General features: G+C 68.2%; 850 protein-coding genes, 5 tRNA genes, 3 rRNA genes, 5 pseudogenes and 1 riboswitch (2 of these 864 running past the window's edge). Of the genes and pseudogenes, 479 read left to right on the plus strand and 384 right to left on the minus strand.

Annotated features, from left to right (window positions below; genetic code table 11):
• The 7 genes from ACQ4LY_RS03805 to ACQ4LY_RS03835 form a co-directional block, all read right to left on the minus strand.
• On the minus strand, window positions 1-588 hold the 5' portion of the coding sequence (locus ACQ4LY_RS03805; RefSeq protein ID WP_431074649.1) for an ABC transporter substrate-binding protein. 720 nt of this gene lie to the left of the window's left edge; only the first 588 of its 1,308 coding nucleotides appear in the window; the start codon lies at window positions 586-588; the stop codon falls past the left edge of the window.
• 123 nt (window positions 589-711) lie between these two features.
• The gene (locus ACQ4LY_RS03810) at window positions 712-1,029 is read right to left on the minus strand and encodes an ArsR/SmtB family transcription factor (RefSeq protein WP_431074650.1); all 318 of its coding nucleotides are present in this window, start codon (window positions 1,027-1,029) and stop codon (window positions 712-714) included.
• Window positions 1,026-1,505 carry an SRPBCC domain-containing protein gene (locus ACQ4LY_RS03815; protein ID WP_431074651.1) on the minus strand — a complete coding sequence of 160 codons (480 nt, stop codon included), beginning with the start codon at window positions 1,503-1,505 and terminating at the stop codon, window positions 1,026-1,028. Before ACQ4LY_RS03815 ends, ACQ4LY_RS03810 begins: the two co-directional genes overlap by 4 nt.
• Before the next feature lie 119 nt (window positions 1,506-1,624).
• Complete coding sequence (locus ACQ4LY_RS03820; protein WP_431074652.1) at window positions 1,625-2,848, minus strand: MFS transporter; 1,224 nt, start codon at window positions 2,846-2,848, stop codon at window positions 1,625-1,627.
• Between the two features lie 96 nt (window positions 2,849-2,944).
• The gene (locus ACQ4LY_RS03825) at window positions 2,945-3,235 is read right to left on the minus strand and encodes a hypothetical protein (protein ID WP_431074653.1); all 291 of its coding nucleotides are present in this window, start codon (window positions 3,233-3,235) and stop codon (window positions 2,945-2,947) included.
• Between the two features lie 3 nt (window positions 3,236-3,238).
• Window positions 3,239-3,568 (minus strand): hypothetical protein, encoded by a 330-nt coding sequence (locus tag ACQ4LY_RS03830; RefSeq protein ID WP_431074654.1) that lies wholly within the window; start codon window positions 3,566-3,568, stop codon window positions 3,239-3,241.
• 70 nt (window positions 3,569-3,638) lie between these two features.
• The gene (locus tag ACQ4LY_RS03835) at window positions 3,639-4,088 is read right to left on the minus strand and encodes a MarR family winged helix-turn-helix transcriptional regulator (protein WP_431074655.1); all 450 of its coding nucleotides are present in this window, start codon (window positions 4,086-4,088) and stop codon (window positions 3,639-3,641) included.
• Window positions 4,089-4,209: 121 nt separating this feature from the next.
• On the opposite strand from ACQ4LY_RS03835, the gene ACQ4LY_RS03840 reads away from it, so the two are divergent.
• A complete protein-coding gene (locus ACQ4LY_RS03840; protein ID WP_056310443.1) occupies window positions 4,210-4,467 on the plus strand; it encodes a hypothetical protein in 258 nt (85 codons plus the stop codon).
• Window positions 4,467-5,024 carry a MarR family winged helix-turn-helix transcriptional regulator gene (locus ACQ4LY_RS03845; RefSeq protein ID WP_056310445.1) on the plus strand — a complete coding sequence of 186 codons (558 nt, stop codon included), beginning with the start codon at window positions 4,467-4,469 and terminating at the stop codon, window positions 5,022-5,024. Before ACQ4LY_RS03840 ends, ACQ4LY_RS03845 begins: the two co-directional genes overlap by 1 nt.
• Window positions 5,025-5,069: 45 nt before the next feature.
• Here the strand turns inward: ACQ4LY_RS03845 and ACQ4LY_RS03850 are convergent, their stop codons facing one another.
• The 3 genes from ACQ4LY_RS03850 to ACQ4LY_RS03860 all read right to left on the minus strand — a co-directional run bounded on the left by ACQ4LY_RS03850 (window position 5,070) and on the right by ACQ4LY_RS03860 (window position 7,275).
• Window positions 5,070-6,686 carry an MFS transporter gene (locus ACQ4LY_RS03850; RefSeq protein WP_431074656.1) on the minus strand — a complete coding sequence of 539 codons (1,617 nt, stop codon included), beginning with the start codon at window positions 6,684-6,686 and terminating at the stop codon, window positions 5,070-5,072.
• A gap of 100 nt (window positions 6,687-6,786) precedes the next feature.
• Entirely contained in the window at window positions 6,787-6,960 is a 174-nt protein-coding gene (locus ACQ4LY_RS03855) for a CsbD family protein (protein WP_431074657.1), read from the minus strand.
• Window positions 6,961-7,020: 60 nt separating this feature from the next.
• Window positions 7,021-7,275 carry a hypothetical protein gene (locus ACQ4LY_RS03860; protein ID WP_431074658.1) on the minus strand — a complete coding sequence of 85 codons (255 nt, stop codon included), beginning with the start codon at window positions 7,273-7,275 and terminating at the stop codon, window positions 7,021-7,023.
• A 93-nt stretch (window positions 7,276-7,368) separates the two neighbouring features.
• Here ACQ4LY_RS03860 and ACQ4LY_RS03865 point away from each other — a divergent pair, with 93 nt between their 5' ends.
• Window positions 7,369-9,045 carry an SDR family oxidoreductase gene (locus tag ACQ4LY_RS03865; RefSeq protein WP_431074659.1) on the plus strand — a complete coding sequence of 559 codons (1,677 nt, stop codon included), beginning with the start codon at window positions 7,369-7,371 and terminating at the stop codon, window positions 9,043-9,045.
• Between the two features lie 607 nt (window positions 9,046-9,652).
• Here ACQ4LY_RS03865 and ACQ4LY_RS03870 read toward each other — a convergent pair.
• From ACQ4LY_RS03870 to ACQ4LY_RS03880, 3 genes are all read right to left on the minus strand, one after another.
• A complete protein-coding gene (locus ACQ4LY_RS03870) occupies window positions 9,653-11,656 on the minus strand; it encodes a BCCT family transporter (RefSeq protein ID WP_431074660.1) in 2,004 nt (667 codons plus the stop codon).
• A gap of 149 nt (window positions 11,657-11,805) precedes the next feature.
• On the minus strand, window positions 11,806-13,494 hold the full coding sequence (locus ACQ4LY_RS03875) for an ABC1 kinase family protein (protein ID WP_431074661.1): 1,689 nt from the start codon (window positions 13,492-13,494) through the stop codon (window positions 11,806-11,808).
• Between the two features lie 24 nt (window positions 13,495-13,518).
• Window positions 13,519-14,106 (minus strand): PadR family transcriptional regulator, encoded by a 588-nt coding sequence (locus tag ACQ4LY_RS03880; protein ID WP_431074662.1) that lies wholly within the window; start codon window positions 14,104-14,106, stop codon window positions 13,519-13,521.
• A gap of 229 nt (window positions 14,107-14,335) precedes the next feature.
• Between ACQ4LY_RS03880 and ACQ4LY_RS03885 the strand changes: the two genes are divergently transcribed.
• From ACQ4LY_RS03885 to ACQ4LY_RS03895, 3 genes are all read left to right on the plus strand, one after another.
• Entirely contained in the window at window positions 14,336-14,713 is a 378-nt protein-coding gene (locus ACQ4LY_RS03885; RefSeq protein ID WP_431074664.1) for a YciI family protein, read from the plus strand.
• On the plus strand, window positions 14,710-15,897 hold the full coding sequence (locus ACQ4LY_RS03890) for an RNA polymerase sigma factor (RefSeq protein WP_431074665.1): 1,188 nt from the start codon (window positions 14,710-14,712) through the stop codon (window positions 15,895-15,897). Before ACQ4LY_RS03885 ends, ACQ4LY_RS03890 begins: the two co-directional genes overlap by 4 nt.
• 72 nt (window positions 15,898-15,969) lie before the next feature.
• Window positions 15,970-17,556, plus strand: coding sequence for a glycosyltransferase family 2 protein (locus ACQ4LY_RS03895; protein ID WP_431074666.1), 1,587 nt, complete (start codon window positions 15,970-15,972; stop codon window positions 17,554-17,556).
• 42 nt (window positions 17,557-17,598) lie between these two features.
• On the opposite strand, the gene map is transcribed toward ACQ4LY_RS03895, so the two are convergent.
• Window positions 17,599-18,369 carry a type I methionyl aminopeptidase gene (map, locus tag ACQ4LY_RS03900; protein ID WP_431074667.1) on the minus strand — a complete coding sequence of 257 codons (771 nt, stop codon included), beginning with the start codon at window positions 18,367-18,369 and terminating at the stop codon, window positions 17,599-17,601.
• A 78-nt stretch (window positions 18,370-18,447) separates the two neighbouring features.
• On the opposite strand from map, the gene ACQ4LY_RS03905 reads away from it, so the two are divergent.
• Both ACQ4LY_RS03905 and ACQ4LY_RS03910 read left to right on the plus strand, forming a co-directional pair.
• On the plus strand, window positions 18,448-18,726 hold the full coding sequence (locus tag ACQ4LY_RS03905) for a helix-turn-helix domain-containing protein (protein WP_431075745.1): 279 nt from the start codon (window positions 18,448-18,450) through the stop codon (window positions 18,724-18,726).
• Between the two features lies 1 nt (window position 18,727).
• Window positions 18,728-19,486, plus strand: coding sequence for an SDR family NAD(P)-dependent oxidoreductase (locus tag ACQ4LY_RS03910; protein WP_431074668.1), 759 nt, complete (start codon window positions 18,728-18,730; stop codon window positions 19,484-19,486).
• Between the two features lie 141 nt (window positions 19,487-19,627).
• On the opposite strand, the gene ACQ4LY_RS03915 is transcribed toward ACQ4LY_RS03910, so the two are convergent.
• Window positions 19,628-19,933, minus strand: a complete 306-nt coding sequence (locus ACQ4LY_RS03915) for an ArsR/SmtB family transcription factor (RefSeq protein WP_431074669.1) — start codon at window positions 19,931-19,933, stop codon at window positions 19,628-19,630.
• A gap of 117 nt (window positions 19,934-20,050) precedes the next feature.
• Here ACQ4LY_RS03915 and ACQ4LY_RS03920 point away from each other — a divergent pair, with 117 nt between their 5' ends.
• Entirely contained in the window at window positions 20,051-21,268 is a 1,218-nt protein-coding gene (locus ACQ4LY_RS03920) for an MFS transporter (protein ID WP_431074670.1), read from the plus strand.
• 147 nt (window positions 21,269-21,415) lie between these two features.
• Here ACQ4LY_RS03920 and ACQ4LY_RS03925 read toward each other — a convergent pair.
• The 6 genes and pseudogenes from ACQ4LY_RS03925 to ACQ4LY_RS03950 all read right to left on the minus strand — a co-directional run.
• A pseudogene (locus tag ACQ4LY_RS03925) lies at window positions 21,416-21,520 on the minus strand (helix-turn-helix transcriptional regulator); the annotation flags it as partial.
• A 63-nt stretch (window positions 21,521-21,583) separates the two neighbouring features.
• On the minus strand, window positions 21,584-22,453 hold the full coding sequence (panB, locus tag ACQ4LY_RS03930) for a 3-methyl-2-oxobutanoate hydroxymethyltransferase (protein WP_431074671.1): 870 nt from the start codon (window positions 22,451-22,453) through the stop codon (window positions 21,584-21,586).
• Window positions 22,450-22,836, minus strand: coding sequence for an aspartate 1-decarboxylase (panD, locus tag ACQ4LY_RS03935; protein WP_431074672.1), 387 nt, complete (start codon window positions 22,834-22,836; stop codon window positions 22,450-22,452). Before panD ends, panB begins: the two co-directional genes overlap by 4 nt.
• Window positions 22,836-23,726, minus strand: a complete 891-nt coding sequence (panC, locus tag ACQ4LY_RS03940) for a pantoate--beta-alanine ligase (RefSeq protein WP_431074673.1) — start codon at window positions 23,724-23,726, stop codon at window positions 22,836-22,838. The genes panD and panC overlap by 1 nt, the downstream gene beginning before the upstream one ends.
• Entirely contained in the window at window positions 23,723-24,490 is a 768-nt protein-coding gene (locus ACQ4LY_RS03945; protein ID WP_431074674.1) for a Rossmann-like and DUF2520 domain-containing protein, read from the minus strand. Before ACQ4LY_RS03945 ends, panC begins: the two co-directional genes overlap by 4 nt.
• 135 nt (window positions 24,491-24,625) lie before the next feature.
• Complete coding sequence (locus tag ACQ4LY_RS03950; protein ID WP_431074675.1) at window positions 24,626-25,903, minus strand: hypothetical protein; 1,278 nt, start codon at window positions 25,901-25,903, stop codon at window positions 24,626-24,628.
• 178 nt (window positions 25,904-26,081) lie between these two features.
• Here ACQ4LY_RS03950 and ACQ4LY_RS03955 point away from each other — a divergent pair, with 178 nt between their 5' ends.
• The 4 genes from ACQ4LY_RS03955 to ACQ4LY_RS03970 all read left to right on the plus strand — a co-directional run bounded on the left by ACQ4LY_RS03955 (window position 26,082) and on the right by ACQ4LY_RS03970 (window position 30,571).
• On the plus strand, window positions 26,082-26,387 hold the full coding sequence (locus ACQ4LY_RS03955) for a hypothetical protein (RefSeq protein WP_431074676.1): 306 nt from the start codon (window positions 26,082-26,084) through the stop codon (window positions 26,385-26,387).
• A 155-nt stretch (window positions 26,388-26,542) separates the two neighbouring features.
• Window positions 26,543-28,045, plus strand: a complete 1,503-nt coding sequence (locus ACQ4LY_RS03960; RefSeq protein ID WP_431074677.1) for a SulP family inorganic anion transporter — start codon at window positions 26,543-26,545, stop codon at window positions 28,043-28,045.
• A 123-nt stretch (window positions 28,046-28,168) separates the two neighbouring features.
• The gene (locus ACQ4LY_RS03965; RefSeq protein ID WP_431074678.1) at window positions 28,169-29,533 is read left to right on the plus strand and encodes a hypothetical protein; all 1,365 of its coding nucleotides are present in this window, start codon (window positions 28,169-28,171) and stop codon (window positions 29,531-29,533) included.
• 99 nt (window positions 29,534-29,632) lie between these two features.
• Complete coding sequence (locus tag ACQ4LY_RS03970; protein WP_431074679.1) at window positions 29,633-30,571, plus strand: ADP-ribosylglycohydrolase family protein; 939 nt, start codon at window positions 29,633-29,635, stop codon at window positions 30,569-30,571.
• A 69-nt stretch (window positions 30,572-30,640) separates the two neighbouring features.
• On the opposite strand, the gene ACQ4LY_RS03975 is transcribed toward ACQ4LY_RS03970, so the two are convergent.
• From ACQ4LY_RS03975 to ACQ4LY_RS03990, 4 genes are all read right to left on the minus strand, one after another.
• Complete coding sequence (locus ACQ4LY_RS03975; protein WP_431074680.1) at window positions 30,641-31,159, minus strand: hypothetical protein; 519 nt, start codon at window positions 31,157-31,159, stop codon at window positions 30,641-30,643.
• Window positions 31,160-31,264: 105 nt separating this feature from the next.
• A complete protein-coding gene (locus ACQ4LY_RS03980) occupies window positions 31,265-31,588 on the minus strand; it encodes a hypothetical protein (protein WP_431074681.1) in 324 nt (107 codons plus the stop codon).
• Between the two features lie 74 nt (window positions 31,589-31,662).
• Complete coding sequence (locus ACQ4LY_RS03985) at window positions 31,663-32,280, minus strand: hypothetical protein (RefSeq protein ID WP_431074682.1); 618 nt, start codon at window positions 32,278-32,280, stop codon at window positions 31,663-31,665.
• The gene (locus ACQ4LY_RS03990; protein ID WP_431074683.1) at window positions 32,277-33,479 is read right to left on the minus strand and encodes a hypothetical protein; all 1,203 of its coding nucleotides are present in this window, start codon (window positions 33,477-33,479) and stop codon (window positions 32,277-32,279) included. The genes ACQ4LY_RS03985 and ACQ4LY_RS03990 overlap by 4 nt, the downstream gene beginning before the upstream one ends.
• A gap of 279 nt (window positions 33,480-33,758) precedes the next feature.
• Here ACQ4LY_RS03990 and ACQ4LY_RS03995 point away from each other — a divergent pair, with 279 nt between their 5' ends.
• Window positions 33,759-35,594, plus strand: coding sequence for a GmrSD restriction endonuclease domain-containing protein (locus ACQ4LY_RS03995; RefSeq protein WP_431074684.1), 1,836 nt, complete (start codon window positions 33,759-33,761; stop codon window positions 35,592-35,594).
• A gap of 90 nt (window positions 35,595-35,684) precedes the next feature.
• Here the strand turns inward: ACQ4LY_RS03995 and ACQ4LY_RS04000 are convergent, their stop codons facing one another.
• A complete protein-coding gene (locus tag ACQ4LY_RS04000) occupies window positions 35,685-36,614 on the minus strand; it encodes an NADP-dependent oxidoreductase (protein WP_431074685.1) in 930 nt (309 codons plus the stop codon).
• A 90-nt stretch (window positions 36,615-36,704) separates the two neighbouring features.
• Here ACQ4LY_RS04000 and ACQ4LY_RS04005 point away from each other — a divergent pair, with 90 nt between their 5' ends.
• A complete protein-coding gene (locus ACQ4LY_RS04005) occupies window positions 36,705-37,211 on the plus strand; it encodes a MarR family winged helix-turn-helix transcriptional regulator (RefSeq protein WP_431074686.1) in 507 nt (168 codons plus the stop codon).
• On the opposite strand, the gene ACQ4LY_RS04010 is transcribed toward ACQ4LY_RS04005, so the two are convergent.
• Together ACQ4LY_RS04010 and ACQ4LY_RS04015 are read right to left on the minus strand one after the other, a co-directional pair.
• On the minus strand, window positions 37,195-38,112 hold the full coding sequence (locus ACQ4LY_RS04010; RefSeq protein ID WP_431074688.1) for a hypothetical protein: 918 nt from the start codon (window positions 38,110-38,112) through the stop codon (window positions 37,195-37,197). The genes ACQ4LY_RS04005 and ACQ4LY_RS04010 overlap by 17 nt on opposite strands.
• A 316-nt stretch (window positions 38,113-38,428) precedes the next feature.
• Window positions 38,429-38,686: a hypothetical protein gene (locus tag ACQ4LY_RS04015; protein ID WP_431074689.1), complete on the minus strand. Its 258-nt coding sequence runs from the start codon at window positions 38,684-38,686 to the stop codon at window positions 38,429-38,431.
• Window positions 38,687-38,803: 117 nt separating this feature from the next.
• Between ACQ4LY_RS04015 and ACQ4LY_RS04020 the strand changes: the two genes are divergently transcribed.
• The 6 genes from ACQ4LY_RS04020 (at window position 38,804) to drmB (ending at window position 49,517) form a co-directional block, all read left to right on the plus strand.
• Window positions 38,804-39,844: a DNA cytosine methyltransferase gene (locus tag ACQ4LY_RS04020; protein WP_431074691.1), complete on the plus strand. Its 1,041-nt coding sequence runs from the start codon at window positions 38,804-38,806 to the stop codon at window positions 39,842-39,844.
• Window positions 39,845-39,918: 74 nt separating this feature from the next.
• Window positions 39,919-40,872, plus strand: a complete 954-nt coding sequence (locus ACQ4LY_RS04025; RefSeq protein WP_431074692.1) for a hypothetical protein — start codon at window positions 39,919-39,921, stop codon at window positions 40,870-40,872.
• Window positions 40,869-42,401: a hypothetical protein gene (locus ACQ4LY_RS04030; protein WP_431074694.1), complete on the plus strand. Its 1,533-nt coding sequence runs from the start codon at window positions 40,869-40,871 to the stop codon at window positions 42,399-42,401. Before ACQ4LY_RS04025 ends, ACQ4LY_RS04030 begins: the two co-directional genes overlap by 4 nt.
• On the plus strand, window positions 42,389-44,098 hold the full coding sequence (locus tag ACQ4LY_RS04035; RefSeq protein WP_431074697.1) for an NERD domain-containing protein: 1,710 nt from the start codon (window positions 42,389-42,391) through the stop codon (window positions 44,096-44,098). The genes ACQ4LY_RS04030 and ACQ4LY_RS04035 overlap by 13 nt, the downstream gene beginning before the upstream one ends.
• Window positions 44,095-47,595 (plus strand): helicase-related protein, encoded by a 3,501-nt coding sequence (locus tag ACQ4LY_RS04040; protein WP_431074699.1) that lies wholly within the window; start codon window positions 44,095-44,097, stop codon window positions 47,593-47,595. Before ACQ4LY_RS04035 ends, ACQ4LY_RS04040 begins: the two co-directional genes overlap by 4 nt.
• Window positions 47,592-49,517 carry a DrmB family protein gene (gene drmB / locus ACQ4LY_RS04045; RefSeq protein ID WP_431074700.1) on the plus strand — a complete coding sequence of 642 codons (1,926 nt, stop codon included), beginning with the start codon at window positions 47,592-47,594 and terminating at the stop codon, window positions 49,515-49,517. The genes ACQ4LY_RS04040 and drmB overlap by 4 nt, the downstream gene beginning before the upstream one ends.
• A 105-nt stretch (window positions 49,518-49,622) precedes the next feature.
• On the opposite strand, the gene ACQ4LY_RS04050 is transcribed toward drmB, so the two are convergent.
• The 4 genes from ACQ4LY_RS04050 to ACQ4LY_RS04065 are packed head-to-tail and all read right to left on the minus strand — an operon-like array spanning window position 49,623 to window position 56,606.
• Window positions 49,623-50,510, minus strand: coding sequence for a restriction endonuclease (locus ACQ4LY_RS04050; RefSeq protein WP_431074702.1), 888 nt, complete (start codon window positions 50,508-50,510; stop codon window positions 49,623-49,625).
• 40 nt (window positions 50,511-50,550) lie between these two features.
• Window positions 50,551-53,910: a DEAD/DEAH box helicase family protein gene (locus ACQ4LY_RS04055; RefSeq protein ID WP_431074704.1), complete on the minus strand. Its 3,360-nt coding sequence runs from the start codon at window positions 53,908-53,910 to the stop codon at window positions 50,551-50,553.
• 51 nt (window positions 53,911-53,961) lie between these two features.
• Window positions 53,962-55,101, minus strand: coding sequence for a restriction endonuclease subunit S (locus ACQ4LY_RS04060; RefSeq protein WP_431075746.1), 1,140 nt, complete (start codon window positions 55,099-55,101; stop codon window positions 53,962-53,964).
• Between the two features lie 2 nt (window positions 55,102-55,103).
• Complete coding sequence (locus ACQ4LY_RS04065; RefSeq protein ID WP_431074707.1) at window positions 55,104-56,606, minus strand: type I restriction-modification system subunit M; 1,503 nt, start codon at window positions 56,604-56,606, stop codon at window positions 55,104-55,106.
• A 199-nt stretch (window positions 56,607-56,805) separates the two neighbouring features.
• Between ACQ4LY_RS04065 and ACQ4LY_RS04070 the strand changes: the two genes are divergently transcribed.
• The 3 genes from ACQ4LY_RS04070 to ACQ4LY_RS04080 all read left to right on the plus strand — a co-directional run bounded on the left by ACQ4LY_RS04070 (window position 56,806) and on the right by ACQ4LY_RS04080 (window position 59,933).
• Complete coding sequence (locus tag ACQ4LY_RS04070; RefSeq protein ID WP_431074708.1) at window positions 56,806-57,807, plus strand: SDR family NAD(P)-dependent oxidoreductase; 1,002 nt, start codon at window positions 56,806-56,808, stop codon at window positions 57,805-57,807.
• 153 nt (window positions 57,808-57,960) lie between these two features.
• Window positions 57,961-59,451 carry a GTP pyrophosphokinase gene (locus tag ACQ4LY_RS04075; RefSeq protein ID WP_431074709.1) on the plus strand — a complete coding sequence of 497 codons (1,491 nt, stop codon included), beginning with the start codon at window positions 57,961-57,963 and terminating at the stop codon, window positions 59,449-59,451.
• 101 nt (window positions 59,452-59,552) lie between these two features.
• Window positions 59,553-59,933: a hypothetical protein gene (locus tag ACQ4LY_RS04080; RefSeq protein ID WP_431074710.1), complete on the plus strand. Its 381-nt coding sequence runs from the start codon at window positions 59,553-59,555 to the stop codon at window positions 59,931-59,933.
• 10 nt (window positions 59,934-59,943) lie between these two features.
• Here the strand turns inward: ACQ4LY_RS04080 and ACQ4LY_RS04085 are convergent, their stop codons facing one another.
• Together ACQ4LY_RS04085 and ACQ4LY_RS04090 are read right to left on the minus strand one after the other, a co-directional pair.
• Window positions 59,944-60,354: a DUF1428 family protein gene (locus ACQ4LY_RS04085; RefSeq protein ID WP_431074712.1), complete on the minus strand. Its 411-nt coding sequence runs from the start codon at window positions 60,352-60,354 to the stop codon at window positions 59,944-59,946.
• An 80-nt stretch (window positions 60,355-60,434) separates the two neighbouring features.
• The gene (locus ACQ4LY_RS04090) at window positions 60,435-61,004 is read right to left on the minus strand and encodes a TetR/AcrR family transcriptional regulator C-terminal ligand-binding domain-containing protein (RefSeq protein ID WP_431074713.1); all 570 of its coding nucleotides are present in this window, start codon (window positions 61,002-61,004) and stop codon (window positions 60,435-60,437) included.
• A gap of 75 nt (window positions 61,005-61,079) precedes the next feature.
• On the opposite strand from ACQ4LY_RS04090, the gene ACQ4LY_RS04095 reads away from it, so the two are divergent.
• Window positions 61,080-61,568, plus strand: a complete 489-nt coding sequence (locus ACQ4LY_RS04095) for a hypothetical protein (RefSeq protein WP_431074715.1) — start codon at window positions 61,080-61,082, stop codon at window positions 61,566-61,568.
• A gap of 1 nt (window position 61,569) precedes the next feature.
• On the opposite strand, the gene ACQ4LY_RS04100 is transcribed toward ACQ4LY_RS04095, so the two are convergent.
• The 4 genes from ACQ4LY_RS04100 to ACQ4LY_RS04115 all read right to left on the minus strand — a co-directional run bounded on the left by ACQ4LY_RS04100 (window position 61,570) and on the right by ACQ4LY_RS04115 (window position 64,600).
• Window positions 61,570-62,085: an RNA polymerase sigma factor gene (locus ACQ4LY_RS04100; RefSeq protein ID WP_431074716.1), complete on the minus strand. Its 516-nt coding sequence runs from the start codon at window positions 62,083-62,085 to the stop codon at window positions 61,570-61,572.
• Window positions 62,085-62,672, minus strand: a complete 588-nt coding sequence (locus ACQ4LY_RS04105) for a hypothetical protein (protein WP_431074718.1) — start codon at window positions 62,670-62,672, stop codon at window positions 62,085-62,087. The genes ACQ4LY_RS04100 and ACQ4LY_RS04105 overlap by 1 nt, the downstream gene beginning before the upstream one ends.
• 217 nt (window positions 62,673-62,889) lie before the next feature.
• The gene (locus ACQ4LY_RS04110) at window positions 62,890-63,477 is read right to left on the minus strand and encodes a dihydrofolate reductase family protein (RefSeq protein WP_431074720.1); all 588 of its coding nucleotides are present in this window, start codon (window positions 63,475-63,477) and stop codon (window positions 62,890-62,892) included.
• Window positions 63,478-63,577: 100 nt separating this feature from the next.
• The gene (locus ACQ4LY_RS04115) at window positions 63,578-64,600 is read right to left on the minus strand and encodes a hypothetical protein (RefSeq protein WP_431074722.1); all 1,023 of its coding nucleotides are present in this window, start codon (window positions 64,598-64,600) and stop codon (window positions 63,578-63,580) included.
• A 161-nt stretch (window positions 64,601-64,761) separates the two neighbouring features.
• On the opposite strand from ACQ4LY_RS04115, the gene ACQ4LY_RS04120 reads away from it, so the two are divergent.
• Complete coding sequence (locus ACQ4LY_RS04120) at window positions 64,762-65,325, plus strand: VOC family protein (RefSeq protein WP_431074724.1); 564 nt, start codon at window positions 64,762-64,764, stop codon at window positions 65,323-65,325.
• On the plus strand, window positions 65,294-66,247 hold the full coding sequence (locus ACQ4LY_RS04125) for a G5 domain-containing protein (protein ID WP_431074726.1): 954 nt from the start codon (window positions 65,294-65,296) through the stop codon (window positions 66,245-66,247). Before ACQ4LY_RS04120 ends, ACQ4LY_RS04125 begins: the two co-directional genes overlap by 32 nt.
• 175 nt (window positions 66,248-66,422) lie before the next feature.
• Here the strand turns inward: ACQ4LY_RS04125 and gnd are convergent, their stop codons facing one another.
• Window positions 66,423-67,484, minus strand: coding sequence for a phosphogluconate dehydrogenase (NAD(+)-dependent, decarboxylating) (gene gnd / locus ACQ4LY_RS04130; protein WP_431074728.1), 1,062 nt, complete (start codon window positions 67,482-67,484; stop codon window positions 66,423-66,425).
• 274 nt (window positions 67,485-67,758) lie between these two features.
• Here gnd and ACQ4LY_RS04135 point away from each other — a divergent pair, with 274 nt between their 5' ends.
• Window positions 67,759-68,739, plus strand: coding sequence for a hypothetical protein (locus tag ACQ4LY_RS04135; protein WP_431074730.1), 981 nt, complete (start codon window positions 67,759-67,761; stop codon window positions 68,737-68,739).
• Window positions 68,740-68,920: 181 nt separating this feature from the next.
• Entirely contained in the window at window positions 68,921-70,099 is a 1,179-nt protein-coding gene (locus ACQ4LY_RS04140) for a MalY/PatB family protein (protein WP_431074732.1), read from the plus strand.
• On the opposite strand, the gene ACQ4LY_RS04145 is transcribed toward ACQ4LY_RS04140, so the two are convergent.
• Window positions 70,090-70,887, minus strand: a complete 798-nt coding sequence (locus tag ACQ4LY_RS04145) for a lipase family alpha/beta hydrolase (protein WP_431074734.1) — start codon at window positions 70,885-70,887, stop codon at window positions 70,090-70,092. The two genes, ACQ4LY_RS04140 and ACQ4LY_RS04145, sit on opposite strands and share 10 nt — an antisense overlap.
• Window positions 70,888-71,079: 192 nt before the next feature.
• Here ACQ4LY_RS04145 and ACQ4LY_RS04150 point away from each other — a divergent pair, with 192 nt between their 5' ends.
• The 4 genes from ACQ4LY_RS04150 to ACQ4LY_RS04165 all read left to right on the plus strand — a co-directional run bounded on the left by ACQ4LY_RS04150 (window position 71,080) and on the right by ACQ4LY_RS04165 (window position 75,381).
• Window positions 71,080-72,396 (plus strand): ABC transporter substrate-binding protein, encoded by a 1,317-nt coding sequence (locus ACQ4LY_RS04150; protein WP_431074736.1) that lies wholly within the window; start codon window positions 71,080-71,082, stop codon window positions 72,394-72,396.
• 116 nt (window positions 72,397-72,512) lie between these two features.
• Window positions 72,513-73,379, plus strand: a complete 867-nt coding sequence (locus tag ACQ4LY_RS04155) for a carbohydrate ABC transporter permease (RefSeq protein ID WP_431074738.1) — start codon at window positions 72,513-72,515, stop codon at window positions 73,377-73,379.
• Entirely contained in the window at window positions 73,376-74,302 is a 927-nt protein-coding gene (locus tag ACQ4LY_RS04160; RefSeq protein WP_431074740.1) for a carbohydrate ABC transporter permease, read from the plus strand. Before ACQ4LY_RS04155 ends, ACQ4LY_RS04160 begins: the two co-directional genes overlap by 4 nt.
• Window positions 74,303-74,337: 35 nt before the next feature.
• A complete protein-coding gene (locus tag ACQ4LY_RS04165; RefSeq protein WP_431074742.1) occupies window positions 74,338-75,381 on the plus strand; it encodes a LacI family DNA-binding transcriptional regulator in 1,044 nt (347 codons plus the stop codon).
• Window positions 75,382-75,575: 194 nt separating this feature from the next.
• Here the strand turns inward: ACQ4LY_RS04165 and ACQ4LY_RS04170 are convergent, their stop codons facing one another.
• The 3 genes from ACQ4LY_RS04170 to ACQ4LY_RS04180 form a co-directional block, all read right to left on the minus strand.
• Entirely contained in the window at window positions 75,576-76,760 is a 1,185-nt protein-coding gene (locus ACQ4LY_RS04170) for a MalY/PatB family protein (RefSeq protein WP_431074743.1), read from the minus strand.
• A gap of 257 nt (window positions 76,761-77,017) precedes the next feature.
• Window positions 77,018-77,764: a 3-keto-5-aminohexanoate cleavage protein gene (locus ACQ4LY_RS04175; protein WP_431074745.1), complete on the minus strand. Its 747-nt coding sequence runs from the start codon at window positions 77,762-77,764 to the stop codon at window positions 77,018-77,020.
• A gap of 8 nt (window positions 77,765-77,772) precedes the next feature.
• Window positions 77,773-78,000, minus strand: coding sequence for a DUF2188 domain-containing protein (locus ACQ4LY_RS04180; RefSeq protein ID WP_056310565.1), 228 nt, complete (start codon window positions 77,998-78,000; stop codon window positions 77,773-77,775).
• Between the two features lie 219 nt (window positions 78,001-78,219).
• On the opposite strand from ACQ4LY_RS04180, the gene ACQ4LY_RS04185 reads away from it, so the two are divergent.
• The 4 genes from ACQ4LY_RS04185 to ACQ4LY_RS04200 all read left to right on the plus strand — a co-directional run bounded on the left by ACQ4LY_RS04185 (window position 78,220) and on the right by ACQ4LY_RS04200 (window position 83,264).
• Entirely contained in the window at window positions 78,220-79,536 is a 1,317-nt protein-coding gene (locus tag ACQ4LY_RS04185) for a protein kinase domain-containing protein (RefSeq protein WP_431074747.1), read from the plus strand.
• Between the two features lie 207 nt (window positions 79,537-79,743).
• Entirely contained in the window at window positions 79,744-82,077 is a 2,334-nt protein-coding gene (purL, locus tag ACQ4LY_RS04190; RefSeq protein WP_431074748.1) for a phosphoribosylformylglycinamidine synthase subunit PurL, read from the plus strand.
• On the plus strand, window positions 82,074-82,220 hold the full coding sequence (locus ACQ4LY_RS04195; RefSeq protein ID WP_164481743.1) for a hypothetical protein: 147 nt from the start codon (window positions 82,074-82,076) through the stop codon (window positions 82,218-82,220). The genes purL and ACQ4LY_RS04195 overlap by 4 nt, the downstream gene beginning before the upstream one ends.
• 336 nt (window positions 82,221-82,556) lie before the next feature.
• Window positions 82,557-83,264, plus strand: a complete 708-nt coding sequence (locus ACQ4LY_RS04200) for a DUF2786 domain-containing protein (RefSeq protein ID WP_431074750.1) — start codon at window positions 82,557-82,559, stop codon at window positions 83,262-83,264.
• A gap of 9 nt (window positions 83,265-83,273) precedes the next feature.
• Here ACQ4LY_RS04200 and ACQ4LY_RS04205 read toward each other — a convergent pair whose 3' ends face one another.
• Complete coding sequence (locus ACQ4LY_RS04205; protein ID WP_431074752.1) at window positions 83,274-83,843, minus strand: TetR/AcrR family transcriptional regulator; 570 nt, start codon at window positions 83,841-83,843, stop codon at window positions 83,274-83,276.
• Between the two features lie 71 nt (window positions 83,844-83,914).
• On the opposite strand from ACQ4LY_RS04205, the gene ACQ4LY_RS04210 reads away from it, so the two are divergent.
• Together ACQ4LY_RS04210 and ACQ4LY_RS04215 are read left to right on the plus strand one after the other, a co-directional pair.
• Window positions 83,915-86,455: an MMPL family transporter gene (locus tag ACQ4LY_RS04210; protein WP_431074754.1), complete on the plus strand. Its 2,541-nt coding sequence runs from the start codon at window positions 83,915-83,917 to the stop codon at window positions 86,453-86,455.
• Window positions 86,456-86,692: 237 nt separating this feature from the next.
• Entirely contained in the window at window positions 86,693-87,016 is a 324-nt protein-coding gene (locus ACQ4LY_RS04215; protein WP_431074756.1) for a cupin domain-containing protein, read from the plus strand.
• Window positions 87,017-87,238: 222 nt separating this feature from the next.
• Here the strand turns inward: ACQ4LY_RS04215 and ACQ4LY_RS04220 are convergent, their stop codons facing one another.
• The 5 genes from ACQ4LY_RS04220 to phnD all read right to left on the minus strand — a co-directional run bounded on the left by ACQ4LY_RS04220 (window position 87,239) and on the right by phnD (window position 91,574).
• Window positions 87,239-87,796, minus strand: coding sequence for a TetR/AcrR family transcriptional regulator C-terminal ligand-binding domain-containing protein (locus ACQ4LY_RS04220; protein ID WP_431074758.1), 558 nt, complete (start codon window positions 87,794-87,796; stop codon window positions 87,239-87,241).
• 281 nt (window positions 87,797-88,077) lie between these two features.
• Complete coding sequence (locus tag ACQ4LY_RS04225; RefSeq protein WP_431074760.1) at window positions 88,078-88,845, minus strand: tyrosine-protein phosphatase; 768 nt, start codon at window positions 88,843-88,845, stop codon at window positions 88,078-88,080.
• Window positions 88,842-89,768 (minus strand): phosphonate ABC transporter, permease protein PhnE, encoded by a 927-nt coding sequence (gene phnE, locus ACQ4LY_RS04230; protein ID WP_431074762.1) that lies wholly within the window; start codon window positions 89,766-89,768, stop codon window positions 88,842-88,844. The genes ACQ4LY_RS04225 and phnE overlap by 4 nt, the downstream gene beginning before the upstream one ends.
• Window positions 89,752-90,675, minus strand: coding sequence for a phosphonate ABC transporter ATP-binding protein (phnC, locus tag ACQ4LY_RS04235; protein ID WP_431074764.1), 924 nt, complete (start codon window positions 90,673-90,675; stop codon window positions 89,752-89,754). Before phnC ends, phnE begins: the two co-directional genes overlap by 17 nt.
• Window positions 90,672-91,574, minus strand: a complete 903-nt coding sequence (gene phnD / locus ACQ4LY_RS04240) for a phosphate/phosphite/phosphonate ABC transporter substrate-binding protein (RefSeq protein WP_431074766.1) — start codon at window positions 91,572-91,574, stop codon at window positions 90,672-90,674. The genes phnC and phnD overlap by 4 nt, the downstream gene beginning before the upstream one ends.
• Window positions 91,575-91,740: 166 nt before the next feature.
• Between phnD and ACQ4LY_RS04245 the strand changes: the two genes are divergently transcribed.
• On the plus strand, window positions 91,741-92,091 hold the full coding sequence (locus ACQ4LY_RS04245; protein WP_431074767.1) for a TraR/DksA family transcriptional regulator: 351 nt from the start codon (window positions 91,741-91,743) through the stop codon (window positions 92,089-92,091).
• Window positions 92,092-92,133: 42 nt separating this feature from the next.
• Here the strand turns inward: ACQ4LY_RS04245 and ACQ4LY_RS04250 are convergent, their stop codons facing one another.
• The 4 genes from ACQ4LY_RS04250 to ACQ4LY_RS04265 form a co-directional block, all read right to left on the minus strand.
• Window positions 92,134-93,777, minus strand: a complete 1,644-nt coding sequence (locus ACQ4LY_RS04250; RefSeq protein ID WP_431074768.1) for a serine hydrolase domain-containing protein — start codon at window positions 93,775-93,777, stop codon at window positions 92,134-92,136.
• Window positions 93,687-94,274, minus strand: coding sequence for an ArsR/SmtB family transcription factor (locus ACQ4LY_RS04255; RefSeq protein WP_431074769.1), 588 nt, complete (start codon window positions 94,272-94,274; stop codon window positions 93,687-93,689). Before ACQ4LY_RS04255 ends, ACQ4LY_RS04250 begins: the two co-directional genes overlap by 91 nt.
• Before the next feature lie 53 nt (window positions 94,275-94,327).
• Entirely contained in the window at window positions 94,328-94,921 is a 594-nt protein-coding gene (locus ACQ4LY_RS04260; RefSeq protein WP_431074770.1) for a TetR/AcrR family transcriptional regulator, read from the minus strand.
• 92 nt (window positions 94,922-95,013) lie between these two features.
• Window positions 95,014-96,348 (minus strand): MFS transporter, encoded by a 1,335-nt coding sequence (locus ACQ4LY_RS04265; RefSeq protein ID WP_431074772.1) that lies wholly within the window; start codon window positions 96,346-96,348, stop codon window positions 95,014-95,016.
• A 232-nt stretch (window positions 96,349-96,580) separates the two neighbouring features.
• On the opposite strand from ACQ4LY_RS04265, the gene ACQ4LY_RS04270 reads away from it, so the two are divergent.
• The 5 genes from ACQ4LY_RS04270 to ACQ4LY_RS04290 all read left to right on the plus strand — a co-directional run bounded on the left by ACQ4LY_RS04270 (window position 96,581) and on the right by ACQ4LY_RS04290 (window position 103,122).
• The gene (locus tag ACQ4LY_RS04270; protein ID WP_431074774.1) at window positions 96,581-98,803 is read left to right on the plus strand and encodes a glycoside hydrolase family 3 C-terminal domain-containing protein; all 2,223 of its coding nucleotides are present in this window, start codon (window positions 96,581-96,583) and stop codon (window positions 98,801-98,803) included.
• Window positions 98,804-98,893: 90 nt separating this feature from the next.
• Window positions 98,894-99,769, plus strand: coding sequence for a hypothetical protein (locus ACQ4LY_RS04275; RefSeq protein WP_431074775.1), 876 nt, complete (start codon window positions 98,894-98,896; stop codon window positions 99,767-99,769).
• Window positions 99,766-100,515: a spermidine synthase gene (locus ACQ4LY_RS04280; protein ID WP_431074776.1), complete on the plus strand. Its 750-nt coding sequence runs from the start codon at window positions 99,766-99,768 to the stop codon at window positions 100,513-100,515. The genes ACQ4LY_RS04275 and ACQ4LY_RS04280 overlap by 4 nt, the downstream gene beginning before the upstream one ends.
• Entirely contained in the window at window positions 100,512-101,354 is an 843-nt protein-coding gene (locus tag ACQ4LY_RS04285; RefSeq protein ID WP_431074777.1) for an SDR family NAD(P)-dependent oxidoreductase, read from the plus strand. Before ACQ4LY_RS04280 ends, ACQ4LY_RS04285 begins: the two co-directional genes overlap by 4 nt.
• 766 nt (window positions 101,355-102,120) lie before the next feature.
• Window positions 102,121-103,122: a magnesium and cobalt transport protein CorA gene (locus ACQ4LY_RS04290; protein WP_431074778.1), complete on the plus strand. Its 1,002-nt coding sequence runs from the start codon at window positions 102,121-102,123 to the stop codon at window positions 103,120-103,122.
• An 11-nt stretch (window positions 103,123-103,133) separates the two neighbouring features.
• Here the strand turns inward: ACQ4LY_RS04290 and ACQ4LY_RS04295 are convergent, their stop codons facing one another.
• A complete protein-coding gene (locus tag ACQ4LY_RS04295; RefSeq protein ID WP_431074779.1) occupies window positions 103,134-103,592 on the minus strand; it encodes a cytochrome C5 in 459 nt (152 codons plus the stop codon).
• Window positions 103,593-103,633: 41 nt separating this feature from the next.
• Between ACQ4LY_RS04295 and ACQ4LY_RS04300 the strand changes: the two genes are divergently transcribed.
• The 8 genes from ACQ4LY_RS04300 (at window position 103,634) to ACQ4LY_RS04335 (ending at window position 110,858) form a co-directional block, all read left to right on the plus strand.
• Entirely contained in the window at window positions 103,634-104,371 is a 738-nt protein-coding gene (locus tag ACQ4LY_RS04300; protein ID WP_431074780.1) for an SGNH/GDSL hydrolase family protein, read from the plus strand.
• 305 nt (window positions 104,372-104,676) lie between these two features.
• Entirely contained in the window at window positions 104,677-105,417 is a 741-nt protein-coding gene (locus tag ACQ4LY_RS04305) for a Type 1 glutamine amidotransferase-like domain-containing protein (protein WP_431074782.1), read from the plus strand.
• A complete protein-coding gene (locus ACQ4LY_RS04310) occupies window positions 105,414-106,769 on the plus strand; it encodes an anaerobic C4-dicarboxylate transporter family protein (RefSeq protein WP_431074784.1) in 1,356 nt (451 codons plus the stop codon). The genes ACQ4LY_RS04305 and ACQ4LY_RS04310 overlap by 4 nt, the downstream gene beginning before the upstream one ends.
• A gap of 17 nt (window positions 106,770-106,786) precedes the next feature.
• On the plus strand, window positions 106,787-108,112 hold the full coding sequence (locus tag ACQ4LY_RS04315; protein ID WP_431074786.1) for a threonine/serine ThrE exporter family protein: 1,326 nt from the start codon (window positions 106,787-106,789) through the stop codon (window positions 108,110-108,112).
• 473 nt (window positions 108,113-108,585) lie between these two features.
• Entirely contained in the window at window positions 108,586-108,939 is a 354-nt protein-coding gene (locus tag ACQ4LY_RS04320) for a PadR family transcriptional regulator (protein WP_431074788.1), read from the plus strand.
• A 1-nt stretch (window position 108,940) separates the two neighbouring features.
• Complete coding sequence (locus ACQ4LY_RS04325) at window positions 108,941-109,312, plus strand: DUF1048 domain-containing protein (protein WP_431074790.1); 372 nt, start codon at window positions 108,941-108,943, stop codon at window positions 109,310-109,312.
• Window positions 109,309-110,094: an ABC transporter ATP-binding protein gene (locus tag ACQ4LY_RS04330; protein WP_431074792.1), complete on the plus strand. Its 786-nt coding sequence runs from the start codon at window positions 109,309-109,311 to the stop codon at window positions 110,092-110,094. The genes ACQ4LY_RS04325 and ACQ4LY_RS04330 overlap by 4 nt, the downstream gene beginning before the upstream one ends.
• A complete protein-coding gene (locus ACQ4LY_RS04335; protein ID WP_431074794.1) occupies window positions 110,091-110,858 on the plus strand; it encodes an ABC transporter permease in 768 nt (255 codons plus the stop codon). The genes ACQ4LY_RS04330 and ACQ4LY_RS04335 overlap by 4 nt, the downstream gene beginning before the upstream one ends.
• Window positions 110,859-111,079: 221 nt before the next feature.
• Here ACQ4LY_RS04335 and ACQ4LY_RS04340 read toward each other — a convergent pair whose 3' ends face one another.
• The 11 genes from ACQ4LY_RS04340 to ACQ4LY_RS04390 all read right to left on the minus strand — a co-directional run bounded on the left by ACQ4LY_RS04340 (window position 111,080) and on the right by ACQ4LY_RS04390 (window position 125,203).
• A complete protein-coding gene (locus tag ACQ4LY_RS04340; protein ID WP_431074796.1) occupies window positions 111,080-113,086 on the minus strand; it encodes a hypothetical protein in 2,007 nt (668 codons plus the stop codon).
• A 62-nt stretch (window positions 113,087-113,148) separates the two neighbouring features.
• Window positions 113,149-114,156 carry a hydroxyacid dehydrogenase gene (locus ACQ4LY_RS04345; protein ID WP_431074798.1) on the minus strand — a complete coding sequence of 336 codons (1,008 nt, stop codon included), beginning with the start codon at window positions 114,154-114,156 and terminating at the stop codon, window positions 113,149-113,151.
• Complete coding sequence (locus tag ACQ4LY_RS04350; RefSeq protein ID WP_431074800.1) at window positions 114,153-115,064, minus strand: carbohydrate ABC transporter permease; 912 nt, start codon at window positions 115,062-115,064, stop codon at window positions 114,153-114,155. Before ACQ4LY_RS04350 ends, ACQ4LY_RS04345 begins: the two co-directional genes overlap by 4 nt.
• Window positions 115,061-115,990, minus strand: coding sequence for a carbohydrate ABC transporter permease (locus ACQ4LY_RS04355; protein ID WP_259161003.1), 930 nt, complete (start codon window positions 115,988-115,990; stop codon window positions 115,061-115,063). Before ACQ4LY_RS04355 ends, ACQ4LY_RS04350 begins: the two co-directional genes overlap by 4 nt.
• A 65-nt stretch (window positions 115,991-116,055) precedes the next feature.
• A complete protein-coding gene (locus ACQ4LY_RS04360; RefSeq protein ID WP_431074802.1) occupies window positions 116,056-117,351 on the minus strand; it encodes an ABC transporter substrate-binding protein in 1,296 nt (431 codons plus the stop codon).
• 100 nt (window positions 117,352-117,451) lie between these two features.
• The gene (locus ACQ4LY_RS04365) at window positions 117,452-118,543 is read right to left on the minus strand and encodes a substrate-binding domain-containing protein (protein ID WP_431074804.1); all 1,092 of its coding nucleotides are present in this window, start codon (window positions 118,541-118,543) and stop codon (window positions 117,452-117,454) included.
• An 84-nt stretch (window positions 118,544-118,627) separates the two neighbouring features.
• Window positions 118,628-120,088, minus strand: coding sequence for a lipase maturation factor family protein (locus ACQ4LY_RS04370; RefSeq protein WP_431074805.1), 1,461 nt, complete (start codon window positions 120,086-120,088; stop codon window positions 118,628-118,630).
• Between the two features lie 162 nt (window positions 120,089-120,250).
• Window positions 120,251-121,159 (minus strand): glycine betaine ABC transporter substrate-binding protein, encoded by a 909-nt coding sequence (locus ACQ4LY_RS04375; protein WP_431074807.1) that lies wholly within the window; start codon window positions 121,157-121,159, stop codon window positions 120,251-120,253.
• 84 nt (window positions 121,160-121,243) lie between these two features.
• The gene (locus tag ACQ4LY_RS04380; RefSeq protein ID WP_431074808.1) at window positions 121,244-122,227 is read right to left on the minus strand and encodes an ABC transporter permease; all 984 of its coding nucleotides are present in this window, start codon (window positions 122,225-122,227) and stop codon (window positions 121,244-121,246) included.
• The gene (locus tag ACQ4LY_RS04385) at window positions 122,227-123,531 is read right to left on the minus strand and encodes a quaternary amine ABC transporter ATP-binding protein (protein ID WP_431074809.1); all 1,305 of its coding nucleotides are present in this window, start codon (window positions 123,529-123,531) and stop codon (window positions 122,227-122,229) included. The genes ACQ4LY_RS04380 and ACQ4LY_RS04385 overlap by 1 nt, the downstream gene beginning before the upstream one ends.
• A 469-nt stretch (window positions 123,532-124,000) precedes the next feature.
• The gene (locus ACQ4LY_RS04390) at window positions 124,001-125,203 is read right to left on the minus strand and encodes a class I SAM-dependent methyltransferase (RefSeq protein ID WP_431074810.1); all 1,203 of its coding nucleotides are present in this window, start codon (window positions 125,201-125,203) and stop codon (window positions 124,001-124,003) included.
• 61 nt (window positions 125,204-125,264) lie between these two features.
• On the opposite strand from ACQ4LY_RS04390, the gene ACQ4LY_RS04395 reads away from it, so the two are divergent.
• The 7 genes from ACQ4LY_RS04395 to ACQ4LY_RS04425 all read left to right on the plus strand — a co-directional run bounded on the left by ACQ4LY_RS04395 (window position 125,265) and on the right by ACQ4LY_RS04425 (window position 131,347).
• Window positions 125,265-125,921 (plus strand): TetR/AcrR family transcriptional regulator, encoded by a 657-nt coding sequence (locus ACQ4LY_RS04395; RefSeq protein ID WP_431074811.1) that lies wholly within the window; start codon window positions 125,265-125,267, stop codon window positions 125,919-125,921.
• Entirely contained in the window at window positions 125,918-126,973 is a 1,056-nt protein-coding gene (locus tag ACQ4LY_RS04400; protein WP_431074812.1) for an ABC transporter ATP-binding protein, read from the plus strand. Before ACQ4LY_RS04395 ends, ACQ4LY_RS04400 begins: the two co-directional genes overlap by 4 nt.
• A complete protein-coding gene (locus ACQ4LY_RS04405; protein ID WP_431074813.1) occupies window positions 126,970-127,770 on the plus strand; it encodes an ABC transporter permease subunit in 801 nt (266 codons plus the stop codon). Before ACQ4LY_RS04400 ends, ACQ4LY_RS04405 begins: the two co-directional genes overlap by 4 nt.
• Before the next feature lie 284 nt (window positions 127,771-128,054).
• Window positions 128,055-128,444 (plus strand): GntR family transcriptional regulator, encoded by a 390-nt coding sequence (locus ACQ4LY_RS04410; protein ID WP_431074814.1) that lies wholly within the window; start codon window positions 128,055-128,057, stop codon window positions 128,442-128,444.
• Complete coding sequence (locus tag ACQ4LY_RS04415) at window positions 128,441-129,358, plus strand: ABC transporter ATP-binding protein (protein WP_431074815.1); 918 nt, start codon at window positions 128,441-128,443, stop codon at window positions 129,356-129,358. The genes ACQ4LY_RS04410 and ACQ4LY_RS04415 overlap by 4 nt, the downstream gene beginning before the upstream one ends.
• Complete coding sequence (locus tag ACQ4LY_RS04420) at window positions 129,358-130,044, plus strand: hypothetical protein (RefSeq protein WP_431074816.1); 687 nt, start codon at window positions 129,358-129,360, stop codon at window positions 130,042-130,044. The genes ACQ4LY_RS04415 and ACQ4LY_RS04420 overlap by 1 nt, the downstream gene beginning before the upstream one ends.
• Before the next feature lie 163 nt (window positions 130,045-130,207).
• The gene (locus ACQ4LY_RS04425; protein ID WP_431074817.1) at window positions 130,208-131,347 is read left to right on the plus strand and encodes an FUSC family protein; all 1,140 of its coding nucleotides are present in this window, start codon (window positions 130,208-130,210) and stop codon (window positions 131,345-131,347) included.
• A gap of 4 nt (window positions 131,348-131,351) precedes the next feature.
• Here ACQ4LY_RS04425 and ACQ4LY_RS04430 read toward each other — a convergent pair whose 3' ends face one another.
• Complete coding sequence (locus ACQ4LY_RS04430; RefSeq protein ID WP_431074818.1) at window positions 131,352-131,933, minus strand: winged helix-turn-helix domain-containing protein; 582 nt, start codon at window positions 131,931-131,933, stop codon at window positions 131,352-131,354.
• Window positions 131,934-132,008: 75 nt separating this feature from the next.
• Here ACQ4LY_RS04430 and ACQ4LY_RS04435 point away from each other — a divergent pair, with 75 nt between their 5' ends.
• Window positions 132,009-133,415, plus strand: coding sequence for an MFS transporter (locus ACQ4LY_RS04435; RefSeq protein ID WP_431074819.1), 1,407 nt, complete (start codon window positions 132,009-132,011; stop codon window positions 133,413-133,415).
• Window positions 133,416-133,484: 69 nt separating this feature from the next.
• On the opposite strand, the gene ACQ4LY_RS04440 is transcribed toward ACQ4LY_RS04435, so the two are convergent.
• Window positions 133,485-134,276, minus strand: coding sequence for an SDR family NAD(P)-dependent oxidoreductase (locus ACQ4LY_RS04440; protein ID WP_431074820.1), 792 nt, complete (start codon window positions 134,274-134,276; stop codon window positions 133,485-133,487).
• A gap of 111 nt (window positions 134,277-134,387) precedes the next feature.
• Here ACQ4LY_RS04440 and ACQ4LY_RS04445 point away from each other — a divergent pair, with 111 nt between their 5' ends.
• Together ACQ4LY_RS04445 and ACQ4LY_RS04450 are read left to right on the plus strand one after the other, a co-directional pair.
• Entirely contained in the window at window positions 134,388-134,888 is a 501-nt protein-coding gene (locus tag ACQ4LY_RS04445; RefSeq protein WP_431074821.1) for a MarR family winged helix-turn-helix transcriptional regulator, read from the plus strand.
• Between the two features lie 88 nt (window positions 134,889-134,976).
• Entirely contained in the window at window positions 134,977-135,435 is a 459-nt protein-coding gene (locus ACQ4LY_RS04450; protein WP_431074822.1) for a GyrI-like domain-containing protein, read from the plus strand.
• A gap of 52 nt (window positions 135,436-135,487) precedes the next feature.
• Here the strand turns inward: ACQ4LY_RS04450 and ACQ4LY_RS04455 are convergent, their stop codons facing one another.
• The gene (locus ACQ4LY_RS04455; protein ID WP_431074823.1) at window positions 135,488-135,706 is read right to left on the minus strand and encodes an SCO4848 family membrane protein; all 219 of its coding nucleotides are present in this window, start codon (window positions 135,704-135,706) and stop codon (window positions 135,488-135,490) included.
• 165 nt (window positions 135,707-135,871) lie between these two features.
• Here ACQ4LY_RS04455 and ACQ4LY_RS04460 point away from each other — a divergent pair, with 165 nt between their 5' ends.
• The 3 genes from ACQ4LY_RS04460 (at window position 135,872) to ACQ4LY_RS04470 (ending at window position 138,672) form a co-directional block, all read left to right on the plus strand.
• Window positions 135,872-136,498 carry an RNA polymerase sigma factor gene (locus ACQ4LY_RS04460; RefSeq protein ID WP_431074824.1) on the plus strand — a complete coding sequence of 209 codons (627 nt, stop codon included), beginning with the start codon at window positions 135,872-135,874 and terminating at the stop codon, window positions 136,496-136,498.
• Complete coding sequence (locus ACQ4LY_RS04465) at window positions 136,495-136,977, plus strand: hypothetical protein (RefSeq protein WP_431074825.1); 483 nt, start codon at window positions 136,495-136,497, stop codon at window positions 136,975-136,977. The genes ACQ4LY_RS04460 and ACQ4LY_RS04465 overlap by 4 nt, the downstream gene beginning before the upstream one ends.
• 120 nt (window positions 136,978-137,097) lie before the next feature.
• Window positions 137,098-138,672: a S8 family peptidase gene (locus ACQ4LY_RS04470; RefSeq protein WP_431074826.1), complete on the plus strand. Its 1,575-nt coding sequence runs from the start codon at window positions 137,098-137,100 to the stop codon at window positions 138,670-138,672.
• 504 nt (window positions 138,673-139,176) lie between these two features.
• On the opposite strand, the gene ACQ4LY_RS04475 is transcribed toward ACQ4LY_RS04470, so the two are convergent.
• Window positions 139,177-139,566: a helix-turn-helix domain-containing protein gene (locus ACQ4LY_RS04475; RefSeq protein ID WP_431074827.1), complete on the minus strand. Its 390-nt coding sequence runs from the start codon at window positions 139,564-139,566 to the stop codon at window positions 139,177-139,179.
• 31 nt (window positions 139,567-139,597) lie between these two features.
• Between ACQ4LY_RS04475 and ACQ4LY_RS04480 the strand changes: the two genes are divergently transcribed.
• The 5 genes from ACQ4LY_RS04480 to ACQ4LY_RS04500 all read left to right on the plus strand — a co-directional run bounded on the left by ACQ4LY_RS04480 (window position 139,598) and on the right by ACQ4LY_RS04500 (window position 146,127).
• On the plus strand, window positions 139,598-140,140 hold the full coding sequence (locus tag ACQ4LY_RS04480) for a hypothetical protein (RefSeq protein ID WP_431074828.1): 543 nt from the start codon (window positions 139,598-139,600) through the stop codon (window positions 140,138-140,140).
• Window positions 140,141-140,152: 12 nt separating this feature from the next.
• Window positions 140,153-140,599, plus strand: a complete 447-nt coding sequence (locus tag ACQ4LY_RS04485) for an HTH domain-containing protein (RefSeq protein ID WP_431074829.1) — start codon at window positions 140,153-140,155, stop codon at window positions 140,597-140,599.
• A gap of 186 nt (window positions 140,600-140,785) precedes the next feature.
• On the plus strand, window positions 140,786-141,598 hold the full coding sequence (locus ACQ4LY_RS04490) for a PDDEXK nuclease domain-containing protein (protein WP_431074830.1): 813 nt from the start codon (window positions 140,786-140,788) through the stop codon (window positions 141,596-141,598).
• Window positions 141,599-143,187: 1,589 nt separating this feature from the next.
• On the plus strand, window positions 143,188-143,472 hold the full coding sequence (locus ACQ4LY_RS04495) for a hypothetical protein (RefSeq protein WP_431074831.1): 285 nt from the start codon (window positions 143,188-143,190) through the stop codon (window positions 143,470-143,472).
• 219 nt (window positions 143,473-143,691) lie between these two features.
• Window positions 143,692-146,127, plus strand: coding sequence for a CHAT domain-containing protein (locus tag ACQ4LY_RS04500; RefSeq protein WP_431074832.1), 2,436 nt, complete (start codon window positions 143,692-143,694; stop codon window positions 146,125-146,127).
• A gap of 231 nt (window positions 146,128-146,358) precedes the next feature.
• On the opposite strand, the gene ACQ4LY_RS04505 is transcribed toward ACQ4LY_RS04500, so the two are convergent.
• Genes ACQ4LY_RS04505 through ACQ4LY_RS04525 form a run of 5 tightly spaced genes read right to left on the minus strand, consistent with a single transcriptional unit; the run spans window position 146,359 to window position 150,865 of the window.
• Entirely contained in the window at window positions 146,359-147,135 is a 777-nt protein-coding gene (locus ACQ4LY_RS04505; protein ID WP_056310731.1) for a DeoR/GlpR family DNA-binding transcription regulator, read from the minus strand.
• Between the two features lie 27 nt (window positions 147,136-147,162).
• On the minus strand, window positions 147,163-148,017 hold the full coding sequence (locus ACQ4LY_RS04510) for a class II fructose-bisphosphate aldolase (RefSeq protein ID WP_431074833.1): 855 nt from the start codon (window positions 148,015-148,017) through the stop codon (window positions 147,163-147,165).
• Window positions 148,014-148,955: a 1-phosphofructokinase family hexose kinase gene (locus ACQ4LY_RS04515; protein WP_431074834.1), complete on the minus strand. Its 942-nt coding sequence runs from the start codon at window positions 148,953-148,955 to the stop codon at window positions 148,014-148,016. The genes ACQ4LY_RS04510 and ACQ4LY_RS04515 overlap by 4 nt, the downstream gene beginning before the upstream one ends.
• Window positions 148,952-149,944 carry an ROK family protein gene (locus ACQ4LY_RS04520; protein WP_431074835.1) on the minus strand — a complete coding sequence of 331 codons (993 nt, stop codon included), beginning with the start codon at window positions 149,942-149,944 and terminating at the stop codon, window positions 148,952-148,954. The genes ACQ4LY_RS04515 and ACQ4LY_RS04520 overlap by 4 nt, the downstream gene beginning before the upstream one ends.
• A gap of 24 nt (window positions 149,945-149,968) precedes the next feature.
• Window positions 149,969-150,865, minus strand: a complete 897-nt coding sequence (locus ACQ4LY_RS04525; protein ID WP_056310738.1) for an SIS domain-containing protein — start codon at window positions 150,863-150,865, stop codon at window positions 149,969-149,971.
• 290 nt (window positions 150,866-151,155) lie between these two features.
• On the opposite strand from ACQ4LY_RS04525, the gene ACQ4LY_RS04530 reads away from it, so the two are divergent.
• From ACQ4LY_RS04530 to ACQ4LY_RS04540, 3 genes are read left to right on the plus strand one after another with little or no spacing between them, the layout of a single operon-like run.
• On the plus strand, window positions 151,156-152,400 hold the full coding sequence (locus ACQ4LY_RS04530; protein WP_431074836.1) for an extracellular solute-binding protein: 1,245 nt from the start codon (window positions 151,156-151,158) through the stop codon (window positions 152,398-152,400).
• Window positions 152,401-152,449: 49 nt separating this feature from the next.
• Window positions 152,450-153,424, plus strand: coding sequence for a carbohydrate ABC transporter permease (locus ACQ4LY_RS04535; RefSeq protein WP_431074837.1), 975 nt, complete (start codon window positions 152,450-152,452; stop codon window positions 153,422-153,424).
• Window positions 153,425-153,426: 2 nt separating this feature from the next.
• Window positions 153,427-154,347, plus strand: coding sequence for a carbohydrate ABC transporter permease (locus tag ACQ4LY_RS04540; RefSeq protein ID WP_431074838.1), 921 nt, complete (start codon window positions 153,427-153,429; stop codon window positions 154,345-154,347).
• A gap of 365 nt (window positions 154,348-154,712) precedes the next feature.
• Here the strand turns inward: ACQ4LY_RS04540 and ACQ4LY_RS04545 are convergent, their stop codons facing one another.
• Both ACQ4LY_RS04545 and ACQ4LY_RS04550 read right to left on the minus strand, forming a co-directional pair.
• The gene (locus tag ACQ4LY_RS04545; RefSeq protein ID WP_431074839.1) at window positions 154,713-155,879 is read right to left on the minus strand and encodes an ROK family protein; all 1,167 of its coding nucleotides are present in this window, start codon (window positions 155,877-155,879) and stop codon (window positions 154,713-154,715) included.
• Window positions 155,880-156,017: 138 nt separating this feature from the next.
• Window positions 156,018-156,317, minus strand: a complete 300-nt coding sequence (locus ACQ4LY_RS04550) for a chorismate mutase (protein ID WP_042541193.1) — start codon at window positions 156,315-156,317, stop codon at window positions 156,018-156,020.
• Between the two features lie 95 nt (window positions 156,318-156,412).
• Here ACQ4LY_RS04550 and ACQ4LY_RS04555 point away from each other — a divergent pair, with 95 nt between their 5' ends.
• A complete protein-coding gene (locus tag ACQ4LY_RS04555) occupies window positions 156,413-157,702 on the plus strand; it encodes an AI-2E family transporter (RefSeq protein ID WP_431074841.1) in 1,290 nt (429 codons plus the stop codon).
• 92 nt (window positions 157,703-157,794) lie between these two features.
• Here ACQ4LY_RS04555 and ACQ4LY_RS04560 read toward each other — a convergent pair whose 3' ends face one another.
• The 9 genes from ACQ4LY_RS04560 to ACQ4LY_RS04600 all read right to left on the minus strand — a co-directional run bounded on the left by ACQ4LY_RS04560 (window position 157,795) and on the right by ACQ4LY_RS04600 (window position 167,159).
• Entirely contained in the window at window positions 157,795-158,715 is a 921-nt protein-coding gene (locus ACQ4LY_RS04560) for an ABC transporter substrate-binding protein (protein WP_431074842.1), read from the minus strand.
• Window positions 158,716-158,762: 47 nt separating this feature from the next.
• Entirely contained in the window at window positions 158,763-159,551 is a 789-nt protein-coding gene (locus ACQ4LY_RS04565) for an ABC transporter permease (RefSeq protein ID WP_431074843.1), read from the minus strand.
• Window positions 159,548-160,228, minus strand: coding sequence for an ABC transporter permease (locus ACQ4LY_RS04570; protein ID WP_431074844.1), 681 nt, complete (start codon window positions 160,226-160,228; stop codon window positions 159,548-159,550). Before ACQ4LY_RS04570 ends, ACQ4LY_RS04565 begins: the two co-directional genes overlap by 4 nt.
• Complete coding sequence (locus ACQ4LY_RS04575; RefSeq protein WP_431074845.1) at window positions 160,225-161,112, minus strand: ABC transporter ATP-binding protein; 888 nt, start codon at window positions 161,110-161,112, stop codon at window positions 160,225-160,227. The genes ACQ4LY_RS04570 and ACQ4LY_RS04575 overlap by 4 nt, the downstream gene beginning before the upstream one ends.
• A gap of 64 nt (window positions 161,113-161,176) precedes the next feature.
• Window positions 161,177-161,479: a DUF427 domain-containing protein gene (locus ACQ4LY_RS04580; RefSeq protein ID WP_431074846.1), complete on the minus strand. Its 303-nt coding sequence runs from the start codon at window positions 161,477-161,479 to the stop codon at window positions 161,177-161,179.
• Between the two features lie 171 nt (window positions 161,480-161,650).
• Window positions 161,651-163,084, minus strand: coding sequence for a dihydrolipoyl dehydrogenase family protein (locus tag ACQ4LY_RS04585; RefSeq protein ID WP_431074847.1), 1,434 nt, complete (start codon window positions 163,082-163,084; stop codon window positions 161,651-161,653).
• 217 nt (window positions 163,085-163,301) lie between these two features.
• Window positions 163,302-164,675 carry an MFS transporter gene (locus ACQ4LY_RS04590; RefSeq protein ID WP_431074848.1) on the minus strand — a complete coding sequence of 458 codons (1,374 nt, stop codon included), beginning with the start codon at window positions 164,673-164,675 and terminating at the stop codon, window positions 163,302-163,304.
• 80 nt (window positions 164,676-164,755) lie between these two features.
• On the minus strand, window positions 164,756-165,865 hold the full coding sequence (locus ACQ4LY_RS04595) for a lactonase family protein (protein ID WP_431074849.1): 1,110 nt from the start codon (window positions 165,863-165,865) through the stop codon (window positions 164,756-164,758).
• Between the two features lie 7 nt (window positions 165,866-165,872).
• Window positions 165,873-167,159 carry an adenylosuccinate synthase gene (locus ACQ4LY_RS04600; protein WP_431074851.1) on the minus strand — a complete coding sequence of 429 codons (1,287 nt, stop codon included), beginning with the start codon at window positions 167,157-167,159 and terminating at the stop codon, window positions 165,873-165,875.
• Between the two features lie 542 nt (window positions 167,160-167,701).
• Between ACQ4LY_RS04600 and ACQ4LY_RS04605 the strand changes: the two genes are divergently transcribed.
• Complete coding sequence (locus tag ACQ4LY_RS04605; RefSeq protein ID WP_431074852.1) at window positions 167,702-168,637, plus strand: DMT family transporter; 936 nt, start codon at window positions 167,702-167,704, stop codon at window positions 168,635-168,637.
• Between the two features lie 353 nt (window positions 168,638-168,990).
• Here the strand turns inward: ACQ4LY_RS04605 and ACQ4LY_RS04610 are convergent, their stop codons facing one another.
• Window positions 168,991-170,436: a mechanosensitive ion channel domain-containing protein gene (locus ACQ4LY_RS04610; protein WP_431074853.1), complete on the minus strand. Its 1,446-nt coding sequence runs from the start codon at window positions 170,434-170,436 to the stop codon at window positions 168,991-168,993.
• Between the two features lies 1 nt (window position 170,437).
• Window positions 170,438-172,597: an adenylate/guanylate cyclase domain-containing protein gene (locus ACQ4LY_RS04615; RefSeq protein WP_431074854.1), complete on the minus strand. Its 2,160-nt coding sequence runs from the start codon at window positions 172,595-172,597 to the stop codon at window positions 170,438-170,440.
• 111 nt (window positions 172,598-172,708) lie between these two features.
• On the opposite strand from ACQ4LY_RS04615, the gene ACQ4LY_RS04620 reads away from it, so the two are divergent.
• Window positions 172,709-173,431, plus strand: a complete 723-nt coding sequence (locus ACQ4LY_RS04620; RefSeq protein ID WP_431074856.1) for a Pr6Pr family membrane protein — start codon at window positions 172,709-172,711, stop codon at window positions 173,429-173,431.
• Here the strand turns inward: ACQ4LY_RS04620 and ACQ4LY_RS04625 are convergent.
• A complete protein-coding gene (locus tag ACQ4LY_RS04625) occupies window positions 173,406-174,269 on the minus strand; it encodes a hypothetical protein (protein WP_431074857.1) in 864 nt (287 codons plus the stop codon). The genes ACQ4LY_RS04620 and ACQ4LY_RS04625 overlap by 26 nt on opposite strands.
• A 175-nt stretch (window positions 174,270-174,444) precedes the next feature.
• Here ACQ4LY_RS04625 and ACQ4LY_RS04630 point away from each other — a divergent pair, with 175 nt between their 5' ends.
• The 10 genes from ACQ4LY_RS04630 (at window position 174,445) to ACQ4LY_RS04675 (ending at window position 182,345) form a co-directional block, all read left to right on the plus strand.
• Window positions 174,445-175,605, plus strand: a complete 1,161-nt coding sequence (locus ACQ4LY_RS04630; protein ID WP_431074858.1) for an AAA family ATPase — start codon at window positions 174,445-174,447, stop codon at window positions 175,603-175,605.
• 7 nt (window positions 175,606-175,612) lie between these two features.
• Window positions 175,613-176,500 carry a DUF58 domain-containing protein gene (locus ACQ4LY_RS04635; RefSeq protein WP_431074859.1) on the plus strand — a complete coding sequence of 296 codons (888 nt, stop codon included), beginning with the start codon at window positions 175,613-175,615 and terminating at the stop codon, window positions 176,498-176,500.
• Complete coding sequence (locus tag ACQ4LY_RS04640; protein ID WP_431074860.1) at window positions 176,487-176,978, plus strand: hypothetical protein; 492 nt, start codon at window positions 176,487-176,489, stop codon at window positions 176,976-176,978. The genes ACQ4LY_RS04635 and ACQ4LY_RS04640 overlap by 14 nt, the downstream gene beginning before the upstream one ends.
• On the plus strand, window positions 176,969-177,955 hold the full coding sequence (locus tag ACQ4LY_RS04645) for a vWA domain-containing protein (RefSeq protein ID WP_431074861.1): 987 nt from the start codon (window positions 176,969-176,971) through the stop codon (window positions 177,953-177,955). Before ACQ4LY_RS04640 ends, ACQ4LY_RS04645 begins: the two co-directional genes overlap by 10 nt.
• The gene (locus ACQ4LY_RS04650; RefSeq protein WP_431074862.1) at window positions 177,952-178,995 is read left to right on the plus strand and encodes a vWA domain-containing protein; all 1,044 of its coding nucleotides are present in this window, start codon (window positions 177,952-177,954) and stop codon (window positions 178,993-178,995) included. The genes ACQ4LY_RS04645 and ACQ4LY_RS04650 overlap by 4 nt, the downstream gene beginning before the upstream one ends.
• The gene (locus tag ACQ4LY_RS04655; RefSeq protein ID WP_431074863.1) at window positions 178,992-179,780 is read left to right on the plus strand and encodes a hypothetical protein; all 789 of its coding nucleotides are present in this window, start codon (window positions 178,992-178,994) and stop codon (window positions 179,778-179,780) included. The genes ACQ4LY_RS04650 and ACQ4LY_RS04655 overlap by 4 nt, the downstream gene beginning before the upstream one ends.
• Window positions 179,780-180,895, plus strand: a complete 1,116-nt coding sequence (locus ACQ4LY_RS04660) for a hypothetical protein (protein ID WP_431074864.1) — start codon at window positions 179,780-179,782, stop codon at window positions 180,893-180,895. The genes ACQ4LY_RS04655 and ACQ4LY_RS04660 overlap by 1 nt, the downstream gene beginning before the upstream one ends.
• 39 nt (window positions 180,896-180,934) lie before the next feature.
• Window positions 180,935-181,168, plus strand: a complete 234-nt coding sequence (locus ACQ4LY_RS04665; protein WP_431074865.1) for an AbrB/MazE/SpoVT family DNA-binding domain-containing protein — start codon at window positions 180,935-180,937, stop codon at window positions 181,166-181,168.
• The gene (locus tag ACQ4LY_RS04670; RefSeq protein ID WP_431074866.1) at window positions 181,152-181,568 is read left to right on the plus strand and encodes a PIN domain-containing protein; all 417 of its coding nucleotides are present in this window, start codon (window positions 181,152-181,154) and stop codon (window positions 181,566-181,568) included. Before ACQ4LY_RS04665 ends, ACQ4LY_RS04670 begins: the two co-directional genes overlap by 17 nt.
• A gap of 63 nt (window positions 181,569-181,631) precedes the next feature.
• Window positions 181,632-182,345, plus strand: a complete 714-nt coding sequence (locus ACQ4LY_RS04675; protein WP_431074867.1) for a hypothetical protein — start codon at window positions 181,632-181,634, stop codon at window positions 182,343-182,345.
• Between the two features lie 6 nt (window positions 182,346-182,351).
• Here ACQ4LY_RS04675 and ACQ4LY_RS04680 read toward each other — a convergent pair whose 3' ends face one another.
• The 3 genes from ACQ4LY_RS04680 to ACQ4LY_RS04690 form a co-directional block, all read right to left on the minus strand.
• Window positions 182,352-183,065, minus strand: coding sequence for a ZIP family metal transporter (locus ACQ4LY_RS04680; RefSeq protein ID WP_120494775.1), 714 nt, complete (start codon window positions 183,063-183,065; stop codon window positions 182,352-182,354).
• Between the two features lie 82 nt (window positions 183,066-183,147).
• On the minus strand, window positions 183,148-183,939 hold the full coding sequence (locus tag ACQ4LY_RS04685) for an NAD(P)H-dependent oxidoreductase (protein ID WP_431074868.1): 792 nt from the start codon (window positions 183,937-183,939) through the stop codon (window positions 183,148-183,150).
• A gap of 14 nt (window positions 183,940-183,953) precedes the next feature.
• A complete protein-coding gene (locus ACQ4LY_RS04690; RefSeq protein ID WP_431074869.1) occupies window positions 183,954-185,324 on the minus strand; it encodes an MFS transporter in 1,371 nt (456 codons plus the stop codon).
• Window positions 185,325-185,422: 98 nt separating this feature from the next.
• On the opposite strand from ACQ4LY_RS04690, the gene ACQ4LY_RS04695 reads away from it, so the two are divergent.
• From ACQ4LY_RS04695 to ACQ4LY_RS04720, 6 genes are all read left to right on the plus strand, one after another.
• On the plus strand, window positions 185,423-185,836 hold the full coding sequence (locus ACQ4LY_RS04695) for a winged helix-turn-helix transcriptional regulator (RefSeq protein WP_431074870.1): 414 nt from the start codon (window positions 185,423-185,425) through the stop codon (window positions 185,834-185,836).
• 49 nt (window positions 185,837-185,885) lie between these two features.
• On the plus strand, window positions 185,886-187,331 hold the full coding sequence (gene argG / locus ACQ4LY_RS04700; RefSeq protein WP_431074871.1) for an argininosuccinate synthase: 1,446 nt from the start codon (window positions 185,886-185,888) through the stop codon (window positions 187,329-187,331).
• 153 nt (window positions 187,332-187,484) lie between these two features.
• Window positions 187,485-188,108: a TetR/AcrR family transcriptional regulator gene (locus tag ACQ4LY_RS04705; RefSeq protein WP_431074872.1), complete on the plus strand. Its 624-nt coding sequence runs from the start codon at window positions 187,485-187,487 to the stop codon at window positions 188,106-188,108.
• On the plus strand, window positions 188,105-189,022 hold the full coding sequence (locus ACQ4LY_RS04710; protein WP_431074873.1) for a hypothetical protein: 918 nt from the start codon (window positions 188,105-188,107) through the stop codon (window positions 189,020-189,022). Before ACQ4LY_RS04705 ends, ACQ4LY_RS04710 begins: the two co-directional genes overlap by 4 nt.
• Window positions 189,019-190,854, plus strand: a complete 1,836-nt coding sequence (locus tag ACQ4LY_RS04715; protein ID WP_431074874.1) for a YhgE/Pip family protein — start codon at window positions 189,019-189,021, stop codon at window positions 190,852-190,854. The genes ACQ4LY_RS04710 and ACQ4LY_RS04715 overlap by 4 nt, the downstream gene beginning before the upstream one ends.
• A gap of 132 nt (window positions 190,855-190,986) precedes the next feature.
• Window positions 190,987-193,647 carry a penicillin acylase family protein gene (locus ACQ4LY_RS04720; protein WP_431074875.1) on the plus strand — a complete coding sequence of 887 codons (2,661 nt, stop codon included), beginning with the start codon at window positions 190,987-190,989 and terminating at the stop codon, window positions 193,645-193,647.
• Between the two features lie 22 nt (window positions 193,648-193,669).
• Here the strand turns inward: ACQ4LY_RS04720 and ACQ4LY_RS04725 are convergent, their stop codons facing one another.
• On the minus strand, window positions 193,670-195,031 hold the full coding sequence (locus ACQ4LY_RS04725; protein ID WP_431074877.1) for an MFS transporter: 1,362 nt from the start codon (window positions 195,029-195,031) through the stop codon (window positions 193,670-193,672).
• 70 nt (window positions 195,032-195,101) lie between these two features.
• Here ACQ4LY_RS04725 and ACQ4LY_RS04730 point away from each other — a divergent pair, with 70 nt between their 5' ends.
• Window positions 195,102-195,863, plus strand: a complete 762-nt coding sequence (locus tag ACQ4LY_RS04730; protein ID WP_431074878.1) for an alpha/beta fold hydrolase — start codon at window positions 195,102-195,104, stop codon at window positions 195,861-195,863.
• Window positions 195,864-195,896: 33 nt separating this feature from the next.
• Here the strand turns inward: ACQ4LY_RS04730 and ACQ4LY_RS04735 are convergent, their stop codons facing one another.
• The 7 genes from ACQ4LY_RS04735 to ACQ4LY_RS04765 are packed head-to-tail and all read right to left on the minus strand — an operon-like array spanning window position 195,897 to window position 203,119.
• A complete protein-coding gene (locus ACQ4LY_RS04735; protein WP_431074879.1) occupies window positions 195,897-196,712 on the minus strand; it encodes a DUF2510 domain-containing protein in 816 nt (271 codons plus the stop codon).
• A gap of 19 nt (window positions 196,713-196,731) precedes the next feature.
• Window positions 196,732-197,121 (minus strand): monovalent cation/H(+) antiporter subunit G, encoded by a 390-nt coding sequence (gene mnhG / locus ACQ4LY_RS04740; RefSeq protein WP_431074881.1) that lies wholly within the window; start codon window positions 197,119-197,121, stop codon window positions 196,732-196,734.
• Window positions 197,118-197,387 carry a monovalent cation/H+ antiporter complex subunit F gene (locus ACQ4LY_RS04745; protein WP_056310811.1) on the minus strand — a complete coding sequence of 90 codons (270 nt, stop codon included), beginning with the start codon at window positions 197,385-197,387 and terminating at the stop codon, window positions 197,118-197,120. Before ACQ4LY_RS04745 ends, mnhG begins: the two co-directional genes overlap by 4 nt.
• Window positions 197,384-198,013, minus strand: coding sequence for a Na+/H+ antiporter subunit E (locus ACQ4LY_RS04750; protein ID WP_431074882.1), 630 nt, complete (start codon window positions 198,011-198,013; stop codon window positions 197,384-197,386). The genes ACQ4LY_RS04745 and ACQ4LY_RS04750 overlap by 4 nt, the downstream gene beginning before the upstream one ends.
• Window positions 198,010-199,563, minus strand: a complete 1,554-nt coding sequence (locus tag ACQ4LY_RS04755) for a Na+/H+ antiporter subunit D (RefSeq protein ID WP_431074883.1) — start codon at window positions 199,561-199,563, stop codon at window positions 198,010-198,012. Before ACQ4LY_RS04755 ends, ACQ4LY_RS04750 begins: the two co-directional genes overlap by 4 nt.
• Window positions 199,560-200,177, minus strand: coding sequence for a Na(+)/H(+) antiporter subunit C (locus tag ACQ4LY_RS04760; RefSeq protein ID WP_431074884.1), 618 nt, complete (start codon window positions 200,175-200,177; stop codon window positions 199,560-199,562). The genes ACQ4LY_RS04755 and ACQ4LY_RS04760 overlap by 4 nt, the downstream gene beginning before the upstream one ends.
• Complete coding sequence (locus tag ACQ4LY_RS04765; protein ID WP_431074885.1) at window positions 200,177-203,119, minus strand: Na+/H+ antiporter subunit A; 2,943 nt, start codon at window positions 203,117-203,119, stop codon at window positions 200,177-200,179. Before ACQ4LY_RS04765 ends, ACQ4LY_RS04760 begins: the two co-directional genes overlap by 1 nt.
• A gap of 299 nt (window positions 203,120-203,418) precedes the next feature.
• On the opposite strand from ACQ4LY_RS04765, the gene ACQ4LY_RS04770 reads away from it, so the two are divergent.
• Window positions 203,419-203,748 (plus strand): L-rhamnose mutarotase, encoded by a 330-nt coding sequence (locus ACQ4LY_RS04770; protein WP_431074886.1) that lies wholly within the window; start codon window positions 203,419-203,421, stop codon window positions 203,746-203,748.
• 114 nt (window positions 203,749-203,862) lie between these two features.
• A complete protein-coding gene (locus tag ACQ4LY_RS04775) occupies window positions 203,863-205,362 on the plus strand; it encodes a hypothetical protein (RefSeq protein WP_431074887.1) in 1,500 nt (499 codons plus the stop codon).
• Between the two features lie 31 nt (window positions 205,363-205,393).
• On the opposite strand, the gene ACQ4LY_RS04780 is transcribed toward ACQ4LY_RS04775, so the two are convergent.
• A complete protein-coding gene (locus ACQ4LY_RS04780) occupies window positions 205,394-206,455 on the minus strand; it encodes a LacI family DNA-binding transcriptional regulator (protein WP_431074888.1) in 1,062 nt (353 codons plus the stop codon).
• 59 nt (window positions 206,456-206,514) lie between these two features.
• Between ACQ4LY_RS04780 and ACQ4LY_RS04785 the strand changes: the two genes are divergently transcribed.
• Window positions 206,515-207,765 carry an MFS transporter gene (locus tag ACQ4LY_RS04785; RefSeq protein WP_431074889.1) on the plus strand — a complete coding sequence of 417 codons (1,251 nt, stop codon included), beginning with the start codon at window positions 206,515-206,517 and terminating at the stop codon, window positions 207,763-207,765.
• A 1-nt stretch (window position 207,766) separates the two neighbouring features.
• Here ACQ4LY_RS04785 and ACQ4LY_RS04790 read toward each other — a convergent pair whose 3' ends face one another.
• Window positions 207,767-208,090, minus strand: coding sequence for a response regulator (locus tag ACQ4LY_RS04790; protein WP_431074890.1), 324 nt, complete (start codon window positions 208,088-208,090; stop codon window positions 207,767-207,769).
• A 146-nt stretch (window positions 208,091-208,236) separates the two neighbouring features.
• Between ACQ4LY_RS04790 and nucS the strand changes: the two genes are divergently transcribed.
• Together nucS and ACQ4LY_RS04800 are read left to right on the plus strand one after the other, a co-directional pair.
• Window positions 208,237-208,932: an endonuclease NucS gene (gene nucS / locus ACQ4LY_RS04795; protein ID WP_431074891.1), complete on the plus strand. Its 696-nt coding sequence runs from the start codon at window positions 208,237-208,239 to the stop codon at window positions 208,930-208,932.
• 63 nt (window positions 208,933-208,995) lie between these two features.
• Entirely contained in the window at window positions 208,996-209,661 is a 666-nt protein-coding gene (locus tag ACQ4LY_RS04800; protein WP_431074892.1) for an HAD hydrolase-like protein, read from the plus strand.
• 140 nt (window positions 209,662-209,801) lie between these two features.
• Here the strand turns inward: ACQ4LY_RS04800 and ACQ4LY_RS04805 are convergent, their stop codons facing one another.
• On the minus strand, window positions 209,802-210,008 hold the full coding sequence (locus ACQ4LY_RS04805) for a cold-shock protein (RefSeq protein ID WP_042540947.1): 207 nt from the start codon (window positions 210,006-210,008) through the stop codon (window positions 209,802-209,804).
• 583 nt (window positions 210,009-210,591) lie between these two features.
• Here ACQ4LY_RS04805 and ACQ4LY_RS04810 point away from each other — a divergent pair.
• A complete protein-coding gene (locus ACQ4LY_RS04810; protein ID WP_431075747.1) occupies window positions 210,592-211,389 on the plus strand; it encodes a shikimate 5-dehydrogenase in 798 nt (265 codons plus the stop codon).
• A gap of 43 nt (window positions 211,390-211,432) precedes the next feature.
• On the opposite strand, the gene ACQ4LY_RS04815 is transcribed toward ACQ4LY_RS04810, so the two are convergent.
• On the minus strand, window positions 211,433-212,218 hold the full coding sequence (locus ACQ4LY_RS04815) for an aldo/keto reductase (protein WP_431075748.1): 786 nt from the start codon (window positions 212,216-212,218) through the stop codon (window positions 211,433-211,435).
• 91 nt (window positions 212,219-212,309) lie between these two features.
• On the minus strand, window positions 212,310-213,497 hold the full coding sequence (locus ACQ4LY_RS04820) for an MFS transporter (protein WP_431074893.1): 1,188 nt from the start codon (window positions 213,495-213,497) through the stop codon (window positions 212,310-212,312).
• A 113-nt stretch (window positions 213,498-213,610) separates the two neighbouring features.
• Between ACQ4LY_RS04820 and ACQ4LY_RS04825 the strand changes: the two genes are divergently transcribed.
• Window positions 213,611-214,060, plus strand: coding sequence for a MarR family winged helix-turn-helix transcriptional regulator (locus ACQ4LY_RS04825; protein ID WP_431074895.1), 450 nt, complete (start codon window positions 213,611-213,613; stop codon window positions 214,058-214,060).
• Between the two features lie 15 nt (window positions 214,061-214,075).
• Here the strand turns inward: ACQ4LY_RS04825 and ACQ4LY_RS04830 are convergent, their stop codons facing one another.
• Both ACQ4LY_RS04830 and fdhD read right to left on the minus strand, forming a co-directional pair.
• Window positions 214,076-216,421, minus strand: a complete 2,346-nt coding sequence (locus ACQ4LY_RS04830; protein WP_431074896.1) for an FdhF/YdeP family oxidoreductase — start codon at window positions 216,419-216,421, stop codon at window positions 214,076-214,078.
• Window positions 216,411-217,301, minus strand: coding sequence for a formate dehydrogenase accessory sulfurtransferase FdhD (gene fdhD / locus ACQ4LY_RS04835; protein WP_431074897.1), 891 nt, complete (start codon window positions 217,299-217,301; stop codon window positions 216,411-216,413). Before fdhD ends, ACQ4LY_RS04830 begins: the two co-directional genes overlap by 11 nt.
• A gap of 78 nt (window positions 217,302-217,379) precedes the next feature.
• Here fdhD and ACQ4LY_RS04840 point away from each other — a divergent pair, with 78 nt between their 5' ends.
• Together ACQ4LY_RS04840 and ACQ4LY_RS04845 are read left to right on the plus strand one after the other, a co-directional pair.
• Window positions 217,380-219,209, plus strand: coding sequence for a substrate-binding and vWA domain-containing protein (locus ACQ4LY_RS04840; protein ID WP_431074898.1), 1,830 nt, complete (start codon window positions 217,380-217,382; stop codon window positions 219,207-219,209).
• An 8-nt stretch (window positions 219,210-219,217) separates the two neighbouring features.
• Window positions 219,218-220,219, plus strand: a complete 1,002-nt coding sequence (locus tag ACQ4LY_RS04845) for a hypothetical protein (RefSeq protein WP_431074899.1) — start codon at window positions 219,218-219,220, stop codon at window positions 220,217-220,219.
• Between the two features lie 7 nt (window positions 220,220-220,226).
• Here the strand turns inward: ACQ4LY_RS04845 and ACQ4LY_RS04850 are convergent, their stop codons facing one another.
• Complete coding sequence (locus ACQ4LY_RS04850) at window positions 220,227-220,922, minus strand: ABC transporter ATP-binding protein (protein ID WP_431074900.1); 696 nt, start codon at window positions 220,920-220,922, stop codon at window positions 220,227-220,229.
• Window positions 220,919-221,989 (minus strand): FtsX-like permease family protein, encoded by a 1,071-nt coding sequence (locus ACQ4LY_RS04855; RefSeq protein ID WP_431074901.1) that lies wholly within the window; start codon window positions 221,987-221,989, stop codon window positions 220,919-220,921. Before ACQ4LY_RS04855 ends, ACQ4LY_RS04850 begins: the two co-directional genes overlap by 4 nt.
• Before the next feature lie 164 nt (window positions 221,990-222,153).
• Between ACQ4LY_RS04855 and ACQ4LY_RS04860 the strand changes: the two genes are divergently transcribed.
• Together ACQ4LY_RS04860 and ACQ4LY_RS04865 are read left to right on the plus strand one after the other, a co-directional pair.
• Window positions 222,154-223,338, plus strand: a complete 1,185-nt coding sequence (locus ACQ4LY_RS04860) for a sensor histidine kinase (RefSeq protein WP_431074902.1) — start codon at window positions 222,154-222,156, stop codon at window positions 223,336-223,338.
• Window positions 223,335-223,961, plus strand: a complete 627-nt coding sequence (locus ACQ4LY_RS04865; protein WP_431074903.1) for a response regulator transcription factor — start codon at window positions 223,335-223,337, stop codon at window positions 223,959-223,961. The genes ACQ4LY_RS04860 and ACQ4LY_RS04865 overlap by 4 nt, the downstream gene beginning before the upstream one ends.
• A gap of 44 nt (window positions 223,962-224,005) precedes the next feature.
• On the opposite strand, the gene ACQ4LY_RS04870 is transcribed toward ACQ4LY_RS04865, so the two are convergent.
• Together ACQ4LY_RS04870 and ACQ4LY_RS04875 are read right to left on the minus strand one after the other, a co-directional pair.
• On the minus strand, window positions 224,006-224,704 hold the full coding sequence (locus ACQ4LY_RS04870; RefSeq protein ID WP_431074904.1) for a hypothetical protein: 699 nt from the start codon (window positions 224,702-224,704) through the stop codon (window positions 224,006-224,008).
• Window positions 224,705-224,729: 25 nt separating this feature from the next.
• Entirely contained in the window at window positions 224,730-225,005 is a 276-nt protein-coding gene (locus tag ACQ4LY_RS04875) for a type II toxin-antitoxin system prevent-host-death family antitoxin (protein WP_431074905.1), read from the minus strand.
• A gap of 212 nt (window positions 225,006-225,217) precedes the next feature.
• On the opposite strand from ACQ4LY_RS04875, the gene ACQ4LY_RS04880 reads away from it, so the two are divergent.
• Window positions 225,218-225,583, plus strand: coding sequence for a cupin domain-containing protein (locus ACQ4LY_RS04880; RefSeq protein WP_431074906.1), 366 nt, complete (start codon window positions 225,218-225,220; stop codon window positions 225,581-225,583).
• A gap of 28 nt (window positions 225,584-225,611) precedes the next feature.
• On the opposite strand, the gene ACQ4LY_RS04885 is transcribed toward ACQ4LY_RS04880, so the two are convergent.
• Complete coding sequence (locus tag ACQ4LY_RS04885) at window positions 225,612-226,574, minus strand: LacI family DNA-binding transcriptional regulator (protein ID WP_431074907.1); 963 nt, start codon at window positions 226,572-226,574, stop codon at window positions 225,612-225,614.
• A gap of 152 nt (window positions 226,575-226,726) precedes the next feature.
• On the opposite strand from ACQ4LY_RS04885, the gene ACQ4LY_RS04890 reads away from it, so the two are divergent.
• The 7 genes from ACQ4LY_RS04890 (at window position 226,727) to ACQ4LY_RS04920 (ending at window position 234,489) form a co-directional block, all read left to right on the plus strand.
• Window positions 226,727-228,259, plus strand: a complete 1,533-nt coding sequence (locus tag ACQ4LY_RS04890; protein ID WP_431074908.1) for a mannitol dehydrogenase family protein — start codon at window positions 226,727-226,729, stop codon at window positions 228,257-228,259.
• Window positions 228,256-229,260, plus strand: coding sequence for an L-idonate 5-dehydrogenase (locus tag ACQ4LY_RS04895; protein WP_431074909.1), 1,005 nt, complete (start codon window positions 228,256-228,258; stop codon window positions 229,258-229,260). The genes ACQ4LY_RS04890 and ACQ4LY_RS04895 overlap by 4 nt, the downstream gene beginning before the upstream one ends.
• A 58-nt stretch (window positions 229,261-229,318) precedes the next feature.
• Entirely contained in the window at window positions 229,319-230,710 is a 1,392-nt protein-coding gene (locus tag ACQ4LY_RS04900; RefSeq protein ID WP_431074910.1) for an MFS transporter, read from the plus strand.
• A gap of 81 nt (window positions 230,711-230,791) precedes the next feature.
• Window positions 230,792-232,018: a D-mannonate dehydratase ManD gene (gene manD, locus ACQ4LY_RS04905; RefSeq protein ID WP_431074911.1), complete on the plus strand. Its 1,227-nt coding sequence runs from the start codon at window positions 230,792-230,794 to the stop codon at window positions 232,016-232,018.
• Window positions 232,008-232,661, plus strand: a complete 654-nt coding sequence (locus tag ACQ4LY_RS04910) for a bifunctional 4-hydroxy-2-oxoglutarate aldolase/2-dehydro-3-deoxy-phosphogluconate aldolase (protein WP_431074912.1) — start codon at window positions 232,008-232,010, stop codon at window positions 232,659-232,661. Before manD ends, ACQ4LY_RS04910 begins: the two co-directional genes overlap by 11 nt.
• Window positions 232,658-233,611 (plus strand): sugar kinase, encoded by a 954-nt coding sequence (locus tag ACQ4LY_RS04915; protein WP_431074913.1) that lies wholly within the window; start codon window positions 232,658-232,660, stop codon window positions 233,609-233,611. Before ACQ4LY_RS04910 ends, ACQ4LY_RS04915 begins: the two co-directional genes overlap by 4 nt.
• A 116-nt stretch (window positions 233,612-233,727) precedes the next feature.
• Entirely contained in the window at window positions 233,728-234,489 is a 762-nt protein-coding gene (locus tag ACQ4LY_RS04920) for a Pr6Pr family membrane protein (RefSeq protein ID WP_431074914.1), read from the plus strand.
• 120 nt (window positions 234,490-234,609) lie between these two features.
• Here ACQ4LY_RS04920 and arr read toward each other — a convergent pair whose 3' ends face one another.
• The 3 genes from arr to ACQ4LY_RS04935 form a co-directional block, all read right to left on the minus strand.
• Window positions 234,610-235,020, minus strand: coding sequence for an NAD(+)--rifampin ADP-ribosyltransferase (gene arr, locus ACQ4LY_RS04925; RefSeq protein ID WP_431074915.1), 411 nt, complete (start codon window positions 235,018-235,020; stop codon window positions 234,610-234,612).
• A 170-nt stretch (window positions 235,021-235,190) separates the two neighbouring features.
• Entirely contained in the window at window positions 235,191-235,445 is a 255-nt protein-coding gene (locus tag ACQ4LY_RS04930; RefSeq protein WP_431074916.1) for a hypothetical protein, read from the minus strand.
• Entirely contained in the window at window positions 235,442-235,678 is a 237-nt protein-coding gene (locus tag ACQ4LY_RS04935) for a hypothetical protein (RefSeq protein ID WP_431074917.1), read from the minus strand. Before ACQ4LY_RS04935 ends, ACQ4LY_RS04930 begins: the two co-directional genes overlap by 4 nt.
• Before the next feature lie 290 nt (window positions 235,679-235,968).
• On the opposite strand from ACQ4LY_RS04935, the gene ACQ4LY_RS04940 reads away from it, so the two are divergent.
• Complete coding sequence (locus tag ACQ4LY_RS04940) at window positions 235,969-236,301, plus strand: hypothetical protein (RefSeq protein ID WP_431074918.1); 333 nt, start codon at window positions 235,969-235,971, stop codon at window positions 236,299-236,301.
• A 14-nt stretch (window positions 236,302-236,315) separates the two neighbouring features.
• Here the strand turns inward: ACQ4LY_RS04940 and ACQ4LY_RS04945 are convergent, their stop codons facing one another.
• On the minus strand, window positions 236,316-242,294 hold the full coding sequence (locus tag ACQ4LY_RS04945; RefSeq protein WP_431074919.1) for an LPXTG cell wall anchor domain-containing protein: 5,979 nt from the start codon (window positions 242,292-242,294) through the stop codon (window positions 236,316-236,318).
• Between the two features lie 210 nt (window positions 242,295-242,504).
• On the opposite strand from ACQ4LY_RS04945, the gene ACQ4LY_RS04950 reads away from it, so the two are divergent.
• Window positions 242,505-243,494 carry an aldo/keto reductase gene (locus ACQ4LY_RS04950; RefSeq protein ID WP_431074920.1) on the plus strand — a complete coding sequence of 330 codons (990 nt, stop codon included), beginning with the start codon at window positions 242,505-242,507 and terminating at the stop codon, window positions 243,492-243,494.
• Between the two features lie 15 nt (window positions 243,495-243,509).
• On the opposite strand, the gene ACQ4LY_RS04955 is transcribed toward ACQ4LY_RS04950, so the two are convergent.
• A complete protein-coding gene (locus tag ACQ4LY_RS04955) occupies window positions 243,510-244,307 on the minus strand; it encodes a siderophore-interacting protein (RefSeq protein WP_431074921.1) in 798 nt (265 codons plus the stop codon).
• Between the two features lie 125 nt (window positions 244,308-244,432).
• On the opposite strand from ACQ4LY_RS04955, the gene ACQ4LY_RS04960 reads away from it, so the two are divergent.
• Both ACQ4LY_RS04960 and ACQ4LY_RS04965 read left to right on the plus strand, forming a co-directional pair.
• Complete coding sequence (locus ACQ4LY_RS04960) at window positions 244,433-245,098, plus strand: Pr6Pr family membrane protein (protein ID WP_431074922.1); 666 nt, start codon at window positions 244,433-244,435, stop codon at window positions 245,096-245,098.
• On the plus strand, window positions 245,095-245,691 hold the full coding sequence (locus ACQ4LY_RS04965) for an isochorismatase family protein (RefSeq protein WP_431074923.1): 597 nt from the start codon (window positions 245,095-245,097) through the stop codon (window positions 245,689-245,691). The genes ACQ4LY_RS04960 and ACQ4LY_RS04965 overlap by 4 nt, the downstream gene beginning before the upstream one ends.
• A 79-nt stretch (window positions 245,692-245,770) precedes the next feature.
• Here ACQ4LY_RS04965 and ACQ4LY_RS04970 read toward each other — a convergent pair whose 3' ends face one another.
• The 4 genes from ACQ4LY_RS04970 to ACQ4LY_RS04985 form a co-directional block, all read right to left on the minus strand.
• Window positions 245,771-247,102 carry an LCP family protein gene (locus tag ACQ4LY_RS04970; protein WP_431074924.1) on the minus strand — a complete coding sequence of 444 codons (1,332 nt, stop codon included), beginning with the start codon at window positions 247,100-247,102 and terminating at the stop codon, window positions 245,771-245,773.
• A 177-nt stretch (window positions 247,103-247,279) separates the two neighbouring features.
• Window positions 247,280-248,266 carry a hypothetical protein gene (locus ACQ4LY_RS04975; protein WP_431074925.1) on the minus strand — a complete coding sequence of 329 codons (987 nt, stop codon included), beginning with the start codon at window positions 248,264-248,266 and terminating at the stop codon, window positions 247,280-247,282.
• Complete coding sequence (locus tag ACQ4LY_RS04980) at window positions 248,263-248,871, minus strand: RNA polymerase sigma factor (RefSeq protein ID WP_431074926.1); 609 nt, start codon at window positions 248,869-248,871, stop codon at window positions 248,263-248,265. Before ACQ4LY_RS04980 ends, ACQ4LY_RS04975 begins: the two co-directional genes overlap by 4 nt.
• Window positions 248,872-248,898: 27 nt before the next feature.
• Window positions 248,899-249,405 (minus strand): hypothetical protein, encoded by a 507-nt coding sequence (locus ACQ4LY_RS04985; RefSeq protein WP_431074927.1) that lies wholly within the window; start codon window positions 249,403-249,405, stop codon window positions 248,899-248,901.
• A gap of 221 nt (window positions 249,406-249,626) precedes the next feature.
• On the opposite strand from ACQ4LY_RS04985, the gene ACQ4LY_RS04990 reads away from it, so the two are divergent.
• Genes ACQ4LY_RS04990 through ACQ4LY_RS05000 form a run of 3 tightly spaced genes read left to right on the plus strand, consistent with a single transcriptional unit; the run spans window position 249,627 to window position 250,905 of the window.
• Window positions 249,627-250,070 (plus strand): hypothetical protein, encoded by a 444-nt coding sequence (locus tag ACQ4LY_RS04990; protein ID WP_431074928.1) that lies wholly within the window; start codon window positions 249,627-249,629, stop codon window positions 250,068-250,070.
• A complete protein-coding gene (locus ACQ4LY_RS04995; RefSeq protein ID WP_431074929.1) occupies window positions 250,067-250,375 on the plus strand; it encodes a transcriptional regulator in 309 nt (102 codons plus the stop codon). The genes ACQ4LY_RS04990 and ACQ4LY_RS04995 overlap by 4 nt, the downstream gene beginning before the upstream one ends.
• 26 nt (window positions 250,376-250,401) lie before the next feature.
• A complete protein-coding gene (locus tag ACQ4LY_RS05000; RefSeq protein WP_431074930.1) occupies window positions 250,402-250,905 on the plus strand; it encodes a hypothetical protein in 504 nt (167 codons plus the stop codon).
• Between the two features lie 116 nt (window positions 250,906-251,021).
• Here ACQ4LY_RS05000 and ACQ4LY_RS05005 read toward each other — a convergent pair.
• Window positions 251,022-251,104: transfer RNA gene (locus ACQ4LY_RS05005), tRNA-Leu, on the minus strand.
• Between the two features lie 315 nt (window positions 251,105-251,419).
• Between ACQ4LY_RS05005 and ACQ4LY_RS05010 the strand changes: the two genes are divergently transcribed.
• The 7 genes from ACQ4LY_RS05010 (at window position 251,420) to pknB (ending at window position 260,296) form a co-directional block, all read left to right on the plus strand.
• Window positions 251,420-252,148, plus strand: coding sequence for an FhaA domain-containing protein (locus tag ACQ4LY_RS05010; protein ID WP_431074931.1), 729 nt, complete (start codon window positions 251,420-251,422; stop codon window positions 252,146-252,148).
• Window positions 252,145-252,678: an FHA domain-containing protein FhaB/FipA gene (locus tag ACQ4LY_RS05015; RefSeq protein ID WP_056310914.1), complete on the plus strand. Its 534-nt coding sequence runs from the start codon at window positions 252,145-252,147 to the stop codon at window positions 252,676-252,678. The genes ACQ4LY_RS05010 and ACQ4LY_RS05015 overlap by 4 nt, the downstream gene beginning before the upstream one ends.
• A gap of 7 nt (window positions 252,679-252,685) precedes the next feature.
• Window positions 252,686-253,975 (plus strand): PP2C family protein-serine/threonine phosphatase, encoded by a 1,290-nt coding sequence (locus tag ACQ4LY_RS05020; RefSeq protein ID WP_431074932.1) that lies wholly within the window; start codon window positions 252,686-252,688, stop codon window positions 253,973-253,975.
• Window positions 253,972-255,357, plus strand: a complete 1,386-nt coding sequence (locus tag ACQ4LY_RS05025; protein WP_431074933.1) for an FtsW/RodA/SpoVE family cell cycle protein — start codon at window positions 253,972-253,974, stop codon at window positions 255,355-255,357. Before ACQ4LY_RS05020 ends, ACQ4LY_RS05025 begins: the two co-directional genes overlap by 4 nt.
• Window position 255,358: 1 nt before the next feature.
• Window positions 255,359-256,813 (plus strand): peptidoglycan D,D-transpeptidase FtsI family protein, encoded by a 1,455-nt coding sequence (locus tag ACQ4LY_RS05030; RefSeq protein ID WP_431074934.1) that lies wholly within the window; start codon window positions 255,359-255,361, stop codon window positions 256,811-256,813.
• Complete coding sequence (locus tag ACQ4LY_RS05035; protein ID WP_431074935.1) at window positions 256,810-258,543, plus strand: protein kinase domain-containing protein; 1,734 nt, start codon at window positions 256,810-256,812, stop codon at window positions 258,541-258,543. Before ACQ4LY_RS05030 ends, ACQ4LY_RS05035 begins: the two co-directional genes overlap by 4 nt.
• A gap of 124 nt (window positions 258,544-258,667) precedes the next feature.
• Window positions 258,668-260,296, plus strand: a complete 1,629-nt coding sequence (gene pknB / locus ACQ4LY_RS05040; RefSeq protein ID WP_431075749.1) for a Stk1 family PASTA domain-containing Ser/Thr kinase — start codon at window positions 258,668-258,670, stop codon at window positions 260,294-260,296.
• On the opposite strand, the gene ACQ4LY_RS05045 is transcribed toward pknB, so the two are convergent.
• Genes ACQ4LY_RS05045 through ACQ4LY_RS05055 form a run of 3 tightly spaced genes read right to left on the minus strand, consistent with a single transcriptional unit; the run spans window position 260,297 to window position 261,900 of the window.
• The gene (locus ACQ4LY_RS05045) at window positions 260,297-260,932 is read right to left on the minus strand and encodes an anthranilate synthase component II (protein WP_431074936.1); all 636 of its coding nucleotides are present in this window, start codon (window positions 260,930-260,932) and stop codon (window positions 260,297-260,299) included.
• Complete coding sequence (locus ACQ4LY_RS05050; protein ID WP_431074937.1) at window positions 260,929-261,084, minus strand: hypothetical protein; 156 nt, start codon at window positions 261,082-261,084, stop codon at window positions 260,929-260,931. Before ACQ4LY_RS05050 ends, ACQ4LY_RS05045 begins: the two co-directional genes overlap by 4 nt.
• 21 nt (window positions 261,085-261,105) lie before the next feature.
• Complete coding sequence (locus tag ACQ4LY_RS05055) at window positions 261,106-261,900, minus strand: class E sortase (RefSeq protein WP_431074939.1); 795 nt, start codon at window positions 261,898-261,900, stop codon at window positions 261,106-261,108.
• 86 nt (window positions 261,901-261,986) lie between these two features.
• Here ACQ4LY_RS05055 and ACQ4LY_RS05060 point away from each other — a divergent pair, with 86 nt between their 5' ends.
• Complete coding sequence (locus ACQ4LY_RS05060; RefSeq protein WP_056310927.1) at window positions 261,987-262,226, plus strand: cell division protein CrgA; 240 nt, start codon at window positions 261,987-261,989, stop codon at window positions 262,224-262,226.
• Window positions 262,227-262,383: 157 nt separating this feature from the next.
• On the opposite strand, the gene ACQ4LY_RS05065 is transcribed toward ACQ4LY_RS05060, so the two are convergent.
• A complete protein-coding gene (locus tag ACQ4LY_RS05065) occupies window positions 262,384-263,286 on the minus strand; it encodes a rhomboid family intramembrane serine protease (protein WP_431074940.1) in 903 nt (300 codons plus the stop codon).
• 21 nt (window positions 263,287-263,307) lie between these two features.
• A complete protein-coding gene (locus tag ACQ4LY_RS05070; RefSeq protein WP_431074941.1) occupies window positions 263,308-263,865 on the minus strand; it encodes a peptidylprolyl isomerase in 558 nt (185 codons plus the stop codon).
• A 145-nt stretch (window positions 263,866-264,010) separates the two neighbouring features.
• On the opposite strand from ACQ4LY_RS05070, the gene ACQ4LY_RS05075 reads away from it, so the two are divergent.
• Together ACQ4LY_RS05075 and ACQ4LY_RS05080 are read left to right on the plus strand one after the other, a co-directional pair.
• Entirely contained in the window at window positions 264,011-264,511 is a 501-nt protein-coding gene (locus ACQ4LY_RS05075) for a hypothetical protein (protein ID WP_056312058.1), read from the plus strand.
• Between the two features lie 50 nt (window positions 264,512-264,561).
• On the plus strand, window positions 264,562-265,023 hold the full coding sequence (locus ACQ4LY_RS05080; protein WP_431075750.1) for an aminoacyl-tRNA deacylase: 462 nt from the start codon (window positions 264,562-264,564) through the stop codon (window positions 265,021-265,023).
• 19 nt (window positions 265,024-265,042) lie between these two features.
• On the opposite strand, the gene ACQ4LY_RS05085 is transcribed toward ACQ4LY_RS05080, so the two are convergent.
• Complete coding sequence (locus ACQ4LY_RS05085; protein ID WP_431074943.1) at window positions 265,043-265,465, minus strand: NUDIX hydrolase; 423 nt, start codon at window positions 265,463-265,465, stop codon at window positions 265,043-265,045.
• A 157-nt stretch (window positions 265,466-265,622) separates the two neighbouring features.
• Between ACQ4LY_RS05085 and ACQ4LY_RS05090 the strand changes: the two genes are divergently transcribed.
• The gene (locus tag ACQ4LY_RS05090) at window positions 265,623-266,072 is read left to right on the plus strand and encodes a hypothetical protein (RefSeq protein WP_431074944.1); all 450 of its coding nucleotides are present in this window, start codon (window positions 265,623-265,625) and stop codon (window positions 266,070-266,072) included.
• 43 nt (window positions 266,073-266,115) lie between these two features.
• Window positions 266,116-267,231: a M24 family metallopeptidase gene (locus ACQ4LY_RS05095; RefSeq protein WP_431074945.1), complete on the plus strand. Its 1,116-nt coding sequence runs from the start codon at window positions 266,116-266,118 to the stop codon at window positions 267,229-267,231.
• A gap of 84 nt (window positions 267,232-267,315) precedes the next feature.
• Here ACQ4LY_RS05095 and ACQ4LY_RS05100 read toward each other — a convergent pair whose 3' ends face one another.
• A complete protein-coding gene (locus tag ACQ4LY_RS05100; protein ID WP_431074946.1) occupies window positions 267,316-273,339 on the minus strand; it encodes a GH92 family glycosyl hydrolase in 6,024 nt (2,007 codons plus the stop codon).
• Window positions 273,340-273,535: 196 nt separating this feature from the next.
• On the opposite strand from ACQ4LY_RS05100, the gene ACQ4LY_RS05105 reads away from it, so the two are divergent.
• Together ACQ4LY_RS05105 and ACQ4LY_RS05110 are read left to right on the plus strand one after the other, a co-directional pair.
• Complete coding sequence (locus ACQ4LY_RS05105) at window positions 273,536-274,552, plus strand: LacI family DNA-binding transcriptional regulator (RefSeq protein WP_431074947.1); 1,017 nt, start codon at window positions 273,536-273,538, stop codon at window positions 274,550-274,552.
• Between the two features lie 110 nt (window positions 274,553-274,662).
• Entirely contained in the window at window positions 274,663-275,178 is a 516-nt protein-coding gene (locus tag ACQ4LY_RS05110; RefSeq protein WP_431074948.1) for a DUF3253 domain-containing protein, read from the plus strand.
• Between the two features lie 35 nt (window positions 275,179-275,213).
• Here ACQ4LY_RS05110 and ACQ4LY_RS05115 read toward each other — a convergent pair whose 3' ends face one another.
• Window positions 275,214-276,005, minus strand: coding sequence for a gamma-glutamyl-gamma-aminobutyrate hydrolase family protein (locus tag ACQ4LY_RS05115; protein WP_431074949.1), 792 nt, complete (start codon window positions 276,003-276,005; stop codon window positions 275,214-275,216).
• Window positions 276,006-276,174: 169 nt separating this feature from the next.
• Between ACQ4LY_RS05115 and ACQ4LY_RS05120 the strand changes: the two genes are divergently transcribed.
• Window positions 276,175-277,095, plus strand: a complete 921-nt coding sequence (locus ACQ4LY_RS05120) for a LysR family transcriptional regulator (RefSeq protein ID WP_431074950.1) — start codon at window positions 276,175-276,177, stop codon at window positions 277,093-277,095.
• A gap of 10 nt (window positions 277,096-277,105) precedes the next feature.
• Here ACQ4LY_RS05120 and ACQ4LY_RS05125 read toward each other — a convergent pair whose 3' ends face one another.
• From ACQ4LY_RS05125 to dnaA, 15 genes and pseudogenes are all read right to left on the minus strand, one after another.
• Window positions 277,106-277,387 (minus strand): hypothetical protein, encoded by a 282-nt coding sequence (locus tag ACQ4LY_RS05125; RefSeq protein WP_431074952.1) that lies wholly within the window; start codon window positions 277,385-277,387, stop codon window positions 277,106-277,108.
• Between the two features lie 164 nt (window positions 277,388-277,551).
• Window positions 277,552-277,722 (minus strand): hypothetical protein, encoded by a 171-nt coding sequence (locus ACQ4LY_RS05130; protein ID WP_431074953.1) that lies wholly within the window; start codon window positions 277,720-277,722, stop codon window positions 277,552-277,554.
• Window positions 277,723-277,848: 126 nt separating this feature from the next.
• Window positions 277,849-278,388 carry a hypothetical protein gene (locus ACQ4LY_RS05135; RefSeq protein ID WP_431074954.1) on the minus strand — a complete coding sequence of 180 codons (540 nt, stop codon included), beginning with the start codon at window positions 278,386-278,388 and terminating at the stop codon, window positions 277,849-277,851.
• A gap of 102 nt (window positions 278,389-278,490) precedes the next feature.
• Window positions 278,491-278,563: transfer RNA gene (locus ACQ4LY_RS05140), tRNA-Ala, on the minus strand.
• A gap of 25 nt (window positions 278,564-278,588) precedes the next feature.
• Window positions 278,589-278,662: transfer RNA gene (locus ACQ4LY_RS05145), tRNA-Ile, on the minus strand.
• 85 nt (window positions 278,663-278,747) lie between these two features.
• Window positions 278,748-279,689: a DUF4097 family beta strand repeat-containing protein gene (locus ACQ4LY_RS05150; RefSeq protein WP_431074955.1), complete on the minus strand. Its 942-nt coding sequence runs from the start codon at window positions 279,687-279,689 to the stop codon at window positions 278,748-278,750.
• The gene (locus ACQ4LY_RS05155) at window positions 279,686-280,372 is read right to left on the minus strand and encodes a LuxR C-terminal-related transcriptional regulator (protein WP_431074956.1); all 687 of its coding nucleotides are present in this window, start codon (window positions 280,370-280,372) and stop codon (window positions 279,686-279,688) included. Before ACQ4LY_RS05155 ends, ACQ4LY_RS05150 begins: the two co-directional genes overlap by 4 nt.
• Complete coding sequence (locus tag ACQ4LY_RS05160) at window positions 280,360-281,628, minus strand: sensor histidine kinase (protein ID WP_431074957.1); 1,269 nt, start codon at window positions 281,626-281,628, stop codon at window positions 280,360-280,362. The genes ACQ4LY_RS05155 and ACQ4LY_RS05160 overlap by 13 nt, the downstream gene beginning before the upstream one ends.
• A gap of 137 nt (window positions 281,629-281,765) precedes the next feature.
• Entirely contained in the window at window positions 281,766-282,170 is a 405-nt protein-coding gene (locus tag ACQ4LY_RS05165; protein ID WP_056310959.1) for a DUF3566 domain-containing protein, read from the minus strand.
• The gene (gyrA, locus tag ACQ4LY_RS05170) at window positions 282,167-284,728 is read right to left on the minus strand and encodes a DNA gyrase subunit A (RefSeq protein WP_431074958.1); all 2,562 of its coding nucleotides are present in this window, start codon (window positions 284,726-284,728) and stop codon (window positions 282,167-282,169) included. Before gyrA ends, ACQ4LY_RS05165 begins: the two co-directional genes overlap by 4 nt.
• A gap of 52 nt (window positions 284,729-284,780) precedes the next feature.
• A complete protein-coding gene (gene gyrB, locus ACQ4LY_RS05175) occupies window positions 284,781-286,850 on the minus strand; it encodes a DNA topoisomerase (ATP-hydrolyzing) subunit B (RefSeq protein WP_431074959.1) in 2,070 nt (689 codons plus the stop codon).
• Between the two features lie 118 nt (window positions 286,851-286,968).
• On the minus strand, window positions 286,969-287,472 hold the full coding sequence (locus ACQ4LY_RS05180; RefSeq protein ID WP_431074960.1) for a DUF721 domain-containing protein: 504 nt from the start codon (window positions 287,470-287,472) through the stop codon (window positions 286,969-286,971).
• Window positions 287,465-288,625 (minus strand): DNA replication/repair protein RecF, encoded by a 1,161-nt coding sequence (recF, locus tag ACQ4LY_RS05185; RefSeq protein ID WP_431074961.1) that lies wholly within the window; start codon window positions 288,623-288,625, stop codon window positions 287,465-287,467. The genes ACQ4LY_RS05180 and recF overlap by 8 nt, the downstream gene beginning before the upstream one ends.
• A gap of 85 nt (window positions 288,626-288,710) precedes the next feature.
• Window positions 288,711-289,853 carry a DNA polymerase III subunit beta gene (gene dnaN / locus ACQ4LY_RS05190; protein WP_431074962.1) on the minus strand — a complete coding sequence of 381 codons (1,143 nt, stop codon included), beginning with the start codon at window positions 289,851-289,853 and terminating at the stop codon, window positions 288,711-288,713.
• 494 nt (window positions 289,854-290,347) lie between these two features.
• Window positions 290,348-291,622 (minus strand): annotated as a pseudogene (dnaA, locus tag ACQ4LY_RS05195) (chromosomal replication initiator protein DnaA); the annotation flags it as partial.
• A gap of 433 nt (window positions 291,623-292,055) precedes the next feature.
• Here dnaA and rpmH point away from each other — a divergent pair.
• From rpmH to ACQ4LY_RS05255, 12 genes are all read left to right on the plus strand, one after another.
• Window positions 292,056-292,193 (plus strand): 50S ribosomal protein L34, encoded by a 138-nt coding sequence (rpmH, locus tag ACQ4LY_RS05200; RefSeq protein ID WP_056310970.1) that lies wholly within the window; start codon window positions 292,056-292,058, stop codon window positions 292,191-292,193.
• A 27-nt stretch (window positions 292,194-292,220) separates the two neighbouring features.
• Entirely contained in the window at window positions 292,221-292,544 is a 324-nt protein-coding gene (gene rnpA, locus ACQ4LY_RS05205) for a ribonuclease P protein component (protein ID WP_431075751.1), read from the plus strand.
• The gene (gene yidD, locus ACQ4LY_RS05210) at window positions 292,541-292,891 is read left to right on the plus strand and encodes a membrane protein insertion efficiency factor YidD (protein WP_431074963.1); all 351 of its coding nucleotides are present in this window, start codon (window positions 292,541-292,543) and stop codon (window positions 292,889-292,891) included. Before rnpA ends, yidD begins: the two co-directional genes overlap by 4 nt.
• A 3-nt stretch (window positions 292,892-292,894) precedes the next feature.
• A complete protein-coding gene (yidC, locus tag ACQ4LY_RS05215) occupies window positions 292,895-293,965 on the plus strand; it encodes a membrane protein insertase YidC (RefSeq protein ID WP_120494666.1) in 1,071 nt (356 codons plus the stop codon).
• A complete protein-coding gene (locus ACQ4LY_RS05220) occupies window positions 293,962-294,453 on the plus strand; it encodes a protein jag (protein WP_431074964.1) in 492 nt (163 codons plus the stop codon). Before yidC ends, ACQ4LY_RS05220 begins: the two co-directional genes overlap by 4 nt.
• 33 nt (window positions 294,454-294,486) lie before the next feature.
• Window positions 294,487-295,110: a 16S rRNA (guanine(527)-N(7))-methyltransferase RsmG gene (gene rsmG, locus ACQ4LY_RS05225; RefSeq protein WP_431074965.1), complete on the plus strand. Its 624-nt coding sequence runs from the start codon at window positions 294,487-294,489 to the stop codon at window positions 295,108-295,110.
• A gap of 2,335 nt (window positions 295,111-297,445) precedes the next feature.
• Window positions 297,446-297,889 carry an AAA family ATPase gene (locus ACQ4LY_RS05230; RefSeq protein WP_431074966.1) on the plus strand — a complete coding sequence of 148 codons (444 nt, stop codon included), beginning with the start codon at window positions 297,446-297,448 and terminating at the stop codon, window positions 297,887-297,889.
• A 186-nt stretch (window positions 297,890-298,075) separates the two neighbouring features.
• Window positions 298,076-298,951 (plus strand): ParA family protein, encoded by an 876-nt coding sequence (locus tag ACQ4LY_RS05235; protein ID WP_431074967.1) that lies wholly within the window; start codon window positions 298,076-298,078, stop codon window positions 298,949-298,951.
• Window positions 298,951-299,916, plus strand: a complete 966-nt coding sequence (locus tag ACQ4LY_RS05240; RefSeq protein WP_431074968.1) for a ParB/RepB/Spo0J family partition protein — start codon at window positions 298,951-298,953, stop codon at window positions 299,914-299,916. The genes ACQ4LY_RS05235 and ACQ4LY_RS05240 overlap by 1 nt, the downstream gene beginning before the upstream one ends.
• 62 nt (window positions 299,917-299,978) lie before the next feature.
• Window positions 299,979-301,427, plus strand: coding sequence for a sugar porter family MFS transporter (locus tag ACQ4LY_RS05245; RefSeq protein ID WP_431074969.1), 1,449 nt, complete (start codon window positions 299,979-299,981; stop codon window positions 301,425-301,427).
• 9 nt (window positions 301,428-301,436) lie between these two features.
• Window positions 301,437-301,772 (plus strand): tryptophan synthase subunit alpha, encoded by a 336-nt coding sequence (locus tag ACQ4LY_RS05250; protein ID WP_341955899.1) that lies wholly within the window; start codon window positions 301,437-301,439, stop codon window positions 301,770-301,772.
• A gap of 13 nt (window positions 301,773-301,785) precedes the next feature.
• On the plus strand, window positions 301,786-302,313 hold the full coding sequence (locus tag ACQ4LY_RS05255) for a GrpB family protein (RefSeq protein ID WP_431074970.1): 528 nt from the start codon (window positions 301,786-301,788) through the stop codon (window positions 302,311-302,313).
• 176 nt (window positions 302,314-302,489) lie between these two features.
• On the opposite strand, the gene trxA is transcribed toward ACQ4LY_RS05255, so the two are convergent.
• From trxA to ACQ4LY_RS05275, 4 genes are all read right to left on the minus strand, one after another.
• Window positions 302,490-302,813, minus strand: coding sequence for a thioredoxin (trxA, locus tag ACQ4LY_RS05260; protein ID WP_042541543.1), 324 nt, complete (start codon window positions 302,811-302,813; stop codon window positions 302,490-302,492).
• Between the two features lie 67 nt (window positions 302,814-302,880).
• Window positions 302,881-303,855, minus strand: coding sequence for a thioredoxin-disulfide reductase (gene trxB, locus ACQ4LY_RS05265; RefSeq protein WP_431074971.1), 975 nt, complete (start codon window positions 303,853-303,855; stop codon window positions 302,881-302,883).
• 88 nt (window positions 303,856-303,943) lie between these two features.
• Window positions 303,944-305,563 (minus strand): murein biosynthesis integral membrane protein MurJ, encoded by a 1,620-nt coding sequence (gene murJ / locus ACQ4LY_RS05270; protein WP_431074972.1) that lies wholly within the window; start codon window positions 305,561-305,563, stop codon window positions 303,944-303,946.
• The gene (locus ACQ4LY_RS05275; RefSeq protein WP_431074973.1) at window positions 305,556-307,664 is read right to left on the minus strand and encodes a DUF6049 family protein; all 2,109 of its coding nucleotides are present in this window, start codon (window positions 307,662-307,664) and stop codon (window positions 305,556-305,558) included. The genes murJ and ACQ4LY_RS05275 overlap by 8 nt, the downstream gene beginning before the upstream one ends.
• A 75-nt stretch (window positions 307,665-307,739) precedes the next feature.
• Here ACQ4LY_RS05275 and ACQ4LY_RS05280 point away from each other — a divergent pair, with 75 nt between their 5' ends.
• The 4 genes from ACQ4LY_RS05280 (at window position 307,740) to ACQ4LY_RS05295 (ending at window position 312,480) form a co-directional block, all read left to right on the plus strand.
• Complete coding sequence (locus ACQ4LY_RS05280) at window positions 307,740-309,302, plus strand: class I SAM-dependent methyltransferase (protein ID WP_431074974.1); 1,563 nt, start codon at window positions 307,740-307,742, stop codon at window positions 309,300-309,302.
• 40 nt (window positions 309,303-309,342) lie between these two features.
• Window positions 309,343-310,398 (plus strand): LLM class flavin-dependent oxidoreductase, encoded by a 1,056-nt coding sequence (locus tag ACQ4LY_RS05285; RefSeq protein WP_431074975.1) that lies wholly within the window; start codon window positions 309,343-309,345, stop codon window positions 310,396-310,398.
• Between the two features lie 117 nt (window positions 310,399-310,515).
• Window positions 310,516-310,606, plus strand: a tRNA-OTHER gene (locus tag ACQ4LY_RS05290).
• Between the two features lie 62 nt (window positions 310,607-310,668).
• A complete protein-coding gene (locus tag ACQ4LY_RS05295) occupies window positions 310,669-312,480 on the plus strand; it encodes an MSCRAMM family protein (protein WP_431074976.1) in 1,812 nt (603 codons plus the stop codon).
• Between the two features lie 64 nt (window positions 312,481-312,544).
• Here ACQ4LY_RS05295 and ACQ4LY_RS05300 read toward each other — a convergent pair whose 3' ends face one another.
• On the minus strand, window positions 312,545-314,308 hold the full coding sequence (locus tag ACQ4LY_RS05300; protein ID WP_431074977.1) for an alkaline phosphatase family protein: 1,764 nt from the start codon (window positions 314,306-314,308) through the stop codon (window positions 312,545-312,547).
• Between the two features lie 134 nt (window positions 314,309-314,442).
• Complete coding sequence (locus ACQ4LY_RS05305) at window positions 314,443-316,983, minus strand: fibronectin type III domain-containing protein (RefSeq protein WP_431074978.1); 2,541 nt, start codon at window positions 316,981-316,983, stop codon at window positions 314,443-314,445.
• A gap of 124 nt (window positions 316,984-317,107) precedes the next feature.
• Between ACQ4LY_RS05305 and ACQ4LY_RS05310 the strand changes: the two genes are divergently transcribed.
• A complete protein-coding gene (locus ACQ4LY_RS05310; protein ID WP_120494654.1) occupies window positions 317,108-317,401 on the plus strand; it encodes a hypothetical protein in 294 nt (97 codons plus the stop codon).
• Window positions 317,402-317,421: 20 nt separating this feature from the next.
• Window positions 317,422-318,849, plus strand: a complete 1,428-nt coding sequence (locus ACQ4LY_RS05315; RefSeq protein WP_431074979.1) for a CCA tRNA nucleotidyltransferase — start codon at window positions 317,422-317,424, stop codon at window positions 318,847-318,849.
• Window positions 318,850-319,009: 160 nt separating this feature from the next.
• Here the strand turns inward: ACQ4LY_RS05315 and ACQ4LY_RS05320 are convergent, their stop codons facing one another.
• A complete protein-coding gene (locus ACQ4LY_RS05320; protein WP_431074980.1) occupies window positions 319,010-319,975 on the minus strand; it encodes a response regulator in 966 nt (321 codons plus the stop codon).
• Window positions 319,968-321,458, minus strand: coding sequence for a sensor histidine kinase (locus tag ACQ4LY_RS05325; RefSeq protein WP_431074981.1), 1,491 nt, complete (start codon window positions 321,456-321,458; stop codon window positions 319,968-319,970). The genes ACQ4LY_RS05320 and ACQ4LY_RS05325 overlap by 8 nt, the downstream gene beginning before the upstream one ends.
• A 258-nt stretch (window positions 321,459-321,716) precedes the next feature.
• On the opposite strand from ACQ4LY_RS05325, the gene ACQ4LY_RS05330 reads away from it, so the two are divergent.
• The 5 genes from ACQ4LY_RS05330 to ACQ4LY_RS05350 all read left to right on the plus strand — a co-directional run bounded on the left by ACQ4LY_RS05330 (window position 321,717) and on the right by ACQ4LY_RS05350 (window position 325,810).
• Window positions 321,717-323,042, plus strand: a complete 1,326-nt coding sequence (locus tag ACQ4LY_RS05330) for a GAF domain-containing protein (protein WP_431074982.1) — start codon at window positions 321,717-321,719, stop codon at window positions 323,040-323,042.
• A 108-nt stretch (window positions 323,043-323,150) separates the two neighbouring features.
• A complete protein-coding gene (gene exaC / locus ACQ4LY_RS05335; protein WP_431074983.1) occupies window positions 323,151-324,716 on the plus strand; it encodes an acetaldehyde dehydrogenase ExaC in 1,566 nt (521 codons plus the stop codon).
• 81 nt (window positions 324,717-324,797) lie between these two features.
• On the plus strand, window positions 324,798-325,199 hold the full coding sequence (locus tag ACQ4LY_RS05340; protein WP_431074984.1) for a DUF779 domain-containing protein: 402 nt from the start codon (window positions 324,798-324,800) through the stop codon (window positions 325,197-325,199).
• A gap of 60 nt (window positions 325,200-325,259) precedes the next feature.
• Window positions 325,260-325,535 carry a type II toxin-antitoxin system Phd/YefM family antitoxin gene (locus ACQ4LY_RS05345; protein WP_431074985.1) on the plus strand — a complete coding sequence of 92 codons (276 nt, stop codon included), beginning with the start codon at window positions 325,260-325,262 and terminating at the stop codon, window positions 325,533-325,535.
• A complete protein-coding gene (locus ACQ4LY_RS05350) occupies window positions 325,532-325,810 on the plus strand; it encodes a type II toxin-antitoxin system RelE family toxin (protein ID WP_431074986.1) in 279 nt (92 codons plus the stop codon). Before ACQ4LY_RS05345 ends, ACQ4LY_RS05350 begins: the two co-directional genes overlap by 4 nt.
• Before the next feature lie 24 nt (window positions 325,811-325,834).
• Here ACQ4LY_RS05350 and trpS read toward each other — a convergent pair whose 3' ends face one another.
• The 8 genes from trpS to ACQ4LY_RS05390 form a co-directional block, all read right to left on the minus strand.
• Complete coding sequence (gene trpS / locus ACQ4LY_RS05355; protein WP_431074987.1) at window positions 325,835-326,869, minus strand: tryptophan--tRNA ligase; 1,035 nt, start codon at window positions 326,867-326,869, stop codon at window positions 325,835-325,837.
• Between the two features lie 202 nt (window positions 326,870-327,071).
• Window positions 327,072-327,827 (minus strand): ABC transporter ATP-binding protein, encoded by a 756-nt coding sequence (locus tag ACQ4LY_RS05360; RefSeq protein ID WP_431074988.1) that lies wholly within the window; start codon window positions 327,825-327,827, stop codon window positions 327,072-327,074.
• Complete coding sequence (locus ACQ4LY_RS05365; RefSeq protein ID WP_431074989.1) at window positions 327,824-328,621, minus strand: ATP-binding cassette domain-containing protein; 798 nt, start codon at window positions 328,619-328,621, stop codon at window positions 327,824-327,826. The genes ACQ4LY_RS05360 and ACQ4LY_RS05365 overlap by 4 nt, the downstream gene beginning before the upstream one ends.
• Window positions 328,618-329,478: an ABC transporter permease gene (locus ACQ4LY_RS05370; RefSeq protein ID WP_431074991.1), complete on the minus strand. Its 861-nt coding sequence runs from the start codon at window positions 329,476-329,478 to the stop codon at window positions 328,618-328,620. The genes ACQ4LY_RS05365 and ACQ4LY_RS05370 overlap by 4 nt, the downstream gene beginning before the upstream one ends.
• The gene (locus tag ACQ4LY_RS05375; protein WP_431074992.1) at window positions 329,475-330,437 is read right to left on the minus strand and encodes an ABC transporter permease; all 963 of its coding nucleotides are present in this window, start codon (window positions 330,435-330,437) and stop codon (window positions 329,475-329,477) included. The genes ACQ4LY_RS05370 and ACQ4LY_RS05375 overlap by 4 nt, the downstream gene beginning before the upstream one ends.
• Window positions 330,438-330,490: 53 nt before the next feature.
• Window positions 330,491-331,984, minus strand: coding sequence for an ABC transporter substrate-binding protein (locus tag ACQ4LY_RS05380; RefSeq protein ID WP_431074993.1), 1,494 nt, complete (start codon window positions 331,982-331,984; stop codon window positions 330,491-330,493).
• A 28-nt stretch (window positions 331,985-332,012) separates the two neighbouring features.
• Complete coding sequence (locus ACQ4LY_RS05385) at window positions 332,013-332,708, minus strand: DUF1684 domain-containing protein (RefSeq protein WP_431074994.1); 696 nt, start codon at window positions 332,706-332,708, stop codon at window positions 332,013-332,015.
• A gap of 45 nt (window positions 332,709-332,753) precedes the next feature.
• Window positions 332,754-333,398 (minus strand): TetR/AcrR family transcriptional regulator, encoded by a 645-nt coding sequence (locus ACQ4LY_RS05390; protein ID WP_431074995.1) that lies wholly within the window; start codon window positions 333,396-333,398, stop codon window positions 332,754-332,756.
• A 63-nt stretch (window positions 333,399-333,461) separates the two neighbouring features.
• Here ACQ4LY_RS05390 and ACQ4LY_RS05395 point away from each other — a divergent pair, with 63 nt between their 5' ends.
• Entirely contained in the window at window positions 333,462-334,778 is a 1,317-nt protein-coding gene (locus tag ACQ4LY_RS05395) for a glycosyltransferase (protein WP_431074996.1), read from the plus strand.
• 308 nt (window positions 334,779-335,086) lie between these two features.
• On the opposite strand, the gene ACQ4LY_RS05400 is transcribed toward ACQ4LY_RS05395, so the two are convergent.
• Entirely contained in the window at window positions 335,087-336,217 is a 1,131-nt protein-coding gene (locus tag ACQ4LY_RS05400) for a hypothetical protein (RefSeq protein WP_431074997.1), read from the minus strand.
• Window positions 336,214-337,176 carry a hypothetical protein gene (locus ACQ4LY_RS05405; RefSeq protein WP_431074998.1) on the minus strand — a complete coding sequence of 321 codons (963 nt, stop codon included), beginning with the start codon at window positions 337,174-337,176 and terminating at the stop codon, window positions 336,214-336,216. Before ACQ4LY_RS05405 ends, ACQ4LY_RS05400 begins: the two co-directional genes overlap by 4 nt.
• Window positions 337,177-337,392: 216 nt before the next feature.
• On the opposite strand from ACQ4LY_RS05405, the gene ACQ4LY_RS05410 reads away from it, so the two are divergent.
• On the plus strand, window positions 337,393-337,752 hold the full coding sequence (locus tag ACQ4LY_RS05410; RefSeq protein WP_431074999.1) for a hypothetical protein: 360 nt from the start codon (window positions 337,393-337,395) through the stop codon (window positions 337,750-337,752).
• A gap of 14 nt (window positions 337,753-337,766) precedes the next feature.
• On the opposite strand, the gene ACQ4LY_RS05415 is transcribed toward ACQ4LY_RS05410, so the two are convergent.
• Window positions 337,767-338,354 carry an Lrp/AsnC family transcriptional regulator gene (locus ACQ4LY_RS05415; RefSeq protein WP_431075000.1) on the minus strand — a complete coding sequence of 196 codons (588 nt, stop codon included), beginning with the start codon at window positions 338,352-338,354 and terminating at the stop codon, window positions 337,767-337,769.
• 149 nt (window positions 338,355-338,503) lie between these two features.
• On the opposite strand from ACQ4LY_RS05415, the gene ACQ4LY_RS05420 reads away from it, so the two are divergent.
• The 6 genes from ACQ4LY_RS05420 to ACQ4LY_RS05445 all read left to right on the plus strand — a co-directional run bounded on the left by ACQ4LY_RS05420 (window position 338,504) and on the right by ACQ4LY_RS05445 (window position 344,269).
• Complete coding sequence (locus ACQ4LY_RS05420; RefSeq protein WP_431075001.1) at window positions 338,504-340,090, plus strand: ABC transporter substrate-binding protein; 1,587 nt, start codon at window positions 338,504-338,506, stop codon at window positions 340,088-340,090.
• Window positions 340,091-340,104: 14 nt separating this feature from the next.
• Window positions 340,105-341,166: an ABC transporter permease gene (locus ACQ4LY_RS05425; protein ID WP_431075002.1), complete on the plus strand. Its 1,062-nt coding sequence runs from the start codon at window positions 340,105-340,107 to the stop codon at window positions 341,164-341,166.
• Window positions 341,163-342,074, plus strand: coding sequence for an ABC transporter permease (locus tag ACQ4LY_RS05430; RefSeq protein WP_431075003.1), 912 nt, complete (start codon window positions 341,163-341,165; stop codon window positions 342,072-342,074). Before ACQ4LY_RS05425 ends, ACQ4LY_RS05430 begins: the two co-directional genes overlap by 4 nt.
• Window positions 342,071-342,961, plus strand: coding sequence for an ABC transporter ATP-binding protein (locus ACQ4LY_RS05435; protein ID WP_431075004.1), 891 nt, complete (start codon window positions 342,071-342,073; stop codon window positions 342,959-342,961). Before ACQ4LY_RS05430 ends, ACQ4LY_RS05435 begins: the two co-directional genes overlap by 4 nt.
• A complete protein-coding gene (locus tag ACQ4LY_RS05440; RefSeq protein WP_431075005.1) occupies window positions 342,954-343,793 on the plus strand; it encodes an ABC transporter ATP-binding protein in 840 nt (279 codons plus the stop codon). Before ACQ4LY_RS05435 ends, ACQ4LY_RS05440 begins: the two co-directional genes overlap by 8 nt.
• Before the next feature lie 197 nt (window positions 343,794-343,990).
• Window positions 343,991-344,269, plus strand: a complete 279-nt coding sequence (locus tag ACQ4LY_RS05445; protein WP_431075006.1) for a hypothetical protein — start codon at window positions 343,991-343,993, stop codon at window positions 344,267-344,269.
• Between the two features lie 161 nt (window positions 344,270-344,430).
• Here the strand turns inward: ACQ4LY_RS05445 and ACQ4LY_RS05450 are convergent, their stop codons facing one another.
• Window positions 344,431-345,423 (minus strand): LacI family DNA-binding transcriptional regulator, encoded by a 993-nt coding sequence (locus ACQ4LY_RS05450; RefSeq protein ID WP_431075007.1) that lies wholly within the window; start codon window positions 345,421-345,423, stop codon window positions 344,431-344,433.
• 208 nt (window positions 345,424-345,631) lie between these two features.
• On the opposite strand from ACQ4LY_RS05450, the gene ACQ4LY_RS05455 reads away from it, so the two are divergent.
• The 8 genes from ACQ4LY_RS05455 (at window position 345,632) to ACQ4LY_RS05490 (ending at window position 354,659) form a co-directional block, all read left to right on the plus strand.
• On the plus strand, window positions 345,632-347,494 hold the full coding sequence (locus ACQ4LY_RS05455; protein ID WP_431075008.1) for a glycoside hydrolase family 2 protein: 1,863 nt from the start codon (window positions 345,632-345,634) through the stop codon (window positions 347,492-347,494).
• Window positions 347,495-347,572: 78 nt separating this feature from the next.
• The gene (locus tag ACQ4LY_RS05460; RefSeq protein ID WP_431075009.1) at window positions 347,573-348,877 is read left to right on the plus strand and encodes an ABC transporter substrate-binding protein; all 1,305 of its coding nucleotides are present in this window, start codon (window positions 347,573-347,575) and stop codon (window positions 348,875-348,877) included.
• A gap of 61 nt (window positions 348,878-348,938) precedes the next feature.
• Window positions 348,939-349,892, plus strand: a complete 954-nt coding sequence (locus ACQ4LY_RS05465; protein WP_431075011.1) for a carbohydrate ABC transporter permease — start codon at window positions 348,939-348,941, stop codon at window positions 349,890-349,892.
• A 53-nt stretch (window positions 349,893-349,945) separates the two neighbouring features.
• A complete protein-coding gene (locus ACQ4LY_RS05470) occupies window positions 349,946-350,809 on the plus strand; it encodes a carbohydrate ABC transporter permease (RefSeq protein ID WP_431075752.1) in 864 nt (287 codons plus the stop codon).
• Complete coding sequence (locus ACQ4LY_RS05475; protein ID WP_431075012.1) at window positions 350,806-351,420, plus strand: hypothetical protein; 615 nt, start codon at window positions 350,806-350,808, stop codon at window positions 351,418-351,420. The genes ACQ4LY_RS05470 and ACQ4LY_RS05475 overlap by 4 nt, the downstream gene beginning before the upstream one ends.
• Window positions 351,421-351,565: 145 nt before the next feature.
• Entirely contained in the window at window positions 351,566-352,606 is a 1,041-nt protein-coding gene (locus ACQ4LY_RS05480; protein WP_431075014.1) for an iron-siderophore ABC transporter substrate-binding protein, read from the plus strand.
• The gene (locus tag ACQ4LY_RS05485) at window positions 352,603-353,634 is read left to right on the plus strand and encodes a FecCD family ABC transporter permease (protein ID WP_431075015.1); all 1,032 of its coding nucleotides are present in this window, start codon (window positions 352,603-352,605) and stop codon (window positions 353,632-353,634) included. Before ACQ4LY_RS05480 ends, ACQ4LY_RS05485 begins: the two co-directional genes overlap by 4 nt.
• Window positions 353,631-354,659 carry a FecCD family ABC transporter permease gene (locus ACQ4LY_RS05490; protein ID WP_431075016.1) on the plus strand — a complete coding sequence of 343 codons (1,029 nt, stop codon included), beginning with the start codon at window positions 353,631-353,633 and terminating at the stop codon, window positions 354,657-354,659. Before ACQ4LY_RS05485 ends, ACQ4LY_RS05490 begins: the two co-directional genes overlap by 4 nt.
• Window positions 354,660-354,896: 237 nt before the next feature.
• On the opposite strand, the gene ACQ4LY_RS05495 is transcribed toward ACQ4LY_RS05490, so the two are convergent.
• Window positions 354,897-355,595 (minus strand): hypothetical protein, encoded by a 699-nt coding sequence (locus tag ACQ4LY_RS05495; RefSeq protein ID WP_431075017.1) that lies wholly within the window; start codon window positions 355,593-355,595, stop codon window positions 354,897-354,899.
• A 224-nt stretch (window positions 355,596-355,819) separates the two neighbouring features.
• Between ACQ4LY_RS05495 and rpsF the strand changes: the two genes are divergently transcribed.
• From rpsF to rplI, 4 genes are read left to right on the plus strand one after another with little or no spacing between them, the layout of a single operon-like run.
• A complete protein-coding gene (rpsF, locus tag ACQ4LY_RS05500) occupies window positions 355,820-356,188 on the plus strand; it encodes a 30S ribosomal protein S6 (protein WP_341955863.1) in 369 nt (122 codons plus the stop codon).
• Between the two features lie 5 nt (window positions 356,189-356,193).
• The gene (locus ACQ4LY_RS05505) at window positions 356,194-356,706 is read left to right on the plus strand and encodes a single-stranded DNA-binding protein (protein ID WP_056311050.1); all 513 of its coding nucleotides are present in this window, start codon (window positions 356,194-356,196) and stop codon (window positions 356,704-356,706) included.
• Between the two features lie 50 nt (window positions 356,707-356,756).
• The gene (gene rpsR, locus ACQ4LY_RS05510; protein WP_042541518.1) at window positions 356,757-357,011 is read left to right on the plus strand and encodes a 30S ribosomal protein S18; all 255 of its coding nucleotides are present in this window, start codon (window positions 356,757-356,759) and stop codon (window positions 357,009-357,011) included.
• A gap of 11 nt (window positions 357,012-357,022) precedes the next feature.
• On the plus strand, window positions 357,023-357,475 hold the full coding sequence (gene rplI / locus ACQ4LY_RS05515) for a 50S ribosomal protein L9 (protein WP_431075018.1): 453 nt from the start codon (window positions 357,023-357,025) through the stop codon (window positions 357,473-357,475).
• A gap of 60 nt (window positions 357,476-357,535) precedes the next feature.
• Here rplI and ACQ4LY_RS05520 read toward each other — a convergent pair whose 3' ends face one another.
• The 3 genes from ACQ4LY_RS05520 to ACQ4LY_RS05530 all read right to left on the minus strand — a co-directional run bounded on the left by ACQ4LY_RS05520 (window position 357,536) and on the right by ACQ4LY_RS05530 (window position 361,326).
• Complete coding sequence (locus tag ACQ4LY_RS05520; RefSeq protein ID WP_431075019.1) at window positions 357,536-358,024, minus strand: hypothetical protein; 489 nt, start codon at window positions 358,022-358,024, stop codon at window positions 357,536-357,538.
• 325 nt (window positions 358,025-358,349) lie between these two features.
• On the minus strand, window positions 358,350-360,194 hold the full coding sequence (locus ACQ4LY_RS05525; protein WP_431075020.1) for a beta strand repeat-containing protein: 1,845 nt from the start codon (window positions 360,192-360,194) through the stop codon (window positions 358,350-358,352).
• A 109-nt stretch (window positions 360,195-360,303) separates the two neighbouring features.
• A complete protein-coding gene (locus ACQ4LY_RS05530) occupies window positions 360,304-361,326 on the minus strand; it encodes a hypothetical protein (RefSeq protein ID WP_431075021.1) in 1,023 nt (340 codons plus the stop codon).
• Between the two features lie 552 nt (window positions 361,327-361,878).
• Here ACQ4LY_RS05530 and dnaB point away from each other — a divergent pair.
• Window positions 361,879-363,252, plus strand: a complete 1,374-nt coding sequence (dnaB, locus tag ACQ4LY_RS05535) for a replicative DNA helicase (RefSeq protein WP_056311057.1) — start codon at window positions 361,879-361,881, stop codon at window positions 363,250-363,252.
• A gap of 235 nt (window positions 363,253-363,487) precedes the next feature.
• Entirely contained in the window at window positions 363,488-363,865 is a 378-nt protein-coding gene (locus ACQ4LY_RS05540; RefSeq protein ID WP_431075022.1) for a hypothetical protein, read from the plus strand.
• An 884-nt stretch (window positions 363,866-364,749) separates the two neighbouring features.
• On the opposite strand, the gene ACQ4LY_RS05545 is transcribed toward ACQ4LY_RS05540, so the two are convergent.
• Window positions 364,750-365,505 (minus strand): SDR family oxidoreductase, encoded by a 756-nt coding sequence (locus ACQ4LY_RS05545; protein ID WP_431075024.1) that lies wholly within the window; start codon window positions 365,503-365,505, stop codon window positions 364,750-364,752.
• A gap of 85 nt (window positions 365,506-365,590) precedes the next feature.
• The gene (locus ACQ4LY_RS05550; RefSeq protein WP_431075026.1) at window positions 365,591-366,352 is read right to left on the minus strand and encodes an SDR family oxidoreductase; all 762 of its coding nucleotides are present in this window, start codon (window positions 366,350-366,352) and stop codon (window positions 365,591-365,593) included.
• A 207-nt stretch (window positions 366,353-366,559) separates the two neighbouring features.
• Between ACQ4LY_RS05550 and ACQ4LY_RS05555 the strand changes: the two genes are divergently transcribed.
• Window positions 366,560-367,456, plus strand: coding sequence for an RNA polymerase sigma-70 factor (locus ACQ4LY_RS05555; RefSeq protein WP_431075753.1), 897 nt, complete (start codon window positions 366,560-366,562; stop codon window positions 367,454-367,456).
• Window positions 367,453-367,863 carry a hypothetical protein gene (locus ACQ4LY_RS05560; protein ID WP_431075027.1) on the plus strand — a complete coding sequence of 137 codons (411 nt, stop codon included), beginning with the start codon at window positions 367,453-367,455 and terminating at the stop codon, window positions 367,861-367,863. The genes ACQ4LY_RS05555 and ACQ4LY_RS05560 overlap by 4 nt, the downstream gene beginning before the upstream one ends.
• On the opposite strand, the gene ACQ4LY_RS05565 is transcribed toward ACQ4LY_RS05560, so the two are convergent.
• Both ACQ4LY_RS05565 and ACQ4LY_RS05570 read right to left on the minus strand, forming a co-directional pair.
• Window positions 367,860-368,645 carry a DNA/RNA non-specific endonuclease gene (locus ACQ4LY_RS05565; RefSeq protein WP_431075028.1) on the minus strand — a complete coding sequence of 262 codons (786 nt, stop codon included), beginning with the start codon at window positions 368,643-368,645 and terminating at the stop codon, window positions 367,860-367,862. The genes ACQ4LY_RS05560 and ACQ4LY_RS05565 overlap by 4 nt on opposite strands.
• A gap of 155 nt (window positions 368,646-368,800) precedes the next feature.
• A complete protein-coding gene (locus ACQ4LY_RS05570) occupies window positions 368,801-369,697 on the minus strand; it encodes an SDR family oxidoreductase (RefSeq protein WP_431075029.1) in 897 nt (298 codons plus the stop codon).
• A gap of 265 nt (window positions 369,698-369,962) precedes the next feature.
• Here ACQ4LY_RS05570 and ACQ4LY_RS05575 point away from each other — a divergent pair, with 265 nt between their 5' ends.
• Complete coding sequence (locus tag ACQ4LY_RS05575; protein ID WP_431075030.1) at window positions 369,963-370,523, plus strand: dihydrofolate reductase family protein; 561 nt, start codon at window positions 369,963-369,965, stop codon at window positions 370,521-370,523.
• A 13-nt stretch (window positions 370,524-370,536) separates the two neighbouring features.
• Here the strand turns inward: ACQ4LY_RS05575 and ACQ4LY_RS05580 are convergent, their stop codons facing one another.
• The 8 genes from ACQ4LY_RS05580 to ACQ4LY_RS05615 form a co-directional block, all read right to left on the minus strand.
• Window positions 370,537-370,764, minus strand: a complete 228-nt coding sequence (locus ACQ4LY_RS05580) for an RNA-binding S4 domain-containing protein (RefSeq protein WP_431075031.1) — start codon at window positions 370,762-370,764, stop codon at window positions 370,537-370,539.
• Window positions 370,765-370,841: 77 nt separating this feature from the next.
• Window positions 370,842-371,702 carry a hypothetical protein gene (locus tag ACQ4LY_RS05585; protein ID WP_431075032.1) on the minus strand — a complete coding sequence of 287 codons (861 nt, stop codon included), beginning with the start codon at window positions 371,700-371,702 and terminating at the stop codon, window positions 370,842-370,844.
• A 68-nt stretch (window positions 371,703-371,770) separates the two neighbouring features.
• Window positions 371,771-373,063, minus strand: coding sequence for a glutaminase (locus ACQ4LY_RS05590; protein ID WP_431075033.1), 1,293 nt, complete (start codon window positions 373,061-373,063; stop codon window positions 371,771-371,773).
• Between the two features lie 43 nt (window positions 373,064-373,106).
• On the minus strand, window positions 373,107-374,438 hold the full coding sequence (locus ACQ4LY_RS05595) for a sensor histidine kinase (RefSeq protein ID WP_431075034.1): 1,332 nt from the start codon (window positions 374,436-374,438) through the stop codon (window positions 373,107-373,109).
• Complete coding sequence (locus tag ACQ4LY_RS05600; protein ID WP_431075035.1) at window positions 374,431-375,108, minus strand: response regulator transcription factor; 678 nt, start codon at window positions 375,106-375,108, stop codon at window positions 374,431-374,433. Before ACQ4LY_RS05600 ends, ACQ4LY_RS05595 begins: the two co-directional genes overlap by 8 nt.
• Before the next feature lie 182 nt (window positions 375,109-375,290).
• Entirely contained in the window at window positions 375,291-375,497 is a 207-nt protein-coding gene (locus tag ACQ4LY_RS05605) for a CDGSH iron-sulfur domain-containing protein (protein ID WP_056311097.1), read from the minus strand.
• The gene (locus ACQ4LY_RS05610) at window positions 375,494-376,534 is read right to left on the minus strand and encodes an iron-containing redox enzyme family protein (RefSeq protein WP_431075036.1); all 1,041 of its coding nucleotides are present in this window, start codon (window positions 376,532-376,534) and stop codon (window positions 375,494-375,496) included. Before ACQ4LY_RS05610 ends, ACQ4LY_RS05605 begins: the two co-directional genes overlap by 4 nt.
• 118 nt (window positions 376,535-376,652) lie before the next feature.
• Window positions 376,653-377,102: a carboxymuconolactone decarboxylase family protein gene (locus ACQ4LY_RS05615; RefSeq protein ID WP_431075037.1), complete on the minus strand. Its 450-nt coding sequence runs from the start codon at window positions 377,100-377,102 to the stop codon at window positions 376,653-376,655.
• Window positions 377,103-377,203: 101 nt separating this feature from the next.
• Between ACQ4LY_RS05615 and ACQ4LY_RS05620 the strand changes: the two genes are divergently transcribed.
• The gene (locus ACQ4LY_RS05620; protein ID WP_431075038.1) at window positions 377,204-377,383 is read left to right on the plus strand and encodes a hypothetical protein; all 180 of its coding nucleotides are present in this window, start codon (window positions 377,204-377,206) and stop codon (window positions 377,381-377,383) included.
• A gap of 19 nt (window positions 377,384-377,402) precedes the next feature.
• Here the strand turns inward: ACQ4LY_RS05620 and ACQ4LY_RS05625 are convergent, their stop codons facing one another.
• The 3 genes from ACQ4LY_RS05625 to ACQ4LY_RS05635 form a co-directional block, all read right to left on the minus strand.
• Entirely contained in the window at window positions 377,403-378,788 is a 1,386-nt protein-coding gene (locus ACQ4LY_RS05625) for an LLM class flavin-dependent oxidoreductase (protein ID WP_431075039.1), read from the minus strand.
• Window positions 378,789-378,932: 144 nt separating this feature from the next.
• Window positions 378,933-379,664 carry a nicotinamide riboside transporter PnuC gene (gene pnuC, locus ACQ4LY_RS05630; protein WP_431075040.1) on the minus strand — a complete coding sequence of 244 codons (732 nt, stop codon included), beginning with the start codon at window positions 379,662-379,664 and terminating at the stop codon, window positions 378,933-378,935.
• Entirely contained in the window at window positions 379,661-380,188 is a 528-nt protein-coding gene (locus tag ACQ4LY_RS05635) for a GNAT family N-acetyltransferase (RefSeq protein WP_431075041.1), read from the minus strand. Before ACQ4LY_RS05635 ends, pnuC begins: the two co-directional genes overlap by 4 nt.
• An 82-nt stretch (window positions 380,189-380,270) precedes the next feature.
• Between ACQ4LY_RS05635 and ACQ4LY_RS05640 the strand changes: the two genes are divergently transcribed.
• Complete coding sequence (locus tag ACQ4LY_RS05640; RefSeq protein WP_431075042.1) at window positions 380,271-381,176, plus strand: serine hydrolase domain-containing protein; 906 nt, start codon at window positions 380,271-380,273, stop codon at window positions 381,174-381,176.
• A gap of 17 nt (window positions 381,177-381,193) precedes the next feature.
• Here ACQ4LY_RS05640 and sigJ read toward each other — a convergent pair whose 3' ends face one another.
• A complete protein-coding gene (gene sigJ, locus ACQ4LY_RS05645) occupies window positions 381,194-382,111 on the minus strand; it encodes an RNA polymerase sigma factor SigJ (protein WP_431075043.1) in 918 nt (305 codons plus the stop codon).
• Between the two features lie 223 nt (window positions 382,112-382,334).
• On the opposite strand from sigJ, the gene ACQ4LY_RS05650 reads away from it, so the two are divergent.
• A complete protein-coding gene (locus tag ACQ4LY_RS05650) occupies window positions 382,335-383,090 on the plus strand; it encodes an SDR family oxidoreductase (RefSeq protein WP_431075044.1) in 756 nt (251 codons plus the stop codon).
• Window positions 383,091-383,136: 46 nt separating this feature from the next.
• On the opposite strand, the gene ACQ4LY_RS05655 is transcribed toward ACQ4LY_RS05650, so the two are convergent.
• On the minus strand, window positions 383,137-384,054 hold the full coding sequence (locus tag ACQ4LY_RS05655; RefSeq protein ID WP_431075045.1) for a DUF808 domain-containing protein: 918 nt from the start codon (window positions 384,052-384,054) through the stop codon (window positions 383,137-383,139).
• A gap of 151 nt (window positions 384,055-384,205) precedes the next feature.
• On the opposite strand from ACQ4LY_RS05655, the gene msrB reads away from it, so the two are divergent.
• Window positions 384,206-384,673 (plus strand): peptide-methionine (R)-S-oxide reductase MsrB, encoded by a 468-nt coding sequence (msrB, locus tag ACQ4LY_RS05660; RefSeq protein WP_431075046.1) that lies wholly within the window; start codon window positions 384,206-384,208, stop codon window positions 384,671-384,673.
• On the plus strand, window positions 384,670-385,215 hold the full coding sequence (msrA, locus tag ACQ4LY_RS05665) for a peptide-methionine (S)-S-oxide reductase MsrA (RefSeq protein WP_431075047.1): 546 nt from the start codon (window positions 384,670-384,672) through the stop codon (window positions 385,213-385,215). Before msrB ends, msrA begins: the two co-directional genes overlap by 4 nt.
• Before the next feature lie 38 nt (window positions 385,216-385,253).
• Here the strand turns inward: msrA and ACQ4LY_RS05670 are convergent, their stop codons facing one another.
• Together ACQ4LY_RS05670 and ACQ4LY_RS05675 are read right to left on the minus strand one after the other, a co-directional pair.
• Window positions 385,254-386,063: an alpha/beta fold hydrolase gene (locus tag ACQ4LY_RS05670; protein WP_431075048.1), complete on the minus strand. Its 810-nt coding sequence runs from the start codon at window positions 386,061-386,063 to the stop codon at window positions 385,254-385,256.
• An 81-nt stretch (window positions 386,064-386,144) separates the two neighbouring features.
• The gene (locus tag ACQ4LY_RS05675; RefSeq protein WP_120494614.1) at window positions 386,145-387,608 is read right to left on the minus strand and encodes a catalase; all 1,464 of its coding nucleotides are present in this window, start codon (window positions 387,606-387,608) and stop codon (window positions 386,145-386,147) included.
• Between the two features lie 61 nt (window positions 387,609-387,669).
• On the opposite strand from ACQ4LY_RS05675, the pseudogene gvpH reads away from it, so the two are divergent.
• Window positions 387,670-387,882 (plus strand): annotated as a pseudogene (gvpH, locus tag ACQ4LY_RS05680) (gas vesicle protein GvpH); the annotation flags it as partial.
• Here gvpH and ACQ4LY_RS05685 read toward each other — a convergent pair.
• Window positions 387,850-388,095, minus strand: a pseudogene (locus ACQ4LY_RS05685) (Fur family transcriptional regulator); the annotation flags it as partial. The pseudogenes gvpH and ACQ4LY_RS05685 sit on opposite strands and share 33 nt — an antisense overlap.
• A gap of 93 nt (window positions 388,096-388,188) precedes the next feature.
• Here ACQ4LY_RS05685 and ACQ4LY_RS05690 point away from each other — a divergent pair.
• Window positions 388,189-388,716, plus strand: coding sequence for a hypothetical protein (locus tag ACQ4LY_RS05690; protein ID WP_431075049.1), 528 nt, complete (start codon window positions 388,189-388,191; stop codon window positions 388,714-388,716).
• A 7-nt stretch (window positions 388,717-388,723) separates the two neighbouring features.
• Here ACQ4LY_RS05690 and ACQ4LY_RS05695 read toward each other — a convergent pair whose 3' ends face one another.
• The 13 genes from ACQ4LY_RS05695 to cycA form a co-directional block, all read right to left on the minus strand.
• Entirely contained in the window at window positions 388,724-389,215 is a 492-nt protein-coding gene (locus ACQ4LY_RS05695; RefSeq protein ID WP_431075050.1) for an RNA polymerase sigma factor, read from the minus strand.
• Between the two features lie 11 nt (window positions 389,216-389,226).
• Window positions 389,227-389,877, minus strand: coding sequence for a hypothetical protein (locus tag ACQ4LY_RS05700; protein ID WP_431075051.1), 651 nt, complete (start codon window positions 389,875-389,877; stop codon window positions 389,227-389,229).
• A gap of 136 nt (window positions 389,878-390,013) precedes the next feature.
• Window positions 390,014-390,670, minus strand: a complete 657-nt coding sequence (locus tag ACQ4LY_RS05705) for a histidine phosphatase family protein (protein WP_431075754.1) — start codon at window positions 390,668-390,670, stop codon at window positions 390,014-390,016.
• A 102-nt stretch (window positions 390,671-390,772) separates the two neighbouring features.
• A complete protein-coding gene (locus ACQ4LY_RS05710) occupies window positions 390,773-392,818 on the minus strand; it encodes a hypothetical protein (RefSeq protein ID WP_431075052.1) in 2,046 nt (681 codons plus the stop codon).
• Window positions 392,819-392,822: 4 nt separating this feature from the next.
• Window positions 392,823-393,821: a glycoside hydrolase family 130 protein gene (locus ACQ4LY_RS05715; protein ID WP_431075053.1), complete on the minus strand. Its 999-nt coding sequence runs from the start codon at window positions 393,819-393,821 to the stop codon at window positions 392,823-392,825.
• Between the two features lie 14 nt (window positions 393,822-393,835).
• On the minus strand, window positions 393,836-394,675 hold the full coding sequence (locus ACQ4LY_RS05720) for a carbohydrate ABC transporter permease (RefSeq protein WP_056311128.1): 840 nt from the start codon (window positions 394,673-394,675) through the stop codon (window positions 393,836-393,838).
• Window positions 394,676-394,677: 2 nt separating this feature from the next.
• On the minus strand, window positions 394,678-395,643 hold the full coding sequence (locus ACQ4LY_RS05725) for a carbohydrate ABC transporter permease (protein WP_431075054.1): 966 nt from the start codon (window positions 395,641-395,643) through the stop codon (window positions 394,678-394,680).
• A 10-nt stretch (window positions 395,644-395,653) separates the two neighbouring features.
• Window positions 395,654-396,922 (minus strand): extracellular solute-binding protein, encoded by a 1,269-nt coding sequence (locus ACQ4LY_RS05730; protein ID WP_431075055.1) that lies wholly within the window; start codon window positions 396,920-396,922, stop codon window positions 395,654-395,656.
• 35 nt (window positions 396,923-396,957) lie between these two features.
• Entirely contained in the window at window positions 396,958-397,950 is a 993-nt protein-coding gene (locus tag ACQ4LY_RS05735) for a LacI family DNA-binding transcriptional regulator (RefSeq protein WP_431075056.1), read from the minus strand.
• A 156-nt stretch (window positions 397,951-398,106) separates the two neighbouring features.
• On the minus strand, window positions 398,107-399,036 hold the full coding sequence (locus ACQ4LY_RS05740; RefSeq protein WP_431075057.1) for a DnaJ domain-containing protein: 930 nt from the start codon (window positions 399,034-399,036) through the stop codon (window positions 398,107-398,109).
• Between the two features lie 163 nt (window positions 399,037-399,199).
• Window positions 399,200-400,075, minus strand: coding sequence for a hypothetical protein (locus ACQ4LY_RS05745; protein WP_431075058.1), 876 nt, complete (start codon window positions 400,073-400,075; stop codon window positions 399,200-399,202).
• Between the two features lie 153 nt (window positions 400,076-400,228).
• Window positions 400,229-401,215 (minus strand): aldo/keto reductase, encoded by a 987-nt coding sequence (locus tag ACQ4LY_RS05750; RefSeq protein WP_431075059.1) that lies wholly within the window; start codon window positions 401,213-401,215, stop codon window positions 400,229-400,231.
• Between the two features lie 97 nt (window positions 401,216-401,312).
• A complete protein-coding gene (gene cycA, locus ACQ4LY_RS05755; RefSeq protein ID WP_431075060.1) occupies window positions 401,313-402,773 on the minus strand; it encodes a D-serine/D-alanine/glycine transporter in 1,461 nt (486 codons plus the stop codon).
• 147 nt (window positions 402,774-402,920) lie between these two features.
• Here cycA and ACQ4LY_RS05760 point away from each other — a divergent pair, with 147 nt between their 5' ends.
• Both ACQ4LY_RS05760 and ACQ4LY_RS05765 read left to right on the plus strand, forming a co-directional pair.
• Window positions 402,921-404,393, plus strand: coding sequence for an MATE family efflux transporter (locus ACQ4LY_RS05760; protein WP_431075061.1), 1,473 nt, complete (start codon window positions 402,921-402,923; stop codon window positions 404,391-404,393).
• Window positions 404,394-404,513: 120 nt separating this feature from the next.
• On the plus strand, window positions 404,514-404,906 hold the full coding sequence (locus ACQ4LY_RS05765) for a hypothetical protein (protein WP_431075063.1): 393 nt from the start codon (window positions 404,514-404,516) through the stop codon (window positions 404,904-404,906).
• A gap of 57 nt (window positions 404,907-404,963) precedes the next feature.
• Here the strand turns inward: ACQ4LY_RS05765 and ACQ4LY_RS05770 are convergent, their stop codons facing one another.
• Complete coding sequence (locus ACQ4LY_RS05770) at window positions 404,964-406,628, minus strand: AMP-binding protein (protein ID WP_431075064.1); 1,665 nt, start codon at window positions 406,626-406,628, stop codon at window positions 404,964-404,966.
• Between the two features lie 63 nt (window positions 406,629-406,691).
• Window positions 406,692-407,159: an acyl-CoA thioesterase gene (locus tag ACQ4LY_RS05775; protein WP_431075065.1), complete on the minus strand. Its 468-nt coding sequence runs from the start codon at window positions 407,157-407,159 to the stop codon at window positions 406,692-406,694.
• Window positions 407,160-407,398: 239 nt separating this feature from the next.
• Between ACQ4LY_RS05775 and ACQ4LY_RS05780 the strand changes: the two genes are divergently transcribed.
• The 3 genes from ACQ4LY_RS05780 to ACQ4LY_RS05790 all read left to right on the plus strand — a co-directional run bounded on the left by ACQ4LY_RS05780 (window position 407,399) and on the right by ACQ4LY_RS05790 (window position 409,703).
• Entirely contained in the window at window positions 407,399-408,379 is a 981-nt protein-coding gene (locus ACQ4LY_RS05780; protein ID WP_431075066.1) for an Abi family protein, read from the plus strand.
• 119 nt (window positions 408,380-408,498) lie between these two features.
• Window positions 408,499-409,113 (plus strand): ClpP family protease, encoded by a 615-nt coding sequence (locus tag ACQ4LY_RS05785; protein ID WP_431075067.1) that lies wholly within the window; start codon window positions 408,499-408,501, stop codon window positions 409,111-409,113.
• The gene (locus tag ACQ4LY_RS05790) at window positions 409,110-409,703 is read left to right on the plus strand and encodes a ClpP family protease (RefSeq protein ID WP_431075068.1); all 594 of its coding nucleotides are present in this window, start codon (window positions 409,110-409,112) and stop codon (window positions 409,701-409,703) included. Before ACQ4LY_RS05785 ends, ACQ4LY_RS05790 begins: the two co-directional genes overlap by 4 nt.
• A 115-nt stretch (window positions 409,704-409,818) precedes the next feature.
• Here the strand turns inward: ACQ4LY_RS05790 and ACQ4LY_RS05795 are convergent, their stop codons facing one another.
• Both ACQ4LY_RS05795 and ACQ4LY_RS05800 read right to left on the minus strand, forming a co-directional pair.
• On the minus strand, window positions 409,819-410,190 hold the full coding sequence (locus ACQ4LY_RS05795) for a helix-turn-helix domain-containing protein (protein ID WP_431075069.1): 372 nt from the start codon (window positions 410,188-410,190) through the stop codon (window positions 409,819-409,821).
• Between the two features lie 111 nt (window positions 410,191-410,301).
• Window positions 410,302-410,757, minus strand: a complete 456-nt coding sequence (locus ACQ4LY_RS05800; RefSeq protein ID WP_056311153.1) for an Lrp/AsnC family transcriptional regulator — start codon at window positions 410,755-410,757, stop codon at window positions 410,302-410,304.
• A gap of 112 nt (window positions 410,758-410,869) precedes the next feature.
• Between ACQ4LY_RS05800 and ACQ4LY_RS05805 the strand changes: the two genes are divergently transcribed.
• On the plus strand, window positions 410,870-411,484 hold the full coding sequence (locus tag ACQ4LY_RS05805; protein WP_431075070.1) for a LysE family translocator: 615 nt from the start codon (window positions 410,870-410,872) through the stop codon (window positions 411,482-411,484).
• Between the two features lie 20 nt (window positions 411,485-411,504).
• Window positions 411,505-412,290: a thioesterase family protein gene (locus ACQ4LY_RS05810; RefSeq protein ID WP_431075071.1), complete on the plus strand. Its 786-nt coding sequence runs from the start codon at window positions 411,505-411,507 to the stop codon at window positions 412,288-412,290.
• Window positions 412,291-412,299: 9 nt separating this feature from the next.
• On the opposite strand, the gene ACQ4LY_RS05815 is transcribed toward ACQ4LY_RS05810, so the two are convergent.
• Window positions 412,300-413,199: a helix-turn-helix transcriptional regulator gene (locus ACQ4LY_RS05815; protein WP_431075072.1), complete on the minus strand. Its 900-nt coding sequence runs from the start codon at window positions 413,197-413,199 to the stop codon at window positions 412,300-412,302.
• Between the two features lie 86 nt (window positions 413,200-413,285).
• On the opposite strand from ACQ4LY_RS05815, the gene ACQ4LY_RS05820 reads away from it, so the two are divergent.
• The gene (locus tag ACQ4LY_RS05820) at window positions 413,286-414,164 is read left to right on the plus strand and encodes an aldo/keto reductase (RefSeq protein ID WP_056312095.1); all 879 of its coding nucleotides are present in this window, start codon (window positions 413,286-413,288) and stop codon (window positions 414,162-414,164) included.
• Window positions 414,165-414,169: 5 nt separating this feature from the next.
• Here ACQ4LY_RS05820 and ACQ4LY_RS05825 read toward each other — a convergent pair whose 3' ends face one another.
• On the minus strand, window positions 414,170-414,628 hold the full coding sequence (locus ACQ4LY_RS05825; RefSeq protein WP_431075073.1) for a MarR family winged helix-turn-helix transcriptional regulator: 459 nt from the start codon (window positions 414,626-414,628) through the stop codon (window positions 414,170-414,172).
• Between the two features lie 14 nt (window positions 414,629-414,642).
• Window positions 414,643-415,302, minus strand: a complete 660-nt coding sequence (locus tag ACQ4LY_RS05830; protein WP_056311161.1) for a GTP cyclohydrolase II — start codon at window positions 415,300-415,302, stop codon at window positions 414,643-414,645.
• Window positions 415,303-415,418: 116 nt separating this feature from the next.
• Between ACQ4LY_RS05830 and ACQ4LY_RS05835 the strand changes: the two genes are divergently transcribed.
• Window positions 415,419-416,438: a zinc-dependent alcohol dehydrogenase family protein gene (locus tag ACQ4LY_RS05835; RefSeq protein ID WP_431075074.1), complete on the plus strand. Its 1,020-nt coding sequence runs from the start codon at window positions 415,419-415,421 to the stop codon at window positions 416,436-416,438.
• Between the two features lie 41 nt (window positions 416,439-416,479).
• The gene (locus tag ACQ4LY_RS05840; RefSeq protein ID WP_431075075.1) at window positions 416,480-416,881 is read left to right on the plus strand and encodes a (R)-mandelonitrile lyase; all 402 of its coding nucleotides are present in this window, start codon (window positions 416,480-416,482) and stop codon (window positions 416,879-416,881) included.
• Between the two features lie 4 nt (window positions 416,882-416,885).
• Here ACQ4LY_RS05840 and ACQ4LY_RS05845 read toward each other — a convergent pair whose 3' ends face one another.
• On the minus strand, window positions 416,886-417,809 hold the full coding sequence (locus tag ACQ4LY_RS05845) for a DMT family transporter (RefSeq protein ID WP_431075076.1): 924 nt from the start codon (window positions 417,807-417,809) through the stop codon (window positions 416,886-416,888).
• 132 nt (window positions 417,810-417,941) lie between these two features.
• On the opposite strand from ACQ4LY_RS05845, the gene ACQ4LY_RS05850 reads away from it, so the two are divergent.
• On the plus strand, window positions 417,942-418,778 hold the full coding sequence (locus tag ACQ4LY_RS05850) for a sulfurtransferase (RefSeq protein ID WP_431075077.1): 837 nt from the start codon (window positions 417,942-417,944) through the stop codon (window positions 418,776-418,778).
• Between the two features lie 34 nt (window positions 418,779-418,812).
• On the opposite strand, the gene ACQ4LY_RS05855 is transcribed toward ACQ4LY_RS05850, so the two are convergent.
• Window positions 418,813-419,721 carry a hypothetical protein gene (locus ACQ4LY_RS05855; protein ID WP_431075078.1) on the minus strand — a complete coding sequence of 303 codons (909 nt, stop codon included), beginning with the start codon at window positions 419,719-419,721 and terminating at the stop codon, window positions 418,813-418,815.
• Window positions 419,722-420,030: 309 nt separating this feature from the next.
• Between ACQ4LY_RS05855 and ACQ4LY_RS05860 the strand changes: the two genes are divergently transcribed.
• The 3 genes from ACQ4LY_RS05860 to ACQ4LY_RS05870 all read left to right on the plus strand — a co-directional run bounded on the left by ACQ4LY_RS05860 (window position 420,031) and on the right by ACQ4LY_RS05870 (window position 422,572).
• On the plus strand, window positions 420,031-420,681 hold the full coding sequence (locus ACQ4LY_RS05860) for an acyl-CoA synthetase (RefSeq protein ID WP_431075079.1): 651 nt from the start codon (window positions 420,031-420,033) through the stop codon (window positions 420,679-420,681).
• Window positions 420,678-421,031 (plus strand): hypothetical protein, encoded by a 354-nt coding sequence (locus tag ACQ4LY_RS05865; protein WP_431075080.1) that lies wholly within the window; start codon window positions 420,678-420,680, stop codon window positions 421,029-421,031. Before ACQ4LY_RS05860 ends, ACQ4LY_RS05865 begins: the two co-directional genes overlap by 4 nt.
• A gap of 107 nt (window positions 421,032-421,138) precedes the next feature.
• On the plus strand, window positions 421,139-422,572 hold the full coding sequence (locus tag ACQ4LY_RS05870; RefSeq protein ID WP_431075755.1) for an MFS transporter: 1,434 nt from the start codon (window positions 421,139-421,141) through the stop codon (window positions 422,570-422,572).
• A 458-nt stretch (window positions 422,573-423,030) separates the two neighbouring features.
• Here ACQ4LY_RS05870 and purB read toward each other — a convergent pair whose 3' ends face one another.
• Window positions 423,031-424,413 (minus strand): adenylosuccinate lyase, encoded by a 1,383-nt coding sequence (gene purB / locus ACQ4LY_RS05875; protein ID WP_431075756.1) that lies wholly within the window; start codon window positions 424,411-424,413, stop codon window positions 423,031-423,033.
• On the minus strand, window positions 424,410-424,886 hold the full coding sequence (locus ACQ4LY_RS05880) for a low molecular weight protein-tyrosine-phosphatase (RefSeq protein WP_431075757.1): 477 nt from the start codon (window positions 424,884-424,886) through the stop codon (window positions 424,410-424,412). Before ACQ4LY_RS05880 ends, purB begins: the two co-directional genes overlap by 4 nt.
• A gap of 231 nt (window positions 424,887-425,117) precedes the next feature.
• On the opposite strand from ACQ4LY_RS05880, the gene ACQ4LY_RS05885 reads away from it, so the two are divergent.
• Window positions 425,118-425,381, plus strand: a complete 264-nt coding sequence (locus ACQ4LY_RS05885; RefSeq protein ID WP_431075081.1) for a hypothetical protein — start codon at window positions 425,118-425,120, stop codon at window positions 425,379-425,381.
• Complete coding sequence (locus tag ACQ4LY_RS05890) at window positions 425,378-426,655, plus strand: hypothetical protein (RefSeq protein WP_431075083.1); 1,278 nt, start codon at window positions 425,378-425,380, stop codon at window positions 426,653-426,655. The genes ACQ4LY_RS05885 and ACQ4LY_RS05890 overlap by 4 nt, the downstream gene beginning before the upstream one ends.
• 57 nt (window positions 426,656-426,712) lie before the next feature.
• Here the strand turns inward: ACQ4LY_RS05890 and ACQ4LY_RS05895 are convergent, their stop codons facing one another.
• Both ACQ4LY_RS05895 and ACQ4LY_RS05900 read right to left on the minus strand, forming a co-directional pair.
• The gene (locus ACQ4LY_RS05895) at window positions 426,713-427,117 is read right to left on the minus strand and encodes a phage holin family protein (protein ID WP_056311187.1); all 405 of its coding nucleotides are present in this window, start codon (window positions 427,115-427,117) and stop codon (window positions 426,713-426,715) included.
• Between the two features lie 56 nt (window positions 427,118-427,173).
• Window positions 427,174-427,536 carry a type II toxin-antitoxin system death-on-curing family toxin gene (locus ACQ4LY_RS05900; RefSeq protein ID WP_431075084.1) on the minus strand — a complete coding sequence of 121 codons (363 nt, stop codon included), beginning with the start codon at window positions 427,534-427,536 and terminating at the stop codon, window positions 427,174-427,176.
• Between the two features lie 184 nt (window positions 427,537-427,720).
• Between ACQ4LY_RS05900 and ACQ4LY_RS05905 the strand changes: the two genes are divergently transcribed.
• The 4 genes from ACQ4LY_RS05905 (at window position 427,721) to ACQ4LY_RS05920 (ending at window position 432,514) form a co-directional block, all read left to right on the plus strand.
• On the plus strand, window positions 427,721-428,788 hold the full coding sequence (locus tag ACQ4LY_RS05905; protein WP_431075085.1) for a histidinol-phosphate transaminase: 1,068 nt from the start codon (window positions 427,721-427,723) through the stop codon (window positions 428,786-428,788).
• A gap of 95 nt (window positions 428,789-428,883) precedes the next feature.
• Window positions 428,884-430,011: a pyruvate dehydrogenase (acetyl-transferring) E1 component subunit alpha gene (gene pdhA / locus ACQ4LY_RS05910; protein WP_431075086.1), complete on the plus strand. Its 1,128-nt coding sequence runs from the start codon at window positions 428,884-428,886 to the stop codon at window positions 430,009-430,011.
• Window positions 430,012-430,126: 115 nt separating this feature from the next.
• Window positions 430,127-431,107 (plus strand): alpha-ketoacid dehydrogenase subunit beta, encoded by a 981-nt coding sequence (locus tag ACQ4LY_RS05915; protein ID WP_431075087.1) that lies wholly within the window; start codon window positions 430,127-430,129, stop codon window positions 431,105-431,107.
• A gap of 51 nt (window positions 431,108-431,158) precedes the next feature.
• Window positions 431,159-432,514 (plus strand): dihydrolipoamide acetyltransferase family protein, encoded by a 1,356-nt coding sequence (locus ACQ4LY_RS05920; RefSeq protein WP_431075089.1) that lies wholly within the window; start codon window positions 431,159-431,161, stop codon window positions 432,512-432,514.
• 187 nt (window positions 432,515-432,701) lie between these two features.
• On the opposite strand, the gene ACQ4LY_RS05925 is transcribed toward ACQ4LY_RS05920, so the two are convergent.
• From ACQ4LY_RS05925 to ACQ4LY_RS05935, 3 genes are all read right to left on the minus strand, one after another.
• On the minus strand, window positions 432,702-432,947 hold the full coding sequence (locus ACQ4LY_RS05925) for a hypothetical protein (RefSeq protein ID WP_431075090.1): 246 nt from the start codon (window positions 432,945-432,947) through the stop codon (window positions 432,702-432,704).
• Between the two features lie 15 nt (window positions 432,948-432,962).
• Window positions 432,963-433,637: a hypothetical protein gene (locus tag ACQ4LY_RS05930; protein ID WP_431075091.1), complete on the minus strand. Its 675-nt coding sequence runs from the start codon at window positions 433,635-433,637 to the stop codon at window positions 432,963-432,965.
• Between the two features lie 115 nt (window positions 433,638-433,752).
• Window positions 433,753-434,736 (minus strand): DMT family transporter, encoded by a 984-nt coding sequence (locus ACQ4LY_RS05935; protein ID WP_431075092.1) that lies wholly within the window; start codon window positions 434,734-434,736, stop codon window positions 433,753-433,755.
• Between the two features lie 71 nt (window positions 434,737-434,807).
• Here ACQ4LY_RS05935 and ACQ4LY_RS05940 point away from each other — a divergent pair, with 71 nt between their 5' ends.
• Window positions 434,808-435,728, plus strand: a complete 921-nt coding sequence (locus ACQ4LY_RS05940; RefSeq protein ID WP_431075094.1) for a LysR family transcriptional regulator — start codon at window positions 434,808-434,810, stop codon at window positions 435,726-435,728.
• On the opposite strand, the gene ACQ4LY_RS05945 is transcribed toward ACQ4LY_RS05940, so the two are convergent.
• Window positions 435,712-436,932, minus strand: a complete 1,221-nt coding sequence (locus ACQ4LY_RS05945) for an ROK family protein (RefSeq protein WP_431075096.1) — start codon at window positions 436,930-436,932, stop codon at window positions 435,712-435,714. The genes ACQ4LY_RS05940 and ACQ4LY_RS05945 overlap by 17 nt on opposite strands.
• A 101-nt stretch (window positions 436,933-437,033) precedes the next feature.
• Between ACQ4LY_RS05945 and ACQ4LY_RS05950 the strand changes: the two genes are divergently transcribed.
• The 12 genes from ACQ4LY_RS05950 to ACQ4LY_RS06005 all read left to right on the plus strand — a co-directional run bounded on the left by ACQ4LY_RS05950 (window position 437,034) and on the right by ACQ4LY_RS06005 (window position 449,783).
• The gene (locus ACQ4LY_RS05950; protein ID WP_431075097.1) at window positions 437,034-438,359 is read left to right on the plus strand and encodes an ABC transporter substrate-binding protein; all 1,326 of its coding nucleotides are present in this window, start codon (window positions 437,034-437,036) and stop codon (window positions 438,357-438,359) included.
• Window positions 438,360-438,418: 59 nt separating this feature from the next.
• Entirely contained in the window at window positions 438,419-439,312 is an 894-nt protein-coding gene (locus ACQ4LY_RS05955) for a carbohydrate ABC transporter permease (protein ID WP_431075758.1), read from the plus strand.
• Window positions 439,312-440,190 carry a carbohydrate ABC transporter permease gene (locus ACQ4LY_RS05960; RefSeq protein WP_431075098.1) on the plus strand — a complete coding sequence of 293 codons (879 nt, stop codon included), beginning with the start codon at window positions 439,312-439,314 and terminating at the stop codon, window positions 440,188-440,190. Before ACQ4LY_RS05955 ends, ACQ4LY_RS05960 begins: the two co-directional genes overlap by 1 nt.
• A gap of 45 nt (window positions 440,191-440,235) precedes the next feature.
• A complete protein-coding gene (locus ACQ4LY_RS05965; RefSeq protein WP_431075099.1) occupies window positions 440,236-441,915 on the plus strand; it encodes a glycoside hydrolase family 13 protein in 1,680 nt (559 codons plus the stop codon).
• A 168-nt stretch (window positions 441,916-442,083) separates the two neighbouring features.
• Window positions 442,084-443,079 carry a metal ABC transporter solute-binding protein, Zn/Mn family gene (locus tag ACQ4LY_RS05970; protein WP_431075101.1) on the plus strand — a complete coding sequence of 332 codons (996 nt, stop codon included), beginning with the start codon at window positions 442,084-442,086 and terminating at the stop codon, window positions 443,077-443,079.
• Entirely contained in the window at window positions 443,076-443,930 is an 855-nt protein-coding gene (locus tag ACQ4LY_RS05975; protein ID WP_431075102.1) for a metal ABC transporter ATP-binding protein, read from the plus strand. Before ACQ4LY_RS05970 ends, ACQ4LY_RS05975 begins: the two co-directional genes overlap by 4 nt.
• A gap of 5 nt (window positions 443,931-443,935) precedes the next feature.
• Window positions 443,936-444,805 (plus strand): metal ABC transporter permease, encoded by an 870-nt coding sequence (locus tag ACQ4LY_RS05980; RefSeq protein ID WP_431075759.1) that lies wholly within the window; start codon window positions 443,936-443,938, stop codon window positions 444,803-444,805.
• Between the two features lie 121 nt (window positions 444,806-444,926).
• On the plus strand, window positions 444,927-445,343 hold the full coding sequence (locus ACQ4LY_RS05985; RefSeq protein ID WP_042540517.1) for a Fur family transcriptional regulator: 417 nt from the start codon (window positions 444,927-444,929) through the stop codon (window positions 445,341-445,343).
• 20 nt (window positions 445,344-445,363) lie between these two features.
• Window positions 445,364-446,374 carry a permease gene (locus ACQ4LY_RS05990; RefSeq protein ID WP_431075760.1) on the plus strand — a complete coding sequence of 337 codons (1,011 nt, stop codon included), beginning with the start codon at window positions 445,364-445,366 and terminating at the stop codon, window positions 446,372-446,374.
• A complete protein-coding gene (locus ACQ4LY_RS05995; protein ID WP_431075103.1) occupies window positions 446,367-447,182 on the plus strand; it encodes a TIGR03943 family putative permease subunit in 816 nt (271 codons plus the stop codon). Before ACQ4LY_RS05990 ends, ACQ4LY_RS05995 begins: the two co-directional genes overlap by 8 nt.
• Window positions 447,172-449,034 (plus strand): hypothetical protein, encoded by a 1,863-nt coding sequence (locus tag ACQ4LY_RS06000; RefSeq protein ID WP_431075104.1) that lies wholly within the window; start codon window positions 447,172-447,174, stop codon window positions 449,032-449,034. The genes ACQ4LY_RS05995 and ACQ4LY_RS06000 overlap by 11 nt, the downstream gene beginning before the upstream one ends.
• Window positions 449,035-449,039: 5 nt before the next feature.
• On the plus strand, window positions 449,040-449,783 hold the full coding sequence (locus tag ACQ4LY_RS06005) for a DNA-3-methyladenine glycosylase (protein WP_431075105.1): 744 nt from the start codon (window positions 449,040-449,042) through the stop codon (window positions 449,781-449,783).
• Here the strand turns inward: ACQ4LY_RS06005 and ACQ4LY_RS06010 are convergent.
• Window positions 449,723-450,733, minus strand: a complete 1,011-nt coding sequence (locus ACQ4LY_RS06010; protein WP_431075106.1) for a LacI family DNA-binding transcriptional regulator — start codon at window positions 450,731-450,733, stop codon at window positions 449,723-449,725. The two genes, ACQ4LY_RS06005 and ACQ4LY_RS06010, sit on opposite strands and share 61 nt — an antisense overlap.
• 139 nt (window positions 450,734-450,872) lie before the next feature.
• On the opposite strand from ACQ4LY_RS06010, the gene ACQ4LY_RS06015 reads away from it, so the two are divergent.
• From ACQ4LY_RS06015 to ACQ4LY_RS06060, 10 genes are all read left to right on the plus strand, one after another.
• A complete protein-coding gene (locus ACQ4LY_RS06015) occupies window positions 450,873-452,882 on the plus strand; it encodes a beta-galactosidase (protein ID WP_431075108.1) in 2,010 nt (669 codons plus the stop codon).
• A complete protein-coding gene (locus ACQ4LY_RS06020; RefSeq protein ID WP_431075109.1) occupies window positions 452,879-453,808 on the plus strand; it encodes a carbohydrate ABC transporter permease in 930 nt (309 codons plus the stop codon). The genes ACQ4LY_RS06015 and ACQ4LY_RS06020 overlap by 4 nt, the downstream gene beginning before the upstream one ends.
• The gene (locus tag ACQ4LY_RS06025; protein WP_431075111.1) at window positions 453,805-454,707 is read left to right on the plus strand and encodes a carbohydrate ABC transporter permease; all 903 of its coding nucleotides are present in this window, start codon (window positions 453,805-453,807) and stop codon (window positions 454,705-454,707) included. The genes ACQ4LY_RS06020 and ACQ4LY_RS06025 overlap by 4 nt, the downstream gene beginning before the upstream one ends.
• A gap of 98 nt (window positions 454,708-454,805) precedes the next feature.
• Window positions 454,806-456,137, plus strand: coding sequence for an ABC transporter substrate-binding protein (locus ACQ4LY_RS06030; protein WP_431075113.1), 1,332 nt, complete (start codon window positions 454,806-454,808; stop codon window positions 456,135-456,137).
• Between the two features lie 62 nt (window positions 456,138-456,199).
• Window positions 456,200-458,320, plus strand: a complete 2,121-nt coding sequence (locus tag ACQ4LY_RS06035; RefSeq protein WP_431075114.1) for an alpha-galactosidase — start codon at window positions 456,200-456,202, stop codon at window positions 458,318-458,320.
• 178 nt (window positions 458,321-458,498) lie between these two features.
• Window positions 458,499-458,735 carry a 50S ribosomal protein L28 gene (gene rpmB, locus ACQ4LY_RS06040; protein ID WP_042540533.1) on the plus strand — a complete coding sequence of 79 codons (237 nt, stop codon included), beginning with the start codon at window positions 458,499-458,501 and terminating at the stop codon, window positions 458,733-458,735.
• Window positions 458,735-458,905 carry a 50S ribosomal protein L33 gene (gene rpmG / locus ACQ4LY_RS06045; protein ID WP_017203558.1) on the plus strand — a complete coding sequence of 57 codons (171 nt, stop codon included), beginning with the start codon at window positions 458,735-458,737 and terminating at the stop codon, window positions 458,903-458,905. Before rpmB ends, rpmG begins: the two co-directional genes overlap by 1 nt.
• A gap of 3 nt (window positions 458,906-458,908) precedes the next feature.
• Complete coding sequence (gene rpsN, locus ACQ4LY_RS06050; RefSeq protein ID WP_017829734.1) at window positions 458,909-459,214, plus strand: 30S ribosomal protein S14; 306 nt, start codon at window positions 458,909-458,911, stop codon at window positions 459,212-459,214.
• A gap of 249 nt (window positions 459,215-459,463) precedes the next feature.
• Window positions 459,464-461,089, plus strand: a complete 1,626-nt coding sequence (locus ACQ4LY_RS06055) for an Ig-like domain-containing protein (RefSeq protein WP_431075116.1) — start codon at window positions 459,464-459,466, stop codon at window positions 461,087-461,089.
• 441 nt (window positions 461,090-461,530) lie between these two features.
• Window positions 461,531-462,355 (plus strand): DUF559 domain-containing protein, encoded by an 825-nt coding sequence (locus tag ACQ4LY_RS06060; protein ID WP_431075117.1) that lies wholly within the window; start codon window positions 461,531-461,533, stop codon window positions 462,353-462,355.
• A gap of 124 nt (window positions 462,356-462,479) precedes the next feature.
• Here the strand turns inward: ACQ4LY_RS06060 and ACQ4LY_RS06065 are convergent, their stop codons facing one another.
• On the minus strand, window positions 462,480-463,304 hold the full coding sequence (locus ACQ4LY_RS06065; protein ID WP_431075118.1) for an alpha/beta hydrolase: 825 nt from the start codon (window positions 463,302-463,304) through the stop codon (window positions 462,480-462,482).
• Between the two features lie 146 nt (window positions 463,305-463,450).
• Here ACQ4LY_RS06065 and ACQ4LY_RS06070 point away from each other — a divergent pair, with 146 nt between their 5' ends.
• The 4 genes from ACQ4LY_RS06070 to ACQ4LY_RS06085 all read left to right on the plus strand — a co-directional run bounded on the left by ACQ4LY_RS06070 (window position 463,451) and on the right by ACQ4LY_RS06085 (window position 467,399).
• Window positions 463,451-464,071 carry a TetR/AcrR family transcriptional regulator gene (locus tag ACQ4LY_RS06070; RefSeq protein ID WP_431075119.1) on the plus strand — a complete coding sequence of 207 codons (621 nt, stop codon included), beginning with the start codon at window positions 463,451-463,453 and terminating at the stop codon, window positions 464,069-464,071.
• Between the two features lie 146 nt (window positions 464,072-464,217).
• Entirely contained in the window at window positions 464,218-464,769 is a 552-nt protein-coding gene (locus tag ACQ4LY_RS06075) for a helix-turn-helix domain-containing protein (RefSeq protein ID WP_431075120.1), read from the plus strand.
• Between the two features lie 247 nt (window positions 464,770-465,016).
• The gene (locus ACQ4LY_RS06080) at window positions 465,017-465,304 is read left to right on the plus strand and encodes an HU family DNA-binding protein (RefSeq protein ID WP_042541574.1); all 288 of its coding nucleotides are present in this window, start codon (window positions 465,017-465,019) and stop codon (window positions 465,302-465,304) included.
• Window positions 465,305-465,389: 85 nt separating this feature from the next.
• Entirely contained in the window at window positions 465,390-467,399 is a 2,010-nt protein-coding gene (locus ACQ4LY_RS06085; RefSeq protein WP_431075121.1) for a cytochrome c oxidase assembly protein, read from the plus strand.
• A 41-nt stretch (window positions 467,400-467,440) separates the two neighbouring features.
• On the opposite strand, the gene ACQ4LY_RS06090 is transcribed toward ACQ4LY_RS06085, so the two are convergent.
• Window positions 467,441-468,511, minus strand: coding sequence for a hypothetical protein (locus ACQ4LY_RS06090; RefSeq protein WP_431075122.1), 1,071 nt, complete (start codon window positions 468,509-468,511; stop codon window positions 467,441-467,443).
• Between the two features lie 163 nt (window positions 468,512-468,674).
• Between ACQ4LY_RS06090 and ACQ4LY_RS06095 the strand changes: the two genes are divergently transcribed.
• A complete protein-coding gene (locus tag ACQ4LY_RS06095) occupies window positions 468,675-470,069 on the plus strand; it encodes an ATP-dependent DNA helicase (RefSeq protein WP_431075123.1) in 1,395 nt (464 codons plus the stop codon).
• 13 nt (window positions 470,070-470,082) lie between these two features.
• Here the strand turns inward: ACQ4LY_RS06095 and ACQ4LY_RS06100 are convergent, their stop codons facing one another.
• Together ACQ4LY_RS06100 and ACQ4LY_RS06105 are read right to left on the minus strand one after the other, a co-directional pair.
• Window positions 470,083-470,730, minus strand: a complete 648-nt coding sequence (locus tag ACQ4LY_RS06100) for a heme oxygenase (biliverdin-producing) (RefSeq protein WP_431075124.1) — start codon at window positions 470,728-470,730, stop codon at window positions 470,083-470,085.
• A gap of 54 nt (window positions 470,731-470,784) precedes the next feature.
• On the minus strand, window positions 470,785-471,099 hold the full coding sequence (locus tag ACQ4LY_RS06105) for a DUF2470 domain-containing protein (protein ID WP_431075125.1): 315 nt from the start codon (window positions 471,097-471,099) through the stop codon (window positions 470,785-470,787).
• A gap of 89 nt (window positions 471,100-471,188) precedes the next feature.
• Here ACQ4LY_RS06105 and ACQ4LY_RS06110 point away from each other — a divergent pair, with 89 nt between their 5' ends.
• From ACQ4LY_RS06110 to ACQ4LY_RS06160, 11 genes are all read left to right on the plus strand, one after another.
• Window positions 471,189-472,466: a serine hydrolase domain-containing protein gene (locus ACQ4LY_RS06110; protein ID WP_431075126.1), complete on the plus strand. Its 1,278-nt coding sequence runs from the start codon at window positions 471,189-471,191 to the stop codon at window positions 472,464-472,466.
• A gap of 49 nt (window positions 472,467-472,515) precedes the next feature.
• Window positions 472,516-473,532: a magnesium/cobalt transporter CorA gene (gene corA, locus ACQ4LY_RS06115; RefSeq protein ID WP_431075127.1), complete on the plus strand. Its 1,017-nt coding sequence runs from the start codon at window positions 472,516-472,518 to the stop codon at window positions 473,530-473,532.
• Window positions 473,533-473,688: 156 nt separating this feature from the next.
• Window positions 473,689-475,035, plus strand: coding sequence for an ABC transporter substrate-binding protein (locus ACQ4LY_RS06120; protein WP_431075128.1), 1,347 nt, complete (start codon window positions 473,689-473,691; stop codon window positions 475,033-475,035).
• Between the two features lie 70 nt (window positions 475,036-475,105).
• Window positions 475,106-476,017, plus strand: coding sequence for a carbohydrate ABC transporter permease (locus tag ACQ4LY_RS06125; protein WP_431075129.1), 912 nt, complete (start codon window positions 475,106-475,108; stop codon window positions 476,015-476,017).
• Complete coding sequence (locus tag ACQ4LY_RS06130; RefSeq protein ID WP_431075130.1) at window positions 476,014-476,940, plus strand: carbohydrate ABC transporter permease; 927 nt, start codon at window positions 476,014-476,016, stop codon at window positions 476,938-476,940. The genes ACQ4LY_RS06125 and ACQ4LY_RS06130 overlap by 4 nt, the downstream gene beginning before the upstream one ends.
• Window positions 476,941-476,945: 5 nt before the next feature.
• The gene (locus tag ACQ4LY_RS06135; RefSeq protein WP_431075131.1) at window positions 476,946-477,632 is read left to right on the plus strand and encodes a hypothetical protein; all 687 of its coding nucleotides are present in this window, start codon (window positions 476,946-476,948) and stop codon (window positions 477,630-477,632) included.
• Window positions 477,629-479,671 carry an alpha-galactosidase gene (locus tag ACQ4LY_RS06140; RefSeq protein WP_431075132.1) on the plus strand — a complete coding sequence of 681 codons (2,043 nt, stop codon included), beginning with the start codon at window positions 477,629-477,631 and terminating at the stop codon, window positions 479,669-479,671. The genes ACQ4LY_RS06135 and ACQ4LY_RS06140 overlap by 4 nt, the downstream gene beginning before the upstream one ends.
• Complete coding sequence (locus tag ACQ4LY_RS06145) at window positions 479,668-480,561, plus strand: family 43 glycosylhydrolase (RefSeq protein ID WP_431075133.1); 894 nt, start codon at window positions 479,668-479,670, stop codon at window positions 480,559-480,561. The genes ACQ4LY_RS06140 and ACQ4LY_RS06145 overlap by 4 nt, the downstream gene beginning before the upstream one ends.
• Window positions 480,558-481,559 (plus strand): hydroxyacid dehydrogenase, encoded by a 1,002-nt coding sequence (locus tag ACQ4LY_RS06150; protein WP_431075134.1) that lies wholly within the window; start codon window positions 480,558-480,560, stop codon window positions 481,557-481,559. Before ACQ4LY_RS06145 ends, ACQ4LY_RS06150 begins: the two co-directional genes overlap by 4 nt.
• Complete coding sequence (locus ACQ4LY_RS06155; RefSeq protein ID WP_431075135.1) at window positions 481,559-483,163, plus strand: glycoside hydrolase family 43 protein; 1,605 nt, start codon at window positions 481,559-481,561, stop codon at window positions 483,161-483,163. The genes ACQ4LY_RS06150 and ACQ4LY_RS06155 overlap by 1 nt, the downstream gene beginning before the upstream one ends.
• 94 nt (window positions 483,164-483,257) lie before the next feature.
• Complete coding sequence (locus tag ACQ4LY_RS06160; protein ID WP_431075136.1) at window positions 483,258-487,103, plus strand: carbohydrate-binding protein; 3,846 nt, start codon at window positions 483,258-483,260, stop codon at window positions 487,101-487,103.
• Window positions 487,104-487,190: 87 nt separating this feature from the next.
• On the opposite strand, the gene ACQ4LY_RS06165 is transcribed toward ACQ4LY_RS06160, so the two are convergent.
• The 3 genes from ACQ4LY_RS06165 to ACQ4LY_RS06175 form a co-directional block, all read right to left on the minus strand.
• A complete protein-coding gene (locus ACQ4LY_RS06165) occupies window positions 487,191-488,279 on the minus strand; it encodes a LacI family DNA-binding transcriptional regulator (RefSeq protein ID WP_431075137.1) in 1,089 nt (362 codons plus the stop codon).
• A gap of 77 nt (window positions 488,280-488,356) precedes the next feature.
• Entirely contained in the window at window positions 488,357-488,587 is a 231-nt protein-coding gene (locus ACQ4LY_RS06170) for a multidrug transporter (RefSeq protein ID WP_431075138.1), read from the minus strand.
• Window positions 488,574-489,962 (minus strand): APC family permease, encoded by a 1,389-nt coding sequence (locus ACQ4LY_RS06175; protein WP_431075139.1) that lies wholly within the window; start codon window positions 489,960-489,962, stop codon window positions 488,574-488,576. The genes ACQ4LY_RS06170 and ACQ4LY_RS06175 overlap by 14 nt, the downstream gene beginning before the upstream one ends.
• A gap of 213 nt (window positions 489,963-490,175) precedes the next feature.
• Between ACQ4LY_RS06175 and ACQ4LY_RS06180 the strand changes: the two genes are divergently transcribed.
• Both ACQ4LY_RS06180 and ACQ4LY_RS06185 read left to right on the plus strand, forming a co-directional pair.
• Window positions 490,176-490,820, plus strand: a complete 645-nt coding sequence (locus tag ACQ4LY_RS06180; protein ID WP_431075140.1) for an MIP/aquaporin family protein — start codon at window positions 490,176-490,178, stop codon at window positions 490,818-490,820.
• Window positions 490,821-491,044: 224 nt separating this feature from the next.
• A complete protein-coding gene (locus ACQ4LY_RS06185; protein WP_431075141.1) occupies window positions 491,045-491,716 on the plus strand; it encodes a GOLPH3/VPS74 family protein in 672 nt (223 codons plus the stop codon).
• 6 nt (window positions 491,717-491,722) lie between these two features.
• Here the strand turns inward: ACQ4LY_RS06185 and ACQ4LY_RS06190 are convergent, their stop codons facing one another.
• Window positions 491,723-492,472 carry a DeoR/GlpR family DNA-binding transcription regulator gene (locus ACQ4LY_RS06190; protein ID WP_431075142.1) on the minus strand — a complete coding sequence of 250 codons (750 nt, stop codon included), beginning with the start codon at window positions 492,470-492,472 and terminating at the stop codon, window positions 491,723-491,725.
• A gap of 70 nt (window positions 492,473-492,542) precedes the next feature.
• Here ACQ4LY_RS06190 and ACQ4LY_RS06195 point away from each other — a divergent pair, with 70 nt between their 5' ends.
• Together ACQ4LY_RS06195 and ACQ4LY_RS06200 are read left to right on the plus strand one after the other, a co-directional pair.
• Complete coding sequence (locus tag ACQ4LY_RS06195; RefSeq protein ID WP_431075143.1) at window positions 492,543-492,914, plus strand: DUF4406 domain-containing protein; 372 nt, start codon at window positions 492,543-492,545, stop codon at window positions 492,912-492,914.
• Between the two features lie 140 nt (window positions 492,915-493,054).
• Window positions 493,055-494,815, plus strand: coding sequence for an acyltransferase (locus ACQ4LY_RS06200; RefSeq protein WP_431075144.1), 1,761 nt, complete (start codon window positions 493,055-493,057; stop codon window positions 494,813-494,815).
• An 18-nt stretch (window positions 494,816-494,833) separates the two neighbouring features.
• Here the strand turns inward: ACQ4LY_RS06200 and ACQ4LY_RS06205 are convergent, their stop codons facing one another.
• Window positions 494,834-495,739, minus strand: coding sequence for a helix-turn-helix domain-containing protein (locus ACQ4LY_RS06205; RefSeq protein WP_431075145.1), 906 nt, complete (start codon window positions 495,737-495,739; stop codon window positions 494,834-494,836).
• Window positions 495,740-495,909: 170 nt separating this feature from the next.
• On the opposite strand from ACQ4LY_RS06205, the gene ACQ4LY_RS06210 reads away from it, so the two are divergent.
• From ACQ4LY_RS06210 to ACQ4LY_RS06220, 3 genes are all read left to right on the plus strand, one after another.
• Complete coding sequence (locus ACQ4LY_RS06210; RefSeq protein WP_431075146.1) at window positions 495,910-498,183, plus strand: beta-galactosidase; 2,274 nt, start codon at window positions 495,910-495,912, stop codon at window positions 498,181-498,183.
• 15 nt (window positions 498,184-498,198) lie between these two features.
• Window positions 498,199-501,138: a DUF5107 domain-containing protein gene (locus ACQ4LY_RS06215; protein ID WP_431075147.1), complete on the plus strand. Its 2,940-nt coding sequence runs from the start codon at window positions 498,199-498,201 to the stop codon at window positions 501,136-501,138.
• An 85-nt stretch (window positions 501,139-501,223) separates the two neighbouring features.
• Window positions 501,224-502,039: a 3-octaprenyl-4-hydroxybenzoate carboxy-lyase gene (locus ACQ4LY_RS06220; RefSeq protein ID WP_431075148.1), complete on the plus strand. Its 816-nt coding sequence runs from the start codon at window positions 501,224-501,226 to the stop codon at window positions 502,037-502,039.
• Between the two features lie 21 nt (window positions 502,040-502,060).
• Here the strand turns inward: ACQ4LY_RS06220 and ACQ4LY_RS06225 are convergent, their stop codons facing one another.
• Window positions 502,061-502,966, minus strand: a complete 906-nt coding sequence (locus tag ACQ4LY_RS06225; RefSeq protein ID WP_431075149.1) for an SDR family NAD(P)-dependent oxidoreductase — start codon at window positions 502,964-502,966, stop codon at window positions 502,061-502,063.
• A gap of 128 nt (window positions 502,967-503,094) precedes the next feature.
• On the opposite strand from ACQ4LY_RS06225, the gene ACQ4LY_RS06230 reads away from it, so the two are divergent.
• Window positions 503,095-503,478: a hypothetical protein gene (locus ACQ4LY_RS06230; protein WP_431075150.1), complete on the plus strand. Its 384-nt coding sequence runs from the start codon at window positions 503,095-503,097 to the stop codon at window positions 503,476-503,478.
• A 51-nt stretch (window positions 503,479-503,529) separates the two neighbouring features.
• Here the strand turns inward: ACQ4LY_RS06230 and ACQ4LY_RS06235 are convergent, their stop codons facing one another.
• The 6 genes from ACQ4LY_RS06235 to ACQ4LY_RS06260 form a co-directional block, all read right to left on the minus strand.
• Complete coding sequence (locus ACQ4LY_RS06235; RefSeq protein WP_431075151.1) at window positions 503,530-504,423, minus strand: hypothetical protein; 894 nt, start codon at window positions 504,421-504,423, stop codon at window positions 503,530-503,532.
• A 72-nt stretch (window positions 504,424-504,495) separates the two neighbouring features.
• Complete coding sequence (locus ACQ4LY_RS06240; protein WP_431075152.1) at window positions 504,496-504,780, minus strand: WXG100 family type VII secretion target; 285 nt, start codon at window positions 504,778-504,780, stop codon at window positions 504,496-504,498.
• Complete coding sequence (locus ACQ4LY_RS06245; RefSeq protein ID WP_431075153.1) at window positions 504,780-505,280, minus strand: hypothetical protein; 501 nt, start codon at window positions 505,278-505,280, stop codon at window positions 504,780-504,782. The genes ACQ4LY_RS06240 and ACQ4LY_RS06245 overlap by 1 nt, the downstream gene beginning before the upstream one ends.
• Entirely contained in the window at window positions 505,277-506,575 is a 1,299-nt protein-coding gene (locus tag ACQ4LY_RS06250) for a putative T7SS-secreted protein (protein ID WP_431075154.1), read from the minus strand. Before ACQ4LY_RS06250 ends, ACQ4LY_RS06245 begins: the two co-directional genes overlap by 4 nt.
• A gap of 14 nt (window positions 506,576-506,589) precedes the next feature.
• The gene (locus ACQ4LY_RS06255) at window positions 506,590-506,880 is read right to left on the minus strand and encodes a type VII secretion target (RefSeq protein WP_431075155.1); all 291 of its coding nucleotides are present in this window, start codon (window positions 506,878-506,880) and stop codon (window positions 506,590-506,592) included.
• A gap of 181 nt (window positions 506,881-507,061) precedes the next feature.
• Window positions 507,062-507,556 carry a hypothetical protein gene (locus ACQ4LY_RS06260; RefSeq protein WP_431075156.1) on the minus strand — a complete coding sequence of 165 codons (495 nt, stop codon included), beginning with the start codon at window positions 507,554-507,556 and terminating at the stop codon, window positions 507,062-507,064.
• A gap of 372 nt (window positions 507,557-507,928) precedes the next feature.
• On the opposite strand from ACQ4LY_RS06260, the gene ACQ4LY_RS06265 reads away from it, so the two are divergent.
• The 8 genes from ACQ4LY_RS06265 (at window position 507,929) to ACQ4LY_RS06300 (ending at window position 511,679) form a co-directional block, all read left to right on the plus strand.
• On the plus strand, window positions 507,929-508,453 hold the full coding sequence (locus ACQ4LY_RS06265) for an Asp23/Gls24 family envelope stress response protein (RefSeq protein ID WP_431075157.1): 525 nt from the start codon (window positions 507,929-507,931) through the stop codon (window positions 508,451-508,453).
• Window positions 508,450-508,638 (plus strand): DUF2273 domain-containing protein, encoded by a 189-nt coding sequence (locus ACQ4LY_RS06270; protein WP_056512003.1) that lies wholly within the window; start codon window positions 508,450-508,452, stop codon window positions 508,636-508,638. Before ACQ4LY_RS06265 ends, ACQ4LY_RS06270 begins: the two co-directional genes overlap by 4 nt.
• Window positions 508,638-509,030, plus strand: coding sequence for a hypothetical protein (locus tag ACQ4LY_RS06275; protein WP_431075158.1), 393 nt, complete (start codon window positions 508,638-508,640; stop codon window positions 509,028-509,030). Before ACQ4LY_RS06270 ends, ACQ4LY_RS06275 begins: the two co-directional genes overlap by 1 nt.
• Entirely contained in the window at window positions 509,027-509,611 is a 585-nt protein-coding gene (locus ACQ4LY_RS06280; RefSeq protein ID WP_431075160.1) for a DUF6286 domain-containing protein, read from the plus strand. Before ACQ4LY_RS06275 ends, ACQ4LY_RS06280 begins: the two co-directional genes overlap by 4 nt.
• The gene (locus ACQ4LY_RS06285) at window positions 509,608-510,222 is read left to right on the plus strand and encodes a hypothetical protein (protein ID WP_431075161.1); all 615 of its coding nucleotides are present in this window, start codon (window positions 509,608-509,610) and stop codon (window positions 510,220-510,222) included. Before ACQ4LY_RS06280 ends, ACQ4LY_RS06285 begins: the two co-directional genes overlap by 4 nt.
• Window positions 510,223-510,266: 44 nt before the next feature.
• Complete coding sequence (locus ACQ4LY_RS06290; RefSeq protein ID WP_431075162.1) at window positions 510,267-510,479, plus strand: hypothetical protein; 213 nt, start codon at window positions 510,267-510,269, stop codon at window positions 510,477-510,479.
• 99 nt (window positions 510,480-510,578) lie between these two features.
• Window positions 510,579-510,752, plus strand: coding sequence for a CsbD family protein (locus ACQ4LY_RS06295; protein ID WP_053098095.1), 174 nt, complete (start codon window positions 510,579-510,581; stop codon window positions 510,750-510,752).
• Window positions 510,753-510,839: 87 nt separating this feature from the next.
• A complete protein-coding gene (locus ACQ4LY_RS06300; RefSeq protein ID WP_431075163.1) occupies window positions 510,840-511,679 on the plus strand; it encodes a hypothetical protein in 840 nt (279 codons plus the stop codon).
• A 43-nt stretch (window positions 511,680-511,722) separates the two neighbouring features.
• Here the strand turns inward: ACQ4LY_RS06300 and ACQ4LY_RS06305 are convergent, their stop codons facing one another.
• From ACQ4LY_RS06305 to otnK, 3 genes are read right to left on the minus strand one after another with little or no spacing between them, the layout of a single operon-like run.
• Complete coding sequence (locus tag ACQ4LY_RS06305) at window positions 511,723-512,532, minus strand: DeoR/GlpR family DNA-binding transcription regulator (RefSeq protein ID WP_431075164.1); 810 nt, start codon at window positions 512,530-512,532, stop codon at window positions 511,723-511,725.
• Between the two features lie 12 nt (window positions 512,533-512,544).
• Window positions 512,545-513,201 (minus strand): class II aldolase/adducin family protein, encoded by a 657-nt coding sequence (locus ACQ4LY_RS06310; RefSeq protein WP_431075165.1) that lies wholly within the window; start codon window positions 513,199-513,201, stop codon window positions 512,545-512,547.
• Complete coding sequence (gene otnK, locus ACQ4LY_RS06315) at window positions 513,185-514,432, minus strand: 3-oxo-tetronate kinase (RefSeq protein WP_431075167.1); 1,248 nt, start codon at window positions 514,430-514,432, stop codon at window positions 513,185-513,187. The genes ACQ4LY_RS06310 and otnK overlap by 17 nt, the downstream gene beginning before the upstream one ends.
• A 163-nt stretch (window positions 514,433-514,595) precedes the next feature.
• Here otnK and ACQ4LY_RS06320 point away from each other — a divergent pair, with 163 nt between their 5' ends.
• From ACQ4LY_RS06320 to ACQ4LY_RS06375, 12 genes are all read left to right on the plus strand, one after another.
• Window positions 514,596-515,894, plus strand: a complete 1,299-nt coding sequence (locus ACQ4LY_RS06320) for a homoserine dehydrogenase (RefSeq protein ID WP_431075168.1) — start codon at window positions 514,596-514,598, stop codon at window positions 515,892-515,894.
• Window positions 515,891-516,889 carry an amidohydrolase family protein gene (locus tag ACQ4LY_RS06325; RefSeq protein WP_431075169.1) on the plus strand — a complete coding sequence of 333 codons (999 nt, stop codon included), beginning with the start codon at window positions 515,891-515,893 and terminating at the stop codon, window positions 516,887-516,889. Before ACQ4LY_RS06320 ends, ACQ4LY_RS06325 begins: the two co-directional genes overlap by 4 nt.
• Window positions 516,889-518,184 (plus strand): MFS transporter, encoded by a 1,296-nt coding sequence (locus ACQ4LY_RS06330; RefSeq protein WP_431075170.1) that lies wholly within the window; start codon window positions 516,889-516,891, stop codon window positions 518,182-518,184. Before ACQ4LY_RS06325 ends, ACQ4LY_RS06330 begins: the two co-directional genes overlap by 1 nt.
• A complete protein-coding gene (locus ACQ4LY_RS06335; RefSeq protein ID WP_431075171.1) occupies window positions 518,177-519,109 on the plus strand; it encodes an amidohydrolase family protein in 933 nt (310 codons plus the stop codon). Before ACQ4LY_RS06330 ends, ACQ4LY_RS06335 begins: the two co-directional genes overlap by 8 nt.
• Before the next feature lie 37 nt (window positions 519,110-519,146).
• Entirely contained in the window at window positions 519,147-520,454 is a 1,308-nt protein-coding gene (locus ACQ4LY_RS06340) for an MFS transporter (protein WP_431075172.1), read from the plus strand.
• 254 nt (window positions 520,455-520,708) lie between these two features.
• Window positions 520,709-521,836 carry an N-methyl-L-tryptophan oxidase gene (gene solA / locus ACQ4LY_RS06345; protein WP_431075173.1) on the plus strand — a complete coding sequence of 376 codons (1,128 nt, stop codon included), beginning with the start codon at window positions 520,709-520,711 and terminating at the stop codon, window positions 521,834-521,836.
• Between the two features lie 14 nt (window positions 521,837-521,850).
• Window positions 521,851-522,801, plus strand: a complete 951-nt coding sequence (locus ACQ4LY_RS06350; protein ID WP_431075174.1) for an ABC transporter permease — start codon at window positions 521,851-521,853, stop codon at window positions 522,799-522,801.
• Window positions 522,798-523,760 carry an ABC transporter permease gene (locus ACQ4LY_RS06355; RefSeq protein WP_431075175.1) on the plus strand — a complete coding sequence of 321 codons (963 nt, stop codon included), beginning with the start codon at window positions 522,798-522,800 and terminating at the stop codon, window positions 523,758-523,760. The genes ACQ4LY_RS06350 and ACQ4LY_RS06355 overlap by 4 nt, the downstream gene beginning before the upstream one ends.
• On the plus strand, window positions 523,757-525,331 hold the full coding sequence (locus tag ACQ4LY_RS06360; RefSeq protein ID WP_431075176.1) for an ABC transporter substrate-binding protein: 1,575 nt from the start codon (window positions 523,757-523,759) through the stop codon (window positions 525,329-525,331). The genes ACQ4LY_RS06355 and ACQ4LY_RS06360 overlap by 4 nt, the downstream gene beginning before the upstream one ends.
• A 103-nt stretch (window positions 525,332-525,434) precedes the next feature.
• Window positions 525,435-526,304, plus strand: a complete 870-nt coding sequence (locus ACQ4LY_RS06365) for an ABC transporter ATP-binding protein (RefSeq protein ID WP_431075177.1) — start codon at window positions 525,435-525,437, stop codon at window positions 526,302-526,304.
• Window positions 526,301-527,074, plus strand: a complete 774-nt coding sequence (locus tag ACQ4LY_RS06370) for an ATP-binding cassette domain-containing protein (protein WP_431075178.1) — start codon at window positions 526,301-526,303, stop codon at window positions 527,072-527,074. Before ACQ4LY_RS06365 ends, ACQ4LY_RS06370 begins: the two co-directional genes overlap by 4 nt.
• Before the next feature lie 25 nt (window positions 527,075-527,099).
• Window positions 527,100-527,525, plus strand: coding sequence for a cupin domain-containing protein (locus tag ACQ4LY_RS06375; protein ID WP_431075179.1), 426 nt, complete (start codon window positions 527,100-527,102; stop codon window positions 527,523-527,525).
• A gap of 17 nt (window positions 527,526-527,542) precedes the next feature.
• On the opposite strand, the gene ACQ4LY_RS06380 is transcribed toward ACQ4LY_RS06375, so the two are convergent.
• The 4 genes from ACQ4LY_RS06380 to ACQ4LY_RS06395 all read right to left on the minus strand — a co-directional run bounded on the left by ACQ4LY_RS06380 (window position 527,543) and on the right by ACQ4LY_RS06395 (window position 532,399).
• The gene (locus ACQ4LY_RS06380; protein WP_431075180.1) at window positions 527,543-528,445 is read right to left on the minus strand and encodes a hypothetical protein; all 903 of its coding nucleotides are present in this window, start codon (window positions 528,443-528,445) and stop codon (window positions 527,543-527,545) included.
• The gene (locus tag ACQ4LY_RS06385; RefSeq protein WP_431075181.1) at window positions 528,432-529,460 is read right to left on the minus strand and encodes a hypothetical protein; all 1,029 of its coding nucleotides are present in this window, start codon (window positions 529,458-529,460) and stop codon (window positions 528,432-528,434) included. Before ACQ4LY_RS06385 ends, ACQ4LY_RS06380 begins: the two co-directional genes overlap by 14 nt.
• An 82-nt stretch (window positions 529,461-529,542) precedes the next feature.
• The gene (locus ACQ4LY_RS06390; protein WP_431075182.1) at window positions 529,543-531,453 is read right to left on the minus strand and encodes a helix-turn-helix domain-containing protein; all 1,911 of its coding nucleotides are present in this window, start codon (window positions 531,451-531,453) and stop codon (window positions 529,543-529,545) included.
• A gap of 97 nt (window positions 531,454-531,550) precedes the next feature.
• On the minus strand, window positions 531,551-532,399 hold the full coding sequence (locus tag ACQ4LY_RS06395; RefSeq protein ID WP_431075183.1) for an alpha/beta fold hydrolase: 849 nt from the start codon (window positions 532,397-532,399) through the stop codon (window positions 531,551-531,553).
• 208 nt (window positions 532,400-532,607) lie between these two features.
• Between ACQ4LY_RS06395 and ACQ4LY_RS06400 the strand changes: the two genes are divergently transcribed.
• The 9 genes from ACQ4LY_RS06400 to ACQ4LY_RS06440 are packed head-to-tail and all read left to right on the plus strand — an operon-like array spanning window position 532,608 to window position 542,883.
• Window positions 532,608-533,888, plus strand: coding sequence for a hydroxymethylglutaryl-CoA reductase, degradative (locus ACQ4LY_RS06400; protein WP_431075184.1), 1,281 nt, complete (start codon window positions 532,608-532,610; stop codon window positions 533,886-533,888).
• Window positions 533,885-534,868 (plus strand): hydroxymethylglutaryl-CoA lyase, encoded by a 984-nt coding sequence (locus ACQ4LY_RS06405; RefSeq protein ID WP_431075185.1) that lies wholly within the window; start codon window positions 533,885-533,887, stop codon window positions 534,866-534,868. Before ACQ4LY_RS06400 ends, ACQ4LY_RS06405 begins: the two co-directional genes overlap by 4 nt.
• On the plus strand, window positions 534,865-536,094 hold the full coding sequence (locus ACQ4LY_RS06410; RefSeq protein WP_431075186.1) for a CaiB/BaiF CoA transferase family protein: 1,230 nt from the start codon (window positions 534,865-534,867) through the stop codon (window positions 536,092-536,094). Before ACQ4LY_RS06405 ends, ACQ4LY_RS06410 begins: the two co-directional genes overlap by 4 nt.
• Window positions 536,091-536,921 carry an FAS1-like dehydratase domain-containing protein gene (locus ACQ4LY_RS06415; RefSeq protein WP_431075187.1) on the plus strand — a complete coding sequence of 277 codons (831 nt, stop codon included), beginning with the start codon at window positions 536,091-536,093 and terminating at the stop codon, window positions 536,919-536,921. The genes ACQ4LY_RS06410 and ACQ4LY_RS06415 overlap by 4 nt, the downstream gene beginning before the upstream one ends.
• Before the next feature lie 39 nt (window positions 536,922-536,960).
• Window positions 536,961-537,614 (plus strand): FMN-binding negative transcriptional regulator, encoded by a 654-nt coding sequence (locus ACQ4LY_RS06420; RefSeq protein WP_431075188.1) that lies wholly within the window; start codon window positions 536,961-536,963, stop codon window positions 537,612-537,614.
• Entirely contained in the window at window positions 537,611-538,639 is a 1,029-nt protein-coding gene (locus ACQ4LY_RS06425) for an ornithine cyclodeaminase (protein ID WP_431075189.1), read from the plus strand. The genes ACQ4LY_RS06420 and ACQ4LY_RS06425 overlap by 4 nt, the downstream gene beginning before the upstream one ends.
• Window positions 538,640-538,679: 40 nt before the next feature.
• Entirely contained in the window at window positions 538,680-540,149 is a 1,470-nt protein-coding gene (locus ACQ4LY_RS06430) for an amidohydrolase (RefSeq protein ID WP_431075190.1), read from the plus strand.
• 2 nt (window positions 540,150-540,151) lie between these two features.
• Window positions 540,152-541,735, plus strand: coding sequence for an amidohydrolase (locus tag ACQ4LY_RS06435; protein ID WP_431075191.1), 1,584 nt, complete (start codon window positions 540,152-540,154; stop codon window positions 541,733-541,735).
• 11 nt (window positions 541,736-541,746) lie between these two features.
• Window positions 541,747-542,883, plus strand: coding sequence for a CaiB/BaiF CoA transferase family protein (locus tag ACQ4LY_RS06440; protein ID WP_431075192.1), 1,137 nt, complete (start codon window positions 541,747-541,749; stop codon window positions 542,881-542,883).
• Here the strand turns inward: ACQ4LY_RS06440 and ACQ4LY_RS06445 are convergent.
• Window positions 542,880-544,358, minus strand: coding sequence for a PucR family transcriptional regulator (locus ACQ4LY_RS06445; RefSeq protein ID WP_431075193.1), 1,479 nt, complete (start codon window positions 544,356-544,358; stop codon window positions 542,880-542,882). The genes ACQ4LY_RS06440 and ACQ4LY_RS06445 overlap by 4 nt on opposite strands.
• Window positions 544,359-544,432: 74 nt before the next feature.
• Here ACQ4LY_RS06445 and ACQ4LY_RS06450 point away from each other — a divergent pair, with 74 nt between their 5' ends.
• The 11 genes from ACQ4LY_RS06450 to ACQ4LY_RS06500 all read left to right on the plus strand — a co-directional run bounded on the left by ACQ4LY_RS06450 (window position 544,433) and on the right by ACQ4LY_RS06500 (window position 559,101).
• Entirely contained in the window at window positions 544,433-545,539 is a 1,107-nt protein-coding gene (locus tag ACQ4LY_RS06450) for a DUF917 domain-containing protein (RefSeq protein ID WP_431075194.1), read from the plus strand.
• Window positions 545,536-547,110 (plus strand): hydantoinase/oxoprolinase N-terminal domain-containing protein, encoded by a 1,575-nt coding sequence (locus ACQ4LY_RS06455; protein ID WP_431075195.1) that lies wholly within the window; start codon window positions 545,536-545,538, stop codon window positions 547,108-547,110. Before ACQ4LY_RS06450 ends, ACQ4LY_RS06455 begins: the two co-directional genes overlap by 4 nt.
• A gap of 46 nt (window positions 547,111-547,156) precedes the next feature.
• Window positions 547,157-548,749: an ABC transporter substrate-binding protein gene (locus ACQ4LY_RS06460; RefSeq protein WP_431075196.1), complete on the plus strand. Its 1,593-nt coding sequence runs from the start codon at window positions 547,157-547,159 to the stop codon at window positions 548,747-548,749.
• A 1-nt stretch (window position 548,750) separates the two neighbouring features.
• On the plus strand, window positions 548,751-549,794 hold the full coding sequence (locus ACQ4LY_RS06465) for an ABC transporter permease (RefSeq protein WP_431075197.1): 1,044 nt from the start codon (window positions 548,751-548,753) through the stop codon (window positions 549,792-549,794).
• A gap of 3 nt (window positions 549,795-549,797) precedes the next feature.
• Window positions 549,798-551,615, plus strand: coding sequence for a dipeptide/oligopeptide/nickel ABC transporter permease/ATP-binding protein (locus ACQ4LY_RS06470; RefSeq protein ID WP_431075198.1), 1,818 nt, complete (start codon window positions 549,798-549,800; stop codon window positions 551,613-551,615).
• Window positions 551,612-552,379, plus strand: a complete 768-nt coding sequence (locus ACQ4LY_RS06475) for an ABC transporter ATP-binding protein (RefSeq protein WP_431075199.1) — start codon at window positions 551,612-551,614, stop codon at window positions 552,377-552,379. The genes ACQ4LY_RS06470 and ACQ4LY_RS06475 overlap by 4 nt, the downstream gene beginning before the upstream one ends.
• Window positions 552,379-553,575: a M20 metallopeptidase family protein gene (locus ACQ4LY_RS06480; RefSeq protein ID WP_431075200.1), complete on the plus strand. Its 1,197-nt coding sequence runs from the start codon at window positions 552,379-552,381 to the stop codon at window positions 553,573-553,575. Before ACQ4LY_RS06475 ends, ACQ4LY_RS06480 begins: the two co-directional genes overlap by 1 nt.
• 158 nt (window positions 553,576-553,733) lie before the next feature.
• Window positions 553,734-555,080: an MFS transporter gene (locus tag ACQ4LY_RS06485; protein ID WP_431075201.1), complete on the plus strand. Its 1,347-nt coding sequence runs from the start codon at window positions 553,734-553,736 to the stop codon at window positions 555,078-555,080.
• Complete coding sequence (locus ACQ4LY_RS06490) at window positions 555,077-556,342, plus strand: CaiB/BaiF CoA transferase family protein (RefSeq protein ID WP_431075202.1); 1,266 nt, start codon at window positions 555,077-555,079, stop codon at window positions 556,340-556,342. The genes ACQ4LY_RS06485 and ACQ4LY_RS06490 overlap by 4 nt, the downstream gene beginning before the upstream one ends.
• A complete protein-coding gene (locus ACQ4LY_RS06495; RefSeq protein WP_431075203.1) occupies window positions 556,342-557,148 on the plus strand; it encodes an enoyl-CoA hydratase/isomerase family protein in 807 nt (268 codons plus the stop codon). The genes ACQ4LY_RS06490 and ACQ4LY_RS06495 overlap by 1 nt, the downstream gene beginning before the upstream one ends.
• Window positions 557,149-557,187: 39 nt before the next feature.
• Window positions 557,188-559,101 (plus strand): helix-turn-helix domain-containing protein, encoded by a 1,914-nt coding sequence (locus tag ACQ4LY_RS06500; protein WP_431075204.1) that lies wholly within the window; start codon window positions 557,188-557,190, stop codon window positions 559,099-559,101.
• Here ACQ4LY_RS06500 and ACQ4LY_RS06505 read toward each other — a convergent pair.
• Window positions 559,098-560,450, minus strand: coding sequence for an MFS transporter (locus ACQ4LY_RS06505; RefSeq protein WP_431075205.1), 1,353 nt, complete (start codon window positions 560,448-560,450; stop codon window positions 559,098-559,100). The genes ACQ4LY_RS06500 and ACQ4LY_RS06505 overlap by 4 nt on opposite strands.
• Window positions 560,451-560,592: 142 nt before the next feature.
• The gene (locus tag ACQ4LY_RS06510; protein ID WP_431075206.1) at window positions 560,593-561,525 is read right to left on the minus strand and encodes an SDR family NAD(P)-dependent oxidoreductase; all 933 of its coding nucleotides are present in this window, start codon (window positions 561,523-561,525) and stop codon (window positions 560,593-560,595) included.
• A 90-nt stretch (window positions 561,526-561,615) separates the two neighbouring features.
• On the opposite strand from ACQ4LY_RS06510, the gene ACQ4LY_RS06515 reads away from it, so the two are divergent.
• On the plus strand, window positions 561,616-562,158 hold the full coding sequence (locus tag ACQ4LY_RS06515; RefSeq protein ID WP_431075207.1) for a TetR/AcrR family transcriptional regulator: 543 nt from the start codon (window positions 561,616-561,618) through the stop codon (window positions 562,156-562,158).
• Here ACQ4LY_RS06515 and ACQ4LY_RS06520 read toward each other — a convergent pair.
• Window positions 562,155-562,856 (minus strand): winged helix-turn-helix transcriptional regulator, encoded by a 702-nt coding sequence (locus tag ACQ4LY_RS06520; protein WP_431075208.1) that lies wholly within the window; start codon window positions 562,854-562,856, stop codon window positions 562,155-562,157. The genes ACQ4LY_RS06515 and ACQ4LY_RS06520 overlap by 4 nt on opposite strands.
• A 90-nt stretch (window positions 562,857-562,946) precedes the next feature.
• Here ACQ4LY_RS06520 and ACQ4LY_RS06525 point away from each other — a divergent pair, with 90 nt between their 5' ends.
• Window positions 562,947-563,777 carry a class I SAM-dependent methyltransferase gene (locus tag ACQ4LY_RS06525; protein WP_431075209.1) on the plus strand — a complete coding sequence of 277 codons (831 nt, stop codon included), beginning with the start codon at window positions 562,947-562,949 and terminating at the stop codon, window positions 563,775-563,777.
• A 28-nt stretch (window positions 563,778-563,805) separates the two neighbouring features.
• Here the strand turns inward: ACQ4LY_RS06525 and ACQ4LY_RS06530 are convergent, their stop codons facing one another.
• Complete coding sequence (locus ACQ4LY_RS06530) at window positions 563,806-564,429, minus strand: HD domain-containing protein (RefSeq protein WP_431075210.1); 624 nt, start codon at window positions 564,427-564,429, stop codon at window positions 563,806-563,808.
• 71 nt (window positions 564,430-564,500) lie between these two features.
• On the opposite strand from ACQ4LY_RS06530, the gene ACQ4LY_RS06535 reads away from it, so the two are divergent.
• Window positions 564,501-565,232 (plus strand): alpha/beta fold hydrolase, encoded by a 732-nt coding sequence (locus tag ACQ4LY_RS06535; protein ID WP_431075211.1) that lies wholly within the window; start codon window positions 564,501-564,503, stop codon window positions 565,230-565,232.
• 81 nt (window positions 565,233-565,313) lie between these two features.
• Complete coding sequence (locus tag ACQ4LY_RS06540) at window positions 565,314-565,619, plus strand: hypothetical protein (protein WP_431075212.1); 306 nt, start codon at window positions 565,314-565,316, stop codon at window positions 565,617-565,619.
• Between the two features lie 6 nt (window positions 565,620-565,625).
• On the opposite strand, the gene ACQ4LY_RS06545 is transcribed toward ACQ4LY_RS06540, so the two are convergent.
• Window positions 565,626-566,246 (minus strand): TetR/AcrR family transcriptional regulator, encoded by a 621-nt coding sequence (locus tag ACQ4LY_RS06545; protein WP_431075214.1) that lies wholly within the window; start codon window positions 566,244-566,246, stop codon window positions 565,626-565,628.
• Window positions 566,247-566,341: 95 nt separating this feature from the next.
• Here ACQ4LY_RS06545 and ACQ4LY_RS06550 point away from each other — a divergent pair, with 95 nt between their 5' ends.
• On the plus strand, window positions 566,342-566,968 hold the full coding sequence (locus tag ACQ4LY_RS06550) for a hypothetical protein (RefSeq protein WP_431075215.1): 627 nt from the start codon (window positions 566,342-566,344) through the stop codon (window positions 566,966-566,968).
• Between the two features lie 7 nt (window positions 566,969-566,975).
• Here the strand turns inward: ACQ4LY_RS06550 and ACQ4LY_RS06555 are convergent, their stop codons facing one another.
• Window positions 566,976-567,635, minus strand: coding sequence for a hypothetical protein (locus ACQ4LY_RS06555; RefSeq protein WP_431075216.1), 660 nt, complete (start codon window positions 567,633-567,635; stop codon window positions 566,976-566,978).
• 85 nt (window positions 567,636-567,720) lie between these two features.
• On the opposite strand from ACQ4LY_RS06555, the gene ACQ4LY_RS06560 reads away from it, so the two are divergent.
• Complete coding sequence (locus ACQ4LY_RS06560; protein WP_431075217.1) at window positions 567,721-568,140, plus strand: DUF2809 domain-containing protein; 420 nt, start codon at window positions 567,721-567,723, stop codon at window positions 568,138-568,140.
• Here the strand turns inward: ACQ4LY_RS06560 and ACQ4LY_RS06565 are convergent.
• The 3 genes from ACQ4LY_RS06565 to ACQ4LY_RS06575 all read right to left on the minus strand — a co-directional run bounded on the left by ACQ4LY_RS06565 (window position 568,106) and on the right by ACQ4LY_RS06575 (window position 571,119).
• Window positions 568,106-569,029, minus strand: a complete 924-nt coding sequence (locus ACQ4LY_RS06565) for a DUF1295 domain-containing protein (RefSeq protein ID WP_431075218.1) — start codon at window positions 569,027-569,029, stop codon at window positions 568,106-568,108. The two genes, ACQ4LY_RS06560 and ACQ4LY_RS06565, sit on opposite strands and share 35 nt — an antisense overlap.
• 17 nt (window positions 569,030-569,046) lie before the next feature.
• Window positions 569,047-570,876: an AMP-dependent synthetase/ligase gene (locus tag ACQ4LY_RS06570; protein WP_431075219.1), complete on the minus strand. Its 1,830-nt coding sequence runs from the start codon at window positions 570,874-570,876 to the stop codon at window positions 569,047-569,049.
• A gap of 169 nt (window positions 570,877-571,045) precedes the next feature.
• Window positions 571,046-571,119, minus strand: a tRNA-Gly gene (locus tag ACQ4LY_RS06575).
• A 93-nt stretch (window positions 571,120-571,212) separates the two neighbouring features.
• Here ACQ4LY_RS06575 and dcd point away from each other — a divergent pair.
• Genes dcd through ACQ4LY_RS06590 form a run of 3 tightly spaced genes read left to right on the plus strand, consistent with a single transcriptional unit; the run spans window position 571,213 to window position 572,513 of the window.
• Window positions 571,213-571,818, plus strand: a complete 606-nt coding sequence (dcd, locus tag ACQ4LY_RS06580) for a dCTP deaminase (RefSeq protein ID WP_042536862.1) — start codon at window positions 571,213-571,215, stop codon at window positions 571,816-571,818.
• Between the two features lies 1 nt (window position 571,819).
• Window positions 571,820-572,293, plus strand: a complete 474-nt coding sequence (locus tag ACQ4LY_RS06585; RefSeq protein ID WP_431075220.1) for a hypothetical protein — start codon at window positions 571,820-571,822, stop codon at window positions 572,291-572,293.
• A gap of 1 nt (window position 572,294) precedes the next feature.
• Window positions 572,295-572,513 carry a DUF2283 domain-containing protein gene (locus tag ACQ4LY_RS06590; protein ID WP_056311352.1) on the plus strand — a complete coding sequence of 73 codons (219 nt, stop codon included), beginning with the start codon at window positions 572,295-572,297 and terminating at the stop codon, window positions 572,511-572,513.
• 111 nt (window positions 572,514-572,624) lie between these two features.
• On the opposite strand, the gene ACQ4LY_RS06595 is transcribed toward ACQ4LY_RS06590, so the two are convergent.
• Window positions 572,625-573,470 carry a hypothetical protein gene (locus tag ACQ4LY_RS06595; RefSeq protein ID WP_431075221.1) on the minus strand — a complete coding sequence of 282 codons (846 nt, stop codon included), beginning with the start codon at window positions 573,468-573,470 and terminating at the stop codon, window positions 572,625-572,627.
• Between the two features lie 105 nt (window positions 573,471-573,575).
• Here ACQ4LY_RS06595 and ACQ4LY_RS06600 point away from each other — a divergent pair, with 105 nt between their 5' ends.
• The 3 genes from ACQ4LY_RS06600 to ACQ4LY_RS06610 all read left to right on the plus strand — a co-directional run bounded on the left by ACQ4LY_RS06600 (window position 573,576) and on the right by ACQ4LY_RS06610 (window position 574,988).
• Entirely contained in the window at window positions 573,576-574,136 is a 561-nt protein-coding gene (locus tag ACQ4LY_RS06600) for a MarR family winged helix-turn-helix transcriptional regulator (protein ID WP_431075222.1), read from the plus strand.
• Window positions 574,137-574,285: 149 nt separating this feature from the next.
• The gene (locus ACQ4LY_RS06605; protein ID WP_431075223.1) at window positions 574,286-574,603 is read left to right on the plus strand and encodes a hypothetical protein; all 318 of its coding nucleotides are present in this window, start codon (window positions 574,286-574,288) and stop codon (window positions 574,601-574,603) included.
• Window positions 574,596-574,988 (plus strand): HNH endonuclease signature motif containing protein, encoded by a 393-nt coding sequence (locus ACQ4LY_RS06610; protein ID WP_431075761.1) that lies wholly within the window; start codon window positions 574,596-574,598, stop codon window positions 574,986-574,988. The genes ACQ4LY_RS06605 and ACQ4LY_RS06610 overlap by 8 nt, the downstream gene beginning before the upstream one ends.
• A gap of 5 nt (window positions 574,989-574,993) precedes the next feature.
• On the opposite strand, the gene ACQ4LY_RS06615 is transcribed toward ACQ4LY_RS06610, so the two are convergent.
• Window positions 574,994-575,932: a cation diffusion facilitator family transporter gene (locus ACQ4LY_RS06615; RefSeq protein WP_431075224.1), complete on the minus strand. Its 939-nt coding sequence runs from the start codon at window positions 575,930-575,932 to the stop codon at window positions 574,994-574,996.
• Window positions 575,933-575,953: 21 nt separating this feature from the next.
• Window positions 575,954-576,781, minus strand: coding sequence for a DUF1684 domain-containing protein (locus tag ACQ4LY_RS06620; RefSeq protein WP_431075225.1), 828 nt, complete (start codon window positions 576,779-576,781; stop codon window positions 575,954-575,956).
• A 192-nt stretch (window positions 576,782-576,973) separates the two neighbouring features.
• On the opposite strand from ACQ4LY_RS06620, the gene ACQ4LY_RS06625 reads away from it, so the two are divergent.
• The 7 genes from ACQ4LY_RS06625 to ACQ4LY_RS06655 all read left to right on the plus strand — a co-directional run bounded on the left by ACQ4LY_RS06625 (window position 576,974) and on the right by ACQ4LY_RS06655 (window position 585,663).
• Window positions 576,974-578,794 carry an FAD-dependent monooxygenase gene (locus tag ACQ4LY_RS06625; protein WP_431075226.1) on the plus strand — a complete coding sequence of 607 codons (1,821 nt, stop codon included), beginning with the start codon at window positions 576,974-576,976 and terminating at the stop codon, window positions 578,792-578,794.
• Window positions 578,795-578,949: 155 nt separating this feature from the next.
• The gene (locus tag ACQ4LY_RS06630; RefSeq protein WP_431075227.1) at window positions 578,950-580,482 is read left to right on the plus strand and encodes an ABC transporter substrate-binding protein; all 1,533 of its coding nucleotides are present in this window, start codon (window positions 578,950-578,952) and stop codon (window positions 580,480-580,482) included.
• Between the two features lie 89 nt (window positions 580,483-580,571).
• Window positions 580,572-581,618, plus strand: coding sequence for an ABC transporter permease (locus ACQ4LY_RS06635; protein WP_431075228.1), 1,047 nt, complete (start codon window positions 580,572-580,574; stop codon window positions 581,616-581,618).
• Between the two features lies 1 nt (window position 581,619).
• On the plus strand, window positions 581,620-582,549 hold the full coding sequence (locus ACQ4LY_RS06640; protein WP_431075230.1) for an ABC transporter permease: 930 nt from the start codon (window positions 581,620-581,622) through the stop codon (window positions 582,547-582,549).
• The gene (locus ACQ4LY_RS06645; protein ID WP_431075231.1) at window positions 582,546-583,409 is read left to right on the plus strand and encodes an ABC transporter ATP-binding protein; all 864 of its coding nucleotides are present in this window, start codon (window positions 582,546-582,548) and stop codon (window positions 583,407-583,409) included. Before ACQ4LY_RS06640 ends, ACQ4LY_RS06645 begins: the two co-directional genes overlap by 4 nt.
• Entirely contained in the window at window positions 583,402-584,259 is an 858-nt protein-coding gene (locus ACQ4LY_RS06650) for an ABC transporter ATP-binding protein (RefSeq protein ID WP_431075232.1), read from the plus strand. Before ACQ4LY_RS06645 ends, ACQ4LY_RS06650 begins: the two co-directional genes overlap by 8 nt.
• A 42-nt stretch (window positions 584,260-584,301) precedes the next feature.
• The gene (locus tag ACQ4LY_RS06655) at window positions 584,302-585,663 is read left to right on the plus strand and encodes an LLM class flavin-dependent oxidoreductase (protein ID WP_431075233.1); all 1,362 of its coding nucleotides are present in this window, start codon (window positions 584,302-584,304) and stop codon (window positions 585,661-585,663) included.
• Between the two features lie 151 nt (window positions 585,664-585,814).
• Here ACQ4LY_RS06655 and ACQ4LY_RS06660 read toward each other — a convergent pair whose 3' ends face one another.
• On the minus strand, window positions 585,815-587,227 hold the full coding sequence (locus tag ACQ4LY_RS06660; RefSeq protein WP_431075234.1) for an MFS transporter: 1,413 nt from the start codon (window positions 587,225-587,227) through the stop codon (window positions 585,815-585,817).
• A gap of 101 nt (window positions 587,228-587,328) precedes the next feature.
• Here ACQ4LY_RS06660 and ACQ4LY_RS06665 point away from each other — a divergent pair, with 101 nt between their 5' ends.
• Window positions 587,329-587,925 carry an ATP-dependent endonuclease gene (locus ACQ4LY_RS06665; RefSeq protein ID WP_431075235.1) on the plus strand — a complete coding sequence of 199 codons (597 nt, stop codon included), beginning with the start codon at window positions 587,329-587,331 and terminating at the stop codon, window positions 587,923-587,925.
• Between the two features lie 3 nt (window positions 587,926-587,928).
• Here ACQ4LY_RS06665 and ACQ4LY_RS06670 read toward each other — a convergent pair whose 3' ends face one another.
• Window positions 587,929-588,831, minus strand: a complete 903-nt coding sequence (locus ACQ4LY_RS06670; RefSeq protein ID WP_431075236.1) for a serine protein kinase RIO — start codon at window positions 588,829-588,831, stop codon at window positions 587,929-587,931.
• 35 nt (window positions 588,832-588,866) lie between these two features.
• Window positions 588,867-588,995, minus strand: a complete 129-nt coding sequence (locus ACQ4LY_RS06675; RefSeq protein ID WP_431075237.1) for a hypothetical protein — start codon at window positions 588,993-588,995, stop codon at window positions 588,867-588,869.
• A gap of 115 nt (window positions 588,996-589,110) precedes the next feature.
• On the opposite strand from ACQ4LY_RS06675, the gene ACQ4LY_RS06680 reads away from it, so the two are divergent.
• Window positions 589,111-590,316 (plus strand): MFS transporter, encoded by a 1,206-nt coding sequence (locus ACQ4LY_RS06680; RefSeq protein WP_431075239.1) that lies wholly within the window; start codon window positions 589,111-589,113, stop codon window positions 590,314-590,316.
• Between the two features lie 19 nt (window positions 590,317-590,335).
• Here ACQ4LY_RS06680 and ACQ4LY_RS06685 read toward each other — a convergent pair whose 3' ends face one another.
• The gene (locus tag ACQ4LY_RS06685) at window positions 590,336-591,253 is read right to left on the minus strand and encodes a helix-turn-helix transcriptional regulator (RefSeq protein WP_431075240.1); all 918 of its coding nucleotides are present in this window, start codon (window positions 591,251-591,253) and stop codon (window positions 590,336-590,338) included.
• 70 nt (window positions 591,254-591,323) lie between these two features.
• Between ACQ4LY_RS06685 and ACQ4LY_RS06690 the strand changes: the two genes are divergently transcribed.
• Window positions 591,324-591,785, plus strand: coding sequence for a DUF3817 domain-containing protein (locus ACQ4LY_RS06690; protein ID WP_431075241.1), 462 nt, complete (start codon window positions 591,324-591,326; stop codon window positions 591,783-591,785).
• A gap of 13 nt (window positions 591,786-591,798) precedes the next feature.
• Here ACQ4LY_RS06690 and ACQ4LY_RS06695 read toward each other — a convergent pair whose 3' ends face one another.
• From ACQ4LY_RS06695 to ACQ4LY_RS06715, 5 genes are all read right to left on the minus strand, one after another.
• Window positions 591,799-592,473: a hypothetical protein gene (locus tag ACQ4LY_RS06695; protein WP_431075242.1), complete on the minus strand. Its 675-nt coding sequence runs from the start codon at window positions 592,471-592,473 to the stop codon at window positions 591,799-591,801.
• 60 nt (window positions 592,474-592,533) lie between these two features.
• Entirely contained in the window at window positions 592,534-593,514 is a 981-nt protein-coding gene (locus ACQ4LY_RS06700; RefSeq protein WP_431075243.1) for an NAD(P)/FAD-dependent oxidoreductase, read from the minus strand.
• 49 nt (window positions 593,515-593,563) lie between these two features.
• Window positions 593,564-594,322: a uroporphyrinogen-III C-methyltransferase gene (gene cobA, locus ACQ4LY_RS06705; protein WP_431075244.1), complete on the minus strand. Its 759-nt coding sequence runs from the start codon at window positions 594,320-594,322 to the stop codon at window positions 593,564-593,566.
• Window positions 594,319-595,059, minus strand: coding sequence for a sirohydrochlorin chelatase (locus ACQ4LY_RS06710; protein WP_431075245.1), 741 nt, complete (start codon window positions 595,057-595,059; stop codon window positions 594,319-594,321). The genes cobA and ACQ4LY_RS06710 overlap by 4 nt, the downstream gene beginning before the upstream one ends.
• Window positions 595,060-595,170: 111 nt before the next feature.
• A complete protein-coding gene (locus ACQ4LY_RS06715) occupies window positions 595,171-595,887 on the minus strand; it encodes a tyrosine-protein phosphatase (RefSeq protein ID WP_431075246.1) in 717 nt (238 codons plus the stop codon).
• A gap of 179 nt (window positions 595,888-596,066) precedes the next feature.
• On the opposite strand from ACQ4LY_RS06715, the gene dnaK reads away from it, so the two are divergent.
• Genes dnaK through ACQ4LY_RS06735 form a run of 4 tightly spaced genes read left to right on the plus strand, consistent with a single transcriptional unit; the run spans window position 596,067 to window position 600,061 of the window.
• Window positions 596,067-597,929 (plus strand): molecular chaperone DnaK, encoded by a 1,863-nt coding sequence (gene dnaK, locus ACQ4LY_RS06720; protein ID WP_431075247.1) that lies wholly within the window; start codon window positions 596,067-596,069, stop codon window positions 597,927-597,929.
• 2 nt (window positions 597,930-597,931) lie between these two features.
• Window positions 597,932-598,573, plus strand: coding sequence for a nucleotide exchange factor GrpE (locus ACQ4LY_RS06725; RefSeq protein WP_056311413.1), 642 nt, complete (start codon window positions 597,932-597,934; stop codon window positions 598,571-598,573).
• A gap of 7 nt (window positions 598,574-598,580) precedes the next feature.
• Complete coding sequence (locus tag ACQ4LY_RS06730) at window positions 598,581-599,570, plus strand: DnaJ C-terminal domain-containing protein (RefSeq protein ID WP_056311415.1); 990 nt, start codon at window positions 598,581-598,583, stop codon at window positions 599,568-599,570.
• A 59-nt stretch (window positions 599,571-599,629) separates the two neighbouring features.
• On the plus strand, window positions 599,630-600,061 hold the full coding sequence (locus tag ACQ4LY_RS06735; RefSeq protein WP_056512114.1) for a heat shock protein transcriptional repressor HspR: 432 nt from the start codon (window positions 599,630-599,632) through the stop codon (window positions 600,059-600,061).
• Window positions 600,062-600,079: 18 nt separating this feature from the next.
• Here the strand turns inward: ACQ4LY_RS06735 and ACQ4LY_RS06740 are convergent, their stop codons facing one another.
• Window positions 600,080-600,502 (minus strand): hypothetical protein, encoded by a 423-nt coding sequence (locus ACQ4LY_RS06740; protein ID WP_431075248.1) that lies wholly within the window; start codon window positions 600,500-600,502, stop codon window positions 600,080-600,082.
• A gap of 174 nt (window positions 600,503-600,676) precedes the next feature.
• On the opposite strand from ACQ4LY_RS06740, the gene ACQ4LY_RS06745 reads away from it, so the two are divergent.
• The gene (locus ACQ4LY_RS06745) at window positions 600,677-602,083 is read left to right on the plus strand and encodes an FAD-dependent oxidoreductase (protein WP_431075249.1); all 1,407 of its coding nucleotides are present in this window, start codon (window positions 600,677-600,679) and stop codon (window positions 602,081-602,083) included.
• 30 nt (window positions 602,084-602,113) lie between these two features.
• Here ACQ4LY_RS06745 and ACQ4LY_RS06750 read toward each other — a convergent pair whose 3' ends face one another.
• Window positions 602,114-602,758: a Pr6Pr family membrane protein gene (locus ACQ4LY_RS06750; RefSeq protein ID WP_056311423.1), complete on the minus strand. Its 645-nt coding sequence runs from the start codon at window positions 602,756-602,758 to the stop codon at window positions 602,114-602,116.
• A gap of 206 nt (window positions 602,759-602,964) precedes the next feature.
• Between ACQ4LY_RS06750 and ACQ4LY_RS06755 the strand changes: the two genes are divergently transcribed.
• Both ACQ4LY_RS06755 and ACQ4LY_RS06760 read left to right on the plus strand, forming a co-directional pair.
• On the plus strand, window positions 602,965-603,405 hold the full coding sequence (locus ACQ4LY_RS06755; protein WP_431075250.1) for a DoxX family protein: 441 nt from the start codon (window positions 602,965-602,967) through the stop codon (window positions 603,403-603,405).
• A gap of 73 nt (window positions 603,406-603,478) precedes the next feature.
• Complete coding sequence (locus tag ACQ4LY_RS06760) at window positions 603,479-604,144, plus strand: GntR family transcriptional regulator (protein ID WP_053098059.1); 666 nt, start codon at window positions 603,479-603,481, stop codon at window positions 604,142-604,144.
• Window positions 604,145-604,195: 51 nt separating this feature from the next.
• On the opposite strand, the gene ACQ4LY_RS06765 is transcribed toward ACQ4LY_RS06760, so the two are convergent.
• Genes ACQ4LY_RS06765 through ACQ4LY_RS06780 form a run of 4 tightly spaced genes read right to left on the minus strand, consistent with a single transcriptional unit; the run spans window position 604,196 to window position 608,054 of the window.
• A complete protein-coding gene (locus ACQ4LY_RS06765; RefSeq protein WP_285363459.1) occupies window positions 604,196-604,630 on the minus strand; it encodes an ATP-binding protein in 435 nt (144 codons plus the stop codon).
• Complete coding sequence (locus tag ACQ4LY_RS06770; protein ID WP_053098057.1) at window positions 604,620-604,952, minus strand: STAS domain-containing protein; 333 nt, start codon at window positions 604,950-604,952, stop codon at window positions 604,620-604,622. The genes ACQ4LY_RS06765 and ACQ4LY_RS06770 overlap by 11 nt, the downstream gene beginning before the upstream one ends.
• On the minus strand, window positions 604,936-606,897 hold the full coding sequence (locus ACQ4LY_RS06775; RefSeq protein ID WP_431075251.1) for a glycosyltransferase family 2 protein: 1,962 nt from the start codon (window positions 606,895-606,897) through the stop codon (window positions 604,936-604,938). Before ACQ4LY_RS06775 ends, ACQ4LY_RS06770 begins: the two co-directional genes overlap by 17 nt.
• Window positions 606,894-608,054: a PP2C family protein-serine/threonine phosphatase gene (locus tag ACQ4LY_RS06780; RefSeq protein ID WP_072592050.1), complete on the minus strand. Its 1,161-nt coding sequence runs from the start codon at window positions 608,052-608,054 to the stop codon at window positions 606,894-606,896. The genes ACQ4LY_RS06775 and ACQ4LY_RS06780 overlap by 4 nt, the downstream gene beginning before the upstream one ends.
• 163 nt (window positions 608,055-608,217) lie before the next feature.
• Between ACQ4LY_RS06780 and ACQ4LY_RS06785 the strand changes: the two genes are divergently transcribed.
• The 8 genes from ACQ4LY_RS06785 (at window position 608,218) to ACQ4LY_RS06820 (ending at window position 617,966) form a co-directional block, all read left to right on the plus strand.
• Entirely contained in the window at window positions 608,218-609,186 is a 969-nt protein-coding gene (locus ACQ4LY_RS06785) for a tripartite tricarboxylate transporter substrate binding protein (protein ID WP_431075252.1), read from the plus strand.
• A gap of 80 nt (window positions 609,187-609,266) precedes the next feature.
• Window positions 609,267-609,812: a tripartite tricarboxylate transporter TctB family protein gene (locus ACQ4LY_RS06790; RefSeq protein WP_431075253.1), complete on the plus strand. Its 546-nt coding sequence runs from the start codon at window positions 609,267-609,269 to the stop codon at window positions 609,810-609,812.
• Window positions 609,809-611,464 (plus strand): tripartite tricarboxylate transporter permease, encoded by a 1,656-nt coding sequence (locus ACQ4LY_RS06795; RefSeq protein WP_431075254.1) that lies wholly within the window; start codon window positions 609,809-609,811, stop codon window positions 611,462-611,464. Before ACQ4LY_RS06790 ends, ACQ4LY_RS06795 begins: the two co-directional genes overlap by 4 nt.
• Window positions 611,461-612,330 carry a dihydrodipicolinate synthase family protein gene (locus ACQ4LY_RS06800; RefSeq protein ID WP_431075255.1) on the plus strand — a complete coding sequence of 290 codons (870 nt, stop codon included), beginning with the start codon at window positions 611,461-611,463 and terminating at the stop codon, window positions 612,328-612,330. Before ACQ4LY_RS06795 ends, ACQ4LY_RS06800 begins: the two co-directional genes overlap by 4 nt.
• 103 nt (window positions 612,331-612,433) lie before the next feature.
• Entirely contained in the window at window positions 612,434-614,131 is a 1,698-nt protein-coding gene (locus tag ACQ4LY_RS06805; protein WP_431075256.1) for a long-chain-fatty-acid--CoA ligase, read from the plus strand.
• A gap of 50 nt (window positions 614,132-614,181) precedes the next feature.
• Window positions 614,182-615,168, plus strand: coding sequence for a LacI family DNA-binding transcriptional regulator (locus ACQ4LY_RS06810; RefSeq protein WP_431075257.1), 987 nt, complete (start codon window positions 614,182-614,184; stop codon window positions 615,166-615,168).
• 96 nt (window positions 615,169-615,264) lie between these two features.
• Complete coding sequence (locus ACQ4LY_RS06815; RefSeq protein WP_431075258.1) at window positions 615,265-616,896, plus strand: fucose isomerase; 1,632 nt, start codon at window positions 615,265-615,267, stop codon at window positions 616,894-616,896.
• 47 nt (window positions 616,897-616,943) lie between these two features.
• Complete coding sequence (locus ACQ4LY_RS06820; RefSeq protein ID WP_431075259.1) at window positions 616,944-617,966, plus strand: LacI family DNA-binding transcriptional regulator; 1,023 nt, start codon at window positions 616,944-616,946, stop codon at window positions 617,964-617,966.
• Between the two features lie 11 nt (window positions 617,967-617,977).
• On the opposite strand, the gene ACQ4LY_RS06825 is transcribed toward ACQ4LY_RS06820, so the two are convergent.
• Complete coding sequence (locus ACQ4LY_RS06825; protein WP_431075260.1) at window positions 617,978-619,279, minus strand: glycoside hydrolase 5 family protein; 1,302 nt, start codon at window positions 619,277-619,279, stop codon at window positions 617,978-617,980.
• 109 nt (window positions 619,280-619,388) lie between these two features.
• On the opposite strand from ACQ4LY_RS06825, the gene ACQ4LY_RS06830 reads away from it, so the two are divergent.
• On the plus strand, window positions 619,389-622,382 hold the full coding sequence (locus tag ACQ4LY_RS06830) for an alpha-mannosidase (protein WP_431075261.1): 2,994 nt from the start codon (window positions 619,389-619,391) through the stop codon (window positions 622,380-622,382).
• A 10-nt stretch (window positions 622,383-622,392) separates the two neighbouring features.
• Here the strand turns inward: ACQ4LY_RS06830 and ACQ4LY_RS06835 are convergent, their stop codons facing one another.
• A complete protein-coding gene (locus tag ACQ4LY_RS06835; RefSeq protein WP_431075262.1) occupies window positions 622,393-623,742 on the minus strand; it encodes a DUF2252 domain-containing protein in 1,350 nt (449 codons plus the stop codon).
• A gap of 42 nt (window positions 623,743-623,784) precedes the next feature.
• Between ACQ4LY_RS06835 and ACQ4LY_RS06840 the strand changes: the two genes are divergently transcribed.
• The gene (locus ACQ4LY_RS06840) at window positions 623,785-624,195 is read left to right on the plus strand and encodes an MmcQ/YjbR family DNA-binding protein (protein WP_431075263.1); all 411 of its coding nucleotides are present in this window, start codon (window positions 623,785-623,787) and stop codon (window positions 624,193-624,195) included.
• Window positions 624,196-624,217: 22 nt separating this feature from the next.
• On the opposite strand, the gene ACQ4LY_RS06845 is transcribed toward ACQ4LY_RS06840, so the two are convergent.
• The 3 genes from ACQ4LY_RS06845 to ACQ4LY_RS06855 form a co-directional block, all read right to left on the minus strand.
• On the minus strand, window positions 624,218-624,682 hold the full coding sequence (locus tag ACQ4LY_RS06845) for a hypothetical protein (protein ID WP_431075264.1): 465 nt from the start codon (window positions 624,680-624,682) through the stop codon (window positions 624,218-624,220).
• 313 nt (window positions 624,683-624,995) lie between these two features.
• Window positions 624,996-625,649, minus strand: coding sequence for a hypothetical protein (locus ACQ4LY_RS06850; protein WP_431075265.1), 654 nt, complete (start codon window positions 625,647-625,649; stop codon window positions 624,996-624,998).
• Complete coding sequence (locus ACQ4LY_RS06855) at window positions 625,646-626,173, minus strand: MarR family winged helix-turn-helix transcriptional regulator (protein WP_431075266.1); 528 nt, start codon at window positions 626,171-626,173, stop codon at window positions 625,646-625,648. Before ACQ4LY_RS06855 ends, ACQ4LY_RS06850 begins: the two co-directional genes overlap by 4 nt.
• A gap of 165 nt (window positions 626,174-626,338) precedes the next feature.
• Between ACQ4LY_RS06855 and ACQ4LY_RS06860 the strand changes: the two genes are divergently transcribed.
• Together ACQ4LY_RS06860 and ACQ4LY_RS06865 are read left to right on the plus strand one after the other, a co-directional pair.
• Window positions 626,339-627,982: a DUF222 domain-containing protein gene (locus ACQ4LY_RS06860; protein ID WP_431075267.1), complete on the plus strand. Its 1,644-nt coding sequence runs from the start codon at window positions 626,339-626,341 to the stop codon at window positions 627,980-627,982.
• Window positions 627,983-628,014: 32 nt separating this feature from the next.
• Window positions 628,015-628,380: a VOC family protein gene (locus ACQ4LY_RS06865; protein ID WP_431075268.1), complete on the plus strand. Its 366-nt coding sequence runs from the start codon at window positions 628,015-628,017 to the stop codon at window positions 628,378-628,380.
• An 85-nt stretch (window positions 628,381-628,465) separates the two neighbouring features.
• Here ACQ4LY_RS06865 and ACQ4LY_RS06870 read toward each other — a convergent pair whose 3' ends face one another.
• Entirely contained in the window at window positions 628,466-629,056 is a 591-nt protein-coding gene (locus ACQ4LY_RS06870; RefSeq protein WP_431075269.1) for a hypothetical protein, read from the minus strand.
• A 120-nt stretch (window positions 629,057-629,176) separates the two neighbouring features.
• Between ACQ4LY_RS06870 and ACQ4LY_RS06875 the strand changes: the two genes are divergently transcribed.
• Both ACQ4LY_RS06875 and ACQ4LY_RS06880 read left to right on the plus strand, forming a co-directional pair.
• Window positions 629,177-630,403 carry a glycosyltransferase gene (locus ACQ4LY_RS06875; protein ID WP_431075270.1) on the plus strand — a complete coding sequence of 409 codons (1,227 nt, stop codon included), beginning with the start codon at window positions 629,177-629,179 and terminating at the stop codon, window positions 630,401-630,403.
• Between the two features lie 11 nt (window positions 630,404-630,414).
• Window positions 630,415-631,620, plus strand: coding sequence for a glycosyltransferase (locus tag ACQ4LY_RS06880; RefSeq protein WP_431075271.1), 1,206 nt, complete (start codon window positions 630,415-630,417; stop codon window positions 631,618-631,620).
• A gap of 57 nt (window positions 631,621-631,677) precedes the next feature.
• Here the strand turns inward: ACQ4LY_RS06880 and ACQ4LY_RS06885 are convergent, their stop codons facing one another.
• The 3 genes from ACQ4LY_RS06885 to ACQ4LY_RS06895 form a co-directional block, all read right to left on the minus strand.
• On the minus strand, window positions 631,678-632,208 hold the full coding sequence (locus ACQ4LY_RS06885) for a hypothetical protein (protein ID WP_431075272.1): 531 nt from the start codon (window positions 632,206-632,208) through the stop codon (window positions 631,678-631,680).
• Between the two features lie 16 nt (window positions 632,209-632,224).
• Complete coding sequence (locus ACQ4LY_RS06890; RefSeq protein WP_431075273.1) at window positions 632,225-632,701, minus strand: hypothetical protein; 477 nt, start codon at window positions 632,699-632,701, stop codon at window positions 632,225-632,227.
• A gap of 91 nt (window positions 632,702-632,792) precedes the next feature.
• Entirely contained in the window at window positions 632,793-632,954 is a 162-nt protein-coding gene (locus tag ACQ4LY_RS06895; protein ID WP_431075274.1) for a hypothetical protein, read from the minus strand.
• Window positions 632,955-633,047: 93 nt separating this feature from the next.
• Between ACQ4LY_RS06895 and ACQ4LY_RS06900 the strand changes: the two genes are divergently transcribed.
• Window positions 633,048-634,022: a GlxA family transcriptional regulator gene (locus ACQ4LY_RS06900; RefSeq protein WP_431075762.1), complete on the plus strand. Its 975-nt coding sequence runs from the start codon at window positions 633,048-633,050 to the stop codon at window positions 634,020-634,022.
• Window positions 634,023-634,077: 55 nt separating this feature from the next.
• Here the strand turns inward: ACQ4LY_RS06900 and ACQ4LY_RS06905 are convergent, their stop codons facing one another.
• Window positions 634,078-634,779 carry an NRDE family protein gene (locus ACQ4LY_RS06905; protein ID WP_431075275.1) on the minus strand — a complete coding sequence of 234 codons (702 nt, stop codon included), beginning with the start codon at window positions 634,777-634,779 and terminating at the stop codon, window positions 634,078-634,080.
• Window positions 634,780-634,847: 68 nt separating this feature from the next.
• Here ACQ4LY_RS06905 and coaBC point away from each other — a divergent pair, with 68 nt between their 5' ends.
• Together coaBC and ACQ4LY_RS06915 are read left to right on the plus strand one after the other, a co-directional pair.
• The gene (coaBC, locus tag ACQ4LY_RS06910; protein WP_431075276.1) at window positions 634,848-636,062 is read left to right on the plus strand and encodes a bifunctional phosphopantothenoylcysteine decarboxylase/phosphopantothenate--cysteine ligase CoaBC; all 1,215 of its coding nucleotides are present in this window, start codon (window positions 634,848-634,850) and stop codon (window positions 636,060-636,062) included.
• Between the two features lie 77 nt (window positions 636,063-636,139).
• Window positions 636,140-638,359 (plus strand): ATP-dependent Clp protease ATP-binding subunit, encoded by a 2,220-nt coding sequence (locus tag ACQ4LY_RS06915; RefSeq protein WP_431075277.1) that lies wholly within the window; start codon window positions 636,140-636,142, stop codon window positions 638,357-638,359.
• A gap of 117 nt (window positions 638,360-638,476) precedes the next feature.
• Here ACQ4LY_RS06915 and ACQ4LY_RS06920 read toward each other — a convergent pair whose 3' ends face one another.
• Entirely contained in the window at window positions 638,477-639,064 is a 588-nt protein-coding gene (locus ACQ4LY_RS06920) for a nitroreductase family protein (RefSeq protein ID WP_431075278.1), read from the minus strand.
• A gap of 132 nt (window positions 639,065-639,196) precedes the next feature.
• The gene (locus ACQ4LY_RS06925; protein ID WP_431075279.1) at window positions 639,197-640,114 is read right to left on the minus strand and encodes a LysR substrate-binding domain-containing protein; all 918 of its coding nucleotides are present in this window, start codon (window positions 640,112-640,114) and stop codon (window positions 639,197-639,199) included.
• Window positions 640,115-640,261: 147 nt separating this feature from the next.
• Between ACQ4LY_RS06925 and ACQ4LY_RS06930 the strand changes: the two genes are divergently transcribed.
• Entirely contained in the window at window positions 640,262-643,741 is a 3,480-nt protein-coding gene (locus tag ACQ4LY_RS06930) for a bifunctional proline dehydrogenase/L-glutamate gamma-semialdehyde dehydrogenase (RefSeq protein WP_431075280.1), read from the plus strand.
• A gap of 88 nt (window positions 643,742-643,829) precedes the next feature.
• Here the strand turns inward: ACQ4LY_RS06930 and ACQ4LY_RS06935 are convergent, their stop codons facing one another.
• The 6 genes from ACQ4LY_RS06935 to ACQ4LY_RS06960 all read right to left on the minus strand — a co-directional run bounded on the left by ACQ4LY_RS06935 (window position 643,830) and on the right by ACQ4LY_RS06960 (window position 650,446).
• Window positions 643,830-644,960, minus strand: a complete 1,131-nt coding sequence (locus tag ACQ4LY_RS06935) for an ABC transporter permease (RefSeq protein ID WP_431075281.1) — start codon at window positions 644,958-644,960, stop codon at window positions 643,830-643,832.
• Window positions 644,957-645,853 carry an ABC transporter ATP-binding protein gene (locus tag ACQ4LY_RS06940; RefSeq protein ID WP_431075282.1) on the minus strand — a complete coding sequence of 299 codons (897 nt, stop codon included), beginning with the start codon at window positions 645,851-645,853 and terminating at the stop codon, window positions 644,957-644,959. Before ACQ4LY_RS06940 ends, ACQ4LY_RS06935 begins: the two co-directional genes overlap by 4 nt.
• 126 nt (window positions 645,854-645,979) lie before the next feature.
• Complete coding sequence (locus ACQ4LY_RS06945; RefSeq protein ID WP_431075283.1) at window positions 645,980-647,185, minus strand: hypothetical protein; 1,206 nt, start codon at window positions 647,183-647,185, stop codon at window positions 645,980-645,982.
• A 34-nt stretch (window positions 647,186-647,219) separates the two neighbouring features.
• Window positions 647,220-648,392, minus strand: a complete 1,173-nt coding sequence (locus ACQ4LY_RS06950; RefSeq protein WP_431075284.1) for a benzoate/H(+) symporter BenE family transporter — start codon at window positions 648,390-648,392, stop codon at window positions 647,220-647,222.
• A 24-nt stretch (window positions 648,393-648,416) separates the two neighbouring features.
• Window positions 648,417-649,133, minus strand: a complete 717-nt coding sequence (locus ACQ4LY_RS06955) for a response regulator (RefSeq protein ID WP_431075285.1) — start codon at window positions 649,131-649,133, stop codon at window positions 648,417-648,419.
• On the minus strand, window positions 649,130-650,446 hold the full coding sequence (locus tag ACQ4LY_RS06960) for a sensor histidine kinase (protein ID WP_431075286.1): 1,317 nt from the start codon (window positions 650,444-650,446) through the stop codon (window positions 649,130-649,132). The genes ACQ4LY_RS06955 and ACQ4LY_RS06960 overlap by 4 nt, the downstream gene beginning before the upstream one ends.
• 98 nt (window positions 650,447-650,544) lie before the next feature.
• Between ACQ4LY_RS06960 and ACQ4LY_RS06965 the strand changes: the two genes are divergently transcribed.
• The 4 genes from ACQ4LY_RS06965 to ACQ4LY_RS06980 are packed head-to-tail and all read left to right on the plus strand — an operon-like array spanning window position 650,545 to window position 653,202.
• A complete protein-coding gene (locus ACQ4LY_RS06965) occupies window positions 650,545-651,750 on the plus strand; it encodes an MFS transporter (RefSeq protein ID WP_431075288.1) in 1,206 nt (401 codons plus the stop codon).
• A 50-nt stretch (window positions 651,751-651,800) separates the two neighbouring features.
• Complete coding sequence (locus ACQ4LY_RS06970) at window positions 651,801-652,205, plus strand: VOC family protein (RefSeq protein WP_431075289.1); 405 nt, start codon at window positions 651,801-651,803, stop codon at window positions 652,203-652,205.
• Window positions 652,202-652,519 carry a winged helix-turn-helix transcriptional regulator gene (locus ACQ4LY_RS06975; RefSeq protein ID WP_431075290.1) on the plus strand — a complete coding sequence of 106 codons (318 nt, stop codon included), beginning with the start codon at window positions 652,202-652,204 and terminating at the stop codon, window positions 652,517-652,519. Before ACQ4LY_RS06970 ends, ACQ4LY_RS06975 begins: the two co-directional genes overlap by 4 nt.
• A gap of 56 nt (window positions 652,520-652,575) precedes the next feature.
• Window positions 652,576-653,202: a dihydrofolate reductase family protein gene (locus tag ACQ4LY_RS06980; protein WP_431075291.1), complete on the plus strand. Its 627-nt coding sequence runs from the start codon at window positions 652,576-652,578 to the stop codon at window positions 653,200-653,202.
• A 13-nt stretch (window positions 653,203-653,215) separates the two neighbouring features.
• On the opposite strand, the gene ACQ4LY_RS06985 is transcribed toward ACQ4LY_RS06980, so the two are convergent.
• Together ACQ4LY_RS06985 and ACQ4LY_RS06990 are read right to left on the minus strand one after the other, a co-directional pair.
• On the minus strand, window positions 653,216-654,025 hold the full coding sequence (locus tag ACQ4LY_RS06985) for a Cof-type HAD-IIB family hydrolase (RefSeq protein ID WP_431075292.1): 810 nt from the start codon (window positions 654,023-654,025) through the stop codon (window positions 653,216-653,218).
• Between the two features lie 5 nt (window positions 654,026-654,030).
• The gene (locus ACQ4LY_RS06990) at window positions 654,031-654,876 is read right to left on the minus strand and encodes an exodeoxyribonuclease III (protein WP_431075293.1); all 846 of its coding nucleotides are present in this window, start codon (window positions 654,874-654,876) and stop codon (window positions 654,031-654,033) included.
• Between the two features lie 37 nt (window positions 654,877-654,913).
• On the opposite strand from ACQ4LY_RS06990, the gene pyrE reads away from it, so the two are divergent.
• Together pyrE and ACQ4LY_RS07000 are read left to right on the plus strand one after the other, a co-directional pair.
• Window positions 654,914-655,474, plus strand: a complete 561-nt coding sequence (pyrE, locus tag ACQ4LY_RS06995) for an orotate phosphoribosyltransferase (protein ID WP_431075294.1) — start codon at window positions 654,914-654,916, stop codon at window positions 655,472-655,474.
• Window positions 655,471-656,373 (plus strand): ROK family protein, encoded by a 903-nt coding sequence (locus tag ACQ4LY_RS07000; protein ID WP_431075295.1) that lies wholly within the window; start codon window positions 655,471-655,473, stop codon window positions 656,371-656,373. The genes pyrE and ACQ4LY_RS07000 overlap by 4 nt, the downstream gene beginning before the upstream one ends.
• A gap of 8 nt (window positions 656,374-656,381) precedes the next feature.
• On the opposite strand, the gene ACQ4LY_RS07005 is transcribed toward ACQ4LY_RS07000, so the two are convergent.
• Window positions 656,382-656,831, minus strand: coding sequence for a hypothetical protein (locus tag ACQ4LY_RS07005; protein ID WP_431075296.1), 450 nt, complete (start codon window positions 656,829-656,831; stop codon window positions 656,382-656,384).
• A gap of 202 nt (window positions 656,832-657,033) precedes the next feature.
• On the opposite strand from ACQ4LY_RS07005, the gene ACQ4LY_RS07010 reads away from it, so the two are divergent.
• The gene (locus ACQ4LY_RS07010) at window positions 657,034-658,191 is read left to right on the plus strand and encodes an anhydro-N-acetylmuramic acid kinase (RefSeq protein WP_431075297.1); all 1,158 of its coding nucleotides are present in this window, start codon (window positions 657,034-657,036) and stop codon (window positions 658,189-658,191) included.
• A gap of 42 nt (window positions 658,192-658,233) precedes the next feature.
• On the opposite strand, the gene ACQ4LY_RS07015 is transcribed toward ACQ4LY_RS07010, so the two are convergent.
• The 5 genes from ACQ4LY_RS07015 to ACQ4LY_RS07035 form a co-directional block, all read right to left on the minus strand.
• On the minus strand, window positions 658,234-658,404 hold the full coding sequence (locus ACQ4LY_RS07015; RefSeq protein ID WP_431075298.1) for a hypothetical protein: 171 nt from the start codon (window positions 658,402-658,404) through the stop codon (window positions 658,234-658,236).
• The gene (locus ACQ4LY_RS07020) at window positions 658,401-658,970 is read right to left on the minus strand and encodes a YdeI/OmpD-associated family protein (RefSeq protein ID WP_431075299.1); all 570 of its coding nucleotides are present in this window, start codon (window positions 658,968-658,970) and stop codon (window positions 658,401-658,403) included. The genes ACQ4LY_RS07015 and ACQ4LY_RS07020 overlap by 4 nt, the downstream gene beginning before the upstream one ends.
• A gap of 1 nt (window position 658,971) precedes the next feature.
• The gene (locus ACQ4LY_RS07025) at window positions 658,972-659,781 is read right to left on the minus strand and encodes an HAD-IIA family hydrolase (protein ID WP_431075300.1); all 810 of its coding nucleotides are present in this window, start codon (window positions 659,779-659,781) and stop codon (window positions 658,972-658,974) included.
• Window positions 659,782-659,836: 55 nt separating this feature from the next.
• Complete coding sequence (locus ACQ4LY_RS07030) at window positions 659,837-660,469, minus strand: iron dependent repressor, metal binding and dimerization domain protein (RefSeq protein WP_431075301.1); 633 nt, start codon at window positions 660,467-660,469, stop codon at window positions 659,837-659,839.
• A gap of 64 nt (window positions 660,470-660,533) precedes the next feature.
• Complete coding sequence (locus ACQ4LY_RS07035) at window positions 660,534-660,836, minus strand: hypothetical protein (RefSeq protein ID WP_431075302.1); 303 nt, start codon at window positions 660,834-660,836, stop codon at window positions 660,534-660,536.
• Window positions 660,837-660,982: 146 nt separating this feature from the next.
• Here ACQ4LY_RS07035 and ACQ4LY_RS07040 point away from each other — a divergent pair, with 146 nt between their 5' ends.
• Window positions 660,983-663,544, plus strand: a complete 2,562-nt coding sequence (locus tag ACQ4LY_RS07040) for a rhamnogalacturonan lyase (RefSeq protein ID WP_431075303.1) — start codon at window positions 660,983-660,985, stop codon at window positions 663,542-663,544.
• 112 nt (window positions 663,545-663,656) lie between these two features.
• Here ACQ4LY_RS07040 and ACQ4LY_RS07045 read toward each other — a convergent pair whose 3' ends face one another.
• Window positions 663,657-664,946: an Nramp family divalent metal transporter gene (locus ACQ4LY_RS07045; protein ID WP_431075304.1), complete on the minus strand. Its 1,290-nt coding sequence runs from the start codon at window positions 664,944-664,946 to the stop codon at window positions 663,657-663,659.
• 70 nt (window positions 664,947-665,016) lie between these two features.
• Between ACQ4LY_RS07045 and ACQ4LY_RS07050 the strand changes: the two genes are divergently transcribed.
• Window positions 665,017-665,676: a TrmH family RNA methyltransferase gene (locus tag ACQ4LY_RS07050; RefSeq protein ID WP_431075305.1), complete on the plus strand. Its 660-nt coding sequence runs from the start codon at window positions 665,017-665,019 to the stop codon at window positions 665,674-665,676.
• Between the two features lie 72 nt (window positions 665,677-665,748).
• Window positions 665,749-666,216: a VOC family protein gene (locus ACQ4LY_RS07055; protein ID WP_431075306.1), complete on the plus strand. Its 468-nt coding sequence runs from the start codon at window positions 665,749-665,751 to the stop codon at window positions 666,214-666,216.
• Between the two features lie 15 nt (window positions 666,217-666,231).
• Here the strand turns inward: ACQ4LY_RS07055 and ACQ4LY_RS07060 are convergent, their stop codons facing one another.
• The gene (locus tag ACQ4LY_RS07060) at window positions 666,232-667,551 is read right to left on the minus strand and encodes an MATE family efflux transporter (RefSeq protein WP_431075307.1); all 1,320 of its coding nucleotides are present in this window, start codon (window positions 667,549-667,551) and stop codon (window positions 666,232-666,234) included.
• Between the two features lie 88 nt (window positions 667,552-667,639).
• Here ACQ4LY_RS07060 and ACQ4LY_RS07065 point away from each other — a divergent pair, with 88 nt between their 5' ends.
• A complete protein-coding gene (locus tag ACQ4LY_RS07065; protein WP_431075308.1) occupies window positions 667,640-668,206 on the plus strand; it encodes a DUF1992 domain-containing protein in 567 nt (188 codons plus the stop codon).
• Between the two features lie 33 nt (window positions 668,207-668,239).
• Here ACQ4LY_RS07065 and ACQ4LY_RS07070 read toward each other — a convergent pair whose 3' ends face one another.
• Window positions 668,240-669,376, minus strand: coding sequence for a sensor histidine kinase (locus ACQ4LY_RS07070; RefSeq protein ID WP_431075309.1), 1,137 nt, complete (start codon window positions 669,374-669,376; stop codon window positions 668,240-668,242).
• Complete coding sequence (locus ACQ4LY_RS07075; RefSeq protein WP_431075310.1) at window positions 669,376-670,095, minus strand: response regulator transcription factor; 720 nt, start codon at window positions 670,093-670,095, stop codon at window positions 669,376-669,378. Before ACQ4LY_RS07075 ends, ACQ4LY_RS07070 begins: the two co-directional genes overlap by 1 nt.
• Before the next feature lie 122 nt (window positions 670,096-670,217).
• Here ACQ4LY_RS07075 and ACQ4LY_RS07080 point away from each other — a divergent pair, with 122 nt between their 5' ends.
• Genes ACQ4LY_RS07080 through ACQ4LY_RS07090 form a run of 3 tightly spaced genes read left to right on the plus strand, consistent with a single transcriptional unit; the run spans window position 670,218 to window position 672,327 of the window.
• Window positions 670,218-670,880, plus strand: coding sequence for a glycosyltransferase family 2 protein (locus ACQ4LY_RS07080; RefSeq protein WP_431075312.1), 663 nt, complete (start codon window positions 670,218-670,220; stop codon window positions 670,878-670,880).
• Window positions 670,877-671,641: a TIGR04282 family arsenosugar biosynthesis glycosyltransferase gene (locus ACQ4LY_RS07085; protein WP_431075313.1), complete on the plus strand. Its 765-nt coding sequence runs from the start codon at window positions 670,877-670,879 to the stop codon at window positions 671,639-671,641. Before ACQ4LY_RS07080 ends, ACQ4LY_RS07085 begins: the two co-directional genes overlap by 4 nt.
• The gene (locus tag ACQ4LY_RS07090; protein ID WP_431075314.1) at window positions 671,638-672,327 is read left to right on the plus strand and encodes a class I SAM-dependent methyltransferase; all 690 of its coding nucleotides are present in this window, start codon (window positions 671,638-671,640) and stop codon (window positions 672,325-672,327) included. Before ACQ4LY_RS07085 ends, ACQ4LY_RS07090 begins: the two co-directional genes overlap by 4 nt.
• Here ACQ4LY_RS07090 and ACQ4LY_RS07095 read toward each other — a convergent pair.
• The 3 genes from ACQ4LY_RS07095 to ACQ4LY_RS07105 are packed head-to-tail and all read right to left on the minus strand — an operon-like array spanning window position 672,268 to window position 673,701.
• A complete protein-coding gene (locus tag ACQ4LY_RS07095; RefSeq protein WP_431075315.1) occupies window positions 672,268-672,492 on the minus strand; it encodes a hypothetical protein in 225 nt (74 codons plus the stop codon). The genes ACQ4LY_RS07090 and ACQ4LY_RS07095 overlap by 60 nt on opposite strands.
• A complete protein-coding gene (locus ACQ4LY_RS07100) occupies window positions 672,492-673,091 on the minus strand; it encodes a molybdopterin-dependent oxidoreductase (protein WP_431075316.1) in 600 nt (199 codons plus the stop codon). The genes ACQ4LY_RS07095 and ACQ4LY_RS07100 overlap by 1 nt, the downstream gene beginning before the upstream one ends.
• On the minus strand, window positions 673,084-673,701 hold the full coding sequence (locus tag ACQ4LY_RS07105; protein WP_431075317.1) for a hypothetical protein: 618 nt from the start codon (window positions 673,699-673,701) through the stop codon (window positions 673,084-673,086). The genes ACQ4LY_RS07100 and ACQ4LY_RS07105 overlap by 8 nt, the downstream gene beginning before the upstream one ends.
• A 196-nt stretch (window positions 673,702-673,897) precedes the next feature.
• On the opposite strand from ACQ4LY_RS07105, the gene ACQ4LY_RS07110 reads away from it, so the two are divergent.
• The 6 genes from ACQ4LY_RS07110 (at window position 673,898) to ACQ4LY_RS07135 (ending at window position 680,757) form a co-directional block, all read left to right on the plus strand.
• Entirely contained in the window at window positions 673,898-674,755 is an 858-nt protein-coding gene (locus tag ACQ4LY_RS07110; RefSeq protein ID WP_431075318.1) for an MTAP family purine nucleoside phosphorylase, read from the plus strand.
• Complete coding sequence (locus ACQ4LY_RS07115) at window positions 674,752-675,816, plus strand: NAD-dependent epimerase/dehydratase family protein (RefSeq protein ID WP_431075319.1); 1,065 nt, start codon at window positions 674,752-674,754, stop codon at window positions 675,814-675,816. Before ACQ4LY_RS07110 ends, ACQ4LY_RS07115 begins: the two co-directional genes overlap by 4 nt.
• A 44-nt stretch (window positions 675,817-675,860) precedes the next feature.
• A complete protein-coding gene (locus ACQ4LY_RS07120) occupies window positions 675,861-677,189 on the plus strand; it encodes a hypothetical protein (RefSeq protein ID WP_431075320.1) in 1,329 nt (442 codons plus the stop codon).
• Between the two features lie 52 nt (window positions 677,190-677,241).
• Window positions 677,242-679,206 (plus strand): M13 family metallopeptidase, encoded by a 1,965-nt coding sequence (locus tag ACQ4LY_RS07125; RefSeq protein ID WP_431075321.1) that lies wholly within the window; start codon window positions 677,242-677,244, stop codon window positions 679,204-679,206.
• A gap of 178 nt (window positions 679,207-679,384) precedes the next feature.
• Entirely contained in the window at window positions 679,385-680,308 is a 924-nt protein-coding gene (locus tag ACQ4LY_RS07130) for a serine hydrolase (RefSeq protein WP_431075322.1), read from the plus strand.
• Between the two features lie 53 nt (window positions 680,309-680,361).
• Window positions 680,362-680,757: a hypothetical protein gene (locus tag ACQ4LY_RS07135; protein WP_431075323.1), complete on the plus strand. Its 396-nt coding sequence runs from the start codon at window positions 680,362-680,364 to the stop codon at window positions 680,755-680,757.
• A gap of 18 nt (window positions 680,758-680,775) precedes the next feature.
• Here the strand turns inward: ACQ4LY_RS07135 and ACQ4LY_RS07140 are convergent, their stop codons facing one another.
• Both ACQ4LY_RS07140 and ACQ4LY_RS07145 read right to left on the minus strand, forming a co-directional pair.
• On the minus strand, window positions 680,776-682,218 hold the full coding sequence (locus tag ACQ4LY_RS07140) for an MFS transporter (RefSeq protein WP_431075324.1): 1,443 nt from the start codon (window positions 682,216-682,218) through the stop codon (window positions 680,776-680,778).
• Between the two features lie 79 nt (window positions 682,219-682,297).
• Entirely contained in the window at window positions 682,298-683,761 is a 1,464-nt protein-coding gene (locus ACQ4LY_RS07145; RefSeq protein WP_431075325.1) for a peptide MFS transporter, read from the minus strand.
• 91 nt (window positions 683,762-683,852) lie between these two features.
• On the opposite strand from ACQ4LY_RS07145, the gene ACQ4LY_RS07150 reads away from it, so the two are divergent.
• Together ACQ4LY_RS07150 and ACQ4LY_RS07155 are read left to right on the plus strand one after the other, a co-directional pair.
• Window positions 683,853-684,542, plus strand: a complete 690-nt coding sequence (locus tag ACQ4LY_RS07150) for a GNAT family N-acetyltransferase (protein ID WP_431075326.1) — start codon at window positions 683,853-683,855, stop codon at window positions 684,540-684,542.
• Window positions 684,543-684,657: 115 nt separating this feature from the next.
• Window positions 684,658-686,043 (plus strand): glycine--tRNA ligase, encoded by a 1,386-nt coding sequence (locus tag ACQ4LY_RS07155; RefSeq protein ID WP_431075327.1) that lies wholly within the window; start codon window positions 684,658-684,660, stop codon window positions 686,041-686,043.
• 123 nt (window positions 686,044-686,166) lie between these two features.
• Here the strand turns inward: ACQ4LY_RS07155 and ACQ4LY_RS07160 are convergent, their stop codons facing one another.
• Complete coding sequence (locus ACQ4LY_RS07160) at window positions 686,167-686,592, minus strand: DUF1801 domain-containing protein (RefSeq protein ID WP_431075328.1); 426 nt, start codon at window positions 686,590-686,592, stop codon at window positions 686,167-686,169.
• Window positions 686,589-687,161 (minus strand): HhH-GPD-type base excision DNA repair protein, encoded by a 573-nt coding sequence (locus tag ACQ4LY_RS07165; RefSeq protein ID WP_431075329.1) that lies wholly within the window; start codon window positions 687,159-687,161, stop codon window positions 686,589-686,591. The genes ACQ4LY_RS07160 and ACQ4LY_RS07165 overlap by 4 nt, the downstream gene beginning before the upstream one ends.
• Window positions 687,162-687,359: 198 nt before the next feature.
• Between ACQ4LY_RS07165 and ACQ4LY_RS07170 the strand changes: the two genes are divergently transcribed.
• From ACQ4LY_RS07170 to ACQ4LY_RS07180, 3 genes are read left to right on the plus strand one after another with little or no spacing between them, the layout of a single operon-like run.
• On the plus strand, window positions 687,360-687,899 hold the full coding sequence (locus ACQ4LY_RS07170) for a DUF308 domain-containing protein (protein WP_431075330.1): 540 nt from the start codon (window positions 687,360-687,362) through the stop codon (window positions 687,897-687,899).
• A 2-nt stretch (window positions 687,900-687,901) separates the two neighbouring features.
• Window positions 687,902-688,330: a hypothetical protein gene (locus tag ACQ4LY_RS07175; protein WP_431075331.1), complete on the plus strand. Its 429-nt coding sequence runs from the start codon at window positions 687,902-687,904 to the stop codon at window positions 688,328-688,330.
• A gap of 2 nt (window positions 688,331-688,332) precedes the next feature.
• Window positions 688,333-688,635: an SHOCT domain-containing protein gene (locus ACQ4LY_RS07180; RefSeq protein WP_431075332.1), complete on the plus strand. Its 303-nt coding sequence runs from the start codon at window positions 688,333-688,335 to the stop codon at window positions 688,633-688,635.
• A 307-nt stretch (window positions 688,636-688,942) separates the two neighbouring features.
• On the opposite strand, the gene ACQ4LY_RS07185 is transcribed toward ACQ4LY_RS07180, so the two are convergent.
• From ACQ4LY_RS07185 to ACQ4LY_RS07195, 3 genes are read right to left on the minus strand one after another with little or no spacing between them, the layout of a single operon-like run.
• Window positions 688,943-689,959 (minus strand): hypothetical protein, encoded by a 1,017-nt coding sequence (locus ACQ4LY_RS07185; protein ID WP_431075333.1) that lies wholly within the window; start codon window positions 689,957-689,959, stop codon window positions 688,943-688,945.
• Window positions 689,947-691,074 carry a sensor histidine kinase gene (locus ACQ4LY_RS07190; RefSeq protein ID WP_431075334.1) on the minus strand — a complete coding sequence of 376 codons (1,128 nt, stop codon included), beginning with the start codon at window positions 691,072-691,074 and terminating at the stop codon, window positions 689,947-689,949. Before ACQ4LY_RS07190 ends, ACQ4LY_RS07185 begins: the two co-directional genes overlap by 13 nt.
• Window positions 691,075-691,710: a LuxR C-terminal-related transcriptional regulator gene (locus ACQ4LY_RS07195; protein WP_431075335.1), complete on the minus strand. Its 636-nt coding sequence runs from the start codon at window positions 691,708-691,710 to the stop codon at window positions 691,075-691,077. It abuts the gene before it with no gap.
• A 110-nt stretch (window positions 691,711-691,820) separates the two neighbouring features.
• Here ACQ4LY_RS07195 and ACQ4LY_RS07200 point away from each other — a divergent pair, with 110 nt between their 5' ends.
• A complete protein-coding gene (locus tag ACQ4LY_RS07200; RefSeq protein ID WP_431075336.1) occupies window positions 691,821-692,606 on the plus strand; it encodes a GntR family transcriptional regulator in 786 nt (261 codons plus the stop codon).
• Here the strand turns inward: ACQ4LY_RS07200 and ACQ4LY_RS07205 are convergent.
• From ACQ4LY_RS07205 to ACQ4LY_RS07215, 3 genes are all read right to left on the minus strand, one after another.
• Window positions 692,549-693,550 carry a class C sortase gene (locus tag ACQ4LY_RS07205; RefSeq protein ID WP_431075337.1) on the minus strand — a complete coding sequence of 334 codons (1,002 nt, stop codon included), beginning with the start codon at window positions 693,548-693,550 and terminating at the stop codon, window positions 692,549-692,551. The genes ACQ4LY_RS07200 and ACQ4LY_RS07205 overlap by 58 nt on opposite strands.
• A 161-nt stretch (window positions 693,551-693,711) precedes the next feature.
• Window positions 693,712-695,196 carry a SpaH/EbpB family LPXTG-anchored major pilin gene (locus ACQ4LY_RS07210; protein WP_431075338.1) on the minus strand — a complete coding sequence of 495 codons (1,485 nt, stop codon included), beginning with the start codon at window positions 695,194-695,196 and terminating at the stop codon, window positions 693,712-693,714.
• A 70-nt stretch (window positions 695,197-695,266) separates the two neighbouring features.
• Complete coding sequence (locus tag ACQ4LY_RS07215; RefSeq protein ID WP_431075339.1) at window positions 695,267-698,629, minus strand: DUF7507 domain-containing protein; 3,363 nt, start codon at window positions 698,627-698,629, stop codon at window positions 695,267-695,269.
• A 401-nt stretch (window positions 698,630-699,030) separates the two neighbouring features.
• Here ACQ4LY_RS07215 and ACQ4LY_RS07220 point away from each other — a divergent pair, with 401 nt between their 5' ends.
• From ACQ4LY_RS07220 to ACQ4LY_RS07235, 4 genes are all read left to right on the plus strand, one after another.
• Window positions 699,031-700,551: a SpaH/EbpB family LPXTG-anchored major pilin gene (locus ACQ4LY_RS07220; protein ID WP_431075340.1), complete on the plus strand. Its 1,521-nt coding sequence runs from the start codon at window positions 699,031-699,033 to the stop codon at window positions 700,549-700,551.
• A gap of 196 nt (window positions 700,552-700,747) precedes the next feature.
• Complete coding sequence (locus tag ACQ4LY_RS07225; protein ID WP_431075341.1) at window positions 700,748-703,489, plus strand: VWA domain-containing protein; 2,742 nt, start codon at window positions 700,748-700,750, stop codon at window positions 703,487-703,489.
• Window positions 703,486-704,421 carry a class C sortase gene (locus ACQ4LY_RS07230; protein ID WP_431075342.1) on the plus strand — a complete coding sequence of 312 codons (936 nt, stop codon included), beginning with the start codon at window positions 703,486-703,488 and terminating at the stop codon, window positions 704,419-704,421. Before ACQ4LY_RS07225 ends, ACQ4LY_RS07230 begins: the two co-directional genes overlap by 4 nt.
• Before the next feature lie 269 nt (window positions 704,422-704,690).
• Window positions 704,691-705,551, plus strand: a complete 861-nt coding sequence (locus ACQ4LY_RS07235) for a hypothetical protein (RefSeq protein ID WP_431075343.1) — start codon at window positions 704,691-704,693, stop codon at window positions 705,549-705,551.
• On the opposite strand, the gene ACQ4LY_RS07240 is transcribed toward ACQ4LY_RS07235, so the two are convergent.
• Window positions 705,515-706,813: a glutamyl-tRNA reductase gene (locus ACQ4LY_RS07240; protein ID WP_431075345.1), complete on the minus strand. Its 1,299-nt coding sequence runs from the start codon at window positions 706,811-706,813 to the stop codon at window positions 705,515-705,517. The genes ACQ4LY_RS07235 and ACQ4LY_RS07240 overlap by 37 nt on opposite strands.
• Window positions 706,814-706,874: 61 nt before the next feature.
• On the opposite strand from ACQ4LY_RS07240, the gene hemE reads away from it, so the two are divergent.
• The 11 genes from hemE (at window position 706,875) to hemL (ending at window position 716,223) form a co-directional block, all read left to right on the plus strand.
• Complete coding sequence (hemE, locus tag ACQ4LY_RS07245; RefSeq protein ID WP_431075346.1) at window positions 706,875-707,897, plus strand: uroporphyrinogen decarboxylase; 1,023 nt, start codon at window positions 706,875-706,877, stop codon at window positions 707,895-707,897.
• A 50-nt stretch (window positions 707,898-707,947) separates the two neighbouring features.
• The gene (locus tag ACQ4LY_RS07250) at window positions 707,948-708,286 is read left to right on the plus strand and encodes a metalloregulator ArsR/SmtB family transcription factor (RefSeq protein WP_431075347.1); all 339 of its coding nucleotides are present in this window, start codon (window positions 707,948-707,950) and stop codon (window positions 708,284-708,286) included.
• Window positions 708,287-708,368: 82 nt separating this feature from the next.
• A complete protein-coding gene (hemG, locus tag ACQ4LY_RS07255; RefSeq protein ID WP_431075348.1) occupies window positions 708,369-709,925 on the plus strand; it encodes a protoporphyrinogen oxidase in 1,557 nt (518 codons plus the stop codon).
• A gap of 196 nt (window positions 709,926-710,121) precedes the next feature.
• Window positions 710,122-710,544, plus strand: a complete 423-nt coding sequence (locus tag ACQ4LY_RS07260) for a hypothetical protein (RefSeq protein ID WP_431075349.1) — start codon at window positions 710,122-710,124, stop codon at window positions 710,542-710,544.
• Between the two features lies 1 nt (window position 710,545).
• Window positions 710,546-710,953: a phage holin family protein gene (locus tag ACQ4LY_RS07265; RefSeq protein ID WP_056313761.1), complete on the plus strand. Its 408-nt coding sequence runs from the start codon at window positions 710,546-710,548 to the stop codon at window positions 710,951-710,953.
• Window positions 710,940-711,221 carry a hypothetical protein gene (locus tag ACQ4LY_RS07270; RefSeq protein WP_082477971.1) on the plus strand — a complete coding sequence of 94 codons (282 nt, stop codon included), beginning with the start codon at window positions 710,940-710,942 and terminating at the stop codon, window positions 711,219-711,221. Before ACQ4LY_RS07265 ends, ACQ4LY_RS07270 begins: the two co-directional genes overlap by 14 nt.
• A gap of 92 nt (window positions 711,222-711,313) precedes the next feature.
• The gene (gene hemQ / locus ACQ4LY_RS07275; RefSeq protein ID WP_431075350.1) at window positions 711,314-711,991 is read left to right on the plus strand and encodes a hydrogen peroxide-dependent heme synthase; all 678 of its coding nucleotides are present in this window, start codon (window positions 711,314-711,316) and stop codon (window positions 711,989-711,991) included.
• 7 nt (window positions 711,992-711,998) lie between these two features.
• On the plus strand, window positions 711,999-713,015 hold the full coding sequence (gene hemC / locus ACQ4LY_RS07280; protein WP_431075351.1) for a hydroxymethylbilane synthase: 1,017 nt from the start codon (window positions 711,999-712,001) through the stop codon (window positions 713,013-713,015).
• Complete coding sequence (locus ACQ4LY_RS07285) at window positions 713,012-713,803, plus strand: uroporphyrinogen-III synthase (protein ID WP_259161611.1); 792 nt, start codon at window positions 713,012-713,014, stop codon at window positions 713,801-713,803. The genes hemC and ACQ4LY_RS07285 overlap by 4 nt, the downstream gene beginning before the upstream one ends.
• A complete protein-coding gene (gene hemB / locus ACQ4LY_RS07290) occupies window positions 713,800-714,777 on the plus strand; it encodes a porphobilinogen synthase (protein ID WP_431075352.1) in 978 nt (325 codons plus the stop codon). The genes ACQ4LY_RS07285 and hemB overlap by 4 nt, the downstream gene beginning before the upstream one ends.
• A 123-nt stretch (window positions 714,778-714,900) precedes the next feature.
• Window positions 714,901-716,223 carry a glutamate-1-semialdehyde 2,1-aminomutase gene (gene hemL, locus ACQ4LY_RS07295; RefSeq protein WP_431075353.1) on the plus strand — a complete coding sequence of 441 codons (1,323 nt, stop codon included), beginning with the start codon at window positions 714,901-714,903 and terminating at the stop codon, window positions 716,221-716,223.
• A 13-nt stretch (window positions 716,224-716,236) separates the two neighbouring features.
• Here the strand turns inward: hemL and ACQ4LY_RS07300 are convergent, their stop codons facing one another.
• Window positions 716,237-717,649: a DUF222 domain-containing protein gene (locus ACQ4LY_RS07300; RefSeq protein WP_431075354.1), complete on the minus strand. Its 1,413-nt coding sequence runs from the start codon at window positions 717,647-717,649 to the stop codon at window positions 716,237-716,239.
• Between the two features lie 145 nt (window positions 717,650-717,794).
• Between ACQ4LY_RS07300 and ACQ4LY_RS07305 the strand changes: the two genes are divergently transcribed.
• A complete protein-coding gene (locus ACQ4LY_RS07305; RefSeq protein ID WP_431075355.1) occupies window positions 717,795-718,244 on the plus strand; it encodes a hypothetical protein in 450 nt (149 codons plus the stop codon).
• Window positions 718,245-718,324: 80 nt separating this feature from the next.
• Here the strand turns inward: ACQ4LY_RS07305 and ACQ4LY_RS07310 are convergent, their stop codons facing one another.
• The gene (locus tag ACQ4LY_RS07310) at window positions 718,325-720,382 is read right to left on the minus strand and encodes an ATP-binding cassette domain-containing protein (protein ID WP_431075356.1); all 2,058 of its coding nucleotides are present in this window, start codon (window positions 720,380-720,382) and stop codon (window positions 718,325-718,327) included.
• A gap of 121 nt (window positions 720,383-720,503) precedes the next feature.
• On the opposite strand from ACQ4LY_RS07310, the gene ACQ4LY_RS07315 reads away from it, so the two are divergent.
• The 3 genes from ACQ4LY_RS07315 (at window position 720,504) to ACQ4LY_RS07325 (ending at window position 725,748) form a co-directional block, all read left to right on the plus strand.
• Window positions 720,504-721,565, plus strand: a complete 1,062-nt coding sequence (locus ACQ4LY_RS07315; RefSeq protein ID WP_431075357.1) for an enoyl-CoA hydratase/isomerase family protein — start codon at window positions 720,504-720,506, stop codon at window positions 721,563-721,565.
• 200 nt (window positions 721,566-721,765) lie between these two features.
• Complete coding sequence (locus ACQ4LY_RS07320) at window positions 721,766-723,493, plus strand: ABC transporter ATP-binding protein (protein WP_431075358.1); 1,728 nt, start codon at window positions 721,766-721,768, stop codon at window positions 723,491-723,493.
• Window positions 723,490-725,748 carry an ABC transporter ATP-binding protein gene (locus ACQ4LY_RS07325; RefSeq protein WP_431075359.1) on the plus strand — a complete coding sequence of 753 codons (2,259 nt, stop codon included), beginning with the start codon at window positions 723,490-723,492 and terminating at the stop codon, window positions 725,746-725,748. Before ACQ4LY_RS07320 ends, ACQ4LY_RS07325 begins: the two co-directional genes overlap by 4 nt.
• 317 nt (window positions 725,749-726,065) lie before the next feature.
• Here the strand turns inward: ACQ4LY_RS07325 and ACQ4LY_RS07330 are convergent, their stop codons facing one another.
• On the minus strand, window positions 726,066-727,613 hold the full coding sequence (locus tag ACQ4LY_RS07330) for a D-alanyl-D-alanine carboxypeptidase (protein WP_431075360.1): 1,548 nt from the start codon (window positions 727,611-727,613) through the stop codon (window positions 726,066-726,068).
• A gap of 82 nt (window positions 727,614-727,695) precedes the next feature.
• A riboswitch (TPP riboswitch) is annotated at window positions 727,696-727,805 on the plus strand.
• Between ACQ4LY_RS07330 and ACQ4LY_RS07335 the strand changes: the two genes are divergently transcribed.
• The 5 genes from ACQ4LY_RS07335 to ACQ4LY_RS07355 all read left to right on the plus strand — a co-directional run bounded on the left by ACQ4LY_RS07335 (window position 727,799) and on the right by ACQ4LY_RS07355 (window position 733,382).
• On the plus strand, window positions 727,799-728,458 hold the full coding sequence (locus ACQ4LY_RS07335) for an ECF transporter S component (RefSeq protein ID WP_431075361.1): 660 nt from the start codon (window positions 727,799-727,801) through the stop codon (window positions 728,456-728,458). It overlaps the preceding riboswitch by 7 nt.
• Window positions 728,455-729,915, plus strand: coding sequence for an ABC transporter ATP-binding protein (locus ACQ4LY_RS07340; protein ID WP_431075362.1), 1,461 nt, complete (start codon window positions 728,455-728,457; stop codon window positions 729,913-729,915). The genes ACQ4LY_RS07335 and ACQ4LY_RS07340 overlap by 4 nt, the downstream gene beginning before the upstream one ends.
• Window positions 729,912-730,709 (plus strand): energy-coupling factor transporter transmembrane component T family protein, encoded by a 798-nt coding sequence (locus ACQ4LY_RS07345; protein ID WP_431075363.1) that lies wholly within the window; start codon window positions 729,912-729,914, stop codon window positions 730,707-730,709. The genes ACQ4LY_RS07340 and ACQ4LY_RS07345 overlap by 4 nt, the downstream gene beginning before the upstream one ends.
• A 233-nt stretch (window positions 730,710-730,942) precedes the next feature.
• Window positions 730,943-731,998, plus strand: coding sequence for a TerC family protein (locus tag ACQ4LY_RS07350; RefSeq protein WP_431075364.1), 1,056 nt, complete (start codon window positions 730,943-730,945; stop codon window positions 731,996-731,998).
• 94 nt (window positions 731,999-732,092) lie between these two features.
• Entirely contained in the window at window positions 732,093-733,382 is a 1,290-nt protein-coding gene (locus ACQ4LY_RS07355; protein WP_431075365.1) for a hemolysin family protein, read from the plus strand.
• A gap of 3 nt (window positions 733,383-733,385) precedes the next feature.
• On the opposite strand, the gene ACQ4LY_RS07360 is transcribed toward ACQ4LY_RS07355, so the two are convergent.
• Window positions 733,386-734,111 carry a phosphotransferase gene (locus ACQ4LY_RS07360; RefSeq protein WP_431075366.1) on the minus strand — a complete coding sequence of 242 codons (726 nt, stop codon included), beginning with the start codon at window positions 734,109-734,111 and terminating at the stop codon, window positions 733,386-733,388.
• Between the two features lie 70 nt (window positions 734,112-734,181).
• Between ACQ4LY_RS07360 and ACQ4LY_RS07365 the strand changes: the two genes are divergently transcribed.
• The 3 genes from ACQ4LY_RS07365 to ACQ4LY_RS07375 all read left to right on the plus strand — a co-directional run bounded on the left by ACQ4LY_RS07365 (window position 734,182) and on the right by ACQ4LY_RS07375 (window position 736,751).
• Entirely contained in the window at window positions 734,182-734,904 is a 723-nt protein-coding gene (locus ACQ4LY_RS07365; RefSeq protein ID WP_431075367.1) for a hypothetical protein, read from the plus strand.
• Between the two features lie 165 nt (window positions 734,905-735,069).
• Entirely contained in the window at window positions 735,070-735,831 is a 762-nt protein-coding gene (locus tag ACQ4LY_RS07370) for an SDR family NAD(P)-dependent oxidoreductase (RefSeq protein WP_431075368.1), read from the plus strand.
• An 86-nt stretch (window positions 735,832-735,917) separates the two neighbouring features.
• Entirely contained in the window at window positions 735,918-736,751 is an 834-nt protein-coding gene (locus ACQ4LY_RS07375; protein WP_431075369.1) for an SDR family oxidoreductase, read from the plus strand.
• Between the two features lie 109 nt (window positions 736,752-736,860).
• Here the strand turns inward: ACQ4LY_RS07375 and ACQ4LY_RS07380 are convergent, their stop codons facing one another.
• The 4 genes from ACQ4LY_RS07380 to ACQ4LY_RS07395 all read right to left on the minus strand — a co-directional run bounded on the left by ACQ4LY_RS07380 (window position 736,861) and on the right by ACQ4LY_RS07395 (window position 739,597).
• Window positions 736,861-737,610 carry a sulfite exporter TauE/SafE family protein gene (locus ACQ4LY_RS07380; protein ID WP_431075370.1) on the minus strand — a complete coding sequence of 250 codons (750 nt, stop codon included), beginning with the start codon at window positions 737,608-737,610 and terminating at the stop codon, window positions 736,861-736,863.
• 4 nt (window positions 737,611-737,614) lie between these two features.
• Window positions 737,615-738,205 carry an ankyrin repeat domain-containing protein gene (locus ACQ4LY_RS07385; protein WP_431075371.1) on the minus strand — a complete coding sequence of 197 codons (591 nt, stop codon included), beginning with the start codon at window positions 738,203-738,205 and terminating at the stop codon, window positions 737,615-737,617.
• 146 nt (window positions 738,206-738,351) lie between these two features.
• A complete protein-coding gene (locus tag ACQ4LY_RS07390; protein ID WP_431075372.1) occupies window positions 738,352-738,990 on the minus strand; it encodes a bifunctional 4-hydroxy-2-oxoglutarate aldolase/2-dehydro-3-deoxy-phosphogluconate aldolase in 639 nt (212 codons plus the stop codon).
• A 52-nt stretch (window positions 738,991-739,042) separates the two neighbouring features.
• A complete protein-coding gene (locus ACQ4LY_RS07395; RefSeq protein ID WP_431075373.1) occupies window positions 739,043-739,597 on the minus strand; it encodes a ribosomal protein L7/L12 in 555 nt (184 codons plus the stop codon).
• Window positions 739,598-739,667: 70 nt separating this feature from the next.
• On the opposite strand from ACQ4LY_RS07395, the gene rlmN reads away from it, so the two are divergent.
• Window positions 739,668-740,957 (plus strand): 23S rRNA (adenine(2503)-C(2))-methyltransferase RlmN, encoded by a 1,290-nt coding sequence (gene rlmN, locus ACQ4LY_RS07400; protein WP_431075374.1) that lies wholly within the window; start codon window positions 739,668-739,670, stop codon window positions 740,955-740,957.
• Here rlmN and ACQ4LY_RS07405 read toward each other — a convergent pair.
• Window positions 740,906-741,544 (minus strand): NAD(P)H-dependent oxidoreductase, encoded by a 639-nt coding sequence (locus tag ACQ4LY_RS07405; RefSeq protein WP_431075375.1) that lies wholly within the window; start codon window positions 741,542-741,544, stop codon window positions 740,906-740,908. The genes rlmN and ACQ4LY_RS07405 overlap by 52 nt on opposite strands.
• A gap of 66 nt (window positions 741,545-741,610) precedes the next feature.
• On the opposite strand from ACQ4LY_RS07405, the gene ACQ4LY_RS07410 reads away from it, so the two are divergent.
• The 3 genes from ACQ4LY_RS07410 to ACQ4LY_RS07420 all read left to right on the plus strand — a co-directional run bounded on the left by ACQ4LY_RS07410 (window position 741,611) and on the right by ACQ4LY_RS07420 (window position 745,095).
• Window positions 741,611-742,180 carry a TetR/AcrR family transcriptional regulator gene (locus ACQ4LY_RS07410; protein WP_431075376.1) on the plus strand — a complete coding sequence of 190 codons (570 nt, stop codon included), beginning with the start codon at window positions 741,611-741,613 and terminating at the stop codon, window positions 742,178-742,180.
• Window positions 742,181-742,259: 79 nt separating this feature from the next.
• A complete protein-coding gene (locus tag ACQ4LY_RS07415; RefSeq protein WP_431075377.1) occupies window positions 742,260-743,891 on the plus strand; it encodes a DUF4407 domain-containing protein in 1,632 nt (543 codons plus the stop codon).
• 190 nt (window positions 743,892-744,081) lie between these two features.
• Window positions 744,082-745,095, plus strand: a complete 1,014-nt coding sequence (locus tag ACQ4LY_RS07420; protein ID WP_431075378.1) for an aldo/keto reductase family protein — start codon at window positions 744,082-744,084, stop codon at window positions 745,093-745,095.
• A 73-nt stretch (window positions 745,096-745,168) separates the two neighbouring features.
• Here the strand turns inward: ACQ4LY_RS07420 and ACQ4LY_RS07425 are convergent, their stop codons facing one another.
• The 4 genes from ACQ4LY_RS07425 to ACQ4LY_RS07440 all read right to left on the minus strand — a co-directional run bounded on the left by ACQ4LY_RS07425 (window position 745,169) and on the right by ACQ4LY_RS07440 (window position 749,655).
• Window positions 745,169-746,074, minus strand: a complete 906-nt coding sequence (locus ACQ4LY_RS07425; RefSeq protein WP_431075379.1) for a carbohydrate ABC transporter permease — start codon at window positions 746,072-746,074, stop codon at window positions 745,169-745,171.
• Window positions 746,071-747,021: a carbohydrate ABC transporter permease gene (locus ACQ4LY_RS07430; protein WP_056313818.1), complete on the minus strand. Its 951-nt coding sequence runs from the start codon at window positions 747,019-747,021 to the stop codon at window positions 746,071-746,073. The genes ACQ4LY_RS07425 and ACQ4LY_RS07430 overlap by 4 nt, the downstream gene beginning before the upstream one ends.
• 3 nt (window positions 747,022-747,024) lie before the next feature.
• Window positions 747,025-748,338, minus strand: a complete 1,314-nt coding sequence (locus ACQ4LY_RS07435) for an ABC transporter substrate-binding protein (RefSeq protein ID WP_120494339.1) — start codon at window positions 748,336-748,338, stop codon at window positions 747,025-747,027.
• A gap of 78 nt (window positions 748,339-748,416) precedes the next feature.
• Window positions 748,417-749,655 (minus strand): aminotransferase class V-fold PLP-dependent enzyme, encoded by a 1,239-nt coding sequence (locus ACQ4LY_RS07440; protein ID WP_431075381.1) that lies wholly within the window; start codon window positions 749,653-749,655, stop codon window positions 748,417-748,419.
• Window positions 749,656-749,821: 166 nt separating this feature from the next.
• Here ACQ4LY_RS07440 and ACQ4LY_RS07445 point away from each other — a divergent pair, with 166 nt between their 5' ends.
• Window positions 749,822-750,577: a FadR/GntR family transcriptional regulator gene (locus tag ACQ4LY_RS07445; RefSeq protein WP_431075382.1), complete on the plus strand. Its 756-nt coding sequence runs from the start codon at window positions 749,822-749,824 to the stop codon at window positions 750,575-750,577.
• Between the two features lie 306 nt (window positions 750,578-750,883).
• Here the strand turns inward: ACQ4LY_RS07445 and ACQ4LY_RS07450 are convergent, their stop codons facing one another.
• Window positions 750,884-751,327, minus strand: a complete 444-nt coding sequence (locus ACQ4LY_RS07450; protein WP_431075383.1) for a GNAT family N-acetyltransferase — start codon at window positions 751,325-751,327, stop codon at window positions 750,884-750,886.
• 5 nt (window positions 751,328-751,332) lie between these two features.
• On the minus strand, window positions 751,333-751,845 hold the full coding sequence (locus tag ACQ4LY_RS07455; protein WP_431075384.1) for a glycine cleavage system protein R: 513 nt from the start codon (window positions 751,843-751,845) through the stop codon (window positions 751,333-751,335).
• A 348-nt stretch (window positions 751,846-752,193) separates the two neighbouring features.
• Here ACQ4LY_RS07455 and ACQ4LY_RS07460 point away from each other — a divergent pair, with 348 nt between their 5' ends.
• The gene (locus ACQ4LY_RS07460) at window positions 752,194-752,430 is read left to right on the plus strand and encodes a hypothetical protein (protein WP_431075385.1); all 237 of its coding nucleotides are present in this window, start codon (window positions 752,194-752,196) and stop codon (window positions 752,428-752,430) included.
• A complete protein-coding gene (locus tag ACQ4LY_RS07465) occupies window positions 752,431-752,772 on the plus strand; it encodes a hypothetical protein (protein WP_431075387.1) in 342 nt (113 codons plus the stop codon).
• Window positions 752,773-752,811: 39 nt separating this feature from the next.
• Here ACQ4LY_RS07465 and ACQ4LY_RS07470 read toward each other — a convergent pair whose 3' ends face one another.
• From ACQ4LY_RS07470 to ACQ4LY_RS07490, 5 genes are all read right to left on the minus strand, one after another.
• Window positions 752,812-753,870, minus strand: coding sequence for a PLP-dependent cysteine synthase family protein (locus tag ACQ4LY_RS07470; protein ID WP_431075388.1), 1,059 nt, complete (start codon window positions 753,868-753,870; stop codon window positions 752,812-752,814).
• Between the two features lie 20 nt (window positions 753,871-753,890).
• The gene (locus tag ACQ4LY_RS07475; protein ID WP_431075389.1) at window positions 753,891-754,862 is read right to left on the minus strand and encodes a hypothetical protein; all 972 of its coding nucleotides are present in this window, start codon (window positions 754,860-754,862) and stop codon (window positions 753,891-753,893) included.
• Between the two features lie 89 nt (window positions 754,863-754,951).
• Window positions 754,952-755,755 carry a GntR family transcriptional regulator gene (locus ACQ4LY_RS07480; RefSeq protein WP_431075390.1) on the minus strand — a complete coding sequence of 268 codons (804 nt, stop codon included), beginning with the start codon at window positions 755,753-755,755 and terminating at the stop codon, window positions 754,952-754,954.
• A 1-nt stretch (window position 755,756) separates the two neighbouring features.
• On the minus strand, window positions 755,757-756,161 hold the full coding sequence (gene rbsD / locus ACQ4LY_RS07485; protein ID WP_056313840.1) for a D-ribose pyranase: 405 nt from the start codon (window positions 756,159-756,161) through the stop codon (window positions 755,757-755,759).
• A gap of 15 nt (window positions 756,162-756,176) precedes the next feature.
• On the minus strand, window positions 756,177-757,127 hold the full coding sequence (locus ACQ4LY_RS07490; RefSeq protein ID WP_431075391.1) for a ribokinase: 951 nt from the start codon (window positions 757,125-757,127) through the stop codon (window positions 756,177-756,179).
• A 107-nt stretch (window positions 757,128-757,234) separates the two neighbouring features.
• On the opposite strand from ACQ4LY_RS07490, the gene ACQ4LY_RS07495 reads away from it, so the two are divergent.
• The gene (locus tag ACQ4LY_RS07495; RefSeq protein WP_431075392.1) at window positions 757,235-757,897 is read left to right on the plus strand and encodes a transaldolase family protein; all 663 of its coding nucleotides are present in this window, start codon (window positions 757,235-757,237) and stop codon (window positions 757,895-757,897) included.
• A gap of 25 nt (window positions 757,898-757,922) precedes the next feature.
• Here ACQ4LY_RS07495 and ACQ4LY_RS07500 read toward each other — a convergent pair whose 3' ends face one another.
• On the minus strand, window positions 757,923-758,600 hold the full coding sequence (locus tag ACQ4LY_RS07500; RefSeq protein WP_431075394.1) for a FadR/GntR family transcriptional regulator: 678 nt from the start codon (window positions 758,598-758,600) through the stop codon (window positions 757,923-757,925).
• Window positions 758,601-758,646: 46 nt separating this feature from the next.
• Here ACQ4LY_RS07500 and ACQ4LY_RS07505 point away from each other — a divergent pair, with 46 nt between their 5' ends.
• Window positions 758,647-759,627 (plus strand): amidohydrolase family protein, encoded by a 981-nt coding sequence (locus ACQ4LY_RS07505; RefSeq protein WP_431075395.1) that lies wholly within the window; start codon window positions 758,647-758,649, stop codon window positions 759,625-759,627.
• A 174-nt stretch (window positions 759,628-759,801) separates the two neighbouring features.
• Here ACQ4LY_RS07505 and ACQ4LY_RS07510 read toward each other — a convergent pair whose 3' ends face one another.
• The 3 genes from ACQ4LY_RS07510 to ACQ4LY_RS07520 form a co-directional block, all read right to left on the minus strand.
• The gene (locus ACQ4LY_RS07510) at window positions 759,802-760,770 is read right to left on the minus strand and encodes an endonuclease domain-containing protein (protein ID WP_431075396.1); all 969 of its coding nucleotides are present in this window, start codon (window positions 760,768-760,770) and stop codon (window positions 759,802-759,804) included.
• 282 nt (window positions 760,771-761,052) lie between these two features.
• Window positions 761,053-761,823 (minus strand): SDR family NAD(P)-dependent oxidoreductase, encoded by a 771-nt coding sequence (locus ACQ4LY_RS07515; protein WP_431075397.1) that lies wholly within the window; start codon window positions 761,821-761,823, stop codon window positions 761,053-761,055.
• Complete coding sequence (locus ACQ4LY_RS07520) at window positions 761,805-762,665, minus strand: fumarylacetoacetate hydrolase family protein (RefSeq protein ID WP_431075398.1); 861 nt, start codon at window positions 762,663-762,665, stop codon at window positions 761,805-761,807. The genes ACQ4LY_RS07515 and ACQ4LY_RS07520 overlap by 19 nt, the downstream gene beginning before the upstream one ends.
• A 134-nt stretch (window positions 762,666-762,799) precedes the next feature.
• Here ACQ4LY_RS07520 and ACQ4LY_RS07525 point away from each other — a divergent pair, with 134 nt between their 5' ends.
• Together ACQ4LY_RS07525 and ACQ4LY_RS07530 are read left to right on the plus strand one after the other, a co-directional pair.
• A complete protein-coding gene (locus tag ACQ4LY_RS07525) occupies window positions 762,800-764,095 on the plus strand; it encodes an L-fuconate dehydratase (RefSeq protein WP_431075399.1) in 1,296 nt (431 codons plus the stop codon).
• Window positions 764,082-765,065, plus strand: coding sequence for an aldo/keto reductase (locus ACQ4LY_RS07530; RefSeq protein WP_431075400.1), 984 nt, complete (start codon window positions 764,082-764,084; stop codon window positions 765,063-765,065). Before ACQ4LY_RS07525 ends, ACQ4LY_RS07530 begins: the two co-directional genes overlap by 14 nt.
• An 11-nt stretch (window positions 765,066-765,076) precedes the next feature.
• Here the strand turns inward: ACQ4LY_RS07530 and ACQ4LY_RS07535 are convergent, their stop codons facing one another.
• Window positions 765,077-766,078: a LacI family DNA-binding transcriptional regulator gene (locus ACQ4LY_RS07535; RefSeq protein ID WP_431075401.1), complete on the minus strand. Its 1,002-nt coding sequence runs from the start codon at window positions 766,076-766,078 to the stop codon at window positions 765,077-765,079.
• Window positions 766,079-766,293: 215 nt separating this feature from the next.
• Here ACQ4LY_RS07535 and ACQ4LY_RS07540 point away from each other — a divergent pair, with 215 nt between their 5' ends.
• The 4 genes from ACQ4LY_RS07540 (at window position 766,294) to ACQ4LY_RS07555 (ending at window position 770,933) form a co-directional block, all read left to right on the plus strand.
• The gene (locus tag ACQ4LY_RS07540; protein WP_431075402.1) at window positions 766,294-767,163 is read left to right on the plus strand and encodes a sugar phosphate isomerase/epimerase family protein; all 870 of its coding nucleotides are present in this window, start codon (window positions 766,294-766,296) and stop codon (window positions 767,161-767,163) included.
• Window positions 767,164-767,347: 184 nt separating this feature from the next.
• Window positions 767,348-768,850: a sugar ABC transporter ATP-binding protein gene (locus ACQ4LY_RS07545; protein WP_431075403.1), complete on the plus strand. Its 1,503-nt coding sequence runs from the start codon at window positions 767,348-767,350 to the stop codon at window positions 768,848-768,850.
• Window positions 768,850-769,884: an ABC transporter permease gene (locus tag ACQ4LY_RS07550; RefSeq protein WP_431075404.1), complete on the plus strand. Its 1,035-nt coding sequence runs from the start codon at window positions 768,850-768,852 to the stop codon at window positions 769,882-769,884. The genes ACQ4LY_RS07545 and ACQ4LY_RS07550 overlap by 1 nt, the downstream gene beginning before the upstream one ends.
• A 50-nt stretch (window positions 769,885-769,934) precedes the next feature.
• The gene (locus tag ACQ4LY_RS07555) at window positions 769,935-770,933 is read left to right on the plus strand and encodes an ABC transporter substrate-binding protein (protein ID WP_431075405.1); all 999 of its coding nucleotides are present in this window, start codon (window positions 769,935-769,937) and stop codon (window positions 770,931-770,933) included.
• Between the two features lie 79 nt (window positions 770,934-771,012).
• Here the strand turns inward: ACQ4LY_RS07555 and ACQ4LY_RS07560 are convergent, their stop codons facing one another.
• The 7 genes from ACQ4LY_RS07560 to ACQ4LY_RS07590 all read right to left on the minus strand — a co-directional run bounded on the left by ACQ4LY_RS07560 (window position 771,013) and on the right by ACQ4LY_RS07590 (window position 777,622).
• A complete protein-coding gene (locus ACQ4LY_RS07560) occupies window positions 771,013-771,309 on the minus strand; it encodes a putative quinol monooxygenase (protein WP_431075406.1) in 297 nt (98 codons plus the stop codon).
• A gap of 72 nt (window positions 771,310-771,381) precedes the next feature.
• A complete protein-coding gene (locus ACQ4LY_RS07565; protein WP_431075407.1) occupies window positions 771,382-772,350 on the minus strand; it encodes a phosphotriesterase family protein in 969 nt (322 codons plus the stop codon).
• Window positions 772,350-773,303 carry a shikimate dehydrogenase family protein gene (locus ACQ4LY_RS07570; RefSeq protein WP_431075409.1) on the minus strand — a complete coding sequence of 318 codons (954 nt, stop codon included), beginning with the start codon at window positions 773,301-773,303 and terminating at the stop codon, window positions 772,350-772,352. The genes ACQ4LY_RS07565 and ACQ4LY_RS07570 overlap by 1 nt, the downstream gene beginning before the upstream one ends.
• Window positions 773,304-773,314: 11 nt before the next feature.
• Window positions 773,315-774,271: a phosphoglycerate dehydrogenase gene (locus ACQ4LY_RS07575; protein WP_431075410.1), complete on the minus strand. Its 957-nt coding sequence runs from the start codon at window positions 774,269-774,271 to the stop codon at window positions 773,315-773,317.
• Window positions 774,271-775,773 carry a xylulokinase gene (gene xylB, locus ACQ4LY_RS07580; protein ID WP_431075411.1) on the minus strand — a complete coding sequence of 501 codons (1,503 nt, stop codon included), beginning with the start codon at window positions 775,771-775,773 and terminating at the stop codon, window positions 774,271-774,273. Before xylB ends, ACQ4LY_RS07575 begins: the two co-directional genes overlap by 1 nt.
• A 9-nt stretch (window positions 775,774-775,782) precedes the next feature.
• Window positions 775,783-776,373, minus strand: coding sequence for a glucose-6-phosphate isomerase family protein (locus ACQ4LY_RS07585; protein ID WP_431075412.1), 591 nt, complete (start codon window positions 776,371-776,373; stop codon window positions 775,783-775,785).
• A gap of 268 nt (window positions 776,374-776,641) precedes the next feature.
• Complete coding sequence (locus ACQ4LY_RS07590) at window positions 776,642-777,622, minus strand: acetylxylan esterase (protein WP_431075413.1); 981 nt, start codon at window positions 777,620-777,622, stop codon at window positions 776,642-776,644.
• 107 nt (window positions 777,623-777,729) lie between these two features.
• Here ACQ4LY_RS07590 and ACQ4LY_RS07595 point away from each other — a divergent pair, with 107 nt between their 5' ends.
• Window positions 777,730-778,524 (plus strand): DeoR/GlpR family DNA-binding transcription regulator, encoded by a 795-nt coding sequence (locus ACQ4LY_RS07595; RefSeq protein WP_431075414.1) that lies wholly within the window; start codon window positions 777,730-777,732, stop codon window positions 778,522-778,524.
• A gap of 11 nt (window positions 778,525-778,535) precedes the next feature.
• On the opposite strand, the gene ACQ4LY_RS07600 is transcribed toward ACQ4LY_RS07595, so the two are convergent.
• The 6 genes from ACQ4LY_RS07600 to ACQ4LY_RS07625 all read right to left on the minus strand — a co-directional run bounded on the left by ACQ4LY_RS07600 (window position 778,536) and on the right by ACQ4LY_RS07625 (window position 785,741).
• Window positions 778,536-779,426 carry a LacI family DNA-binding transcriptional regulator gene (locus ACQ4LY_RS07600; protein WP_431075415.1) on the minus strand — a complete coding sequence of 297 codons (891 nt, stop codon included), beginning with the start codon at window positions 779,424-779,426 and terminating at the stop codon, window positions 778,536-778,538.
• A 68-nt stretch (window positions 779,427-779,494) separates the two neighbouring features.
• Window positions 779,495-781,747 (minus strand): FAD-dependent oxidoreductase, encoded by a 2,253-nt coding sequence (locus ACQ4LY_RS07605; protein WP_431075416.1) that lies wholly within the window; start codon window positions 781,745-781,747, stop codon window positions 779,495-779,497.
• A 42-nt stretch (window positions 781,748-781,789) separates the two neighbouring features.
• Window positions 781,790-783,112: an extracellular solute-binding protein gene (locus tag ACQ4LY_RS07610; protein WP_431075417.1), complete on the minus strand. Its 1,323-nt coding sequence runs from the start codon at window positions 783,110-783,112 to the stop codon at window positions 781,790-781,792.
• A 55-nt stretch (window positions 783,113-783,167) separates the two neighbouring features.
• On the minus strand, window positions 783,168-784,073 hold the full coding sequence (locus ACQ4LY_RS07615) for a carbohydrate ABC transporter permease (RefSeq protein WP_431075418.1): 906 nt from the start codon (window positions 784,071-784,073) through the stop codon (window positions 783,168-783,170).
• Window positions 784,070-784,924 (minus strand): carbohydrate ABC transporter permease, encoded by an 855-nt coding sequence (locus tag ACQ4LY_RS07620; protein ID WP_431075419.1) that lies wholly within the window; start codon window positions 784,922-784,924, stop codon window positions 784,070-784,072. Before ACQ4LY_RS07620 ends, ACQ4LY_RS07615 begins: the two co-directional genes overlap by 4 nt.
• 280 nt (window positions 784,925-785,204) lie before the next feature.
• Complete coding sequence (locus tag ACQ4LY_RS07625) at window positions 785,205-785,741, minus strand: CGNR zinc finger domain-containing protein (RefSeq protein WP_431075421.1); 537 nt, start codon at window positions 785,739-785,741, stop codon at window positions 785,205-785,207.
• A gap of 39 nt (window positions 785,742-785,780) precedes the next feature.
• On the opposite strand from ACQ4LY_RS07625, the gene ACQ4LY_RS07630 reads away from it, so the two are divergent.
• The 7 genes from ACQ4LY_RS07630 (at window position 785,781) to ACQ4LY_RS07660 (ending at window position 795,315) form a co-directional block, all read left to right on the plus strand.
• Complete coding sequence (locus ACQ4LY_RS07630; protein WP_431075422.1) at window positions 785,781-786,761, plus strand: EamA family transporter; 981 nt, start codon at window positions 785,781-785,783, stop codon at window positions 786,759-786,761.
• 73 nt (window positions 786,762-786,834) lie between these two features.
• Entirely contained in the window at window positions 786,835-787,503 is a 669-nt protein-coding gene (locus tag ACQ4LY_RS07635; RefSeq protein ID WP_431075423.1) for a GntR family transcriptional regulator, read from the plus strand.
• Window positions 787,500-789,026 (plus strand): MmgE/PrpD family protein, encoded by a 1,527-nt coding sequence (locus ACQ4LY_RS07640; protein WP_431075424.1) that lies wholly within the window; start codon window positions 787,500-787,502, stop codon window positions 789,024-789,026. Before ACQ4LY_RS07635 ends, ACQ4LY_RS07640 begins: the two co-directional genes overlap by 4 nt.
• A complete protein-coding gene (prpB, locus tag ACQ4LY_RS07645) occupies window positions 789,026-789,928 on the plus strand; it encodes a methylisocitrate lyase (RefSeq protein ID WP_431075425.1) in 903 nt (300 codons plus the stop codon). Before ACQ4LY_RS07640 ends, prpB begins: the two co-directional genes overlap by 1 nt.
• A gap of 2 nt (window positions 789,929-789,930) precedes the next feature.
• Window positions 789,931-791,064 (plus strand): bifunctional 2-methylcitrate synthase/citrate synthase, encoded by a 1,134-nt coding sequence (locus tag ACQ4LY_RS07650; RefSeq protein ID WP_431075426.1) that lies wholly within the window; start codon window positions 789,931-789,933, stop codon window positions 791,062-791,064.
• A gap of 338 nt (window positions 791,065-791,402) precedes the next feature.
• Window positions 791,403-794,117 (plus strand): alpha/beta hydrolase-fold protein, encoded by a 2,715-nt coding sequence (locus tag ACQ4LY_RS07655; RefSeq protein ID WP_431075427.1) that lies wholly within the window; start codon window positions 791,403-791,405, stop codon window positions 794,115-794,117.
• A gap of 64 nt (window positions 794,118-794,181) precedes the next feature.
• The gene (locus ACQ4LY_RS07660; RefSeq protein WP_431075428.1) at window positions 794,182-795,315 is read left to right on the plus strand and encodes a hypothetical protein; all 1,134 of its coding nucleotides are present in this window, start codon (window positions 794,182-794,184) and stop codon (window positions 795,313-795,315) included.
• On the opposite strand, the gene ACQ4LY_RS07665 is transcribed toward ACQ4LY_RS07660, so the two are convergent.
• A complete protein-coding gene (locus tag ACQ4LY_RS07665) occupies window positions 795,316-796,335 on the minus strand; it encodes a LacI family DNA-binding transcriptional regulator (RefSeq protein WP_341955563.1) in 1,020 nt (339 codons plus the stop codon).
• A gap of 134 nt (window positions 796,336-796,469) precedes the next feature.
• On the opposite strand from ACQ4LY_RS07665, the gene ACQ4LY_RS07670 reads away from it, so the two are divergent.
• The 22 genes from ACQ4LY_RS07670 (at window position 796,470) to ACQ4LY_RS07775 (ending at window position 823,026) form a co-directional block, all read left to right on the plus strand.
• Window positions 796,470-797,174: a GntR family transcriptional regulator gene (locus tag ACQ4LY_RS07670; protein WP_431075429.1), complete on the plus strand. Its 705-nt coding sequence runs from the start codon at window positions 796,470-796,472 to the stop codon at window positions 797,172-797,174.
• Between the two features lie 99 nt (window positions 797,175-797,273).
• A complete protein-coding gene (locus ACQ4LY_RS07675; RefSeq protein ID WP_431075430.1) occupies window positions 797,274-798,254 on the plus strand; it encodes a sugar phosphate isomerase/epimerase family protein in 981 nt (326 codons plus the stop codon).
• Window positions 798,251-799,990: a dihydroxyacetone kinase family protein gene (locus tag ACQ4LY_RS07680; protein ID WP_431075431.1), complete on the plus strand. Its 1,740-nt coding sequence runs from the start codon at window positions 798,251-798,253 to the stop codon at window positions 799,988-799,990. Before ACQ4LY_RS07675 ends, ACQ4LY_RS07680 begins: the two co-directional genes overlap by 4 nt.
• Complete coding sequence (locus ACQ4LY_RS07685; protein ID WP_341955559.1) at window positions 799,987-800,448, plus strand: ribose-5-phosphate isomerase; 462 nt, start codon at window positions 799,987-799,989, stop codon at window positions 800,446-800,448. The genes ACQ4LY_RS07680 and ACQ4LY_RS07685 overlap by 4 nt, the downstream gene beginning before the upstream one ends.
• Window positions 800,448-801,401 carry a 3-hydroxyacyl-CoA dehydrogenase family protein gene (locus ACQ4LY_RS07690; protein WP_431075432.1) on the plus strand — a complete coding sequence of 318 codons (954 nt, stop codon included), beginning with the start codon at window positions 800,448-800,450 and terminating at the stop codon, window positions 801,399-801,401. Before ACQ4LY_RS07685 ends, ACQ4LY_RS07690 begins: the two co-directional genes overlap by 1 nt.
• A 158-nt stretch (window positions 801,402-801,559) precedes the next feature.
• Window positions 801,560-802,915, plus strand: a complete 1,356-nt coding sequence (locus ACQ4LY_RS07695; protein WP_431075433.1) for an ABC transporter substrate-binding protein — start codon at window positions 801,560-801,562, stop codon at window positions 802,913-802,915.
• 74 nt (window positions 802,916-802,989) lie between these two features.
• Window positions 802,990-803,925: a carbohydrate ABC transporter permease gene (locus tag ACQ4LY_RS07700; RefSeq protein WP_431075434.1), complete on the plus strand. Its 936-nt coding sequence runs from the start codon at window positions 802,990-802,992 to the stop codon at window positions 803,923-803,925.
• Window positions 803,922-804,800, plus strand: a complete 879-nt coding sequence (locus tag ACQ4LY_RS07705) for a carbohydrate ABC transporter permease (RefSeq protein ID WP_341955555.1) — start codon at window positions 803,922-803,924, stop codon at window positions 804,798-804,800. The genes ACQ4LY_RS07700 and ACQ4LY_RS07705 overlap by 4 nt, the downstream gene beginning before the upstream one ends.
• A 47-nt stretch (window positions 804,801-804,847) precedes the next feature.
• Window positions 804,848-806,359 carry an alpha-N-arabinofuranosidase gene (locus ACQ4LY_RS07710; protein ID WP_341955554.1) on the plus strand — a complete coding sequence of 504 codons (1,512 nt, stop codon included), beginning with the start codon at window positions 804,848-804,850 and terminating at the stop codon, window positions 806,357-806,359.
• The gene (locus tag ACQ4LY_RS07715; protein WP_431075435.1) at window positions 806,356-807,756 is read left to right on the plus strand and encodes a glycoside hydrolase family 5 protein; all 1,401 of its coding nucleotides are present in this window, start codon (window positions 806,356-806,358) and stop codon (window positions 807,754-807,756) included. Before ACQ4LY_RS07710 ends, ACQ4LY_RS07715 begins: the two co-directional genes overlap by 4 nt.
• Window positions 807,757-807,810: 54 nt before the next feature.
• Entirely contained in the window at window positions 807,811-809,064 is a 1,254-nt protein-coding gene (locus ACQ4LY_RS07720; protein ID WP_431075436.1) for a D-arabinono-1,4-lactone oxidase, read from the plus strand.
• A 632-nt stretch (window positions 809,065-809,696) separates the two neighbouring features.
• A complete protein-coding gene (locus ACQ4LY_RS07725) occupies window positions 809,697-812,780 on the plus strand; it encodes a carbohydrate binding domain-containing protein (RefSeq protein ID WP_431075437.1) in 3,084 nt (1,027 codons plus the stop codon).
• Between the two features lie 155 nt (window positions 812,781-812,935).
• On the plus strand, window positions 812,936-813,955 hold the full coding sequence (locus ACQ4LY_RS07730; RefSeq protein ID WP_431075438.1) for a LacI family DNA-binding transcriptional regulator: 1,020 nt from the start codon (window positions 812,936-812,938) through the stop codon (window positions 813,953-813,955).
• Entirely contained in the window at window positions 813,952-815,499 is a 1,548-nt protein-coding gene (locus ACQ4LY_RS07735) for a sugar ABC transporter ATP-binding protein (RefSeq protein WP_431075439.1), read from the plus strand. The genes ACQ4LY_RS07730 and ACQ4LY_RS07735 overlap by 4 nt, the downstream gene beginning before the upstream one ends.
• Before the next feature lie 180 nt (window positions 815,500-815,679).
• Entirely contained in the window at window positions 815,680-816,678 is a 999-nt protein-coding gene (locus tag ACQ4LY_RS07740; protein WP_431075440.1) for a substrate-binding domain-containing protein, read from the plus strand.
• A 94-nt stretch (window positions 816,679-816,772) separates the two neighbouring features.
• Window positions 816,773-818,380, plus strand: a complete 1,608-nt coding sequence (locus tag ACQ4LY_RS07745; RefSeq protein WP_431075441.1) for a sugar ABC transporter ATP-binding protein — start codon at window positions 816,773-816,775, stop codon at window positions 818,378-818,380.
• Window positions 818,377-819,444 carry an ABC transporter permease gene (locus ACQ4LY_RS07750; RefSeq protein WP_431075442.1) on the plus strand — a complete coding sequence of 356 codons (1,068 nt, stop codon included), beginning with the start codon at window positions 818,377-818,379 and terminating at the stop codon, window positions 819,442-819,444. The genes ACQ4LY_RS07745 and ACQ4LY_RS07750 overlap by 4 nt, the downstream gene beginning before the upstream one ends.
• Window positions 819,441-820,478: an ABC transporter permease gene (locus tag ACQ4LY_RS07755; protein ID WP_431075443.1), complete on the plus strand. Its 1,038-nt coding sequence runs from the start codon at window positions 819,441-819,443 to the stop codon at window positions 820,476-820,478. Before ACQ4LY_RS07750 ends, ACQ4LY_RS07755 begins: the two co-directional genes overlap by 4 nt.
• A 163-nt stretch (window positions 820,479-820,641) precedes the next feature.
• Window positions 820,642-820,932 carry a type VII secretion target gene (locus tag ACQ4LY_RS07760; protein WP_431075444.1) on the plus strand — a complete coding sequence of 97 codons (291 nt, stop codon included), beginning with the start codon at window positions 820,642-820,644 and terminating at the stop codon, window positions 820,930-820,932.
• The gene (locus tag ACQ4LY_RS07765; RefSeq protein ID WP_431075445.1) at window positions 820,932-822,245 is read left to right on the plus strand and encodes a putative T7SS-secreted protein; all 1,314 of its coding nucleotides are present in this window, start codon (window positions 820,932-820,934) and stop codon (window positions 822,243-822,245) included. The genes ACQ4LY_RS07760 and ACQ4LY_RS07765 overlap by 1 nt, the downstream gene beginning before the upstream one ends.
• Entirely contained in the window at window positions 822,242-822,742 is a 501-nt protein-coding gene (locus tag ACQ4LY_RS07770; RefSeq protein WP_431075446.1) for a hypothetical protein, read from the plus strand. The genes ACQ4LY_RS07765 and ACQ4LY_RS07770 overlap by 4 nt, the downstream gene beginning before the upstream one ends.
• Entirely contained in the window at window positions 822,742-823,026 is a 285-nt protein-coding gene (locus ACQ4LY_RS07775) for a WXG100 family type VII secretion target (RefSeq protein WP_431075447.1), read from the plus strand. Before ACQ4LY_RS07770 ends, ACQ4LY_RS07775 begins: the two co-directional genes overlap by 1 nt.
• 1 nt (window position 823,027) lies before the next feature.
• Here the strand turns inward: ACQ4LY_RS07775 and ACQ4LY_RS07780 are convergent, their stop codons facing one another.
• The 4 genes from ACQ4LY_RS07780 to ACQ4LY_RS07795 all read right to left on the minus strand — a co-directional run bounded on the left by ACQ4LY_RS07780 (window position 823,028) and on the right by ACQ4LY_RS07795 (window position 828,086).
• Window positions 823,028-824,896: a glycoside hydrolase family 127 protein gene (locus ACQ4LY_RS07780; protein ID WP_431075448.1), complete on the minus strand. Its 1,869-nt coding sequence runs from the start codon at window positions 824,894-824,896 to the stop codon at window positions 823,028-823,030.
• On the minus strand, window positions 824,893-825,783 hold the full coding sequence (locus ACQ4LY_RS07785) for a carbohydrate ABC transporter permease (RefSeq protein ID WP_431075449.1): 891 nt from the start codon (window positions 825,781-825,783) through the stop codon (window positions 824,893-824,895). Before ACQ4LY_RS07785 ends, ACQ4LY_RS07780 begins: the two co-directional genes overlap by 4 nt.
• A 17-nt stretch (window positions 825,784-825,800) precedes the next feature.
• Window positions 825,801-826,706 carry a carbohydrate ABC transporter permease gene (locus tag ACQ4LY_RS07790; protein ID WP_431075450.1) on the minus strand — a complete coding sequence of 302 codons (906 nt, stop codon included), beginning with the start codon at window positions 826,704-826,706 and terminating at the stop codon, window positions 825,801-825,803.
• Between the two features lie 81 nt (window positions 826,707-826,787).
• Window positions 826,788-828,086, minus strand: coding sequence for an ABC transporter substrate-binding protein (locus tag ACQ4LY_RS07795; RefSeq protein WP_431075451.1), 1,299 nt, complete (start codon window positions 828,084-828,086; stop codon window positions 826,788-826,790).
• 188 nt (window positions 828,087-828,274) lie between these two features.
• Here ACQ4LY_RS07795 and ACQ4LY_RS07800 point away from each other — a divergent pair, with 188 nt between their 5' ends.
• Window positions 828,275-829,297 carry a LacI family DNA-binding transcriptional regulator gene (locus ACQ4LY_RS07800; protein ID WP_431075452.1) on the plus strand — a complete coding sequence of 341 codons (1,023 nt, stop codon included), beginning with the start codon at window positions 828,275-828,277 and terminating at the stop codon, window positions 829,295-829,297.
• A gap of 89 nt (window positions 829,298-829,386) precedes the next feature.
• Here ACQ4LY_RS07800 and ACQ4LY_RS07805 read toward each other — a convergent pair whose 3' ends face one another.
• Window positions 829,387-830,232, minus strand: coding sequence for an NAD-dependent epimerase/dehydratase family protein (locus ACQ4LY_RS07805; RefSeq protein ID WP_431075453.1), 846 nt, complete (start codon window positions 830,230-830,232; stop codon window positions 829,387-829,389).
• A 57-nt stretch (window positions 830,233-830,289) separates the two neighbouring features.
• On the opposite strand from ACQ4LY_RS07805, the gene ACQ4LY_RS07810 reads away from it, so the two are divergent.
• From ACQ4LY_RS07810 to ACQ4LY_RS07830, 5 genes are all read left to right on the plus strand, one after another.
• Window positions 830,290-831,303 (plus strand): LacI family DNA-binding transcriptional regulator, encoded by a 1,014-nt coding sequence (locus ACQ4LY_RS07810; RefSeq protein ID WP_431075454.1) that lies wholly within the window; start codon window positions 830,290-830,292, stop codon window positions 831,301-831,303.
• Window positions 831,304-831,598: 295 nt separating this feature from the next.
• Window positions 831,599-832,285 carry an L-ribulose-5-phosphate 4-epimerase gene (locus tag ACQ4LY_RS07815; RefSeq protein ID WP_431075653.1) on the plus strand — a complete coding sequence of 229 codons (687 nt, stop codon included), beginning with the start codon at window positions 831,599-831,601 and terminating at the stop codon, window positions 832,283-832,285.
• Window positions 832,282-833,892, plus strand: a complete 1,611-nt coding sequence (locus ACQ4LY_RS07820; RefSeq protein ID WP_431075455.1) for a xylulokinase — start codon at window positions 832,282-832,284, stop codon at window positions 833,890-833,892. Before ACQ4LY_RS07815 ends, ACQ4LY_RS07820 begins: the two co-directional genes overlap by 4 nt.
• Window positions 833,893-833,939: 47 nt before the next feature.
• Window positions 833,940-835,463 carry an L-arabinose isomerase gene (gene araA / locus ACQ4LY_RS07825; RefSeq protein WP_431075456.1) on the plus strand — a complete coding sequence of 508 codons (1,524 nt, stop codon included), beginning with the start codon at window positions 833,940-833,942 and terminating at the stop codon, window positions 835,461-835,463.
• A complete protein-coding gene (locus tag ACQ4LY_RS07830; RefSeq protein ID WP_431075457.1) occupies window positions 835,463-836,422 on the plus strand; it encodes an aldose 1-epimerase family protein in 960 nt (319 codons plus the stop codon). Before araA ends, ACQ4LY_RS07830 begins: the two co-directional genes overlap by 1 nt.
• Window positions 836,423-836,727: 305 nt before the next feature.
• Here ACQ4LY_RS07830 and ACQ4LY_RS07835 read toward each other — a convergent pair whose 3' ends face one another.
• Window positions 836,728-837,315, minus strand: coding sequence for an antibiotic biosynthesis monooxygenase (locus tag ACQ4LY_RS07835; RefSeq protein ID WP_056313942.1), 588 nt, complete (start codon window positions 837,313-837,315; stop codon window positions 836,728-836,730).
• A gap of 364 nt (window positions 837,316-837,679) precedes the next feature.
• Between ACQ4LY_RS07835 and ACQ4LY_RS07840 the strand changes: the two genes are divergently transcribed.
• Window positions 837,680-838,864, plus strand: a complete 1,185-nt coding sequence (locus ACQ4LY_RS07840) for a thiolase family protein (protein WP_431075459.1) — start codon at window positions 837,680-837,682, stop codon at window positions 838,862-838,864.
• A gap of 78 nt (window positions 838,865-838,942) precedes the next feature.
• Here ACQ4LY_RS07840 and ACQ4LY_RS07845 read toward each other — a convergent pair whose 3' ends face one another.
• The 10 genes and pseudogenes from ACQ4LY_RS07845 to ACQ4LY_RS07890 form a co-directional block, all read right to left on the minus strand.
• On the minus strand, window positions 838,943-839,923 hold the full coding sequence (locus tag ACQ4LY_RS07845) for an endonuclease domain-containing protein (RefSeq protein ID WP_431075460.1): 981 nt from the start codon (window positions 839,921-839,923) through the stop codon (window positions 838,943-838,945).
• Between the two features lie 352 nt (window positions 839,924-840,275).
• The gene (locus tag ACQ4LY_RS07850; protein ID WP_431075461.1) at window positions 840,276-841,241 is read right to left on the minus strand and encodes an aldo/keto reductase; all 966 of its coding nucleotides are present in this window, start codon (window positions 841,239-841,241) and stop codon (window positions 840,276-840,278) included.
• Window positions 841,241-843,328 carry a beta-galactosidase gene (locus ACQ4LY_RS07855; protein WP_431075462.1) on the minus strand — a complete coding sequence of 696 codons (2,088 nt, stop codon included), beginning with the start codon at window positions 843,326-843,328 and terminating at the stop codon, window positions 841,241-841,243. Before ACQ4LY_RS07855 ends, ACQ4LY_RS07850 begins: the two co-directional genes overlap by 1 nt.
• A 46-nt stretch (window positions 843,329-843,374) precedes the next feature.
• The gene (locus ACQ4LY_RS07860) at window positions 843,375-844,376 is read right to left on the minus strand and encodes a LacI family DNA-binding transcriptional regulator (RefSeq protein WP_431075463.1); all 1,002 of its coding nucleotides are present in this window, start codon (window positions 844,374-844,376) and stop codon (window positions 843,375-843,377) included.
• Window positions 844,369-845,505: a ThuA domain-containing protein gene (locus tag ACQ4LY_RS07865; protein ID WP_431075464.1), complete on the minus strand. Its 1,137-nt coding sequence runs from the start codon at window positions 845,503-845,505 to the stop codon at window positions 844,369-844,371. The genes ACQ4LY_RS07860 and ACQ4LY_RS07865 overlap by 8 nt, the downstream gene beginning before the upstream one ends.
• Window positions 845,498-846,463 carry an aldo/keto reductase gene (locus tag ACQ4LY_RS07870; RefSeq protein WP_431075465.1) on the minus strand — a complete coding sequence of 322 codons (966 nt, stop codon included), beginning with the start codon at window positions 846,461-846,463 and terminating at the stop codon, window positions 845,498-845,500. The genes ACQ4LY_RS07865 and ACQ4LY_RS07870 overlap by 8 nt, the downstream gene beginning before the upstream one ends.
• Complete coding sequence (locus ACQ4LY_RS07875) at window positions 846,460-847,461, minus strand: ABC transporter permease (RefSeq protein ID WP_431075466.1); 1,002 nt, start codon at window positions 847,459-847,461, stop codon at window positions 846,460-846,462. Before ACQ4LY_RS07875 ends, ACQ4LY_RS07870 begins: the two co-directional genes overlap by 4 nt.
• A complete protein-coding gene (locus ACQ4LY_RS07880; RefSeq protein ID WP_431075467.1) occupies window positions 847,458-848,468 on the minus strand; it encodes an ABC transporter permease in 1,011 nt (336 codons plus the stop codon). Before ACQ4LY_RS07880 ends, ACQ4LY_RS07875 begins: the two co-directional genes overlap by 4 nt.
• A 40-nt stretch (window positions 848,469-848,508) precedes the next feature.
• Window positions 848,509-849,594 (minus strand): sugar ABC transporter substrate-binding protein, encoded by a 1,086-nt coding sequence (locus ACQ4LY_RS07885; protein ID WP_431075468.1) that lies wholly within the window; start codon window positions 849,592-849,594, stop codon window positions 848,509-848,511.
• 76 nt (window positions 849,595-849,670) lie between these two features.
• Window positions 849,671-850,405, minus strand: a pseudogene (locus ACQ4LY_RS07890) (ATP-binding cassette domain-containing protein); the annotation flags it as partial.
• A gap of 341 nt (window positions 850,406-850,746) precedes the next feature.
• Here ACQ4LY_RS07890 and ACQ4LY_RS07895 point away from each other — a divergent pair.
• From ACQ4LY_RS07895 to ACQ4LY_RS07910, 4 genes are all read left to right on the plus strand, one after another.
• Window positions 850,747-852,249: a CoA-acylating methylmalonate-semialdehyde dehydrogenase gene (locus ACQ4LY_RS07895; RefSeq protein WP_431075469.1), complete on the plus strand. Its 1,503-nt coding sequence runs from the start codon at window positions 850,747-850,749 to the stop codon at window positions 852,247-852,249.
• Between the two features lie 31 nt (window positions 852,250-852,280).
• Entirely contained in the window at window positions 852,281-853,507 is a 1,227-nt protein-coding gene (locus ACQ4LY_RS07900; RefSeq protein WP_431075470.1) for an acyl-CoA dehydrogenase family protein, read from the plus strand.
• The gene (mmsB, locus tag ACQ4LY_RS07905; protein ID WP_431075471.1) at window positions 853,504-854,406 is read left to right on the plus strand and encodes a 3-hydroxyisobutyrate dehydrogenase; all 903 of its coding nucleotides are present in this window, start codon (window positions 853,504-853,506) and stop codon (window positions 854,404-854,406) included. The genes ACQ4LY_RS07900 and mmsB overlap by 4 nt, the downstream gene beginning before the upstream one ends.
• Window positions 854,407-854,503: 97 nt before the next feature.
• Complete coding sequence (locus ACQ4LY_RS07910; RefSeq protein WP_431075472.1) at window positions 854,504-855,280, plus strand: enoyl-CoA hydratase; 777 nt, start codon at window positions 854,504-854,506, stop codon at window positions 855,278-855,280.
• A gap of 118 nt (window positions 855,281-855,398) precedes the next feature.
• On the opposite strand, the gene ACQ4LY_RS07915 is transcribed toward ACQ4LY_RS07910, so the two are convergent.
• Genes ACQ4LY_RS07915 through ACQ4LY_RS07925 form a run of 3 tightly spaced genes read right to left on the minus strand, consistent with a single transcriptional unit; the run spans window position 855,399 to window position 856,847 of the window.
• Window positions 855,399-855,842, minus strand: a complete 444-nt coding sequence (locus ACQ4LY_RS07915) for a YdeI/OmpD-associated family protein (protein WP_431075473.1) — start codon at window positions 855,840-855,842, stop codon at window positions 855,399-855,401.
• Window positions 855,839-856,309, minus strand: coding sequence for an SRPBCC family protein (locus ACQ4LY_RS07920; protein WP_431075474.1), 471 nt, complete (start codon window positions 856,307-856,309; stop codon window positions 855,839-855,841). Before ACQ4LY_RS07920 ends, ACQ4LY_RS07915 begins: the two co-directional genes overlap by 4 nt.
• Window position 856,310: 1 nt before the next feature.
• The gene (locus ACQ4LY_RS07925) at window positions 856,311-856,847 is read right to left on the minus strand and encodes a MarR family winged helix-turn-helix transcriptional regulator (protein ID WP_082488483.1); all 537 of its coding nucleotides are present in this window, start codon (window positions 856,845-856,847) and stop codon (window positions 856,311-856,313) included.
• 131 nt (window positions 856,848-856,978) lie between these two features.
• Between ACQ4LY_RS07925 and ACQ4LY_RS07930 the strand changes: the two genes are divergently transcribed.
• Genes ACQ4LY_RS07930 through ACQ4LY_RS07940 form a run of 3 tightly spaced genes read left to right on the plus strand, consistent with a single transcriptional unit; the run spans window position 856,979 to window position 860,536 of the window.
• Window positions 856,979-857,755, plus strand: a complete 777-nt coding sequence (locus ACQ4LY_RS07930; RefSeq protein WP_431075475.1) for an electron transfer flavoprotein subunit beta/FixA family protein — start codon at window positions 856,979-856,981, stop codon at window positions 857,753-857,755.
• 1 nt (window position 857,756) lies between these two features.
• Complete coding sequence (locus ACQ4LY_RS07935) at window positions 857,757-858,728, plus strand: electron transfer flavoprotein subunit alpha/FixB family protein (RefSeq protein ID WP_431075476.1); 972 nt, start codon at window positions 857,757-857,759, stop codon at window positions 858,726-858,728.
• 2 nt (window positions 858,729-858,730) lie between these two features.
• A complete protein-coding gene (locus ACQ4LY_RS07940) occupies window positions 858,731-860,536 on the plus strand; it encodes a cytochrome b/b6 domain-containing protein (protein ID WP_431075477.1) in 1,806 nt (601 codons plus the stop codon).
• 113 nt (window positions 860,537-860,649) lie between these two features.
• Here the strand turns inward: ACQ4LY_RS07940 and ACQ4LY_RS07945 are convergent, their stop codons facing one another.
• Complete coding sequence (locus ACQ4LY_RS07945) at window positions 860,650-861,156, minus strand: GNAT family N-acetyltransferase (RefSeq protein ID WP_431075478.1); 507 nt, start codon at window positions 861,154-861,156, stop codon at window positions 860,650-860,652.
• Between the two features lie 130 nt (window positions 861,157-861,286).
• On the opposite strand from ACQ4LY_RS07945, the gene ACQ4LY_RS07950 reads away from it, so the two are divergent.
• The 11 genes from ACQ4LY_RS07950 (at window position 861,287) to rrf (ending at window position 876,629) form a co-directional block, all read left to right on the plus strand.
• Window positions 861,287-861,847, plus strand: coding sequence for an acyl-CoA thioesterase (locus ACQ4LY_RS07950; RefSeq protein ID WP_431075479.1), 561 nt, complete (start codon window positions 861,287-861,289; stop codon window positions 861,845-861,847).
• Between the two features lie 4 nt (window positions 861,848-861,851).
• The gene (locus ACQ4LY_RS07955) at window positions 861,852-862,676 is read left to right on the plus strand and encodes an SDR family NAD(P)-dependent oxidoreductase (protein ID WP_431075480.1); all 825 of its coding nucleotides are present in this window, start codon (window positions 861,852-861,854) and stop codon (window positions 862,674-862,676) included.
• 190 nt (window positions 862,677-862,866) lie between these two features.
• Complete coding sequence (locus ACQ4LY_RS07960) at window positions 862,867-866,562, plus strand: proline dehydrogenase family protein (protein WP_431075481.1); 3,696 nt, start codon at window positions 862,867-862,869, stop codon at window positions 866,560-866,562.
• A 238-nt stretch (window positions 866,563-866,800) separates the two neighbouring features.
• Window positions 866,801-867,247, plus strand: coding sequence for a hypothetical protein (locus ACQ4LY_RS07965; RefSeq protein ID WP_431075482.1), 447 nt, complete (start codon window positions 866,801-866,803; stop codon window positions 867,245-867,247).
• Window positions 867,247-867,477 carry a helix-turn-helix transcriptional regulator gene (locus ACQ4LY_RS07970; RefSeq protein ID WP_056313994.1) on the plus strand — a complete coding sequence of 77 codons (231 nt, stop codon included), beginning with the start codon at window positions 867,247-867,249 and terminating at the stop codon, window positions 867,475-867,477. Before ACQ4LY_RS07965 ends, ACQ4LY_RS07970 begins: the two co-directional genes overlap by 1 nt.
• Window position 867,478: 1 nt before the next feature.
• Window positions 867,479-868,507, plus strand: coding sequence for an NAD(P)-dependent alcohol dehydrogenase (locus tag ACQ4LY_RS07975; protein WP_431075483.1), 1,029 nt, complete (start codon window positions 867,479-867,481; stop codon window positions 868,505-868,507).
• Window positions 868,508-868,684: 177 nt separating this feature from the next.
• Window positions 868,685-869,572, plus strand: coding sequence for a dimethylargininase (gene ddaH / locus ACQ4LY_RS07980; RefSeq protein ID WP_431075484.1), 888 nt, complete (start codon window positions 868,685-868,687; stop codon window positions 869,570-869,572).
• The gene (rocD, locus tag ACQ4LY_RS07985) at window positions 869,569-870,774 is read left to right on the plus strand and encodes an ornithine--oxo-acid transaminase (protein ID WP_431075485.1); all 1,206 of its coding nucleotides are present in this window, start codon (window positions 869,569-869,571) and stop codon (window positions 870,772-870,774) included. The genes ddaH and rocD overlap by 4 nt, the downstream gene beginning before the upstream one ends.
• Before the next feature lie 597 nt (window positions 870,775-871,371).
• A 16S ribosomal RNA gene (locus tag ACQ4LY_RS07990) occupies window positions 871,372-872,894 on the plus strand.
• Window positions 872,895-873,303: 409 nt separating this feature from the next.
• Window positions 873,304-876,406, plus strand: a 23S ribosomal RNA gene (locus ACQ4LY_RS07995).
• A 106-nt stretch (window positions 876,407-876,512) separates the two neighbouring features.
• Window positions 876,513-876,629: ribosomal RNA gene (rrf, locus tag ACQ4LY_RS08000) — 5S ribosomal RNA — on the plus strand.
• The 16S, 23S and 5S rRNA genes sit together here, the layout of an rRNA operon.
• A 113-nt stretch (window positions 876,630-876,742) precedes the next feature.
• Here the strand turns inward: rrf and ACQ4LY_RS08005 are convergent.
• Window positions 876,743-877,519, minus strand: coding sequence for an IclR family transcriptional regulator (locus ACQ4LY_RS08005; protein WP_431075486.1), 777 nt, complete (start codon window positions 877,517-877,519; stop codon window positions 876,743-876,745).
• 52 nt (window positions 877,520-877,571) lie between these two features.
• On the opposite strand from ACQ4LY_RS08005, the gene hutH reads away from it, so the two are divergent.
• The 4 genes from hutH to ACQ4LY_RS08025 are packed head-to-tail and all read left to right on the plus strand — an operon-like array spanning window position 877,572 to window position 882,930.
• Window positions 877,572-879,113 carry a histidine ammonia-lyase gene (gene hutH, locus ACQ4LY_RS08010; protein WP_431075487.1) on the plus strand — a complete coding sequence of 514 codons (1,542 nt, stop codon included), beginning with the start codon at window positions 877,572-877,574 and terminating at the stop codon, window positions 879,111-879,113.
• The gene (hutU, locus tag ACQ4LY_RS08015) at window positions 879,106-880,803 is read left to right on the plus strand and encodes a urocanate hydratase (protein WP_431075488.1); all 1,698 of its coding nucleotides are present in this window, start codon (window positions 879,106-879,108) and stop codon (window positions 880,801-880,803) included. Before hutH ends, hutU begins: the two co-directional genes overlap by 8 nt.
• On the plus strand, window positions 880,800-882,044 hold the full coding sequence (gene hutI, locus ACQ4LY_RS08020) for an imidazolonepropionase (RefSeq protein ID WP_431075489.1): 1,245 nt from the start codon (window positions 880,800-880,802) through the stop codon (window positions 882,042-882,044). The genes hutU and hutI overlap by 4 nt, the downstream gene beginning before the upstream one ends.
• On the plus strand, window positions 882,025-882,930 hold the full coding sequence (locus ACQ4LY_RS08025) for an arginase family protein (RefSeq protein WP_431075490.1): 906 nt from the start codon (window positions 882,025-882,027) through the stop codon (window positions 882,928-882,930). Before hutI ends, ACQ4LY_RS08025 begins: the two co-directional genes overlap by 20 nt.
• Before the next feature lie 31 nt (window positions 882,931-882,961).
• On the opposite strand, the gene cls is transcribed toward ACQ4LY_RS08025, so the two are convergent.
• Together cls and ACQ4LY_RS08035 are read right to left on the minus strand one after the other, a co-directional pair.
• A complete protein-coding gene (gene cls, locus ACQ4LY_RS08030; RefSeq protein ID WP_431075491.1) occupies window positions 882,962-884,422 on the minus strand; it encodes a cardiolipin synthase in 1,461 nt (486 codons plus the stop codon).
• 134 nt (window positions 884,423-884,556) lie between these two features.
• A complete protein-coding gene (locus tag ACQ4LY_RS08035) occupies window positions 884,557-885,378 on the minus strand; it encodes an SDR family NAD(P)-dependent oxidoreductase (RefSeq protein ID WP_431075492.1) in 822 nt (273 codons plus the stop codon).
• A 58-nt stretch (window positions 885,379-885,436) separates the two neighbouring features.
• Between ACQ4LY_RS08035 and ACQ4LY_RS08040 the strand changes: the two genes are divergently transcribed.
• The gene (locus tag ACQ4LY_RS08040) at window positions 885,437-885,985 is read left to right on the plus strand and encodes a TetR/AcrR family transcriptional regulator (protein ID WP_431075493.1); all 549 of its coding nucleotides are present in this window, start codon (window positions 885,437-885,439) and stop codon (window positions 885,983-885,985) included.
• A 12-nt stretch (window positions 885,986-885,997) separates the two neighbouring features.
• On the opposite strand, the gene ACQ4LY_RS08045 is transcribed toward ACQ4LY_RS08040, so the two are convergent.
• Both ACQ4LY_RS08045 and ACQ4LY_RS08050 read right to left on the minus strand, forming a co-directional pair.
• Window positions 885,998-886,594: a hypothetical protein gene (locus ACQ4LY_RS08045; RefSeq protein WP_431075495.1), complete on the minus strand. Its 597-nt coding sequence runs from the start codon at window positions 886,592-886,594 to the stop codon at window positions 885,998-886,000.
• 65 nt (window positions 886,595-886,659) lie between these two features.
• Entirely contained in the window at window positions 886,660-887,937 is a 1,278-nt protein-coding gene (locus ACQ4LY_RS08050; RefSeq protein WP_431075497.1) for a DUF445 domain-containing protein, read from the minus strand.
• A gap of 34 nt (window positions 887,938-887,971) precedes the next feature.
• On the opposite strand from ACQ4LY_RS08050, the gene ACQ4LY_RS08055 reads away from it, so the two are divergent.
• Window positions 887,972-888,244 carry a metal-sensitive transcriptional regulator gene (locus ACQ4LY_RS08055; RefSeq protein ID WP_056517673.1) on the plus strand — a complete coding sequence of 91 codons (273 nt, stop codon included), beginning with the start codon at window positions 887,972-887,974 and terminating at the stop codon, window positions 888,242-888,244.
• A gap of 27 nt (window positions 888,245-888,271) precedes the next feature.
• On the opposite strand, the gene ACQ4LY_RS08060 is transcribed toward ACQ4LY_RS08055, so the two are convergent.
• Window positions 888,272-889,819 (minus strand): amino acid permease, encoded by a 1,548-nt coding sequence (locus ACQ4LY_RS08060; RefSeq protein ID WP_431075498.1) that lies wholly within the window; start codon window positions 889,817-889,819, stop codon window positions 888,272-888,274.
• A gap of 156 nt (window positions 889,820-889,975) precedes the next feature.
• Here ACQ4LY_RS08060 and ACQ4LY_RS08065 point away from each other — a divergent pair, with 156 nt between their 5' ends.
• Genes ACQ4LY_RS08065 through ACQ4LY_RS08085 form a run of 5 tightly spaced genes read left to right on the plus strand, consistent with a single transcriptional unit; the run spans window position 889,976 to window position 895,009 of the window.
• Complete coding sequence (locus ACQ4LY_RS08065; protein ID WP_431075499.1) at window positions 889,976-891,331, plus strand: glutamine synthetase family protein; 1,356 nt, start codon at window positions 889,976-889,978, stop codon at window positions 891,329-891,331.
• The gene (locus tag ACQ4LY_RS08070) at window positions 891,312-892,064 is read left to right on the plus strand and encodes a gamma-glutamyl-gamma-aminobutyrate hydrolase family protein (RefSeq protein WP_431075500.1); all 753 of its coding nucleotides are present in this window, start codon (window positions 891,312-891,314) and stop codon (window positions 892,062-892,064) included. The genes ACQ4LY_RS08065 and ACQ4LY_RS08070 overlap by 20 nt, the downstream gene beginning before the upstream one ends.
• Window positions 892,061-893,419, plus strand: coding sequence for an aldehyde dehydrogenase family protein (locus ACQ4LY_RS08075; protein ID WP_431075501.1), 1,359 nt, complete (start codon window positions 892,061-892,063; stop codon window positions 893,417-893,419). The genes ACQ4LY_RS08070 and ACQ4LY_RS08075 overlap by 4 nt, the downstream gene beginning before the upstream one ends.
• A gap of 47 nt (window positions 893,420-893,466) precedes the next feature.
• A complete protein-coding gene (locus ACQ4LY_RS08080; protein ID WP_056313526.1) occupies window positions 893,467-894,246 on the plus strand; it encodes a 3-oxoacyl-ACP reductase in 780 nt (259 codons plus the stop codon).
• A gap of 34 nt (window positions 894,247-894,280) precedes the next feature.
• Entirely contained in the window at window positions 894,281-895,009 is a 729-nt protein-coding gene (locus ACQ4LY_RS08085; RefSeq protein ID WP_431075502.1) for a FadR/GntR family transcriptional regulator, read from the plus strand.
• A gap of 22 nt (window positions 895,010-895,031) precedes the next feature.
• On the opposite strand, the gene ACQ4LY_RS08090 is transcribed toward ACQ4LY_RS08085, so the two are convergent.
• Entirely contained in the window at window positions 895,032-896,420 is a 1,389-nt protein-coding gene (locus ACQ4LY_RS08090) for an aspartate aminotransferase family protein (protein ID WP_431075503.1), read from the minus strand.
• Between the two features lie 23 nt (window positions 896,421-896,443).
• A complete protein-coding gene (locus tag ACQ4LY_RS08095) occupies window positions 896,444-897,928 on the minus strand; it encodes a CoA-acylating methylmalonate-semialdehyde dehydrogenase (RefSeq protein WP_431075504.1) in 1,485 nt (494 codons plus the stop codon).
• Window positions 897,929-898,027: 99 nt separating this feature from the next.
• Between ACQ4LY_RS08095 and ACQ4LY_RS08100 the strand changes: the two genes are divergently transcribed.
• Entirely contained in the window at window positions 898,028-899,566 is a 1,539-nt protein-coding gene (locus ACQ4LY_RS08100) for a PucR family transcriptional regulator ligand-binding domain-containing protein (protein WP_431075506.1), read from the plus strand.
• Between the two features lie 15 nt (window positions 899,567-899,581).
• Here ACQ4LY_RS08100 and ACQ4LY_RS08105 read toward each other — a convergent pair whose 3' ends face one another.
• From ACQ4LY_RS08105 to ACQ4LY_RS08115, 3 genes are all read right to left on the minus strand, one after another.
• A complete protein-coding gene (locus tag ACQ4LY_RS08105; RefSeq protein ID WP_431075507.1) occupies window positions 899,582-900,976 on the minus strand; it encodes an aspartate aminotransferase family protein in 1,395 nt (464 codons plus the stop codon).
• Window positions 900,973-901,440, minus strand: a complete 468-nt coding sequence (locus ACQ4LY_RS08110) for an Lrp/AsnC family transcriptional regulator (protein WP_056313516.1) — start codon at window positions 901,438-901,440, stop codon at window positions 900,973-900,975. Before ACQ4LY_RS08110 ends, ACQ4LY_RS08105 begins: the two co-directional genes overlap by 4 nt.
• Window positions 901,441-901,528: 88 nt before the next feature.
• Window positions 901,529-902,388: the 3' portion of an acyl-CoA dehydrogenase family protein gene (locus ACQ4LY_RS08115; RefSeq protein WP_431075508.1), read on the minus strand. It continues 301 nt past the right edge of the window; 860 of the gene's 1,161 nt are visible here — the last part of the coding sequence; the start codon falls outside the window, past its right edge; its stop codon occupies window positions 901,529-901,531.

Here is a 902,388-nt window from a genome sequence, read left to right on the forward strand (position 1 = left end):
CTCGTCTGCGGCGGCGATCATCTCGTCGAAGGTGGTCGGGACCTCGAGGCCGAGGTCTTCGAAGATGTCGGTGCGGTAGGCCATCACGAACATCTGCGCCTGCATCGGGATCGCGTAGATGTCGCCGTCGTAGGACATGCCCTCGACCATCGACTCGCTGATCTCGCCGAGGCCGTAGTCGTCGGCATACTTGTCCCACAGGTCGTTCAACGGGACGAGCTTCTCTTCTTCGCCGAAGCCGGGGATGACGAAGCCGTAGGTCTCGATGATGTCGTAGGTGCCGGTGTCGCCGGCGAGGGTCGCCGTGGTCTTGGTCACCTGCCCACCGAAGTCGATCGGGTCGTGCTTCAGCGTCACGTCGTCGGTCGAACAGCTCTTGACCATGGTGTCGGTGAAGGGGTCGATGGCGGAGGAGTTGTAGGCGAGGACGTTGACCGTGGTCTTGCCCTCGGGAGCGGTGTAGTCGCACGACACCGTTGTCGCGTTCTCATTGTCTGTACGGCTCCCCGCGCCGCAGCTGGAGAGAGCGATCATGCCCACGGCTGCGAGGGCGAGTACCGGCAGTGCTCGATGCTTGATGTGTCCCATGACGCTGATGGTATACGTATGCAACGGACTTAGGGAAGCCTATATTCCCGGAAACTTTCAGTATTGAATACGTATACTGCGAAAACCCGCGGAACCGATGCGCAGTCGCCCCTCCGCACCACTCTAGAGGCCTTCCGCGATCTCCCTGATCGCCGCCAGACGGCGGTCCCATCCGCGGCCGATGGCATCGAGCTTCTTCGCCGTCGCCTCGAGTTCGGCGCCGATCGCGCGGAAGCGCACTTCGCGACCGACCCGCACGGGCTCGACGAGTCCGACCTCCTGCAACACGGCGAGATGCTTGGCGATCGCCTGACGCGAGACCGGCAGGCGCCCGGCGAGGGCGGATGCCGAAGCATCCTCCTCGCCGAGCGCGGTTAGGATGCCCCACCGCGTCTCGTCGGCGAGCGCCGCGAACATGGGCAGCAGCGTCGCGGCGGTCACGCCTCGGCCTCGACCAACGCCACGAGCTTGTCGAGCTCGAGGTCCCAGCCGGTGCGGTGCTCCTCCATGTTCACCGCGGCATCGGATGTGCGGTCGAACCCGGTCTCGACGACGGTCAGCAGCGTGCCGCCATCGACGGACTCGAGCGTGAAGGTGAAGACCGTGGAGGTCCCTTCGTCGAGTTCGGCGGGACGATGACCGAGGGCGTCGTCGTTGCTCCAGCGGTACGAGATCAGCCGCGGCTCGTCGACCTGCTCGACGCGCAGGGGGATGACGTCGTCCGGCCCGAAGGTCATCGTGCCGGTCGCGCCCACCCCGGTGCCGTCGAGCTCGGTGCGGCCGAACCACCGAGACACGTGCGCAGGCTCCGCGACGGCCCGCCAGACCTTCTCCGGTGGTGCGGCGATGCGGATCGACCGTCGGACGGTGAAACCCGCCGCGTCGATGACGGATGCCTCTTCTGTCCTGCTGGCCATGATGACTCCTTCGTCTCGGTGCGCGGTGTGGATCAGTGCAACTACAGGATTGCACTTAGCCACCACTAGCGCAACCCCTGGGTTGCAGATTCCTCGAGGCCTCCCGGTTCCCCGAACGTCTAGTCCCGAACCCTGCGCTTCTCGAGCACCCCGGCGAGCAGCACTGCGACGAGAGCCGCGGCCGGCGCCACGATCAGCCCAGCTCGCAGGCTCTCGGTGTCGGCGATGAATCCGACGAACGGCGGCGAGAGCAGGAAGCCGAGACGCAGCAGCCACGACACGATCGTGAGACCCACACCCGGCTTCAGACCCGGCAGCTCGTCGGCGGCGTGCATGGCGGCGGGGATGAGTGTCGCGATGCCGAAGCCGATGGCCGCAAAGCCCGCGATCATTCCGGGAACGCTCGGGAAGATGAGCGCGAGAGTCATGCCGCCGGCGGCGATCAGCCCGCCGACCCTGGCGACCGCGCGCTGGCCGAACCGGTCGGTCATGCCGTCGCCCAGCATCCGTCCGATGAACTGCGCGCCGACCAGGGCGATGAATCCGAGGGGTGCGATCGCGGCCGCGGCGCCGAGCGACTCGCTGAGATACAGCGTGGCCCAGGAGTTTCCGGCATCCTCCGCGATCGCACCCGCCATCGCGATGAGCGTGAGGGCGATGATCATCATCACGGTGCGCGGGCTCACGCCGCGGCGCGCCGCGGTCTGCAGTTCGACGGGTTCGGCAGTGGCCTCGGCATCCGCCTCTTCGTCTCGTCCGGGCAGGCAGAACCAGAGGGCGGTGAACGCCACGGCCGCGAACACCGCGGTCGAGATGCCGAGGTGCACGCCGAGCGGCAGCTGCAGCGCGATCGCGGCAGCGGCCATTCCGCCGCCGAGCACCGCGCCGATCGACCAGATGGCGTGGAAGGAGTTGATGATCGAGCGCCCGTAGCGGCGCTGCACACGAAGGCCGTGCGCGTTCTGAGCGACGTCGGTGATGGCATCGGAGGCACCACCGAGCAACAGGGCGACGGCGAAGAGGATGCCGGAGGGCGCGACAGCAGCGGCGAGCAGACCGAGCCCGGTGGCGATCGTGCCGAACACGGCTATGCGCGCGGAGCCGAACCGACGGATCAGCACCGCGGCGAGGAGTCCGGCGGCGATCGCGCCCGCGGGGAATGCCGCGATCGCGAGGCCGTATCCGACGTTGTCGAGACCGAGGGCGGCTTTGATCTCGGGGTAGCGCGGAAGGATGTTGGCGAACAGCGCGCCATTCGTCAGGAACAGCGCCGAGACGGCGATGCGCGCACGTCGGGAGGTCCGATCCGGCGCCGGTCGTCGAATCGATTCGATCGAAGTCATAGCAACGACCGTACACGCCGATCGGCGGCGTCGGGAAATCGCGACGAGCCTCGGCACGAGAGTCTCGCCTGCGCCGAATCTCGGCTGCGTCGAGACTCAGCTCAGCTGGCGCTCCGCCTCCGGAGCGGACACCGCGCTCGACGCGGCCGCGGCAACGGCCGCCTTCGCCACGTCGAGGTCGTCGAACAGCCCGACGAAGTCCGATTGCGGGCCGAACGCGCGGAAGCCTTCGAGGGGCGTTCCGGTGATCGAGCCGAGGAACTGGCGTCGATCATTGCCGACGTGGAACCCGGGGTCGACCTCGACCCAGAGGCCTCGAGGTCGGGACGCCGCACGCGCCCGAGCCGCCGTGATGGCCTTGGCCGTATTCCTGATCCGAGCCGACATGGGTCACGCACTCATCGCGTGGAGCCTGCGGGAACCGCCGACCGACCTGGCGAACTCCTCGCGTGTGATGTCGAGACCACCGGACGAGCTCGCGGCATTCATCATGGCGACCACCAGGGCGCGATCGATCGGCGCCTCGTCCTCGATCGCGAAACGCAGCGGGATGGATGCGTGCAGCCAGAGCGTCTCGGCCACTCCGTCCCTCAGGGGGAGCGTGAGCGGGAACGACTCGTTGCGCCGGAGCTTGGTCACGACGACGAGGCGCAGGTGTGTGAGCAGCTCGTCGTCGACCTCGATAGGTGCGGCGGTGTTTCCGTACGTCAGGTAACCCATGGTCTCTCCTCAAGCCAGATTCGCTTGAGAAATAGATTACTAGGTTACCTAGCTAAATCCCAGTCGGGCCTCAGGGAAGATCGCTGATCTCTTCGGTGAGCCGCCGCAAAAAGCGCGTCACAGCCCGGGTCTGCTCCGGCGTGAACTCGCTTGCGAGGGACTCGATGCGCTGCGTGAGCTCGTCGGCGGGCGAGTGCAGATCGCGCAGCGACGGGCGGAGGACCTTTGATCGGGCATCGGCCGGATGCGGTGCGATGACGATCTGCCCACGCTCCTGCAGTCGACGCAGCAGGCTCGTGATCGCGGCCGTGCTCACGTTCAGGTGGGCGGCCAGGCCGCCCGGGGTGGCCGGTGCGTCTGAGGGAGCATCGGTGATGAACCGCATGGCTTCGCGATCGGTGTCATTCGGCGCACGCATGGCGGCCAGTCGACGCCCCAGCTGCGCCTCGGCGCGGCGAAGCTCATCGACCCGCGCGACGAGCTCGGTAGCCGTGGTCTGCAGCTCGGTTCTGGTTGCCATGTGTCACCCCCTGACCCGTCCATGATACTCGATGGAAAGGTAACCAGGTTGGCTAGCGAAATCCAATGCGACCTGGGACTCTGTCCGGATGCGAAGATGGATACCTGCGGGAAGGGAAGACATGGTCGAGCGATTCACACTCGGGGATGCGGGGTACATCATGTACTCCGACATGCTCGATCGCCTGCGGGAACGCTTCCCGTCCGTTCCCGAGTGGCGACTCGACCAGATCGTCACCGCCGAGCACGACGCCATCACCGGCGGCATCCTGCAGATCGTCCCCGCCGAGGTCGAATCGGGCGCGATCGAGATGCTCTCGCGCGAGACCGCCGAGCGCGAGCAGCACGATGTTCTGAGCGACGATGGCGAGGTGGCGTGATGGAGCGCTCTGAGGACTTCGGCCGATCCGGCTACTGGTACCCCGAATCGAGCACCGCCAGCACGGTCGACGTGCTGAACATGCTGCGCCGCTACCGTGCGGCCGAGACCGCGATGCGCGCGCGCACCCGCGCGTCGATGGGTATGAACGAGACCGATCTGGTGGCCCTGCGCTTCCTGCTGCGCGAGCAGCGGGCCGGACGCATCGTGCGCCCGATCGACATCGCCCGCATGCTCGACATCTCGACCGCATCGACGACCACTCTGATCGACCGGCTCGAGAAGGGCGGTCACGCGAAGCGCGAGCCGCACCCCACCGACCGACGTGCCGGCGTCGTCGTGCCGACCGTCAGCAGCGACGACGAGGTGCGCGAGACCCTCGGGGCGATGCACCGACGGATGCTCACGCTCGTCGACGAGATGAGCGACAAGGAGCGCGGCATCGTCACGCACTTCCTCGCCGGCATGACCTCGGCGATCGAAGAGGCCTCCGATCTCGATCAGGAGCTGCGCGATGTCATCCGCTCGCACGAGGAGTCGGAGTCCTCCGGCGAGTGACCGCCGAGGGCCGGCCATGAATCGGCCGGCCACCCGACAGGTCGATCAGGCCTTCTCGACCTGACCCTCGGTCTGCTCCTCGGCCTGCGCGTCCTGCTCAGCGAGCTCGGCCTGCGCGGCCAGCTCGGCCACGTACTCCGCGTTCTCGAGGCGCTCGGGGAAGAGCTCGTCGAGATCGAGGTCGGGGTTCTCCTCCTGCGTCTCGACCAGCTCGACAGCCTCTTCGTGGGTCTGCACGCTCGGCATGGCGCCGGGCAGTGGACGGCGCGCCGACTCCTTGAGCACGACCACGGCGATGAAGCCGGCGATCGAGGTGCCGATCACGTAGAACGCCGGTGCGAGCGACGACCCGGTCATCTGCACGAGCGCCTCCATCACAACCGGAGCCGTACCCGCGAACAGCGCGACCGCGAGGTTGTACGAGATGCCCATGCCGCCGTAGCGCGACGACGTCGGGAAGAGCGCCGGCAGCGACGACGCGAGGTTCGCGACGTAGAACGTCACCGGGAACGCGAGCAGCACGAGGCCGAGCAGAGTCGACCAGATCTCGCCGTGCATCATGAACAGGAACGACGGCACGGCCAGCACGATCGCCGAGATCGAGCCGATGAACAGCACCTTCTTACGACCGATGCGGTCGGAGAGCTTGCCGGTGAGCGGAATGCTGAGCGCCATGGCCACGAGCACGGGGAGCGTGAGCAGTGTGCCGTGCACCTCGTCGTAGCCGAGGGTTCCGGTCAGATACGTCGGCATATAGGAGGTGAGGGCGTAGCCGACCGTGTTCGCGGCGGCCACGAGAACGAAGGCCGTGAGCAGCTCGCGCCAGTACGCGCGGATCAGCGCGATGACGCCCTTCGGAGCGTCGACGGCTTCCTTCGCGTCGTCGGCGGCGCGCTGGGCAGCATCCTGCGCCTCCTGGAAGGCCGGGGTGTCTTCGATCTTGAGCCGGAAGTAGATCGCGATCAGTCCGAGCGGCAGGGCGACGAGGAACGGGATGCGCCACGCGAAGCCCTGCATGACCTCGGCCGAGAGAGTGAGTTGCAGGATCGACACGAATGCGGCGCCGATCGCGAAGCCCATGTACGAGCCGAGGTCGAGCAGCGAGGCGTAGAAACCGCGGCGCTTGTCGGGTGCGTATTCGGTGATGAACGTCGTGGCACCGGCATACTCGCCACCGGTCGAGAAGCCCTGTGCGAGCTTGAGGACGATCAGCAGGATGGGCGCCCAGATGCCGATCACCGAGAAGTCGGGCAGCACGCCGATGAGGAACGTCGCCGCGGCCATCATGATGAGCGTGAATGCCAGCACGCGCTGGCGACCCATGCGGTCGCCGAGCTGGCCGAGGACGATGCCGCCGAGCGGGCGCGCGACGAAGGTCACGGCGAAGACGCCGAGAGAGAACAGCGACTGCGCGCCGGCCGATGCGTCGGGCAGGAATGCGCGCCCGATGATCACGGCGAGGTAGCCGTAGACGCCGATGTCGTACCACTCCATGAGGTTGCCGACCACGGTGCCCGCGACGGCTCGGCGGAGCATGGGACGGTCGACCACCGTGACGTCCTCGACGGTGAGGCGCCGCAGCTCCTCTGCCTTGACCGGTCGCAGGCGACGGATCAGCCGCTGCCACAGGGTCAGATTCTCGGTCTTCAATGGATCGGACATGCAGTCATCTTCTCTCTCGTGCCGGATCAGCCTCGTAGGCCGGGCCGGACAGACGACGGGGAGGCGGCTGTCGCCGCCTCCCCGCACTGTGTGGCTGGCCTCAGTTGTTGAAAGCGTCCTTGACGTTCTCGCCGGCCTTCTTGACGTTGGCCTTCGCCTGGTCGGCGCGGCCCTCCGCCTCGAGCTTCTCGTTGTCGGTCACCTTGCCGGCGGCCTCCTTCGCCTTGCCGGCGAGGTCCTGTGCGGCGTTCTTGATCTTGTCATCGAGTCCCATGGGGGATCCTTTCTCTCATCAGCGGTGGTCTTCAGTCGGTCTACGGGTGCGGCTTCGCCCTCACAGCGGGAGCGAGAGGATCTGGGCGATCAGCGGCAGGGTGGCGGCGGCGATCACGGCGATGAGTCCGACGATCCCCGCGGCCTGCCAGAACGGAGCACGCGACGCGGGAGGGGCGACGCGCTCGATGCCCGTTCGTCTGCCGACGGCCTCGCGGGCCGACAGCGGGGCGAGGGTGACGGGCGAGGCCTCAGGGCTCAGGCTCCGGCGCGACCGGAGATCCCGACGTGTGGGGGCTTCTGCTGCTGTCGTCATGGCGTCTCACCTTCCTCCGCACAAAGATTACTAGGTGAACTAGTGAATTGCCACCCTAGCGAAATATTCAGGCATTCCGCTTACGCTCGAGGCATGACCGAGCTCACCCAGCCCACCGGGCACGAAGAGGCCCTGCGCGCCCTCCCCCGCGAGGACGGATCGGCGCCCCGCGCGCTCGTCCTCGGAGCCACCGGATACATCGGCGGCCGCCTCACCCCGCGTCTGCTGAACGCGGGATACCGGGTACGCGCCCTCGCGCGAGACGCCGCGCGCGCGGCATCCTTTCCGTGGGGCTCGGAATGCGAGATCGTCGAGGGCTCGGCCGATGATGCCGATGCCGTGGCCGAAGCCATGAATGACGTCGATGTCGTCTACTACCTGATCCACTCGATGACCGCTGGCAAGGGCTTCGAAGAGAGCGACGAGCGCGCGGCGACGACGGTGGCGGATGCCGCGGCCGCAGCCGGCGTGCGTCGCATCGTCTACCTGGGCGGACTGCATCCCGAAGACGCGAAGCTCTCCCCTCACCTGCGCTCCCGCGTGCGCGTGGGCGAGATCTTCCTCGAGTCGGGCGTGCCGTCGCTGGTGCTGCAGGCCGGTGTCGTGATCGGCTCGGGATCGGCGTCGTTCGAGATGATCCGCCACCTCACCGACGTGCTGCCGTACATGCCCGCGCCGAAGTGGGTGCGCAACCGCATCCAGCCGATCGCCGTGCGCGACGTGCTGCACTACCTTCTCGGAGCCGCACGCGTCGATGCCGATGTGAACCGCGCGGTCGACATCGGCGGCCCCGACGTGCTGCGGTACGGGCAGATGATGAACGGGTATGCGCTCGAGGCGGGTCTGCGTCAGCGGGCCATCGCGGCCCTGCCCGTGCTGACCCCCGGCCTCGCGTCACACTGGGTGAACCTCGTGACGCCGGTTCCGCGGTCGATCGCTCGTCCGCTCGTCGCCTCGCTGCAGAACGAGTGCATCGTGAAGGACCATGCGATCGACGATCTGATCCCGAAGCCCGAGGGCGGACTGACGCCCTACCGGACGGCGGTGTCGATGGCACTGGGCCGGGTCGATGCCGACACGATCGAGACGAGCTGGCAGGATGCCGAGGTCTCGGGCGCCCCGAGCGATCCGCTGCCGAGCGACCCCGACTGGGCCGGGCGCACCGTCTTCACCGACACGCGCAAACTGAAGACGGCAGCACCGGTCGACGGGCTGTGGCGCGTGATCATCGGCATCGGCGGATCGAACGGCTGGTACTCGTCGAAGTTCCTGTGGGCGGTGCGCGGGTGGATGGACCGCATCGTCGGCGGTGTGGGCCTGCGCCGCGGACGACGCAGCAAGGTCGAGGCCCGGGTCGGCGACGCGATCGACTTCTGGCGCGTCGAGGCCGTCGAAGAGCCGGGGCGGGCGACCGAATCCTCCCCCGCGAGCGGCGGACTGCTGCGTCTGCGCGCCGAGATGAAGGTGCCGGGCGAGGCGTGGCTCGAGCTGCGGGCACTGCCCGATGGCGACGGATCACGCTACGAGCAGCGCGCCGTGTTCTTCCCGCGCGGACTCGCCGGCCGCCTGTACTGGCTCGGCGTGCTGCCCTTCCACGGGTTCATCTTCGCGGGCATGGCCGCCAGGATCACCGACGCGGCTGCGGTTCCGGTCGAGACGGTCGCGCCCGGAGCCGGTGCGGATGCCGCCGTTCCGGTCGAGACGGTCGCGCCCGGCGCCGGTGCGGATGCCGGTGAGGCGGCCCCGACCGAGACGGCGCCCGTCGCCTGAGCCTCGGCGTCTCGGCATCCGGGTTCGCGTGCGGGTCCGTGTCGGCTCGATTTCGCGCCGGAACGTGCGTGCGTGGTCAGTTTCGCACCCTAAACGGGCGCCACGGATGCCTTTTTGACCACGCACCGCGCCGAAGCAGCGTGCGGGGGGTCCGGCACCCGGTGCCCCGCGGCCGGCATCGGTGCGTCGCGGCCGGCATCCGATGCGTGGTCACTTTCGCACCCGAAGTCCAGGCGTGGTCACTTTCGCACCGGAAACGGGCGATTCGGATGCGTATTGACCCCGCACGGATCGAAGCCGCATGCGGGGTCACTTACGCACTCGGCCTCAGGAAGGTCACTCGGCCGGTCAGCATCCCAGCCGGGGTCAAACCAGCATCCGGATGCGCAGGCGGGGCCGCTTTCGCACCGGAAACGGGCGATTCGGATGCTCAACTGACCCCGCACCGGGCCGAAACCTCGTCCACGCCCCAGCACAGCCGGGCCACTTTCGCACCGCAGCCTCAGCCTCAGCCGGGGCCAGTTCCGCACCCCATCCAGCCGATTCGGATGCGTTATTGACCCCGCACCGGACCGAAACCCGTGCGGGGCCACTTACGCACCCGGCGTCAGGACGGACGCTCGGCGAGTCCCGCGGGGTCGGCGCCGGGATCCGTTCCGGCACCCGCATCGGCATCCGCACCCGCACCCGCATCCGCATCCGCATCCGAGCCCTCGATCGCACCGGCGTCCGGGATGATGTCGATCGCCTCGGTCGCCGTCGCGTAGACCTCGGCGAGGCTGTCATCGACGTCGGCCTCGTCGATCCAGGCGAGGTCGTCTTCGGAGTGGTCGTACTCGACGGGCACGAGGGCGAAGTCGTCGCCGTACTCCTCGAGGCCCGCCATGACGCTGTGACGCACGGCCATGCGGGCATACCGGTCGCGCAGGATCAGCGGATCTCGTCGCAGGTCCTTCATGAAGGCGACCATCATGAACGCCATGATCACCGCGAACGGCAGCGCCGCGATGATCGTGACGTTCTGCAGTGAGCGGAGTCCACTGCCCTCCTCGCCGGTGACGAGCAGCACGGCGGCGATGACTCCGACCAGCACACCCCAGACGACCGCGACCCAGCGCGACGGCTCTGGTCGGCCCTGCTGCGACAGCGTGCCCATCACGAGCGAGGCCGAGTCGGCTCCGGTGACGAAGAAGATCGCGATCAGCAGGATCAGCACGATGCTGGTGATCAGCGGGAACGGCAGGTTCTCGAGCACGCCGAAGAGCACCTCTTCAGGCGGATCGACCGTGAGGTTCGCGCCGTCCATCTGCTGCTGGATGGCCGTGGTCCCGAAGATCGCGAACCAGATGAGCGAGATGACGGCGGGCACGACGATGACGACCGACACGAACTGGCGGAGCGTGCGGCCGCGCGAGATCTTGGCGATGAACATTCCGACGAACGGCGACCACGAGATCCACCACGCCCAGTAGAAGATCGTCCAGCTCGACAGGAACATCTGCGCCTCGTCGCCCTGCGAAGCCGAGCGGGCGACCATCTCGGGCAGGTCACCGAGGAACTGCACGGCGACCGAGGGGATGACGTTGAGGATCAGCAGCGTCGGACCGACGAAGAACACGAAGAAGGCGAGCAGCAGCGCGACGACCGCGTTGATGTTCGACAGCGCGCGGATGCCCTTCGAGACGCCGGACACGGCGGATGCGATGAAGCACGCCGTGAGCACGGCGATCGCGGCGATGAGCACGCCGTTGCCGAGTTCGCCGATGCCGCTGACGATCTCGACGCCGTGGCCGATCTGCAGGGCGCCGAGGCCGAGCGAGGCCGCCGTGCCGAAGAGCGTGACGATGATCGAGAAGATGTCGATCGTGCGACCGAGGGGCCCGGTCGTGCGGCCCTCCCCGAGCAGCGGGGCGAAGATCGACGAGATCAGCGGCGTGCGGCCGCGGCGGAAGGCACCGTAGGCGATCGCGCCACCGACGAGCGCGTAGAACGCCCACGCCTGCGGACCCCAGTGGTAGAGCACCTGCGCCTGCGCGGTGTGCATGGCCTCGAGGGTGTTGGCCTCTACCGTTCCGGGGGGCGGGTTCTCGAAGAAGGTGAGCGGCTCGGCGGCGCCCCAGAAGACGAGGCCGATGCCCATGCCGGCGGCGAACAGCATCGAGATCCACGAGAACATCGAGAATTCGGGCTCTTCGTCGTCGCGGCCGAGCGGGATGCGCCCGTAGCGGCTGAAGCCGATGAACAGCATGAAGACGAGGATGACGGTGGCGATCGTCGTGAAGAAGAAGCCGAAGTACTCCACGACCCAGGCGAGCACGGTCGAGGTCGTGCCCGAGAGGTTGTCACCCGCGAACACGCCCCACGCGATGAACGCGACGGTCAGCGCGACGGCGATGCCGAACACGAGCGGATCCGTGCGGTAGGTGCGGCCGGTCTCTTCGACCGCCACGCCGGGGACGAGCGCCGGATGCACGCCGCGCGGCGGCACGGCGGAGATGTCACGGACGATCTTCTGGGCGGTCTCGGTGGCCTTCGCGGCCTGCCGAACTGCGGCTGTGGTGGTCTTCGGAGCGTCGTTCCTCGGGGGTGTCTTATCGTCCGGAGTGTCCATGAGAACCCATTCTCCCATGCCGGCCTGCTGCGGCTCGGACGGGAAAACCCAGATCACCTCACCGATCCGCGGCGCGTCGGGGCCGGGCTCGCCGAGGGGATGCCTGATGCTCTGGGTTTTCCGGGCGCGTCAACTCGTGCCAGCGCGCGTCAGCGCTGGCGACGCCCGCCGAAGACCGCGTGCAGCAGGGGAAGGGCCGACACGCAGAGGAGGGTGATGCCGAGCGGCGCGATCGACGGGACGAGCAGCGCTCCGCCGACGAGCATCGCGGCGAACAGCACGCCGGATCCGATGCGGCGGGCGATGCCTTCGAGCCGGTCGAGGCGCCGCTCGAGGCGCGAGGTGTCGAAAGTGACGTTGCCGTCATCGACGCGGCTGATGATCGCGTCGATCCGCTTGGGCAGACGGTAGGTGACGGCAGCGGTCTCCATGGCCTGCTGGGCCATCTCCTGCATGAGGCCCGCCGACTCGTCGCGCAGCAGTCGCCCGGCGTAGGGCTCGGCGGCATCCCACACATTGAAGGTGGGGTCCAGGCTCGAGCACATGCCCGAGGTCAGCGAGACCGCGCGGATCAGCAGCAGCATGTTCTCGGGCAGCTGCAACGGCAGCGAGCGCACCATGTCGCCGAACTCATCGGCGAAGTCCGCGAACTCCCGCGGGTCGACGGTGCTGAGCTCGGCGAAGCCCATGCCACCGAACCGGGCGAAGAGCGCCCGGAGTGCCCGCTCGAGCTCGGCGGTATCGGCCGACGGCAGCAGCACGCCGATCTCCTGCGCGGCGGCCACGAGCCCCTTGCTGTCTCGGCCGGCGACCGCGATGAGCAGCGTGCGCAGACCGTCGCGGAGGCTGGCCGGCACCTCGGCCATCATGCCGAAGTCGATGAAGGTGAGTCGGAAGTTCCGGCCGGTGGTGGATGCGGGTTCCGGCGTCACGAAGATGTTGCCGGGGTGCGGGTCGGCGTGCACGAAGCTGTGCGTGAACACCTGGTCGAACATGACCTCGGCGAACACGTCGGCGACCTCCGACGGATCGATGCCCGCTGCGCGCAGAGCATCCGTGTCGTTGATCTTGATGGCTGTGACGTCCGACAGCGTGAGCACGCGGCGGGTCGAGCGCTCCCAGACGATCTCGGGGGCGTCGACGCGGGCGTCTCCCGCGAAGTTCTCGCGGAACCGCTCGGCGCTGGCCGCCTCGTGCAGGTAGTCGATCTCCTCGAGGCTCGTCTGCGCGAACTCCTCGACGAGACCGGGGGCGTCGACGCGGTCGGCGACCAGGCGCACGCGCGTCAGCCAGCGGGCCACGCGGCGGAGCGCCGCGAGGTCGACCGCGACGATCTCGTCGATGCCGGGGCGCTGCACCTTGACGACCACGTTGCCGAGTCCGGTGTCGACGGCATCCTGGGCCGAGAGCCGGGCGCGATGCGCCTGACCCAGGGATGCCGCGGCCACCGGGCTCTCGTCGAACCAGGCGTAGGCCTGCTCGAGAGGCATGCCGAGCTCGGCTTCGGCGGCCGCGCGGATGCCGGCGAACGGCACGGCAGGAACCTCGTCCTGCAGTCCCTCGAGCTCCTTGGTGATCTCGGGTGGCAGCACGTCGAGGCGCGACGACATGAACTGGCCGACCTTGATCATGAGGCCGCCGAGCTCGACCGCGAGCACGTGGAAGCGCTTCGCGAAGCGCTGCATGCGCGGCGCTCGGGTGCGCTCCGAGACGGAGCGCAGACCGAACTTCGGCAGGACGAGCTCGAACCACCAGATCTTGAGGAACTCACGCGCCGCGAACGAGAGGATGCGGCGGTACCGGGCACGATGGGCGCCCTGCGCCGCAGCATCCGTCATGTGTCGTCCCTGGGTCGTGTGCGATCAGTCCTGAGCGAGGATCGAGTACAGCCTACGGCGGGCGTCGTCGAGGATCTCGACCGCCTGCTGCACCTGCTCGGTGCTGCCGCTGCGACCGACGGCCGCGGCTGCAGCCGCGAGGTCGACGCCGGCCTTGGGCAGCGCGCTGTAGCGGGGGTTGTCGTGCGAGCCCTCGCCCTTCGGCTGCGACTCCCACGGGGCAGGGGTCTCGGTGTGCTCGGAGGCGACCGCGCGTCCGGCCTCGGTGAGCGAGTAGGTCTTGCGACCGTTCTGCTCTTCGGCCTCGATGAGTCCTTCGTCGGCGAGCAGCTGCAGGGTGGGGTAGACGGAGCCTGCGCTCGGCTTCCACGAGCCGCCGCTACGATCGGCGATCTCGTTGATGATCTGGTAGCCGTGCATCGGCTTCTCGGTGAGGAGCGAGAGCACAGCGGTGCGGACGTCGCCCTTGGCCATGCGAGAGCCGCCGCTGGGGCGCTGCTCGAAGGTCTTGCGGAGCTGGTCCATGGCATCGAAGATCGCGGATGCGGGTCCGCCGGGGCCCGAGCCGAAGCCGGATCCGCCGAACGGGTTCGAGGGGAATGCGTTGTTCATGATGACCTCCCGGAAGTGGTGAGCGATAGTCAACGATATATCGTTAAGGCTGAGTGGCGGGTGGGAGTTTTCGTTCGAATCGCTCACTTGGTGAGATATCACCGGTTTTATCGGCCAAGTGCGCGATTCGAAAACCGGGTGGGAGATTTCCTCGGCGGATGTGTCGATCGACCTGATGCTCGATCGTCATCCCTCTGTACGCTGACCGACGAACAGTGAGGAAGAGACCATGCGCTACACACTGCTGTTGCACTACGAAGAGCTCGACGCAGAGACTCTGGGCACCGAGGCGCTCGCAGAAGGACAGGCCGCATTCGCGAGCTACGCCGCCACCCTGCAGTCGGCGGGGGTGCTGATCTCCGCCGAGGTCCTGCAGCCGTCAGCCGTGAGCACCACGGTGCGGGTGCGCGAGGGAGAGCTGCAGGTGCAGGACGGCCCGTTCGCCGACACCAAGGAGCAGCTCGGCGGGACGGTCGTGATCGACGTCGCCGATCTCGACGCGGCCATCGGGTTCGCCCGACAGGCGCCTCCCGCATTCTGGGGCACGGTCGAGGTCCGGCCCGGCGCCGTCTTCACCGTCGACGGCGTCTGGATGCCGAACCGATGATCCCCGAGGACGTCCGGGCCGCCGCCGAGAGCGCGGCGCGGACCTCCTATGGCCGGCTCGTCGCGCTGCTCGCTGCCCGCTCGGGTGACCTCGCGCTCGCCGAGGACTCCCTGTCGGGCGCGTTCGAAGAGGCGCTGCGGCGCTGGCCGGATGCCGGTGTGCCCGACAACCCGGAAGGGTGGCTGTTGACCGTGGCCAGGAACAGACTGCGCGACGTGTGGAAGTCGGCTGCGGCGAGAACATCCGCTCCTCTCTACGAGGAGAGTGCCCGCGATGATCCGTTCGCCGAGCACGATCCGCTCGCCATCGGCGACAAGCGGCTCGAGCTGCTCTTCGTGTGCGCGCATCCGGCCATCGACCCCTCCGTGCGCGCCCCGCTGATGCTGCAGGCCGTGCTCGGCTTCGACTCGGCCGACATCGCCCGCGCTTTCGCCGTGCCGCCCGCCGCCATGGCGCAGCGCCTGGTGCGAGCGAAGAGGCGCATCAAAGACGCCCGCATCCCGTTCGACGTTCCCGATCGGCGAGCGATGCCCGAGCGGCTGCCCGCTGTGCTCGAAGCCGTCTACGGGTGCGCAGCGCTGGCGTGGAGAGGAGACGGCGATTCGCTCGCGGGCGAGGCGCAGTATCTCGCCGCGACGCTCGCCGGGCTGCTCGAGGACGAGCCCGAGGCGTGGGGCCTCGCGGCGCTCACGACGCTGACGCTGGCGCGGCGATCGCGGGAGTTCGTGCCGCTGGAGGAGCAAGACCCTTCGTCGTGGGATGCCGCACTGATCGCCGAGGGCGAGGCGTATCTGCGCCGAGCGCAGCCTGCGGTCGTGCCAGGCAGGTTCCAGCTGGAGGCGGCGATCCAGGCGGTGCACTGCGACCGTCGTCGCACGGGCCGCACCGACTGGGAGGCGCTGCGGATGCTGTACTCCGCGCTGCTCGCGGTCGCGCCGACTCTCGGAGCCCGGGTGGCGGCCGCCGTGGTGACGGCGCGCATCGAGGGGCCCGAGTCGGGACTCGACGCGCTTCCGCCGGATGCCGAGGGGTTCCAGCCCTACTGGGCGGCGAGAGCGGAGCTGCTTGCGGAGGCAGGGCGGGATGCGAGGGATGCGTACGCGAGGGCGATCTCGCTCGCCGACGATGACGATGTCGCGGCGTTCCTGCGTTCTCGCGCGGAGGCGCACGAACGGAGCCGCTGACTCTCCTGCATGCATTCGCGCCTGAGCGCAAGCCCCGTGCGCCGCATAGCTCTCGGTGTTTGACTGCCGTCGATGTCGAATTCGTCTGCCGTTCCGCCCGCGTCCACCTCGATCCGAGTGAGCGTGGTCGTCCCCGTGTTCAAGCCGGGCGCGGCATTCGACGAACTCATCGCCTCGTTCGACGCCCAGACGCTCGATCACTCGCGGTTCGAGGTGCTGCTGTGCGACGACGGATCGGGCAAGGAGACCGCGGCGCGACTGGTCGAGGTCGCCCGTGATCGGGACTACCTGCACGTGACGTTCCTGCCGCATTCCGGATGGCCGGGCACGCCCCGCAACCACGGCATCGACGAGGCGCGAGGGACGTACATCCAGTTCGTCGACCAGGATGACTGGCTGTACCCCGGTGCGCTCGAGGCGCTGTGCGACTATGCCGACCAGCATGCATCCGATGTCATCGTGGGCAAGGAGGTCGGGATCGGGCGCCCGCTGCCGAGCCGGATCTTCCGTCGCGATGTGCCCAGGGCGAAGCTCGGCGAGGATCCGCTGCTCGAGATGCTCACACCGCACAAGATGTTCCGCACGTCGTTCCTGCGTGAGAACCGCATCCGGTTCCCCGAGGGCAAGGTGCGTCTCGAGGATCACCTGTTCGTGATGCGCGCCTACTTCGAGGCGTCGACCATCTCGATCTTGGCGAGTCAGCCCTGCTATGCGTGGGTGAAGCACGCGGGCAGTGCGAGCTCGTCGCGGATCGACCCGGAGTCGTACTTCCCGCATCTCGAGGCCGTGCTCGACCTGGTCGAGCGGTACACGGAACCGGGGCGCCTGCGCGACCGGCTGCTGCGGCACTGGTTCCGCGGCAAGATCCTGAAGAGGCTGACGGGCAAGAAGTTCCTCGCGTACCCCGACGAGTACCGCGAGCGTCTGCTCGATGTGGTCGGCCCGCTCGCGCAGCGTCGCTTCGGACCGGGAGTCGACGGAGGCCTGTCGTTCCCGAATCGGATCAGGGCCGCGTTGCTGCGGGCCGACCGCCGTGCCGACCTCGTGACGTTCGCGCGGTTCGAGGTCGAGACGACCTGCCGTGCTGTCGTGACGTCGGCGCGGTGGTCACGAGGTGGCGGGCTGTATCTGACGGTCTCCGTGTCGATCACCCGCGATGGACAGGATGCTCTCGTCGTCGAGCCCGGCACCGGTCTGCTGACGTCGCTGCCCGTGGCGATGGACGGCCTGCCGACCGGCCTGCTCGAAGCCGGCCGCGAACTGCAGAACGACCGGGTCGAACTGGTGCTGCGCGACAAGGCCGCGGGAGTGGAGCGTCGGGTCGCCCGAGTGCGGCCTCGGGATCTCGGCGCGGTCCCTCTCGCGATCGATCCGCTGAAGGTGTTCGGTCCAGGTGACGAATCGCGCGGCGCGAGGCTGTTCGTGACTGTTCGCCGGGCCGGGTGGACGTTCGACGTTCCCCTGACGGCGGATGCGGCGACGCTCGCTGCCGCCGGACGCTCCCCGCTGCTCGCCGGTCGCACCTGCACTCCGGTCGCAGGGCGCGGCGGCGCGGTCGAGCTGCGGCGGCAGTGGCCCGGCGGGCGGTTGAAGGACCTGGCTGGGCGCGCGGTGCGTCGGGTGCGGGGTGGTTCGCGGAGCGCTTCGCGCACGAAGTGAGCCTGCGGTTCTCGGCGGACGCGGGCCTGCGCCGGCTCGTGCTCAGCGCGGGAGCGTGAGGATCTCGGCTCCGTCTTCCGTGATCGCGATCGTGTGCTCGGTGTGGGCGGTACGGCAGCCGGTCGCGCTGCGCAGAGTCCAGCCGTCGTCGTCGGTGATCAGCTCGTCGGTGTCGGCCATGACCCACGGCTCGAGGGCGAGCAGCAGGCCGGGGCGCAGCTTGTAGCCACGACCGGGGCGTCCGTCGTTCGCGACGTGCGGATCCTGGTGCATGGTCGAGCCGATGCCGTGGCCGCCGAACTCGAGGTTGATCGGGTATCCCGCGTTGCTGAGCACCGTGCCGATCGCGTGCGAGAGGTCGCCGATGCGGGCACCAGGGCGGGCGACGGCGATGGCTGCGGCGAGCGCGCGCTCGGTCACCTCGATCATCGCGAGATCCTCGGGTGCCCCAGCGGTGCCGACCACGAAGCTGATGGCGGCATCGGCCGAGATCCCGCGCAGCGTGACGGCGAGGTCGAGCGTGAGCAGGTCGCCCTCGGCGAGGGAGTAGTCGTACGGCATCCCGTGCAGCACCGCGTCGTTCACGGCGGTGCAGACGTAGTGGCCGAAGGGTCCGCGGCCGAACGACGGGGCGTAGTCGACGTAGCAGGATTCAGCGCCGGCATCCTCGATCATCTGCTTGGTCCAGCGGTCGAGGTCGAGCAGATTCACGCCGACCCTCGTGCGCTCTTTCAGCGACTGCAGGATGCTGCCGACGAGCGCCCCGGCATCCCTCGCCCTGGCCAGTTCGTCGCTGGTGAGGATCTCGATCATGGTGCTCTCCGCATCCGCTTCGCTGTCGTTCCAATAACTATCCCGGTAATACTATCCCGGTATTAGAATCGGCACATGATGGTTCGGATGCCCCTCACTCCTGCCGAGGTCGAACGCGGAGAGCGTCTCGGCGCGGTGCTGCGGCGAGCGCGTGGCGAGCGGTCGATGCTGAGCGTCGCACTCGACGCCGGAGTCTCGCCCGAGACTCTGCGCAAGATCGAGTCGGGTCGCGTCGCGACGCCCGCGTTCTCGACGATCGCGGCGATCGCGGGCGTGCTGCACCTCTCGCTCGATTCGGTGTGGGCGGAGATCGAGCCGCCGGTGCGCACGATCGGGCGAGTGCAGGTCGCGTCCTGAGATGGCGCATGCACTGATCACGGGCAGTTCGCGCGGCATCGGTCGCGCTGTCGCCCAGGCGTTCGCGCGCCGAGGCGATCGGGTCGTCGTGCACTACGGCCGGGATCGCGCTGCGGCAGAGCAGACGCTCGCCTCGCTCGAGGGCTCGGGGCATGCTCTCGTGGGCGGCGACTTGGGGGATCCCGCTGAGGCGCAGCGGGTGGTCGACGACGCCATCGCCGCCCTGGGCTCGCTCGACATCCTGGTGAACAATGCGGCTGTCGCACCGAGCGCGGCGAACGAGCATCGGGTCGATTCGACGTCGTTCGCCGAATGGCAGGCCGCGTGGTCTGCGATGGTCTCGGTGAACCTGCTCGGAGCGTCGAACGTGACGATGCTGGTGGCGCAGCACATGATCGAGCGCGGTGCGGGCGGGGCGATCGTCAACGTCGGCTCGCGCGGTGCGTTCCGCGGCGAGGCCGATCACCCCGCGTATGCCGCGACGAAGGCGGGGCTGCAGGCGTTCGGCCAGTCGATGGCCCTGGCCCTCGCCCCTCACGGCATCTCGGTCACGTCGGTCGCACCGGGAATGGTCTCGACCGAGCGCCAGTCGGCGAAGCTCGACGGCGAGCAGGGCGACGGCATCCGCGGGCAGAGTCCGTTCGGTCGCGTGGGCACGCCCGAAGAGGTGGCGGATGCCGTCGCCTACCTCACCTCGCCCACCGCCACGTGGGCGTCGGGCACGGTGCTCGACCTCAACGGGGCCTCGTACTTCCGCTGAGCTTCGGGTTCCGTCTCGTCGCGGGAATCACCCTCGGGAGGAGAACTGCGCCTGGGGAGGAGACTTTCCGCGAATCCCTCCTCCCGAGAGGCAGTTCCCCTCCCGGGTGGCGAGCTCGCTCCGGGAACCCGGGTTCGCGTCCTAGGCGCGCAGCACCGAGTCCAACAGCCCCGGGAAGAGCGCGTCCAGTTCATCGCGGCGGAGCGTCAGCATCCGCCGCCGTCCGTTGGGCTCGTTCCGGATGACGCCCGCCTCGCGCAGCACCTTCATGAAATGCGACTTGGTCGACTTGGGGAGGTTCGGGTCGGTCGCGTGACAGGCGGCCATGTCGAGCGGACCGTCGGCGAGCTGTCGAGCGATGGCCAGACGCTCGGGGTCGCTGAGCGCGAAGAGCACGTCGGTGAGCTGGATCTCGGAACGCTCCGGATGCGGAAGGTCGCCTGGCATGGTTCGAGAATAGTTGAACAATCGCAGGATGGCGAGTACGCTCCGATAGTTCGATGATTCTCGAACCCAACTCGTTCGAGACCTTTCAGTCCCGACCCCACACCTGCGGGAGCACAGATGACCACCACGTCACCGATCGCCACCACCGCGTCGACGGCGCCGCCGATCCGCCGCCCGCGCTTCGGCTTCGCGCTGGCGATCGTCACGCAGATCGCGATGATGATGGGCGCGAGCGCGCCGTCGCCGTTCTACCCGGTGCTCGCGGCCGAGATCGGGTTCGACGCGATCGTCATCAGCGCGGTCTTCGCCGTCTACGCGATCGCCCTGCTGCTCGCACTGCTCACCGCCGGGTCGCTCTCCGACCACGTCGGACGCCGTCCCGTCGCGATCGGCGGACTCCTGCTGCTCGCCGCGAGCATGCTGTTGTTCTGGCATGCCGACACCGTCGCGACGCTCATGCTCGCGCGCATCCTGCAGGGCGCCGCGAGTGGCGTGCTCATCGCCGCGCTCTCGGCCGCGGCGCTCGACCTCGCTCCGGGCGGACGCTCGAGGGTCGCCGCCCTGTGGAACGCCCTCAGCCCCGGCATCGGCCTCGCTCTCGGCGCGCTGATCTCGGGCATCGCTCTCGACCTGACCGGCCAGCCGCTGCTCGACGTGTTCGCACCGCTGACCGTCGTCTACATCGCGCTCGCCGCGCTCTTCTTCCTCGCGCCCGAGACCGCACCGCTTCGACCGGGAGCACTGGCGTCGCTGAGCTTCCGCCTGTCGGTGCCGGCCGGCATCCGCTCGGACTTCTGGCGAGGCGCGCCCGCGATCATCGCCGGATGGGCGACCGGTGGACTCTTCCTCTCTCTCGGCGCGAATATCGTGCGCACCGAGCTCGGCGGAGAGGCGCACGTCTGGCAGGGGCTCGCGGTCGCGATGCTCGCAGGAGTCGGGGCGATCACCGCCTTCGCGTTCCGAAACCGCAAGCCTCGCACGTCCGTGATCTTCGGCACCGCGGCGCTCGCGACCGGAACCGCCCTCTCGCTCTGGGCGCTCTCGGCCGGGTCGCTCCCCTTCTACCTCGCCGCGACCGCGATCACCGGCATGGGATTCGGCACCGCCTTCTCGGGGGTCGTCGCCTCGCTCGCCCCGCGCATCCCCGCGACCGATCGCGCCGACACGTTCGCCGTGATCTACCTGCTCGCCTACCTTGCGTTCGGCGTGCCGGCAGTGGTCGCCGGAACGCTGGTCGGGGTGTTCGGGCTCGGAGTCGTGTGCGTCGGATACGGGGTGGTCGTCATCGTGCTCGCGCTCGTCGCGTTGGTGCTGCGGGTGCGCCGGGCGGAGTAGGCGTCGATCGCGGGATGCCGGATGCTGTCGCGACCTACCGCTTCGCGGCTGCGTGCGCTTCCGAAGTAGATTCGCGCTTCACAAGTCCGGATTCCCTGATTCCGGACTTGTGAAGCGCACATTGACTTGGAAAGCGCACGGATTCCCGTTGATCCAGAATTGTGCGGTGATGCTGAAGTAGCGCGCCAACCGCAGCGCCGTGTCAGCTGTGATCCGGCGCTTTCCGAGGACGATCTCGTTGATCCGTCGCGGAATTGCCTGGGCTCAACGCCGGATGCCGGATGCCGGATGCCCGACCGCGGACGGCCCCGCGACCTACGGCTCCGCGAGCAGCTCCCGCAGCCGCGCGGCCTCAGCCTCGGGCATCCCATATCCGTGCTCGGGCGCGGGGTAGACACCGTCACGCACCTCGTCGGCATAGGCCTGGACTCCGGCGACCGACACTCCCCACACATCGGCATAGCGCTTGACGAACTTGGCGGCGCCGCCGGCGTAGATGCCGAGCAGGTCGTGGAAGACGAGCACCTGGCCGTCGGCATCCGCTCCGGCTCCGATGCCGATCAGCGGAATGCGCAGCAGGGGCGCGAGGGCCGCGGTGACCTCCGACGGCACGGCTTCGATGACGATCACCGAGACTCCGGCATCCTGCAGCGCGAGGGCGTCGTCGATCACGGCGAGGGCTGCGTCGGCCGTGCGTCCCTGGGCACGGTATCCGCCGAGGGAGGTCGCGGTCTGCGGGGTCAGTCCGACGTGTCCGACCACGGGGATGCCGGCATTCACCAGCGCGCGGGCACGGTCGACCGTCGTGCCGCCGCGCTCGATCTTGATGAGGTCGACGCCCGCCTCCTTGATGAAGCGCTGCGCGGTGGCGAGGGCGAGCTCGTCCGATGCCTCGTACGATCCGAAGGGCAGGTCGCCGACGAGCAGCGGCTTCTCGAGTCCGCGCCGCACAGCCTTCGTGAGCATGAGCATCTCGTCGATCGTGACGGGCACCGTGCTGTCGTAGCCGAGCACGGTCATCGCGGCCGAGTCGCCGACGAGCACCATGTCGACGCCGGCCTCCTCGACGATCTGCGCGCTCGGGAAGTCGTATGCGGTGACCATGACGATGGGTTCGCCGGCCCGCTTCTTCGCGGCCAGATCGCCCAGGTTCAGACGCTTGGTCGGGGCGGCGTGGGCGCTCATGCGGTCGCCACCAGTTCTCCGACGGCGTCGTCGACGCGGACGATAGCGTTCGACCGATCGACGTGCACCACGACGGGTTCGTAGTCGACGAGGTCTTCCGGTGAGTAGTCGGCGTAGGAGATGACGATGATCGTGTCGCCGGTGTGCACGAGGCGGGCGGCGGCACCGTTGACCTGGATGACACCGGATCCGCGTTCGCCGACCAGCGTGTACGTCTCGAAGCGGGCGCCGTTGTCGACGTCGACGACGTGCACCTGCTCGTGCGGCAGGATGTCGGCGGCCTCGAGCAGATCGGGGTCGACCGTGATCGAGCCGACGTAGTGCAGGTCGCTGCCGGTGACGGTCGCGCGGTGGATCTTCGACTTCAGCATGGTGCGTCGCATCAGGCGTCGCCCTTTCCGTCGGTGGTGGGGTGCGTCTCGGGTCTCGAGCCGGACTCGGCCCCTCTGAGCAGATGGTTGTCGATCAGTCGGGCGGCGCCCACGCGGGCGGCGATGAGCAGCAGGGCATCTCGTTCGACGACCGTCACGGGTCGCAGGGTCTCGGCATCCCGGAGTTCCAGGTACTCGACGGCGATTCCCGCTTCGGCGAGAACAGCCTCTGCTGCGGACAGGATGCTGTCCCCCGATCGGTGCGCCGCATCGGCGGCGTCGAGGGCGCGGTTGAGCGCGGTCGCCTGGGTGCGAGCATCCGCGTCGAGGTAGACGTTGCGTGAGCTCATGGCGAGTCCGTCGGGTTCGCGCACGATGGGGCAGGCCTCGATGCGCACGTCGATGTTCAGGTCGCGCACGACCCGGCGGACGACGAGCACCTGCTGTGCATCCTTCTGGCCGAAGTAGGCGACGTCGGGCTGCACGATGCCGAACAGCTTGGTGACGACGGTGGCGACGCCGTCGAAGTGGTGGGGTCCTCGGCTCGCACCATCGAGCACTTCGGTGATGCCCGCGACGTGGATGTTCGTTGCGAAGCCGTCGGGGTAGATCTCGGCAGGCTCGGGTGCGAACAGGATGTCGACGCCCGCGGATTCGGCGAGCGCAGCGTCGCGGGCCTCGTCGCGCGGGTAGGTGCTGAGGTCTTCGTTCGCGGCGAACTGGGTCGGGTTGACGAAGAGCGAGACGACGACGAGGTCGTTCTGCTCGCGTGCGGCGCGCATGAGCGAGAGATGCCCCTCATGGAAGGCACCCATGGTGGGGACGAGTCCGATGGATCGGTCCGCCGCCTTGGCGTCGCGGACCGCGGCTCGCACCTCGGCGATCGTGCGCAGGATTCTCATACCCGGGGCTCCTCGGGGGTGGCCGCGTGATCGGCGGTGGTCGCATCTGGAGCGCGCCCGGCGATAGCGCGGGTGGCGGTGGCGAGGGCGTCGAAGAGGTACTCGTACTCGGCGGATGCTGCGCGCTGCCGCGCCACGGTGGCCTCGTCGCCGCGAACGATGGGTCCGGTGAGAGCGGATGCTGCGCCGGATGCCGCCCAGTTGTCGACCGTCTGCCGCACGAGTGGTGCGAGGTGGGTGCGGTCGACGCCCGCGTCCTTCGCGAGTTCTTCGGCCGCGTCGAGCACGGTGAGCACGAAGTTCGAGGCGAACGATGCGGCGGCGTGATACTCCGCGCGGTGGGAGTCATCGACGCGGAAGGGGTTCGCGCCGAGCGCCCGCGCGAGCTGCTCGGCCACCTCGAGCAGTTCGGGTGTGCGGCCGTCGATGGCGACGCCGATTCCGCGGAAGACCTCGGACGTCTCGGTTCCCGTAAAGGTCTGCAGCGGGTGGAGGCTGAAGTCGACGTCGGCGAGAGGCGTCGCACCCGAGACGTGGGCGATGAGCCGCGCGTGCGGTCGAACGGCGAACGCCACGGCGGGGATGGCGGAATCGGGAACGCAGAGCAGTGCGATGTCGGCATCCGCGGCCCGGTCTTCGCGGCGCAGGGGCCCGATAACGACGAAGCCGGCTGCCCGCAGGGCCCGTGCGAGTACACCGCCGAGACGGCCGGCGCCGACGATGGCGATGGTCGTTTCAGGGGCGAGAGCAGGGGTGCTGTGCATGTCGATTCCCCGGCCGAGACGGTCGGCACGGATGGGATGAGTATCCGCCCGAGACGGGGTGCGCGCAAAATCTGAGAGCAGAGTGCACAGCTAAACAGGCTCGGAACCACTCTCATTGCGCAATCAGCCCCAAATCTACAGTGCATAGCGCTCTCGCGCGAATCCAGCCGAAAGCGCGCACCGGGCCACTTCTCTCATCGCAGAGGTGATCGTTCCATAGTCGTCCCTTGCCGAGAGCAGCCCCATGCGCTCGACGATCCGTCCAGCCCCGCCGTCATCTCTCGCTCCCCGCAGGCCTTCCCACAGTGCCCCTTCACGGTCGAGGTCCACGCGCACGTCCGATTCGGCGAACGCTCGGGAACCCTCGACCACGAGTCCCGGAAGGTCGTCGACGTGCACTGCCGTCCCATCCGCGATCGCCAGCAGCGCCACCGCCTCCTCGGCCCGAGATCGAGTGGACCGAAGATCGCGCCATTCGTCTTCCGTGGCCGTGATCATCGCAGCGATCGTCCCCATAGTGAGCGGAGAGGCGACAATCAACTTGCGGGCGAGAGCGGTCGCGACCACTCTCCCCTTGAATCGACGGATCAGCTTCGCGCGCCTCGCAAACGAAACCAGCGCTTCGCGTCGGGAATGCATCTCGTCGGGCGTCCCGTTCCACCCGAGCGAGCGCACGAGTCGATCACCATCAGCATCCGGCACCCAACCACTCGTCGCGTCCTGCACGATCCCGACCGTGCCGAGCAGATCGATAAATCGGGCGAGAGGTGCGAGCACCGACTCCGCATCGCCGAAGTCCGGGTCCGCCGGCCGCAGCAGGTCGGTGCCATCGATGTGCGCGAGCAGAGCCAGTCGTCGCGCGGGCGTCACCGCCGACGCGAGCGTCGCAATCGGCGAGGGGGACGGCAGACGAGGATCGTCGAACCACAGATCACTGTCATCGAAGAACGGCTGCACCACCCCGTGTCGACGCAGAAGTTCGCGATTGACATCGTCCTCACGGAACGGCGCCTGGTCGGTCAGCCATCCGGGCGACAGAGCATCGGCCGGAGTACCAGACAGCGCCGCATTGGACGAGAGGGAAGAGACCGACAGCCACGGCGTCCCCATCGGCGGAGCCTCGATGGTGCGGATGACCACCACCGGGTCGTGAGGGAGGCCAGGAATCTCGTCGGCTCTGAGCGTCGAGGGCCACGGATACGCGTAGGCCTCATCATGGTGGCAGTGGTCGCTGCCGTCGTACTCAGAACTCTCGTGAGGCTCGAGCCCGACGCTCAGCCGATATGCCTCGACGATCCAGTCCTGCGGAGATCCGGTCGGCAGGTCGATCGCCCGATCGAGCTCGGGATGCTCGTCGACCGTGAGCTCGACGCGCATGAAGGTGGGCATTCGGACAGGGATCTGAATCGTCATGTGAGCGAGGCTACGAACCCGCCCAGACACCGGAGGGCCCTCAGCGCGTGCACTGTGGAGCAGACAACATGGAAGGTCAGTGTGGAGAAGAAGTCGAGACCTCTCTTCACGCCTTCGGGTCGCTCACGACAGGTCAGCGCTTGACGATCCAGGCGCACCCCAGTGGACTAGATGGATGATGTCGACACCTGCTCCCGGCGAGGTCCCCGTAGAGCTCGTCATCATGCCGGAATGGGCGAGCTCGCAACGGGTGGTAGGCATATTCTCTCCCCGTCTGTCGAGAGACCTTCGGGCACGTATCCGCGCGTGGAACGACGAGTGGAAGTTCACGCTCAACCCACAGAAGACGATCCGCTGGCCTGACCCCGAGATAGGGCACCTCTGGATAGAGGAAGGGAACGCTCTCGTCGAGGCGATCCAGGCAGAGCTCGGGTCGAGGTTCCACGTCGTCGGCGGGTTCTCTGTGTACGCCCCGGAGCCCTGACCCCGCATCGACCGCTGGCCGGAAGGACAGAACCCGGGGCACACTCGAAAGGCTCCCCACCGCCGCTCACGAGCGACACGAACGGCAGCCCCCCGCATCCGCCGTACCCTTAACTGTTCTGCCCCATCCCCGGGCACATTCTCTGGAGCATCCCCATGTCTGCAACTGCGGTCGACGATCGTGCCCGCTATCGGGCGAATCCCACCGTCCTCCAAGCGCTGAAGAGTCCGCGGATGCTGACGCGCGAGGTGCTCGCAGGTCTGGTCGTGGGGCTCGCGCTGATTCCCGAGGCGATCGCGTTCTCGGTGATCGCGGGCGTCGACCCGAAGGTGGGGCTGTTCTCGTCGTTCATCATGGCGGTGTCGATCGCGTTCCTCGGTGGGCGTCCGGCGATGGTGACCGCGGCGACCGGAGCCGTTGCGCTCGTGATCGCACCGGTCGCGCCGACGTATGGGATGGACTACTTCATCGCGACGGTGATTCTCGCGGGTGTCTTCCAGGTGATCCTCGGGGTGCTGGGCGTCGCGAAGCTGATGCGATTCATCCCCCGCAGCGTCATGGTCGGGTTCGTGAACGCGCTGGCGATCTTCGTGTTCAGCTCGCAGTTCCCGCAGCTGATCGATAAGCCGTGGATGGTGTATCCGCTGGTCGCGCTGGGAATCGTCGTGATGATCGTGATGCCGAAGATCACCAAGGTCGTGCCGGCGCCGCTCGTGTCGGTGATCATCGTGACGGCCGTGGTGCTGACGTTCGCGATCGCCGTGCCGACCGTCGGCGATCAGGGCGAGCTGCCCAAGAGCCTGCCCGAACTGTTCATCCCGAACGTGCCGCTGACGTGGGAGACGTTCACGATCATCGCGCCGTTCGCGCTCGGAGTCGCGCTGGTCGGACTCATGGAGTCGCTGCTCACCGCGAAGCTCGTCGACGAGATCACCGACACCCACTCGAACAAGACGCGGGAGTCGTGGGCTCAGGGCGTGGCGAACATGCTCTCCGGAATCTTCGGCGGCATGGGCGGATGCGCGGTGATCGGCCAGACGATGATCGGCGTCAAGGCCTCGGGCGCCCGCACGCGCATCTCGACGTTCTGCGCCGGCATCTTCCTGTTCCTGCTGGTCGTCGTGTTCGGCGACTTCGTCAGCACGATCCCCATGGCCGCCCTCGTCGCGGTGATGATCATGGTCGCGATCGGAGCCTTCGACTGGCACAGCGTCAAGCCGTCGACCCTCAAGCGGATGCCGAAGAGCGAGACGTTCGTGATGGTTTCTACCGTCGTCTTGGTCTTGCTGACGCACAACCTCGCGATCGGCGTTGTTGGTGGGGTGCTGGTCGCGTCAGTGCTGTTCGTGCGGAGGGTCGCGCACTTCGTGTCGGTGTCTCGGACTGTTTCTGGTGCCGGGGATTCCGTCACGTATGTCGTGAACGGGGAGCTGTTCTTCGCGTCGAGCAACGACCTGACGACGCTGTTCTCGTACTCGGACGATCCGGACTCTGTCGTCGTCGATCTGACTGGATCGCACATCTGGGATGCGTCGACCGTCGCCGCACTGGACGCGATCGAGACGAAGTACACCGCACTCGGGAAGAGCGTCGAGATCATCGGGATGAACGAGAGCAGTCAGCGGATGCGGGGACGACTGACCGGCGGGTTCGAGTAGGCCCAGCGCACGTCGGCTCCATCCGACATCGATAGCCTGAACGCATGACGCCCGCTCCCACGATCTTTCGAGTCGGCGTCACCGCCGACGCGCTCGCATGCCCGATAGCCGAGGCCGCCTGAGATGGCCATGACGACGCCGACATCCGATACCTCCGCCGCATCCCGCCCCAGAAAGCTTCTCCTTCTCCTCCTTGCGATTCCGCTCGTCTTCTTGATGGCGCCGATCGCGCTCATGCTGATCGCTTCTCCAGTCGTGGCGGTGTGGGTGGGGCTGTATTCACTCTTGGGTCTCGCTCTTCCCGACGAGATCGATTCACTGATTCCCCTCGGCCCGCTCGGCGATGTCTTCGGCGGGCTCCTCGGACCTCTCCTGAACGCGCTTGTCCTCGGAGCAACTATCGTGATCGCGACGTCGCAGGGCCGACATGCCCGCGCCGAGTTGAAAGCAGCAACCGACCGGTTTCAGACGGAGCAAAAGCAGAACGCGGATGACGCGAAGTTCGGCCGCGCGAACGGTGTCGTCGCCTGGATCGCTGAGACGCAGCGCGATCGGGCTGGGAAGTCGCACCTCGGTGTGATCGTCACGAACAGCTCCGGCTCGTTGGTTCGCAATCTGGACATCGTCGTGACGCTGAAGTCACCCTCGCTGGCGAATGAACTCGAGTTGCGCAACCGCGAAACCGTCGTGCCGCCCGGCAGCTGGTTCCTGCAGCTCGATAGAGAACGGGCCGAGCGAGACGAGGCCGCCGAGAACGTCGATGGCGGATGGCCAGCGCCCGTGCCGGTCGACGCCTCCGGCCACTTCCGGGTCACGCTCCCGGCTGGAGACAACGGCGGCGGCGACGACGGGGTATACACGCTGCGCGTGCATCCGCCAGAGCAGGACGAAGACGGTTCACCGCTGCCGTACTACGAGGTTCACGAGATGCAGTTCGAGCTTGCCGGCGAGGGATGGAAGCGGGACAAGAACGGCACTCTTTCACTGAAGGAGCGGGAGGAGGAGTGGAATAGACGATTCGCTGCCTTCGCTGCGGCCCCGAAACCCCCGGTGCAAGGTCCCAAACAGGTTCATCACAAGAACCCCATCGTGCAGGAGCGTATTCGCCGCCTCGCTGCCGTGATGGCGGGGCGCCAGGCAGACGAGATGCTGCAGAACCGCCGCTACCCGCTCAGCGAGCCGTTCAAGAGGGCGGGCCTCACTGAGCTCCGCGTGACCACCGGAGGCCAAGCGATCAGCTTCTATTCCGACCCCGGCCAAGCCAACAACAAAGGCGTGATCTGGTTCGCCGGCCGTGGTGCGGACGAAGTGATCCCGACGACCTTGGTGTTCACCGGGGCGTGGGCTTCGGGGACTCCGGCCACGTCGTTGAATCCGCTTCGCAAGGAACTGCAGCCCTACAGCGAACAGCCTGAAGAGTTGGCGCGAGTACTCGTCGAGAGGATCGACGGCTATCGGAAAGTGACCGAGGCTCGGTTCACCGGTTGAGAGGCGGGGTGTGCCCGGCGACGCCACGGCCGCATCCGCGTTCGAGCATCCTCTGCGGTTACGCTCGAACGCACACCTCCGTTCCGGAAGGCCCCATCCATGCCTCTCTCACCTGAACAGCTCGACCGGGCTGTCGGCTCGGTCATCGGCTCGGCTGCGGGCGATGCGCTCGGATCTCAGTACGAGTTCGGCCCGGCACTCGACAACTCGGTGACGCCCGAGTTCGGCATCGGAGTCTTCGGCCACGGCGTCGGAGAGTGGACGGATGACACGAGCATGGCCATGCCGATCCTCGACGTGCTCGCTCGAGGCGGTCGGCTCGACGACGCCGCCGCTCGCGAGGAGGTCGTCGGCCGGTGGATCGGCTGGGCCCAGACCGCGAAGGATGTCGGGGCGCAGACCCGCTCGGTGCTCACCCGCATCCCGGCAGCCTTCAGCGAAGCCGATGCGCTGACGGCATCACGGGCTGAGCACGACCGCGCGGGGCGCAGCGGTGGCAACGGTGCGCTCATGCGCACCGGACCGATCGCGCTCGGCTATCTCGACCGTCCCGCAGCGGAACTCGCCGCAGCCGCTGAAGCGATCTCGCGACTCACTCATTGGGAGCAGGACAGTGCTTCGGCGTGCATCCTGTGGTCGTCGGCGATCCGACATGCGATCCTCACCGGTGAGCTCGACGTGCGGGGCCAGCTGTCGCTGCTGCCCACGGAGGAAGCCGCTCGATGGAGCGCTCTGATCGATGAGGCGCTCGCCCCCGGGGCGCATCCGCGGGACTTCATGGCGCAGAACGGATGGGTCGTGCGGGCGTTCCAAGGCGCTCTCGCTGCGGTTGCCGGTGCCGCATCGCTGCCGGACGCCGTCGAGCGCGCGGTGCGCGGTGGGGCCGACACCGACACTGTCGCCGCGATCGCCGGGGCTCTGGCCGGGGCGGTCTGGGGCGGGGCTGCGGTGCCCGCAGAGTGGATGCGGGTGCTGCACGGATGGCCGGGATACGACTCGACAGATCTGCGGCGAGCGGTGGAGGCGGCAGTCGGCTGACCCGCGATCTCGCCGTCGGCGTGCGCCGTCTATGCGTTCGCGTCCGAGGCTCAATTGCGGTTCGAGATCTCAGCTCGTGACTACGACCAGCATGCCGGTCTCGTCGCGCGCCCAGCTGAGGTTCGAGCTGTCGCGGAACCTCATTCCGGCGATCGTGCGCTTCTTCGACTTGGTCACGGGTCGGATCTCCTCGTCGAAAGAGCGGAGTCGCGACGCGAACTCCCAGGCGTAGGCTTCGGCGCTCTCTTCGAGGTAGTACGCGCCCGGCGGCAGGATCGTCAGCTCGATCGGGCGTCGCTCGGCCCCACTGGCACCGGTCACTCGCACCGTGACGTCGTAGATCGCCTGCTCGGACGAGTTCACGACCACGGCGCCGTACGCCTTCGCTTCATCGTCGACGATGCGCGACGCTACCCACGCGAAGACCTGACTGGCCTGACTCTGTCTCTCGCGAGCGGCGGTGCTCTCATCGCGTTTCGCTTCGACCGCGAACAACCGGCTGGCATGTTTGGCACCGAGGATCGCCGCGATGAGCGCGCCGATAGCGGTGAGGGCGGTGATGACGTCTGCGAGGGATCCGAGTTGCACGGGATGACCGTACCCAGTCGTTCGTCGGGCGTCGTCCCGGACGCGCCGCCGGGGAGGAGCAGTACACCGGCATCCATCGACGGGTGGGTCCGGCTCACGTCGCCGTCAGCCGATGGCTGCCTGGATCTGCCCTGCGAGCTTCTCGACGGCCTTCTTGTTCTTCACGCCGTCCATGAGTGCCGGCGGGCGATTGTGGTGCACATCGAGCGACAGGTGCACGTCAGAGCCGGATGCCGCGGGCGTCGTGATCGCGCGTCCGAGAAGCTCCCAGTTGAACAGCGTCTTCTTGGTCTGGAAGTCGATCGTGGTGCCGTCGGGCGCCTGGCCCAGGATCTTGGCCTTGTTGTCGGTGAGAACCCTCTGCACGGCAGCCGCCGTGGTCGTGGCGTCGGCGTTCGAGTGGAAAGTGGTGGTTGCAGCAGAAGACATAGTGATCCCCCTCAGGTCATGGTGCGTGCTTCACCCTAGCGAAGGTCTCCGGCGCACGACGCGGGGCGGAACCTTCAGTCGAGGAACTCGAACTCGAGCTCAATATCCGGATCGATGCTCGCAACAATGGCGGCGTAGAAATCCCGAGCCTGATCCTTCAGGAGCTCCTTCTCGCTCGCCAGGTATTCGTCCTGCGCGGCACTGTTGACCAGGTTGCTGACCATGTCAAGAGTGTCGATCTCTGGAGTAGTCCAGCTGAGGATTCCATTGCTCTCGACCGCGAGTTCATACGCAGGGTCTTCCAGCCCGATGAAGATGAACTTCGGAATCGTCACCAGGTAGGAGTCGTCACCAGTCCGCTCGAAAACGACATCCCCTCCCTCGATACCGAGCTTCGCGTTGAAGGAATAGCGGATGAACACGGCGCGCTCACTGCCAGGTATCCCCATTCCGAACAGCGTGCCGTTCTCCTTCTTCTCATCGATGCCCTCGATGCCGAGGCCGACAAGCACGACCTGTTCTTCGGGTGTCACCGACTTGATGACTTGCGTGCTGTGCTGCTCCGACTGAACACCGAAGATCGACGCGACAGGAATCAGATTCGTCGTTGCGGCGACGGCCACACCGATCCCGCAGACGACCAGAAGAAGGAAGGGCCAGAGCAGCACTCTCGCCTTGAAGAATCGCCTCATGAATCGGTCGTCAGCGCAGCGGTCTGAACATCTTCGCTCTCAAGGGAGCCAGCATCTTCGTCAGCCTCGTGCGCGCCGTTTTCGCTGGCCGTGACCTTTTTTCCACGCTTGAAGAGGCCCGTCACGGCACCGGCTGCAGCGCCACCGACCATTTTCGCCGCGCCACCCGCGGCCTTCGCCGCAGTCCCCGCTGCGCCACTGACGCTCTTCGCCGCCCCGCCCGACACTGCACCAACGGTCGCCGCGGCCCCCTTCACCGCAGTGAGCGCTCGCGCTTCGTCTGGGACGCCGTCTCCATCGATGTCTACGCTCCTGAACACGTCGGTCGAGTCGACGATGCGCCCCCAGACACTTTCACCGAAGTCCTTGGCGGACTCCGAGGCGGCTCGCATCGCGAGAACCGCCTTGGATGGGTCCGGGATGCCGTCACCGTCAGCATCTGTGAGTTCGAGCCACTCAGGCCAGTTCTCAGCGGGATCTGAGAATCCTGCGCGGCAGGACTTCACCACACCACTTCCGAAGTAGAAGCTGGTGGCGCCACCAGCCACAGCTCCGATAACGGGAATGGCCTTGGAACTGATCTTGACCGCGCCCATCACCGACCCCTGAGCGATCGCCTGTCGTGCGAGCACCATTGTGACCGGAACGAGCGCGGAATCCGGCAGTTGCTGCGCCAGGAGGTCTCCCCATTTTGGGGTCGCGCCCGACAGCGCACCGCCGGCAAGGGCCCGAGCGCCGGTGACTGTCGCTCCCGCGGGAAGCGCGCTGAGCACGATCTCAGACACGCGACTGCGGCGCTTCTCGCCGAGCAGCGCCCCGAGAACAATCACCTTCGCGCGCTCGGGGTCATCGATCGGGATGCCTCGAAGCTCTGCCATGCAGAGAGCGAAGAGCGCAGTGGTCTCATAGAAGAAGATGAGATCAGCGACGCCGAGACCGATCGCGATGGGAACACCCACGGCCGGGATGGTAGCGGAGGCTCCGACTGCGGCACTCGCCGCCGTTGTTGTCGCCACGTACTGAGACTCGATCGTCTTCATGACTTGTGCGGGTGTTGCGTCAGGTTTCTTCCGGCGCACTTCCTTGATGTACGCCGTCACCACAGGGCGCTGAACTGCGATCGCCTTGAACACCCTGTCTTGAAAGTCGTCTGGCAACGCCGACGAGGCAGTCGCCACCTTCGCGGCATCGGTCTTCACAATGTCACCGCTCTGCGCCATTCGCGTCCCCAGTCAGGCCAACCCATCAGTGCGGGCTAAGTGCATTCATTTGCATTCGTACTCGAATGCTAGTGGGTGCCGAGGGCGTCGTCGCGAACACGGTAACGACCGAGCACTTCGTGCGATCCACACTCGGCGAGGAGCTCTTCGGTATGCCTCCGCTCAGAGCGACGGTTCAGTAGGCCGGGCGCGAGCGCTAGCGGCATCCGTGCGCGCGACGGTCGATCGGTGACAGTTGAGCATCGATAGGCTGACCGCGTGAGCACCGGAAGCAAGGCCCTCGATCGGCCCGTCCATCAGTGGTTGTCCGATATAGCCGCCGGGAGACTGCATCTTCCAAGTTTTCAGCGCGGAGAAGCTTGGGACCGCCGTCGTATCGAATCGATGCTGCGTACGATCATCCGCGATCTTCCCCTCGGAATCACGCTCGTACTCGATGTAGGCGAGAAGGAGCAGTTCCACTCTCGGCCGCTCGTCACTGCTCCTGACACAACTACGAAAGTCACCGAGCATTTGCTCGACGGGCAGCAACGACTCACCGCACTGTGGCGCTCGTTGAAAGACAACTACGAGGACCGCAAGTTCTTCGTCCATCACCCGTTGCTCGACGAAGACCCACAGAACGACGATGACGAAGTCGACGTGTGGTCCTACACGACCTGGAAGAAGAAGTCGGGACAGCTCATGCCGCGCTGGACGGAAGATCCGGCGCAGTGCGCGCGTCGAGGGCTCGTGCCCGTGCGCCTGCTGGATCCGGCGTCCGAAGCAGACGCCTCGGAATGGGTGGAGGCCGCAACCGCTCATCTCAAGCCGACTTTGAGACCCGACTCGGACGCGCAGCAGATCTTTGCCGCGATGGAGGCTTATGAGGCGCGTCGGCGCTTCCTCAAGGAAGATGTGATCTCGCCGCTGCGTGAGACGGTCAAGCACTATCGCCTGCCCTACCTCAACCTGCCGGCGAGTACGCCGAAGTCAGTCGCCCTCGAGGTGTTCATCAACATGAACACCAACGCGAAGCCGCTTCGTCCGTTCGACATCGTCGTGGCGGAGGTGGAGAACGCTACCGACGCTCGTCTCCAAGAGATGATCGATACGTTTGTCTCGCAACATCCGCACGTCTCCGCCTTCGGCGCGGTGTCCGATCTGCTGCTGCAGACAGTGGCGCTACATCAAGACCTACCCCCGAATAAGACCGGCTACTACAGCCTGGATGCACACCGACTGGTCGCGGAGTGGGATCTCGCGCTTCAGGGCCTACTAGACGCGGTGGAGCTCCTCTCCCAGATGCGCATCTGGGATGCCGAACGGCTACCGACCGCTGTAGCCGTACCCGTCGTCGCAGCCATGCTGATCCGCGCCCCGAAGCTCGGCGATGCCCGTGGACTCGTCGAACACGTCAGTAAGAAGTATCTGTGGACCGCATTCTTCACCGGCAGGTACGACGGTGCGGCTGCTACCCGCGCCCACGCCGACGCGAAACCGCTACTCGCCTTCGCCGCGAGCCCGTCACCTGGAGCGCTGTCACGGTTGGATTCGACCGTCCCCGTACTGGACCGCGAGGTGTACCCCCTCCCTGGCGCTCGCGCATTGCAGGCAGCCGGGTGGCCGAGCGGGCGGAGCAGCCTGGCGAGGGCGATTCTCGCCACGTTCAACTACTTCGGAGCGCGCGACTTCGCCGACGACTCCATGCTCAGTGTGAAGAACGTACGCACACGCGAGTACCACCACCTTTTCCCTGCGAAGCTGCTCAACGACGCGGACATCGACCCGAACCTCGCCCTGAACTGTGCGCTCATCACCTGGCGGACCAACCGCACTATCGGTCGTCTCGATCCGATCGCCTATCTAGCCGCGCGGGCAGAAGCCGCGCCCAGCCCTGAGTCAATCGAAGTCAGGCTTCGGAGCCACGTGATCCCGGTGCCTGTACTTCGCGACGCAGGCCCGTATTCCGCTGACGCCACTGGAGCCGACCTCCAGGCCGAGGTCGGCCCGGACTTCACGGGCTTCGTCGAGCGGCGAGCGGAAGCCGTGTCCCGCGCGATGAAGCAGCTCTGCGAGGGGAAGACGCCGGAGCTGAGCGAGGTGTTGGGCTAAAGACCATCGGTGCGGGAGACGGGTATCTCGTCATGCACTGATGATCCGCGGGAACGGCCACGCTACCGCGACCGCAGTCGCTCCCGATCATCACGGGATCACGATGACCTTGCCCGCGATCGGCCCCTCCGCAGCCTCCGCGTGCAGCGCCTGAAGCTCGGTCAGCGGAATGCGACGACTGACCTCCAGGGTGAGCACTCCGCTGTCGACAAGCGACACGAGCTCGGCAAGCTTCTTGGCATCACTCCGAACGAACACGACCACAGACGTCACCCCACGGTCAGCGTCATCCGGCGCCGACATCCAGGCGGTGGTGCTCACCACGACTCCCCCGTCGCGCACGAGTCGTACTAGGGCGGTGAACTCGTCCGGCTCGATGGGAGCCAGGTTGAGCAGGAGGTCGACCTGCTCGGTGACGGCATCCAGGACTTCGGTCGCGGTGCGGTCGATAATCTCGTCGGCACCCGCCGCACGCACGGCGTCCGCACTCCGCGGGCTGGCCGTCGCGATAACGTAAGCACCCGCACGCTTCGCCAGGGCGATCGCGTACTTGCCGACGACTCCGCCGGCGCCGACGATGAGCACGCGCTGCCCTGCCTTGAGACCGCCGTCGTCGAAGAGAGCTTGATGCGCGGTCAGCGCGACCGAGGGGAACGCTGCGGCGTCTGAGAGCGGCACGCTGGTCGGTGCCGCGACGAGCGCATCCGCCGGGGCGATGACGTACTCCGCTGCTCCGCCGTCGGTCGCCATCGGCAGAAAGGCGATCACCGCGTCGCCCACCGCGAAGCCGTCGACTCCGTCACCCAGAGCGTCGACCGTGCCTGAGACGTCGTAGCCCGGGATGTGTGGAAGCACCAGCGGGATCGGCAGGAATCCCGCCCGCATGCCGTTATCGGCGGCGCTGAACGCGGATGCTGCGACGCGCAGCCGCACTTGTCCGGCACCCGGGCTGGGCCGGTCGATCTCATAGTACTGCAAAACCTCGGGGCCGCCCACTTCGTGGAACCGTACTACCTTCATGATCTTTCTTCTCGTCATGTGCTTCGAATTCGAAGCAATAATCTGAAGGTAGCACTGCTTCGAATTCGAAGCAACACGTATACTGGATCCATGAGCACACGACCCCCTCAGCTCTCCCCGACGGAGCTCGCGGCCTACTTCGCCTTCACCGAGGTGAGCAGCCTGTTGCGGCATGCGGTCGAGAAGCAGCTGCGCGACGTCGGCAAGCTCAGCTACGTGCAGTTCCAGCTGCTCGCGCGGCTCGGCGACGCCCCGGACGGTTCGCAGCGGATGACGGATCTTGCGGATGGCGTCGTGTACAGCCGGAGTGGGCTGACCTATCAGGCGCAGTCGTTGGCTGAACGCCGGCTCGTCACGCGTGGGCCATCACCCGAGGATGAGCGCAGCACCATCGTCACGATCACGGACGAAGGGCGGGATCTGCTGGCGAAGGTGTTCCCGGGGCACATCGAAGCGGTGAAGACGCAGCTGTTCGAGTCGCTCGGCGCGGAAGACGTGGATATGCTTGCTCGGGTGATGATGCAGGTCAGCGGGCATTTGCGGGCGGAACCGCCGCGGAGCGCGGCTCCGAGAAGTCGGGTCACGAAGCCCCAATAGCGTTGGCTTGAGCGCAGCCCGACGCCGACGGCCGACGACGGCGTCCGCGTCCGCGTCCGCGTCCGCGGATCGCGAGCACCTCGGCGAGCGATCGCCCGAACACGAGCTCGGCGACGCGCGCCTCAAGGTCGGACCTGACCTGGACGACGATCGCGCTCTGAGTCATCCATCGGCCACCGCTCTGCCTGAGATCCAGACCCGGGAGCACCTCCGCTTCCGGCAGCTCGGGGCGGCCGGCGGCGGCGCGAGCAGCAGCCCCGAGCATCCCGACGAGCCACGCTTCGCCGAGCACGTGTGGACGGATCGACGCGCGCGGACCACCTGGATCGACGAACACCTGCAGCATGGTGTCTTCGCGTCGCACCGTCCAGGCACCGCCGCGGTACATGAAGGTGCAGGCGATGTCGGCCTGCAGGGTGACCTCGGCACCGTAGCTCTCGATGGCCTCGATGCATTCGGCGCTCAGCAGCTTCGCCGCGACCTCCCGCTCACGGCGACGCAGCTCGGTGGTGTACTTCTCCCGCGCGATCGGCGCATACTCCGCTTCGAGTTCGTATCGATGTGCACGAGCTCCCTGCGCGAGACGGTCGAACAGCCATGCGGGATCGATCTGAACGAAGTACCGGAAGTAGATATCGACCGGCCCATGATCCAGCGCGCCGTCAGCTGTCAGCATCCGCACGCCGTGATCGACGGACCACACGGCGGCGACCTCGCCAGCGACGACGACGACGACGACCCATGACCAGCCTTCCGCCCGGATCTCGGGCGAGCTCTTCTCGAGGGCAGCGCTGAGCATCGTGCCGGACGGAACGGACAGCGTTCTCGCGGGCGAGACGGCGTCATCGCCCATGGCCACGCTGTCTCGATCGACTCGGAGTTCGATAGCGGTCGGTGGCATGGGATGAGCCTCGAGCGAGTCCGTCAGGCGCCGCTCTTCGGCCGGCACGAGGCCGAGGGCCCCGTCGCATTCCGGATACTGAGATCAGGATCGCCTGCGGATGCTCGTCGACCGCGGTCGCCACGCTGACGGCGCTGGCGTCGCCTGCGGCGGAGGCGCCGGGGGTGAGGTCGTGTGGGTCGCGGGGAACTATGAGCCGAGCGAGACGAACGCGCTCCCCTCGTTCGCTGAGCGAGCCCCGCGCACGATCGGCAGCGCGCATCCCTCGACTGACCATCGAGGGATTCGCCGACCTGCCGTTGAACAAGGCGACGACCTACCGAGCGTCCTCGACTGCATCTCTCGGGATCATAAAGACCTTGCCCGCGATCCGCCCTTCAGCCGGCTCAGCGTGCAGCGCCGTAGGCTCGGTCAGCGGTATCCGCCGCGTCACCTCGAGCGTCAGCACTCTGCTGTTGACCAGCGACACCAGCTCCCGCAGCTTCTCGGCGTTACTCACCACGAACACGACTACTGACCGCTCGCCACGATCTGCGTCGTCCGGCGCCGCCATCCGAGCGGTCGTGCTCACCACGGTGCAAGCGGAAGGAACCTCACGACACACCTGCAGCGGTCTGATCTGAGCCGGCGCTCACGGTACGCTAGGGCGGAAAGGCCCAGTCGGGTACCTGCGTAGCCGAAGGAGCGCCCGATGGTCTTGCCCCGCATCGTGAGCCTCTTCTCGGGTGCCGGAGGACTCGATCTTGGCTTTAATTTAGAGGGCTACGAAATCGCCTTTGCCGTCGACAGGATGGCGGCCGCGGTGCGCACGCATAAACGTAACTTCCCGGCGACCAGGTCAGTTGCAGCGGACATTACGATCCGGAACGAGGCGTCCGGCAGTCTCGCCGTCCTGGACGAGATTGCGAAGGCGCTGACGGACGGCGAGGCCATCGGCATCATCGGAGGGCCCCCGTGTCAGGGATTTTCACGCGCGAATTCGAACTCTCGCGCTGATGACCCTCGGAATCAGATGCCAACCTTTTACCTTGAAATCGTCGAGGCGCTGCAAGCGCGCTATGACGTGCAGTTCGTGCTCTTCGAGAACGTCATGGGTATCCGCGATGCAAAGCACTCGGCGACCTTCCGAGGCATCCTGGCTCGGTTCGAGGAATTGAAACTCGCGGCGGGTGTCGCCGATCACTCGGCTCTCGACTATGGCGTGCCCCAGACACGCAACCGCGTGATCATCTCAGGGTTCAAGAACGAGGTAGCCGCTAGAGCCTTCAAGCCGAAGACGATCTCTCGCGAGGAAGTCGACTTGACCGTTCGCGGCGCTATTGGTCATCTGCCGCAGCCAGTCTTCTTCTCACGAAGCCTCTCGGCGGACGACATCCCGACACATCCGAACCATTGGACGATGACTCCCCGGTCCAAGCGATTCAATGGCGAGACCGCTGGCCCCGCGCCCACCAGGAGCTTCCGACGTCTGTCGTGGGACAAGCCAAGTCCCACGGTGGCCTACGGACATCGCGAGATTCATGTTCATCCGGACGGAGCGCGTCGGCTCAGCATCTATGAGGCGATGCTCCTGCAGGGCTTCCCGAGGTCATTCGTCCTCGAAGGCACTCTCTCACAGCAGGTGGAGCAGGTCTCGAACGCTGTGCCGCCGCCCGTGGCTCGTTCGCTCGCGGCGGCCGCCTCGACTGCACTGACCGAGTCGGCGAGCGCTACCCAGACGGTCACAGCGTAGCCAGCTCAGCCGCTATGTACGTCCAATGTCGGCCGTCATCCCTACAGTAGAAGGGCAACGAGTGGGGGAAAGCGATGAGTAAGGCGGAGAGTCGACCCGGGCCGAACGTGCTCCTCAGCCTTGCGGAAAACCCTGAATCCACCTCGGTTTGCTCGTCATGGATTGGTCCCGTGCTCGCGTTGGGAACGCGGCTTGCGCGGAAGCTTGAAGATTTCAGCGGTCGACAGCTGATCATTGCGATCTCGGTTCCGAGTCGCGGGTATGCAGCGGCGCTCATCGGTTCCGGTTGGACTCTCGGAAGGCCGCCCGCTCAGGTGACGACTGATCCGTTGACGGTTCTGCGCGCGGCACTGCCCCAGGGCAACTATCGTGCTGTCAACGCCAACCACGTGATGTCAGGTAGGTTCCAGGGGCTGTCCGAAAAGGTCGTGCGGGACAAGCTGCGTATGGATGTCTCACTCGCAGGGCAGTGGGTCGTGGACATGCTGGAAGCAGTCGCGGCCACTGCTGAAGGTGACCCGGCCGAGCGGATGCCGCGACCGCGCATCGGGAGCATCGGTCGCATGACAGGCGTTGACCAAAACTGGGCGCGGCGTCTTGTGGCGCCTGCGGCGGACCTCGCAATCGTGGGCACGAAAGCCTGGATCAGCGACGACCTCAAGGCTATTCTTGCCCGGGGTGATGATCCCGATGGCGACTCACTGGCTACCCTGCTTCTGCCGAGGACCGAGAAATCGGCAACTTGGTTTTCGCGCATCTATTCGTCTTCGGGCTTTGCTGACCAGCTTCCGCTTCCTGATGACGTATCCCTCACGATTCTGGACGGCCAGGGCGCGATCAGATATCTCAATGACGTTCTAAGCCCGATCGTCGTGTGCGTCTTCGATCGATCCGTTGCTGACGAGAGTGCAGAGGAACAGGTCGTGCAGCTCAGAAACTCGCGCGGTGAGCCTATTGCGCTGTCGACACAGCTCGGTTGGGTTCCTCCTGCCGGTGTCGAGGCACTCGGATTCACGGTGGCACTATGACGTCGCGGATCATGGAGCTCGATCAGCGATATACGGCCTCGGCTTCGCTGGTGCGGCATGGCGTCGAAATCATTGCTGTTCGTGACGAACTCGGTGCCAGGTTCGATTCGGCCACCCGCGGCCTGTACCGACTGATCCAGCGGGATGGGCCCGGCGTCTGGGATCATCTCGCCGGTGCCGCGAAAGTACTGCGCTGGCGCCTCATCACCGACCCGATGCCGATAGAGCTCAACACTCAGCTCGCGACTGCCGTGGACGAGGTGGGTCGTCAGGCTCGGCGGCTGATCGGAGCCGTCGAGGAAGAGGCGCTCCTGCGAGAGATCGCTGACGCCGCGGCTGCGCTCTGCACCCGCGCTCCACTCGTGGGCGCCGTGCTGCTTGAGTCGCTGGCTGAGGTCGGAGTGGACTCGGCGATCGTCGTGACTGCGAGCACTTCATCGCGAGAAGCCCTGGGCGAATGGCTCGGCTCGCTTGGAGCACGAGTTCTCACGCTCGGCGATCTTGAGCGCGCCGATGTTTCCGAGGACATCGCCTACTTCGTGGGTCCACCGCGATTCTTCAAACCGACGGCGGTCACAGCACCCCGGACGCTGGAAGTGACGTTTATTCTCCCGGCCTGGTTCGGCGATCGAAACGTCCCAAGGTCAGCGATCGCACAGTACGCCGAAGGCGGTATCCGGGTCGCCGCTCGTATCGTCGAGGTCGGCGACGCACAGCCCACGTCGCCGGAGCCTGCGATGTCCGAGACCGAGCACATCCCGGAGGAGGATCTCCTTCCGCAGCCGGTATGGGGTAGCCGGATGAGTGAGGAACGTGCGCCGAACGCGGACGAGGTGGAAGGGCGCAAGATCCTTCTTTCGGGGAATCGTGCAATCTGGCTTGATGACGATGGTGAACGCATCCGCGCGCTTGATCCGACACAGCCGCCCGGCGAGCGCGTTGGCTATTCCGAGGTGTCCGCGGTCGCTCCGGGCACGTACCTGCTTCTGCGTGAAGGTGAGGCTGAGCGCGAGTCCCTCCATGCGCGAGCATTTACGCGAATCGGCCCTCGCGCGTCAGCAACCCAGGAGTCGCAGGCAAGCTGGAAATCTACGCTGATTGAGCGACTTAAGGCGAGCGGCATCCGCGACTCCGAACGCGCTCTGCGTGGACTCGGGGTTCGTGCGGCAGGCCAGGCTCGCGCCTGGACATCGCCTCACATCATCCGTCCGCAGAGTGATCGCGATTTCGAGCTGCTCCTTGGGTGGCTGGGGCTACCGCTCCAGCCGTACTTCGGGCACGCCTCATTGCTGAGACATGAGGTGCATCGAGCCACCCGGGAGCTGCGTGACCGACTGGAGGCAGCCGCAGATGCGGCGGACCTTCACGAGCTCGAGCGCGTCGGCCATATGACTCTCGACATTGCTGAGCCAGGCTTTCGCGGCATGTTCGTCACCCGCGCCCTTGCGATCGCGCCATTTACGGAGCTGATCGCCCGCCACGACGCTCGCGTACCCTTTGCTGACGAGGGTGCTCAATGGCTCGAATGATTCCGGCCTACTGCACCGAGTCCGCGCCTCCGGGCGAGAAGGCCGTCTTCGCTGCACTGCAGGATGCTGCTGGGACCGAACACTGGACTGTGCTGCACTCACTTGGGATCGCACAGCATGAGCGACAGGTCGAAGGTGAGGCGGACTTCGTCGTCGTGGTGCCCGACGCTGGTCTGCTGGTCGTCGAGGTGAAGTCGCACCTGTCGGTCGCGCGTAGCTCCGACGGCACCTGGCGCCTCGGTCAGGACCCTCCGACCGTGCGAGGACCTTTCCGGCAAGCCCAGGAGGCGATGCACAGCATCCGCGATTACCTGCTAAGCAAACGGGTCGAGCTGCGGGATGTCCCGGTCCTGCACGCGGCGTGGTTCACGGGAGTGCGTGCGCGAGCGACGCTGCCCGACTCACCTGAGTGGCACTCGTGGCAGGTGCTCGATTCGACAGACCTCCCGACCACAGCTCAAGCGCTTGAACGAGTCATGAGAGAGGGAGCGGAGCACCTCACCTCGATGATCAAGTACTTCGGGTTTGGTGGATATGGCCCGGACCGGGCCACATCTGAGCGGATCGTGGCCACGCTTCGCCCGCGGTTCGAGGTTGTGATGACTACTGGGGACCGCCGACAAGCGCGAGAGGGTCAGCTCGCTCGATTCGTCGAGGAGCAGTACCGCGCACTGGACTCAGCCGCCGACAACAGAGGCGTCTTGTTCACTGGCCCCGCCGGCACAGGCAAGACCTTCCTCGCCGCCGAGTCAGCTCAGCGGGAGGTCGCTCAGGGGCGAGTAGGTCGACTCCTGTGCTTCAACCGCCTGCTAGGGCACAGCCTCCGCGAGAAACTCTCGGATGTCGTGGGGCTCCGCGTGGGCACATTGCACCAGGAGATGCTGTGGCTCGCCGGCATGAGCGGCCCGCCGACAGACGCCGATAGCGACTTCTGGGAGCGAGCCCTGCCCGAACTGGCACTTGAGGGCCTCGCTGAGCAGAGTGCGGAGGAGGTTGGAGACTTCCTCATCATCGATGAGATTCAGGACATCGCGACCGACACATACCTCGACTTCCTCGACTTGCTCGTCAAGGGCGGGCTGCGCGACGGTCGTGTGCTCATGTTCGGTGACTTTGAACGTCAGGCGATCTATGGCAGCGAGAGCGCACGAGAAGTGCTTCGTGCCCGAGCGCCGCATCTGGCGTCTTTCCGACTGTCGGAAAACTGCCGGAACCTGCCCCGCATCGGGTATCAGGTGAATCTTTTCGGTCGGTTGACGCCGGGGTTCAGAGAGTTCCGCCGAACCGACGACGGCATCGATCCGACGATCGTCAAGTACACCCGCGGCGAGGACCAGGCCGCCATACTGCGGCAGGTCGTAGGCGATCTGCGCGACGGAGGCTTCGATCTCACAGAGATCGTCGTGCTCAGCCCACTTGGCGATAACTCTGTGGCTGCGAGCACATCCGACCCCTGGCTTCGTCAAGTGCTGAGTCCCGCAGACGGGTCGAAACCGGTTAAGGGGCGGCTCCGCTATTCCACCATTCACGCGTTCAAGGGACTGGACGCGCCGGCTGTTGTCGTCACTGACCTCGACGTCGCGGCTGAGTCGCACTTCGATGCGCTCGTCTACATCGGTTTGACACGCGCGACGGATCGCCTAACCGCCCTGGTAGAAACGAAGACGTTGCGGCGACTGGTTGGAGCTGAGGCATGAGCGGAATTGAAGCCCGTGAGACCGTCGAGGCGGCCCTACGGCGTGAGCTCTTTGGTCCCCTCGACGGTGATCCTGTGCGCGGGCAGCCGCTGACGATCAACGCTGGAGTCGTGCGTTTCGAGACGACGGAGGCATCCCGGGGCCAGTTCCACGATGCGGACAGCGGCCAGGAGATTCTCACGAGCGGCAGTCCGCTCAAGCGCTACGGCGTCGGAGTCTTGTTCGCGGGCGCTACCGTCGGCGGTTCGCCGGTGGAGAGAGCTGAAGAGAACGTTCCCGACGCCCTCGACGGAGTCACGGGTATCGCGCTCTCCGAAGACGACCAGATGGGGCCGCCTGTGGAGATTCGGGGCCATGTCCACCACGATGTCGCTGACTCGGATGACTTCGATCTCACGGATGCCAACACCTTCAAGCCTTCGGCGATGGCCGTCTCATTTGAGACTCGGCTAGCTGACTCGGGAACCCTCACTGTTGAGATAGTCGGCGCGAGATATGAGAAGCTAACTGTCCACATCCCAGGTGTCGCGAAACCAGTCGATTGGTGGGCGCGACGCCCCTTCGAGGCGGTCGGCACGATCTCGGGTCGTACGGTTCTGCGGGAGACGAATCGGCTCAAGGTTGTGGACGTCGTGCTCCTGGGCGGCGAAGGCGTTGTCCCTCTTGCGGTGCGGGTGTTCAGCCGTCCGGTCCCCGGGGCTGACGACCCGACTCTCAGGATCGTGACCCTCGCGGTCGTCAATGATGCCCCTGGTTCCGGCCCGTCTGCGGCGGTCTTTCAGGTTGGCTTCAAGGTGTCGACTGTCGGCGACGCTGAAATCGTGCCCTATCCGGAGGTTGAGCTGCCCGACCGGGATGAGGAGGAGCGATCACTTGACCTCCTGTACCGGAACCAGCGCACCTATGCGATCGGGCATGGCTGTGCAGCCGAGTGGGGTGCAGTTAACGCCGCTGGCGTTGTGCCGTTCGTGCAGGCCGCGGCTCTGCCTGCGTATGAGGTCGTCAGCCTCTCACCCAACGTGTACCTGTCTGACGACAACGGGAATCCTGTCTTCGATGCCGATGGCAAGCGGCAGCCGGTAGCTGTCAGTATGGCGGCCCTGGCGAGTGGTAGCGACGACGGCGCCGCCCAAGTGGAGCTTGTCCTCAGCCAGTATGAGAAGTGGATAGGTCGGCGGGAGGCCGAGATCCCCGAGATGCTTCCGCGCTACCAGGACGCCGCGAGAGAGCACATGCGTCGAGCACGAACGGCGCTGACGCGGATGCGAACAGGTTGGAGCCTCGTGGCAGCGAACGATCGAGCTGCGCAAGCGTTTCGCTGGGCAAACGAGGCGATGCTGCTCCAGCAGGTCCGATCAGGATTCGAGCTGCGCGAGGCCAAGCAGAGCGGCGATGGTCGGTGGAGAGTCGAGAGAGCGCACCCCGCGCTAACCGTGCGGACTGGCCGGGGAAACTGGCGTCCATTCCAAATCGCGTTCCTACTTGCAGTGCTGCCCGAACTCGTAGAGCCAGAACGCCAGACTCGCGGCGACGTCGATCTGATCTTCTTCCCCACTGGTGGTGGCAAGACAGAGGCGTATCTTGGAGCAGCCGCCGTCAGTTTGCTCTCTCGGCGGATCCGCAACCCCGAGGACGCCGGAACAGACACGCTCATGCGATACACCCTGCGTCTCCTCACGGCGCAGCAGTTCCTCCGTGCTGCATCGCTGGTCTGCGTGCTCGAAGACATTCGTGAGCAGAACTCTGACACCCTCGGTGCTGCACCGTTTGGAATCGGGATTTGGCTGGGTAGTGGCTCAACGCCGAATACCTGGAAGCAAGCACTTGACAACTTGCGGGCTCTGCGTAGAAAGCCCCACGAGCAGAATCTCTTCCTTCTGCTGAGGTGTCCCTGGTGCGGCGCACAGATGGGCCCACAGGCTAAGAAGGGCGGCGGACAGGAACCGATCGGGTACGAAGAAGCAGCGGGCAAAGTCGTGCTCCGCTGCATTGATGGGGAGTGCAAGTATTCGCGCCGTGCTGGTCTGCCGGTCCATGTTGTCGATGACGACATCTATGAAGCACGGCCTTCGATTGTCATTGGAACTGTCGACAAGTTCGCGATGTTGGCGTGGCGCCCCAGGGCGAGGAATCTCTTCGGACTTGACGCGAGTGGCGCGCGAAAGGTGTCCCCGCCCAGCTTGATCATTCAGGACGAGCTGCACTTGATCTCCGGCCCGCTCGGCTCGATGGTCGGAATCTACGAGCCCGTGATCGACGAACTGTGCACCGATCGCCGCGGCGCAAGTCCAGTGCTCCCGAAGATCATTGCCTCCACAGCGACGGTCAGGCGATACGAGGACCAGATTAAGGGGCTCTTCGGCAGGGAGACCGTCGCGCTCTTTCCGCCGCACGGCCTTGAGGAGGGGCGGTCCTTCTTCGCTGAACCCGCGACTTCGGTCGACGGAACCCCGGAACCAGGGCGGCGCTACATCGGTGTGATGAGCGCATCGCTCGGGTCGACACAGACGGTCCAGGTACGTGTCGCCGCCGCAACCCTCCAGGCTGCGATGGACATCCCGGAAGAGGACCGGGACGGCTACTGGACCAACCTCAACTTCCTCAACTCGCTCCGGGAGCTCGGGAATACCGTCTCGCTCCTCCAGGCTGACATTCCCGACTATCTCACCGGGCTCCGCCGACGGGATGGGATCGTGCCACGGTGGCCTCACCGACAGATGGAACTCACATCAAGGCGGCGGTCAGACGAGATTCCAAAGGCGATCGAACAGCTCCAGGTGAGGTACGCCCCCGGGAAGGAAAGACAAGAGGCTATCGATATCTGTCTCGCCTCGAACATTATCGAGGTAGGCGTGGACATCGAGCGGCTCGCGCTGATGACTATCGTCGGGCAACCGAAGACCACGGCGCAGTACATTCAGGTGAGCGGCCGAGTCGGCCGGAATTCGGAGGTCAGCCCCGGACTGGTTATCACCATCTACGGGGCCGCGAAGCCGCGTGACCGCAGTCACTACGAGCGTTTCCGCACTTACCATCAACAGCTTTACGCGCAGGTGGAGCCTACTTCGGTCACTCCATTTGCCATGCCGGTCCTTCGCAGAGCGCTTCACGCTGCCGCGGTCGCCTATGTTCGGCAGACCGCTCCCGAGACACTCGGCCCTGACCCGTTCCCTTCGACTGCCTACGACGAGGCCATTCGCCTGTTGCGTGAGCGAGCAGAAATCACGGAACCCGACGAGCTCCCGGTCTTCGATCGTATTGCGCGTGATCGCGCCCGTCAGTGGGGTGGCTGGGAGCGCACCGAGTGGGACGCCAACCCCCGTACTGGTGATCCGCTGCAGGGACTCATGCGGTTCGCGGGAACCCTCCCCGATCTGGATAGGCGCGCGACGATCTGGGATGTGCCGACAAGCATGCGGAACGTCGATGCCGAGTGCCGCCTGGAGATCAGTCAGGCGTACCTGTTCGAGGACACGGCCGTGGAGGAGAAGGCATGAGCACTGGAGCAATGCGCCGCGCGCAGCTAGTGACTCCATTCGGCGTGGGGGCCATGAGCGTGCTTGTGAATGGAACCTCAGTGATCACTGCTGGTCTTGATCACTGGTACGAGGCCGTCGACCAAAGCGCTCTCGCGATGGACGAGTACCAGGAACACGACTGGCGGCTTGAGTCTCGCCTCAAAGTCTCCGAGTTCCGACTGCCACCCGACTATAGGCCATCAGGCCAGGGCAGCGACTTGCGAAACGTCCGACTTACCGTGCCCGTGTTGCGCTTCCCTCGATGGTCGTTCTGCATCTATTGCAAGCGTCTGGAACTCAGCAAGCTCACGATGAAGACGCTCGTGGAGTGCCAAGACAACGAGCATGCCGACAAGAAGTACAAGCCGAAGATGTCGCAGGTTCCGTTCGTGGCAATCTGCACCCGAGGGCACCTGGATGACTTTCCCTTTGACAAGTGGGTGCATCGATCGGCCAACCCCTCGTGTACGGGCACGTTGCGCCTCGTATCACGCGGAGGCGGCGGGCTCGAAGGGCAAATCGTAACCTGCGATACCTGCAAGCAGGAGCGCTCGCTTCGAGGGGTTACCGAGGCCCGATTCGACAAGAACGGAGAAGAACACACCAATCTCAGCGATCACCTCGTCTCGCCCGAACAGCCCTATCTCTGCAGTGGGGCCCGGCCCTGGTTAGCGCAGCTCGACGGCGTCTGCGATCAGCCGATTCGAGGCGCGCTGCGTGCCGCTGGAAACGTCTACTTCCCCAAGGTGGAGTCCTCGATCTACCTCCCTCGACGTGAGGGAGCCGTCAGCGAGGAGGTTCATCAGCTGCTCCGACACCCTGCTGTCAGCACGACCTTCAACAACGTGTTTCAATTGGGTCTTGGTGAGGTGTCGGGCGGGCAGCTAAGGAAGCTGCTGGAGCGAAACGTCCCGCCCGAGCTCTTCGCTCCCATTTCGGACGACAAAATACTGGCGGCATACCAAGATAAGTTCGGCATCGGGGAGAGCAGCGGGGAGGAGCAAGCCGAGACTCCGTCCGACGCGGAGAGCCTGACGAGCGACGACATCTGGCGGCATCCGGAGTACGTGAAGATTCGCGAGACACCGAAAGATGACTTCCTCGCGGCATCCGACCCGGGCCTTCACACTGATCTAGCAAACCATCTCTCTCGCGTGAGGTCGGTCGATGTGCTTCGGGAAACGCGCGCGTTGCGGGGGTTTAGTCGGGTTCGCGACGGCGAGCTGAAGCTGACGGAGGGGAAGGCGATGCTCAGGCGTGCCAGCTTGACCCCCGCGCAGGATTGGCTGCCTGCTTATGTGGTCAAGGGTGAAGGAATCTACTTCGAGCTCGATGGGGCACGCCTTGCAGCCTGGGAAGGACGTGCGGAGGTCCAGGCGCGGGCACAGCGGATCACCGATCATTACGGATCAGTGGCAAGCCAGCGCGGGTTGCAGGGGCGGGCGATCAGCGCAAGGTTCGTGTTGCTGCACACGTTGTCGCATCTCTTGATCAACGAGTTCATCTTCGCCTGCGGCTACAGCTCGGCTTCGCTCCGGGAGCGCCTCTACGTCTCTGACTCGGCGGATCGGAACATGGCCGGCGTACTGATCTACACAGCGGCGGGCGACTCAGAAGGGACGATGGGCGGACTTGTTCGCATGGCACGCCCGGACAACCTGCGGCAAGTTCTTGCCTCTGCTCTGGCGGACGCGCAATGGTGCTCGACTGATCCGGTGTGTATGGATGCAGGCGAGAAGGGGCAGGGGCCGGACTCCTGCAACCTTGCCGCGTGTCACGCCTGTGGGCTCCTCCCCGAGACCAGCTGCGAGGAGTTCAATCGATTCCTCGATCGAGGTCTCGTGATCGGCACTCTGGATGACCCGAACTTGGGCTACTTCTCGGGCGCGTTCTCGGACTGAAGTGTTTCTGAAGGGCGGTACCTGCTGACGGCGAGGACATAGCCCGCGGGGATGGTCCTCATCGGGCGAACGATGGGGCATTGAATTCGCACGCCTACCTCCAAGTTACTCGAAGAAGTCTTCGTCGATCTCGACGATGTGCACCGTCTCTCGCGTCTGCACACCAACTCCGAAGCGGATCATCAATGAGGTGAGCCGTTGTCCGTCGATCAGAATTATCCGCGTCGGCACGACGTCTGCGTACTCACGAGCGCCTGGGCTGAAACGACCGGTAGTGATGAAGACACCGCCGTCGGCCTTTCCGCTGAGTGCGCCAACAAAGCCCTGAACATCAGGGCGGGTAACGACGTTGTCGGCCGCGTAGCGTTTGGCTTGAACGTAGACGCGATTCAGGCCGAGAGTGTCTTGGTCGATAACCCCGTCGATCCCGCCATCATTTGTCAGCGAGGTGACGTTCGCCTGCCCTTCCGCCCCGCCGTATCCCATCGCGACAAGAAGGTCGACGACCGTCTGTTCGAAAAACGCCGGCGACTTGGTCAGGATGCGGTTCAGCAGCTCGGACGCGACATCCGCGCGAATCTGCTTGATCCCTCGATCGATCAATTCGGCCGGGTCCAGTGAGTCCTCATCAGCGGAGGAGTCTTGAGGCTGCTCCGACACCGCCTTGACTCGCCGATACCCGGTGACAAGCTCGACGTCCGCGCGTGTGGCATCGGGGCGTTCAGATAGGAGTCGTCGACCGAGCTGGGAGATCACATACTTCCCGCGTTCCGGTCGTTCAAGTGCTCCTGACTTGGTCAGATGCGAGATCGCCCAACCGACCCGATTCGCATACATCGGCTGGCCGGTCGTCAAAGTGATCCCCCGCTCGTCAGCAGTCAGATTCACGTCGTCTGCGGCCTCGGCCGTGATCTGGCTACGGTCGCGGAGAGCTCCATCCGCTGCAATGCGCAGAATCGGTGCCATGAACTCATGCCATTTCGGAATCGACACGTGAGGTTCCTCCGTATAGGTCAGGCTTGCAGCGCGAGACTCACGCTGTCGCTGCTAGCGGCACGGCATGCGCGCGCACCGCGCGCAGCGTCGAAACGATCGCAACTGCTTCTTCATCCGTAAACAGACCGGTGGGCCCCGTGGGCGCCGTATCGATATACGGCGCCTGGAAGAGCCGACTCGGTTCCATGACGCCCGTCGCCGTGAGCTCGTCGATAACGAGCTCGACGAAGCGAATCTGCTGCACAGAGAATGCCGACGAGTCGAGGAACCGAGAGAATGCCTCGGTCGCGGCCGGGCGGTCGAGACCGACGAGCGAGCGAATGAACAGACCGAGCCCTCCGGCGGTCGTCGCCTCGTACTCGATCTCAACGGGCGAGGCGATCTGCGCATCAACGAGCATCCCCTGCAGCGCCGAGAGGTCACTCACGGTGAGCTGCAAGTTTCGCCGCAATCGCTGCATCGACAAGTGGTTCTCTTGCGTGCGGAGAAAGGCTCTGGCCTTGTCTCGGAAGCGGCGGATATCCGTTCCCGTCACCGAGGTACCCAAGATGACCTCGACGCCCTCGCTGAGCGTGTCTTCGAAGTCGGTGTACACAGGCGAACGTCGCACTCGATCAATGAAGCGGGCAAGCCCACGCAGTCGAAGTCGGGCGAGGTCGAGCATTTCGAGCGAGACATCCGTCCACCACTCGTCCCCGGCGACCGATTCGAGCAAGATCGAATGCTGCGCCACCATCGGGATGCTGAGTTTCCCAAGCAGCGACTCGGCGATCGCCTGCACCGTCTCGCGGACACGTTCCGCCGTCAGCGCATCGCCTTCGATCTGCGCGAGCTGCCGTTGCAGCATGATGAGGTCGAAGCGTTTCGCGAACTCGTCATTATCGCGAGTCGCCGACGGAAGCCCAGCCAGTTCGACCGCCGCGTCAAGGTCCTCGCGACTAGGCCACTCCCATGCGACGTCGTAACTGAAGTGCTCGACGAGCGCGCGATTCCGGCGCACCACGACATTGTCGAGATTCATCCCGCTGACAAAGTCATGCAGAAGTGCCGCTGTACGCGCCCGCACCTCGGGGGCATTGCTGCCGATCGCCTGAAGCAAGTGCAGGCGGCCCTCGACGAGACGCTGAGTCAATGACCTTTGCGTCGAGCCATTCGTCTCGGGAAGATCCTGGCTGAAGTATTCCAGGTTGCCGCAGAAGTCGAAGACGAGGAAGTCGGTCTTATCCATCTCCGGCCCGAACAGGTCGGGATGGAGGCGGGTGCCGCGGCCGATCATCTGCCAGAACTTCGCCTTGGAGCGCACGGGCTTGAAGAAGACGAGGTTCACCACGTCTGGCACATCGATGCCGGTGTCGAGCATGTCCACGCTGATGGCGATCTGCGGCCGCTTCTCCGGATCGGAGAAGTCATCGATGAGCTGCTGCGCGTATGCCGTGGCGTGAGTGATCACGCGGGCAAATCGTCCGGCATGCTCGGGGTAAGACGCGTCGAAGCGCTCGCGGATGAATTCAGCGTGCGCTTGGTTCTTCGCGAAGACGATCGTCTTTCCAAGCACATCGCCGCCGCCGACCTTGTAGCCCTGTTCCATGAGGGTGCGAATGACCTTGTCGACAGTGTCGGTGTTGAACAGCACCCGGTTGACCTCATCGGCGGTCACCTCGTCGGGTGTGCCGTCGTCGCCCCAGTCGAGTAAATCCCACTGGTCGCGGGCCTCGGGCGGCAGATCATCGTAGCGAATGCCCTGGCGTAGGAATTGACTCTCGACAGACACCCCTCGCGGCGGCACGAGGAACCCGTCGGCGACCGCCTCTTCCAACGTGTACGCGTCGGTGGGCACTCCGTCTTCCAGGTCGAACAGACTGTATGTATTGCGGTCGATTTCGTTCTTCGGCGTGGCTGTGAGGCCGACAACTAGTCCATCGAAGTAGTCGAAGATGGCGCCGTACTTGTCGTACACCGAGCGGTGTGCCTCGTCGATGACGATGAGGTCGAAGTAGCCAGGCGTGAATCGGCGCACGCCGTCGTCGACCTCATTGATAAGGTTCAGCATGCGCGGGTAGGTCGCGGCGAACACGCGCCCGTCGCCGGCCTGGTCTGCCGACAGGTTCACCGTCGTCGTGTCGGATAGATGGGTGGTGAAGGCGCGAGTGGCCTGCTTCACAAGCGAGGTGCGGTCGGCGAGGAACAACACCCGCTTGACCCAGTCTTGCTTGATCAGTTGGTCGACGAGGGCGATCGTCGTGCGGGTCTTACCGGAGCCCGTCGCCATGACAAGCAGGGCGGTGCGCTGGCGGCGGTCGAAGGCGTCGCCGACCGCACGGATCGCGCGCTGCTGGTATGGCCGTCCGGCGATGTCGGTGTTGATCGGCGCGGTTGAGAGCGCTCGGCGCGTGTGGCGCCGTTGCACGAGCAGATCGAGTTCGGACTTCGTGTAGAAGCCGTCGACGCGGCGAGGCGGGTAGCCGCTGGCGTCGTCCCAGATCGTGTGCTCATAGCCATTGGTGGTGAAGATCACAGGGCGGCGGCCGTAGCGCTCTTGCAGGCGGTCGGCGTAGAGCGAGGCCTGTTGCTCGCCGTACCGTGGACTCGATGTCGTGCGCTTGGCCTCAACGACTGCGAGGGGAAGCCCATCGTCGCCCCAAAGCACGTAGTCGACGTAGCCGACGCCCGAGTCGTTGGGCATGCCGGTGACACGGAACTCGCGGTCGCGTTCATCGGCGAGCGCCCATCCTACTTCGTGCAGGAGCTCGTCGATGAGGGCCGTGCGGGTGTCTGCCTCGCGGTAGTCGTGACGATCCGTCTGGCTAGCGGCCGCCTGGGCAGCCGCAATCTGCTCTTGCAAACGGACGATCTCGGCGTCACGCTCGGCAATCTGGTTATTCTTCGCCGCAACTGCCGCTGCGTAGTTGGCGTCTTGTTCGCGGAATTTGCGCGCGAGCTCTTGCACTTGACCACGAGACAGCGGTGCGACCTGCGCGGCGATGGCCGGATCGAACCGGGCATCCATCGGCACCGCATCCGGTTGCGGCGAGTGGTGAAGCCCCGCCCAGACAAGCACGTGGAAGAGCTCCGACAGCACACTGATACCCACCTGAGCTGGGATAGCGGACTGCCGGTGCACGGCGTTGTTGCCCTGGCGGCGAATCAGGTCGAGCTTCGCACGGATCGCCTGCGGCGTGTAGTGCTTGAAGATGCGATCGTTGAGCCGAGCGGAGAAGTCGTCGCGGTAAGGCGCGTCGAGCTGCCACAGCTCGTAGAGGTGCTCGACGAGGTGCTCCGAAACCCGGCGCGCGTAGATGGTCGCCGTGCGCGGGTCGTTCGTGACGTATGACTCGGCGCGCGCCGCATCATCGAACAGCTGCGGCTGCGTCTGTCTGACGAAGTCGAAGTTGCCCATCGTCCCCCCTCGTTACGTTTCTTCCTTTGTAGCGGATGAGTGGTGCGTGGGTCAGAGTTGGCCGCGGAATGCGCGAGACTGGAGAGAGGCGAAGAGGGCGTCGAGCTCAGTCGCCTCTGCCTCCATGCGCTGCACCTCTCGCTCAACTGCCACCAGGCGTTGAGCGAATACTTGTTGCTGAGCGAGCGGAGGCAAAGGAACGGGCATCGCCCGAACGATTCCCATGTTGAGGCCAGACATGATCGAGCCCTTCGTCTGCTGCCGCAGATATCGGCGGGCTTCGGGATGCCACAGGAACGTCGCTCTCAAGAACTCCGGCGTTATCAACCTCCGGTCAACTGTGATCGCACAGATGTGCTTGGTGTTGATCGCCGTCGGAATGCCGTCAGGAACCACCACGCACCGGCCAGTCGTTCCCATGATGCTGACGAGTACATCGCCGCTCTCGACCTGATACCTGCGCAGTACATCAAACTTCTCAACCGCGATGTACCGAGGTTGCGCCCACTTAAAGGTGTTGCCGACCACGTTGTCCAGGCCCAGTACCGCAATTCCTTCGTCGACGAACTCGCTGTGCAGTAGTTGGCTACCAAACGGGCCAGTGCGAGTCTTCAACGCAATGTCAAGCACCGTCGTTGTCGCGACGGTGCTCTCGAACATCTCATCGTAAATCGCGTGGCCCTGATCTTGCAGCAGGGGTATGGCCTCGCGACGCAAGTCACGCAACACAACCGACTGATCGAGGATCGCGGCGATCCGCCGCTGTTCCTCAATATCGGGAAGCGGAACCTTGAACGAGCCGAGCTTAGACGCCGTGAGGCGAGGGAGGTTTGCCCCGGTGGCAAGCGACGCTGCATTACTCACCGCCTCCGGTGAAAGCAAGAAATGACGTAGGTAGCTCGCGTCAATCTCGCCGCTCGGGCGGATACGCAGGAGATCGGTGCTGCTGACGCCGCTGTAGGGCAGGAGCACCACTTTCGCAAGGTTCGGCCGAAGCTTTCCGAAGAGGAGGTCTCCGGCCTGAAACCGTGCCTTGGGACTCGTGGGTCCCGCTTCCCCTACCGTCGGATGGGCGAGCAACCGCCCGCCCCGCTCGATGTGTTCAAGGCCGATGTATGGGGTCAAGGCATCGACAGTCGACGGATCGACCGTGGACTGAGAGAGTTCAACGACTTCCCCCAGCGGCACCATCCTCACGACAGCATCCCCTTGAGCTTCGCAAGTCCTTCCGCAATCTCGGCCTCGATGCGCTCGATGTCGGCGATGATCTCCAGCGGGTCGCGGTGCTCGACCTCGTCGTACACGATCTCCTTGTAGCGGTTGATCGAGAGGTCGTAGCCCTGGGCAACGATCTCGGACTTCGGCACCGTGAACGACTGGTCGGTGCGGGAGCGGTCGCGCTCGGCGCCGTTGCGCGCGGCCCAGCGGGCGCGCACGTCGTCGAGGTCGCTCTGAGCGATGGGGGTGCGCTTGTCGTCGAGTGAGTACCCATCGGCGGTCACGTCGTAGAACCACACGTGGTCAGTGCCGCCCACACCCGTCTTCGTGAAGAACAGGATCGCGGTCGACACCCCGGCATAGGGCTTGAACACGCCGGAGGGGAGCTTCACCACGGCATCCAGCTTGTGCTCTTCGACGAGAGCCCGCCGCAGAGTCTTGTGTGCACCGGTCGAGCCGAACAGCACACCGTCTGGAACGATCACCGCCGCTCGTCCCCCGGCTTTCAGCAGTTTAAGAAACAGCACGAGGAACAGCAACTCGGTTTTCTTGGTCTTCGCAACGGCGAGCAGCTCGTTCGAGGTCGCCTCGTAGTCGAGCGAACCTGCGAATGGCGGGTTGGCAAGGATCAGCGTGTAGCGATCCTTGTCGTCGGCCGCGCCCTCTGACAGCGAGTCGCGGTAGCTGATGTCGGGAGACTCGATGCCGTGCATCATCATGTTCATGCTGCCGACGCGCAGCATGGTCGCGTCAAAGTCATAGCCGTGGAACATGCCCTGATCGAACTGTTCGCGCAGCGACGCGTCGGTCAATACCTCAGGCGAGTGCTCGCGCACGTATTCGGCGGCGCTCACCAGGAACCCGGCCGTACCAGCCGCCGGGTCGACGATCACATCGCCGGGCTTCGGCTGCATCAGGTCGACCATGAGGTTGATGATGTGGCGCGGGGTACGGAACTGACCGTTCACACCGGCCGAGGCGATCTTCGACAGCAGGTATTCGTAGAGGTCTCCGTTGGTGTCGCGGTCTGTCATCTGGATCTCATCGATGAGGTCGACGACCTTCGACAGCAGTTGGGCGTTCGGGATCATGAAGGTGGCGTCCTTCATGCCGAAGCCGGCGCCAGACTCGCTGCGGTCAAGCGTGCGTAGGAACGGAAAGACCCGTGAGCTCATACGCTCGAACATCACGTCGCCGCCCGCATTGCGCAGACGCGACCAGCGGATCACATCTTGCTCTTCGGTATACACCGGGCGGACGCTCGACGAGCCGAGCAGGTTCGTTTCCTTTTCGTGGCGTGTCTGGATCTCATCCAGGCGTCGCAAGAACAGCAGGTAGGTGATCTGCTCGATGACCATCAGCGGATTGCTGATGCCTCCCGACCAGAAGGCTTCCCAGACGCGGTCGACCTTGCTCTTCAGTTCACCCGTAATCACGCGCTCCAGCCTACGGTTCCCGCACGTCTTGTCGATCTCCATGATCGAACCTCTTTCTACCGCCCTGCAGAAGGCAGTCGAGCAGGATCTCATCGGCCACGGACACTGGCATTTCTGTCGCGAGCTCGCGGAGTCTGTGTCGAGCTGTGCGGGGGCAATCGCTGGCCCTCAGCGGCGCGGCGAAGTACGCTTATCATAAGTAGACGCACCGTTGCGAAACCCAAGCCCAAGGAGCTCGACCATGGTCCTCACCGCACACTCCACCATCGGCGACTGGCTGAACGACCCGACCGGCGGGCCCCTCATCCGCGCACTCTTCGAGCAGACCGGCGCCGACCCGGAGCTCCTCACCCCCGTGCTCGGACTGCCGCTGCAGCAGCTCGTTGCGATGAGCCAGGGCGCACTCCCGCAGTCGGTCGTCGACGACCTCGTGCGCGCGGCCAACGACGGCGAGATCCCTGAGGCCGACGAGTCCGAGGGCTGGGCCGAGAAGCCCACCACCGGACGTTTCGCCGGCAAGACCGTGATCGTCACGGGCGCAGCATCCGGAATCGGCAAGGCCACCGCATCCCGCATCGCCCGCGAAGGCGGACGCGTCATCGCCTCTGACATCGCCGCCGACAAGCTCGACGCTCTGAAGGCCGAACTGCCGGATGCCGACATCACCACCGTGGCCGGCGACCTCACCAAGCAGGACGCGATCGACGCCGTCATCGCCGCCGCGGGCGACCGCATCGACGCCCTCGCGAACGTCGCCGGCATCAACGACGACTTCTCCCCCGCAGGCGAGACGACGGATGCCGTGTGGGACCGCGTCATCGCCATCAACCTCACCGCCCCGTTCAAGCTCATGCGCGCGGTGCTGCCGGTCATGGAGAAGGCCGGCCGCGGCTCGATCCTCAACGTCGCCAGCGAGGCGGGTCTGCGCGGCAACGCGTCGGGCAACGCCTACACAGCCAGCAAGCACGGCATCATCGGCGTCACGAAGTCCGCGGCGTTCATGTACGGGCCGAAGGGCATCCGCGTGAACTCCGTCGCTCCGGGCGGCGTCGCCACCGGCATCCCGATGCCCCCGAACATGTCGGAGTACGGCTCCGGCCGCCTGGCCCCCTTCCAGCAGTCGATCCCGACGGTTGCGACCGCCGAGCACCTCGCCGCGTCGATCACATTCCTGCTGTCGGACGACGCCGTGAACATCAACGGGGCCGTGCTGGCGTCAGATGGTGGATGGTCGGTGCAGTAAGCACCCCGATGACCACGCCCCTGCCGACCCGAACGGCAGGGGCGTTCTTCGATCTCCAGCTCAATCACGGTGTCGCAGCCGGCCTTCTTCGCTCCCGCGACCAGACGTGACCTATACTTCGGGAAATCTGGTTCCATGCGCAGGGCGGGGAAAATGAGTCAATTCGAACCGAAGTACATCGAATATAGCGAATGGCATGACGGAGCCAAGCGAAGCTTCTTGGATCCAGCAAAGGCAACGGCAGTCCGCCTGCTCGGCGAACTGCTCGACGATCGAATAGATTCGGTTGACCGGGGCCGGTTTCGCATCTCCACCAGTCGCGTAAAATCTGCCCAGCGTTCGTTCGCCAAGTTAGGGCGGGACAAGTATGCCGGCAAGATAACTTCGTACGAAGACGTGCCAGCCGTTCTCGACGACCTGGTGGGACTTCGACTGGTGTGCAACAACCTATCGGATATAAACACATTTCAGGAGCTTGTCGGCGAACTCCCGATCGACGCTCCGGATGCTGTGAGCCTCGCCGTTGAGAGTGAGTCCCACCGCGACTACTTCACGAACCCAAAGCCGTCGGGCTACCGGGCCTTTCACGTAAATTTTGTAGTGCCAGTGCCGCGAACTAATGGGACACGGCGTGTTCGAGTAGAGGTTCAAGCGAGAACACTACTTCAGGACGGTTGGGGAGAACTCACCCACGAGGACACGTATAAGCCCGGGTCCACCGTCCCCGAATGGATAGTCAGCATGTCCCTGCGGATGGCAGAGCTCCTTGCCGCCGTCGACAATATCGCTCAGGACCTGCGCACAGGACTCGACGTCGAGACCCAACGATCTGTTCTTGCAGTTGCGGGCGTAGAAGACCAGCCCGATGTCGCATATATCTCCGGCACCGCAGACTCGACCGCTCCGACTCCGCTCACGGTTTCCTCCCGACTAGAGAAGCCAAAACCTCCATCCGACTACGAGAGGACTGAACAGAAGGAGTTGGAGGCGGCCCTAATCGAGGAGACCTTGCGCATCGTCCGTGGTCTTACGAAACCCGTCGCCCTCGCCGCTTTGTCACAAGACTTGAATCAGATCTTCGGAACAGAGATCACCCGCACCTGGTCGAAGTGGGGAGGTTTCAAGAAGTTTCTCGAAGACATCGTCCCCGAGGCAGAGCTTTCAGGGCCCGCCCCGGGGTATGTTCACCCGCCGAACACTCCAGTTCCCGAGGGTTGGATCCTGGAAGACACGGGCACGGGGGCTGTGCCGTCCATTGTTAGAGAATTGCGCACCTACGACAAGGCAATCCCTCTGGTTGGCGCCGAGAGACTGGAGCAGGTCGTCATATCGGTCACCAATGTTCTTCAAAGCGCCCACGTTGAAACTCAGGGGAGCAGTGCCACAGTCTCGCAAGTCGACGCACTCGCGCGACAGGCGCGATCAGATGGTGAGTCGAGGGGAACGCTAGTCGTGCGCCCCCACGCTGCCTACGTGCTCCAAGCGGTCAACGGCAAGAACCGCATCTCGCGTGACATCACCGCAGACGAGGTCAAAGCGATCCTTTTCGATCGAATCATCTCGATGGCCGAGGTCAATGGTCTGGTAGGCGATCGTGCGGCATCCGGTCACGAGCTCTGCGATTGGCTTGGTATCGAAGTGTAGCTAGTCATTGCTGAACAAGCCGCTTGATCGAACGGCGACGTACAAGCGCACGGCGGAGGATGGCAATAGCCCTCACATCTGCGTCACCTACCCTGGCTGTCATGAAGAAGCTCCCCGCGCTCGCGACGCTCGCCGTCGGCATCCTGCTGCTGTCCGGATGCTCTCAGGCGTCGACCCTCGCGGCCTGCGGCCAGGTCGCGGCTCAGGCCGTGCAGGTGACGGGTGTGATCGAGAGCGTCAGCTCGCCGACCCCCGAGGCCGCGCAGGCGGCGCTCGATGAGGTCAAGAAGGTCGCCGAGAACATCCGCGGCATCGACGGACCCGACGAGTTCGTCACGCTCCGCGACTCGTGGACGACGAGCATCGACGCATTCGTCACCGAGGGCGAGAAGGCCATCACCGGCGACGTCACGGGCCTGGATGCAGCCTCGACCGAAATGCGTACGGCGACCGACGCGATGCTCACCTACTGCACCCCGTAACCGGCGCCCGTCACTCGTGGTCGGGAACGCTCATCGCGATCTCGAAGCTGTCGCCGATCACTCGACCACCTTCGAACACGGGCTCTTCGTCGAGCGTCTCGAGGACGCGAGCGTCCTGCGTGGCAGCAGCCGTCCCACGGTCGCGCGCCTCGCGCGACGACCACGTGATCACCGAGACCACGACGGACTCGCCTGCACTCACTCCTGCAAGGTCGGCGATGCTCGTAAGCTCGCCCGGTTCGTACGACGCCCCGTCTGCGTGAAAGTCGGCCTGGTCGGCTGAATCACTCGACTGCCAGTAGTCGACGACGCTGATCGCACCGTGGTCGCGGTACACGTCCGCCATCCGCATCGAGAAGTCCAGGTAGGCGGCTTTGCGTTCCGTCGACACCGGAACGACGGTGATGTCAGCGATGACCATGCTCGGCTCCAGTCCTCGGCTTCACGTGTTGATCGCGCGGATATCCGCCGCCGATCCCCTCCACCTTGGCCGGACGGGTCCTACCGCGCAATGCCTCGCAGCAGCCGCGTCACGGTCTCCTCGACGCGCTCTGCGCTCAAGGGCTGACCGATGAGCGCGGCGTACGACGCCATGGCGATGAGCTGGTCGGCGATGGCGTCAGCATCCACGTCTTCGCGGATCTCATCCGCAGCCTGACCGCGCGCGATCCGTTCGGCGACCCACGAGCGGATCGGCGCCGCGAGCCGCTCGTTGAGCGCGAGCCCGAGTTCGTGGTCGGTGGCCGTCACCGCGATCAGAGCCCGGGCGAGTGCGACGCCCTCGGGCCGCTCCATGCCGGCGGACATCGCGGAGAACCAGGCATGCAGGTCGGCCCGGATGTCGTCACTCATCGCGACGGTCGCATCCGCGAGGGGCACCTCTCCCTCGAGCAGCGCCTCGCCGAGGATCGCCGCCTTCGACGGCCACCAGCGGTAGATCGTCTGCTTGGAGACTGTTGCCGACTCCGCGAGTCCCTCGATCGTCACTGCCTCGTATTCACCGGCCACGACGGCGGCGCGCATCGCCTCGAGCACGGACTGGCGCGCGGCTTCACTTCGGGGACGGGGCATCAAACCAGGCTACCGAGCGGGACGGAACGTGACGAACGGCATGTTCGACCACCCGCCCGGCGATAGAGTCGCGGCATGGGGGAACATCTCGAAGAACAGCCCGGCCTCCGGCCTGCCGAACAGTCGGTGAGGATGGGCATCCTGACCCTCGCGCTCACCGTCTTCGGACTCGTGATCTTCACCGCCGTGATGACGGCAGCTCAGGCGGTCTCGGTGCTCAGCCACCTGCCAGACTCGCAAGCCTCCCTCGGGTGGACCCTGTTTCTGATGATGATTCCGACGGTCATCACGGGCATCGTCTCGGGCCTGACTGCAGCGCTCGGCGCATACATCGGCAGGCGCATGAAGCCGACCGCCACCAGCGCGCTGACCACCCGCGGACGAATGGTCGTCGGCGCGGGTCTCGGTGGAGCCATAGGCAGCGTGCCGTTCCTGCTCTATGTGACGTGGTGGTACCAGAACGGCCCCGGGCCGTGGATCCTCGCGCTGGGCTACATCGCGATCTTCGGCGCCTACGCCGGCTTCGTCGCACTCTGGGCCAGGCGCCGGCAACACACCGCGTGACTCACCTGCGCGCCGTGGAGGTCTCTTCGAGGTTCGCGCGTATCTGACGTTTCGCGCTCGACAGGCGAGATCGAGCGGTCGAGGGGTTGATCCGCAGCACGGCCGCCGCTTCATGCGAACGCAAGCCATCCCAGTAGACGAGCCGCACGAGCTCTGCGTCATCGTCGCTGAGCGCCTCGATCGCTTCCCTGACCTCAGCCGACAGGCCGTCGCCGTCTGCCACCGAGTGCGTCGACCGCGCGTCGTCGACGAACCGTTGGACGGCCGCTGAGCGCCGGGCGAGCGAGCGTCGCGAGTTCAGCAGCACGTTCCGCGCGGTGACGAACAGCCACATCCGGGCCTCGAGCTCATCGGCCGGCATCTTGCGCCTGATCTTCCATGCGGTGAGAAGCAACTCCCCATAGGCCTCAGCGGCGTCGGATGCGTTCAGGAGCCGTCGCTGAAAGTAGCGGGACAGATCCTCGCCGTTCCGACGTATGAGCGCCTCGAACCGAGCCGCTGATTCACCGCCGCCCATCAACGGCACTCCGTCGACTGCGAATAGAGACTGACCTCGTGACCGGGCGACATCTCATGCCCGCGCGCCTCGAGTTCAGCGAACAGAGTCTCGGCGACGACACGGTTGAGGGCGTCGCTCATGATTTCGGTGTCGCTGGCTTCGATCGGACTCCGCTCACCGTCTTCATCGACGGCATTCGCATAGTCGTCCCGCACGACGGCTTCCATAGCCGTGAGATCGAGCGCTTCGAGATCCATCGTGCCGACGATCATCTTCGCGTCCTGCACGATGGGATCGTCGTCGGCCACCCCTTCCCACTTGACCAGAAAGCCCTGGAAGCAGGCCGAGCCGTCGGTGCTCTCGATGTTCAAGACGTTGTCGGCGACCCATCCCCACGGCGTCTCGTTTCCGCCCCCGGCCATCGCGACCGAGCTGCCGCCGATGGCCACGATGCACGCGGCCGCACCGACCAGCCAGCGCATGCCACGCCCTCGACGCTGCCTGGCCTCTCGCAGGATTCGAGTGCTGTGAGCATCGAGGTTGGCAGGCGTCGTCACCTGCGGCGCCGCTTCTCGCAGTAGCGATCCCAGTTCGGTGTCGTTCATGTGGGCAAACCCTTCTCGCGGACGTTTTCATGCAGTACATGTCCGCAGTCCCGGTTATTGTCCGACCCGCAAGAAACTTGGCGAAGGGCACGGATCGTCACGCAGAGAGTCCCGACGGTGAGCAGCTCACGCCTCGGGACCTTGTGTGATCTGCGCTACGGCCGAGGCGAGGTGGCCCGCTTCCAGTCTGTCCGCACCATCCAGGCGATGAATTGCTTCAGCTCTCACCTCCGTCGACGTCGCGCATGGCTGCAGCCCGGTACCGCTGCGCCACCGCGCCCGACGCGAACTCCCGCCGCTCCACCAGTTCGAGCCGCACCCGCTCACTCAGCCCGTCAAGCAATCGCGGCCCGTGCCCCGCGAGCACCGGATGCACGACGAACGTGTACTCGTCGATCAGCCCCAACTCGGTCAATGCCAGCGGCAGCGTCACGCCGCCGACGGACAGCCCCTCGCCCGGCTGCGCCTTGAGCGCGCGCACCGCAGCGCCCAGGTCGCCTCGCACCAGGTCTGCGTTCCAGTCGACGGCGCCGAGCGTGCTCGACACGACATGCTTCGGTATGCGGTCGATGGCCTCGGCGAACGGGATCTCCCACTCATCCATCCAGTCGGGCCACACCCCGGACTCCGGGCGACGCCACGCGGACTGCATCATCTCGTAGGTCGTTCGGCCGTAGAGCGCGGCGTCCGCTCGCTGCATCTCAGCCGTCCAGAAGCCCATCAGTTCCTCGTCGGGAGCGACCCCCGCCTCGTGATGCACGCAGCCGTCGAGCGTGACGTTGATCGCATAGCGCAGTGGTCTCATCTCGCCGCGCCTTGCGCAGACTGTCGCGCCGAATGCATGGGATCAGGGTAGCTCCAGCACTCCACCGTTATTCTCACCTCACTCCAGCTCCGCAATCGCATCATTCAGAGGACGACAATCGGATTGGCGGGAAGTGCTGGTCAGGCGGAAGCGTCGCGTTCACAACCGATAAGAGAGCGCTCCTCGATGCGTCGATACGGTCCGCGAGAAACAACAAATACGGCCACTCGTCCGGTTGCACTGACATCCATCCATCGATGAATCTGACGACATCAGGAAACTCGCGGATCAGCAGTCGAAGATCAGCGCGAATCAGAGTGAGGCGTTTCTTCAGCACTCGGACCAGTTCACGGTCTAGCGGCTCACGGCAATAGACCACACTCTGATCTTCGATTTGGGTCCGTGTAGCAAGAGTACGCGTGCTGAGGGCGTCGTGAGCCCCGTCCAGCGCGGATGCTAAGTCGTACAATGACCCCTCTGCTCTGACTGGCAGGCGAAACGATTGACGATCGAAGACCTGGCGGAGGAAGACCGTCGGCTCAGGATCCATAACCCAGCGCACGATAGGCGGTCGGATTCCGTTGTCGGCCTGGGCGACATACTCAACCGCATCCTCGAAAGCGTCTTTCGCGGAGGCGCCCGCCTCAATGTAGGTGTAGAACATGTCGGCAAACAAGGTCCCCGGGTCGTCTCCGACGTTGCGGGTAGCCCCGACTACCCAACCGTCGTCGGGAATGAAATGGGGCGCCCAATGCGCCGTATCACACCCGTTCAAGACGACCCCGCGCAGACGCGCGGATCGTTTACGAAAAGCATGCGTGAGTTCAGCGGGAGTGATCTCACGTTCTGATCTCCCGGTATCGGAATCGTAGTCAAGCGCGATCAGGCGCCCTCGATGACCGTGGCCAATGTAGTGAAAAATATCTGGGTCGAAGCTTTGCAGTACTTCAGCCAGATCGCTCCAAGGACGGTCGGTCTCAACCGAGACCTCGAACGAGACGTTCAGCCCCAGCTTTCGCAACCGTGCCACCTCGTCCCGAGCAAGGTCGAGGTCGGGAGCACAGGCGAGCTGGGCCCAAACGAGGATGCGCGTGCTCGAAAACGCGGGACCATTCAATGACATGAGCTTGAGGGTACCGGCTGGGTGCACTTTGGCTGCGCCCCCGGTGACACGGGGGGGGACGCCATCTGGCCGGCGATCGTTCTACGCATACTCGCAACAGCAGACCAACTTGAGCAGCGCACCCCTGGCCCGGTGCTGCGCACCGCCCTAACCTGACCGGCATGTTGAAGATCGTGTCGATCGTGATCCGCGCGAATGACCTGCCGGCGCAGTCCCGGTTCTGGCAGGCGGCCCTCGACTACGTCGAGCGAGACCCGGCGGACGACGACTGGGTCGTGCTGAAACCGCGCGATGCGGACAGCCCCTGCATCGCCCTCGACGCGCATCACTCCGAGCGGGTGCTGCCGCCTCGCATCCACCTCGACATCTATGCCGAGGATCAGGCAGCCGAAGTCCGCCGCCTGGCCGAGCTCGGCGCGCGCGAGGTGCACTGGGACAACCTGCCGGACGACGCCGACTACGTGATCATGGAAGACCCCGAGGGCACCGGTTCTGTGTCGTGGATCGTCCGGACTGGGTGGGGTGGGAGGGTTCGCGGGGCGCGTGAAGTATCCCGCAGAGTGATGGCCGCACGCACGGCATCATCACGTTTCAGATTCGACAGTTGTCGGGCGCGCCGCCGTACCGATATACAGGCAGTGGCGCTCTGGGGGCGCCGGCGATTCGTCGCCTCACAGTCGAGGGGAACTCTTCATGTCTCAGCCGCCTGCCGCCTGGCATCCTGATCCTGAGAATCCGAATCAGCTGCGCTGGTGGGATGGCGTCCGGTGGACCGGCGCGACGGCTCCGTCACCGGCCGCGGCCGTGACGACACAGTTCGCACAGCCCGCAGCGCCCGAAGCATCCGCACCGGCGAAGCGTCGCACCGGATGGCGCACGGCCGGAATCATCGTCGGCGCGCTCGTCGTCGGCGGGCTGCTCGCGCGGCTGTCCCCGATCGCGAACGTTCTCGTCGCGACCGCAGTGGTCGCAGTAGGACTGATCGTCTTGCTCGCACGCCCGCTGCCCGCCCTCGGACTCCGATCGCGGCCTTCGGGTCTGGTGGCCCTCGGTCTGGCCGCGCTGCTCGTCACCGGCGGCGGCATCGCGAGCGCGAGCACGGGTGGCGTCGAGGCCCCGACCGCCTCCAACCCGCAGCCGTTCGCGAGCGTGCCGACCGCGACTCCAAAACCGAGCCCGACTCCCACGCCGACCCCGACGACCTTCGACACCGTGTCAGAAGAGGTCGTCGTCCCATTCGTGCAGACGACGGCAGACGACCCGCTGAGCCTGCAGGGCTCGAGCGCAGTGACCACGGTCGGGGTGAACGGCATCACGGTGATCACCTACCGCGTGACACTCATCGACGGCGTCGAGGTCTCTCGTGAAGTCGTCAGCGAGGTCGTCAAGACCGCCCCGGTGAACGAGGTGACCTCGATCGGCAGCAAGGTTCCGGCTCCGGTGGCGGCACCGGTTCCGCTCGTGCAGCAGGGTGGCGGCGGATGCGACCCGAACTACACCGGAGCATGCGTTCCGATCTCGAGCGACGTGGACTGCGCGGGCGGCAGTGGCAACGGGCCCGCGTATGTGCAGGGCCCGGTCACGATCGTGGGCAGCGACATCTACGACCTCGACAACGACGGAGACGGCATCGCCTGCGACAAGTGAGCGGATGCCGGTCAGCTAGCCAGCCCTCAGCGACCGGTTTAAGTAGAACGCCCGCTCGCCCGAGTTCGGGTCGGTGCCGCTGAAGCCGTGCCGCCCTCAGAAGCGCTGCGCCCCGGCCATCCGCGGTGCTCGCTCAACGAACGGGGGCTCCGCTCGCTCAACGACCGGGTCGGGGTCAGGCACTGTCGGAATCCGCCTTTCGCGAGCCGGCCTCGAGCACATCTCCGGCCGGCAGCTCCTGGTGCCCGCCGAACTGCAGACGCATCGCAGACAGCACCTGGTTCGCGAAATGGTCTTCGTCGCGCGAGGCGAAGCGCTCGAACAGGGATGCCGCGAGCACCGGCACGGGCACTCCCACGTCGACCGCGGCCTTGACCGTCCAGCGACCCTCGCCCGAGTCGGACACGCGGCCGGCGAGACCGTCGAGCTTCGGGTTCTCGGCGAGCGCCGCGGCGGTCAGATCGAGCAGCCACGACGAGATCACCGAGCCCCGACGCCACAGCTCAGCCACCTTCGAGGTGTCGATGGGGAACTGGTAGAACTCCGGCTCCTCCAGCGGGGCGATCTCGGCAGAGTGCTCGGCCTCGCGCACCCCGGCATCCGCGTTGTGCAGCAGGTTGAGCCCCTCGGCGATCGACGCCATGATGCCGTACTCGATGCCGTTGTGCACCATCTTCACGAAGTGCCCCGCACCCGTCGGACCGCAGTGCAGATACCCCTGCTCCTCGGCGGTGAGCTCGCCGGTGCGTCCGGGCGTGCGCTCGATCTCGCCGACACCCGGAGCGATCGTGCGCAGCACCGGTTCGATCCGCTGTACGGCCTCGTCCGGTCCGCCGACCATCAGGCAGTACCCGCGGTCGAGTCCGAACACGCCACCACTCGTGCCGACGTCGACGTAGTGGATGCCGCGCTCGCGGAACACCTTCGCCCGCCTGACGTCGTCGCGGTAGTTCGAGTTGCCGCCGTCGATCAGGATGTCGCCCTCATCGAGCACCTCCGCGACCTGGTCGGCCACCGCGCCCGTGAGCGATGCGGGCACCATCATCCACACGGCCCGCGGCGCCTCGAGCTTCGATGCGAGGTCGGCCATGCTGTCGGCACCGGTGGCCCCCTCGGCGACCAGCGCCTGCACGGCATCCGCATTCACGTCGTAGACCACGCACTCGTGCCCCGCCCGCATCAGGCGGCGCACGATGTTGGCACCCATCCGGCCGAGTCCGATCATCGCCAGCTGCATGAGAATCCCTTCGTCCCCGCCCCCGGTGAGCCGAGTCGGGGCAATCCTGGCACGGTCGGAGTGGGTGCTCAATGGTGTTGCGGGGGCGTGTGTTCTCGTGCGGGGTCAGTTGCGCATCCGCGAGGCCGGTCTCCGGTGCGGAAGTGGCCCCGCACGCCCGGCGGCACGACACACAAGCGCGACCCCGCGCGGGATGACGGCATCCGCTCCCTCCGGATAACCTGGGGGAGTTGATCGCGCGGGGGAGCTGCGCGACCTGACGACCGGAGATCTGATGCCTTCACCGCGCCTTCGCACCCTCGCCGCCTTCGCCGTCGCAGCGCTCAGCGCCGCAGCCCTCGCGAGCTGCGCAGCATCGGGCGACACCAGCGGTAATGGCCCGACCGAAGCCAGCGTCGCCGTGCTCGACGAATTCTTCGCGCACCTCGAGAACGGCGAGTCGGCGGAGGCCGCGGCGATGACGAGCATCGACTTTCCCGAGGAGTTCATCGACGAGGACTTCTATGCGGCATCCGCTGCCTTGCCGACCGACGCGACCGTGATCGACGTCAAGGGCAGCGACGAACACTCGGTCACGGCGACGGTCGAGTACGTGCTCGATGATCCCGAGAACCCGATGACGGCGACGTACAAGGTGAAGAACACCGACGGCGAGCGCCGGATCTCGTGGTCGAATGACTCGTTCGGCGTGATCAACGTCGGCTCGCCCGGGCGTCTCGTGCTCAACGGCGAGATGGAGTACCCGATGAGCGCTGACGCCGCCAGGGTGTCCCTACTGCCGGCGCTATACGACTTCACCTACGACGACCCGACCGGCACCACGCAGCTCGACCCCGACGGCACGAACGAATTCACCGTCGCGTGGCCCATGGATGACCAGCCGTCCGACGCCGACCTGCCCGCCCGCGTGAACGTGAGCACCGCGAACGTGTCGGTCATCGCCTATGTGGAGACCGACGTCACCGACGCCGTCGACGCGCAGATCGAGGAGCTCCAAGCCGCCTGCGTCGCCGAGGGCCTCGCAGGACCCTCGTGCCCCGCGTCGGTGGTCGAATACGACAAGCCGCTGATCGACCCGTCGAGCGTCCAATGGCTGCGCGAACCCGGATACGGAGTCAGCGGCACCGACGGTGTCGTCGAGTATTCGAAGGGGTTCACGCTCCGCGCCGACGGAGATTCGTACCCTGGTCACGCCGTGTACGAGGGCACCGTGACCCGGGATGCCGATGGAGTGGTGACCTTCACCCGCAAGTGAGGCTGGCGGTCGTTTTTGCCGGGCACACCTTCGGAGTCACGAGACGCCGCGCCGACGGATGCCGAGTCCCGACGGCGTTTCTCATCCGGCATCCGAAGCTGTGCTCGCGCATGATGCCCGGCTTGCCCCGAACCTCCCCCACACGGGCCGAGCGCACCCCTCCGGATGAAAGACTTTCCTCATGACCTCCGGCACGTTCGACCAGATCACGCAAGACGACCTCCGCGCCGCGGGCAGCATGAAATGGACGACGTTCCCCGACATGATCGGCGCTTTCGTGGCCGAGATGGACTTCGGACTCGCCCCTGCCGTCACCAGCGCGGTGAAGGATGCTCTCGACCTGGGCGTCACCGGCTACCTGCCCGAGAAGCTCGCGAAGGATCTCTCCGTGGCGACGGCGCGCTGGTACTCCGAGTCGTACGGATGGGAGATCTCCCCCGAGCGGGTGCACCACGTGCCCGATGTGATCGCCGCGTTCGAGCTGGCGATCGACAACTTCACCACCCCGGGCTCGGCCATCATCGTGCCGACGCCCGCGTACATGCCGTTCCTCCTGGTGCCCCCGATGCGCGGCCGTCGGGTCATCGAGGTGCCGAGCATCGAGGTCGACGGACGCTGGGTCATGGACCTGGATGCTGTCGCGCAGGCGTTCCGCGACGGCGGCGAGATGCTGGTGCTCTGCAACCCGCACAACCCCCTGGGTACGGTCGCGACCCGGGATGAGCTGCTCGCCATCGAGTCAGTCGTGACGGATGCGGGCGGGCGCGTGTTCGCCGACGAGATCCACGCGCCGATCATCTACGCCCCGGCCCGGCACATCCCCTACGCATCGGTGTCGGATGCCGCCGCAGCCCACACGTTCACGGCGACCTCCGCCTCGAAGGCGTGGAACCTCGCGGGCCTCAAGTGCGCGCAGGTGATCCTCTCGAACGACGCGGATGCCGAGCTCTGGGAGCGCCTCGGATTCTGGCCCGGCCACGGCACGTCGACGCTCGGCGTCATCGCGAACACCGCCGCCTACACGGCAGGCGGCGAGTGGCTGAGCGAGGTCGTCGACTACCTCGACGGCAACCGGCGGATGCTGGCGCAGCTCGTCGACGAGAAGCTCCCCGGCGTGCGGATGATCGTGCCCGAGGGCAGCTACATAGCGCTGCTCGACTTCCGCGAGACCGGGCTGACGGGGGACCTCGGCGAATGGTTCCGTGAGAACGCGGGAGTCGCGATGACGGATGGCGCCGCCTGCGGTGAGGCCGCCATCGGGTACACCCGGTTCGTGTTCGCGCTGCCGCGTCCGGTGATGGTCGAAGCGGTCGAGCGGATCGCGGCTGCGCTCGCCGCGCGGGCCTCGGGTCACCGCTGAGCTGCGGGCATCCCGAGCGAACCGGACGGCATGCCCCACCCCGCAGAGTCGCGACGATCGGCCCGCTGCGCCTCACGCCAGGCATCCAGAGTCCTGACGAACCGCCGGGGGTCTTCGAGGTGCAGGTAGTGACCATGTCCTTCCCACAGCTCTGACACCGACCCGGCGGGGGTGAAGAGCGAGGCTTCCCGCCGGACGCTGTCGGCCGTCGAGTGCAGCGACAACACCGGCTGTCGCCGCGCGTGCGCCACACGTTCCGTCGCCGGCCCGAGTCCGATCGCATCCGGATCCACGTACTCAGAACGCAGGTACGACGCGATCGTCACCGGGTCGGTCGCTCGGAGATCGGCGAGTACGCGCCCCGCATCCGTGGGTGACAACCCGACCGTGGCGGAGGCGAAGAAGTCCGCGACCCTCGGCAACCCGTCGCGCTCGATCGCTGTGGCCCAGTCGGCCATCTCCTGCCGCGAATCGGCATCCCCGGCGTACGCGGCGTCGACCACGACCTCGCTGTGCACCAGGTGCGGGACGAGGCCGTGTGCGACGAGGGTCACCTGCGCTCCCATGGAATGCCCGACGAGCACGGCCGGAGCCTGCAGGCCCTCGAGCACCGAGACCAGCTGACGTGCCGCACGGGCGACGGTGCCGGGTCCCGAGTCGCCACCGGGAGATCCGGGAAGGCGCACCGCGACCGCGTCCCACGCACGCGCGTCGAGTGCATCCCGTATCGGCTGCCAGCTCTCTGCCGACCCCGCCCAACCATGCACCAGTACGACCGGTGTGCGCATCGATGACGCCACGAGGTTCCCTTTCGCTCTGCGACCAACGGAGTCCACTTTGCCCGATCCTGCGCAAATTGCGCAAGCGCTGTCTTAGCTCAGAAAGCTGCAATCCAGACTTGACAACTCGTAATTGCGGCCATAACTTGATAGCGCTTGCTCAACTCGAGCGGAGCATCAGCTTCATCAAAGGAGAAGAAGATGACAGCGCGAAAGGCGTTGATGGCCATCGCAGCGGGTGGCATCGTCCTGAGCCTCGCCGCCTGCTCGGCAAGCACGGGCAGCACCGGGGATGCAGGCACGGCCGAGAATCCGATCGAACTCACGTTCTGGGGCAAGACGCAGGGACAGAAGGCCCAGGTCGAGCTCTGGAACGAAGAGCACCCCGAGACGCAGATCACCTACGTCGAGCAGGGTGGCGATGCCGACCTCTCACAGGCGCTGCAGAACGCGACCACGGCGGGCAATGCGCCGGATGTCTTCGAAGTCCCCCGCACCTACTCGGTGTCGTTCCTCGCCGACGGCGTCTCGCGAGACATCTCCGAGTGGTTCGACAACGACGACGGGGCGATCGCCGAGGGCGCCTTCGACTTCGTGAGCGTCGGCGACACCGTCGTCGGGGTGCCGTACGCGACGAACCCCACCTTCAACGCGATCAACACTGCGACGTTCGGGCAGTTCGGGTTCGACGCTCCGGGCGACTGGGCCGAATTCCTCGACCAGGCGAAGACGATGCAGCAGCAGAGTGACATCAAGAGCATGAACCTGCCGGGCGAGGACCCTTCGTACCTGCGCGACCTCGCGACGCAGTTCGGTGCCGAATGGTGGCAGCCCGAGGACGACGCCTGGAAGATCGGCTTCACCTCCGAGGAGTCCCTCGCCGCAGGCGAGATCATTCAGCAGGCCATCGACGCCGACATCGTCTCGAACAACACCTACATCGAGTGGGATGCTCTGATGCAGTTCTTCGCATCGGGCCTGCTGTCGCAGTTCACCACCTCGACGTGGCAGTTGCCCGTCTACGAGCAAAACTTCGCCTCGTCGGTCGGCGATTGGGAACTCGCCCCCTACCCGGCCGAGTCCGCCGACGCCGAACTCGTCTCGCCGAGCTACTACAACATCTACGGGATCTCGCCGTCGAGCGAGCACCCGGATGCAGCGGTCGAGTTCGCTCGCTGGACCGCCACCGACCCCGACGCGATCGCGCTGCTCGCCGACCCGACAGAGGGCGCGGCAGCGTTCCCGGTCGTCGCCGATCCAGAGTCGGTGATCGACCGGCTGCTCCCCGACGAACTGCTCGGCGATACCCGCGCCGATGCGCCCGCCGTGGTGCTCGACGCCGCGAACACGGCGCGTTCGATGATCGAAGGCCCCAACCAGGCGGCCGCCACCGAAGAGCTCACCGACTGGTGGGCCAAGGTGATCACCAAAGAAGCCACGATGCAGGAGCTCCTCGAGCACATGCAGCAGTGGACCATCGACGACCTGACGTCGAAGAACATCCAGGTCGCGGAGTAGCGCACAGCGTCATGACGATCTCCCCTTCCCCCACACCATCCGACACCGCGCGTCGCGCGGCGGGCACCACGCCCTCCGCGCGACGCGGCTGGAGAGCATCCCAGAACCGTGCCGGCATGACGTTCGCGGCACCGTTCTACATCGGATTCGCGTTCGTCTTCGTCCTGCCGATCCTGTACGCGATCCAGCAGAGCTTCTTCTCCGTGAAATCCAGCGGTGGGCTCGGGCTGGGTGGCACAGAGGTCGTCTTCTCCGGGATCGACAACTACGTGCGCGCGTTCTCCGACGAGGGATTCTGGGGGTCGATGGTGCGGGTGGCGATCTTCGCCGTCATCCAGATCCCGATCTCGCTCGGCCTGAGCCTGACCGCCGCGCTGCTGCTCGACAGCCTGACGTCTGAGGTCCGCGCGAGCGGCTTCCGCACCGCTCTGCTGGTGCCGTACATGGTGCCGGCGATCGTCGCCTCTCTGATCTGGGTCTACCTCTACTCGCCGCGGGTCGGCCCCTTCACGTCGATGGGCGACATCTTCGGCATCGACGTGAACCTCTTCTCGCCGTCGATGCTGTGGTTCTCGATCGGCAACCTCATCGTCTGGATGGTGCTGGGGTTCAACATGCTGATCCTCTACGGCTCGCTTCGCGGCGTCGACAGGTCGGTGCTCGAGGCGGCCCGTGTCGACGGGGCGGGGGCGATGCGAATCGCGTGGTCGATCAAGATCCCCGCCATCCGCGGAAGCCTCGTACTCACCGGCCTGCTGTCGATCATCGGCATGCTGCAGATCTTCAACGAGCCGCTGCTGTTCCGGGCGGCCTCACCCGAGACGGTGACGAAGGACTTCACGCCCATCATGTCGATCTACTTCCAGGCGTTCGCGAGCAACAACTACAACTACGCCGCGGCGCTGTCGGTCGTGCTCGCGGCAGTGCTGGGCGTGCTCTCGTTCGGCTTCTACAGGCTCACCACCCGGAAGGACGCATCGTGACCGTCGACTACCGCGAGGCGCCCGCGCGGACGGCCTCGACGCGGAAGCCGGAGCCCCTCGCCAGACGCATCCCCCGGCCTCGTCGCCGCGCGGGCTCAGAGCAGCTGGTCGCCCTGATCGGGTTGATCCTGTTCGCGTTGTACTCGGTGGCTCCGATCTGGTGGCTGATCGTCAACGCCACGAAGGACCGCCGCGACCTCTACAACTCCAACGGTCTCTGGTTCGCCGACTTCAACCTCTGGAGCAACCTCGAGTCGCTCGCCACCTACCAGGACGGAATCTTCTTCCGGTGGGTGCTCAACACCATCCTCTATGCGGGTGTCGGCGCCGCCGTCTGCACCCTCATCTCGATCGCCGTGGGCTACTCGCTCTCGAAGTTCAGCTACCGCGGACGCGGCATCGGACTCGGGATCGTCGTCGGCTCGTTCCTCATCCCGAGCACGCTGATCACGCTCCCGCTGTTCCTGCTGTTCTCGCAGCTGGGCATCGTCGACACCATGTGGGCAGTGCTGATCCCGTTCTTCGTCTCACCGTTCGGCGCCTACCTGGCGAAGGTCTACGTCGACGGTTCGATCCCCGACGAGCTTCTCGAAGCCGCCCGCATCGACGGCGCGAGCGAATGGCGGATCTTCCTGACGATCGTGCTGCCGATGATGCGCACGGGAGCGGCGACAGTCTTCATCCTGTTGTTCGTCGCCAACTGGAACAACTTCTTCCTGCCCCTCACGATGCTGCGCGGATCGGACAAATGGACGCTCGCCGTCGGTCTCTACAGCTGGTTCGTCAACCGCTCGGACTCCGTCGTCGACCTCACCGCTCTGACCATCACCGGGGCGCTCATCTCGGTGATCCCCCTGGCGATCATGATGATCTCGATGCAGCGCTACTGGAAGACGGGCGTGACGCTCGGCGCGATAAAGTGACCTATCCTCGCACCGCACGCACCCGAAGGAATCCGATGACCGAGAACGGCGCCGTCACGTTGGAAGACGTGGCCCGCGAAGCCGACGTCTCGGTATCGACCGCGTCGCGCACCCTCAACGGACGCACAGGGCGAGTCAGCGAGTCGACCCAGGCGCGGGTGCGCGCCGTAGCCACCCGCCTCGGCTACGCGACGAACCTCGCCGCGCAGGCCGTCGCGCTCGGGCGGTCACGAGCCGTCGGGCTCGTCGTCGGCGACATCCCCGACGACTATCAGAACCCCGTGATGACTGGAGTCTTCCACGCGGCATCGAAGCGCGGCATGCTCGTCACGACCGCCGTCGCCCAGACAGCGGCGATCGACGCGACCTCCAACGCGATCCGGCTGCTTCGCGGGCAGCGGCCGTCGGTGATCGTCTACGTGGGCACCGAATCCTCGACCAGCGAGGGCATGCCTGAACTCGCGGCCGAGCTCAAGCATGCGGAAGACGAAGGATGCCGGGTCGTCGTCATCGGCGTCTCCGGCACTCCCTTCGATTCGGTCGTCGTCGACGACCGCAGCGCGGCGGCAGAACTCGCGACTTCGCTCGCAGGAATCGGCTACCGCGATCCGATGATCGTCGGCGGGGTCGGCCTCGGACAGATCTCGCGCGAACGCACCGATGGGTTCATCGAGGGCTGGGCACAGAGCGGACTCACCGTGCCTCTCGACCGCGTGCTTCAGCAGGCGTCGAGCCACGACGGCGGCTATCGTGCCGCTGGCGAGATTCTTCGCCGTCGACCTCTTCCCGATGTCGTCTTCTGCGTGAACGACTCCATGGCGATCGGCCTCTCGGTACGCCTGCGCGAGCAGGGGATCGTCATCGGCCGTGATATCGCGGTGGCCGGATGCGATGACATGCCCGCACTCCGCGACATCGATCCCCCGCTCACCACCATCCACCTGCCCTGGCTCGAAGCCGCCGAAGAGGCGTTCCGCCTCGCGGAGTCGGAGGAACGGGCGTCCGGGCGTTCGGTCGTGCTCGAGGGATACCCGGTGCTCCGCACGTCGACGCCGGAGGTCACCGGCATCCCGTCCTGAATCCGTTCCCCAGCGGTCGGTGCGTGGTCACTTTCGCACGCAGCGGTCGGTGCGTGGTCACTTTCACACGCAGCGGGCGGTGCGTGGTCACTTTCGCATCGCAACGAGGCGTTTCCGGTGCGTTTTTGACCACGCATTCGCCGGGAGGTGCGTTCTTGACCACGCATCCGCCGGGAGGTGCGACGAGCGACGCGTCAGCGGTCGCGAACCGCATCCCCCATCGCCGCGAACGCCTCGCGCAGGATCGGGCGCGGGGTCGCGAACACGACCCGGACGAAGTTCTCGTACCCGCGTCCGAGCAGCGCGCCCTCGGTGAGCACGACGCCCGCATGCTCACGGAAGAACGCGGAGGGCGGGCCGTCGATCGCGAGGCCGCGAGTGTCGATCCAGCCGATGTAGGTCGCTTCCGGTGCGCGATACACCGCGCCCGGCAGATGCTCGGCGACCAGCGAGCCGAGCATCTGCCGCGAACCGTCGAGGTAGTCGATCACTCCGTCGAGCCACGGCTTGCCCTCACGGTAGGCGGCAGTCGAGGCCACCACGCCGAGCGTCGCGGCGCCGTGCTGCACCGAGAATCCGAAGCGGCGATAGAGCTCCTGATCGGCGTCGTTCGAGGTGATCAGCTGCGCGGTCTTGAGCCCGGGGATGTTCCAGGCCTTCGACGCACTCGTGCCGGTGACGGTGTGCGCGGCGGTCGCCTCAGACAGCGATGCATACGGGATGAAGGGGCGCCCGTCGAAACGCAACGGCGCGTGGATCTCATCCGCGAACACCCGCCCGCCATGCCGCTCGACGATCTCGGCGAGCGCGTCGAGCTCGGAGCGCTCGACCACCGTTCCGGTCGGGTTGTGCGGGTCGCAGAGCACGAGGGTGCGGGCACCCGCGGCGAACGCCTCGTCGATGCGCTGCAGGTCGTGGTGCCAACGGCCATCGACCTCGACCCCGGGAACCTCGATCACCGGGTGTCCGATCGCGGGCAGATATGTCAGAAACGGCATATAGGCGGGAGTCGGCACGATCACGGGCGAACCGGCGGGCGCATATTCTTCGACCGCGACGCGCAGAGCGGCCATGACATCCGACACGGGGTGCACGCGCTCGGGGTCGACGTCCCAGCCGTACTCGCCGCGCATCCAGTCGGCCGTCGCCTCGCCCAAGCGGGCTGCCAGTGGCGGCGACAGGTACCCGAGGTTCTCCTCGTCGATCGCGCGGTGCATGGCCTCGGCGATCACCGGCGCGACGCCGAAGTCCATCTCCGCGACCCAGGCACCGATGCGCCCGGGGTGCAGGCTCCACTTGCGACTCTCCGGCCGATCGAGGTCGAACCTCGTGCGGGAGTCGAACGGATGCGGATCAGTGTGCGCGCGGTCGTCAGTCATGGTGTGGCCCTCAGACGGCGATCCGACATCGAACGGCGGCTCCGACAGTCGACGTGCGGCGAGCGCGCGCGCCCGGTGACGCGAGCGCCGCCCACGGGGTGGTGGTCTGAGTCTCGGACACGGCTGCTCCTTCACGGCATCTTTCATCGCGGCGTTCACGGTGGGAGCTTCCAGCCTAAAGACGCCCACCGTGGTCTCGCGATTCGCGTTTCGGTGAGTGACGGTTGCAGCCTGATCGTGCTGCGCACCGACGCCCCTCAGTAGGCGGAAGTGAACGCGGATGCCGCGCGCACCAGCGCCGCGTTGTCGGGTGCGCTCCGCCCGTCGGGCAGCGTGAGCGTGTCTTCTAGCCCGATACGGGTGTCGAGTCCGAGCTTGGCCGCGAGAATGAGGGCCGGCCAGACCGAGCGCTCCTCGCCGTGCAGCAGGATCGGCATGCTCGGCTCGTCGAGGCGGACGTGCGCGATGAGCCCCTCGGCGTGGCGCCGCACGACTTCGGCGGCCTCGTCGGGCAGCTCGATCAGCACCCGCGTGCACTGCGCGCGTGACGGCGAGTTGCTCCACGCCTCGAGACCGGTCGGATCCCAGATACCCGCCTCGACCCCGATGCCTCGGCTCAGCAGCGACGCGGCCGTGCGATCAGCGCCTGTCTCGTGCCAGTTCACCGACGCGTAGTCGGGGAGTTCGGTCCACTCGGCGATGCACGCCAGACGCTTCTCGACGTCGGGTTCGATCCACGCTCCGGTGGTGACGCCGATCGGCACGCCGGGGCACGCGGATCGAAGCGCGCGCAACCAGTTCGCGACATCATCGGCATTCAGAGTGTCGCGGCCCTCGGCATCCTTCGGGTGCACGTGGATCTCCTGCGCACCCGCCGCCACCGCCCTTGCCGCATCCGCGGCCGCAAGCGTCGCGTCTGCACTCAAGCCGGGGTGCTCGGTCACATCGCGCGCCCCGTTGAGGCACGCCTGCACCAGCATCCGTCGTTCTGACTCTTCGGGCACCGCGCCCATCAGTTCATGAGATCGCGTGGGTGCCAGTCGTAGAGGTTGCCCCTGTCGGATGGGCCCTCTTCGGTGCGCACGGCGTGCTCGACCTGACGTGCCGCTGCTGCTCCGCGCCCGACCCGGACGGCTTCGTCTTCGGTCTCGAAGCTCGACCCCAATGTGCGGGATTCGCCCTCGATGCGGTTGAACCAGATCCCGTCGCGTTGGAACGTCTCGATGTCACCTGCGGCCATGCCTGAAGTCCTTTCGATCTTCCTCATTCATACCCCGTGGGTCATACACCGCAGGAGCCCCTTGACAGCTCTCCTGGCACTTGCGTGCCGGTCGGAGAAGCACGGAAAGCGGAGACGGCATCCACCGATCCGCGCCGGCGTCAACCCCGATGACGAGCACATTCGACCGTCGTAGGGTCGATGCATGCATTACCCGTATGCACCCGCAAGGAGCGAGCGATGACGCTGGAAGTGATGTCGCCGACGGCGGCACTGCTCGATGGACGATATGTGCTGCACGAACGCGTCGGACGCGGCGGCATGGCCACGGTCTACCGCGCGGAGGACACCCGACTCGGTCGGATCGTCGCGATCAAGATGATCCACGAGGGTGAAGGACCCGTCGCGTCGATCGAACGCGCGCACACCGAGAAGGCGCTGCTCGCGTCGCTGAGTCATCCGTCGCTCGTCACCCTGCACGATGCGCAGCTCGAGCCGAAGCGCCCGCAGTACCTCGTGATGGAGTTCGTCGACGGCCCGACCCTCGCCGCACGGATGGCCGAAGGCCCGCTGCCGCCGCACGACGTCGCCCGCATCACCCGCGACCTCGCCGAGGGGCTCACCGCTGTGCATGCCGCCGGGATCGTGCACCGCGACGTCAAGCCCTCGAACGTCCTGCTCGCGCGAGGCCGATCGGGGCGCGCCGTCGTCGCGAAGCTCGCCGACTTCGGCATCGCATGCTCGATCGAGGACACCCGGCTCACGACCCCGGGAATCGTGCTCGGCACTCTCACCTATATGGCGCCGGAGCAGCTGCGCGACGCCGACCCCGGCACACCGGTCGACGTCTTCTCTCTCGGCCTGATCGCGCTCGAGGCGCTGAGCGGCGAGCCCGGCTATCCCTCGTTGGTCTCCGGCCGCGCAGCGGCGATCGCACGACTGGCGCACCCGCCGACGATCTCTGAGACCGTGCCTCGGGAGTGGCGCGAGCTGCTCACCGCCATGACCCGCCTCGAACCCGAGGAGCGTCCGACCGCTGCCGATGTGGCGCGTACCGCTCGCGGTCTCCTGCGCGACTACGCCTCCGACACGAGCGGGACCGCCGTTGCGGCCGCGGCCGCATCGATCGTCGCGGCAGCCGGGTCAGCACCCGACTCTCCTTCGGCCCGCGAGCCGGATGCCGCGGAGGCAGCGCCGACCGGAGCCACCGCCGTCTTCCCTGCGACAGACGCTGCGGAGTCACCCCCGCGCGACCGTACGCGCACGCGCAACCGGGTGATCGCCGGCGCCGCCGGCCTGGTCGCGACCGGCGCTGTCGTCGTCGGACTCGCGGCGTTAACCGCACCTGCCTCCGACATCGGTCGTGCGGCGACGGCGACCGTCGTCCGCACGGCGTCCACGCCCGCCGAGACGGGGCCGGAAGACGCTCCCGTCGAGCCGGTCACCGACTCGGAGGCTCCCGGAAACTCGGGCAACTCCGGCAACTCCGGCAACTCCGGCAAGGGCGACAAACCCGACAAGGCGGACAAGTCGAACGGCAACTCCGGCAAGAACTGACCGGCGTCCTCACATCCGATTCCGTGCGGGGTCAGAATCGCATCCCCGCAACCCGATTCGGATGCCAATTCGACCCCGCACCGGACGGCGGATGCGCTTTCGACCCCGCACGGCCCCCGCTTCACCGCCGCATCCCGACCGGCGATCGGCCGCAGCATCCCCCGGTAGACTGGCCATGCCCCGCCGGCCCCTCATCTAGGAGTGCGCGTGACCACCGCCCCTGCACCTGCCCACAAGCACGTCCCCGACTCCGTCGAGAACGCCACCGCGACTCCGGAGAAGGAGCAGCCGTACGCAGCGCTGGGCCTCAAGGACGACGAGTACGCCCGCATCAAGGAGATCCTGGGCCGCCGCCCGACCTCCGGCGAGCTGGCCATGTACTCCGTCATGTGGTCGGAGCACTGCTCGTACAAGTCGTCGAAGAACTACCTGCGCCGCTTCGGCCAGAAGGTCTCTGACGAGATGAAGGAACGCCTGATGGTGGGCATGGGCCAGAACGCGGGCGTCATCGACGTCGGCGAGGGCTGGGCCGTCACCTTCAAGGCCGAGTCGCACAACCACCCCTCGTTCATCGAGCCCTTCCAGGGCGCGGCGACGGGCGTCGGCGGAATCGTCCGCGACATCATCTCGATGGGCGCACGACCGGTCGCGGTCATGGACGCCCTGCGCTTCGGCGCGATCGATCACCCGGACACGGCTCGCGTCGTGCACGGCGTGACCAGCGGCATCAGCTTCTACGGCAACTGCCTGGGCCTACCGAACATCGGCGGCGAGACGGTGTTCGACTCCGTCTACCAGGCCAACCCGCTCGTCAACGCGCTCGCAGTCGGCGTGCTCCGCCACGAAGACCTCAAGCTCGCCAACGCCACGGGTGTCGGCAACAAGGTCGTCCTGTTCGGTGCCCGCACGGGAGGCGATGGCATCGGCGGCGCCAGCATCTTGGCCTCCGACTCGTTCGATTCCACGGGCCCGACCAAGCGCCCCGCGGTGCAGGTGGGCGACCCGTTCGCCGAGAAGGTGCTCATCGAGTGCTGCCTCGAGCTCTACCGCGACGAGCTCGTCGAAGCCATCCAAGACCTGGGTGCAGCCGGAATCTCGTGCGCGACCAGCGAGCTCGCGGCCAACGGCAACAGCGGCATGAAGGTCTCGCTCGACAACGTCCTGCTGCGCGACCCGTCGCTCACGGCTGAGGAGATCCTCATGTCGGAGTCGCAGGAGCGCATGATGGCGATCGTCGCCCCCGAGAAGCTCGACGCGTTCCTCGCGGTCGTGAAGAAGTGGGATGTCGAGACGTCGGTGCTCGGTGAGGTCACCGGCGACGGCCGCCTCATCATCGACTGGCAGGGCGAGCGCATCGTCGACGTCGACCCCTCGACGGTCGCGGTCGACGGCCCGGTCTACGACCGCCCGGTCGCGTACCCGACGTGGATCGACGCGCTGCAGGCGGATGCCGCCGAAAAGCTGCCCCGATCGAACGACCCCGAGGTGCTGCGCGAGCAGTTCCTCAACCTGGTCGCCTCGCCGAACCTCGCCGACACCCGCTGGATCACCAACCAGTACGACTATTACGTGCTCGGCAACACGGCACTCTCGTTCCCCGACGACGCCGGCATGATCCGCGTCGACGAGGAGTCGGGACTCGGCTTCGCGATCTCGACCGACGCCAACGGCCGCTACTGCCAGCTCGACCCGTACGCGGGCGCGCAGCTGGCCCTCGCCGAGGCGTATCGCAACGTCGCCGTCACCGGTGCCACCCCGACCGCGATCACCGACTGCCTGAACTTCGGCTCTCCCGAGAACCCCGAGGTCATGTGGCAGTTCGGGCAGACGGTCGACGGCCTCGCCGACGGATGCTACGAGCTCGGCACCCCGGTCACCGGCGGCAACGTCTCGTTCTACAACCAGACCGGCGACGTGCCGATCCACCCGACCCCGCTCGTCGGCGTGCTCGGCATCATCGACGACGTCTCGCGCCGCATCCCCTCGGGGTGGCAGGACGAAGGTCAGAACATCTACCTGCTCGGCACGACCTCGACCGAGCTGTCGGGTTCGGCGTGGGCCGAGACCGTGCACCAGCACCTCGGCGGGCTGCCGCCGAAGGTCGACCTCGCGGGCGAGAAGCGCCTCGCGGGTCTGCTCGGCGCCGCCCGTGACGAGTGGCTGATCTCGTCGGCGCACGACGTGTCGGAGGGTGGCCTCGCGCAGGCTCTCGCCGAGGGCGTCTCGCGCTTCGGCATCGGCGCACGCGTCTGGCTGAACGAGATCATCGAGCGCGACGGGGTGGATGCCGCATCCGCACTGTTCTCCGAGTCGACCGGTCGCGTCATCGTGACCGTGCCTCGTGAAGACGACGTCAAGTTCCGTGGACTCTGCGAAGGCCGCGACTACCCGGTGATGCGCATCGGCGTGACCGACACCGAGGGCGACAAGCTCGAGGTGCAGGACGTCTTCACCGTTCCGATCGCCGAGATCCGCGAGCGCTCGCAGGCCACCCTGCCCGCAGCTTTCGGCCCGACGGTCTCGGAGCCGGTCAGCGCATGAGTGAGCTCAGCCGCCCGGACGACGACTACGGCGACCTCGGCGAGAAGCGCAACCGTCGCTTGCGCATCGTCGCCTGGACGGTGATCATCGCCCTGATCCTCGGCGGCGGTGGCGCGACGGTCATCACGCTGATCCTCGGCTGAGTCCTTCGGGGCTGATGTCGGTGCTGGGCCGGGGTGCCTGGGCCTGACCCTGAGGACGACTTCGGAGGGCCCTGGTCGACCGCTGGGCACAACTTCGGAGTGCCCTGGTCGACCGCCGGGCACAACTTCGGAGCGCAGGGGCGACACTCCGGTGGCCCCGGCCTCGATGACGGCGTGTCGACGGCCGGGTCCGAATATGTGCCCGGCCGGCTTCGCGGCATCCGCTTCTGCACCGGCATCCGTGATCCGGGTTTCTTCACAGACCCCGGAATTCGGCCTCGCAATGTAGGCACCCCCGCGAAGGATTCGATGCATCACAGATCCAAGGGGGATGCCATGACCGAAGCCAAACTCGACCTCATCGCGAAACTGCTCGCCAAGGCCGAGAGCACCACGCCCGAAGAGGCCGAGGCTCTCACCGAGCACGCCGAACGACTGATCGTGAAGTACGGCATCGAACAGGCGCAGATCGATGAACGACGAGGCCGACTGGGGCAGACACGCGAGCAGATCGTCACCGAGCGGATGCTGTTCCGCGGCGTGTATGCGAAGGATCTCCGCGAGATCGGCATCGGCGTGGCCATGGCGCTCGAGACCGTGCGGCCCCTCGTCGGTGAGTTCCCGTCCGTGGCCGCGCTGTATCTGGTCGGGCACGAATCCGACGTCCGCCAGGCGCAGACGCTGACTGCAAGCCTCGAGGTGCAGGCCATGGTCGCGATGCGCGACTGGTGGCTCACGCACCGAGACCTGTACGCCAGGCACCGCGAGGGCGAGAGAAGACGGGCGCGCAGTGGATTCCTCCGTGGGTTCGCCGTGGGCGTCATGAACCGCATCGCGGAGAGCCGCCGCGATCTCGTGGACGAGAGCACCGCAGGCACCGATCTCGTGCTCGTCTCTCGGCGGAGCCGGGTCGATGCTGCGGTCGACGAGATGGCGACCAAAGCCGCACGACCGAGACGAGGGGCGGATGCCGCGTCATTCGCGTACGGGCACCGATCAGGCCTCGATGCTCAGACCGGCGGCCAGACCGCGGTGGCGCGGTGAGCCCGAGGATCAGCGGGAGAAGAAGAAGCGGGTCAGCTGAACGATCGACTCGGGGTCGTGGTGCTCGCGCCCCAGCGACCCGACGATGATCGCGCCGAGGATCGCCCGCCCGAGCTGCTCGACGGGGGCGTCCTCGGCGAGCTGTCCGTCGCGGATGCCACCGCGGATGCGTTCGGTGAGGTATTTCTCCACGCCCAGGCTGTCGCCGAGGTGAGCGCCGACTCCGGCATCCTCGGTCGCAGCGGCGACGAGCGATCGCAGCAGGGCGCCGCCCTCGGGCGCCTCGAGGATCGAGAGCACACTGCGCAGCCAGGTCTCGACATCGGCGGCGAGGTCTCCGGTGTCGGGCACGACGAAGTCGACGGGGATCAGACGCCCCTCGGCGAGGCACTCGCCGATCAGCGCACCCCGTGAGGGCCACCACCGGTAGATGGTCTGCTTGCCGACGCCCGCCTCTTTCGCGATTCCCTCGATCGTGAGACGGTCGTAGCCCTGGTTGTGGAACAGCCGCGCGGTCGCGTCGAGGATCGCCTCACGGGCAGCCGTGCTGCGCACAGGCCCGCTTCGATGCTCGTTCACCACCCGTTCAGGATAACCACAGAACACTAGACGAGACGCCCCGTATGATCTATTCGTCTAAGGAGATCGTTTTGGCATCACTGCTCTACCGTCTGGGTTCTTTCGCTGCGCGCAAGGCGTGGACGGTGATCGTCTCGTGGGTCATCATCCTCGGCCTGGGCGTCGGCGCGTTCCTCACGCTCGGCGGCACCCTGAGCAACAGCTTCGACATTCCCGGCACCGCCTCTGGCGCCGTGACCGACCAGCTCGCCGAGAAGCTCCCGGACACCGCCGGCGGCACCGGGACCGTGGTCTATCAGACGACCGACGGCTCGGCCTTCACCGAGCAGCAGAAGCAGGAGATCTCCGACCTCGCGAAGAGCGCCGAAGACCTCGACGGGGTCGCATCGGTTGTCGACCCGTTCGACGCTCAGCAGCAGCAGGCCGTGCAGGCGCAGGATCTCGCCGACGGCAAGGACCAGATCGAAGGGGGCCGCGCCCAGCTGGATGCCGGTCAGGCCCAGCTCGACGACGGACGCACCCAGCTCGATGCGGGTCTCGAACAGCTCACCACCGCTCGGTCACAGGCAGAGGCGGGTGGCGCTCCCTCAGCCCAGCTCGCCGAGCTCGACGCGCAGATCGCCGCACTCAACGCCCAGCTCGCCGAACTCGATGCCCAGCAGAAGACGATCGACGAGTCGCGCGCCGACCTCGACGCCAACTCCGAGAAGGTCGACCTCGGATCCACGCTCCTCGATCTCACGAACGGCATCGGCGTCGTGTCCGACGACGGCTCGACCGCGATCGTCAACGTCTCGTTCGAAGATCCCCGCCTCGAGCTCTCCGAAGAGGTCAAGGAAGGCACGATCGAGCACTTCGAGTCGTCCCCGATCGATGGCGTCGAGGTCGACTTCGGCACCGACATCGCGCAGGGCGTGCCCGAGATCTTCGGCGTCGGTGAGGCGATCGGCCTCGCGTTCGCCGCGATCGTGCTGATCGTGATGCTCGGCTCGCTCATCGGCGCCGCGCTGCCGATCGTGACGGCCGTCGTCGGGGTGGGCGTCGGTGTGACGGCATCCCTCGCCTTCTCGGGTGTCGTCGACATGGCATCCGTCACCCCGGTGCTCGGTGTGATGCTCGGCCTCGCCGTCGGCATCGACTACTCGCTGTTCATCGTCAACCGACACCGCAAGCAGCTGCTCAACGGCGTTCCGGTTCGGGAATCCATCGGGCTCGCGACCGGCACATCGGGCACGGCGGTCGTGTTCGCCGGCACGACGGTCATCGTCGCGCTGCTCGCCCTCAATGTGACGGGCGTGCCGTTCCTCGGACTCATGGGCACCGTCGGCGCGGTCTGCGTCGCCGTCGCCGTGCTGGTCGCGATCACCCTCGCTCCCGCAATCCTCGGACTCGTCGGGACCCGCCTGCTCAGCGGCAAGGCCCGCGCCACGATCGGTCAGCCGCACGCCGCCGGCAAACCGGTCACGCGCATGTCGACGCTGCGCGCGATCGTCACCGTGCTCGTCAGCGTGATCGCCCTGCTGATCGTCGCTATCCCCTCGATGTCGATGCGCCTCGGCCTGCCCGACGGCGCGAGCGAACCCTCGGACTCGACCAGCTACCGCGCGTTCCACATCGTCGACGAGCAGTTCGGCGAAGGCGCGAACGGGCCGCTGCTGGTCACGGCCACCCTCGACGATGCGGTCAGCGACGACGACCTCCTCGCCACCCAGGTCGAGGTCGCCCAGAAGATCGCCGATCAGGACGATGTCGTCGCGGTCGCCCCGATCGCGACGTCCGACGACAACACGCTGCTGGCCTTCCAGGTGCTCCCGGCCGAAGGCCCGAACAGCGCGTCGACCGAGAAGCTCGTGCAGGACATCCGCGCGCTGCCGCAGCTCGACGGGGGCGTCACGCTAGGCGTCGCCGGGCAGGCTGCGACGAACATCGACATCTCCGAGGCACTCGCGGGCGTCCTGCCCCTCTACCTCGTGGTCGTGGTCGGACTCTCACTGCTCATCATGATCGTCGTATTCCGCTCGCTGCTCGTGCCGATCATCGCCACCGGCGGGTTCGTGCTCTCACTGTTCGCGACCTACGGCCTGATCGTGGCCGTGTTCCAGTGGGGCTGGGGTGCAGACCTCATCGGCCTGGACAGCCCGGGGCCGATCCTGAGCTTCCTGCCGGTGATCCTCGTCGGCATCCTGTTCGGACTCGCGATGGACTACCAGCTCTTCCTCGCCTCAGGAATGCGCGAGGCGTACGTGCACGGAGCGTCAGCTCGCGATGCCGTCGCGCAGGGATTCCGCGCCGGGCGCTCTGTCGTCATCGCGGCAGCCCTCATCATGGTCTCGGTGTTCGGCGGGTTCATCTTCTCGGAGTCGACGATCATCCGCTCGATCGGCTTCGGCCTCGCCTTCGGTGTGCTGCTCGACGCCTTCGTCGTGCGCATGCTGCTCATGCCGGCGCTCATGCACCTGCTCGGTCGCTCGGCCTGGTGGCTGCCGCGGTGGCTCGACCGCATCCTCCCCAACGTCGACATGGAAGGTGCCGCGCTCGAGCGCGACCACCCCGGCGTGCGGACCGATACGGTTCAGGTCGTGCCGAGCACGGAGACGCCCGACGCGCGCTGACCGTCGCTCCAGTCGGGCGAGGTCGACACCACGGGGAGTTCGCTCCGAAGCGAGAGATCGCGCATCGAAGGAGTCCATCCGAGGATCGGTCCTCGATGCGTGATCTCTCCTTCGCGGCGTGCAGCGCGCAGCGTGCGGCGTGCACGAACACGAGCCGTCGACGCTCGCCCCCCGACTCGCGAGGTCCTCTTCCGTGCTCGGGCTCGCGTGGGTAGCCTCGGCGAGCAAGGAGGCACCATGACGATCCATCCCGTCGACGCCGCCCACGATGCCGATATCGAGGGCTACCTGATCGGCTCCCCCGTGAGCATCATGCGCGAGTACATCGTGAGACCAGGCGCAGGGCCACGGCTGCACCGGCATCCGTACGTCGAGACCTTCGTGATCCACCGCGGCCGCGCGCTGTTCACCGTCGGTGACGAGCAGGTGGTCGGGGCCGGAGGGCAGGTGCTGGTCGTTCCGGCGCTCGTCGACCACCGCTTCGAAGTGCTCGACGGCGGCACCTATGAGGCCACCCACATCCATGCCAGCGACCGTTTCATCACGGAGTGGCTCGAGTAGCCGCTCGCGCTCGCTGACCTTCCGGTTCTCTGGTCGAATCCCGGTTGGCGGCGTGGCTGACGGCGATTCGTCCGCCACCCGGGGATCCACCAGCCGAGTGAACCAGCGGGAGTCCGCACGGATGCATGCCCAGATGACAGATGCAGGCCGGATCTGGGGTTCTCGACCTGCATCCGTCATCCGAGCATGCAGATGCGCGGATAACGGACACCGGGGCGCGGCTCAGGCGACCATCCCGCGCCAGATCACGTCGACCGCGGCGCGCAGCCGTGCCGCCACCGCGGGGTCGTCCATCCGATCGCCGCGCACCACGATCTGGTAGTACGCGGTGCCGGCGATCGCGTCGAAGCACGCCTCGACATCGAGATCGGCCCGCAGCTCTCCGCGCGCGATCCCGGCGCGCAGAGCGTTCACCAGCGGCACTCGCCTCCGCGACACATGCGACTGCCAGTACGCCTTCTGCAGGGCACGGTCCGACATGACGAGACGGATGCGCTGCCGGAAACGCTCCTCCGAATACCCCGAGACGGCGAGAGCGACGCTGCTGCCGCCGAGTCCGAACCCGTCGACCAACGCCTCGCGCAGATCGACGCCATCCGGATACTCGGGCGGGATCGTGCGCCCGACGTCGAGTGCTGCCGCGATCAGCGTCGTGAGCGACGGCCACCGTCGATACAGCGCGGCGCGACTCACGCCGCTCCGCGCGACGACGCGGCTCACGGTCACCTCCTCACCGGCATCGATGATCCCGAGAGTCGCGGCGACGATCTGTCCGTCCATGTCCTCATCACGCGGTCGACCGGGACGGCGGCGGACAGCAGCCCCGGCATCCATCGCGCCCGCAGCTTTCCCGCCCACAGCCCTCGCGCCCGCAGTTCCGGTCGCACTTCGTGCCGTGCGCATCGGGTCGGACGCGGCACCAACTGCGACCGGAACACCGACACCCGCCTCCACAGCGGCACCAACTGCAACCGGAACACCGGCGCCGGGATCCGCAGCGGCCACAACTGCGACCGGAACAGTGTCGGCAGCACCAGAGACGGCATCCACCTCCACAGCCGTCACGCCCCGAGCGCCCGCTCGCGGAGCCGTGCGACGGTCGCATCCGACAGTCCGGCATCGCGGAGCGGCGCGAGAGCATCGCCGTGCTGTTCGCGGAGCGTGTCGAGCAGCGTGCGCATCGACACTTCCATCGACCCCTCGAGCAGGGACGAGGTCGAGGCGACGGCATCCGCGTCGAATCCGAGCGCCTTCCACATCGCCCCCATCACGGGGGCTGTGCGCTGCATGATCGCGACCATGTTGCCGCCGGTGAGGGCGTAGTCGGCGACGATGTCGTCATCCGTCGCCCCGAGCGCGAGCAGCAGCATGGCCGCCACCACACCGGTGCGATCCCGTCCGGCGGCGCAGTGGAAGGCCGCGGTCCCCGGGGTGTGCGCGATCACGTTCAACGCCGTGACCAGCTGGGGTGCGGCGACCTCGACCATCCGCAGGTACATCTGGCCCATCGCGTCGTGGCTGAGCTCGGTGGCCCCTTCGCCCATCGAGCGCCCGACATCGGCGATCAGCGGCAGGTGGTGGTACGCGACGGGGTAGTCGGCGAGCGGGCCCCGGCCGGTCACCGAGACCTCCATCGGAGAGCGCAGATCGATGATGGCGGTGAGCCCTGCCGCGACGAGCTGAGACGCGATCTCGGTCGTGACGTAGGCGAGGTCGTCGGTGCGGATCGCGAGACCTTCGCGCAGCACTCCCCCATCGATCGGGATTCCGCCGAGGTCGCGCAGGTTGACGGGGGCGCTGAGCACCAGGTCGATGTCGGCGATGGTCATGTGATTCTCCTTCTGATGAGGGCACTGCCCTGGTCGATCGCCGTGACGAGCACGATGATGCAGATGATGATGGCGCTGAGGTGGCCGTAGTCGTACATGCGCATCGCGGTGGTCAACTCGAGACCGATGCCGCCTGCGCCGACGAGGCCGAGGATGGTCGCGCCGCGCACATTGCCCTCGAACAGCAGCAGCGTGTACGAGGTCAGCAGCGGTGCGGCCTGCGGCAGGATGCCGTACTGGATGACCTGCCTCTTCGACGCGCCGACGGCCTCCATCGCGACGACGGGCCCGCGGTCGACCTGTTCCATGGCCTCGGCGAAGATCTTGCCGATCGACCCGATGGATCCGAGGGTCATGGCCAGGATGCCGGCGAACGGACCGAGTCCGACGGCCGAGACGAACATGAGCGCGAAGACGAGGTCTGGCACCGAGCGGATGATGTTCATCACCCATCTCGTCGGGTAGTAGACCCACTTCGGCGCGATGTTCGACGAGGCCCCGAAGGCGGCGAGCAGCGACAGCACCGCCCCGAGCACGGTGCCGACGACCGCCATCTGGAACGTCTCGAGCAGCAGCGCGAGGATCGTGCCGATCTTCGAGAAGTCCGGCGGGAAGAGACGCGACAGGAACTCGCCCATGTTGACCGCTCCGTCGCCCAGCTTGATGAAGTTGAACTCGGCGCCGTTGAACGACCAGATCAGCAGCAGCGCGGCGATCGGAAGTCCGATCAGGAACCGCGCACGCGGCACCCGGAAGGCACGCTCGAGGCGAGAGCGCTCGGCCGCGTCGAGCGCGGGGCGCGTCGACGGGCGGGTGGTCTTCCCCTCGGTCGAGCCCGTCGGACCGGACGTACCGCCCGCGGCGCCGCCTACCGAATCACCCGTCGGACCACCTGTGGAGCGGGGATCAGTGGTGAGCGTCATCGTCGTGCTCCTCGTCGTCGTAGAGCGGCGCGAGGGCCGCGGCATCCAGCTGCGATGTGGCGCCGGCAACCAGCATCCGTCCGTGCCGCAGGCCGATGATGCGGTCGCTGTGCGCGAGCGCCAGCGGCAGCACATGCAGGCTGACGAGCACGGGGATGCCGTCTTCGGTGGCGATCTCGCGCAGCAGTTCGAGTACCGAGTCCGCGAGTTTCGGATCGAGCGAGGCGACCGGCTCATCGGCCAGGATCACCCTGGGCTGCTGCATGAGTGCACGGGCGATCGCGACGCGCTGCTGCTGTCCGCCCGAGAGCGAGCGGGCGGGGGCGTTCGCCTTGTGGGCGATGCCGACCCGGTCGAGCAGCTCGAGCGCGCGGCGACGATGCGCACCCGAGAAGCCGCCGATCATGTTGATGGCTCCTGCGCCGTGCAGAGCGCCCGTGAGCACGTTGGTCAGCACGCTGAGCCGCGGGATCAGGTTGAACTGCTGGAACACCTGTCCGACATCCGACCGCAGGGTGCGAAGCTCGCCGCGCCCGAGGTTGGTGACGTCGTGCCCCGCGACCCGCACGGAGCCCGCCGAGATCGGGGCGAAGCCGGTGAGACTGCGCATCAGCGTCGACTTGCCAGACCCCGAGGCACCCAGCAGGGCGACCATCTCGCCCGGGAACAGGTCGAGATCGACACCGTCGAGCACGGTGGTCGCGTCGTATGCGACGCTGAGGTCGCGCACGGTCACGAGCGGCAAGGACTGACGGAGTTCGGCAGTGGGGGTGCGGGTGGCGTCCGTGCTCGGAAAACTCAGACCAGCGGATGCCGGCTCGGCATGTCGAGACGCGGCGCGCCGTGCGGGGGCCGCTCCGTCTGGGTTCTCCCGTGAGCCGAGGGCGGAGAGTGCGGGACTCGTCACTTGAGGTCCTTGAGCTCGACGCCCGCGACCGCGGCGATCTCGGCGAAGGAGGCGAACGACGATCCGTCGGGGTCGACGGTCTGCTCGGCGGCGGCGAAGGCACCGTAGGCTCCGAGGCGCTCGGCGTTCTCGGGCGAGAAGACCTCGGCGATGCCCTCCTGGATGACCTTGCGGGTGTCGGCGTCGAGCGACTGGCGTCCGAGCACGGCGCCCTGGATGTCCATGGCCGGGCTCTCGCCGACTGCACGCCACTCGCCATCGGCGAACGGGAACATCGGGGCGCCGAGCTCGGTCAGCATGACGGCGGTGCAGGCGGCATCCACCTGTCCCTGCTGGAGTGCGGCGAAGCTGCCCTCGTGCCCGCCGGCGAAGATCGCCTCATAGTCGGTGCCCTGTTCGAGACCCGCCTCGTGCATCATGTACACCGGCATGAAGTAGCCCGAGCTCGATGCCTGGTCGGCGAACGCGACGGTCTTGCCCTCGAGGTCCTCGACGGTCTCGATAGGCGAGTCGTTCAGCACGACACAGGTGGAGACCGGCTTGCCGTCGCCCTGGAACGCGACCAGCGCGTCGACCTCGCCCGTGTTGACGGCGAGGGCCGAGGGGAAGCCGCTCATGATGCCGATGTCGACGTGGTCGGCGCGGATCGCCTCGACGACGCTCAGGTAGTCGGGCACATCGGTGATCTCGACGTCGCGACCGGTGGCCGCCTCGAGGAGCTCGGCGAAGACCTCGATCGGGTTCTCGGCGGTGGGGTCTTCGCCGACGGGGATCGTCGCGATCGTGATCGGAGCGTTCGGGTCGGCGGGGGCCGCTTCGGCAGACGGGCTCTGGCAGCCGGTCAGAGCGAGTGCGGCGATGCCGAGGAGGCCGACGGCGGGCAGGGTGAGGCGGCGCATGATGACCTTTCGGGAGGAGACGTTCCCGAATTCCGAGAACAGGAGTATTCCAACTCGCGAAGGTGACAGGCAATTACGAGACCGGCGTACTCGAAACGGAACGCTGGATGAACGACTGGTGACGGCGTGCGGCGCGGATGTCGGAGCCGCGGCCTAGAGTGTGCGGATGACGTCTGATGCTCGCTCTCGCCTCGCGCTGCTGCGCATCGAGGCGGCGTCTCGGGTCGCGTCGACGGCGGCGACCCTCGCCGAGCTCATGCACGACCGCGAGGGCTCGAACGACGACGACGAGCACGATCCCGAGGGCGTCACACTTTCATCGGAGTGGTCGCGGCTGACGGGTCTCGCCGAAGCGGCAGCATCCGAACTCCAGCAGGTCGACGACGCGATCTCACGCCTGGATGCCGGCACCTACGGCGTCTGCGCGAACTGCGGCCGACCGATTCCGGCAGGGCGCCTCGAGGTGCGCCCGTTCGCCACGCACTGCGTCGCGTGTGCCGAGAAGCTCGGCCTCTGACGATCTGTCGGGCCGATCGCCGGGCGCGGACCCCACCTCACGTCACCAGAGGAAGGTGACGCCGACCACCAGCAGGGCGCCGATCACGGCGACCGACCACCAGAGCCAGGCGCGGCGGCGAGGCTGGAACGGCAGCGGCGACCGCGAGGCGCGAAGGACGAGCACGCCGATCGCCGCGAGCGCGGGGGCGAGGGCGATGCCCCACAGCCATCCGCCGACCGCGAACCAGGGTCCGCTGTGCCAGAGCAGCAGCAGTCCGAAGGCCACCCAGATCAGATCGCTGATCGACGGGAGCAGCGCCTTCGCCCGGAACGAGCGGATCAGCGCGATCAGGCCGAACAGCAGCGCGAGTCCGAAGACGCCCCACGCGACGGTCTGAGTCGGGGCGTCGACCTCGGGGATCGGGGCGCCGGACGCGTACGACATCGCGATGTAGTCGGCAGGGGCCACGGAGTTCGACAGCGCGATGAAGGCCGTTCCGGCATCCCGGTCGAGTGTCAGCATCGTGCGGAATCCCGCGGTGCCGCCGTTGTGCCACGTCTGGAAGCCGTCGCCCGAGAAGGATGCCGAGGTGATCCAGCCCCAGCCGATCTCGGCGCCTTCGCCCATCGGCGCGGTCGGTTCGAGCGCCGCAGTACCGGGCCCGGTGCCGTCGAGGTTGGCCTGGGCCCAGAGCGCGAGGTCGGTCATGGTCGTGAAGGTCGACGACCCCGCGGGCAGATATCCCTCGCCCCACCACCGCGGCGCTGGAACGCCGTTGATCAGGAAGCCGGGCACGGCGTCGGCCGGAACCTCGTCGGCGGATGCCGCGACGACCGTGTCATGCATGCCGAGCGGACCCGTGATGCGCTCCTCGAGCAGGGTGGCGTAGTCGTCGGCATCCGCCGCCTCGACGAGCGCGGTACCCAGCAGCGAGACGGCGAAGTTCGAATAGAGCGCCCCCTGGTCGGGGTCGACCGGAGCCACGGCCGCATCGGCTATCAGCTGCTCGGTCGTGGTGGTCGCGTAGGCGTTCTCATTGAGCAGCACGCCGGCGACCGCCGCTTCGGCCGCCGTGGCTCCGAGGCCGGGCAGACCCGACGAGTGCTGCGACAGCGACGTGAGGGTCACGTCACCGGCCGGCGTGCCCTCGAGCTCGGTCAGATGCTGGGCGAGGGTGTCGTCGGGGCTGACCTCGCCGCGCTCGATCGCCTCGGCGAACAGCGACCCCGTGAAGGTCTTGGTGATGGATCCGAGCTCGAACACCGTGTCGGCGGTCGGCGCTCCGGGGTTTCGTGGGTCGGCGTCGCCGAGACCCGCGAAGGTCGCGCCATCCGGACCGATCTCGGCGACCGAGAGAGCGCGGAAGCTGTCGAGGCTGCCGGGGAGAGAGCGGATGCGGTCGGCGAGACCCGGATCCCCCGCCGTGGATGCGCTCACGGTCTGGTGCTGAGGACCGATCGCCGCACCGGCCGCGACACCCACGATGGTGGCGACGCCGATCACGCCGAGGATGGCGCGGGTCGGGCGGCGGCGCGACGCCTCCGGTGTGCTCGCGGAGACCTCGGGGTCGATGGATGTCGGGGACGTCGAGGGGGTTGTCACAGTGGGGCTCCTCAGCTCGAAGCGATCATGGTCAGGACGAGAAGGGGCACGACGCGCGCCGCGGGCACCTCGTAGTGACCACGGCGGGGCGAGACGAGCCACCCGGCAGAGACGAGCTGACGCAGGTGGTGATACAGCTGGCCGGACGATGCGAGATGCTCGAGCTGCAGCAGCTCAGCCGTGGTGTGCGCGCCGCGCATCACCTGACGGACGAGTTCGATGCGAGCGGGGTGACCGAGCGCTTCGAGAGGCCGGGCGAGATCGCTCCAGTCCTCCGACAGCAGGCCGTCAGCCATGAGGCCGTACTGCCAGCGCACGGGTCCTGCGGCCGTATCGACCGCTCCCGCCATCATCACGGCGCCCGGCGCGCGACGGCCGAGCTCGTTTACGAACCAGAGCGGGTCGTCAGAGCCAGCAGGTGCCGCGTCAGCATCCGGAGCATCCGCGTTCGCGTGCTCGATGTCGCGCTCTGCAGCCCCTTCGTCGGCCGCACCCGCGGAGGGGGCGGCGGCCGGTTCTGCCAGGGCAGAAAGCCGCGCGACTTCGTTCTCCAGGTCAGTTAGTCGGCGCTCGATCGCACTCGCGGTATCCGGTTCCATGATTCGAACCTATCAAAAGTTCGTAATTACGGAAAACCGATACGTGGCGAAGGTCAGGCGAGAACGGTCGGCCAGGAGGCGGCGCGGATGCCGTTCCAGAGTCGAGAGAGCCGGGCCGCCATATCGATCGAGGGGTCGAGCAGCCACTGCACCTGCAGCCCGTCCGCCGCGGCGATGACCAGGTCGGCGACATACGCGACGTCGACATCCGGCCCCATCAGCTCGGCCGCCTGCTCCTGCTCGACGGCCTCGACCATCAGGGTGCGCACCCAGGCGAAACGCTGCTCGAAGAACGCTCGAGCGGGGTGCCCCTCGAGAGTCGCCTCAGCCGAGTACTCGACGTACAGACGCACGAGGCCGGGCACGGTGGCGTTGTGCGCGATGACATCGAGGAAGCCCTGGAACCCGTGCTGGGGCGAGTAGAACCGCTCGTGGTCGCGCTCGTCTCGCGCCCGGAGGACTTCGAGAAAGAGCTCTTCGCGGGTGCTGAAGTAGTGCATCAGGCCGGGTTGCGTGAGCCCGACGCGTGCGGCGATCTCGCGGTTCGACGCTTTGCGGGTGCCCAGCTCGGCGACGACGTCGAGCGCGACGGCGAGGATCTCGGCACGCTTCGCCGCGCCCTTCGCATACTGCCCCCGTCGTGCCATCACGTCATTCTAAGAGAATCCGATGAACGGCCGAGCGGGACTACGGGGGTCGGATGCGCCCCCTGGCATCCGATCCCCATTCGCCCTCGCCGCTACTTCACGCTCTTGATCGGGAAGATCACCGCGGCGCCTATCAGTGCCGCCACCGCGCAGACCGTGAACCAGACCGTGTAGTCGGCACCGCTGGCACCGCCGGTCGCCGCCAGCACGAACCCTCCGATCAGCGGAGCGACCGTCTGCGGCAGTGCGTTCGCGATGTTGAAGACGCCCAGATCCTTGCCCGAGTCATCCGGGTTCGGCAGCACGTCGACGACCAGCGCGAGATCCACGCCGACGTAGATGCCGTACGCCGCGCCGAGCAGCAGTTCGAGGACGTAGTACGACGGGACGTCCTGGATGAAGATCAGCGCGAACGTGCCGGCGGCGAAGAGCGCGGTCGACGTCCACACGAAGACCTTGCGCTTGCCGATCCTGTCGGAGATCTTTCCCGCGATCCACGCCGTGACGACGAGCGCTGCGGTGTAGACGAGCGTCGTGTTGGCGATCAGCAGCCCGATCTCCTCCTCGGGCACGCCGAGGTGGAAGCCCATGTAGGCGAAGCGGAAGGTCGTGAACCCGAAGCTCGCGAACGTGATGAGGAACCGCGACCACCACGCGAGGGCGAAGTCCGGGTGCTTGACCGGGCTGACCCAGATCGTCTGGATGATCTCGCGGATGCTGATCCGCGGCGGCTTGACCGGAAGCACGCGGTCGGGCAGCACGATCGCGAAGACGACCATGGCGATGATCGCGAGGATCGCGGGGATCACGAACACGATGAAGAGGCTGAACGAGAACCAGCCTGCGACGTAGACACCGCCGACGATGCCGAGGTTCTGGGCGATGCCGAGACCCGCGGTGATCGATCCGCGTTGGAACTTGGGCACCTGGTCGGCGATCGTCGCGACGAACGGCGCGAGGGTCATGTTGGCCCCCAGCTGGGCGATCGCCCAGCCGATCGTGGCGACGAGCAGGCTCGGGCCGAGCGCCATGAAGACGAAGCCGATCGCCATGATGACGGTACCCAGCACGATCCAGATGCGTCGGCGTCCCCATCGGCTCGTCGTGCGGTCGGAGACCCGGCCGAAGACGACGTTCGCGACGGTGGCGAAGAACGCTCCCACTCCACCGAGGATCGCGGATGCCGTGTTGAAGCCCGCGGCACCCTCAGCGATCGCGCCCGCGTTCTGCAGATCTGTGATCTTCAGACCGATGCCGACGACCGCCGGGCCCAGCAGGGCGACGAAGAAGATGAACTGGGCGATGATCAGCCAGGCGACATAGCCCTTCTTGGCCGGCTCGGTCGGCTCGGTGAACCAGTGATGCTCCCGTGCGACCGCCGTCGCCGTCGTCATTCCCGACGGCGTACCCGCTGCGGAACCGCTCATGCCTGCCTCCTTCGGCCGATGGGAGTCGGAAGGCATCGCAACGCCGCGATATGCCGAGGTTTCGCTCCCGTGGCTGAAAACCTAGACTGTTCAGGTTTTCAGCGCAAGACCGTCTTTCCCAGATGACGACGGTGTCTTGTGGAACAAAACCTTATCGATTAAAGTTTTGGGATCGAGTGGATGCCGCACTTCCGATGCAGCCCGACCCGACTCGACGGCGAGAGGGAATCACATGTCCGAGCCCACCGGCGCACGCGCCCACGACCTCAGCCTCGAAGAGAAGGCGGCGCTCACCAGCGGGGCCGACTTCTGGACGACCAAGAGCATCGATCGCGTCGGAATCCCCTCGCTCATGCTCACCGATGGCCCCCATGGCCTGCGCAAACAGGGCGGCGATACCGACCACCTGGGCCTCGCCGGCAGCATCCCAGCGACCTGCTTCCCGCCCGCGGTCGGACTCTCGGCGAGCTTCGATCCCGACCTCGCCGAGCGCGTCGGCATCGCCCTCGGCGTCGAGTCGGCGATCGAAGACGTCGCCGTGATCCTCGGCCCCGGCATCAACATCAAGCGCTCGCCCCTGTGCGGACGCAACTTCGAGTACATGTCGGAAGACCCGATCGTCTCGGGGGCGATGGGCGCCGGGCTCGTGCGCGGCATCCAGTCGCAGGGCGTCGGCTCGTCGCTCAAGCACTTCGCCGCCAACAACCAGGAGACCGATCGGCTGCGGGTCTCGAGCGACGTCGGCCCCCGCACGCTGCGCGAGATCTACCTGCGCGGATTCCAGCGAGTCGTCGAAGACGCCCAGCCCTGGACGATCATGTGCTCGTACAACCGGATCAACGGCGTCTATGCGTCCGAAGACCCGTGGCTGCTCACGACCGTCCTCCGCGACGAATGGGGCTTCGAGGGCATCGTCGTCTCGGACTGGGGCGCGGTCAACAGCCGCATCGCCGGTGTGATCGCGGGCATGGACCTCGAGATGCCGGGCAGCAGCGGGCGGACCGACGCCGAGATCGTCGCCGCGGTGCAGGACGGCGCCCTCGACGAGGCGGCTCTCGACGCCGTGGTCGACCGCCTCATCGATCTGGCGCGCAAGGCGCAGTCGCGGCCGGCAGCCTCCGCTCCGCTCGACGTCGACGCCCACCATGGCCTGGCCCGCGAGGTCGCCGGACGCTCGATCGTGCTGCTGCGCAACGAGGGCGGCATCCTGCCCCTCCAGCCGTCGGCGAACCTCGCCGTGATCGGCGAGTTCGCGCGCACGCCGCGGTTCCAGGGCGCCGGCTCGTCGCAGATCAATCCGACCCGCGTCGACACGGCGCTCGACGAGATCCGCGCACTCAGTGATCGCGAGGTCGCGTTCGCCGCCGGGTACGCGATCGGCGCCGATGGGGATGCCGACTCCGCGACCCTCCGCGATGAGGCAGTCGCCGCCGCATCCGCCGCCGACGTCGCCGTCGTGTTCCTGGGCGTCCCCGCGCACGAGGAGTCCGAGGGCTTCGACCGCGAGCACATCGATCTGTCGGCGGCGCAGCTCGAGCTGCTGGATGCGGTGCTGAGCGCCAACCCGAACGTCGTCGTCGTGCTCTCCAACGGCGGGGTCGTGGCCCTGCCGTTCGCCGACCGGGTGCCCGCGATCGTCGAGGCCTGGCTGCTCGGCCAGGCGGGCGGCGGCGGCACCGCCGACGTGCTGTTCGGCGTCGTGAACCCGTCGGGCCGGCTCGCCGAGACCATTCCGCTGCGCCTCGAGGACACCCCCGCCTTCGGCAGCTTCCCCGGGGAGCACGGCCACTCGCTCTACGGCGAGGGCCTGCTGGTCGGCTACCGCTGGTACGACGCACGCCAGCTGCCTGTCGCGTTCCCGTTCGGCCACGGCCTGTCGTACACGACGTTCTCGTACGGCGACGCGACGGCATCCGTCGACGGCTCCGGCGACGTGGTCGTCTCGGTGCCGGTCACGAACACCGGAGCGGTCGCCGGCCGCGAGGTCGTGCAGGCGTACACGAGCCTCCCCGGATCGTCGGTGCAGCGCGCGCCGCGCGAGCTCAAGGCCTTCGCGTCGATGCTGATCGGGCCGGGTGAGACCGTCGAGGTCGAGCTGCGACTTCGCCGCTCGGAACTGGCGTACTGGGACACCCGCGTCGACCGCTGGATCGTCGAGAGCGGCGAGTACGTCATCGACCTCGGGTCGTCGAGCCGCGATCTTCACGCGCGAACGACTGTCGCGGTCAGCGGCGACGAGGTCGTGCTGCCCGTCAGTCTCGGCTCGTCCTTCGACGAACTGCTGGTCGACCCTGTGGTGGGTGCGGAGTTCGCGGCGGTCATCGACGATAAGTTCGGCTCTGAGGGCGGCGAGATGCTCAAGATGCTCGGCAACTTCCCGGTCGGTCGTCTCGACGGATTCCCGCTGCCGCGTGCCGAACTCGTCGACCTCGTGGAACGCGCGCAGCGCGGCTGAGGCAGACCGGGCGCAGCCCCGGCATCCGATGCTGTGCCCGGGCCCGCAGCCCGCGACGCCGTCGAGCCCGAGAAGTAGGCTGTGTGCATCATGGAACCCTTCTGGAGCTGGCTCGGCACTGTGCCCTGGTGGATCATCTTCCCCATCATGGGTGTCGCCGGCGGCGCGGCGAAGGCGTGGGAACGCAATGCGAAGCGTCGGCACGAACGGCGCCTCGAGACGCTGCGACTCAAGGCCGAGATCAAGACCGCCCAGCTCGAGGCACGCGGAGGGCACGCGCGGCGCATCGGCCCGGCCGTCGTCGACACTCGGTCATCCGTCGCTCCGAACGCCCTGCTCGAGCGCCTGTTCGCCGAGCACGACGAGATCACCGCCCGCTGGCTCGACTACGAGCTCGACGTCGCGAAGCTCATCGCCTTTCCCGCAATGAGCGACGGTCGCCAGCCGCTGGTCGCCGCGTTCCTGCGGGCGAAGAAGACGGCGGATGCTCTGCGACCACTGTCGGCCGAGGCCACCGTGACCGAGCAGCAGGTGTCGGAGTACCTCGATGCCGTGGGCGCATACGCCGTGGCGTTCGAGATCGCCGAGAAGGATGCCCGACGCCTGCGCGATTCGACCTTCACCGAACCCGAGCGCAAACGCCTCGACCGCGCGCAGCAGCTGCTCAAGGTCGCCGTCGACGAATCGGCCACGCAGGCCGAGCGCAACATCGCGTACAAGCGTGTGCGCGACGAGCTCGAGGGGCTCATCCTGCTGAGCGATGAGGCCGTGCAGGTGCTCGAGAAGCAGGTCGCCCGCGAGCTCCCGGCGCAGGCGACATCCCCCGCAGCCCCTGCGTCCGTGCCCGCTCCGGAGCCCGAGAGGATCTTCCTTCCCTCCTCGACGAACTCCCCGGCGGCCACGACCGGAACGGCCTCTGCGCCCCTGAATCCGAGCGCAGAGGACGACGGGGAGAACCCGCGATGATCACGAGATTCGAAGAGCTCGACTGGCAGGAGACTCCGATCGGCGAGCTGACGTTGCGCCGACGCACCGAGCCCGCGGTCGGCGAGGAGATCTACGAGGTCAAGCTCGGCGACGAGTATCTGATGTCGAGCCTGTTCACGGTGGCGGAGGAGGAGCTCTCGAACCTGGGCCTGGCTGCTGTCTCGGGCGACGAGCTCTCCGTCCTGGTCGGTGGCCTCGGGCTCGGGTATACGGCGGTCGCGGCGCTGCGCGATGCGCGCGTGGCGTCTCTCACCGTGGTCGATCGCCTGGGCGCGGTGATCGGCTGGCACCGACGGATGCTGCTGCCGGTGTCGGCGGAGCTCGTCGAGGACCCGCGCACGACTCTGGTCGAAGACGACTTCTTCGCTCTGGTCCGGGCAGCGCCCGCCGACGGCCACCACGGATACTCCGCGATCCTGCTGGACGTCGACCACTCGCCGCGTCACCAGCTCGACCCCACGCACAGCGACCTGTACACCGCGGCTGGCCTGCGCGCACTCGACCGGCACCTCGCAGCCGGTGGGGTCTTCGCACTGTGGTCGGATGATCCGCCCGACGACGAGTTCATGGTCGAGATGCACGCGGTCTTCGATGACGCGGTCGCCCACGTGGTCGACTTCGCGAATGCCGTCACCGGCGGGACGTCGTCCAACACCGTGTACGTCGCGCGCAGTCGCGGCGCCTCGGCCCCACCTGTCGGCAGTTCGCAGAAGTCGGCGTCGTGACCCCGAAGACGATCGTCCTCACCGGCGCATCCGACGGCATCGGTGCGGCATCCGCCCGGCAGCTCGCAGCATCCGGTCACCGGCTGATCCTGGTCGGACGGTCGGTCGAGAAGACGCGCGCCGTCGCCGCCGACACCGGGGCCGAATGGTTCACGGCCGACTTCACCCGACTCGACGACGTGCGCGAGCTCGCGACGAAGATCGCCGGAGCCGTGGGCGGCGACGGCATCGATGTGCTCGCCAACAACGCGGGCGGGATCTTCGGGGATCAGACTCCGACCGTCGACGGCTTCGAGAAGACGCTGCAGGTCAACCACCTGGCGCCGTTCCTGCTGACGAACCTGCTCCTGCCCCAACTGCGCGCCGGCCACGCGGCGATCATCAACACGTCGAGTGTCGCCCACCGTCTGTTCGCCAAGATCGACATCGACGACCTCGACAACCGCAAGGACTTCAGCGCCAACCGCGCCTACGGCGACGCGAAGCTCGCGAACGTGCTGTTCACGAAGAGCCTGCACACGAAGTTCCACGGCGAGGGGCTGACCTCGGTCGCCTTCCATCCCGGCACCGTGCAGACCAACTTCGCGTCCGACTCGAACACGCTCATGCGGTTCGTCTACCGCACGCCGCTCAAGCGCCTGCTGCTGATCAGCAGCGAGAAGGGCGGCAGCACGCTCAGCTGGTTCATCGAAGGCACCCCGGACGAGACCTGGATCTCGGGCGAGTACTACGACGAACGGGTGCTGACGCGACGAGTCAACCCGCGGATCGAGGATGCCGCGCTGGCCGAGGCCCTCTGGCACAAGAGCGCCGAGCTCGTCGGGATCGACGCGGGCTGACCGCATCCGCTCGGCCAGCCGTTCGCCCCGCCGGGTCTCGCGTTCCGGTCGCACTTTGTGCCGCCCCCGCGTTCCGGTCGCACTTCGTGCCGCCCCCGCGCTCCAGTCGCACTTCGTGCCGCCCCCGCGCTCCAGTCGCACTTCGTGCCGCCCCGCTCCACGTTCCGGTCGCACTTCGTGCCGCCCCGCCGCGTTCCAGTCGCACTTCGTGCCGCCCCCGCGTTCCGGTCGCACTTTGTGCCGCCCCATCGCGATCTAGACGGCACAAAGTGCGACCGGAACCGAGTCGGCGGGCAGCACGACGGCACGAACTGCGACCGGAACCGAGCCGGCGGGCAGCACGACGGCACAAAGTGCGACCGGAGCCGAGTCGGCGGGCAGTACGACGGCACAAAGTGCGACCGGAGCCGAGTCGGCGGGCAGCACGGCAGCACGGCCGCACGACGGCACGAACCGCACGACCGCACGACCCGCACCAGCCGGCCACGCACTCCGAGCCGAATGGATCTGACGCCCAGCACGCAGGAGTATGCTGGCACACCGGGTCATGTGACCCTTTCAGAGCGCGAGAGGCGGTGATGGCGATGTCCGGTGATAGTTGCGACGCCGCCTTCGTTGCGTCGCGTCTGACTGCATCCGTACGTTGAGCTTCGGCTCCGCACCTGCACGTCCTGCTCCGCAGCCGTCGGCGGCGTCTTCCGCCCCCTGACGAATTCTGCGCACGCCCCCTCTGACGAGGCGTGCGCCTGCGAGAACGGAGCCCGCCATGGCCCTCATCGACAACGGCGTGTACGTCCACGGACGTCGCGTGGAGACCCCGAAGAACCTCGACGAGACCTTCCGGTCTCTCGACGCGCACGGCGGCATCGCGTGGATCGGCCTGTACCGGCCGAGCCCGCAGGAGGTCACCTCGGTCGCGCGCGAGTTCGACCTGCATCCACTCGCGGTCGAGGACGCCCTCTCGGGGCACCAGCGGTCGAAGGTCGAGCGCTACGGCGACACGCTCTTCGCCGTGCTGCGCCCCGCTCGCTACCGCGACGAGCAGGAGTCGATCGAGTTCGGCGAGCTGCACCTGTTCGTCGGCCCCGACTTCGTCGTCACGATCCGGCACGCGGAGTCGCCCGACCTCGCCGGCGTCCGCCGCCGCATGGAGGCGCACCCCGAGCTGCTCGCGATGGGCCCGGAGGCCGTGTTCTACGCGATCCTCGACGAGGTCGTCGACGGCTATGAGCCGATCGTCACCGGTCTGCTCAACGACATCGACGAGATCGAGGACCAGCTCTTCGGCGACAGCGACGACGACGCCCTCTCGCGGCGCATCTACGAGCTCTCGCGCGAGGTCATCAACTTCCAGCGGGCGGTGCACCCGCTCGCCGGGATGCTGGAATGGCTGCGCCGCGGATCCGAGAAGTACCGCATCGACGAAGAGCTGCAGCGCTCGCTCCGCGACGTGCTCGACCACGTCATCCGCGTGAACGAGCGGGTCGACTCGTTCCGCGCGATCCTCGAGAACGCCCTCACCGTGCACTCCGCCCTGGTCGCACGTCGGCAGACCGAGGCGGGGCTGGCCCAGAACGACGAGATCAAGCGCATCTCGTCGTGGGCGGCGATCATCTTCGCCCCGACGCTCGTCGGCACCGTCTACGGCATGAACTTCGACGTCATGCCCGAGCTGCACTGGGTGCACGGGTATCCGATGGCGATAGGCGCGATGGCCGCGTTCGCGGTCGCCCTCTACGGGGTGTTCAAGTACAAGAAGTGGTTGTGAGGCGACCGGGCTCAGCGATCGCGCACCTCGATGCTCGCGACCTCGAGTTCGTCGTCGAGCTGCACGAGGATCCGGGAATCCGGGAACTGCTTCGGCGCGTCGAACGCGATCAGCACCGCATCGGCGAACACCACGGCGGAGGTGGCTTCGAGGTCGTCGCGCAGGTCGGTCTGCTCGATCACCGGCTCGTCGTCGACCGCCTCGTCGATGTCGTCGGCGACCTCGTCGATCACCGCACGCCACCGCGTCTCCGACACCGACAGGATGCGGGTGATCGCCCCGAGAAGGGCGTCGGCGTCGAGGGTCTCGTCGTCATCCTCGAGCTCGGGGTCGACGTTGACCGTGACCACCGCGCCGGCCGCGTCGATCGTCGCCCGGCCGTACACGAGTCCGTTCTCCGCGACCGGATCATCGAGCAGTCCGCTCTCGACGATGCGGGCGAGGAGGTCGTCGAGCAGAGGGGAAGCCATGAGACCAGTCTTCCACTGACGCCGCCGCTAGTCTTTAGGGCGTGCCGAACGCCGAATCCCCCGCATCCGCATCCGCCGCATCCGATCTCCGCCGCCTCGCCGATTCGCTCGCAGGCCCTGATCCGCTGAACTGGGTCATCACCGGCGACTCGATCACCCACGGACTCGTGCACACGCAGGGCGGCCGGAACTACGCCGAGCACCTCCACGAGCTGATCCGCGGCGAGCTGGGACGCACGCGCGACGCCGTCATCAACACGGCGATCAGCGGACACCGCATCACCGACATCCTCAGCGACTGGGATCGGCGCATCGCGGCGTGGAATCCCGACATCGTGACCCTGATGATCGGCACCAACGACATGGCGACCGGCCCCGGCCAGGTCACCGTCACGCCTGCGGAGTTCACCGCGTCGCTGCGCGACTTCGTCACTCGCGCACGGGCGGCGGGGGCGATCGTGGTGCTGCAGACCCCGCCCTCGATCGACATCCCCAACGCGCCCGGTCGCGAGCGGATCGCGGAGTTCGCGGATGCCGTTCGCGCGGTCGCCGCGTCGGAAGACGTGATCCTCGTCGACCAGCACGCGCGCTTCACCGACCTCGGCAACGGCGGCGTGCCGTGGGGCATGATGAACGATCCGTTCCACCCGAACGCCGCAGGTCACGCCGCACTCGCGCTCGAACTCGCGAACGCCCTCGACATCTGCCCGCAGTCCGACCGCGACCGCACGCTTCCGCTGCTCGAGGCGCGGGTGATGGCCGCGCGCCTGAACGGCTAGCGACCGCGTCCCTCGCCCGCGCCCGCCCGCCCGTCGTTCCGTCGGCCCGCCCGCCCGTCGTTACGTCGGCCCGAGCTATGCGGGGCCAGTTACGCACCGCGCAGCCAGCTTTCCGATGCAGAAGTGACCCCGCACCCACCGGGAGGTGCGAAAGTGGCCCCGCATCGTGGGGCGGGGGCACCACACCGCCGGCACCCACACTGACGCGCCTCGACGCTCTCGCCCTTCTCGGGTGATGCCGCCGCTCGAAGCGACTCCCGCACCAGTACGGTGAGCGCATTCGCACTCGAGATCGGGGGGATGCCATGTCTCACGTGGTCGCAACCGGGGCCGGCAAGGCCATGATGGAGCGTCGGAACGACCCGACGCACGACTACATCCTCGGGCTCACGCGAAAGAAGCGACCCCGGGTGCTGTTCGTGGGCACCGCGACCGGCGACGATGCGGCGTACATCCTGAGCTTCTACTCGACGTACGACTCCGACCGGTGCGCGCCTCATCACCTCCCCCTCTTCCACCGGTCGGTCGACGACCTCGCCGGCTTCGTGAAGGGCTTCGACGTGATCCACGTCGGCGGCGGCAACACCGCCAACATGCTCGACGTCTGGAAGCGGCAGGGGCTCGATGCGATCATGCGCGAGATGTGGGAGGACCCCGACTCGAACGTCGTGTTCACCGGCGGCAGCGCCGGCGGCATCTGCTGGTTCGAGGGCGGCACCACCGACAGCTACGGCCCGACCCTGCAGGTGCTGCCCGAGGGGCTCGGATTCCTGCACGGCAGCTTCTGCCCCCATTACGACGCCGAGGATCAGCGGCGACCGCTGTTCCACGCATCCCTTCTCAGCGGCGAGCTCGCCACCGGATACGCGGTCGGCAACCTGCAGTCGCTGCACTTCGAGAACTCCGACTTCGTGACCGCGATCAGCCCGGTCGAGAATCCGCTGGCGCTGCGCGTCGAAGCCATCGACGGCACCATCGTCGAGACCGAGCTCGCGACCGAGATCCTCACACCGTCCGCCCCGATCACGAAGGGGCCGTCGACGTGAACGACAACGTGTGGATCCTCATCGCCCAGCTGATCGTCGTCATCCTCGCGATCTACATGGGCACCCGCACCAGCGGGATCGGCCTGGGTGTCTGGGGACTCGTCGGAGTCGCCGTGCTCATCTTCGTCTTCGGCGAGGCGCCGGGCAACGCCCCGGTGGATGCCGTCTTCATCGTCATCACGGTGATCACCGCAGCCTCCACCATGCAGGCCGCCGGCGGAATCGACTGGATGGTGTCTGTCGCCGCCAAGGTGATCAGGCGCAAGCCGAAATCCGTCGTGTTCCTCGCCCCGGCCATGTCGTTCCTCTTCACGGTCGGCGCCGGAACCGGCAACATCTTCTACCCGCTGCTGCCCGTCATCTACGACGTGTCGTACCAGCAGAAGATCCGCCCCGAACGGGCGCTCTCGGTCTCGGCCGTCGCGTCGCAGGTCGGCATCCTCTGCTCCCCCGTCTCGGCCGCGACCGCGTCGATGGTCGTGCTGCTCGCGCCTCAGGGAGTCGATCTCGGCGGACTCCTGCTGATCATGTGGCCGGCGTCGATCGCCGGACTCTTCGTCGCGGCGCTCGTGATGATGAAGCACGGCAAGGATCTCGAAGACGACCCCGAGTTCCAGCGCCGTCTCGAGAGCCATCAGATCCAGCCCCCGGTCGTCGACGCGCATGACAGCAAGCTGCCGCGCACCGCGGTGCTGTCGGCCACGCTCTTCCTGATCGGCGTCGGCGTCATCGTGTTCTTCGGACTCTTCGAGGGGCTGCGCCCGGTGATCGGCACGGATGACGCGGGCGATCCGGTGCGTCTGAGCGTGACCGTGATCATCGAGGTCGTGATGGGTATCATCGCCGCTCTCATCTTCGTGTTCTGCAAGGTCAAGGCCGCAGATGTGCCGAAGCAGCCGACGTTCCCCGCCGGTATCGTCGGTGCGATCGCCCTGTTCGGAATCGCGTGGCTCGCCAACACCTTCGTCGCGGCCAACCAGACGCTCATCGTCGACGGACTGGGTTCTGTGGTCTCTGGATCGTCGGCGTTCCTCGGGGCCCTTCTGTTCGCGCTCGCCCTGTTCGCCGTCGCGATGCTGACGACGAGTCAATCGAGCGCGACCAACGCGATCGTCCCGATCGGCATCACGATCGGGCTGCCCGCGCCGCTGCTGGTGGGGCTGTGGCCGTCGACCATGGGCATCTACACACTGCCGGCCAACGGCAGCCAGGTCGCGACCGTCGCCTTCGATCAGACCGGCACGACGAAGATGGGCAAGTTCGTCTTCGACCACTCGTTCCAGCTGCCGAACCTCGTGTACATCGGTGTCGCGATCGTCGTCGGAGTGACCCTGTCGCTGCTGTTCTCGTGACGTGACGGCCTGCTGAGATGGCGGATGCTCTCGACCGTTCAGCCCTGCGCCGGTTCCTCCTCGGACTCGCGCAGGGAATGAACGCGTCCGCGGAGTCGGTCGACCGCATCCGCGACACCATGACGGATGTCGTCGAGGCCTACGGCGGCGACGACACCGACTTCGTGGTGCTGCCGACGATCATCCTCGTCGAGACCGGCGACGACGAGGAGTCGCGGGTGGCCATCCGCTCGGCGACGAACGCATCGTTCCGATTCGACCAGATCGCGGCACTGTACGAGCTGATCGCGCAGGCACGCACCGCGTCTGTGTCGCCGCTCGACGGCATCCGCCGGCTGAACGAGATCGGGGCGATGCGCCCTCGCCTGGGTTGGGTGACCCGCACGTTCGGGCACGCGGTGCTCACGACCGGCCTCGCCCTGCTGCTCGCCCCGACCTGGCAGGGAGCCATAGTCGCGTTCGTGCTGGGCGCCGGCATCGGGCTGCTCAAGCTCGTGCGGTCGCCGACGCTCCAGCTCGTCATGCCGATCGCCGCGGCATTCGTCTGCGCCGCTGCGGTGTTCCTGCTCGCCGAGGTGATCGAGATCGGCGACCCCATCCGTCTGCTGATCGCCCCGCTGGTCACCTTCCTTCCGGGCGGGGTGCTGACCACGGCGACCGTCGAGCTCGCGGCGGGGCAGATGATCTCGGGTGCCTCGCGCCTGGTCTACGGTTTCGTGCAGCTCGCACTGCTCGCCTTCGGCATCCTCGCGGCCGGCACGGTGGTGGGCGTCGAGTCCCGCACCTACGAGCCGCTCGAGGCGTCATCCTTCCTCCCGTGGTGGGTCGCGCTGATCGGCATCCTCGTCTTCGCACTCGGCAACTACCTGCATTTCTCGGCGCCGGCCCCGACATTCGGCTGGGTGCTGCTCGCCCTGTTCGTCGCATACGTCGGTCAGTGGGCGGGCACGGCGCTGCTCGGACCGACCGTGGGCGGATTCGTCGGTGCCGTCGCGATGGCTCTCGCGGTGTTCTGGATCGCGTCGCTGCGCCATGGAGCTCCGGTGCAGATCACGTTCCTCCCCGCGTTCTGGCTGCTCGTTCCCGGTGCGGCGGGACTCGTCGGGCTCACCGAGGCGGTCGCCACCGACAGCGGCCTCGCCGATTTCATGGAAGCTCTGCTCTCGATCATGTCGATCGCGCTCGGCGTACTGATCGGCACTGCCCTGTATCGGGTGGTGCATCACGGCGCTGAGGAGATCGTGCAGTTCGCCGTCGCTCCGCCGACGGTGGTCACCGAAGCGCCGCGCCGGCTCTTCGACCGGCTGCTGCCCTGGCGGCGAGGCGGTCGACGGCGAGACTGAGCCCGCCCACGGTTCGCTCAGCCTGTCCGACCCCGCTCCGGTCGCAGTTCGTGCCGTCCGCCCGTTGCCCGACCCGCTCCGGTCGCAGTTCGTGCCATCCGCCCGTCGCCCGACCCGCTCCGGTCGCAGTTCGTGCCGTCGGATCGTTGCCCGACCCCGCTCCGGTCGCAGTTCGTGCCGTCCGCCCGTTGCCCGACTCGCTCCGGTCGCAGTTCGTGCCGTCCGCCCGTTGCCCGACCCGCTCCGGTCGCAGTTCGTGCCGTCGGATGCGCGCGCACGCGGCACGAAGTGCAATCGGAACGGATGCGGCAGCAACCCACGCGGCACGAAGTGCAACCGGAACGGATGCGGCAGCAACCCGGGCGACTGCTGAGAGTATTCGGTATTCGGTGTTGCTAAGTACCGGTACTCAGTGTTACTTTGTACCGGTACCCAGCAACACTGAGTACCGAACGAAACGAAAGGAGGCTCTCATGGGCAAGCAGATGACGGAGATGCTCAAGGGCACTCTGGAGGGCATCGTCCTGGCTCTCCTCGCCGAGCAGCCGGCCTACGGGTACGAGATCACGACCCGCATGCGCGATCACGGATTCACCGACATCGCCGAGGGCACGATCTATGCACTCCTCGTGCGCGTCGAGCAGAAGAAGCTCGTCGACGTCGAGAAGGTCCCGAGCGAGAAGGGCCCGCCCCGCAAGGTCTACTCGCTGAATGCGGCGGGCACGCAGGAGCTCGAGGAGTTCTGGAAGACCTGGAGCTTCCTCTCCCAGCACATCGAACGACTCAACACGAACACCACGAACACCACGAACACCAAGGAGAACTGACATGGCCGCCAAGTGGATCGAAGCGCTCACCGGATCGCTCGAGCAGAAGAAGCAGTACCGCGATGCCAAGAAGCGCATCGACGCCCTCCCCGAGCCGTACCGCACGGTCGCCAACGCCCAGCATCGCTACACGATGTACTACGGGGGCATCACCGACGGCGACATCCTCGTGCAGATCTTCCTCGATCTCGCCGATCTGTGGGAGCGCGCCGCCATCGATGGCACCCCGATCGACGACATCGTCGGCGACGACGCCGTCTCGTTCGCCGAGACCTACGCCGAGGCCTACGGCGGAACCCACTGGATCGACAAGGAACGCGCCCGCCTGAACAGTGCGGTCGACGACGCGAAGAAGAAGGAGTCCCGATCATGAACGCACCTGCCATCGCCGTCCGCGGCATCGAGAAGTCCTACAAGGACCTCCACGTGCTGCGGGGCGTCGACTTCGAAGTCGAGAAGGGGTCGATCTTCGCCCTCCTCGGCTCGAACGGCGCCGGCAAGACCACGATGGTCCGCATCCTCTCGACACTGCTGAAGTCGGATGCCGGATCCGCCACCGTGCAGGGGGTCGACGTCGCCGCGGATCCCCTCGCAGTGCGGCAGCGAATCAGCCTGACCGGCCAGTTCGCCGCGGTCGATGAGATCCTCACCGGCCGCGAGAACCTCGTGCTGGTCGCGCAGCTGAGGCATCTGCCGGATGCCGGAGCAGTGGCCGATGAACTGCTCGCGGCCTTCCGGCTGACGGATGCCGGCGGCCGCAAGGTCGGCACGTACTCCGGGGGTATGCGCCGCCGACTCGACATCGCCATGAGCCTGGTCGGACACCCCGAGGTCATCTACCTCGACGAGCCGACCACGGGCCTCGACCCCGAGGCCCGCATCGAGGTGTGGAACGTGGTCAAGGAGCTCGCGAACACCGGCACGACCGTGCTCCTCACCACGCAGTACCTCGACGAGGCCGAGCAGCTGGCCGACCGCATCGCGATCCTCCATGAGGGTCGGATCATCGCGAACGGGACTCTCGCCGAGCTCAAGCGCCTGCTGCCGGCCGCCAAGGTCGAGTACGTCGAGAAGCAGCCCACCCTCGAGGAGATCTTCCTCACCCTCGTCGGCACCCCGTCGACGGCAGAATCCGGAAAGGAGAACGCAGCATGAGCACGCACTTCGCCGCCGACACGGCGACACTCACCGGCCGCTCGATGCGGCACATCTTCCGCAGTCCCGACACGATCATCACCACCGCGGTCACCCCGATCGCCCTGATGCTGCTGTTCGTGTACGTCTTCGGCGGCGCTCTGCAGCCGAGCACCGGCGTCGACAACTACGTCAACTACCTGCTCCCCGGCATCCTGCTGATCGCGATCGCATCCGGGATCGCGTACACCGCCTTCCGCCTGTTCACCGACATGCAGAGTGGTATCTTCGAGCGCTTCCACTCCATGCCGATCGCCCGATCGAGCGTGCTGTGGGCGCACGTGCTCACCTCCCTGACCGCGAACGCCATCACCCTGGCGATCATCTTCGCTGTCGGATTCCTGATGGGATTCCGCACCGGGGCGAGTGTCTGGGCGTGGCTCGCCGTGATCGGCATCCTGATGCTGTTCACGCTGGCGCTCACGTGGTTGGCGATCATCGCAGGCCTCAACGCCAAGACGGTCGACGGGGCGAGTGCGTTCTCGTATCCGCTGATCTTCCTGCCGTTCATCAGCTCGGCCTTCGTGCCGACCGACACGATGCCGGCTCCCGTGCAGTGGTTCGCCGAGAACCAGCCGGTCACCTCCATCGTGAACACCGTCCAGGCGCTGTTCGCCGAGCAGCCGGTCGGCACCGACATCTGGGTCGCTCTCGCCTGGTGCGTCGGCATCCTGATCGTCGGCTACGTGTTCGCGATCATCTCGTACCGCAAGAAGGTCAGTTGAACGTCTGCAGTGAGACGGAACGCTCCGTCCGGGCTTCGCGCCCGGCCGGGGCGTTTCGCCGCGCTCGGCGTGGGCTGTTCATGGCCGCCCGGGAGGAGAACTGCGCCCGGGGAGGAGAACTGCGCCCGGGGAGGAGAATTGCGCCTGGGGAGGAGGATCCTGCCCTGAGGCTCCTCCCGAAGGGTGGTTCTCCTCCCCAAGGCATGAAGCGACGGGTGATGTCAGCGTCGCGGCCGATCATCGACCTTGACCAGAGTCCGCCCGCGCAGGGTGAACACGGCTCCGTCCTCGTCGACGTTCAGGTGGGGTCCGCTGTACCACCCGCCATTGATGCCCGGCACGACCGTCGTCACCTCGAACGTGCGGGGGTGGATGCGGAACAGGTTCGTGTCGGAGACCCCGTAGATCACGCCTCGGGCGCCCTTCATCGCGGCGAATCCCGGCACGAGGGCGGCGAGGTCTCCCGTGTGGACGATCTCACGGCGTGGCCGATCGATCACGAACAGCGCGCCCTTGATCGTGAGCGCGAACAGATGCCGGCCGTGCGCGGCGAGAGCGGCGATGCCGTTCGACGCCCCCGTCTCGACCCGCCAGAGCTCTCGCTGCGCCACCGGGTCCCACGCGACGACGGTTCCGCGAGGCCCGGTCTTCTGCGCGTTGTCGCCACCGAGGTAGGCGACGCCGTCGACCGCGACCACGGCACGAACCAGCTGCACATCGTCGATCGGGTTGATCGCATGGGTGCTCGCGCCCGTCCGCGGGTCGAAGGTCCACAGCGAGCCACCGCCCTCGGTGTCGGCCTGCGCCGCCACCAGCAGCATCCGATTGCAGTCGTCCCAGTGGGTGTCCAGTGGGCGGTTCTGCGCCGAAGGGAACGACGCCACCCGGCGGATCGGTTCTCCTGAGCGCGGGTCGTACGCCCAGATGCCCTGCGAGTTGTACTGACCGGTGTAGAGCACGCCGCCGATCACCTCAGCATCCTTCGCCTCCCCGGGCGCGCGGAGGTTGACCGCACCGCCGCGTCGCAGATCATGGCGGGCGATGCCTCCATTGCCGCCGACATAGGCGAAGCCCGCGCCGACCGCGATGCCCATGCAGGTCTGTGCGCTCACGGGCGCCCCGGCCTTACCGAGGTCGTACTCGCCCCGCACCGCACCGCTGGCGTCGACGGCCGCGACGAACCCGTACCCCGAGACCACGACCAGTCCGTCATTCTGGGCGTCGAGGCCCCAGATCTCGCCGAGGTCGATCGGCACGGCGAGCTGCTGCACGGCGGCCTCGCCCGGTGTCCACCGCACCACGCCGGCGTCGTTCGCGCAGAAGACGTCGCCACCCAGGACGGCGAAGTTCTTGGCAGTGGTGCCGATCGACGTCACCGCGCGGTATGACCCGTGATCGGCGAGCGAGATCTCGGCGAGCTTCGACGGCTCGGTCGACCCGGCGGACGACACGAGGAGCCGGTCACCCGAGACGGTGAGCTCGCGGATGCTGGGATCGTTCACCATCTCGACAGGAGTGATGTCGGAGAACGTCGCGGATGCGCGATCGAACGCGTAGAGCGCCGCCCTGCTCGTGCCCGCTCCACCGCCGAGTGTGCTTCCGGCGCCGAAGAACACCGCCTGATCGGTCGCCGCCACGGCCCGAGCGAGGGTCGCCTTCGCGTCGGGCACGCCGAGACTCGTGATCGCCCCGGACGCAGGGTCGTACTGCCACAGCGCGGGAGCGCCCGTGCCACCGCCTCCGACGGCGAACACCGTGCCGTCGGGCGAGACGGCGAGGTCGCGCACGTCGCGGTCTCCGATGCGTCCGATCGCCACCGCGGGTGAGGTGAGGTCCCTCAGATCCCAGCGATACAGGTTGTTCGCACTCGCCGCCTTCTGCAGGATGCCCGCATAGAGCACCTTGCGCACCGGATCGACCGCGAGCGCCTGGATGCTGTGACCGGTCGCGAGCGTCGTCGAGTGCGTGACAGTGGCCGAGGCGACATCGAAGGCGAGGATGCCGGTCGGCTCGAGGTTGCGGGATCCGATGTAGCAGATGCCGTCGAGCAGCACCCCGCTCATGAGCGAGTACTGCATGATGCCGGGCCCGATCTCGGTGATCGTGGTGCCGGTGCGACCAGCCGGGAAGAGCGACGGTGCGGCGCTCGCCGACTGCACGGACCCGACCCCCGCCGCAGCCGCGAGCAGGCCCCCGGCACCGGCGAGGAGGACTGTTCGTCTGGTCATCTTCAGTGGTTCGGACATGAGGGCTCCGTGCTTCGTCGTCGAATGGTGGGGAGGACGTCAGGTCAGGCGGTGATGGCGAGCAGCTCAGGCTCGACCTCGTGCGCGAGCGGCTCGCCCCGCGAGATCCGGTGCAGCTCGTCGAGCATTACTCCCGACAGCCGCTCGAGCTCGACCCCGTAGGACCCGGCGATGTGCGGGGTGAGCAGCGCATGCTCAGACGTGTAGAGGGGGTGATCGGGCTCGAGGATCCACGGCACGGTCACGTCGAGGATCGCGAACAGCTCACCCGCGAGCACCCTGCGTGTCAGGGCCTCCTGATCGACGATCTCTCCGCGCGCGGTGTTCACGAGGGTCGCGCCGCGCGGCATGGAGGCGATGCCGGCGGCATCCACCAGATCGATCGTCGAGGGCAGCGACGGCGCATGCACCGAGACGACGCGGCTCGTGCGCAGCAGCTCGTCGAGGGCGACCGGGGTGACCCCGAGCTCCACGGCATCGGCCTCGGTCAGGTAGGGGTCGTAGACCACGACCTCGAACGCATAGGCCCTGAGCATCCCGATGACGATGCGGCCGATCTTCGACGCACCGATGATCCCGACACGCTGACCGTAGTTGCCGAGCCCGGGGAACGCGGCCTCGATGTCGAATTCGCTCTGGGTCCGGCGATAGTGGCGCGCGATCGGGAGCACCTGCTTGCCGGCCAGCACGATCATCGCGACCGCGTACTCGGCGACGGGCACGGCATTGGCGCCGGCGGCCGAGCTCACCCGCACCCCGCGCTCGAGTACCGCGGGGTCGAGGTAGGGCTTCACGGTTCCCGCTGCGTGCAGCACCGCCTCGAGTCGGGGAGCCGCATCGAGCACGGCGACGTCGATGCGCGGTGCGCCCCAGCCGGTCACGAGCACCTCGACTCGCTCGAGCACCGAACGGGCGTGGTCGGAGGCGTACTCGGTGAGGATGCCGGCGATGTCGGCCGCGGCGGCGTACTCGCGCATGACCCGCTCGGGGAACACCCGCCCCCGCACGGGGTCGGACATGGCGAAGGCGATCACGGGGCGCCGCACACTCACTTGACGCTCCCCGCCGACAGGCCCGATCGCCAGAACCGCTGCAGCATCACGAACGCGAGGATCAGGGGGAGCACAGAGACGAACGAGCCGGCGATCACCAGTGTCGAGAACTCGGGGTTCTGCTGCACCTGGCTCTGCCACAGCGCGATGCCGACGCTCGAGGGGAACAGATCGCGGTTCTGCAGCATGATCAGCGGGAGCATGAAGTTGTTCCAGATGCCCACGAACTGGAAGAGGGCGATCGTGACGAATCCGGGGACCAGCATCGGCATCCCGACCTGCAGGAAGCTGCGGATGGGCCCTGCCCCGTCGACCCGCGCGGCCTCGAGGGTCTCGGCCGGCAGGTAGCCCGACGAGAACACCCGTGCGAGGTAGACGCTGAAGGGGTTGCAGAGGGTCGGGATGAGCACCGCCCAGATCGTGTTGGTGAGTCCGATCGACGCCGCGAGCAGGTACAGCGGGATCACGGTGGCGGTGTTCGGGATCAGGACTCCCACGAGCACCGAGGCGTACAGCCCGCGCTTGCCGCGGAACTCGAACTTGTCGAACGCATACCCGGCCATGAGCGAGACGAATCCGCCGACGACGGCTCCGATTCCCGCATAGAGGATGCTGTTCCCGAGCCACCGGAGGAAGATCCCGCCGTCCTGCGCGAGCAGCCGCTGCAGGTTGACGACCAGGTCGGTGCCGAAGGCGAACGCGTTGCCCGAATAGAGGTCGCCGGCATCCTTGGTCGCCGCGAACACCAGCCAGAGCAGTGGCAGCACCATGTAGGCGGAGCCGAGCACCAGCAGTCCGTTGACGCCGACCTTCGCGGCCGTGCGGCGGGAAGGTCGTGGCGAGCGTGAGCGCACCGGCTTCACGCGGGCGGACGTCGGGGACGTCGGGCGGTCGATCACGGCAGTCATCGCGTCGGCTCCTTCGAGGTGAATCGGGTGACGACCCACGAGAGCAGGCCGGCGAGCAGGGCGAGGATGATCGAGGCGGCGGCCGCCTGCGGCAGGTTGTTGCGGTTGAACGCGGCGTCGTAGGCCCACATGTTCGGCACCCAGGTGCTGGTCACCGCCGTCGTCGCCGACGACAGGATCTTCGGCTCGGTGAACAGCTGCAGCGAGCCGATCACGGTGAAGAGCAGCGCGACGCCGAGGGCCGGCCAGACGAGGGGCGTCTTGATCGACAACGCGGTGCGGATCTCGCCTGCGCCGTCGACCTTCGCCGCTTCGAGGATCTCGCGCGGCACCGCCTGCAGCGCCGTGAAGAGGATGATGACGTTGTACCCGGCCCACTCCCACACCGCGATGTTGACCATCGAGGGGAGCACGAGCTGCACCGAGAGAAAGTCGATGCCGATGCCGCCCGATTCGAGAGCCTTGACGATCGGGCTGACGCCGGGGGTGTAGAGGTAGGCCCAGATCAGCGCGGCGATCACGCCCGGCACCGCGTGCGGAAGGAACAGCAGCAGCTGGAAGGCCCGCTTGGCGTAGGCGACCGCCGAGTCGAGCAGGAGCGCGAGCACGAGGGCGAACGCCAGCAGAGTCGGCACGTAGAGCAGGCAGTAGATCGCCAGACGCCCGAAGCCGTCGGTGAACGTGGTGTCGCTCAGCACCTCGAGGTAGTTGCCGAGTCCGACGAACTCGACCGTGGCCCCGCCGAATCCGAGGCCGCTGCGCCGCTCGGCGAACAGGCTCATGCCGATCGCGTAGATCACCGGGGCGATCATCGTGAGAGCGAAGAGCACGAAGAAGGGGATCAGGAACACGGATGCGGTGCGTCCGCCCGTTCCCGGAATGGTCTTCCTGCGTGTGCGTCTCGTGGCGGGTGCCTGAGTCGTCATGGTCTGTGTCCTTCGATCCGGACCGTCGGGCGGTGCGTCTTCGCGCCCGCCCGACGGTGCATCGGCTATTCCTTGATGTCGAGGCCGAGCTTCTCGAGCCCGCTGACGGTGGCTTTCTGCGTCGAGCTCAGTGCATCGGTCAGCGTCGGCGAGGCCGTGACGGAGTCTTTGAGCGCCGTCGCCGTGAGGTCGTACTTCGGTCCCCACGCCCACGGGCCGAGATCGGCGGATGCCTCGTCGAACACCTCGTAGATATCGTTCGCGTAGTAGTCGGTCGGCGCGACGGATGCGGCGACGTCGTTGAGTCCCGGGTACGCCAGGTACGCGGTGCCCACGGCTCCTCGAGCCTCGATCGCCTCGGGCGACGTGACGAGCCACTCGAGGAAGACGGCCGCTGCGGCCTCGTTGTCGGAGTTCTCGGGGATCGCGAAGCTCGTGCCGCCGCTCAGCGCTCCACTGGGCTCGCCATCCCACGACGGCGGCGCGGCGGCGATCCATTTGCCCGCCTGGCCCGACGCCTCGGTGCGGGTCTTCAGCGCGGATGCGCTCCATGATCCGCCGACCCACGCGTTGACCACTCCGCTGTTCAGATCTGCGGTCCATTCGTCGCTGAACCCGAGCTGCTTCTTGACCAGGCCCTCGTCGATCAGACGCTGCCAGTACTCGGCGACCTCCTGCGACTCCTCGTCGTCGACGGCGACCTTCCAGCTGTCGTCCTCGACGCTGAACCACTCGGCTCCCGCCTGCCACGACATCGGTGCGAGCTGCGGCTCGTTCGTGAAGAAGCTCGTGAGGTAGGCGTCGGGGTTGACGGCCTTGACGGCGCGGGCCGCCTCTTCGAATTCGTCCCAGGTCGTGGGCACTTCGACGCCCGCGGCCTCGAGCACGTCCTGTCGGTACCAGATGACCATCGGCGGGGCGTCGTACGGCAGGGCGTAGGCGGCGTCGCCGAACGACACGAGGTTGCGCACCTGCTCGTCGTACTCACCCAGCACGTCACCCGACACCAGCTCGTCGACGGGTGCGAGCTGCTCGGCAGCCACGAACCCGGGAAGCCGGTCGTATTCGATGCCGACGACGTCGGGCCCGCTTCCGGATTCGATGGCCGCGGAGAGCTTGGTGTATCCGCCGTTCGCCCCGTTCGGGATCTCCTCGAAGGTGACAGTGATGTCGTCCTGGCTCGCGTTGAAGGCGGCGGCGACATCGGACATGCCGCTCAGGAACGACCAGAAGGTGACCTCGCCCTTCGGGGTCTCTGTCGCGACCGGTTCGGCTGCCGGACTGCCGGCAGCGCATCCCGCTACGAGGGCGGAGGTGGCGGCGAGAGCCACCACAGAGAGGGAAGTTCGATGCAGGGACATCGCGGGTTCTCCTTTGAATCGTTGACCGTGCGAGTTCGATCATTCGTCACGCGGCACGATTCACCAACCGAAGGAGGCGATTTACAACAAAACCTAACAATCAGAGGGTGCGGACCGTCGATTCGCGCACCACCAGCGCGGGAAGCAGAGCCATGCGCACTGACGTGTGGGACGCGCCCGACTGCTGCTTCAGCCTGTCCACGCAGAGGCGGAGAGCTGCATGGCCGAGCTCATGCTTCGGCGGAGCCACCGCGGTGAGGGGAACCGCCGCGAAGCCGGCGACCTCGTCGTCGTACGCCACGACAGCGAAATCCTGGGGCACCCGCAGTCCCCGCTCGAGCACGAGATCGAGGAACGCCATCGCGTCGGCATCGCCGAGCAGGATCGCGGCCGTGATCCCCTCGGCCAGGCAATCGTCGAGGAACGCGCTCAGTTCGACGATGTTCGCGTCGTCGCCGAGCTGCGGGTGCGAGAGGTCGCGACGCAGAGCGCGTGCTTCGGCTGGATCGAGGGTGCCCATCGCTCGTCGGTACCCGGCGTCGAGTCCTGCCACCGTTGCGGCGGGCCGGGCAGCGAGCGCGATCCCGAGATGCCCCTGTTCGGCGAGATGGCGCACTGCGACCTCGGCCCCGTGAGCGTGATCGGTGCGTACCCACTCGAGTCTCCCCGCGAGCGGGTCATCGACCGACCGCTCGACCATCACGACGGGAAGGGCGGCACCCGACAGCATCCGCTGCAGCGGAGAATCCTGCGCCATGGTGGCCTGCGGCGTGATCATCAGAGCATCCACCCCACTCGCGATCAGTCGTTCCGCCTGACGCAGCTCCTCCTGCTCGGAGTAGTTCGACGCGCCGACCACGAGGCGGCAGTTCGACTCGTGAGCCGCCTGGCTCGCGCCGCGGATCACTTCGGGAAAGTAGTACTGAGTGGTCGGGACGATCATGCCGATCGTCGCCACCGGCCGCGGTCGAATGGCTCCCTGCTCAGCATCTCGGGACTGCTGCTGCGCCACCGCAGGCGAGATCGCGCCACCATGCACCTTCACGAGCAGCCCGCGCTCCTCGAGGGTGACGAGGTCGCGCCACAGGGTCATGGTCGTCACACCCAGGCGCGCGGCGAGCGCTGTGCTCGACAGAGAGCCTCGCATCTCGAGTTCACGCAGGATCGCATCGTGACGCGCTGCGGCGGGCATCATTCCTCCGTCGGGACTCCGTCGAATACAACAGAACCCAACATAGCCGCGGGTCGCGCTGCGGGCAGATGCGAGTGCACACGCCTACCGGAGCCCGAGCGGACCGAGCACGACGGCCTGCCGCGTGCGCACCCACACCACAGCGTCCTCTCGCCGCTCGGCACGCGTGGCGAAGCGATAGCGGTACGACACCGCGCGAACCCACCGCGGCGGCTCTCCGTCGAACGGGTCCTTCCGAAGCAGCGCCAGAGTCGGAGCATCGGCCTCGAGCAGCCGCAGCAGGAACACCGTGAACCAGTCGTCGAGCGAGCGGCCGAGCGGCAGGAACCACATCAGCCAGTCGAGGCGCAGGTGGTACGGCGCGAACTGGCGAGGGATGCGACGCGCATCGCCCGGCTTGCCCTTGAACTCGTATTCCTGCCAGAGCAGACCGTCGTCATCCACCGACCCCTCGACCACGATCTCGACCCGCTCCTTCGTCACCGTGCCGAAGGCACCATACGCGTTGGCGAGCTGCCACCGGTTGAAGCTCGCGTTCATCGCCTGGCGCCGCCCGAAGAGGTTGCGCAGCGCCGGCCAGCTCACCACGAGGTAGAGCAGCCCCACCGCCGCAGTGATCACGAACCAGTACAGCGGGATACCGGCCCAGGGCGCCGCGAAGGCTGTCGCATTCCCCATCACGGGCAGCCCGATCGCCGAGAACGCGATGATGATCGTGACCCAGTTCAACCAGGCGAAGTTGCCCGTCGCGACGAGCCACACCTGCGTCGCGATCATGATCGCCGCAGCCACGGCCCCGACGACCTGCGGGATCGGTCCTGGAATCCACAGCGACAGGATCGGCACGAGAACGAAGAACGGCACCACGAGCTGCGCGAAATGATTGCCGATCACCTCGCCCCGGTGGACCCATCGAGGCAGCAGGTGCGCCTGACGGCTGAGCGGCCCCGGCATCGGCTGGGTCTCGTGGTGATAGGTGAGGGCAGTGAGGTCGCGCCACTCCTGTCCGCCACGGATCTTGATCATCCCGGCGCCGAACTCCACCCGGAACAGCAGCCACCAGAACAGCACGATCACGACGGTCGGCGGCGGTTGATCGTTCGAGCCGAGGAAGGCGGCGAGGAACCCCGCTTCGAGCAGCAGCATCTCCCACCCGAACGAGTAGAACGTCTGCCCGATGCTGACCACCGACATGTACCCGAGCCACAGCGCGAGGAAGCACAGCATCGGCACCCACGGCGGGCCCCACTGCGGGATGCCGCCGACCAGCGCCGCGGCGACGATGATGCCCGCGACGCAAAGCGTCACCAGTCGGCGATCGGTGTAGCGGATGCGGAGGAACAGCGTCGGATGCAGCATCCGCCGTCGTTCCTTCTTCTCGCCGACCCAGTCGAGCAGCACCGGTGCCGGCAGCAGTCCGTGTTCGCCGAGGAGCGGGCGGAACTGATTCAGCGTCGAGATGAGCGCGATGAGGTAGAGCGCCGCGACGCCCCGCTGCAGGACCTCGCGGGCGAACCCGAAGTCGACCGCCGCGAACCCGTCCACGGCGACAGGCTACGCCCCGGGTCGCATCACACAGGAGGGGGTTGCGGTCGGACGCGCCTGATGCGCGGCGAACACGACGATGGGCGGAGGATCCGTGACAGATCCTCCGCCCATCGGGGAGAAGTCCGCCCCACGCGAGGGCGGATTCAGCTCAGCGCCGACTTACTCGGAGACGACCCAGTCGAACTCGTCGCCGTGCTCCTCGAGCCATGCGTCGACGGCATCCGCTTCCTTGCCCTCGCCGTACTCGTTCACGACCATGTCCTCGAGCGAGCCGTACTGCGCGTCGTCGAGCTTGATCTTCTCGATCAGCTCGGCGGCCTCGGGGAACTCCTCGGCGAAGCCCTTGTGGCCGAGGAAGTGCAGGCCCTCTGCTTCGCCCATCGCACCCTCGGGGTCTTCGAGGTCCTTCATGCCGAAGGCCTCGTTGGCCCAGAACGGACGCCACAGGGTGACGACGAGGTCCTCCTGCTTGTCGGTCGCGGTCTTCAGCTCGGTGAGCATGGCAGCGGTCGACGAGGTGACGAGCTCGTACTCGCCCTCCAGGCCGTATGCGGGGATCATCTTCTCGGTCTGGGCGGTGAGACCGGCACCCGGCTCGATGCCGATGATCTTGCCGTCGAAGTCCGCACCCTTGCCCTTGAGGTCCTCGATGGAGTTCAGCTCGGAGTACTCCGGCACCGCGATCGTGAGCTTCGCGTTCTCGTAGTAGGTGCCGATGTCCTCGATGTCGTCACCGTAGGTGTCCATGTACTCGGCGTGCGTGAGCTCGGGCCAGGCCGACGGGTACATGTCGACGTCGCCCTGAGCGAGGCCGGTGTACAGCGGGCCCGCCTCGGTCAGCGTCTTCATCTCGACCGTGTAGCCGATCTTCTCGAGCTGGTCCTGCAGCAGGTACGCCGTGCTGAGTCCGTCGGTCCACGAGGGCAGGAAGCCCAGCGTGATCGTGCCCTTGTCTTCCGCACCGTCTCCACCGGAGTTCGTGCCGCCGGCGCCGTCACCGCTGCAGCCCGCGAGGGCGAGGGATGCGGTGATGCCGAGTGCTGTGATTGCGAGGAACTTCTTCTTCATGTGTATCTCTCTCACGTTTCGTATGGATGTTGTTTCGTACTGTGTGATTGCGTGTCAGCCGACTCGTTCGTCAGCCACGTGTCGTCACGCGACGCCGCCGACAGCAGAGCGACGCGGTGCGGCTTTGCGGCGTTCCGCCTCTGCCGCCGCATCCTGGTCGTCCGAGGGAGCCGAGCCTGACCCCTCGTCGTGACCGCGGTTGCGGCGACGCTCGAGCATCCCGAACAGCGACGAGTGGTTCTCGCCCGGGGCGCCGAGAGCTGCGGTGACACGGTCGAGGAAGACGGCGATGAGCACGACGCCCAGCCCCGCTTCCACGCCTTTGGGGATGTTGATCGTCGAGATCGCCTCGACGACCATCTTTCCGAGTCCATCCGCTCCCGCCATTCCGGCGATGACCGCCATCGACAGCGCGAGCATGATGACCTGGTTGACGCCGGCCATGATGGTCGGCATGGCGAGCGGCAGCTGGATGCCGCGCAGGATCTGCCCCGGCTTGGCGCCGAACGCGTGACCCGCCTCGACCGTCTCGGAGTCGACACCGCGGATGCCGAGCTCGGTGAGTCGCACGCCCGGAGGCAGAGCGAAGATCACCGTCGCGACGAGCCCTGGAACGACACCGATGCCGAAGAACACGATGGCGGGGATCAGGTACACGAAAGCCGGCATGGTCTGCATGAAGTCGAGAACCGGCTTGAGCACCGCACGCACGGTGGCGTTGCGTGCCGACCAGATGCCGAGCGGCACCGCGATCAGCACCGCGATGATGGCGGCGACGAGCACGAGGGCGAGCGTCTGCATCGCGGGGACCCAGAGGTCCATCCCGACGACGAGCCCGAACGACACGATCGTTCCGATGGCGAGCTGCCACGAGCGCACGGCCCAGGCGATGACCGCCGCGATCAGGATCACGACGACGAAATTCGGTGCCAGCAGGATGTCGGTGAGCCCCTCGACGAGAAAGCTCATCACGAACGAGATGACGTCGAGCAGGCCGTCGAGATTGGTCTTGACCCAGTCGACGACCGCTTCGATCCATGTTCCGACGGGAATGCGGAAACCCTCCATCAGCGCACCTCCTCACTCGTTCCGGCGACCGGCTGCGCGTCGGCCGTCCATCCGTCATCGAGCACTGCATCGATCTCGGCCTGCGGCATCGGAAGAAGCGGCAGGGTGAGCTCGCCGGTCGCGCCGGGGCCGGGGCCGAGGGCTGCGAGCAGGGTGATGCGGGGGATGACGCCGGTCAGGCGTCCCGCGGCATCGACCACTGCCAGGGGCAGCGGCGACTCGACCGACGGGATGAAGAGGTTCATCAGAACCTCGTCCTCGCTGACGCTCTGCGGCACCGGCTTGATGATCGACTCGAGGGTGGACACGCCCTTGCGGACGAGCTTGACGGCATCGCGGTCGGTGACGATCCCCAGCAGCTTGCGGTCGCGGCCCGTGACGTAGGTGGCCGACATGAACGCGTCGCGCATCTGGCGAAGCGCCGTGCGCGGTCCGGCGGTCTCGGCCACGACGGGGCGCGGACGCTCCATGACGTTCGCGGCGGTGAGCACGCGAGCACGGTCGACGTCTTGCACGAACTGCTCGACGTAGTCGTTGGCGGGGTCCGTGAGGATGTCCTCCGGCGTGCCGATCTGCACGATGCGGCCATCGCGCATCACGGCGATGCGGTCGCCGAGGAACATGGCCTCGTTGAGGTCATGGGTGATGAAGACGATCGTCTTCTGCAGCTTCTCCTGAAGCTCGAGCAGCTGCTCCTGCATCTCGCGACGGATCAGCGGGTCGAGGGCGCTGAACGCCTCGTCCATGAGCAGGATGTCGGAGTCGGCCGCGAGCGCACGGGCGATGCCCACTCGCTGCTGCATTCCCCCCGAGAGCTCGGACGGCAGCTTGTCGGCCTGGCCCTCGAGCCCCACCAGGGCGAGGATCTCCTCGGCCTTCTTCAGGCGCTCGTCTTTGCCTACGCCCTTGAGCTCGAGCGGGTATGCGACGTTCGCGGCGACCGTGCGGTGCGGCAGCAGTGCGAAGTGCTGGAACACCATCGAGATGCGGTCGCGGCGGATCTCGCGCAGTCGCGACGACGGGATGCCCGTGATGGGGTCGCCGTTCACGACGACGGATCCGTCGCTCGCCTCGTGCAGCCCGTTGAGCATGCGGATGATGGTGGACTTGCCGGAGCCGGAGAGCCCCATGATCACGAAGATCTCACCCCGGTTGACCGTGAAACTGGCGTCGATGACGGCGGCGGTTCCTGCGTCGCTGACTGCGGATCTGCTCTCACCGGCCTTCAGTCGACGGACGGCACTGCTCGGATTCTTCCCGAACACCTTGTACAGATTGCGCGCTTCTAGAGCGATTTCGGACACGTTTCCCCTGCGGCTCGCCTTCGGGTGGCTGAGCCTGCTTCGGTTACGCCCGGGTGATCCTCCCGGCCGTTTCGACATGGTGCTGTGGCGGCGCGGACGGCGGATTTCGGATCCACCGCGATAGAGCATCGACCGTACGTCCACGCCTCTTCGCAGCACAGCACATTCGAAAGAAGGACGTGGTCGCGGACTGGTCTTCGGGCCGTCAGGCCCACCAACCAACGTAACGAAATGGCCGGTCAGGGGCAAATCCGACGTTCCGAGTAGCGTTCAGTTCCGTCGGCTGACCGGGGGATTGTGCGGGTTTCGGCCATGGTTGCCGAGCGGTGCGGTGCGCGCGTTTCGGGCGCTTCGCGAGGCGCCTTTCCGCGGCCGGCCGCGCGCTTCCGCAGTCCGATCACGCCTCACAAGTCCGGATTCCGGAAATTCGGTCCAGGGAGGCGCGAACGGACTTCCGAGGCGTGCGCGATCAGCGGCGGATGCTGCGCGTCACCGTGAACTTCGGAGAGCGATGCACCTGTTCGGTCGGGCCGACGAGTCGGGTCAGCTCGGCGCGGTAGCCGAGTGACGAGTTGTAGACCGTGAAGAGCTCGCCGCCGGGGCGGAGGATGCGGGCCGCGGCCTCGAACAGACGCGTCGCCGCGCCCGTGTGCACGCTGCTGCCGAGGTGGAAGGGCGGGTTGAGCAGCACGATGTTCGCGCTCGCGTCAGCGAGCTCGGATCCGGCGTCGTCGTGCATCACGGTGACCTGATCACCGACGCCGTTCGCTGCCGTGGTGGCACGGGCGGAGGCTACGGCCGCGGCCGACCGATCGGTGGCGATGACGCGTGCATGCGGGTGTGCGAGCGCGTATGACGCGGCGAGCGCGCCGGTTCCGCAGCCGAGATCGACGGCGATCGGCCCCGGGCTCGGCTCGCCGCCGTTCACAACGCCGCACGGATCGGCCGGATCGGCCGCTTCCGGCATGCTTTCGGCCCGAGTGTGCGCACCCATGCTGAGTCGTGAACCGTCGAGACCGAGCACCTCGAGCAGCACCCGCGTGCCGATGTCGAGCTTCGCCCCCGCGAACGCCCCGCCGTGGGCGACCAGGGTCAGCCCGTCGTGCTGCGCCACGACCGGGAACGGCGGTTCAGAGGGCACCGGCCGCGGCGCACTCGCCACGACCAGACGCGATTTCCGTTCGGCGCGCTGCGCCTGCACCTCGGCGAAACTGCGCCCGAGCACCTCGTTCTGCGCGATGGTCATGTGCTTCACACGGCCACCGGCGACGAGCACGACGTCGGGCGCTGCCCAGCGCGCCGCGGCATCCGCGGTCTCCTCGAGCTCGGCGAGCGCCTTGGGCAGCTGCAGCAGCACGAGTCGCGCCCCGTCGAGCAGGGTCGCATCGAGCTCGTGCGATGAGAATCCGGCGAGCCCGAGCTCTTCGGCGTTGCGCTCGAGGGCGCGCCGCCCCGTCGCGAGATCCTGGTGCACGCGCACGCCGTCGAAGCCGGCAGAAGTCAGCGCCAGGGTGATCGCGCCGTACTCGTCGCCGATCACGACGATCTCGCGCCCGTCGATGCCCAACGCCAGAGCGCGCTCGACCAGCAGCAGGTCGGTCGCGTCGTGGGCCTGCAGGTTGTCGGCCTCGACATCGGGCCAGCGGCGCAGGCGGCTGTAGGGAAAGTCCACTCCACAAGACTACGAGCGGCATCTCTTGACGCGGACTGAACACGTGTTTAGTATGCTGTACATGCGTTCAGCTTCTGACGATCTCACCGCTCGCGCCCGCATCCGTGACGCCGCCATCGCCGCCTTCGCCCGTGACGGATTCGACGCCACGAGCCTGCGCGGGATCGCCAAGGAGGCCGGCGTCAGTGCGGCACTGATCGTGCACCATTTCGGCGACAAGAACGCTCTGCGCACCGAATGCGACGACTACGTGGTCAGCGTCTTCATCGATGAGGACCACGAACTCATCGTCGCGCCGACCCGCGACCGCATCCGCACGGCGCTGCACGACCTCGATCGCTACGGGCCCTACGTCGACTATCTCGCCCGCATGCTGTCCGACGGATCCGGCGCCGCCGATCGACTGTTCGACAGCTTTCTGGCCAGCACCCGCGATGTGCTCGCCGATCAGCGCGCTGCGGGCATGCTCGAGCCGATGAGCGACCCCGAGATGACGACGATGCTCCTGACCCTGATCGGGCTGGCCCCCGTCGTGATGCGCGCCCAGGTCGCTCGCGCGCTGGGCACCGACCAGCTGAGCCCGGCGGGTCTCCTCCGCACCACGCTGCCGACGCTGGAGCTGCTCACCCACGGCATCTACTCGACCACCGCACTGCTCGACGGCGCCCGCGACGCACTCGCGGCAGAGAACAGCACGTCAGACGGAGACGCATCATGACCGACACGATCGAGATCGAGCGCCTGCACAAGCGCTACGGCAGTCGCACGGCACTGCATGAACTCGACCTGCACGTGCGACCGGGAACGGTCTTCGGCCTCATCGGCCCGAACGGAGCGGGCAAGACGACCACGCTGCGCACGCTGGTCGACATCATCCGCCCGTCTTCCGGGTCGGTGCGAGTCCTCGGCGAAGACCCGCGACACGGTGGCGCGGCACTCCGCCGACGCATCGGGTACGTACCGGGCGAGCTGCACCTCGAGGGGCGATCGAGCGGACATCGGATGCTGTCGTTCTACGCCCAGGTCTCGGGCAGCCGTGACTCCGCGGCCACTGTGCAGACCGGCCGCGATCTCGCCGACCGCCTCGGCGTCGACCTCGCGCGTCCCGTCCGCACACTGTCGAAGGGCAACAAGCAGAAGGTCGGACTCATCCAGGCGTTCATGCACCGGCCGGAGCTGCTGATCCTCGACGAGCCCACCAGCGGCCTCGACCCCCTCATGCAGCGCGAGTTCCTGCAGATGGTGCGCGAGGCGAAGGACGCGGGGCAGACCGTGCTGCTCAGCTCGCACGTGCTCAGCGAGATCCAGCAGACCGCCGACGAGGTCGCGGTGCTCGCCAACGGTCGGGTCGTCGCCGATGGCGACGTCGCCTCCCTGCGCCTGGGTTCGATCCGACGGGTGCGTGCCGAGCTCGCGACAGCGGATGCCACGGCAGCCCGCGCAGAATTCGGTAGCGTGCCCGGCCTCACCGAGGTCGACATGCACGACGCCGACGGGATCCTCACCATCTCCGGCACCGTCGACGGCGCCATCGATCCGTTCGTCAAGGCGCTCTCCCGCTTCGAGGTCCGAGACCTGACGGTCGAGGAACCCGACCTCGAGGAGTCGGTGCTGCGGCTGTACGGCGGACATGCGGCGAGCGCTGCCCCGGCTCGCACGCGCGGCCAGCGCAGCACCGGCTCTCTCGGCGCCGATCCCGAAGCCGATCCCGAGGCCGACGCCCCACTCCCGACGAGACGCTCGATCCGCGACGAGGAGGCGGAGCGATGAACGGCATCCTTCCGGTGTTCCGGCGCAACCTGCGCGACTCGTGGCGGAGCCTCCTCGGGTGGACTGTCGGCCTCGCCGCCGTGCTGTTCCTCTATCTGCCGCTGTACCCGAGCCTCGGCGGCGGCGGTCAGCTCGAAGACATCATCTCGGCGCTGCCGCCTGAACTCGTCGACACGCTCGGCTACGACCAGATCTCGAGCGGCGCCGGATACACGCAGAGCACGTTCTACGGGCTGATGGGCTTTCTGCTGACGACGATCGCCGCCGTGCTCTGGGGCTCCGCAGCCATCGCTGGCGCGGAGGAGAGCGGACGCGCCGAGCTCGACCTGGCGCACGGCATCGGTCGCGGTCAGTACGCACTCGAGTCCGCGTTCGCCGTGCTCGTCAGGCTGCTCTGGCTCGGCGCCTTCTCGGGCCTCGTCGTCTGGGCGCTGAATGATTCCGCGGAGCTGGGCCTCGAGGGTTGGCGGGTCGTCGGGGCGAGCGCGGCGCTCACCGGACTCGCCTTCCTCACGGCATCCGCCGCCCTGCTCGCGGGGGCCGTGACCGGCCGCCGGATCTGGGCGACCGGAATCGGTGCAGGAGTCGCCGTCGTCGGGTACATCCTCCAGGCACTCGCCAAGCAGTCGAAGGATCTCGACTGGCTGAACGCGCTCTCTCCCTACTCCTGGGTCTACCGCCAGCCGCCGCTCGCCGAGGGCGTCGACCCCGGCGGCCTCGCGCTCACCTGGGGCCTGGCTCTCGTGTTCGTCGTCGCCTCGTTCTTCGCGTTCCGCGCTCGCGACCTCCGCGGCTGACGGCGCGCCCGCCAGGCGGGGCCAGTTCCGCACCACACCCCCAGGCGGGGCCAGTTCCCCACTGCAATAGCGCCTTTCGGATGCAGAACTGGCCTCGCACCCGTCATCACGGGGCACCCCGCGCCGGTGCGGGGTCAAAAACGCACCGGAATCGCGCCTCTGCGATGCCTTTTTGACCACCCAGGGAACTCGCGCACACCTCTGCCACACGTGGCGGTTGACACGATCCAGGTTCGGTGGTTACCTAGTCAAGTAACTAACCCACTAACCGCGGAGGAGGACTCGTGATCGAAGAAGGCAAGCCGCTCTTCCTCCAGATCGCCGAGCAGATCGAGGACTCGATCCTCGACGGCTCACTTCCGGAGGAATCGCAGGCGCCCTCGACCAACGAGCTCGCCGGCTTCTACCGGATCAACCCCGCGACGGCTGCGAAGGGAGTCGCCATGCTCACCGACAAGGGAGTGCTGTATAAGCGCCGCGGCATCGGCATGTTCGTCGCCACCGGCGCGAAGGATCTGCTCCTCGGCGAGCGCCGCGCCGCGTTCGCCGACCGCTACATCGACCCGCTCCTCGCCGAGGCCCGCACTCTGGGGCTCGGCGCCGAAGACCTCGCCGCACTGCTCCGCGAGCGGGCAGCGCAGGCAGCACCGACAGAAGGGAAGACCACCACATGACCGCCGTCATCGAGGTCCAGAACCTCACCAAGCACTACAAGGAGAAGAACGCGCTCGACGACGTGTCGCTCAGCCTCGAGGGCGGCGCGATCTACGGCCTCCTCGGTCGCAACGGCGCGGGCAAGACGACGCTCATGTCGATCCTGACCGCGCAGAATTTCGAGTCATCCGGCACCGTGCGCGTCTTCGGCGAACACCCCTACGAGAACGCGCGGGTCCTGAACAGGATCTGCTTCGTCCGCGAGAGCCAGAAGTATCCGGATGACGCCTACCCGCGTCATGCGTTCAAGGCCGCGAGCCTGTTCTTCCACAACTGGAACCAGGAGCTCGCCGACGAACTCATCGACCAGTTCCAGCTGCCGATGAAGCAGACCATCAAGAAGCTCTCGCGCGGCCAGCTCTCGGCCGTCGGTGTCATCATCGGTCTCGCCTCGCGCGCCGAGCTGACCTTCTTCGACGAGCCGTACCTGGGTCTCGACGCGGTCGCCAGGCAGATCTTCTACGACCGCCTGCTCGAGGACTACGCCGAGCATCCGCGCACGATCGTGCTCTCGTCGCACCTGATCGACGAGGTCTCGAACCTCATCGAGAAGGTCATCGTGATCGACAACGGCAAGATCCTGCTCAACGAAGACACGGATGCCGTGCGCGACCGCGCCGTCACCGTGGTCGGCGATGCCGCCAAGGTCGACGCGTGGGCGGCCGGCCGTGAGGTCCTGCACCGCGAGGCGCTCGGCCGCGTGGCATCGGTCACCGCGCTCGGAGCGCTGTCGTCGGCCGAGCGCGCAGAGGTCACGGCATCCGGCCTCGATCTCGCCCCCGTCTCATTGCAGCAGCTGATCGTCCGACTCACCCAGAGGGCAGAGGCGGATTCCGCCACGAGAGGTTCCGCCACGAAGGAGGAGGTGCGCTGATGCGACGCACACTCAACGTCATCCGCCTGCAGCTCATCAACCGCCAGACCTTCATCTGGGTGCCTCTGATCGTCCTCGGCTCGGCGGTGGTCCTTTCGGTGCTCATCTATGCGATGATCCCCACCGACGAGCCGAAGTACGGCGGCGGCGGCCAGGCTCCGCTCTGGTACTTCTTCGCGATCGGCATTTCGGCGATGACTCTCACCTTCCCGTTCTCTCAGGCGATGAGCATCACCCGGCGGGACTTCTTCTTCGGCACGCTGCTCACGGCCATCCTCGGCAGCGCGTTCATGGGCGTGGTCTTCCTGATCGGCGGCGCCATCGAGACGCTGACCAACGGATACGGCGTCAACGGCTACGTCTTCTACCTGCCGTGGCTGTGGGAGGCGGGTCCGCTCGGCGCGTTCGTCGTCTACTTCACCCTCGCGCTCTTCCTGTTCGTCGTCGGCTTCACCGGTGCGACGATCTACAAGAGCTGGGGGCCCACGGTGCTCACCATCGTCGGCGTCGGGCTCGCGTTGATCCTCGTGGGTCTCGCGTTCCTCGCCACCAGGCTCGAGCTGTGGGGTCAGGTGTGGACCGGCATCCTCGATGCGGGTGCACTCGGACTCTCGCTCTGGGGGCTCGTCGCCACAGTGGTGCTCGTCGGGGTATCGTTCCTCGCGTTCCGCCGGGCGATTCCCTGACCCTCCGGGTCTTCTTCTCGATCCTCGACGCCGGTCGCTCCTCACAGGGCGGCCGGCGTCGTGCTCCCACCGCTACCCGCCCGCACCGCCGGATGCAACCCTGTGCGAGAACAGCTGCCGAGCGGCTAGCGTCACGGTTCGGGGAGGAGGACGAGAGGATGCCGTGACGAACATCAGAACACGAGTGCGCGCACGCCGCCCCGGAATCGTGCGCTCCCTGCGGGAGGCGGTCGATCCTGCCCGGCTGCTGCTCGTCGCCAAGACGGCCCTGGCGGTCGGGCTCGCCTGGCTGATCGCCCCGCATATGCCCGGAGTCACCGACGAGTACCCGTACTACGCGCCGCTCGGCGCCCTCGTGAGCATGTATCCCACGCTGATGGGGTCGGTGCGGTCGGGGCTGCAGACTCTGCTCGGACTCGCCACCGGCATCGGCCTGGCGGCGGTGGTCGTGCTGACCGTCGGACCGACATGGTGGACGATCCCGGCGGTCGTCGGCATCGGCGTGCTGGTCTCGGGAACCGGCTGGTTCGGCGCGGGTCGCGAGTATGTGCCGATGGCAGCGCTCTTCGTGCTGATCATCGGCGGCCAGAACGCGGACGACTACTCGGTCGGATATCTGGTGCAGACCGCCGTCGGCGTCGTCGTCGGTCTGCTCGTGAACCTGGTGATCGCGCCGGCCCCGCTCACCCTCGCCGCCGCCGCCAGGGTCGACGCCTTCCGCACTCAGCTGAGCGAGCACCTGCACGACATCGGCACGGCTGTCTCGGAGTCGTGGCCGCCGGAGCATCAGCAGTGGGCCGACGACGCGGCATCGCTCGCCGACACGACCTCGGGGCTGCGAACAGCCCTGTCCGAGGCCGATGACAGCCGCCGCGGGAATCCGCGGGCGAGGGGGCGACGCGGAGAGACGCGGCAGATCCATGCCGATCTGACACGCCTCGATCGGGTCGCGCACCTGATCCGCGACATCTCCGACGAGATCGCCGACACCATCTGGGATCGGCCGGGCGCCCTCGCGCTCGACCCGGCCCTGCCCGAGCCGCTGTCGGCCGCGTGCCACGCCGTCGCCGAGATCATCGCCCAGAAGGAGCCGCTCGACGCCGCAGACCACCGCGCCAGAGCCGAGGCGGCGCGGGCGATCCGCCTGCTGCTCGAGACCGTCGATGATCGCACCATCGATGTGCATCGTTCGATGGGCCCGGGCGTGCTCGCGGCCATGCATCTGCGCCGCATCCTGATCCTCAGCGGCCACCGCGAGGCGGACGAGGCGGATGACTCCGATCCGGAGAGCGCAGGAGCCTAGCGGCTCAGATCGTGTCGTCGGCGGCGAGGATGTCGACCTGCCATGAGCGCCCGGCCGGGTCGTCCTTGTCATGGGCATCGACCGCCTCGGTGATGACCTCCTGCACGCGCTCCATCACGGCTTCGAACTCGGCCTCGGTGAGGCGCACCATGCGCTGCGAGAAGTGGGCACGCACCTCGGTCGCTCGGCCCGAGAGGTATTCGGGAGTCCAGGAGATCACGCGGCTCAGCATGTCCTGATGGTCGTCGGCGACCGAGCGGACCATGGCGGTGCCCAGGGCCTCGTCCGGCACCGGATGCTCGGGCCCGCCGACATTGAACGATCCCCTGCGCGACTTCCAGACGCGGTCGCGGCGGTCACGTGCATGCTCGGGGGCCTCTTCGATGAGGCCCGCATCGGCAAGTACCCGCAGGTGGAAGCTCGCACTGTTGGCCGGCACGTCGAGGTCGGCGGCGACGTCCGCCGCACGCAGGTGCTCGCGACGCGAGAACAGACGGATCATCCGTCGACGCAGCGGGTGCGCGTAGGCCTTCAGCATCGCCGACGTCATCCAGACCTGGTCCGCGTCCTTCTTCGCCTCCTCCATACCGAGAGTGTATCCGCACAAGAAGTTGCGCAATAAGTATTGCGCAACTGTTCTTGCGCAATTACGGTGGGTACCATGACGACCGTGACCGAGCCCCACCGTCTGTGGCGCAACACCCGATACCTGACCTGGCTCGTGAGCGACACGAGCAAAGGACTCGCGGCCGCCCTGTTCGCCTTCGCGATCCCCCTGCTCGCCCTGATCGTCACGAACGACCCCGCGCAGGCCGGCATCATCGGCGGAGCGGGCATGGTCGCCAGGCTCCTGCTCACACTCGCCGGCGGCATCCTCGCCGACCGCCATCGGCGCATCCTCCTCATGCTGATCGGCTCTCTGATCGGCATCCTGCTGGCAGGAGCGTTCACCCTGCTCGCGCTCGGCGGCGCACTGACCTTCGCCACGCTGCTCATCGCCGACGTGCTGCTGGCCGCGCGCAGCGGACTGTTCGACGTCGCGGGCGAGAGCGCCATCAAGGAGATCGTGCCCGACGAGGCGATGGGCCGCGCTCAGGCCGCGAACCAGGGACGCGATGCCGCGATCCAGCTCGCCGGCGGCCCCCTCGGCGGCCTGCTGCTGGGCGTGGGCGGATGGCTCGTCGGAGCGGTCATGACGCTCTGCCACGCGATCGCGGCGGTGACCGCGTGGATGCTGCAGCGAGAGGTGCGCTGCGCCGGGATCGTCGACACGGGGGCGGATGCCGATGCTGCGGGCGCCGCACCGGAGAACGGAGAGCATCCGGTCGGCGACGGGCATGTCGCCGCGGGACTCGCCGTGGATCCGGCCGACGGTCTGGGATTTCCCGCGGACACCGCTGCGGATGCTGTTGCACCCCCCAAGACCACCGCGTGGGCCGAACTGCGCGAGGGCTTCACGTGGCTGCTGTCCCGACCCGATCTGGGCGGCGTGCTGCTCATCATCACCGTCATCAACCTGGGCTTCAACGCCGCGATCACGACCACGATCTACGCGCTGCAGCAGGAGGGCTACTCCGAACTGCTGATCGGTTCGCTCAGCGCGGCCGTGGGTGCCGTCATGCTCGTCGGGGCGGTCGTCGCACCGACGCTCGTGCCCCGCATCCGTGCCGGTGCGATCGCGATCAGCGGACTCTCGGTCGTCGCCATCGGCACGATCGCGCTCTCGATGGTCACCGAACCGTGGGCGATCGTGGTCGTGCTCGGAGCCTCGGTGCTGCTTCTTCCCGCGCTCAACGCGGGGATGATGGGCTACTTCATGGTCGCGACGCCCACGCAGCTGCTCGGTAGGGCGAACAGCGCGGCCGGCGTTCTGGGCATGGGCGCCCTGCCGCTCGCTCCGCTGATCGCCGGCTTCGGACTCAGCTGGATCGGCCGCGAGTGGACGATCCTCGTCTGCGCGGCGCTCTGCATCACCGCGGTCGCGCTCGCACTGGGCAACCGCGCATTGCGCGCGCTGCCTATCGAGTCGCGCTGGGCCGAGCACGCGAAGCAGTACGAGAACGCCTGAGCCGCACCCCCGTGTGATGTCCTGATCTCTGCTCGCGGCCAGCCGCAGACGTCGGATGCTCCGAGGCCGTCAGAGCGTCCCGGTGAGCACGCCCCCATCGGCGCGGAGAGCCGCGCCGTTCGTCGCCGACGACAGCGGGCTCGACAGATACGCGACCAGGCTCGCGATCTCGGTCGGATCGATGAATCGCTCCAGCAGGGTCGTGTGGTTCCGGCCGATGATCGCATCCTTCATCGCCTCTGCGGGGAGCGACTGGGCCTCGGCCACGGCTGCGACCGATGCGGCCACTCCATCCGAGAACGTGGGACCGCCGAGCACGGTGTTGACAGTGACCGCGGTGCCTCGGGTGAGCTTCGCCAGGCCGTTCCCCAGCGCGATCATCGCCGCTTTGGTCATTCCGTAGTGCACCATGTCGGCTGGCACGTTGACCCCGGATTCACTGCTGATGAAGATGATGCGCCCCGAACCCCGTTCGAGCATTCCGCCGAGCACCGCCCGTGACAGCCGCACACCGCTCATCACATTCACGTCGAAGTACCGCGTCCAGTCCTCGTCGCTGATCGATGCGAAGTCGGCGAGACCGAAGAGTCCGACATTGTTCACGAGGATGTCCACATCACCGAGTGCGTCCGTGAGCCGCGCCACCTCGCCGACATTCGCGAAGTCGGCCGCGATTCCCGACACCCGGGCCCCCGGTTGCTCGTCACGCAGGCGCTCGACCGCCGCGTCGACGCGTTCCGCGGTGCGCCCGTTGAGCATCACTTCCGCGCCCTCTGCGGCGAGCTGGGCCGCGATGGCGTACCCGATGCCCTGAGTAGAGCCGCTGACGAACGCCTTCGCATCGTGCAGTCGCAGATCCATGATCACTCCTCGCGCCGCCGAGCGACGCATTCACTTGCTTGAGCAAGTAACTGTACGTGGGTTGACTTGCCTGAGCAAGTGACGACCGAGCAGATGAAGTAGTGTCATGACATGCCTGAGCAATCGACTGACGATCCACTGAGCGCGGACGAACTGGAGATCTGGGCGTCCGTCGCCACGTTGATCGAGCGCCTCCCGACCGCTCTCGACGCTCAGCTGCAGCGAGACAGCGGGCTCACCCATTTCGAGCACGGCATCCTGTTCGCCCTCGACTCCGCGCCCGATCGATCACTGCGCCTCAGTGTCCTCGCGAGCTACGCCAGCTGCACCCTCTCGCGACTCTCGCGCGCTGTCTCCCGCCTGGAGGCGAAGGGGTGGGTCCGCCGCGAGACCGACCCCGCTGACGGCCGCTTCACGCTCGGCATCCTCACACCGAGCGGGCACGACAAGGTCGTCGAGTCCACTCCCGCCCACCATGCACTGGTGCGGCGCGTGATCTTCGAGAGCCTGACGATCGCGCAGACGCGCCAGCTCAGCGCGATCAGTCGGAGGATCTCTGCCGCGATCGGACCGGACGAGGCATGGAAGCCGCCCATGCTCGAGCGCCCATGAGGCATGTCGGATGCCGGTGACGCTGTCGGATGTCGGTGTCGATGCGTAGGATCGGCCGCACCGAACATCCCTACCTGAGGAGACGACGATGTCAGCCCTGGAGATCAGCGAGAAGCCTCTTCCCTATGTCCGACTTGCGACACTGACCGAGAAGGTCGGCACGCAGCCCGAGGTCGCCGCGGTCGTCGGGCCGCTGTTCGACCGCGTGGCCGACGCGCTGCTGGCATCAGGTGCGAACCCGGGCCTGCCGATCGCCGAGTACGACATGGACCGGCACGGCGTGCGCATCACCGTCGGCTTCACCTACGACGGGCCCGCCATCGACGGCCTGGTGATCGTCGAGCTGCCCGCCGTCGAGTCGGCGTTCACCGCCACCCACCATGGATCCATGGCGACGATCGACGAGAGCTGGGGCGCAGTGAACACCGCGATCACCGAGCGGGGCGCAACGGCCGTGGGGCCGTGCCGCGAGGTCTACCTGCAGTCGGAATCCGAAGACCAGGCCGACTGGATCACCGAGTTGCAGCAGCCGGTCTCAGCGAGCTGACCATCTCGAGCGGCCGGGTTTCGGCAACCCGAGCCGGTCGGCCGGTCGGCCGTCAGAGCGCGCCGGTGAGCGCCGCGACGCCGACCAGCACCGACACCAGTGCGAGGACCAGGGCGATCGCGATCAGCACGGCGTGCACTTTGAGGAAGGTCGTGGCCTTGCCGTCAGCATTCCGAGCCCGCGGGTCGGTCGCGACGCGCTTGTAGAAGCGGGGCCACACCAACACGTTGAAGGCGGCGTTGAGGAACAGGACGACAGCGAGAGCGATCACCCCTCCACGCTAACGCCCGCGGCAATCGTCCTCCGCCACTTGGCATACGGCAGGCAGACGACGCCCCGCGCCAAGAGCGCAAACCGATATTCCGAAAAACTGACCGAGTCCATGTATCACCGAACCCTTGCCGTGCTCCTTACTGGTGTGATCACAATGGGACTCATGATCGACGGCGCACCCGACGGCGCCGCCCTCGATCCTGCACCGGACGACGGCGCGGCACGCTGGAGGCGAGCCGCCGACTTCTTCGACGCATGGCGGGACGGCGACAGCCGCGCGATGGATGACCTCGTGCGGCTGATGACGCCTGTGCTCTGGCATGTGGTGCGCGCCTACGGTCTCGAGCGGACGCTCGCCGAAGACGTGATCCAGACGACCTGGTTGCAGCTGGTCCGCGGACACCGCTCCATCGCCGATCCGAAGGCCGTCTCGGCCTGGCTGACGACCACCGCTCGCCGCGAGGCCTGGCGTGCGGGCAAGGCCCACAACCGACTCGACACGACGGAGGCGGATGCTCTCGACGCACTGCTTCCCGAGCAGGCCTCGGCCGAGGACCACGCCGCCACCGGCGACGAGAACCGCCGACTCTGGTCTGCCGTGCAGCGTCTCGCCGAGAGGTGCCAGCGGCTGCTGCGCGTGATCGCCTTCGAAGAGCGACCCGACTACGCGCGCCTCGCCGCCGACCTCGGAATGGCCGTGGGCAGCATCGGTCCGACCAGGCAACGCTGCCTGGCGAAGCTGCGCGACCTGCTCGATGCCCCGACACCACGGCCGGGAGGCGTCTCATGAGCGAGAACGACGGCAACAACGGCGGCGACAACCACGAGGATGCCGAGCTCTTCGCACACCTCCGGTCTCTGTGGCGCGACGTGGATCCGATGCCCGCAGCGCTGATCGATCGCATGATCGCGGCAGTAGCCACCGAGGGCCTGTCGGCGGAGTATGCGCTGCTGACCCTCGTCGAGCAGCCGCTCGGCGCGGTGCGCGGAGACGCGGACGCACTGACACTGCAGTTCAGCGACGGCACGACGAGCATCCTCCTGCACGTCACGGGTGCCGCCAGCGGTGCCCACCGCATCGACGGCTGGGTCGACACGGCCGCCGGGCTGATCGAGCTCGCCCAGGGCGAGCGCACCCGCACCACGACCGCGAGCGACACGGGTCGCTTCGTGTTCGACGAAGTGCCCGACGGGCTGACGCTCGTGCGCCTCACCACGACGGTGGGCGACGAGCAGCGCACCCTGTCGACTCCGCAGTTCGAGTTGTGATCCACCGCGGGGCGACCCGCTCACACCGCGGGCCCGCCCGCACACACCGCAGGGCCAGTCCCGCACCTCGCAGGATTCCCCGCACAGGACGCGGGGCCGCCCGCGAGGAGAGGACCGACGATGGAGCAGCCCAAGGGATGGAGCTGGCAGGACCGAGCGGAAGGATCGATCCGCCGAGGGACGGCGCTGGATCCGTCCGTCGAGCCGGTCGACGGCGTCCGTGCGTTCCCGACCGCGTATCTGCAGGAGCGCCTGCTGATCACGCAGGACCAGGACAACGGTCACGAAGCATACGACGAGGAGATCCGCGAGCTGCGCGAAGCCGCCGGATCATTCGGCTGGAACCTCGACATCGAATCGCCCGCCGCGGTGCTCGCCGCCGACCCGCTGGTCCCCGGCGTGCCCGGTTTCCTCCGGGCCCATCTGACGACCCCCGACGAACCCACCCGCGGCGAGTCCCCCGTGCCACCCGATGCCTGGCGCGTGCTGCAGCGCGCACGACGCAGTTCGGGCACGCCGATGCCCCGGACCAGCCTCGAGCACGTGCTGTCGATCGACCCCGTGGGGCTCAATCCGTTCAGTCGCACGAATCCCTTCAGCCGCACCAACCCCTTCAGCCGCACCAACCCTGTGCGTGGAGCAGGAGGAGGTGCCGGAGGCAGCGACGACTACCTCGAACCAGGACGCGGCGCACGACAGCCGGTCGCCTGGCTCGGCCCCGCACCTCAGCGCACCGCTGCTCCGAAGCGCGGCCGTCGCCCGGTCGTGGCGGTGCTCGACACCGGATGCGGCGTGCACGACTGGCTGCCCGACGACATCGTCACCCGGCACATCGAGCTCGACGGCGTGCCGGTCGGACTCACGGACGACGCGGATCCCGAACGCTACCCCGATCTCTACGGACAGCTCGACGGCGAGATCGACGCGGTCGCCGGACACGGCACCTTCATCGCGGGCATCATCCGGCAGACGGCTCCGGAGGCCGACATCCTGTCGATCCGCATGGCCGGCGCTCTCGGCGTGATCGACGAGAGCACTTTCCTGACGACGGTCGCGCAGGTCGTCGAGCTGCTGCGCCGCCACCGCGAGGACCCGAAGACCGGGCATCCGATCGACGTCCTGAATCTGTCGCTCGGGTACTACCACGAGACCCCGGTCGACGGCCAGTTCAGCACGACCCTCAACGCGCTGCTCACCAGGGCACGGGAGCTCGGATGCGTGGTCGTGTGCTCAGCGGGCAACGACGCGATCGACCGGCCGTCGTTCCCGGCATCCCTCTGGCCGTGGCCCGGTGCCGACAACGGCATTCCCCGTGACACGGACGCTCCGCACGTGTCGGTCGGCGCCCTCAACCCCTCGGCCCGCTCTGTCGCACTGTTCTCCAACGTCGGCCCCTGGGTGCGGGTATATGCGCCGGGAGCTGCAGTGGTCAGTACCTCGCCGGCGTTCGCCGGCGGCGAGCAGGCGACCACGAGAGCTGATATCGACGGACTGCGCCGCGAGACGATCGACCCCGACGACTACCGCGGCGGCTTCGCGATCTGGAGCGGCACGTCGTTCGCCGCTCCGTACGTCGCGGGTCGCATCGCGGCACAGCTCGGCACGGTGCCTCCGCAGGGGGTGAAGGCGGATGCCGCGGCCAAGGCCGTCGCCGCCGTGCTCAAAACGCTGCCGACCCCGGTCGAGCGAGGGTAGGTGCAGGGGCTTCTCATATAGGCACCCTCTAGAGAGACTGCCTACGAACACCCTATGTGTGACGTGGGACACCAGCGAGAGAGCGGGTGCGATGCACCGGCGTGGGATCTCACGAGACGATCCCCAAGTGAACGGGATCGATCATCGCGGCGAGGCTGAATGTCTTGGGTCCGTTAACCGTCGCATCCAACAGCAGGTCCGCATTCGTGGGGTTCTGTGTTCATGTCGTGCCCTCTACCCCTCTCATCTCGTCGTCGTTCTCATCAGCCATGGATCTCGTCATCTTTGGCGCCGCCGATCGCGCCTACGCCGTCGTGGCGATCGGCGGCGCTGGTGCATCTCGACGGAGTTGCGCGCAGCGGCTAGAGCACCACGACGGCGTGACAGGGCCCGGCTACCGACCCGTGAGAGAGGGGCTCGAACGAGAAGGATGCGATCGCCCCATGTGGTTAGAGAGTGCCGCCCGCTGCCCGCGTAGTGTGGATGCGGTGATCGCGACGTTGGTCAGAGCGAGAGGAATTCTCGGACCCTGGGGGCGCGAATGCCCAACGCGTGAAGGACGCGCCTTAGCGTGTCAATCGTGGGGTTCGCGACCCCACCCGATGGCGATAGACCGCGCTCCAGGCTGGAGTATGTGTGTACGGCAATTTCGGCTGAGTGAGCCACCTGCTCTTGCGTGAGACCGCGCGATTCTGGCTGCTTCCTCAGGTCTTCGCCCATCTCGACCATCACCGCACCGGTGGTAGGCCGCTCAAATCCTGATGCAGTCATCTGCTCCTCCATCGCGAGAGAAAACACTCTCCCCTCATCGCGTGGCGAGCTTAGACCTGGGTCGAACCGTTGTCCAGGCAATGAGATGCCTGGACTCGGCTGCCAGCCACTGACACCGTTCATTCAGGACGTACGACACGGAGGGAAGATAGTCATGAACACGAAAACGAAGGCACTGCTAGCGACGGTGCTGCTCTCGGTTGGAGTCATTGCAGGAGGGGGCGCAAGTCCGGCAATGGCGGCGGTCGATGTCGGCAAGGACTCGGCCACGCAGATCTCCTCGGAAGCCGAGTACCTGCTGGACGTCGGCGGCGAAGTGGTGACGCTTGCGGAAGGACAGTCCCAGACCTTCACGATGGTCAGCGTGCCGGCTCCTGTGGAGCCAGGAACGGTAGCGCCGCGGGTGACTTATCCGTCCGATTGCGGCACGTTGACCGTCACCGCCGCGAATGGGGTCTACTCCTGGAACATCAACATGACGTGTCCGGCAACAGGGTTTGTCGGCCATTTCCACATCACCGACCTCAGCAGCGGCCTCGGCGGCGGGTTCAACCCCGTTTTCGGGTTTGCGGGCTCGAGCCCCACGAGTAAGCTGCACGGGCACCGGTACTCTGGAACGCTTACCGGCACCGCGGACCTCCTCGGTGTCATCGTCGCCAAGACCGTGCCCAACGCCACGTCCTACACCTACCCGTAAGCCAGGGGGATGATGTCTTCGAACAGCCTCAACGTTCCAGGGGAGCTAAACCTCCTCATCACTGATGAAATCGTGACGGAACGTGCGATCCAAGCGATGACACAGATTGATCCCGAGAGGCTTCACGCGGCGATCAGCGCGGAACATAGTGGCGTGCTGGTCTCGCCCCAGGAGCCGGGTCTGACAGATGACGAAAGCGCTCGCCTCTCACTTCTCGCGGCGCAGCTCACGGCCGGGCTGCAGATCGAGGATGATGACCGCCTCAAGGCGATCATCGAGGCGCTCAACGCGGAGATTCATCTCAGCACGCGCAACATCGCGGAACTCATCCATGTCCCTATTGAGGATGTGGAGCGCGTCCTGCAAGACCCGCAATCGGTTCCCGCTGACGTGAAGCTTCCCATTGCCATCAGATGTTCGTACCTCATGAGCACCATCACCCAGGCGCGAGGTCGTTGACGTCAGCGAACTCACCCGACTCTCGGGCGTGGGCAGAACGGCTCGGGCACCTGCCCGAGCCGTTCTGTGTTTCAGGAGGATGAGTGGTGGCGCGATCGGTGCCGAGGTCCGTCGACGCTACTCCCCTCCTGGGGCGATGGTGTTCTCACTCGGCTCGCGGCAGACCTCCGCCGGGAGTTCCCGGCGATGACAGGCTTCTCGATCACCAACCTCAAATACATGCGGCGGTTCGCTGACGCATGGACGATGCCGGATCCAATTGGTCAATGGCCCGTTGACCAATTGCCTTGCGGTCAGGTCATCGACCTGATCACGAAGCTCGACGATCAAGAGCTGCGTGACTGGTACGCGAGCAAGTCCGCCTTCCACGGGTGGAGTCGTCCGGTGCTCGCCCACCAGATCAGCACTCGACTTCATGAGCGTGAAGCAGCAGCGCCGAGCAACTTTGCTGGGGCTCTCGAACGGGGCGACTCGGACCAGGCCCAAGAGATCACGAAAGATCCGTACGCGCTGCTGTTCCTCGCAATCGACAGCGACGCCACAGAGCGCCAGCTTGAGCAGCGCATGGTCGACCGAATCCTCGACACGATGCACGAGCTCGGCCCCGGATTCGCATTTGTCGGCCGCCAAGTACATCTGGACATCGACGGCGACGACTTCTACATCGATCTACTCTTCTTCCACGTCGAGCAACTCCGGTACGTCGTCATCGAACTGAAGACCACGAAGTTCGATCCGCGTGATGCCGGCCAACTCGGTTTCTACGTCGCAGCCGTCGATGATCGGTTCCGCATCCCGCGAAAGCATCAACCGACAGTCGGCATATTGCTCGTCGCAGGCAAGAATGACACCGTCGTCCGATACGCCCTCGCCTCAACAACGCAGCCCGTTGCAGTGAGTCGATACGAACTGACCGAGGAAGCGCAAAAGGCCCTCCCCGACGAGAGCGCGATCACTCGAGCCTTCGCCGAAGAGCTCACTCGTGGCAAGAATCGGTAGTTTGGTCAACGACTCGTTGACCAAGCACATGGACGCGCGCGGGCAACGCGGAGTCCAACGAAGGGGATCCGATCTATGTATGTTCCGAGTCTGCAAACGGCTGTCGACAGGTACGGCACCAGCCTCACGATTCCAAAGATGCTCGAGAAGTTACACCCTCGAGCGAAAGGGAACCCAGGGAACGCCGGCGCCCTTGCCCCCGCGATCGTATTGACATCTGTCTCAGCATTTGAGGGTTTCGTCGAGGAGTTCGTTGCCCTTGTGGCCGCGCACAGGAACCAAAGCTTCGGTCAGATCGCAAAACTAGCGACCATGAACAATCCGACCGTGAAGACATTTGATGAATAGCTTCGCAACGTCCTTCAGTGGGGCGACGGCGCCACGTGGAAGACCCTCTTTTCAATCGAAACGTGGAAGGCACCCGCAGTGGGGGACTCCACTTGGATTCAGAAGCAATCGAGGACGTGGGCTGAAGCAGAAGAAGACGCTGATGGGTGGATGCAGGTAAGGCATTGCCTAACGCATGGCCTGGTCCGTGGCTTTCGCCCCGAAGTATGGCCGGGGCCGCTACGCGGCACCATAGCCGCATCGAGTGTCCTCAGGCCTCAGAGCTCTGGCCGGCATTCCCTCTCACTTCATGGTGCTGAATCTTGCGCTCACGTCTATCGGAGTTGTGGCCAAAAGCTTGCAGATGAAGCCGCTCAGTTCCTCGGACATCCTCCTCTCAGCTGGGATAAAGTGCCGGACTTTCCTTTGTGACGGAGACCATCCCGCCCTCGCTAGCAAACTGATACGCCGTTCGCTCGGTTCATGCACGTCGCGACGTAGCGGACTAGCTCTGCGCAGGAGCGGCCCGTTGACGCGCGAGGGCGGATGCGACAGCAGCTCGAGCATCGACAAGCAGCTGCTCGTGAATGGCCCTCTTGTTGTCTCTTCGCTCGATCGCGCCGCTTACAACTTTGTCTGTCGCCCGCAGTAGCTCGATCAGACCGTCCACGGGCGGTCGCGATGCATCGGCGCCTGGCCACTGCTGGAGAACTTGGAACAAGGGCCTCGCCTACGAACGCGACGCCTGCTGATCATTCACTTGTGTGGGCTCCGGGCGGCGCCGAGGGGCCCACACAAGTGGTGCAAGAACAATGAAGAGCACGGACCCCACCAGGGGAACGGTCCCCAAGTCGTGTCCCACGACCTCACGCTCAGGTGCGCCGGTTGCATAGGAGCAGTTGAGCACAAAGGGAAAAATGGTCACGTTCGCTCGAGGTGCATGTTCGTAGCTCTCATCAACCACTGCGCCGGGCGGGGCTTCGTAATAGTCACATGCTGCGGGCCCCATTCGTCCCGTACTCGCTCCCGTGATCAACAGGGCGCCCAGCGTGAACACCGCCACCACAAATGGCACGACCGCGAGCCGCCTTATCCATCGCTGCATGATTCAACCCTGCCATGCTTTCGTCCGCGAACCGGGTTTCGAAACCGCGCGCGGGCGCCCGCGGTGGACCGAGGAACCACGGCACCGATTGGCCACTGCGAAGGAGAGACGAGTGGCTAGTGATGATCAGGTGAAGCCGGTTGGTTGGGTGCTGGTAATGGTCGCTACAGCCGGTGCTTCTTGGTACGCCGACTACAGCGACCTCGACGACAACTGCAACCGCAGCTCGATGGCCATCGGCTTCCGCCCCCAGGCGATCCCGCCCTACCCCAATGGGCAGCAAGAGGTCGCCGTGCAGATCATGGTGTTCCGCGGGCTCGACACCACCGGCCGGATCGCGTCAGGGCTGGTCCAGTCCGTCAACGCGACCGGAGGCGTGCTCCGGCCCCGGCTCTCACTGACGGACTGCCTTCTCCTCAGCTGGGTTCACCCCTCACGTTGAGGAAGACGGAGAACACTTCAACGCGATGATCGACGTGATGCATCCGCTCGGGTATCGCCTGTACGACCCGCAGGTCAACGAACGGTTCGGCTGGGCCGCTCCCCATTCTGGCCTCCACGCAGGATGATCACTCCCGCCGCCCAGCCCCGACCGGAGGGAAGAACCTCGGATACCGCCCCAGATCTTCCCTGAGACCGCGCCGACCGGCATTCTGGTTGAATGCCCCTGTCTGCGCGCGAGCTGCACCGGCGCGGCGTCGATGCGGCCAACTCCCGACGGTTCGCTCAGGCGCGGCGCGCTCTGGCCGCGGCATCCGCCCGCACTGACGACGACGACCTGCGCGCACGCATCGACGGAACGCTGGCGTATGTGCTCGCGCAGACCGGCGAGCCCGCCGAGGCCGAACGGCTGTCGCGCGAGGCGCTGTCGCGACCGGGGCTCAGCGCCGAGACCGTCGCCCTCGCGAACGGACAGCTCGGCACCCTGCTCATGCACGGCGGGCGCCTCGACGAGGCGGACGAGTTCCTGACGCGGGCGATCGACGGACTCGACGACGGGTCGATCGAGAGCGCGAACCTGCTGATGAGCCGAGCGATCGTCAGCATGCAGCGGCACCGTCTCGACGACTGCACCGCCGATCTTCAGCGCGCTGTCGCCGCCTACGAGGCGCACGACCAACAGGAGCCGCTCGCCGAGGCGCGCCATAACCTCGGCTACGCCGCGCTGCTGGGCGGCGACCTCGTCACCGCACTGGGACTGATGACGAGCTCGCGCCCGATCCTCGCAGCCACCAGCGACCTCGCCGCGGCGATCAGCGACCTCGACCGCGCCGAGGTGCTCCGCGATGCGGGCCTGACGACCGAGGCGGAGGAACTGCTCGGCGCCGTCGCCGTGCAGTTCGGTGCGCAGCGCATGCGGCAGGCTCGCGGCGAGGCCGAATTCCACCTCGCCCGATCGCTCCTGCGGCATGACGCGTCCGCCGCCGAGCGCGCCGCCGCGACGGCATCCCGCCGATTCGCCGCCCTGGGAAGCGAAGGCTGGGCCGCTCGCGCCGAGGCCGTCCGCCTCGAGGCCCGGCTGCGCGCCCGCCCCACGAGGCGGCCCGTGGCCGAGGACTTCACGCGCACCGCCGCAGCGCTCACTCGGGGCGGCTTCCGCACCGAGGCCGCAGCCCTGTCGTTGACGGCACGGCTGGCCGACGGAGGACGGATGCCGCGCCTCACCGCCGACGCCCCGACTCCGCTGCGACTGCGGGCCCATGAAGTGCGGGCCGCGAGAGCATCCGCCGCAGGCAGGGATGCCGACGCCCGCCGCTTCGCTGCGGAGGGTCTCGATCTGCTCACCGCGTGGCAGCAGTCGTTCGGCGCTCTCGACCTGCAGGCGTCGCTGGCGATGCACGGCACCGAGCTGATGTTCTCCGGTCTCGCCGCCGCCGCACGATCACGCAATCCCGAGGTGCTGTTCGAGTGGTCGGAGCGCGCCAGGCATCTGAGCCAGCAGGTCGCGCCCGTGCGTCCCCCGCACGACGCAGCCCTGTCGTCGGATCTGGCCGAGCTGCGGATGCTCCGCGCCGACCTCGCCGGGTCCGACTGGACGACCGACGCTCGGGTGCGCGAGCTGCGCGACCGGGTGCGCGACCGGCAGTGGTCCTCGACCGGGGCGGGTGGCAGCCGCGAGCGTCTGGGACTGCTGGAGACCAGGCACCGACTCGATGAAGACACGGCCATCCTCGCCTACGTGTTCACCCGCGAAGAGCTTCTGTGCGTCGTGGTGACTGCATCCGGTTCGTCGATCGTCGAGCTGTCGCTGCCGCGCATCGAGGCCGCACTCGACGGGCTCCGCGCCGATCTGGATGTCGCGGCCCTCACGCATGCGGGTCCGATGGCTTCAGTCGTGCGGCGGTCGCTCGACGAGAGGCTGGGCCTGCTCGATGACGCTCTCCTCGCCCCGGCGCGCGCGGCGACAGGTGGAGCGGTTCGTCTCGCGCTCACCGTGCCTGGAATCCTCGGCGGCATTCCCTGGGCGATGCTCCCGGGAATGGCCGCCACGCCGTTCACCCTCGCGACCTCCGTCTCGCGCTGGCTGGGCGACTCCGACCGGCCCCTCACCTCCGCACCGAGGAGGCTGGCGGGCTTCGCGGCCGGTCCCCGCGTCGCGCGCGCCGAGGAGGAGGTGCGCCGGGCGGCGGCGGCCTGGAGCGACGCGACGATCCTGACAGGTGACGAGGCCGGCGTCTCGGCGGTCACCGAGCTCGCGACGCATGTCGATGTCCTGCACATCGCGGCGCACGGACGCCATGCGGTCGACAACCCGCTCTTCTCGGGGTTCGAGCTCGTCGACGGCACTCTGTTCGGCTACGACGTCGACCTGATCCCGCGGGCTCCCGACACCGTCGTGCTGTCGGCCTGCGAGCTCGGGCGGTCTTCGGTGCGCTGGGGCGAGGAGGCGCTCGGGATGACCCGGGTCTGGCTGCACGCGGGCACCCGGTGCGTGATCGCGGCCCCGGTGGTCGTGCCCGACGACGTCGCCTGCGAACTCCTCGGAGCCGTGCACACCGAGCTCGCGAACGGTGTCGCGCCCGCCGTCGCGCTGGCCGCGGCGTCCGAGTCCACCGGCGTGCGTGCTCCGTTCCAGTGCCATGGAAGCGGCCTCTGAAAAGATTTCTCCAGTCGATGTATCAGAACCTCGACGTCTCGCTCCTTATCTGCAGAAGGTGCCAGCGGAGGGCTTCGGAAACGAAGCGCGAGGGAGGCGCAGTCGAACTGGGGAAACCCTCGTGCACTGGGGAGTGTGAGGGAACGACAGGACACCATCTGCTCCGGGGATGTCGCGAGAAGGGTCGCGGCATCCCCGCAAGGAGTTCAGCAGGAGAACAAGACCGCGGGATCAGGCGGTCAGCACCTCGTAGCCGGCCGCGCGCAGGGCGGCGAGAGAAGCGGCGTCCGCGCCGTCGTCGGTGAGGAGAACGGGGAACAGCTCCGAGCCGCCGACGGCCGCGAACGCGACGGTGCCGAGCTTGCTGCTGTCGGTGACGACCACCGCTCGACGCGCACGCTCGGCCATCATCCGGTTCACGGCGGCCTCGCGTTCATCCTGCGTGGTGGCGCCGGCCTCGGCGTCCATTCCGTTGACGCCGATGAAGGCGATGTCGAGGCGCACGCCTCGCAGCAGCTGCTCGACGAACGGGCCGACGAGTTCGTAGCTGCGCGAGTGGATGACTCCGCCCGTCACGACGACCTTGATGTCGGGGCGGGTCGCGAGCTGTGCGGCGATGTTCACGGCGTTGGTGACGACGGTGATGCCGGGGCCGGCCGCGAGGTCATCCCTCGCGGCGAGTGCCGCCGCGATCGCCGTGGTCGTCGTCCCTCCGGAGAGCCCGACCACCATGCCCGGCGCGACGAGTGCGGCCGCGGCCTGCGCGATGCTCTCCTTCTGCTGCGAGCGCTGATGGCTCTTGTAGCGGATGGGCAGCTCGTAGGCGACGGAATGGGCGACCGCGCCGCCGTGCGTGCGGGTGAGCAGGCGCTGCTCGGCGAGCGAGTCGAGGTCGCGGCGGGTGGTGGCGGCCGAGGCTCCGAATCGCTCGACGAGCTCGTCGACGTTGACCTCGCCGTCGGCGGCCAGGAGGTCGAGGATCGCGTTCAGACGTGCGGCGCGCTTCATGTCACCATCCTGCCCGGTTCGCGCAGTTCACCCCGCCACCTCGGCGGCCTCGAGGGCGAACAGTCGCAGCATCCGTGCGGCCTCTCCCGCGAGTGCGTCACGGGCCGGGGTCAGGTACTTGCGCGAGTCGACGAGCTTCTCGTCGGCGTCGAGCGTCGAGCGGATCGCCCGGGTGAAGAAGCCGTTCAGGTGCGTCGAGACGTTGATCTTGGTCATGCCCGCGCGCACCGCGTCCGCGATGACCGCGTCGGCGACGCCCGATGAGCCGTGCAGCACGAGGGGCACGGGCAGCGCCTCGCTCAGGCGGGCGATGAGCTCGAGGTCGAGCGATGCCGTGCGGTCTGTCATCGCGTGCGACGAACCGACGGCCACGGCGAGCGCGTCGACGCCGGTCGCTGCGACGAACGCGCGCGCCTCGTCGGGGTCGGTGCGCACTCCCGGCGCATGGGCTCCGTCTTTGCCGCCGACCTCTCCCAGCTCGCCCTCGATGTAGACACCGGCGGCGTGCGCGCGCTCGGCCACGGCCGCGGTGATCGCGACGTTCTCGTCGTAGGGGAGAGCCCCGCCGTCGAACATCACCGAGCCGAATCCGAGGGCGATGGCCTCGTCGACGAGCTCGGGTCGCTCGGCGTGATCGAGGTGCACCGCGACGGGCGTCGCTGCCCGACGGGCGATCGCGAGGGTCGCCAGGGCGATCGGCTCGAGACCGCCGTGATAGTCGGCGCAGTTCTGCGAGAGCTGCAGGATCACCGGCAGCCCCGAATCGGCGGATGCACGCACCAGCCCCTCGGCGGTCTCGAGGTGGATCACGTTGAACGCGCCGATGCCGGTGCCGCGCGTCGCGGCATCCGTCACCAGCTCGCGGGCGGAGACCAGGGTCACAGAGGTTCCTCTCGAACGGTGGGGATGAAGGGGGCGACGACGAGACGGCGCTCGAGCGCCTCCCACTCGTCGGAGATCTCGCCGGCGAGCGGCATGAGCACAGCGGCGGCCGACCAGGCGGTCGCTCGGCGAAGGATCTTCTCGGGGTCGCGGATGCCGTCGGCGTAGAGCACCGCGCAGGCGGCGACTCCGGCATCGCCGGCACCGGTCGGATTGCCGGCGAGCGGGGCGTCGAGGCGCGCGTGCAGCAGGTCGGATGCCGTGACCGCGAGCATGCCTTCGGCTCCGAGCGACAGCAGCACGAGCTCGACGCCGCGCTCGATGAGCGACCGCGCACCCTCGACGGGGTCGGTCAGACCGGTCGCCTCGACGAGCTCGGCGGCATTGGGCTTGACGACGGATGCTCCGGCATCCGCCGCGAGCAGCAGAGCGGGACCCGAGGTGTCGACGATCACGGGCACGCCCGCATCCCGCGCCGTGCCGATGAGGAGGGGCAGCAGCGTCTCCGGCGCCCCGGGTGGGAGGCTGCCCGAGATCACCAGCACCTGCGCGCCGGGGAGCGCGTCGACGACCTCGCCGAGCAGCGCTGCCCACTCGGGATCGGTGGGGTTCACCCCGCGCTCGTTCACGATGGTGGTGTCGCCGAGCTCCCGATCGACGATCGCGATGCTCTGTCGTGTGGCGCCGACCACGGATACGAGCCGGTGCGGCACTCCGCTCGATCCGAGTTCGGCGGCGAGTTCGACACCGCTGCGTCCGCCGGCCGTCGAGACGGCGAGCACCGACGCGCCCTGGGCATGGGCGACTCTCGCCACGTTGAGCCCCTTGCCGCCGGCGCGGCTGACACCGGCATCCGCTCTGTGCGTCTCGCCGAGAGTGAGCCGATCGACGTGCCAGGTGAGATCGAGCGCCGGGTTGGGGGTGACGGTGAGGATCATACGAGCTCCCTCGCGCGCAGCGCGGCTCCGAGTATGCCGGCGTTGCCTGACAGCTCGGCGGGCACGAGTTCGGGGATGCGGTGGAAACTGAGCCGCTCTGCCAATCGGGCGCGCAGTTCGTCGAAGAGCGCGCCTCCCGCGCGGGAGAGACCGCCACCGATGACGATGGCCTCCGGCGCCACGACCGCAGTGAGCTGGGCGAGCGAGAGGGTGAGAGCGTCGAGTGCCGAGTTCCAGATCTCGGAGGCGATGCGGTCGCCGGCCGCTGCACGCGCGATCACGTCTTTCGCGCCGTCGGGGTCGATGCCCGTCGCCTCGCGATACCGGCGTGCGATCGCCCCCGCGGACGCGACGACTTCGAGGCACCCTCGGGCGCCGCACGCGCACTCGGGTCCGTCGGCGATCGGCGAGTGTCCGATCTCGCCGGCGTAGCCGCCAGCCGTGTACGGCTCTCCCCCCACGAGCAGAGCACCCGCGATACCGGTGCCGATGACGAGCACGACCGAGTTCGAGTATGCACGGGCGCCGCCGAGGCGATGTTCTGCCCAGCTCGCCGCACGCACGTCGTGGTCGAACGCCACGGGGAGCCCGAGCTTCGTCGAGGCGAGATCGCGCAACGGGGAGTCGTGCCAGCCGAGGTTGCTGGCGAACACGCCGAGTCCGGCCTCCGCGTCGACGATCCCTGGCACCACCAGCCCGACCGCCTGAGGCACGACGCCGGGGTGATCGGCCTGCAGTTCGGCGGCGAGCACACCGAGGCGCTCGATGAGCACCCCGGTGCGGTCGCCGTCGGCTACCGGAGTCGGCGTGCGTCGCAGGCCCAGTGCCGTGCCGTCGACGTCGAACAGCGCGGATTTGATGTCGGTGCCCCCGACGTCGAAAGCGAGCACGGGTGCGCCCGCTCCGATCGTCCGTGCTGTGGCGAGGCGCTCGCCCGACGCGTCGCTCACGACGTCGCTGATGCTCTCCGCATCCTCAGGCCTGGTCATCGACTGCTCCGCGGGTGGGTCGGGTCATGCATCCAGGATGACGGATCGCGTGAGGTTGCGCGGCTGGTCAGGGTCGAGTCCGCGGGCCACGGCACGGTCGAGGGCCACACGATGCAGCCGCACGAGGTCGGCGAGGGGATCGATCGGATGCTGCACGAAGCGCGCCCCCGTGGCCTCGACCTGCGCGGCGAGTCCCTCGGGCGCCTCGCCGAACTGCCAGGTCACCCGTCCGGGCGCGGCGATCGCGATCGGGCCGTGGCGGTACTCCATCGACGAGTACGACTCGGTCCACGACTGCGACGATTCGCGCATCTTCAGTGCGGCCTCGTGCGCGAGGCCCACGGTCCAGCCGCGGCCGAGGAACGAGTACTGCTCGGCGTCACGGAGCTCGTCGTCATAGTCGGCGGCGAGCACGGCGGCGGCATCCTCGATCGCGCCGGTGAGGTCTTCTCCGAGCGAGGCGCGGAACAGCGCGAGGGCGGTGGTGGCGAAGCGGGTCTGCACGACCGACTTCTCATCGGCGAAGGGCAGCAGCACGGCCTCGTCGACGAGAGAGACGAGCGGCGAGGTCTCGTCGCCGATCACACCGATCGTGGGAACGCGGCCCTTGATGCGATCGACCAGTTCGAGCACCTCTGTCGTGGTGCCGGAGCGGGTCAGCGCGACGACGGCGTCGTAGCCGCGGTCGACGAAGGCCTCGGATGCCGCGAACGCGTCGGTCTCGCCCTGACCCGAGGTCTCACGCAGGAACGCGTACGACTGGGCCATGAACCACGACGTGCCGCAGCCGACGACGGCGATGCGGGCTCCGGATGCGGGCAGCAGTGCCTGTGCATCGCGAAGATCGGCGGCGCGAGCCCAGGTCTCGGGCTGCGAGGTGAGCTCTTCGCGCATGTGTGCGCCGGGCAGAAGTTCGGTCATGTCGGGCCCTCCGGACCAGATGTTGCAAGTTTGTGATTGTTTTGGTGCTGATTCGATCATAGTATTTCGACACAAGGAAATCTCGCAAGGTTCCTCTTGATTTGTTTATTCTCCTGACAAATAATCGAACAAGTTCCACCGCCCCTCCGGCGACCCGGTCCATGGAGGGTTCTCCGAGCCGACCCGGCTTGACCGATCGCCCAGCCACCAAGGGAAGGCGATCACACGCACCGTCGCGTGAGTTGTGCTTGCGACTGTGCACCACCTACACAGTGAGGAATGCAATACACATGAAGAAGTCACTGCGATTCGGCGCCGTTGCCCTGGCGGCAACCGCCACTCTCACGCTCGCTTCGTGCGGGTTCGGCGGCTCGACCGGAGGCGGAGGCGACGCTGAGGGCGAAACCACTCTCAACCTCCTCGTCCCCAGCTACTCCGACGCCACCAAGGGCCTGTGGGAAGACGTGATCGACGGATTCGAGAAGGAGAATCCCGACATCAAGGTCGACCTCGAGGTGCAGTCCTGGGACAACCTCGAGAAGGTCGTCTCCACCAAGATCCAGGCCGGCGAGGCCCCTGACATCTACAACGGCGGTCCGTTCGCCGGGTTCGTCGGCGACGAGCTGCTCTACCCGGTCGAGGACGTCGTCTCGGAAGACACGTACTCCGACTTCCAGGACGCGTTCCTCGCGAACGCCGAGGTCGACGACACCGCCTACGCCCTGCCCCTGATCGCATCGGCCCGCGCGCTGTTCGTCAACAACGCGCTGCTCGAGCAGGCCGGTGTCGAGGCTCCGACGACGTGGGACGAGCTGCTGGATGCCGCGACCAAGGTGTCGGCACTCGGCGGCGGCGTGGCCGGCTACGGCATGCCTCTCGGTTCCGAAGAGGCGCAGGCCGAGGCGGCCGTGTGGCTCTGGGGCGGCGGCGGCTCGTTCGGCGACGCATCCGAGATCACGATCGACACCCCCGAGAACCTCGAAGGTGCCGAGCAGATCAAGAAGATGATCGACGCAGGCGCCACGCAGGCCGACCCCGGCTCGACGCAGCGCTCGCCCCTGATGGACATCTTCATCCAGGGCAAGATCGGCATGCAGGTGGGTCTGCCCCCGACAGTGGGCCAGATCGAGGAGGGCAACCCCGAGCTCGACTACTCCATCGTCCCGATCCCGACGAAGGACGGCTCGCCGTTCACCCTCGGCGTCATGGACCAGCTGATGGCGTTCCAGAACGACGGTGACAAGCAGGAGGCGATCACCAAGTTCTTCGACTACTACTACTCGGCAGACGTGTACGTGCCGTGGGTGCAGGCCGAAGGCTTCCTTCCCGTCACCAAGTCCGGTGCCGAGCAGCTCGCCGGCGAGGAGGCACTCAAGCCATTCCTCGACGTGCTGCCCGACGCGCAGTTCTACCCGTCGACGAACGAGAAGTGGTCGGCCACCGACGGCGCCTTCAAGTCGCTGTTCGGCCAGCTCCAGACGAAGTCCGCGCAGGATGTCCTGACCGAGATCCAGGCACAGGTCGACGCGGGCTGATCCCCGACGACCCTGCCCACACCCAGCGACGGAGAGGTTCGGATATTCCATGAGCCAGACGAAAGAATCCTCGAACCTCGCGGGGGCGGCCACCGGCCGCCCCCGCACCCCGGGGCGCCGGTCGGGCGCTGCCCGCGGCAAGCCCGGAGGCAAGGATCTGCTCCAGGCGCTGCCCTGGATCGCCCCCGCCCTCCTCCTCATCATCGGCGTGGTGCTGTTCCCCGCCGGGGTGATGTTCTTCAACTCCACCCGTGACATCTCGCTGTCCGGCCTCGACAAGGGCTCGGTCGGCTTCGACAACTTCGTGACCGTGTTCACGTTCGCCGAGTTCTGGCCGATCATCTTCCGCACGATCATCTGGGTCGTGGCGGTCGTGACCTTCACTGTGCTGATCTCGCTCGGACTCGCGCAGATCCTGAACAAGGCCTTCCCGGGTCGGCAGATCGTGCGCATGGCCGTGATCGTGCCGTGGGCCGCATCCGTCGTGATGACCACCATGGTCTTCTACTACAGCCTCGAGCCGTACTTCGGGGTCTTCAACAAGTTCCTCTACGACATCGGGCTGTCCGATGACGCGGTCGGGTACGGCTGGACCAAGAACCCGGCCACCGCCTTCGCGTGGTCGATCGTGATCGCGATCTTCGTCTCGCTGCCCTTCACGACCTACACGATCCTCGCGGGCCTGCAGACGGTCCCGGCCGACACCCTCGAGGCCGCGAAGATGGACGGCGCAGGCCCCACCCGCACCTATTGGACCGTCGTCGTGCCACAGCTGCGCAGCGCCCTCGCGGTCGCGATCCTCATCAACATCATCAACGTGTTCAACTCGCTGCCGATCCTCAAGGTGATGACGGGGTCGATCCCCGGTTACGGCGCCGACACGATCATGACGATGATCTTCAAGTACATCGAGCTGCAGAAGAAGGTCGACGTCGCGAGCGCGCTGTCGGTCGTGGCCTTCCTGATCGTGATCGTGATCGTCGCGATCTACGTCAAGGCCGTCAAGCCCATGAAGGAGGTCTGATCATGACCCTGACCGAGACCGCCCTCGTCACCACCGCCGGAGACGACGCCGCTCCCCGCATCCCCGGGCGCAAGCGCCGGTACACCGAAGACCAGGTGACGCTGCCCCGCGTCATCCTCCGCATGGCCGCCGGCATCCTCGTGCTCGCGATCTTCGTACTGCCGTACCTGATCATGTTCTTCGGTTCGGTCAAGACGAAGTCGCAGATCCGCTCGGTCGACCCGACCTACCTGCCGATCGAGTGGCACTGGGAGAACTACATCTCGATGTGGTCGACCCCCGAGACGCCGCTGCCGTACAACCTGATCTCGACGATCATCATCGCCGTGTTCGCGACGCTGCTCGTGCTGCTCGTGTCGCTGCCGGCCGCGTACTACACCGCCCGCTTCAAGTTCCCCGGGCGCATGGTGTTCCTGTTCCTCGTGATCGTGACGCAGATGCTGCAGCCCGCCGTCCTCACCTCCGGCCTGTTCCGCCAGTTCACGACCCTCGGACTCGGCGACACGTGGGCCGCGATGATCTTCATCAACGCCGCCTTCAACCTGTCGTTCGCGGTGTGGATCATGCACTCGTTCTTCGCCGGCATCCCCAAAGAGATCGACGAGGCGGCCCAGATCGACGGCGCCGGTCGCTTCACCGTGCTGTTCAAGATCAACCTGCCGCTCGTCTGGCCGGGCATCGTCACGGCGATCGTGTTCACGTTCGTCGCCTGCTGGAACGAGTTCGCCGCATCGCTCGTGATCCTGTCGACCGACAAGAACCAGCCGCTCTCGGTCGCGCTGACCAAGTTCGTGGGTCAGTACGAGACCAGTTGGCAGTACGTGTTCGGCGTCTCGATCGTCGCGATCCTGCCCGTCGTCATCCTGTTCATGCTCATCGAGAAGCGCCTCGTCGGAGGCCTCACCGCCGGCAGCGTCAAGTAGAGCCGTCGGAACAGATGCGGAGCGCCACCCGGGTGGCGCTCCGCATCCGCGTCTCGCTCCGCATCCGCGTCTCGCTCCGTATCCGCGTGGCGCTCCGTATCCGCGTGGCGCTCCGGTCGCAGTTTGCGCCGCCCGGTCCACCGGATCAGCGCTCCGGTCGCACTTCGCGCCGCCCGGTCCACCGGATCAGCGCTCCGGTCGCACTTCGCGCCGCCCGGTCCACCGGATCAGCGCTCCGGTCGCACTTCGTGCCGCTCGCCCCGTGCACACGCGGCACAAAGTGCGACGGGAACCTCCGCACGCGGCACAAAGTGCGACGGGAACCTCCGCGCGCGACGCGAAGTCCGACGGGAATCAAAGTCCGATCAGGATGCCGGAGCGGATGCCGCGCGCAGCTGCGCCGGACTCCAACGCACGCCCAGCGCGCTCGACAGCGCCACCTGAGCGACGCCCGTCGAGATCGAGGCGTCTGCGTCGGCGTAGCGAACGGGCACGTTCGCGGTGCCCGTGGCGGTGTAGTCGATCTCTGCCTGCACGAGGCGGAGGAACGGGTCGCCGAGTGCACGGGCCGGGCCGCCGATCACGACCTCGGCAGCGTCGAGCACCGCCGCGATGAGCTTGATCGTGCGAGCCAGCGCCCGCGCCCCCTCCGCCACGCGCTCCTGATCGGCCGCTGCGGCGAGCGCGTCGATCGCCCGGTCGTCGAGTGCGTCGTCGAAGTCGTCGCCGAGCATGGCGGTCATCGATGCCACGGATTCCAGGCACCCCTGCCGGCCGCACCGGCACGCCCGCGCATCGCCGCCGAACTGCACCTGCACGTGACCGATCTCGCCTGCGCGGTCGCGGGGACCCGGGGCGAGCTCGCCGTCGAGGGTCACCGCCGCCCCGATTCCGGTGCCGATATGGATGAACAGCCGATACCCCGCCGACTCGTCCTCCCTGGCGGACTCGGCGATCGCCTCGGCATCCACGTCGTTGACCAGGAGCACCGGAACGCCGAGCAGCGCCTCGAAACGATCCGCGAGAGAGACATCGGTCCAGCCCAGCTGCACACTCTCGAAGACGCGGCGCCCATCGGTCGTGCCCGGCAACTGCACCCCCGCCACGAGCAGACGGTCGCGGTGCGCGGTCGCGATCTTGGTGAGTGCGTCGTCGAGCATCCGATCGCGCGACTCCGACGAGTAGCCGACCCTACGCGTCTCGACCTCTGCGCCGTCGAGACCGACCAGCGCGATGCGCGCGTCGGTCGGCCGGACCACGAGCACCAGTATGAGGTGATGAACCGGGTCGATGCTGAGGGTCGTCGCCCGCTTTCCGCCGGTGCTGGCAGCCTGAGCGCCCTCCGCGATCAGCTGGAGTTCGATGAGCTCCGCGACCAGAGACGAGGCCGTGGCCGCCGTGAGACCGGTGGCGCGAGCGATGCCGGCCCTCGTCTGAGTGCCGGGGCTGCGGAAAACCAGCTGAAGCGCCCGTCGCAGGTTGGCACGGCGAACCGACGCCTGCGTGTCGAGTGCGTCGTCGCCATTCAGCATGGTGCCGGTCCCGTTGTCCGAATCGATTGACAGACCAGGGCGTTCTGCGTAGCCTCGGTCATAGTTTATTCAATAAACTTAGTTCGGTCCCCGGGCGGGTGAGTGCTGCACACACTGTCACTCGCCCGGAAGGCCGGATCATCGCCCTTCGGCGGCTTCCGTGTGATGGCGGATCACCTCGGCCACCACGAAGTTGAACCACTTCTCGGCGAACTCGGGGTCGAGGTGCGCATCCTCGGCGAGTGCCTTGAGGCGCGCGACCTGCTGCTCTTCACGACCGGGATCGGATGCCGGCATCTCGTGCTCGGCTTTGAGCTGGCCGACCTGCTGCGTGGCGCGGAAGCGCTCGGCGAGCATGAAGATGAGTGCGGCGTCGATGTTGTCGATGCTCGAGCGCAGTCGGAGGAGTTCAGCCCGGGGGTCTTCGGCGGCGGTCATGCCCCCTACTCTACGGAAACACGCGGCAGAACGACCCCGCCCCGCACGGGGGACGCTTGCCGGGGCGACGCTCGGTCGGACGCTATCGTGAGCACATGAGCCGAGAAGAGCAGGAACCGTCGTCGAGCGCGTCCGCCGCCGCATCCGACCCGTCCCCGCAGCCCGAGCATCCGAACTCGACTCCCGATGCGCCCGCCGGAGCCGAGGCATCGCCCAGCACGTCGGAAACCGCCGCATCCGAGCCCTCCACCGCCGCGACGCCCGCTCCCCTCGCGCGGTCTGATGCTCACACTCCCCGCACCGGCGTCGTCGAGCCGATGACGCCGAGCCGATCGTTCTGGACGCGCATCGATCGCCCGTTCGTGTTCGGTTTTCTGGTGACCCTCGGCGGTCTTGCCGCCATCGTGCTCGGTCTGGCCGTGGCGAACCTGTCGACGGTGATCATCTACATCGCCCTCGCCCTGTTCGCCGCTCTCGGACTCGATCCCACCGTGCGGTTCCTCGAGAAGCGCGGCCTCTCGCGAGCGATCTCAGTGGTCGTCGCGATCCTGGGGCTCATCGTCGTCGCGGGCCTCGTCATCTGGATGGTGCTTCCGGTCGTCATCGAGCAGATCGCGAGTTTCATCCGATCGGTGCCGGGCATGATCCAGGAGTTCATGCGCAGCGACATCTACGCGACCCTCGAGGACCAGTTCGGCGATCAGTTCGAATCCCTGGTGGCCGATGTGCAGAAGTTCCTCACCGACCCCGGCAACATCGCGGCGATCGGCGGTGGCGCCCTTCAGGTCGGCGCCTCCATCGCGAGCGCCATCTCGGGCATCATCGTGGTGCTGGTGCTCACGCTCTACTTCCTCGCGACCCTCCCGTCGATCAAGTCCGGACTGCTGCGCCTCGCCCCCGCGCGCGACCGTGCCCGCGCCGGGGACATCACAGATCAGATCACCGACTCGGTCGGCGGCTACGTCATGGGCATGGTGGTACTCGCGTTCTGCAACGCCGTGCTCGCCTTCCTGCTGTACTTCTTCCTCGGACTGCCGTTCCCCCCGCTGATGGCAACCGTGGCGTTCTGCATCACGCTGATCCCACTCGTCGGATCCGTGCTGTTCTGGATCATCGGCACGACCCTCGCTCTGTTCACGAACCCGATCGCCGCGCTCGTGTTCGCGATCGTCTACCTCGTCTACATGCAGATCGAGGCGTACGTGATCACGCCGCGCGTGATGAACCGCGCGATCTCGATCCCCGGCTCGCTCGTCGTGATCGGCGCTCTCGCCGGCGGCACGCTGCTCGGCCTGCTCGGTGCCCTCGTGGCGGTGCCGGTCGCGGCATCGATCCTCATCATCATCAAGCAGGTGCTCATCCCTCGGCAGGATGCGCGGATCTAGCCCCTGCTCGGCGAGGAGAACCGCTTCAGCCCACACGCAGAAGTGCCCGGACCCCTGAGGGCCCGGGCACTTCTCGTGGGAGCTGCTCGCGATCAGACGAGGTCGTTGTCTTCGAGCCACTTCTTGGCGATGTCGGCCGACGACTGCTGGTCGACCGTGCTCAGAACGTTCAGCGACACGAGTTCCTCCGCAGTCAGCTTGGCGCTGATGGCGTTGAGGACGTCCGACACGTCGTCCGCGATGTCGCTCGAGACGATCGGCACGACGTTCGACGAGATGATCAGGTTCTCGGGGTCTTCGAGAGCCACGATCTCCTCGGTCTCGAACGCCGGGTCGGCGGTGTAGATGTCCGCGACCTGGATCTCGCCGGCGAGCAGCGACTCGAGGGTCGTCGGGCCGGTGGCCGAGAACGCCAGTTCCACACCGTAGACCTCCTTGGCCGCTGCCGGGCTGTACGGGCGCTGCTCGAACTCGGGTGCCGCGCCGATCGTGACCTGCGAGGTGACCTTGCTGAGGTCGCCGATCGTGGTCAGGCCGTTCTCCTCGGCGAAGCTCTTGAGGACCGTGTAGGAATCCTGGTCGGAGGCCTCGGCGAAGTCGAGGGCCGTGAGGCTCTCGGGCAGTGCGTCCTGCAGGGCCGCGTAGACGTCATCGGGGCTGGTCACATCGACCTCGTCCTCCGAGATGTACTCGAGCAGGCTGCCCGTGTACTCGGGGAAGACGTCGATATCGCCGGACTCGACGTCGGGCATGTACGCGTCGCGCTGCCCGATGCTGAACTGGCGATCGACCGTGAAGTCTGCTGCCTCGAGCGCCTGAGCGTAGATCTCGGCGATGATCTCGTTGGAGTAGTACGCCTGCGAACCGACGACGATCGCGTCGCCGCCCGAGCTCTCGCCGGAATCGGCCGGCTCGCCGAGCGATTCGCTCGAACCGCAGGCGGTGAGGGCGAGTGCCGCGGCGGCGACGACGCCGATGGCGAAGACAGAGCGCTTGCCTCGTGCTGTGAACATGGACTTCCTCTTCTCTGGGGGACTTCTGGACTGCTGTGCTGTGGATTTCAGGCTGTGGCGGGCTCGCTCGTGACGGACGTAGTCCCGTCACCGGAGGGGGATGCCTCGGAGGTCGAGGGTTCGGCAGCGGGGACGAGCGTGCGCGAACGTCGACGCGAGGGGCGCCCGCCGGTGCGGAGGCCTCTCGGAACAGCGAGGTGCTGGGCGCCGGCGAGCAGGAGGTCGACCAGCAGCGCGAGCGCCGCCACGAGGATCGCTCCAGCGACCACCTGGTCGAAGCGCTGCAGCGGGATGCCCTGGATGATCGGATAGCCGAGCCCGCCCAGCCCGACGTATGCGGCGATCGTGACCGTCGCGATGACCTGCAGCAGAGCTGAGCGGATGCCGCCGACGAGGAGCGGAAGACCGAGCGGCACCTCGACCTTCCAGAAGATCTGCCAGCCCGTCATGCCCATCGCCTTCGCGGCGTCGATCACACGCCGGTCGATGGCTTCGAGGCCGGTGTAGGCGCCCGCGAGCAGCGACGGGATCGCGAGCAGCACGAACGTCGTGATCGCGGCCTCGGGGATGCGGAGCACTCCCAAGAGGAGCACGAGCAGGATCATGAGGCCGAAGGCCGGGATCGCACGTGCCGCTCCGGACACCGCCACGGCTATCTCGCGCCCCTTGCCCGTGTGACCGATGAGCCACCCCAAGGGAACCGCGATCGCAGCGGCGATGACCACGGAGATCGCGGTGAGGGTCAAGTGCTCGCCGAGCAGTTTCGGCAGCGCGTAGTTGCCGGTCCACTGAGCCGGGGCGAACATCCATGCGAAGGCTTCGAGGAAGAGGTTCATGCGGGAGCCCCCACGGTCACGGGGGTCGCAGCGCCGGTCTTCGTCGCAGCGCGCGTCCAGGGCATCAGCGCCCGACCGGCGAGCAGGAGAAGCAGATCGATCACGAGGGCGATGACGACGACGGCGATGATCCCGGCGAACACCTCGGCGATGATCCGACGATCGAGGCCGTTGGTGAAGAGGTATCCGAGGTTCCTGATGCCGATCAGGATGCCCACGGTCGCCAACGAGATGGTGCTCACCGCCGTGACCCGCAGACTCGCCAGGATGACAGGGCCTGCGAGCGGGAACTCGACCGCCCAGAAGCGTCGGAAGGACCCGAATCCCGTGGCTGTGGCGGACTGACGGATGTCGTCGTCGACCGAGTCGAGGCCGTCCGAGACCCCGCGCACGAGGATCGCGATCGCGTAGATGGTGAGCGCGACGATCAGGTTGGCCTCGCTGCGCGGAGAGTAGCCGACGACCGACGGCAGCAGGATCAGCAGGGCGAGCGACGGGATCGTGTAGAGCAGCCCCGTCAGCAGGATGATCGGTCCGCGCACCAGCTTGAACCTCCATGCGACCCAGCCCAGGGGCAGGGACAGCACGAAGCCCAGAACGATCGGAATGATGCTCTGCCGCAGATGCACCCCGGTCAGTTCGAAGATCAGCCCGAGGTTGTCGACGACCCAGTTCACGTGCGCTCGCCCTGTACGGCGCCGAGAGCGGCGGCATCCGGTCCGGCGAGCGGTCCGTCGGACTTCTCGACGTCGGCCACGATCGCACCCTGGGTGCGTCCCTCGGAGTCGACTACCACGGTGCCGTGGGGCGTCTGCTTGAGGTGCAGAGCGCGACGGCCACGGTCAGCGCCGATGAAGGACGCGACGAAGTCGTCTGCCGGGTTCTCGATGATCTCGCTCGGGCTGCCCACCTGCACGATGCGTGCGCCCTTGTCGAGGATCACGACCTGGTCACCGAGCAGGAACGCCTCGTCGATATCGTGCGTGACGAACACGACCGTCTTGTCGAGCTCGTGCTGCAGCCGCAGGGTCTCCTGCTGCAGATCGGCACGCACGATCGGGTCGACGGCGCCGAACGGCTCGTCCATCAGGAGGATGTTCGGATCGGCCGCGAGCCCACGCGCCACACCCACGCGCTGCTGCTGCCCGCCCGAGAGCTGGCTCGGGTACCGCTCGGCCAGCGACTGGTCGAGGCCCACCGTCTTCAGCAGCTCACGTGCGCGCTCATGCGCCGGCGCCTTCTTCACCCCGGTCAGGCGAAGCACGGTGGCGACATTGTCGATCACCGTGAAGTGCGGCATCAGACCCGAGTTCTGCATCACGTAGCCGATGCGGCGGCGCAGAGCAACGGGGTCGCCACCGAGCACGCTCTCGCCGTCGATCTCGACCTCGCCGGAGGTCGGCTCGACCATGCGGTTGATCATGCGCAGCAGGGTGGTCTTGCCGCATCCCGAGGATCCGACGAACACCGTCGTCTTGCGCGACGGCAGCACCAGGCTGAAGTCCTTCACGGCGGTCGTACCGTCCGGGAACTGCTTGGTGACGTTGCGGAACTCGATCACGTTTATTCTCCGGTCGATCGATCGACGAGGCGGGCATCAGCACCCCGGCTGCGGCATACAGAGGTCATGCTGAGACGTCGACCCGCGGGTCGAAGGCGACGAAGCCCGAGAAGTCCTTGCCGACACGGTCGAAGGCGCTCGGGAACGGAGTCGGGTACGACCAGGCGTAGTCGGTATGCAGCTCGCCTCCCGCCTGCACCGAGAAGTACTGGGCTGCCCCCTTCCAGGGGCACGTGTACTGGGTCGGACTCTCGACGAGCGCGCCCTCTGTGATCGATGCGGGCGGGAAGTACCAGTTGCCCTCGATGCGGGCGAGATCGCTCTCGTCGGCTTCGGCGATGACGGTTCCTGCGAGTACAGCCTTCATGGTCCTGCCTCCTCGGATGTGGGTTCGAGCGTATAAGACGTGTGTGACATCCGTCCCGGGCTTGCGCTCCGTGACGTCAATATGAGAAACAATCCTGCTCCGGGCACACCGATCGCACCCGATGTCTCTCCGTCTGTTCGGAGCGGACGCCGCAACGGATGGTTCGGGAGATCACGCGGAATCCCGCCCGTAGCCCTCCAGCAGCCGCAGCCAGACCTCGCTGATCGTCGGGTAGGCCGGAACCGCATGCCAGAGCCGGGCGATCGGCACCTCGCCGACGATCGCGACCGTCGCCGTCTGCACCAGCTCGGCGACTTCGGGACCGACGAACGTCGCCCCGATGATCACGTCGCGATCCTTGTCGATCACGATCCGCGCCTGGCCGTCGAAGCCGTCCTCGTAGAGGCTCGCCCCCGCAACTCCGCCGAGGTCGTAGTCGACCACGGTGACGTCGATGCCAGCCTTGCGTGCCTCCGCCTCGGTCCGCCCGACCGACGCGACCTCGGGGAACGAGAACGTCACCTGCGGGGCAGCGGCCTTGTCGGCAGTCGCCACGTGCTTGCCCCACGGCCCATCCTCGACGTCCGCGCCCTGAGCACGCGCCGCGATCACGTCTCCGGCCGCACGCGCCTGGTACTTGCCCTGATGCGTGAGCAGCACACGACCGTTGACGTCGCCGACGGCGTAGAGCCAGTCGGAGCCTGGTACGCGCAGCGTCTCGTCGACCTTGATCCAGCGCCCGGGCTCCAGCCCAACGACGTCGAGGCCGATGTCGCCGCTTCGGGGCGAGCGTCCTGTGGCGACGAGCACCTCGGCCGCAGTGACGAAGGAGTCGTCGTCGAGCACGATCGTCACGCCGTCGTCGCCCCGCGTGACACGCGTGGTGCCCGTGTCGGTGCGCACGTCCACTCCGAGCTCCTTGAGTCCGGCGGCGACACGCTCGCCCGCGAAGGACTCCATCGAGCCGAGCAGACCGCTGCGGGCGATTATCGTCACCGTCGAGCCGAGAGCCGCGTAGGCCGTCGCCATCTCGACCGCGACGACCCCTCCGCCGATCACGGCGAGGGACTCGGGCCGCTCCTCGGCACTGGTCGCCTCGCGACTGGTCCACGGAGACGACTCGCGAAGACCCTCGATCGGCGGGATCACGGCATCCGAACCCGTGCTGATCGCGACTGCATGACGCGCGTGCAGCACGCGGGTGCCGCCGTCGGCATCCGTCACCGTCACCTCGCGCTCACCGGTGAGACGCCCGTGGCCGCGGGCGAGGTCGATGCCTGCCGAGTCGAGCCACTTCACCTGCCCGTCATCCGACCAGTTGCTCGTGAACGAGTCGCGGCGGTCGAACACCGCCCGCACATCGAGCTTTCCGGTGACCGCCTCGGCAGCGCCCTTGACCTTCTGCGCCGCGCGCAGAGCCTGGGCCGGACGCAGCAGCGCCTTCGACGGCATGCAGGCCCAGTACGAGCACTCACCGCCCACCAGCTCGCTCTCCACGATGATCGCGGTCAGTCCGTCCTGCACGGCACGGTCGGCGACGTTCTCACCCACCGGTCCTCCGCCCAGCACGATCAGGTCGTATTCGTCGGTCTTCTCAGCAGTCATGAGGTGCACCTCTCCGTCGCCCAGTCTTCCTCAAGAGCAACGTCGAGTCACGGGGTGGTGTTCCGCCGGGCACTGTGCACGTGCACTCCGGGCGCGTCGGCGGGACCGATGTCGCACCATCCCGGTTCACGACTCAGCACGAGAATGCCTCGTCCGCCCCCAGTGGCCGGCATCGCCTCCGCGGCCTCGATCCATGCTGAATCGCGAACGGCCGCCCTCACTCACTCCGCGCCGTGACTCGAGGCGCGAGCACCGCCGCGGCGAGCGCGATGACGCCGGCCAGGGCGAACACCGCCACGAACGGATCGGCGATCCCTGCGAGACCGATGAACAGCACTCCCGTGATGGCGAGGGCCAGCGCACTTCCGAACGAGTCGGCGACCGTCATGGCCGCGCTGTTGAAGCCTTGATTCTCGGGTGCCGACATCTCCAAGGTCAGCGCGCTGGTCCGCGGGCTCATCAGGCCCATTCCCGCCCCGGCGACGACCCACGCGACGATGATGACGACGACGGGCGCCGTGACGACCGCCGCGGCGAGCGTGAGAACGACCCCCGCGACGACGAGGATCGTGCCGAGCCGCACGGCCGTGGCGCTCGAGAGGCGCATCCCCATCCGCCCCTGCACGGTGGCGGCGGCCGACCACGCGAGCGCCCCGCCGGTCAGCGAGAGGCCGGCGATCGTGGGTGAGACCTCGTAGCGCTGGGTAAGCAGATAGGGGATGTACACCTCGGCGCCGAGGAACCCTGCGGCCGAGAGACCCCGCACGAGCAGCACCGAAGGCAGACCGCGACGGGCGCGCAGCGTGCCGACCGGCAGCAGCGCCCGCACCGCGACGAGCGCCACGACGACGGCTGCAGCGGCGAGGACGGGGCCGACTCCGGGAATCTCGCCGACGACGTTGAGGACGAGCACGGCGACCGCTGCGAGCACCGACCACCCGATCCTGCCGAACGCCCACGGGGTCGCGGCGTCGCCCGACCCCGACATTCCGCGGAGAGCGGGGACGACCATCAACAGGGCGGGCACCACCAGGACGACGACCCCGAGGAACACCCAGTGCCAGCTCCAGAGTTCGGTGACGGCACCGGCCACGGTCGGTCCGACGAGGGAGGGCACGACCCACGCCGCCGCGAATCCGGCGAAGATCGCGGGATGCAGCGAGCGCGGGTAGACGCGCGCGACCACCACGTACAGTGCGACCATCAGTCCGCCGTTGCCGAGTCCTTGAGCGAAGCGGCCGACGACGAGCACCTCCATGGTCGGGGCGACGCCAGCGACGACGAGTCCGACGACGAACAGACCCACTGACGCGTAGAGCGGCGCGACCGGCCCGCGGCGATCCGACCAGTTGCCCGCGACGACCATGCCGATGACACCCGTGGCCAGCGGACCGGCGAATGCCAGCGCGTACAGACGCTCCCCGTCGAGGTCGGCGCTCACCGCCGGCATCACCGTCGTGACGGCGAGGGATTCGAATGCGCCCAGGAACACGAGCGCGCAGGCGCCGATCGTGATCCAGAGGTACGCGCCACTCATGATGCCGGGGGCGGCGACCTTCGCGGCCTGCTCCCCATCCGTGTCGATGGTCATAGGCACGACCGTAGAACCTCAACAAAGGTTGAGGTCAAGCGGGCTCCGCGGGCGCTCGTCAGCGAACGGGCAGGTGCGCGTCAGCGAACGGGCAGGAAGTGCGTGGGCGTCGGCGCCTGGGCCGTGTGACGGATGCCGAGCGGCGCCCCCGTGCGCTCATCCAGATCGAGCAATGCGATCGTGTCGGAGCGCTGCCCGGCGACGAGCAGCTTTCCCTGGTGCACGAGGTGATGCCGTGGCCAGTCGACGCCCGAGTCGGCGAGCGCGATCGGCTCGAGGCTCTCGCCTCCGCCCCGCACGCGCAGAGCCGCGATCGTGTTGCTGCCGCGGAGCGCCGTGTAGAGGAACTGCGCATCGCGCGTGCGGGCGAGCTCGGCGGGGAAGTCCACGCCGATCTCGGCGATGGGGCTCGCCAGCACCGACGACGCCACGGCCCACGTGCCGTCGCGCCCGGCGGCGAGCGTGAACACCTCGCACGAGTACTCGGTGACGACGTGAAGATGACCGCTGGGGTGCACGACCATGTGACGCGGGCCGGTGCCGAGCGGCAGCACGACCTCATGGTCGAGGGCGAGGCCGCCCGCGGTCTGACGCCAGATCCGCACGAGGTCGAAGCCCAGGTCCGTCGTGGCGATGCGCCCGTCGGGCAGGAACGCCGAGGCGTGCGCGTGCGAGACTCGCGCCTCGCCGCTCGCTGTGAGCTCGCCGGAGTACGGGTCGGATGCCGCGGCGGCGACCCCCGCGGGCGCCGCCGTCTCGATCGGCTCGCCGAGGAGCGCCGCACGCAGCTCGGCAGCCTTGTTCACTGCATCCGGCACCAGGCGACCCTGCGCATCGATGCCGATGCGCACGACCCGCCCGTCGCCGTAGCAGCTCGCGATCAGGGAGGTTCCGTCGGGCGCGACCGCCACGTGGCAGACCGAGTCGCCCGCCTCGACGGGCTCCCCCAGCGGCCGGAGCGTCGATTCGCCGCTCCGCGCGAAGGCCTGCACCGCGGCATCCCCCTCGAGCGCCGCGTAGACGACGTCGAGGGTCGGATGCTGCGCCAGCCACGAGGGCGACGGGGTCTGCGTGACCGCGCCGCGGTACTCGAGGGCGGTCTGCCTGTCGGCATCGCCAGCCAGCAGGCCGATGCCGTCGGCGGAACCCTCCATGGCGGAGCCGTATCCGCCGAGCCAGAACCGAGTCACGACGCGCTCAGTCGAGCAGGTCGTGACGCACGATGACCTGATCGCGCTCGGGCCCGACGCCGATGACCGAGATGCGGGTGTTGCTCATGCCCTCGAGCGCGATCACGTAGTCCTGCGCGTTCTTGGGCAGGTCGTCGAAGGTGCGCGCGGTCGAGATGTCCTCGTTCCACCCCGGGAAGTACTCGAGCACGGGAGTCGCGTGGTGGAAGTCGGTCTGGTTGACCGGCACCTCGTCGAAGCGCGTGCCGTCGACGTCGTAGGCGACGCAGACCGGGATCTGCTCGAGGCCCGTCAGGATGTCGAGCTTGGTGAGCACCAGGTCGGTGATGCCGTTGACGCGGGTCGCGTATCGCGTGATGGGGGCGTCGTACCAGCCGACGCGACGAGGACGGCCGGTGGTCGTGCCGAACTCGAAGCCGCGCGAGCGCAGCCACTCGCCCTGCTCGTCGAACAGCTCGGTCGGGAACGGACCCGAGCCGACACGGGTCGTGTAGGCCTTGACGATGCCGACGATGCGGTCGAGCGCACCGGGCCCGATGCCCGAGCCGGTCGAGGCGCCACCGGCGGTCGCCGACGACGACGTGACGAACGGGTACGTGCCGTGGTCGACGTCGAGCATGGTGGCCTGGCCGCCCTCGAACACGACGACCTCGCCGCGGTGCAGCGCCTCGTCGAGCAGGTAGCCGGTGTCGGCGACCATGGGACGCAGGCGCTCGGCGTACGACAGCAGGTCTTCGACGATCTCGTCGGCCGTGATCGCGCGACGGTTGAAGATCTTCACGAGCAGGTGGTTCTTCTGGTCGAGCGCGCCCTCGACCTTCTGGCGCAGGATGTTCTCGTCGAACAGATCCTGCACGCGGATGCCGACGCGGTTGATCTTGTCGGCGTACGCCGGGCCGATGCCGCGGCCGGTCGTGCCGATCATGCGCTTGCCGAGGAACCGCTCGGTGACCTTGTCGAGCGTGCGGTGATACTGGGTGATGATGTGCGCGTTGGCGCTCACCTTGAGACGCGAGACGTCGATGCCGCGGCCGCCGAGGGCCTCGAGCTCGCTGAACAGCACCTCGAGGTCGATCACGACGCCGTTGCCGATCACCGGGGTGACCCCGGGCGACAGGATGCCCGAGGGCAGCAGGTGCAGCGCGTACTTCTCGTTGCCGACCACGACCGTGTGGCCCGCGTTGTTGCCGCCGTTGAACTTGACGACCCAGTCGGTGCGCTCGCCGAGCAGGTCGGTGGCCTTGCCCTTGCCCTCATCGCCCCACTGGACGCCGACGATAACGATTCCTGGCATGGGTATCCCCCTTGCTTTCGCCGGGTTTGCACCGGCTGATGAGCTGGCCCTTGTCGGGCGACTCCATCCTACCGAAGGGCTGTTTCGCGGCCGTCGTGCCGTCGCATCCGGGGTTCCGGTCGCGCTTCGTGCCGTCACGCTTGCGCATCCGGGGTTCCGGTCGCACTTCGTGCCGTCCGGGATGCGCATCCGGGGTTCCGGTCGCACTTCGTGCCGCCACGCTTGCGCATCCGGGGTTCCGGTCGCACTTCGTGCCGTCACGCGTGCGCATCCGGGGTTCCGGTCGCACTTCGTGCCGTCACGCTTGCTCCGGAGCGGCACAAACTGCGATCGGAATGATGGGCACCGGCCGGGACGGCGACGACAGGCCGCGGGCAACGAAATGCGGTCGCGCCCACGGGCGGCGGATGCGGTCGCGTCCGCGGGCGGCGGCGCGAACTGCGACGGGAACCGCGGATGCGTTCGGATCACTGGCGGAAAAGGAATGGATGCTGTCGTTCCGGCGCGTCGCCGATGTCGGTGGCCGGTGCCAGGATCAAAGGATGCCGAAGACCGGTCGCATCCAGCGCGACGACAGCCTGAATCCCGCGAAGCCCCGCACACAGGGTCCGCTCGTGCTCGTCGCGGCCCTGGTGACGGTCGTGCTGTGGGCGTCGGCGTTCATCGGCATCCGCGGTGCGGGTCCGCACTTCGACCCCGGCGCCCTGGCACTGCTGCGCATGGCGGTGGGCACCGTGGTGCTCGCGATCATCGCGGTGCGCCATGGCATCCGTCTTCCCGAGCGCCGCCACTGGTGGCTCGTCGCGGTGTGGGGCGTCGGCTGGTTCTGCGTCTACAACCTCGCGCTCAACGCCGCCGAGCGCACCCTCGATGCGGGCACGGCGGCGATGGTCGTGAACCTCGCACCCCTCATGGTGGTGATCTTCAGCGGACTGTTCCTGCGCGAGGGCTTCCCGAAGCCACTCATCATCGGGCCCCCGATCGCGTTCCTCGGCGTGGTGCTGATCGGCATGAACTCGTCGACGAGCGAGGGGCCCGACATCACGGGGCTGCTGCTCGCGCTGCTGGCCGCCGTGATGTACGCCGGCTGCACCCTGCTGCAGAAGCGCCTGCTCAGCGTGGGCACCGATGCGACGACCCTCACGTTCCTCGGCGCGGCCGCCGGCACCGTCGCGCTGCTGCCCTGGGTGGGAAGCCTGATCGGCGCGCTGCAGACGGCACCTCTCGACTCGACGCTGTGGGTCGTCTACCTCGGCATCTTCCCGACCGCGATCGCGTTCACGACCTGGGCATATGTGTTGCAGCGCAGCACGGCAGGGCAGACCTCGGCCACGACCTACGTCGTTCCCGCGATCGCGATCCTCATGTCGTGGGCGATCCTCGGCGAGGTGCCGACGCCGCTCATGTTCGTCGGGGGCGCGCTCTGCCTGCTCGGCGTGCTCGTCACCCGGATGCGCTGGAGCCGCCGCGCGCGCTGACGCGCGATCGACTTAGGCGTAGCGCTCGAGCGCCCCCGACTCAGCCGGCGGTTCCACCGAACTCCGCAAGCGCGATCCAGGCGAGGTCAATAACGCACCGCGCACGCCCGTTTCGGCTGCAAAAGTGACCCCGCACCGCCAACCAGGTGCACTAGTGACCCCGCACCACCAGCGATCCACGCGGGGCCAATAACACACCGCGCACGCCCGTTTCGGCTGCAAAAGTGACCCCGCACCGCCAACCGGGTGCACTAGTGACCCCACACCACCAGCGATCCAGGCGAGGCCAATAACGCACCGCGCACGCCCGTTTCGGCTGCAAAGGTGACCCCGCACCGCGCGAAACGCGCACCTCAGCGCGGCGACACCGACCGGCGCTGACGGATCGACCCGCGCTGTGCCTCGACGCTCGCGAGCATGTCGCCGGCGAGCTTGCGCTTGAGTTCGAGCGACTCTCCGATCTCGGCGGCGAGCCTCGGGCGGGTGCGGATCAGCTCGTCGATCGTGGCGAGCGGCAGCACGAGAACGGTCAGTATCTCGCCCGCCACCGTCACGGCCTGTGTCCGCTCGCGGGTGAGCGCGGTCTGACCGATCAGGTCGCCCTTCTCCGCCGATGTGAACTCGACGCGACCGCCATCGACCTCGATGGCGAGCACCGCCCGGCCCGACACGACCACCCGCACCTCGTCGGGAACGACACCGCTGGCGAGGACGACCTCGCCGACGCCGTAGCGCTCGAGGTGCGAGTTCTGCGTCATGGCCTCGATATCGTCGTCGTGCAGATGCAGCGTGCCGGCGATCTCGGCGAGCGCCTCGGCGAGGCGGCCGGGCTCGGCGATCGGGTCGGTGGCGTCGCCGTCGAGCGCGAATCCACGCCGCCGCGCCGCATACCAGACCCACGACAGGTACATCGAGAGTGCACGTCCGGCATCCGCGGGCCCCGCGACCGGAATCGAGACGCCGTACGCCCCACCCCCCGAGTAGCTGACCGACGCCCGCTCGCGATCCGCGAGCATCGGCAGGGCATCGGCGACCTCGACGAGCAGCGCCATGACCTCGTGAGGGGGGTCATCGGTCGCGAACTTCACATCGGTGGACGCCGAGTACGGCCCGTCCGGTTCGGAGAGGTTCGTGAACGACGCCCCCGAGAGGCTCGAGTTCGGGACGATCTGGATGCCGGAGCCGGTGTCGATGTGCACGGCACGCCAGTTGACCTCGACCACGCGGCCCCTGACGCCTGCCGCATCGAGGAAGTCGCCGATCTTGAACGGCTGCTCGAACAGCAGCAGCAGGCCCGAGATGACGCCGCCGACCGCGTTCTGCAGTGCGAGGCCGATCACGATCGACCCGACGCCGAGGGCCGTGAACAGGCCGCCCACGTCGGCATCCCACACCCACGAGAACAGCAGCGCGAGGCCGAGGGCGACGAGCACGAGACGGGCGATCTCGACGAAGATCGTCGGGATGCGCTTGCGCCACGAGTCCTCGGCCGCGTTCGCGAACAGAGCGACGTTGAACGACGACAGCAGCAGCAGGATCACGAGGAACCCGAAGATCGTCGCGGCGACGCGGGTCCAGACCTGGTCAGCGGGCGACTGGATTGCGAAGGCCAGCAGCGCGAACAGCGCGCCGACGGGAATCACCCCGTTGCGCAGCAGGCGCAGGGGTCCCGCGAGCGGATTGTTGCGGCGTCGGAGCCCGTTGATCAGCTCGGTGAGGACGACGAGCAGCACCGGCACGCCGACGGCGAGGGCGATGACCCACCAGCCCCAGCCGTCGCGGAACGCGTCGTCGAGCATGTCAGCTCACCTTCCAGACGGTCTCGCTCTTGCCGTGCGCCTCGACGGTGCCCGCCTCGGTGAAGGTGAAGATCTCGCGAGTGCGGTCGTAGACCGTCTGGCTCACGTACACGCCGGGCTCGCCGGTCACCGAGCGCACCCGATAGGCGAGGTTCACGGCGTCACCCCAGAGGTCGTAGGCGAGGCTCGTCCGCGCGACGAGTCCGCTCGTCACGGTGCCGGTGTCGACGCCCGCGCGCAGGCCGATCGATGACCCGTTCTGCGCGTTGAATCGCTCGACGACGCCGAGCAGGTTCTTGGCGAAGTCGACGCTGCGGCGCACGTTGTCGACGCGCGGAACGATCAGCCCGGACGAGGCGAGGTAGCCGCCGCGAAGGGTGCGGACCTTCTCGACGCCCGCCTTCTCGGCCGCCTCGTCGAAGCCGCGCATCAGGGTGTTGAGGTGGCCGATCTCCTGCTCGGTGGTGAGACCGCGGGCATAGTCGTCGAAGCCGACGAGCTCGGCGAACACGACGGACACGTTCTCGTGCGCCTCCGAGATCGCCTCGTCACCCTGCTTGTACTTCGCAGCGACGCTCTCGGGCATCAGCGTGAGCAGGAGCTTCTCGTTCTCGGCCTGCTGCTCGTCGATCAGCTCCTGTTTGATGCGCAGGCTCGACGCCATGTCATTGAACGCACTGCCGAGATCACCGAACTCGTCGCGCGCACCCTGCGGCACCTGCACGTCGAGATCGCCCTCGGCGACGCGATGGACCGCACCGACGAGCCTGTGCACGGGACGCGTGAACACCTGCGCGAGCAGCAGCGACAGCAGCGAGACGCCCAGCAGGATGCCGAGCAGCGACAGCAGCACCGTGCGGGTGAAGTCACTGACCGGCGCGAATGCCTCCTCGGAGTCGATCCGCGCGATGATCACCCAGTCGAGCCCTTCGACCTCCAGTGGCGCATAAGCCGTGACGCTCTCGCCGCCGAGATAGTCCCGGCCCTCCGTGGTGCCGGAGCGGCCTGCCTGGGCATCCGTCACCGCCTGCGTATTCACCTGCTGCAGCAGCACAGTGCCGTTGACCTCGACCGCCCGCTCGGCGACGCTCGGCGGGACACCTCCGTCGATCGCGATGTCGGCGTACGTCTCGGGGTCCTCGATGAGTCGGCGTGAGTTGCTGCGCATCAGGTCGTCACGGCCGACGAGGTAGACCTCGCCGGTGTCGCCGAGCCCCTGCTCCTTCCACCCCTCCGACCCCGTGGTGAGGTCGTTGATCGTGTCGAGGGCAACCTGGAATGCGATGGCGCCCGTGATGCCGCTGTCGTTGCCCACCGGCGAGACGACCCAGATGGTCGGGACGTTGAGCGAGGGGATCCAGCGTTCGAAGTCGGTGAGGATCACGGTGTTCACCGAGTTCGTCGCGATGGCGTCCGCATACGCGCCGGCGAGCACCGTGTCGCGGTACGGCCCGGTCAGCAGGTTCGTGCCGAGTTCCGGTCCCTTGTAGGCCGAGAACACGACGTCGCCGTCGAGGTTCAGCAGCAGCGCATCCTCGTACCCGGCCTCCTTCACGAGTCGGGTGAAGTAGTCGCCGTACCGCACCGATGCCTCGCCGTACAGTGTTCCGTCACCCGGGTCGTTGTCGTTGAGGAGGGTGTCGTAGTCGGCGTCGAAATCCTGGTTCTGCATGGTGAAGTGGGCCTGCAGGTGCTGCCCGCCCACCGAGTCGGGGATGAAGGCGCTGTCGCCGTACTCATCGCCGGTGCGTCCTTCGAGCTGGGGGATGAAGACGTCCTTGTAGTACGTCTCGAGCTCTGCGCGCTCGCCCGGCTCCGGCTGCTCCTGCTGCAGTTCCTCGAAGCCCTCGTTGATCGCGGTCGAGAGGTTCTGCGCGCTGAGGTTGCGGGAGTTCAGCGAGGCATCGCGTTTGACCGTCTCGAGGGCATCCGTGATCTCGGCCGCCCGCATCGAGCGGATCGTGATGAGCTGATCGACGGCTGAGGCGTGAAGTGACTCGCGTCCATTGATGAAGCCGATCGCACCCACGATCACCGACGAGACGAGACTCACCGCCAGGAGCATGATGAGGAGCTTCGACTGGATGCTGAGGCCGGCCCTCCCCCGCCAGGACCGCTTGCGTGGCTCCGTGGTCGTCGATCCTGCCGTGCCCTCGCTCATATGCCCCTCCCGGCCGCGCGATGTGCTCTCCCGCTGACGCTATCGACATATCGACATATCGGTCTAGCGTCCAGACACTTCGCGACCGATAAAGTGTGCGCGGAGGCGAATATGACGACCTGGTGGCCCTTTGCACGACTCGCAGCAGCCGTGCTCGGACTCGCGGCGATCATCGCGCAGCTGGCGCGCAGCATCCAGAACGCGCTGAACGCCACGACCGAGTGGGGCCAGCACATCCCCACTGTCGCGGCGAACTTCCTCAGCTTCTTCACGATCCTGTCCAACGTGCTCGCGGTGATCGTCCTGACGATCGGCGCGATCTGGGCGCTGCGACACCGCCGCGACGCCGCGCCCGAGCCGACATGGTTCGCGATCGTCCTGGCCTGCGTGAGCACCTACATGATCGTCACCGGCATCGTCTACAACACGCTGCTGAGAGGCGTCGAGCTGCCTCAGGGCGTGACCGTGCCGTGGTCGAACGAGGTGCTGCATGTCGTCATCCCGCTGTTCCTCCTCGCCGACCTCCTCTTCGCCCCGCGCCGTCGGGCGCTCGGTTGGAGCGCCGTCGCCATCGTCGCGATCTTCCCGATCGTCTGGGTCGTCTACACGATGATCCGCGCGAACCTCATCATCGCCCCCGCCACCGGGGAGGCCTGGTGGTACCCGTACCCGTTCCTCAACCCGCACCTGGTGCCCGGCGGCTACCTCGGCGTCTCGGGGTACATCGTCGGCATCGCGATCGCCATCATCGGCGTCGCGTGCTTGGTGGTCTGGATCGGCCGCCGGCGCGGCAGCACGACGGACACGGCTAGCGGATCGCGCTCTCAGGGCTGAACACCGAGAGCACCGGAGCGCTCACCTGCTGCGGTGTCGTGGCCACGGCCGCCCGCGCATCGAGAAGTCGACCGGGAACCCGGTCGCCGCGGAGCTCCTCCCGCATCGAGGGCTCCAGTCGATAGAGGCGAAGCGCGAGCCACAGCAGCGTTCCGTCCACGCCCAGCGCTGAAGGGTCGACGTCGATCACGCCGCGCCTGCGTGAGAACGGATGGCGCCACCTCTCCCGATAGCTGACGGCCCCGGGGCGCACGGCGACCTTGAGCACCATCGAGTTGTTCATGCCGACGCCGACGTCGATGCTCTGGATGTCGTCCCAGTGCACCTCGGCATCGAGGTGGAAGGTCGCCGATCCGAGCCCGCGGGGATGCAGGAACAGTCGCCGAGGCTGCCGCAGTGAGATCAGGTGGCTGACGATCGGACCGAACACCGCCCAGACGACACTCCCCGCACCCCTGACGGTCATCGCGGCGACCGCGAAGGTCGACGCCGCGGCGAGCGCCGCGACCAGCGTCATCGCGGGCGCCAGCTTCGATCCGGGAAGAAGGATCCCCCCGGCGACGCTCGCACTCGCCCGACTGATGTCCTCCGCGCTGACGCGTCGGCGAGACAGAGTCGTGAGCCACAGCGTCACCGCGATCACCCACCAGAGCGCGGGGACGGCGATGAGCACACCCAGGATCGGGCGCATGGATGCGGTGTCCTGCAGATACATCCAGATGCACAGCACAGTGGCGATGGCCGCGAGGATCACGTTCAGCACGACGACGGCCACCCACAGCGGTCGTCCGATCGAGTACTCGAGCGCACTGCGCGGCATCGTTCTGGGCTGCTTCATCGTTCCCGCATCATCCGAAGATCGAGACCTCAGCTAATCACGGGTTCATCGCGCCTGCCGATATACGCGTCGCCGCGCGCATCCGTATCCGGGCCGGAGCGGGAAGACCGGATGCGGTTACGCTGGTCGACGGGGGATCGTCGACGCGTCCCCGTGGGAACGAGGAGACACACCGATGAACGAGCCCTACGCGCCCGGCACCTCCGCAGGTGCGACGCCGCCGCCTCCGCCGGCGCCCTCCACGCAGTCGGTCCGTCCGGCACCACCCGCCCCGACGACCGGCGCATCCGCCGCGGCGGGCCCGGCGCCGGAAGCCCCCGCCGCATCGTCGTCGGCGTCGAAGAAGTCCGAGGCGCCCACCGAGGCCGAGCTCCGCCGCGCGAGCGAGGTGCTCAAGACGGTCTCCGACGCGTACTCCGCGAAGATGGTCGGCCAGGAGCGGCTGCGCATGAGCCTGCTGATCTCGCTGATCGCGGGCGGCCACATCCTGCTCGAGAGCGTTCCGGGGCTCGCGAAGACCACCGCAGCGAGCACACTGGCCGACACGGTCAAGGCGCAGTTCAAGCGCATCCAGTGCACCCCCGACCTGCTGCCCAGCGACATCACCGGCAACCAGATCTACGACGCGGCGACCGGATCGTTCCGCACCGTGCTCGGCCCCGTGCACGCCAACTTCGTGCTGCTCGACGAGATCAACCGGTCGAGCGCCAAGACCCAGAGCGCCATGCTCGAGGCGATGCAGGAGCACCAGACCACGATCGGCGGCGAGGTGCACCACCTGCCGAAGCCGTTCCTCGTGATCGCGACGCAGAACCCCATCGAGCAGGAGGGCACGTACGAGCTGCCCGAGGCCCAGATGGACCGCTTCCTGCTCAAGGAGATCGTCGAGTACCCGAGCCCCGCCGAGGAGTTCGAGATCCTCGGACGCATCGACTCGGGCGTGCTCGACCCCGACCGTCACGTCTCGAGCGCGATCAGCCTCGACGACGTGCACATGCTGCAGGACGTCGCGAGCCGCATCTACGTCGACCCCGCGATCCGCAACTACATCGTCTCGATCGCCTACGTCACCAGGAACCCCGCGCCCTACATCGGCGAAGACCGCGCCCGCTTCATCAAGTACGGCGCGAGCCCCCGTGCGAGCATCGCCTTCCTGCAGGCGTCCCGCGCCCTGGCTCTGCTGAACGGTCGCGCTCACGTGCTGCCGGAGGACATCCGCTCGCTCCGTCACCTGGTGCTGCGCCACCGCGTGCTGCTGACCTTCGAGGCCGACGCCGAGGGCATCCGCAGCGAGGAGATCATCGACCAGATCTTCGCATCCGTGCCCACGCCCTGATCCCGCCATGGCCAGCCTGATCACCCAGGTGAAGAGCAAGCTCTTCATCCACTCGTCGCGCAAGTCGCTGCACGCGCTCGACGGCGCCTACGCGTCGCTGCTGCACGGCCGCAGCCTCGACTTCGAGGACCTGCGCAAGTACGAGTACGGCGATCAGGTGCGCGACATCGACTGGCGCGCCACGGCCCGACTGGGCACGCCGCTCGTCAAGAGGCACCGCGCGATGCGGATGCACACGATCCTGTTCGTGGTCGACACGGGAAGGTCGATGGCGGCCCTCGCGCACGACGAGAAGTCGAAGAAGGATCTCGCGATCCTCGCGACGGGCGTGCTCGGCGTGCTGGCTCTGCGTCACGGCGACGACTTCTCGCTCGTCTACGGCGATTCCGACCGCGTGCGGCGCCGTGCGCCCGGACGCAGCGAGGGCGCGCTCGAGCACGCGCTGCGCACGATCGACCAGGCGATCGATTCGAGCACCGCGTCGAGCGACCGCGACGCCCTGCTCTCGTACGTCACCCGCACGATCTCGCGGCGCATGATCGTCTGCGTGATCACCGACGAGGCTCCCATCACCGACGAGACCGAGCGGATGCTGCGCCGACTGCGCGTGCAGCACGACGTGCTGTGGCTCACCGTGAGCGACGCCGATCCGGTGCTCGACCACACCACGAACACGATCCGCAGCGACGTCGACAGCATGTGGGAGGTGCCCGACTTCGTGCAGGGCGACCTCGACATCATCCGCGAGCTCACCGCCCAGACCGAAGCAGACGCCGCCCGTCTCGCCGAGGTCCTCAAGCGCATGGAGATCAGCCACAGCGTTCTGGCCGGTCAGGACGACGCCGTCTCGCAGCTGCTGCAGCTGCTGAATCGGAGGTCGAATGCCCGGCTCTGATGAGCTCTACCCTCCGGCCCAGTACGGCTGGGGCTGGATCCTGCTCGCCTTCGGCATCCTGATCGTGCTGATCTCGGCCGCCTGGCTGCTGGTCGCCCTCACGCGCCCCCGTCGCGATCTCACCCTGACCGGCGAGACGCAGGGGCCGCAGCTGCTCACCACGGACGTGCTGTCGCAGCTGCGCGTGGAGTACCTCGACCGCATCCAGCGCATCGAGGACGACTACCGCGCCCGCACGCTCTCGGCGCGCAATGCGAACCTCGAGTTCAGCCGCGTGGTGCGCACGTTCGTCAACGAGTACAGCGGACTCGAGGCTCCGGTGCTCGCGCTCGACGACCTGGTGTCGCGCGGGGTGCACCCTGCGCTGATCGATGCGATGGGTCGCCACTACTACCCCAGCATCTTCCGTCAGGGTCCGGCGATCGACCCGGTCGCCGGTGCCGAGGCCGCGAGAACGGTGGTGCGCACATGGCACTAGCGAACTGGTGGCTGATCCTCGTCGCCGCGGGCGTCGTGATCGTGGCGATCGTCGTCGGCGTGGTCGTCGGGCTGCGCAGCGGCGCGAAGACCGAGGCGCACGAGCGGGCTCGCGTCGCCCGTGCCGAGCGCCTGCGCGCGCTGCCGACCTTCCGCACCGCGCTGAACCGCCGAGTGCTCGCACTGTCGGGAATCCTGCTGCTCGGCGTGATCGCGGCTCTCTCCGCCGGTGTCGTGTCGGCGCGACCGATGTCGTCGCAGACGATCCAGCCGGTCAACACGAGCCGCGACATCATGCTGTGCCTCGACGTCTCGGGATCCATGCGAGAGGTCGACGTCGAGGTGCTGACGGTCTTCGAGGAACTCCTCGAGGACTTCGAGGGTGAGCGCATCGGCCTGACGATCTTCAACAGCTCGCCCGTGCAGATCTTCCCGTTGACCGACGACTACGAATTCATCCGCGGCCACCTGCAGAGCATCCGCGAGAGCTTCGACTTCAACGAGTCGATCCCCGAGCACTGGGTCGGCACGCTCAACGGCAACGGCGCATCGCTGATCGGCGACGGCCTCGCCGCCTGCACGATGGCGTTCGACCACCCCGACGACGAGCGTTCGCGGTCGATCATCTTCGCCACCGACAACGAGGTCAACGGAGCCTCGATCGTGACGCTCGACGAGGCCGCCGCCTACGCCGATTCGATCGACGTGCGGGTGTTCGCGCTCAACCCCGTGCAGGGCAAGGACGCCGACGTGAGCGCCGAGCTCACGAAGGCCGCCGAGGCCACGGGCGGCGCCGCCTACGGTCTGCGCGACACCACCACCGTCAGCGACATCGTCGAGCAGGTGCAGGAGCAGGAGGCGACCGAGCTGAAAGGTCAGGCGCAGGTCGTCTGGACCGACACACCCGACCTCTGGATCGTCATCCTGATGATCTCGATGCTCTCCTTCATCGTGGTGCTGTGGAGGGTGAAGCTGTGATCTTCCAGCCCGTGCTCAATGTCTTCCTCCTGGTGCTGCTGTGCGTGCCCGTGGCGGCTCTCGCCGTGATCGCCCTGACGAAGGCGAAGGGCAAGGACAAGGCGCTGTGGGTCATGCGGCTCGTCATGCTGCTGGCCTGCTTCTTCATGTTCCTGCGACCGGGGATCCCCGGGGGAGTCACGCAGACGCTCGCGACCGACACCGACATCGTGCTCGTCGTCGACACCACCGCGAGCATCGTCGCCGAGGACTGGGACGGCGATCAGCCCCGCCTCGACGGTGTGCGGGCCGACGTGCAGACCATCGTCGACGAGTACCCCGGAGCCCGCTTCGCACTGATCACGTTCGACGCCTCAGCCGACCTGCGGATGCCGCTCACCACCGACACGACCTCGCTCGTCTCGTCGCTCGATGTGCTGCGGCCCGAGGTGACGAGTCAGTCGCGAGGCAGCTCGATCGGCCTCGCGAACCAGCTGCTCGCCGACACCCTCTCGAACGCGGCGGCCGCCTCTCCCGACCGCTCCCGCATGGTCTTCTACTTCGGCGACGGCGAGCAGACCGTGACCTCGGCGCCCGAGCCCTTCGATGGCAGCAGGAGCTTCACCGACAGCGGAGCCGTGCTCGGCTACGGCACCGCCGAGGGCGGCCCGATGCAGCTGACCACCGGCGGCCTCGACGGATCGGGCTCGGGCGAGTACATCGAGTACCAGGGGTCGAACGCGCTGTCGGTGATCGACGAGGGCAACCTCGAGGCGATCGCGGCCGAGCTCGGAGTCGAGTACCAGCACCGCACCGCAGACACAGAGCTGACGCTGCCCGAAGCACCGTCGACGACGACGAACTACGCCGAGTCCGGATCGGTCGGCAACGTCACCGAGCTGTACTGGATCGCCGCCCTCGTGGTGCTGGCCCTGCTCGGCGTCGAGCTCGCGCGGGCCAGCATGCTCGTCGCCCGGCTGCGCCTGCTGCGTGCGCCGTCCGCGCGCACCCGCCCCCGCGCCCGTCGCGAGAAGCGTCCCACCGACGGAGGTGCCGCATGACCGACCTGTCGACCCGCGAGGGCGCAGCGCCCACCGGCCCCGACGACCTGAGGGCGGCAGCCGCCGCCGCGCTGCTCGCCTCGAATCGGCGACGCCGTCGCATCCGCCGCTGGGTCGCGATCGGCACCCTGCCGCTGACGCTCGCAGCGCTGCTCTTCGTCGGCAAGATCCTGAGCATGTACGCCTTCGCGCACCAGTCGATCTCCGCCTACGTCGCCGACAACTTCTCGGGGTCGGAGTCCTCGGCGCGGGGCCAGGAGTTCCTCAACTGGTTCGAGCCCTACAAGGCGCCCTTCAACGTGGGCACGGCACTCGCCGGGGCCGAGATGCTTCCCGAGGCTCGCGGCAAGCTCGAGGAATCACTCGACCTCGCGACCGGCCTCGAGGTGTGCAGCGTGCGCATCAACCTCGCCCTGGTGATCGAGCGGATGGGCGATGCCGCCCGTGCGGACGGCGACGGTGCGGGCGCCGCCGCGCTCTACGGCGAGGCTCTCACGGTCACGACCGAGATGCCCGAGGAGTGCAACAGCGACGAGGCGCAGCAGCAGACCTCCGACCCCGACCGCGACCTGCAGGAGAGCAAGGAGGGCCTCGAGGACCGCCTGAAGCAGAAGCAGCAGAGCGAGCAGGAGGCTCCTCCCGAGGAGCAGCAGGGGGAGCCGCAGCCGCAGCCCTCCGAGGACAAGCTCGAAGAGCTCAAGGAGCAGCTCGAGCAGGGCACGCAGGAGCGCGATCAGCAGCAGGGCGACGACGGCGGCGGCTCGGGGACGGACAAGCCATGGTGATGGATCACGAGAAGCAGCGGGCGCGCTACGTCGCCGGCACCGAGGGGGCGCCGCCCGTCCCGCCGCCCGGCGGCTATCGCAACGCACGCCGTCAGTCAGGGGCCGTCACGCAGCCGCAGTACGGTGCACCGACCCCCGCTGCCACGGCCACCGCGACGGCATCCGAGACGAAGAAGCCGGCGAACGCGCTCGGGTGGATCGCCCTGGTCGTCGGCATCCTGTTCGCGGTGATCCTGCTCATCACGCTGGCCGTCGGCGCGACCGACACCCTCTACGGCGTCACCATGCTCGCTCTGCAGCTCGTGGTCATCGCCGTGATCGTCGGCACCCTCTTCACCGCGCGCGGTCGCACGCTCGCCGCGGTCGCCCTCGGGATCGCGCTCGTCTTCAACGTCGCCACGGTCGGCGGCATCGGCGCGCTGCAGACCTCGGCGTCCGGCAGCTACGACGGCATGAAGACCGAGGAGCAGAAGCACGAAGAGGCCTACCCCGGCATCAAGGGCACCGATCCGCAGGATGCTCTGCAGCAGCAGTCGCTCGAAGAGGTGCGGTCGGAGGCCGACGGTCTGTTCGCCGAGATCCGCGAACGCATCACCGCGGAGTACGGGTACGAGTGGGTGCAGGTCGGCGACGAAGACCTGCGTCCGGAGCGCAACGGCTACGGCGGGGAGTCGATGCTCGTCGAGTACACCTCGATCGGGTGGGCCACCACCGAGCCGATCCAGGACTACAACACCAAGCTCGACGTGATGGCGACGATCGACTCGGTCGTGGCCGAGCACGGGCTGCCCCCGCTGTACTCGTTCAACGGCGAGTTCTCGGGCATCGATCCGTCGATGATCGCGAAGCTCTACGGCAGCGAGGACCCCCGCGAGCAGCACACGTGGGAGTACTACACCGACAACTACCCCGACCCGATGCGGCTGTACGCCAACATCTACGACCTCTCGAACGATCCGACGGGCGACTTCCTCAAGACCCGCGAAGCGCAGAACGCCCGCACCGGAGAACCGCTCGAAGGCCTGCAGATGGTCGTGATCGCGAGCGCCGTGCTGAGCGAGGGCGACCAGGCGGAGTTCGAGGAGAAGTTGAAGGACTATCCAGGATTCCAGTGAACCCTGTCGCGTCTACCATTCCGGTGGTAGCGTCATGGCATGCAGACGACCATCGATAAGGCGGGGCGGATCGTGATCCCTGCACCGATCCGCGAGCGCCTCGGCATCCTTCCGGGACCGGTCGACATCATGATCGACGGAACGGGCATCCGCATCGAGGTCGCGGCCCCTGACGATCTCGTCGAGAAGGACGGACGCCTGGTCGTTCGCGGCAGCGGAACCACACTCACCTCAGACGACATCCGGGAGCTCCGGCTTGCCGACCAGCGCTGACCTGCTCCTCGATACGAGCGCGGCCGTCGCCCTGGTCACCGAAGACAGCACGGCCCACGACGAGGTCCGCGACGCCTGCGCCGGACTGATCCTCGGGCTCGCCGGTCATGCGCTGCTCGAGACCTACTCCGTGCTCACGAGATTGCCCGGCGGCAGCCGCCTCAGCCCCGCGGCCGCGAGCCGCGTGATCGCCCGGGAGTTCCGCGCATCCGTCGCCCTGCCCGCCGATGACGCCGTGCGCGCCGTGACCGAGTTGGCCGAAGCCGGAGTGGCCGGCGGCGCCGTGTACGACGGACTTGTGGCGCTCGCGGCACGCTCCGCCGAGATCACGCTGCTGACCTGCGACCGGCGCGCACTCGGGACGTATGCGGCGCTGAAGACGGACGTCCAGCTGATCTGACCCTCCCGCGATCGCGCCCGAGATCCCCTGGCTCTCCGCTCTGCTGCATCTAGGCTCGATCGCATGAGTCTCACTTCGCGCAGATTCGACAGCCGTCGTGGCGTTGCCACATCCGCTCTCATCGCGGTGTCAGCGCTGTTGCTGACCGGGTGCGTCGGCGGGCAGCGACCCGATCCGACGGAGGTCGTGAGCGAGTACCTCACTGCCATCGCCGAGGGAGACGCGACGACCGCGACCGCGCTCGACAGCGCAGCCGTCGAAGCCGAGCACGCGAACTCGACGACCGCCGACGTCGGCGACTTCGAGACGCTGCGCACCGACGCCGTGCTTCTCGGCGCCGATGGCCGGATCGAAGACGTCGAGGTGCAGCCTCGCGCAGCGAAGATCGGCGACGACGAGGATCTGCGCCGCGTGACGTTCTCCTACGTGCTCGACGGCGAACCGCACGAGTCCTCACTGCAGGTGCGGTGGGACGACGAGGCATCCGAGTGGACTCTCGAGCAGTCGTTGACACTCGCTCTGTCGATCGCCGCGGTGCAGAGCAAGGTCGTTCTCGAGCCCGCTCCGTTCCGCATCGCCGGCATCGATGAGATCGTCGCGCCGGACGCGACCGACGCCCCTCTGCTGTACCTCGTCTACCCCGGCGAGTACACGATAGAGGCCGCCTTCCCGTCGGAGCTCCTCCGCCCCGGCGCCGAGGGCACGCAGACCATCGTCGCGGACATCCCCGGAGATGCCCTGGTGCAGTTCGACGTGAGCGAGCTGCCCTCGCGCTAGCGGCAGTCAGGACGCGAGCGAGAGCCCCGCGGCGAGCGCGAAGCCCAGCACGGTCGCGAGTCCCGTGACCTGCTTGGCCTTCTCCTGAGCATCCGGCACCATCGAGTCGACGAGCATCACCAGCAGGGCACCGGCCGCGAAACCGCTCGCGCCGGCACGGAAGTCGTCGCCCGTGGCGCTCGCGAGCCCGAAGCCTGCGACCGTCGCGAGTGCGCAGATCACCGAGATGCCCGCCCAGAGCAGCAGCACACGCGACTTCGCCATGCCGCCCTTCAGCAGGTCGGCGGCAGAGCCGATCGACTCGGGAAGATTCGAGACGACGATCGCGACGACCAGCGCGATGCTCACCGGTTCCCCCGATGCGAGCCCGATGCCGAGCACGAGTTGTTCCGGGATGCCGTCGAGCAACGCCCCGAGCGCGAGAGGCACGCCGGCCCCCGAGCCCTGATTCTTCGACTTCGCAGCCCGCGCGTCGAGGATCCGGTCGGCGATGAAGTACGCCAGCGCGCCACCCACGACGCCGACGATGAGCGGGATGGGGCCCGCGAGATCCAGCCCCTCCTCCCACAGCTCGAACGCGATCGATGCCATCAGGGCACCCGCGCCGAAGCCGAGCACGATGCCGAGCCAGCGCGGCGGCCAGGTGCGCAGCAGCGCGAGCGCCGCACCGATGATCAGAGGCGACGCCGCGACGATGCCCCACAGAATCGCTCCGCCCATGTGCCGCCTCCTTCAGAGACACTCTGCCACCGGGCGGGCGGAAACCGCAGAGGCGTCGACCCCGATCCGTGCGGTGCGCGGTTCAGTCGACCGGGACGCGATGGATGCCGAGGTCGGTGCGCCCGGGCAGCAGGTCCTCTCGAAGCGCGCGGGTGCCGTGATACTCGCCGTCGCGGAGTCGGCGATACGGGCTGCTCGGCGATTCGTCGCGGATCCCGACGAGCCGTTCGACGAGCCGCGCGCTCTCATGTTCGATGCCCGCAGGCGACAGCCCGTCGGCGTCATGGACGACGTGCAGATCGAGCGGCTCTATGCCGGTGTACCAGAGGGTGCCGTGCGTCACGGGGAACAGCAGCGAGTCCAGGTCTCCGCTCACGCCCCGTTCTCCGATCGAGCGGTCGTCCTCGCCCGCCGTGACGATCACGAGGGCTCGACGCCCCGAGAGCGGACCCTCGCCGTACCGCAGCGGAAGACCCGTCTCGGGGTCGGTGGGACCGTACGCGAAGCCGTTGGTCAGCACGCGATCGAACCACCCCTTGAGGATCGCCGGCGGCCCGTACCACCACAGCGGGAACTGCAGCACGACGAGGTCGGCGGCCCCGAGCTTGCGCTGCTCCTCGGTCACATCCGACGGCAGCTGGCCCGCGGCATAGGCCTCGCCCATGAGGTCGACGACGCTGCCCTCCCGCCCGAGCGGCTCGCCCAGGTCAGGGGCGGCGAGCACGGGATCGAAACCCTGACCGTACAGATCGGTGATCTCCACGTCGTGGTCGCGCGACAGAGCCTCCACTCCGTCGCGGAACAGCCGGGCGTTGAACGAGTTCTCCTGGGGGTGGGCGTAGATCCAGTGGACGGTCGGGCGTGATGCGGACAACGGAGGGCCTTTCTTCAGCGGGGGTCGAGGATCGGAGGCTTCGGAGCGCGTCTCCAGAGCGGCAGGAGCGCAGCGGCGACGACCATGCCGGTCGCGACGAGGAGAGCGACGACGAATCCTCGCGACCCGGTGATCGAGGCGATCGTGCCGAGAACGGCGATCCCGAGGCCGCCACCGAGGGCGAAGCCGACCTCCTGGATCGCCCCCACCTGTCCGGCGTCGTCTTCGGTGGTCACGTCGAAGAGGGTCGTCGCCGCGAGGGTCGCCGCGATCCCGAATCCCACGCCGACCAGCACGAGCGGAATCGCGACGAGGTCGACCCCGGTCGCCAGCCAGGCGAGGCCCGCCCCCTGCACCACGAGCGCGAGCACGGTCAGCGTCGGAGAGGTGAGCCACCGGAGGAACACCGGGGCGAGCACCCCGCCGAGTGCGATCGCCACCGCCTGCGGAAGGATCGCGATGCCGGCCTCGGCCGCGCTGAATCCCCGGGCATCCTGCAGATGCAGACTCACCAGCAGCACGGATGCCGTAGACACACCGCTGCTCGCCACGATGCGCACGATGGCGGGACTGAATCCCGGCACTCGGAAGAGTCGCATGTCGATGAGGGGCTCGCGCAGAGTCCGCTGACGGCCGATGAAGAACACGAGCGTCACGACCGCGACGACTCCGGCGACGCCCGCGGCGAGAGGAGCTGCGAGCACCTCGTGCAGGGCGAAGACGAGAGCCCCGAGGGCGACGATCGACGACAGGATGCTGAGGACGTCCCACGACGGAGGCCGCGAGCTGCGGGAGTCGGGAACGAGCCAGATCGCGAGCACCCCCGCGACGACCGCGAGCGGCACGCTGCCCAGCAGCAGCCAGCGCCACCCCGGACCCTCGGTGACGATGCCACCGAGCACCGGCCCCAGAGCGCTGCCGGCACCGAAGGTCGCGGTCCACAGCCCGTACGCCAGCACGCGCTGCCGTGCGTGATAGTGCGCACCGATCGTGGCGACGACCCCGGCCACGACGAACGCCTCGGCGACGCCGAGGAGCGCGCGCACGACGATCAGCAGCATCCCGTCGTGGGCGAATCCGCCGATGACGTTGAGCACGGCGAAACCGGCGAGGCCGAGCAGCACGATCCGCTTGCGTCCGAACGCATCGCCGATGCGGGCGGCGACGATCAGCGTCGCAGCCAGCGAGAGCGCATACACGTCGACGAGCCAGAGGGCGCCGCTGTCGCTCAGGACGAGGTCGCCGCGGATGGCCGGCAGCGCGGTCGACATGCTGCTGATCGCGAGCGCGCCGATCAGGATGCCGAGAAGCAGGGGGATCATGGCGAGCCACGGATGCCGAGCCGTACGAGGTGGGGCGGCTGCCGCGGGGAGAGGGAAGGTCACCGCCTCAGTCTCGCGCCGCAGGTACACTTCAGACAAGTACGGTCATTCAGGGTACATAGTGACCGTGTGGATACCATGACGCAACGGAAGGCAGACCGATGAGGGAGAAGACGGAGCGCATCGTCCGCGAGTGGGGAGACGCGTGCGACGCCGAGGTCTCGATCGCTGTGCTCGGCGGCGCCTGGAAGCCCAGCATCCTCAGCCTTCTCGGCGAGCACGAGGTGCTGCGGTTCGGCGAGCTCAGCAGGCTGCTCGACGAGCCCACCGCCCGCGTGCTGACCCGCCAGCTGCGCGAGCTGGAGGACGACGGCCTGCTCATCCGCACGGTCTATCGGCAGGTCCCCCCCAAGGTCGAGTACCGGCTGAGCGACCTCGGCCGCGGATCGATGCCCCTCGTCGAGGCGCTGACCGACTGGGGCGGTCGCTACGCCGCGCACCAGCGGCGCGAGCTGGCACAGCCTGCAGCCGAATCCACGCCGCTCGACGAACTCGAAGCCGCCGACGCGCGCTGACTCGCACTCCGTCCGAAACAGCCGACACGCCGCCGATAGACTGGGAACCATGTCCAAGGTCCTCCAGTCACTTCCCGTCGGCGAGCGCGTCGGCATCGCCTTCTCCGGAGGACTCGACACCTCCGTCGCCGTCGCATGGATGCGCGACAAGGGCGCCGTCCCCTACACGTACACCGGCGATCTCGGGCAGTACGACGAAGACGACATCGAGTCGATCCCGGGCCGCGCACTCGAGTACGGCGCCGAGGCCTCGCGCCTGATCGACTGCAAGACCGCCCTGGTCGAAGAGGGCCTCGTCGCCCTCTCGTGCGGCGCCTTCCACATCCGCTCGGGTGGCAAGACCTACTTCAACACCACTCCCCTCGGCCGCGCCGTCACGGGCACGCTGCTCGTGCGCGCCATGAAGGAAGACGGCGTCGACATCTGGGGCGACGGCTCGACCTACAAGGGCAACGACATCGAGCGGTTCTACCGTTACGGCCTGCTCGCCAACCCGCGCCTGCGCGTGTACAAGCCGTGGCTCGACGCCGACTTCGTCACCGAGCTCGGCGGCCGTAAGGAGATGAGCGAGTGGCTCCAGGCTCACGACTTCCCGTATCGCGACTCGGTGGAGAAGGCGTACTCCACTGACGCCAACATCTGGGGCGCGACGCACGAGGCCAAGACCCTCGAGCACCTCGACGTCTCGCTCGAGACCGTCGACCCGATCATGGGCGTCAAGTTCTGGGACCCGTCGGTCGCGATCGAGACCGAAGACGTCACGGTCACCTTCGAGGCAGGGCGCCCCGTCGCCATCAACGGCGTCGAGTACACCGACCCGGTGGCGCTGGTGCAGGAGGCCAACACGATCGGCGGACGCCACGGCCTCGGCATGAGCGACCAGATCGAGAACCGCATCATCGAGGCCAAGTCGCGCGGCATCTACGAGGCCCCGGCCATGTCGCTGCTGTTCATCGCCTACGAGCGCCTGGTCAACGGCATCCTGAACGAAGACACCCTCGCGACGTACCACGAGCAGGGTCGTCGCCTCGGTCGCCTGATGTACGAAGGCCGCTGGCTCGAGCCGCAGTCGCTCATGCTGCGTGAGTCCATCCAGCGGTGGGTCGGGCTCACGATCTCGGGCTCGGTCACGATCCGCCTGCGCCGTGGCGACGACTGGACGATCCTCGACACCACGTCGCCGAACCTGTCGTACGGCCCCGAGAAGCTGTCGATGGAGCGCGTCGGGGACGCCGCGTTCGGCCCGGTCGACCGCATCGGACAGCTGACCATGCGCAACCTCGACATCGCGGACTCGCGCTCGCGCCTCGAGCAGTACGCCGGTCTCGGCCTCATCGGCGGCGCCACGGGCGAGCTCGTCGGCCGCGTCACCGCCGGCGAGTCCGGCGAGATCACGGGCGCCGTCGAGGGCTCGGTCTCCGAGGCCGATGAGAACCTCGCCGACGCCGTCGACACGGCCTCCGAGGGCGCGGCCTTCGACTCCGGCCTCGACTGACACGTCGTTTCTTCAGGAGGGGGCGGATGCTGCGGCATCCGCCCCCTCTTTTTGCGTCCGGCCTTTTTGCGTCCGGCGGTCGGCGGCCGTGTGCTCCTGTGAGTCCGCCGAGTTATCTTGCACACTTGTGTGCACATTACGTACGATGGATCCATGACCACCCGTGCTCCCCGCCGCGACTCCGTCGAGAACCGCGCCGGCATCCTCGACGCGGCCCGCGCCACGCTCGCCGTCGACCCGCGAGCCTCCATCGACGTCATCGCCCGCAACGCCGGCCTCTCGCGCCGCACCCTCTACGGCCACTTCGACGACCGTGAGGCACTGATCCGCGAGCTCATCTCGGTCGGCGCGCAGCGCTTCAACGCGATCGCCGAATCCGTGACCGACACTGATACTCGTCTCGCCCTCGCCCGTCTCGCCGCCCGGCTCTGGCAGGAGGCCGCGCACGTGCAGGTCGCCGCCGCCCTCGCCCTCGACGAGGCGCACGTCGAGCACACCGCAGAGGCCCTCGCCCCTCTGCGGCGCACTGTGGCTGCCCTCGCCGAGCGCGGCCAGAGCGACGGCAGCTTCCGCACCGACCTCTCCGCCGCAACGCTCGCGCGGCTCATCGAAGAGGTGGCCCGTACGGTCGTGGCGCGCACGGACGCCGCGAGCACCGGCGCCGACAACGTCGCCGTCCGTACACTTCTCAGCATCGCCGGGCTGTCATGGCGCGAAGCCGACGACCTGCTCACCATCCACCCCGAGATCGTCGCCACGCAGGAGATCAGCGCATGAGAATCACGCTGCACGAAGTCAGCAAGGGCCGCGGCGGCCAGGCGCTGCCGACGACGAGCCTCGAGTTCCACAGCGGCGCCGTCCGCTTCGCACTCGCAGAGACCGAGCAGCGACCCAGCGTGCTCGGCCTGATCGCCAGCGGACGGATGAAGCCCGAGACCGGTCGCGTCACCGTCGACGGCACGACGAACAACCGGATGCTCCGCCGAGCGGTCGCGCTCGTCGACGCCCCCGATGTCAGCGACCCGCACGCCGACATCACACTCGCCGGCGTCGTCGGCGAAGAGCTCATGTTCGCCGGGGTCGGAGCGACTCCACTGCATGCCCGCCGTTGGCTCACCCAGCTCGGCTTCGCGGAACTCGCCGGGGTGCCGATCGGCAACGTCGATCCGGCCGCGCGCGTGCGCATCCTGTGCGAACTCGCCGTGCTGCGCGAGGGCACCGAAGGCATCGTGCTCGTCTCGCCCGACCGCCATGGCGGCAGCCCCGACGGCTGGTGGCGCATCGCGTCGGAGTTCGCCGACCGCGGCTACGCCATGCTCGTGATCATCGGCGGATCCGCGGCGGTCGCCCTCGAGCGGATGAACGAGCTCGAGGCCATCAACGCCTCAGGCCCGGTGCAGCCTCTCGTGCTCGAGACGCCCGCCGCCGATCCCCACGCCCCGGCATCCGACGCCGACTCCCCGGCATCCGAGTCGGAGAACCCGGATGAGTCGGTCGACGCACCGCGCGCCGATGCCGAACACGCCGACGATCCCTCCGATGCTCTGGGTTCTCCCCCGTCGGACCCCCGGTCGTTGAGCGAAGACGGCGAAGCCGACCGAGACGAAACGCCAGCCACAGCCACAGCCACAGCCACAGCCACAGCCACAGACGCAGACACAGACACGACCGAGAACGGAGCCGAGCGATGAAGGTTCCCTCCATGATCGCCGCCGAGCTGCGGCGCCTCACCGCCAGCAAGATGGGCATCATCGCCCTGATCGCGCTCGTGTGCGTGCCGATCCTCTACGGCGGTCTCTACCTCTGGGCGAACCAGGACCCGTACGCCAAGTTCCCCGACGTCCCGGTCGCCCTGGTGGTCGACGACGAAGGTGCGGCGACCCCCACCACCGGAACGGATGCTCCCACAGGCGAAACCGTCAACTACGGCGAGGATGTCGCCGAGAACCTCATCGACGGCAACGCGTTCGACTGGCAGCGCATGTCGGCCGACGAGGCGGCGGATGCTCTCCGCGAGGGCACCGTCGACTTCACCGTCACGATCCCCACCGACTTCTCCGCCGCCCTGACCTCCGCCTCGGGCGACGCCCCTCATCAGGCGCGCATCGAGCTCGAGACCAACGACGCCAACAATTACCTGGCGTCGTCGATGGGCACGCAGGCTGTCGAGAAGATCCGCAGCTCCGTGGCCGAGATGGTCGGCAGCGAGGCGGCCGAGCGGCTGCTCACCGGGCTCAGCGATGTGCGCGACAACCTCGTCACCGCGGTCGACGGGGCGAACCGGCTCACCGACGGCGCGAACACGGCCGCCACGGGCAGCGCGACGCTGGCCGACGGCACGAGCCAGCTCGCGGCCGGCACCTCGCAGCTTGCCAGCGGTGCGACCACCCTCGCGTCGGGTGCGCAGCAGGTGAGCGACGGCAACCGCCAGCTCGCCGACATCGCCGATCGCGCGGGCTCCGCAGTGCAGCAGGCGACGAACGCGCTTCCTCAGGTGCGCGAGGACATCACCACTGTCCTCACCGACCAGGGCCTCACCCCTGAAGAGATCGACCAGGTGCTGGCCACCCTCGACCCGCTCGGCACGCGTCTCGAAGAGGGCAACTCGACCGTGCAGAACGCCGTCGAGAAGGTCGACCAGCTCGCGGCAGGCGCCGCCTCCGTGGCATCCGGCGCCTCACAGCTCGCCTCGGGCGCGCAGACCGTCGCGACGGGAGCGGCGTCCGCGAACGACGGCGCCGTCCAGCTGCGCGACGGACTCGGCACCCTCGCCTCCGGCACGGCCGAGCTGCGTGACGGCCTGGCCGACGGGGTCGAGCAGATTCCCGTATCGACCCCCGAACTGCGCACCCAGCAGGCCGACACCATCGCCGACCCGGTGAAGGTGTCGAGCGACAAGGTCGCCTCCGCCGAGGACTACGGCGCAGGGCTCGCTCCCTTCTTCGCCGCGCTCTCGGCCTGGATCGGCATCTACGCACTGTTCCTCATCGTCAAGCCGATCTCACGTCGTGCGATCACCGCCCTGCACTCCCCGATCCGCGTGACGCTCGCGGGCTGGCTGACCCCGGCCATGCTCGGCGCGGTGCAGATGCTCGGCCTCATGGGGATCCTCGCGATCACCCTCGGCTTCACGTTCAACAACCCCATCGGCACGCTCGGGGTCATGATCTTCGCGTCGGCGACGTTCGCCGCGATCATCCTGGCGCTCAACGTCTGGCTCGGATCGGTCGGGCAGTTCCTCGGGCTCGTGCTCATGGTGCTGCAGCTCGTCACGGCGGGCGGAACCTTCCCGTGGCAGACGCTGCCCGCGCCCCTCGCCGCCCTCCACCACGTGCTTCCGCTCGGCTACGTCGTCGACGCGATGCGGCAGCTCATGTACGGGGGAAACCTGGGTCGAGCCGGCTGGGACCTGGTGGTGCTGGGCATCTGGCTGGTCGGCGCGCTGCTGCTGGCAGCGATCGGCGTGACCCGGATGACGCACAGGCGCACACTGCGCGATCTGCAGCCGAGCCTCATCGGCTGAGCGCGGCCGCCACGAGAACAGGCCCCGGAATCCGAGGGTTGTGGGTAGTATTCCCAGAGTGCGTCCTTGGGACGCACTCTGGGACTCTCTGGGACTGAGTCCCACCCTGCCTTCCCGAAAGAGTTCTCGAAGATGACAACTGATTCGCCGGAGATCGTCGACCCTTCGCGCCCTTCACCGGGTGCGCGCATCGGCCGCATCGCCTTCATCGTCGTGGCCGCGATCGTCGTGGTCGCCGTCGCCGCCGCCTTCTTCGTCACCTGGACGATCCAACGCTCCTTCCCCCAGACCGACGGCGCCCTGCCCCTCGACGGCCTGGAGGCCGAGGTCACCGTGCAGCGCGACGACCGCGGCATCCCCACCATCACCGCCGACTCGACGCACGACCTCTTCTACGCCGAGGGGTTCGTGCACGCGCAGGACCGCTTCTTCGAGATGGACTTCCGCCGCCATGTCACGGCGGGTCGAGTCGCCGAGATGTTCGGGGAGTCGCAGGCGGGGACCGATGCGTTCCTGCGGACCCTCGGCTGGCGCAAAGTCGCCGAGGCCGAGGTCGAGGCCATGGACGACGTGACCCTCGGCTACTACGAGGCCTACGCCGACGGCGTCAACGCCTACCTCTCATCGCGCTCCGGTGCCGAGCTGTCGCTCGAGTATGCCGTACTGGGCATACAGAACCCCGAGTACGCGCCCGAGCCCTGGGAGCCCGCGGATTCCGTCGCCTGGCTGAAGGCGATGGCGTGGGATCTCCGCGGCAACGTCGAGGACGAGACCGAGCGGTCGCTGCTCGCGGCGGAGCTCGCCTCCGGTTCGGCGGACGCCGCAGAGACTCAGGCCACGCTCGACGCTCTTTACCCCGCTTATCCTTTCGACGAGCATCCCGTGATCGTCCCCGAGATCTCGACCGTGCCGGCCCTCGGGACGGATGCGGAACCTGCCGCGTTCACCACCGAAGAGAACGACGAAGAGAACGACGGGGAGATGCAGCAGGCCGCCACCACGATCGAGTGGCAGGAGGCGTCCGATGTGATCGAGGCGGCGAGCATCCTGGTCGGCGACGTCGGAGAGGGCATCGGCTCGAATTCCTGGGTGGTCTCGGGCGACCTCACCTCCTCGGGCATGCCCCTGCTCGCGAACGACCCGCATCTCGGCGCGTCCCTGCCCTCGGTCTGGTACCAGGTGCAGCTCAAGTGCAGCGAGGTCACAGACGAATGCCCGTTCGATGTGGGCGGCTTCTCGTTCTCGGGCCTTCCCGGCATCGTGATCGGCCACAACCAGCACGTCGCGTGGGGATTCACGAACCTGACCACCGACGTCACCGACCTCTACATCGAGCGGATCGAGGGCGACCAGTACTGGCGCGACGGCGCCCTCGTGCCGCTCGAGGAGAGCACCGAGACCATCGAGGTCGCCGGCGGCGACGACATCGAGCTGACCATCCGCTCGACGGTGCACGGCCCCATCATCTCGGGACTGACCGACGACTTCACGGCCATCGGCGACGACCCCGAACCCGGTCTCGCGGCCGGCGGTGCGATGAGCCCGGCACCTACCGGCGACGGCTCCGAGTACGCCGTCAGCCTGCGGTGGACGGCGCTCGACCCCGGCACCGCGGCGACGGCCATCTTCGCTCTGTCCACCGCGCAGGACTTCGAGGAGTTCCGTCACGCCGCTTCGCTGTTCGACGTTCCCGCCCAGAACCTCATCTATGCCGACACCGAGGGCAACATCGGCTATCAGACGCCCGGACGCCTGCCGATCCGCGGCGCTGGCGACGGGTGGATGCCGCAGCCCGGGTGGGACAGCAGCTACGACTGGACGGGATTCATCCCCTTCGACGAACTGCCGGTGTCGTACAACCCCACCTCGGGGTACATCGTGACCGCGAACAACGCGATCGTCACCGACGACTACCCGTACTTCCTCTCGCGGGACTGGGATTACGGCTACCGGGCAGCGCGCATCGCGCATCTGATCGAACGACGGGCCGCTGCCGGGCCGCTCACCGCCGAAGACATGCGCGAGATCCAGATGGACAGCGAGATGTGGATCGGCAAGCGCCTGGCATCCGCGATGGGCGACGTCGAGGTGAAGGGGGAAGGAACAGCGGATGCCGTCGATCTGCTGCGCTCGTGGGATGCGCAGAACGAGGCGTCCTCCGCTGCCGCGGCCTATGCAAACGTCCTGTGGTCGAACCTCGTGCAGAACCTGTTCGCCGAACGCGACGAGCCCCTGCCGATCGACGGTCAGGGCCGTCTGTTCACGGTGGTCGCCGACCTGCTCGACGACCCCGCCGATCCGCTGTGGACCAACCCGGCTCTCGACGTGTCGAGCATGGACGAGATGCTCGCGCTGTCGGCAGAAGAGGCCTACGACGAGCTCTCCGCCCTGCAGGGCACCACGGTCAGCGCCTGGAGATGGGGCGACCTGCACGCCATCACCCTGACGAGCGACACCCTCGGCTCGTCGGGGATCGCACCGATCGAGATGCTGTTCAACCGCGGACCCTTCGCCGTGAGCGGCGGCGCCTCGGTCGTCAACGCCACCGGGTGGGAGCTCGGCACGTCGTATGCGACGACCACGGTGCCCTCGATGCGGATGGTGGTCGACCTGTCGGACTTCGACGCCTCGACGTGGATCCATCTCACCGGGGCCTCGGGGCACGCGTTCGACGAGCACTACATCGATCAGACCGCCGATTGGGCGGCCGGGGTGCAGAAGCCCTGGGCCTTCTCGCGCACGGCAGTGGATGCGGCGGCCCGGCACACGCTCGTGCTGACCCCGGCGGGTTGAGCCTCCGGCGTCGGCTCTCGTCTCAGACGGACGTGGGCGCCGGCTCGGATACCGCGGCGCGGCGTGCGATCAGCCAGATGCCGACTGCGGCGGCGAGGAAGATCCCCGCGAGCATCGCCCACCCCGCGAATCCGAACGTGATCGCGGTGGCGTTCACGACGATGGGCGACGCGAGCGCGCCCAGCGAGAAGCCCATTCCGAAGACGCCCTGGTAGGCGCCGGCGCGCACGGGATCGGCGAGCTCGAAGCTCAGGCCCCAGGCCCCCGCCTGCGACAGGATCTCGGCGAACGTGTGCGCGACCATGCCCACAATGAGGATGACGATCGCCGCCCAGGCGGGCAGACCAGCGGCGAGCGCGTAGACGAGGCACGCGGCGACCATGAGCCAGCCGGCGATCATCGTCACCCGACCCGCGATGCGGATGTCGTGCGTGCCTCGGGATGCGCGGACCTGGAAGAGCACGACCAGCGCGGTGTTGATGATCAGGAGAACGGCGAAGGTCGCTTCGGGGGCGTTCGTGTTCTCGGTGATCCACAGGGGCACCCCGAGCTCGGCGACGCCGAACTGCATGCCGAAGATGGCCGAGAGACCGCTCAGCAGCAGGTATCGGGGGTCGCGCCACGGCGAGCGGCGGTTCCAGTCCCTGCGCTCGGCGGACGCCGCCGCGGTGGCATGGGTGTCGATCGACCCGGTCTCGGTGTGCAGCACCTCGACCCTGGCGCGAGCCGGTGCGTCGACGGCGACGGTGAGGCGCAGCAGCGGAAGCGACCCGAGCGCGCAGATCACGCCGGCGCAGGCGATGACCGTGCGGTAGGCCTCCGGCGTTCCCAGGGCCAGAGCGATCGCGCCGATGCCGGAGCCCGCGGCGATCGCCAGGTTCGTCACGGTGCGGAGCACGGCTCTGGCGTGCACGCGCTTGTCGGGGGCGAAGCCGCGGGCGATGATCGCCGACCGCGCCGAGTGACCGAGCGTGTCGAAGAAGCCGGCGAGGCTCGCGAGGAGGAGGGCGGAGGCGAAGTCGTCGACGAAGGCATAGGCGGCGAGCAGAGCACCACCGATCAGCTCGAAGCCGAACGCGAGACGCCGTGCGCTCCACCGATCGGCGAGCCACCCGCCGAGGAACGACGCCACGACACCGCATCCGCTCGACACCGCGAGCACGATCGCGGCCTGCGCGGGTGAGAGACCGATGACCTGGGTGAAGAAGAGCACCGTGACGGCGAGGAAGACGCCGCGGCCGACGCGGGAGACCGAGGTGGCGGTGACCAGTGCCCGCAGCACCGGATCGCTCAGCCCGGCAGACAGGCGTGCGAAGAAGCTGGTCTTGGCTGGCCCCTCGCCCCGCTTCTCGATCTGGTCGGGATCAGGATCGGGCGAAGACACCCTTTCATCCTCGCACGATGCGCACACCCGCCCCCGCAGACACCGGCATGCGATGGGTTAGCGTTGACGGGTGGTCTCCAGCTATCTCGCCCCGAAGGGCACATCCGTCACGCTGCTCGAGTTCGAGCACGCCGGGGCGACCCTCATCGCGGAGACCTTCGGCGAAGGCGCGCACACGTTCCTCCTGCTGCACGGCATCGGCATGGGGCGCAGCGTCTACCTCGACGTCGTGCAGAGGCTGCGCGGCCGGGTCATCGCGCTCGACCTCCCCGGCTTCGGCGAGGCCCCCGAACCCGCCCGCACCTTCACCATGGAGCGTCACGCCGACCTCGTCGCCGCCTACCTTCGTCATGCCGGTGAAGGTCCGGTCGTCGTGATCGGCCACTCGATGGGCAGCCAGATCGCGGCAGAGCTCGCCGCTCGGCATCCGTCGCTCGTCGAGGGCGTCGTGCTCGCGGGCCCCACGGTGAACAAGGCAGCCCGCAACGTGGCCGCGCAGGCGAGCTATCTGCTGACCGACCTGGTCGGCGAGCGCCCGCTCGTGATCTGGCGCGGCGCCCGGGAGTACCTCCGCGGCGGTCCCCACCTGATCCGCAAGATCCGGGCGACCATCGTTCACCAGCCCGAGAAGGCGTTCGCGCGCATCGATCAGCCCGTTCTAGTGCTCCGTGGTGAGAGCGACCCACTGGCGCCGATGAGCTGGTGCCAGGAGATCATCGACGCGATCCCCGGCGCCGACCTGCAGGTGATCCCCGACCACGGTCATGGCACGCTGATCAGCGACTCCGAGCCGGCCGCGCGTCTGATCCAGGGCTTCGCCGACAAGCTCTGACCCCGGACTCTCTTCGCCGCACCGGCGGATGCCTCAGCGCACCGGTGGAGGTGTCGTCGGAAGAAGCAGAGCGTTTCGGCGCGACCGCGTGAGCAGGAGGGCGAATGCCCCGAGACCGCCCATGACCACGGCGATCATGATGCCGAACACGATCATGAACCCCGTGACAGGGCTCTGCTCCATCACGCCGCCGACCACCGCGACGATCACACCGATCACCGCGAGCGCGGCCACGCACCACCCGACGATCATCGAGGTGAGATAGCCGCGAGGCCCGGCGTGCCCTGGTCGAGCGCCGAACCTCGTTCCGATGTACCAGGTCCACCGGGAACCGGTCCACCAGCGGCTGATCTGCCTCGTCATCGGATACCACCCGGCATCCGGACCTTCGACCTCACCGGGCAGCGGCTGCACGACGGCATCGACGATCGGCGCCGACTGCGGAACGGGGAGCTTGCGCACGCCGCGCGAGTACGCGGCGCCGACGAACCAGATGACAGCCACCGACAGCAGCAGGAGGGGAAAGACGAAGTTGCCGGGATTCTGCGTGATCAGCGCGGCGGACAGCTGCAGCATCCCGAGCACGACGAACAGGATGCCGAGGACCACTCCCATGGCCGGCGGCTCGACCGCGAGCCAGTCGGGTCGGGGCTTGCCGGCGCGAACACGATACGGCGTCCACATCGCGCCGTCCCACCATCGGACATCCGACGTGCCCGGCACCGGATACCAGCCCATCGACGGCGTGGTCGGCTGCGCCGCACGCTCATGCGCGGTCCACTGCACGCCATCCCACCAGCGTTGAAGACCCGGCGTGCCCGCGTCATACCATCCCTGCGGTGCTGACATGCTCCCCCTCTTCGCCCCCTCAGCCCGCGCCGGGAGGCGTCTGCTTCGATTCGGCGAGCTCGTCGACGACCAGGCTGCGTTCGTCGGTCGTGCCGTTGCGATAGGCCTGCCGTCCCACGATATGCGCCGACAGCGGTGCGGTGGCGAACTGCATGAGCACGATGGGGGCGACCAGGGCGAGGCCGACGAGGATCCCTCCGACCGTGCGCAGCGACAGCGCGATCGCGAGACAGATGAGGATGAGGCCCAGCACCTGGGGTTTGGTGGCGGCGTGGAGCCTAGACGGCACGTCGCGGAAGCGCAGCAGGCCGACCGCGGCAGAGAGGCAGAGCAGCGCTCCGAGCAGGATCAGCACGAGAACGGCGACGTCGATGACGCCGTCGGGGATGGTGAGGCCGAACACGTTCATGGTGTCGTGTTGTCCCTTCTGGCGACGAACCGGGCGACCGAGATCGACCCGAAGACGCCGACCGCGGCGATGATCAGCAGCACGGGGATGTTGCGGGTGTGCCCATTGATCGCCATCTCGGCTCCGAGCACGCACATCACCTCGGTCAGCAGAACGTCGGAGGCGACGGCGCGGTCGAGGATCGACGGGCCCCGCACGATCCTGATGATCGTCAGGATGGCCGCGAGGCCGAAGACGACCATGATCGCCAACAGCAGGATGTTCATCGCGCACCGCCCTTCTTCGCTCCGCCGGCAGAACCGGCGGAACCGCCGGCCGAGGCGGCACGCGCCGCGCGCTCGTCCGCCTTGAGGGCACGGTACTGCTCGGGGGCGCCGAGCGCACGCACGACCCTGCGCTCCCAGCGGAGCACGCCCTCCCGCTGCTTCTCGACGTCGGCAAGGCTCCGCACGCCGATCACATGCAGGTACAGCACCTGACGGTCGCGATCGGCCTCGACGACGAGAGACCCCGGAACCAGCGACGACACGACCGACACATGGGTCATCATGAGGTCGTCGGCGTACTTCAGCGGCACGGCGATGATCGCCGCCCCCGGCTGGTGCCGGAAGTCGAAGACCTGCACCGTCACCGCGAGCGCTCCCCGCAGCACGGCGAACAGGAACTGCACGATCAGGAGCACGGCGTACCAGACATTGATGCGACCCGACAGCTCGACCGTCGGCAGCCGGAAGACGCGCGTCACGAACACCGCGACGACGAGCCCGGAGAGGAACGCGAGCACTGTGAACTGTGCCCACAGCAGCATCCACAGCACGACGAGCCACGCGAGGAACGGAAGCTGCACGCGGATGTCACGCCAGAAGTGACGGCCGGTCTCGGTGGGGCTCATCCCTCCACCTCGTCTTCCAGCTGGATGAGGCTCACCGGGTCGAGCAGCGCTTCACCGATGCGGTCGCACAGCGCGTAGAGGGGGCCCGCGAAGACCGTGAGCGCCACGGTGACCCCGACCATCCCGGCCGTCGCGACGGTCATGATCCTGGGGATGCGGCGACGCTCCTGCTGTTCGTCGGCCGCCGGGGCGTTGCCCAGGTACGAGATGCGTCCTTCGGTCTCGGCCGAATCCTCCTCCTCGCGCCAGAACGCGAGGTTCCAGGCACGCATCAGCGCGTAGAGGGTGAGGAGCGAGGTGACGATGCCACCGAGGATCAGCACGATCATCAGGGGGGTGCCGACCGATGCCGCCGCCTCGAAAAGCGCGAACTTGCCGATGAACCCGGAGAACGGCGGAAGCCCACCGAGGTTGATCGCGGGGATGAAGTAGAGCACGGCGATAACGGGCGCGACCTTGAGCAGTCCCTTCACCCTGAGGATCGACGTGCTGCCCGCTCGACGCTCGATGAGGCCGACGGCGAGGAACAGGGTGGTCTGCACGATGATGTGGTGGACGATGTAGTACACCGTCGCGCCGATCGCGGCCGGTGTCGCTATCGCGAGGCCGAAGATCATGTATCCGACATGGCTCACGAGCGTGAACGACAGGATTCGTTTGAGCTCCGCCTGCGCGACGGCGCCGAGCACTCCCACGATCATGGTCGCGAGCGCGATGATCAGCAGCAGGGTGTCGATGCTGTTGTCGGCGAACAGCTGCGTCTCGGTGCGGATCAGCGCATACACGCCGACCTTCGTCAGCAAGCCCGCGAAGACGGCGGTGACCGGAGCCGGAGCCGTCGGATACGAGTCGGGAAGCCAGAACGAGACGGGGAAGATGGCGGCCTTGATGCCGAACGCGATCACCAGCATGAGGTGCAGCACGAGCTGCGTCTCCTGCGGGAGCTCGGTCATCCGCTCGGCGATCTGCGCCATGTTCACGGTGCCGAGGGCTCCGTAGATCATCGCGATCGAGGCGAGGAACAGGATCGACGAGACCAGCGACACGACGATGTAGACGGCGCCGGTGCGGATGCGGGACTCGGTGCTGCCCAATGTGATCAGCACGTAGGACGCGACGAGCAGTATCTCGAACCCGACGTACAGGTTGAAGAGATCGCCCGCGATGAACGCGTTGAAGATTCCGGCGGCGAGGATCAGGTACGACGGGTTGAAGATCGAGATCGGGGTCTCGTCCGTGCCGTCTGCCGCACCCTGACCGATCGAGAAGAGGAGCACGGCGAGCAGCACGATGCTCGAGATGAGCACCAGGAGAGCGGCGAGCCGGTCGACGTAGAGCACGATGCCGAACGGCACCGGCCAGCCGCCGACCGAGACGGCGAGTGGAGCACCGGCGTCGACGACCACCAGCAGCACCGCGGCGATGATCGAGACGATCGCCAGGGTCGCGACCGTGACGAAGGCCTGCAGTCGCGGGTTGCGGCCGAAGATCAGAGTGACGGCGGCGCCGAGCAGCGGCAGCGCGACGAGCAGCGGGACGAGGGCGCTCATGGGCGGTCCTCCGCGTCGTCGCTTTCGGGCGGGGCCGATTCGCCATCGAGGACGGATGCTCCTGCACCGGCGTCCACGTCCGCCTTCTCATCCGCGGGCGCGCGACGAGGGGCGGTGGGGCGATCGGTCGGCGCGTCGTCGTGGATCGCGGGGTGGTCGCGCATGTGCAGCACGGTGATCGGTGCCGTCTGCACGCCCACGAAGTCGGTGGTGGCCTCGTCGTCGGCGGCGTCGGCCTCGTCGTCCATGAGATCCTCGTCGGCATCGGTGCGCTCGCGGAGCGCGATGTCGGCCTCGTCGTCCTCGACGGTGTCGGCCTGGCCCAGCTGCCAGGAGCGGTAGATGAGTGCCAGGAGGAATGCCGAGACGGCGAACGTGATCACGATGGCCGTGAGCGTCAGGGCCTGTGGAAGCGGATCGCTGAGCTCGCCCTCGGTGCCGAAGAAGGGCGCGTTGCCCGGAACACCCATCACGATGAGCAGCAGGATGTTCGTGGCGTTGCCGAGCAGGAGGAATCCGATCAGCACACGGGTCAGGCTGCGCTCGAGCATCGCGTAGACACCGCAGGCGAACAGTACGGCCATGATCACGATCAGGGTGAGGGAGACATCCATCAGAGGGTCACCCCCCGCTCGCGGAACTCCTGCGCCTGTCGGTCGACCTCTCCGCCGAGGCTGCGCAGCACGTCGAGCACGAGACCGATCACGACGAGATAGACGCCGATGTCGAAGATCGTCGAGGTCACGAACTCCATGTGGCCGATTCCCGGGATCTCCCACTCCCAGAACGTGCTGGTGAGCGGGGCCATGCCGAAGAACAACGGCACGACCGCGGTGCCGACGGCGAGGATGAGGCCGGTGCCGAGAAGTCGACCGGCGTCCGTGGGCGCGGCGGCGCCGAGCTCCCAGCGCCCGCCGGCGACGTACCGCATGACGAGCGCCATGCCGGCGACGAGCCCGCCGGCGAAGCCGCCGCCGGGGAGGTTGTGTCCCGAGAACAGCAGGAAGATCGACACGACGATGATCGTGTGGAACAGGATGCGGACGATCACCTCGAGGAGGATCGACCGATTCTCGGGCTTCATCTTCTGACCGCCGACGAGCCAGGCGCGAGGGCTGCTCTCGTTCTCGGAGGTCTGGAAGCGCACGCCCTCGGTCGTCTCCACGAGGGGGCGGCTGAGCGTGCGACGGCGGCGGGCCTTGGGCAGCGTCTTCGTGGCCGAGAGCATGTCGGCCCGGTGTGTGACGAACACCAGCGAGGCGACTCCGGTGGCGGCCAGCACGAGCACCGAGAGCTCGCCCATCGTGTCCCACCCGCGGAGGTCGACGAGCGCGACGTTGACGACGTTCTTGCCGTGGCCGATCTCGTACGCGAGTTTGGGGAAGGCTTCAGAGATCGGGTCGGAGACGCGCGACTGCGTCGCCACGATCGCGACGAGGGCCATGGTGAGGCCGACGCCGACACCGAGGAGCGCTCGAGGGATGCGACCGACGGATGCGTTGTGCTCACCCATCCGCGCCGGAAGGCGCCGGAGCACGAGGGCGAACGTGACCATGGTCACCGTCTCGACGAGGATCTGCGTGAGCGCCAGGTCGGGGGCGCCGCTCGTCGCGAACAGCACGACCATGCCGAGACCGGTGATCGAGACCAGCACGACACCCGTGTACCGCTTCTGCGCGCGGACGGCCATGACGGCTGCGGCCGCCATCATCGGCGCGACGACCAGCTGAGCCGGGGTGTGCCAGGCGGAGAGCTGGAACCGGTCGATGTCGCTCGCCAGCAGTGCCGTGATCTCGGCCGCCACGAACACGACGAAGATCGTGCCGACGTAGACGGGGAGGGACCCTCGTTGGGTCAGCGTCGTGCTGAGCACCGAGAGGCGGTCTATGCCGCGCATCACCAGGTAGTAGACGTCTGCAGCCGTGAAGCGGATGAGGCGTGCCCTGCGATCCCATCCGGTGCGCACGGTGAGGAGGAAGAGCCCCGCACCGAGAACGATCGAGAGGATCGATATGCCGAGCGCCGGCTCGAGCCCGTGCCAGAGCGCGAGGTGCCCTGGCCCCTCCGCCGCGACGCCCTCGGCATCGAGCCCGGGGGTCGCGGTGAGCGCGTACCCCTGCAGCGCGGTGTCGAGTGCGGGCGCGCCGATGCCGGCGGCGATCGTGATGCCGGCGAGGATGATCGGTGCCGAGAGGAAGCCGACGGGCGGGTCGGGCCAGGCGGTGTCCGGCAGGCGGTCGCCGACGGCGTCGCGCTTCTTCCAGAAGGCTCCCCAGAGGAAGCGGATGCCATATGCCGCAGTGAGAATAGATCCGAGGCTGACGCCGATGATCGCGACGAGACCCCACGGAGAACCGTGCATCGCGTCGTCGAGGAGCGCCGTGAGCGTGGATTCCTTCGCGACGAATCCGATGGTCGGCGCGATGCCGGCCATGGAGGCGACCGAGATGAATGCCGCGGTCGCCATGACCGGGGCCTGTCTGCCCACCCCGCTCAGCTCGTCGATGTCACGGGTCGACAGCTGACGGTCGATCACGCCGACGATCAGGAACAGCGCCGACTTGAACAGCGCGTGCCCGATCACGAGCGCGAGCCCCGCCAGGGCGCTCGCCTGCGTGCCGTAGCCGATCACGATCGAGAAGAACCCGAGCTGGCTCACGGTGCCGAACGCGAGGATGCGCTTGAGGTCGGTCTCGCGCAGCGCCTGGATGCCGCCGATGAGCATCGTCACGATTCCCAGCGAGATGATGATCGGCCGCCATGGACCGGTGAACGCGAAGATCGGTGCGAAGCGCGCGATCAGGTAGATACCCGCCTTCACCATGGCCGCCGCGTGCAGGTAGGCGCTCACCGGCGTGGGCGCCGCCATGGCTCCCGGCAGCCAGAAGTGGAACGGGAAGATCGCCGACTTGCTGATGGCTCCGATCAGGAGCATCACCACTGCGGCGTCGACGATCGGCCCGGTCGGGGCGAGCTCGAGGATCTCGCGGATGCTCGAGGTGCCGGCGTCGACCACGAGCAGCACGACGCCGACGAACATGACGAGTCCGCCGAGGGTGGTGACCAGGAGCGCCTGCAGGGCCGCACGTCGGCTGGCCGCACGGCGCCGGTAGTGCCCGATCAGGAGGTACGAGAGGATGCTCGTCACCTCCCAGAACATGACGAGCAGGACCAGGTCGTCGGTCAGGACGAGACCGTACATCGCGCCGGCGAACCCGAGCAGGACCGCCGCGAACTGACCGATCCCCGCCGAGTCGTCGTGGAAGTACCAGCGGCAGTAGAGCAGGACGAGAGCACCGACGCCCGTGACGATCAGGGTGAGCACCCAACCGAGCACGTCCATGTTCATCGACAGGTTGAGCCCGAGCTGCGGGATCCACTCGACCGACACGAACGGCGTCGGCCCGTCGAGCACCTGCGGGGTGAGGACGAGCGCGTGGACGAATGCCGCTGCGGGAATGAGAGCCGCGATGGCGAATGCCTGGGATCCCAGCCAGCGCACCAGCACGGGCATCACGATGGACCCGAGTAGGAACACGGCGAGGAGCGTCAGCATATACGCGGCTCCTCGAAGCTCGTCGGCCGGGGGTGCGGCGCAGGCGGGCGGGTGTCGCTACCTAGTTTACCTTGCGATTCCGGCATTCCGGGCCGCGGATGCCGCATCCGACTCACGTGAATGTCTGGTTTTCCCTGGTTTTCCGGGCAGTCTGCGCCATTCGAAACCCGTGATCAGGTCATTCGGATGCGTTCGCCGACTGCTGCGCGTCCTCGACGGTGGGATCCTGGTCGAAGTGGCGGATGCCGCGGCACCGTCGCGGTCCCCTTCCGCCCCCGGGAATGACGAGAGGCCTCTCCATGCGCATCGCCCTGCACTCCGAGATCCGCGACGGCGCGATCGACGGCTACCGCACGAACCACGCGCGCATCCCGGATGCTCTCGCGCAGTCGTTCGCTCGCATAGGCATCCACGACTGGACGATCTGGCGGTCGGGCCACCGACTGTTCCACCTCGTCGACTGCGACGACTGGGAGGCAGCGGTCGCGGCGCTGAAGGACGACCCGGCTGACCACGCCTGGCAGGCCGACATCGGCCGGTTCGTCGAGGTGTTCCGCGACGCGGACGGAGGCGAGGGCACGGCCCCACTCGAGCAGATCTGGGATCTCAGGGCTCAGGCCTCCTCCTGAACCTCGGCCGACCGGCTCACCGAACCGTTCGAATCGCGCAAATGGTCGTGAATCGAATCCGGATGCCGCCATTTGCGCGATTCGAACGTGCGCGGGCCGTGGCAGAGTAGCTCCGTGGCACGGGCATGGGTGCGGGAGCTGACGGGGTGGCTGGCCGCCACCGCCGTGTCGCTGATCGCCGCAGCGACGGTCGCATCGTCAGCCCGCGCGGATCTGCTGTTCCGCGACGGCGACTCGTTGATCGTCGCGATGTTCTCCCAGTCGCTGCTCGCGGGCGACGACCTCGACTGGGCCATGTCGAGCGTGCTGTTCGTGCCGGAGTCCGCGTCATTCACCGCGCTCGACGCAGCGCTGCCCCTCGGCGTGAACGATCTGCTCGCCGTGAGTGCGGTGTTGAACCTGCTCGCGCTCTACGGAGCCCTTCGCCTGGTCGCCGGACGCACTCGTGACGGCTGGGCCCCGGTGGGGTGGTCGCTCGTCGCCATCTCGGTGTTCGGCGTGCTCGCGGCGACCGAGACGTCGGCGTCGCGCGATTCCCTCGACCTCGGGTCACTGCAGCTGACCACGACGTACTACTCCGCGACGGTCGTCGCTGCCGTGCTCACCGTCGGCATCGTCCGTCGTCTTCTCGATCGGGAACGGCGCAGTGTTCCTCTTCTCTCGAGTCTCGTGGTCGTCACTCTCATCTCGACCTTCTCCAACCCGCTCTTCGCGCTCTGGACCGTGGTTCCCCTGGGCATCCTGCTCGTCGCCTATGCGCTCGACCCGGCGCAGCGCACTCGCGCACTGATCATGCTCGCTGTCGTCGCGGGAGGCACCGCGTTGGGCCTCCTGGCACGTATGCCGTGTGCGGCATGGATCGCGAACACGGGTGCCGGTTACGCTCAGCCCGCTCTCTGGCGCGAATCCCTCGACTACTACGGCCAGCTTCTCGGCGATCGCCTGCAGACTCCGCTCGGGGTGTTCGCGCTGCTGGTCTCCCTGGCTCTGATCGCGCTCGCTGTTCTCCGATCCGTTCGTGCGACCGATCCCGGGTCCCGTCTGGTCGCGACTCTGGCCTGGGCGATGCCGCTGGTGGTGGTCATCGGAGCGATCGCGCTCGGAACGCACGCGGCCCGCTACCTGCAGCCCGTCGCCTTCGCCCCCGTGCTCGCAGTGGTCGCGTGCCCTCGTGTGCTCCGTCTGCCCGCAGGCCTGCGGCGGACGGGCGCGGCGATCGCCGGTGTGCTGCTCCTGATCGGCGGTGGCCTGAGCATCCCTCGGCTCGCGGATGCCGCGCAGGCGCCAGACGCCGACCTCGCCTGCGTCACGGACTGGATCGATGAGTCGGGACGCACCGGTGCCGGACAGTTCTGGACCGTGCGGCTGCCGAAGCTGCACCTGGACGATCCCTCACAGCTGGTGCAGGTCGATCATCAGCTCAACGGCTACGCGTGGCTGGTGAATCGCACCGACTTCGAGGCCGGTGAGGTCTCGTTCCTCGTCGAAGACACCCAGACCGTGCCCTGGGATCTCCCTCGAACGATCACCCCCGACGAGGTCGTCGACTGCGGTCGCTACTCCATCCTCGACTTCGGCGCGGACACTCTTCCGCTCGGCCCGCAGCGCTCCTGATCGGAGGCCGCCGTGGCCGGATACCCGTGGATCAGCGCGACGGCCGCGCGGTGGTCGTGCCCTCGCGGAACCGACACGTGAGGTGCAGCGTGAGTCCGGGCTCGCCACGCAGCATCCGGGCGACCTGCTCGCCTGCCGCACGCCCCTTCTCGACAGCGGGCTGCACGCTGGTGGTGAGCACGAGATCGCCGAGGCCGTCGGCGGCGATGCCGTCGAATCCCGCCACCGACAGATCTTCGGGCACCCGCAGTCCGTGTTCCTCCGCCGCGCGGACGATCCCGACCGCGAGGAGGTCGCTCTGAGCCAGGATGGCCGTCGGCCGCGACTCGGCATCCGCCAGCAGGATGCGGCCGGCGAGAAGTCCCTCATCGATCAGGCTTCCGCCGGCCGAGATGGCCGGTGCGTCCGGGAAGATCTCGCGCATGCCGGCGAGGCGATCGATCGTGACGTCGACGGTCGCGGAGTCGATGCGCTCCTGCGTGACAGGCCCTCTCTCCCGTCCGGTGTCGAGGGGAAGCGTGACGAGGGCGACGTCGCGGTGCCCCAGGTCGCGCAGATGACGGGCGACGTCGGCGGCCGCTGCGGCGTTGTCGAGGGTGATCCTCGGGATCCCCTCCCCCGCATCGCCCTCGATCACGACGACCGGAAGACCACGGCTGCGCACGATGTCGAGCGAGGCCTTGGTGCGGCCGGAGCATCCGATCAGCACGACCGCGTCGACCGGTGCGTTCGAGAGCGACGATCCGTCGTCGCCGGGCTCGTCGCGCATGAGCAGGATGCCCGCGCTGAGGTCGGCCATCCCATCGGTGAGGCCGTCCATCATCGCGGTGGTCACCGGATCGAGGAAGGCCGCCCGCAGGTGGCCCTCGAGCACCACGGCGACGATGCCGCTGCGCCCGCGGCGCAGCGAGGCGGCGCGCGGGTCGGGTCCGGCATAGCCGAGTTCGGCCGCGACCGCGAGCACCCGCTCACGTGTGGCCGGTGCGACGTTCGCCTTGCCGCTGAAGACGACCGACGCGGTCGACGTCGCCACTCCCGCCGCGCGTGCGACGTCGGCGATCGTCGCGCGGCGCGTGGTCTCGTGACTCGTCATACTCCGAGGATAGCTCCCCCGGTTCCTCAGAATCGAATCGATTCGATATGCTGTCGATCATGGACACGGCTCTCTCCCGATCGCAGTACGTGCGCTGGCGCACGGCGATCTTCGCGATCTTCCTCGCCAGCGGTCTGTCGATCGCCACCTGGGCATCGCGTGTCCCCGACATCAAGCTCGCCCTCGAGGTCGACAAGGCGCAGGTCGGCATGCTGCTGCTCGGCGCGGGGATCGCGTCGATCATCGGAATCTCCACCAGCCCCGCGATCATGGCGCGCACCGGCGCGCGCCTCGGCATGATGGTGTCGATCTTCACCTTCGCCTCCGGTGTCGCACTGATCGGCATCGGCGCCAACGTGCTCGGCTCGTACGCCGTCGTGCTCATCGGCCTGGTGCTGTTCGGCCTCGGCAACGGGTGCGTCGACGTCATGATGAACGTCGAGGCCACGGCGATCGAGCAGCACTCGGGCAAGACGATCCTCCCGCTCTTCCACGCGTTCTTCAGCTTCGGCACGGTCATCGGTGCCGGCCTCGGAGCCCTCGCAGCACAGCTGCAGATCAACGTCTTCACGCACACCCTGGTCATCGCTGCGCTGATCGCAGCGATCGGCGTCGTCAGCATCGCCAGCGTCCCCCGACGCCAGGAGGCGCTCGATCCGAGCGAAGGAGACGGCGAGAAGCCGCACTGGCGCGAGCGGATGCATGTCGCGCTGTCGGCCTGGCGTGAACCGCGCACGTACGCGATCGGCGTGGTGATGCTCGGCATGTCCTTCGCCGAGGGCGGCGCCAACGACTGGCTCGCGCTCGGAGTCGCCGAGGACCACGGTGGCGGAACAGCTCTCGGCGCTGCCGCCCTCGCCACCTTCTCGGTCGCGATGACCGTCGTCCGCGTGTTCGGAGGGCCCCTCGTGGACCGTTTCGGCCGCGTGGCGGTGCTGCGCATCCTGGCAGTGGCGGCGGCGTCCGGCATCCTGCTGTTCATCCTCGCCCCGAGCCTCCCGCTGGTCTTCGCGGGTGCGGCACTGTGGGGCATCGGCGCATCGCTCGGTTTCCCTCTCGGCATGTCCGCGGCGGCGGACGACCCCGCCAAGGCGGCCGCACGCGTGAGCGCTGCGGCGACGATCGGCTACATCTCGTTCCTGGGCGGCCCTCCGGTGCTCGGCTTCATCAGCGAGCACATCGGCCTGCTGAACACCCTGTTCATCCTGGTCGGCCTCGTCGTGCTCTCGGGTCTGTTCTCGGGTGCCGCCCGCCCGCTGCGCCAAGACGAGATGTCGACGCCGCCCGTCTCGGTGAAGTCAGCCTCGTAGCTCAACGCGAGATTAGGAGACGCGGCGCCGGGCCTTCGAGTCGGGCGATGGCGATCTTCACCTCTCCGAGCTCGGACCTCAACCCCTTCACCTCACCCTCCAGCCGATCGAATCGCGCGTCGACACGATCGAACTCAACGCCCACCTTCTCGAACCGCGCGTCCATCCGCTGCTCGAACTTCTCGAACCGCGCGTCCATCCGCTGCTCGAACCTCTCGAACCGCGCGTCCGTGCGCGTGATCATCCACCCGAAGCCTGCGGCAAGCCCCAGCAGTGTGGTCGCGACGGTCACGATCATGGTCACCAGCTCTATCGACACCGTCATCTCCTCATCCTTGACCTGTCCGTCCAGAATGTCGGGATCCAGTCCGATGGATTCGACGCGGGACTCGATCCGCCGCACATGTGGAAACTCCGGCGCTGATGCTCATGTCCGCAGAAGGAGTCCGCCCGACGAAGTAGGCTCGACGGGTGCGTCTCGTCATCGCCCGCTGCTCCGTGGATTACACCGGGCGGCTCAATGCTCATCTCCCGCTCGCCACACGTCTGCTCGTGCACAAGGGCGACGGGAGTCTGCTCGTGCACTCCGACGGCGGCAGCTACAAGCCGCTGAACTGGATGAGCCCGCCGTGCTCGCTCGCGTCCGAGGAGCCCGGTGAAGAGGAGTCGATCGCGGGGGTCACCGAGGTCTGGCGCGTCACGCACAAGAAGACCGGCGATGCGCTGCGGGTGCAGATCTACGAGATCCTGCACGACACCAATCACGACCTCGGCATCGACCCCGGCCTGCAGAAGGACGGCGTCGAAGCCGACCTGCAGCGGCTTCTCGCCGAACAGGTCGAGCGCATCTCCGACGGCGCGACGCTGGTGCGCCGCGAGTACCCGACGGCGATCGGCCCGGTCGACCTCCTCGTGCGGGATGCCGACGGCGCGGCCATCGCGGTCGAGATCAAGCGCCGTGGCGACATCGACGGCGTCGAGCAGCTCACCCGCTACCTCGAGCTGCTGGGTCGCGACCCGCATCTCGCCCCGGTGCAGGGCGTGTTCGCCGCGCAGGAGATCAAGCCGCAGGCACGTGTGCTCGCCGAGGATCGCGGCATCCGCTGCCTCGTGCTCGACTACGACGACATGAAGGGCATCGAGTCCGGCATCCCCCGCCTCTTCTGAGGCGAGCTGCACAGATGTTCATCGCGGTCAGTCGCACCGTGCACTGCCCATAGGCTGGAAAGCATGGCTACTTCCCCCTACTCCTGCGTGCTCTGGGACGTCGACGGCACGATCGCCGACGCATCGGTCGGCATCCTCCGCCGTCTGAACGTCGCCCTCACGCACTTCGGTCACCCTGCTCCCACGCGCGAGCAGCTGGTGCACTGGATCGGTCCGCCGATGTTCCAGTCGTTCCAGGCGCAGGCAGCGATGAGCCCTGAGCAGGCGACCGAGGCGGTGGCGTTCTACCGGACACTCGGCAAGGCCGACGGCTATACGACCGATGTCGCGACCTACCCCGGAGTGCCCGAGATCATCCGCGATCTGCACACCGCCGGGGTGCCCCAGGCGACCGCGAGCTCGAAGCCCGAGATCCAGGTCGACGCCATCGTCGACTTCTTCCAGCTCCGTCCGTACTTCCTCACGACCGTCGGTGCGACTCCCGACGAGTCGACGCTCGCATCGAAGACTGACATCGTGGCCGAGGCCCTGCGCCGTCTCGCCGAGCGCGGTGCGGACGTGTCGCGACCGGTGCTCATCGGCGACCGTCACCACGACGTCGAGGGCGGCAACGCGAACGGCCTGCCGGTGATCTTCGTCGAATGGGGCTTCAGCGACACGCACGAAGGAGACGAGGCAGCGTTCCGCGCCGCATCCGCCGACGAACTGCGCGCATTGCTTCTCAGCTGACCGTCGGCCGGCGGGCCCGCCCCTCGGGAGGAGAATCGCGGCGTCACCACCGAGGCCGGCCCCCGGAAAGCACAGAACTCCCTGCCGGAGGTCGCAACGAGTGCGGGCCCCCGGTCAGGGAGTTCTATTGACGTCCGCTCTCAGAGCGGACGGATGTTCTCAGCCTGCAGGCCCTTGGGGCCCTGCGCCACGTCGAACTCGACTCGCTGGTTCTCTTCAAGAGAGCGGTAGCCGGATGACTCGATGGCGGAGTAGTGCGCGAAAACGTCAGCGCCGCCGTCGTCGGGGGAGATGAAGCCGAAGCCCTTCTCCGAGTTGAACCACTTAACCGTGCCCTGGGTGCTCATGTACTGCCTGTTCTGCTGGAAAGAAGCCGACGCAGGATGCCCCGACGTGCTCCACGCTAGTGGAGCACGCGCTGAGCGGAAGTCCCGAGGTCAGCCCGTAACCCAAATGTTGCATGAGCGGTAACCGTCGGTCACACACGGGGCACGCGTCTCTGCATCGAGAGGGGCCCGAAAAAATGGTGTGGCCCTCACCGCGGGGGGAGCGATGAGGGCCGAAGACGACCGGAGGGTGCGTCAGATTCCAGCCTAACCCCTCCGGCACCCATTTGTCCCCCATATGGGGGACAAATCGGAAAAAAGTCGAAAGACGGGCGATCAGCGGCCCTCTCGAGCAGCCCGTTGGGGACGGAACCGCTCGAGAGGGCCCAATCGCGTGCACGGATCGCCTTGCCTCTGGGGAAGGCAGCCCGTCATCTGGGGTGGACGGAGACGATCAATCCCCTGTGCACGCACCTTCACACTAGGGGAGCCTGCTCCGTGACGCCATGGGGTTGACCGCGGGCGATATCGGTGAAGGCACCTCGGCACCATCGCATGCAGACTCCGCGAGTACCCTGAGTCGGTGACCATGCTGAACAAAGACATGACGCTGTGCATCTCGCTGTCCGCGCGTCCGAGCAACAACGGAACCCGCTTCCACAACTTCCTCTACGAGGAGCTCGGGCTGAACTGGATCTACAAAGCTTTCGCACCGACCGACCTCGGCCAGGCGATCGCCGGCGTGCGCGGTCTCGGCATCCGAGGATGCGCGGTCTCGATGCCCTACAAAGAGGACGTCATCGCACTCGTCGACCGCATGGACCCGTCGGCGACGGCGATCGACTCGGTCAACACGATCGTGAACGACGACGGCGTGCTCACGGCCTATAACACCGACTACAGCGCCATCGCCCAGCTGATCGAGCGGAACACGCTCGATCCGTCGTCATCCGTGCTCCTGCGCGGTTCCGGAGGCATGGCGAAGGCCACAGCCGCCGCCTTCCGCGACGCCGGGTTCTCGCGGGTCACGATCGCGGCGCGCAACGAAGAGCGCGGTCGCGGGCTCGCCGACCTCTACGGGTTCGACTGGACGGCGGATGCAGAGGCCGTCACCGCCGACGTGATCGTCAACATCACCCCGATCGGCATGGCCGGCGGCGCAGACGAGCACACCGTGTCGTTCGCGGACGCGCAGATCGCGGCGGCATCCGTCGTGTTCGACGTCGTGGCGCTTCCGGCCGAGACCCCGCTCATCGCGGCGGGGCGCGCGGCTGACAAGACCGTCATCACGGGAGCCGAGGTCGCGACCCTGCAGGCGCTCGAGCAGTTCGTGCTCTACACCGGCATCCGCCCGACACCCGAGCAGGTCGCCGCCGCCGAGGAGTTCGTGCGGGCGCAGTAGGCACCGCGCCCGCATGACCCCATCCCGTCAGTGGCCGCTCGGCTCAGCCGTTGAACTCGGCCGGGTGCGGTCCGGTACGACCGTCACGCTCGAGGGCGTCGATCGTCGCGAGCTCCTCCGCGTCGAGCACGAAGTCGAACACATCGAGGTTCTGCGCGATGCGCGCCGGCGTCACCGACTTCGGGATCACGATGCGCCCCTGCTGCAGATGCCAGCGCAGCACCACCTGTGCGGGAGTCTTGCCGTGACGGTCGGCGATATCGACCACGGAGGCGTCACCGAGCACGGCGCCCTGCGCGAGCGGGCTCCAGGCCTCGGTCACGATGCCCCGGTCGGTGTTCGCCGCGGCGACGGCGCGGTTCTGCAGCGCCGGGTGCAGCTCGACCTGGTTCACGGCGGGCACGATTCCGCCGTCGGAGGCGATCCGCTCAAGGTGCTGCGGCTCGAAGTTCGACACCCCGATCGCGCGCACGCGCCCGTCGGCGTAGAGCTTCTCGAGAGCCCGCCACGTCTCGGCGTACGTTCCGAGCGCGGGCGTGGGCCAATGGATCAGGTACAGGTCGAGGTGGTCGAGGCCGAGGCGGTCGAGCGACTCGTCATACGCGCGGAGTGCGGCGTCGTAGCCGTGGTCGGCGATCCAGACCTTGGAGGTCACGAAGAGATCGCTCCGGTCGATGCCCGATTCGCCGAGCGCGCGGCCGACGCCCGCCTCGTTGCCGTAGATCGCCGCGGTGTCGATGCTGCGGTATCCGGATTCGAGGGCCGCGGCGACGGCGGCCGTCGTCTCGGCATCCGGCACCTGGAACACGCCGTAGCCGAGCTGCGGCATCTCGATGCCGTTGTTCAGGGTGACGGTGGGGATGGTGTGAGTGCTCACTGCTGTGTCCTTCTTGTTCTATGGGCGGTTCGGGGCCTGGACGTCAGACGGCGACGGTCTGCAGTGCACCCGTGGGTGCCGGCGCGGGCCGACGTGCGGTGACGGCCGCGATCACCATGACGACGAGAGCTGCTGCCGTGATCGCGGCGCCGATCCAGATGGGGGACGTGTAGCCGAGTCCCGCGGCGATGCCGAGACCGCCGGCCCAGGCGCCGAGTGCGTTTCCGACGTTGAACGCACCGATGTTCGCGCCCGACGCGAGGGTCGGGGCTCCGCCGGCGTAGTGCATGATGCGGCTCTGCAGCCCAGGCACCGTGCCGAAGCCGAAGGCGCCCATCAGCACGAGGATCCCGATCGTGAGGGGCTGCGACCACGCGAAGAAGCCGAACAGCACGAGCACCACGACGAGGGCTGCGATGAAGATCAGGAGGGTGCGGTCGATCGAGCGGTCGGCCAGTCGTCCGCCGATCCAATTGCCGGCCACGAGCCCCACGCCGAAGAGCACGAGCAGCCACGGAACCGTGGTGTCCGCGAAGCCCGTGACACCCGTGAGCGTGTACGCGATGTAGGTGAAGGCGCCGAACATGCCGCCGAACGCGAGTGCGGTGACGACGAGCGAGAGCCAGACCTGGCCTGAGCGGAAGGCACGGAGCTCGCTCCGAAGGCTGACCTGCTGACCGGTGACCTTCGGGGCCGTGACGAGGAGCGCGATGCCCGCGAACGCGGCCACGCCGATGGCCGAGATCACCCAGAAGGTCGAGCGCCAGCCGAACTGCTGGCCGAGGAACGTGCCGAAGGGAACGCCGAACACGTTGGCGGCCGTGAGGCCGGTGAACATGATCGCGATCGCCCGCGCTTTCTTCTCGGGAGCGACGAGCTCGGCGGCGACCACCGAGCCGATGCCGAAGAACGCGCCGTGGCACAGGGCGGCGATGATGCGGCCGATCATGGCGGTCGTGTAGTCCGGGGCGAGCGCGGTGAGGGCGTTGCCCGCGATGAACAGCACGACGAGTCCGAGCAGCACGGGCTTGCGCGGGAGCCGAGTCGTGGCGGCGGTGAGGCCGAGAGCGCCGACGACCACGCTCAGCGCGTAGCCCGAGATGAGCCAGCCGGCCGTGGCCTCTGTGACGCCGAAGTCGGTGGCGACCTCGGGAAGAAGGCCCATGATCACGAACTCGGTGAGTCCGATCCCGAAGGCGCCGATGGCGAGTGCGATGAGTCCGAGTGGCATGGGTGCGCTCCGAAGTCCTCTGCTAAAGTAGTTGCAGACGCGGGATATTGCGTCCGAGGGATAATCATTGCACACGCAAGTATCCCGCGCAAGCAACTACTTCGGAGGTCACTGTGGGCATCTCAGACGACGCTGTCGAGATCCGGGCGCGGGGCTGGCGCACGCTCGCCGCTCTGCACGGCATCATCGAGGCCGACCTCGAGAAGGCGCTCGGCGCATCGGTGGGACTCTCCGTCGTCGAGTACACGGTGCTCGACGCGCTCAGCAGGCAGGACGGCTGGCACATGCGGATGCAGCAGCTCGCCCGCGCAACGGCCCTGAGTCCGAGCGCGACCACGCGGCTCGTGACACGTCTCGAAGACCGGGGGCTGCTCACCCGTATCCTCTGCGCCGACGACCGTCGAGGCATCTACACCGAGCTCACCCCTGCCGGCCTGTCGCTGTACGAGCAGGCGCACCCGATCCATGACGACACCCTCGAACGCGCGCTCAGCGATGCGGTGACCCAGCCCGAGCTCGCGCCGGTCGTGCACGCTCTGCAGGGTTCGACGGTCGACGCCTAGTCGCCGGCGATCGGGTCAGGAGCCCGCTCGTGCCACGGTGACCTGGATGCTCTTCATCAGCGGCTGGTCGCTCTGCACACTGAAGTCCTTGCGGCCGATCAGCACGTTCATCTCGGGCATGTAGCCGGCGGCGCTGCCGCGCGGAAGGTCGTACGCCACGGCGCGGAACGCCCTGAGCATCCGGGTCGAGCCGTCCTTTGACGTCGACACGATGTCGACGAGGTCGCCCTCGACGAGCCCGCGGTCGCGCATGTCGTCCTCGTGCAGGAAGACGAGCTCACGGAGGTTCTTCACCCCGCGATAGCGATCGTCGTTCGAGTAGATCGTGGTGTTCCACTGGTCGTGCGAGCGCACTGTCTGCAGCACCAGGGTCTCGGCGGACTCGGGGATGACGTCCGGCAGCGGCGCGAGCGAGAACTCCGCACGACCCGACGGCGTCTCGAACACGCGTTCCCTGGCGGGCTGTGGGATGCGGAAGCCGTGCTTGTCGCGGATGAGATCGTTGAATCCCTCGAAGCCCGGCAGCACCTTCGCCATCACGTCGCGGATGTTGCCGTAGTCGCCGATGTACCAGTCCCACGGGGTGGCCGTGTGCGGCAAGGTGGCCTTCGCGATCCCCGCGATGATCGCCGGCTCCGACTTCAGGTAGGCCGATGCCGGCTGCTTGCGCCCCATAGAGAGGTGCACCATGCTCATCGCATCCTCGACCGTGACGCCCTGCGGACCCTGCGACTGCTGGTCGCGCTCGGTGCGGCCGAGACAGGGCAGGATCAGCGCCTTCTCGCCGTGCACGAGGTGGCTGCGGTTGAGCTTCGTGCTCACCTGCACCGTGAGTCGGCACTTCTCGAGCCCCTGCGCGGTGAACGGGGTGTCCGGGGCCGCCAGTACGAAGTTGCCGCCCATGCCGACGAACACCTTGACCCGTTCGTCGTGCATCGCCTCGATGGTGCGGACGGTGTCGAGACCCGGGTGCCGCGGCGGATCGATGCGGCAGACGTCGGCGAGGCGATCGAGCCAGGCATCCGTCGGCCGGTGGTCGATGCCGCAGGTGCGGTTGCCCTGCACATTGCTGTGGCCGCGGATCGGTGAGGGTCCCGCACCCTGGCGGCCGATGTTGCCCCGCAGAAGCAGCAGGTTGACGATCTCGCGCACGGTGTCGACGCCGTGCTCGTGCTGGCTGACGCCGAGGCACCAGCTGATGATCGTGCGCTCCGCCGTGAGGTACACGGCGGCGGCTGCCCGGATCTGCTCCTCCGTCAGCCCCGACTGCGTGACCAGGTCTGCCCACGGCGTCGCCTCGACCAGCCCGCGATACTCCTCCGCGCCCTGGGTCAGGGCACCGAGGAACTCGCTGTCGAGCACCGACGGGTCATCCTCAGCGGCCTCGAACACCACCTTCGACATGCCGCGGATCAGTGCGAGGTCGCCCCCGGGGCGCACCTGCAGGTTCATGGTGCTCGTGCCCGTCGCCTTGAAGCGCGCCATGTCGACGAAGTCGTGCGGCACGATCGTGCGGGTGGCGCCGGCCTCGACGAGTGGATTGACGTGCACCACCTGGGCGCCGCGCTTCACCGCATCGGCGAGTGCCGTGAGCATGCGCGGAGCGTTGGATGCCGCGTTCACGCCGAGCACGAAGAGGGCGTCGCAGTCGTCCCAGTCGTTCATGTCGACCGTGCCCTTGCCCGTGGCGATCGACGCCTTGAGCGCCCGACCCGAGGCCTCGTGACACATGTTCGAGCAGTCGGGCAGGTTGTTCGTGCCGTATTCCCGCACCATCAGCTGGTAGAGGAACGTGGCCTCGTTGCTGAGTCGACCCGACGTGTAGAAGGCCGCCTCGTCGGGGCTGTCGAGGCTCTGCAGCTCGTCACCGACCAGGGCGAACGCGTCGTCCCACGAGATGGGCACATAGTGATCGGTGGCCGCATCGTAGGTCATCGGCTCGGTCAGACGACCCTGATCCTCGAGGTCGAAATCGGGCCAGGCGGCGAGCTCGGTGACCGTATGCTCGGCGAAGAAACGACGGTCGACGCGCTTGCGGGTCATCTCCCACGTCACATGCTTGATGCCGTTCTCGCAGATGTCGAGCTTGAGGTTGCCGAGATCGTCGGGCCACGCGCAACCGGGGCAGTCGTAGCCCGAGACCGGGTGGTTCATCTGCAGCATCGCGAGCGGACCGGCGATCGGCTCGCGCTGGTCGAGCACCACTCGCCCGACCGACACCGCCGCACCCCAACCGGCGGCCGGGTGACCGTAGGGCTTGCGCGACCAGGCCCGATCGGTGCGGGGGCCATAGCCGCCCTGACGCGGTTCTGCCGGCATGAGCCCGAAGGCCGTACCCGAGGTTCCCTGGCTATCGAGCATGGCTGGCTCCCTCCGCGACGGGCTCGGACGCGCCGGCCCCGTCACCATCGACACGCACCCGATGCGCGTGCGTGTAGATGTTCATGGATCGCCCTCGGACGAACCCGACGAGCGTCACCCCCGACTCGTCAGCGAGATCGGCGGCAAGCGACGAGGGAGCAGAGACCGCACTCAACAGCGGGATGCCCGCCATCGCCGCCTTCTGCACCAGTTCGAAGCTCGCCCGCCCCGACACCTGCAGGATCTGCCGGCGCAGGGGAAGCCTGTCGTTCAGCAGCGCCCAGCCCACCACCTTGTCGACCGCATTGTGCCGACCGACGTCCTCGCGCAGCACGAGCATCTCGCCGGTGTCGGCATCGAACAGCGCGGCAGCATGCAGGCCGCCGGTCTTGTCGAACGCCGCCTGCTCGGCGCGCAGCCGGTCGGGGAACGCCGCGATCTGCTCCGGTTCGATCCGGATGTCGTCCTTGACGATCGGATGCTGCGACACGGTGCGCACGGCATCGATGCTCGCCTTGCCGCACACCCCGCAGGAGCTGGTCGTATAGAAGCGCCGAGCAGCGTCGGGGTCAGGGAGCGCGACTCCGTGCGCGAGGCTGATGTCGAGCACGTTGTAGGTGTTCTCCTGGCCGCCGGTGCCCGGGCCACCGCAGTGGATCGCGGAGTGGAAGTCGGAGGTCTGCGCGACGATCCCCTCGGACACGAGAAAACCCGCTGCCAGCTCGACGTCATGACCCGGAGTGCGCATCGTCACCGCGAGCGGCGCACCGGCGACTCTGATCTCGAGCGGCTCCTCGACGGCGAGCGTGTCGGCGCGACGATTCGCACCCTCGCCGAGGATGAGCTTCAGAATCGGTCTCCGCGTCGTGATCCGCCCCACACGAGCGAGCGTACCCCGAGGATCACGAGATCGGACCGATCCGTGATCGAGGGCGCGATACCTGGGTAGCCTAGGCGCATGAGCGCGCCCCGCAACGCACGACGGACCCCCGCCGCCCTCGCCATGGCGGCGATCGTCGCCCTGGCACTGACCGCCTGCACCGGCGGCGGCGGGGAGGACGGCACCACGAGCGACGGCGGACAGGGCTTCCCCGACGACGGCTGCACGCACATCGCGGTCGCGACCTCATCGGAGAAGGTCAACATGCTCGACGAGCTGGCCAAGGCGTTCAAGGACTCGCCCGAGCACGAGGGGCTCGAGACCTGCGCCACCGTGCGGCCGACCAACGTCTCCTCGGGCAACGCGACGCGCTTCCTCACCTCGGGCGACGACTGGCCGAGCGACGACAGATCGCTGTGGCCGACACTGTGGTCTCCGGCATCCACCGTCTGGACCGACCGCGTCGCCGCCGCTGCGTCAGCCGGCCTCGTGGGCGAGCCGAAGTCGTTCACCCGCACCCCCGTCGTGTTCGGCATGCCCGAGCCGATGGCCACCGCGCTCGGCTGGCCGAACACCCCGATCAGCATCACGGACCTCGAGAACCTCTGCCAGGACCCCGCCGGATGGGGCAGCGTCGGCAAGGACATCTGGGGTGCGTTCAAGATCTCGAAGACCAACCCGAACACCTCCACCACGGGCCTCTCTACGATCCTCATGCAGTCGTACGAGGCGACCGGCAAGGCCGAGGGCCTCACCTCCGCCGACGTCGAGGCCTCGGCCGACTTCTCCCGCGTGTTCGAGGAGTGCGTCATCCACTACGGCGACACCACGGGGAACGTGCTGTCGACGCTCTATGACGAGACCCAGAACGGCTCGAACGGCTCGGCCTACGTCTCGGCCGTCGCGCTGGAGGAGACGTCGCTGCTCAACTACAACCAGGGAAACCCCGACTCGCACACCGTGCAGCCTGGTGAGACCCTGACCCCGCCGAAGACGAAGCTCGTCGCCGTCTATCCCGCGGGCGGATCCATGTGGTCCGACAACCCGATCACCGTGCTGGGGGCCGACTGGGTCACCGCCGAGCAGCGCACCGCCGGCGAGGCGTTCGCCGAGTTCGTGCAGACCACGGCGGCGCAGAAGATCCTCCCCGACTACGGATTCCGCCCGCTCGACGACTCGGTGCCGCTGGGCGATCTGTTCACGGCGAAGTTCGGTGTGGACCCGGCGCAGCCCGCCGTCACCCTGCCGAAGCCCGAGGTCGACGTGATCTCGACAGCGATCGACCAGTGGACGCAGGTGCGCAAGCCTTCGTCGGTGCTCGAGCTCATCGACATCTCGGGCTCGATGGACGACCCGATCGGCGACGGACGTTCGCGCCTCGACGGGGCGATCGAGGGTGCGCAGTCGACGCTGAACCACTTCCGCCCGACCGATGAGATCGGCGTCTGGGCGTTCACCACCGGCATCTCCTCCGATGAGGGCGAGGGCATCCAGGTGCTCCGCGATGTCAGCGCCCTCGGATCGGATGGCGAGAAGCTCGACTCGTCGCTCGACGACCTCCGGTACGCGCAGCGCAACGGCACACCTCTCTACGACTCGATCCTGCTCGCCTACGAAGCGATGAGCGAGCGGGCCGAACCAGGGCGCATCAACGCGATCGTCGTGCTGTCGGATGGCGAGGACACCGACTCGAGCATCTCGCTCGACTCGCTCATCGCGAAGATCGGCAAGAGCACGAAGGAGGGCGGCGACGATGCTCCCGTGCGTATATTCCCGATCGCGTATGGAGAGGGCGCGGACACATCCGCTCTGCAGCGCATCGCCGAAGTGACGGGCGGTCAGCTCTTCGACGCCTCGAACGCCGAGCGCATCGACCTCGTGTTCGCCTCCGTCATCAACAACTTCTGAGGGTCGCGATGCCGTATCTCGCAGCGTCCGACAACCCCTGGATCGATGATGCCGTCGAAGGCATATCCGGGCAGAACATCTACGTCGACCCCGACGTGTCCGGCGGCCAAGCCCTGACCGACGCTCTCTCCGGCGTCGTCCCGGGCGACGGCTCGATCGCGGTGGTCGTGCTCCCTGCGGATGCTGCGCGTGACACCCCGTACAACACCTACATCCTCGATCAGCTCACCGCGGGCGCGAGCCAGAAGACCGTGATCGTCGCGATCGGCGACGATCTGCAGGCGGCGTCCTCGGCGATCCCGAGCGATGACGCGCTGCGCATCGCGAACGAGAACGAGACGTCGGGTGGGAGCCTGCAGGATCAGCTCGTCGAAACGGTGCAGGAGATCTCCGCAGAGACGCCGACGTCATCGGGCGAGGGCGCCTTGGTCGCCAACCCCGTGATCCCGCTCGTGATCGGCGGGGTCGTGCTCGTCGCGGCCGCCGTGACGGCTTTCGGTCTCATCGCGCGACGGCGACGTCGCACGACACCGGCCTCGACGGATCCGGTGCCCGCCGGCATCCGGCTGCGGGTGAACCGCCTGCGCGAGCTCGGCGCCGACTACGCCGCCGTGCCGGGCAGCCCTGTCGCTGCCGAGACCGCCGCGGGAATCGACGCCCTCGCCTCGCACGTCGAGCAGCTGTTCATCCGCCTCGATGCCAAAGCGGGCGAGGACCAGAGCGTGCTCGCCGAAACCGAGTACTCCGACAAGCTCGCCCGCCTCGTCGCCGCCCTCGATCGCGAGTACCTGCTCGACCTGCTCACCCGGCCCGACCTGTGGGACGCCCCCGACGAGCGCATCGGCGAGGTGCGTGAGGCACTGTCGTCGGTGACCACCCAGATCGTCGACAACATCAAGCAGGTCAATGCCCGCAAGGGACTGCTGTTCCAGGTGTCGCTCGACTCGCTCATCGGTCGCAGCGAGCTGCGCGATTGGGAGCGTCAGTTCAAACAGAGCTCCGGCGACTAGTCACCGCTCAGCGCCGCGGAACGGCGGCGTCGACGACACGACCGTCGACGAGGTGCAGCACCCCGTGCATGCGCGGGAGGTGCACGAGGTCGTGGGTCACGAGCAGCGTCGACGTGTTCCGCTCGTCGGTGAGCCGCAGGATGAGGTCGATGATCGCGGCCCCACGTTCTTGATCGAGCGCGCTGGTGGGCTCATCGACCAGGAGCACACTCGGATCGTTCATCAGTGCTCGGGCGATGTTGACGCGCTGACGCTGTCCGCCGGAGAGCTGGTGCGGCCTCTTGTGACGATGATCGGCGAGGCCGACCGCGACGAGCAGCTCATCCGCACGAGCGGACGCCTTCGCGCGATGGCGCCGGCTGTGCGGGGCCCCGAGCTCGTTCATGACGCTCAACTGCTCACGGGCAGTCAGCGAGGGGATGAGGTTGGGCTGTTGAAAGACGATCCCGATCCGATCCCGCCTGAGACGCGTGGCCTCGGCCGGGCTGAGAGCCGTGACGTCGCTCCCGTCGATGAGGATCTCACCGGAGTCCGGGCGCAGAAGGGTGCCGGCGACGGCCAGCAGACTCGATTTGCCCGAGCCGCTGGGCCCGGTGATGCCGGTGACGGTTCCGGGGTGGGCGCTGAGGGAGACGCCGTCGACGGCGGTCACCCGCGAGTCGCCGTCGGGGAAGGTCAGGGTGATGTCGTTCAGGCGGATCATCGGTTGCTCCCGAGGGCGGTGAGGGGGTCGGCGGACGTGACGGAGCGCAGGGCGAAGGCGGCGCCTGCGAGGCCCAGGGCGATCATGATGCCGCCCGGAAGGATCGTCGTGACGGGGCTCAGCAGGAACGGAAGGGCGGTGCCGGCGAGCAGCCCGAGCACGGTGACGAGCCCCAGACCGATGCCGATGCCCACGAGCAGCACGATCAGCGCCTGCCCCAGTGCGTCGCGGATCAGGGATCGCGTGCTCGCGCCGAGCGCCTTGAGGACGGCGACATCGCCCTTGCGCTGCATGGTCCACACGGTGAAGAAGGCCCCGATGACGAGTCCCGAGATACCGAACAGCATGGCCACCATGAGCAGGAGCGATCCGATCTCGGAGCGGAAGGCGCTCAGCGCCGTCAGCGACCCGAGTGTGGTCTCCGAGGTCGTGTCGTTCGCCGTATCCGCGGCATCCCAGTCGGGGGCGCCCGTGACAGCGAGGACCGTGGCGTAGGCGTCGGGGTTTCCGGTGGAGGCCGAGTACGCCTGCCAGTCGTGCAGGGTCATCTGCACGACCGGAGTGTGGCTGTACCAGGCATCCCCCTCGATCGTCTCGATGTCGTAGGAGACGCCGGCGATCTCGATCTGCTCTCCCACCTTCACGGCGAGCGCATCCGCGGCGGGCACCGACAGGCGCAGCTGGCCATCGCCCGAGGGCGCACCCGCGTCGAAGCCCGGCTCGACACCGAACACCGCGATCGCGGCACGGGTGTCGTGGGTCTCGGCGCGGGTCTGGCTGATGCCGAGGGGGCGCGCCTCGCTCACACCGGCCGTCGCCGCCCAGTCCTTCGCCTGCTGCTCGGTGATGGCGGAGTCCGCGAAGCTCGCCCCACCATCGCCGCCTGAGGGGGCGGAGAACACGATGCGGTCTGCAGGGAGCGCGAGCACACCCGAGACGTTCTGGATTGCGAGGCCTCCCGTCAGGCCGCTGAGGAACCCCACGAGAAGGGTGATGAGGGCGACGACGGAGCCGATGAGGATGAATCGCCCCTTGGCGAAGCGGAGATCGCGTAACGCGACGAACATGGTGTGGCCTTTCCTGTCGCCGATGCGGCGACCATTCCACTTTCGCCGTCGGCGTCGTCACGGTCATCGGCCACCGGGACGGGCTTTCGCGACCAGGATGAGGACGCCGCGATCGTCCTTTCGGACGATGCCACCGCTCGGTGCGGCGGCGTAGAGTTCGATCCATGGCGCATACCGCTCTGACCCCGGTGTTCGTGGGTCTGCGGACGGGTCTTCACGTTCTCTTCTTCGCCCTGACAGGGGTCGTCATCGCCCGTGCGGTGCTCGACCCGTCGGATTCGAGCGTCGCCGCGATCGTCCTCGCCGTGATCGTCGCGGCGACATACGCATCGGGGATCCTCCTCACTCGCGTCTCCGCCGGGCGACGGCTGATCTCACTGATCTGGCTGGCAGTGCTCTCGGCGGAATGGCTGGGGCTGCTCTGGGTGAGTGCCGATGCCGCCTACCTCGTCTTTCCGCTGTTCTTCCTGTTCCTGCACCTACTCGGGCGTTGGGCAGGATCCGCCGCGATCCTCGCGGCGACGATCATCGCGGTCTACGCACTCGGCATCCACGGCGGGTGGAGCGTCGGCGGCATCGTCGGTCCGTTCGTCGGCGCCGGCGTCGCCCTCCTGATCGGCCTCGGCTACCAGGCTCTCGCTCGAGAGGCGCAGCAGCGCGAAGCGCTGGTCACCGAGCTGCTCGCGACCCGCGGGCAGCTCGCCGCACGGGAGCATGAATCAGGCGTCCTCGCGGAGCGCGCCCGGCTCGCCCGCGAGATCCACGACACGCTCGCGCAAGGGCTCTCCAGCATCCAGATGCTCCTGCACGCCGCGGAACGCGTCGACGACACGCGCCCGGGGATCGAGCACATCCGGCTCGCGCGCGAGACGGCCGCCGCGAACCTCGTCGAGGCGCGACGGTTCATCCGCGAGCTGACACCTCCGCAGCTCGACGACCAGACCCTCGGCGGGGCGCTGCGTCGACTGGCCCGCACGCAGTGGGCGACGCAGGGGCTCGACGTGCAGGTGCGGGTGTCCGACACGATCGTCCTGCCCATGCACCTGCAGACGGCACTGCTGCGCATCACGCAGGGTGCGATCGCCAATGTCATCCAGCACGCTCACGCCACAACCGCGACGGTCACCATCAGCGTCGACGGCGAACGCCTCCACTTCACGGTCGAAGATGACGGCACCGGATTCGATGCGGAGCTCCCTGCATCGGGGACCGCCGAGAAGTCCGATTCCTTCGGTCTGCGCGCCACCGCCGAGAGGGTTCAGCAGCTGGGCGGCAGGCTCGAGATCGACACTGCGTCGGGGCGCGGAACGACACTCACGGTAGACCTTCCGCTCACGGAGTTCGCATGATCCGCCTCGTCATCGCCGACGACCACCCCATCGTCCGTGCCGGGCTCACGGCCCTGTTCAGCCTCGAGCCGGACCTCGAGGTGGTCGCCGAGGCATCGACACCCGACGAGGCCGTCGCCAGCGCCGAGCGCGAGAACCCCGACGTGGTGCTGATGGATCTGCAGTTCGGTTCCCACTCCCAGGCCACGGGCGTGGACGCCACTCGACGCATACGTGCGCTGGAAGCTCCGCCCTACGTGCTCGTGCTCACGAACTACGACTCGGATGCCGACATCCTCGGCGCTGTCGAAGCCGGTGCGAGCGGCTACCTGCTGAAAGACGCCCCGCCGCACGAGTTGACCGCCGCCGTACGCGCGGCGGCCGCCGGAGAGAGCGCGCTCGCACCGGTGATCGCCTCCCGCCTGCTGGATCGCATGCGGGCGCCGCGCGTCAGCCTCAGCAGCCGCGAGATCGAGGTGCTCGAGCTCGTCGGCGCCGGACGATCGAACAGCGAGGTGGCAGAGCAGCTCTTCGTCAGCGAGACGACCGTGAAATCGCATCTCGCACACATCTTCTCGAAGCTCGACGTCAGCTCACGCACCGCCGCGGTCTCGGAGGCACGCCGGAAGGGGATCCTCCGCTGAGACCTGGAGCATCCCGACAGATTCCCTCTGCAGATGTCAATCAATCACCGATGAGCGCGGTGGGCACCCGCATGCTCTTTCGCGCGGATGCAAGGGGCGTTCGCCATCGGCATCCAGGCCCCACACCGAGGCGATCGTCTTGAGGTGAAGACACGGTCCGGGGTCGCGCTCGTGCCGACTCGCTCCATCGCGGCGGCGAGCGCTGCGTGCGTATCGAGCTCTCCCGACTCCCAGGCTGCGGTCATCGCTGCCGTGAGCTCACTCTGAGTGAGACGACTGGCGATGTCATCCTCGAGGATGCCGGCGGCCACTGCCGCTTTCACCAGTCCCAGCGGCGCAGGCTCTTCGAAGTAGTCCCACTCCTCGAGGCCCAGACGCTCTTTCGTCTCCTCTAGCAGCTTCAGCGCATCCCAGATCTGCGTCTGCTCGGCCTCGGTCAGCTTCCCTGAGTGGATCAGATCGTGTGCCTCGGCATAGACGTCGTCGTCTCGTCGCAATCCGATGGTGATGATCTCGATCGTGCCGACATCGGCATGCATCTTGGCTCGGAAGATGACGCGGTAGGCACGCTGACACGCCTCCACGGTGTTGAACCCCACGAGGTTCGTCCTCCCGCGGTTCGACAGACGGTGCTTCCCCTCAGGAGAGGCGAAGAGCCCGGCGATCGTGTCGAAGACCGTCTCCCGTTCTGATACGTTCACGTTCGCAATGAGCCAGTCGATGCTCTCTTGGGTGAACGTCACCTCTGCCTGGTCGTCAGGGAAACGCTCACCCGGCTGCAAGCAGTCGCTCCCTCGCATCATCGATCGTGAGCATCGTCGAGCGATCCGCCACCAGATCGGCCGCGATGCTCTGAACCTTGAGCTCGGCATCGCGCAGAAGGCGGCGCTGCTCGTCGTACTCGGCCGCGGACACCACGACCGCGACCGGCTTGCCGTGGCTGGTCAGCTTCACCGGCCGCTCCTGCGCCTCGGAAGTGAGGAAGCCGACGCCTCGTCTGGCTGCGACTGTCGAAGACATCGTGAGCGGCTGGATCGTGGTCATGACACCACTTTACGCTGAAATATGTATAAGTGTGTAGAAATATTCCGGTATGTGCTGACCTGCGAAGCCCGCGCTCCATCCACGGGACACCGTGCAGCTGCACGAGAGGCAGCGCGGCCGGCAGCACCGGGATCGCGATGAGCCAGAGACGTCGAGGCTGCATGCGCAGCGTCGACGTGGGGCCCTCGTAGCCGCTGGATAGGCTGTGGCGCATGACAGACGATGTTCGCAATGTGCTCGAAGCTCTCTCGACGGTCGAGGAGCACTGGCAGCCTCATCGGTTGACGAGCATCAACGACTACGACGTGAAGGTCGTCAAGATCAAGGGCGAGTTCGTCTGGCACACTCACCCGGACACCGACGAGCTCTTCATGGTCGTGAGCGGCCAGCTGACGATTCAACTCCGGGACCGGGACGTCGTCTTGAACGCGAATGACGTGTTCGTCGTCCCGCGCGGGGTGGAGCACTGCCCGAAGGCGGCAGACGAGGTGCAGGCGATCCTGTTCGAGCCGAAAGGCACCGTGAACACCGGTGATGCCGGGGGCGACATGACCTCTCAGCTGCAGGAACTCGACTGACGAGCGACGCCTCCGAGCTCCCGGCCGTTCAGGCGGCAGGCGCCGCGGTCGAGGCGCGCACGATCAGCTGCGACCCGAGCGTCACGACGTCGTCGATCGCGGTGCCGTTCATCGCCTGCAGGAGCAGATCGACGGCGAGCGCGCCGCTGCGCTCGATCGGCATCCGCACCGTCGTGAGCGCGGGCGTGACCGCACCCGCCAGATCGATGTCGTCGATGCCGACGATGCTGATGTCGGTCGGGCACCGCTTGCCGAGCTCGAGCAGTCCGGCCTCCAGCCCCAGGGCGACGAGGTCGTTGTAGGCGATCACAGCCGTGGCGCCGCTCGCCGCCGCGGGGGCGGCAGCAGCCCGGCCACCCTGAATCGACGCGGCGTGGTGGCTGAGCCCGGTGAGGCGGATGCCGTGGCGCTCGCACGCCCGGGCGACCGTGTCGGCGCGGCGCACGTCTGCCCAGGACCCCCGAGGGCCGGCGGCATAGGCGATGTGCGTGTGGCCGAGCGCGGCGAGGTGCTCGATGGCCTGGGCCGGCCCGTGCTCTGTGTCCATCAGCACGCAGGGCGCGCCGTCGATCTGGCGGTTTACCACGACGTAGGGGGTGTCTCCGACAAGGTCGAGTACGTCGGCGTCGGGCAGACGCGGTGAGCACAACAGCATCCCGTCGAGCTTGCGGGCCTGCTCGATCTGCTCGCGTTCGCGGCGCAGGTCTTCGTCGGCGTCGAAGAGCACGATGCGGTGGCGCCCGTGCCACGCCTGCCCCTGGATCGCTTTGAGCAGAGTGGCGTAGACGGGGTTCGAGACGTCGGGAACGACGACCCCGAACGTGCGCGTCGCGGTGGCCGATTGCGACGCCGCGTAGCCCAGCTCTCCTGCGGCCTCGAGGACGCGGCCGAGCGTGTTCGGGGCGAGTCGGTCCGGTTCTCCGAACGCACGCGAGGCGGTCGCGATGGACACGCCTGCGCGTCGTGCCACATCCGTCAGCGTCGCTGCCATCTCGATCTCCCGCCCTTGCACGCAATCCTACGATCCTCGACCTCCATGTAAAACTGCTTGACAAGTTTGTACAAACACTGCACACTGATTTTCATGACGATCAACGCCGATCACCCTCAGCGGTGTGCGGCCCCGAGCGAAGGAGCCACCGCGTGAGCACTTCAGCACCGGCCCTGCGCCGCACGACCTCTGCGACCGCATCCCCTCTGGTCGCCCCGACCGCTGCAGGCATCCTGCACCTCGGACTCGGCAGCTTCCACCGCGCACACCAGGCCGTCTACACCGCAGCCGCATTGCAGTCCGCCGGCGGCGACTGGGGAATCATCGGCGTAGCCTCGCGTTCGCGCTCCATCGTCGACGCGATGCACGCCCAGGACATGCTGTATTCGGTCGCGACCATCGCCCCCGGCACCACGTCGCTGACCATCCCCGGCGTGCACACCGACGCCTTCGTCGGCGGCGAGCAGCCCGAACGCGTCGTCGCGCAGATCGCCGACCCCGGCATCCGCATCGTGACCCTCACCGTCACAGAGAACGGCTACAGCTACTCCCCCGCGACACAGCACCTCGACCTCGACGACGACACCGTGCGCTCCGACCTGCGCGGAGGCGTCGCTCGCTCGACCATCGGCCAGCTGGCGCGGGGCCTGCAGGCCCGTGCCGCGGCCGGCGGGTCACCGATCTCGATCCTGAGCTGCGACAACCTGTCATCGAACGGCGCTCACACCGAGAAGCTCGTCCGCGAGTTCCTGCACGAGCTCCCCGGTTCCGAGGGCGCAGACACGCTCGCGTTCCTCGACCGTTCGGTGTCGTTCCCCTCGAGCATGGTCGACCGCATCGTGCCGTCGACCACCGCCGAGCTGCGCACCCGCGTCAGCGCCCTGCTCGGCGCCCGTGACGACATCCCCGTGCCCGCCGAGCCGTTCACGATGTGGGCGATCGAAGACCGCTTCGCCGGCGGTCGCCCCGCGTGGGAGGCCGGCGGCGCCGTGTTCACCGACGAGGTCGGGCGCTACGAGCAGATGAAGGTGCGGCTGCTGAACGGCACCCACTCCCTCATCGCCTACCTCGGCGCACTCAGCGGTGTCGGCACGATTCCCGAGGCCATCGGACTCGACGGCATCGAGAGCGCGGCGCGTGCCGTGTTGCGCGGCGAGTACGAGCCCTCGATCGAGGTGCCCTCGGGTGTCGACATCCGCGCCTACGAGGCCGAGCTTTTCGAGCGCTGGGCCAACAGCGCCCTCGGCCACCGCACGAGCCAGGTCGGCACGGACGGATCGGTCAAGCTGCGCCAGCGCATCCCCGAGCCCGCCCTTCGCGCGCTGGGCCTCGGCGAGATGCCGCACCTGATCGCGCTCACCGTCGCCGGCTACCTGTCGTGCATCGCTCCGCTGCCCGGCTTCGACCCCGGCCTGCACGCCGCCGCGATGACCGACGGCGCCCGCGAACGACTGGCCGGATACGCGGAGGCCGCCCGCAACGGTCGCGAGCTGGCACAGCGCGTGATCGGCGAACTGCACCTGTTCGGTGATGGACTCGGATCTCAGGATGCGTTCATCGCCCGCGTCGGCGAACTCGTCGACATCATCCAGCGACGCGGCGTCGATGCCGCGATCGCCGATGCCGTCTCGGCATCCCAGACAAGCACATCATCATCGACCAGCACGAAGGAGATGCAGCCATGAAGGCTCTCGCCATCCACGGTAAAGAAGACATCCGCTGGGAGGATCGCGAGGTCCCGACCCCCGGCGACGGTGAGGTGCGCCTCCGGGTGAACTATGTCGGCATCTGCGGCTCCGACCTGCACTACTACTTCCACGGCGCCAACGGCGAGTACACGATCCGCGAGCCCCTGACCCCCGGTCACGAGCTGTCGGGGGTCGTCGACCTCGACCCGTCGGGTCGCCTCGAACCCGGCACTCCCGTCACCGTGCACCCCGCGCGCTACGGCCCCGAGGTCCCGGGCCTCGAGGACCGCCCGCACCTGCGCCCCGGCGGCGACTACTTCGGCAGCGCCGCGGCGAACCCGCACCGCCAGGGCGGAGCATCCGAACTGCTGATCGTCGAAGAGCAGATGATCCGCGTGCTCCCTGCATCCCTTCCGCTCGAGCGTGCAGCTCTCGCCGAGCCGCTGGCCGTCGCGATCCACGCCGTGAACCTCGCCGGAGACATCACCGGCAAGCGGGTGCTCGTGATCGGCGCCGGTCCCATCGGTCTCCTCGTCGTGGCCGCTGCGGTCAAGGCCGGTGCATCCGTCGTCGGCGCCAGCGATGTGCGCGCAGAGCCCCTCGGCCGGGCCGAGTCCCTCGGCGCGACCGAGGTCTCGCTCGTCGGCCGCGACACGATCGAGAACGAGTCGTACGACGTCGTCTTCGAATGCTCCGGCGTCGGGGTCGCGCTCACGCAGGCCGTACGGGCCGCTCGCCGAGCCGGAACCATCGTGCAGGTCGGGATGCTCCCGAACGCCGACATCGGAGTGAACCTCTCCCCGATGCTCGCGAAGGAGCTCACGATCCGCGGCGCCTTCCGCTTCTCCACCGAGATCGACGACGCGGTCGCCCTGCTGGCCGAGTCCGACGCCCTCGACTCCGTCATCTCTCACGTCCTCCCGGCATCCGACGCCGTCCAGGCGTTCGAGCTCGCTCGCGACTCGTCCGCCTCGGCGAAGGTCCTGCTCTCCCTCTAGTCATCCCCTCCGCGCCCCCGCGCAACTCACCTGTTCCTGGTCCGAAGGAGTACCTCCCATGTCAGAACCGCAGACGACGGCCACGGCCGCCGATCCCGCCGAGAAGAGGTCGGTCAAAGACCTCGTCCGCGCTGCCATCTCCGGGTGGCTCGGCACAGCGCTCGAGTTCATGGACTACCAGCTCTACTCGCTGGCCGCCGCACTCGTCTTCGCCGACCTGTTCTTCTCGTCCGAGAACCCGGCAGTCGCGGTCGTCGCCGCGATGGCCACCTACGGTGTCGGCTACGTCGCCCGCCCGGTCGGCGCGTTCTTCTTCGCGCGCCTCGGCGACAAGACCGGCCGCACGAAGGTGCTGTTCTACACGATCCTCCTGATGGGGCTCGCGACCACCCTCATCGGCTTCCTGCCGACGTACAACCAGGTGGGCGTGCTCGCGCCGATCCTGCTCGTGCTGCTGCGCATCGCGCAGGGCTTCGGTGCGGGCGCCGAGATCTCGGGCGCCGGCGTCATGCTGGCCGAGTACGCACCGGCCAAGCGCCGTGGCATCATCGCCTCGCTCGTCGCGCTAGGCACGAACTGCGGAACCCTGCTCGCGTCCGGCATCTGGGCCATCCTCCTCGTCGCGTACAGCGAACAGGAAGTCATCGACTGGGCATGGCGCATCCCGTTCATCGGCAGCGCGATCATCATGCTCTTCGCGATCTGGGTGCGCTTCAACCTCAAGGAGACCCCGGTCTTCGAGGAGCGCGACGACGTCGTCGACGGCAAGGCGCTCTCTCGTGAGGAGACGATCCAGCTCGCCACCGAGACCGGCGACGTGCGCACGCTCGAGGCGATGGAGCGCAAGCCCTGGAAGGCGTTCTCGATCGCTCTCCTGCTGCGCTTCGGCCAGGCCGGCAACTCGGGCATGATCCAGACGTACCTGATCAGCTACATCACCGTCGTGCTGCTGCTCGACCGCTCGATCGGCGTCAACGCCGTGATCGTCTCGTCGCTCGTCGCCTTCATCACCGTGCCGCTGTCGGGCTGGCTCGGTGACCGCTTCGGCCGCAAGCGCATGTACATGATCTGGTCGATCATCGCGCTCATCATCATCATCCCGACGATGCTCATGATCAGCAGCGGTGTCACGGTGCAGGTCTTCATCGGCTACGTCGTGCTGCACAACCTCGCGGTGATGAGCTTCGCATCGCTCGAGAACCTCACGCTCCCCGAGCTGTTCGGTTCGCGCAACCGCTACACGTTCACGGCCATGGCACGCGAGATCGCCGCCATCATCGCGACCGGCGCGGGCCCCGTCATCGCCGCCGCGTGGGTGTCGGCCGTCACCGGATCGTTCATCCCGATCATCATCATGCTGTTCATCTTCACGCTGAGCGCGCTGATCGCCTCGATCTGGATGCCCGAGGTCGCAGGCCGCGACCTGACGGACCCCCGCGACGCGATCTGATCGCCCGCGCATCACGACCAGGGGTGCGGACGCCCGAACGTCCGCACCCCACACCTCGCCCCGCATCTTCAGGAGAACGACATGACCATCGAGATCGTCGACGTCAACATCACCAGCCCCGGACGCAACTTCGTCACGCTCAAGATCACGACCTCCGACGGCATCGTCGGACTGGGCGACGCCACGCTCAACGGACGTGAGCTCGCCGTCGCGTCGTACCTCTCCGACCACGTCGCCTCGATGCTCGTCGGACGCGATGAGGACAGGATCGAAGACACCTGGCAGTACCTCTACCGCGGCCCGTACTGGCGTCGCGGCCCCGTGACGATGGCGGCGATCGCCGCGGTCGACATGGCGCTGTGGGACATCAAGGCCAAGAAGGCCGGGATGCCGTTGTACCAGCTGCTGGGCGGCGCGAGCCGCGAGGGCGTCCGCGTCTACGCCCACGCGTCGGGCACCGACTACGCCGCGCTGAAGAACGCCATCACCGGCTACGAAGAGCTCGGCTTCACCGCGGTGCGCGTGCAGACCGGTGTTCCCGGCCTAGGCCAGATCTACGGCGTCTCGGCCGCAGGCCCCGGCGTGCGCTACGACTACGAACCCGCGAAGCGCTCGGGCGACCGCCCCAGCGAAGAGACCTGGGACACCCGCAACTACCTCAACCACATGCCAGGGATCTTCTCGCAGATCCGCGAGGACTTCGGCACCGACCTGCGCATCCTGCACGACGGACACCACCGCATGTCGCCTATCGAGGCCGCGCGCTTCGCGAAGGACATCGAGCCCTATGACCTGTTCTGGCTCGAGGACTGCACCCCCGGTGAAGACCAGACCGCGCTGCGCCTGGTGCGCCAGCACTCGACGACGCCACTCGCGATCGGCGAGGTCTTCAACTCCGTCTTCGACTATCAGACCCTCATCACCGAGCGCCTGATCGACTACGTGCGCTCGGCCGTCACCCACACCGGTGGCATCACGGCCATGAAGAAGCTGCTCGACTTCGCCGCGATCTACGGCATCAAGTCCGGCATCCACGGGCCGACCGACATCTCGCCCGTCGGCATGGCCGCGGCGCTGCATCTCGACCTCGCGATCCACAACTTCGGCATCCAGGAGTACATGCCGCACAACGAGCCGACGCTCGAGGTGTTCCAGACCTCCTTCACGTTCGACAAGGGCTTCCTGCACCCCGGCGACCAGCCCGGACTCGGTGTCGACCTCGATGAGGATGCCGCGGCCGGCCACGAGTACACCAAGGCGTATCTGCCGGTGAACCGTCTGCTCGACGGGACCGTCCATGACTGGTGAAGCCCGACGAGTCGCCCTGCCGCAGCGCACGGTCGATTCCCGTCTGATCGTGGTGGCCCGCGCGAAGCGGGCAGAGGACTATGACGCCGTGCTCGACGTGCTCGTGGAGGCCGGCATCCGCAGCGTCGAGCTCACCCTGACCACTCCGGGCACATTCGAGCACTTCCCCCATTTGCTCGCGCGGTTCGGCGACACGATCGACCTGGGCATCGGGACAGTCACGAACACCGATGACCTGGCGCGGGCGATCGAGGTGGGCGCGGCCTACATCGTGACTCCGATCACCTCGACCGAGTTCGTGACGCAGGCGACGGATGCCGGTGTGCCGATCGTCCCGGGCGGACTCACGCCGACCGAGCTGTTCGCCTCGTGGTCTGCAGGCGCTTCTGCGGTCAAGGTGTTCCCCGCGGGACAGGTCGGTCCCTCGTATCTGAAAGACCTGCGCGGCCCGTTCCCCGACCTCGTCGCGGTGCCGTCTGGCGGAGTCGACCTGGCCGGGGCCGAGGCATGGCTGCGTGCCGGTGCGGTGGCGGTGAGCGTCGGCGGTCCGCTGCTGGGCGACGCCTTCGCCGGCGGCGACCTCGCCGCGTTGCGCGATCGGACTGCGGCATTCGTCGAGGTGTGTGCACGGGGCGCCGCGTGACGTCGCCCCTTGTCGTGACGCTCGGCGAGACGATGGCGCTCGTGCGCACGACGGAGATCGGCTCGCTGCGGCACGCCGACTCGCTCGCCTTCGGCATCGGCGGCGCTGAGAGCAACGTCGCGATCGGGCTCGCTCGCCTCGGCGTCCCCGCCTCGTGGCTCGGACGCGTCGGAGACGACTCCCTCGGCGAGCGCGTCGCACGCGAGATCCGCGGTGACGGCGTCGATGTGCGGGCGATCGTCGACCCCGATGCCGCGACAGGCCTGATGGTGAAGGAGCGGCCCTCTGCCGCATTCACCGCCGTGCACTACTACCGTGCCGGGTCTGCGGGCTCCCGCCTGCATCCGGACGATCTGCCCGACGGATGGGTCGAGGGCGCAGCGCTGCTGCACCTCACGGGCATCACGCCCCTGCTGTCGGATACCGCTCGGGCGGCTCTTCACGCGGCGATCGACCGCGCGCGGGCGGGCGGTGCGATCGTCAGCTTCGACATCAACTACCGCTCGGCGTTGGCATCGCCCGAAGTCGCCGGCCCCGTGCTCCGCCAGCTCGCGGAGCGTTCCGACATCGTCTTCGGCGGCGAGGAGGAGTTCGCGATCCTCTACCCCGGCTCGTCAGTCGCGGATGCCGCGGCAGCCCTGCGCGATGCCGGATGCGCGACGACCGTGCTGAAGCTCGGCCCGGACGGTGCCACCGTGTTCGCCGCGGATGGCGAGGTCGCGGGCTCCGGGTTCGCGATCACCCCGGTCGACACCGTCGGCGCGGGCGATGCCTTCGTCGCCGGATACCTGAGCGGACTCCTCGACGGACTCGACCTCGACGCGATCCTGCGCCGCGCGAACGCCTGCGGCGCGATGGCCTGCCTCGTGCCGGGCGACTGGGAGGCGGCGCCCACGCTGCGCGATCTCGAGCGGTTCCTCGACGGCGATTCCGATCCGGTGCGGCGCTGATCCGCTGCGACTCGATCGCGTCCGTGCGAGCGGGAACCCTCGCCATACCGGAATGCGTCGAGTGGGTTCCGCGGCACCCGCAACTGAGGCCCGGTGAAGGCGCGTAGCCTCGAAGTATGTCGAAAGCCGTTGTATCCCCGTCCGCGGCTTCCGCCCTCCCGGATTCCGACCGCCCGCGCGTTCCGCTGTTCGCTCACGCCGCGCTGAACTCCCGACCGGTCGCGCTGGTCTATCGCATCCTCGCTCTCGCAGTCATCGTCACCGGCGTGATCCGGCATTCCGACGTCCTGACCGGTGCTCCGAACTGGACGACGCTGCTGTTCTACACGATGGTCAGCAACCTGCTCTGCCTCGTCTGGGTCGCTCTGCTCGTCGTCCGCACGGGCAGAGATCTGGGTCGCCGCGGCCCGGCCGGCACGTCGACTCCGAGCGCACGAGCAAGCGGGGCTGTGATGATGGCGATCACCGTCACGATGCTGATCTATCTGGTCGTCCTGGTGCCGACGCGGTTCGCCGACGGCGACTCCGACATCTTCTCGCTGACCGACAACCTCATCCACATCATCACGCCGCTGCTGGTGATCGTGGACTGGCTGCTCTTCGTGCCCAAAGGGTCGTTCCGGTGGACCGACTCGCTGCTGTGGACTCTCATCCCCTACGCATACCTGGTGTGGGCCTTCATCTACGGAGCTGTCGGCGGGGAGTTCACGCCCGGTCAGAAGTATCCGTACCCGTTCATGGACGTCGACGCCCTCGGAGTCGGCGGCGTCGCCCAGTGGATCGTGGCGTTGACGCTGGCGCTCGTCGTCGTCGGCCTGGTGTTCGTCGTGATCGACCGCGCACTCGCCGCCCTCGCACGGCGCCTCGACCGCCGCTGACTCGGCTCAGAGCTCGGGCGATTCCGGTTCGACTGCAGGACCGTCGCACGCGCGCAGGATCGAACTGCGGATTCCGTCCTGCATCCGTGCCTGCGTCCTGCAGTGTGCCGCACTCGGCGCTCAGTTGATGATCTCGGCGCGGTCGTCGTCGCGGATGGCGGCGAGCCGCTCCCGCCACGTGGCGAGTGCCTCGGGCGTCAGACGCGTCCAGTCGTGCACCTCGCGGATCACTCGCAGCGGCGCGCTGCTGCGGTACGAGCGGGTCGGGTTGCCGGGGAACTTCTTGTCGGTCACGTTCGGGTCGTTCTCGAACTCGCCGGTCACCTCGACCTCGTACACGCGCGGCTCTCTGTCTCCCGGCGCGATCTCGGCCGCGAGCCCCGCGCCGTCGGCCACTGCAGTGAAGTAGATGTGGTTCATCACGATCTCGGGGCGGTAGTTCGAGGGGAAACCCGCGGTCAGCAGGTCGCCCGGTCTCAGGTCTGCCTTGGTGCCGTGGAAGAAGGGCCCGTCATCCAGTGCGTCGCTCACCGCAGAAGCTTACGACCGCGCCGCGCGCTCAGGAAGAACTGCTGCCTCGCGCGACTGCGCACTCGTGTCCTGCGCCTCGGGAGGAGAGCTGCGCTGGGGGAGGAGAGAATCTCGGAATCTCTCCTCCCGGGGCGCAGGTCTCCTCCGCGGGCGCAGCGGCCAGTCCGCCGTCAGTGCTCCGAGCGGCGGGTGCCCACGCCCGGTTCGTCGTTGTGGATCGACTCGTCCTGCACGGACGACTCCGACGACGGATCGACACGCACCGGCCCCGAACCGCCGGAATCCGCACCGGCATTGCCCGCGGGCGTCTCGCCGATCTCGTCGGGGTCATCTGCGTTGCGGTCCTCGATGAGTGCGGCGATCGCGTCCTCCGAGGGCTCGGCGCCGCTGCCGACATCGCGGTCGGATCCGACGCCGCCGCTCATTCCGTGCCGTCTCTCAGATCCTGCGGTGCGTCGCCACTGTGCTGCGCGCCTTCGTCCTCGGGTGCGAGATCGCCCTGGCCGTCGTCGCCCAGCTCGGCATCGAGAGCATCCTCGCCCTGTGTCTCCGGCTGATCCGTATTCGTGGGGAACGTGCCGTCGGTGAAGTCGTCGACCGGCGGGATGCCCGGCATGTTCGGCGGCAGACTGTTCGCGAAAGCGTCGATGTTCGACATGGTGCCCTCCTCTGGTTTCGTCCGAACCACCATGATCGGTGCGAACCGCGGCGAGCGCAGGGCGGTTGACAGCTCAGCTCAGGACGAGGATGATTCCGGACCCACCGGCGCTCTGCCGACGACGAGTGAGGTGGTCGACTCGGAGACGCCGATCTCACGCTGAGTCGTCCTCGACTCGAGCGCCGGTCTCTGATCCACCCTGTACGTCACCGGTCGCGGGCTGACCACAGACCGTGGAGATCTTCGGAAGCCGCCGGCAGCTCCCAGCATCCGACTCTAGGCTCGCCTCCGTGGACACCGAGATGACGGTCGCGGAGCGCCGGATGAAGCGCGTCGAGATCACTGCAGAGGTCATCACCCTGGTGATCGGTCTGGTTGCCGCCGCCGGCGCGATCTCGACGCTCTTTCCGGCGGTGCTGACGTGGATCCAGCGCCTCCCGCTCGTCGTTCCTGGCCTCATGACGGCCGTGCAGGGCGTCGCCATCGTGCTGGCCGCGTTCGCCAGGCGCAGCGACCTGGTCAAGGGAGGGCTCGCGGTTCTCCTCGTGGTCTGGGTGCCGTTTCTCGGGCAGGTCATCTGGTTCGCCCTGGTCATCCTGCTCGCGAGACTGACGACAGGCTGAGGCGGTGCCTGGCCTCAGACCGTCGGAGCATCCACACTCCGACGCCGTCGAGTGGTCATGAAGGCGGCACCCAGCAGAAGCAGCAGGGTCGCGAGAGCGGCGAGGACTGCAGCCTGCGATCCGTCGCCACCGGTGCCCGGAAGGCCGCCGCCACCTGCGGGCGGATCGACGGGCGGGACGACCGGCGGGACGACGTACACGTTGGTGATCGACGCGGTCTGCACGGTCGGGATCTCGTCACCGTCGGCGTTCGGCGTTCGGACCTCGACCGTCTGCACGTCACCTCGACGGGAGTCCTCGCCGTACGCTCCCACCGCCCCCTGCTCGGAGACGATGCACTCGGATCCGAGCGGCAGGTCATCGAGCCGCTGCTGCAGCCCACCCTCAGATGTCACCGTGATGACGCCGTCGTCCGGAAGCACCAGCGCGACACCTGCCACGGTGCACTCGACCCGGAACTCGAAAGCCGCCGGGGCCTGAGAGACGGCGCCCTCTAGTACCTTCTCGACCCCGAGATCGCCGTTCAGCAGCGTGACGCCCGCCTGCACCGGCGCCACGGAGTACTCGCGCCCCCCGGCATCCGTGCCGACGGCGCCCATCTGGTTCCAGGCGACGCCGCCCGCATCGGGAACGGTGATCGGAGCCAGATCCGGGTACGCGGCCGACTCCGGCTCGTTGCGGGTCTCATAGTGCAGAGAGAGCAGCTCACCCGGGCCGAACGATCCGGCGGCAGTGCCGCGGAAGTCGATGGTCACTCGCATGCCGGTCACGTCTTCCCACGCCCCGGCATACGAGAGCACTGGGGTCCACGTCGCCGTGGTGTCGCAGAGCAGATCACCGAACCAAGCCGAGCCCGTGCCTGTTCCCGTACAGGGCGAGGCGCTGGTCGTCACGTCGAGAATCAACGTCGCGCCGGCCGGCAGCGAGTTCGCGGCAAGGGACTCCGCGATGAGCACCGGGGCGAAGGTCGTGTTGCGGGGGCTGCCCGTGGCCAGCATCCGATCGCCGAGACGCGGAAGCGGATCGACGATCGACACCGTCGGGAACCCGACTGTGCCGCTGTTGAGCACCGAGAGCTTCCAGTCGTCGGTCGCCCCGACCGCGGTGTACGCGGCGCACGGGGTGCGGGTGTAGCCGTCGGCGTCGAGCGGGCACGCCGCGGACGGGTTGTTCAGATTGACCTGACCGTCGACGAGGTCGCCGTCGATCTCGCCCTTGACGTACTTCGTCGCCGACAGCGATCCACCCGGCTGGGGCTGCACGTAGTTCGTCGTTCCGCACTGGGTGTCATCGAGCCCCGCGACCGTGCCCTCGCCGTTGCCCGACGTGTTCGTGCAGGCATCGAGCGTCTCGTCGGTGGTCACGACGAACGTGTTCGTTGTGAAGTCCTCGAGGCTGAGACCCGGGGTGAGCGACAGGAAGATGGTGATCGTGAAGACCTCACCCGGCGACATCCGGTCGCCACCCTCCGGCCACGCGAAGGTGATGACCTTGCCCGTGTCGTCGGCGGACGCGGTGACATCGGTCGACAGCGTCCCGCCGTCGGAGGTCGTGTAGGTCGGGGTCGAGAAGTCCCACTCCAGGAACTCGGGCAGCGTGTCGACGAGATCATCGACCGTCAGGAATCCGGTGCCGGTGTTGGTGAACGTGAGCGTCCAGGGCAGGCTGCTGCCGATGCCTACGACGTGACTCGTGCCCGGCTGGGTCTTCACGACATCCATCTGATGAGTACCGGGCTCGAGCGCGAGGGTGGCTTCCGCCTCCTCATCGACGGCTGCGTAGAGTCCGTCAAGCCGTTGGCTGACGACAGAGGCAGTGTTCGGCACCTCGGCGGGCAGAGCGAGAGCGGTTCCGTCGCGCTGCGTGTCGAGCACGAGCACATCGAATGCCAGTTGCGCCGTCCAGTCGGCGGGCGGAGCGTCGTTGGAGAAGACCGCACCGGACGCGTTGCGGAAGATGGCGCGAACGCCGACGACATCGGCGGCGGGCACGATCGGCAGCACAGCCGTCGCGTCGAAGGTGCCCTCGACCCAGGTGGTCCCGACGAGAGCATCGATGCGCACCTGATCGGCGCCGGCGGGCAGCGCGACCGCGACGTTCGGAGCATCGGCCAGTCGGACGGTGTTCCAGAAGTCAGCATCCTGATCGGTGATCGTGACCTGCTGAGACGACGCGGTCGACTCCCCGTCGGTGGCGTCGAGCGTCACCCTGACCGGCGTCTCCAGCTCGCTCTCGATGAGCGAGTCAGGGGCGATGGTCTTCGCGAGCGTGACGTCGAGCAGAGCGCTGATCAGCTGCACGTTCGCGCCGTCGGTGTCTCCGGGCACCGAGGCCGGCCCCGAGGGCTCGAGCACGGGGTCGTACGATTGCGCGATCACGGTGTTGTCGACCCGACCGGGCTGTACGAGCTCCTCGGCATCCGATCGCTCGTACTGGCGCACCCGGGTCGTCACGTCGAGCCGCAGTGTCGCTCCCGCTTCGATGCTTCCTCCATCGGTCGCAGGATCCGCGCCCTGGTAGACGACGCTGATGCCGACGACGCTCGTCAGATCGACCGCGGCGAGCGCTTCGGCGGCTGTGATCGAGAGCGTCCGCGTCGAGAGCGTGCCGTCATCGGCGCGGTCCCACAGGGTGACGATCGAGGCATCCCTGTCGACCTGATCCGCGGGCAGAGTGAACACCAGGGCCTGCACCGTCAGCTGCTCGTACGGGTTGGTGATCGGGTCGTAGGCGGCGTCTGCGAACGGATCGGCATCCCATGCGTCGGCGGCCGTGAGGCACTCTGCCGTCGCGCCCGGTTCACAGGTGAGCGGATCCGTCACGCGCAGGTACGAGGCGCGCGCCGTGCTGTCGTTGCGCGCGTCGAGACGGAAGACGACGTTCGGGTAGCTCTCGGGTGCGACGTCGGCCGACTCGGGAATCGTCACCGTCGTCGGCGTCGCGGTCTTCGTCACGGAGACGAGCGGAGGCTGATCGATCAGCGCGATGTTGTCGCCGTCGGAATCGCTGCCGGTGTCGGTGGCCGTCGTCCAGTCGCCGCGAACCGTGTTCACGACACTTCCGTCGGTCGAGTCGTTGAAGCTCTGGTCGGCCGTGACCCACTGCTCGTCGAGTCCCGTGGCATCGCGCACCACGTTGCGCAGCTCCCACGTGAGGAAGGTCGGTCGGTACTGGCCGACCGCTGACGTCGCGAGGCCCGAACCCGGTTCCGGACGCGTGGGATCGGTGCTCGCCGCGCGGGCCGCATCATCGGGCGCATAGACGATGCGCACACCCGTCGTACCGGCGGTCTGCTCGGGGGTCAGCGTGTAGCCGACGAACCCGTCAGCACCCATCCAGGTGCCACCGGGTGCCGGGACCACCACCCACGCGCCGTCGACGAAGAGAGACACCTCGGTGATGTCGTCCCAGGCGAGCAGCGGGTCCTGGGCCAGGGTGATCGCGTCGACGCTCAGGAGGTCGAATGCCTGGAAGACGGTGGATGCCGCAGGAGCCGGGTCTGCTCCTGGCGCGGTCGACGGATCGCTGATCGTGAGCGATTCGACGCCACGGGTGCCTGTGCGCCATTCATTCCTGGTCGAGACGATCTGCCCCGACTGCGAGTCGACGAAATCGACATCCGTCGTCTTGTCCCCCGTCTCGACCCAGCGCTTGTTCACGTCGACGCCGGGGCCGATCCCGGTCGCGGGGGTCTCGACGCCGATGGTGTCCTGTGCATCGACGAGGTCGCTGTCGATCCCGTCGGGCAGACCGGTGACATCGGCATGGCTCTGGGCCGTCGCCACGTTCTCGTAGATCGTGGGTTCCTGCGCCGACTGCTCGTCTTCAGGCTCGTCACGCGGATCGGTCGGTCCGCTGCCGTCTCGGAGGTCGGAGCGCGCGTCGAAGACGACGTTCGGCTCGACGCTGAAGCCCTTGGGGAATCCGTCGGGGTTGTCGAACGTGAAGCGGATGCCGGTCACGTCGGACGACGTGTCGGGTGGGGTGAGCGCTGCGCTGAACTCGGCGCGGCTCATCTGGAAGGTCTCGGCCGTGTCACCGGTCGACTCGACGGCGAGCGTCGTCCACGAACCGTCCGGGCGCTGGTATTCGACCGTCAGGGTCGTGTTCGGCGGGATCTGGGTCGGCGCGATGGCCGCGATGTCGAACGCGTTCCAGAAGTCGTCGGGCTGATCCTCGCGCCAGCTGTCCTCGACGACGATCTGGGTGGGGAACACCTGCGCCGCACCCGTGCCCGTCGTCGCGGTCAGACCGGCGACGACGCTGTTCCCCGGTTCGACGGCTCCACCGGGGGTGATGTTCTTCTCGAGGTTGATCGCGATCTGGGGGTAGTAGACGGTGATGTCGGCCGAGGCGTCATCCTCGGCGGTGCCGACGTCGTTCGTCGCCGAGACGTCGATCGTGTTGGTACGGGAGGCGACAGGCGCCTCCTCGCTGACGAGCGCCAGGGTGGGCAGCACAGTCGCGTCGATCTCGGCATCCGCACCGGCGGGGATGTCTCCGGTGAACTCGATCACGAATCCGGTGACGACTCCGGCAGGAGGCACGGGTGTCGCTCCATCGGCGAATGCCTCGGGCGCGACGGCGGCACCGTCGATGTACCAGGTGATCGTCGCGCCGGTGGCGCCCTCGGGGTACTGGATGCCGGAGGGGAACCCGCCGAAGACCATGTCGGCGTCGAAGAAGTCGAGGTCGGAGATCGTCAGGCTCTGCACGGGGCCGTTCGACGTGTTCTCGGCGCCGAGGACTGCCGCGGCCTCTCCGCCTGCGGCGAGCTCGGCCGGAGTGATCGACTTCGATGCTGCGACGGCGACGGTCAGAGGAGTGATCTGGAACGGCGCGGTCGCGTCATCGCTGACCGGCTCCTGGCCCGGCGCGTTGATCGTTCCGGTGATGCTGTTGGTGACGCTCGCGCCGGTCGCGAGCGTCGCGTCGGTATTGCGATCGGTCGCCCGCTGCTCGACCGTGAACGCCGACGAGGCGGCGGCATCCCCGGCGATGGTTCCGCCCGCGTACGTCAGGCGGATGCCGCCCACGTCGTCCGGTTCGACACCGTCGGGAAGAGCCGGTGTCGCGCCGGGTGTGCCGGGTTGCCAGCTCCACGTGCCGGTTCCCTCGTCGAACGTGTAGACGTCGACCTGCACTGTGGTCGCGTCAGGGGGCAGCGTCGACGCGGTGAAGCCCTGGAAGTCGACGATGCGGAACGGGTTGTCCGCGCCCAGTTCGGTCGCGCCGTCGACGGCTCCGCTCGGCTCCTGCACCACCAGCGAGTCACCGCCGACATTCGACTCGTTCTGCGCTCCGACGGTGATCGTCGACGTGTCTCCGGCGTTGAACTGCTGAGACGCCGGGGTCCAGCTCTTGCTCGCCTCGACCCCGACCACCGTGGCGATGGTGACTACCGCATCGGCACCGTCCTGGATCGTCGCCGGAACGTCTCCCGGACCGTTGTCCCAGTCGGCGGTCGCCGTGTTCGTGACGGTGTCGCCGTTGTACTCCCAGTCGGCCGGGAGATCCAGCGGTGCTCGCAGCACGACACTCAGCTTCAGCGTGCCACCGGCCTCGAGACCGATCCCCCCATCGACCGGCTGCTGGAATGCGACGGTGACCGTGCAATCGGCACTGACCTCGACCGGCACTCCCCCCTCTTCGACGCATCCCTCGGTCGTGCGGGTCAGAGGCAGATCCGCCGGGCTGACCGAAGTGCCGACGAACTCGAACCCGGCGAACTCGGCCGGCAGCGTGTCGGTGAGCACCACGTTGAGGCAGTCGACGTCATCGCAGAAGAGATCGACGGTGTAGGTGAACTCGTCGCCCGGCCCCAGCTGGTCCTGCACGTCGAGGTCATCAACCCGTTTGTCGATGCGCAGCGACGACTCCGCGGCATACGCGGCGACGGGCGTGAACCCGGCGAGCACCAGACCGATGATCGCGACGAGCGCGACGACGAATCGGCGCATCGGAGGGACGTCGGACCGGTTTTCAGCAGGCATCGGACTCTTTCTGCCGGGGCATTCAGAACATCACGGTGCGCGGTACTGATTCGGACGACCGGTGAAGAAGCCCCCCGCTCACCTGCAATCCGAGTCAGTATATTGGCGCTCTGCAGCCGGGTGAAAGGCCTCTCACCCCTTTGGGGTGGGCCTGCCGTGCGCACCCCGTGAGAGCATCGACGTCAGACCACGACTCGAGGGAGATCTCGGATGCTCGACACATCAGACAGCGTGAGGCTCGGCGGCTCGGGCCTGCGGATCTCGAAGGTAGTGCTCGGATGCATGAGCTTCGGCGCACCGGACCGAGGAGCGCACGGGTGGTCGCTCGATGAGGAGACCAGCCGCCCGCTGATCAGGCAGGCGCTCGAGGGCGGGATCACCACGTTCGACACCGCAGACGTGTATTCCGACGGCACGAGCGAGGAGTTCGTCGGCCGGGCGCTCGGCGACTTCGCCCGGCGCGACGAGATCGTGATCGCGACCAAGGTGCACGGGCGCATGGGCCCGGGCGCGAACCAGGCAGGTCTCAGCCGTGCGCACATCCTGTCGGGTATCGATGCGAGCCTGAAGCGACTCGGGACCGACTACGTCGATCTGTACCAGATCCACCGCTGGGACCCCCAGACGCCGATCGCGGAGACGATGGAGGCGCTGAACGATGTCGTCCGCTCGGGTAAAGCTCGGTATATCGGTGCGTCGTCGATGTGGGCCTGGCAGTTCGCCAAGGCCCAGCACGCCGCCGCACAGAACGGCTGGGCGCGGTTCGTCTCGATGCAGGACCAGTACAACCTGCTGCAGCGCGAGGAGGAGCGGGAGATGCACCCCTTCTGCCTCGACTCGGGAGTCGGTGTGCTGCCGTGGTCGCCCCTGGCGCGAGGCAAGCTCACGCGCGACTGGGACGAGAAGACCGCGCGCACGGCGACGGATGCTTTCGGCGCGACGCTGTACCGCCGCGAAGAGGAGTCGAATCGAGCGATCGTGGATGCGGTCGCGCACGTCGCCGAAGCGCGCGGTGTCTCCCGCGCGCAGATCGCGCTCGCGTGGGTCGCGCAGCAGTCCGCCGTCACCGCACCGATCGTCGGCGCGACGAAGGCCGGCCACATCGACGATGCGGTCGCCGCCGTCGGCATCCGGCTCGAGGATTCCGAGCTGGAGGCGTTGCAGGCCGCGTACACGCCTCGCGAGCCCGAAGGGTTCTGAGGCGAGGGACGACCCTTACTCGATCTGGCCGATGGGTTCGCGCTTCTCGGCCTGGAACTGATCTTCGGCGCGGCCTCGAGCCCAATACGCCGAGATCGACAGTCGCTCTCGCGGAACGTCGCGCTGCTTGAGCAGCGCACGGACCTCTTTGATGGTTCCGCGCTCGCCGTGCGCGAAGACGCCAGGATGGCCGTCAGCCCACGGCAGCTCGGCGAGGACGGCGAGCAGTTCGTCGTCGGTCTCGGTCCAGCGCAGCGTCACGCCCGAAGGGACTGCGGGAAGGATGCGGTCAGCCGCATCCGCCACGCTCAGGACGACGTGGCCGACCGCATCCGCGTGCATCGCCTCGACGGCCGACGAGATCGCGGGCAGAGCCGTGTGATCGCCGATGAGCAGGTGCCACGGCAGCTCGGGCTCGGGGAGGTAGCCGCCGCCGGCACCGCTGACGACGATCGTGTCGCCCGGCTGCGCCTGTCGGGCCCAGGGCCCCGCGACACCCTCGTCGCCATGCACCACGAAGTCGATGACGAGTCGGCGCTGCTGCGGGTCGGCCGAGCGGACCGTGTACGTGCGCCGGGTGGGCAGCTTCTCAGGGCTCTCCTCGCGCAGCTGCGCCAGGTCGTACGGCGGGGTGAGCGCGTGACTCGGGTCGGCGAAGAGGATCTTGACGTACTTGTCGGTGTAGACGTTGTCGGTGAAGTCGTCGTACCCGTCGCCGCCCGCCGTGATCCGCACCAGGTCGGGGCTGATCTGCTCCACCTGCTCGACGGTGAGGACTGCTTGGCTGGGGGTTCGACGAGGCTGTTCCGGCATTGCGTCTCCTGAGATCACGAAAGGAAGTCCCCTCCAGTCTGCCCGCCGCGCAGTGGAGCAGGGTCGACGTTTCCGATCAATGCGCTGGACACCTCCCCCGGCGAGCCGCCCAGTATTCTGGCCGCATGAGAGAAACCGCGGCCGTCGTGCTCCGCCTTCTGCTGGCCGCGGCGTCGCTCGCAGGAGTAGTGACGCAGCTCGTGATCGCGATCCGGACCGACTTCGGCCTCGTGAACTTCTTCAGCTACTTCACGACGCTCAGCAACATGTTCGCGAGCGTGGTGTTCATCGTCGGCGCGGTCACGATCCTGCGGCGCAGCGAGAGCAGTGCGCGCTGGGAGGCGGTGCGCGGAGCATCCGTCGTCTACATGGCCTTCGTCGGCATCGTGTTCAACACCCTGCTCTCGGGTGCGGACCTCGGCGGCCTGCTGCCCTGGACCAACGTCGTGCACCACATGCTGATGCCGTTGGCCGTCGTGATCGACTGGGTGCTGATGCCTCCGCGGCGTCGACTCGCGATGCGCACCGCATGGCTCTGGCTTCTCGTGCCCGTCGTCTACACCGTGTACTCCGTCGTGCGGGGCGCGATCACCGGCTTCTACTGCTACCCGTTCTTCAACCCCGCGGCGGTCGGCGGATACGGTGGCGTCGCCGCGTACTGCGCCGGACTCCTGGTCGCGTTCATCGTGCTCGCCCTGGTGATCCGACTCGTCGGCAACGCCCTGTCGCGCCGCACCGCGACAAGAGTCCCCGCCGCCGCCCGCACCACGAAAGAGACGAGTCGCCCGTGACCACCTCCTCCACACTCCGCGCACTCAGCGGCGTCGCCGATCAGCCCGCCGACCTCGCGACCTCGACCGTCGTGCTCGTCGACTTCCAGAACACCTACACGCGCGGCGAGATGGAGCTCGAGGGCTGGGAGGCTGCTCTCGACGCCGCGGCCGACCTGCTCGCCCAGGCCCGCGAATCAGGGGCGACGGTCATCCACGTGCAGCACGACGGCGGCCCCGGATCGGCGTACGACATCCGCGAGGACATCGGGGCGATCCATGAGCGCGTCGCTCCGCGCGACGGCGAAGCCGTGGTCGTCAAGAAGGCGCCGAACTCGTTCGTGGGCACCGAACTCGGCGACCTGGTCGACGCCGCAGGTCACGACGACGTCGTGATCGCCGGGTTCATGACCCACATGTGCGTGACCTACACGACCGAGGGCGCGTTCCTGCGGGGCAACCGGCCGACCGTCGTCGCTGCCGCGACCGCCACCCGCAGCCTTCCGTCGGTCGCCGGCGACGTTCCCGCAGAGCAGCTGCATCGCGCGGCCCTCGCCGGCATCGGCGATCTCTACGCCACGGTCGTCCCCACCGTGGCCGATCTCGGGCGCTGATCTCGGGCGCTGATCTCAGTCGCTGATCTCGGGCGCTGACAAGACGAACGGATGCGGTCGCCGACCGCATCCGTTCGGATCAGCCTGCGCAGAGGTCGGTGTCGGCGCTGCGGTTGACGGCGTCGACCGGGCGTGACGGTGCCGGTGTGGCCTGCGGCTGGGACGTCAGGTTCTCGTAGTCGGCGCCGAGCAGGAGCTGCACCCCGTCGACGTCGCCGACGGTGACCGTCACGCCGATGCCGAGCTCGGTGGCGAGTGCCTGCGCCGTCGCCTGCGCCTCGGGGGTGTCGGCGGCGATGATCGTCGTGGCCTCGACGGCCTCCGCATTGGCGAGCCCCGACACCGTGTATCCGTAGGCGGTGGCGTCTTCGGAGACGCGTGATGCGAGGCCGGCGACGCCCGCCCCGTTGAGGATCTCGACGGGGGCGGTGCGCACCGTCGCATCCGGTTCGACAGCGTCCGTGGTGAGCACGACGGGAACGTCGTCGCTGAGAGCGCGGAAGATGACGTCGGCGTCTGCGGTGGGCACGACCCGGTCGGGGTCCTCCGGGGCCTCGGTCGTGGGCATCGTCAGGAAGGTGACGCTGCTCATGGGGACGTTCGCGACCCGCGCGGCGAGGCCGGCGAGATCGGTCAGAGCACCGAGACCGGGGTCGACCGTCATCGACGAGGTGGCGGCGTCGAGGAACGCGTACAGACGATCAGGGCGCACCAGCACGTCGGACTTCGTCGCCTTCTGCACGATCGCCGACAGCACCATCTGCTGGTGCCCGAGACGTGCGACATCGCTGCCTTCGGCGAGCGCATGCCGCGTGCGCGCCAGCGCGAGCGCCTGGGTGCCGTCGATCGACTGTGCACCGGCGGGCAGATCGAGCTGCGCATGCCCGTCGTTCAGGGCCTCCGGGAGGCAGACGTCGATGCCGCCCATGGCGTCGACGACGCCGATGAAGCCTTCGAAGTCCATCTGCACGAAGTGATCGATCGTCACGCCGGCGAGCTGCTCGACCGCCGCGACCGAGCAGGCGGGTCCGTACTCCAGCGCGGAGTTCAGCATCCCGTAGCCGCCGTCATACGACCCGCGGCCGGTGTCCTCGCAGGCGGGCAGGTCGGTCAGCGTGTCGCGCGGCAGCTGCACCGCATCGATCCGCGAGCTGTCGCTCGAGATGTGCACGAGGACCATGGCGTCGCTGCGCTGACTGCCGTCGTCCTCGCCGAAACCACCCGATGCGAGCGCTCGGGTGTCGGACCCGAGCACGAGGATGTTCAGGTCTCCGGTCGCGAGCTCCGGCTCGCCGTCGCCGTCGTCGGAGCGCAGAGGCGCGGTCGTGACGTTGCCCTGCAGCTGCGCGTAGGCGATCGCCCCGACGGCGACCAGGGCCACGACGATGAGCGCGCTGATCCAGCCGATCACCTTTCCACGCCGACGGCGAGGTCGGGTCGCCTGGGGGGAGTCGGGAGAGGGGTCCGGAGTCGAGTCGGTCGGGGGGAATTCTGGCCGTCGCACTGGTTCACACCATCATGAGGGGGAGGTGATCTCAAAACGCAGCGCCGGATTCACAGGACCTGTGCGGGGTACTCCAAGGTGCGTTCAGCGGCGCGGCAGATCCCAGAGCGTGTAGCCGACGACCCCGGCCGGGATGAAGTCCAGCGGCTCGGTGCGCTCATTCTCCACTCCCACGATGCGTCCGGTCGCCGCCGAGATCAGAACGGTGTCCTGATACGGCGAATCGTCATCGGACACTCGCAACCCGACCACGGGGCGCCCTTCTCGATCCTTCGTCTCTCCGAGCACCGTCACCCCGCCGGCCTCGACGAGCATGTCGATCAGGACGGCATGCTGTTCGTCGGTCAGCGTCCAGTAGCTCAGCAGCTGCCCGATGGCCACGAGAAGCTGGCCGGAGGATGCGTCTTCCGGCGCGCCGAGCGATTCGAGCGCCGCCGCCAGCTGCGGCCTGTCGGCGCCGTCGAGTTCGAGCACGGCGGGAGGCGCGATGAATTCGCCGGGCGGCGTCGAGACCTCGCTGATCACCTCGCCCGGTTCATAGGGGCTGTCCGCCACCCCTTCGGGGCGATCCTCGTCGTCCCAGAGGGACTCGCCGGCGATGATCACGCTCGACGAGCCTGCCTCGACGGACCAGGTGAACGTCGCGTACTGCGGCACGACCTCGACGCTCTCTTCGGCCATGTCGATGCTCCACCCCCACGAGAGCGTCTCGACGCGACTCTCCTGCTCGGGACCACCGGGGCGGGCGAGCGCGTCGTGCGCGTCGTCGATGACCTCGGCGAGCGGCTGCGCGTTCGAGTACAGCAGCGGAGGCGGCGTCAGGGCGACCGCCTGCTGCGACGGAAGCAGGATGCTGGCGACGACGATCGTGACGACCACGAGGGAGGCCACGGCGGTGGTCGCACCGGCCCAAGCCCAGCTGCGCCGTCGCGCGCGGACGGGCGTCGCCGTGCCGCGGATGATGTTCTCGCGCAGGGCGATGTCCTTCGCGCGCAACGACGCGAACTCCTCCGGGGGCGCGGGGTTCGCGGCGCGGAACAGCCGGTCGAGATCGTCGTCGGAGATGCTCATCCGCCCACCTCCTTCGCCTCGAGCTGGCCACGCAACTTCTGTCGCGCACGGGTGAGAGTGGTCCACACCGCCGCCTGGCTGCAGCGGAGGACCTCAGAGACCTCGCCCGCGCTGAGGCCGTCCCAGTAGGTGAGGACGACGACCTGACGCTCTCGGGCGTTGAGGCTCTGGAGCGCCTGACGCAGAGCCAGGGCCTCCAGCGGATGCAGCTCTTCGCTCGCCTGCATCCCTCGCGTCATCGCCTCGATCGCCCGGGTGCGGGACTGGCCTCGGCGCATCACGTCGCGCAGTTTGTTGTCGGCGACTCGGAGGAACCAGCGCAGCCCCATCGGCTTCACGGGATTCAGCTTTCTCCAGGCGACGACGAAGACCTCGGCCGCGATCTCGTCGACCTCGTCGGCGTTGTCGACGAAGCATGCCACGTGCCGTCGCACTCGTGGCCAGTACTCGTCGAAGAGGGTGCGGTAGAGCACCTCTTTGCTCGGCGAGCCGCCCGTGGGCGCGCCTCTCACCGGCGCGGGAAGCTCCAGGTCGGGAAGATCGGATCCGGCATACGCGATGCGCAGGCTCTCCACTCCCCACAACTCCAACACCAGTCCACCCATCTCTCTCATTGCCAGGCTATCGATCGCCTAGAGCGTGCAGAGCAGGCTGGTGGCGCCAGGCGGGACGTTCGCCGAGCTGTTCGCGACCGCCGTGCCGAGCACGGAGCCCGAGGCGTTCTTGGCGTGCACCTTGCCCGAGGTGCGTCCGTTGGCGATCGATGCCACCACGCGGAGAGCGGCGGTGCTGACGTTCGTGCAGACGGTGAAGGCGAGCTTCGTGCCGCTCAGTCCGCTGCCCGTGTAGGCGCAGAACGTGCCGGTGGCGCAGGAGCCGACGGATCTCGCCGTCGGCGATCCGGCGGTCAGCGCCATTCCGAGGGCCGGCCACACCGCGTAGCTGTCCGAGAGCGCGATGCCGCCCGGCACGGCCTCGAGGGCGTACTCGATGTCGGAGGTCTCGGTGTCGTCGGGCGCCGAGGCGGATGCCGGTGCCGCGGCGGATGCCGGCGCCGAGGCGGATGCCGGTGCCGCGGCCTGCGGGATCAGCAGCAGGCTGACGGCCAGCGCAGCGACGGCAGCGATGTGCTTCTTCATTCGTGCCCCCTCCCACTCCGGGTGCGTCGGCGTCTGTCGAAGGTGCCGCTCGGGTGGCGCGGCGCAGACTCCGAAGGATCAGTATCCGGTGCAGGCGAGCGCGTCGTTCACGCGCGCGTATGCAGCTCGGGCGGATTCCTTACATATCTTCTTCTGTCGATCGTCGGCGGCGGATCCGAGAGGGACTTGCCATATTGGAAAGTGAAGGCTAGCTTTCCGATATGGAAAGTGAACGGGATGATCCTCACGCCACCCTGGCCCGCCTCGACGCCGTAGCCACGACATACACCGACGCGCCCCGTGGTGAGGGCTGGTACCACGTGGCCCTGGGCCTCGGTTCGGGGGTCTTCATCGCCTCTCAGGGGCTGCCCCAACCGTGGGCATCCCTCATCGCCGTGGCGTTCATCCTCGTCATTCCCGCGTTCATCGCCTGGTGGCGACGAACGCACGGCTGGTGGGTCTCGGGCTACACCGGCGGTGCGACCCTGTGGGTGACCGGCCTGATGCTGGTGGCTCTCATGGCGACCGGCGCTTGGTCGTATCTCAGCTCCGACGTCTGGTCCAGCATCGCCGCCGGGTTGATCGCGTGCATTGCCGTCACCGCGTCCGGCTTCATCTGGATGCGCGTCTGGCGAAGCCGACTCCGGATGCGGGGGGCGGCGTGAGAGGACTCGATCCTGCCATCCACGCTGTCACTCGGCTCGAGCTGTGCGGACTGCTCGCGCCCGTCGACGACGCGGAGTTCTCGTTCCTGCGTGAGCGGCTCGGTGTGTCCGATTCCGTGCTATCCAAGCACGCCAAGGCACTGGAGCAGGTCGACTACCTCCGCATCGACAAGGTCACGCGGAACGCCCGTCAGCGCACTCTGCTGTCGCTCACACCCGCGGGGCGACACGCCTTTCGGGAGCACGTCGCGGAGCTTCGACGCCTCGCATCGATCGCGGACGCATCGCACGAGGTCCACGGCTAGCACTCGCTCCGGGAGAGACTGGAGCGATGAGATCCGCCGTAATGTTCCGTGAAACCCTCATCGGACCGCGATGGCTGGCGGTCACCGGCGCGCTGACACTCGGCTTCCTCGTGGTCGTCACCGCGATCGCAGCGCCCGTCGTCATCGGGCAGGCGGGCGAGGTAGGCGCGTGGACGATCGCTCTGCTCGTCGCGGGGTTTCTCCTCATCCTCGCCGCCGGACTCCTGGGGCTCACCCGACGCATCACGATCGCAGTGAGCGATACGCACGTCGACGCCCGCCTGACGCCGTTCCGCGTCATCCGCCTCCCTCTCGCGGAGGTCGATCGGGTCGAGGTCACCGAGGTCACGGTCGCGCAGGCCGGCGGCGTGGGCTGGCGATTCGCGGGCTCGGAGCAGTTCCTGCTGTGGTCTGCAGGCGCTGCGGTCAGGGTGACCATGGCCGACGGACGCACGAGGGTGCTCCGCACCGAGCATCCCGACGGATTGAGGGCCGCCATCCTGAGCGCTTCGCGCGCGATGCGGGAGTGAGGGCAGTACCGGGCATCCTCACGAATGCGGCTCGCTGTGGCGGTGGAGATCCGCCCGGACACTAAGACGGCCCGGTTCTCAAGGAACCGGGCCGTCTTCACATCTACTGCTCGCTGTGCGCGAGGGGGGACTTGAACCCCCACGTCCATAAGGACACTGGCACCTGAAGCCAGCGCGTCTACCATTCCGCCACTCGCGCGAGTCTGTCGGGCTCCGAAGAACTCAACTTCCCAAAGATATCACGCGTTTCGCCCCACAAAGAAACCGGCACCGTACCTGAGCATCCTCCCGGAGGACTTCTGCCTCACGGGAGGAGAATCTTCACGGATTCCTCCTCCCCAGACACAGATCTCCTCCCGAACGGCGCCCCCACAACCTCGGCGATACCCCGCCACGAGATGCCCACACCCTCCCCCACTCCCCCGGAATCTCGGGGCTCTCCAGCCCCGCGAGGGCGTTCACCCAGGACACCTGGCTACGATGTCCCTACCGGTCGGCATGCCAGAGGAGCCCAGTGGGACTACTTGACAGCTTTGAGAAGGGTCTCGAGCGCGCTGTGAACAGCGCCTTCGCGAAGACCTTCCGCAGCGGCATCCAGCCCGTGGAGATCGCTTCGGCCCTTCGGCGTGAAGCGGACACCAAAGCGGCTGTGGTGAGCAGGGACCGCATCATCGCGCCCAACAGCTTCGTCGTGCGTCTGAGCACCGACGACGCCGACCGCATGCTGAGCCTCGGCGGCGCGCTCACAGACGAGCTGCACGCACTTCTCACCAAGCACGCGAAGTCGCAGGGCTACAGCTTCTCGGGTCCGCTCTCGATCAGCCTCGAGGGCGACGACAAGATCGCCACCGGCACGGTCAATGTCAGCTCGGGCACGGTCGAGGGCCGCGTCAACTGGCAGGCCGTGATCGACGTCGACGGGCGCCGCCACTCGCTCACCCGCGCCCGCACTGTCATCGGTCGGGGCACGGATGCCGACATCACCATCGCGGATGCCGGATCCAGCCGCAAGCACGTCGAGGTCCTCTGGGACGGCGAGCGCGCCATGATGCGCGACCTCGGCTCGACCAACGGCACCAAGGTGAACGGCGACAAGGTGCGCGAAGCCGCGCTCCCCACCGACACCACCATCACCATCGGACGCACCGATCTGGTGTTCCGCATCGTTCCCGTCGCCTCTCCGTCACGCCCGCCCCGGCCACGTGACGACGATGCGACCCGCGCGTTCGGAGCCCTCTCGTGAGCACTCCCAGTGAACTCGTCCTGCTGCTGCTGCGCATCGGCTTCCTGCTACTGCTGTGGTTCTTCGTGTTCGGAGTCGTCTACTCGCTCCGGGCCGACCTGTTCGGCATGAAGGTGCGCAAGCTCCCGGCCGAGGCCGCTGCGGCGACCCCGGCATCCGCACCGGCACCGGCAGCCGCCCCCGCGGCATCCCGCCCCTCGTCGGCGAAGCCCAGCACCGGTCCCGCGACCGTCGCGACCGCCAAGCGGCTCGTGATCACCTCGGGCCCCAAGGCCGGGCTCGAGCTGCCGCTGGGCACCGACACCCTCACGATCGGCCGTTCGAGCGAGTCCGCCCTCGTGATCCGCGACGACTACACCTCCAGCCACCACGCACGTCTGCTGCTCCGGGGCGACAGCTGGGCCATCCAGGACCTGGACTCGACCAACGGCACGTTCGTCGCAGGTCAGCGGGTGACCGGCGGCCCGGTCGGCCTCGCTCTCGGCACCCCGATCAAGGTGGGCGCCACGACCTTCGAGTTGCGAGCCTGACCCCGGCATGGTCTTCGAAGGCTCGAGCGCCGCGATCTCCCACACCGGGAAGGTCCGCTCCAACAACCAGGACTCCGGGTACTCCGGCGCCAACCTCTTCGTCGTCGCCGACGGCATGGGCGGCCACGCCGGCGGTGACGTCGCCTCGAGCATCGCGATCCACCGGATGGAGCCGCTCGACCAGCCGTACACGTCGGTCGAAGACGCGCAGGCCTCGCTGCAGGCCGCCGCGACCACGGCTGCCGGCGATCTGATCCGCGCCGCGAAGGACCGACCAGAGCTCGCGGGCCTCGGCACCACGCTGAGCGCGATCATCATGGTCGACGACTACGCGGTCATCGGCCACATCGGCGACTCGCGCATCTACCTCTACCGTGACGACGCGGTGACGCAGATCACCGCAGACCACACCTTCGTGCAGCGACTCGTCGACTCCGGACGCATCACCCCCGAAGAGGCGCGCTACCACCCGCGTCGTTCGGTGCTCATGCGCGTGCTCAGCGACATGGATGCCGATCCCGAGCTCGACATGTTCGTCATGCATACCCAGCCCGGCGACCGCTGGCTGCTGTGCTCCGACGGTCTCTCGGGAGTCGTCGACGAGGCGCACATCCTCAAGGCGATGCGCATGGGCATGGCACCGGGGCGCACGGCCGACAACCTGCTGAAGCAGGCGCTCGACGGCGGAGCACCCGACAACGTCACCATCGTCCTGGTCGAGGTCGGCGGCCAGCACGCCATGCACTCGGGCACGGCGACGATCGTCGGCTCGGCGTCGAACCCCGCCAATGTCTCAGTGCCGCCGGTGCGTGCGCCGCGCGGCAACTGGCTGCATCCCGTGCGTCAGGCCGCGAACGAGCCCAGCCACTTCGAGCCGGCTCCCGAGTACCTCGAGGAGCTCATCGAAGAGGACCGTCGGCGCGCCAAGCGTCGCCGCTTCGGCTGGATCGCCGGGATGCTGGTGGTCCTCGCGATGCTCGTCTTCGCCGCCTTCGCCGCCTACAGCTGGACGCAGACCCGCTACTTCGTCGGCGCCGACGAGGACAGCGTCGTGATCTATCAGGGCGTGCAGCAGAACATCGGCCCGATCACGCTTTCGACTCCACTGCGCGACACCGACATCCTGCTCGCGAACCTGCCTCCGTACCAGCGTGACTCGGTCGAGCGCACGATCACCGCCCGTTCGTTCTCCGACGCCGAGGCGATCGTCGCGAGGCTGCAGGCCGGCGCAGACCGCGTCATCGGCGAGACCCCGCTGCCCACTCCGCTGCCGACTCCGACGGAGGACGCAGGATGAGCACCGACGTCACGGCCGACACCAGCGTCATCAAGGCCCTCAAGCGCATGCGGATGCCGCAGACGCAGCGCAACCGCGAGTTCTGGCTGCTCCTGTTCGCGGTGGTGATCAGCGGTTCCGCCCTCACCCTCGTGCAGCTCGGCGCACTGGGCCTGATCGACCCGATGATCCTCGCGATCGGCGGCGGCCTGGCCGTTCTCGCCTTCGCCGTCCACTTCGTGCTGCGGGCGGTCGCCTCGTCGGCCGACCCGTTCCTGCTGCCCATCGCGACCCTGCTCACGGGCCTCGGCATCGCGATGATCTACCGCATCGACATCGCCAAGTCGCTCACGGGCTGGAATGCGTACTCGACGAAGCAGCTCGCCTGGACCGCCATCTCGCTGGCCGGCGCGATCACCGTCGTGATCATGCTGCGCAACTACCGGGTGCTGTTCCGGTACACGTACATCTTCGGCCTCTCCGGCATCCTGCTGCTCCTGCTGCCATTCGTGCCGGGACTCCGCATCCCCGACGCGAACGCCGCGGTGTGGGTCTCGCTGGGCGGCATGTTCGCCTTCCAGCCGGGCGAGCTCGCGAAGATCTGCCTCGCGATCTTCTTCGCCGGCTATCTGGTGCGCACGCGGGAGAGCCTGACGTCGGTCGGCACGAAGTTCCTCGGCATCACCTGGCCCCGCATGCGCGAGCTCGGGCCTGTGCTCGTGGTGTGGGCCATCTCGCTCGGCATCATCGTGATCCAGCGCGACCTCGGCACCGGAACCCTCATCTTCGGCATGTTCGTCGCGATGCTCTACGTCGCGACCGGCAAGACCAGCTGGGTGCTCATCGGTCTCGGTCTCGTCGCCGCAGGCGTCGCGGTCGCGACCCAGATCCTCAGCTACGTGCAGGGGCGCTTCACGAACTGGCTGTTCCTCTTCGACTCCGACAAGGTCGACCCCGACGGTGCCGGATTCCAGCCCATGCAGGGGCTGTTCGGCCTCGCGCACGGCGGCCTGCTCGGCACCGGGTGGGGCCAGGGGCGTCCCGACGTCACCCCCCTCGCGCACAGCGACTACATCATCACCAGCCTCGGCGAGGAGATCGGGCTGATCGGGCTCTTCGCGATCCTCTGCCTGTACATGGTGTTCGTCAGCCGCGGAGTGCGCATCGGCCTCGCGGGGCAGGACGACTTCGGCAAGCTGCTCGGCATCGGCCTCTCGTTCACGATCGCCCTGCAGGTGTTCATCATGGTCGGCGGTGTGACCCGCGTCATCCCGCTCACCGGTCTGACCACCCCGTTCCTCGCCGCCGGCGGTTCCTCGCTCGTGGCCAACTGGCTGATCGTCGCGATCCTGCTGCGCATCTCCGACGGCGTCCGCAGCCAACCCAGGGCGGTGATCGGCTGACATGACCAAAGAACTCCGCCGTCTCAGCATCGTGATGCTGTTCATGTTCATCTCGCTCTTCGCGGCGACCAGTTGGATCCAGGTCGTCGAGGCCGATTCCCTCGCGCAGAACCCCAACAACCGCCGCACGCTGCTCGACAGCTACGAGATCCAGCGCGGGTCGATCATCGTCGACGACGTCGCGATCGCCTCCTCCACCCCGTCGGATGACAAGTACCAGTTCCAGCGCGTCTACACGGATGCCTCGGTCTGGGCGCCCGTGACCGGGTACTTCAACCCGGCTCTGCAGTCGGCCACCGGCATCGAGCGGGCCATGAACGCCGACCTCTCCGGTACCGGATCGAGCGCGTTCTTCGCCGAGATCGAGCGGATCCTGTCGGGCCAGCCGCAGAGCGGATTCAGCGTCGAGCTGTCGCTCGACACGGCCGCGCAGACCGCGGCATACCAGGCCCTCGACGGACTCAACGGGGCGGTCGTGGCGATCGAGCCGAAGACCGGGCGCATCCTCGCGATGGTCTCGACCCCCGGATTCGACACGAATCAGCTCGCGACCCACGACGCGGATGCCGCGAACGCGACCTACGACCAACTCGTCGACGATCCCACCAAGCCTCTGTCGAACCGGGCGATCGCCGGCGACCTCAACCCTCCGGGGTCGACGTTCAAGCTCGTCGTGGCGGCCGCAGCATACGAGTCCGGAAACTGGACTCCCGACTCGACCCTGCCGAACCCCGCGCGGTACACCCTCCCCGGCTCCACGAACACCGTGGCGAACGCGTGGGGCGGCACGTGCGGCAGCGGCGACACCGTGACGATCTCCGAGGCCATCCGACTGAGCTGCAACATCCCGATGGCCGAGCTCGCCGTCGAGTTGGGCGACGACGCGATCCGCGAGATGGCGGAGAAGTTCGGCTTCAACAAGAGCTTCTCGACGCCGCTGGAATCCACGCCGTCGAGCTACCCCCGGGCGCTCGACGACGCCCAGACCGCGCTCACGGGCTTCGGCCAGGGACAGGTCACCGCGACTCCGCTGCAGATCGCGATGGTCGCGGCCGGAATCGCCAATGACGGCGTCGTCATGAACCCCCGTCTGGTCGACACCGTGATCGGCAACGACCTGTCGGTGGTCAGGGCGTATGACGACTCCGAGTTCGGCCGCGCGTTCGATGGCACGATCGCCGATCAGATCACGGCCTCCATGGTCGCCAGCGTCTCGAACGGGGCTGCGCAGGGTGCAAGAATAGACGGGGTCGATGTAGCCGGGAAGACCGGCACGACCGAGAACGGGAACAAGCCTTACACGTTGTGGTTCACCGGCTTCGCGCCGGCGGACGACCCCGAGGTGGCAGTAGCGGTCCTCGTCGAAGACGGCGGCGGGCAAGGGCAGTCAGGATCCGGCGACACCATCGCCGCTCCGATTGCAAAGAAAGTCATAGAGGCGGTGCTGGGCAGATGAGACCGACGCAGGGTGTGTCGTTCGGTGGTCGCTACGAGCTGCAGTCGCGTATTGCGATCGGCGGCATGGGCGAGGTGTGGGAGGCGACGGATCACGTCATCGGACGCACCGTCGCCATCAAGATCCTCAAGGACGAGTACATGGGGGACCCCGGGTTCCTCGAGCGGTTCCGCGCTGAAGCGCGCCACGCCGCACTCGTCAACCACGAGGGCATCGCGAGCGTCTTCGACTACGGCGAGGAGAACGGCAGCGCCTACCTCGTCATGGAGCTCGTGCCCGGCGAGGCCCTGTCGACCGTTCTCGAACGCGACGGCGCGCTGAGCGCCGACAAGACGCTCGACATCGTCGCCCAGACGGCATCCGCTCTGCAGGCCGCCCACGCGGCCGGTCTCGTGCACCGCGACATCAAGCCGGGAAACCTGCTGATCACGCCCGACGGACGCGTGAAGATCACCGACTTCGGCATCGCCCGCATCGCCGACCAGGTGCCTCTGACGGCCACCGGCCAGGTCATGGGCACCGTGCAGTACCTCTCGCCGGAGCAGGCCTCCGGACACCCGGCCTCCCCCGCGACCGACACCTACTCGCTGGGAATCGTCGCGTACGAGTGCCTCGCGGGCAAGCGTCCGTTCACGGGTGAATCGCAGGTCGCGATCGCGATGGCTCAGATCAACGAGCAGCCCCCGCCGCTGCCGCCGACGGTGCCGATCCCGGTGCAGAACCTCGTCATGGCGATGATCGCCAAGAAGCCAGCCGATCGTCCGTCCTCGTCTGCCACGGTGGCGCGCGCGGCCCAGGCCCTGCGTCGCGGTGATCTCAACTCCGCGGCCATCGCCGTTCCGGCGATCGCGACCGGTGGTGTCGCCTCCGACGACGCCACCCGACTGCTCACGGCCTCGGGTGACGACGGCACGACCCGCATCCTCCCCACGACGGCTCAGCTCCCCACGGGAGAAGAGCTCGACGAGGACGGCGAGAAGAAGAAGAAGAAACGCAGCCCGTGGACGTGGCCGCTCATCGCTCTCATCGCCCTGCTGGTGATCGTGCTCGGTGGAACCGTCTTCGCGCTGATGAACCAGGGCGACGCCGACCCGAAGCCGACCGATTCGGCGACGACCAGCCAGACACCGAAGCCGACTCCGACGGACACGCCGACGGAGGAGCCCGAGCAGGTGAACGTCGACGGCCTCGGCCTCGAGGGCATGCAGTGCGAGGCTGCACGTACCGCTGCGGTCAATGCGGGCCTCCAGGCCGAGTGCGTGGTCGGCAACACCGTGGCTCCGAGCGCCAACCAGGTCGGGACGGTCGAATCGGTCACCCCCGGTGGGAATGTGCCTGAAGGGACGCTCCTCACCCTCACGACGTACAAGGAGCAGGTTCAGGTCGGCAAGCCGACCGGCACCCCGACCATCGCGGGCACCGCGACCGAGGGCCAGCCCGTCACGCTCAACTGGCCGAGCTTCGAGTGCCCGTCCGGCACACCGGCACGCTCCGCCTTCGAGGTGACGCTGACCAACGCGACGTTCTCGGGCGGCAACCCCGGCGAGTCGATCCGCAGCTTCGGTCCGAGCGTGCTGTCGACGCAGATCATCCCCGGCACCGCCGGTCAGAGCATCACGGCCACGTACCGCGTCTTCTGCGGAAGCGACATGCCGTCCGCTCAGTCGGACAGCATGCAGGGCGTGATCATCCTTCCGGCTACGCCGACTGACGGCGAAGACGAAGGCTGATCCGCCGCACGCAACGTAGTCTGGGACAATTCATCAGGTCGTATCAGGGGGTCAGTACGTGTCGACAGAGCAACGCGTTCTCGCGGGTCGCTACCGCGTCGACGAGCTCATCGGGCACGGTGGCATGGCGAAGGTGTACCGCGGGTACGACCTGACCCTCGGCCGCGCCGTCGCCATCAAGATCCTCGACCCCGAGCTCGCCCGCGACACCGCCTTCCGCACGCGCTTCCGTCTGGAGGCGCAGTCGGCATCCCGCATGTCCCACCCCTCCATCGTGCGGGTGTACGACGCAGGTGACCCCTCGACCACCGACAGCAGCACTGATGAGCCTCCGTACATCGTGATGGAGCTGATCAGCGGCACCCTGCTGAAGGACATCATCGCCAAGGGCCCGGTGCCCGTCGACGACGCCGTGCGCTACGTCGACGGCATTCTCGAGGCGCTCGACTACTCGCACCGCGCCGGGGTCGTGCATCGCGACATCAAGCCGGGCAACGTCATGGTCACCGACAAGGGCCAGGTCAAGGTCATGGACTTCGGCATCGCCAGAGCCGTGTCCGACTCGTCGTCCACCGTCGCCGAGACCACGCAGATCATCGGCACGGCCGCGTACTTCTCGCCCGAGCAGGCCAAGGGCGAGCCTGTCGATGCACGGGCAGACCTCTACTCGACGGGTGTGGTGCTCTACGAGCTGCTCACGGGACGCCAGCCGTTCCGCGGCGAATCCCCTGTGGCCGTCGCCTATCAGCACGTCAGCGAGACCCCGGTCCCGCCGACCGAGGTGAACGAGGACTCCCCCGGAGCCCTCGACCCGATCGTGCTGCGCGCGCTCGCCAAGGATCCGTACCAGCGTTACCCGGATGCTGCGCACTTCCGCGCCGCGCTGGACTCTGCGGTCTCGGGCCACGCGCCGAGCCGCAAGGAGCTCGGTGCTCTCACGAGCGAGCTCTACGGCCCCAGCCCGCGAGCCGCGCAGGAGACGGCCCGCTCGCTGCGACAGCTCAGCACCGACACCACCATGGCGCGCACGCAGTCGGGTCCGCCCGTCGCGTGGATCTGGGCCGGCGTCGCACTGCTGGCCGTGCTGCTCGCATCCGTGCTCTTCTGGGTGTGGACGATCAGCATGCGCCCCGACGAGGTGCCGTCGAGCTCACGGGTCGTGCCGGATCTCGTCAACGTCTCATCCGAGCGCGCTCAGGAAGACTTGGGCAAGCTCGATCTCACGGCCAAGCTCGTGCTCGAATCGAGCAACGACATCGTCGAGGGCAACGTGATCCGCACCGATCCCGAGGGCGGCACGGCTGTCAGCGAGGGCGATTCCGTCACGGTCTACGTGTCGTCGGGCAAGGAGACGGTGGTGGTCCCCGTGTTGGAGGGCCTGTCGCTGTCCGCCGCCAAGGACGCACTGGCCGCCGCCGGGCTCCAACTCGGCACGGTGATACAACGCAATGACAAGGGCCTGGCGGCCGATACCGTCATGGAGGTGAGCGAGACCGCAGAGAGCGAGGTCGCGCCGAAGACGGTCGTGAACCTCGTCGTCGCAAGCGGTCGCGTCACGCTGACGGACGTCACCGGCTGGACGATGGAGGCCGCCCAGGCCGAACTCGAACGCATCGGCCTGACCGCGAGTCCCGTCGAGTTGACGGACTGCGCGCCGACGAACCCGCCCACCGTGGCGTCGATGTCGGCCGCCCCCGGTGATGTGGCGATCGGCTCGACCGTCGAGCTCCGCTACTGCGTCGCCGCGGGCTGATCAGGCTCGCGACAGCGGATGCAGATCGGCTGAGCGCGCGACGGCATCGCCGTCGCCGCACAGCTCGAGCCAGTTGGCGAGCAGCCGGTAGCCACCCTCGGTGAGCACACTCTCGGGGTGGAACTGCACCCCGAGGATGGGCAGCTCGGTATGGGCGAGCGCCATCACGGTTCCGCTCTCGGTGCGGGCGGTGACGACCACGTCGTCCGGGAGAGCCGATTCGGCGAGCGCGAGCGAGTGATAGCGTCCGACGGCGAACGGCGAGGGGATGCCGGTGAACAGCGCCGAGCCGTCGTGGGTGGCCTGCGACACCATGCCGTGCATCAGCTCAGGTGCCTCGGTCACCGGAGTGCCGAACGCCTCGCCGATCGCCTGGTGCCCGAGGCACACGCCGAGCAACGGCATCCGGAGTCGCGCTGCGATGCGCACGGCGTCGAGCGATGCTCCGGCATCTGCGGGCCGTCCGGGCCCGGGCGAGAGCATGAGGGCATCGAACCCGGCGAGCAGCTGCTCGAGTCCGGTGGCGTCCGTGGCATCCGCCTCGATCAGAGTCACGTCAGCGCCGAGCTCGCGGAGGTACCCGACGAGCGTGTGCACGAAACTGTCGTGGTTGTCCACGACGAGCACGCGGATCATTCGAGGTCGACCTCACCCGGCGTGATCAGAGGGCTCACCCAGGGGAACACGAACCAGAACAGTCCGTAGAGCACTGCCCCGATCAGCACGAGCAGGAAGAACAGCTTGAGCCACCACGGACCGGGCAGCAGGCGCCAGAGTGCGGCGTACATGGGTCGTCTGGTTCCGTTCGGCTAGATCGACGGCGCAGCCGGCGGAGGGGGCGGGTCGGTGAGGGCCGCGGGCGGACCCTCGGCGCGGGGCTGGAAGCTCTCGTACACCCCGTAGGCGACGATGCGCTCGGCGAGCGAGTAGAGAGGGGAGCAGGCGGTCAGAGTGATGTACTTCTCGCCGGTTGCGACTCCGGGCATCTGCGGAACGTCGAGGAGCACTTCGGTCTGCGTGGGCTTGACGTATTCGAGAGTGCGGAAGCGGTAGGTGAACCAGCCGTCGGGTGTCTCGACGACGATCGCGTCGCCGACCTGCAGCTTGTCGAGCTGGTTGAAGGGCTTGCCCCAGGTGGTGCGGTGGCCGGCCATGGCGAAGTTGCCGACCTCACCGGGCATCTTCGAATCCGTGTAGACGCCGATGCCGAGCTTGTCGAGCGTGCGGGCACGGCTGGTGCCCCCGTAGATACCGACGTTGTACTCGGATCCGAATCGCGGCACGTGCATCTGGCCCAGCAACTGAGTGTCGGCCGGAGGCGCCGGGATGACGGGCTCGTACGTCGTCGTTCCGTCGTCGCTCGCGACGACCGGAGGAAGCTCGGGCGCGGGTCCGCTCGCCCATTCCTGCGAGACAGCCGCGCCTTCGTCGTTCTTCTGAGCGCTGATGATGATGTCGCCGATCCACATCTGCCACGCGACGAACAGGAGCACCAGCACGCCTGCGGTGAGCAGGAGCTCACCGAGCACGCTCGTGAAAGTGGCGCGCGATCGAGGGCGGCGACGGTGTGCACGTCGCTCCCCCGAGACGACGGATGCAGTCATGGCGCGATCTTATCCCTCTACCCTGAAGTCCAGCCGTGGTCGCCCGATTCTCCGTGGGATATATGACTTTTGGGTACACTGTGGGAATGGCACGCGACCGCAAGACCGAAGAACCCGAAGCTCCTCGCAGCGAAGGCGAAGCCGCACCCAATGCCGTGTGGTTCAAGCCGGTGATGGTTGGCTTCATGCTGCTGGGTCTTGCCTGGATCCTCGTGTTCTACATCTCGGGCATGCAGTTCCCGATTCCGGGTCTCGACAACTGGAACCTCGCGATCGGCCTGGGCATCGCCCTGATCGGCTTCCTCATGACCACCCGCTGGCGCTGACGCCGGCTCCACCTCTTCAGAAGGCCCCTCTCGCTCCGGCGGGAGGGGCCTTCTGCTGTTCCGCCGATGGCGCAGTTATCCACAGGTTATCCCCAACATGGGGAGAATTACACAGATGTTATTCACACCCGTTAACAACCCTGTTAACAACCCTTGATCAGGAGTAAACGGTCGCGATCAAGAACGGAGGCAGGAACGCGACGATCAGAACAAGCGCCACGACGACCGCTGCCAGGAGCACGATCTGCAACGTTCTCTGCTCTCGGCGCCGCGTGCGGGTGAGGATGAACGCGACGAGCGCACCGACGATCACACCGCCGAGGTGAGCCTGCCAGGCGATGTTCTGTTGGAAGACGAACCCGATGACGAAGTTGATGCCGAGGATGACGAGAATCCCGGTCACGTTCGCGCCGATGTGTCGGCCGATGATGAGCAGGGCAGCCATCAGGCCGAAGACCGCTCCCGAGGCGCCGACTGTGGCACCCGACGGGTCGAGCACGGCGAGCGCAACCGAGCCGCCGAGGCCGCTGATCAGGTAGAGCGACAGGAATCGCACCCGACCGAGCATGGGCTCGAGGCTCTGCCCCAGCATCCACAGGGCGAGCATGTTCAGTGCGAGATGCAGGAACCCGCCATGAGCGAAGACGGCCGTGAGAAGTCTCCACGGCTCGAAGGGCAGGAGCGAGAGATCCGGGTACAGGTACCTCGGGGCGAACAGCAGCTGCTGCGTGAGGAGATCACCCACACCGGGGATCAGCTGAAGCAGCCCGATGAACGACGTGACCGCCAGCAGCACATAGGTGACGATCGGCCGGCCGCTGCGCACGGTGGCTGTCGCGGTGTTGCGGCCGCCCCAGCGGCGCTCCGCCTTCTTCTGGGCAGGAGTGCGATTCTTGCGCTCTGCGGCCATGCACTCGGGGCAGATGACCCCGACGGCCGCCTGGGTCTGGCACTCGGGGCAGATGGTGCGCAGGCACCGCTGGCAGAGCACGAAGCTCTGCCGATCCGGATGCCGGTAGCAGAAGTTGTCGCGGTTGTCCGCGAACTCAGGCGTCGTCATCCGGATCGGCCAGCGTCGGCGTCAGGCCGCGACGATGTCGATCGACTGCAGCACGACCGGCTCGATCGGGCGGTCGCCCGCTGCGGTCGGCACGGCGGCGATGGCGTCGACGACAGCCTTGGAGGCGTCATCGGCGACCTCGCCGAAGATCGTGTGCTTTCCCTGGAGCCAGGGGGTGGGGTCGGTCGTGATGAAGAACTGCGAGCCGTTGGTGCCCTCGGCCTTGCCGGTGATGGCGTTACGACGAAGGCCCGCGTTGGCCATGGCGAGGATGTAGGGCTCGTTGAAGTTGAGCTCCATGTTGATCTCGTCGTCGAAGTTGTAGCCGGGGCCGCCGACGCCCTGTCCGAGCGGGTCGCCGCCCTGGATCATGAAGTTCGGGATGATGCGGTGGAAGACCACGTCCGAGTAGAGCGCGCCCTCGCCCGGCTTACCGGTGGCGGGGTCGGTCCAGGGCTGGGTGCCGTCGGCAAGGCCGACGAAGTTCTTGACCGTCTTCGGAGCGTGGTCGCCGAAGAGGTTGATGACGATGTCACCGTGGTTGGTGTGCAGGGTTGCGACATGAGAAGCGTGAGCCATGCACTCATTCTCGCAGAGCTTCCCATGAGTTGGCCCGCCACTACCGCTGTTCACCCCTCGGCGCAAGGGTTCGGCGATTCCCTCCCCCCATCCAGGGTCGCGTGGCAAGATGGGGAACCCGTACTCCAATCGACAGGAGAGCATCGTGAGCATCAGCCGCAAGCGGAAGAAGGAACTGCGTCGTCTTCAGGCCGACGCTAACCAGCTGTGGGAGAACCAGCAGGTCCTGGTCGGCCACGCCGCCGACGTCGCCCGCGAGGCCGGACGCCAGCTCGGCCACTTCGGCCGCGAGCAGGTCGGTCCTGTCGTGCAGGACACCTACAACCGTCGCGTCGCGCCGGTCGTCGACCGCGGGGTGCGCTTCGGGCACCACGTCGTCGATGACAAGGTCGTTCCGATCGTCGGCGGCGTCGTCGGCACCGCGCTCACCGCGTGGGACGTCGCGAACGCCAAGCGCGAGGGCGTGGTCAAGAAGGTCAAGAAGGCCACCCAGCCCGAGCCCAAGGGCCCGAGCGTCGGTTCGGTCATCGCCCTGATCCTCGGAGTCGCCGCCGCTGCGGGAGTCCTCTACGCCGCCTGGCAGGCGCTGCGCGCCGATGACGAGCTCTGGGTCGCAGACGACCCGCTCTCCGCTCCCGACGCGTGACCTCGACATCGGAGTCCCCGGCCGCTGAGCCGGGTGATCTCCATGCTCGGGTGAGAGATGCCGCGGCTTCACGCGGCCTCGACATCGAGATCCGTGAGCGGCCCGCCGCTCGCAGTCTCTTCGAGGCCGCGGAGCTGCTCGGCATCCTGCCCTCCGGGATCGTGAAGACGCTCGTCGTCAAGCGATCCGACGACACCTACCTGTTCGCGCTGGTACCAGGCGGCCGGTCGATCTCGTGGCCCAAGCTGCGCGCCATCGTCGGTGTCAACAAGCTCCGTCTGCCCGAGCCCGATCTCGCCCTCGCGGCGACCGGTTATGAGCGCGGCACGATCGTCCCGATCGGCAGCACCACCGACTGGCCCGTATTCGCCGATGAGTCCATCGTGGGCCAGCGAATCGCCATGGGTGCCGGAGCACACGGGTACAGCCTCTTCGTCGACGCCGACGACCTCATCGCGGCCTACGGCGCGACCGTAGCCGACATCTCGGTGCCCGAAGAGCCCCGCGACTGACCTCTGTCGCGGGCTCTCGTCAGAGGATGCCGGCCATGCGCAGCGCGATGTCGACGAGCTTGACGCGCTGCAGATCGGCCACCGACTTGCGGGGGAACCACTCGGCCATGTCGGTGGATCCGTCGGTCTCGAAGCTCAGTTTGCCTCCGCTGACGGTCGCCCGGTAGACGATCCGCAGTGTGTGCAGCGGCTGATCAGAAGGGGTCACCCGCTGGCTCGCCGGGATCACGCGCGAATGGATGCCGAGCAGCTCGCCGACCTTGACCGTATAGCCGGTCTCCTCCCGGAGCTCTCGCCGAACCGCGTCCTCGGGCGCCTCGCCGGGCTCCAGCCCGCCGCCGGGCATGGTCCAGGCGACTCGGCGCCCCTCGATCCAGCGCGCGAGAAGTATGCGTCCGTCGTCATCGGTGACGACCGCGTATGCCGCGACCCGCATGTCCATGCCCTCACCCTAACGCCACGCCGCTGCCCTCACGCGACCTGTGTCGGCAGACTCCTGCCGGGCGCCCCCGCATCGATCAGGAATCGAGAAGCACGGCCGGTTGCGGCATCCGTAGTGTGAGGTTCATCGCAGTCCACCCCCGTGAAAGGAGTCGGCCATGGCTGACAAAGAGAACAACTTCAGTGCCGAAGAACGCGAGGCCATGAAGGAGGCTGCTGCGGACAAGCGCAAGTCGCGTTCGCGGGCGAAGAAGACCCCCGAAGAGGTGCGCGCCGAGGGTGTCGCCGATCTCGAGGCGGCCATCGCGAAGCTGCCCGATGACAAGGATCGCGAGCTCTCGCTGGCACTGCACGCGCTCGTGACCGAGGTCGCCCCCGAACTGATGCCGCGCACCTACTACGGCATGCCGGCGTGGGGCAAGGACGGCAAGGTGCTCTGCTTCTTCCAGCCGGCGAGCAAGTTCAAGGTCCGTTACGGCACCTTCGGTTTCGAGCCGATCTCGCACCTCGACGACGGCACCATGTGGCCGACCGCGTACGCGCTGCTCGACCTCACAGCCGCGAACCGCACCGTGCTCGCCGAGCGCATCCGCCTCGCGGTGAGCTGAGTCGCCGTTCCCGGGCGGCGGCCCGCGCAGTAGCGTGGATGCCGTGAGCACACTGCCGTTCCCCGCCTCCGTGTACGCCGCCCGACTCGACCGCGCAGCATCCCTCGCCGCCGACGCCGGTCTCGAGGGGATCATCGTGGGTCCTGGGCCCGACCTGCAGTATCTAGTCGGCGTCGAGGGTGACACGATCGAGCGGCTCACCGCCCTGGTGCTCGGACCTGGTCTCGCACCCACGATCATCGTTCCGCGAATGGAGCTGGCGAAGGTCAGGACTACGGCCGCGGGCGAGCTCGGTCTCGCGGTGTCCGACTGGGTCGACGGCGAGAACCCGTACGACCTCGTGGCCGCAGCCCTCGGCACGGTCTCCCGCGTCGGTGTCTCCGACGCCCTGCCTGCCCTGCACGTGATCCCGATCGCCGAGCGGATCGGTGTGAGCGTCGAGCTCGCGACTCCCGTGCTGCGCGAAAGCCGAATGATCAAGGATGCTGCCGAGATCGCCGAGCTGCGGCGGGCCGGCGCGGCCATCGACGCTGTGCACCGGCGCGTGCCGGAGTGGCTGCGCGCCGGGCGCACCGAGCGAGAGGTCGCCGCGGACATCGCCGAAGCGATCGTCGCCGAGGGCCACCGCACGGTCGAGTTCGTGATCGTCGGCTCCGGTCCGAACGGTGCAGATCCGCATCACGAGGTGTCTGATCGAGTGATCGACGACGGCGACATCGTGGTCGTCGACATCGGGGGAGCCGTGCCGAGCGGGTACAACTCCGACAGCACCAGGACCTACGTCGTCGGAACGCCCGACAGTGACGCTGCCGAGCGGATCGCCGTGCTCGTGCGCGCGCAGCAGGCCGCCGTCGACGCCGCTCGCCCCGGCGCGACTGCAGAGGGGGTGGATGCCGCCGCTCGACGGGTCCTGGCGGATGCCGGGCTCGGCGAGGCGTTCCTGCACCGCACGGGCCACGGCATCGGCGTCTCTGTGCACGAGGAGCCGTACATCGCACCGGGCAACGACCTGGTGCTGCGCGAGGGCATGGCGTTCAGCATCGAGCCCGGCATCTACTTCGCAGGGGAGTGGGGTGCGCGCATCGAGGACATCGTCGTCGTGACGACCGACGGGTGCGAGCGGCTGAACGTCGCACCGCACGATCTCAGAGCCGTCTGACCGCACGCAGCAGGCCTACGACAGAGGCCGCCCACCCCCGGGGACGGGGTGGGCGGCCTCTCTTTCTGGGGAGCGGGGCAGAGGCTACGCCTCCACGCGCCGGCGGCGCATCACCAGCACGCCGCCTGCTGCGAGGAGAAGGAGGAGCACGACGATCGCCGCGATCGGGACGACACCTCCGGTGCCGGCGAGTCCGCCGCCTGCGGAAGCCGCAGCCGTGACCGTGAGAGGCGCTTGCGCACTCAGATCGGATGCTGCGCCGACGGCGATGAGCGTGTGGGCACCCACCTCCGCGTTCGCGGGCACCGTCACCTGGATGCGGAAGGCACCCGTTCCGTCGGCAGTCGCCTGACCCAGTCGGATCGGCTCGGAGTGGAGCGTGATCGTGACGACCTCGCCCGCGCCGAACCCGCGACCCGTGATCTCCAGGCTTCCGCCCTGGACCACGCTGCTCGCTCCGATCACGAGCTCCGCGTCGAGCACCGGAGTGCTCCGCACGTCGATCGTCAGCGGCATCGACTCAGACGGGCGGAAGGCACCGGGGTCGGAGGGGACGAACCGCGCCACGAAGGTGTGCTCGCCCGAGGTCGCGATGGTGACATCGGCCGTGGCGGTGCCGGCCGAGACGCTCGCCGATCCGACGACCTGGTCGCCCTCGAGGAACTCGACCGTGCCGGCGGCGCCCGCGGGCTTCACCGTGGCGATCAGCGGGATCGACTCGCCCGCTACCGGGTCGTCCGACCCCGAGGCGAGCGTCACCGATGTGTTCTTCGGAGCAGAGGGATCACCGACGACCAGGAGCGACGCCCTCGCCTCGACCTTCGACACGTCACCGACAGCGACCACGGGGTGATCCCCGTCGACGGCACCCGCCGGCACGACGATGTCGCCGCTGATCTCGCCATCCTGCCCGGCCTCCACGATCACCGGTTCAGCGTCGTCGATGCGGATCGAGACGCTCTCCCCCGGCGCGAAGCCGGTGCCCGTGATCGTGACCGTCTCTCCGGGTGCCGCCTGAGCGGGTGCCTGGATCTCGGGTGCGTACTCGGGCTCGGGATCGACCACCGCGATCTGCAGCTGCGCGTCGGCGGACTTCACACCGTCGTCCGCCGTGATCGTCACCGTGTATGTGCCGGCCTCGGCATAGGTGTGCGTTCCGGTGATCGTGCCGTCCAGGATCTCGGCATCGGCGACGGGTGATCCGTCGCCCCAGTTGACGATCGCCGACGTCTCACCGGCGCCACCGATGATCGTCGCCAGTTCGGCGTCGAACTCCTCACCGGTGATCTGACCGTCCACCGTGCCCGCAGTGACCGTGAGGTCGGCGGTCGCCGAACGGTCGCCGTCGGAGGCGAGGGCGAAGATGTGCACGCGGCCGTCGTTGAGCTGTCCCGGCTCCTTCGGCATCGTGAGCGATTCGACCACCTTCGGCGCACCGCCTCCGTCGACCGCGAGGGCTATCGGTGCCGTCGCGTAGATCGCCGTGTTCTTCACGCTCGACTCGGCACCGGTTCCCGAGAGCCGCCCCTCGGAGATCGTGAGCACCGTGTTGCCCTTGTAGGGGTTTCCGGATGCTCCGACCCAGTCGCCCAGGCTGATCATCACCTTCTGTTCCGTGCCGTCGGTGAAGTGCAGCGTCGCCTCGGAGTCGCGGTTGCTCTCGGTCGCGGTCCCGATGAACGCGATCTGCGTCGCACCGGAGCCGAGCGACACACGCACGTCCTGTCCCTCACCCGTGATGTTGTCCGGTGCGCCCGCGGGCACCGCCGGGAGGTCGTACGTCAGCGTCGTGCCGGGCACCGTGAGGGTGTCGCCCTGAACGAAGCCGTCGGCGTTGACCTTGTCGCGGAAGTACCCGTGGCCCTGCGAATCGCAGTTCGCCGCGGTGACTCCCAGGTCGCCGATGCAGACGTTGTTGAACGCTCCGATGAACGTCTCGTCGCGGTAGGCGGTGACGGTGGCCGTGGCCTGCGCCATCGCGCCGTTCGAGTCGCGTACCGTCACCACGGCCGAGTACGTGCCGGGGGCAGTGAAGGTGTGCGGAGCGCTCACCTTCCATCCGCCCAGCGCATCGCGGGTCAGCGTCACGTCCGTGACCTCGACGCCGTCGCCGTAGTCCACCGTGACGTCATAGCCCGACGCATCCGTCTCGGTGCCGACGACCGTCGCGAGCGAGCCGGTGAACTCGGTGTCCACCGCCACCCGCTGCGGAGCGCCTGCCGCGACGGAGAGTCCGTCGGCCGATGACGCCGAGGCGAACAGCTCGACCTCCGACAGCGACAGTGAAGCGCCGTCGGTCTTCGCCGTCAGCTTGACGCTCGTATAGCCGCCTGTGCCCTTCGCCGTGAACGGCCGGGTCTGCGAGTCCCAGGTGAAGGTCTCGCCCTCTCGACTGTCGAGCTCGGTCCAGGTGGTGCCGTCGATCGAGCCGGAGAGCGTCCAGCTCGACGGCGCACTGCCCTTCGCCGCACTCGTCAGCGTGTACTGGCCGATCGAGACGGGCCCGGACTGCGAGGTCCAGACGAGTTCGGCGGTGTCGCCCGCGAACGTCACGGTGGAGTTCATGTTGTCGTCGACGAGGGATCCGACGGGGGTGCCGTCGGATGCCGCGAGAGCGCCACGACCCGGCTTGGTCGCGTCGACCAGGGTCGTCGGGATCACGAGGTCCTCGTCGAGGTCCTTCGCGCCCCACGCCGACGGGTCTGCGCTCATGGTGAAGTCGAGCGTGCCACCGGCGCGCAGCAGGTCTCCGTCGAAGGTCGTCTCGTCGATCGGCGTGCCGTTGATGCTCACCCCTGCCACGTAGTCCTTGCCCGACGATGCGCCGGAGGCGTTGATCACGAGGTCGGAGCCCCCCAGCGAGAGCGTCGCGCTGTCGAAGAGCGGTGTGCCGATCGTGTAGTCGCCCGAGCCCACCTCCAGCGGGTAGAAGCCCAGTGCCGAGAACACGTACCAGGCCGAGAACTCGCCGTTGTCCTCATCACCCGGGTAGCCCTGTCCGATGTCCGAACCGACGAAGAGTCGGTCCTGGATGTCGCGGATAAGCTCCTGCGCCCCCGACGGGTCTCCTGCCTCTGCGAGCACGTAGGGGATGTGGTGCGCGATCTGGTTCGACATCCCCAGCATCCCGAGCCGCACGTCTCGTGCCTCTCGCGCCTCGTGGATGCCGGAGTAGTCCGCCTTCTCACGCACGGTGAGGAACTGGTGCATCACGTCGACGAGCTCCTGTCGTCCGCCATAGAGGGCGGCGAGTCCGTCGACGTCGTGCGGGGCGTGGAAGCCGAAGGTCCAGGCGCTCGCCTCGGTGAACGCTCCGCCCCAGGCCTTCTTGTCGAAGTCCGCACCCGACGTCCAGGAGCCGTCGGCGTTGCGCGAGGTGAAGGTACCCGCCTCGGGGTTGTACATCTCGACGTAGTGCTCGGCACGGGCCTCGAAGTACGTCGCCTCCTCCTTCAGCTGCTCGACGCGCTCGGCAGGGGTGTTCGGATCTTCGGAGAGGGCCTTCGCCATCTCCGCGATGCCGAAGTCGTTGATGTACCCCTCGAGCCCCCACGATGCACTCTCGTGCGTCGTCTCCTCGGTGTACCCGAGGAAGATCGACTGCGCGAGACCCTTTCGTCCCACGGCATTGGATGCCGGGAGCACCGTGGCGTTCTTCACTGCGGCGTCGTACGCCTCGAGCGCCGTGTCGGTCGTGAGCGCACCCGCGAGGTACGCGTCGGCGAAGGCGACGTCGGAACTCGTGCCCGTCATCAGGTCGGCGTAGCCGGGAGACGACCACCGCGCGACCCAGCCGCCGTCGCGATACTGCTGCACGAAGCCGTCGACCAGTTCTTCCGTGACGTCCGGGTACAGCAGGGAGTAGAGCGGCCAGGCTGTGCGATAGGTGTCCCAGAAGCCGTTGTTGACGTAGATCTTGCCGTCGACGATCTTGGCATTGGTCTGGGTGTCGGATGCTGCTCCGGCCGTCGCTGACACCGGGCTCGCGTACTTGTAGACCGGGTCGGCCTCGGTGCCGGTGTTCTCGAACTGCGAGTTCGGGTAGAGGTTCAGGCGGTACAGGCTCGAGTACAGGGTGACGAGCTGCGTGTCGCTCGCGCCCACGACATCGTGCACCACGCCGAGGCGATCGTTCCAGGCATCCCGCACGGCGGCGTGCGCCTGGTCGAACGAGACTCCGTCGAGCTCGAACTCGTGATTCTTCTCCGCCTGGTCCTGCGAGATGAACGACGACGAGAGCCGAAGCTCCACGGTGCGGTCGGTCGTGGTGTCGAAGGCCGCGTAGCGAGCTGTGCCGTTGCGGTCGCCCTGGGTGGTCGCCCCGGCCGTCGCCGGCTCTCTGTCGAACGTTCCGTAGACGAACATGCGCGTGCGTCCGGGCCATCCGGATCCGCCGTCGACCCATCCTGAGACGGTGTCGCCGCTGATCGTCAGCTTCGACGAGTTCACGAGCTGATCGATGAGGATCGAGCTCGTGTCGCCGGTGAACTCGAAGCGGTAGATCGCGCCGTGGTCCGTCGCCGTGACTTCGGTCCGGATGCCGTTGTCGAAGTCGACGGAGTAGATGTCGGGCCGCGCCGTCTCGTTCTCGTGGTGGAACGTGAGCTTTCGATCGTTGAGCGATGAGGTGGGGTTGCCGTTCGCCGCAGGCAGCACCGCGATCTGGTTGCGGTCTCCCATCCAGATGCTCGGCTGGTGCGAGAACCCGATGCCGTTGAGGGCAGGAAGGTTCTGCGCGTTGTTCGCCCGCTGGTACTGGTAGATCGTGCCGACGTTGTCGGCGTTGGTCATCGGGGTGATGAAGTTGAAGCCGTTGGGCCAGGCGGTCGCGGGAAGATTGTTGCCGCGCGAGAAGCCGCCGGTCGAGTTGGTGCCTCGGCGCGTGTCGACGTACGACACGAGTCCGTCGGTGTCGTCGCGCTGCTCCGCCGCACCGATCGCGACGTCGTCGAGCCAGCCGCTGAAGGCCGTGGCGCTCGTGGGAACCTCGACACCCTTCACATCGGTTCCGGGGTGGTCGTAGCTGAAGACGATGTCATCGACAGTGCGCCCGGCGAATTGTCCGAGATCGACGGTGACCTTGTTCCACTGGTTCGGCCAGAGCACGTTGGCCTGACCCTGCTGCCGCGCATTCGCACCGTAGCCGTACGAATCGACAGCCCCGCTGGTCGAGAGCCGGGCGCCGTCGTCGAACGTGAGGTCGACGGCCACGAAGGTGGCGGCGTAGGTCTGCTCGCCGTCGAGCACGGGGAAGACGAGGTATGAGAGCTCGCTGTCGCCCTCGACCGCGATGTCGACGCCGTCATAGAGGATGCTCGTCGACGACGCGGGTCCGGCGTCGAGGTGGCGGCCGACGTACTGCAGCGCCTTCGTGCCGGTGAAGCCGACACCGGTCTTGGCGGTGTCTGAGCTCGTGGGGCCGTTGCCGATCTGCAGCATCAAGTCGGATGCCTCGGGCGTCGCGCCCGCCACGGCGATCGGCTCCCACCCCGCGAGCTGCACGATGTTCTTGCTCGGGGTCTTCGTGGCGAGCACGTCGAGCCGGTAGTAGAGGTACTCGGTGCTCGGAGTCGCGAGCGTGAAGGTGCGCGTCTCGCCTCGGCCGGAGAAGAGCTCTCCACTGCGCTCGTCGACGGTCACCCAGTCTGTGCCGTTCGCCGAGCCCTGCACCCGGAAGTCCTTCGGGTCGCGGTCGGGCTCGTCATTGCCCGAGGTCAGTGTGTAGCTCGTCATCGGCTGGGGCGCTGCCAGTTGGTACTGCACCCATGCCTTGTTCGTGAAGGCGAGCCATTTCGACGCCGAGTTGCCGTCTGCGACGAATGCGGCGGCCTCGTTGGGCGTGTTCTGCGCCGAGGCGGTCACGGCGGTGACGCTGCCGAGCACGCTTCCCGGTGTGAAGCGGCTCCCGGTGACGTTGACGGCCGCGCCCGTACCCGCGAGTGCCGGGACCGTGTCAGCGGCTTCGAATGACGACGAGAACATCGTCTCGCCTGGCGCGGCCGATGCCGAGATCGGCGTCAGCATGGCCAGGCCGACCGTGGCGGCGACGCCGGCGGCCGTCCATGAACGGCGGACGGATCGTGCGTTCCTGGGGCTGGGGACCCTCATGGTTGCTCCTCTGAACTCCACTGCAGTGTGTCGTCTGTCTGTCGCGGACCGTCTGAGATGCCGCGTGACGATATGACATCGCTGTCATATGATGAGGACGCTATCACAGCGTCCAGGAAGCGGGGAAGAGCCGTCTGCGAAGACGCACCCGCGATAATGAGCTATCCACCCGCACGGGGAGGGGACGAGGGGACGCATGAACCGAACCGACGCAGGCGCCGGCGCACCGCGGCCGACCCTCGCTCAGGTCGCCGCGCGTGCTGGCGTGAGCCTGAAGACGGCGTCTCGTGCGCTCGGCGGAGAGTCGTACGTCAGCGAGAAGACCCTCGCCAGTGTGCTGGCCGCCGCATCCGAACTCGACTACCAGCGCAACGCCGCCGCGAGCCTGCTCGCGAGCGGCCGGCTCGCCGATTCGATCGGGCTCATCACCGGAGACTTCACGAACCCGTTCTACTCCGCCCTCGCGCATGCGATCGAAGACGAGATCCGCACGCACGGCATGCACCTGTCGGTCGCGAACTCCCGGGAATCCGCCGAACAGGAGCAGCGCGTCGCGCACGACCTCGCCGACAGGCAGACAAAAGCCGTCATCACCGTCTCGGCGATGCCCGACCATTCCGAGTACTCGCAACTGCAGTCGCGAGGAATCCCGGTCGTGTTCGTCGATCGACCTGCCGAGAACCTCGCGGCGGACTCGGTCGTGTTCGACAACCGCGAGGGCGGGCGACTCGCTGCGCGGCACCTGATCGACGCCGGACACCGCCGCATCGCGTTCATCGGCGACTACGCCTGGCTTCCCACATATCGCCAGCGCCTGGCCGGCATGGGCGATGTGCTCGACGGCGCGGGGGCGCGGTGGCGCGATCTGCTGCGCACCGACGCGCACGACGTGCCGTCGTCACGAGAGTGCATGCGTGAGCTTCTCGCGCTCGAGGACCCGCCCACCGCGGTCGTCGCGGGAAACAACCGCATCCTACTCGGTGTGATGGAAGAGGTCGCTGCCGGTGACGATGCCCGCCGCCCCGCGGTGATCGGCTTCGACGAACCCGAGTGGGCTCGAGTGCTCGGCGTGAGCGTCGTCACAGGCAATGTCGAAGCGCTCGGCAGACAGGCGGCTCGCCTCGCGGTCGCCCGCCTGAGCGATCGCGCACGAGCGGTCGAGAACGTCGTCCTCCCGATGCGACTCATCGAACGGCGTTCCACCGCGAGCTGATCAGGACTCGTCCCCGCGCAGCATCCGCTCACGCGCACCGTCGGCCCTCCCGTCCATACGCGCGAGTCAAGACCCTGGGGTCGTCGTGCAGACGGAGGCAGACTGCTCCTATGGAATCCGACACCGCCGCCCCGTCCGGCGAGACGCCCGGTCCCGAGCGCACGGCCGACGGTCATCACCTCATCATCGACGGCCGACGCTGGAGGGCCACCGACCCCTCGATCCCCGATACGTTCCGTCAGGAGCTGGTCGACGAACTGATGGCGGCGCGGCGAGCGGTGAAGTCGTCGGAGGTCGATGCGAGGCGACGGGTGCACGATGCGAAGACGGCGCTCGGCGAGCGCGGCGCACCATGGTGGGACGAGCATGCGGGGGACGCTTTCGACGAACGGATCGCGGCGGTCATCCGAGCGCTCGCTCGAAAGCGCGCGCCGTCGTCCATCTGCCCGAGCGACGTCGCCCGCACGGTCGGCGGCGAGGCCTGGCGCTCGCTGATGACCGACGTCCGTCGGGTGGTCGCAGAGCTCGCCGACCGCGATGAGATCGTGGTCACCCAGAAGGGCGAACCCGTGAGCATCCGCGAGGCCCGCGGCCCGGTGCGGATCGTTCACGGACCGAAGATCTGAACACTCTTCTCATCGAGGGCAGGTCCGCGGCGCCGTCAGTGCCGCACGACAGCGGTTCGCCCACGGGTCGAGAGCGACAGCGGTCGCGTGACCTCCAACGGCCCGACCGTGGCCGTCGTGGTGACCGGATCGAGAGTCGCTCCTCTTCTGTGGACGATCCGCAGGAGCTCGGTGAACTGATCGGGCGGAACGGATGGATGCTCCGGATGCCACTGGACGCCCAGGAACGGCAGTGATTCGTGCTCGACGGCCTCGACGACGCCGTTGCGGGAATGGGCGATGGCGCGCAGCCCCCGCCCGAGTTCGTCGACGGCCTGGTGGTGCGTGCAGAGCAGAGGTTGCCTGAGCCTCGGCGACACTGCGCGGAGATCGTTCAGATCTGTCGCGACGAAGGGATCGGCTCCCGTGCTGCGGTGCCCGCCGACGTGCTGGTGGAGCGTGCCGCCCAGCGCGACGTTGAGCAGCTGCATCCCTCGGCAGACCCCGAGCAGGGGGCGCCTCGATCGCACCGCCTCCATGACGACGGCGATCTGTGTGCGGTCCGCGCGGCGCTGGTAGGCGGTGCGCTGCGGCCGGCGGTCGGACTGACCGTAGAGCAGAGGCTCGATGTCGTCGCCGCCGAGGAGCACGATGACATCCGCCTCCCGCGACGCCCACCTCAACTGCGGCTCGGGGGCCTCACCGGCCGCATGCAGCGATGCCGTCCAGCCCACCCGCTCGATCGCGGCGACGGCTGAGGCGTTGAGGTCGTCCAGGAGCGACTGATAGGCGGCTCCGGCAGCCTGACGCCGGGTGCGCACGTGGAAGAGGGCGACATGCACGCTCATGCTGCGACCCGGGTTGCGGTCATGGTGCTGATCCCTCCATCACGTACTGCGTCCAGGTAACGCCTCGCGACAACCCCAGGTCAAATACGTTTTTCCCGTCGGATTCATAGCGGTTTGCTCGCAATGCGCGCGTAACGCCGCGGTAATACATCGCACGTATCGTTCCGAGATGGAACTCCGTCAGCTGCGCTACTTCATGGCGGTCGCCGACGAGCTCCATTTCGGGCGTGCAGCGCGACGCCTGCACATGTCGCAGCCCCCGCTGAGCGTGCAGATCGGTCGCCTCGAGCGAGAGGTCGGTCTGCCTCTGTTCGACCGCACCACCCGACGCGTGACACTGACACCGGCCGGCCGCCACCTGCAGGAACGCGCGCGGAGGATCCTCGACGAGGTCGACTCGGTGCGAGCCGAGATGCGCGACTACGTCGACGGGCTCGCCGGCCAACTCACCGCCGGATTCGTGAGCTCGGCGAACTACACGGTGCTCCCCGAGGTGGTGAGGCTGTTCCGTTCGCGGCGCGACCGCGTCGCACTGTCTCTCGTCCCGCTCACGTCGGGCGAGCAGATCGACCGCCTGCGCGACGGCGCTCTCGACGTCGGCCTCGTGCGAGACGAGTTCCCGCGAGCGGGTGCGAACTCACCCGAGCTGATCGCCGAGGTCGTGTTCGAAGAGCGCCTCGTCCTGTGCGTGCCGATCGCCCATTCTCTCGCGACCCACTCCGAGGTGACCGCCGAGCAGGTGCTCGACGTGCCGATGATCGCCTACCCGCACTCGCTCATGCCCGGATACGTCGATCGGGTGCACGAGGTGCTGGGGATCACCCCTGGTGCCATGCGGATCGCCGAGGAAGTCGTGCACCAGGAGACGGCGCTCGGCTTCGTCGCGGCCGGGGTCGGTGCGAGCATCCTGCCCGAATCGGTGCGCCAGGTCGTGCCGCCGTCGATCGCGGTGATCCCGCTCGCCGGGTCGCCCACTACGCGGCTCCTGGCCGCCAGGCAGGCTCGAGCAGACGAGAGCGCGATCTGCGCGTCCTTCATCGAGTGCCTCCACGACGCGGCTGAGGCACTCACCACCGCTCGACCCGCCTGAGCAGCGAAGCTCAGAGCACGTCGTAGTACCCGCTGTACGGGAAGTCGATGTCACCCGTGTCGCGCGGGTCGTACGCCACGGTCGAGACGCTGATGGCGACCCGGGTGGTGGGGGTGATCAGCACGCTGACCGAACGGTTGCCGACGACGACCACATCCACGAATGTGCCGCCCTTACGCGCCGCCTCTTCGATGCGATGTCGGAGGTCTCCGACATCCTGGTCCTGGGCGAGCAGATAACTCGTCCCGTCGAAGACCACCTCTGTCTGGATCATCGTCTTCGCGTCGCTCATGCCCGGCACGCTACGCCGGGGCTCCCGACCTGAGAAGGGGGGTTGCGAACCGGCCGCTCCCGTGAGACGGGACCGATGCGCCCGACTCCGAATATCGGATGTCCGTATTCTTCTTAGGTCGTCCGAGTTGTTGACAGATCCATCCACACCTGTGGAATCAGACGTCATTTCAGGCGCGCAGTCTCGGCCACCAGGTCGAGCCGATCGAGCAGCAGCTCACCGGCGCTCTCCATGACCGTGAGCGCATAGATCGTGACGATGAGCGCGATCAGCGAGAAGAAGATCACGCCGGGGATGCTGCGGCGAGAGACCACCGTGATCACCAGTGCAGCCACCGCGCCGCCGATGGCGATCGTCTGCCCCGCGGAGTTGTTAACACCCTTGTTAACAGGTGTGGAGAGGAGATCCGAGGTTGTTAACAGGGTTGTTAACACCTGTGGACGGGCCGATCGACGCCGTCGTCACTCGTTCGGGCACGTCACGGCGAAAGTCAGCGTCGCGTCCACACGTTCCCATTCCCCGATGACATCGTTGATCGACGCGGCGACGCCGACCTCCCGAGGCGCGATGTCGGCATGCCCTTCGAGGTCTGACACGAAGAGCACGGAGGAGTCCTCGCCGCGCACGATCGACACGTCGCCGCTCGACTGGAAGTTGGCAGCCACCCCGTCGTCGCCCACCCAGCCCGTGATGATCGACTCGCCGTCGTCCTCGAGAAAGAGCATCACCCCGTTCGGCACCATCGGGTCTTCGCCGAGGACAGTGATGTCGCGGTCCCAGTCGCAGAGCGGTTTCGACGGGTGGCCGATCAGCTCGCGCTGCTCGCCGTCGTGCATGTAGGTGATCGAGACCGTCGGTTCCGAGAACGGTGGAGTCGGGGCCGGCGTCGCCTCGACGGCGGGAACGGGCGCACACGAGGTGAGGAGCAGAGCGGCGGTCACGCAGACGGCACCGAGAGTCCTTGCTCTGTGGTTCACACGCGCTCCGTTCAAGTTCTGCATCTACCTGACGATCCTATTCACACGCGATCGTCCGCCGCAGACCGGCAGAAACGAGAAGGCCCCGCACGAGGCGGGGCCTTCTCGAACTGTCTCAACACAGTGTGGAGCCTAGGAGATTCGAACTCCTGACATCCTGCTTGCAAAGCAGGCGCTCTACCAACTGAGCTAAGGCCCCGTGAGGGAAATATTGAGTTGAGGAGTGGGCCCACCAGGACTTGAACCTGGGACCTCTTCATTATCAGTGAAGCGCTCTAACCGCCTGAGCTATGGGCCCGTCAACCTCCGAAACTTTACCGGAGATTTCTCGAATTACCCAATCGAGGGCGGGGACCCCCGCGGATCCCCACCCTCGAACGCGATCAACCGCCCGGGCGGATCGTCACGCTGCCCGCGGAGAGCGAGACATCGATCATGCGCTGAGCGCCCGAGGACTGATCGACCTTCGCGTCCAGCGAACCTGCACTGACGTCCTGAGTGATCGAGTACGACTCGTCGGGGACCGTGAGGTCGAGGGATCCGGCACTGACGTCGATCGTCGTCTGCGACGGTGCGCGGCCGGTCAGGTCGACGTTGAGGTCGCCCGCCGCGACGGTGAGATCAGCCCGGTCGACCCCGTCGAGCGTCGCGTCTGCGCGGCCGGCACTCATGTCGATGGTGAGACTGCTCGCCGCGCCTTCGACATCCAGCGCACCTGCGTTGACGGTGATGTCGAGGGCGCCGAAGTCGCCGACCACATCGAGGCTTCCTGCGTCGAGGGTCAGGTCCGCATCGAGCGCACTGTCCCGCAGACTGTCGGGGAGTGTGAGCACGGCCGACTGGTCGTCGCCGAACCAGCTCCCGAACCACCAGCCGAACTCGAACTCGGGACTGCGCACGACCAGCGAGTCGCCGTCCCGTTCAAGAGTCCACGCCGGACCGCGGCTGTTGGTGACCGCGAGTTCCGCCTGGTCGACATCGCCGAACTCGATGCGCATGTTACCGGCGTCCACATCGAGGTCGATGCCCTGAATCCCCGAGGCGTCCTCGGAGAGCACCGAGTCCGTGCCCTCGGTCGATGATGCGACCAGACTGCCGGTCGCCGCGACCGCGGCGGTCGCTCCCGAGCCGAGCAGAGCCATGCCGCCCACCACCGCGGTGAGGATCATGACCGCGGTCGCGCCAGACGAGCGCCCCGTGTCACCATTCCCGGATGGTGCGGGTGAGGGTGCGGGTGCGGGTGCCGGCGCGGGTGCCTCCGGGGCGGAGGCCGGCGGGGGAGTGAGCGGGGTGTGCCCGCCCTGGAAGTCGTCGTTCGTGGTCATCGTCCCACTCCTGTCTGTCCGGTCGGCGTCGCGCCGCCCGTGTTCTCGATGTGCGCGAGGGCTGCGAGCACGCGTCGGTTGCCAGATTCGCCCTGTTCGAAGCCCAGCTTCTGGAAGATCGCGGTGATGTGCTTCTCGACGCTGGCCTCCGAGAGGAAGAGCAGTCCGGCGATCGCCTGGTTCGACTTGCCTTCGGCGATGAGCGCCAGCACGGTGCGCTCGCGTTCGGTGAGCCGCTGCATCCGATCGTCCCTGTTGCGTCGCGTGAGGAGCTGCGCCACGACCTCGGGGTCGAGCACGGTCGCCCCCTCGGAGATCCGCTGCACGGAGCCGAGGAACTCCGAGACATCGGCCACGCGATCCTTCAGCAGGTAGCCGAGCGGGCCACCCTGTGCCGCGATGAGATCCGAGGCGTAGCGCTCTTCCACGTACTGCGAGAGCACGAGCAGCGGAAGCGCGGAGTTCGTGGCGCGGAGTCCGAGAGCAGCACGGATCCCCTCGTCGGTGAACGTCGGTGGGAGCCGCACATCGAGGATGCAGAGCTCGGGGTCGGTCTCGGCCACAGCCTCGACCAGGCCCTCGGTGTCGGGGAGTGCCGCGACCACGGTGTGGCCGGCATCCTCGAGCAGTCGCACGAGTCCCTCGCGCAGCAGGACCGAGTCCTCACAGATCAGGATGCGCATGGCACGTTCACCTCCAAGCTGGTCGGGCCGCCCACGGGGCTCTCGAGTCGGAAGGTCCCGCCGGCGGCGAGAATTCGGTTCGCGATGCCGTCGAGGCCACCGCCGGGCTGCACCTGCGCGCCGCCCATGCCGTTGTCCTCGACGCGTGCCCAGAGCACGCCCCCTTCGCGCAATCGTACGGTCACCCTGGCCTCGCTGGCACGGGAGTGCTTGGCGGCGTTGGTGAGCGACTCGGCGATCGAGAAGTAGACCGCTGCCTCCGCCTCACGGCTGCAGCGTCCGTCCATCCGCACATCGAGGTTCACGGGAATGTGCGACCGTCCTGCCAGCGCCGACAGCGCCGCATCGAGACCACGGTCATCGAGCACGGAGGCGTGGATGCCACGGGCGAGCTGCCGCAGCTCTGTGATGGCGGCCTTGGTCGAGGTGTGCGCCTCGGCGATCAGCTCCTTCGCCGCATCCGGGTCATTGTCGATCTTCTGCTGCGCGAGGCCCAACGTCATGCCGACCGAGACGAGCCTCGGCTGGACGCCGTCGTGCAGATCGCGTTCGATGCGAGTGCGCTCCACGTCGGCGGCGCGCACCGCCCCCTCCCGCTGCGCGGTGCTGGTGCGCACACGCTCGGTGAGCTCAGCCTCGCGGCTGCGGATCACGATGGACAGCGAGAGCACCCGGTGCAGAAGAGCGAGTCCGATCATGCCCGCGAGGGACGCGGCGATGCCGAGGATGCCGATGAGCGGCGCCCAAGCGGCATCGATCCCGCCGCCACCGAAGGGGCCCATCACGGCGTCCGTCCCCGCGAGGGGAGCGAAGCAGATCACGATCGACCACACGACGCCCCAGGCGAGTCGCAGCACGATCCAGCCCAGCACCGCGGTGATCGCGAAGTTCGCGAGTGCCCGCCACATGCGTCCGTCGATGGCCTGGCGTCCGAGCGAACGCAGCCAGCCGACGAAGCCGGGCCGATCACGCGGTCGCCACCGCAGGGGGGCGATCGGTGTCTTGTAGAGCGCGCCGACGCGCGCGACCTCGAACCAGCCGACGCCGAACAGGGCGTAGACGAATCCGACGAGGAGCACGACCCCGACGCCGGCGGCGAAGAGCAAGCCGAGTCCTGTACCGAGGAGTCCGGAGAGGGTCGCGAAGATGAAGCCGCCGATGACCCCGATGCCTGCCAGATGCAGGATCGAGAGGAAGATGCGCAGCGGCGGCTTCGAGGCCGTCGCCGGTGGTGGCGTGGCAGTCTGTGTCGTCATGCTTCAAAGGTACGGCGGCCCCGATCACGCCGACACCGAGGCAACCGGAGACCCGGCTTCGGGTTTTCCCTACCGTCGTCCCGAGACGGAAGAGGGGCGGATGCGAGTCGCATCCGCCCCTCTTCGAATCCTGTGGATCAGTTCGACATGAACCCGACGAGCAGTCCGCCCGTCACCTTCACGGCGACGTTGTAGATGCCGGCGATGACCGCGCCGAGCACCGTGAAGACGATGAGGTTCAGGATCGAGACGACAGCCGCGAAGGCCATCACCTGCGGGAGCCCCGCCACCTCGGAGATGCGCACCGAGTTGTCGGTGATCGTGCCGATGAACTCGTCGGCCTGCGTGAGGATCCCGGTCGCCTGCAGCACGAGGTAGATCAGGAAGAACGACACCATCGTCACGATGGCGAGGGCGACGGCTCCCAGGAACGAGAGCTTCACGGCCGACCAGAAGTCGACGTAGACGAGGCGCAGACGAACCTGCTTGCCGCCGGTCTTGCGCGTGGACTTCTTCGCCAGCTTGTCGGCTACTGTGCTCATGCGTCTGCTTCCTCAGGGTTCTCGTTCGTCTCGGGGGCGGTGGTCTCGGAGTCCACCTCAGCCTCATCCGATTCGTCTTCGTCGGTGAGGCCACGCTCACCGTTGCGGGCGATGGCGAGGATCCGGTCGGCTTCCGTCGTCCGTGCGAACACCACTCCCATGGTGTCGCGACCCTTGGCGGGCACCTCGGCCACGGCAGAGCGTACCACCTTGCCGCTGGACAGAACCACAAGGACCTCGTCGTCGGCAGAGACCATCAGGCCACCCGCGAGAGTGCCCCGATCGTCGTGGAGCTTGGCCACCTTGATGCCGAAACCACCGCGTCCCTGGACGCGATATTCCTCGACGGCCGTGCGCTTCGCGTAGCCGCCGTCCGTCACGACGAACACGAACTGACCAGGAGCTGCGACGGATGCCGACAGCAGGCTGTCGCCCTCACGGAACTTCATGCCCTTCACTCCCGCGGTCGCGCGTCCCATCGGGCGGAGCGCATCATCGGTCGCGCTGAACCGAACCGACATGCCCCGGCGGCTGATGAGGAGGATGTCGTCCTCGGCGTTGACCATGAGCGCCGAGACCAGTTCGTCTTCGTCGTTCAGGCGGATCGCGATGACGCCGCCCTGACGGTTGGTGTCGTAGGTGTCGAGGCGCGTCTTCTTGACGAGTCCGTCGCGGGTCGCGAGGACGAGGTAGTCGGCGACACCGTAGTCGCGGATGTCGAGCACCTGCGCGATGTTCTCATCCGGCTGCAGAGCGAGGAGGTTCGCGACGTGCGTGCCCTTGGCGTCTCGGCCGGCCTCGGGGACCTCGTATGTCTTCGAGCGGTAGACGCGACCCTTGTCGGTGAAGAACAGCAGCCAGTGGTGCGTCGTCGTCACGAAGAAGTGCTCGACGATGTCATCGGCCCGCAGCTGCGCACCCTTGATGCCCTTGCCGCCGCGGTGCTGCGACCGGTAGTTGTCGCTCCGTGTGCGCTTGATGTATCCGGCACGGGTGATGGTGACGACCATCTCCTCTTCGGCGATGAGGTCTTCCATCGAGACGTCGCCGTCGAAGCCGTGCAGGATGTGCGTGCGACGGTCGTCACCGAAGCGCTCGACGATGCCGGTGAGCTCGTCACGGATGATGTCGCGCTGCAGCGACTCGTCGGCGAGGATCGCCTGGTACTCGCCGATGAGCCGCTCGAGCTCCGCGGCCTCGTCCAGGATCTTCTGACGCTCGAGGGCGGCCAGTCGGCGCAGCTGCATGTCGAGGATGGCCTGGGCCTGGATGTCGTCGATGTCGAGGAGCTTCTGCAGTCCCTCGTTCGCATCCTGGGTGGTCTGCGATCGACGGATGAGAGCGATGACCTCATCGAGCGCGTCGAGCGCCTTGAGGTACGCCCGCAGGATGTGCATGCGCGCCTCTGCCTTGGCGAGGCGGAACCGCGTGCGTCGGACGATCACTTCGAGCTGGTGCGTGATCCAGTGCGTCACGAAGCCGTCGATCGCGAGCGTGCGCGGCACGCCGTCGACGATCGCGAGCATGTTCGCGCCGAAGTTCTCCTGCAGCTGCGTGTGCTTGTACAGGTTGTTCAGCACGACCTTCGCGACCGCATCGCGCTTGAGCACGACCACGAGACGCTGACCCGTGCGGTCGGACGACTCGTCGCGGATGTCGGCGATGCCGGTGATCTTGCCGTCACGGGCGAGGTCGCCGATCTTCACCGCGACGTTGTCGGGGTTCACCTGATACGGCAGCTCGGTGATCACGAGGCACGTGCGGCCCTGGATCTCCTCGACGTTGACGACCGCGCGCATCGTGATCGAGCCGCGACCCGTGCGGTACGCCTCCTGCACGCCCTTGGTGCCGAGGATCTGCGCGCCCGTCGGGAAGTCGGGACCGGGGATGCGCTGGATCAGTCCCTCGAGCAGCTCCTCGCGGGGGAGGCCGGGGTTGTCGAGCGCCCAGAGCGCAGCGGCCGAGACCTCGCGGAGGTTGTGCGGGGGGATGTTGGTCGCCATGCCGACTGCGATGCCGACGGAGCCGTTGACGAGCAGGTTCGGGAACCGCGCCGGCAGGACCGTCGGCTCCTGCGTCTGACCGTCGTAGTTGTCGGTGAAGTCGACCGTGTCCTCTTCGATGTCGCGCACCATCTCGAGCGCGAGCGGGGCCATCTTGGTCTCGGTGTATCGAGGAGCAGCGGCGCCCATGTTGCCGGGGGAGCCGAAGTTGCCCTGGCCGAGGGCCAGCGGATAGCGCAGCGACCACGGCTGCACGAGGCGCACCAGGGCGTCGTAGATCGCCGAGTCACCGTGCGGGTGATACTGACCCATGACCTCGCCGACGACACGGGCGCACTTCGAGAACGACTTGTCGGGTCGGAATCCGCCGTCGTACATGCCGTAGATCACGCGGCGGTGCACGGGCTTGAGCCCGTCGCGCACGTCGGGGAGCGCGCGGCCGACGATGACGGCCATCGCGTAGTCGAGGTAGCTGCGCTGCATCTCCGACTGCAGGTCGACCTGATCGATCTTGCCGTGGTCGTGTGCCGGCTCGGGGCGTACTTCGTCAGTCATGTGTGTTGTCGATTCCGGTCGTTGTCGAACGAATGCAGGCGCGGGGGACGCGTCAGATGTCGAGGAAGCGGACGTCCTTGGCGTTGCGCTGGATGAAGCTGCGCCGTGACTCGACGTCCTCACCCATCAGCACGCTGAAGATCTCGTCCGCGGCGGCGGCGTCTTCGATGGTCACCTGGCGGAGCGTCCGCGTGGTGTGGTCCATCGTGGTCTCCCACAGCTCCTTGGCGTTCATCTCGCCGAGACCCTTGTAACGCTGGATGCCGGCGTCCTTCGGGATCCGCTTGCCGTTCTCGAGTCCGTGCTTGAGCAGCGCATCGCGCTCGGCGTCGCTGAAGACGTACTCGTGCGGCTGGTTGGTCCACTTGAGGCGGTAGAGCGGCGGCATCGCGAGGTAGACGAAACCGGCCTCGATGAGCCCACGCATATAGCGGAACAGCAGGGTCAGGAGCAGCGTGGTGATGTGCTGGCCGTCGACGTCGGCATCGGCCATCAGCACGATCTTGTGATAGCGCGCCTTCTCGATGTCGAACTCTTCACCGATGCCCGTGCCGAAGGCCTGGATCATCGCCTGGACCTCTTTGTTGCCCAGTGCCTTGTCGAGGCGTGCGCGCTCGACGTTGAGGATCTTGCCTCGGAGTGCCAGGATAGCCTGCGTGTGCGGGTCGCGGCCCTGCACGGCGGAGCCGCCGGCCGAGTCACCCTCGACGAGGAAGATCTCGCTGATCGACGGGTCCTTGCTGGTGCAGTCCTTGAGCTTGTCCGGCATCGCGGCCGACTCGAACACGCTCTTGCGACGAGCGGTCTCGCGTGCCTTGCGGGCTGCGAGACGTGCGGTCGCCGCGTCGATCGCCTTGCGGATCACGTTCTTGGCCTGGATCGGATTGCGACCGAACCAGTCGCCGAGCTGATCGCCGACGACCTTCTGCACGAAGGCCTTCGCCTCGGTGTTGCCCAGCTTGGTCTTCGTCTGCCCCTCGAACTGGGGCTCCCCGAGCTTGATCGAGATGACTGCGGTGAGTCCTTCTCGCACGTCGTCGCCCGACAGGTTGTCGTCCTTCTCCTTGAGAAGGTTGTTCGCCCTGGCGTACTTGTTCACCAGCGTGGTGAGTGCCGCACGGAAACCCTCTTCGTGCGTCCCACCCTCATGCGTGTTGATGGTGTTCGCGTAGGTGAAGACGTTCTCGGTGTACGAGGTCGTCCACTGCATCGCGACCTCGAGCGAGATCTTGCGCTCGGTGTCCTCGGACTCGAACGCGATGATCTCGTCGTTGACGACCTCGGCGTGGCGCACCTTGTTGAGGTACTCGACGTAGTCGACGAGGCCGCGCTCGTAGAAGAACACGTCGTTGGGCTGCGTGAGAGTCGCCTGACCCTCGACCTCGACCTCGTAGGCCGACGCAGGGCGCTCGTCGGACAGCTCGATGCGGAGCCCCTTGTTGAGGAAGGCCATCTGCTGAAAGCGCGTGCGCAGCGTGTCGTAGTCGAAGTCGGTCGTCTCGGTGAAGATCTCGGCATCCGGCCAGAAGGTGATCGCCGTTCCGGTCTCGTCCGTGGGCTCGCCCTTCTCCAGCTGCTGCTGGGGCGCGCCGCCGTCGGCGAAGCTGTGCCGCCAGACGAAGCCCTTCTGCTTGACCTCGACGTCGAACCTGGTCGAAAGTGCGTTCACGACCGACGAGCCGACACCGTGCAGACCACCGGAGACGGCGTAGGCGCCGCCACCGAACTTTCCACCGGCGTGCAGGATGGTCAGCACGACCTCGACGGTCGACTTCGTGGGGTCGGAGGAGTGGGGGTCGACGGGGATGCCGCGACCGTTGTCGATCACGCGGACGCCGCCGTCTTCGAGCAGCGTCACGAAGATCGTGTCGGCGTATCCGGCCAGAGCCTCGTCGACGGAGTTGTCGACGATCTCGTAGACGAGGTGGTGCAGACCACGCGGACCCGTGGATCCGATGTACATGCCCGGGCGCTTGCGGACGGCTTCGAGACCCTCGAGGATCTGGATGGAGTCGGCACCGTACTCACCGGGCTGCTTCACCTTGGGCGAGATCTTGTTCTCGGCGGCGGGGGTCTCCCCGGTGGTGGATTCCGTCTCGTCAGCGGGGGATTCAGGCGTCATCAGAGGGCATTCTCCACATCGATATCACGAACTCCCAGTCTAGCGGCTTTTCGTGTCGATATGCGGCTGAGCGGCCACCTGTGGCCCTCTGAGCGTGTCGGACCCCATCTGTGGTGTCCTACCCGTAGGTATCGCGTGGGCCCCGTCCTGGAACGACTCTGGGACCCCATTTCCACGAGGGTACGTCCGGTCCGATGAAGCGGAGGTTCTCGACACCGGCGTCGGGGTACCGACGACCGATCTCGGTGAGGATCGTCCCGCGCATGTACTGGAGATTCTTCGCCCAGGCCGTCGAATCGCACTTCACGGTGAGCACCCCACGCTCGAGCGAAACAGGCTCGGAGTGCTTCGCGGTATCGGATCCAGCCAGATCCGCCCACTGACGCACCAGGTCTTCGCGGGCCAGAGTCTTCTGCCAGCCGGAGTCCCGGCTGAGCTTGTCGAGCACTGCCCCGAGGGCTCCGGGATCGCGCCCAGGCGTGAACGGAGCGTTGTCGTCGTCGGTGACGATGCCCCGCTTGCGCTTCCACGATTTCGAACTCGGCGCGAGGCCGCGCAGGCGCAGGTACGTGGCGACCGTCTCTGGCGTCTCGGGTGCCGGAACGGCTGCGATGTCAGTCATCCGCCACCTCCCTCTCGTCACTGATGGTTCCCGCAGAGATCCGCACCACGTGGGCGTGCAGCACCTCGGGGATATCCTCCTCCACCGCCGCGGTCACCACCACCTGCTCGTACCCTGACGTCAACGCCGCGAGGCGCTGCCGGCGATCGGCGTCGAGCTCGGCGAACACGTCGTCGAGGATGAGCACTGGGTCGCCGGCCGGGGATTCGCTGCGCAGCAGCTCGGCGGAAGCCAGACGGAGAGCGAGAGCGACCGACCACGATTCGCCGTGCGACGCGTACCCCTTCACCGGAAGGCCGCGAACACGCAGCACCAGATCGTCGCGATGCGGGCCGGTGAGAGTGAGGCCGCGGTCGAGTTCGTTCGACCGCTTCGCGAGCAGCGCGGCGTGGAACATCTCTGCGATGTCGCCCGAGGTCTCGGCTGGAGCATCGACCCCCTCTTCGGGATCCGCTCCACGCACCGAGAGCGCCCAGTCGAGCTGCGGACGGTGGTCTTCTCCGGCGATCGCCGCATAGGCCTCGGCCACCGGCTGCTGCAGATCGTTCGCCAGACGCTGACGGGCGGTGATGATCTCGGCCCCGAGTGAGACCAGCTTGTCGTCCCATACGTCGAGCGTGCTGAGTCCCTCGCCCCTGATGCCGCGAGCACGCGCGGACTTCAGCAGCGCGTTGCGCTGCTTGAGCACACGGTCGTAGTCCGCGAGCACCGACGCCATGCGCGGCGTGCGCTGGATGAGCAGCTGGTCGACGAAGCGTCGCCGTGCCGACGGGTCGCCGCGGACGATCTGCAGGTCTTCGGGAGCGAAGAGCACGACGTGCGCGTAACGGGGGAGTTCATTGGTCTTCGACGGCGAGCCGTTGATGCGAGCCTTGTTCGACCCCTGCTTGTTGAGCTGCACCTCGACGAGCACTCGACGCTCACCGTGAGACAGTCGCGCGCGGATGATCGCGAAGTCCTGCCCCTCACGAACCATCGGCGCATCGGAGGAGACCCGGTGCGAACCCAGTGTCGCGAGGAAGACGACGGCTTCAGCGAGGTTCGTCTTTCCCTGGCCGTTTCGGCCGACGAGGACGTTGGGACCCTTGTGCAGGGCGAGATCAGCGGTCGCGTAATTGCGGAAATCGACCAGGCTCAGGTGTTCCACAATCACGGTGTCAGCCTACCTTCGAGGTCCGACATCGAACTCGCGGTCGGGTGCTCGCGCAGTGGCGGTCCCCTGAAGTCGCAGAGTGAGATCAGCGCAGCAGGAGGTTGGGCTGCAGCAGGTACTTGAACGAGTCGAGACCGGCCTGATCGACCGAGGTCTGACTCGTGATCAGCACGGGGCTGAGCTTGTTCGCGTTGTCGCTCGACGTGAACGTCACGCGCACGAACTCGCTCTTCACCGCACCGAGTGCCTCGATGAGGTACTGCGGGTTGAGGCCGAGAGTGACCTCGTCGCCGCCGGAGAGGATCGCGTCGACGGACTCGGATGCTCGTGCATGCTCGCTGCCGGAGGCATCCATCGTGACGGCGTCGCTCGAGAACGTGAAACGCAACGGAGCTGCACGGTCGAGGACCAGGGACACACGACGCACGGCCTCGACGAGGTCTGCGGTGTTGACGACCGCGTAGTGATCGGTCTGCTCGGGGAACAGACGGCGGACCGGCGGGAAATTGCCCTTGATCAGCAGCGATGTGACGGTCTTGTTGCCTGCCGTGAACGCGATGATCTCGCGGTCACCGGCTCCCGAGAACGCGATCTGGATCGTGCCGGCGTGACCGAAAGTCTTTCCGACCTCGAGGAGCGTGCGGGCGGGAACCAGCGCGGTCGCTTCGACGGCTTCGCCGTCCCACGGGACGTCGCGGAGCGAGACTCGGTAACGGTCGGTGGCGACGAGGCTCAGCGTGTGGCCGGAGACTTCGAGCTGCACACCGGTGAGCACCGGGGTGACGTCGTCGCGGGATGCGGCGAAGCCGACCTGTGCGATGGCTGTGCCGAAGTCGTCGGCCGGAACGACACCGGAGGATCCGGAGACCTCGGGAATCGAGGGATATTCCTCGACAGGCATGGCCGCGAGTGTGAATCGAGCCGAACCGCAGCTGACGGTGATGCTGCCGTCGTCCTCGACGGCGATCTCGATCGGAGCGTTCGGAAGCCTGCTGGCGATGTCGGAGAGGAGGCGGCCGTGCACCAGGATCGTTCCCGGTGTGTCGATGGTCGCCTCGATGGTCGTGCGCGCCGACGCCTCGTAGTCGAAGGCCGAGAGCGTGAGGCCGGAGCCGTCGGCTTCGATCAGGACTCCGGCGAGGATCGGCTGAGGATTGCGCTGCGGAAGCAGCTTGACGACGAACGACACAGCCTCGCTGAAGACATCGCGGTTGACCTGAAACCTCACTGGTGCTCCCTTGTCGTCGTTCTGAGACGTGTCGTCATCGGTCCTGCCGGTGCAGGGCTTCCCATGCTAGCCCCACAGTCGGTCGGATCCCTACGGCCGGGGCGAAGCCCGGGCCTGTCGGAGTTTCCCCACCGTCTGGTGATCGGATCGCCCATGAATTGAATTAACTCCTTAACGGTGTTAACACCTGTGGATACTGTGGATAACTCGGTGGAAAGCAGACGCGAGTAGGGAACTACACGGTTGTCAGTTGTGGAATCCCTGAGGAATCCGCGGGTGGAGGGGGTCTGCCGGTCGGAGCGCTCTCCCACAGTTATCCACAGGTTCAGCCGTTTCCCACACATTCGTCCCGATCTGAACGCGATCCATCCACAAGTTATCCACATGTGCAAACTGGCATCTATCCGCCGATGTGGATGCCCTTCAGACGCACGAGAAGGGGGTCGCAGCGTCCCATCGGACACTGCGACCCCCTTTTTCGAGGCGTCGCGCGCTCAGCGTCGACCGAGCTGCGTGGTGATCTCGGTCACCTGGTTGTAGATCGAGCGTCGCTCCTTCATGAGCTCGCTGATCTTCTTGTAGGCGTACATGACCGTCGTGTGATCGCGATTGCCGAACAGCTGTCCGATCTTGGGCAGCGAGAGACTCGTGCGCTCTCGACACAGATACATCGCGATCTGTCGTGACGTCGCGATCTGCTGTGAGCGGCTAGAGCCGTACAGATCGTCGACGGTCAGCTTGAAGTACTGTGCGGTCGCCGTGATGATGTCCGTCGGCGAGATGATGTTGTCCTCGGCCGTGTCGATGATGTCGCGGAGCACCGTCTGGGCGAGCGAGATGTCGAGGGCTGAGCGGTTCAGGCTCGCGAACGCCGAGACGCGGATCAGTGCGCCTTCGAGTTCGCGGATGTTCGAGGAGACGACGGTCGCGATGTACTCGAGTACCTCGTCGGGAATATGGAGCGCTTCGCTCTGCGCCTTCTTGCGGAGGATCGCGATACGTGTCTCGAGGTCCGGAGCCTGTACATCGGTGATCAGACCCCACTCGAAGCGGCTGCGCATCCGATCCTCGAACCCGGTCAGGTGCTTGGGCGCCACGTCGCTCGTGATCACGACCTGCTTGTTGTGGTCGTGCAGCGTGTTGAAGGTGTGGAAGAAGGCTTCTTGAGTCTCGGCACGCCCCTGGAGGAACTGGATGTCGTCGATCAGCAGGATGTCGACGTCTCGATACCGCGCCTGGAAGGCGGCGCCGCGGTTGTTCGCGATCGAGTTGATGAAGTCGTTCGTGAACTCCTCGCTCGAGACGTACCTGACCTTCACCCCTGCGTAGAGGGACTGGGCGTAGTCGCCGATCGCGTGTAGGAGGTGGGTCTTGCCGAGTCCCGAGTCTCCGTAGATGAAGAGCGGGTTGTACGCCTTGGCGGGAGCTTCGGCGACCGCGACCGCCGCGGCGTGGGCGAAGCGATTGGACTGGCCGATGACGAAGTTGTCGAAGGTGTACTTCGGATTCAGGCGCGATTCGTGGCGGAGCTGTGTCGGCTGCTCCATCGGCGACTCGACGCGGATCTGCTCCTGGCGGCCGTAATCGGCGACGGCGATCGGCGCCGTCGGCTGCTCGGCGAGCTCGTGGTTCACGACGACGCGGTACGAGGTGACCTCCTGGCCGATGTGCGAGAGCGCCTCCATGATCGGCAGCCGCAGACGCTTGTTGATCTGCGCCGCGGTGAGGTCGTTGGGGACCTCCAGATAGAGCGTCGCGGACATCACGCCGGCGGGGACTGCGAGGCTGAGGAAGCCCTGCAGCTGCGGAGTCACCCTGTCATCCGCCTCGAGCAGGTCCTGCACCGTGGTCCAGATCGGAACGTCGGGCTGGGCAGGTGATGACATGACGCTCCGTGCTGGGGATTCGGAGGGGCGTCGAGAATGGCGTCCCCCCTGTGGATAACTTCGGATGCCACGGTAGTCACCGCGGCTGGGAACGGCAACCTGCCCAGGGGAATCCGCGCGCGTGTTGCGCATACGTGCACGCCACAGGTTGTGGATAATGGCTGTGCGGATCGTGCCGGAGGTCGAGGTCGAAGCGCGCAGATTTGCTCTGCGCGCCGTCAAGACGTACCCTTAATCGGTTGACTTATGCCTGAATGGCAGATCCCTATGTCTCCGGTCAAATCGATCCCGGTGGCAGCATTCCCGGAGTGATTTCATGAGCAAGCGCACCTACCAGCCCAACAACCGTCGTCGCGCCAAGAAGCACGGCTTCCGCCTTCGCATGCGCACCCGCGCCGGCCGTGCCATCCTCTCGGCTCGTCGCGCGAAGGGCCGCACCGAGCTCTCCGCGTAGATCGCTGTGCTCGCCCGCCCGTTTCGTGTGACCCGCGGGAGCGACTATCGACTGGTCGTTCGACGCGGATCCCGTTGTGGCGGAGCCAAGGTCGTCACCTCGATGCTGACGACGGGCGAGAGCAGAGCCGCGAGGTTCGGATTCATCATCAGCAAGCAGGTGGGCACCGCTGTGGTGCGCAACACCGTCCGTCGGCGACTCAAAGCCGTCTGTGCGGAGGCGCTTCCGCGGGTACCCGAGGGCACGGATGTCGTCATCCGTGCCCTTCCTGCGTCCGCGACCGCCAGTTACGCGGAGCTGAGTGCCGACGTGAACCGCTGCCTCGACCGTCTCGGGCGGGCGGGAGCATGACCGCTCTTCCGGCATCCTCGATCGGCACGGGTCATATGCGCGCAGGGGATCTGCTGCGCAGCATCCCGTTGGCTCCGAGGAACCTCGTGCTCGGCTTCCTGGCGGGTTACCGCAAGGTGATCTCGCCGATGTATGGAGATGTCTGTGCCTACTACCCATCCTGTTCCGCTTACGCTGTAGGTGCGGTGCAACAGCACGGCGCCGCACGGGGAACGATGCTCTCGGCCTGGCGCATCCTCCGTTGCAATCCCTGGAGCCACGGCGGCGTCGATGACGTCCGTCCTCACGAACATTTCCGTTATGACCTGACCGCTCACGGTTTCGTCGTCCCTTCCCGAAAGGACTGATCGGTGGGTCTTGACCTTCTGCTCGCCAGCACCACCCCGTCGCCGGCGCCTGCCGCCGGCGGCTTCGACCTGATCGGAACCATTCTCTGGCCACTCAAGTGGCTCGTCGAGATGGTGCTCGTCGCGTGGCACTGGTTGCTGACCGCCGTCGGTCTTCCTGCTGCATCTGGACTCACCTGGGTGCTGTCGATCGTCGGCCTCGTCGTCGTCGTCCGTGCTGCTCTGATCCCGCTCTTCGTGAAGCAGATCAAGAGTCAGCGAAAGATGATGGAAATTGCCCCTGAACTGCGAAAAGTCCAGGAGAAGTATCGAGGAAAGAAGGATCAGCTCTCTCGTGAGGCCATGAGCCGCGAGACGATGGGGCTGTATAAGAAGCACGGCACGACGCCGATGTCGAGCTGTCTTCCGCTGCTGGTGCAGATGCCGATTTTCTTCTCGCTGTTCAGCGTGCTGAGTGATGTCTCGAAGCACCACAACCTCGGCGTCGGCGGCGTCGGGCTGCTGAATGCCGAGCTCACCGAGCAGTTCTACAACGCTGAGCTCTTCGGTGTGGCATCGCTGCATGAGACGCTCGGCAACGCTGTCGACGCCGGCAACACCACCGCTATCGTCATCCTGGTCACGCTCGTCGTGCTCATGATCGCGTCGCAGTTCTTCACTCAGCTGCAGATCATCTCGAAGAACCTGTCGCCCGAGGCCAAGACCGGCCAGGCGTACCAGATGCAGAAGATCATGCTCTACATCCTTCCGCTGGGCTTCATCTTCTCGGGTATCTTCTTCCCGCTCGGCGTCGTCGTGTACTGGTTCATCTCGAACCTCTGGACGATGGGTCAGCAGTTCCTCGTCATCCGCGAGATGCCGACCCCCGGGTCTGAGGCTGCCAAGGCGCGCGAAGAGCGTCTGGCGCGCAAGGGCAAGGCGATCGACTCGTCGGGCAAGGTCGTTCCGATGGCCGCATACGAGGCAGAGCAGCAGCGGATGCTCGAAGAGGTTGAGCGTGCGAAGGCACAGACCCCCAAGCGTCAGCAGCCCGTGGGCAAGAAGCGTTCGAAGAAGAAGGGGAGCGGTTCGTGACCGACAACGTGACTGAGATCGTGGTGCCCACGGTCGCCGAGCTGGAGAACGAGGGAGACGTCGCAGCCGACTACCTCGAAGAGCTCCTCGACATCGCTGACATCGACGGCGATCTGAACCTCGATGTGCGCCAGGGGCGTGCCTACGTCTCGGTCGAGGCGGAGGGCGATGGACTCGCTCTGCTCTCTGCTCCCGACACTGTGCAGGCTCTTCAGGAGCTGACACGTCTGGCAGTGCAGAGCAAGACAGGATCTTTCTCGCGTCTGATTCTCGACATCGGCGGATCGCGCGACACTCGCCGTCGCCAGCTCGAGACGCTGGTGAACGCCGCGGCCGCGAAGCTCGACGACGGTGCCACGCAGGCTTCCCTGCCTGCGATGTCGAGCTACGAGCGCAAGCTGGTGCATGATATCGCCGCTGACCAGGGACTTGTTTCAGAGTCGTACGGTGAGGGTGCTGACCGGCACACCGTTCTCCGTCGTCGCTGACGTTTCACGTGAAACATTGATCGGGATGCTGCTGTGAGTGCTGTCGAGGTGGAGCCCGCTGTCGCCTCCGAGCTTTTCGGTGATCGGATCGAGCTGGCGAGGCAGTTCACTGCAGCCCTCGCTGAGCATGGAGAAGAGCGAGGGCTGATCGGGCCGCTCGAGCTTCCCCGACTGTGGACGAGGCACGTCCTGAACAGCGTGATCGCTGCGCCGTTGTTCCATGGATCGGTCGCAGACATCGGCTCCGGGGCAGGGCTTCCCGGCATCGTCCTCGCGATCGCGCGACCTGATGTGCAGTGGACGCTCATCGAACCGATGGAGCGTCGCGTGATCTGGCTGAACGAGCAGGTCGATGCGCTGGGTCTCGACAACGTAGAGGTGTTGCGAGCCCGGGCTGAAGAAGCTCGTCGGCCGGAGGGTTTCGATGTTGTGACGGCGCGCGCCGTGAGTGCATTGAATACTCTGATCCCCCTGACCGCTCCGCTCGTTCGAGATGGGGGAGAGCTCGTCCTGCTCAAGGGGATGAACGCTGCGAACGAGATCGACGTTGCGCAGAAGCAGATCAAGAGGTTCCGGCTGTCGGACGTGCGGGTCGAGGTCCTGGGTGAGGGCGTGCTGCCTGAGTCCACTCGGGTCGTGCGGGCCGTGGTGCGCTAGGCGGACACTGCCATTCTGGGCGTGGGGTCTCACGCTTCTCGCGGCGCGATGACATTCCTTGTCCCGCACGGAGCGTGGTCGCTGAGGCTACCTCGTCCATAGCGATGGGTCGGTACAGTTCGTCACTTCGTGCAGTCAATCACTTCAGATCTGATGCGTCCTGCGTTGATACCGAAGGTGTTTCACGTGAAACACGATGCGTAAGGTAACCCTGTAGTCGATAGTTGGGTTCGCGCTGCAAGGCGGAGCAGCGGTACCGCGAATCTTCGCTAGTCCACGGGTCTATCCATTCCCTGTTGTGCGTGCGGTGCGACTGGGAGGCCGTCTTGAGGATGGGTGGCGGACGGGGGACAGCATCCAGCTTTCGGTACCCCCGATCGGTGCGCGGTGCGCGGTGCGCGGTGCGCGGTGCGCGGTGTGCGGTGCGCGGTGCGCGGTGTGGGTGTGCGGTGTGGGTGCGCGTTGTTTCACGTGAAACGCCGTGTTTCGGTAGAGCGCTCATGAAGGGGAGCCGGGAGCTACACACGCTCTCGACGCGTGATTATGCCGCCAGAGACCTGGATGCCAGGTCAAACAAGGGATCCGGGCACGCGTCGTAGGCTGCGTCATCGAAGACTCGAGGCTCTCTGTTTCACGTGAAACATGACCTCCTGTCGCACGTGGCAGGGAGCAGACATCCGAATACCTGGATAGAAGATAAGACACCGCCCGGCCTCGATGTTTCACGTGAAACGATGCCCCCATTCGAGTGGAGGGACACCCTGCGGCGGCTCCTTGAGATGGAGTCAGCGCTGTGGTGCACTGGGTTGTCTTCCGCGTTGGCACCTCCATCAGCGCTCGTGCGGGGAGGTGGAGCGTCATCTGAATCTGGATGGGACCGACTCGGGAGCTGGGCCTGGGCCTGAGGATGGAGCTGGGGCTGGAGCTGGGGCTGGAGCCGGCGCGGGGGTGGGTCTGGGTCTGGGTCTGGGGCTGGGTATGGGCCTGGTCTGGATCCGTGATCCGTGTCTCGAGCCGAGGGCTGGGCCCCGGGGGGCCCGTGGTCTGGAGCCCGGTGGAGCTGGAGCTGGGCCTGGGCCTGAGGATGGGGCTGAAGCTGGGTATGGGCCTGGTCTGGATCCGCGATCTGTGTCTCGAGCCGAGGGCTGGGGGCCGGGGGCCGGGGGGCCCGTGGTCTTGAGCCCGGTGGAGCTGGAGCTGGAGCTGGAGCTGGAGCTGGAGCTGGAGCTGGAGCTGGGGGTGGGGCTGGGGCTGGGACTGGTTCAGGGACTGGAGCTGGCCTCAGTCTGTCGCTGGGGCGGTAGGGGGGGCGGGCCTGGTCGCTAGGCGATACGGGTGTGGGACCGGGGGTGGTCCGGGTCCGGCCTCGACCGGGAGTTGGGTCTGGAACTGGGGGTGTTGCTGTGGTCGCGGTGGTGTGGGTGTGTGGCTGTGTGGCTGCGGCCGTGGCTCTGGGCTGCGCTTTCGCGGGCGTTGGAGCGCAGCCCGCAGGCTGTGGGAGATCGGGCGTCCCGCGTTCAGGCTCGCTCCGACGACCGAGACGAAGGACTGTGTTCCTCAGCCAAGGCGTTGTCTGCGAAGTACAGATCCCTCCGACGGATATGTGAGTCGACCACCACGGCTCGGGGGACATGATGATGTGTGACCCTTAGACACGGCATCGATGTTTCACGTGAAACGCAAGGCACTCTCGACAACTGGGCATGCGCTCCACGACGCGGCGTTGCTCCCGACAGACGCAGCAGAAGTCCCTTCAGCGGTGGAGGAGAGGAGCCTGGTTCCACAGCAACACCAACGCCCCGCCTTCGTGGTGGACTGCTTCGTGTGGCGATCTGCCGGCCATCGCGATACCGGTGAGGTGCCACCAGTGCCCGTGACATCTCCTCGATTCGACCTGACTGGTCGGTTCACGGCGAGACGCAACACTGCTCCCCAGGGAACGGATGGTGCGGGATGGAGCAAAGACTGCACATCTACGCCCACAGGGGAGCGCCTGCGGAATCAGCGACCTGACAGGAGCCACGGGCCCGATCCTCGCGTGGCAGCGCCTAGTACCCAGCGGCCATCCAGAGCATCTTCTCCTGAGGCAGGACGTTCGAGGTGTGGCAGGGGACGATTCCGCTCTGTACCGGTGATGGGGTGGATCCACTCACGCGCGCCAGAGCTCCAAGTCGTGGGCCAGAAAGTGCGTTTCACGTGAAACATGCCTCCATGGCCGTGGATCTCGCATTGGAGTGGCCACTGGACTCCGCTCCGGCAGCCGAAGTATGCTCCCGACGGCGAACTGACGCGGCTCCATGAAGTGTTTCACGTGAAACATCGGTACCGTTGAACAATGGCCCGGGTTCTCATCACAGGAATGTCAGGCGTAGGGAAGTCGAGTGTGGTCGCCCTACTGGGGGAGAGTGGAGTTCCGGCGATCGATACGGACTACGGAAACTGGAAAGCCCGGGATGGCCTGTGGGACGTCGTCCGGCTGACGGCACTACTCGAAGAGCACTCCGATCTCGTGGTGGCGGGGACGGTCGAGAACCAGGGACGCTTCTATGATCGCTTCGATCATGTGGTGCTGCTTTCCGCACCTGAGGCGATCATCCTCGAGCGCGTACAGCGGCGTGTGACGAATCCCTACGGTTCCACGAAGTCGGAGCGAGTCGAGATCCGAGAGAACCTTCGGTCGATCGAGCCGCTTCTACGCCGAGGCGCAACAATCGAGATCGACGCGACGAGGCCGCTCGTCGACGTGGCGGGGGAGATCATGTCGCTCGTGCGTCCATGAATGTTCCACGTGAAACACGGTGCGCAAGACCGCAGATCACGGGCGCTCCACGAAGGGCCGCTCCACAGAGCACGGCCGACAGTAAGCAACGTCCGCCACAGCGATTAGAGTGGAACACGGCCCCGAAAGGAGTGGATGTTTCACGTGAAACAGCCCGAAAAGGCATCACCGAAGGACTCCTTCGGGATGGATACGCCGCTCGCGCGGGAACTCGCGGACCTCTCAGCACGCCGCAGAGTCCTCGAAGCAGTGAACATCGACTTCAGTGGGGACACCCGTATCCTGACGGTCTCGAACCAGAAGGGTGGGGTCGGCAAGACGACCAGCGCGGTCAACGTCGCATCGGCCCTCGCCGGACTCGGCGCGAAGGTCCTTGTGATCGACCTCGACCCCCAGGGAAACGCCTCCACGGCTCTCGGAGTACCGCACAACGCGGAGACACCGAGCGTCTATGACGTCCTGATCGAAGAGGTTCCGCTCGCTGACATCGTGCAGCAGAGCCCCGAGGACGAGAACCTCTTCTGTGCGCCGAGCACGATCCACCTCGCCGGCGCAGAGATCGAGCTCGTGGCTCAGGTCGCACGAGAGCACCGCCTGCGCCGCGCGCTGGAGGAGTACCTGGTCGACAACCCGATGGACTTCGTGATCATCGACTGCCCGCCGTCTCTCGGTCTCCTCACCATCAACGCGTTCACCGCGGCGAACGAGGTCTTCATCCCGATCCAGTGCGAGTACTACGCACTGGAGGGACTGAGCCAGCTTCTCGGCAGCATCCAGATGATCCAGAAGCACCTGAATCCGGGACTTCACCTGTCGACGATCCTCTTGACGATGTTCGATGGCCGTACGCGGCTTGCTCAGCAGGTGGCTGACGAGGTCCGCACCCACTTTCCCGATCAGGTGCTCGACACCGTCATCCCTCGTTCCGTGCGGGTGTCGGAAGCGCCGAGTTTCGGTCAGACCGTGATCGCCTACGATGGGCAATCCGCCGGCGCTGTCGCCTACCGCGAGGCTGCCGTCGAGATCGCGTCGCGCACTGCGGCGCAGAGCAAGGAGAAATGATGGCGAAGCGCACTGGACTGGGCCGGGGCATCGGTGCCCTCATCCCCACCGCTGATCAATCCGAGCGCCCCGTGGATGTGTTCTTCCCCGGCGCGAACCTGCGCCCGGCGACGGAGCAGACGAGCGATCAGCCCGCCGCAGAAGATCTCGAGGTGGTCCCCGGTATCCACCTGATCCAGATCGATCCGCAGAAGATCGTCCCGAACCCCCGGCAGCCGCGCACGCACTTCAATCCCGAGGACCTCGCTGAGCTCGTGCACAGCGTCCGGGAGTTCGGAGTGCTGCAGCCCGTCGTCGTTCGCAAGAACACCGACGGTGAATACGAGCTCATCATGGGGGAGCGGCGTACACGAGCTGCACGCGAGGCGGGCCTGGCGGCGATCCCGGCTGTCGTCCGTGAGACCGCCGACGAAGACCTGCTGCGCGACGCGCTTCTCGAGAACCTGCACCGGTCGGAGCTGAACCCTCTCGAGGAGGCATCCGCCTACCAGCAGCTGCTCGAGGACTTCGGAATCACTCAGGAGGAGCTGGCAACGCGCATCGGTCGCTCCCGCCCGCAGATCAGCAACACGATCCGCCTGCTGAAGCTGCCTGTTCCCGTGCAGCAGCGTGTGGCGGCAGGAGTCCTGACGGCTGGCCACGCCCGTGCGATCCTCAGTCTGGAGACCCCCGAGGCGATGCAGCGCCTCGCTGACAAGGTCGTGAACGAAGACCTCTCGGTGCGCGCGACAGAGGTCGCGGCGAAGACCGAGCCAGCCGCTCCCGGCCGCACGGCGAAGCCCACCCCCGGAGCCCGTCGTGCCTACCTCGACGAGGTCGCCGGAAACCTCGGCGATCGCCTGAACACGCGGGTCAAGGTGTCGCTTGGCGCGCGCAAAGGCCAGGTCATCATTGATTTCGCTTCGATCCAGGACCTGAATCGCATCCTCGAGGAGATCGGGCAATCGGGGTACGGATCGGCGTGATTCCGCCTCTGGGCGACTGAGCAGTCGTAGACTCGCGGCATCGCCACGATGAAGGGGAGACCATGTCCACTGTGCAGAGTCCATCCGGTTTCCAGCGAAAAGTCATAGCGGTCAGCATCGCTGCTGCTCTCGGCGGCTTCCTCTTCGGCTTCGACACCGCCGTCATCAACGGTGCCGTCGACGCCCTGGCGGGGAACGTCTCGGGATTCGACCTCGGTGTGGGACTCAAGGGATTCGCCGTCTCGTCAGCACTCATCGGCTGCGCGGTCGGTGCGTGGTTCGCCGGGCCGATCGCGAACAAACGCGGCCGCATCCCCGTGATGGTGGTGGCCGCGGCGATGTTCCTCGTCTCGGCGATCGGATCGGGACTCGCCTTCAGTGTCGTCGACCTGATCATCTGGCGTGTGATCGGCGGACTCGGTGTCGGTGCAGCATCGGTCATCGCTCCCGCCTACATCGCAGAGGTGTCGCCGGCGAAGATCCGAGGCAGACTCGGATCGCTTCAACAGCTCGCGATCGTCACCGGTATCTTCGCGGCGCTCCTCTCGGACGCGCTTCTCGCCAACATCGCAGGGGCAGCCGATCAGCCGCTGTGGGGTCTCACAGCATGGCGATGGATGTTCATCGTCGAAGCCATCCCCGCGCTGGTCTACGGGATCATGTCGCTGCGCCTTCCGGAATCGCCGCGGTACCTGGTACGCACGGGGGACATCACCCGAGCATCCGAGGTACTGCAGACCGTGACGGGCACCGTCGATGTGGACGCGAAGATCAAGGAGATCACGAGCACGATCGACACGGAGCGCAAGGAGTCGCTGCGCGATCTGAGAGGGAGCCGGCTGGGCCTGAAGCCGATCGTCTGGGTGGGCATCCTGCTGTCGGTGTTCCAGCAGTTCGTCGGGATCAACGTCATCTTCTACTACTCGACGACGCTCTGGCAGTCGGTCGGTTTCGACGAGTCCAGCGCCCTGCTGACATCGGTGATCACTTCGGTGACCAACATCGTCGTGACGATCGTGGCGATCCTCCTCGTCGACAAGGTCGGGCGCCGCATCATGCTGCTCGTGGGGTCGGTGGGCATGACCGTGACACTCGGCCTCATGGCCCTGGCGTTCTCGTTCGGCACCCTTGACGCGGAGGGCGCAGCGACATTGCCCGACCCCTGGGCGACGGTCGCACTCATCTGCGCGAACGGGTTCGTGGTGTTCTTCGGAGCCACCTGGGGCCCGCTCGTCTGGGTGCTTCTGGGAGAGATCTTCCCGAACTCGATCCGCGCCGGAGCGCTCGCGGTCGCTGCGGCGGCGCAGTGGGTGGCCAACTTCTTCATCTCGACGACATTCCCGATCTTCGCCGACATCGGTCTCACGTTCGCCTACGGCTTCTACGCGTTCTTCGCTCTGGTGTCGTTCTTCTTCGTGTACTTCAAGGTGCCGGAGACCAAGGGCAAGGAGCTCGAGGAGATGACCGACGAGCTGAAGGTGGAGCGCCGGGGCACCCGCAAGGCGACGTAGGCTGGAAGCATGACCGAGTCCGTTCCCCGTCGCGCCAGCCTGGAAGTGCTGCGAGCAGAGGCGTCGGACGAACTCGCTGTACTCATTCAGGAGCGTCTTCTCAGCGGAGAGGATCCCTGGGAGTTCATGGAGGAGCTTCCGAGCGTCGACGAGCTCGTCGTCTATCTGCTGCGCGCCGACAACATCACCGCGAACGACGGTGTGCGGCCCAACGCGGCCCGTCATTACCGGGTGCTGCGTCAGATCGCTCTCGAGTACCCCGAGCTCACCCCGGCCGTGTGGGGCCTGCTCGACGAGAAGCAGCGGCACCGCCGCTGGGACCCCACGGTCGCCGACGCGTCCTGAAAGTCCTTCCGCGATGCCGAGGATGCTCGTCACCTACGACCCGGACTGGGCGGATCAGTTCGCGAGCATCGCCTCGGAGATCCACCGTCTGACGGATGGTGATCTGCTGATCGAGCACATCGGCTCGACCGCGATCCCGGGTATGCGGGCCAAGCCCGTCATCGACCTGGCCATCAGGATCCGCGACCTCGATGATTTCGAGGCGCGCTGTCGGCTGCTCGAGGCGGCCGGGTGGCGGCGAGGCAGCGCCGTGCGTACGCATCCCGTCATGATCCGTGAGTCCGGCGGCATCCGTACGGCGATCGCGCACTTCTTCGTCGCGGAGGACTGGGATGCCGTGAACCAGCGCATCCTCAGGGACTGGCTGCTCACGCATCCCGACGACGCAGACAGATACTCCCATGCGAAGTGCGACGCTGTGGCGGCCGCGGCGCGCGGTCGGTCGAGCTACAACGCTGCGAAGACGCCGGTGATCCAGGAGATCGTCGACCGCGCTCGCGCAGCCCGCGGGCTGCCCTCGGTGCCGGTGTACGACAAGTAGGACTGGAAACCGGCGCCGAGCCGATCTGCGGGAAGTGCCCCGAGCTGCGTCGGTTCTCGGCTGGAACGGCCGTGGAACGGGGCAGGGTCCGCGGATCGGGGCGGGACGGGAAGGCGGACGGGACGGACACAGAAAAGGCCGCCACCTCCGAAGAGGTGACGGCCCTGAAGTCCTGATCAGCCGATGAAGGCTGCGAGGTCCTGCTCGAGGGCCGGCTTCGGCTTGGCGCCGATGATGGTCGTCTTGACCTCACCGCCCTGGAACACCTTCATCGCGGGGATGGAGGTGATCTGGTACTTCATCGCCAGCTGCGGGTTCTCGTCCACGTTCAGCTTGAGGATGGTGATCTTGTCGGGGTTGTCCGCCTGGATCTGGTCCAGAACGGGGGCGACCATACGACACGGTCCGCACCACTCGGCCCAGAAGTCCACGAGGACGGGACCTTCGGCCTGCAGAACGTCCTGCTCCCAGGTCGCCTGGCTCGTAGCCTTTGCACTCATCAGAGTTCTCCTTGATTCGAGGTTCGCCTGCTACAACAGCGGGCGAGGTGAAACTGTTCCCGACCGCTCAGGCGGTGATGATCTCGGCGGCTTCGGCAGCCGGGAACTCGACGGAAGCATCCTCGAGATCCGCGAGGAAGTGCTCGGCATCCAGGGCCGCGACCGTGCCGGAGCCGGCTGCGGTGATCGCCTGACGGTAGGTCGGGTCGATGACGTCACCCGCGGCGAACACGCCGGGAACCGAGGTCTTCGACGAGCGGCCGTCGACCCAGATGGTTCCCTCGGCCGTGAGGTCGAGCTTGTCGTGCACGAGGTGCGTGCGCGGGTCGTTGCCGATCGCGATGAACAGACCGTCGAGGGCCAGATCGCTGAGCGTGCCGTCGACCGTGTTGCGCAGCTGGACGCCGGAGACGGAGTCGCCACCGAGGATCTCGGCGACCTCGCTGTTCCACACGAACTCGATCTTCTCGTTCGCGAACGCGCGCTCCTGCATGATCTTCGAGGCGCGCAGGGAGTCCTTGCGGTGGATGACGTAGACCTTCTCGGCGAAGCGGGTGAGGAACGTGGCCTCTTCCATCGCCGAGTCGCCGCCGCCGACGACCGCGATCGTCTTCTCACGGAAGAAGAAGCCGTCGCACGTGGCGCACCACGAGACTCCGTAGCCCGAGAGGCGCTCTTCGCCCTCGATGCCGAGCTTGCGGTACGCCGATCCCGTCGCGTAGATGAGCGACTGGGCCTCGTGCACGGTTCCGCTGCCGAGGGTGACCTTCTTGACGGGGCCGGCGAGATCGAGCTCGGTGACGTCGTCGTAGACGACCTCGGTGCCGAACTTCTCGGCCTGCTCCTGGAACTTGGCCATGAGCTCGGGGCCCTGGAGCCCCTCGGGGAAGCCCGGGTAGTTCTCGACCTCGGTGGTGTTCATCAGCTCTCCGCCGACCTCGACCGTGCTCGCGATGAGCAGCGGCTTGAGGTTCGCGCGCGCCGCGTAGATGGCGGCGGTGAATCCGGCAGGACCGGAACCGATGATGATGACCTGACGCATGTGCTCTCCGTCGTAGATGCTGAGACGCCGAAAGACGTTCGACTGCTTCAACCAATGGTAACCGCGCGACATTCCCGCGCGCGGATGCTCAGCGACCGGGCAGGAAGCGGCGCAGCATGGAGCCGGCGACCTTGAGCTCCGGTGCCCGCAGAAGGGCCAGGATGCCGACGTAGACGACCACGACGGCGACGCCGATGATGCACGTGCCGAGCGCTCCTTGGAGCTTGTCCGCTGTCGTCCAGCCCGTGGGGCCGCCGAGCAGGAGGAAGACACCCCATCCTGCGAAGCCGGCGGGGATGGCGGCGATCGCGAAGCGCAGGATGGCGGTCATCCACGTGCGGATCTGCAGCCCGCCGATCTTGCGGTGCAGAAGCCAGACGGCCACGACGGTCTGGATGGTGCTGGCGAGCGACTGCCCGAGGGCGATGGTGGCTGCGAGGGACGTCACCTCGATGGCGCCGGCGGCGAGCAGCCACTGGGCGCCGAGGGCGCTGACGACGACCAGGGCGCACTGGAAGACCGTGAACCAGAAGGGCGTGCGGGTGTCGCCGTAGGCGTAGAAGGTCCGCTGCACGATGAAGAGGATCGTGAGAGGCACGAGGCACACGAGGAAGCAGACGAGCACGAGCGCGGCTTCGGAGGCGTCGGATGCCTGGTTGGTGAAGACGCGGGATGCCGGGACGGATGCCGCTGCGACGGCCGCGACGGCGACGGCGATGAAGAAGAGCAGCGTTCGGATGCTCTTCGCGATGTCGCCGCGCACCTCCGCATCGCGTCCGGCTGCCGCGTGCTCGCTGATCTGCGTGAAGTACGGCGTTCCGATCGACAGCACGATGATCGAGTACGGGAGCATGAAGATGAGCCATGCGTACTGGAAGGTGGCGACCGAGGCACCCTCGCCCGAGGCCTCGGTGAGGATCTGGGTCTGGACGAGTCCGGCGACGAGACTCGCGAGAGCCATCAGAAAGGTCCAACCGGCGAGCCGACCCACATTGCCCAGGCCCACGCCGCGCCACCGGAAGTCGGGCTTGAGGGCGAGCCCGGTGCGCCTCCAGAACATCAGCAGGATCGCGGCCTGGATCAGGATGCCGAGTGTCGCTGTCCCACCGAGAGCGGCGATCATCTCGGGAGTCCAGTCGGCGACTCGGGTGAGCGGTCCGCCGAACAAGGCTCCGACGATCAGGAAACCGACGATCGAGACCACGTTGTTGACGACCGGCGCCCAGGTGAACGGGCCGAAGATCCGACGGGCGTTGAGTGCCTCACCGAGAAGTGCATACAGCCCGTAGAACAGGATCTGCGGCATGCACCAGTACGCGAATGCCGTCGCGAGGGCGAGGAACTCGGGAGATCCCTCCTTGCCGGCGTAGAGCCACACGAGCCACGGCGACGCGACGGTGGCGATGCCGGTGATCGCGACGAGCACGACGGTGCCGAGGGTGAAGAGCTTGGAGATGAAGGCGTTGCCGCCATCGGCATCGGCCGTCGCCTTCACGATCTGCGGGATGATGACTGCCGTCAGCACGCCCACCGAGATCAGTGAGAACACGTTGTTCGGAAGTTGATTCGCGATCGCGAACGCGTCGGCCGCACCGGCTCCGACAGAGCCGATCACACCCACCAGAACGATCGTGCGCAGCAGACCTGTGACGCGCGAGATGAGGGTTCCTGCGCCGATCAGCGCGCTCGCGCGGCCGAGACTACTCATTCGACTCCTCGACGGTGCCGTTCTCCGTGCCCGCCTCACGGCGGCGACGGCGGACGGTGCGGATGATGCCGAGACCGAGGAGCAGCACGATCAGACCGCCGAAGACGGCGAGACCGATCGTCTCCCACTCGGCTCGCACCGAGACGCGCACCGTCTCGGGCGTGCTGATCGGTACGCCCGTGGGGCTCGAGAGCTCCAGTTTCAGCGCAACCTCGCCACTGCCGACCCTCGCCGAGACGGGAACCTTGACTCGGCTCGTGGTGCCGGGCTGGATCGTCGCCGCGGTCACCGGCTCGACCTCGAGACGAGGATCGCTCGGTTTGACGGAGAGGTTGACGTTCACGGGCCAGGGCAGATCGTTCCGCACCGAGAACGGCAGATCGGCGTTGGCGGAGAGCAGCTGGATGGTGCTCGCCGGCGGGATGTCGACGGCCTCGAGGGTGTCGGTGGTCGCGGTGTTCACGTCGGCGACCGCGTCGTCGAAGGCGTCTTCGGTGAGGCTGACTGCCGTCGCCCGCATGATCTGGATGCGCTTGGGGCTCAGCAGCAGCTGGGGGTCGTCGAGGATCGTTGCGAACTCTCCGAGCCCGACCTCGCTGTCGAGCATCCGCTGCAGTGCCGTGGCGCGGGTCGCGTCCGGTTCGGTGGTGAGCGCGGCGGAGACGGCGGGGGTGGCCAGCAGCTCCGCGAGTCCGAAGCCGAGGGTGTCGAACGAGGTGATCGTCTCGTGGAGCGCGTCGGCCGTGCGGGTCTCGTCACGGTCGAGTCCGACGAGAAGAGGGGCGGTCGGATTCGTCTGCGCGGAGAGCGCGAGGTGGGCGCTCGCCTCGGCGAGCGATCGCTGACGAGCGGCCTCGTCGTCTTCCGCTGCCGCGTCGGACAGGGCGGCGGATGCTGCCGCATCAGTGACGAGCGCCGTGTGCTCGCCCACAGTGGCATGGGCGTCGTCTGCTCCACCGACCGCAGTCGACGACAGGACCGTGATGGCCGCGCCGCCCATGTACGCGGAGAAGGCGTCGAGGTCGTCGGTCGAGGCATCGCTGCGCGGCCACAGGATGCCGGGGGAGGCGCCCTCGATGACGGCGAGGTCTGCGTCATCCGGCAGCTCAGGGCCGTCGGTGGGCGCCGGGGTCGGCGCGGGAGTCGCGGTCGGCGTCGCGGCGGGGGTCTCGTCCGGGAGCATGAGGAAGTTGCTCGGGGTGAGGAACGGCGCGAGCGTCGTCGGCTGCAGGAGCTCGGGGAGGGCGGCCTGGGCCTGCGTGGTGGCATCCGCGTCGCCGAACTGCAGCGCGAAGCGCTCGTTCGGGAGCGCGTCGAGCTGACGCAGCCATTCGCGTGCGCTCTGAGGCGCCGCGGTCCCGAGGGCCCTGATCGCCGCAGGGATCGACGGATCGATCGCCAGGATGGCCGAAGTGCCGCGGACCCCCTCGAGCGCCGCAGTGAGTGCGCCGTCCGCAGCGGTGAGGGCGGTGAGCTCTTCGGCTGTCAGAAGCGCACCGCCGACCGGGGTCGCGGTGATCGGCACCATCAGCGCGACGGGCGGGTTCTCGGCAGCCGTGATGACGAGGACGCTCGTCGACGTCACGGACGCGGCAGCATCCTGAGCATCGGTCTGCGCCCCGCTGAGCGTCGCACGCAGCGCGTAGACGCCGGGTGCGAGGTCGCCGAGGGCCTCGGGCGGGATCATGAGACTCGTCGTCACCGATGCTTCGGCGTCGACCGGCGCGGTGAGGTCTGCGCCGAGCTGGTCGAATCCTCCGGGGGCCTCCGAGTCGTCCAGCCACGTCGTGACTGCGGCGTCGTCGGCCAGGGGAGTTCGGTTGATCTCGACGGATACGCGTCCGGCCGAGAGAGCCGACTTCGCGTCGTTCTGCACCGTCAGAGATGCCGTCGTCGCGCTGCCGGGCGAGACGGTGCCCCGCACGCCCGCAGACAGGAGCAGCTCGACCGCGGGGGCGTCGTCTGTCTCGGGGTCGCTGGCCGCGAACGCGCTTCCCGCGCCCATGCCGCACATGCCGAGAACGATCGCCGAGATGACGGATCCGCATGCCAGGCGCTGCAGGCGCGGGCGGAGGCCGTTCTCGGGGGTGGTCGCGGTCATGAGAGTCTTCCTCGGACGCCGGTGATCTCAGGCGTCCGGCGAGTGCTGACCTTGTGATTCTAGGCGGCTGGCTGAATGAGAACCCTGAACACGCGTAGAGTGACGGCCGTGTCCGCCACACTCACGCCCGTTCCCGACCCGCTTCACAGCTCCGCGCTCGCCGCAGATCTCGACGCCGCCGACCTGCGCTCGGAGCCGCTGCGTCGCCTGTGGGGAGAGGAAGAGGACGACGCCCTGGCCCGAGGAATGCGCGAACCCATCCTGCGCGCGATCGCCGGCGACGACGGTGTGCTCGCGACACTCGGTCGACTTCTGGTGCTCGGAATGGCGCAGCCCCATGCCCCGGTGGCCGCTGCGCTGCCGCGGGTCGGCGTCGATGGCCTGGTCGCGCTCGGCCTGGCGCGGATCGACGGCGATGCGGTCGTTCCCACCGCGATTCTTCGGCCGCAGTCATTCGTCGATTCCGACGGCATCGGCGAGTGGTGGATCGCCAGCGATCTCGACGAGGTGGCGCTCGACGGTGCGCTTCCCGCCGACCACGTGCTCGGAGTGGGCGGGGCATCTCGTACCCTCGCCGAGACCATCATGCCGATCGAGGTCGACCGAGCCCTCGATCTCGGCACCGGATGCGGCATCCAGGCGCTTCTCGTCGCTCGCCATGCCGGCGCGGTCGTCGCCACCGACATCTCGGCACGGGCGCTCGCATACGCCGAGTTGAACGCCCGGCTCAACGGCGTCTCGAACATCGAGTTCCGTCTCGGCAGCATGTTCGAGCCGGTCGAGGGGGAGGCCTTCGATCTGATCGTGTCGAACCCTCCCTTCGTGATCACCCCCCGGGCCGAGGGCGTGCCCGAGTACGAGTACCGCGACGGCGGCCTCGTGGGTGACGCGCTCGTCGAGCAGTTCCTGTGCGCTGCTCCGTCGTTCCTCACCCCTGGCGGAGTCGCCCAGCTGCTCGGCAATTGGGAGTCGCGCGGGGCGCAGCGCGAGCTGACCGGCCGGGTCGGCCTCGATCGACTCTCGTCCTGGGTGCCCGGTGACCTCGACCTGTGGGTGATCCAGCGCGAGGAGCTGTCTCCGCTCGGCTATGCGGAGCTGTGGATCCGCGACGGCGGCACGACCCCGCGCGACGCCGCGTTCACCCCGCTGCTCACCGCGTGGCTCGACGACTTCGCCGCGCGCGGCGTCACTGCCGTCGGCTTCGGCTACATCTTGGTGCGGCGGCCGGCAGCATCCGGGCACGGCGCACCGCTGCGTCGTCTCGAGCGCCTGTCGCAGCCCGTGTCGAACGTCGGCGCGGCGCTGCGCTCGGGGCTCGCCGCCCATGACCTGCTCGTCGACGGTCTGCCGTCGACCCTCTTCACGGCCCCCGACGTCACCGAGGCTCGTCACCTGCTTCCGGGCAACGACGATCCCAGCATCATCGAGCTCCGTCAGGGCGGCGGGTTCGCCCGCACGATCACGGTCGACCCCGCGGTCGCCGCGTTCGTCGGCGCGTGCGACGGAGACCTGACCGTCATGCAGATCGTCGCGGCACTGGCCGACCTGTTCGAGGTGCCGCTCGTCGACCTGTGGGCCGACCTCGAACCGCGCATCCGCCAGCTCGTGCTCGACGGTCTGCTGACAGCGAGCCAATGATGCAGGAATACGTGACCGCATCTATGCGTTCGAATACACCATGAAGGCTTTCGGATTCCTCTCGTTCGGGCACTATGCCGACGTGCCCGGTTCGGCGACCCGCACTGCGGGAGACATGCTGAAGCAGACCATCGAGATCGCAGAGGGCGCCGACGAGATCGGCGTCAACGGGGCATCCGTGCGCGTGCACCACTGGGCGCGTCAGGCCGCGTCTCCGATGCCGCTGCTGTCGGCCATGGCCGCACGCACGAAGCGCATCGAGGTCGGCACCGGCGTCATCGACATGCGGTACGAGAATCCGTTCCAGTTCGCCGAAGAGGCGGCGGCTCTCGACCTGATCGCCGACGGGCGGATCGCCCTCGGAGTGAGCCGTGGTTCACCCGAGACGGCGCTGCGCGGCTACGAGACCTTCGGCTTCCACGACGAGGAGGACCCCGAGCGCGGCAGCGTCATCGCTCGCGAGAAGTTCGACCTCTTCCTCCGCGCCATCGACGGAGAGGGCCTCGCTCCCGGCGACCCCCGCATGGTCGGTGCAGGGCGCTACCTCGCGATCGAACCGCAGTCGCCCACGCTCCGCGACCACATCTGGTGGGGCTCGGGTTCTCGTGCCACGGCCGAGGAGACCGGGCGCAAGGGGCTCAACCTGATGAGCTCGACGCTTCTCACCGAGGCGACCGGCGTGCCGTTCCACCAGCTGCAGCGCGAGCAGATCGATCTGTTCCGCAGCGCCTACAAGGAGGCGGGGCACACGGGTACGCCCCGCGTCTCGGTCAGCCGCAGTGTCTTCCCGCTGGTGTCCGACATGGACAGGGCGTACTTCGGCCTGCGCAGCGAGGAGAACGCCGACCAGATCGGCATCATCGACGGCTACCGCTCGACGTTCGGCAAGACCTATGCGGCCGAACCCGACGTGCTGATCCAGCAGCTGCTCGCGGACGAGGCGGTCATGTCGGCCGACACCCTGCTGCTGACCATCCCGAACCAGCTCGGCCCCGAGTACAACCTGCATGTGCTCGAGTCGTTCGCGACCCACGTCGCCCCGGCGCTCGGCTGGAAGTCGAACACCGAGGGTCCCGTGCAGGGAGATCCGTTCTGAAAACCGGACCTTGACGAGGGACGGAGAAGGGGCGGATGCTGCGCGCATCCGCCCCTTCTCCATGCCTCGCCGCACCCATCTCCGACGCTCGCCGATCTCGCAATATGCCGATACGCTGGCCGCATGCGTGGGACAAAGGGCGGAATCCTTGCAGGAGCGATCGTGCTCGTCGCGGCGCTCGTCGGTGCGATTCCGGCTGCGGCCGCCACCACGACCGCCTGGGCGACCTGGCAGCCCCTGACCGGCACCGGCGGCGCATACACGACCACCGTGCAGGTCGCGGCGCAGCCCGCCATCACCGCGACGATGACGAGCGACTCCCGCGCCGGACAGGCCGCTGTCATCTCGGGCGCGACCAACTGGCTCGCGCAGGGCACCCCTGTCGGAGCGAAGTACGGCTCGAGCATCAATCAGTCGTACGTGAACCTGCGGCCGAAGGCCGACAACGCCGCCAGCCCGTCGACGACCACCTATTCGTTCGCGAATCCCACGCCCGCCTCCGGCTGGACCTTCGTGCTCGGCGACATCGACGCCGACTCGGTGCGCATCCAGGCGGTCGGCGCGAACGGGCAGGCGCTGACCGCGGCGCAGCTCGGATTCCAGGGCGGCTTCAACTACTGCGCGCCCGGAGTCACGGGCAAGCCCTCGTGCACCGGCGACGCGGCGGACGTGCCCACCTGGGACGCCACGACCCAGACTCTCACCGGCAACGCCGCCGCGCTCGACACGAGCGGTGCGGCCGCCTGGTTCGAGCCGAACGTGCCGATCACCTCTCTCACCTTCTCGTTCACGCGCCGCTCCGGGTTCCCGGTGTACCAGACCTGGTTCGCCTCGATCGCGCGTGACATCACCGGTGTGGTCTCCGATGTCACCGAGGTCCCGCAGTCGCTGCCGGGTGCGACCCTCACGCTCACCGACGCGAACGGCGACGTCGTCGCGACCACGACCAGCGGCGCGGATGGCAGCTACTCGTTCCCCGGGATCGTCGCGACGGCCGGATACACGGTGCGCGTGACGGCTCCTGCGGGCATGATCCCCGAGGGCGCGACATCGGCGGCTGTGGATCTCACGACCGCCGACGGCGTCGCCGACTTCACCGTGCGGGACATCATCCCCGTGGCCGTCTCCGGACGAGTCGTCGACGACGACGGCAACCCGGTGCCCGGCGCAACCGTAACGGTCGACGGAGCTCAGACCACGACGACGGATGCTCAGGGCAACTACCTCTTCGACGAGGTCGCAGTCGGTGCTCACACCGTCGTCGTCACCCCGCCGCCCGGCTACAGCACGACGGATCCCACGGAACCCCTGGTCGTGCCGGAGGGCAGCGAGGTGCCGATCAGCCTCGCGGACTTCGTGCTCGCCGAGAATCCCGACCTGACCGGCGCTGTGCGCGCGAACGGAGCGGGAGTCGCGGGCGTCACCGTGACTGCGGCCGGCCCTGGCGGGACGACACTCACGACCGTGACCGGAGCCGACGGCAGCTACTCATTCCCGCGCCTTCCCTCGGGCGACTACGAGATCACGATCACGACGCCCGAGGGCTACGTGGCCGCGGGAGCGACCTCGCAGAGTGAGACCGTCGCGACAGCGGATGTGGCGGATGTCGACTTCGACCTGGCCAGGCTCGGAGGGCTCGCGGGTGTCGTGCGCACCGACGGTGGCGCTCCGGTCGCCGGCGCGACCATCACCCTCACTACCGACGAGGGAGACCAGCAGCTGGTCACGGATGCCGACGGCGCGTTCGGTGTCGGCGACCTGCCGCCCGGCACCTACACGCTGACGATCACGGCACCGGCGGGCAGCACCATCGTGGGCCCGGCGACGCTCACGGTCGAGGTCACGGCCGCGGGCGAGACCTTCGTCGATCAGGACTTCACCCTCGCCGCGATCATCGTCACCCCGACCGATCCCCCGACCACGACGCCGACGCCCTCCACGCCTCCGAGCACCGGTGGCGGCCGCCTGCCCGGCACGGGGCTCGGACCGGAGACGTTCACGTGGGCCGCAGTGGGCGGAGCCGTGCTCGCGCTCGGGGCAGTGCTGTTCCTCGTCTCGCGTCGCCGCTCGCACCGCGACTGACCCAGCGTCCGACTGACCAGGTCGGTCCGGAGGGTCGGCAAGACGGCATCCCGACCCTCCGCCCTCAGGAGCCCTTCGCCGGGCCGAAGAGCTCGTCGCCGTGCTCGTGCAGCAGTCGGTAGGCATCGGCGAACGTCTCGGGTTCCGGTTCGTCGGGCTTGCCGTACTTGGCGATGAGCAGCCCGAGCAGACCTCGGGCGGGCGGGGTGAGCGGCTTCATCTGATCTGCTTCCCCCGGCTTCGGCTCGCGTTCCTCGGGGTTCGGCGGGGTGTAGGCGGGCGTCGTGACGGGCCAGTCGGCCGGATGGCGAGGCTTGTCGAGGTTCACGGCGGTGAAGAGCGTGTTCGCCGACTGGTCTCGGTCGTTCAGCGGCTTCAGGCCGTGCAGGCGTGAGAGGGTCGCGGTGACCGAGCCGTGGTGCATCTCATCGTGCACGATCGTGCCGCGCTTCGTGTAGGCCGAGATCGCGATGGCGGGCACCCGGCATCCGAGCCGGTCGAAGGTGAACCCCATCTCGCCGGCCACCGTGTCCTTCGTCGGCTTCGTGGCGGCGGGTGGCGGCACGTGGTCGTAGCATCCGCCGTGCTCGTCGAACGTGATGAGCAGCAGTGTGTTGACCGCGTTCGAGCCCTTCGGTGACGCGCTGGTGCGGACGGCCTCGTAGATGTCGTGGATGAGCCGGTCTCCGGCCCTGACATCGGAGATCGCGCTGTCGTACACGGCTTCGCCGTCGACCGCGCTCTCACGAGGAGACCCGAAGGGCGGGTGGAAGTCGTTGTGGTCATAGACCATGCGCGGCTCGATGAACGCGTAGGCCGGCAGAGCGCCGTTCTTCGCATCAGCGTAGAAGTCCTCCATGGTGCCGAAGTGGTCGGTGCGCCAGTACTTCTCGAGCACGGCGGCATGCAGCATCCCGGTGAACGAGACGAGCTGCAGCTTGTCGATGTAGACCTTCCAGCTGACCTTCTCGTCTTCGAGGCGGTTGAACACGGTGGGCGCGGCCGGGGCGTCGAGCCACTTGCGGTAGCCGCCCCCCGCCTGGTTGGTGACGAAGCCGTGCGAGGTCGACGCGTGGAAGAACGATCGGTTGCAGAACGTCTGCGACGGCACCCCCGCGTACCAGTGATCGAACACCGCGAACTCCGATGCGAGCGTGGACAGCACCGGAAGCATCGCCGGCGAGAACGAGCCCATGATGTGGGCCGCCTCCTCGGGCTGGGGCTCTGTGCCCTTGCGCAGGCGACGGAAGTTGATGATGTAGTCCTCGAGGAACCCCGACATCGTCGCCTTCTCGCCGTGGGTCGGGGCGTTGAAGGGGGCCGTCATCTGGTCGACGAAGAGATCGGCGTTGTCCTTCGGGTCGACGGTGCCGAAGATCTGCGTGTTGACGTGCGGATACTCCTCGCCGGGGTCCGGGTCGGGCAGGCTCATGATCCGGTCGGTGTCTCCGGTGTAGATGTGGGCGTCGACGACCGTTCCGTCGGATGCGGTGTTGCTGTGCGTGCCGAAAGCGAGACCCTCGAACTTCTCGCCCGCCGGCAGCGTGTCCTTCGAGTACAGATATCCGAGCAGGTTGTCGAAGGAGCGGTTCTCGCCCATCACCACGACGAGGTGGTCGAAGCCGGGCTCGCTGCGCGGCGTGAGTGCGGCGAAGGGGTCGGGGTCGGACGCGAACCCGCTGCGATGGTTGCCCATGTTCGCGCCGATCGCGGCACCGGCGGCACCGCCGACCACGACGCCTGCGAGAGCGGCGCCGCCCATCTTGAGGAACCCGCGCCGGGACGTGTCCGGTGCGGCGGGGGAGGAGTCGTGCTCTTCTGAGGCCACGTTGCCGATCCTAGGACGGGGACGGTGTCGGGCGCACTGGGGTGGGATACCGGAATGCCGGTTGGTGGGACAGGCGACGATGGGCGCCGCCGGGACCGAAGCCCCGACGACGCCCGAACAGCGGATGCGGTCGCCTACTCCGCGGTCTCGGTGCTGCCCGCGTGGCGGCGGCGCCGCATCGCGAACAGGCCGAGGCCGAGGGCGAGCAGCACCACCGCGCCGACGATGTACGGCGTGCTGTCGGCACCCGTCGTCGCGAGCGAGCCGTCGGTCGCTCCGCCGGTCGCGCCCGGCGTGGTCGCCCCACCGCTCGCCGCGGCCGTGACGGTGACCGAGGACGTGACCTCGGTGCCGTCGGCGAGGATCACCGCGAGCGTGTGCGTTCCGGCCGGGGTGCTCGCCGGAATCGTCAGCGTGCGGCTGAACGCGCCGTCCGCATCGGCGGTGGCTGTGCCGAGGTCGATCGGGTCAGAACGCAGCTCGAAGCGCAGCGCGGCATCCGCCTCGAAACCGCTCCCCGAGACGGCGAGCTTTCCACCCGCGACCACGGATGCGGCACCCAGCGTGACCTCCGGCGCCGCAGGCTCCTCGATCACGGGCGGCGTCACGCCGGCCTCGGTGACCCACTTCTCACCGGCATCCGACTTCGTCACCGTGAAGGTGTCGTAGACCGAGCCGACGGGGAGGTCGGTCGTGGCATCCGGCTGCTTCTCCGCGAGGTACGAGCGGTAGACGAGCTGGTTCTTCGAGACGTCGATCACCTGGTACGTCGTCACGCCCTGACCGCGCAGCACCTGGGTGGCACCGTTGTTCGTCCAGACGTTCTTCTCGGGCGTCTCGAGCTCATAGTGCTTCGCACCCGAGTTCGACACGACGTACACGGGGCCCGAGGTCATGCCGGGGGTCTCGGTCGCATCGGTGTTCACGTAGCCGCGTGCGTAGGTGTGGTCGTGGCCCATGAGCACGAGGTCGATGTCGTTGCGCTGGAAGACGGGCAGCCACTCGGCGCGCAGCACCGGCTCGTCGCGGCCCTCGGATGCCGAGAACACCGGCTGGTGGAAGGTGACGACGTTCCACTTCGACGGGCTGTTCTGCAGCAGCAGGTCGAGCCAGGCCGCCTGGAAGCGGGTCCACAGCACGCCGATCTGCGCCGACGGGCACTCGGCGCCCGTGCACGACGGGAGTCCTGCCGGGGTCAGGAAGGTGGTGTCGCGGGTCGCGTTCAGGGTGATGAAGCGCACGCCCTGGTAGTCGGTGTAATACGCGGTCTCGGCGGCGAACGACGACCAGTGATCGAAGAACGCGCGGTACTGCTGCGCGACCTCGGAGTCGCCCTTCGCGAGGTCGGCCAGCTCGCCGATCGTGCTCGTCGACGGGTTGTTGTGCGGGTACTCGAACGCCGCCTTCCATGCGGTGAGCAGCTTGTCGCCCGAGTACTCGTGGTTGCCGGGGGCCGCCATCACGTTGGTACGCACGGCGGAGTCCTCCATGCCCTTGAACCAGTTGAGCCACTCGTTCTCGTTGCTCGAGGTGTTGATCAGGTCGCCGGCGTGCACCGATCCGATCGAACGAGGAGCCTGAGCCTCGGCCTGCTTCACGACGCTCGGCCAGGTGGTGTCGAGGCCGATCTGGGCATCGCCGTAGTAGATGAACTGGAAGTCCGTGGCGCTCGGGTCTGCCGTGCGGAACTCGAACCAGTCGCTCCAGCTGCCGGCGAGGCCCACGCGGTAGCGGTAGGCGGTCGCAGGCGCGAGGCCCGTGACCGTCGCCGAGAAGTGCTTGTTCGGGTTGCCGTTGACGACCCCGGCGTCGTAGGCGTCGACGGTGCGCGTCTCGCCGCCGGCCGCCGGCGCGATCTCGACCTGGCCGATCGTGTGCGAGGCGTCGCCCGCGAGCCACGAGAACGACTGCGACACGGCGGGCTGCTCGGTCGGGGTCAGGATCACGCGGGTCGGCGGAGCCACGACGGGCGAGCCGGGATCGGAGGCCTCGACCAGCGTGAGCGACGACATGTCGAAATAGATGTCCGAGCTCGACTCGCGGTCCTGGAACAGGGCGACGGCGATGTCGTTCGTGCCGTCGTGCAGCAGCTCGCCTTCGGCGCTGAACGTGCTGGTGAGCGGGTCGCCGCCGCTGTCTCCGGCGTACTCGACGTTGACGGTGTCGGTGATGCGGCCGTCGACGTAGCGCGCGACCTCTTCGCCGTTGATCCAGACGACGATCGCGTCGTCGTACGTGATCGTGCTGCGCAGTGCGGCGACCTGCTCGGCCACGCCCGTCTCGAGCTCGAACGTCGTGCGGAAGAAGTAGGTGGGCACCGTGGGGGCGGCAGAGCCGTCGATGTAGTGGTTCAGCAGCGTCGTCGGGGTGACCGGGCCGACGGGCGCGATCTTGCCGTTCTTCGCGCCGAACGAGCCGGGCGCCGACTTCCAGGCGCTGTCGTCGTAGTCGGGGAGGGTCCAGTCGCGGAGCGCGGCGGGTGCGGCCGACGGGTCGGATCCGTCGTCGAGGTAGCGCCAGGTGGTGTCACCGGTGATGAGCGAGCCGGTCGGCACATCGGGCTCGCCGGCGGCGGTCGCGATGGGGGCGACGACGGCGCCGCCGAGCAGGGCGAGGACGGCGGCGGACGCGAGTCCGTAACGCCGCCACCGCACCGCAGGGGTGGGGGAGGTCATGAGTGTCCTTCGTGGGGTGGGGTTTCCGTGCTCAGCCGCACGGGGCCCGGCCAGCCCATCGAAAGAGGATGACCTCGGGGTTGCCGCAGGACGACCGGAGGGTGAACGCCGCTACGGTGGGGGCATGAGCTATGCGGGGGAGTCGTCGATCGAGGCTCGCGTCCGGGCGGTCAACGCCGATTTCGGCAGACGTCAGACGCGGCTGTTCATCACGTTCGCGCTGATCGAGGGGCCGGTGCTTCTGCTGCTCGCCGTCGCGATCTACGGGTTCGAGGTCATCGACCCCGAGATCGGCATCTGGTTCATCGTCGCGGTCGCCGTGGTCGGCGGATTCCTGATGAGCGCTCTGCTCGTGCGGCTGATGCAGGCGCGAGTCCGCGCCATCGCCCAGGCCAAGGGCGAGAACCCGCTGTTCTGACCCCCGGTACGCTGGAACCCATGCTCAACATGGCTGACGGCCTCGACCGTCTCGGCGCGCTCGCCGAGAATCCGGTCGTCCGCACCCTCGCCGATGCGTTCGCGGCGGCGGGCTTCGACCTCGCTGTCGTCGGCGGTCCCGTGCGCGACGCGCTGCTCGGCCGCCCCACGCACGACCTCGACTTCACCACGAACGCGCTGCCCGACGACATCCTGCGCATCGTCACGCCGATCTCGACCGCTCAGTGGGACATCGGCCGTGCGTTCGGCACGATCGGCGCACGGGTGCAGGGCGAGCAGGTCGAGGTCACCACGTACCGGGCCGACAGCTACGACGGGGTGACCCGCAAGCCGACCGTCGAGTTCGGCGACACGATCGACGCCGACCTGCATCGCCGCGACTTCACCGTCAATGCGATGGCCCTGCAGGTTCCGTCCGTCACGCTCGTCGACCCGACCGGGGGAGTCGAAGACCTCATCGCCGGAGTACTCCGCACGCCGGCGGATCCGCAGGTCTCGTTCGGCGACGACCCGCTGCGGATGCTGCGCGCGGCGCGCTTCAGCGCCCAGCTGGGCTTCCGCATCGACGACGACACATTCGATGCGATCACCGAGCTCAAGGCGACCCTCGAGATCGTGAGCCCGGAGCGCATCCAATCCGAACTCGTTCGCCTGATGCAGACCGAAGACCCCGTGCGCGGCATCCGCGTGCTGGTCGACACCGGCCTGATCGAGGAGTTCCTGCCCGAGGTCAGTGCTCTGCGACTCGAGGTCGATGAGCACCACCACCACAAGGACGTCTACGAGCATTCGCTCACGGTGCTCCGTCAGGCGATCTCGCTCGAGCAGTCGCGCACCCCCGACGCTGAACCCGACGTCGCACTGCGCATCGCCGCGCTGCTGCACGACATCGGCAAGCCCCGCACTCGCAAGCTCGAAGACGGGGGAGTGGTCACGTTCCATCACCACGACGTCGTGGGCTCGCGCATGGCACGCAAGCGTCTGCAGACGCTGCGGTTCGACACCGACACGACAGGTGCCGTGTCGAAGCTGATCGAGCTGCACCTGCGTTTCTTCGGATACGCCGAGGGGGCCTGGACGGATGCCGCTGTGCGCCGTTACGTCCGAGACGCGGGCGACCAGCTCGAACGCCTGCACATCCTCACCCGTGCCGATGTCACCACGCGCAACAAGCGCAAGGCCGGTCGCCTCGCCTCGGCCTACGACGACATCGAATCGCGCATCGCGGCGCTGCGCGAGCAGGAGGAGCTCGACTCCATCCGCCCGGAGCTCGACGGCAACCAGATCCAGCGGATTCTCGGCATCGCGCCCGGCAGGGAGGTCGGAGAGGCCTACAGGTTCCTGCTCGAACTGCGCCTCGACGAGGGACTCATCGGACCGGATGCCTCCGAGCAGCGCCTGCGCGAGTGGTGGTCCGCGCGCGGATGACCTGATCGGTGGGGACCGTGAGGGGGTCTCCCCCCGACGCCCCTCACGGAGAGGAGACCCCAGGACTCCTCTGACGCACACGTCTGTAAACGTGGGCTTCGGCCGCTCCCATGGGCGACCGAGGGTGCGACATACGCACGGCAACCCCACACCGCGCGTTTCACCGCAACCCTCCCGTGAAGTCTTGTGCGGAGGGCGTCGCGCGGCGTTCATAGTCGAGCGTTTGGCCCGCAGCTTGACGCACGCTGTCCCTTTCCCGTCGCCGATCCGGCTCCTCGAGCAGCGCCTCTTCGGCATGCCGGGCACGCCAGCGTGCCGGAGGAATGCCGTGCACCTCCTGAAACGCACGGCGCATGCTGCGTGGACTGCGGAATCCACTGCGGCGCGCGATCTCCGCGGCTGTGAGACGCTCCACTCCGAGAGTCAGCATCGCCGAGACGCCGACGCGATGGTCGCGGATCGCCTCCTGCACTGATCGCCCCCCGCGTGCGTACGCCCGCTGCACCTGGCGTACCGAGACATGCAGTGCGGCCGCGAGCGTGCTCAGGGTGAACTCGGGGCAGTGAGCTCCTTCGGAGATCGCATGGTCGCCGCGCTCGCGCAGAAGATCGAGAGGATGCCCGGCGCGGATGTGCCGATCCGTGGCGTCATCGTGTCGAGCACGTGAGGTGTCCACCTCGACGAACTCGCTGTGCATGACCTCATCGATCTCGGACTGGCCGTCGAAGGTCTGTCGCGAGGCGAGCGTGCTGCGGACTCTCGCCACCGATCTCAATCGGAAGCGCAGCTCGCGCACCGAGAACGGCTTGGCGAGATAGTGCGCGACGCCCAGCATCCGCATCTGTGCGACGCTGCTGGCTCGGCGGTCTGCGGTGACCGCGATGACATCGACATCGTCACCGAGATGCGTGCGGAGCATGCGGAGAACGTCACCGCCCGAGATGCCGGGGAGCTGCAGGTCGAGCAGCACGACGTCCGGAGGGTCGCGGTGCATCATCTCGACGGCCTCCTCGCCGGTCATGGCGAGACCGGACACGACGAATCCCGGAGTGCGCTCGACGAACATCCGATGCAGCTGAGCCGCCATCGGCTCGTCATCGACGATCAGCACGCGCAGGTCACTCATCGATGAACCTGGACCTCTCGGAGTCGGGAATCGGCAGTGTGGCCTCGAACTGCATGCCACCCAGCTCGGATGTGCGGCATTCGCAGTCGCCACCGAGGCGGGTCACGGCTCCGCGCACGATCGCGAGTCCGTAGCCGCGGGATTCGCGACCCGTCTTGGTGCTCGTGCCCAGAGAGAACACCCGGTCGCGCAGATGCGCAGGCACTCCCGGGCCGCTGTCGTCGACCGCGAAGGTCAACACGAGACCAGATCCGTCGGATGCCTGAGCCGTGGTGATCATCAGCACGACGCCGTCACCGGACGAGCAGCTCTCGATGGCGTTCGACAGGAAGTTCCCGACGATGAGCAGGCTCGCCTCGGTGAAACTCTGGTCCGCGCCCGCCAGATCGGGAAGTGCGGCTCCCGGTGCGACGACCAGACTGATACCTCCCTCACGTGCTCGAGCGCGATGCGCGTAGACGAGTGCGCGAACGCTCGGGTCTTCGATACCGTCAGCCGGCATGCCGAATTCTCCGGATACTCCTCCGGCTCGGACGAACTCGAGCGCGCGGTCGGGCTCAGCCATCTCCAACAGGCCCTCGATGATGTGCAAGGTGTTGGCGAACTCGTGTCCGCGCGAGCGCAACGCATCGATGTGGTTCTGTGCACCGTCCAGCGCGCGCAGCAGAGCGGCATCCCGGGAATAGTCGCGGAGGATCACGAGCCGGCTCTCGCCTGCTGCCGGCGAGACATCCATGTCGACGGACAGGGTCAGGACGCGGTCACCGATCTGGATCAGGTGAGCATCGAGCGCGCGGCCTCCGCGGCCGCCGCTCGCCGCCAGGAGCAGCTTCTCGGCGTTGGTTCCGATCTCGTCATCGGTCACGGACAGCAGTTCTCCTGCGGTGGAGTTGAACCACAGGAGTCCGCCATCCCGATCGATGCCGATCGCCGCATCGTCGATGCTCTCCAGCAGCGCCGCGCGTTCCCGCACGATCTGATCGACCTGTTCGGGCCCCATCCTGTACGCGGATCGGGTGCTGCGCACCGACACCACGCGCAGCACATAGAACGCGGGACCGCCCACCGCGGCGATCAGCAGCGCGATGGGCCAGGCTGCTCCCATGATCCGCCCGTTTCGCCAGTCCGGATCGATGACGACGACCAACCATCCGCCTCCCTCGAGTGGAAAGGAGTTCCCCACTGCCGCGCGAGCGCCCGGCTCGTCGGTGAGACCGGTGAGGTGTCGACTCCCGAGGCGCTCGCGGTCGGCTCCCGCCGTCGCGATGACCCTACCGTCGACGTCGACGACGGCATAGAGCGAGAACGGCCTTCCGATCGGACGCGGGTCTCGAGACAGCACACGCTCGGCCAGCTCGTCGGCGACTCCGCCGTCGAGCATCGCGACCGCGCCGCGCTCGTTCTCCTGTCCCGCGAAGACGAGAGCGACGACGAGGGCGGTCGCGAGCAAGGCGGCGAAGGCGAGGGTCTGCGCGACGAGCACGCCGCGTCGGGAGGCTCTCGTGCGTGGTGCGGTCTCCGTAGGCGCGGATCCGAGCCGTGTCCGCATGACCCCTCCGCTCGTGACGACGCCCTGGTGCACGATACGCGGCGACTCCCGAGTTCCCGAGTTCATGGCCCCATGACCCCCAGAACCGGGGGTGCGCAGCAGCCCCTCGGCACGCCACCCGGGACGGGTTCCGTCCGTGGCGTCCGGCTCCTACACTGAGGTAACGCTCCACCATCGACGATCGGAGACGCTGTGGTTGCGTCGTGGCAGGTGTCACGTGACGGCCCACCGGAGGCCTCTCGTCTGCTCATCGAGCGTGCACACGAGGAACTCATCGCCGGAAACCTCGAGGACAAACGTCTGCAGCAGGTTCGTCCTCTGGTCCGCGAGTCGTGGGTGAGGTCGTGGCGCGGTCGCGTCGGGCCCGAGGGCGCCCCGCCGATCGAGCTCGCGAGCGATGAGCTCGAGGCCTATCGGCTCGCGCATCCGCTGGCATCCGCGATGGACATGATCCGAGCGCTGCTGCTTCCTGGCGCCCCGGAGGAATCCGGTGTCGTGATCGCCGTCGGAGATCAGGCCGGACGCCTGCTCTGGATCGAAGGCGATCGACAGTTGCAGTCCCTCACCGAGGGCATGGGATTCGTCGCGGGCGCGAACTGGGCGGAGGAGGCCGTGGGTACCACCGCACCGGGAACCGCACTGACGCTCGGGCAGTCCGTGCAGATCCGCGGCGCCGAGCACTACAACCGACTCGTGCATCCGTGGTCGTGCACGGCCGCTCCCGTGCGTGACCCCGAGACCCGCCGGGTTCTCGGCGTCATCGACATCACCGGCGGAGACGAGGTCGTGTCGACCCAGGCCCGCCTTCTCGTCGATGCCACGGCGCGCGCCGTCGAATCCGAGTTGATGGTCGCTCGGCTTCGAGCGCGTGGCGAATCGCAACGCCCGACGACGATCTCGTCACGCGCCAAGCCGACCACGCGCGCGACATTGCATGTGCTCGGTCGTGACAGGGCTCGACTCGAGTCCGAGACCGAGCTCGAAGAGTCCGTCATCGAGCTGAGCGCCCGCCATGCAGCGATCCTGCTGATGCTCGCGGTGAACCGTCAGGGCCTGTCGGCCGAGCGGCTGAGTGAACTCGTCTACGGGCCGGATGCGTCGGCCGACACCCTTCGACCCGAGATGGTGCGCCTGCGCAAGGTGCTCGAGAAGCACGCCCCCAGTCTCGTGCCCGAATCCCGGCCCTACCGGCTGACGGTGCCCCTCGAGACGGATGCGCACGACGTGCTGTCGCTGCTCGACCGCGGTGCCCATCGTGTCGCTCTCACCGCCTACCGGGGTCCGGTGCTGCCGGAATCGACCTCGCCGGGTGTCGAGGAATTCCGCGAATCGGTCAGAGCGGCGCTGCGCGAGGCGATGCTGTCGGAGGCGAGCCTCGATGTCCTGCTCGCCTACGCGGACATCCCGGAAGGGCAGAGGGATGCCGCCGCCCTCCGTCTCGCGCTCGAGATGCTCCCGGCTCGGTCTCCGAAACGTGCGGGGCTGGTCGCCCGGATCGAGCGTCTCGAAGAGGGCTGAGGCTCGCAATCTCGTGCAACGTTGCGCATTCGGGTGCAACGTTCTCGGACGTACCGTCGGAGGACAGCCGCGCAGCACCGATGCCCGTGGCCCATCGAAGGAGTTCCGATGACCATCGTCGAAGAAGACGTGTCCACCGCCCCTGCGTCCTCGGCCTACGCCGCCCCCGGTCAGCCGGGCGCCCTCGCGACCTACCGTCCGCGGTACGGCCATTACATCGGCGGCGAGTTCGTGGATCCCGTCAAAGGCCAGTTCTTCGACAACGTGAGCCCCGTCAACGGCAAGCCCTTCACCGAGGTGGGTCGCGGGACCGTCGAGGACATCGACCGCGCCGTCGACGTCGCGTGGAAGGCGTTCGCGAGCTGGGGCAAGACCAGTCCCGCAGAGCGCTCAGTGGTCCTCAACCGCATAGCCGATCGCATCGAACAGCATCTCGAGGAGATCGCGGTCGCCGAGACGTGGGAGAACGGCAAGCCGGTGCGAGAGACACTCGCCGCCGACATCCCTCTCGCCGTCGACCACTTCCGCTATTTCGCCGGCGTTCTGCGCGCTCAGGAGGGCGGCATCAGCCAGCTCGACGAGAACACCGTCGCCTATCACTTCCATGAGCCGCTCGGAGTGGTCGGCCAGATCATCCCGTGGAACTTCCCGATCTTGATGGCCGTGTGGAAGCTGGCGCCGGCGCTCGCCGCCGGCAACTGCGTCGTCATCAAGCCCGCTGAGCAGACCCCCGCCTCGCTGCTGTTCCTGTTCGACATCATCGGCGATCTGCTGCCCGCCGGTGTCGTCAACATCGTCAACGGCTTCGGCATCGAAGCGGGCGCACCGCTCGCTCAGCACAAGCGCATCCGCAAGGTCGCCTTCACGGGCGAGACCACGACGGGGCGTCTGATCATGCAGTACGCGTCGCAGAACCTGATCCCGGTGACCCTCGAGCTCGGGGGCAAGAGCCCGAACGTGTTCTTCGAGGACGTCGCCCGTGACACCGCCGATCCTTTCTATGACAAGGCACTCGAGGGCTTCACGATGTTCGCGCTGAACCAGGGCGAGGTCTGCACCTGCCCGTCGCGCGCGCTCATCCAGAGGTCGATCTACGACGGCTTCCTCTCCGATGGTCTCGCTCGCGTCGGCAAGGTCGTGCAGGGCAACCCCCTCGACCCCGCCACGATGATCGGCGCCCAGGCGTCGAACGATCAGCTCGAGAAGATCCTCAGCTACATCGACATCGGAAAGCAGGGTGGTGCTCGTCTGCTCACCGGTGGAGAGCGCGTCGACCTCGGCGGCGATCTCAGCGAGGGCTACTACGTCGCTCCGACCGTGTTCGAGGGCACCAACGACATGCGCATCTTCCAGGAGGAGATCTTCGGCCCGGTGCTCTCGGTCACCTCGTTCGATGACTTCGACGATGCGATCTCGATCGCGAACGACACGCTCTACGGACTCGGCGCCGGTGTCTGGAGTCGCAGCGGAGACACGGCCTATCGCGCCGGACGGGCGATCGAGGCCGGTCGCGTCTGGACGAACACGTATCACCAGTACCCGGCGCACGCCGCGTTCGGCGGATACAAGCAGTCCGGCGTCGGCCGCGAGAATCACAAGATGATGCTCGACCACTACCAGCAGACCAAGAACCTCCTGGTCTCGTATGCAGAGGGGCCCATGGGCTTCTTCTGAGTTCGACCCCGGGCGGGCGCTGCACCCTCAGCGTCCGCCCTGAACCACAGGAATCGGACGATCGTCAGGAAGGCGCGGACCATGGTGAGCATCGGCACCTACCAGCGGGTCGAGGTGACGGATGCCGCGGCATCCCTCGTCCGCGATCTCACCGTGCAGCACGGCCCCCTGATGTTCCATCAGTCGGGCGGATGCTGTGACGGCTCGTCACCCATGTGCTACCCGGTCGGCATGTTCATCACCGGGCCGAGCGATGTGCTGCTCGGCGCCCTCGATGTGGGGCTCGACGCCTCGGTCGAGGTCTTCATGTCGGAATCGCAGTTCGAGTACTGGAAGTACACGCACCTCACGATCGACGTCGTGCCTGGTCGCGGTGCCGGCTTCTCGGTCGAGGGTCCCACAGGGATGCGGTTCCTGATCCGCTCGCGGATGCTGAACGACGCGGAGCTTGAGTACTTCGGCCTCGCGCCTTCGGCGGGGTGAGGGGACATATGGCTTCAAATCAGGCTAGATATAGGCCAGATTTCAGGCTAATCTTCCTCCATGCAGACCATACCGCTCAGTGAGGCGAAGGATCACCTGTCCCGTCTCGTCGACCAAGTGGAACGTGAGCACGAGACGATCGAGATCACTCGCCATGGACGCAGCGCAGCGGTGCTGGTGAACAAGGATGCTCTGGACTCGCTGTATGAGACGCTCTTCTGGTTCTCCCAGGCGGGGACTCGTGAAGACCTGGATGACGCTCGCCGCCAGTCCGGCGCTGGCGAGCTCCGCAGCGCCGAAGACACGATGAAGCGATACGGCGTTCGACCCCGGTGAACTGGGTCACGTCATTCGCCGATTCCGCCTGGCGGGACTTCGATGGACTACCGCCGAAGATCGCGCAGGCGATTGTGGAGTTCGCCGTGCATACGTTGCCGGAGAACCCGCTCCGGATGAGTAAGCCCCTGCTGGAGGACTTCGAAGGACTGCAATCGGCACGCCGTGGCGACTATCGAGTGCTGTTCTATCTGGAGGAGCCGGATCAACTGATCGTGGTGCGTGCCAGGCACCGACGCGACGCGTATCGGCCGCCGGATCCAGGTATGAACTGACCTTCTGTTGGGCCGCGCCTTCCGTCAATACGTCATCCCCATCGCCGCCCTCACCTCGTCGAGCGTGTCGTCCGCGATGGACTCCGCGCGCTCGTTGCCCTCTCGGAGGACCGCGGCGGCGTCGGAGATCGTGAGCGTCGCGCGACGAGCACGGTGGTCGGCGAGGAACTCGTTCACCGCCTCAGTGGTGAGGCGCTTGAGCGCACCGGCACCCGCACCGCCGACCTCGTCTGCGATATCCTCCGGAGTGCGCTCGAGAACGACCGCGGCCGTTGCGAGCAGCCCCGACACTCCAGGCCGATTCGCGGGGTCGTAGGTGATCACGCGATCCGAATCTGTGGGAGCGCGCCTGATGGCGTCGGCGGTCTCGTCGGCCGTCATCCCGAGTGCGATCGCATTCCCGTAGCTCTTCGACATCTTGCGCCCGTCGAGGCCCGGAAGCTCAGGGGTCTCGGTGACGAGCGCGGCAGGCTCGGGGAACACGCTGCCGTATCGCTCATTGAAGCGACGTGCGATCGTGCGGGTCATCTCGACGTGTGGGAGGTTGTCCTTCCCTACCGGAACGAGGTTGCCTTTGCAGAACAGGATGTCGGCTGCCTGGTGCACGGGATAGGTGAGCAGCAGGCCGCTCAAGGTGCGACCGGACGCCGCGAGCTCACTCTTTACCGTCGGGTTGCGGTGCAGCTCTGCCTCGGTGACCAGGCTGAGGAAAGGGAGCAGGAGCTGGTTGAGGGCCGGCACCGAGGAATGGGTGAAGATCGTGGTGGTCTTCGGATCAAGACCCGCGGCGAGGTAATCGAGGATGGCGCCGTACACGTTGCCACGCACATCACCAGCCGAGTCGCGGTCGGTGATCACCTGGTAGTCGGCCAGGATCACGAACGTCTCGACACCGGCATCCTGCAAACGGACACGTTCACGGATGGTGCCGAAGTAGTGCCCGAGGTGCAGGCGTCCTGTGGGGCGTTCCCCGGTGAGAACGCGGTATCTCTCGGGATGCTGCTCGATCGCCTCCCGAAGGTCGGGCATGCGAGCGAGGGTTGCGGCGTACGAGTCCATGATCTGCTCCTAATTCGAGAGGAGCTGCACGGAACATGGATTCGCGACGGGGTCGCAGGCTGCCGTGCAGCCCGCGCGTCAATGCGTTACGGCTGCTTCGGCAGCCACCACGGCGAAACGGTGAAACGCATACGTCGAGGATAGACGGAATACCGGAACTCGGTTTCGAATCCGTCGTCGCGAGACGAGCGACTGCCGCGACTCAGCGGGGGAGTCGCGGAACCGCGTCGACCAGCGCTCGGGTGTAGGGGTCCTGCGGTGCGTGCAGCACGGATGCGGTGGCGCCCTGTTCGACGACGCGGCCGTTCTGCAGCACCACGGTGCGGTCGCAGGCTGACGCGATCGCGGTGAGGTCGTGCGACACCATCACGAGCGACAGGCCGTTCTCTCGTCGCAGGCGGTCGAGCAGCTCGAGCACCTGCACGCGCGTCGTGACGTCGAGCGCGCTGACCGGCTCATCGGCGAGGAGTACCCGCGGACGGGAGACCACTGCACGCGCGATCGCGATGCGCTGGCGCTGGCCGCCCGAGAACTCGTGAGGGTAGCGGCGGGCGGTGTCGGCGGGAAGGCCGACCGACTCGAGGGATTCGGCGATGCGGCGTTGGGCGTCCGCGCCCGAAGCGAGGCCGAGCGAGCGCAGCGGTTCGCCGATGATCCGGTCGATCCGCTGACGGGGGTCGAGCGACGAGTACGGATCCTGGAACACCGGCTGCACGCTCGCCCGGAAGCGGCGCATCTGCGCACGGTCGCGCAGGTTCAGGGGAGCGCCGTCGAACAGCACCTCTCCCTCGCGCGGTGTCGCGAGTCCGAGCATCAGACGCAGGATCGTCGACTTGCCCGCGCCCGACTCGCCGACGAGGCCGAGCGAGTCCCCCTCGTCGAGGCGCAGCGAGACGTCGTCGAGCACGCGGCGCGACCCGTAGGCGAAGCCCGCACCGCGGAGTTCGAGAAGGCTCATGCGCCGGCCCCCTTCGCGTCGAGGAACGCATCGAGCGCCCGGGCGCTGTCGACCAGCATCCGCGTGTACGACTCCGCCGGGCTCTGCAGCACCTGAGCGACCGCTCCTGCCTCGACGACGAGCCCGTCACGCAGCACGACGATGCGATCGACCATGCGCGACACGACGGCGAGGTCGTGGCTGATGAAGAGCAGCGCCATGCCGCGCTCGGCGACGAGGCGCTCGAGCAGCGAGAGCACCGCATCCTGCACCGTGACATCGAGGGCCGTCGTCGGCTCGTCGGCGATGAGCAGCTGCGGCTTGGCGGCGAGGGCGATCGCGATCGCCACGCGCTGACGCTGACCGCCCGAGAGCTCATGCGGGTAGGCGCGCGCGAACCGCGGCTCCGACAGGCCGACCTCGTCGAGGGCGGCCGCTACGGCAGAGCGCAGCTCGGCACCGCGCAGACCGAGATGCCGACGCAGCGGTTCGGCGACCTGTCGGCCGACCCGCATCAGAGGGTCGAGTGCGGTGAGCGGCTCCTGGAACACGATCTGGGCGACGGGACCCCGGAGCGGGCGGAGGTCGGCATCCCGTGCACCGACGACCTGGTGCCCGTCGAGCAGCACCGACCCGGACGGGGCGAGAGAGTCCGGCAGGAGCCCTGTGACCGCGAGCGAGGTGAGCGACTTGCCCGACCCGGATTCGCCGATGAGTCCCAGGCGCTCGCCGGGCTGCAGCGAGAACGAGACATCGCGCACGAGAGGCCCGGATCCTGAGCGCACAGTGAGACCTGCGACGTCGAGAATGCTCATCGGCTCCTCCTGCGGGTCGGGTCGGCGAGATCGCGCAGGCCGTCGGCGAGGAAGTTGACTCCGAGCACGAGGGCGATGATCGCGATGCCGGGGGCGATCGCGCCGACGGGAGCGGTGAGCACCGTGCCCTGGGCTTCCTGGAGCATCCGACCCCACGAGGCGTTGGGCGGCGGTGCGCCGAGCCCGAGGTACGACAGGCTCGCCTCGGCGAGTACCGCCGCGCCGAACTGCAAGGCGAGGCTGACGGCGAGGGTCGGCGCGATGTTGGGCAGCACGTGCTGGAAGACGATGCCGAGCACACCCGTTCCGCTGGTGCGCGCCGCGGTGATGTACTGCTCCTGCAGCACGCGTCGGGCCAGGATGCGGGTGAGGCGCGCGACGACCGCCGACATCGCAAGGCCGATCGCGAACACCGCCGACCACAGCGATGCTCCCTGCACCGCGACCACGAGCATGGCGAGCAGCAGCACCGGGAAGGCGATCACGACGTCGAGTCCGGCGGAGAGGGTGTCGTCGACCCAGGGGCGCGAGAACGCGGCGATGAGGCCGATGATCGTGCCGAGCACCGCGGCGATCGCCACCGAGCAGATGCCGACGATCAGGGCGATCCGCGCACCCCACATGAGCTGCGAGAGCAGGTCGCGGCCGAGGCGGTCGGTGCCGAGGAGGTGCAGGGCGCTCGGCCCTTCCAAGCGGCTCCCGCTGGTGTCGGCGAGCGGATAGGGAAGCCAGAACAACGACACCAGGGCGATGAGCACGATGACGCCGGTGAGGACGAGGCCTATGAGCAGGGTCGCCTTGGGCCGCCTCCGCACGGGGACGGAGTCGGTGATCAGCTGCTCGGCGACGCGGCTCATCGGTTGCCCGAGACGCTCGTGCGCAGGCGCGGGTCGATCAGGCGCTGCACGATGTCGGCGGCGAACCCGACGAGCAGGACGAAGAGCGTGCTGACGACGAGGACGCCCTGGATCACCTGGAAGTCGTGCTGTTCGATGGCCGACAGCAGCAGGCTGCCGAGTCCGGGAAGAGTGAACACGCTCTCGACGACGACCGCGCCGAGGAGTGTGGTGGACAGCTCGATCCCGAGGATCGCGACGACGGGCACCGAGCCGTTGCGTACGCCGTGACGCAGCAGCGCCTCTGACATTCCCGATCCGCCCGCCCGCGCGGTGCGCAGGTAGTCGCTGCCGATCACGTCGAGAGTGGCGGAGCGCACGTAGCGGCTGAGGGAGGCGCTCATGACGATCACGATCGTGATGATCGGCAGTGCGAGCGAGCGCAGCGCATCCGCCGGATCCTCCCAGTCGTCACGCGGGAACCCGCCGGAGGGCAGCAGACCGAGTCCGAGTGCGAAGACCCAGACGAGCACGACGCCCACCCAGAAGACGGGCACAGCCACGCCCAGTTGCGCGAATCCCGAGAGCGCGATGCCGTACCAGCGGTCGGACTTCACGGCGGCCGTGATGCCGATCACCAGTGAGACGAGCAGGGCGACGGTGAACGCGATGAGCGTGAGCGGAAGGGTCACGGCGAGGCGATCGGCGATGTCGGGTCCGACCGGACGCGAGCTCAGGAAGGACTCACCGAGGTCGAATCGCAGCAGCTGACCGGCCCACGTCGAGAACTGCTGGAGGAGGGGCTGGTCGGAGCCGACCTGTGCGCGGGCAGCGGCGATCTGCTCAGGGGTGGCATTCACCGAGAGCAGCGCATTGGCCGGGTCGCCGGGGAGCAGGCGCAGCAGCACGAAGATCGCGATCATCGCGACGACGAGTGACATCACGAGGAACGCGAGGCGGCGCAGCAGGTAGGCGAGCATGGCTTCTCAGGATGAAAGAGGGGGATGCCGACGCGCGGCATCCCCCTCGCGCGTCAGGACTTGACGATGTCGTAGGCGAAGAACTGCGAGTTCAGGCCGTTGACCGGGTAACCGCTGAGGTCGCTCGAGGCGACCACGATCTGCGGGTACAGGTACAACCATACGCTCGCGGCATCCTCGGCGATCTTCTCGTTGACCTGCTTGAGCAGAGCCGTCTGCTCGTCGGTCGTGGCGGCCTGCTCGGCTTCGGCGACCCACTGCTGCACGTCGGCGTCGTCGTAGCCCCAGTAGAAGTCGGGGTTGCCGTACCAGACCACGTCGCGGTCGTTCACGTGCTCCTGCAGGGTGGCCTCGAAGTCCTGCTCCTTGAACACCTTCGTGTACCACTCGTCGGCGCTGATCGTGTTGATCTCGACCGTGATGCCGACCTCGGCGAGCTGCGACTGCAGGAACTCAGCCACGGCGGGGTGCGGGTCGTAGCTGGGGGTGTCGAGCGTGAACGTGAAGCCGTCGGCGTAACCGGCCTGGGCGAGGAGATCCTTCGAGAGCCCGACGTCGTACGGGTTCACCTTCGTGAGGTCCTCGTACCACGGGTCGGTCGGGGGCACCATCGAGCCGATGAGCGTGCCGTAGTCACCCCAGATGGACTCGAGGAGCTTCTGGGTGTCGATCGCCGAGTAGATCGCCTTGCGTACGAGAGCGTTGTCGAAGGGGGCGACGCGGTCGTTGAACGCGAGCAGCTCCTTCGTGGTCGAGGTTCCCTCGCTCACCACGTAGTCGTCGGAGTCGAACTGCGTCAGCGAGTCGGGGCTCTGGACGCTCGTGATCACGTCGATCTCGCCGGTGGCCAGAGCGTTGTTCTCAGCCGTCGCGTCGGTGAAGTAGGTGTAGACGACCTCGCCGTTCTTGGCGGGCTCGCCCCAGTAGTCATCCCAGCGCTCGAGGGTCAGGGTCGAGCCCTTCTTCCACTCGTCGAGCGTGTAGGGGCCGGTGCCGTCCTCCTTGCCGGTGATGTCGCCGGCCTCGTCGTTGACGATCCAGACGTAGCTGAGGTTGTAGAGGAACGAGATCGACCGCTGCGACAGCGTGAAGACCACGGTCTGGTCGTCGGGCGTCGCGATGTCGGCGATGGTCTTGAAGCTCGACTTGCGCGCCGACACCGAGTCCTCGGCGGTGACGGCCTCGATGCTCGACTTCACGTCGGCGGAGGTCAGCGGGTCTCCCGAGTGGAAGGTCACGTCGTCGCGCAGGGTGATCGTGTAGGTGAGGCCGTCGTCGGACACCTGGGCGTCTTCGGCGAGAAGAGGCTCGACCTCGCCGTCGTCGGTCAGACGGTAGAGGCCCTCGTAGACGTTGCCGGTCAGCGCCTCGGTCACACCCTGGCCGCCACCCTGCGTGTTGCTGAGGTTGGTGGGCTCGTACAGCGACCCGATGAAGATCGTGGCGTCTTCGCTCGCGGCGTCGTCGGTGGCGCCCGACGCGCAGCCGGCCACGAGGGCGAGCGTGGCGACGGCGCCGAGCGCGCCGAGGATGCGGGTTCTTCTCATGAGTACTCCAGGGTGAGAGTGTGCGGCGTCACGCCGCGTAGATGTCGAAGCCGTCGCGGAAGACGACGTTCTTCTCGCCTGCTCGGATAGGCAGGGGGAAGCGGTTGGATGCCGGGGGCAGCGGGCAGTTGTACTGGGCGCTGAACCCGCACGGCGGCACGAATGCCCTGTTGAAATCGAGCACCACGGTGCCCTCGTCATCGCGCAGCTGTACGAACAGGAAGCGCCCGGAGCCGTACGTCTCGGAGCCGTTCGTCTCGTCGCCGAAGACGAGCAGCAGCGTGCCGCCGTCGTCGAATGCGGCGAGGTCGTACTCGCGGCCGTCGAGCTCGAAGCGGATGTCGCCGGGGACGACGAGATCGCGCGTGCCGCCGTTGTCGCGGATGTGCTCGAACGACACCCGGCGGTCGCCGGAGACCGGGGTGAAGTGGCCCTCGAGAACCCACGCGGGGTCGTACTCGTAGGTGTCGATGCGGTCGAAGGCACGGATGGCGGGTGAGTCGGCATCCCAGACGCGCAGCCCGTGCTCGGCCGCGCCCGTCTCGATGTTCGTGCGCTGGATCGGCGTCACGGTCACCGTGTCGGATGCCGCCTGCTGCTCGGCATCCAGATCGGGCAGTTCTCCCGTCCAGCGGGTCTCGATCAGCGCGAGGTTGCCCGTCGCGGACGTGACGGAGGCGCGGCGCTCGGCCTGCCAGTGGGTGTGATCTTCGCGTTCAGACATCACCTTCCATTCTCTTGCATGCAGACGGAGGTGGGGCCGTGGCCGTCACTCGGGGTAATGCCCGCATTCGATGAGCACCGCGTGCCGCAGCCACGATGTGTACCGCTGCTCCGACCAGCCCGACTGGACGACGAGCTGCTGATAGCCCTCGGGGGAGAGGAGGAACGAGATCGCAGCGGCCGCGGCCTGTGGGTCAGGCACGTCGGAGGCGATGCCTCGGCTCGTCAGCTCATCGACGAGCCGGGCGAAATCCGCGCGTCGGTGAGTGAGTATCCCGCGGAGGGCTTCATCGACGACGGGGTCCGACAGCGCGGCGCCCAGGAGGACGGTCCACAGCGCGTGACCGCGAGCATTGGCAGTCGCGATCTGAGTCAGCACGGCGTCGAGGAACCTGTCGTCGGGAAGATCGAGGACTCCTGAACCGACCTCGGTGTCGGTCAGAGTCTCGGCACCCTCGGACCCCGAGAAGGTGACCTCGAACGCGGCGATCAGCAGCTCGGCCTTCGATGCCGACGTCTTCACGGTCTCGGGTGAGACGCCGGCCTCCCGCGCGATCGCCGCGATCGTGGTCGCTTGGTAGCCCCGAGAGGAGAAGAGTCGGGATGCTGCCGCGACTATCCGACTCCGCGTCTCCTGCGCCTGACGGGTGCGCAGTTCGGATCGGTACGAGCGCGGAGCGGTCTCACTCATTGACTTTCCTAACGGTGTGATGAATACTTCGGTGGTACAACCAATCTTAGAGAGAGAACCGTCATGTCGAGCTACCTCATCACCTGCACTCCGGCGCACGGTCACGTCATGCCGCTGCTGCAGATCGCCCGTCACCTGATCGCTCTGGGAAACCAGGTGTCGTTCCTCACGAGCCCGCGCTATGCCGAGCGCGTGCGGCAGGCGGGCGCACGGTTCGTGCCCTTGCCCGCTGACGCGGACATCGACCTCGACGACGCTGACGGTGCATTCCCCGAGCGTGCAGGACTCACCGGACCCGCAGCCATCCGCTTCGACATGAGCAATCTCTTCGTCCGCCCGGGCTCGGCTCAGCTCGCAGCCGTGCTGGCCGAATTCGCCGCGCGGCGCATCGACGCGGTGCTCACCGAGCCGCTGTTCATCGGAGCCGCTCTGCTTCAGAGAATGCCGCGCGAGCAGCGCCCGCCGGTCATCGTGCTCGGCATCTTCCCCCTGGGTGCGCGCAGCCGGGATGCCGCACCCTTCGGGCTCGGCGTGACACCGATGCCCGGCGCTGTCGGGAGAGTGCGCAACGCAGCGCTGCGCCTGATCGCCGAGAAGGTGATCTTCGGCGCGGTGCAGCGTGAGGCCGACGCGGTCGCGCGGCGTGAGGTCGGTCGTCCGATGGGAGGCTTCGTACTCGATTGGGCAGGACGGGCCGATGCATACGTGCAGTTCACCGTGCCGGAGTTCGAGTACCCGCGCTCTGACCTGCCGGGCACGGTGCACTTCGTCGGGCCGTTGCCTGCGCCGGCGTCCGACAGGGAGCTTCCCGAATGGTGGTCGGATCTCGACGAGAGGCGACCGGTGGTGCATGTCACGCAGGGCACGATCGCGAACGCCGACTTCACACAACTGGTGCTTCCGACGATCAGCGCGCTCGCTGAGTCCGAGGCTCTCGTGGTGGTCGCGACGGGAGGTCGCCCGATCTCTGCCCTTCCTCGCGCGCTGCCCGCGAACGTACGGGTGGCGGAGTATCTTCCGTACGACCGGCTTCTGCCACGGATCGATCTGCTCGTCACGAACGGCGGCTATGGCGGGGTTCAGCAGGCACTCGAGAACGGCGTTCCGCTCGTGGTGGCGGGGCAGACGGAGGACAAGGTCGAGGTGTCGGCCCGCGTGGGCTGGTCAGGGGTCGGCCTGAACCTCCGGACGAACTCCCCCACGCCGGAGCAGGTCGGTGCGGCGATCACCCGAGTTCTGGGCGATCCTTCGTATCGCGAGAATGCGCACCGGATCGGGGCCGCGATGCGCGAGACCGACGCGTGGCGCTCCCTCGGGGAGGTCCTCGAATCGGTGCAGGAGGGGTCGTCTCCTGACCGGCGATTCCAGAACGCGGACTGAGCCGCGTCTGGCCGCATGCACGAATGCGTCCTTCAGACGGGCCTTCTGGTCAGCATTTCGTGCATCGTCGCGCCGGATTCGACCGGTTCGGTCGACTCTCTCCGACGCAATGGAATGCAACGTATACCGGTATACCATTACTCGTATACGCGCAGAGTCGTCAGTCCCCAGCTGACCCGCACGTACGGACGGTTCGACCGTCCTGCGGAGGGAGAGTCAGATCTTCTTCTGATCCCGAGGGGGGATGGGGTGGGAACGCTGATCCCCAGTCAGCACCCACCCCCACAACCCACCCTCGGGGATTCCGCTCAGAACGATCTGGACCAGAACCAGAACACGGCGAAGCCGATCAAGACCACGAACGGCAGCCATGGGAAGCTCCGCTTGAGACGTCGTCCCTCGTTCGCCACTCCCGGCGGCGGCGAGAGCAGGCCCGCCGGAGGAGCGAACGGAAGCCGTTCGCTCGCGGACTGCGGTGCGGCCGCCGCGGCGGACGTCGACCCGGCCGGGCTCTCGAGCAGCAGCCGCTCGTCACGCCACCGCTCCCACTGATCGAGCTTCGTGATCAACGCGCCGACGGCACCGAACAGCCACGCCCAGGTGGCCGGGTCGAGGGTCGACACCCTGCGCTGCGTGTAGAGGAACATCCAGTCGTCGACGATCTCGACGTCGAGCTCGGCGGCGTTGTCGATGAACCTGGCCATGATGTCGGGGCTGAACAGATACAGCGCGTCACGCTCGTACCCCTCGGGACAGTAGAGCGTGAAGTACTCGTCGAAGTCGCCCTCGAGCGAGAGTCGTTGCTCCTTCTGGAACGACGCGGGCAGGTTCGACCCGAATCCGTTGTTGCCCTTGGCGTCGAGCACGATATTGGGCAGCGGCACGTCGAGCTTCACCGCGACATAGCCCCAGCGGTAGGTGGTCGAGCTCTTGCCCCGCTTCACCGTGTACTGGTAGTTGCCGAACTCGACGAAGCGGGGCTTCGTGCCCCGCACGAGATCGGTCGACATGCGCGCACTGCCGAGGCTGAAGATCATACCCGGCAGCGAGGGCGAGGCGATCCTGCCTTCGTACGACATGCCGTTCGCCTGAGCGAATCGGCTGAGTCGATAGCGGGTGACTCGCGCCCGGCGCCAGCCGATCACCGCGCCGACGACGAGGATCACGCCGACGCCGCCGAACAGGAGCACGCCGACGCCGGCGAACCCCGAACCGCCGGGGCTCGTCGTCATGCTCCCGATCGTCGCCACGAGGATCGGGACTCCGATCAGGGCCATGATGCCGACGATCACGATGGCGATGATGGTGGATGCGGTCATGCCGGTGCCGCCACGCGCTCGCAGCTCGGCGGCGAACGCGCTGACCGCCTTCGGGTCGACCGGGTCTGTCAGCGGCGCGGCGTCGAACGACGGACCGGGGTTCGGCTGTGGCGTCGTCACCGGTTCACCTCGTCCGCGTCCCAGGTCAGGTCGGCGTTCTCGGGGATCGGGAACGACTCGAGACGCTCGTCGGCGCAGATCGCGGCGATGAGCTCGGCAGACCCCGCGATGATCGTCGAGTCGTAGTCGATCTCGCTCACGAGGGTCCACGCATGGTCGTCCGGCCACAGGATGCTCGGACTCTGCGCCGAGGGCGGGAAGCCGTGCTCCTCGCCCGGGCGGTCGCGCCACGGCACGTCGAGCACCCAGTCGGGACGCGCGAAGTCGCTCACCGCGCCGCGGAAGAGCACGTAATCGCGCCCGGGCAGGCGGAACCGCGGCCCCTCTGAGATCTCGCGCGACAGGATGCCCTCCTGCCAGGTCGGCTTGCGGAATGAGTTGTTCAGAGGGTCGCGGATGCTGCGGTCGAGCATCGCCTGGTGATTCGGGTCATCGCTGAACGTGAGGAAGGCGCGTGACGGGCTGTGCCCCATGTGACCGAGCAAAGGGCCTCGCCCCTCCCAGAGCGCCGCGAAGCCGGCATCCGGAGTCGTGGTGTGGGCGCCGAGGTGAGCGGCGATGATCGCAAGCGTCTCGGGCGCGATCTCTCCCTCGATCGGGCCGGTGAACTCGCGACCGTCGGGGGAGAGGCGCAGGTTCCAGTCGCCGTCGGGCGGAGTGCGCACGATGCGCTGCCACTGGGCGAGCGGGTGCAGCGTGGTGCCGAAGGCGGATGCGGTCTCGGCCCACGTCGCCGGCTCGTCGACGTACTGGTCTCGCAGTCTCAGCTGCTCTGCCTCGGGCATCCGCTCGTACTCCTCGAACGAGGGCACGGGGCGGTCGGGCAGCGATCGCACGATCGCGGGGTGCAGGATGCGGGCGTAGGCGGGGAATCCGTGCGGGACGACTGCGTGCATCGTCGACTTCCAGGGATCGTCGAGCCGCTCGCGCAGCCAGTCGCCGGCCGAGGTGTCAGGCATCCAATGCATGCGACCCACGGTACCTGCGAGGGTTTCGCGTGCTCCCATGGCGCGGCCGAGATGCTCGGCTTCGACCCCGATGAGAGGTCAGACGAAACGGCGCCGATGGTGAGGGCCGCCGCCGTTTCGTCTTGCGAGCCTCACCGGGCGAGCGGCCGGGACAGACGGTTGACGGACGGTTCCGAACCCTGCCGGGACGACCTCCATAATCGGACCATGACGTCCCCCGCATCCATCCCCTCCCTCGACGGCCGCCGGTTCCTGATGGTCTCCTCGACCACCTCCGCCGTCGATCCCGAATCGCCCAGCGAGTTCGTCTACTGCGAGAAGGACGGCGCGATCTGGGGCGACTACTCCGGTGACACCGTCACCTTCGGACGCTTCGTCGGCACGCGCACCGGCGACACGATCTGGGTGTCTTTCGTGCACGTGCTGGTCTCCGACGGCACCGTCGTGACCGGAGACGGCGAGAGCGAGCTCGAGCTGACGGACGACGGACGCATCCGCCTCGTGGAGCACTATGAGATGCACGGTCTGCCGCAGCTCAGCGTCTGCGAAGAGCCCGTCGCCGCCTGAAGCCCGGTGGCGCGTCAGCGCGGCGGAAGAGCGTCACGACCCGGTGTCGCGGGCGTCCAGCGGGTCATGCCCAACGGCGTCGCCAGGTCACGCTCGGGGAGATCGCTCGGCAGCAGATAGGCGCGACGGATCACCTCGTCGAGCACCACGACGCTGACGACCGTGCGCACCTCGGGGAGCTGCGCGATCACCCCCGTCGTGAACTCGTGCACGCCGCTCACGTCGACGGCGCGGATCAGCAGCATGGCGTCGTGCTCGCCGGTCGTGATCGCACACCACTCGATGTCGGGCATCTCGAGCACGCTCTCACGGAACGACGCCCACGCCTGCGGGTGCACGGTGACGAAGACGAGAGCGCCGATCGACAGCCCCGCCTTGGACTGGTCGACCCGAGCGCTGAAGCCCGTGATGACTCCGTCCTGCATCAGCGATTCGACCCGCGTGTAGGCGTTCGCCCTCGAGATGCCGACAGTTTCGGCCAGCGCAGCGATCGAGATGCGACCGTTATCACGGAGCGTCTCGAGGATTCTGTATCCGATGTCGTCCAATGGAGCGGCACTTCGTCCAGCTTGCTTCACTGCTTCGTCGGTCTTCGTGGACACAATGCTCCTCACATGCGAGCTCTCCGGCAGACCGTGATCGTGATCTGCATCATCGCTGGACACATCGTCCCATATGATGCGAATCTGATCACCGGTCGTCCACCCGGTGTCGACCGAACCCGAAGAACTCCTCGCCCTTGGAGGCCCATATGTCGTCACGTCGCAGCACGTCCGTCATCGCGATCGGAGCCGTCGCGCTCTTCGCCCTCGCAGGTTGCTCCGGTGGCAACTCCGCGAACAACGGCGGTGAGTCCTCGGGCTCTGATTCCCTCGTCATCGACACCGCGTTCTCGATCGAGACCGCCGATCCGGGGCACACCTACGACCCGACCGGCAACATGATCGCGAAGGCCCTGTACGAGACCCTCGTGGACTTCGAAGGATCCGACGTCTCGACTCCCGTTCCCGGTCTCGCCTCGTGGGAGCAGAACGACGAGGCGACCGAGTTCACCTTCACGCTCGAGGGTGACCGCGTCTTCTCCGACGGCTCGCCGATCGAGGCCAAGGACGTCGTCTTCACCCTGCAGCGCATCCAGGGAATGGAAGACGCCAAGCCGAACTTCCTTCTCGGTGGCCTCACCATCACCGAGGTCGACGAGAAGACGATCTCGATCACCTCCGAGACCCCGCTGCTGCAGCTGCCCGCGATTCTCGCTAACCCGGCTCTCGGCGTCGTGAACTCCGATGTCGTGATCGAGAACGGCGGCGCGACCGACGGCTCCGACAGCGCGCAGAAGTTCCTCGACGGCACGTCTGCCGGCTCCGGACCGTTCGTGCTCGACACCCTCGACCTCTCGTCGCAGGTCGTGCTGACCAAGAGCGACGAGTACGACGGCGACGAAGAGGCCGCATACGGTCGCGTCGTCGTGCGCAACGTCTCGGAGAGCGCCACCCAGCTCGCGAACCTCAAGGGCGGCGACTCGATGGTCGCGATGGACCTCAACGGCGACCAGGTGTCGGGCCTCGGCGACGGACTGAACGTCGAGTCGGTGCCGTCCGGGCAGACCATCTTCCTTCTGCTCAACCAGTCCGAGGCCGTCGCGGGTGACCTCGCGAACGTCAAGATCGCCGAGGCGATCCGCTACGCCCTCGACTACGACGCGCTGCTCGAGCTCGCGGGTGCCGGTGCCGTCCAGGCGACCGGCGTCATCCCTCCCGGATTCGAGGGCGCCCTCGACAGCGGTGTGGAGCAGGACCTCGAGAAGTCGAAGGCCGCTCTGGCGGAGGCCGGCTACACGGGTCAGACCCTCAAGCTGCAGTTCCCGAACGATTACCCGGTCGGAGGCGTGGAGTTCACCCCGCTCGCCGAGCGCGTGCAGGCTCAGCTCGAGGATGCCGGTATCACCGTCGAACTCGCGCCTGCCCCGTTCGCCACCGAGCTCGACGCCTACGTCAACGGCACCGAGGGCTTCGGCCTGTGGTTCTGGGGTCCGGACTACGCCGACTCCGCGAACTTCCTGCCGTTCGCTCCCGGCCTGAAGGTCGGTCTGCGCGCCGGATGGGCGGCTGAGGCCAACCCCGAGATCGCGGGCATCGCGGCCGGTGCCGCAGCCGCGACCGACGAGGCTCAGCGGAGTGAGGCCTTCACCTCGTTCGCCGAGGCCATGCAGGCCGAGGGCCCGTTCGTGCCGCTGATCGTCCCCGGTCGCAACATCGCCACGGCTGATGCCGTCACCGGCGCCGTGTACAACTCGGTGTGGGAGATGGACATCGCCGAGATCACCCCCGCCGGCTGAGCGGGAGCTGACTCATGACGACGGTGGCCGTGCGACGGCAAGCACAGCGTCGCAGGCCGCCGCTCGTCGGATACCTGCTGCGCCGGATCGGCACGTCGCTGCTCCTGCTCGTGGGGGTCACGATCGTGACCTTCGCTCTGACCAACCTCGTGCCCGGCGACCCCGTGTCGGCGGCGCTGGGTGAGGGGGCATCCCAGAACCCCGCGACGCGCGAGGCGTTCATCAAGGAGCACGGCCTCGATCAGCCGCTGTTCGTGCAGTACTTCATCTACATGGGGAACCTCCTTCGCGGAGACCTCGGCACGTCGCTGGTGACCGGTCGCCCGGTCACCAGCGACCTCGCCACCGCGGTGCCGGCGACGATCGAGATCGCCATCGGCGCCATCATCCTCAGCCTCGCGGTGAGCGTCGTGCTCGGCACGCTCGCCGCCTACCGCCGGGGACTCGTCACCGATCAGGTGATCCGGATCGTGACGCTGATCGGACTGAGCGTGCCGACCTTCTGGCTCGCGCTCGTCAGCTTCTACGTGTTCTTCCTCGAGCTGCGCATCGCGCCCGGATCCGGGCGCATCTCGCCATCGATCACCCCGCCGCCCCGCATCACCGGGCTCTACACGGTCGACTACCTGCTGAACGGCGACGGTGTCGGGTTCGCCGATGCGCTCGCCCACCTGGCGCTCCCGGTGATGGTGCTGTCGCTCGTGACGATCGGCCTCCTGACCCGCTTCATCCGCACGTCTGTGCTCGAGGTGCTCGGCAGTGACTACGTGCGCGCGGCCAGGGCGAAGGGCCTTCCGGCGATGCGCGTGATCCTCGACTACGTGCTCCGCGGAGCATCCCTCCCGATCCTCACCGTCGTCGGCGTCGCCTTCGGATCCCTGCTGTCGGGCACCGTGCTCGTCGAGTCGGTGTTCGCGTGGCCGGGCCTGGGCACCTACGCCTACAACTCGGCGGCGAACCTCGACCTCCCCGGCATCATGGGCGTCGGTCTCGTCGTCGGATTCATCTACCTCCTCATCAACTTCGTCGTCGATCTGCTCTACGGCGTCCTCGACCCGAGAGTGAGGATCGCATGAGCCGCATCGATTCGGCATCCGGCCCCTGGCGGTTCCGGTTCCGCTGGCCGCGTGCCTGGCGCACGCCGCTCGGCGTGATCGGCACCGTGATCGCCGGAGCGTGGATCATCGTCGCCTTCACCGCACAGTGGTGGGTGCCCTACGGCCCCAACGCGCAGGTGCTCCCTCGTCTGCAGGAGCCGGGCATCGACACCCTGCTCGGCACCGACGGCAACGGTCGCGACATCTTCTCGCGCCTGATGACGGGTGCGACCGTGAGCCTCCCGCTCGCGCTCATGCTCGTGATCGCCGCGATGATCATCGGCACCGTGATCGGGGCCGTCGCCGGCTACTTCGGCGGCTGGGTCGACGAGACGCTGATGCGCATCACCGACCTGTTCATGGCGTTCCCGACGGTCATCCTCGCCATGGTCGTGGCGGCCTCCCTCGGCCCGTCGCTGTTCAACGCGGTGATCGCGGCGATCGTCGTCTCGTGGCCGCAGTACTCGCGAGTCACCCGCAGCATCGTGCTCGGCCTCCGCGGACAGAACTATGTGATCGCGGGTCGTCTGCTCGGGCACTCGCCGCTGCGGACGCTGTTCGTCGACATCCTGCCGAACATCGCAGGTCCCGTGCTGGTGCTCGCGACGCTCGACATCGGCGCGGCGATCCTGCTGCTCTCGGGCCTCTCGTTCCTGGGTCTCGGTGCGCAGCCCCCGACCGCTGAGTGGGGATCCATGATCTCTGCGGCGATGCAGAACTTCGACGCCTGGTGGCTCGGGGTCTTCCCAGGGCTCGCGATCCTGACCGTGGTGCTCGCCTTCAACTTCCTGGGTGACGCGATGCGCGACATCCTCGACCCGAGGGCCGAGGTCACGCACGAGAAGCAGGCCGACCACGCGGCCTCGGCGAAGGGGGTGGCAGCATGACCGCCTCCGTCTCGACGAGTGCTCCGGCTTCCACGAGTGCTCTGAGCATCCGCGATCTGACGATCGACATCGGGCGACCTCTCGTTCACGGCATCTCGCTCGATCTCGAGGCAGGTCGCATCCACGGCCTCGCCGGAGAATCCGGATCGGGAAAGACGCTCACCTCGCTCGCCGTGCTCGGACTCCTGCCCCGACAGGCGCGCACCGGCGGATCGATCACGCTCGCGGGGGAGGAGCTGGTCGGCATGCGTCGCCGGGCCCTCAACCGCATCCGAGGCAAGCGCATCGCGATGATCTTCCAGGACCCCTCGGCATCGCTGCACCCGCAGCTGCCTATCGGCCGCCAGCTCACCGACCACATGCGCGTGCACCTCGGCCTGCGAGGAGAGGCGGCGAAGGCCAGGGCGATCGAACTCCTCGAGACGGTGCAGGTGCCGAATCCGGATGCTGCGCTCAAGCGCTATCCGCACCAGTTCTCCGGCGGTCAGCGACAGCGCATCGCGATCGCGTGCGCCCTCGCGTGCGACCCCGAGGTGCTGCTGGCCGACGAGCCGACCACCGCGCTCGACGTCACCGTGCAGGCCGGCATCCTGCGGCTGCTGCGCGACCTCGCGACCGAGCGCAACCTCGCCGTGCTGCTCGTCACGCACGACCTGGGAGTCATGAGCGCGATCGCCGACGAGGTCGCCGTGATGAAGAACGGGCAGATCGTCGAGCGGGCCGACCGCGAGACCCTGTTCCGCTCGCCGCAGCACGAGTACACCCGCACGCTGCTCGCCGCTCTGCCGGGATCGAAGCTCGAGATCGCGGCTGCCGATGTCGCAGTCGTCGATCCCGTGTCGGATGCTGAGCTGTCGGATGCTGCGGAGGAGGCCCGAGATGAGTGAAGTCGCCGTCCTCGATGCGAGGGACGTGATTGTCCGCTACCCCGGGAGCCCGCCGGTCGTGGCCGTCGACGGGGTCTCGTTGACCGTCGCACCGGGTGAGACCGTGGCGCTGGTCGGAGAATCCGGCAGTGGCAAGTCGAGCCTCGCCCGCGCGGTCGTCGGCATCGAGAAGCTCGCCGGGGGCGAGGTGCGCTTCCGCGATGCACCCGTCACGCCGCTCGGCATCCGCCGTCGGAACGTGGCGCTCACCGGCATCCAGATGGTGTTCCAGGATCCGTCGACGTCGCTGAACCCGCGCCGTCGGGTGGGCGACCAGATCGCCGACGGCATCGCCACGGCGCGTGCTCGCGGCGCCGAGGGCTCGACCGTCGCCGAGTGGCTCGAGCGGGTCGGGCTGCCGACCGAGGTCGCCACACGGTTCCCGCATCAGTTCTCGGGCGGACAGAAGCAGCGCCTCGCGATCGCGCGGGCGCTCGCCGCTCGACCGTCGCTGCTCGTCGCCGACGAGCCGATCTCGGCCCTGGATGCGTCGACCCAGACCAGCGTCGCCGGTCTCATGCGCGACCTCGTCGCCGAATCCGGTGCGGGGATGCTGTTCATCTCGCACGACCTCGCTGTGGTCCGCCGCATCGCAGACCGCACCTTCGTGATGTTCGCCGGTCGGGTGCTCGAAGCGGGCGCCACCGACCGCGTGTGGTCTGCGCCGCAGCATCCGTACACCCAGGCGCTGCTCGCCGCGATCCCCGAGCCCGACGGTGCAGGGCGCATCCCGATCGCGCCGTCGACGAACGAGCGCACCGTGTGGTCGGAGATCGCCCCCGTCATCGACTGAGCCGCGCCCTTTCGTTCGCTCGTTCGGGCGGTCGCCCGGGCGGTCGGTCTCTCGCGCGCGCGCCCTTTCGTTCGCTCGTTCGGGAGGAGAACTGCGCCAGGGGAGGGTGCCGGTGGCTCAAAGCTCCTCCCGAGAGCGGGTTCTCCTCCCGAGCGTTCGCCGAGTCTGAGGCGTTACCCGCGTCGTACAGTGGCCCCATGACTGAGGACCGAGAAAACCTGTTGGCCCGCCGCGAGATAGTCGCCGCCTACGTCAAGGTTCTCGAGAGGCCGGAGGAACTCCTGCGGGTCTGCCGGGATGCGCCGGGAGACACCGCGGCGGCGGTCTCGGCCGTGGCGGAGGAATTCGAGGTCAGCGACATAGCGGCCCAGGCGATCCTCGACCTGCAGGTGAGGCGCTTCACCCCGGAATCGTTCGTCCAGATCCGAGCCGAACTCGCCGATGTCGAGCGGCGTCTCGCAGACGCATCCGTCTGACGCTGAAGCTCCGCTGGGCCCGTTGACCACCTCCTCGGGAGGAGGACTGCGCCAGGGGAGGATGCCTGTGGCTCATCGCTCCTCCCGAGGGAGAGTTCTCCTCCCGAGGGAGAGTTCTCCTCCCGTGGGCGCGCCGGTGACCCTCGCGCCCGGCAAGCCTTTCAGCGCGGGATGAGGCTGTACGGCACCTCGTGGTGGGCGCCGGACGAAGCCGCGGGATCGCCGAGGATGTCGAGGATCGTCGCGGCCGCCTTCTCGACGCCGTGGTCGACCGTCGAGAACGTCGGGATATGGAACCCGCCTTCCTCGATGTCGTCGAACCCCATGACCTGCACCTGGTCAGGCACGGCGATGCCGCGGCTTCCGAGCGTGTACAGCGCCCCGAGCGCGAGGCTGTCGCTGAAGCAGAACAGCGCGTCGAACCCGACGCCGCTCTCGATGAGGCGCTCGACTGCGGTCGATCCCTCTGCCCGGTTGAACTGCTCGACGGTGGCGTAGAGCGACGGGTCGGGCTCGATGCCTGCCTCGGCGAGGGCTCGGAGGTATCCCTCGAAGCGCAGTCGTGACGTGGCTGTGGGCCCCGAATGCTGCACGCCGACGGCGGCGATCCGTCGCCTGCCGCTTGCGAGCAGGTACGACGTCGCGGCGGCGGCGGCCGACACGTTGTCGATGCCGACGTGGTGCGCGCTCGGCCCCACGAGTGACTCCGCCTGCTCGCCGATCAGCACGAGTGGCGGCGTGGAATGGCGGTCGGCGAGATCGGATGCAGTCAGCGCGAGCGGGCTCATGACGATCCCATCGAGGGCGGGGAGTCCTTCGCCGGCCATCATCGCCAACTCAGCCTCGCGGCCACCCCCGGTCTGCGCGATCAGGACCGTGAGGGAGCGCGTCTGCGCCGTGCTGACGAACTGCGACGCGAACTCGGCGAAGTACGGTTCGCGAAGGTCGGGGAGTACGAGCGCGATGAGCCCGCTCCGTCCGTTGCGCAACTGCCGTGCGGCGAGGTTCGGCCGGTAGCCGAGCTCGTCGATCGCACTCAGGATGCGCTGTCGCACCTCGTCACCCACCCACCCGGTGCCGTTCACGACGTTCGAGACCGATTTGGCGCTCACCCCGACACGGGCGGCGACGTCGGCGAGCGTGACGCGGGCCATCGAGGCTCCCTTCCCTCCGGTCGAGCGACCGCGATCGATGCGCGAGCCGTTCGATCCGACTCTAGTGGTTGACGTTAGTTCAACGTGGAACTACTCTGTAGTTCAACGTGGAACGGAATGCGCTTTCCGTCCCGTGTCCTTCGAAGACGGAGGGCCTGTTCGATGACGAGAGGCCGGCGGGAGCCGACCGGAAGAGGGAGCCGTTCACGTGGCACTGCGAGACGCCGATCGAGGAATCGACACCGTGAGGGCGAGCCTGCTGGAGACGGCCCGGCCGCGCCCGCAGCTGGTGCGGGAGTCGTTCGTCGACCTCGACGGAGAATGGGGGTTCGCCCACGACGACTCAGATCTCGGGCTCAGCGAGGGGTGGCACGACGGGCGTGAGCTGCCCGACCGCATCCGCGTTCCCTTCCCGCCAGAGTCGCCCGCTTCGGGGATCGGCGCGACCGGCTTCCACCCCGTCGTCTGGTATCGACGCGCGCTGACCTCGAGCGAACTCGACACGGCAGGGCACGCGACAGGGCGACGCGCCGTTGTGCACTTCGGGGCCGTCGACTACCGCGCCACCGTGTGGGTAGACGGCCAGGTCGTGGGCACCCACGAGGGAGGTCACACGCCGTTCGCCTTCGACATCACGGATGCGCTCGACGGGTCACTCGACCAGCATGTGATCGTCGTCCGCGCGGAGGACGACCCGCATGACATCGCCCAGCCCCGAGGCAAGCAGGACTGGCATGAGAACCCGCACGCGATCTGGTACCACCGCACGACCGGCATCTGGCAGACCGTGTGGCTCGAGTCGGTGGCGCCGCAGCATGTGACGGCGCTCAACTGGACGAGCGACCTGACCGCCGGCACAGTGACGGTCGAGGTCTCGCTCCGCCACCGGGCCGACAGCGTCGTGCACGTGCGGATCGCGCACGACGGTGAGACTCTCGCATCCGCCAGTGTGCACGCGGGCGACACCATGACGACCCTGACCTTCCCGGTCGCCGGCCAAGCGAACGGCCAGCACTACGAGCATCTGCTCTGGCGTCCCGAGAAGCCGGTGCTGCTCGACGCCTGGGTGCGGGTGGAGACGGACGGAGCGGAGACGGATACCGTCGCGAGCTACCTCGGACTGCGCTCGATCGACTGGGCGAAGGGTGCGTTGCTGCTCAATGACCGACCCGTCACGCTGCGCTCCGTGCTCAGTCAGGGCTACTGGCCGGAGACCCACCTCGCCGCGCCCTCAGCCGATGCGCTGCGTCGTGAGGCCGAGCTGATCGCCGAACTCGGATTCAACTCGGTGCGCGTGCATCAGAAGATCGAGGACGACCGCTTCCTCTACTGGGCCGACCGGCTCGGCCTGCTCGTCTGGGGCGAGATGCCGGCGACGTACACCTTCAGCGCGGAGGCTGTTCGGCGGACGACCGCCGAGTGGACGGAAGCGGTCATGCGCGACCGTGCCCATCCGAGCATCATCACCTGGGTGCCGCTCAACGAGAGCTGGGGTGTGCAGCACATCGCATCGCGTGCGGATCAGCGGGCCTTCGCCGAGGGGCTGTATCACCTCACGAAAGCACTGGACCCCACGAGGCCCGTGATCTCGAACGACGGCTGGGAGCTCGGCACATCCGACCTCTGGACGATGCACGACTACGAGTGGGACGGCCAGGTGCTGGCCGATCGCTACGACACCGACGAGTCGGTGCTGCGTGAGTACATCGGCGGGATCGGTCCGGCAGGCCGGCGCATCCGGCTCGCGGGCGCAGAGGACACCGGTCAGCCGATCATGCTCACCGAGTTCGGGGGCGTGAAATGGGCGGTGGATGCCAGCCCGAGCGACTCATGGGGGTACTCCGAAGCATCCGGTGCCGAGGACTTCACGCGCATGCTCGCCGAGATCCTCGGTGCCGCGCAGTCGGGGACCCGAGGATTCCGAGGGCGACCCGGGGGCCTTGCGGGCTGGTGCTGGACCCAGCTCACCGACACCATGCAGGAACGCAACGGCCTGCTCACCGAGGCCAGGGAGCCCAAGCTCCCGTTCGAGACCCTCCGTGCCTTGATCAGGGGCACGTCGACCGACTGACTTTCACCACCGACCGCGGCCGCACCACGCTGCCGTGCACCACCACCGGGCCCAGGCCCACTCAATGAGGAGATCCACATGTCGAAGAGGTTGCCCGCTCTGATCGCCGCCGTCGGCGTCACCACCCTGGTGCTCGCCGGATGCAGCGGAGGTTCGAACGATGCCCCGACGGAGGTGACGTTCGACGAAGACACGGCCGCAGAGATCAGCTTCTCGTGGTGGGGCAACGAAGACCGCGCCGATCGCTTCGAGCAGGTCGTGGCGCTGTTCAACGAGGACTATCCGAACGTCGAGGTGGTGCGTAACTTCAACGCCTGGGGTGACTACTGGACCGCCCGCAACACCGAAGCCGCGGGAAAGTCTCTTCCGGATGTCGTGATGATGGATGCCGGATACCTCGGCGAGTATGCGAGCAAGGACCTCCTCGCCGACCTGACGCCGTACCGCGACACGCTGCTGCCCCTCGACGGGATCAACGATCAGGTCCTCGGGTCCGGGACCGTCGACGATCAGCTCGTCGGCGTTCCGCTGGGCACGAACGCCTGGTCGATGATGTACAACAAGGACCTCCTCGACTCGTTCGGCATCGACTACCCGACCGACGACATGACCTGGGATGAGCTGAACGACTTCATCCTCGAGGTCAATGAGGCCGGCGGCGCATCGGATCCGCGCATCTACGGTGCGGAGGACTACACGGGCGGCCTTCCGAACTTCATCTACCACCTGATGCAGGAAGGCAACCCGGTCTTCGAGGAGGACGGCACCGCCTCATTCGACGAGAAGGACGTGATCTCTTACCTCGACAGCGCGGCCGACCTGCGCGACGACGGCGACTTCTACCCGGTCGAGCGCAGTGTGGCACTGTCGCCGAGCGGTGGATTCCTCGCGGGGGAGACCGCGATCTGGTTCAACTTCTCGACGACGGTGCTGCAGGGCATGACGGATGCCGGCACTGAGAACATCGGCATGATCCAGCCGCCGCTCGAGAAGGGCGAAGACGCTCACGTGCTCGCTCCCAAGCCCAGCATGCTCCTCAGCGTCGCGAAGAACTCGGACCAGCAGCAGGCGGCGGCGGCGTTCGTCAACTTCCTCACCACGTCTCCCGAGGTCGCCCAGATCTTCGGAACCTCGCTCGGCACACCGCCCACCGAGGAGGGTCGCGCGGCGATCGACCAGACGCCCGCCGACACCGTGAACCTCGACTACCTCGCCTCGGTCGACGACGAGCTCACGGCGAGCTACCCGATCCTGCCTGCGGGCTACGGCACCATCGAGGCCAAGTGGGGCGAGCTGCACGAACAGCTGCGCTACGGCGACATCACCACGGAGCAGTTCGCCCAGGAGCTGTTCACCGAGATGTCGCTGGTTCTCGGATCCTGACCGTCTCGCACGAACCTGCCGCACGGCCCAGGCGCCTGGCTGCAGGAGAAAGGATGACCCCATGACTGCTCCTGCAGCCACCGCCGCTCCGACGCGACCGGCCAGACCGCGCCCGAACCTGCGCGCTCGCCGTGAGACGAGAGCCGGCTATCTGTTCCTGAGCCCCTGGCTGATCGGCTTCTTCGCACTGACGGCGGGGCCGATGGTCGCCTCGCTGTTCCTGTCGTTCACCGATTACAACCTGTTCAACGACCCGGAGTTCATCGGCGTCGACAACTACACGCGGATGTTCTCCGACCCCAACTTCCTGCAGGCCGTGAAGGTCACCGGGATCTACGTCCTGGTCGGCACTCCCTTGAAGCTGGTTGCCGCGCTCGCCGTCGCGATGCTTCTCAACGTGCCCCGGCGTGGTCAGGGGTTCTACCGTTCTGCCTTCTACCTTCCGTCGCTGATCGGCGGCAGCGTGTCGATCGCGATCGTGTGGAAGGCGATGTTCATCGACAATGGCATCGTCGCGCAGATCGGATCGTTCTTCGGCGGCCCCCCGGCATCCGAGGGCGGCTGGGTCGGGGACCCCGCACGTACCCTGCCCCTGCTGATCCTGTTGACGGTGTGGCAGTTCGGGGCGCCGATGGTGATTTTCCTCGCAGGTCTCAAGCAGGTGCCGCCGGAACTCTACGAAGCGGCGTCGGTCGATGGCGCAGGACCCGTGCGTCGGTTCTTCTCGATCACGATCCCGATGCTGTCGCCCGTGCTGTTCTTCAACTTGCTGCTGGAGACGATCCACGCCTTCCAGGTGTTCAACTCGGCGTACATCATCTCCAACGGCAGCGGAGGGCCTGCCGGATCGACGCTGTTCTACACGCTGTACCTCTACCTTCGCGGCTTCCGTGACTTCCAGATGGGCTACGCCTCGGCCATGGCCTGGGTGCTCGTCGTCGTCGTCGGCCTCGTCACGGTGATGCTGTTCCGCAGCTCGAAGGCCTGGGTGCACTACGCGGGAGACGAACGATGAGCAAGGTACTCACACACACCGAGGTCCTAACGACCGATCGCACCACGGGGCGGATGCTGCGAGAGGCGACCACCCGCCGGTGGCAGAACCGGGCGAAGTCCACGGTCTTCCACGTACTGACCCTCGCGGTGCTCGTCGTCATCCTGTACCCGGCGGCGTGGATGGTGATGTCGTCGTTCAAGCCAGGCAACGAGATCATCGGCTCGGTCAGCCTCATTCCCGAGAGCTTCTCGTTCGACAACTACCTCAAGGCGCTGCAGGGCATCGGCGGTGTCTCGTTCTGGACGTTCGTGGTGAACTCGCTGATCCTCGCGCTGGCATCGGTGATCGGCATCGTGCTGTCGTGCTCGATCACGGCGTACGCGTTCGCCCGCATCCGGTTCCGAGGCAGTCGGCTGTTCTTCCTGTGCATGATCGCTACGATGCTGCTGCCGTTCCACGTGGTGATCATCCCGCAGTACATCGTGTTCAACCAGCTCGACATGATCAACACGTACTGGCCGCTGCTGCTGGGCAAGTTCCTCGCTGCCGACGCGTTCTTCGTGTTCCTGATGATCCAGTTCATCCGCGGGCTGCCGCGCGACCTCGATGAGGCGGCCCGCATCGACGGCGCGGGTCACGTGCGCACGTTCGGGTACGTGATCCTGCCGCTCATGAAGCCGGCACTCGTGACGAGCTCGATCTTCGCGTTCATCTGGTCGTGGAACGACTTCTTCGGGCCACTGCTCTACCTGAAGGACCCCGGGATGTACACGATGCCGCTGGCGCTGCGCCTGTATGTCGATCAGACCTCGACGAGCGACTACGGCGCTCAGATGGCGATGGCGATCCTGGCACTGCTGCCCGTCGTCGTGTTCTTCCTCGCGTTCCAGCGCTACCTGGTTTCAGGGGTCGCGACCGAAGGCCTCAAGGGATGAGTCCGGCGAAGGGCGCGCGCGGGCGAGGCGATGAGCGTCGCTTCGGAGGAGCGGGGGTCTCGGCGTTCGGCGAGATGCTCGTCGCGGGGCTCGGTGTCGCCGTGCTCGCGCTGCCCCTCGTCACCCTGGCTCCGGCGGTCGCTGCCGGCGTCAGACATCTCGACGCGCACCTCGATCACGAGCAGGACTCGGTCAGACGGCTGGCGTCGCTGGGGCTGCAGGCGATCCGGTCGGGATGGTGGTTCGGCCTTGCATCCACCGTCGTGATGGGACTCCTCATGCTCAACACGATCGGCGGGATGCAGGGCCTGCTGCCAGGGGGCACGGTGCTCGCCCTCGTGAGCGGGGCGCTCGCCGCGGTGGTCGCGGTGGCCACGCTGCGAACGGCCGCTCTGTGGCACCCGGGCGCCCGCTGGTCGCAGCTGTGGCGGGCGGGCCGGAACCTGGTGCTCGATGACCCGATCGGTGATGCCTTCGTGCTGATCGGCGTCGGCGTCGCGATCACAGTCGTGTGGATGCTCCCGCCTCTCATCGTCATCGCGCCGGGGCTGATCGTCGTCTCCCTGGTCGCGGCAGAGCGTCGTCGGATGCCCGCGCAGGCATCCGGCTGACGGCATCCGCGTCGGGAGGAGCCCTCCCTCCGGCGAGAGCATGCTGTGCGGGCGTGCTGTCGAGGTCGAGGATTCCTCCCGATGCGTGGCCAGCGCGGTTCTGGATAAGCTTAGGCAACCCTTATCTGAGCGAACAGGTTTCTCCATGCCCCTCTCCCGCACCAAGGCGCTCGGCGCCCTCATCGCCGCTGTCGTCTCCGCGGCCGCACTCACGTCCTGCGCCCCCGCCGCAGAGAACACCGACGGCGCTCCCGCGGTCGACTCCGACGCGTTCCCGGTCACGGTCGAGCACGCCTACGGCGACACGACGATCCCCGAGCAGCCGCAGCGCGTCGTGACCGTCGGCGTCACCGAGCAGGACACCCTGTGGGCGCTCGGGGTCAAGCCCGTCGGCGTCACCGAGTGGTACGGCGGCTACGACTTCGCCTCCTGGCCGTGGGCCGACGAGGCCCGTGGCGACTCGGAGCCCGAGGTCCTCACCACCAGCGACGGACTGGACTTCGAGGCGATCGCGCTGCTCGACCCCGACCTGATCATCGGCACCAACGCTGGTCTGACCGAAGAGGACTACGACCGCCTCTCGGACATCGCGCCGACCGTCGCCCACTCGGGCGACTACTCGATGTATTTCGAGCCGTGGGACGTGCAGACGCTCCAGATCGGCGAGGCGGTGGGTCTGAAGGATGAGGCGCAGCAGCTCGTCGACGACATCGACGCACAGTTCGCGGAGGCCGCCGAAGCTCACCCGGAGTTCGCCGGAAAGTCGATCGTCTTCCTGCAGAACGCGATCTACGACGGCGCCGCGATCGCCTACCAGGACGGCCTGAGCACCGACTTCCTCACGGATCTCGGCTTCTCGGTCCCCTCGGAGATAGACGCCTACGCACCCGAGGACAGCTCGGGCGGACAGGCCAACATCCCGGTCGAGAACCTCGACGTGCTGAACGCCGCCGACGTGCTCATCTGGGGCACCGAATCGGATGACGACATCACCGCCCTCGAGGACGAGCCGTTCGTCACCGCGATCAGCGCGATGCAGAACAAGTCGGTGGTCTACACCGACGGCATCACGGCCGGTGCGATCTACTTCACCTCGGCACTGAGTCTTCCCTACGTGCTCGACGCTCTCGTGCCCGCCCTCGCGGACGCCGTGGCTGGCAACGGACCGGCGCGCACCGGCGAGTGACCGCAGCCGCACGCACGAGCCGCGATCCGCACCGGGTCTCCACCGGGCGGATCGCGCTCGTCGTCGTGCTCGCGGGGCTCGCACTGATCGCGACCGCGCTCATCGGCCTGACAGTCGGCACGAAGATGGTCGGACTCGACACGGCCGTCGACGCGATCCTGCGGTTCGACGGCAGCGATCTGCAGCTCGTCGTGCGGGAATCGCGCATCCCGCGCACGGTTCTCGGTCTCGTCGTCGGTCTCGCGTTGGGCGCCGCGGGCGCCGTGATGCAGGGCCTCACCCGCAACGCGCTCGCCGATCCCGGCATCCTGGGTGTGAACGCCGGAGCGTCCGTGGCTGTCGCGATCGCGGTCGCCGCCCTCGGCATCCGCGACTTCCCGCACCTCATGGTGTTCGCACTCGTCGGAGCACTCGTGGCGACCGTGGGAGTGGTGCTGCTCGGAGCCGCGGGCGGGGGCAGCCCCGTGACCCTCGTGCTGGCGGGCGTGGCCCTCGCCGCTGTGCTCGGCGGAATCACGACGGCACTCGTGCTGCTGAACCCGACCGCCTTCCTGCAGATGCGCAGCTGGGAATCGGGTGCCCTCGCGGGCCGAGACCTCTCGATCCTCCTCGTGGCCGGACCCATGATCGCCCTCGGGCTCGTCGTCGCACTGCTCATGACGCGCGGCCTCGACGTGCTCGCCCTCGGCGACGAGACGGCCGCGGCCCTCGGCGTCAAGATCGGCTGGCTCCGCACCGCGGCCGTCGTCGCCGTGACCCTGCTCGCCGGAACGGCGACCGCGATCGCCGGCCCGATCGCCTTCCTCGGTCTCGCGGCTCCCCATATCGCCCGTGGCGTCGTCGGCGCCTCACAGAAGGCCATCGTGCCGCTCGCTGCCGTGATCGGTGCGATCGTCGTCGTGCTCGGCGACGTCATCGGCCGCGTGGTCATAGCGCCGCAGGAGGTGCCGGTCGGCATCGTGATGGCCTTCGTCGCGGCTCCGTTCCTGATCTGGATCGGCCGCCGCAAGAATCCGGTGCAGTTGTGAGCGCCGACACCCGCATGTTCCTGCGGCAGGCACGCCGCACCCTCGACCGCCGGGGACGCATCGCGATGAGCATCCTCGTGGCTGCGCTACTGGTGTCGTTCGTGGCCGGCCTGTCGATCGGCGACACCGTGCTCTCGCCGATCCGGGTCATCCAGGCCTTGTTCGAGACCGACGGCGGCGTGCGCATGGTCGTGGTCGACTGGCGTCTGCCGCGCGCGCTCGCCGCGGTGTTCTTCGGGGCGGCGCTGGCGCTCTCGGGAACCGTCTTCCAGACCATCACCCGCAATCCGCTCGGCAGTCCAGACGTGATCGGACTGACGACCGGTGCCTACACCGGCGCCCTGATCGTGATGACCAGCGGCAGTGGCTCCGGATTCGCGGTCGCGATCGGCGCGATCCTCGGCGGTTTCGCCACCGCCGCGCTCGTGGCGCTGCTCATCGCCGGTCGAGGGGCACTCGGATACCGCATCGTGATCGTCGGAATCGGTGTGAGTGCGGTCCTGGCGGCGGTCAATGCCTGGATGCTGCTGCGCGCCCGACGCGAAGTGGCGATCTCCGCGGCGATCTGGGATGCCGGGACGCTGAACGGCGTCGGATGGAATCAGGCGCTGGTGCCGATCCTCGTGGTCATCGTGCTGATGGTCGTGCTGGTGTGCGTGCGGCGGGGGCTGTGGCTCGTCGAGCTCGGCGACGATACCGGCACGAGTCTCGGCGGGCGCATGGGGGCCACCAAGGCCGGACTCGTCGCGATCGCGGTCGGACTCACCGGTGTGGTCACGGCCGTCATCGGACCCGTCGCATTCATCGCGCTCGCAGCGCCCCACCTCGCCCGGCTCATCGTCAAGAACGGACCGGCCCACCTTGTCGCCACCGCGCTGATGGGAGCGACCCTGCTCTCGCTCGCCGACATCATCGCGCAGAACGCCGTGCCCAAGCACGCGCTCCCGGTCGGCGTGGTCACACTCGTGCTCGGCGGCGCGTACCTGATCTACCTCGTCATGCGCACGGCTCGTCGACCGGTGTGAGCGCGGGGGCGCATCCGCATCCGATCCCAGGTCTCGCGTCTCGCATCCGGATCCCAGGTCCGGCATCGCGCGCTCGGGAGGAGAACTGCGCCAGGGGAGGATGCCCGCGGCTCAACGCTCCTCCCGAGGGCGGGTTCTCCTCCCGAGGCGCCGGCCCGAGTCCCGGCAGGTCGCGCATCCTCCGGAACGCACTGCGGGCCGAGGCGATCGCCCCGGCCCGCAGTGTCTGCTCGTGGATCAGAGCGGTGCGACGATGTCCTGCTCGACGTCCCACTCGGTGATCTCCAGCGAGGTCTCGATGGTCTGGCCGGCGGCCTCGGTGGTGCCGGTCGTGGCGAGCACCACGTAGTCGCTCGTGACCTCGAAGGTCACGTCGACCGCGACACCCTGCGCCTCGGAGGTGCCGGTCAGGAGGTACACGTCCTGGCCCAGGCGCGTGCCGGTGCCGGTGACGGTGAACTCGCCGGTGAGAGCGCCCGCGGCGGTCGCGGGATCGGTGTCGGCGGCGGTCTGCGCACCGCTGCTGAGGGCGGCGATGATCGGGTCGCTCGAGTTGGGGTCGGCGACCTGCCACTCGCTCGTGGCCGTCTTCACCCAGGCGTCGTCACCGATCACGATGAGCGATCCCATCGGCGTGATGGTCTCGACGGCATCCGTTCCCGGGTTGTACCGAGCGGTCGTGTCCATGCCCAGGATGCTGGTCTTGGCGGCGTAGCCGGCGGTGTCGGTCATCGCCTCGGTGATGCAGGCGCCGAGTGCTGCGCCGTCGACGGTCGCGCCGTCGGACAGCTCGGGGCAGTCGGACTCGGGTGCGGTGGTCTCCTCCGCAGCCGCGGTGGGCTTGTCTTCGGCAGGCTCGTCGGAACCTGCGGTACATCCGGTCAGCACTACGGCGGCGGCGAGCATGATGCCGACACCCCACTTGTTCACGCGCATGGCGTTTCCCCCTTCGGTCGTCGTCGTGCCTGTCGGCACGCACGAGTACCAGCATGCCAACTCCGAGGCGATGCGTGTGGAGGCGGCCCGAAGTTTTCTCCGCTAGACTGTCAAGGTTGTCTGTCATCAGGCACCCACTCGGGTGGCTCGGCGGATGACGTGCACACACCCTCCTGCTTCCGGGAAAGTCCCGGAAGCCGTTCTAGTCCGAAGGAGGTGGGTAAGTGACGCACCAGTACGAACTCATGGTCATTCTGACCCCCGAGATCGACGAGCGCCAGGTCGCCCCTACGCTCGACAAGTTCCTGAAGGTCATCACCAACGATGGTGGCTCGATTGACAAGGTCGACATCTGGGGCAAGCGCCGTCTGGCTTACGAGATCCAGAAGAAGAACGAGGGCATCTACGCCGTCGTCAACTTCACCGCCACCAGCGAGGCCACGCAGGAGCTCGACCGTCAGCTGAAGCTGAACGAGCAGATCATGCGGACGAAGGTCCTTCGCTCTGAGGAAGCTCAGGCGATGGTCGCTTCGGAGGCCAAGCGCACTGAAGAGAAGGCTGCCCGCAAGGCCGCCAAGGCTGCGAAGGCCTGAGTCCGATGGCCGGCGAAACAGTCATCACCGTGGTGGGCAACCTCACGGCCGACCCCGAGCTGCGCTACACGCAGAACGGACTGCCGGTGGCGAACTTCACCATCGCTTCGACGCCTCGGAACTTCGACCGCGCCGCCAACGAGTGGAAGGACGGCGAAGCGCTGTTCCTCCGTGCGTCGGTCTGGCGTGAGTTCGCCGAGCACGTGGCGGGTTCGCTGACCAAGGGAATGCGCGTCATGGCGCAGGGCCGTCTGCGTCAGCGCTCCTACCAGGACCGCGAGGGCAACCAGCGCACCGCGATCGAGCTGGAGGTCGACGAGATCGGCCCCTCGCTTCGGTACGCGACTGCTCAGGTCACCCGTGCGGCCTCGACCGGTGGTGGCGGCGGTGGCGGCGGACAGTCGCGCCCCGCTCAGCAGCAGCAGGTGTCGGAGGAGCCGTGGTCCACGCCCGGCTCGTCGACCAGCGCAGATGCCTGGAGCACTCCGGGCAGCTTCGGCGACGACACCCCCTTCTGAAACAGGATCTCCGGATGCTTCGGCATCCGTCTCAAAACTAAGGAAAAACAATGGCTGGAAAGTCGAGCGGCGACCGCCGCAAGCCGCGGAAGGGTGGCAAGCCCACCGCTCCCGCGAAGTCGATCCGGGTCGGAGTCATCGATTACAAGGATGTCTCCACCCTCCGTAAGTTCGTCTCGGAGCGCGGCAAGATCCGTGCCCGTCGTATCACCGGTGTTTCGGTGCAGGAGCAGCGTCTGATCGCCACCGCGATCAAGAACGCACGCGAAATGGCACTCCTGCCCTACGCTGGCGCCGGCCGGTAAGGGGTAACGAGATGGCAAAGCTGATTCTCACGAACGAGGTCGCCGGGCTTGGTAGCGCCGGTGACGTGGTCGAGGTCAAGAACGGGTTCGCCCGTAACTACCTCATCCCCCAGGGCTTCGCTACGGCGTGGACCCGCGGTGGCGAAAAGCAGGTCGCTTCGATCCAGGCTGCTCGTCAGGCGCGTGCGATCCACGACCGCGACGAGGCCGTGGCCCTGAAGAACTCTCTCGAGGCCACCAAGGTGCGCCTGGCCGTCAAGGCCGGCAACGAGGGGCGTCTCTTCGGTTCGGTCAAGACCGATCACATCGCGGATGCTGTCGCAGCCGCGGGTCTCGGCTCGATCGACAAGCGCAAGGTGCACATCCCGTCGGCGATCAAGACGACCGGTGAGCACGAGGCCACGGTCCGTCTGCACGACGACGTGACCGCAGTCATCACGCTGCAGGTCGTCGCCGCCAAGTAAGGCGCGACGCTCTCGAACGCCCCTTGTCCTCCGGGACAGGGGGCGTTCTGCGTGTGCGGGTCAGATGAGATCGAGCTCTGCGGCGCGGTGGGGGTTCGCCGGGGACATCCGGTCGACGTCGACGGCGCGTGACCAGCCTGCGTCGTTCACGGGAATGTGGTGGGAGCCGATCAGGCGCAGCGCCGCGTCCACTGCGTCGACGAAGTCGCCCCCGCCGTGCGAACCGGCCACGAGTGAGACGATCACCCGAGTGGAGTCTGCGCCGTATCCGTCGAGCGAGACGACGATCACTCCGTGCACGGAGAGGGGTCCGATCCGGCTCGTGATCGCCGAGAGGCCGCTGCCCCCGATCAGCACGTCTCCCAGCGCTGATCCCCGTCGGTAGACCCGGTGCGCGCCCGAGTCGGGCGGCAGCGCATCGGAGCGGAAATGCATGGCCCGCACGGCACGGTCGATCTCGGTGAGCGCCGTGCGCGTGGCGGTCGTCGGAACATCGAAGGTCCGGGCACCGTTGACCGCCCACCGCAGACGCTGGGGGCTGCGAGTCATCCGGGGCGCTCCGAGGGCGGACCCGTGTGCGTGCCCAGTCGGCGATGCCCTCGCCCTCCCTGAGGCGCGAGCGCCAGCCGTCGGTGATCGATCTGCATGGTCACCTCCCGGAGCGAGTCTAAGCAGCCGAGCCCGAGCCGCTGGTCCGACTCGCATGTGAGGGCACGACGGATGCCCCGCGTTGGGGACGCGGGGCATCCGTGAACTGTGCGGCATCGCAGACCGCGGGCGGGGCTGGGGACCCTTGCTCACCGCGTCACGGGATCCGCACACCGACGGTGCCGCATCTCCTCCCCCGAGGATGACGACACCGCCGGGGTCTGGGCTATGCCATCGCGTGGCGACGGCGCAGCATCCCGGCTCCGAGGAGGAGCAGGAGTGCGGCCACCGCGGCGTATCCGAGCGAGGACGAGCCGCCGGTGGCGGCGAGTCCCTGCGCGGATCCGGCCGCGGTCACCGAACCGCCGCTGGTGAGAGCCGCAGTGAACGTCGCACCGGAATCGGTGCTCTGATCGGTTCCCGGGTCGGTACCGGGGTCTGTTCCGGGGTCCGTACCCGGATCCGTTCCGGGGTCTGTTCCCGGGTCCGTTCCCGGGTCCGTTCCCGGAGTGGTCCCCGGGGTCGTCACCGTGCTCTCACCGACCACGGCGATGGCGTTGCCGCCGATCGTGATCGGAAGCGCGATCGGTGCGGTGACCTGGGTGCCGCCGAGGATGCCGTCGTCTCCGGTGGTGGTGCCGCCGGTCGGGCCGCCTGCAGCGGGTGCTGCGGATCCGGTTCCGCCGGTGACGGCGCTGTCTCCGAGGACGGAGATGGCGTTGCCGGTGGCGGTCACGGGTGCGGTGACGGGTGCGGTGACCTGGGTGCCGCCGAGGATGCCGTCGTCTCCGGTGGTGGTGCCGCCGGTCGGGCCGCCTGCAGCGGGTGCTGCAGATCCGGTTCCGCCGGTGACGGCGCTGTCTCCGAGGACGGAGATGGCGTTGCCTGTGGCGGTCACGGGTGCGGTGACGGGTGCGGTGACCTGGGTGCCGTTGCCGACCCCGTCATCGCCCGACGTCGCAGCTCCCGTCGCGGGGGCCGTCGCAGCGGCGGGCGAGGCCGGAGCCGTTCCGCCGTTCGCCCAGCTCTCGCCGAGGATCGCGATCCCGTTGCCCGAGACCGTCACGGGTGCGGTGACGGGTGCGGTGACCTGGCTGCCGCCCAGGACTCCATCGTCGCCCGTGGTGGTGCCGCCGGTCGAGCCGCCCGCGGCGGTTCCTGCCGGAGCCGTTCCACCGGTGACTCCGCTCTCTCCGAGGAGCGAGATGGCGTTGCCCGAGACGTTCACGGGTGCGGTGACGGGTGCGGTGACCTGGCTGCCGCCCAGGATGCTGTCGTCGCCGGAAGTCCCGGTCATCGTGGTGGGTGCTGCAGCGGGGGAGGCCGGAGCCGTTCCGCCTGTCGCCGAGCTCTCTCCGAGGAGTGAGATGGCGTTGCCCGAGACGTTCACGGGTGCGGTGACCGGCGCAGTGACCTGCGTTCCGCTGCCGACGCCGTCATCGCCCGATGTGGACGGGGTGACGGAACCGCTCGTCGGGGCGCCCGAGGAGGTCGGTGCTGCGGCATCCTCTCCGAGAGTCTCGCTCTCGCCGAGCAGTGCGACGGAGTTTCCCGACACGGTGACGGGGACGTCGACGTGCAGCAGGGCCTGGGTGCCCGACAGCAGTCCGTCGATTCCGTTCGTCGTGATCGACGGGGCCGGAGCGGTGGGAGCCGGGGCCTGGGGAGCCTCGGCCGGCGCTTCCGGAGCCGCGCTGCTCGACGAGTTGCCGAGCACCGTGATCGCGTTGCCTGTCACCGTGACGGGCAGTGTGACGTCCACGACGGCCTGGGTGCCGGACGCGGTGCCGGAATCGCCGCTCGTGGTGGGAGCCGGAGCCGGAGCCGGAGCCGGTGCTGGGGCCGGGGCCGGGGCCGGGGCTGGGGCCGGCTGCGCGGACGAGTTCCCGAGGATCGAGATCGCATTGTCCACGATCGTGACGGGCACCGAGATCGGGGCATCCGCCTGAGTCCCCGAGAGGAGACCGTCTTCTCCCGAGGTGTCTGCCGCATTGGCGGCAGTCGCGCCGAGCAGGGTGATCCCGCCGGCGAGAAGCGTGCCCCACAGGGCCCGCTTGATGAAAGTACGCATGATGACCTTCTCCTGACTGAAATGGGTGTGTCTGGATGGGTGCACGCGAAAGAGAGTGTGCGCGCGCAGCACGGCATCTGTCGTTCACGAGGAACGACCGGACAACCCGTCAGTCAGGAGAGACGTCGGTGTCGGCGACCAGAGACGTCGGCAGGACGTCGTCGGGTGCACCGGGAGTGCGTTCCACAGTACGGAACGCAGGAACGCCCACGTCGCTGAGACGCGCGTGGGAGAAAGCGGATGCTCCGCCGGAACCGGCAGACGAGGAGGGCGCCACCGGTGCGCCGACGGGCGGCGTGAAGGGGGCGGTGTCGCCGGATTCGGGCGCACTCGTGGCCGGGGCAGCGGGGTGGGCCACCGGCTGAAGAGCGGATGCTGCGGAGTCCCCGGCCGGCTGTGCGCGAGAGGACGCAGGTGTAGCCGGAGGTGTCGAGGCCGAGGGGCCGTCGACAACGAAGCCCAGCGAGTCCAGACCGGGAATCGACGGCCCGCTCTCCGAGTGGTTCGGGTCGAGGGCGGTGAGCACGGGAGGAACGGTGGTCTCCACCACTCCGCCGACCACGTCGGTCGTCGCGTCGACGACACCGATGACGTCATCGAGCAGTGTGTCGACGCCGAGTTCTTCGATCAGACGGCCGACGCCGGGGAGGGCTGCGAGAGCCTCCTGCACCGGGGTGACGATCTGAGAGGCCGGGGCGTCGGTGAGCAGATCAGTGACCGGAGCGACCACGGCCTGCGCGGTATCGGTGACCGCCTCGACGACGGGAGCTGCGGCGGGCCCCACGACGGGGACCTGCGTGATCGTCTCGGAGACGTGCTCGACGACCGGGGGAGCCGCCTGCTGCACCGGTGCGACCACCTGGGTCACGACGGGTGCGACCACTTCGGTGACGACGGGCTTCACGACCTGTGTGACGATCGGCGAGGTCACCGCGGTGACGGTGTCGCCGACCGAGGAGACCGTCTGGCTCACGAGCGACGTGACTCCGTCGAACAGGGGAGCGTCCGAACTCTCGTCGGCATGCGCGGAGGACCCTCCGGTGAGGACGGTGATCGCCGCCCACGCGAGCGCACCCACGCCACCCCAGAGGGCGATGGCCGGAAGGCCGCGCCGGGTTGCCTGAGCGTTCACGTCGACTTCCCTCCCCCGAGAGACGATCGTTCGTTCGACGCACGTCGCGCCGATTGGAGGTGACGATACTCCCGGTATTCCGGCATGTCTAGAGTGATCTGCTCGAGAACGATGACATCACGCGCACATTTCCGGGGGCCTCGGAGTGTGACGCGCCCGGTGAAATCTCGGCTTGACTTTCCCCAGGTTCTACACATCCCGTACCGGATTCGATAAACCTTCAATGCGCAGTTGAACCACTTTCTCATCCACAGGGTGGGGAAACTGAAAAGCCCAGTTCAGAGGGATAAAGAAAAGTCGTTCACGAGGTAGTCCACCGACTTATCCACACCCGTTCTGCACAGACTCTCCGGACTTGTTCGCACGCTTTCCACAGAGTTATCCACAGGGTGTGTTGCGACCGAAAACCCCCGCTCGTAGCGTGGTGCAGCGACCCGATGTCGGAAGCACCTGGTTTGCTGCGCAGAAGGCTTCGAAACGGCCGCGACAGCGCAGTACGAGACCCGGGAAGCATCTCCGCTCCACCATGCTCGTCGCATCGAAGGGAACACTGTGTCGATCGCTGACATCTCCGAGGATCGCCTCGGCGGCAAGCGCCCGCCCGAGCGGACCCCTCCGCACGACCTCCTCGCGGAGCAGAGCGCGCTCGGCGGAATGCTGCTGTCGAAGGATGCCGTCGCCGACGTGATCGAGACGCTCAGGGGCGCCGACTTCTACATTCCCAAGCACGAGCTGATCTTCGAGGCGATCCTCTCGCTCTATTCGCACGGCGAGCCGACCGACGTCGTCGCCGTCACCGACGAGCTCATCAAGACGGGCGAGCTCAGCCGCGCCGGCGGTGCCGACTATCTGCACACGCTCACCTCGATCGTCCCCACCGCGGCCAACGCCGGCTACTACGCGGGTATCGTCTCGGAGCGTGCGATCCTGCGCCGCCTGGTCGACGCCGGCACCCGCATCGTGCAGCTCGGCTACGACGGGCAGGGCGACGCGACCGACCTCGTCAACAACGCTCAGGCCGAGATCTACTCGATCACCGGCTCGGAGACCACCGAGGACTACGTCCCGCTGCAGATCGCGGTCGACGCCGCGCTCGAAGAGATCGAGGCCGCCAGCGGTCGCGACGGCTCGATGACAGGCGTCCCGACGGGCTTCAAAGAGCTCGACGAGCTCACGAATGGCCTGCACGGCGGCCAGATGATCGTCGTAGCCGCTCGACCCGCCATGGGTAAGTCGACGCTCGCGCTCGACTTCGCGCGCGCGGCCTCCATCGGTCACAACCTCCCCTCGGTCTTCTTCTCACTCGAGATGGGCAAGAGCGAGATCGCTATGCGTCTGCTCAGCGCTGAAGGCCAGATCCCCCTGCAGAACATGCGAAAGGGAAACCTCGACCCTCGTGACTGGACCACAGTCGCGGCGACCCGAGGGCGCATCAACGACGCCCCCCTCTACATCGATGACAGCCCGAACATGACCCTGGTCGAGATCCGTGCGAAATGCCGCCGGCTCAAGCAGCGCGAGGGGCTGCGCATGGTCATCATCGACTACCTGCAGCTGATGACCTCGGGCAAGCGCGTCGAGTCGCGTCAGCAGGAGGTCTCGGAGTTCTCCCGCAGCCTCAAGCTCATCGCGAAGGAGTTGCAGGTGCCGGTCATCGCACTGTCGCAACTGAACCGTGGTCCCGAGCAGCGCCAGGACAAGAAGCCTGCGATCAGCGACCTGCGTGAGTCCGGCTCGATCGAGCAGGACGCCGACATGGTCATCCTGCTGCACCGCGACTCGGTCTACGACAAAGACGTGCGACCCGGCGAGGCCGACCTGATCGTCGCCAAGCACCGTAACGGTCCGACCGCGACGATCACCGTGGCCTTCCAGGGTCACTACTCGCGCTTCCACGACATGGCGCCCGGCGGCGACTTCAACTGATCTAGGTTTCCGGCCAATCCTGGGCGACCGGCGAGGAGCCGGGTGGGGTGGTCCGCGTCACAGCGGCGATTGACGCGGTCTCTACGTCTCGATGGGGTAACGACTGGGGGCTTTCGCGTGTGACGGAACACGGATCGGCTATCGAAGCGAGTCGAAATCGGGGCTTGCCACAATTAATATCACCTTCCCTGACGGCGGGAAGTTCAAGATCCATATCGTCGAGTAAGGAGAGAAGATGAACGATACCCACCCCAAAATCTCTGTTCGAGACGCGATACTTCTTGAAGGTGCCATCGACTACATCTCCGCCAGCTGGGTATATGGGGTGGCGAAGGATGCGGGAATGGCTTCGAGCGAAGATACGCGGGATCTCGCAATTGGCGTGATCGCAGAATTGATATCGACCGGGCTGATGCTCCCTGGAGGCTTCCAGGGCCCCGGATTCGTGCCTTGGAATTGTTCTGCGGGCGAGGCGATACATCGGGTAGCGTCCCGATGGGTGGTGGAAGGAAACCCGAACCCTCTGGCGGACGAGATCACGTGGCTGTCGAGCACTCCGCTCGGTGACGCCGCAGCAGAGGATATCCGAGCTATCGGGAGCACGCACCGCTAGTTGAGATGCAGCAGGCCGCGAACGGAGTGAATATCCATCACGTGAGGAACGCGAAGACTGGCGCCGTCGACAATTTCAAGTTTGTGAGCGATGAGGGCGTGCCGGTCATCTTCGCGGGCACCACGAGGTGGATGTGCGACAAGGTCGGGCGCCTGCTCGAGCAGACCGACACGAACGACCAGACCCTCACCTCCTCGTACACGCCGGCGGTTCTTCGTGATTCGCTCTTCTCGGGACGCAGGCGGATGGCCGGTCCACGTCGTACGGGTATGACGGGCTCGACCGGCGCACCACGGTTACCGACCAGACCCCGCATGGCACGAACACGACCGCGACCGCGTGGGACGGGTTCGACCCTGCCACGACAGCCAGCGACCTGCACGGGGCGACGACCCTGATCCGTGACCCGCTCGGTGCTGATGACCTTTCGCGCGACCGCCTTGCCGCCTCCCTCCAGGTTCATGGCTTTGATGACGTAGCCGAGGTGGTCCGAGTACGACACCACACGCCGGCGGGTCTTCGCGACTCGCTCACCTATCCCGATGGCACTACGACGGCCTACACGTTCGATGAGGCAGGCAACCCGGTCACGCAGTCGGGATCATCGAGACTGACGTCGACCGAGCGACGGCCGCGAAGGCGGATCCTCTCCGATCTCACGAGTCAGGGGATGGACGGGACGCCCCCACCACGGGGGAGGCGGCAGAAAGGGCGCCCCATCCGATGCCGCCATATGGGCGGCACCCCAGCTGTCGCGTTACAGCGCGACAGAGCTGTGACGTAAGCGTGACACCGGTGAACCCTTCGCGCAAGCCCTATTGTCAACCGGTATTTCGGAACCCGGGAAGATGGGAGGGGCCGCCGCTGCGCTGTCGTGGCCGCCGCTACTTGCGCGGCGGGTTCAGTGGCAGCCATTCCTCGAGCGTCGTCTCGAAGATGTGAGCACCATCGACGGGGATGAGAGTGCGCTCCTCGATCTGCGCCCCGTAATACGGAGCGCTGTCGTCGCGGACGACCGTCCGGGAGTCGCCGCGGAATGCCAGGGCCCGACGTGCGAACTCGTCCATGCCGAAGGCCTCGGGCCCCGCGATCTCGATGTCGCCTGTCGGCTCTCCGGCGGCGGCGCGCGCGACGGCGGTGGCGACGTCTTCCGCGGCGATGGGCTGGATGAGCGCGCCCGGCAGCGTCACCGTGTCGCCTTCGGTCGAGATGTCGGCGATGCTGCCGACGAACTCGAAGAACTGCGTGGCATGCACGAGCGAATAGGCGATGCCCGAGTCGCGGATGAGCTTCTCCTGCGCGACCTTCGCCGCGAAGTACGCGATGTTCTGAGGACGGTTCGTTCCGACGATCGTGAGCGCGACATGATGTTTCACGCCGGCGGCGGCCTCAGCGGCGAGCAGATTGCGTGTCGACGTCGTGAAGAACTCGAGCACGTCGTCCGCAGCGAACGACGGCGAGTTGGAGACATCGACGACGACGTCCGCGCCGACCAGCACCTCCGCCAGTCCTTCACCGGTCAGGGAGTTGACGCCCGTGTTCGGCGACGCGGCGACGGCCTCGTGGCCGTGCGCGGTCAGCTTCGCGACGACCTTCGAGCCGATGAGGCCGGTGCCTCCGATGACGACGATCTTTGCCATGTCCAAGCCTTTCGTAGAGGTGACGCCGGGATGGCGTCTGTCAGGTATGACCGCGCAGCGGCCGGGGATGTGACGCGGTGGCGGCTCAGACGACGACAGGCGTCTGCACGCGCCAGTCGTGGTACCTCGTCGGCGCGATCGTCGCCGTGGCCTCCGGGAGCAGGTCGCGCGCGGTGAGATGCGCACCGAAGTAGGTGCCCAGAGCATCCGCCACCACCTCGCGTTCGTCCTGACGCGCCCGCAGGTCGAGGGCGGCGAGCTCCGCGAGGCTGAACACCTCGGGTCCGCCGAACTCGATCACCCCGAAGCGGGGCTCGGCGAGTGCCGACTGCGCCACGGCGGTCGCGACGTCGTCGGCAGCCATGGGCTGCACCAGCACATCGGCGACGTGCGCGGCACCTTCCCGCAGGGCGTGGTCGGTGATGTTGCGGATGAATTCGAAGAACTGCGTCGCGTGCACGAGGGAGTACGGACGACCGGATGCCGCGATCAGTCGCTCCTGCTGCTCCTTGGCGATGAAATAACCGCCCTGCGCCCGAGCGAGGCGAGCGGTGCCGACCACCGAGAGTGCCACGTGGTGGACGACGCCCGCCGCTTCGCCGTAGCTGAGCAGGTTCATGGTCGAGGTGTAGAAGAACTCCTGGGCCGCAGCCTCGTCGGTGTACGACGAGTTCGACACGTCGACGACGACCTCCGCGCCCGAGAGGGCGGCATCCAGTCCTTCTCCGGTGAAGGAGTTCACTCCTGTGGCGCGCGATGCGATGACGATGTCGTGCCCTGAATCGCGCAGGCTGCGCACGACCCTGGTGCCGATCAGGCCGGTTCCGCCGATGACCGTGATTCTCATGTCGCTCCTGTGATCGATGGGATGACGCGGGGTCCGCGCCTACCTGTTCTGACCGGTGAGGTGCGCCGGATGTGACGGGATGTGCCTCGTTCGTCACAGATGCGTCGTCCCGCCGGTCATCACTGAGGACGGGCGCCGACGGCGCGTCGTCGTGCTCGGAGGGATGCGGAGATGCGTCAGGCAGTGGAGAGTGAACACGTGACAGGAATGACGGAGGACGGCGCGCCCGGCGGCGACCTCGACACCGCGGTGCAGATCTTCGCCGCGCAGCGACGGCGGCTGTTCGGCATCGCGTACCGGATGCTCGGCACGGTGGCTGACGCGGAGGACATCGTGCAGGACACGTGGATCCGCTGGCAGAACACCGACCGGACGCAGGTGAGAGAACCGGGAGCCTTCCTGACGACCGTCACAACCCGACTCTCGATCAACGTGCTGCAATCGGCGCGCGCGAAGCGGGAGACCTATATCGGCCCGTGGCTGCCCGAGCCGGTGAACACCGACGATGACCCCGCCCTCGGCGCCGAGCGTGCAGAGGCGCTGCAGTTCGCCATCCTCCTGACCCTCGAGAAGCTCACACCCACCGAACGTGCCGCGTACATCCTGCGGGAGGCCTTCGACTATCCGTATCCGCGCATCGCCGAGGTGATCTCCTCGAGCGTGGTCAGTGCTCGGCAGCTCGTGAGCCGAGCCCGAGCGCATCTGACGTCGTCCACACAGACCGAGGTCGAGCCCTCGCGCCAGCGGCGTCTGCTCGAGGCATTTCTCACCGCGGCCCAAAAGGGGGATGCGCAGGAGCTCGAGAAGCTGTTCGCCGACGACGTGGTCAGCTACACCGATGGCAACGGGGTGAAGCTCGCCGCGAGGATCCCGGTGATCGGACGGGGGAGGGTGGCGAAGTTCGTCGCTGCGTTCGCGCACCACTTCTGGACGGGCAAGACCATCGACTGGGTCGAGGTCAACGGTCAGCCGGCGGCGACGCTCACCGAGAACGGGGAGGTCACGACGATGGTGACCGTCACGACGTCCGGCGACGGCATCGAACAGCTGCTCTGGGTCATGAGCCCGCAGAAGCTCGGACACGTCACCCCGGTCGGCGCATGACCCGCAGGCAGTACCCGGCGTGGCTGCGCCGGAGACGCCGTGCAGCCGCAGGCGGGACGGTCATGGAAGACCTGGCGATCGCGCTCACGACGGGTGACCGGACACGCATCCGATCGCTGCTGCGGCTCGACGTGGTGCTGGTCATCGACAGCGGCGGTCTGGTGCCGGAGTCATCGACCCCTCTCGCGGGGCATGGTGCGGCATCCGCAGGCCTGCTGGCTCTGATGACGGGTGACACCTCGGTGACCGTCGCGTCGATCAACAGCGTTCAGGGCATCGTGCTCCGGCGAGACGGCGCGGTCATTGCGGCGATCACGGCGGAGCCTCGCCCGAGGCTGCTGTCGACGGTGTGGGTCGTGTGCAATCCCGAGAAGCTGAGGCACTGGAATCGGGCGGTCGACGGTTAGAGCGTGATGTCGGCCGACGTCGTCAGCGAGATCCACTCGGTCGGTCGGGCGCTGCGTCGACGCAGTACGTCGGCGTCGGACAGCACTCCGAGATCGACACCCGTGATCTGCGCGATCTCGGCGACCGGCACCTGGAACGTGCGGAAGGCGCCGAGCGGAGGCGCAGCGAGAAGGCCGTCGGAGGTCTCGACGAGCTCGCTCTGGTCGAGGACGAAACCGGCGGATGCCAGGCCATCGGGCCCCCGCCACGCGGCCACCTTCCAGAACCGGAGGGGGATGCGGATGCCCCGGTAGGGCGGATCCTCGGCGCCGAGAACAGGGGCCGTGAAGACCGAGAGCTTCTGATCGGTCGTCTCGGCATACTCGAGCACGTGGTCTTCCAGGCCCAGCCAGAGCTCCTTCGACTGGTTGAATCCGGCTGCCTGCGGAGCCGCATTCGGGTAGAAGAACGTGGCCTCGGTGGCCGCGCGAGCGTCGTCGGCATCGCCCCACCCGGGATCGCGCCGACGCACGAGGTGTCCCCGGTCGAGGTCGTTGCGCGAGTACACCTCGGCGCCGGTCTGCAGGTCGGCGGCGACTCGGGGATCGAGACGCCACTCACCGGTGCGGGGCTGCTCGCGCAGCAGCGCACCGTCGATGTTCACACCTGTCACGACTGCCAGCCGGCGGTCGGTGTCGAGCAGCACCGTGAAGCGCGGGTAGGTCAGTGCGGTCGTCTCCCGTGCCGGCCGAGGCAGAGGCAGCCGTGTCGAAAGGAAGTCGAGGTCGTATCCGTCTGACATACCGCCATATTGCCCTGTGGCGCCGACATCGACGAATGGCGCCGACATCGACGAATGGCGCCGACATCGACGAGGGGCGCCGACATCGACGAGGGACGCTGCGCAGGAACGCCCCCTCCCGATCGTCTCGGGAAGGGGCGTTCGCACTCAGCGGGTCACGGCGTCGGCATCCCGCCGTTGACGTTGAGCGTCTCGCCGGCGACGTAGCTCGACTCCGCAGAGGCGAGGAAGACGTAGGCGGGGGCGAGCTCGGCCGGCTGACCCATGCGGCCGAGCGGGGTGTTCTCGCCGAACTCAGGCAGCTTCTCCTGCGGCTGTCCGTCGCTGGGCTGCAGCGGCGTCCAGATCGGACCCGGAGCCACGGCGTTCACGCGGATGCCCTTCGGCGCGAGCTGCTGCGCGAGGCCCTTCGTGAACGCGTTGATGGTCGCCTTGGTCGAGGCGTAGTCGACGAGGATGTCCGAAGGCGAGTACGCCTGGATCGACGTGGTGTTGATGATCGCGGAGCCCGCCGGAAGGTGCGGGAGCGCCGCCTTCGTGAGCCAGAACATCGCGTACACGTTGGTCTTGAAGGTGTCGTCGAACTGCTCGTCGGTGATGTCGGTCAGCGACTCCTGGTACACCTGCTTGCCGCCGTTGTTGACCAGGATGTCGAGGCCGCCCAGTGCGCCGACCGCCTCGGCGACCAGCGTGCGGCAGTATTCGGCATCCCGCAGGTCGCCCGGGATCTGGGCGACGTTCGCGCCGGCGTCGCGCAGGATGCCGGCGATGCGCGCTGCATCCTCTTCCTCCTCCGGAAGGTACGAGAGAGCCACATCGGCACCCTCGCGCGCGAACGCGATCGCGGTGGCAGCTCCGATGCCGGAGTCGCCGCCCGTGATGAGCGCCTTGCGGCCGGTCAGGCGGCCGGTGCCGCGGTAAGTGTCCTCGCCGAGATCGGCCTTCGGCGCGAGATCCGCGTCGAGCCCCGGCTCGGGCATGTGCTGCTTCTCGGGCTCGATGTCGGAGTAGAGCTCGGCGGGGTTGACGAAGGTGTACTGGTCACGAGACATGGGATTCCTCTCGGTCGCGGGGTGGGGGTATGGCTCCAGCGTGCGCCGACGTCGCGATCTCGGCCAGCGCCTTGCGCGTCGCGGCACTGGTCGCTAGGGGACCGGTCGGGAAGGCTCCCTGCGGCTCGGGAGGAGAACACCTCCTCGGGAGGAGCGATTTCGCAGATCTCTCCTCCCGAGGGACAGGTCTCCTCCCGAAGGCAGTCCAGAGCAGCAGCACAGGGAAGGGGTCGACCCGCTAGAGCGCCGGGGGTAGCCTCGCCGCATGGGCCGACTCATCTACTCCATGATCACGTCGCTCGACGGCTACGTCAGCGGGCCGGACGGCGGGTTCGACTGGGCGCTCAACGAGGAGCTGCACGACTTCATCAACAGGCAGTTCGCCGACGTCGGCACCTATCTCTACGGGCGGAGCATGTACGAGACGATGGTCTATTGGGAGACCGCGCATCTCGAACCCGATCAGCCGCAGGTGGCGATCGACTACGCGCGCGTGTGGCAGGCGGCAGACAAGGTGGTGTTCTCGACGACCCTCACCGAGGTCTCGAGCGAGCGCACGCGTCTCGAGCGGTCCTTCGATCCCGAGGCGGTCGAACGCTGGAAGGCCGAGTCCGACAGCGACCTGACGGTCGACGGTCCGACGCTCGCGGGGGCGGCGATCCGCGCCGGACTGGTCGACGAGTTCGGCCTGTTCATCGGTCCGGGGATCGTCGGTGGCGGCAAACCGTTCTTCCCCGACGGCGTGCACGTCGACCTCGAACTGCTCGAGGATCGCCGGTTCGGCAGGGGCGTGATGTTCCTCCGCTATCAGACCGCGCGTCCGTAGAGAACGCGCGCGGTCAGGGGCGCACGCGAACCGTGCGGCCCTCGAAGGTGACGAGGTCGCCGTCATGCAGCTGGCGCCCGCGACGGCGATCGACCTCGTCGTTCACCCTCACGAATCCGTCGATCACGACCTCCTTGGCGTTGCCGCCGGAGTCGAGGAGTCCCGAGAACTTCAGGAACTGGCCGAGGCGGATCATCTCTCCGCCGATGGAGACGTCGTCGATCGGACCGGAATTCGTCATGACTGAATGCTAACCGCCGCGGACGCGTCGAGCCGCCGACCCCGAAGGGTCGACGGCTCGAAGAACGACGCGGACGCTCAGTCGTCGATGTCGGTGCCGACGACGGCGTAGTCCGCACTGAAGTCGATGTCGATCGAGCGGTTGTCGCTCGTGAGCACCGAGGCGTCGTAGGGGCTCACGTTGTCGTTGTCGGCGTCGAGGTCGGTGATCATCCCGTCGGCCTCGGCCAGCGCGGCGTCGACCAGAGCGCGGATGGCCGCCTCGTCGAGCGTGTGGGTCGGGGCGGAGTCGTCGTCCTGCTCGGTCGAGATGACGGTGGCAGCGAGGTCGACGCCCACACGCACCTCGGTCTCGCTGCCGTTCGCGGCGGTCAGCTGCACCTCCCACGTGCCGTCGCGCTTCGCGTCGATCGACGTGACATCGCCCTCGGCTGCTCCGCGTGCGGCATCCGCGATCGCGACGAGATCGTCGGCCGAATCGGTGCCGATCCCGGTGACGGGGCCTCCGCCCTGCGGTGCGCCCTGCTCGTCGTCGCGGTCGCCGTCACGGTCGTCGCCGGGCTGGCCTCCGCGATCGTCCGCGTCGCCGCGCGGGCCGTCGGAGATCGACGGACGGTCGTCGTCGCCGAACTCGTCGCCGACAGCTGCGCCGAGGGCCACGCCGCCTCCCACGAGGACGACGGCGGCGGCGATCCCGCCGCCGATCAGGAGCGCACGCTTGCGTCCGGGCTTGGCGGGAGCCGCGGCTGCCGGGGCTGCCGGAGCGGATGCCGGAGCGGCCGTCGAGTCAGCGGCGAGCGGTGCGACGGGGACGGTCTCGGCGTCGTGGGCGGGAGTCGCCTGGGGGGCAGGCGGTGCGGGAGGCGCCGGCGGGGTCGGGGTCGGGTTCGACGGGAGGTTCTCGGGCGTCTGGTCGGGGGTCGGGTTCTTGTCGTTCATGTCTCGATGCTCTCGCGAGGGTGCTGAAGCCACCCTGAAGCCTCCTGAAGCGATCTTCAGGAACGGATTCAGCCGCGAATCGCGCTCGGCACGTCGGGGAAGGATGCAGGAATGTAGCCGCCATGCGCCTGCTCGCCGTGCACGAGCTCGCCCGTTCCGGTCTCCGCACTGCCGAGCACGCTCCACGGGTCGACGATCCGCACGTCATGACCGTCGAGGTGCAGGCGGCGGACGCCTTCGAGCAGCATCCGCTTGGCGATGTCGTTGGCGCGCTGCACCCGGTCGAGGTCGACGATGACAGGGTCGTCGCCCTCGGGCTCTTCCGCGAATCCGCGCAGCACACGCTCGGCCTCCATGAAATGCAGGTCGCCGGCGATCTCGTGCACGGTCGCGCCGTCGTGCTCGACGCGGCGCGACACGGAGCGAGCCACGTCCGTCGAGGTCATCAGGTGCAGGCCGAGATCGTGGTTCATGCGCTCGAACATGCGCACGCCACGAGTGCTGTTGCCGTGCGGGTCGAGTCGAGGCGAGAACACGGCGATGCCGACCTGTCCGGGAAGCACCCCCATCAGGCCGCCTGCGACGCCGCTCTTCGCGGGGATGCCGACCGAGGTCAGCCAGTCGCCGGCCGAGTCGTACATGCCGCATGTGGTCATGACGCTCAGCACCTGTCGGTTGATGGCGGGGTCGATCACCTGTTCGCCGTCTGACGTCCGGCCCCCGGCGGCGAGCACCGACCCCATGCGGGCGAGGTCACGCACCGTGACCGACACCGAGCACTGCCGGGTGTAGCCGCGCACCACATCCGCCGGTTCCGCGTCGAGGGTGCCGACGGTGCGCAGCATGTACGCGAGCGCCATGTTGCGGTCGGCCGACGACAGCTCGGACTCGAAGACGTCCTCTGCGATCGTGAGCCGGCGACCCGCGAGGCGGCTGTAGAGGTCGAGGATGCGCTCGGTCCGAGCATTCGCATCAGCGCCCTGCACGAGAGCGTGGGCGGCGATCGCACCCGCGTTGATCATCGGATTCCGCGGGCGACCGGTCTCGGGCTCGAGGGAGATCTCGTTGAAGGCGTCTCCCGAGGGCTCGACGTCGATCCGCTCGAGCACGCCGTCGAGCCCCTGGTCGGCGATCGCGAGCGCATACGTGAACGGCTTCGAGATCGACTGGATCGTGAACTCCACGTCGGCATCCCCGGCGACGTAGACCTCCCCGTCGAGGGTCGCCACCGCGATCGCGAGCCGATCGGGGTCGGCCTGGGCGAGCTCGGGGATGTACGAGGCGACCTCGCCGGCATCCTCCCCGCACGACTCGAGCAGCACGGTGAGGTAGTCGATCATGGGGGTCTGCATATCGACCATGCTCCCACGCCTCGCTGCCGCGACTCTCGGCCGCCGGGGCCGCTCAGGCCGAGAGAGGGAGCGTCACGACGAACCGGGCGCCGCCCCACCGTGAAGCGTCGACCGAGACGGTTCCACCGCTGGCCGTGGCGATGCCGTGGACGATCGCCAGGCCGAGGCCGCTGCCGCCGGCATCCCGGCTGCGTGCCTCGTCGAGTCTGACGAAGCGCTCGAAGATGCGCTCGCGCTCGTCCGGGGGCACTCCCGTGCCGTCGTCCTCGACGGTCACGAAGACGTGGGCATCCTGCGGGATCACGCTGATCGCCACGTGCCCCGCGCTGTGCCGCGCGGCGTTGTCGGCGAGGTTGCGCAACAGCTGACCGAGAAGCCGTGGATCGCCCTCGACGCGAGCCGCGCCGATGCCGGAGCTGTCGACCTCGATGCCTCGAGACCGCAGCCGCCGTGCCTCGCCGAGGGCGAGATCGTCGAGGTCGACGGCCTCATCATGAGTGCTCCCGCCCTCATCGAGTCGAGCGAGCAGCAGCAGGGATTCGACGATCCCCTGCAGACGAAGACCCTCGTCCGAGACGACCTCGGCGAGTTCTCCGATGCTGGTCGTCGCCGGATGCGCCTGGGCGAGCTCGGCATGCTGGCGGATCGTCGCGAGCGGGGAGCGCAGCTCGTGCGAGGCATCCGAGACGAACCGGCGCTGGGCCGTCGCCGAGGCGTCGAGGCGATCGAGCATCCGGTTCATGGTGGTCGCCAGCGCTGCGATCTCGTCTGCAGACCCCGGCACCTCGACCCGATTGTGCAGGTGCTCGGCGGTGATGCCGTCGACCTCCTGGCGGATGCGTGTGACCGGGCGCAGAGCTCGACCCACGACGAGCCACGTCGTGACCGCGACGAGCACGAGGAGCAGAGGGACAGCGACCGCGAGCAGCACGACGACGGTCGACAGCGTCTCATCGTCGTCTTCGATGGGGACGGCCAGGACGAGCGTCTCGTCGCTCTCGAGGTCGTCCGAGACGACGAGCATCGGCGTGCCGTCGATCGTCACCGTGAGCGCATGGTCCGCGATCGGGAGCGCACTCGATCCCAGATCGTCGCGGGCATCCTCGCTCGCCGAGCGGATCGAGCCGTCAGCGCCGATGATCTGCACGAGCTCGTCGTCGAGGGTGTCGATGCCGCGGCCTCCACCAGGGCCGCCACCGGGTCCGTCCAGGCGTTCGGTCAGCTCGTCGAGTCGCTGCTCGGCGGCGCGCTCGGCGCTGGCATGGATGCTGGAGCTCAGGACGCCGTAGAACGAGAACGCTCCGATCAACAGCGCGACGGCCACGACGAGAGTCGCGCCGAGGGTCGTCCGCGCGCGCACCGACTTCCAGGGGCGGTCAGCCACCGTCGGCCGCCAATCGGTAGCCGGCACCGCGGACGGTCTCGATCGCCTCACGTCCGAAGGGCTTGTCGAGCTTGCGGCGCAGGTGACCTACGTAGACCTCGACGATGTTCGGGTCTCCGTCGAAGTCGTCGTCCCACACTCCCTCGATCAGCGCGCGCTTCGACAGCACCTGGCCTCGGTGGCGCATCAGGTATTCGAGCACGGCGAACTCGCGGGCGGTCAGGGTGACGGGCGTCTCGCCCCGCCAGACGTGGTGCGACGAGGGGTCGAGCTTGAGGTCTCCGGCTTCGAGCACGGCGGGGCGTGCGACGGCGCCGCGGCGCACCAGCGCGCGGATGCGGGCGACGAGGATCGCGAACGAGAAGGGCTTCGTCACGTAGTCGTCGGCGCCGGTCTCGAGGGCCTCGACCTGATCCCACTCTCCATCCTTGGCGGTGAGCATGAGCACGGGGGTCCAGTTCTCCTCGGCGCGCAGCGCTTCGCACACCTTCCAGCCGCTCATGCCGGGCATCATGAGGTCGAGCACGATCGCGTCGTAGCGGGTCTCGCGCGCACGCCAGAGTCCGTCGACGCCGTTGTTCGCGACGTCGACCGCGAAGCCCTCGGCCTCGAGCCCGCGGCGAACGGCGTCGGCCAACCGCACTTCGTCGTCCACCACCAGGATCCGCATTCCTCCAGTGTGGCGGGCGCACGCTGAATCCGCGCTGAAGCGGGGTCGTCGCGCCTGCTCTCCGCATCCCTGCGTGCGGCCTCGGGAGGAGAACGGCTCCTCAGGAGGACCGATTCCCGCAGATGCCCCTCCCGGGGCGCAGATCTCCTCCCGAGGCGTTGCCACGCCCGACGCCGAAGAGGTCAGGAGTCGGTGCGGAACCCTGCTGCCTTGTGCGTGCCGTCGCAGAACGGCTTGATGGTCGAGAGCCCGCAACGGCAGAGCGCGACCGTGCGGCGCGTGACCTCGATCGGCTCGCCGTCGGATGACTCCAGCACCGCTGCGCCGCGCACGAGCAGCGGCCCGTCGGGGTAGGCGGTGATGGTGACGGCATCCTCGCGCGCGCTCATCGATCCGCCCTCGGTCGCAGCGACGATTCGCCGCGCATCCACGAGTCGAGCATGTGACCCGCCGCCCATCCGTCGACGGTGAGGCAGGCGGATGCTCCGAACATGATGTCGGGCAGCAGCTCGGGGTGGTCCTCGGCCAGACCACCCGCGAGATCGCGCGCCGCGATCTGCTCGTGCACGGCATCGGCCTCGACATGCTCGTCGAAGTAGTCGGTGACGTCCTCGCCGAAGCCGAGGCGCCGCAGGCCGTCGGCGTACAGGCGATTGGGGATCGATGAGGTCATCTCGAATGCCGCGAGGTGGCCGACGATGGCCCCGACGAGGCGCCGGTTGAGACCGAACATCGACATCGAGTTGAGCGAGGCGAGCGTGATCGCCGGCACATCGTCGACATAGCCGCCGTAGGTGTCGTCCAGCCCCGCGCCGCGCATGGCCCGCGCGAAGATCGTCGCGTGGACCCGGTCGGGCCGCCCTCCGCCGTACTCGTCGGACTGGATCTCGACGAGCGCGGCCTTCGCGCGCCCGTGCAGGCGGGGGATGGCCCAGGAGTGCGGATCGGCCTCGCGCAGTGTGTAGATCGAGCGCTGCATGAAGAACTCGTGCATCTGCTCGTCGGTCGCCTTCTTCGCGACGTACCGCGACAGGCTCGGGCCGGTGTCGGCCTCGGCGAGCGCGAACAGGGCTCGTCCGACGGCGTCCACGGTCGGCTCCGGCAGTGCGGGCGTCGGCACAGTCGCCCGAAGTTCGCGCTCGAAAGCCTGCTCGAGGAGTCCTCGAGTTGCGACGACACCCGGATCCCACTCGAGGGACGGGTCGAGATCGGGAAGAGAGCCGTACGACGACGCGTAGAGCACGAAGAGGGCGAGCTGGATGTCGTCATCCCGCACGACGTCGGCGCTCGCCGCGAGCGCGGCCTCGGCGCGGGAGCCGAGATCGTCGACGTCGCCACCGGTCAGTCGGCGGATGACGGCATCGCTGAGCGGACCGCGCGGCGTGATGCCATGGAGGGCGGTGGGGGTGAGGGCCGGTGCAGACATGCTCGCAGTCTCGCCCCGGTCCCGCCCACCCGTGAAGGGTCTTGACGGCGGCGCATCGGATGCGGAAGGGCGGATGCCGCAGCATCCGCCCTTCCGCTCGGCATCCGCCGTCGAGCGCTCAGCCGTGCACCGGGTAGTGGCTGCTGATCGCGATGCGGTTCCAGCTGTTGATGACGACCGCGAGCCACGTCACTGCGGCGATCTGCTTCTCGGTCAGGACGCCGTCGATCTCGACCCCGCGATCCTGGAGGCGTCCGTGGTCGCCGATCAGGGTCACGTTCTCGGCGATCTGCAGTGCGGCCTGCTCCTCGGGGCTGAAGTACTGCGACTCCCACCACCCGGCGAGCACGGCCAGTCGGTCGGCCGTCTCGCCCGCCTCGACCGCGTCGGCGCAGTGCATCTTGAGGCAGAAGGCGCAGCCGTTCAGCTGCGACGCCCGCACCTTCACCAGTTCGACGAGCAGCGGTGAGAGCCCGGCATCCGCCCCTGCTTCTGCGGCCTTGCCGGCGAACTCCAGCATCGCCTGATACGGGGCCGCGTAGATCTTGCCGATGTTGACGTGCGTCACGTCGTCTCCTTCGCTCACGAGGGCGCCGTATGCGCCTCCATGAGTACTGACGTCGCAGCGTCCGGATCTGTGACGTCGGCACCGCCGCCTAGGCTGGAACCATGAACAAGAACTCGCTCTGGACCATCGTCGGCGTCATCCTCGCCGTGGCGATCGCCTGGTGGATCGTCAGCGCGCTGTTCTCGATCCTGTGGTTCATCGCCAAGCTCGCGATCGTGCTCGTCGTCGCGGTCGTGGTGTTCCTGGTGCTGCGCGGACTCTTCACTTCGAAGGCCGACTGACGGCGCCCGCGAGCGTCGGTCAGGCGACGGGAGCCTTCGCGCCCACCCGGTACCGGGCGGCGCGATGCGTGTCCTGCACGCGGTCGCCCTTGCCCTGCAGCTTGTTGCGCAGCGTGCCCGGCGTGTACTCGTTCGGGTAGACGCCACGCTCGCGGAGCACCGGGATGACGTGCTCGATCACGTCCTGCCACGTGCCGGGGGTGACCGCGTAGGCGAGGTTGAATCCGTCGATGTCGGTCTCCTCGACCCACGACTGCAGTTCGTCGGCGATCTCGACGCCGGAGCCCACGATGGTGGGGCCGAGGCCGCCGATCGCATTGTGGCGGCCGAAGTCGCCGACGGTCCACTCGCGTCCGAGGTCGGCCTCCTCCTTCAAGTGCTGCAGCACCGACTGGATCGCGTTCGACTCGACGTTTCCGACCGGCTCGTCCTCCGCATACTGCGACAGGTCGACGCCCATCCAGCCGGACATGAAGGTCAGTGCACCCTCGGGGCTCGCGTATGACAGGTACTCGGCGTGCTTCGCCGCGGCATCCGCGCTGGTCTCGCCCGTGATCACGGTGAGCAGCGTGTAGATCTTCGCGTCGCAACGGTCGCGTCCGGCCTCCTCGAGCGCGTCGCGGATGCGCTTGACCGTGCCGGCGAGCACCTCCTTCGACGGGGCTGCGACGAAGATCGCCTCGGCATTCTCCGATGCGAAGCGCACGCCGCGGGGGCTGGCTCCCGCCTGGTAGATGACAGGGGTCCGCTGCGGCGACGGCTCGGAGATGTGGATGCCGGGAACGCTGAAGTGCGTGCCCTCGTGGCCGATCGGGTGCACCTTCGACGGATCGGTGAAGATGCCGCGTTCGCGGTCTTCGACGACCGCGTCGTCTTCCCACGACCCCTCCCACAGTTTGTAGAGCACCTCGACGTACTCGTCTGCGTGGTCGTAGCGGTCGTCGTGCGCGAGCTGATCCTGCTGGCCCATGTTGCGTGCGGCGCTGGGCAGGTAGCCGGTCACGACGTTCCAGCCGACACGTCCGTCGGTGAGGTGGTCGAGAGTGCTGAGCCGGCGCGCGAAGGGATACGGGTGCTCGAAGGCGGTGCCTGCCGTGATGCCGAACCCGAGGTGCTCGGTGACCGCGGCCATGGCGCTGACGAGCAGGATCGGGTCGTTCACGGGAACCTGCGCACCGTTGCGGATCGCCGCCTCGTTCGTGCCGCCGTAGACGTCGTAGGTGCCCAGGACGTCGGCGATGAAGATGCCGTCGAAGGTCGCGCTCTCGAGCAGCTTCGCGAGGTCGGTCCAGTACGAGATGGTGTTGTACTGACGCGAGCGGTCGTCTGGATGCCGCCACAGACCGGACGACTGGTGGGCGACGCAGTTCATGTCGAAGGCGTTGAAGCGAATCTGACGGCTCATGCGGTCAAGCAAACCGCGAGCCGGGTGGTGGTGACCAGCGCCCCTGACATGCGAGGACACAGTCGCCCGGCCCCTCATGCTTTCGAATCGCGCACTTTGCAGTCTCGACTCGTTCTGAACTGCAAAGTGCGCGATTCGAAAGCGTCAGTCCCGGTCGTGGTCGACCGTCTTCATCGTCGAGGTGATCGGACGAGGGTCGGGCATGATCGTCTCGACCTGGGGTTTCGCATTCGCCTGCGCGCGGCACCAGACGACGAATCCGACCGCGGTGAAGACGCCGTAGAACACATACATCAGGCCGGTGGCGTAGAAGCCGGAGCTGAACAGCAGCGGCACGCCGACGACGTCGACGGCGATCCAGATGAGCCAGAACTCCGTCCAGCCCTTGGCCATGCCGTAGGTGGCGAGCAGGGATCCGACGAAGGTCCAGGCATCCGCCCAGACGGGCTCCCACGAGCCGAGCGCGCGGAACAGGGGAGTGAGGGCGATCGTGCCGATGACCATCACCAGCACGAGTCCGATGCGGGCGCTGTTGGGCGCCCACCGTGGGGTGACCCGGCCGCCGTCGGCCGATGCCTGCCGCCAGCGCACCCAGCCGTAGATCGCCACGATGATGAACATGACCTGACGACCGGCCTGGCCGAGCAGATGCGGGAGTTCGTGGTCGGGGTTGAGGATCGAGCCGAGGAACACGGTGAGCAGCAGCAGGTTGCCGACGATGCCGACCGGCCATGCCCAGATCTTGCGCTGCATGCCGCCCAGCGCGCTCGCCAGGCCGAACACGTTGCCGACCACCTCGCGGATGAGCAGCACCTGGCCGCCCGGAAGCACCCACTGCGAGTTGAAGGCGTCGGCCAGCCAGAGCAGGGCGTTCACGCGAGTTCGTCCGGGAAGGGCCGCTCGTCGAGAACGAGCTGCAGGAAGGTGAGGTCGAGCCAGCGGTCGAACTTGGCGCCGACCTGCGGCATCCGTCCGACCTGCATGAAGTCGAGACGCTTGTGCATGATGATCGAGCCCGTGTTGCTGCTCTCGATGGCGGCGACCATGACGTGCTTGCCGAGAGAGCGCGCGCGGTCGATGAGCTCGATCATGAGCGCCTTGCCGATGCCGCGCCCCCGCTGGCCCTCGCGCACGTAGACCGAGTGCTCGACGGTGTGGCGGTAGCCGCTGTGCGGACGCCAGTCGCCGAACGTCGCGTAGCCGAGCACACCGGTGTCATCGACCGCGACGAGCACCGGGTAACCGCGCTCGGTGCGCTCGGCGAGCCAGGCGGTGCGGTCGTCGACCGTGACCGCCTCTTCGTTCCAGATGGCGGTGGTGGTCAGCACCGCGTCGTTGTAGATGGCGGTGATCGCCTCGACATCGGCGGTCTCGGCATCCCGGATCTGGTGGTCGCTCATCGGGTCTCCTGCATCTGCGCTCGGGTGCGCACTGGACGACGGTAGCAGGATGCCGCGGTGGGCGATGCGGAAGACTGGCGTCATGTCTCTCGCTGAAACGGTTCGCGACCGCATCGTCCGTGCGATCGACCGGGAGCAGCTGGGTGCGTACGGACTTCATGTGCTGGTCGGTCACGAATCAGCCCAGCATCGATGGCGCAGCGACGACCGCGTGAACCTCTATTCGGTGTCGAAGGGCGTGAGCGCGATTGCGGCGGGGATCGCCATCGACGAAGGCATCCTGTCGCTCGATACCCGCGCGGTCGATGCTGTGGATGTGCCCGAGCCCGGTGCGGGCAGCGAAGCGGTGACCCTCGAGCATCTCCTCACGATGACCAGCGGAATCGACTTCGAGTGGTTCGGAGACCAGGAGGTGCCCTGGCCCGACCTCGCCCAGGAGATGCTCGCTCGTCCGAGCCGAGGCCCGGGCGAGCACTTCCAGTACTCGGATGCGAGCACGTACGTCGCCATGAGGATGCTCGGCGCTGCCGTCGGCGATGTGCGGGACTGGCTGATGCCCCGCCTGTTCGAGCCGCTCGGCATCCATAACCCGCAGTGGCTGAGATGTCCGCTCGGATGGATCGTGGGTGGGAGCGGGCTGGAGCTCCGCACCGAGGAACTGGCGCGGATCGGACGCGTGCTTCGTGATGGCGGCCGCTTCGGGGACGACCGCATGGTGAGCGAGCGCTGGATCGATCGCATGCACTCCGATTGGGTCTCCTCGGGGGGTGGCGGCCTCTACTCCTCCTACGGATTCGCCGCCTGGCGCGGGCCCAGAGGCGGCTGGCGTCTGGACGGGCGATACGGACAGTACGTCTTCATCGACGACGCTGCCGACGCGGTCGTCACGATCACGGCGCATGAGGAGAAGAGCGATCAGCGGCTCGTGGAGATCGCAGCCGACGCCATCACCGAGGTCGCATCAGCGCCACCGTCCGCGACGACCTGACGGGGACTCGGAGCGCCTCAGCGAGGTTGCCAGTGCGTGAGCTTGGCAGGGTTGAGCACGATCCAGAGCTGAGTGATCGCGCCGTCTTCGACATGCAGGTTCATGACCGAGTGCGCCCTCTCTCCGTCGCGGAACACCAGTCCGAGGCCCTCGCCGAACTGCCTCTCCTCGACGGTGAGATGCGGGTTCTTGGCCGCGATCCCGAGCAGGAAGCGGGCGACGTTGTCGGCGCCGCTCACGACGTTGCGGGCGGCGCTGACCACGCCGCCGCCGTCGCTGCGCAATTCGACATCGGGCGCGAGGAACCTCAACAGCGGCGCGACTTCACCCGTGCGCGTCGCGTCCTGGAACGCGCGGACGACCCGGTCATGCTCGGCGCGCGGAACAACGACCGCTCGACTCTCGCGCACGTGACGACGAGCGGATGCCGCGAGCTGGCGCACCGCGGCGGAGGATCGACCGACGGCCTCGGCGATCTCGTCGAACGGCACGGCGAAGACGTCATGCAGCACGAAGGCGACGCGCTCAGCCGGAGTCATCGCCTCGAGCACGACGAGCAGAGCGGTGGAGACGTCGTCGTCGAGAGTGACGCGATCGAGGGGATCCTCTGTCAGTGACGCTGTGCGCGCTCCGATCGTTCCGATCGCTCCGGCGAAGAGGTCGGCCGGAACGGGCTCCGGCAACCACGGCCCGACGTAGTCCTCGCGCCGGCGCCGGGCGGAACCCAGAAGGTCTAGGGCGACACGGCCGGCGACTGTCGTGAGCCAGCCCGCCGGGTTCGCGATCGCCTCCCGCTCGGCCTCGATGAGGCGGTACCAGCGCAGGTACGTCTCCTGCACGACATCCTCGGCATCCGCCAGCGTTCCCGTCATCCGGTAGCCGAGGGCGAGCAGGCGGCGGCGCTCGCGGAAGACGTCGGTGAGGTCGTCGTCCATCGGGCTCTCCTTCGGGGCGGTGCGCGTGCAGTGTCGGGCATGCGATGGTCGGGCGCCTGGGGTTGGTCGCGGGGCGTTGCGCGTGCGCGGGTGCCTTTGCAGGATATGACGACGCAGAGTTGCGGGGTGTGAGGCCTCACACTTTCGGATGCCGTCTCGTCATCAGGAGTGAAGGGTGTACTCGGGGTGCGCATGCATGCCGCTAGAACGGAGAGGAAGTCGGATGAGGATCGCAGTCGCAGGAGGAACGGGCGTGGTCGGTCGGCACGCGTTCGAGGCGGGGCGGGCTGCAGGGCACGATGTCGTCGTGCTCTCGCGCTCGACCGGTGCCGATGTGATCACAGGTGTCGGGCTCGTCGACGCACTGCAGGGCGCGGATGCCGTGATCGACGTTACGAACACGACCACCCTCTCGGCCGCGAAGGCGATCAGCTTCTTCGAGGCGGCGACCAGGAATCTGCTCGCGGCTGAAGAGGCCGCAGGTGTCGGACATCACGTCGCGCTGTCGATCGTGGGGATCGATGGGATCGATTCCTCGTACTACGCGGGCAAGCTCGCGCAGGAACGCGCGGTGGCCGCCGGCCCTGTGCCGTTCACGATCGCGCGAGCGGCGCAGTTCCACGAGTTCGCAGGTCAACTGCTCGCGGGCATGTCAGGGCCGGTGGCGCTGATGCCGAAGCTGTTGATGCGCCCGGTGGCGGCACGCGAGGTCGGGGAGCATCTCGTGCGGGTAGCCTCGGGTGCGGCAGCCGGGCGCGCTCGAGATCTCGTCGGGCCACGGGATGAGGTTCTGGTGGATCTCGCCCGACGGCAACTCGCGTTCGACGGGGTGCGCCGGCGGGTGCTCGGGGTGCGACTGCCCGGCGCGTACGGGAAGGGACTCGCCTCGGGATCGCTGCGCGGCGGGGCCGATGCTGTGCAGGGTCAGATCACCTTCGACGAGTGGCTGGGCAACGAGGATCACCCGCGCGAGAAGTGACGTCCGCATACTCACCCCACCGCCGCACGCGGCTCCGGGATCGGCGTCACACGTGCACGTCGGCGGGGGACTCCTCGCCCTCGTGGAAGTTCGGCTTCTTGCCGATCAGGCGACCGATGCCGAGGATGATCCCCACGATGATCAGACCCGCGATCAGTCCGGCGATGGCCGAGAACAGGGTGTCGCCGATCCAGACGATGACGCCACCGGCCGGCTCGAGGAAGTGCTCGATCCCGTGCAGGATGTCGGCTCCGAAGTGCACGCCGACCTCGCCGAGGTTCACGAGAAGCAGGTGCCCACCGACCCACAGCATCGCGACGGTGCCGAGGATGCTGATGAAGCGGAAGACCGCGGGCATCGACCGCACGATCCGGGTGCCGGTGTGGCGCACGCGTTTCGACGGGTTCTTCGCCATCTTCAGGCCGATGTCGTCGATCTTCACGAGCAGGGCCACCGCGCCGTAGACGACGCCGGTCATGAGCAGGGCGATCACGGCGAGGATCGCGAGTGTGGTCCAGATGTCGAGGCCGGCTTCGAGGTTGGCGAGAGAGATCAGCATGATCTCCGTCGACAGGATCAGGTCGGTGCGCACCGCACCCCAGACGAGCTTGTTCTCGTTGCGCGCGCTCTCATCGGCGTGGCCGTGCTGCACACCGAACCACTCGAGCACCTTCTCGGCGCCCTCGAAGCACAGGTAGGCGCCTCCGAGGATGAGGAGGTACGGCAGCACCCAAGGGGCGAAGGCGGTGAGCAGCAGCGCGATCGGAATGATGATGACGAACTTGTTCGCCAGAGAACCGAGGGCGATCTTCGCGACGACGGGCAGCTCGCGCGCGGGAGTGATGCCCTGCACGTACTGAGGGGTCACGGCCGCATCATCGATCACGACACCCGCGGCCTTGGCAGACGCCTTCATCGCCGCGCTGAGAATGTCATCGACGACGGCGAGCAGTCCAACAGACATATGCGTCTCCCTGTGGTGTGTGTGGCTGAGCAACTCTATCGACTGCGGCGAAACTCACAGCCCGCTCACAGTCCCGCGGGACCAAATCCGGGGCGCCGCTGGTTCTTCTCTATGACGCTGCAGCCAGCCGCGTCAGACGAGGAGACAGACCATGTCGAACGAGTACAGCAAGACCCCCGAGGCCGTCAGCGACCTCACGCATCTGCAGTACGAGGTCACGCAGGAGGATGCCACCGAGCCTCCCTTCCGCAACGCGTACTGGAACACCCACGACGACGGCATCTACGTCGACGTCGTCTCTGGGCAGCCGTTGTTCGCATCGACCGACAAGTTCGACAGCGGCACCGGATGGCCGAGCTTCACCAAGCCCATCGAGGCAGACGCCGTGACCACGCGCACAGACCGTACGCTGTGGATGAAGCGCACCGAGGCGCGATCCAGCGGTGCCGACAGCCACCTCGGGCACGTCTTCGACGACGGGCCACGCAACGCCGGAGGACTGCGCTACTGCATGAACTCCGCCGCCCTGCGCTTCATCCCGGCTGACAGCCTGGAAGATGAGGGGTACGGTCGCTACCGTCACCTCTTCACCACCCCGAACACCGAGGAGAACTCATGACCGACACCGGAACGATCACCCGTACCCCCGGGACCGAGACCGCCGTGCTCGCGGGCGGCTGCTTCTGGGGCATGGAAGACCTCATCCGCCGCCAGCCCGGCGTGCTCGACACCCGAGTCGGCTACACCGGCGGCAGCAACGACCACGCGACCTATCGCAACCACCCCGGTCACGCCGAGGCCGTCGAGATCGTCTTCGATCCCACGAAGACGACGTACCGCGACATCCTGGCGTTCTTCTTCCAGATCCACGACCCGTCCACCAAGGACCGTCAGGGCAACGACATCGGATCGAGCTACCGCTCGGCGATCTTCCCGCTCACGCCCGAGCAGGAGACCGTCGCGCGCGACACGATCGCCGACGTCGACGCCTCGGGTCTGTGGCCGGCCAGGGCCGTGACCACGATCGAGCCCGAGGGGCCGTTCTGGCAGGCCGAGGAAGAGCACCAGGACTACCTGATCAAGTACCCGAACGGTTACACCTGCCACTTCCCGCGCGCGGGATGGGTGCTGCCGAAGCGCGAAGAGAGCGCGGCCGTCTGAAGCCTGTCTCCTCGTCGGGGCTCAGGCCTCGGCGAGGTTCAGCTCTCGGAGAGGAAGGCCAGCGCGGCTTCCTTGAAGGCGCGGGATCCCGGAGCGTTGAAGTGATTGCGATCCGGGATCTCGAAGAACCGTCCCTGAGGGGCGGCTGAGGCGAGAGCGCGGGATCCCTCGATGATCGCGTCCTTCGACCCGGTCGCGAACAGGATCGGGCTCCCCGGTGCGTTCGACGGATCCGGGTCGATCGTCCGTGACGACCGCATCCCCTCGGCCAGCGCCACCAGGGCACCGAGATCGTTGCCGGGCACGCGCTCGGTCAGCGTGATGTAGTTCTGCGTGGTCGGGTCCGACACAGGCGTGCCGTCGGCCAGGTATGCGCGCACCTGATCGAGATCGAGACGGGCGAGAGGGATGCCGTCCGGCACACCGCCGAGCACAGCACGTCCGATGCGATGTGGGAGATCGCGAACGACCTCCCAGCCGACGCGCGCACCGAGCGAGTACCCGACGTAGACGGCTTCGTCGACGAGGTATGTGTCCATGACCGTCTCGACATCGGTCGCCAGGGTGCGGATGCCGTAGGCGTCTGCCTGATGCGGCTTCTCGCTCAGGCCATGGCCGCGCTGGTCGAGGGCGAGCACCCGATATCCGGCTTTGATGAGTTCGCGAACCCATCCGGTCAGGACCCAGGTGTCCCGGGCGCTCGACGCGAAGCCGTGCACGATCACGACCACCGGGGCATCGAGCTCGCCCCAGGTGTACGTCGCGAGGCGAGTGCCGTCGGCGGCGTGCACCTGCTGGGGCTCGGGCATGTTGGTCAGGTCGGAGAGAGGAACAGCCACGGCACCCATTGTCCTCCTGCGCGGCGCCCGGATACGCCGAGACCCACCGGCCACGGGGGACGATGGGTCTCGGTCGTCAGCGGATGCGACTCAGAAGCGAGCGCGCAGCGCGTCACCCAGCGACGCATCCACGTTCGTCCAGTACTGGAAGAAGCGCTCACGGATCGCGTCGATCGTGATGCCCTGGCCTTGGCCGGTCAGCGTCTCGAGGAAGCGCGCGCGCTGCTCGTCGTCGAAGACCGTGCGGTACAGGGTTCCGGCCTGGCCGAAATCGTCGTCGTCCAGGTGCAGGGTCGCGGCGGCGCGGATCAGCTCGCCGTCCGACTCCCAGCTCGCCTCGACACCGGCTGCGGGATCGGCGGTCGGGCCGCCGGCCGCACCGTACGAGTTGGGTGTGTAGACACGGTGCTCGGCCGGGTTGAACTTGTACTGCATCTGGCCCTCGTGCATGTAGTTGCGCACCTCGGCCGCGTGCGGCTGGTTGACCGGCAGCTGGTTGTAGTTCGCACCGATGCGGTAGCGCTGAGCATCCGAGTAGGCGAACACGCGAGCCATGAGCATCTTGTCGGGCGAGATGCCCGTGCCGGGCACCTGGTTGCCCGGCGAGAACGCGGCCTGCTCGATCTCGGCGAAGAAGTTCTGCGGGTTGCGGTCGAGCGTGAACGTGCCGACCTTGATGCGCGGGTAGTCCTTCTTCGACCAGGTCTTCGTCAGATCGAACGGGTTGAAGCGGTAGGTCTTGCCCTCGTCGTACGGCATGACCTGCACGTAGACGTCCCACGAGGGGGCGTCGCCGCTCGCGATCGCGTCGAACAGGTCGCGGCGGTAGTAGTCGGCATCCGACCCTGCGAGCTTCTCGGCCTCTTCGGCGCTCATCGCCTCGACGCCCTGCTTCGAGAGGAAGTGGTACTGCACCCAGAAGCGCTCGCCTTCGGCGTTGACCCACTGGTAGGTGTGCGATCCGTAGCCGTTCATGTGCCGCCAGCTGCGGGGCAGGCCGCGGTCTCCCATGAGGTACGTGACCTGGTGGGCGGACTCGGGCGAGAGGGTCCAGAAGTCCCACTGCATGTCGGCATCGCGCAGACCCGAGTCGCCGAGGCGCTTCTGCGAGTGGATGAAGTCGGGGAACTTCATGGCGTCGCGCAGGAAGAACGTCGGGGTGTTGTTGCCGACGATGTCGAGGTTGCCCTCGGGTGTGTAGAAGCGCAGCGCGAAGCCGCGCACGTCGCGCCAGGTGTCGGGGGAGCCCTGCTCGCCCGCGACCGACGAGAAGCGCAGCAGCGTCTCGCTCTGAGCTCCGGGCTGGAAGGCCGCGGCGCGGGTGTAGGCCGAGACGTCCTCGGTCACGGTGAACGTTCCGAACGCTCCGCCGCCCTTGGCGTGCGGGTTGCGCTCCGGCACGCGCTCGCGGTTGAACGAGGCGAGCTTCTCGACGAGGTAGCGGTCGTGGAGGACCGTGGGGCCGTCAGCGCCGACGGTGAGCGAGTGGGCGTCGCTGGCGACCGGCGTTCCGGTCTGGGTCGTGGTGGCGGGCGTGGTCGATGGATCGGTCATGTTCTTCTCCTTCTGCGCGCGGGCGCGACGAATACCCCGGAGGACCGGGAGCGGACGACGGATGCTATTGCGCGGCGTTCTGGCAACTGGGGCACAGGCCCCAGAAGGTGACTTCGGCTGTTCGGACGGTGAATCCCCCCGCCGAAGACGGGGTGAGACACGGCGCTTCGCCGACGACGCAGTCCACATCGCCGACCGCACCGCACTGGGTGCAGACGACGTGGTGGTGGTTGTCGCCGATGCGCCGTTCGTAGAGCGCTGCGGAGCCTGCCGGTTCGATACGGCGGAGCAGGCCCGCCGTCGTCAGGTCCGCGAGGATGTTGTGCACCGACTGGATCGACGTCGTCGGGAGCACCTCGGCCACGGCGCGGTAGACCCGCTCCGCATCCGTGTGGGCCATGGATTCCATCACCTCGAGCACAGCGACACGGCCCGCGGTCGCCCGCAGTCCCGCATCGCGAAGCGCGGAGTCGAGGTCGGTGTCCATGCCTCGACTGTACCCGCTGTTTTTAGTTATTCAAAAGATCGGCGTGTCGGCGTCGACGGTTGCGCGCGTCGTGCAGATGCGTAGCGTGGACGGATGGGTATGAGACGAGCGGCGACGATCGGACTGATCCTGGTGGCGGGCGTGGCGCTCGCCGGATGCACGGGGGAGCCCTCGGGATCACCGGCCGGATCTCCCTCGCCTTCGGCTTCGACGCCCGCGCCCACTGCCGGCGCGGACGGGGCGGATGCCGACGAAGCACTGCTTCCGATTCCCGTCGACGAGATCCGAGACTGGGCCGAGACGGCGGTGCCGAGCACCGGTGCCGACGGGTCGAGCCCGATACTCTCCGGGTGGTTGAGCGAGCACACGTCGGCTCATCACACGACGGACCTGAAATCTCAGGAGGCGGGTGCCTATCAGGCGCAGCTCGCCTGCCGAGGCGAAGGCATCCTCACGCTCACAGCCGGCCAGCTCGACGAGGAGCCTTCTGCCGAGCCGATCGTCTGCGAGAACGAGACGATCGCGTTCGACATCACCACTGAGGCGACAGGGATGCAGATCGTGCTCGACCTCGAGGGTGCTCCCACGATCTACGCCCTGTCGCTGCAGCGGATGGGCTGAGCCGCGATCAAGGTGCCGCGGCCATGCTGAGTGCCGTGCGCAGCTGCTCTTTCGCGCGCTGATAGCGACTTCTCGCCGTGGAAGCGGGGATCCCCACGATCTGTGCCGCTTCCGCGATGCTCATGCCGTCCCAGTGCACGAGCTGGATCAGCTCGGCGAGATCAGGCTCCAGACGAGCGATCGCGTCACGCACCTCGATGTGTTCGTCAGCAGCCGGCGCGGCACAGAGCGAGGCGTTGGCGCGCACTCGTTCGGCCAGCGCCCATCGACGACGCTCGCCTCTTCTGTGATTCTGGAGCGCTCCGCGTGCGATCCCGAACAGCCACATTCGCGCCTGTTCGGGATCGGCGGGGACGTCGCCCGCTCGGCGCCAGGTGGTGGCGAAGGTTTCGCCCAAGAGGTCAGGAGCGTCTTCGACGCCCACACGCCGGCTCAGGTACGAGAGCAGGTCGACCGAGTTCGCCTGGATGGCGTGCTCGACGCCTGATCGCCAAGACACGCGCGGCCGCATCATTCACTGATCGCTTCGCACTGGATGTCGTAGTCGGAACTCCACTGACCGGAGTCGAGCCCGTAGGCAAGAGCTTCGGCCCGCAGTGCATCCCCCAGGGCATCGTGTGCGGCAGCCGCGTAGACGTCGTCGGCGGTCGGCCCTTCGGCCGTCTCGCGGACATCCGAGAGCTGGCCCTCAGGCGACACGGCGACCATCATTCCGCTGCCCGCTCGCCTGTGCACCTCTGCAATCGAACCTTCGATATCCGCAGCGGCAATCGCGTCGAACGATCGGAAGTGCGCGCTCAGCGCCGCGTCGGGAGCGGTCGAGATCGGTCCCGTCTCGGGTGCGTCGGTGACCAGGAGCATCTTCACCCGGGCCTCGCAGTCCCTCCCGCTGGGAAGAGTGAAGGGGTAGGCGATGTCCGGGTCCTGGGCCCAGGGCGCCCAGTTGAAGGTTGTCGCAGCCACGGCTGTTCCGGCTCCCCCGAGGAGAAGGAGCGACAGCCCGGCGCCGACCAGGATGCGTGCGGGCCTGCGTCGGGACGACTCTGAGCCGCGGGCTTCACGCGAGAGCAGCGCAAGATCGCGGTCCAGGCGTGGCGTGCTTCTCACGGAGCCGGGAGCGGAGTGGGTGAGAAGGTCATCGAGTGGGTCGCGGTCAGTCATGAGTGCCTCCAAGCAGGTTCACTTACTGACATGTCCGGCTACGCCGCAAACGTCCACTAAGACATCGAGCGATCAGGTGGCTGCCCGTGAGGGGCGGCGGTGCGGCGGCTGCATACTGAGCCGCGATTCGCGGGTGTCAGGACTCCGAGGGGGCGAGAGGCAGCTCGAGTCCGTAGTTCCACGACAGGATCGCCGGCTGCTCACGGTAGAAGCTCAGCACGGAGACCGATCCGGCGTTCAGGGTGATCTGCGCCCCGAAGCGCGGAGCCAGTCGCAGATAGACGGCGGTCAAGATGCGCAGGAAGTGGCCGTGCGCGACGAGTGCCACATCACCGTCGACCAGGGCGGGAAGGACCCGGGTGAGAACCCGCGACGCGCGGGCGGCCACCTCTTCGACGGTCTCTCCCGGCGTCTCGCCCCGGATCACACCATGCGTGAAGGCGCTCCAGTTGTAGCCGAGCTCCTCGCGGATGTCCTTCGTCGTGCGGCCCTCGTATCCTCCGTAGTCCCATTCGACGAGCAGCGGATCGACCTCCGCGTGCAGGCCGGCGAGCTCGGCCGTGCGGCGGGCGCGCTCGAGCGGCGATGTCAGGACGAGCGAGAAATCGTAGTCCGCGACCAGTTCCCCGGCACCGCGAGCGAGATCCTCGCCCCGCGCCGTGAGCGGGACGTCGGTGAGCCCCGTATGCAGGCCCGCCTTCGACCATTCCGTCTCCCCATGGCGCAGAAGCACGAGTTTTCCCGACGGATTGTCGGGCGCTGGACGGTCGGGCAACGGGTCGTTCTCGGGGATCGCAGGCACACCGCAACCGTAGTCCGACGAGCCGCCCGATCTTCGAATCGCGCACTTTGCGGAAATGCACCCCCACCGATTGCAAGGTGCGCGATTCGAAAGTCAGGCCCGGGTGATGGTGAACCCGCCGCCGCGCACCCGCACCTTCCCGCCCTGCACGGCTTGACCCCGCTGCGATCCGTCGGCGTCGTACGACCGTCCTGATCCCGCCGCGAGGGGCGCGACCCGCTGATCGCGGCGGCCCCCGTTGGCGTACAGCACCGCGGAACCGGATGCCGTGGCATACACGGCCGACGCGACCGCCGGCTGGATCACCAGAGCGTCGAGCCGCACATCACCGGTACTCGTGCAGCGCACGGTAACCGCCTCGGACGGCAGGTCGCCGCCGAGCAGCTGCGGCACCAGCATCCCGTCTGCCTCGGTGAGCCCGCGATCGCCGACCGCTCCCGCAGGAGTTCGCGTGCTCCAGAGCCGCTTGCGACCGAGGAACACCTCCCATACCGCGTCGCCGGCATCCGCGACCTGCCGCCAGATCAGACCATGCAGGATGCCGCCTGCCTCTGTCACATCGAACTCGACGGATTCGCCCGCGGGCACCGTCACGTATGCGGCGCCCGAGAGATTGCCCTCTCCGATCCACGCACCGCCCTCGGGGCGCACGATCTCGCATCCCGCCGAGAGTCGAGCGCTCTCGGCATCGATCACGCGCAACCCCGTGAACGAGGACAACCCGGTGATCGAGGTCGCGATCCGGGCGATGTCACGGTTCGCGTCGAGCAGCAGCATCGTGAGGAGCCCGTGGATCGTCGACTCCGCGCCGGAGTTGCGGTTCACGCGCCCGTCGGTCTCGACGCCGTCGAACGTCACGCCGGTGGCCGGGTCATAGACAGGGATGCCGGCGGTGTTGGCCCCGAAGAACCAGCCCGCGGCCAGCCCTGCGAGCACGCGCAGTCCCTCGCCTCCGACGGTCGCCGCCTGCACCGCGCCGGCCACGCGACCGTGCGCGCCGTAGGCGATCTGCGCTTCGGCGGGCAGCGGAGCCCACGCGTTGTGCGGCCCGCCCGAGGCGAGCACCTGCGGCGTGAACGTGCCGGCATCCGCGACGGCCGCGGCCTTCCAGTCGCGTCGCCGCAGCAGCCCACCGGCTCTGGCCAGAGCCTCGGGCGCAGCCGCGCCCCAGGCGTGCCAGAAACCGAGGGAACCCGTCCACGGCAGCACAGCGCCGAAGGGCCATCCCTTCGCGGGGTCGGTGGCCAATGCGCCGACGCCCTCGCCGTAGGTCTGCAGGGCCTGGCGGCTGCGGGCGTCACCGGCCTCGGTCGCGGCGGCGAGCCCGAGCATCGCCTCGGCCGTGGCATCCGCGCCTCCGGCGATCAGCCAGGCGGGCAGATCCCTGCCGTCGCTGCGCACCCACTGCCCGGCGCGGGACAGCGATTCGCGACCGAGCGCATCGAGGGCGAGATGCAGCCGTTCGAGCAGGAAGGCCGCGAACGCGGCATCCTCCCGGCGGAACGCGGCGTATCCCTCACCGAACGCCCACACCGTGCGGGCGAGCCAGTACGACTCGGCGGAGTCCGAGGGGTCGGGCAGCTCGACGGGGATCGCGCTGGGGTTCAGCGTGCCGTCCTCCTGCTGCCACAGCACGACTCGACCGGCGTTGTCGCCGCTCGTCGTCTGCAGGTACGCGAGCGAGCGCAGCACATCACGCGCCTCGTCCCGGCTCTGCGGGTCGCCGGTCGCCGCCCAGTCCCGCAGGAACACGATGGCGGCGCGGGCGATGTCGTCCGCGTTGTAGGCGCCCTGCGTCCAGTGCCCGGTCACGGCGTCGCGCGTCCCTCCGCCGACAGGGCGGTAGCCGCCGGCGCCGTCGGTGTCGGCATACGTCCACGGCGCGAGCACCCGCGGCGATTCCTCGATGCCGAAGGTCGTGTGCGTCGCGCTCGCGACCACCGGCACCTCGGCGAGCAGGAACCGCAGGTGCGAGAGGTTCGTGAGTCGTGCACCGCGTGCGGCATCCAGCGGTGCGGAGCCCCAGGGACGAAGATTGGCGGATGCCGAGGCCTGCGCCGTGTGCGCATCGAGGGGCAGCAGGGCGAGCGCCGAGCCGGCGGCCGCCGCGGTCAGGAACGTGCGTCGGGAGATGGACATGGTCTCATTCCTCGCCGGCACCTGAGCCGACAGCGTCTCTCAATGCGCGACCCCACGGCTGGGCCGGGTCGTGGATGGCGACGGCCAGCGTCGTGTCGGACTGCCCGTAGTAGGCGAACCACTTCTCCTGGAACTTCACGAGTCCCTCGACGAACGTCACATTCGACACCAGGCCGTTCATGTCCTCGAACGTCTGCGGCCGCAGCCACGGCTCCTGCAGGCGGGCGATCACCTTCGTCGGCTCGTCGGGGTCGATCGCGATCTGCCCGCAGCGGTAGTCGACGTCGACCGAGCCGTCGTCGTGCACCGTGCGGGTCGCCCCGTTCGTGAGCAACACGAGCAGTCCGTTGTCGGCGAGCACGGGTGAGGTGCCGATCTCGACGAGCGCTTCGTCCCAGGTGCCGGGAGTGGGCGAGTACATCGGCTCGGTGTCGGCCGTGCCAGGGGTCCAGTGGATGAGGTCGTCGCTGGTCGCCCAGTAGATCGCCCCCTCGCCGAAATACATCCACCACTTCCCGTGCATCCGCTGCGGCACGATGACCCCGGCTTTCGACCAGTTGAACCCGCGCGGGTCCATGGTCTTGAAGGTGTCGAAGTCGTCGAACAGCGGCCCGTGCTTGGTCCAGGTGCGCAGATCGGTCGAGGTCGCGAGGCACAGCTGCGCGCTGCGCCTGTCCCAGCCGGTGTAGGTCAGGTAGTAGGTGCCGTCGATCAGCGCGATGCGCGGATCCTCGCATCCGAAGCGCTCGTAGTCCTCGGAGGGGGAGAGGATCGGCGCGTCCTCGCGGGTGAAGTTCACGCCGTCTTTCGAACGCGCGATGCCGATGTGCGACACGATGTCGTCGGCGTGCGCCCGGTACAGCAGCACGACCTCGTCGCCGTCGACGATCGCCGCCGGGTTGTAGAGGTTGGCCGACTCCCAGCTGTCGCCTTTCGGTCGGAGGATCGGATTGGCCTCGTAGGGGGTGAACGGGCCCAGGGGGAAGGTGGCTCCGGAGAACATGGGTGCCTTTCTGACTAGCCTTTGACGGCCGCGCCGAGGTCGGTGGCTCGGAAGAACCGCTGGAAGACGACGAACAGGATCACGACGGGGAACGCCAGCGCTGTCGCACCGGCGAGAATCGCGCCGTTGGGGTTCGCCGTGGACTGCGCGACGTTGGAGATGTAGTTCGCGAGGGACACCGCGAGCGGCTGCAGCGACGCATCCTTCGTGATGAGGAACGGCCAGAGGAACTCGTTCCACGGACCGATGAAGGTGACGAGCACGACAGTCACGAGCACCGGCTTGATCAGCGGGATCGCGACCGACGTCAGCAGGCGGATCTCGCCGGCGCCGTCGATGCGCGCCGCCTCGAAGATCTCGACGGGCAGCGCCTTGAAGAACTGCACGAAGATGAACACCGCCGTCGTGTTGATCAGGAACGGCAGGATCATGCCCAGGTACGAATCGCCGAGCCCGTAGCTGCGCGTGATCTGCACGTACAGCGGGATCATCAGCAGCTGGAACGGCACCATCTGCACGAGCAGCATGAGCACCCAGATGACGCCGCGGCCGCGGAAGTCGAGCCGGGCGATCGCATAGCCCGCGAGCAGGCCGAACACGACGGTCCCCAGCAGCACGCCGGCGGTGAAGATCAGCGAGTTGAGCAGTGAGCCGACCAGGTCGATGCGTGAGTCGATCGCGACGAAGTTGTCGACGGTCCACCCGGAGGTCGGGAAGAGCTCGTTCGGCGAGTTCGTCGGGTTCTCCTGGAAAGCGCCGACCAGCATGAAGTAGAACGGGAACGCGAAGCCGATGGCTGCGACCGTGAGCAGCACCAGGCTCAGGATGCGGGGGAGTGAACGCTTGCGTCTCATGGTCATCGCTCCCTGGTTGCGCGGTTGGCGGCGAGCGACAGCATCCCGACCAGGATCACGAGGATCATGCCGATCGCAGCCGCGGTGTCGGGGTTCTGCTGCTGGATGCCCAGCTGGTAGATGAGCAGCACGGGTGTCGAGGAGGCGCCGTCGGGGCCGCCGCCGTTCGTGAGCAGGTACGGCTCGGTGAAGAGGTTGGCGCCTGTGATGATCGACAGGATCAGCACGAGCGTGGTCGCATTGCGGACGCCGGGGATGGTGACGTTCCAGAAGCGAGAGAACGCTCCGGCGCCGTCGGTCTCTGCCGATTCGTAGAGCTCTTTGGGAACGTTCTGCAGGGCCGCGAGGTAGAGCAGGATGTAGAACCCCAGCTGCTTCCACGTGACGTAGAGCGCGATCATCGGCATCGCGAGTCCGCTGTTCACGAGCCACGACGGATCCGGGGCGAGTGGGCCGAGGATGGTGTTGATCAGCCCGTTGCCCGAGAACAGCAGCATCCAGACACCGACGAGCGAGACGCTCGCCGTGAGGTACGGCACGTAGAACGCCACCCTGTAGGCGGCGACCCAGCGGATGCCGGTGTTCAGCGCCGCGGCGAGCACGAGCGAGAGCACCGCGGTGAGCGGCACGTTGATGACGAGGAAGATCAGGGTGTTGCGGAACGAGCCGAGCACGCGCGGGTCGGTGAGGACGGTGACGAAGTTGTCGAAGCCCACGAAGGGACGCTCGACCTCGACGTTGGGCGCGGTGAAGAAGTAGTCGTGGAAGGCGATGTAGATCGCGAACCCGAGGGGGTAGGCGAAGATCGCGATCACGAAGACGAAGTACGGCAACGCGAAGAGGGCGCCGAGCGGTTGCGCCCCCAGCAGTCGAGTGCGCAACCGCCCCCTGGGTGGCCGGCCCGCGGACGGGGCCGGGGCAGGAGTGCCCCCGGCCACGTCTGCGACGGCGTCGTCTCGGAGCGTCATCGCCGGCTCATCACTCGGCGACGAGATCGTCGATCTTCGCCGCCGCGTTCTTCAGGAAGTCGGCGATCGGCTCCTTGTCGAAGATCACGGAGGCGGAGTACTCGTCGCGGAACGCCTGCCAGGCCTCCACGGAGTTGGGGATGCTGGGCACATCCGCCGTCGCCTCGGCCTGCTCGGCGAAGGCCACGTAGTTCGGGTTCGCGTCGAAGTAGTCGGCGTACGTGCCGGTGAGGTCGGTGCGCATCGGCATCTGACCGGTCGCCTCGAGCAGCTGCCCGTCGCTGTCGACGCTCGTCGAGAACTTCAGGAACTCCCATGCCGTGCCCTGGTTCTCGCACGCGGTGAACATCGAGACGCTCTTCGAGTCGGCGAACGTCGTCGGGTTCTCGCGGCCGTCGCTCGTGGGCACAGGCATGAATCCGACGTCGACGGTGTCGGCGTACGACGGGATGGCCCAGGGGCCGGCGAGCTGCATGGCGGTGGTGCCGGCAGACATCGCATCGTCGGTCGACGCCTCGTTCGGCGAGAGCTTCTCGTCGTAGAAGGTCCTCCAGAACTCGGCGACCTCGCTGCCGGCATCCGAGTCGAACGTCGACTTTCCGTCTTCGACCAGCATCGTGCCGTCGGTCTCGGCGAGGTAGAGCGGGTAGAAGTCGAACCAGGGCTGGTAGAACTCGCTGGTCGGTGCCGGCCAGATCGCACTCTGCACGCCCGAGGCGACGATCGCGCGCGAACCCTCGAGGAACGCGTCGTACGTGTTCATCTGCGGGTCCTCGGGATCGATGCCTGCGGCCTGGAACAGAGCCTTGTTGTACATCACCATCACCGGGTTCGACTTCCACGGCAGCTGGTAGAAGCTGTCGTCCGTGGCGTAGGCGTCGACCTCGCCGCCACGATCGGTGATGTAGTCGCTGCCGCCCTCCATGGTGCTGAGGTCGACGAGACCGCCCTGCTTGACCCAGCCCGAGACGGCGGCCGGAGCCACGTTGTAGACGAGGCAGGGCGCGGTGCCCGCGGTGATCGCGGCGGTGATCGCCTCTTCCGACGACGAGCCGGCGGGGATCTCCTGGGCGTTGACCTTCTCATCGGGGTGCTCGGCGTTCCAGGCGTCGACGACGGCGGTGCCCCAGGCGACCTCCTGCTCGTTGTTCGACAGCCAGACGTCGATGGGGCCGGTGGAGTCGGCCGAGCCTTCGCCGCCGCCCCCACCTGCCGAGCATCCGGTGATGACGAGCGCTGCCGCCCCTAAGAGCGCTGCTGCGCGGATCTTCTTCTTCATGGTGTCCTCCTTGACGCGATGGTTCGGGTGATCGTCTAACGGGCGGTGCTCTCCCGGAAGTGCACGATGTTGCAGTCGACGACCTCGGTGCGCGGTTCGGCACCCAGGACGTCGGCCAGCAGCAGACGGGCGGCCGCGCGCCCTCGCGCGGCAGGCCCGGACGAGACGCTCGTGAGAGCGGGGGAGAGGTGGGCGGAGAGATGGTCATCGTCGAAGCCGGCGATCGCGAGATCGCGGGGGATGCTGAGGCCGCTCGAGCGTGCATACGACAACCCGGCGATCGCCATGGTGTCGTTCGAGTACAGGATCGCCGTCGGCCGATCCGGCAGGTCGAGCAGCTCGGCGGTGCGGGCGCGGCCACTGGCGGCGGTGAAGTCGCCCTCGCGCAGCAGTTCGTCGCCTCCGACGGCGTCGATGTAGGCATCCGCGCGCACCCGCGAGTGCACATAGTCGAGAGGGCCTGCGACATGCGCGATGCGCTCGTGGCCGTCGGCGCGCAGGTGCGCGAGGAGCTCGCGTACGGGGGCGTCGTCATCTGTGCGCACGCACGAGAACCGCGTCGGCTGCTCGTATGCGCCGACCAGCACGGCCGGGAGCTCGAGTTCTTCGAGCAGCGGTACGCGCCAGTCGTCGTTCCGAAGATCGAGCAGCAGGGCGCCGTCGGCGCGGCCGTGGCTCAGAGAACGATAGGCGCGCTCCTCGGCCGCGCGATCGGGAACCACCTGCAGGATCAGGGCCGTCTCGGTCTCGGCGAGCACCGACTCGACGCCCGCGATGAACGCCGGGAAGAACGAGTCGTTCGCGATGACCTCGGGGTCGCGGGCCAAGACGACGGCGACGGCATTGGCCCTCTGCGTGGCCAGGGCCCTGGCGCTCTGACTCGGCACCCAGTCGAGCTTCTCGGCCGCGGCGAGCACCTTGGCCCTGGTGTCATCTGAGATGGGCCGCTTGCCGCTCAGGGCGTGCGAGACGGTGGCTTTGGTGACGCCGGCCTCGCGGGCGACGTCGGCGATCGTCGTGCGACTCATGCCACCTCCTCGTGGAATTCGGATCCTCGTGCATCGACCGGATGTGAACCGGTTTGACACTGGCGGATGTGAGCGAGTGTAAACCGGTTTGACGGCCGAGGTCAAGGGATGCCGGGACTCGTCGAAACTCCTGTACCGGGATACCGGAACGATGGATCAGACGAAGGTGACGGTCTGCTGCAGCCGGGTGCGCACGTCGAACAGCTCGTTGCCGCCGATCGCCCTGGCACCCGGAACTCCCTGGCGCAGCACCATCGACAGTGCGCTGCGTCGCACGACCACGACGGGGACTCCTCGGCTGCTGCCGAGCGGTGTCACGGCCTGAGCCAGATCGTCGTCGGGGAGAACGATGATCACTCCGCCGAACTTCACCCGAGCGGCCTTGGCGACCGTACGCATGCGGGCGAGGGCCGCGGTGACGGGCGCGCGGGTGCCGAGGCTCGGCCCGGTGATCTCACCGCGCCGGAATCCGACGACTCCGCCGAAGTCCTCCGACATCACGCCGTAGAGGCCCGAGGGGCTGAGCACCACGTGGTCGAGCTTGTCATCGGCATCCGCGCTCGTGGCGACGTCGTGCCAGACGGTGAAGCCCATGCCGAGAGCGCTCACCGTGCGGGCGGTCGCCTCTTCGGCGAGAGCATCGGCGAGCAGTCGTCGCAGGTCTCGCGGTGCCGAGCGCACGAGCGCGGGATCGTAGGGGTCGGGAACCTCGACGCCGCGCCCCGCCCATTCGCGGATCAGCGACAGGTAGCGCTCACGTCGCCAGCCGCCGGGGTGGCCGTACGAGCGTGCTCGGGGACGTGTGTCGGTGCGCGTCGGGGATTGCGGACGCCATCCGCTCCACTCCGGCTCCGTCGGGATGCCCGGGTGTGCGCCGCTGCGGCGATCGTAGACGGCGCGGCTCTCGGCGGTGCCGACGAGCTCCCACGCGCGCTGCACCTGGATGAACACGGCGGCGTCGCCCCCGGTGTCCGGGTGGGTCTCCCGCAGACGCAGTCGATACGCGCGCCGCAGTTCGACGTCGTCGACCGACGGATCCACACCGAGGATCTCGTAGGCAGAAGCCGAGAGCGGGCTGTCGAACATCGCTCTCCTTCCGAGATCGCGGCATCCAGAATATCCGGATGCTGTTGTGGATCAGCCGTGGCGGTCGGGATCAGCCGTGAGTCCAGTCGTGGGAGGCGGGATGCGGGAAACCCTGGACGGCTCGGCTGCGGCTGGTCTGAAGCGCGTCGTCTGCGAGCAGTGATCAGCTCCGAGGGACGGGTCGGAACACGTCGATCACGGGGTGCGCGACGGCGAACGGGACGGCCGTGGCCGTGACGGGATCGAAGAGACGCGCGGGCGTGCGACCGGAGGCCAGCTCTTGTCGGGCGGCGGGGTCTGTGGCGTACAGTCGCAGGGCCAGCCAGAGTAGAGTGCCGTCGATCCCGAGGGACAACGGCTCGACGTCGAGTGAATTCTTACGTCGGAAGAATGGGTGTCGCCAGACCGACTCGAATGACGTCGCGGTCGGAGCGACGTGCACGCGAAGCACCATCATCCCCGCAGCGCCCTCGGTGAACTCGATCGTCTCGATGTCGTGCCACTGCACCGCGGCGTCGGAGAGGAACGAGGCAGAGCCGAGACCGTTCGGATGCAGGATGAGTCTGCGAGGGTGTGCTGCAGCGATCCCCGTACTCACCGTCGCGATAACGCAAAGAGCGGCGCACATACCCCAGGCGATCGCCCATCCGCCGCTCGTAGTCACCGTGGCGATCACGCAGAACGCTGCAGCGGTGCCCACGGCAGCGAACAGCGCAAGGGTGTGGCCTCGGCGACCGGGGATGAGGATGCCGTGCGGGAGAGCGTCTCGCGCGGCGCTGATCTGGGCCGGTCCTGTGCGCCGCGCTCTCGTCGTCACGAGCTGGAACACGACAAACGCCCAGCACACGATCGGGATCGAGACGAGGATCGGCACCATCGACGCCAGGCTGGATGCGAGGGGACGTTCGAGAGCAGCGCCCCACAGCAACGCGGAGAGCGCCACAGCGAGAGCCGCACTCAGCCACAGGGCCACGACGGCACCGTGCCTCCCGAGGAGCGCCTCCAGGCGCGTCGTCGGCATCGGGCGCGGAGCCCTCATCGCGTCATCCGAAGATCGAGTTCCACGTGTCTCCGATCCCCTCACGGGTCGCGCCGATGCCGTCGCCGATCATGCTCCACAGGCGCGGCGATCGTGGCCGGGTAGGTGCGGGCGGAGGTCATCCGCCCCAGACTACCCAGCCATCATGCGCACTCAACGGTCGACGAACGACATCTGCTGCGGGTTGTAGCGGTCGCCCTGCACCCCGACGCGAGCCGCGAGCTGGTCGAGGTCGGCCATCTCGTCGGCCGAGAGTGCGACGGCTGTCGCTCCCGCATTCTCGGCGATGCGCGAGGTGCGCCTCGTGCCGGGGATGGGGACGATGAACGGTTCGCGGGCGAGCAGCCAGGCCAGCGCGATCTGGCCCGACGATGCCTCCTTGGCCTCTGCGAGCGCGGTGACGTGACTCACGAGGGCCTGGTTCGCGGCCCGGTTCTCCTCGCTGAAGCGCGGGATCGTGCCGCGGATGTCCCCGTCCGAGAAGGAGGTGGTCTGGTCGACGGTGCCGGTGAGGAATCCCTTGCCCAGCGGGCTGAACGGCACGAAGCCGATGCCGAGCTCGGCGAGAGTGGGGAGCACCTCGTCCTCGGGGTCGCGGGTCCACAGCGAGTACTCGCTCTGCACTGCCGTCACCGGCTGCACCGCATGCGCGCGGCGGATCGTCGAGGCGGATGCTTCGGAAAGACCGAAGTGACGCACCTTGCCCTCGGCGATCAGCTCGCCGACCGTGCCGGCCACGTCGTCGATCGGCACATCGGGGTCGACGCGGTGCTGGTAGAAGAGGTCGAGCACGTCGGTGCGCAGACGGCTCAGTGACTGCTCGGCGACGCGGCGGATCTGCTCGGGTCGGCTGTCGAGGCCGACGCTCTTGCCGTCTTCGATGCGCCAGCCGAACTTCGTCGCGATGACGACCTGGTCGCGGATCGGCTCCAGGGCCTCGCCGACCAGCTCTTCGTTGACGTAGGGCCCGTAGACCTCCGCCGTGTCGAAGAACGTCACTCCGTGGTCGAGCGCCGAGCGCAGCACGGCGATCATCTCGTCGCGGCTGCCGGGGTTGGGGCCGTAGCTCTGCGACATCCCCATGCAGCCGAGTCCGACAGCCGAGACCTCGAGCCCCTGACCGAGTGTGCGAGTGTGCATGTCGAATCCTTTCGTCAGGGCCGACGCTACGCCCGCTCGCGGCGCTGAGGGAGGCCCTGCCGGAACCTCCCTCAGTCATCGGCCGCTGCGCGCGCGACTACTCCGCGGAGTCGTCGCGCAGGTACGCGATGTGCGCCGCGTGGCGCGTCAGGTGGTTCTGCGACTTGCGCACGAACAGCCAGGCGACGAGCAGCAGCACGAACCAGATCGGCGTCACCAGCAGCGCGGTCAGCGTGTCGGGCTGGGTCGTGAGCGCCCAGAGGATGAACACGAAGAACGCGAGCACCACGTAGACCATGAAGATGCCGCCCGGCATCCGGAACCTGGATGCCGCGACCTTCTCGGGGCGCCGGCGCCGGTAGACGAGATAGCTGCAGAGGAAGATCGTCCAGACGAACATGAAGCACACGGCGGACACCGTCGTGACCATGTCGAACGCCGTGCCGATGTCCTTGCCCGCGTAGAGCAGCACGACGCCCGAGAGCAGCAGGATGCACGACAGGAACAGCGCATTCTGCGGCACGCGGCGCTTCGACAGGCGGCCGAAGAGGCGCGGGGCATCGCCGTCCTTCGCGAGCCCGAACACCATGCGCGAGGTCGAGTAGATGCCGGAGTTGGCGCTCGACATCGCCGAGGTGAGCACGACGAGGTTCACGACTGTCGCGGCGATGCCGAGGCCCGCGAGGGCGAACATCGCGATGAAGGGGCTCTCGCCGGCGACGTACTCGGTCCACGGGGTGACGGCCATCAGGATCACGAGCGCGCCCACGTAGAACAGCAGGATGCGGATCGGGATCGCGTTGATCGCCTTGGGCAGGTTCTTCTCGGGGTCCTTGGTCTCGGCTGCCGCAGTGCCGACGAGCTCGACACCGACGAACGCGAACACCGCGATCTGGAATCCCGCCACGAAGCCCATGAAGCCGTGGGGGAACATGCCGCCGTGATCCCACAGGTTGCTGAAGCTGGCGGTGCCGGCGTCGTGCTGGAAACCGGTGAAGATCATCACGAGTCCGGTGATGATGAGCGCGACGATCGCGACGATCTTGATCAGCGCGAACCAGAACTCCATCTCGCCGAACGCGGCGACGGTGGGCAGGTTCAGTGCGAGCAGGATGACGATGACGAGCACTCCGGGGATCCACAACGGGATGCCGGGGAACAGCGCATCCGTGTATCCGGCGATCGCGATCACATCGGCGACGCCGGTGACGACCCAGCAGAACCAATACGTCCATCCGGTGAAGAACCCGGCCCATGGGCCGAGCAGGTCGCTTGCGAAGTCGCTGAAGGACTTGTACTTGAGGTTGGACAGCAGCAGCTCGCCCATCGCCCGCATGACGAAGAAGAGCATGAAGCCGATGATCATATAGACGAAGATCACCGAAGGGCCGGCGACCGAGATCGTCTTGCCGCTGCCCATGAAGAGGCCGGTGCCGATCGCCCCGCCGATCGCGAGCAGCTGGATGTGCCGGTTGCTGAGAGCCCGTTTCAGGTGCTGCTCTTCTGTGTCGGCGGCTCCGTCCACCCTGACGGTTCCTTCCGTGTCCTGTGTCGTCATCGCTCGAACCTCCGGTGTTCCGTGCCGCGACCCGCTGCGGCATCTTTCCGACCGTACTTGCCGATCGGGGATGGCAGTAGACCGAATCGATTCGATATCCTGGTTCGACCCCCCGATCATCCCCCAGTTCTGCGAGCCGCTTCCTTCATGGCCACCTCTCTCACCACGGGCCGCCCGTGGCGTGTCATCCTCTCGTTCTCGATCCCCCTGCTGCTCGGCAACGTCGTGCAGCAGATGTACCAGTTCGCCGACGCCGTCGTCGTCGGCCGTCATCTCGGCGTCGAGTCGCTCGCGGCCGTCGGCGCCACCGGCAGCCTGCTCTTCCTGCTGATCGGCTTCGCCTGGGGCCTGACCAGCGGCTTCGCGATCCCGATCGCCCAGGCGTTCGGCGCGGGCGACGGTGCGGCCGTGCGACGATCCGTCGCGACCGGCGTGATCCTGACCGGCATCACGAGCGTCGTGCTCACGATCGTCGCCCCGCTGATCGCGGCGCCCGTGCTCGCCCTGCTGCAGACGCCGACCGAACTCATGCCCGAGGCGACGATCTTCACGCAGATCAGCTTCATCGGCGCAAGCGCGACGATGTTCTTCAACTACCTGTCGGCGATCATCCGGGCGATCGGAGACTCGCGCACGCCCCTGATCTTCCTCACGGTGTCGTGCGCGCTCAACGTCGGTCTCGTCGTCCTCATGGTCGGCCCGCTCGAGTGGGGCGTGGGCGGAGCGGCGCTCGCGACAGTCGTCGCCCAGGCCGTCTCGGTCGCGCTGTGCCTCGAGTTCGTGCGCCGCCGCCTGCCGATGCTGCACCTGCGCCGTGCCGACTGGCGGGTCACCCGCGACGACTTCCGGGAGCACCTGCGCCTCGGTCTGCCGATGGGCTTTCAGGCGTCGATCATCGCGATCGGGACGCTCGTGGTGCAGGTCGCGCTCAACACCCTCGGCTCCGAGGCGGTCGCCGCCTACACGACGGCGTCGCGGGTCGACGGTCTCGCCGTGGCCTTCCTCTCGTCGCTGGGTCTGGCGTCGTCGATGTACGCGGCGCAGAACCTCGGCGGGCGTCGACCCGACCGCATCCGTCGCGGAGTGATCGAGGGCACCTGGATGGCGATCGCCGCCGGTCTCGCGCTCGGAGCGCTGATCATCGCGTTCGGGACGCCCATGGTGCGCCTCTTCGTCGGCGAGGGGTCCGACGAGGTCGTCAGGCTCGCGCATCTCATGCTGATCATCAACGGATGCGGATACTGGGCGCTCGGCGTGCTGTTCGTGCTGCGCGGCGCGCTGCAGGGGCTCGGCCACACGCTGATCCCCACGGTCACCGGGGTGGTCGAGCTCGTGATGCGCGTGGGGGCGGCTCTCGTGCTCGGTGCGATGATCGGCTTCGAGGGGGTGGCGCTCAGCAACCCGCTGGCCTGGCTCGGCGCGATCGCCCTGCTGGTTCCCGCATACGTGCGCGCGCACCGCGACCTCGGGCGCATGCCGGTGGACCCCGTCGAGTCGACCGAGACGTCGACGATGGCGATCATCGGACCGACCGACGGCTCGATGGTCGTCGACGCGGTCGTCACCCAGCCGGTGCGTGTGATCAGGACGTCGCGTTTCGCGAGGTTGAAGCGCCGCTGAACGACGCGTCACAGTTGCGGAACATCATCCTTGAGATGGATGCCCGATATGCCGACACTTCGTAGTGTTGGTAGTGCGGAGATTCCGTTTGACCGGGGGGTCGTGATGACGTCATCAAGAGTGGCAAACGAACTGGCATCGATACTGGTGCCGATCGGAGTGGTGGGAGCCGTGATCGCGGCTCTGTGCGCGATCGTCGCAGGAGTCGCGATCATGCGCGGCGCGGCGGGGCTCGCCGGCGGAGCGGTGGGTCTGTGGATCCCGAGCGCGATGCTCAGCTCCACGGCATCTTTCGCGAGCCAGTGGACGCCGCTGCTCGTCTCCGGCGTCGTGCTCGCCGCGATGCTCGTGATCGGCGCCGTGGTGCGAGCGATCGTGAACGCCGGGGAACCCGCGCGTCAGACCGCCCGCACGGCACGGGCAGAGACTCTCGCCGATGCGCCGGAGCCGCAGCCCGCGTCACGCACGACGACGGCGACGAGCACCGGCTCGCAGCCCGCACTCGCCGGCTGAGCTCGCAAGCTCAGCGGTAGTCGCGGTCGCGGTGCTGCCCGGCCTCGTCACCCGAGGTCACGCGCTCGGCCTCGCGCGCGCGCGCAGCTCGACGCGTCGGATCTTGCCCGAGATCGTCTTGGGCAGCTCCGGCACGAACTCGATGATGCGCACCCACAGGTGCGAGGAGAGGCGGTCGTGGGCGTACGCGAAGATCGATCGCGCGGCGTCCGCCTCGGCATCCACGGCATCAGCCCGCAGGCACACGTAAGCCTTCGGCACGGCCAGTCGTGTCGGATCGGGGCTGGGAATCACCGCGGCCTCGATCACGAGCTCGTGCTCGAGCAGCACGGACTCGAGTTCGAACGGTGAGATCTTGTAGTCGGAGGCCTTGAAGACGTCGTCGGCCCGCCCGATGTAGGTGAGGTAGCCGTCGGCATCCCGCTGGGCGATGTCGCCGGTGTGGTGGTAGCCGCCGACGCGGGACTCGGCCGTCTTCTCGGGGTCGTCGTAGTACCCGGCCATGAGACCTGCGGGCGGGTGCGCGAGATCGAGCGCGATCTCGCCCTCGGCGTCGGCGAGCTCCCCGGTGGCCGGGTCGAGCAGCACGACCGGGTAGCCGGGCAGCGGGCGACCCATCGATCCGACTTTCACGACCTGACCGGGTGAGTTGCCCACGCAGGCGGTCATCTCGGTCTGCCCGAACCCGTCGCGGATCGTTCCGCCCCAGGCCTCGCGCACGCGGTCGATGACCTCGGGGTTCAGCGGTTCGCCGGCGCCGACGAGCTCGCGCGGCGGGTGGGTGAGGCGCGCCAGGTCGGCCTGGATCAGCATCCGCCACACGGTGGGCGGCGCGCAGAACGTCGAGACGTGGTGCGTGTCCATGACCTGCATGAGGGTGTTCGCGTCGAAGCGGTCGTAGTTGTAGACGAACACGGTCGCCTCGGCGAGAAAAGGCGAGTAGAAGCTCGACCAGGCGTGCTTCGCCCAGCCCGGCGACGAGATGTTGAGGTGCACGTCGTCTGGGCGCACGCCCAGCCACCACATGGTCGACAGATGTCCGATCGGGTACGAGACGTGGGTGTGCTGCACGAGCTTCGGGCGGTTGGTGGTGCCGCTCGTGAAATAGAGCAGAGCCGTGTCGTCGGCGGGTGTCGCGGCATCCGGTGTGAACGTCGTCGGCGCGTCGGACGAGGCGTCGAAGCGCGTCCACTCCGAGGGGATGCCGTCGCCCACCCCGATGCGCAGCACCTCGGCGTCGACGTCGGCGATGCGCTCGGCCAGGCCTCCCAGGGTCACGATCGCGCGGGCGCGGCCGTGCTCGACCCGGTAGGCGAGGTCGGATGCCGAGAGCAGCGTCGAGGTCGGGATCGACACCGCGCCGATCTTGGTGATCGCGAGCATCACCTCCCACAGTTCGATCGTGTTGCCGAGCATCACGATGACGTGGTCGCCCCGACGGATGCCGAGGCCGGTCAGCCACGCGGCGACCTGGTCTGAGCGTGCGGAGAGGTCGCCGTACGTCCACGACTCGAGGTTGAGGTCGGCCGAGACGATCTGCACGGCCGGGCGATCCGGAGTCTCACCCGCCACGACGTCGAACCACTCGAGGGCGAAGTTGAACTCGGTGGGTGTCGGCCAGGAGAATCCGGCACGCGCCGCGGCGTAGTCGGTGGCGTTCGCGAAGAGGAAGTCGCGCATCTCGCGGATCGCGGTCGTGGCTGCGGTGGCGCTGCGGCTCATTCGGGGCTCCCTTGCTCGACGGACGACATCCATCCTCGCACCGAGCGCGGCCGCCGTGCCGACCTACGGCAGGCGGATGGTCCCCGTGGCCAGGCGCTCGGTCGGCATCCGATCGCGGTTGTAGGTGATCTCGCTGTACCCGTGCGGGGTGGGCGTGCCGTCGTCATCCAGGCTCACGAACACGATCTTCTCGATCGTGAGGATGCGCTTGCGGGTGATCATGTTGCGGGCGACGGCGCGCATGGTCAGAGACGTGGTGCCGAAGTGCGTGGCCTGCAGGCCGATCTCGATCAGATCTCCCTGCACCGCGGACGCCTCGAAGTTGATCTCCGAGATGTGTTTCGTCACCGCACGGTAGTTGCCCAGCTGCACGATCGCGTAGATCGCCGCCTCCTCGTCGATCCACTTCAGCAGGCTCCCGCCGAACAGCGAGCCGTTCGCGTTGAGGTCTTCGGGGCGCACCCACTTGCGGGTGCGGAAGTTGATGCCGTCCTCGGACCACTGCCACTCGGGTGTCTTCTGCTTCGCCATGTTCCGAGGGTAGGAGGCTCGTGAGTCGGGGGTGTTACGCGAGGATTCCGCCTCGATCTGCCGTGGGTAACCCGGACATTGCCAATGCGTTCGGTGCCCGCCGCGGTGCAGGCTCTCCCGCCGCTAGTGGCACAGGATCTAGACCTGCTAAACTAAACACATCACGATCAGCCCGCTCGCCTCACGGCTCGGGCTGATTTTCTTTTAGGGGACATGTGGTCGCGTATACGAAGCAGTGGATGTCGATCGAGCAACAGATCGCTCAGCTGCAGGGCAGAGGACTCGTCGTCGAGGACACCTCGGCAGCCGCTCAGCTCCTCGAAGAGGTTGGTTATTACCGACTCACCGGCTACCTCTACCCGGCGCGTCAGTCTGAACCCGTCATCAACGAGGACGGACGCCGAAGCATGCGCATCCTCAGCGACTACCGCCCAGGGACGCGCCTCGAACATGCAGCCGATCTCATCGCCTTCGATCGAGATCTTCGCTTGCACGTCCTCGAGGCGGTCGAACGCATCGAGGTTTCTCTACGCACCCAAGTGGGTCACATCCTGGGAGAACGGTCGGCGTTCGCACACCTCGAACAGCGCAACTTCACTCCTTCCTTCCTCGAACTGTATGACGATGAGGAGACGGCTAAGTCCACGAGCAAGCATGCAGAATGGATCGCACGGGTCGACGAACGCCGTGCCAGCTCGAAGGAAGCTTTTGTCGGCCACTTTCGAAAGAAGTACGACGATCAGATGCCCATCTGGGCCCTCACCGAGATTCTCGAGCTCGGGCACCTCGCCAAGCTGTACCGCGGTCTCCAGAACGATGTCGCCACCCAGATCGCCAGTCATTACGCCGTTCCCAGCAAGAAGACGCTGACCAGCTGGATCGCCAGCACGAACTATGTACGCAACGTCGCGGCCCACCAGGCGCGTCTTTTCAACAGAAAGCTCGTCGACGCGCCGACCCGCCCCAGGGGTACGACGATTCCCTTGCTCGCTCACCTTCGCGATGAGTCAGCGCCCAAGCAGGACTTCGGCCTATACAACGCTCTCGCCATCATGGCCTACTTGCTCCGCAGCATCTCCGGCTACCCGGAGTGGGTACGCCGCCTGCGCGAGATTGTCGACGGATTCCCTCACGTGCCGTTTCTCGGCATCGACAGTATGGGATTCCCCGAGACCTGGGATCGACAGGACCTCTGGTCGACAGATCCGTTCGGTGACTGAGCACAGGTCCGGATGAGCGGGGACTCCGCGTCGATCTGCCGTGGGCTGATCCGCCCTCGGCTGATCTGCTTGGAGCGGATACCCGCCCGCGCTGGAGCGAGGCGGCGGATGCTGGGGCCATGAGCGAAGACAACCCCCTCCCGCAGTTCGGGCCCGAAGCCCGACGAGCGCTGTTCCACGAACGCGTCCTGGTGCTCGACGGCGCCCTCGACGATGACAACGGCACGCTGCTGATGACGCAGCTGCTGACCCTCTCGGCCGAGGATCCGACCACCGACATCGCGCTGTGGATCCACTCGCCCGGCGGTTCGGTTCCGTCGATGCTCGCGATCCGCGACCTGATGACGATGGTGCCGAACGACGTGTCGACCCTCGCGCTCGGGCTCGCCTGCAGCGCCGGACAGTTCCTGCTGTCCGCCGGCACGAAGGGCAAGCGCCGCGCGCTGCCGCATGCGCGCATCCTGATGCACCAGGGGTCTGCGGGCATCGGCGGGTCGGCGGGCGAGATAGAGACGCAGGCCGACGATCTGCGGCACATGCGCGACACGGTGCTCGGGCTGATCGCCGACGACACGGGGCAGCCCAGAGAGCGGATCTTCGAGGACTCCCTGCACGACCGCTGGTACACGGCGACGCAGGCGAAGGACTACGGATTCATCGACGAGATCGTCGCTTCTCTCGGCGGCCTCATGCCGCGTCGCCGGGCCCGCGTCGGTCTGGGGGCGAGCGCATGAGCGGCTACACGATCCCGAACGTCATCGCGCAGCATCCGCGAGGTGACCGGGTCATGGACGTCTACTCGCACCTGCTCGCGGAGCGGGTCATCTATCTCGGCACGGGGATCGATGCGGGGGTCGCGAATGCCCTCATCGCCCAGCTGCTGCATCTGGATGCCGACAGTCAGGATTCCGGCATCCAGTTCTACATCAACAGCGAAGGCGGTGACCCGGGGGCGGCGCTCGCGATCTACGACACGATGCAGCACATCCGTCCCGCCGTCGCGACGACCTGCGTCGGGCAGGCGATCGGACCCGCTGCGCTGCTCGTCGCCGCCGGAACGCCGGGACAGCGAGCCGCACTCGCCCATGCCCGCATCGTGCTGCATCAGCCCGCGGGGCAGTCACGCGGTGCGATTCCCGATCTGATCCTCGCGGCCGACGAGGTCGTGCGTGTGCGCTCGGACATGGAGTCGATACTCGCCAGACACAGCGGACGGTCGCTGAGCGAGTTGCGCGCCGACACCGACCGGGACCGCGTCTTCACGGCATCCGCCGCCCTGGAGTACGGACTGATCGACACCGTGCTGGGCGAGCGGGCCGTCTGACTCGCGGTGCGTGGTCGAAAACGCATCCCGGACCGCCGGATTCGGTGCGTTTTTGACCACGCCAGGGGGGAGAGGGTGAGGGGGTGAGGGCGAGACGGGCAGACGAGACGAGCCCTCAGGCGGCGAGGGCGAAGGCCCCGCGGGTGACGGACACCGCAGCGGATGCCGGAGCCGCCGTCGCCTGACGGAGCTCGGCGGCCACGGCGCTCGTCAGCTCGATCAGCGAGGTGTCGAGGGCCCCGGCGATCGCGGCGATCATCTCGCTCGACGGCTCTTTGAGCCCTCGTTCGACCTCGGAGAGGTACTGGGGCGAGACTCCCGCGTTCGCAGCCGTCTCGGTCAGGGTCTCGTCTCGGTCATGTCGTCGCCGCCGCAGCTGGTCGCCGACCATCTGCCGCCACAGGGGTTCTGGCTCACCGGGGCGAGGGCGGGCCGGGCGAGGGCGGGCAGGACGAGGTGCGCGGGAGAACGGGACGAGGTCGGCCATGCCTCACGATAATCCGCCGTCAGCGAGGGATTCGAGTCGTTCTGCTCAGAGCAGAAAGACCCGATTCGCCCCGTCTCGGTCGAGCTCGTCAGTCGAGATCAGCCGAGCTCGTCAGCCGAGCGGCAGAGCGCCGTCGTCGACGACCTTGCGCATCACGAGCGTCGAGCTGACGCGCTGCACGCCGGGGAGAGCGGTGAGCTGCTCGTCGTACAGGCGTTGGAAGTGCTCGAGGTCGGCGGCGACGACGCGCAGCAGGTAGTCGGGGTCGCCGAAAAGCCGGTGCGCGAGCGTGATGTTCGGGATGCGGGTGACGGCCTCTTCGAACGGGATGATCGAGTCGCGGTTCGCCTCTTTCATCGTGACGAAGACGAGGGTCTCGAACCCCAGGCCGAGGGCCTGGGGAGACAGGGTCGCGTGGTAGCCGGTGATCACTCCCGAGCGCTCCAGCTCGCGCAGTCGGCGGTGACAGGGAGACACGCTCAGCTGCACCCGCTCGGCGAGCTCGGTGATGCTCAGGCGCCCGTCACGCTGCAGTTCAGCAAGGATCTTCCGGTCGATCGCGTCCATGCTCAAGATTCTTGCGCAGAATGTCAGCTGTGGTGCAAACAACGCAAACACCTTTCGTCGTTTCCTTCCTAGAGTTGCCTCCGCAGCGCAGCAAAGACGAAAGAGAACAGCCATGGCACTCACCGCGATCACCGCCTTCTGGGGCGTCTCGATGCTCTTCGTCATCACCCCAGGCGCCGATTGGGCATTCGCGATCTCGGCCGGCCTGCGCCGCCGAGCGGCACCTGCGGTGCTGGGGATGCTGTCCGGCCATGTGCTCGCTGTGGTCATCGTCGCCGCCGGGGTCGGAGCGCTCGTCGCTCGATATCCGCTCGCCCTCACGGTGCTGACCGTCGCCGGGGCGCTCTACCTGGTCTGGCTCGGCATCGGCACCCTGCGTGCGCCCGCAGTGATCCGCGAAGGCGCCGAACTCGTCGAGGCTTCACCCGGCAGGTGGATGCTGAAGGGGTTCGGCATCAGCGGACTGAACCCGAAGGTGACCCTGCTGTTCCTCGCGATCCTTCCCCAGTTCACGGCCGCGGACTCGACCTGGCCGCTCGCGGTGCAGATCGTGATCCTCGGAGCCGTGCATCTGGTCGGCTGCGCCGCGGTGTACTTCGCCGTCGGCTTCGGGGCGGGGTCGGTTCTGCGGGCGCGTCCGACCGCGGCGCGCATCGTGAGCATCGTGTCGGGCATCGCGATGATCGGGATCGGTGCGGTGCTGCTCGTCGGACAGCTGGCGCGATGACGACGTTCTACGATCCGATGGTGACCGCATACTTCGAGCGCCTTTCCGACCGTGCCTTCCGAGCCACCGGGGAGGTGCAGGGCGCGTGGAACACGTCGGAGCAGCACATCGCTCCCACGATCGGACTCCTCGCGCACCTCGTCGAGATCGATCGCGACGTTCGCCGGGACGACGCACTCGTGCTCGCCCGCGTGTCGTACGACATCCTCGGGGTGCTGCCGATCGACGTGGTCGAGGTCGACGTGCGCGTCGTGCGTCCAGGGCGCACGATCGAACTCGTCGAGGCGACGCTGAGCCACGACGGCCGCCCGGCCGTGATCCTTCGGGCCTGGCTGATGCAGACCGCCGACACGTCAACGATCGCGGGAGGCGCCCTTGCCGTCATGCCCCCGCTCGACTCGCACGCCGAGTGGCAGGCGGGCGCGGTATGGCCGGGTGCGTTCGTGCGCTCGGGGGACTTCCGTCACCGCGAGGAGTCGCCGGGCAGGGCATCGGCGTGGGTGCGCCCTCATCACCCGCTGCTCACGGGCGAGACGATCAGCCCGACGGCGCGTGCCCTCGGAGTCGTGGATCTCGCCAACGGCATGACTCCGCGCGTGCCGGTCGGCGCGGCGTTCTTCCCGAACGTCGACCTCACCGCCCACCTGTTCCGAGAGCCGGACGAAGGGTGGATCGGACTCGACACGACGGTGACCTTCGGCGCGAACGGGGTCGGCGTCACGCACTCCGTGCTGAACGACGCGGCAGGGCCGTTCGGCGTCTCGGTGCAGAGCCTGACCGTGCGGCCGGTCGCGGCGCGGGGCTGAGCGCGGGTGTCAGGCTTCGGCGCGATCCGACACCGCGGAGCCGGTGGTGGAAGGCGTGGATGCCGCAGCATCCGTCGCCGCCCAGCTGGCGAGCATCCGCAGCTTCTCCTCCGATGCAGACCCCGGTTCCGCCGTGTACGTCGACATCTGCAGGCCGGGATCGGCCGGCAGCTCGAACGCCTCGTAGGTGAGTTCCATCTCGCCGACGACGGGGTGGTTGATCTTCTTGACGCCGCTGCGATGGAAACGCACGTTGTGCGCCGCCCACAGGGTGCGGAACCGCTCGCTGCGGGTCGACAGCTCGCCCACGAGATCGGTGAGCTTGCGGTCGAACGGGTTGCGTCCGGCTTCGCCGCGCATCGCGGCCACGAGCTCTTGGGTGTTGCGCTCCCATTCGGGGTAGAACTCCTGCGCCGCCGGGTCGAGGAAGGCGAAGCGGGCGCTGTTCGGCACCGGGGTCGTGAAGAGCGGCGCGTAGAGCGCGCGGCCCAGTGCATTCGCCGCGAGGTAGTCGAAGTAGTTGTTGCGCACGATCGCGGGGGCCTCCGTCATCGCGTCGAGCAGGCGCAGGATGCTGGGGCGCAGCGTTTCGACCTTCTTGCGCGGCTTGCGGGCGACCGGTGACGCGTTGGCCGTGCGGGCGAGGTCGAACAGGTGCGCGGTCTCGGCCTCGTCGAGCTGCAGGGCACGGGCGAGCGCGTCGAGCACGCTGTCGGAGACGCCCGACAGATCGCCCCGTTCGAGGCGGGTGTAGTAGTCGACGCTGACGCCGGCGAGCAGCGACACCTCTTCGCGGCGGAGCCCCGGTACGCGCCGATTCCCGCCGTATGCGGGCAGGCCCGCCTGATCGGGGGTGATGCGGTCGCGCCTCGACGAGAGGAATTCGCGCACCTCGTTGCGGGTGTCCATGTCCTCGACGGTACGCCCCCTCGCGCAATGGAGGGAGGTACTGGTGGACTCTCCCTCGTCTGCGAGACCGCGCGCAGACTGAGGAGATGACAACGCAACTGACTCTCAACAACGGCATCGAGATGCCCGCCCTCGGCTTCGGAGTCTTCCAGGCCGCTCCGGACGAGACCGTGGATGCCGTCAGCACAGCCCTCGAGACGGGTTACCGCCTGATCGACACCGCCGCTGCGTACGGCAACGAGCGCGAGGTGGGCGAGGCGATCCGTCGCACCGGCATCGCGCGCGACGAGATCTTCATCGAGACCAAGGTCTGGATCAGCGACTTCGGCTACGACGAGACGCTGCATGCGTTCGAGAAGTCGACCGGCAAGCTCGGCGTCGACCAGCTCGACCTGCTGATCCTGCACCAGGCTCTGCCCACCCGCTTCGACCTCACGCTCGGCGCCTACAAGGCACTCGAGACCCTGCTCGCCGACGGCCGGGTGCGTGCCATCGGCGTCAGCAACTTCATGGTGGAGCACCTCGAGAAGCTGGCGGCCGAGACGAGCATCGTCCCGGCGATCAACCAGATCGAGGTGCACCCCTACTTCCAGCAGCGTGAGGTGCAGCAGGCGGATGCCGCGGCCGGCACCGTCACGCAGGCCTGGTCGCCCATCGGCGGCATCACGGCGTACCGCCCCAACGGGGCATCCGTGTTCGATGACGAGACCCTCACGGCCATCGCCGCCGAGCACGGCAAGTCGCCCGCTCAGGTGATGCTGCGCTGGCATCTGCAGCAGGGTCGATCAGCGCTGCCGAAGTCGGTGCGCCCTGCCCGCATCGCCGAGAACTTCGACGTGTTCGACTTCGAGCTCACCGCTGATCAGCTCGGCGCGATCGATGCGCTCGACACCGGTGTGCGCCGCGGCCCCGAGCCCGAGGACGTCACGCTCGAGACCTTCGGTCGGGAGATCCCGGAAGCCTGAGCTGGCTAGAGGGCCGCAGTCACACCCGGGAGCAGCTTGGCCGCGATCGCGCCGAGCTGCTCCCGCTCGGCTTCGGTGAGGGGATCGAGGATCAGTTCACGGATCTGTGCCACGTGCACGGGGGCGGCTCCCCGCAGCAGCTCGCGACCGGCATCCGTCAGCGCCGCAGTCAGAGTGCGCTTGTCACTGCTGCACGATGTGCGCACCACCCAGCCGCGTTCTTCGAGCGAATCGATGGCGTGACTGAGCCTCGAGCGGCTGAGCCCGGCGATCTGCGCGAGCTCGGTCATCGGGATCGCACGGTCATCCTGACCTGCCAGCGTCACGAGGATCGCGTAGTGCGAGTGCTTCAGGCCGGTCTCGGCTTTCAGCGCACGGTCGAGCACCTGAGGCAGCAGCTGCACGAACCGGATCGTCGGCAGCCACGTCTGCATCTCGGTGTCGTCGAGCCGTCGGTCGTTCACCACCTGCGCGTTCATCACGCGGCAGACAGATCGAGCGTGTGCGAGGTGTGGTCGCGCTTTGCCTCGAGGTAGCGGTGGTTTGCGTCCGACAGGTGCACGCCGGTGCGGACCTGCTCGGTGACGCGGATGCCGAGGGACTCGAGCTGCGCCGCCTTGTCGGGGTTGTTGCTCAGCAGGCGGATGCTGTCGGCGCCCACCGTGTGCAGCATCTGCGCCGCGACCGTGTAGTCGCGCTCGTCCTCGCCACGGCCGAGAGCGACGTTCGCCTCGTAGGTGTCGAGCCCTGCGTCCTGCAGCGCGTAGGCGTCGAGCTTGGCGTACAGGCCGATGCCGCGACCCTCCTGGCGCAGGTAGAGCAGGAATCCGCCTTCCTCGGCGATGCGCTCAACGGCTTCCCGCAGCTGCGGACCGCAGTCGCAGCGCTCGGATCCGAAGACATCGCCGGTCAGGCATTCGCTGTGCGGGCGCACGAGAGGCGCATCCCCGCCGTCGGCTGCGCGGTCGAGTGCAGCCCTCCAGTCGCCGAGGCCGAGCAGCAGGTGCTCACGGCCGTCGACCAGGCCGTCGAACGTCACGACATCCGCTGCGGTGGAGAACCCGTCGGCGAAGCGCATCGGCACGCGCACGCGCGTGCGCTCGGTGGCGACCGGAACGACGGTTGAAGTTTCAATCATGTGGGGTGAAACGCGATGTGCGCGCGTCTATTCCCACAAGGGGTGTCTTATCAGAGCCTCCCGCGGGCGCGCGATCGGGAGTTGACTGGGAACACAAGACCGAAGGAGCACCACTCATGCGTGGAGTAGTCATGTACGCACCCGGCGACGTTCGCGTCGAGGAACGCGAGAAGCCGACCATCACTCGTCCGACCGATGCCGTGATCCGGATCGCCGCGACCTGCATCTGCGGATCCGACCTGTGGCCCTACCGGGGCGCGAACGAGGTCGACCACGACCCGATGGGTCACGAGTATGTCGGCATCGTCGAGGAGATCGGCGCCGATGTGAAGACCGTGAAGGTCGGCGACTTCGTCGTCGGGTCTTTCATGGCCTCGGACAACACCTGTGAGATCTGCCAGGCCGGATACCAGTCCCGCTGCGTTCACGTCGTGCCGATGGGAGCCTTCGGAACCCAGGCCGAGTACTCGCTGATCCCGCACGCAGACGGCACGCTCGTCGCCACGCCGGGGCAGCCTGAATCCGATCTGATCCCGTCGCTGCTCGCGGCATCCGATGTGCTGGGCACCGGCTGGTTCGCCGCCGTCGCCGCAGAGGTCGGCCCGGGCAAGACCGTCGCCGTGGTCGGAGACGGAGCAGTGGGTCTGCTCGGCATCCTCGCCGCGCGTGAACTCGGCGCCGAGCGGATCATCGCGATGAGCCGTCACGCCGACCGCCAGGCGCTGGCGCGCGAGTTCGGCGCGACCGACATCGTGGAGGAACGCGGAGACGAGGGCGTGGCTCGCATCAAGGAGCTCACGAACGGACTCGGCGCCCACTCGGTGATCGAGGCGGTCGGCACTCAGGAGGCGATGATGCAGGCCATCCGCGCGACCCGCCCCGGCGGTCACGTCGGATACGTCGGCGTCTCGCACGACGTCGCGCTGCCCGGTGAGGAACTCTTCTTCTCGGGCGTGCACCTGCACGGCGGCCCGGCTCCGGTGCGCCGCTTCCTCCCCGAGCTGATCCAGCTCATCTGGGACCGCAAGATCGACCCCGGCAAGGTGTTCGACCTCACGCTTCCGCTCGAGGACGCCGCCGAAGGCTACCGCGCCATGGACGAGCGTCGCGCCACCAAGGTCCTGCTCACCGTCTGAGCCGGCCGGCGACGGCCCGATCCCGAGACAGGAGAGACGACATGCACATCGAAGAGCGCATCCCGACCGTGAAGAACCCGCCAGAGTGGTTCACGGGCGACGTCTGGCTCGACCCGATCATCGCGCCGCACGATGCCGACCAGCGGATGTCGGGAGGGCTCGTCCGGTTCGCACCCGGAGCCCGCACGGCATGGCACTCGCACGCGCGCGGCCAGTACCTGCGCGTCACCGAGGGCACCGCCCTGTGCGGCACACGTGACGGCACCGTCGTCGAGGCACGGCCCGGCGACACGATCTACACGCCTTCCGGGGAGGAGCACTGGCACGGCGCCGCCGAGGACTGCTTCATGCAGCACCTCGCACTGCTCGAGGGCGCCGACGATCCGAGCGAGACCACGACGTGGCTCGAGCACGTGACCGACGAGGACTACCGCCGGCGCTGAATCGCTACTCCGGTTCCGGTTCCGGTGCCGGTGCCGGTGTCGGTGCCTTGTCGCGGCGGCGCACGAGTCTGAGCTCACTGGCCAGGATGCCGAGCACGACGAGTCCGCCGCCGATCAGCGCCGTCACGGGCAGGCGCTCGCCGGCGATGCGGCCGATCGCGGCCGCCCACACCGGCTCGCCCGCGTAGATGATCGTGGCGCGGGTCGGCGAGACGGACTTCTGCGCCCAGTTCATCGTGAGCTGGATGATGCAGCTCGCCGCCCCGAGCCCGATCGCGCAGCCGACCCAAATCCACGAGAACTCGGGCAGTCCCTCCCCGACGACCGGCATCGTCAGGATGCCGAGCACTCCGGCGGTGAGGAGCTGGATGATCGTGATCCGCCCGAGGTCGATCCTGCCGGCGAACACGCTGATCAGGATGATCTCGGCCGCGATCGGCAGGGTACTGATCATGGTGAGGATCTCGCCCGACCCGAGCGTCAGGGCGAAGGCGTCGGGGCCGGCGATGAGCATCAGCCCGAGGAAGGCGAGTCCCGCACCCACGAAGGCCATGGCAGGCGGGCGCTTGCGGAACACCGCCCACTGGGCGAGCGGCACGAGCGGGATGTACATCGCCGTGATGAAGGCCGACGTGCTCGAGTCGATCGTCTGCAGCCCCACGGTCTGCAGACCGTAGCCCAGGTAGATCATCACGCCGATCGCGACGCCGGCGCCGATGTCGGGCCAGCGGATGCCTCGCAGCACACGCCGGAAGATGACGACGCTGATCAGACCCGCGACCAGGAACCGGATGCCGACGAAGAACCAGGGTCCCGAGTGCTGCATCGCCCAATGCACGAGCAGGAAGGTGCCGCCCCAGACCGCCGTCACGGCGATGAGGGCGATCTCCTGCCGACGCAGGCTCATCCAGCGGAGTCGAGTGGACATGCGGTCCTTTCTCGACGCGGCCGGATCGAGCCTAGCGCCGCCGCATCCGCTTCGAATCGCGCAAATGGCCCGATATGACGACAGAATGCGGCCAGGTGCGCGATTCGAACGGCGTCTCGATAACCTCGCCTCATGAGCAACTTCGTGAGCGTCGATGAACTGAACGAGCTGCGGGCGTCCGAGGCGCCCGTCCGAGTGATCGACGTGCGCTGGCGACTCGACCGCCCCGACGGTCACGCCGACTATCTCGGGGGCCACATTCCCGGAGCCGTCTACGTTCCGCTCTCCACCGAGCTCGCGACTCACGGGGAGCCGTCGGAGGGGCGCCACCCGCTGCCGTCCACGCAGACGCTGCAGGATGCTGCGCGCCGGTGGGGCGTGAACCAGGGCGACGTGGTCGTGGCCTACGACGACGCGAAGGGGCTCAGCGCATCGCGCGCCTGGTGGCTGCTGCGACAGGGCGGCGTCGACGTGCGCGTGCTCGACGGCGGCATCCGTTCCTGGACTGCGGCCGGTCTGCCGGTCGCGACCGACGAGGTGGAGGTCGAGTCGGGCGATGTCGTCCTCGACGAGATCGGTGCCGACGCGATCTCGATCGACGAGGCGGCGTCGTTCCCCGAGAACGGTGTGCTGCTCGACGTGCGCGCCCCCGAACGGTATCGCGGTGACCACGAACCGCTCGACCCCATCGGCGGACACATCCCCGGCGCACTCAACCTGCCGATGGCGGCTCACCTGAACCCCGAAGGCAAGATCCTCGACGTGCACACCCTCCAGGCGACCTTCGCGGCCGTCGGCGTGACCGAGGGCACTCCGGTGGCGGCCTATTGCGGCTCCGGCATCACGGCGGCACACACTGCGCTGGTGCTCGACGAGGCCGGTATCGAGGCCAAGGTGTTCCCCGGATCGTGGAGCCAGTGGTCCAACACTCCGGGCCGCGCGGTCGCCGTCGGCGATCAGCCCGGCTGAGCGTCAGCCCGGCGGGCAGCACCGGCTGAGGCGGTCAGCGTCCGTCGGCGTAGGTCCAGGACACTCCGAGGAGCCCGGGGCCGAAGGCTCGACGAACCTGATGCACCGAGTTGCGGCCCTCGAGCGACAGTTGCGTCGTCTTGGTGCCGGTCGGCGTCTCGGCGCGCTCCTCGATGCGATCGGGCAGGGCGTCAGGGTGGAACCGGGTCCACACCAGCAGCTCTCGGCACTGCCGAGCGACGGCGTGACCCGTCTCGCGCTGCGGCGGATAGCCGGGCGGGTATTCGACCGACCACTCCACCATCGACGTGCTCGGAGCGGTCAGCGGCACGTCGAGCTCGAACAGCACGCCGTGCACCTCGCCGTTCGGATGCGAGTAGCGGGCGGCGATCCGGCCGCCGGCCACCGCATTGATGATCGGCGCGGGGGTGCTCACGCCCGGTGTCATCTCGAGGAACGGGATCGAGGCGACCGTGCCGACGGTCGACTGCACGATGCTGCGCGTGATCGAGTACGAGACGTTGCCGTCGGCATCCACATCCGTCACCGAGTGCGTGGTCAGCTCGCGGGAGGTGTCGGGGTACTCGGCGCCGAGGGCCGCGAAGGCCTCTTTCACCGCCTGCTCGAGTTCCTGCTCGTCGAGCGGGAACTGATTGGGCCCGAGCGGGCCGGTGCGGTTGGTGGTGCCGAGGAGTGCGGTGAGGGAACCGGGCTCGAGGTGCAGCAGCTGCTCGATGTCGCTGAGCGCCGCCATCGACTGGGCGCCCTCCGGCCGACGAGCGCCGGATCGCCAGTAGCTGAGGGTCGCCATCGACACGCTGTTGCCGCGGGCGCGCAGCTGCTCGTGCAGTCTCGCCAGAGTCAATCCACGTGCATTGATCGCGTCACGGAAGGACGCTGCAAATACATCGGCATACCGGCGGATGCCACTTTCCATACTCATCACAGCACCCCCTCCGGTATGTGAAGAATCGAGTTCTAAAGTGAGCATACGACCACACCGGCATCGCGTAGGGGACGAGATGCTATTTCTGGGGTCAGCTGGGCTGAACAGTCGTGGGCAGGGTGCCCGACCTCACGACGGATCGGCCTATAACGCGGTGTCGCCCCCGTCGCTGCGTTCTGTCGCGGGGCCTGATGATCGATCTGGGGAGATCCATCGGGCCCCGCGAACACCTCCTTCTCGGCGTCCGCGCCCACTCCGCGCCCCCGCGTAGACTGGGAGGAACACCCCGGAGGACTCTGGATCGTCATGTCTGCCCCTGCCCGCGCGTTCACCGTGCGTCATCTTCAGCTGCTGCGCGCGCTCTTCGCCGCCGCCGCGGCCGTGATGATCACCTTCTCGCCCGACCACTCGGCGGCCGTCGGTCTCTCCGTCTTCAGCGGGTTCGTGCTGACGACCGCCCTCGTGATGATCGTCGCCGCCTGGCTCGTGTTCCCCGCCGGGCAGCGCTGGCCGTCGGTGGTCCTGGCCATCCTCGGCTTCGCCGCGGGCATGATCGCGGGAGTGCCGGCCTGGCGCACCGATGACGTCTTCTTCGTCGTCGTGATCGCCTGGGCGGTGGCCACCGGAATCCTCGAGCTGGTCGTCGGACTGCGCGGACGCCGAACGGGCGACCCCACGGCACGTGATTCGATCACCCTGGGTGCTTTCGGTCTGCTGCTCGCCGTACTGCTGCTGGCGATCCCTGCAGGCTTCGTGCAGCCCTACGCGATCAAGGGTGCCGGAGAGTTCGAGCTCACCGGCATCATCCTGGGCGTCGGCATGTTCGGCGGGTACGCCGCCATCGTCGCCGTCTTCCTCGGCATCGCCGGGCTCACCCCGAAGCGCGCCGACGCCGTCGCCGACTCCGCAGCTACCGAGAACGACCCTGCCCCCGCCGGGCACGGAGGAGACCGATGAGCGACGAGAAGCCCACCCGGCGCGACATCCTGCGCCCACTGCACCTGCTGGGCATCGCCCTCGCATGCGGTGTCTTCGCCGCGATCGTGACGCTCGTCTCGACCGGAGCCTTCACCGCGCGGGTGAACAACGCCATCGCGAACGGCACCTACGACGGCCTCACCCCGATCGCCCTCGGCCTGGTGGTAGGCGGCGGCGCGTTCATCATCACACTGCTGTTCCTCGCGATGCTGATCCTCGTGGTCGATCCTGCCGACGTCACCAAGACCGTGGACCGTCCGGTGCTCTTCGACCCCGAGACACCCGACGAGCCCGAGTCCGACAAGCCGGGTCACAGCGCTTCCTCCTGACTCGCCTCGCCCAGTCGTGATGCGCGGCGCCTCTGCTCTCATCTGCGGCGCAGGAAACTCCGGAATCCGTCCGGAATAGTCCCCGCGCCCGAGCGCTTGTGACTGTAGTGACTGCCTCGATCGACCGCGCCTCCATCGGACTCCGCTCGACCCGCGGTCCTGTGCTCGGTGCGCTCATGCTCGCCACCGGACTCATCGCGATCGACGCGACGATCCTCGCGACGGCGGTGCCCAGCATCGTCCGCGATCTCGGCAGCTACCAGCAGTTCCCGTGGCTCTTCTCGGTCTACCTCCTCGCCCAGGCCGTGAGCGTGCCGATCTACTCGCGCTTCGCCGACACCGTCGGGCGCAAGCCGATCATCCTGCTCGGCATCGGACTCTTCCTCCTCGGCTCCCTGCTGTCGGGCTTCGCCTGGAGCATGACCTCCCTGATCATCTTCCGCATCGTCCAGGGTCTGGGCGCCGGGGCGGTCGCGCCGATGTCGATGACCATAGTCGGCGACATCTACACGGTCGCCGAGCGCGCCAAGGTGCAGGGCTACATCGCCTCCGTCTGGGCGATCTCGTCGGTCGTCGGACCCGCACTCGGCGGGATCTTCGCGCAGCTCGACGCGTGGCGGTGGATCTTCTGGGTCAACATCCCGCTGTGCCTGATCGCGGGGTGGATGCTGCTGCGCAAGTACCACGAAGAGAAGCAGACGCAGAGGCATCGCATCGACTACGCCGGAGCCGTCCTGCTCACGATCGGGCTCACCGGCCTCATCCTCGGGATGCTGGAGGGCGGCAACGCGTGGGCCTGGCTCTCCGTTCCCAGTGCGATCTGCTTCGGCCTCGGAGTCCTGGCGCTGATCGCGTTCGGCCTCGTCGAACGGCGGGCTGCCGAGCCGATCGTCGACCTGCGGCTGGCCGCGCGTCCGCTCATCCTCACGACCACGATCGTGTCGCTCGGCATCGGCGCACTGATGACGGGCGTCACGAGCTTCGCGCCCGCCTATCTCGAAGGATCGATCGGGATCGCCCCGCTGCTGTCGGGGCTCGCCGTGGCGGCGCTGACCCTCGGGTGGCCGCTCGCCGCCGCGAACTCCGGGCGCCTGTACTTGCGGATCGGGTTCCGCCGCACCGCGCTCACGGGCATGTCGATCACGGCCGTCGCGGCGATAGCTCTCGCCCTGGTCTCACCCTGGCCCAACCCGTTCTCGATCGCGGCCGTCGCCTTCGTGCTCGGCTTCGGCCTCGGGTGGAGTGCCGCCCCGACGCTCATCGCAGCCCAGGCTTCGGTCGGCTGGGGCGAGCGAGGCGCCGTCACCGGCATGAACGCCTTCGCCCGGTCGGCGGGAAGTGCGCTCGGAGTGGCCGTGTTCGGGGCGATCTCGAACTCGGTCATCGCCCAGGGCGCCGGCCCCGAGGACCCGGCGACCATCGTCTCGGCATCCGTGTGGGTGTTCATCGCCGCCGCGATCGTGGCCGTGCTGACCTTGATCGCGGCCGCGTTCATGCCGCGAGACTCCGCCGGAGCGCACTCCGGCGAGCCCCGCCCGTAGCCGTTCGCGGCCATTGTCGCGGTGTCGTCGCTCCGGTGAGAGGGGCTCGGGTGCGGGGCCACTTGCGCATCCCTCGCACTGTGTGCGGGGTCAGTTGCGCATCCGATTCCGGTGCGGGGCCAGTTGCGCATCCGATTCCGGTGTTTGCGGTGCGTTAGTGACCCCGCACAGTGCGCGCGATGCGCTTGACCCCGGCTGGAGCGGGGGGATGCGTCATTGCTCGGGCTCGGGTGCGACGCGCTGAAGTACGCCCGAATCCCGTGCGGGGTCACTTCCGCATCCGATTCCGGTGTTTGCGATGCTGCGATGCGTTATCGACCCCGTATAGAGAGCGCGATGCGTTTTTGACCCCGCAGAGAGCCCGCGATGCGTTATCGACCCCGCATAGAGAGAGCGATGCGTTATTGGCACCGCACTGTGCGCGCGGATGACGGTCGCACCCGCACCCACCGCGGGGACTACTTCGCGAGCTGCTCGGCGATGCCCGTGTACGACGCGGGGGTCAGTGCCAGCAGGCGCTGCTTCGCCGCATCCCCGATCTCGAGTCCCTCGACGAAGGCCGCGAGGTCGGCTGCGCCCACGCGGTGTCCGCGGGTCAGCTCCTTGAGCAGAGCGTAGGGGTCGGTGATCGACGAGCGACCGGCGACGACCTCGGCGCGGATGACGGTCTGGATCGCCTCGGCGAGAACCTCCCAGTTCACGTCGAGGTCGGCGAGCAGCACGTCGCGCGACAGCGAGATCGCGTTCAGCCCACGACGCAGGTTGTCGATCGCGAGCAGCGAGTGCCCGAACGCGACGCCGATGTTGCGCTGCGTCGTCGAGTCGGTGAGGTCGCGCTGCAGGCGGCTCGTCACCAGCGTCTGCCCGAGGGATGCCAGCAGCGCACCCGAGATCTCGAGGTTCGCCTCGGCGTTCTCGAAGCGGATCGGGTTGATCTTGTGCGGCATGGTCGACGAACCGGTCGCGCCCGCGACGGGGATCTGCGCGAAGTAGCCGAGTGAGATGTAGGTCCAGATGTCGGTGGCGAGGTTGTGCAGGATCCCGCCTGCGTGACGGACGCGGTCGTACAGCTCGACCTGCCAGTCGTGCGACTCGATCTGCGTGGTCAGCAGGTTGAAGCCCAGCCCGAGGCCCTCGATGTACTCGCGAGAGATCGTGGGCCAGTCGGCGTCGGGGTCGGCCGACAGGTGCGCCGACCAGGTGCCGGTCGCGCCCGAGAACTTGGCGAGGTAGTCGGATGCCGCGATCTGGGCGCGCACGCGCTCGAGACGCCACGCGAAGACGGCGATCTCCTTGCCCATGGTCGACGGGGTGGCTGGCTGTCCGTGGGTGCGCGAGAGCATCGCGGCGTCGGCATGCTCGGCCGCAAGCTCCCGGAGCTTCGCGATCACGACGTCGAGGGCGGGGAGCCAGACCTCTTCGACCGCACGCTTCACGGTGAGCGCGTACGAGGCGGAGTTGATGTCCTCACTCGTGCAGGCGAAGTGGGTGAGCTCGGCGATCGCGTCGAGGCCGAGGGTCGACAGGCGGTCGCGCACCAGGTACTCGATGGCCTTGACGTCGTGCTGGGTGACGGCTTCCTTCTCGGCGAGCCAGTCGATCTCGGCCTGACCGAAGTCGCGGTACAGGGCGCGCAGGCGCTCCTTGTCGGCATCCGACAGTGGGCTCGTCTCGAAGAGCGAGCGGTCGGTGAGCGCGATCAGCCACTCGACCTCGACCTCGACGCGGGCGCGGTTCAGGCCCGCCTCCGAGAGGAAGTCGGCGAGACCGGTGACGGCGCCGCGGTAGCGACCGTCGAGGGGGCTCAGGGGCTGCGGCGGGAGCGAAGGCTGGAAAGTCAGGGGAGTCCTCCTGATCGGGCCCCGGGCGTGCGGGGCGTGCGGGGCTGGCGAAGAGCCGGCTCGAGCTGGCGGAACAGCCCGCGAGTCGCCGCCTCAATCATACCGAGCACCGAATCGAACATCTCGGGGCCGGCGTAGTAGGGGTCGGGCACGTCCTGGCTCGGCGCTTCCGGGTCGAACGCGAGCAGCAGGGTGACCTTGCCCTCTTCGTCTTCGTTGTGTGCCCATTCGCGGAGGATGCGCTCGTGGGTGCGGTCGAGTGCGACCACCAGGTCGTTGTCCGAGAACGAGGCGAAGGTGAACTGCTTCGCGCGGTGGAGCGAGCCGTCGTAACCGCGGCGGCTGAGGGAGTCGAGCGTGCGATGATCCGCACGTTCACCGACATGCCAGTCGCCCGTGCCGGCGCTGCGCGACACGATGCGCGAACCCAGACCCTGCCTCTCCGCGAGTTCGCGGAACACCACCTCCGCCATCGGAGAGCGGCAGATGTTCCCCGTGCACACGAAGATCACGCGGAAGGGATCCGGGGATGTCACCGTCCTATTCTGCCGGTCGCCGACCGATCGCGCGACGCCCGCGTCGTGCGCGACCGCTGCGACGGTCTCGTTCTGCACGGATGACGGTCGCGGCGAGCTGCTCACGATCCCCGCGATCACGGCGATCGTCGGACTCCACGGATCGCATGGATCACGGATGCTGAGCGCATGTACTCTTTTGCACTCGCACCCACCGGCACCGCCGACGCCGCGTGGGCCAAAGCCCAGGCGGTGGCCGCCCTCGGCTCGGCCGTCGATGCGCTCGACGATGTCCGAGCAGCACTCGCCGTCCTCGCCGCCGACACCGACTGGCACTCAGACGGAGTGCGCGCGATGCAGGAGTCGCTCGACCATCTGCGGGTGAGCACCCGTGCTGAGGCCTCCGAAACGCGCAGCCGCGAATCCGAGGTCGAGCGGGCGGAGATCTCATGACCGGGCTGACGATCGATCACGGCGGGGCCATCGCGGTCGACCCCGACGCGCTGCGAGACGTCGCTCGACGTATCGAGGGCGTCGCCTCGTGCTACGACGATGCGCGCTCCGCGCTCATGCGCGCCTATCGGGTCATCCTCGACACCCCTGGCTTCAGCGCGCAGGTCGACACTGTCGAGCTGTGGTCGTCGGGGCAGCGTGTGGCCGGCCTTCATTCGGAGTGTCAGAAGACCGCCACATCCACGCGGCTCATGGCCGACACCTATGAGTACGTCGAGCTGCGCGCCGAAGCCGAGATGCTGTCGCACACCGATCCGAGCACGGCGCAGCGACTGATGCGCCGTGCCGATCGGCTGGCGGCATCCGACGACCGCATCGCCGACATGGCCGAGAAGCTCATCATCGAGTGGCGCGCGGGGAGCTTCGAAGGGCTGGTCGGCAACATCGTGACCCCCTCCATCTACGACGACGTCTTCGGCACTGCGGCGTTGGTGGGGCTCACCTCGGGCTTCGGCAAGGTGCTCCCCGGCGAGACGCTGAAGGGCACGGCCGATCGTGTCTCGGTCGCGCCGGTGAAGACCTCGACCCCCACCGGCGCGCCGACGGACATCGCGGGCGCGCTGGGGCGTATGCCTGTCACCTCGGGGGCGCAGATCGCTGTCGAGAAGTACTCCTTCGCCGACGGCAGCACGAAGTACGTCGCCTATCTGAAGGGGACCCAGAGCGTCGGGTGGGGAGGCAAGGACCCATGGGACCTCAAGTCCAACGTCGAGCTCTACACGGAGCAGGATGCCGCCTCGTACCAGGCCACGCTCGATGCCCTGGAGGCTGCGGGAGCCCAGCCCGGTGACGAGGTCGATGTCGTCGCGCACTCACAATCCGGCATGATCACCGCGCACCTCGCGATGGAGAGCGGGTACGACGTGCAGATGCAGATCACCGCCGGGAGCCCGGTCGAGCCCACCCTCGACGATGGCCAGACGATCATCCAGCTCCGCCACACCGATGACCCCGTCCCGGCGCTCGCGGGTGGCGGTTCGCCCGAGGGCACGGGGTCGGCCGACAGCATGGTCATCTCGACTCAGGGCAACCCGGGCGACACCCCCGAGGACTGGCTCGTCGATGCTCATCACCTCGACACGTACATCGAGACTGCCGAGGCGGCTGACGCCTCGAACGATCCCCGGATCGACGCGGCGGACGAGTTCTGGAGGGAACTCGACTCGGCCGAGGTGATCGAGCGCACCGAGTATCACGCCGAGCGGGTCGGATGAACGCCCGCGAGCCCCGGAACGCCCGCGAGCCCCGGAACGCTCGCGAGTGGGTGCGAGTCAGTCGCGGCGCTGCTTCTTGCTCTGCGGGCGCAGGATGAAGCCGAAGACCCCGTTGATCAGCGAGATGATCAACGCCGCGAGAACGCCCCACCAGAAGCTGCCGACAGTGAGGCCCCAGCCGAAGCCGCTCGTGATCCAGGCGGTGAGCCACAGCAGGAAGCCGTTGATCACGAACCCGATGAGGCCCAGCGTGATGATGTACAGCGGGAACGCGACGATCTTGACGACGGTGCCGATGATCGTGTTCACGAGCGCGAAGATCGCGGCGACCGCGAGCAGGGTCAGCACCAGCTGCAGGGTCTCACCCGGCGCGAACGCCTGGATCTGCACCTGCAGGGCGGGGATCAGCGTCACGACCCAGAGGGCGAACGCGTTGACGACGACTCGGATGATGAAGCGCATAGTCAGCCCAGTCTCCCATGCGCAGTTCTCGATGTCAGTCGAGACGCTCGCGGCGGTCACCGGGCGTGCGCTCGGAACGCCTCGGCGATCTCATCGAGCGAAACCTTGCTCTGTGCGGTACTCAGCACCAGATCGAAAGCCGTACCGAGATCCATGTCGACGATGACGCCGTTCAGCTCGAGGAACGTCATGGTCATGATCCACGAGAATCGCGTGTTTCCATCGAAGAGGGGATGGTTCTGGCTCAGAGAGGACAGGAGTGAAGCGGCCTTGGTCTCGATGGTGGCGTACGCCTCGTCGCCGAACATCGAGCTCGACGGGCGGGCCAATGCCGAGGCGAGAAGACCTATGTCTCGGACGTGGAGACCCAGGTCCTCGAGGATCCCGACAGCCTGCGGGAGCTCGAGGTATCGGGTCACGCGTCTTCCAGCTTCTTGAGCAGCTCGGAGTACCGGTCTGCCACGCCGCGTGCGATCACCACGGCCTGCTCGGTCGTCACCTCTTCGCGGAGGAATCGATCAGCGGCTTCGATCAGAAGCGCGTGCTTCGATGTGTGTCGTCGCTCGGCAAGCGCAGAGGGCGGCGGAATCTAGACTCATCCTTGTGACCGATCCGATCCTGCCGCGCATCCGTCCCGCCATCGCCGCCCTCGCGCCGTACCGCCAGGGCAAGCAGGCAGGTCCCGACGCCTTCAAGCTCTCGAGCAACGAGAACCCCTTCGAACCACTGCCTTCGGTCGCCGCCGCCCTGCAGCACACGACGCCGATCAACCGTTACCCGGACGCGACCGCCGGAAGGCTCCGTGAGCGGCTCGGCGCGCGCTACGCCGTCGAGCCCGACCAGGTGCACGTCGCCGCGGGCAGCGTGTCGATCCTCCAGCAGCTGATCCTCGCAACAGTGTCGGTCGGCGATGAGGTCGTCTACGCCTGGCGCTCGTTCGAGGCCTACCCGAGTCTGCCGCTCGTCGCCGGTGGCACCGGGGTGCAGGTGCCTGTCACGGCCGACGGTCGTCACGACCTCGACGCGATGGCGGATGCCGTCACCGACCGCACCCGCGCGGTCATCCTCTGCACGCCGAACAACCCCACGGGTCCGATCATCACGAGCGACGAGTTCGCGACGTTCGTCGAGCGCGTCCCCACCGACGTCCTGATCATCCTCGACGAGGCCTACGCCGAGTTCGTCACCGCCCCCGGCGCGGTCGACGGCCTCGCGGAGCGCGTGTTCGAACGGCATCCGAACGTCGTCGTGCTGCGCACCTTCTCGAAGGCGTACGGACTCGCAGGTCTGCGCATCGGCTACGCGATCGGCCACGAGAAGGTCCTCGACGCTGCCCGCACCACCGGCATCCCGCTCTCCGTCACCTCTGCCGCCGAGAACGCCGCGATCGCGAGCCTCGACGCCGAGGGCGAACTGCTCGAGCGGGTCGCCGTGATCGTCGAGCGCCGCACGCGCCTGCTCGAGGGACTCCGGAGGCAGGGCTGGGACGTGCCCGACTCGCAGGCCAACTTCGTCTGGCTCCCCACCGGTGAGCGCACCGTCGAGGTCGCCGCGGCCTTCGTCGCTGCCGACCTGATCGTGCGTCCGTTCCCGGGCGACGGCATCCGCATCTCGGTCGGCGAAGAAGAGTCCGTGGTGCGTGTGCTCGACGTCGCCGCGAGCCTGCGCTGAGGGTCGCCAACCCGCCATTTCTCCGGGTTCCCGGCAGATGCGAGGACGTCCTAGGTATGCGTGACCGGGCATGCGTGCGGCGGTAGCGTGGCACCGTGACCTCGTCAGAGACTGAACTCGTCCGCGTCCTCGATCAGGACGGCCGCTACACGCCGAGTGCGGCTGCTGAGCAGTACCTGCCGCTGATCGAGGCGATCAGCGACGCCGAGCTCGAGCAGTTCTACCGCGACATGGTGGGCATTCGCGCGATCGACACCCAGGCGACGAACCTGCAGCGTCAGGGGCAGCTCGCCCTGTGGCCGCCGAGCCGCGGGCAGGAGGCCGCTCAGGTCGGATCCGCCCGTGCCGCCCGTGCGCAGGACACGATCTTCCCGTCGTACCGTGAGCACGCCGTGACGCGCATCCGCGGGGTCGATCCCGTCGACATCATCAAGCTCATGCGCGGTGTCTCGCACGGTGGCTGGGATCCGACGGACCCCAAGAACGGCAACACCCGCCTCTACACGCTCGTGCTCGGCTCACAGGTGCTGCACGCCACCGGCTACGCCATGGGGCTGAACTTCGACGGCCGTTCGGGAACAGGCGACGTCGACAAGGACGAAGCCGTCATCGTCTACTACGGCGACGGCGCATCGAGCCAGGGCGACGTGCACGAGGCGATGGTCTTCGCCGCCAGCTACGAGTCGCCGACCGTCTTCTTCCTGCAGAACAACCACTGGGCGATCTCGGTGCCCGTGTCGACGCAGTCGCGCGTGCCGCTCGTCGAGCGCAGCGCCGGCTACGGGATCCCCAGCGTCCGTGTCGACGGCAATGACGTGCTCGCCAGCTACGCCGTCTCGCGCGTCGCGCTCGACGAGGCTCGCAGCGGCAAGGGCCCGCGTGCCATCGAGGCAGTGACCTACCGGCTCGGGGCGCACACCACCAGCGACGACCCCACGAAGTACCGCGGGTCCGACGAGGAGCAGTCGTGGGCGCAGCGCGACCCGATCGACCGCATGCGCGCGTTCCTCGAGAACAGGGGAGCGGCCGGACAGTTCTTCGCGGACGTGGATGCCGAGGCCGCTGACGCCGCCGAAGACCTGCGCGCCCGCAGCGTCGAGCTCGGCGCGCCCACCGCCGACAAGATCTTCGACCACGTATACAGCGACCCCCACCCCCTCATCGCGGAGCAGAAGGCCTGGCACGCGCGATACGAGGCGTCGTTCGAAGGAGACAGCAAGTGATGGACTGCCTTCAGGATTCTCGGCCAGGAGCGACTTTCGCGGCCCGCGCTGCGCGCAGTGGCCGCCGAACGTGCATGGGGCCGCAGAAGTTCACGACGTCGAGGACGGTGCACGCATGACCCTCGAGACGATGCCCCTCAGCAAGGCCCTCAATTCGGGCCTGCGCCGGGCGATGGAGGACGACTCGAAGGTCCTGCTCATGGGCGAGGACATCGGCAAGCTCGGCGGTGTCTTCCGCGTCACCGAGCACCTGCAGCGCGACTTCGGCGACAAGCGCGTGCTCGACACGCCCCTGGCCGAATCCGGCATCGTGGGCACCGCGATCGGACTCGCGATGGCCGGCTTCCGCCCCGTGATCGAGATCCAGTTCGACGGGTTCGTCTTCCCGGCGTTCGACCAGATCACGACGCAGCTCGCCAAGCTCACCAACCGGCACGAGGGCAAGCTGAGCCTGCCGATCGTCATCCGCATCCCGTACGGCGGCCACATCGGCGCGGTCGAGCACCACCAGGAGAGCCCCGAGGCGTACTTCGCGCACACCCCGGGTCTGCGTGTGGTCTCGCCGTCGACGCCCAACGACGCCTACTGGATGATCCAGGAGGCCATCGCGTCGAACGACCCCGTGATCTTCATGGAGCCGAAGAGCCGCTACTGGCAGAAGGGCGAGGTCGAGCTCGACGGCTCGGCCGCTCCGCTGCACTCGTCGCGTGTCGTGCGCACGGGCTCCGACGTCACGCTCGTCGGGCACGGCGCCATGGTCACGACGCTGCTGCAGGCCGCGGCGCTCGCCGAGTCCGAGGGCACCAGCTGCGAGGTCGTCGACGTGCGATCGCTGTCGCCCATCGACTACGAGCCCATCCTGAACTCGGTGCGCAAGACCGGACGCATGGTCTACGCGCAGGAGGCGCAGGGTTTCACGAGCATCGGCAGCGAGGTGGCGGCGACCGTCATGGAGCGCGCCTTCTACGCTCTCGAAGCGCCCGTGCTGCGCGTCTCGGGCTACGACACCCCCTTCCCGCCCGCGAAGCTCGAGGGCACCTACCTCCCGGACGCCGACCGCATCCTCGAGGCCGTCGACCGTTCCCTCGCCTACTGACCTTCTGGTCGTTGAGCGAGCGCAGCGAGTCGAAACGTCGAAAGGACCGAAATGAGCACCCAGAACTTCAACCTTCCCGATGTGGGCGAAGGCCTGACCGAGGCCGAGATCGTGGCGTGGAAGGTCGCGCCCGGTGACACCGTCGCCATCAACGACGTCATCTGCGAGATCGAGACGGCCAAGTCGCTCGTGGAGCTGCCCTCGCCGCACGCCGGCGTCGTCGGCGAGCTGCTCGCCGCCGAAGGTGCGACTGTGGAGGTCGGATCCCCGATCATCACGTTCGTGACGGATGCTCGCGACGATGCCGGTCCCGGCAAGATCGCGACCGCCGAGGCACCGGCGCCCGAGGAGGGCGGCGGCTCGGTGCTCGTCGGCTACGGCACCGGCGGCGGTGCGACGTCTCGTCGCAAGCGACCCGCCGAGCGCCCGGTGCGCTCGTCGGTCGGCGTGATCGCGAAGCCCCCGATCCGCAAGCTCGCCCGCGACCTGGGTGTCGACCTGACGACCGTCACGCCGACCGGCGCAGACGGCGAGGTCACACGCGACGACGTCGTGACCCATGCCTCGCAGGCGAGTGTCTTCCGCAACATCGAGACTCCCGAGTGGGGCGCCGTGCGCGAAGAGACCGTTCCCGCTCCGCAGAGCACCCCGGCGGGCCTCGCCCGTGGAGTGACGGCAGCGCCGGCATCCGCCCCGGTGGCCGACGACCGCACCGAGTCGATCCCGGTCAAGGGTGTGCGCAAGGCCACGTCGTCGGCGATGGTGCAGAGCGCCTACTCCGCCCCGCACGTCACCGTGTGGAAGGAGATCGATGCGAGCCGCACGATGGAGCTCGTCAAGCGCCTGAAGGCGTCGCCCGACTACGCCGACATCCGCGTCTCGCCGCTGCTGATCATGGCACGCGCGGTCATCTGGGCCGCCCGCCGCACGCCGATGGTGAACGCCGCGTGGATCGAGACCGAGGGCGGAGCCGAGATCTCGGTGCGCCACTACGTGAACCTGGGCATCGCCGCGGCCACTCCGCGCGGCCTGCTCGTGCCGAACATCAAGGACGCGCAGGACCTCAGCATGAAGGAGCTCGCCCGCGCCCTGAACCGCCTCACGCTCACGGCCCGTGAGGGCAAGACGAGCCCTGCCGACCAGCAGGGCGGCACGATCACGATCACCAACATCGGTGTGTTCGGGATGGATGCCGGAACGCCGATCATCAACCCCGGCGAGGCCGGCATCGTGGCCATGGGCACGATCAGCCAGAAGCCGTGGGTCGTCGACGGCGAGGTGCGCCCCCGCTGGGTCACCACCGTCGCAGGATCCTTCGACCACCGCGTGATCGACGGCGACGGCATGAGCCGCTTCATCGCCGACGTGGCATCCGTGCTCGAGGAGCCCGCACTGCTCGTGGAGTGATATGTGAGATGACCTCTTGCCCGCTCCAACGGAGACTCGAACCATGGAGCAGGCGAGGCACGTTCGATGTCGGGTCAGATGATATCCGGGTGCACGCCGGCTCGCGTGCTGGTGCGAACGGCGCCAGCACGGACGAAGGGTCCCGCCGTGACCTGCACGGCGAGACCCCGAGGCTGATTCGCCTGGGTCAGGAGGTTGAGCTGACGCTTGTCTGCTCGGCCCCGACGCCTTCGTTGCGCGACCGATGGGCTGCTATGAGCGAAACTACCGGGCCGATGAACGGCACGAGGATGATGAACAGTGCAGTACCGATCCAACCCTTCTTGTCGTGCGACCGGGCGAGGGAGATCAACGCTGCAAGCGCCAGCAGCGAGTGCACGGTGACGAGACCTGCCCAGACGATGTCGGTGCCCACAGGAACCAGAGGATTCATGCGACCGAGCCTAACTCAGCGCCATCCGTGACTGGTGACGGTGCCGGCACCGTTGCCCGTGACGTACTGAACATTCGACGCGGTGCTCCAGCTGATGGGGCCCCACGGAGTGGGAACGCCGCGCTTGACCGAGACCTTGCACTCGGCTGTGGCCTTGCCGCCGCTGACGTACGCACCAGCCTTGGAGACCGTGATCTGTGAGTAGGGGTCGTAGTTCGCATCGACGACGCACGAATATGCGGCGACGCTGGTGGCGTTCGCGCCGGAGTAGTTATACGTCTCACGGACGGTTGTCTTCGAGATCGTGATCCCGGCGAAGAGGAAGGACTGCCATGCGCTCACGCTCCGCGTCGCAGCTCGGGCGGAGACACCCTCCGCAGGAGTAGGTGCAGTAACCGTGCGGAGTTCGAAGTCCCCGTCTCTGGGCGCTGTGGCTGAGAGCTCCGCGAATGGATCCGTCTCACCGAGCAGGTAACCGGCGAGCTGTGCCTCCTGCTCGACGGAGAGTGCGTCGAACGCAGCGATGTCGGCTGGCGCGGTGAGGTTCGCGCGAAGCTCGGACAGGGCGACCTCGCTCAGATCCGAGTCGGACGCGCTCGCGGAAGCCACCCCTCCGCCGAGGATGAGAGCGCTGACAGCCGCCCCGACGACGAGCGCCTTGAATGAACGTGAACGAACGTGAGTAGTCAAGTTGTGACCTTTCCATATGCATGGGCAGGATTGCCCTCGTCCACGGTAGGAAGGGGCGTCCTCAGCCGTATGTCGGCCTTTCGGGGGACACCGCCTCACCTTTTCGCCCGACCTGCTACTTCCTGACATTCTTTGTCGGCGGAAGGATCGACACGGCCAATGCGCTCACAACTCTCGCCTCGCCGTGACCGCTCGTGGTCTCGAACCCACGGTGCCGGTGGCGGCGTTCGATCGCCTGCCCCGCGTATGACGCTGCGACGATGAGCGCGGCGCCGAGCAGGCCTATGAGGCCGACGCTCTCCCCGGCGAGCAGGAGTCCGACCAGGAGTGCCCAGACCGGCTCGGTGCCCATGAGGATGCTCGCGCGCGTCGCAGAGGTGCGCCGCACCGCCCAGAGCTGGACCACGAACGCGAACACCGAGCACATCAGGCCGAGGAACAGGACGTTCGCCCACCCCGATCCGTCGAGTCGCATGACGGCCGCGGGCAGTTCGTCGCCCGCCACCACCGACGACGCAGCGGCGCAGACGATGAGCTGCACCAGGACGACGGCGAGCGTGCTGTCTCGGCGGTCGCGGGTGAGTCTGGCGCTCGCGGTCACGTGCAAGGCGCGCACGACCGCCGCCGCGATCACGAGGGCGTCGCCTGCGGTCGGCATCCGCAGGCCGCCGTCCGACACGAGAAGGGCGACGCCTACCACGGCCGCGACGGCGGCCACGAAGTACGAGCGCGGAAGCCACGAGCGCGCGGCGAGACTCTCGAGCACGGGGGTGAGGACGAGCGCGAGACTGATGAGCAGGCCGGCATTGGTCGCCGACGTGAGGTGGACGCCCCAGGTCTCGAGTCCGATGATGGCGGCCTGAGAGAGGCCGAGGAGGGCGGCGACGGCGAGCCCGCAACCGCGCGGCATCCGTTCCCTGCGCACCGCGCAGATCACGGCGAGAGCGACAGCCGCGACGAGGAACCGCAGTGCGACGGCGGAGGCGACGCCGGTCTCGAGGGCCAGGCTCTTGGCCGCCATGAAGCTCGCGCCCCACACCGCCGCCACGGCGACGAGCAGAACGTCGACGAGGAGATCGCGAGGAGGACGACGAGGCATGTACTCACTCTGGCGACGCTGACCATGAAGACCAAGGGGCATCTTCTTACAGTTCTCGTAAGGTTGTCCTTATGGATCCGACTCACCTCCGACTGCTCCGGGAGCTTCGCGACCGAGGCAGCGTCACGGCCGTCGCGGCCGCCCTAGGAGTCTCGGCGTCAGCGGTGTCGCAGCAGCTCGCGACTCTGCAGTCGGCGGTGGCTCTGCCGCTCACCGTGCGGCGGGGTCGAGTCCTGGTCCTGACCGCGGCGGGGGAGGCGCTCGCCGCGGCGAGCATTCGTGTCGATGAGGCATTGACTGCGGCACGCGACTCGATCGGGGCGCTCCTCGAAGCCGGCGACCGGCCGGTGCGGGTGTCGTCCTTCAACAGTGCCGGTCTCGCGCTGTTCGGACCGCTCCTCAGGCAACTCGACGGGAGTCCTGCCGTCCGCCTCGCTGATGCCGACGTCCCGCACCGAGACTTTCCCGGGCTCACCGCCGACCACGATCTCGTCATCGCCCATCGGCTCGCGCACGACGCCCCTTGGCCCGCGGATCGGGTCGTCGCGATCCCGCTCGTCGAGGAGCCACTCGACATCGCCCTTCCTGCAGATCACCGTCTCGCCGGCCGAGCGGGCATCGCCCTCGCCGACCTCCGCGACGAGGAATGGGTGTCGGTGCACGAGGGCTTCCCTCTCGCGGGTGTGCTCGACCATCTCGCGGCGCTCTCGGGGGCGCCGCTGCGGATCGCGCATCGCATCAACGAGTTCTCGGTGACGGCGGAGGTCGTGCGGGCCGGGGCGGCGATCGCCGTCATGCCTCGCGCCACCGCCACACCTCTGGCTGTGGACGGCCTCGTTCTCAGGCCGCTGTCGGATGTGGATCTGGTCCGCCACGTCGACGTGCTGGCCCGGCCGGATGCTCTGGCCTACACGGCGGTCAGGCGTGTGCTCCGAGCCCTGCAGGACGTCGCGGCGCGCGTGCAGCACGGCGCGTTCAGCTCACCGCGCTGAGGCGCCGTTCCGCCAGGAGCGGCACCGCCACCTCGCGGGCGGCCATTCGAGCCGTCGCGACGGCGCCGATCGAGACGACCTCGGCGCCGAGCGTCGAGGCGAGGATCTCGGGTGCCGGCAGGTGCAGCTCAGCCGGCACCACTTCGCGCGCGGCGGTGATGACGGGATCGACGCTCTCGGCCACCGCACCGCACACGATCACTCTCGACGGGTCGTACATGCTGCCGAGCACGCCCACGACGCGCGCGAGCGTCGCGCCTACGCGCGAGGTCGCGAGCAGCGCATCGGTGTCGCCCGAAGCCGCGGCGGTCAGCACGATCCGCGGGTCGACGCGATCGGCGGCGGCGAGGCGTCCGATCGCCGAGTCCGAGTGGATCTCGCCGCTCTCGACGCCCGCCCGCACCTGGTCCTGCAGCGCGTAGCTCAGTCCGAACGCCGAACCCACCCCGATGATGTGGTCGAACACGATGCTCTCGCCGACACCGCCATGCGCGCCGTGCAGCACGTGGCCGTCGACGACGACTCCGCCGCCGAACCGCTCGCCCGCAAGCAGCGCCACGTAGTCGCGGCAGCCGACAGCCGCACCCACCGAGCCTTCGGCGATCGCGGCGAGCTGTGCGTCGTTCTTGATCTCGACAACGGGCGCCCAATCCTCGAGCGCCTCAGCGAGGCCGGGGTTCGTGCGCTCCCAGAAGCCGTCGGGGTGCGGGGGTGAGATTCCCGCACGGTTTACAGGGGCTGCCACCCCGACACAGACCGCGAGCACAGCCGAGCGCTCGACGTCGGCTTCGTCCAGTGCCAGTTCGATCTGCCCGAGGATCGTCGCGCGGCGGTCGGCCGCGGTCTGGGTCGAGTCGAGATCGGTGCGGTGGTGCACGAGTGTCTGGTCCAGGGGGTCGGCGATCGTCACCGCGAGGTGGGTGTCGCCGGCATCCACCCCGACGACGACGCCGAGGTCGGATGCCAGCACGAAGCGCCGCGCCGGCCGCCCGGCGCGATAGCTTCCGGCGACTCGGGCGTTCGGCAGCTCGCGCAGCACGGCGGCGCTGACGAGCGTGTCGATCGCATCGATCGCTGTCGAGCGGGTCAGCGAGGTGAACGCCATCACATCGGTGGCGGTGAACTCTCCAGCCGTCCACGCGAAATCCAGGATCGTGCCGACACTGGCTCTTCCGGTGCCGAGACCTGCAGAAACTTCTGACACGGGTCTTGACCTCACTCTCGTCCAGATGAGAGAGTACCGTTCATCGAAGTAAATTCGCTCACTAGATTTAGTCCGCGGATCTACAGGACGAAAGGACAACGGTGTCTGTGAAACCTCCACGCCCGGCGCAGATCGTCGCCGGTGCGGCCGCTCTCGCCCTGGTCGGGGCCGCCCTCACCGGCTGCTCGACGGCCGGCGGAACCGAGACCATCCGCTTCACGTTCAACAAACGTGAGGCGATCGGCTTCATGACCGACCTCGTCGCGCAGTTCAACTCGTCGCAGAGCGATGTCCGCGTCGAGATCGACACCTCTGGCCCCGATGTCATCTCGGCCAGCTTCGTGCGGGGCAATCCGCCAGACCTCATCCTCGGCAACTACAACTACGAGATCGCGCGCTTCGTGCAGCGGTGCACGTTGAGCGATCTCTCCGATACGGATGCCGCGGCATCCGTGCGAGACGACCTGCAGCCGCTCATGGACCAGTACGGATCGTGCGAGGGGCGCACCAGCGCGCTGCCCTACTCGGTCATGGCGGCATCGGTGATCTACAACAAGGAGATCTTCGACGCCCAGGGGCTCGAGGTCCCGCAGACCTGGGACGAGTTGCTCGCGGTCTGCGACCAGCTGAAGGAGGCCGGGATCGACCCCTTCTACGCCACATTCAAGGACGACTGGACGGTCGGTCAGGGCTGGTACGACTACACGATCGGCGGCTCGGTCGACACGATCGACTTCTTCGACTCGATGGCCGAAGAGGGCGCCTCGGTCGGACCCGACTCGCCGGTCTCGTTCGAGCAGGACTTCGCCGAGCCGATGGATCGCATGATGCAGCTCGCGAACGACTACACGAACGAGGATGCCGCGAGCCGCGGATACGGCGACGGCAACCTCGCGTTCAGCAAGGGCGAGGCCGCGATGTACATGCAGGGCCCCTGGGCCTTCAGCGAGATCGCGAAGACCGCGCCCGACCTCGAGCTCGGCACCTTCCCGCTGCCCATGACCGACGACCCCGCCGACCTCGGCGTGCGCGTGAACATGGACCTGGGCGCGATGATCCCCGAAGGGTCGAAGCACCAGGAGGCGGCGCGGGAGTTCCTCGAGTACCTCTATCTGCCCGAGAACATCGAGGCGTACAACGAGTCGCAGCTCGGCTTCACCCCGACCAAGGATGCACCGGCTCCTGACGATCCCCGCATCGAGGGGATGATCGAGTACTACGAGAACGGGCAGATCTATCAGGGCCCCTCAGTGCTCGTGCCCAAGACGATCCCGGTGATGAACTACGCGCAGGCGATGGTGCTGGGCGCCTCGACCTCCTCGACGCTGCGCACGATGGACGCGGACTGGGCTCGCATCGCCTTCCGCGCGCCGATCCCCAAGACAGACGATGCGGCATCCGGCGAGACAGAGGAGTCCGCACCGTGAGCACCACCGCACCCGCGAATGTCACGCGGCCGAACAGCCCGACCACGGACACGACCTCGATCGTCACGGGGCAGGGCCGCACGCTCCGCCGTCGCAAGGGACGCGTCGAGCCGATCTACTACCTGTTCCTGCTGCCGACCCTCGTGATCTTCACCCTCGCGATCACCGTTCCCGCGGTCATGGGCATCTTCTTCAGCTTCACCGACTCCATCGGCATCGGCGAGTGGAGCTTCAACGGACTGACCAACTACATCGCGATGTTCAGCGATCCGGCCATCCTGCAGAGCTACCTGTTCACGTTCGGCTTCTCGATCGCCACGGTGATCGTCGTCAACGTGATCGCGTTCCTCCTCGCGGTGGGGCTGACCTCCCGCATCCGCTTCAAGACGGGCCTTCGCACGATCTTCGTGATCCCGATGGTCATCTCCGGCATCATCATCGCCTACGTCTTCAACTTCCTGTTCTCCAACTCCCTCCCGGCGGCCGGTGCGGCCACCGGCATCCCGTGGCTCGAGACGAGCCTGCTCGCCAACCCCGACCTGGCCTGGGTCGCGATCGTCATCGTGACCGCCTGGCAGGCGGTGCCCGGTGCGCTGCTGATCTACATCGCAGGTCTTCTCTCGGTGCCCAGCGAGGTCTATGAGGCCGCGAGCATCGACGGTGCGAGCAAGACCCAGCAGCTGACCCGCATCACCATCCCACTCGTCGCGGGCTACGTGGTGATCAACGTGATCCTCGGCTTCAAGGGGTTCCTCAACGCCTACGACATCATCGTCGGCCTCACCAACGGCGGACCCGGCACCTCGACCCGCAGCGTCGCGATGACGATCATCGCGGGCTTCAACGGCGGCGACTACGCCTATCAGATGGCCAACGCGACGATCTTCTTCATCGTCGCCGTGCTCATCTCCCTGCTGCAGCTCTCGCTGACCCGCGGAAGGAACGCACTCTGATGTCGACGCAGACACTCACCACCATCCCCACCTCGGGCAAGAAGCCGCGCGTACGCATGGAGCGCGTCAACTGGTCGGGCACGATCATCCTGATCCTGGCCGCCGTCACGGTGCTGCTGCCGCTGTACGTGACGATCTCGATGGCCTTCAAGACCTCCGCCCAGGCGGTCGACGGCAACGCGTTCTCGCTGCCCGCCCCGTTCAGCATCGACGGGTTCGTCGAGGCCTGGAACCTCACGAAGTTCCCGGTCGGCGCCGGCATCTCGCTGCTGGTCACGGCCGGAACGGTCATCGCGACCATCGTGCTCGCCGCCTTCGCGTCGTACGCGATCGTCCGCAACTGGGATCACCGCCTGTTCCGCTACTCGTTCTTCTACCTGCTGGCGGCGATGTTCATCCCGTTCCCGGTCGTCGCGCTGCCGCAGATCCAGCTGACGGGTCGTGTCGGTCTCGACAACCCCTTCGGCGTGATCATCCTCGCGACGATGTTCCAGTTGAGCTTCAGTGTTCTGCTCTTCACCGCGTTCCTCCGGTCGATCCCGATCGAGCTCGAAGAGAGCGCCCGCATCGACGGAGCATCCACCTGGCAGACGTTCTGGCAGCTGATCTTCCCGCTGCTGGCACCCATGAGCGCGACCGTCGGGATCTTCGCCTTCCTCTACGCGTGGAACGACTTCATGATGCCGTCGCTGATCATCTCGGACCCGGCCATGCAGACGCTCCCGGTGCGACAGAACCTCTTCCAGACCCAGTTCAGCAACAACTACAACGTGTCGTTCGCCTCGTACCTGATGGCGATGGCCCCGGCGATCCTGGCGTACCTGTTCACGCAGCGCTTCGTCATGGAGGGCGTCACGCAGGGCGCCGTCAAGGGCTGACATCTCTCACACCGCAGACCGCAACACGAAGGAGCAGTACCCCTCATGACCGATGCGCTTCTCACCGAGACCCGCGACGACACGACGGCAGCATGGTGGCGACAGGCCGCCGTGTATCAGATCTACCCCCGCAGCTTCGCGGACGCGAACGGCGACGGACTCGGTGACATCCCGGGCATCGTCTCGCGCGCCGACTATCTGCGCGACCTTGGCATCGATGCCGTGTGGCTCAGCCCGTTCTATCCGTCGGCTCTCGCTGACGGTGGATACGACGTGGCCGACTACCGCGATGTCGACCCGCGCCTGGGCACGCTCGACGACTTCGACGACATGGTCGCAGCGCTCCACGACCGTGGCATCCGCGTGGTCGTCGACATCGTGCCGAACCACTCGTCGGATCTGCACGAGTGGTTCCAGGAGGCGCTCGCCGCAGGCCGCGGTTCGGCCGCCCGTGAGCGGTACATCTTCCGCGAGGGTGCCGGCGAGGACGGCTCCGAGCCCCCGACCGACTGGACCGCCGCGTTCGGCGGGTCGGCGTGGGAGAGAGTCGAGGACGGACAGTGGTTCCTGCACAGCTTCGCCCCCGAGCAGCCCGACCTCAACTGGGATCACCCCGAGGTGCGCGAGGACTTCCTGACGACGCTGCGGTTCTGGTCGGACCGTGGGGTCGACGGCTTCCGCATCGACGTGGCGCACATGCTCACCAAAGACCTGAGTGAGCCGCTGCCGAGCACCGCCGAACTCGAACTCCTGCCGCACGACGGCAATCACCCGCTGCATGACCGTGACGACGTGCACGAGATCTACGCCGAGTGGCGTCGGGTCTTCAACGAGTACGACCCGCCGCGCACGGCAGTGGCCGAGGCGTGGGTGAGCACTCCCGAGCGCCGAGCGCGGTATGCCTCGGCCGAGGGTCTCGGTCAGGCGTTCAACTTCGACCTGCTCGTCGCCGACTTCGACGCGACGCAGTTCCGCACGATCATCACCGACAACCTGGCGCAGTCGGATGCGACCGGGTCGTCGACCACGTGGGTGCTCTCGAACCACGACGTCACCCGTCACGCGACGCGCTACGGTCTCGCTCCGCTGGCAGGCCGCACCGGGGTCAAGCAGGGTGTCGAGTGGGTCGCCGCCGGCGGCCCCGCCGAGCAGCTCGACCGTGAGGCGGGACTCCGCCGGGCGCACGCCGCGACGCTGCTGCTGCTCGGCCTGCCGGGCAGCACCTACCTCTACCAGGGCGAGGAGCTCGGCCTGCACGAGGTCGCCGAGATCGGCCCCGACCACCGCCAGGACCCGGCGTTCTTCCGTGGAGCGGAGTTCGACGGACTCGGGCGGGACGGATGCCGCGTGCCGCTGCCGTGGACGGCATCCGGTTCGTCCTTCGGCTTCGGAGCCGGCGATGCGCACCTGCCCCAGCCCGAGTGGTTCGCGGCGTACGCAGTGGACGTCGAGGACGCCGACCCGTCGTCGACGCTGTCGCTCTACCGTGAGGCGCTGCGCCTGCGACACGAGCTGCAGACGGACGAGAGCCTCGAGTGGATCGAGACCGGGCGTGCCGACGTGCTGCGCTTCGCCCGCCCGAACGGCTGGCAGATCGTGACGAACTTCGGCACCGAGCCGTTCGACCTCGGGGCGGACGCCGCAGACGTCGTGCTCGGCACGACCGTCGACCGCGCCGTGCCGAATGACTCGACCGTCTGGATCGCTCCCGGCCTGATCGGCTGAGCCGGATGGGTTGAGTCGTCCCCGGTGAGTCGTTCGCAGGACGAAAGCACGGATGCGGGACGAGAACACGGTTTCTCGTCCCGCATCCGTGCTTCGGTCCTGCAGGTGGTCGGCTGCCGCCCGGAAGCCGATTTGATAATGGTTCTCATTAGCGTTTAGAGTGAGAGCATGAAGAAGCCGCTCGTCGCCCTCGCCCTGGCATCCATCGCCGCACTCTCGCTGGCCGGATGCTCCACCACCCCCGCTGCGGGGGAGGGCGACAGCGGTACCGTCGCCGTCGTGGCGAGCACCAACGTCTACGGCTCGCTCGCGGCCCAGATCGGTGGCGATCGCGTCGACGTGACCTCGATCATCACCTCGGCGACGCAGGACCCGCACTCGTACGAGGCTTCGGCGCGCGACCGTCTCTCGGTGCAGAAGGCCGACCTCGTGATCGAGAACGGCGGCGGCTACGACGCGTTCATCGACACGCTGCTGCAGGATGCCGGCGACCCGCACCTGGTGACGGCCGTCGAGTTCTCGCACGACTTCCCCGGCAACGAGGGTCACTCCGACGAGGCAGAAGGCGCGACCGAGCAGGACCACGACCACGACCACGCCGAAGGCGAAGAGGGTCACGAGGGCCACGACCACATCGAGGGCTTCAACGAGCATGTCTGGTTCGACCCGCACACGATGATCCATGTCGTCGAGGCCATCGCCGAGGAGCTCGCCGAGCTCGACCCCGACGGCGAGGCGGACTTCACCGCGAACGCCGAGGAGATCGTCGCCGACCTCGAGGGCTTCGAGGCCGATCTCGAGACGCTCAGGACGGATGCCGCCGGTGCGAACGTGATCATCACCGAACCGGTGCCCGGCTACCTCGCCGAGGCCGCCGGATTGACCGACGTCACGCCCGAGGGCTTCGCCGAATCGGTCGAGGAGGGCAGCGATGTCGCCCCCGCCACCCTGCTCGCCACCCTCAACGTCATCGAAGCCGGAGACGTACGCGCCGTGCTCACGAATGCCCAGACCGGCGGAGCCGAGACGCAGCGCGTCGAGGATGCTGCAACGGATGCCGGCATCCCGGTCGTCGCCTTCACGGAGCTGCTCCCCGAAGGATCGTCGTACTCTGAGTGGATGAGTGACGCGATCCAGAGCCTCGCCGACGCATTGCAGTCGTGAGCGCCGCCGCCGACGCGCGGGCAGGAGCCGAGAAGTCGAGCCCGGTGCTCGAGGTGCGGGGAGCCGCCCTCCAGCGCGGTGACCGGGAACTGTGGTCGGGCCTCGACCTCACGGTCGAGCCCGGCGAGTTCATCGCCGTGCTCGGCCCGTCGGGTTCGGGCAAGACCACGCTGCTGCGCAGCATCCTGGGCCTGCAGCCGCTGTCGGCCGGCGAGATCACCGTCGCGGGCGGGCCCGTGCGCAAGGGCAACCCGCGCATCGGCTACATCCCGCAGCAGCGCTCACTCGCCCCGGACACGAGCATGCGGGCCCGCGATCTCGTCGCGCTCGGGGTGCAGGGCAGCCGCTTCGGCTTCCCGATCCCGCATCGCGGCGACAGGGCCAAGGTCGACCAGCTGCTCGCCTCGGTCGGGGCCTCGCACTATGCCGACCGTCGGGTCGGACTGCTCTCGGGCGGCGAGCAGCAGCGGCTGCGTGTGGGCCAGGCCCTGGCCGACGAGCCCAGCCTGCTGCTGTGCGACGAGCCGCTGTCCAACCTCGACCTCGCGAACCAGGTCGCCGTCACCGATATCATCGACCGTCAGCGTCGCGATCGTGGCGCGGCCGTGCTCTTCGTGACACACGACATCAATCCGATCCTGGGTCGCGTCGACCGCATCCTCTACATCGCCGGCGGTCGCTTCGTGCTCGGCACCCCTGAAGAGGTGCTGCAGACACGAGTCCTGACCGAGCTCTACGGAACCCCGGTCTTCGTGCTGCGAGCCGGTGACCGGCTGGTCGTCGTCGGGGTGCCGGATGCCGAACCCCACCACCTGCACGACCACGATCACGACCATGGAGGTGCCGCATGAACGTCATGACCGGCATCGTCCAGACTGTCGACTGGAGCGACGTCTTCTCGTTCCAGGACTACGGCGAGCTCGTCGCCCTGCTCGCCAACTCGATCATCGCGGGCGCGGTGCTCGGCATCGTCGGCGGACTCATCGGCGTCTTCGTGATGCAGCGCGACCTCGCATTCGCGGTGCACGGAGTCAGCGAGCTGTCGTTCGCCGGTGCCGCCGCGGCGCTGCTGTTCGGCGGGAGCGTGGTGGTCGGATCGCTCGGCGGTGCTCTGGTCGCGGCGATCCTGATCGGCATCCTCGGATCCAAGGCACGCGACCGCAACTCGATCGTCGGCGTGCTCATGCCGTTCGGCCTGGGCCTCGGCATCCTGTTCCTGTCGCTCTACGACGGGCGCAGCGCCAACCGCTTCAGCCTGCTCACCGGGCAGATCGTCTCTGTCTCGAGCCCCGACCTCGGCTGGCTGCTCGGCATCAGCATCGTCGTGCTGCTCGGACTGCTGCTCATGTGGAACCCGCTGCGCTTCGACTCGCTCGACCCCGAGTCGGCCGCCGCCCGCGGCGTGCCCACGCGCGCGGTGAGCCTGCTGTTCATGGTGCTGCTCGGTCTGATCGTCGCGGTCAGCGTGCACATCATCGGGGCGTTGCTCGTCATGGCCCTGCTCGTGACACCCGCCGCCGCAGCGATGCGCATCACCGCGGGGCCCGTGGCCGTGCCGCTGCTCGCGGCGCTGTTCGGCTTCGTGTCGGCCGTCGGCGGCATCCTGCTCGCACTCGCCGGCACTCTGCCGGTGAGTCCGTACATCACCACCCTGTCGTTCACGATCTACGTCGTGTGCTGGATCGTCCAGCGCGCCCGCGGCGGTGTGCGCCGCGTGCGGGCCTGACGGTTGCGTTCGAATCGCGCACTTTGCAAGAAATCGGTCCCCGGATCTGCCAGGTGCGCGATTCGAAGGCCGCCTGACGTTCCCAGGGCCCGGCAAGGGCGGCGCGCCTAGAATCGTCGGTATGGCTCAGCGGAACACCTGGCAGCGCGATCGCGTGCGCGAAGCCCTCGCCGACGCGCGCGGGTTCGTCAGTGCGCAGAACCTGCACGCCTCCCTGCGCGACGACAACACCGGCATCGGATTGGCGACCGTCTACCGAGCGCTCGCCGGACTCGCAGCCGCAGGCGACGCCGATTCGCTGCAGAGCCCCGAGGGCGAGGCGCTCTACCGTGCCTGCACCACCCAGGGCCACCACCACCATCTGATCTGCCGCAACTGCGGGCTCACGGTCGAGATCGAGGCCACCGACGTCGAGCAGTGGGCGCATCGCACCGCAGCTCTGCACGGATTCACGGATGCCGCGCACGTCGTCGACATCTTCGGCCTGTGCGCCTCCTGCACCAACAAGCGCGACGCCGAAGAGGCAGCGAACGCGTGAGCGCCCAGACCGCCACGCGGATGCCGCATTCGCACCGCCCCACGCGATCCCCGCGCTCGCCGTGGATCGGGGTCGCGCTCGGCGCCGTGATCGTGGCGGCCCTGTTCCTGGTCGACCGGTTCCTGCCGACCCTGTTCACCGCCAGTCTCCCTGACAGAGCGCAGGACGGCCTGACGCTCGCGTTGAGCGTGCTGATCGAGGCGCTGCCGTTCGTGATCCTCGGCGTGCTGCTCTCCATCGTCGTGCAGGTGTGGCTGCCCGCCGACGTCATCCACCGCTGGCTGCCGAAGCGTGCCTGGGCGCGTCGCGCCGTGCTGTCGCTGCTGGGCATGCTGATCCCGGTGTGCGAGTGCGGCAACGTGCCCTTCGCCCGCGGTCTGATGATGCGCGGACTCGCCCCCGCCGAGGCGCTCACCTTCTTGATCGCCGCTCCGATCGTCAATCCGATCGTCATTCTCACCACGCACGCGGCTTTCGGCTTCGACGACGGCATCCTGGTCGCCCGCCTGATCGGCGGCTACCTGATCGCGAACCTGATCGGCTGGATCTACAGCCGTCACCCCTCGCCCGACTCGCTGCTCACGCAGCGTTTCATCGACACGTGCGACCGCGTCACCCACGAACCGGGCACCCCGGTGCGCCGCAGCCTCACGCAGTTCCTCGTCGAGCTGCGCGCGGTGATGCCGGCGCTCGTGATCGGCTCGGCGCTCGCCGGGGCCGTGCAGGTGCTCATCCCTCGCGACGTGCTGCTGGCGATCGGCTCGAACCCGGTGCTGTCGATCCTCGCGATGATGGCTCTCGCGATGACGGTCGCGATCTGCTCGAACGTCGATGCGTTCTTCGCGCTGTCGTTCGCCTCGACCTTCTCCTCCGGCGCGCTCGTGGCGTTCCTGCTCGTCGGGCCGCTGGTCGACGTCAAGATGCTCGCGCTCATGCGTACGACCTTCACCACCCGCACGCTCGTCGGCATCGTGGGCGTCGTGCTGTTCGCTGCTTTCGCCATCGGGATCGGGGTGAACGTCTTTGTCTGAGCACACGCACACGCACACGCACACGCACACACACGCAGATCACGAGCCCTCGCGCGCCCGCGCTCTCGGCTCGCGCTGGCTCGGCATCGGCCTCGCCACCGTCATCTCGGTGGTCACTCTCGGACTCGGCCTCACCGGCCGACTGAACCTCTACATCAGCCCCGAGTCGGTGTGGTTCGCGTGCGGTGCGGCCGTCGTGACGCTCGCGGGCGCCGTCTGGTCGTGCACGCTGCCGCTCGGTGAAGAGGGCGATCACGGACACGACCACGGCGACGCCCACGATGCGGATGCACCGGCCGCGCCGCGACGCAGCCTCGCCGTCGTCGGCACGGTGACGGGCGGGGTCATCGCCTCGGGTGTCGTCGTCGCAGCTCTCGTGCTTCCGCCGGCATCGCTGTCGGTCGAGCTCGCGATGTCCCGGGTCGGCGAGCAGACCGCGCTGTTCGCAGGCGCCGACGACGTGACCCTCGGCGTCGCCGACACCTCGACCTTCGGTGTGGGCGACTGGGCGAGCGTGTTCGCGACGGCGACCAACACCGCCGCCTACGACGGCAAGACGGTCACGTTGACCGGATTCGTCACCCCCACGGATGCCGATGAGGTCAACCTCACGCGCTTGGTCATCACGCACTGCGTGATCGACGCGCAGCCGGCGACCCTGCCTGTGACGATCGACGCGGGCGAGTTCGACACCGGCCAGTGGGTCGAGGTCGAAGGCACGATCAAGGCGGATGCCGACGGATCGCTGCACGTCGAGCCGAATTCGGTCACGCCGATCGACGAGCCGCAGGACCCGTATGAGTATTGACGACGAGCGTCCCGACGTGCCGGCGGCGCCTCGCACGCGTGCCGAGATGCGCGCCGCCCGAGAGGCCGAGGCTGCCGCTGCGGCTCCCTCGTCGAATGAGGCCGGCGGAGCCGACCCCGACGAGACGTCTTCCGCTGCGGAGCCGCGTCTCGACTCGCCTGCGGCTCGCTCGATGACCGGTGGCGGGACTGCGGCAGCTCCCTCGTCGAACGAGGCCGGCGGAGCCGACCGAGACGACAGGCGCCCCGCGGCTCGCCCGAAGGGCGATGAGCGGCCGACGCGTTCGACCTTCGTGCCCCCGGATGCCGATTCGACGACCACGTTCGCGGCTCGCTCCTCGACCGACTACGTGCCCCCCGCTCCCTCTGCGACCGATGACGCGTCCCCCGCATCCGAGAAGCGGAAGCCCGCCAAGACGCCGAAGCCGGCGAAGGAGCCGAAGCCCGAGAAAGAGCCGAAGCCCGCGAAGGGGCGGGCGGCCCCGCGCGACCGCCGATTCCTCCTGGCTCTCGGCGCCGTGCTCGGCATTCTCGTGCTGGTCGGCGCGGGACTCGGCGCCGTCAGCCTGACTCAGGGGCCGCGGATCACCGAGGTGCAGGTGAACCCGACCGAAGCGATCGAGACCTCAGGCAGTCGCGTCATCCTCACGGCGAACCAGTCGCTCGCGACGATCGACGAATCACAGGTGACGGTCGAGCCCGCAGTGCCGTTCACGCTCGACGCGGCCGGCCGCGGCATCGGCATCCGCTTCACCGTGCCGCTCGACGACGACACCGACTACACCGTGAGCATCGCCGACGCGGTGGGCGCAGGAGGCGGACCGGCCGCGACCCTCACGACGACCTTCTCGACTCCCGCGTCGAACATCTTCCTGCTGCGCCGCGACGTCGAAGGCAAGGACACGATCTTCCGCACCGATCTCTCGGGCGAGAAGGCCGTGCCGGTGTTCACCGCCGACAGCATCAACGACTTCCGGGCGACGTCGTCGCAGCTCGTCGTCTCGCTCGAGGAGGACGAAGGTTCGAAGCTGCTCGTGATGGACCGCGAGGGCGGGAATCAGCGCGAGCTGAAGCTTCCCGGTGTCGGCTACGTCGGCGCGATCCAGGTGTCCGACCGCGGCGGACTGGTCGGCTACAGCTACTCCGACAAGGAGCTCAGCGACACCGAGGGTCGTGCGAGCGTGCTGGTCACCCAGTCGCTCAGCGGCGACGACGAGCCCGTGATCACCGAGGTCGGCGACAAAGAGGCGAACATCTTCGTCTGGCAGTTCGTGCCCGACACCGCCGCCGTTCTCTTCATCGACTTCGACGGCGCGCTGTCGCTGGTCGACCGCTCGACGGACGACGGTGTGCAGTCGCTCGGGCTCGCGACGACGATCCAGGGCATCTCCCGTGGCACGTACACGGCGATCGTCGAGAGGCTCGACGGCTCGGTCGTGGAGCTGAACCTCGCCGACGGCACCGAGGTGCCGCTCGAGGCATCGGATCCCGATTACGGCACGGCGACGACGATCACGCCGTTCCCGGGAGGCACGCTGCGTCACGTCGTCGCGCGGGCGGCCGACGGCATGCCGACGGGCCAGGCGGTCGTGCGGGTCGATGACGACGGAAAGGCGACGCCCCTGGTCGAGGTCGATTCGACCGACTCGATCCTGCAGGCCTGCGCTTCACCGAGCGGGCAGTACGCCGCGGTCGTCATCGCTCCCGACCTCGCAGATAACCCTTACGACCAGATGCTGCTGCCCCTGCCGCAGAACCTCGAGACGCACCTGCTCGACCTGCGCACCGGCGACGAGATCGTGGCGCTCACGGGCTTCGACGCCTCGTGGTGTCAGACGGCTCCGCAGTTCTAGACGTCATGTCGTCGGATTCCCTGCACCGTGCCACCCGCGCCGAGCTGAGCGGGCTGGCGGTCGACGTCGCCCCGCTGCTGCTCGGGGCCGAGCTGCGCACGCTCGTGGCGGGCTCCGAGGTGCGCCTCCGGCTCACCGAGGTCGAGGCATATCACGGACATGGCACCGGCCCCCAGGCCGATCCGGGCTCGCACGCGCGCATGGGGCGCACCGCGCGCAACGCGACGATGTGGGGCGAGCCGGGGCATCTCTACGTCTACCTGAGCCACGGCATCCATTCGTGCGTCAACGTCGTGTGCGGGCCGGAGGGTCAGGCGGGCGGAATCCTGATGCGTGCGGGCGAGGTCGTCTCAGGAGTGGATGCCGTCGCCGTGCGCCGCGGCGCGATGCCGCCTCTCGCGAAGACGCCTCTCACGAAGACGGCGCTGCGTGACCTCGCGCGCGGGCCCGGCCGGTTCGGGCAGGCGGTGGGGTTGCGGCATCCGATCCACGACGGCATCGACGCGATCACCGGCGAGGAGTTCGAGGGCGCCCGCGCCGAGCTGTGGCTGCGCGACGAGCCGGTGGCCGAGGTCGCGACCGGGCCGCGGGTCGGCGTGGCGGGCATCGCCGGCACCGAGGCGTTCCCCTGGCGATTCTGGATCGCCGGCGACCCCACGGTCTCGTCGTTCCGCTGGGGGAGGGGCGCTCAGGCCGAGTCTCTCCAGACGACCGGTGTCGGCAGCAGGATCCCTTCGCGCGGACGCTGATCGTCGCGCAGCTGCGCCAGCACGGATGCCGCGGCCGCAGCCCCGAGGCCTTCCGCCGGTTGGTCGACCGTCGAGAGCTGCGGGGTGGTGCGGGTCGCCCAGGTGCTGTTGTCGAAGCCGACCACTCCCACGTCCTCTGGAACACGGCGACCGGCTTCGCGGAGCGCCCACATCGCGCCGGCCGCGACCGCATCGGAGGCGGCGAACACGCCGTCGATGTCGGGAGCGCGCTCGAGCAGCCGGGTCATGGCCGCGGCTCCATCGGCGTAGGAGTACAGCGGCACCTCTTCGACGAGATCCGCGTCGAAGGCGTCGCCGAGCGCGTCGGTGAACCCCGCGAGGCGATCCGTGCCCGAGTCGCGGTCGAGGGCTGCGGCGATCATGCCGACCCTCGTGCGCCCCGTCTCCAGGAGGCGTGAGGTCACGGCCTGCGCTGCCCCGCGGTTGTCGACGCCGACCCAGGCGGCATCCACGTCTGGCGGGTGGCCGACGTAGGTGACCGGAAGATCGAGCCGCATGACGGCCTTGGTGATCGGGTCCTGCGCACGGGCCGAGACGATGACGGCGCCGTCGACGAATCCGCCGTTGAGGTAGCGGGCGACGCGCTCGGTGTCTCGCACCGAGTCCACGACGAGGCACACCATCTGGTAGTCCGCTTCCGACAGCGTCTCGTTCGTGCCGAGCATGATGGCGCCGATGTTCGGGTCTTCGAGGAACAGCGCGTGCGGCTCGTGGACGATGAACGCGATGGCCTGCGTGCGCTGGCGCACGAGGTTCTGCGCCGCGGTGTTCGGCACGTAGCCGACCTCTCGGATCGCGTCCTCGATCGCGGTGCGCGCGGAGTCCGACACGTACCCGCCGTTGATCACGCGGCTGACGGTTCCTCTCGAGACGCCTGCCACGCGCGCCACGTCGTGCACGGTGCTGCGACGGCGGGCGGAAGTACTCATGATCGACAGCCTAGCGACCCGGACTTGACGGGATTCGCGAAGACATGCGACGATGTGTGCACGTTCACAGAAATCCCGATGCTGTCTTCATGCCGCGAGCTGTGCACGTGCACACATGAACCGCAAAGGAGCGTCACCGATGGCCGCCGCTGTGTCCGATCGCATCGCCACCCTCTCTGCAGGGCGCGGCCTCGTCTTCGGATGCGACTACAACCCCGAGCAGTGGGACCGCAGCGTCTGGCCCGAAGACGTGCGATTCATGCAGCAGGCCGGCGTAGGACTCGTGGCGATCAACATCTTCGGCTGGTCGTCGATCAACCCGGCCAGGGGAGTGTGGGACTTCAGCGCGCTCGACGAGATCATCGCGCAACTGCACGCCGCAGGGATCCGCATCAACCTCGGCACCGGCACCGCTTCTCCCGCACCATGGGTCACCGCGCAGCATCCCGAGATCCTTCCGGTCGGCGAAGACGGCACCGTCTTCCAGCAGGGCGGCCGCCAGGGCTACTGCCCGAGCTCGCCGCTGTTCCGCGCCTACGCCGCCGAGGTCGTCACCCGCGTCGTCGAACGCTACGGCGACCACCCCGCCGTGTCGCTCTGGCACGTGTCGAACGAGCTGGGCTGCCACAACGCGCTCTGCTACTGCGACACGAGCGCCGAGGCGTTCCGCGGGTGGCTGCGCGATCGCTACGACGACATCGACGCGCTGAACCGCGCGTGGGGCACGACGTTCTGGAGCCAGCGCTACAGCGACTTCGACGACGTGCGCGTGCCCGGCCAGGCGCTCTCGCTTCGCAACCCCGGTCAGATCCTCGACTTCCAGCGGTTCAGCTCCGACGAGCAGCTCGCTCTCTACCGCGCCGAAGCCGCGATCCTGCGCGAGCGCAGCGACGTGCCGGTGACGACCAACTTCATGGTCACCGCGCACATCCGCAACCTCGACTACTGGACGTGGGCGGGCGAGATGGACCTGATCGCCAACGACCACTACCTCGACCGTCGCCTCGACGACGCGCGGGGCGAGCTCTCGTTCGCCGCCGACCTCACCCGCGGCCTCGCGCAGGGCGCACCCTGGCTGCTCATGGAGACCTCGACGGGCGCCGTGAACTGGCAGCCGTACAACCTCGCCAAGGCTCCGGGTGAGCTGCGGCGCAACATCGCATCGCACGTCGCCCGCGGTGCCGACGGCATCTGCTTCTTCCAGTGGCGCGCATCGACGCAGGGGGCCGAGAAGTACCACACGGCCCTCGTGCCGCACGCGGGTGAGGACTCCGACCAGTGGCGCGAGGTCGTCGAGCTCGGCGGTCTGCTCGAGCGTCTCGGCGAGGTCGCCGGCACCCGTGTCGCCGCCGACGCCGCCCTGCTCTTCTCGTGGGAGAGCTGGTGGGCCGCCGAGAACGAGGGTCGACCGAGTGAGGCGCTGACCTACCTCGGCCAGGTGCACGCGGCGCACGCGGCACTGTCGGATGCCGGCGTCACCACCGACGTCGTGCGCCCGGGCAGTGACCTCGACGGCTACCGTCTGCTGATCGTGCCCGCCCTGCACCTCATCAGCGATGCGGATGCCGCCGCGATCGCCTGCGCGGTCGAGAAGGGCGCCACTGCTCTCATCACCTTCTTCAGCGGGATCGTCGACGAGGAAGACCGGGTCCGCACCGGGGGCTACCCCGGCGCGTTCCGCGAGCTGCTCGGCATCCGCTCCGAGGAGTTCGCGCCCCTCCGTCCCGACGAGTCGGTCACCCTGACCGACGGCACGACCGCGACAGTGTGGAGCGAGCGCCTGAAGGCCACGGATGCCGAGGTCATCGCGTCGTTCGTCGACGGCCCCGCCGCCGGACACCCCGCGATCACGCGGCGCGCGACGGGAGCGGGCGAGGCCTGGTTCCTCGGCACCCAGCCCGCTCGCGAGGACTACCGCGCACTGATCGCACGCCTCGCCGCATCCGCGAGTGTCGCGCCCGTCCCCGGCGCCGGACCCGACGTCGAGATCGTGCGCCGCACCGGCGACGCCGGCTCGTTCCTGTTCGTCATCAACCACGGATCCACGGATGCCGAGGTCGCGGCCGCAGGTCACGACCTCGTCACCGACGCCCCCGCCACCGGCCCGGTGCCGGCCGGTGCGGTCCGCATCATCAAGGAGGATGTATGACCACCACGCTCGCCGCTCCGGCGGTCGCCTCAGCGCCGAAGGCGCAGGGTCGGCGCCGACGCATTCCGCACAAGGGCGCCATCGCGTTCCTGATCGTGCCGTTCGGCATCCTGTTCCTCCTCTTCTACGTGGTGCCGATCGCCTACGCGTTCTGGCAGTCGTTGCTCGTGGTCGAGCGCGATGGAACCTTCGGCAAGGCGGAGGAGGTGTTCGGCGGCTTCGCCCAGTACGTGCTCGTGTTCCAGAACGAGGCATTCTGGAGCTCGATGGGGCGGATGCTGACGTTCGGCGTCGTGCAGGTGCCGGTCATGCTCGGCCTCGCCCTGCTGTTCGCCCTGCTGCTGGATTCACCGCTCGTGCGAGGCAAGCGCTTCTTCCGTCTCGCGTTCTTCGTGCCGTACGCGGTGCCCGGCGTCATCGCCGCCATCATGTGGGGCTCGCTGTTCTCGCCCAACCTGTCGCCGTTCACCGCGATCACGAAGCACATCGACTTCCTCGGAGCCGACCTCGTGCTGTGGTCGATCGCCAACGTCGTCACCTGGGTCTACGTCGGCTACAACATGCTGATCATCTACTCGGCGCTGCTCTCGATTCCCCAGGAGCTCTACGAGGCGGCGATCCTCGACGGCGCCGGTCAGTGGCGCATCGCCTGGTCGATCAAGATCCCGCTGGTGCGCCCCGCGATCGTCATGACCGCGATCTTCTCGATCATCGGCACGCTGCAGCTGCTCGCCGAACCCCAGGTCTTCCGCTCGTTCAGCTCGGCGGTCACCAGCACCTTCACGCCGAACATGACCGTGTACGCCACGGCATCCATTCCGAACACCAACCTGGCGGCCGCCTTCTCGGTCGTGCTCGCCGTGACGACCTTCGTGCTGTCGTTCGGATTCATGAAGTACATGCAGCGCAAGGAGCAGAACGCATGAGCACCATGACGATCGTCGCCCCCAAGGGCGCGCGAGCACAGGCCCCGCGGGGAAAGGGCGCTCGCGAATCGGGCATCTCCCGCACCGGCGCCATGCTGATCATGACCGTGTTCACGGTCTACTTCCTGCTGCCGCTGTGGTGGCTGCTCGTGGCCTCGAGCAAGGACACGGGTGACATCCTGACCACCGCTCCGCTGTGGTTCGCCGACTTCCATCTGCTCGACAACATCGCGGAGCTCTTCACCTACCGCGACGGAATCTACCTGCGTTGGCTGATGAACTCGGTGCTCTATGCGGCACTCGGCGGTGCCATCGCGACCCTGCTCGCCGCGATGGCCGGCTATGCCCTGGCGAAGTACCGGTTCCCCGGCCGCGACCTCATGTTCGACATCGTGCTCGGCGGTGTGCTGGTGCCGGCGACGGCCCTCGCGCTGCCGCTGTTCCTGATCTTCAGCCAGGCGCAGCTGACCAACACGTTCTGGTCGGTGTTCCTGCCGTCGATAGTGAGTCCGTTCGGCGTGTATCTGGCGCGGATCTTCGCGTCCTCGTCCGTGCCGGATGAACTTCTCGAGGCGAGCCGACTCGACGGGGCGGGCGAGATCCGCACGTTCTTCACCGTCAGCATCCGCCTGATGACCCCCGCTCTGGTGACGATGTTCCTCTTCCAGTTCGTGGCCATCTGGAACAACTTCTTCCTGCCGATGATCATGCTCCGCTCCGAGGAACTCTTCCCGGTCGTCTTCGGTCTCTACAACTGGAACAACCAGTTGAACCAGCTGCCGGAACTCCGCGGTCTCGTCCTGATCGGCGCGCTGCTGTCGGTCATCCCGCTGATCGTCACCTTCCTCCTGCTCCAGCGCTTCTGGCGCAACGGACTGGGCGCCGGCGCCCTGAAGTGAGCAGGCAGCCGACCGGACCGACCGGGCGGCGCACCACCCGCACCACACACCCGCACCACACACCCGCACCACCCCATCGCATCCACGAAAGGATCGAAATGCAGCATTCGAAGATGAAGGCAGCCGCTGTCATCGCCATCTCGGCATTCGCGCTCGCCGGTTGCTCGGCTTCCGGCGGAGACAGCTCCGGCACCGGCGGCGAGGCAGCCGCCTGCGCCCCGGCGGACGGCGACGTCACGCTCGAGTTCACCTCCTGGATCCCCGGCATCGAAGACGTCGTCGAGATCTGGAACGAGGCCAACCCCGAGATCCAGGTCGACGTGCAGACCGGCCCGAACGGCAACGGCGGCACGTACCAGAACTTCTTCAACCAGATCAAGGCGGGGGATGCCCCCGACCTCGGCCAGATCGAGTACGACGCGCTCCCGAACTTCCTCGTGCAGGACGGCCTGGAAGACCTCAGCGCCTGCGAGGACGTCGTCGCCGCAGAGGACCAGTTCGTCGACTGGGCCTGGGGACAGGTCACGCTCGGCACCGAGGGCGTCTACGGCGTTCCGCAGGACACCGGCCCCATGGCGCTGTTCTACCGCGCCGACCTGTTCGAGCAGAACGGCATCGCGATCCCCACCACGTGGGACGAGTATCGCGACGCCGCCGGGAAGATCCGGGCACTCGGCGGATACATCACCAACTTCTCGCAGTCCGACATCAACCAGTTCGCCGGCTTCGCCTGGCAGAACGGCGCGCAGTGGTTCTCGAGCGACGACGAAGGCTGGACGGTCTCGCTCGCCGATGACGCCACCACCACCGTCGCCGACTTCTGGCAGAGCATGCTCGACGATGATCTCGTCGCCACGGTTCCCGCCTGGACCGACGAGTGGAACAACGCCTACAACTCGGGTGAGGTCTGGACCTGGAACTCCGCCGTCTGGGGGGCCAACTCGATCTCGAGCGGCGCACCCGACACCGCTGGATCCTGGGCCGTGGCGCCCCTCCCGCAGTGGGAGGCCGGCGGCACCGCGGCAGGCAACTGGGGTGGATCGTCGACCGCCGTCCTCAAGGGCAGCGAGCACGTCTACGAGGCGGCGAAGTTCGCGCTGTGGCTCAACACCTCGGACGAGGCGCTGACCGCGCTCGCCGAGGCCGCCAACCTCTACCCGGCGACCACCGCGGGTCTCGAGCTCCCCGTCTACGCCGAGGGCGTCGAGTTCTACGGCGGACAGAAGATCTACGACGTCTTCGCCGACGCCGCCACCCAGGTCTCGCCCGACTTCGCGTGGGGCCCGACGATGACCCAGACCTACTCGGACGTGTCCGACGGGTTCAAGGCCGCGGTCTCGGGCAGCGGCACGCTGCTCGACGCGATCGAGAAGGGTCAGACGGCCACCGTCGACGCGCTCAAGGCCGCGTCGATCCCCGTCAAGGAGTAACACCCCTCGGAGGCCCGCCCGTATGCTCACGGGCGGGCCTCCCTTTTTCGTCTGGAGCGGCAATGAGCGAACTCGTCCACCTGACCTCGGCCGGCGTCAGCGTCGTCATCGACACGAAGAGTGCGCGCCTGCTGCACTGGGGTGCAGCGCTAGACGGCGCCGACCTCGAGGCGCTCGCCGGATCGTCGACCGGCTCGGTGACGTTCAGCTCGTTCGACGCCCCGCGCACCTTCCCGCTGCTGGCCGTCGAAGCCGACGGATGGTCCGGAGCCCCGGCGCTCGCCTGGCACCGCGGCGGGCTGCACAGCGCTCCGCTGCTGCGCTCGACCGGGTGGGAGACGACGGAGGCATCGCTGCGGGCGGAGTTCACGGATGCCGCAGCCGGCGCCTCGGTGGTGCTCGAGCTCGACCTGGATGCCGTCGGCGTGCTCACCGCGCAGGTGTCGGTGACGAGCACTGCGGATGCCGCCGAACCGCTCGACCTGCTCGCCGCGCGCATCCTGCTGCCGATACCCGCACATGCGACCGAGGTGCTCGACCACACCGGACGCTGGACGGGCGAGCGCCGACCACAGCGAGGTGCCCTGCGCCACGGAGCGCACCTGCGACAGGTGCGCCGTGGTCGCGGAGGCCACGACGCCCCGTACCTGACCGCGGTCGGCACCGACGGATTCGGCTTCCGTCGTGGCGAGCTCTGGACCGCGCACGTCGCGTGGAGCGGCGACCTCGAAGTCGGCGTCGAGAGGCTCCCCGAAGGCGCCGGCGTGCACGGCGCCGTGCTGGGTGGGGGAGAGCTGCTGCTGCCGGGCGAGATCCGGCTTGCGGCGGGGGAGGCCTACGTCTCGCCCCGGGTGTTCCTCACCTATGGCGAGAGCGGGCTCGACTCGGTGTCCGATCGCCTGCATCAGACCGTCCGGGCGTTCTCCGCGCACCCCACGACGCCGCGTCCTCTCGTGCTCAACACATGGGAGGCCGTGTACTTCGACCACGATCCGGCGAAGATCGTCGAACTCGCCGAGGCCGCGGCATCCGTCGGCGTCGAGCGATTCGTGCTCGACGACGGCTGGTTCCGCGGACGCCCCGACGATCGGTCGGGACTCGGCGACTGGTACATCGATCACTCCAAGTGGCCCGAGGGCCTGCGGTCGCTGGCCGAGCACGTGCACTCTCTCGGCATGCAGTTCGGGCTCTGGTTCGAACCCGAGATGGTGAACCCGGTGTCGGACCTCGCCGCACAGCATCCGGACTGGGTGCTGCAGGCATCCCCCGACTCGCCCACCTGGCGTCACCAGAAGGTGCTCGACCTGGCGAACCCGGAGGCCGCGGCCCACCTGCTCGAACGCCTCGACGCCCTGGTCTCGGAGGTCGGGATCGACTTCATCAAGTGTGACCACAACCGCGACCTGCACGCCGCAGTGTCGCCGCACACCGGCCGTGCGTCGGTGCATGCTCAGACGACCGCCTTCTACGCGCTGCTCGACGCGCTGCGTGAGCGGCATCCGTCTCTCGAGATCGAATCCTGCGCGAGCGGTGGAGCCCGCGTCGACCTCGGGGTGCTGCAGCGCACCCAGCGCGTGTGGGCCTCGGACTCGAACGATCCGATCGAACGTCAGCAGATCCAGCGGTGGACCGGCACGCTCGTGCCTCCGGAGGTCGTGGGGTCTCACGTCGGTCCGCTGATCGCCGAGACCACGCATCGCGCGGCATCCCTGCCTTTCCGCATGACGACCGCGCTGTTCGGTCATGCGGGCATCGAGTGGGACATCACCGGATGCACGGACGACGAGCGAGAGGCGCTGACGCGCTGGACCGCTCTGTACCGCGAGCTGCGGCCGCTGCTGCACTCGGGTGTCACCGTGCGCTCCGACGAGGTCGATGACGAGACCCTGCTGCACGGCGTGGTCGCGGTCGATGGATCACGGGGTGTCTTCGCCTGGGTGCGTCTCGGAGCCTCGGTCGACGCCTTCACGCCCCGCACCCGCATCCCCGGACTGCAGGCAGGGGAGCGATACCGGCTGCGCGTGCGCGAGGACGTCGGTGCGGTATCGCGCCACCAGGTCGCAGACCCCGCCTGGCTGGATGCCGGGATCGAGGCCACCGGCGCGTTCTTCGAGTCCGTCGGAGTGCCCCTGCCGCTGCTGGCACCGGGGGCGGCGCTGCTGCTCGAGGCCGTTCGGGTCTGAACCGGTCGTTCGAGTCTGATCCGGGCCATGCTAAACTGACTCTTTGTCTGCGCACACTCCTGTGCGTAGTTCGCGTGCTTCCCCTTCTTCAGTCGAGAGATCGGCGATGCGGGGTGGCGCGCAGACAAGGGATCTTGGGTGAGGCCGTCCGGTCTCACGGTATAGAAGGAGTCACATCATGGCAGCAGTGTGCCAGGTGACAGGAGCTGTTCCCGGCTTCGGTCACAACGTCTCGCACTCGCACCGCCGGACGAAGCGTCGCTTCGACCCGAACGTGCAGAAGAAGACCTATTTCGTCGCTTCGCTCGGTCGTAAGATCACGCTCAACGTGTCCGCCAAGGGCATCAAGGTGATCGACGTCCGCGGCATCGAGAACGTGGTCAAGGACCTCCAGGCGAAGGGTGTGAAGCTCTAATGGCCAAGAAGGCTCAGGACGTACGTCCGATCATCAAGCTGCGTTCGACGGCAGGTACGGGCTACACGTACGTGACCAAGAAGAACCGCCGCAACACCCCCGACCGCCTCGTGCTCAAGAAGTACGACCCGGTCATCCGTCAGCACGTCGAATTCCGAGAGGAGCGTTGATCAATGGCTAAGAAGAGCAAGATCGCTCGCAACGAGCAGCGCAAGGTCATCGTCGAGCGTTACGCAGAGCGTCGCGCCGAGCTGAAGAAGACCCTGGTCGACCCGAACGCCACCGACGAGGCCCGCGAGGCCGCACGCGTCGGCCTGCAGAAGCTGCCGCGCAACGCGTCGCCGGCTCGCGTGCGTTCGCGCGACGTCATCGACGGCCGCCCCCGCGGTGTCCTCACGAAGTTCGGCATCTCGCGTGTCCGCTTCCGTGACATGGCACACCGCGGTGAGCTGCCCGGTGTCACCAAGTCGAGCTGGTAAGTCTCAGCAGACAAGCCGAAAGGGGCGAGGATCTTCGGATCCTCGCCCCTTTCGCTGTGCCCGGGGCCGAGTGCGGGCTGAGGTTCGCTGCATCATCGCCACCCCCTTCAGCACGAAGAAATATTAGTACTTGGGATTATTGAAATATTAATGTATTCTTGGGGTATCAGCCACCCGCTGATCCGTCGGACCGAGAGTTCTGGAGCCGGCGCCCGCGACGCAGTCGCGAAGACCCACTGAAGGAATCCCATGAACCCCGAGAACCTCCCCGTGCAGCGCGCCTCGCGCTCGCGCTCGCGCATCGCTCCGCCCGCCGTGCCCGCTCTTCTCGTGAGCCTCGCGCTGGTCGCCGCATCGGTCGGAGTCGGCACCGCCCCGGCATCCGCCTCCGCGACCTCGGAAGACGGCGCCTCGGTGCAGTCGACCGTCGAGACGAACGACTCAGCGGGAGCGGATGCCGCATCGCCTGAGGCCGGTGCGCCGGTCGCCGAGGCTCCGGCAATTGAGGTGCCGGCAACCGTCTCTCCTGTCGTCGAAGTGCCGGCAACCGACGCTCCCGTCGTCGAGGCTCGTGAGGATGATGTCGCCGCGGCGGAAGCCTCCGCCGCCGAGGGCGAGCCCTCTGCGCCGGTCACCGCTGCCGACGCGGCTATCCTCGCTACCGCGGTCAACATGCAGAGTTACACGGGCGGCACCGTCACGCTCGTGACCCCGGGGCAGACGTTCGAACAGGGCAACACCATCCGCAACATGGGGCCGGTGGGCGTCCCGGCGAACGCTGCCCGACTGCACTACCGCGCCGACAACGGGCTGATCATCGCCAGCTCGAACCTGCGCAACGTCGGCGTCAACGGCACGCGTACCCGCGCCTGCACACTCGGCGGAGGAGGCGTCACCCTCGAATGCGCCACCCAGTCGAACTGGAACCCGATCGGAGCTTCGACGACGGGCAACTCGTACTCGAACTTCTACACGAGCGTCCGGATTCCCGCCGATGCGATCCCCGGCACCACGTATGCGCTGCACTACTCGTTCGACTTCGACTCCGCGGTCTACGAGAACACCAACCGCCTGACGTCTGCCACCTGGTACTACCGGGTCCGCGTTCCCGCACCGGTCATCGAGACCTCCGCCGCTCCGGTCGGTCCGAATGCGGAAGTGGTCGGCACGGGCGTTCCCGGAGCCACGGTGTATCTCTCCCAGTACAACGGGGCGGCGCTCGGAACGGCCGTCGTGGGGGCAGACGGTCGCTGGAGCATCATCCCGTCGATCCCGTTCGCGGATGGTCTCAACACGATCTCGGCGTACCAGCATTCGGTGGATGCCGACTCGATCCAGAGTGGTGCGGTGCTCACCGTCGACGCGCAGGTCGACGCTCCGACCGTGGTCGCCCCCGAGGGCGAGCAGGATCTCACGCAGCCCGTCGAGCTGACGGGCGAGGGCGAACCGGGCGCGACGATCGAGGTGCGCGACGATGCCGGTGACGTCGTGTGCTCCACCACCGTCGAGTCCGACGGCACGTGGACCTGCGTCATCCCTGCTCTCGACGACCGTGACCAGGACCTCTCCGTCATTCAGAAGGATGGCGTCGGCAATGTCAGCACTCCGGTCGCCGTCAGCATCCACAAGACTTCCGCCCCGGCTCCCCAGCCCGGTGGCGGATCCACCCCGGAGGCGGGCCCCCAGCCCGCATCCGGATCCGCTGCCGATCCGATCTCCCCATCGGATGCGTCTGCGTCCTTGACGGCGCCGGCGCGGGCGGCGGAATTGGCTGCCACGGGCGGTGAGGTCGACGGCATCCTTCTGGGCGCCGGTGGACTCCTGCTCGTCGTCGGCATCCTGTCTCTCGCGATTCCCCGTCGCAGAGTGCAGTAGGCCGCCAGACAGCCGGGAGGGGCGAGGATCTTCGGATCCTCGCCCCTTTCGTATTCCTGCGGGCGTGCCGTCACGCCGCCCGCGGCCCTTGCGTGTCCCGCACCTTTGCGTGTCCCGCACCTTTGCGTGTCCCGCATCTTTGCGTGTCCCGCATCCCTCGCGCCCCGCGCCTTGCGCCCCTTCGCGCTTTTGCACCCCCTCGCGCCTCCCCCGGGAGGAGAACTGCGCTTCGGGAGGAGAGATCCACGGATTCTGTCCGCCCGAAGCGCAGTCCTCCGCCCGAGGCGCAGGACGAAAGCGCGGAGTAGTCACGACGGGGCGGGAGGGCGGCGGCGTGCCGCGGCACCACCTCTTCTGCACGCAGCAGCGAACGATCCGATCGACGCACGATTCGTGGGATCGGAGCGAACTTCGGAGGCCGCCATCGACGATCCTCTATCCGTGACCCCGAAACAGGCCCTGGCCCAGCACGATGGCGTGGCGCGCACCGAGACGCTGAGTCGGCTCGGCGTCAGCCGGCACTCCATTCGGTCCGCGGTGCAACGCGGTCAGGTCATCTCCGTCCGCCGGGGGTGGGTCGCGTTGCCGGGCGCCGACCCGATGCTCCTGGCCGCTGCGCGCCGTGGGGTGGTCCTGAGCTGCGTCACTCTTGCGGCGCGAAAGGGGCTGTGGGTGCTCGACGCCTCCGAGCCGCATGTCGCCGCACCGGCGAGGTCGGGTCATGTGGCTGTCTCGCGCGGAACGATCCACTGGAATGAGCCGGTGTTTGCGAGGAACCCCGACTCACGAGAGGATTCACTCGAGAATGCACTGATCGTGGTCGCAGGGTGTCAGCCCTACGAGAGCGCTCTTGCTACGTGGGAGTCGGCCATGCGGCAGTCTCTCGTGGATCCGGGGATGCTCGAGCGAGCTCCGCTTCCGCCGAAGGCCCGACGGCTTCTCGCCGATGCCCGGCCGTTCGCCGATTCGGGCACGGAGAGCATCTTCCAGACACGATTGCGGTGGTTGGGAATCCCCGTGGTGCCGCAGGTCTGGATACTCGGCCATCGGGTCGACTTCGTCATCGGCGAACGTCTCGTCGTCCAGATCGACGGTGGACACCATTTCGGGCAGCAGCGCACGAGCGACATCGCCCACGATGCCCTTTTGAAGCTGCACGGATATCACGTGATCCGCATCGGCTATGACCAGCTGATGGGTCAGTGGGCACAGGTGCAGCAGGTGATTCTGGCCGCCGTCGGGCAGCGACTTCATCTCGCGGCCTGAGTGCGCCTGACCCCCGGGAGGAGAACTGCCTCTGGGGAGGAGAGAATCCGTGGATCTCTCCTCCCGAGAGACAGTTCTCCTCCCGAGGGGACAAGGAGGGACAAGGAGGGGCTGCGCCCCACCATCAGACGGATGCTGTCGCGTGCGCCACCGCCCAGGTGAGCGCGTAGTCGGCGATCTCTTCCCAACCGTCCTGGCTGACGAGCCGGTGGGTGCGGCCTGCGTACTCCTTGTACTCGACGATGGCGGGGCTGCCGGAGGAGCGGTACTTCTTGACGATCGCCCGACCGATGGCCGGCGGCACGACGTGGTCGATCTCGCCGGTGATGACGAGCAGTGGCGCGCGGTCGGCGCGGGCGTAGTCGACGTGGGTGACGCCACCCTTCTCGTCGAGCACCGAGGTCACGCCCTCGAAGAACACCCGGTTGTAAGAGTTCACGGCGTAGTCCTCCCAGAGGGCGTCGGATGCCGCGCGCGACAGGTCGTTGCCGAACGTGAAGTGGAAGTGGCGCTTCGACAGCGGCTTGGCGCCGTTGCGGCCGAACGGGTTCGACAGGATCGGCGTTCCGGTCCAGAGCGTCGAGAGGGGGAGCGCGGTGACACCGGCGGTCTGTCCGGGGGCAACGCCCACGTAGGCGGCGCCGAGTCCGCGGTCGGCGAGCATCTGGGTGAGCACCCCGCCGAACGAGTGGCCCATGATGATCGGCTTCACGGGGAGTGAGCGGATGATGCGCTCGTAGTTGTCGGCGATCTGCGTGAGGCCGATGCCCTTCAATGCCGACGGGTCGCGGCGGATGTCCTCGACCGAGCGGTCATCGATGCCGGGCCAGCCGGGAACGATCACTTCATGGCCCTGGGCGCGGAAGTGCTCTGCCCACGTGTTCCAGCTCTTGGGTGTCATCCAGAGTCCGTGGATGAGGACGATCGGGGTCTTCTCGGTGCTGCTCATTGTCTCTTCTCTTTTCTGCCCCCGCCCGGTGCGAGTGCGTTACGCTGATAGTAGACCGAACGTTCTATCTACCGCAACCTATTCCCGAAACTCACAAGTCGCGGTTCGAAACCCGCGGTTCGGATGACACGATGAGAGGGATCACCATGGACACCACCACTCGCACGACGACGACCGACGCTTCGACCACCGACGCTCCCAAGCGGCCCAGCGCAGCCCGCACTCGGCTGATCGACAGCGCGACGAGGCTCTTCTATGAAGAGGGAATCCACGCGGTCGGCGTCGACCGGATCATCGAGGAGGCCGCCGTGACCCGGGCGACCCTCTACAAGCAGTTCGGTGGCAAGGAGAATCTCGTCCTCGCCTACCTGCGCAATGAAGACGAGATGCTGCGTTCGATGTTCGCCGACGCCGGAGCCGAGGTCGCCGACCCCGCTCAGCTGGTCGACGCAGTGATCGAGGGCATCGCCGCCGACATCCGCCTGCGGCACACGCGCGGATGCCCGTTCATCAACGCGGCGGCGGAGTACCCGGATGCCGAGGGCGCCGTGCGCCAGCTGATCGAGGAGCACCGGGAGTGGTTCCGCTCCACCCTGCAGGGTGTGGCCGAGCTGGCAGGTCTCAACAGCCCCGCCGAGGTCGCGGCCTCGCTCGTGCTGCTGCGCGATGCGGCCCTCGTCGGGGGTTACCTCGACGGAGAGGACCGCGTCGCTCCGGCCTTCGAGCGCACCGCCCGCTCCGTGGTCGACGCGCACCGCTCGCGCTGACAGGCGCATTCGATGATCCAGCGGGTGGCAGCGGGCACCGGACGGATGCCGGCGGATGCGTGGCGGATCGGTGGCGGCCGACCGGCGGCTGACTGGCGTACCGCTGGCGTGGCGGTGGATGGCGACCGATCGGGAGCATGGAGCACATGAACACGACACGAATCACCGAGCTGCGCCAGGCGCAGGGCTGGACGCAGGAGCGGCTGGCGAACGAGAGCGGAATCGGGCTCCGAACCGTGCAGCGGCTCGAGGCGGGGCACGATGCGAGCCTCGAGACTCTCTCGCTCGTCGCCGATGCGCTGCAGGTTCCGGTGCGGGACCTCTTCACCGCGATCGACGACGACGCGCTCAGCAGTCGAGTGGACTCGCTGCAGCAGCGGACCGACGATCAGCAGGCATCGCGCGACCGGACCACGAAGGCCTGGCGCTGGCTCTACGTCGGAATCGGCATCGTCTGCACCCTGCTCAGCTTCACGTTCCCCTACGGTCTCGTCCTCTTCCTCTCGTACTGGGTCGGCGGCTACGTGATCCTCAGCGCACTGCGTCGGATCGTCCTCGAGCCGCAGCTCGATGCCCGCTTCCCCCTTTCGAAGGAGACGCGAACGCGCCGGGCGAAGCGCCGTGCAGCGGCGGCCGCAGCGGGGTCGGCATCGGATTCCCGCAGCGATCAGGTGCCCAGCGCGCCATCCGCGCAGTGATCGCGGGCTGAACCGGGGCCCGGATCGCTGGCGCATCCGCGCCGGATTCAAGACCCTGAGACGCCGCCACACGAGTCACATTCGTCACTTCTGCACCACGACACGCCGCCGAAAAGCCCAAAACCCGCGAAATGACGCGGAAATGTGGGTGGTGGTTGGTACATTCAAGGCGGTCACTCGACCAACGGAGGGCATCAGCCCCCCGAACACCAACGATGCGACGGGAACCTCGTCGCTGGAGGATGACATGGCTGACAAGTCCATCACCAAGACCGAGCTCGTCGCGAGCATCGCTTCCGCCACCGGCCAGAGCCAGGCCACCGTCTCCGGTGTCCTCGACGCGCTGTTCTCCTCGGTCTCCGACGCTGTTGCCAAGGGCAGCAAGGTCTCGATCCCGGGCTGGATCTCGTTCGAGCAGGTCGCGACCGCAGCTCGCACGGGTCGCAACCCCCAGACCGGCGCCGAGATCAAGATCCCGGCCGGCCACCGCGTCAAGGTGACCGCTGGTTCCAAGCTCAAGGCTGCCGTCAAGTAAGACCGCACCTCTTCGAAGGCCGCTCCCGATCAGTCGGGGGCGGCCTTCGTGCTTTCTCCCCGATGCGGCGGCTTAGGCTTGTGGTGTGAGTGCCCGCGCCGTGCAGACCCCGACCAGCTCCGCGTATCGCGCGGGCGGAATCGGCATCCTCCTCGCGGCCGCACTGATCGGCGTGCTCATCGCCCTCGCGTTCGGCGGGGGTGCGGCGCCACTGCTGCTGCAGGACCCCGGTCCGTTCGTGCGGTGGGCCACCCCGATCGTCAAGCTCGTCATGAACATCGCCTCGGCGGCGATGCTCGGCTCGCTCGTGCTCGCGCTCTTCGCGCTGCGCAGCGAGGAGAAGTCTTTCGACCTCGCGCTCAACACGGCATCGATCGGCGCCGCGGTCTTCACGGTCACGGCCGGCATCGGCGGGTTCTTCACCTTCATGGCGGCGTTCAACCCGCAGCTGAGCGCGGAGCGCGAATTCGGCCAGCAGCTCGGCCGCTTCCTGCTGGAGCTGCCGCTCGGACAGTCCTGGCTGATCACCACGATCATGGGCTCGGTCATCACGGTCCTCGCGTTCGCGTGGCGCACGTGGACTCCCACCCTCATCACGGCGCTCCTCGCCGCGGCATCCTTCCTGCCTCTCGCGACGCAGGGGCACTCGGGTGAGCTCTCGGGTCACAACATCGCGGTCAACTCGATCCTGCTGCACACGATCGGCGCCGCCGTGTGGCTCGGCGGTCTGCTGCTCGTCGTGATCCTGCGCGGCCGCTCGGGCATCGGCACCGCGCAGCTCGTCAGTCGCTATTCGAGCCTCGCGATCGCGGCCTTCGCCGTCGTCGCGATCTCGGGACTCACCCGCTCGTTCGTCGCCCTCGGCGACATCTCGCAGCTGTGGACGCCGTACGGCATGATCCTGCTCGCGAAGGTCGTGCTGCTGGGCGCCATGGGCCTGCTCGGCGCCTGGTACCGCATCCGGCTGATCCCTCGTCTTGACGGGGCGAACGCCTCACGCTGGTTCTGGATGCTGGTGCTGTGCGAGGTCGCGCTGATGGGTCTCGCCTCCGGTGCCGCCGCCGCGCTCGCGCGCACCCCTCCGCCCACCGGCGAGGAGGCCGCCTTCGTGCAGACTCCGGCTGAGAACCTCACCCGCTCGCCGTTGCCGCCGGAGTTCACGATCGACCGCTGGTTCACGGCGTGGGACATCGACGTGCTCTGGCTGGTCGCCGCGGGCTTCGGTCTGTTCCTCTATCTCGCCGGCGTCCGTCGCCTGCGGCTGAGAGGCGACCGCTGGCCGATCCACCGCACGATCTTCTGGGTGCTGGGCATGCTGATGCTCGTGTGGGTCACGGGCGGCCCGATCAACGCCTACCAGGAGTACCTCTTCAGCGTGCACATGCTCGGGCACATGATGCTGTCGATGGCGATCCCGCTGCTGCTGGTCTCAGGCGCGCCGATCACCCTGGCGCTGCGCGCGATCCACAAGCGCGACGACGGCACCCGAGGTGGCCGTGAGTGGATCATGTGGGCGGTACACTCGCCGTTCTCGCGCGTCGTCACGCATCCGTTCGTCGCGGCCGGCATCTTCATCCTGTCGCTTTGGGCGTTCTACTTCACCGACCTCGTGCGCTGGTCGATGTTCGAGCACCTGGGCCATGAATGGATGGTCGCTCACTTCCTGATCTCGGGCTACCTGTTCGTGATGAGTCTGATCGGTGCCGACCCGGTGCCGTACCGCCTGCCGTACCCCGGCCGCCTCATCACCCTGATCGCGATCATGGCGATGCACGCCTTCTTCGGCATCGCGATCATGATGCAGGAGGGGCTGATGGTCGCCGACTGGTTCGGCGCGATGGGGCGCACCTGGGGACCGACGCCGATGGACGATCAGTACATCGGAGGCGGCATCGCCTGGTCGATCGGTGAGATCCCGACCCTGATCCTCGCCATCACGGTGGCGATCCAGTGGAGCCGCGACGACACCAAGGTGCAGAAGCGCCGCGACCGGCATGCGGATCGCACCGGTGAGGCCGAGCTCGAGGAATACAACGCGAAGCTCGCGGCTCTGGCCGAGCGCGACCGGCGCGAGGCCGAACGCCAGGCACGCTGAGACTGCGCTGAGCGGGTCGGACGGGACGCCGACCGACCCGCTCAGTCGGTCGTCTCCTCGTCGGGCGATCCGACGCGGATCGAGGCCGACCCGTCGGGGAGGATCGTGATCGATCCGTTGACCTGGAACGCGACGTCCTCGGACACCTCCTGCACGGAGCCGTCGAACAGCGAACGGATCTCGACCTCGACATGCGCCACGGCATCGGTCGGGGGGATCTTCCAGTGCCCGCCGTCGGGGACGACGGTGACCTGAGGCTGGTTCGCGATGGACCACTCCGGCAGCGACGCGATGCGGTTGGAGACCTGCAGCCCGAACGGGCAGGCGGTCGGCTGCAGCACCTGCTGCGACGTGCACGCGGTGAGGAATTCCTCGACGCGCTGCTGCACGACCGAGACGAAATCGGCCGTGGGGGTGGTCTGCACGTCGACCGGCGTGGTGGCGAGCGGCGAGTCGGCGAGGACGCCGACCCCGTCGGAGTCCGAGATCGGGGTGTCGACCGTCACCGAGTACAGCCCCGGCGTGAAGACGAGCAGCGGAAGCGGGTCGAGCGGGGCCGCGTCGGCGCCGGCGAACGACACCTGCCGTCGGTCGACCTCGAAGCCGTTCACGGCGAACTGGTCCGCACCGCGCAGGGTCAGCTCGACCACCGCGAGGGGGCTGTCGGTGAAGCGCCAGTTCGGGGTCACCCCCGCCCAGCCGTCCTGCTCGACCGTGAAGGTCGTGATGCCCGAGTGCTCGGCCGCCTTGTACGAGACGGTCACGGCGGTCCTGTCGCCGTCTGGCTTCTCGGACACCACCTCGACGTCGGTGAGCGGGGCGAGGGCTGCGTGCCGGAGCAGGGCCTCGGATGCCGTGGCGCCGATGCCCGCCGCCTCGAGCGTCTCGCGGTCGACCGCGACACCGGGGATGCGCAGAGCATCGGCCGCACGACCCTCCGAGAGGAGGTCGAGGTAGCGCACCACGAACGCGGAGGGCCCGTAGAACTGCCGGTACAGGGTGGCCCCGCCTGCGCCGAGAGCGGCGACGAGCAGCAGACCGATGACCGAGAGCAGCGCGAGGTCGGCGACGAGGCGCGAACGCCGGGGCGCCTCCGTCTCGACCTGCTGCATGGCGTCAGTCTAGGAGGGCGGCCTGGGACGGAGCCGAGCATGGCGTCGCTCTGTGACGGGCACGCTCGGCTGTGTCCGTCGGGTGCCGGGCCGCAGCGCCACGTAGCATGGGGGAGCGCGTGTTCCGCGTGCGCTTTCCGCCGTCGTCCCGTGTGAGAGATCCGTGTCGCTTCCCGCCCTGTCCGAAGAGCAGCAAGAGCTGTTCCGGCTGATCGAGGACACCGGTGAGCACGTCTTCATCACCGGGCGCGCGGGCACCGGCAAGTCGACGCTGCTGCAGTACTTCTCGTGGAACACGAAGAAGCAGATCGCGATCTGCGCTCCCACCGGGGTCGCGGCCCTGAACGTCGAGGGGCAGACGATCCACTCGCTGTTCCGCTTGCCGATCGGCCTGATCGGCGACTCGGACATCGATCAGAACGACAACACCCGCCGCATCCTGAACGCGATCGAGACGCTCGTGATCGACGAGATCTCGATGGTCAACGCCGACCTCATGGATGCGATGGATCGTTCCCTCCGACAGGCGCGGGGCAAGCGCGGCATCCCCTTCGGCGGGGTGCAGATCGTGATGTTCGGCGACCCGTATCAGCTCGCGCCCGTGCCTCCGCGAGGTGACGAGCTGCGCTACGTGAAGGACCACTACCGCTCGTTCTGGTTCTTCGATGCCAAGGTCTGGGCAGGAGCGGCGGGCGGCGAGGCCCCGGACGACGACGGCGGGCTCTTCGCCGTCGACACCCGAGCCGAGCTGCACGTGCGGGAGCTCGTGCAGATCCACCGTCAGTCGGATGACGGATTCAAGGCCATGCTGAACGCCGTGCGCTACGGACGGGTCACCGCCGAGATCGCGGGCGTGCTGAACACCCAGGGTGCTCGCACGCCCCCCGACCCCGAGCCGGGTGAGGTGCCGATGATCACCCTCGCGACCCGCAACGACATCGTGAACACGATCAACAGCCGCCACCTGGCCGCCCTCCCCGGCAAGGAGCAGACGGCGCGGGCCGAGGTCAGCGGCGAGTTCGGCAAGGGCGAGGCATCACTGCCCGCCGAGTCGGAGCTGAAGCTCAAGATCGGCGCGCAGGTGATGTTCCTCCGCAATGACACGTCGATGTCCGGCGAGCCGCCTCGGTGGGTGAACGGCACGATCGGCACGGTCGTCCGGATCCTCGGCGAGACCGTGCGGGTCGAGATCGACGGCGAAGAGGTCGACGTCGAGCCCGCCGTCTGGGAGCGCTTCCGCTATTCCTACGAGCCGAGCACCAAGAAGCTGAGCCGCGACGTCGTGGCCGAGTTCACGCAGTTCCCGCTGCGTCTCGCGTGGGCCGTCACGATCCACAAGTCGCAGGGCAAGACCTACGACCGCGCGATCATCGATCTGGGCTCCGGTGCCTTCGCACCGGGACAGACGTACGTCGCGCTCTCGCGCCTCACCTCCCTCGACGGGCTCTACCTGTCGAGGGCACTGCGACCGAGCGACATCCGGGTCGACGAAGACGTGCGCCGCTTCATGCGCGATGCGTGGCTCGCAGCATCCACCCCCGAGGTCGGCAAAGGCTGAGGAGCAACCTCTCTCAGGCTGCGACGCGGGCGCGGTCGAGGTCTTCGAACAGCTCGGTGTTGAAGCGGTACGCGAGAAGGACCTCGTCGATCACGCGCTCGCGCTCGGCGTCGTCCCACGGGGCGGCGTCGAGCTGCTCGCGGTAGACGTCCTTGAACGCAGACGGGTCGGCGATGTCGTCGAACAGGTAGAAGCCGATGCCGTTGGTCTCGAAGCCGAAGCGGCGGGCCATCACGCGTCCGATGAAGATGCCGCCCGACAGATCGCCCAGGTAACGCGTGTAGTGGTGCGCCACGAAGCCGCCGGCCCACGTCGCCCCGACCTGACGGATGCGCTCGACGTAGCGCTGCGTGGTGGGGAGGGCTGTGATCTCGTCGCGCCAGTCGGTGCCGAGCAGGAACTCGAGGTCGGCCTCGAGCGCGGGCAGGCGGGTCAACTTGTCGCTGATGAAGACGGATGCCACGGGGTCCTGACGCATGCGGTCACCCGCCGACTCGAGGGCCTCGTAGATGAAGTAGTGCTGTGCGACGAGCGCGATGTAGTCCTCGCGCGACCCCTCGCCCTTGAGCAGGTCGGACATGAAGCCTGCGCCCTCGCTTCGCGAGTGCGAACCGGAGGAGCGCTCACGGAGGGCGGCGGAGAAGGACAGGATCTCGGACATGTGCCAAGTGTAAGGGTTGCCTTACCTCTGGCGAAACCCCGGGATCTCAGAGCGTCACCCGTGCGGGCGCGGCTCCACCCCGAGCTTCTCGCAGGCGAGGTCGTAGAGAGCGACGACCTCGCGGCGCACGGCGGGACGTTCGGTGATCGGTCCGGAGGGCCACGCGACGCGCAGCTCCGACGGCACCCCGGCGCGGGTGATCTCCCAGACGCCGCCGTCGCCGTCGAGGCCCGTCATGACGGCATCCGTGATCTCGCCGCCGTCAGCGGGAGAGAAGGCACGCGCGATCAGCAGGTTGTCGTCGGTGTGGTCGCCGTTCATGTGGCGAAGGATCGCGGAGACGACGTCGGCATCGAAGGTGTGGGGCATGATGATCACCCTAAACGGGCCCCGACGATGCGATCTTTCAGGATCGGCGTTCTAGACTCGGGAGACACGTCTTCCGGGGGTCCCCTTTCATGCAGCTTCTCTCGTCGCGCAGGTTCCGCGCAGCAGCGGCCGGCGCAGCCGTGCTCGGGCTCTTCCTCACCGGATGCACATCCGATCCGGAATTCAGTTACGAGCCGCCGGCTCAGGTCGACGGCGCTCTTCCCGACGACACCGTCGCAGCCATGGATGCGGCGGTCGCGAACGCGCTGACCGCGTCGGGTGCCTCCGGCGCCGTCGTCGGCGTCTGGGTTCCGTGGAGCGGCAGCTGGGTCACGGGAGTCGGCACGCAGGATCCGGGCGCGGGTGACGAGATCAGCACGGACATGGCCTTCCGCGTCGCCGACGTGACGCGCCTCATGACGTGCGACGTGCTCTACGGCCTGGTCGATGACGGGATCGTCGACCTCGACGACCCCGTGCCGGACTACGTCTCGGGTGTGCCCAACCTGCAGGACCTCACCCTGCTCGACCTGTGCAACGGCACGTCCGGACTCGGCTCGTCCGAGGCCACCGCCAAGTCGGCGTGGATGAACACCCCCGAGCGCGTGTGGGCTCCGCTCGAGCTCGCCTCGTATGGCCTCGGCGCGGCGCGAGGTGCCGCGCACACCACGTACTCGAACTCCGACACCGCCTATCTGCTGCTCGGTCTCGCTCTCGAGCGCGCCTCGGGCATGTCGGCCTCCGAGCTGATCGCCGAATACGTCGCCGAGCCGCTCGGTCTCGAGAACACGTCGCTGCCGGCTGCCGCAGCCGCGCCGCCCTCCTCCGGACCGGTCATGAACGGGCATTACCTCTCGCCCGTCGAGGGCGGCTACAACTGCGCCGCGCCCGTCGACATCACGACGCTCTCGTCGAGCTCCGGCTTCACCGATTCCGGAGTCGTCTCGACGATCGAGGACCTCGGCCGCTACGCGCAGGCAGCAGCGACGCTTCGCACCGAGCAGACGCCGGACCGCTTCGCGAGCCCGCTCCCGGTCGCCGCGGACACGCCGTCATGGCTGCAGGCCACCGGCGGGGCGCTCCTCGTGGGCTCGATGGTCGGTCAGTACGGATGGACCCCGGGGTACCAGACCGCCGCCTATTCCGACCCTGCGACCGGATTCACGGTCGCGGTGTCGCTGAACGACTCGACCACGGGTGGCACGACCGCCGCCTACCTGGCATGGGAGCTCGCGGCCATCGCCTCCAAGGCGCCGGCGGCCGAGGGGCAGACCGCTCCGGAGTTCGGTCTGCCGTTCACCGCCGAGCAGTACCACGAGGCCATCGCCGCATCGGCGATCCCCTGCGTCGCACCCGCTGAGGGCTGAGAGCGGGCATAGAGCCGCGGCCCGGCCCGACCGGACGGAAGGGAAGCCGATGGCGATCATCGACAACGCGATCTACGTCGACGGTGTCCGCACCGACAACCCGCGCAGCCTCAGCGAGACCTTCGAGGCGATGCGGGAGCGCGGCGGACTGAGCTGGATCGGGCTGTACCGCCCGAGCGAGGCAGAGATCCGCGAGGTGGCCGACGAGTTCGGCATCCACGCTCTCGTCGTCGAGGATGCGCTGTCGGGTCATCAGCGGTCGAAGCTCGAGCGCTACGGCGATGTGCTGTTCATGGTCCTCCGCTCGGCGCGCTACCTCGACGCCGCCGAGGAGGTCGAATTCGGCGAGATCCACGTGCTCGTCGGCACCGACTTCGTCGTCACCATCCGGCACGCGGAGTCTCCCGACCTGGGGCGCGTCCGTCGTCGCCTCGAGGGCGATCCCACGCTGCTGAAGCTCGGCCCCGAGGCCGTGCTCTATGCGATCCTCGACGAGGTCGTCGACGAGTATGCCCCAGTGCTCGCAGGTCTCGAGAACGACATCGACGAGATCGAGAGCCAGCTCTTCGAAGACGAGGTCGATGCGACCCAGCGCATCTACGAGCTGGGGCGCGAGGTCATCGACTTCCAGCGGGCGGTGCAGCCGTTGGCTGGCATGCTCGATGCCCTGCTGCGCGGCTCTGCGAAGTATCAGGTCGACGAGGAGCTGCAGCGGTACCTGCGCGACGTGCTCGACCACACGCTGCGCGTCTCGGAGCGCGCGAACACGTTCCGCACCGTGCTCGACAACGCGCTGACCGTCGAGTCGACGATCGTGGCACGGCGTCAGAACGAGGAGATGACGCGGATGACGGAGCTGAGCATCCGTCAGAACGACGAGGTCAAGAAGATCTCGGGCTGGGCGGCGATCCTGTTCGCGCCGACCCTCGTCGGCACCGTCTACGGCATGAACTTCGACCACATGCCCGAGCTGCATTGGGCGTTCGGGTATCCGATGGCGATCGCGCTGATGGTGGGGATGGGCTTCGGCCTGTATTGGGTCTTCAAGCGCAAGGGCTGGCTCTAACCACTCGATTCCGGGCGCGCCGAACGTCGCCAGGGTTGATTCTCGCGAGTTCACGAGTAAAGTGCAACTAGTTACAGAAAGTGCTTGGAAAACGCTATCCCCTCGGCTACCGTCGGTGTAGCCGACGAGAGTCCGGCACGAATCAAGGGAGATCACATGCACAACGCAATGACGCGGACGGCACGAAGCCGCCTCCTGCTGGTGACCGCGGGCCTCGCGACCTCTGCTCTCGCGCTCGCCGGCTGCGCCGGTGGCGGTGGTGACGCAGGAGCGTCGGAAGAGAAGACCACGATCCGGTTCCTCTACGCCACGGGAGACGACACCTGGAACGGGGTCGTCGACCAGGTGGTGACGGCCTTCAACGAGCAGAGCGACACCACCGAGGTCGAGCTCGACCCGCTGCCCGCCGGATCCGACTACGCCACGGCGCTCAAGACCGTCGATGCCACCGGCAACTGGCCTGCCGTCGTGGACATGCGCGACACCCTCACCTACGTCAACGCCGGCAAGCTCGCCCCGGTGCCCGAAGAGGTCACGGCGCTGCTCGAGCCGGACGCGTTCGCCGCTGCCGAGGACGGCAACGTCTACACCGTGCCCTCCAGTGCGCTCAACGGCGAACTCGGCATGAACATCGTCTACAACAAGACCTACTTCGAGGAGCACGACCTCGAGGTGCCCGCGACCTACGACGACTTCATCGACCTGCTCGAGGAGATCAAAGCCAACGGCGACGTGCCGCTCGCCACGGCCGCGGCGGAGGTCTGGCCGTCGGATCAGCTCTGGAAGCCGCTCGCGGCACCGGTCTTCGCCGAGTACAGCGACGAGGGCGGGTTCTGGAACGCGGCAGCTGCCGGCGATGCCTCTGTGGCCGACCTGAAGGCTCCGCTCGAGGAGCTCAAGATGATCATGGACGACTACGTGCTGGAGGGGTGGCAGTCCACCGCGGATGCGCAGACCACGACGCTCCTGGTCAACGAGCAGGCGGTCATGGCGACTTCGTCCGCCGGCCTCGGCCGGCTGATGGACATCAACAAGGTCGACCCGGAGTTCGACGCCGGGCTGTTCATCATCCCCGACGAGGACGGCAACCTCAACGTCCTCAAGAACAGCGTGATCGGCGATACCGCCGGCGGTCTCGCGATCTCGTCTCAGGCCGCGGAGGACGAGGACGAGTACGCGTCCGCCGTCGAGTTCCTCGAGTACTTCTACTCCGTCGAGGCCGCCGACCTGATGGAGGCGAACGGGTGGATCTCGCCCAACATCCTCAAGTCCGATGAGGTCACCCGCAACGACACCATCCCCGGAGCCGAGGACTTCTTCGCCCTGCTCGAGAACCCGAACCTCGTCTGGTACGAGAACTCCCCGACGCTCAGCACCTTCAGCTCGGTCAACACCTTCTTCCGGCAGTCCCGCATCGAGATGCAGGACGGCCAGACCACGATCGACGAGACGATCGCGAAGGTCCAGGCGGAACTCGACGCGCAGGTCGCCGCAGCCGGTTGAGCCACGACGCCGGGGCGCGGACCCGACCGCGCCCCGGCCTCGGCGAACGGCGATCGATCAAGGAGAGAACATGAGTGCACACACCGAGGTCAGAGTGAGACCGCGATTCGGACGAGGGCGTCTGGCGATGCTGGGCTTCGTCATCCCCGCGCTGGTGATCTACCTCCTGATGGTGATCGTCCCGTCGCTGCAGACCCTGCAGCTGAGCCTGACCGATTGGGACGGCATCAGCGACGGCTACGACTACGTCGGCATCCGGAACTACGAGGACATCGTCGCGAGCGGCCGCTTCTGGAACGCGGTGCGCAACACCCTGATCCTCGGACTCGGCTCCGCCCTGATCGTCAACGTGATCTCGCTCGCCGTGGCCCTCATGCTCGACAAGCTCAACCACGCGCAGGGCTTCTTCCGCACGGCCGTGTACCTGCCGGCACTCGTCAGCGCCTTCATCATGGCGACGATCTGGAAGTACCTGCTCAACTACAACTTCGGCTCCGTCAACACCGTGCTGCGTGACATGGGCCTCCCCGAGTGGGCCCGCGACTGGCTGGGTGACAGCAGCATCGTGATCTGGGTCATCCTGTTCATCACCTGCTTCACGCTCGGTGGCAACACGACCCTGATCTATCTCGCGAACCTCCAGTCGGTGCCGCAGGAGCTGATCGAGGCTGCGCGCATCGACGGCGCCAGCGGCGCCAAGGTCTTCTGGAACGTGACGTGGCCGATGATCGCCGGCGCGGTCACCGTCAACATGACGCTCGCGATGATCGCCGGCTGGGTGATCTTCGACCAAGTGCTCGTGCTCACCTCGGGAGGCCCCGGGTTCGTGAGCGAGACCATGGCCTTCTTCATCTACAAGGTCGGCTTCGGCGAATACCGGGCCGGATTCGGTTCAGCGGCCGCCGTCGTGCTCTTCATCGTGGTGATCGTGAGCACCGTCGCCGCGAACGCCTACATGCGCAAGAGGGAGATCCAGGCATGACCGAGACGATGACCCAGGTCACCATGAAGATCGAGCCGGAGGCGCGTCCCGCAGGGCTCGCCCGCATCCCCCGCCCGCCGCGCGTGCGCCGGGAGAAGAAGAAGTGGTCGGTCGGCGAGATCATCGTGATGGTGGTGCTCAGCATCCTGGTGCTGATCGTCGCGTCTCCGGTGATCTACGCGCTGCTGAACTCCTTCCGCTCGTATGCCGAGATCACGAAGGATCCGATGGGCCTGCCCACATCCTTCGCGTTCGACAACTACGTCACCCTGTTCCAGCAGACCGACTTCCTCGAGGCGGTGCTCAACACCCTCATCATCACGGTCGGCACCGTCGTGATGCTCATCATCATCGTGCCGATGGCCGCCTACGGCATCGAGCGGATCGGCGGCCGCACCTCGCGGTTCCTGTACGTGCTGTTCATCGCCGGACTCATGATCCCCTTCCAGGTGCGCATGATCCCGCTCGTGAAGGGCTTCGACGACGTCGGTCTCTACAGCACGCTGCTCTCGGTGATCCTGGTGCATCTCGGAGGGGCGGCGAGCTTCGGCATCCTGCTCTACTGCAGCTTCATCAAAGGCATCCCGATCGAGGTCGAGGAGGCGGCGCACGTCGACGGCGCGGGGCGCCTGCGCACCTTCTGGCTCATCGTCTTCCCGATGCTCCTGCCTGTCACCTCGGCCTTCGTGATCATCCAGGCCCTCGGACTCTGGAACGACTTCTTCATCCCCCTGGTGTTCCTCGACTCGTCGTCGGCCGGAACGATCAACGTCGCGATCAACCGCATGGTGGGTCTGCTCACCTCGCAGTGGCAGCTGATCTACACGGGAGCCATCCTCGCGATCGTCCCTTCGGTCGCGATCTTCGCCGCCTTCCAGCGCTACTTCATCAAGGGCATGTCGGTCGGGGCGGTGAAGGGATGACCACCGTGACCACCTCTCGACTCGGCCGTCTGCTCGGCTACGACGGCGTCATCGCGACGTTGCTGCTGGGCGCGTTCCGGTACTTCCTCGTGTCGCTGTCGTTCGTCGGCTGCCTCGTGCCGATGCTCGCCTTCCAGGCGCTCGTGGGCTGGCAGGCCACCCACGTCGCGCTCTGGCTGGGGGCTGCCGCAGTGCTGCCCGTCGCCCCGGCGCTGCACGCACTGGTGCGCGCCGCCGCCGCCCTGCTCGACTCCGAGCCGCACGTGGCGCAGACCTTCTGGCAGGCATTCGCGGACGCCGTGCGCCACCGCTGGGGTTCGGCTCTGGCGCTCGGCGCCGCCGTGCTCGTGCTCGGCTACGACATCGCCCTGCTCGGAGCGGATGCCGGTGTGCTGCTGGGCGCCGTCGCCGTGGCCGCCGTCGTCGCCGCGATCGTCGTCGCAGCCGCGTTCCTCTCGGACTCGCCCCTGCGCGGCGCCGCGTATGCGCTCGCCGCCGCACGGATCGTCCTGCAGCGCCCTCACCTGGCTCTCGTCTGGCTGCTGCTCGCGGCTCTCGCGGCTCTCGCCACCTCGCTTCCGGTGATCGGCGCGGTCGCGTGGCTGTCGACGCCGGCGCTCGCCTCTGTGGCCGCCACGATCTGCACCCGCACGCTCGGCTTCGATCGCGCACGCGAGCGGGTGGGCGCATGATCTCCCGGATCGGCGGATTCACGATCTCGGCGGGAACTGACGGTCCGGTGACCCTGGCGGTCGGCGACGGTCACCCCGCACCCCTCGTCGAGATCTTCACCGCCGCAGAGCAGCGAGCGCGCACGAGTCAGGCGTATGTGCGCTCGGCTCCGGGCGCTCGGCTGCGCATCGAGCAGGCGGATGCCACGCCGACGGATGCAGCCCCCGACACCATCACGCTCGTGCAGCGCGACGCGCTCACGGGACTCGAGGTCACGAGCGTGCTCGCGCTCTCGGGCACGGCCGTGCGCGTGCAGCACACACTGCGAGGCACGGGCTCGGCGCCGGTCGTCATCACCGCGGTCACCTCGGCCACGGTCGGGTTCGGCGAGGGCCCGCATGCGGGGGAGCAGTACGACCTGCTCACCGCGCGCAGCGAATGGCTGGCGGAGAACCGCTGGCACCGTCGTGCACTGGCCGACGAGCTGCCCCCGCTGTCGCTGCCGATCCACGCGCAGGACGGTCGGGGCCACGCGACCCTGACCAGCCACGGCGCCTGGTCGACGGGGGAACACCTGCCTGTCGGCGCCCTCGTGCACCGGGACGGTTCGGCCGTCGCCTGGCAGATCGAGAGCGGCGCCGGCTGGCACGTCGACCTCAGCCAGGGGCTCGAGGGTCTGACCCTCTCACTGCTCGGCCCCACGGATCTCGAGCATCAGTTCGCCCGTGTGCTCGCGCAGGGCGACGAGTTCCTCACGGTGCCGGTCGCGCTCGCCGCCTCGGGCGAGGGCCTCGAGGGGGCGATCGCCGCGCTCACCTCGCATCGCCGTGCGATCCGCCGCGTCGACGGCCCCGACCTGCCGATCATCTACAACGACTTCATGAACACGCTCATGGGGCAGCCCTCGTCCGAAGCGCTGCGGCCGCTGATCCGCGCCGCCGCCGAGGCCGGGGCAGAGGTCTTCTGCATCGATGCGGGCTGGTTCGCCGACCCCGAGATCGGCGACTGGTGGGACACGGTCGGCGAGTGGCGGGAGGCCCCGAGCCGGTTCGACGAGGCAGGACTCCGCGGCATCATCGAAGAGATCCACGCCGCGGGCATGCGCTCGGGGCTCTGGCTCGAGCCCGAGGTCGTCGGGGTCGAGAGCCCCGTCGCGAAGACGCTGCCGGATGACGCCTTCTTCCAGCGGTTCGGAGTGCGCGTGCGCGAGCACGACCGCTACCACCTCGACTTCCGGCACCCGGCGGCGCGGGCGCACCTCGACGACACGGTCGATCGGATCGTCCGCGAATACGGCGTGAGCTTCCTGAAGCTCGACTACAACATCAACCCCGGTGCGGGCACCGAGTGGCAGGCGACGGCAGCCGGAGACGGCCTGCTGGGCCACATCCGCGCCTTCGGCGACTGGCTCGACGACGTGCAGCGACGGCATCCGGAGCTCCTGATCGAGAACTGCTCCTCCGGCGCGATGCGGGCCGACTACGCGCTGCTGTCGCGCACACACCTGCAGTCCACCACCGACCAGCAGGACTTCCGTCTGTATCCGCCGATCGCGGCATCGGCGCCTGCGTCGATCCTCCCCGAGCAGGCGGGCAACTGGGCGTACCCGGCGAGCGGGATGACGGATGCCGAGACGGTGTTCACACTCGTCACCGGCCTGAGCGGCAGGCTCTACCTCTCGGGCTTCCTGGGCGAGCTGCGCCCCGCGCAGCAGGCGCTCGTCGCCGAGGCCGTGGGCCTCCACAAGACCGTGCGCGGCGGTCTGGCTGCGACCGACCCGTTCTGGCCGCTCGGCCTGCCCGCGTGGAATGACGACGTCGTCTGCCTGGGCCTGCGAGGAACCGAGCAGTCGCTGCTCTTCGTATGGGACAGGTCGGAGGAGCCGAGCTCGTTCACGATCCCCGGAGTCCGCGGTGTCGAGACCCTCTTCCCCGCGGGAGCCTCCATCGACGGCTGGGTGATCGACGACGCCGGCGACGGCATCCGCATCGCCACGGGGCCCGGACTCGGTGCCCGTGTGCTCCGCATCCGGCCCGACATCGAGGGGAGCGGCGCATGAGCGGCACGATCCGCACTGGCGAGCTCGTCACCGACGACCGCGGCCGCATCGCGCAGCTGCACGGCATCGGCATCCAGCGCGTCGGACCGCACTGGTACGCCTGGGGCGAGGACAAGACCGCCGGCGACCGATTCACGGCGGTGGCCTGCTACCGCTCAGCCGACCTCGCGACCTGGGAGTATGTCGGCGACGCGCTCGCCGCCGGCTCGGGAGACCTGTCACCGGACCGCATCGTCGAACGACCCAAGGCGCTGCGCCGCCCCGACGGGCGCTGGGTGCTGATCGTCCACATCGAGAACGCCGACTACTCGGACGCGAGGGTCGGCTTCGCGATCGGCGATGCGCCCGAGGGGCCGTACGAGTATCTCGGCAGCGAGCGACCGCTCGGCAACCTCAGCCGAGACATCGGCGTCTACCACGAGGGTGGTGTCGGCTATCTGCTCTCCGAGGACCGCGACAACGGCCTGCACATCTACCGTCTGCGACCCGACTACTGCGGCGTCCAGTCGATCGTGGCGACACTGCGCCAGCAGGATCGCCCAGAGATCGGGTACGAGTCGCCGACGCTGGTGCGTCACGACGGGCTGTACTACGTGTTCGGCTCCGACCTCACGGGCTGGGACCTCAACGACAACAAGTACGCGACCGCCTCCGCGCTCGAGGGGCCGTGGTCGCCGTGGCGGGACTTCGCCCCGACCGGCAGCCGCACGTTCGATTCGCAGGTGAGCGTCGTGCTGCCTGTCGACGGTGGCCACGTCTACATCGGCGACCGCTGGGATCGTGACGACCTGGCGTCGTCGGCGCCGATCTGGCTGCCGCTGCGGGTCGAGGAGGGTCGGGCCGAGCTGAGCTGGCGCGACGACTGGAGCATCGAGGAGCTGAAGAAGTGAAAGCCCGACCCCGCGCGATCGTCGCGATGAATCCGCCGGCACTGGCCGAGAACCTGTTCGGCCCGCACCGGGCCCGGCTCAGCGCACTGGTCGATGTGAGCGCCGAAGTGCTCACCGACTTCGAGAGCGATCACGCCTCGCACCTGATCAGCGAGGCCGAGATCCTGCTCGCAGGCTGGGGTTGTCCGCAGGTGGACCGCGACATGCTCGAGCGGATGCCGAACCTGCGCGCCGTCGTCTTCGCAGGCGGCACCGCCAGCGCGGTGCTCGACACCGTGGAGGCCGCGCGCCGGGGCATCGTCTTCACGAACGCCGGCGAGGGCAACGCGCAGGCGGTCGCCGAGTACACCGCGGCGACCATCGTGCTCGCCGGCAAGCGTGCGAGGTATGCCGAGCAGATCTATCGCGAGGGTCGCGCCTTCGTCGACCGCGAAGCCGATCTGATCGACAGCGGCAACTTCGGACGCACGGTCGGGCTCGTCGGGGCTTCTCGCATCGGCCGCCGTGTCGCACAGCTGCTGCAGTCGACCGACCTGCGCGTGCTGATCTACGACCCCTACGCCTCGGAGGAGGAGATCGTGTCGCTCGGCGGGCTCAAGACCACGCTCGATGATCTGCTCGCCGCCTCGGACATCGTCTCGCTGCACGCCCCCGCGACTCCCGAGACCGAGCACATGATCGCGTCGCGCGAGCTTGCGATCATGCGCGATGGAGCAGTGCTCATCAACACGGCTCGAGGCACGCTGATCGACCACGACGCGCTGCGCACACATCTGCGTACGGGGCGGATCGACGCGATCCTCGACGTGACGGAGCCCGAGCCCCTCACAGCCGACGACGAGCTGTGGACGCTGCCGAACGTCACACTCACCCCGCACATCGCGGGCGCCACCGGAAATGAGCTCCACCGACTCGGGCGTGACGTGATCGACGAGGTCGCCCGCTTCGTCGCGGGTGAGGCCTTCGTCGGCTTCGAGCGGGTGCCGGGGGTCGTGTGATGGGCGTCGTGCGCAACCCGATCCTCCGGGGCTTCAACCCCGACCCGTCGATCGTGCGGGTCGGAGACGACTACTTCATCGCCACCAGCACGTTCGAGTTCCACCCCGCGGTGCGCATCCATCACTCCACCGATCTCGTGCACTGGACGGTCCGCGGGCATGCGCTCGACGAGGGCTTCGACCTCCGGGGCGTGCACGACTCCGGGGGTGTGTGGGCGCCGAGCCTCTCGCATTCGAACGGCCTGTTCTGGCTCGCATACTCGGTGGTGCGGTCGATGGACGGCGACGACAAGGACATCGACAACTACCTCGTGACGGCCGAGAGCATCGACGGTCCGTGGAGCGAGCCGGTGCATCTGGGCTCACGCGGGTTCGACTTCTCGTTCTTCCACGACCCCGACGGCACCCACTGGATCATCGGGGTGCAGTGGGATCAGCGGCCGGAGCATCCGTCGTTCGGCGGTCTCGTGCTCGAGCAGTATCTGCCTGATGAGAGGCGCACCTCGGGGACGGCCACCGTGATCCATCAGGAGCCGACGCTGGTGGAAGGTCCCAACCTCTATCGCATCGGCGACCGGTACCACCTGCTGATCGCCGCGGGCGGCACCGGATGGAACCACGCCATCACGGTGGCGCGATCGCGCGAGATCACCGGACCCTACGAGCGCGACCCGCAGCCGTTCGTGCTGACCAGCCGCGACGCCCCCGGCCTGCCCTTGCAGAAGGCGGGTCACGGCGAGCTCGTGCAGACGCCGAGCGGCGAGTGGATGCTGGTGCATCTCGCCAGCCGGCCGACTCTGCACCTCGGTGAGAGGTACAGCACGCTCGGGCGCGAGACCTGCCTGCAGCGCGTGGTGTTCGATGAGGGCGGCTGGCTGCGGCTGGCACAGGGCGGGCATCAGGTCGAGGTCGAGGTCGAGGTCGAGGTCGAGGTCGGGGGAGAGGGCGTCGGCCGCGCTGTCGCGTCGGGGTTCGCCGAGTCCTTCGACGCCCCGCAGCTCGACAGCCGGCGCTGGTCGACCCTGCGCACACCGCTCGCGCCCGACGTCGTCGATCTGACCGCGCGGCCCGGATGGCTTCGGCTGCGCGGCGGGCACTCGCCGGCATCCGTCTTCGAGCAGTCGATGATCGTCACCAGGGTCGAGGAGCATCGGGCCACGTTCGAGGCCACGGTGGATGCCGAGCCCACCAGCACCCGCGAGCTCGCCGGAGCGATCGCCTGGTACGACCGCAGCGGCTGGATCTGGCTGCAGCTGGGGTGGGATGCCGACAACGGCCGGCATGTGCGCGTCGTGATCAGAGACGGAGCGCGCACCACTCGCTCCGCGCCCGTCGCCGTGCCGGAGGGGGCCGTGCGGATGCGGCTGACTCTCGACGGACCCGACCTGCGGTTCGCCGTCGCCGCGGTCGGTGATGATCACTGGACCGAGGTACCCGGCGTCCACCCGGCTTGGACCCTGTCTGACGACCACGGCGACCGGCTGCGGTTCACCGGCCTGTTCTTCGGCGTCCGCGCGGACGATCTCGACGGCCGCGGGTGGTCTGCCGATCTCGCAGACGTGTCTCTCAGATACGACGAGACCGATCCGGCGGGGGAGGACTGACCCGCACACCTCCGAACCCCTGACCGTCGCGAAGTTCCTGCTCCTGCATGCCCTCGCGCCGTCGCTCGACGGCGCCGTCACGGAAGAGAGATCGATGAAGATCGAACACCGCAGTATCCGCAAGACGGTCGGTGCGCTGACCGCCGGGGTGATCGCCCTCAGCGGGGCGCTCCTCGTCGCACCGCCGGCCACCGCCGCATCCCCGGCTGCCGCCGCTGCTCCGGTCTCGGCCGCCGCTCCGGTCTCGGCCGCCGCGCAGACGGCCGCGCCCGAGATCGTCGAGACGGTCAGCGACGCCGGTTTCGCGCATCCGGGAATCGGCTTCACCGCCGACCACCTCGAGAACATGCGCACCCAGGTGCTCGCCGGGGTCGACCCGTGGGCGAGCTACTACGACGCGATGGTCGACACCCGATACGCCGCGATCGACTACCGCGTCGAGAACGCGCAGCCCGGCACCGACATCCCGAAGAACGACGCCTACGCGAGCGTCGGGATGCGCTCCATGGCGCAGCGCGACGGCATCGGAGTGATGACCCAGGCGCTCGAGTACGTCGTCACGGGTGACGAGCAGTATCGCGCGAACGCCCTGCACGGGCTCCGAGCATGGAGCAGCCTGGACCCTGCGAAGTACGAGTACTTCGCCGACGCGCACATCCACACCGGGGTACCGCTGTACTACATGCTGATCGCGGCCGAGCTGATCCGCAGCACCGAGCCCGCGAACGCCGCCCTCGACGGATACGACCTGCGATGGACGGACGCCGACGAGCAGCGCATCGAGGACAACCTCGTGCGACCGGTGCTCGACACGTTCCTGTCCTCGAAGAACCGCCTGTGGAACCAGCACCTCTACGGCGTGATCGGCATGATCTCTGCGGCGATCTTCCTCGATGACGCCGACCTCTATGCCGAGAGGGTGGAGTGGTTCACGGTCAATGCCGGCTACGAGAGCGAGCACGACCTGTACGGCGGGAACGTGAACGGATCGCTGGAACAGCTGTTCCGCGAGATCCCGGCTGACGCCGAAGGCAACACGACCGGGGCTCCGTTCGTGCAGCACATGGAGATGCTGCGCGACCAGGCCCACGGACAGGGCGACGTCGACATCTTCGTGGCACTCGCGCGCATCGTCGATGCGCAGGGCACGACGCTCGATCCGACCGCAGGCACCGTGTCGGAATCGGCGGATGCCGTCTCGCCCTACGACTTCCTCGATCACCGCATCCTCGACGGCGCCGACACCTTCTACGCCTTCATGATGGGCCAGGAGGTGCCGTACATCCCGGCGAACGAGGGCGGCGCGATCTCGCAGGCGTATCGCGGTCGCCTGCAGGATCCGCTCAGCGAGGCATACCTGCAGTACCGCTACGTCGCGGACGTCGATGTCGCCGCCGAGGCGCCCCATGTCGCGGAGCTCTACGAGCAGCGCGACGGTCCGCTCTACTACTACGGCACCGGTGTCCAGAACTTCTGGAACGACCGAGGATCGGACTACACCGGAGCCGAGTACTGGGTGGCGTTCCCCGAGGAGCTCGCCGAGGTCGACGGAGCCGCCGCTCCGCTGGCAGACAGCGCCGAGCTGTCGGTGCGCACCTTCGGCACGCCGCTCGGCGACGGAGCCGTCCGCGACGAGGACGACGAGACGTCCTTCATCCGACTCGACGCCGGTGCCGACGACGCGAACCTCGCGATCAGGCGGGCGATCTGGGGAGACCGGGCTGCGGCGCAGTCGCTCGTGGCCGTGAAGGTGCGAAGCGACGGCACCGCCCGCCTGCAGGCGTCACGCACCGCCGAGGAGCCGCCGTTCGCCGAGATCGTCGTCCCCGACACCGATGGCGAATGGCGCTACGTCTGGCTGGATCTGGCCCTGGCCAAGACGCCGGGGGCCGTGGGCGAGAACATCCTGTTCCTCCGGGCGACCGGGTCGGACGCGAAGGTCGACGTCGCGGGGCTCCTGGCGCAGGCGAACGGTGTGATCACGCCGCCCGTGTTCGCGGATGCTCCCGTACTCGATGCGGTGCTCGTCGCCGGTGAGCAATGGACGCGCAGCGTGCAGACGACGGATGGCGCCGGCGAGACAGTGACCCTCGCGCTGCAGGACGCCCCGTCGGGCATGGTCCTGCAGGGGAGCCAACTGAGCTGGTCGCCCCCGCAGCCGGGGGTCGCGCAGATGACCCTTGCGGCGTCGGACGGCACGACGGTGACGGCGCTGCCTGTGACGATCACCGTGGCCGAGAGTCGGGATGCCGCGATCGACGAACTCGTCGGACGCGCAGGCGAGAGCGACGAGTACACCTCGGCGAGCTGGGCGCGGTTCGTCGAGGCGCGCACGAACGCGGAGCAGGGAGTGCAGGGCGCGGATGCCGCAGCCTTCGCGACCCTTCTCGACGGGCTCGGTGACGCTGTCGCAGGTCTCGTGGTGCTCGACCCCGTGCTGGCGGACGGCACTCTCGACTATCGGGGGCTCGTCACGGCCCCGCCGCTCACGGCGGCGCAGCTGACCGCGATCACCGATGGAGACAACCAGACGAGCTGGGGCGACCAGCGCGTTCCGAGCATCGTGTTCGACTTCGGGTCGGCTTTCCGCGTCGGCGCCGAGCGCTTCGGCATCCAGGCCAGGGACACGTTCCCGAACCGCGCCGAGGGGACGAACGTCTACGGCTCCGATGACGGCGCGACGTGGACGCTGCTCACCGTGCATCCGAACGTGGGGCAGGACTCGTCCATGGAGTGGATCGATGTGCGAGACGAGGTGCAGGGCCAGCCGTTCCGGTTCCTGAAGTTCCAGGTGGACGAGCCCGGGGTGCCGTCCGATCCCGCGTATCCGGGGATCTGGAGCATCGCCGACATCCGCATCGACGGCTCCCGCACCGAGGCTGTCGGATCGATGGACACCGTGTCGCTCTCGTCGCCGGACGCCGTCGCAGGACGTGTCGTGGTGGGCGACGGCGTCGAGGTGCGTCTCACCGGTCCCGCCGGCAATTCGGACGTGGCCGTGACGGTGCTCGGTGCTCCGGCCACCGTGACGTCTCCTGCGGCGGGCCAGTGGGTCGCGACGGCCGCGGTGCCCGAGAGCGCGCAGCGCGGGGCACGGGTCGAGATCACAGTCGACTTCACCACGGCCGACGGGCGGGATGCCGACACGATCCATGCCACGACCGACGGCTCGACACTGTTCCTGTCGAGCGACAGCGGGCGCATCGACTCGGCCTTCCGCGAAGCGACGGTGCTGCGCCCCGACGGGGTCGCCGACGCCGCCTGGACGCAATACACGGCGAAGATGCTCGACGGCGATCCGGCGACGCACTCCGACACCCGGCTGAACTCGGGTCTCTACGGCAACGTGTGGGACTTCGGCCCCGACACGACCGTGTCGCTGAGCGGGGCGGAGTTGCTCGTGCGACAGGACGGCTACGGCACCTCGCGTATCGCGGACATGCGTCTGGAGGGGTCGAACGACCTGCAGACGTGGACGCGTCTGACGCCCACGGCTCCCGCGAAGACGCTCGACTGGCAGCAGTGGACGGTGAGCGACGACACCTCGTTCCGGTACATCCGACTCGTGAACGGTCAGATCCTGAACGTGGCCGAGCTCATCGTGTTCGGCGAGGTGTCGACCGCTCCGGCGATCCCGGCCTGGGATCCGGCCGCTGTCTACAGCACCGGCGACGAGGTGTCGCACGACGGAGCGGTCTACACGGCGCAATGGTGGACGAGGAACGAGCTGCCCGGCAGCACGGCCACCGGCGCGTGGATGCAGCAGGGCGCACGCGTTGCCGCGGCGGGAGACGCCGTGCGGGCATGGACGACGTCGTACGTCTACGTCGGCGGCGAGACCGTCGCGCACGACGGGCACACGTTCCGCGCGAAGTGGTGGACCCGCAACCAGGAGCCGGGCGACGCCAACGGCCCGTGGGAGGATCTCGGCGCCTACTGAGGACGCCGGAGCGGTGGGGTCGGGTGCTTTCGATCACACCGCTCCGCCGCGCTGAGTGAGGCGCCGCGTCTGTGGGGACGCGGTGCCTCAGTCGCGGGCGGGGCCTGTCGACCCGCGAACGATCAACTCGACAGGCAGCACCGCAGGCCCTTCGTAAGCCCCGCCGACGGCGATCCGACCGGCGAGCTCGCCCACGTCGTGGAAGGGCGCGCGCACGGTCGTGAGCGACGGCGTCAGGTCGGCGACCAGCTGCATGTCGTCGAAGCCGACGACCGAGATCTGCTCCGGGATCGCGATGCCCCTGGCGTGCAGTGCGCGGCAGACGCCGACCGCCATGACATCGGTCTGGCAGACGATCGCCGTGACCTCGGGGTGGCTCTCGATGAACGCCACTGTGGCGGCTGCTGCGTCGTCCGAGGAGTTGTCGCTCTGCGCGGTCAGTTCGGGATCGAATGCGATGCCGGCACTGGCGAGTCCGTCCTGGTAGCCGAGGAAGCGCTGGTGCGGCGTGGTCATGTCGTCGAGAGAACCCACGAAGGCGATTCGGCGATGCCCGAGCTCGACGAGGTGCTCGACGCCGGTGCGCACCCCTCCGCGGTGGTCGTAGTCGATCGACGCGATGTGAGGATGCCCGTCGAGTGCGGCACGCCCGCACAGGATCAGTCGGGCGCCCACGCGGGCGAGCGTGTCGGAGTACCGCTGCGCGCGCCTCTCGAACTCCTCCGTCGCGGGGGTCGAGCCGACGAGGAGCACGGCGGCGACCCGCTGCTCGCTGAGCGTCTCGATCAGGGCGGCCTCTCGGTCGAGGTCACCGCCGGTCGTGCACATCGTGAGCAGGTGGCCGTTCGCGGTGGCGACGTCTTCGGCGCCACCGGCCATGGTGGCGAAGGTCGGGCCGACCATGATGCTCGACACGAATGCGATGCTCCGCCGACCGACGCCCATCATCGAACGGGCGAGGCCGTTCACGACGTAACCGAGTTCCTCAGCGGCGGCGAGTACGCGGGCATGGCTCGCGGACTTGCCCGCTGCCCGGCCGGCGAGGACCCGGGAGGCGGTGGCACGGGAGACATCGGCGAGGCGAGCGACATCGGCGAGGGTGGCTCCACCGCCGCGCTCCGGGCCCGGCGACGCGTTGCGGCGCGCGGGTGGTTCGTCGGCGATGGTCGTGGTCACAAGGGAAAACCTATCGCGACGATGCCGATACGGCGCCGCGACCCGCAACTAGTTCCGCCTCGCCCTGTGAGCGCCGGTTACTCCTGAGGCGCGGTCTCGGTCGACTCCTCCGTCTCGACGCCGGGGCCGGGGCCCGGGCGCACTGCGGCATCCGGAGCGATGTCGATGCGCGTGTTGCCGTCGTGCTCCGACACCTCGATGCGCGGTGCGGCATCGGCCTCCGTGGCATCCGGCGCCGCGGTCAGCTGGTCGTGACGCTTCTCTTCGCTCGTCATGGCCTCGTCGGGGGTCTGGTCAGGCGTGCTCATGGTTCTCCTTCGGGGTGTCGGGGGTTTCGGTGGTGTCGGACGAGTGGTCGCGGGACGCGGAGCGCTTGCGGCTCCAGCGTGCGAGCAGGTACAGGACTCCGCCGACGGCGAGCAGGATCGCGCCGAACAGCCAGACGACGGGGCGCTGCTGCGTCAGGAGCAGGAGGCATGAGCCGATGCCGAGCACCGGGATGACGGTCCAGATGCGGAAGTGGTCGTGCTCGACCTTGTCGCGCCGCAGCACGAGCACAGACACGTTGACGCTGAGGAACACGAACAGGAGCAGCAGCACGACCGTCTCGGCGAGCGTCGCGAGATCGCCGACCAGGGTCAGCCCCATCGCGACGAGGGTGGTGGTGAGGATCGCGACCCAGGGTGTCCTGCGGTTCGGCAGAACGCGTCCGAGCACCGACGGCAGCAGGTTCTGCTCGGCCATGCCGTAGGTCAGACGACTCACCATGATCATCGTCAACAGGGCGCCGTTCGCGACGGCCACGAGGGCGATCAGGCTGAACAGCCAGGAGGGGATGCTCGCGCCCGCCGCCTCGACGACCGAGAGCAGCGGACCGCTCGACTCCTGAAGCTCGGACGCCGGCAGGGCGATCGAGCTCGCGACGCCCACCAGCACGTAGACCGCGCCGGCGGTGAACAGCGCGCCGAACAGAGCCCGCGGGTAGGTGCGTCGCGGGTCCTTGACCTCTTCGATCATGTTGGCGGAGGTCTCGAAGCCGACGAAGGAGTAGTACGCGATCACTGCTCCGCTGAGGACGGCCAGGGCGACCGGCGTGCCCTCCGGGGTCTGGGTCAGTCGCGAGGCGTCACCGCCGCCTCCGGCCACGAAGATGCCGACCACCGCGATCACGATCACGAGACCGCTGAGTTCGATCGCCGTCATCACGAGGTTCGCGCCGAGCGACTCACGGATGCCCCGGGCGTTGAGAACGGCGACGACGGCGAGGAACGCGATCGCGACGGGAATGGTCGGCAGGTCGAAGAACGTACCGAGGTAGTCGCCGGCGAAGGCGATCGCGAGACCCGCCGCGCTCGTGACGCCGGCGGCCAACATGCTGAACCCGACGAGGAACGACACGACCGGGCTGTGGAACGCGCGCTCGGCGAACACCGACGCCCCACCCGCGCGGGGGTACTTCGTGACGAGTTCGGCATACGAGCCCGCGGTGAGCAGGGCGAGGAGCAGCGCGAGCAGCAGCGGCGCCCACAGCATCCCGCCGACCTTCTCGGACAGCACTCCCATCAGGGCGTAGATTCCCGCGCCGAGGACATCGCCCAGGATGAACGCGAACAGCAACGGGCCGGTGATGGCGCGACGCAGCCGGGTGGGTTCCTCCTGCGTCTGGGTGGTGTCGGAGATCATCATCGAACCCTAGACAGGCGCTGACCGGCTGGCGACGGGGTTGACAGCCGCACGATGCGCACTCAGGGATTTCACAGAAAGCCCGCGCGGCGCGCGTCGACGAGGTGTTCGCCCTCGCTATATTCAGTCTCGTCAGTGGAGGGTGCGTCAGCCGGAGTGCGCGGGCCGACGGAGTGGTTGCCTTCCGTCGGAATCCAAGAAAAGAGCACACTCATGACCGGCACTCCTCGTAAGGCGCTCGCAGAAGCGCTCGCGACCTTCCTCTTCGTCCTCAGCATCATCGCCGCGGTGAACAGCGAAAGCCCGCTGACCCCGCTCGCGATCGGCTTCACCCTGATGGTGCTCGTCTACTCGACGGGTCACATCTCGGGCGCCCACCTCAACCCGGCCGTCTCGGTCGGTGTCTTCCTGCGCGGCGGCCTGAGCGTCGTCGACCTCATCGCCTACCTCGTGGCCCAGTTCGTCGGTGGCGCGCTCGCCGCCCTGGCCAGCCTCGCCGTATGGCCCGCCGGTGGCGAAGCCATGGTGATCGAAGTCGGCCCGGCGTTCTTCGTCGAGGCGCTCTTCACGCTGATCCTCGTCTGGGTCGTGCTCAACTCCGCGACCTCGAAGGACACCGAGGGCAACTCGTTCTACGGTCTCGCGATCGGTGCCACCGTGTTCATCGGTGCGGCGACCGTCGGCTCGATCTCGGGCGGCGGCTTCAACCCGGCCGTGGCGCTCGGCCTCTCGGTCGGCGGATACTTCGACTGGGCGTCGCTGTGGCTCTACATCGTCGCCCCGGTCGTCGGTGCGGTCATCGCGGCCCTGCTCTTCCGTCTGCTCAACACGGACGACGCGAAGAAGATCGCCGCGTAACCCTCTTCATCGAACGCCGCGTCCTCGTCGGAGGGCGCGGCGTTCGTGCGTGCGGTGCTGTTCCGGTCGCACTTCGTGCCGCGCAACCGGCGAGCGGGCGGGCACGAACTGCGACCGGAGCGCCCGGCGGCGGCACGAACTGCGACCGGAGCGGCCAGGGGCGGCATCCGAAGTCATCCGTCCGGGGGATGCCGAGCCGCGAGGCTCCGTCATAGCGTGGATGCATGCTGATCGTCGAAGAACTCCACATGCTGCTTCTCCGGCCTGATGGTCGCGTCGAGAGCGCCGTGAGCGTGAACCGCCTCTACGGCGAGATCGCCGCGGTCATCGTCGACCTCGCCCTGCACGGACGCGTCGTCGTCTCGGAGGGCAAGAACCCGACCGTCGAGGTCGTGTCGACCGAGCCGACGGGCAACCCGATCCTCGATGCGACGCTCGCGCGTCTCGTGCCGCTGACCGGCAAGCGCCTGCAGTCGCTCGTCGCGCGTCCGAAGCTCGATCCGCTCGAGGTCGTGGTGGAGTCGCTGGTCGTGCAGGGCGTTCTCGTCCGCGGAGAACGCGGCTTCTTCGGGTGGGGTTCCGCCCGCACGCCCGAGTCGGACCCCGCTCCCGAGGCGGTGCTGCGTTCGCGGCTCGCCGCCGTGATCGCCGGCACTGGTGCGCCGACTCAGGCCGATCTGGCGCTGCTCTCGATCCTGCAGAACCTCAACGCCGCCCACGGGATCCTGCGCGATCAGTGCGAGGGGATGTCCGCACGCGACCTCAAGCGGCGGATCGAGGATCTCACTGCAGGCTCGGCCGCCGGGGATGCCGTCGCCAGGGCCGTCAACGATGCGATCACCGCTGCGATGGTGGCCATCATGACGCCGACGATCGTGGCGGCCACGATCACCTGACGCCCGTCAGCGCAGCACGGACGCCCGCTCCGTGAGCTCCAGGATCACGGGATTCGCATCGTGGGGGTCGACGACGACGCCCGCGACGGCATCGAGGTCGAGCACCGGATATTGCGAGGTCGCGCCGATCTTCTCCTCGCTGCCGAGCACGTACGTCTGCGCGCAGCGTGCGGCGATCGCCCGCTTGGTGACCGCGTCGTCGAGGTGGCCGGTGGTCAGGCCGCGCGTCGGGTCGATGCCCGTCACACCCAGGAAGAACAGGTCGGCGGCGAGGTGCTGCACGGCTTCCATCGCGAGCGGGCCGCTCGCGACCATCGAGAAGCGCGCGAGCTCGCCGCCGATCATCACGATGCGGGCGTCGGAGTGCTCGGCCACGGCCAGGGCGATCGCGGGGCTCGGCGTGATGACCGTGAGGTCGGCGCCGCGGGGGAGCATCCGGGCCATCGCCAGGGTCGTCGTGCCGGCATCCAGCACGATCGTCGAGCCAGGGGCGATCAGGTCGACCGCACGACGGGCGACGCGCTCCTTGCTCTGCGTCGCGAGCGTGGTGCGCTGATCGACGGGTCTGTCGGCGGGCGGCACCGGCAGGGCTCCGCCGTAGACACGCACCATCTCGCCGGCATCGGCGAGTTCTCGCAGATCGCGTCGGATCGAGTCCTCCGAGACGCCGAGGTCGAGGGCGACGGCTTTCGCGACCACGCGGCCGTCTCTGCGGAGGATCTCCCGCAGATGGTCCTTGCGCTGTGCGCTCAGCATCCGACTCCTTCAGTACTCGCTACTTCACGAAGTTGCACGTTCTTGCACGGTTAACGTTACAGTCTTCTCCATGACAACTCCACTCCTGATTCTCATCGCCGGGCCCTACCGCTCGGGAACCGGCGGAGACCCCGCCCTGATCGCCCGCAACCTCGAGCGCCTCGAAGAGGCTGCTGCCCCCATCCACCGCCGAGGCCACGTGCCGATGATCGGCGAATGGGTCGCGCTGCCGATCCTCCGTGGGATGGAGGAGGCGGATGCCGCCGGCGGCGACGTCATGTACGAGACCGCTCACCGACTGCTGCAGCACTGCGACGCCGTGCTGCGTCTGCCCGGCGAATCCGCCGGTGCCGACAAGGACGTCGAGATCGCTCTCGAGCGGGGGTTGCCGGTGTATCACTCGATCGACGAGATCCCGGTGCGGGAGGGTGTGGCCGCGTAGCGGGAGGCCCACGTGACCGGGAGGGGGCGGGAGGTTGCGCCTCCTCCCGCGCATTGCCCGCTCCGCATGCGTGGCGTAGATTGCCCAGTAAACGCTTTCCCGTCCGGGCGAAGCCGGATCACGCGACCCGAGAGGCTGACATGACGACCGCATCCGAGGCCGGCCTCCCGTTCGACCGCACTCACTTCGACTACTCGCCATGGTCGTTCTGGGCTGATGCGTCAGACGAGCAGAAGCAGCGACAGCTCGCGCTGCAGCGTGCCCTCGTCGGCGCCCGACCGGATCACGTCCTGGGCGATCGCACCTTCATCTCGGAGCTCGCGGCGGTGCAGACCGACACGCTCGAACTCGGAGATCGCACGTACATCGCGGCGAACGCCTACGTCACCGGAAAGGTGCGCACCGGCAGGGACTGCACGATCAATCCGTCGGCGATCGTCAGGGGAGAGATCCGCATGGGGGACGCCGTGCGCATCGGCGCCTTCGCGTCGATCATCGGCTTCAACCACGGTTTCGCAGATACCGAGGTCGAGATCTTCCGGCAGCCGCTCACCAGCAAGGGCATCGTGATCGGAGACGATGTGTGGATCGGCTCACACGTGACGATCCTCGACGGGATCACGGTCGGTGAGAAGTCCATCCTCGCCGCGGGTGCAGTGGTCACCAAGGACGTGCCGGCCGGGGTGATCGTCGGCGGCAACCCGGCCCGGGTCATCCGCTCGCGGTTCGCATCGGCGACAGCAGAGGCGACGCCGCAACCGCTGGAGCCGAAGCCCGAGCCCCTGTCCGGCCGCCTCGCGCGCTTCGCGAGCACCGCCAGAGTGCAGGCGCCCGCCATCCTCGCTCGCTCCTGGAATCCGCAGGTCGCCGACGGACTGTTCTCCGACAGGCCGGATGCCGCACCGACCGTGCGCGCGCAGTGCGACGCGATCGAGATCAGCTCGCTGCTGCTCGGGCGGGCGCCGGATCAGCTCCCGGTCGACGCCCAGATCGTCCGGTTGCAGTCGTATCAGGATCCCGAGACCGGGCTCGTCCCCAGCCTGGGCGTGGACGGTCTGATCGAGACCCCCACGCCGGGCGCCGACCTGAACGACGGCGAGGCCGCTTATCACGTCGAATGCGTCGGCTACGCGCTCGACCTCCTCGGCGCGCGGTTCCCGCACGCCATCCGCTCCGTCGTCGAGATGTCGGGCGACGACGTGGTCGGCTTCCTCGGGAGCCGGTCATGGCGCACCCGGGCGTGGGGTGCGGGCCACGACGTGGATGCGCTCGGAACGGCGCTGCTGTGGAACCTCGACCACGGCGAGCGGGGTGCGTTCGAAGCGTACTTCGGCTGGCTGTTCACCCATGTCGACCCGGTGACCGGAATGTGGGGCCACCCGCGGGCGGAGGACGGTCTGCTGCAGATCGTGAACGGCTACTACCGGCTGACGCGGGGCAGCTTCGCCCAGTACGGAGTGCCTCTTCCCTACGCCGAACGCGCGGTCGACACCGTGCTCGCACACACCCGGGATGCGCGGTTCTTCGAGCCGGAGAGCCTGACCGCCTGCAACGTCCTCGATGTCGCGCATCCGCTCTGGCTGCTGCGCCCGCAGACCGGCTCCTACCGGTCGGACGATGTCCGCACGCTCGCCTCGAGCCTTCTCGATGCAGCGCTCGGCAACTGGGTCGACGGCGAGGGATTCGGATTCCAGGCCCCCTCGTCGGCGAGCGGGCTCACGGGCCCCTCGGCGCCGGGGCTTCAGGGCACCGAGATGTGGCTCTCGATCGTCTGGCTTCTCGCCGACCTGCTTGGCGAGTCCGAGGCCCTGGGGTACCGCCCCCGCGGCATCCATCGCCCGGAGCCGGCGCGGGGGATCCCGCTCGACGATTTCGTGCGCAGCGGGGTCGTTCCGGGGTGATGCGACGGCGGCCCGGCGTCAGGCGCGTGCCACGCGTTCGGCCGCCGCCTGGCGACGGAACTCCGTGGGGCTCACGCCGTTGATCGAGCGGAACTGGCGCGAGAAGTAGAGGGCGTCGTCGTATCCCACAACCAGCGCGACCTCGGAGATCGGCGAGTCGGTGGTGATGAGCAGCTCTCGCGCCCGCGCGCTGCGCAGGCGTTTGAGGTAGTCCTTGACGGACGTGCCCACGGCTCCGCGGAACAGGGCCGAGAAATGCGAGGGGCTCAGGCCCGCCATCGCGGCGAGTTCCGGCACGGAGAAGTCCGTGTCCAGGTTGGTGCGCAGGTAGTCCTGCACCTGTCGGATGCGGTCGCTCGTGGCGGCCGTGCCCCGCAGTGCGCTCGAGGTGATCGCGGCGAGCATCCGCCACGCCGCTCCGGCCGCGGTGAGGAGCATGGGCAGCGTCTCATCCTTCTCGAGAGCACTGAGCGCCTCGTCGAGCGACTGGACCACGGCGTAGACGTCGTGGAGCTCGACGATCGGGCCGCGCCCGTCAGCGACGATCGTGGCGAGGAAGTCGTCGACGTCCGAGCCGGTCACGTGCGCCCACCAGATCGTCCACGGGTCATCGTCGTCGGCGCGGTACCGGTGGCGAACGCCCGGAGCGAGGACCACTGCGGAACCTCGCTCGACACGGACGGGGTCACGGTCTCCCCACTCCACCCAGCCGACGCCGTCGGTGCAGACCATGACGATCGTCTCGGGTGCGCCGGTGGCGCGCACCCGCCCGTGCTGTGCCGCGCGGGGGAAGTACCCCACATCCGTGACCAGCAGCCGCCGGACGATCGGCTGGCTCTGTGCCGCGCGCACTGCCGGGCGGGGAATGACCCGGAGGCGCTGGCCCAGGAATCCCTCATGCACGTACACGGCGGCTTCTTTCATAGGTCTGATCAGAGTTTCGTCTATCGAGGGTAGCGCTGGATCTGTTGCCTCGTCCGTTCTGAGAATCAACCAGCGTCGTTTCATCCATATCACGACGCCGGATCGTGCTGTCGCACCGGTCGTCCCTGGCCGTAGTCTCTCGGGAGCGCTCGCCCCTTCGAAGGAGAACCATGACCGCGACGTCGACTCTTCGAACCATCCGGCTCCATGACGATCGGCCCCCGCTCACCGAGCCGACCATGAGCAACACCGAGAACCCGCACGAGAGGCTGCGTCTGACGAGTCGGTGGATAGAGGTCGACGGAGCGCCCACGGTGCCGGTGACCGGCGAGCTGCACTTCAGCAGGATCCCGCGCCGGCGGTGGGAGGAGCAGCTGCGGCTCCTCGTCGCATCCGGACTCACCTCGGTGTCGACCTACGTCTTCTGGATCCACCACGAGCGCGAACGCGGTCAGGTGCGGTTCGACGGCGACCTGGACGTCGCGGCCTTTCTCGAGACCGCCGAGCGGGTGGGCATCGACGTGATCCTGCGCATCGGCCCCTGGTGTCACGGAGAGGTGCGCAACGGCGGTCATCCGGACTGGGTGGTCGCAGCCCTCGGAGATCGCGCGCGGACGAACGATGCGGAGTACCTCGCGCTGGTGCGCGACTGGTACACGCACATCGCCGAGCAGGTGCGGCCGTTCTGCGGACCGGACCGGCCGGTGGTCGGCATCCAGCTCGAGAACGAGCTCCACGACCAGCCCGATCACATCGCGGTGCTGAAGGTCATCGCCCAGGAGTCCGGGCTCTCGGCCCCACTGTGGACGGCGACCGGGTGGGGTGGCGCGATCCTGCCGTCCCACGACGTCTTCCCGCTCTACAGCGGGTATGCCGACGGCTTCTGGGCGGGTCAGGGTTCGACCTGGGACGACAGCTTCCGCGATCACTTCCGGTTCACGCACGTCTGGGACGACCCCGGTGTGGGTGGCGACTTCCGCGAGGAGGGCGCCGAGATCGTCGTGCGTCCGATCGACCCCGAATTCCCTCCGTCGACGTGCGAGCTCGGGGGAGGCATGGCGACCGCGTATCACCGGCGACCGATCGCGCGAGGGCGGGACATCGCCGCGCTCGCCAATGTGAAGATCGGCAACGGGTCGGCCTGGCAGGGCTTCTACATGTACGCGGGAGGCGTGAACCCGCAGGACGGGCTGCAGGAGAGTCTCGCCACGGGATACCCGAACGACCTGCCGCGCTTCGACTACGACTTCCAGGCGGCGTTCGGCGCCACGGGTCGTCCGGGCCCGAGCCTGGGCGTGCTCCGCGACCACAACGCGTTCCTCGCCGCCTTCGGCCCGCGCCTCGCCGACACCTTCAGCTCTCTTCCTGACGACGCCCCCGTCGACGTGCACGACCTCGACTCGCTGCGCTGGGCGGTGCGCGGAGACGGTGCCGGCGGGTTCCTGTTCGTGAACACCCATCAGCCGCACGAGCCGCTGTCGGCGGTGCCCGGCGTGCAGTTCCGCATCCCGTTCGCCGACGGCGAGCTGGTGTTCCCCGACTGCCCGATCGACATCCCGAGCGGCGTGATCGGTCGCTGGCCGCTGCGGATCGACGTCGCGGGGGTCCGCGTCGAATGGGCGACGGCATCCGTCGCCGGGATCGTCGACGGCGAGGTGCCGACGCTCGTCCTTCGCGCCCACGACGGCCTCCCCGCCAGGATCCAGCTGGCGGCGGGATCCCGCGCCCGCCTTCGGGGGATCGAGGTGGATGCTGCGGTGCCGTTCGATCTCACCCCGGACGATGTCCTGGTGATCGACGGCGCTCTGCGGCTCCTCGTGGTCGACGAGGAGCGGGCCGGGCGCCTCTGGTACCTCGGCGCCGACCTGGTCGACTCGACGGATGCCGTCTGGCGGGAATCCGGTGACCTCGTGGTGCGCGCGGATCGCGAGCCGACGGCACTCGTCTGGAGGGGTGAGGAGTTCTCACCGCTCGTCCTGCGGACCGATGCGCAGCCGGGGTCGACCCGAGCGGCGCTGGAGGAGCTGCGCCCCGTGAACGACGTTCCGGCGCGCTACGGCGAATCGATGGGTCGGTCGGCCGCGCCGGACAGCGGGCAGTTCGACGAGGTCGCCGGTGTCTGGCGGATCGTGCTCCCCGTGCCGCAGGGCCGTTCGGCGGGAGACCTTCTCGAGCTGGTCGTCGACTGGGAGGGCGATGTCGCTCAGCTTCGTGCCGACGGCGTCGTGATCGGGGATCGCTTCTGGGACGGCCTGACCTGGCGCATCGACGTCACCGAACTCGCCCCCGGTACGGATCTCACCCTGCACATCGCGCCGATTGCGGCGCACAGCGTGATCGATCTCGACGGGTCCGTGCGCGAGCGCGTCGATGCGGCGGGGCGCCTCGGGGCGGTCATCCGCGTCGATCGCGTGGTGTCCTCGCGCTGGACCTCGGCTCTCTGAGAAGGACGACGGAACATGCATACCCACACCACCGCACCCGTCGACCGCTCCCACGCCGAGCTCGTCCTTCCCGACGTCCCTGCCGCGCTGCAGGCGGAACTCGATGCCGGGCGCGCGGTCGCCTGGTACGAGGCGGTCGAGATCGACACGTACGAGCCGGACGCCCCGTCGACGTATCCGATGTACCTCGACCAGCGGGTCTACCAGGGATCCAGTGGCCGGGTGTATCCGCTGCCGTTCGTCGAGCGGGTCGCATCTGTCCCGGTGCGTCGCCGCTGGAATGCCGTGCACATCGAGAACGCCTACCTCCGGCTGATGATCCTGCCCGAGCTCGGCGGGCGCATCCACGTCGCCTACGACAAGACGACCGGTTACGACTTCTTCTACCGGAACAACGTCATCAAGCCCGCGCTGGTCGGTCTGACGGGGCCATGGATGAGCGGCGGGGTCGAGTTCAACTGGCCTCAGCATCACCGTCCTGCGACGTTCCTGCCTGTCGAGTCGACCATCGAGCGCCACGATGACGGCAGCGTCACGGTGTGGTGCAGCGATCACGACCCGTTCGCCCGGATGCGCGGCACGCACGGCATCCACGTGGGTCCTGACAGCTCGACAGTGCGCGTCGACGTGAGGCTCCACAACCGCACGAGCATCGCGCAGACCTTCCTCTGGTGGGCCAACGTCGCCGTGCGGGTGCACGATCAGTACCAGTCGTTCTTCCCCGAGGACGTGCGCCACGTCGCCGACCACGCTCGTCGCGCCCTCACCGGATACCCGCAGGCCGACCGCCCGTACTACGGGGTCGACTACCAGGAGCGCGCCCGCCGTGAACCGGGTGCCGATCACATCGACTGGTACCGCAACATCCCGGTGCCGACGTCGTACATGATCGTCGACACCGAGCACGAGTACTTCGGCGGATACGACCACGACGCGCAGGCGGGGTTCGTGCACTGGGCCGACCGCCGCGTCGCGCCGGGCAAGAAGCAGTGGACCTGGGGAGACGCGCCCTTCGGGCACGCGTGGGATCGCCTGCTCACCGACGCCGACGGGCCCTATGTCGAGCTCATGGCCGGCGTCTACACCGACAACCAGCCCGACTTCACCTGGCTGGCGCCGGGGGAGACGAAGCGGTTCAGTCAGTACTGGTACCCGATCCCCGGGATCGGCGTCGCCCACCAGGCATCCACCGAGGCCGCGATCCACGTCGACAGGGACGGCGATCTGGTCGTGAAAGCGGCGGTGACCTCGCCGCAGGCGGGCGCCCGACTCGAGATCCGCGACGCCGACGGCATCCTCCTGTCGGAGCAGACGGCCGACCTGGCTCCGGGAGACGTGTGGCGGGTCGAGACCGGGGTCCGGGCGGGCGACGGCATCGTCGTGACGCTGCTGGCGGCATCCGGTGCGACGCTCGTCGCCTGGCAGGAGGTCTCGTCGGACGACGGTGAAGAACCCTGGACCGCCTCCGCCCCGGCCGCACCCGCTGACGTCGACAGCACGGACGAGCTCTATCTGATCGGTCTGCACCTGGTGCAGTACCGGCACCCCAGTCGCTCGCCCCTGCCGTACTGGGAGGAGGCGCTGCGCCGCGATCCCTCCGACGCCCGAGTGCTCACCGGACTCGCCGAGCTCGCGTATCGCGCGGGCTCCTACGACCGGGCGAAGGACCTGCTCTCCCGTGCGCTCGCGCGCATCAACGCCCGCAACGCCAACCCCCGGCACGCGGATGCGCTCTTCCTGCTCGGGCTGGTCGAGCAGCGTCGAGGAGACACCGCCGCAGCCCGCCGCGCCTTCGCCAAGGCGTTCTGGGATGCGGCCTTCGTCGCGCCCGCCGGGCTCGAGATGGCGCGTCAGTCGGCGCAGGCCGGCGACCACGCTGCGGCCCTGCACGATCTCGACGAGCTGGATGCCGTGGCGTCCGACGACCGCAGGCGGGGTGCGCTGCGGGTGGTGCTGTTGAGAAGGCTCGGCCGTGGTGCCGACGCGGAGGCGACTCTCCGGCGTCTCCGCGCCGAAGACCCCCTCGACCCGCTGCTCGGCTTCCTCGACACCGGTGCTCTTCCCGCTGACGGTCGCACCTTTCTCGATCTGGCCGGCGAACTCGCGCGGGCCGGAGAGACGGATGCCGCGCTGTCGGTGCTCGACGATGCCACCCGCGTGCCTCCGAGCGCGGCAGGCAACGTCGCACCGCTCGCCCGGTATCACCGGGCCGCGATCCTCGACCGGCTCGGCCTCACCGACGATGGCGCGCGCGAGCGCGCCGCGGCCAGGGATTCGGATCGGCGCTGGTCCTTCCCCGCCGGCCTCGACGACCACGACGTGCTCGTGGCGGCGCTCGCCGCGGAGCCGGACCCGGTGGCGGCCAGCCTGCTGGGTACCCTGCTGTATGACGCGGGGAGGCGGGAAGAAGCGCTCGCGCTGTGGGAGCGGGCGATCGAGGGCGGACTCGACGATCCGATCGTGCACCGCAACGCGGGGTTGGCGAGCTACAACGTGGCGCACGACGATGTCCGCGCCGTGGCGCACTACGAGCGGGCTGTGGCCCTCGATCCGGGCGATGCGCGGCTGCTGTTCGAGCGCGATCAGCTGGCAGTGCGACTCGGAGAGACCGACTCCGAGCGACGGAAGCGCCTCGCCGACCGGTTCGACGTGGTCGCGTCTCGCGATGACCTCGTCGTCGCCTACGCCGACCTCCTGGTGAGGACGGGTTCTGCGGCCGAGGCGCTCGCTCTTCTCGAGAGCCGCGTCTTCCAGCCGTGGGAGGGCGGCGAGGGCCAGGTGCTCGGTGCCTGGGATCGGGCTCGCGAAGCCCTGGGTCTGCCGCAGGGAGAGCCGCCGCTCAGCCTCGGTGAGGGGCGACCGGCGTACACCCCGCCGGTCGCGCGGCATGCCGACGGCGAGATCGACTACTTCGCGACGAGCCTGCCCGACCTGCTGCTGTTCTCGCGCAGCTGAGTCGCCGCGACGACGGGCACGCAGAGAAGCTCCGTATCGCGCCGCGCCGTTGCCACGCCCTGCGACTCCCTGTGAGACTGAGGCGATGACCGACGGCCTCGAGTTCCCCCGCCATGTCTTCGACGCGCTCGGCGCGGATCCCATCGCGTGGGAGGACCGCATCGGCGGCGCGATCCGCGTGGTCGAGAAGCGGCCGGCCGGCGGACCGATCACGATCATGACCTCGGGTGCCTCTCTGATGCCCACGGACTCGGGCGAGCGTGTCGAGCTGGCGGTCGAGGTGCTCGACGGTCAGCAGGGCGCAGCCCGCGTGGCGCTCGGGATCGTGTGCGACGACATGGCGACGAACCGGCGGGTGCCCCCGGTCGGCGCCCCGTGGCGCAACAGCGAGCCGTTCCTCACCGGCACCCGGATCTCGGCGATCATGGTGACGCCGTCGCGCTGGGGCGCGTCGTTCGACGACGTTCGCGCCGATGACGGAGCCGTGATCGGGCAAGTCCGCACGCTCCGGATGCTCACGGATGCCGAGGCCGGCTTCGCCTCGGCGAAGGGCTGGGACGCCCTGGTCGCAGAGGCGGGGTCGGTGGATGCCCTGCTCGACGTCACCCGCGACGACGCCGCCTCGTCTCCGGGGCTCGCGGGCAATGCCCCCGTCTTCCTGTCGAAGCTGCATGCCGAGCATCCGCCCCGCTGGATCACGTTCACGGGCAGCGACCTGCAGTCGGTCACGGGGCTCGAGTCCGAGGAGTACATGAACGACTCCGCGAATCACGAGGTGTGGTCGGTCGACTCGTTCGTCGCCCGCTTTCCGTGGGTCGCGACCTTCGTGCGCGAGGCGAAGTCCGGTCAGACCGGGCTGTTCACCGACGCCTCGGGGGCATACGTGCTCGAAGACGACTAGCGGGTCTCCAGGGACCCGCGGCTAGACCGCGAAGCGCACGCCGGCCATGTGCTCGGCGACGGACCACAGCTCGGCCCCCACGTCGACCGAGCGCACCTGCTCGCTCGCGGTGACCCGTCTGGGTGCTCCGCGGAACTCGAGCAGACCGCCGGGACCCCAGTAGTCGCCGCCGGTGGCGTCTGCCGCGACGGCCGCATGCACGATCGGCGCGGCTCCGGCATCCTTCCCCTGCACGAGCGCACGACTCAGCGAGGCGAACGCCCGCGTCGCGCCCGAGACGTCGGCGAGTCCGTCGCGGTGCGGCGTGAGCGGATCGACGGCGTAGCCGGGGTGCGCGCACAGCGCCGAGCGCGCCGTGCTCCGCCAGCGGCGGTCGAGCTCGAAGGCGAAGGCCATCAGGGCCGCTTTCGAGCGGCCGTACTGACGCAGGGAGGCCCCGGTCCACGGCTCCGAAAGCGTCGCGGGATCGATGTCGGCGAAGCGGTGAGCGAGCGAGCCGACCGCCACGATCCGCGCATCGTCGGCGAGCACGTGCCCGAGCTGTGCGAGCAGGGCGAAGTGCCCGATGAAGTTCGTGCCCACCATCAGATCCAGTCCGTCGGCGGTGCGCGCGTCGCGATCCGCGGCCTTGACCCCCGCGTTGCAGATCACCGCGTCGACGGGCTCGTCGAGCGAGGCGGCTGCTGCTCGGATGCTCGCGACAGAGCCGAGATCGACCGAGAGGATCCCGAGGTCCGCGCCTGGCACATGAGCGCGGATCGACGAGGCGGCGACCTCTGCGCGCTCGGTCGACCGGCATCCGAGCAGCACCCGTGCGCCGTGTGAGGCGAGGATCTCGGCGCACCAGTACCCGATGCCGGCGTTCGCCCCGGTGACGATGATCGTGCGGCCGTGGAGGTCGGGGATTCCCGTCGCGGAGGAGGTCATGTCCTCCAACCTAGGTGGCGTTCGAGGGGCCCTCGGCATCCGTTCCTGGTCGCGTCGGGTGAGACGTTCCAGGGCCCGTACATCGGCGAGAACTCGCTTGCCCGGTCCCCGTTCTCCTTCGACCCCTGGTGGGCGTACAGAGCGAATGTCATCCGTTCGCACAGCTCCGCGATCATCGGCGTGAAGGGCTCGGGGAAGAGCTTCCTGTCGAAAGCATGGGCCTGCGCTGCGGGCTGATCAGGATGGGCCGCAAAGTCGCCGTTCCTCACGACCCGAACGGTGAGTGGGCGCGCGTCGCAGAGTTCGTCGACGGGAAGACGATTGGCATCGGCCGGGGGAGGGCGGCGCAGATCAACCTCCTCGATCCCGGCGCTCGCGACACGGCCCTCTCAGACGAGGACTGGCGCGATGATGTGCTGCAGTTCCGCCGCGGAACGTTGAAAGCGGTCATCCTGCAAGATCATCTTCGAGATGGTGACGAACGCCTAAGTAGCGGGCTGCCCAGGCTCTGATCCCACCGGATCATCCTGGGCAGTTCTGTCTGGCCGTTCGGCCGGATGTACTCAGTCTGAGGTCGCGTGAAAGATCCAGCCGGACTCCACTGTCCAGTGGAACAGTCGACCCGTGTTGCCGTCGAGCCACAGATCGGTAAGAACCTCCGGCGCCGTGAACTCACCCCAGGTGAAGTACGACGGGCTCGTAGGCAGGAGGCCTCCACGCTGTCCCGTCGGAGCCATGTGGATGTAGAGGTGCGTGCGAACTGCGCCGTGCTCCTGGCGCTCACGTTCTAGCTTGGAAAGCTTTTTACCGATGATTGGGTCGTGGGCAAGGTAGTCGGAGAGCTCGTTGAGATATGGCGCCTCTGCGTTGTTGGCGCCCGCGTTCGCGCTCATGACGATGATGCGCGGTGGGTCCATCGGTCCGATGACCCCGGCACGCACGACAGGGTGAACGTCCACTACGGTCTCGGGCATCGTTCCGGGGTCCAACAGACGGTTGAGTTCTGCGGCGACGTCGCGAGCTACCTCGCTCAGGTCGGCGCTTTCCCAGCCGCGTTCGAGATCGAGCTGCCATGACACGTTGCCGCGGTACTCGCGCTCGACGGCCTTCTCGAACTTTCTCGTGTGCGCCTGAGATCGCTGATATGTCGCATCGATTGATCGCGTGACTTCCACCACTTCGACGCGACCATCCGGGCGATGCAGGACGATGTCAGCTGCGCCGTTGCGGCCGGATCCGCCGCCGGATTGGTCGTCGCCCACGATCGGTCGTGCCCCAGTGAACGCATGAAGGCGGAGCGCGGCTGTGGGTTCTCCGCTACCAACCGATTCAAAGGCGCGTTGGGTCTCCCTGATACTCTCAGGCGCGGCATGGTTCAACGCCTCGGCGAACGACTCACCTTGCGCGCACCATCCTTCGGTCAGGAGCCGCGACCTGGCCTCGTCGAGGAAACTCATCACCCCTGTCTACTCATTGGCTCGCACATGTGCCAGCCAGGAAGGGTGCGATGAACCGTATCCGGCCGTCGACTAGTTCCAAAGGGCGGCGACGTGGGCTTCGGCTTCGCGGGTCCGGGCTTGGGCGCGGGCGGCTGCGGTCGCTGCGCTCGTGAGGCCGGTCTGCATGGCGTCGGCGCAGCGTGTCCAATCGCGGTGAGCGCGCTCGTAGGCCTGTTGGGCTTGCCCCGCCCACATCTCCCTCAACTCGGAGACTTCCGTGTCGAGCTCGTCGAGAAGGTCACGGATGTTCTGTGCGGTATCGGCAAGCGCCGCGACCGACTGAGCGAGAGACTCATGCTCTACCCGGATACGCATCAGCTGGTTTCTGTCTCGGGATCGGCTTTCGGCCAGCTCATGTCGAGTTCGCGGAGCGTGTACGGCTGGGACACCTTGTCGGTGAGGAAGTACGTGTAGAAGACCACGGCAGCTTCGTCAGCGTTGAACACCTCGTGCGGGTACACCGTGGTGCTGTGCCGGCCCTCGTCCCAGGGGATCACCTCGGTCGGCTCCCCAGTGACGTCAGCACCGGGCTTGCCGATCGTGTACTGATGCGCGGTCCCATCGGGATCCACATGACGAACCTCGATCGTCAGCGCCTCAGCCGAGCCCGCGCACTGCATGTACTCGTCGTTGAACGGGAGGTCTTCCAGAAGGTCCGCGCCCTCCGGCGCCCGCCACAGACTCCACGCCCAAAACGAGGACCCATCCATCCGGCCTAGGGAGTATCGAATCTGCTCAGGGTAGGGGCGAAAATTGTCTATGAGCGGCCAGCGGCTTGCGCTGTTTTTTTGGGAGATGTGGGTGGGGTCGCTCATGACACCTTCTTCAGTAGCACTTGAACAATTTCGATCCGCTGACCGTTGAGAACCCCAGTCGCTGGCGTTTCTCGACTGACGGTCCCGTCAAAGCCTCGCTGGGCAGCATTCTGGCTCCCCGACCCACTCTTCACCTCGACACCGACATAGGTCCCGTCAGGGTTCCGGATAAGTCCGTCATAGGTGCGAACCTGATCTGCGGTCGCATCGGGCTTGTGATGGTACCCCTCAATCGTGGTTCGGACCTTGGTACTGATCACGTCAGCGCCAGTGTCTTCGGCGACTTCCTCGAGGCCGATCTTCTCCCAATCCTCCCAGGGGCGCTGGCCGTCGCCGTTGTACTGCCCCTTCACGTCGCGGCCCCCGTACTCGGGGTGTGGTGCCGGGCGCTGAACCACGGAGACTGCATCGTCGCCGGTCGCCTCGTTCATCCATCGGCTCCCGGCATGCCCGGCAGCCGCGAGCCCCGCACCGGCGACGCCCACGCCAGCCCAGGCGAGGCCGCCACCGGGGGCTGCCCCAACACCGGTGAGCGCGAGTGCACCTCCGCCGCCGATCATCGTGCCGCCACCGACGACGAGCGCGACTCCTCCGAGGAGCTCGAGAAGGATGTCGGGGTGGTTGATCAGCGCGGTGCCCATCGAGGTGATGAAGTTCAGCTGCTCGATGGCCGGGTTGAGCACGGCAGTCTCAAACATCACGGCGCCGATCGCTCCGGCGGCCGCCCAGTGCTTCGCACTGTCCGCCTGCTTCGGCGTCTGCAGGGGCGCGGCATCCGCCGCATCATGGATGGCATTCGCGGCATCCACGGCGTAGCGATCCAACACACCGCGCGCGTTCGTCAACACCTCAACCGCCTGTGCGCGCAGGTCCGCCCCGCCATCGATGAACGGGACGTCGAGTTCGACGTGTCGAAGGTGGAGGTCGCTCTCCAGCGCACGCACCTTCACCCGGTGCGCCGCGCGCGACGTGATCGTCGCCGCTTCCGCTTGCTCCCACAGGTCGATCGCGCGCGCGGCCTCTTCCTGCGCCCACCGCAGAGCATCGCCGTAGGCCGAGAGCGCGGCCGCGCCGTTCATCAGTTGCTCGCCGGATTGCTCCCACGACGACCGCACGTACTCCGCCCGCTCGAGATATCTGTCATACGGGTAACCCGTCCACGCGGAATCGACCTCGAGGCCCCGCAAGCCGTCGCGAAGCTCCGTGGCGGCCTCAGACCGCGACCGCCACGCGGACGCCACCGTATGCGCGGCGGCATACGAGCCCGGTACCAACGCGACCGGATCCGTCGTCATCCCTAGCTCGGACATCAGTAGTCGCTCTCCGACCAGATCATCTGATCGAGTTCACTGCTCGACGCCTCATCGCCCCGGTCGAACACGTCGGCCGTCTGCCGGAGGTTCTCCGACAACATGTCGACATCACTGAGACGCCGCCCCAAGGCCATAGTCCACGTGTCGTCAAAGCGGGCTACCGCCTCGTCGATCGAGTCCGCGCCAAGACCGGAAGACTTGGCGACCACTGTCGACCCGAAATCGGCACGAACTGCCGCAGCCCTCGTCGAAAAAGCCCGAAGAGCATCCGTGTCAATATCACTCATTGCGCCCCCCGACACAACTATCGTCCTGTGGCGATCGGTCGATCAGCCAGGACGATTGGCATCCTACGCCCCCGGCTACTCCAAGATGGCTTTGCTACCTCTGCCGGCGCCAGGGCCTCTAGCGCGAGTGGCGGATCGCCCACCTTTTGCGCCAGTCACGGCTGTTCTACACTCCCGCGCTTTAGAAGCGCCTTCTGGAACTCCGGGGATCGTTGGGGGTGTCGTGGAAATGCCACTCGAGGATCAACTCGTTCTGCAACGGCTCCCCGCCGCCCCCGGCCATCGCGGTGTACGAAACGACGTCACCGTACTCGACGCGGATCGGGGTGGGTGGGTGGTTGAAGATGTAGGTGTTGCCGCCCTGCCCCAGGTTCATATCGGTAACCATGATCGGGCGCCCCGAGCTGTTCTTCACAGTCCACATATGGCTGTTCGGTCGATGCTCTGGAGTCCCCCAAGGTGCGGGTAGCGCAAGCCGCTGTGCATCTAGTGCTTCCTGCGCGATGAGGTTAGCTCGGTCAAGGGCCGCCTCGGCCTTTCCCTGCGCCTGGACTGCTCCGCGCTCACTTTTCTTCGCTCGTCTTGAGTGGATGACGGCCACAATCGCGGCGACAGCGGCCACACCGTTCACCACGAGGATGCCGAAGTTGACGATCAGGGCAGGGACATCAGTCATGCTCGGAATCGTAACCGGAGTTCTGAACCTGATCTGTACCGGCGGAGACACTTCGCTTGAGCAACTCGCCGACGCGATCGTGCAGGTCGCATCGAGGTATTGCGCTCCTGCCGTCGAGTCGTGTCCGCCGGGCGAGAAGTACAACGACGAACCGGTACGTGCGCTCAGCAGCGTACTTCTCTGCCTGGGTGATGCCCTCTGCGGCCGTGAAGGAATCCAGGTGCGCGTCGCACTCACCCTTAAGCGCAGGATTCTCCGACGGATCTGTGACGAATCCCTGCCCCCGCACGTCCTATCCATGAGCGACCAACCACGCTCCCGGTGAGGCCATCAGGTCTCGCAGCCGGAACCACGTGAGACGAAGGAACAGTCATGGCAACTCAGGATCAGAACACCCCCGCCAGCCCCGCCGAGAAGGAACTGGCACAGACTTCCGCCGCGCCGAAGCCGGCAGCGTCCACCTCGCGTGTGGACCGCTCCTCGAGCTTCTCGACGTCGCGGATCCCCGCTGACTCGAATGCCGCGGGCAAGACCACCATCGCCGACGGCGTCGTGGCCAAGGTCGCCGGCATCGCCGCGCGTGAGGTCGCCGGCGTGTACGCGCTCGGTGGAGGCGGAGCACGCGCCTTCGGCGCCATCCGCGACGTGATCAACGCCACCGACCTCTCGCAGGGCGTCAAGGTCGAGGTCGGCGAGACGCAGGCCGCCGCAGACCTGACCATCGTCGTCGAGTACCCCGCTCCCATCCAGGAGGTTGCGAACAACGTCCGCGCCGCCGTCGCAGGAGCCATCAGCCGTCTGGTCGGCCTCGAGGTCGTCGAGGTCAACGTCGAGGTCAACGACGTGCACGTGCCCGGCGACGACAGCACCGAGAACGAGGAGTCGCGCGTCTCATGACCCCCACCACCACGGGCGCCCTGATCGGCGCCCTCCTCGCCCTCGCGGCGCTGATGTTCGGATTCTGGGGCTTCCTGCTCATGGCTCTGTTCGCCGGCATCGGGGCGCTCATCGGTCGGATCGCGTCCGGCAAGCTCGACGTCCGAGGTCTCGCGGACGCCTTCACCGGGCGGCGCACCTCCTGATGCGCGCCGACCAGCACTTCGCCGCCGGTGGCGGCCCTGCGGGGGCCGCCACCGAGGCCACCGTCCCTGGTCGCGTCGACGTGAAAGAGCGCGTCTACCGCACGGTCACCGAGCAGGCGTCCGCAACCCTGATCGGTGTCCCCCGCGGTGACGTGAAGGTCGACGTGACCGAACATCCAGGCGGGATCGCGGTGCGCATCGCCACGCCGCTTCCCGTTCCGGATCTCGACGACACCGTCGCGATCTCCCAGAGCGTCCCCGTGCTCGATCGGGCCCGCCAGCTGCAGGAGCAGCTCCAGCGGAACCTGACCGACGTCCTCGGACGCGACGTCACCCGCATCAACCTCACCATCACCGGTGCGACCATCCCCGAGAGGAGACGAGTGCGATGAGCACCCCGGTTCTTCGTCGCGTCGTCCGACGCGAGACGCACTCACCGCGTACCGTCGCGATGTTCGTGGCGGTCATCCTCCTCATCCTCGCCTTGGCCTACATCGGGCTCGAGATCGTGCTGAGCCTCGCCGCCCAGCCCGCGCTCCTGCTCGGTCCGGCCGCTGCCGGCGGATGGATCGTGGGCCTGCCCACCGCGCAGCCCGCCGGACTCGTGATCGCGGGCAGCGTCGTGCTCGCCCTGATCGGGATCGTCTTCCTCGTGCTCGCCCTGACGCCCGGCCGTCTGTCGAAGCACACCCTCGAAGCGGGCGACCGGGCTGTCGTCGTCGACAACGGCGTGATCGCCAGCGCTCTCGCCCAGCACCTCTCGGAGGAGACGGGCCTCGCTCGCGAGAACATCACCGTGGGTGTCGGCCACCGCGGAGTCGACGTCACCGTGCGCCCCGGCGCCGGGATCCCGCTCGACAAGAATGCGGTGCAGTCCGCCGCCGAAGCCGAGCTGCAGACGTACCGACTCACCAGGAGCGTCCGCACCCGGGTGCGCATCGAGCGCCCCACCGAGCAGGAGGACGAGCTGTGAACACCACCAACCGTGCATTGAACCGCACACTGCTGCTGATCATCGGCCTGCTGTTCCTGGGCCTCGGCGCCGTCGGCATCGCGATCATGAGCTGGCCCACCGCGACGGACATCTGGACGTCGGCCGGCAAGGACGCCCGCTCGTGGCTCGACCAGGCGATCGCCGCCACCGCGATCGCGGGCGGCAGCCTCTCATGGATCGGAATCGGCGCTGTCGCGGCGATCCTCGTGGTCGTCGTGCTGCTGATCCTCGCGCTCACCAGCATCGCCGGACGCCGCTCCAAGACGGCCTTCCGCTCGACGGGTGCGCAGAACCCGCTGGGTCGGGTCACCGTCACCGAGTCGTTCGTGTCGGACGCCGTGAAGAACTCGCTCGCGACGCGGGACGAGATCCTCTCGGCGCAGGTCACGGCGAACGACATCCGCAACACGCCCGTGCTGCACGTGTCGGTCACGCCGCGGCAGAACACCGACCCGCGCGAGCTCGTCGATCACGTCGACCGGCTGCTCACCAACCTCGCCACCCTGACCGGCCGTGAAACCGAGACGTACGTCTCGATCCACACCGGACTCCGTGCTCGTCTCGCCCACGACCAGCGTCGACTGTCGTGAACACCGATCGTCGCCCTCACTGTCAGGAAGCAGGAACCAGCATCATGCGAAACAAGATCCTCCTCATCGGCGCCGTCGCCTTCGTCGCCTACATCCTGGGCAGCCGCTCGGCGACCGTGCAGGTGAACAAGGGCGAGTCGGTCCGGCATCAGCTCATACGGATGTGGAACGACCCCAAGGCGAAGAAGGAACGCGCCAAGACCGCCAAGAAGGCGGCCAAGGCTGCGGAGAAGGCGCTCGACCGGGTGCGCCGCTGACACCCGTCCACACACTTATCGTCGGTCGCGAAGAGCAACGGCGATAAGACGTAGGGAACCCTCCCGCCGTCACGATCACCCTCACGAAAGGAGCTCCTCATGGGACTCGACGACAAGATCAAGAACGCCGCTCAGGACATCGCCGGCAAGGCGAAGGAAGCGATCGGCAACGCGACCGACAACGACAAGCTCGCCGCCGAAGGCAAGGCCGACCAGGTCAAGGCCGACGCGAAGAAGGCCGGCGAGAACGTCAAGGACGCTTTCAAGAAGTAACACTCCGGCGCGGGCGGGTGGAGGGCGATTCACACCTCCACCCGCCCGTTGCTGTGTGCGCGCGGGCCGGCGTGAGACGATGCCGGGATGGATGCCGCTGCGGAGGAGGAACTGCGGGAGCTGCGGGCTCGCGCGTATGGTCCTCACGCCGACATCGCGACCGACCCGGCTGCACTCCGCCGGCTGCAGGAGCTCGAGTCGTCGCGTGCTGCGTCGTCCGCCCGACTCCGAGCGGGCGGGGCGACTGCTCTCGACGATCCTGCCGCAGCGGCGGAGTTGCGCCTCGTGATCCCTGCTGCCGACGAGTCCCGCGCGAGCGATGAGCTCCTCGATCGACTGGGTGACGACTCGCTCTGGGACGACCCCGTCGCGCACGATCAGCCGACGGAGGATGCCGGCTGGCGGTCGCGTCTCGCAAGATGGCGGATGCCGCTGTGGGCGGCATCGGTCGTGGCGGCCGCTGCCGCGGCCGCCGCCGTGACCTTCGCCCTGACGTCGATGCCGTCGATCTCTTCATCGGCGGGCGCACCGCAGGTCGAGACGCTCGAACTGGTGCGCACCGGAGCCGTTCCCCCGGGGTGGTTCGGGGCGGAGACCGACGTCGCGGCCGCCGAATTCCTCGGCCTGACGGTCTTCGAGAGTCCGGGGTGGGTGTCGGAGTCGGGGGACCGCTCGTCGGAGAACCGCTGCATCTCGGTCGTCAGGACGGTCGATGTGCCCGACGAGGGGTCGGACGACGGGTCGTCGTCCATCAGCGGACCGATGTATGCGGCATGCAGTATCGGCTCGTTCCCGGCTGAGGTCGTGGTGCCGATCGACGGTGAGATGCCGGAGCAGCTGATCGAGCGCTATCCCTCGGGCGTCGCGCTCCAGTTCGTTCTCGACGGCGATCGCGTCGGCGTCTTCCTCGACAGCGACGAGGGGTAGCGGGTCGAGCGGGTCAGCCGCGCTGGCGAGCCGACGACGCGATCTATCCGGCGTCTACGCCGGTGCGGACGACCGAGACCCCGAGCTCTTCGATGCCCGAGGCCGTGGCGTCGCTGAGCCCGGCATCCGTCACGATCAGGTCGAGATCGGTGAGGTCGAGCACGCGGTACCGGCCGAACGTGCCGTACTTCGAGCTGCCGGCGACGAGCACCGTCTCGCTCGCGCTCTCGAGCGCGGCGGTCTTGGGGGCGATCTTCGATTCGGTCGGGGTGGTGACGCCGCGGCGCAGATCCCACGACGACGACGAGAGGAAGGCGATGTCGATCGACAGCTCGTGCAGGGTGAGGGCGGCGAGGCGTCCGGTGGTCGACTGGTTGGCCTTCTCGACCCGCCCGCCGATCGCGATGATGTCGGCCGTGGGGTGATCGAGGAACGCGGCGATGATCGCCAGGTCGTTCGTCACGACGGTGAGGTCCTGGATGCTCTCGAGGTGCGGGCGCATCGCCTGGATGGTCGTGCCGGCGTCGAGGTAGATGGTCATCGACTCGGTGACGAGGGATGCCGCGTGGCGGGCCATGGCATCTTTCTCGGCGACGTCTTGGCGGGCCTTCTCGAAGCGCGACGGCTCGGTCACCAGGCGTGAGGCGATCTTGGCGCCCCCTGGCGTGGCCAGCACTCGTCCGGCCTCTTCGAGCACCGAGATGTCGCGTCGGATCGTCATGTGGCTGACGCCGACGAGGTCTGTGAGCTGGCGATAGCTCAGCACCCCTTCGCGGCGGAGGTGCTTGACGATCAGCTCGCGGCGCTGCTCGGGAATGAGCGGCGTCGATGCGGCAGAGGCGGGCTTCGTCATGTCGTGGTCAGCCTAGCGAACGAGGGCGGCGCTCTCGGTCCAGGGAGTGCCCCACCGCGCGGCCAGTGCGGCGACGTCTTCAGCGGGCAGCAGGCGCCGGGGCTTGCCGTCGGTGAGCAGGGTGATGCGGCACGCCTCTTCGAGCTCGATCGCGGCCTCGATCGCGGCGTCCAGACCGGGTGCCGAGACGATCTGACCGTGGTTGGCGAGCAGTGCGCCGTGGAACGGATGCGGCAGCGCGAGCAGCTGTGCGGCGAGGTCCGGGTCGCCCGGCACGCGGAACGGGACGAGGGGGCTCTGCCCGACGCGCATGACGAAGTAGGGCGTGAGGGGCGGGATCGCACTCGTGTCAGACCAGGGCTCGAGGCAGCTCGCCGCGACGGCGAACGGAGAGTGCAGGTGCACGACCGCCGAGTGGGAGGCGTTCTTCTCGTAGAAGGCCAGGTGCAGGGCGAGCTCTTTCGAGGGCTTCGCACCGCGCATGAAGTCACCGTCGCGCGTGACGACCGCGATGTCCTCTTCAGACAGGCGGCCGAGATCGGTGCCCGTGCCCGTCATGTAGACCAGGTCGTCGGCGAGGATGCTGACATTGCCGCTGCTGCCGGGGCTGACCCCCGCAGCCGCGACGCGGGCGCCCGCGGCGATCAGATCGTCAATCGGTGAGGTCATCGAGCGCCCTCCAGGCGGTGGTGAACATGTCTTCGGAGCCGAAGTTCCCGGACTTGAGTGCGATGGTGAGCGGGCCGTGCGCCGAATCGGCGGCGCTCCAGCAGACGCCGGGCGCGATGCGCGGACCGATGTGCAGACGCTGGATGCCGAGGTGCTGGACCACGGCTCCCGAGGTCTCGCCGCCCGCGACGATCACCTGGGTGACGCCGAGGCTCTCGACGGCGCGGGAGACGATCTCCGAGAGCACGGCCTCGATGTTCCCCGCGACGGTGTTGCCCGAGGACCCGCGGCGGATGTCGTCGAGAGAGCCGACCGAATAGATGACGGGGATCTCGTCGGCGGCCAGGCCCTGCAACCACGACACCGTCTCGGCGATGACGCTCTCGGGGTCTGTCGCGACGGCTTCGATGTCGAGCTTGCGGGTCGGCAGCGTCTCGGAGGCGTGGGCGATCTGCGCGCGAGTCTTCGCCGAGGCGCTCCCGCACACGATCAGGCGTCGCCCCGACACCGGCTCGATCTGCGAGAGAGCGCCGGGTCGTGGGCCGGTCATGCCGAGAGCGAGGCCCGCTCCGCCGCTCACCACGCGCCAGTCGGAGACGGCGGTGGCGATGGTCTCGAGGTCGGCGTCGGTGATCGCGTCGACGACGGTGTACCCCGCAGGCGACGAGGCCAGTGCACTGCGCAGCGCGGCCGGCCCGGCCCAGACGGTCGGGGCGGCCACCTCGTGGATCTCGCGGGTGGTCTGCGGGGCGAGGATGTCGCGCAGTCGTGACTGCGTCATCGGCGTGAGCGGGTGGTGACGCATGGGGGAGTGCTCGAGCAGCTCCTCGCCCACGAAGAGGTGACCGCGGTAGACGGTGCGACCGTTGTCGGGGAAGGACGGCACGACCACGGTGCGCTGCTCGCCGAGCTCGTCCATCACGGCGTCGAGGATCGGACCGATGTTGCCCTCGGGCGTGGAGTCGAAGGTCGAGCAGTACTTGACGTAGAACCGACGTGCATCGAGCGCCTCGAGAGATGCCACGGCCCGCACGCTCTGCGCGACGGCGGTGGCGACCGGGGCGGTGCGCGTCTTGAGTGCGACGACGACGGCATCCGCATCACCGAGGGCCTGAGGGTCGAGAGGGGCGTCCTCGATCGACACCACGGCGCGGAAGCCGCGCTCGCGCAGGGCGATGGCGAGATCCGTCGCGCCGGTGAAGTCGTCTGCGACTGCGCCGATTTCGATCACGCGTCCTCCTCGGGTAGGTGACACCATTTGACCACGTGTGAATCCATGTGAACAAATTTGATAATTCTGTATGACTGTGGAAAAGTGATCGACGCCCACGGGAGAACCCGCTCCCCGGGCATCGCACGACCGCACGGAACGTCCCGTGCAGAGGGGACCACCGATGACCCGCACTCCTGTTCGCGTCGCTCTCACCGGCGCACGCGGAGGCTTCGGCCGCACCTTCCTCGCCCAGCTCCGGTCGATCGACCGCATGACGGCGACGCAGCTCATCGACCCCGATGTCGACGGCGTGCGCACCCTCAAAGACGATCTCGGCGGTCTTCCCGACGCCGAACCGATCCCCGGTCATGACGACGTCCGCTGGGACGAGATCGACGTGCTCGTCGAGGCTTCCGGCCGCGTCGAGGCGGGCTATCGGTATGCCGCAGAGGCGATCAGCCGAGGCATCCACGTCGTGATGGTCAGCAAGGAGATCGAGAGCGTGGCGGGGGTCTCGCTCGCGAAGGCCGCGCGAGAACGCGGTGTCGGCTACCTGCCCGGAGACGGCGACCAGCCGGCCAACCTGCTGCGCCTGCTCGACTGGGTCGAGAAGGTCGGTCTGCACGTGGTCGCCCTCGGCAAGTCCGGCGAGTACGACCTCGTCTTCGACCCTGCCACCGGCATCCTCGACCAGCAGGGCGAGCGGATCGACGCCTCCGGTCTCGGCGATCACCTGTTCCTCGCGGACGACATCCACGAGACCCTCGCCGCACGCGCCGCCATCGTCGCCCCGCTCAAGCGCGCTGCGGCTGCAGACTCGTGCGAGATGGCCGTCGTCTCGCTCTACTCCGGCGCCACCGCAGACACCGAGCGCATGCACTACCCGGTCGCGCGTCCCAGTGAGCTCGCCGACATCTACGCCCGCCGCGCCGACGGAGGTCTGATCGACACCGACCGCGCGGTCGACGTCTTCTCGGCCCTGCGTCTGCCCGGTGAGACGAGCTTCGCGGGCGGCGTCTTCACGATCGTCACCACGGGAGACGACGAGGTCTGGGAGCTGCTCGGGGGCAAGGGGCACATCGTCTCGCGCTCGGGTGAGTACGCCTGCATCTACTGGCCGTACCACTTCATGGGCGTCGAGACGCCGCTCACGATCGACGCCGTCGCCTCCGGTGCGACGCCGTTCGCCGAGCCGCGCCACCACACCGTACTCGCCGCTCGCGCCTCCGAGCCGCTCGCCGCCGGTACGACGTTCGAGGTGCGGGGCCACCACCACGAGATCGACGGCGTACGCCCCGTGATCATCGACCGCGCCGAGGCCCTCAGCGACACCGACGATGCGCTCGCGGCCGCCTACTACCTGCTCTCCGGCGCGCGACTCGTGCGCGACGTCACCGAGGGCGAGCTCATCCGCATCTCCGATCTCGAGGGCGTCGCGGATGACGTGCGCGCCGCGTTCGTGGAGGGTGTGCGGCTGTGACCGTCGAGGCAGCTCGCCGCATCCGTGAGGCGCGTCTCCCCGAGGGGTACGAGCTGCGGATCGTCGACGGGCATCACCATTTCTGGGATCTCGACGGCGACGGCCACTGGCCGTGGATCCAGGACGAGTACAACGAGGACTTCTTCCTCGGCGACTACAACGCCATGCGTCGCACCTTCCTGCCGCGTGAGTACCTCGCCGAGACCGCGGGCTGGAACATCGTCGGCACCGTGCACTGCGAGGCCGAGCGCAGCCGCAGCGAGCAGGTCGAGGAGGATGACTTCCTGCAGACGCTCAGCGACGCGACCGCCGGACGGTTCCCGCTCGCCGCCGTCGCGCACGTCGGATTCCTGCAGGCCGACCGTGACGAGGTGCTGGCCGCTCACGCACAGCGCTCGATCGTGCGCGGCATCCGCTCGAAGCCCCTGATCGCCGCTCGCGCCGACGAGCGTGCGACCGGCGCCGGCACGCTCCACGACCCGGAGTGGGTCGAGGGCATCGCCGCCGTCGCGGCACACGGATTCTCGTGGGACCTGCGCGTCCCGCACTACCACCTGGCCGAGGCGGCCGACGTGCTGGCCGACTTCCCCGACCTCCCCGTCGTCGTGAACCACTGCGGCCTGCCGCTTGATCGCTCCGTCGAGGGACTGGGTGTGTGGCGCGACGGCATGGAGCGCCTCGCCGCGCTGCCCGGCACCGTCGTCAAGGTGTCTGAGCTGGGCCTCTACCGCAACCGCTGGGATCGCCCGTCGAACGAGGTCGTCGTCAGAGACACCCTCTCGATCTTCGGTGCCGACCGCACCCTGTTCGCCTCGAACCTGCCGGTCGCCACGCTCACCGCCCCCGACTTCGACGAAGTCATGGACACGATCCTCGCCGGTGCCGCAGGCCTCGACTCCGCGGGCCTCGATGCGCTGTTCCACGGCACCGCCGCGCGGGTCTACCGCCTCGATCTCTCTTCCCTTCCCTCCGACTCGCTCTCCAAGGACCACTGATGACCACCGTCGACCAGGGCACCGCCGCCCGCACCGCACGCCCCACGAAGATCCGCTGGTGGGTCATCGTCGTGCTGTTCGTCTTCTACACGATCAACTGCATCGACCGGGCCTCGCTCTCGGTCGCCCTGCCCACCATCAGCGCCGAGTTCCTGCTCGAACCCGCCGTGCAGGGCCTCATCCTCTCGGCGTTCTTCTGGACGTACTGCCTCTTCCAGATCCCCGGCGGCGCGGCCGCCGACAAGTTCGGGCCGCGCAGGGTGATCGGCATCGCCGCCGTCATCTGGGGATCGTTCACCGCGCTGGCCGGGCTCGCGGTCAACGCCGTGATGCTCGTGCTCAGCCGCCTCGGCCTCGGCGCCTTCGAGGCACCGTACATGCCGTCGGCCAACAAGCTCGTCACCCGCTGGCTGCCGGCGAAGCACCGCGCCACCGGTGTCACCCTCATCGACTCCGGAGCGCCGCTCGGATCGGCCTTCGGTGCGCTCGTCGTCACCGGCCTGATCACGGCGACGGGATCGTGGCGCTGGTCGTTCATCATCATCGGTCTCGCCACCGTCGTGATCGGCATCGGCGTCGCCCTCTTCATCCGCAACCACCCCTCGGAGCATCCGCTCGTCAACCGCGCCGAGGAGGAGCTGATCCGCTCCGGCGGCGTCGAGGAGCGCGTGGACGAGGAGCCGCCGGGCATGAGCCGGGCGACCGTCTTCTGGATGGTCGTCGGCCGCATCGGCTGGGCCATGGTCTTCTGGGGTCTGGTCACCTGGGGCCCGACGTACCTCTCGCAGGCTCGGGGCCTCGACCTCGCGGCGATGGGATTCGCGACCTTCCTCATCTTCCTGTGCGGAGCCTTCGGTGAGATCCTCAGCGGCATCCTCGCCGACACCCTGCAGAAGCGCATGTCTCCGAACCGCGCCTTCAAGCTGCTGTTCGGCGGATCCGGTGCCCTCAGCCTGCTCGCGCTCGCCGCGCTGCCGTTCGTGAGCGATACCGCGACAGCGGTGACCCTGCTCTGCATCGGAGTGTTCTTCAACCTGTTCGGCGGCCTGTACTGGACGATCCCCGGTCGTCTGGCCAAGCCCGAGCGTGTGGGCGTCGTCGGCGGCGTGATGAACTTCGCCGGCACCTCGGCGGGCATCGTCGTGCCGATCGTCGCGGGCCTGCTGGTGCAGTTCACCGGCGGCTACACCGCGGTGCTCATCTACCTCGCGGTCTGCGCAGCGATCTATCTCGTCGGCTCGCTCTCGATCGACTTCGAGGGGCGCGGAGTGCGCAAGGCGGCCGTGCATGCCTGACCTCTACGACGGGCCGATCATCGACTCGCATCACCACGTGTGGGATCTCGGCCTCGGCCGGCACCCGTGGCTGGCCGCGGGTGCGAGCGTCGCCCACCGCTACGGCGACTACGAGCCCATCAAGCGCGACTATCTGCCGGCCGACTATCTGCAGGACATCGCGGGGACGGGCGTCGTCGCCTCGGTGTACATGGAGGCCGAGTGGACGCCGGGTGACGGCATGACGGAGGTGCGCACCGTCGAGCGGTACCGCGAGGAGTCGGGCGTGCCAGGGTCGATGGTCGCGCAGGCCTGGCTCGATGCTCCGGATGCCGCCGATCGCCTGTCCGAGCTGGCCGCCGTGCCCGCGGTCAAGAGCGTTCGGCACAAGCCCGGTGGGGCGACGTCGCGCGCTGACGTCGAGGCGGGCGTGCGCTCGCTGCTGAGTGACGACTCCTGGCGCGCGGGCTACGCGCTCCTCGCCGAGCACGGTCTGCACTTCGACCTGCAGACGCCGTGGTGGAACCTCGACGAGGCGCACCGTCTCGCCGCCGACTTCCCCGAGACGACGATCGTGATCGATCACGCGGGCGTCCTCGCGTCTCGCGACGACGAGACGGTCGCCGCCTGGCGTGCCGCCCTCGAGCGGGTCGCCGAGGCACCCAACGTCGTGATCAAGGCGTCGGGGCTCTGCGTCGCCGGCACGCCATGGGCCGTCGAGGCCAACCGCGGTCCGATCGAGGATCTCGTGCGGGTCTTCGGTGCCGAGCGCGTCATGTTCGGCAGCAACTTCCCCGTCGACGGCATGTTCATCGACTTCCGCGGCCTGGTCGACGGCTACCGCGAGATCCTCTCCGCCTTCGACGCCGATGCCCAGCGTGCGGTGTTTCACGACACGGCGCAGCGCGTGTACGACCCCAGACCTCTCACCGACCAGACCTCCTGACACCGACCCGCTCCCTGACGAACGACCAAGGACCCCCATGAACGTCAACGACGACAAGCTCTTCCGGAAGGTGATGCTGCGCGTGCTCCCGCTCGCGATGCTCGGCTTCTTCCTCTCGTACCTCGACCGCGTGAACATCGGATACGCGCAGGCGACCATGAGCGCCGACCTCGGCTTCTCGAACGTCGTCTACGGCCTCGGCGCCGGGCTGTTCTTCATCGGATACTTCATCTTCGAGATCCCCTCGAACCTGATCCTCGCCAAGGTCGGCGCGCGCCGCTGGATCGCGCGCATCATGATCACCTGGGGCCTCATCTCTGGCCTCATGTTCATCGTCGACAGCGAGTGGATGTTCTACCTGCTGCGCTTCTTGCTGGGTGTCGCCGAGGCCGGGTTCATCCCCGGCATCCTCTTCTACATGGCGCACTGGTTCCCGGCCAGCCGGCGCGGCCGCGCCTGGGGCATCTTCTACATCGCCCTCGCATCGTCCGGCCTGATCGGCGGACCGGTCTCCGGGTTCATCCTCAGCGGCATGGACGGCGTCTGGGGCCACGCCGGATGGCAGTGGCTGTTCGTCATCGAGGCGATCCCGACCGTGCTGCTCGGCATCGTCATCCTGTTCTGCCTGCAGGAGGACTACCGCACCGTCACCTGGCTCACCGAACCCGAGCGTGATCGTCTCGGCGCCCTGCTCGCGGCCGAGCGCGTCGACGAGGCCGAGACCCCGCTGCGCAAGGTCTTCACGAGCAAGCTGATCTGGCTGCTCACCGCGGTCTACTTCTCCTACAACTTCGCGCTCTACGGCATCAGCTTCTGGCTGCCGACCCTGATCGGCGACCTCGGCATCACCGACACCGTGCAGGTCGGCTTCCTCAGCGCCCTGCCGAGCCTCGCCGCGATCGTGTCGATGGTGACGTTCGGGTTCCTGTCGGACCGTGCGGGCGAGCGGCGGAAGTTCATCGCCGCGGCCTTCCTGCTCAGCGCCACCGGCTTCGCGGTCTGCATCATCGCGGGCACCGATCCGGTCTGGGGCATCATCGGACTCTGCCTCGCGAACGCCGGAGCCCTGTCGATCCCCGCGATCTTCTGGAGCTTCCAGACCTCGATGCTCGCCGGAACCGCGCTCGCCGGCGGAATCGCGCTCATCAACTCGACCGGAAACCTCGCCGGTTTCGCGGCGCCGTACCTGATCGGCTTCGTGAAGGACACCACCGGAGTCGCGACGATCGCGCTCTACATCACGGGCGCGATCATGATCGTCGGTGCGATCCTCACCATGACCGTGCGCCAGCATCGGGCGGTCAACAAGGCGGCGGATCTTCCCTCGGAGCTCGTCTCGAAGTAGTCCCCAGCTGCTCTCCCCCGGGACCGGTGAGGCCCCCGCACGCGACTGCGTGCGGGGGCTTCGTCGTGCGGTCGGAAACGTGTGTGAAACCTCGTCCACTTCTTCGTGACACATTGCCGTCGTGTGCGTATCGAACGTACATTCCTGCGCGGACAACATGGGACATCGGCCCATAGTCGCGGTTATGCGGCGAGCCGCACACTGAACGACAACAGGCCGATGTGCTGCACCGGCCGAGTGAGAGACGGAGCATCATGGAGTCGTTCGAGGTCGCAGTCGTCGGGATGGGAGCGCTCGGCAGCGCAGCCACCTACCACCTGGCCCGTCGGGGAGCGAAGGTGGTCGCGCTCGAGCAGTACGAGCTCGGGCACGTACGAGGCGCCTCGCACGACACGTCGCGCATCGTGCGGACCTCCTACGGCTCGAGCGCCTACGTGCGCCTCGCCCAGTCCGCCTATCGTGACTGGGCCGACCTCGAGCAGGAGTCCGGAGAGCGTCTGCTGACCATCACCGGCGGTGTGATCCTGCTGCCGACAGACGGCCCGTACTCGGCGTCGGACTTCACCGCCGCGCTCACGGAGTGCGAGGTCGAGCACGAGCTGCTCTCGCCCGACGAGGTGCACTCGCGCTGGCCGCAGTTCCGCGTGCCCGAGAACGTCGAGACCGTCTACACCGCCGACACGGGGATCGCCCATGCCTCGCGCACCGTCGCCACGCTGCAGATGCGCGCCCGCGTGCACGGCGCCGACATCCGCGACCGCACTCCGGTCGAGAGCCTCACCCCGGACGGCGACGGCGTGATCGTGCACACCGCGAACGGCGACATCCGCGCCGGAAAGGTGATCCTCGCGACGGACGCCTGGACCAACACGCTGCTCGACCCGCTGGGCGCGACGATCCCCCTCGACATCATGCAGGAGCAGGTGAGCTACTTCCGCCCTGCCGAGCCGGACGACTACGACCGCGCGGTGTTCCCCGTCTGGATCTGGGAGGACCACGAGTGCTACTACGGGTTCCCCACCTACGGCGAGCCGACGATCAAAGCGGCCCGTGACGTGTCGGAGAACCGGATGACGCCCGAGACCCGGTCGTTCGTGCCCGATCCGGAGCTGATCGAACAGCTCACCGGGTTCATGCACGACGTCATCCCCGGGGCGGGCCCCGAGCTGCGGACCGTCACCTGTCAGTACGCGCTGACCAAGGATCGCCGGTTCGTGCTCAGCGCGCTGCCGCAGCATCCCGACATCATCGTGGGCCTGGCCGCCGGCCACGGCTTCAAGTTCACCCCGGCACTCGGCCGTGTGCTCGCCGAGCTCGCCCTCGACGGGGAGTCGACCGACGATCTGAGCGAGTTCGCGGCCGCCGACTCGATGCTCGTCTGATCCGGGATGCGACGGTGACCCGGTACATCCTCCAGCGGCTGCTCTCGTCGCTCTTCGTCCTGTTCGTGCTGTCCATCCTCGTGTTCTCGATGGTGCGGATCATCCCCGGCGACCCGCTCGCCGCGTTCGCGGACCCCGCTAACCCCGACCCAGCCAAGCTCGCGGCGCTGCGCACCGAGCTGGGCCTCGATCAGCCGTGGATCACGCAGTACTTCGTCTGGCTGCTCGGCGTCGTGCAGGGCGACTTCGGTCGCGCCATCACGGTGCCCGGCGAGGTGTCGGACCTCATCGCGACGCGGCTGCCGCTCAGCCTCACGCTCGCCGTGATGGCGACGCTCTTCGGCACCGCCCTCGGCATCCCGGCCGGAGTGCTCGCGGCGACCCGCTGGCGTCGCGCACCGGACAACGTCGTGCGCGGCATGTCGTTCGTGCTTCTCGCGACACCCCCGTTCGTGCTCGGAACGGTGCTGATCCTCGTCAACTCGCTGACTCTGCGACTGCCGCTCGTCGGCTACTCGGGGGCGGCGGGTGATCCGCTGCGAGCGATCGGGGTGCTCATCCTGCCCGCTCTGCTGATCGGCATCGTGCTCGCCGCGATCATCGCCCGGTACACGCGCGGCACGCTGCTCGACACCCTCGGCCAGGACTTCGTGCGCACGGCTCGGGCCAAAGGCGCCTCACCGGGCCGGCTGGTCGGGAGACACGCTCTGCGCAATGCGCTCATCCCGGTGATGACCGTGATCGGCATCGAACTCGCGGCGCTGGTGGGAGGCACCGTCGTCATCGAAGCCGTCTTCTCGCTTCCCGGCATGGGGTCGCTGCTACTCACCGGCATCCGCTCGTCCGACTACCCGATCATCCAGGCCACGGTGCTGCTGATCGGTGTCGTCTACGTCGTGATCAACTTCGTCGTCGACCTGCTCTATCCGCTGATCGATCCCCGAGTGAGGGTGCACACGCGATGACCGTCACCAGAGAACTCGCCCTCGCCAAGGTCGCCGGCAAGCGGCCGGCTCGCCGCCGGTTCGGCCCCGCCTTCTGGAGCGGCGCCGGAATCCTCGGCGTCATCCTCATCGTCGCCGGATGGATGTCGATCTGGCCGCCCTACGATCCCTTCGTCGCGTCGGGACCCGCCTTCGCGCCCCCGAGCCTCGAGCACCTTCTCGGCACCGACAACCTGGGCCGCGACACGTTCACCCGACTTGCGCTCGCCGCGCGGACCAGCCTCGTCATCTCGGGTGCGGCCGCCCTGCTCGGCGCGGTGATCGGCACCTTCTTCGGCCTGGTCGCCGGCTACGTCGGGGGATGGGTCGACTCCGTCATCATGCGCGTCGTCGATGCGATCCTCGCGCTGCCTGCGATCCTCGTCGCTCTCGTCGTCGGCGTCGTGATCGGCAACGGGCCCTGGCCGCTGATCCTCGCGCTCGGCCTCGTGTTCGCTCCCGGATTCGCCCGAGTGATGCGTGCTCCCGTCATCGCTCTCCGTGAGCGCGACTTCGTGCTCGCCGCCACCCTGAGCGGAGTCCGTCCGACCCGGGTGATCGTCGAGCACCTGCTGCCCAACGTGCTGACGCCGCTGTTCGTGCAGTTCGCGTCGGTCGCCTCGCAGGTCGTGCTGATCGAGGCCGCGCTGAGCTACCTCGGCCAGGGCGTGCAGGCACCCGAGCCGTCGGCCGGCCGGATGATCAGCGAGTTCACGCGCTTCATGCAGATGCAGCCTCTGCTGATCATCCTGCCGTCGCTCGTGATCATCCTCCTGTCCGCGGCCTGGAACCTTCTCGCCGACGGGATGCAGGACTACCTCGCCCCTCGCCGCGAACCCGCCTTCTCGCTGGGGCGGCGCGCGAAGCGCCGCGGCCCGGCGGCACCCGAACGCACCACGACATCCACGCAGCACACCCGAACGGAGAAGAGGCCCTCATGAACAGACGACACTGGGCAGGGGCGGCGGCACTCGCCGTCGCGACCCTGGCGATCGCCGGATGCACGTCCGGCGGCACCACCGGCAGCGGAGAGCAGGACGCCGGTGAGCCGGTCTCGGGCGGAACCCTCACCTGGGGCGTTCCGGCAGAGCCCTCGGCAGGAGGCATCGATCCGATGGTCGCCTCGGCCATCGCGGCCGAGGTCATCGACTCGATCGCCTACGACACGCTGCTCACGCGCGACGATGACGGCACCGTCGAACCGGCGCTCGCGACCGAGTGGGATCAGCCGGACGAGCTCACCTGGGTGTTCCAGTTGCGCGATGACGTGACGTTCTCGGACGGGAGCCCTTTCGACGCGGGCGATGTCGTCTACTCCTTCGAGACCCGTGCGGACGGCGGCTCGAACGCCACCTACCTCAGCAGCATGGAGAGCGTGGAGGCCACCGGAGACCACGAGGTGACATTCCACTTCAGTCAGCCGGACGGCACCTTCCTCGACGCGGTCTCGGCCCGCCAGACCTTCTTCATCGTCAGCGAGGAGGGCTACGGCACCGCCACGGAGGAGGAACGCCAGACCACCACCGCCGGCACCGGGGCCTACCAGGTGACCGAGTGGAACCAGGGCGTCTCGATCACGATGGAGAAGAACGAGGACTACTGGGGCGAGGAGCCCTACCTCGACAAGATCGTGTTCGAGCTGTACCCCGACGAGAACACCCTTCTCGCGGCGGTGCAGCAGGGGAGCGTGCAGGCGGCGTCGTTCATCGACGGCAGCCTCGCACAGCAGGCCGCGAGCACGGGCTTCACTCTCGGAGACGCCGCGTTCCGTCAGAACCTGGCGATCTACATCAACCCCGAGGAGGGCCCGCTCGCGGACGTGAACGTGCGTCGCGCCTTCTCGCTGGCACTCGACCGCCAAGCTCTCGTCGACACCGCGATGCTCGGCAACGCCGGGGTCTCGTTCGTGCCGCCCGCCGGTGACCCGGGTGCTCCCGAGACCGCCGACCTGCCCTATTACACGCGCGACCTAGACGAGGCCAAGCGTCTGCTCGAAGAGGCGGGCGAGCCGAACCCGGAGATCACCCTCAGCTACATGGGCGACGTCGCCGCGGCTCATCACCCGGTGTACGAGATGATGCAGCAGCAGCTGGCCGAGGCGGGCATCACGCTGACTCTCAAGGCCACGCCGCTGGCCGAGATCTCGCCGATCTTCACGACCGGCGAATCGTGGACCGACCTCGTCGCGATCCCCGGCAGCCCCCGCGCCTCGGCCGTGTTCTACCTCGAACCGGTGCTGCTCGAAGGCGGCGTCTACAACCACTGGGACGGCAACCCCGACGCTGAGAAGGCGCGGGAGCTGCTCCAGCAGGCGAAGGCCGCCACGTCGCCCGAGGAGTACAACGACCTCGTCGATCAGCTCGCCACGGAGACCGCCGAGCAGGTGCTCGAGGTCGTGCCCGCGGCGGTTCCGGTCTACTTCGAGGTCTGGGACTCGAACAAGCTGCACGGCTACGAGAACGACGCGTTCTACTCGCGCTCGGCTCTCGACCGGGCCTGGCTCTCGCAGTGACACCCCGCCCGGGCGGCTTCGCGACGAGCACGCGCTCGCCGGAGGCGCCCGGGCACACACCCCTCGCATCCCTCATCACTCTCCACAGAAAGCCGAGCCGCGCATGATCGACGCCACAGACGCCCTCCGCGTCGACGACCTCAGCATCGCCTACGGCGCCGCGCCGCCCTCGGTGTCGGGAGTCTCGCTGCGGGTCCGCAAGGGCGAGATCGTCGGAGTGATCGGCGAATCCGGCAGCGGCAAGTCGAGCATCGCGCTGGCGATGATGGGACTCCTGCCCGACTCCGCGCGCGTGACCGCGTCGACGATGGAGATCGCAGGGGCCGACATGAACGGCGCGACCGAGCGCGACTGGGGGCAGGTGCGAGGGCTGAAGGCATCCATGGTCTTCCAGGAGCCGATGTCGGCCCTCAACCCCTGCATGCGCATCGGACCCCAGATCGCCGAGGTGCTGCAGATCCACGGCAAAGCCGACAAGAAGCAGGCGAGGGCGCGGGCGCTCGAGATCCTGCGGCTCGTGCAGATGCCGGATGCCGAGAAGCGACTCGACTACTACCCGCACCAGCTGTCCGGCGGTCAGCGGCAGCGCGTCGTGATCGCCATCGCCGTCGCCGCCGGCCCCGATCTGCTCGTCGCCGACGAGCCCACGACGGCGCTGGATGTGACGGTGCAGGCCCAGATCCTCGACCTGATCAAGAGCCTGCGCGACGAGACCGGCATGGGAGTGCTGTTCATCAGCCACGACCTCGGCGTGATCGGCCAGCTCTGCGAGCGCGTCGCCGTGATGTACCGGGGGAGGGTCGTCGAGACCGGCATCGCCCGCCGCGTGCTGGAGGACCCGAAGCATCCGTACACGAGGGCTCTGCTCGAGAGCATCCCCCGCCCGTCCGTCCCCGTGCGCTCGCCGCTCGCGGTGATCCCCGCGGTGAACGACTTCGCCGACGTGCCGGCCGTCCTCGAGGAGGCATCATGACCGACGACGTGCTGCAGGTTCAGAACGTGACCCAGCGGTTCGGGCACGGCGACAACGCCATGACCGCCCTCGACGACGTGAGCCTGAGCGTGCCCCGGGGTGAGACCCTCGGCCTGGTCGGTGAATCCGGATCGGGGAAGAGCACGCTCGCTCGCGCGATCCTGCTCATGCGCAAGCCCACGCTCGGAACCATCGCCTTCGACGGGGCCGACGTCACCGGCTTGCGCGGCAGTGCGCTGCGTCGCCACCGCCGCCGCATCCAGATGGTCTTCCAGGACCCGAACGATTCTCTCGATCCGCGCTTCACCGTCGCGAGATCGATCTCGGAGCCACTCGTCGCCGCCGGAATCGGCCAGAAGGAGCGTCGGCGCCGCATCGCGGACTCGCTCGATCGCGTCGGTCTGCCCATGGACTCGGCCGGCCGCTATCCGCACGAGTTCTCGGGCGGACAGCGCCAGCGCATCGCGATCGCGCGCGCCATGGCCGCAGAGCCCGAGTTCGTGGTGCTCGACGAGCCGACCTCGGCGCTCGACGTCTCGGTGCAGGCCCAGGTGCTGAACCTGCTCGTGCAGCTGCAGAAGGACACGGGCGTCACCTACCTCTTCATCACCCACAACCTGTCGGTCGTGCACCACATCGCCCATCGGGTCGCGGTGATGCATCAGGGCAAGGTCGTCGAGGAGGGGACCGGTGAGCAGGTCATGAACGCTCCGCAGCATTCGTACACGCAGAAGCTGCTCGAATCCATGCCGGTGCTGTACCGATCCTGACCCGGTGATCACGAGAGGCGAGACGATGCGCGTGCAGAGGCGGGGCGACAACGCCCACGACTGGGAGCTCTATCACGGTCAGGGGCGGATCGGCATCGAGTGGTACTTCCGGCAGACCACGGCGCTGCCGACCTCGGTGATGCTGTACCGCCTCGAGCCCGGCGCCGAGGAGGGCCAGCACCACCATCTCGACGGCGATCCCGACAGCTGCTCGCCGAACAGCTCCGATGAGATGTACATCGTCACGCGCGGCGAAGTGGTGGTCACGGCGGATGATGATCGTCGCGTGCTGGGCGTCGGCGACGCGTTCTATGCACCGGAGGGCATGCGGCACGGCGTGCGCAACGAGTCGGATGCCGTCGCAGAACTCGTGCTCGTCTTCGGCCCGCGCGGCCCGCATCCGTTCGCCCAGACGGGCGTCGAGGAGTTCGACGCGCAGGCGGAGCGGTAGAGGACGGTGCGTCGCAGCTACTGGTTCGGCTCCTCCAAGGGAGGAAGCGCGGAGAGGAACTCGGCCACCGCGCCGACGGCACGACGCTGCGACAACAGTGGACCGGCCCCCGTATCCCCTCCCTCGCCGGTGAACAGGGCATAGCTTCGTGCTCCGACCGAGCCGATGTCACGGAAGAGCATCGACAGGCGGTTCAGGTCCTGCCGCACCTCGTGCGAGTATGCGTCACGACGTGAGAAGTCCACGGCGGCGGCGGCGGGACCACCGGGCCAGCTCTCGACGAACCAGACGATGTCGTACGCATCCTTCGGCTTGTCGCGCTGAGCGAGGGCGTCGGCTTTCGCGCAGAGGAAGGCGAGCGGACCAGCCACCAAGAGCTGTAGCTCTATCGTCCCCTTCTCGCGTGGAAGCGTGATCGCACGCGTCACCATTTCGGTATCGGTCGTGAGAAGCTCTCCCGCGTCGAGGCTGAGCGCGGAGAGGCGAGTCCCGAAATTATGCTTCGCAGTCGGAGTCAGCGTTGCGTTGGGACGATGCATAGTGCCTGCCGGTCGGTCAGGAGACGACGGGCAGAAGAACTCGAGCGTGATTCGCGGCGGTGATGAGCGGATCCAGCGAAAGGAGCTCTCTCCGGGTTCGTAACCCATGCGTCGAAGAACTGCTTCGAGTCGCTCGTATTGTTCCGTGTCGCCATCGAGAAGCGCGAGAGTCAGGCAGATGTCGATGTCAGCTGTGCCGATGTGCACAGGGGAGTCGTCCTCGGGCGCGGGTATGAGAAGGGTCGGGACCAGGCCGCCGATGATCACCATGTGTGCGCTGGCGAACCCGGCGGCGCGAAGGACATCGGCAGCCTCCGCCAGTATCAGGTCGGTGGTGTCGGCATCGTACGAGGAGATGGTGGAACCGTCAGGTTCGTTCAATGATCTGCTCCCTCAGGAGATCGGCACCGTCTTCGTAGCGCCCGCCCTGGCGAGCGAGATCCAACCAGACACGGATCTGCGGAGCGACGGAGACCCCGTCGATGTCCACGGCGTCATGGGTTCCGACTTCACCTTTGTCCGACCACAACTCGACATTTGCCCCGCGGCCTGCCTCATCGGCATCGAGAAAGGGCAGGCCCATCGTCTCGCGGGCTGCGTCGAGATCGTTCGTGTCCACACGCACTCGGGTGATGACTGAGGTCGTCACCGGGACCCCCCAGAGCCGCGCGCCCATCGAGGAGGTGACGGCGTAGCGGATGCCGGCACGACCGGCCAACGCGTCGAACTTCCGAACCAGATCCATCTCGTTGCGAGCGTAGAGATACGACTGGGAGGCGGACGGCGTCCTCAGTCTCGATTCGCTGGTGCGCAACCAGTCGAGAGCCCCCTCACGATCACCGATCAGGCGCTTCTTGGATCTGCCGCGACCGATCGACTCGACGAAACCGAGGTCCTCAAGACGTGTCAGAACCGTGTGCGCCTGGCCGACCGACACGTCGGCGAGCGCTGAAAGCTCGCTGACGCTCCACTGCGCAACGTCGTCCCTGATGAGCAGAGTCTGCGCAGCGCGCGTTCCCACAGGACCGAGGTGCGGGTGCTGAGATCTGGCAGGGGCCCCGCTGCGCGCCGGGGTCCGGTCGATATGCACCAGGAGGTTGTCGAACTGGAGATGAACGGCACCGCGGAGGTCCCACCAACTCAGTCCGCTTTGCTCGAGTCGTTCGCGATCATCGCGCGATATCGAACGGTCTATGACGAGACCGACGAACCCCGGAGGGATGCTCTCGGGGTCGGGCGTCCCGGCAGCCCGCTCCACCACCCTGAGAGGCGTGTGGCTACCGCCCACCGTCACACTCGGGCCGGACGCCGTACCGGTGACGTCAATACCGCCCAGGAGGCGGCCTCTGTCAACCAAGCGACTGCTCGCATGCCCCAGATCAAGGTTTATTTTCACGCTATGACCTTTTTCAGAGTGGAGTGAAACAAGACTCACAATGAAAATAGCTTGTTCTCGCGTGTGCTACAACCAGGGCACCTCAGTCCTGGGGTCCCCGCAGCCTTTCGCGCAGCTCGTCGAGACGCACCGCGATGCCGATGCGGAACATGCGCTCATCGTCGCGCCACCCGGATCCGAGCACGTGGTCGAGTCGGTCCAGGCGCTGCAGGATCGTGTTGGTGTGGAAGTTGAGTGAGCGCGCGGTGCGGGTGGGACTGGCGTTGTTGCGCACGAACGCGCGCAGTGTGCCGAGCAGGTCGGCGTTGCGTTCGGCGTCGTACCGTCGCACGGCGCCGATCGTGTCCGACAGGAATGTCGAGAGGCCCTGCGCGTCGGTGTCGAGAACCGCCGAGTACGGGAGGAAGTCCTCGACCCGTGCGGTGAGGCCCGTGAGCTCCAGGGCGGCGAGCAGCCGAGCCGTGCGTCGCGCGGCGAGGAACGACGAGGGCAGCGTGGCCTTCGCGAGCGGTGGCACGACGACGGTCACGGAGTCCTGCACCGCCGCCGCGATCTGCATCCGCAGACGTTCAGGGTCGATCTCGCGGCGCTGTCCTGAGATGGCGGCGACGACGAATCCGCGGTACTCGCCCACGAGTGCGCGATCGTCGAGCAGGCGCACGAGTGCCCGCGCCGCCGCGGTCTGCTGGTCGCCGGGCACCGAGAGCAGCAGAAGCGAGTCGAGAGCGTCGAGGTCGACACCGAGTCGTCGCGCTCGTCGCTCGACATCGGATCGCCGTTCGGGCACATCGTCGAGCAGATCGGCGATGAGTTCGCTGCGCAGGCGGTGGTCCGCTCCGGATGCCGCCTCCTGCTGCAGCTCGAGCAGTGCACCCACCTGTGCGGCGCGCTCGATCGTACGCAGGTCGACCGCGCCGAGTTCGAACGCCCCATCGCCGAGCAGGAGTGCGCCGAAATGCCGACTTCCCGCCGTGAGCGCCGAGACGGCACGCACACCGCGGCCGGCCACCGGCACGCAGTGACCGTGGCTGCGGCTCTCGGCCAGAGCCTCGCGCACCGGCTCGTCGAGTGACAGCATCCCCGGCGCGAGCGGCAGACCGGCTGCGGCGATCACGTTCTCCTGCGCGTCGATGATCGCGACGGCGCGTCCGAGCGCCGATGCGAGGGTCTCGGCGACGGGGCCGAAGCCGCCGCCTGCGAGCACGGCCTGCACGAGCTCCTGATGCACGGTGTTGGCGCGGTCCCGTTCGACGAGGTGGGCCGTCAGGCTCTCGAGCGTGCGGCGGCTGGAGTCCTCCGAGACCTGCAGCTCCCGGAGCGTGTGGGTCGTCTGCAGGATGACCGACGCGTGATCGGCGAGGGCCGACAGCAGTGCGACCTCGTCGGGGGAGAACTCCTTCTTCTCGCGGTTGCCGACGAAGAGAACGCCGAGCACGTCGTCGCTCGAGAGCATCGGCACGCCGAGAAGGGACACGAGGCCCTCGGCCGAGACGGCGTCATCGATGCCGGCATCGTGTCGGTCGGCGGTGTAGGCGGTGTAGTCGGCCGCCCATTGGGCCGTGCGCGATTCGACGACGACGCTGGCCAGGCCGCGGCCGGGGGGAACCCGCAGCTGCTGGAAGGACGCGCTCACGGCTCCGCTCGTCTCACGCACCCGGAGTTCGGACGTCTCGGGGTCGAACTCCGAGAGGTAGGCCAGGTCGACGCCCATCATCTCGCGTGCGCGCTGCACGAGACGGGCGAGCACCGCGTCGCTGTCGCGCAGCTCGGCGAGTTCGCGAGCGCTCGAGAAGAGCGCGGTGAGCTCATGCTCCCGCCTGCGCAGTCGTGACAGCTCGCGCTGGGTGCGGGCGACGCGGTCGGCGAGCAGCGCCGCATCCGTCTCGCTCGCTCCGAGCTGACGCAGGGCGTCGCTGACACCGGTGGGGCCGACGAGATCGGGGTCGTAGGCCGCATCGAGGAGCGAGGCGATGGCCTCGTCGTGCTCGGGCATCTTCGTCCTTTCGGGAGAGGACGGCGCCGGCCGGCGCGTGACTTCAGTGTCGAGCATGAGCGCCACCACCCTCAAATCGCGGATCTCGGCGCGGACCTCAGCGGAGCTCCTCGGCGCGCGCCGCGGTGCGTAGCAGCGCTGCGGCGAGGTCGGGCCAGAGCTCGTGCGGGATGAGGTGGCCCATGTCCGGGTGCACCTGCAGTTCGGCGCCGGGGATCGCCTCCGCGATGTCGACCGCCGACGCCCAGTGCAGCACATCGTCGTCGCGACCGTGGAAGACGAGCGTCGGGGCGCTCACCGACCTCAGCGCCTCGAGTCGTTCGGGTGCGCGCCGCAGCGCCGCCCATTGGCGCGAGAAACCCTCGGGCGCGTACCCGCGGTCGTACGCCTCGCCGGCGGCGCGGATGTGCCAGTCGACCTGTGGATCGTAGCGACCCGGTTCGACGGACCGCACGGCCGCGGCGGCGAACGCGACCGCCTGCTCTCGGGAGATGCGTACGGGCTTCTCGGCGAGTTCCGGCCGCTCGCCGTGCAGCACGTAGCGACGCGACTGTCCGGGGATGGTCGACAGCAGGCCGAGGCTGCGGATGCGCTCCGGATGCTCGATCGCGAGCATCTGCGCCATCATCCCGCCCATCGAATGCCCGGCGACGTGCGCCGAGTCGACTCCCAGATCGTCGAGCACGCGCAGGACGTCTTCGGCGAGGTCGATCAGGTCGTAGCCGCCCTCGACGTCGTCCTCTCCACCGAAGCGCTGCGAGAATCCGGTGTCGCGGTTGTCGAAGCGCACGACGCGCAGGCCACCGGCGGTGATCAGGCCGATGAGTTCCTCGTCCCAGCTGAGCAGTTGTGCGCCGCCGCCCGAGACGAGCACGAGGACAGGCGCCTCGGGGTCTCCGAAGACCTCGTAGTAGAGGCGCACATCGGCGTCGTCTGTGTAGGGCATCGGTTCTCCTCGCGCATCGGGGGCGGCCGCCGCGCTGCGGGCGTGCTGTGAGTCTAGGTTCGCTCGAGAGCCGGGGTGATGTGTCGACCACATACAGCAAGGCCTCGGCGATGAGTGTTCCACCCATCGTCCGCCCTGCCCGGCGCTCCTAGTGTCGTCCTTGACCACAGCGCCGATGATCCGGCCGCTGTCCTAAGGAAGGTGGCCGATGTCGATCAACAGCCGAATCTCCGGACTCCGTGACCACACCCCCGATGAGCGGCTCGCGCTCGTCGCGCAGGGTGCGGAGCTGGATGAGGATGCTCTGCACGCGCTGCGCCCGGACGGCGGTCTGTCGCTCGCGCAGGCGGATCACATGATCGAGAACGTCGTCGGCATGATCGGCGTTCCCGTCGGCGTCGCGACGAACTTCACGGTCGACGGGCAGGACCGCCTGATCCCGATGGCGACGGAGGAGCCCAGCGTGGTGGCTGCGGCATCGAACGCCGCACGGATGGCCCGCGGCCACGGGGGCTTCACCACCTCGTACACCGGCGATGTGATGATCGCCCAGATCCAGGTGCTCGACGCGGTCGAACCGCACGGCACCCGTTTCGCGCTGCTCGAGGCGAAGGACGAGCTGCTGGCCCTCGCCAACGAGCAGGACCCGATGCTGGTATCCCTCGGCGGCGGCGCCTTCGACATCTCCGTGCGGGTGCTCCCGACCCGCGCCGGGGTGCAGGTCATCGTGCACCTGCACGTCGACGTGCGCGACGCGATGGGTGCCAACGCGGTCAACACGATGGCCGAGGCGATCGCCCCGCGCATCGCGGAGCTCGCCGGCACCCGCACGCTGCTGCGCATCCTCACCAACAAGGCCGAGCTACGGCTCACCCGCGCCCGTGCGGTGTTCGACGCCGAGATGCTCGGCGGCCCCCAGGTGGTCGACGACATCGTCGCGGCGAGCGCGTTCGCCGAGGCCGACCCGTACCGCGCGGCCACGCACAACAAGGGCATCATGAACGGCATCACCGCGGTGGTGCTCGCGACCGGCAACGACACACGCGCCGTCGAATCGGGCTGCCATTCGCACGCGGCTCGGTCCGGCGGGTACACCGCGCTGTCGCAGTTCGAGAAGGATGCCGACGGCAACCTCGTCGGCACGCTCGAGGTGCCGCTCGCTGTCGGGCTCGTCGGCGGAGCGACCCGCGCGCACCCGACCGCTCAGGCGGGTGTGAAGCTGCTGGGGGTGCAGACGGCGCGTGAGCTCGCCAGCGTGATCGCGGCGGTCGGGCTCGCCCAGAACCTCGCGGCCTGCCGGGCGCTGGCCGCGGAGGGCATCCAGCGCGGTCACATGACCCTGCATGCGCGCACGATCGCCGCGAGCGCCGGTGCAGACGTCGACGAGATCGGCGCGGTCGCCGCCCGGATCGTCGCAGACAGACGCATCCGCGTCGAGCACGCCCGCGAAGTGCTCGACGAGCTGCGCGGCGGCGGAGCGGACGCATGAGCACGGTGCTCCCGGCGCCGCGGGCCGTCGTCGAAGAGGGGCTGCCCGCCCGCGTCACGGTGTTCGAGGTCGGCCCGCGCGACGGACTGCAGGCCGAGACCGACATCATCTCGGCCCCGATCAAGACCCAGCTGTGCCGCCGACTGTTCGCCGCAGGAAGCCGTGATCTCGAGGTGACCAGCTTCGTCCCCCCGATGTGGATCCCCCAGCTCGCCGATGCCGAGGAGGTCGTCGCTGGCCTCGAGGTGCCCGAAGGCGCCAGGGCCGTCGGGCTCGTGCCGAACCTGCGTGGTCTGCAGCGCGCGATCGACGCAGGAATCCGCGAGGTGTCGGTGGTGGTCAGCGCCACGGAGTCGTTCGCGCAGGCCAACCTCAACACCACGCGCGACGGTGCCATCGACCGTGCGGTCGAGGTCATCACCGCCGCGACCGCGCAGGGCATCCCCGTTCGCGGGTACGTGTCGATGGCGTTCGGGGATCCCTGGGAGGGCGCCGTCGACACGACGGCGGTCACCGAGGCCGCCGCCGCCCTCCACGCGGCCGGCAGTCGGACGATCGCCATCAGCGACACGATCGGCGTCGGCACGCCGGGGCACACGACGGCGATCATCGGCGAGACCCTCGCCGCAGGGATCCCCGTCGATGCGATCGCCCTGCACCTGCACGACACCTACGGGCAGTCGCTCGCGAACGTGCACGCGGCACTGCGTCTGGGCGTCTCGGAATTCGACTCGTCGGTGGGCGGCCTCGGCCGGTGCCCGTATGCCAAGGGCGCGACCGGTAATCTCGCGACAGAGGACCTCGTGTGGATGCTGCACGGCCTCGGTATCGAGACCGGACTCGACCTTCGAGCCCTGGCCGCCACCACGCTGTGGCTCTCGCGCATCCGCAACGTCCGCCCTGCCTCGAACGTGGCCCGCGCGTTCGCGGCAGCCGGACTCGACACCCCCGACACCGCACAGGAGGCCACGCTCGCATGATCGACACCACGCTCCCCGCACCCGGTGCGCTCGCCGGGGTCACCGTGATCGACCTCTCCCGTGTGCTCGCCGGTCCGTACGCGTCGCAGACGCTCGCCGACCTCGGCGCCACGGTCATCAAGGTCGAGAACCCGCGCGACCCTGACGTCTCACGCGGCTTCCCGCCGTATCTCACCCACGGCGACGAGGAGTTCAGCGCCTACTACGCCCAGTACAACCGGGGGAAGCTCGGAGTCGGCGTCGATCTCGCGACGCCGGAGGGCAAGGAGGTGCTCAAGGACCTGGTCCGCGGCGCCGACGTGCTGGTCGAGAACTTCCGCCCCGGCACGATGGAGAAGCTCGGCGTCGGCTACGAGGTGCTGCGCGAGATCAACCCACGCCTCGTCTACACCGCGATCTCGGGCTACGGCCGCACCGGCTCGCGCAGCAGGCGCCCCGCGTTCGACAACACGGCGCAGGCGGCCGGCGGCATCTGGTCGATGAACGGCTATGCCGAGCACCCGCCGGTGCGCGTCGGCGTCACGATCGGAGATCTCTCGGCGACGCTGTTCGCGGTCATCGGCACGCTCGCCGCCCTGCGGCACGCCGAGGCGACCGGAGTCGGTCAGGTCGTCGATGTGGCGCAGGTCGACAGCATCGTCGCGCTCACCGAGACGGCTGTCGTCGACTACACCGTGAACGGCACGGTCGCCTCGCCGCAGGGCAACGCCCACGCGTGGGTGCGCCCGTACGAACTGTTCGACTGCGCAGACGGGCAGGTGTTCTTCGGCGCGTACACCGACAAGCTCTGGAACGCGAGCTGCGACCTGTTCGGCACCCCCGAGCACAAGGACGATCCCGAGATCGACACCATGCGCAAGCGGTTCGAGACCGACGTGTACGAACGCCGGGTCAAGCCGATCGTCGCAGGCTGGCTCGTCTCGCGCACCAAGCAGGAGCTGGAGGATCTCGCCGGCGACGTCGTGCCCCTCACCGCGGTGAAGACGATCGGCGAGGTGGTCGACGACCCCGGCACCGCCGAACGCGACATGATCGTCGAGGCCGACTACGGCGACCTGGGTGTGCTGCGCATGTTCGGTCAGCCCATCAAGCTCTCCGAGACCCCGGCCACCCCGGCCCGCACCGCGAACAGGTTCGCGGAGCACGCGGATCAGGTGCTCACCGAGTACGCCGGATACGACGCCGCACGCATCGCCGAGCTTCGCGCGGCCGGAGCACTGCCGTGAGCCCGGTGTCGCGAGTGGTGCGCACCGAGCGGATCACCGCATCCACCGTCGAGGCGTATCGCGGCACGTTCGCGGCCGCCGATGCGGCGATCGTCGCCGATGCGACGCTGCCCCCCGCGTGGGAGGGCGTCTTCTTCCCCTTCGCGGTGCCGTTCGCCGACCTGCGCCCCGACGGCACGCCCGCTCGCGACGGCGTGGTGCCCGAGATCGACCTGCCCCGCCGCATGTATGCGGGGGAGACGACCGAGTTCCTCCGCCCGATCCGTCTGGGCGACGACGTGACGCAGACCACGACGCTCGGTGCGGTGGTCGAGAAGAACGGGTCGCGAGGCCGCCTGATGTTCGTCGATGTCGAACGCGAGTACGCGGTCGAGGGCGAGATGGCCGTGCGCAGCATCTGGCACGACGTGTTCCTCGAGGCGTCGGATCCGGATGCTCCCGCGCGCGCTCCGCGTCGCGATCCATCGATCGCCGCCGACGCGGACTGGATCGAAGAGCTGACACCCGACGCGCGGCAGCTGTTCCGCTTCTCGGCGCTCACGTTCAACACGCATCTCATCCACTATGACCGGGCGTGGGCGCGCGACGTCGAGGGGCTTCCCGATCTGCTCGTGCACGGTCCTCTCACGCGCATCCTCCTGATGGATGTCGCGCGACGCCATGTTCCCGACCGCACGCCCGTGCGACTCGACGTGCGCGCGATCGCACCGGTGCTGGTCGACCGACCGCTGCGCCTGGCGAGCGTGACCGACGGTGACCGCACCCGCGTGACGGCCGTCGACAGCGACGACGTGGTCCTCGCGACCGCCGACGTGACCTGGGCCTGACCCGACCGACCACTCCAGCCCCACCGACCAGGAGCCGCCATGAGGCACAATCCCGACTACGCCCTCGATGACGTCGAGACGGTGCGCGCCCTCGTGCGCGACAATCCCTGGGCCACCATCGTCAGCCATGTGCCGGGCGAGGGCCTCGTCGCGTCGCACTATCCGGTGCTGCTCGACGAGGATGCCGAGGGCGTCGTGCTGCTCAGTCACGTCGGGCGTCCGGACGAGCGTCTGCACCGGCTCGGCGAGCACGAGACGATGGTCATCGTCTACGGCCCGCAGGGATACGTGTCGCCCGGCTGGTATGAATCGTCACCGGCCGTGCCGACCTGGGACTTCGCCGTCGCTCACCTGCACGGCACCCCCGAGATCCTCTCCGACGCCGAGAACCTCGCGGTGTTGGATCGTCTGGTCTCGTGGTTCGAGAGCCCGCTGCCGAACCCGTTCCTCATGCACGGCACGCTCGAGAACACGGCCTACGCGGAGCGCATCGTGCACGGCACCGTCGGCTTCCGCCTGCGCGTCGACCGCATCGAGGCGAAGGAGAAGATGAGCCAGGACAAGTCGCCGGCGGTGATCTCGCGGGTGATCGAAGCGCTGCGGCGTCCCGGCCCGTACGAGAACCCGAAGCTCGCCGACCGCATCGCCGCCGTGAACCATGAGGCGCTGCACGCACAGGAGGAGACCGCATGACCGCCTTCGTCGGAGTGCAGGACATGATCGAGTGGATCGCGCGTCGTGGCGCCGAGACGATCATGACCGAGATGGCCGACACGATCGAAGCCGACTTCCGTCGCTGGGAGTCGTTCGACAAGAGCGAGCGGGTGGCCAATCACACGCCGTTCGGGGTGATCGAGCTCATGCCGATCAGCGACCCCGACGTGTACGCCTTCAAATACGTCAACGGTCATCCCTTCAACCCGGGGCGCGGCTATCAGACGGTGACCGCGTTCGGCGTGCTCGCCGACGTGCACAACGGGTATCCGGTGTTCCTCGCCGAGATGACGATGCTCACCGCGCTCCGCACCGCCGCGACCTCGGCGATGGTGGCACGACGCCTCGCACGCCCCGAGTCGACGACGATGGCGATGATCGGCGCCGGCAGTCAGGCGGAGTTCCAGGCACTCGCGTTCCGCGGTGTGCTCGGTGTCTCGCGGCTGCGCATCTACGACGTCGACCCCGCGGCATCCGCCAAGTTCGTGCGCAACCTCGGGTCGCGCGGGTTCGACATCACGGTGTGCGCATCGGCTGCGGAGGCCGCCGCCGGTGCCGACATCGTCACGACCTGCACGGCTGACAAGGTGGTGGCGCAGGTGCTGACCGATGCCGATGTCGCCCCGGGCATGCACATCAACACGATCGGCGGCGACTGCCCCGGCAAGACCGAGCTCGACCCCCGCATCCTCGAGCGAGGCCCGGTGTTCGTCGAGTACACGCCGCAGACCCGCGTCGAGGGCGAGATCCAGAACGTCGCCCCCGACTTTCCCGTGACCGAGTTCTGGCAGGTGCTCAACGGCGCGGCTCCCGGTCGCGTCGCGCCCGAGCAGGTGACGATCTTCGACTCCGTCGGCTTCGCGATCGAGGACTTCTCGGCGCTGCGACACCTGCGCGCCGACCTCGCTGGCACCGGGATCGACACGGAGATCGACCTCGTCGCCGCACCGGAGGACCCGAAGGACCTGTTCGGGTTCGCGACATCCCCCGTACCCGTCGCCTGACCCCCGTCCCCGAGCGCCGACGGGCGCCGAGAGGAGCACCATGACCGAGTCCCTCACCCTTCGAGGCGTACGCCCGTACGACGGCGGCTCGCCGATCGATGTCGTCGTGCGCGACGGCCTGATCGCCGCGGTCGCACCGTCGGGCGCCGTCACCGCGCGCGGCGAAGTCGTCGAGGCGGACGGCCGCTGGATCGGCCCGGGGTTCTGGGACGCGCACGTGCACTTCACGCAGCACGTCATCCGCCGCCGTCGACTCGACCTGACCGAGACGAGCAGCGCCGATGACGTGCTCGCCATCGTGCGCCGCGCACGCGCCGAAGGTGCACCGCTGACCGACGGGATGCTGATGGGCTACGGGTTCCGAGACGGGCTGTGGCCGGTCCCGGCCTCCTTGGCGGCTCTCGAGGCCACCGTCTCCGACATCCCGGTCGTGCTCGTGAGCGGTGACCTGCACTGCGGATGGATGAACCGCGCGGCCGCCGCGCGTCTCGGCGTCGAGATCGACGAGACGGGCCTGCTGCGGGAGGGGCCGTGGATCGGTCTGCTGCACTCGTTCGATGAGGCGTCTCAGCTGCCCACCGGTGCCTATGCCGAGGCGGCGGACGCGGCAGCCGCGCGCGGAGTGGTCGGCATCGTCGAGTACGAGAAGACCGACAACGTCGCCGAGTGGTCTGCGCGCACGGCCGCAGGACTCACGAGCCTCCGCGCCGACATCGCGGTGTGGCCCGACCTCCTCGAATCCGTCGTCGAGGCGGGGCACCGCACCGGCGACATCGTCGACGACGCCGGCCTCATCACGTTCGGCCGCCTCAAGGTCGTCGTCGACGGATCCCTCAACACCCGCACCGCCTGGTGCTGGGATCCGTACCCCGGCATGGACCCCGGCCATCCGCACGCGTGCGGCATGGAGAGTGTGCCGATCCCCGAACTGCGGCGCCTGCTCGACCGCGCCCGCGGCGCCGGGATAGAGGCCGCGGTGCACGCCATCGGCGACCGGGCCAACACCGAGGTGCTCGACACCTTCGAGGAGCTCGGCATGAAGGGCGTGATCGAGCACGCGCAGCTCGTGCGCGACGACGACTTCGCCCGCTTCGCGCAGCTCGGACTCATCGCGAGCGTGCAGCCGGAGCACGCCATGGACGATCGCGATGTCGCCGACCACCACTGGGCCGGACGCACCGCACGCGCCTTCGCCTTCGGGTCGCTGCACCGTTCGGGGGCGACGCTGCGGCTCGGCTCCGACGCCCCGGTGGCACCGCTCGACCCGTGGATCTCGCTCAGCGCCGCCACGGCCCGCAGTCGCGGCGACCGCGACGCGTGGCACCCCGAACAGCGTCTTCCGCTCGACGTGGCGCTCGCCGCATCCGTACGCACCTCGCTCGGCGTCGGGCAGCCGGCCGACCTGGTGATCAGCGACCGCGACCCGTACGCGAGCGACCGGGATCAGCTGCGCAGCATGCCGGTCGCGGCGACTCTGCTCGGCGGCCGCTTCACCCACCGGGCTCTGTGATCGTGGGCGCCGTCACCTTCACCAACGCCCGGGTGTTCACGGGCGCCTCCGAGACGGCCTTCGCGTCGGCGTTCCGCATCGTCGACGGACTCGTCGACTGGGTGGGCGAGGCCGCGGACGTCACCGAGAACGACGCTGTCGACCTCGGCGGCCGCACGGTGCTTCCCGGACTCCTCGACAGCCACACGCATCCCGCGCTGCTCGCGGGCACGGCGGCGGCCGTCGAGTGCTTCCCGCCGGCGGTCACCAGCGCCGACGAGCTGGTCGAGACGCTGCAGCGACATGCGGCCACCGTCGCCGGCCCGGATGCCTGGGTGCTCGGCCGAGGCTTCGACGACACGAAGTTCCCCGAGGGACGGATGCCGACGGCGTCCGACCTCGATCGCATCGACACCGATCGGCCGGTGCTGGTGTGGCGCTGCGACGCGCACTCTGCGGTCTGCAACAGCAGGGCTCTGGAGATCGCCGGCGTCACGGCGTCGACGCCCGATCCCGACGGCGCGCGATTCGAGCGCGACGCCGACGGACGCCCCAACGGAGTGCTGACCGAGATCGCGGCCGTCAACGCCGTGGCCGCCTTCATCCCGGCGCCGAGCCGCGACGAGCAGATCGACGCGATCGTCGCGATCGGCGAGGAGCTGTCGTCGCGGGGCATCGTCGCCGTGTGCGACCTGCTGTCGTCGCGCATCGATCGTCCGCTCGAGACCTTCCGTGCCGCTGCCGAACGCGGACTGCGCACGCGGGTCGCCCTGTACCCCGGGTGGGACCCCGCCGCACCGCTCGCGGATCTCTCGGTCGACGACCGCGAGGGGCCGGTGCGCATCGCAGGGGTGAAGGTCGTGCTCGACGGCGCCTACTCGAACCGCACGGCCTGGGTGCATGAGGCCTACCCGGACTCGTGCGACCACGGCCTGCGGCTGGTCGACGACGCCGACGTGCTCGCGGCCGGCGACTGGGCGCGACGCAACGGCGTGCAGCTCGCCGTGCACGCGATGGGCGACAGGGCGCTCGACCGCGTCGTCGAGCTCTTCGAGGACGCGGAGCCCTGGCTCGACGGCATCCCGTCCGTGCGCATCGAGCACGCCACCATCGTGAGCGACGCCTACCTCGCGCGGTTGCGGTCGGCGCGAATGAGGTTCGGCATCGCCACGCACACGGTGTTCTTCTTCGCGGAGTACGACGGCTACGAGAAGGCGCTGCGGGTCGAGCAGGTGCCCGATGCCTACCCGATCGCTCGGCTCTACGCCGGGCTCGAACCGCTGGCGCTGTCATCCGACCGTCCCGCGACCGCCTGGAGCGGTGCCGACGATGTGATGCTGTCCGTCGAGGCCGCCGTGCGTCGCCGCACCTACAACGGCGTCGAGTTCGGTGCAGAGGCCGCGATCACCGTGCCGGAGGCTCTGCTGCTGTACACCTCTCGCGCGGCCCTGCTGTCTCCGCTGTCGGGCGTCGGTTCTCTGGCACCCGGCTTCGACGGCAGCTTCGCCGTGCTCGATCGCGATGTCTTCTCGGTGCCCGCCGATGAGATCGCCGCCGTGCGCGTCGCCGAGACGTGGATCCGCGGCGAGCGGGTCTTCCTCCGTTGAGGAGGTCGCTCATGACCGACACCGAGGAGTTCCGCCCGCTGCAGGGAGTGCGTGTCATCGACTTCACGCGCCTGCTCGCGGGGCCGTACGCGACGATGACGCTCGCCGAGCTGGGCGCCGACGTCATCAAGGTCGAACAGCCGGGCATCGGTGACGAGACCCGGCATTGGGGTCCTCCGTTCGTGCACGGGGCCAGCGCCTACTTCCACGCCATCAACCGGGGCAAGCGCAGCATCGCGCTCGACCTCGCCGATCCGGCCGACCGAGAGGTCGCCCACGCGCTCATCGGCACTGCCGACGTCGTGGTCGAGAGCTTCCGGCCGGGTGTCGCCGACCGGCTCGGCATCGGTGCCGGCGAGATGTGCGAGAGATTCCCTCGTCTCGTCTACGCGTCGATCAGCGGCTTCTCCCAGACGGGCCCGCTCGCGGCCGAGCCGGGCACCGCGGTGACGGTCGAGGCGGAATCGGGTCTCATGCATGTCACGGGCTACGAGGGCGCCGACCCCGTGCGGTCCGGGGTGGCGATGGTCGACATCGCGACCGGGATGTCGATGATCAACGGGGTACTGGCAGCCCTCCTCGAACGCAGCCGCACGGGCACCGGCCGACGGCTCGAATTCTCGCTCTTCGCGACCGCGGTGAGCTCGCTCGGCACCGTGATCGCCGCGACGTCGGCGGGTGGTCCTCCGTCGAAGCCGTGGGGCAGCTCGCATCCGTCGATCGTGCCGTACCGTGCCTTCGCCGCGGCAGACGGACAGGTCGTGCTCGGCGCGACCAACGATGCGATGTTCGCGCGGCTGGTGACGGCGCTCGACCTCGGCGACGTGCTCGGCAGGCCGAGGTGGGCGGACAATCAGGCGCGCGTCGAGGGCCGCGACGAGCTCGAGGCGGTTGTCGGATCGCGGGTCGGATCCCTGGCTGTCGACACGGTGGTCTCGCGTCTGCAGGAGGCGAGGGTGCTCGTCGCCCGTGTGCGCACTCCCGAAGACGCCGCTCGCGGGCCGCAGTCCCGCGCGCTGGATCTGATCGAGCACGATGACGGTGTCTCGATCGCGCGCTCGGCACTCGGCACGAACGGCACGGTGCGTCTCGCCCGCGCCCCGCATCTCGACGCCGACGGGGCGGCGCTGCGTGACGAGCTCGCCTAGCCCGAGCCGAGAAGCCGCACCCGGCAGGCGAGTTCGACCGCGAAGCGCGCATCGGGGTCGCTCAGGTCGATGCCGAGCAGGTCGCGGATCCGACGCATCCGATACCCGACCCCGTTCGGGTGCAGCATCAGCTCCTTCCCGGCATGCACGAGCGAGCCCTCATGGGCGAGGTAGACGAGCAGAGTGCGCACCGACTGCAGGGCGCGCTCCGGGCCGAGGTCGTCGAGCGGACGCAGGATGTCGTGCAGCAGCTCGCGGCTGATCGGCGAGGCGTAGAGGTCGAGCAGCACCCGGCGCAGGCCCGTGACGTCCGTCAGCTCGACGCCGCCCACGCGCCCGGCGGCGATCGCCGACTCGGCGGCGATGCGCGCCTCGGCCGCCGACTGCCGCAGGCCCAGCGCGCCGAGCTGCGGAGTGCCGAGCCCGAGCGTGTACGCCCAGTCCGTTCCGGCGAGCTCGCGCGCCTGGCGCTGCACGAGCATGGCGACCTCGCGCACGCGCCGCTGGTGGTCGCCGGCACCGTGCTCCTCGGTGCACACGAGCATGAGGTCGTCCTGCAGGAACGCGACGTGCCACATCTCATCGCGGGCCTCGACGAGCTGCAGTGCGAACAGTTCGAGTGCCGGCTGCACGCTGCGCGGCGCACGGGCGTCGGGATCGCTCGGACGGGTCGGAGCGAGCCAGGCGACCGCGTGCGACTGCGAGAGCGGCAACCCGAGTCGGGCGGCCTGTGCGACGAAGCCCTCGGCGCGCGACGAGTCGGCGAGCACGAGTTCGACGAGCAGATCGGCTCGCGACTGGGTGGGGGCGTACCGATCGCGACTCTGCCTCTGGGCGACGCGCGAGAGCAGCGAGGCGATGACCGGCAGCGAGACCTCGGTCGCGCCGTCACTGCGTGCGGCGACGAGTCGGCCGATGGGTACCTCGCCGATGAAGACGGCATCGGCGTCGGTCCACGAGACGGATGCGTCGGCGTCGACCGTCAGCTCGGTGCCCAGTGCCCCACCGGCCGCCGCGAGGATGCTGTCGGTCGAGCTCCCCTCGGCGGCGGCCGTCTCGGTGGCGATCGTGATGGCGTGCGCACCCCGCATCATGGCCTCGGAAGCACCACCCGAGATCGCCCGATCGACGGTCTTGGCGAGGTCCGCAGCTCCCACGCCGGTCGCCGAGAAGACGGGGACTCCGCCGCGATCCGCGAGCACCCTGGCGGTCTCGGCGAGGGTGAGCGGTGCGGTGAAGACCAGGCCGGCAAGGTGGCGCGCGCTCGCCTGCCGGAGGGCGACGTCGATGCGGAACGGCGGAGGCTGCTCGTCGCCGCCGATGATCGCGAGCGTGCCGGTCGCCAGAGCGTCGAGCCGGTCGATCGCGGCAAGGTCGACGCGGACGACCTGACGATCGTCGACGGGGCCCGCATGCAGACGCAGACCGAGCCTGTCGGCGTCATCGCGCAGATCACGCAGAGAGTACTGTGCCATCGGCACAGTATGCCTCGAAACACTGGATGCGCGAAACATTGTCCGCCGTCGGAAGCATCCGTACGGTGAGACACATGGCCCAGACTTCATCCGCCGCACCTCCTGCGGCGCGGATCACCGAGATCACGGCAGACGACATCGCCGCGCTCGGCATCGGCACCGCGATCTTCGGCACCGGCGGCGGCGGCGCCGTGTACACCGCTCAGATCATGGTCGAGAATGCGCTCCGCGCACACGGTCCCGTCCCTCTGGTGACGGTCGACGACCTGGGAGCCGACGACGTCGTCATCCTGATGTCCGGCATCGGTGCTCCGACGGTCGGCATCGAGATGCTCTCCGCCACGGGCCAGATCCACGCGCTCCTCGCCGAGGCCGAGCAACTCCTCGGCCGCAAGGTCACCACCCTCATGGCGGCGGAGATCGGCGGCAGCAACGGCGTCCAGCCCATCGGCTGGGCCGCGCGACTCGGCCTGAAGGTGCTCGACGCAGACGGCATGGGACGTGCATTCCCCGACGCCGCGATGGTCGCCATGAACGTCGCCGGTGTCCCGTGCGACTGGGCGGTGCAGAGCGACGTCGTCGGCAACATCTCGGTGATGAAGACGATCGACCTGCACTGGCTCGAGCGGCACGCTCGCGCCCTCACCGTGGCGAGCGGTTCGATCTGCATCGGCGCGCACTATCCGATGACCGCCGAGACCGTGCGGGGCGCCGTGATTGAGGGCACCGTGAGCGCGGCCATCCGTGTCGGTCACGCCCTGATGTCATCGTCCGAGCCGGTCGCGGCCGTCGCCGCAGAGCTCGATGCCCGAGTGCTCATGACGGGCAAGATCACCGACCTCGACCGCCGCACCGTCGGCGGCTTCGTGCGCGGCTCGGTCACGATCACCGGCACAGGCGCCGATCGCGGACGCCTGCAGCGTCTCGAACTGCAGAACGAGAACCTCCTGGTGCTCGAAGACGGCGAGGTGCTGGTGAGCGTCCCCGACCTCATCACGATTATCGACGCCGAGACCGGCCACGCCATCACGACCGAGATGCTCCGTTTCGGACAGCGCGTCTCGGTGCTCGCCTGGGCCTGCGATCCGATCTGGCGCACCCCCAGGGGGCTTCAGCTGGCGGGCCCGGCCGCCTTCGGATACGACCTGCCCTATGTCCCCTTCGAAGGAGTGTCCCGATGACCGCCCGTGATCTCTCGATCGGCGTCGACGTCGGCGGCACCAACACCGACGCCGTCGTGCTCGACGGCGAGGGGCGCGTGCTCGCCTGGACCAAGAGGGCCACGACCGACGACATCACCGGCGGCATCCGCGCCGGCATCAGCGATGTGCTGGCCGCGATCGGCGACGACCGCTCCCGCGTCTCCCGGGTCATGCTGGGCACCACCCATGCGACCAACGCGATCGTGCAGCGTCGCCAGCTCGACCGGGTCGCCATGATCCGCCTCGGTGCACCGGCTGCGACCGAGTACCCGCCGCTCACCGGCTGGCCGGACGACCTCGTGCGCATGGTGCTGGCCGGCTCGGCGATGCTCGGCGGCGGCCACATGGTCGACGGCACCCCCATCTCGCCGCTCGATCGCGACGGCATCCTGCGTTTCGTCGACGGACTCGGCCACTTCGACGCGATCGCCGTCGCCGGCATCTTCAGTCCGTCATCGCCCGAGCAGGAGCTCGAGGTCGCCGAGCTGCTGCGCGGCCATCTCGGCCAGGACGCGCGGGTCTTCCTGAGTCAGGACATCGGCCCCACCGGGCTGCTCGAGCGCGAGAACGCGACCCTGCTCAACGCGGCGCTGTACAGCGTCGCCCGTTCGGTGACCGAGGCGCTCGTCACCGTCGTCGCCGAGGAGGGGCTCGACGCGACCACCTTCTTCGCGCAGAACGACGGCACGCTGATGTCGCTGGACTATGCGGCGCAGTATCCCGTGCTGACCATCGGCTCCGGCCCCGCGAACTCCATCCGCGGTGCCGCCTACCTCTCCGGACACGACGACGCGATCGTGATCGACGTGGGAGGCACGACCTCTGACCTCGGGGTGGTCGTCGGCGGCTTCCCCCGTGAGTCGACGCTGCCGCGCGAGATCGGCGGCGTGCGCACGAACTTCCGGATGCCGGACATCCTCAGCGTCGGCATCGGCGGAGGCACGGTCATCGACGTCGCCTCCGGTCGGGTCGGCCCCGACTCGGTCGGATACCGCATCGACAGGGAGGGGCTGCTGTTCGGCGGGTCCACTCCCACGCTGACGGACGCGGCGGCGCTGGCCGGAAGCCCGGTCGCCGGTCGCACTCTCCCGCCGCTGAGCTCGTCGGTGACCGAGGCCCTCGAGAGGGCGCTCGCCGTCGTCGCAGACCGACTGGAGGAGGCCGTCGAACGACTCTCCCTCGGCCGGATGGACATTCCGCTCGTCGTGGTCGGCGGTGGCGGGTTCCTCGTCCCCGACCGGCTCGCGAGCGCGGGCAGCATCCTGCGCCCCGATCACGGCGGCGTCGCCAATGCGGTCGGTGCGGCCATCTCGCTCGCCGGCGGCAGGGCCGACCAGATGGCACCGATGGGCGACCGTGAGGCCGCCATCGAACAGGCATCCGAGGCCGCGATCGCGAAGGCGATCCAGGCCGGAGCCGACCCGCTGCAGGTCTCGGTCGTCGAAGTCCTCGAGACCCACGTGCCCTACACGACACTGCCCACCGTGAACGTGACGGTCAAAGCCGCAGGGCCGCTCGCGCGGCTGTCGGCCGAGGTGCCCGTCCGCTGATCGACCGCTCCACAGCATCACCCCCACCCGAAATCAGGAGATCGCTATGAAACGCAGTACCGCAGTACCCGTGGCCGCCGCTCTCTCCGTCCTCGCGCTGACGCTGACGTCGTGCGCGGGCTCGACCGACGCGAACGGAGCCCCCGCCGAGGGTGACTTCGTCTCGGGTGGCACCTTCGTCACCGCCGTGAACGACGATCCGGGCGACCTCAACCCGATGAAGGCGATCTCCCCCGACACCTGGGGCGTCGTGAGCCTCGCCTACGAGTCGCTGATCTCGGTCACGCCCGACGGCGAGTTCGAGCCGTGGCTCGCCGAGAGCTGGGAGGAGACGGGCACGGAGGTCGTCTTCACCCTCAAAGACGGCATCACCTGCGCCGACGGATCGGAGTTCACCGCCCAGACCGTCGCCGACAACCTGAACTACAACGCCGACCCGGCGAACGCGACGTTCTCGTACGGCTCGGTGATCGACGAGAACGTCTCGGCGGTCGCCGACGGCAGCACCGTCACGGTGACGAGCACCGTGAACTCGCCGTTCCTCGCGGTCAACGCCGGCACCATCCTGATGGTCTGCGACGCCGGTCTCGCCGACCCGACCGCGCTGTCGGACACCACCGACGGCACGGGACTCTTCGGGCTGAGCGACGTCAAGCCGGGGGACACCTACACGTTCACCAAGCGCGACGACTACACGTGGGGTCCTGACGACGTCACCAGCGAGACCGAGGGGCTGCCCGACACGATCGAAGCCCGCGTCGTCACCGACGAGAGCACGGCGGCGAACCTGCTGGTCTCGGGAGAGATCAACGCCGCGACGATCTCGGGCGCCGACCGTGCCCGTCTCGACGCGGCCGGACTCACCCATGTGGGTGTGCGCAATCCGGTCGGCATGATGCTCTTCAACGAGAAGGAGGGGCGCCCGTTCGCCGATCCGCTCGTGCGCGAGGCCCTGTCGATCTCGATCGATCGCGACGAGGTCGGCACGGTCATCGCCGACGGCGAGGGTCTCGATCCCGTCTCGCTCATCACCAAGACGCCGCTGCTGTGCGTGGCCGACGGTCCGAAGTGGGAGATGCCGGACACCGACGTCGACCGCGCGGGCGAGCTGCTCGATGAGGCCGGATGGATGCTCGAGTCCGACGGCCTGCGCTACAAGGACGGCGAGCCGCTGACTGTCAAGTTCGTCTACAACGCCCCGACCTCGACGCACGCCCCCGCGGCGGAGCTCGTGAAGGAGACCTGGGACGCCCTGGGCGTGACGACCGAGCTCGCCGCGAACGATGCCGCCGCCTGGTCGGAGCAGCTCTGGTCGACGTTCGACTGGGACACCGGATGGATCCAGGTCGCCCCGGGTGGGCCCCTCGTGCTGTCGACGTTCTTCAACGGTGCCATGCCCACCGACGGCGGACTGAACTTCATGTGGGTCGACAACCCCGAGTACTCGGCGCTCGTCGACGAGGCCTCCAGCGCCAGCCCGGAGGACACGTGCGGCATCTGGCAGGATGCCGAGGCCGAGCTCATGGACCGGTTCGACGTCTTCCCGGTGACCGACAACATCCTGCCCACCTATCAGTCCGGCGCGGTCTTCGACCAGCCGAACTACATCCAGCCCACCTCGATCCGGATGCTGGGCTGACATGACGACGACTCCTCCTCCCGCGACCGCCGAGGTGGTCGAGGCGACCACGGCCGCCCTGGCGGCGCGGGTGGAGGAGCGCCGCCTGCGCCGGGGGTTGTCGCCGCGCACCGCGTTCCTGATCCGCCGCCTCGGACGCCTCGTCATCTCCCTGGCCGTGGTGATCGTCGCCTCCTTCCTGCTCATGTACCTCGTGCCCGGTGACCCCGTGCGTGCGGCCCTGGGGCAGAGCGCGACACCGCAGCTCGTCGAGGCGACGAGAGCGCAGCTCGGGCTCGACCGACCGATGTGGGAGCAGTTCTTCCGTTTCATCGGGGGGCTCTTCACCGGTGACCTCGGCACGTCGGTGCGACTGCAGCGACCCGTGGCCGACGTCATCGCACAGCGCTTCCCGACTACACTGCTGCTCGCGGTCCTCGCGTTCGTCATCGCCGTGGTCGCCGCTCTGCCCGCCGGCATCGGGGCAGCGGTGCTCGCCAGGTCCGGTCGCCGTCGTGGCCTCTCGATCACGCTCTCCGCAGTGCTCGGCATCCTCATCGCCGTGCCGAGCTTCCTGCTGGCGGTGGCTCTGATCTCGCTCTTCGCCGTGCAGCTCGGATGGCTGCCCGCAGCCGGGTGGGGTCAGCCGGCGGACGCCGTGCTGCCGGTCATCGCCCTCGCGATCGGACCGATGGCATACCTCGTGCGCATCGTGCAGGTCGAGATGCTCGCGGTGCTCGACACGACCTACATGACCACCGCCCGAGCCAAGCGCCTGCCGCGGCGACTGGTGTACCTGCGGCACGTGCTGCCGAACATTGTGACCGCGTCGCTCACCGTCGGAGGCCTGATCCTCGCCGGCCTCACGGCGGCGACCGTGCTCATCGAGACGGTGTTCGCCATTCCCGGGCTCGGCACGATCATGGTGTCGTCGGTCGGCGCGAAGGACTATCCGATGGTGCAGGGCGTGGTCATCGTCTACGCGCTCATCGTGCTCGGTGTGAACCTCGTCGTCGACGTGATCCTCGCCACCATGGATCCGCGCTCGTCGATCACGGAGGGCTGAGACATGTCCGTGCGCAAGAAGCTTCTGACCCCCACCACGATCGCGGCCCTGGTCGGCAGTGCGCTGCTGCTCTTCCTCGCCCTCGCGGGCCCCGCGATCTGGGGTCCGGCCGCCGATACCACCGACATCTCGTCGCGTCTGCTGGGTGCGAGCGCGGCCCATCCGTTCGGCACCGACGAGCTGGGTCGCGACATCCTGGCCAGGGTGCTCACGGCGACCAGGCTCACTCTGCTGCTCACCCTGGGCTCGACGCTGATCGCCCTCGCGGGTGGCGTCGTCTTCGGGCTCGTGGCCAGCATCCTCCCGAAGCATCCGCGCCGCATGTTCACGGGCCTCCTCGACATCCTGCTCGCCTTCCCCTGGCTGCTCATGGTCCTCTTCTTCACCGTGATCTGGGGCGCGACGGCCACGGGCGCGATGCTCGCCATCGGCTTCGCCGGCGTGCCGTCGTTCGCCCGCCTCGTCTACAACCTCGCGTCGTCGGTGTCTGGTCGGGACTACGTGCGCGCCGCACGTGTCGTCGGCGTGGGGCCGGTTGGCATCCTGCTGCGGCACGTCCTGCCGAACATCGCGAACCCGTTCTTCGTCAACGCGGCCGCCACGGCGAGCGTCACGCTGCTCTCGTTCGCGGGGCTCTCGTTCCTCGGACTAGGCGTGCAGGCGCCTGCCTACGACTGGGGTCGGATGCTGCAGGAGGGCATTCTGCGCATCTACATCAACCCTCTCGCCGCGGTCGGCCCCGGTATCGCGATCGTGCTCGCCGGTCTCGTCTTCACCCTGCTGAGCGAGGCCGTCGCCGGAACGCGCGGTGCCGGGTTCCGTGCCGTCGCCGCACGGGCCACGGGGGCCGTGACACTCGCCTCCCGCCGCCGAGGTGCGATCAGGGACTCCTCGGCGTCCACCGCAGACGTCGTCGCCGAGATCACCGACCTGCGCATCGCCTTCGGCACCGCCGACGGCGGCGTCGTCGAACGGGTCCGAGGCGTGGATCTGCGGATAGCGCGCGGCGAGATCGTCGGCATCGTCGGCGAATCCGGTTCCGGGAAGTCGCTCACCGCGATGGCGCTCGCCGGACTCCTCGGTGATGACGCCGTCATCACGACGGCATCCCATCGCTTCGACGACGTCGACATGACCCGGGCGCTCACGGCATCGGATCGCGCCCGACTGGGAGTCGAGCTGGGCATGGTCTTCCAGGATCCGCTCACCTCTCTCAACCCGGCCCTCACCATCGGCCGCCAGCTCACAGAGGTCCCCGAGGTGCACATGGGGCTGCGGCCGCGAGAGGCGCGCGCTCGTGCGGCCGACGCGCTGACCGCCGTCGGCATCCCGGATGCGGCCTCGCGACTGAGCCAGTACCCGCACGAGTTCTCCGGCGGCATGCGTCAGCGGGCGATGATCGGCATGGCGCTCACCGGCGCACCGAGGCTGATCATCGCGGACGAACCGACCACTGCGCTCGACGTCACCGTGCAGCGTCAGGTGATGGGCGTGCTGCACCGCGCGCAGGAGGAGACAGGGGCGGCGATCGTCTTCATCTCGCACGACATCGCCCTGGTCTCGGCGTTCTGTGATCGGGTGATCGTCATGAAGGACGGACGCATGGTCGAGACCCTCGACGCCGAGCGCATCCGCGAGGACGCGCAACATCCGTACACGAAGGCTCTCATCGCCTGCCTGCCCGACATGACCAGCGACCGCACGCAGCCGCTGCCGGTGATCCCGCCGGAGCTCGTGCCCGAGGCGCTCGACGATGCCCGGCAGGCCGGTGCGGGTCAGCAGACAGGGACCCCCGCCCACGACCAGGAGGTACCGGTGTGAACGCGCTCGAGATCACGGACCTCTCGGTCCGCTACGGCCGCACCCGCGTGGTCGAATCGGTGAGTCTGACGGTCCCGAAGGGTCGCACCGTGGGACTAGTCGGCGAATCCGGGTCTGGCAAGAGCACGATCGCCGCAGCCACGGTCGGACTCGTCCGCCCCGAATCCGGATCGATCCGCGTCGACGGGATCGAGACCGTCGGCGGGGGTTCCGCCGCCCGCCGAGCGCGCCGACGCATGCAGCTCGTCTTCCAGGACCCGTTCTCCGCCCTCGATCCGCTCATGCCCATCGGCGATTCGATCGCCGAGGCGCTGCGTTCGACCGGGCGGCGCTGGACCCGTGACGAGCGCATCGCCCGGGTGCGCGGACTCCTCGCCCAGGTGCATGTCGACCCCGACCGCGCGGGCGAGCGTCCCGGTGCGTTCTCGGGGGGCCAGCGGCAGCGGGTCACGATCGCACGCGCGCTCGCCGGTGAGCCCTCGGTGCTCATCGCCGACGAGGTGACCAGCGCACTCGACGTGTCGGTGCAGGGCGCGATCCTCAATCTGCTGCGCGAAGTGCAGCAGGAGCTCGACCTGTCGATGCTCTTCATCTCGCACAACCTCGCGGTCGTGCGATACATCAGTGACGAGGTGTGCGTGATGCGTCACGGCAGGCTCGTCGAGGCGGGAGCGACCGAGGCTCTGCTCGCTCACCCCGCCGACCCCTATACGCAGGACCTGCTCGATGCGGTTCCTGTCCTCGGAGAGAGGATGCAGTTCTGATGGGTTCCCAGTTCGACACGGACTTCGAGGTCGCCGCCGAGGAGCTTCGCGACCGCCTGCTCGCGGTGCGGCGGGAGCTGCACGAGGTCGTGGAGATCGGTCTCGACCTTCCGCGGACGCAGCAGATCCTGCTGCGCGAGCTCGAGGGGCTCGGTCTCGAGATCGCCACCGGCTCATCCCTCTCGTCGGTGACGGCGGTTCTGCGCGGTGGACGCCCGGGGCCCGTGGTGCTGCTGCGCGGTGACATGGACGGTCTGCCGATCACCGAGGCAACGGGCCTGCCGTTCGCCTCGACGTCGGGCGCGATGCACGCGTGCGGCCATGACCTGCACATGGCGGGGGTCCTCGGAGCGGTGCGGCTGCTGGTCGATCGACGCGAGGAGCTTCCCGGCACGGTCGTCTTCATGTTCCAGCCCGGCGAGGAGGGGCAGGCCGGTGGGCGCATCATGATCGAGGAGGGCGTGCTCGACGCGGCGGGCGAACGCCCGGTCGCCGCCTACGCGATCCACGTCGACAGTGCGACACCGCGCGGTCAGCTCGTGACCCGAGAGGGAGCGATGATGGCGAGCGCCAGCGCGTTGCGGCTCACCCTGCACGGGACCGGCGGCCATGCCGCCTTCCCGCAGCTGGGCATCGATCCTGTGCCCGTGGCCGCACAGCTGATCCTCGCGGTGCAGACGTTCGCCGCCCGCCGCCTTCCGGCGACCGACCAGGCCGTGATCTCGATCACGCGTCTCAGTAGCGATTCCGAGGCGAGCAACGTGCTCGCCGCAACCGTGAGCCTCGAGGCGAACATCCGCACCCTCTCGACGGCGACGCTCGACACCGTGCGCGAACAGCTCCCCGCGCTGCTCGCCGGCATCGCCGAAGCGAACGGATGCCGGTTGGATGCCGAGTTCATCGCCTCCTACCCGGTCACCTACAACGACCCCGCCGAGACGCGCGAGGTGCTGGCCGTGCTCGATGAGCTCGTCGGAGTCGAGCGCGTGACCCGGCTCGAGGCCCCGTCGATGGCATCGGAGGACTTCTCGTACGTGCTGCAGGAGGTGCCGGGAGTACTGGTCTTCGTCGGCGCGGCGCCGGACTCCGGCCCGATGCCTCTGCATTCCGAGCGTGCGGTCTTCGACGACGCGGTGCTGCCGCTGCAGGCATCCGTGCTCGCAGAGCTGGCCTGGCGTCGCCTCGCCCGCGGCTGAGGGTCCGTCGGCTCCGCGTTCGTCGCGCCCTACTGCTGTGTCGTTACGAGCCATAGCATGCAGCTGATTTTGTTCGCTGCGGACATGGTCCGGGCGGGGCCGCCGCTGTCAGGCTGGCTCGATCCGGAGTCAGCGCAGACACCGGTGGAAGGGAAACAATGACCTCGGCATCGACCACGACGCAGCAAGCGCCCTCGGCGGCACCGTCGCAGATCCGCACGATCGTCGCGTCCAGCGTCGTCGGCACCACCGTCGAGTGGTTCGACTTCTTCGCCTACTCGACGGCAGCGGCACTCATCCTCAACGGCCTCTTCTTCCCCGATTACGACCCGCTGGTCGGCACGATCCTCGCCTTCGGCGGCATCGCGGTCGGGTACTTCGGCCGGCCCCTGGGATCGATCGTGTTCGGGCATTTCGGTGATCGCATCGGGCGCAAGCGGATGCTCGTCATCTCGCTCGTGCTCATGGGCATCGCCACCTTCCTCATCGGTCTCCTGCCGACCTACGCGGCGATCGGGGTCGCAGCGCCGATCCTGCTCATGGTGCTGCGGTTCGTGCAGGGCTTCGCCCTCGGCGGCGAGTGGGGTGGGGCGGTCCTGCTCGTCGTCGAGCACGCCGAGCCTCGGCGTCGCGCGTTCCTCGGCAGCTTCCCGCAGGTCGGCCTCGCGCTCGGTCTGACGCTGTCGACGCTCGTGTTCCTGCCGCTCGTGGCGCTTCCGGGTGACGCATTCGCGGCCTGGGGGTGGCGGGTGCCGTTCCTGATCAGCGCGGTGCTGGTGCTGGTGGGACTCTTCATCCGCCTCAAGATCAGCGAGACACCCGAGTTCGAGAAGATGCGCGACGCCGGCAAGGCGGCGCGGGTTCCGCTGTGGGAGACGCTGCGGACGCATCCTGCACAGGTGATCCTCGCGGCCCTCAGCTTCGCGGTCATCGGAGCCGTCTTCTACATGCTCTTCACGTTCAGCCTCACCTACGGCACCCAGTTCGTGGGTCACACCCAGCCCGAGATGCTGACGATCGCCACGATCTGCTCGGTGCTGGCACTGGGCGGGCTTCCGCTGGCGGGCCGCCTGGCCGATCGCTTCGGGGTCGCGAAGGTCTTCGCCATCGGGACCGTCGTGTCGGTGCTGCTCGCATTCCCCGCCTTCTGGCTAATCGACACGGGCAGTCTCGCCGCGGCCTACGTCGCCTACATCGCCACGACGATCGGCTTCTGCGCCACCTACGGCACGCTCGGCGTGCTGTACGCGCAGTCGTTCGACGTGCGCATCCGGTACACGGGCATGTCTCTCGCCCTCGGGATCGGGACGATCGTCGGTTCAGCCTTCGTGCCGATGATCTATCTCGAGCTGCTCGCCGTGTTCGGCGGCTCCTGGGCGATCTCCCTCTACATCGTGGTCGCCGGCCTCGTCACCCTCGTATCCGCGACCCTGCTCCACCGCACCACGCGGCGAGCCGCTCAGCGTGCCGCCGCCGACCCCACCCCGGAAGGAACCGCTCGATGATCGACGACACCACGCGTGCTCTGCTCAACAGCCTCGGAGGAGTGGATGCCGGGCCAGGCTCGCTCGCCGGGGTGGTGGTGGTCGATGTGACCAGGGTGGTCGCCGGTCCGTACTGCTCGATGATCCTGGCCGACCTCGGGGCCACCGTCATCAAAGTCGAGAACCCCGACGACCCGGACTACACCCGAACGTTCCCGCCGCTGCTGCCGCGGGAGGGCGAGGAGCCTCTGAGCGGCTTCTTCGCACAGTTCAACCGCAACAAGCTCGGGGTGACCCTGGACCTCAAGAGCCCCGGTGCCGCAGAGGTGCTCGATCGGCTCGTGGCGCGGGCCGACGTGCTGGTCGAGAACTTCCGCCCCGGCACCATGGACCGCCTCGGGCACGGATACGAGCGGCTGCGGACGGTGAACCCGCGTCTGGTCTACGCGGCACTCAGCGGCTACGGGCAGTCGGGGCCGTACCGGCTGCGCCCCGCGTATGACAACAGCGCCCAGGCCACCGGCGGACTGTGGTCGATGAACGGCGAGGCGGGCGGGGCGCCGACCCGTGTCGGCACGATCATCGGCGACCTCGCCGCCAGTCTCTACGGCGTGATCGGCATCCTCGCCGCGCTCCGCCACGCCGAGCAGACCGGCGAGGGCCAGCTCGTCGACATCTCGCAGCAGGACTCGGTGCTCACTCTCACCGAGAACGCCGTCGTGGCCTACACGGCCGACGGCGTGGTGCCGAAGCCCCTCGGCAACGAGCATCCGTTCGTGCGGCCTTACGAGCTGTTCCCCTGCCGCGACGGGTTCGTGTTCTTCGGCGGATACACCGACAAGTTCTGGCGGATCTCGTGCGAGACGTTCGGCACTGCCGGTGACTGGGATGAGAACCCCGACCTGCACGCCATGGCGACCCGCTTCGATGCGGACGTCTACCGAGAGCGGGTCCGCCCCATGGTGGTGCGGTGGTTCGCCGATCGCACCAAGGCCGAGCTCGAGACTCTGGCCGGCGATCTCGTGCCGCTCAGCGCCGTCAAGGACATCGGCGAGGTGGTCGAGGACCCGCAGATCGCCGCCCGGGGCATGATCGTCGACACCGAGTATCCCGGCCACGGGTCGCTCCGCACCTTCGGGTCGCCGGTCAAGCTCGATCGCACGCCTCCGCACACGGCAGGCCTCGCACCCGACAAAGGGCAGCACACCGCCGCGGTGCTGAGCGACTTCCTCGGATTCTCGGTCGACGAGGTCGAGGCGCTGCGCACCGGAGGCGCGATCTGATGGGCATCCGTCTCGATCGCACCGACCGTATCGGCGTCATCACGATCGACCGGCCCGAGAAGCTCAACGCGCTGACGCTGGCGATGTACGACGACCTCGGCGCCGCGTTCGCCGAGGTCCGCGACGATCCCCGCATCGCGGTCGCCGTGCTCACCGGCGCCGGTGACCGCGCCTTCTGCGTCGGCGCCGACCTGGGCGAATCCATCCCGGCGCTCACCGAGGAGCGCTTCGACATCAGCGAATGGGACGCCGCACACCAGAAGCACTCGACGCTCGAGAAGCCGGTGATCGCCGCGATCAACGGGCTCTGCCTCGGTGGAGGGTTCGAGATCATGCTGTCGACCGACATCCGCCTCGCCTCCGCCGATGCCGAGTTCGCGCTGCCGGAGACCGGTGTGGGCGTGGTGCCCGCGGGCGGCACTCTCGTGCGCCTGCTCCGTCAGATCCCTTACGCGTTCGCGATGGACCTGATGCTCCGCGGAACACGGATCGACGCCGAGATGGCCCTGAGGTACGGGCTCGTCAACCGCGTCGTGCCGGCTGCCTCCCTGCACGACGAGGCGATGGGCGTCGCCGAAGAGCTGATAACGAAGAGCAGCACCGCGCTCGCCACGGTCAAGCGGGCGGTCCGCGCACTGGCCGATCTGCCCGAAGGCGAGGCATTCCGGCTCGAGGCGCGGCTGGGGCAGCAGGCGTTCGCCAGTGATGACGCGCGCGAAGGCCTGGCGGCGTTCGCCGAGCGCCGGGCGCCCGTGTTCCCCTCCGGTGAGGCGGCGGCGCCCGGCGCCGGGATTCCGTTCTCGTAGACTGCGGAGACCCCGATGTCCGCTGCCCGAGGAGGCTCGTTGGCTGAGAACCGCGCGACTCCGTCCGCGCTGCTGCGCGAGGTCGTGGCTGCGACGCGTGCAGAGCCCGGCGAGCGCACGACGGCGCTCGCGCAACTGCTCGCCGAGGCCGACCTCGCCGCCACAGAGGTCGAGGAGCTGCTCGGCGTGGTGCGCGAGTCGCAGCAGGTGACTGCGCGCCTGCGCCGGCGGACGGTCGAGCTCGAGGCGCTCTTCTCGACGGCGCGTGAGCTGGTTCGGCTGCAGGACGTGACCGATGTGCTCAGGCGACTCGTCGACCGCGCGCACGAACTCATGGGCACCGACGTCACCTACCTCTCAGAGGTCGACAACGCGCGCGGTGACCTGCGAGTGAGATATTCGGCAGGCACGGTGACGCCCGAGTTCCGTGACCTGCTCGTGCCCGCCGGGTTCGGCCTGGCGAGCTTGGTCGCGAGCGCGCGGGAGCCGGCGTGGGTGCGGGAGTACACGCACATGGCCGATGCTCCCCACGATCCTGGAATCGACGGAGCGGTCGCACGCGAGGGGCTGGTCTCGTTCCTCGGCGTGCCGTTGGCCGTCGGCGACGAGGTGCTCGGGGCGCTGTTCGCCTGCAACCGCTTCGCGCACGACTTCACTCCCGACGAGGTGCTGCTGCTCTCGGCGTTCGCCGACCATGCAGCCTCCGTGCTGCGCAGCGCTCGGGTGCTGGCCGAGAGCGCTGCCGCTCGCGCCCATGCCGAGGGCGCGTACCGAGAGCTCGAACGTCATCTCGCCGCGACCCAGATCGTGAGCGGCATCCACGAAGAACTCACGGCTGCCGTCGTCTCGGGGGCGACGCTGATCGATCTCGTCGGCACCGTGTCTGACCGACTCGAGCGTCGCGTGCGCGCGGTCGATGAGGCCGGGCATCCTCTCGGCACGGCGACCGACGACCGAGCCGGTCTGCCGCGGCGCCGGCCGCTCGTCGATGCGATCCGCCGGAGCCGGACGAGCGGTCACGCCGTGTCGATCGACGCCGACGGGCGTCGCTGGTTGGTCGTGGCGATCCTCGGGGTCGACCGGGTGCTCGGAGCCATGGTCGCCGCCGACGACGACCCCCTTCTCGATGACATCGCGCGCCCCACGCTCGAACGAGCCGCGCATGTGGCTGCGCTCGTGACGTTCAAACGCGATGCCGTCTCGGCGATCCGCGCCGAGCGCCGAGCGAGATTGCTCGTCGACCTGCTCGACGGTGTGCTCGACGCCTCCGCTCTGACTGCCGAGGGGGTGGGCACCCTCGTGGCGTGCGCCGCGATCGACGTGCGCGGCAGCGACGCGGCGTTGATCGTCGCGGCCGAGGCCGTCGGGGACGACGGCCTCGTGTCATCCCGCGAGCACGGGCTGATCGTGGCCTGGACGCACGCGGATGCCGAGGTGGCGACCGAGCGTGTGCGGCGAGTGCTCGCCGATCGACTGGGTGAGCCCGAGGTGACGGCGGTCGTCGGGACGCTCGTCGACGGGATCGCCCCGTTGCGGTCGTCGGCCGCCCGGGTGATGCGTGATCTGCGGTTCCTCATCCCTCTCGGCATCCGCGGCGCGACGGTGCGATCGGCCGACTTCGCGCCGTACCATGCGCTCACCTCCGGCGACCCCGAGGCGGCCGCCGCGTTCGTCGACGGGGTGCTGGGGCCGGTGCGCGACTGGGATGATCGCCGCGGCACCGCTCTCGTCGAGACCCTCGGCGCCTACTTCGACAGCGCCGAGAGCCGGCAGGCGGCCGCCTCGGCGCTGCGGGTGCACACCAACACCGTGCAGCAGCGCCTCGAACGCATCTGGATTCTGCTCGAAGGTGATCCCGATGATGCGGAGTTCCGCTTCCGTCTGCAGGCCGCCGTGCGCCTCGAGCGTCTGCGCCGCGCCCTGCTCGCCCAGGAACCGCACGGCCCCGCCTAGGAGCGCGACCCGGTCGTCTCTTCAGCGGGGGTGGGCGCATCCGTCCGCTGCAGGGTCTCGGGCAGCACCGCGATCCCGATGAGGCCGATCACGCTCAGGCCCACGAGATAGCCGGCGACGAGCCACGGTGCTCCACCGGCGACGCCGACGAGAGCCGTCGCGACGAGCGGTGCCGTGCCGCCGACGAGCGCCGCAGGGATCTCACGGGAGATCGCGATGCCGCTCCAGCGCATGCGGGTCGGGAAGAGTTCCGCCAGCATCGCCGCGCTCACGCCGATCGTCGCACCCTGCACGATCGCGAGCCCGAGGACCAGGCCGAGGGCGACGAGAACGGAGTTCTCCGTCTCGAAGAGTATGAACATCGGGAACGCGAAGGCGATCGCGAAGATCGCCGCACCGAGGAGCACCGGCTTGCGTCCGATTCGATCGGCGAGACGTCCGAATCCGAGGGTCGCCGGGATGGTCAGCAGCTCGGCGACGATGAGACCGATGAGCGCGTGCGTCGGGTTCACCGACAGCGTTCCGGTCGTGTACGAGATCGAGAAGGTCTGCACGACGTACACCCACGGCAGTGCGAACACGAACAGTGCCATGCCGGCGAGGAGGGTGCGCCAGTGCGAGCGCACTGCGGTGACCAGCGGAGCCCGCGACACTTCTCCGTCGCGCTCCGCGGCCTCGAACGCGGCGGTCTCCTTCACCCGCAGGCGGAAGTAGAGGGCGAAGGCGACGATGACGATGCTGGCGATGAACGGGATGCGCCAGCCCCATGCCTGGAACTGTTCGACCGGCAGCAGGCTGATGAGCGCGAAGGTGGCGGTGGCCAGTGCCATGCCGACGTAGACGGATGCGCCGGGGAACCCCGCGATGAACGCCCGGTTGCGGGTGTCGGCCGATTCGCTGGCCATGGTCATGGCGCCGGCGAACTCCGCACCGGCGCCGGCGCCCTGGAACAGCCGCAGGACGATCAGGCAGATCGGGGCCCAGATGCCGATGGTCTCGGCCGTGGGCAGAAGGCCGATCATGGTCGTGGCGATCCCCATCATCAGCAGGGTCGCGAGCAGGGTGCCCTTGCGGCCGATGCGGTCTCCGAAGTGCGCGAAGATCAGCCCTCCGATGGGCCGCGCGCCGAAGCCGACCGCGAAGGTGGCGAACGCGCCGAGCAGGCCGGCGAAGTCACCGCCGCCCGGGAAGAAGAGGGGTGCGAACACGAGCGCCGACGCCAGCCCGTAGAGCGTGAAGTCGTACCACTCGATGATGGTTCCGACAGAGCTTCCGATCACCGCGCGACGGCGTTGCGCGCGAGGGTCCAGTCCTGGTCGGTCGATGTCGTCAGCGATGTCGATGTCCATGGCACTCCTGTGTGTCGAGGTGGCGGCGCGCGCGCCGACGGGTCTCCGTCGGCGCGCGAATCTCCCTCAGGCTAGGCAGGACGCCCGCGTCGGGTTCATGTGCGCCGGGCACATGATCGACTGCTCGGAATGAGTGAAGGGCCTATGCGATGGTGAGGCGAACGCCCGCAAGCTCTTCGAGCTGCTCCCACACGCTCTGAGCGAGCCCCGCAGGAGGAGTGCGGGTGCGCGCCGAGGGCTCGACCCGCACGGGCAGTCCGTGCAGTCGCCCGGCGGGGGAGTAGTACTCACCGCCCTGCGCTGCGGGATCCGTGAGCGCGCGGACAGCTGCCCAGGCGGCGGTGTCCTTGCCCTGCGCCCATGGTGTGTAGGGATTGCGCTGGTACGGCGTCGACGCATCGCGGATGCCGGCTCGCTCGGGGGTCTTGGCGTCGACGCCCACTCCGGGCCGCACGACGAGCGAAGCGACAGGAAGGGCCGCGCCCCGCAGGCGGCGATCGAGTTCGAAGGCGAACACCTCGGTCACCGTCTTCGCCTTGGTGTACGCGGCGATGGCGGTGCGCGGGGTCGCCCTGACGTCACGCACGTCGACTCGGAACTGCGACACGAAGCCGGTCGACGTGTGCACGATGCGGCTTGCGGAGCCCTCCGCCTCTCCGGTGGCGATCAAGGAGGGCAGGATGCCGGCGAGCAGCCGGACGTTCGAGATCACGTGCGTTCCGAGGATCGGGGGGAGGCCGTCGGTCGTGGGTGCACCGCGCCATCCGGTCATGGCGCCGCCGTTGAGGAGCACGCCGTCGAGGCGGGGGAGCGCGCTCAGCTCGTCCGCCGCGCGAGAGACGGAATCGAGGGAGGCGAGGTCGATCACGACGCTCCGCACGGAGGCTCCGGGCACCTGGTCGCGGATGGATGCCTCGGCGAGGCGCAGCTTCGACTCGGACCGCGACGCGAGCACGACCTCCGCGCCCGCCGCGGCGAGTTGCTCGGCGGCGAAGTAGCCGATGCCCGCGGTCGCCCCCGTGACGACGATCGTGCGTCCGGTCCGGTCGGGAAGACGGTCGGGATTCCAGTTCAATTCTGACCTCGTTCTCTAAGTGGATCATCTATCCGCTTAGACGCTAGCATAAACGGAATAGCTATCCGCTTGTGCTGCTAGGATCAGATCATGGGACAGCTACGGGCGGATGCGGCGCGCAGCCGGGCGCGGATCCTCGACGCCGCGCGTGCTCGACCCTCGGGAAGCCTCCGGCTGAACGACGTCGCGCGCGACGCCGGGCTCGGCGTCGGCACGGTGTACCGCCACTTCCCATCGGTGCACGCGCTCACCGAGGCGCTCGCGGTCGAGACGCTTGAGCGCATGGTCGCGATCGCCCGGGCGGCGGCCGAGAATCCGGACACCGAAAGCGCTCTGGCCACGTTCCTCGGCGAAGCGCTGGCGCTGCAACTGCAGGATGGTGGCCTTCAGGCCGTGCTGCTCTCACCCGACGATGAGGAGCAGTCCGTGCGCGACATGAAGATCGAGATCTTCGCCGCGTTCGAGAGCGTGCTCCAGCGAGCCCGCGAGGCGAAGCTCATCCGACCCGACCTGTCCATCGCGCAGCTCGAGCACCTCGTGTGCGGCATCGAGCACGCAGTGCGCATCGGAGAGCCGGAAGACAGGCAGCTCTTCCTCGACGTCATGCTCGCCGGCATCCGCCCGACGGTCTAGAGCCTGCTCGCCCCCACGACGGCCCCCACGCGCGGCACCCCGGCATACCCCGGTCGGATGAACCACGAGGGCAGCGCTCGCCGCAGGTGACTCGGGCCCGTCGTCGCCGCGTCTTCCGCGAGCAGCAGCGTCGTCCACTCGATGTCGCCGCGCCAGAATCGGGTCAGGGAGCGCAGTGAGCAGCGCACCTCGATCGCGACCTCGTAACCGGGGTCGGCGTCGCACACGTCGGCATCCCCGTCGTGGATGACCAGCCACCACCGGCGCCGCGCCGGACTCGCATCCGTGAAGTGCAGTGCGATCACCGTGCGCGCATCGGGAACGGTCTCGTGGTCGATGTTGCGGTGCATGTCCCAGAGCAGCAGCTTCGGGTCGAGATCGGCGTCGCCGAGTTCGCCGATCCACCGAACGCCCCAGGCTGAGAGCTGTTCGACGACGGGCCGCAGCTCGGCGCCCGCCGGGGTGAGCACGTAGCGGACGTCGGTGCCCTGGGCGATGCGCTCGATCAGTCCCGCGCGCTGCAGCTGGTCGAGCCGATGAGACAGCAGCGTGGGCGACATGCGGGGGAGGCCCCGACGCAGGTCGTTGAAGTGCTCGGTGCCGAGCAGCAGCTCGCGAAGGAGGAGCATCGTCCACCGCTCGTCCAGCAGCTCCATCGCCTTGGCGACGGGGCAGAACTGGTAATAGGGGGCGCCCACGAGCCTCACGATAGACCCGGTACAGATCCGATACTAGAGCGGTCTGTGCGGGCTTCGTAGCGTGAGGATCACAAGGCAGAGGAGCCCATCATGAACAGCACGACAGACCTTCAGACCGATGCGGATCGCGCGTTGAAGGCGAAGCACAGGATCGTCTGGGCGCTCGGCGACTACGCCGCCGTCGCGCGTGAGGTGATCCCCGAACTCGGCAGGGTCATCGTCGCCGAGAGCGGCGTCGGACCCGGCGACCGGGTGCTCGATGTCGGCGCCGGCACGGGCAACGCCTCGATCGAGGCCGCGCGGACGGGAGCATCCGTCATCGCCAGCGATCTCACCCCCGAACTGCTCGAGATCGGACGTGCCGATGCCGCGCGTAAGGGCGTGGAGCTCACCTTCGAAGAAGCGGATACCGAGGCGCTGCCCTATGCCGACGACTCGTTCGACGCGGTGCTCTCGTGCGTCGGCGTCATGTTCGCACCGCACCACGAGGTCGCGGCCCGCGAGCTGACCCGGGTCGTGCGCCCGGGTGGCCGTCTGGCGCTGATCAACTGGACCCCCGAGGGTTTCATCGGTCAGCTGTTCGCCACGCTGAAGCAGTTCGTCCCCGCACCTCCCGCAGGAGTGCAGCCGCCGCCGCTCTGGGGCAGTGAGAACCACGTGCGCGACCTTCTCGGCGATCGCGTGACCGATCTGACGATGGAGCATCGGCGGCTGTCGGTCGACAGGTTCGCGTCGGGGGCTGCGTTCCGGGACTTCTTCCGGGACTTCTACGGACCCACAGCGGCGGCCTACCACGGGATCGGCGACGACGACGAGCGGCGCGGCGAGCTGGACGACGCTCTGGCCGCGCTCGGCGACCGACACCTGGACGGCGGCGCGATGGATTGGGAGTACCTGCTGGTGACCGCGACCGTGAAGTGAGCGCCGCACGGGGGGCGCGCCGAGTGCGTCAGCCGAGTGGGTTGTCCGCCAGCTTGCGGACGACGCCGCCCTCGACCAGCCGGTGCGCCGCGGTGTGGGGCTTGCGTGCGGCCTGGTCGACGACGCCGGTGCCGAACTCCTGAGCGAGGTCGAGACGCGGGTACACGTCGAGCACCTCGCCGATGAAGGTCTCGGGAAGCACATCGGGTCGAGCGCCGGAGATGTCGAGACCGGTCGCGATCTCTAGCAGGTATCCCTCGATGTCGAGGTCGGGATCGACGGCCGGCCAGTTGTGGCGCACGATCACCTCGAGCGCACGCTGACCCCGGTGCTCGTCCCATCCGGCACCGCGGGTGAGCGCGACCGCCACGTGCCCACCGGACTCCTCATAGGAGCGGAAGACGTTGTCGAACTCGGGCACCAGGCCGATGTCGTGCAGCACGGCGGCGACGTAGAGGAGTTCGTGGTCGATGTGCGTCCGATCTTCGATGACCGCGAATGCCTCGGCCCACAGCCACGACCGCAGCACGTGATTCAGCATGGTCGGTGAGTGGTACTGCGTGGCGAGCGAGAGAGCGGCGCGGGCCGCCGCCGAGTCCGGCTGCACGAACGAGGCGAGTGTCAGGTGGTCGGGCGTCGCGTTCTCACTCATGCCGGTCAGCGTATCGCTGAGGCCGCTCACGACGAGAACGGCGGATGACACTCGGATGACACAATGACGGGATGCACCTGCACTCGACGACCACAGGCACGGGCGAGACGCACATCGGGCTGATCCACGGCCTGGGAGCCGACGGCACGACGTGGCAGCCGCTGATCGATCTGATGCTCCCCACGGGCCGGTACACCGTGACGACGATCGACCTGCGGGGGCACGGGCGCAGCGACCGGGCGTCGTCGTACACCCTGGGCGAACTCGCCGACGACGTCGTGGAGTCGCTGCCGCAGGGGCTGCACAGCGTCGTCGGGCACTCGCTGGGTGGTGCCGTGCTCGTCCGCGCGGTCGCACGGCTTCGCCCCACGCGCGCGATCTACCTCGACCCCGGCTTCGGTCTCGCGCTTCCCACCACCGGTCTCGCCGGCCGTGCCTTCTGGGCGGTTCCGGCGCTCACCCTGGGCGTCGTCGGTGCGCGGCAGGCACGCCGCAGCGCGTCGCAGCGAGCCGTCTATCCCGAGAGCATCCGGGAGTCGATGAAGGAGAGTCAGCGGCGGTTCGACTCGAAGATGGCGATCGGAGTGTTCCGCGAGACCGCGTTCCACCCGGTCGCGATCGCGGCTCCCGCTGTGCCATCGTCGATCGTGCTCTCCGACGAGTCGCCCGCCGTGCTTCCCGATGCGATGGCGGCCGGTCTCGAGCGCGAAGGGTGGGACATCCGCCGCCTCTCCGGCATCCACCACGACATGCACCTGGAAAACCCCGAGCGGGTCTTCGGCGTCCTCGCTGACGTGCTCTGACACGCGGACTCGAGCACCGTTCAGCGCTCACGGCCGGCCGGGTAGGCTGGCCGCGCTCCCACCGACCTTTGAAGGAGATCCGTGCTGCTCTACGAATCCGCCATGCAGGTGGTCCCGTTGATGCTCATCGCGCTGTTCCTGGATCGTCGAGGATCGGCCGACGGCGACCTCACTCCGCGCATGCGGCGCTGGTACCGACTTCAGGACAAGCTCATCGCCGTTCTGTGCGCGTCGGCCTTCGTCATCTCTCTGCTCGTGGTGGCCGGGTCCTTCGAGCCGAACCAGGTCTTCAGTGCCGTCGTCATCGCCGCGCTCGCCGGCTCCATCGGCATCCTGTTCGCGCAGATCTGGCGCCGATTCGACGAACCTCGGCGCCGGAACGACTGATCGAGATCACTCGCTCGCGGCGGGGTCCACGTCGCGGAACACCGCGTCGACGGCCATCGTGAGCGTGTTCGTCTCGGATGCCAGGATCGACTCGTCCGACGGCAGCGCTCGCTCGAGCGCGAGGCCGGCCAGGACGGAGTTGAGGAAGCGCGCGCGCCTGGCGTTGTCGCCGACTGGCAACGCCCCTTCCCGCTCGAGCACGGAGAGCCAGTGCTCGACGCGGCGCTGGCCCTCGCGCTCGAGCGCGAGATAGGAATCACGGAGCTCGTCCGTCTGCTCCGGTTCGATGAAGGTCTGATGCAGCAGCGTCGCCGCCTGCCGCGCCTGCGCCCCGACACCCGAGGGGGCCAGGACCTGTCGCAGACAGGCAACGAGGCGCTCCCGGGCGGTCAGTGACTCGTCGTGGATCGGATCCTCCGGCGCGATGACCTCGTAGACGACGCGGAGCACCTCGTCGAGCAGCGCTCGCTGAGTCGGGAAGTGGAAGCGCAGGGAGCCCGTGCTCACGCCCGCTCGCGCCGCCACTGCCCGCACGCTGAGCTTCGCTCCGCGGCTCTCTCCGAACATCGTGAGAGCCGCATGCAGGATGCGTTCCCTGGTGGAGAGCGTGCTCGGGTCGATCGTCATCGTCCCATTCTCCACGACCAGGACTAACACGCTGTGCTACCGTGGTGACGCTCATCGACTAACACACTGTATTAGTCACCCGAAAGGACCTGAAGATGTCGATCATCCGCAAGCCGCTCGAGATCATCCGCGCGAACCTGCGCGTCTACCTCCTCCTCAACGCCCTCGCCTACGGCACCTTCGTGATCGGGTTCGTCATCGGCCTGCTGTTCCCCGACCTCGTCGCCGGAAGGGCGCAGGCGCTGGAAGACGACGGGACGGCGGGGCTCGTGACCTCCCTGCTCAGCAGTCCCTGGCTCTTCGCGCTGACGATCCTCGCGGTCAACACGCTCCGGCTCGGAGCCCTGACCATCGTGCTGCCCTCGCTCGCCGTGCCTTTCCTCGGGCTCGCGACCTTCGCGGTGTGGTCGGTGACGACCGGCGTGACCCTCGTCCCCTCGACCCCTGAGGGGTGGGTGGCGCTGATCCCGCACTCGCTCACCCTGGTGATCGAGCTGCAGGCGTACATCCTGCTGCTGCTCGGAGCCTTCCTGCTCGGAAAGTACTGGCTGCGGCCTCAGGCGATCGACGCGAGGAACCGTCGCCAGGGCTACGTGTGGGGTCTTCAGCACCTCGGCTGGCTCAGCATCCCGTCTCTGATCCTGCTCGTCATCGGCGCGATCTACGAGGCGTTCTCGCTGCTGTACTTCGTCTACCCGCTGCAGCAGTGGCTGCTGGGGTAGGGCGTCGTCAGTCCTCGCCGTAGAGGCCGCCGTCGAGCAGCCAGTTGTATCGGAGTCGCAGAGCGCGTTCCGTGCTGGCGACGAGCGCCGCGACGATCAGCGAGATGTTCGCCCACGGCGGCAGGTGGAACGGGCTCTCGAACGTCCCGACGGCGTCGGCGATCGGCGGGATGCTCGTGATCTGCTCGGCCAGCTGGGGGACGCCCAGCACCAGGGAGATCGCGAGCACGACGATGGATGCTCCGCCGATCGCGCGACTGAGGCCAGGGGCCTTCCGGTGCAGTCGCGCCCGCCGACCCTCTGCGGAGGCGGCATCGGGGGAGAGCTGTCGCTCGATGCCGTCGTCGCCGATGTAGTGGGCGCGCTTAAGGCCGTAGCCGCTGGTCGCGACCTCGATCACGCCGCCCGGCACGGGAAAAGCCGCTGGGAGCTTCGATGTCGCCTGATTCACGCCGTCGCGATAGAGCCGCGCACGCACGACCCCGTTCTCGTCGCCGCCGTGGCGCACGTCCACCGACCAGGTCTCGACTCGCCCGTCCGGGCCGACCAGTCGCGCGTGCATGAGCGACCGTGAGAACGGCTGCCACCACCGGTAGCGTTGCAGCTCATGACCGTCGCCGGGCTTCGCGCGTCTCGCCGCGCGCCGTCGTCTGCTTTCTGAAGGCATCGGTTCGACCCTAGCAAGGGAGCGTGCGGGGATGCAGGCCTGCTGGGCCCGGGACCCGAGGAGCCCCCTCATCTAGGGTGAGGGGGTGCAGCCCTTGACCGACCGCGACGCGACAGTGCGCACGCGTCGCCGAAGCCTTCTTATCGCGGCTGCCCTGGTGATCGTGGTCGGCCTCGCCCTGCACCTGATCGGCAGCGGCTCGGTGGCGGACTTCGCGGGCGACGCGCTCTACGCCGTGATGATGTACCTCGTCATCGCCGCCGTGTTCGCGCGCGCCGCCCCCTGGGTGGTCGGCGCGGCCGCAGCCGTCGTCTGCACCCTGATCGAGCTGTTCCAGCTCACCGGTCTCCCCGGCGTGTGGGCAGAGGCGTTCTGGCCCGTGCGACTGGTGCTGGGCGCCGGCTTCGACGCGCGCGACCTCATCGCCTATGCGGTGGGCGCGGCCGCAGCGACAACCTGCGATCTGATTCTCAGGCGGCGCTCTCCCGCACGGCGGGCCGGGTGAGCCGCGGGATCAGCGACGGCGTGTTCTCCCGGTACTCGATGTAGTCGGCGCGGTCGCCCCACTTCTTCTCGGCACGTGCCTCGAGCAGCGGGATGCCGCTGACTCGCGTGAGCAGCAGGATCACGAAGAGGGGCGACAGGATCGCGACCCACTGCCATCCGGCGAGCACGGGCGCTGCGGTGAGGAAGACACCCACCCAGAGCACGATCTCACCGAAGTAGTTGGGGTGGCGCGAGCGCGACCACAGGCCGGTGCGGATGAACTCGTCCTTGTTGGCGGGGTCTGCGCGGAACGCCGACTTCTGCGCGTCGGCGACGATCTCGATCACCAGGCCCAGTGCCCACACGATGATGCCCACGACGGTCAGCCATCCGATGGGCGCCCGCGCGCCGGCATCCGTGCTGATCGCGATCCACGCCGCGGCTGCCGTGATCGACACCCACGCGCCCTGGATCACCCATACCTGCAGGAAGCGCACGGGCGAGCCCTTGATCTCGTCGAAGCGTCCGTCGGACCCGGCCTTGTGCACGCGCATGGCGAGGAACGATCCGAGGCGCGCGGCCCACAGGATCACCATCGCCGCGAGGATCCAGCTGCGGGCGTCCGGCATGGGAGTCAGCAGCACGAGGGCCACGGAGATCGCCAGGAACGTGAGGCTGCCGGTGAGGTCGAAGAACCGCTCGGTGCGCAGGATCATCGCCGGGATGAAGGCGATGATCTGGATCGCGTACGCCGCGGCGACGGCGAGCGCGAACAGCGGGATGCCGCCGAGCGTCGCACCGCCCTGACTGCCGGCGAGCGCGACGAGCGCCCCGATGACGAGCGCGACGATGATCGCGATGAGCGAGGCGCGTGAAGACTTGGGCTTCGTGGGGGTGGGGGAGGACATCGTGTTCTTTCCGGTTCTCAGAGGTACAGGTCTTCGACGGTGGCGCCGGCGCGATCGAGCACCACGCTCCGCTTGAGCTTCATGGTGGGTGTGACGAGCGCCCGGTCTTCGAGGTCGGCGAAGACGACGCTGAAGCGACGCACCTGTTCGCTGCGTGCTCCCAGCGCGTTCGCGGCGTCGACGGCACGCTGCAGGTGGGCGCGGAGCGCCGGGTCGGTGACCTCGCGGATGTCGGGCTGGGTGACGGCGGGGATGCTGGTGCCCTGGGCGTCCGCCCAGGCGAGCGTCTGCTCAGGGTCGAGCACGAGCAGCGCCGAGAGGTAGGGCTTGCCCTCGCCCACCATCACCGCGTGCGAGACGAGCGGATCCGCTTCGACGGCGCTCTCCCAGCGCGTCGGGACGATCGTCTTGCCGTTGGAGGTCACGATCACGTCTTTGAGGCGGCCGTCGAGGATCAGCCTGCCCTGGTCGTCGAGACGCCCGAGGTCGCCGGTACGGAAGAAGCCGTCGATGAAGGCACCCTCGTCGTGGGCCGGATTGCGGTAACCGGCGAAGACGCCGACGCCGCGGGCGAGCACTTCGCCCTCGGCGCTGATGCGCACCGTGAGCCCAGGCAGCGGAGAGCCGACGCTGCCGGAGGCGATGCGACCGGGCAGGTTGCCGGTGAGGGGTGCGGTCGTCTCGGTGAGCCCGTAGCCCTCGATCACGGGAACTCCGATCCCGCGGAAGAAGAGCGAGAGCTCGGTGTCGAGCGCGGCCCCACCCGACAGGATGTAGCCGACGCGTCCGCCCATCACGGTGCGAAGGCGCCGGTAGAAGAGCGCGTCGAAGAAGCGGTGACGCAGGCGGAGCCCGCGGTCCCTCGGCACACGGCGGCCGGCGTCGACGCGTTCGGCACGGCGGCCCCAGGCGATGGCCGTCGAGCGCGCCTTCGTCCACACCGCCGAGAGCTTCTTCTCAGCGGCCTTGTCGCCTGCGGCCGCCTGGATCTTCTGCAGCACACGAGGCACGACGACCAGGAAGGTCGGGCGCAGCGTGTCGAAGGTTGCGACGACCGTAGACGGGTCGGACAGGTGCGCGATGCGCATGCCGCTGGCCAGGCAGATCAGCTGCAGCCCGCGTGCCAGCACGTGCGCGAGAGGCAGGAAGATGACGGTGTTCCCGCTCTCGTTCACGATCTCGTGGTACGCGGCGGCGATGTTGAGCACCTGCCCGAGGAAGTTGCGGTGCGTGAGCACGACGCCCTTGGGTTCGCCGGTGGTGCCCGACGTGTAGACGATCGTCGCAGGGTCGTCTTGCGAGGCGGCCGTTCTGCGCGCCTCGAGCTCCTCGTCGGTGACACCGGCTCCGCGCGCGACCAGGTCGACGAGAGCGCTGGGCGACGCGACGTCCATCGTCCACGCTCCGAGCGTGACCGCATCCGTCTGCGCGAGTGCCGCCTGCAGCAGCGCCGCGTGCTCGGTGGTGCCGCCGATCGCGAGACGTACCCCGGCATCCGCGACGATCGCATCGACCTGAGACGCAGAGGAGGTCTCGTAGATCGGCACGACCACGGCGCCGGCGAACCAGGACGCGAGGTCGGCGACGGCCCATTCGTAGCGCGTCGGCGCCATGATCGCGATGGGGTCGCCAGCCTGCACGCCGGAGGCGATGAAGCCCTTCGCCAGTGCGCGCACCTCGTCGGAGAAGACCTGCGTCGTGATCGGTCGCCAGGGTGCTGCTGCATCCGCTCCTGCGACCTCGAAGGCGACGTGATCAGGAGCAGCGGCGACGCGTGCGACGAGCAGGTCGGTGACGTTGCGATACCCGTCGAGGTCTGCGATCGGCGGGGTCGATGACTCGATCATCGGGGCTCCTCTCGGTCGTACGGGTGGTCTCGCGGGCCCGCGGCGCGCGCGCGAATAGAACCCATATTCTGCTGTTCGGAGCCGGTGGCGATTCGGATGGGACGATTTCGCGTGCGTGGCGCGAGGCTTTCCGACCGACGAGAAAACCCCCGGGGGTCCGGGGGTTTCGTGGAGGGGCTGACGGGAATCGAACCCGCGCTATCTGCTTGGGAAGCAGAAGTTCTGCCATTGAACTACAGCCCCGTACCCGCATCCGAGGAGCGGGTGAACGCAAGCCTACCTGCCCGGTCCGTCATGGCCAAAGTGTCGGCGCCGTACGGCAACTAGGCTGGGGCCGTGCTTCTCAGCGACCGCGACATCAGAGCAGAACTCGCATCCGGCCACATCGGGCTGGATCCGCACGAGCCGGAGATGATCCAGCCGTCGAGCATCGACGTGCGCCTGGACCGTTACTTCCGCCTCTTCGACAACCACAAGTATCCGTTCATCGACCCGTCGGTCGATCAGCCCGAGCTCACGCGCCTCATCGAGGTCGACCCCGATGAGCCGTTCATCCTGCACCCCGGCGAGTTCGCGCTCGGCGCGACCTTCGAGCAGGTCTCGCTGGCGGATGACATCGCGGCGCGCCTCGAGGGCAAGTCGTCGCTCGGTCGCCTCGGCCTCATCACGCACTCGACCGCCGGATTCATCGACCCCGGCTTCACGGGGCATGTCACGCTCGAGCTCGCCAACGTCGCGACCCTGCCGATCAAGCTGTGGCCGGGAATGAAGATCGGGCAGCTGTGCTTCTTCCGCCTGACGTCGCCTGCCGAGAACCCGTACGGCTCCGGCCCTTACGGCAACCGTTACCAGGGGCAGCGGGGACCGACGGCATCGCGGTCGTTCCAGAACTTCCACAAGACGGACGTCGGCACGACCGACGTCGGAGCCGTAGGAGGCTGACATGAGCGGTGACAGCAGAGATCCGTACGACCCCTCGGAGGATGCTGTCGTCCCGCCGCCTCCGCCGGAGTCGTCTGTTCCGGATGCGGTGATTCCGCCGCCTCCATTCGAGAGCGCGGTTCCGGATGCGGTGATCCCGCCGCCTCCGCCGGAGTCGTCTGTTCCGGATGTCGTGATCCCACCGCCTCCGCCCGAGGCGATGCTTCCGGCCACCCGCCGGACTCGGCCGAAGCCGGCGATCCTCACGGGCGACCAGCCCGCCCCTGTCGCAGACGACTGGGCTCAGCCGTCAGTCGCCCCTGAGGTTCCGACGTCCGGCGGATACCGCGCGCTGACCTTCGTGATCTTCGCGTTCCTGCTGCTGCTCCTCGCCGCGGCGATCATCGGCGCGATCTATCTCGGGGTCACGACCTTCGGGCTGTCGGCTGTCGATTCCTCCTCTGTCGCAGCCGCTGCGGCATCCTGGACCGGTTGACGTGGGCGACCTCACCTACGACCCCGAGGTCGACGCGGCCTACGCCACGATCGGGCGGCCGATCCGGCCCGGCGAGGCGGCGCGGCAGGTGCCTGTGGCGTTGCCCGACGGAATGTCCGGCGAACTCATCCTCGACTTCGATCGCGACGGTCATCTGCTCGGGGTCGAGATCCTCGGCGCATCAGGGCTGCTCCGGCCGGAGGATGTCCGCGGTCAGTGAGGCGACGGCGTCGCGGCCAGGTCTCTTCTGAAACCGCGCGGTTCACCCGCGCGCACGCAGAAACGCCCCGCCTGGCCGAAGCCAGACGGGGCTTTCCGTGATCGGATGCGGTCAGGCGTCGCGACCGCGGGAGAACCCGGCGTCGAAGCCGCGCTCGTAGGCGTGCTGCGCCGCGCGGGCGGTGCGGTGGTCGCCGCGGCTGTGGCCGTGGCCGGGACCGAAGCCGTGGCCGGGACCGAAGCCATGGTGGTCGCCGTGCTCGTGGCCGCCGCGCTCGTGGCCGCCGCGCTCGTCGGCGACACGGTCGTGGCCGCGGTGTCCGCGGTGCGCGCAGGCGCGGTCGGCGAAAGCGCGGTCGGCGCCGAATTCGGCATCCGCACCGTGCTCATGCCCGTGCTCATGCCCGTGCTCGCGACCCGGCCCGAAGTCCGAGCCGAAGTCGCGACCGCGTCCGAACGGGCGGCCGTGGCGACGGCCGAACCCGGGGCCGAAGCCGTATCCGAACCCGCGCGGCCCGAATCCGTGGCGACGACCGCGTCCGCGGGGCAGAGGGGTCTCCTCGTCCCAGCCGAATGCGCGGGCGATCTGCTCGAGCGAGGCGAGGGTGGTGGCGAGGTCGTCGGGTGAGACGGCATCGGTGACCTTGGCGCGGATGCCGTCGACGATGCCGCCGAGGCGTTCCTTTGCGGCGCGACCGTCGTCGGTGAGCGTCCAGCCGTCGCCATCGGCGACGACCCATCCGCGCTCGACGAGGTCGTGCAGCTTGTGGGCGTTCAGCGGGCGGCGCGCGGGCACAGTGCCGTCGATCATGTTGAGGACCCGCCAGTCGCGGCGGCTCGCCTGCTCGCCCTCGAAGGCCGAGGCGAATTCGGCGGCCATCAGGCGGTCGACCGCCTTGATCCAGAAGCCGAACGGGCGGGGGGTGGTGTCTGTGTTCTGAGTGTCAGAGGTGTTCATGAGGTGATTCCTTAGATGTCATGGAGCATGTGCTTGTCACAATGCATGTATATGTAGTGTGACATGCAGTATAGATACATGTCAAGTCGCATGTAAAATCGAGATGTGAGCTCCGAAGAGAACGACCCCGCCGAGGCCATTGCCCGCGCCCTGTCCCGTCTGCGCGGACGCCGTCCGGGTGAACGCGGTCGAGGCCCCCGCGGAATGGGTGGTCCCCACGGCTGGCACGGGGACCCTCACCCCGATCACTTCGAGCAGGGCACTCACGGGCGGGGGCATCCGGTTCATCCCGGCATGCCGCCGTGGATGAACGACCCGTCCGGGCGCTTCGGGGGGCCTGCCCGGATGCGGATGCTCGAAGCGCTCGCCGCGGCAGCCACGCCCTTGAGCGTGAGTGACCTCGGTGCGGCGATCGGCGTCGATCAGCCGCGCGCCTCGCGCCTCGTGCAGCAGGGAGTCGCGCACGGCTTCGTGCGGCGTGAAGCGGATCCTGATGACGCGCGACGCACGCGCATCGCGCTGACAGATGAAGGGCGCAAGGTCGCTCGAGGTATGCGAGGCGAGCGGCGTGAAGCACTCGGCAAGGCGCTCGCGGCGTTCACCGAAGACGAGCGCGAGCAGCTCGCGAACCTGCTGAACAAGCTCGCCGACAACTGGGAGAGCTGAGCGCTCGATCGGCGTATTACTGGCGACCGTGGCATGCGCGATCGACATTCCGAATCGCTGCTCCGGTGTTCCGGAATATGCTTCTGATCTGGTCGAAAAGCGGCTGATTCTGCCCTTCGAATGTCGGTGGCCGCGACTTGGATGGAGGCATGTCATCCCGCACTCGCGCCCTTGTCGATCAGGTCATCGCCGACCTCGATCAGGTGCTGTCCGACGATGCGCTCGCGGGGTTGTCCGACGCCGAGCGGGTAGAGGTGCTGCAGGCGGCCGGCGCGGCGTTCCGGAGGGTCGAGGCCGTCGTGGTCGAGACGATCGCCTCGACGGATGCGGTGGACTTCCCGCATTCCACGGGCTGCCGCACACCGAACGAACTGCTGCAGCGCACCCTGCTGACAGACGTGCGCGGGGCTGAGCGTCGCCTCGCACGTCGGATGCTCGGGAACGATCCAACGGGTGCTCATGGATGAGGGGCGGATCATCGGGATCACGACCACCGACCGGGTGTTCACCGTGCATCAACGCCGGGCGATCGTCGCCCGCGACAGGGAATGTCTGATCCCCGGGTGTCATGTTCCGGCGTCGTGGTGCGAGATCCATCACGTCGTCGAGCATTCCAGGGGTGGGCCGACGCATACGGATAACGGTGTGCCGTTGTGCTGGTGGCATCACCGAAGTCTGGGGACCTCGGGGTGGGAGATCCGGATGGAGGAAGGCCTTCCGCAGGTGCGGGGGCCGAGATGGTGGGATCCCGAACAGCGATGGCGCACCTCGCGACTCAGCGTTCCAGCGTGGGCGCAAGCGCAAGCGCAAGCGAACGCGCAAGCACCGCCTGTCTTCGCGCAGGCAGGGTGATGCGGCTACTGCTGTGCGCTTGCGTCTTCGGCCGCACCGAAGACGAGCGGTGCCTCATCGTCGACGGAGAGGGACAGCACCACGGTCTCGACGACCTCGTGCGCCTCGATCTGCTGCTCGATCTCGCGCAGGCGTCGGGCGACATCGTGTTCCCGGGCGTCGCCGGCCAGGTCGATCTCGGCGACGATGAACAGCCGGTTCGGTCCGACGTACTCGATGTGCAGATAGGTGAGGCGCTGGATCTGCGGCGAACCGAGCAGCGCGCGCCCCACGCGGTCACGCAGCGCCGGCGACGCATTCGAGCCGACGAGGAACGCGATGTTGCGCCCGATCAGAATGATGGCCACGACACCGAGCAGGATTCCCACGAGGATCGATCCCACCGCATCCCAGGCGGCGACCCCGGTGAGCTGATGCATCGCGATCGCCCCGGCGGCGAGGACGAGACCGATCAGGGCGGCCAGGTCCTCGAAGAACACCGCACGCAACGTCGTGTCGCTGGTGTCGAGCACATAGTCCCAGGTCGACGATCCGCGCTCACGCGCGAGCCGTCGCGACTTCACCATCGCCTGTGTGAACGACGCGCCCTCGAGCACGAACGCGATGCCGAGCACCGTGTATGCGACGGCGGGGCTCTCGACAGGTCCGGTCGCGGACAGCTCCTGCACGCCATGCATGATCGACACGATCGACCCTGCGGTGAAGATCCCGAAGGCGGCGATCAGCGACCAGACGAACGCCGCGCGACCGTAGCCGAGCGGGTGCCGCTCATCCTTCGCGCGGGCGCCACGACGATCGGCTATGAGGAGGAAGATCTCGTTGCCGGCATCCGCCCACGAGTGCGCAGCCTCCGCCACCATCGACGCCGACGATGTGAGCACCGCCGCGACGGTCTTCGCGATAGCGACGAGGATGTTGGCGAGAAAAGCGATGATGACCGTCACGCGGTCAGGCTACTCCTGCGGTCACGACGTGCGGGGGAGCGGCGTCTTCTCACCCGCCTCGACCGCGAACGGCAGCCAGTTCTCGACCGGCGCCAACGGGCACGGAGAGTAGTCGGTGTATGCGCACTGCAGATTCCTCGCCCGATTGAAGTCCAGGATCACGCGACGGTCGCCCCCGCTCGGCAGCGTCACCGCGAGAGTCCGGCTCGCGCCGTACGTGGTCACGCCGCTCGTCGAATCGCGGAACAGCAGCACCGCGGCATCCGGCCCCTGCCCGATCAGCGTGACGGAGGACTCGATGCCGTCCACGGTGAATCGCACCCTGCCCGGCGTCGCATGCACGTGCTCGATCGACGGGATCGCCGCCGCGATGTCGATGTCGCGCACCGGCTCCGGCTCGAACACGCCCTCGACCACCCAGCGTTCGTCGGGCGCGAAGGTGGGCGTGCCGGCGTACTCGGTGCGCAGCGCATGCTCCGGATGCAGCGGCCGCACGATGTCCCGGCCGCCGCGCTTCGATACTTCGACCACGGCGTCCTCGAAACGAGCCCGATGGAAGGTGCGCTCGTCGATCACGCCCCACTGGTGCACCCCGCGCACCGCGACGCCGTCGACATCGAGCACCTGTCCGGCGTCAAGCTGCACGATCACGCCCTCAGGGCCCGTCGTCCAGGTGCCCGGCACGTCGTCGAAACGCTGCGGTTCCTCGCTCAACAGGTTGAAGCTCGTGTACGCGAGAAAACTGTGCGGGGTCCGCCGCTGCGCCTCGATCCCGTCGTGCCAGTGCTGCCACTCCTGCACGAAGTCCAGGGCGGGTGCAGGGGTCGTCGTGTTGTCGGTGATCGTCATCTCTGTCCTCCGGTCCGATGCGATGTGCGGCTCACAGTAGCCAGCGGTGCTCCGGTGCCGGCGCCCGCTGTCGGCCCGTGTCGTCCGGTGACGCCGCATGACGCTCGCAGAAGTTCTGTGACACCGCCGACGCGCGTGCCGTGGGCGAGGCGAATGATGATCTGCATTCCCGACCCCAGCCTGGAGGTTCCCATGGTCGCCCAGAACGAGATCAGCCGCGGAGAGCGGCATGTCGACACGGTGCTGCTCGCACACGGCACCCCGCCGCAGGAGGTCGAGGTCCTCGTCGTCGGGGCAGGGCCATCGGGTCTCGCGACCGCTCTCGAGCTCAACCGGCAGAAGGTCGACGTCGCCGTGGTGGATGCCGCTACCTCGTTCCGCCTGATCCGCGCCGGGGCGATGGGGCACAGCGCCCGCACGGTGGAGTTCTTCCAGCAGTGGCGCGTCGAGGACCGCATCCGTCGCGGCTGGACGTTCCCGCCCGAGTGGAACCTCGGCACCACCTTCCGGACCTCCCTGATCGGCCACGACCTCACACGCCCAGGCACTCCGACCGGCCGCCCAGGCTTCACCGGCCGCGCAGAGAACCCGTATTCGCTGGCCGAGTCGCTGCGCCGCCCGCAGACCGCCCTGCAGCAGGCGTTCCTCGACCAGCTCGCCGAGCTCGACGTACCGGTGGCCGGCGGATGGCGCCTGCTCTCGCTGCTCGAGAGCGCATCGGGCGCATCGGGTGCTTCGAGTGCATCGGCTGACCAGCAGGATGCCGGAGCAAGCGACGGCATCATCGCAACCGTCGAGCATGTCGAGACCGGAGCCGTGCGTCGCATCCGAGCGAAGTACGTGGTCGGTGCCGACGGCGCCCGCAGCACCGTGCGCACCCTCGCGGGAATCGAACGGGACGGCGCCTATGCGACGGATCGGCACTTCCGCTTCGTGGTGCGCACCGAGGGCGACTACGCCGGCCGCGACCCGTTCCCGAGCGCTGTCAACGTGATCGTGAACGGCATCCACTCCGGCTTCCTCGCAGCTCTCAACGAGACCGACTGGCGTGTCTACGCGGGGCCGTATCCGATGGAGCACACCCCCACCGAAGAGGAGCTGCTGGCGCTCGCCCGCGCGGCCTTCGGATCGGATCTCGCGCTGCAGGTCGTCGACGTGACCCCGTACTTCAAGAGCACTCGGCTCGCGAAGACCTTCCGGCAGGGTCGAGTGCTGCTCGTCGGCGATGCCGCTCACGTCCGCACGCCCGGCGGCAACCTCGGCGAAGGCTTCGGCGACGTGTTCAACCTCGGGTGGAAGCTCGCGGCAGTCCTGCGCGGCACCGGCGGTGACGCTCTGCTCGACTCCTACGACCGTGAACGCCGCCCGCACAACGCCCGCGTCGGCGCCTCGGCCAAGGCGCGTGCCGACCGCACCGAGAGCAACGTCGACGAGGCCCGCAGACTCGGATTCCCCGCAGACGGCGACACGAGTCCCGGGGCCGAGGAGCGACGCGACCGCATCCGCGAGATCCTCGCTCAGGGCCAGCGTCGCGACGTCGGCGTCTACTTCGACGAGCGCTACGACGACTCCCCGGTCATCGCCTACGAGCCCGACCAGGCCGCGACCGAGACACCCTGGGATGCCGGCGTCTATGTGCCCGGCGGTCGTCCGGGGCATCGCGCACCCAACGGAATCATCGACCCGTACGGCGTCACCCTCTACGACCGCATCGGCGGCGACGCGGCCCTCCTCGTGCTCTCCGACGACGTCTCCGCGGTCGCCGGGTTCACCGAGGCGGCGCGGGAGCGGGCCATCGATCTCGAGGTGATCCACCTCCCCGATGCCGGCGCACGTGAGCTCTACGGGGCTCCCTTCGCATTGGTCCGACCCGACCACCACGTCGCGTGGCGAGGCGTGGACGCATCGACTGCCGCAGCAGTCCTCGACCGCGTCTACGGGCGCACTCCCGCTCGCGACACCCTCCTGACAGCACGCACGGATGGGGCCGCAGAGACCTCCGCGACCCTCTGATCGCCCGTCGTCGGAGTCCTCCGACGACGACATGTGACGTCAGGTTTCGTCGCCGGAACCTTTGTGACACCGCCCTATCATCGGCCGCCTGACCCGCGTCAGGATGGCCACCACCCGCACCGAGACAAGCCAGACACCGCAGAACGGAACAGCTCATGACCCGCAGATTCACTCGACTTCGAACCGCAGCCGCAGCGCTGCTCGTGGGAGCCTTGGCGCTCACCGCGTGCGCCGCGACTCCGGCGTCGAGCAGCTCGGAAGACGAGGGCGGCGAGTCCGTGCTCCGCTGGGCCGCGACCCTGCCCGCCCACTGGGACCCGATCGTGCAGGGCTCCGGGTTCGGCTTCAACCTGACCGCGCTCGCCTACGCCTCGCTCACCGAGATCGATGAGAAGGGCGAGGCGGCCCCCGGGCTCGCCGAGAGCTGGGACTACAACGCCGAGGGCACCGCGGTCACGTTCCACCTGCGTGAGGGACTGGTCTTCCAGGACGGCGAGCCCCTGAACGCAGAGGCCGTCAAGCTCTACATCGAGCGGGCCAAGACGCAGGAGAACTCTGCGCTGTTCGGCGACCTGACGTCGATCGAGTCGGTCACGGCCGACAGCGAGACCGATGTCACGGTGCACCTCAACCAGGTCGACCACCAGATCCCGCTGCTGCTGGGCAAGCGCACCGCGCAGATCACGAGCCCGCTCGCGGCCGAGGACCCGGCGAAGCTCGACCAGTGGCCCGTCGGCGCCGGCCCCTTCACGGTCACCGAGTACGTGCCAGAGTCGCACATCTACTTCGAGAAGAACCCCGACTACTGGGATGCCGACAACATCCACATCGACCGGGTCGAGCTCTCGACCGCTCCCGACCCGTCGACGCTCGTCGCCTCGATCAAGACCGGTGTCTACGACTTCGCCTACGGCCTCGCCCCGGCGCAGTACGACGCCGCGATCGACGCGGGTCTCGACGTCGCGACGCACCCCGTGTACTCGGCGTCGAACCTCAGCCTCAACATCAACCAGGCGCCGTTCGACGACCCCGCCGTGGTCGACGCGGTCCGTCACGCGATCGACCGCGACGAGCTCGTCGAGAAGGTCACGTTCGGTCTCGGCTACGCGACCACGCAGCCGTTCCCCGAGGGGTACATCGCCTATGACGACGAGTCCGAGGACCTGTGGCCGTACGACCCCGAGGAGTCCAAGAAGATCCTCGCGGATGCCGGCTACGAGCCGGGTGAGATCGTCGTCGACTTCGTGGTCAGCGCGGATGCCGTCATCAACGAGGTCATCCAGGCGCAGCTCGCGGCCGTCGGCATCACCGCCAACATCACGGTGGCTCCCGACTGGGCGACGCCCTTCTTCGCGAAGGACCTCGTGCTCTCGACCTACGGCACCACGGGACGTGAGTCTCCGGTGCAGACGCTGACGGCGCACTTCGGCAAGGACGGCCCGCTCAACCTCTCGAGCCCGTACGTTCCCGAGGGGTTCGACGAGGCGATCAAGGTCGCCCGTGAGACGCCGCTCGATTCGCCGGACTACGCCGAGAACCTGCAGGACGCCACGCGCGCAGGCCTGCAGAGCGGCGCCCTCGTCTTCACAGTGGGCACACCCACGCTCATCGTGAAGTCGCCGAAGGTCTCGGACCTGCCTCAGATCCCGGGGCAGATCAGCCTGACCGGCGTCACCATCAGCGACTAGCGGATGCCGCGGGCCCCCTGCCGCACTGCAGGGGGCCCGCACTCGACCTGCCGACAGGCAGAACAGACAAGACAGGAAAGGAGCACGTCATGACCGCCCTCGCCTCGGCACCCGCGCAGAAGCCCGGTGCTGTGACCGCGAACGCCGCCGGCACACCGCTCCGCGCCGGCGCGCACCTCGCGACAGCAGGTCGCCTGATCGGCCATACCGTGATCGTGTTCGCGACGGTCTTCCTGTTCGCGACCTTCATCACCTTCGCGCTGCAGGGCCTCAGCGGCCTCAGCCCTGCGCACCTGCAGCTCTCGGAGTCGGCGACCCCCGAGCAGATCGCCGCCCTCGAGCACCAATGGGGCCTCGACCGGCCGTTCATCGTGCAGTACCTCGACTGGTTCGGCGGCATCCTGCAGGGCGACCTCGGCAACAGCTGGTACAACGGCGCCCCGGTCGCCGATCTCCTCGTCTCGCGTGCCGCGATCAGCCTGTCGGTCGCCGGCCTGGCACTGGTCATCGGCATCGTGTTCGGATTCGGACTCGGAGTGCTCGCCGCGGCCTACCCGACCAGCATCCTCGACCGCTCGATCACCGGCTTCACGACCGTCATCTCGGTGATGCCCTCGTTCGTCGTCGGCATCGCGCTCGTCGCGGTCTTCGCCGTGACCCTCGGCTGGTTCCCCTCGGCGGGGTACATCCCGCTCGAACAGGGGGGCATCGGACTCTGGCTCTGGCACCTGTGGCTGCCTGCCATCGCCCTCAGCTTCGACACCGTCGCCGACCTCGCCAGGCAGATGCGCGTCGGCCTCATCCAGGCGTACCGCGAGAACTTCGTCACCGGCGCGCAGATGCGCGGCCTCAGCTCTCGCCGCATCTTCTTCGTGCACGCGCTGCGCAACGGCGCAGGTCCCGCCCTGACGGTTCTCGGCATGAAGTTCCCGGCACTCCTCGGCGGCGCCGTGGTCACCGAGGCGATCTTCGGCCTCGCGGGCTTCGGCAAATTCGCCGCCGACTCCGCCAACCGCGGTGACGTCCCGGCGGTGCAGGGAGTGCTCGTGATCGCGATCGTCCTGGTCGTGGTCTTCAACCTCATCGTCAACCTGCTGCTGGTGCGCCTCAACCCCGCATCGGCGAGAGGAGTCTGAGATGATCCGTCGCATCCTCGCGCTGCCGGCCGGCCGGTTCGCCACGGCCTTCCTGGTGTTCATCGCGATCCTCGCGTTCGCAGGTCCCGCGCTGGCACCGTACGACCCGCTGCTCGGAACGCCCGAGGTGCTCGCGCACCCGTCGGCGGCGCACTGGCTGGGCACCGACTACCTCGGTCGCGACGTGCTCAGCCGCATCCTCGCGGGTGCCCCCATCAGCGTGTTCGGGGCCGTGCAGGTCGCGGTCATCGCGCTGTTCGCCGGGGCGATCCCCGGCATCCTGTCGGTGTATCTCGGCCGCGTGTTCGAGTGGCTCACACTGCGATTCGTCGACACCCTCATCGCGCTCCCATTCCTCGTGTTCGCGGTCGCGGCGACCGCGCTGCTCGGCAACGGCATCCCGCAGGCGATGCTCACGGTCGGCATCCTCGTCTCCCCGCTCTTCTACCGGGTCTCCCGGGCGGCGACTCTGAGCGTGGCGAAGTCGCAATACGTCGAGGCGGCGATCCTCTCGGGCGCACGCACCGGGTGGATCGTGCGCACCCACGTGTGGTCGAAGGTCCTGCCGCCGATCGCGATCGCCACCGCCAACACGCTCGGAGTCGGCTTCGTGATCGTCTCGAGCCTGACGTTCCTCGGCATCGGCATCCAGCCGCCGGCGCCGTCGTGGGGCGGGGTGCTCGCCAGCGACCTCGGCTACCTCACCCAGCGCCCGTACGCGCCGATCTTCACGACCGTGCTGATCATGCTCTCGGTCTGGGCGTTCAACCTGCTCGCCGACGTGATCCGCGACGTCGCGGGGGAGTCCGGCCGCACGCTCCTCACCGAGAGGGATGCCGCGCGCAGCCGCCGCGTCCGCCGTGCCCACGACCGCAAGAACCCGCCGGCATCCGCATCCGCGGACGCCCTCGTCGGAAGGAGTTCGTCATGACCATCACCGCGGCCGAGGCCACAGCAGCGGCGAGCGTGGAGGGCGAGAGCGTCCTGCGCCTGCACGACGTGCACATCGCCCATCGCCACACCGGAGAAGAGCTCGTCCGAGGGGTGAGCTTCGATCTGCGCCCCGGACGAGTGGTCGGCATCGTCGGCGAGTCCGGCAGTGGCAAGACGCTGACGTGCCGGGCGATCCTCGGCATCCTGCCCCGACTGTTCGAGATCTCGCACGGACGCGTCGAACTGTTCGATCGCGACATCGCCGGCTTCACGGCGCGCGACTGGGAGAAGCTCCGCGGCGTCAGCATCACCGCCGTGTTCCAGGACCCTGGTTCATACCTCAACCCCTCGCTGCGGGTCGGCCCGCAGATCGCCGAGGCCCTGCGCGTGCGCGAGGGTCTGAATCGCCGCGAGGCGAAGCGCCGCGCGATCGCCCTGCTCGACGACGTGCGTCTGCGCGACCCCGAGCTGATCTACCGCAGCTACCCGCACGAGCTCTCCGGCGGCATGCTGCAGCGTGTGCTGATCGCCTCAGCCATCTCGCTCGAGCCGCGGATCCTGATCGCCGACGAGGTCACCACCGCGCTCGATGTCACGGTGCAGGCAGAGATCCTCGATCTCCTCACCGACCTCACCGAGCAGCACGGACTCGCGCTCATCGTCGTCTCGCACGACCTCGCGGTCATCGCGCAGACCTGCGACGACGTGCTGGTGCTCCGTCGGGGAGAGGTCGTCGAGCAGGGCCCCGCGAAACGGATCCTGTTCGACCCCGAGCACGAGTACACCCGCCTCCTGATCGACGAGCACAACACCTACGGACTCGACCGCTTCCGACGCGTGCAGGCGACCCATGCCTGAGCAGAGCATCGCGGGGAAAGAGCAGATCCCCGCGATCCGGATCGACGGTCTCCAGGTGTCGTACGGCAGCGGTCGGCATCGGACGCAGATCATCCACGACGCCTCGTTCGAGGTGGGTGTCGGCGAGTCGGTGGGCATCATCGGCGAGACCGGCTCCGGCAAGTCGACGATCGCCAGGGCCGTGGTCGGTCTGGTTCCGGCTCGGGCCGGCAGCGTTCACGTCGGCGGCGAGGAGGTCACCGCCTTCGGTGCGCGGCAGTGGCGCGAGTTCCGTCGTCGAGGTGCGATCCAGTACGTGTTCCAGGATCCGCTGCGCGCGCTCGACCCCGACCTCACGATCGGCGAGTCGCTGACCGAGCCGCTGCGACTGCAGCGGCGGCTGTCGAAGGAGCAGATCCGCGACCGCATCGACTTCCGTCTCGAGCAGGTGCGACTGGACCGCGACCTGCTCGTGCGCTTCCCCGGCGAGCTCTCGGGAGGGCAGCGTCAGCGCGTGCTGCTGGCCAGGGCGCTCGCGACCGAACCGCGAGTGCTGATCCTCGACGAGCCGGTCAGCGCGCTGGATGCTGCCAACCGTGTGTCGATCCTCGAGATCCTCAATGACCTGCGCGCGGCGGGCACCTCGCTCGTGTTCATCTCCCACGACCTCGGATCCGTCGCCGGCGTGACCGACCGCGTCGTGGTGCTCTACCGCGGCCAGGTCGTCGAGGTCGGGCGCACCGAGGACATCGTGAACGACCCGCAGCATCCCTACACCCGACTGCTCGTCGGCTCCGCGCCGAGCCTGCACTCCGGAGCCATCGACCGCGAAGAGCGGGCGCGCCTGCGCCGGGCGCTCGACGCGAGCTGACGGCGAACGCCCATTCGACCACTGACCTGAAGAGAGAAGAACATGGCAGACAGGAAGCTCAAGCTCGGACTCGTGCTCACGGGATCCGGGGGCCCCGGCAACCACAATCTGTGGCTGGACCCCGAGATCCCCGCGAACGCGAGCGTCGACATCGACTGGTACATCGAGCACGCGAAGAAGGCCGAGGAGTCGAAGTTCGACCTGGTCTTCATCGTCGACAGCCAGTACATCACCCCGGACTCGCCGCCCCACTACCTGAGCAGGCTCGAGCCGCTCACGCTGCTGTCGGCCCTCGCCACGCACACGAAGCGGGTGGGCCTGGTCGGCACGCTGACGACGTCGTACAACGCGCCCTTCAACGTGGCGAGGCGCTTCGCGTCGCTCGACCACATCAGCCACGGCCGCGCCGGGTGGAATGTGGTCACCAGCGGCGATGCAGGAACAGCGGGCAACTACGGACTCGACGAGCACTACGACTACGACACCCGCTATGGGCGGGCGAGCGAGCACGTCAAGCTCGTACAGGCGCTGTGGGACTCGTACGAGCCCGACGCGCTGCCGCGGGATCGCGCGACCGCGCAGTTCCTCGACCCTTCGAAGCTGCACGCGCTCAACCATCGGGGTGAGCACTTCTCTGTCACGGGACCGCTGAACATCGAGCGGCTGCCGCAGGGGGCGCCGGTGATCTTCCAGGCCGGCGACTCCGAGCAGGGTCGCGATCTCGGTGCCGAGGTCGGGGAGGGCATCTTCACGCACGCGGCCACGCTCGCCGGGGCCCAGGCGTTCTACGACGACATCAAGGGTCGGGCGGTATCGAAGTACGGCCGTCGGCCGGAGGACCTGGTGATCCTGCCGGGCGTCGGGGTCGTGATCGGCGACACCGACGACGAGGCCGCCGAACTCGAGCAGTACTACCGATCGAGCGACCACTCGTTCGCACAGGCGCTGGGGGAGTTCGGCCGCTCGTTCGGATGGCATGACTTCCGTCAGTACGACCTCGACTCCGCCTTCCCGCAGGACGTGCTGCGATACGCGCAGAACAGCTTCCGCACGCAGGCCGAGCGGATCGTCGCCCACGCCGCCGAGGCGAAGCTGACGCTGCGCGAGACGGTGCAGCTGAGCCTGCGTCGCGACCGCGGTCCGTTCGTCGGCACGGCCGAGACCGTGGCCGACCGCCTGCAGGAATGGTTCGAGGCGTACGGGCTCGACGGCTACAACATCCACGCCGGCCACCCGGCTCAGCTGACGCGATTCCTCGACGAGGTGGTGCCGATCCTGCAGCACCGCGGAGTCTTCCGCACCGAGTACGAGAGCGACACGCTGCGCGGAAACCTCGGCCTGAAGACGCCCGAGAACCGGTACGCCGCAGAGCGCGCGACGGAGAAGTCTGCCGCGACCGTCTGATCGTCCGGCGCGTCCGGCGCGTCCGGTCGTCTGATCGTCCGGCGCGTCCGGCGCGTCGTGCCGCCACGGCATCCACCATCGTGGTTCCGGTCGCAGTTCGTGCCGCTTGAGCGCCGAGCCGACGGCACGAACTGCGACGGGAATGCCGGGCTCAGGCGCTCTGCGTGGCCTTCACCGGGAGCAGCAGCAGGAAGCCCGCGATCAACACGATCACGATGCCCAGGATGCCGTAGGACGTCGACCCCGAGAGCACGATCAGCAGGGTCCACGCGCCGGACGCCATCCAGCTCGCCGCCCGCCCGGTCGTGGCGTAGAGGCCGAAGATCTCGCCCTCGCGCCCGGCCGGGGTGATGCGGGCGAGGAACGACCGCGACGCCGCCTGGGCGGGGCCGACGAACGCGCAGAGCAGCAGTCCGCCGATCCAGAACACGATCGTTCCCGCATCCACCAGGAAGAACACGGCGAGGCCTGCGATCACCATGGACGCGAGGGAGATGAGGATGATCCGCTTCGGGCCGAAGCGGTCGTCGTAGCGTCCGGCGATGATCGTGGAGACCCCCGCGATGAGGTTCGCCGCGATGCCGAAGATCACCAGGTCGAGGAAGGCGAAATCGAACACCTGGCTGGCGATGACCGCGCCGAACGCGAAGACGCCGCCGAGTCCGTCGCGGAACACCGCGCTGGACAGCAGGAACCAGAAGGTCTGACGGGTCTCGGGGTTGCGGTAGAGGCCCGTGACGTCCTTCACGAGAAGCCCGTACGACGCGAAGAAGCCCACCTTGCGCTCGGGGCGGCCGAGCGAGGGCTCCGGCACGTTGAGGAAGATCGGGATGGAGAAGACGATCGCCCAGATCGCGCAGCCGACGGCGATGATGCGGAACGGCAGGCCGCCGTCCTCGGGCAGACCGAACCAGTCGAGCATGTAGAAGACGACGACGAGGACGAGCGCGATGATGCCGCCGATGTAGCCGAAGCCCCAACCGAGACCCGAGATGCGTCCGACGGTCTTCGGGTTCGCGATGCCGATGAGCATGGCGTTGGAGTTCACGGCGGCGATCTCACCGAACACGGAACCGGCCGAGATCAGCGCGACGCCGAGCCAGAACAGCGCCGGCGTCGGCTCGACGAACCACAGGCCGAACATGCAGGCGATGAGTGCCCCGGTGCCGATCCCGAGCCAGAGCTTCTGGCGGCCCGCGGCATCCGCTCGCTGGCCGAGCACCGGTGCGATCAGGAGGATCGCGATTCCGGCGATCGTCGACCCGAGGCCGAGCCCCGAGGCGAGGTCGGCTTCGGCGGCTTCGCGGATCGGGTCCTTCGCGTCGAGACCCGCGATCGACGCCGGCAGGAACGCCTCGGTCGTGAGGTACAGCGCGGTGAAGATGAAGGTGAGGATGACGGTGTTGAAGGGCTGCGTCGCCCAGTCCCACAGCGCCCACGAGTAGACCTGCTTCTTCGGGGCCGGTGTCTCGCCGCGCAGGTCGAGGCCGATGACTCCGACCGCGCCGCTGTTGGCCGTCGCAGCGGGTTCGGGCACCGCGCCGCTCTGCGGGGATTCGCTCATGCTCGAAGTCTGGCGGCGTGGGGTGAACGGACGGTGACGGCGCGCCGCGCGCCAGTCTCGGCTCCTCGGGTACGCCTCACCCCTTCGGGTACCGTCGAGGCATGTCGACGACGCCGGAGGTGCTTCGCGCCGTCCGTCGCGCCGTGCCTCGCACCGTCGTCCTGTTCGAGGGCCGCAGCGACAGCCTCGCGTTCATCGCGCTGGCGCGACGTCGGAGCCTCATGATCGACGCTCTCAACCTGATCGACCTCGACGGCATCACCAACCTCCGCAAGACTCTGGCCGCGCTGCGGGCAGAGTCGGATGCGTCGCGCGTCCTCGGCCTGTACGACGCGGCCGAGGGGGACTACGTCGCGAAGATCCTCGTGGATGTCGGCGTCATCGCCGACGGCGCGGCTCCGAGCGATGCCGGCTTCTACGGCTGTGAACGGGACCTCGAGGATGAGGTGATCGCGGCGGCCGGTCCTGAACTCGTGCTGGACACGCTGGCTGCTCGGGGCGAGCTCGCCCGATTCCAGGTGTTCCAGGGGCAGCCGGCGCAGCGCGAGCGCACCATCGACGAGCAGCTGCATCGCTTCGCCGGCACCGCCGCCGGCAGGAAGGCCCGCTTCTCGGCCGACGTGATCGATGCCCTGCCGCTCGAGCGGATGCCGCGGCCCCTCAGCGACCTTCTCGACGCGGCCCTGCGCCGGGCCTGAGCGTCACGTGTACGACGCGGCGAGCATCTCGGCGAAGAGCTCTTCGGCGTCGCGTTCGACCCGGCGTCGGGTGAACCAGTCGCAGATGTTGACGCAGTCGCGGTGCAGCAGGTCGAGGCCCTGCGGATTCGCGATGATGTCGACGATCTGAGGCAGGTCGATGACCCGCACCCGACCGTCGTGCACGAGCAGGTTGTATGCCGAGAGGTCGCCGTGGGCGAAGCCGGCCGCGGCGAAGGTGCGCATCAGATCGACGATCTGGTCGTACAGCTCCGCCATCTCGACGCGGTCGCTGCGCACCGCCGCGAGCCGGGGAGCGGCGACGCCGTTCGCATCGCCGACGAACTCCATGAGCAGCTCGGTGCCGTTGACCTGCACGGGGTAGGGCACGGGCGCGCCGAGCTCCCACATGCGGCACAGCGCATCGAACTCGGCGAACGACCACTGCAGGGCGGCGACCGCCCGGCCGTGCTCGGACTTCTTGGCGAGCGCCCTGGTGTCGCGGGTGTTCCTGGTGCTGCGACCCTCGGTGTAGACGCCCGAGCGGTGGAAGCTGCTGTGGTCGGTGTCGCGATAGCGCTTGGCGGCGAGCAGCGTGCGCTGCGCGGGGTCGTCGGGAACCGCCCGTTCGAGCAGGAACACGTCGGCCTCCTTGCCGGTCTTGAGGATGCCGAGCTCGGTGTCGAGCGCGCCGGCGCTCGTCACGACCCAGTCGGGCCAGGGGAGCGGGCCGCGTTCTGACGGGGTGATCGCGGGCCAGGTGGTCCAGCGCTGGTTGTCGCCGGGTTCGACATCGGCGAACGTGGGGACGGATTCGAAGGGAGAGGCGTCGAACGTCGACGCGGCCGACGAACGGGTGAAGAGACGGGAAGAGGATGCTTCGGAAGAAGCGAAGAGATCAGACACGGTATGTGGCTCCGAGAGAGGGAGGCCACCGCGGATCAGGAGCGGGCGGCCTCGAGAGGAAGGAAGTCGGCGAGGGGCGCGACAGAGACGGCGTTCATGTCATCCACTCCTCTCGCTGAGACCTTCCGGGAGAACCCCGGTGCGTCGTCGAGCCTAGAGGTCACGAGCGGATCGTGTCCAGACCCGATCTGCTGCTTCCCCGGCCCGGTCCGGACGAATGGTCGGATGCCGTGGACGCCGCGTCGGGTGCAGCAGCCCCCCGACTGCGAGTGTTGAACCATGACCACGACCGCGCCCGTACCCGTGACGACCGCCCGCACCGAGAGCATCCGCTACGGCGGGCTCATCGTGCTGATGCTGATGGGCTTCCTGCTCGTCACCGCGGAGTTCCTGCCCAACGGCGTACTCACCGAGATGGCAGACGCACTCGGCGTCACGCCGGGGCAGGCCGGGCAGACCGTGACGGTCACCGCCCTCGTCGGCCTGATCGTCGCACCCACGGTCGGACTGATCTTCCCCCGCCTCGATCGTCGGTCGCTGCTCATCTGGATGGCGCTCGCGGCCGCCGCGTCGAACCTCATCGTCGCGATCGCGCCGAACCTCATCATCGTCCTGCTCGCACGGTTCCTGCTGGGAGCGGCGATCAGCGCGTTCTGGGCGATGTCGATCACGGTGGCCGTGCGGCTCGCCGGCCCCGAGCACCTCGGACGCGGCGTCATGTTCACCTCCGCCGGTGTCTCGCTCGCCACGGTCGCGGGCGTCCCACTCGGGGTCATGCTCAGCGAGATCGTCGACTGGCAGACGGTGTTCGCGATCGCCGGCGTGCTCATGGTGCTGCTGTCCGTGGCGCTGCGCTTCATGCTGCCGTCGGTCCCGGCCGAGCAGGCGTCGAGCATCCGCCTGCTCGTCGACACCCTGCGTCGCCCCGGCATCGGGCTCGGCATGGTCGGCCACGTGCTCGTGGTGCTCGGGCACTTCCTCGCCTACACGTACGTGCGGCTCGCGCTCGAGCGCATCCCCGAGGTAGAGCCGTCGACGATCATCCTGCTGCTCGCCCTCTTCGGCGTCGGCGGCCTCGCCGGCAACCTCGGACTCGGGTTCTTCATCGACCGCACCTTCGCGTTCTTCGCGGTGTTCGCGCCGCTCGTGATCGCGGTGTCGGTGCTGTCGATGATCTTCCTCTCGGGGTCGGTCCTCGGCGTCGGGATCGTCGTGTTCGTCTGGGGCTTCTTCTTCTCGTCGTGGCTGCTCGTGGCCAACACCTGGGTGGGACACCGGATGCCCGACCGGCTCGAGGCCGGCGGCAGCCTGGTCGTCGTCGGATTCCAGGGCGCGATCACGATCGCGGCGGGCCTCGGAGGACTGCTCGTCGACACCCTCGACGTCGAGTTCGTCTACGTCCTCGGGGCCATCTCGCTGCTGGTCGGCGCCGTGCTCTTCGGACTGTCGAACCACAGGAGCACGGCAGCGGCGGCGCTCGTCTGAGAGAGCGAGGTCGCCGGGCTCAGGCGGGGACCGCGGTGAGCTCGCCCGCCCGCCAGGCCGACGGAGTCAGGCCGGTGCGGCGGCGGAACGCGCGACTGAATCCCTCGTCTGAGGCGTAGCCCAACTCGCGCGAGGTCTCGCTGACGGATCGGCCGGCGCTCAGCATCCGCTTGGCCGTGTCGATGCGCACCTCGGTGACGTAGTCGGCGGGGGAGCGGCCGATCGCGCTGCGGAAGCGCTCGGCGAATACGGAGCGCGACATCGCCCCGACGCTCGCGAGCCGCTCGACGGTCCACTCGCGACCGGGCTGCTCGTGGATCGCCTCGACGACGCGGTCGAGGAACGGATCCTTCGAGACCGACGGCCAGCCCGCGGGTGCGCAGCCGTTCGCAGCCCAGGCGCGGATGACGCTGAGCAGCACGGTCTGCGCCATCATGCGGCAGATCACGGGGTCGCCCTGCCTGACCGGGTAGGAGGGCGGATCCGTCGGCCCCATGCTGCCGGCGAGGGCTGCCGCTGCGGGCTCGAGGGCATCGAAGGACATGACGGTGATCGGGTCGGGGAGCACGGCAGCAAGCATCGACGCGCTGTCGGAGAACTCGAGGTCGACGACCACGAGGTCGGTCGCAGACCCCGCTTCGAGAGCGATCGGAGCCCTGCCGAGCGTGAGGAACGCATCGCCTCTGACGAGACTCGCACTCAGGGGCCGATCATCCACGGCCACGATGTGCGCCGCGCGGTCGACGTCGAGGCGGCATCCGGTGGTGAGGGGCGGATGCCCGCTCACAGAACCGTCGGCGATGTACACGAGGGTGGCGGCGCCAGAAGGCAGCGGCAGGATTCCGCCTGCCGCCAGCGCGACGCGTCGAGCGATGCCCACGCGCAGGTCGACGGAGTCGAGCACCTGCCCGAGGGCTGCGGAATCGACGGTCACCATGCCTTCGGCAACGCCCGGGGGCGCATAGCTATTCCGGATACGCTGGAAGGACCCCCACCTGAGGAGTCCCGTGTTCCGCACACCCGACCGCCTGTTCCGAGTCCTCGCGATCGCGGAGGCGATCACCTGGACCATCCTCATCTCGGCGATCATCGCCCGTGCCGTCGGTGCGCCGGGCATCGTCGTGACGATCGGCGGGGGCATCCACGGGTTCGTGTTCCTCGCCTATGCGGCGACCGCCGTGCTCGTCGCGCTCAATCAGCGCTGGCACCTCGGCGTCGCGATCCTCGCCGTGGTCAGCGCGATCGTGCCCTACGCGACGATCCCCATGGAGATCTGGCTGCACCGCACCGGGCGCCTGGCCGGCGACTGGCGGCTCGAGCAGACCGCCGACCCGCGCGACGCCCGCTGGTACGACAGGCTCATGCGGTGGTTCCTGCGCCGTCCGTGGGTGCTCGCGCTCCTGCTCGTCGTCGGAATCGTCGTGCTGTACGTGATCCTGCTGCTGGTCGGCCCGCCCGGAGGCAAGTGACGCCCGACGGGCATCACTGCACGACGACGGCGTTCTTGTCGATGACCTCGGCCATCGTGGCGTCGATGTCGCCACCCGTGCAGTCGACGATCACATAGAGCCCGACGCCGGTCGCGGTGAAGGCCCGCGCGGCCATGCTCCAGGTGCGCTCGCCGGCTTCGCCTTCGACCTGACGGTTCTCGACGTCGGTGTTTCCGCCGATCTGGTAGCTGAAGGCGCCCGTCGTGGAGAGCGGTGTGATGGCCGCCGCATCCGCCTCGCCCAGGATCACGGCGAGCATCGCGTCGGAGCTGACGCTGTCGTCGCCCGCGACCGTCGGCACGTCGGGGATGAGCCCCTGCCAGAACTGCGCGGTGCACGTGTCATCGATCGTGCCGTAGGTCCAGCCGCCGTTGCCGTCGTCGGGCTTGACGATCTTCCAGCCTTCGTCGACCACGAAGCCGTCTCCCCACTGGATGTAGGCCGTGGCGGGCAGATCGGCCCCCGCGGCGAAGGTCAGCGACGCTGGCAGGTCTCCGGACGGCTGCTCCGTCGGGCTCGTGGTGGGTGCCGGGTCGGGGCCGCCGCCGTCGGGGGTGTTCACCGGGATCTGCGCGTACAGGCATCCGCTGAGCGGCAGCACCGCCAACGCGACCACCGAGGCGGCGGCGAGGCGGGCGAGCGGAGAGACCTGCGAGATGCGCGTCATGCCGGTCAGCCTAGCCGGGGCCCGCGCGCTCCTGCGGGACGATTCCCCGGGGCAGGGCCGTCAGTGCGCGGATGCGATGCCGACGGCATCCTGCACCATCACCGACGCGACCCGCGCCCCCGCTCCCGCCGCGACGATGAGCTGCTGGGGTCCGGGGATCGCCGCGTCGCCGGCGGCGTAGAGCCCCGGGATGTCGGTGCGCCCCGAGCGGTCGGTCACGAGGTGTCCGTCGTGATCGATCGACGGCGCGAAGCCGCGCAGGAACGACAGGTCGGTCTCCCACTCCGGCCGGACGAACCCGCCCTCGACCGGGATGACGGATCCGTCGTCCAGCCTGATCGCCTCGATGCGGCCGCGATCGCCGATGAGTTCGGAGATCGGATGACGCACGACAGCGACGCCCGCCGCCACCAGCCCGGCCTCCTGGGCGCTCGTCACGGTGTCGGCGCCGAGCGTGAAGACGGTGAGATCCTCGGTCCAGCGGGCGATGAGTCGGGCACGGTCGGCGAGGTCTTCGGTCGTGCCGATGAGTGCGAGTCGTCTTCCGCGCATCTCCCACGCGTCACAGGCCGCACAGCTGAACAGGCTGATGCCGTAGAAGCCGCGCAGGTTCGGCACGTCGGGGAGGGTTTCGCGCAGCCCGGTGGCGAGCAGCACCGAGCGCGCGGTGACGATCTCGGTCGCATCCCTGCGGCCGATGGATGCCGTGAACCGGGGGCTCTGCGCGACGCCATCCGGTGTGAGCCCGGCATCCGGCGCGACTCCCGACTCCAGTCGTGCGAGATCGAGCACTCTGACGCGGGTGCGCACCTCGATGTTCGGGTAGGCGGCGAGCTCCTCGCGGGCGATGCGACGGAGCTCATGAGGGGGCACCCCGTCGCGGGTGAGGAACCCGTGCGAGTTCAGAGTGGCGGCGTTGCGGGGGCGGTCCGCATCGACGACGAGCACGCGCATGAGAGAGCGTCCGAGATTCAATGCGGCGGAGAGCCCGGCGGGGCCGCCGCCGATCACGAGCACGTCGTAGGCGTCCGTGTCAGTCATCAGTGCCCTTCTGTCGCGTCCAGTCTGCCACCTCGCGACTGAGGGTCACCTAACTTCGGGTGATCCCGGAGTGCGGGCTGAGGGCGACGACATCGCCGATCACGACGACGGCGGGGGAGCGCACCTGCCGGGCGGCTGCGAGGTGGGCGATCGTGCCGAGCGTGCCGATCGTGACCCGCTGGCGCTCACCGAATCCGTCTTCGATGATCGCGACGGGGCAGTCGGAGCCTCGCGCTCCCGCGGCGAGGACGTGCGCGGAATGCCCGAGGGTGTTCACGCCCATCAGCAGCACGACGGTGTGGTCGCGCCCTCCGCCGAGCGCCTCGATCTGGTCGTGGGCGCTGGCGACGGTGAACGTCTCGGCGACGCCGCGCTGGGTCAGGGGGATGCCGGCGAGGCCCGGCACGGCGACCGCGCTCGTGACTCCGGCGATCACGTCGACAGCGATGCCGGCGGCTTCGCAGAACAGCTGCTCCTCGCGTCCACGGCCGAAGACGAACGGGTCGCCGCCCTTCAGTCGCACCACGCGGTGCCCCTCAAGGGCGAGCGAGACGAGCAGCTCGTTGATGCCGTCCTGCGGCACGGGGTGGTGACCCGGGAGCTTGCCGACGTCGATGACCTCGGCGTCGATTCGCACGCCCTCGTCGGCGAGCTGGGCGAGCACGGCCCGTGCTCCGAGGCGGTCGGCGACGATCACGTCGGCCGCCTGCAGCGCGCGGAGCCCCCGCACGGTCAACAGCCCGGCATCACCCGGACCCGCGCCGACGAGCGTGACGGTGCCGGGTGTTGTGACGGTGCCGGTCGTCATGGGTGTGCGGCTTCGGCGATCGGGCCCGCTGTCGAGAGAAGGCGCGCGGCCGCCTCGTCGTAGCGCGCGACGACGAGGTCGATCAGTGGCTGCGGCACGGTGAAGCCGTCGAGCAGGGGTGCGGTGACGGTTCTCCCTTCAGCCTGGCTGGCGGTCATGTCGAAGAAGAAGCCTCGGGCGAGCAGATACGTCGAGACGACCGCTTCGGGATGCTCTCGCAGTGCGCCGGGCAGGTCTGGTTGACGCGCGGCGAGGTAGGCGAGTTCGACCCGCGCACCGAGTCGGAGCGAGAGCAGCGAGGCCATGGCCTCGGCATCCGTCAGTGAGGCCGGGTCGCGGGAGCCGGCCACCGCGAGGATCACCGGCTCGCGGGAGTCGAGATCGACCGCGGGCGATGCGGTGGATGCTGCAGCCAGGCGATCCGCCAGCACCTCGGCGAGACGCGGGTCGGGTCCCATCGGGTCGCTGACCACGGCATCCGCCTTCTTCGCCGCCATGCCGTGCAGGTCGTGGTGCACGTGGAAGCCGCGCGAGAGCAGCAGCGGCACGATCACGACCGGACCCTCGATCGTCGGCAGGAGGTCGGCCGCGTCGGGCTGCTGCACATCGACGAAGGCGCTGCGCACCTCGACGTCGGGCACGGCTGCTGCGACGGCGTCGACCAGGTCGGCGATGGCCCGGGCGCCCTCGGCATCAGAGGTCCCGTGCGAGACGGCGAGCAGGATCGGGCGGCGCATGCTGAGACTGTAGGCGAGCCGTGTGACGACGGTGTTTCGAGGATCTCGCCTCGACGCAGGGGCGGATGTGCGGGGTCCTCCGGGCGGGGCCGCCGGGAGGGAGCCGCCCGGTCAGAGAGCGGGTACGGAGCTCCGCCACGTGCGCAGCGCGAGGAGGACGTCGGGGTCGAGGCCTGCCGCTCTCGACCATTCCTCGAGCTCCAGCGCCTCGTAGGCGTCGGCGAACGCCGACTCCGGGGTGTGGCCGAACCGCGTCAGCACAGCTCGGCGTTCCTCGGCGTGCTGCGATCTGCTGCGGAGCGCCTCCATCGCGGCCGCGTTCTCGAACGAGGTCGCGTAGTCGCGCCGCGCGGCTTCGGTGGTCACGTCGAGGGCGCGCAGCAGCATCATCGTGACGAGGCCGGTGCGGTCCCATCCGGCCGCGCAGTGGAACAGGATGCCGCCGGGGCGCGCCGTCGCGATCGCCTGCAGCACCTCCGCCATACGGTGCGGCAGGTCGGTGAGGTGTGGCACGTAGTAGAGGGGCGTGCCCCAGCGGCCGTCGGCCTCGAGCGGCTCCCAGAAGTCGCGCTCCTCTCCGTCGAGATCCACGGCGATCGCTTCGATGTCGCCTGGCGCACCGGGCGTGCGCTCCTCCGGTCGGCGCAGGTCGACCACTGTGGCGACTCCCCGTTCACGAAGGCGATCCCATCCCTCGGGCGGTACGAGATCAGGCGCATCGGAGCGGATGAAGACGCCATGCGGGGTGACGCTGCCGTCCTGGCGCTGCAGACCTCCGAGGTCGCGCGCGTTCGCGAGGCCGGGGATGTCGAGGGGAGGGTGGCTCACGCGGGGATTCTCGCACGGCGGCCTGATTCCGTCCCCCGAATCCAAAGTTGAGCCAGTTCATATCAAGTTTGTTTGACAGCATCCGGAGGTCGGAGTACAGTTGAGTCATCGCGACTCAGGTTTCCCTGATCGCCCCGGATTTCCAGACCACATCAACCTCAGCAACAAAGGAGAATCACATGGCACGTGCTGTTGGAATCGACCTCGGTACGACGAACTCCGTCGTCAGCGTCCTCGAGGGTGGCGAGCCGAAGGTCATCGCCAATGCCGAGGGCTTCCGCACGACCCCCTCGGTCGTCGCCTTCACGAAGGACGGCGAGGTGCTCGTCGGCGAGACCGCGAAGCGCCAGGCCGTCACGAACGTCGACCGCACCATCGCATCCGTCAAGCGTCACATCGGAACCGACTGGTCCTTCGACGTCGACGGCAAGAAGTGGACGCCGCAGGAGATCTCGGCGCGCATCCTCCAGAAGCTCAAGCGCGACGCAGAGTCGTACCTGGGCGACACGGTGACCGACGCGGTCATCACCGTCCCCGCGTACTTCAACGACGCCGAGCGCCAGGCCACCAAGGAGGCCGGTGAGATCTCGGGCCTCAACGTCCTGCGCATCATCAACGAGCCCACCGCAGCGGCTCTCGCCTACGGCCTCGACAAGGGCAAGGAAGACGAGCTCATCCTGGTCTTCGACCTCGGCGGCGGAACGTTCGACGTCTCGCTGCTCGAAGTGGGCAAGGACGACGACTTCTCGACCATCCAGGTGCGCTCGACCTCCGGTGACAACCGCCTCGGCGGCGACGACTGGGACCAGCGTCTCGTCGACCACCTGATCAAGCAGTTCAAGGAGACCACGGGCGTCGACGTCTCGGGTGACAAGATCGCCCTGCAGCGTCTCAAGGAGGCAGCTGAGCAGGCCAAGAAGGAGCTCTCCTCCTCGACCTCGACCAGCATCAACCTCCCGTACCTGTCGCTGACCGAGTCCGGCCCCGTCTCGCTCTCCGAGACCATCACCCGCGCGAAGTTCGAGGACCTCACCAAGGACCTGCTCGACCGCACCAAGAAGCCGTTCGAGGACGTCATCCGCGAAGCCGGCATCAAGGTCGCCGACATCGACCACATCGTGCTCGTGGGTGGATCGACCCGTATGCCCGCTGTCGCCGAGCTCGTCAAGCGCGAGACCGGCAAAGAGGCCAACAAGGGCGTCAACCCCGATGAGGTCGTCGCCGTGGGTGCCGCCCTCCAGGCCGGTGTCCTCAAGGGTGAGCGCAAGGACGTGCTGCTCATCGACGTCACCCCCCTCAGCCTCGGCATCGAGACCAAGGGCGGCATGATGACCAAGCTCATCGAGCGCAACACGGCCATCCCGACCAAGCGCAGCGAGACCTTCACCACGGCAGACGACAACCAGCCGTCCGTCGCGATCCAGGTCTTCCAGGGCGAGCGCGACTTCACCCGCGACAACAAGCCGCTGGGAACGTTCGAGCTCACCGGAATCGCCCCGGCTCCCCGTGGCATCCCGCAGATCGAGGTCACGTTCGACATCGACGCCAACGGCATCGTGCACGTGTCCGCCAAGGACAAGGGCACGGGCACCGAGAAGTCGATCGTCATCTCCGGCGGCTCGTCGCTGTCGAAGGAGGACATCGAGCGCATGGTCCGCGAGGCTGAAGAGCACGCGGCTGAAGACAAGGCGCGCCGCGAGGCCGCCGAGGTCCGCAACCAGGCCGAGACGCTCGCGTACTCGATCGACAAGCTGATCACCGAGAACGACGACAAGCTGCCCGAAGACGTCAAGACCGAGGTCAAGGCCGATGTCGACGCCCTCAAGACGGCTCTGGCCGGCGAAGACGACGAGGCCGTGAAGACCGCGTTCGACAAGCTGAACCAGTCGCAGGGCAAGATCGGCGAGGCCATCTACGCACAGTCCCAGGCTGAGGGCGCCGCGAGCGCCGACGCCGCGGGCGAGGCTCCGGCCGATGACAGCTCCTCCGATGAGGACGTCATCGACGCCGAGGTCGTCGACGACGAGGATGAGAAGAAGTAATCATGACGGACAAGAACTTCGAAGGTGACGACGAGGTTCGCAGCGAGGGGTCGGATGCTCAGGCATCCGGCCCCGCGCCGCAGAATCCCGACTCGCGCGAGGCCGCGGCCGCAGAAGGATCCGACGAGACGCCGGTCGACGGCGCTCCCGACGACCTGACGGTCGACGACATCCTCGGCGCCACCCAGACCGGCGAGGCCGCGGCAGAGGATGCCGTGCTCGCCGACCTGGAGTCGACGCTGCTGAACGACCTCAAGCGTCTCCAGGCCGAGTACGCCAACTACCGCCGCCGCACCGAAGAGCAGCGTCAGGTCGAGATCGAGCGCGCGAAGGGCGAGGCCGCCAAGGGCCTCATCCCCGTGCTCGATGATCTCGATCGCGCCGCCCAGCACGGTGACCTGGTCGAGGGCACGCCCTTCGCCGTCATCGCCGGCAAGGTGCGCACGGTGGTCGAGCGTCTCGGCGTCGTCTCGTACGGCGAGAAGGGTGAGGAATTCGACCCGCAGCGCCATGAGGCGATCTTCCAGCAGCCCACGCCGGGCGCCGACAAGACCACGGTGCTCGAGGTCGTCGAGGTGGGTTACCGCCTCGGTGACGTCGAGCTGCGTCCCGCGAAGGTCGTCGTCGCCGTACCCGCAGAGTAGGTGATCGATGGCTAGCCAGGACTGGTTCGACAAGGACTTCTACAAGACCCTCGGGGTCTCGAAAGACGTCAGCGACGCCGATCTCAAGAAGACGTACCGAAAGCTCGCTCGCAAGTATCACCCCGACTCCAATCAGGGTGACGAGAAGGCCGAGGCGAAGTTCAAAGAGGTCAGCGAGGCGTACTCGGTGCTCTCTGACGCGGAACAGCGCAAGGAGTACGACGAGATCCGCGCGATGGGCTCGGGCGCACGCTTCACGGCGGGCGGCACGGGTGCGGGCGGTTTCGAAGACGTCTTCAGCCGGTTCGGGCAGCAGGGGCGCGGGCAGCAGCAGTCCGCCGACTTCGAGGACATCTTCGCGATGTTCAACCAGGGGCAGGGCGGCTCGTTCGGCTCCGGTCGGTTCGGGCAGACGTCCGGCGGGTACCGCGGTTTCGGAGGCCCTCAGAAGGGTGCCGACGTCACGGCACGCACCACGCTCGACTTCGCCACCGCCGTGCAGGGCGAGACGATCTCGCTGCAGGGTGATGACGGCAAACCGTTCAAGGTGAAGATCCCCGCCGGCGTGGCCGACGGTCAGAAGATCAGGCTCCGCGGACGCGGTCGCCCCTCGCCCGACGGCGGGGAGAACGGCGACGTCGTGGTGCAGATCGCGGTGCGACCGCATCCGGTGTTCACCCGGGAAGGGCTGAACCTGCGCGTGGTCGTGCCGGTGACCTTCACCGAGGCCGCGCTGGGCGCGACCATCGAGGTTCCGACGCTCGGCGGCGACACGGTCAAGCTGCGCGTCGCCCCCGGCACCCCGTCAGGACGCGTGCTGCGCGTCAAGGGACGCGGCGTGACCACAGCGAAAGGCACGGGCGATCTGCTCGCCGAGCTGCAGATCGCGGTGCCGTCGCACCTCGACGAGGCCGCTCGCGAGGCGCTGGAGAAGTTCCAGTCCCTTGAACCCGCCGAGAACCCGCGGGCCGACCTCATGGCCAAGGCCCGACGGTAGAGAAACCGCGATGAGAACGATGATGACGAACGCGAACACCGAGGAAGAGGTGATCCACAGTGGCTGACCAGCGCATGGATGCCGACACCCCGGTGTTCGCGATCGCCGTCGCCGCCGAGCTCTCGGGTATGCACCCGCAGACTCTGCGACAGTATGACCGCATCGGACTCGTGGTGCCCGGTCGCACATCCGGCGGCTCGCGCCGCTACTCCACCCGCAACATCGAGCAGCTCCGCGAGGTCGCCCAGCTCTCGTCTGAAGGCGTGAGCCTTCCGGCGATCGCGCGACTCCTCGATCTGGAGGATGAGAACCGGATGCTGCGGCGCCGCGTCGTGGAACTCGATGCCGCCCTGCGGGCCGAGCGAGAGAGCCGCCCCGGTGTCCGTGTGTTCGCCGCCGGTGCATCAGGTGTCATCCCGATGCCGAACGGCCGCCGCATGCGTCGCTCTGCCGAGGTCGTCCTCTGGCATCCGGGTGGCGGGCGGGACTGATCTCCCGCTCGGGTGCACCTACGACGACCGCCACACCTTCGTCGCGAGGTTCGCGACCTCCTTGTCGAGGGTGTCGAGTCGGTGGTCGAGTATGTCGATGCGACCGTTCAGATGCGCGTCGAGGGCGTCGATCTGGCCTGACAGTTTTCCATCGAGCGCCTCGATCTGGCCGGACAGTTTTCCATCGAGCGCTTCGATCTGGCCGGACAGTTTTCCGTCGAGCGCTTCGATCTTTCCGGTCAGCGCTCCCTCGAGGTGGCCGATCTGTCCGGAGAGTGTGCCGTCGAGGTGGCCGATCTGTCCGGTCAGTGTGCCGTCGAGGCGGCCGATCTCGGCGCGCACGACCCTGCCGAAATGCGTCGTCACGAGGGTGAAGCCGCCCAGGAGCGCGGCGCCGAACACCCCTATGAGTGTCCATACCTGAGGCTCGTTCATCGTCATGACTCCATCCTGTGAGCGTGGCGCCAGAATGGCAGTGTTGCGTCGTCCGGCACCGTCTGCCCGTGCCCGATCCTGCGAGGCCGGGGACAGATCGGACGGGATGCGTTGCGGTGCAGGAGGGGTCGCCGCACCCGCGCATCCATCCGCGCGCGGTATCGTTGCGACACGATGAGGATGACGCGTCGCACACTGCTGATCGGCGCCGGAGCCGGTGTCCTGGGAGTCCTGCTGGCCTCCTGCACGCCCGAGCCGGCGCCGTCGCCCACGCCCGACCGCTCGCCGACGCCGAAGCCGACGAGCGACGCGATCACCCCGGCGGCGTTCGCCCGCAGCTCATGGTCGACGGATCCCTTCTCGCTCGGCGCCGCGAGCTTCACGCCCGTGGGCACGCAGGCGGCCGCCCGCGACGCGCTGGCCGAACCGATCGATGACCGCCTGTTCCTGTCGGGCGAGGCGACCGACTCGGAGGCTCCCGGCACGATGGCCGCCGCCCTCCGCTCGGGTGAACGGGCTGCCGAGCAGCTCCTGCGCGCGGCAGACGCGGGTGAACGCGTCGCGGTCATCGGCGCGGGGCTCGCCGGTGCGACCGCTGCCTCCAGGCTCGTCGCCGAGGGGCTGCAGGTCACGGTGTTCGAGGCGCGCGACCGTATCGGAGGCCGCATCCACTCGATCGTCGACGACAAGGCGTGGCCGTTCCCGGCGCAGCTCGGAGGCTGGCTCTTCGGAGCCTCCGACAATGCTCTGCTCGACTCCCTGAACTCGCTCGACATCCGCACCGCGCCGATCGCCGGGTCGCTGTGGCGATCGAGCGAGGGCGACGTCGGTGCGGTGTCCGCCGAGCCGGTGCAGGCCGCCATCACCACGGCCCAGCAGGGGCTGACCGACACTTCGCTCGAAGATGCGCTCATCGCGGCCGGTGCCGATCCGACCGAACCCGGGCTCGCGGCCCTGCTCGCTTCGATCGCTGCATCGTCCGGGGCCGACGCCGACGACACGTCGACCTGGTTCCCGCCGATCCTCCCCGCCGACGAGTACAGCGCAGCTCTCGGCGATCTGACCCCCGTCATCGAGGGCCTGCTCGAGGGCGCCAAGCTGAGCCTGTCGTCGCCTGTCGGTCGGGTCGCGTACGACGAGGCCGGGGTCAGCCTCGGCATCGCCTCGGGAGAATCACTGTCGTTCGACCGGGTGCTCATCACGGTGCCGCTCGGCGTGCTCAAGAGCGAGGGGCTGCAGTTCGCCCCCGCGCTGCCGTTCGGCCACCGCGGCGCGATCGACGACCTGGGCATGGGGCGCATCGAGACCGTGTGGCTGCGCTTCGACGATCCCCTCACCGCGGCCGCCCCGCCGGCGGAGGGCGAGACGGAGGGCGAGACGGCCGCCGCGGAACCCGCGATCTGGCATGTCGTCGGTGGCGACGTGTCGATCCGCACCTGGATCAACCTCGCTCCGGCGACGGGAGAGAACGTCGTGGTGGGCCTCGTCGGGGGAGACGCGGCGGCGGACTTCGCCGAGCTCGACGACCAGAAGGCGCTGGAGGCCGCCATCGCTTCGCTCGCACCGTTCCTGACCGCGCCTGCCTGACCGGCATCCCGGCACGCCCCCGGTCAGTCCTCAGACCTCGGGGCGCTCGTGCCCTCGCCGTCGCATCCGGCTGACGAGCACGATCACGGTGGCGACCAGTGCGAAGATCGCGAGCGCGATGCCGCTGGTGATCAGGAACTCCGGGGGTCCCGACACCTGCCGCGGATCGAGGAAGTAGTACGGGTACCAGCCCACCGAGGGTCCGCGCCACAGTGTCACGCCACCCCAGGCGAGCGGAAACGCGAGCGCCGTCGGCACCACCCACCACGGCACTCCGCGATGCCCCGGCGTGAGCACCCAGGCCAGCGCCGTGCACGCGGGCAGCCAGAAGTGCAGCACCTGATCCGACCACGGCACGTCCACCCGGATGCCGCGGAGACCTGCCTGCCAGACGATCAGCGCGAAGGCGAGTCCGGCGGTGATCGTCCAGGTGAGCACGAGAGCCAGCGACACGGTGAACCACCGCGGATCGGTCGCGCGGATGAAGGCCAGCACCGCCCCGATCAGCAGCACCACGACGAGTGCGCAGTTGGACTGCACTGTCAGATAGGCGAAGAAGTTCTCGCCGGCGATGGTTCGCGAGCTCAGTCCCCAGAAGAGTCGGTGCACGAGTGCGACAGTGCAGACGGTGGCTGTGGCCAGGCGCAGCACGCCGAAGAGCGATCGTGCCCTCACCTTCGCCCCTGCCCCTTCCCGGCTGCGCCCATCGTCGTCCCGAGCGCGAACCGCGCCATCCGGCGAGTCTACGGAAGCCCACGGGGGCAGGGGCTGCGGCGACCCGCATTCAGGAGATGGAAAAGTGCTCTTCCTAGCGTGAGAGCAGGGATCGACCCTGCTCCGCGCCTGGCGCGCGGTGTCCTGCCACGAAGGAACATCTCCTCATGACGAACACCACCGCCCCCTCTGCCGCCACTTCGCTCGGACTCCTCGTCCTCCGCGTCGTGGTCGGCGCCGTCTTCGCCGCTCACGGAGCGCAGAAGATCTTCGAGTACACCCTCCCCGGAACCATCGGCAGCTTCGCAGGCATGGGCATCCCTCTGCCCGAGATCGCGGCTCCGGTCGTCGCCTTCATCGAGCTGATCGGCGGCATCCTGCTGGCGCTGGGACTCTTCACGCGCCCCATCGGCATCCTGCTCGCGATCGACATGATCGTGGCCCTGTTCGCGGTGCACCTTCCGGCTGGCCTCTGGGTCGGCGAGGGCGGCTACGAGTTCGTCGCGGTTCTCGGCGTCGCGGCCCTCGCGCTCGCGTTCACCGGCGCGGGCCGCTTCTCGCTCGACGGCGCCTTCCTGCGCGGTCGTGTTCCCGCCTGGCTCAGCTGAGCGTGCGGGGGAGCGCCCCACGGGGCGTTCCTCCGTCGGTGTGTATCCTGTCAACAGTTAACAGGAGGTCACCGTGACACAGACCGTCAAGCGCGGAGAGTCCCTCGGCGCGCAGGTGGCGCAGGTCCTGCGTCAGCGCATCGTGCGCGGCGAGCTCTCGCCCGGCGCGCGCATCACCGAGGAGGCCCTCGCCGAGGAGTTCTCGGTGAGCAGGGGGCCGATCCGCGACGCCCTCACCCAGCTCAGCTTCGAGAAGCTCGTCGAAGTGCAGCGCCCTCGGGGCGTGTACATCACCGGGCTCTCGCAGGACGACGTGGATCAGCTCTACAGTCTGCGGGGCGCCCTCGAGCAGCTCGCACTGTCGCGCGCCATGAGGGTGGAAGACGACGAGCGCTGGGCATCGATGGCGGCTGCGGTCGATCGCATGAGTCAGGCCGCAGACAGGGGCGATCACGCCGCCTTCGTCGCCGCCGACCTCGAGTTCCACTCCGAGATCTACGTCCTCGCCGACCATCCGCGTCTGCAGGGCGCGTGGAGTCAGTACCTGCCGACCTTCGCGTCGCTCCTCGAGGTGACCATCAACCACGACGACGACCTCCACGAGTCGTCCGACGACCACATGAAGCTCATGGAGGTGATGCGCTCCGGCAGCCCCGACGAGGCTGCGGCGGTGCTCACCGCCCACCTCGACGGCGCACGCGACCGGATGCTCAGCGAGCTCGCCGACCGACCCGCCTGACGGCGCCTGCGCGTCGGATCTCTGACGGTCTCCGACAGGCCTCCGTCCGGATCAGGCGGGAGGCGTCAGGCGACGACGCAGCACCCAGGTGTTGCCGGTCGCATCGCCGCTGTGTTCGAAATCGTCGAGCACAGCGCTCGACAGGGCGAGGCCGCGTCCGCTCTCGCTGTCGACGCCGGGCATCGTGACCGCATCCCAGTCGATCCTGGCCGGATCGGCCGTGTCGACGAAGGTCGCGACGAGGTCGTCGGAGCCGACCTCGATGTCGACCTCGACGGTGATGCCGACATCCGGCTCGCCCTGCGCGTCAGCGTGCGTGGCGATGTTCGTCGACACCTCGCTGACCGCCAGTGCGAACAGCGTGCGGTCCTCCGGCGCCACATGCGGGGCGGACTCCCAGAGGGCGTCCAGGGCGTCGAGGACGTGCTCGACGAAGGCGGGGCCGGCGAGGCCCGCGACGTGCGCCCGGCGCTCCTCAACGCCCATCGAACGCCGTCTCGGGTGTCGGGTGGTCGAGCAGCACGCGGTCGAGATTCGTCAGGTGCAGCACCGTCCGCACCGCCTCGGGCACTGCTGCGATGCGCAGATCGCCGCCGGCGACCCTGGCGCTCTTCAGACCGCCGACGAGGGCTCCCAGCCCCGACGAATCGACGAACTGCAGGTCGGCCATGTCGATCACGATCCTCGACTCGCCTCCGGCCACGAGGTCGTTCACCGCCTTGCGGAGCAACGGTGCTCCCGTCGCCGTGAGGCGGCCGGACAGGGAGATCACGGCGAAGCCGTCCCTGATGTCAGTGCTGAGATCCATGGTTCTCCTCCTCGAGGGTTCGGGCCGGTCCGCGGTAGCGGGCGGCTTGGATGATGACGCTGAGCACGACGAGGTCGTACAGCACCCACACCGTGTTGACCAGGGTGCCGGTGCCGTCGCCCGTTCCGATGACGACGCGGGTGATGCCGATCACGAGCGCCACGCTGAGCACGACCATCGCGGTCAACTGCGGCCAGATCTCGCGCCACGGCACTCCTCGCGGATCCCGTCCGTCTTTGCGCGTCACGGCGAACGACAGGGGGCGGCCGAAGACCACGTTCGCGAACGCCGTCCAGCATGCGCGGATCCAGACCGGGAACAGCGCGAGCGAATACTGCTGCCCGCGCCAGGTTCTCAGCCCCTTGGCGACCACGAGGAACAGCAGCTGGTTGACGAGGAAGTAGGGCAGGAACCGCACGAAGAAGTCGACCGACCAGGCGGTCACGGGCAGCACGCCGAACACCAGGTAGACGACCGGCGCCGTGAGATAGATCACGGCGGCGAAACCCGAGAGATAGCTCCACATCGTGGCGAAGTACATCAGCCGCTGCCCGATCGACAGTCCGCGCTTCGCGAGCGGGTTGTCGCGCAGCATCACCTGCAGCGTGCCCTGCGCCCAGCGCAGGCGCTGCGTCAGCATCGTCCGCAGATCCTCGGGCGCGAGGCCCTTCGCCAGGATCTCGTGGTGGTAGACGCTGCGCCACCCTAGCGAGTGCAGCTGCATCGCGGTGGCCATGTCCTCCGTGACCGAGATCGTGGCGAGCGGAAGGATCGGCTGCGCCTCATCACCGCGGTCGAGGCGGAGAGCGTCGAGCAGCGCTCGCACGGCGTCGAGAGCAGTGATCGGCGACAGATCCGATTGGGCGAGCGCCGTCAGGCCCGCCTCGTCGACGACGATCGCGTCGAGCTGCGCATCGTGGGCGATGGGCAGGGACCCCAGCTCCGCGAGGTCGGATCGGATGCCGGCGAGATCCTTGGCGACCAGGATCACGGAGGCGTTGTGCACCGCAGCCAGCACCGCATCGGCGACCTTGCGCACGGGCGCTCCGCCGGCGAGATCACGACGGCTCTGGCCGATCGCCACGTGCAGTGCGAAAAGCTCGCGACGGAGCTCGGGATCGGATGCCGAGCGCATCTCCTTCTCGACCAGGGTCTCGGAGGTGCGCAGCGCGCGAGCCGCGGTGTCCGTCACCTCGCGCACGTAGCCGATGATGCCGAGCTGCATCAGGGCGTCGCGACGGAGCACGGCGTTCGATCCGCAGAAGAACGCCGCGTTCCAGCCGTCCTTGCCCTGCTGGATCGGGCCGTAGAACAGCGGCGCCTGGCTGCCGAGCGGGTCGGCCTCGTCGACGTTGACGAACCACTGCGGGGTCTGCACCACGGCGACCTCCGGGTCGTCGGCGAAGTACCCGAGCGTGCGGTGCAGGATCAGCGGATCGGGGATCTGATCCGCGTCGAGGATGAGGAGGAACTCTCCGTCGGTCTCGAAGAGCGCGCTGTTGAGGTTGCCCGCCTTCGCGTGACGGGGCTTGCCCATCCAGTCGTCGGAGCGGGTGAGGTAGCCGATGTCGGCGTCGCGGGCGGCCCGCTCGAGCTCGGGTCGGGCGCCGTCGTCGAGGATCCAGGTGGTGTGCGGATAGGCGATCCCGCGCGCTGCTCGCGCGGTCGTCATCACGAGCTCGACCGGCTCGTTGTACGTCGCGATGAACACGTCGACCGTGCCCTGAGGGGGCGACACCGGAGCCGGCCGCTCCTTGGCCCGCCACATCGTGAGACAGAAGAGGAAGGTGTCGATCAGGCTGTAGGTCTCTGCGATCACCAGGGGCACGGCGATCCACCACGCCGACCAGTTCACCGATTCGAGCCAGCGCCACGCGACGTAGTTCACACCGAGCAGCACCGACAGCACCGCGATGATGCGGATCGCGGCGAAGCGGGCGGTCATGCGTCGCGCCGCACCACGACCACGGTGATGTCGTCGGTCGCTCGATCGTCCGAGATGAGCTGCAGCGCCTCGTTGATCGCCCCATCGGGACCGAGCGCGTCGAGCACGCGGGCCACGTGGGCGAACGGGTCATCGGCGTCGAGCACGTCGAGCAGGCCGTCGCTGCAGCACACGAAGGCGTCTCCGGGTTCGAGGCGCGTGCTCCGGGACTCCCGAGCATCCTGGTCCGGAAGGGCGGCGCCCATCCCCAGGGGGAGGCCGGTCGAGCGAAGGTGCTCCCACGAGCCGTCGGCTCGGAGGATGAACGCGAGGCTGTGCCCGGCGTCGATCACCTCGAGATCGCCGGTCTCGGGCTGCAGCTCGGCGTGGACCGCCGTCACGAACATCGTCGTCTCGGAGAGGTCCTCCTCGAGCAGCCGGTCGGCGTCGGCGACGGCCTCGGCGATGCTGCGCTCGGGAGCGGTGCGCAGTGAGGCGCGCACGCCCGCGGCGACGATGGCGGGACCCGTGCCCTTGCCCATCGCGTCGGCGAGGGTGATGCGCAGCGCGCCGCCGTGGAGGCGGAGGTCGTAGAAGTCACCCGCCAGGCGGCCACGCGAGGCGCCCCCGCCCGCGATCGTGTAGCCGGCGATGGTGGGGAGCGAGTGCGGTCGCAGCGCGCTCTGGATCAGAGTGGCCTGATCGAGCTCGGCGTCGGCCGCGAGCTCGGTCTGCACCCAGAAGGCGAGGTCGCGCAGCAGGTCGCGCTGCGCCTCCGAGAAGGTGTGCGGCTCGGTGTCGAGGACGCACAGCGTTCCCACCGGTTCGCCGCCGGGTGCGTGCAGCGGGTGCCCGGCGTAGAACCGGAGGTGCGGATCACCGACCACGAACGGATTCGCCGCGAAGTTCTCGGTCGCGCTGGCATCCTCGATCACCACAGTGCGGTCCTGGCCGACCGTGTAGTCGCAGAACGAATCCTGTCGGGGCGCCTCTCGCCCGCCGAGTCCGATCTCCGACTTGCGCCACTGGCGGTCGCCGTCCAGGAGCGAGACGCTCACCATCGGCATACCGAACATCTGCTGAGCCAGCCTGGCGACCCGATCCACTCGTTCATCCCGTGGTGTGTCCAGGATCCCGAGTTCCTCCAGTGCCTGCTGGCGTCTGCGTTCATCGAACATTGCTCCGCTCCCCTCGTAGCTGCTCTCATACTCGCACCTGCCGGGGCGCGGATGACAGGCGGTGGCGGAGAGTTGTATACCGGTATCAGTGTTGACTGTTAACAGTCAACACTGATACGGTCAGGGGGTCGACAACAAGGTCGACCCACGTAGAGGAGCAAAGATGCCCCGCATGCGCATCACCCGGGCGGCCGCCGCGATCGCGGCCGTCGCCGCCACCGCTCTCGTCCTGTCGGCCTGCACCAAGGTCGAAGAGGGTGAGGATGCGGTATCCGCCTTTCCCGAGAACGACATCCGCCTGATCATCCAGGCCAACCCCGGCGGCGGATCCGACCTGTCGTCGCGCGCCCTCGCAACCGAGCTCGAGGGGATCCTCGGCGTCAGCGTCATCCCCGAGAACATGCCGGGTGCCGCAGGGGCGCTCGCCATGGAATACGTCGGTGCACAGGACCCCGACGGCTACGTGATCGGCTTCGCACCGGTCGAGATCGCGATGCTCAACACCACCCAGGGCGCGAACGTGCTGCCGGAGGACTTCGACCTCCTCGGCCAGATCATGCTCGCCCCCGGTGTCATCACCGTCGGCGCCAACAGCGGCATCGAGTCGCTGGAAGACCTCGTCGCCCAGGCGAAGTCCGGGGCCGTCACGGTCGCCAACTCCGGCGCGGGCTCGATCTGGGAAGCTGCGACGATCGGCCTCGGCGACGCCACCGACTCGACCTTCACGCCCGTGCCGTACGACGGCGGAGCGACGGCTGTCGCGGCTGCCGCCTCCGGCGAGACGGTGGCCGCCGTGTCGGGGCTGGGTGAAGCACTCGCGCAGGGTGAGGCCGTGCGCATCCTCGGTGTCATGAACGACGAGCGTCACCCGGATGCCGAAGACGTGCCCACGGTCGACGAGGCGATCGGCGAAGACGTGGTCTTCGGTGGCTGGGGCGGCATCTACGCTCCGAAGGGCCTGCCGGACGACGTGAAGAGCGAGCTCGAGGCCGCCGTCAAGGAGGCTGTCGAGTCCGACACCTACCAGCAGTTCCAGAAGGACGCCGGCAACCTCGTGGTCTACCGTGACTCGGCCGAGTGGACGACATTCGTCGACGAGCAGTTCGACCTCTTCAAGGATCTCCTGGGCTGACCGGCCCGGGGAACGCGGGGCCGGTCTCATCGCCGGCCCCGCACTGTCCTCGCCGCACGTCAGACCAGGGAAGGAGAACCATGTCCCACGCCGATGCCACCCCCTCGGTCGAGCGGGTCGAGCAGGACGAACACCAGGGCGCATCCCCGTCCAGACCGCTCGAGATCGTCTTCGGAGTCGTCTCCCTGGCCTTCAGCTCGGGATACCTGTTCCTCGCCACGCAGATCCCGTTGCGCCGGGAGGCGCTCCCCGGCCAGATCGACGCACGCTTCTGGCCCATGGTGATCGCCGTCACGGCGGTCGTCATCTCACTCGCCATCCTCGCGATCGCGATCACCCGACCCGCTCCCGGCCGTGAGGATCTCGACCGCATCCAGCCGGGCGGCACGGTGCGCGTGATCGCCACCCTCGCGATCGCCGGGGCCTTCATCGCCGTGTGGTCACTGGGATCCGTCATCCTGTTCGGCTACCGCATCGAGGTCTTCCCGATCGCCGCAGCCGTGCTGATGGCCGCCCTCATGCTCCTCTACGGTCACCGCCGTTGGCTGAGCCTCATCATCTACTCCGTCTCCGTCACGGCGTTCGTCTACGTCGTGTTCGGCATGCTCCTGAGGATCCCGCTGTGAACGCGCTCATGGAGGGGCTGAACTCGCTCCTCGACATCTCGATCCTGCTCTACATGCTGGTGGGGCTCCTCCTCGGTTTCATGGTCGGCGCCTTCCCCGGCATCACGGCGACCATGGCCGTGGCGCTCGCCGCAGGATTCACGCTCACGCTGGAGCCCGTCCAGGGCCTCGCGGTGCTGCTGACGATCTACGTCGCGGCCAACTTCGGCGACCGGGTGCCCTCGATCCTGATCAACACCCCCGGCACGCCCGCGTCGATCGCGACCACGCTCGACGGCTATCCGATGGCCAAGCAGGGAAGGGCGGGACTCGCGCTGACGATCTCGGCCATGGTCTCGGCAGTCGGCATCCTCGCCTCGCTGGTGCTGTTCGCCGTCGCCGCCGTGCCGATCGCCAGCTTCGCGCGCGACTACTTCAAATCGCCCGAGCTGTTCGCGCTGGTCGTCTTCGGCATCTCGATCATGATCGGCATCTCGTCGAAGTCGATGCTCAAGGGCATCCTCGCCGGACTCTTCGGCCTCATGCTCGGCACGGTCGGGACGTACGCCGCGACCGCGGACCAGCGCTTCACGTTCGGGGTGCTCGAACTCGTCGAGGGCGTCAACTTCATCGCCGTGATCATCGGCCTCTTCGGCATCGCCGAGCTCTTCGACCAGCTGCTCACCTACCGCAAGTCGCACGTACGACCCATCTCGAGCCTCGGTCGGTGGTGGCCGAATCGCTCGGAGCTGAAGCAGAGCGGACGAGCCACCGCCGTCGGCGGCGCGGTCGGCCTCGGTGTCGGGCTCATCCCGGCAGCAGGTGGCGACATCGCCGGCCTCATCGGCTGGGAGCGAGCCCGCAAGGCCTCGAAGCATCCCGAGATGTTCGGCAAGGGCTCGATCGAGGGCGTCGCGGCATCCGACACTGCCTCCAGCGCCACGCTCGGCGGCTCGCTCACGACCACGATGGCCCTCGGCATCCCCGGCGACTCGGTGATGGCGGTGATGATCGGCTCGATGATCATCTGGGGCATCACCCCCGGACCCACGCTCTTCACCAACCGCCCCGACCTCGTCGTCTCGATCGTCGGCATCATGCTCGTCGCGACCCTGCTCTCGCTCGGCCTGAGTCTCGTGCGCATGAAGGGCATGGTGAAGCTGCTCGACGTGCCGCAGCCGTACCTCTGGAGCGGCATCCTGATCTTCTGCATCATCGGCACGTATGCCACATCGAACAGCCTCTCGACCGTCGTGACGATGCTCGTCTTCGGCGTGATCGGAGTGCTCCTCAAGCGGATGCAGGTGCCTGCCGGACCCATCGTGCTCGGTCTGCTGCTCGGTCCGCTCGCCGAGGAGAACCTGGCTCGCACGCTGGCGATCCTGCCGACGCGTCCGTTCTTCGAGGTCGTCAGCCCCATCGCGATCGTGCTTCTCGTGCTCGCCGTGCTGTCGATCGTGATGCCGGCGGTCCGTGCCGCCCGCACACCCCGCGGCGAGCGGGCGTCGCTGGAGGACTCGATCCTCCAGGCCGAGAGTCGCGAGCAGATCGAGAGGGCGCACGATGAGCTCGCCGCCGACCCCGACCTGCTCACCTCGACCGTGCGCAACGTCCCCGCTTCAGCGAGGCGTCCGCGCAAGACCCGCAAGAACTCCAAGGAGAACGAGAAGTGACCCGCTACGACATCCTCACCGCCGTGCCCACGGCCTTCCACAGCGACGGCGCACTCGACCTCGAGGGGTCGCGAGCGATCTTCCGGTTCGTCGCAGAGTCGGGCAACGAGGGCGCATTCGTCCTCGGCACGACGGGCGAGTTCCCCGCCGTCGACGCGATCGAGTTCGCGGCGATCGTCGAAGCGGCGCTCGCCGAGCTGAAGGACCGGATGCGCGTCGTCGTGCATGTCGGCCAGCCCAGCACGTTCGAGGCGCTGCGTCTCGTCGAGATCGCGAAAGGGCTCGGCGCGACCGAGTTCGCGGCCCTCACCCCGTATTACCTCAAGGCGACGGACGACTCGATCTACGACTACTTCGCCGCGCTGTCCGACGCGATCGGCGACGGTCGGCTCTACGTCTACATCTATCCGGCGCGCAGCGGCAACCCGGTCTCGGTCGAGCTGCTCGCGCGCCTCGCCGAGCTGCCCAACATCGTGGGTGCCAAGGTCAGCGAGCTGTCGCTCGACGAGATCGCCGCCTACCGGGCCGCGGTCCCCGCCGACTTCGATCTGTACACGGGCGCCGATCGCGATCTGATCGCCGCGGTGCAGGTCGGCGCGCAGGGAGTCGTCTCGGGCGTCTCGTCGGTCACGCCGAAGCCGTTCCGCGCCCTGGCAGATGCCGGCCGCTCGGGCGATGCCGACGCGATCGCCGCCGCCCAGGCCGCGGTCGACGACGTCGTCTCGCTCATCGGCGGGGACATGGCGCGCATGAAGGAGGCGTATCGGGTGCTCGACGTCGTCGACACGCACTGCCGCATGGCGATCGCCGAGCCGACGGATGCCGAGCGCCAGGCCGTCGCCCAGGTGGTGGCCGCGCACCGCTAGGAGAGCGGCCGGAGAGACCGGGAGGGGTGGGCGGTGTGGCTTCGGTCGGGCCGCCTTCTCCCTGCCGGTCGTTCTCATAGCCGACACGGGGGAGGATGGGTTCATGTCCGTCAACCCGTACGACTCCCGGCCATGGCTCGATTCCTATGCGGAGGGTGTCCCCGCGGACATCGAGACCCCGTCTCAGACGCTGACCGAGATGATGGCGGCGAGCGTCCGGACGTTCGCCCGTCGACCGGCTCTCGAGTTCTTCGGCGCTGTCACGACCTACCGTGAGCTCGGCGATCAGATCCTGCGCGCCGCCGAGGGACTGCGACGTCTCGGCGTGCACAAGGGCGACCGAGTCGCGCTCGTCCTGCCCAACTGCCCGCAGCATGTCGTGGCCTTCTACGCGGCGCTCCGCCTGGGCGCGATCGTCGTGGAGCACAACCCGCTCTACACGGCCAGGGAGCTGCGGCACCAGTTCGAGGATCACGGTGCCAAGGTCGCGATCGTCTGGGACACGACCGTCGACACGATCGCGGACTTCCCCGCCGACCTGCGGGTCGAGCACATCGTGAGCGTCGATTTGACGGAGGCCATGCCCGCTTCACAGCGGTTCCTACTGCGGCTGCCCATCCCGAAGGCGCGGGCCTCTCGCGCCAAGCTGACCAGCACCCCGAAGGCGCGCAGGGCGCTGCCCTGGAAGAAGCTGGTCGACCACCGCGCGCTCTCCCGCCGCGTCGACGCCCCGACTCTCGACGACACCGCGCTGCTGCAGTACACGAGCGGCACGACGGGTGTCCCCAAGGGGGCGATCCTCACCCACGCGAATCTGCGGGCCAACGCGATGCAGGGTCAGGCCTGGGTGCCGGGGCTCGTCGCCGGCGAGGAGACGTTCTACGGTGTGCTGCCGCTGTTCCACGCCTACGGCATGACGCTGTGCCTGACGTTCGCCATGAGCATCGGCGCGAAGCTGGTGCTTTTCCCGACGTTCGACCTCGACCTCGTGACGAAGGCGGCGCGCACGAGTCCTGCGACCTTCCTCCCCGCCGTGCCGCCGATCTACGATCAGCTGGCACGGGCGGCATCGCGTGGCACGATCGACCTGTCGACGGTCAGATTCGCGATCTCGGGCGCGATGAGTCTGCCTGTGGCCACGGTCCAGCGCTGGGAGGAGGCGACCGGCGGCCTGCTCGTCGAGGGCTACGGCATGACCGAGAGCTCGCCCGTCGCGCTCGGCAATCCGATGGGGCGCAGTCGCCGCCCCGGAACCGTAGGCGTGCCGTTCCCGAGTACGGAGATCCGTGTGGTGGATCCGGCGGACACCGACACCGACGTACCGGTGGGCGAGCGGGGAGAGCTTCTCGTGCGCGGCCCACAGGTGTTCCAGGGATACTGGCGCCGGCCGGGCGAGACAGCCGACGTGCTGCTCGCCGACGGGTGGCTGCGCACGGGCGACATCGCCGAGGTGTCGGCAGACGGGTTCGTGACGATCGTCGACCGCCTGAAGGAGCTCATCATCACCGGCGGGTTCAACGTGTCGCCCAGCGAGGTGGAGGATGCGCTCCAGGCGCACCCGGACGTGCTCGCGGCCGCCGTGGTCGGTCTTCCGCGCTCGAGCGGCGGCGAAGAGGTCGCCGCTGCCGTGGTGCTCCGAGACGGCGCGACGCTCGACGCGGGCGCCCTGCGCGACTTCTGCCGCACGAGGCTCACGCCCTACAAGGTGCCCAAGCGCATCGTGGTGATGGACGATCTTCCGCGCTCGCTCATCGGCAAGGTGCTGCGTCGTCAGGTGCGCGATCGGATGCTGGCGGGCTGACGTCGCGGGTCAGCTGACCCTGGTTTTCTGAAATCGGTTACAGTGTGCCGATGGCCACGATCTACGATGTCGCCCGGCTCGCGGAGGTCTCGCCGGCCACCGTCTCCCGGGTGTTCAACGGCACCAGCGTCTCCGACGAGAAGGTCGCGGCGGTGCGCCGTGCCGCCGAGCAGCTGAGCTTCACGCCCAACCGCACGGCCCGCAATCTGCGTCGCCAGAGCTCCGAGGTCATCGCTCTCGTCATCCCGGACATCGAGAATCCGTATTTCACCGAGATGGCTCGCGGGGTCGAGGATGTCGCCTCCGAGGCCGGGTACTCCGTCGTGCTGTGCAACTCCGACGCGCAGGTCGAGAAGGAGTCGACGTACCTGCGGATCGCGATCGCCGAGCACATGTCGGGGATCATCATCGCCACAGCCGACGAGAGCTCCGACCTCGACAGCGTCCTCGCCACAGGTCGGCCGGTCGTGGCGGTCGACCGCAGCACCCCCTACGACATCGACGGCGTCGTGATGGCGAACAGGGCGGCAGGCGCTTCGGCCGCGAAGGACCTGCTCGATGCCGGATACCGGCGCATCGCCTACATCGGCGGGCCGGAGCACATCGACACGGCTGCCGAGAGAGCTGCCGGATGGCGCGAGGCGCTGAGCGCGGCGCATCCGGACCGCGACCTCGATGAGCTCGAGCGTTTCGCGACGTTCCGCGTCGACGGGGGACGCGCGGCGATGGAGGAGCTTCTCGCGCTCCCCGATCCGCCGGATGCCGTCGTGGCCGGGAACAACCTCATCGGAGTCGGTGCGATCCAGGTGCTGACGGAGCACGGGCTGACCCCACCGCAGGTCGGTGTCGCGGTGATCGGTTCGTTGCCCTTCACCACCCTGTCGCCTACGGCCGTGACCGTCGTGCGGCTGCCCGCTCGCCACATGGGAGTCACGGCGGCGCGGATGCTGCTGGAACGCATCGGCGGCGACCACCAGCCATCGCGCACGGTGGTACTGAGGAACGAGATCCAGCCGGCGAGCGTCGTCAGGGTCTGACGGTCGCGGACGGCGGCTCCCGCAGCTTCGCCTTGTGTCATGAAATCGATTTCGCGTACAGTGGCAGAACACGTGCGATCAAGGAGGACGCGAGTCATGACCTACACCCTGCCCACACCGGCATCCCGACCGGCGTCCACGCCGAAGACCGCGTATCTGATCGCCTCGGGCGACCTGCGCGAGGCGGCCAACACCGGCGGGTGGCCCGTGCAGGTCGAGCTCGAAGCGGGAGTCACCGGCGTCTTCCAGGATCTCGGCTGGACCGTCATCCGCGCCAACGGCGTCGACCCGGCGACCGGGCACGGCTTCATCTCGAGTCAGCGCATGGGTCTCGAGGTGTTCAAGAACATCCCCACGGATGCTCCGCTCATCGTCGCCGAGGCCGTGTGGCAGTACTCGCACCACGTGCTCGCGGGGCTGCGCACGCACGAGGGCCCGATCCTCACGGTCGCGAACTTCGCCGGCGACTGGCCAGGGCTCGTCGGCCTCCTCGGCCTGAACGCGGGCCTCACCAAGATGGACAAGCCCTACTCGTCGATCTGGTCGGTCGACTTCACGGACGACTGGTTCACCGCCGGCATCAAGGAATGGACCGAGACCGGGTCGATCACGCATGACGCCTCGCACGTGCGTCCGCTGCCCGCGCTGCCGGACAGCCCCGAGAAGCAGCTGGGAGAGGCGCTCGCCGCAGAGCTGCTCGCCGAGAAGGCCATCATCGGCGTCTTCGACGAGGGCTGCATGGGCATGTACAACGCGATCTTCGACGACGAGCTGCTGAACCGCACCGGAATCTACAAGGAGCGCCTCTCGCAGTCGGCGCTCTACGCAGAGATGCTCAACGTCACCGACGATGAGGCGGATGCCGCCTACGACTGGCTGATCGACGCCGGCATGACCTTCCGGTACGGCGAGGACGCCGAGACAGAGCTCACCCGCGAGCAGGTGCAGTGGCAGCTGAAGATGTACATCGCCGCCCTCCGCATCGCCGACGATTTCGGGCTCGACGCGGTCGGCATCCAGTACCAGCAGGGTCTGAAGGACCTCGTTCCGGCATCCGACCTCGCCGAGGGCATCCTGAACTCGACCGAGCGTCCGCCGGTGACCTCCCGCGACGGCTCGCGTGTGCTGCACGAGGGCCGCGCCTTCCCGCACTTCAACGAGGCCGACGAGGGCGTCGCGGTCGACGCGCTCGTCACCGACCGGGTGTGGCGCGCGATGGGCCTCGTGCCCGACAACACGCTGCACGACGTGCGCTGGGGCGAGGACTTCGACGGAGAGTTCGTCTGGGTCTACGAGATCTCGGGCTCGGTGCCCGCGTCGCACCTCGGCGGGTGGCAGAACGCCGAGGGATGGCGTCAGGGTCATGTCTTCTTCCCCGCAGGCGGCGCCACGATCAACGGCGTCTCGAAGCCGGGCGAGATCGTGCTGTCGCGCGTGTTCATCGCCGACGGCATCCTGCAGGCCGACATCTTCCGGGCCTCCGTCGTCGAGCTGCCCGCCGACGAGACGCAGCGTCGCAAGGACGCCACGAACCCCGAGTGGCCCATCGCCCACGTGGTGCTGCACGGCATCTCGCGCGACCAGTTCATGGCCCGTCACAAGGCCAACCACGCGCAGCTCGTCTATGCGCCGGATGCCGAGACGGCCGACAAGGCCCTGATCGCGAAGGCGGCGATGTTCGCAGGCATGGGGATCAAGGTCAACCTGGTCGGAGACGTCGCGATCTGAGCGAGGGGGCTGCGGGCTTCGGGCCTGCGGATCATTACAGTGAGGGGATGAGCCCGGCGAGACGCGTGACGATCACCGACATCGCGCGCCTTGCCGGGGTCTCGGCCGGGGCGGTCTCGTTCGCTCTGAACGGTCGCCCGGGGGTGAGCGCCGAGACTCGCGCCCGCATCCTCGAGGTCGCCGCGCAGCATGATTGGCTGCCGAGCTCGACGGCGCGCGCGCTGGCGGGTGCGCGTGCCGGGGTCATCGGATTCGCGGTGAACCGGCCCGCGCGCACGCTGGGCGCCGAAGCCTTCTTCACCGATCTCATGGCCGGCGTGCAGTCGGCTCTCGCGCCTCAGCGTCTCGCGCTGCAGACGGTGCTCGTGCCGTCGATCGACGACGAGATCGCGACCTATCGGCGCTGGCGCAGCTCGCACCAGGTCGACGGGGTGGTCGTGATCGACCCCCGCGACGATGATCCGCGGATGCCGGTGCTGCGCGATCTGGGCCTGCCCGCGGTGGTGATCGGCAGCGTCCGTTCCGAGCCCGACCATCCAGCGACTCTGCAGGTCGACGACCAGCGGGTCGCGCACTCGCTGTTCGACCACCTCGTCGGTCTCGGTCATCGCCGCATCGCCTACGTCTCGGGTCCGGCCGAACACCAGCACACCAGGTTGCGCTCCGAGACCTTGTCGGGGCTGGCCGCCGGGGGGATCGCCGGTGCGGTGATCCCGACCGACTCGTCACCGTCGGCGGCGTCCGCCGCACTCGTCCGGCTGCTCGCGAACGAGGCGCCGCCGAGTGCTGTCGTCTTCGACAGCGACGTGATGGCCATCGCGGGCCTCCGCGCCGCGCAGGAGCGCCGCATCACCGTGCCCTCCGCTCTGTCGATCGCGTCGTTCGACGATTCGACGGTGGCAGCCCTCGTGCATCCGTCGATCACGGCCATGACGAGAGACACCTTCGGACTCGGAGCGGATGCCGCGAACTTCCTGATCGAGCAGATCGCCGCTCCCGCGCCGCTCCCGGACCGCAGCGGTTCGGCGCCTGTGCTGACAGCGCGCGAGAGCACGGCGCAGGCGCACTGAGACCGCGCCCGCTACTCCGCCCGGTGCTCGACCACTGTGTTCTGCGACTCGTACGACCAGGGCTCGACGGTCGGACGGACGAGTTGGGTGATGCCGCGCGCTGCGACCGCCGACGGATCCGCGGCATCCTTCGAGGTGATGAACGCGGGGTCGGCTCCGGCCTCGCACGCATCGACCCAGGCCTGGAAGATCGAGCCGCCGGGGCTCATGGCGCCGCGACTGACGGGAGTCTCGGCCTCGTCGACCTCGACGACGATCCCGAGGGTGCGCGTCGGCATCTCGCGCCGTTCCCGCAGCTCGGGGATCAGCTCGGCGAACCGGCGTCCGATCGGCTTCGCCTCGCCGTTCTGGTCGACCAGGCCCAGCGTGTACTCGAGCTCGGGGAAGTCCGCGAGACTGCGGCTCACATCGTGCGAGCACCACCACGTGACACCCCAGAGGTCGTCGGTGCGCACGACCGAGCGCAGGGTGGCCTCGAGGAAGTCGGGGGTCTGCTCCGGCGTCAGGCAGTTCGACGGGGCGCCGACCTCCTGCAGCCAGATCGGCTTTCCCGGTTCCCGGGTGAAGGCGCGGGCGAGCTCGATCATGTACTCGGCGTGGCGGTCGGATGCGACGGAGCGGCCGCCGTACTTCTGCGCCGTGCCGTTGAAGATCCACGAGTGCACGGTCGTGATGTCGCCGAGGCGCGAGGCGAGCGCCGGGGTGAACCCGTGGCCGTCCATGTACCAGGCCGCGTCGTACTCGCTGTGCACGTGCTGTTGCCTCGGTGCCGAACTGTGCGCGGCATCGAGGAGCGTGGTGATCCAGTTCGCGGCCTCGGCCTCGGTGACCGGCCAGGGGGAGGGGTGGGTCCGTGCCGAGAACTGGTTCGTCTCGTTGCCGAGCGTGAAACCGAGGAAGTTGGCGGCGTCGCCCAACCGCTCGCCGAGACGTGTGACGAGCTCGGCCTGGCCGCTCAGGGCATCGGGGTGGGTGAACATGTTCTTGTCGTGCCACGTGAACAGCCATGACGGGATGAAGTCGAAGCTCGACAGATGCCCCTGGATCACGTCGACGCTCGCGTCGAGCCCGAACTCCGCGGCGACATCGACCACCGCGCGCACGTCGTCGACGGCCTCGGTGCGGATCAGGGTGCGGTTCGGCTGCAGCACCGTCCACAGCGGGAAGATCCGCAGGTGATCCAGGCCCAGCTCGGCGAGAGAGGCGAAGTCCCTGCGCACCTCGTCGAGGTCGAGCGACATCCACGCGTGCATCCACTGGGAGCGGGGTGTGTAGTTGGCGCCGAAGCGAAGAGGGGCGTCAGAGGAGGGCATCGCTGTCCTTTCGGGGTCGGTGCACAGACTCTAACGCGGTTCGGCTCTCGCAGCTATACCGCTTTAGTAAAATAGGCTGAGAAACCCCGGCTTCGATGGAGAACACCGCATGCATGATGGAACCTCGCTCACCGTAGGCCGTGTCAGGCGGGTGCTCGACGAGCGCATCCGTCCGGCGATCCACTCGGCATCCGTGCCGCTGGAGGTCGAGGCCAACGAGCTGCCGGGGGAGCCGATCAGCCCGACCGCCGGGCTCGCGCTCGACTTCGCGCCCGCGTGCGTCCCGAGCGCGTGGGGTCCGGCCTGGTCGACCACGTGGTTCCGGCTCTCGGGCCGCGTCCCCGCAGAGTGGGCGGGCCGCCGCGTCGAGGCTCTGATCGACCTCGGCTTCAGCGATCACATGCCCGGCTTCCAATGCGAGGCGCTCGCCTACCGCCCCGACGGCACGCCGATCAAGAGCATCAACCCGCGCAACCAGTGGATCGCCATCGCGGATGCTGCCACAGGCGACGAGGCCGTCGTCATCTACCTCGAGGCCGCCGCCAACCCGCTGATCCTCGACTTCCCGTCGTTTGCGCCGACGCAGGAGGGCGACACCCGCACCTCGTCGCGTGACCCGCTGTATCGCCTCCGACGCCTCGACCTCGCGCTGTTCGAGGCCGAGGTGTACGAGCTGTCCCTCGACCTCGAGGTGCTGTTCGAGCTGCAGGCCGAGCTGCCCGAGACCTCTCCTCGTCGCATGCGCATCCTGCAGGCGATGGACGACGCTCTCGACGTGCTCGATCTGCAGCACATCGCGGCGACGGCATCGGATGCCCGTGCCGTGCTCGCTCCGGCTCTCGCCGCACCGGCCGAGGCCAGCGCGCACCGCGTCTCGGCCGTCGGGCACGCGCACATCGACTCGGCCTGGCTGTGGCCGCTGCGCGAGACGATCCGCAAGGTCGCCCGCACGACGTCGTCGATGACGACGCTCATCGACGAGCAGCCCGACTTCGTCTACGGCATGTCCAGCGCGCAGCAGTACGCGTGGCTCAAGGAGCACCGCCCCGAGGTGTGGGAGCGCGTCAAGGCCGCCGTGGCCGACGGGCGCTTCCTGCCGCTCGGCGGCATGTGGGTCGAATCCGACACCGTGATGCCGTCGGGTGAATCGCTCGTGCGGCAGTTCTCATACGGTCAGCGGTTCTTCGAGCGCGAGTTCGGCATCCGCTCGAAGGGCGTCTGGTTGCCCGACAGCTTCGGCTACTCGCCAGCCCTGCCGCAGCTCATGCGCCGCGCGGGATTCGAGTGGTTCTTCACGCAGAAGATCTCGTGGAATCAGCAGAACGTGTTCCCGCACCACAGCTTCCTGTGGGAGGGGATCGACGGCTCCCGCGTCTTCACGCACTTCCCCTCGATGGACACCTACAACTCTCAGCTCAGCGGAGAGGAGCTCGCGAAGGCCTCGAGGCAGTTCAAGGAGAATCGCGTCAGCTCGCGGTCGATCGCCCCGGTCGGCTACGGCGACGGCGGTGGCGGCACCACCCGCGAGATGACCGGCAAGGCGAAGCGGCTGCAGAACCTCGAGGGCAGTGCGCGTGTCTCGTGGGAGCATCCCGATGACTTCTTCGAGGCTGCTCGCGCCGAGATCCCGAATCCGGCCGTCTGGGTAGGCGAGCTGTACCTCGAACTGCACCGTGGAACCCTGACCAGCCAGCACGCCACGAAGGCGCTGCACCGCTGGTCGGAGCACGCCCTCGTCGAGGCGGAGCTGTGGGCGGCGACGGATGCTGTGCGCACCGGCGCCGCGTACCCGAAAGCCGAGTTCGACCGCCTGTGGGAGACCGTGCTGCTGCACGAGTTCCACGACATCCTGCCCGGCACGTCCATAGCGTGGGTGCATCGTGAAGCCGTCGAGGTGCTCTCGGGTGTGCTCTCGGAGGCGCAGGATCTCGCCGCCGCCGCCCGTCGGTCGCTCGCCGGTGAGGGCGAGCACGAGCTGCGGTTCGTGCCGACCTCGGTCGGCGGGGGTCGCGCTCTCGGCGCCGCATTCGCCCCGGCCCCCGCCCCGGCATCCGTCCTGCTCTCGGGCGAGAACGGCGGATGGCGCCTCGAGAACGAGCTCGTCTCGGTGCTGGTGTCTGCGGAAGGCCTGATCGTCTCGGCGGTCGACAAGGCATCCGGTCGCGAGGCCGTGGCCGAGGGACGCGCGGCGAACCTGTTCCAGCTGCACCAGGACTTCCCCAACATGTGGGACGCGTGGGACATCGACAAGTACTACCGCAACAGTGTCGAGGATCTCACCGGGGTCACGGCGATGTCGGCATCCGTCGTCGATGGCACGGCCAGCGTCGTGGTGACCCGGGCGTTCTCGGAATCGACGGTCGAGCAGACCATCGTCCTCGCTCCTGGCTCCCGCACGGTTGCGCTGCGCTGCGATATCGACTGGCACGAGACCGAGAAGCTGCTCAAGCTCGCGTTCCCGCTCGACATCCAGGCCGCGCACACCGAGGCCGAGACGCAGTTCGGCTACCAGTCGCGCGTGACGCACACGAACACGAGCTGGGAGGCGGCGAAGTTCGAGACCTCGATGCATCGGTTCGTGCTGGTGCGCGAACAGGACTTCGGCGTCGCCCTCGTGAACGACTCGATCTACGGATACGACACGTCACGCGAGGTGTCGGATGCCGCGGTCGCCACGACTGTGCGACTGTCGCTGCTGCGGGCGCCGCGGTTCCCCGACCCCGATACCGATCACGGTCACCACACGATCGAGGTGGGCTTCGTGATCGGAGCGGATGCCGCCACCGCCACGGCCGAGGGGATCACGCTCAACAGCCCCGCGACGCTCGTGCGCGGCGCCCGCGAGGTCGACGCGCTCGTCGCGGTGGAGGGCGAGGGCATCGTCGTGTCGGGGGTGAAGCTCGCGGATGACGGCTCGGGCGATGTGATCGTGCGGGTCTACGAGGCGCTCGGGCGGCGCGCGGCGGGCTCGGTGGTCGCAGACTTCGACCACCGTGAGATCCGCGAGGTGTCGCTGATCGAGGATGCACTCGACGATGCGCGCGTGGGCGGCGAGCTGCGACTGCGACCGTTCGAGGTGCGGACGCTGCGCATCGTCCGCTGACGGCTCGGGATCACCGGGTGTTCGCTGCGCGGAACGCCTCGTAGTCGGCGAGAGAGACGTCGGCATACGCCCGCGCCCAGGCGAGCAGCGCGGTGCCGATCGCTCTGCCGCCGCCGATGTAGCCGGCGACCTCGGCTGCCGTGACCGATTGGCTGTGCGCTCGGGCGATGACGGCAGCACACGCCTGCGCATATGTGATGAAGGGCCCGTCGTCGAGCTCCTCGACCTCGACGCTCCCCTTCATGTCGTGGAACTGGCGCACGTAGAAGTCGGACGTGGGGCTGCGCAGATGGCCGAGGAACGGATCGGAGAGCGCCTGCAGGATCCGCTGCATCGCCACCACGCGCGCGCCCTCGCCATGGGATTCGATCCGCGCGCCCAAGGACTCGGGCTGGGGGATCCGTCCGTACTCCACGAGCACGCTCTGCGACGCCTGCTTCGGCTGCATCAGGAGGGTGCCGTGCTCGCCGTCCTGGAACAGCACGAGATAGCACCGGGTCCCGACGCTGCCGACCCCGACCACTCGTCGCGCCACATCGCCGACCGTGTAGTGCTCGAACAGCAGCGCCACGTCGGGGCTCGCCGTCGCCCGATACTGCGCGACGAGGTCGTGCACCAGCAAGAGCAGGTCAGCATCGATCGGCGTGGTCGTCGGCTCCTGCGGCAGGAAGCGGCGTCGCCCGGCGGCATCCTCCTCGGTGAGCCGTCTCACCGCACGATCGCCCGTGCGTCGCTGTGCTTGAGTGACGGCGCTGCGGATCGCTCTGCGCGAGGTCTTGTCGAGCATGCTGCGGCTGGATTCGACGTCGAAGTGCGTGAAGTAGCGGTCGCGAGGACTGAGCGCCGAGATGCGCCGCATCCCGCGCGCATACGAGTCGACCGCCGCGAGCACCGCCCGGTCGATCACCGCATCCGCGCGTCCGGTCGCCTGCCCGCCGACCACGATGCTGGCGACGAGCCGTTTGACATCCCATTCCCAGGGCGCCCAGGCGGCCTCATCGAAATCGTTGAGGTCGAACATCAGGCTGCGCTGCGGTGAGGCGTAGAAGCCGAAGTTCGACACGTGTGCGTCACCGCAGGAGGCGACGAGGATGCCGCTGTGCGGCGCATCGGCCAGGTCCGCCGCCATGAGGGCGGCCGTCCCGCGGTAGAAGGCGAAAGGGCTCGCCGACATCCGCTCGGTGCGCAACGGCACGAGCTCGGGGATGCGGGCGCGGTTCTGCGCGTCGAGGATGCCGAGAGGGTCGCGCGTCCCGCCGACGAGCGTGGCGAGTGCGCGGCGCGGCGTCCGCTTACGCGCCGTCTCGCCGCGGGCGAGCAGGTCTGCAGGGGAAGGTGGCGCGGACCACTCGGTGCTCATTCGGCCATTGTGGCAGTCGCTGTGCGGGAGGACGATAGGCAGATGGTCACCCTTGACGATGTGCGTGAGATCGCGCTCGCGCTCCCTGGCGTGACCGAGCGCCCGGGAGGGCACACGGGGGAGCCGTCATGGCGCCTGCCGAGCGGGCAGATCGCATGGATCCGCGGGCCGAGCAAGGTGGATCTCCGCCAGCTCGCCGACCTCGGACTCGAGTGGCCCGAGGGCCCGGTGCTCGGTGTGCGGGTGGCGAGCCTCGAGGAGAAGGCGGCGCTGCTCGCGGCGGAGCCTGACGGGCTGTTCTCCATCCCTCACTTCGACGGGTACCCGGGGCTGCTGGTGCAGCTCGACACCGTCGAGAAGGACCGCCTCGCCGAGATCATCGCGGATGCGTGGCTCGTGCGCGCGCCGGTGCTCGTCGCGAAGCAGTGGCTCGCGGAGCGCGGGCTGGACTGATCCGAGTCGGTTCGAGTCTCTGTCAGTGGCGCAGTGCGCCTGTGACGGTCTGCATGGCGGTGATGCCGTCTGTCAGGGAGTGCCGGTGATCAGGGTGGTCGCGGAAGAAGGCGAGGACAGCCACGACCGCAGCGGGATCCGAGCCGAGACGATGCGCGTCGACGATCGCGGGCGTCCGGCCCGCGACCGAGATCGTCAGCTTCGGACCGTGCGGTCCGACGACGTCGACGGCACCGATCTCCGCCCACGACGCCTCGATCGGCGCCGAGCCCCGCACACCGTGCGGGCCACGTTCGTCGACGACCAGACCGAGTGGGGTGCGCAGGGCAACGAGCTCCCGCCCGAGCCCGACGAGGGAGACGAGACCGAGGACGTAGGGTCCCCATTCGAGGAGGCGGCCGCCCATCGTCGGGAGGCCGAGGGCCTGGACGAGCAGGTTCGTGATCGCGGGGAGCATCCCGAGCGCGGGAACGAGCCAGAGCGCCACACGGACACGGAGAGGGGTGTGAAGCGCAGCGGACCGGTCGTCGCGATCCGGACGAGGCGTTCGCGCAGTGATCGCGCCCAGATCGAGAGGGCGACGGCCAGCGTCCCCGCGTAGAGCGCGAGCGACAGCATGACGAGCCGGAAGCCCGACCGATCGTCGACGATCGCGAGCAGCAGGGGCACGAGCGCGAGGAGGCCGAGGATCATCAGTGCCGCGATCGGAAGGCGGATGCTCGGATGCACGGACCGCGAGCCGTCGACGATGTGGGGGGATCCGGCGGCCGTCTTGGTCAACACCGGATCAGGGTACCGGCTCAGCCCTCTGTGAGGAACGGTCGTGCGGCGTCGAGGAAGGCGCGTGGCTCGTCGGCCCAGAGCCGGATGCGGTCGACCCGGTGTGTTCCGCCCTTCGGCGCGAGGCCGGGGAGCCGGATCGAGGTCGCCCGTTCGAGCTCGATCTCGATGTTCGTCTCGTCCTGCATCCGCTCGGCGTACTCCGAGCCGGTGATACGCGGCTGTTTGGGTTCATCGACACGGCGGACGATCGCGATCGACGCGATGTCGGCCCACCTGACGGGTACATCGACTTCGAGTCCGCTGCGCACGCGGATGCCGTCGGGGCCGACGGAGTGCGGGCGCATGAGCATGGCGCAGAGCAGCCCCGCCATCCAGGTGACTCCCCAGATGCCCAGGATCAGCAGAGGGATGCGCACGGCCGGCCAGGGATGCACGATCAGGTCGAGGATCGGGATCTCGACGGCGGAGAGGCCGATGAAGATGAACAGCACGGTGAGCACAGGGCGGTGATAGCCGATGCCGGTGCCGCCCCTGGGGATGGCCGGACGACGGGCGATCGCCCGCGCGATGCTCGAGTAGACGCGGAGCTCGGCGATCCACGCGCGATGGAGGAAGTCGAGCACCCGCGCGAGCGGCGTCGGGGTGGTGTCGTCGCGCAGCTGCTCGGTCATGGGGTGCGGCCCTGTGTGGGTGTGGGTGTGGTTGCCGCGGCGGGTGCGGGTGCGGCGCAAGACACAGGTGCGGCGGCGGACGCAGGTGCGGATGCCGCGGTGGTCACGAGGGATTCGAGATGGGCTGCGACTGCGGTCAGGCCGCGCACGACCGCAGCGCGGTCGTCGGGGGCGATCGCGTTCAGCAGCGTCTCGTTGAGGTGGGTGTGCTCCGCCTGCATCTGGGCCATGGTCTCGACGGCGGTCGGCGTGAGTTCGACGAGCACGGCACGGCGGTCGGAGGGATGCGGGGTGCGACGGACGTGACCGGAGTGCTCGAGCGCATCGACGAGAGCGGTGATGTTGCGAGGAGTCACCTCGCAGAGGGTGGCGAGGGACTGCTGGGTCGACGGACCCGCGTGCTGCAGAACCCAGAGAAGGTGCACGCGGGTGGGGGTGAGGTCGGTGCCGGCGAAAGCTCGAGCCATGTCTCTCTGGAACAGATCGGCGATCTGGAGGAGGCGGTCGACGAAGAGGGGTTCCATAGTGGTTACCCTACTACATTGTTACCTATATGCACTATGTGTGCTCTCGGCTGTGTGCGCCTCGTCGGTGTGTCATTCTGGGAGATCGGAATACGACTCTGATCTGGGGTAAAACGGGATGGTTTCGGGTCTTGAATGTCGGTGGTCCCGTGTTGACTCAGGGGTATGAACAGCACCGCGGAGCTTCTGGATCGGGTCATCGCCGACCTCGACACGATGCTGTCCGATGCTGCGTTGGCCGGGTTGACGGACGCGGATCGGATCATGGTGCTGCAGGGTGCGGGGGCGGTGTTCCGGCGTGCGGAGGCGGTGATCGTGGAGACCATCGCGACGGGTGATCCCGGTGACTTCCCGCATTCGGCGGGGTGTCGGGGGCTGAATGAGTTGTTGCAGCGGACGGTGCGGGTGGATGTGCGGGGTGCGTCCCGGGTCGACAGGGTCGTCGACCTCGTGCGGCGCCCGGTGAGTCTGGCGGGGGAGCGGATGCCGGCCCGGTGGTCGGAGTTGCGGCTCGCGCTGCTGGACGGGGTGGTCGGGGTTGCGGGTTTCCTTGCGGCGACGGGTCCGATCGAGAAGGTGTGGGATCGGCTCACGGTCGATCAGCGGTTGGCGGCGGATGTCGCGTTGGCGGGGTGCGCCCGCGGGCACGGTGTCGATATGGGCGTCGAGGATGATCCGGACGCTGACCCGGACGTCGACCCGGGTGACGAGGGGGAAGCTGGGCCCGCGCCGACGGCGCAGGACTTGAAGGCTCTTGCGGAGGATCTCGCGTCGATGTTCGACCCGGACGGCGAAGAACCCAAGGATGATGCCTCCCGACGTCGGCGGGGCATCACGATCGGTCGGTTGAAGGATGGCGTGCATGCGATCCGCGGGTATCTGACCCCGGACGTCGCGGCGCAGTTGCAGGTGATCATCGACGCGATCCTCAACCCGAAGGGCGACGGACCGCCAATGCCCGGCGTGCACTTCGCACCCAGCGACAGCACCGATGCCGACACCGGCACCGACGTCGATGCGGATGCGGACTCTGGCGCTGCCTCTGGCGCTGCCTCTGGCTCTGGCGCTGCCTCTGGTATCGACGTCGATGCGGATTCTGGCGCAGACGGGGACGACGCGGACCCGTTCAACTCAGACCCGCGGTGTGTGCTCGATGACCGCACCGCGGCGCAGAAGCGCCACGACGCGCTCGCGATGGTGCTCGCGATCGCTGCCCGTCACCGGGACATGCCCACGCTCGGAGGTGCGGGTCCGGTACTGGTCGTGAACGTCGACGCGAAAGACCTCGCCGGCGAAACGGGCGGCAATGGCGGGTGGGCGACGATCCCCGGATCCGGTGCCCACCTCCCCGTCTCCGTCGCCGCGCACATCGGATGCGCCGGCACGATTCAACGGGTGTTGTTCGATGAGGGGCGGATCATCGGCATCACCACCACCGACCGCATCTTCACCGTGCATCAACGCCGCGCGATCGTCGCCCGCGACAAGGAATGCCTGATCCCCGGATGCCACGTCCCCGCATCGTGGTGCGAGATCCACCACGTCACCGAACATGCCAGGGGCGGTCCGACCCATACCGACAACGGGGTGCCGTTGTGCTGGTGGCACCACCGATCCCTCGGAACGTCCGGGTGGGAGATCCGGATGGACGAGGGTCTCCCGCAGGTGCGAGGCCCGCGGTGGTGGGACCCCGAGCAACGATGGCGCACCCCACGACTCAGCCTCCCTCGACTCAGCCTCCCACGACTGAGCGTTCCAGCGCGGGCTAAAGCGCAAGCGAACGCGCACGGTGCCCCGATGCGGGTCTGACCCGACGGCGTCAACAGGAGTAGAACAGGATCATGAGCACAGACGTCACAGGCATCGGCGGTCTCTTCTTCCGCAGCAGAGACCCGGAAGCTCGTGCCGCCTGGTACCGAGAGCACCTGGGAATCGGCGCGGGGCACGACGGCATCTGGCAGCAGGAGGCGGGCATGACCGTGTTCGCGCCGTTTGCGGCCGACAGCGACTACTTCGCCGCCGACCAGCAGTTCATGCTCAACCTTCGAGTGTCGGACATCGAAGAACTCGCCACTCGGCTGGACGCCTCAGGGATTCCGGTCGAGCGCCGCGACGAGTGGAACACCGCCGAATACGGCATCTTCGCCCGCATCCACGACCCCGAAGGTCTTGCGATCGAACTCTGGCAACCGCCGACCGGGCAGTAGAACCGCGCTCAGGCAGAACCGAGGTCAGGCAGAACCGCGGTCAGGAGAACCGCGCTCAGTAGATCCGCGCTCAGTAGATCCGCGCTCACGCAGGTCCGAGGCGCAGCACCTCGGGCGACTCGCCGCCGGTCAGCTCGTCGGCGATACGGATGCTGCGGGCCAGGTCGTCGAGCGCGCCGTCGAGCGTGCCGAATCGCTCGCGTTCGCTGCAGACCGCGGTCAGCGTCACCAGATGGGTGCCGGTGTCCCACGTGTAGGTCGCGAACGGAGGGCTCGCGGGCGACGGCGGCATCGCCACCACGAGCTTCTCGCCCGCACCCAGCCACCGGCTCGAGAACGACACCGTGTCGTCGTAATCCATCGGCATGGACGCGCGAGCGATGCGCACCTCGGGGGTGAGCGCCTGCACGGTGGCCATAGCGACGACGAGCTCCGGGTCGGCCTTCCACGTCCACACGAGCACGCGACCGTCGGCTCTGCGCATCAGCAAGGGAGCCGCCTGACTCATCGCCCATGCACCGAACCGGGAACCCGGCCGTTCCGTGACGCCGATCGCCGAGTTCACCTGGCCCAGCAGCATCCGGATGGCGGCCTTGCGGTGCCGCCGGCCCTTCCAGCCGAGCGAGTCCGTGACGGGGATCCACTGCTGGGGGTCGGCGTCGGCTGTCAGTCGCATGCCTCCACGCTAGGGGGTGAGGCTGAGGGATGCCGGTATGCCTCGGCGGCTCGATCAGTGCCCTCGGGTAGAGTGGCCAGCGCCCGATCGGGCTCTTTGACCGCCGTACCGTAAGGCAGAATGTCCTCCTCTACCTCCGATCCGACGAGTGCTCCCGACGTCGCCCCCGACCCCGGGCAGCGTCCCCTGCGCATCCTGATCGGATGCGACACCTTCGCGCCCGACATCAACGGTGCCGCCCGCTTCGCGGAGCGCCTCGCGGCGGGTCTCGTGCAGCGGGGTGAAGACGTCCACGTCGTCGCGCCGAACGTGGCCTACCGCCGCACGCCCGCGCAGACCGAGGTGATCGAGGGCGAGCCGATGACGATGCACCGGCTTCCGTCGGTGCGCTGGGCACCCCATGACTGGCTGCGCTTCGTCTGGCCGTGGCGTGTGAAGCACTACGCCCGCAAGATCTTCGACAGCGTGCAGCCCGACGTGGTGCACATCCAGTCGCACATCGTGATCGGCCGCGGCCTCGCCCGCATCGCGCACGAGCGCGGCATCCCCGTGATCGCCACGAACCACGTGATGGCCGAGAACATCCTCGACCACACCACCATGCCCAAATGGGTCGACGATCTCGTGCTGCGCTGGGCCTGGGGCGATGCGAAGCGCACGTTCGCCCTGACGCGCGCTATCACCACGCCGACGCGTCGCGCCGCCGACTTCCTCGAGCGCACCGTCGCCGTCGAGAACGTGATCCCCGTCAGCTGCGGCATCGACCGTACCCAGTACACGCCGGTGATCGCGCCTCGTGAGAAGAACCGCATCATCTTCGTCGGACGCCTGACCGCCGAGAAGCAGGTCGAGGTCATCCTCGAAGCCATGACGAAGCTCGACCCGGCCCTCGAGACGACCTTCGACATCGTCGGCGGCGGCGACCAGCGCAAGCAGCTCGAGAGCCTCACGGTCCAGCTGGGCCTCGCCGACCGGGTGACCTTCCACGGACGCACGACCGACGAGGACCTGCGGGCGCTGCTGTCGCGGGCATCCGTCTTCACGATCGCGTCGATCGCCGAGCTGCAGTCGATCGCGACCATGGAGGCCATGGCGTCTGCGCTGCCGATCGTCGCAGCGGATGCCGTCGCCCTGCCGCACCTCGTGCACGACGGCGAGAACGGCTACCTGTTCGAGCCCGGCAACGCCGATGCCCTCGCCGCGCGACTGACCGACGTGCTCACCGCATCGCCGGGAGAGTATGCGCGGATGCAGCAGGCATCGCTCGACGGCGTCGCGATCCACGACATCAACCGCACGCTCGATACGTTCGAGGCGCTGTACCGCGACGAGCCGCTGCCCGAGTGACGGCCGGCGCCATGCACATCGTCTTCTTCGGCGATCAGCACCTGGACTCCCTCGGCGGGGCACAGGTGTCGATGCGGCTGCAGCGCGAGTTCCTCGAACGTGCAGGCCACACGGTGACCGTGGTCGCCCCGAAGATGCACGGGTCGCGCGCCTCGGACATCACGGACCCCTCGAACGTCGACCTGCCGTCCATACCGATCACCGTCGACCGTGAGTACTCGATGAGCTGGCCGGGGCGGGCGACCGATCGCTTCCTCGATCGCGCGATGACGCATCGCCCTCCCGTCGATCTCGTTCATGTGCAGGCGGATTTCTGGGGCGCGTTCATCGGGCACCGGTTCGCCGCGCGCCACGGCATCCCCGTCGTGCACACCCTGCACAATCGGGTCGATGTCGGCATCGCCGCCGTCACGCCTCTGCACCGCCCCGTGCTCGGAGTGCTGAACCTCTGGCGGCGCCGCGCGCTGCGCGGTGTCGCGGCACCGGTGGGTGGGACCGACGGTTGGGCGTTCCTGCGTGGCATCGCCAGTGGCGCGTCAGCCGTGACCGCTCCGTCGACCCACTTCGCTCGCCGGCTCGAAGAGCACGGGGTCTTCAGCCCGGTCGACGTCGTCTGGAACGGCATCGACGACGACGTGCGCGAGGCGACACTCGCCACCGCACCGACGGATCGCGCGCCGGGTCGGCCCCGTTTCGTGTGGCTCGGACGCATGAGCCCCGAGAAGCGACTGCTGCCGTTCCTCGAGGCCTTCGTCGCTTCGGGGGTCGATGTGGATCTCGAGATCATCGGCGGCGGGGCACAGCGCGCCGCTGCCGAGAAGATCGTCGCGGGCTCGGCGAACGTGCGGTTCGCCGGCAAGCTCAGCTACCCCGACACCCTCGCGCATATCGCTGCCGCAGACGCTCTGGTGCAGACCTCGATCGGCTTCGAGACGCAGGGCATGACGCCTTTCGAAGCGGCGACCCTCGGCACGCCGTCTGTGATCAGCGATCCCGACATCGCGGCCGAGCTCGGAGGCGGGCTCTGGGTCGTTCCCGGCGCTGCGGGAACCGAGGCGCAGCGCACGGCCGGTCTCGTCGAGACGCTGCGCCGCGCAGCAGCCGACATCGCCGCGGGCACCGCGCCGATACCGATGCGTGAAGTCTCTGAGGCGTTCCGCCAGTCGTCCAGGACTGCGGCGATGATCGAGGTCTACGAGCGCGTGCTCGCCGACTGAGGGCTGTTCTCGGGCACGACGTGCGCGAGTCGCGAAGCGCTCTGCGGGCTGGGGCTCTCAGAACCCGAAGTAGTAGAAGACGTTCGACACCCACGACACGAGCGTGCCGACGACCGTGCTGCCCGCCAGTCCGATCGCGATGGCGGCCAGCAGATGCGGTGCCGGACGCCGCAGAGCGATGAGGCCGAGCACCAGGCCGGTCGCCGCGACCGCGAGGACGAGCAGATTCACGAGGTTCGACAGGAAGTCGACGACGCCGAAGCCGAAGCTCATGTACATGAGCGGCGTGACGAGCTGGAAGAGCAGGCCGATCGCGACCCCGACCACCGCGATCAGGAAGGCCGTGCGTCCGAGGGCGCCGGGTCGGCCGGACGGGCCCGGGGCGTAGGGCTGGCCGGGTGCGCCGTAAGGCTGGCCCGGCTGGGTGTAAGGCTGGCCCGGCTGTGAGTACGGCTGGCCGGGGGCGCCATCCGGCTGGCCGGGCTGAGCGTAGGGCTGGCCCGGCTGAGCGTAGGGCTGGCCGGGCTGGGTGTACGGCTGGCCGGCCTGCGCGGGCTGGGCCGGCTGGGGCTGCTGTGGTTCGCTCATAGGTGGCTCCGGACGCTCAGTAGGTCAAGGCGTAGAAGAGATTCGAGACCCAGGCGACCAGGATGCCGGTGATCTGGGCCGCGGAGATGCCGATCGCGATGCCCGCGAGCACCTGCTGTCCCGGTCGCCGCACCGACATCAGGCCGAGGATGAGTGCCACGATCGCGACGATGAGTACCAGTCCGTTGCCGATCGCTCCGAAGGCGCCGATCGACGACGGGTCTGCGAGCATGCGGATGATCACCGGATAGGCGATGGTGACGAGGAGGGCGATGCCGAGCGCAGCCAGCGCCACGATGAACGCGAGGCGACCGAGCGGTGCGCCGGCAGATGTCGCGGACGATGGGGGAGAGCCGGGGTACTGCTGCCCGCCGTACGGCTGCCCGGGCTGCGGGTGCGCCGAATACCGGTTCTCCGCCGGTGGCGCGGGATGCCCCTGGTCGCGCGGGGGTGTCCCGTACGGCTGCGCGGGAGGCTGCTGCGGCTCGCTCATGGTGTCGAGCGTAGCCGCGCATCCGGTGAGCAGGAAAGCCTCGTCGGATGACCCGTCGCGGGTGAGTCCCGTCGGAACTCCTCGTGACGGCTCAGCGGTATGTGTGCCCTGTCTCGGCGCGGTCGAGGGTGTCGTGGTCGGCGACGCGCGACCAGTCGGTGGTCACACGACGGTATCCGTCACGGCGGAGTTCGACGATGGTGGCGATCAGCGCCCATGCGCCGAGTGCGAGAAGTGCGATGAGAAGGATCATGGCAGAAACGCTACGATCACTCTTGATCTGCCACGAGTGGCAGAATAGACTACGAGCGTATGAAAACTGCCAAACCCCCGGGAGAGCGTCATGATGAAGACCGTCGCCTGCGTCGTCCAAGACGGATTCGCGCCGTTCGAGTTCGGCCTCGCCTGCGAGGCGTTCGGCCTCGACCGGTCGAACGACGGGGTGCCGAACTTCGACTTCCGGGTCATCGCTCCGCATCCGGGTGTCGTGCAGTCCAAGCTCGGCTTCTCCATCAACGTCGAGCACGACCTGTCGTTCGCCTATGAGGCCGACCTCGTGGTGCTCTGCCCGGTGCCGCGGGAGTATTGGCCGAACATCGATCCGCTGCTGCTCGACGTCGCACGCGACGCGGTGGCGCGCGGCGCGTGGCTGCTGACCATCTGCAGTGCCTCGTTCATCCTCGGTGCTGCCGGAGTGCTCGACGGCCGCCGCGCGACCACGCACTGGATGTACTCCGACATCATGGCCGAGATGTATCCGCAGATCGACATCGACCCCGATGTGCTCTTCGTGCAAGACGGACGGATCATCACGAGTGCCGGCACCGCCGCCGGGATCGACGCCTGCCTGCACCTGCTGCGCCAGGAGCTCGGTGCCGAGTTGACGAACCGCATCGCTCGTCGCATGGTGGTGCCTCCGCAGCGCGACGGCGGTCAGGCGCAGTTCATCGACCGCCCGATCCCGGTGGTTCCGAGCGATTCGCTCGCCGCGGTCGCCGACTGGGCGGTCGAGCACCTTCGCGACGACCTGGGAGTCGATCAGCTCGCAGCCAGGGCGCTCATGTCCCCTCGCACCTTCGCCCGCCGCTTCAAGGCCGAATACGGCGCGACACCCGCGGCCTGGCTCGCCCGCCAGCGAGTGCTGCACGCCCAGCGACTGCTCGAGCGCAGTGAACTCTCGCTCGAGCAGATCGCCGACGAATGCGGTTTCGGGTCGGCTGCGGTGCTGCGGCAGAACTTCTCGCGCGTGCTCGGCACGACGCCGACCGCCTATCGGGCGCGCTTCTCGTGCATCGACGACGAAGAGACCACCGCGGCATGATCGGCATCAGCCCGCCGGTCGCCCGACGCCCGCTCGACGCCCGATCGGTGCGCTCTCAGTGGTCCCAGTGCCCGGGGCTCGGGAGCGCGCGGTAATCGACCTCGACCCCTGCGGGGGTGACGGAAGCCGTGCAGTACAGCAGCGACTGCGTGGGATATCCGTGCGGGCGGTTGTCGCGGATGATCGCCCGGTCGTCCTCGGGGTCGAGTCGGGCTGATGAGGCGAGCAGTGAGATCCACTCGCCGGTCCAGTCCGCGCTGGCGGCAGCCGGGCCCAGAGCGCGGAACTCCGGAAGCCACGCGGCGATGCGCGGTGTGTCGGAGTCGTCGAGATCATCGTGCGCGATCATGTGGATGCCGTCGCCGATCGGCGTCTCGCGCAGCTCGACGCCGTCCCAGCTCAGCACGCGCGATCCCTCGGGGCGCACCTCGAGCAGGTTGAACCCGTGCATGGGCAGCGGTGCGATCGGCGACCGGCCGGCCACCGACTCGAGTGCGAGCGATCCGCGTGAGAGGGCGACGTCGTCGGCGAGATCGACCACGTCGGCGCGGTTGAGCAGCACGGCGAGACGGCGTTCCGCCGGATTCACCGCGAGCCAGGCGCCGCCGGCTCGCCGGTCGCGGATCCCCGAGACCCCGGGGTGCGCGTCCGGCCACCATTCACCCAGGGCATCCCACTCGCGCTGCGGATCCTCATCACGCACCGCGAGCAGACGCGCGGTGTCGGAGCCGGCCACATCGATCACCACGGTGCACACGCCTTCAAGTCTAGGAGCGCGTCGCACTCCCGGGCCCGCAGCGCCGGATGCTGCGGCAGAATCGAAGCGTGAACATCGTCGTCGGAGTTACGGGTGGCATCGCCGCATACAAGACAGTGCACCTGGTGCGACTGCTGACCAAGGCGGGACACGATGTGACCGTGGTCCCGACGGAAGATGCGCTGCGTTTCGTCGGCACGCCGACGTGGGAGGCGCTGAGCCGGCATCCCGTCACGACGAGCGTGCACGACGACGTCGCGCGCGTCCGCCACGTCGCACTCGGCCAGGGGGCGGACCTGGTGATCGTCGCCCCCGCGACCGCGAACTCGATCGCGAAGATCACCGCGGGCATCGCCGACGACCTGCTCGGCACCACGCTGCTCGCCACAGAGGCCCCCGTGCTGCTCGCGCCCGCCATGCACGCCGAGATGTGGCGCAACGCGGCCACCCAGGCGAACATCGCGACCCTCGTCTCCCGCGGCATCCACCTGGTCGGTCCCGCGGACGGCGAGCTCGCCGGAGGCGACAGCGGGCCGGGGCGCATGTCCGAACCCGAGACGATCTTCGAGGCCGCCGTCGCGCTGCTCGCACCTCGCGATCTCGACGGTCTGCGTGTGGTGATCTCGGCCGGCGGCACCCGCGAGCCGATCGACCCCGTGCGGTTCCTCGGCAACCGGTCGAGCGGGCGGCAGGGCGTCGCGTTGGCCGCCGACGCGGCAGCGCGAGGAGCGGATGTGACCGTGGTCGCGGCGAACGTCTCGGGCGACGTGCTGGCCGCCGCGCGGCATCCGTCGGTCCGGGTGGTCTCCGTGGGGACGGCCGCCGAGCTCTCGACGGCGATGAAGGATGCCGCCCGCTCGGCTGACATCGTGATCATGGCCGCCGCGGTCGCCGACTATCGACCGGCGTCCGTCTCGGACCAGAAGCTCACCAAGGAGCAGGGGCTGCTGACGCATCTCGAGCTCGTCGAGAACGAGGATGTCGTCTCCGCCCTTGCGGTGTCGAGGGCCGACGGAGGAGCGCCGGAGGGTCAGACGATCGTCGCCTTCGCGGCAGAGACTTCCGAGGATGCCGACGAACGGCGAGATCGCGCTCGCCGCAAACGCGAGCGCAAAGGCGTCGACCTGCTCGCCGTCAACCTCGCGAACGCGGAGCAGGGTTTCGAGCGGGCCGACAACGCGGTCGAGATCGTCGGGGAGGGCGGCGAGGTCGTGGCCACCGCCGCGGGGACCAAGCGCGAGGTCGCTCGAGTGCTTCTGGACGCCGCACTGACTGTGAGGTAAACTTGAGTCAAGTCCACTCAACTTTGAGGACTGCATCCACGAGAACGTGACCAGAAGGAGTCTCCCAGGAGGAACGCATGCCAGGCCCACAGAGTGCACAGAACGACGACCAGCAGTCCGCCCTCGAGCAGTTCGGAATCAACCTCACCGACCGCGCCCGTCAGGGCAAGCTCGACCCCGTCATCGGACGGGACAGTGAGATCCGGCGCGTCAGCCAGGTGCTCACCCGCCGCACCAAGAACAATCCGGTGCTGATCGGCGAGCCCGGCGTAGGCAAGACCGCCGTCGTCGAGGGCCTCGCTCAGCGGATCGTCGCGGGCGACGTCGCCGAGTCCCTCAAGGACAAGGAGCTGGTGTCGCTCGACATCTCGGCGCTCGTCGCCGGTGCCATGTACCGCGGCCAGTTCGAGGAGCGCCTGAAAAGCGTCCTCAAAGAGATCACCGAGTCCGACGGGCAGATCATCACCTTCATCGACGAGCTGCACGTGCTCATGGGTGCGGGCGGCGGCGAAGGCTCGGTGGCGGCGTCCAACATGCTCAAGCCCATGCTCGCCCGCGGCGAGCTGCGCCTGATCGGTGCGACGACTCTCAACGAGTACCGCGAGTTCATCGAGAAGGATGCCGCGCTCGAGCGCCGCTTCCAGCAGGTCTACGTCGGCGAGCCCACGGTCGAGGACACCATCGCGATCCTCCGCGGGCTCAAGGGCCGCTACGAGGCGCACCACGGCGTGACGATCTCGGACAGCGCCCTGGTCGCCGCCGCTGCGCTCTCGAACCGCTACCTCCCCGCCCGGCAGCTCCCCGACAAGGCGATCGACCTGATCGACGAGTCGATGTCGCGGCTCAAGATGGAGATCGACTCGTCCCCCGTCGAGATCGACCAGCTCAAGCGCCAGGTCGACCGCATGAAGCTCGAAGAGCTCGCCCTCAAGCGCGAGAAGGACGCAGCCTCCAAGGAGCGTCTCGCGGCGCTCCGGGAGCAGCTCGTGGGCATGGAGGCGCAGCTCGCCGACCTCGAGGCCCGCTGGGCGCGCGAGCGTCAGGGGCTCAACCGGGTCGGCGACCTGAAGAAGAAGCTCGACGACGCGGTCACGCAGCGCGATCTCGCCATGCGCGAGGCCGACTACACCCGTGCCTCGAAGCTCGAGTACGAGACCATCAAGCGTCTCGAGCGCGAGATCGCCGAGGCCGAGCAGGCCGAGGCCGCCGTCTCGAGCGAGGGGCGCATGGTCAACGAGCAGGTCACCGACGAGGACATCGCCGCCGTGATCGCGGCGTGGACCGGCATCCCCGTGGGGCGTCTGCTGCAGGGCGAGAGCGAACGGCTGCTGCACCTCGAGTCCGAGCTCGGCCGTCGTCTGATCGGACAGAAGGATGCCGTCAAGGCGGTGTCCGACGCCGTACGGCGCTCGCGTGCGGGCATCAGCGACCCGGGTCGCCCCACCGGCTCTTTCCTGTTCCTCGGGCCGACCGGTGTCGGAAAGACCGAGCTCGCGAAGGCCCTCGCGGACTTCCTCTTCGACGACGAGCGCGCCATGGTGCGCATCGACATGTCGGAGTACGGCGAGAAGCACTCCGTCTCCCGTCTCGTCGGCGCCCCTCCCGGTTACGTCGGCTACGAGCAGGGCGGTCAGCTCACCGAGGCCGTGCGGCGTCGCCCCTACAGCGTGGTGCTGCTCGACGAGGTCGAGAAGGCGCACCCCGAGGTGTTCGACGTGCTGTTGCAGGTGCTCGACGACGGTCGTCTGACCGATGGCCAGGGGCGGACGGTCGACTTCTCGAACGTCATCCTCATCCTCACCTCCAACCTCGGCTCGCCGATCCTCATCGACCCGACGCTGTCGCCCGATGACAAGCGCGAGCAGGTGATGGCGTTGGTGCACCAGGCGTTCCGCCCGGAGTTCCTCAACCGCCTCGACGACATCGTGATGTTCTCGGCGCTCAGCCAGGACGACCTCGCGCAGATCGTCGAGCTCTCGATCGACCAGCTGCACAACCGTCTGCGCGACCGGCGGCTCACCCTCGCGGTCACGCCGGGTGCGCGGTCGTGGCTCGCCGAACGCGGATACGACCCGATGTTCGGTGCTCGTCCGCTGCGGCGCCTGATCCAGACCGAGGTGCAGAACAAGCTCGCGACGGCGCTGCTCTCGGGCGGCGTGCACGACGGCGACCTGGTGAGGGTCGACGTGGCGGCCGACGGCTCGGGCCTCGTGCTCACATCGACCGCGCCGGAGCCGGAGTACGTGACCGAGTCGGACGACGACGATGTGATCGACGCCGAACTGCTCGACGAGTAGAGCCGGACACAGAGCCCGACACAGAGCCGGACACAGAGCCGGACACGGGCGCCGAACACAGCAGAGGGGCGGATGCCGCAGCATCCGCCCCTCTGTCGTGTGTGCCCGAGTGGAACGTCAGGCGCTGAGGATGACCGTCTCGTCGATCGGGCGACGCACGCGGGGTGCGGTCTCGCCCTGCTGCAGGCCCTCGGGAAGGCCGGCGGCATCGCCGAGCTCGCCGACGGCGATCACGGTGACGGCCGAGAATCGCGGCGACAGGTCGGCGAACTCGCGGATGACCTCGGGGTCGAAGCCGCTCATCTGGTGCACGAGGAGACCCTCGTGGTGAGCCTGCACCGAGAAGTGCGCGACGGCCTGACCGAGGTCGTAGACCGCGTGGCTGATGGCCTTGCCCTCTTCGGACTCGGTCTCGGCGATCGCGACGACGAGCGCCGACGCCTTCGAGGCCCAGAGCTGGTTGAACTCGACCAGCGAGTCGACGACCTGGTCGAACAGTGCGGTGCCGCGGCGAGCGACGATGAACCGCCACGGCTGCAGGTTGTAGGCGGACGGCGACCAGCGCGCGGCCTCGAGCGCGGCGTTCAGCTTGGCATCGTCGATCGTGTTCTCCGCGTCGTAGGCGCGGGGGCTCCAGCGCCCGGCGAGGACGTCGAGGACGGGGTGCTCGGTGGGGGCGGTGCGGTCGATCACGGGAGTGCTCACGGAAGTGCCTTTCAGAAAGGAGTCGATCGGACTCCTTCGTCCGGGTACGAGGGTCTCAACGGATGTATGTGCATGCATATTCCCGATGACGGGATATGACGTCGTCGGGCTGTGGAAGACGCAGGAGCGGGCTCAGTCGAGCAGGTTGCGGGACGCGGCGGAGGCGAGCGCCCGCCGCACGGCGCGGATCGACGGGGCCGCCGCGGACACACGCCTGGCCGACGAGAAGATCTCGCGACGCGGCTCGTCGGGGAGCGCGGTGAGTGCGACGGCCGGCGCCTCTCCGGCCCAGACGAGCTCCGGGAGCAGGCCGACGGCGAGGCCTGCGCGGATCAGGCGCACATGAGCGGTGAGGTCGGCGACCTCGAAGCGCACGTCGGGTTCGAAGCCCGCGGTGCGACAGAGCTGCTCGGCCCACGCGCGGGAGGCGGTGCCTGCGGGTTCGAGTACCCAAGGGTCGTCCCTCGTCGACCACAGTGCGGCGACGGCATCTTCGGCCCCCTCGGCATCTGCGGCGCCGGGTCGCCGCGCGAGTGCGATCGAGTCGTGCACGAGCACCACGCGGTCGAGGTCGGCGTGGATCGGACGGGTGCGCCCCGGGTACTGCTCGGCGAGGATCAGATCGAAGTCACGGCTCGAGACTCCGACGAGCCCGGTCTCGGGGTCGCTCTCGGTGACCTCGACGCGCAGGGCCGGATGCTGCTCGCGCAGCGCATTGAGCGCGCCGGGCAGCAGCGAATGCGCCGTCGACTGGAAGACGGCGATATGCACGGTGCCGGTGACCTCGGTGAGCGACTCGGCGACGGCGACCTCGGCGTGCTCGAGCTGGTCGAGGATGCCGACCGCCTCGGCCACGAGCACGTTTCCCTGCGGTGTGAACTGCACGCCCCGGCCGACGCGGCGCAGCAGCGGGACACCCACCTCGCGTTCGAGCGCGCTGAGCTGCTGAGACACGGATGCCTTGCTGTACGAGAGCGCATCGGCGACGGCCGACAGGGTGCCGCGACGGGACAGTTCGACCAGCATCCGCAGTCGATTGACGTCGAGCATCCTCACCGCTTTCTCGCCGAGCGAATCGTTCACTTCAGCTGAACAGAAACGACTCGGATCGGTTGATAGACGTAGCCTACTCGCGCGTCTGACAATGATCGAGCCGCACACGTACCCGGTGTGCGATCCCCTGGAAGGTTCACCCTGATGACTGTCGTCGCCGACACCACCACTCCCGACACGACGCCTCGCACCGAAGAGGTCGCGGCCCTCGTGCAGCGCTGGCTCACCGAGAGCGAGACCCACCCCGTCGAGCCCGCCGCCCAGCGCCTCTCCGAAGTCCTCAAGGACCCGAACGGCCTCGCCTTCACCGTCGGCTTCGTCGACGGCGTGATGCGCCCCGAAGACCTCAGCGTCGCGGGCCGCACGCTCGCCGAGCTGTCGGAGATCACTCCTTCGCTGCTGCCCGGCTACCTCCGTGCCGCGATCAAGACCGGTGGCTTCTGGGCTCCCAAGCTCCCCGGTGTCGTCGTGCCGATCTCCCGCCGCGTGCTGCGCGCGATGGTCGGGCACCTCGTGCTCGATGCGACCCCGTCGAAGCTGGGCCCCGCGATCGCCAAGCTGCGCAAGAGCGGCAACCGCCTCAACCTCAACCTCCTCGGCGAGGCCGTGCTCGGCGAGCGCGAAGCAGGTCGTCGCCTGCAGGGCACCTACGACTTCCTCGCCCGCAAGGACGTGGACTACGTATCGATCAAGGTCTCGAGCGTCGTCAGCCAGCTGTCCATGTGGTCGTTCGATGAGGCCGTGGCCGACGTCGTGACCAAGCTCACCCCGCTGTACGAGCTCGCCGCGACCTCCGAGGCCGCCGGCAAGACCAAGTTCATCAACCTCGACATGGAGGAGTTCCGCGACCTCGACCTCACGATCGCGGCGTTCACCAGCATCCTCGACCAGCCGGGCCTCGAGAACCTCGAGGCCGGGATCGTGCTGCAGGCCTACCTGCCCGACGCACTCGGCGCGATGCAGCAGCTGCAGGAGTGGGCCACCGCCCGTCGTGCGAAGGGCGGAGCGCCCATCAAGGTGCGTGTCGTCAAGGGAGCGAACCTCGCGATGGAAGAGGTCGACTCGAAGGTGCACGGCTGGCCGCTCGCCACATACGGCACCAAGCAGGACTCCGACACGAACTACAAGCGCGTACTCGACTGGTCGATGACGCCCGAGCGCATGGATGCCGTGCGCATCGGCGTCGCAGGCCACAACCTGTTCGACATCGCGTACACCTGGCTGCTCGCGCAGGAGCGAGGTGTGACCGATGCCGTCGAGTACGAGATGCTGCTCGGCATGGCGACCGGCCAGGCCGAAGCCGTCCGCAAGGACGTCGGCCAGCTGCTGCTGTACACACCCGTGGTGAACCCGGCCGAGTTCGACGTCGCGATCGCCTACCTCGTGCGACGTCTCGAAGAGAACGCCAGCCCCGAGAACTTCATGTCGGCCGTGTTCGAGCTGGCCTCGGATCCCGCGCTGCTGACCCGCGAGCGCGAGCGCTTCGAGCGCTCGCTCGCAGGCCTCGAGGCCGACCGCTCGGTGCCGTCGTCGAACCGCGTGCAGGACCGCGCGGCCGAGGCGGAGACGCAGGCGGATGCTGTGACTTCCGGCTTCGAGAACCAGCCGGACAGCGACCCGGCGATCGCCGCGAACCGGGCGTGGGGTCGCGAGATCCTGGCGCGCTCCGTGGACTCGACGCTCGGTCTCGACTCGATCGCCCTCGCCAAGGTCGAGACGACCGATGAGCTCGACGGCATCTTCGCCGCCGCATCCGCCGCCGCGGCGACGTGGGCCGCCCTGCCCGCCGCCGAGCGCGCCGCCGTGCTGCACCGCGCGGGCGACGAACTCGCCGCCCGTCGCGGTCAGCTGATCGAGATCATGGCGCACGAGGCGGGCAAGACGATCGCCGAGGCCGACCCCGAGGTCTCGGAGGCGATCGACTTCGCTCACTACTACGCCGAGCGCGCGCTCGACCTCGAGACCGTCGACGGGGCCGACTTCGTGCCGTCGAAGGTGACCGTGGTCACGCCGCCGTGGAACTTCCCCGTCGCGATCCCCGCGGGCGGCGTGCTCGCCGGCCTCGCCTCGGGCTCGGGCGTCGTCATCAAGCCTGCGAAGCTCACCCAGCGCTGCGGCGCCGTGATGGTCGAGGCGCTGTGGGCGGCGGGCGTTCCCCGTGACCTGCTCGCGCTGGTCGACCTCGCGAACCGCGACCTCGGCACGCGTCTGGTCGCGAGCCCCGAGGTGGATCGCGTGATCCTCACCGGCGCGTACGAGACGGCGCAGCTGTTCCGCTCGTTCCGCTCGGACCTGCCTCTGCTCGCCGAGACCAGCGGCAAGAACGCGATCATCGTCACGCCGTCTGCCGACCTCGACCTCGCGGCCGCCGACGTCGCCCGCAGCGCCTTCGGCCATGCGGGCCAGAAGTGCTCGGCGGCGTCCCTCGCGATCCTCGTCGGCTCGGTCGCCGACTCGAAGCGGTTCGAGCGTCAGCTCGTCGATGCGGTCACGTCGATGCGGGTCGGCCTGCCCGAAGACCCGGCGACCCAGATGGGTCCGATCATCGAGCCTGCGAACGGCAAGCTGCTGACCGCGCTGACCACGCTCGAGCGAGGCGAGCGCTGGCTCGTCGAGCCGAAGAAGCTCGACGACGAGGGAAAGCAGTGGACGCCCGGTGTCAAGATCGGCGTCGCGCCCGGGTCGACCACCCACCTGACCGAGTTCTTCGGTCCCGTGCTCGGCATCATGCACGCGAAGGACCTCGACGAGGCGATCCGTCTGCAGAACGCCGTGGACTACGGCCTCACCGCCGGCATCCACTCGCTGGACTCCGACGAGGTCGCCACCTGGCTCGACCGCGTCGAGGCCGGCAACCTCTATGTCAACCGCGGCATCACCGGCGCGATCGTGCAGCGCCAGCCGTTCGGCGGCTGGAAGCGGTCGGCCGTGGGAGCGGGCGCGAAGGCCGGCGGACCGAACTACCTGTTCGGCCTCGGCGACTGGGCTCCCGCAGAGCTCCCCGCCGCCGCGCCCGGCGCCGCCGTGATCCCCGCAGTCGATGCGCTGCTGGCTGCAGCAGGCTCCGACCTCGGCGCCGTCGAGATCGAGTGGCTGCACCGTGCGGCAGCCGCGGACGAGCGGGCGTGGACCACCGAGTTCGGCACCGTCAGCGACAAGTCCGGCCTCGGCGTCGAGCGCAACGTGTTCCGGTATCGTCCGGTCGCCGCCGACGTGCGTATCGGGGAGTCGGCGGCGTTGGCCGACGGCATCCGTGTGATCGCCGCAGCCCTGCGCAGCGGCAGCCCGTTCACGGTGTCTGCTCCTGCTCTGCCGTCGCGGGTCGAGAAGGCGCTGCGCGCGCAGGGCATCACCGTGACGCACGAGAAGGACGCCGCCTGGGTCAAGCGCTTCGCCAAGGCCGCGGGGAAGGCCGAGCACAGCTGGCAGCGGGTGCGTCTCGTCGGCGGCGACGCCTCCGCTCTGTTCGAAGCCCTCGGCGGAACCCCCGATGTCGCCGTCTGGTCGCATGCCGTCACGGGTGCCGGACGGGTCGAGATGCTGCCGTTCCTGCACGAGCAGGCCGTGTCGATCACGAACCACCGGTTCGGAAACCCGACGACCCTGTCGGACGGCCTGATCTGACCCGTTCCGTCACCATTGAAAGACGAGGCCCCATCCTGCAGATGTCAGCAGGATGGGGCCTCGTCGATGGAGGGGTGTCCGAGCGGCTTCAGCCGCGCAGGGCCTCGCCGAGCTTCACCCGCGAGCCCATGCGCAGCAGCGAGTTCTCGTAGATCTTCGCGCCGACGACGATCGCGGCGACGCAGCTCGCGAGCAGGATCACCAGGCTCAGCAGCGGCTCCCACCACTGCGCCTCGCCCACGAACAGACGCATCGGCATGCCGACCGGAGCCGAGAACGGCACGTACGACATGATCGTCAGCACCAGCGGGTTGTCGTTGAAGACGATCACGAGCACGTACGGCGCCATCACCAGCATCGTGATCGGGGTCGTGGTCGAGCCGATGTCCTCCTGACGCGAGACCATCGACGCCGCTGCGGCGAAGAGGGCCGCGAGCAGGATGAAGCCGAAGAGGAAGAACACCGCGAACCAGATGATGGGTGCGCCGAGCGTCGACAGCACCTCTCGTTGGCCGGTCGCTATGAGCCCGATCGTCGCGACCGCCGCCAGCGCCAGGATCTGCCCCATCGCGAGGATCGTGTTGCCGACAACCTTGCCCGCGAGCAGGGTGCGCGCCGAGATGGTCGACAGCAGGATCTCGACCACGCGGGTCTGCTTCTCTTCGACGATGCTCTGGGCGATCGTGCCGCCGAAGGTCGCCGCAGCCATCATGAACACCAGACCGAAGGCGATCGCGATGAAGGACCGCAGCAGCGGGTTGGTCGTCGCGGGTTCGAGGATCTCGACCGTCGGGGCCTGCGACAGCGCCGACACGAGACTCGTCGGGGCGTCTTTGAGTGCCACGACCGTGACACCCGTCGGACCGTCGCCGGGGAGGACGGCGGCGTCGACCTTCTCATCGCGCAGCAGCTGCTCGGCTGCCGCCTGATCCGACACCTCTGTGATGTCGATGTCAGGCAGGGCCGACACGAGAGATGCGGTCTCGGAGGTCACCGCCACCGGCATCGCATCGGTGTTCTTGCTCGCGAAGCCGCCGATCACGATGCCGGCGAGCGCGATGAGCAGCAGGACTCCCGTCGAGATCAGAAAAGCCTTGCTGCGCAGCTTCGACCCGATCTCGCGCTCGGCGACGAGCCAGATCATCGAGGCCTGCGAGCCGGAGCCGGAGCCGGAGCCGGAGCCGGAGCCGGCGGACCCGGTGCTGTTCGAGGTGCTCACTGGATGACCTCCTTGAAGATCTGGGCGAGAGAGGGATGCTTGGGGGCGAAGCTCGCGACGTCGCCGCGTTCGACGGCGGTGCGCAGCACGCGCTGGGCGACCTCGGGGTCGTCTGCGTCGAACAGGGCGTAGCCGCCCTCGAAGTCGAGCACGGTGACGCCCGGCTCGGCCCTCAGCCACCCGGCGTCACCGGCGGAGACCAGCTCGTACCGGCTGCCTGCGTGCTGCGCGCGGAGCGCATCGCGGGAACCGGATGCGCGGATGGTTCCCGCGGCGAGGATCACCAGGTCGTCGCACAGCCGTTCGACGACGTCGAGCTGATGCGAGGAGAACAGGATCGAGGCGCCCTTCGCCGCCGACGACTGCAGCACCGACGCCACGACGTCGACCGCGAGCGGGTCGAGACCCGAGAACGGCTCGTCGAGGATCAGCACCTCGGGGTCGTGCACGAGGGATGCTGCGATCTGCGCGCGCTGCTGGTTGCCGAGCGAGAGCGACTCGATCGTGTCGCCGAGGCGCTCCTCGAGGCCGAGCTCGGTGAGCAGGGCGGTCGCGCGGTCCGTGGCATCCGCCTTGCTGAAGCCGTGCAGGCGGGCGAGGTAGACGATCTGCTCGAGCACCTTCATCTTCGGATACAGACCGCGCTCCTCCGGCATGTATCCGAAGTGGCGGCGGTCGGCGCTGGTGAGCGCCTTGCCGTCGAGTTCGACATGGCCGCCGTCGGAGCCGAGCAGCCCGAGGACGATCCGCATGGTCGTGGTCTTGCCTGCGCCGTTGCCTCCGACGAACCCGGTGAGACGCCCGGGGGCCACCTCGAACGAGACGTCGTCGAGCACACGCCGCGAGCCGTAGCTCTTGGTGATGCCGCTCAGTACGAGCTTTCCTGTGGTCATGCCCTCACGCTATGGCGGGGCGTGGCACCGCGGCATCCCCCCTGTGGCGGATCTGTGCGGGTGATCTGCGCCTCGCCCGTCTCGCCGGATGGCCCGGGCATCCGCCGTGCGGGGGAGCGCGCTGCCTCAGCTCAGGAACAGGAACGAGAAGATGCCGATCGCGAACGGGGCCATGGTCACCACGAGCATGACCCCGACGATGATGCCGACGATCAGCCACGGGCTTCGGCGCTTGAGGCGCTGACCCGGCGGGGCCACGCCGGGAGGAGGGGTGAGCAGACCCTGCGGCGGCGCGAACGGAAGCGCAGGGCCTGCCGCAGGCCCCGGGGCTGCTGCCCCGTAGCCGGCGGGGAGGGGCGGATGCTGCGTGACCGGCGCGGACAGTCGCAGCCGGTCGTCGCGCCACCGCGCCCACTGGTCGAGTTTCGTCAGCAGAGCGCCGACCGCGCCGAACAGCCACGCCCAGGTCGCCGGGTCGAGCGTCGACACCTCGCGGCGTGCGTAGAGGAAGAGCCAGTCGTCGACGATCTCGACGTCGAGCTGTGCCGCGTGATCGATGAAGCGCGCCATGACGTCGGGGGTGAAGAGGTAGAGGGCGTCGACCTCGTAGCCCGCAGGGCAGAACAGCGAGAAGTACCGGTCGAAGTCGCCCTCGAGCGAGAGTCGCTGATCTCCGCTGAACGCGCCGGCCACGGTGCTGCCGAGGGTGTTGTTGCCGAGCGCGTCGAGCACGATGTTCGGCAGCGGGACGTCGAGCTTGACGGCGACGTAGCCCCAGCGGTGCGTCTGCGACTGCTTGCCGTTGCTCGTCGTGTACTGGTAGTTGCCGAACTCGACGAACCGGGGTTCGACCCCGCGGAGCACGTCGGTCGACATCCGGCTCGAGCCGCTCGAGAAGATCATCCCCGGCAGAGGCGGGTCATCGATGCGCTCGAAGTAGCTCATCGCATTCGCTCCCGCGAAGCGCGCGAGGCGGAAGCGGGTCAGATTGCGCGTGCGGATGCCTCGACGCACGAGCATCACGATTCCCACGATGAGACCCGCGAACAGCAGCAGGGCGAGGAGACCGGCGACCGCGACCCCGGTGCCGCGTCCGATCGTGTACCCAAGGCCCAGGATCATGATCCCGATGACGGGCACCACGCACAGCAGGGCGAAACCCGCAGCGACCCACGCGACGATCTGCCCGGCGGAGGAGCGGTTGGCGGCGCGCTGGGCCCGGGCGAACGCGTCGACCTCGGCGGGGTTCACCGGGTCGAGCAGTGCGCGGGCGTCGAAATGACCGGCGGGAGTGCCGGCTGACGGGACGGGCGCTGGTGCGGGAACGGTCACGCACCCACGCTAGCCGAGCAGATCGGCCGAGGCCCTAGTGCTTCCCGAGGTGCAGCGCCGTGCGCACGAGCAGACCGGCGACGAGCGCCCAGAACGCGGCGCTCACGCCCAGCAGCGAGATGCCCGATGCCGCCACCAGAAAGGTCACGACGGCGGGGATGCGCTCGCCGGGGTCGTCGATCGCCTGCTGCACGGACGCCCCGAACGCCCCGAACAGTGCGAGTCCGGCGACCGCGGGGATCACGGCGTCGGGTGCGAGGAGGACGAGGGCGGCGAACGCGGCGGAGAACCCACCGAGCACGAGATAGGAGGCCCCGGTCGAGACGCCGGCCACCCAGCGCCGTCTCGGATCGGGATCGGCGTCGGGGGATGCCGCGAGCGCGGCGCTGATCGCCGCGAGGTTGATCGCGTGGCCGCCTGCCGTGGCGCCGAGCGCGGTGCCGAGACCGGTGACGAGCATGGCGGGGCGCCAGGGAACCTCGTAGCCGAAGCTGCGCATGATCGCGATGCCCGGCACGTTCTGCGACGCCATCGTGACGATGAACAGAGGCAGCGCGACACCGATCATGGCGCCGAGCGTGAACGTGGGCGCCGTGAGTTCGAGGCGGGGGACCAACAGGCCGGCATCGACCGGGGCGCCCTCCTGGATGAGTGAGACGGTGACCACGACCGCGGCGGCGAGGAATGCGAGCGGAACCGCCCAGCGCGGTGCGAGACGGGCGAAGACCAGCCAGGTCAGCACCACCGGCACCACGCCCCAGGGGTTCGCGACGATACCGGTGACCGGCGCGAGGCAGAGGGGCAGCAGGACGCCGGCGAGCATCGCCTGCGCGATGGACGGAGGGATGCGCGCGATCAGCGCGCCGAGTGCCGGCCAGAGTGCCGTGAGCAGGATCAGCGCCGCTGCGACGAGGAACGCGCCGACGGTCGCAGGCCAGCCGCCCTCGACGACGCCGGTCGCGGCGAGCAGCGCTGCGCCGGGCGTCGACCAGGCGACGGTGATCGGCATCCGATACCGCCAGGCGAGCACGACGCAGGCGAGTCCCATCGCGACGCTGAGGGCGAGCAGTCCGCTGGCCGCCTGCACCGGTGTCGCGCCGACCGCGCCGAGGCCCGTGAGCACGACGGCGAACGAGCTCGTGAATCCGACCAGTGCGGTGACGATCCCGGCCAGGATCGGTCGGGAGAGGGGTGCGGCGGTCGGCATCCTCCGAGCGTATAGGGGCAGTGGTTACGTGAGTCCCATGCGGTGCGCGAGCACAACCGCCTGCACACGGTCGCGGGCGCCGAGCTTCTGCAGGATCCGTGAGACGTGGGTCTTCACGGTGGCCTCGCCGATGAACAGCGCGCTCGCGATCTCGGCGTTGCTGCGGGCATCCGCGAGCAGCGCGAGCACCTCCGCCTCGCGATCGGTGAGCGGGTCGACGAGCACCACAGGGGCTGCAGGGGCGACGACGGGGCCTGATGTCTGAGCAGCTGTCGGAGCAGCCGCCGGCGCGGGCGCGTGGGCGAATCGGGCGAGCACCCGGCGGGTGACCTCGGGCGCCAGCATCCCGTCTCCCGCCGCGAGTGCGCGAACGGCGGCGATAAGGTCTTCGGCACCGGCGTTCTTCAGCAGGAAGCCGCTCGCTCCGGCATCCAGCGCCTGATAGAGGTAGTCGTCGCGGTCGAACGTCGTGACGATCGCGATGGCTGCGGCGATCCCGGGGTCGGCGGCGATCCGCCTGGTCGCCTCGATGCCGTCCATGTCGGGCATCTGCACGTCCATCGTGATGACGTCGGGGTGCAGAGCGGATGCCTGCGCCAGCGCCTCGGCGCCGGTGGCCGCCTCGCCCACGACCGTGATGTCGGGCTGGGTGTCGAGGATCGTCCGGAATCCGGCACGCAGCATCGCGTGGTCGTCGACGAGCAGGACCCGGATCGGAGCGGCGGGTGCGGGCGTGGTCATGAGGTGGGACTCGTCTCGATCTGCTGCTCGGTGTGCGGATCTGACACAGGTGCTGTGCCGGTCTGCAGTGCTGTGCCGCCCAGGGGCACGCGGGCGCGCACGCGCAGCCCGCCAGAGGGTCGAGGTGTCATCTCAAGCGTGCCGCCCGATGCCGCGGCTCGCTCGCGCATGCCGAGCTGACCCAGACCCGGTCGCAGCACGGCGACCGATCGTCCCGTGTTGACGACCTCGACCTCGACGCCCCCGTCGTCGTAGCGGACGCGCACGTCGGCCGTGGCGCCGACTCCGGCGTGCCGGCGGGCGTTCGTCAGCGACTCCTGCGTGATGCGGTACAGGTTCACGGCGACGACCGAGGGCACGGCGACCGGCTCGCCGATCACCGCGTAGTCGGTGGGGAGTCCCGCTTCGACAGACGCCTCGACCAACGAGCGGATGTCGTCGAGGGTCACGGTCGACGCGGCATCCGGTGCCTCGCTGCCGGGGGAGCGCAGGGTCTCGAGCAGCTGCCGGAGCTCGTGGATGGCATCGCGCGCCGACCCCTCGATGCCGGTCAGGATGCTCTTGGACTTCTCCGGATCCTGGTCGATCACGAGACGAGCGGCGCCTGCCTGGACGCCCATGACCGACACGTGATGGGCGACCACGTCATGCAGCTCGCGGGCGATGCGCACGCGGTCGAGGGCGACGGCTTGAGCCGCGGTCACCTCGCGCTCTCTCTCGAGCTCGGCCGTGCGCTGCTCGAGCACCTGACGCTCCTGCGCGGCATGCCACGAGCGCTCGCCGAAGTAGTACGCGCCGCCGAAGTAGAGCACGTTCAGCAGCAGTTGGATGAGCATGAAGGCCAGATAGGGCGAGAGAAGGCCCGCCGCGACCTCGGCCTTGTCGGCCTCCTCGATCGCCTGGCGGTACATCGTGATGATGAGCCAGACGAACATGCCGACGATGATCGAGACGCGCACGATCACCGCGGCTCTGCGATTGTTCATCCACGCGCCCACCGTGTACAGCGACACGAACATGGCGATGTTGCCCACGTAGATCTCGGGCACCTGGAACGAGATCGCGAGGAAGTACGCGACGCAGACGGCCACGGCGACGGGGCCGGGCCAGCGACGCCGCACACCGAGCGGCACGGTGACGGCGACCGCGTAGACGAGCGCGGTCCACGGCTCGGCCCTCGTGTCGCCGTAGATCTCGGCGACCGTCGAGAGGGCGGCGCTCAGCACCGCGCCCACGAACATCACGGCGGCGAGGATGAGGTCGCTGCGCTGCTCGCGGACACTGGGCGTGCGGGTGAACGGCGCTGCGGGCATTCCCCCACCGTAGATCGAAGGCGGATGGTGCGGCATCCCCCGCACGGGGGATCACCTCGCCACCGCAGCCGGTGTCGGGGATTCTGGGAGAATCGACCGTGACCTCGACCCCGCCGCTCGCGACGCCCCGGCTCGCCCCGCTGTATCTCGCCGGCTTCACCACCGCGTTCGGCGCGCACGGCATCGCCGCCGCCCTCGGTGCCGAGACCGAGGACATCGGCTGGACGCTGCTCGCGTTCGGCCTGACCCTCGCGCTGTACGACCTCGCCGAAGTGCTGCTCAAGCCGTTGTTCGGTGCGCTGAGCGATCGCATCGGCGTGCGCCCTGTGATCATCGGAGGGCTTCTCGCGTTCTCGGCGTTCTCGGTGGTCGGCGCCGTCGTGCCGGGGATGCTCGGACTCGTGATCGGGCGGTTCGGGCAGGGCGCCGCGGCATCCGCCTTCTCGCCGTCGTCATCGGCCGCGGTCGCCCGGCTCACCGACGACACCACGCGGGGCAAGTACTTCGGTCGCTACGGCTCGTGGAAGAGCCTCGGCTACGCGCTCGGCCCGCTCCTGGGCGCTGTACTGGTCGTCTGGGGTGGCATGCCTGCGCTGTTCTGGGCGCTCGCGGTGCTCGGGCTCGGCGCCGCAGCCTGGGTCGCCCTGGCGGTGCCCTCGGTGTCGGTGCTGCCGCGCAAGCGCGTCACGCTCGTCGATCTGGGACGCGAGCTGGCCGCCCCCGCCTTCGTCATCCCGACCCTCGCGCTGGCCGCGACGACCGGGGCGCTGGCAGTCGCGGTCGGCTTCCTGCCGCTGCTGGGTCGCCAGGCCGGACTCGACACCGTAGGGAGCATGGCGATCGTGACCGTGCTCGCCATCGCATCGAGCGTCGCTCAGCCCTTCGTCGGCGCCGCACATGATCGGGGGCGCATCTCGGTGCGACTCGGCACGGTCGGCGGGCTGCTCCTGATCGCCGCGGGGATAGCGCTCGCCGCCGTGACGCAGGTGCCCGTCGCGCTCGTCGCCACCGCACTGCTGGTCGGTGTCGGGGTCGGCGTCGCGACGCCCATCGCGTTCTCGCACCTGGCCGCATCGACACCGCCGGAACGCATGGGGCGGACGATGGGCAGCGCCGAACTGGGGCGGGAGCTCGGGGACGCGGGCGGTCCGCTCGTCGCAGGAGCCGTGGCGACGGCATCCGTCCCGGGCCTGGGTCTCGGGGTCGTCGCAGCCCTCACCGCGGGGGCGGGCGCGCTCGCGCTGCTGGGCCTCCGGCGTCGAGCGGATGCGGAGATCTCGGACGGAGCCGAGCCGATCCGGTGATGCTTGAAGATGCTCTTGACGGCGCACTTGCATTTTGCAAGTATCAGCACATGAGCCTCTTCATCACCTGCCCCGTCGAGAGCGTCGACCGGGCCACAGAGTTCTACACAGCCCTCGGCTGGACCCTCAATGCCGAGATGTCCGATCACAACGTGTCGTGCTTCGCGATCGCGCCCGAGCAGTACGTCATGCTCGGCAGTCGCGAGATGTATGCGAGCGTCGGTGGCACGGAGGACGTGATCGGCGGACCGGACACTCCGTCGAAGGTCACGGTCTCGTTCGACCTCGACAGCCGGGAGGCAGTCGACGCTCTCGTCGAGCGCGCCGCTGCCGCCGGTGGGCGGGTCGGCGACACCGACGACTACCCGTTCATGTACCAGCGCCAGTTCGACGACCCCGATGGCTACCACTACTCGCCGTTCTGGATGAAGCCGGGCTCCGACCAGACCGCGTGAGCGACCTGGCCGCAGCCCTCGACATCGTCGGGGCCCGGTGGGCGCTGCTCATTGTGGAACGGCTGCTCGACGGGCCGCAGAGGTACGGCGATCTGCAGCGCGATCTCGGGGTGCCGACGAACATGCTCGCGACCCGTCTGCGCGAGCTCGAGGCGGCGGGCGTGCTGAGCAGGCTTCCTCTCCGGCACAACACGCGTGCCTACGCGCTCACTGATCGCGGCATCGCGTTGCGGGAGGCGATCGAGGCGCTCGGCCGCTGGGGTGAGGAGCGATCGGATCCCGTCGACCGGACACCCTCCCGCGACTCCGAGTGAGCGCATAGTGTGAGCCGTGTCATCGTGCAGGATCTCTCGTGCAAAGGAGCACTCTGATGGCCGGACGCATTCTGATCGACCTCTTCATGACCCTCGACGGCGTCGCTCAGGGGCCTGGCGGCACTGACGAGGACACCTCGGGAGGGTTCGAATTCAGCGGCTGGCAGGCCGGATATCCGTCGTCGGGCATGGGGGAGACCGTCTCGCAGGGGATGCAGCAGCTCGACGCCCTGCTGCTCGGGCGTCGGACGTACGACATCTTCGCCGCATACTGGCCCCATCACACGGAGGGGCCGTCAGGTGAGATCGGCAGGCTCTTCGACAGGGTGCCGAAGTATGTGGCGACGCGGGATGCCGACATCACGCTCGATTGGCAAAACAGTCACCGGGTGGGCGAGGACCTCGCTGCTGAGATCGCCGAGCTGCGGGCGCAGCACCACGAGGTGCATGTGATCGGCAGCATCGACTTCGTGCACTCGCTGCTGGCCGAGGGGCTCTTCGACGAGCTCAACCTGTGGGTCTACCCGATCCTGCTCGGCGCGGGCAAGAAGGTCTTCGACGAGGGCGCCATGCCGTCGGTGCTGCGGCTGCTCGACCCCCCGATCGTCGACGACAGCGGTGTGATGCTCCTGCGCTACGGCCGCACGGACCGCGCGCCCGGAGTCGGGACCTTCGAAGATTGATCGAGTCGGCGCGTCAGCCGAGCAGGCGCTCGATCACCCTGGCGACGCCGTCGTCGTCGTTTGAGGTCGTCGTCTCGTCTGCGGCGTCCTGCACGACGTCGTCGGCATCGGCCATCGCGACCCCGCGGCCGGCCCAGCGGAGCATCTCGACATCGTTGAGCGCATCGCCGAAGGCGATCACGTCGCGGCGGTCGATCTCGAGGTGCTCGCAGAGTCGGGCGAGGCCGGTGGCCTTGGTGACCCCCTCAGCCATGACCTCGACGAACGGCGCTCCCGACAAGGTGGCCTCGAAGCCTGTGAGGCCGAGTGCCTGCAGCGACTCGAAGAGGTCGGTGGGGGCGAGCTCCGGATGCCGGATCACGAACTTCAGACTGGGGGCCGCGAGCACCTGGTCGAGCGCGACGCCGCCCATCGTGCGCGGGTCTCGTTTGTGGTCCGAGAGATCCGCGATGTCGGCGTAGCCGTGCTGGGCGACGAACGTCTCACCGCCCTCACGCACGCTCGCGAAGAGCAGCCCGGGGATGCTGGCGCGCAGCGCCTCGGCCAGAGTGCGGATCGTCTCGGCCGGAAGCTCCTCGGCGAACAGCATCCGCCCGTCTGTGAGGTGCGTCGCGTAGGCGCCGTTGCTGCACAGCGCCCAGTCGTCGAAACCGGCGCCACCCGCAAGGGCACGCAGACCGATCGGCTGCCGGGCGGTCACGGGCACGACGTGGATGCCGCGGGCCCGCGCCGCGTCGAGTGCCGCTCGTGTGCGCGGCGTGACCGTGGACGACGAATCGAGAAGGGTTCCGTCGAGATCGGTGGCGATCAGTCGGAGAGGCACAGCGCTCAGGAGAAGATCATCGGCAGGTCGTCGTCTTCTTCCGCGCCGCCCAGGTCGAACTCGACGACCACGGGGACGTGGTCGCTCGGCTGCTCGCCCTTGCGCTCGTCGCGGTGGATCGAAGCGCCGGTGACCGCATCCGCGAGCGTCTTCGAGCCGAGGACGAAGTCGATGCGCACGCCTTCGTTGCGCGGGAACTTCAGGCGCTGGTAGTCCCAGTAGGTGAATCCCTCGGGGATCAGCGGTCGCACCACGTCGGTGAGGCCCGCGTCGGCGAACGCGAAGAACGCCTGACGCTCCTGCGGGGAGACATGCGTCGAGACACCCTCGACGATGTCGGGGTCGCCGTTGTCCTTGTCGAACGGGATGATGTTGAAGTCGCCGACCAGCGCGAGCGGCAGATCGGGGTTCGCCGACAGCTCGGCGGCGGTCGCCTTCTTCAGCTCCTCGAGCCAGTGCAGCTTGTAGGTGTAGTGAGGGTCCTCGAGCGAGCGGCCGTTGGGCACATACAGGCTCCATACCCGCACGCCGTCGACGAGCACGCCCAGCGCTCGCGCCTCGAGCGGAGCGTCCGGTCCCTCATGGCCCTTGGCGAAGCCCGGCATGCCGTCGAAAGAGGTGCGCACGTCGGTGATCGGCAGGCGGCTCGCGATCGCGACGCCGTTCCACTGATTCAGGCCGTGCACCTCGACGTGGTAGCCGGCCTCTTCGAAGGGCCCGTACGGGAACTGCTCGGGCTTGCACTTGATCTCCTGCATCGCCAGCACGTCGATGTCTTCTCGGACGGCGAACTCGACGGTGCGGGTGACACGTGTGCGGATGGAGTTGACGTTCCAGGTGGCCAAGCGCATGCGTCAAGCCTAGGGCCCACCTCCTACACTGGATGCCGTGACCGCACTCGACGCAGACCGCCAGACCCTCCTCGACCTGATCAAGGACGAGGCGGTGTTCCACGGAGACTTCACGCTCTCGAGCGGCAAGAAGGCGACGTATTACGTCGACATGCGCAAGCTCACCCTCGATCACCGCGCGGCTCCCGCGATCGGCCGCATCATGCTCGACCTGATCGGCGACCTCGACGTCGTCGCGGTCGGAGGCCTGACGCTCGGCGCCGACCCCATCGCCAACTCGGTGCTGCACGCCTCGGTCGCCGCCGAGAAGCCGCTCGATGCCTTCGTCGTGCGCAAGGAGCCGAAGGACCACGGTCGAGGCCGACAGATCGAGGGCGCGGACGTCAAGGGCAAGCGCGTCGTGGTGCTCGAAGACACCTCGACCACCGGGCAGTCGGCGCTCAAGGCCGTCGAGGCGCTGCGCACGGAGGGTGCCGAGATCGTCGCCGTCGCTGTGATCGTCGACCGCAAGACCGGCGCTCAGGCCGCGATCGAAGCCGAAGGCCTCGAATGGCGTGCGGCCTTCGACCTCGACGACCTCGGACTCGACCCCCAGTGACCCGCTACGCCCTGGCCGTCGACGTCGGCGGCACCAAGATGGAGGCCGCGCTCGTGAGCGAGCACGGCGAGCTGGTCGACGGCAGCCGCTCGCGCCGGGCGACCGGCCGGGATGCCACTCCCGCGTCGCTCGACGACGCGGTGATCGCGATCGTGACCCACGCTCTGGCCGCTGTGCCGGCGGATGCCGACCTCGTGGGCGCCGGTGCCGGAAGCGCCGGACCCATCGACCGTGCCGCCGGAGCGATCATGCCGGTGAACATGCCGCTCGCGCGGGGCTTCGGTCTTGCGGAGTCGGTGCGCTCGGCGGCATCCGCTGCACTCGGCCGGGAGGTTCCGACCATCCTCGGCCATGACGGTGGCGCGCTCGCCCTCGCGGAATCCTGGCTCGGCGCCACGCAGGATGCCGGTGCCTCGCTGTCGATCGTCGTCTCGACCGGCGTCGGCGGCGGATTCGTCGTCAACGGCGCGTACATTCCCGGAGCCACCGGCAACGCCGGGCATCTCGGACAGGTGCGTCGCGAAGGCGGACTCACCCTCGAGGAGATCGCCTCGGGGCCCGCGAGCGCCGCCTGGGCTCAGCAACAGGGCTGGACCGGAGCCACCGGCGAGGACCTGGCTCGGGATGCCGCCGCGGGCGACACCATCGCCCGTGCCGCGATCGAGCGGTCGGCGAAGGCGGTCGGAGAAGCGCTCGCGGATGCCGCGACCCTCGTCGATCTCGACATAGTCGCGATCGGCGGCGGGTTCTCTCGCGTGTCCGCCGACTACATCGACCTCGTGCAGCGGGCCCTCACCGCGAGCGCTGCGCACGAGTACTCGCGGCGTACCCGGGTCGTGCGCTCGGGACTCGGTGACGAGGGGCCGCTCATCGGCGCCGCGGCACTCGTCCTGCGCTGACTCGCGACTCAGCGGGCGGCGACTATCAGATGGCGCTGCGGCCCTTCGATGCGGGCCATCGCGATCTTGAGTTCGGTGACGTCGGCGGCGACTCCGTCGATGCGTGCGGTGAGTTTCTCCTCGGCTCCGTCGATGCGTGCGGTGAGTTTCTCCTCGACTCCGTCGATGCGTGCGGTGAGTTTCTCCTCGACTCCGTCGATGCGTGCGGTGAGTTTCTCCTCGACTCCGTCGATGCGTGCGGTGAGTTTCTCCTCGACTCCGTCGATGCGTGCCGTGAGCCTCTGTTCCACTCCGTCGATACGCACACCGAGCGACGTCTCGACGCCGACGAGATCGGTGCGGAGGGAGTCGGATCTGCGGATGCACCAGGCGAAGCCCGCGAACATCGTGCCTCCCAGAGTCAGCAGAAGGCCGACTGCGCTGAGGACGATCGTGATGATCTCGACGGACACGAACATGCTCCCATTCTGGGGGTGGAGGGTGGGGTCTCGCAGAATGCTACGCGGGCGACGGTCGGCGGCCGCCCGCGGTGCGGGTCATCTTTCGGGCACTCGGGAGAACGCGGTCTAGAGAGTGATCGTGCAGAAATGGTCGATCCGTTCCGTTCGCCTCCCTAACAAATCCGCTCTACGCTCGTAGCAGGCGACGGAAGGAACACGCATGCGCGTACTCGGACTGCTCTCGGGCACCTCACACGACGGCATCGACGTCACGGTCGTGGATTTCGACGAGAGTGAAGGAGCGCTGCGCGGCACCGTCCTGCACGAGGACAGCGTGCCGTACGATCCCGAGCTGCGTGCTCGCCTCATCGCCGCGCTGCCGCCCGCACCCACGACGTTCGCCGAGGTCTGCGAGCTCGACACGCTCATCGGCCAGGCCTTCGCCGAGGTCGCCGCATCCGCATCCGCCGCTGTCGGGGGAGTGCACGCCGTGTGCACCCACGGCCAGACGGTCTTCCACTGGGTCGACGAGGGACATGCCCTCGGCACCCTGCAGATCGGCCAGCCTGCTTGGATCGCCGAGCGGGTGGGCGCTCCCGTCGTCTCCGACGTCCGGATCCGCGACATCACCGCGGGTGGGCACGGGGCACCGCTCGTGTCGTTCCTCGACGAGCTGCTGCTGCGCGGCCGTGCCGGGGTCTCGGCTGCGGTGAATCTCGGCGGCATCGCCAACATGACGGTGGTGGGACCAGACGGCCTGTCCGCCTACGACATCGGGCCGGCGAACGCGCTGGTCGATGCGGTCGTCGTGGCAGAAGGACTGAACGATCGCGGGTACGACGCGGATGCCGCCATCGCGCGCACCGGCGCCGTCGACAAGGATCTCCTCGCAGCACTCCTCGCCGACCCGTACTACTCGCTCGGAGCCCCCAAGAGCACCGGCAAAGAGCACTTCCATCTCGACTACGTGCGTGCGCACGTCGATCGGATGCGACCCGGCATCGCGCCGGCGGACCTGATCCGCACCTTGACCGAGCTGACGGTGCGCACCGTCGCGCAGGACGTCCGGGCGGCGGGCATCCGCTTCCTCGCGGTCTCGGGCGGCGGATGCCACAACCCGCTGATCATGCAGGGGCTCCGCGCCGCGCTCCCCGAGGTCGAGGTCGTGCTCGCCGACGAGCTCGGTGCGTCCGTCGACAGCAAGGAGGCGATCCTGTTCGCCCTCATCGGCTGGTGCACGATGCACGGCGTGGCCGCAGTGACGCCCGGAGGCACCGGGGCCCGCGAGCCGCGCATCCTCGGCACGATCACGCCGGGCACAGGTCCGCTGCGGATGCCGGAGCCGGTCGAGCGCGTACTCAGCCTGACCCTGGCCTGACCCCGACCCTGGCCTGACCCCGAGGTCGGCGGGCGACCGCGCTCAGCGCGTGCGGTCGTCGTCGTCCCAGGGGCCCTCCCACCAGCCGGCACGGCCATCGCCCTCGCCGCCTCCGCCTCGACGGCGTGAACGCCAGAACTGCACGACGAACACCGTCAGCGTGCTGAGGAGGATCAGGAAGGCCACCAGGAAGAGCACATCCGACTGGTTCATGGGCGTTTCCCCTCCGCGGCATCCGCCACGATCTTGGCGATCCGCGCAGCGCGCGTCTCTGCGCGCTTGGCCATCGCGATGTGTGTGAGCCCGAACTTCTTGACCGACCTCGGGAAGGCATCCCAGTTCGCGCGCGCGGCGGGTGCGGCATCCAGCGCCTCGGTCAGCTCGTCGGGCTCGATGCCCGCCTCGGGGCCGTCGAGCACGGTCCAGGACCCGTCGGCCTTCGCGGCCTCGAGCACGCGGATGCCGGCCGGGGCGAGGAGCCCCGCGGTTTCGAGGTCGACCAGACGCGCCTTGTTCGTCGCCGCCCACCCGCTGCCGCGGCGTCGGGGTGAGAACCACTGCCCGACGGTCTGATCGTCGAAGGTGCGCACCGGGCCGTCGATCCACCCGAAGCACAGTGCCTGGCGCACGGCATCCTCGTATCCGACGCCGTCCGCGCGAGAGCCACGAACGCTCAGCAGCCAGACTCCGGCTGTGCGCTCGTGATGCTCTTCGAGCCAGGCGCGCCAGACGGCAGCATCCGCTGCGACGACCCGCTCTCCCTCGTCGAGCGCCCCCATGTCAGTCCTCGTCGAGCGTCGGGATCGACTCGGTGACGGTCGGCAGCAGATCGGCGACCGAGTCGACGATCTCGTCAGGGCGGAACGGGTACTTCTCGACCTCGGCCTCGTCGCTGATTCCCGTCATGACGAGCACGGTGTGCAGGCCCGCCTCGATGCCGGCGATGATGTCGGTGTCCATGCGGTCGCCGATCATGCCCGTCTTCTTCGAGTGGGCGCCGATCTTGTTCAGGGCCGAGCGGAACATCATCGGGTTCGGCTTGCCGACGACGTACGGCTCCTTGCCGGTTGCCTTGGTGATGAGGGCGGCGATCGCGCCGGTCGCCGGCATCACGCCGTCGGCCGACGGGCCCGTGGCGTCGGGGTTGGTGACGATGAAGCGCGCGCCCTTGATGATGAGGCGGATCGCCTTGGTGATGGCCTCGAACGAGTAGTTGCGGGTCTCGCCGACGACCACGAAATCGGGGTTCGTCTCGGTCATGATGAACCCCGCCTCGTGCAGGGCGGTGAGGATGCCGGCCTCGCCGATCACGAAGGCCGAGCCGCCGGGCAGCTGCTGCGCGAGGAAGTCGGCGGTCGCGAGGGCCGAGGTCCAGATGCGCTCCTCGGGTACGGTCAGGCCACTGGCGCGCAGTCGGGCCGAGAGGTCGCGCGCGGTGAAGATCGAGTTGTTCGTCAGGACCAGGTACGGGATCTCGTTCTGCTCCCATCCGGCGAGCAGCTCGGCAGCTCCGGGGATGGCGTCGTTCTCGTGAACGAGCACGCCGTCCATGTCGGTGAGCCAGCATTCGATGTCATCGCGGTGTGCCATGTGCACAGCCTATTGGCCCGTGGTTACGGGCAGGTGTCAGGTTCTGATGGGACTCTCAGGCGCTGAGCCAGACCACCTCGGTGGCCCCAGCCGGGAGTGCGGCGGCCGCACCGTCGAGCTCGATGCCGGACGCCGTCGTGGTGACCGTCGCGGCGACGACGACGCCCGCAGCCTCCAGCGCCCGCAGCAGATCGGGGTCGCGGTCGTCGACGCGCAGCACGCGGCCGGTGTGGCCGATCGGCGCATCGGCGAGCAGCACGAAGGGCTCGCGATCGACCGCGCCGTTCGCGTCGGGGATCGCGTCGCCGTGCGGGTCGAAGCGGGGCCGGCCGAGGCGTGCGTCGATGCCCTCGAGCAGCCGGTCGCTGATCGTGTGCTCGAGCACCTCGGCCTCGTCGTGCACCTCGTGCCACCCGTAGTCGAACTCCTGCACGAGCCACGTCTCGATCAGCCGGTGGCGGCGCACCATCGCCAGCGCGCGCTGCGTGCCGGCATCCGTCAGTCGCACAGCCCCATAGGGCACATGCGAGACGAGTCCGGCGGCGGCGAGCTTCTTCACCATCTCGGTCACCGAGGACGGGGCGATGCCGAGCTTCGCCGCGAGCACCGAGGGGGTGATCGGCGCGTCCTGCCACTCGGTATGCGCGTAGACGGTCTTGAGGTAGTCGTCTGCTGCCGGGGATGCCACGGGTCCAGCCTAGATCAGCGGTCGGCTGGGCTCAGGGGTGCGCCGGGCTCAGAGTCTGCACGGCTCAGGGGTTGGCGACATCGACGAGGATGCCGAAGGCGACCTGGCCGGCGAAGAAGATGATGAGGAAACCGAGCAGCGCGGCGAAGAGCGAGACGCGTCCGTCGAATCCCTCGATCTCGGCGATCCCGATCTTGCGTGCGCGGAACGCCAGGACGAGGGTCGCGATCCCCAGCGCGAGCTGCACCCACGGCCCCCCGACGGGCAGCACGGTGGGGAAGGCGACGAGGAGTCCGCCGATCACGCCGGTCGCGATTCCGATCCAGGTGAGGATGCGGACGGAGCGGCGCGCGGTTTCGGCAGACATGACTTCGAGCCTAATCGCCGACGAGAGCTGTGAATCGTCTCAATCCGCCGGGATTCCTTGACGGGCACTGGCGCGGCGGGTAGCTTCGAGCGGGCACGGGAAAACGCTATCCGAACGAGCTTCACGCTCAGAGAAGGATTTCGACGATGAATATCCGACACCATTCGTTCCGCGCCGTCGTGGCGGTGGCCGCTGCCGGCTGCCTCCTCGCAGGGGGCGCGCAGAGTGCAGGAGCCGTCAGCTCAGACGGTCCCGTCACCGGCCGCCACGACCCCGGATCCAGCGGGCCGCAGCTGGAGGCTCTCGATCGGGGCCTCGTCGCGGTCTCGACCGCCGACGGCGTCTTCCTCAGCTGGCGGCTGCTGGCCACCGAGGCGACCGGCACGACCGCCACCGGACTCGCCGGCCCCGACTTCGCGGTCTACCGCGACGGTGCTCGGGTGGCGACCGTCACCGACAGCACCGACTACGCGGATGCCGACGGGGCGGCGACCTCGGAGTACTCCGTGGTCCCGATCGTGAACGGCGTCGAGCTGACGGCATCCGCCTCGGCATCCGTCACCGCCTGGGCCGAGGGGTACTACGACCTGCCGCTCCAGAAGCCCGCCGACGGCGTCACCCCCAAGGGCGAGGCGTACACCTACTCGGCGAACGACGTCTCGGTCGGCGACGTCGACGGAGACGGGCAGTACGAGTACGTCGTGAAGTGGGACCCCTCGAACTCGAAGGACGTCTCGCAGCGCGGCTACACGGGCCCGGTCTACCTCGACACGTACGAGCTCGACGGCACCCTGCTGAACCGTCTCGATCTCGGCGTGAACATCCGAGCCGGAGCGCACTACACGCAGTTCCTCGTCTACGACTTCGACGGCGACGGGCGGTCCGAGACGATGCTGAAGACGGCGCCCGGCACGAAGTCGGTGCAGTTCGCGGCCGACGGCTCGGTGGCGAGCGAGTCGTACATCACGCTCCCCAAGGCCGACCGCAAGGCCGGCTACTCGAACGACGACGACTACCGCCTCAGCGCCGCCGACTACGAGGCGCACCTGGTCGAGATGTTCCTCGGATGGAGCGAGCGCGACGAGGTCGTGTCCGGTCAGTGGCCGGCCACTCTCGAAGAGGCATGGGGGATGCCCGTGACCCACGAGTACCCCCTCTCGCAGGAGAGCGCGCAGGAGCTGGCGACCACCTTCATCGACGTCTATGCGCCGAGCCGCAGCGCACGCAACCTGCTGCGGGAGTTCGAGGGCTTCATCGTCGACGGACCCGAGTACCTCACGGTCTTCGACAGTGCGACCGGCAAGGAGCTGCAGACCATCCCGTATCCCACCGAGCGAGGAGACGACGGACTGCTGTGGGGCGACTACGCGATGTCGCGCATCGAGCCGGCGAACCGCGTCGACCGCTTCCTCTCGGGCGTCGGATACCTCGACGGCCAGCATCCGTCGGCCGTCTTCGCTCGCGGGTACTACACGCGCACGACCGTCACGGCCTTCGACTGGGACGGCAAGCGCCTCAAGGAGCGATGGGACGTCGACAGCGGCCACGCGCCCATGACGAACCCGTTCAACGACTCCCCGCACGGCCGTGACGGCACCGACCCCGAGTTCGGCACGATCACGACGCAGGGCGATCACTCGCTGAGCTTCGCCGACGTGGATGCCGACGGAAAGCAGGAGCTCGTCTACGGATCGGCGACGATCGACGACGACGGCAGCCTGCTGTACAGCTCGTTCGACGTGCTGCCCGAGGGCAGCGCCGACCCCGGCGCGACCGTGCGACTCGGTCACGGAGACGCGATGCACGTGACCGACATCGACCCGGCCCGCCCCGGCCTCGAGATCTGGACCGCCCACGAGGGCGCGACCAGTGCGCCGTACGGATCCGTGATGCGCGACGCCGCGACCGGCGAATCGCTGTTCGGCGCCTACTCCGGCCGCGACACGGGTCGGGCGATGATCGGCGACGTGCGACCCGACGTGCCGGGCATCGAGGTGTGGTCGAGCATGCCCGGCGGCACCGAGGGCAGCGGTCTGCTGAGTGCGACCGGCGAGGTGCTGCAGGCCGAGACGCCCGGCACGAACATGTCGATCCGCTGGGCGGGAGACATGACCACCCAGCTCGTCAACGGCAGCGGCGACCAGACGCCCACGATCGACGACTGGACGCGTGGCACCGTGCTGACCGCCACCGGCACGCTGACCAACAACGGCACCAAGGGCAACCCCTCGCTCGTCGCCGACGTGCTGGGCGACTGGCGGGAGGAGCTGCTCGTGCGCACAGCCGACTCGAGCGCATTGCGGTTCTACACGACCACCGAGCCCACAGTGCACAAGCTCACGACTCTCATGCACGACGTGCAGTACCGGGTCGAGACCGCTCGTCAGCAGACGACGTACAACCAGCCGGCGTACACCACGTTCTACCTCGCGAGCGACCTCGACTGGGCGAACGTACCGGTGCTGACGGCGCCGACGACGCCCAAGCCCCCGACCTTCACCGACAAGCCCGGCACCTCGCGCGACGAGGTGAAGGTGCCGACGAACGTGAAAGGCATCACGTACTACGTGAACGGCGAGAAGGACGAGGCGCGCAACGGCAAGGTGCGGGTCACGGGTGAGGTGACCGTGGTCGCTGTGCCGGATGCCGGCTACCGGATCGCCGACGGCGCGGCCTCGAAGTGGACGGAGACCCTCCGCAAGCGCTGAGCACTCGTGCGGTGACAGACCGCCGCCCCGAGCCGAATCTTCCCGTGCCGGCTCGGGGCGGTTCTGTCCTGTCTCTCGGGTGCTGCTTCTGCGTGTGCGTCTCTGCGCCGCCTCAGGCGCCGGTCAGCACCAGCCAGAGCAGGGCGCCGTTGAGGGCGATGAGCAGCACCGACGCCACGATGCCCGCGGCAGTCGTCCACGCCCGATTCACCCACGGTCCGAGAGTGCGGCGCTGGGCGGTGAGGGCGACGAGCGGGATCAGGGCGAACGGGATGCCGAACGACAGCACGACCTGGCTGAGCACGAGGGCCAGGGTCGGATCGACTCCGACGCCGAGGATCACCAGCGCCGGGATCAGCGTCACCAGGCGTCGAGCGAGCAGCGGGATGCGCACGTGCAGCAGGCCGTGCATGATCTCCGCTCCCGCGTAGGCGCCGACCGAGGTCGAGGCGAGGCCCGATGCGAGCAGGCCGACCGCGAAGAACGTCGCCACGACGGGGCCGAGCCCGGCGGCCAGCGCGGCATGGGCGCCCTCGAGCGAGTCGGTCCCCTCGACGCCGGCGAGGTTCGCGGCTGCGAGCAGCAGGATGCCGAGGTTCACGGTGCCCGCGATCAGCATGGCGATCGACACGTCCCAGCGTGTGGCGCTGAGCAGGCGGCGGATGCGCGAGGTCTCGGTGCGGGCGGCCTCGGTCGGGGCGTGTGCTGCTGCCGAGCCGAATCGGTCTCGGGTCAGCGACGAGTGGGCGTAGATCGCGTGCGGCATGATGGTCGCGCCGAGAATGGATGCCGCGAGCAGCACTGATCCTGTGTCCTCGAAGCGGGGCACGAGCCCTGCGACCACGCTCGCCGCGTCCGGCGGGGCGACGAAGAGCCCGGCGACGAAGCCGACCGTGATGATCACCATGAGCCCGATGATCACGAACTCGAAGGGACGAGCGCCGCGACGGCTCTGCACCGTGAGCAGGATCATCGACACCGCGCCGGTGATGATCCCGCCGAGCAGCAGGGGGATGTCGAAGAGCAGGTGCAGCGCGACCGCGCCGCCGATGACCTCGGCCAGGTCGGTCGCCATCGCGACGAGCTCGGCCTGCAGCCAATACGCCCGCCGAGCCCACGGCTTGGTGAGTCGCGTGCCCAGCACCTCGGGGAGGCTCTGCCCGGTGACGACTCCGAGCTTCGCCGAGAGGTATTGGATGAGCCAGGCCATGACGTTCCCGGCGACGACGACCCAGACCAGCAGGTAGCCGTATTGGGCTCCGGCGGTCATGTTGCTCGCCACGTTGCCCGGGTCGAGGTAGGCGACGCCGGCGACCAGCGCGGGCCCGAGCAGCCACAGGCTGCGGGGTGCGGTGGCGCGGGCTGCGGGGGTGACCTCGTCGAGCGCGGCATTTTTAGGCATGCCGAAATCGTAGCCGATCTTTCGGTGTACCTAAATATGTTGCTGGTCGTGTGGCGGATAGCCTGACGGGATGGATGAGCAGGCGCCCGCGGCGGCAGCGGAGACAGGCGGATCGTCGGCGCAGCCCGGATACGGGGTGGGGCCGTGGCCCGGGGGCGAGTCGGAATGGCCTGCAGGGGAGCAGTACGACCCCGAGCTGCTCGCGACAGGCGACACGCGCAATGTGATCGATCGCTACCGCTACTGGCGGATGGAGGCGATCGTCGCCGACCTCGACACGCAGCGGCATCCGTTCCACGTCGCGATCGAGAACTGGCAGCACGACATGAACATCGGCTCGATCGTGCGCAGCGCCAACGCGTTCCTCGCCGACACCGTGCACATCATCGGTCGCCGCCGCTGGAACAAGCGCGGGGCGATGGTCACCGACCGGTACCAGCACGTCGTGCACCACGAGGACGTCGAGACGTTCGCGGCGTGGGCTGCGGCCGAAGGCATCCCGATCATCGCCGTCGACAACGTCGACGGCGCCGTGCCCGTGGATCGCGCCGAGCTGCCGCAGGTCTGCGTGCTGCTGTTCGGGCAGGAGGGGCCGGGGCTCTCGGACGCCGCGCTCGCCGCAGCATCCGCGCACATCGAGATCACCCAGTACGGCTCCACCCGGTCGATCAACGCGAGCGCGGCGGCCGCCGTGATCATGTACGAGTGGTGCCGGAGATACGCGGGCTGACAGGTGTCGCGTGATGCTCTCGACACGGCCCGGTCTCAGGCGTAGCGTGAGTGCCGATCTGAGGAGGTCGCCATGTCAGGGATCAGTCCCATCCGCCCGTTCCTCTGGTTCGACGGTCAGGCGCAGGAGGCGATGGAGTACTACGTCTCGGTGTTCCCCGACTCGTCGATCGATCAGGTCGTGCTCTACCCGGAGGAGTCCCTCGACGACCACTTCCAGGGCATGACCGGCAAGGTGATCAACGGCGAGTTCACCCTGAACGGCGCACCGTTCGGCTGCCTCGACGGCGGGCCCGAGTTCGCCTTCAACGAGTCCATCTCCTTCGTGATCGGCTGTGAGGATCAGGCCGAGATCGACCGATACTGGGCGGCTCTCTCGGCCGTGCCCGAGTCCGAGGCCTGTGGCTGGTGCAAGGACAGGTTCGGCGTGAGCTGGCAGATCGTGCCGGCCGGACTCGACCTCCTGCAGCAGCGCCCCGAGCAGATCCAGGCGCTCATGCACATGAAGAAGATCGTGATCGCCGAACTCGAGAACGCCTGATCCCTTGATGCGCTGCTAGACGCCGGCCGAGATCCAGCGCCCCGATCGCACGCGCCAGCCGAGGGTGCCGAGCCGGGCGAGCAGGTAGACGCCGAAGAACGCGACGGCGAGCCAGATGAGACCGGCGGCACCGTCGACTCCCGTCGCAGCGATGATCCAGAGCGCCGGAAGGAACGGCAGGAGGTTCAGGCCACCCGCGATCGCGAGGTAGCGCGCGTCGTTGGCCCCCATGAGCACGCCGTCGAGCACGAACACGACGCCCGCGATCGGCTGGGCGACCGCCAGGATCAGGAGTGCCGGCTGCACGAGGGCTGCGACTGCCGGGTCGCCTGTGAACACGATGCCGAGTACGCCCGACAGCGCCGCGATGAGCGCCCCGACCGCGACACCGAACCACGCACCCCAGGCGACGGTGCGTCTGAGCACCCGGTGCACCTGCCGTTCATCACCCGCGCCGAGCTCCTTGCCGATCAGCGCCTGCGCGGCGATCGCAAGGGCATCCAGAGCGAAGGCCGCCGCCGAGAAGATCGTGAACACGATCTGCCAGCCGGCGAGCTCGTCGGTGCCGATGCCCGTGGCCACCGCGACGGTCACGAGGAGAGCCGCCCGCAGGCTCACCGTGCGCAGGAGCAGCCAGCCGCCCGAACGCGCGGTGCTGCCCATGCCCTCTCTGCGCGCCCGCAGCGAGGTATCGTGCTTCGCGGCGAGACGGCGGATCACCAGCACGTAGGCGCCGACCATTCCCCACTGCGCGACGACGGTGCCGGCGGCGGACCCCGCGATCCCCCAGCCGAGGCCGTAGATGAACACGACGTTGAGCAGGGCATTCGCGCCGAAACCGAGCCCTGCGATCCACAGCGGCGTCATGGTGTCCTGCATCCCGCGCAGCAGCCCGGTCGCCGCGAAGACGATCAGCATGGCGGGAAGGCCCCACATCGAGACGACGAGGTAGTCGTTGGCCTGGGCGGCCACGGCGTCGCTCGCACCGAAGAGCGACACGAGCCACGGGGAGGACGCTGCGCCCGCCGCGGCGAGCACGGCCCCGATCGCGAGCGCCAGCCACATGCCGTTGATGCCGACCGAGACGGCTTCGCCCGGCCGCCCGGCGCCGAAGAGTCGTGCCACCGCGGGGGTGGTCGAGTAGGCGAGGAAGACCATGAGGCCGACGATCGTCTGCAGCACGGCTCCGGCGATGCCGAGGCCCGCGAGCGGGGTGGTGCCGAGGTGCCCGACGAGGGCGGCGTCGACGATGAGGAACGCCGGTTCGGCGATCAGCGCGCCGAGGGCGGGGACGGCGAGGCGCAGGATCTCACGATTGAGGGTGCGCTCGGTCATCCTCCGAGCCTATGGGCTGGTGCCGACAGCGCGTGCTGCGCCGTTCCGGTCGTACGCTGGGATCACCCGGATGCGACGGAGGTGCATCATGACGGATCCACGCGAGGCCGCGGCGCGATATCGCGCGAGGCAGCGGAGTGAGGGCTCGGAGGAGGATGCCGAGTCCGGCACCGCTCCGGGGATCGCCGCCGCGACCGATCGGGCCGCGTTCATCGAGACGGCGATCCAGGTCGCGATCCGCCGGGGCGACTTCGACGACCTGCCGGGTGCCGGCAAGCCCCTCGAGGGGCTCGGCACGCACCACGACCCGGACTGGTGGATCCGCCGCAAGATCGAGCAGGAGAACCTCACGGGGCTCGGCCCACCGGCGATCCTGCTGCGCACCGAGGACCGCGAGCTCGACGGCCAGCTCGACCTGCTGGGCCGCGAGTCCGACGTGCGCGACGTGCTCGTGGACTTCAACAGGCGTGTCATCGAGGCGCGCCGCCAGCTGCAGGGCGGGCCGCCCGTGGTCACGGAGCCTCGCGACGTCGACGTCGAGATCGCGGCCTGGGCCGAGAGGCGGGCGGCGAGGCTCACCGTCCGCGCCGCGGAGGCGCCCGAGGCGCCCGAGCAGCCGCGGCGTCGGCGATTCAGGATCCGCCGCCGGGACTGACCGTCGCGCTCGCGCTCGCGCTCGCGCTCATGTTCACGCCGCGACGGGCAGACGGATGTCGAATCGCGATCCGGTGCCGTCGTTGTGGGCGCTGATCTCGCCGTCGTGCGCCTCGATGATCCCCCGTGCGATCGCCAGACCGAGGCCCGCCCCGCTGGTGCCGAGGATTGCGTCCTTCGGGGTGCGCGCGTCGTTCCCCCGCCATCCGGGCTCGAACACCCGGTCGAGGTCGTCGTGCGGGATGCCGGTGCCGGAATCGCGCACCGACAGCACCATCGACGTGTTCTCCCGTGCCGTGCTGATGCGGATCGTCCCGCCGTTCGGTGTGTGCTCGAGCGCGTTGGCGAGCAGGTTGACCATGACGCGTGCGAGTTCGCGGGCATCCCCGATGACGACGTGGTCGGGGCTCGAGAGCTCCACCAACGCGATCTGCTTCGCCCGTGCGATGGGCGCGAGTTCGGCGACCGCGTCGCTGACGAGGTCGTGCAGTGACATGGGCTCGAGATCCAGGACGAGGGTGCCCGAGGTGATCTTCGAGAGCTGGAAGAGGCTGTCGACCAGATCCGTCATGTGATCGATCTGGCGGCGCATCTGCCTGTGGAAGCGGGCAGGATCCTCAGCGAGCCCGTCGTCGAGGGCTTCGGTCATCGCGCGGAGACCGGCGAGCGGACTGCGCAGATCGTGCGAGATCCACGCGATCAGCTCCCTTCGCGAGCGATCGAGGAGCTGCACCTCGTCTCGGGCCGCGGCGAGGCGCTCGCTGGTCGAGACGAGCTCCTGCGCGACACGGGCGAAGTCGGCGTTCACGGCGAGCCGTGCTGCGTCATCGAGCCGTTCGCCGTCGCCGACCGAGTGCGTCAGCCGTTCGAGCGAGCGAACGCCGCGCACGAGCTGGGCGGCGAGCAGCAGTGCGACGATGAGTGCCACGACCGCCGAGATGACCGTCACGACGACCACCACGAGCAGGTCGTGCGGTGAGATGTACATCGCTTCGGCGACGGCGAGCACTCCCGCCGCGAGCGAGAGCACGACGGCGAGGATCACGACGCTCATCTGCAGCATCAGCGAGCGCCGCCGCAGCAGCCACAGGGAGATCCCGCCGAGCCCCGAGACGAGCAGAGCCCAGGCGAGGGCGATGCCTGCGATCGCCACGATATCGGCGAACGGCATCAGGGGCTCCCCAGCTCGAGTCGGTACCCGACGCCCCACACCGTGACCAGGACGGACGGATTGCCGGGGTCGTCCTCGATCTTCTCGCGCAGCCGTCGGGTCGTCACGGTCACCGTCGACAGGTCTCCGATGTCCCATCCCCAGACTCCGCGGAGCAGGGTCGGACGATCGAAGGTCTGTCGCGGATGCTTGAGGAAGAACGCGAAGAGATCGAACTCGCGCACCGACAGCTCCAGCGGTGAGCCGTCTCTGGTCACGATGCGCGCAGACGGGTCGAGTCGGAACGGGCCGATGTCGAACGGAGCCTCCCTGGCGAACTCAGGCAGGCTGCGTCGCAGCACCGAGTTCACCCGCAGCACGAGCTCCCGGGGTGAGAACGGCTTGACGACGTAATCGTCGGCTCCGGCCTCCAGCCCGTCGATGCGATCCTCCTCCGAGCCGAGGGCGGTGAGCATGATGATGGGCACGGTCGACTCCGCCCTGATACGACGGCACACCTCGGCCCCGTCGATCCCCGGCAGCATCCGATCGAGGACGATGAGGTCAGGAGACGTCTCAGCGACCGCGGCGAGTCCGGAGAAGCTGTCGGTCGCACTGTCGACGAGGTACCCCGCGGCGCGGAGGTACGAGTGCACGACCTCGTTCACCGTCGGGTCGTCCTCGATCACCAGCACACGGCGATCCGCGAGCTCGGCGGCATCACCTCGGGGCTGCGACATGGTCTCATCGTATGGTCGGGCGGTCTGCGCAGGAGTGCGGATCCGGCCCCGCACGGCATCCTTCCTCGGTTCGTAAGGAGTTGACGGGGTGCCCGATGCCGGGTGATCCCTAGCGTCTCGGTATGAGCATCCCCATCGATGTCGTCCTCCCGTGTCTGAACGAGGCGCCGGCGCTGCCTGCCGTGCTCGCAGCTCTTCCCGCGGGAGCGCGGGCGATCGTCGTCGACAACGGATCGACAGACGGATCAGCGGCGATCGCCCGTCGGGCGGGCGCGCTGGTCGTCGAGGCCGACCGTCGAGGGTACGGGGCCGCGGTGCACGCGGGCCTGCTCGCCGCGACCGCTCCGGTCGTGGCCTTCTGCGATGCCGACGGATCGTTCGACCTCGCTCAGCTCGACCGGGTCGCGGGCCCCGTCCTCCGTGGTGAGAGCGATCTCGTGTTCGGGCGCCGTCGTCCGGTGACTCCCGGGGCCTGGCCGCTGCACGCGCGCGTCGCGAACACGGCGCTCCTCTGGATCGTCCGCCGACGGACGGGCCTGACGCTGCGCGATCTCGGGCCTTTCCGCGCCGGGCGCCGAGAGGAGCTGCTCGCCCTCGGCATGGAGGATCGGCGCAGCGGTTACCCGCTCGAACTGCTCCTGCGAGCGTGGTCGACGGGGCTCAGGATCGCCGAGACGGACGTCGACTACCACCCGCGGCTCGGCAGATCGAAGGTCACGGGCACGGTGCGGGGAACGGTCACGGCGGTGGGCGACATGCGCAGGATGCTGCGGAGGCTCGCATGAGCGGCGGGCAGACCACGATCGTGGTGATGGCGAAGGAGTGCATCCCCGGGCGGGTGAAGACCAGGCTGCATCCGCCGCTCAGCTATGAGGATGCCGCACGAGTCGCCGCCGCGAGCCTCGCCGACACTCTCGCCGCCGTCGCCGTCAGCGGACTGCCCGTCGTCGTCTGCGCGCAGGGGCATGTCGACGTCGAGGCCGGGGTCGGATCGATCCCGCAGGTCGAAGGCGGGCTGGACGAGAGGATCGCGGCCGCATTCGATGCCGTCGAGGGGAGGGTGCTGCTGGTCGGCATGGACACGCCGCAGCTGGATCCTCACCTGCTGCGACGCATCGCCGAGGAGTGGCCCGACGACGTCGACGCGTTCTTCGGGGCGGCATTCGACGGCGGGTTCTGGCTGCTGGGACTCGACGACCTGCCTGCCGGACGACTGGGTGGCTGCACACGCGGCGACCTCGTGCGCGGCGTTCCGATGTCGACGGATCGCACCGGAAGCGACCAGCGGGCGCGCCTGACCGACGCCTGGCTCAGGGTCGTCGACGTCGCACCTCTCACCGACATCGACGATCTCGCGTCGCTCCGTGAGGTGTCCGTCGAGGTGCCGGCGGGCGGGTGCCTCGCGCGCCTGCTTCCCGAGCTCGGCGTCGTCGGGAGGTCGCCCGTCGGTGTCGGCGACGCGTCGCCCGGCGGCGTCGTCGATGCGTCGCCCGGCGTCGGAGGCGATGCGTCGCCCGGCGCGGGAGAACCGGACGGTGCCCGGTGAACAGCCCGCTGGCGGCGCACTTCGGCGCGGGTGGGGACGCGCCGTACGACGTCGCCCTGCGAAACGGCGGAGGGACGCTGCGGCTGATCGAGCTCGGCGAAGGCGGCGGTCGACACGTGGAGATGGCCAGATTCCTGGCCGCGGCGGATGCGGCCGACGAATCGGTCATCGCCCGCATCGACGGTCCGGTGCTCGACGTCGGCTGCGGGCCCGGCCGCATCGTGCGTGCGGCGATCCACGCCGGACGTCTGAGTCTCGGGGTCGACGTCTCGTCGACGGCCGTCGAGCACGCGCGCCAGCAGGGGCTTCCGGCACTGCGCCGCTCGGTGTTCGAGCCGCTCCCTCAGGAGGGGTCGTGGGATGCCCTGCTGCTGCTCGACGGCAACATCGGCATCGGCGGTGCCCCCGAGATCCTGCTCGCCCGCTGTGCGCAGATCATCTCGCCGCGAGGGAGCATCTTCGTCGAGGTCGATCCCGAGCCGCGGACCGATCGTGGGTATGCGGCGACCGTGGTCGACGAGGACGGACGCTCGAGTTCGCCCTTTCCCTGGTACGACCTCGGAGAGGAGGCGCTGCGCACTCGGTTGAGCGGTTCCGCCCTCGAGATCGTCGAGACGTGGGAGGTCTCAGGGCGTGCGTTCGTCCGGATCGCGCGGCGGGGCCGAGCGGCGCAGGCGATGCCGTAGGGCGCTCGCCGCACTCAGGACCCCGTCGTGCACCACGACGACGGCGGCGAGCCAGATCATCACGCCCACGAGCTGCGGAAGATCCTGCCGGGTCAGCAACCACCAGCCGCCGGACGCGAGCAGCACGACGCCGACGACGATGAGAGTTCCGCGCACCGCGCGCATCATGCCTCCTCGATCGATGTCAGCCACTTGGTCTGCAGCACCCCTGGTCGTCCTGGTGCGATGATCCGCGCGGGGTATCCGTGATCGAGATCGAGGCGTTCGCCGTTCAGCTGCAGGGCGACGAGGGTCCGCGGATCCCTGGCGTAGGGCGACGGCATCGTGGTCTCACGGAACGCGCCTCGCTGCTGCATGCTGCGGAGGCGAATCGTGGCGTCCTCCGGCATGCCGACCAGGTCGAGCAGCTCGCGCAGACGCACGCCGGTCCAGGTCGCGTCGACCGTCCACCCCTCGACGCACGAGATCGGCAGCACCTCGGTGTGCTGCGGGAGCCGGTCGAGGTCGGAGAGCGCGAGCGTGGCGGTCGAGGATCCGCTGAGCCTCAGCCCCCAGTCGGGGTCGAGGGCGAGGGCGGTGACATCGGCCTGACGTGCCGAGCGGTTCACCGGGAGATCCTGGGGGCTGCCCGTTCTCGACCGGGGCGCCTTCAGGCTGAACGGGCCCCAGGGAGAGACCGAGTGCGCGAGGGCTGCGGCTCCGAGGAGTGCTGAGCCGCCGCCGACGCCCCAGAGGAAGCGCCGCCGCGAGAGGTCGTCACTCATCGGGGGCTCCCTCGCGCGACCCGGCAGGACTCGACGCCGTCGCCGGTTCCGCGTGCCAGGCGCGCACGATGGTCGGCAGATGCACCGCGATGTGCACCGTCATCGCCCCGATCAGAACCCACGCCAGCGCGAAGTGCGTGCGACGGAACGAGAAGTCCCACGGATACCACTGCAGGACGTTGAGGATGCCGGTGATCGGCTCCATCAGCGCGGTGGCGACGAGCACAGCGAGGCTCGCACGCTCGAGAAGGTGCGGGAGGCTGCGCACCGCAGGCCAGGCGAAGAGCTTCGGGAAGACGACCCAGAGCTTGGCGAGCAGCAGCGGGATGAGCGCCGAGCCGACGACGACGTGAGCGCCCTGCGTCCATCCGTAGAGGTGGGTCGCTGCCACCGGAAGGGGCAGCCACGGGAGCGGATCCTGCAGCAGATGACTGTAGAGGCCGGTGACGAAGCAGATCGCGAAGGCCGCGCCGAGCAGTCGGCCCACCACGACGGTCATCCGTGTCGTTCGAAGCGGCGAGCCGAGGGCGCGCTGCACCCGCGCCGACCTGCTCTCGAGCGCGGCGGACAGTCGCTCGGTGATCGAGTCGGTCCCTCCTGCGCTGCCCATGTCCTCAGTATGGGAAGCCGGTCGACCCTCGTGCGGCCCATCCGATTACAGAGCGGTGACGCCTGCGCGCCAGGTCGGTGTCACGCAGGTCGGTGGCATCGGGATGGTGTCATCGGGATGGTGTCATCGCGATGTTGTCACCGCGATGTAAGGAAAACGCGCAGCATCGGGTGATCCGCTCGCCCAGTCTGGGGTGATGAGCGGAGCAGCGGAGAGACTGGCCGATGGCGCGAACGAGTTCGCGGTGATCGGAGGATCCGGGTTCGAAGGCCTCGACCTCGACGGACGAGCGGTGCTTCCCCGACGGGAGTCGCCCTGGGGGACGGTTCCCGAGATCGCGGTCGGAGAGCTCGCGGGGCGCCGTGTCGCGTTCGCCCCTCGGCACGGAGTCGGTCATCGGGTGCCGCCGCACCGGGTCAATGCGCGGGCGCTGCTGTGGGGGCTGCGCACTCTCGGTCCACGGGTGCTGCTCTCGACCAACGCTGTCGGTGGGCTGGATGCCGGGCTGCGTCCGGGGGACTTCGTGCTCACGGACCAGCTCATCGACCGTACGCACGGCAGAGCGGACACCTACTTCGACGGCGAGCCCGGCGGCGCGGGAGTGCAGCATCTGCCGTTCGCGGACCCCTACGATCGCGGTCTGCGGCGGATCGCGCACGAGGTGCTGCAGAAAGCGGACGAGCGAGTGCATCCGTCAGGCACCAGCGTCGTGATCCAGGGGCCGCGGTTCGCGACGGCCGCCGAGGCGCGGTGGCACCGGGCGATGGGCGCTCACCTGGTCAACATGACCCAGCTGCCCGAGGCGGCGCTCGCCGCGGAGCTGGGTTTCGCCCACCTGAACATCGCGATCGTGACCGACACCGACACCGAGCACGGCGACACCGACACCGACACCTCGGCGACGGCAGAGCGGGTGTTCGCGGTCATGGCGGGCGCGCAGTCGCGGCTCAGCGCGGCGGTCACGGCGATCATCGCCGCGATCCCGACCGGATACGCACCGGCACCACGACTCGCTCCGGAAGCGGTGGAGCTGCTGATCGGCGGGCAGGGATGATCGGACTGCTGCTGGTCACGGGCGGCGCGGGGTTCATCGGCGCGGCGATCGTCGAGGCCGCGCTCGCCGAAGGGTGGCGGGTGCGGGTGCTCGACTCGCTGCGGCCGGACGTGCATGCGGGTGAGTCTCCGCCGCATCCCGAGGTGGAGTTCGTGAAGGCCGATGTGCGCGATCAGGAAGCCGTTCGGCGCGCGCTGGGCGGCGTCGACGCCGTGTGTCATCAGGCGGCCAAGGTCGGTCTCGGCGTCGGCATCCAGGACGCCCCCGACTACGTGTCGACCAACTCGCTGGGCACCGCCGTCCTGCTCGCCGAGATGGCCGCCGCCGGCGTCGGGCGGCTCGTCCTCGCGTCGTCGATGGTCGTGTACGGCGAAGGGCTCTATCTCGACGGAGACCGACGGGTGCAGGCGCCGCCGCGCCGCCGAACGGATCTCGAAGCCGGGCGATTCGATCCCGTCTCGGAGCGGACAGGCGAGGTCCTGCATCCTGTGTCGATCGGCGAGGAGCAGCCGTGCGATCCGCGCAACGTCTATGCGGCGACCAAGCTCGAGCAGGAGCTGCTCGCGCGAACCTGGACTCAAGGCGGGGGAAGCGCCGCACTGCTCAGGTACCACAACGTCTACGGGCCGGGAATGCCGCAGGGCACGCCGTACGCCGGGGTCGCCTCTCTGTTCAGATCGGCGTTGGAGCGTGACGAGGCGCCGCGGGTCTTCGAGGACGGACGGCAGCGACGCGACTTCATCCACGTGCGCGATGTCGCCGGGGCGAACATCGCGGCGCTGCGGTGGACGCAGAGCGTCGCAGGGGCGACCGCGAGGGCGTTCAACGTGGCGACGGGGGTGCCGCACACCATCGGCGAGTTCGCCGACGTGCTCGCCGAGGCGTTCCGTGGGCCGTCGCCCGTTCGGACCGGGGAGTTCCGGATGGGCGATGTGCGCCACATCACGGCATCCGCTGATCGGATCGCCGACGAACTCGACTGGCGCGCGTCAGTCGGCTTCGACGACGGGGTGCGCGATTTCGCCCGCGCACCGCTGCGCGCACGGGTGAGCGGCGGATGAGGGCCGGGGCGACGCACCCACGGGCGAGGGCGGCGATCTGGGGGGTGACGGGGGCGCTCGTCCTGATCGCCGCGGCCGTCGTGATCCCCGCGGCGACCGGGTGGAACGTGCGGGTCAAGTCGTTCCCGCCGCTGCACGCCGAGTGGATGCCGCGGCTGGGACCGGGTACTCCGCTCGCAGTGCTGCTCGGGGTGGCCGGGGCGATCTGGGGACCGCGCCTGGCCGCCTCGCTGCGCTGGGGGTGGCTGCTGCTCGTCTCGTTCGCCGCGTCGGCGCTGTGGATGTTCGCGCTCGCGACCGTCGACGGCCTCGACGGCATCGGCGCGATCCTCGATCACCGGTACGAGTATCTGGGCACGGCGCGCGAGGTCGACGACGTCGGTGCGACGCTCCGGGAGTACGTCGAGCGCATCCCGTATGCGCACGAGCACAACTGGCCGGTGCACATCGCGGGGCATCCCCCCGGGGCGCTGCTGTTCTTCGTGCTGCTCGTGCGGGTCGGGCTCGGGAGTGGACTCGCCGCCGGCACGGTCGTGCTGCTGCTCGGGGCGACCACCGTGATGGCTGTCCTGATCACGATGCGGGCGCTGGGAGCGGGCGACCTCGCGCGCCGAGCCGCACCCTTCCTCGTGTTCACCCCCTCGGCGATCTGGGTCGCGGTCTCGGGCGACGGCGTCTTCATGACGGTCGCGGCCTGGGGCATCTGCGCGCTGGCCCTCGCGACGGCGACCCGAGGGGCGATCCGCATCGCGTGGTCGGTCGTGGCCGGCATCCTGCTCGGGTACTGCGTCATGATGTCGTACGGCCTGCCGCTGCTCGGAGTGCTGGCGGTAGCGGTGCTGGTGTCGGGGCGCTCGTGGGTGCCGCTGCTGATCGCCGCCGGAGCCGCGCTCGCCGTCGTCCTCGTCTTCGCGGTGAACGGCTTCGTCTGGTGGGAGGCCTTCCCCGTGCTGCAGCAGCGGTACTGGGACGGAGTCGCGTCACGTCGGCCGCCCGGATACTGGCTGTGGGGCAATCTGTCCGCGTTCGCGGTGAGCGCGGGGCCGGCCATCGGCGCATCACTCGTCGCCGTCGGCACCTGGGCCGTCGGCTCGATCGGTCCGCGAGCGCGCGACGAGGAGGGCGGCAGCGCGAGCATCCTGAGGGACCCTCGCGCGATCGTGCTGATCCTGTGCGCGGCCGGATGGACGATGGTGCTCCTCGCCGACCTCTCGAACATGAGCAGGGCCGAGGTCGAGCGCATCTGGCTGCCGTTCGTGCCCTGGGCGACGATCGGTCTCGCGATGTTCGGGCCGCGGGTGCGACGGCGGCTGCTGATCGTGCAGATCGGATTCGCGATCGTCGTGCAGACGCTCCTCCAGACGGGCTGGTGACGAGACGGGCAGCCTCCTGCCCGGTGTCGGCACCGGGTCATAGGCTGTTCGCATGACAGACGTGCTTCCCTCCGGCCTCGAGACCTCCGAGTTCAGCTCCGACATCCGCCCGCAGGACGACCTCTATCGTCACGTCAACGGCGCGTGGCTCGCCCGCACCGAGATCCCGGGTGACAAAGCGCGCTGGGGGTCCTTCCACCTGCTCGCCGAGCAGGCTGAGAAAGACGTCAGGGCGATCATCGAGGAGTCGCAGGATGCAGAGAGCGGCACTCTCGCACGCAAGATCGGCGACCTGTTCGCGAGCTTCATGGACACCGATCGCATCGCCGCAGCCGGTGTCACGCCGCTCGCCGAGACGCTCGCCGAGATCGACTCGATCGACGGCGTCCCGGCCTTCCTCCGCACGGTCGGAGCGTACGACCGCGACGGCCGAGCGCACCTGATCGGCTTCTACGTCGACGGCGACCCCGGAAACCCCGAGCGCTATCTTCCGGTCGTCGTGCAGTCGGGCCTCTCGCTCCCCGACGAGAGCTACTTCCGCCTCGACACGTTCGCCGAGACGCGCGCGGCCTACCGCGCCCACCTCGAGCGGCTGCTGTCCCTCGCCGGCATCCCTGACGCGGCGGCCACCGCCGACCGTGCGATCGCGCTCGAGACCGAGCTCGCCGGTCACCACTGGGACAACGTGAAGAGTCGCGACGCCGTCGCCACGTACAACCTCAAGACGTGGGCCGAGCTCCAGGAGCTCGCCGGAGTCGACCTCGAACCGTGGCGTGACGCCGTCGCCCCCGAGCACCCCGAGGCGTTCTCCGAGATCGTCGTCTCTCAGCCCAGCTTCCTCGAGGGCCTCGGCACGCTGCTCGTGGCCGAGCGTCTCGACGACTGGAAGGCCTGGCTCCGCGCGCAGGTCGTGCACGCCGCGGCTCCCTACCTCACCGACGACTTCGTGCAGGAGAACTTCTCGTTCTACGGCACCGAGCTCACCGGCGTCCCCACGATCCGCGAGCGCTGGAAGCGCGGCGTCTCGGTCACCGAGAGCGCGCTGAGCGAGGCGATCGGCAAGGTCTACGTCGAGCGCCACTACCCGCCGACGGCGAAGGCCGCGATGGACGAGCTCGTCGCCAACCTCATCGAGGCGTACCGCCGGAGCATCACCGACCTCGAGTGGATGACCGCAGAGACCCGCGAGCGCGCACTCGCGAAGCTCGACTCGTTCACCCCCAAGATCGGTCACCCCACGGTCTGGCGCGACTACTCGAGCCTCGTCATCGACCGCGACGACCTGTTCGGCAACGTGCGCCGCGCGGCGATCTTCGAGCACGACCGCAACGTCGCGAAGGTCGGCAAGCCGATCGACCGCGACGAGTGGCACATGCCTCCGCAGATGGTCAACGCCTACTACAACCCGTCGATGAACGAGATCGTCTTCCCGGCGGCCATCCTGCAGTACCCGTTCTTCGACGTCGCGCGCGATGCCGCCGCGAACTACGGCGGCATCGGCGCGGTCATCGGGCACGAGATCGGTCACGGCTTCGATGACCAGGGCAGCCGCTACGACGGCGCGGGCAAGCTCGAGGACTGGTGGACGGATGCCGACCGTTCGGCGTTCGAGGAGCGCACGAAGGCTCTCATCGCGCAGTACGACGCGCTGGTCCCCGAGGGGCTCGACGCCGCGCACCACGTCAATGGGGCCCTCACCATCGGTGAGAACATCGGCGACCTCGGCGGCCTCGGCATCGCGCTGAAGGCCTACGAGCTCTCGCTCGACGGTGCGGAGGCCCCGGTCATCGACGGATACACGGGCGTGCAGCGACTGCTGCTGTCGTGGGCGCAGGTGTGGCAGCAGAAGAGCCGCGACGCCGAGACGCTGCGACTGCTGACGATCGACCCGCACTCGCCCAACGAATTCCGATGCAACCAGATCGTCCGCAACATCGACGCCTTCTACGAGGCCTTCGACGTCGCCGAGTCCGACGCGCTGTGGCTGCCGCAGGACTCGCGCGTGACGATCTGGTGAGTCTTCGGTCGTAGCCGAATCCGGTTCGGGGGTGCCCTGCTCGCTCCTGCATGACGATCTGATGACCAAACATCGGAGTCTGTAGGGCATCCTCACCTGAGGGGGTTACGATATCGATGCTGCGGGGGATGAACCCTGCAGCATCCCGCCAATCCAACCCCCCTTTTAAGGATCACGCGTGGGTGCTCCCGAGCCTGTCGAAGGGCCGTCACTGGCCTCGCTGCGCCGCTCTCAGCGGACCAGCCGCCGCTTGCCGCGTCGTGCCGCCGCGGGGAGGCGCTCGTTCACCTCGACGCTGCAGGCGCTCGAGCAGCTGGCCGATTCCGGCGCGCAGGTCTCGGTGCACGTCGTCGATCTCGACAGTCACGTGCACGTCCTCTCGGGCGATGACCATGTCACGATGCCGATCGCGGGTCTCGGCGTCGTCCCCCTGCTGATCGAGGTCGCGTCGGCGTTCGAGGCGGGAACCCTCGACCCGCTCGAGATCGTCGAACGCAGCGCCGTCGAATCCGTCTCGAGTTCGGGGCTGTGGCGGCATCTGCACGCTCCCGCGCTCCCTCTCGAAGACCTCGCCGTGCTCGCGGCCACGGCCGGAGATCCGATCGCGGTCAATGCGCTGCTGCAGCGGGTCGGCCACGACCGGGTGCGTGAGCGCATCGAGGCTCTGGGGCTTCGGCGTACGGCGCTCCTCGACCGGTTCCGCGATGAGCGCGGCCCGGATGACGCGCCTCAGGTGGCCGTCGGATCCGCGCGGGAGCTCGCCGGCCTGTTCTCGGCCCTCGTGAACTCTCAGGTGGTCGGCGCCTCGGTGAGCGCTCAGGTGTCGGAGTGGCTCAGCCTCAACCAGGATCTCAGCCTGGTGGCTGCATCGACGGGACTCGACCCGTTCGCGCACGATCACGACGCGCACGGACTGCTGTTCATCAACAAGACCGGGCGCGACCGCGGCGTGCGGGCCGAGGCGGGTGTGCTCGCCGGGCCCCGCGCAGGCGTCGCCTACTCGCTGATCGTGTGCTTCGACGACCTGTCGATCACGCATCGGCTGCGTGCCCACGATGCCTTCCGCGTGCTCGGCGTCGAGCTCATGGAGTACACGCACTGAGCACGGCTGTGCCCGCGCGCGCATCCACTCGCCGGTCTCGCTAGCCTGGGGGCATGCCCCGCCCCGACTGGACCCCGCACCGCCGCGATGACCGCGAGCTGCTCGGGTGGATCCACCCGGAGGGCGACGCATGGGTGGCCGTCGATGTGCTCGGTCGTCCGGCATCCGTTCCCACGGAGTGGCTCGACGCCGAGGCTGCGCTCGAGGAGCGGGGGATCGCGTGGCTCGCGGATCCGTGGATGCTCGAGGGCGAGGCGGATCGACCGCTTCGCGTGCGCATCCTCGAGGTCACCCCTGACGAAGACGGGGTTCCCGGGCGCATCGTGGTGAAGATCGACGATTTCGGCGACGTCACCCGACCACCCGTGCAGCAGTACGTGCTCGACTGGCCGATCCCTGCCCGGCTGCGGCCGCCGACGGAGACCGATCCCGACCCGCGCGTGATGTGATCGCGATCGGGGCGCCGGCTACCCCGGGAACGACGGATGCTGCTCGGCAGCGCGCTGACGAGGGATGAAGAGCGACAGCACCAGGGCGACGATGCCGGCGGCGATCGCCAGCCAGAAGCACACGTCGAACGCGGCGCGAGTGGGGACGGAGACTCCTCCGACGTCGATGCTCATGGCAGCCAGCACCCCGCCCATGACGGCCGAGGCGCTGGAGGTGCCGACCGAGCGGAAGAGCGCGTTCAGTCCGTTGGAGGCACCCGTCTCGTTCGCCGGGACCGACCGCATGATGATCATCGGCATGGCGGCGAAGGTGAACCCGATGCCGACGCCGATCAGCAGGTTCGCGACCAGGATGTGCCAGACCTCGCTCGACCAGAGCAGCACGAACACGTAGGCGAGCACGATCGCCCCGGCGCCGACCGTGAACAGCGGGCGGGGGCCGACCGCCCGCTCCAGCCACCCCGACAGCGGAGAGATCACCATCATCACGAGCCCGGCGGGCATGATGATGAGCGCGGCCGAGACCATGTCGAGCCCGAAGCCCGACCCCGACGAGACCGGCATCTCGAGCAGCTGCGGGAACGTCACGTTCGAGGCGAACAGGGCGAACCCCATGCCGATCGCGGCGATGTTCGTGAAGAGAACGGCAGGTCGCGCGGCGACGCGGAGATCCAGCAGCGGATCCTTCGTGCGCAGCTGGTACCAGCCCCAGATCAGCAGCACGCCGACGCCGCCGATGATGCAGGTGAGGGTCAGCGGAGCGGTCCAGCCCCACTCGGCTCCCCGCGAGACGAACAGCAGGATGCCGGTGAGGCCGATCGCGAGGCCGATCGCGCCGAGCACGTCGAGGCGGCCGGGGAAGCGCAGCACGTCCTCGGGAACCACGAGCAGCACGAGGGCGAGGCCGATCACGCCGAGGCCCGCGGCGAGCCAGAACAGCCAGTGCCAGTCGGCGTTCTCGGCGAGGAGGGCGGCCACAGGCATCCCGATCGCGCCGCCGACGCCCATCGTGGCGCTCATCAGCGCGACCGCAGTGCCCAGGCGTTCGGGAGGCAGCACGTCGCGCATGATCGCGATGCCGAGCGGGACGACGCCGGTGACGGCGCCCTGCAGCGCGCGGCCGATGATGACGCCCACGATCGAGCCCGAGAGGGCGGCGATCAGCGATCCGACGATGAGCAGTCCGAGCAGCACGATCACGACGCGACGCTTGCCGTACATATCGCCGAGGCGCCCCGAGATCGGGGTCGCGACCGCCGCGACGAGCAGCGTGATCGTGACGACCCAGGTGGTGTCTTCGCGAGACGCGTTCAGCAGTCGGGGCAGCTCGGCCTGCAGCGGCACGACCAGCGTGAACATGAACGACGAGCAGAGTCCGGCGAATGCCAGGACTGCGACGATCGCCCACTTCGGAGGTGTTCGGGAGAGTCTGCTGCGCGCGCGATCATCGTTCTCTCCCATCGTTTCAGGCTATCGGCGTTCGGGACACCCGAGGCGCGGGGTGCCCGGACCGGCCGCTCTCAGTCGGCCGGGATGCTGCTCAGCTCACGCCCTTCATGAGTCGCAGCACCGGCTTCACGGCGAAGAGCAGCCCGAGGCCGACGACGATCGCGATGCCGCCGAGGATCGAGAAGTAGGGAACCTCGTTCTTCGGGTCGTAGAACCGCACGAGCCAACCCGAGATCGCGGTGCCCAGGGCGATCGACAGGAAGAACAGTGCGACCATCTGCGTGTGGAAGACCTTCGGTGCGAGTTTCGTCGTGACCGACAGGCCGACCGGCGAGATGAGCAGCTCGGCCACCGTGAACACGAACAGGATGCCGACGATCGCGAGCAGTGGGGTGGAGTTCGCGCCGCCCCCGGCGAACGGCAGGAAGAGCAGGAAGGCGGCGCCCATGATGATCGCGCCGAAAGCGAACTTCACCGGGGTCGACGGCTGGCGCGTGCCGAGGCGCGTCCAGATCGCGGCGAAGACGCCGGACAGGATGATGATGAACACGGGGTTGATCGACTGCACCCACGAGACCGGCATCTCGAAGCCGAAGATGTTGCGGTCGAGGCGCTCGTCCGAATAGACCGTGAGCACGGTGAACTGCTGCTGGTACAGCGACCAGAACGCGACGCTCGTGACGAACAGCGGCAGGAAGGCCCACACGCGCGAGCGCTCGGTGCCGTCGATGCGACGGCTGCTGAGGATCACCGCGAAGTAGGCGACGGCGGCGACGATCGTTCCGACGATCACGATGGTCGACAGGTTGTCGGCCTTGATGACCCCGACGAGCACCAAGACGACGATGACGGCGATCGCCGCCAGCGCGACGATCGCGACCAGCGGATAGCGCGAGGAGGGGAGCGGGTTGGGCACACGCCGGGCCTCGTCGGGCAGGGCGCGGCGGCCGAACGAGTACTGCACGAGTCCGAGCGTCATTCCGATGGCGGCGAGCCCGAAGCCGTAGTGGAATCCGAGCGAGGACTGCAGGATGCCGGTCAGGATCGGGCCGAGGAAGGCGCCGAGGTTGATGCCGAGATAGAAGAGCGAGAAGCCGGCATCCCGACGCGTGTCGTCCGCGCTGTAGAGCGTGCCGACCACCGAGGTCGCGTTGGCCTTGAGGCCGCCGGAGCCGAGGGCGACCAGAACGAGGCCCACGCCCACGCCGACGAAGCCGGGGAGGAGAGCCAGGGCCACGTGCCCGGCGACGATCACGATCGCGCTGAGGAACAGCACCCGCTCCGAGCCGAGCATCCGGTCGGCGATCCAGGCGCCGAGGATGGTGGAGAGGTAGACGGATCCGCCGTACGCGCCGACGATGCCACCGGCGACGGCCTGCGACAGGCCGAGGCCGCCCTCGCTGACCGAGAAGTAGAGGTAGATGAGCAGGATGCCCTGCATGCCGTAGAAGCTGAAGCGCTCCCACATCTCGACGCCGAAGATGTGGACGAGTGCCCAGGGCTGCCCGAAGAACCGCGTGTCGGACTTCTCGGCTGTGGTGTCGCTGGATGCCATCCCCCCACGGTACGCCTCGCCAGCGCATGCATCCCAGACCATTCGCGCCGTGCGATTCCGAAATCTGCGACCAGAGGGGCAGACTGGGGGCGTGCGAACCATCCGTGATCTGGACACCGTTGAACTCATCATCGACGCGCAGGGCCTGCTCGACTCCATCCGTGGACCCGAGCGAGTCATCGACGCGGGAACCCTGCGCGCCCTGCAGCAGTCAGGCAACTACGTGGTCGGCCTCTTCGACGCCGAGGGTGGGGAGGAGCGCATGGTCGGCGCGTCGATCGCCTTCTTCGGTGCGCCGGCCCGCAGGGCCATGCACTCCCACATCACCGCGCTGCTGCCCGAGTACCGCGGCCGCGGCTGGGGTCGTGAGCTCAAGGAGCACCAGCGCCAGTGGGCGTTCTCGCGTGACGTCGGTCGCATCACCTGGACCTTCGATCCGCTGGTCGCCCGCAACGCGCACTTCTTCCTCACGGTGCTCGGCGCCCGCGTGACCGGGTACTCGGTGAACCGTTACGGCATCTTCGGGGGAGGGGATGCAGGCGACGAGAGCGACCGGCTCGACGTCGAATGGGCGCTCGCCGACATCGCGAAGTCCCCGGAATCGGATGCCGTCGTCGAGACGCTCGAGATCCCGGCCGACATCGAGACGATCAGGGTGGACGATCCGGATGCCGCGCATGAATGGCGCACCCGCCTGCGTGCTCAGATGGAGGGACTGCTGGGCAGCGGCCTCACGCTCGCGGGCTTCGACGTCGAGAAGGGCTACCTCTTCACCGCGTGAGCGGCGCAACCTCGAGGGCCGAGGCTCGAGGCTCGGTGCTTCGGGGAACCGGTCGCGGATAGGATTGATGTGCCCGTGATCACGGGCTTTCCCACCGCCGACCATTGGAGCCACCGTGGCCGAACAGTCCCGTCTTGACAAGGTCATCGCCCTCGCCCGCCACCGCGGGTTCGTCTTCCAGGCGGGTGAGATCTACGGCGGTTCGCGGTCCGCATGGGATTACGGGCCCCTCGGCACGGAGCTCAAGGAGAACATCCGCCGCCAGTGGTGGCAGACGTTCGTGCGTGGTCGTGGCGACATGGTGGGCCTCGATTCGAGCATCATCCTGCCCAAGCGCGTGTGGGAGGCGTCGGGTCACGTCGCCACCTTCACCGACCCGCTCGTCGAGTGCCTGAGCTGCCACAAGCGCTTCCGTGCAGACAACCTCATCGAGGACTTCGAGGCCCGCAAGGGCCGCAAGGCCGAGAACGGTCTCGCCGACATCCCCTGCCCGAACTGCGGCACGAAGGGGCAGTACACCGAGCCCAAGGCGTTCTCCGGTCTGGTGAAGACGTACCTGGGTGTCGTCGACGACGAGTCGGGCATGTACTTCCTGCGCCCCGAGACCGCACAGGGCATCTTCGTGAACTTCTCGAACGTGCTCACCGCCAGCCGCAAGAAGCCGCCGTTCGGCATCGGCCAGGTCGGCAAGGCGTTCCGCAACGAGATCACGCCCGGCAACTTCATCTTCCGCACACGTGAGTTCGAGCAGATGGAGATCGAGTTCTTCACTCCGCCCGCCGAGGCGCAGCAGTGGTTCGAGCACTGGGTCGAGGCCTGCTGGAACTGGTTCATCGACCTTGGGATCGACCCCGCGAACATGCGTCAGTTCGACGTCCCCGAAGGCGATCGCGCGCACTACTCGGCCGGCACGATCGACGTCGAGTACCGCTTCGGCTTCACGGGCAAGGAGTGGGGCGAGCTCATGGGCGTCGCCAACCGCACCGACTACGATCTGTCGAGCCACAGCGAGGCGTCGGGCCAGAGCTTGACCTACTTCGACCAGGCCACCGGTGAGCGCTACACGCCGTTCGTGATCGAGCCGTCGTTCGGCCTCACGCGCGCCATGATGGCGTTCCTCGTCGACGCGTATGTCGAGGAGCAGGTGCCGAACGCCAAGGGCGGCACGGACGTCCGCACCGTGCTCAAGCTCGACCCGCGTCTCGCCCCCGTCAAGGCCGCTGTGCTGCCGCTGAGTCGCAACGAGCGACTGTCGCCGTTGGCGCGCGAGGTCGCAGACACCCTGCGCAGCTCGTGGGCCGTCGACTTCGACGACGCGGGAGCGATCGGTCGTCGGTACCGTCGCCAGGACGAGATCGGCACGCCGTTCTGCGTCACGATCGACTTCGACTCCCTCGACGATCGTGCCGTCACGGTGCGTGACCGCGATACCATGGCGCAGGAGCGCGTCTCGATCGACGAGCTGCACCAGTACCTCGCGGATCGTCTCAAGGGCGCGTGAGCACGCGTCCGGAAACTGCACCCGCGCACGTGCTGCGGTCCTCTGCACGTTCTGCGGCCACATCCCTGTGATCGGGCCGCAGAACGTGCGTGAGGCCGCAAAAGCTGCAGGGCAGCCAGCCCATCAGCCGGTGACGGTGAGCTGCACCTGATCGGTGCCGCCGGCCTCGACCCACGCGAGCGAACGCTCGAGGATGCCGCGGAGTGCGTCGAGATCGATCTGCTCCAGGTCCTTGATGTACAGGCATCCGACGCCGGTCGTGTGCGGGCCGAGCGTCGCGAGCGCGCCTGCGTGGGCGTCGACGCCGTCGAACAGGTAGATCGTGGTCGCGGCTTTGCGGGGCGCGAAGCCGAGCAGTCCGCTGTCGCCCTCGGTGCCCGTCGGGTACCGGTAGTGGCAGCTGCCGAAGCCGATGATCGTGCCCCAGGTCTGCGGGTCACGACCGGTGATGTCCTGCATCAGCGCGGTCAGGGTCTCGGCATCCCGACGACGGACGGCGGGACTCGAGCGCGCGATGAGTCCGGCGACGTCATCGCCGGTGGGCTTCATGCCTTCGCCTTCGCCGCCGCCTTCATGGCCTTCTTGTGTTCGCGGACCTTGGTCAGCGATTCGGGCGAGACGATGTCGGCGACGCTGCGGTACGAGCCCTCGACCCCGTAGTCCCCGGCGGCCTCGCGCCACCCCGCGCCGGTGAAGCCGTACTGCTTGCCCAGCAGCGCGAGGAAGATCTTCGCCTTCTGCTCGCCGAAACCGGGCAGCGCTTTGAGCCGCGTCAGCACCTCGGCCCCCGAGGGGTCGCCGTCGGTCCAGATCGCCGATGCGTCGCCGCGCCACTGGTCGACGATGTCCTGACACAGTGCCTGCACCCTGGCGGCCATCGAGCCCGGGAAGCGGTGCACGGCCGGGGTCTGCCGGAACGCCTCGAGGAACATGTCGGGGTCCATGGCGGCGATGGCGGATGCGTCGGCCGCTCCGGTGCGCTGCTCGATCTTCAGGGGTCCCGCGAACGCGGTCTCCATGGGAACCTGCTGGTCCAGCAGCATTCCGACCAGCAGGGCCAGCGGGTTGTCGGTGAGCAGGGAGTCCGCGGCGGTGTCTCCGGTGATGTGCAGGGCCATGAGCTCAGTCTGGCATCTCGGCGCATCGGTTCGGAGGCGGATCCGCTGGCGCCTGCGGCCCCTGTGTCGAGTCCATCTCGCCCGCCCCGGAGAAAGCGCAGCCCCTCAGTTCTGGGGGATGTGGGATGCCGGATGGAGGTCGCCCTCACGCAGGAAGTTAGCCTGACGATCATCTCTGCCGAACGTCGAAAGGCCCCCATGTCCGATCTCCCCCGGCCCACGCGCGCCACACGCCTCGCCCTCGCCGTCTCCGGCGCCGCAGGCATCCTGTTCGGTGCGGCGATCCTCGTCTGGCCGACGAAAGCCGCCGTCGCCGTCGCCGCCCTCATCGCGGTGTACGCCATCGTGGCGGGTCTCATCTATCTCGGAATCGGCATCTTCGGGAAGGAGCTCGGCGCCGGCGGACGAATCGGTCACGCCGTGCTCGGCGTGCTCTATGTCATCGCGGGTGCGTTCACGTTCAGCGAGCTGACTCGCTCTGCCGCGTTCCTCGCCCTGTTCCTGACCATCCTCGTCGGCACGATGTGGATGATCGAGGGATTCACCGCCCTCCTCTCCATCGGGAAGACCCGATCGGGTGCCCTCACGGTGGTGTTCGCCGTCCTGTCGATCATCGCCGGGTTCACCCTGCTGAGCAGCCCGCTGTGGGGAGCGGTGTTCCTCTGGTGGTTCCTCGGGATCGCGCTGGTCGTGCTCGGAGCGTTGAATGCCGGCCGTGCGCTGATCGGAAAGGCGTGACCATGGCGACGGATTCGTTCGCCGGCCCCGTCGACTACCTCGTCTTCTCGTTCCCCGAGAGCGCCCCCGTCGGCGCGGGGCTGCAGGCGGTCCTGGATCGCGTCCGAGCGGGCGCCATCGAGATCCTCGATCTGGAGGTCGTCGCCCTGGACGCCGACGGGCGCCCGCGGCTTCTCGCGCTGGAGGACCTCGTCGACACCGGGGGAGTCGACCTGACCTCCTTCGTCGGGGTGAGCTCGGGCATCCTCGATCAGGATGATCTGAGCGTCATCGCCGCCGACCTCCACCCGGGGTTCTTCGCCCTCGTGATCATCTATGAGGACCGCAGTCTCGCTGTGGCTGCGGCCGCATTCGCTCAGGCCGGCGGGGCCGAGGTCCTCGCCGGCGGCATCGTCATCTCCGACCTCGACACCGCACTCGAAGGATCCTAGACATGTCACTGCTTCGCACCGCCGCGCGGGCATCCGTCGCGACTCGAGTCATCGGCAACACGCACCGACGCCAGCAGCAGAAGTGGGCGGCACAGGACTCCGCGTCATCGACCGCGCCGCCGCCGGTACCCGCCGCGGCCGCACCGGCCGCACCGGTACCGGCGGTGCCTGCCGCGTCTGCGTCTCCGGCACGAGCCACATCAGAGCTCATCGATCAGCTCACGAGACTCGGGGAACTCCGCGATGCCGGGATCCTCACCGATGCCGAGTTCGACGCGCAGAAGCAGCGGCTGCTCGCGGCGTAGCGAGAACCCCGAGAAATGAGGGTAGGCGCAGCCGAGGCCCGCGGAACAGAATGTCCTGGGTGGCGGTCGCCAGGCTCCACCCGTGCGGATGGCCTTCACCCCTCGGGGTGACGGCGACCGAAGGACTCGACCCGTGGATCCCCGCCGTGCGTCGAGCGCTTCGAGAAGATTCGCACTGCAGTTGCCGTGAGCGCGCGGGGGGCGCGTGTGCGGCAGGCTTGTCCCTGGCCTCCCCCCAGGGACAAGCCGCTCGAGACTGCCAGCACCGAGCGCACGGCGGCGCCCGGGGCTCGCGCGTGGTGCCGCGTCACCCGATTCGTTGAGGTCGGTCGTCCACTCTGATGCTGCGCGGGTCCTCGCCTGCACCGGTGAGCACCACGGTGATGATGCCGGGAGCCCGCGGATCGGAGGAGATCACCACGGTGCCTGCGGTCGACGTCGCGAGGAGCGCGGAGAGCTCCCGAGCCGCCCCGAGTCCGACCGGGCGTTCTTCCGGCCCGAAGATCGCCCCCACCAGGACGCTGACTCTGACGCCTCGTCGTCTCGCGGCATCGAGCGCGTCGATCACGAGCGGATGCTGCAGCGAGGGCGACCTGATGCGATCGCGGATCGACCCTTCGAGCGCGGTGATCTCGGTGCGGAACGCGGGATCGAGCGGACGGCCGACATGCAGCTCGGTGAGTGATCCGCTCGCCTCGCGCCTGACGCGTTCGACGTCGTTCCGGTATGTCGCCGCGGCATCCTTCGCGATCGCAGCCCGCAGTGCGCTGCGCGCCGCCTCCGAGCGGTGCACCTGCTCGCGGGCGACCGCCGACCGCAGCAGGAAGTGCCAGGCGAGTCCCGTGCATGCGGTCATGACCGGTGTCGCAGCGAGCCCGAGACCACTGTCGAGAGGTCCGTCGGCGCTCACAGCCCACAGGACGAAGACGAGAGCTTGGACCGCGTTGCCGGTGACGCCCCAGACGACGTTGCCCCTGGCGATCATGAGACCGAGCAGATAGGCGGGGAATGCGGCGAGCCAGGCGCCGTCGGGCACCGCCGGAAGCAGCATCGGAGCCACGGTCACCCCCAGCGCGATGATCCAGAGAGCACATGCCCGACCTGTGTCCAGTGCTCCGCCCTGCGGGTAGGTCAGGATGATCGCCCCGATGAGCAGCGCGGCGTACGTCGCGATCGCGCCGACGTGGAGCGGGGCGAACGCGCCGTCGATGATCCCGGATGCCACCCCGCATCCCCAGACGAACAGGAGAGCGAGGCGGGCAGCGGTCGTGTTCAGGCCCGCCGCGCCCACGCCGCGATCGTCGACGCGGTTCAGGGGGTCCACGACATCACCACTTCCGTTCCCACGCCGACGGTCGAGGTGACGGTGCCGAGCCCGGACACCCCCTCCATCCGCGCGATGATGCTGCTCTGCACGCCCATCCGCCCCTCGTTCATCGACTGCGCGTCGAACCCGCGTCCGTCGTCGCGGACGATGACCCTGATCCGCCCGTCGCGCACGAGCACATCGACCTCCACCGTGGTCGCCTGAGCGTGGACGGCGACGTTCCGAGCCGCTTCCGAGGAAGCGTCGGCGATCTGTGCGACCACATGCCCGGGGATGGGGGGACCCGACACGTCGATCGACCACTCGGCGCCGCGGACGAAACGCGCGACCCGCGCGCGCAGGAGTCGCGGCACTTCGCCGGGTGACGTCGGTGCGGCATCGGACGTGGCGCGCGACTCGGAGAGCACCGCCAGCGCATTCCCGGCCTCGTTGCGGAGAACCTCGGGGGGATCACCGTGGAAGAGCAGGGCGGCGTTCATCACCGACAGGACCTCGTCGTGCACGAAACGGCCGAACTCCTCCTGCCCCGCGGCATGCGCCGCCGCGCGGGCACTGCTTTCGGCGGCGGCGCGTGCATCCTGTTCCGCGGTGCGGAACCGGGTCAGCGCGGCACGGATGCCGATGAAGATCACGACGAATGCGAGGTTGCTCAGGTGGATGGGGGTCGCCGCTGCCACATCGAGGGGCACCTCGCCGGTGAAGATCCACGCCGACACTGCGACAGTGCACCCGGCCACGAGCGACGTGGCCACCGCGAGCGCGGGTCGCAGGACGAGCACGAGCATGGCGACGGCGGTCGGCTCCAGCTGCCATACCCACGGCACGACGGGCTCCGAGCCGCGATACGCGGTGAAGGAGAGCAGCTGCAGTGCGATCACCGTGGCGGGCAGCACCACCCAGAGCATCCGCAGCACGGCCGAGGGCAGCCACCAGCCCGCCAGCGCCATCGCCACGAAACCGATCGCGCACAGGACTCCGGCCGCGTTCCACCAGAGGTCGAAGCCCGCACGCTGTTCGACGAACGCAGGCAGTACGGCACCGAGGATGAGCACCGCCGAGCCGATCGTGATCAGAAGGCTCACCTGACGATCGGTCCGGGAGACGGTCGACATTCAGGCCTCCGGATCCAGCAGTCCATCCTCCACAGCACGGCGGAAGAGGTCCACCTTCGTGGTCGCAGGGCGTCCGGCTGCCGCATACTTCCCGCGGACGCGCTTCACATGATCGATGACTGTCGCCGGAGACAGGAACAACCGGGCGGCCACCCGTTCGGCCGTCTCACCAGCCGCGTACATCGCCAGCACTTCGCTCTCCCGCGCGGTCAGCATGGCGTCGACGAAGTCCGTGTCCCGTGTGAGCGCCGATGCCCAATCCGCGCTGGCGACCGTCTCGCCCGCCAGCGCGGCTCTCACCGCCGCGACGATCGTGTGGGGCAGCTCGGACTTTCGGAGCATCCCGATCGCGCCTGCCGCGGCCGCTTCACGGATCAGGTGCGGACGGTCTCCGACCGTGTACGCGAGCACGGGGGCGCCCGTCGCGGCGAGCAGCTCCATATTCGTCGTGGGGGTGGATCCGTCAGCGAGAGTGAGATCCAGCAGGATCAGGTCGAAGGCGGGGGCGCCGCGCAGCAGGGTCGGAACGCTCGGGGCCGACACGATGACTCGCATCCCCTCGTGAGCGTTGACGATGGAGGACACTCCGAGCACGATCGCGGGATGGTCGTCGACGATCCCGATGCGTGCGGTCACTGATGAGTCCTTGACATCCCTGAACTCTCCCAGAGCGCCCACGCCCAGTGGGGAGGCCCGCCGCGGAATATCGGCTAGCTGCGCCGCGCACGCGGTTGTACAGTGACAGCGTGCTGAGAGATTCCTCGCCGATGCTGCGTGAAGCACCGGGAAACGCAGAGCGACGCCGCCTTGCCATGCTGATACGTGCGGCGATCGTGCGAGGAGATTTCACGGACGGGAAGATCCCGTCCGAACCCACCCTCATGCGCGACTACGGAGCCAGCCGTGCCGTGGTGCGTGACGTGCTGCAGCAGCTCGCGGAGACACGGGTGGTGAGCAGGACCCACGGTGTGGGCACACACGTCGATGTCGGTTCGATCTTCGACTTCTATCAGTTCCACGGGGTCGACGTGATCCCGGAGCAGTCCACCTATCCGCGGGTGATCGACCGCTCGGTGGTCGACACGCCTCCGGTGGCGCACGAGCGGATGCCGGACTGCGGCCCGCAGGTGCTGCGGATCGAGTACGTCGCCGCTCACGGAGACTTCGCGAGCACCGTGTCGACGAACTATTTCGTGATCCCCAAAGCTGCACGCCTGGAGGAGGTGGAGTTCGGACACAACATCTACCAGTTCCTGCACAACGGCGGCGTGAAGCTGTCTTCGTCCGAGTTCATCCTCGGAGCCATGCTGGCCGATGAACCCACGGCGGTCCGGCTGAGCGTGCTGCCGGGAGCGCCCCTGCTCAGCCTGGAACAGGTCATGTACGACGAAGAGGGCATCCCCGTGTGCTTCTCGACCGTGGCGCTGCGCGCCGACCGGGTGTCGTTCTTCTCCCGCGTCGCCCGTGGCGGCGGTCACGCCCTGCGATCAGCGGACGACGTGATCGATCCGCTCGAACCCCGGCGGGTCTGAGAACCAGGGCCGAGGTGCCCGCGGCGAGGAGCCCGAGGAAGGGCCACGGCCAGAGCGAGGCCGAGGCCGACGAGCAGGACGACGATCGCGCTCCACGGAACGGCGGGTGCCGTCCCCGACGAGGGAAGCTCGACGATCTCCGGAGAGACGGCGGCCATGTCGACGCGTTCGGCGCGCACCAGCAGACGGTGCGTGTTCACACCCGTAGGCGTGCAGGTGAGCAGAGTGATGTAGTCCTCACCCGCGACCTGGCGAAGGTCGGCACCGTCATCGGGCAGCACCGTCTTCGTCTGATCCACGCGATACGCGAGGGTTTCGCCGGCCACATCGATGAGGATGGTGTCGCCGATCTTCAGCTCGTGCAGGCGAGTGAACAGTGTCGCCTCCGGGAGGCCGGAATGCCCGGTGAGCACGCTGTGCGTGTCCGCGCCGCCCACAGGGAGGCTCGACCCGTACAGGTGCCCGATGCCGCGAGCGAGGGTTTTCTCCTCCGTGCCGTGATAGACCGGCAGATCGACGTCGATCGCGGGCACGCGGATGCGCGCGATCGGTGCGTCAGCGCTCAGTGAGAGCTGCTCGAGGTACTCGTCGCGGCCGGCCTCGACATCGACGGCGTCACCATTCGGGTCGAGGGTGAACGGGTCTCGCAGCGGGCCACCAGGGAGGCGCTCGTTGTAGTCATGGGCCGAGTCGAGGACGGTCTCCCGCTCTGACGAGGCCGTGTCGGAGACGGTCTGGGCATATCCCGAGAGCGTCGTCGCGTGAGTCAGATCGGTGATCCAGGTCGCTGCCGACGGGTAGGCGATCATCCCTGATCCGACGAGGATGACGCCTGCGACGACGACGTTGAGCACGGACCATCGCCGCGCGACTGCCCGGCGTCGATCCCGGTCGAGCGCAGGCGGCGGCTGCGCCGGGCCCTGCGTGTCGAGGGTGTCGATCATGAGTGTCCTCCGAAGTGAGAAACGGGGGCGGTCCTGGGAAGGTGGACCGCCCCCAGGATGATCCGGTCGGAGCCGGCTCATCCTTCACGAGGTGGCGGCCCGGGGAGAGTGGGCCGCCACCCCGAAGGCGGCGGTGTGGGGACTCCGCCGTCTCGGGTGGGTCAGATGCTGCGACGACGCTTCACGACGAGGAACACGACACCACCGGCGATGAGGCCGATGCCGGCCAGATAGAGGAGACCGGTACCGGTGCCACCGGTGAACGGCAGCTGGAAGCCGCCGTTGTGAGGCACGTTGATGACGGTCAGATCGATTCCCGCGGCCGTGGTGGCGGCGGTGATGGTGAACTCGATAGGCTCGGCGAGAAGCTCGTAGCCGTCGGGCGCCTGCACCTCGACCAGGTAGTACTGGAGGTAGCCGGCGTCACCGGGAGCGACGGTCGCGCCGTTGGCGAAGTCGCTGTAGCGCAGCCCCGCGATCGTCAGCGTGCCGTCGGCGTTCACCACTTCGAAGTCGGTCGCACCGGCGAGGGTCACCGGGTTGGTCTGTGCTGCGGCATCGGCGGCGGAGGTGTACACCTGGAACACGGCGCCGGTGAGGGCGGCACCGCCCTGGCCCACCTTCTCGATGGTGAGACCGCCCCAGCGGGTCTCGACCTCGGGGGTGACAGTGGGCCCACCGGGCTCGCCGGGGTCGATGTCGAAGCTGGGGAGGTTCGGGTAGACCAGCGCCTGGTTGGCGATCTCGCCGACGGTGTTGACGGTGGTGACGATGTCGACGACGACGCTCGTCGTGTTGTGCGCTGCGAGGATCGCCCGGCCGGCGGCCGTGAACTCGACGGTGACCGTGTTCGTGGCCGCATCGTGGGTGATCGCGTAGTCGACGCCCTCGGCGATCGTGGTGCCGTCGGCGAGAGTGACGACCGTGGCGACATAGTCGAGCTTCACGTCGAGAACGTCGACGATCTTGAAGCCGTCGATCGGATCGACATTCGGGATGTCGGCGGTGATCGTGAACGTCACCTCGTCGCCGAGCTGAACGGCGTCCGCATCTTCGACGGTCTTCGTCGCGGTCGTGACCGCGTTCTTCGGGTAGACGTGCACGTCGTAGAGCCAGTTGTCGAGGTTCGTCGGGTCCGTCAGCGGGACCGAGATGAGGAACGGAGCGGACGGCGTCACACCGGCCGGGAAGTCCGTCTCCTCCACGAGATACAGGCCCACGGGGAGGCCCGTGAAGGTCGCTTCGCCCGCGGCATCCGTCACCAGCGTGGACCCAGCGGCGAGCGCGTGACCTGCACCCGTGATCGATCCTTCAGGGTCGGCGGCGTCGAAGACGCCCGAGAGGGCCGACGCGTCGGTCCAGCCGCTGTTGGTCGACAGATCGATGCCCGTGACCTGGCGCACCTGGAACTCGATGCCCGGCAGCGGGGTGAGACCGGCGGTGTCCACGGCCGTGCCGTTGTTCGGCAGGCCCGACGGTGTGTCGGGTGCTTCCAGCTTGTGGATGGTGATCGAGCCGATGGCGTCGGGATCGACCAGCGGAGCCGCTGCCGCGGGTGCCGCGAGGCCGAGCCCGAGCAGTATCGCCGCGGCGCTCGCCGCGAGTACGGCACGCGTGCCGCGCCGGGCCGGAGTGATTGTCTTCATGTTCTTTCCCTCTGTTCGGGTTTCTTGGTTCGGGTTTCTTGGTTCGGTATCTGGTGGTGCTGAGCGGGGATCACCCGCGGTGATCGCGTGCGACCGCGGAGGCGGCGCGGTGTCGCCTCCGGAGAAGCGCGACGCCCGCCGCGGTGCCGGAGAGAAGGAGCACCAGCCCGATGAGGTGGATCCAGACGGTTCCGGGGCCTCCCGCTTCGGGCAGGTCGAGGGCGGGGAGATCTTCGATGCGGATGGTGCGGATGCCGTCGACATCCACCAGCTGTGCATTCGTCGACGCCGGTGCTCCGAGCGTGATGGTGCCGTCGCCGGACACGGTGAAGGGCACCCGTTCGGCGAGAAGGGCGAACCCGTCGAGCGCCCGGGTCTCCTCGAGCCAGTACGAGCCGGCTGTGAGAGTGACGTCGCGGAACAAGCCGGTGACGGGAGCACCGGCCGACTCGGCCGCGGGCACCGCGTCGACCACGGGAGTGCCTCCGACGGCCGCCGAGAAGATCGCCCATTGGGAGCCGTCCATCGGCACCACGTCACCGTTCGATGCCTCGCCGACCTTCTGGATCTGCACGGGAGTAGGGGTGATCTGCGAGGTGGTGCAGGCGTCGTCGCACGGTTCCGGGGCGATCGGACTTCCTGGAGTGCCCGCGGTGCCGGTGACGATGTTCGTCAGCGTCGCCGACCAGGCGTCTTCGTCGACCACGACCGCATACGTGAGGGTCGCCGTCGCTCCGACCGGGAGGGTGAAGGGGCCGGCGGTCAGTATCGATCCGAGTGGATCCGCGACGGCAGAGGCCGCTCCGCCGTCGATGACGAGCTGCGCCGATCCGGATGCGAACGTCGCATCGTCCACGACCTCCGAGAGGTCATCGGTCACTGTGACTCCGGCGATGTCGACGGTCGCGTCACTCGTGACGGTGACGCTGTAGGTCACCCGGTCACCGGGGGTGACGACCGCTCCCGCGTCGAGCTCCACCCCGTCGACCGACGCCGTCTTCGCGAGCGACCAGGTGAAGACGGGCTCGACTCGCACCGTGGCCGTCGCCTGGTTCGACTTCACCTGGCGTCCGTCGGGCGAGATCCCGGCCGCTGTCGCCGTGTCGTCGATGCGACCGTGGGCGACGTCGGCGTCCGTCGCCAGGTACGTGCCGGTGCACACCGTGCTCGCCCCGGGGTCCAGTGCGGTCACCGGGCATGTGGGGCCTGAGGTGAGCGCCCCCGCCGGTGCCGCCTGCACGTCGGTCACCGCGATGCTCGTGATGCGGACGTCGGAGATGTTCGTCACCGTGAACTCGTAGGTGACCTGCTGGCCGGGGCCGGTGATGACGGCGGGTGTCGGCGTCTTGGCGATCGTCAGGCCGACGCACTCGCCGGCATCCTGGACTGCCGACGCGCCCCAGAAGGGCTGTCCACCGGTCAGCACGGACGTGTAGGCGAGCCGCGCCGTGCTCGAGGCCGTCGGCAGCGTCGTCAGTGAGATCCGATTGATCTGACCGCTGGGCGCCGCCATGAAGAAGTTCCCGCCCGACTGTGCACCGCCCCACATGGTGGGCACCGTCCCGATCTGCGTCATCGACCCGTTCGGATGGATCCGATAGACGCGCGAGTCCACCAGCTCCCCGCTCAGGGGGCGGGCACCGAACGCGAGGATGTCCCCGTCGGGCAGGACGGTGAAGTCGCCTGCCGAGCTGATCTGACTGGGGAACTGGGTCCACAGCGTCGTGGCCCCGGTACGGACATCCAGCTTCCAGATCGACCGCGACGCATATGATCCGACCAGCAATGTGTTGGTGTCCAGTGCCGCCAGGGCGTTCAGGCTGTAGTTGGTCGCGCCGCCACCGGGTACGTTGTCCTGGGTCAGCAGCGGACCGGTTATCGGGAGCGACGCCAGCTCCGCGCCCGTCACGGGGTCGATCGTCCTCAGTATCGGCGCAGCGGCGAAACCGTGGTCGTAGTCGACTCCGTAGAGTGTGCTGCCGTTGCTGCTCCATGCGATGTCGCCGTACTCGCGCACCAGCGGTGCGGAGGACAGCTCGGAGAAGTTCGTCGGGCTGTACTGCTTCAGCTCGCCCGCCGTGTTCACCCAGATCGGAACCGCGACGCACGGTGTGAGGTCGACGAAGGACACCGAGGCGCAGGCCGGCGGATTGATGCCCACCGGGTTCGCGATGTTCGCCGCGCAGTTGGCGTAGACGCCAGCCGACGACGAGGTGACGTCGACCGTGATCGTGCACGACGCCTGTCCGGTCTCGAGCCGGCCGCCCGTGACGGTGACCGTTCCGCTTCCGGCGGGTGCCGTCACGGTGGCGCCGCAGGTGCCGCCGACGTTCGCGGGGTTCTTGATCACCAGACCCGCGGGGAGAGCATCGGCGAAGCTCCATCCGATCTTCGCCGCGAGATCGTCGGTGTTCGTCACGCTGAGCGTGAGTGTCGAGGTGCCGCCGACCCCGAGTCGAGACGGCGAGAAGGCCTTGTCCAGCTGAGGTGTGGCATCGAGCAGTCGGATGTTGTCGAAAGCGGCGTCATTGCCTTCGGTGGCGCCGGTGTCGTTGCGCATGATGATCTGAGAGCCGTTCACCTGTGATGGCGTGAGAAGCAGTGATCCACTCGACGTGAAACGTCCGGCGGCCACATAGTCCCCGCCCCCGCCCCAGCCTCCGGTGAGAATCGGGGAGGTGTAGTACCGCGCTCGCGGGTCTGTGCACGCCCTGATCGGGCCGCCGGAGGTCAACGGCTGCTCGGTCGCTCCCACCTTCAACGAGAAGCGCAGCCGTGAGTTGTTGACGCCGCCCTGATACGTGCACGACACCTCGGCCACATCGACGGAGGCGGTGTAGAACCGGGTCCCGGCGGGCGTCAACGCGAGCGGCGAGGTCTGGAACTGGATCTGGCTCGCAGCGCCCGCGGCGCTCGCCGTGTACGCGGCGACAGCGGTGTTCGCGCGCGTCGCGGCCGTCGAGCCGTTCGCAGGGCTCGCGGTGGATGTGCTTCCGACCACGCCCGCCCCCACCTGACCGAGCACATCGGCCATGCGTCGCACGTTGTTGCGCACGTTGGTGATGTTGCCGTCGACGCAGAACCCGCCTTCGGGCGAGACTGCCGGGAACACGGTGCCCTCATAGCGGAGCAGCACGCCGTTGCACTGGTCCTCCCGCAACCAGAAGGGAGCAGCGGTGTGGGTCTGCCCGGCGACGCCGACGTAGTCGACGAGTCGAGTCGACGTCGCCCCCTGTCCGACGTCGAAGGTCTCGTGCAGGGTCGCGGTCGGCGCAGACGGCGTTCCCGGAGTCCCTGGCGCGGCGGCCGCCTGTTCCGCGGGTGCGATCATCCCGGTGAGCGTGATGATCCCGATGATCATCGCCACGACCGCGGATGCGGCGGTGAATCGACGTGCGGCCGTCGCCACGACGCGTGAGCGAGCGTTGTCCATGGTTCTCTCCCCAGTTGCGATCGAGCTCGGTGGTGCCGGCTGTCACGATCGAGCTGAAGCTACCCACCGCGCCCTGACCGCGGAAAGAGCGCTGTGATTGCGCATCGGTTACGCCGGGTTCTTCCGCGGTTTATCAAGGTGATCCGTGCTGATCCGCCGATTTCGGCCGCTGTTGCGCGACCTCTGCGCGGACGTCTGAGGGCTTGCGGCGGGGATGCCGCCGCACCGCGAACTGCCCCTGCGCCGCTCCGGTTTCCGCCGAGCCTGTGCCAGTTTGCGCCTGCCCGTGATGTACGCCCGTCTCCGTCGTCTTCCATGTGAAAGGGACTGTGAGACGCGTGTGTCGTCTCCGGTGCCGGAGGCCGCGGTCCGCGGTCATCGAGGAGAGCTGAAGGAGCGTCATGTCAGTGCGTGGAAGAACGGTGCACCGCCTCGGAGCGGTGCTGGGAGTAGCAGCAGTGGGGCTGACGAGCGTGTTCGTCGCGTCGGCCGCTCATGCTGCCCCGCAGGACTTCGGCAACATCGATGCCGATCGAATCGGATCGCTCACGGTGCACAAATATCTGCACCAGGTGGGCGACGTCGAGGGCGACATCAGTGCTCCGCCCGCCGCGGGCGACTTCACCGACCCGGTCGCGGGCGTCGTGTTCACGGCCTACCCCCTGCTGCAGGGCGGGGTGCCGCTCGACCTCTCCATCGCCACGAACTGGGACGGTCTCGAATCCCTGAGCGCGGGTGCTGCGTGCACGGCTCCCGCCGGATTCGCACTCGGTACCGGCATCCCGTTCGATCCGACCGACGCACAGGGCGCTGCCACCGTGGCGCTCGCCGTGGGTGCCTACCAGGTGTGCGAGACCGAGGCCCCGGCGCAGATCGTCGACCGTTCGGCGCCGTTCATCGTCACGATCCCCACGCCGTTCGAGGACGGCTGGGTCTACGACGTCCACGCCTACCCCAAGAACGGCGCGGGCGAGATCGTGAAGACGATCCAGCCGCAGCAGGACACGGGCCTCGGCGCGGTCGTGCGCTTCCCCGTGACCGTGCCGGTGCCGACGAGCACCGACGTGTGGACCGGATTCGCGATTCGGGACACGCTCGACGCCAGGCTCGCTCCTGTCGCGGCCGCCGACGTCGCCGTGACAGTCGCCGGCGCTCCTCTCGACCCGGCGTACTACACCGTCACGACGGCGGGCCAGCAGGTCACCATGAACCTCACCGCCGCAGGTCTGGCCTGGTTGAATCAGGGCCCCAACGCCCAGGCGGGCTCAGAGCTCACAGTGACGTTCGCCGGCACCGTGGTCGAGGTCGGCGACGGCACGATCCTCAACGAGGCCGAGCTCTGGACCAACAACCCGGGCTTCGACCCGGCCGTGCGCCCACCGCTGCCCTCCAACGAGGTCGAGACCCACTGGGGCTCGCTCGAGATCCTCAAGCGCGCGAGCAGCACCACCGGAACAGAGGGTCTTCTCGCGGGTGCGGCATTCGAGGTCTACAACGCCGTCGATCCCTATGCGGCCGACTGCACGACGGCGGTCGCCGCCGGCGGACCGATCTCGGTCGACGGCGCGACGACCTTCACCTCTGCGACCGGTGGGCTGATCTCCATCCCGGGCCTCTTCGTGAGTGACAGCGAGAACCCCGCGATCGATGCGCTCCAGCGCTGCTACGTGCTGAAGGAGACTGCGGCGCCTGCGGGATACGTGCTGCCGTCCGATCCGTTCACCGGCGTCACCGTGGTCACCGGCGAGACGACGACGGCGGACAACGCCGACATCGTGAACACGCAGCAGGGTGTACCGGGCCTGCCCCTCACAGGTGCCAACGGGCAGCTCATCCTGATCACGGCCGGAGTGGGTGCCGCGATCGTCGTGATCGGGCTCGTGCTGATGAAGCGGCGCCGCGAGCTGGCTGCTGCCGAGTAGGCGCACGCCACCGACGGGGCGGTGCTCGAGCGGCGCCGCCCCGTCGTCACCTGCTGTGCACGATCGCACACGAGACCGGTCTCGCGAGAGGGGCCGGTCACCCGGGGAGGAATCACAGATGTACACGAGTCTTCGCGCACTCGACCATACGGCACCGAGCCGACGGCGATGGGGCATCGTTCGACACGCGTCGATCATGACCGCGCTCGTGCTCGTCATCGGATCGGCAGTCGTCGGCATGGGAGGCGCGTCCGCGTCCGCGTCGACGACCACCGCACCCTCTCCCGATTCGACCACGGTCTCGGAGGGCGGCGAAACCGACGCCGCAGTCGGCGCGGATGACGCGTCCGTCGCTCCTGAGACCGACCAGACAGGCTCCGTCGCGCTCCCGCCACTCCCCGGCACCGACGCGACGGAGCCGCTCGCCGCGCTGCCGACGGATCTCGGCATCAGCCCGATGGCGGTGCCGGTCCCGCCGGCGGGCTCGGCGGTGATCACGGTGAAGGTCGGCGGTGATCGGCTCGCCGACGGCACCGTGAAGGGCCTTGCCGGTGTGCGACTCGCGCTCCACGCCCCTGGCACGGCGACGACCAGTGTCGCCGGCGGCACCCCTGTTCAGGGTGTCGCCGGGACGCGACACCCCACGGCGTGGTCGTGGACGGGCTGTGTCTCGGACGCTGACGGTGATTGCAGTTTCATCGTCCCGGTCCGCGCCGGCACGATCTCGATCACGGGCGCTCCCCAGGACACTCGATTCTGGATCGTGCAGGAGTCCGCTCCTGCGGGCTGGTATTCGAACCCGACCATGCGTGTCGGAGGGCTCGGCGCGACGCCGGACTACTCCTGGCAGTACAGGTTCCGCACCGACACGGAGCTGCGGGCAGGGGTCGTCTACAGCTCCACCGCTCCCATGCCGTGGACCGACCCCGCCGTCTCCGCAGATCCGGACCGATTCTTCTTCCGCAATCGTGGCGACAGCAACGTCGAAGGCTCGTACTCGTCGAACGTGACGCGCACGACCGGCATCTGGAGCCAGTCCAGGACCAATCCGGTGTTCCCGGCCTCCTGCGACATCGACATCGCGCTCATCGGAGACACCTCCGCGTCGCTGGGTCTGGACGGCATAGCCGAGATGAAGGCGACGATGACGGCATTCGTCGACGCTTTCCGCGGCACGCAGACACGCATGGCCGCCTTCTCGTTCTCGACCGACACTCCCGGGCTGCAAGCCTCGAACCACCCCGCGCTGCTCCCGGTCACCACCGCCGCTCAGGCGAGTGCCTTCACCGCGCAGTACGCCAACTGGTTCCCCGCCGGCGGAACGAACTGGGATGCGGGGTTCGCTGTCGCGGCCAACGCCGCACCGCACTACGATCTGGCGATCCTTCTCACCGACGGCAATCCCACCGCTCGCCGCGGCAACACGCAGTCCGCTGCAACGGCCTTCAACTCGCTGGGCGACGTCGACGCCGGCGTGTTCTCGGCGAACCAGCTGAAGGCCGAAGGCACGCGCGTGATCGCGCTGGGAGTCGGGCCTGCTCTCACGACCACGAGCGAGAGCAATCTGCGTGCGGTGTCCGGCCAGACCCTCAACTCCGACTACTACCGCGCGGCCAACTTCGCCGATGCCACTGCGGCGCTTCGCGCCCTCGCAGGAGCGAACTGCCAGGGCACTCTCGGTGTGCAGAAGATGATCGTGCCGTCCGGGGGCACCATCGCCGACGCGACTCCGGCGCCTGCGGGATGGCGGTTCGACGCGACGAGCGTCTCCACAGCCGTCGCGGTCAACGCTCCTGCGACGCAGGTCACGGCCGCAGGCGCCGACGGCAAGGTGGATTTCGGTCTCACCTTCCCGTCCACGCCGTCGACCGGCTCCGTGCAGGTTCTCGAGACGCAGCAGGCGGGGTACTCGCTCGTGCCCGTCGGCGCCGGCGCCGCGGCACGGAACGCCACCTGCGTGAACGTCGAGACCGGGGCAGCAGTCGCAGTCACCAATGCCGGAACCACGGCACAGCCGGGGTTCCGCGTCGACGCGCTCAAGAATCAGCGCATCGAGTGTCGGATCTACAACCGGGCTCCGGCGCCCGGCAACCTCGTCGTGGAGAAGGCATCGACGCCGCCATCGGGGGCCACCGTCACGCCCGGGCAGTCGATCTCCTATACGCTCACGTTCCGCAACACGGGTGGATTGCCGGTCGCCGTCGATCAGGAGGATGTCCTGACCGGAGTGCGCGACGACGCGGACCTGTTCGGCCTGATCACGGTGCAGCCCCCGCTGTCCGTGGTGCTGAATCCCGCGGGAGACCGCCTCCGCGTCACCGGCACCCTTCCCGCCGGGGCGACGGCGACTCTGACGTACTCGGTGAGGGTGAAGAATCCGCAGACAGCGTCGGGCGACCATGTGCTGCGCAACGCCGTCGTGCCCACGGGGCAGCAGCCGCCGCAGACGTGCACGCCACCGGCCCCCTGCACGGTGCACCCGGTGGTCGTCACTCTGGCATGGAACAAGGTCGACCTCGCGGGAGATCGGCTCTCCGGAGCCGAGTGGACGCTCACGCCCTTCAGCGCTCCCGGGGTCCTCGACCCGAGCAAGACGGTCACCGTGGTGGACTGCATCGCGGCGAACGCCGCGGCCTGCACCGGCAGAGACGTCGATCCGGCAGCGGGACAGTTCCTGGTCTCGTCGCTGACCCCGGGCTCATACCGACTCATCGAGACGAAGGCGCCCGCCGGTTACCTGCTGCTCGAGGACCCGATCGACATCGCCGTTCTCGCGAACGTCGTGTTCGGGGACATCGAGAACGAGCAGGTGTCGGTGCCCGGGATCCCGCTGACCGGAGGTCTGGGCAGTCTCGGGTTCGCCGTCGCGGCCGGGGGACTCGGTGTGCTCGCCGCGGGCGGTGCGTGGCTGAAGCGCCGCCGGATGCTCTCACGATGAACAGAAGCCGCGCGAGGGGGTGGAGGCCGGGAGGCTTCACCCTCTCGATCGCCGCGGTCGCACTCGGGGGACTGGTCGCCGGTCTCTACCCGATGACGGCCCAGTGGGTGAGTTCCTACAACCAGTCATTGGTGGTCGACGACTACCACGCGTCGATCCATTCGACGGATCCCTCAGCCGCTGAACAGCTCCGCCAGGCGCGCGCCTACAACGACGCACTCAGCGCGGGCGCCGTGCGCATCGAGCGCAACGGCAGTCGTCCGGTGAGCGACGGTGCGACTGCAGGATCAGGCTTCGACTACGACAGCATCCTCGCCGCCTCGCCCGACGGGCTGATGGGACGGGTGCGCATCCCGAGTATCGATGTCGATCTTCCGATCTACCACGGGACGAGCGATGCGGTACTCGCACGGGGCGCGGGGCATCTCGAAGGCTCGCACTTCCCGATCGGCGGAGGGGGGACGCGTGCGGTGATCACAGCACACCGCGGTCTCGCGGACGCACGGATGTTCACCGATCTCGACCGCGTCCAGACAGGGGACACGTTCACTCTCGAGGTGTTCGACGAGGTCCTCACCTACCGGGTCATCGAGACGACGGTGATCGAGCCGAGCGAGGCGGAGACGGTGAGAGCTGTGCCGGGAGAAGACCTGGTCACGCTGATCACGTGCACGCCTCTCGGGATCAACACGCATCGGATCGTCGTGACGGGCGAACGCATCACGCCCACTCCGACGCGTGACATCGAGGCGATGGCGGAGTCTCCTGACGTTCCGGGGTTCCCGTGGTGGATCCTCTGGGCCGTGGCCGGCGCGCTGGGCGTCGGCGCGTATGTCGTGCATCAGGGGTTCGCCGATGCGCGTCGGACCCAGGCGCGGAGTGCTCGTGCGAGCGGCAGCGGGGAGTCGCGATCGGCCCACCCAGAGAACTGAGGGTTTAGGTCGTCGAGGCTTCAGCGCCCACCGCGCCCGTCATTAGCATCAGGCCAGCCGCATCCATCGTCGCCGATCGCGACAGCAGTGAGCACGTGCCGCGCGCAGCGGTGTGGAGTAGGGGGAGGAAGATCGTGCGACGATCCGTCCCCCGTTCGTCCTCGTCGTTCATCAAGCGCACGGTCCATATAGGCACGTCGGGCCAGAGGATCGATGCCTCCAGCGATGACGGAGCGTTCAGGTCGCCGCTCGGGGGGAGATCGCTGCAGGTGAGCGGCCTCGTCGCAGACGGCGCCGTCGACCTTCGATTCGCCCACAACGCGAGCGAGAGCTTCCTGTTGGTGACGGGCACCGCTGCTCGACTCCGCTGGGATCGTGGCCAGGCGGTGAGCGAGCACGCGCTCCTGCTCCTGGCCCGCACGGGGGCGATGGCCGTCGCGGCGGACGGGCCGGTGATGCGCCGGGGCACGTCGATCGCCTTGGTCGTGGCGGGATCCGGACTGGTCGATGTGGAGGTCACCGAGTCACGCAACGAGTTCATCGCCCTGCGGGTGCCTGCGCACCTGGTGTCCGCCGCGGTCGGTTCTGCGCGGTTCGACATGGCTCGGCCTCCGATTCCCTGGCGCCGCCTCGCTCCGCTCTACGCTTTCATGCACGGGGTCTGCGCCACGCCTTCAGGCCCCGTCGAGGAGAGCGATGTGATCTCGCTCACCGCGGAGGCGATCGTCGCGGCGTGCGTGCGCACCGTGGTGGAGGATCTCAACTCCGGAGCAGGCCTGGCTGAAGTCGCGATGACCTTCATCGCCGAGCACCATCGAGATCTGACCGTCAATGCCTCCTCTCTCGCGGGGCGACTGGGTGTCCCGACGCGCACGCTGCAGACGGCCTTCGCCGCCGCCGGGACCACAGCACGGTCAGAGCTGCGCAGCGCACGCGTGGCAGCGTTGGTGCTCCTTCAGGCGGACTATCCGCACCTGACTCAGTCGGAGCGGGCCCGCCTCGCCGGCTTCGCGTCACGTTCGGCGATGTACCGCGCGCTGAACGAGCTGTCTGCGACGGAGCTCGGGTCCGGCTCCGGCGGGATGCGAGGGGCTCAGGCCGTCGCGGCATCGTCAGCCGCGGCGGGCTGAGCCGGCTGAATGCCGTAGAGCGTCGAGAGCGCGGCGGCGAACTCCTCCGCCTGGCCGGTGGCCGCGAGCTCGTGCGCGCGCGTGGTCGGCGTGTGAAGCAGAACGCCGGTGAGATGCCGAAGCGCCTGCTCGACCTTGCCGTCCTCATCGCCGCGCGCGCGTGCTCGGCCGATCTCGGCTTCCAGGAGCGCGAACATATGCGACCGCAGGGCGACGACCGACGGGGTCACGCTCTGTCGGCTGCCCACGACATGGAATGTGTCGGCAGCCTCGCGCACGACCGAACGCGCGGCATCCGTCGCCTGCAGCTCCTCGAGCGGGGCGTGCAGGCTGATGGTCTCGAGATCGAGCAGCGCGACGCCTTCGAGCGAGGCGACGGCAGGATCGACGTTGCGCGGCATGCCGAGGTCGACCACCATCTGGCTGTGGGGCCCCACGGGGCACCCCTCGGTGGCGATCCCTGTCGGCGCCTGCAGGTGCTCAGGGGTCAGCACGGGTTCGGTGGCCGCCGTGCAGGTGATCAGCAGGCTCGATCGCGAAGCGACGCGAGCGTAGTCCTCGGCGGCGACCGGGCGGATGCCGTGCTTCGCGGCGAACTTCTCGGCGCGGCCCGACGGAGAGTAGACCGAGATGTTCACCGCTCCGCGTTCGCGGAGGGTCGCGAGGGTGACCGCGGCGTAGGCGCCGGTTCCGACGAGCAGCACGCGCTCGGTCGACCAGTCGGCGACGCGGCTGTCGGCGAGCTCGAGCGCGAGGCGCACGAGCGAGCGACCTGCGCGGCCGAGCGCCGTGACGTTCTTGACCTTGCGCTGTGCCTGGCTGGCGCGCTGGAACAGCCGCTCGAGTTCGGGGGAGGTGGTGCCCTCCTTGCGGGCGGACTTCAGCGCGCGGCGCACCTGCCCTGCGATCTCGCCCTCGCCGGAGACGACGGACTCGAGTCCTGAGGCGACCGAGAAGAGATGCTCCGCGACGCGGCGACCGGAGTGCACCTCGTAGGCGCCGTCGAGTTCTGCCGTGCTGATGCCGGTCGAGGATTCGACGGCTTCGAGCACCGCCTCGACACCGATCGCACCCGCGGCGGTGACCGGCTCGTCCATCTCGACGTAGGCCTCGAAACGGTTGCAGGTAGCAAGAACGACCGCACCCTGCACGCAGGACGCCATGTCCACAACAGTGGAGGCGACGTCGTCGGGGGTGCGGCTCAGGCGTTCGAGCAATTCGAAGGAGGCGGTCTTGTGACTCGCCGTGACAACCAGCAGCACGCATCGATTCTACCTGAGGCTTCATGCAGGTCGGCCCAGGACCGGATGGGAGGATGGAGGCATGGCCCTCTCCGATGCTCCGCTGCTGCGCGCCCTCACCGGCCCCCGACCCGAGCATGCCCCCGTCTGGTTCATGCGGCAGGCGGGCAGGTCGCTGCCCGAGTACCGCGAGCTGAGGGTCGGAACGCGCATGCTCGACGCCTGCCTCACGCCCGACCTCGCCGCCGAGATCACCCTCCAGCCGGTTCGTCGGCACGGTGTGGATGCCGCGGTGTTCTTCAGCGACATCGTCATCCCGCTGCGTCTTGCCGGTGTGGAGGTTGAGATCGAGGCCGGCCGCGGCCCCGTCTTCGCGAATCCCGTGCGCACGGCGGCCGACGTCGACCGCATCACGGCGATCGATCCGCTCTCACTCGACGGCACCGCGATCGCCGAGGCTGTCGGAATCGTCACAGCAGAGCTCGGTGACACCCCGCTGATCGGCTTCGCGGGTGCACCTTTCACCCTCGCGGCCTACCTGGTCGAGGGCGGCCCGTCGAAGGAGCACCTGCGCGCTCGGGCCATGATGCACTCGGATCCCGAGTCGTGGAACCGTCTCGCGGGCTGGTTGGCGCAGGTCTCGCGTCGCTTCCTCGAGATCCAGCGCGATGCCGGAGCATCCGTCGTGCAGCTGTTCGACTCGTGGGCGGGATCGCTGAGCACCGCCGACTATCGCGCCTTCGTCGCCCCGCACTCCCACGTGGCTCTCGAGGGCATCGGAGTGCCGAGCATCCACTTCGGCGTCGGCACCGGGCCCTTCCTCGCGGACATGCGGCTGGGCGGGATCGCGGATGGCGTGGGTGTCGACTGGCGGCTGCCGCTGGACGAGGCCGCAGCGATCCTCGGGCCCGACGTCTCGGTGCAGGGCAACATCGACCCGGCGCTCCTGTCGGCTCCGTGGCCGGTGCTCGAGGCTCATGTGCGCGAAGTGGTCGAGCGCGGTCGCTCCGCCCGTGGCCACATCGTCAACCTCGGACACGGCGTGCCGCCCGAGACCGATCCCGATCAGCTCACTCGCATCGTCGAGCTGGTGCACTCGATCTGATCGCCTCGGGGGCCCGCGGGAGTATCTAGCTCGAGTGCTATATTGCGAACATGGCAGATAGCGCGTCAGACATCTTCGCCGCGTTGGCCCACCCGACTCGGCGTCAGATCCTCCAGGACCTCAAGGAGGGCGAGCTCGCGGCCGGCGAGATCGCATCGCGGTTCTCGTCGAGCGGGCCGACCATCTCACGGCACCTCAGTGTGCTGCGTCAAGCCGGTCTCGTCAGCGAGCGGCGTGATGCCAATCGCATCCTCTACTCGCTCGTGGGTGAGCGCCTGGCGCTCTCGGTCGGCGACTTCCTCTCGAGCGTGTGCCCCGAGCAGGTGGTGCTCCGCGAGGTGCGCAAGCGCGGCTCCGGCCGCGGAGCACAGACTCCCGCCCAAGCCTGAGTCCGCGCCCCGTTAGCGCGTGCGCCTGTTTCGCCGGTCGGCGACCGGATGCCATCCACGCTGCGGGTGAAAGGATTGACCTATGACCCCCAAGCCCGCGAACCGTGAGTCGTCCCGTGCCGAGCCCGTCGATCTGGCCGTCCGCGCGGCGAAGCGACACATCGTCGTGGTCGGCGGCGGCATCGGCGGGCTGATCGCCGCGCGCGAATGCGTGAAGGTCGGCATGCGCGTGACGCTGCTGGAGGGGTCCGATGCCGTGGGTGGAGCGATCCGTCGAGCCGAGCTCGACGGGATCGTGGTCGACGCGGGGGCCGAGAGCTATGCGACCAGGGGCGGCCGGGTGCGCGCGCTCCTCGAGGAGCTCGGCCTCGAGGATCGCATCGTCACGCCCGCTGCAGGAGGCGCCTGGCTCGCCGGGATCCCCGGCGTCGGGGCCGCACCGCTGCCGGTCGGCGGCATCCTCGGCATCCCCGGCAATCCGTTCCAGGAGGATGTCCGCCGCGTCATCGGATGGTCGGGGGCGTGGCGTGCGTACCTCGATCGTGTCCGCCCGCCCCTCACGATCGGCCACAACCACAGCCTCGGCAGGCTGGTGTCTTCGCGCATGGGAGCCAAGGTCCGCGACCGTCTCGTGGCACCCGTGACGACCGGTGTGTACTCCGCGTCGCCCGACGACGTCGACGTCGACATCGCCGCTCCGGGTCTCAACGCCGCGCTGACGAGCGTCGGCTCGCTGTCGGGAGCCGTCCAGGCGCTGCGCGAGCAGAGCGCAGCGCGAGCAGCTCAGGCTTCGCGGGTCGCTCAGGCTCCCGGCGCCGCTGTCGAGGGGATCGACGGCGGCATGATGGTGCTGGTCGAGGCGCTCGTGGCAGACATCGAGAAGCTCGGGGGAGTGGTCCGTACGGCCGCCCGCGTGACCGAGATCACCAAGTCTTCCTCGGCGTCCGCGGACACCTGGACCGTGCGGGCCGAGGCGAATGTCGGTACCGATCCGAGCGATGGTTCCGGTGCGGGTGAGACGGAAGAACTCGATCTCAACGCGGACGGGGTGGTGATCGCCACCTCCGAGGATGTCGCGCGGCGGCTGCTCGAGAAGACCGTGTCGGCGCTCGCCGAGACCACCGCCGCCGACGCCCCCGAGATCGAGATCGTGACCCTGCTGCTGGCCGCGTCGGCGCTGGACGGCGCTCCTCGCGGCACGGGCGTGCTGACGGTCCCCGGCAGTCATACGGCCAAAGCGCTCACCCACTCGAGTGCGAAGTGGGAGTGGGTGCGGAAGGCGGCCGGTGGCCGGCACCTCCTTCGCGTGTCGTTCGGGGCGCAGGGCGAGCCGGCGGCGACAGCCGCTCTCGAAGACGCCGCTGCTGCGCGAGTCGCTCTGCGCGAGGCATCGGCCCTTCTCGGCGTCGCACTGCCCGAGAGCGCCCTCATCGACGCTCATCGCGCGCGGTACATGCAATCGCAGCCGGCATCGATCATCGGATCGGGTGCCCGACGCGAGGCGGCCCGCAACGCCATCCAGGCGGTCCCCGGGGTAGCCGCAGTGGGCGCGTGGCTTGCGGGAACGGGCCTGGCGCAGGTCATTCCCGATGCGCACGAGGAAGCCGATCGCCTTCGCCGAGCGCTGCTCTGGGACTGATCCGCTGACGAGGCACGTCGTGAGCCGTGGCCCGCTGGCGCTCTCGCCTCTGCGAACCCGAAAGTCGCTCCGCTGTCAACCCCGTGCGCGACAGATGCCTAAATCGGCATACGGGGCTACGCTGGACACCTGGCAGGCGGCGCCGAGCCGCCGGTTCGCCCCAGGCGTTCACACCGGAACAACGTGAGGAGACCCCATGAAGGGGAAGATCGGACTCGTCGTAGGACTCGGCGTGGGATATGTCATCGGAACCCGCGCAGGACGCGAGCGCTATGAGCAGATCAAGACGCAGTGGCTCAAGGTCTGGAACCTCGACCCGGTGCAGGAGCAGGTCGATCGGGTCAAGGGCTACGTCGGCGACAAGGCGGCGGCTGTTCCCGGTGCGATCTGGACCGGCGTGCAGAAGGTCGTCAAGTCGGCGGGCGGCGGCGACAAGACCGCGGGTCAGCGTCTCGACTCGGCTGTCGCCGCAGGCAAGAAGGCCGCTGAGGACATCGTCGACGCGACCGAGGATGCCGTCGACGAGGCCAAGGACGCCGCGAAGAAGCCCGCAGCCAAGAAGCCGGCCGCCAAGAAGCCGTCGTCCACGAGCTCCACCGCTGCGAAGTCCGGGAGCTGACATGCCCCGCGGATACCGCGACCGCGCCGAGGACAGCCTGCTGTCCCTGATCGGCGACCTTCCCGAACTCATCAGCAGCCTGGTCAAGGCCGAGATCAACGCGGCCAAGGCGTGGGTCTCGAAGACCGCGAAGGACGCGGGCATCGGATCAGTCTGGTTCCTGGTCGCCCTGTTCTTCCTGTTCTGGGCCGTGCCGGTGATCCTGGTGTTCGCGATCGCAGGGTTGTCGTCCTGGTGGCCGGTGTGGCTGTCGGCGCTGGCAGTGCTCGGCATCCTGATCCTCGCCGTGCTGCTGTTCGCACTGCTCGGCATCCTGAAGTTCCGCAAGGTGCTCGCCCGGAAGAACCCCGCGCAGGCGGTGGGCGAGGACATCCGACTCGTGAAGGAGGCCGGCGATGACGAACTCTGACATCACGAGGTCGCTGCCGAAGACCGCAGTCCCCGCGGGGATCGTCGATCCCGTGCAGTCGGCCCGTGCCGAGTTGAAGGCCGCTCTCGCGGCGATCGAGGTCAAGGGCAACTTCCCGCGGCGCATCGACAAGGCGTCCAAGCGCGCAGCGGCGAAGGCGCGTGTCTTCGCCGACCGCAACCCCGCGGCGGCGATCGCGGCGGCCGTCGGCGTCGCCGCAGTCGTCGGCGGTGCCGTCTGGGTCATCGCCCGGGCGCTCTCGCGCTGATCGCTCGGGCGCTCTCGCGCTGATCGCCTGGCGCAACTCCGGCATCCTGACTCGCGTTCGCGAGTGCTCTGCAAAGGGGGCAGACTGGTCGTATGTCCGATGAGCGCGAAGAGAACCCGTCCGGCTTCACCCTGTGGGCCGTCTGGCGACGAAACCCCGACGTTCCGGTCACCGAATCCGACTCGACCGAGCTCGAGACGATCGTCTCGTACATCGAGGACTCCGGCGTCACCGTCCGCGGCTTCTACGACGTCTCGGGGTTGAAGGCAGACGCCGACCTGCTCGTCTGGTTGCACGGCGACACCGCCGAAGACCTGCAGAAGGCGCTCCGGCGCCTGCGTCGCACCGAGCTGCTGCGCACGCTGCTGCCGGTCTGGAATGTGATGGGCGTGCACCGCGACGCGGAGTTCAACCGCGCTCACGTGCCCGGGTTCCTGCGCGGGGTCGAGCCCAAGGACTGGCTGTGCCTGTACCCGTTCGTGCGCACTCCCGAGTGGTACCTCGCGCCCGAGGAGGAGCGTCGCAAGATGCTCGCCGATCACGGTCGCAAGGGCGCTGCGTTCAAGGGCGTGATCGCGAACACCGTGGCCGCATTCGCTCTCGGCGACTACGAGTGGATCCTGCCGCTCGAGGCCGATGACGTCACGGAGCTCGTCGACCTCATGCGCGATCTGCGCTACACCGATGCGCGTCTGTACGTGAAGGAGGAGATCCCCTTCTACACGGGGCGTCGCCTCCGGTTCGACGAGATCGCGGACGTGCTGCAGTAGGCCGACGATGAGCATTCAGAGCACTCGGACCACACCGATCCGACTGGGCACCCGCCGCAGCGCGCTCGCGCAGGCGCAGTCCGGTCACGTCGCCGCCGCCCTCGAGCGGATCTCGGGTCGAGCCGTCGAGCTCGTGCCGATCACCAGCGAGGGCGACACGAACCGTGCCTCCCTGTCGGAGATCGGGGGTCAGGGCATCTTCGCCACGCGTCTGCGTGAGGCGCTGCTCGCGGGGGAGTGCGACTTCCTCGTGCACTCCTTGAAGGATCTGCCCACCGCGATCCCGGAGGGGCTCGTGATCGCTGCCACCCCAGTGCGCGAGGACGCCCGCGATGTCGCGATCACTCGCGGTGGCACGCCGCTGCACGAGCTGCGTTCCGGCAGCAAGGTCGGCACCGGCTCGCCGCGGCGCATCGCGCAGGTCAGGCGCAGGGCTCCGCACGCCGAGGTCGTCGACATCCGCGGCAACGTGGACTCCCGCCTGCAGCGGGTCGCTTCGGGGGAGCTGGATGCCGTCATCCTGGCCGCCGCAGGGCTGTCGCGTCTCGGCTCGGACTCCCCGCTTCGGCGCGAGGAGCTCGGTCTCGCCGAGTGGCCGACCGCACCAGGGCAGGGATCGCTTGCGGTCGAGACCCGGACGGATGCTCCGGAGGAACTTCTCGCAGCGCTCGCCGCACTCGACGACGAGGCAACGCGGCTGGCCGTCACGGTGGAGCGCGCTGTGCTCGAAGGACTCGACGCGGGATGCCAGGCTCCGATGGCCGCACATGCGGTCGTCGACGGCGACGAGATCCGCGTCAGGACGGTGGTCTACGCGACCGACGGGGCCCGGCGTATCGGCCTCGACGTCACCGAAGCTCTGAACGGGGAGTATATTCGTCGGAACGGCAGCGGCAATGGAGCGGATGCTGCCGGTGGTGCAGACCCGATGCACGCAGCGCGCGAGATCGGGTTGTCTGTCGCCCATCGGCTGCTCGAGCAAGGGGCGGCCGACCTCGTCTCCCGAGAGCATTCCTCATCATGACCAATTCGAAGCAGGACCGACCGCTGGACGGCTGGCGCATCCTCGTACCCCGCGGAGGCCCGTGGGGCGACGGTGTCGCAGCGAGCCTGCGCGCGCAGGGCGCGGTGCCCGTCGTCGCGCCGCTGATCAACTTCGCGCCGACCACCGACCAGGCAGCCCTCGACGTCGCGCTCGCGCAGCTCGCCGGAGGCTCGTACGACTGGCTGACGGTGACCAGCGCGACCACCGTCGACGTGATGTTCGCCCACAGGGCCGTCGTGCCTCGCGGCACGAAGATCGCAGCTGTCGGCGAGACCACGGCCGCCGCTCTGCAGGCCGTCGGGTACGAGGTCGCGCTCGTTCCCGAGCAGGACAACTCGGCCGAGGGCATGGCCGAGCAGCTCATCGCTCTCGAGACGCAGCCCCGCCGCATCCTCGCCCTGCGTAGCGAGATCGCCAAGCCCGTGCTCAGCGTGCTGCTGCAGGAGGCCGGGCACGACGTCGACAGCGTGGTGGCGTATCGCACGGTCGGCGTTCCGGTGACGGATCGCATCAAGCGCGATGTCGAGAACGGCCGCATCAACGCCATCCTGATCACGAGCGGTTCCGTCGCGGCGCAGGTGCGCGAGCAGTTCCCCGAGATCCCCGACGAGACGCTCCTGGCGGCGATCGGACCGAGGACCGCGAAGGATGCCGGAAAGGCCGGCCTTCCCATCACGGTCGTCGCCGACAAGCAGACCGTGGATGCGCTGATCGACGCGGTGTCGACCTTCACGCTCCCGCACGCGGCAGACGAGCTGGCGCCGTGAGCTTCCCCGACGTCCGACTGCGCCGACTGCGCCAGTCCCCGGCGGTTCGCGGCCTGGTGCGCGAGACCTCTCTCGAGCCGCGTCAGCTGGTGCTCCCGCTGTTCGTGCGCGAGGGCATCCCCGAGGCCGCGCCGATCGGCTCGATGCCAGGGGTCGCTCAGCACTCGCTCGACTCGCTGCGGCGGGTCGCGACCGAGGCCGCCGAGGCAGGCGTCGGCGGCGTGATGCTGTTCGGTGTGCCCGCTGTGCGCGATGCGCAGGGCTCGGGCGCGGATGACCCGAAGGGCATCCTGAACGTGGCGACCGAGGTGCTCGCCGCCGAGGTCGGGGACGCGCTCGTCGTGCAGACCGACCTGTGCCTCGACGAGTTCACCGACCACGGGCACTGCGGTGTTCTCGCGGCGGACGGCTCGGTGGACAATGACGCCACGCTCGAGCGGTACGCCTCGATGGCGCTCGCCCAGGCCCGCGCCGGATCCCAGCTGCTGGGCCTGTCGGGCATGATGGACGGCCAGGTCGGAGTGATCCGCAAGGCACTCGATGCCGAGGGCTTCACCGACACCCTGCTCCTCGCCTACGCCGCGAAGTACGCGAGCGCGTTCTACGGCCCGTTCCGCGAGGCCGTCGACTCGCAGCTCAAGGGCGATCGCCGCACCTACCAGCTCGACCCCGGCAACCGCCGCGAGGGCGTGCGAGAGGCCGTCGTCGACGAAGAAGAGGGTGCGGACATCGTCATGGTGAAGCCGGCCATGGCTTTCCTCGACGTCCTGCGCGAGGTGCGCGACACCGTGCATATTCCGGTGTGGGCATACCAGGTCTCGGGTGAGTACGCCATGATCGAGGCCGCCGCGGCGAACGGCTGGATCGATCGTCGCGCGTCGATCCTCGAGTCCCTGCTGTCGATCCGCCGGGCGGGTGCCGACGTCGTCCTCACCTACTGGGCGACGGAAGCCGCCCGCTGGCTGCGCGGCTGAGAGAGTTCTTTCTCCTCGGGCTGAGTCGCTGTCATCGCGTGCTCGCTGAGTCCGGTGCACAGGTGTTCGGGCTAGCCTGGAGGGGATGGCGGGAGAGCTCCGCGCATCGCCGAGGAGTGTGCTGTGACCGACCGCAATGACGACCTGTTCTCCGCTGCCCGCGCGGTGATCCCCGGCGGCGTGAACTCGCCGGTGCGCGCATACGGTTCCGTCGGCGGTACGCCGCGCTTCCTCGCGTCTGCGAAGGGTGCGACTGTCACGGATGCCGCGGGCAACGAGTACGTCGATCTGGTCGCTTCGTGGGGTCCCGCGCTGCTCGGACATGCGCAGCCCGAGGTCGTGGCAGCGGTGCAGGAGGCTGCTACCCGCGGACTCTCGTTCGGCGCTCCGACCGAGGGCGAGGTCGAACTCGCGGCTCTGATCGCCGACCGTGTGCGGTTCGGAGACGTTCGGCCCATCGAGCGCGTGCGTCTCGTGTCGACGGGGACCGAAGCCACCATGACGGCGATCCGCCTCGCGCGCGGAGCGACCGGCCGGGACCTGCTGGTGAAGTTCGCCGGGCACTACCACGGGCACTCCGACGGCCTCCTCGCGGCGGCAGGATCGGGCGTCGCCACGCTCGCGCTGCCTGGCTCTGCGGGCGTTCCTGCTCCGATCGCGGCCCAGACTCTGGTCATCGACTACAACGACCCCGACGTGTTGGCTGCGGTCTTCGCCGAACACGGCGATCGCATCGCCGCGGTGATCGTCGAGGCGACCGCCGCGAACATGGGCGTGGTGGCGCCCGCGCCCGGATTCAACCGACTGCTCGCCGACACCGCCCATGCGCACGGAGCGCTGCTGATCCTCGACGAGGTGCTGACGGGCTTCCGTGTGCATCCGGCAGGTTTCTGGGGCCTTCAGGCTGCGGCGGGGGAGGACTACCTGCCAGACATCGTCACCTTCGGAAAGGTCGTCGGCGGAGGAATGCCCCTGGCAGCTCTCGGCGGACGTGCCGAGGTCATGGACATGCTGGCGCCGCTGGGTCCCGTCTATCAGGCCGGAACCCTCTCGGGTAACCCGCTCTCTGTCGCGGCAGGCCTCGCGACGCTGCGCCTGGCGACACCGGAGGTCTATGCGACGGTCGATGCGGCCGCTGCTCGCGTCTCGGGTGCGCTGGACGCCGCGCTGACCGATGCCGGTGTGACGCATGCCGTGGCCCATGCGGGCAACCTCTTCAGCGCATCCTTCCGAGCCTCGGCTCCTCGTACTTACGCTGAGGCACAGGCTCAGGAGTCGTTCCGATACGCGCCGTTCTTCCACGCCATGCGTGAGCAGGGGATCGCTTTGCCGCCGAGCGTGTTCGAGGCGTGGTTCCTCACCGCCGCTCACGGCGAAGAGGAGCTGCAGCGTATCGAGGCCGCGCTGCCGATCGCTGCCCGCGCTGCGGCGCAGGCGACCCCCTGAGTCGGGGCTTCGCTCAGACGAACATCACCCGCCGTCGCGGTGAATCCCTGTAGGTGCGCCCGAGCGGGCTGAGCCAGTCGATCGTTCCGTCGGGAAGCTGGTGCGCTGTCCACCTGTGGTCGTCTGCCACATCGGGATGTTTGATCACATGGTGGGTCGCGCAGAGATGACCGAGGTTGTGGATGTCGGTCCTGCCGCCCTTCGCATGATCGAAGGTGTGGTCGATCTGGCACCGATGCACCGGCATTCTGCATCCGGGGAACCGGCAGTGCTGGTCCCTGGCCCGCAGGAACCGTCGCATCGGCTCGGTGGGCCTGTAGGTGTCGGTCTCGATGACCAGCCCGGTCGGATCGAGGAACAGGCGTGACCACCCGCCGTTGCGGCCGGCGAGGTCGCGTGCGATGTCGGGGTGCAGAGGGCCGTGCCCGTCGAGCTGGGCGGAACGGTCGTCGCACCCGGCGAGAGTGGTGGCGGCCACGGTGACGTGGATCCGCCCCTGGATGTTGTCGAGTCCCGAGCCGTTGGCGGCACTCGGGTCGGAGGCGAGCAGGAGGTCGATCAGCAGATCGGCGCGTACCTGGTCGAGCGTGCGCGTATCTGCCGGGACGTGCTCGACCGCGGGGCCTGTCGGGCAGGTGGGGTCGGTGGTGAACGTTCCGTCGCCGAAGATCGCGTAGTCATCGCGTGACGGATCGTCGTGAGCGATGTCCTCCGGATAGACCGGATCTTCGCCGTCATCGATCGGTTCGAGCGACGGCTCGCGGTCTTCCCGCCCGCGGATGACGGCATGAGCGAGCTGGGTGAGGCGATCGAGGATCGCGGTGGCGAGATGCTCGGGGAGCACGACAGCCAGGACGGAGAGCCCGTCTCCTGCCGGCCGCACGGTCACCGTGCGCTCCGACGCCGCCCGTGCGTGGCGCTCGGTGATCGTCGACCCCGACAGCACTGCCGCCAGTTCGCGCAGATGCACACGTGTGCGCGCAGCGGTCTCGCGCTCGGCGACGATGACCGCGACGGTGTCGTACAGCGGCAGCGCATCGGCGTCGGCTCGGCCGTTGTTCACCGCCTCACGCACGACTCCGGCGGCTCGGACGATCTCGCGGACGTGCGCACCGCTGATGGTGCCGCGTCGGAACGCCTCGCGCACGCGCGGATGGCTCGCGTCGAGGAAGCCCGCGTCGGTGAAGGCGTACTCGACGCTGCCCTGGGTCATGCGGTCGGCCGCTGCGTACTCCGCGACCATCGATCGATGGATCGCATCACGGTGGAACGGGCTGTCATCGGAATCCGTGCGGGCGAGCCGCATCCGCTCAGCAAGGAGATCAGATGCCTCCGCCTCGAGACAGGCGATCTGCCGCCGCTTCTCGACCCAGGAATCGAGCAGCTCCGTGCGCTGCTCGAGACCTTCGGCGGTGGCGGATGTCATGCTCTGAGTCTAGTAGATTTGTTCGAAAGTCGTGCGGAACATCGGAATGGGAGAGGGGTGGAATCGTGGGAACCGACAACGGATCGTTGCCTTCCTGTGAGCAAGACACAGACATCTGGGAGGGTGCCGCTGGCAGACTGGACGCATGGTGACGTTGCTGCTCGACCAGACGCAACTCGAGATCGTGCTCTCGCCGATCGAGCGTGCGGCCAGCTTCCACCGTGACAACGTGCGGCTCGTCCGCGACACCATCACCAAGGTGCAGCTGATCGACGACGCATGGACCTGGTTGCGCGGTGTGCCGAACCCGGGCACACACATCCCCGGTGTTCTCGCCGCGGGAACGTGGAAGGCCGCCGGAAGCGTGGACTTCGTGCTGATCCGTCGGCGTCGCCCCAGCGTGGTCATCGACCTCGCGGGCGACGAGCAGTATCGGCGGCTGATCCTCACGACCAGCCACGGTCTCGCACTGACTCAGGCGCTCAGGCTCGACGTCTCCGATGAGCCTGCGGACGTCGAGCAGATCGTCGCCACGTCGCCGACTCCGGTGTCGAAGGGCAGCCGTCGCCCGGTGATCCGCCCGCGTCCGGCCTGATCCACCCCTGAACGAGACGAACGCCCTCCGCAGCCTTTCGGCGCGGAGGGCGTTCGCGTGTGGAATCCGGCGTCGCGGCCTCAGGACTGGTGGTGCTCGCCCTCGTGGCCCTCGTGGTGCTCGCCCTCGTGACCCGCGTGGTGCTCGCCCTCGTGGTGCTCGTGGTGCTCACCCTCGCGACCCTCGTGGTGCTCGGCATGAGCGTCGGTCGGCTCCTCGGCTGCCTCAGACTCGCCCAGCGGGTAGTCCTTCGGCTCGTCCTCGTAGTAGGCGCGTGCGGCTGCGGCGAGCATCGAACTGACAGCCGCGGAGCGCGGGTCGTCATCCGACGAGTCTCCCTCGCCGGAATCCGAGTCGGCGTCGTCATTGGACCCCGACTCATCGGACCCGGACTCATCGGACCTCGACTCCTCGGATGCCGGCACCTCGGTGAAGAACTCGACCCCGGAGTGCTCGTCGATGCCCTCGGCTGCGGGCGCGGACTCGTTCTCGGCACCGGCTTCGGTGTCGGTGTAGGTGTCGGCGGACTGTTCCGCATCGTTCGCCGGCGCGGTTCCGAACAGGATGTCGTCGAATGAGTGACGTGCGGCCTCTTCGGACGGTGCTTCGCCATGAGCGTCGGCATCGTCGGCATCCCCGTCGTGCGCGGAGGGTTCGTCGATCTCGGCCGCCTCGGATGCGACGTCCGCCGCATCTTCGGCGTCATTCGCGTCGGACGCATCGGCCGCGTAGCCGAGCTCTGCCGCCGCGTGCTCGACGTCGCGTGCCGCCGCCGCCGCGTAGGCCGCATCGTCGGCCTTGGCCTCTGCGGCATCCGACGCTGCGGCATCCGCCGCTGCGGCGTCAGTCCGGGCAGCGTCAGTCCGAGCAGCGTCCGATTCCGCCGCATCCGAGTCCGCAGTGGCGACGGGCGCATCCGCACCAGGCGCAGTCTCGGCAGCCCCGGGGGCCTCTTCGTCCTCGGCCTCGGAGATCTCCGCACCCTCGTCGAGGTTCGCCGCGTCTTCCGCAGGAGCATCCTCAGCGTCGTCGGATCCGTCTTCTGCATCCACCGTCTCGACGGAGGCATCCACCGTCTCGACGGGGGCATCCACCGTCTCGACGGGGGCATCCGCAACAGTGTCGCCGATCACCGCAGGCAGGACCGTGGTCGCAGGAGCGGCATCGAGCGAAGCATCCGAAGATCCGGCCTCAGCCCCGGGAGCGATGAACTGCGATGCGGCGGCGATCGCGTGCGGTGCGAGCGTGCCGCCGCGCACGAGCTCGATGAACACGTCTTCGAGCGTGGGGCCGCGCTGCACCAGGGTCGTGAGGGCGATGCCGGCCGATGCCGCGATGGCACCGACCTTGCCGGCGTTGCTGCCGCGGACGGTGAGTCCGGAGCGGAGCACCTCGACCTCGAGGCCGGAGGTCGAGAGCGCCGCCTTCAGTGCGGCGCGGTCCGCGGCATCCACGACGACCGATCCCGCAGACGGGTCGGCGAGCTTCTCGATGCCGCTCGACAGCATGAGCTGCCCCTTCGAGAGCACGAGCACGTGGTCGGCGACCTGCTCGATCTCGCTCAGCACATGCGAGGACACGAGGACCGTTCGCCCCTCGTCGGCCAGGCGACGCATGAGCAGACGCATCCAGCGGATGCCTTCGGGGTCGAGTCCGTTGGCCGGCTCGTCGAACACGAGGGCGCCGGGGTCGCCGAGCAGGGCGTGGGCGACGCTCAGTCGCTGACGCATACCCAGCGAGAAGCTGCCGATGCGTCCTTCGCTCTCGTGCTCGAGACCGACGAGCGACAGGACCTCGTCGACGCGCGACAGGGGGATGCCGTTGGCCTTGGCCGCGATGGTCAGCTGCCGCGATGCAGAACGACGAGGGCGGTATACCGTCTCCTCGAGCACCGATCCGATGGTGCGCAGGGGATGGCGGAGTTCCGGGAATGCGACCCCGCCGATCGTGGCTGTGCCGGAGTTGGCGCGCACCTGACCGAGGAGGATGCGCAGTGTCGTGGTCTTTCCGGCCCCGTTCGGGCCGAGGAAGGCGGTCACGACACCGGGCTCGACTCGCGCGGAGAAGTCGGACACCGCCGTCACGTCATTGAATCGCTTGGTGACGCGCGTGAACTCGAGCACCTGTCCGTCGGGCATCTGCGACCTCTCGTTGCAGTGGGCAGTTCTCTCTATCCTGCCGGAAAAGCCGCCGGATCGCGCATTTACCGCACAAACCCACCCGAATGCAAGGCTGCGACCGAGGGGTAACGTGGCACCCGTGACCGATTCCACCGCCGCTCCCCGGGTCCTCGTCCGCACGGAAGGCGCGCTCGGCAGGCTGACGCTCAACCGGCCAGAGGCGATCAACGCACTCGACCTCGGCATGATCCAACTGCTCACCGAGGCGCTCGAGGCATGGCGCGAGGACACCGACGTGCAGATCGTCCTGATCGACGGCGAAGGTGAGCGCGGGATGTGCGCGGGCGGCGACGTGCGCGGACTGCATGCGCAGATCGTGGCCGGTCGAGCCGACGAGACCGCGGAGTTCTTCCGTGCCGAGTACGCGCTGAACGCGATGATCGCCGAGTACTCGAAGCCCGTCGTGTCGCTGGCAGACGGCATCACGATGGGCGGAGGTGTCGGCCTCTCGGGTCACGCGGCCATCCGCATCGTCACGGAGCGCTCGAAGCTCGCGATGCCCGAGACCCGCATCGGCTTCACGCCCGACGTGGGCGGCACATGGCTCCTCGGTCGCGCTCCCGGCCGGCTGGGCGAGTACTTCGGCCTCACGGGCGGCACCATGAACGGAGCGGATGCCGTGCTGATGGGCTTCGCCGATCACTTCGTCCCGTCCGATCGCCTCGACGCGCTGCGCGAGGCGCTCGCATACCGCGCGGACCCCACAGGTCCGGCCGAGATCGTGCTGCTGTTCGACGAGACCCCCGATCCGTCGGAGTTGCCCGCCGCGCGCACGTGGATCGACGAGGCGTTCTCCGCCGACACGGTCGCCGAGATCGTCGCTCGTCTGCACGAGCAGGGAGCCGCGGATGCCACGGCCACCGCCGAACTGCTCGAGAGCCTCGCCCCGACCGGCCTCGCCGTGACTCTGGATGCGGTCCGCGAAGCGCGAGCGCTTCCGAACCTCAGAGCCGCGCTCGAAGGCGAATACCGTCGCGTGATGTGGTTCGTGACGCGGCACCCCGACCTCGTCGAGGGGATCCGGGCGCAGCTCGTCGACAAGGATCGCAACCCGAAGTGGGACCCGGCGCGCATCGCCGACCTCGCTCCGGATGCGGGCGGAGAGGCGCGCGATTTCGTGCCCGCACGCCCCCTCTTCTGAGGCATATCGATATATCTGCGGTTGTTCGCCACCGTGCATAAACAGCAGGCCGTAGGCGAAATGGTTCGCTGTGAGCGAAGGTCCGCCCACAGGGGGATACGAATGTCCGCGGTTCGTGGCACTCTGTCATATGCGCGATCGTCGGCCCGCGTCCGCCTGTCGAGAGATCTGCCACTTCATCCTTCCTAGAAAGTCCGCCTGTGCTGGGAAAAATCCTCGTTCGATATCTGTCCCGCTATAAGTGGTTGCTCGTGGCCGTGCTGGTGTTCCAGTTCGCCAGCGCGATCGCGACTCTGTACCTTCCCCGTCTCAACGAAGACATCATCAACAAGGGCGTCGCTCAGTCCGACACCGACTACATCTGGCGCACCGGCCTGTTCATGCTCGCCGTGTCGCTCGGCCAGATCATCGCCTCGGTCATCGCCACCTACTTCGCCGCCCGTGCGTCGATGGGGGCTGGCCGCGACATCCGCGCCGACGTGTTCGGCAAGGTGAGCGGATTCTCTGAGCGCGAGGTCTCGCAGTTCGGGGCGGGTTCCCTCATCACCCGCAACACGAACGACGTGCAGCAGGTGCAGATGCTCGCGATGATGGGCGCCACCATGCTCGTCACCGCGCCGCTCCTCGCGATCGGCGGCATCATCTTCGCCGTGCAGACGAACATCGGTCTCAGCTGGCTGATCGCGGTCTCCGTGCCGCTCCTGCTGATCGTCGCCGGTCTGGTCGTGAGCCGCATGGTGCCGCTGTTCCGCAGCTATCAGGGCAAGCTCGACACCGTGAACCGCGTCATGCGCGAGCAGCTGACCGGTGTGCGCGTCGTCCGTGCCTTCGTGCGCGAGCGCATCGAAGAAGAGCGGTTCCGTGAAGCGAACACCGACATCATGGTCGTCGGCCGCAAGGTCGGCTCGCTGTTCGTGCTCCTGTTCCCGCTGTTCATGCTGATCCTCAACGTCACGGTCGTGGCTGTCGTCTGGTTCGGCGGCATCGAGGTCAACAGCGGCACGGTGCAGGTCGGCACGATCTTCGCCTTCATGCAGTACATCGGCCAGATCATGGGCGGCGTCATCATGGCGAGCTTCATGGCCATCATGATCCCGCGCGCAGCCGTCTCGGCAGAGCGCATCGGCGAGGTCCTCGACACGACCTCGAGCATGGAACGTCCGACCGACGGCGTCACCGACTTCCCGGCTCCGGGTGCGGTCGCGTTCGACGACGTCGAGTTCACGTATCCCGGCGCGGATTCGCCTGTGCTCACCGGAATCAGCTTCGCGGCTGAGCCCGGCGAGACGGTGGCGATCGTGGGCTCGACCGGTGCGGGCAAGACCACGCTCGTCTCGCTGATCCCACGACTCTTCGATGCCACGGGCGGAGCGGTGTTCGTCGGAGGAGCCGACGTCCGCAAGGCCGACGTCGAATCGCTGTGGGCGACCATCGGGCTCGTTCCGCAGCGACCGTTCCTGTTCACGGGAACCGTCGCATCGAACCTGCGCTACGGCCGCGAAGACGCCACGGACGACGAGCTGTGGCATGCCCTCGAGATCGCGCAGGGCCGGGACTTCGTCGAGGAGATGCCCGAGGGCCTCGACTCGCGGATCACGCAGGGTGGCACGAACGTCTCGGGTGGGCAGCGTCAGCGTCTCGCGATCGCCCGTGCGATCGTGCGGCAGCCGCAGATCCTCGTGTTCGACGACTCGTTCTCGGCGCTCGACCTCACCACCGACGCGCATCTGAGGCAGGCGCTGTGGCGCGAGCTGCCTCACGTGACCAAGATCGTGGTCGCGCAGCGCGTCTCGTCCATCACCGATGCGGATCGCATCGTCGTGCTCGAAGGGGGCACCATGGTCGGCGTCGGCACGCACGAGGAACTCCTCGAGACGAGCACGACCTATCGAGAGATCGTCGAGTCGCAGCTGGGGGTGGACGCATGAGCGAGCAGAACGAACCCCAGACACGTCGGGGCCGCGCCGCCAAGGCGACCGCAACCGAGGCGAAGGCGACCACCGCGACGGCCGAGCCGGAACTGACGGACGAAGAGAAGTACGAGGCTGAGCTCGCCGAGAAGGCGCGCCAGAACGGTGGCGGCTGGGACAGCGTCGCACCGGGCAAGGCCGACAACTTCGGCAAGAGCTTCAGCCGGATGATCGGACTGCTGAAGCCCTCGGCCGTCTGGTTCATCCTGGTGTCGATCGCCGGCGCGGTCGGCGTCGTGCTCACGGTGGCCGCACCGAAGGTGCTCGGCGAAGCCACGAACCTCATCTACAAGGGCTTCATCTCGGTGCAGCTCGGGCAGGCGAACGGCGACTTCCCCGGCTTCCCGGCGGGCACATCGCAGGACGACGTGGTCGCAGCCCTCCGCCAGGGCGGGCAGGACGACTACGCGAACCAGGTCGCGGCGCTCGGCAGCTTCCAGGTCGGGGACGGCGTGGACTTCGACGCGCTTCGGTGGGTCATCATCGCGGTCCTCGCGATCTACATCGTCGCCGCCTTCCTGAGCTGGATCCAGGGCTACGTGATCAACGTCATCATGGTGCGCACCATGTGGCGCCTGCGCGAGCAGGTCGAGGCGAAGATCAACCGTCTACCCCTGTCGTACTTCGACAAGGTGCAGCGCGGTGACCTGATCTCGCGTGTCACGAACGACATCGACAACATCACCCAGACGATGCAGCAGTCGCTGTCCGGTGCGATCACGGCCGTCCTCACGGTCGTGGGCGTGCTGGTGCTGATGTTCTCGATCTCGTGGCAGCTCGCGCTCGTCGCACTCGTGGCCCTCCCGCTGATGGGCGTGATCTTCGGTGTCATCGGACCGAGGTCTCAGAAGGCCTTCGGCACGCAGTGGCGCAAGGTCGGTCGTCTGAACGCCCGCGTCGAGGAGGCATTCTCGGGCCACGCGCTCGTGAAGGTCTTCGGACGCGAGCAGGACGCCCTCGAGAAGTTCAAGGACGAGAACGAAGAGCTCTTCCAGGCGAGCTTCAAGGCGCAGTTCCTCTCGGGCATCATCATGCCCGCGATGACCTTCGTCGGCAGCCTCACCTATGTGGGCATCGCCGTGCTCGGCGGGCTCATGGTCGCGAACGGCCAGCTGCGCCTCGGTGACGTGCAGGCGTTCATCCAGTACTCGCAGCAGTTCACACAGCCGCTGTCGGAGCTGGGCGGGATGGCCGCAGTCGTGCAGTCGGGAACCGCGTCGGCCGAGCGGGTGTTCGAGCTTCTCGACACCGAGGAGCAGGAGGCCGATGACGCTGACGCTCCGGCGCTCGCAGACGGCCAGGGCGTCGTGGAGTTCGAGAACGTCGCGTTCTCCTACACACCAGAGCGTCCTCTGATCACCGACCTCTCGTTCCGTGTCGAGCCGGGCCAGACCGTCGCGATCGTCGGCCCCACCGGGGCGGGAAAGACGACGCTGGTCAACCTGATCATGCGGTTCTACGAGCTGAACGGCGGGCGCATCCTGCTCGACGGTCAGGACATCTCCGAGGTCACGCGTGACCAGCTGCGTTCCCGCACCGGCATGGTGCTGCAGGATCCGTGGCTGTTCGCCGGAAGCATCCGCGAGAACATCCGGTACGGCCGCTCGACCGCGACCGACGACGAGGTGCTCGAGGCGGCGAAGGCGACGTACGTCGACCGCTTTGTGCACGCCCTCCCCGAGGGGTACGACACGGTGCTCGACGAGGACGCGTCGAACGTCTCGGCCGGTGAGCGTCAGCTGATCACGATCGCGCGGGCGTTCGTCGCCCAGCCGTCGATCCTGATCCTCGACGAGGCCACATCGGCGGTCGACACGCGTACCGAGCTGCTGCTGCAGCACGCCATGGCGGCTCTGCGGCAGGGGCGCACGTCGTTCGTGATCGCCCACCGCCTGTCGACCATCCGCGACGCCGACCTCATCCTCGTGATGGAACACGGTGACATCGTCGAGAAGGGCACGCACGACGAGCTCATCGCCGCGCAGGGCGCCTACTGGCGTCTGTACCAGTCGCAGTTCGAGCAGGCGGCGACGGACATCGACGCCGAGGACGCGCTCACGGGAACGACTCCGGTCGTCGTGAGCGGCGACGCGGAAGAAGAAGCAGCAGCCGCGCAGGTCGGCGCGTCGGTGGGTGCGCAGACCCCTGCGGCCGAGACCGCTGCAGCCCAGGCGATCGTCGAGCGACCGGACTCCGGTGGTCAGAACGGCTGACGCGAACGCAGCGTGAACCGACAGACGCCCCGCCCCGTTGATCCGGGGCGGGGCGTCTGCGTACGGGCTCCCGGGCTCAGGCTTCCCGGCTAAGGGTTCCAGGGTTTCGTGCTCAGGGTTTCGAGCTCAGGGTTTCGTGCTCAGGGTTTCGTGCTCAGGGTTTCGTGCTCAGGGTTCCGGGCTGAGGGTCCGGGCTCTGGGTTCCGGGCTTGGAGTATGCCGGGCACTGCAGGCTTCGGCGAGCGCGCACTTCAGGGCGTCTCAGGGCGCCTCGGATACCTGGCGCACGGCGCGCCAGCCGGGGGTACGGCCCGGCCTCAGCGCTGCGCTTCAGTGAGCCCGAACAGTTCGAGCGGATGAGTCATCCGCCACCACGGGCTGGGTGCGTCCACGTCGTCTGCCAGCGATGCCGACGTCGTCACGGTGTTCAACGGTCCGACACTCGTGACCGTGCCGATCTCGTCGCCGTCTTCGCGGTTCTCCCCGAGGTTGAAGGTCGAAGTCGTCTGCGCGGTCGCCCCGTTCCACATCACGAGATCGGCATCGGCATCCGCGACGACATCCGTGGTCGTTCCCCACAGGGTCGTGACGGTCCCGACCACCGTGCCCTTCGCGACGGCCGGTGCCTGCGCCTGCAGCGCGGTCTCGACCTGCGAGAACAGCGAGCGGGTCTGAGCCAGGCGCTGTTCGTCATCGGCCTGCCCGAGCACGGCGGCGTACAGGTGCACCGTGATGTCGTCGACGGTGATGTCCTTCGCGGTCAGCAGGTTCCAGCTGTCGCCGAGCGTGCCCGTCTTGACGCCGACGACCCCGGCATCCGCGAGCATCCCGTTCGTGTTCGTGACGGTTCCTGCACCGGGGAGGTCTATCGAGGGGGTGCCGACGATGCCCGCGAAGACCGGATTCTGCATCGCCATCTCGGCGAGCGCGATGAGGGACTCAGGCGTGGCCGTGTTGCGGGCGTCGAAGCCCGACGGCGTGGCGATCGTGATGCCCTCGAGACCGCGGTCGCGCAGCCAGACGGTCGCGGCGGAGGAGAACGCCGACTCCGATCCCCAGATCTCCCTGGCGAGGCGGTCGATGTAGTTGTTCGCGGAACCCAGCAGAGTCCCCTGCAGCAGCTGCAGTTCGGTGAGTGTGCCGCCGACGGGCACGTCGAGCGCCGACTGGTCGGAGCGCCGATAGTCCCAGTACGCGAGGTTGTCCGCCCGGGTGAAGGAGAACTCCGGACCCTGCTCGCCCTCGGCGAGCGGCATACGCTCGAGGACCATCAGGCTCGATACGACCTTCGTGACGCTCGCGATCGCCGCGGCGTCGAGAGACGAGGAGGTGGTGGAGAGCCCGCCGACACCGACGGCGCCGCTTCCCTGGGTGGGCCACGAGATCGCTGCCGCGTCCGCGGCGGCAGGTGTGACCTCGACCGCCTGCACGGTCGGCGCCACCTCGTGCAGAGGCCAGAGCAAGGTCGTCCCCGCGTAGGAGGCGACCAAGCCGACGAGAACGGCGAGCGGCACCAGAACCCCCGGCCGTGCGATCGCCGGCCGCAGTCGAGCATCCTTGAGCAGTGCGGTTCCCGACGCGGGGCCAGCGCTCTCGTCGAGCGAGCCGCCGGACGTCTCCTCTGCGACCCTGACCGGGTCGACCCAGGTCAGCGGTGTGCCTCCGCTCGCAGCCTCCGCCCACTGCGCCTCGGGCTCGTCGTCGAACACCGCCAGTGTGTCGCGCTCGACGGGCGTCGCGGGTGTGGCGCCCGTCGCGCTCGGGGCGTCACTTCGAGTCACGTCGACCACTGGCGCGTCGACCACGGGCGCGTCGCCTGCAGGCGCGTCGGAGGCGGTGGCCTCGGCGGATTCAGGAGCGGTCACCTCCTCACGGTACCGAACTCGCGCGCAGATCCGCGGCGCTGCAACAGGAGCAGACGCGAGTGTCGGCACTGGGTAAGATCGTGATAACAACCACGGGAGTCCGGCGAGCCGGGCTGAGAGGGAGCGAATCGCGCTTCGACCGTCGAACCTGATCTGGGTAATGCCAGCGCAGGGAGGAGTCACTGATGAGTACATCCACGTCCGGATCCACCACGGAATCGGCATCCGCCACCGCATCCCCCTCGAAGGGTCTCGGTCGCCCGGAGCTCTGGCGGTGGAGGGTCGTCGACATCGTCGTGGCCAGCGTCATCGCCGTCGCATGCGCCCTGGTCTTCCTGCTCTGGAACGTCGGGTACGAGGTGCCGAGCAACATCCTCACCCCCCTGCTCCCGGGCGTGCAGGGCCTGCTCGCGGGTCCATGGCTGATCGCCGGAGTGCTCGGTGGTCTGATCATCCGCAAGCCCGGCGCCGCGCTCTACACCGAACTGGTCGCCGCCGTCATCTCGGCGCTCGTGGGCAACGCCTGGGGGCCGCTCACCATCGTCTCGGGCCTCGTGCAGGGCCTCGGTGCGGAGCTGATCTTCCTCGTCTTCCTCTACGGCGTCTGGCGCCTTCCCGTCGTCATGCTCGCGGGAGCGGGTGCAGGCCTCGCCTGCGGCATCAATGACCGCATCCTCTGGTACGCCGGGGCTGACACGCTGTTCACCACCGTCTACATCGTCTCGACGACCATCTCGGGTGCGATCATCGCGGGGCTCGGCGCCTGGCTGATCGCCCGAGGACTCGCGGCGACCGGCGCTCTCGGTCGGTTCGCTGCCGGCCGCGAGGTCACCGCACGGGTGTGACCTCGCCCACGACGCCCGCCTCCCTCGAAGCCCGCGGCTGGGGGTGGCGGTACGCGACGCGGCTGCGGTGGGCAGTGCGTGATGTCGACCTGCGCATCGAGCCGGGGGAGCGGGTGCTGCTGCTCGGCGCCTCGGGCTCGGGCAAGTCGACTCTGCTGCAGGGCTTCGGCGGTGTGCTCGGCGGGGCCGATGAGGGCGAGACGCAGGGTGCGCTGCTCGTCGACGGGCAGAAGCCCACCGATGCGCGCGGGCGCGTCGGCATGGTCCTTCAGGACCCCGACACCCAGACGATCCTCGCCAGGGTCGGCGACGATGTCGCCTTCGGATGCGAGAACCTCGGCGTCCCTCGCGACGAGATCTGGCAGCGCGTGCGCACGGCGCTGGATGCCGTCGACCTCGACGTCGCGCTGGATCGGTCGACAGCGGCACTCTCGGGCGGCCAGAAGCAGCGCCTCGCCCTGGCCGGGGTGCTCGCGATGCGCCCCGGCGCGATCCTCCTCGACGAGCCGACAGCCAACCTCGACCCGCAGGGCGTGCAGGATGTGCGGGATGCCGTGGCCGCCGCTCTCGACCTCAGCGGCGCGACCCTCGTCGTGATCGAGCACCGCATCGACGTCTGGCTGCCGCTGGTCACCCGCGTCATCGTGCTCGGCGCCGCCCCCGAGGGGACGGTCGTCCTGGCCGACGGCAGCCCCGACGAGGTGCTCGGCGCACGCGGCGCAGAGCTCGCGGCATCCGGAGTGTGGGTCCCGGGGCATCCGCCCGCCACACCGCCGGCACCGTCGCAGCGGCCGGGGGAGACGCTGCTCGAGGCGCGAGGGCTCTCGGCCTCCCGACGACGCGGGCTGGCGGTGGCCGGTCCCTTCGACATCGACGTGCGCGCCGGTGAGGCGCTGGGGGTGACGGGCGCGAACGGCGCCGGAAAATCGACTCTCGGGCTCACGCTGGCGGGGCTCATCCCGGCCGAGAGCGGCCTGGTCTCGGCGCTCCCCGCCCTCGCCGCGGGGGAGAAGAGCGATCCCTTCCGCTGGTTGTCTCGCGCTCTGCTCACTCGCATCGCGACGGTGACGCAGACGCCCGAGCACCAGCTGCTCGCGAAGACGGTTCGGGATGAGCTGTCGGTCGGCCCGCGAGCCCTGAAGCTCCCGGAGGCCGAGATCGCCGTGCGCGTCGACGACCTGCTCGATCGGCTACGACTCACATCACTCGCCGGCGCGAACCCCTACACGCTGTCGGGCGGCGAGAAGAGACGGCTCACCGTCGCCGCAGCTCTCGCCACCCGCCCCCGGATGCTGGTGCTCGACGAGCCCACGTTCGGACAGGATGCGACGACCTGGGCCGAGCTGGTCGGCCTGATCGCCCGCCTGCGCGATGAGGGCACGGCCATCGTCGCGATCAGTCACGACGAGGCGGTGCTGGACGCCCTCCACGCCCGCCGCATCGAGGTCGGCCGATGATCGATCCGCTCACGGCCCGTATCGAGCGACCGGGACCGATCGCTCCGCGCGCCGCCCTGGCCAAGCTCGCTGCGGCTCTGCTCATCGCGCTGCCGCTCGTGCTGACGATCGACGTCGTGTCGGCATCGGTCGCGCTGCTGCTCGAGATCCCGCTCCTGCTGCTCGCCGGCCTCCGCGCGAAGGAGTTCTGGACCCGCACAGCGGTGCTGTGGATCGCCGCCCCGCTCGGCGCCGTCACGATCGCCCTGTACGGCGCGACCAGCGGCACGATCCACTTCGAATGGCTGGTGATGCGTGTCAGTGACGGATCGCTGGCGCTCGCCGCCGCGACCGCCGTGCGCGTGCTGGCGATCGGTCTGCCCGCGGTGGTGCTGTTCATCACGGTGGATCCCACGGACCTCGCCGACGGTCTCGCCCAGCGGGTCAGGCTCCCGGCTCGGTTCGTCGTCGGGGCGCTCGCCGGAATGCGGATGCTGGGCTTGCTTGTCGAGGACTGGCGAGCGCTGTCCCTCGCCCGGAGGGCCCGCGGCGTCGCCGACGAGGGTCGCGTGCGCCGCGCGTTCGGCATGGCGTTCGCGCTGTTCGTGCTCGCGATCCGGCGCGGTTCGTCGTTGGCCACAGCGATGGAGGCGCGCGGGTTCGGCGGAAGCGGGCCGAGGTCGTGGGCCAGGGAATCGGTGTGGGATCGGCGCGACACGCTCCTCGTGCTGGTCGCCGCGGTGATCCCGATCGTCGCGATCACCGTGGCCGTGCTGACGGGGGCGTGGAACTTCATCCTCGGCCCGACGGCCTGACGAAGAGCCGGAGCCGCCACGCTCCGGCGCGACGCTGCCAGCGCATACTCAGCTTCCTCATAGCTGGAATGCCGATGTATTCGCTAGCATCGAGTGAACCCAAGGGGAGTACTCCACCACGGGCGGCTCGTCATTACGGATGTCCCTGCATCCCGGGTCCCCGGTCCTCGTTCTCGAGGATGGAGAAGACCTTGGCGTCGACATCGTCACGCCTACGTCTTCTGGAGACCTCCTTGAACATCACACCCCTCGTGTGGATCATCACGATCGCCGTCACGATCGCCTTCTTCGTGTACGAGTTCTTCGCCCACGTGCGAAAGCCGCATGAGCCCACCATCGGCGAGTCCGCCCGCTGGTCGGCCTTCTACATCGGTCTCGCGCTGCTGTTCGGCGTCGGCATCGGCACCGTCTCGGGGTGGACGTACGGCGGCGAGTACTTCGCCGGCTACCTCACCGAGAAGGCGCTGTCGATCGACAACCTCTTCGTCTTCCTGATCGTGATGACCGGGTTCGCCGTGCCGCGGATCTACCAGCAGAAGGTGCTGATGATCGGCATCGTGATCGCGCTGATCATGCGCGGTGGCTTCATCGCCCTCGGTGCCACGCTGATCGAGAACTTCTCCTGGATCTTCTACCTCTTCGGCGCCCTGCTGCTGTTCCTGGCGTACCGCCAGGCGTTCGCCCACGGTGAGTCGGACCCCGCCAACGGCCGATTCATCCGCTTCGTGCGCCGCATCCTGCCGGTGAGTGACGAGTACAACGGCGACCGCCTCACTGTGCAGCGCGACGGCAAGCGCTTCTTCACCCCGATGTTCCTCGTGATCATCGCGATCGGCTTCATCGACCTGATCTTCGCGGTCGACTCGATCCCCGCGATCTACGGCCTGACCGAAGAGGCGTACATCGTCTTCACGGCCAATGCCTTCGCGCTCATGGGCCTGCGCCAGCTGTACTTCCTCATCGGCGGTCTGCTGGAGCGCCTCGTGTACCTCGCGCAGGGCCTCGCGGTCATCCTCGCCTTCATCGGCGTCAAGCTCGTGCTGCACGCGATGCACGTCAACGAGCTGCCGTTCATCAACGGCGGTGAGCCGATGCTGTGGGCGCCCGAGATCCCGATCTGGTTCTCGCTGGTGTTCATCGGCGCGACCATCGCGGTCGCCACCGTCGCGAGCCTCATGAAGACGCGCCGCGACGACCGGCGCGATGCGCTAGAGAACTCCTCCTCGACCTCTGCATCCCTCACCACCGACACCGGCCTCACCACCGACATCCAGAAGGAACGATCGTGAACCAGTCGCGCCGATCCGACGCGTCCGCAGACCCTGACAGACCCGGCGCCCGAACGACCTCGGGCGCCCCTGCACCTCGCGAGGTGTCGCTCTGATGGGCGACCTCGTGCTGAACATCGCCCTGGTGTTCGTCTTCGTCCTCGTCGGCGGCGTGTTCGCCGCGACCGAGATGGCCCTCGTCACGCTGCGGGAGAGCCAGATCAACGCGATCGCGGCTCGTGGCAGGCGCGGCGAGAAGGTCGCGGGCCTCGCCCGCAACCCCAACACCTTCCTCTCGGCCGTGCAGATCGGTGTGACGGTCGCCGGGTTCGCCTCGGCGGCATACGGTGCGACGTCCATCGCCCCCTCTGTCGCCCCGCTGCTCGAGAATCTCGGGGTCGCGGCGCCGCTCGCCATGACCCTCGCGACGGTCCTGCTGACGCTGGTGATCGCGTACCTGTCGCTCGTGCTCGGCGAGCTCGTGCCGAAGCGCCTCGCGATTCAGCGCAACGCGCAGTTCGCGTACGCGGTCGCGCCGGTGCTCGACGGCTTCGCCACGGTCATGCGCCCGGTGATCTGGCTGCTCTCGGTGTCGACGAACGCCGTGGTGCGTCTGCTGGGCGGCGATCCGCACAAGGCGGCGGAACAACTCAGCGAGGAGGAGCTGCGCGACATCGTCGCGACGCACCAGAGCCTGCCCGACGACGAGCGCCGGATCCTCGACGACGTGCTGTCGCTGCGCGGCCGCCAGGTCAGCGAGGTCATGCGGCCGCGCCCCGAGGTCGTCGCGCTCGACGGCGCGGCGACGCTTCAGGACTCCATCGCCCAGGTCAGGGAGCTGCCGTTCTCGCGGTACCCGGTGATCGACGCCTCTCTCGACGACATCGTCGGCTTCGTGCACGTGCGCGACCTGTTCGAGGCCGCCGCCGACGACGCGACGCGTCCGGTCCTCGGACTCATGCGTCCCGTCGAATACGTGCCGTCGACGGCCGGTGTGCTGCCGACGCTGACCCGCATGCGGGCTGCCGGTCACCAGATCGCCGTCGTCGTCGACGAGTACGGCGGCACCGACGGCATCGTGACGCTCGAGGACCTCGTGGAGGAGGTCGTCGGCGAGATCTTCGACGAGTACGACACCGAAGAGCGGCTGCCGGATGCCGGCGGTGCACTCGACGGCCGTCTCAACCTGCAGGACTTCTCCGAGATCACCGGGATCGACCTGCCCCGCGGCGCGTCCGACACGGTCGCGGGCTTCGTCACCGAGATGCTCGGGCGCCTCGCGGTGGTCGGCGACTCGGTCGACGTGCCCGGTGCGACGATCCGGGTGACCGCCGTCGACCGCCGCCGGATCGCGGAGATCCGGGTCGCCGTGCACGAGGATGCCGAACTCGACGCGCGGGAGTGACGCTCAGCTCTCGTTCCAGAGCCTCCGGTAGTACTCCAGCCGCTCCCGATCGGGGGTGACGCCGTAGGCCTCGATGAGCAGGTCCTCCCACCCCGGGCCGAAGTTCCACGTCGTGCTCATCGAGGCGACGGCGATGTCCGCCCAGCGGTCCGCCGTGCCGAGAGCGGCGAGATCGACGTGGGCGAGCGGGCGGCCGTCGTCATCGAGCAGGGTGTTCGGCATGCACGCGTCGCCGTGGCACACGACGAGTCGGTCGACGGGTGGCGGCGCGAGCAGAACGCCCGGCACCTCGACACCCCGCTCACGGGCGTTCGCGATCCTCCACGCCGGGTCCCAGGTCCAGGGGCACTGCTCGACGGGCAGCGACTCGTGCAGCGTGCGCAGCGCGACGCCGACCGCGCGCACGGCGGTCTCCGGATCGTCGCGCCACCGCTGGTCCACCGCGCTGCGGCCTGCGAGCGCTGCCGTGACGAGCCACTCGTGCTCGGCATCCTGCCCCTGCTCCAAGACCTCCGGCACCGCGATCCACTGCCGAGCCCACTGCATCCGCTCCGCCTCGTCGCGCATGTTGGCCTCGGCATCGTGCGGCCCCCATTTGATGTACCGCTCGTCGTCGGTGCGGAACGTGAGACCGCCGATGCCGTTGAGCCAGACAGGGGTCAGGGTGGCCTCTCCGGCGAGCGCGCGCACGACCGCCGGGATCTCGACCACGGTGTCCGGAATGCTCATGTATCGCCCCCTTCGGAACGTATATCGGTATGCACATATTCTCCTGGTTCTGCGGGCTCGGACGCGGTTAGTGTCGATCCCGGTCGCCGTCGGCGACCGCTTCATCCCTCCCTTCCGATACACCGAGGTCTTCGTGCGCGTTTCGTCCCGATCGCAGTGGTGGCGACGCCATGGCAGTGATGTCGACGCTTCGGCGAGCTCGCCCGAGGTCGACGCTGCGGCGAGCTCGCCCGAGGTCGACGCTGCGGCCGCAGGCCAGGGCGTCGCGAGTGAGCTGCCGAGGGCTCCGGCGATCTCTTCACGGGAGCCGGACGAGGGGGACCTCGATCGGTTCGTCGAGTGGATCCGGGCCGAAGACGCCAAGGGTTCCACGGCAGACGAGCCCGTCGCGGACACACGCACCACCACAGAGGAGCAGTACAACATGAGTTCACTTGACGACGCCCTGCAGCAGCTGCTGGCGATCGAGGGCGCGACCGGCGCCGCGATCGTCGACTACGGCAGCGGCATGGCTCTCGCCCAGGGCGGCAACCCGTCGTTCGACCTCGGCATCGCGGCCGCGGGCAACTCCAACGTCGTGCGCGCGAAGCTCACCACGATGCGCGATCTCGGTGTCGCCGACGAGATCGACGACATCCTCATCACGCTGAGCTCGCAGTACCACCTGATCAACGTGCTCAACACGCAGAGTGCGAACGGACTGTTCATCTATCTCGTGCTGAACCGGGCAGCGGCGAACCTCGCCCTCGCCCGCCACAAGCTGAAGGGCATCGCCGCGCAGATCGAGGTCTGAGCGCGACGCGTCGACGAAAGGGGGAGGGCCGTGCGGCTCTCCCCCTTTCGTGTGTGCGCGTAGGCTCGGTGTCGATGCGGTCGGGACGTGAGCCGTCGTGCATCGACTGAAACTCGGAATCAGCTAAACTGACACTGAGTCGCACACGCTTCGAAGGAGAACCGCATGCAGATCCAGGGCTCGAGTGCTCTCATCACCGGCGGTGCGTCGGGTCTGGGCCTCGCCACCGCACGCAGGCTGGCAGCCGCCGGTGCCGTCGTGACCATCCTCGACCTCCCTTCTTCGGCCGGCGCCGAGATCGCCGCCGAACTCGGAGGAGTGTTCGCCCCCGGCGACGTCACGAGCGCGGAGGACGCGGCTGCAGCCGCCGCGGCGGCTCAGGCCGCAGCGCCGCTGCGCGTCGTCGTCAACTGTGCGGGGATCGCCCCTCCGGCCAAGGTGCTCGACCGCGAAGGCAACCCGGCCGTGCTCGCCGACTTCGAACGCATCGTGCGCATCAACCTGGTGGGCACGTTCAACGTCCTCTCACAGGCATCCGCGGTGATCGCGAAGAACGACGCGACCGATGACGGCGACCGCGGCGTCATCGTGAACACCGCCAGCGTCGCCGCCTTCGACGGTCAGATCGGCCAGCCCGCGTACTCCGCGTCGAAGGGCGGCGTGCACGCCATGACCCTCCCGGTGGCGCGGGAGCTCGCGCGCCACGGCATCCGCGTCTGCACCATCGCCCCCGGAATCATGGAGACGCCGATGCTGATGGGGCTTCCGCAGGCCGCGCAGGACTCGCTCGGCCAGCAGGTGCCGTTCCCCTCGCGGCTCGGCCGCCCCGACGAGTACGCCGCCCTCGTGCAGCAGATCGTCGAGAACGGCTACCTCAACGGCGAGACGATCCGCCTCGACGGCGCGATCCGCATGGCGCCGAAGTAGAACTCCCCGGCGTTCGAATCGCGCACTTGGTGAGATTCGAGCCCGCAAAACTGCAATTCACGCGATTCGAAACGAGAAGGTGGCTGATGAGCACACTGGCAGGAAAGACCATCCTCATGTCGGGCGGCAGCCGCGGCATCGGACTCGCCATCGCGCTGCGCGCCGCAGCCGACGGCGCGAACATCGCGATGCTCGCGAAGACCGACACCCCGCATCCCAAGCTCGAGGGCACGGTGCACTCCGCGGCCGAGCAGATCAGGGCCGCCGGCGGCCAGGCGCTGCCGATCGTCGGTGACGTGCGCGACGACGACGACATCACCGAGGCCGTGCTCAAGACGCAGGGCGAGTTCGGCGGCATCGACATCGTCATCAACAACGCCAGCGTCATCGACCTCTCGCGCTCGCTCGACCTCGGTGCGAAGAAGTACGACCTGATGCAGGACGTCAACGTGCGCGGCACGTTCATGCTGTCCCGTGCGGCGATCCCGATCCTCAAGGACGCCGAGAACCCGCACATCCTCTCGCTGTCGCCGCCGCTCAACCCGACGCCGAAGTGGCTCGGTGCGCACACCGGCTACACGCTCGCGAAGTTCGGCATGACGATGGTCACGCTGGGTCTCGCGGCGGAGTTCGCGCGCGACGGCATCGCCGCGAACACGCTCTGGCCGCGCACGACGATCGCCACCGCCGCGGTGCAGAACCTGCTCGGCGGCGACAAGGTCATGGCCGCGAGCCGCACGCCCGACATCTACGCCGATGCCGCCTACGCGGTGCTGCTCAAGCCCGCAGCCGAGTACACCGGTCAGACGCTGATCGTCGAAGACGTGCTCGAGGCCGACGGAGTGACCGACTTCTCGGGCTACGCCGCAGTGCCTGGAACGCCGGACGACCGGCTGTTCCCCGACATCTTCCTCGACTGAATCGGGATCGCGCTCGGAAAACGGAGATGGGAGGTGCCGGGCCCCGCGCGCCGTTCGATGACGCGCCGAACTGACCGCCTTACGTCTGCGTTCTCCGATTGTGCGCGGATCAGAACAGCAGGTAGACGGCGCCGGCGATCGTCAGCACGATCACGATCCGGTCGAACAGCACCTGGTTCATCCGCTTCGCGAGGCGGATGCCGACGAGGGCACCGATCACGACGAGCGGCGCCAGCACGGCATCCATCAGCAGCACGTGCCCCTCGAACAGGCCCAGCCCCGCGAGGAACGGGATCTTCACGAGGTTGATGATCGCGAAGAACCAGGCCGAGGTGCCGAGGAACACCTGCACGGGTGCGCGCGTCGCGAGGAAGTACATCGACATGACGGGTCCGCCGGCGTTCGCGACCATCGTCGTGAAGCCGCCGAGTGTGCCGTAGACCCCCGAGAGCACGAGGCCACCGGGCGCCGGCGCCACGGCATCCGCCCTGTTCTGTCTCCATCGGCGCCACAGCGTCACCGCGATCATCGCCAGCAGGATCACGCCGATGGCACGCCGGACGATGCCGTCTCCCGCGAGCGCGAGGAACGCGAACCCGGCGACGAGGCCGGCGATCACTGCCGGAGCGAGGCGCAGCAGGGTCGGCCAGTGCGCGTGACGGCGATAGGTGATCAGCGCGAACACGTCGCCGACGATCAGCAGCAGGAGCATCGCCGCGGTCGACGTGCGTGCGGGCAGCACGGTCGCGAAGAGGGCGATGGCCAGGATGCTGCCGCCGGGCAGCGCGGTCTTCGAGATGCCGATCGTGACGGCCGCGAGTCCGAGTGCCGCCCAGGCGAGGGGTGCGAGTTCGATCACCGGCTCATGGGCGTTCGAGCAGGGCGACGATGTCGTCGTAGCCGCGAGCGGCGGCGAGGTCGCGGGGCAGCACTCCGTCACCGTCGCCGATCGTGATGTCGGCGCCGCCGTCGAGCAATACCCGCACGACCTCGACGTAGGTGGCGGATCCGTCGCCGAGCACGATCGCCTCGTGCAGCGCGGTCCAGTTCAGGTTGTTGATGTGGTTCGGGTCGACCCCCGCCTCGAGCAGGATGCCGATGGTCGACAGCAACCCGCGCTCGGATGCCGGGATCAGCGCTGTGCCTCCGAAGCGGTTCGTGCTGGCGAGGTCGGCGCCGTTCTCGAGCGTGAGCTGCAGGATCTCGTCGTGCCCCCGGGCCCCCGCGTAGAGATACGCCGAGTCCTGGATGTCGTCCTGGGCGTTCACATCGGCTCCGGCCTCGATCAGCACCCTGGCCGCCTCGACATGGTTCGCCTTGGTCGCGGCGACGAGTGCGGTCATGCCGCCGTCGCCGCGGGCCCCGATGTCTGCCCCGGCGTCGAGGGCTGCACTCACAGCATCCGCGTCACCCGAGAAGGCAGCGTCGAAGAGATCACGGGTGCTGTCGGACATTGAGGACTCCTCATTAGACGGTGGGGTGTCGAGCGACGCCGTGCAGGCGGTTGCGCCGAGAGTGAGCATGGCCGCGAGGGTGGCGGCGACCAGCATCCTTCGAATTCCCATGCGCTCTGGTGTACCAAACCCGCATGGGAATCTGATCAGCTGCGGGTCGCTGCGAGTGCTGCGGCGAATCGCGCGGAGCGCTGCTCGATGTCGGCCCAGTCGGATGCGGCGAGCGAGGCGCCATTGGCGAGATCGCCACCCGCGCCGACGGCGACGGCTCCGGCCCGGAACCAGTCGGCGAGGTTGTCGGGGCTGACGCCGCCGGTCGGCATCAGCGGGGCGTCGGGGAAGGGCCCGCGCAGCGCGCCGAGATACGAGGGGCCGCCGAGGGATGCGGGGAAGATCTTGACCACGTCGACGCCGAGCTCGAGCGCGCCCATGACCTCGGTCGGGGTCATGGCGCCGGTCATCACGACTCGTCCGGTGTCGAGCATCGCGCGGGTCAGCGCGGGCAGCGTGCCCGGGCTCACGAGGAATTCGGCGCCCGCGTCGGCTGCGAGCGCGGCCTGCTCGACGGTGGTGACCGTGCCTGCTCCGACGTAGGCGGCATCGCCGTGGCGGGCGATCAGCTCACGGATCACTGCAGGGGCCTCAGGCGTCGAGAAGGTGACCTCGATTCCGGTCACCCCGCCCCGGATGATCGCCTCGGAGGCCTCGAGCGCGAGCTCGGGCGACGGTGCGCGGAGCACGGCGAGGACGCCGGTGGCGCGGGCGCGGGTGAGACGGTCGGGCATCGGGGGCTCCTTCGGGTGGGGTCTTCCCATTCTGTCCGACGCCAACCTGTAATTACAAGTGGCGCGGGTGAGGCCAGGCCTCGAGGACGTCCTTCGAGTCCTTGAGACCGAGGCCCGTGTGCTCGCGCACCAGCTTGATCGCGTGGATCTTCTGATCGGCGGCGACGAGACGGTCGACCTCTGCCGCGACGGATGCCGGGAGTGCGCCGCGCACCGACGACGGCGTGGCCGTGATCGACGAGTGGGCCGCCGCGGCGTTCGAGACGGCAGCGAGATGCGGTGCCGTGGTGCTGACCGACCAGTGGTCGATCCGGTCCTTCGCCTCCTGCAGGCGCACGCCGGTGTGCTGGCGGTAGAGCTTGATGGCCTGGATCTTCCTGTCCGCGGCCACGAGGCGGTCGATCTCGGCGATCGCGGCGGGCGTCAGCTGCGAGGCGGCGGCGGTCGAGGTGGAGGACGAGGTGACCGACCGGGCCATCGTCGGCGACGGGGTGAACACGTGCGGCTCCGGGGCCTTCGGGCGCATCGATCGCAGTGCGGCACCTATCACCAGCACGCCGACGGCGATCACGAGGATGACTCCGCCGAGAGCGAGGATGATGTCCATCCGCTCAGTCTAGGGACGCCTGCCCCGCCGCCCCAGGGCCTTCCCACCCGGCACCGCGTACCCTGGAGATATGACCGAGACTCCCCGCACGCGCGAGACGCGCCCCGCCACGGCACCCGCGTCGTCCCGTTCGGGGGCCATCCGTTCCACCGGGACCCCTCAGGTGCGCCCCACGACAGAGGGCTGGACCCAGCAGAAGGACGCCGAGGGGCGGCCGCTGCTGCAGTTCGCGAGCCCCAAGCGCGGCAAGCCGCCGGTGCACCTCGCCGACCTCACCCCGGCTGAGCGCGTCGAGAAGGTCAAGGAACTGGGCCTGCCCGGATTCCGCGCGAAGCAGCTCTCGACCCACTACTTCCGCCACTACACGTCGGATGCCGCCGAGATGACCGACCTCCCGGCCGACACCCGCGAGCAGCTCGTCGCCGGCATGCTGCCTCCGCTGCTCACCGAGGTGCGCCGCCTCGAGACCGACCGCGGTGACACGATCAAGTTCCTGTGGCGTCTGCACGACGGCGCCCTGGTCGAGTCCGTGCTCATGCGCTACCCCGGTCGCATCACGCTCTGCGTGTCGTCGCAGGCCGGATGCGGCATGAACTGCCCGTTCTGCGCCACAGGCCAGGCGGGTCTCACGCGCAACATGTCGACCGCCGAGATCATCGAGCAGATCGTCCGTGCCAACCGTCTGATCGCCGACGGCGGCCTCGGCGGCAAGAAGGCCGACGACCACTCGATGGAGCGCGTGTCGAACATCGTCTTCATGGGCATGGGTGAGCCGCTCGCCAACTACAAGCGCGTGATGGACGCGGTGCGGTCGATGGTCGCGCCGCAGCCCGACGGACTGGGCATGAGCGCCCGCGGCATCACGGTGTCGACGGTCGGACTCGTGCCGGCGATCAAGAAGCTCGCCGAGGAGGGCATTCCCGTCACCTTCGCGCTGTCGCTGCACGCACCGGACGACCACCTGCGTGACGAGCTCATCCCGGTGAACTCGCGCTGGAAGGTCGACGAGGCGCTCGACGCCGCCTACGACTACTACGCCAAGACCGGCCGCCGTGTCTCGATCGAGTACGCGCTGATCAAGGACATGAACGATCACGCCTGGCGTGCCGACCTGCTCGCCGACAAGCTCAACGAGCGCGGTCGCGGCTGGGTGCATGTCAACCCGATCCCGCTGAACCCGACGCCCGGCTCGATCTGGACCTCGTCCGAGCCTTCGGTGCAGAACGAGTTCGTGCGCCGGCTCAACGACGCCGGCATCCCGACGACCCTCCGCGACACCCGCGGCAAGGAGATCGACGGAGCCTGCGGTCAGCTCGTCGCGACGACCGAAGACGAGGCTGCCTCCGCCGCGATGGCCTGAGGCTCGGCGACACCGCTCCGATCGCGGAGGCCGTCTCGACGACCCAGCGACTCGGCGCGGGACAGCCACGACTCGATGCGCGCGGGGCTCGCGTCCTTGACGGCGAGCATCCGGGTGGTGCGAACCGAGCGGATGCCGCAGAACTTCATCGTCCCGCGAGCGACGTGCGTCTGCGCCGGCAGCCCGGTGAACGGCGTGAGGAACCATGGGGTGTCCGCCAGCAGGAACAGGCGGCCGTTCGCTGCGGTCAGCAGCCCCTCGGGCATGCCGAGCTTCGAGTAGCGGTACTCCTGCTGCGGCAGCAGCGCCCGGTCGAAGAAGCCCTTCAGCAGTGCGGGCACCGACCCCCACCACAGTGGCGTGAAGACCACCACCGTCCGGGCCTCGGACAGAGCGCGCTTGGCGTCGAGCAGGTCGGGCTCGAGCTGCATGCGCTCGCGGTAGCCGAAGCGCAGCGACGGGTCGAAGTCGAGATCGCGCAGGGCGAGGATGCGGGCGTCGCCGTGTGCCGCGGCGTAGCGCCGAGCGAGTTCTGCGGTCAGGGACCGGGCATCGGGGTGGCCGTCGATGATCAGGGCGGAAGACATGCGGACTCCTATGTTGACGGTGTCAAGAACTGGTGGACACTGTCAAGATAGGCAACAATGTTGCTTGTGTCAAGTTCCCGATCCGGCTATCACCACGGCGACCTCGCCCACGCCCTCGAGGCGGCGGCGATGCAGCTGCTCGTCGAGAAGCCGGCCCACGAGATCAGCCTCCGTGAGGTCGCACGCGCCGCGGACGTGAGCCACAATGCGCCCTACCACCACTTCTCGGATCGTCGCGGTCTGCTCAAGGTGCTGGCCGAGCGGAGCATGGCCGATCTGGTCACGGCTGTGCGCACGGCGATCGAGGCTGCCTCCGACCCCGCATCCGCCGCGATCGAGGGCGGAGCCGCCTACATCCGGTTCGCGGTCGAGCATCCGCACGGCTTCGACGTGATCTACGACCCGACCGTGTGCATTCCCGGTGAGCCGAGCGAGACCATGGCACCGCTGATCGTCGAGCTCGAAGAGCTGCTCTCGACCGCATCCGTCGCCGCAGGCCTCGACAGCGAGAGCGGCGTCACCGGCGTCTGGGGACTCGTGCACGGCCTCGGCACCCTGTGCGCCGCGGGGCACTTCTCGCTCGACGATGCGCTCGCCGCGAGTGCCGATGCGCTCACCCGCATGCTCCCTCGCTGACCCTTCTCAGGGCACGACAGGGGCGGAAACACAGGGTTCGTGCACGTTATCCACAGGCGACCTTTCGTAGATTGTCGGGATGCCCTATTCCGCTCACCGCCCAGGACGGTTCGACTCGCAGGGTCGCATCATCCTCGACAGCGACCCGAACGCTGACACGGACGACCTCGACTTCCTGCGCGCGTACGAGCCCTCCGACGCCGATCTGTCGGAGCCGCAGCAGACCGACCCGACCCCCGAGTCGGAGGCGGAGCAGGAGCAGGATGCCGCAGCATCCGCTCGTCCGGTGCGTGAGCCGAAGCCGCGTCGCCAGCCGCGCGAGCGCACTCCCCGGGTGCCGGGGTCGCGGCTGCGGAAGCTCGCGATCCTCGGTGGGGCGGAGGGTGAGATCCTCGACCGCGTGCCGGGTGAGACCCCGCGATTCGTGCAGATGTTCTTCGTGCTCGCCGGCACCGCACTGGTCTCGGCGATCTCGATGCTGTTCGCACTGACCACAGGTGTGCAGGCCGCGATCTGGCTGGCCGTGCCTCTCGCGATCGTGTGGGCGCTGATCATCTTCAACCTCGACCGCTTCCTCACCTCGACCATGTCGTCGACTCGCAACGTCTGGCGGCTGATCGGCCTCGCGATTCCGCGTGTGATCATGGCCGCGATCATCGGCTTCGTCGTCGCCGAGCCGCTCGTGCTGCAGATCTTCCACAACGACATCGCGCGCGAGGTCGCCTCGACCAACATCACGCAGGCGCAGGCCGATCAGGATGCGCTCGAGACGGGCCCCGAGAAGAAGGCGCTGGATGCTGCATCCGACCGCGTCGCCGAGCTCGAGAACCAGGCGGCCACGGGCATCGTCGCCGGCACCGACTCATCGTCCGCGAGCGAGTCCGCCGCGCAGAGCACAGTCGACGACCTCACCGCCAAGATGACCGCCCAGCAGGGCGTCATCGACCAGGCGCGCATTCTGTACCAGTGCGAGCTCACCGGCGAAGGAGCAGGCACGGTTCCCGGCTGCACCGGCGTGAACGGCGAGGGTGCGAGCTCGGATGCCGCCGAGGCCCAGCTTGCCGAGGCGCAGCAGACCTACGACGCGCTCGCCGCGCAGCTGCGCACCGCCAACGAGGAGCTCGCCGCCGCCGGCACCGCGGCTAAGGAGAACACCAGCACCTCCGAGGCGCAGAACCGCGAGGAGGCGCAGTCGCAGCTCCCCGCCGCACGTGACAGCTACGACACCGCGCTCGCCGCCTACAACGCGCGAGCCGAGTCCGTGGCATCAGGCAACGCAGGGGCGATCGGACTGCTCAGCCAGATCAGCGGGCTGAACAGGCTCAGTGAGAAGGAGCCCACGATCCTCTGGGCGCACATCCTGATCGCGGCCCTGTTCTTCATGATCGAGCTGCTGCCGGTGCTCGTGAAGGTGCTGACGTCGTACGGCGACCCGTCGCTCTACGAGAAGGCCGCGGCGATCCGCAAGCAGGTCGCGCTCGACAAGGTCACCGCCGAAGGCTTCCGCGACCGCGCGGCGATCGTGAACGTGCAGTCGCAGGGGATCCAATCGGATGCCGCACCGACTGAGCCGCAGACCCGAGCGGAGCGCAAGGAGGCCGAGCAGGCGGCGCAGGAGCGCGCGGAGGCCGAGGAGCGCGAGCTCGCCGACAAGCGCGCCCAGGCGCAGACGCTCGCCGAGCAGGAGGAGCTGGTCGAGCCCCGGGTGTGACCGTCTGCGGTGTGGGTTCTCGTCGCAGTTCGTGCCGCTCGGTGGTGCTGTCGTGAGGTTCCGGTCGCAGTTCGTGCCGCATGTGCTCGGATCCGGCGGCACCAACTGCGACGGGAGCGGGCGGATGCGGGGCTGAGACCGGTCACGGGGATCCGGACCCGACGTCTTCGACGGCGGGTAGCGTTGTTGCATGGTCAACTATCGCTATCTCGGCAACAGCGGTCTCAAGGTCTCTGAGATCACCTACGGCAACTGGGTCACCCACGCATCACAGGTCGGCGACGACGCCGCCGTCAAGACCGTGCACGCGGCGCTCGACGCCGGCATCACGACGTTCGACACGGCAGACACGTACGCGAACACGGCGGCGGAGGTCGTGCTCGGCAAGGCGCTCGAGGGGCAGCGTCGCGAGAGCCTCGAGATCTTCACGAAGGTCTACTTCCCGACCGGCCCGAAGGGACCGAACGACACCGGTCTGAGCCGCAAGCACATCCTGGAGTCGATCAACGGCTCGCTGAAACGACTCGGCACCGACTACGTCGATCTCTACCAGGCGCACCGCTTCGACTACGAGACCCCGCTCGAAGAGACGTTCCAGGCGTTCGCCGACGTCGTCCGCCAGGGCAAGGCGCTCTACATCGGCGTCTCGGAGTGGACGGCCGAGCAGCTGCGCGAGGGCCATGCTCTCGCCACGCAGCTCGGTGTGCAGCTCATCTCGAACCAGCCGGAGTACTCGATGCTGCACCGTGTGATCGAGGGCAAGGTCGTGCCGGCTTCCGAAGAGCTGGGCATCTCGCAGATCGTCTGGTCGCCCATGGCGCAGGGCGTGCTGTCGGGCAAGTACCTGCCGGGTCAGCCTGTGCCCGACGGGTCTCGTGCGACGGACTCGAACAGCGGCGCCGACTTCATCAAGAGATTCCTGCAGGACGACATCCTCACCGCCGTGCAGCGGCTCAAGCCGATCGCCGAGGAGGCGGGCCTGTCGATGCCGCAGCTCGCGATCGCGTGGGTGCTGCAGAACCCGAACGTCGCGGCGGCTCTGGTCGGCGCCTCGCGCCCCGAGCAGCTCGCCGACACGGTCAAGGCCTCGGGTGTGACGCTCGACGCCGATACGCTCGCCGCGATCGACACCGCGCTGGGCGACACGGTCGACCGCGACGTCGAGGTCACTTACTCGAGGTCGCCGAAGGCGCGCATGGTCTGACAGCTCGCATGACGAAGGCCGCCGTTCGTGATGGACGGCGGCCTTCGTCGTGGTTCGCCTGCGATTCGAACACCTACTCCTTGACGGCTCCGGCGGTGAGGCCCTGCACGATCCAGCGGCTCGCGAGAGCGAACATCGCCATGGTCGGCAGGATCGTCAGCACGGCTGCGGCGCTCATCGAACCCCAGTCGATGTTGAACGTCGAGATGAAGCCGTTCAGCGCCGACGGCACCGTGCGGTTCGCGTCGGTGTTCATCAGCACGACCGACAGGAACAGCTCGTTCCAGCAGTTGACGAAGTTGAAGATGAACGCCGCGATGATGCCAGGGGTCATCACCGGAACGAGTACCCGGAACAGGGCGCCGAAGCGCGAGCATCCGTCGATCATCGCCGCCTCTTCGAGCGCATCGGGGACGTTCTCGAAGAAGCCGCGGAGCATGACCGTGGAGAACGGGATGCAGACCGCGATGTACACCAGGATCAGGCCCGGCTTGGTGTCGACGAGGCCGAGGTCGGTCATCATCGAGTACAGCGGGCCCAGCGCGATGAACGCGGGGATCATCTGCGTCAGCAGGAAGGCGACCAGCACCGTGCCCTTGCCGCGGAACTCGAACCGCGCGATGACGTAGGCGCTGAGCAGCGCGATCAGCGTCGCCACCGCCCCCGCGACCGTCGCCACTATCGCGGAGTTGGCGAGGAAGACCCCGAACGAGCTCTGCTGGAACAGACTCACGTAGTTGTCGAACGACGGCTCTGACGGCCAGTACTCGATCGGGAACGAGTTGATCGTTCCCGGCGACTTGAACGACGTCAGCGCGATCCAGTACAGCGGGAACAGCGTGATGATGAGCCAGAGGCCGAGCCCGACGACGCGGACCACGCCGCCGACCGAGGCCTTGCGCTTGGGGCGCGGTGCCTTCGCGATGTCGGGGACGGTGAGACGCCGGGTCTCGGTGACCGTGGTTCCGGTGATGGTCATCGCTGGACCCTCCGCATCGCCATCAGGTAGAACGCGCAGAACACGAACAGGAACGCGACGACGATGAGTCCGATCGCGCTCGCGATGCCGTAGTTGCCCTGCTGGGTGTAGTTGATCATCCACGTCGTGATGATGTGCGTCTGGTTCGCCGGTCCGCCGTTCGTCATCGCGTAGATGATGTCGGGGAAGTTGAAGATCCAGATGATGCGCAGCAGGATCGTCAGCAGCAGCGTCATCGAGATGTACGGGATGATGATCGAGAACAGCTGCCGGGCCTTGCCTGCACCGTCGAGGCTCGCGGCCTCGAGCATCTCGTCAGGCACCGACTGGAGCGCTGCGAGGATCATGATCGCGAAGAACGTCACGCCGTACCAGATGTTGGCCACGATGACAGCGAACATCGCGAGCTTCGGGTCGGCCAACCAGGGGAGCGGGGCATCGATCAGGCCCGCCTTCATGAGCAGGTCGTTCACGACGCCGAACTCGGCGTTGAACATCCAGCGGAACAGCATGCCGATCAGGAAGCCGGAGACGGCCCACGGGAAGAACACGAGCGCCTGGTAGAGCCCGCGGAAGCGGAACCGCTTGCGCAGCGCGAGCGCGATCAGGAAGCCGATCACGAGCTGCGGCACGAGCGAGCCGACGACCCACAGCACCGAGTTCCACGCGACGGTGGGGAAGGCCGGGTCCTGGAAGACGGTGACGAAGTTGTCGAAGCCCACCCAGGGGGTCGACGTGAGGTCCCACAGGTTCCAGTCGTGGAAGGCCATGCGTGCGCCCTGCAGCATGGGCCAGTAGGTGAACCAGCACACGAACACGATCGCCGGGGCCATGAAGGCCAGCAGCGTCAGCGCGTGGCGGCCACGGAAGGGGCGGCGCCGGCGGGATGCCGGGGAGGCCCCGCCGGCGGTGCCGACGGAGCCCCCTTCGAGTGCGGTCCGGGTCACGGATCAGCCCTTTTCCGCAGCGTACTTCTCGGTCCAGAAGGTGTCCCACGACTCGAGCAGCTCGGTGGTCGACATGTTGCCGAGCAGCACGTTCTGCACGTCCTGGTCGGACTTCTGGATCCACTCGGTCCACCAGCTGACCCCACGCGGCTGCTGCACGTTGACGTAGGTCTCGGGGTCTTCGGTCATCGTGACGTAGCTCGTCCACGGGCCGGTCGAGTAGAACTCGTCATCCGCCGCCTCCGAGATGATCGGCACGAGGCTGTTCGCCTGCGCGAACTCGGTGGCGGGCTCGGCCGACGAGAGGAACTCGACGAGCTTGACCGCGGCATCCTGGTGCTCGCTGTTCTCGGCGACGCCCCAGCCGGCGACGGCCAGCGGCTGCGCGGCCTTCCCCGACGGGCCCACGAGCAGCGGAGCGGTGTCCCACTGGTCCTCGGTCAGCGACGAGTCCTGCACCGTGGCGATGACCTCGGGGTCCTGCAGCAGGAAAGCCGTGGTGCCGTTGGTGAAGCCGGCGACCATCTCGGGGTAGCCCCACGAGACGGCAGAGGGCGGGGATGCTTCCTTGAAGAGGTCGAAGTAGTCGTCGACCGCCTCCTGGGCCTCAGGGGCGGCGAAGATCGTCGAGCCGTCCTCCATCAGGAATGCGTCATCGACGTCGAGGCCGTCGATCGTGTACGCCTCGATCGCCGCGACGACGTTGCTGTTCGCGTTCTGACCGCCGCGGAACGCGTAGCCGTAGATGTTGTTCGACGGGTCCTGGATGGCGCTGGCCTGCTCGAGCAGGTCCTTCCAGCTGTGCGGCGGCCCGTCGAAGCCGGCCTCCTCGACCAGGTCGGTGCGATAGAAGAGCGACAGGCCGTAGAAGCCGTAGGGCACGAAGTAGCTCTTGCCGTCGGCGGCCACCGAGGCGGACTGCGCGTTGTCGGTCAGTGCATCCCAGCCGTCCCACTTCTCGAGATCGCTCGAGATGTCGTGCAGCCAGCCGTTGTTCGCGAACGGACCGACTGTGATGTCGCGGACCTCGAGGACGTCGACGCCCTTTCCGGACTGCAGCATCTGCTGGATCTTCGCGTCGGCCTGCTCGGTGGGCGGCGAGACGAGGTTGACCTTGATCTTGGGGTTGTCGGCCTCGAACTCGTCGAGCAGACCGCGCAGCAGGTCGGTGCGCGCAGGGTTGGTCAGGCTCTCGACCATCTGCAGGGTGACGGTGCCGTCGGCGGATTCGCCGCCGCCTGCGGAACAGCCGGTGAGCGCGAGGACGGCGACGGTGCCGAATCCCGCGGCGGTCGTCAAGATTCTGTTCTTCTTCACGAGGTGCCTCTCAGTTGGTGATGGTGGTGGGTGTGGTGGATCGGGTGGTGGTGATGGTGGTGGGTCGGGGTGAGCGGGTCAGGGAACGATGAGGGAATCGGCGCCCGTGCGGATGCCGGCTCGGCGGAGGATCTGCGGGATGCAGCGCTCGACGAAGGTCTCGAAGTCCGAGGCCTCGGTGTACAGGTGCGCCGACAGGCGGAAGTACCCGATGCCGCGGAAGCTCGTGAACGCCGTCTCGACGCCGGTCTCGTCGAGCAGGTCCATGCGCAGAGCGTCGGCCTCTTCGCGGGTCGAACCGAGCCCGAGCGGCAGACGCACGAGTCGCATCGACGGCACGGGCGAGGGCAGCGGGGTGAGGGGGTCTTCGTCGCCGTAGGGGCGCAGGCCCTCAGCGATGATCTCGGCACCGGCATCCGCCATCTGCGCCATCGCCAGTCTGGCGTTGTGCCAGCCGAACTCGGCCTCGATGAACTCGATCGAGGCCGGGGTGGCGAGATAGGTCGTCGCGTCGATCGTGCCCTGGGTGTCGAAGCGCTCGGGGTAGGGCTCGTTCGCCGCCCACGAGTCGATCAGAGGCCACAGATCGTCGCGGTCGGGCGCGTTCGTGACGAGCAGCGCCGATCCGCGCGGGGCGCAGGGCCACTTGTGCAGGTTGCCGAACCACCAGTCGCCGCCGGCGACCGCGGCGGCATCCGGCACGAGGCCTGGGGCATGAGCGCCGTCGACGAGCGTGCGGACGCCCCGCTCGGCGGCGAGTTCGGCGATGCGGCGGGTCGGCAGCATCCGGGCTGTGGGGGAGGTGATCTGGTCGACCACGATCAGGCGGGTGTTCGGGGTGAGCGCGTCGGCGAAGCGCTGCACGACCTCGTCGTCGGAGGCGAGCAGCGGCAGCTCGACGGCACGGACGGATGCTCCGAAGCGGCGGGCCAGGCGCTGCGCGCCCATCGTGATCGCACCGTAGCCCTGGTCGGTGACGAGGATCTCGTCGCCGCGATCGAGGTGCAGGGCGTTGTAGACGACGGTCGCGGCAGCTGAGGCGTTGGGGACGAAGACGCTGTCCTCGGCATGGGCGCCGAGGAACGGAGCCGTGCGCTCGCGAGCGGCGCGCACTCGCTCGGCGATGCGGGGGAACCATTCGACCGGGCTCAGATCGGCGCGGCGACGCAGAGCATCCTGCTGCTCGACGACCGCCGTGGGCACCGCGCCGAACGAGCCGTGGTTGAGGTGGATCACGTCGGGATCGAGAGGCCACGCATCACGGGCTCGCATGCCGGAGTTCAGCGTGAGCGGTGCGGGAAAATCTGGTGCGGGCATCGGTCCTCGTCGGTGCGTTGGGGGGAGTTGTTGCACAACTTTGCCACAGCGGTTCCCAAATCGCTACGAAAAGGTGAGGATGAAACATAGTTGTCATACGAATTTGATGAAGGCCCTGCATCCGACAGACTCAGCAGGGGGATCGGGCGGTGTCGGGAGGATGACCATGAGCGCTTTGGACACGGCTCTGCACGGGCTGCGCACGCTGATCGCCGACGGTGCTCTGCGCCCCGGCGATCGCCTTCCCAGCGAGGGTGAGCTGTGCGAGACGCTCGGAGTCTCACGCGGGTCGCTGCGAGAGGCCATCCGGATGCTGGCCGCTCTCGGCGTGCTCGATACGAGACACGGCTCCGGCAGCTATGTCAGCGAGCTGCGCGCCGCCGACCTCATCGGCAGCCTGTCGCTCACGGTCGGGCTGCTGCCCATGGCGGGAGTGCTCGAACTCACGGAGCTCCGTCGTGTGCTCGAACCGCACGCGGCCGCGCTCGCCGCAGCCCGCATCGACGCGTCGACGATCGAGGAGCTCAGCGGCGTTCTCGATGAGATCGAGGCCAGCGACGACTTCGAGGATCACTCGAGGCTCGACCACGCCTTTCACATGACGATCTCGGAGGTCGCGGGCAACGACGCCCTCACGAGCCTCATCGACGTGCTGCGTTCACGGTCGCGGGCCTACCGGATTCCGGATGCCGCGGATGCCGCCGAGCTGAAGCTGCACTCGGATGCCGGGCACCGGGCGATCCTCCGCGGACTCGCGGCGGCGGATCCGGTCGCGGCATCGGCTGCGGCATCCGCTCACGTGGCGCAGACCGAGTACTGGGTGCGGCGGTACACCGACGCGGATGCTCCGGCGCCCGTGGCTGCGCTTGAGTCCGCGCCTGCCTCTGAGTCTGCGCCTGCCTCTGCGCCTGCCTCTGAGTGACCCGGGCCACTCGCCGCGCTCGTCTCGCCGTCCCGGTCGCAGTTGGTGCCGTCTTCACCAGACGGCCAAGCATTCCGGTTGCAGTTGGTGCGGTCTTCAACAGATGGCCAAGCATTCCGGTTGCAGTTGGTGCCGTTCTCGATCGATTCTGGCGGCACGAAGTGCGACCGGAGTGTGGAGCAGCGGCACGAAGTGCGACCGGAGCGTGGAGCGGCGGCACGAAGTGTGACCGGAGTGCGGCTGCGACTCCGGGCTGCGGAGTAGGGGCGCGCCGACCCGGGACGAGGTCCGCTGATCGGGCGGTCGTCAGTCCGTGTGAGAGCCGAAGCGCAGCACGTTCGTGTCGCGGCGCACGAAGCCGACCGCCTCGTAGAGGCGCAGCGCCGATTCGCGAGACGGACGGGACGTCAGATCGAGCTTGTCCAGCCCTCGCCGCTGGGCCTCGTCGATGATCGTCTCGAGCAGCTGACGGGCGATGCCCTGCCCGCGCGTGCCCTGATCGACCACGACGTCTTCGATGCTGCCGTGCCAACCGGTGACGAGGGGCGCGGTCGCGAGCGTGGCCATGCCCACGATCCGACCCGACGCGCGCGCGACGAAGAGGTCTGTGTTCTGCGCATCGAGCAGCGAGAGCACCCTTGCCGCGTCGAATCGAGCGGTCGACGAGAGCTGGGGGAGAAGGGCCTCGATCCGCTGAAGGTCATTCTGCGTGAGGCGCTCCGCGATCGAGATGCTGAGTCCGTCGGCCATGAGCGTCAGGCGAGGGTGATGTCGACCTGGATCTCGGTGGCGATGCGCTCGAGGCCGCGACGCAGCGCATCGAGGTCGACGGATGCCGGCACCCGCGCGATCACGGATGCTTCGAACAGGCGTCCGCCGGCCATCGCGGCATCCCTGGTCTCGGTCGCCAGCTCCTCGATGCTGAGCTCATGCGCGTTCAGCACGTTCGACACCTCGCGGACGATGCCGGAGCGGTCGTTGCCGAGAATCCGGATCTCGAGCACCTGCGCCTCGGCGTCTGCCGCGGGGGTGCCGGTGAGGACGGCGAGTGTGAGAAGCCCCTGACCCTGCAGCTCGCGGAGCGCGGTCTGCAGACCCTCCGAGTGCTCCGGGGCGACCGAGACCTCGATCACGCCCGCGAAGGTTCCGGCGAGCTCGGCGAGCGAGCTGTTCTCCCAGTTGCCGCTGTGGGCATCGACGACATCGGCGACGGCTGCGACGAGACCGGGGCGGTCAGCACCCGCGACAGTGAGGATGAGAGTAGTCATGCGGCCAGCGTAGGGTGCGTTCCCGACACTCCGGAGATCCGTTCGCGGAACTGTTTTCGATCCGCGCACGCGAGCTGCCTGCTGCAGGCACTTCTTTCCCTGCTCAGTGCGACTTTTCGTCGGCCCGCTGTGCGCGGGCAGAGACACGTGGGTGTGATTCGACGGAGCCTCTCAGGCGTGGCGAGTTGTTTTGAGTAATTCAAAACAAGGTACGCTGGAGGGACAACGTGGTGCCGGGGTTGCAGCCCCGGCACCACTGTCCGTGAAGCACCACCACCCCTGACTGAGGAGGCTCATATGAGTCACGAACACGCCAAAGATAGCCGATCACTGCCGATGGATCGATCGATGGGGCGCGAAGGGCGTGAGCGCATCGTCCGCGAAGCGCTGGAGCGCATCGACGGAGCGCCGACGCCGGCAGTCGACATGATGCAGGCGGCGATGGGATCCGAAGCGCAGATCCGGCTCGTCCACGACGTCATCCGTGCCTATCTCGACGAACACGACCTCGCTGATACGAAAGCGTGGGCTGTAGCCGTGCGGGAGCGGTCGACGGAGAATGACGCGTCCGTGAGCGTGATCTGAGTGTCGATCGCTTCGATGGTTCGGCTCCCGGTCGCAGCACTCGGCGCAGGCTCCGCCGTGCGGCACATCGCCGAGTCGGATCTGCTCCCGACGCCGCCCCGCATCACCGACCCTTCGCGGGTGATCGCGCGCGTGGACTCAGGAGGGCTCGGCCGTCCGAGCTTCGTCGTCGTCGAGTGCGCCGACGGCCGGATCCCCGCAGCGCTGGTGCTCGAATACGGAGACGCGGATGCCGAGCGGACGAGACCTGCGCGAGTGTGGAGCCGCACGGGTGGGATCGGGAGCGCTCCGCTCTACCGCCTCAGCGGCGACAGCTCGTCGGGCGGTTACGTCACCGCGTGAGGGCGGCAGCTTCGGGTGGCGTGGTGGAGATCGACGCGCTCAGTCGACCCACACCCCGGTCTCGAGGAGGTGGTCGAGGCGGGCGCGGTGCGGGGCGAGGTCCCAGCCCTGCTCCGTGACCCACTCGTCGTTGAAGTAGGTGCCGGCGTAGCGGATGCCGCTGTCGCAGATGAGCGTGACGATGCTCCCGGTCTCGCCGGCCGCACGCATGCGCGCGATCAGCTGGAAGGCTCCGTAGAGGTTGGTGCCGGTCGAGCCGCCGGCGAGATGCAGGGTGCGTTCGCGCAGCATCCGGATCGCGGCGATCGATCCGGCGTCCGGCACCCGGATCATCTCGTCGATCACCGTCGGCACGAACGAGGCTTCGACGCGGGGACGGCCGATGCCCTCGATGCGGCTGGGGCGCCCGGCAGGCGGATCGACGGTTCCCGCCCACCCGTCGTAGAACGCGGAGCCCTCGGGGTCGACGACCGCGATCCGGGTCTCGTGGCGGCGGTACTTCACATAGCGGCCGAATGTCGCGCTCGTGCCGCCGGTGCCAGCGCCGACGACGATCCAGCGGGGGATCGGATGGCGCTCCTGCGACAGCTGGCTGAACACGCTCTCGGCGATGTTGTTGTTGCCCCGCCAGTCGGTCGCGCGCTCGGCATACGTGAACTGGTCGAGGTAGTGCCCGTGGCATTCGGAGGCCAGGCGCTGCGCCTCGGGAGACATGTCCTCTGCGCGATCGACGAAGTGGCAGCGTCCGCCGTAGAACTCGATGAGGTCGATCTTCTCCTGGCTCGTCGACCGCGGCACGACCGTCACGAACGGCAGCCCCAGCATCCGCGCGAAGTACGCCTCGGAGACGGCGGTCGACCCGCTCGACGATTCGACGAGCGTGGAGTGCTCCGTGATCCGTCCGTTCACCAGCCCGTACAGGATCAGCGAGCGCGCCAGGCGGTGCTTGAGCGACCCGGTGGGGTGCACCGATTCATCCTTCAGGTACAGATCGATGCCCCACTCGGGCGGCAACGGGAAGAGGTGCAGGTGGGTGTCGGCACTGCGGTTCGCGTCGGCTTCCAGCAGGGCGATCGCGGTGCTGGTCCAGTCGCTCATCCTCCGAGCGTATCGCCCCGCTACTTGGCGGTGTAGCCGCCCTCGCCCGTCTCGCCGTCGTACGTGAAGACCTTGTCCTCGAGCGTGATCTTGATGTCGTCGCCGAGCGGCTGTTGAGCGAGCAGGCGCTCCTCGAGCATCGTCATCCGCTCCTGATACTCCTGCGCCTGTGCCTCATCGACGCCCCAGAGAGTCGCCGACTTCATGTCGACGAGGAAGTACAGGAACGCCGACACGGCGGTGCGGTTGAACTCGCTGTCGGGAATCTTCTCCCACAGGGCCCCGCTGTCTCGAAGCTGCTTGTACTCGTCGATCTTGGACTGGAGCACGTCGGCGATCCCGGATGTATCGGCGCCACCGGCGTCGTCGGACGGCGGCTCCTCATCGCTCGAGTCGTCGGAGGGTGCGCTGGGAGCTGCCGTCACCGACGGCAGCGGAGCGGAGACGGGTTCGCTGTTCGAGCCCAGCAGGAGGCTCACTGCCACACCGATGCCCACGACGACGATCAGCACGAATGCCGCGACGGCCGCGATGACGATCCCGACGGTCCTGCCGGAGCTCGACGGGCGGCTCGGAGGCGCCGCGGGGTACGGATACTCGGAGCCGTAGGGGGCCGACGGCTGCTGCCCCACCGGGTACTGCCCTGGCTGTGCCGGATACGTACCCGGCTGCCCTGCCGGGTAGTGCGGCGGGTACTGCCCTGCCTGCGGAGCCGAGGCATGCGGCGGAGCCGAGGAATACGGCGGCAGCGGCGGGGCGGGAGGGCCCGCCGGGGTGCCCGGGTGGGAGCCGACGGCATAGGGCGGCAGCGGCGCGGCGGGCGGTCCGTACGGACCACCCGCTGCCGGCGGCTGCGGCGCGGGAGGAGTGGGCGGGCCGCTCAGAGACGGGGCCAGCGGAACGGAGGACGCCAGGTCGCCAGGGGGTGCAGCCGGGGGCGGCGGGATGACAGCATCCGGATCCGAACCGTTCGAGTGCGCGTCGTCGACCATGGTTTTGCCCCCCTGCTCACGTCACCCGGTGTGACGCGTGCTCCGCTTTCAGGCTAGCGGCCTCAGCCCGGGCAGGTCAGCCTGCTCGCCTAGCGCACGGTGCCCGCGCGCGAGGTGCTTCCCTCGCCGTCGACGTGCAGCAGCGATGCCTGCGACTGCTCCTGCTGCAGCTGGAACTCGAAGCGGGAGCGATCGCCTCGATGATGCGCCACGAAATACTCGATCGGGATGCCGTCGGCTGCGCGACTCACGCTGCGCAGCCGCAGCAGGGCGGAACCTGCGCTGACGCCGAGATGCTGCGCCTGCTCGTGCGTCGCGACGGTCGCCTCGGCGGATCGCACACCGCTCGTCGCCACGATGCCGTTGTCGGCGAGCACGCGGTAGAGCGACGCCTCGGACAGGTCGACGTCGAGGGTGACGCTGCCGACGGCATCCGGCATCCAGGTCGTCGAGAGCGACCAGGGCTCGCCGTCTACGTGGCGGAGGCGATCGAGCACCACGACGGGCGAACCCGCTTCGACCTCGAGGGCCGCAGCGATCTCGTCGTCGGCGACCGTCGGTTCATGCCGCAGCACGTCGCTGTGCACGTGTCCGCCGCGCCGCTCGACGTCGTCGTAGAGGCCGATCAGGGTGTGGACGAGACTCTCGCTCGTGCGCGGGCGTGAGACGAACGTGCCCTTGCCCTTGACCCGCTCGACGAGCCCTTCATGCTCGAGCTGGGCCAGCGCCTGACGCACCACGGTGCGCGAGATGCCGTAGCGCTCGCACAGACGGTGCTCTCCCGGCAGCGGGTCGCCCGGCTGCAGTCCGTCTCGGGTGATGCCGTCGACGATCAGCTGGCGCAGCTGGTCGTACATGGGCGCGGCGGAGTGGCGGTCGATCGAGTCGTTCATGTCAGTACGCCACGCCCGCGTGCAGGATCACGTTGGCATACGGGGTGAACTCCCCCGACCGCACGAAAGCGCGCGCCGAATGCGTGAGCTTCTTGAACTCGACGTGCGGGATGAGCTCGATCTCGAAGTCCTCGCCCGCGAAGCGCTCGCGCAGCGCCGCCAGCACTTCGGGGCTCTTCTCGGCGACCTCCTCCGAGACCGTCGCGCCCTCGACGACGAGCTCGGCGAGCACCGTGTCGAGCACGTCGAAGAAGGCGGGCGCACCCGGACGGTACGCGAGGTCGATGCGCTCGGACCCCGGTGGGATCGGCAGCCCCGCGTCGGTGACGACCAGCAGATCGGTGTGCCCGGTCTCGCTGATCACCCGGGAGAGGGCGGGATTGATGGTCGTCGCTGTCTTGCGCATGGTGCTCCTCGGGTGTCAGTGGGCTTCTCGGGCGGCCAGGAACGCCTCGACCTCGGCGCGCAGCGGCAGGCTCGGCGATGCACCCTGCTTGGTCACGGCGAGGGCTCCCGCCGCAGTCGCCACGCGCACGGCATCGGTCAGTGACCGTCCGTTCGCGAGCGCCGCGCCGAGGTAGCCGGCGTAGGCGTCACCGGCGGCGGTCGTGTCGACGGCCTCGACAGGGAAGGGCGGGACGACGGATGCTCCGTCTGCGGTCACGACGCACGACCCCTGGCCCGCGAGCGTGATCACGGCCGCGCCGACGCCGCGGTCGAGGAACCAGCGTCCGGCGAGCGCGGCGGATGCGGCATCCGTCACCTCGATGCCGCTGAGCACCGAGGCCTCGGTCTCGTTCGGGGTCACGATGTCGATGCTCGCCCAGACCGCGTCGTCGAGCGGAGCGGCGGGCGCGGGGTCGAGGATGACGGTCATGCCGTGCTCGCGGCCTCGGGCCGTGATGTGCGCGGTGAGGGCCGAGGGCGTCTCGAGCTGTGTCAGCAGCACCGACGTGGTCGGCGCGAGGGCGGCGAGTGCCGCGTCGATCTGCTCGGTGCTGAGCGCGGCGTTGGCGAGCGGCACCATCACGATGTCGTTCTGGGCCGAGGCGTCGACGCGGATGTGGGCGATGCCGGTAGGCCCCGGCACTGTGCGGAGGTGGGTGAGGTCGACCCCTGCGTCGCTGAGCCCGTCGACGACGAGGTCGTGGAAGAGGTCGTCGCCGACGCATCCGACGAAGCTCGTGCGAGCCCCTGAGCGCCCGGCGGCCACTGCCTGGTTCGCGCCCTTGCCGCCGAGCATGAGAGTGAACTCGTCTCCGAGGATGGTCTCGCCGCGGGCCGGGAGCCGGGTCGAGAAGGTCGTCACGTCTGCGGTCACGCTGCCGACGATGACGACGCCGGTGCGATCGGGCGAGGTGGCGGCTGTCATGGCACTCCTGATCGTCGTCGATGCGGGGTGCTTTGACATCCTCCGCGGCTGTCATTACATTAGCCGAATCCGAACCTGTAACGACAGGTTGTGCACAAGGAGACCCGATGACCGTGTTGGCCCCCCGTCTCTATGTCGACAGCGCGGACGTCGATCGCGTCTCCTCCCTCCTCGCCGCGGGGGTCGTGCACGGGGTCACGACCAACCCCACGATCCTCGAGCGGGGCGGCCGCACCGCCGCGGAGATCCCCGACCTGTACGCTCGCTGGCGCGATGAGGGCGCCCGCGAGATCTTCTTCCAGACGTGGGGCGGCGACACCGCGTCGTTCCTGCGCAACGCCGAGGGCATCCGTGCGCTCGGCGATCGTGTGGCCGTGAAGGTGCCAGCCACGCGGGACGGCTTCGCCGCGGCATCCGCTCTGGTGCGCGACGGCGCGACCGTGCTCGTCACCGCCGTGTACTCGGTCGCGCAGGCGCTGGCCTGCGCCTCGATCGGCGCCCAGTACATCGCCCCCTACCTGGGGCGGATGCGGGATGCCGGCATCGACGGCGACGCCGTGATCGCCCGAATGCAGGAGGTCTGCGCGGGCAGCGGCTCGAACGTGCTGGCCGCGAGCCTGCGCTCACCCGACGACATCACCGGTCTGCGGCTCGCGGGGGTGCCGTACTTCACTGCAGCCCCCGACGTGATCGAGCAGGTGCTGTTCCACGAGGTCAGCGACAGCTCGGCCGCCGAGTTCGACGCGGCGATGGGGCGGCTCGGAGCCTGAGTCAGGTTTCTCGGCCGACAAGGGATCAGGCGGATGCCGCCTGGCGCAGCCACCGTTCGACCCCGGCGATGTGGGCGGTCGCGAGCGAGGTCGCGAGTCCTGAGTCTCGGCGGGCGATGGCATCGGCGATCGCCCGGTGCTCCGACAGGGTGCGCTCGACAGCGCCGCCCTCGGTGAGTCCGCGCCACACCCTGGCGCGCACGGTCTGGCTGCTCAGATGCTCGATGAGGCTGGCGAGGTAGGCGTTGCCCGCCATGCCCACGATCTCGCTGTGGAAGCGGATGTCGTGCTCGACGAGTTCTTCGATGCTGACAGTCGCGTCGATCGAGTCGACCTCGCGTTCGAGCTCTGCGATCGCATCGTCGTCGCCGAGGGTGGCGGCGAGTCCCGTGGCCTGCGACTCGAGCATCCGTCGCACGGCGAAGATCTCGAGCATCGAGTCGTCGTCGTGCATGTCGACGACGAACGAGATCGCCTCGAGCAGCAGACGCGGCTCGAGGCTCGTGACGTAGGTGCCGTCGCCACGGCGCACGTCGAGCACGCGGATGACCTCGAGCGCCTTGACGGCCTCGCGCATCGAATTGCGAGACAGGCCGAGACGCTCGGACAGCTCCTTCTCGGGAGGGAGCCGATCGCCCGGGGCCAGCTCGCCGGACACGATCATCGCCTTGATCTTCTCGATCGCCTCGTCAGTCACTGCCATGGCGTCATCCTAGCCATTCATCGGATGTCTGCGGCAGGATGGGGGCATGCGCGTACTCGATTCGCACCTGCACCTGTGGTCGCCCGAGGCTCTGACCTACACCTGGCTGGAGGGTCCGCTCGCGTGGGAGTTCGCGGCGCTCGAGATCGAGCACTCGCCGATCGACGTCGCCACGGTCGAGAAGTCGGTCTTCGTGCAGGCCGAGACGATCGAAGACGACTTCCTCGCCGAGGTGCGATGGGTCGCCGATCAGGCCGACGAGGTCGGCGTCGTCGGCATCGTCGCCGGTGCGAGGCTCGACCGCGGCACCGACACGACAGCGCACCTGGAGGGTCTGGCCGCCGAGCCGCTCGTGGTCGGCGTGCGTCACAACCTGCAGAGCGAACCGGACGGGCTCGCGGTGTCCGCCGCGTTCGTGACCGGCGCGCGCGAGGTCGCCGCCCGGAACTGGTCGTTCGACGCGTGCGTGCGCGCCTCGCAGCTGCCCGAGATCGCTCGCCTCGCAGGAGCCGTGCCGGAATTGCGGATGGTGCTCGATCATCTCGGCAAGCCCCAGGTGGGCACGGCGGATGCTCCGGTCGCGCCGACGATGGAGTGGGTGCGCGATCTCGACGATCTGGCACGGCATCCGCACGTGTGGTGCAAGCTGTCGGGCCTGCCGGCCGAAGCGGGCGGCGACTGGTCGCCGGAGCAGCTCGAGCCCTTTCTCGACGCCGCGGCCGACGCCTTCGGCGTCGAGAAGCTGATGTGGGGGAGCGACTGGCCGGTCTCGGTCATCGGCCCCGCGGAGGAAGGCGACCCGCACGCTCCGGAAGACGGATCGCCGACCTATCAGCCGACGGCGCGCAGCCGGTGGGCTGACACGGTGATCGCCTGGGCTGAACGGCGCGGACACGACGTCGACGCGATCCTCTGGCGGAACGCCGAGGAGTTCTATCGGATCGGCCGGCGGTCCGCGCACGAGGATGCGCGGGAGGAGCGGCCGCGCCGCGGCATCCTGGGCTGGCTGCGGGGCGAGCGCCCGTAGGCGAGCGCCCGTAGGCGCGGTCGCGCGTAGGCGGGGTCGTGTGGGTTCCGGTTGCAGTTCGTGCCGCCGCCACCGCCGCTGAGCGGCACGAACTGCGACCGGAAGCACGAAAGACAGCAGCAGGCGGCACGAACTGCGACCGGAAGCACGAAAGACAGTGCCGGGCGGCCCCGATCACGCTCCCAGCGCTCGGCGGACCCTCTCGACCAGCACGCGGGGCCGCGTGAAGAGAGCGGCTGAGATCTCGATGACAGTCCAGCCCGCGTCACGTAGCGCCGCCAGCCGTTCGACATCCGCGGCATAGCGGTCGGTGTGGAGGAGGCTCTGATACTCGATCGCGACCTTCTGCGCGGGATATGCCAGGTCGACACAGGCGACAAACCCTCCTCGGGCGTCGTAGACGTCGTAGTTCAGTTGCGGCTCGGGCAGCCCCGCGGCCACGAGATGACAGCGGACCTTCGACTCCCTCGGCGACCACGAGTCTTCTCGAATCAGCTCGAGAGCTTCGCGGAGTCGGCCGACACCGGTACGCCGCCCCGCGTTCATCGTCATCCGCAGTTCGTCTCGGGTTGCCAGCGGCGGGCGGCCGGCATCCGGTCTTCCGGGTCCTGCTCTCCATACGCGGCAGAGATGGTCGCCGAGAGCGACGAGATCCATGACGTCCCAGGCGCCCAGCTGCGCCCATGCAGTCGCGGGGGTGGCCACCCGCACCCCTCCCGGGCCGGTGAATGCGCTGCTCGTCGAATGCGCTCGATGCGCCTTCACTCCGGCCACGCGGACGAGTGCTCCGGCGCCCTCGGTGCTCACATGAACATCGAGAGTCAGACCGTCGACAGCGCGATCGCGATGTGTGACGAGAGGAAGAGGCGCCCCCAGAAGTGCGACGGCGGACTCGTGGCTGAGGAACTGGTCGGGTCTCAACCGCGGCGCATACATCTTCGCGCGCCTTCTGCGCGCTTTCGCCTGCCGCTCATATACATCGTCGTCGACGAGGGGTGCGAGACGCTCGGCGTTGCGCACCCCGCGGAACGGTGTCTCGAGATCGGAACGCCTCAGTCTGCTGCGGCCGACCCCGGAGGCGACGGCATCCTGCACCGAGAATCTGGGCCCGAGGCCTTCGGGTAGCGGTCGTGGTCGTCCCATCCCCCAACCGTGCCAGGCTCGCGTGCCCGCGGTGTGAGCTGTCCACAGGCGCGAGCTGCGTTCCCAGCGCTTCTGGTGCTGCTGACCCTGTGGGCGCAAGGGCTCAGCGTTGCTCCGGTCGCAGTTGGTGTCGCGATGGCTGCCGCGGGAATGCTCCGGTCGCAGTTCGTGCCGCTTGTTCTCTGCGTCGACGGCACAGAATGCGACCGGAGCAGAGGAGAGTGGCACGAAGTGCGACCGGAGCAGAGGAGAGTGGCACGAAGTGCGACCGGATGCGGTGACTCAGCCGGCGGGGCGCAGGCGCAGCTGCGCCATGCCGCCGTCGACCTCGATGAACGTGCCGGTGGTCGACCCGGCTGCGGGGCTCACCAGGTAGGCGACAGCCGCGGCGACCTCGTCGGGGGAGACCAGGCGACCGTGCGGCTGGCGGGCCTCGAGGGCGGCGCGTTCGGCGGCCGGATCGTCGGCGGAGTCGAGCAGGCGTCCGACCCAGGGGGTGTCGGCGGTGCCGGGGTTCACGGCGTTGACGCGGATCCCCTCGCGCAGATGATCGGCAGCCATGGCACGGGTCAGGGCCGAGACCGCACCCTTCGACGCGCTGTAGAGGGCGCGCTGCGGCAGGCCGGTCGACGACGCGATGGATGCCGTGTTGCACACGGCCGCGCTCGGCGACTGACGCAGCCACGGCAGTGCCGCCGAGGTGACGCGGGCGATGCCGGTGACGTTGATCGAGAGCACACGTGCCCACTCGGCGTCGTCGTTGGCGCTGATGTCTCCCTGTGCGCCGACGCCGGCGTTGTTCACCACGATGTCGATGCGGCCGAACTCCTCGGCGACGGCGGCCACGGCGGCATCCACCGATGCGCGGTCCGACACGTCGGCCGTGAATGCGGCGAACGCGGCATCCGCTCCTGAGGTATCGCGGTCGAGCACCGCGATCTGCGCGCCGTCGGCATGCAGGCGGGCGGCGATGGCCGCTCCGATCCCGGATGCTCCGCCGGTCACGATCGCGACGAGTCCGTCGAGCGCGCTGCTCACTGCTGTGCCTCCCATGCCACGAACTCCTGGCGCTGATGCCCGAGTCCTTCGATCTCGATCTCGACCACGTCGCCCGCCGTCAGATACGGGAACCTGCCCCCGAATGCGACGCCCTGCGGGGTGCCGGTGAGGATCAGGTCGCCGGGCTCGAGCGTGACGTACTGCGACAGGTGGTGCACGATCACGCGCACGTCGAAGATCATGTCGTCAGTGTTCGAGTCCTGGCGGGTCTCGCCGTTGACCCAGCTGCGCAGCTGCAGATCGTCGACGTCGACCTCGTCGGGGGTGACCAGCCACGGGCCGGTCGGGTTGAAGCCCGGGGCGGTCTTGCCTTTCGACCACTGGCCGCCCGAGACCTCCATCTGGAAGGCGCGCTCCGAGACGTCGTTCGCCACGACGTAGCCGGCGATGTGCGCCTCGGCCTGTTCCGGCGAATCGAGGTACGCGGCGCGGGCGCCGATGACGATGCCGAGCTCGACCTCCCAGTCGGTCTTCTCGCTGCCGCGGGGGATCGTGACGGAGTCATTGGGGCCGACGACGGTGTTCGGCGTCTTCAGGAACATGATCGGCACGGTCGGCGGCTCGGAGCCGGACTCGCGGGCGTGGGCTGCGTAGTTCTGGCCGATGCAGATGACGGCGCTGGGGCGGGCGATCGGCGCTCCGATGCGCGTCGCGGCGGCGTCGTCGAGCACGGGGAGCTCACCGGCGGCGCGGGCGGCTTCGACGCGCGCCCGGAAGTCACCGGCGAGGAAATCACCGTTCACATCGGATGTCACTGCCCGCAGATCGAGATAGCGGTCGCCTTCGACGAGGACGGGGATCTCGGCGCCGGGGGTGCCTAGACGTGCGAACTTCATGTCTCTCCTGATCAGTGAGGATGCCGGGTGAGAGGGGCGCGCCGGGGCGGCCTGTCTCGTTGACAGTATAGACATCGGATGTTTACACTCCAAGAGATCTGCACGGATATCCGTCCCGTGCCCGAGAGGAACCCGTGAGCCGCATCGTCGCCCTCGACACGACCGACATCCGCTTCCCCACGTCGCTGAGCCTCGACGGGTCGGATGCCATGAACCCCGACCCCGATTACTCGGCCGCGTACGTGATCGTGCGCACGGATGCCGAGGACGGCGTCGAAGGCCACGCCTTCGTCTTCACGATCGGCCGCGGCAACGACGTGCAGGTCGCTGCGATCGACGCGCTCGCCGGGCACCTGATCGGCCGCGAGATCGAACCGCTGCTCGACGACATGGGCACGACCTTCCGCGACATCATCGGCGATTCGCAGCTGCGGTGGCTCGGCCCCGAGAAGGGCGTCATGCACATGGCCATCGGTGCGGTCATCAACGCGCTGTGGGACATCAAGGCAAAGCGCGCCGGCCTGCCGCTCTGGCAGCTGCTCGCGCGGATGACACCGGAGGAACTCGTCGCACTCGTCGACTTCCGCTACCTGACCAATGCGCTGACGCCCGAGGACGCACTCGAGATCCTGCGCGCCGCAGAGCCCGGTCGACTCGAGCGGGAGCGCGAGCTGCTCGCCACCGGATATCCCGGCTACACGACGAGCCCCGGCTGGCTGGGCTACTCCGACGAGAAGCTCGAGCGGCTCGCCCGCGAGGCGATGGCCGACGGCTTCACCCAGATCAAGCTCAAGGTCGGCGCCGACCTCGACGATGACATCCGTCGGTTCCGCAAGGCCCGCGAGGTCTGCGGCCCCGACTTCCCGATCGCGATCGATGCGAACCAGCGCTGGGAGGTGTCGGAGGCGATCGAGTGGGTGAATGCGCTCGCCGAGTTCCACCCCGCCTGGATCGAGGAGCCCACGAGCCCTGACGACGTGCTCGGTCACGCCGAGATCGCGAGAGGTGTGGCGCCGATCAGGGTCGCCACCGGCGAGCACGCGCAGAACCGGGTGATCTTCAAGCAGCTGCTGCAGGCCGAGGCGATCTCGGTCATGCAGATCGACGCCGTGCGCGTCGCGGGTGTCAACGAGAACATCGCCAACCTGTTGCTGGCCGCCAAGTTCGGCGTGCCGGTCTGCCCGCACGCCGGAGGTGTCGGGCTGTGCGAGGCGGTGCAGCACCTGTCGATGTTCGACTTCGTCGCCGTCACCGGCACGCGCGAGGGCCGGATGATCGAGTTCGTCGACCACCTGCACGAGCACTTCGTGATCCCCACCGACATCCAGGGCGGCTCGTACATGGCGCCGACCGCGGTAGGTTCGGGCATGGAGATGAAGGCCGAGAGCATCGCCGCCTACACGTGGACGGGCCAGCATGTCGGCGCCTGAGTCTTCGGCGGTTCCTGCGCGGCTGACGATTCCCCGGCTCGGGTACGGCGCCGCGAACGTCGGAAACCTCTTCCGTGAGCTGAGCGACGACGAGTCCTGGGCCGTGCTGGATGCGGCGTGGGACAGCGGCATCCGCTACTTCGACACGGCTCCGCACTACGGGCTCGGGCTCTCGGAGCGCCGCCTCGGCGCGTTCCTGCAGACGAAGCCGCGCGACGAGTTCGTACTGTCGACCAAGGTCGGTCGGCTGCTGCGGCCGAACCCCGACCACGACGGCGGCCTCGATACCGCGAACGACTTCCATGTGCCCGACGACCTGCAGCGCGTGTGGGACTTCTCGGCATCGGGGATCCGCGCCAGTCTCGACGAGTCGCGCGAACGGCTGGGCATCGAGCGCATCGACCTGCTCTACCTGCACGACCCCGAGCGGCACGACCTGGATCTCGCCATCGCGGAAGCCCTGCCCGCGCTCGAGCGGCTGCGCGCCGACGGTCAGGTCGCCGCGGTCGGGATCGGGTCGATGGTGTCTGACGCGCTCGCCGCCTCGGTGCGATCCGCGGACCTCGACCTGGTCATGGTCGCCGGGCGGTACACGCTGCTCGAGCAGCCCGCCGCCGCCGAGGTGCTGCCGGCCTGCCGCGAGACGGGCACGGGGATCGTCGCGGCATCCGTCTTCAACTCCGGGCTGCTGGCATCGAGCGAACCGCGTCGTGACGGGCGGTACGAGTACGGACAGCTTCCTGACGAGCTGTGGGAGCGGCTGCTCCGCATCGCCAGGGTGTGCGCCGAGTACGACGTGCCGCTGCCCGCCGCGGCGATCCAGTTTCCCCTGCAGTCAGACGTGGTGCGCTCCGTCGTCGTCGGCGGCAGTCGGCCGACGCAGCTGACGCAGAACGCGGAGTACGCGGCGCTCGAGATCCCCAGTGCGCTGTGGGAGGAGCTGGCGGCCGAGGGGTTGATCCCGGCCTGAGCCGGGGAGGGTCAGCGCCCGACGGTGGACTCGCGGACCACGAGCTCGGCGGCGAACGGCGTCGGAGCGGGGAGGTCTGCCGTGGGGTCGGAGAGCTGACGGATCAGGGCGGCGCCCGCCGCTCGGCCGATCTCATATCCCGGCTGCCGCACGCTCGTCAGCGGCACGACGGTCTGGTGTGCCTGGGCGACGTCGTCGAAGCCGACCAGGGCGATGTCGTCCGGCACACGGATCCCCTGACGCAGCAGCTGGGTGAGCACGCCGATCGCGACCATGTCGTTCGCGGCGAAGATCGCGTCGGGGCGGTCGGCGACGGGCATGTCGGTGATGCGGGCTCCGACAGCGAGCCCGTCCTCCGTCGTCAGATGCGGCACGTCGAACACGTCGACCGTGGCATCGGCGCCCACGACCGCATCGCGGAGACCCTGCAGTCGGTCGTTCGACTGGCTGACGCTCGGGGCCCCCAGGAACAGGATGCGGCGGCGACCGATCGACAGCAGGTGCTCGCCGGCGAGGCGCCCGCCGCCGCGATCGTCGAAGCGCACGGATCCGACGGTGGGCGAGTCGGGGATGGGACCCACGACGACCGAGCGGATGCCGCGCTCCGCGAGCTGTTCGAGCCGTGGCACGACGTCTTCGAGGGGGTAGATCACGACGCCCTGCACCCGGTGCGCCTCGAACATGTCGATGTTGCGACGTTCGGTGCCGGCGTCGCGATTGCTGTTGCTGAAGAAGAGCGACCAGCCACCCTCGCGCGCCACGTCTTCGACACCGCGCGAGAGCTCATGGAAGTACGGCAGCCATGCGTCGAGCAGGATCAATGCGAGCGCCTTGCTCGACCCCGCTCGCAGCTGCCGGGCCGATTCGTTCGGCACATAGCCCAGTCGCTCGATCGCGTCTCTGACCTTCGCCGTGCTCGACTCCCCGAGCACATGCGGGTGGTTGAGATAGTTCGAGACCGTTGATGACGACACGCCTGCGAGGGCTGCGACATCTTTGACGCTGGCTGGCATGGGGCTCCCTGTCGACGGCGTCGGTGCGCGCGTGCGCGAGGGTTGCTGCGCGCCCGCGCGGCACTGACGACTCCACAGTAGCCCAGCGGTTGCAACGTGCCAAGAAAGTTCTTGACACCGCGTCCCCCTCCCACGTACCGTGACCTGAACGCAGAGTTGCAACGTGCCAATCCTGCTGAGGCGAAGGTGCCGCACACCCGTCTCCGAGAGGCCTCATGAACATCGGATGCCACGGGCTCGTCTGGACCGGACACTTCGATGCCGACGGCATCCGTCTCTCCGTCGAGAAGACGAAGGCGGCGGGATTCGACCTCATCGAGTTCCCGCTCATGGATCCGTTCTCGTTCGACGTCGCTGCGGCGAAGGGCGCGCTCGAAGAGCACGATCTCGCCGTCAGCGCCTCGCTCGGGCTCTCGGGTGCGACCGACGTCACCAGCTCCGACCCCGACGTCGTGGCTGCGGGCGAGGCCCTGCTGCTCAAAGCGGTCGACGTGCTCGCCGACCTCGGCGGGCAGCACTTCTGCGGGGTGATCTACAGCGCGATGCAGAAGTACATGGACCCGGTCACCCCCGGGGGCCTCGAGAGCAGCCGCCGCACGATCGCTCGCGTCGCCGACCATGCCGCCGAGCGCGGAATCTCGGTGTCGCTCGAGGTCGTCAACCGCTACGAGACCAACGTGCTGAACACCGCCCGTCAGGCTCTCGCCTACCTCGCGGAGATCGATCGGCCGAACCTCGGCATCCACCTCGACACGTACCACATGAACATCGAGGAGTCGGATATGTTCGCGCCGGTGCTCGACGCCGCCCCGTCGCTGCGCTACGTGCACATCGGGGAGAGCCACCGCGGATATCTCGGCACGGGAACCGTCGACTTCGACGACTTCTTCAAGGCGCTGGGGCGCATCGGATACGACGGCCCGATCGTGTTCGAGTCGTTCTCGTCGGCCGTGGTCGCTCCCGACCTCAGCCGCATGCTGGGGATCTGGCGCAACCTCTGGACCGACAACGTCGAGCTCGGAGTGCACGCCAACGCGTACATCCGCGACAAGCTCGTCGCCGTGGACTCGATTCGGCTGCACTGACCCTGCTCATCGCAGGATCGGCTGACCTGTCGCCAACTTGTTATTACAGGTCTTCCCTTCGGAAGAAGTCTTAGTTACATTTAGATACAACTTGCGCAGGCGGGGCGCAGGCCGCAGAATTGACCCGATGTTTCCGGCCCGAACGGAATATCGGATAACGACCTTCAAGGAAGCAGGTGAGCACATGAGTGACCCCATTCTCAGAGTCGAGGGGATCAGCAAGGGATTCCCCGGTGTGCAGGCTCTCAAGGACGTGCACCTCGAGGTGCGTGCCGGTGAGGTGCTGGTGCTCGTGGGCGAGAACGGCGCGGGCAAGTCGACTCTCATGAAGATCCTCTCGGGGATCTACACCAAGGACGAGGGCACGATCACGTTCGAGGGCCAGGAGGTCGAGCTCACCAGCCCGCTGCAGGCGCAGCAGCTCGGGATCACGATCATCCACCAGGAGCTCAACCTGATGCCCGATCTCACCGTGGCGCAGAACATCTTCGTGGGGCGCGAGCCCACGACCGGCCCGTTCCTCTCGGAGCGCAAGCTCAACGCGCAGACGGCCGAGCTGCTGCAGCGACTGGGCATCCGGGTGAATCCGCGACAGCTCGTCGGCGAGCTCACCGTGGCCGAGCAGCAGATGGTCGAGATCGCCAAGGCGCTGTCGTTCAACGCCAAGGTCCTCATCATGGATGAGCCCACCTCGGCGCTCACCGATTCCGAGACCGAGACCCTCTTCGTGCTCATCGAGCAGCTGCGGGCGTCGGGCACCGGCATCGTCTACATCTCGCACCGCATGGACGAGCTGCGACGCCTCGCCGACCGCGTCACGGTGCTTCGCGATGGCACATACATCGGATCACTGGAGAAATCCGAGGTCAGCATCCCGAAGATCATCGAGATGATGGTCGGCCGCGTGATCGACGAGGGAACCCGGCCTCAGGCCCGTGATCACATGAACGACCCGATCGTGCTCGACGTGCAGGGGCTCTCGACCAAGAACCTTCTGAAAGACGTCTCGTTCCAGCTGCACAAGGGCGAGATCCTCGGCTTCGCCGGCCTCATGGGGGCGGGCCGCACCGAGACCGCGAGGGCGATCATCGGCGCCGACCACCGCGACGGTGGAACCATCGCGATCGGCGGAGACCCGGTGCGCATCGGACAGCCGGCGGATGCCGTGAAGCACGGCCTCGGCTACCTCTCGGAGGACCGCAAGCTGCTCGGGCTCATGCTCGAGCAGGACGTGACGTTCAACACCGTGCTCGCCTCTCTCGGGTCGTACGCCAATGGCATCGGCTGGATGGGCGACAGCAAGGCGAAGAACCGCACGAAGGAGTACGTGCAGCAGCTGCGGGTCAAGACGCCCTCGGTGAACCAGGTCGTCAAGCTCCTCTCCGGAGGGAACCAGCAGAAGGTCGTCATCGCCCGGTGGCTGATGCGCGACTGCGACATCCTCATCTTCGACGAGCCGACCCGAGGGATCGACGTCGGCGCGAAGGAAGAGATCTACCGCCTGATGCAGCAGCTCGCTGACCAGGGCAAATCCATCATCGTCATCTCGTCGGAACTGCCGGAGATCCTCCGCGTCGCGAACCGCATCGCGGTCTTCGCGAACGGTCGCATCACCGGAACCCTCCGCAACGAAGAAGCCAGCCAGGAGAAGATCATGCAACTCGCAGCCCACGGGGAGGAAGACTGATGAGCACCCCACAGCAGTCCGGATCGTCGACGACGACGATCATCCAGACGGCAGTCGACGAGAACACCGACAAGCGCGACATCGGCGGATTCCTCCGTCGTCAGCTCCAGCAGTCGCTGGCCTTCGGCACGCTGATCGTCCTGGTGATCTTCTTCTCGATCGCCAGCCCGAACTTCTTCACCTTCAGCAACATCGCCACGGTGCTGCTGTCGACCGCGGTCATCGGCATCCTCGCCCTCGGCACGACCTTCGTCATCATCACCGGCGGCATCGATCTCTCGATCGGAACCGGCATGGCGCTCTGCGCCGTGATGACGGGTGTGTTCGTGACGAACATGGGGCTCCCGGTCTGGGTCGGCGTGATCGGCGGTGTCCTCACGGGTGTCCTCATGGGGCTCGTGAACGGCATCAACATCACGTTCCTCCGACTGCCCCCGTTCATCGCGACCCTCGCGATGATGATGATCGCCGGCGGACTCGCCCTCGTCATCTCGAACGTCTCGCCGATCTACTTCTCGACGTCGGCGCCCGACTTCAAGAAGATCGCGCTCGGCGTGATCATCCCCGGCATCCCGAACGCCGTGCTGATCACCGCGGTGGCTGCGATCGTCGCCTGGCTGGTGCTGTCGAAGACGCTGCTCGGCCGCTACACGTTCGCGATCGGCTCGAACGAGGAGGCCACGCGCCTCTCGGGTGTGAACACCCGGCGCTGGACGATCCTCATCTACATGTTCGCCGGGGCCTTCACCGGCATCGCGGGCATCGTGATCGCCGCCCGTCTCGACTCGGCGCAGCCGCAGATCGGCACCGGCTACGAGCTGCAGGCCATCGCCGCCGTCATCATCGGCGGAACGTCGCTCCTCGGCGGACGCGGATCGATCCTCGGCACCGTGATCGGTGCGCTCATCATGAGCGTGCTCGTCAATGGCCTGCGCATCATGTCGATCCAGTCGGAATGGCAGAACATCGTCGTCGGCATCGTCGTGCTGCTGGCCGTGTTCCTCGACTCGCTGCGCAACCGCCAGCGCACCTGATCGCACAGATCTACACCCCCCACCACCACACAGAGAACAATGGAGTTTCCATGAAATTCGGCAAGAAGACCGCATTCGCGGCACTCGTGGCCGCATCCGCCCTCGTCTTCGCGGGCTGCGCCGGCGGCGGTGACGTCATCGAAGAAGGCAGCGGCGACGGATCGAGCGGCGACGGCGAGATGTACATCGCCCTCGTCTCGAAGGGCTTCCAGCACCAGTTCTGGCAGGCGGTCAAGCAGGGCGCTCAGGAGAAGGCAGACGAGCTCGGCGTGAAGATCACGTTCGAGGGCCCGGCCGCCGAGACCGAGATCGCCCAGCAGCTCGAGATGCTGACCACCGCGATCGACAAGAACCCGGATGCCATCGCCTACGCCGCCCTCGACCCCGAGGCGTGCGTCGCCCCGCTCGAGCAGGCCAAGGCCAAGGACATCCCCGTCGTGTACTTCGACGCCCCGTGCGACGGAGACGTCGGACTCAGCCTCTCGGCGACCGACAGCAAGGTCGCCGGAGCGCTCGCCGCAGAGCACATGGCCGAGCTGATCGGAGGCGAGGGCGAGGTCGCCATCGTCGGTCACTCGAACATCAACTCGACCGGTGTCGAGCGTCGCGACGGCTTCGTCGAGAAGATCGAGGCGGACTTCCCCGACATCAAGATCGTCGACATCCAGTACGGCGACGGCGACCACCTGAAGTCGGCCGACATCGCCAAGACGCTGATCGCCGCCCACCCCGACCTCAAGGGCATCTACGGCACCAACGAGGGTTCGGCCATCGGCGTCGTGAACGCCGTGAACGAGCTCGGTCTCGAGAAGGGCAAGATCACGATCGTCGGCTTCGACTCGGGAGCTGCGCAGATCAACGCGATCAAGGACGGCACGATGGCCGGCGCCATCACGCAGGACCCGATCGGCATCGGCGCGCAGGTCGTTCAGGCGGCGTACGACGCGGCCAACGGCGAGGACGTTGACGGGTTCTACGACACCGGTTCGTACTGGTACGACAGCAAGAACCTCGAGGACCCGAAGATCGCAGCGGTCCTCTACGAGTGACCCGCTGAGATCGACAGAAGCCCCTCGCCTTCGGGCGGGGGGCTTCTGTGTGCCGGACGGATGCGCGCGGCGGGCTGCGTCAGATGCGTCGGAGGAAGGTCAGCACGGATGTCGGCTCGACGATCAGCTGCTGCAGCGCCTCATTGAACGGGACGCCGGCCGGGGCCGAGATGTGCGCCTGGAAGGCCGCCTCGTCGCGGTAGACCTCGTAGACGAAGAAGCGGTCGGGGTCGTCGACGAGCCGCGTCGCATCGAACACGACGTTGCCCTCTTCGGCGCGCACCACCTCGGCGAAGTCGCGCAGCAGCGCCGCGACCTCGTCGCCCTTGTCGGGGCGTGCGGTGAACACGGCATGCAGGATGGTCGGCTCGGTCATGCGGACTCCTCGGGCGTGGGCTGGCGGGGTGGGACGGTGCGGTCAGGCAGCGGTGTGGTCAGGCTGACAGGGTCAGGTCGACAGGGTGAGCAGGCGCGCGGGGTTGGCGACCAGCATCCGCTCGACCGCGTCGTCGCCCAGCGCGGAGCGCAGCCGCGGCAGGTAGCGCTCGCCGAGATAGGCGAGACCCGGCATGCCGCCGTACGCGAGGTAGCGGGTGCGGCGGGCGACATCGCCGCCGAGCAGGATGCGGTCTCCGCATCCGAGGGCCACGACCTTTTCGGTCAGGGCGAGCAGCTCGGCATCCGACCTTGTGCGCGCACGCGCGAAGCCGTCGTACCCCAGGTAGGCGCCGCGCTCGGCGAGGGATGCATGCAGCCCTGCGTCGGGGTCACGGTCGGCGTGCGCGAGCACGACACGCTCGGATGCCACGCCACCCGCCTCGAGCAGATCGAGCACCTCGTGGGCGGCGGTGCAGAACTCCAGGTGCACCATCACCGGCGCCCCGGTCGCGCGGTGCGCCGCAGTGACCGCGAGCAGCGTCGTGTGCTCGAACGGGGTGATGCTCCAATAATCGACGCCGGCCTTGAGCATTCCGGCGCGCACCGGCGATCCGTCGGGCGCCCCGGCACGGGGAACATCGGGCGTCTCGAAGACCAGCGCATCGTCGACGAGCATCCCGCGCATCACCTCGGCGATGAACAGCTCTGCGAGGCGCTCGGCGCTCCACACGTGCATCGGATGGTCGTCGCCGTAGTGCGCCTCGCGGTGGCGACCCGTGGTCGCGACGACATGCATCCCGGTGCCGGCGCTGATGCGGGCGACCCCCTCGGGGTCTCGCCCGAGCCCGAACGGGGTCGCATCGACCATCGCTGCGAAGCCGCTGGCACGCAGCAGGGCGGCCTCTTGCCCCGAGAGATCTTCGTCGTCGAGCTCGTCGCCGACCAGCAGCGGCGAGATCTGGAAGAGGTGCTCGTGATAGTCCGTCGCCCCGAGCTGCGCGGGGTCGATGTCGCCGAGAACCGTGCGCACGACAGGCATCAGCGCACCGATTCGGCGGCCTCGGCGAGCCGTTCGACGATCTCGGGGGTGAGGTCGATCTCGAACACGTCGGCGACGACCTGCGACCAGCCGTGGATGAAGTACCGCCAGCCGTCGACCACGTGCAGACCGCGCGCGGCCTCCTGCGCCCTGGCCTGATGCAAGAAATCGAGCGACCCCCGGTAGTTGAACTCCCACACCCAGGCGCCCTCGGGTAACACGACGTCGTCGGGCAGCGGCGAGCCGGGGCGGTCCTTGCCGAGTCCCGTCGCATTCACGATCAGCGAACCGGCGGGGGCCGACGCGACGATCGCCGCGGCATCCTGCACCGTGTCTGTGCGCACGTACGCGATCAGTCCCTCGGGAGTGCCGTGCTGGCGGTGCACCTCGCGCAGGTGGTCGAGCCTGTCGTCGTCGCGGGCGGTCACGGTGATCCGGGCCGGAGCATCCGCTCGCTCCGCCAGGGCCCAGCTGAGGGCAGTGCCCGAACCTCCGGCGCCGAGGATGACGACCTCGGCGCCGGTGCGGGTGAAGTGGTCGGCGGGGAGGAAGTCGTTCAGGGCGAGGTCGACCGTGAGGGGATCCTTGGCGCGGCCGATCAGGCGGTCGCCCCGCTTCGAGATGCTCGAGATCTCGGAGCAGGAGACCGCGAACGGGTCGAGCTCGTCGAACAGGTCGGATGCCGCGGCGAACACGTTCATCTTGTGGGTCGTGACGAGTGCGCCCCGGTGGTGGGGGTCGTCGCGGATCTGCTCGACCATCGCGACGTACTGCGCCGGGGTCGCATCCATCGGCAGGTCGTGCCCGATGAGGTTCTCGGTGGGGAGGCCCAGCACCTCGGCCCACTTCGGGAACACCTTCATGATCGACGACGAGCCGGTGCTCACGCCGACGAAGCCCATGTAGCCGCCGGTCGTGGTCGCGGGTGTCGCGGGGTTCTCGGTGATGGTCATCGCTGGGTCCTTCAGGGTCGGGGAGGGACGGGGTGGGCGGGAGCGGTGCCCGCGAGAACCGCGAGCACATCGTCGAGCGACATCGAGCCCATGTTGTCGACGGCCTGCGTGGTCTGGGCGCCCAGGTGCGGGGTGACGGTCACGCGGTCGGCGAGGTCGTCGGCGAGCAGCGGGCTCGCACTCGCTGCGGTGTCGCCGGTCAGGGTGTCGGCCGCGTATCCGCCGAGGCGTCCGTCGCGCAGGGCGGCGGCGAGTGCCGCCTCGTCGACGAGGTCGGGGCGGGCGGTGTTCACCAGCATCGTGCCGGGGCGGATGCCGTCGAGTCGCGCCGCATCGACGAGCGTCTGCCCGCCCGGAGCGTGCAGGGTGATGACATCGGCGGTGCGGAACAGCTCGTCGAGGTCGACCGGCTCGGCCCCGCGCTCAGCGATGACGTCGGCGGGGAGGAACGGGTCGGCCGCGAGCACTCGTGAGCCGAAACCGCCGAGGCGCCGGGCGACGCCCTGGCCGATGCGGCCGAAGCCCACGATGCCGACGGTGGCGGCTCCGAGTTCGCGGCCGCGCCGCACGGCCCAGTCGCCGGCTCGCACGCGGCGATCGCCGTCGGGGATGAACCGTAGCGCCGCGAGCATGAGGCCGACGGCGTGGTCGGCGACGGCATCCGCGTTCGCCCCCGGGGTGTTCGTCACCGGGATGCCGCGCCGCAGCGCCGCGTCGAGATCGACCGCCTCGGTGCCGACGCCGTAGCGGGCGACGACCCTGAGGTTCGGGGCGGCGGCCAGGTGCTCGTCGGTCACAGGTCCCGTGCCCGCGATCCACCCCTCCGCGGCAGCGAGCAGGGGTGCGAGCTCGGTGAGCCCGTGGTGCGCGGGGCCGCGGACGATCTCGTGGCCGGCGGCGTGCGCGCGTCCGACGAGGTCGAGGTCGCCGTCTGAGAACGAGCGGCTGGTGGCGAGGATGACTCCCATCAGGCGTCCCGGGTGGCGGGGGCCTGGGCGAACCACGGCTCGAGCGCGGTGTAGGCGTCGACGAAACGGGTGTGGCGCTGCGCGTGCACGGCATGCCGACCGGCATCCGGGGTGAACTCCGCCGTCACCTCGCTGAGCGCCCTGGCCGCCGAGAAGTCGGCGAGGCCGAGGCCCACCGCGCCGGTGACCGCGGCGCCGAGGCTGTTGGCCTCTTCGACGATCGTGCGTCGGCGGATCGGCACACCCCAGACATCGGCGAGGATGCCGAGCCAGGCGTCGCTCTGCGCTCCGCCGCCCACCGCGTCGATGCGGTCGATCGTCGCTCCGGATTCGCGGAACGCCTGGATGCAGGTGAGCAGGTTGTACGCCACGCCCTCGAGCACCGCTCGGGTGAGGTGCGCCCGGGTGTGGTGGCGCCCCAGGCCGACGAAGGCTCCGCGGGCGTGCGGGTCCCACAGCGGGGAGCGCTCGCCGAGGAGGTAGGGGAGGAAGTAGAGGTCCTCGGTGTCGAGGTCGCCTCCCGCCTCCGCGGTGAGCCGTGCGGTGTCGGGGTGCGCTGGGTCGGGGGAGAGAGCTTCGGCGATCCACTGCACCGAGGCACCGCCCGCCTGCATGGTCGCGGTCGGCACGAAGGATCCGGGCACGACGTTGTCGAACGTCATGGTGCGCATCTGCGGATCGTGCAGCGGCGCGAGGCTCGCGAACGAGATCCACGACGAAGTGCCCAGGCACACGTAGGCGCCGTCTTCGGGGGCGACGATGCCCGAGCCCACCGCGGCGAGGGGTCCGTCGCCGCCGCCCATCACGACGCGGACCGATGCCGGGAGGCCCAGGGTGGTGGCGGATTCGGCGGTGAGCGAGCCGGCGATCGTCGTCGATTCGAGGATCTCGGGGAAGAGCGCGGCGTCGAGTCCGGCGGCGGCGAGCACGTCGGCCGACCAGGTGCCGCGCAGCTGGTCGTACGCGTTGGTGCCCGAGGCATCCGAGCGCTCGGTGGCGAGGCGCCCGGTGAGCCGGTAGACGATGTAGTCCTTCGCGACGCAGAAGTGCCGCACGCGCGCCCACACGTCGGGTTCGTTGTCGCGTACCCAAATGATCTTCTCGAGCGAGTAGGTGGGGTTCAGCCGGTGACCGAGCACGCGGTAGGCGTCCTGTGCGCCGAGACGCTCTTCGAGCACGCGGGTCTGCGCACCCGAACGGGTGTCGGCCCAGATGATCGCGGGGCGCACCGGCTCGCCGTGTGCGTCGAGCAGCACCGTGCCCATCATCTGGCCGCTGACGACGAGGCCACCGACGGTCTCGGGCCTGACGCCGGCACGAGCGATCAGCTGCCGGGTCGCCGAGACGACGGCATCCCACCAGTCCGCCGGATCCTGCTCGGCGATGCCGCCAGCGGCGAAGTGCGCCGGGTAGGGCACGGTGACCGAGGTGACGAGGCGGCCGTCGTCGTGGTGCAGAGACGCCTTGTTGCCGGTCGTCCCCAGATCGTGCGCGATCAGCATGGCCGGAGCCTATTCCGCGGAGGGGGACGCGGAATAGGGGCGCAGGTCCACGCCCTCGGTGGCGCGATAGGCCCGAGAGCCCATCCCGTGCTCGAGGACCCAGCCGTAGTCGTGGCCGGCGCCGCCCGGATACACCGCGAGGAACGCATAGGGTTCGTCGCCCGTGTTCACCGAGCGGTGGGCCCAGCCAGGCGGGATGTAGCCGATCGTGCCGGGCAGCATGTCGAGCCATTCAGTGCGCTCGCCGTCGAACATGAGCAGCCCGCCGCGGCCCTTCAGCGCGAGGTAGATCTCGCCCTGGTGGTTCGGATGCTGGTGGCCCTTGGTCATCCAGAGCTCACCCGAGGTGTCGCCGGGCATGATCGTCGTGATCGACTGCGGCAGTTCACGGTCGACCTCGGGCACCGGCGAGCTGACCACGGTGTAGACGACGGGGTCGTCGCCGCCGGATGCGCGGGCCCAGGCATCCGCGTCGAGGAAGAGCCCCTCGAGGTCGGACATGCGCCGCGTGAGCGTGGGTCCCTCGGGCGAGAGCGTGAGCTTCTCGGCGTCGAACGCGATCGCCATCGGAGAGATCGGAGGCGTGTGGAACTGGGGCATCGGTGCTCCTCGTACGGGTGCTGCGGCGCTGCGCAACCTGTAATGACAAGTTGAGTGTACCTGTGATGACAAGTGGCGTCCAGTGCTCGGATGTGCGGGGATGCGAGCGCGGGTGTGCGCGGCGAATCGCGAGCGTCGCCGCGCAGAGAAGGCTCCGGTCGCAGTTGATGCCGCCCACGGGGCGATCAGGCGGCACGAAGTGCGACCGGAGCGGGGATGGCCCGGGGTCAGGCGGCACGAAGTGCGACCGGAGGGGGATGGCCCGGGGTCAGGATGCTGCGCGCAGCGCTCGAGCGAGATGCGCCCGGCCGTCGCTGATCGCCTCGGCCGTCACCTCTTCGACGCCCGGATACTCTGCATGGCCCGCCGGGAGGACGGCGAGTTCGAGCATCCGTGCCGCGTTCGCGACGCCGAACTGACCGGGCGGCGGCACATACGGGTCCCACAGCGCCGCCTCGACACGCACCGGAACACGGGCGAAGCCGAGGGCCGTCGAGGCGTCGAACCATCGCAGCACCTCGCGGGCCTCCGGATGCGCGGCGACGTGGTCGCGCACGGTCTCGCCGCTGCCGACACAGTGCACCGCGAGACGCTCGTCGTACTGCCCGAAGCTCGGCACGACGAGGGTCGCGCCGATGAAGCGCTCATCCCACGGGAGGGCGAGCGCGCCGATGCCTCCACCGAAGCTCTCGCCGACGTAGTAGAGCGGCAGGGACCCGACGAGGGTCGTGAGGGCATCCGCTGCGAGCCAGAGGTCACGGGCGCACAGGCCCAGCACGTACGAGTCCGGGGTCTCGATCCCGGCCAGCACATGCTCGGCCTTGGGCTCGGGGGCGCCGACGCCCGTGTTCAGAGTGGGCAGCCCGCGGGCGACGGGAAAGATCGCGGCCGCATCGTCGGGCACCCTGGCCAGATCGACCGCATCGCGTCCTCCGTAGCCGTGACTGTGCACGACGCCGACACGCGCCGGGCCGGAGAGGGGCTCGACGAGCCAGGCCCGCAGACGAGTGCCGTCGACCCCGGAGTGTTCGACGATCGACACACGCCTTCCGTGCGTGGTCTCGGTCGACAGCACAGCGGGGGCGGCATCCACCGCCTCGGCCTGCTCGCGCCAGCCCTGCCACCGTTCGGCGAACCCGTCGGGAGCGGCGATCGGAGCGATCGCGCGGAGTGTGCTCAGCGTGTGGCCGTAGCTCGCGTCGAACTCGGCGTCGGCGAACCAGGTGTCGTAGGGGGAGGGGAAGGTCATGCGCGGGCGGGATTCCTGTCGAGAAGCGGGCGGTGTCGAGGGTGAGTCAGCCGCGGGATGCCGGGCGGCGCCGTGGCAGACTGGAGGCCCCACCGGAAGGAGAGCGCGTGCTGGTCACCGAGCGACGAGAGCGCATCCTCGCAGCCGCGCGCGAGCGTGGAGCAGCATCCGTCGCGGAGCTGGCAGCCGTGCTGCAGGTGAGCGAGATGACCGTCCGGCGCGACATCGACCAGCTGGCCGATGAGGGCGTCGTCGAACGCGTGCGCGGCGGGATGCGACTGCGTGCAGGGCACCGTCCGAGCACGGCTCCGGCGGTCTCGGCCGAGCGGCGCGCGATCGCTGAGGCCGCGGCCACGATGATCGAGCCCGGCATGGCGATCGGCATCTCGGGCGGCGCGACGGGGCTCGCGCTCGCACGTGCGGTGCGCGACGTCGCCGATCTCACGGTGGTCACCAATTCGCTCTCCGTGGCCGATCTGTTCTCGCCCCCGGAGCGCGCCGACGCGCCCTACATGCAGACCGTCGTGCTCACCGGTGGTGTGCGCACTCCCGCCGAGTCCCTTGTCGGCCCCGTCGCCGTGCGGGCGCTCGAGCATCTGCACTGCGATCTCGTGTTCATCGATGCGCACGGGCTCGACGTGCACGCCGGGATCACGACGATGAACCTCCTCGAGGCCGAGACCAGCCGCGCGTTCATGGCGACCGCGCGAGAGGTGATCGTGCTCGCGGATCACACGCGCTGGGGGGTGGTGGGACTGACGACGATCGCCGACCTCTCCGACATCGACCGTCTGATCACGGACGACGGTCTCGACGACGAGGCCCGACAGCAGCTGGCGGCCCACGTCGGCAGCCTGCAGGTGGCCGCGCGCCGCACCGAGGCGTCGGCCGGAACCGACTGATCCGAACCCCGTCATCGCCTCGCGGTGCTCGCCCTGCGGACGAGGGCGGCCGGGATCGTGACGTGGCGCACCGGCAGGTCGGCACCGGGAGGAGACGTCAGCTGCCTTTCGAGCTCCGCGAACGCCGCATCGACGAGCTGCTCGTGATCGGGGGCCATGGTGCTGAGCGCGGGCACGGAGAACCGGGCGGCGCGGATGTCGTCGATGCCGATCACTGCGACATCGTCGGGAACCCGGCGCCCCGCCGCGTGGAGCGCCGCGAGCGCACCGAGCGCCACAGAGTCGTTGGAGCACACGATGCCGTCGAGGTCGGGGAGCGCCGCGGTCATCGCCGCTGCGACCCGTTCACCCTCGTCGGCGGTGAACGCGTCGACCTGCGCGGTGAGAGCCGGGTCGACGGGGATGTCGGCGGCGGTCAGCGCCTCGACATATCCGACGTGTCGGCGGTCCGCGGCATCCGACGGGCGAGAATCACGACGCCCGATGTAGGCGATCCGACGGCATCCGACCGCGAGCAGGTGCTCTGTGGCTGCGCGGGCCGCCGCGCGGTTGTCGATCGTGATGTGCGTGAACGGACTGACCTGGATGTGCTCGCCGAGCAGCACGAGGGGTCCTGGCGCGGTGCGCCGGGTGAGGTCGGCCACCGTGAGCGACCGCGGGATGTGGATCAGGCCGTCGACCGGCGGCAGTCCGACGCCGTTCGCGACATCGATCTCTCTGGCGTGGTCTCCCTCGGTCTGCACGATCAGCACGGCGAGTCCACGATCGTCTGCCCCGCGCACGAGGCGAGACCCGAGCTCGGCGAAGTACGGCTCCTCGAGGTGCGGAACGGCGAGCGCGATGAGGCCGGTGCGCGTGGCCCTGGCGACGGGCATCGCCCTGCCGTTCGACGAGGTGGTCACCTGCGGCCTCCTGGGTGGACGATGATCGCCGGCTGGCCGACGGATGCCCTTCACGTTAGCGCCCCCGGTCACGATTGCACCCTGAACGCGATCACGCGCGCTTCGGCCGCGCCGTTCGTGCGGTCGACGACGAGACGCGCGGCGCGGATGGCTCCGACATCCGACGGCAGCTCGTGCACGCGCAGCCGGTGGCGGTTGTCTGTCTCCTCGGCGACAGCGCGCCATTCCGCGCTCGCCGCGGTCAGCACCTCGAGGCGGTAGTCGCGCACGAGCTGCGGCAGCACCTCGTCGGGGCTTCGGTGGTGGTGCAGGGTGTTCAGCTCGAGATCGACGTCGTCGTCGAACACGAGCCTGATCTCGGAGGCCGTGACGGGGTGCGCCCAGTCGAGGCGCAGCCACTGCGGGCCGGATGCCGTGGGGTCGGACGCCCACATGTTCGGTCCGCCGTACGGGCGGTTGAAGCCCGAGGTCGAGCGCTCGGGCGCGAGCGCGTCGGACTCCGGTGCGGCACGGAACACGACGCTGCGGCCGCGGAGCGGCTTGGTCGGCCACCGAACGAGAAGGCCGTCCCGGTCGACCTCGACGTTCTGGTCGTCGTTGTCGACCCGGTGCACGAGAGTCAGGGCTCCCGGGGGCAACGGCGATGTGAGGTGCACGTGCACCTGCGGGTTCGCGCGCAGCACGACGATCGCGTTCTGCGGCCCCTCCGGTGCGAAGGGCGTGTCGACCCGCACCCATCCGCGCTCGCCCGCCGGCACGTCGACGACGGTCGTGTGCTCGAGGTGCGACGGCACGACGTTCTGCGGGCGCCCGGTCGACCAGACCTCGACGGTCAGCGTCGTCGCGGCATCCGCGCTGAGAAGCAGCTCCGTCGTCTCCAGCGCGGGGTGCACGGGGATGACGATGCCGAGATCCTCGATGAGTCGATGCGGGGTCGCCCCGTCTTCTGCGGTTCCGATCGTGCGCAGCGTGGTGGAGGCCGTGACCGTCGCCTCGCGGGCGAGATCGTGCGGGTCCTCGTTGGGAACGCCGATCAGCGAGGCATCCGTGCGCAGCAGCGTCTGCCTCAGCTCGGCGCGGTGGTGCTCGTACAGTTCGCGTGGGGTCGCGTCGTGGGTGAGGCAGAGCGAGGCGGCGACACCCGCCGCCTCGCCCATCGCGGCGCACGTCGCCATGACGCGTGCGGCACCGAAGGCGATGTGCGTGGCCGACACGTTGCGTCCGGCCATGAGCAGGTTGTCGACGTTCGCCGAGTAGAGCGAGCGGAACGGGATCTCGAAGACGCCGTCGGAGAACCGCTGCACGGCCCCCGCCCCCTCGGCGTACATCCCCTCGGCCGGGTGCAGGTCGATCGACCAGCCGCCGAAGGCGACGCCGTCGTCGAACGGGGTCTGATCGATCACATCCTGCTGGCGCAGAGTGTGGTCGCCGATGAACCGCCGATACTCGCGCTTGCCGGGGAGGTTGCCGATCCACTCGAGCGTGAGGTTGTCGGCATCGAACTCGCCCGAGTTCTTGATGTGATCCCAGATGCCGAGGATCACGGAGCGCAGTTCGTCGCGGATCAGCTCGTTGTCGTCGACGATGTCGAGCTGACCACCCCACTCGATCCACCAGTAGTGCGCACCGCTGTCCCCGCTGCGGATGATGCGGGACGCCGGGATCGGCGTCGTCGTGATGTCCTTCGCGGTCTCGGGGGCGACGTATTTGACGGGGTGACCGATGTCCTTCGTGTAGAACAGCAGCGTCGAGCCGAGGAACTCCCGCACGGGCTGCTCCGGTGCCCAGTCCTCGCCGAACTCGTCCCTGCCCTCTTTGCCCAGCCGGTACCGGGCTCCGACCAGCTCGCCGACGAGCCCGTCGCCCGTGCAGTCGAGGAAGAGCGGTGCACGGAACACCGTGCGGATCTCCGAGCCCATCGTCCACCCGGTGACGGAGCGGACGTGGCGGGCGTCGTCCGGCCCCTCGGCCTCGGCGTCGACCACCTCGGTGTTGAGGAAGAGCGTCAGGTTCGGCTCGCGGCGCACGGTGTCGAGCACCACGTCGTCCCAGTAGACCGGGTTCCCCTCGGGGTTGCGGAACTGGTTCTCGCGGTAGAGCTCGCCGATGATGCCGGTCTCGCGGGCCCAGCGCTGATTGCCGTGAGCGGTCGCCCCGCACACCCACACCCGCACCTCCGATGAGGAGTTGCCACCCAGCACCGGCCGGTTGTTGATCAGCACGGTACGACGACCGAGGCGAGCGGCCGCGACGGCGGCGCTCACTCCGGCGAGGCCGCCGCCGACGACGATGATGTCGGCTTCGACGGTCTGGGTGCGCATGGGGGTCCTTTCAGGGGTGCGGATGCGGGGGTGCGGCGGCGGTCAGGCGAGCAGCTTCTGGGCGGCTTCGCCGGCCTGGGCCATCGCATCCTTCGCGCTCTGCTGACCCACGAGCACGGCCTGCACGCGTTCGGCGATCGTCGTCTCGATCTGCGCGTACTCCGGGAACTGCCAGAACGGATTGGTGGTCGCGGTGGCGGTGATCTTCTCGGCGAAGCGCGTGCCGAAGGCATCCGCCTTCACCGCCGCCGATGCCTGGGCCTTCTCGGTGACCGGCGGCAGCCCGCGCAGTTCGTAGTCGGCGGTCACGGCGTCGAGGTCGCTCGTCGCCCACTGGCCGAAGTCGGCGGCCGTGCGAGTGCCGTCGCCACCACCGACGACGACGATCGCGCCACCCCAGACCAGAGCCCTGGGGGTGTCGCCCTTCTTCAGCACCGGGCGCGACTGCGGAAGGAGCTTCGAGTCGAGGTCGGGGTCGGGCGAGTCCTTCGTGACGGCGCTGCGGCCGACCGGCGCGTCGTCGTAGATCGCAGCGCGCCCTTGGGCGAAGAGCGATCGGGCGTCGAACCTGTCGACGTCTGCGGCGATCAGCCCCTGGTCGTACAGCGACTTGTACCAGGTGACCGCCTCGACGCTCGCGTCGTCGCCGATCGTGACCTTGCCGTTCTTGACCAGATCGCTGCCGAAGGTCTGCATCCAGATCAGGACGTCCTTGAGCTGCGCGGCCTTCGTCGACGCGGCATACGGGATCAGACCGCCGCCGAGGCCCTTGAGCTTCTTGAGCGTCTTCTCGAAGTCGTCGACCGTGGTGGGGAATTCCGACATCCCCGCCTTGTCGAGGATCTCGGAGTTGCTGATCAGGCCGATCGCGCCGATGGTCCAGGGGAATCCGTACTGCACCCCGTCGAGCTGTGCGGCTTCCAGCGCGGATGCCGTGTAGCCGCGTCCCTTCGTGAGGGCCGAGACGTCCTCCAGCTTGCCGAGGGCGGCGAGGGAGGCGAGCCAGGCGACGTCGACGTGCGCAGCGCCGGTGAACTGTCCGCCTCTGACCTGCAGCATCAGCTGCTTGAAGTACTCGTTGTAGGGGAACGAGACCTCGGTGATGCCGACGTCGCTCTTCTTCTTGTAGCCGTCGAGCAGCGACCGGATGGCGGGTGCCGCCGCCTCCTCGGTGAGCGACCAGCTCGCGAACGAGAAGTCGGTGGCGGTGAACTTGCCGGCGCTGAGGCCGCTGCCCGACGTGGCGGCCGGGCTTCCGGTGCCGCCCCCGCTGGGCATGCAGCCCGCGAGGAACAGTCCGGCGGCGCCGAGGCCGGCGAACTGGAGCAGCTGGCGGCGGGAGACGGAGATGGAGTTCTCGGACATGGATGTGCTCTCTCTTCTTCGAGGGACTTCGTGGAATATCTGGGTGTCTCGCGGGTCAGCCCTTGACCGCGCCGGCGGTGAGGCCGCCGACGAGGAAGCGCTGCAGGGCGATGAAGGCGATGGCGACGGGCAGCGACACCGCGAGGGATGCCGCCATCAGCTCGGGCCACGCGGTCGAGGCCTCGCCGATGAACGTGTTGACGAGACCGGGAGGAAGCGTCTGCTTGTCCGGGCCCGGGAGGGTGAGGGCGAAGATGAAGTCGTTCCACCCGCGGACGAATGCGAACAGGCCGGCGGCGATGAGTCCGGGCGCAGCGAGCGGCATCACGATCGAGTGGATGATGCGCATGCGTGACGCTCCGTCGACACGAGCCGCCTCGATGAGCTCGTCGGGGATCGTGTCGAAGAAGCCCTTCAGCATCCACACGCACAGCGGCAGCGTGAACGTCGTGAACGACAGCACGAGCGCGGTGTACGTGTTCAGCAGGCCGTAGGCGGAGAAGACCGCGTAGAGCGTGATGAGCAGCAGAGCCTGCGGGAACATCTGCGAGGCGAGCACGAAGTACATGAGACTGCGCCGGCCGCGGTAGCGGAACTTCGAGAACGCGTAGCCCATGTAGGCCGACACGACCACCGACAGCACGGCCGTGATCACGGACACCAGGATGCTGTTGCGCAGGTATCCGAACAGCGCGGGGTTGTTCAGCAGAGACAGGTACGCGTCGAACGTGATCTCGGAGGGGAACAGCTTCGGCGGGTACGAGAACACCTCGGTGCGAGGCGTCAGCGAGGTCACGACCAACCAGTACACCGGCAGCAGCGCGAACCCGCCGAACACGACGACGGCGACCCAGGCGCTGATGGTGACGGCGCGGCGGTCGGCGCGGCGATTGCGTCGTCGAGGAGCAGGGGCGACGGGGGCGGCGACCGCCACCGGGTTCTCGGTCAGGACAGCGGTCATCGCTTCTCTCCCTTCTCGGACAGGCGGACATAGACGACCACCAGGCCCATCAGCAGCACCATCCAGAGCAGCCCGAGGGCACCCGCGTGGCCGAGGTCGAATCCGTCGAACGCGGTCTCGTAGACGGCTGTCGCGAATGTCTGGGTGGAGCCTGCCGGTCCACCGCCGGTGAGCACGTAGATGATGTCGAAGTGCTGGAAGTTCCAGATGAACTCCAGCAGCAGCACCAGGCCGATGATTCCCTGCATCTGCGGCACGGTGATCGAGAAGAATCGACGGGCGGTGCCGGCGCCGTCGATCTCGGCCGCCTCGTGAAGCTCGATCGGCACGGTCTGGAGGCCCGCGAGCAGCATGACCATCATCCAGGGGAATGACTGCCAGGTCTTCGCGACGATCACGGCCACCATGGCGCTCGTCGGATTGGCGAGCCACGCCTGGGGCTCGTCGATGAGCCCGAGCGTCTCGAACAGGGAGTTGAGCACGCCGTAGTTGGCGTTGAAGATCCACATCCAGAGGAACGACACCACGACCCCGGGGATCAGCCAGGGGATGAGCATCAGGCCGCGCATGACCTTCGCCCCGCGGATGCGGGTGTTCAGCGCGAGCGCCAGCCCGAAGCCGACCACGAAGGGGGCGATCGTCGTGCCAACCGTGAACACGAGCGTCTGACCCAGCAGGCGGAGGAAGTCGCCGGTCAGCACATCGATGATGTTCTGGAATCCGACGAACTCGCGACCGGGCTCGACGAGGCTCTGCTTGAAGAACGCGGTGATCAGGGCGGTGATCAGGGGGTAGACCACGACCGCCGCGAGGAGCGCCAGGCCGGGGGCGGTGAGCAGCAGTGCGAACATGCCGTCGGTGAGCCGTCGAGGCTTGCGACCTGTGTCTAACTGTGTAGAACTGATCGTTTCTGTCATCTAGGTCATCCTTGGCCTTGGGGTGAACAGGAGCACAGGCGCTGTGCTGCGGGGGATGCTTCAGTATTTCCGCAGAATCGGGCCAAGGTCAACCGAGATCGACAATCGGTAAAAGTTGTTAAGAAATGGGAGTTTATGTTGCTTGCGCGAGGCAGTCTTCTGATCTCGGCCGGAGTGGTGGATGCCGAGGGTGCAGGGCGCAGGGCTCGGAGGCTCAGGCGCTCGCGCGCCGTGCGCGGTACGCGGCCACGGCGTTGCGGTTCGTGCAGGTCGTCGAGCAGTAGCGCTTCGAGCGATTGCGTGAGAGGTCGAGAGCGAGAGCGTCGCACGTGTCGTCGGCGCAGATCGAGATGCGCGAGCCCTCATCTGCGCGGATGACGTCGATCAGCGCCATGGCGGTCTCGATCAGCACGCGTTCGGCGAGAGGGCGTTCGTCGGCGACGGCGTGCAGGTGCCAGTCCATGCCATCGTGGCGCACGAGCCTCGGCGCGAGCGACGACTCGGCGAGTGCTGCGTTCACGTGTGCGGCCATCTCATCTCGGGGCGCGAGCAGCAGGGTGCGCAGACGCGGGCGCAGGTCTCGCAGGGAGGCGAGCTCGGCCCCGTCGCGGTCGAGTCGACCTGAATAGGGGAAGTCCGCGAGGAAGGCGTCGTAGTCGGCGAGCGTCTCGAGGGTCTGGGGGTCCTCTGCCGAGTTCACCAGCCAGACGGCCGAGCGCAGGGCCTCTTCCGTGTCATCGGTGAAGTTCATGTTGACACCTTACATCCCGCACGAGTAGCGTCACCTGTCATGAGCAAGGTTGCAAATGACAACACGGTGCCGGGCGTGCGCTTCGGCTTGCCGTTGGCGATCGGCGCGGCCTTCGCATTCGGGATGTCGGGCGCCTGGGCTCGCGGCCTCATCGATGCGGGATGGACGCCAGGAGCAGCGGTGACCGCACGGGTCTGGGTCGCAGCGCTCGTGCTGCTCGTGCCGACGATCCTGTCGCTGCGGGGTCGATGGGGCGTGCTGAGAAAGAATGCGGGCATGGTCGCCGCCTACGGCCTGCTCGCCGTGACCGCCACCCAGCTCTGCTACTTCCAGGCCGTCGCCGTGATGGATGTCGGTCTCGCCCTGCTCATCGAATACACCGCGCCGATCGCCGTCATCCTCTGGCTGTGGCTCCGTCGGGGCGAGCGGCCGAGTCGCCGCAGCGTGATCGGCGCCGCCATCGCCTTCGTCGGCCTCGTGCTGATGCTCGACATCATCACCGGCGCCGAGGTCAATGTGGCCGGCATCCTCTGGGCGCTCGCCGCGATGGTGGGTGCGGCGACGTACTTCCTGCTGTCGGCCAAAGCCGATACCGGGCTGCCGCCGATCGCGCTCGCCGGAGGGGGACTGCTGCTCGGCGCCGTCGCCCTCACGATCGCCGGAGTCGTCGGCATCCTGCCCATCGCCTGGACGACCGATGACATCACCTACCGCTTCGGCACCGTGCCGTGGTTCGTGCCGGTGCTCGCGATCGGCCTGATCGCGACGGCCCTCGCGTACGTGCTCGGCGTCGCCTCGACCCGGATGCTCGGATCTCGTCTCGCGTCGTTCGTCGCTCTCTCCGAAGTGATCGCCGCCCTGCTCTTCGGCTGGCTCCTGCTCGGTCAGCTGCCCGATCTGCTGCAGGCTCTCGGTGGCGCGCTGGTGCTGGTCGGCGTGGTCGTGGTGAAGCTGGGGGAGCCGCGGCCCGCCGAGTTCGTCGAGCCGGTACCGGGTGCGGTGGAGCAACCGCAGCGCTAGTGCAATGTATACGCGAAGCACTCAGAAGTCGCAGTCGTGACCAATCGGACGTATTTGTGTATACACTGAGGGCATGAGCTCTGTCGCTGATCGCATCACCGCGAGCGATCGAGCGCACGCGGCGCTGCTGGATGAGATCCAGTCGGGCGCCCTCCCCGCCGGTTTCGTGCTCGGCGAGGTCGAACAGGCCGCCCGCCTCGGCATCAGCCGCACGCCGATGCGTGAGGCGCTGCGCCGCCTGGCAGCCGACGGGCTCGTCGTGCAGCAGTCGCCTCGGGTCACGGTGGTGGCAGATCTGGATGCCGATGACATCTGTGCCCTGTTCGAGATCCGCCGCGCGTTGGAGGAGACCTCCGCCCGTCTCGCCGCCCAACGCGGAGATGCCGCCCTCTTCGCCGCGCTCGCCGACGAGTTCGCCCACGTCGACCTCACAGCCGTCGAAGGCCGCGACGCGTACTACGGCCTCATCGCCCGCTTCGACGCCGCTCTCGACCAGGCTGTCGACAACGACTACATCGCCTCGGCGCTGCGCACCGTGCGCACCCACCTCGTGCGGGTGCGGCGCATGGCCCGCGACAAGCCCGACCGCCTCGCGGCCTCCGCTGCCGAGCACCGCACGATCGCCGCAGCCCTCGGCGCGCGAGACGGCGACCTCGCCGCCCACGCCACGCACGTGCACCTGCACAACGCGCTCACCGGCATCCTCGACTCCCTGACAGCCAACCCAGAAGGTGTGAAATGACCGTCACCCACCACGTCCGCGTCCACCGGAGCGACGAGAACCTCGCTCGAGAAGACCAGCTCGCCTGGAAGATCGCCGAGGTCGCCGCCGACCCGGTCGAGATCGAGCAGGACGTCACCGACATGATCATCAACCGCATCATCGACAACGCATCGGTCGCTGCGGCATCGCTCACGCGCGGCCCCATCAACGCGGCCAGGGCCCAGGCGTTCAGCCATCCCGTCTCGACCGGAGGCATCGGCGCCACGGTCTTCGGCGCGGCGCTCGATCACCGCACCAGCCCCGAGTGGGCGGCCTGGGCCAACGGCGTGGCCGTGCGCGAGCTCGACTACCACGACACGTTCCTCGCAGCCGAGTACTCGCACCCGGGTGACAACATCCCGCCGATCCTCGCCGTCGCCCAGCACGTGCAGGCCGACGGTCGCGCGCTGCTGCGCGGCATCGCCACCGGGTACGAGATCCAGATGGACCTCGTGCGTGCGATCTGCCTGCACAAGCACAAGATCGACCACGTCGCCCACCTCGGCCCGTCGGCCGCCGCCGGCATCGGCACCCTGCTCGGCCTCGACGTCGAGACGATCTACCAGGCCGTCGGCCAGGGCCTGCACACCACCACCGCCACCCGCCAGAGCCGCAAGGGCGAGATCTCGACCTGGAAGGCGCACGCCCCGGCGTTCGCCGGCAAGCTCGCGGTCGAGGCCGTCGACCGGGCGATGCGCGGCCAGACCAGCCCCGCCCCGATCTACGAGGGTGAGGACGGCGTGATCGCCTGGATGCTCGACGGCAAGGATGCAGCGTACGAGGTGCCGCTGCCCGCCGCGGGCGAGGCGAAGCGCGCGATCCTCGACTCGTACACGAAGGAGCACTCGGCCGAGTATCAGGCGCAGGCGTGGATCGACCTCGCCCGCAAGCTCGGCACCGAGAACCCGGCGCTGCGCGACCCCGCGAACATCGAGGCCATCGTGCTGCACACCAGCCACCACACGCACTACGTGATCGGCTCGGGAGCGAACGACCCGCAGAAGTACGACCCCACGGCATCGCGCGAGACGCTCGATCACTCGATCCCGTACATCTTCGCGGTCGCCCTGCAGGACGGCGGCTGGCACCACGTCGACTCGTACACCCCCGAGCGCGCGGGGCGCGAAGACACGGTCGCGCTGTGGCACAAGATCACCACGGCCGAGGATGCCGAGTGGACGCGCCGCTACCACTCGGAGGATCCCGACGTGAAGGCGTTCGGCGGTCGCGTCGAGTTCCGCCTGACCGACGGCACGACCGTCGTCGACGAGATCGCCGTCGCCGATGCGCATCCGCTCGGCGCCCGTCCGTTCGCGCGCGACAACTACATCGCGAAGTTCCGCCTGCTGGCCGAGCCCGTGCTGGAGCCGGCCGAGATCGAGCGCTTCCTCGCGCTCGTGCAGCGCCTGCCCGAGCTCACGGCGGCCGAGGTCGGCGAGCTGTCGATCATCGCGACGCCCGGCCTGCTCGAGGGAGCAGACGCACCGAAGGGCCTGTTCTGATGCTGTACTCCCAGGTCACCCCGGCCGAGAAGCGCCGCCTGTTCCGCGAACGGCTCGCGAGCGGTGAGCTGCTGCGGTTCCCCGGCGCCTTCAACCCGCTGAGCGCCCGACTGATCGAGCAGAAGGGCTTCGACGGGGTCTACATCTCGGGCGCGGTGCTCTCTGCCGACCTCGGGGTGCCCGACATCGGCCTCACCACCCTGACCGAGGTCGCAGGTCGCGCCAAGCAGATCGCGCGGATGACCGACATCCCCGCGATCGTCGACGCCGACACCGGCTTCGGTGAGCCGATGAACGTCGCCCGCACCATTCAGGAGCTCGAAGACGCGGGCCTCGCGGGCACGCACATCGAAGATCAGATCAATCCGAAGCGCTGCGGCCACCTCGACGGCAAGAGCGTGGTCGATGAGAGCACGGCAGTCCGTCGCATCCGCGCAGCCGCCGACGCCCGTCGTGATGAGAACTTCCTGATCATGGCGCGCACCGACATCCGCGCGGTCGAGGGACTCGATTCGGCGATCGACCGCGCCAAGGCGCTGGTGGATGCCGGGGCCGATGCCGTCTTCCCCGAGGCGATGCGCACGCTCGCGGAGTTCGAGGCGATGGCAGAGGCGCTCGACGTGCCGATCCTCGCCAACATGACCGAGTTCGGCAAGAGCGATCTCTTCTCGGTCGACCAGCTGCGGGATGCGGGCGTGAACATGGTCATCTGGCCGGTGTCGCTGCTGCGCATCGCGATGGGCGCGGCGGGCCGTGCGCTCGATACGCTGAACGAGGAGGGGCACCTCACCTCGAAGCTCGGTGAGATGCAGCACCGTGCCGATCTCTACGACCTGATCGACTACGAGTCCTACAAGGAGTTCGACTCGGGCGTCGCAGGCTTCACCGTCACGAAGGAGTGAGCATGACCGAGCCGGACATCAAGAAGGGCCTCGTCGGGGTCGTCGTCGACACGACAGCGATCTCGAAGGTCAACCCCGAGACGAACAGCCTGCTCTACCGCGGCTATCCCGTGCAGGAGCTGGCGGCGACCCAGCCTTTCGAGGCGGTCGCCTACCTGCTGTGGCACGGCGAGCTGCCGACGTTCGAAGAGCTGGCGGCCTTCCGGGCGCAGGAGCGCCCGCATCGCGCCCTGACCGACAACGTCAAGGCGGCGATCGACCTGATTCCGATCGAGGCGCACCCGATGGACGAGGTGCGCACGGCCGTGAGCCTGATCGGGGCCTCCGACACGAACGCCGGCGGCTCGGTGCTCGACGCGGGCGGCAGCCCCGAGGAGAACCTCGAGCGCAGCATCCGTCTGTTCGCCGCTCTTCCCGCCATCGTCGCCTACGGCCAGCGCCGCCGCCGCGGCGAGGAGCCGATCGCGCCGCGCGACGACCTCGACTACTCGGCGAACTTCCTCTGGATGACGTTCGGCGAAGAGCCGGACCCGGTCGTCGTCGACGCGTTCAACCGCTCGATGATCCTGTACGCCGAGCACTCGTTCAACGCCTCGACCTTCACCGCCCGCGTGATCACGTCGACCCTCAGCGACCTGTACTCGGCCGTGGTCGGCGCGATCGGCGCGCTCAAGGGGCCGCTGCACGGAGGCGCGAACGAGGCGGTGCTGCACATCTTCGACGAGATCGGCGAGGCATCGAACGTCGTGCCGTGGCTCGACAAGGCGCTGGCAGAGAAGCGCAAGATCATGGGCTTCGGCCACCGCGTCTACAAGAGCGGCGACTCGCGGGTGCCCACCATGAAGGCGGCACTCGACACCCTGGTCGAGCACTACGACAAGGCAGAGGTGGCAGAGCTCTACGACGCTCTCGAATCGGAGTTCGTGGCGCGCAAGGGCATCTACCCGAACCTCGACTACCCGTCGGGCCCGGCGTACAACCTGATCGGCTTCGACACCCTCACCTTCACTCCGCTGTTCGTGGCGGCGCGGGTGACCGGCTGGACGGCCCACGTGATCGAGCAGGCCGGTGCCAACGCGCTGATCCGCCCGCTGTCGTTCTACGACGGCGTCGACGAGCGGCACATCGAGGGCTGAGCGGCGCGTGTCGTCTCGCCTCCGGTCGTCGAGCGAGCCCGGCGGAGGCGAGAGAGTCGAGACGCGCTGGCATCTGTGCGCGAGTCGAGTTGCGTCTCGTCTCGGTCGCCGCGCGTTCTCGCTCAACGACCGGAGCACGCAGCCCAAAAATTACAACGTCGTAAAAACTCCTTGACAAGCCTGATGGTCAGGGACATGCTGGCACACAGCAGCATTACGACGTTGTAAATTGCTTCTCGCATCCCGCCGTGGTGCTTGCCGAGGGTGCCCTCCGAACGTGTGCCCTGCGAGCCGTGCGCGGTGTCGCGCGCGGGAGATACGAGAGGAAATCAAAGGTGATGAGAACTCGAACGAGTGCGTCGCCCGGCAGCGGTCACCGCCGCTGGATGGCGCTGCTTGCGGTCACGGCCGTGGGGGTGGGGACGCTTCTGGCTGCGCAGCCGGCGGCCGCAGCCGACGCTCCGGCGGATCCATGGATATCCCAGCCTGCCGATGGGCTCTATCGGTTCACGGTGCCGGACTCCGTGGTACGCAGCGAGGTGGGCACGTCTCCCGCTGCCGTGGCCGTCGAGGGCAACTTCGGTCCGGGCAATACGTCGGCGCAGTTGAACCTGGGGCTGAGCGGCGGGTCATGGACGGCCACGATCGGCCCGCTCGAACCCGGGCAGTACTACTTCCAGTACAAGGCGACGATCGGGGGGACCGAGCAGCTCGTCACGTTCCGCAATCCGGCGACCGAGCAGGTGGTCACGGCCCAGCCGTCGTACAGCACGTTCTTCGTCGACGGGGAGTCGGCGGCATGGCAGGCCGATGTGCCCGCCGGTGGACAGCTGCAGTCGCTGACCTACCAGAGCACGGCTGCCGGCGCCGAGCGATCGGCGCAGGTATGGACCCCGCCGAGCTACGACGCGAACCGCGCCGACGAGTACCCGGTGCTCTACCTGCTGCAGGACACAGGGCAGGCGCACACCGAGTGGACCGAACTCGGACGCGCCGCGCAGATCCTCGACAATCTCGCGGTCGAGGGGCAGATCGAGCCGATGGTCGTCGTCATGGCCGACGGCAACACGAACGACCTGCGCACCGAGATCCTCGACGACCTGCTGCCCGCGGTCGGTGAGGAGTTCCATGTCTCCGACGATGCGGCTGACCGTGCCATCGCCGGCATCGGGCGCGGCGCCTCCCAGGCGCTGACGCTGATGGTCACAGATCCCGGCGAGTTCTCGAAGGTCGGCTCGTTCTCGGGCAGCCTCGTGAGCAGCATCAGCTCGGCCAAGGCGACGCAGATCAATGCGGGCACCGACCTGGTGCGCCTCTACGTCGGGAACACGACGGACCGCTCCTACAACCAGAACGTCGATCTGGCCGCGAAGCTGGATGCCGCAGGAGTGGAGTACGAGTTCGACGGCGTGAACCCGGCATACGGCGACATCTGGGAGACCTGGCAGGAGTCACTGCGCGACTTCAGCTCCCGACTCTTCCATGACGTCGACGACCACGGCATGAGCGAGGGGCACCGTGCCCTCGAGGGCACGCACTCGCTGCCCGCTCCCGGCACCACGCCGACACCATGGGTCGACGAGCACGGCGTCGTCACCTTCGAGACGGGCACCGAGTTCAGTTCGGCCAAGAACGTCACGATCTGGGCCAACTGGGCTCCGGGCGGCAACTGGCTGCGCATTCCCATGGAGAAGGCCGGCGACCGGTGGAGGCTCACCCTCGGACCGATCGAGGGCGGCTCGTACTACTACAAGTTCGTGGTGGACCGAGTGGACCGCAAGGACGCGGGCAACCCCACGAACGTCGAATCCGAGCCCAACTGGAGCACGTTCTTCGTGGCCGGCGACGGCATCCGGGGCGCGTTCACGGGTGATGTCGCACCGGAGCAGCGTGGAGCGGTGCAGACGATGCCGTACTCGAGCCTGGCCGGCGGAGCCGACCGCTCCGCCTATGTGTGGACGCCCCCCGGGTACGACCCCGAGCGGGAGGAGCCCTACCCGGTCTTCTTCCTCCAGCACGGTGGCGGACAGACATGGAGCGACTGGATCAAGGTCGGACGCGCCGCGCAGATCCTCGACAACCACTATGCGAACGGCACGATCCGGCCGATGGTGGTCGTCATGGCGAACGGCAACGGCGTCGACTACCCCAAGGAGATCACGCAGAAGCTCATTCCGACGACGGAGGCGGCGTACAACGTCAGCTCCGACCCGTCGCAGCGAGCGCTCGCAGGACTCTCGATGGGATCGGGGCACGCGCTGAGCACGCTCTATGCCTACCCCGGCGAGTTCGCCTACATCGGCGCGTTCTCCGCCTTCACCACGCCACCGGCGAACGCCGACGTCGAGGCCATCAACGCGGGCACCAAGCTCCTGTCGATCTACACGGGTGACATCCAGGACTTCACCTACCAGAACACGATGTCGCTGATCAGCGCGTTGGAGAGTCGGGGGATCACCCACGACTTCCACCCGCCGATCCCCGGCCCGCACAGCTGGGACGTGTGGCAGAAGGCGCTGATCGACTTCCTGCCGAAGCTGTTCGTCGCCGAGACCGCGTCGGGTGTGCCGGTTCATGCGGCGATCGCCGAGGGCGAGAACGGCGCGCTGGCGATGACGGTCGCCGACTTCGGCGAGGGAGTCCAGCTGTCGGCTCCGCAGAACGTGGGTGATCGCCTGCGCTTCACGGGTGAGCTGCCCGAGATCTCGGTCACCGATTCGCGCACCGCGCAGCAGGCGGGCCTGGGCGGATGGTCCGTCGCGGCTCAGGCGCAGCCGTTCGTGTCGGCCGGAAAGACGATCGAGGCCGATCACCTCGGCTGGGTGCCGAAGGTGCTGACGCCGCGGGCGGGCCTGGAGGCCGGTGATCCGCTGGAGACGGCCATCGACGGCGGTCTGGGTCTGGCGACATCCGGAGAGCTGGCCAGTGCCGACTCGGAAGGCCGCTTCGGCTCGGCGACGCTCAGCGCGGGTCTTCGTCTCGAGGTGCCGGTGGACACGCAGCCGGGGTCGTACTCCAGCGTCCTGTCCATCTCCCTGTTCCCGGTCGACTGACCGAGAGTCTCGAACAGTGCGGCCGGTCGGGCATCCGACCGGCCGCACCCCGATGAGGAGTCACATGTCCTACCGTCACATCACCGCCGTGGGTGTCCTCGTGGTGGCCGCCACCGCCCTGTTCGCGCAGTCGGCCGGCGGGGCCGCGCAGCCGGAGCCGCAGAGCCGTATCTCGCCACCCGCGCTCGCGCAGTCATCGACGCTGCCCGCCGATACCGACCCGGCTCCGACCGCCGGTGTGACCTGGTCGCTGCAGCCGGCGACAGGCGGTCTGCCCGACGGCCGCGTCTCGTTGCGCCACCGAGTGGACCCGGGGCAGCGCATCGACGAGAGCATCGTGCTCACGAACTTCAGTGCTCAGCCGGAGGCATTCGCCGTCTACGCCAGCGACGGAACGGTCACCGGAGACGGCAGCTTCGACCTGATCCCGTCGGTGGAGGAATCGACGGGCGGCGGCGCCTGGGTGTCTCTCGGCGCCGTCGCCGGCGCCACTCCTCGTGATGACGGCGGATTCGCGGTGACGCTCGACGCCGGCGCATCCGTCGCCATTCCGGTGGGTGTCGACGTGCCATCGGACGCCTCTCCGGGAGACCACCCCGCCGGCATCGTGGCGGAGCTGCTGCCCGATGCGGCGACCGAGGTGCAGATCGCCTCGCGGGTGGGCGTGCGCGTGCATCTCCGCGTCTCGGGCGACGTCGTCGCCGCCGCGCGCCCCGAAGCCGTGCGGGCGAGCTACCAGCCGTCGTGGAATCCCTTCGCGCCCGGAACCCTCACCCTCACGTACGACGTCACGAATGCGGGCAACGTGCGCGTGGGAGCAGACTCGAAGGTCCACGTCGCCGGTCCCTTCGGGCTGCTCGGCGTCGATCTCGCGACCGACGCACGGCGCGAGATCCTTCCCGGTCAGTCGGCGGTCGCGGAGTTCGAGGTGCCGGCCTGGCCCCTGCTCCTCCTCGAGGGCACCACGAGAGTACAGCCCTCCGTCGTGGGCGACGACGAGATCGAAGGATCCCTCGACGCGGCATCCGCGTCCTTCATCGTGTGGACGATCCCCTGGGCGCAGCTCGCACTCATCGCCGCCGCTGTGCTGCTGTTCCTCGGTGTCCGTCGAGCGCGCGCCCGGTCGGAATCGAGGATGCAGGCGAGGATCGACGAAGCCGTGGCCTCCGCGCGCGGGGAAGTGCCGCGCACCGACTGATCAGGTCAGCGGACCGGGGAAACCCGTGGACTCGCGTCGGACGATGCGGAAGTCGGGCGTGATCGTTCGCGGTGGCCGCCGCTCGCCCTTCTCCTCGATGCGCTCGATGAGGAGATCGACGGCTGCCGCAGCGATCTGCTCGCGTCCCACGTCGACGCTCGACAGCGACGGGACCGAGAAGTGGGCTTCGTCGGTGTTGTCGAAGCCGATGACGCCCACGTCCTCCGGCGCGCGCAGGCCGGCTTCGCCGAGCGCGCGGAGGGCGCCGAGCCCCATCGTGTCGTTGAGGGCGAAGATCGCGTCGAAGGGGACGTCCTCCGCGATCAGCTGACGGGTGGTCTCTGCGCCCGCCGCGTGATTCCAGTGCGTGCTCGGGCGGATGAGAGCGGGGTCCACGGCGATGCCCGCGGCATCCAGAGCCTGGAGGTAGCCGTTCAGGCGCAGGCTGGCCGAGCTCACCTCGGTGCCCTGATGCTCCTCGGCGCCGATGATCGCGATCCGACGTCGCCCGGTGTCGATCAGATGCTCGACAGCAGCCCGCGCCGATGACGTGTTGTGCATGGCGACGTGATCGGTCGGTCCGTTGAAGATGCGCTCGCCCAGGAGAACGAGGGGGAAGTCGTTGTCGAGCGCGGCGGCATCGTCCTGGCCGAGGGCGGAGGGGCTGAACACGAGGCCGTCGGTGAGACGAAGCCGCCCGCCGGTCACGGCCTGGAGCTCGCGAGTCCGGTCGCCGCTGGTCTGCTCGACGACCACCCCCAGGCCCCGTTGGTCGGCCACGCGGATCACTGCGTCTGCGAGCTCGGCGAAGTAGTTCTCGCGCAGTGCGGGCACGGCCAGGCCGATGACCCCGGTGCGCCCTGATCGCAGGCCGCGCGCGGAGAGGTTCGGGCGGTAGTCGAGCTCGCGGATCGCCGCCTGCACCCTCTCGCGAGTGTCAGGCCTGACGTGCGGGAAGTCGTTGATGACATTCGACACGGTCTTGATGGACACGCCGGCGAGTCGCGCGACATCATGCATCGTCGAACCCATGGCGCCCACCCATCACCCTGCGCCGCAAGTGCGACACGTTCTCCACACTCTATTCGCAAGGCACCGTCACGGTGGGGCCGCGGCACGGGGTGTCGTCGTGCCTCGCCGCGTAGTATGGCGCAATGTCCATCGACAGTCGGCGACCTGGCCGTCCGCAGCGGATCAGCCCGCGTCTCGTGGTGGACGATGTGCACGATCAACTCCTGCGCCTCATCATCGACGGGCACATCGGTGCCGAGTCGCCACTGAGCATCGATGCTCTCGCGCGTGAGTTCGGGGTCTCGAGCAGTCCCGTGCGTGAAGCGCTGACGCGGCTCGAGGCGACGGGTCTCGTGCAGAGGCTCGCGCTGCGCGGGTACCGTGTCGCCCCGGCGCTCGATGCCGAGGAGATGGCCGACCTCTTCGACGCCCGGATCCTCCTCGAGCCCGCGATCGCGGCAACGGCGGCGCGGAGTGCGGATCGCGAGGGACTCGTCCGCGGGCTGGAGGAGAACGTGGCGGATCTCGAGCGCGCGCCACGGGGAGACCGCAGCGGCTCGCTGCACACGTACTACGAGGCTGATCGCGAGTTCCACCGCGCCATCGTCGCCGGTACCCGCAATCATTTCCTGGTGCATGCGTACGACGCGCTCGGCGCGCACGTGCAGAGGTTCCGGCTGTTCTCGGGTCGCGGAGTCACCGATGCCGCGGAGACGGTAGCGGAGCACGCGGCCATAACGCGCGCCATCGAGACGGGCGATCCGATCGCCGCTGACGCGTCGATGCGCCTGCATCTGAGCAACGTGAAGAGCCGCGCGCTCGCCGAGCTCGACATCGATCGCGCCTGAGGCCGCGGCCCCGCCGCTGACATCTCCGTCGACGCTGTTTACATCGTTTACCTAATCAGGTATCGTGCATGAAACCTGATTCGATGGAGTTGATGGACGATGGCGCTCACCGCCGAGACTTGGCCGATCGCGGCAGCGATGCTGCCCTTTCCCGCCGCGCAACCCGAGGACGCGACCGAAGACGCCCTGCACGTCGAGTGGGCGCGGAGCCTCCAGCAGGTTGCCGACGCGGACTTCGCGCACGTCGACCTCACCGATTCCTGGGTGCGCTACGGCGACCTCGACGAGCGGCATCGGCAGCTGTTCCGGCACGTCCTCGCCGACAGCGGCCTGAAGGCCGCCTCGCTCTCGGCGATCCGGAGAAGCGTGATCGACGCCGACACCGGGGCGGAGAACCTCGCCTACAGTCACCGGACACTGGATTTCGCCGCCGACCTCGGCATCGGAGTGGTGTCGGTCGGACTGCACCAGGCGCTGAGCCCGCGGCAGCGGGAGCAGCTGTGGTTCTGGACCGCCGAGGGGCATCGCGACCGACTCGATGATCGAGAGGCATGGGATCTGGCTGTCTCCCGATTCCGCGAGCTCGGGGCTCACGCCGCCGACCTCGGCCTCCTGCTGTCGCTCGAGATGTACGAGCACACCTTTCTCGGCTCGGGTGCCTCGGCGGTGCGTCTCGTCGAGGAGATCGGCATGGCGGAGGTCGGCCTCAACCCCGACATCGGCAACCTCGTTCGGTTGCACGAGCCGATCGAGGACTGGCGGGAGCTGCTGGCGCAGACGCTCCCGTTCACCAATTTCTGGCACGTGAAGAACTACGCCAGGGACGAGGACCCGCAGTCGGGGGTCATCACGACGCTGCCGGCCTATCTCGAGAGCGGACTCATCGACTACCGCTCGGCGATCGCGATGGCGATCGACAGCGGCTTCCAGGGTGTCATCTGCACGGAGCACTACGGCGGAGACGGACTGAGCATGAGCGCTGCGAACCGCGACTATCTGCGCCGGCGAATCCTGCCCCGGCGTGACTACGAACCGGGCGCGAGCCTGGTCGTCCAGCACAGCGAGAGGAGCTGGTCATGACACGCATGCCCGCCGATCCGGACACCTTCGTCGAGGAGGCGCTGGATGGACTCGTCCTCGCTCATCCCGACGAGCTGAGGAGGGTGAGCGGCGGTGTGGCCCGTGCGACCGCGATCACCCCCGGGCACGTCGCCGTCGTGATCGGAGGCGGGTCCGGGCACTACCCGGCGTTCGCCGGTGTCGTGGGCGAGGGGATGCCCGCGGCCGCCGTGTGCGGCAACATCTTCTCCTCACCGTCGGCCGGGCAGGCTGTGCAGGTCGCCCGCGCCGTCGAGGCGGGCGGTGGAGTGCTGTTCAGCTACGGAAACTACGCGGGGGACGTGATCCATTTCGGAGAGGCCGAGCGTCGACTCCGCGAGAAGGGGCTGGACGTGCGCACCGTGCTCGTCACCGATGACATCGCCAGCGCGCCTGCGGCAGATCGGACGCAGCGGCGGGGGATCGCCGGAGACCTGTGCGTCTTCCGCATCGCCGGCGCCTCCGCCGAGCGGGGGGACGATCTCGACGAGGTCGAGCGTCTCGCGAGGCGCGCCAACGCGATGACCCGCACCCTCGGCGTCGCGTTCTCCGGCTGCACGCTCCCCGGGGCGTCATCGCCTCTGTTCGAGGTGCCGGAGGGGAGGATGTCCATCGGGCTCGGCATCCACGGCGAGCCCGGCATCCGCGACGTCCCGCTGCAGAGCGCCCGTGAACTCGCCGTCACCCTGCTGGAGCCGCTGCTGGAGGAGCGCCCGGAGGGTCACGCCTCTCGGGTCTCGCTGATCGTGAACGGGCTCGGCACCGCCAAGTACGAGGAGCTCTTCATCCTGTTCGGGCATCTGCACCGCGAACTCGCCAGCAGGGGGATCGAGGTGGCCAGTCCTCTCTGCGGTGAGCTCGTGACGAGTCTCGACATGGGCGGGGTCTCGGTCACGCTGCTCTGGCTCGATGACGAGCTCGAAGAGCTGTGGAACGCGCCGGCGGCCTCGCCGGCCTTCCGCCGCGGTGCCGTCGATCGGTCGGGTGTGCTCGCCGTCGCCGAGGTCGCGACCGGCGCCGATGCGTCGGAGGAGCCGCTCGGTCAGCGGACGGTGACAGCGGAGTCCCGCCGCGATGCGGCACTCGCACGCCGACTGCTGTCTGCGGCACGGGACGCGGTCGTGCGTGAGGCCGATCACCTGGGAGAGCTCGACGCGGTCGCCGGTGACGGCGATCACGGCATAGGCATGACCCGTGGGTTGGAGGCCGCAGTCGCAGCGGCGTCGGCGCTCGATGACGAGACAGGCCTCGGCGAGGTGCTCGACGCCGCGGGGGATGCCTGGTCGGAGACCGCGGGCGGCACCTCGGGAGCGCTGTGGGGGGCCGCGATCTCGGTACTCGGTCGCTGCATCGACGAGGGCGGCGCTTCGCGCACCCTGTCCCTGCCGGCGGCCGTCTCCGCGGCGCGGTCCCGGATACAGACGCTCGGCGGAGCATCCGCGGGCGACAAGACCATGCTCGACGCCCTGCTCCCCTTCGAGCGCGAACTCGAAGCCGCTCTCGCGGACGGCCGGAGCGTGGCCGATGCGCTCGGTCGTGCGGCGGGGAAGGCCCGGCAGGGGGCGAGCGACACGGCGGCCCTGACTCCGCGCAAGGGGCGCGCCCGACCGCTCGCGGAGCGCAGCATCGGCCACCCGGACCCGGGTGCGGTGTCCTTCGCGTTGATCGCGTCGACCGTCGCCGAGGTCGTTCTCGGTGGCACGGAGGAGGATTCATGAACGGCTGGCGGATCGTGATCGGCGCGGATGACGCCGGCTACGAGTACAAGGAGATTCTTCGAGCGGTTCTCGAGCAGGACGACAGGGTGGCGAAGGTCGTCGACGTCGGTGTCGATGCCTCCGGCGCGAGCCCGTACCCGCGGGTCGCCGCCGAAGCCGCGCGCCACGTGGCCGCGGGTGAGGCGGACAGGGCCCTGCTCGTCTGCGGGACCGGTCTGGGCATGGCGATCGTGGCGAACAAGGTGCGTGGCGTGCGCGCGGTCACGGCGCATGACACGTACTCGGTCGCCCGCTCAGTGCTCAGCAACGATGCGCAGGTGCTCGCGCTGGGCGCCCGTGTCATCGGACCCGAGCTGGCGAAGACCCTCGTCGACGGGTGGCTCGACCTCCGCTTCGACCCGGCCTCGCCGTCGGCGGCCAAGGTGGAACTGATAGACGAGATCGAGGAGGAGTCGTGATGACCGAACAGGTGGCAGTCGTCGGATCCGGGTACATGGGGGGCGGCATCGCGCAGGTAATCGCCCTGTCGGGGCGTCGTGTCGCGCTCGCCGATGTGTCAGCCGAGCAGGCGTCGAACAGCCGGGAGCGGATCATCCGCGAGGCGGCCGACTTCGAGCGGCGATCGCTGTTCCCCGTCGGCGCCTCAGAGAGGATCGCCGAGCGGGTGACGGCTGCGGCGTCGATAGAGGACGCGGTGACCGACGCCGACATCGTCGAAGAGGCGGTTCCCGAGATCCCCTCCGTGAAGCACGAGACGCTGCGGCGGATCGCTGCGGCGGCTCCTGCCGCCGCAGTGATCGGGAGCAACACATCGACCATCTCGATCGCGGCGTTGGCTGAGGCCGTGCACGGGCCCGAGCGGTTCCTCGGCGTGCACTTCAGCAATCCGGCCACGTTCATCCCCGGGGTGGAGGTGATCCCGCACGAGGGCACCGACCCGAGCGCGGTGGCGCGGGTCACCGCCCTGCTCGCCGAGTGCGGCAAGGTCGGCGTCGAGATCCCCGACGTCACGGGCTTCGTGCTCAACCGGTTGCAGTACGCGCTGTTCACCGAGGCCGCGAGGCTGGTCGACGAGGGTGTGGCATCGCCCGAGGCGATCGACACGATCGCGCGAACCACCTTCGGCTTCCGTCTGCCGTTCTTCGGTCCCTTCGCGATCGCCGACATCGCCGGTCTCGACGTCTACCGGTTCTGCTACCAGTCGCTCGGCGAGGCCTATCCCGAGCGGTTCGCCGAACCGGCGTCGCTTCGCGAGCACGTCGACCGGGGCGAGCTCGGAGTGAAGTCCGGTCGTGGTTTCCTCGCGACGCCGCCGGAGCAGATCGCCGCGCTGACCGAGTATCGCGACCGCGCATACACGCGCATGGCGCAGCTGCTCGACGAGCTCGGCCCCGCGCCGGTCAGATACTGATCGGCGCCCCCAGACAGCAGGGCCAGCTCTTGACAGTCCAGAGTGCCCATGCGGTAAAATTACAACGTTAGAAATACAACGTTGTAACCCGACCACTCCGAGTCATGAAGACCGAGTGGAGCAATGACAATGAAGTCCAGCATCCGAAGGGAAACACAGTGAAGACCAAGCCACTACTCGCTGCGGCACTCACTCTCGTCGTGGCCGGCGCGCTCGTATCGTGCGCAGGCGACGGCGGCACGAATGAGGGCGGCGGCAGCGACGCCACCAACTGCACCAACAAGATCCAGAAGGACGACCTGCCCGTCGTGACGATGTGGGCCTGGTATCCGAACATGGAGCTCGTGGTCGACAACTTCAACGAGCAGAGCGACGACGTCCAGGTCTGCTGGACCAACGTCGGCCAGGGCGGCGACGAGTACGACAAGTTCCAGACCGCGATCACCGCGGGCACCGGCGCGCCCGACGTGATCATGATCGAGGCCGACCGCATCCCCACCTTCCAGGTGCAGGAGGCGATCGTCGACATCTCGTCGTTCGGCTACGAGGACGTCAAGGACGACTACAGCGAGGGCGCCTGGAAGGACGTCTCCGTCGGTGAGGGCGTCTACGGCGTTCCCGTCGACGGCGGTCCGATGGGCATGATCTACCGCAAGGACATCTTCGAGACCTACGGCATCACGCCTCCGACCACCTGGGCCGAGTACGAGGCCGCCGCGCAGACCGTCAAGGACGCGGGTGGGCCGCTGTTCGGCGACCTCGGAGCGAACGTGCCCGCGGTGATGATGGCGCTGCAGTACCAGGCGGGCGCCGAGCCGTTCACCTATGACTCCGCGACTCCCGAGGAGATCTCGGTCACCCTGAACGACGACGCATCGAAGAAGGTGCTGGACTACTGGGACGGGCTGGTCGAGAAGGGACTCGTCGGCACGCAGGACCAGTTCACCCCCGAGTACGTATCGGGCGTGATCGGCGGCGACTACGCCACCTACATCTCCGCCGCGTGGGCCCCCGGGTACCTGACCGGCGCCGGCGTCGGCGAGGGAGAGGATGCCGGAGTCTGGGCGACCGCTCCGCTGCCGCAGTGGGACGCCGCCGACCCGACGTACGTGAACTGGGGCGGATCCGCCTTCTCGGTGACGAGCCAGGCCTCGAACCCCGAGCTCGCGGCGAAGGTCGCCCTCGGCGTCTACGCCGATGACGCGTCGCTCACGGACGGCTGGCAGAACCAGGTCATCTTCCCGCTGAACCTCAAGGCCCTCAACTCGCCCGAGTTCGAGAACTACGAGGTGCCGTTCTTCGACGGACAGCTCGCCAACAAGGAGGTCTACGTCCCGGCGGCCAACGGCTACGAGGGCATGACGTACACGCCGTTCGGCGCGTACTACTTCGATGCGTTCAACGAGCAGCTCGCAGCGATCAATGAGGGCTCCGTGACCGGGTCCGAGGCCGCTGACGCGTTGCAGGAGACGATCGTCACGTACGCGGAGGAGCAGGGCTTCACCGTCAAGTGATCCCGCGAGACGGGTCGCCCCACCCGCGGGCGACCCGTCCCGTCCTCCCTTCCCCTCATCACAGGAGTCTTCAGATGACCGTCGAAATCGCCACACGTCCGAAGGCGGCCACCCGCCGCCCTCGGCGACGAGGCGCATCCGCACGAGGACATGTGGGCTGGGCCTTCGTCGCCCCGTTCGCGATCGTGTTCGTCGCGCTGCTCGTCACGCCGCTGCTCTACGCGCTGTACCTGAGTCTGTTCCAGAAGAAGCTGATCGGCGGGACGAGCTTCGTCCTCTTCGACAACTACATCAAGGCGTTCACGGACCCGAACTTCCTCGACGGCATCTGGTTCGTCGTCGTGTTCTCGGCCGTGCTCATCCCTCTGCAGATGGTGGTATCGCTCGGGGTCGCTCTGATCCTCGATGCCGTCGTCACCCGCTTCGCGCGCTTCTCGCGGCTGATGATCTTCCTGCCGTACGCGATCCCGGCGGTCATCGGCGCGCTCATGTGGGGATTCCTGTACAGCAAGAGCTTCGGACCCGTCGCGGAGATCTTCGGGATGTTCGGGGCGGTCGGCCCCGATCTCCTCAGCCGCGACCTCATCTTCTTCGGCCTGCTCAACATCGTCACGTGGCAGTGGGCCGGGTACTACATGATCATCATCTACGCAGCCCTTCAGGGCATCGACCCGACCCTGTACGAGGCCGCGAAGATCGACGGCGCGACCGGATGGCAGATCACGCTGCGGATCAAGATCCCGCTCATCGCGCCCGCGCTGCTGCTCATCCTCGTGTTCGCGCTGATAGGCACGCTGCAGTTCTTCAACGAGCCCCAGATCCTGCGGTATCTGGCCTCGGGCGCCATCCCCTCGGATCTCACTCCGAACATGTACGCGTTCCAGCAGGCCTTCGCTCTGGCGAACTACAACTACGGATCGGCGATCTCGTTCGCCCTCGGTGCCGTGGTGTTCGTCTGCGTCTACCTCTTCATGTTCATCACCCGAAAGCGCGGGAGCATCCTGTCATGACGACCCTCAACGACACCCGTCGCACGGCGCGTCAACGCCATCTCCCGCTCCAGGTGCTCCTCGGGTTCCTGGTCGTCTACTTCCTGGTCCCGTTCTGGTGGGTCATCGTCAACAGCTCGAAGGACGCCGCCGGCCTCTTCGGCGGCGGCAGCTCGCTGTGGTTCGCCGACAACATCGACTACTGGGGCAACCTCGTCGACCTGTTCACGTACCAGAACGGCATCTACCTCCGTTGGCTCCTGAACTCGGCGCTCTACGCGGTCGTCGGCGGCGTCGGCGCGACGGTGCTCGCCGTGATGGCCGGGTACGGGTTCGCGAAGTTCCGATTCCGCGGCCGCTCGTTCAGCTTCGCCGTGCTGCTCGGCTCGGTCATGGTCCCCGCCACCGCGCTGGTGATCCCGACGTTCATCCTGTTCTCGCAGCTCGGTCTGACCAACACGATCTGGGCCGTGATCCTGCCGACGCTGCTGAACCCGTTCGGCGTCTACCTCATGAACATCTACACCCGCGACGCGGTGCCGGACGAGCTCCTCGACGCCGCCAGGGTCGACGGGGCGGGCGAGATCCGCACGTTCGTCCAGGTCTCCCTCCCCCTGATGCGCCCGGCGATCGTCACCGTGCTCCTGCTGTCGGTCGTCGCGTCGTGGAACAACTACTTCCTGCCGCTGGCGATGCTCTCCGACAACCGGCTCTACCCCGTGACGGTCGGCATCGGCATGTGGCAGGGGATCGCGTCGGCCAACAACTCCGGAGGAACGTCGCTCTGGAGCGTCATCATCCTCGGCTCCCTCGTGTCGGTGATCCCCCTGGTCATCGCCTTCCTCACCCTCCAGAAGTACTGGCAGGGTGGCCTCTCCATCGGAAGTCTCAAGTAGCGGCCAGGGCCGTGACCGACTTCCATCCTCTCCACGCAAAGGTGAAAATGATCAACGCCCGTCTCGCCATCGACCCGCACTTCACGGTCGGCGACATCAACCGACGACTCTTCGGCTCGTTCGTCGAGCACCTCGGACGCTGCGTCTACGGAGGCATCTACGAACCGGGCCACGAGACCTCCGACGCCGACGGCTTCCGTGGTGACGTGGTCGAGCTGGTCAAGGAGCTGGGGGTGTCGACCATCCGGTACCCCGGCGGCAACTTCATCTCGGGATACCGCTGGGAGGACGGAGTCGGACCCCGCGAGGAGCGTCCCCGCCGCCTCGATCTGGCCTGGCACTCGACCGAGACCAATGAGATCGGCCTCGACGAGTTCGCCGCATGGACCGAGGGAGTCGGCAGCGAGCTGATGTACGCGGTCAATCTCGGCACGCGGGGCATCGAGTCGGCGCTCGACGTGCTCGAGTACACGAATATCGCCTCCGGCACCTTCCTGTCGGAGAAGCGCATCGCGAACGGCAGGACGAAGCCCTACGGCATCCGCATGTGGTGCCTGGGCAACGAGATGGACGGTCCGTGGCAGGTCGGGCACTCGACCGCTCACGAGTACGGCCGCCTGGCCGTCAAGACCGCGCGAGCGATGCGCATGATCGATCCCGATCTCGAGCTCGTCGCCTGCGGATCGTCCAGCGCCTCGATGCCGACCTTCGGCGACTGGGAGCGCACGGTGCTCGAGGAGACCTACGACGAGGTCGATTTCATCTCCTGCCACGCGTACTACGAGCCGAAGGGCGACGACTACGCGAGCTTCCTCGCCTCCGCGGTCGACATGGACCGGTTCATCGACGTCGTCGTGGCGACGGCGGACCATGTGAAGGCGCTCAAGCGGAGCGACAAGACGCTGAACATCTCCTTCGACGAATGGAACGTCTGGTACCAGTCGCGGTTCAACGACGTGGAGAAGATCACGGATGCCACGGACTGGCCGGTCGCGCCTCGGCTGCTGGAGGATTCGTACTCGGTGGTGGATGCCGTGGTGTTCGGCAATCTGCTGATCTCGCTGCTCCGTCACGCCGACCGTGTGACCGCGGCCAGCCTCGCCCAGCTCGTGAACGTGATCGCACCGATCATGACCGAGCCCGGCGGCATCTCGTGGCGCCAGACCACGTTCTTCCCGTTCGCCATCACCTCACGACTCGCCAGAGGCAAGGCGCTCGAGGTGCGCCTGGAAGCTCCGACGTACGCATCCGACGTCTTCGGCGACGTGTCGCTCGTCGACGCCGTCGCGACCCATGACGAGGAGACCGGCGAGACCGCGGTCTTCCTCGTCAACCGCAGCCTGACCGAGGAGATCACGGTGCAGATCGACGTCAGCCGTCTGGGTGACGTGCAGGTGACCTCGGCGCAGTCGCTGCACGACGACGACATGCACGCCCGCAACACCCTCGAGGACCCGGAGCGCGTGGGGATGCGGGAGAACACCACCGCGCGCGTGATCGACGGTGCCATCTCGATCACGCTCCCCGCCGTGTCCTGGACGGCGGTGACGGCGCGGTGAGCGCGGCGACCGGCGCGAGTGTCGATCCGCAGATCCTGCGGGTCGACGGCACCCGCATCGTCGAGGGCTCAGAGCCGGTGCTGCTGCGCGGTTTCGGGCTGGGCGGGTGGATGAACATGGAGAACTTCATCACCGGCTACGCCGGAACCGAGACTCAGCACCGCAGAGCGCTGCTGAGAGTCCTCGGAGAAGACGCCTACCAGAGCTACTTCTCGCGGTTCCTGTCCGTCTTCTTCACCGAGGCGGATGCGGCGCACGTGCGATCCCTGGGGCTCAACTCGGTGCGGATCCCGTTCAACTACCGCCACTTCGAGGATGACGCCGACCCGTTCGTGATCAAGGAGGAGGGCTTCGCTCTTCTCGACCGGGCCGTCGACGCCTGCGCGACGCACGGCGTCTACGCGATCCTCGACCTGCACGCCGTTCCGGGTGCCCAGAATCAGCACTGGCACAGCGACAACCCCACGCAGTGGGCGCACTTCTGGGCGCAGCGTCAGTTCCAGGACCGCGTGGTGAATCTCTGGGAGCAGATCGCGGAGCGGTATCGGGGCAACCCCTGGGTGGCCGGATACAACCCGATCAACGAGCCCGCCGATGCGGAGGGCGCAACGGTGGGGCCCTTCTACCGGCGGCTGGAGGCCGCGATCCGGGCCGTCGATCCGGAGCACATCCTGTTCCTCGACGGCAATCGGTACTCGACCCAGTTCGATCAGCTGGGCGACCCGCTGCCGAACTGCGTGTACACCGCTCACGACTACGCGCTGCCGGGGTTCGTCGACGGCGGTCCCTACCCCGGCGTGAGCCGCGGTCAGTACATCGATCGGGATCGAGTCGAGGAGACGTTCCTCGCGCGCACCGCCTACATGCGCGAGACGGGAACGCCGATCTGGGTCGGCGAGTTCGGGCCGGTCTACACCGGCGATCCGGACCGCGACGATCAGCGCTATCGACTGCTCGAGGATCAGCTCGAGATCTTCTCGCGCCACGACGCCAGCTGGGCGCTGTGGACCTACAAGGACATCGGCCTGCAGGGTGCCGTCAGCGCCGACCCGACGTCGGAGTACATGCGTCGCATCGCTCCGGTCCTCGAGAAGAAGGCGCGCCTCGGCGTCGACTCCTGGGGATCGACGGATGCCGGGGTGCGCGGGATCCTCGACCCCATCGAGAAGCTGTTCGAGACGGAGTTCCCCGACTTCGCGCCGTTCCCGTGGGGCGCGCGACGGTGGATCCACGGGCACGTGCGGCACGTGATGCTCGCCGAGGCCATGGTGGCCGACTACGCGAACGCGTTCGAGGGAGTCACCCCTGCGGAGGCGGCCGATCTCGCCGACGCCTTCGCCCTCGAGAACTGCGTGCGCAGAGAGCGGCTCGAGGCGATCCTGTCTTCGTCGATCTGAGCGCGCATAGACTGCGACGGGATGACCGCCGAGCGACGAAGGAGTGCCGATCCGATGGAACGCAACTGGGCCGGGAACCTCACCTATCGGGCGAGGCGGGTCGAGCACCCGTCGTCGATCGACGAGCTGGGTGCGCTGTTCGCCGAGGGCGGGCCGGTGCGCCTGCTCGGCTCCCGGCACTGCTTCAACGACATCGCCGACACCGACGGGGTGCTCGTCGCGCTCGACCGGATGCCGGTGGTGTTCGAGATCAACGACGCCCGCGACGCCGTGCGCGTCTCGGGAGGGCTGCGCTACGGCGACATCGCGCCGCGGCTCGGGGCGGAGGGACTGGCCCTCGCGAACCTCGCCTCGCTGCCGCACATCTCGATCGCCGGGGCCGTGGCCACGGGGACGCACGGGTCGGGCGACGCGACCGGGTCGCTGGCGACCGCGGTGCGTGCGCTGACAATCATCACCCCGGCCGGTGAGATGCGGACGCTCTCACGCGGTGACGACGACTTCGACGGCGCGGTCGTCAGCCTCGGTGCCCTGGGTGCGGTCGTCGACGTCACGCTCGACGTCGAGCCGACCTACGACGTGGCGCAGCATGTGTTCGAGCATCCGTCATGGGATGCGATCCTGGCCGACTTCGACGAGGTCACGGGCATCGGCACGAGCGTCAGCATCTTCTCGACCTGGACGCGCACCGACATCGCCGACCAGATCTGGGTCAAGCAGCGCCACCCCGAGGCGCATGAGCTCGTCCGCGACGACCTCTTCGAGCGGCTCGGCGCGGAGCCGGCGACGAGCAAGCGGCATCCGATCCTCGGCGTCGATCCTGTCGCCTGCACCGAGCAGCTCGGTGAGCCGGGGCCGTGGTTCGAGCGCCTCGCTCACTTCAAGCTCGAGTTCACGCCGTCGGCCGGCGCCGAGATCCAGAGCGAGTACCTCGTGCCGCGCGCCGACGCGGTCGCCGCGATCCAGGCGGTGCGCACGCTCGCCGGCCAGATCGCGCCGCTGCTGCTCGTGAACGAGATCCGCACGGTCGCCCCCGACTACCTCTGGCTGAGCTCGTCGCAGGGCACGGATGCCGTCGGCATCCACTTCACCTGGAAGCCCGACGAGGCGGCCGTGCGCGCGTTCCTGCCCACCCTCGAGGCGCTGCTGCCTGCCACCGCCCGCCCGCACTGGGGCAAGGTCTTCACTCTCGATGCCGCAGAGGTGCGCTCGCGCTATGCGCGATGGGACGACTTCGCCGCCCTCGCGCGGCGGTTCGACCCCGAGCGTCGCCTAGTGAACCCGTACCTGGAGCGCCTCGGGCTGTAGGTACGGGCCCCTGTTCGGCGCGAGGTGCCCGTCGGAGCCCCCGCTGGGCTCCCGTAGGGGCGATCGGTCACGGATTGACGAAGACTCTTGCGTTCCAAATTCTGTTACCGGTAACATCCGAGTGACAGCAATCGTCGCGGCTCCGTTCGGAGCCACTGAGGCAGCGTGTTCGCGACCTCGGTATCTCAAGGAGGAGAGTGCATGAACGGCGTCATCTGTGTCCATCTCGATCGGGTCGCGCACCGCGCCACACGACGCCTTCCCGTGCTGCACTCGGCTATGAGAGAACCTCGACCGGCGCACTGAGCGCCGGTGCCAGCGGGGTGAGTCCCGGCCGGCAGAACGGCGCCTGAGGCTTCTGCCTCCAGGACGCCGGCAGACCGAGGAACCGCATCCGTCCGCTCTTCCCAGGCGCGGATCGCTGCTGCAGCACTCCTCGATTCCCGAATCACATCGACCCCACAAGGGGACTGACGCGCGCCGCGGCAATCCGCTGCTGCGAAGACGCTGTCGGTCGCTATCCCACCTTCGCTCGAGACAGCAGCGTCCACGGCCTCTTCGCAGAAGAAGCGGCCTGGCGCGCGTTCGCGCCGGCGCGCCCTCGAGCGAGACCTACCCGCAAGGAGCAACACGTGAAACCACATCTGAGAACCGTCGATCGGCGCCGCCGGTCCGTTTCGCTTCCGGCAGCGATTCTGGGGGTCGCGGCGCTCGTCGCGTCTTCCGTGACCGCCGCCGGGGCACCGGAGGCGGCTTTCGCCGCTCCCGTGAGCATCATCGACAACGGCACTTTCGAGAGCGGACTGTCGGGATGGTCTGCGCCACTCGGAGGGACGCTCACGGAGAGCGCGGACGCCCGTACGGGCGCGAAGGCTCTTGCGATCAGCGACCGCTCGAGTTTCCAGTCGGGCCCCACGGCCACGGTGACGGGACTGCTGAAGACGGATCAGTCCTATGACCTCTCGCTCTCGCTGAAGTTCGACGCCGGGCGCGCCACGCAGGACTTCAACGTCGTTCTGTGCACGTCATCGCGCAGTCGCTGTGACGTGGTGGTCTCGGCGACGGCAACGGCCGGCGAGTGGTCCACCCTCGAGAGGACTTTCTCGCCCCTGACGGCCGACTACGACATCCTCTTCGTCGAAACGCCGTGGAACACCGACGTCCAGTCCTTTCTGATCGATGACGTGTCGCTGACGACGGACGGCGGGTCGTCCGCCGCAGTCGAGCCGCCGGCGGTGCCGGGCAACCTCCTGCCTGACGGCCGCTTCGTCTCGGACCTGACCGGGTGGACCAACACCCGCGGTGGCACGCTGGCTCTCAGCGACGACGCGGCGAGCGGCGCGCACTCCCTGAAAGTCACCGGCCGGGAGAACACCCAGTCGGGCCCGTTTGCGAGTGTCGCGGACAAGATCGAGCTCGGTGCCTCGTACCGCCTCACCGGAAAACTGAAGTACGACGAGGGCAACGCCACCCAGCAGTTCAACTTCACCTTCTGCCCGACGAACTTCAACGGATGCGCCGACTACGGGCACACGTTCACGAAGGGCGAATGGGGCGCCTTCTCGCAGGAGTTCACGGCCGAGGCCAGGCACGTCGCTGCGGGATGGCTGTTCGTGGAGACTCCCTGGGGCTCCGAGGCTCTGCAGGACTTCTCGGTCGACGAACTCTCGCTCGTCAAGATCGCCGATGCGCCCGAAGTGCCCGCGTTCACGAGCCTCGAGAAGGTGCAGACCAAGCCGATCGGCGACCACAACCCGCTCGTCGGCCACAAGTTCGGCGCCGACCCGCACCACCTCGTCTACAACGGTCGCCTGTACATCTACTCGACCGATGACACCCAGCAGTACGACCTGAACAGCAAGGACGAGAACGGCCTGCCGACACAGTCGAACGGCTACGGCGGCATCACGCGTCTCAACGTGATGTCGACGATCGACATGGTCAACTGGGTCGACCACGGCTCGGTGCCGATCGCTCGTGAGGGCGGCGCTGCCCCGTGGGCCCGCAACTCGTGGGCTCCGGCGGCGATCGAGAAGGACGGCAAGGTCTATCTGTACTTCTGCGACAGCGGCACCGGAACGGCGGTCGTCGTCGGCGGGTCGCCCCTCGGGCCGTGGGTGGATCCGCTCGGCAAGAAGATCATCCCCGACACCGTGTCGAGCGACTACATCGCCGACGGCGGATTCCCGGCAGGCATGTGGCTCTTCGACCCCGAGGTGTTCATCGACGACGACGGCCAGGGCTACCTGTACTTCGGCGGCAACTCGCAGATCGGCACCGCGCCGAACGTGCAGGGGCCGCAGAACCCGAAGTCGACCCGTGTCGTGAAGCTGAAGGACGACATGGTCACCCTCGACGGCGACCCGGTCGAGATCGATGCCCCCGGCATGTTCGAAGCGTCGAGCATGTTCAAGCGCGACGGCAAGTACTACTACTCGTACTCGTCGAACTTCCAGGTGAACGAGGCGCCGGGACAGTACCCGTCGCGCGGTGCGATCGCGTACATGATGACCGATGACCCGATGAAGCTCGGTTCCTCGGAGTACGCGGGCGTGGCGTTCCAGAACCAGGGCACGTTCTTCGGAGCGGGCAACGGCGGCAACAACCACTCCGACATGTTCACCTACAAGGGCGAGACCTACTTCACCTACCACGCGCAGACGCGTGGGGCGGCGTGGGCGTCGGCTCTCGGAACCCCGGGCGCGACACAGGGATACCGCTCGGTCCACATCGACAAGCTCGAGTTCAACCAGGACGGCACCATCAAGCCGATCGTCGGAACCAAGGCGGGCGTGGAACAGGTCGAGAGCTTCGATCCGTACCGCACCTTCGAGGCCGAGACGCTGGCCTGGCAGCTGGGCATCACCACGGCCAAGACGGATGCCGCCTCGGTCGAGTTCCCCGAGCACAACGGTTCGGGCAACATGGTGCTCTCGGGCATCGATGACGGGGACTTCTCCGGCATCTCCGGTGTCGACTTCGGCTCCGGCGCCCAGAAGGTGTCTGCGAAGGTGAAGCCGTTGGTCGCCGGTGGCAGCATCCAGGTGCGTCTGGATGACGTCGACGGCCCCGTCGTGGCGGAGATCCCCGTCGACGGCACGGTCGGAGAGTGGACCACGGTCGAAGCCGAGGTCACCGGTGCCACGGGCGAGCACGATGTGTTCTTCGTCTTCGCCGGACCCGAGGGCCTCGGCGCGGATGTCGACCTGTTCGAGGTCGACAACTGGTCGTTCGACACGGTCGACGACGGCCCGGGATCGCAGCTGACCGCTGAACTCTCCGCGTCGAAGGTCGCGGCGGGTGGATCCGTCACCGTCACCGCTGCCGGTGTGGCAGCGGACGAGGTCGAGATCGGCATCGCCAGCACATACCGGGCGCTCGCCACGGTCGCCGTCGAAGGCGGCGAGATCGAGGCCACCGTCGTGATCCCGGCAGATGCGACAGCCGGTCTGCACCACATCATCCTCCGCGATGGTGAGACCGAGCTCGCGCGACTGCCGATCACCGTCACGCGGGTCTCCGGTGGCGGCACCGACGGTGGCTCATCCTCCGGCGGAGGAGGCGACGGCACCGGTGGGTCGCTGGCCGCTACCGGCGGTGACGCGAGCGGATCGTTGATGGCTGCGTTGCTCGGCGCGATCCTGCTGGCCCTCGGATCCGCGTTCTGGGTCCGGCGCCGCAGATCAGTCCGAGTCGCAGAGATCGGGACGGACTGAGGTGAGGACGCCGCCCGTCGGCAGTGCCTGACCTTCTAATGACCCGCCTCTTCCTTCCGGCCGCGCCGAAGGAAGGGGCGGGTCGCCCGTCATCCATTGCAGGTCCGGGGGTGTTCTCGGTAACATTCTCCGAGGCCTGGCCGACGGAGGTGTGCATGGCGAACGTCGGTTCAGACAAGCCCAACATCCGTCAGGTCGCCACCATCGCTGGCGTCTCGCACATGACGGTGTCGCGGGTGCTCAACGATCACCCCAACATCAAGCCCGACACCAAGCGGCGTGTGCTCGAGGCGATCGAAGAGCTCGACTACCGGCCCAACATGGTCGCCCGCGCACTCGCCACGCAGCGCACACGTCGTATCGGCGTGATCGTCGAGAGCGCCGTGGCCCATGGCCCGACCAGCATCCTGCGTGCGGTCGAACTCTCCGCCCGTGCGGCGGGGTACTCGGTCACACCGATCGCGCTCCATGAGGGCGATGCGCTGTCGCCGCAGGAGGCCGTCGACAACCTCGTCACCCAGGGTGTCGATGCGCTCTGCGTGATCGCGCCCCGTTCGTCGTCCGTCGCGGCTCTGCGCCGCATCGCGATCACGGTGCCGATGCTCGTGGTGAAGGCCGACGCCGATCCGACCTTCCTGACGGTGTCGATCGACCAGCACGCGGGCACGACACTGGTGGTCGACCACCTCGTCGCGCTCGGACACCGCGACATCCTGCATCTCGCGGGCCCCCTGGACTGGCTGGACGCGAGGGCTCGCGAGCGCGCCTTCCACTCGCGGGCCAAGTCGTGGGGCATCCGCGAACGACCGATCGTCGTCGGCGACTGGTCTGCCGACTTCGCGTACGACTTCGCCAAGGGCCTGACGCGTCTGCCCGACTACACCGCGATCTTCGCCGCGAACGACGACATGGCCATCGGTCTCATCCACGGACTGCACGACAGGGGCTTCGAGGTGCCGACGGACCTGAGCGTGGTCGGATTCGACGACGTGCCGCTCGCCCGGCATTTCCTGCCGCCGCTGACGACGGTCCGCCAGGACTTCGGCGCGCTCGGCGGCGCGGTCGTCGAGATGCTGCGTGCGGCGATCGAGGGGCGCGACATCCCGGCGCTCACCCGTATCCCGACCGAGCTCGTGGCTCGCGCATCCTCCGCGGCTCCCCGGGAGTTGCGATGACACTCGACCGTGGTCCCGAGCCGGTGGTGCGGCTCGAGGGCATCACGGTCGACTTCCCCGGCGTGCGCGCACTCGACGACGTCGATTTCCGACTGTTCCCCGGCGAGGTGCACGCCGTGATGGGTGAGAACGCCGCAGGAAAATCGACGCTCGTGGCGGTGATCACCGGCACGCTCGCACCCGAGGAGGGGACGGTCTTCGTCGATGGCGAGGCTCGCCGATTCTCGGGAGTCGCCGACAGTCGCGCGGCCGGCATCGCGACGGTGTTTCAGGAGGCGCAGCTGAGCCCGAACCTCAGCGTGGCTGAGAACGTCATGCTCGGCAGGGAGCGACGCGGGCACTTCGGCATCGACTGGCGCCGCACCAGGGCGGATGCCGGTGAGGCGCTGGCGTGGCTGGGACTCGACGACCTCGACCCGAAGACGCCGTTGTCGATGCTGACGCCCGCGCAGAAGCAGCTGGTCGCGCTGGCCCGTGCAGTCGTGGACGAGCCGCGGGTGCTCGTGCTCGACGAGCCCACGTCGAGCCTCGACGTCGCCGAGGTCGCCACGCTCATGCGCGTCATCCGAGGCCTCCGGCAGCGCGGTGTCGCGATCCTCTTCATCTCGCACTTCCTCGAGCAGGCGTTCGCGATCAGCGACCGCATGACGGTGCTGCGCGGTGGGCGACGGGTCGGCGAGTACGCGACGCGCGATCTCGACCGAGCCGACCTGATCTCGAAGATGCTGGGCAAGGACATCGACAGCCTCAGAGCGCTCGGCTCGGAGCGCAAGGCGCACCATTACGCGTACGACGGAGAGCCGGCCATGCAGGCGTCCGGTCTCGGTCGCCGCGGCGAGCTGGAGCGGATGGATGTCGAGGTCCAGCGCGGTGAGATCGTGGGCCTCGCGGGGCTTCGAGGCTCAGGACGCACGGAGCTCGCCTCTCTGCTGGGCGGCACGGTGCGTGCCGACAGCGGCGAGCTGTGGGTGGACGGCGAGAAGGTGCAGCTGAAGAACCCTTCTGCCGCGCTGCGGCATCGCATCGCCCTTTCGGCGGAGAACCGCGGAACGCAGGGCATCGTCGGCGACCTCACTGCGCGCGAGAACATCATCCTCTCGCTCCAGGCGCTGCGCGGATGGACTCGTCCTCTCTCGCACGCCGAGTCGAAGAGTCTCGTGGAGACCTACGTCGAGGCGCTGCACCTCGACCCCGCGGACCTCGACCGTCCCGTCGGCCTCCTGTCGGGGGGAACGCAGCAGAAGGTGCTTCTCGCCAGGGCGCTGGCGGTGCGCCCTCACGTGCTGATCCTCGACGAGCCCACTCGGGGGATCGACATCGCGGCGAAGGTCGAGGTGCAGCGCCGCATCAGCCAGCTCGCCGGAGACGGCGTGGCCGTCGTGTTCATCTCGTCAGAGCTCGAAGAGGTCGTGCGGCTGAGCGATCGCATCATCGTGCTGAAGGACCGCGAGAAGATCGGCGAGCTCAGCAACGGTCCGGGTGTGACCGTAGACACGGTCGTCGAGATGATCGCGGCCGAGCTGAGTCTGACAAGCGGACTGTGATCGGTAACAGAATCGAGACCGATTAGAAACGCTGATTTCGTCAGAACCTCTTGTGTTCCAGAAATTGTTCCCGGTAACATCGCGGCAGGACCTGCGATGCCGCAGTCCTGCAATCACGACAGGGACCACGACCGGTCCACCGTTGCCGGAGTGACTACCGGCGTCTCAAGGAGGAGAATCATGTCCGCGAAGAAGCGCATCCGCGTCGCGTTCGGCCTGGCAGCAGTCGGCGCACTCACCATCGGCCTTGCGGCCTGCTCGACGGGCGACTCCGGCGGCGGCGACGGCGGCGGCTCGGAGGAGATCACCACCGTCGGCTTCGTGGCCGTCGGCCCAGAAGGTGCATGGCGCGAGGCCAACGAGCAGAACATCCAGGACACCTTCACGGAGGAAGCCGGATATGAGCTCAAGTACGCCCCCGCCACGAACCTCGACCAGAAGTCGCAGATCGACGCGTTCACCTCCTTCGTCGACGAGGGTGTCGACGTGATCCTGCTCTCGGCGACCGAGGCGTCGGGCTGGGAGGACTCGCTGAAGCGCGCGCAGGAGGCGGAGATCCCCGTGATCCTGCTCGACCGCGGCATCGAGCCCGACGATGACAGCCTGTATGTGACCCGCATCGCTCCCGACAACGTCGAGGTCGCGAAGGAGGTCGGCACCTGGGCTGCGGCCACGTTCCCCGACGGCGGCAACTATGTCGTGCTCGAGGGGCCTGCCGGTGTCGGCGTCGTGAACGAGCGCAACACGGGCTTCGACGAGGGCCTCGGCGACTCCTCGCTCACGAAGCTCGACGCGCAGACCGCGAACTGGTCGGCGGAAGAGGGCAAGAGCGTCTTCGAGACGATGCTCAAGGCCTCGGGCAACGACATCCAGCTGGTGTTCGCGCAGAACGACGAGATGGGTCTCGGCGCAGCTCAGGCTGCGGAAGAGGCCGGACTCGTCGTCGGAGAAGACGTCAAGATCGCCACGATCGACGGCACGAAGAACGCCATGCAGGCGCTCGCCGACGGTCAGCTCAGCTACGTGCACGAGTACAACCCGCTGTTCGGCGAGACCGCTCTCGAGGTCGTCGAGAAGGCGCTCGCCGGCGAAGACGTCGAGTCGTACATCGTCGTCCCCAGTGAGGCGTTCGACTCCGCTGAGGCGGCGCAGGCCGTGCTGGCCGACCGCAAGTACTGACCGAGCACCGACGCCGACGCCGGAGCGATCCGGCATCGAGCCCGGGTGGCGCAGATTCCTGCGCCACCCGGGCTCTCCCGGACGGAGAGACAGCATGAACGAAGAACTGCCCATCGTCGAGATGCGGGGCATCTCGATCGAGTTCCCCGGAGTGAAAGCCCTCGACGGGGTCGATTTTCGCCTCTTCCAGGGCGAGGTCCACGCGCTCATGGGAGAGAACGGCGCGGGAAAGTCGACTCTCATCAAGGCGCTGACCGGCGTCTATCCGATCGATTCCGGATCGATCGTCGTCACGGGCGCCGAGCGCAGCTTCGCCGGCGCCGGAGACGCGCAGGATGCCGGGATCTCGACGGTGTACCAGGAGGTCAACCTCGCCCCCAACCTCTCGATCGGCGAGAACGTCATGCTCGGGCACGAACGGAGAGGCGTGTTCGGCATCAACTGGACAGCCACTCATCGCGCCGCGACCGATGCCCTCGAGCGTCTCGGACTCGGACACCTGGACACACGCAAGCCGCTCTCCACTCTCTCGATCGCTCTGCAGCAGCTCGTGGCGATCAGTCGGGCGATGGCGATCAAGGCCAAGGTGCTCATCCTCGACGAGCCGACGTCGAGCCTCGACGCCGCCGAGGTCGAGGGTCTCTTCGCGGTCATCCGATCGGTGCGCGATCAGGGCGTCGCCATCCTCTTCGTCTCGCACTTCCTCGACCAGGTCTACGCGATCAGCGACCGGCTGACGGTGCTGCGCAACGGGCAATACCAGGGTGAGTACCTCACCCGTGACCTCGACAGGCACGCACTGATCTCGACCATGATCGGCAAAGACCTCGACACGTTGAAGTCTCTGGGCGGAAACCGTCGTCGCGCGCCGCGGGACGCCGACGAGAAGCCACTGCTCTCGGCATCCGGCATCGCCAGGCGCGGGGCGGTCGAGCCGACCGACCTCGACATCCGTCCGGGAGAGGTGGTCGGCTTCGCCGGCCTGCTCGGGTCCGGACGCACAGAACTCGCGCGACTGCTCTATGGGGCCGACCGCGCCGACGAGGGCGCGATCGAGTTGCACGGACGACACGTCGAGCTGCGCTCTCCCGCTGACGCGCTTCCACGCCGGATCGCCTTCTCGACCGAGAATCGACGCGACGAGGGGATCATCGCAGACCTGACCGTGCGCGAGAACATCATCCTCGCAGTCCAAGCCGAGCGCGGCTGGGCGCGGCCGATGAGCCGCAAAGAACAGGATGCTCTCGTCGACCGCTACATCGCGCAGTTCAACGTCCGCCCGGCCGACCCCGATCGGATGATCAAGAACCTGTCCGGTGGCAACCAGCAGAAGGTGCTGCTCGGGCGGTGGCTCGCCGCACAGCCCGAGCTGCTGATCCTCGACGAGCCCACGCGCGGCATCGACGTGGGAGCGAAGGCCGAGATCCAGGAGGCCGTGGCTGAGCTCGCGGAAGACGGCGTCGCCGTGGTGTTCATCTCGTCCGAGCTCGAAGAGGTCGTCCGGCTCTCGGAACGGATCGTCGTGCTGAAGGACCACCGCAAGATCGGCGAGATCCAGAACGGCCCCGACGTCACCGCCCAGGTGATCGTCGATGTGATCGCCGCACACGGCGTCGATGCCGCGGCGGACACGCTCGACGACGCCGACGGCTCACTGCCGGATACGATCGGCCACACGACTGACAAGGAGGCGGCGCGATGACCGCGGCAGCCGGCACCACCCTCTGGCGGGACCTGATCCACAAGCCGTTCTTCTGGGGCATCGTCGCGATCCTCGCGCTGCTCGCGCTGAACGTCATCAAGGACCCGACGTACCTCGCGCTCTCGATCAACCCGAACAACGGCAACCTCGTCGGCAACCTCATCGACATCCTTCGCCAGGCGGCGCCGATCATGATGATCGCCATCGGGATGTCGCTCGTCATCGCCACCGGTGGCATCGACCTCTCGGTCGGATCGCTCATGGCGGTCGCCGGGGCGGTGTCGATGGAGTTCCTCAGCGCCGCCGGCGACTCGTTCGGGGCTGCGCTCGCCGCGGTCGGGCTCGCGCTCGTGATCACCGGCATACTCGGAGCGGTCAACGGCATCCTCGTCGCCTACGTCGGTCTGCAGCCCTTCATCGCGACGCTCGTGCTCATGCTCGCCGGACGAGGCATCGCCAAGGTGATCACGGGCGGACAGAACACCACAGCCTCCAACGACGCCTTCCGGTGGATCGCCAACGGCTTCGTGATCGGCATCCCCGTGGTGTTCATCCTCGCCGTGCTGATCGTGATCGCCGTCGGCTGGGTCGTCAGGCGCAGCGCGCTGGGTCTCATGATCGAGGCGATCGGCATCAACCCCCGGGCCAGCCGCATGGCGGGCATCAAGCCGAAGGGCCTGCTGCTCACCGCGTACATCATGAGCGGCATCCTCGCCGGGATCGCGGGCATCATGTCGGTCGGCAGCGTCATGACCGTCGACATCTCCCGCACCGGATACCAGCTCGAGCTCGACGCGATTCTCGCGGTCGTGATCGGCGGGGCATCGCTCGCGGGCGGAAAGTTCTCGCTCAGCGGTGCGTTCGTCGGTGCGCTGCTCATCGCGACACTCGACAAGACCGTGCTGTATCTCGGCGTCTCGTCGTCGGCGACCCCTGCTTTCAAGGCCATCGTGATCGTCATCCTGTGCCTGCTGCAGTCGCAGCGGGTGCGCAGCTGGTTCCGCTCGCGTCGCAAGACCCGACCGGTCGAACAGATCGTCTCGAAGGAAGAGGTGTCCGCATGAGCGTCATGACCGCCGCCCCGGCCCCGCACGCGACAGAGACCCTCGTCGACCGCGCGCGACGCATGATCACGGCGAACCCGTCGGTGCTGCCGACCATCGCCTCGGTCGTCATCTTCGTCGGCATGGTGATCTTCGGTGAAGTGGCCTACGGCCGCATCCTGCAGTTCAACACCGTGTCGAACCTGCTCATCAACAACGCGCATCTCATCGTTCTCGCGGTTGCGCTGACCTTCGTGATCCTCACCGGCGGCATCGACCTCTCGGTGGGGTCGATCATCGCCGTCTCGTCGGTCGCCGGGGTGATGCTCTCGAATGAAGGATGGAACGCCTTCGCCGTGATCGTCGCGATGATCGGCATCGGCGTTCTCTTCGGCATCGTCTCGGGCGTGCTGATCCGGTATTTCAACGTGCAGCCGTTCATCGCGACGTTGGCGATGATGTTCCTCGGGCGCGGCCTCGCCTCACTGCTCAGCACCAAGCCCGAGCGTCTGGGCGAGGAGTCCCCGATCCGCTGGATCGGCACGCAGCTGAAGATCATCGACGGGCCCAAGGTCAACGACCTCGTGATCACTCCCGCGGTGATCGTCGCGGTCATCGTCGTGGCCGCCGCGTTCTTCGTGCTGCACCGCACCCGCACCGGGCGCACCGTCTACGCGATCGGCGGCTCCGAGAGCTCGGCCCTGCTGATGGGCCTGCCCGTGCACCGCACGAAGGTGCTCGTCTACGTGATCAGCGGCGGCCTCGCAGGTCTCGCCGCGGTGCTCTACACCGCGCGACTCGGCACCGCGCAGAACATCACCGGCATCGGATGGGAGCTCGACGCGATCGCGGCGGCAGTCATCGGCGGCACCGTGCTGACCGGCGCCTACGGCTATGTGCTCGGGTCGGTGGTCGGTGCGCTGGTGCTCGGCCTGATGAACGTGCTCATCACGCGAGACGGCGGCATCCCTCCCGAGATGACGACGATCATCACCGGCGGCATCCTGCTCGTGTTCGTGCTGCTGCAGCGTGCCGTGACGCGCAAACGGGAGTAGCTTCCGTTCCTGAATGGCCCCATCTCTCATCGAGGTGGGGCCATTTGCGTGTCTGGTGCACGCCTCGCTGCCGCATATCGGAAGACCGGTATACGTGACGCGAAGCAACGATACGTCCTCATATAAGGACGTATCGTTGTCTTTCGTGACCTGGAGGGGCGCGATGACAGATGTGGAGACTGACGAGCTACGAGCTTTCGCGAAGAAGGCGTCGAGCCTGCGGGGTGACTTCGGTTCGGCGGTGGTCGCGCAGTCATCGGGCCTCGGGGTCGGTTCGATCACCGCAGCGGTGGCTCGTTTCGGTGACGTCTGGACGACGTCGCTGGGGCGTCGTCTCGCGGATGTTGACATGCTGGCTGAGAACCTGCGCCAGACGGCTGAGGTGTTCGACCGGGGCGATGAGGCGTCGAGCAGCGAACTCGACCAGATGATCTGGGCCGAGAGCGACTACTGATGCCCGAACTCGGGATGACGACGGATCCGGTCGCGCTGGTGCCGGGCTCGTACGCCGCCGCGCATACGGTGGCGTCCGCGTGGCGGTCGCGGTCTGAGGCGGCCACGGCGCTTCGCGACGGGTTGCGTCGCCTCGAGGTTGATGTCGCGTGGACAGGGTACCCGTACGACAAGTACCTCGAGCGGGCGGACTACGTGCGGTCATCGTGGGAGAAAACCGGCGAGCAGCTGATGAGCGGGGCGGCCGCGCTCTCGGCCTACGGCGACGCACTGCAGTGGGCGCAGGACGAAGCCGCGCACGCGATCGACCTGTGGGAGCAGGCGGAAGCAGCGACGATCACGTCGCGCGCGGCGCACCGGGTGAAGGTGCGTGAGCTGGAGCGCGACCTTCACCTTCGACACGTCGACCTCGACGTCCCGTTCATCGATGGCGGGGCGGACCTGCGCGCACAGGCGGTCGACGTGCTGACGAACGCGCGCAGTGTGCTAGATCGCTACGCCGTCGACGCCGCCAACGCCATCCACGACGCGGCGGATGCCGCGCCCCTGCAGACACCGAAGCAGGCGGACAGCGCGAAGAACTGGGCGGTCGCCGGAGCGATCGGCGCGGTCATGTTCGAGACCGCCGTGCTCAACCCGGCCATCGAGCAGCTGAACTTCATCGCCTCGATGGGCACCGCGCTGATCAACCACCCCGACATCCTTCTGGAACTCCTCGGCGGAGTCGCGCTCGTGGTCGGTGGCGGCACGATGATCGGCGGCGGAGGTGCACTCGCGCTCACCGGAGTCGGTGCAGCGCCCGGTGGCGGCCTCGCCTGGGCCGGCGTGGGCGTCGCCGGGGCCGGACTCGCGGCTGCCGGGCACGCCGGAACCCGATGGATGAACGAGGCGACCGGCGACGACGCGGTCTCCATCGCTCAGCGGCCGCCGCCGCATCCCGATTACCCGGGTCGCGACGTCAAGGGGCACTGGAACGGCGACGGGCAGCGCCCCTGGGTCGACACCGAGAAGATAGGCCTCGACAAAGTCTCTGACGATATTGGACAGGAAGTTGTTCGTGACAAGGTGCGGGCGTCCATCGAGGGGTACCATCACAAGCCCACTGCGACGTCAGACCAGGTTAGGTACTTCGACGGCTTCTTTGAGAATGCCGATGGAACCTACACTGGCGTCGAGATCAAGGGTGGATCCGGGAGCCGAAGCGCAGCCCAGGAAGGATTTGACAGCACAGTCAGTCCTGAGCGCCCCGCCACTGCTATCTACAACGGCAAACAGATTGAGATCACGAGAGTGATCCTGGAGACGGTGAAATGAGCCAGCCCACACACATTCGACAGATAAACGGCTCTATGCGTGGCGCACTCGTCGACTATGTCCGCCCCTATCCGGAACAGATTCAGTTCTCTCTGAACCAGATGAATGGGTCGTCGACTTGGGCATGGAGCCTGTGGCGGGCACCTGAGGGCGCGAATCTGCTTGCCGATATCCCCTTCAGCGAGGAGTACATGCAGTGCGCCGGCACCGCCGATGCACTGGCGCTGGAGGTTCGCCGCATCGAGGCTGACGGCACCCCCCACCAGTACGCGATCGGCAAGCCCGGCGGCGACCGCACCGGGGAGCCCACCGAGGTGATCCACTACGACGACGGTCGCCACAGCACCACTGTCTACCCGCACGAGGTCTTCACCGCCGACGAGGCGGCGGTCGTCTTCTACACGTACTTCCTCACCGACGACGTGTCTCAGCCGTACGAGCTCCGCGATCTGCACCTGAGCTGGCCGAAGCCCCAATCCGACGCGGGCACCAGCTGATGCGCATCCGCGTCGAACACGAGCCGCTCGCCCAGTCGATCGCGATTCTCGCCGACACCGTGCAGCAGATCCGAGCGCTTCTCGAAGACCTGGACTCCGAGGCTTCCGGGCTGGGGCAGCTATGGGCCGGGCACGCCCAAGAGGCCTACGGTCGCGCTCACCGCGAATGGAACGAGTGCGCCGATGCGATGCAGACCGCTCTCACCAGCGCCGCGACTGCTGCCGCCCGCGCGCAAGCGCGCACTCGCGAGGCCGAAGCCCACGTCGCGGGCCTCTGGAGCTGACTCACTCCGTCGGGATCCAGACCCGCATGGTCGACGGACCGCGCCGAGCCCAGTCGTGATAGGCGATCAGCGGGGCGTCGACCGTCTCGCCGGTCGAGCGATGCCGCACCGGCAGCACCACGTGACCGTCGCGCTCGACGGGCTCTCCGGCCACGACCGCGTCGCCGACATCGGCTCCGAGATCGATCGACTCCAGCGCCAGGACCTCGGGGCCTCGCTCGATCACGACGCTGCCGCGAACCGCATCGACCATCGGATGCGGCGACGTGGCGCGCGCCACGATCGGCAGGTTCAGCTCGACGAGGTCGCCAGCACGGAACGCACGAGCGACGTCGAACGCACCCGCAGGTGCGGGGGACTCCGTGACCTCGCCCGGGCTGTGCACACGCACCGTCGCGCCCTCGGCCCACGACGGTACCCGTAGCGTCAGCGTGAACTCGGCATCCTCCGTGATCGTGACCCGCACATCGCCGTCGGCCGGATACCCCGTCGCCACGTCGAACGCGACGATCCGCCCGTCGGGCAGCACCGTGCGCACGGTCGACGGCGCGTACTGGTGCAGCTGCACGCCGTCATCATCCGCCGTGGCCAGATAGGCGGCGAGACTGGCGAAGGTTCGCGCCACGTTCGGCGGGCAGCAGGACACCTCGAACCAGGGCGCGCGCAGCGACGACGAGGCACGCGGCGACGTGGCATCCGGATCCGCCGGAGTCCCCGGCGTTCGCTGGTGCAGAGTGTTGGCGTAGAAGAACGAGCGCCCGTCGTCGCCGGGCGAGGTCGCGACGACGTTGAAGAGGGTCCGCTCGATCAGGTCTGCGTACTGAGCCTCACCGGTGGCGAGCAGCAGCCGCCACGAGAACATGATCGAGCCGATTCCGGCGCAGGTCTCGGAGTAGGCGCGATCCGGCGGCAGCTCCCAGTCGTCGCCGAACGCCTCGTCCTGATGGTGCGACCCCTGGCCACCCGTCACATAGGTGCGGCGCTCGACCGTGCGATCCCACTGCGCGCGCAGGGAGTCGAGCAGCGACTCGTCCGACAGCTCGGCGGCGACGTCTCCCGCAGCCGAGGAGAGATAGTTGGCTCGCACGGAGTGCCCTCGCAGTGCCTCGGCGTCTCGCACCGACACGTCGTCCTGGAAGTATCCGCGACCCCATTCGATCTCACCGAGCGACCCGCGGCCGTGCCGCTCGACGAACAGGGCGGCCTGGTCGATGTACCGCTGCTCGCCGAGTGCTCGGCCGAGTTCCGCGAGACCCACCTCGACCTCGGCGTGCCCGCAGATCGCGTCGCGTCCGTCTGCGCCGAACTCGCGGCAGACGAGGTCGGCGGCACGGCGGGCGATGTCGATCAGCCCGTCGTCGGCATCCGGCCTCGTGCGCACCCGGGCGACGGCCGCCTGGAACAGGTGTCCGAGGCAGTAGAGCTCGTGCCCCCACTGCAACGCCGACCAGCGCTCGCCCTGACCGTCGCGGCCGAACATCGTGTTGAGGTAGCCGTCGGGATCCTGCGCGGCGGCGACCCGGTCGACCACGCGGCGGAAGCGCCGCTCGATGTCGCCGTCGGGCGCGGCATCCGTCCGTCCGATCTCCCACGCCAGAGCCTCGAGGTACTTGTAGATCTCGGAGTCGGCGAACTCGCGCCCGCGCCGCCCTGCGGGAAGGGTGCCGGCGGCGGCGAGATCGAAGTTCGGCAGCCAGCCCTCCGATTCGAGTCGCGACTCGATGTGGGTGAGCGTGGCCGAGCCGTTGACGTCCTGGCGGTCGCCCCAGAACCCTCCGGTGATGTGCACCTCGCCGAGGCCCAGCGGGCGCAGTCGTCCGTGCGTGGGAACCACGGGAGCGGCGGGTGTGGTGGTGTCGAACATGGTCATCCCTTGAAAGCGCCGGACATGAAGCCGCGCACGTAGTGTCGTTGCAGGATCAGGAAGAGCAGGATGCAGGGGAGAGCCAGCACGACGACCCCCGCCTCGGTCGCGCCGTAGTCGACGACGCCCTGCACCTGCCCTCGGAGGTTGGCCACCGCGAGCGGCAGCGTCATTCGGTTGGTGTCGTTGATGAGGATCAGCGGGGCCATGAAGTCGTTCCACGCCGTGAGGAACGCGAAGAGCCCGACCGTGACGAGACCCGGCTTGACCGCGGGCAGCAGCACCCGCCACAGGGCGCCCCAGCTGGAGCATCCGTCGACCATCGCGGCCTCGTCCATCTCGCGCGGGATCGACTCGAACGAGATGCGCATCATGAACATCGAGAACGGCAGCTGGAACATGGTGATCACGAGTGCGACGCCGACGAGCGAGTTCTGCAGGCCGACCGCGTTGAGGATCACGTACAGCGGAATGAGCAGCGTCGCGTACGGCACCATCAGGATCGCGAGGGTCAGCAGGAACAGCGCGTTCTTGCCGGGGAACGAGAAGCGCGCGAACGCGTAGCCGCCCAGCAGCGAGATGAAGAGCGTGAGAGCGACGGTGAGCACCGAGACGAAGAGCGAGTTGCCGAGGTACACCCAGATGCCGGCCTGGTATTCGCCGAGAGCAGCGTAGTTGCCGAAGCCCCAGCCGTCGGTCTGGCTGGTGCCGGGCATCGGGCTGACCGACGAGACGCCGGTCCAGATGAGCGGATAAAGGAAGATCACCGCGAGGGCGGTCGTGAACACCCAGTACGGGATGCCGAAGACGACGCGAGCGGCCTTCGAGCGGTAGCGCGGCGCGGTGGGCTGATGGTTCGGAGCGACGATGGTGCGGGTCAGTGTCTGTGACATGATTCTCAGCTCTCAGCTCAGTTCTCATCCGGGCGGCGGAACGCGCGCAGCTGGAAGACGTTGATGACGATGAGCGCCAGCAGCACGATCACCGAGAGGGCGCCGGCGATGCCGAGGCTGTTCTGCCCCTGGAACGCGACGTTGTAGATCAGCTGCACGACGGTCATCGTGCTGTTGTCGGGGCCGCCCTTGGTGAGGATGTAGAACTGCTCGAACGCGAGCAGCGACCCGGTCACACACATCACGGTCGTGAGCGCGAACGTCGGCTTGAGCAGCGGCACCGTGATGTCGCGGAACGTCTGCCACCGGTTCGCGCCGTCGATGCGGGCGGCCTCGTAGACATCGTCGGGGATGCCCTGCAGGCCCACCAGCATCAGCAGCATGTAGAAGCCCGCATAGCGCCAGACGATCAGGAAGATCGTCGACCACAGTGCGCCCTCCGGCGTGCCGAGGAACGTGATTCCCCACGACTTCATGAGGTTCGCGAACGGGCCGGCGATGGGGGAGTAGAGCACGTAGAAGAGCAGCGAGGCGGATGCGAGACCGAGGGCGCTCGGGATCAGGAACGCCGTGCGCAGGAACCCCTTCCATCGGGTGGACTCCTGCACGAGCAGGGCCAGGCCGAGCCCGAGGCCGATGAGGATCACGGTCGTGATGACGGTGTAGAGCAGGGTGAAGCGGATCGAATCCCAGAAGAGGCGGTGCGTGACGGCATCCGCGTAGTTCTCGGGAAAGTTGATGCCCTGGTTTCCGCTGAGCAGCGGCCAGTCGGAGGCCGACATCTGCACCACCAGCACGAGCGGCACGATGAACAGCAGGGCGACGAAGATCGCCGTCGGGGCCGCATACAGCCAGCCCTGCACCGGGCCGCCGAAGGCGGTGCGCCGTCTTCGGCGACGCAGCGGGAGTGTGGCCTGGGTCATCACGTTCTCTTTCGATCGGAGGTGCGGGGGCGTGCGGGAGGGATGCGGGGGCTGCGCGATGCGCGCCGCCCCCGCGATGGGTCACTGCGACAGGATCGCGGTGATCTCCTCGTTGTCCGTCGGCACCGAGTCGTCTCCGTTCAGCACCGCGTTGCGCACCAGCGTCAGCCACGGGCTGCCCGGAGCGTTGAACGCCTGCTGGAAGTTCAGCGCCACCGGGGTGTCGCCTTGGGCGGCGACCTCGTTGATCGTCACGAGGCGCGGGTCGGCCGCGGCGTACTCGTTGTCGGCCAGGTCGCCGCGCGAGACGGCGTTGCCGTCCTTCGCGAGCACCTCGACCTGGGCATCCTCCGACATCATCCAGTTGAGGAAGTTCCAGGCCTGCGCCGCCTTCTTCGAGTCCTTCGAGATGCCGATGCCGTCGCCGCCGACGAAAGTCGAGGCGCCGCCGTCGACACCGGGGATGCCGGCCACTCCCGCGTCGAACTCGAGAGAGGGGAGGAGGGTCGCCGGGAACGGCATCACCCCGACCTTGCCCTCGCTGAATGCGGCGGTCCAGGTGGGGCCGGCCTCATCGGTCGAACTCGGGAGGATCGCTCCGGCATCCTGCAGCTCTGCCCACGTGTCGTAGACCGCCTGGGCGGAGTCGCCGTCGAGCAGGGATTCGGTGCCGTCGTCGCTCATGACCTCGTCGCCGGATGCCCAGATCGAGGGGAACCAGGTGAAGACCAGGCAGCCACCGCAGTTGAGGCCGGTCGCCGTGCCGTACGTGTCGGGCTTGTTCAGCGCCTGCACGGCCATGGCCGCCTCGGCGAACTCCTCGAGTGTGGCGGGCGCCTTCTCAGGATCGAGACCGGCCTCGGCGAAGAGCTCCTTGTTCCAGAACAGCATCGAGAGGTCGAGGGCGAAAGGCAGCACGTACTCGGCGCCGTCGACTGTGCCGGCCGACAGATGGCCGGGGTTGATCTCGTCCTTGAAGTCGAGGGCGTCGATCTGCTCGGACATGTCCTGGAACAGACCCTGCTGCGCCCAGTTGGGCACGTAGACGATGTCGGCGGCGAACAGATCGGGCAGCCCGCCGGACCCGGCCGCCGCGCCGACCTTGGCGACGTAGTCGTCGTTGGGGACGACTGTGAGCTCGACCTGGTTCTCGTGGCTCTCGTTGTAGGCGTCGACGAGCAGCTTGGCCTGACGCTCGATGGGCGCGCGGGTCCACAGCGTCAGCGTGGTGCCGTCATCCGTGCCCTCGGCGGGGATGGGTTCGTTCGTGGCGGTGTCGTCGGCGGCGGGTGCGCAGGCGGCGAGGCCGCCGACGAGCAGGCCGGCCGCGACGACGGCGGCTGCTGCCCGACGTGCGGCGTGTGTACGGGTGGTGTTCATGGGCGGGGGCTCCTCTGGGCTCGTCCTCGAGCGGATGCGGTGCGGCGCTTCGACAGTGCAGCGCCGGGTGGAGATGAGGTGGAGATCGGGTTCTCCGAAATCTACGAAAACCCTTTCGAAAGGTATAGCGTGGTTTCAGCGGGGGCGTCAACCCTCGTTCCGATAACCTTTCAGCAACAGGGAGTGGGATGAGCGACACGACGGCAGCACGGGCAGTGACCCTCGGCGACGTCGCCGCGCGCGCCGGAGTCTCGATCTCGACGGCGTCCAAGGCTCTGAACGATCGGGGTGACGTGTCGGCCGCCACTCGCGCCAAGGTGCGCGCGATCGCCGAGGAACTCGCGTTCACGCCCAACGCCATGGCGCGAGGACTGCTCGCCGGCCGCACCGGAACCGTCGGCCTGCTCACCAGCGACCTCGAGGGTCGCTTCATGATCCCGATCCTGATGGGAGCCGAGGATGCCTTCGGCGCCGGGCGCATCAATGTGTTCCTGTGCGATGCGCGGGGTGACGCGATCCGCGAGCAGCACCACCTGAAGGAGCTGCTGAGTCGCCGGGTCGACGGCATCATCGTCGTGGGCCGGCAGACCGACCCGCGGCCCTCTCTCGGTCAGGAGATCCCGGTGCCGGTCGTCTACGCCTACGCGCCGTCCGACGACCCGCGAGACCTGTCGCTGACCCCCGACAACTACGCCGGAGGGCGTCTCGCGATCGAGCACCTGCTGGCCTGCGGACGGCGGCGCATCGCCCATATCTCCGGCGACCCGAGCTATGCCGCAGCCCAGGACCGCCTGGCCGGGGCCCGAGCCGCGCTCGGCGAAGCGGGGCTCGAGCTCGTGGGTGAACCGATGTTCTCGGAGTGGACCGAACACTGGGGGCGGGATGCCGCAGCGATGCTGCTGCAGCGGCATCCCGACATCGACGCCGTGTTCTGCGGTTCGGACCAGATAGCTCGCGGCGTGCTCGATTCGGCGCGGGATCTCGGACGCACGGTGCCCGACGACCTCGCCGTGATCGGCTACGACAACTGGGAAGTGCTCGCGACCAACGCCCGGCCCGAGCTCACCAGCATCGACGCGAATCTGCAGCAGCTCGGGCGTCAGGCGGCGTTGCGGGTGTTCGACGCGATCGACGGCATCGACGTCGGCGAGGGCGCGCACCATCTTCCGGTGCGTCTCGTCATCCGCGGATCGACGATCGCCCGGCGCTGAGCCTCCTCCTCGGGCCTTCGAATCGCGCAAATGGCGCTTTTTCTTGGCGAAACAGCGCCATTTGCGCGATTCGAAGGCGGGCAGCCCGGTCAGACGTGGTCACGCCAGGAGTGCTGCGGGTCGAACCCCAGGATCCGACGGGCCTTGTCGATCGAGAGCAGCGTCTCATTCGGCCCGAACTCGCGGGCGACCGCAACGTCGGGGAAGACCTCGGCGAGCAGCTCGGCGTTCGGGCGCGTCATGACCGTGTCTGCCGCAGCGATGATGAAGTTGTCGAACCCTGGCGCTGCGACCTCGAGCGCGCGCTCCACGGCCTGCGCGCCGTCGCGCGCATCGATGTACCCCCACAGGTTCCACTTGCGGCGCAGGGCGTCGGCGTCGAAATCGGGGAACTCTGCGTAGTCCGCCGGGTTCATCACGTTCGAGAACCGCAGCGCCGTGATCGAGAGGTCGGGGTGCCAGCGCACGAGCTCCCTCGCGAGCTGCTCCTCGAGCGTCTTGACCAGCGAGTAGACCGATTCCGGGCGCGCCGGGTAGTCCTCGTCGACGGGCACGTAGGGCGGCGGCACGTCGAACGGCAGGCCCAGCACGGTCTCGCTCGAGGCGTAGACGACGCGCCGGATGCCGAGGCGCACCGCCGCCCAGAAGACGTTGAACGTGGCCGGCATGTTGTTGTGGAAGGTGGCGACATCGCTGCGGATGCCGGGAGCGGGGATCGCGCCGAGATGCACCACCGCGTCGATGCCGTCGTGCCGGTCGCCGACGGCCGTGAAAGCATCCACCACCTGGCCGTAATCCGTGAGGTCGACCTGCACGAAGTCGGGGCCGCGCGTGCCTGCGACGTCCATGCCGATGACCGCGTGGCCGTGGGCGCGGAGCTCCCGCGCGACGACGCTGCCGAGCTTGCCCGATGATCCGGTGAGTGCGATGCGCATGTCACCAGAGTGGCACGAAGGCGAGGCGGTGGGGCCGCTCGGCATACACTCGTCGGCGTGAGTGACACGAGCAGCGAGCCCCGCCGCACCGTCGGCGTACGCGACGTCGCAGTGCTCGCCGGGGTGTCTCGGCAGACGGTGTCGCGGGTGCTGAACGATCACCCGGAGGTCGCCGCCGAGACTCGGGAACGGGTGCTCGCCGCGATGGCCGAGCTCGGTTACCGCATGAACAACGCAGCCCGTGCGCTGGGCACCCGGCGCTCCCGCACCCTCGGAGTGCTGGCCACCGACGCGCTGCACTACGGTCCGTCGCGCAGCATCGCCGCGCTCGAGGCCTCGGCCCGCGAGGTCGGCTACTGGTTGAGTGCGGCCTTCGCGGATGCAGGGGATGCGGATGCCGTCATCGCCGCTGTCGACCACCTCGTCATGCAGGGCGTCGAGGGCATCGTCGTCGTCGCGCCACACGCCCACACCCTCGACGCGCTCGATGAGGTGCGCATCGGTGTTCCCGTCGTGACCCTGCACGCCGCCGACCGGGGTGCCCGTGGTCTCTCGGTCGATCAGGCGGCCGGAGCCCGGCTCGCGGTCGCGGCGCTCGCCGATGCCGGGCACACCCGCATCGCGCACCTCGCAGGCCCCGCCGACTGGCTCGAGGCTGAGTCCCGCGCCGAGGGCTTCGCGGCCGAGATCGCAACGCGAGGGCTCGCCGCCGGCCCGGTGTTCGAGGGCGACTGGACCGCGGGCTCGGGTTACGCGGCGGCCGACGCCGTGCGCGGGTCGGGCGTCACGGCCGTGTTCGCGGCCAACGACCAGATGGCGCTCGGGCTGCTCGGAGGCCTGCACGAAGCGGGTCTCACCGTGCCTGGCGACATCAGCGTGGTCGGCTTCGACGACACCCCGGACGCCGCCTATTACTGGCCGAAGCTCACGACCGTGCGACAGGACTTCTCGGAGTTGGCGCGCCGTGCGGTCGCGGCGGTGCTGGCGGGGAGCGCCGGGGCTGCGGCATCCGATCTCCCTCCCGTGGCGCCGGTGCTGGTGACCCGGGATTCGGTCGCTCCGCCCCGCTGAACGCCGCCCTGCTGAGCGCCGCCCCGCTGAGCGCCGCCTGCTGAACTCCGCGCGGTGCGGTGAGCGCCGACGCGATGCGGGGCCAGTTCTGCACGTGAATACGCCGTATCCGATGCGAAAGTGGCCCCCGCGAGACCGGAGATGCGAAAGTGGCCCCGCACACCGCGGCGCCGAGCGGTCGCCGGTGTCTTGACGGTTCGCCGACCTCCATGACACACTTCTGTGACCGGTCACAGTGACCACCGCCGACCCTGAGGTATCCGTGAGCAACGAAGCCCCCGTCTTCTCCCCTGAGATCGACGCGTCCATCCAGGCCCTCCGCGAGGACGTCGCCCGTCTGCACGGCGAACTGGTCCGCTACGACCTCATCGTCTGGACCGGCGGCAACGTCTCGGGCCGAGTGCCCGGCGCCGACCTGTTCGTGATCAAGCCCTCCGGTGTCAGCTACGACGACCTCGCCCCAGAGAACATGATCCTGTGCGACCTCGACGGCGCCGTGATCCCCGGCACCCCCGGCAGTGAGCGTGCGCCCTCGAGCGACACCGCGGCTCACGCCTACGTCTATCGCCACATGCCCGAGGTGGGCGGCGTCGTGCACACGCACTCGACGTTCGCCGTCGCGTGGGCCGCCCGCGGCGAGGAGATCCCCTGCGTCATCACGGCCATGGCCGACGAGTTCGGCGGACCGATTCCGGTCGGCCCGTTCGCGATCATCGGCGACGACTCGATCGGCCGCGGCATCGTGCAGACCCTCAGCGGTCACCGCAGCCGCGCGGTGCTCATGCAGAACCACGGCCCGTTCACCATCGGAGTCGACGCGAAGGATGCCGTGAAGGCCGCCGTCATGGTCGAAGACGTCGCCCGCACCGTGCACTACGCCCGCGAGGCCGGGCCCCTGATCCCGATTCCGCAGGAGGCCATCGACAGCCTCTTCACCCGCTACCAGAACGTCTACGGACAGAACTCGGACGCCCGACGATGAGCGACACGACCAGCGCCAGCGACACGACCGCCCGCGACGACATCGCCGCCGGCCGCACGAGCCTCGGCATCGAGCTCGGCTCGACGCGCATCAAGGCCTGCCTGATCGGTCCGAACGCCACCGAGGTGCTCGCCACCGGATCGTTCGCCTGGGAGAACCGTCTCGAGCACGGACTCTGGACGTACGCGATCGACGAGGTCTGGGCCGGCCTCCAGGCAGCGTTCGCAGAGCTCGTCGCCGATGCGGAGAACCGCCACGGCGTGCGCCCCGAGACCTTCGGTGCGATCGGCATCTCGGCCATGATGCACGGCTACCTCGCGTTCGACACGCAGGGCGAGCTGCTCACGCCGTTCCGCACCTGGCGCAACACGAACACGGGTGTCGCGGCGGCCGAGCTGACCGACCTGCTCGGTGTGAACATCCCGCTGCGCTGGTCGATCGCGCACCTGCACCAGGCGGTCGTCGACGGCGAAGAGCACGTACCGCGGCTCGACTTCGTCACCACTCTCGCCGGATACGTCCACGCGAAGCTCACCGGTGAGCGTGTGCTCGGTGTCGGCGACGCGTCGGGCATGTTCCCGATCGACTCGGCGACCGGCGACTACGACGACCGGATGCTGCAGGCATACGACGCCCTCGCCACCGACCGCCTCCCCGCGCCGGCCCGAGACCTGCTCCCCCAGGTCCTGCCCGCGGGCGCCGCCGCCGGATCGCTCACCCAAGAGGGCGCAGCCCTGCTCGATCCGACGGGCGCTCTGCAGCCCGGCATCCCGTTCTGCCCGCCCGAGGGCGACGCCGGCACCGGCATGGTCGCGACGAACTCGGTGTCTCCGCGCACCGGCAACGTCTCGGCGGGCACGAGCATCTTCGCCATGGTCGTGCTCGAGCGCCCTCTGGCCGAGGTGCATCACGAACTCGACCTCGTGACGACGCCCGCGGGCGACGCCGTCGCGATGGTGCACTGCAACAACGGCGCCAGCGAACTGGCCGCCTGGGCGGGTCTCTTCACCCGCTTCTCTGCCGCGGCGGGTCAGCCGCTGAGCGACGACGCCGTCTTCGATGCGCTCTTCCGCGAGGCCCTCGACGGCGAGGCGGATGCCGGCGGGCTGCTCGCCTACAACCACCTCGCCGGCGAGCCGATCGCCGGCCTGACCGAGGGGCGCCCGCTGTTCGTGCGCACGCCCGACAGCGCCTTCACGCTCGCCAACTTCATGCGCTCGCAGCTGTACGGCGTCTTCGGCACGCTCGCACTCGGGATGCAGGTGCTCGCCGCCGAGGGTGTCGAACTCGACCGCATGTTCGCGCACGGGGGCATGTTCCGCACCGCCGGGGTCGCGCAGCGCTTCCTGGCCGGAGCCCTCGGTGCTCCGGTCGCAGTGGGCGAACTCGCCTCCGAGGGAGGAGCGTGGGGCATCGCCGTGCTCGCGTCGTACCTCGCTCACGCCGACACGCAGGCCCTCGGGGAGTACCTCGACGGCGACGTCTTCGCCTCGGCATCCCTCGCGGTCGCAGACCCCGACCCCGCCGACGTCGCCGGCTTCACCGCCTACCTCGACCGCTACCGCGCGGGCCTCGCCGTCGAAGCCGCCGCGACCACCGCTCTCTGATCCCCCCGCGAACTCTTCACGCCGACCGGAACACCGAAGGACTTCTCATGCCCCGCACCCCGCTCACCACCTCGCTCGACGGCTACGAGGTCTGGTTCCTCACCGGCAGCCAGCACCTCTACGGCCCCGAGACGCTCGCGCAGGTCGCCGAGCAGTCGCAGGAGATCGCCCGCATCCTCGACGAGGCCGGAGAGGTCCCGGTGACGATCGTCTGGAAGCCGGTGCTGACGGATGCCGCGGCGATCAAGCGCACAGCCCTCGAGGCCAACGCCGACGACCGGGTCATCGGTCTGATCGCGTGGATGCACACGTTCAGCCCCGCGAAGATGTGGATCGCCGGTCTCGACGCGCTGCAGAAGCCGCTCGCGCACCTGCACACCCAGGCGAACGTCGAGCTGCCGTGGGCCGACATCGACTTCGACTTCATGAACCTGAACCAGGCGGCGCACGGCGACCGCGAGTTCGGCTACATCCAGACGCGTCTCGGCGTGCCCCGCAAGACCGTCGTGGGTCACGCGAGCGACCCTCGGGTGCGCCAGGAGATCGCGACCTGGCAGCGTGCGGCGGCAGGCCTCGCGGCATCCCGTTCGCTCAAGCTCGCCCGCTTCGGCGACAACATGCGCTTCGTCGCCGTCACCGAGGGCGACAAGACCGAGGCCGAGCTGCGTTTCGGCGTGCAGGTCAACACGTGGGGCGTGAACGATCTGGCGGATGCTGTGGCCGCGGCATCCGACTCCGAGATCGACTCTCTCGTGGCCGAGTACGAAGAGCTCTACGAGGTCGCGCCGGAGCTGCGCCGCGATGGAGAGCGCCACCAGTCGCTGCGCGACGGAGCCGCGATCGAGATCGGTCTGCGCACGTTCCTCGAGGAGGGCGGCTTCGGCGCCTTCACCACCTCGTTCGAAGACCTCGGCGCGCTGAAGCAGCTGCCGGGTCTCGCGGTGCAGCGCCTGATGGCCGAGGGCTACGGCTTCGGCGCCGAGGGCGACTGGAAGACGGCGATCCTCGTGCGCGTCGCCAACGTCATGGGTGCGGGGCTGCCCGGCGGTGCGAGCCTCATGGAGGACTACACCTACGACATGACTCCCGGCGACGAGCTGATCCTCGGGGCGCACATGCTCGAGGTCTCGCCCTCGCTCACGACCGCGAAGCCGACGCTCGAGATCCACCCGCTCGGCATCGGTGGCAAGGACGACCCGGTGCGCCTGGTCTTCACCGCCGACCCCGGCCCCGCGATCGTCGTCGCGCTCAGTGACATGCGCGACCGGTTCCGCCTCACCGCGAACGTCGTCGAGAACGTGCCGCCGCGCCAGTCTCTGCCGAAGCTCCCGGTCGGCCGCGCCGTCTGGAAGCCGCAGCCCGACTTCAACACGTCCGCCGCCGCCTGGCTCACCGCGGGTGCCGCGCACCACACGGTCATGTCGACGGCTGTGGGGCTCGAGGCGTTCCGCGACTTCGCCGAGATGGCCGAGGTCGAGCTGCTCGTGATCGACGAGGCGACCACGCTGCCCGAGTTCCAGAAGCAGGTCCGCTGGAACCAGGCCTACTACCGACTCGCGCAGGGGCTGTGATGGCGCAGGATTCTGCGCCCGCGGTCGATCTCGCGACCGTGGCGCGACCGCGGTCGGGACGTCAGCTGCGAATCGCCGGGCACGGCTATGAGGCCGTGATCGCGAGTGTCGGCGCCTCGCTGCGTGTGCTCACGTTCGAGGGTCGCGACCTGGTCGTGCCGTTCGATGCCGACGAGGTGCGCCCCGGATACCGCGGCACCACCCTGGCGCCGTGGCCCAACCGCATCGTCGACGGTCGCTACACCTTCGGCGGCGCCGAGCATCAGCTCGCGCTCACCGAACCCGCCCGCGGCCAGGCGCTGCACGGCCTGCTCGCGTGGGCGGAGTTCGAGGATCGTCTCGTGCTCGACGACCGGGTCGTGCTCGCGGCCGTGATCGAGCCGCAGACCGGATACCCGTTCCGCGTCGAGGTCGAGACCGAGTACCACATCGACGCCGACGGCCTTCGTCAGACCGTCACCGCGCACAACCTCGGGGCGGATGCTGCGCCCTGGGGCACCGGTCCGCATCCCTATCTCGTCGCCGGCCCCGACGGCCGGGTGGACGACTGGACGCTCACCCTGCCGGCATCCGAGGTGCTGACCGTGACCGACGACCGGCTGAGCCCGGTGGCGCTCGAGGGTGTGGCCGAGCACCCGCAGTGGGACTTCCGCGCTGCGCGACCGATCGCCGACGTGTTCATCGACCACGCCTTCACCGGCCTCGCCCGTGAAGGAGGCGTCGCCGAGGTGCGCCTGGTGACGGATGCCGGAACCGGCGTCGCGATGACCTTCGACGAGCGCTGCCCGTGGGTGCAGGTGCACACGGCCGACAACCCCGAGATCGACGCGATCCACCGCATCGGCCTCGCCGTCGAGCCGATGACCTGCCCGCCCGATGCGTTCAACTCGGGAACGGACCTCGTCGTGCTCGAACCCGGAGCTGCGCACGCGGCATCCTGGCGTATCACCGCGGTCTGAGGCGCGTCGCCGGGCGTGTCGCCGGGCGTGTCGCCGGGCTTGCGGTCGCAGTTCGTGCCGTTGGCGATGCGGCTCGATCGTTCCGGTCGCACTTTGTGCCGCCGGTACGACGCAGGCGCGGCACGAACTGCAACCGGACTGCCGCCGCCGGTGCGGGGTCAGTTGCGCACCCGTAACCCGGTGCGGGGTCAGTACTGCACCCGAAACCCGGTGTGGGGTCAGTTGCGCACCCGAAACCCTCGATTCCGATGCGTTATTGACCCCGCACAGCTGCGGCACCCGGCGGCGGCAGAGGCGACCGAGCCTCAGCGGGTGAGCCAGCGGCGCAGCGACCGCGTGACGAACGGCAGCACCCAGTAAGCCATGATCGGGGTGAGCACCGCCGTCGTGGCGAGCACCCGCAGCCAGATCGGCAGCTCGTTCCAGCCAGGGACAGGGCTCATCGCATAGGTGAAGGCGAGGTTGACGGGGAAGAATCCGAGCCAGATCGACACCGCCTGCTTCCACCGCGGGGGAGTGCTGACCATCGCGACCGTGGTCGTCGAGCCGTCGGCGCGGGGCAGGGTGATCGTGTCGGTGGTCGGCTCGTCGAACCAGCCCTCGATCCCCGTGCGGCGCTTCACGCGCTCGCTGCGCACGAACTGGTCGCCCGTCGACTTCCACCACTCCCGCTCGCCCGACTGCTCCCAGGCGATCAGCGACTTCTCGTCGGTGAAGCGGTAGAGCATGTGCCAGACGTGCGAATCCTCGCCGTCGCGCACCCAGCCGGAGCCGAGGAAGCCCGGATACCGATGGGCGAGATTCACGCCGGTCTGCACCCAGGCGGTGGCGGCGGCCACATGCTCGGGGTCGACCTCGCGGCGGATGGAGACGGTGATGGGTTCGCTGGACATGGTGGGTCCTCGGAGAGTGCGGTCGCCCGGGTCACGGACGCCTCGACGGTGGGGGATGCGCCAGGGTGGGGGCGCTGGATCGATTGTATTTCGGATGCCGGGGGTCGCCGTTCGTTTTCGCGGCGCGCGAAGACGACATCCCGAGGTTCTGATGGCGCGTGTGAGGCCGGATGCCGGATGCCGGGTGCCGGATGCCGGGTGCCGGGTGCCGGGTGCCGGCTGCCGGCTGCTTCGGAAGGTCGAATGCGCCTGCGAAGGCCGGATGCCGGGAATTCGGCCTTCGCGGGTGCGCGTGGCCGAGGGTGGTGCAGGGCAGCGAAGCGGCATCCGTCCCGAACTCGACGAGGGGGAGAGAATGGGACGCATGAGCACGCGCAGCGAAGCCGTCCTGATCGATGTCGTCCGCACCCCGGTCGGGCGGGGCAAGCCGGGTGGTGCCCTGTCTGGGGTGCATCCGGTCGATCTCGCGGCCGGAGCGCTCGCCGCGATCCTCGAGCGCTCCGGGCTCGAATCGCGCCAGATCGACGACGTGCTGCTCGGCTGCGTGAGTCAGGTGGGAGACCAGTCGTCGAACATCGCCAGGCAGGCCGTGCTCGCTGCCGGGTTCGACGAGTCGGTCCCCGGGGCGACGATCGACCGGCAGTGCGGGTCGAGCCAGCAGGCCGTGCATTTCGCCGCGCAGGGGATCATCGCCGGAGCGTACGACGCGGTCATCGTCGGCGGGGTCGAGTCGATGAGCCGGGTGCCTCTCGGGTCGTCCGCCGGCGGGGGAAGCCCGATGTCGCCGCGACTGCGTGAGCGCTACCCCGAGGGTCTCGTGAATCAGGGGGTCTCGGCCGAGTTGATCGCGCAGCGCTGGAACCTCGATCGCGCAGCCCTCGACGCCTATGCGGCAGAATCGCACCGTCGAGCCGCCGCCGCGTGGACCGAGGGGTTCTTCGGCCGCACGGTCATCCCCGTCGCGGAGGCTCCGGATGCCGTGACCGATGAGACCGTCCGCGCCGGGACGACCGCCGAGGGCCTCGCGGGACTTCAGCCCGCGTTCCGCACGGATGCGCTCGCCGCGCGCTTCCCCGACGTCGATTGGCGCATCACCCCCGGCAACTCCTCGCCCCTCACCGACGGAGCATCCGCCGCGTTGCTGATGAGCGCCGAGCGCGCCGAAGCCCTCGGGCTCACGCCGCGGGCGAGATTCCACGCGTTCACGGTGGTCGGAGACGACCCGCTCATGATGCTCACGGGCCCGATCCCCGCGACGCGTCGCATCCTCGAACGCACCGGCCTCACGATCGACGACCTCGACGCCTACGAGGTCAACGAGGCCTTCGCGTCGGTGCCGCTCGCCTGGGCGGCCGAGGTCGGAGCGGATGCCGCCAAGCTCAACCCGCGCGGAGGGGCGATCGCCCTCGGGCACGCCCTCGGCTCGTCGGGCACGCGCCTGCTCGGAACGCTCGTCGACCAGCTCGAGGCCGTCGGCGGACGCTTCGGCCTGCAGACCATGTGCGAGGGCGGTGGCATGGCGAACGCGACGATCATCGAGCGGCTGTAGCCCCACGCCTCCGTTCGAATCGCGCACTTGGTGGGAATCGCCGGCTGAGAACTGCAAAGTGCGCGATTCGAACGAGCGTCAGATTCCGAGAGCTTCAGATACGCGACGCACGAGCTCCGTCCGCCGACGCAGAAGCGGTGAGGTGACCTCGATGACGACCCACCCCGCGGCGCGGAGGCGCGCGAGGCGCTCGACATCGGCCGCCCATCGTTCCCCATGCAGCATGCCGAGGTACTCGATGATGACGCGTGCTTCCCGGTATGCCATGTCGACGCACGCGAGGAAGCGCCCAGCCTCGTCGTAGAGGTCGACGTTGAGCTCTGGCTCAGGCAGCCCGCCGGCGACCAGGATGCAACGCACCCGCGTCTCGCGAGGAGACCAGGAGTCCTCGCGGACCAGTTCGAGGGCGTCTCTGAGACGTGCGGCTCCGCGCCTTCGCCCTGCGTCCAGCATCGTCCGCAGACCCTCGCGCGTCGAGAGGGGTGTGCGCCCGGGTGTCGGCCTGCCCCGTCCGTCACGCCATACGCGACACATGTGATCCCCGATCGCGACGATGTCGAACAGCGGAAGTCCTCCGAGCGACGCCCAGGTCGCGGCGGGCGAGGTGACGCGCAGGCCGTCGTGCACGGTGACCTCCGTCATGCTCGCCAGCGTCCGGTGGCCGACGGTGCCGGCCGCACGGGGGAAGGGCGTGTGACCGGCGGCGCTGACGTGCAGGTGGAGGTCGCTGTACCCGGTGATCGTGTCGTCTTCGGCGAATTCGAGAGGCAGCGGTGCGCCCCAGACGGACGCAGCCGTGTGATGGCTGAAGAAATGACCGGTGTGCAGCCGCGGCGCGTAGGCATGTGCGCGATGTACCCGCGCGCGGCGCTGTCGTTCGTACGGATCCTCGACATCGTCGAACGTCGGCACGCTTCGGGCGGGCGCGCGCACGCCGAAGAACGGTGCCTCGAGGTCGACACCACGCAGGCGACTGCGGCTCACGCCGTGCAACCGTGCGATGTGCACCGAGAAACCGGTGCCGATGAACTCGTCAGGAAGGTCGTCTCGCGGCGTCATGGTCGACACGGTGGCATGTCGCGGCGCTCGACGGATGCCGTTGTCCACAACCCCGGGCGGTTCCGCTGGCTTCGAATCGCGCACTTGGCCCGAATCGCCGGCCGAAAACTGCAAAGTGCGCGACTCGAACGGGAGGGGAGGAGGGGAGGAGGGGAGGAGGGGGGAGGGGGGTAGAGAAGACCCCCGCCGACCCGATTCGGCGGGGGTCTTTCGGGAGCAGATGCTCACCGTGGTGCGCGGAAGACGTGACTACCCGATCCGGTCTGAGTCTGTGTCCGCGCATCTGCATTTGTAGTCGGTCGAGATGTCCGGACGGTGAACGGGTGGCGAACACGCGGCCGGATCGCGCGTCCTACCAGGCGTACGCCTCGGGGGCTGTGCCGCCGGGCCCGGGCCAGATGCGGTCGAGCTCGGCGAGCGTCTCGGCGTCGAGCATCACGTCGAGCGCCTCGACCGCCGAGTCGAGCTGATCGATCGTGCGCGGGCCGATCACCGGGGCGGTCACGGCCGGCTGGTGCAGCAGCCACGCGATCGCGACCACACCGGGGCGGATGCCGAGCTCGGCGCAGAACTCCTCGTAGCGTTCGATCGCGGGGCGCCGCGCGCCGAGGGCGTCGAGGCTCGACCGCGAGCGGTCGGTCTTCTGCAGGACGCCGCCGAGCTGCCCGCTGGCGAGCGGCGACCAGGGCAGCAGACCCATGCCGTACTGCTCCGCGGCCGGCACGACCTCGAGCTCGACCGTGCGCTCGGTGAGGTTGTACAGCGACTGCTCGGTCACCGGGGCCGGATAGCCGGATGCCGCGGCGATCTCGTGCACGCGCGCGAGGTGCCACCCGGCGAAGTTCGAGCTGCCGAGATAGGTGATCTTGCCCTGCTCGCGCAGCGTCTCGAAAGCGCTGAGCGTCTCGTCGAGCGGCACATCGCGGTCGATGTGATGCATCTGGTACAGGTCGATGTGGTCGGTTCCGAGGCGACGGAGCGAGGCATCGACCGATGCGCGGATGTGCACGGCCGACAGTCCGCGATCGTTCGATCGGGGCCCCATCACGCCGAACACCTTGGTCGCGACGATCAGGTCGTCGCGATTGCCGCGGTCCTTCATCCAGCGCCCGAGGATCTCCTCCGACTGCCCGGGGTGGTCGCCCCAGCGGCCGCCGCCGTAGACATCGGCGGTGTCGATGAAGTCGATACCGGCCTCGATCGCGCGATCCAGGATGGCGCGCGAGGCCTCCTCATCGATCACGGGACCGAAGTTCATGGTGCCGAGCGCCAAGCGGCTCACTCGGGCGCCGGCTCGTCCGAGACGTGTGTACTGCATCAGCTGTTCTCCTTCTGCGAATCGTGCGAATCGTGCGAATCGTGCGAGTCCTGCGAGTCCTGCGGAGCGCTCGTGTCGACGAACGCCCATCCGTAGGCGCCGAGCTCGCGGCGCGCGTGCGTCGAGCCGGTGAGCACATCGGCACCGGCCACCTCGACGGCGAACGGCTCGGCGCTGTGGTTGATGACGGTGAGGATGCTGCCGCGACGGGCGATCTCGACGTGCTCGGGCAGCCCCTCGATCTCGGCGGTCACCCCGGCCTCGGCAGCGAGCCAGCCCAGCACGGCGGTCATGCCCGCATCATCGGGAATGGTCGCGAGGTAGTAGCCGTGACCTGCGCCGAAGTCCTTGCGCGTGAACGCGGCTCGACCCTCGGTGCGCCCCTCGGTGAAACGACCGAGCACCTCGGCATCCTGCACGAGCAGCTCCTCGGCGAAGTACTGTCCGACGATCCGGCCGGCGGGCCCGTCGAGCGGAGCCTCCGACTGGCCGGGGCCGTCGGGCACCGCGTGGCTCGCGATCTCGCCGGCCGAGTCGGCCGAGCGCACGGACTCGGGGGGAACGAGGGCCCCGAAGTCCTCGAGCGCCACACCGAGCGCGTCACGCAGCGAGACGATGAACCCGCCGTCGCGGAACGCGTCGTCCTGGTCGACGACGTCGCTGAATGCCGAGACGAAGAGGTTGCCACCCTGGCGCACATAGGACGTGAGGTTGGCCGCGCCCTCGTCGCCGAGGAGGTACTGCTGCGGTGCCACGACGAGCGAGTAGGCGCTGAGATCGCTGGTCGTGTTCACGATGTCGACGGCGAGGTTCTGCCGGTGCAGCGCCGCGTGCCAGCGGTGCGAGAGCGTGAGGTAGTCGAGCACGATCGGGTGGTCGCGACCGTCGATGGCCCACCAGTTCTCCCAGTCGAACACGAGCGCGATCTTCGCTCCCGAGGTCACGTCCGGCAGGTCGGGCAGCTGGGCGAGCTGGCCGCCTAGCTCTGTGACCTCCCGCCAGGTGCGGGTGTCGAGCCCTGCCTGCGGCACCATCGCCGAGTGGAACTTCTCGCTGCCGCGGCGCGACTGCCGCCACTGGAAGAACATGATGCCGTCGGCACCGCGCCCGACCGCCTGGGCGCTGATCGCCGCCATCTGTCCCGGCGCCTTCGGCGCATTGGTCGGACGCCAGTTCAGTGCGTTGGTCGACTGCTCGGTGAGGATCCACGGCACGCCCGGCTTGAGCCCGCGCATGAGCTCGCGCGCGAAGGCCGCTCCGCGGAACGACTCGGGGTCGTTGGGGTCGGGATAGTTGTCGTCGCAGATCACGTCGACCTCGTCCGCCCACTTCCAGTAGTCGGCCGGCGGGAACGCACCCATGAAGTTCGTGGTGATCGGCTGCGTCGCCCCGGAGGCGCGGATGATGTCGCGCTCCATCACGTAGAGCTCCAGCAGTGTGTCGGAGGTGAATCGCTTGAAGTCGAGCACGCTGGTCGGGTTGATGCTGTACGGCGCCTTGCGCGGCGGCACGATCTGGTCGAACGCGGTGTACCGCTGCGACCAGAAGTCGGTGCCCCAGGCGTGGTTGAGGGCGTCGATGGTCGAGTACTTGCGCTCGAGCCACACGCGGAATGCATCGCGCGCCGCATCGGAGTAGTCGTAGTGCAGGTGGCATCCGTATTCGTTGTTGACGTGCCAGAGCACGACCGCCGGATGCTGCGCATAGCGCTCCGCGAGGGCCGTCACGAGCTCCGACGCGAGGCGACGGTAGACGGGCGAGGCAGGCGCGTACGCCTGGCGACTGCCCGGCCAGAAGGTCGAGCCGTCGGCGTCCTGCGGCAGCATCTCCGGATACGCGGCGGAGGCCCACGGGGGAGGGGATGCGGTCGCGGTCGCGAGGTCGACCTGGATATCGCCCTCGTGCAGCAGCCCGATGATCTCGTCGAGCCATTCCCAGTCGAACTCGCCCTCGGCGGGCTGGATCCGCGACCACGAGAAGATCCCGAGGCTCACGAGAGTCACACCCGCTTCGCGCATGAGCCGCACGTCTTCGGGCCACACCTCTCGTGGCCACTGCTCGGGGTTGTAGTCGGCGCCGTAATGCATGGATCTCCTGGGTCGGTGGTCGCGATGACCGGGGTGGGTGGGAAGGTCAGAGAGAGCGGGTCGAGGCCCGCACGACGAGTTCGGGCATGAAGCGGGCTTCGATCGGATCGTCGGATCCCGCGAGGTGGTGCATGAGCAGCTCGACGGCCCGCGCGCCCATCTCTCGGGCGGGTTGGCGAACGGATGTGAGGGGCACGACGGCGGCGCCGGCGAACTCGATGTCGTCGTAGCCGACGAGCGAGATGTCTTCGGGCACCCTGAGGCCGCGTCCGACGAGGCCCTGCAGCAGTCCGAGGGCGAGGTGGTCGTTACCGGCGAAGATGCCGTCGGGGCGCTCGGCCGTGGGCAGATCGGCGATCTGCTCGCCGATCTCGCGGCCGAGGCCGGTGTTCAGCGTGGTGGTCTCGATCAGCGTGGTGCGCACGCCCGCGGCGTCGGCGACCTCGTGCAACCCGGCGAGGCGCTCGTTCATCTGCTCTCGTGACCGGGGCCCGCCGACGAAGGCCAGGTGCCGGCATCCGCCGTCGAGCAGCGCCTGCGCCGCGATGCGGCCACCGAGGCGGTTGTCGACCGAGACCGACGAGAACTCCCCTCGCGGATGCCGTTGGTCGACGAGCACGACGGGCACGCCCCTGCGGCGAAAGCGCTCGAGATACTCCTCGTGGTACTCGACCGGGGCGATGAGCACCCCGTCGACCCGCTGCCGCTCGAACAGGTCGAGGTAGCGCGATTCGCGCTCGGCCGAGTCGAACCCGTTGCCGACGATCACTGAGTAGCCGGCGGTCAGCGCCTGCTCTTCGGCGCCGAACGCGAGGTCGGCGAAGAACGGGTTGGTGATGTTGATCACCGAGAAGCCGATCGCGTCGCTGCGACCCGCCTTGAGCTGGCGCGCGGCGATGTTGGGCACGTAGCCCAGCTCGTCCACGGCCTGGGCGACGCGGGCGGCGGCGGACTCCGAGACGAGCTCCGGTCGGTTCAATGCGTTCGAGACGGTGCCGATCGAGACGCCCGCTCGTTCGGCGACGTCACGCAGGCCGATGTCAGGCATTCTGCTCCCTCTGCGTCTCTCGCACTGCTCGCAGGTCGTCGAGCAGTCGGACGCGGTTGTCGAGCTTGACGGGCGCCGGGCCGTGCACCACGACGACGCGCCAGTCCTCTCCGAGCAGGATCGCAGATCCCGCACCGTCGCTCTGCCACTCGCCCGATTCTGCGATGAGCGCGATGCCGGCGTCGGCTGCGCGCAGCATCCGTCCATCGATCTCGGCACCGGGCAGGTCGACGCGCAGCCCTCCGTCGACGGAGGCGACACGGCCGACCTCTCGTCCGTGGCTGTGCAGGGCGCAGCCGGTGGGCAGACGCTCGAGAAGAAGGTAGCCGGAGGCCAGCAGTTCGCCGTCGTCGAAGCGATCGGCGAACCCCGTCGTGGCGATCTCGGAGCCGTGCGGCGCCAGCGCGATGAGTTCGTAGTCGAGCGCGGCGGCCTCGAGGTCGCGCGACGCCGCGGAGGCGTCGGGCGTCTCGATCGCAGTGTGCGTGGTTCCGAGCAGTTCGCCGATCAGCGCATGGAGGAGCGCGCGCGTCCCCGCCGAACGATAGGCCTCGACCCCGTGGCCGAGCGCCGAGTACGCCGCACCGCCGTGACCGTCGGCTCCGCGGCGCGACCAGGCGAGGGCGTGGGTGATGCCGTCGTCGGTGTGGATCGCGCGCAGCGCGGAGCCGTCGTCGACCTCGAGATGCGAGTACCTCTCGTCGTACACCCGGAACGGCGCGAGCGGTGCGGTCGGCTGCACCAGGCTCCATCCGATCTGCGGATGCATGGTCGACCCCGGCACCCAACGCCCGCCGAGCAGCTCCGCCCAGCGGGGGTCATCACGGAAGGCGAGCGATGAGGAGTGCACAGCGAGCAGCGGGATGCCGGCAGCAACGGCGTCGAGCAGCGGATCGAGCACCGCGCTCGCCGGCGCGGCATCCGTCGCGAGATCTCCGCTGATGTTCACGACGATCAGTGCGGCACCCGTCAGCGTCGCACCGTTCGCGATCTCGTCGGTGTCGAGGTGGCGCACCGGCATCCGCTCGGCGAGCATTCCGGCGAGGGCCGTGCTGGTGGCTGCGAGACCGTGCCAGGGATCGGCGTGCGCACCGACTCCGGTGACGATCAGGGCCGGGCGGTCAGTCATCGATCCAGGTCTCCTTCGACGGGCGCAGGGCCTCGAGCTCTTCCCAGAGCGCGTCGGGGACGACGGTCTCGGCCATGCCGACAGTCTGGTCGAGCTGTGCCGGGGTGACCAGTCCGCACACGGTCGAATGGATGCGGGGATCGCGCAGCGAGCTCTGCAGTGCGGCGACGATCAGGGGAATGCCCTGGCGTTCGCACGCCGCCCCCATCGCGTCGATCGCCGAGAGCATCTCGGTCGACGCCGTGGCGTAGTGATAGCGGTCAGAGGTGCGCGGCCAGTTCGCCAGGATGCCGCCGCCGTAGACCGCCGCGTTCACGACGCCGATGTCGGCCGCGGCGGCGGCGTCGAGCAGGGCGTCGGCGGTGCGGTCGACGAGCGTCGCGCGGTTGTGCGTGATCAGCACGTCGAAGACGCCGGTCTCGACGAACTGCGTCAGCATCCGTGCCGGCCCTCCCGAGATGCCGATGAAGTCGGCGTAGCCCTCGTCGCGCAGTGCCCGCAGCACCTCGACGGGGCCGCCCGGTGCCATCGCGGCCTCGAAGCCGATGTGCTCGGGGTCGTGCAGGTGCAGCACGGGCACCCGGTCGATGCCGAGTCGTTCGAGGCTCTCATCGAGCGACCGGCGCATGCGGTCCGGGTCGAACGAGTCGGTCTCGGGGTCGCGGTCGAGCTTCGTCTGGATCACGAAGCCGTCGGGCAGCCCTCCCGCCCGGCGAACGGCCAGGCCGATGCGGCGCTCGCTCTCGCCGTCGCCGTAGTTGTTCGAGGTGTCGATGAAGGTGACGGGGCTCTCGAAGGCTGCGAGCGTGAGCTGCACCGCATCCTCCTCCGGCACCGTCAGCCCGTGCACGGGAGAGGAGACGCCCCAGGCGGCGGTGCCGATGCAGATCGGCGAGACCGACAGGCCGGTGCGGCCGAGCGTCCTCGTCGCGAGGGCGGTCGATGGATGCGCACTCATTCGAAGGCGTCCCCACCGCGGAAGCGGTCGACGAGCACCGCGGCCAGCAGGATCACCGCGACGATGAGGTCGAGGTAGTCGGGGTCGATGAAGCTGACGTTCAGGATGTTCGTGATGCCCGCCACGACCAGCAGACCCAGAAGCGCGCCGATCGGATTGCCGACACCGCCGCGGGTGATCGAGTATCCGCCGATCATCAGCGCTGCGTAGATCTGGAACTCCAGCCCGGTGCCGAGGATGTTGGATGCCGAGCCGAGCTGCCCCACGTAGAAGATGCCGCCGATCGCCGCGCCGACCGCGCTCACGATGAGCGCGACCGTTCGCACCTTCACGACCGAGATGCCCGCACGCTGTGCGGCCCGCGGGTCGCCGCCGACGGCCTGGATCTTGCGTCCGATGCGGGTCTTCGAGACGACGCCTGCCGCAACCAGGGTCAGGCCGACGCCGATGAGCAGCAGAGTCGGGATGCCGAAGGTGGCGCCCTGGGTGACGTCGTAGAGCGGTTCGATCAGGGTGGTCGGCGGGGCCTGCACGACGATCGCCTGGCAGACGCCGCGCAGCAGCGTCAGCATCCCCAGGGTGACCGCGAGCGGTTCGGCGCCGAGTCCCACGATCACGAACGCGTTGATCGAGCCGACGACGACCCCGAGCACGACGGTGATGCCCGCGGCGATCCATGGGTTCACGCCCGAGGCGACGATCTGGTTGAAGGCGACGGCACCGAAGCCCACCATCGAGCCGATCGACAGGTCGACCACACCGGCGAGCAGTGCGAACGAGGCGAGCACACCCACGATGAGCGGGATCGCGACGGCGACGCCGACGATGCGCACGTTCGATGCCGAGAAGAAGGCGGGGCCGACCGAGATCGCGCCGATGACGACGACGGCGGCGAGCATCAGGGCGATGCTGCCGACGGGTCCCTTGAGGTAGGAGAGCAGCTGGGGGAGGGCCCGGGGCGACTCGACGTCGGGAGCCGGGGCGAGTGCCGTGGTCATCGTGCACCTCTCTTGATGCGGAAGCCGTCGATGCCGACGGCGATGATGAGCAGTGCGCCCTGGAAGATCAGCGCGAATGCCGGGGGGAGCCCGAAGAACGCGATCGACACCGGGATGGTCGAGAGGAATCCGACGCTGAGCAGCAGCACCAGGAAATTGCCCTTGCCGCCCGAGAGGCTGATGCCCGCGAGGATCACCGCGGCGATCACGATGAGCTGGTAGCTGGCGCCGGCGTTGGGGGTGAAACTCGGCGTCACCGAGGCGAACAGCACTCCGGCGATGCCGGCGACCGCGCCCGCCCCCGAGAACGTGGCCAGCCGCACTCGACGCAGGGAGACACCGCGAGCGCGGGCGGCCTGCGGGTTGCCGCCGACCGCGGTGAGGCGACGGCCCCAGCGCGTCCAGGCGATGGCGAGCCCGGCGAGCACCACTATCGCGAGCATCGGCCAGAAGATGTTCGGGAGCCCCAGGAACTGACCGAGGCCGAAGGCGCGCAGCGCCGACCCCGAGGGGATCTGCGCCGACTTGAAGCCGATCATCATGATCGCGAGGCCGCCGAAGCCGGTGGCGAGGGTCACGATGATCGGGTTGAGCTTGCCGTAGACGATGATGAGGCCGTTCAGCAGGCCCCATGCGCCTCCGGCCGCGATGCCGCAGAGCACGGCGATGAGGTCGGGAATGCCCGCACCGAGCAGGGTGACCGTCGCCCAGGCGCTGACCACGAGTGCGACAGGGAGGCTGAGATCGAGCAGGCCGCCGCCGATGACGACGATGCCCTGCGCGACCGAGAGGACGCCCGAGATCGCCATCGTGAACGTGATGGCGAGCAGGGACTGGCTGGAGAGGAAGTCGGGGCGGACGATGGTGGTCGCCGCCGCGAGCAGGAACCAGACGGCGGCGATGCTCAGCGCATCCCGCAGCGTGGTGCGGGTCCCCGCGTCCGAGCGCGTGGTGCGTGCGCTCGGACGCGGGGCGGCCGGATCGGCCGTGAGGGTGGGAGTCGTCATGAGAGTCTCGTTCTTCTCGAGACCGATCCGGGAGGAACGGTTAGTTCTTGCAGTAGAGGTCGTAGAGGGTCGTGCCCTCGTCGGCCTGGGAGATCTCGGCGACGCGCTCCTCGATGCCGGGGATCGCTGCGGCCTCCTCCTGCGTCACGGCGCACGGCTGCACGCTCACGGCCGCGTCGTCACCGGAGTCCTTGACGGCCGGCGCGTCGCCGGCGGCGATCGCGTCGAGGATCTCGAACGCGTAGGCCGCGTACCCCTCGAGGAAGTACATGACGCTGCCGGCGAGGTTCGGGTCGACGTTGTCGCCCGTGATCAGGCCGCCGTCCTGGCCCCAGCCCATGATGTTCGCGTCGCGGCCGAGCTGCGTCGCCGCCTGCAGAGCGCCGACGACCGCCTGGTCGTTGAGTCCGACGACGAGGATGTTCTCGGCATCCGGGTGTGCGGCGAAGACGCCGGGGGCGTTCTGCAGCGAGGTGGTGAGGTTGCCGTCTGCCTCGTACGCGACGTACGCGTCTTCGGGGATGTCGGGGCAGACCTCGCCGATGGCGGTCGCGGCATTGCCCGTGCGCCAGGTGTCGATCTGTCCGGCGGCGGTGCCCTGCGCCGAGATGACCAGGTCGACGTCGCAGTCCCACTCGCTCTTGGCGAGCTCGCCGAGAGCCGTGCCGCCCTCGGTGCCGGCCGCGGCGTTGTCGATGCCGACGAAGTACCAGCCCTCCTGGGCGATGTCGAACGTGATCACCGGGATGTCGGCGTCCTTGTACTTCTTCGCGATGACCGGGTTCGCCTCGGGGCGTCCGTTGAACATCATCACGGCGTCGACGCCCTGCTGCACGAAGAGGTCGGCGTTCTTCACGGCCGTGGCCTCGTCGCCGTCGTTGCTGAGCTCGACGTACTTCCAGCCGCGCTGCTCGGCGAGCGCCTGGGCGACGTCGCCCTGGTAGTCCTGCCAATCGGCGTCGGCCTGGCCGCCGACGGCGAATCCGAGGGTGAAGGTGTCGTCGTCTCCGCCTGAGCCTGAGCCGCCGGATGCCTGGTCGGCGCAGCCGACCATAGCGATGCCGGCGACGAGTGCGACGCCCGCGCCCAGAAGGCGCAGGGCGGTGCGGGATGAGTGATGCGTCATTGCAGTGCTCCTCTTGAATGGATGTGTTCGGGTGGTGCGGTGTTCGGGTGGTGCGGGTGGTGAAGCCTGGTCGTCGTCAGCTGACGAGTGTCTCGGTGTCCTCCGGGGTCGGCACGTCTGCGGGGATCGCGCCGGTGATGAGGCCCACGATGTCCTGCGCGGTGACGTCGGCGATGTCGCGCACGGCGACCGAACGTCCGAGGCGCATCACGGTCACCCGATCGGCGACCGTGTGCAGCTGCTGCATGTTGTGGCTGACGAGGATCACGCTGACGCCGTGCTCGCGCAGGCGGCCGATCAGGTCGAGCACCTGCTGCGACTCGCGCACGCCGAGAGCGGCGGTGGGCTCGTCGAGGATCACGATGCTGCGGCCCCAGAGCAGGGCGCGGGCGATCGCGAGGCACTGGCGCTGTCCGCCCGACATGCCCTTGACCGAGACGTTGACCGACTGGATGCCGACGCCGAGTTCGGCGAGCACCTCGCGGGACCGTGCGCGCATGCCGCGATCGTTCACGATGTTCAGTGCCTTGAGGATCGGGTTCGTCGACAGCTCTTCACGGCCGAGGTAGACGTTCTGCACGGCCGACATCGTGTCGACGAGAGCGAGGTCCTGGTAGACGGTCTCGATCCCCGCGGCGAGGGCGTCGGTCGGGCGGCGGAAGTCGACGGGCTCGCCTTCGACCTCGATCGTGCCGCCGTCAGGGATCACGGCGCCGGAGAGCACCTTCAGCAGTGTCGACTTGCCGGCGCCGTTGTCGCCCACGAGGCCCATGACCTCGCCGCGGCGCAGGGTGAGCGAGGCGTCGGCGAGAGCGGTGACCGCACCGTAGCGGCGCGAGATGTTGCGAGCGTGGAGAGCCAAGTCCTGGTCAGCAGCGAGTGCCATGATCAACCTCATCATCGAAGGGCCGAAGCGTTACTTTAAACGTTTCAGGTGTGTAAAACGTTTCAGACTCTACAACCGGATCTTCGGATCAGGCAAGGACTTTTCTCGCCGGAACATGGTCGAATCGCGCACTTTGCAGAAGTCGCACCCCGGAAACTGCAAAGTGCGCGACTCGAAAGGGGAGATGCAAGGACGCCCTAGTAAATCCCAGGATGCCGAAGTACCATCGTCATAGTGCCAACGACGGCGCGAAGGGACATCGCACAATGACTCGTACCATTCCCCATTTCGTAGGCGGATCGCATCTCACCCCCGAGGGCGGCCGCTTCGCCGACGTGTTCGACCCGAGCACCGGATCCGTGCAGGCGCGGGTTCCGCTGGCCTCTGCAGAAGAGGTGGGCCGCGTGATCGCGAACGCCGAGGCCGCGCAGATCGAATGGGCGGCGACCAACCCGCAGAAGCGCGCCCGGGTGCTGCTGCGATTCCTCGATCTGGTGCAGCGCGAGATGACCTCTCTCGCCGAGCTCCTCGCGAGCGAGCACGGCAAGACCGTCGACGACGCGAAGGGCGACATCCAGCGAGGCCTCGAGGTCATCGAGTTCTCAGCCGGAGCCCCGCATCTGCTCAAGGGCGAGTACTCCACGGGCGCAGGGGCCGGCATCGACGTGTACTCCATGCGCCAGCCGCTCGGGGTCGTCGCCGCGATCACCCCGTTCAACTTCCCCGCGATGATCCCGCTCTGGAAGGCGGGCCCCGCTCTCGCCGCCGGCAACGCCGTCGTGCTCAAGCCCAGCGAGCGCGACCCCTCGGTGCCGGTGCGCATCGCCGAGCTGTTCCTCGAGGCGGGACTCCCCGCCGGCGTCCTCAACGTCGTGCACGGAGACAAAGAGGCTGTCGATGCGCTGCTGACCGACGACCGCATCCGCGCCGTCGGCTTCGTCGGCTCGACCCCGATCGCCGAGTACATCTACTCGACCGCCGCTGCTCACGGCAAGCGGGCGCAGTGCTTCGGCGGTGCCAAGAACCACATGATCGTGATGCCCGACGCCGATCTCGACCAGGCCGTCGACGCGCTCATCGGCTCGGGCTACGGCTCGGCGGGTGAGCGCTGCATGGCGATCTCTGTCGCGGTGCCGGTAGGGCAGGAGACGGCGGATGCTCTCGCCGCCAAGCTCACAGAGCGCGTGGCGCAGCTGCGCATCGGCCCTTCGCTCGCGGCCGACGTCGACTACGGGCCGCTCGTCACCCGCGCGGCAGTGGAGCGCGTCGAGGGATACATCCAGCAGGGCGTCGACGAGGGAGCGACCCTCCTCGCCGACGGGCGCGGCTTCACGGTAGAGGGGCATGAGCAGGGCTTCTATCTCGGACCGACGCTCTTCGATCACGTCACGACCGACATGGCGATCTACCGGGAGGAGATCTTCGGCCCTGTGCTCGTGATCGCCCGAGCCGCCGATTACGAGGAGGCGCTGCGCATGGCCTCCGAGCACGAGTACGGCAACGGCGTCGCGATCTTCACGCGCGACGGCGATGCCGCTCGCGACTTCGCCGCCCGGGTCGAGGTCGGGATGGTCGGGGTGAACGTGCCGATCCCCGTCCCGATCGCGTATTACACGTTCGGCGGCTGGAAGCGCAGCGGATTCGGCGACCTGAACCAGCACGGTGCAGACGCCTTCCGCTTCTACACGAAGACGAAGACCGTCACGAGCCGCTGGCCATCCGCGGGGATCCGCGAGGGCGCAAGCTTCGTGATCCCCACCATGCACTGACCTTTCCGCCGACGTCCCACGAGGAACCACGATGACCATGACCACCGTCACCACCACCGCCGAAGAGCGCGAGGCCATCCTCGACGCCGTCCGGGAGTTCGCCGACACCGAGCTCGCTCCGTTCGCCGCGGAGCGCGACGAGAAGCACATCTTCCCCCGGGAGTCTCTCGGCAAGGCCGGGGAGCTCGGCCTCGGCGGCATCTACGTGCGCGAGGAGTTCGGCGGCACGGGGCTCAGCCGCTCGGACACGGTCGCGATCTTCGAGGAGCTCGCCAAGGGCGACCCGGCGGTCGCCGCGTACATCTCGATCCACAACATGGTCGTCTGGATGATCGACACCTACGGAGACGACGCGCAGCGCGGCCGCTGGCTGCCCGCACTCACCGCGATGCAGGAGTTCGGCGGCTACTGCCTCACCGAGCCGGGGGTCGGATCCGATGCCGCGAACGTCGCCACGAGCGCGGTGCGAGACGGCGACGACTATCTGCTCACCGGCGTCAAGCAGTTCATCTCGGGCGCGGGTGAGGCAGCGGTCTACGTGGTGATGGCCCGCACCGGCGAGCCGGGTGCCCGCGGCATCAGCGCCTTCCTCGTCCCGGGCGACGCCGACGGGCTCAGCTTCGGCGCCCCCGAGAAGAAGATGGGCTGGCATGCCCAGCCCACCCGCCAGGTGATCCTCGACGGCGTCCGCGTTCCGGCATCCGGCATGCTCGGCGACGAGGGTCGCGGCTTCGCGATCGCGATGTCGGCGCTCAACGGCGGTCGCCTCAACATCGCCGCCTGCTCATTGGGCGGCGCCCAGTGGGCGCTCGACCGTGCGGTGCAGTACGTGCACGAGCGCGTGGCGTTCGGCGAGCCGCTGGCCGAGAAGCAGTCGATCCTCTTCGCGATCGCCGACATGCGCACCGATCTGCAGGCCGCGCGTCTCATGGTCCGCGACGGGGCGCTGGCGGTCGATGAGAACGCTCCGGATGCCACGATGCGCTGCGCCATGGCCAAGCGCTTCGCGACGGATGCCGGCTTCGACGTCGCCAACCGCGCGCTGCAGCTGCACGGCGGCTACGGATATCTGCAGGACTACGGCATCGAGCGTGTCGTCCGGGACCTCCGGGTGCACCAGATCCTCGAGGGAACTAACGAGATCATGCGCCTGATCGTCGGCCGCGAGATGCTGCGACCGGCAGGATCCGCATCCCTCCAGCGGAGCGGCGGAGACCGGATGCGGAGCGGCGGAGACCGGATGCGGAGCGCGTCATGACCGAGGCGACGAAGGCCCGGATCGCGTTCCTCGGCCTCGGTCATATGGGGCTGCCGATGGCGAAGAACCTGGTCGCGGCAGGTCACGAGGTGCACGGGTTCGATCTGGTGCCTGCGGCGATCGAGGCGGCGCTGGCCGCCGACATCCCGGTCGCCGCGAGCGGGGCGGATGCCGTCGCCGCCGCCGACGTCGTCATCACGATGTTCCCCGCGGGCAGGCACGTGATCGACGCGTACCGCGCCGAGCTGCTCGCCGCCGCGCGTCCGGACACCCTGTTCATCGAGTCGTCGACGATCGCGGTCGACGAGGCCCGCGCGGCCCACGCCCTCGCCCTCGCCGCGGGGCACCGCAACATCGATGCTCCGGTCTCGGGCGGAGTCGTCGGCGCCGAGAACGGAACTCTCGCCTTCATGGTCGGCGGTTCCGACGAGGACTTCGCCGCAGCTCTCCCCGTGCTCGAGATCATGGGAAAGCGCATCGTGCACTGCGGCGGCCCCGGCCTCGGCCAGGCGGCGAAGGTCTGCAACAACATGGTGCTGGCCGTCTCGCAGATCGCCGTCGCCGAGGCGTTCGTCCTCGGAGAGCGGCTCGGGCTCGAGCATCAGGCGCTGTTCGACGTCGTGTCGCAGGCATCCGGTCAGTGCTGGTCGATCACGACGAACTGCCCGGTGCCGGGGCCAGTGCCGACGAGCCCCGCGAACCGCGACTACCAGCCGGGTTTCGCGGGCGCCCTGATGGCGAAGGACCTCGGTCTCGCGTTGCAGGCGATCGAGCAGACGTCGACAGACGCGAAGTTGGGGCGCCTCGCGCAGCAGCTCTACGCCGCGTTCGCCGCGGGCGACGGCGCCGCCAGGGACTTCTCGGGCATCATCACCGACATCCGCGGCGGGTCTGTGTGACGATCGTTCCATCGGGTTTCGAATCGCGCACTTTGCAGCGATTCGGCCCCCAGAGTTGCAAAGTGCGCGATTCGAAACGGAGAGGGAGGCCATCACGATGACCGAGTACGAGACGATCCTGGTCGAGCAGCGCGGGCGCGTCGGGTGGATCACACTCAACCGACCGCAGGCGTTGAACGCCCTGAACAGCCGCCTCGCCGAGGAGGTCACCGCTGCGGCCGTGGCGTTCGATCTCGACGACGGCGTCGGCGCGATCGTCGTCACCGGCTCTGAGAAGGCGTTCGCCGCCGGTGCCGACATCAAGGAGATGGAGGGCATGTCGGCGTCCGAGATGCTCGAGACCGACCACTTCGGCGTGTGGCACGAGTTCGCCGCGGTGCGCACGCCCGTGATCGCCGCCGTCTCGGGTTTCGCGCTCGGGGGAGGATGCGAGCTCGCGATGATGTGCGACATCATCCTCGCCGCCGACACGGCGAAGTTCGGTCAACCCGAGATCAACCTCGGCGTCATCCCCGGCATGGGCGGCACGCAGCGCCTGATCCGCGCGGTCGGCTACTACAAGGCGGCCGAGCTCGTGCTGTCGGGCCGGTTCATGGGCGCCGAGGAGGCAGAGCGCTCAGGACTCGTGTCGCGGGTCGTTCCGGCATCCGACCTGCTTGCCGAGGCGTCGACCCTCGCCGAGACGATCGCCTCGAAGTCGCTGCCGTCGGTGTTCGCCGCGAAGGCCGCCCTCGACGCCGCGATGGAGACGACCCTCGCCGACGGCCTGGCCCACGAGAAGAAGGCGTTTGCCGCGCTGTTCGACACCGAGGATCAGAAGGAAGGCATGTCGGCCTTCCGGGAGAAGCGTGCGCCCGACTTCCAGAACCGCTGAGCACGCCCGACCGCGGTTCACGATTCAGCACGGATCCCGCGCGACGCGCGCGTCCGTGACGAAGCGGAGCCGAGCGACTCGGTTCTTGCTGAGTTGTGAACCGCCGAGCGCCGAGACCTCAACCGCGCAGCGCCTCGACGATCTTCTCGACACGGCGGTCGCGGGTCGTGTCCTGCTTGGCTTCGGCGACGGTGCGGGCATGCTCCTTGCGCACCGAGTACGACAGCGCGTCGAAGGCGGCGCGCAGGGCGGGGTCCGAATCGAGCGCCGCCGCGAGGGCGGGCGGGATCTCGACCTCCCGCTCGGCTGCGTCCACCCGGATGACCGCGTCGACCTCCTGGTCGATCTCGACCCCCAGGTCGGCCCGCACGGCCTTGCTGAAGCCGATCATGTTCTGCCCGCCCATCCGCGCGAGGCGCAGCCGGGCGGTGCGTCCGTCGATCGTGACGGCGACGGGGAAGGCCTTGCCGGCACCGAACGAGGCGACCTGCTCGTCGGTGAGGATGATGGCGGCGGCGGGCCCCCGCCTTTCGAGGGTGGCGTGCAGGCGCAGTTCGCTCATGCGGGCAGTGTACGCCCGCGTCCCTCGGCCTCGATCGTCAGCTGGTCGTTGCGCTCTTCGATCAGCCGCCGCATGTACGCGCCCAGGATGAGACGGTCGACGACTCGTCCGATCGGGCCGAACGGCGAGTGGAATCGGATCGTGTCGCGCATCAGCGTGCCCTGCGGATGCTCTTCGAACACGTGCTCGTGCCAGAACGAGCCGAAGGGCCCCGAGATCTGCCGGTCGCGGAACCCGCGCGGAGGGTCGACGTCGTACACGACCGACCGCAGACGGAACGGGATGCCGAAGTGCCGCGCCCTCCACGTCACGGTCGTTCCCTCGCTGAACGCGCCGCCGGCCGGGGCCTCGACCATCGTCTCGCCGTATCGCTGCATCGACCGCAGGTGCAGCCCGGGGTCGAGGGCGACGGCGAAGACCCGCTCGCGAGTGGCGGAGATCACTCGCTCGAGCACGAACTCGACCATGTCAGAGAGCGTCCGGCTGCGGCCTCGGGTCGCTGAAGTCGCCGGCGGCCTTGCGCATCCGTGCGACGATCGCGACGAGCTCGGCGGCGTCGGCCTTGCTGATCCCCGGGTCGGCGAAGACATCGTCGTTCAGCGCGACGGTCGCACGGTCGACCAGTTCGCGGCCGGCCTCGGTGAGCGCGAGCAGGGCTGCGCGTCCGTCGTGCGGGTGGGGTTCGCGCACGATCAGCCCGTCGCGCACGAGCCGCTCGGCGGTGCTCGTGACGGTCGTCGCGTGCACCTGCAGTCGGGCGACGACGCTCGACAGCGGCAGTCGTCCGGAACGGCTGAACGCCAGCAGTCGCAGCATCTCGTAGCGGGCGAAGCTGAGCGCGAAGGGCTTCAGTGCGGCATCCACTCTCGCGAGCAGCAGCTGCTGGGCCCGCATGACGGAGGTCACGACGGTCATGCCGTCGGCGGCATCCGTCCAGCCGTGCGCGAGCCACTGCCGCTTCGCCTCGGCGAGCGGATCCACGGGCAGAGGGCGGGGTCGGACCACGGTTCTACGGTAGGGCATCCGCCGGCACGAGCGGGGAGGCGGTGCGGGACGGCCGCCCTGGTTCTCAGTCGCTGCTCGGATGGGACTCAGTATCAACGCGCTAGAATCGACGCAGTCGTGAGGAGCAATCGATGAAGATCTTCGTCCTGGTCAAAGAGGTGCCGGACACCTATGGCGATCGCAAGCTGGACCTCGAGACCGGACTCGCCGATCGCGGCGCCGGTGATGTGGTTCTCGATGAGATCACCGAGCGGGCCCTGGAGGTCGCGCTGAGCCACGCCGACAAGAACGAGGGCACCGAGGTGGTCGCGCTCGCGATGGCCCCCGGGGGGTCGACGGCGTCGGTGCGACGGGCGCTCGCGATCGGAGCCGGCTCCGCCGTGCACATCGCCGACGAGCAGCTCGCCGGAGCCGACCTCGGGCTCACCGCCGAGACCCTGGCCGCGGCGATCCGCCGCGCCGAGCCCGATCTCGTCATCACCGGCAACCTGTCGACCGACGGCTCGGGCGGTGTCATGGCGGCCATGCTCGCCGAGCACCTCGGCTGGGCCCAGGCGACCGCGCTCACGAGCGTCGAGATCACGCCGGAGGGCATCTCGGGAACCCGAGGGGCGGATGCGGGAGCGCAGCCGGTCTCGGCATCGCTTCCCGCCGTCATCTCGATCACGGAGGCGCTGCCGGATGCCCGTTTCCCGAACTTCAAGGGCATCATGGCGGCCAAGAAGAAGCCGCTCGAGCAGCTCACCCTCGATGACCTGGGCGTCTCGGCCGATCCTTCGGCCGCACCGCGCACGATCATGACCGCCGTGGCCGAGAAGCCACCGCGCGCGGCGGGCGTGAAGATCGTCGATGAGGGCGATGCCGCCGAGAAGCTGGTGGAGTACCTCGTGCAGAACAGGCTGGTGTGACATGACCTATCCCGAGAACCCGATCCTCGTCCTGGTCGACCTCGACCCTGCCGGAAACCCCGCCAGCAGCACCGCCGCCCTGATCGGCGCCGCGTCGACCATCGGCGCGCCCGTCGCACTGGTCGTCGGCGGATCCGCGGAGGCCGCCGCGAAGGTCGCCGAAGCCGGAGCATCCGTCGTGCTCACGGCCGACGCCGACGCGTCGACCCTCACGGTGCCGATCGTCGACGCCTTGCAGGCCGCTTTCGAGCAGGTCCGCCCGGATGCCGTGCTGATCTCCAACTCCATCTCCGGCCGCGACGTCGCCGGCCGTCTCGCGGTGCGCGCGAAGCTCGCCCTGTCGGTCGACGCGGTCGGCGTCTCGCGCGATGACGAGGGCATCGTCGCGCACCACTCGGTCTACGGCGGCGCCTACCTCGTCGACTCGGCGCCCACCTACGGCGCCGCGGTCATCACGGTGCGCCAGGGAGCCGTCGACGCGCGCGCGGAGGCCGTGGCCTCGCCGACCGTCGAAGCGCTCGACGTCGCGGCATCCGGTGCGCCGAGCGCCACCGTCGGCGCGGTCGAAGCCGTCGAGGCGACCTCGTCGCGACCCGAGCTGCGCGGAGCGACCCGGGTGGTCTCGGGCGGACGAGGCCTCGCCTCGAAGGAGAAGTTCGTGCTCGTCGAAGAGCTGGCGGATGCTCTCGGTGCCGCCGTCGGCGCATCGCGCGCCGCTGTCGACGCCGGCTACATCCCGCAGTCCCACCAGGTCGGGCAGACCGGTGTCTCGGTGTCGCCTCAGTTGTACATCGCACTCGGCATCTCCGGCGCGATCCAGCACCGGGCCGGCATGCAGACCGCGAAGAACATCGTCGCGATCAACAAGGACGGCGAGGCGCCGATCTTCAACGTCGCCGACTTCGGCATCGTGGGAGACCTGTTCACGGTCGTCCCGCAGGTGATCGCGGCTCTCGAGGCGCGGAAGAAGTAGACATGGCGACGCGGATGCTGAGGCGCGGGCTGCCGCGTGTGCGCGGTGGCGCGCCGTGGCCTCCCGGGGTCGCGGTCGATGAGCCTGGCGACGTGTCGTCTCCGTCGGCTCCGCCGTCTTCGCTCGACGAGCCTGAGACTGCGTCGGTCGTCGAATCGGCTGTCGCCTCCCCGGTCGTCGAGAGCGCCGCTCCCTCTCCGTCCATTGAGAGCGCCTCTCCCTCCCCGTCCGTTGAGCGAGGAGCACAGCGACGAGACGAAACGCGCCACGCCGCGAGCACAGCCGCCACCGCGTCATCCGTGCGCCGCGGTCTCCCGCGCACGCCGGGAGGAGAGCCCTGGCCTCCCGCGGGCATGACGCCTGTGGGTGCGGAGAGCGTTTCGTCGCGGTCGGCTTCGTCGTCCTCGCTCAGCGGGCAGGAGAACGCATCCGCCGTCGATGCGGCTGTCGCCTCCCCGGTCCTCGAGCAAGCGGCTTCCCCCTCGGCGTCGGGATCCTCGACCGGTGAGCCCGCGACCTCGGCCTCTGTCGCCTCGGCTGCCGAACCGACGGCCGGCCAGGCCGTCGAGCAGACCGGATCCGTGCGCCGCGGCCTGCCGCGAGTCGCCGGCGGAGATCCGTGGCCGCCGGCCGGCACCGTTCCGCGGGCCGCCGTCTCGACGGGCTCCGCGACCGAGACCGCGACCGAGGACGTTGCCCCGGTCGTCGTGGCACCGTCCGCCGAGCCTGCTGCCGCAGAGGTCGCCGCGTCCGCTCCGGCCACCGCTCCCTCCACGGCCGTGGCCCCGGCCGCCGAGCCGGCATCCGCATCCTTCGCCCTCGGCGACCCCTCGATTCCGCTGCCCGCCCCGCAGACCGTCTGGAACGGCAGTGCGCCTCGGCACATCACCGCGGCCGCTCCGGCATCCGCTCGTCCCCGCCCTCCGTGGACGCAGGCGATCGCCGGTCTGCTCGGCGCCGCGGCCCTCGGCATCCTGGCTGCGGCAGCCGTGGCGTTCGTGCGGGCCCTGCTGAGCTTCCCGTTCATGCAGGACTTCCTCGCGGCGTTCCCCGGCGAGTACACGCCCGCGGTCGCCGTCGAACCCGGCTTCGCGCCGTGGGTCAACTGGGCGCACTTCTTCAACGTGTTCCTGATGGTGCTGATCATCCGGTCGGGACTCCGCATCCGCAGCGAGAAGCGTCCCACCGCGTTCTGGACCCCCCGGGGCGACCCCAAGGGCAAGGTCAGTCTGACGATCTGGTTCCACCAGGCGCTCGACATCCTGTGGCTCGTGAACGGCGTGATCTTCGTGGTGCTGCTGTTCGTGACAGGGCACTGGGTGCGCATCGTGCCGACGAGCTGGGAGGTCATCCCCAACGCGCTGTCCGCAGCACTCCAGTACGTCTCGTTCGACTGGCCGACCGAGCACGGCTGGGTGAACTACAACAGCCTGCAGCAGCTCGCCTACTTCGTGACCGTGTTCATCGCCGCGCCGCTCGCGGCCGCGACCGGGTTCCGCATGTCGGGCATGTGGCCGAAGAAGGCCGAGCGCCTGTCCAAGGCGTACCCGATCGAATGGGCCCGCGCGCTGCACTTCCCGGTCATGATCTACTTCGTGGTGTTCATCATCGGGCACGTGGCCCTGGTGTTCCTCACGGGCTTCCTGCGCAACCTCAACCACATGTACGCCTCGTCGGATGCCGTCGGCTGGACCGGGTTCTGGGTGTTCGTGGCCTCCCTCGTGGTCATCGCCCTCGGCTGGGTGGCGGCGCGTCCGCTCGTGATCGCTCCGATCGCCAAGTTGTTCGGCACCGTCTCCGGGCGGTGACCCGTTCACGATTCCGCCCGGGTCTCTCGCGCAGCAACATGAAAGGGCCCCCTGCCTGTGGCAGGGGGCCCTTTCATGCGGAGTCGTGAACGCGAGGTTCACGAGGCGCCGGTTCAGCGGACGAAGCGGACCTCGGTCAGCGTCTCGCCGAGGAACGGCTCGGTGTGGCTGGCGCCGTCGAGCGCGAAGCCGTTGCGCGTGTAGAAGCGGTGGGCGCGGGGGTTGTCCTCCGCGACCCAGAGGTAGAGGGACTCGTCCTTCTCGACCGCGGCGTCGAACAGCTTCTGGCCGATGCCGGTCGAGTGGTACGCGTCGAGCAGGTAGATGAAGTACAGCTCGCGGAACGCGGGAGCGTCCTTGTCGCGGGCGGGGCCGGAGCCGACGAACCCGACGATCTCGCCGTCGACGAGCGCCGCGCGCATCGTGAACTCGGGGCCCTGAGAGGCCCAGTGCGTCCACAGCTCGGCCATGCGCCGAGGCGAGACCTTCTCGAGCGCTGCCTTGCTGATCAGGTGGTCGTAGGTCTCGTGCCAGCACTGCGCGTGCACGCGACCCAGGGCTTCCGCATCCACATCACGGACCGGACGGACGATGACTTCAGGCTGGGCTTCGGCGCTCATATCGCGACTCTACGCGCGGGTTCCGCTATCAGGAAATCGAGGGGAAGCGTTCCCACAGCGCCGATATGCCGGTGGAGGATTCGCACAACGATGTTCGCGATCCGTTCGTCGATGGCTACGATCAGTCCTCGTGAACGTGATCTGGCGCACCCTCCTCGTGATCCTCTCCGCCCGCCGCCGAGTGCGCCGAGGCAAGACGCTCGACGCCGCCTCTGTCAGCAGCATCAGACTGACGACGCTCCCCACCGACATCGACATCCTTCGCCACATGAACAACGGTCGATACCTGTCGCTGTTCGACCTCGGCCGATGGGATCTGCTGATTCGCACGGGACTCTTCGACGCGATGAACGAGCACGGCTGGTACGCCGTGGTGTCGAGCGAGACCGTGACCTTTCGCAAGTCCCTGCAGCTCTGGCAGCGGTTCGAGGTGCAGTCCCGGTTCATCGGACACGACGACAAGGCCGTGTTCCTCGAGCATCGGGCCGTCGTCGGCGGAGAGATCTACGCACGGGTGATCGTGCGCTCGCGGATGCTGCGCCGCACCGGCGGCACGGTGAGCAACGAAGAGCTGTTCGCCGCCGTCGGCAAGCCGGAGGGTGTGCCCGAGATCGACCCGTGGGTGCACGACTGGGCCGCGGCATCCGCTCTTCCTCCCGTGCGCAGCTCCGCGCCGAGCGTGTGGAACTGACGCCGTGACCGATCCGTGGGGTCTCGAGACACGTGCGCCGGGGGCTGTGCTGCTGGTCGGATGCGGCAAGCTCGGCGTGCGGCTCGGACGGCGGCTGCAGGCGCAGGGTTCGCCGGTGACGGCGATCCGTCGCCATGCGGGCGAGCTGCCCTTCCCGAGCATCGAGGCCGACCTGTCGCGTCCGCTCGACCGCGCGCTGCCGGCCTTCGACTCCGTCGTCATCACGCTGCCGCCGAGCACCGAGGGCGATTCGATCTACCCGCCGGCGCTCCGCGGACTCGCAGATGCGTTGCCGACGATGCCGTCGCGGGTCGTCTTCGTATCGTCGACCCGCGTGTTCGAGGGGCGCCCCGGTGAGACCCCGCTGACCGAGCGCGATGCGCCGGCGGTGTCGAGCGAGCGGGGCGGCGACCTGCTCGAAGGCGAGCAGCTGGCGATGGAGCTGTTCGGCGCGCGCATCGTGCGCCCGGCCGGGATCTACGGTCCCGGGCGCGACTTCCTGATCCGCCGGGTGCTCGAGGGTGCGCCGGTCGATCACACCCGCCGCACGAACCGCATCCACGAGACCGATCTCGTGCGCCTGCTCGAGGCCATGCTGCGCGCCGACTCGGCGCCGCCGCTGATCCACGCCGTCGACACCGAGCCGGTGCTGCTCGGAGACGTGGCCGCGCACATCGCCGCAGGGCTCGGGGTCGAGGCGCCGCCGCACGTCGAGCCCGAGGTCGGCGGCGGGACGGTTCTCGACGGGCACCTGCTGCGGGAGTTCCTGGGTGAGCTGGAGTACCCGACCTTCCGCACCGGGTACGACGAGATGATCGCCGCGCTCTGAGGCTTGCGCTTCGCGCTGCGGTCGCACTTGGTGCCGGTCGTCCGCGATCGTTTCGGCTCCGGTCGCACTTGGTGCCGCTCGTCCGCGCATCCGACGGCACGAACTGCGACCGGAGCGACCGTAGTGATCGCCGAGCTCTGAGCGCCCGTCGCTCAACGGCAGGCACGCCTCTCAGTCCTAGGCTGAGATCATGGCCGACCCGACGCCCTCCACGGATCCCGAATCCGCCTCTCTCGCGGACCGTGCCGTCGAGCTCGCCCGCCGCTGGGTGATCGAGGCCGCGGCCGCCGATGTCGACCCGGCAGCCGAACGGCTGGCCGGAGTGCTGCAGGATGCCAACGGCCTGCCGTTCACGCTGGGATTCGTCGACGGCGTCATGCGCCCCGAGAGCCTGGGGGCCGCGGCATCCCAGCTGCACCGCATCGCGCCGATCGTTCCCGACTTCCTGCCCTGGTACCTGCGTTCTGCCGTTCGCCTCGGCGGCGGGGTCGCGCAGATACTGCCGAGTCCCGTGGTCCCCATCGCGCGCCGCGTGCTGCGCGACATGGTCGGTCACCTCGTCGTCGACGCCCGCCCAGCGAAGCTCGGGCCGGCCATCGCCAAGATCCGCGAATCCGGTGCGCGACTCAACCTCAACCTGCTCGGTGAGGCCGTGCTCGGCGAAGCCGAGGCCCAGCGGCGGCTCGACGGCATCCACGATCTGATCCGTCGACCGGACGTCGACTACGTCTCGGTCAAGGTGTCGGCCATCATCAGCCACATCTCCATGTGGGCGTTCGACGAGATCGTCGATGCCGTGGTCGGGCGGCTGCTGCCGCTGTATCTGACGGCAGCCTCGGACCGCACCTTCATCAACCTCGACATGGAGGAGTACCGCGACCTCGACCTGACGATCGCGGTGTTCACGCGCATCCTCGAGGATCCGCGACTGCAGGGCCTCGAGGCCGGCATCGTGTTGCAGGCCTACCTCCCTGACGCCTTGCCTGCACTGCAGGAGCTCACCGCGTGGGCGCGGGAGCGCGTCGACCATGGCGGCGCCCCGATCAAGGTGCGTCTCGTCAAGGGGGCCAACCTCGCGATGGAACGCGTCGAGGCGCACATGCACGGGTGGGAGCAGGCGACCTACGACACCAAGCTCGACACCGACGCGAACTACCTGCGCTGCCTCGACTGGGCGCTGCGCCCCGAGAACATCACGGCGGTGCACCTTGGCATCGCGGGGCACAACCTGTTCGGCATCGCGTATGCGTGGCTGCTCGCGGGGGAGCGCGGTCTGCGCGACTTCTCGGCGGCAGGCGGCGGAGCAGGGCAGCCGCCGATCGAGTTCGAGATGCTGCTCGGCATGGCGCAGGGGCAGGTGCAGGCCGTCTCGCGAGAGGTCGGCGAGGTGCTGCTCTATGTGCCCGTCGTGAAGCCCGACGAATTCGACGTGGCGATCAGCTATCTGGTGCGTCGGCTCGAAGAGAACGCGTCGCACGACAACTTCCTCTCCGCAGCGTTCCGGCTCGGCGACGACGAGTCTCTGTTCGTGCGCGAGCGCGACCGCTTTCTCGATGCCCTCGACCGCTCGACCTCGCCGACCCTGCAGGTCGGCGCGCTCCGCACCCAGGATCGTCAAGCCCCCGTGCACGAGTCGGTGCGCCCGGCGCCCGTGGCAGTCGCTCCCGAAGAGGAGCTGACCAAGGCCGTGCTCGGCATCTCGCGAGGGTCGGATGACTCGGGCGGGCCGTTCCTCGAGACCGCCGTCTACGCCCCGCGCGAGCTCGACGAGGGCACCGGCGGCGCCCCCGGTTTCACGAACACCCCCGACAGCGACCCGTCGCTTGCGGTCAACCGCGAGTGGGCACGCGAGATCCATGCACGGATCGCCGACTCGACCCTCGGGGTGGCCACGATCGAGGCCGCCCGCATCGACGACACGGCGGTGCTCGAGAGCACGATCGCCGGAGTGCGGGATGCCGGCGCCCAGTGGGGAGCGCGCCCTGCTGCGGAACGCGCCGAGGTGCTGCTCCGGGCCGCCGCCGCACTCGAAGGTCGACGCGGAGAGCTCATCGAGGTCGCCGCGGCCGAGACGGGCAAGGTCTTCGCCGAGGCCGATGTCGAGGTGAGCGAAGCCGTCGACTTCGCCCGCTTCTACGCCGCCAAGGCGCGGGAACTGGATGCCGTCGCCGGCGCCTCGTTCGAACCGGCACGCGTGACCGTCGTCGCGCCGCCGTGGAACTTCCCCCTCGCGATCCCCGCCGGGGGAGTGCTCGCCGCGCTCGCCGCGGGATCCGGTGTCGTCTTCAAGCCCGCCCCTCAGTCCCGACGGTGCGCCGCCGTGATCGCCGAGACGCTGTGGGAGGTCGGCGTGCCGCGCGATGTGCTCGCGCTCGTCGACATCGAGGAGGGCGACCTCGGCCAGGCGCTGATCGCACACGAGTCGGTCGACCGCGTCATCCTCACCGGCGCCTGGGAGACGGCCGCGCTCTTCCGGTCGTGGCGGCCGGACCTGCCGCTGCTCGCCGAGACCAGCGGGAAGAACGCGATGGTCATCACGGCGTCGGCCGACCTCGACCTGGCCGTCGCGGACCTCGTGCGCAGCGCGTTCGGGCATGCGGGTCAGAAGTGCTCGGCCGCCTCCCTGGCGATCCTCGTGGGCCCGGTCGGTCGCTCCAAGCGCTTCGCTCGCCAGCTCGCCGACGCCACGCGCTCGCTGCACGTCGGCTGGCCCACCGACCCGCTCGCCGAGGTCGGGCCGGTGATCGAGCGGCCGCAGGGCAAGCTCGCCTGGGCGCTCACCGAGCTCGAGGGCGAGGAGCAGTGGCTCATCGAACCCGCGGTGTCGGCCGACGATCCGAGCGGCCGACTGTGGCGACCCGGCATCCGCGTCGGCGTGCAGCCGGGGTCGCGATTCCACACCGAGGAGTTCTTCGGACCGGTGCTCGGGATCATGCATGCGCCGACGCTCGAGAGCGCGATCGAGATGCAGAACGCCGTCGCCTACGGGCTGACCGCGGGGCTGCACACGCAGGACCCTGCAGAGCTCGAACTGTGGCTCGACCGCGTGCAGGCGGGAAACCTCTACGTCAACCGCGGAATCACCGGGGCGATCGTGCAGCGTCAGCCGTTCGGCGGCTGGAAGCGCTCATCGGTCGGCCCCGGCACCAAGGCCGGCGGACCGAACTACCTGATCGGCCTCGGATCGTGGCGTTCACGCGGCTCCGGTCCCGTGTCGAGCACGCTGCATCTGCGCGGCCTCGATTCCCGGATCACCGAGCTGATCGAGTCGGCGCAGCCCTCACTCGACTACGAGGCGTTCGAATGGCTGCGCCGCTCGGCGCTGTCGGACGCGCTCGCCTGGGATCGGGAGTTCGGACAGGTGCGCGACGTCTCGCGTCTCGGTGTCGAGCGCAACCTCTTCCGCTATCGCCCGGTGCCAGTCGCGATCAGGGCCACAGCGGATGCCGGATGGCAGGAGCTGCTGCGCGTCGTCGTCGCGGCGGTGCGCGCCGGCGCCGGCTTCGTGCTGTCGACGCCCGTCGGGCTGCCGTCCGAGGTGCGCCGCGCGCTCGGCACACTCGGGGCGGTCGTCTACATGGAGAGCGACGACGAATGGATCGAGCGGATGCGACGGCGCGAGGGTGCATCGGCCGACGTGTTCGCGTCATCAGATGATGCTCCTCGGCCGAGTCGCGTGCGACTCGTCGGCTCGCGTGACGCGGTCGCGGCGCTGCATCGGGCGCTCGCCGTCGCGGTCGACGGCGATCCCGACCTCGCGGTGTACGACGGCGAGGTCACCTCGGCCGGGCGCATCGAGCTGCTGCCGTTCGTGCACGAGCAGGCGATCGCGATCACCGCACACCGCTACGGCAACCCCGACGACTGGAGCGCCTCGGTCATCTGAGCGCTGCGGTTGCGGCATCCCGCTGCGTTTGCCGCATCCCGGCCCCGCCTCGGCATCCGTCCCGCATCCCTTTCCGTCCTCCCCGCACTCGTTTCCCCGGTGCGGGGTCAAAAACGCATCGGAACCGGGCGATTCGGATGCTCTTTTGACCACCGCTGCCGCGACGCGGGCGAGTACGTGTAAAGAATTCTTGACACGAGGGATGCCTCGGCCTACTCTCGTGTAAAGAATCTTTTACATGGGAGGCATCATGGTCTACGAAGAGCGCAACGCCTGGTCGGGTCTGCTCGTCGGTGCGGTCGTGATCACGGCATACGTCGTCATCGTGCTGCAGCAGGCCGCCGGCAGGTCGGTGACCGAGGTCGACTGGCTCCCGCCGATGCTGTGGACGATCGGGATCGGCATCGTGGCGACGATCGCGATCAGCATCGTCTGGGGGATCATCGCCGGCGCGAAGGACCCCGACGGCGTCGGCAGGTCCGATGTGCGCGACCGCGACATCAGCCGCATGGGAAGCCGCGTCGAGCAGGCCTTCGTCGTGATCGCGGGGCTCGGGGTGATCGCCCTGTGCGCGGTGGATGCCGACGTCTTCTGGATCGCGAACACGATGTTCGCAGGCTTCGCCGTCTCTGCGATGGTCGGCAGCATCGCGCGGGTCGTCGCCTACCGCCGGGGGCTCGTCTGATGGTCAAGCCCACCCTCGTCTCCAACCGCATCCGCGCCCATCGTGAGGGGGCGGGGCTCACCCAGGCGGAGCTCGCGCGCAGCATCGGCGTGACCCGGCAGACGCTCATCGCGATCGAGCAGGAGAAGTACTCCCCGTCGCTCGAGCTCGCATTCCAGATCGCCCGCGCGTTCGGCGTCGGGCTCGACGACCTGTTCCACTACCCCGAGCCTTCGACGAAGGATGCCTGAGATGACCGAGACGATGCCCGCCTGGGTGCGGGAGACCTACGGCTCCGCCGACGGGTTCCGGCTCGAGCAGATCCCGACGCCCGTGCCGCGCCGCGGCGAGGTGGTGCTGCGCGTCGAGGCGACGTCGCTCAACGCGGGGGACGTGCGGCTGATGCTGGGCGATCCTCTGCTGGTGCGCCCGGTCTTCGGGCTCACCCGTCCCAAGCACCCGGTGCGAGGAATGGAGGTCGCCGGCACCGTCGTCGCCGTCGGTCCGAACTCGATCGGCGCCGAACTCGGAGAACGGGTCGTCGGCGAGCTCGTGGGCGGTGGCGGCCTCGCATCCCACGTCGCGGTGCCCGCCGATCGGCTCGTGCCGATCCCTCCCGATGTCACCTCTGTGACCGCGGCCTGCCTGCCCGTCGCTGCGGGCACGGCCTGGCAGGCGCTCGACCGAGCCGGGATCGGCACCCACTCGGAGTCGCGCCTCGAGAGACACCGCTCCGAGCATGCGGTCCCGCGCGTGCTCGTCATCGGCGCCTCCGGGGGCGTCGGCACGTTCGCGGTGCAGCTCGCGGCGTTGCGGGGAGCGGAGGTCTGGGCGACGTGCGGAGAGCGCAACTCCCGCCTCGTCGAGCACCTCGGCGCGGTGCGCACGCTCGATCACCGTCGCTCGCCACTGTCGGCACTGCCAGCCGGCCACTTCGACGCGGTGATCGACATCGCCGGGGGAACGAGGCTGCGCGACCTGCAGCGGCTCGTCGTCGCCGGGGGAGCCGTGGTGCTCGTCACGGGAGACGGCGGGCACGTGCTGGGGCCCATCCCGCGGATGCTCGAAGCGGCGTTGCGGTCGATCGGGTCGAGCCGTCGCGTCCGCCCGCTCGCGGCGACACCGCGCACCGAGATCCTCGCGAAGCTGCTGGAGCTCACGGCAGAGGGGAGGATCACTCCGGTGATCCAGCGCGAGTACGGCTTCGACCGTGCATCCTCCGCCCTCGCCCATCTCGAGGCCGGGCACACGGTCGGCAAGGTCGTCGTCCACGGCGCGTGACAGGCGGGACCCGCGCTCCGGCGGCGCGCTCTGGCGGCGCCCAGGGGACGGGTGACAGAATGGATGCTGGCGTGCCCGAGTCGCATCTTCCCTGGGCGCCGGCTCTCACCGAGCGGCGCGGGTCGAAGGACCGCCGGGCCCCTGGACAGCGTCCGCCGCATCCGTTCGAGGAGCCCCATGTCTGTCGAAACCACTGCGTCGACGTCCGAGACCGCCACCCCGGTGCGCACCGCCCACCACCGTCACTACCTGATGTGCAAGCCGTCGCACTTCACGGTGAACTACTCGATCAACCCGTGGATGGAGCCGACCAAGCCGACTGACACGGCGAGGGCCGTCGAGCAGTGGCAGAAGCTGCACGACCTGTACCTCGAGCTCGGTCATGAGGTCGAGCTGATCGAGCCTCTCGCCGGATACCCCGACATGGTCTACACGGCGAACGGCGGGTTCCTGATCGACGGCCGCGCCTATGTGCCGAAGTTCCGCTTCGTCGAGCGTCAGGGCGAGGCCCCGGCCTTCGCCGACTGGTTCCGCGGCGCGGGCTACGACACGGTGATCCCCGAAGAGGTCAACGAGGGCGAGGGTGACTTCCTGCTCGTGGGCGATGCGATCCTCGCCGGCACCGGCTTCCGCTCGACGGGTGACAGCCACCGCGAGGTCGGAGAGGTCTTCGGCCGCGAGGTCGTCTCGCTCAACCTGGTCGACCCGCGTTTCTACCACCTCGACACCGCCATCGCGGTGCTCGATCCGGTGCAGGGCGTCGAGAACGGCGGACCCGAGCGCGCGAACATCGCGTACCTCCCCGGCGCGTTCGACGACGCGAGTCGAGCGATCCTCGAGGAGCGCTTCCCCGACGCGATCCTCGTGTCGGATGAAGACGGCTCGGTCTTCGGACTCAACTCGGCGAGCGACGGGTACAACGTGGTCATCTCGCCGCGTGCCCTCGGGTTCGAGAAGCAGCTGCGCGAGCGCGGGTACAACCCGATCATGATCGACCTGTCCGAGCTGCTGCTCGGCGGCGGCGGCATCAAGTGCTGCACCCTCGAACTGCGCGGTGAGGCATGACCGCCGTCGAGCCGGGCGTCGAAGTCACGGCCGAGCCGCACGTCGCCCACAACTACCACCCGCTGCCGGTCAACATCGCGCGCGGTGACGGCGCCTGGGTGACCGATGTCGAAGGCAAGCGCTACCTCGACCTTCTCGCCGCCTACTCGGCGGTGAACTTCGGGCATAGGCATCCGGCGCTCGTGGCCGCGCTCACCGAGCAGCTCGGTCGCGTGACACTGACGAGCCGTGCGTTCATGAGCGACCGACTCGAACCGTTCGCCGCGGCGCTCGCGTCGCTGTCGGGCAAAGACATGGTGCTGCCGATGAACACGGGAGCCGAGGCCGTCGAGACGGGCATCAAGGTCGCTCGCGCCTGGGGGTACCGGGTCAAGGGCATCGCCGAGGGCAAGGCGCGCATCATCGTCGCCGCCGGCAACTTCCACGGGCGCACCACCACCATCGTCAGCTTCAGCGACGACGAGCAGGCGCGGGCGGACTTCGGTCCGTACACCCCCGGCTTCGACGTCGTCCCCTACGGGGATGCGGATGCCATCGCAGCCGCGATCACCGACGACACCGCCGCCGTGCTGATCGAACCCGTCCAGGGTGAGGGCGGAGTGGTGATCCCGCCGGAGGGGTACCTGCGCCGCATCCGCGAGATCTGCGACGAGAAGAACGTGCTGTTCATCGCCGACGAGATCCAGTCGGGTCTCGGCCGCGTGGGTGAGACGTTCGCGTGCGACCGCGAGGGCGTCGTGCCCGATCTGTATCTGCTGGGCAAAGCGCTCGGCGGCGGGATCCTTCCCGTCTCCGCCGTGGTGGGCAACACCGATGTGCTCGGTGTCATCCGGCCCGGAGAGCACGGGTCGACCTTCGGCGGCAATCCGCTGGCCGCGGCCGTCGGACTTCGCGTCGTCGAGATGCTCGAGTCGGGGGAGTTCCAGGAGCGGGCCCGTGCGCTCGGCGCGCATCTCGCCGCCGGCCTCGAGCCGCTGATCGGTCACGGTGTCACCGAGGTGCGCATCGCAGGCCTCTGGGCGGGAGTCGACATCGACCCCGCAAAGGGCACCGGGCGCGAGATCGCCGAGAAGCTCCTGGTCCGTGGAGTACTCGTCAAGGACACCCACGGGCAGACCATCCGCATCGCTCCGCCGCTGGTCATCCGGGCGACGGAACTCGACTGGGCGGTCGAGCAGCTGAAGCTCGTTCTCGGGGCCTGACGCCCTGTCCGCCGGGCGACACGCCCGGCGGACAGCCCGGATTTGCCGGAACCCCGGAACCCACGTAACTTATTACTTGTTCGCCCCACAGGGAAGCGGAGAGGCCGAGAGCCTTACCCCCCTCAAGCGGAGAACCACCTCCACTCGATCAGCTCCTCGGAGAAGATCGCAGACATACTTCTGTCTGACCTGGAGCTTCCACTTCGGAGAAACGGTCGATTTGACAGCGACTCCGGAACGGATAAGCTAGTGAAGTTGCCTCGGCGGCCTTGAGCCCCGAGCTGCAGATCTGGTTCTGAGCCTCACGGCGTGTCGATTTGACAGGCCGAAAAGCACAGATAAGATAGAGAAGTTGCCCTTCGGGCCTGGTTGTGATGACTGGGTCGTGGGAGCATCCGATCCTTGAGAACTCAACAGCGTGCACTTGTCAAATGCCAAATAACCTCGATTCAGCTTCGGCTGGATGAGATTCCTTTGGATCAAAGACCAACCTCCTTGTGGGGTTGGCATTCGGATGAAGTCAGCAATGAATTTGTCTCTTTGGTCAGCATCAAACTCGCTGCGTCACCGTTTTCCCGGTGTCGTATGCATTTCTTTTTTACGGAGAGTTTGATCCTGGCTCAGGATGAACGCTGGCGGCGTGCTTAACACATGCAAGTCGAACGGTGAAGCCCAGCTTGCTGGGTGGATCAGTGGCGAACGGGTGAGTAACACGTGAGCAACCTGCCCCTGACTCTGGGATAAGCGCTGGAAACGGCGTCTAATACTGGATACGAGTAGCGACCGCATGGTCAGTTACTGGAAAGATTTATTGGTTGGGGATGGGCTCGCGGCCTATCAGCTTGTTGGTGAGGTAATGGCTCACCAAGGCGTCGACGGGTAGCCGGCCTGAGAGGGTGACCGGCCACACTGGGACTGAGACACGGCCCAGACTCCTACGGGAGGCAGCAGTGGGGAATATTGCACAATGGGCGCAAGCCTGATGCAGCAACGCCGCGTGAGGGATGACGGCCTTCGGGTTGTAAACCTCTTTTAGCAGGGAAGAAGCGAAAGTGACGGTACCTGCAGAAAAAGCGCCGGCTAACTACGTGCCAGCAGCCGCGGTAATACGTAGGGCGCAAGCGTTATCCGGAATTATTGGGCGTAAAGAGCTCGTAGGCGGTTTGTCGCGTCTGCTGTGAAATCCGGAGGCTCAACCTCCGGCCTGCAGTGGGTACGGGCAGACTAGAGTGCGGTAGGGGAGATTGGAATTCCTGGTGTAGCGGTGGAATGCGCAGATATCAGGAGGAACACCGATGGCGAAGGCAGATCTCTGGGCCGTAACTGACGCTGAGGAGCGAAAGGGTGGGGAGCAAACAGGCTTAGATACCCTGGTAGTCCACCCCGTAAACGTTGGGAACTAGTTGTGGGGTCCATTCCACGGATTCCGTGACGCAGCTAACGCATTAAGTTCCCCGCCTGGGGAGTACGGCCGCAAGGCTAAAACTCAAAGGAATTGACGGGGACCCGCACAAGCGGCGGAGCATGCGGATTAATTCGATGCAACGCGAAGAACCTTACCAAGGCTTGACATATACGAGAACGGGCCAGAAATGGTCAACTCTTTGGACACTCGTAAACAGGTGGTGCATGGTTGTCGTCAGCTCGTGTCGTGAGATGTTGGGTTAAGTCCCGCAACGAGCGCAACCCTCGTTCTATGTTGCCAGCACGTAATGGTGGGAACTCATGGGATACTGCCGGGGTCAACTCGGAGGAAGGTGGGGATGACGTCAAATCATCATGCCCCTTATGTCTTGGGCTTCACGCATGCTACAATGGCCGGTACAAAGGGCTGCAATACCGCGAGGTGGAGCGAATCCCAAAAAGCCGGTCCCAGTTCGGATTGAGGTCTGCAACTCGACCTCATGAAGTCGGAGTCGCTAGTAATCGCAGATCAGCAACGCTGCGGTGAATACGTTCCCGGGTCTTGTACACACCGCCCGTCAAGTCATGAAAGTCGGTAACACCTGAAGCCGGTGGCCTAACCCTTGTGGAGGGAGCCGTCGAAGGTGGGATCGGTAATTAGGACTAAGTCGTAACAAGGTAGCCGTACCGGAAGGTGCGGCTGGATCACCTCCTTTCTAAGGAGCATCTGACTCTTCGGAGTCCAGAACCCAGATCGAAGGCATACGTTCTTCGCTGGGAGCTCATGGGTGGAACATTTGACATGACATCGAGATCTGATCTCGGAGCTAGTACGCAACTTCGGTTGTTGGAAAGGTCTGGGTGAGGGGGCCGGTGTCTGCACGCTGTTGGGTCCTGAGGGACCGGATGCGATCTTCGGATCGTTTTCGTACCTCTGGGCCTCTTGTTGTTTCCCCTGTGTGGGGTTGCGAGAAGGGGTACCGCCCGTACTTTGAGAACTACACAGTGGACGCGAGCATCTTGCAGCCGGCTTCGGTCGGTTGCACAAGATGATCTTAAAGATCATTAGTCAATTTCATGCCAGGCTTTCGAGTCTGGTGTCGATTCTGATTCAAACTCATGTGATTTCAAGTCTTTAAGAGCAAACGGTGGATGCCTTGGCATCTGGAGCCGAAGAAGGACGTAGCAATCTGCGATAAGCCTCGGGGAACTGATAAGCAAGTTTTGATCCGAGGGTGTCCGAATGGGGAAACCCCGCTGGGCGGCGTGCCGACCTAGTGACTCCCGCCTGAATATATAGGGCGGGTAGAGGGAACGTGGGGAAGTGAAACATCTCAGTACCCACAGGAAGAGAAAGCAACCGCGATTCCGTTAGTAGTGGCGAGCGAAACCGGAACAGGCTAAACCTAGCGTGTGTGATAGCCGGCAGGCGTTGCACGTTGGGGGTTGTGGGACTTTTCAGTCATCTCTGCCGAGATGGCGGCGTTACACGATGGTATAGACGAACGGTCTTGAAAGGCCGGTCATAGAGGGTGCCAACCCCGTAGTCGAAATGCCAACCGTGGCGCGAAGAGTATCCCAAGTAGCACGGGGCCCGTGAAATCCCGTGTGAATCTGTCAGGACCACCTGATAAGCCTAAATACTCCCAGATGACCGATAGCGGACAAGTACCGTGAGGGAAAGGTGAAAAGTACCCCGGGAGGGGAGTGAAATAGTACCTGAAACCGTTTGCTTACAAACCGTTGGAGCAGCCTTAGTAGCTGTGACAGCGTGCCTTTTGAAGAATGAGCCTGCGAGTTAGCGATATGTGGCGAGGTTAACCCGTGTGGGGTAGCCGTAGCGAAAGCGAGTCTGAATAGGGCGATTCAGTCGCATGTCCTAGACCCGAAGCGAAGTGATCTATCCATGGCCAGGTTGAAGCGACGGTAAGACGTCGTGGAGGACCGAACCCACTTAGGTTGAAAACTGAGGGGATGAGCTGTGGATAGGGGTGAAAGGCCAATCAAACTTCGTGATAGCTGGTTCTCTCCGAAATGCATTTAGGTGCAGCGTTGCGTGTTTCTTGCCGGAGGTAGAGCTACTGGATGGCCGATGGGCCCTACAAGGTTACTGACGTCAGCCAAACTCCGAATGCCGGTAAGTGAGAGCGCAGCAGTGAGACTGTGGGGGATAAGCTTCATAGTCGAGAGGGAAACAACCCAGACCACCAACTAAGGTCCCAAAGCGCGTGCTAAGTGGGAAAGGATGTGGAGTTGCCTTGACAACCAGGAGGTTGGCTTAGAAGCAGCCACCCTTGAAAGAGTGCGTAATAGCTCACTGGTCAAGTGATTCCGCGCCGACAATGTAACGGGGCTCAAGCACGCCACCGAAGTTGTGGCATTGACATTATTGGTAGGCCTTCGTGGTCCAGCCGTGTTGATGGGTAGGAGAGCGTCGTGTGGCCAGCGAAGCGGCGGTGTAAACCAGCCGTGGAGGCTACACGAGTGAGAATGCAGGCATGAGTAGCGAAAGACGTGTGAGAAACACGTCCTCCGAAAGACCAAGGGTTCCAGGGTCAAGCTAATCTTCCCTGGGTAAGTCGGGACCTAAGGCGAGGCCGACAGGCGTAGTCGATGGACAACGGGTTGATATTCCCGTACCGGCGAAGAACCGCCCAAGCTAATCCAGTAGTGCTAAGTGTCTGAATCCCAGTGACTGATCCCTTCGGGGTGACGCTCTGGGCCTAGCGCACGACCCCATTCTGGTGCGGTTAGCGTATTAACAGGTGTGACGCAGGAAGGTAGCCCAGCCGGGCGATGGTTGTCCCGGTGCAAGTGCGTAGGCCGAGTCGTAGGCAAATCCGCGACTCACATAGGCTGAGACACGATGCGAATAAAAAGTGGGTGATCCTATGCTGCCAAGAAAAGCATCGACGCGAGGTTCAAGCCGCCCGTACCCCAAACCGACTCAGGTGGTCAGGTAGAGAATACCAAGGAGATCGAGAGAATCGTGGTTAAGGAACTCGGCAAAATGCCCCCGTAACTTCGGGAGAAGGGGGGCCTTCGACGTATTAGGACTTGCTCCGAAAGCGTTTGGAGGCCGCAGAGACTAGTGGGTAGCGACTGTTTACTAAAAACACAGGTCCGTGCCAAGTCGCAAGACGATGTATACGGACTGACGCCTGCCCGGTGCTGGAAGGTTAAGAGGACCGGTTAGCCGCAAGGCGAAGCTGAGAATTTAAGCCCCAGTAAACGGCGGTGGTAACTATAACCATCCTAAGGTAGCGAAATTCCTTGTCGGGTAAGTTCCGACCTGCACGAATGGCGTAACGACTTCCCAACTGTCTCAACCGCGAACTCGGCGAAATTGCATTACGAGTAAAGATGCTCGTTACGCGCAGCAGGACGGAAAGACCCCGTGACCTTTACTACAGCTTGGTATTGGTGTTCGGTGTGGCTTGTGTAGGATAGGTGGGAGACTGTGAAGCATGGACGCCAGTTCATGTGGAGTCATTGTTGAAATACCACTCTGGTCACTCTGGATATCTAACTTCGAACCGTAATCCGGTTCAGGGACAGTGCCTGGTGGGTAGTTTAACTGGGGCGGTTGCCTCCCAAAAAGTAACGGAGGCGCCCAAAGGTTCCCTCAACCTGGTTGGCAATCAGGTGTCGAGTGTAAGTGCACAAGGGAGCTTGACTGTGAGACTGACAGGTCGAGCAGGGACGAAAGTCGGGACTAGTGATCCGGCAGTGGCTTGTGGAAGCGCTGTCGCTCAACGGATAAAAGGTACCTCGGGGATAACAGGCTGATCTTGCCCAAGAGTCCATATCGACGGCATGGTTTGGCACCTCGATGTCGGCTCGTCGCATCCTGGGGCTGGAGTAGGTCCCAAGGGTTGGGCTGTTCGCCCATTAAAGCGGTACGCGAGCTGGGTTTAGAACGTCGTGAGACAGTTCGGTCCCTATCCGCTGCGCGCGTAGGAAATTTGAGAGGATCTGACCCTAGTACGAGAGGACCGGGTTGGACGAACCTCTGGTGTGTCAGTTGTTCCGCCAGGAGCACCGCTGATTAGCTACGTTCGGGATGGATAACCGCTGAAAGCATCTAAGCGGGAAGCCGGCCTCAAGATGAGATTTCCATACCTTCGGGTGAGAGGCTCCCAGCCAGACTACTGGGTTGATAGGCCAGATGTGGAAGTGCAGTAATGCATGCAGCTGACTGGTACTAATAAGCCGATGACTTGATAACACACCGTTTGTTGGTGCTACGCGTCCACTGAGTGGTTCTCGATGTACGGTCGAGAACCGCATGACAATGACTTTGTTATGTGTTTTGATTGAAACATCTATAGTGTTTCGGCGGCCATAGCGTGAGGGAAACGCCCGGTTACATTCCGAACCCGGAAGCTAAGCCTCACAGCGCCGATGGTACTGCAGGGGGGACCTTGTGGGAGAGTAGGACACCGCCGGACTTCTTTTAAACAGAAAAGCCACCCAATGTTGGGTGGCTTTTCTGCGTTAACGTGCGTTCCCACGCCGACCTGTAAGCCCGAGGGCTGCACACACCGCAGGCCGGACTCTCGGGTCAGCGTTTCAGGCGGGACTCGAGCACCGCGGCCGTTTCGATGACGGCATCCGCGAGCGTGCGCTCGTCGAGCTCGCCGCCCGCCCAGGTCACCGCGACTGCGGCGACGGGCCAGCCCGCGTGATCGCGGACGACGGCGCCGACGCTGCGCAGTCCGTCTGCCACCTCGCTGTCCTCGGTCGCGTAGCCGCGTTCCCTCACTGTGCGCAGCAGCTCACGCAACTCGCTCGGCTTTCGCGGACCGAGTCCCGTGCGATCCGGGAATGCGGACGCACTCGGGTACAGCGCTCGCACCTGCTCGCGGGGGAGCGCCGCGAGCATGGCCCGCCCCGAGGCGGTGAGGTGCGCGGGAAGGCGGACGCCGACATCCGTGACGAGAGCCTGCCTCCGTGGCGCGCGTTCCTCGACGATGTAGAGCACGTCGCCGCCGCTCATCACCGCCAGGTGCGTGCTCTCGCCGAGACGATCCGAGAGAGCGGCGACGAGTGGCCGCCCGATCCGCGCGAGCGGTTGCTGTCGGGCGTATCCGCCCGCGAGCTCGAACGCCGAGGTGCCCAGGCCCCAGCGTCGATCCTCTTTCATGTGCAGCACGAAGCCGTGCGCCGCGAGGGTGGTGAGCAGGTGGTACACGGTCGACCGAGGCAGCTCGAGCTCGCGCGCGATCGCCGACGCAGCGACGGGTGCTGGTCGCCCCGCCAGATAGCTCAGGATCCGCAGGGTGTTCTGGGCCGCCGGCACCTGAGCGACGGTCTCTACTTTGTCTGGGATCACAGACACAGGATCCCACGATCACCTGTCGCACGCGACCCGTCGGGTGTGGAATCGACACATGAGCGAACTGCCCTCCGTCCTCGTCGGCGATGCCCCCCTGAGCCACGCCGATGTCGTCGCGGTCGCCCGACACGGCGCCCCGGTCACGATCAGCTCCGCAGCGCTCCTGCGGGTCGCCGAGACCCGGCATGTCATCGACGGACTCGCGGCCGACCCGCACCCGCACTACGGGGTGTCCACCGGTTTCGGCGCACTCGCCACGACCTTCATCGCCCCCGATCGCCGCCTGCAGCTGCAGGCGAGCCTGATCCGCTCGCACGCGGCCGGCACCGGCGCAGAGGTCGAGCGCGAGGTCGTGCGCGGCCTCCAGCTTCTCCGGCTGCAGACGCTCTCCTCCGGCCGCACGGGCGTACGACCCGTCGTGGTCGAGACGTACGCGGGTCTGCTCAACGCGGGGATCACCCCGGTCGTGCGCGAGTACGGCTCGCTCGGATGCTCCGGCGATCTCGCCCCGCTCGCCCACATCGCGCTCGCGACGATGGGCGAGGGCGACGTCCGCGACGCGGAGGGAACGCTGATGCCGGCATCCGATGCTCTGGTCGCCGCCGACATCGAGCCGCTCACGCTGGTCGAGAAGGAGGGCCTCGCCCTCATCAACGGCACCGACGGGATGCTCGGGATGCTCGTGCTGGCGCTGCACGATCTCGAGACTCTGCTGATCACCGCCGACATGGCCGCAGCGATGTCGGTCGAGTCGCAGCTCGGCACGGACGCCGTCTTCGCGGCAGACCTCATGGCGCTGCGCCCGCAGGCGGGGCAGGCCGTCTCCGCAGCGCATCTGCGGTCGTTCCTCGGAGACTCGCCGATCGTGCACAGCCACAAGGGCCCGGAGGACGGCCGCGTGCAGGACGCCTACTCGCTGCGCTGCTCGCCGCAGGTGCACGGAACCGCGCGCGACACCCTGGGCTACGCGTCGATGATCGCCGATCGAGAGCTTGCGAGCGTGATCGACAACCCCGTGATCACCGTCGACGGCCGCATCGAGTCCAACGGAAACTTCCACGGAGCGCCGGTCGCTGCTGTCCTGGACTTCCTCGCGATCTCGGTCGCCGATGTCGCCTCGATCTCGGAGCGTCGTACCGACCGCGCGCTCGACCCCGCGCGCAACCACGGCCTTCCGCCCTTCCTCGCCGATGAGGTCGGTGTCGATTCGGGGCTGATGATCGCACAGTACGCCGCGGCGGGAATCGTGTCGGAGCTCAAGCGCCTCGCCGTTCCGGCATCCGTCGACTCCATCCCGTCGTCGGCCATGCAGGAGGACCACGTGTCGATGGGGTGGGCGGCGGCTCGCAAGCTCCGCCGCGCGATCGACGGACTGGGTCGCGTGCTCGCGATCGAGATCCTCACCGGCGCCCGCGCCCTCGATCTTCGCGCGCCACTGCAGGCGGGTCCTGCGACCGGCGCCGTGCGCGATCTCGTCCGGACCGTCGCGGCGGGTCCCGGACCCGACCGCTTCCTCTCACCAGACATGGAGGCCGTGACCGCACTCGTGCAGTCCGGCGCCGTCGCCCGCATCGCAAAGGAGCACGCGAATGACTGACACCACGACCCCCGAATCGACCGCGACGTCGAACACCACCGCGGCAGGGCCACGCACGGTCCGCGCCGCCCGCGGCAACCAGCGCACCGCCAAGAGCTGGGGTGCGGAGGCAGCCAAGCGGATGCTCATGAACAACCTCGATCCCGAGGTCGCCGAGCACCCTGAAGACCTCGTGGTGTACGGCGGCACCGGGAAGGCCGCTCGCAGCTGGGAGGCGTACGACGCGATCGTCCGCACCCTCGACGAACTGGAACCCGACGAGACTCTGCTCGTGCAGTCGGGAAAGCCGGTCGGTGTCTTCCGCACGCACGAGTGGGCACCTCGCGTGCTCATCGCCAACTCGAACCTCGTGGGCGATTGGGCGACCTGGCCCGAGTTCCGCAAGCTCGAAGAGCTCGGTCTGATCATGTACGGCCAGATGACCGCCGGCTCGTGGATCTACATCGGAACCCAGGGCATTCTGCAGGGCACCTACGAGACCTTCTCGGCCGTCGCCCGCTCGCTCGACCGGGACTCGCTCAAGGGCACGCTGACCCTCACCGGCGGAGCCGGTGGCATGGGTGGTGCGCAGCCGCTCGCAGTGACGCTCAATGACGGAGTCGTGCTGATCGTCGACGTCGACGAGTCGCGCCTCGCACGCCGGGTGCAGCACGGATACCTCGACGAGTACACGACCGACCTCGACGCGGCCGTCGCCCGGGTCGTCGCAGCGAAGCAGGCCGGCGAGGCGCTCTCGGTCGGCGTGGTCGGCAACGCCGCAGAGATCTTCCCCGAGCTGCTGCGTCGGGGCGTGCCGATCGACATCGTCACCGACCAGACCAGCGCTCACGATCCGCTCGCATACCTGCCGATCGGCATCTCGGTCGCCGAGTGGAAGGCCGAGGCCGAACGGGATGCCGAGGAGTTCACCCGCCGCTCTCGCGAGTCGATGGCGCAGCACGTGTCGGCGATGGTCGCGTTCCAGGATGCCGGGGCCGCTGTCTTCGACTACGGCAACTCGATCCGCGCCGAGGCGCAGCTGGGCGGCTTCGACCGCGCATTCGAGTTCCCCGGCTTCGTGCCGGCGTACATCCGGCCGCAGTTCGAAGAGGGCCGTGGGCCCTTCCGCTGGGCAGCTCTCTCGGGCGACCCCGAGGACATCTACAAGACCGATCGCGCGATCGCCGAGCTCTTCCCCGACGACAAGGCCCTGCACCGGTGGCTCGAGAAGGCGGGCGAGAAGGTTCACTTCGAAGGGCTGCCCGCGCGTATCTGCTGGCTCGGATACAAGGAGCGCCACCTCGCCGGCCTCAAGTTCAATGAGATGGTCGCATCGGGTGAGCTGTCGGCGCCGATCGTGATCGGCCGGGATCACCTCGACTCCGGCTCCGTCGCGTCGCCGTACCGCGAGACCGAGGCCATGAAAGACGGCTCTGACGCCATCGCCGACTGGCCGCTGCTGAACGCCCTGCTCAACACGGCATCCGGCGCCTCGTGGGTGTCGCTTCACCACGGTGGCGGAGTCGGCATCGGACGCTCGATCCACGCCGGCCAGGTCAGCGTCGCGGACGGCTCGGCGCTGGCCGCCGAGAAGCTCGAACGCGTGCTGACCAACGACCCCGGCACCGGAGTCATGCGCCACGTCGACGCAGGATACGAGCATGCTCGCGACATCGCTCGCGAGCGCGGCCTGAAGGTGCCGATGCTGTGAGCACCTCGCTGATCACGAACATCGGAGAGCTGACGACCAACGTCGGCTCGACCGAGGGAGACCGTTTCGGCACGTTGCACGATGCAGCCGTGCTGATCGACGGCGGACGGATCGCCTGGGTGGGCTCGGCGGATGCCGCGCCCCCGGCCGCACCTGGTGCCGACGAGATCATCGACGCCGGTGGTCGTGCGGTCATCCCCGGGTTCGTCGACAGCCACAGCCACCTCGTGTTCGGCGGAGACCGTGCCTCCGAGTTCGAGGCGCGGATGGCGGGGCAGAAGTACGCCGCGGGTGGTATCCGCTCGACCGTCGCCGCGACGCGAGCGGCGAGTGACGACGAGCTGAGCGCCCGCCTGCGCGGATTCCTCGACGAGATGCTCGCGCAGGGCACCACCACGGTCGAGATCAAGAGCGGATACGGGCTCAGCGTCGCGGATGAGGAGCGTCTCGTGCGACTCGCCGCGGAGGTCACGCCGGAGGTCACGTTCCTCGGGGCGCACGTCGTGCCGGCCGAGTACGCCGACCGCGCCGACGAGTACGTCGACCTGGTGACGGGCCCGATGCTCGACGCCTGTGCTCCGCATGCGAGATGGATCGACGTGTTCTGCGAGACCGGCGCCTTCTCGGTCGAGCAGTCGCGGCGCGTGCTCGAAGCCGGTGTCGCGAAGGGGCTCATGCCCCGAGTGCACGCGAGCCAGCTCGGCCCGGGCGACGGGGTGCGCCTCGCCGTCGAGCTCGGCGCCGCCTCCGTCGATCACGGCACCTACCTGACCGACGACGACATCGCGGCACTGGTCGGCTCGGACACGGTGCTCACACTGCTGCCCGGCGTGGAGTTCTCGACCAGGCAGCCGTATCCCGATGCGCGACGACTGATCGACGCGGGCGTCACCGTGGCGATCGCATGCGACACGAACCCTGGTTCGAGCTTCACCTCCTCCATGCCGTTCTGCATCGCGATCGCGGTGCGCGACATGGGCATGACCCCCGCCGAGGCGGTATGGGCGGCGACCGCCGGGGGAGCACGGGCGCTGCGACGCGACGACGTCGGTGTGATCGCGGTGGGAGCCCGCGCAGACCTCGTGCTGTTGAAAGCACCGACGCGCATCCATCTCGCGTATCGGCCGGGAGTGCCGCTCGTCGAGCAGGTGTGGAAGGACGGAGTCGCGGTCTTCGCGGCGCCGTCGAAGGCACGAGGAACGACTTCAGGAACGGAGAACCATGGCTCTCTCGCACGATGACCTCTGGCCGCGCGCCGGTTCCTGGCCCGCTTTCGCCGCCGGAGACGATGCGGATGCGGTGCTGCTCGGCGTTCCGACCTGGCGCACCTCGCTGTCGCCGACCGGCGCGCATGCGACGCCCGCGGCGATCCGGGAGGCGCTGACCCGGTACAGCGCGACGCTCATGGGCCCGCCGATGGTGGATCTCGGTGAGGCGCTGCGCGTACTCGACGCCGGGGATGTGGCCGAGCCCGACGGCGAGGACGGCATCGCGGCGAGCGTCGCGCGCGTGCACGAGCTCGCTGAATCAGCCCGTCTCGTGATCGCCCTCGGGGGCGACAACGCGCTGACCTACCCGGTCGCGCGAGGAGCGGGGGCCACCGGGCTGATCACGATCGATGCGCATTTCGACCTGCGCGACGGCATCTCGAACGGGTCGCCCGTGCGGCGATTGATCGAGGACGCCCCCGACGGCGAGCGGATCGACCCGACCCGGATCGTCCAGATCGGCATCGCGGACTTCGCCAACTCCGCCGCCTATGCGGCGCGCGCCGCGGAGTGGGGCATCCGGGTGATCACCCTCGACGAGGTGCGGCGCCGCGGGACCGATGACGTGGTCGCCGAGGCGACGCGCATCGCGGGAGCCGGCGCCGCCGCCCGCATCCATCTCGATGTCGATGTCGACGCCGCCGATCGAGCCGCAGCGCCCGGGTGCCCGGCGAGCGTTCCCGGCGGTTTCGCCGCGTGGGAGCTGCGCGCGCTCGTCCGCTCGATCGTCACGGATCCGCGCGTGGTCAGTGCGGACATCGCCGAGGTCGACGCGACCGCCGACACCGACGACATGCGCACCGTCAGGCTCGCTGCCCTCTGCGTGATCGAGATGCTCGCGGCACTCGCCACGCGCTAACTCGGAGCACCGCCGAGACGATCCTCCCGGCTCAGTTCAGCGCCGACGTCAACCGGAACATGCCATCGAGGAAGGTCGACTTGGCGGGCTCGCGGAGCCACTCCTCGAGCGTCAGTTCTCGACCGGCCGTGCGGTACTTCTGCTCGACCGCGCGCATCTGCGCGACGAACGATTCGCCACGCACAAGCAGCGACATCTCCGAGTTCAGACTGAAGGATCGGATATCCATGTTGCTCGAGCCGATCACGGCGATGTCGTCGTCGATCGAGAAGTGCTTGGCGTGCAGGATGTATGGCGCCGGGTACAGGAAGATGCGCACTCCTGCACGCAGAAGCGTCTCGTAGTACGAGCGCTGCGCGTGGTAGACCATGGCCTGGTCGCCGAGCTCTGAGACGAACAGCTGTACGTCGAGTCCTCGCTGGCATGCCGAGGTGATCGCATAGACCATCGCCTCATCCGGCACGAAGTACGGGCTCGTGAGGATGACCTTCTCCGTGGCGCCGTGGATGAGTGCGAGGAACATCCGCAGGTTGTTCTCCGTGCCGTATGCCGGACCGCTCGGCACCATCTGGCAGTGCAGGTCGGCGGACGCAGGCTTCGGGACGACGGAGGCCGGAACCCGCTCGACCTCGGACAGATCCTCACCGGTTTCGATCAGCCAGTCGGACAGGAACACAGCATCGACCTGGGCGACGACCGGCCCTTCGACCCGAGACACCAACTCCTGCCACATCAATCCGCGTTTGATGTTCTTCTCGGCGTTGTAGTCGCGGGAGATGAGGTTCTGCGAGCCGACGAATCCGATGGTCCCGTCGACGACCACGAGCTTACGGTGGTTACGCAGATCGGGGCGTTGGTACTCGCCTTTGAGAGGCCGCACCGGGAGCATCCACGACCACGTCACCCCGATGCGGTCGAGTTCGGCGAAGGTCTCCTCCGACCTCACGATCTTTCGCGATGCGATGTAGTCGGCCAGGACACGCACCGTGACACCCCGCGCGACCGCACGCTCCATCGCTGTGAAGAACCCCTGGGTCGTCGCATCCCGCGCGGCGATGTAGAACTCGACGTGCACATACCGGTCAGCGGTGTCGATGGCCGCCGCCATCGCATCGATGGACTCCTGATAGTCGTCGATCAGCTGCGCCGCAGAGTCGCCGACCACCGGCAGCCCGGTGAGCGCGTGATTCTGCTGTGCGACACGCTGCAGCCATCGCGGGGCCTGCGCGTCCGCCTGATCGACCGCGCGGTCGGAGATCATCGCCGTGATGCGCTGCTGCTCGTCGCGGCGCTTCTTCGGAAGCCGGAAGTTGCCGATCAACAGGTACAGCGCCATGCCGGCGAAGGGGAGCAGGAACACCAGAAGCAGCCATGCCATCGCCGCGGTGGGTTTGCGGTCCCGCGGGATGTAGATCAGCGCGAGCACGTTGATGGCGAAAGCAGCGACGGCGAGCAGCGTCCAGATCACATTCGCGGAGAGCAGCGAGTCCATGCGTACTCCTTCGAGGGATGCCGGCATCCCGCGCGCAGTGTGTGGCACGGAGCCGATGCGGGCACGGTATCAGAGCGCGCCCGCCGGGGGACGGTCGCGCTCGCCCTGACCGGGTGACCGGTCAGGGCGGAGAGTCACCCGGCCGTGAACCGCGGATCGCGGGAGTAGTCCTGCATCCGACGATCGAGCGCTGCGGCGACTTGTCCGGGTGCGTCATCGCCGACGAGCACCCGGAGGCGTGGGTCGTCGGTGGCGGAGATGTGCGCGAGGATCGCGGCCGCGGCATCCTCCGGTCTCGTGCCGCCGGCCGACTCGCCCTGGGGCCACGGAACCTCGGCTGTGCCGAAGAGCTCGGTCCGCTGGGCGTCGTAGACGGACGCGGGGGAGCTGAACCGCATGCTCGCACCCGCCCACTCCGTGTCGAGCGAGCCTGGCTCGATCAGGGAGACGCGGATGCCGAACCTCGCGACTTCCGCGGCCATCGCCTCACTGAAGGCTTCCAGCCCCCACTTCGCGGAGTTGTAGAGACCGAGCGTCGGCATCGTGCCGACGGCACCGACCGTGGAGATCTGCACGATGTGCCCGCCTCCCTGTCGGCGCATGATCGGGATCGCGGCCTGGCTCAGCCAGAGCGGGCCGAGCAGATTGGTGTCGACGATCGTTCGCGCATCCTCTTCCGACGCCTCTTCGATTGCGCCGATCAGGCCGTAGCCGGCATTGTTCACGAGCACGTCGATGCGCCCGTGGTCTTGGGCGACCTGCATGATGGTCGACCGCGCGGCGTCGCGATCGCGGACGTCGAGGGTCGCTACCGTCAGTCGGTCGTCATCGGGCAGAGTGTGTGCGCCTCTGACGGTGGCCACGACTGTATGCCCGGCCGAGAGGGCGACCTCGGTGAGCGCTCGACCCAGGCCTCGACCCGCGCCGGTGATGACCCATGTCTGTGGTGATGTCACGAGGCGATCGTACCTGGAACTGGACGCTCCGTCTCGTTTGCTGGGGTAAGTTCTGAGTATGGCCCGCGAGAAGACCCGAACCAAGGTGCACGCCGCCGTCGTGGCGCTGGCTCGAGACCAGAGAGTGGGCGCTGTCACGATGGAGGGTATCGCCGCGCGAGCGGGGGTGAGCAAGCAGACTCTCTACCGGTCGTGGTCGTCGACCGGCGAGATCCTCTTCGATGCACTCCTGACGCGCAGCACCGATGAGGACGGCAGTGTCGTCGTGCCGAACTCGGGCGATCTCGCGGGCGATCTCCGAGCGCTGGGGGTCGGGATGATCGCCGAGCTGACGGACCCCGACCACGAGCGACTCCTGCGAGCCGTCACTGCCGAGCTCCAATCCGACGAAGAACTCGCCACCCAGTTCCGCGAGCTGCTGATGGCACCCCAGTTGCGCGCCATCTCGCACCGGCTGAACGATGCGGGCGTGCCCGCACCGGACGACGTCGCAGAGCTGTTCGTCGGAGCGATCTTCCACCGATGGCTGCTGCGCAGTCGCCCGTTCCGCTCGGAGTGGATCGCAGCCCACGTGGAGCGCACGCTTGCGGGTGCTGTCCTCGGGTAGCGCCGCACTCGCTCATGACAGGCGCGCGGGGGAGTTCCGGTTCTCGGCGGTGAGCCCGCGGACGACGGCTGCGGCGAGCAGTCCCACGGCAGGGACGAGGTTGAGGCTCAACCCGGGCTGCAGAATCGTCGCGACGACCAGCAACACGCTCGCGACGATCCCCCCAGCTCGGGAGAGCCGCCCCGCAGGTGCGAGGCTGAGCAGAGCGATCGCCATACCGACTGCGCTGATCAGCGCAGCAGGACCGATCGCCTGCCCCCAGTACGCCGCCCCGGTCATCGGAGCGTACTCATCCTGAACGAGCGTCATCGACCCGTGCCAGGTCACTCCGAGTATCCACGCGGTGGACAGGGCCGCGAGAAGCACGAGAGCCAGTCGTGCCGGTCGATCGCGACGGATGGTCAGGGCCAGGAGAGAGCCGGCGAGCACGAGGGTGATCCACATGATGCCGAGAGTGCCTCCGATGCCGAGGTAGCCGATCCCGTCGCTGCAGTTCCAGCTGCCCGCTCCCTCCGAGCCGGGTGGCTGCACGCCGCAGAGGAGATGCAACTGCTCTCGTACGAGCTCCAGCGTCGAGCCGCCGAGGAAGAAGGCGATCACGCCGCTCACGAGCACGCTCGATGCGGCGGCGATCCTGCGCCCGAACCGCCCACCCGCCCGACGGATGCCGGACGTCAGACCCCGGGGATCAGCAGATGCGCGATCGTGAAGATGGCGAGGCCGGCGAGGGCGCCGACGAATGTGCCGTTCAGGCGGATGTACTGCAGGTCTCGGCCGACCATGAGCTCGATCTTCTCGGTCGTCTCGACCGGGTCCCAGCGCTCGACGGTGTCGGTGATGATCGACGCGATGTCGTGGCGGTAGCGGTCGACGAGGAACACGGCGGCATCCGACACCCACGTGTCGACGCGGTGCTGCAGTGCGGCATCCGTCGTCAGTCTCGCGCCGATCTCCTGCAGAGCCTGCGCCGCGCGCACCCGCAGCCCGCTCTCTGGCTCGGCGAGGGCGGTGAGCAGTCCGTTCTTGGCGGTGTTCCACGCCTCGGCCGCGAGGGCGCCCACGCGGGGGCTGTCGAACAGCGACGATTTCGCGTTCTCGAGCTTCGCCCTGGTCTCCGGGTCGTTCTGCAGACTGTCGGCGAGGCGGGCGAGGTAGCCGTCGACGGCGATGCGGGCAGGATGCTTCGGGTCGGCCTGCACGGCGCGCACGAACTTGACCGCCTCGTTGTAGGCGGTGTCGTCGACGAACCGGTGCGCGAGCTTCGGCACCCACCCGGGGAGCCGCCGCGAGATGAGCCCCGAGAACGACTCGGCGTTGGCATCCAGCCATCGGGCAATGCTGTCGGCTGCGAGGTCGACCGCTCCGTGGTGGGCATCCGCCTCGACGATCTTCTCGAGCCAGGCTCCGGCCGGCGGACCCCATTCGGGCGAGACGAGGTGCTCGCGGGCGAGGTCGGTGATGAGGTCGCGCACGTCGTCGTCGCTCAGGGCGTTGAGCACGGCGGTCGCGATCGTCGCTCCCTCGGCGCCGACACGTTCGGCGTGGGCCGGCTCGCGCAGCCATTCGCCGGCGCGCTTCGCGATGGCGGTGCTGGCGAGCTTGGTGCGCACGACGCTGGCCTCGAGGAAGTTCGTCTCGACGAACTCGCCGAGCGTCCGGCCGATCTCGTCCTTGCGATTCGGGATGATCGCGGTGTGCGGAATCGGCAGGCCCAACGGCCTGCGGAAGAGCGCCGTCACGGCGAACCAGTCGGCGAGAGCACCCACCATGCCGCCCTCGGCGGCAGCACGCACGTAGCCCAGCCACGGCTGCCGCTCCTGGAACGCGAACGCGATCACGAACACGATCGCCATGAAGATCAGGGCGCCGAGAGCCACTGCCTTCATGCGCCGCAGAGCGCGAAGTCGTACCTGGTCTGCGGGCGACAGAAGCGCCATCGGGGTTCGCGGCATGACGTCATCCTTTCACGCGGGATACCCTCGAAGCGTGATCGAAGACATCAAGAAGCGTGCCCTGCACCGCACCAGCATCCTCGAGGGTCAGATGCGCGGCGTCGCGCGGATGATCGAGAACGAGGAGTACTGCATGGACATCATCACGCAGTCCCGTGCGATCCAGCGCTCACTGGAGTCGTTGAACCGTCTGCTGCTCGAGAATCATCTGCGCACGCACGTGACGCACATGTTCGACGAGGGCGGGGAGGAGCGCGACAAGGCTGTCGCCGAGCTTCTCAAGGCGTTCGACTTCGACCGCAAGTAGGGTCGAGCCGGTCGCGCTCCTCTCGCGTCACCGCTTTCCGTCGAAGACCTCGCCCTCCATGGCGTCGTAGCCCTCGGCCTGCGGGTCGCCGTGGGAGCCGCCCGACAGCGCGTACTCCTCCTCAGGCGAGAGCACGAGGCGGTGCCGGAAGAACAGGCCGAAGCCGAGCAGGATGATCGCGTAGACGATCGCGATGGCGATGATCGCCGGACCGAACGTCGGGTTCAGTAGGAAGCCCACGAAGATCAGGGCGGCGATCACGAGCGCGATGACCGCACCGGGGATCCCCCACGGGCTGACGTAGGGGCGATCGACGTTCGGGAACTTCTTGCGCAGGATGATGAACGACACGAGCTGCAGACCATAGGCGACGACGGCGCCCCAGACGGCGATGTTCAGCACGATCGCGCCGGCCACGGTGCCCGCACCCTCGGAGTCGACGGCGGTGAGCACGTCGAGCACGATCAGGGCGATGAAGCCGATGGCGGCACCCACAGTGAGGGCCACCCAGGGCGTCTGGCGCTTGCCCGTGAGCGAGAGGAAGCGCGGGTAGTACCCGGCCCTCGACAGCGAGTACATGTTGCGGCCGTAGGCGAACATGATGCCCTGCAACGAGGCGAGCAGGCCGATGAGGGCGAACAGGGCGAGCACGGCGGCGAGCTGGTCGCCCACGATCGCGCGGAAGCCGTCGAGCAGAGGTTCGCCCGCGGTGCCGGTGGCCTCGGCGCCGATGACACCGGTGTTGAGGAACAGCACGAGGAGTCCGGTGACGATGAGCGTTCCGCGGGCCCAGAAGCCCGCCTTCGGGATGTCGCGGGTCGGGTTGTGCGACTCCTCCGCGGCGAGCGGCAGCTCCTCGATGCCGAGGAAGAACCACATCGCGAACGGCAGTGCGAACAGGATCGGTAGGACGCCGTGCGGGAGGAATGCGGTCTGGCCCTCGTCGGGGACGATGTCCCACAGGGCATCCCACGAGAACGCGCCCGAGAAGATCGCCATGGCGGAGAACACCAGGATGATGCCGATCGAGATCACCGAGACGACGATCGCGAAGCGGAAGGAGATCGCGGCACCCGCGGAGTTCAGGGCGATGAAGACGACGTAGAGGATGAGGTACCAGACCCAGCCGGGAAGCTCGAGGCCGAGCAGCTCACTCGTGATCCCGTTGGCATACGACGCCGAGAAGTAGACGATCACCGCCGTGGTGGCGACGTACTCGATGGTCTCGGCGGCGCCGGTGACGAGTCCGCCCCACGGACCCATGGCCGAGCGGGCGAAGGAGTACGCGCCTCCGGTGTGCGGCATCGCGGCCGCCATCTCGCCGATCGCGAAGATCATGCCGTAGTACATGGCCACGAGGATGGCGAAGGCGATGAGCATCCCGCCGAAGCCCGCGAAGTCGATGCCGAAGTTCCAGCCTGAGAAGTCTCCCGAGATCACCGCGGCGACCGCGAGACCCCACAGGCCCCAGACTCCGGCCGATCTCTTCAGCGTGCGTTTCTCGAAATAGTCACTCCCGGCGCGTGTATAGGTCGCTCCGGCGACCTTGCGGGATTCATTGCTCTGCTGGGACATCCGCTCTCCGTTCGCATGCGTGCAGGCGCCGGGTGCACCTTGCGGACGATTGTGACAGTCAATGGTGGTTTCGTCTACCTTTAAACGTCGAGGTGATCTACTCTGAGGGCGAAGCCGGTCGGCCGATCGCTTCACCGCACGAGAACGGAGCGTCAGATGTCGGGCAACCTGAGCATCGAACAGCTGGATGCCGGCATCGCCGCCGGCGAGATCGACACGGTGATCGTGGCCTTCGCGGATGCGCAGGGGCGACTGGTCGGCAAACGCGTGTCGGCGCGGCTGTTCCAGGAGGACATCCTGGCTCACGGGGCCGAGGCCTGCGACTACCTGCTGTCGGTCGACGTCGACATGAACACGGTCGACGGCTATGCGATGTCGGGGTGGGATCGAGGCTACGGCGACATGGTCCTCAAGCCCGACGTCGAGACCATGCGCAACATCCCCTGGCTCGACGGCACGGCATTGGTCATGGCTGACCTCGTCTGGCAGAACGGCGAGCCGGTCGGACCCTCGCCCCGCGCGATCCTCGACCGGCAGCGCGACCGTCTCGCCGAGCGCGGATGGACCGCCTACTCGGGCACGGAGCTCGAGTTCATCGTCTTCGACAACACCTACCGCGACGCCTGGGCGCGCAAGTACGAGGGTCTGACGCCCGCGACGGATTACAACGTCGACTACAACCTGCTCGCCTCGACGCGTATGGAGCCGCTGCTGCGAGACATTCGCAACAGCATGGACGGCGCAGGGCTCTACTGCGAGGGTGTGAAGGGCGAATGCAACTTCGGTCAGCAGGAGATCGCATTCCGCTATGCGGAGGTGCGAGAGACCGCCGACCAGCACGCGATCTACAAGAACGGGGCGAAGGAGATCGCCGAGCAGCACGGCCAGGCGCTCACCTTCATGGCCAAGTTCAATGAGCGCGAGGGCAACAGCTGCCACATCCACCTGTCGCTGCGCGACGAGTCGGGTACTCCGGTGATGGCGGGAGACGGCGAGCACGGCTTCAGCCCGGTGATGGAGCACTGGATCGCCGGCATCCTCGCCACGCTCCGCGAGTTCACCCTGCTGCTCGCGCCGAACATCAACTCGTACAAGCGCTTCGCCAAGGGCAGCTTCGCCCCGACGGGAGTGGCGTGGGGCATCGACAACCGCACGTGCGCACTGCGCGTGGTCGGATCGGGCTCGGGTCTGCGCGTCGAGAACCGCGTGCCCGGGGGAGACGTGAACCCCTACCTCGCCATCTCGGCGATCATCGCGGGCGGCCTGTACGGCATCGAGAACGAGCTGCCGCTGCCCGAGCGCTTCACCGGCAACGCCTACGAGGACGCGGTCGACCATCTGCCGACGACCCTGCGCGAGGCGGCGAAGCTCTTCAGCGAATCGACCGTCGCGAGGGCGGCGTTCGGCGACGACGTGGTCGAGCACTATCTGAACCAGGCACGCATCGAGGTGGAAGCCTACGACGCGGCCGTCACCGACTGGGAGCGCATCCGTGGCTTCGAGCGCCTCTGACCCCGCGCCGCTGATCGGCGTCACCACCTACCTCGAGCGGGCGCAGCAGGGGGTGTGGGATGTGCGGGCGGCGTTCCTGCCCGAGCAGTACCTCACGAGCGTGACCTCGGTCGGCGGCATCGCGCTGCTTCTCCCGCCGCAGGATCCGGATGCTGCGGATGCCGCCATCTCGGGCATGGACGGCCTCGTGCTCTCCGGCGGCGCCGACGTCGCCCCCGAGCTGTACGGCGAGGACCGGCATCCGCTCACCGACCCCGCCAGGGTCGACCGCGACGCGTGGGAGATCGCCCTGTTCCAGGCGGCGGAGCGCCGCGGCATCCCGGTGCTCGCGATCTGCCGTGGTCTGCAGCTCGTGAATGTCGCCCGCGGCGGCACCCTGCAGCAGCATCTGCCCGAATCGCTCGGCACCGAGAAGTACCGCATCGGCGGGGGTGTCTTCGCCGAGAACGACGTCGAGGTGTCGACCGAGACGCCACTCGCCGAGATCATCGGCGAGACCGGGATGCGGGTGCACAGCTACCACCACCAGGGCGTCGATCGCCTGGGCGAGGGTCTCGTCGCAGCAGCGCACTCCGACGACGGACTCGTACAGGCCTTCGTCGACACCTCGGCCGGCCACATCGTCGGCGTCCAATGGCACCCCGAGGAGAACGCCGAAGACCGGCGGCTCTTCACCGATCTCGTCTCACAGGCCCGTGCGTTCGCCGCACGGCGGAAGGAGGACGCCCGATGAGCGCGTTCACAGTCATCAACCCGTCGACCGGCTCGGCCATCCGCGAGATCGCGCGGGCTGACATCGGAGAGACGGATGCCGCGATCGCCCGCGCCGTGGTCGCCCAGCGGCGATGGGCTGCCCTCGCCCCGGTCGCTCGAGCCGATGCGCTGCGTGCGTTCGCACGCACGGTCGAGGCCGCCGCGGAAGAGCTCGCGCAGCTCGAGGTTCTGAACTCCGGGCATCCGATCGGCTCCGCGCGCTGGGAAGCCGGCCACGTCGCCCAGGTGCTCAACTACTACTCGGCCGACCCCGAAAGGCTCTCGGGTCGGCAGATCCCGGTGGCCGGCGGACTCGATGTCACCTTCCACGACCCGTACGGCGTGGTCGGAGTCATCGTGCCGTGGAACTTCCCCATGACGATCGCGGCGTGGGCGTTCGCGCCGGCGCTCGCCGCAGGCAACGCGGTGGTGCTGAAGCCGGCCGAGCTCACGCCTCTCACGGCCATGCGCCTCGGCGAGCTCGCCCTCGAAGCGGGCCTTCCCGAAGGGCTCTTCGAGGTCGTCACAGGCTCCGGTTCGGTGGTCGGGCAGCGGCTCGTCGAGCATCCGGACGTCCGAAAGGTCGTGTTCACCGGATCGACCGAGGTCGGCATCGAGGTCGCCGCCGGATGCGCCAGGGCGCTCAAGCCGGTCACCCTCGAGCTCGGCGGCAAGAGCGCCAACATCGTCTTCGCGGATGCCGACCTCGAGAAGGCCGTCGCGGCGGTTCCGGGGTCGGTGTTCGACAACGCGGGGCAGGACTGCTGCGCCCGCAGCCGACTGCTCGTGCAGCGATCGGTCTACGACCGGGTCCTCGAACTGCTCGAGCCCGCTGTCGCCGCCTGGAGGGTGGGCGACCCGTCGAGCGCCGACACCGATATGGGCCCGCTCATCTCTGCCGCGCACCGCGACACCGTGTCGGGGTTCCTCGACGACGCGAACATCGCCTTCCGCGGGAGCGCACCCGAGGGCGACGGCTTCTGGTTCGCCCCCGCCGTGGTGCTCGCCGATCCCTCTGACCGGATCGCACAGCAGGAGGTGTTCGGCCCGGTCGTCGCGGTCATGCCGTTCGATGACGAAGCCGACGCGATCCGTCTCGCGAACGACACCGCCTACGGTCTCGCCGGATCGATCTGGACCGAGAGCCTCGGCCGCGCCGTGCGCGTCTCGCGCGGCGTGCAGAGCGGCGTGCTGTCGGTGAATTCGCACTCCTCGGTGCGCTACGCGACGCCGTTCGGTGGCATGAAGGCCTCGGGCCTCGGGCGGGAGCTCGGACCGGACGCCGCCGAGCACTTCACCGAGACGAAGAACGTCTTCTTCGCGACCGACGACTGATCACGCCCACAGATTCCCGCATCCCCACCCTGCAACGGAGAACACACATGACCATCGATCTGACCCAGCGCCTCAAGGACCGCGTCGCCATCATCACCGGAGGCGCGAGCGGCATCGGCTTCGCCACCGCCCAGCGCTTCGCCGCCGAGGGCGCGTTCGTCGTCATCGCCGACGTCGATCCGGCCACGGGCGAAGCGGCCGCGGCCGAGGTGGGCGGTGCGTTCCGTCCGGTCGACGTCGCCGACGAGACCAAGGTCAACGCGCTCTTCGACGGGGTCGCCGCGGAGTTCGGTCGCATCGACATCGCCTTCAACAACGCGGGCATCTCACCCGCCGACGACGACTCGATCGAGACGACCGAGCTGCCGGCCTGGGATCGGGTGCAGGACGTGAATCTCAAGAGCGTGTACCTCTGCAGTCGAGCGGCGCTTCGCCACATGGTGCCGGCGGGGCGGGGATCGATCATCAACACCGCCTCCTTCGTCGCCCTGCTGGGGTCGGCGACCTCGCAGATCAGCTACACCGCGTCGAAGGGCGGTGTGCTCGCGATGTCACGCGAGCTCGGTGTGCAGTTCGCTCGACAGGGAGTGCGCGTGAACGCCCTGTGCCCCGGACCCGTCAACACCCCGCTGCTGCAGGAGCTGTTCGCCAAGGATCCCGAGCGCGCACAGCGCCGACTCGTGCACGTGCCGATGGGGCGCTTCGCGGAGCCGTCGGAGCTCGCCGCCGCCGTGGCCTTCCTCGCCTCGGACGACTCGTCGTTCATCACCGCCAGCGCCTTCGTCGTCGACGGCGGCATCACCAACGCCTACGTCACCCCGCTGTGAAGCGGGATCATGTCGCTGTGACAGGCTGAGAAGCATGAGCGAGCACCCTTCCGACGGCGATCTCGTCGCGGTGCGCCGGGCGGTATATCGGCCGCTGCGCCGAGGCAATGCCCTCGAGGATGCGGTCGCTCGCCTCGTGCAGACCATCCGCCTCGGCGTCGTCGCGCCGGGGGAGTCGCTGCCGCCGGAGCGTGAGCTCGCGGCGTCCTTCGGCGTCAGCCGCGACACCGTCCGGGAGGCGATCCGCGAGCTCGCCGACACCGGCTACCTCGTGCCCAAGCGCGGGCGGTACGGCGGCACGTTCGTCGCCGATCCGCTGCCGCAGCCCTCGGATGCCGGACCCGTGACCCCGGCCGAGGTCGATGACGTGCTCGGACTCCGTCTCGTGCTCGAGACCGGTGCGGTGCGGGCGGCCGCGAGCCGGACGCTGGATGCCGCGACCCGCGCCGACCTGCGGGCGAGGCACGAGGCGGCACTGCCGGCCGGGCCCGAGGAGTACCGCCGCCTCGACACCCTGCTGCACCTCGCGATCGCCGAGGCGGCCGGCGTGCCGTCGCTCGTCGCGCTCGTCGCCGAGAACAGGGCCGACGTCAATGCGTGGCTCGACACTTTTCCGCTGATGCCGCGCAACATCCAGCACTCGGGAGAGCAGCACGAGCGCGTCGTCACCGCTATCCTCGCCGGGCGGCCTGACGTCGCCGAGGCCGCGATGCGCGATCACCTCGCAGGTTCCGAAGCGCTGCTGCGCGGATTCCTGATCTGAACCCGCGCAGCAGCGGCTGCGGTCAGCTCGTGGCTGCCTCGTCGGCGACGGCGAGAGCCTCGTCGAGCACGGTGAGACCGCGCACCAGGTCGTCTTCGCTGATCACGAGCGGCGGTGCCACGTGCATGCGGTTGAAGTGCGTGAACGGCCAGACGCCGGCCTTCTTCGCGGCGGCGGCGAAGGCAGCGACCGGCGCAGCATCCGCTCCGCTCGCGTTGAACGGCACCAGCGGCTCGCGAGTCTGCTTGTCGCGCACGAGCTCGACCGCCCAGAACAGGCCGCGCCCGCGCACCTCTCCGACGCTCGGGTGGGTGTCGACCCAGCGGCGCAGCGTCGGCTCGACGATGCGCTCGCCCAGGTCGCGCACGCGCTCGAGGATGCCGTCGCGGCGGAACACCTCGAACGTCGCGACGCCCGCGGCGCACGCGAGGGGGTGGCCCGAGTACGTCAGGCCGCCGGCGAAGGGAGTGGTGTCGAACGCCTTGGCGATGCGCTCCGAGATCACGACGCCGCCGAGCGGCACGTAGCCCGAGTTCACGCCCTTGGCGAAGGTGATCAGGTCGGGACGCCCGTCGTATGCGTCGATGCCGAACCACTCGCCGAGCCGCCCGAATCCGACCATGACCTCGTCGGCGATGTAGACGATGCCGTAGCGGTCGCAGAGCTCGCGGACTCCCTGCAGGTAGCCGGGCGGGGGCACGAGCACGCCGTTGGTGCCGACCACGGTCTCGATGATGATCGCGGCGATTGTCTGTGGGCCCTCGAGCTGGATCGTCTGCTCGAGGTGGGCGAGTGCACGCTCGGACTCCTGCTGGGGAGTCTCGGCGTGGAACGGCGAACGATAGAAGTAGGGGCCGAAGAAGCGCACGGCTCCCGAGTCGGGCGTGCCGTTGGCCCATCGCCGCGGGTCTCCCGTCAGCGAGATCGCGGTCGAGGTCGACCCGTGATAGCTCCGGTACATCGAGAGCACCTTGTGGCGGCCTGTCGACTGACGCGCCATGCGCACCGCGTACTCGTTGGCCTCGGCGCCGCCGTTGGTGAAGAAGACCTTCTCGAAGCCCTCGGGCGCGACCTCGACGATGAGCCGGGCGAGCTCGCCCCGCACGTCGTTCGCCATCGCGGGCTGGATCGTCGAGAGCCGCCCCGCCTGCTGCTGGATCGCGGCGACCAGATCGGGATGCTGGTGACCGAGGTTCAGGTTCACGAGCTGGCTCGAGAAGTCGAGGTAGGCGTTGCCGGCGTAGTCCCAGAACGTCGAGCCCTCTCCCGCGGCCACGGGGAGCGGATCGATCAGGCCCTGGGCGCTCCAGGAGTGGAAGACGTGGCCGCGGTCGTCCGCGCGCACCTGCGCCTCGGCCTCGGGGGCAGGGAGCGGGAGCGATGCGCCATGGCGGTCGGTGAAGTTCGTCATGTCTCGTGTCTCTCTCTGAGCGTTCAGTGGTTGCTCGGGAAGCCCAGGTCGATCTGCGAGGGCGTGTGGTCGGGCCAGCGAGTGGTGACCACCTTCGACCGAGTGTAGAAGTGCACCGACTCGGGGCCGTAGGTGTGCGAGTCGCCGAACAGCGAGTCCTTCCAGCCGCCGAACGAGTAGGCGCCGATCGGCACGGGGATCGGCACGTTCACGCCGACCATCCCGACCTCGATGTCGAACTCGTACTGGCGGGCGGTGCCGCCGTCTCGCGTGAAGATCGCGGTGCCGTTGCCGTAGGCGTTCGCGTTGACGAGCTCGACGGCCTCGGAGTAGGTCTCGACCCGCACGACCGAGAGCACCGGACCGAAGATCTCGTCGTCGTACACCTTCATGCCGGGGGCGACCCGGTCGATCAGGCTGACTCCGATGAAGAAGCCGTCGGAGTCGAACTCCTTCGTCGTGCCGTCGACCACGACCGTCGCCCCCTCGGCCACGGCGCCCGTGACGTACGAGGCGACGCGGTCGCGGTGCTCGCGGGTGATGAGCGGGCCCATCTCGCTCGCCGCATCCGTGCCCGCGCCGATCGTGAGGCCCTCGATGCGCGAGGCGATGGCTGCGACCAGGTCGTCGGCGATGTCGCCCACCGCGACCAGCACCGAGACGGCCATGCAGCGCTCACCGGCCGAGCCGTAGGCGGCCGAGATCGCGGCGTCGGCTGCGGCGTCGATGTCGGCATCCGGCATGACGACCATGTGGTTCTTCGCTCCGCCGAGCGCCTGCACGCGCTTGCCCGCGTTCGCCGCCCGCTGGTAGATCGAGCGGGCGATGGGGGTCGAGCCGACGAAGCTGATCGCGTTCACGCGGGGCGAGTCGAGCAGCGCGTCGACGGCCTCCTTGTCGCCGTGCACGACGTTGAGCACGCCGTCGGGAAGGCCTGCCTCCTGGAAGAGCTTCGCGAGCCAGACCGACGCCGACGGGTCCTTCTCACTCGGCTTGAGCACCACCGTGTTGCCGCACGCGATCGCCGAGGCCACCATCCACAGGGGCACCATCACGGGGAAGTTGAACGGTGTGATCGCGGCGACGACGCCGACCGGCTGCTTGACGGAGTGCACGTCGACCCCACGCGAGACCTGCTCGCTGCGCTCGCCCTTGAGCAGATGCACGAGACCGGCGGCGAACTCGACGTTCTCGATGCCGCGGGAGACCTCGCCGGCAGCATCCGAGAGCACCTTGCCGTGCTCCGAGGTGACGATCGCCGCGAGCTCCGGCGTGCGCTCCTTGAGCAGCTGGCGCAGTCGGAAGAACACGTCGGCGCGCTTGATGAGGCTGGTCTCGCGCCAGGCGGGCAGCGCGGATGCCGCGGCGGCGACCGCACGGTCGACCTCGGCGGTGGAGGCGAAGGCGACCTGCTTCGAGACCTGACCCGTGGCCGGGTCGAAGACCTCTCCCGTGCGCGCCGCTTCGGCGGTGTCTGCTCCATTGATGAGGTGACGGACGATGTCCACGGGACTCCTTCGGGGGTATGAGATCCGTATCGAACACTCTGACCGAGGGGCGATACGCTGGCTTCCTCCCATGATCACAGAGCACAAGGAGCTGATCCGTTGTCAGACCGTAGCGAGATCACGCTGAATCGGACAGATCGTCCGGCGGGTGCGGTCTTCCTCACCGTCGCCGACGTGTTGGCCGAGGCAGCGGTGCAGGCGGGAGGGCCCGATGTGATCGTCGGCGGTGCGGCGCTCGATGCCGCGGTGCGATGGGTGCACGTCTCCGACAGCGTGGGCGTCGCGCGCCTGCTCGACGGTGGGGAGCTGCTGCTGACGACCGGGGCAGGGTGGCCCGACGATGATGACGAGCTTCGCGTCTTCGCATCGAGCCTGCATCGGGCAGGCATCGCGGGGATCGTCTTCGAGCTCGGCACGGCCCGAGATGCTGTGCCGCAGTCGGTCGTCGAGGTCTGCGCGACGGTGGGGCTCGCGCTCGTCGCCCTCACCAGCGAGGTGAAGTTCGTCGCCGTGACCGAGGCCGTGCATCACGCGCTGATCGCCGCCCAGACCCAGGCGCTGCACGAGAGGCAGCGTCTGCACGAGCTGTTCACCGCGTTGAGCATGCAGGGTGCTCCCGCCGACGTCGTGGTGTCCGAGACCGCCCGTGCGCTCGGCGCCCCCGTGATCCTCGAGAACCTCGCGCGCGAGGTGATCGCGACCGAAGGGCTCGGGATGCCGATCGCCGACGTTCTCGACGTCCGGCGCGGGGTCGAACAGGTGGCCGTGCAGGCGAGGGGAGTGCGCTGGGGGACGCTGCTCGCTCTGCCGGGGCCCGCGCACCCCGCAGGGAGACACACGGTGCTCGAACAGGGGGCGACGGCACTTGCATTCGGCTGCATCGCCGACGGCGGCGACGCCGAGTGGTCGCTGCTCGCTCAGCGCGGTGTGATCGATGATCTGCTGGGGGCGCGCTTCGCCAGAGCAGACGACATCGATGCGCGGCTGCGCGCCGGAGGTTTCGCGCTGGCCGAGCGCCGGTGCCACGGGATCGTCGCGCGCGGATCGGCATCGATCGGCGAACTCGCCTACCGCGCGCGGCAGGCCGGTTTCGCGGTCGTCGCCGCCCGCGTCGACGACGACGACGTCGCGCTGCTGTCGCTGCCGGCGTCCGCGGATCTCTCCGACGAGGCCGTGCTGCGCATCGCCGGTCCCGACCGTGCCGTCTTCGTGGGGCCGGTCGCCGACGACGTGATCGGTCTGCTCGGCTCTCTGCGCGCGGCGCGCGATCTGGCCGACAGTGATCGGGCCGAGGCGGGTGCCCGGGTGCGCCGCGTCGATGACCGCCCGCTCGAGCGGCTCGTCGCCACGCTGCGTGACGATCACCGGCTGCACGAGCACAGCGAGCGGATGCTGGCGCCACTCATCCGGCACGATCAGGAGCGCCGCGGCGACCTGCTCGATGTGCTCGCGGCCCTCGTCGCGCACCCCGGCAACCGTTCGGCCGCGGCGGCCGCGAGCCACCTGTCGCGGTCGGTCTTCTATCAGCGCCTCATGCTGATCGGCGATCTGCTGGGGGCCGATCTCGACGACGGCGAGACGATCGCGGCGCTCCACCTCGCGCTTCTCGCGAGGCGGCGCACCGCGGCATCCGGCTGAGACGATCCGGCGGAGTCAGAGCACCGACTGGGCGTCGGAGAGCACGCTGCGCAGAATCTGCCCGATCTCGCGGAACTCGGCAGGGCCCACTGTGAGCGGCGGCGCGAGCTGGATCACGGGGTCGCCTCGGTCGTCGGCGCGGCAGTAGAGCCCGGCCTCGAACAGTGCGGGGGAGAGGAAACCCCTCAGCAGCCGCTCGGACTCGTCGTCGTCGAACGTCTCTCTCGTGCCCTTGTCCTTCACGAGCTCGATGCCGAAGAAGTAGCCGTCGCCTCGCACGTCGCCGACGATGGGCAGGTCGAGCAGGGTCTCGAGCTCGGCGCGGAACAGCGGCGAGTTCTCGCGCACGTGCTTGTTGAGCCCCTCCTCATCGAAGATGGCGAGGTTTTCGAGTGCGACCGCCGCCGAGACCGGATGCCCACCGAACGTGTAGCCGTGCGGGAACGACACGTCGCCCTTCGAGAAGGGCTCGTAGATCCGGTCGCTGATGATCGTGGCCCCGATCGGCGAGTAGCCGCTCGTCATGCCCTTGGCGCACGTGATCATGTCGGGCACGTAGCCGAGACCGGTGCACGCGAACGTGTGGCCGAGGCGGCCGAACGCGCAGATGACCTCGTCGGACACCAGCAGCACGTCGTGGCGGTCGCAGATCTCGCGCACGCGGGCGAAGTAGCCGGGAGGGGGAGGGAAGCATCCGCCCGAGTTCTGCACCGGCTCGAGGAAGACGGCGGCGACGGTGTCGGCACCCTCGAACAGGATCATCTCCTCGATGCGGTCTGCTGCCCAACGACCGAAGGCCTCGAGATCGTCGCTCGGGCCACCCATCTCGGCCGCGCGGTAGAAGTTGGTGTTCGGCACCCGGAAGCCGCCGGGGGTGACCGGCTCGAACATCGACTTCATCGCCGGGATGCCCGTGATCGCGAGGGCGCCCTGCGGAGTGCCGTGGTAGGCGACCGAGCGCGAGATCACCTTGTGCTTGGTGGGCTTGCCCTGCAGCTTCCAGTAGTGCTTCGCGAGCTTGAACGCGGTCTCGACGGCCTCACCGCCGCCGGTCGAGAAGAAGACGCGGTTGAGGTCGCCGGGGGCCTCGTCGGCCAGTCGGTCGGCGAGCTCGATCGCCGCGGGGTGCGCGTACGACCAGAGCGGGAAGAAGGAGAGCTCGGAGGCCTGCTTCGCCGCGGCCTCGGCGAGGCGACGGCGGCCGTGCCCGGCGTTCACGACGAAGAGCCCGGCGAGCCCGTCGAAGTACTCCTTGCCCTTCGAGTCCCAGATGCGGTGACCGTCGCCCTTGACGATGATCGGCACACCGCTCTTCTCCATCGTGGACTGACGGGTGAAGTGCATCCACAGATGGTCCTTGGCCATCGCCTGGAGTTCGGCCTCGGTCGGAGTCGTGCGTTGCGTGCTCATCTGGTCCCCCAGTTGTAGAGCTGCTTCTGCAGCTTGGCGTAGATGAAGGTCTCGGTCGACAGCACCCCGTCGATCGGGCGGATGCGGTCGTTGATCAGGGCGAGCAGGTCTTCGTCGTCCTCGCAGACGACCTCGGCGAGGATGTCGAAGGAGCCGACCGTGATCACCACGTAGTCGATCGCGGGGACCTCGGCGATGGCCTCGGCGACGACCCGGGTGTCGCCGGAGACGCGGATGCCGATCATGGCCTGCCGGGGAAAGCCCAGCTGCATCGGGTCGGTGACCGCGACGATCTGCATGACGCCGGACTCGGTGAGGCGCTGGACCCGCTGCCGGACGGCGGCCTCGCTCAGGCCGACCTCTCGGCCGATGTCGGAGTACGAGCGTCGGCCGTCCTCCTGGAGCAGCTCGATGATCGTCTTCGCGACGTCATCCAACGGGGGGTGCTTCTTCGAGGACGGCATGATGCGATCCTCGCACCGGAGCGGGCTCTCTTCAACCGATTCCGCAGAATTTTCGAAGCCGCAGCCGGTAAACCGCAGAATACCGGGGCTAGGAGTCGAGCGGTCCCAACCACGCGCTCGCGGCGGTCGCGTGCGCCGACTCGGGGTCTGACGGGTGAAAAGCGCCAGCCAGCACATCGCGGTACAGCCGCGACAGCTCGTTCGACGAGAAGTACGACCCCCCGCCCGCGACCAGCATCGCCTGGTCGACGACGTGCTTCGACATGGTGATCGCCCGATGCTTGACGCCCGACAGCAGGGTGAACCACCGGGCGCCGTTGTCGGCCTTCTCATCGACGTCTCGGGCGAGCGCTGCGATCTGCGGAGGCAGGGCGTCGTACGCGAGCCCCATGTCGGCGATGCGCCAGCGGATGTCGGGGTCCTGGCTGTAGGCGGCGCCCGTCTTCTTCGAGCGGCGCTTCTGCGCGGTCTCGACCGCGAGGTCGAGCGCGCGCCGTGCGATACCGGTGTACACCGAGGAGAGGAGGATCTCGAAGACCGAGAAGATGCCGAAGACGATGGGGTCGGGGTTCGGGCCAGGGTCGATGCGGCGCACCACGTGCGCGGCATCCGCAGTGGCACCGTTCAGGCGGGTCGTCCTGCTCTGCGTCCCCCGCATGCCGAGGGTGTCCCAGTCGTCGCCCGTGACGACCGCATCGGTGCGCTCGACGAAGGCGAACACGAGCTTCGGGGCGTCGGCGCTCGTCGTGTCGAGTCCGTGCAGTCCGAGCCTCGTCCACACCGGGGCCAGCGAGGTGAAGATCTTGGTGCCGGTGAAGGAATAGCCGCCGTCGGCGGTGGGAGCGGCTTCGGTGTCGCTGCCGAACAGCACGAGGTCGTTGCCGCCCTCGCTGATGCCGAACGCGAAGACCTCGCCGGCGACCGCGCCGTCCTGCACGAACTCGAGGC

Origin of the sequence: Microbacterium phyllosphaerae, assembly GCF_050628115.1 — a bacterium.
GTDB lineage: Bacteria > Actinomycetota > Actinomycetes > Actinomycetales > Microbacteriaceae > Microbacterium > Microbacterium phyllosphaerae_A.

Coding starts and splice junctions, on each gene's coding strand:
- ACQ4LY_RS03815 (WP_431074651.1), bottom strand. CDS start 1,505: ATGGCCAGCAGGACAGAAGAGGCATCCGTCATCGACGCGGCGGGTTTC.
- ACQ4LY_RS03820 (WP_431074652.1), bottom strand. CDS start 2,848: ATGACTTCGATCGAATCGATTCGACGACCGGCGCCGGATCGGACCTCC.
- ACQ4LY_RS03825 (WP_431074653.1), bottom strand. CDS start 3,235: ATGTCGGCTCGGATCAGGAATACGGCCAAGGCCATCACGGCGGCTCGG.
- ACQ4LY_RS03830 (WP_431074654.1), bottom strand. CDS start 3,568: ATGGGTTACCTGACGTACGGAAACACCGCCGCACCTATCGAGGTCGAC.
- ACQ4LY_RS03835 (WP_431074655.1), bottom strand. CDS start 4,088: ATGGCAACCAGAACCGAGCTGCAGACCACGGCTACCGAGCTCGTCGCG.
- ACQ4LY_RS03840 (WP_056310443.1), top strand. CDS start 4,210: ATGGTCGAGCGATTCACACTCGGGGATGCGGGGTACATCATGTACTCC.
- ACQ4LY_RS03845 (WP_056310445.1), top strand. CDS start 4,467: ATGGAGCGCTCTGAGGACTTCGGCCGATCCGGCTACTGGTACCCCGAA.
- ACQ4LY_RS03850 (WP_431074656.1), bottom strand. CDS start 6,686: ATGTCCGATCCATTGAAGACCGAGAATCTGACCCTGTGGCAGCGGCTG.
- ACQ4LY_RS03855 (WP_431074657.1), bottom strand. CDS start 6,960: ATGGGACTCGATGACAAGATCAAGAACGCCGCACAGGACCTCGCCGGC.
- ACQ4LY_RS03860 (WP_431074658.1), bottom strand. CDS start 7,275: ATGACGACAGCAGCAGAAGCCCCCACACGTCGGGATCTCCGGTCGCGC.
- ACQ4LY_RS03865 (WP_431074659.1), top strand. CDS start 7,369: ATGACCGAGCTCACCCAGCCCACCGGGCACGAAGAGGCCCTGCGCGCC.
- ACQ4LY_RS03870 (WP_431074660.1), bottom strand. CDS start 11,656: ATGGACACTCCGGACGATAAGACACCCCCGAGGAACGACGCTCCGAAG.
- ACQ4LY_RS03875 (WP_431074661.1), bottom strand. CDS start 13,494: ATGACGGATGCTGCGGCGCAGGGCGCCCATCGTGCCCGGTACCGCCGC.
- ACQ4LY_RS03880 (WP_431074662.1), bottom strand. CDS start 14,106: ATGAACAACGCATTCCCCTCGAACCCGTTCGGCGGATCCGGCTTCGGC.
- ACQ4LY_RS03885 (WP_431074664.1), top strand. CDS start 14,336: ATGCGCTACACACTGCTGTTGCACTACGAAGAGCTCGACGCAGAGACT.
- ACQ4LY_RS03890 (WP_431074665.1), top strand. CDS start 14,710: ATGATCCCCGAGGACGTCCGGGCCGCCGCCGAGAGCGCGGCGCGGACC.
- ACQ4LY_RS03895 (WP_431074666.1), top strand. CDS start 15,970: ATGTCGAATTCGTCTGCCGTTCCGCCCGCGTCCACCTCGATCCGAGTG.
- map (WP_431074667.1), bottom strand. CDS start 18,369: ATGATCGAGATCCTCACCAGCGACGAACTGGCCAGGGCGAGGGATGCC.
- ACQ4LY_RS03905 (WP_431075745.1), top strand. CDS start 18,448: ATGGTTCGGATGCCCCTCACTCCTGCCGAGGTCGAACGCGGAGAGCGT.
- ACQ4LY_RS03910 (WP_431074668.1), top strand. CDS start 18,728: ATGGCGCATGCACTGATCACGGGCAGTTCGCGCGGCATCGGTCGCGCT.
- ACQ4LY_RS03915 (WP_431074669.1), bottom strand. CDS start 19,933: ATGCCAGGCGACCTTCCGCATCCGGAGCGTTCCGAGATCCAGCTCACC.
- ACQ4LY_RS03920 (WP_431074670.1), top strand. CDS start 20,051: ATGACCACCACGTCACCGATCGCCACCACCGCGTCGACGGCGCCGCCG.
- panB (WP_431074671.1), bottom strand. CDS start 22,453: ATGAGCGCCCACGCCGCCCCGACCAAGCGTCTGAACCTGGGCGATCTG.
- panD (WP_431074672.1), bottom strand. CDS start 22,836: ATGCGACGCACCATGCTGAAGTCGAAGATCCACCGCGCGACCGTCACC.
- panC (WP_431074673.1), bottom strand. CDS start 23,726: ATGAGAATCCTGCGCACGATCGCCGAGGTGCGAGCCGCGGTCCGCGAC.
- ACQ4LY_RS03945 (WP_431074674.1), bottom strand. CDS start 24,490: ATGCACAGCACCCCTGCTCTCGCCCCTGAAACGACCATCGCCATCGTC.
- ACQ4LY_RS03950 (WP_431074675.1), bottom strand. CDS start 25,903: ATGACGATTCAGATCCCTGTCCGAATGCCCACCTTCATGCGCGTCGAG.
- ACQ4LY_RS03955 (WP_431074676.1), top strand. CDS start 26,082: ATGTCGACACCTGCTCCCGGCGAGGTCCCCGTAGAGCTCGTCATCATG.
- ACQ4LY_RS03960 (WP_431074677.1), top strand. CDS start 26,543: ATGTCTGCAACTGCGGTCGACGATCGTGCCCGCTATCGGGCGAATCCC.
- ACQ4LY_RS03965 (WP_431074678.1), top strand. CDS start 28,169: ATGGCCATGACGACGCCGACATCCGATACCTCCGCCGCATCCCGCCCC.
- ACQ4LY_RS03970 (WP_431074679.1), top strand. CDS start 29,633: ATGCCTCTCTCACCTGAACAGCTCGACCGGGCTGTCGGCTCGGTCATC.
- ACQ4LY_RS03980 (WP_431074681.1), bottom strand. CDS start 31,588: ATGTCTTCTGCTGCAACCACCACTTTCCACTCGAACGCCGACGCCACG.
- ACQ4LY_RS03985 (WP_431074682.1), bottom strand. CDS start 32,280: ATGAGGCGATTCTTCAAGGCGAGAGTGCTGCTCTGGCCCTTCCTTCTT.
- ACQ4LY_RS04000 (WP_431074685.1), bottom strand. CDS start 36,614: ATGAAGGTAGTACGGTTCCACGAAGTGGGCGGCCCCGAGGTTTTGCAG.
- ACQ4LY_RS04005 (WP_431074686.1), top strand. CDS start 36,705: ATGAGCACACGACCCCCTCAGCTCTCCCCGACGGAGCTCGCGGCCTAC.
- ACQ4LY_RS04010 (WP_431074688.1), bottom strand. CDS start 38,112: ATGCCACCGACCGCTATCGAACTCCGAGTCGATCGAGACAGCGTGGCC.
- ACQ4LY_RS04020 (WP_431074691.1), top strand. CDS start 38,804: ATGGTCTTGCCCCGCATCGTGAGCCTCTTCTCGGGTGCCGGAGGACTC.
- ACQ4LY_RS04025 (WP_431074692.1), top strand. CDS start 39,919: ATGAGTAAGGCGGAGAGTCGACCCGGGCCGAACGTGCTCCTCAGCCTT.
- ACQ4LY_RS04030 (WP_431074694.1), top strand. CDS start 40,869: ATGACGTCGCGGATCATGGAGCTCGATCAGCGATATACGGCCTCGGCT.
- ACQ4LY_RS04035 (WP_431074697.1), top strand. CDS start 42,389: ATGGCTCGAATGATTCCGGCCTACTGCACCGAGTCCGCGCCTCCGGGC.
- ACQ4LY_RS04040 (WP_431074699.1), top strand. CDS start 44,095: ATGAGCGGAATTGAAGCCCGTGAGACCGTCGAGGCGGCCCTACGGCGT.
- drmB (WP_431074700.1), top strand. CDS start 47,592: ATGAGCACTGGAGCAATGCGCCGCGCGCAGCTAGTGACTCCATTCGGC.
- ACQ4LY_RS04055 (WP_431074704.1), bottom strand. CDS start 53,910: ATGGGCAACTTCGACTTCGTCAGACAGACGCAGCCGCAGCTGTTCGAT.
- ACQ4LY_RS04060 (WP_431075746.1), bottom strand. CDS start 55,101: ATGGTGCCGCTGGGGGAAGTCGTTGAACTCTCTCAGTCCACGGTCGAT.
- ACQ4LY_RS04065 (WP_431074707.1), bottom strand. CDS start 56,606: ATGGAGATCGACAAGACGTGCGGGAACCGTAGGCTGGAGCGCGTGATT.
- ACQ4LY_RS04070 (WP_431074708.1), top strand. CDS start 56,806: ATGGTCCTCACCGCACACTCCACCATCGGCGACTGGCTGAACGACCCG.
- ACQ4LY_RS04075 (WP_431074709.1), top strand. CDS start 57,961: ATGAGTCAATTCGAACCGAAGTACATCGAATATAGCGAATGGCATGAC.
- ACQ4LY_RS04080 (WP_431074710.1), top strand. CDS start 59,553: ATGAAGAAGCTCCCCGCGCTCGCGACGCTCGCCGTCGGCATCCTGCTG.
- ACQ4LY_RS04085 (WP_431074712.1), bottom strand. CDS start 60,354: ATGGTCATCGCTGACATCACCGTCGTTCCGGTGTCGACGGAACGCAAA.
- ACQ4LY_RS04090 (WP_431074713.1), bottom strand. CDS start 61,004: ATGCCCCGTCCCCGAAGTGAAGCCGCGCGCCAGTCCGTGCTCGAGGCG.
- ACQ4LY_RS04095 (WP_431074715.1), top strand. CDS start 61,080: ATGGGGGAACATCTCGAAGAACAGCCCGGCCTCCGGCCTGCCGAACAG.
- ACQ4LY_RS04100 (WP_431074716.1), bottom strand. CDS start 62,085: ATGGGCGGCGGTGAATCAGCGGCTCGGTTCGAGGCGCTCATACGTCGG.
- ACQ4LY_RS04105 (WP_431074718.1), bottom strand. CDS start 62,672: ATGAACGACACCGAACTGGGATCGCTACTGCGAGAAGCGGCGCCGCAG.
- ACQ4LY_RS04110 (WP_431074720.1), bottom strand. CDS start 63,477: ATGAGACCACTGCGCTATGCGATCAACGTCACGCTCGACGGCTGCGTG.
- ACQ4LY_RS04115 (WP_431074722.1), bottom strand. CDS start 64,600: ATGTCATTGAATGGTCCCGCGTTTTCGAGCACGCGCATCCTCGTTTGG.
- ACQ4LY_RS04120 (WP_431074724.1), top strand. CDS start 64,762: ATGTTGAAGATCGTGTCGATCGTGATCCGCGCGAATGACCTGCCGGCG.
- ACQ4LY_RS04125 (WP_431074726.1), top strand. CDS start 65,294: ATGTCTCAGCCGCCTGCCGCCTGGCATCCTGATCCTGAGAATCCGAAT.
- gnd (WP_431074728.1), bottom strand. CDS start 67,484: ATGCAGCTGGCGATGATCGGACTCGGCCGGATGGGTGCCAACATCGTG.
- ACQ4LY_RS04135 (WP_431074730.1), top strand. CDS start 67,759: ATGCCTTCACCGCGCCTTCGCACCCTCGCCGCCTTCGCCGTCGCAGCG.
- ACQ4LY_RS04140 (WP_431074732.1), top strand. CDS start 68,921: ATGACCTCCGGCACGTTCGACCAGATCACGCAAGACGACCTCCGCGCC.
- ACQ4LY_RS04145 (WP_431074734.1), bottom strand. CDS start 70,887: ATGCGCACACCGGTCGTACTGGTGCATGGTTGGGCGGGGTCGGCAGAG.
- ACQ4LY_RS04150 (WP_431074736.1), top strand. CDS start 71,080: ATGACAGCGCGAAAGGCGTTGATGGCCATCGCAGCGGGTGGCATCGTC.
- ACQ4LY_RS04155 (WP_431074738.1), top strand. CDS start 72,513: ATGACGTTCGCGGCACCGTTCTACATCGGATTCGCGTTCGTCTTCGTC.
- ACQ4LY_RS04165 (WP_431074742.1), top strand. CDS start 74,338: ATGACCGAGAACGGCGCCGTCACGTTGGAAGACGTGGCCCGCGAAGCC.
- ACQ4LY_RS04170 (WP_431074743.1), bottom strand. CDS start 76,760: ATGACTGACGACCGCGCGCACACTGATCCGCATCCGTTCGACTCCCGC.
- ACQ4LY_RS04180 (WP_056310565.1), bottom strand. CDS start 78,000: ATGGCCGCAGGTGACATCGAGACGTTCCAACGCGACGGGATCTGGTTC.
- ACQ4LY_RS04185 (WP_431074747.1), top strand. CDS start 78,220: ATGACGCTGGAAGTGATGTCGCCGACGGCGGCACTGCTCGATGGACGA.
- ACQ4LY_RS04195 (WP_164481743.1), top strand. CDS start 82,074: ATGAGTGAGCTCAGCCGCCCGGACGACGACTACGGCGACCTCGGCGAG.
- ACQ4LY_RS04200 (WP_431074750.1), top strand. CDS start 82,557: ATGACCGAAGCCAAACTCGACCTCATCGCGAAACTGCTCGCCAAGGCC.
- ACQ4LY_RS04215 (WP_431074756.1), top strand. CDS start 86,693: ATGACGATCCATCCCGTCGACGCCGCCCACGATGCCGATATCGAGGGC.
- ACQ4LY_RS04220 (WP_431074758.1), bottom strand. CDS start 87,796: ATGGACGGACAGATCGTCGCCGCGACTCTCGGGATCATCGATGCCGGT.
- ACQ4LY_RS04225 (WP_431074760.1), bottom strand. CDS start 88,845: ATGACCATCGCCGACATCGACCTGGTGCTCAGCGCCCCCGTCAACCTG.
- phnE (WP_431074762.1), bottom strand. CDS start 89,768: ATGACGCTCACCACTGATCCCCGCTCCACAGGTGGTCCGACGGGTGAT.
- phnD (WP_431074766.1), bottom strand. CDS start 91,574: ATGCGCCGCCTCACCCTGCCCGCCGTCGGCCTCCTCGGCATCGCCGCA.
- ACQ4LY_RS04245 (WP_431074767.1), top strand. CDS start 91,741: ATGACGTCTGATGCTCGCTCTCGCCTCGCGCTGCTGCGCATCGAGGCG.
- ACQ4LY_RS04255 (WP_431074769.1), bottom strand. CDS start 94,274: ATGGAACCGGATACCGCGAGTGCGATCGAGCGCCGACTAACTGACCTG.
- ACQ4LY_RS04260 (WP_431074770.1), bottom strand. CDS start 94,921: ATGGCACGACGGGGGCAGTATGCGAAGGGCGCGGCGAAGCGTGCCGAG.
- ACQ4LY_RS04265 (WP_431074772.1), bottom strand. CDS start 96,348: ATGAGCGGTTCCGCAGCGGGTACGCCGTCGGGAATGACGACGGCGACG.
- ACQ4LY_RS04270 (WP_431074774.1), top strand. CDS start 96,581: ATGTCCGAGCCCACCGGCGCACGCGCCCACGACCTCAGCCTCGAAGAG.
- ACQ4LY_RS04275 (WP_431074775.1), top strand. CDS start 98,894: ATGGAACCCTTCTGGAGCTGGCTCGGCACTGTGCCCTGGTGGATCATC.
- ACQ4LY_RS04280 (WP_431074776.1), top strand. CDS start 99,766: ATGATCACGAGATTCGAAGAGCTCGACTGGCAGGAGACTCCGATCGGC.
- ACQ4LY_RS04290 (WP_431074778.1), top strand. CDS start 102,121: ATGGCCCTCATCGACAACGGCGTGTACGTCCACGGACGTCGCGTGGAG.
- ACQ4LY_RS04295 (WP_431074779.1), bottom strand. CDS start 103,592: ATGGCTTCCCCTCTGCTCGACGACCTCCTCGCCCGCATCGTCGAGAGC.
- ACQ4LY_RS04305 (WP_431074782.1), top strand. CDS start 104,677: ATGTCTCACGTGGTCGCAACCGGGGCCGGCAAGGCCATGATGGAGCGT.
- ACQ4LY_RS04315 (WP_431074786.1), top strand. CDS start 106,787: ATGGCGGATGCTCTCGACCGTTCAGCCCTGCGCCGGTTCCTCCTCGGA.
- ACQ4LY_RS04320 (WP_431074788.1), top strand. CDS start 108,586: ATGGGCAAGCAGATGACGGAGATGCTCAAGGGCACTCTGGAGGGCATC.
- ACQ4LY_RS04325 (WP_431074790.1), top strand. CDS start 108,941: ATGGCCGCCAAGTGGATCGAAGCGCTCACCGGATCGCTCGAGCAGAAG.
- ACQ4LY_RS04330 (WP_431074792.1), top strand. CDS start 109,309: ATGAACGCACCTGCCATCGCCGTCCGCGGCATCGAGAAGTCCTACAAG.
- ACQ4LY_RS04335 (WP_431074794.1), top strand. CDS start 110,091: ATGAGCACGCACTTCGCCGCCGACACGGCGACACTCACCGGCCGCTCG.
- ACQ4LY_RS04340 (WP_431074796.1), bottom strand. CDS start 113,086: ATGACCAGACGAACAGTCCTCCTCGCCGGTGCCGGGGGCCTGCTCGCG.
- ACQ4LY_RS04350 (WP_431074800.1), bottom strand. CDS start 115,064: ATGACTGCCGTGATCGACCGCCCGACGTCCCCGACGTCCGCCCGCGTG.
- ACQ4LY_RS04355 (WP_259161003.1), bottom strand. CDS start 115,990: ATGACGACTCAGGCACCCGCCACGAGACGCACACGCAGGAAGACCATT.
- ACQ4LY_RS04360 (WP_431074802.1), bottom strand. CDS start 117,351: ATGTCCCTGCATCGAACTTCCCTCTCTGTGGTGGCTCTCGCCGCCACC.
- ACQ4LY_RS04365 (WP_431074804.1), bottom strand. CDS start 118,543: ATGCCCGCCGCAGCGCGTCACGATGCGATCCTGCGTGAACTCGAGATG.
- ACQ4LY_RS04375 (WP_431074807.1), bottom strand. CDS start 121,159: ATGAAGAAGAAGTTCCTCGCAATCACAGCACTCGGCATCACCGCATCC.
- ACQ4LY_RS04380 (WP_431074808.1), bottom strand. CDS start 122,227: ATGGAGGGTTTCCGCATTCCCGTCGGAACATGGATCGAAGCGGTCGTC.
- ACQ4LY_RS04395 (WP_431074811.1), top strand. CDS start 125,265: ATGCGTTCAGCTTCTGACGATCTCACCGCTCGCGCCCGCATCCGTGAC.
- ACQ4LY_RS04400 (WP_431074812.1), top strand. CDS start 125,918: ATGACCGACACGATCGAGATCGAGCGCCTGCACAAGCGCTACGGCAGT.
- ACQ4LY_RS04405 (WP_431074813.1), top strand. CDS start 126,970: ATGAACGGCATCCTTCCGGTGTTCCGGCGCAACCTGCGCGACTCGTGG.
- ACQ4LY_RS04415 (WP_431074815.1), top strand. CDS start 128,441: ATGACCGCCGTCATCGAGGTCCAGAACCTCACCAAGCACTACAAGGAG.
- ACQ4LY_RS04420 (WP_431074816.1), top strand. CDS start 129,358: ATGCGACGCACACTCAACGTCATCCGCCTGCAGCTCATCAACCGCCAG.
- ACQ4LY_RS04430 (WP_431074818.1), bottom strand. CDS start 131,933: ATGGAGGAGGCGAAGAAGGACGCGGACCAGGTCTGGATGACGTCGGCG.
- ACQ4LY_RS04435 (WP_431074819.1), top strand. CDS start 132,009: ATGACGACCGTGACCGAGCCCCACCGTCTGTGGCGCAACACCCGATAC.
- ACQ4LY_RS04440 (WP_431074820.1), bottom strand. CDS start 134,276: ATGGATCTGCGACTGCACGATGCGAAGGCGTTCGTCAGCGGCTCTACT.
- ACQ4LY_RS04445 (WP_431074821.1), top strand. CDS start 134,388: ATGCCTGAGCAATCGACTGACGATCCACTGAGCGCGGACGAACTGGAG.
- ACQ4LY_RS04450 (WP_431074822.1), top strand. CDS start 134,977: ATGTCAGCCCTGGAGATCAGCGAGAAGCCTCTTCCCTATGTCCGACTT.
- ACQ4LY_RS04460 (WP_431074824.1), top strand. CDS start 135,872: ATGATCGACGGCGCACCCGACGGCGCCGCCCTCGATCCTGCACCGGAC.
- ACQ4LY_RS04465 (WP_431074825.1), top strand. CDS start 136,495: ATGAGCGAGAACGACGGCAACAACGGCGGCGACAACCACGAGGATGCC.
- ACQ4LY_RS04470 (WP_431074826.1), top strand. CDS start 137,098: ATGGAGCAGCCCAAGGGATGGAGCTGGCAGGACCGAGCGGAAGGATCG.
- ACQ4LY_RS04475 (WP_431074827.1), bottom strand. CDS start 139,566: ATGAACGGTGTCAGTGGCTGGCAGCCGAGTCCAGGCATCTCATTGCCT.
- ACQ4LY_RS04480 (WP_431074828.1), top strand. CDS start 139,598: ATGAACACGAAAACGAAGGCACTGCTAGCGACGGTGCTGCTCTCGGTT.
- ACQ4LY_RS04485 (WP_431074829.1), top strand. CDS start 140,153: ATGTCTTCGAACAGCCTCAACGTTCCAGGGGAGCTAAACCTCCTCATC.
- ACQ4LY_RS04490 (WP_431074830.1), top strand. CDS start 140,786: ATGACAGGCTTCTCGATCACCAACCTCAAATACATGCGGCGGTTCGCT.
- ACQ4LY_RS04495 (WP_431074831.1), top strand. CDS start 143,188: ATGGTCGCTACAGCCGGTGCTTCTTGGTACGCCGACTACAGCGACCTC.
- ACQ4LY_RS04500 (WP_431074832.1), top strand. CDS start 143,692: ATGCCCCTGTCTGCGCGCGAGCTGCACCGGCGCGGCGTCGATGCGGCC.
- ACQ4LY_RS04505 (WP_056310731.1), bottom strand. CDS start 147,135: ATGAAGCGCGCCGCACGTCTGAACGCGATCCTCGACCTCCTGGCCGCC.
- ACQ4LY_RS04515 (WP_431074834.1), bottom strand. CDS start 148,955: ATGATCCTCACCGTCACCCCCAACCCGGCGCTCGATCTCACCTGGCAC.
- ACQ4LY_RS04520 (WP_431074835.1), bottom strand. CDS start 149,944: ATGACCAGGCCTGAGGATGCGGAGAGCATCAGCGACGTCGTGAGCGAC.
- ACQ4LY_RS04525 (WP_056310738.1), bottom strand. CDS start 150,865: ATGACCGAACTTCTGCCCGGCGCACACATGCGCGAAGAGCTCACCTCG.
- ACQ4LY_RS04530 (WP_431074836.1), top strand. CDS start 151,156: ATGAAGAAGTCACTGCGATTCGGCGCCGTTGCCCTGGCGGCAACCGCC.
- ACQ4LY_RS04535 (WP_431074837.1), top strand. CDS start 152,450: ATGAGCCAGACGAAAGAATCCTCGAACCTCGCGGGGGCGGCCACCGGC.
- ACQ4LY_RS04540 (WP_431074838.1), top strand. CDS start 153,427: ATGACCCTGACCGAGACCGCCCTCGTCACCACCGCCGGAGACGACGCC.
- ACQ4LY_RS04545 (WP_431074839.1), bottom strand. CDS start 155,879: ATGCTGAATGGCGACGACGCACTCGACACGCAGGCGTCGGTTCGCCGT.
- ACQ4LY_RS04550 (WP_042541193.1), bottom strand. CDS start 156,317: ATGACCGCCGCCGAAGACCCCCGGGCTGAACTCCTCCGACTGCGCTCG.
- ACQ4LY_RS04555 (WP_431074841.1), top strand. CDS start 156,413: ATGAGCCGAGAAGAGCAGGAACCGTCGTCGAGCGCGTCCGCCGCCGCA.
- ACQ4LY_RS04560 (WP_431074842.1), bottom strand. CDS start 158,715: ATGTTCACAGCACGAGGCAAGCGCTCTGTCTTCGCCATCGGCGTCGTC.
- ACQ4LY_RS04565 (WP_431074843.1), bottom strand. CDS start 159,551: ATGAACCTCTTCCTCGAAGCCTTCGCATGGATGTTCGCCCCGGCTCAG.
- ACQ4LY_RS04580 (WP_431074846.1), bottom strand. CDS start 161,479: ATGAAGGCTGTACTCGCAGGAACCGTCATCGCCGAAGCCGACGAGAGC.
- ACQ4LY_RS04585 (WP_431074847.1), bottom strand. CDS start 163,084: ATGACTGCTGAGAAGACCGACGAATACGACCTGATCGTGCTGGGCGGA.
- ACQ4LY_RS04590 (WP_431074848.1), bottom strand. CDS start 164,675: ATGACCATCGACACGGATGGGGAGCAGGCCGCGAAGGTCGCCGCCCCC.
- ACQ4LY_RS04600 (WP_431074851.1), bottom strand. CDS start 167,159: ATGCCAGGAATCGTTATCGTCGGCGTCCAGTGGGGCGATGAGGGCAAG.
- ACQ4LY_RS04605 (WP_431074852.1), top strand. CDS start 167,702: ATGCCGAAGACCGGTCGCATCCAGCGCGACGACAGCCTGAATCCCGCG.
- ACQ4LY_RS04610 (WP_431074853.1), bottom strand. CDS start 170,436: ATGCTCGACGACGCGTTCCGCGACGGCTGGGGCTGGTGGGTCATCGCC.
- ACQ4LY_RS04615 (WP_431074854.1), bottom strand. CDS start 172,597: ATGAGCGAGGGCACGGCAGGATCGACGACCACGGAGCCACGCAAGCGG.
- ACQ4LY_RS04620 (WP_431074856.1), top strand. CDS start 172,709: ATGACGACCTGGTGGCCCTTTGCACGACTCGCAGCAGCCGTGCTCGGA.
- ACQ4LY_RS04625 (WP_431074857.1), bottom strand. CDS start 174,269: ATGAAGCAGCCCAGAACGATGCCGCGCAGTGCGCTCGAGTACTCGATC.
- ACQ4LY_RS04630 (WP_431074858.1), top strand. CDS start 174,445: ATGAACGAGCCCTACGCGCCCGGCACCTCCGCAGGTGCGACGCCGCCG.
- ACQ4LY_RS04635 (WP_431074859.1), top strand. CDS start 175,613: ATGGCCAGCCTGATCACCCAGGTGAAGAGCAAGCTCTTCATCCACTCG.
- ACQ4LY_RS04640 (WP_431074860.1), top strand. CDS start 176,487: ATGCCCGGCTCTGATGAGCTCTACCCTCCGGCCCAGTACGGCTGGGGC.
- ACQ4LY_RS04645 (WP_431074861.1), top strand. CDS start 176,969: ATGGCACTAGCGAACTGGTGGCTGATCCTCGTCGCCGCGGGCGTCGTG.
- ACQ4LY_RS04655 (WP_431074863.1), top strand. CDS start 178,992: ATGACCGACCTGTCGACCCGCGAGGGCGCAGCGCCCACCGGCCCCGAC.
- ACQ4LY_RS04660 (WP_431074864.1), top strand. CDS start 179,780: ATGGATCACGAGAAGCAGCGGGCGCGCTACGTCGCCGGCACCGAGGGG.
- ACQ4LY_RS04665 (WP_431074865.1), top strand. CDS start 180,935: ATGCAGACGACCATCGATAAGGCGGGGCGGATCGTGATCCCTGCACCG.
- ACQ4LY_RS04675 (WP_431074867.1), top strand. CDS start 181,632: ATGAGTCTCACTTCGCGCAGATTCGACAGCCGTCGTGGCGTTGCCACA.
- ACQ4LY_RS04680 (WP_120494775.1), bottom strand. CDS start 183,065: ATGGGCGGAGCGATTCTGTGGGGCATCGTCGCGGCGTCGCCTCTGATC.
- ACQ4LY_RS04695 (WP_431074870.1), top strand. CDS start 185,423: ATGAGGGAGAAGACGGAGCGCATCGTCCGCGAGTGGGGAGACGCGTGC.
- argG (WP_431074871.1), top strand. CDS start 185,886: ATGTCCAAGGTCCTCCAGTCACTTCCCGTCGGCGAGCGCGTCGGCATC.
- ACQ4LY_RS04705 (WP_431074872.1), top strand. CDS start 187,485: ATGACCACCCGTGCTCCCCGCCGCGACTCCGTCGAGAACCGCGCCGGC.
- ACQ4LY_RS04710 (WP_431074873.1), top strand. CDS start 188,105: ATGAGAATCACGCTGCACGAAGTCAGCAAGGGCCGCGGCGGCCAGGCG.
- ACQ4LY_RS04715 (WP_431074874.1), top strand. CDS start 189,019: ATGAAGGTTCCCTCCATGATCGCCGCCGAGCTGCGGCGCCTCACCGCC.
- ACQ4LY_RS04720 (WP_431074875.1), top strand. CDS start 190,987: ATGACAACTGATTCGCCGGAGATCGTCGACCCTTCGCGCCCTTCACCG.
- ACQ4LY_RS04735 (WP_431074879.1), bottom strand. CDS start 196,712: ATGTCAGCACCGCAGGGATGGTATGACGCGGGCACGCCGGGTCTTCAA.
- mnhG (WP_431074881.1), bottom strand. CDS start 197,121: ATGAACGTGTTCGGCCTCACCATCCCCGACGGCGTCATCGACGTCGCC.
- ACQ4LY_RS04745 (WP_056310811.1), bottom strand. CDS start 197,387: ATGAACATCCTGCTGTTGGCGATCATGGTCGTCTTCGGCCTCGCGGCC.
- ACQ4LY_RS04750 (WP_431074882.1), bottom strand. CDS start 198,013: ATGAGCCCCACCGAGACCGGCCGTCACTTCTGGCGTGACATCCGCGTG.
- ACQ4LY_RS04755 (WP_431074883.1), bottom strand. CDS start 199,563: ATGAGCGCCCTCGTCCCGCTGCTCGTCGCGCTGCCGCTGCTCGGCGCC.
- ACQ4LY_RS04760 (WP_431074884.1), bottom strand. CDS start 200,177: ATGGATGTCTCCCTCACCCTGATCGTGATCATGGCCGTACTGTTCGCC.
- ACQ4LY_RS04765 (WP_431074885.1), bottom strand. CDS start 203,119: ATGCTGACGCTCCTCGCCGTGTTCCTACTCGGGTCCATCGTGATGCCC.
- ACQ4LY_RS04770 (WP_431074886.1), top strand. CDS start 203,419: ATGCGCATCGCCCTGCACTCCGAGATCCGCGACGGCGCGATCGACGGC.
- ACQ4LY_RS04780 (WP_431074888.1), bottom strand. CDS start 206,455: ATGACGAGTCACGAGACCACGCGCCGCGCGACGATCGCCGACGTCGCA.
- ACQ4LY_RS04785 (WP_431074889.1), top strand. CDS start 206,515: ATGGACACGGCTCTCTCCCGATCGCAGTACGTGCGCTGGCGCACGGCG.
- ACQ4LY_RS04790 (WP_431074890.1), bottom strand. CDS start 208,090: ATGACGGTGTCGATAGAGCTGGTGACCATGATCGTGACCGTCGCGACC.
- ACQ4LY_RS04800 (WP_431074892.1), top strand. CDS start 208,996: ATGGCTACTTCCCCCTACTCCTGCGTGCTCTGGGACGTCGACGGCACG.
- ACQ4LY_RS04805 (WP_042540947.1), bottom strand. CDS start 210,008: ATGAGCACCCAGGGCACGGTTAAGTGGTTCAACTCGGAGAAGGGCTTC.
- ACQ4LY_RS04810 (WP_431075747.1), top strand. CDS start 210,592: ATGACGCTGTGCATCTCGCTGTCCGCGCGTCCGAGCAACAACGGAACC.
- ACQ4LY_RS04815 (WP_431075748.1), bottom strand. CDS start 212,218: ATGCCGCAGCTCGGCTACGGCGTGTTCCAGGTGCCGGATGCCGAGACG.
- ACQ4LY_RS04820 (WP_431074893.1), bottom strand. CDS start 213,497: ATGCCACTCGGACTCATCGCACTCGCCATCGGCGCCTTCGGGATCGGA.
- ACQ4LY_RS04830 (WP_431074896.1), bottom strand. CDS start 216,421: ATGCTCGATAGCCAGGGAACCTCGGGTACGGCCTTCGGGCTCATGCCG.
- ACQ4LY_RS04840 (WP_431074898.1), top strand. CDS start 217,380: ATGAGCGCGCCCCGCAACGCACGACGGACCCCCGCCGCCCTCGCCATG.
- ACQ4LY_RS04845 (WP_431074899.1), top strand. CDS start 219,218: ATGCCGTATCTCGCAGCGTCCGACAACCCCTGGATCGATGATGCCGTC.
- ACQ4LY_RS04850 (WP_431074900.1), bottom strand. CDS start 220,922: ATGATCCGCCTGAACGACATCACCCTGACCTTCCCCGACGGCGACTCG.
- ACQ4LY_RS04855 (WP_431074901.1), bottom strand. CDS start 221,989: ATGTTCGTCGCGTTACGCGATCTCCGCTTCGCCAAGGGGCGATTCATC.
- ACQ4LY_RS04860 (WP_431074902.1), top strand. CDS start 222,154: ATGGCGCATACCGCTCTGACCCCGGTGTTCGTGGGTCTGCGGACGGGT.
- ACQ4LY_RS04865 (WP_431074903.1), top strand. CDS start 223,335: ATGATCCGCCTCGTCATCGCCGACGACCACCCCATCGTCCGTGCCGGG.
- ACQ4LY_RS04875 (WP_431074905.1), bottom strand. CDS start 225,005: ATGACCACGATCCAGCCGCTCACGATGTCTTCGACAGTCGCAGCCAGA.
- ACQ4LY_RS04880 (WP_431074906.1), top strand. CDS start 225,218: ATGACAGACGATGTTCGCAATGTGCTCGAAGCTCTCTCGACGGTCGAG.
- ACQ4LY_RS04885 (WP_431074907.1), bottom strand. CDS start 226,574: ATGGCAGCGACGCTGACGGATGTGGCACGACGCGCAGGCGTGTCCATC.
- ACQ4LY_RS04895 (WP_431074909.1), top strand. CDS start 228,256: ATGAAGGCTCTCGCCATCCACGGTAAAGAAGACATCCGCTGGGAGGAT.
- ACQ4LY_RS04900 (WP_431074910.1), top strand. CDS start 229,319: ATGTCAGAACCGCAGACGACGGCCACGGCCGCCGATCCCGCCGAGAAG.
- manD (WP_431074911.1), top strand. CDS start 230,792: ATGACCATCGAGATCGTCGACGTCAACATCACCAGCCCCGGACGCAAC.
- ACQ4LY_RS04910 (WP_431074912.1), top strand. CDS start 232,008: ATGACTGGTGAAGCCCGACGAGTCGCCCTGCCGCAGCGCACGGTCGAT.
- ACQ4LY_RS04920 (WP_431074914.1), top strand. CDS start 233,728: ATGTCGAAAGCCGTTGTATCCCCGTCCGCGGCTTCCGCCCTCCCGGAT.
- ACQ4LY_RS04930 (WP_431074916.1), bottom strand. CDS start 235,445: ATGAGCGGCGGCGTCGGATCCGACCGCGATGTCGGCAGCGGCGCCGAG.
- ACQ4LY_RS04935 (WP_431074917.1), bottom strand. CDS start 235,678: ATGTCGAACATCGACGCTTTCGCGAACAGTCTGCCGCCGAACATGCCG.
- ACQ4LY_RS04945 (WP_431074919.1), bottom strand. CDS start 242,294: ATGCCTGCTGAAAACCGGTCCGACGTCCCTCCGATGCGCCGATTCGTC.
- ACQ4LY_RS04950 (WP_431074920.1), top strand. CDS start 242,505: ATGCTCGACACATCAGACAGCGTGAGGCTCGGCGGCTCGGGCCTGCGG.
- ACQ4LY_RS04955 (WP_431074921.1), bottom strand. CDS start 244,307: ATGCCGGAACAGCCTCGTCGAACCCCCAGCCAAGCAGTCCTCACCGTC.
- ACQ4LY_RS04960 (WP_431074922.1), top strand. CDS start 244,433: ATGAGAGAAACCGCGGCCGTCGTGCTCCGCCTTCTGCTGGCCGCGGCG.
- ACQ4LY_RS04975 (WP_431074925.1), bottom strand. CDS start 248,266: ATGAGCATCTCCGACGACGATCTCGACCGGCTGTTCCGCGCCGCGAAC.
- ACQ4LY_RS04980 (WP_431074926.1), bottom strand. CDS start 248,871: ATGGGTGGACTGGTGTTGGAGTTGTGGGGAGTGGAGAGCCTGCGCATC.
- ACQ4LY_RS04985 (WP_431074927.1), bottom strand. CDS start 249,405: ATGAAGAAGCACATCGCTGCCGTCGCTGCGCTGGCCGTCAGCCTGCTG.
- ACQ4LY_RS04990 (WP_431074928.1), top strand. CDS start 249,627: ATGGAAAGTGAACGGGATGATCCTCACGCCACCCTGGCCCGCCTCGAC.
- ACQ4LY_RS05000 (WP_431074930.1), top strand. CDS start 250,402: ATGAGATCCGCCGTAATGTTCCGTGAAACCCTCATCGGACCGCGATGG.
- ACQ4LY_RS05020 (WP_431074932.1), top strand. CDS start 252,686: ATGGTCTTCGAAGGCTCGAGCGCCGCGATCTCCCACACCGGGAAGGTC.
- ACQ4LY_RS05025 (WP_431074933.1), top strand. CDS start 253,972: ATGAGCACCGACGTCACGGCCGACACCAGCGTCATCAAGGCCCTCAAG.
- ACQ4LY_RS05030 (WP_431074934.1), top strand. CDS start 255,359: ATGACCAAAGAACTCCGCCGTCTCAGCATCGTGATGCTGTTCATGTTC.
- ACQ4LY_RS05035 (WP_431074935.1), top strand. CDS start 256,810: ATGAGACCGACGCAGGGTGTGTCGTTCGGTGGTCGCTACGAGCTGCAG.
- pknB (WP_431075749.1), top strand. CDS start 258,668: ATGGCGAAGGTGTACCGCGGGTACGACCTGACCCTCGGCCGCGCCGTC.
- ACQ4LY_RS05045 (WP_431074936.1), bottom strand. CDS start 260,932: ATGATCCGCGTGCTCGTCGTGGACAACCACGACAGTTTCGTGCACACG.
- ACQ4LY_RS05050 (WP_431074937.1), bottom strand. CDS start 261,084: ATGTACGCCGCACTCTGGCGCCTGCTGCCCGGTCCGTGGTGGCTCAAG.
- ACQ4LY_RS05055 (WP_431074939.1), bottom strand. CDS start 261,900: ATGACTGCATCCGTCGTCTCGGGGGAGCGACGTGCACACCGTCGCCGC.
- ACQ4LY_RS05060 (WP_056310927.1), top strand. CDS start 261,987: ATGGCACGCGACCGCAAGACCGAAGAACCCGAAGCTCCTCGCAGCGAA.
- ACQ4LY_RS05065 (WP_431074940.1), bottom strand. CDS start 263,286: ATGACGACGCCTGAGTTCGCGGACAACCGCGACAACTTCTGCTACCGG.
- ACQ4LY_RS05070 (WP_431074941.1), bottom strand. CDS start 263,865: ATGGCTCACGCTTCTCATGTCGCAACCCTGCACACCAACCACGGTGAC.
- ACQ4LY_RS05085 (WP_431074943.1), bottom strand. CDS start 265,465: ATGGACATGCGGGTCGCGGCATACGCGGTCGTCACCGATGACGACGGA.
- ACQ4LY_RS05090 (WP_431074944.1), top strand. CDS start 265,623: ATGGCTGACAAAGAGAACAACTTCAGTGCCGAAGAACGCGAGGCCATG.
- ACQ4LY_RS05100 (WP_431074946.1), bottom strand. CDS start 273,339: ATGAGGGTCCCCAGCCCCAGGAACGCACGATCCGTCCGCCGTTCATGG.
- ACQ4LY_RS05105 (WP_431074947.1), top strand. CDS start 273,536: ATGAACCGAACCGACGCAGGCGCCGGCGCACCGCGGCCGACCCTCGCT.
- ACQ4LY_RS05110 (WP_431074948.1), top strand. CDS start 274,663: ATGGAATCCGACACCGCCGCCCCGTCCGGCGAGACGCCCGGTCCCGAG.
- ACQ4LY_RS05115 (WP_431074949.1), bottom strand. CDS start 276,005: ATGAGCGTGCATGTCGCCCTCTTCCACGTGCGCACCCGGCGTCAGGCT.
- ACQ4LY_RS05120 (WP_431074950.1), top strand. CDS start 276,175: ATGGAACTCCGTCAGCTGCGCTACTTCATGGCGGTCGCCGACGAGCTC.
- ACQ4LY_RS05125 (WP_431074952.1), bottom strand. CDS start 277,387: ATGAGCGACGCGAAGACGATGATCCAGACAGAGGTGGTCTTCGACGGG.
- ACQ4LY_RS05135 (WP_431074954.1), bottom strand. CDS start 278,388: ATGCAGAACTTGAACGGAGCGCGTGTGAACCACAGAGCAAGGACTCTC.
- ACQ4LY_RS05150 (WP_431074955.1), bottom strand. CDS start 279,689: ATGACCACGAACGACGACTTCCAGGGCGGGCACACCCCGCTCACTCCC.
- ACQ4LY_RS05155 (WP_431074956.1), bottom strand. CDS start 280,372: ATGCGCATCCTGATCTGTGAGGACTCGGTCCTGCTGCGCGAGGGACTC.
- ACQ4LY_RS05160 (WP_431074957.1), bottom strand. CDS start 281,628: ATGACGACACAGACTGCCACGCCACCACCGGCGACGGCCTCGAAGCCG.
- ACQ4LY_RS05165 (WP_056310959.1), bottom strand. CDS start 282,170: ATGAGCACAGTAGCCGACAAGCTGGCGAAGAAGTCCACGCGCAAGACC.
- gyrA (WP_431074958.1), bottom strand. CDS start 284,728: ATGACTGACGAAGTACGCCCCGAGCCGGCACACGACCACGGCAAGATC.
- gyrB (WP_431074959.1), bottom strand. CDS start 286,850: ATGACGCCTGAATCCCCCGCTGACGAGACGGAATCCACCACCGGGGAG.
- ACQ4LY_RS05180 (WP_431074960.1), bottom strand. CDS start 287,472: ATGACTGACATCGCAGCCGTTCCGGCACCCGAGACGCCAGAGACGGTC.
- rpmH (WP_056310970.1), top strand. CDS start 292,056: ATGAGCAAGCGCACCTACCAGCCCAACAACCGTCGTCGCGCCAAGAAG.
- yidD (WP_431074963.1), top strand. CDS start 292,541: ATGACCGCTCTTCCGGCATCCTCGATCGGCACGGGTCATATGCGCGCA.
- ACQ4LY_RS05230 (WP_431074966.1), top strand. CDS start 297,446: ATGGCCCGGGTTCTCATCACAGGAATGTCAGGCGTAGGGAAGTCGAGT.
- ACQ4LY_RS05235 (WP_431074967.1), top strand. CDS start 298,076: ATGGATACGCCGCTCGCGCGGGAACTCGCGGACCTCTCAGCACGCCGC.
- ACQ4LY_RS05240 (WP_431074968.1), top strand. CDS start 298,951: ATGGCGAAGCGCACTGGACTGGGCCGGGGCATCGGTGCCCTCATCCCC.
- ACQ4LY_RS05245 (WP_431074969.1), top strand. CDS start 299,979: ATGTCCACTGTGCAGAGTCCATCCGGTTTCCAGCGAAAAGTCATAGCG.
- ACQ4LY_RS05250 (WP_341955899.1), top strand. CDS start 301,437: ATGACCGAGTCCGTTCCCCGTCGCGCCAGCCTGGAAGTGCTGCGAGCA.
- ACQ4LY_RS05255 (WP_431074970.1), top strand. CDS start 301,786: ATGCCGAGGATGCTCGTCACCTACGACCCGGACTGGGCGGATCAGTTC.
- trxA (WP_042541543.1), bottom strand. CDS start 302,813: ATGAGTGCAAAGGCTACGAGCCAGGCGACCTGGGAGCAGGACGTTCTG.
- trxB (WP_431074971.1), bottom strand. CDS start 303,855: ATGCGTCAGGTCATCATCATCGGTTCCGGTCCTGCCGGATTCACCGCC.
- murJ (WP_431074972.1), bottom strand. CDS start 305,563: ATGAGTAGTCTCGGCCGCGCGAGCGCGCTGATCGGCGCAGGAACCCTC.
- ACQ4LY_RS05275 (WP_431074973.1), bottom strand. CDS start 307,664: ATGACCGCGACCACCCCCGAGAACGGCCTCCGCCCGCGCCTGCAGCGC.
- ACQ4LY_RS05280 (WP_431074974.1), top strand. CDS start 307,740: ATGAGAACCCTGAACACGCGTAGAGTGACGGCCGTGTCCGCCACACTC.
- ACQ4LY_RS05285 (WP_431074975.1), top strand. CDS start 309,343: ATGAAGGCTTTCGGATTCCTCTCGTTCGGGCACTATGCCGACGTGCCC.
- ACQ4LY_RS05305 (WP_431074978.1), bottom strand. CDS start 316,983: ATGACCTCCCCCACCCCTGCGGTGCGGTGGCGGCGTTACGGACTCGCG.
- ACQ4LY_RS05310 (WP_120494654.1), top strand. CDS start 317,108: ATGAGCTATGCGGGGGAGTCGTCGATCGAGGCTCGCGTCCGGGCGGTC.
- ACQ4LY_RS05315 (WP_431074979.1), top strand. CDS start 317,422: ATGCTCAACATGGCTGACGGCCTCGACCGTCTCGGCGCGCTCGCCGAG.
- ACQ4LY_RS05320 (WP_431074980.1), bottom strand. CDS start 319,975: ATGAGTGACCTGCGCGTGCTGATCGTCGATGACGAGCCGATGGCGGCT.
- exaC (WP_431074983.1), top strand. CDS start 323,151: ATGACCATCGTCGAAGAAGACGTGTCCACCGCCCCTGCGTCCTCGGCC.
- ACQ4LY_RS05340 (WP_431074984.1), top strand. CDS start 324,798: ATGGTGAGCATCGGCACCTACCAGCGGGTCGAGGTGACGGATGCCGCG.
- ACQ4LY_RS05345 (WP_431074985.1), top strand. CDS start 325,260: ATGCAGACCATACCGCTCAGTGAGGCGAAGGATCACCTGTCCCGTCTC.
- trpS (WP_431074987.1), bottom strand. CDS start 326,869: ATGGACTCGTACGCCGCAACCCTCGCTCGCATGCCCGACCTTCGGGAG.
- ACQ4LY_RS05360 (WP_431074988.1), bottom strand. CDS start 327,827: ATGAGCCTTCTCGAACTCCGCGGTGCGGGCTTCGCCTACGGGTCGCGC.
- ACQ4LY_RS05365 (WP_431074989.1), bottom strand. CDS start 328,621: ATGAGCATTCTCGACGTCGCAGGTCTCACTGTGCGCTCAGGATCCGGG.
- ACQ4LY_RS05370 (WP_431074991.1), bottom strand. CDS start 329,478: ATGAGCCGCGTCGCCGAGCAGCTGATCACCGACTCCGTCCCCGTGCGG.
- ACQ4LY_RS05375 (WP_431074992.1), bottom strand. CDS start 330,437: ATGCTCGCCTACCTGCTGCGCCGCCTCGCGTTCCTCGTGATGTCACTC.
- ACQ4LY_RS05380 (WP_431074993.1), bottom strand. CDS start 331,984: ATGAGAAGAACCCGCATCCTCGGCGCGCTCGGCGCCGTCGCCACGCTC.
- ACQ4LY_RS05385 (WP_431074994.1), bottom strand. CDS start 332,708: ATGTCTGAACGCGAAGATCACACCCACTGGCAGGCCGAGCGCCGCGCC.
- ACQ4LY_RS05390 (WP_431074995.1), bottom strand. CDS start 333,398: ATGAGTGAGACCGCTCCGCGCTCGTACCGATCCGAACTGCGCACCCGT.
- ACQ4LY_RS05395 (WP_431074996.1), top strand. CDS start 333,462: ATGTCGAGCTACCTCATCACCTGCACTCCGGCGCACGGTCACGTCATG.
- ACQ4LY_RS05405 (WP_431074998.1), bottom strand. CDS start 337,176: ATGCCTGACACCTCGGCCGGCGACTGGCTGCGCGAGCGGCTCGACGAT.
- ACQ4LY_RS05410 (WP_431074999.1), top strand. CDS start 337,393: ATGACGTCCCCCGCATCCATCCCCTCCCTCGACGGCCGCCGGTTCCTG.
- ACQ4LY_RS05420 (WP_431075001.1), top strand. CDS start 338,504: ATGTCGTCACGTCGCAGCACGTCCGTCATCGCGATCGGAGCCGTCGCG.
- ACQ4LY_RS05425 (WP_431075002.1), top strand. CDS start 340,105: ATGACGACGGTGGCCGTGCGACGGCAAGCACAGCGTCGCAGGCCGCCG.
- ACQ4LY_RS05430 (WP_431075003.1), top strand. CDS start 341,163: ATGAGCCGCATCGATTCGGCATCCGGCCCCTGGCGGTTCCGGTTCCGC.
- ACQ4LY_RS05435 (WP_431075004.1), top strand. CDS start 342,071: ATGACCGCCTCCGTCTCGACGAGTGCTCCGGCTTCCACGAGTGCTCTG.
- ACQ4LY_RS05440 (WP_431075005.1), top strand. CDS start 342,954: ATGAGTGAAGTCGCCGTCCTCGATGCGAGGGACGTGATTGTCCGCTAC.
- ACQ4LY_RS05445 (WP_431075006.1), top strand. CDS start 343,991: ATGACTGAGGACCGAGAAAACCTGTTGGCCCGCCGCGAGATAGTCGCC.
- ACQ4LY_RS05450 (WP_431075007.1), bottom strand. CDS start 345,423: ATGGCCCGCGTCACGCTCGCCGACGTCGCCGCCCGTGTCGGGGTGAGC.
- ACQ4LY_RS05460 (WP_431075009.1), top strand. CDS start 347,573: ATGTCGAAGAGGTTGCCCGCTCTGATCGCCGCCGTCGGCGTCACCACC.
- ACQ4LY_RS05465 (WP_431075011.1), top strand. CDS start 348,939: ATGACTGCTCCTGCAGCCACCGCCGCTCCGACGCGACCGGCCAGACCG.
- ACQ4LY_RS05470 (WP_431075752.1), top strand. CDS start 349,946: ATGCTGCGAGAGGCGACCACCCGCCGGTGGCAGAACCGGGCGAAGTCC.
- ACQ4LY_RS05475 (WP_431075012.1), top strand. CDS start 350,806: ATGAGTCCGGCGAAGGGCGCGCGCGGGCGAGGCGATGAGCGTCGCTTC.
- ACQ4LY_RS05480 (WP_431075014.1), top strand. CDS start 351,566: ATGCCCCTCTCCCGCACCAAGGCGCTCGGCGCCCTCATCGCCGCTGTC.
- ACQ4LY_RS05495 (WP_431075017.1), bottom strand. CDS start 355,595: ATGCGCGTGAACAAGTGGGGTGTCGGCATCATGCTCGCCGCCGCCGTA.
- ACQ4LY_RS05505 (WP_056311050.1), top strand. CDS start 356,194: ATGGCCGGCGAAACAGTCATCACCGTGGTGGGCAACCTCACGGCCGAC.
- rpsR (WP_042541518.1), top strand. CDS start 356,757: ATGGCTGGAAAGTCGAGCGGCGACCGCCGCAAGCCGCGGAAGGGTGGC.
- rplI (WP_431075018.1), top strand. CDS start 357,023: ATGGCAAAGCTGATTCTCACGAACGAGGTCGCCGGGCTTGGTAGCGCC.
- ACQ4LY_RS05520 (WP_431075019.1), bottom strand. CDS start 358,024: ATGACTCGCAGCCCCCAGCGTCTGCGGTGGGCGGTCAACGGTGCCCGG.
- ACQ4LY_RS05525 (WP_431075020.1), bottom strand. CDS start 360,194: ATGCGTACTTTCATCAAGCGGGCCCTGTGGGGCACGCTTCTCGCCGGC.
- ACQ4LY_RS05540 (WP_431075022.1), top strand. CDS start 363,488: ATGAACGATACCCACCCCAAAATCTCTGTTCGAGACGCGATACTTCTT.
- ACQ4LY_RS05545 (WP_431075024.1), bottom strand. CDS start 365,505: ATGGCAAAGATCGTCGTCATCGGAGGCACCGGCCTCATCGGCTCGAAG.
- ACQ4LY_RS05550 (WP_431075026.1), bottom strand. CDS start 366,352: ATGAGAATCACGGTCATCGGCGGAACCGGCCTGATCGGCACCAGGGTC.
- ACQ4LY_RS05555 (WP_431075753.1), top strand. CDS start 366,560: ATGACGGAGGACGGCGCGCCCGGCGGCGACCTCGACACCGCGGTGCAG.
- ACQ4LY_RS05560 (WP_431075027.1), top strand. CDS start 367,453: ATGACCCGCAGGCAGTACCCGGCGTGGCTGCGCCGGAGACGCCGTGCA.
- ACQ4LY_RS05565 (WP_431075028.1), bottom strand. CDS start 368,645: ATGTCAGACGGATACGACCTCGACTTCCTTTCGACACGGCTGCCTCTG.
- ACQ4LY_RS05570 (WP_431075029.1), bottom strand. CDS start 369,697: ATGTCTCGTGACCAGTACACCTTCGTCAACCCCGCCGAGCTCTACTCC.
- ACQ4LY_RS05575 (WP_431075030.1), top strand. CDS start 369,963: ATGGGCCGACTCATCTACTCCATGATCACGTCGCTCGACGGCTACGTC.
- ACQ4LY_RS05580 (WP_431075031.1), bottom strand. CDS start 370,764: ATGACGAATTCCGGTCCGATCGACGACGTCTCCATCGGCGGAGAGATG.
- ACQ4LY_RS05585 (WP_431075032.1), bottom strand. CDS start 371,702: ATGAACGACAAGAACCCGACCCCCGACCAGACGCCCGAGAACCTCCCG.
- ACQ4LY_RS05590 (WP_431075033.1), bottom strand. CDS start 373,063: ATGGTCGATATGCAGACCCCCATGATCGACTACCTCACCGTGCTGCTC.
- ACQ4LY_RS05600 (WP_431075035.1), bottom strand. CDS start 375,108: ATGCGGATCCTGGTGGTGGACGACGAAGTGCGGTTGGCCGACGCCGTT.
- ACQ4LY_RS05605 (WP_056311097.1), bottom strand. CDS start 375,497: ATGAGCGCGCGCGAGGATGCCGTCACCATCACCGCCTACCCCGACGGG.
- ACQ4LY_RS05610 (WP_431075036.1), bottom strand. CDS start 376,534: ATGTCTGCACCGGCCCTCACCCCCACCGCCCTCCATGGCATCACGCCG.
- ACQ4LY_RS05620 (WP_431075038.1), top strand. CDS start 377,204: ATGAACAAGAACTCGCTCTGGACCATCGTCGGCGTCATCCTCGCCGTG.
- ACQ4LY_RS05625 (WP_431075039.1), bottom strand. CDS start 378,788: ATGAGCCGTCAGATTCGCTTCAACGCCTTCGACATGAACTGCGTCGCC.
- ACQ4LY_RS05635 (WP_431075041.1), bottom strand. CDS start 380,188: ATGAGCGACCACCAGATCCGGGATGCCGAGACCGCCGATGTCGAGGCG.
- ACQ4LY_RS05640 (WP_431075042.1), top strand. CDS start 380,271: ATGTCTCTCGCTGAAACGGTTCGCGACCGCATCGTCCGTGCGATCGAC.
- sigJ (WP_431075043.1), bottom strand. CDS start 382,111: ATGGACGACGACCTCACCGACGTCTTCCGCGAGCGCCGCCGCCTGCTC.
- ACQ4LY_RS05650 (WP_431075044.1), top strand. CDS start 382,335: ATGAGGATCGCAGTCGCAGGAGGAACGGGCGTGGTCGGTCGGCACGCG.
- ACQ4LY_RS05655 (WP_431075045.1), bottom strand. CDS start 384,054: ATGTCTGTTGGACTGCTCGCCGTCGTCGATGACATTCTCAGCGCGGCG.
- msrB (WP_431075046.1), top strand. CDS start 384,206: ATGTCGAACGAGTACAGCAAGACCCCCGAGGCCGTCAGCGACCTCACG.
- msrA (WP_431075047.1), top strand. CDS start 384,670: ATGACCGACACCGGAACGATCACCCGTACCCCCGGGACCGAGACCGCC.
- ACQ4LY_RS05670 (WP_431075048.1), bottom strand. CDS start 386,063: ATGGGTGCCGTGGCTGTTCCTCTCTCCGACCTGACCAACATGCCCGAG.
- ACQ4LY_RS05675 (WP_120494614.1), bottom strand. CDS start 387,608: ATGACCGATCCATCGACCACGCCCGCCACCACGACCCAGACCGGAACG.
- ACQ4LY_RS05690 (WP_431075049.1), top strand. CDS start 388,189: ATGGGTATGAGACGAGCGGCGACGATCGGACTGATCCTGGTGGCGGGC.
- ACQ4LY_RS05700 (WP_431075051.1), bottom strand. CDS start 389,877: ATGACTGACCGCGACCCACTCGATGACCTTCTCACCCACTCCGCTCCC.
- ACQ4LY_RS05710 (WP_431075052.1), bottom strand. CDS start 392,818: ATGTCCATCTCCCGACGCACGTTCCTGACCGCGGCGGCCGCCGGCTCG.
- ACQ4LY_RS05715 (WP_431075053.1), bottom strand. CDS start 393,821: ATGTTCTCCGGAGCCACCTTCCCCCTGGGCCCGTTCACCCCCTACGAG.
- ACQ4LY_RS05720 (WP_056311128.1), bottom strand. CDS start 394,675: ATGAGACGCAAGCGTTCACTCCCCCGCATCCTGAGCCTGGTGCTGCTC.
- ACQ4LY_RS05725 (WP_431075054.1), bottom strand. CDS start 395,643: ATGACGCTCCGAGACGACGCCGTCGCAGACGTGGCCGGGGGCACTCCT.
- ACQ4LY_RS05730 (WP_431075055.1), bottom strand. CDS start 396,922: ATGAAGAAGAAGATCCGCGCAGCAGCGCTCTTAGGGGCGGCAGCGCTC.
- ACQ4LY_RS05735 (WP_431075056.1), bottom strand. CDS start 397,950: ATGAGTCGCACGACGATCGCCGACGTCGCCCGCGAGGCCGGCGTCACC.
- ACQ4LY_RS05740 (WP_431075057.1), bottom strand. CDS start 399,036: ATGTTCGACAGCCCGCTCTCGGCTTCTGCCTACGAGATCCTCGGTGTG.
- ACQ4LY_RS05745 (WP_431075058.1), bottom strand. CDS start 400,075: ATGAGGGCTCCGCGCCCGATGCCGACGACGCGCCTGGAGGCGCTCCTC.
- ACQ4LY_RS05750 (WP_431075059.1), bottom strand. CDS start 401,215: ATGCACACTCGCACACTCGGTCAGGGGCTCGAGGTCTCGGCTGTCGGA.
- cycA (WP_431075060.1), bottom strand. CDS start 402,773: ATGACGACACAGGACACGGAAGGAACCGTCAGGGTGGACGGAGCCGCC.
- ACQ4LY_RS05760 (WP_431075061.1), top strand. CDS start 402,921: ATGGCCACCTCTCTCACCACGGGCCGCCCGTGGCGTGTCATCCTCTCG.
- ACQ4LY_RS05770 (WP_431075064.1), bottom strand. CDS start 406,628: ATGAGCCGCAGCGCCACCGCAGCCACGACCGCGATCCGCGAGATGCGC.
- ACQ4LY_RS05775 (WP_431075065.1), bottom strand. CDS start 407,159: ATGGCGAAGCAGAAGACACCCGAGTGGCAGTGGTCCGAGGACGGCATC.
- ACQ4LY_RS05780 (WP_431075066.1), top strand. CDS start 407,399: ATGTCGATCGAGCAACAGATCGCTCAGCTGCAGGGCAGAGGACTCGTC.
- ACQ4LY_RS05785 (WP_431075067.1), top strand. CDS start 408,499: ATGAGCGAAGACAACCCCCTCCCGCAGTTCGGGCCCGAAGCCCGACGA.
- ACQ4LY_RS05790 (WP_431075068.1), top strand. CDS start 409,110: ATGAGCGGCTACACGATCCCGAACGTCATCGCGCAGCATCCGCGAGGT.
- ACQ4LY_RS05795 (WP_431075069.1), bottom strand. CDS start 410,190: ATGGCCGACCTCGTCCCGTTCTCCCGCGCACCTCGTCCTGCCCGCCCT.
- ACQ4LY_RS05800 (WP_056311153.1), bottom strand. CDS start 410,757: ATGGACGCGATCGACCGGAAGATCCTTGCTGAACTGCAGCGTGACGGG.
- ACQ4LY_RS05805 (WP_431075070.1), top strand. CDS start 410,870: ATGGCACTCACCGCGATCACCGCCTTCTGGGGCGTCTCGATGCTCTTC.
- ACQ4LY_RS05815 (WP_431075072.1), bottom strand. CDS start 413,199: ATGGACACCCGCAACGAGGTGCGCGAATTCCTCTCGTCGAGGCGCGAC.
- ACQ4LY_RS05820 (WP_056312095.1), top strand. CDS start 413,286: ATGACAACGCAACTGACTCTCAACAACGGCATCGAGATGCCCGCCCTC.
- ACQ4LY_RS05830 (WP_056311161.1), bottom strand. CDS start 415,302: ATGATTGAAACTTCAACCGTCGTTCCGGTCGCCACCGAGCGCACGCGC.
- ACQ4LY_RS05835 (WP_431075074.1), top strand. CDS start 415,419: ATGCGTGGAGTAGTCATGTACGCACCCGGCGACGTTCGCGTCGAGGAA.
- ACQ4LY_RS05840 (WP_431075075.1), top strand. CDS start 416,480: ATGCACATCGAAGAGCGCATCCCGACCGTGAAGAACCCGCCAGAGTGG.
- ACQ4LY_RS05845 (WP_431075076.1), bottom strand. CDS start 417,809: ATGTCCACTCGACTCCGCTGGATGAGCCTGCGTCGGCAGGAGATCGCC.
- ACQ4LY_RS05850 (WP_431075077.1), top strand. CDS start 417,942: ATGAGCAACTTCGTGAGCGTCGATGAACTGAACGAGCTGCGGGCGTCC.
- ACQ4LY_RS05855 (WP_431075078.1), bottom strand. CDS start 419,721: ATGAGTATGGAAAGTGGCATCCGCCGGTATGCCGATGTATTTGCAGCG.
- ACQ4LY_RS05860 (WP_431075079.1), top strand. CDS start 420,031: ATGTCTGCCCCTGCCCGCGCGTTCACCGTGCGTCATCTTCAGCTGCTG.
- ACQ4LY_RS05865 (WP_431075080.1), top strand. CDS start 420,678: ATGAGCGACGAGAAGCCCACCCGGCGCGACATCCTGCGCCCACTGCAC.
- ACQ4LY_RS05880 (WP_431075757.1), bottom strand. CDS start 424,886: ATGGCGGAGGTGGTGTTCCGCGAACTCGCGGAGAGGCAGGGTCTGGGT.
- ACQ4LY_RS05885 (WP_431075081.1), top strand. CDS start 425,118: ATGTACTCTTTTGCACTCGCACCCACCGGCACCGCCGACGCCGCGTGG.
- ACQ4LY_RS05890 (WP_431075083.1), top strand. CDS start 425,378: ATGACCGGGCTGACGATCGATCACGGCGGGGCCATCGCGGTCGACCCC.
- ACQ4LY_RS05895 (WP_056311187.1), bottom strand. CDS start 427,117: ATGCGCTTCATCATCCGAGTCGTCGTCAACGCGTTCGCCCTCTGGGTC.
- ACQ4LY_RS05915 (WP_431075087.1), top strand. CDS start 430,127: ATGACCCTCGAGACGATGCCCCTCAGCAAGGCCCTCAATTCGGGCCTG.
- ACQ4LY_RS05920 (WP_431075089.1), top strand. CDS start 431,159: ATGAGCACCCAGAACTTCAACCTTCCCGATGTGGGCGAAGGCCTGACC.
- ACQ4LY_RS05925 (WP_431075090.1), bottom strand. CDS start 432,947: ATGAATCCTCTGGTTCCTGTGGGCACCGACATCGTCTGGGCAGGTCTC.
- ACQ4LY_RS05935 (WP_431075092.1), bottom strand. CDS start 434,736: ATGCCTCGTCGTCCTCCTCGCGATCTCCTCGTCGACGTTCTGCTCGTC.
- ACQ4LY_RS05940 (WP_431075094.1), top strand. CDS start 434,808: ATGGATCCGACTCACCTCCGACTGCTCCGGGAGCTTCGCGACCGAGGC.
- ACQ4LY_RS05960 (WP_431075098.1), top strand. CDS start 439,312: ATGTCGACGCAGACACTCACCACCATCCCCACCTCGGGCAAGAAGCCG.
- ACQ4LY_RS05965 (WP_431075099.1), top strand. CDS start 440,236: ATGACCGATGCGCTTCTCACCGAGACCCGCGACGACACGACGGCAGCA.
- ACQ4LY_RS05970 (WP_431075101.1), top strand. CDS start 442,084: ATGAAGAAGCCGCTCGTCGCCCTCGCCCTGGCATCCATCGCCGCACTC.
- ACQ4LY_RS05980 (WP_431075759.1), top strand. CDS start 443,936: ATGACCGGCATCGTCCAGACTGTCGACTGGAGCGACGTCTTCTCGTTC.
- ACQ4LY_RS05985 (WP_042540517.1), top strand. CDS start 444,927: ATGGCTCAGCGGAACACCTGGCAGCGCGATCGCGTGCGCGAAGCCCTC.
- ACQ4LY_RS05990 (WP_431075760.1), top strand. CDS start 445,364: ATGCCGCATTCGCACCGCCCCACGCGATCCCCGCGCTCGCCGTGGATC.
- ACQ4LY_RS06000 (WP_431075104.1), top strand. CDS start 447,172: ATGAGTATTGACGACGAGCGTCCCGACGTGCCGGCGGCGCCTCGCACG.
- ACQ4LY_RS06005 (WP_431075105.1), top strand. CDS start 449,040: ATGTCGTCGGATTCCCTGCACCGTGCCACCCGCGCCGAGCTGAGCGGG.
- ACQ4LY_RS06010 (WP_431075106.1), bottom strand. CDS start 450,733: ATGAGTACTTCCGCCCGCCGTCGCAGCACCGTGCACGACGTGGCGCGC.
- ACQ4LY_RS06015 (WP_431075108.1), top strand. CDS start 450,873: ATGGCCGCCGCTGTGTCCGATCGCATCGCCACCCTCTCTGCAGGGCGC.
- ACQ4LY_RS06020 (WP_431075109.1), top strand. CDS start 452,879: ATGACCACCACGCTCGCCGCTCCGGCGGTCGCCTCAGCGCCGAAGGCG.
- ACQ4LY_RS06025 (WP_431075111.1), top strand. CDS start 453,805: ATGAGCACCATGACGATCGTCGCCCCCAAGGGCGCGCGAGCACAGGCC.
- ACQ4LY_RS06030 (WP_431075113.1), top strand. CDS start 454,806: ATGCAGCATTCGAAGATGAAGGCAGCCGCTGTCATCGCCATCTCGGCA.
- ACQ4LY_RS06035 (WP_431075114.1), top strand. CDS start 456,200: ATGAGCGAACTCGTCCACCTGACCTCGGCCGGCGTCAGCGTCGTCATC.
- rpmB (WP_042540533.1), top strand. CDS start 458,499: ATGGCAGCAGTGTGCCAGGTGACAGGAGCTGTTCCCGGCTTCGGTCAC.
- rpmG (WP_017203558.1), top strand. CDS start 458,735: ATGGCCAAGAAGGCTCAGGACGTACGTCCGATCATCAAGCTGCGTTCG.
- rpsN (WP_017829734.1), top strand. CDS start 458,909: ATGGCTAAGAAGAGCAAGATCGCTCGCAACGAGCAGCGCAAGGTCATC.
- ACQ4LY_RS06055 (WP_431075116.1), top strand. CDS start 459,464: ATGAACCCCGAGAACCTCCCCGTGCAGCGCGCCTCGCGCTCGCGCTCG.
- ACQ4LY_RS06065 (WP_431075118.1), bottom strand. CDS start 463,304: ATGAGCAGCACCGAGAAGACCCCGATCGTCCTCATCCACGGACTCTGG.
- ACQ4LY_RS06070 (WP_431075119.1), top strand. CDS start 463,451: ATGGACACCACCACTCGCACGACGACGACCGACGCTTCGACCACCGAC.
- ACQ4LY_RS06075 (WP_431075120.1), top strand. CDS start 464,218: ATGAACACGACACGAATCACCGAGCTGCGCCAGGCGCAGGGCTGGACG.
- ACQ4LY_RS06080 (WP_042541574.1), top strand. CDS start 465,017: ATGGCTGACAAGTCCATCACCAAGACCGAGCTCGTCGCGAGCATCGCT.
- ACQ4LY_RS06090 (WP_431075122.1), bottom strand. CDS start 468,511: ATGCAGCAGGTCGAGACGGAGGCGCCCCGGCGTTCGCGCCTCGTCGCC.
- ACQ4LY_RS06100 (WP_431075124.1), bottom strand. CDS start 470,730: ATGTCCGAGATCCTGTCCTTCTCCGCCGCCCTCCGTGAGCGCTCCTCC.
- ACQ4LY_RS06105 (WP_431075125.1), bottom strand. CDS start 471,099: ATGCCCCACACCTTCGATGCCGACGTCGTCTCCGCGATCCTTCGCCAC.
- ACQ4LY_RS06110 (WP_431075126.1), top strand. CDS start 471,189: ATGCAGCTTCTCTCGTCGCGCAGGTTCCGCGCAGCAGCGGCCGGCGCA.
- corA (WP_431075127.1), top strand. CDS start 472,516: ATGGCGATCATCGACAACGCGATCTACGTCGACGGTGTCCGCACCGAC.
- ACQ4LY_RS06120 (WP_431075128.1), top strand. CDS start 473,689: ATGCACAACGCAATGACGCGGACGGCACGAAGCCGCCTCCTGCTGGTG.
- ACQ4LY_RS06125 (WP_431075129.1), top strand. CDS start 475,106: ATGAGTGCACACACCGAGGTCAGAGTGAGACCGCGATTCGGACGAGGG.
- ACQ4LY_RS06130 (WP_431075130.1), top strand. CDS start 476,014: ATGACCGAGACGATGACCCAGGTCACCATGAAGATCGAGCCGGAGGCG.
- ACQ4LY_RS06140 (WP_431075132.1), top strand. CDS start 477,629: ATGATCTCCCGGATCGGCGGATTCACGATCTCGGCGGGAACTGACGGT.
- ACQ4LY_RS06145 (WP_431075133.1), top strand. CDS start 479,668: ATGAGCGGCACGATCCGCACTGGCGAGCTCGTCACCGACGACCGCGGC.
- ACQ4LY_RS06155 (WP_431075135.1), top strand. CDS start 481,559: ATGGGCGTCGTGCGCAACCCGATCCTCCGGGGCTTCAACCCCGACCCG.
- ACQ4LY_RS06160 (WP_431075136.1), top strand. CDS start 483,258: ATGAAGATCGAACACCGCAGTATCCGCAAGACGGTCGGTGCGCTGACC.
- ACQ4LY_RS06170 (WP_431075138.1), bottom strand. CDS start 488,587: ATGAGCACGCCTGACCAGACCCCCGACGAGGCCATGACGAGCGAAGAG.
- ACQ4LY_RS06175 (WP_431075139.1), bottom strand. CDS start 489,962: ATGATCTCCGACACCACCCAGACGCAGGAGGAACCCACCCGGCTGCGT.
- ACQ4LY_RS06180 (WP_431075140.1), top strand. CDS start 490,176: ATGACCGGCACTCCTCGTAAGGCGCTCGCAGAAGCGCTCGCGACCTTC.
- ACQ4LY_RS06185 (WP_431075141.1), top strand. CDS start 491,045: ATGCTGATCGTCGAAGAACTCCACATGCTGCTTCTCCGGCCTGATGGT.
- ACQ4LY_RS06190 (WP_431075142.1), bottom strand. CDS start 492,472: ATGCTGAGCGCACAGCGCAAGGACCATCTGCGGGAGATCCTCCGCAGA.
- ACQ4LY_RS06195 (WP_431075143.1), top strand. CDS start 492,543: ATGACAACTCCACTCCTGATTCTCATCGCCGGGCCCTACCGCTCGGGA.
- ACQ4LY_RS06200 (WP_431075144.1), top strand. CDS start 493,055: ATGACGACCGCATCCGAGGCCGGCCTCCCGTTCGACCGCACTCACTTC.
- ACQ4LY_RS06205 (WP_431075145.1), bottom strand. CDS start 495,739: ATGAAAGAAGCCGCCGTGTACGTGCATGAGGGATTCCTGGGCCAGCGC.
- ACQ4LY_RS06210 (WP_431075146.1), top strand. CDS start 495,910: ATGACCGCGACGTCGACTCTTCGAACCATCCGGCTCCATGACGATCGG.
- ACQ4LY_RS06215 (WP_431075147.1), top strand. CDS start 498,199: ATGCATACCCACACCACCGCACCCGTCGACCGCTCCCACGCCGAGCTC.
- ACQ4LY_RS06220 (WP_431075148.1), top strand. CDS start 501,224: ATGACCGACGGCCTCGAGTTCCCCCGCCATGTCTTCGACGCGCTCGGC.
- ACQ4LY_RS06225 (WP_431075149.1), bottom strand. CDS start 502,966: ATGACCTCCTCCGCGACGGGAATCCCCGACCTCCACGGCCGCACGATC.
- ACQ4LY_RS06235 (WP_431075151.1), bottom strand. CDS start 504,423: ATGAGTTTCCTCGACGAGGCCAGGTCGCGGCTCCTGACCGAAGGATGG.
- ACQ4LY_RS06240 (WP_431075152.1), bottom strand. CDS start 504,780: ATGCGTATCCGGGTAGAGCATGAGTCTCTCGCTCAGTCGGTCGCGGCG.
- ACQ4LY_RS06245 (WP_431075153.1), bottom strand. CDS start 505,280: ATGAGCGACCCCACCCACATCTCCCAAAAAAACAGCGCAAGCCGCTGG.
- ACQ4LY_RS06250 (WP_431075154.1), bottom strand. CDS start 506,575: ATGACGACGGATCCGGTCGCGTTGGTACCGGGCTCGTATGCCGCCGCG.
- ACQ4LY_RS06255 (WP_431075155.1), bottom strand. CDS start 506,880: ATGAGTGATATTGACACGGATGCTCTTCGGGCTTTTTCGACGAGGGCT.
- ACQ4LY_RS06260 (WP_431075156.1), bottom strand. CDS start 507,556: ATGACTGATGTCCCTGCCCTGATCGTCAACTTCGGCATCCTCGTGGTG.
- ACQ4LY_RS06265 (WP_431075157.1), top strand. CDS start 507,929: ATGGCAACTCAGGATCAGAACACCCCCGCCAGCCCCGCCGAGAAGGAA.
- ACQ4LY_RS06270 (WP_056512003.1), top strand. CDS start 508,450: ATGACCCCCACCACCACGGGCGCCCTGATCGGCGCCCTCCTCGCCCTC.
- ACQ4LY_RS06275 (WP_431075158.1), top strand. CDS start 508,638: ATGCGCGCCGACCAGCACTTCGCCGCCGGTGGCGGCCCTGCGGGGGCC.
- ACQ4LY_RS06280 (WP_431075160.1), top strand. CDS start 509,027: ATGAGCACCCCGGTTCTTCGTCGCGTCGTCCGACGCGAGACGCACTCA.
- ACQ4LY_RS06290 (WP_431075162.1), top strand. CDS start 510,267: ATGCGAAACAAGATCCTCCTCATCGGCGCCGTCGCCTTCGTCGCCTAC.
- ACQ4LY_RS06295 (WP_053098095.1), top strand. CDS start 510,579: ATGGGACTCGACGACAAGATCAAGAACGCCGCTCAGGACATCGCCGGC.
- ACQ4LY_RS06300 (WP_431075163.1), top strand. CDS start 510,840: ATGGATGCCGCTGCGGAGGAGGAACTGCGGGAGCTGCGGGCTCGCGCG.
- ACQ4LY_RS06305 (WP_431075164.1), bottom strand. CDS start 512,532: ATGACGAAGCCCGCCTCTGCCGCATCGACGCCGCTCATTCCCGAGCAG.
- ACQ4LY_RS06310 (WP_431075165.1), bottom strand. CDS start 513,201: ATGACCTCACCGATTGACGATCTGATCGCCGCGGGCGCCCGCGTCGCG.
- ACQ4LY_RS06320 (WP_431075168.1), top strand. CDS start 514,596: ATGACCCGCACTCCTGTTCGCGTCGCTCTCACCGGCGCACGCGGAGGC.
- ACQ4LY_RS06330 (WP_431075170.1), top strand. CDS start 516,889: ATGACCACCGTCGACCAGGGCACCGCCGCCCGCACCGCACGCCCCACG.
- ACQ4LY_RS06335 (WP_431075171.1), top strand. CDS start 518,177: ATGCCTGACCTCTACGACGGGCCGATCATCGACTCGCATCACCACGTG.
- ACQ4LY_RS06340 (WP_431075172.1), top strand. CDS start 519,147: ATGAACGTCAACGACGACAAGCTCTTCCGGAAGGTGATGCTGCGCGTG.
- solA (WP_431075173.1), top strand. CDS start 520,709: ATGGAGTCGTTCGAGGTCGCAGTCGTCGGGATGGGAGCGCTCGGCAGC.
- ACQ4LY_RS06355 (WP_431075175.1), top strand. CDS start 522,798: ATGACCGTCACCAGAGAACTCGCCCTCGCCAAGGTCGCCGGCAAGCGG.
- ACQ4LY_RS06360 (WP_431075176.1), top strand. CDS start 523,757: ATGAACAGACGACACTGGGCAGGGGCGGCGGCACTCGCCGTCGCGACC.
- ACQ4LY_RS06365 (WP_431075177.1), top strand. CDS start 525,435: ATGATCGACGCCACAGACGCCCTCCGCGTCGACGACCTCAGCATCGCC.
- ACQ4LY_RS06370 (WP_431075178.1), top strand. CDS start 526,301: ATGACCGACGACGTGCTGCAGGTTCAGAACGTGACCCAGCGGTTCGGG.
- ACQ4LY_RS06375 (WP_431075179.1), top strand. CDS start 527,100: ATGCGCGTGCAGAGGCGGGGCGACAACGCCCACGACTGGGAGCTCTAT.
- ACQ4LY_RS06390 (WP_431075182.1), bottom strand. CDS start 531,453: ATGCCCGAGCACGACGAGGCCATCGCCTCGCTCCTCGATGCGGCCTAC.
- ACQ4LY_RS06395 (WP_431075183.1), bottom strand. CDS start 532,399: ATGCCCTACACAGACGACGCCGATGTGCGCCTCTACTACGAGGTCTTC.
- ACQ4LY_RS06400 (WP_431075184.1), top strand. CDS start 532,608: ATGTCGATCAACAGCCGAATCTCCGGACTCCGTGACCACACCCCCGAT.
- ACQ4LY_RS06405 (WP_431075185.1), top strand. CDS start 533,885: ATGAGCACGGTGCTCCCGGCGCCGCGGGCCGTCGTCGAAGAGGGGCTG.
- ACQ4LY_RS06410 (WP_431075186.1), top strand. CDS start 534,865: ATGATCGACACCACGCTCCCCGCACCCGGTGCGCTCGCCGGGGTCACC.
- ACQ4LY_RS06420 (WP_431075188.1), top strand. CDS start 536,961: ATGAGGCACAATCCCGACTACGCCCTCGATGACGTCGAGACGGTGCGC.
- ACQ4LY_RS06425 (WP_431075189.1), top strand. CDS start 537,611: ATGACCGCCTTCGTCGGAGTGCAGGACATGATCGAGTGGATCGCGCGT.
- ACQ4LY_RS06430 (WP_431075190.1), top strand. CDS start 538,680: ATGACCGAGTCCCTCACCCTTCGAGGCGTACGCCCGTACGACGGCGGC.
- ACQ4LY_RS06440 (WP_431075192.1), top strand. CDS start 541,747: ATGACCGACACCGAGGAGTTCCGCCCGCTGCAGGGAGTGCGTGTCATC.
- ACQ4LY_RS06445 (WP_431075193.1), bottom strand. CDS start 544,358: ATGGCACAGTACTCTCTGCGTGATCTGCGCGATGACGCCGACAGGCTC.
- ACQ4LY_RS06450 (WP_431075194.1), top strand. CDS start 544,433: ATGGCCCAGACTTCATCCGCCGCACCTCCTGCGGCGCGGATCACCGAG.
- ACQ4LY_RS06455 (WP_431075195.1), top strand. CDS start 545,536: ATGACCGCCCGTGATCTCTCGATCGGCGTCGACGTCGGCGGCACCAAC.
- ACQ4LY_RS06460 (WP_431075196.1), top strand. CDS start 547,157: ATGAAACGCAGTACCGCAGTACCCGTGGCCGCCGCTCTCTCCGTCCTC.
- ACQ4LY_RS06465 (WP_431075197.1), top strand. CDS start 548,751: ATGACGACGACTCCTCCTCCCGCGACCGCCGAGGTGGTCGAGGCGACC.
- ACQ4LY_RS06470 (WP_431075198.1), top strand. CDS start 549,798: ATGTCCGTGCGCAAGAAGCTTCTGACCCCCACCACGATCGCGGCCCTG.
- ACQ4LY_RS06480 (WP_431075200.1), top strand. CDS start 552,379: ATGGGTTCCCAGTTCGACACGGACTTCGAGGTCGCCGCCGAGGAGCTT.
- ACQ4LY_RS06485 (WP_431075201.1), top strand. CDS start 553,734: ATGACCTCGGCATCGACCACGACGCAGCAAGCGCCCTCGGCGGCACCG.
- ACQ4LY_RS06490 (WP_431075202.1), top strand. CDS start 555,077: ATGATCGACGACACCACGCGTGCTCTGCTCAACAGCCTCGGAGGAGTG.
- ACQ4LY_RS06495 (WP_431075203.1), top strand. CDS start 556,342: ATGGGCATCCGTCTCGATCGCACCGACCGTATCGGCGTCATCACGATC.
- ACQ4LY_RS06505 (WP_431075205.1), bottom strand. CDS start 560,450: ATGGACATCGACATCGCTGACGACATCGACCGACCAGGACTGGACCCT.
- ACQ4LY_RS06515 (WP_431075207.1), top strand. CDS start 561,616: ATGGGACAGCTACGGGCGGATGCGGCGCGCAGCCGGGCGCGGATCCTC.
- ACQ4LY_RS06525 (WP_431075209.1), top strand. CDS start 562,947: ATGAACAGCACGACAGACCTTCAGACCGATGCGGATCGCGCGTTGAAG.
- ACQ4LY_RS06530 (WP_431075210.1), bottom strand. CDS start 564,429: ATGAGTGAGAACGCGACGCCCGACCACCTGACACTCGCCTCGTTCGTG.
- ACQ4LY_RS06535 (WP_431075211.1), top strand. CDS start 564,501: ATGCACCTGCACTCGACGACCACAGGCACGGGCGAGACGCACATCGGG.
- ACQ4LY_RS06545 (WP_431075214.1), bottom strand. CDS start 566,246: ATGACGATCGACCCGAGCACGCTCTCCACCAGGGAACGCATCCTGCAT.
- ACQ4LY_RS06550 (WP_431075215.1), top strand. CDS start 566,342: ATGTCGATCATCCGCAAGCCGCTCGAGATCATCCGCGCGAACCTGCGC.
- ACQ4LY_RS06555 (WP_431075216.1), bottom strand. CDS start 567,635: ATGCCTTCAGAAAGCAGACGACGGCGCGCGGCGAGACGCGCGAAGCCC.
- ACQ4LY_RS06565 (WP_431075218.1), bottom strand. CDS start 569,029: ATGTCCTCCCCCACCCCCACGAAGCCCAAGTCTTCACGCGCCTCGCTC.
- ACQ4LY_RS06570 (WP_431075219.1), bottom strand. CDS start 570,876: ATGATCGAGTCATCGACCCCGCCGATCGCAGACCTCGACGGGTATCGC.
- ACQ4LY_RS06585 (WP_431075220.1), top strand. CDS start 571,820: ATGAGCGGTGACAGCAGAGATCCGTACGACCCCTCGGAGGATGCTGTC.
- ACQ4LY_RS06595 (WP_431075221.1), bottom strand. CDS start 573,470: ATGAACACCTCTGACACTCAGAACACAGACACCACCCCCCGCCCGTTC.
- ACQ4LY_RS06605 (WP_431075223.1), top strand. CDS start 574,286: ATGTCATCCCGCACTCGCGCCCTTGTCGATCAGGTCATCGCCGACCTC.
- ACQ4LY_RS06610 (WP_431075761.1), top strand. CDS start 574,596: ATGGATGAGGGGCGGATCATCGGGATCACGACCACCGACCGGGTGTTC.
- ACQ4LY_RS06620 (WP_431075225.1), bottom strand. CDS start 576,781: ATGACGATCACCGACAACACGACGACCCCTGCACCCGCCCTGGACTTC.
- ACQ4LY_RS06625 (WP_431075226.1), top strand. CDS start 576,974: ATGGTCGCCCAGAACGAGATCAGCCGCGGAGAGCGGCATGTCGACACG.
- ACQ4LY_RS06630 (WP_431075227.1), top strand. CDS start 578,950: ATGACCCGCAGATTCACTCGACTTCGAACCGCAGCCGCAGCGCTGCTC.
- ACQ4LY_RS06635 (WP_431075228.1), top strand. CDS start 580,572: ATGACCGCCCTCGCCTCGGCACCCGCGCAGAAGCCCGGTGCTGTGACC.
- ACQ4LY_RS06640 (WP_431075230.1), top strand. CDS start 581,620: ATGATCCGTCGCATCCTCGCGCTGCCGGCCGGCCGGTTCGCCACGGCC.
- ACQ4LY_RS06645 (WP_431075231.1), top strand. CDS start 582,546: ATGACCATCACCGCGGCCGAGGCCACAGCAGCGGCGAGCGTGGAGGGC.
- ACQ4LY_RS06650 (WP_431075232.1), top strand. CDS start 583,402: ATGCCTGAGCAGAGCATCGCGGGGAAAGAGCAGATCCCCGCGATCCGG.
- ACQ4LY_RS06655 (WP_431075233.1), top strand. CDS start 584,302: ATGGCAGACAGGAAGCTCAAGCTCGGACTCGTGCTCACGGGATCCGGG.
- ACQ4LY_RS06660 (WP_431075234.1), bottom strand. CDS start 587,227: ATGAGCGAATCCCCGCAGAGCGGCGCGGTGCCCGAACCCGCTGCGACG.
- ACQ4LY_RS06665 (WP_431075235.1), top strand. CDS start 587,329: ATGTCGACGACGCCGGAGGTGCTTCGCGCCGTCCGTCGCGCCGTGCCT.
- ACQ4LY_RS06680 (WP_431075239.1), top strand. CDS start 589,111: ATGACCACGACCGCGCCCGTACCCGTGACGACCGCCCGCACCGAGAGC.
- ACQ4LY_RS06685 (WP_431075240.1), bottom strand. CDS start 591,253: ATGGTGACCGTCGATTCCGCAGCCCTCGGGCAGGTGCTCGACTCCGTC.
- ACQ4LY_RS06695 (WP_431075242.1), bottom strand. CDS start 592,473: ATGACGCGCATCTCGCAGGTCTCTCCGCTCGCCCGCCTCGCCGCCGCC.
- ACQ4LY_RS06700 (WP_431075243.1), bottom strand. CDS start 593,514: ATGACTGACACGGACGCCTACGACGTGCTCGTGATCGGCGGCGGCCCC.
- cobA (WP_431075244.1), bottom strand. CDS start 594,322: ATGACGACCGGCACCGTCACAACACCCGGCACCGTCACGCTCGTCGGC.
- ACQ4LY_RS06710 (WP_431075245.1), bottom strand. CDS start 595,059: ATGCGCCGCCCGATCCTGCTCGCCGTCTCGCACGGGACCTCTGATGCC.
- dnaK (WP_431075247.1), top strand. CDS start 596,067: ATGGCACGTGCTGTTGGAATCGACCTCGGTACGACGAACTCCGTCGTC.
- ACQ4LY_RS06725 (WP_056311413.1), top strand. CDS start 597,932: ATGACGGACAAGAACTTCGAAGGTGACGACGAGGTTCGCAGCGAGGGG.
- ACQ4LY_RS06730 (WP_056311415.1), top strand. CDS start 598,581: ATGGCTAGCCAGGACTGGTTCGACAAGGACTTCTACAAGACCCTCGGG.
- ACQ4LY_RS06740 (WP_431075248.1), bottom strand. CDS start 600,502: ATGACGATGAACGAGCCTCAGGTATGGACACTCATAGGGGTGTTCGGC.
- ACQ4LY_RS06745 (WP_431075249.1), top strand. CDS start 600,677: ATGACGCGTCGCACACTGCTGATCGGCGCCGGAGCCGGTGTCCTGGGA.
- ACQ4LY_RS06755 (WP_431075250.1), top strand. CDS start 602,965: ATGACGAACACCACCGCCCCCTCTGCCGCCACTTCGCTCGGACTCCTC.
- ACQ4LY_RS06765 (WP_285363459.1), bottom strand. CDS start 604,630: ATGGGCGTTGAGGAGCGCCGGGCGCACGTCGCGGGCCTCGCCGGCCCC.
- ACQ4LY_RS06770 (WP_053098057.1), bottom strand. CDS start 604,952: ATGGATCTCAGCACTGACATCAGGGACGGCTTCGCCGTGATCTCCCTG.
- ACQ4LY_RS06775 (WP_431075251.1), bottom strand. CDS start 606,897: ATGACCGCCCGCTTCGCCGCGATCCGCATCATCGCGGTGCTGTCGGTG.
- ACQ4LY_RS06780 (WP_072592050.1), bottom strand. CDS start 608,054: ATGTTCGATGAACGCAGACGCCAGCAGGCACTGGAGGAACTCGGGATC.
- ACQ4LY_RS06785 (WP_431075252.1), top strand. CDS start 608,218: ATGCCCCGCATGCGCATCACCCGGGCGGCCGCCGCGATCGCGGCCGTC.
- ACQ4LY_RS06790 (WP_431075253.1), top strand. CDS start 609,267: ATGTCCCACGCCGATGCCACCCCCTCGGTCGAGCGGGTCGAGCAGGAC.
- ACQ4LY_RS06805 (WP_431075256.1), top strand. CDS start 612,434: ATGTCCGTCAACCCGTACGACTCCCGGCCATGGCTCGATTCCTATGCG.
- ACQ4LY_RS06810 (WP_431075257.1), top strand. CDS start 614,182: ATGGCCACGATCTACGATGTCGCCCGGCTCGCGGAGGTCTCGCCGGCC.
- ACQ4LY_RS06815 (WP_431075258.1), top strand. CDS start 615,265: ATGACCTACACCCTGCCCACACCGGCATCCCGACCGGCGTCCACGCCG.
- ACQ4LY_RS06820 (WP_431075259.1), top strand. CDS start 616,944: ATGAGCCCGGCGAGACGCGTGACGATCACCGACATCGCGCGCCTTGCC.
- ACQ4LY_RS06825 (WP_431075260.1), bottom strand. CDS start 619,279: ATGCCCTCCTCTGACGCCCCTCTTCGCTTCGGCGCCAACTACACACCC.
- ACQ4LY_RS06830 (WP_431075261.1), top strand. CDS start 619,389: ATGCATGATGGAACCTCGCTCACCGTAGGCCGTGTCAGGCGGGTGCTC.
- ACQ4LY_RS06835 (WP_431075262.1), bottom strand. CDS start 623,742: ATGAGCACCGAGTGGTCCGCGCCACCTTCCCCTGCAGACCTGCTCGCC.
- ACQ4LY_RS06840 (WP_431075263.1), top strand. CDS start 623,785: ATGGTCACCCTTGACGATGTGCGTGAGATCGCGCTCGCGCTCCCTGGC.
- ACQ4LY_RS06850 (WP_431075265.1), bottom strand. CDS start 625,649: ATGACCGAGCAGCTGCGCGACGACACCACCCCGACGCCGCTCGCGCGG.
- ACQ4LY_RS06855 (WP_431075266.1), bottom strand. CDS start 626,173: ATGGAACCCCTCTTCGTCGACCGCCTCCTCCAGATCGCCGATCTGTTC.
- ACQ4LY_RS06860 (WP_431075267.1), top strand. CDS start 626,339: ATGAACAGCACCGCGGAGCTTCTGGATCGGGTCATCGCCGACCTCGAC.
- ACQ4LY_RS06865 (WP_431075268.1), top strand. CDS start 628,015: ATGAGCACAGACGTCACAGGCATCGGCGGTCTCTTCTTCCGCAGCAGA.
- ACQ4LY_RS06870 (WP_431075269.1), bottom strand. CDS start 629,056: ATGCGACTGACAGCCGACGCCGACCCCCAGCAGTGGATCCCCGTCACG.
- ACQ4LY_RS06875 (WP_431075270.1), top strand. CDS start 629,177: ATGTCCTCCTCTACCTCCGATCCGACGAGTGCTCCCGACGTCGCCCCC.
- ACQ4LY_RS06880 (WP_431075271.1), top strand. CDS start 630,415: ATGCACATCGTCTTCTTCGGCGATCAGCACCTGGACTCCCTCGGCGGG.
- ACQ4LY_RS06885 (WP_431075272.1), bottom strand. CDS start 632,208: ATGAGCGAACCACAGCAGCCCCAGCCGGCCCAGCCCGCGCAGGCCGGC.
- ACQ4LY_RS06890 (WP_431075273.1), bottom strand. CDS start 632,701: ATGAGCGAGCCGCAGCAGCCTCCCGCGCAGCCGTACGGGACACCCCCG.
- ACQ4LY_RS06895 (WP_431075274.1), bottom strand. CDS start 632,954: ATGATCCTTCTCATCGCACTTCTCGCACTCGGCGCATGGGCGCTGATC.
- ACQ4LY_RS06900 (WP_431075762.1), top strand. CDS start 633,048: ATGAAGACCGTCGCCTGCGTCGTCCAAGACGGATTCGCGCCGTTCGAG.
- ACQ4LY_RS06915 (WP_431075277.1), top strand. CDS start 636,140: ATGCCAGGCCCACAGAGTGCACAGAACGACGACCAGCAGTCCGCCCTC.
- ACQ4LY_RS06925 (WP_431075279.1), bottom strand. CDS start 640,114: ATGCTCGACGTCAATCGACTGCGGATGCTGGTCGAACTGTCCCGTCGC.
- ACQ4LY_RS06930 (WP_431075280.1), top strand. CDS start 640,262: ATGACTGTCGTCGCCGACACCACCACTCCCGACACGACGCCTCGCACC.
- ACQ4LY_RS06940 (WP_431075282.1), bottom strand. CDS start 645,853: ATGACCACAGGAAAGCTCGTACTGAGCGGCATCACCAAGAGCTACGGC.
- ACQ4LY_RS06950 (WP_431075284.1), bottom strand. CDS start 648,392: ATGCCGACCGCCGCACCCCTCTCCCGACCGATCCTGGCCGGGATCGTC.
- ACQ4LY_RS06955 (WP_431075285.1), bottom strand. CDS start 649,133: ATGACCACGCCCGCACCCGCCGCTCCGATCCGGGTCCTGCTCGTCGAC.
- ACQ4LY_RS06960 (WP_431075286.1), bottom strand. CDS start 650,446: ATGCCCGCAGCGCCGTTCACCCGCACGCCCAGTGTCCGCGAGCAGCGC.
- ACQ4LY_RS06970 (WP_431075289.1), top strand. CDS start 651,801: ATGAGCCTCTTCATCACCTGCCCCGTCGAGAGCGTCGACCGGGCCACA.
- ACQ4LY_RS06980 (WP_431075291.1), top strand. CDS start 652,576: ATGGCCGGACGCATTCTGATCGACCTCTTCATGACCCTCGACGGCGTC.
- ACQ4LY_RS06990 (WP_431075293.1), bottom strand. CDS start 654,876: ATGCGCTTGGCCACCTGGAACGTCAACTCCATCCGCACACGTGTCACC.
- ACQ4LY_RS07005 (WP_431075296.1), bottom strand. CDS start 656,831: ATGTTCGTGTCCGTCGAGATCATCACGATCGTCCTCAGCGCAGTCGGC.
- ACQ4LY_RS07010 (WP_431075297.1), top strand. CDS start 657,034: ATGCGCGTACTCGGACTGCTCTCGGGCACCTCACACGACGGCATCGAC.
- ACQ4LY_RS07015 (WP_431075298.1), bottom strand. CDS start 658,404: ATGAACCAGTCGGATGTGCTCTTCCTGGTGGCCTTCCTGATCCTCCTC.
- ACQ4LY_RS07020 (WP_431075299.1), bottom strand. CDS start 658,970: ATGGGGGCGCTCGACGAGGGAGAGCGGGTCGTCGCAGCGGATGCTGCC.
- ACQ4LY_RS07025 (WP_431075300.1), bottom strand. CDS start 659,781: ATGGCACACCGCGATGACATCGAATGCTGGCTCACCGACATGGACGGC.
- ACQ4LY_RS07035 (WP_431075302.1), bottom strand. CDS start 660,836: ATGTCTGCCGAAACCGCGCGCCGCTCCGTCCGCATCCTCACCTGGATC.
- ACQ4LY_RS07040 (WP_431075303.1), top strand. CDS start 660,983: ATGAATATCCGACACCATTCGTTCCGCGCCGTCGTGGCGGTGGCCGCT.
- ACQ4LY_RS07045 (WP_431075304.1), bottom strand. CDS start 664,946: ATGCCTAAAAATGCCGCGCTCGACGAGGTCACCCCCGCAGCCCGCGCC.
- ACQ4LY_RS07050 (WP_431075305.1), top strand. CDS start 665,017: ATGGATGAGCAGGCGCCCGCGGCGGCAGCGGAGACAGGCGGATCGTCG.
- ACQ4LY_RS07055 (WP_431075306.1), top strand. CDS start 665,749: ATGTCAGGGATCAGTCCCATCCGCCCGTTCCTCTGGTTCGACGGTCAG.
- ACQ4LY_RS07060 (WP_431075307.1), bottom strand. CDS start 667,551: ATGACCGAGCGCACCCTCAATCGTGAGATCCTGCGCCTCGCCGTCCCC.
- ACQ4LY_RS07065 (WP_431075308.1), top strand. CDS start 667,640: ATGACGGATCCACGCGAGGCCGCGGCGCGATATCGCGCGAGGCAGCGG.
- ACQ4LY_RS07070 (WP_431075309.1), bottom strand. CDS start 669,376: ATGCCGTTCGCCGATATCGTGGCGATCGCAGGCATCGCCCTCGCCTGG.
- ACQ4LY_RS07075 (WP_431075310.1), bottom strand. CDS start 670,095: ATGTCGCAGCCCCGAGGTGATGCCGCCGAGCTCGCGGATCGCCGTGTG.
- ACQ4LY_RS07080 (WP_431075312.1), top strand. CDS start 670,218: ATGAGCATCCCCATCGATGTCGTCCTCCCGTGTCTGAACGAGGCGCCG.
- ACQ4LY_RS07085 (WP_431075313.1), top strand. CDS start 670,877: ATGAGCGGCGGGCAGACCACGATCGTGGTGATGGCGAAGGAGTGCATC.
- ACQ4LY_RS07095 (WP_431075315.1), bottom strand. CDS start 672,492: ATGCGCGCGGTGCGCGGAACTCTCATCGTCGTCGGCGTCGTGCTGCTC.
- ACQ4LY_RS07100 (WP_431075316.1), bottom strand. CDS start 673,091: ATGAGTGACGACCTCTCGCGGCGGCGCTTCCTCTGGGGCGTCGGCGGC.
- ACQ4LY_RS07105 (WP_431075317.1), bottom strand. CDS start 673,701: ATGGGCAGCGCAGGAGGGACCGACTCGATCACCGAGCGACTGTCCGCC.
- ACQ4LY_RS07110 (WP_431075318.1), top strand. CDS start 673,898: ATGAGCGGAGCAGCGGAGAGACTGGCCGATGGCGCGAACGAGTTCGCG.
- ACQ4LY_RS07115 (WP_431075319.1), top strand. CDS start 674,752: ATGATCGGACTGCTGCTGGTCACGGGCGGCGCGGGGTTCATCGGCGCG.
- ACQ4LY_RS07125 (WP_431075321.1), top strand. CDS start 677,242: ATGACAGACGTGCTTCCCTCCGGCCTCGAGACCTCCGAGTTCAGCTCC.
- ACQ4LY_RS07135 (WP_431075323.1), top strand. CDS start 680,362: ATGCCCCGCCCCGACTGGACCCCGCACCGCCGCGATGACCGCGAGCTG.
- ACQ4LY_RS07140 (WP_431075324.1), bottom strand. CDS start 682,218: ATGGGAGAGAACGATGATCGCGCGCGCAGCAGACTCTCCCGAACACCT.
- ACQ4LY_RS07145 (WP_431075325.1), bottom strand. CDS start 683,761: ATGGCATCCAGCGACACCACAGCCGAGAAGTCCGACACGCGGTTCTTC.
- ACQ4LY_RS07160 (WP_431075328.1), bottom strand. CDS start 686,592: ATGAAGCCCACCGGCGATGACGTCGCCGGACTCATCGCGCGCTCGAGT.
- ACQ4LY_RS07165 (WP_431075329.1), bottom strand. CDS start 687,161: ATGGCCCTGCACATCACCGGAGACACCGCCGCGGACTCCCTGCTCACC.
- ACQ4LY_RS07170 (WP_431075330.1), top strand. CDS start 687,360: ATGTCCGATCTCCCCCGGCCCACGCGCGCCACACGCCTCGCCCTCGCC.
- ACQ4LY_RS07175 (WP_431075331.1), top strand. CDS start 687,902: ATGGCGACGGATTCGTTCGCCGGCCCCGTCGACTACCTCGTCTTCTCG.
- ACQ4LY_RS07180 (WP_431075332.1), top strand. CDS start 688,333: ATGTCACTGCTTCGCACCGCCGCGCGGGCATCCGTCGCGACTCGAGTC.
- ACQ4LY_RS07190 (WP_431075334.1), bottom strand. CDS start 691,074: ATGTCGACCGTCTCCCGGACCGATCGTCAGGTGAGCCTTCTGATCACG.
- ACQ4LY_RS07205 (WP_431075337.1), bottom strand. CDS start 693,550: ATGATCGACACCCTCGACACGCAGGGCCCGGCGCAGCCGCCGCCTGCG.
- ACQ4LY_RS07210 (WP_431075338.1), bottom strand. CDS start 695,196: ATGAAGACAATCACTCCGGCCCGGCGCGGCACGCGTGCCGTACTCGCG.
- ACQ4LY_RS07215 (WP_431075339.1), bottom strand. CDS start 698,629: ATGGACAACGCTCGCTCACGCGTCGTGGCGACGGCCGCACGTCGATTC.
- ACQ4LY_RS07220 (WP_431075340.1), top strand. CDS start 699,031: ATGTCAGTGCGTGGAAGAACGGTGCACCGCCTCGGAGCGGTGCTGGGA.
- ACQ4LY_RS07225 (WP_431075341.1), top strand. CDS start 700,748: ATGACCGCGCTCGTGCTCGTCATCGGATCGGCAGTCGTCGGCATGGGA.
- ACQ4LY_RS07230 (WP_431075342.1), top strand. CDS start 703,486: ATGAACAGAAGCCGCGCGAGGGGGTGGAGGCCGGGAGGCTTCACCCTC.
- hemE (WP_431075346.1), top strand. CDS start 706,875: ATGGCCCTCTCCGATGCTCCGCTGCTGCGCGCCCTCACCGGCCCCCGA.
- ACQ4LY_RS07250 (WP_431075347.1), top strand. CDS start 707,948: ATGGCAGATAGCGCGTCAGACATCTTCGCCGCGTTGGCCCACCCGACT.
- hemG (WP_431075348.1), top strand. CDS start 708,369: ATGACCCCCAAGCCCGCGAACCGTGAGTCGTCCCGTGCCGAGCCCGTC.
- ACQ4LY_RS07260 (WP_431075349.1), top strand. CDS start 710,122: ATGAAGGGGAAGATCGGACTCGTCGTAGGACTCGGCGTGGGATATGTC.
- ACQ4LY_RS07265 (WP_056313761.1), top strand. CDS start 710,546: ATGCCCCGCGGATACCGCGACCGCGCCGAGGACAGCCTGCTGTCCCTG.
- ACQ4LY_RS07270 (WP_082477971.1), top strand. CDS start 710,940: ATGACGAACTCTGACATCACGAGGTCGCTGCCGAAGACCGCAGTCCCC.
- hemQ (WP_431075350.1), top strand. CDS start 711,314: ATGTCCGATGAGCGCGAAGAGAACCCGTCCGGCTTCACCCTGTGGGCC.
- hemC (WP_431075351.1), top strand. CDS start 711,999: ATGAGCATTCAGAGCACTCGGACCACACCGATCCGACTGGGCACCCGC.
- ACQ4LY_RS07285 (WP_259161611.1), top strand. CDS start 713,012: ATGACCAATTCGAAGCAGGACCGACCGCTGGACGGCTGGCGCATCCTC.
- ACQ4LY_RS07300 (WP_431075354.1), bottom strand. CDS start 717,649: ATGACATCCGCCACCGCCGAAGGTCTCGAGCAGCGCACGGAGCTGCTC.
- ACQ4LY_RS07305 (WP_431075355.1), top strand. CDS start 717,795: ATGGTGACGTTGCTGCTCGACCAGACGCAACTCGAGATCGTGCTCTCG.
- ACQ4LY_RS07310 (WP_431075356.1), bottom strand. CDS start 720,382: ATGCCCGACGGACAGGTGCTCGAGTTCACGCGCGTCACCAAGCGATTC.
- ACQ4LY_RS07325 (WP_431075359.1), top strand. CDS start 723,490: ATGAGCGAGCAGAACGAACCCCAGACACGTCGGGGCCGCGCCGCCAAG.
- ACQ4LY_RS07335 (WP_431075361.1), top strand. CDS start 727,799: ATGAGTACATCCACGTCCGGATCCACCACGGAATCGGCATCCGCCACC.
- ACQ4LY_RS07345 (WP_431075363.1), top strand. CDS start 729,912: ATGATCGATCCGCTCACGGCCCGTATCGAGCGACCGGGACCGATCGCT.
- ACQ4LY_RS07355 (WP_431075365.1), top strand. CDS start 732,093: ATGGGCGACCTCGTGCTGAACATCGCCCTGGTGTTCGTCTTCGTCCTC.
- ACQ4LY_RS07360 (WP_431075366.1), bottom strand. CDS start 734,111: ATGAGCATTCCGGACACCGTGGTCGAGATCCCGGCGGTCGTGCGCGCG.
- ACQ4LY_RS07370 (WP_431075368.1), top strand. CDS start 735,070: ATGCAGATCCAGGGCTCGAGTGCTCTCATCACCGGCGGTGCGTCGGGT.
- ACQ4LY_RS07375 (WP_431075369.1), top strand. CDS start 735,918: ATGAGCACACTGGCAGGAAAGACCATCCTCATGTCGGGCGGCAGCCGC.
- ACQ4LY_RS07385 (WP_431075371.1), bottom strand. CDS start 738,205: ATGTCCGACAGCACCCGTGATCTCTTCGACGCTGCCTTCTCGGGTGAC.
- ACQ4LY_RS07390 (WP_431075372.1), bottom strand. CDS start 738,990: ATGCCCGACCGTCTCACCCGCGCCCGCGCCACCGGCGTCCTCGCCGTG.
- ACQ4LY_RS07395 (WP_431075373.1), bottom strand. CDS start 739,597: ATGGACATCATCCTCGCTCTCGGCGGAGTCATCCTCGTGATCGCCGTC.
- rlmN (WP_431075374.1), top strand. CDS start 739,668: ATGACCGAGACTCCCCGCACGCGCGAGACGCGCCCCGCCACGGCACCC.
- ACQ4LY_RS07405 (WP_431075375.1), bottom strand. CDS start 741,544: ATGTCTTCCGCCCTGATCATCGACGGCCACCCCGATGCCCGGTCCCTG.
- ACQ4LY_RS07415 (WP_431075377.1), top strand. CDS start 742,260: ATGCCCTATTCCGCTCACCGCCCAGGACGGTTCGACTCGCAGGGTCGC.
- ACQ4LY_RS07420 (WP_431075378.1), top strand. CDS start 744,082: ATGGTCAACTATCGCTATCTCGGCAACAGCGGTCTCAAGGTCTCTGAG.
- ACQ4LY_RS07425 (WP_431075379.1), bottom strand. CDS start 746,074: ATGACCATCACCGGAACCACGGTCACCGAGACCCGGCGTCTCACCGTC.
- ACQ4LY_RS07440 (WP_431075381.1), bottom strand. CDS start 749,655: ATGCCCGCACCAGATTTTCCCGCACCGCTCACGCTGAACTCCGGCATG.
- ACQ4LY_RS07445 (WP_431075382.1), top strand. CDS start 749,822: ATGAGCGCTTTGGACACGGCTCTGCACGGGCTGCGCACGCTGATCGCC.
- ACQ4LY_RS07450 (WP_431075383.1), bottom strand. CDS start 751,327: ATGGCCGACGGACTCAGCATCTCGATCGCGGAGCGCCTCACGCAGAAT.
- ACQ4LY_RS07455 (WP_431075384.1), bottom strand. CDS start 751,845: ATGACTACTCTCATCCTCACTGTCGCGGGTGCTGACCGCCCCGGTCTC.
- ACQ4LY_RS07460 (WP_431075385.1), top strand. CDS start 752,194: ATGGGGCGCGAAGGGCGTGAGCGCATCGTCCGCGAAGCGCTGGAGCGC.
- ACQ4LY_RS07470 (WP_431075388.1), bottom strand. CDS start 753,870: ATGAGCGACTGGACCAGCACCGCGATCGCCCTGCTGGAAGCCGACGCG.
- ACQ4LY_RS07475 (WP_431075389.1), bottom strand. CDS start 754,862: ATGGTCGACGACGCGCACTCGAACGGTTCGGATCCGGATGCTGTCATC.
- ACQ4LY_RS07480 (WP_431075390.1), bottom strand. CDS start 755,755: ATGAACGACTCGATCGACCGCCACTCCGCCGCGCCCATGTACGACCAG.
- rbsD (WP_056313840.1), bottom strand. CDS start 756,161: ATGCGCAAGACAGCGACGACCATCAATCCCGCCCTCTCCCGGGTGATC.
- ACQ4LY_RS07490 (WP_431075391.1), bottom strand. CDS start 757,127: ATGACAGCCGCCACCTCGCCCGATCGCACCGGCGTCGTCATCGTCGGC.
- ACQ4LY_RS07495 (WP_431075392.1), top strand. CDS start 757,235: ATGACCGTGTTGGCCCCCCGTCTCTATGTCGACAGCGCGGACGTCGAT.
- ACQ4LY_RS07500 (WP_431075394.1), bottom strand. CDS start 758,600: ATGGCAGTGACTGACGAGGCGATCGAGAAGATCAAGGCGATGATCGTG.
- ACQ4LY_RS07505 (WP_431075395.1), top strand. CDS start 758,647: ATGCGCGTACTCGATTCGCACCTGCACCTGTGGTCGCCCGAGGCTCTG.
- ACQ4LY_RS07510 (WP_431075396.1), bottom strand. CDS start 760,770: ATGGGACGACCACGACCGCTACCCGAAGGCCTCGGGCCCAGATTCTCG.
- ACQ4LY_RS07515 (WP_431075397.1), bottom strand. CDS start 761,823: ATGGGAGGCACAGCAGTGAGCAGCGCGCTCGACGGACTCGTCGCGATC.
- ACQ4LY_RS07520 (WP_431075398.1), bottom strand. CDS start 762,665: ATGAAGTTCGCACGTCTAGGCACCCCCGGCGCCGAGATCCCCGTCCTC.
- ACQ4LY_RS07530 (WP_431075400.1), top strand. CDS start 764,082: ATGTCGGCGCCTGAGTCTTCGGCGGTTCCTGCGCGGCTGACGATTCCC.
- ACQ4LY_RS07535 (WP_431075401.1), bottom strand. CDS start 766,078: ATGCCAGCCAGCGTCAAAGATGTCGCAGCCCTCGCAGGCGTGTCGTCA.
- ACQ4LY_RS07540 (WP_431075402.1), top strand. CDS start 766,294: ATGAACATCGGATGCCACGGGCTCGTCTGGACCGGACACTTCGATGCC.
- ACQ4LY_RS07545 (WP_431075403.1), top strand. CDS start 767,348: ATGAGTGACCCCATTCTCAGAGTCGAGGGGATCAGCAAGGGATTCCCC.
- ACQ4LY_RS07550 (WP_431075404.1), top strand. CDS start 768,850: ATGAGCACCCCACAGCAGTCCGGATCGTCGACGACGACGATCATCCAG.
- ACQ4LY_RS07555 (WP_431075405.1), top strand. CDS start 769,935: ATGAAATTCGGCAAGAAGACCGCATTCGCGGCACTCGTGGCCGCATCC.
- ACQ4LY_RS07560 (WP_431075406.1), bottom strand. CDS start 771,309: ATGACCGAGCCGACCATCCTGCATGCCGTGTTCACCGCACGCCCCGAC.
- ACQ4LY_RS07565 (WP_431075407.1), bottom strand. CDS start 772,350: ATGCCTGTCGTGCGCACGGTTCTCGGCGACATCGACCCCGCGCAGCTC.
- ACQ4LY_RS07570 (WP_431075409.1), bottom strand. CDS start 773,303: ATGACCATCACCGAGAACCCCGCGACACCCGCGACCACGACCGGCGGC.
- ACQ4LY_RS07575 (WP_431075410.1), bottom strand. CDS start 774,271: ATGGGAGTCATCCTCGCCACCAGCCGCTCGTTCTCAGACGGCGACCTC.
- xylB (WP_431075411.1), bottom strand. CDS start 775,773: ATGCTGATCGCGCACGATCTGGGGACGACCGGCAACAAGGCGTCTCTG.
- ACQ4LY_RS07585 (WP_431075412.1), bottom strand. CDS start 776,373: ATGCCCCAGTTCCACACGCCTCCGATCTCTCCGATGGCGATCGCGTTC.
- ACQ4LY_RS07590 (WP_431075413.1), bottom strand. CDS start 777,622: ATGACCTTCCCCTCCCCCTACGACACCTGGTTCGCCGACGCCGAGTTC.
- ACQ4LY_RS07605 (WP_431075416.1), bottom strand. CDS start 781,747: ATGCGCACCCAGACCGTCGAAGCCGACATCATCGTCGTCGGCGGCGGC.
- ACQ4LY_RS07610 (WP_431075417.1), bottom strand. CDS start 783,112: ATGTCCGAGAACTCCATCTCCGTCTCCCGCCGCCAGCTGCTCCAGTTC.
- ACQ4LY_RS07615 (WP_431075418.1), bottom strand. CDS start 784,073: ATGACCGCTGTCCTGACCGAGAACCCGGTGGCGGTCGCCGCCCCCGTC.
- ACQ4LY_RS07620 (WP_431075419.1), bottom strand. CDS start 784,924: ATGTTCGCACTGCTGCTCACCGCCCCCGGCCTGGCGCTCCTCGCGGCG.
- ACQ4LY_RS07625 (WP_431075421.1), bottom strand. CDS start 785,741: ATGAACTTCACCGATGACACGGAAGAGGCCCTGCGCTCGGCCGTCTGG.
- ACQ4LY_RS07630 (WP_431075422.1), top strand. CDS start 785,781: ATGAGCAAGGTTGCAAATGACAACACGGTGCCGGGCGTGCGCTTCGGC.
- ACQ4LY_RS07635 (WP_431075423.1), top strand. CDS start 786,835: ATGAGCTCTGTCGCTGATCGCATCACCGCGAGCGATCGAGCGCACGCG.
- ACQ4LY_RS07640 (WP_431075424.1), top strand. CDS start 787,500: ATGACCGTCACCCACCACGTCCGCGTCCACCGGAGCGACGAGAACCTC.
- prpB (WP_431075425.1), top strand. CDS start 789,026: ATGCTGTACTCCCAGGTCACCCCGGCCGAGAAGCGCCGCCTGTTCCGC.
- ACQ4LY_RS07650 (WP_431075426.1), top strand. CDS start 789,931: ATGACCGAGCCGGACATCAAGAAGGGCCTCGTCGGGGTCGTCGTCGAC.
- ACQ4LY_RS07655 (WP_431075427.1), top strand. CDS start 791,403: ATGAGAACTCGAACGAGTGCGTCGCCCGGCAGCGGTCACCGCCGCTGG.
- ACQ4LY_RS07660 (WP_431075428.1), top strand. CDS start 794,182: ATGTCCTACCGTCACATCACCGCCGTGGGTGTCCTCGTGGTGGCCGCC.
- ACQ4LY_RS07665 (WP_341955563.1), bottom strand. CDS start 796,335: ATGCATGATGTCGCGCGACTCGCCGGCGTGTCCATCAAGACCGTGTCG.
- ACQ4LY_RS07670 (WP_431075429.1), top strand. CDS start 796,470: ATGTCCATCGACAGTCGGCGACCTGGCCGTCCGCAGCGGATCAGCCCG.
- ACQ4LY_RS07675 (WP_431075430.1), top strand. CDS start 797,274: ATGGCGCTCACCGCCGAGACTTGGCCGATCGCGGCAGCGATGCTGCCC.
- ACQ4LY_RS07680 (WP_431075431.1), top strand. CDS start 798,251: ATGACACGCATGCCCGCCGATCCGGACACCTTCGTCGAGGAGGCGCTG.
- ACQ4LY_RS07685 (WP_341955559.1), top strand. CDS start 799,987: ATGAACGGCTGGCGGATCGTGATCGGCGCGGATGACGCCGGCTACGAG.
- ACQ4LY_RS07690 (WP_431075432.1), top strand. CDS start 800,448: ATGACCGAACAGGTGGCAGTCGTCGGATCCGGGTACATGGGGGGCGGC.
- ACQ4LY_RS07700 (WP_431075434.1), top strand. CDS start 802,990: ATGACCGTCGAAATCGCCACACGTCCGAAGGCGGCCACCCGCCGCCCT.
- ACQ4LY_RS07705 (WP_341955555.1), top strand. CDS start 803,922: ATGACGACCCTCAACGACACCCGTCGCACGGCGCGTCAACGCCATCTC.
- ACQ4LY_RS07710 (WP_341955554.1), top strand. CDS start 804,848: ATGATCAACGCCCGTCTCGCCATCGACCCGCACTTCACGGTCGGCGAC.
- ACQ4LY_RS07720 (WP_431075436.1), top strand. CDS start 807,811: ATGGAACGCAACTGGGCCGGGAACCTCACCTATCGGGCGAGGCGGGTC.
- ACQ4LY_RS07730 (WP_431075438.1), top strand. CDS start 812,936: ATGGCGAACGTCGGTTCAGACAAGCCCAACATCCGTCAGGTCGCCACC.
- ACQ4LY_RS07735 (WP_431075439.1), top strand. CDS start 813,952: ATGACACTCGACCGTGGTCCCGAGCCGGTGGTGCGGCTCGAGGGCATC.
- ACQ4LY_RS07740 (WP_431075440.1), top strand. CDS start 815,680: ATGTCCGCGAAGAAGCGCATCCGCGTCGCGTTCGGCCTGGCAGCAGTC.
- ACQ4LY_RS07745 (WP_431075441.1), top strand. CDS start 816,773: ATGAACGAAGAACTGCCCATCGTCGAGATGCGGGGCATCTCGATCGAG.
- ACQ4LY_RS07750 (WP_431075442.1), top strand. CDS start 818,377: ATGACCGCGGCAGCCGGCACCACCCTCTGGCGGGACCTGATCCACAAG.
- ACQ4LY_RS07755 (WP_431075443.1), top strand. CDS start 819,441: ATGAGCGTCATGACCGCCGCCCCGGCCCCGCACGCGACAGAGACCCTC.
- ACQ4LY_RS07760 (WP_431075444.1), top strand. CDS start 820,642: ATGACAGATGTGGAGACTGACGAGCTACGAGCTTTCGCGAAGAAGGCG.
- ACQ4LY_RS07765 (WP_431075445.1), top strand. CDS start 820,932: ATGCCCGAACTCGGGATGACGACGGATCCGGTCGCGCTGGTGCCGGGC.
- ACQ4LY_RS07770 (WP_431075446.1), top strand. CDS start 822,242: ATGAGCCAGCCCACACACATTCGACAGATAAACGGCTCTATGCGTGGC.
- ACQ4LY_RS07775 (WP_431075447.1), top strand. CDS start 822,742: ATGCGCATCCGCGTCGAACACGAGCCGCTCGCCCAGTCGATCGCGATT.
- ACQ4LY_RS07780 (WP_431075448.1), bottom strand. CDS start 824,896: ATGACCATGTTCGACACCACCACACCCGCCGCTCCCGTGGTTCCCACG.
- ACQ4LY_RS07785 (WP_431075449.1), bottom strand. CDS start 825,783: ATGTCACAGACACTGACCCGCACCATCGTCGCTCCGAACCATCAGCCC.
- ACQ4LY_RS07790 (WP_431075450.1), bottom strand. CDS start 826,706: ATGACCCAGGCCACACTCCCGCTGCGTCGCCGAAGACGGCGCACCGCC.
- ACQ4LY_RS07795 (WP_431075451.1), bottom strand. CDS start 828,086: ATGAACACCACCCGTACACACGCCGCACGTCGGGCAGCAGCCGCCGTC.
- ACQ4LY_RS07800 (WP_431075452.1), top strand. CDS start 828,275: ATGAGCGACACGACGGCAGCACGGGCAGTGACCCTCGGCGACGTCGCC.
- ACQ4LY_RS07805 (WP_431075453.1), bottom strand. CDS start 830,232: ATGCGCATCGCACTCACCGGATCATCGGGCAAGCTCGGCAGCGTCGTC.
- ACQ4LY_RS07820 (WP_431075455.1), top strand. CDS start 832,282: ATGAGCGACACGACCAGCGCCAGCGACACGACCGCCCGCGACGACATC.
- araA (WP_431075456.1), top strand. CDS start 833,940: ATGCCCCGCACCCCGCTCACCACCTCGCTCGACGGCTACGAGGTCTGG.
- ACQ4LY_RS07830 (WP_431075457.1), top strand. CDS start 835,463: ATGGCGCAGGATTCTGCGCCCGCGGTCGATCTCGCGACCGTGGCGCGA.
- ACQ4LY_RS07835 (WP_056313942.1), bottom strand. CDS start 837,315: ATGTCCAGCGAACCCATCACCGTCTCCATCCGCCGCGAGGTCGACCCC.
- ACQ4LY_RS07840 (WP_431075459.1), top strand. CDS start 837,680: ATGAGCACGCGCAGCGAAGCCGTCCTGATCGATGTCGTCCGCACCCCG.
- ACQ4LY_RS07845 (WP_431075460.1), bottom strand. CDS start 839,923: ATGACGCCGCGAGACGACCTTCCTGACGAGTTCATCGGCACCGGTTTC.
- ACQ4LY_RS07850 (WP_431075461.1), bottom strand. CDS start 841,241: ATGCAGTACACACGTCTCGGACGAGCCGGCGCCCGAGTGAGCCGCTTG.
- ACQ4LY_RS07855 (WP_431075462.1), bottom strand. CDS start 843,328: ATGCATTACGGCGCCGACTACAACCCCGAGCAGTGGCCACGAGAGGTG.
- ACQ4LY_RS07860 (WP_431075463.1), bottom strand. CDS start 844,376: ATGCCTGACATCGGCCTGCGTGACGTCGCCGAACGAGCGGGCGTCTCG.
- ACQ4LY_RS07865 (WP_431075464.1), bottom strand. CDS start 845,505: ATGACTGACCGCCCGGCCCTGATCGTCACCGGAGTCGGTGCGCACGCC.
- ACQ4LY_RS07870 (WP_431075465.1), bottom strand. CDS start 846,463: ATGAGTGCGCATCCATCGACCGCCCTCGCGACGAGGACGCTCGGCCGC.
- ACQ4LY_RS07875 (WP_431075466.1), bottom strand. CDS start 847,461: ATGACCACGGCACTCGCCCCGGCTCCCGACGTCGAGTCGCCCCGGGCC.
- ACQ4LY_RS07880 (WP_431075467.1), bottom strand. CDS start 848,468: ATGACGACTCCCACCCTCACGGCCGATCCGGCCGCCCCGCGTCCGAGC.
- ACQ4LY_RS07885 (WP_431075468.1), bottom strand. CDS start 849,594: ATGACGCATCACTCATCCCGCACCGCCCTGCGCCTTCTGGGCGCGGGC.
- ACQ4LY_RS07895 (WP_431075469.1), top strand. CDS start 850,747: ATGACTCGTACCATTCCCCATTTCGTAGGCGGATCGCATCTCACCCCC.
- ACQ4LY_RS07900 (WP_431075470.1), top strand. CDS start 852,281: ATGACCATGACCACCGTCACCACCACCGCCGAAGAGCGCGAGGCCATC.
- mmsB (WP_431075471.1), top strand. CDS start 853,504: ATGACCGAGGCGACGAAGGCCCGGATCGCGTTCCTCGGCCTCGGTCAT.
- ACQ4LY_RS07910 (WP_431075472.1), top strand. CDS start 854,504: ATGACCGAGTACGAGACGATCCTGGTCGAGCAGCGCGGGCGCGTCGGG.
- ACQ4LY_RS07915 (WP_431075473.1), bottom strand. CDS start 855,842: ATGAGCGAACTGCGCCTGCACGCCACCCTCGAAAGGCGGGGGCCCGCC.
- ACQ4LY_RS07920 (WP_431075474.1), bottom strand. CDS start 856,309: ATGGTCGAGTTCGTGCTCGAGCGAGTGATCTCCGCCACTCGCGAGCGG.
- ACQ4LY_RS07930 (WP_431075475.1), top strand. CDS start 856,979: ATGAAGATCTTCGTCCTGGTCAAAGAGGTGCCGGACACCTATGGCGAT.
- ACQ4LY_RS07935 (WP_431075476.1), top strand. CDS start 857,757: ATGACCTATCCCGAGAACCCGATCCTCGTCCTGGTCGACCTCGACCCT.
- ACQ4LY_RS07940 (WP_431075477.1), top strand. CDS start 858,731: ATGGCGACGCGGATGCTGAGGCGCGGGCTGCCGCGTGTGCGCGGTGGC.
- ACQ4LY_RS07945 (WP_431075478.1), bottom strand. CDS start 861,156: ATGAGCGCCGAAGCCCAGCCTGAAGTCATCGTCCGTCCGGTCCGTGAT.
- ACQ4LY_RS07960 (WP_431075481.1), top strand. CDS start 862,867: ATGGCCGACCCGACGCCCTCCACGGATCCCGAATCCGCCTCTCTCGCG.
- ACQ4LY_RS07965 (WP_431075482.1), top strand. CDS start 866,801: ATGGGAGGCATCATGGTCTACGAAGAGCGCAACGCCTGGTCGGGTCTG.
- ACQ4LY_RS07970 (WP_056313994.1), top strand. CDS start 867,247: ATGGTCAAGCCCACCCTCGTCTCCAACCGCATCCGCGCCCATCGTGAG.
- ACQ4LY_RS07975 (WP_431075483.1), top strand. CDS start 867,479: ATGACCGAGACGATGCCCGCCTGGGTGCGGGAGACCTACGGCTCCGCC.
- ddaH (WP_431075484.1), top strand. CDS start 868,685: ATGTCTGTCGAAACCACTGCGTCGACGTCCGAGACCGCCACCCCGGTG.
- rocD (WP_431075485.1), top strand. CDS start 869,569: ATGACCGCCGTCGAGCCGGGCGTCGAAGTCACGGCCGAGCCGCACGTC.
- hutH (WP_431075487.1), top strand. CDS start 877,572: ATGAGCGAACTGCCCTCCGTCCTCGTCGGCGATGCCCCCCTGAGCCAC.
- hutU (WP_431075488.1), top strand. CDS start 879,106: ATGACTGACACCACGACCCCCGAATCGACCGCGACGTCGAACACCACC.
- ACQ4LY_RS08025 (WP_431075490.1), top strand. CDS start 882,025: ATGGCTCTCTCGCACGATGACCTCTGGCCGCGCGCCGGTTCCTGGCCC.
- cls (WP_431075491.1), bottom strand. CDS start 884,422: ATGGACTCGCTGCTCTCCGCGAATGTGATCTGGACGCTGCTCGCCGTC.
- ACQ4LY_RS08040 (WP_431075493.1), top strand. CDS start 885,437: ATGGCCCGCGAGAAGACCCGAACCAAGGTGCACGCCGCCGTCGTGGCG.
- ACQ4LY_RS08050 (WP_431075497.1), bottom strand. CDS start 887,937: ATGCCGCGAACCCCGATGGCGCTTCTGTCGCCCGCAGACCAGGTACGA.
- ACQ4LY_RS08060 (WP_431075498.1), bottom strand. CDS start 889,819: ATGTCCCAGCAGAGCAATGAATCCCGCAAGGTCGCCGGAGCGACCTAT.
- ACQ4LY_RS08065 (WP_431075499.1), top strand. CDS start 889,976: ATGTCGGGCAACCTGAGCATCGAACAGCTGGATGCCGGCATCGCCGCC.
- ACQ4LY_RS08075 (WP_431075501.1), top strand. CDS start 892,061: ATGAGCGCGTTCACAGTCATCAACCCGTCGACCGGCTCGGCCATCCGC.
- ACQ4LY_RS08080 (WP_056313526.1), top strand. CDS start 893,467: ATGACCATCGATCTGACCCAGCGCCTCAAGGACCGCGTCGCCATCATC.
- ACQ4LY_RS08085 (WP_431075502.1), top strand. CDS start 894,281: ATGAGCGAGCACCCTTCCGACGGCGATCTCGTCGCGGTGCGCCGGGCG.
- ACQ4LY_RS08090 (WP_431075503.1), bottom strand. CDS start 896,420: ATGACGAACTTCACCGACCGCCATGGCGCATCGCTCCCGCTCCCTGCC.
- ACQ4LY_RS08105 (WP_431075507.1), bottom strand. CDS start 900,976: ATGAGCACGCAACGCACGACTCCGACCGAGGCCGAACTCCAGGCGATG.
- ACQ4LY_RS08110 (WP_056313516.1), bottom strand. CDS start 901,440: ATGCCGTCCTCGAAGAAGCACCCCCCGTTGGATGACGTCGCGAAGACG.